We start from the raw sequence: 723920 nt of genomic DNA, 5'->3' as shown, positions 1-723920 counted from the left end.
GGAAATACTTGGTATTGCAGCGCGGCAATCATGGGCGTTCTGTCATCCAAAAGATCTATCGAAAGGCGGCTGCGAACTGCATGCGGCACTCATGAGAGATGAATGGGTGGTCATCGCCTCTCCCAAATTGCGGGGGCGCGACGGGATCTATAACTGCTGCGCACCGGACTCTGATCATTTCTTCTACTTCTCGCGTACTGGTGCGTTCCTCAGAGAGGATGCGGGCGCCCCATAACACGCACCGAAACGTCGGCTTTTGGCCGATGCTTGCCCTTGCGAGCCCGACGGCGAGCGCGCGAGCTGCAGCGGGCAGAGACCGACCCTGAGCGGTCACAGTTCATCCCCTGAAAGCAGACTGCCGTTGATCTACTTTGCGGACGTTGGTCCATGAGCTGTAAGCGATGTGGGCTGTTACTCGCGCACGGGGCCTTCAGGCTTTTGCGCCTTTACCTGAGGGGTGCCGCCTGGCTTCCTTTGGGGTGCACTGAGGTTTGCCAAGAAGCTCGACCAGCCGCGATTCGCATGGGGAGAGGTCATAACCCCGTCGTTGCGAGATCACGAACGTGAGCGGACCGAGGTGCCAAGCGCGGCGTTCAAGTTCGACGAGCTCTCCACTCGCCAGATCCTCGCCGATGAGATGTCGCGGCAAGTGCCCCCAGCCGAGACCGGCCTTGAGAAAATCACGCTTGGCGCCGAGATCATTGACCAGCCACAGGCGCTTGCCGGCAACTCCCTGTTGGGTCTTTTCCGCTTCCGGCTGGTTGTCCGTAACGACGATCTGAACATGTCGGCCAAACTCGTCCACCGGTATGGGTTTCGGTGCCGAAGCGAGCGGATGGGATGGCGCACATACCGTCACCATCTTCGCCTCGCACAGCCAGCGGCGTTCCATGGCATCCGGGTTCACCTCCGGCACGTTCTCGATCGTGACGGCCAGCGCACATACCTTTTCGAGCACCAGTCTCTCGCCGCCTTGCATGGTCGTGATTCGCAGGTTGATCGCCGCGGTGGGGAACTCCGCTTGCAGCGTCTGCAAACCGTCGATCAGGTGGGCGCGCGGGAAGTAGACATCGATCGCCACCGAAAGCTGGGGCGCCCCGGCTCTGACGATGGAGCCGGCGCGGGTCTTCATTTCTTCCGTGCGTGAGATGACCGCCCGCGCGTCCGGCAAGAGGCTGCGCCCCGCCGCGGTGAGCTGCGCCTTGCGGGTGTTGCGATCGAACAACTCGACATCGAATGCGCCTTCCAGCGCCTTGATCGCGTGGCTGATGGCCGACTGCGCGCGACTGAGTTTCCGCGCCGCACCAGAGAAGCTTCCCTGATCGCATACCGCAACGAACGAACGCAGCTGGTTGATGGTGACGTTGTCTAGCATGTACATCCATAAAATAGATCGTATTAAGCGATATTTCGTCAATTGTCTTGATGTGTCAACGGGTCCATCCTCGTTTCGACTTTCGACAATCGCGGATGCATGACATGAACAGACTCAACGGAAAGACCGCCGTGATCACCGGTGGTGCTACCGGCATTGGCCTCGCTGCAGCAAAGCGCTTTATCGAGGAGGGCGCCTTCGTCTTCATTTTCGGCCGCCGGCAGGAAGCACTCGACGCTGCTGTGGCCGACCTCGGGCCGAATGCCCGCGCGGTGAAGGGCTCAGTCTCCGATCTGGCCGATCTCGACCGACTCTACGCGGCGGTAAAGGCCGAGCGCGGAACCCTCGACATCGTCTTTGCCAATGCCGGGGCGGGAAGCCAGCTTCCGCTCGGCACGATCACCGCCGAGCACATTGACGAAACCTTCGACACCAACGTGAAGGGTGCGATCTTCACGGTCCAGCAGGCGTTGCCGCTGATGGGCGAGGGCGGTTCGATCATCCTGACCGGATCGAGCGCCGGCACCACGGGCGCCCCGGGAATGAGCGCCTACAGCGCGAGCAAAGCGGCAGTGCGCAACCTTGCGCGAACCTGGGCGCAGGACCTGAAGGGCACCGGCATCCGGGTAAACGTGCTGTCGCCCGGGGCGACGGCGACCGAACTGGCGAAGGAAGCGCTAGGCGAGGAGGGCCAGAAAATCTTCGCCTCGATGACTCCGCTCCAGCGCATGGCCGATCCAGCGGAGATCGGAGCCGTGGCTGCCTTTCTCGCGTCGTCGGACAGCAGCTTCATGACCGCCAGCGAAGTCGCCGTCGACGGTGGTCTGGCGCAAATCTGACGAGCTACGCGCCGCCAGGCGCTCCATTCGATTGTTCGGAGCGCCGTAGGGCGTGCCATACCCAAGGAAAAACTATGAGCTACGCAATTATCGGCTTCGGCAATATCGGCCAGGCCCTGGCCAAGGCGTTTGCCCGTAACGGCATCGAAGTATCCGTTGCAACCACGCGCGACCCGGAAAGCTTTGCATCCGCCGCGGCCGCGATCGGACCCACGATCATTCCCAAAAAGCTGGCGGAAGCGGTCAAGGCGGACATTGTCTTTTTGGCCGTCCGTTTCGAGTCGCACCAGGATGTCGCGAAGGCGCTGCCCACTTGGAAGGGCAAGACGATCATCGACGCGATGAACACGTTTGCCGATCCGGTCGAAGAGCTCTCCGGTCTTCCGTCCTCTGCCTTCGTTGCCAAGGCCTTCCCCGGCGCCAAGCTCGTGAAGGGATTCAATCACCTGCTTGCCGGCACCCTTGCCGAAGATCCGAACGTCAAGGGCGACCGCCGGGTGGTATTCCTCTCGAGCGACGAAGAAGGCGCGGCAGAGACGGTGGCGGCACTCGCCGGACAACTCGGTTTCGCGCCCGTCAATCTCGGAAAACTCAGGGAAGGTGGCGCGCTTGTACAGGCGCGGGGCAGGAGCTGGGGGCCTCTGATCTTCCAGGATCTGTTCAAGAAAGAGCCGTGAGCGACGCACGGCGATCGCAGCCAGATCGTGATCGCCCTGTAGCGCGAATCACGACTCCGGAAACATCAACCCATCTGCGAGGAGACATCTCATGTCCAACAAACTCGATCTCTCGAATGAACTCATCGGCCGCCGTGCCCTGGTCACCGGAGGCTCGCGCGGCATCGGTGCGGCCATCGCACAGCGCCTTCTCGATGCCGGCGCCAAAGTCGTCGTTGCTGCGCGTACGCCCAGCAACGATATTCCCGCGGGAGCAACGTTGGTCGCCGGCGACGTCAGCTCGAACGAAGGCGTGGAGGCGATCGCGACGAAGACGCTCGCAGTGCTCGGCGGCCTCGACATTCTCGTGAACAACGCGGGCGGTGCGAGCGCGTTTCTGGAAGGGTCATGGACGATCCCCGACAAGGAGTGGCACGACAGCATCGCGCTCAACCTCTTCGCCGCGATCCGCCTGACGAACGCCGTCCTCCCGGCGCTCCGGGCATCGACGGCCGCGGCCGTGGTGAACATCTCTTCGGCGGCCGCGACGATGCCGTTCGGTCCCTTTGCGCACTATGGGGCCGCCAAGGCGGCGCTGAACTACTACTCGCGTACGCTTGCCATGGAACTCGCACCGAGCGGCATCCGTGTGAACGTCGTGTCGCCCGGCGTCATCGCGACGCCAGGCTCCGAAGAGTTTGCCAAGACGACTCCGGGATTTTCCACTGACGCTTGGCTACGGAATATTCCGCTGGGCCGCATTGGCGCCACCGAAGACATCGCTGAGGTCGTCGCACTGCTCGTGTCGGAGCGCGGGAAGTTCCTGACCGGCGTGAATTACGGTGTCGATGGCGGAATGACGGCGCGCTGACAAATGCCGGGCAACCGCCCCATGCCAAAATTGCCTGAACCCGCATCGAAATCGACTATCGACGGTTATCGAGGCCAGGTTCATTTGCTGACGTGAGAAAGTGAACCTGACTTCGATCTTCGTGTCGATTTGGCCATCAGTCGTTCGTTGCATGGTTGGAGGAGTACGCAGATGAGACGTACGACGCCGGGAACCGACATGCGAACAGGAGCGGCAACCACCCGTTGGCGACCCTGATCGAGACACTTCAACTCCTACGGAATGACTTGCCATGAATAACACCATCCAAACCGTTTCGCGGCGCCTTGCCGTCACCGCGGTGGTTGCCTTGCTTGGCGTGTATGGCGCCATGTCCCGCGCGGCCGACACGCCTGCGCCGCCTGCCATGCCGCCTGTGAAGGCGCCACCCGCGGGCGTGTACCAGATCGACAAGGCCCACGCGAGCCTGCAACTTCGTGTCAGCCATATGGGATTCTCGACTTACACCACGCGGTTCAGCCGCTTCGATGCGACATTGACGTTCGACCCCAACAACCTGCCTGCCTCCAAGCTGGTGGCGACCGTCGACGCGGCGTCGTTGGAAATGGATGCGGCGCCGAAGATGTGTGTGGATATCGTGCAGGGACCGCAGTTCCTCGATACCAAGAAGTTTTCCAAGATCGTCTTCCGCTCGGAAAGAGTCCGCATGACCGGCGCCAAATCGTTCGAGATCGCGGGTACCTTGGATCTGCACGGCGTCACGCGCCCCCTGGTGCTGACCGGCACCTACAACGGAGGGTATGCCGGCATCGCCGGCATGGATCCTCACGCGCGCATCGGATTCTCGGCGCATGGCACCTTCAAGCGCTCGGATTTCGGCATGGGCTACGGCGTACCCGCGCCGGGCACCACCATGGGTGTGGGCGACCCGATCGACGTGTCCATCGAGGTCGAGTTCAGTGGGCCGTCGTTGGCGACGGCTGACGGCAAGTCGCACTCATAGACAGGAAGTGCCCCGTTGACGGTGGTGGCGCAAGGTCACCGGCAAGGGGCAGGGCGTGGACGAGCTGCGCAAGATGCTCGCCACCTGCTTCGCCCGCGGCCCGCGCGCCTGATCGCCCGTCGCTCCCGGCAGCATGCCGCAGGAAAAGCCCCGCCTCGCGGGGCTTTTCTTTTGCACGCAGCCACTCGGCAAGGCTCGCCCCTTCGGGATGAATTTAAAAAAATCTTCTGCGTCGCGATCCGTTTAGGCCTTTCGTATCGTCCTTGGTGTGTCCCAAACACCAGGAGAGATGCCATGTCCGATGAATCCGTTATCTTGATCAACCTGCTGAAGGTCAAACCGGGAAAGCAGGATGCGCTGATCGCGCTCTTGCAGCACAACACCGACACCGTGATCCGCACGCTTCAGGGCTGGAAGACGACCCGGCTGATCGCGGCCGGGGACGGCGCCGGCGTCGTCATCTACTCCGAGTGGGAGAACGCCGCAGCCGTCGAGGCGATGCGCAGCGATCCGCGCATGCAGGCCTGTTTCCCCAAGGTCATGGAGTTGGCGAGCCTGGACTCGATCATGGGCTCGGCCGTGTTGAGCGAAACCCGGCGCGGGTGAACACAAGCAAGTCGGCGTCACACAACCCACAAAGGAGAGCCGCCATGGCTCGGATGGTAGTGATCTACCGGACACCGAAGAACGTCGAGGCCTTCGACCGACATTACTTCGACATCCACGTGCCTCTCGCCAAGAAGATTCCGGGCCTGAGGAAATACGAGGTCAGCGACGGCCCCATCGCGACGCCGGTGGGACCCTCCGACGTTTATCGGATCGGCACACTGTATTTCGACGACCTTGCGGCGATCGAAAAGGCGTTTGCCAGCGTGGAGGGACAAGCTGCCGGGGCGGATCGCCGACTTTTTGCGCCGGATGACTCGGGTGTTCAGATGTTCCTTTTCGACAACAGGGACGTTTGAACCCCGCCCCCCCGGTTCGTCCCGGTGGGCGAGGAGGCGAAGGGCGGCGACATGGCGGGCGGCCGCTTGTACGGCTCGTGAAGATCGTAAAATCAAACAAAAGGGATTCAGCAATGTCGGCAACCAAAGCAGCTTTTGTCCTGGTCCACGGCGGTTGGCACAACCATTCGGCGTGGGACAGGGTGACGCCACTACTTGAAGCCGACGGCTTCGCGGCGTTGACGCTCGACCTTCCTGGCGCGGGGGTAAATGCGATAGCACCCACGTCGCTCGGTCTTCGCCCGTTCGACCCCGTGGCGTTCGCCACCGAGCGCTCACCCATCGCCGGCGTGACGCAGGAGCAGCGGACGCAGGCGGTGGTCGCGTTGGTAAAAGAAGCGGCGTCGCGCAGCGGTGGCAAGGTCATCCTGGTCGGGCACTCGGCCGGCGGGATGACGATTTCGGCGGTCGCCGAGCAGGTTCCGAACCTGCTTCTCGCGGTCGTCTATCTTGCCGGGTTCCTGATGCCGAACGGCCTGCCGTTGCTCGCGATGCTCCAGCATGAATCCCTGTCTTCGGCGCTGGCGCCCGGGCTGTTCGTGGGCGACCCCATCGCCATCGGCGCGACAAGGATCCATGCCGGATCAACCGACGAAGCCTATAGAGCTCTGCTCAAGGCGTCGTTTTATGCCGACGTGTCGGAGGCCGACTTCGCACATGCGGCCTCGCAACTTCATTGCGACGAATCCAACGCCGGCGCTCTGGCCCCATCGGACATCACGCCGGGAAGATTTGGCACGGTGCCGCGGCACTACATCCGCTGCACGCAGGATCGCGCGATTCCGTTGACCGGCCAGGATCACATGATTGCGACGGTTGACCGTGCCATGGGCGGCAAGACAACGACCCACACCCTGGAAAGCAGCCACTCGCCCTTCCTGTCGCAACCGGCCAAGCTGGCGAGGGTGCTCATCGACATCGGTGTCCAATCCCTGGCGGAGCAGAGTGCGGAGGCGCTCGATACATGAACACGGACGCCTTCGAGGATGGTCTGAAAGCGCTGCGGCCACGCCTTCATCGCTATTGCGCGCGCATGACCGGATCGGCGGTCAGTGGCGAGGATGTATTGCAGGATGCCCTGGTCAAGGCCCTTCACGCGCGAGCCGAGGGCACCGAGGTGGATAACCTCGAGGGCTGGCTGTTTCGCATCGCCCACAACGCGAGCCTCGATTTCCTGCGCGAGAAGTCTCGGAACACGTTCGTAGCGCTCACCGACGACATCGAAGCGGCGCCGATACCTGAGGCGGATATCGTCGCGGTCAGCTTTCAGACGTTTCTGCGGCTGCCCGAACTTCAACGCTGCGCGGTGATCCTCAAGGATGTTCTGGGCCACTCGGTCGACGAGATCGCAAGCATCGCCGGGTGCTCGCCCGCCGCCGCCAAATCGGCGCTTCAACGCGGGCGCGTTGCGCTGCGGCAACTTGCGCAGGCGCCCGAAGACATTCGGCTGCCGCTGATGTCCGATGCGGGCCGGCGGAAGATCGCCGCTTATGTGCATCTGTTTCAGAGCGGCGATTTCGACGCCATCCGCGCCATGCTCGCCGACGACGTGAAGCTCGATCTGGTGAACCGGCTGCAGTGGGAAGGGCGCGGCAAGATCAGTCTCTATTTCACGCGCTATGCGGAAGTGACGAAATGGCGGTTCGCCCTCGGCGCGGTGGAAGGACAGCCAGCCATGCTGGTCTTCGACAGCACCGGCTCGATGGAAAGGCCGGCGCATTTTGTCCTGATCGACTGGTCGGAAAACCAAATCGTCGCGATCCGGGATTTCCTGTACGCGCCTTATGTGCTCGAAGCCATCGAGTGGGCGCGGTTGGGCTGAAAGCTCGTGGTCGAGTTCCAGCCCGACCCACGGAAAGGTCAGCCGTCTGCAGCCGTGATAAGGATGCTCTGATTTTGCCCGTCATCCCGGAATCGCGAAGCGATATCCGGGACCCAGCGCCTTTGTGTATCAACCTGTTACATGAAAGACACTGGGTTCCCGCTTTCGCGGGAATGACGAAAATAGAGGTTAATCAGAGCATTCCTAAACCGCCTGAAAAGCGCCGCCACGATGAGGTAGGTTCGCCGACGACCACGCTGCCAGGGAGAACGGGCGGAACAAGTGACTGAAGTGCGGCCGGCTGACGGAAGTACCGGTACGCTGGATCCGCCTATGCATCCGATGGTTAGTCGGACCCAGCGCGGATAAGCTCTACATGGACCGAGACCTTACGCGCGGACTCTCGCGCGTGATCAGGGATGTATAACTGGACCCACGGGTCCGCATATTAGGTAGTTAGGCCGTATGAAAAAATTTGCCGCGAACTTGATCATTGCTCTTGGCGCTGCGGTCGCATTAGCCGGGCTAGTGAGTACCTCGCTGGTTCGAGATTACCTCCCGGTATCCTTTATGGTGCTCGCTGACGGTCAGGCCATTCACCACTACCGAGCAGTTCTTGGCGATCCGCAAAGCCAGAATTACGTCCCGTACATTGCTCTGCTGGTTGGGGTCATAATTCTCGCCATAGGCGTACTACTCCGCCGCAGGTTCCGCGGCAACGCGGCCTAACAAATCATTCGGGGCGGACGGCTACGCCGCCGCTCAATTCCAGCGTTAGGCTTTCAATGAGTTTTAAACACACCCTTGCTCGCTTTGCTACTTGGTATTCAGGCCTTACGCCGTTGCAGCAAGCTTTTGTGTGGGGTTTGTACGGAGCCATCTTCTGGGGCGGCTTCATGACTGCTTTTGTGTTTTGCTTCGCATGGCTCACCAACGATACGTTGAGAAATCCGTTTTTCATTCTTTTTATATGTCTTTCAGTCGGCTTTGCTTGGGGCGTCGCAATGTGGCGTTCCGCAAAACGCAGGCGTTCTCAGTCTTCCGGTGGGGGCGCCTAACTATGCATTCAACGCGACCGTGACGTGTCACCGCGATAACTCCGCGCCGTACGCGGCGCGTCAACTTAGGCGTTAGCCAGCACACGAATCCAACGTGGATCTCCGATGACACATCGTCTTAAGGGCAAGTGCCTATGCGGCAGCGTAGAGTATTCCGTCGAAGATGCGTTCTCGTACGCAGCTAATTGCCACTGCTCAAACTGCCGGCGCGCAACCGGATCCGCATTCAAACCCTTCGCGGGCATAGAGAGAAGCAAGCTGGCGGTCGTCCGAGGCTCGGATGACGTGCTCGTCTACGGAGGCGAGCCAGCTCACGACATCCATTGCAACCAGTGCGGCTCGCTGCTTTACTCGGTCGTTCGCGAAGGCAAGTTCGTGCATGTCACGCTTGGAACGCTCGTTGACGAGCCATCCATTCGACCGACGGCTCACATCTTTGTCGGCTCGAAGGCAGCATGGTTCACCATCACAGACGACCTGCCGCAATATCATGAGTTTGAGTAGGCGTATCCCCCACAAGGCAAGCACCCGCCGTGCCGGCTGACCCTTCCTTCAAGCGAACGTGCCTACGGTACGCCGCTTGAGTCAAACGTTAGGTTGCAAGTGAGAGAACGAAGATGGCCGAACAGCTAGAAATGCATTTGTCGGCCGGCGCGCAGGCCCGCCGAGAAGGCCGCTTGGATGCAGCCGCGCAGCATTATGCTCTGGCACTCGTAGCAAGCCGCGCACTTGGGGAGAAACTTCGTACCGCCCACATCGCCAGGCATTTGGGTGATATCCATCGTGAGAATGGCTTGAGCGGCGAGGCAGAGCCGCTGCTCAAAGAAGCTGTCAAAATCTACCGCAGCAGCTTGGACACCAAAGTTCTAGATCTCGCCAACGCCCTCAGGCCTCTCGCGCTCCTGCATGATTCGCTTGGCGATCACCGTTCCGCGCAAGAACTTTGGCAGGAAGCCCGAGCACTCTACTCAGCAATTGGCGTCGCCGACGGTGTTTCCGAGTGCAACAGCCATCTCAACGCGAGCAGCCTATCGTGAAGGGCGTGCAGCCTAAAAATTCGTTCAAGGCGGATGGCTACGTTGCCGCTCAACTCCAGCGTTAGGCCGAAATGACGACACCAATACGCTTTGCAGCGTGGATAGATGCGAGTGCAAGCGCGGCGTCGCTTGCCATGGCTATATGGCTGCATCACATCGCAAAGGTCGCGGTAGATGAAGTCGTAGCTAAGTACGGGCGTAACGTTGACTCAGGCGTATATGAGTTAGCGACAGCAAATTGGTACGTTCTTCCGGCTTGCGCGGTACTTGGCGTTGCAGCAGTTGCAATATTTCGTGGCTGGGCTTGGCGCAGGGCAATACACTGGCTGGCGTGGTTACTTGTGCTGCTTCCTATCGGATGGCTCGTGGTGTCCGAGGTTTCTCGCGGCATGGCCTGACATTTCGTTCAAGGCGGACGGCTTCGCCGTCGCTTAACTCAAGCGCTAGGCATTGCACCCCATGAGCGACTCAACCCTCACAATGAAAGCGCAAGCAGACTGGGAAGCTTGGCTTGAGCAACACGGCGCCAAATCGTCGGGCGTATGGCTGCGTCTCGCGAAGAGGGGAGCCGAGCATCCAACGGTCTCTTACGCAGAAGCCCTTGAGTGCGCACTTTGCTTTGGCTGGATCGACGGGCAGAAGCGAGCGGAGGATGATCACTACTGGCTTCAACGATTTACGCCAAGAACTAGCAAGAGCATCTGGTCGAAGATCAACAAGGCGAAGGCGGAGGTCCTCGTTGCGTCCGGTCGGATTCGCGCCGCCGGGCTGCAAGAAATAGAACGAGCCAAGAAGGATGGACGCTGGGATGCGGCCTATTCATCCGCGAGTACCGCAACCATTCCGCACGACTTGCAGGAGGCACTGGATGCCAACAGGAAGGCAAAGGAGTTCTTTGCGACGCTCGACAGTCAGAATCGATACTCTGTCCTGTTCCGAATTCAGGCCGCGAAGAGGCGGGAGACTCGTGCGAGGAAGATCGCCCAGTTTGTCGAAATGCTTAGCAAGGGCGAAAAGATCTACCCATGATCTGTGATTGAGGAAAGGTGTCAGGGACAATGGTTGGGCGTCGCAGCCTCAACTGCCTCTTTTCTACGGGGTCATCATGCACAAGAGTCGTCTGAGTAACATCATCATCGATTGCCAAACCGATGACATTGAGGCCGCTGCAGGATTTTGGGCTGCAGCAATCGGTCGGGTTGCAGGGTCCGACGCCGACTCGACAGAACCATATCGACTGCTCGAAGGTCCACCAGGCGAGATGAAGATCCTTGTTCAAGCGGTACGGCATGAGAGCAGGGTTCATCTCGACATCGAGACCAACGACATCGAAGCCGAGGCAACTCGACTGGAAGGGCTTGGCGCCAAGCGAATAGCGAAGGTGAAGACTTGGTGGGTCATGGAAGCGCCAACGGGGCAGCGTTTCTGTGTCGTACGGCCTCAGCGAGCAGACTTCGAGGAGAACGGGAATGTCTGGCAGAGTCACGGCGACGCCTAACCCTTCCTTCAAGCAGCCCCGTTCCAGCCGGCTTCGCCGTCCTCCACGGTCTGACTATCGGGGTCAGGTTCACTTACCGCCGTGAGAAAGTGAGCCCGAGCCCGTTCTTTGATCTGGCCGCTGACAGGCGCCAGGTGGTTTCCAGTCCGATGCTGTTCCAAATTTCTGCGTCGAGTCGTGGATGACGAGCGTGAGAGCTCTCGCGACGTCTGCGCCAGTGACGTTCAGTTGCATCGATACGTTCGGTGCCGCGCTCATCGTCTCTCCGGCGTGCCCCCGGATAGTGCCAGCCGGCGTTTCCAAGCACTGCGCTCCCGCGAGCACGTACCATGCCTCAGGCCCTGAGTGTGTATGCACCCGAGAGCGATCAGTGGGTGCCATGACCGAGTAGGCGATCTCGGCGTCATAGCTCTTGCCGGCAACGACACTCAGGGGACCGATGACCGCAACACTGCGGCCGCCCTTTGGGGCGAGGTCTCTCGGTCCAAATTCTGAAAGCCATACACGTCCGTCTTCTTCAACAACGATGCCGCTCGAACGTTTGGCTTCATTTGCTGCTGCACGGGTTGGAAACGTCTGCAGATGCCAAAAGACAGTTGGGCTGCTGAATTCGAGATTCTTTGCCATGCCGATTCTGAAGCAGCCGAATTCCGGTCGAGTTTCACCCGGCGCGACCACCACGCAAGTATGGGGTGCGGCCGCATTCGGCATGTGCCCGGCCGACTCGGCAGCTACCAGTGGAGGCTTGCCGAGCAGCAGCAGAAACCCCATGCCAAACCCGAAAGTCGAAATCGCTTTTGACTGAATCATGCTCAGTGCGCTGCCTTTCGATAATGGCGTGCACTGCAATCTACGCTCAATTCGACACAGATGGTTCGATCTCTGCTATCGCGCTTGCCCGCGCGTCATCGGGTCCGCAAGGGCTGTCATCGGTGGTGGATTCAACCAGTCAGCGCAATACATTGCCGGCGCCTGCCGATGGCGCTGAGCCTTGCTTGCGAGATGCCTGACAGATCGAGACCTTTTGACAGGTATTGGCGTACCAATCCATCGGTGTTCTCGTTCGAGCCCCGTTGCCTCAGTCCATATCCATCCGTGGACGCCGCGCAAACATGTCGCCGACGAATGCCAACACGCTGAAGGTCACGCAAAGCGCGCAGATGCCGGCCCATCCCGCGACCGCCCACACCACACCAGCGCTTGCCGCACCGATGCCACCCCCGATGAAGAACACGCCGACGAAGAGGCCGTTCAAACGGCTGCGCGCTTCCGGGTCAAGCATGTTGATGGCACGTCGGCCGAGCGTCTGGTCGCCGATGGCGCCTGCATCGATGATGATCGCGGCGGCTACTAGCAAAGCCAGCGCAAGATCCCGATGTATCGCGATGTTCAGGCCGAACCAGCCTGTGCCGGCGATGCCGGCAAGCATGCTTCCAGCGAGCAAGCAGACATGTGCGATGGGCATACCCACTGCGCTATACCCGCGGTCGCCGGCGTTGCCGGCCAGAGGCGCAATGACGATGCCGGCCACGCCAGCGAACGCGAACATCGCCACACCGTTACTGCCGAGCGAGAAGGGTGCCTGTATCAGGCGCAGGGCTATCCCGGTCCAGAAAGCGCCAAAAGCGGCCATCACGATGGCGGCGGAATACGCGTAACGACGCAGTACTGCATCGCGCCGCCACAGGGTCCACAGCGATGCGACAAGTGCCGGATACGTCTGGCCGCTCACAGGCTGGCGCAACGGTAGCCAGCGCCACAGCGCGACGGCGAGCAATGCGTCGAGTCCCGCGAGAATGCCGTAGAAGACGCGCCAGCCCAATGCGCCGGCCACGACACTGGCCAGCGGCCTTGAGAACAGGATGCCAAGCATGACGCCACTCATCACATTGCCCACCGCACTGCCGCGGCGATCCGGGTGTGCCATGGCCGCCGCCAATGGCACCAGGATCTGGATCGCACACGATGTCGTGCCGGCGAGGCAGATGGCGAAGAGAAACAGGGATGCTGTCGGTGCTACCGCGGCCAGTGCGAGCATCAATGCGCAGCAAGCCAGAGTCATGACGGTGAGTCGGCGATTTTCCAGCAAGTCCGCGAGCGGCACGAGGAAAAGCATGCCCACTGCATAACCGAGTTGCGGAAGCATCGCGATCAATCCTGCGAGTGACGCAGGCAGGTGCAATGCGCGGGCAACGGGCCCCGTCAATGGCTGCGCTGCCGTGAGGTTGATGATGATGACGCTCACGGCGAATGCGAACAGCGCGGTCAAGGGACCAGTCAACGCCGGTATCGGTGCGCGCGCTTCTCCGATAGCGAGATGGTGTGGGGAATCGAATCGCATCGTGAAGGCCTTTCCAAGCAGGAGGCATCCGATGTTAAATACGCGAAGATCATGCTTCAATTGAATAATATTCATAGTTAATATGTGTATTAGCTATATTTTTGGATAGGCCAACCCCATGAACACCCGTGACATAAGCGCGTTCATCGCCGTCGTCGAGACCGGCTCGATCGTGCAGGCGGCAGCAGCAATGCATCTCACGCAGCCAGCCGTAACACGTCGCATGCAGAGCCTGGAGACGCTGCTTGGCGTCGAATTGCTGGACCGGCAGTCCAAACCACTGCGACCAACCGCAGCGGGGCGCGAGGTCTACGAAATGGGGCGCCAGGTGCTCCAGGCCGAGGCGAATCTGATGGCGCTGGTTCGCGAAGATGCCGAGCCATCGGGCGAGCTGCGACTGGGCATGCCGCCCTACCTCGCGGACTTGACGCTTGCCACACCGGTGGATTGCCTGCGCGAGCGTTTCCCCCGACTCACCCTGCGCATCCAGACCAGCTGGTCGCAGAGCCTGGTCGAACACGTGGAGCAGGGCATGCTGGATGCCGCCGTCATCGGGGTCGCGGAAAACACGGCACCCCCAGCCGGCATGACTGCCCATGCATTCGGCCGGCAGCCGGTCAAAATCGTCGCGTCACCGGCCCTGAATCTGCGTACGCGGGTCAGCTTGAAGGATCTTTCCGCCTTTCCCTGGGTTCTCAGCCAGAACGGTTGCGGCATGCGATCCGCATTGCGCCGCTCGATGGAAGCGCAAGGGCTGCCATTCGACGTCGCGGTGGAAGCCATCGGTGCCGATCTGCAACTGTCGTTGGTCTCGCGTGGCGTTGGCGTTGGAATGATTACCGCCGACCTGCTCGCAACAAGCGCGTACCGGGAGAAACTGAAGGTGCTTGCTGTGAGCGACTTCAAGTCCGATATCGTCGCATGGCTTGTCCACCGCCCGTTACCGCCGCGACTCAAGGCACCGGTTGCGCTACTGCTGCAAGAGCTGGAGAAGCTGGCGAGCAAGCAACCCGGCGCACCGCGCGTGAAAAAGCGGACCTGACTCCGATCTTCCGGGCAAGCTGGGCGGCCAGAGGTCGACCCAAAGCGGACAGGCTGGCCGAGATCCGCTACAAACTCTCCCAGCGCATTGTCGATTTCCGAGCATCAGCTTCGTCGTCAGTGCATACCCCCTCAAAGGATCTCCCATGAAATACCTCGGCCTGGCCTACTTCACCCCCGAAAAATTCGCCGCGATGGCGCCCGACGACGTCAAGGCATTGGTGAGCCAATGCCCGGCATTGGACGAGAAGATGCGCGCTACCGGCAAGGTTCTGGTTTCGGCGTCGCTTGGCGATCTGGACAGCTGGAGGACGCTTCGCCCGCGCGGCGGCAAGACGCACGTCAGCGATGGGCCTTACACCGAGTCGAAGGAAGTGGTGGGTGGTCTGTTCATCATCGAGGCGGACAGCCATGACGAGGCGCTACGCATCGCATCCATGCACCCGGCCGCCACGCTGGGCGAAGAAGGCGGATGGGCCGTCGAGCTTATCCCCATGGATTTCTATCTGGCCCGGTGAGGGTTTGGACGCCTGCATCAAGCATGCTTTGGCGCCCCTTTCTCCACAAACACCTTCGCGGCTTCATGAGTCATCGCGGCGATGCCCTTTTCTGGCCGAAGGCGGACATCCAGTTGGGATGAGTGCCGGGGTGCAAGATGACGATGCTCAGCCTTTGATGTAAGCGGCCAGCTCTTCTGGCTGTCCTAGCGGAAAGGCCTCTTTCAAGAATTCCAGGAAGGCCGATACGCGCGAGCTCAGCAAGCGGCGCGAAGGATAGAGCGCCCAGATCTCTATCGGCGGGCCCTTCCCATCGCCCCAGTGCACAAGCGCCCCTGCATGCAGGTCGCTGGCCACCAGCGATAGAGGAAGCATGGCTGCGCCTATCCCAGTGCGCACCGCATCGCGAATCATGATGAGTGAAGCGAGTCGCAAGATCGGGTCAATGGATACACGTACATCGCCCTCATGGGTTCTCAGGTCCCAGCCTGACTGATTGCTAGATGCGCGCACTACTGCCGGCACCGGTGCATCTGCCACCGGCCTTTGCAAATCAGGACTAGCTACCGCCACCAAGCGATCGCGAAGCAGGACGCGCCCGATCAAATGTTCGTTGGGATCAGGATTGACCCGGATCACCAGGTCATACCCTTCTTCCACCATGTCCACCGGCCGATCTTCGGTCGTGATTTCCAGGCGCACTTCTGGATAACGCAGCACGAACTCGGCCGACAGTTTGCCCAAGGCAATCTGGGAGAACAGCAACGGTGCGCTGATGCGCAGCTTGCCGCGGGGCGTTTCGCCTCCCGAAGCGATCGCAGTAGCCGCTTCACCCAACTCAGTGAGCAACCTTTCGGTGCGCTCGAATAGGGCTAGGCCCTCTTGGGTCAGCTTCAAGGCGTGAGAGCCCCGTTCGAACAGGCGTACTCCCAAGCTGGCTTCTAAGTCCGCTACCCGCCGTGACAGCGTGGCCTTAGGCCGATCAGCCGCCCTGGCCGCCCGGCCGAAGCCCCCATGACGCGCCACCAGGTTGAAGTCCGCCAGGGCCAGCAGGTCCATGTGTTCCACCCATGAGACAGAAGGTCCAAGTATATGGGCTATCGGACCACCTGCGAATCACCAACCATAGAGCCTCCAAACCAACCCGGAGCAGTCCCATGACCATTCTCGTAACTGGCGCCACCGGCAATGTCGGCCGGCACGTCATCCAGCAACTCACCCAGCGTGGCGCCAAGGTGCGCGCCTTGGTCCGCAATCCAAGCGCTGCCAACCTGCCCGATGGGGTGGAGGTCGTTCAGGGCGACCTGCTCGATGTTGATGCCTTGCGCAGCGCCTTCCAGGGCATCTCCACTCTTTTTCTGCTCAACGCTGTGGTGGCCGATGAGTTCACCCAAGCGCTCATCACCCTCAACGTGGCGCGCGACGCCGGCGTCAAGCGGGTCGTCTACCTCTCGGTCATCCACAGCGACCGCTATGTGAACGTGCCGCACTTCGCAGGCAAGTTTGGCGTGGAGCGCATGATCGAGCAGATGGGTTTCAACGCCACCATCTTGCGTCCGGCCTACTTCATGAACAACGACCTGACGATCAAGGATGTGGTGCTGGGCTACGGCGTGTATCCCATGCCCATCGGCAGCAAGGGTCTTGCCATGATCGATGCGCGCGACATTGGCGAGATCGCGGCCATCGAACTGCTCTCCCGCGACCGGGCACCTGATGGCAGCGCGCTGACTCGCATGAACTTGGTCGGCCCGGACACTCTGACGGGCACTGAAGTGGCAGGCATCTGGACGGAAGCGCTCAACCGCACGATTGCCTACGGCGGCGATGACACGGCCGGCTTCGAGCAGAACTTGCGTCAGTTCATGCCTGCGTGGATGGCATACGACATGCGCCAGATGGCCGAGCGCTTTCTTACCGACGGCATGGTTCCCGAGACGGGCGACGTCGAGCGACTGAGTCAGCTGCTGGGTCGTCCCTTGCGCTCTTATCGCGACTTCGCCGCAGAAATTGCGGCTGCCGTCTGATTCGACCTCAACTTCACTCTACTCAAGGAATTTCATCATGATTTACTCAACTGCCACGCTGCCGGTAAATGCTCCCGGCCAAGCCCGGCTGACCCGCGCCCAAGTGTGGGAAGGGTTGGTCCAAAAGGCGCGTGACGCAAAACTCTTTTTCCCACCCGATGAGTGCACTCGCTGCGAGATCGTCGAAGAGAGCGACTCGCACTTGGTGCGTGAGGCGACCATCCTGGGTGACGACATTACCGAGATCATCACCTTCGACGCAGAAACGAAGATGACCTTCTTCCAGGCGACGAGCCCGCGAGAGGGCGCGATCATCAACGAGCTCTTCGAGGACGAGAACGGCGATCTGCAACTCCGCTTCTATTGCTATCTGGGCCTGCGCGACAAAGCAGCCAATGGTCCTGAGGAACAGGCCGCCCAAGCGTGGATGGACAGCGACAAAGGGTTCAAGGCTGCCATTCAGTCGACTCTGAAGCGCATCCGCGAGCTCTTGGATGAGGAAAAGGTCTGATGTGCTGAGCGCCAACTACTCCCTGCGCCTTGGCGATCCTCACCACGCCACCTACAACTTCAGCGACTGTTCGCGACACGCGAGGTCATCTGCGGAAAGTCGTTGCGAGCGTGATCGTGGTGCAGTCGCGCGCAGGGCGTTGGATGAAGAAGCCATTCTTCGACCTGACGCTGGAGGAGCGGCTGCAGCAGACGACTATCAGGGTCAGGTTCACTTACTGCCGTGAGAAAGTGAACCTGGCTCCGATCTTTTCATCAGGCTTTCTCATCCCGTTTCGAAGCTGCGGCGCGGCGTGGAGCTCAGCGGCCTCCATGGCCGCGCCTAGCTGACCTCCGCCAAATGGAACAATCACAGGACGGAGTTTTAGTGACCCCAAAGAATGGAATCGAAAGGTGGATTGACTTCAAATTGCACATAGGGTGTGGGGACGCCAAATCCTATCGTCTTCTGTTCGCCAGGATCGATATCCGTCGATCCATCCGAGTACCAAAACGGCGACGCAGTGTAGGCACGCCAGTTAACCCTGACGGGGACGGTCATGACATTGGTCACGTACACGAATCCGAAGCTTGGCCCTTGGTAGATAGGTGTCCATTGCCCCGCGGGGCAGAATGTTCCTCCACTAGACATTAGCGTGCTCCCTTAGGTTGTGATGCGAGCTTGTATTCCCTCAGAAGAGTTTGGGCGTTTGCGGGTGCCGTCGCCGCCCATCGCATCGCTTCGTTACACGCCATCAGCGCCAAGTAGCACCGGGAAATGAGCTCTCGCTCGTTAGCGATCGGGAAATATTCCTTTCGCATGTATGTCTCAACGCCGCCGGGTCGCAAATGGTGCTCCTCAGCGTACACGGGCCTTTTCGGCAACAGCGATAGAAGGTCTTGTACGGACTTCACCGGATACTTGAGCTTTGCTTTCCGGGCGACCCTTGCAATGCCGGCGCACAGGCGCAGTTCCGGGTTGTAATCAAGTGCGGCGTCCATCACCTCATGGTCTTCAGGGGTGAAAACAACCCTTTCATAAGGACACTTGGTCACGGACTTTTGTTTTGCCGTTGCCATAGCTATCTCCTTCGGTTGGTTAAATTCCAAGACACAGCGCGCAAGACGTGGTCACTACCCTTCTGGTGTACGACGCCTCATTACGGGACATTCCCTCCAGTTCCAGATGGATCAGCGCTCGCCAGCCTGGCTCTTAAGGAGCGTGGGCGTTCTGGCCAAAGCGTTGAACAAACGCATTGCTGCATCCCCTGGCTTGCCTTCGGCGCACTCGCTGATTTTTTCGCGGTTGTCGGCACAGACATCATCGTCGACGTCTGTCCTCCACACCGTCCCGCGTCGCGATAGTTGCGTAATCACATCGGCATCGGGCGGGACCGTTCGCGATGAAGCGAACGACAGGGCAAAGGAGCCCGTGCTACCTAGTGACGTGACGCTGCGGACACGTCCCCTCCACGACTTCCGAGACTTGTCCAGAAAGCGAAACGTGAGCCCATGGCGGATCCCCTCTGCGCACATCGAGCCAGTTGATCGGCAAGCGCATGTCGATCGCCAGGCGGCCGAATTTCTGAATGCTCAATTGAATCTAGTGATCTGGCTGCGAAAGCAGGGAAGAACTTCCCTGTACCAGTCTGGAGGGGCGATTTAAGTGGCTCGGTCGTCGGCTCCACCAGACGCCGTAGGGGCGGCTCTCGCCTGACTCCTTGTCGGTTCGGGCCGGACTCGTTGGCGGATCCAACATATCCAACTGGCGCGCATGGCCACCGCCATCCATCGCCCCCTTGGCGTGTAGGACATGCCCGATTCTGCCGTCGGCCCAGCGCACGCTGCCGGTGGGTCCATTGACTGCCGCCAGTGGCCCTTTTTCTTGCCGCTCGCACACCAGCGCTAAGATGACCTCGTATGGGGCGAGCGGAGACGGGGATGTGGAAGCGGGTGGTCGGCTACGGGGCGCTGCTGGGGGCGGGAACGCTCGCCTTGCAGTGGCTCGACTACCAGCGCCTGGCGCGGATGCATTCGGGCGACGTCTACCTGTTTCTCGTCGCGGCGGCTTTCCTGGTACTCGGCATCGTGCTGGGCGTGCGGGTCTTCGCCGCACCGGCGCCGGCCGCCTTCGACGGCAACCCGAAGGCGCAGGCGGCGCTGGGCCTGAGCGATCGGGAGCTGCAGGTGCTGCACGAATTGGCCGCCGGCCACACCAACAAGGAGATCGCGGCGCACCTCCACGTGTCGCCGAACACGGTCAAGACGCACGTGGCGCGAGTGTTCGAGAAGCTGGGCGCGAAGCGGCGCACCGAGGCGATCCGCCGGGCGCGCGAGTTGGGGATCGTGCCCTGACGCCCGGTATCCGGGTGATTATTCGGGATGAATAGGCCGAAATCACCCGTTCGGGCGATTGCCGGGCGACCCCGGATCGCGGTCAATGGCGGCCCTTCCCACCACTGAGGAGTTACACCATGTTGCGCACCATCCTGAAGTACGGCCTGATCGCGGGCCTGGTCGTTGGCGGCTTCGAGCTCGTCACCTTTGTCTTGTTCTCCGGGATGCCGCCGCTGAAATACGGCATGGTGATCGGCTATACGACGATGCTGATCGCATTGAGCGCGGTGTTCGTGGGGATCAAGCGGCACCGGGACGTGGACCGGGGCGGGGTGATCGGGTTCTGGCCGGCGCTCGGGGTCGGGCTGGGCGTCAGCTTTATCGCCGGGATCTTCTACGTGGCCGCGTGGGAAGCGGTGCAGGCGATGACGCACATGGATTTCGCTACTTCCTATGCGAATGCGATCATCGCGAGCGAGAAGGCGAAGGGCGCGAGCGCCGAGGCATTGGCAAAGCTGAGCACCGACATGGAGGCGTTCAAGATCCAGTACGCGAACCCGATGTTCCGCCTGCCGATGACGTTCGGAGAGATATTCCCGGTCGGCGTGCTGGTGTCGCTGGTCTCGGCGGGACTGCTGCGCAACAGCCGCTTCTTGCCCGCGCGGCGGGGTTGAAGCGTTTCGAAGGCTACCGGGGCTCCATCGACCCGGTGATTTCCTTCTCGGCGACGAGCGCGTCAATAGCTCTTTCCGCGCGCCGAAACCGGCCAGACTACCCCCACCTTGCCGTTGCGCACGCCGACGTACCAGTCGTGGAGGTTGCAAGTCGGGTCGCAATGTCCGGGGACGAGCTTCAGTTTTTCATTGATGCGCAGAACGCCGTGCGGGTCCTCGATCACGCCGTGTTCGTCCGAGGCGCTGATGTATGCCACATCGTCGCGGCCGTGGATGAAGGGAAGGCCGCTATCGAGCGACTGCACCTTGAGTCCCGCATCGCACACCGCCTGACCGGGTTTCGCGTGGCTCATCACCGAGGTCAGGATGAATAGCGCATGCTCCCATTCGCCCTGGTCGATGCGATGGCCGTCCTTGTCCTTGATGCGCCCGTAGTCCGCATCCATGAAGGCATAGCTGCCGCATTGCAGTTCGTTGTAGATGCCTGAATTCGACTCGAAGTAATACGAGCCTGTGCCGCCACCCGAGACGAGCTCAGGTGTCAGCCCGGCCGCTTGCAGACTCTCGATCATGGGTTTCACCCGTGCGATGGCGTCGTCGAGCTTGGCCTTGCGGTCCTGGTAGCTTTCCAGATGCTGCATGGCGCCCTGGTACGCCTGGATGCCGGTGAATGTCAGCGCCGGCGCGGCGTCGATGGCTTTGGCGATATCGACCGCTTCGCTGGCCGTGGCGACGCCGCAGCGGCCCGCGCCGCAGTCGATCTCGACGAGGCACTCGATAGTGGTGCCGTGCTTTTGCGCTGCGGCCGAAAGTTCGGCCACGTTCGCCACGTCGTCGACGCAGACGATGATCCGCGCGCCATATGCCGGCAGGCGCGCGAGCCTGTCGATCTTGTCCGGATCGCGCACCTGGTTCGATACGAGGATGTCCTTGATGCCGCCACGCGCAAAGACCTCCGCTTCGGAAACCTTCTGGCAGCAGACGCCGACCGCATCGCCCAGGCTTTCCTGCAACTTCTGCACATCGACCGACTTGTGCATCTTGCCGTGGCTGCGATGGCGCACGCCGTGATCTTTCGCGTATTTGCCCATCTTGACGATGTTGCGCTCCAGCGCATCGAGGTCGAGGATCAGGCAAGGCGTCTGGATATCCGCCTCGTCCATGCCCGGCAGGGCGGGAATGTCGTAGCCGACTTCGTAGTCGGCGAAATCCATCGTTGCGTTCACGTAAATCTCCGCAGTTCTCATGTGGCTTGTCGGGATCGTCATGTAGGAGCGCACCCTGTGCGCGAAAGCACGGTGCGATGCGGTGGCGAGGAGTTTCGCGCACGGGGTGCGCTCGTACAATTCGTGGTTATTCGACGTGCCCTATGGCGATGATGACATCGACGGGCTTGCCGGGGGACCCGTCGTCGGCCCATGCAGCGGGCCTGCCCGAAGAAATCCACGGAAGCGGCTGCGGCAGGCCAGATGCGGCATGCAGCATCGGATCCGATTTCTGCCTTGATCGCACAACTTTGGCGAGTGCCAACATGGAGAGCGTCATGAAATTTTGGACGATTGCCCTATGATTGCCCTATGCCTGCTGGTCGCATGCGGAAGCGCACACGCGGCGACAACCGTTTCGCAACTCGCAGCGGGAAGCACGCAAATACCGATCTGGCCGGGAGCGGTGCCTGATGCACAGCAAGTCCCCGGTCCGGAAACGGCGAAGGTGAGCGACAAGTTGTTGGCTGGCAAGCCGGTGACTGCGGTGACCAATGTGACCCGGCCGACGATGACGGTGTATGCGCCCACGGGAAAAAATACGGGGGCGGCGATTGTTGTGTTTCCGGGCGGCGGTTTCCAGATCCTGGCCATGGACCTCGAAGGCACCGATGTCTGCGACTGGCTGACGTCCAGGGGCATCACCTGCATCTTGTTGAAGTATCGCGTTCCGAGTGCGCCTTATGTCTGGCAATGCGATTGTCGTCCGCACAATCGGGCCTTGTCGGTGCCGTCGTTGGAGGACGCCCAGCGAACGATGAGGCTTGTCCGTTCCCACGCTGCGCAATGGCACATCGATCCCCACAAGGTGGGCGTGCTCGGGTTTTCAGCGGGTGGGTACATGGTGGCGGAGATCAGCACGAACTTCGCGCGGCGACTGTATTCACCGGTAGACGCTGCCGACAAGGAAAGTGCCCGCCCGGATTTCGCCATGCCCATCTATCCGGGACATCTGGCGACCGACGACGGCAAGTTGAACCCCAATGTTCCGGTCTCCCGCGAAACGCCGCCCACGTTTCTGGTACAGGCAGAAGACGACAACGTGGACGGCGTCGAGCAATCCCTGGTCTATTTCACTGCGCTGAAGAATGCCGGCGTGCCGACGGAAATGCATCTGTATGCACACGGCGGGCACGCGTTCGGACTGAGACCAACGTCGAATCCGATCACACACTGGCCAGCCCTGGCCGAAACATGGATGAGCACCATCGGGATGATTCCTGCGGCGGGCCGGTAGAGATCGATCCATCGGATGACATGACCAGGCTCAAATCAGCGCCGTGACGGCTTTCGACGTCGTCACTTATGCGGGTCGGGTATCAGTGCTATCCGGTCAGCGATCTTTATCGATCAATGCCTGGACGGTAGGTTGTTCTCTGTGATTTAGACGGAGAGCAATCCATGAAGAAGGGCATCGTCCGCAGCTGCTTTTCCATGTTTGGTGCGGGCCTGCTTTATCTCGCCTTGTGCGCTGGCGCGGCTGCGGCGAACCGCAGTCCGCTGTCCATCGAGGAGCAGGGAAGTTTGATCGCCGGCGGCACGGTGGCCACGCAGCCTGGCACTTTTGATCCATACCACCCGACGAAGCCCGATGGTCAGACTTATCGCGGCGACCACGTTTATGCGTTCTACCAGATTCCGGTAAACGCACGTCGGCTTCCGATCGTGATGTGGCATGGCGCGGGGCAGTCCTCGAAAAGCTGGGAGACGACGGCTGACGGTCGCGAGGGATTCCAGACCATCTTTCTGCGTCGCCACTTTTCCACCTACCTGATCGATCAGCCACGCCGCGGCGACGCCGGCCGCAGCATGGTCGAGACGACCATCAAGCCGACGCCCGACGAGCAGCTCTGGTTCAATCAGTTCCGCATCGGTCTCTGGCCGAATTATTTCGACGGCGTGAAGTTCGACCATAGCCATGAGACGCTCGATCAGTTCTTCCGCGCGATGACCCCGAACACGGGGCCGTTCGACATGGGCGTGCTCTCCGATGCGGTCGCGGCACTGTTCGACAAGATCGGCCCCGGCATCCTCTTCACTCACTCGCAGGGTGGCGGCCCGGGTTGGCTGACGGCCATCAAGAGCCGTAACGTCAAGGCAATCGTCGCGTTCGAGCCGGGAAGCAGCTTCCTCTTCCCCGAGGGCGAAATGCCGGCGTCGATCCCGAGCGCCTTCGATACCGTGCAAGGCGCTGCTGTTTCCAGGTCGCAATTCATGGCGCTGACGAAGATCCCTATCCTCGTCTTGTACGGCGACAACATTCCCGATCACCCGGTGGACTTGCCTGCGCAGGACAGCTGGCGCGCGAGGCTCCAGATGGCGCGTCAGTGGCGGGACACCGTCAACAGGCATGGCGGTGACGTGACCCTTGTGCATCTTCCGGACATCGGCATCCGCGGCAACACCCATTTCATCTTCTCTGATCTCAACAACGTCCAGATCGCGGACCTGGTGTCGACATTCCTCGCCGAGAAACATCTGGATCGATGAGGAGTGCGCCCGCTGCGGCGCGGACGTTCTATCCATGGAGCACACAAATGAAGCGCAAAACTTTGATGGCCCCACTCATGGCCGCCATGATCGGAATCTCGGCGGGCAATGCCGGCGCGGCGGATTACAAGAAGAATCCGTTCACCCTGGTCTACGACGGGGCGATCACGAAGAACGAGCCGGGCAAGGTCCATATCCACCCGGTCACGTACAAGCTGCACGACCTCGATATTTCCGCCAACGTGTATACCCCTGCGAATTATGACCCGCAGAAGAAATATCCCGCCGTTGTCGTGGCGCACCCGAATGGTGGCGTGAAGGAACAAGTGGCCGGCTTGTATGCCCAGCGATTGGCGGAGCAGGGCTATATCACGATCACTGCGGATGCCGCATATCAAGGAGCGAGCGGTGGCCAGCCGCGCAGCGTGGACAAACCCGCCAACCGCATCGAGGACATCCATGGCATGGCGGATTACATCGACCGCTATCCGGGCGTCGACAGCACGCGCCTGGGCCTGCTCGGCATCTGCGGTGGCGGCGGCTATGCGTTGCAGGCCGCGGAAACCGACAAGCGATTCAAGGCGATCGCGACCTTGAGCATGTTCAACTCCGGCCGCGTCCGTCGCAATGGCTACATGGATTCGCAGCTGTCCACTATCCAGGAGCGCCTGCGGCAGGCTTCGGCTGCCCGCGCCCAGGAAGCGGCCGGCGGGGAAGTTCTCTATGCAGGCGATGCCAATCTGACCGATGAGCAGATCGCGAAATTGCCGTTCGATCTGTATCGGCAAGGTTACGAGTACTACTGGAAGACGTACGCGCACCCCGGCTCGACCTTCAAGTACACCATGAGCAGCTTGCTTGACCTGATGAGCTTCGATGCCACCAACCAGATCGAACTGATCGACAAGCCGTTGCTGATGATGGCGGGTAGCAAGGCCGACAGCTTGTACATGACTGAGGACGCGTTCAAGAAGGCTACCGGCGCAAAGGACAAGGAGTTGTACAAGATAGATGGCGCGACGCACATCGAAACCTACTGGGTACCGAAGTATGTGGATGCCGCCATGGGCAAGCTGACGCCGTTCTATGGTCGGACGCTCTGACTCGATCCCACTCCAAACCAAGAGAACTCGTTTCCATGAACAAAACCTTGTTGGGCATCGCGGCATGCATGGCGATCCCCGTTGGCGGCGCAGCCGAGTCGCACTCGGCCGCACAACAGATCATCCGCGCGGGCATCCAGCCCATCACCGCCGGGCCGGCGGATTACTTCACCGGAAAGGTCCAGGTCGAGCCTTTGTTTCCGGCCAGCAGCGAGATCCATGCCTCCGGTGCCTACGTGACGTTCCAGCCTGGCGCGCGTTCGGCGTGGCACACGCATCCTGCCGGGCAGCGATTGGTGGTGACCTCTGGCGTGGGTCTGGTCCAGGAATGGGGCAGGCCCGTGCGGGAAATCCATCCCGGCGACGTCGTCGTGTGCCCACCGGGCGTGAAGCACTGGCACGGCGCTGCGCCGAAAAGTGCGATGACCCATCTGGCGATCACCGGTGCTGTGGATGGCAAGAGCGTGGACTGGATGGAGAAAGTGTCTGATGAGCAATACAACGCCCGCGAGACTCCATAAATCTCGCTTGCTGGCAGCAGCCCTGGCCCTGGGTGCGGAGTTGGCGATGGCGCCGGGGTACGCCTTTCAGAACATCGCGGAGCCCCATGCCATGACCCACGAGCAGCCCACGTCCGAGACGCTGTCCGCCAGGCAGCAATCCATTCCACTGATTGCCGCCTTCATGGCCACGAGCGACATGCCGAGGCTCCGCGCTGCATTGAGCCAGGGACTGGATGCGGGCCTGACCATCAGTGAGGCAAAGGAAATCCTGGTGCAGCTCTACGCCTATGTCGGTTTTCCGCGCAGCCTCAACGCGTTGGGCGAACTGAAGAAGGTGATGGAAGAGCGCCGGCAGCGCGGCATCCATGACGCGCCGGGGCGCGAGCCCAGTCGTCCCGTGCCCACGGGTGATGCCTTGCTGGCGGCGGGCACCGCGAACCAGACCCGCATTTCCGGCGCGCCCGTCAAAGGCCCGCTATTCGACTTCGCGCCCGTCATCAATCAGTTCCTGCAAACTCATTTGTTCGGCGACATCTTCGAACGCGACAACCTCGACTGGCCGAGCCGCGAGCTGGCCACGGTCGGTGCGCTGGCCGCAACGCCAGGCGTGGAACCGCAGTTGCGTTCGCACGTGGCCGCCAGCATGAGAGTCGGCCTGACCGCTTCGCAGCTGCGGCAATTGACGCAGGTATTGGCCGAACACGGTGATGCCGATGCGGCCAGACGCGTCCGCGAGGCATTGGACAAGTATCTGGTCGAAACCGCCGGGCGGAAGTGAGCGAGCAATTAGCCCGGATAGCGCAAAGCGTCGCGGAACAACGTGAAGGCGAGTGAGCTTTGGCGCCTGCTCGGATAGTAGAGGTGATATCCAGGAAACGATGGGCACCAGTCCGATAGCACGCGTATCAGTCGCCCCTTCGCGACATGCGTCTGCACCAGATCCTCGGGCATGTAGGCCAGTCCCAGTCCCTTGAGGGCGGCGTCCAGGCGCATCGCGATATTGTTGAACACCAGCTGGCCCTCGACGCGCACTTTCAACTCTTCGCCTTTCTTCTCGAACTCCCAGGGGAAGATGCCGCCATAAGTCGGCAGGCGGATGGCGATGCAGTTATGCCGCGTGAGATCGCGTGGGGTCTTGGGGCGCGGATGCCGGGCGAAGTAATCAGGAGAACCGACCACGGCCATCCGCACGTCGGGCCCGATGCGCACCGCGATCATGTCCTTGGCGACTTGCTCACCCAGCCGGACGCCGGCGTCGTAGCCTTCGGCCACGATATCGGTGAGGCCGTAGTCCACGGTGATCTCGACGTGGATGTCCGGATGCTGCGGCAGGATCTTCGCCAGTACGGGCTGCAGGACGGAGATCGCCGCATGTTCGCCGGCCGTGATGCGCAACCTGCCGGCGGGCTTGTCCCTGAACTCGCTGAGCAGCGCCAGTTCCGTGTCGATTTCTTCGAATCGTGGAGCGATCACCCGCAGCAGGTGCTCGCCGGCCTCCGTGGGGGAAACGCTACGCGTCGTGCGCGCAAGGAGCCGGACGCCCAATCGTTCTTCCAGCTGACGCATGGCCCGGCTCAACGCGGGTTGCGACATGCCGAGCTTGGCCGCCGCACGGGTGAAGCTGCGCTCCCGTGCTACCACCGAAAAAATCGCGAGCTGGTCGTAGCTCTCGGTCGGCATTTATCCGCTCCGGTTATTAACCATTTCCGATTATGCCATCTAGTGCCTGTCGTTCTTCGGCACTAGATTGTCCTCGTGCGGGGATTGCACTGACCCGCGGGAGGCAACATGTCGTCACCTCATGACCCGGTGCGCAGAGCAGTGAGCTTTTCGCTGGCTACCTTTCTTGCTCTTGGCGGCACAGTCGCAACAATTGCCGATGGCCGACAAGCGCGGCGAGCGGGTTCGCGGACATTGGTGGCTTACTTCTCGCGCTCGGGCAACACGCGCGTCGTCGCCGGACTGATTCACCGAGCGCTAGGCACCGAACTGTTCGAGATCCTGCCTGCCAGACCTTATCCGGAGGATTACCTGGAAACGGTCGAACGGGCACGACAAGAGCGCGATGGTGGCTACGAGCCCACATTGGAGACCAAGGTTTCCACTATGGCCGACTACGACACCGTGTTCCTTGGATTCCCCATCTGGGGAGAGACCGCCCCACCGATCATTCGCGCCTTCCTGTCCGCGCACGATCTGTCCGGGAGGACCTTGGTTCCCTTCGTCACCCATGGTGGTTACGGGGTGGGAAACAGCTTATCCATCCTCGCCGGCCATGCACCGAAGGCGCGACTCCACCCTGGCTTCTCGATGCAGGCGGATCAGGAAAGGCAAACGATGGAACGGGTGACAGGCTGGCTGAAACAACGAACGGAGTAGATCCATGAAGAACCGCAAATTAGGCAACGACCATCTGGAAGTCTCGGCGCTGGGCCTTGGCTGCATGAGCATGACCGCTGCGTACGGCCCGCCCGCCGACAGGCTGGAGATGATCAAGCTGATCCGCGGCGCCCACGACCGCGGCGTCACCTTGTTCGATACGGCCGAAGCGTACGGGCCGTTCGCCAACGAAGAGCTTGTCGGCGAGGCGCTTGCTCCCATTCGCGACAAGGTGGTCATCGCAACCAAGTTCGGCTTCGATATCAATCCACAAACCGGCGAACGCGGTAGTGGCACCAACAGCCGCCCCGAGCACATCAAGGCTGCGGTGGAAGGTTGCCTCAACCGCCTGCGCACCGATCGCATCGACCTGTTGTACCAGCACCGCGTCGATCCGCAGGTGCCGATCGAAGACGTGGCCGGTGTGGTCAAGGAGCTGATCGCCGAGGGCAAGGTGAAGCACTTCGGCCTGTCGGAGGCGGGTATCCAGACGATTCGCCGCGCACATGCCGTGCAACCAGTGACGGCCGTCCAGAGCGAATACTCGCTGTTCTGGCGCGGGCCCGAAGCGGAGCTTCTGCCGCTTCTCGAAGAACTCGGCATCGGCTTCGTGCCATTCAGTCCACTGGGCGCCGGGTTCCTGACCGGCAAGATCGACGAGAACACAAAGTTCGATGCGACTGATTTCCGCAATAACGTGCCTCGCTTCTCCCCCGAAGCGCGCAAGGCGAATTTCGCTCTGGTGGACTTGATCAAGACGGTCGCCGAGCGCAAGCACGCGACGCCGGCGCAGGTGGCCTTGGCATGGCTGCTCGCGCAGAAGCCATGGATCGTGCCGATTCCGGGGACGACCAAATTGCATCGCCTTGAAGAGAATCTGGGTGCGGTCGATCTGGAGTTGACCAGTGGCGATCTCGACGAGATCAACGCGGTGGCGTCGAAGATCGAGATTAAAGGCGAACGTTTGCCCGAGGCCGCGTTGAAGATGACGGGGCGCTGAGTGGGCAGGGTGTACTAAAAGGCGCCGGGTTTTAGCTGGATGCTGCAATCGCGCCAACTTCAAATTCGCCCCATCTCGGTTATCCAAACGAAGAAGCCCGGCGCACCAACGCGCCGGGCTTCCGTGACCCTCGCAGACGCAATAATCAATCGCGCGACTTGGCCACCACACTGCCATCGTCCGGATCGACCAGCAGGTCGACATCGTCGCCATGCGCCGTCTTGGCTTCAGCGGCCCACAAGCCGTCATCGAACTTCACGTCCTTGACGTTCTGATAGCCGGCTGTAACCAGCTTGGCGCTGATCTCGTCCTTGTTGAGTTTGGACGGTGCGTCGGCCGCATACACTTTGCCGTTGACCGGCCCGACCGCGAGTTCGACCCACTTCTTGTTGCCGCCGCGGGCCTTGCTGCGCCATACGCCGTCTTTGAATTTCAGGCCCTTCACTTCCTTGTAGCCGGCGTTGGCGATCGAGGTTTTGACGGCCTCTTCGCTAGTCCCGCCAGTGGGCGGCTGGGCCGACCAGGTGGTCACCGTCGTGGTGGTGTGATGCATGGTAACGGTACCGCCCGACGACTGAGCGGTGGCAGGCGTGTTCTGCGCGAGAGCGGCGCCGCAAACCGAAAGTCCAATCAACAGGGGAAGCAAGCGCTTGATCATGGGGAACTCCTTGGGTGGTGAAACGAATCGGGGACGCCGGCTTGCGCAGGCGTTGTTCCGAAGTGCGAGTCCGCGGATGACGCTCGGCGCTGACTCATACAGTCAGCATGGGACCACCACGTTGTGGACGGCGGCGTGAAAGCGCGCGTGACTTTCAGGTGAAAGAAAGGGGGTGGATCAGGGTGCACGTCAGCGAGCCAGATACTCGCCGGAGAGGAATCGGGCTATGCCACCAGCGATCAATGGCATCGCGGGCCAGTAACATGTCGATTCCGCAACTACCCGACACGCACCGCCATGGGTCCAAAAATCCGCACCTGCCTGTTGGTCGCCGCACTCTGCCTGACCGTCTCGCTGCCAGCGGTTGGCGAGCAGCCCGCCCCAACTATCGGTCAGCAACGCGAAGCGGTGCTGTTCTGGCCACAGGCGCAGCGCGAGGCGCAGTTCCGGCAGATGGGCAAGCTGTTTCCCAGCGACCGCGCCGAGCACGGTACGCGTGTCCACGAGCTGCCACCGGGCAAGCCGCTGGCGATGCCGGGGCAGGACGCATCGGCGTGGTTGACCGGCTACATGGACCAGCACCACCTCGCCGGCGTGATGGTGCTGCAGCGCGGCCGCATCCGCCTGCAGCGTTATGCGTTGGGCTTCGGGCCGGAGCAGCGCTGGGAGTCTTTCTCGGTGGCGAAGTCGGTTACCTCCACCTTGCTGGGGATCGCGCTGCAGCGGGGCGACATCCACAGCATGGACGACACGTTGGGCACCTACATTCCGGAATTGCGTGACAGCGCTTACGCCAAAGTCACTGTGCAGCAGTTGCTGACGATGACCTCCGGCGTGCACTGGAACGAGGACTACGCCGACGCCAAGTCGGACGTGGCACAGATGTATCTCGGTGCCTGCGTCGACGGCCAGGCGCATGTGCTGTCGTACCTGCGCAAACAGCCGCGGCAATGGCCCGCCGGCGCGCACTGGAACTACAACACCGCGGAAACCGATCTGCTCGGCATCCTGGTGCAGCGGGCTACGCACCGTTCACTGGCTACGTATCTTTCGCAGACCATCTGGAAGCCGTACGGCATGGCCGCCGATGCGTACTGGATCAAGGACGAATGCGATGGCAAAGACACCGGCGGCAGCGGCCTGTCGGCTACGTTGGGTGACTACGCGCGGCTGGGGCAATTCATGCTCGACGGCGGCCGCATTGCCGGCAAGCCGGTGATTGCCGAGGCCTGGCTGCAGGGCGCGCTGCGCCGTCAGACCAGCGTCGACGAGCCCGACCGCGGCTACGGTTATCTGTGGTGGACGGATAGCGACGGCAGTTATGCCGCCATCGGCATCTTCGGTCAGATGGTCTACGTCGATCCCGCACGCCAGCTGGTGATCGCCCAGGTGGGTGCATGGCCGCACGCGACGTCCGACGCACTGGTCGCCGCGCGGCGCGAGTTCGTTGCCGCGGTGAAGCGGGCGATGGATGCGGAGCGGGAGGAGTCCGCGCACTGAGTCGCGTTAAATGACTTTCGACCGATGGTGCGCGCTGGCGGGTCCGCTATCTTGCGCGGAGTCCAGCCCAGGAGCAGCAACGTGCCCAAACGCAGATGGTCCATCGCCTTCGTGATCGCTCTCGGTGCCATCGGAGTGTCCCACGCTGCGGAGCCCGCGCCGGCATGGGTGATTCCGCTGACGTCCTATCTGGGCGCCGTGCCCTCCATGCAGGTGCAGGTGGGCGGCAGCCCCGCCACCGTGTTGCTCGACACAGCAGGCGGGCTGACGGTGCTCACGCCCGGTGGTGCGGACAAGGCCGGGTGCGAACCATGGGGGCGGCTATCGGGGATGCGAATGCGGGGGGATCGCCTCGACTTGCCGCGCTGCGATGGCGTGAAGCTGAAGGTGGCCGGCCACTCGATCACGATCCCCGAGGCGGGTGTGTGGGATTTCTCCAAATTGCTGCCGAAGGATGCACCCCCGCTGGACGGATCGGTGGCGCTGGATGCCTTTGCGGGGCAGGTGGTTACGCTCGACCTGTCGGGCGGCCACTTGATCATCGAGACGCCAGCCAGTGCGAAAGTGCGCACCGCGCACGCGACCGAGCTGCCGATGCGTCTGGCGCGGGAGGTGGGTGGCGCATCGCTCACTCCGCTGGTGGGAGTACCCACCGCGAAGGGAAAGCTCTGGTTCGAGCTTGATTGCGGCAGCGACGGCGCCTTGATCGTCAATCGTGCCGTCGCCGTCGCCCTAGGGTTGGATCCTGCAGCGACTCGCGGTCAACCCGCGAATCTCGCCCTGGCCCCGCACGTTCAGTTGCAGGCGAAGGCACAGGTGCAAGACCTCGTCGTCGATGGAAACATTGGCGCACCGATCCTGCGCGAATGGATCATCACCATGGACCTTGCACACCAGCGTCTCTGGTTTTCCCCCGTCAAGCCCAACGCGAAGCGCTAGTTCGATAGTCGACGCACTCGATCGGATCCATCGATTTCGCGGAATCCAAAACTCGGCAGCACTTCCGAACGTCAAGCCACAAACTGCAACCGCGCCAGCTCTGCATACAGGCCGCCCTCGGCCAGCAGGCTCTCGTGCGTGCCCTGCGCCACGATGCGCCCGCCGTCCATCACGACGATGCGGTCGGCGCGTTGCACGGTGGCGAGGCGATGGGCGATGACCAGAGTGGTACGGCCTTTTTCGAGACGTTCCAGCGCCTGCTGGATCGCCGCCTCCGATTGCGCATCGAGTGACGAAGTGGCTTCGTCGAGCAACAGCAGCGGAGCGTCGCGCAGGATTGCGCGGGCGATCGCGATGCGCTGGCGCTGGCCGCCGGACAGGCGCACGCCGCGTTCGCCCATTTCGGCCTGATAGCCGTCGTTGAGTGCGCTGATGAAGTCGTGTGCTTCGGCGGCGCGGGCGGCTTCGTGTACTTCCTCGTCGCTGGCGCCTTCGCGGCCGAAGCGGATGTTGTCGGCGGCGCTGCCGCTGAAGATCACGGTTTCCTGCGGCACCAGCGCAATCGCGCCGCGCAGCTCGGTTAGGGTCAGCGCGCGCAGGTCGATGCCGTCGACGCTGATGTGGCCGCTTTGTGGGTCGTAGAAGCGCAGCAGCAGCGCGAATACGGTGCTCTTGCCAGCGCCGGAGGGACCGACCAGGGCGACGGTTTCGCCCGGGCGGATATCCAGCGTGAAGTCGTGCAGCGCAGGGGCATGGGGTCGGGTCGGGTAATGGAAGGTCACGCTGTCGAAACGCAGCGCGCCTTGCATAGGACGGGGCAGGGCGAGCGGTTGTGCCGGATCGATGATCTCGGCGCGCTCGGCCAGCAGTTCGCCGATACGCTCCATCGCGCCGGCGGCGCGCAGTACGTCGCCCCACACTTCGGACAGGCCGGCTACTGAGCCGGCGGCGAATACGGCGTACAGCACGAACTGACCCAGCACGCCGGCGCCCAGCGTGCCGGCCAGCACGTGGCGTGCACCGGCCCACAGCACCAGGGTGATCGCGCCGAACACCAGCACGATCACTGCCATGGTCAGCAGCGAGCGCATGCCGATACGCCGGCGCGCGGTGGCCAGTGCACGCATGATCGCGCTGCCGTAGCGGGTGCTCTCGATATCCTCGCGCGCATACGCTTTGACCGCGGTGGATGCGTTGAGCGTCTCGTTGGCGATTGCGGCGGCATCGGCGAGACGATCCTGACTGGCGCGCGAAAGTTTCTGCACGCGGCGGCCGAACACCAGGATCGGCAGCATCACGGCCGGAATCACCAGCGCAGTGAGGCCGGCCAGCGAGGGCGCGGTCCACACCATCGCCACCGCCGCGCCGATCAGCATCACGGCACTGCGCAATGCCACGGAGACGCCAGAGCCGATCAGCGCCTGCACCACTTCGGTATCGGCACTCAGGCGTGACAGCAGCTCGCCGACGCGGCTGCGCTCGAAGAAGCTGACGTCGAGCCGGATCACCTGTGCGTACAGTTTTTGCCGCAGCGAGGCCAACGCACGCTCGCTGAGCAAGGTGATGCAGAAGTAGCGCGCGGCGGTGGCGATGGCGAGTACCAATGCCACGCCGAACAGGGCGATGAAGGTCTCGTTGATCACCGCCTGGCTGGAATGCCCGAAGCCTTGGTCGATGATGTGGCGAAACGCCATCGGCAGCACCAGCGAGGCGCCGGACGACAGGCCCAGGAACACCAGCCAGCCAATCGCCAGCGCGCGATGCGGTTTCACGAAGGGCCAGAGTTCGCGCAACGCGCCGATACGGCGGATGGGGCGGGGCGTGTCGGTAGTGGCGTCGCTCATGGGCTCTCGCAGGACGGATCGGAGATGACGCGGGCCCGTACGCGGGCAATGCCATTCAAGGTGGGGCGTGTCGCGACCGATTCAATCCTTGCGACTAATCAGTGGACTCGATCCAGTTGCTGGCCGCGGCCGTCTCGCTGTTCGACCGAGCGCTCATGGGTATGCAGAGCGGGCATCACACTTGCCGTCTCTGAAGCTCAGGGTTCGGCGATCCGCACAGGGGGGCGCGCACCTCGATAGGCGGCGGGGGTCAGGCCTACATAGCGGCCGAACACGGACGAAAAATGCGCGTGACTGGGGAAGCCGCATGCCGCGCCGACCGATGCGATGGGAAGCCTGGTCGCCGAGAGCAGTTCGCGAGCGCGTTGAATGCGTATGCGTGCCAGATACTGGTACGGCGTGCAGTTGAACGTCGCCTTGAAGACGCGTGCGAAGTGAGTCGGGCTGTAGTGGGTGATCGCGGCCAATTCCTGTATGCCGATGTCCCGTGCGATGTTCTCGCGCATGTACGAGGTGAGGTCGTTGATCTTCCATGTGTTGAAGCGGCCGATGGAGGTTCGCGGCAAGGCGAGGTCCAGGCGGGTCGAGAAGCTCCTCAGCAGGTGTGCGACAAGTGCCCTGGCGACATAGTCGCTGTAGAGCTGCCCGACATGTCCGTCCGGCATCGCCATCGAATGCCGAACGCTTGCCAGCAGCATCGAGGTGATCGGGTCATCGACCCCGAAGATGGGGATCAGCTCGATCTTCCGGGCGTCTCCCTTGAACAGGGTCGACGCCACTTCCTCCACGACGTGGGCACGGACATAGGTGTGGTGCACCTCGACATGGCTGTCGAGCGCGACCGTCGCTTCTCCATGCTTGTAATTGAGGCAGACCGATCCTGGCGCCAGGGGGCCGTGCTTCCGGCTGCCGGCCAGGGTGCTGACTATGTCGGTCGGTCGCTCCGGAACCGTGGAGAGCCACAGGTTCGAGCCGCCATCGTAGACATGGTGATGCGGAATTTCCTGGAGGATCACCGACTGCATCGATGCCCATTCCAGTCGATCCGTGCTCGCGATGATGCGCGGCGGCGGCTCGGTTCGCCTCAGCAACGCGCTCTCGGTGATCAAGGTTCGCATGCACCGCACCTACCCAATCAGTCCCGGTCCCGACGTAGAGGGCCGCGATCTTGCCGTCAGCTGGCAAGAATTCGACGCTCAAAACGACGGTATCAGCATATTTTTGCGAATTACAACAAGATCTTGCTGGTGCGGACGGGCCTTTCCGTTCCCGCTTCCCCGGACCTCTGGGCTCAGGAATGCCGTCGATAGGCCAGCGTGGCCGCCATGCGCAACCCGCCTCGCAAGACGTTTCCGCTGCCGCCTTGCAAGTATTCGCTGCCGATGTTGCCGAATAAATCACGTATTTGAAGTAATGGTCGTTTCTAGATAGAAAATGGTCGTATTTTGATAATAGAAAACGTAATGACATGGGTATGATTAGATCGTGTTAAATGACGGACGTTAGGTCTTGAAACTGGTCCGCGTTTAGGCCTTTTTCAAGTGAATGACTTTGCGATACGCCGGGGGGTAGCCGTGCCTCGCATCTCATTCTTCGTAATGGAGGCTAGCCACGGCAAGGGCATGTGGGTGCAGGCCAGGATTGAAGTGCTTGCTGAGGCTTTAGACGAGCGTTCGAGTCGGCGTTTCCAGTGCGTCATGCCTCGCGTGTCCGCATCGCTTTCAACGCTTGGTCTTTCGATGCCTTGCTCAGTCATGGCTTTGAGTTAAATGGATTAACTTTTATTGCGCCATGGCGTCTTTTCATCTCTCACGAAAAAATAAAGATCGCAAACAACACATGGATACTCGTGGCGTTGAATTTTTATCCGGCTTCGACCTGTGCGGCATCGGTCTTGTTTATGGCTGGTCTGGTCAAAGGTCACGCCAAATTCGATCAAGCCATTCCCGTTGGCGGAATGGATTTTCACCGGCAGCAGAACAGTCAGTTCGGCATCCATCGACGGTCTCCCGCCCACCTCGTGGGCGCCGATCCGCTGCTGTCCTTGCGCCACCTCCAGCGACTGCCCTGAACCCCTCAAATCGTAATTTATTACGCAGGTGATCCGAATGAAAATCCAGGTGGATACCGCACACAGCGCCGATCGGCATGCGCGGGTCGACTCTCCTTCCGTGTCTTCCGGCCTAGCGAAGGCGCTGCGCGCCGCTCCGGGGCCACGGATGCACCCGCTGGCCATCATCGGCCGGGTCGTCGGGGGCATGGAGTGATGAACAGGATCTACAGCAAGGTGTGGAACCGCTCCCTGGGCCAGTTGGTGGTGGCCTCGGAGCTAGCGAGCAGCGATAGCGCCTGCGCGTCCAGCGATGCGGGGCGAGTCGTCGTCAGCGCCAACCGCACGAGGCTGGGGCTGAGCGCCCTTGGCGCAGGCTTCGCGGCAGCGGCCCTGCTCGGTCTTGGCGTAACGCCGGCTGCGTTCGCCGATACAATCCCCTCGGTGCCGGGCTGCCCCCTTACTAGCACCGCAGTCGTCGGGCGCATCAACCCCGGTCCCATCACAACCGGTCCGGCAGACGGGAGCGGCTCGTACTCAATAGTTGCAGGCTGTAACGCCAGTGGCAATAACCAGCTTGCAGTCACAGTCTATGGCGCTTTCGCCCAGGGTGTTGGAAAAGGGGGCTCGGCCTTCGGCTTCCTGAGCCGCGCGGGGCAGTGGGGTTCGGCCTTCGGGCTTGAGGCCCAGGCGGTCGGTGTTGCGGCGACGGCGCTCGGCTTCGGCAGCAACGCCACGGGTCTCAATTCAGTCGCTATCGGCGGTGCAGGCGGCGATGGCACAACGCCGCTTTCGGTCGCCAACTCCACCACCGCCTCCGGCGCAGGCTCGATCGCCATGGGCAGCAACGCCACTCGCGGCGCCCAGGCAGCGGCAGCGGACAGCATCGCCCTTGGCGGCCAGTCCAGCGTGGCGGCTGCCGCCACATCCGGCATCGCTGTTGGCCGAGGCGCCACCGTTAGCGGTGCCTATGGCATCGCCGCGGGCGACAGTGCCGCCGCCAATGGCCAAGCCATCGCGCTCGGCAATGGAGCGAAAGCCAACGGTTCCCAGTCCATCAGCATCGGCACGGGCAACGTCGTGTCCGGCAACAACTCCGGCGCCATCGGCGACCCGACCACCATCACCGGCAGCGGCACCTACACGCTGGGCAACAACAACGGCACGGTGGGCGCCAACGAGTCGGGCATCTTCGGCAACAACAACACGCTGCCAGCCGGATCGGACAACGGCCGCATCGTCGGCAACGGCAATACCGTCAATTCGTCCAACGTCATGGTCATGGGCAACGGCGTGACGGTGGCCACGGGGCTGTCCGGCGCGGTCGTGCTGGGCAACAGCTCGACCGTCTCGGCGGCCGTGGGCACGCCCAACACCACCATCAATGGCACCACCTACACCTTTGCCGGCGGCGCGCCGGCCGGTGGCGACGTCCTGAGTGTGGGTTCGGCAGCGGCGCCACGTCAGATCCAGAACCTCGCTGCCGGTCGCCTCGGCAGCGCCAGCACCGACGCCATCAACGGCAGCCAGCTATACGCGACCAATCAGGCCGTCGGCACACTGGGCGGCACCGTAACCAACCTGGGCAATTCCGCTGCAAGCACGCTGGGCGGAAGCGCGGCCTACAACACCAGCACCGGCACGATCAGCGGCTTCAGCCAACCTATCAATGGTGTCGGCACCACCGGCGCGGTGGGTAGCCCGGCCATGCAGACCACGGTGGCGGGTGCGCTGGGCGCACTCAATAACAACACCGTCAACCTCGCCAATATCGCGGTGAAATACGACGCCCCGAACGGCAACACCGTTACCTTGGGTGCAACGGGCGGTACCGGTGCTACCGGTACCGTGAAGATCACCAATCTCACCCCGGCCACGCTCAGCGCGACCAGCACCGACGCGGTGAATGGCTCGCAGCTGTACGCGACCAATCAGCAGGTGAGCAGCAACACCACCAACATCGCCAACAACACCACGGCGATCACCAATCTGGGCAATCAGACCACCACCAATACCAACAACATCACCGCGCTGAAACAAGATGCCTTGCAGTGGAATTCGTCGCTGGGCGCCTACGACGCCAGCCACGGCAGCGGTTCGGCGCAGAAGATCACCAACGTGGCCGCGGGCACGCTGTCATCGACCAGTACGGATGCGGTAAATGGTTCGCAGCTATATGCGACCAACCAGCAGGTCAGTACCAACACCACAAACATCGCCAACAACACCACGTCGATCAACAACATCAACAGCGGCACAGCCGGCCTGGTGCAGCAGGCGGGCGGCATCAGCCCGAGCAACACCAATTCCATCACGGTCGGTGCGGCCACGGGCGGCACCACGGTGAACTTCGCCAACACCAGCGGTGGCTCGCGCACGCTGATCAGCGTGTCCGCCGGCGCGCTCAATGCAACCAGTACCGATGCAGTGAACGGTTCGCAGCTTTATGCCACCAATCAAGCGGTGGGCACGCTGGGCACGCAGGTGAACAACCTGGGCAGCAGCGTCGCCTCGGCACTGGGCGGCGGTTCGACCTACAACAACAGCACGGGTGCGATCGGTGCGCCGAGCTACATGGTGAATGGCGTCATCTACACCAACGTCGGCACAGCGCTGACGGCGGCGACCACGCATTACTACAGCGTCAACGACGGCGGCACGACCAGCGGCAACTTCAACAACAACGGCGCAACTGGCACCAATGCGCTGGCGGCAGGCACGAATGCGTCAGCCTCTGGTGCGAGCGCGATGGCGCTGGGCGATGGTGCGACCGCTGTCGGCGACAGCACGGTCGCGATCGGTAAATGGGCCGGCACTGGCGGCGCTTCGGCCAATATCGACAATCTGGCGATAGGTGTTTCGGCCGGTCAGAACGTCACAGGCGACGAGAACTACGCTTTCGGCTCGGTTGCGGGCTCGAAAGTAAACGGTAGCGCGAATGTATCGGCTGGTCTTGCTGCCGGCTACAACGTCTCGGGTAATAACAATAGCGCTTTCGGTGCGAATGCCGGGGTGAATGTTACCGGTTCGGCCAACAGCGCCTTCGGTCAACAAGCTGCCAATAACGTCAAGGGTGACGGCAATGCCGGTTTCGGCGGAGACGCTGGTCAAGGCGTCATGGGTGACGAAAACACTGCTATCGGCAACAACTCCGGGCAGACTGTCAGCGGCAACCGTAATGTCGGCTTGGGCTATCTGGCTGGGTCGAATATTACCGGCAGTTCCAATTTCGCTGCGGGTGCAAATGCCGGGTTGAATCTCGTTGGCAACAACAACGTTGCCCTCGGCGAGTCGGCTGGCATGAACATCACGGCCGACAACACGATCGCCATCGGTCAGTCCGCGAACGCGGCCACCACGAGCGCGATTGCGCTGGGAACGGGCGCGTCGGCGGGCGGTGGCAAGGCTGTCTCGATCGGCGCAGGCAACACGGCCTATGGTGACGGCGCGGTCGCGATCGGCGATCCGAGCTATGCCTCGGGCACCGGTGCTTTCACGGGCGGCGCGAACAACATCGCCAACAGTGATGGCACGGCGACGGCGACGGCGACCAACATGGCTAATGGCGCGGTCGCGATCGGCAACAACAACCGGGCGATCGGGCAGGGGTCGGTGGCGCTTGGCAACAACACGACGGCGGGCGCGGCTGGCATGGCCGGCAACGTGGCGCTGGGCGATGGTGCCAGCGCGACGGCCAGCGCCGGCGACGTGTCACTGGGCTCGGGCTCGACGACGGCGGCGCCGCACACCGGCATCTATGTTCTCGCCGGCAGCGCCACCCCGGCGGCCGGTACGGCCGGCACGAGCGTCGTCTCGGTCGGCGCGGTGGGTGCCGAGCGTCAGATCCAGAATGTCGGCGCGGGCGTGCTTTCGGCGACGTCGACGGACGCGGTGAACGGTTCGCAGCTGTACGCCACCAACCAGCAGGTGACCACCAACACGACCGACATCGCCAACAACACTACGTCGATCAACAACATCAACAACGGCACGGCCGGTCTGGTGCAACAGGCTGGCGGGATCAGCCCGAGCAACATCAACCCGATCACGGTGGGTGCGGTAACCGGTGGCACGGCGGTGAACTTCGCCAATGCCAGTGGTGGTACACGTGCGCTGACCAATGTAACGGCGGGTGTGGCGCCGACCGACGCCGTCAACGTCAGTCAGCTCACGGCGGTGAGCACGGTGGCCAACAAGGGCTGGAGCCTATCGGCGAACGGCGGCGCGGCGACGAACGTGGCACCGGGCAGCACGGTGAACGTGGCGCAGGGTAGCAGCGGCAATATCGCGGTGACGCAAAGCGGGATGAGCCTGACGATCGATACCAACCCGAACCTGACGGCGACGAGCGTCATGACGGGGAGCACCGTGTTGAACAACGCTGGTGTGACGATCACCGGCGGCACGAACGGCACAGTGAGTCTGGCGAACACAGGCCTGAATAATGGTGGCAACAAGATCACCAACGTGGCGGTCGGTACGGTCGCCACGGATGCAGTGAACTTGTCGCAATTGCAAGCGGCGCAGGCGGCTGCAGCGACACACTATTACAGCGTCAACGATGGCGGCACGCAGGGCGGCAACTACGCCAACAACGGCGCGACCGGTACGAATGCGCTGGCGGCCGGCGTGGGCGCTTCCGCTACTGGGAGCAGCGCTGTCGCCATCGGCACGGGCAGCATCGCCTCTGGTACCACCAACGCCGTCGCCGTCGGCACTGGTGCCGTGGCTTCGGGCAACCGTGTGATCGCCATCGGCAACCAAGCTGGCACGGGTTCCACCGGCTTCGACAACCTCGCCGTCGGCGTGCAGGCAGGGCGAAGCAATAGCTCCAGCGGCAACGTTGCTGTCGGTCTTCAGGTCGGCAACAGCGTTTCCAGCACGGCGAACGTTGCTGTCGGTGCGCTCGGCACTGGCAGCAGCGTGTCCGATACCAGCACACAGTCGATCGTGTTTTCCGGTGTCACCGGCAACAACGTCGCTGTCGGTGGCGTCGCCGGCAACAGCGTGAAGGGCGCGCTGAACGTCGGCGTGGGTTGGAAGGCTGGCCTCAACGTCGACGGCTACAATAACGTTGGAACGGGCGCGCTGGCCGGCTACAACATCACTGGCAACAACAACGTCGGTATGGGTTCCTTCGCCAGTTCGACGGTGGTCGGCCATCGCAACGTCGGCATCGGCAATAACGCGGGAGCTGGCGTGACCGGCTCGTCCAACAGCGCCGTCGGCGACAACGCCGGCGATAACGTGAATGGCTCCGGCAATTTTGCAGGTGGCCCCCTCGCCGGAGGCTCAGTCACCGGCAGCAACAACATCGCGCTCGGAAATTCCGCCGGGAGAATCATTACCGCGGACAATACGGTCGCGATGGGCACCCAGGCGCTGGCCAGCGCCGCCAGCGCGATTGCCATCGGCCAGGGCGCCACGGCTTCCGGCACGCAGGCGATCAGCATCGGCACCGGCAACGTGGTGAGCGGCGACCACTCGGGCGCCATCGGCGACCCGACCACCATCACCGGCAGCGGCTCGTACTCGCTGGGCAACAACAACGCCATCAGCGCCAACAACGCGTTCGTGGTGGGCAACAACGTCACCATCCCGACCGGTCTCGACGGCGCGGTGGTGCTCGGCAACAACTCGACGGTGACGGCTTCTACGCCGATACCGACGGGCACCATCGACGGCACCACCTACACCTATGCCGGCGGCGCGCCGGCAGCGGGCGGCGTGGTGAGCGTCGGTGCGGCGGGTGCTGAACGCCAGATCCAGAACGTGGCGGCTGGCCAGGTAAGCGCCACTAGCACTAACGCGATCAACGGCTCGCAGCTGTACGCCACCAACCAGGCCATCGAAAGCGTCGCGACCGTCGCCAACAGCGGCTGGAACATCAGCGCGCAGGGCGCCAACAGCACCAACGTGGCGCCGGGCGCCGCGGTGGATATGGGCAATACCGACGGCAACCTGGTGGTGGGCAAGACCACGACCGACAACAACGTCACGTTCGATCTGGCGAAGAACATCGCCGTGGACAGCGTGACGACGGGCAACAGCGTGCTGGACAGCGGCGGCCTGACGGTGAACGACGGCACCCACAGCACCACGTACGGATCCACCGGCATGAGCATCGCCGGAGGTCCGAGCGTGACCGCCAGCGGCATCAACGCGGGCGGCAGCAGCATCACCGACGTGGCCGCGGGAACGAACGCGACTGACGCGGTGAACCTGAGCCAGTTGCAGGCGGCCCAGGCAGCGGCGACCACCCACTACTACAGCGTCAACGACAACGGCACCATCGGCGGCAACTACAACAACGACGGTGCCACGGGCATCAATGCTCTGGCGGCGGGTGTAAACGCGAGTGCCGCAGGAGTGTCGAGCGTGGCGGTCGGCGACGGAGCCGTTGCGGCGACGGACGGGTCCATCAGCATCGGTTCGGCCGCTGGCCAGGGAAGCGGCGGCTCCTACAATGTCGCCGTTGGTGCGCAAGCGGGCCAGAACACCGCCGGCGTAGGAAACACGGCCATGGGCAACACGGCAGGAATCTCAGTCGTGGGCGACTACAACACCGGGATGGGTGTGGGGTCCGGCACCTATACCATTGGCTCGGGCAACACCGCGGCCGGCTATTACGCAGGAACCTCGACACAAGGCAGTCTGAATTCCGCATTCGGCCTGTTTGCGGGTGCGGGGGTCGCCGGCGACAACAACGTGGCGTTCGGCAACTTCGCCGGCGCCGGAGTTTCGGCCAACGATACTGTCAGCATCGGCAGCAACGCCCTGGCCGGCGCGCAGAGCGGCGACGTGGCGCTGGGTTCGGGCTCGACCACGGCGACCGTGGTAGCTACGCCCAGCACAATTATCAACGGCACGATCTACTCATTCGCAGGCACCGCGCCAACGAGTACGGTCAGCATGGGCGGCGTCGGCGCCGAACGCACCATCACCAACGTCGCCGCTGGCCGCATTAGCGCCGCCAGCACGGATGCGATCAACGGCTCACAGCTGTTTGCCACCAACCAGGCCATCGAAAGCGTTGCGACCGTCGCCAACAGCGGCTGGAACATCAGCGCGCAGGGCGCCAACAGCACCAACGTGGCGCCGAGCGCCGCAGTGGATCTGAGCAACACCGACGGCAACCTGGTGGTGAACAAGACCACGACCGATAACAACGTGACGTTCGACCTGGCGAAGAACATCGCCGTGGACAGCGTGGCGACGGGCAACAGCGTACTGGGTACCAGCGGCCTGACCGTGAACGACGGCACCGACAGCACGACGTATGGCTCTACCGGCATGAACATCGCCGGTGGCCCCAGCGTAACGACCAGTGGCATCAACGCCGGCGGCAGCAGCATCACCAACCTAGCCGCGGGCACGAGCGCGACCGACGCGGTGAACCTCAGCCAGTTGCAGGCGGCCCAGGCGGCGGCGACCACGCACTATTACAGCGTCAACGACGGCGGCGTGCGGAGCGGCAACTACAACAACGACGGCGCCACCGGCGTGAATGCGCTGGCCGCCGGCGTGGACGCCAGCGCTTCGGTAGTCGGCGGCACGGCGCTTGGCGCAGGTGCCGTGGCTGGAGCACAGAGCGGTGACGTGGCGCTGGGCAGTGGCTCGACCACGGACTCGGTGGTCGGCACGTCCGGCACCACCATCAACGGCACCAGCTACGGCTTCGCCGGCACCAGCCCGACCAGCACGGTGAGCGTGGGCACGGCGGACAGCGAGCGCACCGTCACCAACCTTGCTGCCGGCCGCATCAGCGACTCCAGCACCGATGCGGTCAACGGCTCGCAGCTGTTCGCCGCCAACCAGGCCATCGGCACGGTCGGCACCCAGCTCAGCAACCTCGGCTACAGCGTGGCCACCGGCCTGGGCAGCAACAGCAGTTACGACCCGGTCACGGGCACGCTGAGCACCAGCTTCACCTTCGGTGGCGGCACCTACAGCTCTGTACAGAGTGTCTTCGACCAGATCGGCGGTGTCTTCGGCGGTGGCGGCATCAAGTACTTCCATGCCAGCTCGAACCTGGCGGATAGCCTGGCCGCAGGCACCGACAGCATTGCGGTTGGCCCGCGAGCCGTCGCCAACGATGCGAACTCGGTGGCGATAGGCAACGGTGCCCAGGCCAGCGGCGGTTCGGTGGCTCTGGGTGCGGGTTCGGTGACAGGTTCCGCTGTTCCGACAGCTGGCGCGACGATCGCAGGGACTGCTTATAGTTTTGCCGGCGCGACGCCGGTCAGTGTGGTCAGCGTGGGCGCGCCGGGTGCGGAGCGGCAGATCAGCAACGTGGCGGCTGGCCAGCTCAGCGCCACCAGCACGGATGCGGTGAACGGTTCGCAGCTGTATGCCACCAATCAGGCGGTGGGCAGTCTCGACGCCAAGGTGACCCGCATCGGCGACCAGGTCGGCGCGGCAAACACGACGATCAACAACCTGCAGAACGGCCAGGACGGCATGTTCCAGGTGAGCGCGGACAACACCGCGAAGCCGGCGGCGATCGGCGTCAATTCGGCGGCAGGCGGTGCGGGTGCGGTGGCTTCGGGCAGCAAGAGCACCGCCGTCGGCAATGGATCGCAAGCTGTGGCAGCGAACAGTGTGGCGGTGGGGCAGGGCTCGGTGGCGAAGCGCGCCAATAGTGTGTCGGTGGGTGCGGCGGGCAGCGAACGCCAGGTCACCAACGTGGCGGCAGGTACGGCGGCGACCGACGCGGTGAACGTGAGCCAGCTGCAGGCATCGCAGGCCGGCAATGTCCAGTACGACAAGAACGCCGATGGCACCGTGAACAACCACAGTGTGACCATGAATCCGGGCGGCGACCCCACCATCATTCACAACATCGGCAGGGGCGTGGCGAACACCGATGCGGTGAATGTCGGCCAGCTCACCGACGGCATCAACAGGGCAGTCGACTGGTCCAAGAGCTACACCGACCAGCGATTCAACACCCTCAACGGCCAGCTCAACACGATCGGCAATCGCGCCAACGGCGGCATTGCATCCGCCATGGCGATGGCCAGCTTGCCGCAAGCCTATCAACCGAATCAGAACTCGGCCGCGGTGGCGTTGGGCAACTTCCACGGTGAGACCGGCATCGCCATCGGTTTATCGACCATCACCGAAAGCGGACGTTACGTGTTCAAGGTCAACGCCACCACCAATACCCGCGGCGACGCCGGCGTAGGCGTGGGTGCGGCCATGGTGTGGTGAACGATGAGGTGGTTGCGCACCGCGCGTCTCGGTGCGTAGTGCCCCTCGCTGGATAGTGCGCGCGGTCCATGTATGTGGCCATAACTTGATAAGCAGGAATCGCATGTTCCATTCGATCGTGAAATTTGCAGGCACGGGCCTGTTGTGCCTGACGCTGGGCAGCCTGGCAGCATGCGGGAACGTGAGCCGCGATGTGGCCAGGGATGGGCACAGTGCCGGGCAGCTGGTGTGGCCGGCGCCCGAGAGTGCGACGCCGATGCATCGCAGCGGCACTTTCCCGAACCCGGATGACTTGCGCCAGATTCGTGCGGGGCTCAACAAACAGCAGATCGCCCACCTGATCGGCTATCCGCATTTCAGCGAAGGCATGATGGCGGTGCGCGAGTGGAACTACCTGTTCAACTTCCGTCAGTCCGGCAGCGATCAAGTGACGGTATGCCAGTACAAGATCCTGTTCGACGACAACCGGTTGGCGCAGAGCTTTTACTGGAAGCCGACGTCGTGCGGCCAGCTTTCGATGCCGCCGGGCGCTACCGCCTCGTCGTCAACGGAGTCGCCCAAAGAGCAGGTATTCACCTTGTCGACGGATGCCTTGTTCGCCTTCGACAAGTCGTCTGTCGACGACATCACGAACAACGGCAAAGCACAGCTCGATGACTTGGCGCACAGGATGATCGCGGCTGGTAGCGGCGTTCGGATTGTGCACATTGCCGGCTACACCGATCGGCTTGGCGGCGAGGCCTATAACAGTGAGCTCTCCGAACGTCGCGCCTATGCCGTGATGCATTACCTGGTGAATCGCGGTGTGCCGGAAGAATCCATCGTCGCCGAGGGTAGGGGCGTGGAGGACCCGGTCAAGAACTGCCCCGAGAGTCCACGGGCCGAGCTGATCGCCTGCCTGGCGCCGAACCGCCGCGTGGAGGTGAAGGTCGACGTGGTCGGTGACGGCCATGTCGAGCAGGAGCATGGGACATAGTCAAAAAGGTTTCAGCTGTGGTTAGCCCTCTGGCCGCAGCTGACTCGGGGTCCGCGACTGTACGCGATGCGGTTGCGGGCTCATCCAGGTGGCATTGTGCAGTGCTTTGCCACCTGTCCCGCCGTGAGGCGCCGCGCATGGGAGGGGCAGTACGCCCCTCCCATGATTTCGTGGCCTTGGCGCCGGGCAGAAAGTTCAGCGAGTCGTTATCGGTGCCAAGCGAGCGGCCCAGCAAAAGCTGGAGGATCAGGCACGGCAGCTGGATTCATTGCAGGCGAGCATCGCGGCGTTGAGCAAGGACTTCGATTTGCCGGCCGATGATCCCGATGCTGGCAGTTTGTCCGTATCGGCACGTTCTGCGAGCTAAACGTCAGGCGGTCTGGATGCAAACACGCTTTATTCGGCCGGAGGCGCCGCTCTTGATGGATACGGCGGATTTGGGACAGCCGAAGCATTTGGCTACCAACGCAATCAACTCTTCGTTGGCCTTGCCGTCAATGGGCTGCGACTTCAGTTGGGCAAGCCATACGCCATCGGTGGTTTCCTCGATGAGACTGGCTCGGGCATTGGGCTTGACCTTTACTTGAATCACCATGGCAGCGCTCGACCCTTTGGCCATCGCATGCTCCACTTTGCTGCGGTTGCCGTTGATTGTAATGGTCCGGTGATTTTGTGCTCATATGTAGCCTCTTCCGGAAGACAGACCAAGGGCTTAACCGTTCGGCGCAGGCCACCGCCGGTACGGGTGATCACGCAAAAGGAACGGATACGGCATGGCGCGATGCTCCGGTCCGTGAGCGATAAAACGCAGACATGATGCAAACGGGGTTAATCGTCGTGGGCGTGGCGCGGTAGCATGGCGTCCTCAGCGAGACTTACCGGAACGACATGATCAACAACGACGTACTGCGCGCCATCCGCTACATGCTCGACCTCAGCGATGGCAAGGTGGTGGAGATCACTCATCTTGCCGACGCGAATTTCCCTATCGCCAAGGAGGACGTGCACGCGTTCCTCAAGAAAGACGAGGAGCCGGGCTACGTCGAATGCAGCAACGCCGTGTTGGCGCATTTCCTCGATGGCCTGGTGTTCTACCGCCGTGGCCGTGACGAAAGCCTGCCGCCGCGCCCGGTGGAGAAACGTGTCACCAACAACGTGGTGTTGAAGAAGTTGCGCGTGGCGTTCGAACTGAAAGATGTCGACATGCACCAGATCCTCGCCGACGCCGGCTTCCCGGTCTCCAAGCCGGAACTCAGCGCGCTGTTCCGTCAGCCCGGCCACAAGAATTTCAAGCTGTGCGGCGACCAGCTGCTGCGGAATTTTCTGAAAGGATTGACGATGCGGTTGCGTCGCGACAGCTGATCGATATTTTTGCCGGACGCTCTTCACTTGGCGCGAAGCATGCAGTGGCCAAACGGTCGATTGACGCTTGTGAGCACTGAGCGTAGCGTCGATCGGCACTGCATATCCATGCAGTATTTGTCAAGGAGATAGATTGTGAAACGTATCACGATGCTTCTCGTGTCAATGCTGATGTTCGCAGTCATGGGGTCGGTTTTTGCGCAGGAGGCGAAGCCCTACAAGGAAGGTAAGGTCTTGCAAGTCAGCTTCATCAAGATCAAGCCAGGGCAGTTCAACAACTACATGAAATACCTGGACGGGCCTTACAAGGCCAACATGGACGCGATGAAAAAGGCGGGGCTGATCACCGGCTACGCCGTCTACCGTTCGCAGGCGCGTACGCCGCAGGATGCCGACCTGATCCTGACGATTGCCTTCCCGAACATGGCCGCGCTCGATCGAACCGACGAAGCCGATGCCATTTCGACCAAGGTGCTGGGTCCCATGGACAGCCGGGACAAGGCCAGCATGGATCGGGAATCGATGCGCGAGCTGCTGGGCAGCCAACTGACGCGGGAATTGATCCTGAAGTAGTGTTTGCGACAGGATGGGTGGGCGTTTGTTCGGCCACATCCTGCAGTGATTTTTGGCGCCGCCGACAACACATTCAAGGCGATGCCTTATTCCGGTTCTTGAGTGGAGCGGGTTGCCGGGTTCTACACGAGTCAACCATGTCGAGCCGCGTTGAAAAGGCCCTTGCCTGGCAAGGGCCTTTTTTTGTGCGGGTATGCGTGCTGATCGATGGGTTTTTCATCCCGAACCCCGCGCACTGTTTCGTCAGCTTGGCTGCAAGAATTTCCTGCCATGCGGCGATCAGTTGCCGCGAAATTCTCTGAAAGGGCTGACGATGCGGTGCGCGGCAACGCCTGTGCGGCTTTCGGCACTAGCGTTCGAGTGGAAACGGAGAGGGCGGGAGTTCATCATGGAACTCCCGCCTGTTGCTTGCTGTTACTGCGCTTTCACGCTGACGTCGTCGATCACGAACGAGGTCTGGTTGGAGCTGTCTTCGACGCCGTAGAAGTTGATCTGGATGGTCTGGCCGATATAAGCCGACAGGTCCGCGGTGTGTTCGACATAGCCACTTGCCGCGTTGAGGTTCGACCAGGTCGCCAGCGTCACGTACTTGCCGGCGGGGGTAATTACCTGCGCACTGAGCGTGTCATAGGCCGTGCTGGTCGTGGTTTCGGCGGTGTCGACATGCATGAAGAAATCCAGCGTGGCCTTGGTCGCGGTGGCCGGGATGGTGATCTGCTGGCGGACGTAGTCCGTGTGTGCGCTGCCGTAGCCATCCAGCCAGGCTTTGTAGCTGCCGGTATGCGCCGCTTCGCTGCTGGTGTTGTTGATCACTCCGCTGGTCTGCGTCCACGGCGTGGTGCCGCTTTCGAAGCTGTTGTTCTGCACCAGCTCGGTGGCGGTGCCGCCGCTGTTGGAGATGCTGAAGCTCACCGCGCTGCTGGTGCCCACGTTGCCGGCCGCGTCATAAGCCTTGGCCACCAGGCTGTGCGTGCTGTTGCTCAGCGTGGTGGAATCCAGCGTGGACTGGTACGGCGTGGCGGTCGATGTCGACTTGAGCACGTTGTCGACATAGAACTCCACCTTGGTGACGCCCACGTTGTCGGTGGCATTGGCGGATAACGTGATGGTGCCGGCACTCCCGCTTTCGGACGCGCTCACTGTCGGTGGCGTGGTGTCGCCGCCGGTGCTGTTCGAGACGCTGAAGCTCACCGCGCTGCTGGTGCCCACGTTGCCGGCGGCGTCATAGGCCTTGGCTACCAGGCTGTGCGCGCTGTTGCTCAAGGTGGTGGAGTCGATGGATGCCTGATAGGGCGAGCTGGTCGAGGTGGCCTTCAGCACGTTGTCGACATAGAACTCCACCTTGGTGACGCCCACGTTGTCGCTGGCATTGGCCGATAGCGTGATGGTGCCGCTGCTGCCGCTCTCCGCGGCACTCACCGTCGGTGGCGTGGTGTCGCCACCGCCAGCACCCTGGGTGACCCACACCGGCGCGGACCACAATTGTTTGCCGTCATCCTGGGTGATCTTGGCGTAATAGAAGTGGTCGCCGTTGGCTGGCGTGATGGTGGTGGTAGCGGTGCTCGAGGTAGTGGCGATGGTGCCATTGCTGCCTGGCACACCTTCGAACACCTGCACTCGCTGCACGGTGTGGCCGGCGCTGCTGGCGTAGTTGACGGTGAGCGTCAACGGGCCGCTGTTGCTGAAGCGCTCGCCCATCACATGGCTGTTCGCCGTCAGCACGATCTGGCCGGTCTTGTCTTCGGTGGCGAACACATGGCGGGCGCGCACGGCATCCAGGAATGCCGACAGGCTGAGCGTGGTGCCGTTGGGAATCAGCACACCGGTGCGGTTGGTATAGCTGGCACCCCAGTTGGCGCAGTGATTGTCCTGATCGGAACTCGGCGCCACGTGGTAGCCGCGTTCGAGCAGGATGTTGTAGGCCGGCTCATAGCTGGTACGGCTGGTCTCCGTCTCGGTGGTGTTGCTGGAGAACGCCGAGCTGTTGAGCACCTCGGCCAGCGCCATCACCGTGTCGCCGTCGGCGGTGTAGGCGAGATCCGTTCCGCCGACGTTGAACTGGCCACTGCTGGCGGGATGGTTGAACTGGCCTACCCAGCCGTTCGCCTTCATCAGCGTGTACAGAGAGCCGTAGTCGCTCTTGGCGGTGAACACGTCACCGATCAGCTGGTTGGAGCTGTTGTATTCCCATTCCAGCAAGCTGGGCGAATTGAAGATGTTGAGGTGGCCGCCGTTGCTGATGACACCCCATTCCAGGCCGTAGACCGCCAGGAAATTTGTGTGCGCCGCGTTGAACGTGCTGGCCGCCTGCAGGCCGGACTGGTAAAGGTTGTGCGCCGTGGTCGGACTGGCTGACGTATTGGTGCCGGTGGAGCCGTCGTACATGTGGTTGTGCTCGGACGTCATCAGGATGTCCAGGCCTTCGTTCAAGGCGTACTGATAGGCATCGGCCGGACCGTACGGTGCGCTCTGCGGATTCTGTGCGCCCGTGCAGGTGGACAGTACGCCGCCGCCATCGCTGTGATTGGTCTGGCTGTGCAGGTTGCCGAAGTAGATGGTGTACGGCAGGCTGCCGGCGCTCACCGCCGACATCGGCGATAGCGCCGAGGTGCTGGTGGAAGTGCTGGTGTGTGTGTGCAGAGCCTGGAAGTGCGGCATCACCGGTGCGGCGACGGCACCCACCAACACGTCGTAGCGCTGTTCTTCGATCAGCTCCGGTGCCCGCTGTTGCGCCAGCGTCAGTGCCTGGTCGGGCTGGCCGGTGCCGATGCGTGCGGCGGTGGCGCTATCCAGCGCAACGGCGCGCAGCCGTACCGTCACGTAGCCGACAGGCACTGCGTTGCTGTGGCGATCCAGGCCGTCCCACAGGACCTGTGCCTGTGTGTTGCCGGTGCCGATCGTGCTGTGGCCTTGCCATGTGCGCAACGCACCGCCATCACGGCCGAGCAAGGTGACTTCCCACGCCACCGGTGTTCCCGGTGTCGCTCCCGGATAGGAAAAATGCATCGTGACCGGACGCGCTCCGGTGCTGCGGAACGGTACCTGCAGCGCGGCGTCGAATTCCTCGTGATCAGGCAAGACGCCGGCGAGTGCCGGAATAGCAACGACTGCGCAGGCAAGCAACAAGCCGCCCGCGAACTTGGTTTTCAAATTCATCGATATGATCCCCACCAGATGTAACGTTGAGAAAGCCCCCCGGCCCTTTATCTCAACGAAAGATGACAAGGATAGAATCGTCGCCGTGTCAGCATTTGATCCACTGCTCAAAACCGGCATGTCGTGAACGAAAGTTCATGCGACATGACGCCGGATTATCGAATCGATCTCGCGCATGTGGGCGCTACGGGCTGGCGGCTGAGCGCAGCGAGGTGCGATGGCGGGTGCATCACTGCGCGATCTGCATGCCTCAATGTTGCGCGGTGCTTCAGTGTTCCGCTTCATCTGCGGCATTCACCGTCGCCTTGCGGTCCTGCCGGCCCCAGCCTACCGACGGTCCGCGGATGGCGGTCCACACCGAACGCACCACCACGTAATACATCAGCTGGCGATAGCCGAAACGCTGCAGCACGAGCCACCACAGCAGGCTCCACTGCTCCTTCTTCTCCATCGCGAAGGCGAGTGCCGCCGCGGCGAGATCGACGGCCATGAAGGCGGCGTAGAAGATCAGCATCCTGATCAGGTTTTCGTCGTTGAACTGGCCGCGGTGCTGGAAGTAGTCCAGGGAAGTGCTGACGATCTGCCAGACCAGCACCAGATCGACCAGCGGCGATACCACCGAGAACGCGATCTGGAACAGCCATACCTGCGGCAGTGCGATCGTGCCGAGCGCGCCGTAGCGTGGGCGGAACGTGGCGTCGCGGTGTTTCCACAGGCATTGCAAGGTGCCGTAGGCCCAGCGGAAGCGCTGGCGGGCGAGGCCACGCGCGCTGTCGGGCGCCTCGGTCCAGGCGATCGCTTCGCTGTCGAACAGCGTGTGGTAGCCGGCTTTCTGCACGGCGATGGTGAGGTCCTGATCCTCGGCCAGCGTGTCGGCGGGGAAGCCGCCCAGCTGCTCCAGCGCTTCGCGCCGCCAGGCGCCGACGGCGCCGGGGACGACGGTGATCGCACCGAGTGCGGCCAGCGCGCGGCGCTCCAGGTTCTGCGCGGTGATGTATTCCAGCGCCTGCCACAAGGTGATCAGGTTGATCCGATTGCCGACCTTGGCGTTGCCAGCGACCGCACCGACCTTAGGATCCGCAAACCAGCGCACCAGCCGCGGAATCGTGTCGGGCTCGAACTGGGTGTCGGCATCGAGCGCGACCACCACCGCACCTTTCGACGCGTGCAGTGCGGTGTTGACCGCGTGCGCCTTGCCGCCGTTCGGAATGGTGATGAGCCGTACGCGGGGCTCGTGCGCGTAATGCTGGTTGACCACCGCCGAGGTGGCGTCGACGGAACCATCATCGACCACGATGACCTCGAGGTTCGCGTAGCGGCTCTTGAGGATCTGCCGGATCGAGCTGGCAATCACCTTCTCCTCGTTGTAAGCCGGGATCAGCACAGAGACCAGCGGCGGATTGTCGCCGAGCACAGGCAGCGTGCGTCGCCGCTCGCGCGCCCGGTTCCACAGGGCAAGTCCGCCGAGCAGCAGCAGGCGTGCCACGCCCAGCGTGATGGCCGCGGTCAGCAGCCAGCGGATGAGATGACCGAACAAGCCCAGGGCGAGGAAGACCAAACGGTCCGCCCATTGCGACAGCGAGCCGGGCGCCAGCGGCGGCATGGTCTGCTCACGGGTGAGGCCAGCCAGCGTCGACACGGTGACGAAGTCGTAACCTTGCGCACGCAGGCCGTCGATGATGCGCGGCAGCGCCGCCACCGTCTGCGAGCGTTCGCCGCCACTGTCATGCAACAGCACCACCTGACCCTTGCGATCCGCATTGGTGGTGGCGATCTGGGTCAGTACGTTGTTGACGATCTGGTCCGTTCCCGGTCGTTGCCAGTCGTCCGGATCGATGTGCAGGCCGACCGTGAGGTAGCCCATCTTCTGCGCGATCTGGATCGGCACCAGTTCGTCGGCGGTGGTCGGTTCGGCGTCGCCGAAGTAGGGCGCGCGGAACAGCCGCATCGAATGTCCGGTGAGCGCCTCGAACAGCCGCTGGGTGGCGTTGAGTTCCAGTGCCACGATGCCTGGCGGGCTGTCGCCCAGGTTGGGGTGGGTGAAGGTGTGGTTGCCGACGTCATGGCCTTCGTTGACCTCACGCTGCACCAGTCGTGGCGACATCTCGGCGTTCGCGCCGATGATGAAAAACGTCGCCGGCACATGCTTGGCCTTGAGGATGTCGAGGATCTGCGGCGTCCACTCCGGATCGGGGCCGTCGTCGAAGGTCAGCGCGATCTTGTGCGGCAGCGTGCCGGCGCGCTGGATCACGTAGGAGCTGGGCAGCGCCGTGTAGTTTTCGTCATCGATGCTGCCGTCGTCCTTGTTCATTTCGACGGTGCGTGCGCCGGGCGAGGGTTCGGCGGCGACCTCGAGCACCTCGCCCTGACCCTCGATGTCGATGTCCTCGCCCTGGCCGATCGTATGCAACGACTCCGGTGCCGCTGCGCCATAGTTGCGGCCCAGCACCGGCCAGATCGACGGATCCTCCGCGCCCAATCGCCACAGCGCGTAGCCGTAGGGTTTGTAATCGTCGGCGGCATGGATCTGGTTGTACGCGGTGACGCCGTCGAGAAACCAGACCTGATGCTTGCTGCCGTCATTCTCGCTGTAGGAGAAGTGCGGGTTCTGCGTATCCGGATCGAACGCGATGTCGGCCTGCGCATCCGCAGCGCGATCCATCGCGTCCTGGAAGGTCAGCGTCTCGGCGTTCTGTCCGTGCGACCAGTCATAGCCGTAGCTGCCGATCGCGATGATGGTCTGGTCCGGATCGAGCACCTTCATGCGCTTGTCGAGCGTGCGCTCGAACCAGTCCTGGCCGGCGATGCTGCCGGGATCCTTGCCGGCCCAGTGTTCGTCGTAAGCCATCAGCAGTTCGAAATCGACGATGTCGGCGTAGCCTTTGTAATCCCACGACGCGTCGTCGAACGGCACCGACAGCACGATGCCCCAGCCGTGCGGGTCGAACGCTTCGTTGAGTTCGGACAGGAACGCCTTGAAGTTCTTGTGCGAGCTCTCGGGGACTTCCTCGAAGTCGACTGTCACGCCCTGGAAATGGTTGGCAGCGAGGAAGTCGACGATCTGTGCGATACGTGCCTGCCGTACGGCGGGATCGGCCAGCATGCGCGCCAGGCCCGCACCGTCCCAGTTGCCGCCTACCGCGTTCTGCAGCAACGGCAGGATCGGCGTGGACGGCTTCTGCTTGCGGATCAGGTTGAGTGCCTTGGCGTCGATGCTGGTATGCAGCGCCATGTCGGGACCGCTCACGCTCATCCAGGTCGGGATCACCCAGTCCAGCGTGGGCAGTGCGCGCTTCAGCGAGGGGTAGCTGGTGTCATCCCAGTTGACGTAGAAGCCGATCGCCAGTGGCCGGCCGGCCGGCTTGTCCAGCGACAGTGGCGGCGTGTGCGCCGTATTGGTTTTGCCGGTGTGCGCGCGCGATGGATGCAGCAGTTTCTGGCGGGCGCGCACTTCGGCAGCCAGCTTGGCCGCGGGTTTCAGCAGCTCGGGCGCGGCGGCCTTCACGCCGGTCAGTCCATGTCGCGCCTTGCCTTGTCCACCAAGAAGCAGGCCACCCATGCTCGGTCCTACGAACAGGCTGATGGCGCATGCCACCACGAACAGTGTGCTGACCACGCCGGCGATCAACACCAGCCGCGAGACATGGATGGCTCGTCGGCCGGTGGGATCGAAGAAGATCGGTTTCTTTTGCATGCCTGGAGGGGTTGGCGGACGCGAGGAAATAACTAGTGTGCACGGCGCGGCTTAACCATGCCGGTGCAGAACGTGATGATACGGGATCGCTCAGTCGATCACGTTGCCGGGCACGGGCTCGCTGAAATCCTCCGGCGCCAGTTGCCGGGTCAGCCGGAACACGCCTTCGTGGATCTTGCGTGGCAGCACCACGTCGAGCACGGTGGTCTGGTGCGGGGCGAGCACGCCGAACAGGTCATCGCCGGCGGCGCTGTTCGCCAGCGCGTGATGCACCAGACCGCCAAGGTCGGTGGGCTGCACGCCGGCGCCGTAGGGGCGGTGACTGTCGACCGCCGCGCGCAGCGTCTTGCGGCTGTTGCGCGGATCGGCCACACGGGCGTCGCCGGCCAGCAGGCTGTGATCGAGGAACAACGAGATCGTGGTGCGGTTCTTCGAATTGGCCTGGCGGTCGAGCATGAAACCGTCCGGCAACAGGTCGGGGCTGGCCGGCACGCCGGCGGTGAGCAGGAAGCCGGCGCCGGTCAGCGGTTCGCCGGCCTCGTCGGTGAGCCGCACGATCAGCAGGCTGCGCGGGTCGTGGATATGCACGCGCGGAGAAAACAGCCCGGCCGGTTCCAGCTCCACCTTGTCCGCATCGCGCGCGGCGTTTTCCTGGTCGAAGGCGTCGCAGAGTGCGCCGTAATCCGTGGCGCTGCGAATCTGCAGGCAGCGCACGATCGCCTGTACCGTAACCGGCGCCGCGCTGGCCATGATGCCGTAGGCATCGCCCGAATGGGCCGCGCCGGCGATCAGCTTGAACGCGCAGCGCGGACTGCGGGTGAGGTTGAGAGCCAATGTATCGACACCGGCTTGCGCGCCGCCATTCTGCGGCGACAGCACGGCGTGGTGGGCATTGAGGTTGGCGGCGGCGATGCGTACCACCCCGTCGGAACCATCCTCGCCGGTGTAGCTGTTGAGGTGGTCATACAGCGAGCGGTCCGGACGGTCGCCGGTCAGCACGAACTGGAATTGCCCACTCAGGACAGGATCGTCGCTGTGGATGTGATCGAGGTTGAGCGACAGCGATTCGGTGCTGCCCAGCTCCAGCCAGTCGAGGATGCGCTGGCCTGGATCCACGCCGGCAAACATGGATTTGAGCCGCCCGAGCACGCTCTTGCCTAGCTGCGCCAGTGCGGAGCCGAAGTTGGCCGGCGCCAGCATCACCAGATGGCTGAGCCGGATGGTGCTGTGTGTGGCCGGCTTGTCGCGCTGCGCACGTAGCCATTCGCGCACCACCGGCCCGCCGGTGGAATGGGTGAGGCAAGCGAAGCTGGCGTCGAGCAGATGCAGGTCGCGCAACGCGTGATCGAACGCCCGCACCAGGTCGGGCATGGTCACGGCATCGTCGAAACTCACGTATTCGGACAGCCAGATATCGGCCAGCGTCAGCGACAGGCCGGCGGCGGCAGCCTGCTGCTGCAGTTGCGACGGCAACTGGCCGTAGGTCGAGGTATTGGTGACGCTCCAGCCGTGGACGAAGACGAGGGTGGTCATGGCGTACTCCCTGCACGATGAGCCAGCCTAACCAAACTCGCGCGGCAGCACATCTGTCATGGGGCTCCTGGGCGTCCCTGGCGCATGGGTGCACCGCACACCGGCATAATCACGGCCTTCCTGCCGACCTTTGCCGAGCCCTGATGATCCTGAACACACTGTTGATCCTGATTCTGTTGGCGATCGTGCTGGCTTTGCTGAAGTGGCGGCGCTGCAGCCGCGCATTGCTGGCGCTGGCCGCGATCCTGCTGCTGGCGGCGGGCTGCGGGCCGTTGCCGACATGGTTGCTGACCCGGTTGCAGTCCGATTACGTCGCGCAGGCGCCGGTCGCTTGGGGCCAGCGCAATGCGATCGTGCTGCTGGGTGCGAGCACGGTGCAGGTAGCGAACAGCGGACAGGTGGAAGCGAGCCTGTTCGCGTACGGGCGCATCAGCGAAGCCGCAGCGCTGTATCGCACCTGCCGGCAGAGCGGCAATGCGTGCAAGGTCGAAGTAAGCGGCGGCGATGCGCGCGGGTTCGGCGAGTCGGAGGCGGCAGCCTATGCCGGCAATCTGCAACGGCTCGGCGTCGATGCCGCCGACCTGCTGCTGGAGTCGCGCAGCATGAACACCTGGCAGAACGCGCAGTTCAGCGGCCCGCTGCTGAAGTCCTGGGGCGCCGACCGGGTATTGCTGGTGTCGTCCGGATTCCATCTGCGTCGCAGCATGCTGTACTTCACGCACTTCGGCATCGAAGCCACTCCGGTGCGAGCCGATTACGTCAGCGGCGTGCTGTCCTGGTGGCCGTTGTCTTACAACTTCGCCATGGCCGACCTGGCCTTGCACGAGTATGCGGGCATCGCGCGTTACCGCTGGTACAACGCGATGGGCTGGAACGTGCAGGCGACGAGGCCCGGTTCACTATGAGGAGCCGGCCGCCTATCGTCAGCGGCATTCAAGACTCGCGCATGACCATCAAGCGCAACTCGGTCATGTCCTCGATCGCGTAGCGAACCCCTTCGCGGCCCAGGCCGGACAGCTTGACACCGCCGTACGGCATGTTGTCCACGCGAAAGCTGGGAATGTCGTTGACGATGACGCCGCCTTGTTCCAGTTCGTTCCATGCGCGCATCGCATGATCGAGGCTGTCAGTGAAGATGCCGGCCTGCAGGCCGTAGTCGGAGTCGTTGACCATGGCGACCGCGTCGTCGAATTTCTTGAACGGGGCTAGCAGGGCGAACGGGCCGAAGGCCTCCTGGCGGTTGGCCTTGGAGTCGACGGGCACGTTTTCCATCAGCGTGGCCTCCAGCATGTTGCCGTTGCGCCCGCCGCCGCACAGGATCCTGCCGCCGGCCTTTTTCGCCTCCACGATCCAGTCGTGCAGGCGCGTGGCCGCGGCTTCGTCGATCATGGGCCCGAGGAACACGTCCTTCTTTTTCGGATCGCCGGCCTTGAGCTTCTTGGTGGCCGCGACCAGCTTCTTCTTCAACGCCTCGTAGATGTCGGCATGCGCATAGATGCGCTGCACGCCGATGCAGCTCTGGCCTGACTGGTAGAACGCACCGAACACCAGCCGCTCGACCACGCGGTCGAGATGCTGGCCCTGGTCCGCATCGACGATGCAGGCCGCGTTGCCGCCCAGTTCCAGCACCACCTTCTTGCGGCCGGCACGCGCTTTCAGCTCCCAGCCAATCTGGCTTCCGGTGAAGGAGAGCAGCTTGAAACGCTCGTCCTCGACCAGAGCCGCCGCATCTTTGCCGTCCAGGGTGAGGATCGAGAACGCGCCTTTCGGCAAATCGGTTTCGGCCAGCACCTCGCCGATGATCAGCGCACCGATCGGAGTCTTCTCCGCCGGCTTCAGCACGAACGGACAGCCGGCGGCAATCGCGGGAGCGACCTTGTGCGCGACCAGGTTCAGCGGGAAATTGAACGGGGTGATGAACGACACCGGCCCCAGCGGCACGCGCTTCGTGTAGCCGTGATAGCCGTCCAGACGGCCGGCCAGTTCCAGATTCAGCGTTTCGCCGTTGATGCGCACGGCTTCTTCCGCGGCGATGCGGAACGTCTCGATCAGCCGGGTCACCTCGCCGGCGGAATCCTTGATCGGTTTGCCGGCCTCGATGCACAACGCCTCGGCCAGCTCGTCGCGGCGTTCGGTGAAACGCTGCGCGCAGTGCTGCAGCACGGCCTGGCGCGCCCACGGCTTGAAGTTGCGCATCGGTGCCGTGGCTTTCACCGCGGCGGCAATCGCTTTTTCGGTGGCTTGCGCATCCGGCACGGCCACCCGCGTGGCGACCTTGCCGCTGTATTTGTCCCGTACGACCAAGTCGGTATTCGGCTGCTGCGGCTGGTTGGCGAGGTAGTAGGGATAGGACTTCTTGAGCATGACGCTTCCCGCTGTTTCGCTGCGGCAAGCATAAGAGCTGCGTGTGTTCAGGCGATGTGAGATGCACGCAGCTCGGTGTGGGTTGGTACCACTCGGGTCGAACGCATTAGCTTGCCATCGCTATCGAAACGGCATTCGGCTGATCGGGGCATGGTCCGACTTTGCTCGTCATCCCGGAATCGCGAAGCGATATCCGGGACCCAGTGCCTTTGCGCCTTACCGCTTTACGCGAAAGACAGTGGGTTCCCGCCCCTCGACGAAAGCACTCGGGGCAGGCTTAGCGGGAATGACGGAACGGCGGTTGATCGGGGCGTCACTGGACCTTTCAGTCCGCAATATCCGGCTCGAAGAAACTCCAGCGCACGTCGCCGAACTCCGCCTTCATCGCAGCCTCCACCGTGTTGATCGCCGCGATGAGCTGTTGGTCGCCATCGACGGAAACCATGCGCGCCTTCACCGCCACCATCACGTCAGGTCCCATCTGCAAGGTGATCAGGTTCAGCACGTCGGCGACTTCCGGGCGATTTTTCAGGAAGGCCATCAGCTCGTCGCGGCGGCGCGGCTCCACGCCCTGGCCGATCAGCAGAGCCTTGACCTCGATCGCTACCAGTACCGCCACCACGATCAGCAGGGCGCCGATGGCGATGGTGCCGGCGGCATCGAACATCAGGTTGCCGGTGAGCATGGTGGCGCCCACGGCGAGGGTGGCCAGGCACAGGCCGATCAGCGCCGCCAGGTCTTCACCGAAGATCACCAGCAGTTCGCTGGAGCGGGTTTCGCGAAACCATGTCCACAGGTTTTGCGTGCCGCGGGCCTTGTTTACTTCCTGCAGGCAGCCGCGCATCGAAATGCTTTCGACGACGATGCCGAACACCAGCACGCCCAGCGCCAGCCACGGCCATTTCAAGGGCTCGGGATTTGTGAGCTTGTGGATGCCTTCGTAGATCGAGAACATGCCGCCCACGCTGAACAGCAAGATCGCGACGAGGAACGACCAGAAGTACAGCGCGCGGCCCCAGCCCAGCGGGAATTCGTCGGACGGCGGGCGTTTGGCCTGACGTATGCCGAGCAGCAGCAGGCCCTGGTTGCCGCAGTCGGCAAGCGAGTGCACGGCTTCGGCCATCATCGCGCCAGAGCCGGTGACCAGCGCGGCAAAAAGTTTGGTCACGAAGATGGCGAAGTTCGCACCCAGCGCGAGCAGGATCGCCTTGATGGGGTTGGCGTGACCGGACGACATGCGGCTTCAATCCTTGGAAATGAGTCGCACAGTCTAGCGGCGACGCAGGATTTTGCGCGGGGGTGTCAGTGGATGCCGACGCCCACACCCACGCCGAAGTGGATGTTGTTGCGGCCCTTGTTCATTTCGTCGGCCGTCCACACGTGCGACTGCGCCACGGTGATCAGCGGAAATACGTAATCGGCTGCACCTACCTTGCCGGCGCGGCTGCCGTTGAGCTTGCCACTGATCGTCATCAGCGCGCCCGCGGGGTAGTCGAGCGGTTCCGCGTAGCCGGGCAGCACGGCGATGAAGCGGCCGTTGCCGCTGTCGTTCGCCTTCGGTCGCTGCGAGCCATCCAGCGGATAGGCCAGCAGTTCGACTTCGCTGTGGTCGTTGAAGTTGCTGACCTGCACGATGCGGCCACCCCAGATGATGTCGCCGCCGGCATAGCGTTCGGGCGCTTGCGCGACCTGGAACGGCGTGGCGGCCGTTGCCTGTGCGGTCGCCTTGTAGAGAGGTGCCGGCGCACAGCCGAGCACGGACAGCAGAACCAGCAAGGCGGGCAGGCAGAGCAGGGAGCGGGCGGTGGTACGCATGGCGGACTCCTGTGGCGGTGCGTGAAAGTGATCGATGATCGCTACGCTACAACAAGCGGGGCCAGCGCAGTGCGTGTCGCCGATGGCGTCAGCGCCGGCGTGGCGGCGGCGTAGCTGGGCGCAGCAGGCGCGACGGCGGCAGCGGACTCGGTGCGGCGGGTTCGGCGCCCTCTTGTAGCAGCCAGTCCAGCTTCGTTTCGGCAGGACGCTCCTGCGACAACAGGCTGGCCAGAGCACGCAGCGGTTCGCGCAGCACGTCGTCGAGATTCCACGGCGCGTTGAGGATCACCATGCCCGAGCCGTTGAGGCGCAGCGGCGAGTCGTCCGGATGCACCAGCAGTTCGACGCGCAGCACGCGTTTCGCACCGCTGCGCTGCAGGCCGCGCAGAAACGGCTGCACCTGGCTGCGCAGCTTGATCGGATACCACACGGCGTAGACGCCGGTGGGCCAGCGCAGCAGCGCCTCCTTCAAAGCCTTCTCGATCAGCTTGTACTCGGCCTCTTGCGCCTCGTACGGCGGATCGATCAGTACCAGGCCGCGTTTTTCCTTCGGCGGCAGCAGCGCCTTCAGCGCCTCGTAGCCGTCGCGCTGATGCACGTGCACCCGCGGGTTGCCGCGGAACAGGTCGCGCAACTTGGAGGCTTCTTCCGTATGCAGCTCGCACAACTGCGCGCTGTCGTTCGGACGCAATAACCGGGCGACCTGCAGCGGCGAGCCGGGATAATGCTTCAACCCCTGCTCGTTGCCTTCGCCGCCGAGGATGCCGGCGCGCCATCGCTGCAGCAGCGGCGGCACCTTTTCGGCCGGATGCAGCCGGGTAATGCCGTCCTTGTATTCGCCGGTCTTCTTTGCCTCGAATCCGTCCAGCGGGTAGTTTCCACTGCCGGCGTGAGTGTCGATGTAACAGAACGGCGTCGGCTTGGCCTGCATTGCCTCGATCAGCGCGAGCAGTACGGTGTGTTTCAGGACATCGGCGAAATTGCCGGCGTGATAGGCGTGGCGGTAATTCATGGCGGTCACGGCGGGCAGGGGAGCCAAGTATAGATGCGCGGATGCTGTCCTTCCCCGTAACGTAAACCATTCCTGCACATTCGCCGGTGCAGGCTTTGCCTGTTGCGTGATCGCAACCGGTCAGGCATCCCGGCCTGACTGCCTTCCGCCCGGAGAATCAACATGATGTTTTCGCCGAAAACCATCCTGGCAACAGTCGTGTTCGGTCTTGGTCTGGCCGTCACCACGGTTAGCGCCCAGGAAGCCGGCAGCATGGCGCCGGCTTCTTCCGCCAGCAGCATGGGCCAGATGCACAGCGACTCGATGATGCACAAGATGAAAGGCAGCATGCACAAGATGAACAGCAGCATGCATCAGATGCCCGCTACCGTGACCTCCGTCGACACCACCACCGGCATGGTCGAAGTGACCAGCGCTGGCATGTCGCTGCGCGTACATTTCCCACCGGCATCGGTGGCGGATCTCAAGGCCGGTGACAAGATCACGCTGCACATGGGTTACACCAAGTAGTCCGGTAGAAGTAGCCCGGTTGGTGTGGAGTGGAAGCATGCCTGGTCTTCCGGCCGGGCCGATCGCGTGTGGATGCAGCTCCAGAGTTGAGCCCTGGCGAGGCAGCACGTAAGCTGCGCCGATGAGCCGCACGCTTCGCCACTTCGCATACTCGTCACGCTTTCGCGCGCTGGCGTGGTTGGCGTGGCTGATTCTTGCCGTGACACCGGCGTATGGCACACCCGGCGGAATGGCCATGAGCGACGCGCATCAGGCGGGCCCGGTGCCGTCCGTGGCCTATTTGGCCGGCCACGGCCAGCACACCATGCAGGTCGATGCCGATTGCTGTGGCGGTCGGGGCCATGGCCAGCAGGCATCGACGGATGCCTGTCACTGCGCGATGGTGTGCGGCAGTGTATTGCCGGCCGTTGCCATGGCTGAACTCGCTCCGGCGCCGCTGGTTGCCGTGCAGCGCTCTGCATCAGTCGCGGCCCCGCCCAGCATCCCCCACGCACCGCCGTTGCGACCTCCAACAGGCTGACCTTCGCTCATCGCGATGGGCCTCGGCCGCGCTCGCCCGCGTCATAGCGAGCGCGCCAGGTGCGTATGGCCGGCACGGGTTGCCGGCGCTTTCCCCGCTGGAGAGATTCCATGAAATCACTTTTTCCGTCGCCGGCGACTGATCTGTCGCGACGGCGTTTTGTCCAGGGCGTGGCCTTGGGCGGCGCGGCGGCCGGTCTTGGCCTGCTGTGGCCTTCGAACGTCTGGGCACTGACCAGCCCCGGACATCCCACCGTGTTGAGCGGTACCGATTTTGCATTGGACATCGTCGAGGCACCGGTCAACTACACCGGCAAGACGCGACCGGCGGTCACCATCAATGGCGGCATTCCCGGCCCGATCCTGCGCTGGAAGGAAGGCAGCACGGTCACCTTGCGCGTAACCAATCGATTGCAGCACATGCCGACCTCGATTCACTGGCACGGCATCATCCTGCCGGCCGGCATGGATGGTGTGCCGGGCCTCAGCTTCGATGGCATCGCACCCGGCGAAACCTTCACGTACCGGTTCCAGGTGCGCCAGTCAGGCACGTACTGGTATCACTCGCATTCGGGTTACCAGGAGCAGACCGGCTTGTACGGTCCGCTGGTGATCGAACCGGCCGGCCCCGATCGTTATCCGACCGATCGCGACTATGTGGTGATGCTGAGCGATTGGACCGATGAGAATCCCGAGCGCATCTACGCCAAACTGAAGAAGCAGAGCGACTACTACAACTTCGCGCAGCCGACCGCGCCGGACTTCTTTCGCGACGTGCGCGAGAAAGGGCTGGGTCAGGCGCTGGCGATGCGCAAGATGTGGAACGAGATGCGCATGAACCCGACCGATCTCGGCGACGTCTCCGCTTACACCTATACCTACCTGATGAACGGCGCCGCGCCGGCCGGCAACTGGACCGGCATTTTCAAACCCGGCGAAAAGATACGGCTGCGCTTCATCAACGGTTCGTCGTCCACCATTTTCGACGTGCGCATTCCCGGCTTGAAGATGACGGTGATCGCGGCCGATGGCCAGGACGTGCAGCCGGTGCCGGTCGACGAGTTCCGCATCTCGGTGGCGGAGACCTACGACGTCATCGTCGAGCCGCATGACGAGCGTGCGTATACCTTGTTCGCCCAGTCGATCGATCGCAGCGGCCATGCTCGCGGCACGCTGGCACCGCGGCTGGGGATGTCCGCCGAGATACCGGCAATGGACCGGCGTGTATGGCTGGGTATGCAGGACATGATGGGCGCCATGCCGCACGCGGATCACGGTAGTGGTCATGCCGCGATGCCCGGTATGGATCATGCCGCCATGGGTCACGCTGCCATGGATCAGGGCAACATGGCCGGCATGGCGGCCGCGCCCACACCTGTCGTTCGCCACGCCCGTACCGAATACGGCCCCGGTGTCGACATGCATGTCGACATGCCGCGCACCAATCTCGACGATCCGGGCATCGGACTGCGCGGCAACGGCCGACGCGTGCTGACCTACGCCGACCTGCATACCATTGGCGGTCCGATCGATACGCGCGAACCCAGCCGCGAGATCGAACTGCACCTGACCGGCAACATGGAACGCTTCATCTGGTCGTTCGACGGCGTGAAGTTCTCCGATGCCAAGCCGGTCCACTTCAACACCGGCGAGCGGCTGCGTATCGTCCTGGTGAACGACACCATGATGAACCATCCGATCCATCTGCATGGCATGTGGAGCGAGCTGGAAACTCCGGACGGCCAGTTTCAGGTGCGCAAGCACACCATCAACGTGCAGCCGGCGCAGCGCATTACCTATGCGGTGTCCGCCGACAATCCAGGGCGTTGGGCCTACCACTGCCACATGCTTTATCACATGGAGGCGGGCATGTTCCGCGAGGTGGTGGTGTCATGAGGATGCATCGCCGCAACACCTCGATTGTTCCGCGTTGTTCGGCGTTGCTGGCAGCGCTGCTGCTGGTGTTGCCGCTGGCGGCAACGGCGCAGAGCGCTCCGGCGTCGTCGAGCAGTACGGCGCCGATGGACATGGATGCCATGTCTGGCATGGATCAGGCCGGCATGCATGACATGGCGATGCCGGCCAGCACAAGCAGCACCGCGAAACCACCGACGAAAGCGCCGATCAAGAAGGCGAAGAAGCCGCATGCTCCCGCCACGTCGACACCTTCGTCCACGGGAATGCAGGATATGGGCGGCATGGGTCACGGTTCCGCGTCAGAGATGGATCACGGGCCGACACCTGCCGCGCCTGCGACATCCGGCCACGACATGTCGGTCATGGATCACTCGGTCATGGATCACCAGGCGACGCCGGACTCCAGCCATGGTGCGGCGCATGACATGGATTCGACGTCGGGCATGATCATGGGGCCGATGCAAGGCGGCCGCGCGCCAGCGGACGCACGCGGCGGCGATTATTCCGACGGCATCGCCGCCAGTCCAGCGCATGGGCTGCACATGCACGGCAGCGCGCCGACCGGCATGCTGCTGGTGGATCAGCTGGAAGCGTTCCATGGCCGCGACGGGAACGGCCAGTCGTGGGAGGCCGAAGGCTGGTACGGCAATGACGCGGACAAATTATGGCTACGCAGCGAGGGCGAACACAGCGGCGGCAGGCTCGAAGATGGCGAGCTCGAGGCGCTGTGGAATCATGCCGTCGCCACATTCTGGAGTACGCAGCTGGGTGTGCGCCATGATTTCGGGGCCGGCCCGAAGCGGGAGTGGGCAGCCTTCGGCGTGCAAGGCCTGGCGCCGTACTGGTTCGAGATCGAGGCAACCGCTTATGCCGGGTCTTCCGGGCGTACCGCAGCGCGTTTGCGTGCCGACTACGAGTTGTTGTTCACTCAGCGATGGATTCTGCAGCCGGAGCTGGAGGTCAACTTCCATGGCAAGTCCGATCCGGCGCGCGGCATCGGCAACGGGCTCACGGATGCGAAGCTGGGACTGCGCCTGCGCTACGAGATCCGGCGCGAATTTGCGCCGTATATCGGCGTAGTCTGGGTACGCCGCTTCGGAGCCACCGCCGACTTGGCTCGCGACGAGCATCAGGCTGTTTTCGACCAGCAATGGGTTGCTGGTGTCCGCATCTGGTTCTGACCCGGTTCTGAGGAAAGCCCATGAAACGACTCATCGTCACCCTCGCGATTCTCTGCGTCATCGCTGTCGCCGCCGTTGCAGCTTTCGTCTGTTCCGGCGTCTACAACATCGGCGCGGACGCCCCCCACACGAAACCCGTCTACGTGATGATGCAGGCGCTGCGCGAGCGCTCGATCGAGCACCATGCGAAGGACATCGTGGTGCCCAACCTCGATGATCCGCAGCTGATCCTCAAAGGTGCCGGCCAGTACGCGGCGATGTGCACCGGTTGCCACCTGGCACCGGGCATGGCCGAGAACGAAATGCGTCCGGGCATGTACCCGAAGCCGCCGCAATTGTCGAAGTTCCGGCCCGATCCGCGCGAGGCGTTCTGGGTGATCAAGCACGGCGTCAAGATGAGCGCGATGCCGGCGTGGGGTTCCAGCCACGACGACGCCACCATCTGGAGCATGGTGGCGTTCCTGCAGAAACTGCCCGACATGACGCCGGCGCAGTACAAGGACATCGTGGCCAAGGCGCCGCCGGATGAGGACATGGACATGGATATGGGCGGCGATCACGAGCATGCGCACGATCATCCGGATGCCGGTCAGCCGCCCGGCATGGCCATGCCCGCCGGAGCGGCCAGCATGGCCACGCCAAGCAGCGCTCAGTAGGCGACGGTGATGCGCTTGCGCAACGCGTCGTGCTGTTCGATCCGATCGAGCAGGGCGACAGCGTAGTCGGGAACCGTGATACGGCTGACGCCGTTGGCGTCGGCCAGCAGCTGGTCGCCGCCGACACGGTATTTGCCGCTGCGTTCGCCATCCTCGATCAGGGCGGCCGGGCTGATGTAGGTCCAGTCCACGTCGGCCTGGCTGGCGCGGAACACGTCCAGTGCCTTGGCTTGCGCATTCGCTTCCGGTTTCCAGGCCGCAGGGAAATGCGGGTCGTCGATCACCTTGACGCCTGGCGCCACTTCCAGCGAACCGGCTCCGCCGACCCATAGCAGCCGCTTCACGCCGGCCTTGGGCAAGCTGTCCAGCAGCACGCCCGCATTGGCGGGAACGCTGTCGGGGTCGCCATCGCGGCGGGCAGACAGGCTGGCCACCACGGCGTCGGCGCCGCGTACGGCATCGATCCAGCTGGCAGGTTGTGCGACGTCGCCGGTGACGACCTTCAGCTTGTCGTCGCGTTGAGCGAGGCGCGACGGGTCACGCACGATCGCGGTCACGTCGTAGCCGCGTGACAGCGCTTCCTTGAGGATGCCCTGGCCGAGATGGCCGGTGGCGCCGAACAGTGCGATTTTCATGGGTGGCTCCAGTCGAGGTATGCCGCGCGACGGATTGTCGGCGGTTGACGGGAGAAAGCATGCGCCATCTCATTGGTTTGATAAATCGCACAATGCATAATTCACTGTAAATTTTTAATTGACAGTGACAACCATGGCGAACGAAATCAATCTCAACCGGCTGGCGGTATTCGTGGCGCTGGTACGCGCGGGCTCATTCACCGCGGCAGCCGAACAACTGGGACTGACCAAGGCGATGGTCAGCCAGCATCTGGCGAAGCTGGAACGCGAGCTGGGCGTGACGCTGCTGCTGCGCAGTACGCGGCGCATGTCGCTGACCGAGGCCGGCACTCGTTTCCACGCCGATTGCGTACGCTTGCTGGCCGATGCCGAGGCAGCGATCGAGCGCGTAGGCAGCAATCGCGACACGCCCAGCGGCACGCTGCGCCTTACCACTTCGACCGACTACGGCATGGCGGTAGTGGCGCCGGCGCTGGCGAGTTTCTGTCAGTTGCATCCGCAGGTACAGGTCGATCTGGCGATCGGCGATCGCATCAGCGACCTGATCGCCGAACGATTCGATCTGGCGATACGGTTAGGCTGGTTGCGCGACTCCAGCATGCACGCCACGCGGCTTGGCAGCTTCCGCCAGCTGGTCGTGGCTGCGCCGGCGTATCTGTCAGTACACGGTACGCCGCGTCGGCCGGAAGATCTGGCCGCGCATGGCTGGATCGCCATGTCGGTGCTGGCCACGCCGCTGCGCTGGACCTTTGTCAGCGGCAGCGGCCATCGGCGCAGCGTGCGCATGCGGCAGGTGGCGCAGGCCAACAATGCGGCCGCCGTGCGTGCGATGGTGCTGGCCGGTGCCGGCGTGGCGGTGCTGCCGGATTACCTGGCCGAGGAAGACATCCGCAGCGGGCGGCTGGTGGTCTTGCTGGCGCAGTACCGGTTGCCCCAAGGCGGCATCCATGCGGTTTACCCTGGAAAACAGCCGCCAGCGAAAGTACGCAGTTTCATCGACCATCTGCGCGAACGGCTCGCACGCAGCTGACTCAGTCAGTCGACCATGCCGTGGCTTTCGCTGGTGCCGAGCAGTTCGGGCTGGTTTGTGGCGCGCTGTCTGCGATTGAGCAGCGGATGCGCGAACACTGCGGCGAGGATCACCACCACGCCGGCGTAGAACCAGCGATCCAGCTGACGTTGCTCGCCCAGCAGCAGGATCGCCAGCACGATCGCGTAGACCGGTTCCAGATTGGTCACCATCTGCGTGCCGAATGCGCTCAGGTGGCGCAGCGCAACGAGTGCCAGCGTGAACGGCAACAAGGTGCAGCCGAACGACAGCACCAGCAGCATCAGCGCGTCGTGCGGATTCGGCAGCATGAAGGCCGGGCCGGAATGCGGCAGCAGCGGCGCCAGCAGGGTGAGAAAGAGCGTGCCGGTGCCCAGTTCGATACAGGTCACCGTGAGCGGATCGCCGTGCTCGACCATCCGCTTGTTGAGCGAGCCGAACAGCGCCACGAACAGTGCCGACAGCACGCCCACCGCGATGCCCAGACGCATGTCATGTGGCACGCCGCCGACCACCATCATCACGCCTGGCACCACTACCGCGCCGATCACCAGCTCGCGCGGATCGAACCTGCGTTTGGCGATCCACGGCTCGATGAAGGCGAGGAACACCGGCCCCAGTGCAATGCAAGTGGCGCCGACCGAAGCGTTGGACAGTTTGATCGAGGCATAAAAGGTGAGCCAATGCAGTGACACCAGCACGCCGATGCCGGCATACGCCAGCAGCAGTCGCGGCGGCATCGCGCGCAACCCGCGCCAGACCTTGGGCATCAGCAGCAACGCCGCCATCACCAGCAACATGCGCCACCACACCAGCGGCAACGCCGGCAGCGTGATCAGCTTGCCGAGAATGGCGGTGAAGCCCCACAGCACCACGCAGAAATGAATCTGCAGGCGGGCTTTGCTGGCTGCTTGCATCGAGGAGCGTTCACGGAAAGAGGGGAGCCGCATTCTAGGCGCGGCGAGTCCCCTCCGCCCATCACTTTCGCCAAGGCAAGTTCGGTTGATTTATTTCTTGCCCTGCTTGGCGGGGGCAGGGGTCTTTCCCGCGGACGGCATCATCTTGCCCGAGCTGCGCAGCTGCTGGAGCACGACGCCGCATGTGTTGTCGCCGCTGTCGCCATGGCTAGGCGACACCAGCGCCAACAGTGCAGCGGCGGGCGCAGCCACCACGCCGAGCGCGACCACGCCGGCACCGCGGGCCAGCAACGGACCGGCGTGCACGCCGACGTCGGGGTTCTTCAGCGTGCCCTGCACATACAGCGGCGAGCGCAGCGAGAAGATGCGGAAGCCTTTGGTATGCGGTATCACGTCGAGATTGAGTTTCTCGCTGGCGAAGTTGATGGTGCCGTCCACGTTGATCACCGCATCATCCGTGTCGAACACGAACAGCCGCATGTCGAACAGGCCATCTTTGGCGGTCATGTCGCTGGCGGCGCAGTTGATCTTCACTGTCTTGTCGCCGAACAGTTTGCCTATGACGATGTTGCCCACGTTGAGGCCGGCGGTCTCCAGCAAGGTCTTGCTGATCGCGCCGTCATTCATCAGCAGCTTCAGCTCGCCGTTGGCGCTGCCGAGCAGAGCGGCGACCGAATTGCCGCGGGCGTCGAGCGTCACGTCGCCGTTGATCTCGCCAAAGCTGGTCTGCATCGGTGCGAAGGTGGGGAACAGCTGCTTGAGCTTGAGATGCCGCGCATCGAGTTTCATCAAGCCGCGCATCGGCGCCTGGCTGCCGTCGAGCGTGATATTGCTGCGCACCGAGCCGCCGGCCAGTCCGAAGCGGAGCGGGTCGAGATAGAGCGCGCCGTTGTTCATGACCAGGTGGGTGCTCAGCGAATCGATCGGCAGCGCTTCGCCGTGCACGATGCGCGCTCCGGTGAAGTTCACGTCCGCATCCATCGCCTGCCAACGGTCGGTACGGAACGGTTCGATCGGCAATACTTTGTCGGCGGGTTGCGCCGTGGCATCGCCGCGCTGCTGTTTCTGGGCATTGCTGTCGGCACCGATCAGCGGTGCCAGGTCGGCGAACTGCAGCAACTGGGAGTGGAGATCGCCGCTCAGCTTCGGGCGTTCGCCGCCGGTGACGAACAGGAGGTTGCCGGCAAGATCGCTGCCGCCGACCCGGCCGCGGAAATTCTGGTAGCTGAAGCGACTTCCGCCGCGATGCAACTCGGCCTTGAGATGACCCTCGGTCGCGTACGGCGGCGTGTCGGGCAGGGTGACGCCGGTGAGCGGATACAGCTTGGCCATACTGGAACCGGAGAACCACAGGCGCACGTCGAGCGCGCCCAGATGTATCGGGTCGGTCAGTGTGCCGACCAGTGCGATGTGGCTGTCGCCGACCTGCATGTCAGCCTGCAGCGGGAATGGGTCGCTGGCGTTCTGCAGGGCAAGCACGCCGCCGGTTCTTCCATGGCCGGTGATCGGTGTGCCGCGGTAGCTGCCCGTGGCCTTCCAACCGAACAGATAGACGGTGGACGATTTGGCATTGCCGACGGTTGCCGTGGCATCGTTCTTGTTGGCGCTGGTGGCAGCGCGATCGAGCGCCTTCTTTGCGTCGGTGCCGGCCGATCTGCCGGCCTGCGCGCGTGCGTCGGTCGATTGCTGGGCCACGATCTGGTCGTACGGAATGGCGCCCTGCAACGGCTCCAGCATCACCTGCAGCTTCACTCCGCTGGTCGCGTCATCCAGCGTGATCTGGCCGCGATCGAAACCGATCCTACCCAGCGCCAGCGACCAGCCGGAAGGCTGGCTGCTCTGCGGCAGCACAAAGTCCCAGGTGGCGCGAGATTGTTTGTCGCGTTGCAGATCGATGCTCGGGTGCACCAGCTGCAGCGAAGGCACTTCGATGCGATGGGCTAGCAGCGCCAGCGGCGAAAGGCGGAACTGCAAGGCGTCGAGCTGGGCGAACTGGGGCTGCGCGGCCCAGTCCGGGTTGCCGATGGTGATCTGTTTCGCGGTGAACTCCGGCCATGGCAGCAGCGAGCCGAGCCAGCTGCCCGTCCGGTCGCGCTGCCAGTTCACGCTGAGGTCGCCGTTGATCGCGAACGGGCGACCGATGGCCTGGCTCACCTTGTCGCTGATGAACGGCTTCGCGCGGTTCCAGTCGAACATGGTGACCACGGCCAGCACCACCACGATCAGTGCCAGCAGCACGCTTGCGATCCAGCTTGCGATTTTCCCGCTGCGCTTCATCCTTGCTCCTTATTCGTCGACCGGACCCGAACATGCCGCATTTCGCGTCATATTTCGGGAGACGGGTTCGAGAGATAGCCGAGAATATGAAAAAGTTATGTATGCAACACGGTTTGCGCTCAGCCGTGATTCACTCTTTCAGAGGCGCATGCGAATGCTTTCGCCGCGTTACGCTGGCCAACGGTTCGAGTTGCAGTGGGGGCTAGCGCAGAACTCGCGTCAGGCGGCGACCTGGACGTCCGCGCACCGGCTGATCCGGTAAACCGCGGCTGGCGGCAGGTTCAGCAACGCGCTGCCGACCCGCTGCGCCTGCAGGTTCAGGCGTTTGAGCAGGGCGGCCGGCAGGGGACAGCGCGGGCCATAGGTGAACTGGTAGAACATGCCGTCGCTGCGCAGCTGGCGTTCGAATACGCCTTGCACGATCGCGGCGACCTGGCTGGCCGGCATCGACAGCAGCGGCAGGCCGCTGACTACGGCGCAGGCGCGCTCTTCGCCGAACAAAGACTCGGTATTCCCGAGCTGTGCCGCATCCATGCGCAGGATGGTGGCTTTCGGATAGCGCTTGGTCAACGCGTCGGCGAAATGCGGATCGGCTTCGATCAGCGCCAACCGGTGGGGCAGCACGCCGCGCGCCAGCAGCGCCCGGGTCAGCGCACCGGTGCCGGGACCCAGCTCGATCACCGGGCCGTCCAGCTGGCTGACGTGAGCGGTCATCAGTCGGGCCAGCGCTGCCCCGGACGGCGTCACTGCGCCGATCCCGCGGGGGTCGCGCAGCCATGCACGCAGAAAGCTCAAGGTGTCGTTCAACGCCATGCAACGATTTCCGCAGTGGGCCACATAGTCTGCAAGGTAACCGACCCAGCTGAACAAAATGTTTGCCGGGTGTCGGACATCAGTGTGCCGCCTTGATTGCGGGCGTCGGCTCACGTACCGGCACGTCGATGCTGCACAGATCGACCTTGCCTGGCGGCAAGGCATAGAACGCACTGCGACCATTACGCTTGGCGTCGATCAAGGCTGCGAAGGTGGGACTGTCGGTGCGCAGCACTTCAATCGCCGGGCGCTCTTTTGCCGGCATGTCAGCGGCGAGCCGGACCGAGCCGATAGCGATGCGCTGCGCCGGCTTGGTGTAAAAGCCCATCGGCTCGGCACCGCGCGGCAGGCCGGACAATAGCGGCATGCCCTCCAGCACGCGCCCAGCGATGGCGAGGTTGCGATCCAGCCGGCGCGGCGCCTGGCCGATCACCGCGTACAGCGAGCTGCCACTGCCGGTTTGGGGGTCGACGTCGCGCGCCACGCCGACGGCGCCGTAGCAGTGGGTCAGCCACTCCTGTCCGCTGGCCGGATCGCGCGCGGCCGGAAAGCCTTCGGAGAAGCCGACTTCGGGCGCGTACACATCGCCGTCCGGCAACGCTGTCCACGGCAGTTTCGGATCGATAGCGCGGGTGTATTCGGGCGGCAGCGTCTTGCTGGCCTTGCCCAGCGGGCGGATCTTGCTCTTGTCACCGTTGTCGTCGTCGTTGGGATCGCCCCACTGGGTGACGAAATTGTCCTGCACCCGGATGATCGCCAGCCCGTCGAAGTAGTGCTCGCGCACCAGGGTGCGGATATTCGCCGCGTGCAGCGGGGTAAAGTCCGGCGCCAGCTCGATCACAACGCGGCCCTGCGGCAACTGCATGAAGATCAGGTTCTGCGGATCGGGCGTGCGCCACTCGGCCGGCGTGGACTTGGCCAGCAGCTCCTTCGCGGTAGGCGTGGGCTTGCTCTGCTCGGCGGCGATAGCGGGTAGTGCCAGCAAGGCGCTGGTCAGCGTGAATACGGTGATGAGACGGCGGCAAAGCATCGAGTTCCCCTGCGGCAACGGAATGGCAAGAGCGCAACTTAGCAGAGTGGCGTGTGGACGCGACAGCTGCCGGGGTGTCATGTCCACACATGGGTATGGCACCAATGTGCGTGCGAGCCCGATAAAAAGTGTGTGCCGCCGATGGCTATACCGTCTTGCGTTCGGCGAAAGATCGAAATATGATGTATATCATATGAGAAAAACACCCGCCCGATCCAAAGAAGCTACGCACGAACGCATCGTCGAAACCGCTGCGCGCGCCATCCGGCGCAGCGGTTATGACGGCACCAGCGTTGCCGACATCATGAAGGAGGCCGGCCTTACGCATGGCGGTTTCTATGCTCACTTCCTTTCGCGCGAGGCGATGCTCGCCGAGGCCGCAGATCGTGCCGGCGCCGAGGCCGTCGCCACATCGACGCGTGTCGCCGCTACCGCACCGCCAGAGCAGGCGCTGCAGTGGCTATTGCGCGCCTATCTATCCAAGGACCACCTCAAAAGCCCGGAAATGGGCTGCCCGGTAGCTGCCCTCGGTTCGGAGATGCCACGTCAGGCACCCGAGGTGCGAAGAGCCGCCACGCGCCGCATCAAGGAAATGATCGATGTTGTTGCCCGTCAGTCGCCCGACTGGGGACAGCCCGGTGCGCATGAGCACGCGCTGGTCACTGCAGCCACGATGGTTGGCGCATTGGTCATGGCACGCGCTGTCGACGACCCCAAACTTTCCGACGCGCTGTTGAAGGCGGCGTTGAAACACCTCGCCCCTGCTGGTGCCTGAGTGTGGTCGCAGCCTCGTCAGCGTTTTTATTTGGGTACAAATATGATGAATATCATATGTAAGTCACAAGACCACGACACCACTTTGACCCGACGGCCCTGCATCGCTTCTCCACGACCGAATTCATGACTACTCATCAAAAGGCGTTCCCATGAAACTCAAGAAATCTGTTGCGCTCGTCACCGGAGCCTCCTCAGGCATCGGAAAGGCCACGGCAGAGCGGCTCGCCATCGCGGGCTACACGGTCTACGGCACCAGCAGACGCGTGGCGCAGACAAGCCAGCACCCCTTTTCGATGTTGTCGCTTGACGTGACGCGGGATGAGTCGGCCGCTGCTGCGGTCGAAGAAGTGATCCGGCTGGAAGGCCGCATCGACTTGCTCGTGAACAATGCCGGCTTCAGCGTTGCGCCCGCTGGAGCGGAAGAAAGTTCCATCGAGCAGGCGCAGGCGATCTTTGACACCAACTTCTTCGGAATGATCCGGATGACCCGTGCCGTCGTGCCCCACATGCGACGCCAAGGGGTTGGCCGGATCATCAACATCAGCTCTGTCCTCGGCTTTCTGCCGATGCCATACGGGGCGCTCTATGCGGCAACCAAGCACGCGGTCGAAGGCTATTCGGAATCGCTCGATCATGAGTTGCGCACCAGGGGCATCCGGGTCTCGGTTATCGAGCCCGCATACACAAAGACGCAGTTCGACGCGAACTTTCTGGAGCCTGACTCGAAGCTCGATGAATACCGCGAGATTCGTGCGGCCTTGGCGGAAAAGACGAAAGAGCTCGTCGAGGCTGGAGACAAGCCTGGTGTTGTAGCCGATGCCGTACTGCGGGCCGCCCTCGCGCCCCGTCCGAAGCTCCGTTACACAGCTGGCGCGCGCGCGCGCAGCCTGCAGTTCCTTCGCAGATTCGCGCCGGCTCGCCTGGTCGACGCTGGGATTCGAAGAGATCTGGGACTCGATGCGGTGCTGGTAGGGAGGACATCATGAAAGCGTTCATCGTCGATGGGTACAGCAAGAAGAGCCCGATGCGGCTTGGCGAAATGCCGAAGCCTGAGTTTCGGGACAACGATGTGCTGATCGAGGTTCACGCCGCAGGTTTGAACCTGCTGGATTCCAAAATTAAAAGCGGCGAGTTCAAGCTGATCCTGCCTTACCGCATGCCGCTTGTACTGGGCCATGACGTGGCTGGCGTCGTGATTCAAGTTGGATCGCGAGTGCGGCAATTCAAAGTAGGCGACGAAGTCTATTCGCGGGTACCTGATCACCGCATCGGTACGTTTGCGGAGTTCATTGCCGTGAATGAAAACGATGTCGCGCCCAAACCCAGGAACATCACCATGGAAGAAGCGGCATCGATCCCGCTGGTCGGTTTGACGGCCTGGCAGGCTTTGGTTGAAAGAGCCCATTTGAAGAAGGGGCAGAAGGTCTTCATCCAGGCGGGATCCGGCGGCGTCGGCACCTTCGCCATTCAATTGGCCAGGCATATCGGGGCCACGGTAGCCACTACCACGAGCAGCGTAAACACCGACTTGGTGAAGGGCCTTGGGGCAGACATCGTCATCGACTACAAGAAAGACGATTTCGAGAAAGTGCTGCAGAACTGCGATGTGGTCCTGCATAGCCAGGATGCGGTGGCGCTGGAGAAATCCCTGCGCGTGCTGAAGTCCGGCGGAACTCTCATTTCGATTTCCGGCCCTCCCGATCCCGCCTTCGCAAAAGGAATCGGAGCGCCGTGGTTCGTGAGCCTCATCGTCCGTCTGCTGAGTGCCGGCGTCAGGAAAAAGGCGACCCGTCGTGACCTGAAGTATTCGTTCCTCTTCATGCGGGCCGATGGACATCAGCTACGCGAGATCACCCGCCTCATCGAGGCTGGGTCCATCCATCCTGTGATGGACCGAGTTTTTCCATTCGAGTCGACCAACGAAGCTCTGGCCTACGTCGAATCGGGCCGTGCGAAGGGCAAAGTCGTCGTCAAGATCAAGTGAGCCTGTTTATTCCTACCCATGGAGTTTCCTATGAAGATTGAGAACGCTGTTGCCCTTGTCACGTGAGCTAATCGTGGCATCGGCCTGGCATTCACGCGCGAGTTGCCCGCCCGCGGAGCCCGCGAGGTCTACGCCGGCGTGCGCGACCCCGCGGCCGTCATGCCGTCCGGTCGACGTCCCCCCGCTTTGAGTAGCGGGTCGGTTTAGAGTCCAGAGTTACTTTAACTGCTTCGCGTAGGCGGCAGGTGTCAGTCCGCCCAACGCCTTCTTCGGTCGCTCCTCGTTGTACTCCCGGCGCCAGCGTTCGATCTCGGTGCGGGCGTGCAGCAGGCCGGGAAACCAGTGTTCGTTGAGGCACTCATCGCGCAGGCGACCGTTGAACGATTCGATGTAGGCGTTCTGGTTCGGCTTGCCCGGTTCGATCAGGCGTAGCTGCACGCCGCGCTCGTGTGCCCAGGCGACCATCGCCTTGCCGCGAAACTCCTTGCCGTTGTCGGTGCGAATCGTCTTGGGTAGGTCGCGGATGATCGCCAGGCGATCCAGCACGCGCGTCACGCCCGTGCCGGAGATCGCCCGCTCGACTTCGATGCCCACCGATTCATGCGTGGCGTCATCGACGATGGTCAGGCACTTGAGCACGCGAGCGTCGGCGGTGCGATCGAACACGAAGTCCATCGACCACACTTCGTTGGGTGCCGATGGACGACACAGCAGTTGCCGCTCGCTCACCGGCACTTTCTTCCGCTTGCGCCGACGCACCTGCAGCCGCGCCTCCCGATACAGCCGCTCCACGCGCTTGTAGTTCACCGGCTCGCCGCCCTCCTGCCGAAGCTTCAGGTGGATCATTCCCACGCCATAGCGCTTGTGCCGCTGCGCCAGCTCCACGATCCGCCGCCGCAGCGCCACGTTGCGGTCCGGCTGCGTCTGATAGCGATACACGCTGGCGCTCATGCCCACGACGCGCAACGAGCGCCGCTCGCTCAGCCCCTTGTCGATCATCTGGCGCACCAACGCTCGCCGGGTCGGTGCGCCTACGGTTTTTTTCGCAGGACGTCCTTGATCACCTCGTTCTCAAGCATCTGCTCGGCCAGCAGCTTCTTCAGCCGCGTGTTCTCCGTCTCCAGCTCCTTCAGGCGCTTGGCGTCCGGCACGCTCATGCCGCCGAACTTGCTGCGCCACAGGTAGTAGGAGGCCTCGCTGAAGCCGTGCTTGCGGCACAGCTCCTTGATCGGCAGACCGGCGTCCGCCTCGCGCAGGAAGCCGATGATCTGTTCTTCGGTAAACCGCTTCTTCACGTCCAATCTCCTTCGGTTGGGGGATTGGACTCCAAACTGCGGTGTTACTCAAAACCGGGGGGGCGTCGGTGGCGGAAGAATCCGGCGAGGTCATTGTCTTCTTTGTCAGGCCGGCCTGACGGTCACAAGCACGTCGATCGACTGTACGCCTTGGCGAAGCTGCAGGTGCGGCGGCGCAATCGCAAGAAGGTGCTCATGTCCGAGCAGCAGCCGTTGGTTTGGCCACGCACCGCGAACGAGGTGTGGTCGATGGATTTCGCATTCGATCGCACGGCCGAAGGCTGTGTCATCAAGTGTCTGGGGATCGCCGACGACGCGACGCACGAGTCAATGGCGATCGTGCCGGAGCGGGCCATCGGTAGGCACCAGCTCACCCGTATCCTGGATCAGCTCCGTGTGACGCGTGGCCTGCCGCAGGTGATCCGCACCGACAACGGCAAGGAGTTCTGCGGTCGCACGATGCTGACCTGGACACCCGAGAGGGGTGTCATGCCGCGCCTGATCGAGCCGGGTAAGCCCAATCAAAACGCCTACATCGAATCGCACAGTGGCCGCCTTCGCGAAGAATGCTTGAACGTACACTGGTTCCCCAGCCGGGCGCACGCCCGCGTCGTGATCGAGGCTTGGCGCCGGGAATATAACGAGGGTCGATCAAAGAAAATTCTCGGTGGACCGACGCCCGATGCCTATGCACAACAACTGGCTGCGAGAGCGTCTACGATGACACTCGGGCTCTAAAGTCGAATGCTACTGAAAGCGGGAGCGTCGTCCGAGCGAAGCAATTTGTAGATTGGAGCGGTGTTCTCAAAACTGCTGTCAACCAAAAGTCGACCACCCATGTGAGATATTGATTACGTAAATGTAGGCGCATCCCTACAGACATTTAATCGGAGACCTTAATAAGATTTACCCTATGAATGGTGCAGTGGTTCCGCCTCCCCGAAATGATTCAATTTTCCGCAGCGAAGCATGTAGGGATGATCGCAATACGTTTCTCGGTGTGATTGCGGTCTCTCCACCACGCGTAGGGTGGAGTGCGCTAGGAGTCGCCATCGCGTTCATTGCGGGCCTTATCATTGTCGCCAGCGTCATGACTTATACCCACCGGGAAACAGTCGTTGGAACTTTAGTGCCTACACGTGCAGCTATAGAAGTGCTGTCGGACTCCCGGGGGCTTGTGAAACATTTGGTAGTTTCAGAAGGCACATCCGTGGCTGCCGGTGACTTGATTGCTGAGATATCGACCGATGTGCTTACAGAGCACGGCGCTTCCCGAGCTTCAATTCTTTCTGCGATCGCCGCTAAGCGCCGAACTTTGGTCTCCGATGCGGAAACGGAGGCGAAGCTGACCTCGGCAGGACAATCCTCGTTACGAACTCAGATCACAGACATAAAGACGAAGATTGATAATCTCGAGGACCAGATTTCCTTGCAAGAGCAACGCGCGAAAAGTGCGCAAGCACTATATGAGAGGTGGGTTTCAGTTGGTGAGACTGGTGTGATCAGCACCCAACAGCTACTTCAGCAAAAGGATACGGCACTCCAAAGCGCTGGCGACGTTAAACGCCTGCAAGGCCAGCGTATAGATGCAATGGCTGATCTCGAGAAGCTAAAAACGGCTTTAGACAATCTAAAGAATTCCGCATCACTGAAAACATCCGAACGACAAAGGTTGGAAGCACAGTTCGCAACGGAAGAAGCCGAAGCAGATGCAGCAAGAGCCATTATCATCCGTGCGCCAGCAAGCGGCGTGGTCTCCGGGGTAATGAAGCAAGAGGGTGAAGCCGTGGCAATAGGGACGATACTGGCCACTATTCTGCCCGTTGACGCACGCTACCGGGCCCAGCTTTGGCTACCAAATAACAGCGTAGGGTTGGTCCACGCTGGCCAAGACGTCCGTATTCGCTACGATAGTTTTCCTTATCAAAGATTCGGAATTTATACGGGACGAGTCGCCGAGGTAACACAAGCCGCAATTCCACTCGTGGCTCAACCTCAGGTTGGGAGTGAGGAAACCCGGCCAAGCTATCGCGTGTTGGTCGACTTAAACCAACAGCAGATTGCTGGTGTCGACACGACTCGGTCCCTAAGGTCAGGGATGAGTCTGACCGCTGATATCCTTTTAGAACAAAGGCCACTCTACGATTGGCTATTTGGGATAGGCAAGCAGCCGATCCAGCGTGCTCGGGGGATCACGCTTTGACCATTGCGGTTGAATGGCGTCGTTCACTCGCAAGCGATAGAAGCCGCCCCGTTATGCAGGCCGACATGGCTGAGTGCGGTCTAGCATGCTTAGCCATGATTGGCGAGTTTCACCAACTTGGCGGCGGTTTGGCATCATTAAGACGACGTTATTCGGTATCAGCGCGCGGGACTAGTCTCGTTCAGTTAATGGAGATCGCTGCCGACTTGGGGCTTAAGTCGCGCGCGATACAGGTTGAGCCAAATGAACTCGGTGGACTACAGCTTCCATGTGTTCTTCATTGGGAGATGAACCACTACGTTGTGCTGACGAAGGTAGATTCACGCGGCTACACTGTACTCGACCCCGCCAAAGGCCGTGTCCGGGTATCGCCCGACTCGTTCAGCAAAAAGTTCACAGGCGTTGCGTTAGAACTCAGCCCTATTGCTGGCTTCGCGTCGGTAAAATCAGTTAAGGGACCCGGATGGCGTGATGTCACTGGACGTATCGTAGGTCTGCGCTGGTCGCTTGTTCAAGTACTTGGCCTCGCACTGGCTGCCGAATTGATAGGCCTACTTGTTCCATTTCAGATACGGTGGGTTGTGGATGACGTGCTGGTATCAGCTGACACGCACCTTCTCGCTGCAATCGGCATCGGCCTATCTGTCGTAGTACTGGTCCAAGGTGCATTGAACGCATTGAGAGGATGGATCGTCAGCTGGGTCGGCATTTCTTTTAATGCGCAGTGGATTTCGAACATATTTAGGCACCTTCTCCGTCTTCCCATGGAGTATTTCGAGCGGCGCCACATGGGCGATGTTGTCTCTCGCTTCATGTCAGTAAAGGCTGTTCAAACCACACTAACAGGGGCCTTTGTTGAAGCAGTCTTGAACGGACTCGTTGGCGTCTTAGCATTGGGTGTCATGGCATCCTTGTTCAGTAGCCCGATGGCTGCAATTGTGGTTGCTGGTTTCCTACTCTACGCACTGTTTCGAATTGCATCGTTCCACATACTCTGGAGATACACCGAGGAACAGCTTGTCTATGCGGCTCGTCAGCAGACCGAATTGATGGAGTCCGTCCGAGGTGTTCAGACCATCAAATTGATGGCCGGCGAGTCTATTCGATGTTCGCGACTAGATAACGCTACGCTGGCCGCCGCGCGTCAAGATCTCCGTGTTCAGCGCATCTCTACCGTCTTTACCACAGTCAATCAGGCTCTTTTCACTCTGCTTCGTGTGGGATTGATCACATTCGGTGCCCGACTATGCCTGGGTGGCTCCTTTTCGGCAGGCATGCTGGTCGCATTCATTGCCTACGCTGATCAATTCACGTCACGAGCGGCCTCGCTAATGGATCGCTTCGTCGACTTTCGATTGCTTAATTTACACGCCGAAAGAATCGGAGATATCGTTCTCACGCACACCGAGGACGAGGGACGCCCTGTACCTGGTATCACACCAAGAACTTCTCAGATATCCGTTAAAAATATCAGCTTTCGCTACTCCGAGAGTGATTCGTTCGTATTCAAGAACGTTACCTTCACCGTCTTTCCAGGCGAATCAGTTGCGATTATCGGCCAGTCTGGTTGTGGGAAAACGACACTGGCAAAAGTGATATTAGGGTTGCTTCAGAGTACCGAAGGCAGCATTGCCATCGGCGGTGTCGATATCGCAAAAATTAACATGCCGGCATACCGTCGGATGGTCGCCTCCGTTATGCAAGATGACCATCTCTTCGCGGGGTCGATAGCGGATAACGTGGCCTTTTTCGATATTACTGCGAATAGCCATGACATCGAGTCCGCATGTCGGTTGGCTGGAATCCACGACGATATCATTGCGATGCCGATGGGTTACGAAACATTGGTCGGCGACATGGGATCGTCTCTCTCTGGAGGGCAAAAGCAGCGGGTTCTATTAGCGCGCGCTTTATATGCGCAACCACAGATTCTTGTATTAGATGAGGCAACAAGTCATTTGGACCGTGAGCGTGAGGCATCGATCAATAAGGCGATTTCCGGACTTAAAATGACACGATTAATCATCGCGCACCGTGAATCCACCATCTCGTCGGCGGATCGCATTATTGATCTTTCGGCGAAAATTCTCTCGTAATTTTGAAATTCATGGATGAAATTTAAATAACGCCGAATGTGTTCTAGGATGGAATGCTGAGGCCTGAAATGAGGAAAGCACAATGAAAGAGCTTCATGATCTCGCTGAACTGAACCAGGTTCTCGGTGGCCTTCTTCCGAAGTGCGGCCCCGGCACAGACCGCACGATGACTGTGCATCCGAATGGCAGCGCTGAAGACGGCTGCGAGTAAGTCATAAAAATTGCGGTGGGACTGTCCCGCCGCAATTTTAAGGACGATTGTATGCCACGCAAAAAAATTCTTTTCATTGCACCAAGAAGCGAACCGAATCTGGGCCGCTTGTTAACGGCCGCGCAATGGTGCGGTGCAGTTGGTTTATATTTAGATACCAATGCGCTGCCCGCGTTGACACGCTCTTTCGATCCTGAGATACGTAATGATTCTGGATATATTGTACTCAACAACGACCGGCATTACTCAAATGACATCAGCGGTGTATGGACGCGAGGCCTCGGTATTTCGAGACCTCTTGGGCTCGCTTCCCGGGAGAATCTTGTGTACGCGGAGTGGTCGACGTATTTGATCGCGTTGTCTACGTGGACGAAACGAGCTGTTTGGGCGAACGACTTCCTTGCCCTTATGACCAGCGCAAACAAGATTAATCAACTTGAATTGAGCGCTTCTATTGGGTTTCGGATTCCGCGCACATTGATAACCAGTTGCGCGACTGAGGCGCGAAAATTCCTCGATGAAGAGGGCGAAATTATTATTAAGCGCCTTTCGCCTGGGAACCCCTCTGACAACGCGGACAGGCTGCTCTTTGCACATCAGATGAATCGCGCTGATGCATGGAAGTTCGATTCCATCGGTCCGTCCCCTGTTTTTCTCCAAGCAGTGGCAAAGAAGGAGATCGAGCTTCGAACCATTGTGATCGGCGATCGAGTGTTCAGTGCTGGATTTGCGGCGAGCCAACACAAGGCAACATCCGTTGATACCCGGCACTGGTCTTCGACCAATGACAGCTACTTTCGGTTTGAGCTAGATCCGTTATCTGCCAGTCGTGCCATAGCTCTTACTCGAGCACTAGGCCTGACGTATGGTGCACTCGACTTGGTTATTAACGAAGATGGGTTGGTCACATTCCTAGAGCTTAACAACGCCGGCCAATGGGGCTGGATCGAAGCAGCAACTGGTTACCCCATTTCCCAGACAATCATTGAGGAGCTGACGCGTGAACGATGCTGACGCATTTCGCCACGGATACCCGCTGATCAACGAAGTCAACATTCATCCTTTTCGACCATCTTCGCGTGAGGACTACGAGCGTTCCCGCGCGCAGGAGAACACCGTATTTCTCGCATCACTTATGCCTTGCTGTGAAAGTAACGGCTTCATTTTGGAGCGCATCGATGGCGAGCCGCTCGCGCCATTTCAACTAGTCGAGAAACCCTAATGAATCACACCAACCAGCGAGCGACACATTTTAGGTCAATGGTCGCCATGTGTGCGATCGGTACGTTTGCACTGCCAGCCGCTGGGTTATCAAGTGCCGTACAGCCTGCCACCATCCCGTACCTTTCGGCCGATGTGCCACAAGCCACCGAGGTTAACGCGGCCTTCACCGATTTTGCCCAAGACCGTGTGGATCTGGTGGTCGCATTTGAGGAGATGCGTCACGCCACAGAGCACGTGATTAACCGCTGGTCGGTCGCGCAGCTGATGGGGACGTCCGATGCCATGGTTGGCCGGTACGCTGATGCTCGCAAGATCAAGAATGCCCATAGACCCGTGCGTCCCTATTGTGCAACTGGAGCGCGCTGGCCGGATAGTGCGCGAACGATCGGATCCGACATAGAAGTCTTGCTGATCAACGAAGACCATCTTAATCCCATGACGCGCGCGGCCATAATCGAGGCGCTTCCGGTGTTGAAAGACATGGGATTCAAGCGACTCGCGCTTGAGAGTATTCCCAGCGACACCGTGGCGCAGCAACTGGCCAAGGGATTCGTTCCCGACGCCCCATCATCTGGCGTTTACCTCCGTGAGCCCGTTGAGGCGCAATTGGTCCATCGAGCCGTAGAGCTCGGGTTTCAACTGGTCCCATACGACACAGATACAGAGGGGGAAGATCGGGAGGCTTCTCAAGCGGCGGCGCTGAACCGCTTCATTAAACTTGGTGGGGGTCGGTTAGTGGTGGTCGCAGGCCACGCCCATGTTAGCAAAGCCGATGGTTGGCTTGGCGAGAAGCTGGAGCACACTTATCCTGGCCGCATATTCAGTATTGATCAGACGCGGGGAGCGGAAGCGCAGTGTGACAAGAGCGTCATTTCTCGCCGATTGGTCAATGCTGCATTGCCAGATACTACGACTAACACGGCTCGTTTACGTGTCGATGCTGAGATAATCACACCAGCGACTATGGCGTCGGATCGAGAGAGGGCCACCAAAAGTTCCTGGCTCACCTTAGCTGGGCTCAGACACCCTCTCCGAGTTAATTCCAATGAATTGTGCCCAAGCAAAGAAGGTGCTTGCCTCATTCAGGCTTATCGTCGCGAAGCGCCCATAGGAAGCGTGCCTGAGGACCGATTCCTCGCGGTGAACAACGGGTGGTCGGGTTTTTTGTTTGTCACGCCAGGGCGGTATGTCATCAAGGGGCTTAACACTTCAGGGCACGGCAGCTCTATAAACGTGACCGTGCCATGATCGAAGTCGGAGCTGTGTTGGGTGGTGCAGTCGTGGTGGTGGTGCGGCTTGCGTTCCAGTCCACTGCGTTGGCCATGTGCGCCTATGCACTCATGGTGCGGATGAGCATGACTAGTCGATCAGTGGCAACAGAATCATGGTTATGGTCCGTTCTACAGATTCTCGGAACTCTTTTCTTAGGCAGCACTTTTGGTTGCGCTGCTGGCGATTTAATTGCGGCGGCGGTTGTGATCGGCTGCATTCCAGCTTACATACTCCTTCGGAGAACAGGGCAAGCTTGCGCTTGTTTTGGAAACGATGCCCGTTTCATGGTTCGAGTTCTACCCATCGGGATCTCACTTGGCGCGATGGTGGCGGCTGTGTGGATGGCTGACATCGTTCCGGGCGGCCCGTGGATTTGGGATTTCTCCCGGCTCGTGATAGTTGCGCTCGCGACAGCTCTAATGATGGGGGTGGCGGTGTATGCGCAGTATCGTCTCACGCGCCAGTCATCGGTGGCTGAGGGCAAGCGGCGATGGATTCAGATAGATGTCGGAGTGCTGGGAACCAAAGCAGAGCCAGCGGACAACGCTCGCCTTCATCTCGGATTTTTCGGTGAGATCGGATGCGCGGCATGCGCTACTGCAATGGAGGATGTTGTGGCCTTCGTTAAAGCATTTGGCGACCGTTTCGATACGACTATCGCCATTCGAGGATACCCGCCCAGTGCTCCAGCCGCATTCCAAGGGGCTACTATCGTACCGATCGATGAACTTCCGCATGAGTTGTCACTACGCATCGCGCCAACGTTGTTCCTCACCAATGGCCGAGGGCGTTTTGTTTTGTTTGAAGGTTTGGACAACGTTCGCTTGGGCCTCGGCCAAGCCCTGGCTGGTCTAAGGTAAGGACGCAGCGAATATGCAACTTGGACATCAAGTCATCTTGGTCAACGGGGCTCGACGCTCGGCACTCTACGACTTATACCGCCGTCGCCTTGTCCGAATTCCTGAGGCCTTAGCCAGCCGTATCGCATCCAATGGCGGTATTGATCTCTCGGCAGCAGCACTTCAGTCTGCAGTCGTCCAAGACTTACTAACACGCCGGTTCATAGGGAACTTCGGGGCATTGGCTGATAAAGGTAGGTTACAGTTTGAGATGGCTTCACAGGCCCCTCTATTGCCAATACTACACACTCTAACACTTGAATCTCAAGGAACTTGGGCGTCTCAGAAGGAATGGGTGGCTGCGGGTGTCGCGTCGGGGGTTCGTTTTGTCACAGTATTCGCACCATCCAGTGAGCACGCTAGCATCCACGCGTCATTGCAGGAGATCAGTGCGTCCGAAGGGCATATATTTTGTGGCTTTGAGCTCTCGTCGGAAACGGCCACGACATGGACTCAAACAAGCATCTACGATGCCAACGGTGAAGCTTTCGCAACACGTCACCGCTTGACGGGTGACCGAGCCTTCCCAACGAAGTTTCGGGTAGATGAGCAGCACTATTCCTTGCTCCGTCAAGCCTCTGAACTAACCGGCCATCTGTTTGTCGATGCTTCGCTTGAGGCCAGGCCTCATCCGCTGGAGACAACGATTTCATTCGGAAGCATCCTATCGCACGATCCGTTCACAATGGTGCGATCGGAGGGTTATAAAACGGTCGTGGACAATCGCAAGGATCTCCGTGAAAAATGCCGAGTTTGCGAGTTGCGCTTGGCATGCGTCCATCCGTTCGCTGATCGCATCAATCCAGACGATATCGCGAGCGCACCCGCCGGGTGCCGTTACGATCCTGAAGCACTAGCCACTCAGACGCACTTGTTTGAATAGAGCACTAGCAAATTTTTCTCTACGAGTCATTTGCAACACTGGGAAATAAGAAAAGCCGACGTTCTCCCGGAATTGAGTAGCACGAAGCCTTAGAGTCCGACCCTACAGCTTGAGGAGATCGGACGTGAAGAAGTATTCTTCGGAAGGACGTATCGTCTAGAACGGAAGCTCTTCGATTCGCGCATGCCTCGCAAATTGAATTGCGCCGTGTGCCCAAGGGTCCCTGCGGGTCATGGCTCGCTGCAACGCTTCCTTTCCGCTGAAAATCCAAGTCGGTAGCGTCGGGCGTATTCCCTTTTCCCACCGGCTATTGCATTCCTTAAGAAATGCTTGCATGCGGCCAGTGATGATGTCGTCCGATGCTAGTTGTACGTCGGGCTCATAACGAATTTTCGGTCGATATCGAAGGAACAGTAGGGACTGAGCAAGTGGCAGCGCTATCGCTGGTATGGTCGCAGCGGGAAAGCTGGATTTACGAGGCAAATAGTGAGGCCCTAGATCGAGGAGTCGTCCTGAGGACTCGACCCAGAAATGCGACGGTAATGTCGAATCGCTTCCTTGCCCGAAGCCCTGCAAATTTGCTTGCCGGCCGTCCTTCGAGACGGCGAAGGTAAGAAAATCACCTCCAACAATACAGGCGTTGAGGCCCAATTGTCTGAGTAGTGAGGAAAGACCGAAAGCGGCGTACATGCATCGTGCATCGTAGTCATCCGGGAACAGCTCACGCAGCATGCTATCAATGAGACCCATGCAACTCGCTATCTCGGTCGAGGCTTCCTGGTGCATCGTTTCAATTCCTTTAGCTTGCTGGCTGGGCAAACATGGCGGTTTCGCTTGTGCCGCGGCCATACCCCTACACTGTGGCGAGTTCGGTGCGGCTTGTAATTAGTTATCAATCCTAGGTGACAACAAGTCGGACGAGGGTGGCTTCTCCCCATCCTCGGGAATGAGAGATGCGGACCGTACTACCTGCGCCGATACGCGCCGCCAGCTCAGCAAGCATGCTTGGCATGACGGTTCGTCCAACCATATGCCTAGGCATGAGCCTGGATTTCATCGCGTGGAAGGGGGATGCCGCGCGCATGCAGTGCAACAAATAATTCTTTGGCACGGGACTCATCGAGAGGATGAGCGAGCCCAGTCGTGAGGTTACAGACGATGCTCAAAGCATCTTGTGCTTTACCGATAAGTGGGTCCATAGGGCCTACGCGGGAGTAATGGGGGGTATACACAGAGGTTTCTTTCAGCCAGATGCCAATACGTTCTGTCGCGTCGGCCACCGCGATCGCCCAAGGTAGATCGGCACTGTCGAAATATGGTCGGTCAAGGAGCCAACTCTTTTTCAGGTCGAAATCGCACAGTCTGCTGCGCCTGCTGACACCAATGTTTGTACAACGTGTACACACATTGGTGTCATGCCCACACTGCTGATTCGCCCGGAGCATGACTTCAGGCCTATGTACTAGTGTCAACTTCGTACTATGGTTCACTCAAGTCTAAGCGGTAGTGAAGGTGAGCCCGATGGAAGACAGCTCCAGTCAGTTGAAGAAGTTCCAGAAGGAGCTTTCCAGCGGCACCGTGTCGCTGGTGCTGCTGGCCGTGCTGGGCCAGTCGCGTCAGCCGATGTATGGCTACCAGATCGCCAAGCGGCTCGAGGAAGTGGGCGAGGGCGTGCTGGCCGGCAAGCAGAGCGCGCTGTATCCGGTGCTGCGCAATCTGGAAGGCGCCGGCTTGCTCGCCAGCGAGGTCGAACCTTCCGTCAGCGGCCCGCCACGCCGCTACTACCGCATCACCAAGCCGGGGCGAGAGGTACTGCGCGAATGGGTCGCCGCCTGGACGGCTACCCGCGATTCCGTCGATAACGTCTTGCAAGGAGGGGTGTAATGAACGCGCCACGCACCATCAACGAATATCTGGAGCAGCTTCGCGCTGCCTTGCGCGGTGCCGATCCTGCCCTGGTGCAGGATGCACTGTACGACGCCGAGGAACATCTGCGTGCGGAGCTGGCCGAGCGGCCCGGCTGTGACGAGGCGGCCATGCTCGAACATGTCGTCGGCAGCTACGGCGCGCCGGACGAGGTGGCGGACATCTACCGCGATCAGGAGATCAAGATCCAGCGTGCGATCCGTCCGCCGCCGCCGCCGCAACGCCATTCGGTGCTGGGACGTTTCTTCGGCGTCGCGGCCGATCCACATACTTACGGCGCGCTGTTCTACCTGCTGCTGGCGCTGGCCACCGGTATTTTCTACTTCACCTGGGCGGTGACCGGCGTATCGCTGTCGGGTGGCCTGTCGGTGCTGATCATCGGCATACCGTTCATCGTGCTGTTCCTGGGCAGCGTACGCGGGCTGTCGTTGCTGGAGGGACGCATCGTGGAAACCATGCTGGGCGTGCGCATGCCACGCCGGCCACCGTATCCCGCACAGCAGGGGCTGCCGCTGCTGAAGCGCATCGGTGCGATGTTCACCGATGGCCGCACCTGGACCACGTTGTTCTACATGTTGCTGATGCTGCCGCTGGGCATCATCTATTTCACGATCACGGTAACGTTGTTGAGCTTGTCGCTGGGTCTCATCGGCTCTCCTTTCGCCAAGGCCTTCGGCTGGAACGTGATCAACATGGATTTCGATGGCTTCAGCTACTACGGCCCGGGCTGGTTCGGCACTATCGGGCTTTGCCTGGCCGGTATCGTGCTTCTGTTTGCCAGCCTGCATCTGGTGCGTGGCATCGGTCGGCTGCATGGGCAGATCGCCAAGCATCTGCTGGTGCCCAGCTCGGCGGCGTGAATCCAGGCCAAGCGGGTCAGCGATAGTTGAGGTCGGGCGAGGACAGCAGGTAGGTGTTCCATTCCTGTTGCGAGGTGGCCTCGGTGAGCGCAGTACGCGCCGCTTTCGAAAGGCGCGGCTCGATGGTGTCGTAATACAGCCGCGTGCTCAGCATCGGAAATCCGGCTTCGCGTGACGTGCTGCCGGCCGGCGTGAACAGCTGATTGTTGCCGGTGCCTATCGCGTTGGCGATGCCGAAGCGCTTTTCCATCTGACCGGAGCTGGTCCAGCTGTCGCCATCCAGCGGCCAACCGTCCGGAGTGATGCGGCCGAACAGGGGTTCATCGAGCTGGTTCAGCCAGTAGACCAGCGGCAGGGCATTGGCGAGAGGTTTGCCGTCGTAAGCCAGCCGTACCGACGACACTACGAACTGGGTCGGGTCTTTGAACTTCCCGCCGGCAGCGGCCACGAGCTCGCGCGACTCGAACAGGGTGCGCATCACCTTGGCCAGATCGCCATCGCTGCGCAGAAAGGCGCGGGCCATCTTGTCCACCAGTGGCTTGGGTGGCTGGTCGGCGACAAAATATTCGGCGAGCCGCTGCGAGACGAAATGCGCACAGGCGGGCTGGTGCACGATGATGTCGACGGCCTGATTCACTTCGTCGAAGCCACTGCCATGGATGGTGTGGCCGAGGAAGGTCTTGTCGCTGAAATCGTGCCGCTGCGGGTTGAACTCGAACAAACCGTTGCGGACCACCAGCGGTGCGAACTTGGGGTTGAAGCGTTGCGGCTTGCCGTCGACCGGTGCGATACCGACGCCGGTGAGGATCAGCGCCAGTTGCTGCACGTCCTGCTGGGTGTAGCCCGAATTGACGCCCAGCGTGTGCAGCTCCATCAGCTCGCGCGCATAGTTCTCGTTGACGTGGCCTTTCGCGTTCTGCGCGATGTCGAGAAATTCCAGCATCGCCGGACTTTCCAGCGTGGCCATCAACAGATCCTTGAACTTGCCCAGAGCGTGCGGACGAATGGTGTTCTGCACGTAGTCGGCCAGTTCCCAGCGGACGCGGCCTTTTGCGGCGTACACGCTGAAATGATTGAGCCAGAACCACACCAGTTGCTCTTTCAGCTGGTTGGGACCGTATACCGCCTGCAGCAGTTCGGCCTGCTGCGTCTCTTGCGCCAGCTGATTGCCGTGATCCTGCAAGGCCTTGTTCGCGGCGGCCTTGTCCGGTCCCTCAGGCAGCGCCTTGATGCGCTGCTGTTCGGTTTGGAGCGTGGCGAGCAGCTGCGTGGTCGGCGTGCCGACTGCTTCGAAGCTGTCGGTCAGCTGCGCGATCGCAGGTGGCAGCTGACCTTGCATGCGGTCGGCGAGTTGCGCATCCAGCAGATGTTTGCGGCCCAGGCTGCGGTATTCGACCACGCTTGCGCTGTCCAGGCCAAAGCCATCGCGGCGCAACCATGCAATATCGTCGGCGCCCAGGCTGGCCGGGCCACTGGCGCTGGCCAGCACCGGCGCGAGCAGTAGCAGCCATGCGGCCGTGCGCCACCGGCGTGCTGTCGTCATGGAAAAAGCGGTAACCGGCGTTCGGCGCATGTGGGGCGTTCCTTCGGGCGAAAGAGGTGATCCGTGCAGCGTCGCTGCAAGGCTTTGCTCATACCAGTTGCAAGTCCCTGGGCCGGGCTTGCGGGAACACGGTCTGCAGCTGGCTGTCGCGCAGCCCCCAGACGCGTCCCATCAGGCCGCCCAGCGTGTCGCGATAATTGTTGAGCACGGGGTAGTCGCGGTTCTGCAGCAGGTTCTGTTGATTGACGGCGACCTGCTCCCCGGCGATGCGGCCGCCGTTGACCTTGCCGCCCAGCACCCAGTGCACGGTGCCATGGCCGTGGTCGGTACCCTTGTCGCCGTTCTCGCGGAAGGTGCGGCCAAATTCGGAAACCACCACCACCACGGTGTTGTTCCATTCGTCGCCGAGCGCGTCCGCGTAGGCGGCCAGCCCTTCGCCGAGGTTGCGCAGATTGTTGGCCAGCCCACCGGTGACGCTGCCCTGGTTCACGTGGGTATCCCAGCCGCCGATGTCGATGAAACCCAGCCGGTAGCGCTCGCGCATCAGCGTGGCGATACGCTGCGTCTCGCTGGCAAAGCCCTTGGCGCTGGGCGCGCCGCGGCTGGCGTGAGCCATCTCGTCGCGCAGATCCTGCGATACGGTGTTCGGCAAGGCCAGGCCGTCCGCGGTGGCTGCAGCCAATGACGTGCCCTGATACATCTGGGTGAGGATCGCCGACTGGCGCGCGTCGAAGTGCGGTTTGGTGTCGCCTTTCAGCGAGATGTTGGGAATGTCCGTGGCGGCGCCCTGGAAACTCAGCGGCAGCGATTTGGTGAACGCGATCGGTGGCGTCCCCGGCAGCGCTCCGGATAGCCGGGCGAGAAAGCCGGAACGGAAGCTGCCGCGATTCGCGGTGGGTTCGCCGGATTCGATGTTGTCCTGAGTCTCGAAATGGCTGCGCGACATATCGTCGGTGCCCGCGAACGGCACGAAGGCGATCTGCTTGCGTTGCCACAGCGGGTAGATCGAATCGCGCAACACCGGGTTGAGGCCCCAGTTCGCATCCAGCGCGATCGCGCTATTGGGGTCGCCCGGATCGGGTCGGGCGATCGCCAATGTCGGTCGCGACGCGTAGTAGAAGTCGCTGCCGTGCGGCACCAACAGATTGTTGCAGTCGTAGCCGCCACGCAGGAACACCAGCAGGAAACGGGGTGCATGGGCCGGCATGGCGAACAGTTTTCCGGAGAACGACAGCGCCGGCAACGCGGCAGCGGCACTGGCAGCGGCGAACAGGAATTCACGGCGGTTCATGGCAAACCTCGATGCGGTGAGTCGTTGAAGTGGGTAGGTGGGTGCGATGGCGTCAGCGGTAACTGAAATCGGGCGAGGACAGCATGAACGTGTTCCATTCCGCGGGCGACTGCGCCTTGCCTAGCGCCGTGCGGGTGGCTTCGGACAAATAAGGCTCGATCGCAGCGCGATACAACGGCGTATTCAGTGTGGGCGTGTTTGGCGCAGGTACGTCGGGGCGCGATCCGGAAGTGTCATCGTCAGTCATGAACAGACGATTCCTGCCGCTGCCGATCGCACGTGCCACATCGAAGCGCTTGGCCATCTGTCCGGAGCCTGACCAACCGGCTGCGTCCAGCGGCCAGCCGTCCGGCGTGATCCGGCCGAATACGGGCTCGCCCATCTGGTTGAGCCAGTTGACCAGCGGCGCGGCGTTGCCGACCGGTTTGCCGTCATAGGTGAGCCGCATCGCCGAAACCAGGAACTGCGTGGGGTCCTTGAATTTTTTGCCGTAGCTAGCGGTCAGCGCGGGCGAGTCGAACATCGTGCGCAGTACCGCGGCGATGTCGCCATCGGTGCGCTGGAATGTCTGCGCCATCGCCGACACCAGTGCCGGCGGTGGCTGGTCGGCGACGAAATATTCGGCGAGCCGGCGCGAGATGAACTGTGCGCAGGCAGGCTGGCGGGTGATCAGCGTCACCGCTTGTTCTATCTCGTCGTAGCCGCTGCCCTTGATCGTGTGGCCAAGAAAGGTCTTGTCGCCGAAGTCGTGCTTGTTCGGGTTGAACACGAACAGGCCGTCGCGCACGAAGCCGGGCCGTCCGCGTTCGCCGAAGCGGCCCGGTCGCCCCTCGCGCAGCGGCGCGACACCGGCGCCGGTGAGGATCAGCGCCAGTTGCTGCACGTCTTGCTGGGTGTAGCCGGAGCCCACGCCCATCGTGTGCAGCTCCATCAGCTCGCGCGCGTAGTTTTCGTTGGTCTTGCCCTTGATGTTCTTCGCGTTGTCGAGGAACTCCAGCATGGCCGGGCTTTTCAGCGTAGCCATCAGCAGATCCCTGAACTTGCCCAATGCGTGCGGGCGGATGGCGTGTTCGGCGTAATCGTTGGCGACCAGCCGCACCCGCCCCTTGGTCGCGTACACGCTGAAATGGTTGAGCCAGAACCACACCATCTGCTCCTTCAGCTGGTCGCCGCCGTAGATGGCATGCAGCAGTTCGACCTGGGCCTCCTGCTGGTACAGCTTCTTCCGATATTCCTGCAGGGTTTTCTTCGTGGCCTCCTTGTCAGCACCTTCCGCGGCGTTCTTGAACTGCTTCTGCTGATCCCGGTAAGCCATCAGCAGTTGTGCCGGCGGCGTGTTGACCACGTCGTAGCTGTTGATCAGTGCGCTGATCGCCGGTGGCAAAGTGTCGTTGCGCCCGGCGAGCTCTTCATCCAGATAACGGACGCGTCCCAGCTGCTGATAGCGCGCCACGCTGGCCGAGTCGATGCCGAAACCGACGCGCTGCAGCCACGCGACATCGTCATGGCTCAACGGTTTTGCGCTCTGCGCCGGTACAGCCAGTGGCGCGAGCCCGGCGAGAGCGACCGGCAGGCAGCGCAGCAGCCGGGCGGCGATACCTGGGCGATGGATCGAATCTGGAGGCATGCGAACGTCCACGTTGGTTTCGGATGACAACAGGCTGATGCGCTGTCCTCCGATTCAACGCGGCAGAGGGCCGTCGGATGACACGGTCCGATTTTCCGCATGTTCTTGTGCGGCCGGTTAGAACTCGTCGACAAATTCGATACCGGCGTCGCGGTCACTGGCGATCATTTCGGCGTTCACGCGCACGGTCTTGGCCAGCTCGTCGCTGGGAGCATCCACTTCGATGAAATAGACCTGACCTTCACTGTCGCTTACCGACTCGCTGGAACTGGAATCCTCGCGCATGCCGGGCATGAGGTCGTCGACCTCCTCCACGTGTTCGATGTCGTCGATGCCATGCAGGGCGGCGATGACGGTATCGGCGTCGGCACGGCTGCCGATCAGCCGAAAGCGGACCATGGGCATGGGGCACTCCTCGCTACGATGACGGGTGACCATGCTTGCAAGTGCGGCGCATACGGGAAGTGATGTCTTCACGAGGGCAAATGACCCGTATCATGCGGCACTGCTCACCTTGACGAACTTCGATACCGATGCCCAAGACCTACGACCGCGAGTATTTCGACAAGTGGTATCGCGATCCGCAGCATTCAGTCGCCTCGCCGGCCGAGCTCAGGCGCAAGGTGGCGATGGTGGTGGCGCAAGCCGAGTACTACCTCGGCCGGACTATCCTCAATGTGCTCGATGTCGGCTGCGGCGAGGCAACCTGGCGTGCGCCGCTGCGCGCATTGCGTCCGCACATCGACTATCGCGGGCTGGACGCCAGCGAGTACGCCGTGGCGCGCTACGGTCGCAGCCGCAACATCGGCCTGGCGCGTTTCGGCCAGCTCGAACAGTTGCGTTTCGACACGCGTTTCGACTTGATCGTCTGCACCGATGTGCTGCATTACCTGAAGCCGGCCGAGATCCGCGCAGGTCTGCAGGGCATCGGCGAGATGCTCGAGGGCGTCGCGTTTCTCGAGGTATTCACCAATCGCGACGATGTGGCCGGCGATCATCACGGTTTCGTGGCGCGTGCGCCGGCCTGGTATCTGCGCGAGTTCGGCGAGGTGGGACTGCTGCCGTGCGGATCGCATTGCTACCTGGGGCCGCGGCTGGGGCGTCACATCGCGGCGCTGGAACGGGCGCAGCTGCCGAGCCGGTGATTCTTCGGGCGATCAGAACTCCAGATGGGCGCGCATGCCGACAAAGCGGGCCGGTCCGCGGGCGCGGTTGTAGCCCGGGTTGTGGATCAGCTGGATGTCGGGAGCGAGCGTCAGGTGATCGACCACCGCAATATTGTAATAAGCCTCGACGATGCGCTCGCGGCCATAGGCGAGCGCGCCATCGCCCAGCGTGAATCCCTGGCCGCCCAGGGCCAGGTAGTCGCGATGCGCTGGCGACAGCGCGTCGATGGCGAACGCGACGCCCAGATGATCTTTCGGCCGATCCCAATGCGCGCCGGAGAGCTGCAGGCCGGCGCTCAGGGTGCGATCCACTTCGGTGAACGCAAACGATTCGTTGCGACCGTCATTCCAGCCTGCGCGGGCGAACAGCCCGGTCTCGCCATCGTCCGCCAGCGGCAGCTCGCCGTTGACCGCGAAGCCGTACTTGCGCCGTCCGGGGCGGTCGTCGGCATGGATGTCCGGTGGGGTGCCATGAGCAAGCGCGTACGCAATGGCGTCGCGGTACACGCCCATGTTCGCGACGTTGCGGAATGCCAGCAGCCGCAGGATCGCGCCGTCCGCGTGCGGCTGCAAGGTCAGTTCGAGCTGCTCGCCGCGGGCGCGCCGCGGTGAACTCTCCAGCTTCGTCCCATTCGCTTCGACGGGCATCAGGTAGACGCCGTAGCGCAGGCTCCAGCTCGGGTTGATCCAGCCCAGCATCAGCCCGTCGGTATAGCCGCGGGTATCGGCGGCGAAATCCCACGCGGTGTTGTTGAGCAACGACCAATTCAGGAATTGCGTGCGTGCCGCATCGGCGTAGCGGTTCTTGTCGAAGTCGTCACTCACCGCCATCTTGCCCAACTTGATTTCGATGCGGTGGGTGGCTTCTTGGCCCGGCAACTGGTCCTGGCCGCGCTGAGCCGATTCGTGTTCGTCGCCCAGCGGCAGCGTCCAGCGCAGGTACCGGCGCGCGACGTAGGCGGTCTTGCTCAAGGTGCCGCCGCCGGAATGCACCACGTCGCCATTGGCAACGCCACCCAGGCCAGTGGCTCCGCTGACTGCCTCGCCCTTGAACATTTCCACGTCGAAGTAGAACTGGAAATGCGCCGGCAGGGCGACGCCGAAGTAGGCGCCGAAGGTGTGCGATCGCTCGGTATCGCCACGCGCGCGCAGGCTCATCGGGCCGCTGTACGGCGAATGCATGGACGATTGGTGCTGGTCGATGAAGGTGTACTGCGCACCCAGCCATTGCGGCACATACATCGGCGCGTCGTCGGCCAGCGTGGGGGTAGACGCCAGCGCAAGCCAGATGGCCGCGGCGAACAGGTGGATCTTTTTCATGCTCGTCTCCGTATCCGCTGCACGGAGCGAGCGGATCAGCCGGGCAGCGATCCACTCGCGGCCGGGCCGCGAGAGTAGATGTCTGTGTGCATCGAAAGCGCCGCAGGGGCGGTCCGGCTGCAACTGGCTGGGTCGCTGTCCATGGTGGATCAGGTCTCGTGGGGTTCTGGTGCAGGTGAAGGCGCGCGCATGCTGACCGCAGGAGAAGTCTATGTCAATGCAAAAATGGTGACACGAACAAAAACCGCATATGGTTTCGTCAAGGCACCGCGACGGTCTTGTGCTTGTAGCCGCACAGGTCGCGGATCGCGCAATGCGGGCAGTCCGGTTTGCGTGCCTTGCATACGTAACGGCCGTGCAGGATCAGCCAATGATGCGCGTCCTGTTTGAACTCGGCTGGGATCACCTTCTCGAGCTTGGCTTCGACCGCGCGCACATCCTTGCCCGGTGCCAGGCCGGTACGGTTGGCCACGCGAAAGATATGCGTATCCACCGCGATGGTCGGTTCGCCGAACGCCGTGTTGAGCACCACGTTGGCGGTCTTGCGGCCGACCCCGGGGAGGGCTTCCAGCGCTTCGCGATTGTGCGGCACTTCGCCACCGTGCCGCTCGATCAGCAGCTGGCACAGCGCGATCACGTTCTTGGCCTTCGCGTTGAACAATCCGATCGTGCTGATGTAACGCTTCAGGCCTTCCTCGCCAAGCTCGAGGATGGCCTGCGGCGTGTTGGCGACCGGATACAGTTTCCTGGTGGCCTTGTTGACACCGACATCGGTAGCCTGCGCCGACAATACCACCGCGACCAGCAATTCGAACGGCGTGCTGTAGGCGAGCTCGGTGGTCGGGTGCGGGTTGAGTTCGCGCAGCCGCGAGAAAAGCTCGATCGCGTCGGCGCGTTTCATGGTTTCGGTTCCTGCTGCTTTGCCTTGGCGCGGGCCAGGGCCTCCAGCACAGGATTGCGCTGGGCGTTGGTGTCGACGGCCGCCTTGCGCGCCGCCAGTTCCGTCTCGTGTTCGACCCGCAGGCGCTCCAGCCGCACCTCGTGCCGCTGGAAATGCGCGCGTGCCGCGTCGGCGTGAGCGGTGTCGAGCTGTGCTTCGGGCATGGGCAGCAGCACGATGCAGTCGACCGGGCAGGCCGGCACGCACAGCTCGCAGCCGGTGCAGTCGTCGGCGATCACCGTGTGCATCAATTTCGCCGCGCCGACGATCGCATCGACCGGACAGGCCTGGATGCATTTGGTGCAACCGATGCAGTCGGCCTCGACGATGCGCGCCAGCGCGCGCGGCTTCTCGACGCCGTTTGCGGGGTTCAGCGGCAGCACCGGCCGATCGAGCAGCGCCGCCAGTTTCACGATGCCGTCCGCGCCACCAGGCGGACATTGGTTGATTTCCGCCTCACCACGCGCGATCGCTTCTGCATACGGCCGGCAGCCGTGATAGCCGCACTGCTCGCATTGCGTCTGCGGCAACAGCGCATCGATGCGGTCGGCCCATGTCATGGCGGGATCAGCGGACGGTGGCACCCGGCTTCGCACCCTGGTCGGCATCGAGCAGGAACAGGTCGCTGCCGCCGTCGCCGGCCGACAGGATCATGCCTTCGGACAGGCCGAAACGCATCTTGCGCGGAGCGAGGTTGGCGATGAACACCACGTTGCGGCCGATCAGCTTGTCCGGTTCGCCGTAAGCGGCGCGGATGCCGGAGAAGATCTGTCGCGTGCCCAGCGGACCGGCGTCCAGTTCGAAGCGCAACAGCTTGTCCGAACCATCGACGAATTCGCAGGCGCTGACCTTGCCGATGCGCAGGTCGAGCCGTGCGAAGTCGTCCATGGCGATGGTGGTCGGTGCTGCAGCGGTTTCGTTGCCGGCAACCTTTTCGCTCATGGATTTCCCCGATTCCTTTGGCTTCTTGTTTGCTGCAGGCGCGGCTACCGGCTCGGGAGAGCTGCCCAGCGAATCCTTCGAGGCCTCGACCATCGCCTCGATGCGCTTGGGATCGATACGGCCGAGCAGCGGCTCGAAGGCATGGATGGCATGGTTGTGCAGCGCGGCGCGAGCGTCGTCGAAATCGGTGATCGGTGCGGCCAGGAATTGTTCGGCGGCGGTCACGGTGGCCGGCAGTATCGGCTTGAGCATGCCGGCCAGCAGGCGGAATGCGGTCAGCGCGAACGAACACACCTGGTGCAGTTCCTCGCGCAGCGCTTCGTCCTTGGCCATCGCCCACGGCGCCTTGGCGGCGATATGGCCGTTGACCAGGTCGGCCATCAGCACGAAGCGGCGGGTGACCTCGGCGAAGTCGCCGCTGTCGTACAGCTCGGCGATGCCGTCGTAGTGTTCCAGCAAGCTGTTCCACAGCACGGTTTCCTGCGCGCCGAACTGCGGCGCCAGGCGGCCGTCGAAGAATTTTTGCACGAAGCCCGCGGTGCGGCTGGCGATATTCACCCATTTGCCTACCAGGTGCGAGTTGACGCGCTCCTCGAACGCCTTGAGATCGAGATCCACATCGACCGGCGCATCGCTGAGCATGGTGGCGAAGTAATAGCGCAGGAATTCCGGATGGATGCCGGCGTCGAGGTAGGTACGCGCCTGGATGAAGGTGCCGCGCGACTTGGACATCTTGGCGCCGTTCACGGTCAGGTAGCCGTTGACGTGCAGCGCGGTCGGCGTGCGGAAGCCGGCACCGTGCAGCATCGCCGGCCAGAACAGGCCGTGGAAGTTGATGATGTCCTTGCCGATGAAATGGTGCATCTCGGCGGTGCTGTCGGTGCCCAGGAAGTCGTCGAACTTCAGGCCGGTGCGGTCGCACAGCGCCTTGAAGCTGGCCAGGTAGCCGACCGGCGCATCCAGCCACACATAGAAAAACTTGCCCGGCGCGTCGGGAATCGGAAAACCGAAGTACGGCGCATCGCGCGAGATGTCCCAATCCTTCAGGCCACCGTCCAGCCATTCCCGCAGCTTCGCGGCGACGCCGCTGTTCGCCACCGGCCTGCCGTGGGTGAACTTGCCGGCGAACCAGTCGCGCAGCAGTCCCTGGAATTTGCTCAGCTCGAAGAAGTAATGCTCCGAATCGCGCAGCACCGGCGTGGCACCGGACATCACCGAATAAGGATTGATCAGGTCGGTCGGCGCGTAGGTGGCGCCGCAGTGCTCGCAGTTGTCGCCATATTGGTCCGGCGTGCCGCAGTTCGGGCAGACGCCTTTGATGTAGCGATCCGGCAGGAACATCTGCTTTTCCGGATCGAACAGCTGCTTGATGTTCCGCTTGGCGATATAGCCGGCATCGCGCAGGCGCGTGTAGATCAGCGAGGCCAGCTCGCGGTTCTCGTCCGAATGCGTGGTGTGGTATTGGTCGAAGCTGAAGTTGAATTCGGCAAAGTCGGCTTCATGGCCGGCGCGGATGCCGGCGATGAATGCTTCGGGCGACATGCCGGCTTTCTCCGCGGCCAGCATGATCGGCGTGCCGTGGGCATCGTCCGCGGCAACGAAATGTACCTCGTTGCCCATCATCCGCTGCGCACGTACCCAGATATCCGTCTGGATGTAGCCCAGCATGTGGCCAAGATGCAGCGGGCCGTTGGCATAGGGCAGGGCGTGGGTGACGAGCAGGCGACGACTCATGGCAGACAGACACTCCGGAATGACTTTGCATTATTGCATGTGGGGCCTGCGGTTGGCCGTATATCGGGGTTCGCGGAGGGCGTCGATTCCGACGGAGTGATGTGAGGGCGCTCATTCGCGGTGGCCTGCCGGCCTCACGAAGTGCGTCTTTTCGGTTTGCACGATTTGTTCTATTTGTGTACATTTGTACGCGTTTTAAAGATCCGGGCCAAAGTGATGAACGTGTTGAGTGGATCCATCCCCGCGGGACGAGCGCAGCTCGGAGCAGCTACCCGCGCCACTCGGCTGATCTTCCTGACGTCCGGCATCGGCATGGCCAGCTGGGCGCCGATGGTGCCGTATGCCAAGGCCCGGCTGGGGTTGGACGATGCGGATCTCGGCCTGGTGCTGCTGGCCTTCGGTGGCGGTTCGATGGTGTCGATGCCGCTGGTCGGCTGGCTGACCCATCGCTACGGCAACCGCAAGGTGATCAGCGTGGCCGGGCTGATGCTGTGCGTGGCGATCCCGCTGCTGGCGATCGTGCCGAACGCGCCAGCGCTTGCCGCGGTACTGCTGTATTTCGGCGCGATGCTTGGCGCCGTGGATGTGGCGATGAACGCGCACGCGGTCGAGGTGGAGCGGCGCGACGGTCGCGCGCTGATGTCGGGCTTCCACGGCCTCTTCAGCATCGGCGGCCTCGCCGGTGCCGCCATCATGAGTACGCTGCTCGCGCTGGGTCTGACGCTGTGGGCAAGCGCGCTGGCCATCGCGCTGCTGCTGGCGCTGATCGTGCTCAGCCAGCGCAGCAGCCTGCTTCCCGGTGTGGACGATGCGGCCGAATGGTCGACGGTGTTCCGTCTGCCGCGCGGGCTGGTGTTGCTGCTCGGTGTGCTGTGCTTTGTCAGTTTCCTGGCCGAGGGTTCGATGCTCGACTGGAGCGCCGTGTTGCTGCGTGACTTTCGCGGCTTCTCCGCGGCATCCGCCGGCATCGGCTACGCGTGTTTCTCGGTGGCGATGGCAGCCGGCCGGCTCGCCGGCGACCGCGTGGTCGAGCGGCTGGGTCCGGTAAGCGCGGTACGCATTGGCGCCAGTACGGCGGCGATCGGGTTTCTGCTGGCGGCGATGGCGCCATGGCCGGCTGCTTCGCTGTCCGGTTTCGTATTGATCGGCCTGGGCGCATCGAACATCGTGCCGGTGATGTTCAGTGCGGCGGGCCGCCTGCCGGGCAATCCACCGGCGATTTCGATCGCCGCAGTGACCATGCTGGGCTACGCCGGCCTACTCAGTGGTCCGGCACTGATCGGTTTCATGGCCCATGCCAGCAACTTGCCGGTGGCGTTGGCCGTGGTCGCCGGCCTGTTGCTGCTGGTGGCCGGCTCTGCCCGGATCGTGCGGCGTTGAATGACCTACCCCATGAGGATGACGACGTGAGTGAACGTAGAACTATGCATGCGGTACCGGATACGGTGATCTTCGATCTCGGCGGCGTCCTGATCGACTGGAATCCGCGCTATCTGTATCGCCAGCTGTTCGATGACGAGCAGGCGATGGAGCGATTCCTGGCCGAGGTGTGCCATTCGCGGTGGAACGAGCAGCAGGACGCCGGACGTCCGTGGGACGAGGCGATCCGGCAGCTCAGCGCGGAGTTTCCCGAACACGCGGCGCGGATCGCCGCGTACCGCACGCGCTGGGACGAGATGCTGAGCGGCCCGATACACGACAGCGTGGCGATCCTCCACGAGCTGCGCGAGCGCGGCGTGCGCCTTTACGCATTGACCAACTGGTCGAATGAGACTTTTCCGCTCGCCTTCGAGCGCTACACGTTCCTGCATGTGTTCGAGGGCATCGTGGTGTCCGGAGCGGAGCGCATGATCAAGCCCGATCCGGCCATATTCCACGTGTTGCTGAATCGCTACGGGGTCGATCCGGAACGGGCCGTCTTTATCGACGATGCTCCGCGCAATGTGGATGCGGCGGCGAAGCTGGGCATGCATGCGCTGCACTTCCGCGATGCGGCGGCACTGCGCACGGAACTGGCCGCGCTGGGATTGCTGGACGCCGCATCGCCGGAGGAGCGCCAGCGTGGCTAAGGTGAATCCCGCCGAGATGCTGCCGCAGGAGCGGCAGCAATGGATACTCGACCGACTGCGCCAGAGCGGTCGTGTGGTGGCGGTGGAGTTGGCGACGGAATTTGCGGTGTCCGAGGATTCGGTCAGGCGCGACCTGCGCGAACTGGCCGCGCAAGGCTTGTGCAAGCGCGTTTACGGCGGCGCGTTGCCGTTGTCCGCCGTGGTTGCGCCGCTCAAGCAGCGGCGACAGGAGCATGCCGGTCGCAAGCTGGCGCTGGGACGCAAGGCGGCGACCCTGGTGCGGCAGGGTCAGGTCGTCTTGATCGATGCCGGCTCCACCAATGCAGCGATCGCCGCCGCCTTGCCGCGGGATTTCGGCCTGACCGTGATAACCAATGCGCCGGATATCGCACAGATACTGCTGGAACGCGAAGGCTTCGAGATACTGCTGATCGGCGGTCGGATCGACGCGCGAATCGGTGCAGCCGTCGGCGCGCAGGCCGTGCAGGAGATGCAGCGGGTACGTGCGGATATCTGTTTTCCCGGCGCTTGCGCGGTCGATGCGATCGGCGGGCTATGGGGTTTCGACAGCGAGGAAGTCTTGCTGAAGCGGGCGATGGTCGAGGCCAGCGGCGAGACCGTCGTCGTCGCCACCAGCGACAAGCTCGGTACGGTGGCGACGCACCGGGTGGCGGGTATCGACGAAGTGCAGCACCTGGTGGTCGAGCACGATGCCGGCCGTGCGCTGCGTGCGGCATTCGCGGCACGTGGCGTGAGCGTGCACCGGGCCGACACGGCAGCGGCGTGAGCCCAGCGGGCTTGTCCGCAGCCAATGAAAAACCCCATGCCGGTGCGTCGGCATGAGGTTTGGTGTGACACGAAAAAGCGGTTGAAGTGGCGTTACTCCTGCCGCTCCCACACCTGGCTGCGGCCTAGCAGGGCGAAACCGATGTAGCCGTGCACGTCGAGTTTCTGGCCACCGTCCGTGACAGTGAGCTTCACCTTGTAGGTCTTGCCATTGTGCGGGTCGAGAATCTTGCCGCCATCCCAGACGTCGTCATCCTTGGTGACTCCCCACATGATCGTCATGCCCTCGACGGGCTGGTTCTTGCGTGAGCCGTCGCACTTGCTGCAGAGCGGATGCGGGCCATCGTCGGACTGCAGCACCTGCAGCACCTTGGCCTGCAGCTCGCCGTTGGTCTCAGTGATCTGCACGATCGATTTCGGCTTGTGGGTGGTGTCGTCGATGGTTTTCCAGGTGCCGACCGGCGTGTCGTTGGCGGCGAGTGCCGCGCCGGCCGCCAGCACCAGGGCGGCAGCGATGGTGAGGCGAAAAACATGCTTCATGGTGTTCCTCCCGTACGAAAGCGTATGGATGCGAGACTGGCGAGGATGTACAAGGGCGTCAAGCTGCAATGCGCCATGCCGGGAATGGTTCGATACGTCCTGGCTGCGCGCCCAGCCAGTCACTGATCTGCGTCAGCTGGGTGGAGTCGGCGGGCTGGCATAATAAGCGACTCCGAAAACTATCCGAGCCGATATGACACAGGCGAACGAAGCCCTGGTCCGCCGCATTCTTGGCGACCTGATCGATACCCATACCGGCGCGCCGCTGGCTGAGACGGTGCGCGCGGTCGGCGTGGACGGGGCGAAGGTATCGGTGGACCTGCAACTGGGCTATCCGGCCGCCGGTGCGATCGGCAGCATGACTGTCCGTGTGCGCCAGGCGCTGGAAGCCGATCCGTCGATCGAATCGGCGGCCGTCTCGATCACCAGCCGCGTCCACGTGCACAAGGTGCAAGGCACCCTGGGGCCGTTGCCGAACGTGAAGAACATCATCGTGGTGGCGTCGGGCAAGGGGGGCGTGGGCAAGTCCACGGTGTCGGCGAATCTCGCGCTGGCGCTGCAGGCCGAAGGCGCCAAAGTCGGCGTGCTGGATGCCGACATCTATGGTCCCAGCCAACCGACCATGCTGGGTGTGCATGGCAAGCCGGCTTCGCCGGATGGCAAGAGCATCATCCCGATGCAGGCGCATGGCATGCCGGTGATGTCGATCGGCTTTCTGGTGGAAGCGGACACGCCGATGATCTGGCGTGGTCCGATGGTGACGCAGGCGATGATGCAACTGCTGACCGACACGCGCTGGGAACAACTGGACTATCTGATCGTCGACCTGCCGCCGGGCACCGGCGACATCCAGCTCACGCTGTCGCAGAAAGTGCCGGTAGCCGGCGCGGTGATCGTCACCACGCCGCAGGACATCGCGCTGCTGGATGCCCGCAAGGCGCTGAAGATGTTCGAGAAGGTCGAGGTGCCGGTACTCGGCGTGGTGGAGAACATGGCCACGCATATCTGCTCCCACTGCGGCCATGAGGAACATGTCTTCGGTGAAGGCGGTGGCCAGCGCATGTCGACGCAATACGGCGTGCCGTATCTGGGTTCGCTGCCGCTGGATATCCGCATCCGCGAGCAAGCCGACAGCGGCAACCCCACGGTGGTGGCGATGCCGGATTCCGAACTCGCCGCACGTTACCGCGAGATTGCCCGCAACACCGCCGGCCGGTTGTCGCGGCAGCCGCGCAACAAGTCGCTGGGGCTGGGCAAGATCGTGGTGCAGGGCGCGCCCGCGGCATGACGGCGACGACGCGCCGGGTGCTGTGCGTGTCCGGCAGTTTGCGCCGCGTGTCGTCGAACACCGCTGCGCTGGAAGCCGCGCAGCGGCTTGCGCCGGCAGTGCTGGAACTGGTGGGTTACGGCGAGCTTGGCGCACTGCCGCTGTTCAACCCGGACCATGACGTCGAACCGTTGCCGGCATCGGTGCTGGCCTTGCGCGAAGCCGTCGGCCGCGCCGATGCGTTGCTGATCGCCTGTCCCGAATATGCGCACGGCGTACCTGGCGCGTTCAAGAATCTGCTCGATTGGCTGGTCGGCAGCCTGGAGTTTCCGGGCAAGCCGGTGTTGCTGCTGAATACTGCTGCGCGCGGCTCATACCACGCGCAGGAAGCGCTGGATGAAATCCTGCGCACCATGTCCGCACAATTGCTGACGACGCACCCATGCATGGTGTCGCTGCCGGGCGCGGGCTGCACGATGGAGCAGGTGCTGGCCAGCGCGGACCGTTGCGCGGAATTGCGTGCGGCGCTGGATATCCTGGTCGAGGCCTTGCCCGTCGCATGAACCTGCCGGCTGGCGTGGTGACGGCCTGACCATGTACTTTTGCGGTTTTGCGCCCGGGTCGACCGGGCGTCGCTACCGGACGGAGTCAGTGTGAGCATCAAATCCGACAAGTGGATACGTCGCATGGCCGAGAGCCACGGCATGATCGAGCCGTTCGAGGCTGGGCAGGTCAAATTGCGCGACGGCCAGAAACTGGTGTCTTACGGCACCTCCAGCTACGGCTACGACGTGCGTTGCGCACGCGAGTTCAAGATCTTCACCAACATCAATTCCACCATCGTCGACCCGAAGGCATTCGATCCGACCAGCTTCGTCGACGTGGAGGCGGACGTCTGCATCATTCCTCCCAATTCGTTCGCGCTGGCCCGCACGGTCGAGTACTTCCGGATTCCGCGCCAGGTGCTCACGATCTGCCTGGGCAAAAGTACTTACGCGCGCTGCGGCATCATCGTCAACGTGACGCCGCTGGAGCCGGAGTGGGAGGGCCACGTGACGCTGGAGTTCTCCAACACCACGCCGCTGCCCGCAAAAATCTACGCCAACGAAGGGGTGGCGCAGATGTTGTTCCTCGAATCTGACGAGGAATGCGAGACCAGCTACAAGGATCGGGGCGGCAAATACCAGGGCCAGCAGGGCGTGACCCTGCCGCGTACCTGAGCGCGCGCCTGAACGGCGCATTTCCGCGGCGCGGCGATTGCCGCGGCCCGGCGTTACACTTCAACTGATTCAACCGAATGATTGCCAGGAGATCCGCATGATCCGTTTTTCCACACTGCTGACGCGCGCCACGGCCGCGCTCATCCTGGGCAGCCTGCTCGTACTCGCCGGCTGCCATCGCGGCAGCACCAAGGGCGAAGTCAGTACGGCCGCGGCGCAGGGCCGGTTCGATACCACCATCAAGGCTTACAAGAGCGGCCAGTTCCTGGTCGACGGCGCCGTGCTTTCGGCGCTGGATACCGGCAGCCATTTCGCCTACCTGAAGGATCAGGGACAACTGCCGAAGACCGTACTGCTCGAGCGCAGCGACGACTCGAAGATCCGCAAGGATCACCTGCAGTACATGGCGCGAATGGAGCTCGATTATGGTTTCGCGGTGTACTACGACGACGATGGCACCTTGAAGCGGATCAACCCGATGGAAACCAAGGCGCGCCGTCTCGAGGATTACCATGCGCCAGCCGCGTTGCCCGATGAAATGAAGGGCAAATCAGCCAGCAGCAGCCCGATGGACCAGCAGGAACAGCAGCACTGATACCGTCTCGCGGAGCATGAACGACGACGCCCACGTAGCCCTACGTGGGCGTCGTCGTTTATGCCGTTCGTTTCACGCTGCGGACAGTGCGTTGCGCAGGTGTTCTAGCAGCGCCTCACGTGCGATCGGCTCGTACGGGACAGCCTTGCCGTGGCCCCATACCGGACCCGGCCATGCGGCGTCTCCGTGATTTCGCGCTACCACGTGGACATGCAGTTGCCGCACGATGATGCCGAGCGCGCCGATATTGAGTTTCTCGCATGGCGAGGTCGAACGAAGCGCCGAGGAGGAATGGTTTACCTCCTGCCATAGCAACGTCTGGTCCACGTCTGACAGGTCTGCGATCTCGACCATGCCGGCACGGCGCGGCACCAGGATCAGCCATGGATAGCGTGCATCGTTCATCAGCCGTACGTCGCACAACGGCAGCGAGGCGACCGGGCAGGTATCGGCCGCCAGCCGGGGATCCAGCGCGAAACCGGCGCCACTCATGCGCTGGCCAGGTGCTTTTCGAAGAACGCCAGCGTGCGCTGCATGGCCAAACGGGCACTGGCTTCATCGTATTGCGCGCCGACATCGCGGTTGAAGGCGTGATCGGCCGGGTAGGTGAAAGTCTCCATCTGCGGCAGCGCCTCGCGATGCGCAGCCACCATTTCCGGTGTGATGCTCTTGTCCTTCTCGCCGAAATGGAACATCACCGGCGCCTTCGGCATCTCATGCAGGAAGGGCAGGTTGCGCGCACCGTAATAGCTCACTGACGGCAGGCCCAGCCGCAACGCGGACAGCAGCGCCACCGTGCCGCCCCAGCAGTAGCCGACCGTACCGATCTTTCCCGCAGACGCGATGGCCTCGGCCGCGCTGGCGACATCTTCCAGGGCACGATCCAGCCCCAGTTCGGTGGCCAGCTGCTTGCCCCTGGCGTAACCGCCGCTGTCGTAATCCAGCTCTACGCCGGTTTCCAGGTGGTCGAAGAACGCCGGTGCGATCGCGGTGTAGCCATGCTCGGCAAAGCGATCGGCGACGCAGCGCATGTGTGCGTTGACGCCGAAGATCTCCTGGATCACCACGATGCCGCCTTTCGGCTTGCCCTCGGGTTGAGCCAGATACGCGCCGATGCACTGGGTGCGGGTGGTGGGTAGGTTGATCTGCTCGCCCATATGGGTTTCCGCCTGGTTGAGGGGGTCAAGCTTAACGGGCCGGTGAGTTGGCCGGCGCTGACGTATAATCGCCTGTTTCCCCGCACGTTTTACGGTAACCCAAGCCCATGTCACAGGCCGCACACAAGATCGGTTTCGTCAGCCTCGGCTGCCCCAAGGCGCTGGTCGATTCCGAACGCATCCTGACCCAGCTGAAGGTCGAGGGTTACCAGATCGTGCCCAGCTACGGCGAGGCGGATGCGGTGGTGGTGAACACCTGCGGCTTCATCGACGCGGCCGTGCAGGAATCGCTGGATTCGATCGGCACGGCCCTGCACGAGAACGGCAAGGTCATTGTCACCGGCTGCCTCGGCAAGCGCGAGGGGCTGATCCGCGAAGCGTATCCGGATGTGCTGTCGATCAGCGGGCCGCAGGACTACGTCAGCGTGATGAATGCGGTGCATACCGCATTGCCGCCGCAGCGCAATCGCTTTCTCGACATCGTGCCGGACACCGGAGTGAAGCTCACTCCGAAGCATTACGCGTATCTGAAGATTTCCGAAGGCTGCAACCATCGCTGCAGCTTCTGCATCATCCCGTCGATGCGCGGCAACCTGGTCTCGCGGCCAGTCGACGAGGTATTGCTGGAAGCCGAGCGCCTGGTCAAAGGCGGCGTCAAGGAACTGCTGGTGATTTCGCAGGACACCAGCGCGTATGGCGTCGACCTGAAATACGCCGAGCGCGAGTGGCACAGCAAGTCGTACCGCACGCGCATGACCGAACTCTGCGAAGGCCTCTCCGAGTTGGGCGTGTGGACGCGGCTGCACTACGTCTATCCGTACCCGCACGTGGACGAGGTGATGCCGCTGATGGCCGCGGGCAAACTGTTGCCGTACCTGGACATCCCGTTCCAGCACGCCAGCCCGCGCATTCTCAAGCTGATGAAGCGGCCCGGCAATATCGACAAGACGCTGGAGCGCATCCAGAACTGGCGCAAGCTCGTGCCGGATCTGACCATCCGCAGCACCTTCATCGTGGGTTTTCCCGGCGAGACCGACGCCGAGTTCGAGGAACTGCTGGATTTCCTGCGCGAGGCCAAGCTCGATCGCGTCGGCGCGTTTGCGTATTCGGCGGTCGACGGCGCCAAGGCGAACGAGCTGCCCGATCCGGTTCCGGAGGAATTGAAAGAGGACCGGCTCGAACAGTTCATGGCGGTGCAGGCGGAAATTTCCGCCGCCAAGTTGCAGCACAAGATCGGCCGCACCATCAAGGTGCTGGTCGATGAGGCCGGTGCCGATGGTGCGGTCGCGCGATCGGCAGCCGACGCGCCGGAGATCGACGGCACGGTGTTGATCGCCGATGGCCAGAAGCTCAAACCCGGTCAATTCGTCGACGTTGTGGTCGAGGGTGCCAGCGAACACGACCTGCACGCGCGCCTCGCCGGCTGAGCGCATGCGCTACCACGCGCCGTCGCGCGAGGCCGTCGATCCTGCGGTATTCGATCGGATGCCGTTGACGGCGTGGCGCGAATATGCCGCGCTGCTCGGAGGCGCCGCATGGCCGTCCATCGAGGAACTCAACCATCACCTGCCTGCGGGCATGATGCAGCGCTTCGTAGCGCAGACACCGGCCCTGCTGGCCGATGGCCTGCATTACGAACAGCGCATCGCCGAGCGTGGTGAGATCGCCACCCGCGAAGGCAACTGGCACGACTTGCTCAATGCGCTGGTATGGCTGCGCTACCCCGCGCTGAAACAGCTATTGAACCAGCGGCAGATGGCCGAGATCGCCCGCATGGGGCCGAAACTTCGTTCACGGGCCCAATATGCGATGACCCACTTCGACGAGGGCGGTGTCATCGTCGAAGTGCGCGATCCTGAGCTGCTGGCGTTGTGGGACGCCCACGACTGGCATGGCCTGCTCTGGTGCCACCGGCAGGCTTGGCTGGACGGTTCGATTCGGCTGGAACTGTTCGGGCATGCGCTGCTGGAGCATGCGTTGAGTCCGGACAAGTTGCTGGTGGGCAAGGCGCTGGTCTTCGCGTCGGCCGGCCATGTCAGGCCAGTGTCCGCCCGTTGTGTCGAGGCGATGCTGTCGGGCCGCTTGCTGCAGGATCCGCAGGAATTGCGGCCATTGCCGCTGTCGGGGATTCCGGGCTGGCACGCCGACAATGCGGAAGAGGCGTTTCATCGCAGCACCGTCTGCTACCAGCCGCGCCGCGCCGGTCGCGAATATCCGCCCGTTTTCCCGCAACCCGGCTGAACGCCGGGGTCGCGGCTTGCCCCGATCCGTGTTCACGGCTATATACAGGGGATGGGGGCAGGTCAGGGGCAGAGGCATTGAACATCGCAATATCTTGGCGGCGCTCCGGGTTGGGCAACGGTTTTCCGATGCGCATCGTTGTGTGGTTGCTGATGCTGGGTTTGCTGCTGGGCGCAGGCCATGCGTCGGCAACCGATGTGAGCGCGGCGCCGATCCGTTTCGGCATCCTCCCCATCGGCAGTGCCGCCGAGTCGCTGGAACAGTGGCGACCGCTGCTCGATGATCTGCACAAACGGCTGGACCGTCCGGTGACCACGGTGTCGGTGGGCAGTTACGCAGGGCTCTCCGACGCGATCGGTGCGCAGCAGGTAGATATCGCGTTTCTTTCCGGCAAACTGGCCGTCGAGGCAGTGACACATCAGCATATGCAGGTATTCGCCCAGTTCGTGCGCAGCGATGGCGCCAAGGGCAATGTCGCGATGCTGGTAGTGCGCGCAGACAGCGGTATCCGCAGTCTCGAGGATATGCTGGCCAAGCCCGGCAACTGGCGTTATGCCCGCAGCGAGCATCTGTCGGTGACCGGCTACACCTCGCCGGAGGCTTACGTGTTTGCGCCGCACGGCCTCAACTCCGACACATTCTTTGCCAGCGTGCGGGTCGGTGATCACCAGAGCAACCTGCTGGCCGTGGTCAATCGCGAAGTGGATGTGGCCAGCAGCAATAATCCGGACATGGACTTGTTCCGGCACAACTTTCCGCAGGAGGCCGCCCAGCTCAAGGTGATCTGGCGCTCGTCGCTGATTCCGTCCGGCGTGCTGGTGCTGCGCGAGGGGTTGCCCGAATCGCTGCGCCGGCAGTTGACCGACTTTCTTCTCGGCTACGGCAAGGGCAGTGGCGAAACCGGCGCGCACGAGCGCGCCAATCTGGCGCGCATTCCCGATCTCGGCGGGTTCGCGTCCGAGAACAACCACGTGCTGCAACCGTTCGTCGACATGCAGTACACGCTGTTGCGGCAACAGGCCGAGCACGGCCAGTGGGTCAGCCAGCAGGCGCAGCAAGCGAAGCTGACGCAGATCGAAAAAGATTATCAGCGCGCGTCGCAGCCGCTGGCGTCGCACTAGGGATGGTCTGATCGACCTCGGTTTTCGTCATTCCCGCAAGAGCGGGGGCTCTCAACAGCCGAAGGGCTGGTCATCCTGTGTCTTTCGCGTCACTCGGTGATGCACTAAGGCGCTAGCTCTCGGATATCGCTTCGCGATTCCGGGATGACGGGAAAATCAGGCTTCCCCTAGTCGTAATCCACTGCCAGCAACGCAAACTCCGCGGGGCCGCCCGGCAGTTCGGCGAGAAACTCGTCATCGACGCGCTTCTTCAAGACGGCGCGGGCCAGTGGTGAATCGATGCTGATCCAGCCCAGCCTGGCGTCAGTTTCGTCGGGACCGACGATGCGGTAACGGAGGATCTCCCCAGTGTCGGCGTTCTCCAGCTCGATGCGGGCACCGAAGAACACCATGCCGCGATCGCTCGGAGCACCTTCAGCCACCTTGAGCGAGGGAATCCGCTTGCTCAGATAGCGGGCGCGGCGATCGATCTCACCCAACTGTTTCTTGCGATAGATGTATTCGGCGTTTTCCGAGCGATCGCCTTCAGCCGCGGCGGCCGCGAGCGCCTTCACCACTTCCGGGCGCAAGACATGCCACAGGTGGTCGAGTTCGGCCTTGAGCCGCTCGAAACCCTCGCGGGTGATGATCGCGGTCGAGCCGGGTGAAGGTGGGCGCCAGCGGCTCATGCTGTACCGGCCAGCTGTCGTCGTTGTGCATCGATCTCGGCGCGCAGTGGATGTTCGGGCCACGCTGCCGCGAGCCGATCCAGCAGCGCCGTCGCTTCGGCGTGCTGGTCGGCGTGTTCGGCGAGCTGGCGAACGGCCAGCAAGCCGTAATGCGGCGCCTGCGGATCGCGCGGCCAGTACGCGAGAAATCCGTTGCACAGGTGCAGCGCGATCCGCTTCATGCCCAGCCGCGCGGCCAGATCGGCCAGCTCGCCGCAGGTTCGCGGATCGTCGGGGACGAAACCGGCATCGATACCGCAACATTCCTGCAGCAGGCCCAGCGCCCGACGCGATTCGCCTTGCGCCATCAGCGCGGCGATCCAGATTTGACCGTGTACCAGCAGCCCATCGCGCAGGTTCTGCTGCTGCAGCAACCGACGATAAGCCAGGTGCAGCGATGCCGGCGCAACTCGATCCTGCATCCGGGCGACTAGCAGCGTAGTGGCGGCGGCTGGATCGGTAGGGGCGAGTGCATCGACCTCCGCCAGCAATATTTCGTCGGCGTCCTGTCCGCCGGCCCTGGCCAGCTTTGGCGCTTCAGGCTCCAGTCCGAAGCGTTCGTGGCGCTGGTGGATCAACACGCCCATCAGGTGAAACGCGAGCACGATGAGGTAGGTATAAGCGAAGGCAAACAGCGGCAATGCCAGCAGCCGTGGCAGCAGTGCCGTGCCGATCGAAGCGAGAACGATCAGCACACCGAGCAGCAGGTTGATCGCCACGGGTATCAGATAGGCTGCACCGAAGCTGCCGATGACGCGGCCCCAGTTCAACGGGTTGAGCGCCAGCGCCAGATTGCCGTCGAACGCCAGCGACATATCGATCGCCGGCAGCGCCAGCGCGGACAGGATCAACACCGGCAACAGCAGATGCGGGAAGAACACGATGGCGATCACGCAGACAGCGACAACCAGCAGATGAATCGCGGTCAGTCCCCAGCCGCTGGAATCGTTGCCATCGCTGCCGACATCGGGCGGATCGGCATAGCCGTTCGCGGTATGCAGCAGGCAGTCGGCGGCATAACGCCAGGTTGCGGCCCACACCAGCGCGCTACCTATCGCACCGATGTACGACGGCAACAAACCGACATAGTGCAGCAGCGCCATGACCACACAAGTGGGCAGCGCCGCGCCACGCAGCGGGTAGACGAAGCCCGCCTGCAGGCGTTCCCCGAACGGGGTGTCGGGGGCAACGGTTTCGACGCGCGGCATGCTATCGCGCGCTCAACGCTTGCCGCCGAAGATGCCACCGAGCACGCCGCGCAGGATCTGCCGGCCGAGCTGACTGCCGGCGGTGCGCACCATCTGCTTGCCCATGGTTTCGATCATGCCCTGACGGCGTTTGGTGCCGAGCAGCGCATCGCGCACGGCGCCGCCCCACGACGAACCAGCCGCGGGATAGTCGGCGGCAGGTTTACCAGGTGTGCCGGCGGCTACCGTGTCGGGATCGGCAGCCTTGTCGCTGGCGCGCCTGGCCAGCATCTCGGCAGCGGATTCGCGATTGATGGTGGTGTCGTACTTCGTGCCGATCGGCGAGCGCTGGCGAACGATGGCGCGCTCGGCGTCGGTGATCGCGCCGATGCGGCAGCACGGCGTGGTCACCAGCACTTGTTCGACCGGCGTGGGCACGCCGCCGTTGGCCAGCGTCGAGGCCAGTGCCTCGCCGACGGCAAGCTTGGTGATCGCTTCGGCGACATCGAGCTTCGGGTTGGCGACAAAGGTTTCCGCGGCGGCCCTGACCGCTTTCTGGTCCCGTGGAGTGAACGCGCGCAAGGCATGCTGGATGCGGTTGCCGAGCTGGCCCAGGATCACGCCAGGCACGTCGTCCGGATTCTGCGAGCAGAAATACACGCCGACGCCCTTGGAGCGGATCAGCCGCACCACCTGTTCGACCCGTTGCTGCAGCGCCGGCGAAGCATCGTCGAACAGCAGGTGCGCCTCGTCGAAGAAGAACACCATTTTCGGCTGCTCCAGATCGCCCACTTCCGGCAATTGCTCGAACAGCTCGGACAGCAGCCACAGCAGGAACGTGGAATACAGCCGCGGCTTCAGGATCAGCTGGTCGGCAGCCAGCACGTTGATGATGCCGCGCCCGCTCATGTCCTGGCGCATCAGGTCGGACAGCTCCAGTGCCGGCTCGCCGAAGAACTGGTCGGCGCCGTCGTTTTCGAGTTTCAGGATCGCGCGCTGGATCGCTGCGATGCTCTGCGTGCTGATTAGGCCATAGCGGGTCGAGATGGCCTTGGCATTGTCGGCGGCATAGGTGAGCAGGGCGCGCAGATCAGCCAAGTCCAGCAGCAGCCAGCCCTGGTCGTCGGCGGCCTTGAAGATCACCTCGAGCACACCTGCCTGGGTATCGTTCAATTCCAGCACGCGGCCGAGCAGGGTCGGCCCCATCTCGCTGATGGTGGCGCGCACCGGATGGCCGAGCTTGCCGTAGATGTCCCAGAACACCACCGGGTTGGCCAGCGGCTTCCAGTCGGTCAGCTTGAGCTTGTCCAGCCGCGCCTTGAGTTTGTCGCCGGCGTCGGCGGCAGCCATCGACAGGCCGGCCAGATCGCCTTTCGCATCGGCCAGGAAGCACGGCACGCCAAGCCGGGAGAAACCTTCCGCCAGCACCATCAGCGAGACGGATTTGCCGGTACCGGTGGCGCCGGCGATCATGCCATGGCGATTGCCGTAACGAGGGTCGAGGCTGACGCTGGCGCTGTCGTTGCGGCCGATCAAGATGTCCGTCATGAGGTTGCGTCCATGGGTGATCGCACGATTGTAGCCAACACGGTGATGCTGTCGCGTGGCCGTGTGGCTGCGTTGAGTCGGAACGCAACGCCAGCTATGGTGGGCGCTTTCCACGGGTGAAGTTTCTGATGTCGTCGTGTTCCGTCTCCAGTTCCATGCGTCTGGCCGCCCTTGCCGTGGTGTTCGGCCTGCTCGGGGGCTGCGCCAGTACCGGCGGCAGCAAGCCGTCGGTCCAGGTCAATGAGCTCTACGGTCAGCTCGATCAGGCCAGCAAGGGTTACGAGACCGCGTTGCAGCAGTCGCGCGAAGGCAATCAAGAGGCTTCGCAGCTGACGTTGACACAGTCGCTTGACCGCTTGAAGGAGGCGTCGGCGCGTTGCGGCATTACGGCCGGCTGCGATCCGCAGCGGTTCTTCTCGGTGTTCGACCGCCTGTTGCGGCTGAAGGACGGCGATTTCAGCGGCGATCAGGATCTGGACAGCGACGTCGCGCCGTCGCAGGCGGCGTTGGCGGCCGGCAAGGCCGGCGTGGCCAGCTTGCCGCAGGCGCAGCGCAGCGTGACCTTGCTGCATGGACAGAAGCTGTCCGAACTGATCGCGATGAACGGACCGGTGAAGGCGGCGCTGGAGATGTGGTTGACCCAGTGGCGCCCGCAGTTGATGGACGCATGGATCAACTACCAATACCTGCGCTACCAGATGTGGCCGCAATACGAAAAGGCGGATCTGCCCGAAGCCTTGCTGTTCGGCATCATGGCGAAGGAGTCCGGCGGCAAGGTACATGCCGTCTCGCGTTCGGGCGCGGCCGGGCCGCTGCAGTTCATGTACGCCACCGGCATGCGCTTTGGCCTGGGTACCGACAGCGGTTTCGACATGCGCTTCGATCCGGCGGCGTCGGCGCGGGCGAATGCCGAATACATCAACGAGCAGCTGCGGATCTTCAACAACAATCTCGAGCTCACCATCGGCGCCTACAACGGCGGTGAGGGGCGCATGCGGCGCGCCGTGGGCGACGACACCTCGGTGAGCTTCTACGACCCGCGCCTCTACAACCAGCTATCGCAGGAAACCCGCGACTACGTGCCGTCCGTGCTCGCCGCGGCGTGGCTGTTCCTGCATCCGGACAGCTACAACCTGCGCTTCCCGAAGATCGATGGCGCTCCCGGCACGGTCATCCTGAAGCGGCCCGCCTCGCTGTCCGAATTGACGGTATGCCTGGGCTCGGCCGGTGGCATGAACGAGGGCTGGTTCCGCACCTTGCGCAACCTCAATCCCAGGCTGGACCCGCAGGTGACTCAGCCGGCAGGTACCTCATTGCAGTTGCCCAAGCCCTTGGAGCAGGCATACGCGGCGCGCTGTGTCGATGGCCCATGGCCGATTCTTGCCGGCGATCTGCATCATGCCGTGGTACCGGTCGTGCCGCCCGTGGTGGAGGCTCCGGCAGCGAGTGCGCCCGTGGTGCGGGGAACCAGCCATTACAGGGTTCGCCGGGGCGACACGCTGATCAGCATCGTGCGCGACCTGCATTGCTCGAGTGTGCAGGAAGTGAGCGAGATGAACGGGCTCAAGCACCATCATCTCGCTATCGGAAAGACGCTGAAGTTGCCCGTCTGTCGCTGAATCGAGCGCGCGATTGCCTCGCGTCAGGCGACCGCGCTTTCCTGCATCCAGTTGTTGTCGACGGGCTTGCTGCTGCCGTGGACTTCCTTCAATTCACGCAGCAGCTGCATCAGCTGCCGATGCTGCGGCTGCAGGCTGCTATGCGGCGAGTTCTTGGTTTCGTGGTAGGCCACGGCGAGCCATAGCGCGATGCCGCGCAACGCCACTTCGACGTTGGTCGAGCTGGCGCGCTCGTAACCGGCATCGGTTCCCTGACCCCAGGGCAGGTAGCGCGCTTCCGGCGCCGTGCCGTAAAGGTGCGGAAAGTCGCTGCGCGAAGCCTGGCCGATTTCGCGCAGGGTAAGCGCGCTCAACCGTTCGCGGTTGCGCTTGGGCAAGGCCCGGACGCTGCGCTCGATATCGCGGAATTGGCGGCCAAGCTGGCGCGCGCGCATCATCACGAAGAACGGAGTGAGTATCTGCATGGGGTCCCCTTGACGCTGGAATGCGGCCGCCCTGCTGAAGCGCGGCGAAGAGGCGAGCGTAGCGAAGAGGCGCCGGCAATTGCGCCTAAAGCGTCACAAAATGACGCATGACGTCAGTTATCCGGCGGACTGGAGTGCGTGGCGTGGTTTCAGCAGTGCCCGAGGCGCTGCCCCACCAGCACGGCCTGCTGCGGCTGCAAGGCGTCCAGCGTCGCGCTGTCCTCGGGCAGCAGCACGATCACGGTGGAGCCCATGTTGAAGCGCGCCATCTCGGCGAAGCGCTCCAGCGTGATGTGCTGGCCGGCAAACGATTTGCGCCGGATCGACGAGGCATACGGCGGTATCACCAACCCATCCCACACCGTGGCCACCGAGGAGACCAGGATCGCACCAACCATCACCACCACGAACGGACCGTGCTCGCCCTCGAAGTGGCAGACCAGCCTTTCGTTGCGCGCGAACAGACGCGGAATCGCCGCTACCGCGAACGGCGCGACGCTGAAGATGCGGCCGGGCACATGCACGGTTTCCTTCAGCGTGCCTTTCAGCGGCATGTGCACACGGTGGTAGTCGCGCGGCGACAGGTAGACAGTGACAAAGCGGCCGTTGCGGTACGGTACGGCAGCCGCCTCATCGCCACCGAGCAGTTCGGCGGCGGTGTACTCCTGGCCCTTGGCCTGGAAGATGCGGCCGTCGACGATCGCGCCGGACTGGCTGATGCGGCCATCGGCGGGCGAGAGCAGGGCGGCCGGATCGGCATCGGCACGGCGTGCGTCGGGGCGCAGCTTGCGCGTGAAGAACGCATTGAAGTGCTGGTAGGCCAGCGCATCGGGCTGCGCGGCCTCGGCCATGTTCACCTGGTAATTGCGCACGATGGTGCCGATCAGCCAGTTCTTCCACGGCGCGAAGGTCCAGCGCGTGGCCCAGTAGACCACGCGCGACAATGCGCGGTGCGGCAGGATGTACTGCAGGAATACGTTGAAAGTCATCCGCCCAGTATACGGGGCAGGAGTGAGTGGAGAGGAGTGAGTGGAGAGAGATAGAGCACATGCACAGCCGCTTTCTCTCGTTCCTCACTCCTCTTCACTCACTTCTCTCACCGCCCGATCCTCAGCCATTCGACGCCAGCTATACTTATCGGCCTTTTCCGCTCCGGGCGCTGCCGTGACCGCCGAACTCGCCTCCATCATCGACTTCATCCGCTACGGCGCCAGTCGCTTCTCGGCCGCCGGGCTCACGTTCGGTCACAGTCACGACAATCCGATCGACGAAGCGACCCACCTGGTGCTGGCCAGCCTGCATCTGCCGCCGGACATTCCACCGGCGTACGGCGCGGGCCGGCTCACTGCGGCCGAGCGCGAGAACGTGCTTTCGCTGATCGAGCGCCGGGTCAGCGAACGCCTGCCGGTGGCCTATCTGGTCGGCGAAACCTGGTTCGCCGGACTGAAGTTCAAGAGTGATCGCCGCGCGCTGGTGCCGCGTTCGCCGATCGCCGAGCTGATCGAGTCGGGCTTCGCGCCGTGGCTGGACGAGCGCCATATCGAGCGCGCGCTGGACCTGTGCACCGGTTCGGGCTGCATCGGCATCGCGATGGCCGAATACAACCCGGAATGGCAGGTCGATATTGTCGACATCAGCGAAGAGGCATTGTCGCTGGCGCGCGAGAACATCGCGTTCCAGCACGTCGAAGGCCGGGTCGAGGCGATCCAGTCCGACTTGTTCGCCGGAGTGAGGAATCGTCGCTACGACCTGATCGTTTCCAACCCGCCGTATGTCACCGAGGACGAGTACACCGCGTTGCCCGGCGAGTACACGCACGAACCCAAGCTGGGCCTCACCTCCGGTGTTGATGGTCTGGACCTGTGCCTGCGCATGCTGGACGAGGCCGCCGACCATCTCACCGAAGACGGTCTGCTGATCGTCGAGGTGGGTGAAAGCGAGCATGCTCTGGCCGCATTGCTGCCGCAGGTGCCGTTCATATGGATCGAGTTCAAGGTCGGCCAGATGGGCATATTCGCGCTGGAGCGGCGCGATCTGGTCGAGCATGCCGCGGTGATCCATGCGGCTGCCGCGGCACGCCGCGCCGCCTGACGGAGTCTTTCCGATGTATTGGGATACACCGCGACTGCGGCTCGATGCACTGCGCCCAGCCGATGCCGCGGTGCTGTTCGGCTATCGCGCCGACCCGGAGGTATCCCGTTTTCAGAGCTGGCGCCCGGCCAGCGTGGCCGAGGCTGCGGATTTCATCGAGCGCCAGGCCGATGCGTCGCTAGAAGCATCGGACAGTTGGTTTCAGCGTGCGATCCGTTTGCGCGAGGACGGCACGTTGATCGGTGATCTCGGCGTGCATCTTCCACCGGACGCCGAGGGTTCGGTCGAATTCGGAGTCAGCATCGCGCCGGCCCATCAGGGCAACGGCTATGCGTGCGAGGCCGTACGCGCGGTATTTGGATGGGTGTTCGGTCAGCTGGGCCGGCACCGCATCCACGCCTCGGTCGATCCGCGCAACCTCGCCAGCATGGCGATGCTGCGCGCGCTGGGCATGCGGCAAGAGGCGCATCATCGTGAAAGCCTGTGGTTGCACGGCGAATGGGTCGACGACGTGGTGTTCGCGCTGCTGGCCAGCGAATGGCGTGCCGCGCAGCCGGCCCGCTGACTGACAAGGCGTCGTCGCGCTAAGCTGTAGCGGTTTCCTTCGGACGTCCAAACCTCGTGTCCAGCAATTCCTTCGGCAAACTTTTCACTGTCACCACCTTCGGCGAAAGCCATGGGCCGGCGATCGGCTGCGTGATCGACGGGTGCCCGCCGGGGTTGCCGATCAGCCCGGAAGAGTTCAAGGGCGACCTCGAACGCCGTGCCACGGGCCGCAGTCGCTACACCTCGCAGCGGCACGAAGCCGACGATGTCGAGATTCTCTCCGGCGTCTACGAAGGCAGGACCACCGGCACGCCGATCGCGTTGCTGATCCGCAATACCGATCAGCGCAGCAAGGATTACGGCGACATCGTGCAGACGTTCCGGCCTGGTCATGCCGACTACACCTATTGGCAGAAATACGGCATCCGCGATCCGCGCGGCGGCGGACGTTCGTCGGCGCGCGAGACCACCATGCGCGTGGCGGCTGCGGTGATCGCCAAGAAGTGGCTGGCCGAACGCTACGGTGTATGGGTACGCGGCTATCTCGCGCAGATCGGCGAGATCACGCCGGATGCGTTCGACTGGGAAGCGGTGGAGCAGAACCCGTTCTTCTGGCCGGATACCGCACAGGTGCCCGCGCTGGAAAGCTATATCAACGCGCTGCGCAAGTCCGGCGATTCGGTGGGCGCGCGCGTCAACGTGGTCGCCGACGGCGTGCCGCCGGGCTGGGGCGAGCCGATCTACGGCAAGCTGGACGGCGATCTGGCCAGCGCGCTGATGTCGATCAACGCCGTCAAGGGTGTGGAAATCGGCGATGGTTTCGCCGCGGTCACCCAGCATGGCAGCGAGCACCGCGACGAGATGAGCATGGAAGGCTTTGCCTCCAATCATGCAGGCGGCATTCTCGGCGGCATCAGCAGTGGTCAGCCGGTGACGGCGTCGATCGTGCTCAAGCCCACTTCGAGCATTCTGATTCCCGGCCACAGCGTGAACCTGGCCGGCGAGCCGGCCGAAGTGGTGACCAAGGGACGTCACGATCCCTGTGTCGGCATCCGCGCCACCCCGATCGCCGAGGCGATGATGGCGCTGGTGCTGATCGATCATGCGCTGCGTCACCGTGCGCAGTGCGGCGACGTGGGCGCGGTGGCGCCGCGCATCCCGTGATCGGTGGAACATGGCAATCGGAGGCCCGCCGATGATCGGCAAGCCGCGCGTCTGGATTTCCCGCCCCACTTTTCCGGACATCGTTGCCCGGCTGGAACCGCACTTCGAGGTGACCGCCGAACCGGAAGAACGGAAATTCAGCCCGACCGAGCTGGCAGCCAGGCTGAGCGGACAGGACGCGGTGATCGTGGGCCTGAAGGACCACCTCGGCGCGGCGGAAGTAGCCCATGCAACGCGGCTGCGCATCGTCGCCAACCTCGCCGTGGGCTACGACAATCTCGATCTGGACGCGCTGAGCGCGGCCGGCATCGCTGTCTCGAACACCGCCGACGTGCTCAACGAGAGCGTGGCCGACTATGCCTGGGCGATGATGCTCGGCGTCGCGCGGCGGATGAATGCCGCCGAGCGCTGGTTGCGCGCCGGACACTGGCACGCCACCGAATTCAAGGGCTGGCTGGGTATGGACGTGCGCGGCCGCACCTTGGGCATCCTCGGCATGGGCCGCATCGGCCAGGCGATCGCGCGCCGCGCCGGTGGCTTCGGCATGCCGGTGCTGTATCACAACCGTTCGCCGCTGCCGGAGGCAGAAGAGCGTGCCTGCAAGGCACGCTACGTCGACAAGGCGCGACTGCTGCACGAGTCCGATTTCCTGATGCTGGTGCTGCCGTTGACGGCGCAGACCCGCCACGCGATCGGCGCTGCCGAGCTGGCGCAGATGAAACCGACCGCGGTGCTGGTGAACGTGGCCCGCGGCGGCATCGTGGATGACGCGGCGCTGGTCGCGGCATTGCGCGAGCAGCGGTTGGCGGCCGCTGCGCTGGACGTGTTCGAGGGCGAGCCGGCGGTGCATCCGGGCCTGCTCGAACTGGACAACGTGCTGCTCAGCCCGCATATCGCCAGTGCCAGCCACGAAACGCGCCGCGCGATGACCGCGCTGGCAGTCGATAATGTGCTGGCATTGTTCGGCCACGGCCCGCATGCCGGGCGACCACCGACCATCCTCAACCCCCACGTGCTGGCCTCGGCCGGCCCGGCTACCCACCACTGAACCAAAGAGTCCCATTGCATGAGTCAGAAGAGCAGTTACAAAGTCGCCATGGTCGGCGCCACCGGTGCGGTCGGCGAGACCTTGCTGGCGATCCTTGCCGAGCGTGATTTCCCGGTCAGCGAGCTGGTGCCGCTGGCCAGCGAGCGTTCGGCCGGCGGCAAGGTCTCGTTCGGCGGGCAGGAGATCACCGTGCAGCTGCTCGACACCTACGATTTCGCGGGGGTCGACATCGCGTTCTTCTCGGCCGGCGGTTCGGTCAGCCGCGAGCATGCGCCGCGGGCGGCAGCAGCTGGGGCGGTGGTGATCGACAACACCTCGGAATTCCGTTACCAGGACGATATCCCGCTGGTGATCAGCGAGGTCAATCCGCATGCGATCGCGCAGTACACCAACCGCGGCATCATCGCCAACCCGAACTGCTCGACCATGCAGATGCTGGTGGCGCTGGCGCCGATCCATCGCGCGGTGCAGATCGAGCGGATCAACGTGGCTACCTACCAGTCGGTATCCGGCGCCGGCCGCACCGGCATGGAGGAGCTCGGCAAGCAGACCGCAGCGCTGCTGAACTTCCAAAGCGTGGAGCCGGGCAAGAAATTCCCGGCGCAGATCGCGTTCAATGTGATTCCGCAGATCGACGACTTCCAGCCGAACGGCTATACCAAGGAAGAGATGAAGCTGGTGTGGGAGACCCGCAAGATCCTGGAGGACGAGTCGATCCAGGTGAACCCGACCGCGGTACGCGTGCCGGTGTTCTATGGTCATTCCGAGGCCGTGCATATCGAGACCAGCGACAAGATCACCGCCGAACAGGCCCGCGAACTGCTGCAGCAGGCGCCGGGTGTGGTGCTGGTGGACGAGCGCAAGCCGGGTGGCTACCCGACCCCGGTGGGCGAGGCGGCCGGCAACGATGCGGTGTTCGTCGGCCGTATCCGCGAGGACATCTCGCACGAGCGCGGGCTGGACCTGTGGATCGTCTCGGACAATATCCGCAAGGGCGCGGCGCTGAACGCCGTGCAGATCGCCGAACTGCTGATCGAGGACTATCTCTAAGATGCGTTGTATGCAATTTGTGGGGGCCGTTGGCCTGGCGCTGGTGTCGACAGCCTGGGCCGGCAGCGGCCAGCCAGGGCCAGCGCCGGCCGAACAAACGGCGACGTCGCTGCCTCAGGTCAGGCAGCGGCTGGCCCGGAACCAGGCCGAAGTGAAGCGGCTGGAGCAGGACGTCGCCAAGCGGGAATCGGACAGCAAGCGTGCCAGTGAGCGCCTGCAACAGCAGGATCAGGCGATTGCCGAGCTACAGAAACAATTGCAGGAACTGCGGGCCAGGCCGGCGGCTGCACAGCATTAGAACGCGCCACTGCGGTGAGAACACACCGCAGCAATGCTCTGCAAGTATTCGCCGCAGCTATTGTTGATTGCGTCGCATGTAACTAAAGTGGCACCTCGTTTGCCGCAGTAGCCGCCACCGCGGCGACACCACATAAGAGTTGCGCCAGAGATCGTTCGGGGGAACACGCATGAATCGTTCGTTGAAATTGTCGATGCTGGTGGCACTGGCCTTGGGTACCAGCCAGGTCATGGCGCTGGACCTCGGCCAGATCCAGGTCAAGTCGGCGTTGGGGCAGCCCCTGCTAGCGGAAATTCCGCTGCATCCCGGCAACCCGGCGGAACTGCAGAATCTCAGCGTCCAGTTGGCTTCGAGTGAGGAATTTGCTCGGGCCGGCATTGTCGGCGGCCGGACCACGATCCCGCTGCATTTCAGCGTGGCCAACGGCGCTGGCGGCAAAGTCATCCGGATCACCAGCAGCCAGGCAGTCGACGATCCCTACCTTGACCTGTTGCTGGAGGTGAACAGCAACGCCGGCAAGAGCGTGCGCGAATTCGCCATCTTGCTTGATCCGGCCAGCGCACCGGCAGCGGCCCCCGCGGCTGTCGCGGCTGCACCTGCGCGCGCGACCGAGCCGAGCCGCCCAGTGCATGCCAGTAGTTCTGCGCAGGCACCCGCCACCGCGGCTCCCAAGGCCGCACGGGCGCCTGTCGCCGCTGCCCCCAAGACTGCACCGGCTGCCGCCGCCAACGGCCAGTACGGTCCGGTCGAGCGCGGTCAGACCTTGTCGTCGATCGCCCGCAGCACCGCGCCGGCGGGGGTCGACGCGCAACAGATGATGCTGGCGTTGAAGCAGGCCAATCCCGACGCGTTCTACCGCGACAACATCAATGCACTGAAGAGTGGCGCGGTATTGCGTGTGCCGACGTCCTCCGAGGCGCAGGCGATGACGATCGCGGCAGCCATGGCTGAAGTGCGTCGCCAGAACAGCGACTGGCGTGCCGGCACGCCGGGTAAGCCTGCGGTCGTGGCCGATACGGCAACCCGCGCATCCGCCTCCAGTGCGCCGACCAACGCGTCCAGCGGCGCGGGTGACCGTCTTGCGCTCACGCCGGCGAAGGAAGGCACTGGTAGCGGAGCCCCGGGCAGCAATGCCGGTGGCAAGGACGACAAGTCAGCCGCCAGCATTCGCCAGGATCTCCTGCGTAGCCAGGAAAGCGTGGCCAGCTTGCAGCAGCAGAGCACCGATCTGAAGAGCCGCCTGAAGGAACTGGCGGATATCAATAACAAGAACGAACATCTGCTGTCGCTGAAGGACAACGAGATCGCCGAGCTGCAGGCCAAACTGGCGGCAGCGCGCAAGTCCGCTGGCATGCCGGCGGCAACGGCGGCCAAGCCCGAGCCCGCGGCCAGCGCGGCGAAGGCCGCTGCAGCAACAGCGTCGCCGGGACGCCTGGAAACCGCCACGGCCAGCACGGCGGCCAGTGCCAGTTCGGCGCCTGTTTCGGCGAGTTCGACCGCGGCGACAACCACTCCGATCGCGGCTGCCAGTTCGCCCGTGAGCGCACCGGCGGCGAACGGCTCTGCGGCTGCGGCCGCACCGGCACCGGTAAAGCCGGTGCACAAGCCCATGGTCAAGCCGAGCCCCGCCGCGCCGGTGGTCGAAGAACCGTGGTACATGCAGACCTGGGCATGGGCTGCCGGCGGCGGCGCGATCGTGCTGTTGATCCTGCTGGCCATGCTTGGTCGTCGCAAGCCGGCGGCTTCCGCGTCGACGTCTTCCTCCTCGCTGGCCGATCGTTTCAGTTCGGCACCACCGGCCGGCAAGGATCTCGTCGGCAGCGACGACGTCGATCAGGAGGAACTGCTCGATCAACTGGCCGAGCATCCGGATGACATCTATCTGCATCTGGAGCTGGTGACCTTGTACTACTCGCGGCGTGACGTCGAGCATTTCGAGGCGGCGGCCGAAGCCATGTACGCCCATATCACCGATCCGCAACAGGACGAGTGGCAGGACGTGGTGCACATGGGCGAGGACCTGGTACCGGGTCACCCGCTGTTCGACCATCACCCCGAATTGCCGGTGCATGAGAATGCGGAGGCCCTCCGCGAATTCGACATTGACGACTATGCGGACAAGAACGCGGCGTCAGCAGCCGTGCCGTCGATGCCGCCGTTGCCGCCGGGTGCACCGAAGAAAGTCAGCGAGTACAACTTCAATTTCGATCTGACCAAGCATGCCCCGGCCGAATCGCCCACGGATCACCGGCCGACCCCGGACGACGCCACCGCACCGGCGCCAGTGGCGGTCGGCAAGCATGCGGCAGACACCACTGCCGAAGCGGCTTCGGATTGGCATTTCAACGAGGCGGACAGCGCACGTCAGGCCGGTGACGCAGGCCATGATCTGAGCGAGTTCAACGACGATCCGATCGATACCAAGCTCGATCTGGCGCGCGCTTATCTGGACATGGGCGATGCCGATGGCGCACGCGCCATGCTGGGCGAAGTGATGAAGGAAGGCAGCCAGATGCAGCGGGACGTGGCCAAGCGTTTGCTCGACGATCTGCACTGACCCCATCGGCGCGATTCGCGCGATGCAATCGGGCCGGCCTTGCCGGCCCGATTGCATGGTGGCCTGCTAATCTTCCGTCTCTTCCAGCAAGTCCTTGCACAACTCCATGCGTATCGCCCTTGGCATCGAATACGACGGCACCGATTTCTCCGGCTGGCAGCGGCTGAAGACGGATGCCAGCGTGCAGGGCGCGCTCGAACATGCACTGTCGAAGGTCGCCGCGCATCCGGTCGAGGTCAGTTGCGCAGGGCGTACCGACGCCGGCGTGCATGGCCGTTGCCAGGTGGTGCATTTCGACACGGAGGCGCAGCGCGACATGCGCGGCTGGATGCTCGGTGCCTGTTCCAATCTGCCCGCCAGCGTAGCGGTTCTGTGGGCACAGCCGGTGCTGGAAAGTTTCCATGCACGCTACGCCGCGCGCAGCCGCCGCTATCGTTATCACATCCTCAATCGGCCGGTGCGCGCGGCGCTGGATGCCCGCTACGTCACCTGGGAACGCCTGCCGCTGGATGCCGGGCGGATGCATGTCGCCGCGCAGGCGCTGCTGGGCGAGCACGACTTCAGCGCGTTCCGCGCACTGTCCTGCCAGGCGACGCATCCGCGGCGCGCAGTGCTGGCGGTGAGCGTGCGGCGCGAAGACGAGCAGGTTTTCGTCGACATCGAGGCGAATGCGTTTCTGCATCACATGGTGCGCAATATCGTCGGCTCCCTGCTGATGATCGGCCGGGGCGAACAGCCCGTCGAATGGATGGCCGAACTGCTGGCCGGTTGCGATCGCCAGGTGGCTGGTCCGACGGCGGCGGCCTCCGGCCTGACCTTCATCGGTCCGCGTTACGAGCGCCATTGGGGACTTCCGGCAGAAGTCTGCCTGATGGGAGCCGGCCAATGACCCGCATCAAGTGCTGCGGCATGACCCGGATCGAAGATGCGCTGCTGGCTGCTCAGCTCGGTGCCGATGCGATCGGGCTGGTGTTCGCCGCGCGCAGCAAACGGCAGACAACGCCGGCACGGGCGCGCGAGATCGTCGCGGCGCTGCCGCCGTTCGTCGCTACCGTCGCCTTGTTCATGGATGACGATGCCGATCGGGTACGGCAGGTGATCGACGAGGTGCAACCCTCGCTGCTGCAATTCCACGGCGGCGAGACCGACGGCTGGTGCATGCAATTCGGCCGCCCATTCCTGAAAGCGATCGCGATGGGCGAGGGCGCCGCCGCGTTGCCGCGGTTGCGCGAATACCCGCAAGCCGCCGCCCTGTTGCTGGACGGCCATGGCTTCGGCGAAGCCGGCGGTAGTGGCAAGGCATTCGACTGGTCGATGCTGCCGCACGAACTGGCCCAGCCGGTGATCCTGGCCGGTGGCCTGCACTCCGGCAACGTGGCCGATGCCGTGCGCCTGCTACGCCCGTGGGCGGTAGATGTGGCCAGCGGCGTCGAGTCGTCGCCGGGTATCAAGGACCCGGACAAGCTGGCGGCATTCATCCGCGCAGTACGCGCAGCAGATGTGGAATGAACACTGTGCCTGCCGCCATCGACGAGGTCATCATCGACGAACATTGCGATACCGGCCAGCCGATCGGACTGCACGATATCGTCGGCCGCGATCGGCCACTGGTCATTCGCGGTTTGTGTCGGGACTGGCCGCTGGTGAAGCTGGCGGATCAGTCGGACACGGCGTTTGCCCGTGGACTGGCCGCGCTGGACAACGGCAGCGAGGTCGATGCCTTGCTGCTGCCGCCCGGCGAAGACGGGATCATCGGCTACAACGCCGATTTCGATGGCTTCAACTACGAACATCATCGCGTCTCGATCACCCGGGGCCTGCAGCGACTGGCGCACTACAGCCGCCAGGAAGCCGCGCCGGGGCTGGCGATGCAGAGCGCGCTGATATCGGCGTGCATTCCTGGCTTTCTCGACGATCACGCAGTGCCTTTTCTCGATCGCCACCTGCAGCCGCGCATCTGGATCGGCAACAAGGTCACCACGCCCGCCCACTTCGACGAATACCACAATATTGCCTGCGTGGTCGCCGGTGGCCGGCGCTTCACGTTGTTCGCGCCGGAGCAGGCACGCAACCTGTATGTCGGACCGCTGGACTTCGCGCCGACCGGCGCGGCGATCAGCATCGCCCGGCTCGACCGTCCCGATGATCCGCGCTATCCGCGGCTGAAACTGGCGCTGGCCGAAGCGCAGGTCGCGGAGCTGCGACCCGGCGATGCGATCTACATCCCGCCGATGTGGTGGCATCACGTCGAGTCGCTCGAACGGATCAACGCGCTGGTGAACTACTGGTGGAAGCACACGCCGGCCAATGGCTATGTGCCGGAAACGGCCTTGGGTTGTCTGATGCACTGCATCCTCACCTTCAAGTCGCTCCCGCCTGCGGAACGGGCTGCGTGGAGAGGGTTGCTGGACCACTATGTGTTCGACGACTCGGATGCCGCCAGCCATATTCCTGCCGCGCGTCGCGGCATACTCGGTTCGCTCACACCCGAACAGCTGGTCGAGCTGCGGGCAACCATCCGGCGTTATCTGTAATCGGCGCAACTCGCGGGATCAGGCGCCGGCAAGCTCCGCCTGCAGCCACGGCACCAGCGCCTGGATGCGCGGGTCGCTGGCGCGGCGCGGTGTGCACAGTGCCCACACGGCGGGGGTCTTGCGAAAACCCCAAGGTGCAACGAGCCTGCCGGCCGCCAGATCCGCGGCCACCAGCTGCTGCGGCGCGATCGCCACGCCCAGGCCGGCCACCGCCGCTTCCAGCAGGTAGTACAGATGCTCGAAGCCCTGGCCGTAGTGCAGGCCGGGCAGGTCTATCCGCTCGGCACGCGCCCACGCCGGCCACGCCTGAGGGCGCGAGGTGGTATGCAACAAGGCTTCCTTGCGCAATGCGCTGGTCGATGCCTTGCACAGCGACGCGAAGCGCGGATGGCGCGGGCTGAGCACCGGGCCGATCCGTTCCGGCGCCAGCACGTGCACCTGCCATGCCGCCGGCCACGGCGGCTCGGCCAGCAGCAGGGCGGCGTCCACGCCGGGCAGGTCGGCTGCGGGTGTGTCGGCGCTGACCGACAGATGCAGTTCCAGCCCCGGCAGCTCTTGCGCCAGCCGATCCAGCCGAGGGATCACCCAGCGCGCCAGCAAGCTGCCTGGACAACCGAGCACCAGCGGTGCCTGCGCCGCGCCGTGGCGCAGTTCGCCGCATACGTCGCGCAACTGCCCGAATGCCGCTGCGGTGGCATCACGCAGCCGCAAGCCGGCGGGTGTGAGGGTCAGGCCGCGTCCCTGCCGACCGAAAAGGCTGACCCCAAGCTCGGCCTCCAGCGCACGGATCTGCCGGCTCACCGCGCCATGGGTAACATGCAGCTCGACAGCCGCACGGCTCATATTTTCCAGGCGTGCGGTGGCTTCGAAGGCATGCAGGGCATTCAGCGAGGGCAGTTCGCGGGGCATCGTGTCTGTGAGTTTTCCTGACAGGTGCCGGCGATCTTATCGCTTTTGCCGGGAGCCCTGCTGCATTAGGGTGAGCGTCCCTGGCTCCACCCATGCGAGTGATAGCGATGCCGACGATCGATGATTTCCATGTCTGGCCCGACGCACACGGCCGTTTCGGCCGCTACGGCGGTCAGTACGTGGCCGAGACGCTGATGGCGCCGCTGGCCGAGCTGACCGCGGCCTACCTGCGCCTACGTGATGATCCGGACTTCATCGCAGAACTAGACCGCGACCTGAAGCACTACGTGGGTCGGCCCAGCCCGGTCTATCACGCCGAACGCCTGTCGCGGCATGTCGGCGGCGCCCGCATCCTGCTCAAGCGCGAGGATCTGAACCACACCGGCGCGCACAAGATCAACAACACCGTGGGGCAGGCGCTGGTGGCGCGGCACATGGGGAAGAGCCGCATCATCGCCGAGACCGGTGCAGGCCAGCACGGCGTGGCCAGCGCCACGGTTGCCGCGCGGCTCGGTTTGAAATGCGTGGTCTACATGGGCGCGGTGGACATCGAGCGGCAGAAGATCAACGTCTACCGCATGAAGCTGCTCGGCGCCGAGGTGGTGCCGGTGACGTCCGGCTCGAAGACGCTGAAGGACGCGCTGAACGAGGCGATGCGCGACTGGGTCACCAACGTGGCCGACACCTTCTACATCATCGGCACGGTGGCGGGTCCGCATCCGTATCCGCTGATGGTGCGCGACTTCAATGCGATCGTCGGGCGCGAGGCGCGGGCGCAGATGCTGGAGCAGTACGGCCGCCTGCCGGATGTGCTCACCGCCTGCGTGGGCGGCGGCTCCAATGCGATCGGATTGTTCCACGCCTTTTTGAATGATGCCGGTGTGCGCATGGTCGGCGCCGAGGCAGCAGGCCTCGGCCTGGCCACGGGTCATCACGCGGCCTCGCTGGCGGCGGGCCGGCCCGGCGTGCTGCACGGCAACCGTACCTATGTGCTGTGCGATGACAACGGCCAGATCACCGAGACGCATTCGGTGTCGGCCGGTCTCGATTACCCGGGCGTCGGCCCCGAGCATGCATTCCTCAAGGACGCTGGGCGTGCCGAGTACGTCGGTGTCACCGACGACGAGGCGCTGGAGGCGTTTCATCTGCTGGCGCGCACCGAGGGCATCCTGGCGGCGCTGGAATCCAGCCATGCGGTGGCGCAGGCGATCAAGCTGGCGCGCGAATATCCGAAGGACGGCCTGGTGCTGTGCAATCTGTCCGGCCGCGGCGACAAGGACGTGCATACGATCGCCGCACGCGAAGGAATCGAACTTTAGGAGTGAGTTGAGAGGAATGAGAAGTGAGAGAAAGGCAAAAGCATCTTCGTCGCCAGTCTTCGGTTCGAATCACGCAGGGCATCCACATGAACACTCGTTTCTCACTTCTCTCCACTCGTTTCTCGCAGCCATGAATCGCATCGATCGCCGTTTCGCCCAGCTCAAGGTCGCCGGCCGCACCGGCCTGATTCCCTTCGTCACCGCCGGCGATCCGTCGCCCCAACATGTCGTCGCACTGATGCACGCGCTGGTCGATGCGGGCGCCGACCTGATCGAGCTGGGTGTGCCGTTTTCCGATCCGATGGCCGATGGCCCGGTGATCCAGCACGCCAGCGAGCGGGCGATCGCGAAAGGCGTCGGTCTGAACGAGGTGCTTGCCTGGGTTGCAGCGTTCCGCCAGCGTGATGCGGATACACCGGTCGTGCTGATGGGTTACCTGAATCCGGTAGAGATCCACGGTTATGCGCGCTTCGCACAGGAAGCCGTACAGGCAGGCGTCGATGGCGTGCTGCTGGTCGATTGTCCGCTGGAAGAATCGGCCGTCCTGCAGTCGCTGCGCGACGCCGGCCTGCAGCAGATCCTGCTCGCCGCGCCCACCACCGCACCCGCGCGTATGGCACAGCTGTGCGGTTCCGCAGAGGGTTTCCTGTACTATGTCTCGTTCGCTGGCATCACGGGTGCGGCACACTTGAGTACCGGCGATATCGCCGCCCGCGTGGCGGATATCCGCGCCCGCGCCAAGGCGCCGGTAGCGGTGGGCTTCGGCATTCGCGATGCGGCGAGCGCCAAGGCAATTGCCGGTTTTGCAGATGCGGTGGTGATCGGCAGTGCGCTGGTCGAGCAGTTGGCCGGGGCCACGGAGGCCGAAGAAATAACCGTGCGGGTCCACGCGTTTCTCGCGCCGATCCGCACTGCGCTCGATGCGCTTTGAGACTACGTGCCGCCCGTGGGTGGCGCGCTGACGAATGGTAGGGTGATGCGATGAATTGGCTGCAGAAAATCATGAACCCGCGCACCCGCCCGCAGAGTCCGAACGGCGGCAAGGGTTCGGTACCCGAGGGCGTGTGGGAAAAGTGCGGCGGCTGCGGCACCGTGCTGTACCGGCCGGAGCTCGAGCGCAACCTGATGGTCTGTCCGAAATGCGGCCATCATCACTACATCAGCGCGCGCATGCGGCTGGACGCCTTGCTCGATGAAGGGTCCGGCCAGGAACTGTGGGCCAGCATGGAGCCCACCGATCCCTTGAAATTCCGCGATTCCAAGAAGTATCGCGACCGCATCGTCGCGACCCAGAAAAAGATCGGCGAGAAGGACGCGATGGTGGCCATGAGCGGCCGGCTCAAGGGCCGTCCGCTGATGGCGGTGGCCTTCGAGTTCGCCTACATGGGCGGTTCGATGGGTTCGGTGGTGGGCGAGAAATTCGCGCGCGCCGCCGAGCGTGCGCTGGCCGACAGGAGCGCCCTGGTTTGCTTCTCCGCCACCGGCGGCGCGCGCATGCAAGAGGCGCTCTTCTCGCTGATGCAGATGGCCAAGACGTCGGCGGCGCTGGCACGTCTGCGCGATGCCGGCGTGCCGTATATCAGCGTGCTGACCAACCCGACCACCGGTGGCGTATCTGCCAGCCTGGCGATGCTTGGGGACATCAACATCGGCGAGCCGAAGGCATTGATCGGATTCGCCGGCCCGCGCGTGATCGAGCAGACCGTGCGCGAGACCTTGCCGGAAGGCTTCCAGCGCTCGGAATTCCTGGTCGAACACGGCGCGATCGACCTGATCGTCGACCGTCGCGAGATGCGCGACAAACTGGCCGACCTGCTCGGCATTCTGGTGAAGGCGCCGCGCGCAGCCTGATACCGGTGCGTTTTGCGTAGCGATGCCGCCGTCGGGCGGCATCGTCGTTTGCGCCCACTCACTTTCCCCAAGTAGCGAACATCACGACCGCTGCCACCGCCATCGCTACCGTCGCCATCCATCCGAAAACCTTCAACGGCCACGGCATGGTGAACTTGCCCATCACTTTTCTGCTGGACCCCATCAGCATCATCACGATCATCAGGGGTACGGCGGTAACGCCGTTGACCACCGCGCTCCAGTACAGCGCCTTGATCGGGTCGAGCGGCGTCAGGTTCAGCGCAATGCCGGCGAGGCTGGCGAAGATCAGCACGCCATAGAAAAACTTGGCCTTGCGCGGCTTGTTTTCCAGCCCGCTGCGTTGGCCGAATGCACCGGATGCGGCATAGGCGGTGGCGCCGGCCAGCACCGGCACGGCCAGCAAGCCGGTGCCGATGATGCCGGCCGCGAACAGCGCGAACGCCAGCTGGCCAGCCAGCGGGCGCAGGGCTTCAGCGGCTTCGGCGGACGACTGGATGTCGATCTTGCCGTGGGCGTGCAGCACCACGGCGGCGGTGAGGATGATGAAGAACGAGATCAGGTTGGAGAAAATCATGCCCACCGTGGTGTCGATGCCGATGCGGCGCAATGCGCTTGGCGCCTGCAACGGGGCCCGCCGCAACGCTTTGCGCCGCTTGTTCGAGCCGATCTCTTCCACTTCCTGCGCAGCCTGCCAGAAGAACAAATAAGGGCTGATCGTAGTGCCGAGCAGGGCGACCAGCCCGACGGCGTACTTGGCGTTCCAGCTGACCGGTGGCATCACGATGCTCCTGAGCACGTCCGGCCACGGCACGTCGATGACCAGCACGGTACCCACATAGGCGAACAGGCTCAGCGTAAGCAGCTTGAGGATGGGCGAGTAGCGCGTGAACGGAATAAAGATCTGCAGCACCAGCGACAGCACGGCGAAGCTTGCGGCATACAGCAGCGCCGGTCCGCCGATCAGCAGCTTCAATGCGGCGCCCATGGCGCCGATGTCCGCTGCGAGGTTGATCACGTTCGCGATGAGGGTCAAGCCCATCAGGACGTATACCAGCGTGTGCGAATAGTGCTTGCGCATGCCGTCCATCAGGCCGTGGCCGGTGACCCGCCCGATGCCGGCGCTGATGGCCTGGATCGCGATCATCAGCGGCATGGTCACCAGGACGCACCACAACATGCCGTAGCCGAACGCAGCGCCCACTTGCGAGTAGGTGGCAATGCCGCTGGGGTCGTCGTCGGCTGCGCCGGTGATCAAGCCTGCGCCGAGATTTCTCCATGGCGGCTTTTCGATGCCGCCATCTTCGGTATTTTCGTGATCGACCATAGAAATGTTTCCGATGCGGGATGCAGCGAGCCGTTCACCCGCGATCAAACGCCTGCAGTGCCGCCGGCCCGCGCCACCGCTACCCCAATGGCCTCCAGCAACTGCTCCCCACCGAACGGCTTGCGCAGGAACACCCCGCGCTCGGGAATCTCGGCGCAGTGAACCTCGGGATCGGCGGTGATCACGACGACGGCAATGGCGGGATACCGTTCGATCGCCTTCCGACAGATATCGATGCCGCTCATGCTGCCGGCCAGGATGACGTCGGCAACGATGACGTCGATGATCGGCGCATTCTGCATGTGGCTGAGCGCGCCCGCCGAGCCGGGTACCCGAATAGTCTGAAAGTCCGCGGTGGCGGCCAAGTGCAAGTCGATGGATTCCAGCACCAGGTCATCGTCGTCGACGATGAGTACGGTTTTCTTCGTTTCCACAGATTTCCCCCGAAACTACTCAGCGCTGTCATTCAGCATATTCGCAGTCCGAAACCAACGGCGGCCGACCCGCCCGCTCATCCTTTCACATCAGGCACGTCGACCGTGTTGCCACTGCTGCCGCCGTGCTTCAGCAACCATGCCAGCACCGGGGGCGTGACCATTGCGGTGAGCAGCGACATCGCCACGATGATGGCGTAGATACGATTATCGAAGACGCCGGCGGCGAGGCCGAGAGTGGCCACCACGATGCCGACTTCACCGCGCGGCACCATGCCGAAACCGATGATGGTGGCGCTGCGCTGACCCAGCGACAGCGCGCCGAGCCAGCCGCCGACGAACTTGGAAATGATCGCGATCACGGTGACCACGGCGAGCATCAGCAAGGCGTCGGCGCTGGCCAGTTCGTGCAGGTCGATCTTGCTGCCGGTCACCACGAAGAAGAAGGGGGTGAGCAGAGCGAGCAGCGGCTTTGTCTGCTGTTCCAGCGTGTGCTGCTGGCGGGTTTCCGAGGCGATCATGCCGGCCAGGAACGCACCGATGATTGCGGCCAGCCCGAACAAGGTGGACAGGTAAGCCAGGCCGAGGCACAGCGCCAGTACGATCATCAACGGCGAATGCGGGCCCAGCGGCCGCTCCAGCCAATTGGAGTTCCAGCGCATCACCCGCGCGCCGCCCCAGCCGATCACCGCGATGAAGCCGACTGCGCTGGCCAGCACAAGCAGCAGATGCGAGGCGTTGAAGCTCCCGCCGGCCTGCAGTGACACCACGACGCCGAGCAACAGCATGGCCAGAATGTCGTCGATCACCGCGGCGCCGAGGATCACCTTGCTCTCGATCCGCTGCAGCGCGCCCAGCTCCTGCAGCACGCGTGCGGTGATGCCGGCCGAAGTAGCCACGAACGCCGCGGCCACGAACAGCGAGCGATCCCAGTTGAAGCCGTTGCTATGGGCCCACACGCTGCCCATGCCGAACGGCACCAGGACCCCGATCACGCCGACCACGAAGGCCACCTTGCCGACTTTCTTCAGATCTTCCAGGCGCGTTTCCAGACCCACCGCGAACAGCAGCAGGACCACGCCGATCTCTGCCAGCACATCGAGTGGGGTGCCAGTGGCGATCTGATCCAGGCTGATCCATCCGAGCAGGGAAGGGCCGATCACGCAGCCGGCCGCAATCTCGCCGACCACACCGGGCAGTTTCAGCCGCTGCGCGATCTCGCCACCGATCTGGGCGGCGACGAACACGATGAACAAGGTGAACAAGATGTCGCTGGCGTGGTGCATGCGGCGTGCGTCCGGGCAGTCGGCGGAACTTGCATGCTACATGGACGTCGCAGCGCGTGGTGGCAGCCGAGCGAGTGTCGTGTCACTCGGTCACGGCGCCGACCGGCAGCGGACGATCATGCCGAAGCCGGCTGAATACGCGGCTGGCCATGGCAGTGATCGCCGCCAGCAGCAACACGGTCCATCGGAAAGCCACGACATAATCGTCGTGTGCATGCCCTTGCAGCATCGCCTCCATCAGCAAGGTGGACAGCGCGATACCGAAGCTCATCGCGAGGTACTGCGCGGTCGAGGCCATCGACGAGGCCATCGAGGCGTGCTGGATGTCCAGGTCGCTGTAGATCAGCGTGTTCATCGCGGTGTACTGCAGCCCGGCGAAACTGCCATAGAGGAACGTCAGCACGGCGATCAGCCACACAGGCGAGCCCGGCCCGAGCAAGGCAAACGTGGCCAGCAGCACAGCCACCATCAATGTATTCCCGAGCAGCAGCCGCCGGTAGCCGAAATGGATCAGCGCGCGGTGGATCACCCACTTGGCGCTGATCGAACCGAGCGCCTGCGGCACCATCATCAAGCCGGCCATCAGCGGCGACCAGCCACAGCCCACTTGCAGGAACAGCACCAGCAACAGGAACATGCCGGAGATGCCGAGCCGGGTGAACAGGCCGCCGGCCAGCGAGACCCACACGCTGCGCACGTGCAGCAGCCGCAGATCCGCCACCGGATGCATGGTGCGCCGGCTGTGCCACACGTAGACCGCGCCCAGCAGCACGGCGCTCGCGCTGCTCAGCCCGATCAGCTTCCACGGCACCGGCTTGCTGCCGGCCAGCTCCGATGCGGTGAGCAGCAGCGCCGAAGCGGCGGCAAACAGCAGGAAGCCGAACAAGTCGAAGCGGTTGGCGTGATCGAGACGGTAATCAGGCATGTCGCGCTGGTTCATCCATACGCCGGCGATCGCCACCGGCACATTGATCAGGAAGATCAGCCGCCACGAGGTGAGCTGCACCAGCGCGCCGCCGAGCAGTGGACCGAGTACCGAGCCGAGCAGGCCGAACGTGGCGACCGTACTCATCGCGCGTACGAACTCGTGCTTGTGGATGCTGCGCACCAGCACATAGCGGCCCACCGGCATCAGCGAGGCGCCGCCGACCCCTTGCAGCACGCGGGCGGCGACCAGCTGCGGCAACGTCTGCGCGACGCCGCACAGCAGCGAGCCCACGCCAAATATGACGATCGCGATGCCGAACACCCGCCGCGTGCCTAGCCGATCGCACAGCCATGGGCTGGCCGGGATCAGGATCGCCAGGGTCAGCACGTAGCTGGTCAGCGCGGTGCGCATGCCCAGCGGCGTCACCAGCAGCGCTTCGGCCATCGCCGGCACAGCGGTGTTGACCACGGTGGAATCCAGCGCCTGCATGAAGAACGCGGCGGAGACCAGCCACAGCAGGCCGCGGAAACGTTCGCGCGTGGAAACGTCAGGCAAACCGGCGGACACCGGCGCTGGCGAGGGGACAGCGGAAGCGGCAGTGTGGAGGTCCGCGGCGGCTTGGTGAGGCATTGGCCGCCATGATACCTGCTGCGACAGCTTGCTTTTCGCAAACGGCATCCGCAAAGTCAGCCTTGTTTCATCTGACGGTCATGTGCGTGATGGGCATGACAGCCAATAACGACCACGTGCGCCGGGGCGGTTTCGTCCCGGCGCATGCTTTTGTGCGGCTGGAGCCGCAAGCATCAGCAAGCATCAGGAAGAGCCATGAGCAGCAAGCCACCAATCATCGTTTCCCGTATCGACCTGGATCGTATTGAAGCGTTGCTGGACCGATTGCCTGCCGCCGAAGCCGACAATTTCGGCGCGCTGCGGGCCGAGCTCGACCGCGCCGAGGTGGTCGAGCCGGCGGCGATGCCGGCAAACACAGTGACGATGAACTCCACCGTCACGTTCGAGGACGAGAGCAGCGGCGAAAAACTCACCCTGACCCTGGTCTATCCGGCTGCGGCCGGCGCTCCGGGGACGGTGTCGATCCTGGCGCCGGTAGGCAGTGCGTTGCTGGGGCTGGCCTGTGGCCAGCAGATCGACTGGCCGACGCCGGACGGCCGCAAGCGCCGTCTGAAAGTGCTGGAAGTCTCCTATCAGCCGGAAGCGGCAGGACATCTCCACCGCTAGGGTGTCCCTGAGCGTCGAGACAGGCAGTCGGAATTCGCCGGTATCGTTAAACTGCGGGAGATCCTGAGGAGACCCGCATGACCGAACGTCCTGCCCCAGCCGATGTCCTTGCCCACGCCGCCGAGCTGCGGGCGCAGATCGAGCAGGCCAATTACCGTTATCACGTGCTCGACGACGCGGATATCACCGACGCCGACTACGACCGCCTGATGCGCGAACTGGAAGCGCTGGAAACCGACTATCCCGCGCTGGCTTCGACCGACTCGCCCACGCGCAAGGTCGGCGCGCGGGCGTCCGGCGGCTTTGCCGAGGTGAGGCACCAGCTGCCGATGCTGTCGCTGGGCAACGCGTTCGAGCAGGACGGCGAAAGCGAGCGCGAACGGTTCCGCGAGGTGGCCGAGTTCGAGCGCCGCATCGAGCAGACACTGGACCGGCGCGAGCCCATATTCTCGGTCGAACCGAAGCTGGACGGACTGGCGATCAGCCTGCGCTACGAACGGGGCATCTTCATGCAGGGCGCTACCCGCGGCGATGGCGAAACCGGCGAGGACGTGACCGCGAACCTGCGTACGGTGCGGGCGATCCCTTTGAAACTCCGTGGCAAGGGCCACCCTGACGTGCTGGAAGTGCGCGGCGAAGTCATCATGCTGCGCAAGGATTTCGAGACGTTCAACGAGTACGCCCGTGCGCACGGCGAGAAGCCGCTGGCGAATCCGCGTAATGGCGCGGCCGGCTCACTGCGCCAGCTCGATCCCGCGATCACCGCGAAGCGGCGGCTGAGCTTCTTCGCCTACGCGATCGGCGTGGTTGAAGGCGGCGAGCTGCCTCCGACGCATTCCGCCACGCTGCGGCAATTGCGCGAGTGGGGATTTCCGGTGTCGCCGGAAGTCGATATCGCCCGCGGCTTCGACGGCCTGATTGCGTACTTCCGGCGCATCGGCGCGAAGCGCGATAGCTTGCCCTATGACATCGACGGCGTCGTCTACAAGCTGGACGACTACGCCGGCCAGCGCGAGATGGGTTTCGTCTCGCGCGCACCGCGCTGGGCGATCGCACACAAATTCCCGGCGCAGGAGCAGGCCACGCGTCTGCTCGACATCGAGGTCCAGATCGGCCGCACCGGTGCGGCCACACCGCGTGCGCGGATGGAGCCGGTGCAGGTGGCCGGTGTGACGGTGACCTATGCCACGCTGCACAACGCGGATCAGGTCGCGCGGCTGGACGTTCGCGTGGGCGACACGGTGATCGTACGCCGCGCCGGCGACGTGATTCCCGAAGTGGTGCGGGTGATCGAGGATCAGCGCCCGCCAGGTACGGTGCCATGGGTGATGCCGACGCACTGCCCGGTCTGTGGATCCGCACTGATTCGTGAAGAGGGGGCGGCGGCCTGGCGCTGTTCCGGCGGCCTGATCTGCGCGGCACAGCGCAAGGAGGCGTTGATCCATTTTGCCGCGCGCCGGGCGATGGATATCGAAGGTCTCGGCGAGCGTTTCGCCGAGGCGTTGGTGGAGCTGGACATCGTGCACACGCCGGCCGATCTGTATGGGCTTACCGTTGAACGCTTCGTGGCGATGAAGCAGGCGCTCGACGGGCGCGATGGAACCACGCCGGAGACGGTGAAGGCCGGCAAGGTGGCCACCAAGTGGGCGGAAAACCTGGTCGATGGAATCGCGGCCAGCAAGCACACGACGCTGGCGCGCTTCCTGTTCGCGCTCGGCATCATGCATATCGGCGAGAGCACGGCGAAGACGCTGGCGGCGTGGCTGGGCAAGCTCGATTTCGTGCGCAGCACACCGGCACCGGTACTGCGGGTATTGCCGGATATCGGCGACGAAGTGGCCGCGTCGATCGCGAGCTTCTTTGCCCAGGAGGGCAATCAGCAGGTGGTCGACGCGTTGCTCGCCGCCGGCATCGTCTTCGGTGACGAGACGGCACCATCGCCGCTGCTGCGCGAGCGCCTGAACCTGGGCGTGTTGCTGGACACGGCGAAGATCAACAAGCTCGGTCCGAAGAGCTGCAAACTGCTGGCACAGCATTTCCCCACGCTGGACAAGCTGCTGGCGGGCGGCTCGGCGCACTGGATCACCGCCGGTGTGCCGCAGGCAGCGGCGTCCGGCCTGGAAACCTTTCTCGCCGATCCGGAGGCGTTGGCCGGATTGCGTGAAGCGGAGGCGTCGATGCGACGTTTGCTCAAGGCGATTCCGGCAACGGCCGCGGTGGTGCAATCACCGTTGGCCGGGCAGACCATCGTGCTCACCGGCACGCTCACCTCGCTCAGCCGCGATGAAGCGAAGGAGCGGTTGGAGACACTGGGCGCCAAGGTCTCCGGTTCGGTATCCAAGAAGACCAGCTTCGTGGTCGCCGGCGAAGCCGCCGGCTCCAAACTCGACAAGGCGCAGGAGCTGGGCGTGCCCGTATGGGACGAGGCACAATTGCAAGCGCTATTGAAAGAACACGAGGCGGGTTGATGGAGACGGCCCGGATCGCCTCGCTGCAACTGCGCGCGCGGCTCTACGCACTGATCCGCACGTTCTTCGCCGAACGCCATGTGCTGGAAGTGGAAACGCCGATCCTGTCCGCCGCCGGCAATACCGATCCGAACATCGAGAGCTTCAGCACGGCATTCAGCGGCCACGTCGATGCCGGCGCGCGCGAACGCTGGTTGCGTACTTCACCGGAGTTTCCGCTGAAGCGCCTGCTCGCTGCCGGGATCGGCGACTGCTACGAGCTGGGGCGCGTGTTCCGCAATGGCGAAGCCGGCGGTCGGCACAATCCCGAGTTCAGCATGTTGGAGTGGTATCGGGTCGGCTGGGATCATCGCCGTCTGATGGGGGAGACCATCGAGCTGGTGGAGGCGGCGCTGGCGATGGTCGGGCGGCGTGCCGAGGTGCTGATCGAGAGTTACCGGCAGCTGTTTCTCGACGAGCTGGGCATCGATCCGTTGCATGCACCGATCGACGAACTGCGCGCACCGCTGGCGGAGTACAACATCGGCCCGGAGGGTCTGGGGCGTGACGACTGGCTCGATCTGCTGATCACGCACAAGCTGCAGCCGTCGTTCCCGCGCGACCGCATCACGCTGATCCACGATTACCCGGCCACGCAGTGCGCATTGGCGAGGATCCGTCCGGGTGAAACGCCGCTGGCCGAACGCTTCGAGCTGTATCTGGGGCGCTACGAGCTGGCCAACGGCTATCACGAGTTGAACGACGCGGCGGAGCAGCACAGACGTTTCGAGCGTGACAACGCCCTGCGTCGCCATCGTGGCTTGGGTGAGGTCCCGGTCGACGAGCGTCTGCTTGGCGTACTCGGCGCGCTGCCCGATTGCGCCGGCGTGGCACTCGGCGTGGAACGCCTGCTCATGTGCCTGGCCGGCACCGACGCGATCGCCGACGTGCTCGCGTTCCCCTTCAACGAGGCCTGAGTCGACCATGAGCAAGCCATTGCTGGGCGCCATCCATCATGTTGCGCTGATCTGTTCGGACTATCCCCGTTCGCGCGCGTTCTACAGCGAAACGCTGGGACTGCCGATCGTGCACGAGGTCTATCGCGCCGCACGCGATTCCTGGAAATGCGATCTGCTGGTCAGCCCCGGCGTGCAGCTGGAGCTGTTTTCGTTTCCCGATCCGCCATCGCGGCCGTCACGACCGGAGGCGCAGGGGCTGCGACACCTGGCTTTTGCGGTCACCGATGTGGGTGCGGCGGCTGCCGTGCTGGGCGAGCGTGGGGTGAGTTGCGAGCCGGTACGTGTAGATGAATACACCGGCAAGCGCTTCACCTTTTTCGCCGATCCGGACGGTTTGCCGATCGAACTTTACGAGGCGGACTGAGCCTTCCCGAAACCCCGCCCGTTACCGGGCGGGGCAGGTGATATCAGGCGTCGCGACTTTCCAGCAGATAACGATAGATCAGGCCGCCGATGATGCCGCCGATCAGGGGCACCAGCCAGAACAGCCATAGCTGCTCGATCGCCCAGCCGCCATGGAACAATGCCACGCCGGTCGAGCGTGCCGGATTGACCGAGGTGTTGGTGACTGGAATGCCGACCAGATGGATCAGCGTCAACGCCAGGCCGATCGCGACGCCGGCAAAGCCCGCCGGTGCGCGCTTGTCGGTGGCACCGTGGATCACGATCAGGAAGAACGCTGTGAGCACCAGCTCAGCCACGATCGCCGCATGCATTGAGTAGTGGTCGGGTGAATGTTCGCCATAACCGTTGGAAGCGAAACTGCCGGCACTGACATCGAAGCCGGCCTTGCCGCTGGCGATCAGGTAAAGCACCGCCGCCGCCGCGATGGAGCCGAGCACCTGAATCACCACGTACGGCAATACATCTTTCGCCGGGAAGCGGCCGCCGGCGTACAGGCCTACCGTGACTGCCGGGTTGAAATGGCCGCCAGAGATATGCCCGACCGCGTAAACCATGGTCAGCACGGTAAGACCGAAGGCCAGCGCGACGCCGGCGAAACCGATACCTAGATCCGGAAAACCGGCAGCCAGAACGGCACTGCCGCAACCACCGAACACCAGCCAGAACGTGCCGAAGAATTCGGCGCCAAGACGCTTGCTCATGCTCATCAGGAAACTCCTTGTCGGTTGAATGCAGGCGCGCGTGGTATCAGCACGAGCGCTATTCGTCACAACACGCGAAGACATTTTTCCCAGAACCCCAAGCCCAGACCCCATGCCCGGAACCTCTCAGGTGACAGCACGCATGCCGATGGGTACGCGATGCCTCCCCGATTTCACCCGGCATCCCTGTCGGTCGCGCGCAGCATAAGCGATGCCGGCATCGGGTACGAGCGCCGCCCTTGCCCCCTCCCTGCAGCATGGCAATGCGTTATGTTGCGCGGATCATTACCTGAGTGCGTGGAACTGCCGATGACTGATGCCGCCGTGCCGTACCCGTCGAATGCCTCCGTATCCGCGCGCGCACTCGATCGACGCGATCTGCGCACATTGGGCCTGTCCGCGCTCGGCGGGGCGCTGGAGTTCTACGATTTCGTGGTGTTCGTGTTTTTCGCGATTCCGCTGAGTCATCTCTTCTTTCCACCTGACACTGCCGCATGGCTGGCCCAGCTGCAGGTGTTCGGCATCTTCGCGGCAGGCTATCTGGCGCGTCCATTGGGCGGCATCGTGATGGCGCATTACGGCGACATGCTGGGGCGCAAGAAGATGTTTACGCTCAGCGTGTTCCTGATGGCGGTGCCGACCCTGGGTATCGGCCTGCTGCCGGTGTATGCGCAGATCGGCATGCTGGCGCCGCTGCTGTTGCTGTTGCTGCGGGTAGTGCAGGGCATCGCGGTCGGCGGCGAGGTGCCCGGCGCGTGGGTGTTCGTGGCCGAACATGTGCCGGCACAGCGGATCGGTTTTGCCTGTGCCAGCCTCACCTCGGGACTCACCGTCGGCATCCTGATCGGCTCATTGGTGGCGGCAGCGATCCAGCGCGAACTGGCTCCTGCTGCGGTGCTCGATTACGGCTGGCGGCTGCCGTTCCTGATCGGCGGCGTGTTCGGTTTCTTCGCGGTGTGGCTGCGCCGCTGGCTGAGCGAGACACCGGTATTCGAGGAGATGCATGCGCGCCGAGAGCTGGCCAGCGGGTTGCCATTGCAGCAGGTGTTCGAACGTCACCTTCCAAGCGTGCTTCTGTCGATGCTGGTGACGTGGATGCTCACTGCAGCGATCGTGGTGATGATCCTGATGACACCGTCGCTGGTGCAGTCGGTGTTCCACATCGAGCCGGCACGCGCCTTCCTCGGCAACAACGTGGCCTCCTTTGCGCTGGCGCTGGGCTGCCTGTTTTACGGCTGGCTGGCCGATCGCATCGGCTACGCGCGTGCGCTGTTGTTCGGTGCGCTGGGATTGCTGGCATGCAGCTACGCGCTGTATCTCGACCTGCAGGCCGGCGCGGCACATTTCATTGGGCTGTATGGGTTGGCGGGTTTTGCGGTCGGCGTGGTCGGCGTGGTGCCGGCGCTGATGGTGGTCGCGTTTCCGCCGGCGGTGCGTTTCTCCGGCCTGTCGTTCTCGTACAACATCGCCTACGCCTTGTTCGGCGGTCTCACGCCGCCGTTGATCGGCATGCTGGTGAAACGGTACGGCGCGCTGGCGCCGGCCCACTACGTGGCGTTTACCGCGCTTATCGGAATGGCGGTCGCTTTCGCGCTGCTTCGTCGTCCGCGCCCGTAGGAGCCCGCTGGCGGGCGATGCTCTTGTTCTGATGGTTTGGAGAGACTCAGAGCAACAGCATCGCCCGCGAGCGGGCTCCTACAAGATCCATCGGTCTTCGGCTAGAACTCCAGCTCCTGCGCCGCGCACAGATAATCGATCAGCGGCGCGACGCGCTTGAATGTCGCCACCGTCCACGGCAGCAGTTCGTCGGAGCAAGCCAGCGCTTCGTCGAAGTTTTCGCCTACGGCGAAATCCTTGCGCTTGAGATCCTCGATCAGCTCGTGCGCGGGGTCGAAGCCGCGCGGCGGCCGGCTCAGAGATTCACCCCAGAACGTCAGGTGCTCGCGGAAGGCCTTGCTTTGCGTGGCGCGTTTCCAGGCGGCCGGATTATCGGCGAGGAAATTGCGGATGCGCTTAAGCGCGTCCGGTTCGGGATGCCACATGCCGCCGCCGGCAAAGCAGTCGCCGGGCTGTATGTGCATGTAGAACGACGGTGCAGGGATCTCGTGACGGCGTTCGTGGAAGAAGCGCGAGCCCTGCCACGGCTTGTACGGCAGCTTGTTGTTGGAAAAGCGCGTGTCGCGAAAGATGCGGAACAGCGAGCCGCCGTTCTTGCGCGGGTCGGCGCGGTAATGCGGGCTGATCTTCGCCAGCGGTGCCTGCAAGTCGGTGATCAGCTGCAGGAACGGCTCGCGCACATGGCGCTCGTAATCGTCCTTGTGCGCATGGAACCAGTCGCGGCTGTTGTTGCGATCGAGCGCGCGGAGGAAGCGGAAGGTGGCTGGAGTGAAATAGCTCTGGGGCATGGCGGGTCGATGGATTGGAAGTGAGGGTGGTTCAGTCGATGCTGGCGGCGAGCCGCTCGCCCCAGGCCTGCAACTGATCGAGCAGGGTCAGTCTGTCCTGTGCTGCCGGATCGTTGCGCAGTTCGCGTAGACGGGTGAAGTAGTCGTCGAGGGTGAGGCCGGTCAAGGCTGTATGCCGGCTCAGTCGCGCCCGGCGGAAGTTGTCCCAGCGCACGCGTTCTTCGGCGTCCAGCGTCTGCGGCCAGTTGCGCGCGCGGTAGCGGAACAGCAGCTCCGGGTAGCGTGCATCGCGGAACGGAAACGCGCGTTCGCCCAGTTGCGCCGGTGGCGTGGCGCGAACCTGGGCGAGCAGCCGTTTGTCGGCATCGGGCAGGAAACCGCCGCCGTAGAGTGCCAGTTCGGGATCTTCCGGCGGCGGCAGTTCGGCGGCGCGCTGGAACACCCGCCGCAGTTTTTCGGCCAGCCCGTCGACGGCCCGCAGCACGTCGCGGTGCGCCACACAACGATCGAGGTCGAGTTGCAGGCGCTGCCGATCCACACCTTGCAGTACCGACAACGGCGCCAGCGCCGGTGCATGGTTCGCACGCACGGTGCGCAACGGGATGCGTTCGATGCCTTCGGGTAGATCGGCGCGGGCGGTGAAGATGCGGTCGGCGATCTCGTCCTCGTCCAGCGCCAGCCACTCGGTCGGATCGGTGGCCAGGTCGTACACGATCACTTCGCCGGCACGACTCGGGTGCGGCGCCAGCGGCGCGATGACGGCGAGGCAATGGCGGTTGGCCGGATAGCGCGAGGACACGTGTACCACCGGCGTCATGTTCACCACGTCGAGCAGCTCGAAGACCTTCTGCTTGCGTCGCAGCCCGTAATACCAGTCCCACAGCCGCGGCTGGCGCACGCGGATCAGCCGGGCAAGGTCGATCAGCGCGTAGACGTCGGAAAGGGCGTCGTGAGCCCGCTCCTGCTTGAGCTGGTTGGCGCTGGCCAGATGTTCCAGCTTGAAGCTGGGCGAGCCGTCTTCGCGGGTGGGCCAGACGATGCCCTCCGGCCGCAACGCCTGGCACAGGCGCACCAGATCGATCAGGTCCCAGCGCGAATTGCCGTTCTCCCACTCGCGGCCATATGGTTCATAGAAGTTGCGGTACAGCATCTGCCGGGTGAATTCGTCGTCGAAACGCAGCGAGTTGTAGCCGACCCCGCAGGTGCCCGGCGCGGCCAATTGCTCGTGCACGCGGGCAGCGAATTCGGCTTCGTTGACACCCTCGCGTTCGGCCTGTTGCGGGGTGATACCGGTGATCATGCAGGCATCGGGATGCGGCGGCATCTCCAGCGACGGCTTGCCGTAGAACATCATCGGTTCGCCGACGATCTCCAGCTCCAGGGTGGTGCGGATGCCGGCGAACTGCAGCGGCCGGTCACGCCGCGAGTCGGAACCGGAGGTCTCGTAGTCGTGCCAGAAGAAGGTCTGCATGTGGAGCCTGTCCTCGTGGCTCGGGTGGCCCGCGCAGGGAGCTGTTTGCTCGCAAGGCAAGGAAGAGTGAGGAAGTGTATGTCGATACACGACCGAATGATGACGCCGCCTTGCGGGCAAACAGACCCTGCCCATTGGGTTGCCCTCCCTTGGCTGCCAAGCGGCGCCGCGCAGCTTGACCTGACAGCCAGTCAGGCGCTTCGCTACGCAACACCACCTGGCAGCCAAGGGAAGGCAACGCGGGCCATCCGAGTCACGAGGACAGGCTCTTGAATCATCGCAGGCCCAAAAGTACGGCCGGCAAGACTGATAAACTCCCGCCACAAGGAGAGCTCATGAGCCAAGCCCACGAAGACAACCTGATCTGGATCGATCTGGAGATGACCGGCCTCGACACCGACAACGACTCGATCCTGGAGATCGCCACGGTGGTCACCGACAAGGAACTGAACGTGCTGGCCGATGGCCCGGTATTCGCGATACGTCACGAGATCGACCGGTTGGAGTCGATGGACAGCTGGAATACCAACCAGCATCACAAGTCGGGCTTGTGGCGGCAGGTGTTGATTTCGGAAACCGACCATGCGATGGCCGAACAGGCCACGGTCGATTTTCTGCGCGAGTGGGTGCCGCCCGGCAAGTCGCCGATGTGCGGCAATTCGATCTGCCAGGACCGGCGTTTCATGCACCGGCAGATGCCGCGGCTGGAACGCTACTTCCACTACCGCAACCTGGACGTATCCACCATAAAGGAGCTGGCTCGTCGCTGGGCGCCGGAAATCGCCAGGAGTGTCGGCAAGGAGTCGGCACATACGGCGCTGTCGGACATCCGCGATTCCATCGCCGAGCTGCGTCATTACCGCCGCTTCATGGGCGAGCTGGGCGGCCAGATCGGGGCTTGAGTCCACCACCGGTTGCCAGATCCTAGTGAAGCAATCACCGGCGAGGTAATCACCAGCGAGGAAATCAGCATGTCGAACGATCTGTTTGCCACGGTACTGGATTGTGCCGGGCGTCCGCTGCGGCTGGATCGTGCGCGGGTGGTCGGGATTCTCAACGTCACGCCCGACTCGTTCTCCGATGGCGGTGCGCATGCCGGCGTGGAAGCGGCCGTGGCGCATGGCCTGCGCATGGCGGAGGAGGGCGCCGACATGCTCGATATCGGCGGTGAATCGACCCGCCCTGGCGCGGCCGAGGTGCCGGTGAAGGAAGAGCTGCGCCGGGTGCTGCCGGTGATCGAGCAGCTGATCGCGCGCACCACGCTGCCGATCGCGATCGATACTTCCAAGCCGGAAGTGATGCGCGCCGCGGTGGCAGCCGGCGCCGGCATGGTCAACGACGTGTACGCCTTGCGCCGCGAGGGCGCGATGGAGACGGTTGCCGAACTGGGTGTGCCGATATGCCTGATGCACATGCAGGGCGAGCCGCGCAGCATGCAGGCCGATCCGCATTACGACGATGTGGTCGGCGAAGTGCACCGTTTTCTCACCGATCGGCTGTTCGCCTGCGAACTGGCCGGAATCGACCGGCGCAAGGTGCTGGTCGACGTCGGTTTCGGTTTCGGCAAGACGCTGGAACACAACCTGGCCCTGCTGTGCGCCCTGGAACGCTTCAGCAATCTGGGCAGTGGCGTGTATACGGGGTTGTCGCGCAAGTCGATGATCGGCACGCTGACCGGCAAGGCCGCGCCGCTCGATCGCGCGGCCGGCTCCGTCGCCGCGGCGATGATCGCCGTTCAGCGCGGCGCACGTATGGTGCGCGTGCACGACGTGGCTGCCACCGTGGATGCGCTGGCGGTGTGGCAAGCGGTGCATGCGGCTGACTTGGTGCCACGGCGCGATGAGAAGCAGAAGCCGGCCGCTCCGCGCTGGCCTGACGACGATTGAGCGGTTTGCCGCGGACGGCGTAGCATCCGGCTTCAATGCTGGCATACCGGAATTTTCCAGAGCGACAAAACACGATGAATCAGCGCAAATATTTCGGTACGGACGGCATCCGCGGACTGGTCGGGCAGTGGCCGATCAGCGCGGATTTCATGTTGCGGCTGGGCCGCGCCGCCGGCAGCGTGCTGGCGCGCGAAGGCGACGGCCGGCCCACCGTGCTGATCGGCAAGGACACCCGCATTTCCGGCTACATGTTCGAGGCGGCGCTGGAAGCCGGCCTGGTGGCGGCCGGTGCCGACGTGGGGCTGCTCGGCCCGATGCCGACGCCCGCGGTGGCGTTCTTGACCCATTCGATGCGCGCGCAGGCCGGCATCGTGATCAGCGCCTCGCACAATCCGCATCACGACAATGGCATCAAGTTCTTCTCCGCCAACGGCGAGAAGCTGTCCGACGCAGTCGAGCTGGCGATCGAGCAGGAACTCGAAGCCGACTTCGTCACGGTGGCGTCCGAACGGCTAGGCAAGGCGGTGCGCGTGGATGATGCGGTGGCGCGTTATGCCGAATTCTGCAAGGCCACAGTCGCAGAGGATTTCAGCCTGCGTGGCCTCAAGGTCGTAGTGGACTGCGCGCATGGCGCGACCTATCAGGTCGCTCCCAAGGTATTCGCCGAGCTGGGTGCCGAGGTGGTGGCGATCGGCAACAAGCCGGATGGTTTCAATATCAACCGCGGAGTCGGCTCGACCCATCCGCAGGCGCTGCAACAGGCGGTGCTGGAGCATGGCGCCGATATGGGTATTGCATTCGACGGCGATGGCGACCGGGTGATGTTGGTCGACCGCTACGGCGTGCTGGCCGACGGCGACGACATCCTCTACATGCTGGCGCGCCACCTGCATGCACGAGGTGCGCTGAAGGGGCCGGTGGTGGGCACGCTGATGAGCAACTACGGACTGCAGCAGGCATTGGCGCAATTCGATGTGCCGCTGATCCGCGCCAACGTAGGCGATCGTTACGTGATGCAGCAGCTGAAAGAGCACGGCGGCATGCTCGGTGGCGAGACCTCAGGCCACATCCTGTGCCTGGATCGGGCGACCACTGGCGATGGCATCGTCGCCGCACTGGCGGTGCTGGAGGTATTGGTACTGTCCGGTCAGGATCTGGCCACGGCCCGCCAGGGGCTGCAGAAGTTGCCGCAGGTGATGTTGAACGTGCGCGCCATCGGTGCACGCGAGGCGCTGGCCAGCGATGAGGTGCTGACGGCGCTGGCCGAGGTGGAGCAAACCCTGCACGGCCGCGGCCGGGTGGTGTTGCGTGCGTCGGGCACCGAGCCGCTGGTGCGCGTGACTATCGAGGGCGCCGATGCGGCGGAAGTGCAACAGTTGGCGGAAAAGCTTGCGGGGATTGTAAAATCCGCAGCCGAACGCTCGTGAACCTGTAGTGACATTGGGTCGCCATGGATAGGCCCGACGTGCCCCGCCCTTGCGGTGGCGGATGACCGACCGCACGCCAAACAGTGGACTACGGCCATGAAGAACGTTCCCACCCTCGACATCCGTCGTTACGACACCGACCGCGACGCGTTCGTCGCCGAGCTTGGCGCGGCCTACCGTGAATTCGGTTTCTGCTGCATCAGCGGCCATGGCATCGCGCGCGAACTGATCGACGGCTCCTACGATGTGTTCCAGCGCTTCTTCGCGCTGCCGACCGAGACCAAGATGAAGTACCACATCGCCGGCAGCGGTGGTGCACGTGGGTACACGCCGTTCAAAGTGGAGACCGCCAAGGACAGCCAGTACGCCGACCTGAAGGAGTTCTGGCATATCGGCCGGGAAATCCCGCGTGACTCGAAGTTCGCCGACGTGATGCCGCCGAATCTATGGCCGAGCGAAGTGCCGGGCTTCAAGCCATACGGCTACGGCCTGTACGAAGCGCTGGATCAGCTCGGCACGCGCGTGTTGCGTGCACTGGCCTTGCATATCGATCAACCGGAAAATTTCTTCGAGGACAAGACCGACGTCGGTAATTCGATCCTGCGTCCGATTCACTACCCGCCGATTACGCAGGATGACGTTCCGAACGTACGCGCGGGCGCGCACGAGGACATCAATTTCATCACCTTGCTGGTCGGCGCCAGCGCCGAGGGGCTGGAAGTGCTGAGCGACGGTGAGTGGTTGCCCATCACCACCGAGGGCGATGCAATCGTGGTGAACATCGGCGACATGCTGCAGCGGCTGAGCAACCATGTGTATCCGTCAACCACGCACCGGGTGGTCAATCCGCAGAACGAGAACGCGCGCAAGCCGCGCTACTCGGTACCCTTCTTCCTGCACCCGAATCCGAATGTGATGCTCGATCCGCTGGACTCGTGCATCACGCCGGACAACCCACGCCGTTACGACACCTCGATCAGCTCGCACGAATACCTGCTGCAGCGACTGCGCGAGATCAAGCTGATCTGAGCCCGGGCGCTATCGGATCGAAGACCTATTCATCCGCATTCCGATAGCGCTTCGATTCCCGTGCCGATAACCACATCGCCAGTCGGTCCGGCATCAGCTGGACGATGATCTTGATGGCCCGATTGACGCGGCCGGGAATATATACGGCCTGGCCGCGTTCAACCGCATCGATGCCCAGACGCACCACTTCTTCCGCACTGAGCCACATGAAGCCCGGCATCTTATTCATCTTGTCGCGAGTACCGGTGACGTCGTGAAACTCCGACCAGGTGAAACCGGGACAGAGTGCGCAGACGTTCACTCCAGCTTCGTGATTCTCCAGCGACAACGACTGCGAAAACTTGATCAGATACGCCTTGGACGCTGCGTACAAGGTATGTCCCGCGGGGCCGGGAACATGTCCAGCCAGCGAGGCCACATTGATGACGCGGCCGTAGCCGCGTTTGCGCATGCCAGGCAGCAGCCGCCAAGCCAGTTCGGTGGGGGCAGTCAGCAGCACCTGCAGGAAGTCCGCATGGGTTTCCCAGTCGTTCGCCAGGAACGAACCGGGCACTCCGTAACCGGCGTTGTTGATCAGCCAGTCCACGTGTAGGTCGTGTTGCTGCAGTGCATCGCAAAGAGCTCGCGGTGCGCCTGGGTTGGCGAGGTCGTTAGGCAGTACGGTGACGGAGATGCCATGTTTCTCGCGCAGTTCAGCGGCGAGGGCTTCCAGTCGGTCGACCCTTCTCGCTGTGAGTACCAGATCGTGACCGAGCATGGCCAGTTGTCGGGCGAACGCGGTACCGATGCCGGCAGAGGCGCCTGTGATCAGGCTGAGGGGACGGCTGGGCGACATGGGCTATTCCTTTGATGAAGGGCCATTCTTGACCGGCGACCAGGCAGGCGCCAGTCGTTCGACGGGTTTGCTGATATTCCGACCCCTCGGTAAGCTTGCGGTTTGATTGCAACGGAAGCAGACCATGCGCAAGAAATTTGTCGCCGGCAACTGGAAAATGCATGGGAGCCGTTCGATGGCCACGGCGCTGGTGAACGACGTCGTCGCTGGCAAGCCAGATTCCATTGATGTGGCGGTGTTTCCGCCGTTCCCGTATCTGGCTGAGCTGGCCTGGCAGCACGCCAGCTCCGGACTTGGCGTGGGTGCGCAGGACGTCAGCGAACATGAAGGGCAGGGCGCCTATACCGGCGAAGTGTCCGCTGCCATGTTGTCGGATGTCGGCGCGCAATGGGTACTGGTGGGTCATTCCGAGCGCCGCCAGTATCACGCCGAGGACGACGCACTGGTTGCGCGCAAGTTTGCCGCGGCACGTGCGGGTGGGCTCACGCCGATCCTGTGTGTAGGGGAGACGCTGGAACAGCGCGAAGCCGGCGAGACCGAGGCGGTCATCGCGCGCCAGCTGCGGGCTGTGTTGGCGCATAACGGCATCGCCAGCTTCGATACGGCCGTGATCGCCTATGAACCGGTCTGGGCGATCGGCACCGGCCACACCGCCAGCCCGGAGCAGGTGCAGCAAGCACACGCCTTCATTCGTAGCCAACTGGAAAAGGAAGATGTTATGATTGCCCGTCTGACCCGACTGCTTTACGGCGGCAGCGTCAAGGCGGCCAATGCCGCGGAATTATTCGCGCAGGCGGACGTGGATGGTGGACTGATCGGCGGTGCTTCTTTAACCGCATCCGATTTCCTTGGAATCTGCGCCGCGGCGCATCAGGCGCTACAGGCTCAATAGAAATCTTATGTTCGTCATTTTCAGCGTGTTTTACATTCTGATCGCTGCGGCGATGATCGTGCTGATCCTGCTGCAGAACGGCGCAGGCGCCGAGGCCGGCTCCGGTTTCGGTGGCGGCGCGTCGGCCACGGTCTTCGGTGCGCGTGGCTCGTCCACGTTCCTGACCCGTGCCACCGGCATTCTCGCCGGGCTGTTCTTCCTGCTCAGCCTCGGCATGGGCGTGTACCTGCACAGCAACGGCGCACCGCGCAGCAATGCCACCGATCTGGGCGTCATGGGTGCACTTGCCAACAAGCCGGCCGCCGTGAAGACAGCACCTGCTGCACCGGCCGGCTCGGAAGTGCCCTCGGCCGTCCCTGCTGCAACCAACAACGCCGTACCGGCTGCTGCACCGCCGGCGGCAACCCCCGCCCCGACCAAGAGTCAGGGCGAGGTGCCGGCAGCCACGGAGCCGCCGGCCAAGCACTGAGCAACACACCTGCCCAGGTGGCGGAACTGGTAGACGCACTACCTTGAGGTGGTAGCGACGTAAGTCGTAGGGGTTCGAGTCCCCTCTTGGGCACCATTACAGGGTTCCAGTGAATATCACTGGGCTCGATGAAACAAAGAAACCGCCTTCCGGCGGTTTTTTTGTGGGTACGGCGACTCTGTCCGGGCAAGCGTCCGTCAACGCATGGGGCAATAGGGTCGACCCGAACCCGGTAACGGCGAGGCGGGGCGTTCGCCGTGATTCCCGCACATGGGTTGTAGGCGCTGGCCGACATAACAGCGGTCTTCCGCATGGCACATTGCGCCTCATTCGCGGAGCTTACGGCGGTTATTTGTCCGTCGGACCGTTGCGATTTTTGCCGCTGAATGGGGAGTTGGCGTGGTGACGATTTCGCTCAAGCAATCGGCTGCAGGCAGCTGGCACGTGTATCGCTGCCAGACCGTGTTGTTCCGCGATTTGCAATTGGGACCAGCGATCAGCCTGGCCAAGGAAATGGCGCGCGATGAATATCACCGGTTGGGGCACCGCGTGTGTGTGAAAATGCCGGGCCCAAGTTCCACGATCATGCTGGCGCGTTACGCGGATGATGATGCACGCGTGGCCAGCACGATGGCAGCTTGAGTTTTTCCGGGAACTGTTTCCGCCCGCGGCAGATGGCAGGTGCCGTCAGCGGACAAGGTCGTACGGCGACGCACCATGTTGCCGGGTGCACGCGGGCCGCGAACTGCTTGCAATAGGCTGCTGCGCAGCCTAATTTCAGGAAGCCCAACCAAGGAGGGCGTGAAGTGATCAATGTTGTCCTGGTGGATGATCACGAGCTGGTTCGCACCGGCTTTCGGATGATTTTGCAGCAGCAGCCGGATATCCATATCAGTGGTGAAGCAGGCACTGCCGAGGAAGGCTTGCGCCTGATTCGCGCGCTGGCACCTCACGTTGCACTGGTCGATGTGCACATGCCCGGCATGAGCGGTATCGAACTCACTGAGCGCGTATGCCGCTCGAAGCTATCCACGCATATCGTCGTCGTGACAGTGGTCGACGATGCACGCTTTCCCAAGCGCCTGCTTGATGCCGGTGCGCTGGGCTACCTGACCAAGGGCTGCAGCGCCGACGAATTGATATCAGCTGTGCGGCAGGTGGCGGGTGGTCGACGTTACCTTGCTCCGGCGGTTGCGCAGCAGCTGGCATTGGCCACGCTCGACGGGAGTACCTCGCCGTTCGACGTATTGTCCAGCCGTGAGCTGGAGGTGGCGATGATGCTGGTGCGCGGCAAGCCACTGACGATCATCGGCGAACAACTCAACCTGAGCCCGAAAACCGTATCCACCTACAAACAGCGACTGATGGAAAAGCTGCATGTGGACCATGTGCTCAGCCTGGCTCACTTGATGACGGTGCATGGGCTGATCGATACGCCGAACCACCACGTGGGCAACTGACGGTATCCCCGGTTGCTTGATGAGTAGCGGCTAAAAAAAAACCGGACTTGCGTCCGGTTTTTTTAGCTTGAGAAGCGAAGCGATGACTCAATCGCGGGAACCATTCTTGTGTTCGCCATTCTCGTCATCGGGCGAAGCCGTCATCGGCTTGCTTTCTTCATGGCTCGGCACAGCCGGGCTCGGCGCAGCCGGTTCTACCGGGTGGACTGGCTGGGCCAGGAGGTCGCCTTGTTTCGGCAGCGGCAGCGAGGCGATTGGGCTGGTGCTGGTCGGCTTTTCAGGCATGCCGACCAGCGTGGCCGGCGGCGCGATGTCGGCCGATTTGCTGGGCTGCTCGATGACTGGAGCCGGAGCCGCTGGGGCTGCAGTTGCCGGAGTCGGCCGCGCTTCTGGTCGGGCATCGGATGCCTGGCCGATGTCGCGAGCGGGGGCGGCCAGATTGATCGGCACGACTTCCGGCGTTGTGACAGGCATGCCGACCACAGGTGCAGGGGCGATAGCGTCTGCTTTTGCTTCGGCATCGTCATGACTGACGACAGCCGCGGATACGATCTGCGGCATGCTGCTGATCGGAGTGGGGGCTGTTGCCCCCACAGCAGTGATCTTGACGATGTCGTGCCCTTCATCGGCGGTCGCCACTGCTGATTTCGCCTGATCGGGAATCGGCGGAAGCGTGGGCAGATTGAAGGTCGTCACAGTGGGCGCTGCAGCACTGACGGTAGCGGCGATCGGAACGGCAGTGGGTGTCGGCTGGTTGTCCGCGAAAGTCGCCGCTGCGGCCTTTTCGGCAGGCTGAGGGGTAACCGGATGGCGAAGCTCGGCTGCCGGTGCCTGAGTAACGTTATCCGTCGCGCCGACTACGGTCGCAGCTGCCGTGCCGATGGCAAATGACTCACGCAACGGTTCGCTGCCGGTAGCCAGCTTGGCTGCCGTAACGGCGCCGGCGGCTTCGTCACGGTCTTCATCATCGAGTGCACGTGCCTGAGCGGTATCGACCACGGTTCCACTCGGGGTGGCTTCGTCATGGCGGCGGCGGCGACGGCCGCCGCGACGACCGCGGCGACGGCGCGACTGACTGCCATCCGCATCGAGCGCCTCGTCCGCGGATTCCGGTGCCGTCGATTCGGCCAGCGGTGTGAGCAGCTCGGCTTCCTTGGCCGCTTCGTCCAGCGGTGCGGCGAGCGGACGTTCGCTGGCGACGGGGCGCGGCTGCCGTTCTGCCTTCGGCTGTGGCGGGTTGGGTTTGCGCTCGGTCCGTGCCTGGTTGTTTTCCGTCGCGACGGGCTTCGGCTGACGTTCCGCTCTTGCAGTCTGTGCCTGGGCCTGCTGCTGGCGCGGCTGCGCCTCGCTATTGCCGCGCTGGCGATTGTTCCTGGCTTGCTGCTGCGCCCCGGCTTTCGATGGATTCTGCTGCACTGGCTCGCGTCGTGGCGGGCGCGACGAAGATGCGTTAGAGGTACTGCCGCTGCCGGTACGGGTGCCGCGTTCGTCACGACCGTCACGACGATTGCGGTTGCTGTTGTCGCGGTTGCTGTCATCGGTACGTTTCTGCGCCGGTGCCGGAGTTGCGGCTTCGGCACTGCGGAACCAGCCAAGCAGGCGCGAGATGACGCCCCCGGTCGGTGCGGTGCGAGTGGTGGTCGCCGCTGCGGGCTGCTGGCGACGTGCAGCCGGTGCAGCAACCGCAACCGCTGCGGCAACTTCTTCGCGCAGTGGAGCAGGGCTGGACGGCACGATGCCGCTCACCGCGGGCTGTTCGCTGCTGCCAAGCGCCTGACCCATCTTCGGCAGCTCGGCGGTTTCCACCGTGGTCAGCCGCTCGTAGCTGGGCTTGCTGTGCTCGCCCATGTCGGCTTCACGGATGCGCTGGATCTCGATATGCGGGGTTTCCAGCTTCTCGTCGGCGACGATCATCACGTGCACTTTGTGGCGCAGCTCGATCTCGACCACGCTGGCGCGCTTCTCGTTGAGCAGGAAATTGACTACGCTGGACGGCGCCTGCACCAGCACTTGGCCGGTGTTGTCCTTCATCGCGTGCTCTTCGATCAGACGCAGGGTCGACAGCGACAACGATTCCACACCGCGAATGTGGCCGTGGCCTTCGCAACGCGGGCAGACGATCTGGGTCGCTTCGCCGAGACTGGGGCGCAGGCGCTGGCGCGACATCTCGAGCAGGCCGAAGCGCGAGATGCGTCCGATCTGCACGCGGGCGCGGTCCTGCTTCAATGCTTCCTTCAGGCGATCTTCCACTTCGCGCTGGTGCTTGGGGCTGTCCATGTCGATGAAGTCGATCACGATCAGGCCGCCGGCGTCGCGGATGCGTGCCTGACGGGCGATTTCCACCGCGGCTTCGCAATTGGTGTTGAACGCGGTCTCCTCGATGTCGCTGCCCTTGGTGGCCTTGGAGGAGTTGATGTCGATCGCGGTCAGCGCTTCGGTCTGGTCGATCACGATCGAGCCGCCCGAGGGCAGGCGCACCTGGCGATCGAACGCGCTCTCGATCTGCGTCTCGATCTGGTAGCGGGTGAACAGCGGAGTGTCGTCCCTGTACAACTTGAGCTTGCGCAGTGCGTTCGGCATCACCTGCTGCATGAAGTCGCGTGCATCGTTGTACAGCGATTCCTCGTCGATCAGGATCTCGCCGATGTCGCTGCGCAGGTAGTCGCGCAGTGCACGGATGAACAGTTTCGATTCCTGATAGATCAGGAACGGCGCTCGCTGCTTGTTGGCGGCTTCGGAAATCGACTTCCACAGCTGCAGCAGATAATCGAGATCCCACTGCAGCTCTTCGGCGTCGCGGCCGAGACCGGCGGTGCGCACGATCAGGCCGACGTCGTCGGGCACGGTGACGTGTTCCAGCGCTTCCTTCAGTGCCTGCCGGTCCTCGCCCTCGATCCGGCGCGAGACACCGCCGGCCTTTGGGTTGTTCGGCATCAGCACCATGTAGCGGCCGGCCAGACTGATGAACGTGGTCAGGGCAGCGCCCTTATTGCCGCGCTCCTCCTTTTCCACCTGAACGACCACTTCCTGACCTTCCTTGATCAGTTCGCGGATGTTGGACTTGTGGGGGTCCAAGCCCTGCGTGAAGTACTCGCGGGAAATTTCCTTCAGAGGCAGGAAGCCATGGCGTTCGGCTCCGTACTCGACGAAGCAGGCTTCAAGTGAAGCCTCAACTCGGGTGATTCGACCCTTGTAAATATTGGACTTTTTCTGTTCCCGCGAAGGGATTTCGATGTCCAGGTCGTAAAGGTTCTGGCCGTCGACAATGGCCACGCGCAACTCTTCACGCTGAGTCGCGTTGATCAACATACGTTTCATGGTGGTAATCCTCGGCTTGGCCGCGCGTCGCGTGCCGCGGTGGCGCCTCAATGGCGGCCTGCCGGGGATCGCGCCGCTGCGGTTAAGCGGCAAAAAAACGGCACCGTTTCCGGTGTCGGGATGATTCGGTCAACTACGCTTGCCGCCTCCGATACCTCATGGCATCGGACAAACGGCAGCCCAAACCGTTACGATGAAAGGGAGCCGCGACCGGCCGCCAAGGCAACCGGCGCAATCCTCGCCGACGTTACGGGCAGGCACTCGACCCGATCCAGACATCGATGGGCAGAATGTAGCGCCCGCCGAGTATCCTATTTCAGCAGGTTTTTTTCAATGCAGACGGCAACTTCCCATGACGCACCTCACGGTGTACGTCAAGTCGCGATCGGCCCCGAGCGAGATGGTCAGCGCATCGACAATGCGCTGGTGACCCTGCTCAAAGGTGTGCCCAAGAGCATGATTTACCGGCTTTTGCGCACCGGTCAGGTACGTGTCAACGGCAAGCGGGCTAAGCCGGATACCCGTCTCGCAGACGGTGATACGCTGCGCATACCTCCTGTGCGGGTAGCTGAACGGCCCGAGGGCAACGCCCCGGCCGGTGGTCTGGTGGCTTCGGTGGCCGATGCCATCATTTTTGAAGACAAGCACTTTCTGGTCATCGACAAGCCTTCCGGCGTGGCCAGCCACGGCGGCAGCGGGGTCAGTCACGGCGCGATCGAGCTGCTGCGCGCGGCTCGGCCACAGGAACACCTGGAACTGGTGCACCGGCTCGATCGCGATACCAGTGGCGTGCTGGTGTTTGCCCGGACGCGGGCCGGACTGACCGGCCTGCAGGCGGCTATTCGTGCCGGAGAAGTGACCAAACAGTATCTATGCCTGATGCTCGGTCACCCGTCCAAGGCCAAGTTCGATGTCAATGCGCCATTGCTGAAATCCGTGTTGCAGGGCGGCGAACGGATGGTGCGGGTAGCCGACAACGGCAAGCCGTCACTCACTTTTTTCCGTGAAATGGAGCAGTACCCCAGCGCCCGCCTGATGCTGGCCACGCTGGGCACCGGTCGTACCCATCAGATCCGCGTTCATGCCGCGCACATTGGCCATCCATTGGCCGGCGATCCGAAATATGGCGATCGCGAGATGAACAAGCGCTTCCGAGACATGGGCTTGAACCGGCTGTTCCTGCATGCCTCGCACATGAGCTTCGATCTGGATGGGCGTTCTTACAGTTTTTCCGCGCCGTTGCCGGATGACTTGAAAGGTTTCCTCGACGTGCTGGCGGTGAAAGGAAAACGGTTGTTGTGGATGAAGGAAAAGTCGCGCACGGACTTCTGATCAGCGCGCCAGCAAGGCCTCGGTCCGTGCAGCACAAATGAAGTCGTTCAGTGACAGGCCACCCACGTCATGGGTCGACCACAGCACCTGGCAATGGCCGTAGCCGGCTTCGAGATCCGGATGATGATCCTCGCGGTTGGCCATGAAGCCCACCGCGTTGATGAAGCCCAGGGTGTGGTGGAAGTCGGCGAACTTGAAGTCCTTGACGATGGCCATGCCATCGTCGCGCAGCCGCCAGCCCGGCAGTTGCCGCAGCAGTTCGGCTACCTGTGTGGCGTCTAGCGCCTGCTCCTTGCCTTTACGCGGTTGGCAGTGTTCGGCGGCCAGATCGTTGGCGTTCATGTGGATTTCCGTGTGAGCTGAAAGTCTGGGATGTGAAGGGTCGGAGTTGTCTGCGCGAATGTCAAAGCGCACAACCGACGCCAAAACAGTACTAAAATGGTGCTGATTCACCGGCGAAGTTCGCCGGCACCACAGTAGGCGGTACCGGAGCGGTCATGATCGATATTTCCGAACGCGCGCAGCAGCACTTTCTGCGGCTTCTCTCACAACAAGGCATCGATGGATTGAGCATTCGCTTGCGGGTGACGGCGCCCGGTACGCCGGCAGCCAACTGCGAGCTGGAGTTCTGCGAACCAGTCGATCTTGCCGGCGGGGAATGGACGATCGAATGTGCCGGCTTCAACTTTCACATCGACGGTGACAGCGCCAGCTGGCTGGATGATGCAACCATCGATTTCGAACCCAATGCCACCGGCGGCCAGCTCAATATCCGCGCGCCGAAGATCAAGGGCGATGTGCCGGGCAACGAGGCGGGATTGGTCGAGCGGGTGCGCTATGTGCTCGAGGCGGAGGTGAATCCGAAACTGGCTTCGCATGGCGGCCGGGTCACCTTGCTGGAGGTCAATGCCGACGGCGCTGTGCTGCTGCAGTTTGGTGGAGGATGCCATGGTTGCGGCATGGTCGATGTGACACTCAAGCAGGGCGTGGAAAAGACGTTGCGCGAACGTGTGCCGGAAATCACGGCGGTGCGGGATGCTACGGATCACGCCGGTGGCGAAAAGCCGTATTACAGCAAGCACGAAGGGAAGTCCGCGATCGCCTGAGTCAAGCCAACCGAGGCAGCGGCAATACGCCAGATGCACAAAGGCCCGCCGGAGCGGGCCTTTGCATGTCATGCGACGGGACGAACAGATTTACTTGCTAGCGCCCTCGACATGACCTTGCAAGGTGTCGAGTTTGGTCGGCAGGCTGGAGAAATAGGTGGCAACGTCTTCGATATCCTGGTCGGACAGGGTAGCCACCATGCCCTTCATGATCGGGTTCGCGCGCTGACCGTCCTTGTACTCGTGCAGCACTTGCTGCAGATACAGGTTGTATTGGCCGGCGAGGCGCGGATACTGCGGATCGACCGCGTTGCCGTCGACACCGTGGCAGGCAAAGCAGGTGGCCGCTTTTTGCTTGCCGTTCTCGGCGTTGCCGCTGGCCAGCAACTGGGTGGAGGCGAACGCCAGCATGGCGCCGAACGAAAGCAGGGTAAGCGCACGTTTCATGCGGAAAGTCCTTGGCAACTACTTGGCGAGGCTGGAAAGAAAGGCGGCGACGTTCTGAATGTCCGTATCGGACAAGCTCTGCGCCTGTGCACCCATGGTCGGATGCTTGCGCTCGCCACTCTGGTAGCCATGCAGCGCATTGACGATGTACTGCTCGTTCTGTCCGGCGATCTTCGGCACCGGATATTGCGGGTAGGCATTGGTGTAACCGGGTACGCCATGGCAACCGGCGCAGGTGTAGATCAGTTCGCGTCCGGCAGCCTTGTCGCCTTCAGCGTGCGCAACGGTGGCGAAAAGGGCTGTGGCCGCGGCCAGGCCAAGCAATTGCAGTCGAGTCATCGAGATCATTCCCACGAGTACGGCGGGTACAGGGTGATATAAGTCGGCAAGTATAGACGTTGCGTCAGTGCGTGAACAACACTCCGAGCTGATGTGAGCAATGTTTGCGCAAGGCCCGCTCGACACTGCCGTGTGCCGATTCTCCCGGCGCTTCGAAGCCTCTTCGCGAAACAAGCGGGGAGCCCGCAGGAAATTTCATGCGCTGATTTGCGGATGCTGTCGTCGACCGCTTTGCCCGGAATGCAGCAAGCGCCATTGATGCTTTGGCCGGCGGCCCCATATACTGCGCTGGTCGTACCGTTTTCCCCGGGGGTGTTCTGGCTTCGACGGGGGTAGTGAGATGACTTGGTGCATGTCGAGGGGGCAGCTTTCCTCGTTAATCCAGCAGCAAACTTCTAGTTGCCAACGACGACAACTACGCTCTCGCCGCTTAAGGCGTAAGCCCCGAACCCACTTGTGCTCATGCTCGTCGGTGTAGGGTCATTATCATGAGATCGCCGAACGCTGCCGCCTGGCGGTTCTAGGTTAAATCAATCAGGCTGGTTCCGCGGTGCGCCTTGCTCATCGTGCTTGTCGCGGAACGAGATCGAACGGTGAGCTAAGCATGTAGATCCGGGCATTTAACACCTTCGGACGCGGGTTCGACTCCCGCCACCTCCACCAATACAAGCTCCAACGCAGTCCAACGAAGGCCGGCAACCCTAGCAACAGCAAAGGTTCCGGCCTTTTTTGTGCCCGATACTGTCCGATCTAGTCCATTGCAATCCGGGGGCAACTGGGGGCAACATCGGGGGCAACAGTACCTATCCCTGTAAGGGTTGCCCCCATGACACTTTCCGACGTCACCATCCGCAAGGCCAAGCCAGCCGACAAGACCCAGCGTCTATTTGATGGTGGCGGGCTGTACTTGGAAGTCTCGCCAGCTGGGGGCAAGTGGTGGCGTTTGAAGTATCGGTTTGGGGGTAAGGAGAAACGTCTATCTCTCGGCACCTATCCCGACACTGGCCTAGCCGATGCCCGCGACAAGCGCGATGCTGCCCGCAAGTTGTTGGCCGCTGACGTCGATCCGGGCGAGCAACGCAAGGCCGTGAAAGCTGCCGGCGAAGATCGTGCGGCGAACAGCTTTGAAGTGGTGGCGCGCGAGTGGCACGCCAAGCAATCGGCAACATGGGTAGAACTCCACGCCAGCCGAATCATGTTGCGACTGGAGAATGATGTATTCCCGTGGCTGGGTAGCCGACCGCTTGCCGACATTACCGCCAAAGAGTTGCTGGCTACCGTCAATCGCATTGTTGACCGGGGCGCAGTTGAGTCCGCGCATCGCGTGCTGCAAAACTGTGGGCAGGTCTTGCGCTACGCCATCGCCACCGGCCGCGCCGAACGCAATCCGGTTGCCGACCTGCGCGGAGCGTTGCCGCCAGTCAAGCAAACGCACCTTGCCGCCATCGTTGATCCGGTTGCTATCGGTGGCCTGCTTCGCGCGATGGATGCCTATAACGGCTCGTTGGTGACGAAGTGTGCGCTGCGACTGGCACCGCTGGTATTCGTGCGACCGGGTGAGCTACGGCAAGCAGAATGGGCAGAGTTCGATCTGGACGGTGCGCAATGGAATATCCCTGCCGAGAAAATGAAGATGCGCGAGCCGCATCTGGTTCCGTTGGCACCGCAAGCTGTGGTGATCCTGCGCGAGCTGCATGCACTGACCGGAAAGGGGCGGTATGTATTCCCCAGCGCACGCAGTCCGCAACGCCCCATGAGCAACAACGCTGTGTTGTCAGCATTGCGTCGCATGGGTTACGCCACCGACGAAATGAGCGGTCACGGTTTTCGGGCGATGGCGCGCACGGTTCTGGATGAGGTGCTGCACTTCCGGCCCGACTACATCGAACACCAGCTAGCCCATGCCGTGAAAGACCCGAACGGCCGCGCGTACAACCGCACCGCGCACCTTGCCGAGCGTTGCAAGATGATGGCCGCGTGGGCGGATTATCTGGACACGTTGAAGGAAGGCGGCAACGTCGTACCGATGCAGCGCAAAGCAGGCTGATACTTCCAACGTCGCGCCTAGGCTGATCCCTAAAACCGGGCACCTTCCCCGGCTGGTGCGGCACTTTTGAAGGTTAGAGGTATGCACGTGTCCGTCAAAAAACTATCACCCGACGAAGATGTCTCTTTCGCCGCCCGAGTTGATGAAAGCGCGATGCGAATCGTCAATGCATTGAAGAAGCAAGAGCAATTTCAAGACCGAACATCGGCATTTGCCGGGATTGCTCAAATGCAATCTGCTGGAACAGCTCAGATAGACGCAATGTCACATGTAGAACTCATCGCTTACGCGAAAAGCATGCAGGGTCTAGTAGCTCATCTTTCGACAATGCTCATGCATGCAGACGCAAACATGGCTGCCTTAGGCATTCGAGACAACGAAACCAAGAGCAAGTTGGCTGGAAGCGTTAGGAAGCTCGGCGAGGCGGCAAGCCATGCAACAGCTAGAAAGAGTTTTGGCGCGGATCAAGCCAATGCTGCCAAACGGCTAGCCAAGGACGAGGTTCGCGTTCTCTGGAATGGCCTTCCCCTACTGCAACGAGTGAGTCGAGGCGCAGTTCTGAACTTCGCGACGAAGACAGCTCTTAATGTCGAAAACACAACGGTTGATGGCATCAGGCGATGGGTTGCTCAGTTCCGTAAGGAATCGTCCAACCGCTAGCGGTTACACGTAGGCACTAGTGGATGCGACTCGCGCCGCTCCACATGTGAATAATTTGGAATCGCTTCGTCCGAAGCCATGCGCTGCCGCTCGGTAGCGATGCACTTGGAGCGATACCGTGCGTTTGCAACCCGCAATATCTGCTTTTGTACATACAGCCACATTGTTGCCCGCGACCGGCTATCTCCGCCTGTCGCAGATTGTCGGCAAACCCGCCACGGACAACTCGCCGGCTATTCCCGCCATCTATCCGGTCTGTAAATCGACATGGTGGGCAGGCGTCAAAGCTGGGCGCTATCCGCAGCCCGTCAAGCTGGGCACCCGCATTACTGCATGGCGGGTGGAGCAAATACGTGAACTGATAGAGCGGGGCGCGGCATGATCCCGCGCACTGTTTTGCGTCGATTGCATCGCCTCGCGGAACATCTGGACGCATGCGGGGAATGTGCCCTCACGGTTCTCTTTGGGGTGTTGTTCCTGCTGATCGTGCTGGGGGCATTCAAATGAACATGCCCGTTACCACCATCACCGCATCACCTTCCGTGCTGCTGTTACCGCGTCTGGAAGGCGTCATCAAAACTGGCAGGGGCTGGCGATCACGCTGTCCGGCCCACGATGGCAAGTCGGCCTCGCTGGCGATCACCGAGGGCGACAACGGCACCCTGCTGCTGCATTGCTTCGCAGGTTGCCAAGTTCATGATGTGCTGGCGGCGGTAGGCTTGCAGGTTGGTGACTTATTCCCCGAACGCATCCGCGACACAACTCCCGAAGGTCGACGCGCGGCACAACAGGCGTTCAAGCAAACGGCATGGGGTGCGGCGCTTGGCGTTGTAAGTCGGGAGGCCAAAGTTATCAGCATCGCCGCGCATGACCTTGCCGCTGGCCTCGTGTTGAACGATACCGATGCTGATCGGCTGGCACTCGCTATTGATCGTATCGACACTGCGCGGGAGGTGCTGGTATGACGACCGCCGCCGAACGACTGCCCGCCGGCGTCCGCAGTCTGGACGAACGTGCCGACCGTGACCTAGACATGGTCGAGAGTGTGGCGAACTCGGCTTGGTGCATTCATGCAAATTCTAAGAATGCACCAACGCACCAAGAGGAAAAGCCGCCACGTAAGGTGGTGGCGGTTGACGCTGCCGGGCTACTGTCCGCAAGTTTTCCGCCGCGCGACAAGCTGCTCAAACCTTGGCTCTCCAGCCAATCACTCGCGATGATTTACGCACCGCGGGGCATCGGTAAAACGCACATGGCGCTAGGTGTGGCGTACGCACTCGCATCGGGTGGCGAGTTCCTGGGCTGGCAGGCGACGGCGCAAACGCCTGTGTTGTATCTGGATGGCGAGATGCCGGGCGCGGATCTGAAAGCCCGAGTTGCCACGGTTATCGCCAGCAATGAACGCGAGGCGGCGGACGGATACCTGCGGTTTGTCACGCCCGACCTACAAGCTGACGGCGTGATGCCGAACCTGTATCAGCCGGAAGGCCGGGAAGCCGTCAACGCTGCGCTAGGTAATGCCCGCGTGATTATCGTAGACAACTTGAGCTGTCTTGTACGCGGCGGCAAAGAGAACGAGGGGGAGAGCTGGCAGCCGGTGCAGGAGTGGGCGTTACAAATGCGCTCGCAAGGTCTTAGCGTGGTTTTCGTTCACCACGCCGGCAAGGGAGGCCAGCAACGTGGCACGTCTAAGCGCGAAGACGTTCTGGACACTGTCATTGCACTACGCAAGCCGGCTGATTACGAACCCGGTCAAGGTGCACGGTTCGAGGTTCACTTCGAGAAAGCCCGCGCACTGTATGGGCAAGATGTGTCTCCCTTCGAGGCCGCGCTAACCACGCTGCCGGACGGGAACCAGACATGGGCGACGCGCGCGGTATCCGATGCCAGCGAGGAACAGATGATCGAGCTGGCCGGGCTGGGTCTGAGCACGCGTGAGATAGGCGGCGAGTTGGGTGTGAATCATTCGACCGTAGTGCGCGCACTGAACAAGGCAAAAGACGCGGGCCGCTACACCCCGAAGCCAAAGCGGAAAACAAAGCCCACGCCGAAGAAGGGGGATAGTCATGACGACTGACCCGGAAGGTGCTTGGTGCGCTGGTGCATCGCTAGGGAATGCACCAATGCACCAAAGCCCTAAAACATCGCTCAAAGTCTTGGCAGACAACGCTTTGCAGGGAAATGGCCGCGCACCAAAAGAAGCTGCGCTTGGTGTAGGTTCAAGTGCCGTTTCTGGTGCGCTTGGTGCAGGCGGTGCGCGTGGTGCAACTGGTGCACTGAAACCGTTAGACGCATGCCAGCTTGCCGCACTTGAGTTGATGCAGCGTGACACCGACGACCGCCACGCCGGACGTGTGCCGGCTGGTGACACGGCGCGAATGTGGTGCAAAGGTTGCGGCCCGGTCTGGATTCATCCCGACATTGCGGCAGTGTTGCCCGTGGTCGACGGCTGGCCGCGTGCGCTGGGTTGCCCGTGGTGTTTCGTGCGCAAGGCAGGCGCCTACATCCCGCGTCCGCCCGTGACGTTCGAGGGCTGCCGGCACTTCACCCCGGACACGATCAATCCACCAACCGGCATGGGTGACTGCGGCAAAGGCCACGGGATGCCCTATCCAATGCAGCGGCGCGGTTGTGCAGACTTTCAGCGAATGAGCGACATAGACGCATGAACACGCCACAGGACAACAACGAGAGGGGGCAGCGGCTCAATGCCCGCAAGCGCCTGCGCCAGCGCCAGCGACGGCAAGGTGTTAAGCGGATCGACTATCAACCCAGTGAGCAAGTGCTGGCGCTTATTGTTGTCGATTTAAAGCCTTGCGTCGGCGGCGACTTCAGTAGCGTGATCGACCGACTGATATTGAAAGCTGCCGGGGTGGTGCCGGAATTTCGGCACACTTCGCGCAGGCGCGTGCACGCGAACAACTTAGCAGGATCAATGGAAGACGCTGGCATTGGGCGACCAGTCCGCACACGCGCGAAAGACTTTGCAGTAGCGAATAAGAATCCCGGAATTATTGCTGCCATACACGCGGGCGCGAGTGACTTTGGAGAATTGCCGACGTGGGCAGCCGGTTATCTGTCTCGGTGCGCCGTCCGTGACGCCTCGAAACGCGTTGTGTGCGGAGGCCGTCGCCGGCGTGACGGCAAGCCCTGCGAAGCCCTGAGCGTACCGGGCAAGCGTCGTTGCAAGTGGCACGGAGGATGTTCTACTGGGCCGCGCACGGTCGAGGGAAAGGCGAGGGTGACGGCAAACTTGCGGTCGCGGAGCAGGAGCGTTGAGGCGTGACGTGGCAGCCAGGTTTGCCTGTACTTACCGCCAGCGACCATGCCGACTGGCAAGTGTGGCGCAAGACCCGGAAGCTGGAGCAGCAGCGCGAGCGTCGGAACATGTATCCACGGATCGACTATTACCCCAGTGACAAAGCCCTCCGCATCATCGGGGCGCAGCGGGGCGACTATTCCAGTGCGATTGACCGGCTGGTGCTGATCGCTGCTGGTGAACTTCCGGAATAAATTACAGTGATTTACAGGCGAAATGACGAGGAGGTCAGCTCAAAAAAGCTTTTCTGGGTCATGGTGCTACGCGCGATGGAGGGGAGGGTGAGGGTAGCGGTGAACTTGCACAAGCGGCGATGAGCCCGTCGAGGATGGTGATTGGTATTCCTTCGCTATACGGCGACTGGCTATCGCGCCATTCAATCCGAGCTAAAAAGCGATGCCTTGCTGAATGCGCTGGGAGGATGAGCTTCATGGCTTGGCTTGTTTCTTCGCATTGCTGCTGCGGAAGCCGCGAGCCACCCATCCGGTAAGCAATCCAAGAATTAGTAGGATGAGAGGCAAAGATGTTGCGCCAACAACAGTTCCGATAGCCGCGTCTGCTCGGCTCTTAGAGACTTCTCCCGCATAGTCTCGATGCTTCGCTTTATTGCAGCGATCAAGGTCATTTAGCGCGGACAGCCTCACCGGCGCTGGATGATCGTCGAACCGGTCATAGGGATTCGTCGCCGTCGAGGCCCTAGCTTGGGCCGCATAGTCATCCCATGGATTCGCGGCGGTAGAAGCCGACTCTGGCGCAATTGTGCGTGAATGCGCCTGCGCGTAGGCCAGCACCTGCTCTTGCGTGGCGCCTTCGGGCGCAGTGACATCGTAGATGCTGCCATCGGGCGCGGTGACCTTGTAGGTCGCAGTTTCCTGCATTCGAATGGGGGCAGGCGAGGGCTGCAGGACGTAGCCCGGGGGCGGAGGCGGAATCGTAGGCGCCTGCGGTCCATACTGCGCATCGAACTGCGCCTTCGCTTCGGCAATGTCCTTGGAGTTGCTTGATTGCGCGGCGACGACTTCATGAAAATACTGCTGCCGAGCCTCTTCCTGCTGAGCTGGTGCGAGCTGTCGGAAGGCTGGCGAAGTGATGACATCCTTCCAAGCCTTAGGTGCGGGACACGCAAGCTCCACGGAAAATTTCATCCGATCGGCGGCCGACTCGGCGCTGACGACGATGGTTATGCCAATGCCTACTGCTAGGACAACCCACAAGCCAGAAATGGCGATCCAAAGCCGCCACCATCCGCCGATCCTTCGCATGTCCTTCCCCGTGGTCTAGTGCTGGCAGTCTGCCATAAAAGTTTTGCGATGCGGGGTGCCGCACGCTGTAGCGCTACGCCATGCGCGCGCAGTAGAGCGCTGCTATCTCAGTTTCGGCGTCATACGTCGCGGCTGGAAAGGTGTTGCCCGGCTCTAGGCCATGCGTCGTGCGCCGTAACACCAGCCAGTACAGCAAGGACACGGCACATTCTGCCCAATTTTTGTCGCGCGGAGCAGATGCAGCACGCTTATTGCGCGGGTTGGCTGACCTGAGAGCATGGCTCGGTGTATGCATGCATCTATCTTGCTGGCCCTATCAGGGGCAACAAAGCCATCCTGCTAATCCATACGGAGATTTTGATATGAACAAGAAAGTTGTTATCGGCGCAATGTTTGCCTTGTTGGCGACGCTCTCATTCTCGGCAGCGGCGCAACATTACGTGAGTGGCTACACCCGCGCCAACGGCACGTATGTGCAACCCCATTACCAGACCGACCCGAACAATACGAAAACTGACAACTATTCGACGCAAGGCAACGTAAACCCGTACACCGGTCAGGAGGGCACTCGTAACCCTTACGCAACCCCCAGCTATGGGCAGCAGACCCAATCCAGCTATGGGCAGCAGACCCAATCCAGCTATGGGCAGAACCCGTACGCGACCCAGCCCACGACATCGTCTTATGGATATGGGCATTGATCAACGGTGTGGCGAAGGGTCAAGCGAATATGATGAGGGGGCAACTTTGGGGGCAACTCAGAATAGTTGAATCTTAAAACCGTTGTGCCACAAGGGCTGACGGCTACCAATTCAATAGACGCCACCCCCCAATAAGCAAAAAAGCCCTTGAAGTCTTCAAGGGCTTTTTTGTTGCGCGATGCCAATGTGCAGATTCAGGCGCCGCGGTTGTGCGACCGCATGGTGCGCTGTTTTTCGATCTGCCAGTCGCGCTGCTTCTCGGTGTCGCGCTTGTCATGTTCCTGCTTGCCGCGGGCAAGTCCGATCTCGACCTTGACCTTGTTGCCCTTCCAGTACATCGCCGTAGGCACCAAGGTGTAGCCCTTACGCTCGACGGCGCCGACCAGCTGATCGATTTCCTTGCGATGCAGCAGCAGTTTGCGGGTGCGTCGATCCTCGGCGATCACGTGGGTGGAGGCGCTGATCAGTGGCGGGATGGAGGTACCAATCAGGAATATCTCGTTCTTCAGGACGACCGCGTAGCTGTCGCCGAAGTTGATCCTGCCGGCGCGCAGCGCTTTCAGCTCCCAGCCTTGCAAGGCCACGCCGGCCTCGAAACGCTGGTCGATGTGGTACTCGAAACGGGAGCGCTTGTTGAGCGCGATGGTGCCGCCGCCCTTGTTGTCTTTGTCCTTCGCCTTGGCCATGTCCGTTAAACTCGGGCCTTGTTGCCCTGATGCCGATTCCGCCGCATGCCGGGCCAAATCAAGCGTGATGTGAAGAGGTTGCCGTGATCGAAATCCGTCGCAGTGCATTGGTGAAATATTCGCCAATGCAGATGTTCGACCTAGTCAATGAAGTCGAAGCATACCCAAAGCGTTTCTCCTGGTGTGCCGGCGCCGAGGTGCTTGAACGCCAAGGTGATGTGCTGGTGGCGCGGCTGGATCTCAAGTTTGCGGGATTCCACCAGAGTTTCACTACACGCAATTCGGTGGACCCGCCCAGGCGCTTGCGGATGAGTCTGGTCAATGGTCCATTCCGCAGCCTCGAAGGCGTGTGGGATTTCATCGCTCTCGGTGACGCCGGCTGCAAGGTCGCGTTCGAGCTGGATTTCGACTACGCGGGGCGGCTCGGCGGTAGTGCGCTGAAGCTTGGCTTCCAGGGATTGGCGGGACGCATGGTCGACGATTTCTGTCGGGAGGCCGAGCGTGTCTACGGCTGAGCGGAAGATCACGGTCGAGGTGGTTTATGCGGCTGCCGGAAAACAGATTCTGCGCCAGGTCGAGTTGGCCGAAGGCAGTACGGTAAAGCAGGCGATCGATGCTTCGGAAATAACCGGAATGCTCCCGGCTGGTGCGATCGACGTGCACCACCTCGGCGTATTCGCGCGGAAGGTGGCGCCCGACCACATCCTGCAGAACGGTGATCGAATCGAGATCTATCGGCCGCTCATGCTGGATCCGATGGAGGCGCGCCGGCGGCGCGCCCGTTGAGTCGAGATCGGAACGGCTAACCCGGCCGACCCGTACCGGTGATCAATGGCCGTTGTCGTTACCCTGGCCGAAGCCGCCGTCGTCCTTGCTGTCCTTCGGAGATTTGCTCTTGTCACCCTCGGTCTCGTTGACGGGGTAGCCGGCGTTGTATTTCTTGCTCTCCTTGACCAGCTGCTGGGCATCTTGCGCGAAGAAATCGCCTTCGGTACGCACTAGCGTGTCGTTGTTGAAGGTCAGCGTGAATGTACGCACCTTGATCGGGCTGCCACGATGCGAAAAGGTGGACACGTAATCCCAGCGGCTCTGGTCGAACGGTGTGCTGACCGAAGGCGTGCCCATCAGCACCAATACCTGGTGCTTGGTCATGCCGGGCTTGAGCTGATCCACCACTTTCTTATCGAGCAGATTGCCTTGCTGTACGTCGGGGGTGTAGACGATGTGGCAGCCGGCCAGGGAGAGCGCCAGCATGGCGAAAACCAGCAGGGTGATCAGCTTTTGCATGCGTGTTGCGTCCGGATCGTAAAGGTGTCGGATGATACACTACCGGCTTGAAAACGCCGCGTGCGGAGGGTGTGCTATGGAACAGGAAACCAAAGAGCTGCGCAGGGTTGGCCTCAAGGTGACCCATCCGCGCATGCGCATCCTGCAAATCTTCGACGAGGAAGGGGTGCAACACCTCACCGCCGAAGACGTCTACAAGAAACTGCTTGCCCACCAGGAAGACATTGGCCTGGCGACGGTGTATCGCGTACTGACCCAGTTCGAGGCGGCAGGCATCATCGTCAAGCACAATTTCGAAGGTGGCCAGGCTGTCTACGAACTCGATCGCGGCAAACATCACGATCACATGATTGATGTGGACAGCGGGAAAGTGATTGAGTTCGTCAGCGAGGAGATCGAGCGCCTGCAGCACGAGATCGCGGCGCGGCACGGCTATGTGATCGAGGATCACAGCCTGGTGCTGTATGTGCGGCCGAAGCACCATTCGCGCAAAAGCTGAGAAGAAAACGCTGCGCTGAGTGCCGATGTGTTGCCGGGGACTCGCGTCGCACCGAATGGTGGGCATAAAAAAGCCGCGAGGAGGACTCCTGTCCGCCCGCGGCTGCTCCCCTACCTGTTTCAGCCGGCGTCGCGATTGACTCGCGATAGCCTGCACTGGTCGCCAGGTAGCGGCGAAACGGCATCCTGCCGTTGTTTCAGAGCCTCCGTCCCCACGGCGACTCTGATCCACCATCTTGCGATGGCGGCTCCCCCACATCGATGGATCGATCGTAACGAGCCCTTCACTTTTTCGGTATCGGAAAAATTCCTAGTTCTGTCGGCGGTTATCCGCGGAACTGCTGTTGCTTCGCAGCAAAATCCGCAGATGCACGCCGGCGTGCTCGGGACGGAGGCGGAACTGGCCGCCAAGCGAGGTCACCCGGTCGCGCATGCCTTGCAGGCCGCGGCCGCCGCGGGGCAGTCGGCTGGGCAGGCCGGTTCCGTTGTCACGCAGATCGAGCAGGGCAAGCGCGATACCTTGACGCTCGCCGATACGCAGCCGCAGCCTGAATTCACTGGCTTGCGCATGCTTGACGGCATTGGTCGCGCTTTCCTGCGCGAGTCGGTAAATCGCGGTGCGTGTGTCGTCGTCCAGCAGCCGTGGGTCACCATGCAGTTCGGTGTGGTAAGCCATGCCGGCAGTGTTCAACAGATCACGGATCGGGCCTTCGTCGAGGGCGCGCAGCAGTCCGAACTCGTCCAGCACGGCCGGACGCAAGTCGTCCAGCAAGCGGTGCAGGGCACGTCGCATGTGCGCCAGGATGGTATTGATCGAGGTGCTGATGTCCTCCATGCCGGCCTGGCGCAGGCGGGCCTGGGCCAGCTTTACATGGGTCTGGATCGCAGTGATGTTCTGGCCCAGTTCGTCGTGCAGTTCCGCAGCCAAGTGCCGGCGCTGGTTTTCATCCGCCTGCAGGTTGCCGCGGGCGGCATCGCGCAATTGGTGCGCAAGCTGGTCCAGTCGACGATTGACCGCGCCGAGATAGACGTTCTGCTCGGCGACCCGTTCGCTGCTCCGGCGCAAGGCATCGGTAGCCGAACCCAACATCAAGGCGCCGGTGCCGGCAACAGCTAGAAACAGATAGGCCGCAGCGGTCGATGGGGCGTGGCCAAGATGCTGGTCGACCAGGGTCATACCGAGACTGGTGATGAGCATCGCCAGGCTGGCGCCTCGCCAACCGTGGCGAAACGCGAAGAAAAGCACGGGCGCCAGTGACAGCACACGGGCGAATTGCGGTTGCGGGGCGGCTTGTTCGGACAGCACCAGCAGAATCGTCATCGAGGGCAGCATCACCAGCAGACCATCCATGATCAGGCTGGTCAGCGCGCGCTGGTCGAGTCGGGTGCGCAGCAACATGATCATCAGCGGCACGATCAGCAGGATGCCCAGATAGTGGCTGAGCAATTCCTCACCGAGTACACGTAGCATCAGCTCAGGCGAATTGGGATGGATAAGTGCCAGCAGGGCAGCGTCCACCGCCGTAGTGGCTGTCACCACGAGCACCACGGAAAGCAGCAGTCGGGTTACGTCTTGCGGCGTGTGCAGGCTGACATGCAAGTTGAATCGCCGCAGCAGCCACAGGCTGCCCGCCATCACCAGCAGCTCGGGCAATTCATCGATGGCGAAATCGACCCAGCCCAGGGGCATACCCTGGGCCAGGCTTATGCTGGCGGTAGCGGCCAGTTCAGCGCCGAGCAGCCAACCCCAGTGGCGCATCGGCGTGAGCAGCAAGGCACCGAAGCGCAAGCCGTACGGCAACATCCAGAACGGTTGCACCGTCGGCCACAACAGCAGCCACAGCAACAGATAGCCGGCGCCCAACAGGGGGCCGGAGTTGGGCAGACGGAATGATTTCAGGCGCATGGGCGGATGTTACATGTGCGATCCGTATCGATGCGCGGGCACGAATGTTGGTGCCAGGCACGCATATGGCCGGGTTCAATGTGTAAAGTAGTGGGATGTACAGCATTGTTCTGGTCGATGACCACGCCATCGTTCGTGAGGGCTTCAAGCGGCTGATCGAGATGGAGCCGGATCTTGATGTCGTGGCCGAATGCCGCAGCGCGGATGATGCGGTGGAGGCAGTTGGCCACTGGCGTCCGGATCTGGTGGCGCTGGACCTGTCCTTGCCTGACGGCAGCGGTCTGCCGCTGATCGAGCATCTGCTCAGCGTGGCCCCTCAGACACGTATCGTGGTGCTGAGCATGCATGACGGCGAACCGTATGTGTCCGAGGCCCTGCGTCGCGGCGCCAGCGGCTATGTCACCAAGGGCGTGGCACCGGAGGAACTCGTTGCGGGCCTGCGTGCGGTGATGCTCGGCGAGTGTTTCCTGAGTTCGGATCTGCGTCAGCGTCGGGCTGACAGACCCGACGCGGCGATTGATCCGATCAATCGGCTCACTGCGCGCGAGCGCGAGGTGTTTCTGTTGCTGGCAGGTGGCCGCGCACCCAAGCAGGTGGCGGCCGAACTGGGTATCGGTCAGAAAACGGTCTATATCCACCGCGCCAGCCTGATGGGAAAACTAGGCGCGGGTTCGGAACTGGATCTGTACCGGATGGCGACCGAACGGGGGCTGTTGCCGCCGAACGGCTGATCCGGCCCCGCACCGTGTTCAAGCAGTCTGTGCCCGCTCCAGCATCTGCTTGGCGTGCGCACGTGTTTCACGGGTGATTTCGACGCCGCCGAGCATGCGCGCCAGCTCATCCCTGCGGCCGCCGGCGTCGAGCTTCTCGATTTGCGTGCGGGTGGAGTCACCGTCGCTGTGCTTGCTGACCCGCAGGTGCGCGTGGCCCTGGGCGGCTACCTGCGGCAGGTGGGTGACGCAGAGCACCTGCCGCTGGGCACCAAGCGCACGGAGTTTCTGCCCGACCACTTCAGCCACGGCACCGCCGATGCCGCTGTCGACCTCGTCGAAAATCATGCTGCCGACCGTGTCCTTGCCCAAGGTAGCGACCTCGATCGCCAGGCTGATGCGTGCCAGTTCACCGCCGGAGGCCACTTTGCGCAACGGTCGAGGCGGTTGGCCGGGGTTGGCGCTGACCAGCAGCTCGCAGCGTTCCTGGCCTTGCGGGTCCGGCTCTTCGCCTACGGCGGCTTCCAGCTCGATGCGCAGCAGGCCACCTGCCATACCCAGTTCGGTCATCAGCACGCTGACTTCCTCACTGAGCCGGGTTGCCGCCATCGCGCGCGCCTGGCTCAGCTGAGCGGCCGCAAGCGTGTAATCGTGTTGCAGCCGCTCGCGTTGGGCAGCCAGTTGTTCCAATGCATCGCCGGCACCTTCGAGCTCATTCAGTTCGGTGCGCAAGGCAGCGAGCTTGTCATGCAGCTCGGCCACCGGCAGGCGATGTCGACGCGACAGCTCGTGCAGACGAGCCAGGTGGCTGTCGACTTCCGTGTAACGTTCGGGGTCGAGGTCGACGTCCTGCGCGTAGCGGCCGAGGCCGTCGGCGGCTTCGCCGAGTTCGATGCTGGCGTTGTCGAGCAGTTCCAGCAAGGGGGCCAGTCTATCGTCGAGCGCGGCGAGCTTGCCAAGTTCGGCATGGGCACGGCCGAGCGCGCGGCGCAGCGCGAATTCGCTCTCGCCATCGAGCAGCTCGACGACACCGGCGCTGCCCTCAGCCAGCCGGCCAGCGTTGGCGAGGCGGCGGTGGCTTGCCTCGAGTTCGTCCAGTTCGGCTGCCGGCAACGCCCATTTCTCCAATTCGCCCAGTTCGTGGCGCAGCAGTTCGATGCGTTGATCGCGATCCTCGCCACCGCTGAGCTTGCGCATGCGCGCACCCAACTCGCGCCACTGCAACGCCCCATCGCGTACCTGCGCAAGCAGGCCATCGTGGCCGGCGTAGGCATCCAGCAACGCCAGCTGGTGTGAGCGCGACAGTAGCGCCTGATGCTCGTGCTGACCGTGAATCTCCACCAGCAATGAAGCGAGTTCGCCGAGCTGGCGCGCATTGGCGGGACGACCGTTGATCCATGCCTTGGAGCTGCCCTCGGCGCGGATCACCCGTCGCAGCTGGCAGCCACCGTCTTCGTCCAGTTCCTCTTGCTGTAGCCAGTCGCGGGCCTCCGGCAGGTCGGCCAGCTCGAACTCCGCGGCCAGTTCGGCGCGATCGCTGCCGGCGCGTACCATGCCGCTGTCGGCACGGGCGCCGGCTAGCAGCATCAGTGCGTCGACCAACAGCGATTTGCCGGCACCGGTTTCACCGCTTACCACGGTCAGGCCGGGGCCGAACGCAATCTCGGCGGCCTCGACAACGGCAAAATGACGGACGTAGAGCGAAGTGAGCATGGGCAGGCAGATGATGGAATGGATGGATTGTAGCGGCAGCCCGGCGGCGCAAAACACCGCCTGCGCTTGTAAGCTTCGCGCGCAGACCTTATTTCTATCGTGTCTCACAGATTGCTACACCACGGATCACATCAGCGCATGATCAACCCGCATGGCCACGATCTCGATGCCCGCGCGCGACGGCTGTTGCGCACGTTGATCGCCCAGTATCTGGTCGATGGGGAGCCGGTGGGCTCACGTACGCTGTCGCGTTCGTCCGGGCTGGACGTGAGTCCGGCGACGATTCGCAACATCATGGCTGACCTGGAAGACGCCGGTCTGGTCGCCTCGCCGCACACTTCGGCGGGACGCGTGCCGACACCGCGCGGGTTGCGCCTGTTCGTCGACAGCCTGATCGAACTGCAACCCTTGCCGCACGCGGAGATGGCGCGCCTGCAGAGAGAGCTGCCGCCGGGACCGACCACCACACGGGATCTGCTCGGCAACGTCTCAACCTTGCTCTCGGCGATGACCCACTTTGCCGGCGTGGTCACGGTGCCCCGCCAGGTCGATTTCCCGCTGCGGCATATCGATTTCGTGCCGCTGCCGGATGCCCGGGTGCTGGTGATCCTGGTGTTTACCGACAATCAGGTGCAGAACCGCATTGTGCAGTTGGCCAGGCCACTGCACAGTGGCGAGCTGGAGCAGGCCGCGAATTACCTCAACAGCCAGTTTGCCGGTTTGCGGGTCGACGACATCCGCACGCATCTGCTGGCCGAACTGCGCGAAACCGGCAGCGAGCTCAACCGGCTGCTGGCCAGCACGGTGGAGCTGGCCACCGCCTCGTTCGCGCCGCAGGCTGGCGGCAGTGACGTGCTGGTCAGCGGCCAGACCAATCTGATGGCGTATTCGGAACTATCCGACTTGCAGCGCCTGCGCGAATTGTTCGAGGCGTTCCAGCAGAAGAGTGAATTGCTGCAGCTGATGGAAGTCTGCGCCAAGGCACCGGGCGTGCGCCTGTTCATCGGCGAGGAATCCGGCTTCACGGCACTGGACGGCTGCAGCGTGGTCACCGCCAGTTACGGGGCGCAGGGGCGCGTGCTGGGTGCGGTCGGGGTGATCGGGCCGACCCGGATGGCGTATGAACGGGTGATTCCGGTGGTGCAGGCCACTGCCGGATTGCTCAGCGACGCCTTGAATCGCGCCGCCACGGCCTTATAACCGCTGCGGGAGGCGGGGTTTCTCGCAAATCTGGACGGTCGGCATCCGCGCCGGCCATGAACTTTCGTTTGGAGTGATGCATGCAGAACAACGATCCGCAGTCGACGGGCGACGCGCCGCCACGGGGCCAGCCAGATGAGTCGTCGACCACCGAGCTGGACAGCTTGCAGGCGCGGGTAGCCGAATTGGAAGCCAGCAATGCCGAGTTGCTGGAAACCGTGCTGCGCGAGAAGGCTGAGCTGGAGAATCAGCGTCGTCGCCTGCACCGTGACCTGGAACAGGCCCGCCGCTTCGCCAACGAGAAGCTTCTGAACGAGTTGCTGCCGGTCTACGACGGTCTGGAAAGCGGTTTGGCGGTCGAGGGTGGCGATATCGCCTCGATGCGCGAAGGCATCAGTCTGACCCTGAAGGCACTGCTGAAGGTGGCCGAGAACCACGGCATGGCGCAGGTCGATCCGCTGGGCCAGCCGCTCGACCCGGAGCGTCATCATGCGGTAAGCATGGTCGAAGCGCCGGGGCAGGCACCGGGTACCGTGGTCAGCGTGCTGCAGAAAGGCTATGTGTTGAACGATCGCCTGTTGCGGCCAGCGCTGGTCGCGGTGGCGAAGGATTGAGTGATCCACTGGCTGGCGCTTGCCTGAATGGCGCGCCGGCGAAAGCAGCGAAATAGCATCCGGGGCCTTGCCGGCATTGAATCGCCAGAGCAGGCCCCCATCTGAAAACCATCGCGGCCGCGGGGGCCGCAAGAAAATTTGGAGCATACACATGGGCAAGATCATCGGTATCGACCTGGGCACCACCAACTCCTGCGTGTCCATCATGGACGGCAGCACGACCAAGGTCATCGAAAACTCGGAGGGTGACCGCACCACGCCGTCCATCGTCGCCTTCAACAAGGATGGCGAAGTGCTCGTGGGCGCTTCGGCCAAGCGCCAGAGCGTGACCAACCCGAAGAACACCTTCTACGCGGTGAAGCGCCTCATCGGCCGCAAGTTCACCGACGCGGAAGTGCAGAAAGATCTGCACATCGTGCCCTACAGCATCATTGCCCACGACAACGGCGACGCCTGGGTGCAGACCTCCGACGGCCGGAAGATGGCGCCGCAGGAGATCGCTGCGAAGGTGCTGATGAAGATGAAGAAGACCGCCGAGGATTATCTGGGCGAGACGATCACCGAGGCGGTGATCACCGTGCCGGCCTACTTCAACGACAGTCAGCGCCAGGCCACCAAGGACGCGGGCAAGATTGCCGGCCTCGACGTCAAGCGCATCATCAACGAGCCGACCGCGGCCGCGCTGGCGTACGGCATGGACAAGAAGGGCGGTGACCGCAAGATCGCGGTGTATGACCTCGGCGGCGGCACTTTCGACGTGTCCATCATCGAGATCGCCGAAGTCGATGGCGAGAAGCAGTTCGAAGTGCTGGCCACCAATGGCGACACGTTCCTTGGCGGCGAAGACTTCGACATGCGCGTGATCGACTACCTCGTCGACGAATTCAACAAGGAGCAGGGCATCGACCTGCGCAAGGACCCGCTTGCCTTGCAGCGTCTGAAGGATGCGGCCGAGCGCGCCAAGATCGAGCTGTCCTCGAATCATCAGACCGACGTGAACCTGCCGTACGTGACGGCCGATGCGTCCGGCCCGAAGCATCTCAACATCAAGCTGACCCGCGCCAAGCTCGAGGCGCTGGTGGAAGACCTGATCAAGCGCACCATCGATCCGTGCCGCACGGCGTTGAATGACGCTGGGCTGCGCGTGTCGGACATCAACGACGTGATCCTTGTCGGTGGTCAGACCCGCATGCCGAAGGTACAGGAGTCGGTGAAGGACTTCTTCGGCAAAGAGCCGCGCAAGGACGTCAACCCGGATGAAGCCGTTGCCGTGGGCGCGGCGATCCAGGGTGGCGTGCTGGGTGGTTCGGTCAAAGATGTGTTGCTGCTCGACGTCACCCCACTGTCGCTGGGCATCGAGACGATGGGCGGCGTGATGACCAAGCTGATCGAGAAGAACACCACGGTACCGACCAAGGCGGCGCAGACGTTCTCCACCGCTGACGACAATCAGACGGCGGTGACTGTGCACGTGCTGCAGGGCGAGCGCGAGCGCGCCAGCGCGAACAAGTCGCTGGGCAAGTTCGATCTGTCCGGTATCGACGCCGCGCCGCGGGGTCAGCCGCAGATCGAAGTGACCTTCGACATCGACGCCAACGGCATCCTGCATGTGTCGGCCAAGGACAAGAAGACCGGCAAGGAACAGAAGATCGAGATCAAGGCTGGCTCGGGCCTGTCCGAGGACGAGATCGCTCGGATGGTGGCCGACGCCGAGGCGAACAAGGAAGACGACAAGAAGTTCCACGAGCTCGTCGCCACCCGCAACAAGGCCGATCAGCTGGTGCATGCCACCCGCAGCGCGCTGAAGGAACACGGCGGCAAGGTGCCGGCCGATCAGCTCTCGACGATCGAAGGCGCGTTGTCCGATCTGGAAAAGGTCAAGGACAGCGAGGACAAGGCCGCGATCGAGTCCAAGGTCGAGAAGCTGGAGCAAGTGGCGCAAGCGCTGTATGCAGCGGCGCAGGGCGGCCCGGCCGATGCTGGCGCGCATGCGCAGTCCGCGCCGGGCGGCGGTTCGGCCCAGCCGGATGACGTGGTCGATGCCGAGTTCACCGAAGTGAAAGACGGCAAGCAATAATAGGCATCGTTATCGGCACGGCCGATTGACCAGCCCGCGCCAGGAATCCTCCCGGCGTGGGCTGTTTGCTGAAGGCAGGACAGGGGCGCGACGAGCAGTGTGGATGCATGAATGAGCAAGCGTGATTACTACGAAGTGCTGGGTGTCGAACGCAGCGTCAGCGACATCGAGCTAAAGAAGTCGTTCCGACGGCTGGCGATGAAATACCATCCGGACCGCTGCCCGGACGATCCGGCTGCGCAGGACAAGTTCAAGGAAGCCAAGGAGGCCTACGAAGTGCTGGCCGACGCGCAGAAACGCGCGATGTACGACCAGCATGGCCATGCGGCGTTCGAGCATGGCATGGGTGGCCGCGGCGGCGCCGGTTTCGGCGATGTCGGCGATATTTTTGGCGATATTTTTGGCGACATTTTCGGTCGCAGTGGTGGCGGTCGCGGACGCGCACGGCGCGGCTCCGATCTGCGCTACATCATGGAGCTGGATCTGGAAGAGGCCGTGTTCGGCGTCAGCCGGCAGATCGAGGTGCCGACCCAGGTCAACTGCCACCATTGCAACGGCAGCGGCTCGGAAGACGGCAAGGTCAGCAAGTGCAAGACCTGCCACGGCCACGGCCAGGTACGCATGCAGAATGGCATATTCTCGATCCAGCAGGCCTGCCCGCATTGCGGCGGTACCGGCCAGGCGATCGAGAAGCCATGCAAGAAATGCCATGGCGAAGGCCGGATCGAGGAGACCCGCACGCTGTCGGTGCAGATTCCCGAAGGCGTCGACAACGGCGATCGCATCCGCCTGACCGGACAGGGCGAAGCCGGTCCGTCCGGTGCGCCGGCTGGCGACCTGTACGTGGAAGTGCATGTGCGCGAGCACGCGATCTTCCAGCGCGAAGGCAACGATCTTTATTGCGAACTGCCGATCCGTTTCTCGCAGGCCGCGCTGGGCGCCGAGCTGCCGGTGCCGACGCTGGAAGGCGAGGTGCCGATCAGCATTCCGCCGGAAACACAGACCGGCACCCAGTTCCGCCTGCGTGGCCGTGGCGTCAAGTCCGTGCGCAGCAGTCGCCATGGCGACCTGATCTGTCGCGTGGTGGTGGAAACACCGGTGCGACTGACCAGAGAGCAGCGCGAGTTGCTGGAATCATTGGAAGCCACCTTCGACAGCAACGATGCAGGCAAGCACACGCCGCGTGCGAAAGGCTGGGTCGACGGCGTGAAGCAGTTCTGGTCGAAAGTCACCGCGTGATGCGACCGCGCACGCGGTAGCATGTGCCGATCGACGATTTGACTGGAATGTGCCGATGACCCGACTTGTTCGCCTCGCCATCAGTGGCGCCTCCGGCCGCATGGGCCGCGCGTTGCTGAGCCTGCTCGGCGAGGACATGCGTTTCGAGCTGGTGCATGCGGTAGTGGCACCAGGTTCGACTCACGATGGCCAACCGGTATTTGCCAGTGACGCGGGCTCGTTGCGTTACGCGCACGACTGGACGCACGCGCCGCCAATCGATGTCGTCATCGACTTCAGCGGATCGGCTGCCTTGGCGGTGGCGCTAGAGCACTGCCTGGCGCATGGCACGGCGCTGGTCAGCGGCACCACTGGCATCGACGCCGCGCTGGAAGCGCGACTTGCCGAGGCCGGCAAGAGTATCGCGATCTTGCGCGCGGCCAATTTCAGCCTCGGTGTCGCGGTGCTCACCCGGCTGTTGCGTGAGGCTTCTGCGGCTTTGCCGGGTTGGGATCTGGAAATCGTCGAGGCGCATCACGGCCGCAAACAGGATGCACCGTCCGGTACGGCGCTGGCGCTCGGTCACGCCGCTGCAGCCGCACGCCGCACCACACTGGAGGGCGCGGCGGTATACAGCCGCGAAGGCCTGACCGGCGAACGCACCGAGGGTTGCATCGGCTTCGCCGTGGTACGCGGCGGCGATATCGTCGGCGAGCACACGGCCATGCTGATCGGGCAGGGCGAACGGCTGGAGCTGGCTCATCGCGCCACCGATCGCTCGATTTTTGCGCGCGGCGCCTTGCAGGCGGCGCATTGGCTGGCTGGTCGCGAGCCTGGGCTCTGGCAGCTTGACGACGTGATCGCCACCTCCAGGTAGATAGCATCACGCTCCGCGGTCGTTGCGTGCCTGACAGATGCTCATGCCACTGGCGTGCCGGCCGCTGGCTTGTGCCTTGTGATCCATCCCGTTAGCATTCCCGCACGTTGTCATTGGGGAGTAGCCAGCCTCGTCCCCTGAGGCGTTCGCATCAACACACTTGGTCGCTGCTGTTTCGGGCGCCATGGTGCGAACAGCAGGCAGTCACCGTCAGGTGGCGGCCATGCCCGGCGAGACCTTTGGCCTTCGACATGCTCACCCGGCCGGGCGAGCGGTGTCGTTGCGCCATCGGTCATCCGCTCGCCCGGCCCAGTGCAGTCCCATGTTGCTTACCCTTTGTCTGTTTCTCGGTTCGGCCGGCGCGATCTATCTCGCCTGCGAATACTTCGTCAACGGCGTCGAATGGTTCGGGCAGAAGCTCAAGCTGGGTGCGACGGCGATCGGTACGGTGCTGGCGGCGTTTGGTACGGCGTTGCCGGAAAGCGCGGTGACTTTCGTCGCGGTGATATTCGGCAAGACACCCGAGGCGCGCGATATCGGCGTGGGCGCGGCGATGGGTGGCCCGCTAGTACTGGCCACGATCGCCTATGCCGTAGTCGGTGTGGCGATGTGGTGCAATCGCGCGCGGCTGCAGCGAGCTGACCGGATCATCCGGGTCGATCATCGACGACTGGCGCGCGATCAATCGTGGTTCCTGGCGATCTTTGCCGTCAAGGTGGGTCTGGGATTGGTCGTCTTCGCGTTCAAACCGCTGCTTGGCGTGCTGTTTCTTGCCGCCTACGGCATGTACGTATGGCGCGAAGTGCGCAGCGACGACAGTGCTCCGGAAGACGAGACGCTGGAGCCGTTGAAGTTTCGCCCCGGCGATGCCGAACCGGCCTTGCGCTGGGTTGCCGCGCAGACGGTTGCGGCGTTGGTGGTGATCGCGGCGGCATCGCGGGTGTTCGTCAGCCAGCTTGAAGCGATCGGCGTGGCGTTTTCGCTGCCGCCGCACTTGGTTGCCCTGTTGCTCAGCCCGGTGGCGACGGAATTGCCGGAAACCATCAACGCGCTGATCTGGGTGCGTCAGGGCAAGGAGCGGTTGGCGCTGGCGAACATCTCCGGGTCGATGATGATCCAGGCCACGATTCCGAGCTCGCTGGCTTTGTTTGCCACACCATGGCTGTTCGATACGCCGTTGATCGTGGCCGGCGTACTGACCGCTCTCGCCATCGTCTATCTCTGGTGGTTGTTCCGTCGCGGCACTGTGGATGCACGGGGGCTGCTGCCAGTCGGCCTGTTGTACGGCGTGTTCGCGGCATTCGTGACGTGGCACTTTGCTCGCTGATGGCAGGCGCCGGCAGCCGCCGACTCAATCAGGATGCGAGGCGTTGCGGTCGCGCCCTGAGCCCAGCTTGGTGTCGAGGCTGCCGAACAGTTTCTTGAACGCGCGTGAGAACTTGCCGCGCTTGGTCTTGCGCAACTTTTCTTTTTCGCTGGTGAGCCACGCCACCTGGATCACCCGTCGTTCGCCCTCGTAGGGCAAATGACCGTGGAAAGAGTTTTCGCAGCGCTTGAATACCGCAAACTCGCCATAGAGCGGAGCCAGTTCCGGAACCACGACACTGTCGATGTCGTCGATCTTGTGCAGGAAACGCAGGCAGCCATCGCTGGTGTCCGGCCATTGCGTGTTGAGATAGAGCAGCGCCGTGGCCACCTTGGACTTGCTGTCGGTGTGGATGGTGCCGTGGCGCTTGTTGAGTAGCCGGCACAACGTCACCAGCGTCGGGTACTGGCCAAGATTGTCGATGCCAAGCCGCCGACCCACGGCACTGGCGAAGGCCGGCGTGGTCATGTTTTCGATCAGCGCGTTGACGGACGGGCCGCAGTCGCTCGGGTCGTACGGAAAGAAGCCGGCACTAGCGTAGCGCGGAAAGTCACGGTCCAGGTCGGTGCGAACCTCGTCCGGCAGCTGGCCGTGCGCCACCATGAATGGAAAGGGTTGTTGCTGCACCGTGGTATCCGGGCGATCGAGCCGGGCGGGATCGAGCAATACGGCGGCGCTCATAGACATTCAACTCCATTGAAATTTGGCTTAGTGTAGCGCCGACCGATCGGCGGTGATGGGCACGAAAACGCATAATTCAGGCTGTGTAAGGTGGACAGAAACGTCGCCTCCGCTTATCATTTCAACCCGCCCTGATCCTTTCCCTTCCAAGCTCCACAAGCCAGCACTCCTGCGGCTTGCGGACTTTGCTGCATCTAAAAGGCGGTTACCGTATGCCTATTCCTGCTCTGCTGGCCCTCGAAGACGGCAGCGTGTTCCATGGTCATGCCGTTGGCGCGATCGGCGAGACCGTCGGCGAGGTGGTCTTCAACACCGCGATGACGGGTTACCAAGAGATCCTGACCGATCCTTCCTATTCGCGCCAGATCGTCACGCTGACCTATCCGCATATCGGCAACACCGGCGTCAATGCCGAGGATGTCGAATCCACGGCCGTGCATGCTGCCGGACTGATTGTGCGCGACGTGCCGCGTCGGGCCAGCAACTGGCGCAGCAACGAAAGCCTGCCCGATTACCTGAGGCGCCATGGCACCGTCGCCATCGCCGGCATCGATACCCGCCGACTGACCCGCATTCTGCGCCACAAGGGCGCGCTGGCCGGTTGCATCATGGCCGGCGAGCAGGTCGACGCCGAGACGGCGTTGGCGAAAGCGCGTGCCTTCCCCGGCTTGAACGGGATGGACCTAGCCAAGGTGGTCAGCACCGCCAGGCCGTATGTGTGGAAGCAGGGCATATACGACCTGGACCGCACCGAGTTCAATCAGCCAGCGACCCGCTTCAAGGTAGTCGCCTACGACTTCGGCACCAAGCTCAACATCCTGCGCCTGCTGGCCGAGCAGGGCTGCGAAGTCACCGTGGTGCCGGCGCAGACGCCTGCTGCCGAGGTGCTGGCGATGCAGCCCGATGGCGTGTTCCTGTCCAACGGACCGGGCGATCCGGCTGCCTGTGATTACGCGATCGTCGCGACCCGCGAACTGCTCGATGCGAAGATCCCATTGTTCGGCATCTGCCTCGGTCACCAGCTGATGGGCCTGGCGCTGGGTGCGAAGACGCTGAAGATGAAGTTCGGCCATCACGGCGCGAATCATCCGGTGAAGGACCACGATGATGGCCGCGTGCTGATCACCTCGCAGAACCATGGCTTCGCGGTCGACCCGGCTACGTTGCCGGCGAATGTGCGGGTAACCCACACCTCGCTGTTCGACGGTTCGCTGCAGGGCTTCGCGCTGACCGACCGACCGGCGTTCTGCTTCCAGGGTCATCCGGAAGCGAGCCCCGGCCCGCTCGACATCGGCTATCTGTTCAAACGTTTCGCGGCACTGATGCAGGAGGCCCGCTGATGGCCAAGCGTACCGATATCAAGAGCATCCTCATTATCGGCGCCGGCCCGATCGTGATCGGCCAGGCCTGCGAGTTCGATTACTCGGGTGCGCAGGCATGCAAGGCGCTGAAGGAAGAGGGCTATCGGGTGATCCTGGTGAACTCCAACCCCGCCACGATCATGACCGACCCGGAGACCGCCGACGCGGTCTATATCGAACCGATCAACTGGCAGACGGTGGAACGCATCATCGCCAAGGAGCGCCCGGATGCGGTGTTGCCCACGATGGGCGGCCAGACCGGCCTCAACTGTGCGCTGGATCTGGCCGACAACGGCGTGCTGGAGAAGTACAACGTCGAGTTGATCGGCGCCTCGCGCGAAGCGATCCGCATGGCTGAGGATCGCGAACTGTTCCGCGTGGCGATGGCGGAAATCGGGCTTGACTGCCCGAAGGCCGAAGTGGTGCGCTCGTTCGAGCAGGCGCTGCTGACCCAGGCCAAGGTCGGTTATCCCACCGTCATCCGCCCCAGCTTCACGTTGGGTGGTTCCGGTGGCGGCATCGCCTACAACCGCGAGGAATTCGAAGAGATCGTCAAGCGCGGTCTCGAGCTGTCGCCGGTGGGCGAGGTGCTGGTCGAGGAATCCGTGCTCGGCTGGAAAGAGTTCGAGATGGAAGTGGTTCGCGACACCGCGGACAACTGCATCATCGTCTGCTCGATCGAGAATCTCGATCCGATGGGCGTGCATACCGGCGACTCGATCACCGTGGCGCCGGCGCAGACGCTCACCGACAAGGAATACCAGCGACTGCGCGATGCCTCGATCGCGGTACTGCGCAAGATCGGCGTGGATACCGGCGGCTCCAACGTGCAGTTCGGCATCAATGCCGAGAACGGCCGTGTCGTCGTCATCGAGATGAATCCGCGCGTATCGCGCTCGTCCGCGCTGGCGTCGAAGGCGACTGGTTTTCCGATCGCCAAGATTGCCGCGAAACTGGCGGTTGGCTACACGCTGGATGAGCTGAAGAACGACATCACGGGCGGTCTGACCCCGGCCTCGTTCGAGCCGTCGATCGACTATGTGGTGACCAAGATTCCGCGGTTTGCATTCGAGAAATTCCCGGCTGCCGACGCCCGCCTGACCACCCAGATGAAATCGGTGGGCGAGGTGATGGCGATCGGCCGCAGCTTCCATGAGTCGTTGCAGAAAGCGCTGCGTGGCCTGGAGATCGGCAAGACCGGCCTCAACCCGACCGGCCTGGACATCAGCACCGAAGATGGCCTGGCTGTACTCAAGCGCGAGCTGCGCGAACCGCGGCCGGATCGTGTATTCCATCTGGCCGATGCGTTCCGCGCCGGCCTGTCTCTGGAGGAAGTGCACAGTCTGAGCCGGGTCGATCCATGGTTCCTCGCCGCGTTCGAGGACATCGTGCTGACCGAGGCTGAGGTCATCAAGCAAGGACTGACTGCGCTGGACGAGGCGCGCATGCGCGAACTCAAGCGGCTCGGTTTTGCCGATGCGCGCGTGGCCGAGCTGCTCAACACCGACGAAGCCGCCGTGCGCCATCTGCGCCATACGCTTGGCGTGCGGCCGGTGTACAAGCGGGTGGATTCCTGCGCCGCCGAGTTCGCCACCAGCACGGCCTACATGTATTCGACCTACGAGGAAGAGTGCGAGGCGAACCCGACCAACCGCGACAAGATCATCGTGCTCGGCGGCGGCCCGAACCGGATCGGGCAGGGCATCGAGTTCGATTACTGCTGCGTGCATGCTTCGCTGGCGCTGCGCGAGGATGGCTACGAGACCATCATGGTCAACTGCAATCCTGAAACCGTCTCGACCGATTACGACACATCCGATCGTCTGTACTTCGAGCCGCTGACGCTTGAGGACGTGCTGGAAATCGTCCATCTGGAAAAGCCGAAAGGCGTGATCGTGCAGTACGGCGGACAGACCCCGTTGAAGCTGGCGCGCGCACTGGAAGCGGCGGGCGTACCGATCATCGGCACCAGTCCGGATTCGATCGACCTGGCCGAAGACCGCGAGCGTTTCCAGCAGATGATCGAGAAGATCGGCCTGAAGCAGCCGCCGAACCGTACCGCGCGCAATGCCGACGAGGCATTGGCGCTGGCCCGCGAGATCGGTTATCCGCTGGTGGTGCGGCCAAGCTACGTGCTTGGCGGCCGCGCGATGGAAGTGGTGCATGACGACGCCGACCTGGCGCGCTATATACGCGACGCGGTGAAAGTCTCCAACGACTCGCCGGTGTTGCTGGACCGTTTCCTCGATCACGCGGTCGAGGTCGATGTGGACGTGATTGCCGATGCCGGTGGCAATGTGCTGATCGGCGGCATCATGGAGCACATCGAGGAGGCCGGCGTGCACTCGGGCGACTCGTCCTGCTCGCTGCCGCCGTATTCGTTGACACCGCAGATCCAGGATGAGATGCGTCGCCAGGTCACTGCCATGGCGAAAGAGCTGAAAGTCATCGGTCTGATGAATACGCAGTTCGCGATCCAGGGCGATACCGTGTTCATCCTGGAAGTGAATCCGCGCGCCTCGCGCACGGTGCCGTTCGTGTCGAAGGCCACGGGTGTGCCGCTGGCCAAGATCGCCGCCCGCGTGATGGCGGGTCGTTCGCTAGCAAGCCTGGGTGCGACGCGCGAAGTGATTCCCGCGTACTACTCGGTGAAGGAGGCGATCTTCCCGTTCCTGAAGTTCCAGAATGTCGACCCGATCCTCGGCCCGGAGATGCGCTCGACGGGTGAAGTGATGGGCGTCGGCCGCAGTTTCGGTGCCGCATTCGCACGAGGTCACGAGGCTGCGGGAATCCGGCCGCCGACCGTGGGCAAGGTATTCCTGTCGGTGCGCGACGGCGACAAGGAGCGACTGCTGCCGGTGGCGCGGGAAGTCATCGCGCGCGGGTTCAATCTGGTGGCGACCTCGGGTACGGCCAGCTATCTGGCCGAACACGGCGTGGTCTGCGAACGCGTCAACAAGGTGCTTGAGGGCCGTCCGCATATTGTCGATCTGATCAAGAACGGCGAAATCGTCTATATCGTCAACACCACCGAGGGCAAGCAGGCGATCGCCGACTCGTTCTCGATCCGACGCGAGGCGTTGCAGCATCGCGTCACCTATTCCACTACCGTGGCAGGCGCACGTGCGCTCGTGCATTCGCTGGATTTCCGAGGCGATGGCGAGGTGCACAGCCTGCAGGAACTGCACAAGGAGTTGAGCGCATGAGTCGTGCTCCCATTACCAAGGCCGGCTCGGAGCGTCTTCGCGCCGAACTGGAGAGACTGAAGTCGGTCGATCGTCCGCGTATCATCGCGGCGATCGCCGAGGCGCGGGCGCATGGCGACCTCAAGGAAAACGCCGAATATCACGCTGCGCGCGAATTGCAGAGCTTCACCGAAGGTCGCATCGGTCAGCTCGAGGCGTTGCTGTCGACGGCCGAAGTGATCGATGTCACCCGGCTCAATCCCGGCAACAAGGTGGTGTTCGGGGCCATCGTCGATCTGGAAGATGAGGACAGCGGCGCAGCCGTGACCTATCAGATCGTTGGCGATCTGGAAGCCGACATCAAGCACCACCTGATCGCGGTGTCCTCGCCGATTGCGCGGGCGTTGATCGGAAAGAGCTCCGGCGACAGCTTTGAATTCACCGCGCCGAATGGCGTCAAGCACTATGAGATTGTCGGCGTCCGTTACGAATAAGCGGGACGGTAGCGGCGTCCGCTTGCAGCAGTGCAACGGACGCCCATGAAAAAGGCCGCTCGCGCGGCCTTTTTCATGACTTCGTCAGCGATTGGCCGGTAGGGCTTAGCGCTGGCGAGCCTTGAAACGGGGGTTGCTCTTGCAGATCACGAACACCTTGCCGCGACGACGCACAATCTTGCAATCGCGGTGCCGCGCCTTGGCGGACTTCAAAGAGTTAAGCACCTTCACGGCCGGCTCCTGACACTAAAGACGAAAATGTAAGCTCGCAAGTGTAACGACTCCAAGGGCTTATCACAAGCCCGGCGTGGCGACAGTATCGGCCACGGTGGCGAGAAACTGCTGCAACGCCGGAGAACGATCGCCGGCACGGCTGGCCACCGCCAGTAGCAGGTGGGCATCGGAATCCTCCAGCGATACGTAACTGATTCCGGCCAGTTGTACGGTGCGCATGCTGGCCGGGACCAGAGCCAGCCCCAGACCGGCAGCGACGAGCGCCAGCAAGCCGTTGATCTGCTGCGCATGCTGGGCAATTGTCGGTTGGAAGCCCGCCGTCGCCGCCAGTTTCACCAACCGGTCGTAAAGCGTGGAAGCGAGTTCGCGCGGCTGCGAAACAAACGCATCACCCGCCACTTCGGCCAGACGCAGACTGTCGCGTTTGGCCAGATGGTGGCCAGCGGGCAGGGCGAGCAGCAGGGGTTCGCGATCAATCACATCAAACCGCAGGTCACGGGCATCCAGCGCATGGACCGGCTCATCGCGAACAAAACCAACGTCGATTTCGCCGGCCAGCAGCGCGGCGAACTGAGGCTCGGTATACATCTCGCTCAGTTTCAGGCGGACGTTGGGTGCGATCTGGCCATAGCGCAGCAAGGCCTGCGGCAGAGCAGGGTGGAACGACACCGAAACGGTATATGCCAATCGCAACTGGCCGCTGTAGCCGGCAGCGGCGGCGGTCACCTCGCTGCGTGCCTCGTCAGCCTTGGCCAGGATCTGCCGGGCCTGTTCCAGGAAGACCCGGCCTGGCTCCGTCAGGGCCACGTGACGCTTGGTACGCTCGAGCAAACGCACGCCCAGATCCTGTTCCAGCGACTGAATCTGCTGGGACAGGGGCGGTTGGGAGAGATGCAGGCGCAGGGCTGCGCGAGTGAAGCTCAGCTCCTCGGCGACGGCGACGAAGTAACGCAATTGGCGAAAATCAAACATATATCGATTGCGAATTAATACGACGCTAAATATATATTAGATACTTTATTGCGTCGATCATAAACTCTCTCCCGTCCCGCCACTTCCCTCCCCCCCTAGTGGCGGCGGCCCTGCTCCGCAGCGACGCTAAATACGATGTCTGGTTCAACTCCCCCCTGAACCCATATCGATGCGTCTTCCTGCGGAGCGCTTTCTTCGATACAACGACGCCGCTGCCTTTCGGACAGCGGCGTCGTTGTATCTGGCCGGTCAAGTCGTGCCGATCAGATCTGGCTGGCCAATCGGGTGCCTTGGGCGATCGCGCGTTTGGCATCGAGCTCAGCGGCGACATCAGCGCCGCCGATGACGTGCACCGTCAGTCCCGCCGCGATCAATTCATCGGCGAGCCGCCGATTAGGCTCCTGGCCAGCGCAGATCACCACGTTGTCGACCGGCAGGGTCTGCGCAACACCGTCGACGGTGATGTGCAGGCCTTGATCATCGAAACTCCGATAGCTGACGTTGCCCAGCATGGTGACTTGCTTGGCTTTCAGTGTGGCCCGGTGTACCCAGCCGGTGGTCTTGTTGAGCCGCGCGCCGGGACGGCCTTCACTGCGCTGCAATAGCCACATCTGTCGGGCTGGCGCTTCCGGCTGCGGTTTCTGCAAGCCGCCCCGTTGCGCCAGTTGCATGTCCACCCCCCATTCACGGGTCCAGCGCTCTACGTCGGTGGTGGGTGAGGGGGCGTGCTCGACCAGGAACTCCGCTACGTCGAAGCCAATGCCGCCTGCGCCGATAATGGCCACCCGAGGTCCCACCGGTTTGTGGTGGGCCAGTACATCCAGGTAGCTCAGCACGCGTGGATCGTCGCTGCCGGGAAAACTCACCGTACGTGGTGTGATGCCGGTGGCGATCACGACTTCGTCGTAATCCCCGGCGTGCAATGACGTTGCGTCTACGGTCTGGCCCAGCCGCACATCAACACTGCTGTCGCTCAATCGGTGGTGGAAATAACGCAGCGTCTCGTGGAATTCTTCCTTGCCGGGGATCTGCTTGGCATAGTTGAACTGGCCGCCGATCTCGCTGGCCTTGTCGATCAGCGTCACCGTGTGGCCGCGTTCGCCCAGCGTGCTGGCGCAAGCCATGCCGGCCGGGCCTGCACCAACGACCGCGATGCGTTTGGGCATGCTGGCAGGTTCGATTTTCAGCTCGGTTTCGTGGCAGGCGCGCGGGTTGACCAGACAACTGGCGCGCTTATTCTGAAATACATGATCGAGGCAGGCCTGGTTGCAAGCGATGCAGGTGTTGATGCGATCACTGCGACTTGCTTTGGCCTTGTTGGCCCAGTGCGGGTCGGCCAGCAACGGGCGCGCCATCGAGACCATGTCAGCCTCGCCGTCAGCGAGAATGCGTTCGGCGACGTCGGGCATGTTGATGCGGTTGGTAGTGATCAGCGGAATCGCCACCTCGCCCTTGAGCTTTTTGGTAACCCAGGCAAACCCCGCGCGCGGCACGCTAGTGACGATGGTGGGTATGCGCGCCTCGTGCCAGCCGATGCCGGTATTGATGATGCTGGCTCCGGCCGCTTCGATGGCGTTGGCCAGCGTCACGATCTCGCTCCAGTCCTGGCCGCCTTCGACCAGGTCGAGCATGGACAAGCGATAGATGATGATGAAGTTGCGGCCCACGGCCTGGCGTGTGCGCCGCACGATCTCGATGGCGAAACGCATGCGGCGGGTTGCGTCGCCACCCCAGGCATCGTTGCGCTGGTTGGTGCGCGCCGCGATGAACTGGTTGATCAAGTAGCCTTCCGAACCCATGATTTCGACACCGTCGTAGCCGGCGTCCTGCGCCAGTTTCGCGCAGTGCACGAAGTCGCGGATGGTGCGCTCTACGCCACGCGATGACAGCGCTCGCGGTGTGAACGGGGTGATCGGCGACTTGATCTTCGACGGCGCCACCGACAAGGGGTGATAGCCATAACGTCCGGCGTGCAGTATCTGCAGGCAGATACGACCGCCTTCGGCATGCACCGCGTGGGTGAGCTTGCGATGCCGCGGCTTGTGCCAGGGCATCGTGAGCCGGCCACCGAACGGTTTCAGCCAGCCCTCGATACTCGGTGCGATGCCGCCAGTGACCATCAGTCCGACACCACCGCGAGCCCGTTCGGCGAAATACGCCGCCAATTTGTCGTAATCGCCGGCCTTGTCCTCCAGCCCGGTATGCATCGACCCCATCAGGATGCGGTTGGGCAGGGTGATATGGCCCAGATCGAGCGGGGCGAACAGCTTCGGATAATTCATGCGACCTGCACAGGCTCAAACGATCGTATGAATGTGCCGGTGTTGGGTATCGAAAAGCAAGCGTCGGGTGGACCGGAGGTACAGCTCAGGCCTGAAACTCACGCCAGCAACTGGTGCACCAGCTCGATATAGCGGCGCATGGCTTCCTCTTCGGATACGCCGTTCAGTTTTGCCCAGGCCGCATGCTTGGCCGTGCCGACAAAGTCGAAAAACCCCGGCTGAGCCCGACGCAGATCGCCCTCGGAGCCTTGTTTGTACAGCGCATACAGCTTCAGCAAGGTGTCGTTGTCGGGGCGCGTACCCAATCGCTGGATATCCTCGGCGGCTTGTTCGAACTCGCGGCGAAGATCGGTCATAAGGCTGATTGGACTGGCAGGAAGAGCGGCTAGATAGCACGCGTTCCGGCTGGGGTCAACGCGTTAAACTTCCGCTTTCTTCCGTTCAGCCAGGAAATGCCATGAGCCATGCCGCACCCGTTCCCGTACTCACCATCGACGGGCCATCCGGGTCGGGCAAGGGCACCATCAGCGCACTGGTGGCGGAGCATCTGGGCTGGCGGCTGCTGGATTCGGGCGCCTTGTACCGTGCTGTGGGCTATGCCGCCGGCATGGCCGGCCTGGACTTGTCGGACGTAGATGCCGTGACCCGCTGCGCCCAATCCACCAAGATCCATTTCCGCGCCGCCGGCGATGGCGGCCAGACCCGGGTGATCGTCAACGGCCACGATGCCACCGACGAATTGCGCACCGAAACCGCCGGTGCGGCAGCTTCGGCGATCGCCTCGATGCCATCGGTGCGCGAGGCCCTGGTGGCGCTGCAACTGGGCTTTCGCAAGGCACCGGGGCTGGTTGCCGACGGGCGCGACATGGGCACGGTGATCTTTCCGGATGCCGCGTTCAAGGTTTTCCTTACCGCGAGCGCCGCCGAACGCGCGAAAAGACGCTATAAGCAGTTGAAGGAAAAGGGACTCAGCGTTACACTTGGCGGCCTTCAGCGCGAAATTGAGGCCCGTGACAGCCGCGATGCATCGCGCGCGGTCGCGCCGCTCAAGCCTGCCGAAGATGCCGTGCTGGTGGATACCACCGGAATGGGCATCGACGAGGTCGTCGCGAAAGTACTTTCCGTCGTACAGCCTTGATCGGGTTGTACGACGGTTTCTGCGCCCCTGCTGCGGCAGGGGATTTTGGCCAACGGTGACCACGGTCGGTTCTCGATGAACCACCCGAAGACACCCCAACCGGTGGACCGGAACGTTCGTGCGCAACACATCGACAAGCGCAACGGACCACGGTCTTTTCCCACTATGGAATCAACATGACTGAAAGTTTTGCCGAACTGTTTGAACAGAGCCAACAGGCTATCTCCAAGCTGAAGCCCGGCGCCATCGTCACCGGCATCGTTGTGGAAATCCGCAATGACGTCGTCGTGATCAATGCTGGCCTGAAGAGCGAAGGCATCGTCCCGATCGAGCAGTTCAAGAGCGAGGACGGTGTGCTGGAGGTGCAGGTAGGCGACGAGGTGAAGGTTGCCCTCGAAGCTTTGGAAGACGGTTTCGGCGAGACCAAGCTGTCGCGCGAGAAGGCCAAGCGCTCGATGGTGTGGGACGACCTCGAGCAGGCGTTCGACAAGGAAGAGACCATCGTTGGTCTGATTTCCGGCAAGGTCAAAGGTGGTTTCACGGTCGACATCAAGGACGTCCGCGCATTCCTGCCGGGCTCGCTGGTCGATGTGCGCCCCGTGCGCGACCCGGTGTTCCTCGAGGGCAAGGAACTCGAATTCAAGATCATCAAGCTCGATCGCAAGCGCAACAACGTGGTGGTCAGCCGCCGCGCCGTGGTCGAGACCGAGTTCTCCGCCGAGCGCGAGCAGCTGCTTGAGCGCCTGACCGAAGGCGCCGTGGTCAAGGGCACCGTCAAGAACCTCACCGACTACGGCGCGTTCGTGGACCTGGGTGGCATCGACGGCCTGCTGCACATCACCGACATGGCGTGGAAGCGTGTGCGCCATCCGTCCGAAGTGGTCAACGTTGGCGACGAGCTGGACGTGCGCGTGCTGAAGTACGACAAGGAGCGCAACCGCGTTTCGCTGGGCCTGAAGCAGCTGGGCGACGACCCGTGGGTCGCGATTGCCCGCCGTTATCCGGTCGGCAGCCGCCTGTTCGGCAAGGTCTCCAACGTCACCGATTACGGCTGCTTCGTCGAGATCGAGCCGGGCGTGGAAGGCCTGGTGCACGTGTCCGAGATGGACTGGACCAACAAGAACGTCAACCCGGCCAAGGTGGTTCAGGTCGGTGACGAGACCGAAGTCACCGTGCTGGACGTGGATGAGGAGCGTCGCCGCATCTCGCTGGGCATCAAGCAGACCCGGTCGAACCCGTGGGAAGCCTTCGCAGCGATGCACAAGAAGGGCGACAAGGTCTCCGGTCAGATCAAGTCGATCACCGACTTCGGCGTGTTCATCGGCCTGGACGGCGGCATCGATGGTCTGGTGCACCTGTCCGATATCTCCTGGCAGATGTCCGGCGAAGATCTGGTCCGCAACTTCAAGAAGGGCGACGAGATCGAGGCTGTGGTGCTGGCTGTCGATCCGGAGCGTGAGCGCATCTCGCTCGGCATCAAGCAGATGGAACAGGATCCGTTCGGTCAGTTCATGGCGGCGAATCCGCGCGGCACCATCGTCAACGGCACCGTCAAGGAAGTCGATGCGAAGGGTGCGGTGATCGATCTGGGTGAGGGCGTCGAGGGTTACCTGCGCGCCAACGACATCGCCAAGGAGCGCATCGAGGATGCCACGCTGCATCTGAAGGTGGGCGACAAGGTCGAAGCCAAGTTCACCGGCATGGATCGCAAGGGTCGCCAGTTGGCGCTCTCGATCCGCGCGAAGGACGAGGAAGATGTACCGGAGGCAGCGGGGGCCGACTACGCGTCCGCAGCCAGCGGTACGACCAAGCTTGGTGCGTTGCTCAAAGAGCAGTTCAACAAGGCTGATTGATCGCCATTACGAGCCCGACACGGGGCGGCACATCGCCGCCCCGTTGTTTCATGTCACGGACATTGGGGTCCCATGACCAAATCCGAATTGATCGAAGCGCTGGCCATGCGCCAGACCCATCTTGCGTTTGCCGACGTCGAGATGGCCGTCAAGAGCGTGATCGAACAGATGAGTCATGCGTTGGCTCACGGCGAACGCATCGAGGTGCGTGGGTTCGGCAGCTTTGCGCTGCATTACCGACCGCCACGCATGGGTCGCAACCCGAAGACAGGCGAAGCCGTGGCGTTGCCCGGCAAGCATGTCCCGCATTTCAAACCGGGCAAGGAATTGCGCGAACGCGTCAACCTGGATCTGGAAGAGCAAGCGGGCTGATACGGCAAGAAAGAAGTTCATCGAAGGCAGGCGACGCAAGTCGATCCTGCCTTCTTTTTTGCCTGAAATCCGGGGCAGGGTGCACGTCGTTCCGGATCGATGCCACGTCGATGGCCCAGGCTGTCTGTGGCTGTGCCTGTCACGGTCAATCGGGTAAAGTCGTGGCATGCGATTGCTTGCCATCATTGTCCTGCTCATCTTCATTGCCGCCGGCGTTGTGCTGGGTGCGCTCAACGCCGATCTGGTCGGCTACGATCTCGCGTTCGCCCGGGTCCAACTGCCCAAAGGCGCCGCCTTGCTGGGCGGCGTGGTGATCGGCTGGTTGCTGGGCGGACTTACCGCGTGGCTCGGAGTCAGCTCGCGCCAGCGTAGGCAGCGCCGCCAGCAATCGCGTGCGGACAAGAGGGTTCCGGCCAAACCATGAATCTCCTGTATGTGCTTGTTCCGCTGGTGCCAGTGGCGTTCGTACTGGGCTGGTGGGCCTCCCGCCAGGTGGGTGCGCGCCGATCCGGCGCCGAAGTCAGCGAGCTGTCCTCGGACTACTTCCGCGGCCTGAACTACCTGCTCAACGAGGAGCAGGACAAGGCGATCGAGGTCTTCCTCAAGCTGGCCGAGTACAACCGCGACACGGTCGAGACGCATCTGGCGCTGGGCAATTTGTTTCGTCGTCGCGGCGAGGTGGATAGGGCGATCCGCTTGCATCAGCACCTGGTCTCGCGACCGGGCCTGTCCGATGCTATGAAGACAGTCGCACTGCTGGAACTCGGCGAAGATTACATGCGCGCCGGTCTGCTCGACCGCGCCGAAGCCCTGTTCGCCGACCTGGTCGCGATGGATGCGCATGCGCCTTCGGCGTTGCGCCATCTGATCGCGATCTATCAACACGAACGCGACTGGCACAAGGCGATCGAACACGCCCGCCGGCTGGAAGTGATGACCGGCGAGGACGAGGCGCCGATGATCGCCCAGTTCTACTGCGAGCTGGCCGATCGTTCGCGTCAGCATGGCGCCCGTGCAGAAGCCCGCGATTATCTGCAGCAGGCATTCAAGTGCCAGCCCGATTGCGTACGCGCCTTCATGCTGACCGGCCGTCTGCAATCAGAGGATGGCCACCACGCCGAGGCAGTGACGGCGTATGAGGCGGCAGTGGACGCCGATATCGCGTTCACTCCGGAAATCCTGCCGCCGCTGCTCAACAGCTACGCCCATTCGCAGCAGATGGAAAGAGCGGAAATATTCCTGCGCAACATGCTCGAGCGTTATCACGGCGTCTCGCCGGTATTGGCGCTGACCCACCTTTACCGACAGCGCGATGGCGAGCGTGCGGCGATCGACTTCCTGACGACCCAATTGCGCCTGCGGCCATCGGTGAGAGGGCTGATGGCGTTGATCGATGCCACCATGGACAAGATCGAAGGCGAGGCGCGTGAAAACTTCCTGATCTTGCGCGACCTGACCAAGAAGCTGCTGGAAGGCCAGGCGATGTATCGCTGCAGCCGCTGCGGTTTCGGTGCCAAAGCACATCACTGGCAGTGCCCCAGCTGCAAGAGCTGGAGTACGATCCGGCCGATTCACGGCGTCGCCAGCGAGTGAGACGAAATTAGTATGTACACGGCCACGGGATGGTTGCTGACCAGCTTCCTGATCACGTTGCTGCTGGCGCGCGGCGCGATCGGTTACGCATATCGTCGCGGCATGCTCGATCATCCCGGGCAGCGCCGCTCGCATCGTCTGCCGACCCCGCGCGGCGGCGGTATCGGCATCGTCGTGGCGATGTTGATCTGCCTGCCCGGCACATTGCGGAGCCTGCCGGCCGCATGGCCGTCCAGTGTGATCGGCGGTCTGCTCGTCGCACTTCTGGTGGTGGCACTGGCCGGCTGGTGGGACGATCATCGCGCGCTGCCGGTATGGCCGCGGCTGGGTGCGCAGGTGCTGGCTGCCGGGGTGTTTTCGATCACCTTGCTGATGACCGGCTTGTCGTGGTGGTGGCTGCCGCTGCTGTTGATCGGCGGTATATGGAGCGTCAACCTACACAATTTCATGGACGGTATCGATGGGTTGCTGGCGCAGCAGGCGATCTTCGTCGGCGGCGGCCTGGCGTTGCTGGCGTGGGCTGCGGCACAGCCCGCGCTGGCGCTCGCTGCGGCCAGCCTGGCGACAGCCGCGTTGGGTTTCTGGTACTACAACCGGCCGCCGGCGCGGATTTTCATGGGCGATGTCGGTAGCGGCAGCGTGGGTTTGCTGATCTTCGCGTTCAGCGCGATGCTGTGGCGGCAAAACCAGGCCTTGTTGTGGCCGGCCATGATCCTGTCGTCGGCGTTCGTGGCGGACGCCAGCCTCACGTTGCTGACCCGAATATGGCGCGGACGGCGCTGGTACACTGCACATCGCGAACACCTTTACCAGTGGCTGGTACGTCTTGGTGGAACACATGCACGGGCGGATGCCATTTATCTGGGCTGGAACTTGCTGATCGCGGCACCCTCGGCCTGGTTGGCCTGGAGTCATCTGCAAATGGCGCTGCCGATTACCATCGTCGTCTATCTGGGAGCCGCAGCCGCCTGGCTGATGCTGAAACGTCGCTGTTTGCGACGCCACTTGCCCAAGGCCCATCATGCTGCTGCGTAAACTGGTCGGTTTCATTCATCCGCGCATTGCGGTCGTGCTGCACGATCTGACGATGGCGGCACTGGCGTGGTGGATCGCCAAACTGCTGCGGTATGCCTTGAAGCCGGACGAGATCGTCAGCTTCCACATGCTCGAAATTCCGATCGTGCTGCTGGTGCAGGGGCTGATTTTCCGCTGGACAGGGTTGTACCGCAGCGTCTGGCGCTTCGCCAGCCTGCCGGATCTGTGGAACATCCTGCGCGCCGCGGTGGCTGGCGCAGTGGCGATCTATGTCGCGCTGTTCCTGTACAACCGGCTCGACAGCGTACCGCGCTCGGTGCTGCTGCTTTATCCGATCCTGCTTGCGGTGATGCTCGGCGCTCCAAGACTGCTCTACCGGTACTGGAAGGACAGCCGCAACGATCTGCTGCAGAACCAGATACTCAAGCGGGTGCTGATCGTGGGCGCGGATCGGGCCGGCGAAGTTCTCTCGCGCGATCTGCATCACGACAGTCGTTATTCGGTGGTCGGTTTCGTCGACGACAAGGCCAGTCTGCGCGGCGCCAGCATCAATGGCCATCCGGTGCTGGGTCGCTTCGACCAGTTGCCCGAAGTGGCACGCGAGGCGGCGGTCGACATGTTGCTGATCGCGCTGCCGGGAGCGTCGACCGTCGAGATGCGGCGGGTGGTATCGCTGTGCGACGAAACCGATCTGCCGTACCGGACAGTGCCGCGGCTGGAAGACGTGGTTGCCGGCAGGGCGCAGTTCAACCAGATCAAGGAAGTGGCGATCGAGGATCTGCTGGGCCGCGACGCGGTGGAGCTGGACTGGACCGCGATCCGTGAAACGCTGAGTGCGCGCCGCGTGCTGGTGACCGGCGGCGGCGGTTCGATCGGCTCGGAGTTGTGCCGGCAGGTTGCGCGGCTCGGCGCGCAATCGCTTACCGTGGTCGAGCAGAGCGAATACAACCTGTACCGCATCACCCAGGAACTGCGTGCGGATTTCCCCGAGCTGATCCTCGACGGCATCCTGGCCAATTGCGGCGATCAACCGGCGATGCAGCAGGCGTTTGCGAATGCCCAGCCCCAAGTGGTGTTCCATGCGGCAGCCTATAAGCATGTGCCCATGCTGCAGGGACAACTGCGTGCAGCCTTCAGCAACAACGTGCTGGGTACGCGCACGGTAGCCGACGCGGCACGTGCGTTCGGGGTCGAGTGCTTCGTATTGATCTCCACCGACAAGGCAGTCAACCCAACCAGCGTGATGGGCGCCTGCAAGCGTGTCGCGGAGATCTACTGTCAGAACCTCAACGCGCATGCCGATACCCATTACATGACGGTGCGTTTCGGCAACGTGCTGGATTCGGCCGGATCGGTGGTGCCGCTGTTCCGTGAGCAGATCCACAACGGCGGTCCGGTCACCGTGACTCATCCGGAGATTTCGCGCTACTTCATGACGATTCCCGAGGCCTGCCAGCTGATCCTGCAGACCGCGAGCATCGGCAAGGGCGGCGAGATTTTCGCGCTCGACATGGGCGAGCCGGTGAAGATCCGCGACCTGGCCGAACAGATGATCCGCCTGGCCGGCAAGAAGCCGGGCAGCGAAATCCCGATCGTCTACACCGGCTTGCGCGCCGGCGAGAAACTGTTCGAGGAACTGTTCCACCCGCTGGAAAATTACAGTGCCACCGAGCACGCCAAGATTTTCCTGGCGCAGCACCGCGAGGTATCGTGGGAATTGCTGCAGGCGCTGTTGAACAAGGCTGCCGAGGCCGTCACCGTTTTCGATGAAGAAGAACTTCGCCGCTGCGTGTCCAGCCTGCTGCCCTCGTTCCGCTGGAGCGAATCGGCACAACCGGACAACGTGGTGTCGATCCGCCGCGCCAATCCGGAGATCAATGAGTGAGCAAACCCCTGCGTAAAGTGGTTTTTCCCGTCGCCGGGCTCGGCACACGCTTTCTGCCCGCGACCAAGGTGGTCGCCAAGGAAATGCTGCCGGTCCTCGACAAGCCGCTGATTCAATATGCTGTCGACGAGGCGGTGGATGCCGGCGCCGACACCTTGATCTTCGTTACCAATCGCTACAAGCACGCGATTGCCGATTACTTCGACAAGGCTTACGAGCTGGAAGCGAAGCTGCAGGAAAAAGGCAAAGACGAATTGCTGGCGCTGGTGCAGGGCACCTTGCCGCGACATGTACGGGCCATCTTCGTAACCCAGCCGGAGGCGCTCGGCCTTGGCCATGCCGTGTTGTGCGCCAGGCCGGTGGTCGGCGATGAACCGTTTGGCGTGGTGTTGCCCGACGATCTGATCTGGAACGGCCCGACAGGCAGCGGCAAGGGCGCGCTGCGGCAGATGGCCGAGCTGGCCGAGGCGCAGCAGGCGGGTGTGATCGCTGTCGAAGAAGTGCCGCATAGCGAGACCGACAAGTACGGCATCGTCGACGCCACGCGAATCGACGAGCGCAGTGCGTTGATCCGCTACATGGTCGAAAAGCCCAAGCCGGCCGACGCGCCCTCGAATCTGGCCGTGGTCGGCCGTTACGTGCTGCCCGGCCGCATCTTCCAGCTGCTGGAACAGACCACGCCCGGTGCCGGCGGCGAAATCCAGCTCACCGACGCGATCGAAGCCTTGCTGATGGAACAGGGCAAGGTGCTGGCCTATCGCTTCGAAGGCACTCGCTTCGATTGCGGCAACAAGGCCGGGCTGGTGCGCGCCACCATGCATATGGCGATGCAGGATCCGACGCTGGTGCCGACCGTGCGCGCTTTTCTCCAGCAACTCTGAAACCCCTACGCTGCATGCGGCCGAGTGCTGCATGCAGCTTCCATCAAGATCCATGTTTGAGGAATATGCTTGCTCGATCCCGGGCCCCGGTGTGAGCTTGCTCCGCAGCATGAACTCGTCCTCGTCTTCGTCCTATTACCGCGCAACGGCTACGCCGTACACGCCCTATGTGCCGCATCTAGGCAATACCCATGCGCGGGTCGTCATCATCGGCGGTGGCTTTGCAGGACTGAATACGGCGCTGGGCCTGGCGGAACGCGGCGTGCGCGATGTGGTGTTGCTGGAGCGCGAGCAGATCGGCTTTGGCGCCTCCGGCCGCAATGGCGGTTTCGTGTTTGCCGGCTACTCGCTGGGCGAGCAATCGCTGCTTGATCAGCTGGGCGAGGTGCGTGCGCAGGCTTTGTTCAAGCTCACCACCGAAGCGGTGCAGCGCATCCGCCAGCGCATCGCCGATTACGCCATTCCCTGCAGCGCCGTCGATCAAGGTGTGATCTGGGCCAACTGGTTCCGCGATCCCGGTGTGCTGCGCCAGCGTCAGCAGCTCCTGGCCGAGCATTACGGCGTGCAGTGGCAATGGCTGCCCGAAGCGGAATTGCGCGAACGCGTCCGCAGCGAGCGCTACCACGACGGTCTGTACGAGCGCGATGCGTTGCATCTGCACCCGCTGAACTACGCGATCGGTCTGGCTGCGGCGGCAGCCGGGCAAGGTGTGCGCATCCATGAGAACAGCGGTGTCCGCAGCCTTACCCGCGAGGGTCTGCAGTGGCGCGTGCGCACCGCGCAGGGCGAACTGCTCGCCGATCAGGTGGTGCTGGCGTGCGGCGGTTATCTGGCTGGTCTGCAGAAGCCGATCGATCGGGCGATCCTGCCGATCGCCACCTACGTCATGGTGACCGAGCCGCTGGGGCATCGGATGGACGATTGCCTGCACACCCGTGCGGCGATCTACGACAGTCGTTTCGCGTTCGATTACTACCGCGCACTACCGGACACCCGGCTGCTGTGGGGCGGTCGCATCTCGATCCGCAACCGTTCGCCGCAGGCGGTGCGCCGGCTGCTGATGAAAGACCTGCTGCGGGTATTCCCGCAATTGCAAGGCGTCAAGATCGACTACGCCTGGTCGGGCCTGATGAGTTACGCACGCCATCAGATGCCCCAGATCGGAGGAGGACTCGGCGGCAGCGACAACGGACTCTGGTGGGCGCAGGCATTCGGCGGGCATGGCCTGGCGCCGACCTGCGTGGCCGGCGAACTGCTGGCGGCAGCGATAGCCAGTGGCGACGATCGCTGGAAGCAGTTTGCCGACTATGGTCTGAGCCGTACACATCGGCCGTTCGGCTATCTTGGTGCGCAGACTGCCTACTGGTGGCAGCAAGGCCGCGATTGGTTGAAGACGAGGTTGGAAGGATGAGCGAAGCGGATCAGGGCGAAATCAGCTGGGCCGATTTCGAGAAGGTGCGGATCGTTGCCGGCACGGTGATACGGGTGGAACCGTTTCCCGAAGCGCGCAAGCCGGCGTGGAAAGTGTGGGTGGATTTCGGCCCGTATGGCGAGAAGAAGACCAGCGCGCAGATCGCCGCGCTGTATGGCGCCGAGCAACTCGTCGGCCGCCAGATCGTAGGCGTCATCAACTTCCCCGAAAAGCAGATCGGTCCATTTCGTTCGCAGTTCCTGCTTACCGGATTCCACACCGACGACGGTGTGGTGCTGACCGCGGTCGAACGTCCTGTGCCCAACGGCACGCGACTGGCCTAGGCAGGCCACTCTCCTTGCGTAGGTGATCGAGCGGGTCAGCCCGCTGCCGCGACCGGCACTGTCCGGGGCTGTCGCCGAATGGCCAGCGCGATGCCTGCCGCGACCAGTCCGGTAACACCGGCGACGACGAACGGTTCCAGATAACTGCCGCCCTGGGTACGCATGAAACCCGCATAGAACGCTGCACTGGCGGCACCGATCTGATGGCCTGCCGCCACCCAGCCGAACACCACGGGCGCATCGCGGTCACCGAAGGCTTCGCTGGCCAGGCGCAGGGTGGGCGGAACGGTAGCGATCCAGTCCAGGCCATAGAACACGCCGAACAGCGACAAGCTGGAGAACGAGAAATCGGAGTAGGGCAGCCAGATCAGCGACAGTCCCCGCAAGCCGTAATACATGAACAGCAATTTGCGTGGGTCATAGCGGTCACTGAGCCAGCCCGACAGTGTGGTGCCGATCAGGTCGAATGCGCCCATCATCGCCAGCAGGCCTGCGGCGCGGACCTCGGGGATGCCATGGTCGCCGCACATCGCGATGAAGTGCGTGCCGATCAGTCCGTTGGTGGTGAAGCCGCAGATGAAGAACGTGGCGAACAGAAGCCAGAAGGTCCGCTGCCGCGACGCCATGACCAGGGTGCCCAGCGCGATCGCGAGCAGGTTGCGGCGCGGCGGCTCGACGGTCTCCTCGCCGGTCGCACCGTAGGGGCGCAGACCGATGTCGGCCGGGCGTTCGGGCAGCAGCCACCAGGCCAGCGGTATCAACAGCGCGCAACCGGCCGCCACTGTCCACACCACCGGCCGCCAGCCACCGTGTCCAGCCAGCGCCGCCAGGATCGGCAGGAAGGCCAGCGTGCCGGTGGCGGTGCTCGCGGTAAGCAGACCCATCATGAGGCCGCGATGAGTGACGAACCAGCGGTTGACCACGGTGGCGCCCAGCACGATGGCCACGCAGCCGGAGCCGATGCCGGAGAAGATTCCCCACGTCACCAGCAGGTGCCACGGTTCGCTCATCCACGCGCTGGCGGAGATCGACACCGCCATCAGGGCCAGCGCGCCGATCAGCGTGCGGCGGATGCCCACCGCCTGCATCAGCGCGGCGGCGAACGGTCCCACCATGCCGTACAGGAAGATGCCCACCGCCGCCGAAAGCGAGATGGTGTCGCGACTCCAGCCAAAGGCCTGGCCCAGCGGCAGGATCAGCACGCCCGGTGCGGCGCGGACACCGGCGGCGGCGAGGAGGGCGAGAAAGATCACGCCGGCGACGACGAAGGCGTAGTTCTGGCCGAAGGGACGGCTGCGCTGTATAGTCATGTTACCGCTCGGTACGGAATTGGGCGAATCATACGTACCGATCGGTAACATCGTCAACCGCGCCCAGGTCATGTCCACGAAACGTCCCGTCAAGCCCGCCGATGCCGCAGCCGCCAGCGCCAAGCCACGCGCCGCCGAGCGCATTCGCAGCATGGCGCGCGAACTGTTCTATCGCGAAGGCATCCGCGCCATCGGCGTGGAGGAAATCGTGAGCCGCGCCGGCGTGACCAAGCCCAGCCTCTATCGCAGCTATGCATCGAAGGACGAACTCGCCGCCGAGTACCTGCGCGACTACGAGGCCGAATTCTGGAAGCGCTTCGAGGCGGGTGCCGAAACGCATCCGGGCGATCCGCGCGCCCAACTGCTGGCGTACTTCCGCGGGCTCGCCGAGCGCGCCGTGCGGCCGGGCTATCGCGGCTGCGGACTGACCAATGCGGTGGTGGAATACCCGGGCAATGAGCATCCGGCCCGCAAGGTGTCGCAAACCCACAAACGCAAGCTGCGCGCGCGCTTGGTCGAGATGTCCGAAGCCATGGGCGCGAAGTCGCCCGCGACGTTGGCCGATGGGCTGCTGTTGTTGCTCGAAGGCACCTACGTCTCCGGCCAGCTGTTCGACAGAGACGGGCCGGCCCGTTCGCTGGTCGCTGTCGCCGAGCAGTTGATCAACTCTTCCACGCGTTGAACCACGCTCATTGCGTGCGGCGTTGCGCGCTGTCCAGCCACACGGCGAGACCTTGCGCGTTGAGTTCGATGTCCATGGCTAGCAGGCGGCAAAGTGCTTCGCGGCCTTGGCTCCAGCCGTGTGCCTCGGCGCGTTCCGCATAGAGGTCGGTCAGCGACGCGATGAGCGCGGCGTGTCGATCCGGCCGGCCGTGCGCAGCGCGAGCCAGCGCCACCATCGCGTCGATCTGCTGGTGCAGGTCGGTCGCCAGCTTCGCCACGTTCTCCACCCGGTCGAAGTGAGTGAGGTACATCGCCTCGGGCTGCAACGCGATCAGGCGGTCGATCGATGCGTGCAAAGCGTCCGGATCGAATTGCACCGGCGAGGTGGTGGGCAGGATGAACGGGCCGTTTCCGGTATCGAATTCGCGATAGGAAAGACCAAACACGTCGCCGGTGAAGCAGACGTTGGCGCGTGCGTCGTGGATCGCGATGTGATGCTTGGCGTGGCCGGGCGTATCGATGCAGCGCAGGGAGCGTCCAGCCAGATCGACCACATGGCCGTCAGCCGCCTCGACCACGCGTTCGGCGGGTATCGGGCGCAGACGCCCGTACTCGCGTTCCATCACTTCCTCGCCATACACGGCGCTGGCACCGGCCCACAGCGCCGACGGGTCGATCATGTGCCGGGCGCCGCGCGGGTGCACCACCAGCTTCGCGTTCGGCAGCTGCGCGATCAGCTCGCCGGCACCACCGGCATGATCCAGATGGACGTGGGTGAGAATCAGCCAGTCCACCTCGGCGGCCGTGATCCCGGCCCCGCCCAGCGCAGCCAGCATGCGCGGTACGGAGAAGTTGGTACCGCAGTCGATGAACGCGCCGCGTCCGTTCTCGATGATCAGATACGCCGCATCGAACTGCGGCCGTACGAAGCCGGTGTCGATGGTATGGATGCCGTGGATGGTCATGCCCGTCTCGCGATCAGTCGATCCGGCGAGGGTAGCAAGCTGTCGCCGAATCGGCACTTGCACCTTGGTTGAGCCAGTCTGGAGCCGGTGCACCACGTCAGCCCGGCAGGCAGGCAAACTGCGGTAGGCTAGCCGCGCACGGGGAATCAGGGGAGTCGTCAATGCGTTGCCTGCTCATGATCGCCGCACTGTTCCTGGGAAATGCATGGTCCGCGCCCGCGGCGGAAGTCGTTGTGCATCTCAGCGACGGTCGGGGCCACCCTGTGAACGACGCGGTAATCATGTTGACGCCGGCTACGGCCGCCGTCGCAAAATCCCCCGCGGGGCCGCCAGCCACCTACATCATTGACCAGCACGACGAGTCCTTCATTCCGTACGTGCAGGTGCTCCGTCCCGGCGACAAGGTGGTGTTCCGCAACAGTGACAGCACGCGTCATCACGTTTATTCGTTCGCCGCAATCAAGACGTTCGAATTCGTGCTGCGCCCGGGCGAAAGTTCGCCCGCGCTCAGCATGGATCAGGCTGGTATCGCTGCCGTCGGCTGCAACATCCACGATCACATGGCCACCTACCTGTTCGTATCGGCGGTGCCGGCCATCGCGATGTCCAGCCACGACGGCAGTGCGACGCTAGGTCATCTCGCTCCTGGCCGCTACACCGCACAGGTGTGGCATCCGCAATTGCATCCGGGCCATCCGGAGCCGATCCAGAATGTGACGATCGTGGGCGACACCGACACAGTGCAGCTGAGTATTACGCTGTCGCTGCTGCCGGACCCGCGCATGTCCATGGATCGCGAACATCTGGATTACTGAGCCTGCCATGCCATCCATGGGCTTCCGCCTCCGCCTTGCACTGTTCTTCGTCGCGACCCTGGTGACGGTGCAGTTGCTGACTGCTGGCCTGGTCTATGAGGTGACCCGGCGCGCGCTGGTGGCAGAGGGCGAGCGCCAGCTGACTGCCAACGCGCAGGCATTCGTGGCACAGATGGATGACATTTCGGCGCGCATCGCCGGCAATGTCGAGGTGCTCTCGCTCGACTACGCCTTGCGCGCGGCCATCGCCGAGCGCGATCGCGGCACCGTGCTGTCGGTGTTGCGCAATCACGGTCGCCGGGTAGGCGCCTCACGCATGCTTCTGGTCGGTCTGGATGGGACAGTCGAGGCCGATACCGGTGATACGGCAACCGCGCTCACGCATTTCCCCTTTCCCGATCTGATCGACAGCGCGTATGAACGACGCACGGCCGCAGTGGTGGCGCTGGATGGCAAGGCCTCGTGGATGGTGGCGGTGCCGATCTACGCGCCGCAGCCGGTGGGCCTGGTGGTGGTGAGCGTACCGCTGGATGACGCGCTGCTGGCGCATATGCAGCAGCTGTCCGCATTGCCGCGTGATGTCGAGCTGGCGGCACAGTCGGCTCCCGGCCATTGGGCGGTGGTGGCACGTGGCGACAGTCGCACCGGATTGGTCGACAGTCTCGTGGCCGCACACCAGGGATTGCCGTGGAAGCCTTTGTTGACCGAGGTCGACGGCAAGGAATACATGGTGCTCGCACAGCGGCTCAAACAGCCGAAGCAGGGCACCTCGGTAGTGGCGGTGCTTGGCTACTCGCTGGACGACGCGCTGAGCCCGTTCCGGTCGGTGGCGATCGCCTGGGCAACACTGCTGGCGTTGGGATTAGGCGTAGGCCTGCTCGGCGCATGGTTCACCGCACGCAGCGTATCGCGCCCGGTCGAGGCGCTTGCCGCGGCGGCACGGCGTATCGAAGCGGGCGATTACCGTACCCCGGCCAGCATGCAGCGGCACGACGAGATCGGCCAGTTGGCCGGCGCCTTCGGCACCATGACCAAGGCCGTGCATCAGCGTGAATGGCACATTCGCCATCAGGCCATGCACGACAGCGTGACGGATCTGCCCAATCGCGTGGCTGCCGAGGCGAGCATCGATCAGGACCTCGGCGACGGCGATCGTACGGGTGAGGGCGCCTTGCTGATGGTCGGGCTGACCCGCTTGCCGGAAATCATCAAGACCATGGGGCACGCGCTGTGTGACCGCCTGATGCGCGACGCCAGCGAACGCATGCGGCGCGTTGCGGTCGACGCGTACCTGGCGCGTACCAGCGATACGCAGTTCGTGCTGTGGCTGTCACAGGCCGACCAGGCGGCGGCAGTCGCGGCAGCATTGCGCATCCTCGACGTGCTCAACGAGCCTTATCAGGAAACCGACGTCAGTATCGACCGGTTGCCCTCCGTAGGTATCGCGATGGCGCCGGCCGACGGTTCGCAGGCAAGCACCTTGCTGCGCCACGCCGAGGTGGCACAGTTCGCCGCCAGCGGTTCGGCCAGCGGGCTTAGCTTCTACGACGCGACCACCGATCCGCATAGACCCGATCGACTGTCGCTGATGGGCGACCTGCGCGATGCGCTCGATCGCGAAAGTCTGTTGCTGCACTACCAGCCCAAACTCAACCTGGCCAGCCAGCGCGTCGACGGTGCCGAGGCGTTGCTGCGCTGGAACCATTCCCGGCGTGGCTGGATAGCGCCCGACGCGTTCATCGGCATGGCCGAAGACACCGGCAACATCCAGCGGGTCACCCGCTGGGTGCTGGCCAGTGCCTTGGCGCAGGCGCAGAAGTGGATCGAACGCGGCCTGCCGTTGCATATCGCGGTGAACCTGTCGACGCGCGATCTGGAGGATGCCGAGTTGCCGGCGCGGATCGATGGGCTGCTTTCGATTCATCGCGTGCCGGCTGCCTGTCTGACGGTGGAGGTGACCGAGCGCGCGGTGATCGGCGAGCCGGATACCGCGATCCGCATCCTGCGCCGGCTGGCCGAGCAAGGCGTAGGCATCGCGATCGATGATTTCGGGGTGGGGCAGTCCACCTTTGCGTATCTGCGCCATCTGCCGGTCAGCGAGCTGAAGATCGACCAGATGTTCGTCAAGCACCTGGCCTCCGACACGAACGACCGTACCATCGTGCGTTCCATCGTCGATCTGAGCCATCGGCTGGGTTATCGCGTCACCGCCGAAGGCGTGGAGGACCAGGGCGCGCTGGATTATCTGGCCTCGATCGGCTGCGATCATGCGCAGGGCTATTTCATCTCCCGGGCGCTTCCCGCCGATGCCTTCGCTGCATTCGCCACGGGGCGAGACGGGCACGCCTTCGCCGGAGGAGTGCAGCAATGATGCGTTGCCCATGGCTGCTCTGCCTGCTGGGTTCCACCGTGTGCCCGGCGCTCGCCTTTGCGCAGGACGTGGACTTGCATGCCTACATCGACGGGCGATTGGTCGCCGCACCGGGCGAAACCAGCTGGACCCATGGAGGCCTCGGCAAGACACGCTTCGGTGATGGCGGTACTGATGCGCAGTTCGGTGGCGCCGGCATAGTCGGCACAGCCCAGCTCACGCCTGCGTTGCTGGCCCTGGCCGAGATCCAGTTCCAGACCACCGACCGCCCCACCGTGAGCGTGCTCGAAGCCTACCTGCGCTACCGTCCGGTCGCGCTTTCGCGCTGGCGCTGGTCGGTGCAGGCCGGCGCCTTCTTTCCCCCGATCTCGCTGGAAAACGATGCGATCGGCTGGACCAGTCCGTGGACGCTCACGCCTTCGGCGATCAATAGCTGGGTCGGCGAGGAGCTGCGCGTGATCGGCGCCGAGGGGCACGTCGAGTGGCGGGGCGACGTCAATACCGTGGAACTGCGCAGCGCATTGTTTCGGCGCAACGATCCGGCGGGCAACCTGCTGGTCGATCGCGGCTGGTCGCTCAGCGACCTCACCTCCGGTCTGGGCAGTCGGCTGCGTGAACCGAATGCGACTGGCGGGGATGGTGAGCCGTCGCCAGCCAGCCGTTACGACCCGTTTCAGAACATTGGCAGCCGCATAGGCTGGTACGCGGATATGGAATGGCATGCGCCAGGCCTGGGCCGGGTGAATCTGATGCGTTACGACAATCGCGCAGACCCGGCGGCGCATACCGCCAGCGGCGTATTCGCCTGGCATACCTGGTTCACGGCTATGGGCGCCAGCACCGACACCGGCCCGATCCGCTGGATCGCCCAGGCGATGGACGGAGCCACCGTGATCGAGCCGACGGATGGCGTTCAGTTCAAGACCGGTTTCCGTTCGGCCTTCCTGCTGGCTGGCTGGAACCGAGGCCAGTGGCGTCCCGCGGTGCGGATCGAACACTTCAGCACACAGGGGTGGTCCGATGCCGGCACTCCCCAGGGCGAGCACGGCAACGCGATTACCGCTGTGCTCAACTGGCGTCCGCGTGACTGGCTGCGGTTGACGGCCGAAGTGCTGCGGATCGACAGCACGCGCACACAACGCGTCGATGCCGGACTGTCGCCGGCATCGACGGTTACCCAGGTGCAGTTGGGTGTTCGGCTGATCTATTGAGCGGCAAACCCAGCGTGGGAACCTCCCGTCCGCTGTTGCATCCGATCATTGGCGATTCGATTTCATCAACGTGATGCAACCAGAGGGGAATGACATGTTGCTCTATGCAGTTCTGATTTTTGCGATTGCCGCCGTCGGCGGTTTGGTGCTGGCTTCCAGCGTATTGCGCGGCAAGCTGGCGCCGTGGGCGATCTCGGTGTTGCACGCCTTGCTGGGGGCCAGCGGCCTGGTGTTGCTTATCCTGGAAGTGCTCAAGGGCGCTGCGCCCGGTCGCCTCGCCGCGGCGCTGGGCCTGCTGGTGGTCGCCGCGCTGGGTGGTTTCTTTCTCGCCTCGTTCCACCTGCGCAAGCAGGTCGCGCCGAAGGCCGTGGTGTTCGTGCACGCGGGCGTCGCCGTGGCCGGTTTCCTGACCTTGCTCAGCCTGCTGCTGGGCTGAGGAATCGCCATGCGCCATCCACTCCATCCCGCGCTGGTCCATTTCCCTATCGCCTGCTGGTCGCTGGCCACGGCAGGGGACCTGGCCAGTCTGGTCTGGGGTGAGCCGGCGTGGCGTCTTGCCGGCGTGTTGCTGGTGGCGGGGATCGGTTTCTCGATCCCCGCCATGCTGGCCGGTTTTTTCGAACTGGCCAAGGTCGCCGAAGAGAATCCGGCAATCAAGGACGTCAACCGGCACATGATCGTGGTGATGTGCGCGCTGGCCTTCTATACGGCCAGTCTGTTCCTGCGTCTGCAGGGCGCTCATCTCGTTGAGCCGGGCCCGCTTGCGATCGCGCTGAGCGCGCTGGGCTTCGGGTTGTTGTGTGTTGCCGGTTGGCTCGGAGGCAAGCTGGTGTATGGGCATCGGCTCGGTGTCGCCCCGCTGCCGCCTCCGTAGCAGGTTCAGCCTTTCGCTTTCGCCGGTCGCGGCAAGCGCCATAGATACCACGCGGCAGCGGTGCGGTGCGGGCTCCAGACCTGGCCGATCAGCGCCATCGCTCGGGGCGTGGGCGCCACGGCTAGTGATTTCAGCAGCCGATAGCCTTCGCGCACACCGAAATCGTCTACCGGCAAAATATCCGGCCGAGCCAGGCTATAGATCAGGAACATCTCTACCGTCCAGCGGCCGATGCCCTTCAGCGCGCTCAATCGTGCGATCAGTTCGTCGTCCGACAGCCGTTGTGCCGCGGCCAGATCCGGCACCACGCCGCTCAGCGTGGCGGCGGCGATGCCGCGGATCGTCTCGATCTTGCGCGCCGAGAAACCGCAGGCACGCATGTCATCGAAGTCGGTGTCGAGCAATTGCGGCGGCGACGGAAACGGCTGCCGCGGATGCAGCGCCAGCAGGCGCGCGAGGATCGCGTCGCCCGCCTTGACGTGCAATTGCTGATAGGCCACGGCACGCACCAGTGCCTCGAATGGTTCACGCGCCGGTTTCGGCTCGTGCCCGCAGGGACCGAGCTGCGCTACCAGGCGTGACCAGTCGGCGTCGATCGACGCCAGGTACGTCGATGCATCGACGGGTGCCGGCTTGCGGCTCTTCATGGCCACGGGATTCTCCTTGCTAACCGGCACGGCGAAACGTTAGGTTGATGCGGCATGCGCCGAGTGCTTCGTGATGGTTCGGCTTGAGCGGCAGCACACCGTGGTAGCGCAGCCGCGCCGGGCCGCCCCAAACGACCACGTCACCATGGGCCAGCGGAACGCGCATCGCGCGGTCCGTGCGCTGCATGCCGCCGAACAGGAACACGGCCGGGATGCCCAGCGAGACGGACACGATGGGCTGGCTGAAGTCGCGTTCGTTGCGATCCTGATGCAAGGTCAGCCGGGTGCCCGGTTCGTAACGGTTGACCAGGCAGGCATCCGGTACGAAGCCGGGAAAGCCGGCTCGCGCGGCGGCGGCTCCGGCCAGTTCCAGGAAGACCTCCGGCATGGCGGGCCACGGTTTGCCGCTATCCGGATCGACAGCATCATAGCGATAGCCGCGCCGGTCGCTGACCCAGCCCAGCGGTCCGGCGTTGGTCATCCCCACGGACATGCGGAAACCACCCGGTGTGATCAGGTGGCGAAATGGCGCCTGTGCCGTGATCGTCTCGATCGCCCCCAGCAGCGGTCGCTCGTTTTCCAGCGCAAATCCGCGCAGCACTACGGCGCCGGCGCAGAGTGTTTCGTACTGGCGCGAAGGATTGAGTGTGGCGGGGAACAGATCGGTCGTGATCATGCGGCGTCGTGAAAGATGATGCCCAGCGTATGCCGGTGACCGCTGCGCACGCAGCTCACGCCATGCCGCAGGTTGACCCGGTAGCTGCCTCGCGTGCCTTGCACCGGACGCTGGTGCACCGCGAACACCACGGCGTCGCCCTGGCGCAGCGGCACTACCTGCGGCCGCGACTGCATGCGCGGGCGCTGTTCGGTCAGCACGAATTCGCCGCCGCTGAAATCGCGTTCCGGTTCGGACAGCAGGATCGCGACCTGCAGCGGAAACATCTGTTCGCCATAGAGATCCTGATGCAGGCAGTTGTAGTCGCCAGCCCCGTACTGCAACAGCAGTGGCGTGGGGCGTTGCTGCCCGGCGGCGTGGCAGCGTGCGATAAATTCGGCATGCGTGTCGGGGTAGCGCACGTCGATCCCCATCGCCGCGTTCCAGCGATTCGCGATCGGCGCCAGCCGGGGATAGATTGCGCTACGCAAGCCGGCCACCGCGTCCGGCAACGGGTAGCCGAAGTACTTGTATTCGCCGCGTCCGAAGCCGTGCCGGCCCATCACGACGCGGCTGCGGAACAGCTTGTCGTCCGCATAGAGACCGGCCAGTGCGCGGCATTCGTGCGGTGACAGCAACGCTTCGAGCATCGCACAGCCTTGGGCGTCCAGATCGTCCGCAACGCCGGCCCAGTCGAAAACCCGCAATCGCGTATCGGCGTTATCCGTCGTCGTGGCGATGGTCGCCGCGTGCAGCTGCACACTCATGCCTGCGCCTCGCGCGCGAGCAGGGCGCGCTTGCGTTCCACACCCCAGCGATAACCGGACAGGCTGCCGTCATTGCGCACCACGCGATGGCATGGAATCGCTACCGCCAGCATGTTCGCGGCGCAGGCGCCGGCTACCGCGCGCACGGCATTGGGCGAACCGATGCGCTGAGCGATCTCGCTGTAGCTGGCGGTGACGCCCGCCGGTATGTCGCGCAGCGCCTGCCAAACGCGCTGCTGAAATGCGGTACCGCGCACGTCCAGCGGCAGGTCGAGGCCGATCGCCGGTGCTTCGACGAAACCGACTACCGTGGCCACCAGCTGCTCGAACGCGCGATCGCCGCCGATCAGGTTCGCCCTGGGGAAGCGATCCTGCAGGTCGCGGGCCAGCGCATCCGGATCGTCGCCGAACAGGATCGCGCAGACGCCGCGCTCGCTCTGGGCGACCAGGATCGCGCCCAGTGAGCATTCGCCGATCGCAAAGCGGATGTCGTGGTCGGCGCCGCCGGCGCGATAGCTGGACGGCGTCATGCCGAGCACTTGGTTCGACGTCTCGTAGAAACGGCTGCTGGCGTTGTAGCCGGCGTCGAAGATCGCTTCGGTCACGCTGCCGCCGCGATCCAGTTTGCTGCGTACCCGGCTGGCACGATGCGCCGCAGCGTACTGCTTCGGCGTCAATCCGGTGACGGACTTGAACACGCGGTGGAAGTGGAACAGGCTCAGGCCGGTCGGTTTCGTCAGCTGTTCGAGGGTGGGCGGGGTCTCCGCGTTCTCGATCAGACGGCAGGCTTCGGTGATCATCGCGGCATGCTGTGCCTGCAACGACAGCTGATTGGGCTTGCAGCGCTTGCACGGACGGAAACCGGCGCGCTCAGCTGCCGCAGCGGTATCGTGGAACGTCACGTTTTCGGGCCGGGCCGGCCGGGCTCCGCAGGAGGGACGGCAGTACACGCCGGTGGTCTTGACCGAATAGAAGAAGCTGCCGTCGGCGTGCGCATCGCGCGCCTGCACCGCGGCCCAGCGCGGATCGGCCTGCGTCGTGGCGGCAAGTGCAGCATGTTTGTCGGACGTTTTCATGGGGCTCTCTCCGATAGATTATCGCGTACTGTCCAATCTACGGATCGGGTGCGGCCGCGGCACTCCGGGTCTTGCGCTCGAATTCGCCGGTTCACCACTGCAGGACGAGCTTGCCGATATGCGCACTGCTTTCCATCAATGCATGCGCACGGGCCGCTTCGGCAGCGGGAAATACCTGATGGATGATCGGCCGAATCGTGCCGGCTTCGAGCAGCGGCCAGACCTTTTCATGCAGCTGAACGGCAATCGCGCCCTTGAAAGCGACCTCGCGGCCGCGCAACGTGGAGCCGGTGAGGGTGAGCCGCCGGCGCATGATCGTGGCTGCATCGATCTCGGCCCTGCTGCCGCCCAGCGTGGCGATGAAGACCAGCCGGCCGCCTTCGGCCAGCGCGTCGATTTCGCGCGGGATGTAGTCGCCGGCAACCATGTCGAGAATCACATCCACCCCACGTCCATCCGTGTGGCGATGCGCTTCGTGCACGAAGTCCTGCGTGCGGTAATTGATCGCCGTCGCGCCCAGCCCTTCGCAGGCCACGCACTTCTCCGCGCTGCCGGCTGTAGCGAACACGCGATGGCCGATGGCATGCGCCAGCTGGATCGTAGTAACGCCGATGCCGCTGGAGCCGCCCTGCACCAGCAGGGTCTCATGGCTGCCGCCCTCGCCGCGGCCGAGCCGGCCCCGATCGAACACGTTGCTCCACACGGTGAAGTAATTTTCCGGCAGCGCCGCCGCCTCGACCAGCGAAAGCCCGCTCGGCACCGGCAGGCACTGCGGCAGCGGCGCCACTGCGTATTCCGCGTAGCCGCCGCCGGCGAGCAGGGCGCACACGGCATCGCCGCGCTTGAGCCCGAATGGGTTGTCGCCGCCGAAGTCGCCATCCACCAACTCGCCGGCGACTTCCAGGCCGGGCAGGTCGGATGCGCCCGGCGGCGGCGCGTAATGGCCCTGGCGCTGGAACACGTCCGGCCGGTTCACGCCGGATGCCGTCACCTTGATCAGCACCTCGCCGGGTCCGGCCTGCGGGATCGGGCGCCGCACCAGCTGCAGGACGTCCGGAGTGCCGAAGCGGGTGATCTCGATGGCTTGCATGGCGGTCATGGTGGCTTGGCGTGATGGATATTCAATAGACACTGGCGCCGCCGCGCAGGATATCAAGAGCGCATTGCATGGCATGGAAGACTCGACACGTGAGGAAAGTCGGATTTACCGGGCACCTGATCGCGTATATCTTCGAAGATTCGCTTCAAAGAGTCGCTGTCCAGGAAAACCTGCAGCGATGCCACGTCTTCATGGCTAAAGGTTCGCCCATCCCCAACACGTACGTACCGGAGAACGCAACATGGTGACACGCAGACGTTTCCTGCAAGGCGCTGCCGCATTGAGCCTGCTCGGCAGCCGGCTCGAGCCACTCGCGGCGTTCGCGACGCCCCGCGGCGACAACGCGATGTCACCGGCGCCTGCGCCCGAAGGCGTCGCGCGGTACGTCGATGTATTCATCGGCACCGGCGGCCATGGCCACGTCTATCCCGGCGCCTCGCTGCCGTTCGGCATGGTGCAGTTGAGCCCGGATACCAACGACGCCGGCTGGGATGCCTGCTCGGGGTATCACCAGGGCGACGGCTCGATCATGGGCTTCTCGCATACACACCTGAGCGGCACTGGCGCCAGCGACATGCTCGACGTGCTGGTGATGCCGGCGCAGGGGCCGGTGCTGCTGCAGCCCGGCGCTCGCGGCCTGCCGAATCAGAACTACCACTCGCGCCATGATGGCGCCGCCGCCGGTGCCGGGCTCTCCGCCGACAGCGTGGCGCAGCCCGGGGCGGGCTATCGCTCGCGTTACGATCATGAACAGGCGCAGCCGGGTTACTACCAGGTGCACCTGAAGGATCACGACATCCTCGCGGAGCTGACCGCGACGCTGCGTGCGGGACTGCATCGCTACACGTTCCATGGCGAGGGCAGCGGCCATCTGCTGATCGATCTCGCACACGGTTTCCACGACGATGCCGCCGTCCCGTGCAAGGTCAGCGATGCACGACTGAAGCTGGTCGGCAACGACACCCTCGTCGGCGAACGCCGCGTGCATCAGTGGGCCGGCGGACGACACATCTATTTCGCGATGAAGCTGTCGCGCCCCATCACCCAGGCCACGCTGTATGTCGAGGACGCGCCGCTGCCCAAGGGTACCGGCGAGGCGCACGGCACACACCTGAAAGCCGCGCTGCATGTCGACAGCATCGCCAGCGTGCCGCTGCTGGTCAAGGTCGGCATTTCCGGAGTCGATGTCGAAGGCGCGCTGCGCAATCTCGACGCGGAAATTGCCGGCTGGGATTTCGATCACGTGCGCAGCGCGGCTGCCGCATCATGGGAGCGCGAGCTCGGCCGCATCCGCATCGACACGGCGTCCGAAGACGTCCGCCGCATCTTCTACACCTCGCTGTACCACACCATGCTGGCGCCGACCTTGTTCAGCGACGTCGACGGCCGCTATCGCGGCATGGACCTGGCCGTTCACCAGCTGCCGCAGGGCGCACACAACTACAGCACCTACTCGCTGTGGGATACCTACCGGGCACAGCATCCGCTGCTCACCTTGTACCAGCCCGACCGCGTGCCGGACCTGGTCAACGGGCTGGTGCGGATGGCCGGCGAGAGCCCGGACGGTCCGCCGGTATGGCCGCTGCAAGGCGTGGAGACGGGCTGCATGATCGGCTATCACTCCGCCGTGGTGGTGGCCGAGGCACATGCGAAAGGCTTCACCGGCATCGACTACGCGCGTGCCTGGCCGCTGTTCCGCAAGCGCGCAATGGACGATGACTACCGCGGGCTGCCGTTCTACCGCAAGCTCGGCTACATCCCCAGCGACAAGGAAGGCGAGGCGGTCAGCAAGACGCTCGAATACGCGTACGACGACTGGGCCGTGGCGCATCTGGCTGACGCCGCCGGCGCACATGCCGATGCCACACGGCTGCGCCACCGCTCACGCAATTATCAGCATGTGTTCGACCGCAAGCTCAGCTTCGTGCGGCCGCGCGCCAGCGACGGCACGTGGCTGGAACCGTTCGATCCGCGCGGCATGGGCTACGCCTCGACATGGCGCGACTTCACCGAGTCGAATGCGTGGCAGGCCACTTTCCTCAACCAGCACGACCTGTACGAATACATGAAACTGTTCGGCGGCGAGCGGGCGTTCGAACGCAAGCTGGATGCACTGTTCAGCACCAGCTCGGCGCTGCCGGCGGATGCGCCGCCGGACATCGCCGGCATGGTCGGCCAGTACGCACACGGCAACGAACCCAGCCATCACGTAGCCTACCTGTACGCGTACACCGGTTCGCACCACAAGACGCAGGCACGCGTACGCATGCTGCTGGAAAGCATGTACGAAGCGCAGCCGGACGGACTTGCCGGCAACGAGGATTGCGGTCAGATGAGCGCCTGGTACGTGATCAGCGCGCTGGGCCTGTATGCGGTCGATCCGGTCAGCACGAATTATGTGTTCGGCAGCCCGCTGATCGATCGCGCGGAGATCGAGTTGGCCGCTGGACGCAAGCTGACCGTGCTGGCGCCGGGCAACGGTCCGGACAGCCCGTACATCCAGTCGGTCAGCTGGAACGGCAAGCCGTGGAGCCGCAGCTGGATCAGCCACGCCGAACTGGCCGCAGGTGGCACCTTGGTGTTCCAGATGGGCAGTTCGCCGAACACCAAGTTCGGCGCCGCTCCGGCCGATCGGCCGCCGTCGTTCGGTACTGCGGCGGTTTAGGCCGCCGTATCGACCAGCACCAGCTCCGCATCCTCGATCGCGGTGATGCGGAGTTTGGCCTCGTTGCGGATTGCCGCGCCGTCGCGGGCATCCAGCTTCACGCCGTTGAGCTCCACCTTGCCGGTAGCCGGCACCAGGTAGGCGTAACGTCCGGGGGCCAACGCGTACTCGGCGCTTTCGCCGGCCTTGAGCGTGGCGCCCAGGACGCGCGCGTCGGTGCGCAGCGGCAAAGCGTCGGTGTCTTCCTTGAAGCCGCTGGCCAGCGTCACGAAGCGACCCGAACGCTCGCCCTTCGGAAACGGCCGGGCGCCCCAAGAAGGCGGCTTGCCGTTTTCGTCGGGGATGATCCAGATCTGGAAGATGCGCGTGGTGACGTTCTCCAGGTTGTACTCGGCGTGGGTGATGCCGCTGCCCGCGCTCATCACCTGCACGTCGCCGGCCTCGGTACGGCCTTCATTGCCGAGGCTGTCTTTGTGGCTGATCGCACCTTCGCGCACGTACGTGATGATCTCCATGTCCGCGTGCGGATGCGGCGGAAAGCCCGTCTGCGGCGCAATGGTGTCGTCGTTCCACACGCGCAGCGCGCCCCAGCCCATGCGGCCGGGCTCGTTGTAGCTGGCGAACGAGAAATGATGTTTGGCTTTCAGCCAGCCATGATCGGCTCCACCCAGGCTGTCGAAGGGTCTGCGTTCAATCATGATGATTCTCCTGGTGCGATGGGCGCCGTCCGGCGCATGCCGGGCAAGATAGGGCTGTGCGCGCCCACTTAAAATACTCTTTTGAGAAACGGACTGTCGCTGCTAGCGAATGGACGCACCCGTTTCCGTAGAGGTGTTTTTCGCGTGGCGAGGCGCTGCGCATGGAAGAGGTCCCGGCCATCGGCTGTGTTTGCCAGGCGTACTGTGTCTCCATGACCTTTGACCCTTCGACAAAGACCTGGGTAGGCATAGGCTGCGCGCGGCCAGCCGGTATTTGGCGCGCCGTTATTTGGCGTGGTCATCCACCAGATGGCCGATGGATGGAGAGCGAAGTGAAGCCTCCCAGACCGTGTTCGTTTGCACGCATGGCAGGTGGATAGATCCGTCCGGTACTTCCCATGAGCCGATTGCCGAAATGAGTTCAGCAGGCTCGTTCCCCATGGTCGCAGCAATGAAATCAGGAATTCACATGAACAACAGCATGCACATCGAACATAACCCCATGCGCCGTCGCGCCTTCTCCGTGTGGAGTCTGGCGATGGCCACCATCATCGGTATCGGTGCAGTAGCCGGGTCCGCTGCGGTGAACGCACAGGCTACCGCGAGCAACGTCTTCGGCATCGCGCCGGCAGGCGATACCGTTACGGCAAAGAGCAATATCAGCAGGCTCAGCCGCCAGGTCAAAGTAGACGCCGAAGGTCGCTACAGCATCCGTTCGCTGCCGGTGGGTGTGTATACGGTAACGCTGGAGAAGGACGGCATCGCCGTCGAGCAGCATGACAACGTCCCGCTCACGGTCGGTCGCAGCAGCAAGGTCGACTTCCCCTGTCCGCAGAATCAGTGCGCGGAATCGGCAAGCCATCAGTAAGGCGTCGGACGGGTCGCGATACGGCTACTTTTTTCGGCGCTCAACAAAGACCGGTTAAGACGGAGTCCGGTCGCAACCCATCAATCTGAAGTCACATCGACAGCAAGATGCCCGGTGCCGAAAGGTGCCGGGCATTTTGCTATGCGATCAAGCCATGACGGTCTCGGATGGCCTCGTGTGGTTCCGACCCATGACCTTTGGCCCTTCGACAGAGAGCCTCGGCCAGCATAGGCTGACCGCGGTGAGCTGGTATGTTCTGCCCGGGGGTGGGTACGGCGGAACAACAAAGTAGGTCAGCTGACGCTGCAACCATGTTCATTTCGGGATGCCATGGTCCCGGCACGTGACGAGTGCGAAGAGGGGTGGCCGGGTCATGGTGGCAAAAATCCAAGCGGCCGCAAAAATCACCTTGCAAACGAGCTTATCGACGAACGATTGGCGGACTCATATCGCTTGAGTCCCAATGGATAAAATCAGGGAGTTCCATGAAAAACAGCAGCGACCTCAAGATCGACCACTCCACACGCCGCACGAAGGTCTCCGTGTGGAGTCTGGCCATTGCCATTGCCTTGGGTACCTATGGGGCGGGCGGAATCACCACGCTGCACGCGCAATCCACCACCGGCCGGATTTTCGGGTCGGCTCCGGCAGGCCAGACCATCATGGTACAAGGCTCGTCAGGTGCCCATCGCCACTCCAAGGCGAATGCCCAGGGCCGCTACACCATTGCCTCGTTGCCGATGGGGACTTACACGGTGACCCTGGCGAAGGATGAGAAAACCGTCGACACGCGCTCGAACATCGGCCTTACCGTTGGCGGCGGCGCTGAAGTTGATTTCGCCTGTCCTCACGACCAATGCGCAGAATCCGCGAACAACTAAGGCGTTCTTGGCCTGCAGCAATACTTGCCAACACATGCCCAGCGCCGAAAACGCTGGGCATGTCGTTTTCCGTTTTGAGACTCACCAATCCGTCGGGCGGTAGTCCTTCAGGAATTGTCCCCATATGTGCTCGCCGGTGTTGATGCCGCTGATGATCGGGTCGACGATGCGCGCGGCGCCATCGACGATGTCCAGCGGCGGGTGGAAGCGTTCCTCCAGTACCTTCTTCGCGGCCAGCTCGGCGGGATCCTCGTCGGTCACCCAGCCGGTGTCGACGCTGTTCATGTGGATGCCGTCGTTGTGGTAATCGGTGGCCGAGGTGCGCGTCATCATGTTGAGCGCAGCCTTGGCCATGTTGGTGTGAGGGTGGCGAGTGGTCTTGAAGCTGCGATAGAACTGACCCTCCATCGCCGACACGTTGACGATGTGCTTGTCGCGTTCGGGCGTGCGCAGCATCAGCGGCTTCAGCCGCGCGTTGATGATGAACGGCGCTATCGCGTTGACCAGTTGCACCTCCAGCAATTCCACCGACGGCACCTCGGCCATCAGCAGCCGCCAGGAGTTGCGCTGGCGCAAATCGATCTGCTGCAGGTCCTGATCGAGCCGACCCTCGGGGAACAGGTGGCTCTGCGCCAGCAACTCCTCCGGCAGCAGCGGCAGCTGCGACAGTTCGGCGGCGCGGGTCAGCCCGGGGAGATTCGAGCCACGATGCGCTAGCGTCGTCGCGGAAGTATCGGCTTCGGGCAGGATGTGCGAACTGCGCAATCCCTCGTAATGGCCGACCAGCTTGCGCACGTGTTCCGGCATATCGTGCAGCGCAGCCGTCTCACTTTCCATCATGTGCGCGTAGAAGTCCGGCGGCCGCCGCACGGTCTGGCAGGCGTTGTTGATAATGAAGTCCAGCCGCGGCCGGGTGGCGACCAGCTCCTGGCAGAACGCCTCAACGCTGGGCGTGTGGCGCAGGTCGAGTCCATACACCTGCAGCCGGTGCCCCCATTCGGCGAAGTCCGGCTCCTCGGCGTAACGTGCCGCCGAATCGCGCGGGAAGCGCGTGGTCACGATCAGTTCGGCGCCGGCACGCAGCAGCTTCAGGCCGGCCTGGTAGCCGATTTTCACGCGGCCGCCGGTCAGCAGCGCCACACGGCCGTGCAGATCGACCAGTTCGGTGCGCTTGGTGTAGTTGAACGCGGCGCAGCTAGGGCACAGCTGGTCATAGAAGAAGTGGATGGCCGAGTACTTCTGCTTGCACACATAGCAATGCTTCGGCTCGACCGATTCGCGTGGCTGTGCGGCGTCGGCATCCGGGGCGATGTCGTGCGCCTCGAAGCCCTGCGGTGCAAACACGTTCGGCGTGGTGAACACCGGCTTGCGGCGCAGTGCGCGGATCCCGGTCTGGTTGAGCACCGTGTCCTCGGCCTGGATCTTCGACGCGTGCCGCGCCTTCTCGGCTGCCTTCAGCTGGATCCGGCGGGCGACCGGATCGGGGTGATAGGCCTTCGCCACCGCCTGGTGCAGACGTTGGCGGTCATCCGCCGGCAGCCGGTCCAGCAGCTGCCGATCGGCCGCCACCGATTCCAGCAGTTCCGCTGCAGCGCGCAGGCGCTCGAGCAGTGCGCTATCGGTGTCGTCCGGCGGGGGCGGGGTAGCCGTTGTGGTCGTCAAGAGTGTCTTCCGTCATCGAGTGGGGCGAGACGCAGCGACGCCGCTGCTGCAGGCAGCAAGACGGAATCGCGCATCGCCAACCGGGTATTTTGCCTGTTCCGGCCGCACTTCGGGGAAAACCGGTCGCACGGCTGCAGCCATATCGCCGCATTCGCCGCAACCTCGGAGCGCAGATACTGCAGGCCACCGCACACTTCAGTGGCATGGCTCGTGCAAAAGTAGGGTCGTGGCTATCGAGGAGAGATGGCATGAATATTCGGGACATATGGCGTCTGCGGAGCTCCGCGCCATGCTCATCCCATCGCGCCGAAGGTCGTTTCGTGAGTGTGCAAGCAAGCGTTGCTGTGAATGTGCGAGCAGCCGTAACGGCGCCACCCATCTCTGTTTCAAATCCGGTTTCAAATCCGGCAGTTGACCTCATGTTGGTGGATCTGCCCACCGCGCACCGGGCTTTACCGATCGGGCGCCGGATCGCCGGGCAAGGCTGCCACGGCGCCAAAAAATTCGCCGGCATGGGGTGCTCCAGTGCACTCCCGCATGTTCCCCGCATCCGCTTTGTCTATTTCCCGACGACCGAAAGCAGCGATCGCTGGACGGCCTGCCATCAGCATCTGGTGACTGCCGAGGTGCTGCTTGACCGCGTGCTGGCCGCTCATGCGGCCGGGCTCCGTTCGATGGTTCCTGCGCTCGACCATGCTGCCGAGGCGCGCGCCATGGTGCGACCGCCCCGCGGGCTGTTTCATGTCGCTACGCTGGAGCACCGCCGCTGGTATCACGCGGATGGCACGGCGCGTGCGCAGCCGCTGACCCAGGAAGCTCTCGCCGCGCAGTTGGAGGTCGCTGAAGGCCTGTCGACGGAGGAGGCACGGCATCGCGCCGCCCATCGCTCGCATGCGTTGCCCGCCGCGGATCAAGCGTGGCTGATCGATCGCCGGCATACGCCGCTGCAGCAACGTCCGCTCAATCAGGCAGAGTTCCACACGCTGGTCGACGCTATCGAAGGCGCTTGGCTAAGCTGCGCCGGTGCATCGCATGGGGAGCGCGCGAATCGCCAGATCGCTTTGCGCGTGGCGGCGATGCTGGGCAGCCTGCTGGACGAATACGTGGCCTCGCCATTCAAGGTCGAAGCCCTGGCACAGGCGTTCAACGAGCGCCATCTCGGTCGCCTGCGCGAGACCATAGAGAATTCACGCCATGCCGAGTCCGCGTCGGGCGTCCTGCTCGTCGGTCCCAAGGCATGGTTCGCCGCCAAGGCCGCGCGGATGCGGGCTGAACACCAGATCGGCCTGGCCATGTCGCCGACTGCATTCCCGGCGTTGCAACTGACCGTGCGTCCCGTGATCGCCGTCGTGGGCGGCCGGCTGTGCACGTTCGTGCACGGCTGGCGTCGCAGCGGCTCAAGCGTTGCGGAGACTGCACCGGCGTTCACTGCGTTCGGCTGAGCGAGGGTTGGGCGGCTCAATACAAACGCCACCCATGGCCGGTAGGGCCAAGTCGTTCCCGCCCTTCATGGCATGCCTGTGCGCCCCCTAATGATGGAGGCCCGGACGCCGCCGACACGCTAGCTGCGGCATCCGAGTCGCTTCAATCCATCAGATCGCGCCATCCGGCATGGAATCTGTCCTCACAGAGCCAGGGCCAACTTGACCATGACCTGGCCCGATCGGTAGCTGTGGTTGAGCTGGTAATCATAAGTGCCTTCCAGTGACCACCTTGTGCTGCTGGCGAGTAGTAAACCAGCGCCCAGGTCAAGGAGATCCCGTCCCGGCTTGACGCCTGTGGCCGTGAATGACGGACCGCCGCTTTCGAAGGCTGCCGTACCGCTCATGGCTTCGCCGCGGAACGAATGCAGCCAGTTGGCATGAACCTCCGGGCGTATGGTCAGCGGGCCGGAGCCGGCGAGATCGCGGGCGAATTTCACGCCGAGGCCGGACTGGAGGAAATCGTCACTCCGCGCATCGACCTTGAGATTGACGGCATTGCCACCGGCTTCGCTGTAGCCGGGAATTTTCAGGCGGGTGTATTGCAGTGTGGCGGTTGGCGTAATGACGGTGCGCCCGTCGCCCACGAAAAAGTGGTAGCCGGTCGCAGCGAACGCAGTGTACTGATGGCCACTGTAGTCGGCTCGCGCCGTCTCGCTGGTGCCCGGAAACACGACCCGGCGCGAACTGGAGTAGTCATCCCGGCCATACACAAGGGCTGCATTGACGAACCACGGGCCCGGCGCGTAACCAAGATAGGCGGTTGCCTGGTAGGAGCGGATGTTGCCCCGACTCTGCGAGTCGAGTCCGTCGAGCGTGGAGCGGGCGTATCTGACACCGACACCGGCGGTGGTTGCCCGACTGAGCGGAATGTCCAGACCGAGCATCGCGCCATGAGCATTGTCGGTATATCCCTCGTATCCGTTGTTGTCGCGCTGCGTACCGGCAAAGCCGAATGCGGCCGCCCACAGTTGCGGATCCCGCTTGTCGGGTTGGCATGCTGCAGCATTGTCCTGACGCTGCTTGTTTCGGTCATCGGGCTGATCATTCTGCTCACACGGCAGCTGGATGCTTTCCATGTGCGCGGCCCACAGCCCCTGAAACTGCTGGGTGATGCGGTAACTCGCCTGCGGCGCGGCGAGACTGGCCGCACCGGGCTGGAGTTGCGCCAGTGCACCGGCGACAGCGGCAGCGTTCGGCAGCAACGTGATCGCCGTCAATAGCGGTGCGGTTGTCGGCGTCAACGGCAGGGCGTCGATGACCGGGGCGATGATCGGGGCCGTCGGATTGGCTACCGGGGCCACGACGGTCGCCAGTGGAATCTGGGTCGCGATGATCTGCACCTTGCCGTTCGTGGTGGGCGCCGCCGAAAACAGGTAGCGCGTGGTGTTGCTGGTCGCCGTCACGGTGCTGCCGTTGGTGCCGCTGGTGGCATCGACGATGTTGAAAATGCTGCCTACCGGAATCGGTCCGGTGACGGTCACGTTGACCTGCAACGCGTTGCCGATGGTGGCCGCGCCAACCGGCACTATCTTGCCGTAGAGCGACGGACTGAAGATCGTGGTGTTGATGGTGCCCGCCACTGGAATCTTGAAGGCGCCTGCCACATTGAGGGTATTCGTATCGAGCGAGTAGGCTGCGGCATTCGCCTGGCCGGTGATCAGCGCATTGCCGCCGACCACGTTGATCTGCTTGAGTCCGCTCGCGGCGCCGACGGCACCGTCCAGGATGCTGTTGGCATGCAGCGTCAACGTGCCGGTACCGGCTCCCGCCGAATTGGTGATGGCTGCCTTGACGGTCTGACCCGCGCCGACATTGATGAAGCCGTCGCCGGCAAAATCCATCGTCGATCCGGTGTTGCTGGTAAAGCCACCGTAGAAATTGACCGTGCCGGTGCCCGCTACCGAGAACGTTGTCGAGTAGACCGGGCCGTTGAAGGTAACCGTGCTGGCATTGGCGCCGGCGGAAATATTGAGGAAGGTGGTGCCGACCGCGCCGACGAATCCGGTCACCGTCGAGCTGTTGTTGAACAGGATGCTCGCCGTATTCGCGGCGTTCGTGGTGATCGCGCCGCCGGGATCGTTGCCCGTATTGATGTCCTGGGCGCCGACGGTGAGCAGGCCGGGGCCTTGCGTATCGACGCCGCTGGCGACGCCGACCGGATTGACCACGCCGGGCAGTACGACAACTTCGCGGGCCACGGTCAATGGCAGCCAGGCCAACATGGTCGTGCCGAGGAGGGGGATCAAGAATGTTTTTTTCACGGGGAATGTCCTGCAGGGTTTGCGAACGGAGCTCGCGGCTTTGCATGGCCCACTGGGTCAGCAGGTGCGGAACGCTCGTCAGTCCCCGTTTGGCGTATCACCCCGGAGGTAAACGTGTGTGACCTGGAAACGCGAACAACTCTCCTCGCCGCGACAGACGAAGTGCCCGCGCAGCCGATGCTGTTGCTCTGAGTGACGACCGGCGCCTGTGCACCGTGTCCGGCCGACTATGCGGCCGCGAATGTCTTGCGTCAGGCGGATGGATGCGAAAAGCAGCCGGACTTGTCCTGCTGCCGGCGCCACTAGGCACTCACCCACGTGATGCGGGCGTGCAGGGCGCTCTGCATCGGCGGCGTATCGACGTTCACTCGCAGGACATCTGCGACGAAAGACACTCCATGGTTTGAACCAAGGGACCGGCAGTGCATCACGATCATGCGGTTGAACGTTCCTCCGGCCGGCGCGGGTCGCACCGGCATCTGGCGCGATGTGGCCTCTGGCTGGCTGCCTGCCTCATGGCGGCGGGCTCCCATGCACATGGCAGCGAGGCGCCGGCCTCAAAAAATTCGAAAGGGCAGGCGGCCGCACAGCTGTCCATCCAGCTCAACAACGACCGCATGACCCTGGCGATCACCAAGGTTCCGCAGGTGTATCTCTATGGCGTCATCGACGCCGGCGCACCGCAACGGTTCGAGGCGATGGTGCAGCAAGGCAAGATCCCGGTCGGCTCCGACATCTACCTGGATGCTTCCGACGGCGATCTGCATGCCGGTATGGCGCTGGGGCGGCTGTTCCGCAAGAGCGCGATGGTCACCCACCTGGGCACGCCACGGCGCAGCCGTCTCGCGACGAAGGTCAGCAAGGCGGCCACCTGCGTCGGCGCGTGCAGCTACGCGTACTTCGGCGGGCTCTACCGTTGGGCGCCCACGGGCAGCGATCGCATCGGCCTTCCTTCGTATCACGCGATGGCCGCGCAGACGTCGGAGGAGGTTGCCGCGTACCTGAAGGAAATGGACATCGACCTCGGCCCATTCAACACGCAGCTGGCAACGTCCCGCGATCCGGTGCTGTGGCTGACCACCGACCTGCTGATCTCGACCGGGCTGGCCAACAACGCCCGGCTCCCGCTCACCGTGCAGTCGTCGCTGTCGCCGCCGGCGCCGTCGGTGACGCTCGACCAGGTGGACCGCAACGGTCGGCACCGGCTGGTCATCCAGTGCCGGCCGGGCCAGCTCACGATCACCTCGTTCGACATGGTCGGTGCCGCAGCCGCCAGGGATATCCTGCGGCGCGGCACGCGTGCCTACATCGAGATCAATCGGCAGGAGACTCTTCTGCAGCCGTCCGGCGGCGCCCGCGCCGTCGACGATTCGCTGACGATGACGCATGACTATCCACCGACACAGATCGGCCACCTGCTGCTCGCGCGCACCATCGGCGCATGGGTCGACGGCAAGAACAAATCGTTCCGCAACGGCTTCCTCTTCGAACTCGATCCGGTCAGGGACGACTTGAAGAAGTATTACAGCGCCTGCTGGAAGGCCGCGCCATGGCCGACGGACTGAAGCGAGGGCTTCCGGACCGACGTCCGCAAGTCGGATAGACGCTGCGTCGAAGTTCCGCAGGTTGCGCAAATGGAAAAGGACATGTTCATCCGCGTCAAATCTCGAACGCGACCGGAACGCCTCGTTCAAGGCTCGTCAGCCGGCTTGCCAGACCCACCGTCGCGAAAGATCGGGCAAGTTGGCCCTGACTCTCCATGAAATGTTCCCAGCCTTCGTTGTGGATGGCGACGATCTTGGCTTGCGGGAACGCGTGCGCGAACTCGATGGCATCGTTGCTGCCCATGGTCATATGGAACGTGCCGCGCGGTTGCGCCGCGCCCGTGAAGAGAATCGCCAGCCGGATGTCGAACTTGTCCTTGATCGCTGCGATGCCTTCGTACCAAACGGTGTCGCCCGCCACATAGATGCTGCCGCTGGAGTTCTCGGGAGTTACCACAAAGCCCACGACATCGCCGCTGATGGGTTCGATACCCACGGGGCCATGCCGTGCGGGAGTCGCCGTCACTCGTACGCCGTTGTTATCCGACCCCTGAACCGCGACGGTTTCCCAGATATCCATCCCCTCGGCACTGCCGCCAAGCCGGGATGCGCCAGCGGGAGTGGTGAGTACGCGCGGTGCGTGCGCGAGAAAGGCTCGCCCCGAATGGTCGAGATTGTCCCAATGCTGGTCATGGCTGAGCAGCACGGCGTCGATGGGCAGCAGCGATGCCGGATCTGTCGCCGGCCCGGTCTTCTTGACCAAGGTGATGGTGCCCGCATCATAGGCTTGCGGTTCGTCGAAGGTCGGATCGGTAAGGAGCCTTGTGCCTGCAACTTCGATCAGCGCGGTCGGGCCGCCAATGAGGGTGAGAACAACTTTCATGGAGGTGAAATCCTTTATGGGGAATGTTGCGAGCTACAAATGTTTGCAAGAGAGGACCGTACCCTGGCCTCGATAACGGGCTAGGGCCTACCGCCGAGGCGCTCGACGAAGTCCGCGATCAACGGGGCGACGACAGGCAGGCATTCCTCGAGCGCGAAGTGCCCGGTATCCAGCAGATGCAATTCGGCCGCCGTTACGTCGTCCAGATAAGCGTGTGCGCCAGCTTCCACGAAGAACGGATCGTGACGACCCCAGAAGATCAGCGTCGGCGGCTGATGTTCGCGCAGCCATGCCTGCCATTGCGGATACAAGGCGACGTTGGAGTGATAGTTCAACGCGAGATCAATCTGGATCTGCGATCGGCCCGGCAAGTCGAGAAAGTGCTGATCCATGGTCCAGCCATCGGGTGCAATCAACTCAGGGCGCGCCGCTCCCGTGAGGTACTGGCTGCGGGTCATCTCCAGCGTCAGCAGGCCAAGCACACCTTCCTCGGCGCCTTTCACGCCCGGCTTCATCGCCGTGAACTCCTGCGCGACCGGGCTGAGACCCACGGTGTAAGCGTTACCGTTCTGGATCACCAAACCCTCGATCCACTCCGGATGGCGCGTGGCCAGGCGAAAACCCACCGGCGCACCGAAGTCGAACATGTAGGGCACGAAGCGATCCAACCCGAGTGCGCGGCAGAAACCCTCCATCACATCCGCCAAGCCGTCGAAGCTATAGGCGAACGGCCCGCCCAGCGTTGCCGGCACGGGGGCATCGCTATAGCCGAAGCCCGGGTAGTCCGGCGCAATCAAGTGATAGCGGTCGCCTAGCGCATCCATCAGCCGGCGGTACTGATGCGATGCGGACGGAAAGCCGTGCAGCAACAGCAAGGTGGGCGCGTCCTTGGGGCCGGCTTCCCGATAGAAGACGTTGAGGCCATCGACCTCAACGTAGTGATGAGTGATCTGAGGGATGTTCATGGTTACGGGTTCTTTCGCATCAAGGTATGCATATGGTGGAGCGAAGGCCCGGCACCCATAAGTACCCATCGTTGCATACAGAATTCGCTGCGAGCGAACGATGATAAATGGATGAAGGGACTTCGCTCCCGACGCGGCACAAATCACGGCGGCGCGTCACACATTTCACTATCTCCGTCTCGTGCGCTCTCTGTCATCGTTCCCCACGTCTCGTCCCCAACGATGCGATGAGCAAGATGCTTTTCTTGAGGAGCATCCATTCGCATCCAAGTACGAACATGCGGATATGCATGTCTATTGCCCGTAAGATGCCCACCCCCTGGACCCCCAATTCACCCCGAGCGAACGACCTCATGAGCGAAGTCAGCGGCATCAACCTCAACCGGCTGGCAGTGTTTGTCGCGGTGGTCGAAGCGGGGACCCTGGCTGGCGCCGCGCGGCGGCTCGACGTCGCCAGGGCGCTGGTCACCACGCACATCCAGAAGCTCGAAGCCGAGCTGCGCGCCACCTTGTTGGTACGCACCACCCGCAGCCTGAGCCTGACCGAAGCCGGCCGAGCCTTCTATGAGGCAAGCCGCGCGATTGTCGAGCAAGCCGAAGCGGCGATCGAATCCGCGCGCTGCCATGGCGGCGAAGTCACCGGCACTCTGCGCGTCACCGCCCCGATGGACTATGCCGCTACGGTGGTCGCACCGGTTGCCGCTGCGCTGACTCAGAAGTATCCCTCGCTACGCATCGAACTCATCACCGCAGACCGCGTGCTGGATCTGGTCGCCGAGCGCGTCGACGTAGGCATACGGCTTGGCTGGCTGGCCGACTCCAGCCATCAGGCGGTGAAACTGGGCAGCTTTTCCCTGCGGCTTGTTGCCAGCCCCGGTCTGTTGCGTGCAGGCGGCCTTCCGAAATCCCCGCAAGACCTGTCGGGGCGACCGATGGCCGCGTTCTCGGTACTCAACAAGCCAGTCCAGTGGACGTTCGCCGGACCACAGGGCGAAACCGAGGAAGCCTTCTTCATCCCGGTGTTCACTGCCGATTCGGTGGTCGCCCTGAAGCAAGTCGTGCTGGCCGGCGCCGGCTTTGGTGTGATGACCGATTTCACCGTGAGCGAGGACATCGAAGCCGGTCGGCTGATTCGCGTGTTGCCGCAGTGGAGACTGCCGGAGGGCGGCATCTACGCCGTCTTCCCCGCTTCGACGCAGCGGGCGCTCAAGGTCAAGGTTTTTGTGGATGCGTTGCGGACGCACGTGGAGCAGGCGAAGCATTGAGGTGCGGGATGGCCTGGTCGAAAGACGGCGTCATATCCTATAGCACCGTTTCTGTTTCCGGTCGTCGGGCGACCCGCTTCGCCGTCAAAAGCACTTCCCGCCATCGCCCTTTTGGGGCTTTGCCGAAATGGCGAGCAAATCGATCAAAGCGCCTCGAAAATCCCCGCCGCGCCATGCCCGTACCGATTACCGATGCACATCGTCACCATGCCGTACTTCTGCTTCTTGCGGCGTATGCCATGCACGAGTGTGGCGAAGCGCATCACGCCGCAGAAGTCGACGAAGCGGTCGGGCAGGGTGAACAGCGAAATACGGTTGCTTTGGCCGCAAGAATCCATTTTGCGCCTCCGCATATCGGATGCCATTTGTCGTGAGGGATAGGCGGTCTGTCCGACTTGATCCGGAGCCACAGCGTGATTAGGCTCGGATGACTGGCAGCACGGCTTGTCTGCGTGCGTGACGTGTCGTGCTTCGGGTTTGAAACCGCCATCGGGAGGTGACCGACCATGCGAGCGTTACTCACCCTTTGCTACGGCGCGATCTGCTACGTCGTGTTCTTCCTGACGTTTCTCTATGCCATCGGTTTCGTTGGCGACGTGCTGCTCCCGAAAACTGTGAGCCAACCGCTGTCGGCTGGGCCGGCGACGGCCGCCATGTGGGTCGTCGATCTTGTGCTGCTGGGCATCTTTGCCGTACAGCACAGCGGCATGGCTCGGCGCGGCTTCAAGACGTGGTTGACGCGTCTGCTGCCGCCAGCGATCGAGCGCAGTACATTTGTGTTGTTGTCCAGTCTCGCGTTGATCTTGTTGTTCTGGCAGTGGCGGCCGCTGCCGGGCACGGTGTGGAACGTGACGGGAGGTTGGGGCGAATGGTTGCTCTACGCACTGTCCGCCTTCGGCTGGTTGCTGGTGCTCAGCGGCACCTTCGTTATCAACCATTTCGACCTGTTCGGTCTGCGTCAGGTCTGGCTGAGCGCGCGCGGACAGCCCTGCGCGCCGCTGCAGTTCAAGCAGCATTTCTACTACCGCATCGTGCGGCATCCGTTGATGCTCGGTTTCATCATCGCGTTCTGGGCCACGCCTCACATGAGCACGGGGCACCTGCTGTTCGCTGCCGCCAGCACCGGCTACATCCTGATCGCGGTGAAGTACCTCGAAGAACGCGACCTGATCGTCGCACACGGCGAGGACTATCGCCGCTATCAAGGCGAAGTGCCTATGCTGTGCCCGTGGCCGCGCCCGCACCACGAGGTGGCAAAGCCATCGCCTCGACGGATGGCGCATTGAGCGCAGTCCGTCGGCGCAGAAAGAAGCGGGTGGACTCTGCCATCCGCTTCTTCGGGTTGCCTCCGACGTCTACTTCGGCTTCCTGTCCCGGCAACACGAGCCTCGCTTCGCCGGAATGACGGGAATGACGGTCAGAGCGCCTCGAAAATCCCCGCCGCGCCCATGCCCGTACCGATGCACATCGTCACCATGCCGTACTTCTGCTTCCTGCGGCGCATGCCGTGCACGAGGGTGGCGATGCGCACCGCGCCGGTGGCGCCGAGCGGGTGGCCCAGCGCGATGGCGCCGCCGAGCGGGTTGACCTTGCTGGGGTCGAGCTTGAGGTCGCCCATCACGGCCAGGGCCTGAGCGGCGAAGGCCTCGTTGAGTTCGATCCAGTCCAGCTGATCCTGGGTGATGCCGGTTTGCTTGAGTGCCTTGGGGATCGCTTCTTTCGGACCAATGCCCATCACTTCGGGACGTACGCCGGCGACGGAGAAGCCGACGAAGCGGGCCAGCGGCTGCAGGTTGTATTCCTTGATCGCCTTTTCGCTGGCGAGAAGAACTGCACCGGCACCGTCGGACATCTGCGAGGAGTTGCCGGCGGTGACGCTGCCGCCGAACTGGCCGTTGCGGAACACGGTCTTGAGCTTGCTCAATACTTCCAGCGTGGTGCCGGCGCGCGGGCCTTCGTCGGAGTCGATGCGGCGGCTGTCGGTGACGATGCCGCGGGTGGCGAGGTTGGGGTAGTGATCGTCCAGCGCGAACGGGCTGATCTCGTCGTTGAACTCGCCGGCAGCCTGGGCGGCCAGTGCGCGGCTGTGGCTTTCCACCGAGAATGCGTCCTGCTGCTCGCGGCTGACCTTCCACTGCTTGGCCACGTTCTCGGCGGTGATGCCCATGCCGTAGGCAATGCCGATGTGTTCGTTGCTGAAGATCGCCGGGTTCATCGCGATCTTGTGGCCCATCATCGGCACCATGCTCATGCTCTCGGTGCCGCCGGCGAGCATCAAGTCATCCTCGCCGAGGCGGATGCGGTCGGCGGCCATCGCCACGGCCTGCAGGCCGGACGAGCAGAAGCGGTTGATGGTGACGCCGGGCACGGTGTCGGGCAGGCCGGCCAGCAGCACGCCGATGCGCGCCACGTTCATGCCTTGCTCGGCCTCAGGCATGGCGCAGCCGATGATGGCGTCGCCGATGCGGTGCGGGTCGATGCCCGGCGCCTGCGCCATCACGGCGCGGATCACATGGGCGAGCATGTCGTCGGGACGGGTGTTGCGGAACACGCCGCGCGGCGCCTTGCCGACCGGGGTGCGGGTGGCGGCGACGATGTAGGCGTCTTGCACTTGCTTGGTCATGGGGAAACTCCAGAATGGGATGAGTAAAGAGTGGAGAGGCGTGAGAAATGAGTGGGAGCGTTTGCGCTACCGCTCTCGTTTCTCACTCCTGCGCGCGAGGCGCGCTCACTAGTTCCTCAAAGGTTTGCCGGTGGTCATGGTGTGGGCGATGCGGGCCTGGGTTTTCTCGGTCTGCGCCAGCTCCACGAAATGCTTGCGCTCCAGCGCCAGCAGCCATTCCTCGTCGACGGTCGAGCCGCGCTCGATCACGCCGCCACACAAGGTGTCGGCGATGCGCGTGGCGATGTCGACGTCGTGCTCGGAGGCGAAGTAGCCGGCCTGCAGGTTCGCCAGCGAGGCCTTGAACGTGGCGGTGCCGACGTCGCCGGCGACGGGAATCGCACGGGCCGGCAGTGGCGGACGGTAGCCGCTTTCAGCCAGCGAACTGGCCACCTTCTTGGCCACGTAGAGCAGTTCGTAGGCGTTGAACACCACCACGTCGCTGTCGCGCAGCAGGCCCAGGTTCTTCGCTTCGAACGCGCTGGCGGAGACCTTGGCCATCGCCACGGTCTCGAACACCTTCTTCAGTTCCTCGAACGGGTCGCCCGGATTCGCCTTGGCGGCACGCACGGCCAGTTCATGCAGGCCGCCGCCGGCCGGCAGCAGGCCGACGCCGGCCTCGACCAGGCCGATGTAGCTTTCCAGCGCCGCCACGGTGCGCGCCGAATGCATCTGGAACTCGCAGCCGCCACCGAACGCCATGCCGCGCACGGCGGACACCACTGGCACCAGCGAGTACTTGATCGCCATGCTGGTGCGCTGGAAGTTCTCCACCATCTTCTCGAAATCGGCGATCTTGCCCTCCTTGAGCAGGCCCAGCGCGCCCTTGAGGTCCGCGCCGGCGGAGAACGGTTCTCCGGTCTGCCAGATCACCACGGCCTTGAGCTTTTCCTCGGCCAGCTTGATCGCGTGCTGCACGCCATCGAGTACGAAGTCGTTGACCGTGTTCATCTTGGTCTTGAACGAGAGGATACCGACGCCGTCGTCGCCCAGCGTCCACAGGCGCACGCCGTCGTTTTCCCACACGGTGGTGCCCTGGTCGAACTTCTCGCCGATCAGCGGATCGGGAAACAGCTGGCGCTGGTAGACCGGATGCTGCGACCGCGGCTTGTCGACGTTGGCGCCGGCCGAGTACGAGCCATCCTTGCCATGCACGCCTTTACGGCCATCCGTGACCCACGCCGGCATCGGCGCGTTGCTCATCGCCTTGCCGGCGGCGATGTCTTCGTTGATCCAGCCGGCGATCTGCTGCCAGCCGGCAGCCTGCCAGGTTTCGAACGGACCGAGCTTCCAGCCGTAGCCCCAGCGGATCGCGAAATCCACATCGCGTGCGGTATCGGCGATATCGGCCAGGTGATAGGCGGTGTAGTGGAACAGGTCGCGGAAGCTGGCCCACAGGAACTGCGCCTGCGGGTCGCTCGACGCGCGCAGCTTGCCGAATTTCTCGGCGGGGTCCCTGATCGCCAGGATCGCGGCGACTTCATCGGACGGCTTCTGTTCGGACGCGCGGTAATCCTTTGCTGCCGGATCGAGCACTACGATGTCCTTGCCGGCCTTCTTGTAGAAGCCGGCGCCTGTCTTCTGGCCCAGCGCGCCCTGGTCGATCAGGCCTTGCAACCAGACCGGCGCCTTGAAGTACTGGTGCCACGGATCGTCGGGCAGGGTATCGGCCATGGTCTTGATCACGTGCGCCATGGTGTCCAGGCCGACCACGTCCGCAGTGCGATAGGTAGCGCTCTTCGGGCGGCCGAGCGCGGGACCGGTCAGCGCATCGACGGTGTCGAAGCCGAGCTTGAACTGGTCGGTGTGATACATCGCCGACAGCATCGAGAACACGCCAATGCGGTTGCCGATGAAGTTCGGAGTGTCCTTGGCGATCACCACGCCCTTGCCGACGGTGGTGACGAGGAAGGCTTCGAGGCCTTCGATGACGGCCGGGTCGGTCAGCTTGGTCGGGATCAGCTCGACCAGATGCATGTAGCGCGGCGGATTGAAGAAGTGCACGCCGGTGAAGCGATGGCGCAGCTCTTCGGGCAGCGCCTCGGCGAGGCCGTTGATCGACAGGCCGGAGGTGTTGCTGGCGAGCACGGCAGTGGCGGAGATGTACGGCGCGATCTTCCTGTACAGGTCCAGCTTCCAGTCCATCCGCTCGGCGATCGCCTCGATCACCAGGTCGACGTCCTTCAGATGCGCCATGTCCTCGTCATAGTTCGCGGGGATGATCGCGGCAGCGAAGTTCTTGTCGGCCAGCGGGGCAGGCGAGAGCTTGGCGAGATTGGCGATGGCCTTCAGCGCGATGCCGCTCTTCGGGCCCTCCTTGGCGGGCAGGTCGAACAGCACGGTTTCGACACCGGCGTTGGTCAGGTGCGCGGCGATCTGCGCGCCCATGACACCGGCGCCCAGTACGGCGGCCTTGCGGATGCGCAGCGCCGAGGTGGGTGAGGATGCAGCGGTCATTGGCTTCTCCGAGGGTGCAAACGAGAGTGAAACGGGTGACTGAAAGATCAGGGATGGCTGAGTCCGGCGACGGCGAAGCGGATCAGGTGCTGCGCGGTCTGTTCGCGATGGGCGTGCTCGCTGACATCACTCTTGCGCTGGATCATGCCGAAGCCGGACATCGCGTGAGTCAGTGCGCCGGTGACCAGATCGATGCGCCAGTAAAGCTCCGGTTTGCTCAGTTGCGGCAGCAAGCGGGCGAATTCGGCGGTGAACTGGCGCATCACGTGGCCGTAGTTGGCGGACAGGAACTGGCGCAAGGTGTCGTCGTGTTCGGCGAACGCACGCGCCAATACGCGCATGAAGAGGGATCCGTTACCGTCGTGCGACAGATCCAGCGCCGGACGGATGTAGGCTGCGAGCACATCTTCGAGGGTGGTGTCGGCTCGGCCGGCGACCTTGGCCAGGGCGGTCAGTCGGCTCGCGTTCAACGCATCGAGCCGGCGCCGGAACACTTCCTCGACCAGTTTGTCCTTGGAGCCGAAGTGGTAATTGACCGCGGCCAGGTTGACCCCGGCGGCAGTGGTGAGCTGGCGCAGCGAGGCGCCGTCGAAGCCACGCTGGGCGAACAGGACCTCGGCGGCGCCGAGAATCCGTTCCTTGGTTGAGCCGGAGCTGTTCACGAGCGGAACCATCCATCGGCCATGGGCCAGTTCAAACGATCGTTTGAGCATACGCGGACAGCTCGGCGGCCGTCAAACCACATGGGTTGCAAACAGCGGGTTACTTGCGTATGAGCTAGAATCTGTCAAACTTTCGTGAGCTAAATCCGTAATCCCTGTCAGATTTAGTTCATCGCCGGCTTGGGAGCCGGCACGCCCCCTTTCCCTAAATCCGTTTTCCCGGAGCAGACCCGTATGGCGCTGGAGCGCACCCTTTCCATCATCAAGCCCGACGCCGTTGCCAAAAACGTCATCGGTGAAATTTACGCGCGCTTCGAAAAGGCCGGCCTCAAGATCGTGGCCGCGAAGATGAAGCAGTTGTCGCGCCAGGAGGCCGAAGGCTTCTATGCCGTGCACCGCGAGCGTCCGTTCTTCAAAGCGCTGGTCGAGTTCATGATCTCCGGCCCGGTGATGATCACCGCGCTCGAGGGCGAGAACGCCGTACTGGCTCATCGCGATCTGATGGGCGCCACCAACCCGAAGGAAGCCGCGCCGGGCACGATCCGCGCCGACTTCGCCGATTCCATCGACGCCAATGCCGTGCATGGTTCCGATGCGGCCGATACCGCCAAGGTGGAGATCGCTTATTTCTTCGCTGCGACGGACGTGTTGTCTCGTTAACCAGTGCGTTCGTCCTTGAACGCTAGGATCAAAAAGCGGCCGTCCATGGCCGCACTCTTCAGAAAATCATGAACCAGGTAATCGCCACTCCAACTGCCCCGACCGGTTCCACCGGCAAGGTCAATCTGCTCGATTTCGATCGCCAGGGTCTGCGTGATTTCTTCACGCAGATCGGCGAGAAGCCGTATCGTGCCGAACAGGTGATGAAGTGGATCTACCACGACCTGGAAGACGACTTCGAAAACATGACCGACGTGGGCAAGGCGCTGCGCGCCAAGCTCACCGAGGTCTGCTACATCGGCGCGCCGAAGACATTGTTGGACAAGGCCGCCACCGACGGTACGCACAAGTGGCTGCTGGGCATGGACAGCGGCAACGCGATCGAGACGGTGTACATCCCCGAACCGACTCGCGGCACCTTGTGCGTGTCCTCGCAGATCGGTTGCGCCCTGAACTGCAGTTTCTGCTCGACCGGGGCGCAGGGTTTCAACCGCAACCTGTCCACCGCCGAAATCATCGGCCAGGTGTGGGTGGCGGCGAAGTACCTGGGCAACATTACCCACCAGAACCGTCGCATCACCAACGTGGTGATGATGGGCATGGGCGAACCGCTGGCGAATTTCGAGAATGTGGTGCGGGCGATGCGCCTGATGCGCGACGACCTGGGTTTCGGCCTAGCCGCCAAGCGCGTCACGCTGTCCACCGCGGGCATGGTGCCGCTGATCGACCAGTTGTCCGACGCTATCGACGTGTCGCTGGCGGTATCGTTGCACGCAGCGAACGACGACCTGCGCACCGAACTGGTGCCGATCAACAAACGTTACCCGATCGCCGAGCTGCTGGCCGCCTGCCAGCGCTGGGTAGCACGCAAGCCGCGCACCTCGATCACGTTCGAATACACCTTGATGAAGGGCATCAACGACCAGCCCGAGCACGCCCGCCAGCTGATCAAGCTGATGCGCAAGCTGCCTACCTGCAAGGTCAACTTGATTCCGTTCAACCCATTCCCCGGCACCCGCTATGAGCGTTCGGACGCGAATGACATTCGCGACTTCCAGACGCAGCTGTTGAATGCCGGTGTGCTGACCATGTTGCGGCGTACCCGCGGCGACGATATCGATGCCGCCTGCGGTCAATTGGCCGGGCAGGTGACCGATCGTACCCGGCGTAGTGCCGATCTTCGCAAGCGGCAGGACGATGGGGCATTGCATGCGATATGACCGGGTACTGATCTTCAGTCTGCTGCTGCCGCTGGCCGGGTGCATGACCACTCGCACCGACAGCAACTCGCTGGGCAAAAACATGCCGGAATCCAGCAAGGCTGACCAGGCCGTGGATGCCGCCCGCATCCATACGGAGCTGGCCCAGCGCTACATGGACTCCGGCGATCTGCAGACGGCGCTGGAGAAGGTGACCAAGGCCTTGCAGTTCAACCCCAATTACGCGCCGGCGCACACGGTGATCGCGGTGATCTACGAGCGCATCAACAAGCTGCCCGAAGCCGAAGAGCATTACCGCAAGGCGGAGGCGCTGGAGCCGGCCAAGGGCGCACCGAACAACAATCTCGGTGTATTCCTGTGTCATACCGGGAAAATGGCCGAAGCGGCCGGGTATTTCCAGAAAGCGGTCGCCGCCCCGTTCTACCAGACGCCCGACGTGGCCCTGACGAACGAGGGCGTATGCCAGATGCGTGCCAATGACGCGAAGGGCGCCGAAACGAGTTTTCGTGACGCCATCGCGCGAAATCCGAACAACGCGGAGGCACTCTTCCAGCTTGCGAATGTGCTTTATCTGAATAACGATGCGTTCCGCGCCAGGGCTTTCATCCAGCGATTCGATGCGCTGGGCCAGCCGACTGCCGCGTCACTCAAGCTTGGTCACGACATTGAATCCCGTCTGGGCAACTCGGAAGGTGCCCTCACTTACAGTAAACGGTTGCTTGGCCAGTTCCCGGATTCGGAGCAGGCGCACGCTCTCGACACCACTGCCCGCCCATGACCTCCATGCAGCCACCATCGACCAAGCCCGGTGCGAACGAGCCGGATATATTCGGCATCAATTTGCCCGAACTGGACGTGCCGTCGACAGAGTCCCGCACGATCAGTTTCGGCAATCGTCTGCATGCGGCGCGTGAAGCACGCGGGCTGGATCTGGAAGCCTGCGCACACATCCTGAAATTGCCCGCACGCGTACTGCGCCAGCTCGAGCGCGATCAGTACGACGGCATCGATTCGAAGGTTTATCTCGCCAGTTACATCGGCAAGTACGCGCGCCACCTCGGCATCAACGAGGCGTCGATCCAGGTTGAACTTGACCGCATCAAGCACGTCGAGCCGACGCTGGTGGCGACGGGCGGCATCTCGCATTCGCGCTTCCTGCTGGATCGCTACGCCACCGCCGCTACCTACGTCGTGCTGACGGCGGTGATTGTGGTGCCGATGATCTGGCTGGGCGTGCGCGGCACCCTCGATCGTGACCTCAGCCATCTGGCCCCGCTGGATTCAGCACCGGTGGCGCAAGTGGATGCGCCGGCCGCAACACCGACCGCGGCCGCCCACAGCGTGGCCAGCCGGGCGATCCCATCGTCGCCGCCGCCGGTCGCGCAGACACAAGGGCAGGATCAGGAGCCCTTGATGGCCTCGATGGCGCCGTTCCCGAGTCTGGACAACGGCAGCGTGGCGCCCGCCAAACCCACCGTGCCGGCAGCAGCCGAGGCCGGTAATGGTGGTCACAGCCTTAGCTTGAATCTGAGCTCGGCCAGCTGGGTCGAGGTGGTGGACAGTGCGGGCACGCGACTGGAGTATGGCCTGCTGCCTGCCGGCAGCAACAAGACCTACCACAGCAATCAGCCGCTGGATGTGCGCATTGGCAACGCCAGTGGCGCGCAGATCAGCATCGATGGCCGGGCCGTGGGACTGGACGATTTCCGGCATGCCAATGTGGCGCGCTTCCGCGTGCAGATGCAGGATGGCAAGGCCTCCGCAGCCAGCCTCTGATCACCTCCCGGACCGTTCCGGACAACCCATTTCGGTTATGCTTGCCCATTGCCCGCTCGGCAACGAGCGGGTGTGATCGGCTTTTCCCTATTATTTGTCCGCAGGCCCGTGCACGCGCCTGCGGGTATGCAGCCTTTTGAAGGGTGATTGCATGGCATTTGAAGAATACGACAAGTACGAACAAAGCGAATTGGTTCAGAAGTGGCTGCGCGAGAATGGTGTGTCGATCATCGTCGGTATCGCGATCGGCCTGGTCGGAATCTTCGGCTGGCAGCAGTGGCGCAACCACCAGGCCCGCAATGAGGGCATCGCATCGCAGCTCTATCAGCAGGTGCAGGTCGCGCAGGCATCCGGCAAGCCGGAGATCGCAGCACAACTGACCGATCAGCTGATGAAGGATTACGCCGAGTCGCCGTATGCCGTATTTGCCGTCAGCGACCGCGCCAAGAAGCAAGTGGAAGCCAAACAGCTGGACAAGGCCGAGGCGTCGCTGACGTGGGCTGAAAGCCATGCCGCCGATCCGGCGTTGAAGTCGTTGGCGCTGCTGCGCATGGCGCAGGTGGAGATGGCGCGAGGCAACGGCAACGCCGTGCTGGCCACGCTCGATCGCATACCGGCCGACAGCTACAAGGGACTGGCTCAGGAACTCCGCGGTGATGCGCTGGTCAAGCTTGGACGTTCCGACGATGCACGCAAGGCTTATCAGACAGCCTTGTCGACGTTGGCCCAGGAAGCGCCGCAACGCGGCGCCTTGCAGATGAAACTCGATGATTTGGCCGTGGCCGGGAAGCAGGGTGCATGAAAAGATTTTTGCTGATCACGCTGGCTTCATTGGTGACCCTTGCCGGTTGCCATTCGTTCAAGAAGGAAAACGTCCAGCCGCCGACTCCGCTGGCCAAGGACTTCAAGCCTACCGTTCAAGCCACGCGTTTATGGCGTAGCCGAGTGGGCGACGGTGCCGGCGACAGTGGCGCCCGCCTGCGTCCGGCCGTGGTTGATGGCGTGCTCTACGCCGACAGCACGGACGGCAAACTGGTCGCGATCGACGCCACCAGCGGCAAGACGCTGTGGTCGAAGAGCTCGAGCACCCATGGCTGGTTCGGCTGGGGTGACAAGAAGCGCAAAGATGCACTGTATGCCGGTGGCCCAGCCGTCAGTGGCGATCTGCTCGCCGTCGGTACGCTGGATGGTCACGTCTACGGCGTGAACGCGAAAGATGGCAGCCCGCGCTGGGAAGCCGAATTGAAATCCGAGGTGTTGACCTCGCCCGTGGTCGTCGGCGATCTGGTGGTGGTGCGGACCAGCGATGGTCGCGTCTACGCGCTGGACAGCAAGACCGGCGAGCGTCGCTGGGTCTATGACCAGGGTACCGTTCCGCTGTTGAGCCTGCGTGGCAATGGTCGGCTGCTGGTGGCCAATGGCGTACTGTTCTTTGGCAGCGATGACGGCAAGCTGGTCGCGTTGCGACTGGACAATGGCTCGAAGCTGTGGGAGCAGAAGCTCTCCAGCGGCGAAGGCCGTACCGAGATCGATCGACTGAGTGACGTCGATGGCGGGATTCTGCTCGATGGCAGCACGCTCTACGGTGCCGCCTATCACGGCAATCTGGTGGCCGTGGACGGCCCCACGGGTCGCCCGCTGTGGACGCGTCCGTTTTCCAGCTTCGGCTCGCTGGCCTCCAGCGGCAATGCGATTGTCGGTGCCAATGACGAGTCGCAGGTGTGGGCATTCGACAAGACCGGCGGCGCCGACATGTGGAAGAACGACGCTCTGAAATACCGCTGGGTCACCGGCCCGGCCGTGCAGGGCGATTACGTTGTGGTGGGCGACATGGAAGGCTACGTGCATTGGCTGAAGGTGGGTGACGGCGCGCTGGCCGGTCGCGAGCGGCTGTCCAAGAAGGCGATCCGCGCCCAACCGCTGGTGGTGGGTGACACCGTCTATGTCGAGGACGTCGAAGGCCACATCGGTGCCTATCGTCTGTCCGCGCACTGATCGCTGAAACGAAGTCCTCATCATGCTGCCCGTCGTCGCGCTGGTTGGTCGTCCGAATGTCGGTAAATCGACCCTTTTCAATGTACTGACGCGCAGCCGCGACGCCCTCGTGGCCGACATGCCGGGCGTCACTCGCGATCGTCACTACGGCGTATGCCGCAGCGGCGCGCGGCCCTTCGTGGTGGTCGACACCGGTGGTCTGTCCGGGGTCGAGGAAGCCATGGACGTGCTCACCGCAAAGCAGGTGCGCCTGGCGATCGAAGAGGCGAACGTGCTGGTGTTCGTGGTCGATGCCCGCGAAGGCCTGCTGCCGCAGGACTACGTCATCCTCGGCGAGCTGCGCCGCAGCGGTAAAACCATCATCGCGGCAGTCAACAAGACCGATGGGTTGGAAGAGGAGGCCGTGCTGGCCGAGTTCTCTGCCTTCGGTGTCGGCAATATCCTGCCGTTGTCTGCTGCACACAATCGCGGCACCGGCGAGCTGATCGAGCTGATCCTGCCGTTGCTGCCGGCCGACAAGGAAAGCACGGTCGAGGAAGAAGGAGAGGGCGGCAGCATCCGTGTCGCCATCGTCGGACGTCCGAATGCCGGCAAATCGACGCTGATCAATCGCCTGCTGGGCGAAGACCGGTTGATCGTCTCCGACGTGGCCGGCACTACCCGCGATCCGATCCGCGTTCCGCTGGAACGCGACGGCACGCGCTATACGCTGATCGATACCGCCGGCATCCGCCGCAAGGCACGCGTCGAGGAAGCCGTCGAGAAATTCAGTGTCATCAAGACGCTGCAGTCGATTGCCGCGGCCCAGGTTGTGGTGGTGATGATCGATGCGCGCGAAAACCTGGCCGATCAGGATCTCACCCTGATCGGATATGCCATGGACGAGGGCAGGGCGCTGGTGATCGCCATCAACAAATGGGATGGCCTGGATCAATACCAACGCGACGAATGCATGCGTGCGCTGGACCGCCGACTGGTATTCGTCGACTGGGCCAAGCAGGTGCATATCTCGGCACTGCACGGTTCGGGTCTGCGCGAGCTGATGCGCGCCGTCGTGCGTGCGCATGCGTCGGCGACCAAGGTGCTGGTGTCTTCCGATCTGACCAAGACGCTGGAGAAGGCTTACGAGGGCTACCAGCCACCGCTGGTCCACGGCCATTCGCCGAAGCTGCGTTTTGCCCATCCGGGTGGCAACAACCCGCCGACCATCGTGATCCACGGCACCCGCACCAAGCACATCGCACCGGCGTATCAACGCTATCTGGAAAACTTCTTCCGCAAGCGCTACAAACTGGAAGGTACGCCGATCCGGATCGCCTTCCGCGAAAGCGAGAACCCGTATGCCGGGCGCAAGAAGGTGTTGACCAAAGAGCAGGCGCAGAAGGCCCGGCGCCGGGTCAGCGACCTGATCAAGCGCACGCGCTGATTCTTCGGCACACTCCGGCCAGATTACTGCACGGGCTGTGGCAGATCCGCCGGGGTCAAACCGTACACCGCAGCATCATGGGCTTGTCCGTTCGCCCATAGACGATGCCGCGCTACCGCCTCGAAGTGCGCGCCGGTTTTTTGGGCCGTGCGTTGGCTGGCGTGGTTGTCGGGCATGACAACGATCTCGATGCGTATCAGTCCCAGCTGTTCAAAGCCGAAACGTGCGACCAGCGCGGCGGCACGTGCGGCGATGCCCTCGCCTTGGCGCGACTGACGCACCCAATAACCGAGGTTGGCGCTGCGATGCGGGTGGTTGAGCTGGTTGAGTCCGCACCCACCGAGCAGTTCGCCGGTCTGCAGATCGAAAATCGGGAACGCAAAGTGCTCGCCGCGCGACCAGCCGTCCTGGCAATGGCTGATCCATGTGCGCGCCTCATCCAGGTCGTAACCCGCATGGCACCAGGGCAGCCAGCGACCCACACTGGCTACTGACGAACGCGCCGCATCCAGCAGGTCTTCGGCATCGCGCGGTTGCCATGGGCGCAGCCGCAGCGGTTCGTCGACAAGTACCCATGCGGGCGAGATCGGTTCGATGGACATCGGGCACTCTTGCGCCATGGTTTGTATGCACGTGGGCCAGCCGCGATAATGGGCAACTTCCAGCCAGGCATCAACATGAGCGCACGCATTCTCGACGGCAAACGCATCGCCCAGGAACTGCTTGATCGAGTGGGCCTGCGCGTTGCCGAACGGGTGGGGCGCGGGCTGCCCGCGCCGGGGCTGGCGGTGGTGCTGGTAGGCAGCGATGCCGCTTCGTCGGTGTATGTGCGAAACAAGCGCAAGGCCTGCCATCAGGTGGGCTTCCGTTCGTTCGACTACGACCTGCCTTCAAGCACGACCCAGGACGAGCTGTTCGCACTGATCGACCGGCTGAATGCCGATCCCGACGTGCACGGCATCCTGGTGCAATCGCCGCTGCCGGAACATATCGACGAGGACGCCCTGGTCGACCGCATCGATCCGGACAAGGACGTCGACGGTTTCCAGGCAGTGAATGTAGGCCGCCTCGCGCTGCGCCGTTTCGGCCTGCGCCCATGCACACCGAAAGGCGTCATGACCTTGCTCGGCCACACCGATCGCCCGGTGCGTGGCCAGCACGCGGTAGTGGTCGGCGTCTCCAATCACGTCGGACGGCCACTGGCGCTGGAACTGATGATTGCCGGCTGTACGACCACGTCGTGCCACCGCTTCACGCGCGACCTGGAAGGCTTCGTGCGTCAGGCCGATATCGTGGCCGTCGCGGTCGGCAAGCCGGGGCTGGTCAAGGGCGAATGGATCAAGCCGGGCGCCGTGGTGATCGATGTCGGCATCAACCGGCTCGACGATGGCCGGCTGGTCGGCGATGTGGAATTCGATGCCGCCGCTGAACGTGCCAGCTGGATCACACCGGTGCCAGGCGGGGTCGGTCCGATGACGGTGGCCACGCTGATGGAGAACACGCTGGAAGCGGCCGAAGCGCACGCGCTGCGGCACAAGATCGCCTGATCAGGCGTTCCGTTCAGCCGCATGGCTGGCGAGCTTCACGGCAGGGCGCGTATAATTCCCTCTTTGCAGCGGGACTTTTCGCATGCGTATCCTCGCCGAGGCCTTGACCTACGACGACGTCTACCTTGTTCCGGGCCATTCCATCGTGCTGCCGCGTGATGTGAATACGTCAACGCGGTTCACCCGCGGCCTGCGCCTGAACATTCCTATTGTGTCCGCCGCGATGGACACCGTCACCGAAGCCCGCCTTGCCATCACCATGGCGCAGAACGGCGGCATCGGCATCATCCACAAGAACATGACGGCCGAGCAGCAAGCGGCGGAAGTGCGGCTGGTGAAGAAATTCGAGGCCGGCGTGATCCGCAGTCCGATCACCGTGAGCCCGAACACCTCGATCCGCGAAGTGCTGCGGCTGACCCATGCACACAACATCTCCGGCGTGCCGGTGGTGGATGGCGAGCAGCTGGTCGGCATCGTCACCAGTCGCGACCTGCGCTTCGAGCGCAAGCACGATGACCCGGTGCGCAACATCATGACCCGCCAGGACAAGCTGGTGACGGTGCAGGAAGGCGCCAGCCAGGACGAAGTGTTGCAACTGTTGCACAAGCACCGCATCGAGAAGGTGCTGGTGGTCAACGACGCTTTCCAGCTGCGCGGCCTGATCACCGTCAAGGACATCCAGAAGGCGCGCGACAATCCGCATGCCGCCAAGGACCTGCACGAGGCATTGCTGGTCGGCGCCGCCGTCGGTGTGGCTGGCGATACCGAGCAGCGTGTTGCCGCGCTGGTCGATGCAGGCGTCGACGTGCTGGTGGTGGATACCGCGCACGGCCATTCGCAGGGCGTGATCGAACGCGCCGCCTGGGTCAAGAAGCACTACCCGCAGGTGCAGGTGATCGCCGGCAATATCGTCACCGGGGAAGCGGCGCGTGCGTTGCTCGATGCCGGTGTCGATGCGGTCAAGGTCGGCGTGGGCCCCGGCTCGATCTGCACCACCCGCGTGGTGGCCGGTGTCGGCGTGCCACAGATCACGGCGATCGATATGGTCGCCACCGCGCTGAAGGACGAAATTCCGCTGATCGCCGATGGCGGCATCCGCTATTCCGGCGACATCCCCAAGGCGCTTGCCGCCGGTGCGTCCACCGTGATGCTCGGCTCGATGTTCGCCGGCACCGAGGAATCGCCCGGTGAGGTGGAATTGTTCCAGGGCCGTTCGTACAAGAGCTACCGCGGCATGGGTTCGATCGGTGCGATGCAGCTGGGTTCGAAGGATCGCTATTTCCAGGAAGAAGCCGACGCCGACAAGCTGGTACCCGAAGGCATCGAGGGCAGGGTGCCGTACCGCGGTCCGCTGCGCAACATCATCCATCAGCTGATCGGTGGCCTGCGCGCGTCGATGGGCTATCTGGGCGCAGCCACCATCGACGACGTGCGGCACAACGCGCAGTTCGTCAAGGTGACTTCCGCCGGCGTCACCGAAGCGCATCCGCACGATATCCAGATCACCAAGGAAGCGCCGAACTACCGGCTCAACTCGTGACTGACGCGCCGGCCCAAGGGCCGGCGCCTTGTTTTACAGGTGGCGACCGGCACATCCGGCGTTGCATTGCTTTTCGAGATCAAAGGCGTCGACGTGGCCTGATTGCCATGTGGCGAAAACCGGACCGATGACCAATATCCATAGCGACAAGATCCTGATACTCGACTTCGGCGCTCAGTACACGCAGCTGATCGCGCGGCGCATTCGCGAGATGGGTGTTTACTGCGAGATCTGGGCCTGGGATCACGCGCCGTCCGAGATCGCCGCGTTTGGCGCCAAGGGCATCATCCTGTCCGGCGGTCCCGAATCCACCACGCTGGCAGACGCACCGAAAGCGCCGCAGCAGGTATTCGACTCCGGCGTGCCGATCCTGGGTATCTGCTACGGCATGCAGACGCTGGCGGCTCAACTGGGTGGTGCCACCGAGGCTGCCGACGCACGCGAGTTCGGTCACGCTGAAGTGGACATCGTTGCGCAGAGCCGGCTATTCGAAGGCCTCAGCGATCATGCCGATGCGCACAAGCTCAGCGTATGGATGAGCCACGGCGACCACGTCGCCAAGGCACCACCGGGCTTCGCGATCACCGGCACCACCGACCGCATCCCGGTCGCGGTGATGGAGAACGAGGACAAGCGCTGGTACGGCGTGCAGTTCCATCCGGAAGTGACGCACACGAAGCAGGGCGGGGCGTTGCTGAAGCGCTTCATCGTCGATATCTGCGGCTGCGCCACGCTATGGACCGCCGCCAACATCATCGATGACCAGATCGCCCGCGTGCGCGAGCAGGTTGGCGATGATCACGTACTGCTGGGGCTGTCCGGCGGCGTCGACTCTTCGGTGGTCGCGGCACTGCTGCACAAGGCGATCGGCGACCGGTTGACCTGTGTGTTCGTCGACACCGGCCTGCTGCGCTGGCAGGAAGGCGATCAGGTGATGGCCACGATGGCCGAGCACATGGGCGTCAAGGTGATCCGTGTCGACGCGGCGGAACGCTATTTCAAGGCACTCGAAGGCGTGGCCGATCCGGAGGCCAAGCGCAAGATCATCGGCGGCTTGTTCGTGGAGATCTTCGACGAGGAGTCGGGCAAGATCACTGCCGACGGCAGCAACGTGAAGTGGCTGGCGCAGGGAACCATCTATCCCGACGTGATCGAATCGGCCGGCAGCAAGACCGGCAAGGCTCACGTCATCAAGAGCCATCACAACGTGGGCGGCCTGCCGGCGCACATGAAACTGAAACTGGTTGAGCCGCTGCGCGAACTGTTCAAGGACGAGGTGCGCCGCATCGGCGTGGAGCTCGGCCTGCCACGCGCGATGGTGTACCGCCATCCATTCCCGGGCCCGGGCCTGGGCGTGCGCATCCTGGGCGAGGTGAAGCCCGAGTATGCCGTCTTGCTGGCTCAGGCCGATGCGATCTTCATCGACGAGTTGCGCAAGGCCGACCTGTACGACAAGACCAGCCAGGCGTTTGCGGTGTTCCTGCCGGTGAAATCGGTAGGCGTGGTCGGTGACGCGCGCGCCTACGAATGGGTGATCGCGCTGCGGGCGGTGGAGACCATCGACTTCATGACGGCGCATTGGGCGCACTTGCCGTATGAGTTTCTTGGTAGAGTTTCTAACAGAATAATCAATGAATTACGTGGTATATCTCGAGTCGTTTATGACATCAGTGGCAAACCTCCCGCCACGATCGAGTGGGAATAGGCAGATCAACCACTTACGCGCACCGAGAAAGGCCGGCAGCTTGCCGGCTTTCTCATGTTCCAAGCACAATTCATTGAAATGACGGACGAAATTTCCGAATCCTCAGGAACATTCTCGGCGGCAGACGCGCAGTACATGCAGCGCGCGCTGCAACTTGCCGTGCATGCGCGTGACGCCGAGAACGAAGTACCGGTGGGCGCCGTGCTGGTGCAGGACGGCGAGATCGTCGGCCTGGGCTGGAACCGCAACATCACCTTGCACGACCCGACGGCGCATGCCGAGATCATGGCGATGCGTGCGGCGGGCGAGAAACTGGCGAATCATCGGCTATCCGGCGCCACGCTGTACGTCACGCTGGAGCCGTGCTCTATGTGCGCAATGGCGATGATCCATGCTCGACTCGGCCGCGTGGTCTATGCGGCGTCCGACCCCAAGACCGGCGCGGCCGGCAGCGTTTTCGACACCTTGATCGACGCGCGCCACAACCACCGCATCGAGGTGGCGGGGGGCCTTCTCGCCGAGGAATCCGCCAGCCTGCTGCGCGACTTCTTCCGCGCCCGCCGCTGAGCCAGCAGGCCGCGCAAGTCAGGCTGCTGCTACAGGAACGCCAGCGCCTGCGCGCAGGACTGCTCGATCTTCAGGCTCAGCAGCGGATCGGCCCGGGTATGGCCCATGTTCACCGCGGCGATCGGCTTGCCGGCACGCGCTGCCGCATAGGCAAAGCGGTAGCCGGAATACACCATCAGCGACGAACCGATCACTAGCATCGCATCGGCATCGTGCAAGGCCTGCATGCCGGCATCCACACGCTCGCGCGGCACGTTCTCGCCGAAGAACACCACGTCCGGCTTCAGCAAGCCGATGCAATGCGGGCACGAAGGCACCTGGAAACTGGAGAAATCCCGTCCCTCCAGATCAGCGTCGCCATCGGGCGCATCCGCCGCATCGAGATTCGCCCAGGCCGGATTCAGCCGCACCAGCTCGGCCTGGAAATCCGCGCGCGGCACGCGATGTTCACAGGCCAGGCAGCGGACCTGATCCAGCCGTCCATGCAGGTCGACCACGTTTTCGCTGCCGGCGGCCTGGTGCAGCCGGTCGACATTCTGGGTCAGCAGCAAGGTCAGCTTGCCCTGCTGCTCCAGCCGGGCGAGCGCGTGATGGCTCGCATTCGGTTGCGCCTGCCCGAAGCGCCGCCAACCGACCAGGCTGCGTGCCCAGTAGCGTTGGCGTGTCGTCGGTTCGCCCACGAATGCCTGATAGGTCACCGGCTGCGGGCGTTTCCAGCCACCGTTGGCATCGCGGTAATCGGGAATGCCCGAATCCGTACTGCAGCCGGCTCCAGTCAGCACGAACAGGCGCGCATGCGCCGCCACGAATTCGGGCAGCGTCGCGGTGCTCGTGCAGACCCCGATCGATTGAGAAGACATGCCGTTCTTATGGCATCCCGTCGCACGGATTGCCAGCGGCGATCATGGCACCGTGGCGACCTGGCTCGGGCTCCTGCCGACCAGTTGCAGCCGCAGACCCCACGGCGCCACGAAGTTCACCACCGTCTGACCGGCATGCGGGCCGGCGACGACAGCGACCGGTGCTCCAGTCACCTTGACGCCTTCGCGTCGCAGCCAGCGGTCGGCATGCGCCACATTGTCGGCAGAGAACGCGATCGGCTCGTTACCGTGATCCGTTGCATGGTGCGCCGTGGTGGAAGACGAGCGCGCTGCGTCAGCATCGAACAATTCGACGACCGTGCCGGAATCGCAGAGCAGCAGGCGGGACACGGGGGCTGCATCGTGAGCGGCACGGCTGCTTTCGAGCGATTCACCGCCACCGGCAGGGTTGACCTCTTCACAGTCCAGTACGTTGTGGAAGAACGCCGTGGCCTGCTGCAGGTCAGGGACACTGATGGCCACGTAATCGCTGTCGTGGACGCTCGCCGCGTGACCCATGCTGGCCATGGTAAACAGCAGCACGCCGGCCAGCATCGAAAGGAGGGACTTGTGCATGACTCGACACCCAGTAACCGTACTGATGGTCTATATGGACATGATGAGTTCCTCTTGTAGTGCCGCCAGACGACCACCGTGTTTCCCTGCGTGAACGATCGCCGCGAGGTCAACCGAAAAGGCAAGCGCCCCGTTGGTCGTTCATCAGCGGAAACAGAATGGTCGGGTGAAGCGGCTTTAACCAGGGCATCGCCGTCACCATACTTTCCGCCACGCATCTAGACCGGTGTGCGTTGCCTGAGCTGATTCAGGCGGTTGGTCCGGTCATTCCATACCGCCACAGGGTCACCAGGATGAAGCGTCATCTCAAATCACTTCTGCAACGCAAGCGCACCGAATTCGAAGGTTCCAGAGGCACCCGTCGTTCGCCACGATCCGGCGACCCCGACGAGGCAACCATCCTCCATTTGAAGGACGGCTATGACTGGCTGGCCATGATCAAAGGTGCGCGGGCTTCAGTTCGAGCTCGTTGGAAAAACGCAGGTCGGCCGTCGCGGTGCCAGCCAGAGCCTAAGCCGTTGTGATGCGCTGATCACACCGCAGTTGAGCCCCACGGCCGGCGCGCTCATTTCCCCGGGCGCCTCTCGATCGAGCCTTGCCAGGTCCACTCGCGCACCTCGGGCATATCCTGGCCGTGCTGGCAGATGTACTGCTTGTGTTCGATCAGCTTGTCACGCAGCTTCTGCTTGAGGTACACGCCGCGATCGCCCGTCTGCGGCAGCCGGTCGATCGCATCCATCACGAGGTGGAAGCGATCGAGTTCGTTCAGTACGGTCATGTCGAAGGGCGTGGTGACGGTACCTTCCTCCTTGTAACCGCGCACGTGGATGTTGTCGTGGTTGCGGCGCCGGTAGGTCAGCCGGTGGATCAGCCAGGGATAGGCGTGGAAAGCGAAGATGACCGGTTTGTCGGTGGTGAACAGGGCATCGAAATCGACGTCGTTCAAGCCGTGGGGATGTTCCGACGGCGGCTGCAGACGCATCAGGTCGACCACGTTGACCACGCGGATGGCGAGCTCGGGCAAGTGCTCGCGCAGGATCGAGACCGCGGCCAGGGTCTCCAGCGTGGGCACGTCGCCACAGCAGGCCATCACCACGTCAGGCGAGGCCACATGCTGGTCGTTGCTGGCCCACGACCAGATGCCGATGCCTTCGCTGCAGTGCTTGACGGCCGCCTCCATCGATAGCCACTGCGGGGCAGGGTGCTTGCCCGCAACCACCACGTTGACGTAATGGCGGCTGCGCAGACAGTGGTCCATCACCGACAGCAGGCAGTTGGCATCCGGTGGCAGATAGACCCGCACCACGCCGGCTTTCTTGTTGACCACGTGATCGATGAAACCGGGATCCTGGTGGGTGAAGCCGTTGTGGTCCTGCCGCCAGACATGCGAGGCCAGGAGGTAGTTCAGCGAAGCGATCTTGCGTCGCCACGGCAAGCCGGCAGTGACCTTCAGCCACTTGGCGTGCTGATTGAACATCGAGTCGACGATGTGGATGAATGCTTCGTAGCAGTTGAACAAGCCATGTCGCCCGGTCAGCAGATAGCCTTCCAGCCAGCCCTCGCACTGGTGCTCGCTGAGCATCTCCATGACGCGGCCGCTCGGGGCGAGGTACTGGTCATTGGCCTCGGTGCCGGCATCCCACTGCCGGTTGGTGACATCGAACATGGCCTCCAGGCCATTGGACAAGGTTTCATCGGGCCCGAACACGCGGAAGTTGCGCTGGGTTTCGTTGAGCACGGCGACGTCGCGCAGGAACGGACCCAGCACGTGGGTGTCGCCTCTGCCGAGCACACCCGGTTGCGGCACCTCGCAGGCGTAGTTGCGAAAGTCCGGCAAGCGCAGCTCGCGCAGCAAGCTGCCACCGTTGGCGTGCGGGTTCGCGCCCATGCGGCGATTGCCCACCGGCGCCAGCTCGGCCAGCTCCGGGCGCAGCCGGCCATGGGTGTCGAACAGTTCTTCGGGCCGGTAGCTTCTCAGCCAATCTTCCAATTGCCGCAGATGCTCCGGTGGCGTGGTGGCGGAGACTGCGATCGGCACCTGATGGGCGCGGAAGGTGCCTTCCACCGGCAGGCCATCGACGACCTTCGGGCCGGTCCAGCCTTTCGGCGAGCGCAGCACGATCATCGGCCAACGGGGACGCTCGCGTTGACCATGCTGGCGGGCTTCGCGCTGGATCGTCTTGATCTTCTGCACGGCCAAGTCCAGCGCGCTTGCCATGGCCTCGTGCATCGGCGCCGCCTCGGAGCCCTCGACGAAGATCGGCGACCAGCCGTAACCGCGCAGCAGCTGATCGAGCTCTTCGTGGCTGATGCGCGCCAGTACAGTCGGGTTGGCAATCTTGTATCCATTCAGATGCAGTATCGGCAACACCGCGCCGTCGGTGGCCGGATCGAGAAACTTGTTCGAGTGCCAGGCGGTGGCCAGCGGCCCGGTCTCGGCCTCGCCATCGCCGACCACGCAGGCGACGATCAACTCGGGGTTGTCGAGCACGGCACCGAACGAATGGCTCAGCGAATAGCCCAGTTCGCCACCTTCATGGATCGAGCCTGGGCATTCCGGCGACGCATGACTGGGAATGCCGCCGGGGAAGGAGAACTGCTTGAACAGCTTCTGCAGTCCCGCCTCGTCCCTGCTGATATCCGGGTAGATCTCGCTGTAAGTGCCCTCCAGATAAGTATTGCCGACCACGGCCGGGCCGCCATGGCCGGGACCGGAGACGTAGACCATGTCGAGGTCGTACTTCTTGATGACCCGGTTCAGATGCACGTAGATGAAGTTCTGCCCCGGTGTGGTGCCCCAGTGGCCCAGCAGCATGTGCTTCACGTCCGCCAGCGTCAGCGGATGCTTCAGCAGCGGATTGCCGCACAGGTAGAGCTGGCCGACGGCGAGGTAGTTGGCGGCGCGCCAGTAGGCATCCATGCGCTGCAACAGATCGGGGGTGAGGGCAGGGGATTTCATCGAAGGGGACTCCATTTTTTTCGATTCACTTGTGCTTCTTCGTCGTGCGAGCTTTCGTCGGGCTACTTCTCGGATCAGCTGTCTCCCTGACGGCAGCGCCGCCAAGGAAGAGAGCTTGCTGGACCGCGAGCCACCGCTGGAAAAGCACGAGTTCCTGTTGTGCGGCGACGTTCAGCACCGTGGACATCACAGCGGACATACGTGCCAGCATCGGCAGCAAATCCGGCGGGAATGCCACTTCATCGGCGTTTTGGGAAGTGGCTGCGATAGGGTCGGGCGAGGTGTCGAACGGGCGGCGATAAGACGTGTGCGGCGAGCTCATCGGGTTCGCCAGCATGGATGTCAACGTTTGCGCGCTGTAGAGCGTATCGAGCCAGCGTTGCACGGGCGGGGGCGTAAGCAGCGCATAAGGCGCATAAGGTGCAAAGGATGAAAGTGGCAGCAGGCCCATGTCCAGGTCAAAAGGCGCTGATGTAAAAGGCGATGCAGTCATCGTATGTCTCCTTCGATACAGCCATCTGCCGGACAGCAGGGACTCCCGTCATTCCCCGGTGGATCATGCGGGCACGGAGTACAACAGGTTCATGGTGTGGGTCGCGATCATCGCTTCCTCGTCGGTCGGGATCACGCGCACTTGCACCCGACTCGACGGCGTACTGATAACTGCCGCGTTGCGGGCATTGGCGTCTCCATCGCATTCGATGCCGAGCCAGATAAGCCTTGCGCACACGGCAGCCCGGATCGGCGCCGAGTGTTCGCCGATTCCCGCGGAAAACACCAAGCCGTCGAGACCGCCCAGGCTGGAGGCCAGTGCGCCGATTTCGCGCGCAATGCGAAAGACAAACAAGTCGATCGCTTCGTAGGCGTGCGGGTCGCTGCTGTTCAGCAGGGTGCGCATGTCGTTGCTGATGCCGGAGACCCCGAGCAGGCCGCTTTCGTTGTAGAGCACGTGCTCGACCTCCGATGCGTTCAGACCATGCTGCTGCAGCAGATACAGCACGGCACCCGGGTCGAGGTTGCCGCAGCGGGTTCCCATCATCAGCCCATCCAGCGCGGTGAAGCCCATCGTGGTGTCGACGCTGCAGCCATCGTGCATCGCGCACAAGCTGGCGCCATTGCCCAGGTGTGCCGCGATCACGCGACCGGCGGCCAGTGCCGGTGCCTGCTCGCGCAGCTGGCCGGCAATGTATTCATAAGACAGCCCATGGAAACCGTACCGGCGCATGCCTTCGTCCGCGAATTTTCGTGGCAGTGCCAGGCGGCTGACCGTCGGTGCCATGTCGTGATGGAATGCCGTGTCGAAGCAGGCCACCTGCGGCAACCTCGGACGCAATCGCGCTACCGCCTGCACGGCGGCGAGATTGTGCGGTTGGTGCAACGGCGCCAGCGGGGTCAGCCTGGTCAGGTCGGCGATCACCGCGGGGGTCAGGCGAACGGGTCGATCCCAGCGCTCGCCACCGTGTACCACCCGATGACCGACCGCGGCCAGGGATTCCTCACCAAGGTGTGCGGTGATCCATGCCAGCAACGGCGTCAGCAATGCCTCGTGATCGAGTTTTGCGCCCGCCGGCCAGTGATGCTCGGTCAAGGTGGCGCCCGCCGCGTCCTTGGCGATGAAGTGCGGCTCGCTGCCGATACCTTCGACCTCGCCGTGCGACAACTGTCGCCGCGACCCCTCCGTCGCCATGTCGTATAGCGCGAACTTGATGCTGGATGAGCCGGCGTTGAGGGTGAGAATGGTGCGGGACATGTCTCAGGCTTCCACCGGCATGGGCAGCGGACGGGCCACCCGCGAGCGCGCCACCAGCACCGCCACCGCGCAGGAAGCCACGTGAGTGCGCGGCGAATCGGCGCGGCTGGTCAGGATGATCGGAACCCGCGCACCCATCACGATGCCGGCAGCGTCGGCGCCAGCGAGGAAGGTCAGCTGCTTGGCCAGCATGTTGCCCGACTCCAGATCCGGCACCACCAGGATGTCCGCCATGCCGGCGACCGGCGAGACAATGCCTTTCTCGCGCGCCGCCTCGGCGCTGATTGCATTGTCGAACGCCAACGGACCGTCGACGAGGCCACCAGTGATCTGGCCGCGCTCAGCCATCTTGCACAGCGCGGCCGCATCCACCGTCGAGGGAATCGCCGGGTTCACCGTTTCCACCGCCGACAGAACAGCGACGCGCGGCATCGTCAGCCCCATGATGTGGGCGAGGTCGATGGCGTTCTGGATGATGTCGCGCTTGTCGGCCAGTGTCGGCGCGATGTTGATCGCGGCGTCGGTCACCATCAGCGGACGGGCGCAGTCGGGCACGTCCATCAGGTAGACGTGACTGAGTCGGCGGTCGGTGCGCAGCCCGCTGTCGGAGGCAACCACGGCGTGCATCAGCTCATCGGTGTGCAGCGAACCCTTCATCAGCAAACGCGCCTCGCCGTTGCGCACGAGTGCCACGGCCGCCGCCGCGGCAGCATGGCTGTGCGGGGCATCGACGATCCGCATTGCACTGATATCCAGCCCGGCCTGTTTCGCGGCGATCTGAATTTTGGCGTTGGGGCCCACCAGAATCGGCACGATCAGGCCGGCTTTTGCGGCGTCCACTGCCGCCCTGAGCGATACCTCGTCGCAAGGGTGAACCACTGCTGTCGCCATGGACGCGCCAAAGGAAGCCCGCGCCATCAATTCGCGAAAACGGTCGTGGTTGCCGAGCCGGATTTCAGGCAACTCGATGCGCGGGCGGCGGATCTTTTCCAGCGGAGCCTTCACCTCGGCGGTGCCGAGGATCACTTCCTCGCCTTTCTGATTGCTGCAGCGGCAATCGAAGATGATGCTCTGCCTGTCCGCGAACTTCTCTTTGGCGGTGACAGTGACCGTGACGGTATCGCCAAGACCGACCGGGGCGTGGAAGTGCAGGTCCTGCGAAAGATAGATCGTGCCCGGCCCAGGCAACTCAGTGCCCAGCACGGCGGAAATCAGCGCGCCGCTCCACATGCCGTGGGCGATCACCCGGTGGAACATGTCCGTACGCGCATAGACGGGGTCCATGTGCGCCGGGTTGACGTCGCCGGACATCGCTGCGAACAACTCGATATCCCGCCGGCTCAGTGTGCGCACAAGGCTGGCATGGTCGCCCACTTCGATTTCGTCGAAGGTGCGGTTCTCGATGAATCCGGAGATATCGACGGGCAGGGCATTCATATCGGCTGCTCTAGGGGATCGGACCTGCACCGCACTGATCCAGCCATGCTGGTTGGGGCAGGTGACCCGGATGGTGGGATGGCCTTCTCGTTCATTGCTTAGAGCAGGCGCGCCGCCAGACAGAGGCGTTGTTTAAGTGACAGCACGGATGCACGCAGCCATTCTAGGAATGCGTCCGACCCGCGAATTTGATCGGGATCAACAAAGCACGAGCTTTCCGCGGCTCACTCGAGGCATGGTTGCTTGCAAGGCATCGGGAATCGAGGCCATTCCCAAAAACTCAGAAGCTACGACGGCATGGCCAGACATGGTGCTAGCCCTCAACCAATGCCGAAGCGCCGGTGAAACCACTGCTTCATGAAGTAAGTGAGCGTCATGTAACACAGCAGGAGAGCGATCATCATCGGCCAGTAAGCCGGTGGCAGGGGCGCAAACCCAAGCAGCGCACCCAGTGAGGAATAGGGAAGCCAGATGCCCGCCATGCAGATGGCGACGGTGGTGGCGATCAGTGGCAGGCTGGGCCGGCTTTCCACGAAGGGTTTACGTGCCGTTCGGATGATGTGGATGACTAGCGTCTGCGAGAGCAGCGACTCGACGAACCAGCCGGTCTGGAACAGTGACGCCTGCGCCGGGGTGCTGGCGCCGAATACGAAAAACATGATGGCGTAAGTGATGTAGTCGAAGATCGAGCTGATCGGACCGACGAACAGGATGAACCGGGCGATGTTGTCGATGCCCCAGCGCCGTGGCGCTTCCAGGAAATCCGGGTCCACGTTATCCGTGGGGATGGTGGTTTGCGAGAAGTCGTACAGCAGGTTGTTGGTGAGCACCTGCAACGGCGCCATCGGCAGGAAAGGAAGCCATGCGCTGGCGCCGAGCACGCTGAACATGTTTCCGAAATTGGAGCTGGCGCCCATGCGGATGTACTTGAGAATGTTGGCGAAGACCTTGCGGCCTTCGATCACGCCGTCGTCCAGGATGAGCAGGCTCTTCTCGAGCAAGATGATGTCGGCCGTCTCGCGGGCGATGTCCACCGCCGTGTCCACGGAAACGCCCACGTCAGCGGCCTTGAGGGCAGGGCCATCGTTGATGCCATCGCCGAGATAGCCCACCACGTGGCCGCTTCGCCGCAATGCGTCGATGACCATCGCTTTCTGCAGCGGCGCAAGCCTGGCGAACAACTGGCAAGTCTCCACCCGTGCTTCCAGCTGCGCCGGCGATAGTTTCGCCAGGTCGCTGCCCAACAGCACGTCGCTGACCGTCAAGCCCACTTCCTTGCAAATCTTCCTCGCGACGACATCGTTATCGCCGGTAAGGATTTTCACGGCCACGCCATGCCGGGCCAGCCTGGCCAGCGCCTCGCGCGCGCTGTCTTTGGGAGGATCGAGAAAGGCGATGTAGCCAAGCAGAATCAGCCCACGTTCGTCTTCGGGACCGAAAGCCGACTTTCCGGCGTCCACATGAGCGTAGGCGATGGCGATCAGGCGCAGCCCATCCTCGTTCAAGTCGCTGCTTCGCTTTCTCAGTTCGTGCCAATGGCTATCGTCCAGGTCGAACAGACCACCCTCGGCTTCGCCATGAGTGCAGACGCTGAACACCTCCTCGACGGCACCTTTGCAGATAAGCGTCCGGCCATCCGGACCATCGACGACGACAGACATGCGGCGCCGCTCGAAATCGAACGGAATTTCGTCCACCTTGTGATAGCCGCCGCTTGCATGCAGCTTGCTGTGTACTTCGGTGTACTTGAGCACGGCGACATCGAGAAGATTCTTCAAGCCGGACTGGTAGTAGCTGTTGAGATAGGCATAGTCGAGCACCCTCTCGCTTTCGTTGCCTTGCAGGTCCACATGCCGTTCGAGAATCACGAGGTCCTGCGTCAAGGTGCCGGTCTTGTCCGTACACAGAACATCCATGGCACCGAAGTTCTGGATGGCATCGAGCCGCTTGACGATCACCCGCTTGCGCGACATCGCCAGCGCCCCCTTGCCAAGGTTGATGGTGACCTCGGTGGGCAGCATCTCCGGCGTCAGGCCTACGGCTACGGCCGTGGCGAACAGCAGGGCTTCCATCCAGTTGCCTTTGGTCAATCCGTTGATCAGGAAGACCAGCGGTGCCATCACCGAGATAAGGGAGATCATCAGCCAGGTAAAACGCGAGATCCCGCGATCGAAACTGGTAAGTGCGCGTTCGCCGGCAATGGCCTGGGCAATACCGCCGAACACTGCGCGCGGACCGGTATAGACCACGATGGCGACGGCGGTGCCGCTGACGACATTCGTGCCCATGAAACAGACGTTGTCGATGCGCACGGCCTCGGTCACAGGCTGTACGAGCGGCCGGGGATTCTTCTCCACCGGCATGGCTTCGCCGGTCAGCGGTGCCTCGTTGACGAACAGCCCTCTGGCCGATAGCAGCCGTATATCCGCCGGCACCATGTCGCCCGCCGCCAGATGCACGATGTCGCCCGGAACCAGCTGTTCCAAGGGAATTTCATGCGTGGCCGCGAGCACATCTCCATCGGCTGCCTGTGCCGGGCTGGCAGTCTCCGGCGAGACGCGCCTCGACACCGTGGCAGTCGTGTGCACCATGCGGCGCAACGCTTCCACCGCACGGCTGGAACGGTGTTCCTGCAGGAAGGACAGCGAGGTGCTGAGCACCACCATCACCGCGATGATGATGGCTGACGCCACGTTGCCTCCCAGCACCGACAATGTAGCCATGAGCAGCAGCAGAATATTCAGTGGATTGCGCAGCTTCTGCAGCAGCTGTACCGGCACGCTGTGGGTCTCTTCGCGACTTGCCGTGTTGAGGCCCAGCTCTCGCAAACGTGCGGCCGCATCGGTTTCGGTCAACCCGGCCGGTGCGCTGCCCAGTGCCTGGTAAATGGCCGTGGCGTCTGCCATGGCCAGCGTCCTCAGGCGAGCCTCCCTCAGTTGCCGATCGACCTCGCCGGCATCCATATGTCCTACTGGCTTCGCAAACACCTTGGCGAATACCGACCAGCGCCATGGGGAGCCATGCCTCATGCATTCATCCCATTTAGACATGGCGTCTCCCGCATAGCGATTGGGTTGCGTGCCCGCTGACATCCGGAGACGGCAGCATCACAGTCAAGGCTAGGCCCGGTGCCGAGAGCGCAAGTTGACATAGGTCAGCAGCGCGAAGAATTTCCCGCTGTTTCAGGCCATCAGTTTCAGGCCATCAGCAAGATGTCGCTGATGAGCGGCGACGCCATCCCGTCATGACGGGTATCTCCGTCGCCGGGTTATATGTCGCGCGAGGAGATGCTCAGCACTTCAGCCGGCGCCCTGCTGGCGATCATGGTCGCCGAGACGGCTTCCACTTGCCGGCCGTTGCTTCTCAGCGAAAGAACGTCGCGGTGAAAATGGCGCTCAGCACCGCCTGTGCTTTGTCATCGGGCAGGTCGTTGGGCATGCAGGCGTTGAAGAAGCGAATGCCGTCTATCAAGGCCATGGTGCTGAAGGCCAGATCGGCGGCCGGGGCAGGCGGGGCGATACCCATCATCTTGCAGAACTGCGTGATGAAGTAGGCGATCACGTCGCGCTTCTCCAGGCACAAGGCATTGAATCGGGCACGAAATTTGGCATCGCGCAGCGCGTGCAGGCGAGCCTCGGCCCATAGCGCGAAATTGCTGTCGTCGCGATAGCACTGACCATAGAAGAGCGTCAGTTGCCGCTGGGTGTCTTCGATCGACAAGCCTGCATCCAGGATCTGTTGCAGCTGATGGCTGATGTCGTCGTGATCGCGCTTCAGCAGCTCGATGAACAGATCGGTCTTGCTATCGAAATTCGAGTAGAACGCGCCGCGGGTATAGCCGGCGCGCTCCACGATGTCTTCCACGCTGGCGGCAGCCAACCCTTTCTTCGCAATGATGACGGCCGCCGCGTCAAGCAGACGCTGGCGGGTCAGGTCGCGGCTTTCGTCACGGGTCAGTCTCTTACGGGGCATATGTCCATCGTATCACGGATAGTCACATCTTCATTTGGATACAGTATTGTATTTGTATACAAACATGTATTACTGTCCGAACCTGAATTCTATCCGGCGGCTGCTGGTTCCCCGACCGGCTGTCGATCGTGCTTTCCGTTGCCGTACCCCCGTCAGGAGTGGCTCGTGACTTACCGTGTTCCCCCCGCATCAGGCAGTTCTATCCCCCGGCACATCTGGCTGGCAGGTGCAGCGGCAGGGCTGATCCTGCTGTCGGGATGCAGCAGCAAGGCTCCCGAGGCCGAGGTCGCGCGCCCCGTGATTGCGATGCCGGTCAAAGCGGTGGACGGAGCGCAGTCGGCCCAGTTCCCAGGCGAGGTTCACGCCCGCTACGAGATGCCGTTGTCATTCCGGGTGGCCGGGCAGCTGACGGCGCGCCTTGCCCATCTGGGCGATATCGTGAAGAAGGGGCAGGCGCTGGCCAAGCTCGACGACGCCGACGCCTCCAAGACCCAGGCTTCCGCCCAGGCTGCACTGGATGCTGCGGAGCATCGGCTGATCTTTGCCACGCAGCAGCGCGACCGCGACGAGGCGCAGGCCAAGCAGAATCTCATCAGCCAGCTCCAGCTCGAACAGACCCACGACGCCTATGCATCGGCGCTCGCTGCACGGGACCAGGCCCGGCAGCAACTCGCCCTGGCGCAGAATCAATCGCGCTACACCACGCTGGTGGCCGACCGTGATGGCAGCATCACCAGCGAACAGGCCGAGGTAGGGCAGGTTGTCTCGGCGGGCCAGCCGGTGTTCGGTTTTGCCTGGTCAGGCGATCGCGATGTCTTTATCGACGTGCCGGAAGATCGTCTGGCCGGCATTTCGGTAGGGCAGGCGGCGACGGTCACTTTGCTGGCCTTGCCCGGCAAATCGTTTGCCGGCCGCGTACGCGACATCTCACCGGCCGCGGATCCACAAGCGCGTACCTATCGCGTCAAGCTTGCGCTCGATGAGCCAGGACAACAGTTGCGTCTGGGCATGACGGCGGAAGTATCGCTATCCGCCAAGTCGAATGCCGGTGAAAGCGTGCGCATTGCCGCCACCGCGCTGTTTCATCAAGGGGAGAAGCCTGCCGTGTGGGTGGTGCGCTCCAACGATTCCACGCTGGAACTTCGCCCCGTCACCGTCGTCCGTTACGGCGAGCGCGATGTGCTGGTCGGTGCGGGCCTCCATGCGGGAGAGCGCGTGGTGATGCAGGGCGTGCATGCGGTTTCCGCGGGTGAAAAGGTCCAGCCGATGGCGCCGCTGCATCCCGAGGATGCGCCGCTATGAACGATGAGGGACGTTTCAACCTTTCCGCCTGGACGCTGCGTCACCAGTCACTGGTCTTTTTCATCATGGTGATGGTGACGCTGTTCGGCATGTTGTCGTACAGCCGACTGTCGCAGTCGGAAGACCCGCCGTTCACCTTCAAGGTGATGGTGATCCAGACCTTCTGGCCCGGTGCCGACGCGAAGCAAGTGCAGGAGCAGGTGACCGACCGCATCTCGCGCAAGCTGCAGGAAACGCCATCCATCGATTTCCTGCGCAGCTATTCGCGCCCTGGCGAGTCGCTGGTCTTCTTCAATGTGAAGGATTCGGCGCCAGCTTCCAGCGTGCCCGATACGTGGTACCAGGTGCGAAAAAAAGTCGGCGATATAGCGGCTCAGCTGCCACCAGGTGTGCAGGGACCGTTCTTCAATGACGAATTCGGCGACGTCTACACCAACATCTATGCGCTGGAAGGAGACGGTTTCAACCAGGCGCAATTGCACGACTATGCGGATCAGTTGCGTGCCGAGCTGCTGCGTGTGCCAGGCGTAGCGAAGGTCGATTTCCTTGGCGACCAGAATCAGCGCGTCTTTATCGAGATACCCAACGCGAAGCTGTCCAAGCTGGGCATCAGTCCGCAACAGATCGCGCAAGCCATCAATCAGCAGAATGCGGTGGCCGCAGCCGGCGTGCTGACCACGACCGACGATCGCGTGTTCGTGCGTCCTACCGGGCAGTTCGAAAATCTCGATGCGCTGAAGAACACGCTGTTGCGCATCAACAATCAGACCTTTCGGCTGGGCGATATCGCGACCATCCGGCGCGGCTATGACGATCCGCCCAGCCAGCAGATGCGCTTCATGGCGCAGCCGGTGTTGGGCATCGGCATCACCATGCAACCGGGCGAAGACGTTGTTCACCTTGGCAAGGCACTGGATACGGCTACCGTCGCATTGCAGAAACGCTTGCCGGCAGGGTTGAAGCTGGCCGAAGTCACCAGCATGCCGCATGCGGTATCGCATTCGGTCGACGACTTCCTGGAGTCTGTCGCCGAGGCGGTGGGCATCGTGCTGCTGGTCAGTCTGCTGAGCCTGGGTTTCCGCACCGGCATGGTGGTGGTGATCTCGATTCCCTTCGTGCTGGCGGCGACCGCGCTTTGCATGGAACTGTTTGGCATCGGCCTGCACAAGGTATCGCTGGGCACGCTGGTGCTGGCGTTGGGCTTGCTGGTGGACGACGCGATCATCGCGGTCGAGATGATGTCGGTGAAGCTGGAGCAGGGATGGAGCAGGGTGCGCGCGGCTGCGTTTGCCTATACCAGTACGGCGTTTCCGATGCTCACCGGCACGCTGGTAACGGTCTCCGGTTTCCTGCCGATTGCGCTGGCGAAGTCCGGTACCGGCGAATACACGCGTTCGATTTTTGAAGTCTCCGCGATTGCGCTGCTGGTGTCGTGGCTGGCCGCGGTCGTCGTGATTCCCTTGCTGGGCTATCACATGCTGCCGGAGCATCACGCACGCGCCAAACCCGGTCAGGAGTGGTGGGCGCGCTTCTTTCCCCGTCGCTGGAATGAGGCACGCAGCGCCAAAGCCGCCGCCATCGTGCACCACGAAGGCGATATCGAGATTTACGACACCACGTTCTATCGGCGGTTTCGCGGCTGGGTGAGCTTCTGTCTGCAGCATCGTTTTCTGGTGCTGGCGATGACCATGGTGCTGTTCGTGATCTCGTTGGCCGGATTTGGCCTGGTGCCCAAGCAGTTCTTCCCGAGTTCCGATCGCCCCGAATTGCTGGTCGATCTGCGCTTGCCGGAAGGCGCGTCGTTCGATGCCACATTGAGTCAGGTGAAGCGTTTCGAGGCGGCTATCAAGGACCGCAAAGAGATCGCCAACTACGTCAGCTTTGTCGGCAGCGGCGCGCCGCGCTTCTACTTGCCGCTGGATCAGCAGCTCGCACAACCGAACTTCGCGCAGTTCGTGATTACCGCCAAGGACATCAAGCAGCGCGAATCGTTAGCACGTGATCTGGATAGCTTGCTGCAACGCGACTTCACCGCGGTACGCAGCCGCGTCAGCCGGCTGGAGAACGGACCGCCTGTCGGGTTCCCGGTGCAGTTCCGCATCAATGGCGACGATATCGCCAAAGTGCGCGGCATCGCCGAGCAGGTAGCGTCGGTGGTGCGTGCCGATCCGCGCACCCGGAACGTTCAGTTCGATTGGGACGAGCCGGGCGAGCGTTCGGTGCGCTTCGAGATCGATCAGGTCAAGGCACGCCAGCTCGGCATCACCTCGCAGGATGTGGCCAACTTCCTTGCTATGTCGCTGTCCGGAACGACCGTGAGCCAGTATCGCGAGCGCGACAAGTTGATTGCCGTGGATCTGCGCGCGCCGAAGAACGATCGCGTCCATCCCGATCAGATCGAGCGGCTCGCCATTCCGACACCGAGCGGTGCGGCCATCCCGCTGGGACAACTCGGGCGAGTGAGCTACGGCCTCGAGTACGGCGTGATCTGGGAGCGCGACCGCCAGCCATCCATCAACGTGCAGGCCGATACGCGCAACGGTGCGCAAGGACTCGATGTGACCAACACGCTGGACAAGAAACTCGATGAGGTGCGCAGCCATCTTCCGGTCGGCTATCGCGTCGAGGTCGGTGGCGCGGTCGAGCAGAACCAGAAGGCGCAGGATTCGATCAATGCCCAGATGCCGTTGATGGTGATTGCCGTGCTGACCCTGCTGATGATCCAGCTGCAAAGCATCGGCCGTACCTTCATGGTGGTGCTGACCGCGCCGCTGGGCATGATCGGCGTGATCGGCTCGCTGCTGTTGTTCGGGCAGCCGTTCGGTTTCGTGGCCATGCTGGGCACCATCGCCATGCTGGGCATCATCATGCGCAACTCGGTGATTCTGATGGATCAGATCGAGCAGGATATCCAGGCGGGTCATCCGCGTTGGGAAGCCATCGTCGGCGCGACCGTGCGGCGTTTCCGGCCGATCACGCTCACGGCCGCGGCGGCGGTACTGGCCTTGATTCCCTTGCTGCGCAGTAATTTCTTCGGGCCGATGGCGACCGCTCTGATGGGCGGCATCACCGTCGCTACCGTGTTGACGCTGTTCTATCTGCCGGCGCTGTACGCCGCCTGGTTCCGTGTACGGGCCGACGAACCGGCGCGAGAGGTCGCACCATGAAACATGTCACCACGATGCGCCTCGTGTTTATCGCTGCAACCGTCACTACGCTCGCAGGCTGCTCTTTCGCGCCACCCGCCAAACCGCCGGCTTCGCCCTCGCCGAACAGCTACACGGTCGAGCCCGTGCCTGCGGCGAGTGCCGAGGCGGGCGGTGTTGCGCAGCATTTCAGTCTCGGTGCGCGCGTTGTGCCGGATTGGTGGCGACAGTATGAGTCGAACACGCTCGATGCCTGGGTAGAAGAGGGACTGCGAAACAATCCATCGCTGGACGCCGCGCGGCACACGCTGGAGGCCGTGCATCAACAGTTCCGGGCGGAAGTGGGCGAAGCCCTGCTGCCGTCGCTCGATGCGGGCCTGCAAGCCAACAGACAGCGCGCACTGGGTCTGCCTAAGCTGGGGCCGACCACCAACCTCTATAACGTCTACGCCGGCCAGTTGAATTTGAGCTACACCTTCGACTTGTTCGGTGCGGCGCGCTATGGCGTCCGAGGGGCCGCGGCGCAGGTGGATATTCAGTCGTACGAACTCGATGCAGCCCGGCGCACGCTGGCGGCCAACATCGTGGTCGCCGCCATCAATGCTTCGACGCTTGCCGAGCAGGTCGCTGCCAGCGAGCGGTTGACCACGCTGGCGCGCGAGCAGGCCAGCTTGACCGAGAAGGCCTATCACCTGGGCTCGGCATCGCATGACGACGTGCTGACGGCACAACAAAATGCCGCATCACTGGATGCGACGTTGCCTCCGCTGCGCACCCAGGCGCAACGTGCCCGGCATACGCTGGCCACCTTGATGGGACGCACACCGGATCAGGCGCCCCAGGTGTTGCCATTGGCGCAGCTGCAATTGCCTGCAGACGTTCCCGTCAGTGTTCCGTCCGATCTGCTTCGACAGCGGCCTGACGTTCTGGCCGCCGAAGCCGCCGTGCATGCAGCCTCGGCACAAGTCGGGGTAGCGACTGCCAACCTGTTTCCGCGCATCTCGCTGTCGGCCTCGATCGGATCCGCTGCCTTCAAGGAGTCCGCGCTGTTTACAGGGGCAGGGGCGATCTGGAGCGCAGGTGCATCGTTGGCCCAGCCGATCTTTCATGGCGGCGCTCTGCGAGCGCAACGCAAGGCGGCGATCGCCAATTACGACGCCTCTGTGGCGCAGTACAAACAGACCGTGCTCAACGCCTTCCAGAATGTCGCCGATTCCCTGACGGCTTTGAATCAGGACGCCTTGGCCTTGCAAGCCTCGCAGACCGCATCCGCAGCGGCCGGGCAATCCTTCACCGATACAGGCTCCCGTTACCAGCTCGGTGCGGTCTCATATCCGACGACCATCGTGAGCGAGCAACGCTGGCAGAACGCGAAGCTGTCCGAAATCCAGGCCAGGGCGGCCCGATTGGTGGATACCGCGGCGTTGTTCCAGGCGATGGGCGATGCGCAAAAAGAAACCGAACAGAGATCGTTGTGAGTTTGAGATCGAGGCGAAGCCAGCCACGCGAGACTGCACAGGTTTGGACCGACTTGTTAACTTTGCTATGTGCATCTTGGCAACCTTTTGCTGCTCCTTCCATCGCAATGCACGGGATTCCATGCTTTCTTTGGAATGGACACTCAGCGGCAAAGTTCGGGGGTGCGTCGCTTGCCGGACGGCGTTTTCGAGCAGCTCTTGGAAATTGTAGTGACCGACAAGCTTGCGCAGCTACTGGCTACTGTACGGGCCATGCCGCGAAGTCTCCTACGCATTGTGTAGGTATTCACCTACAGCGCCAGCTATGAGGATTTGTCACGCTGGGACTGGTCTGCGAGTCAGGCTATACGTCGGTGACAGTCGGTGTAGTTGCAGGTGAACGACGTGCAATCGCACAAGCCAATAGGTGAAAAGCCGATGGGTTGAGGCGTTATCGAAAACAGGCGGCATGGGACGTCGAGGGGCGGTCGCCATCCATTCGAACCAGCCACTTTCGTTGCAAGATTTCGGTAGTTGCGTGCCAGATCCGTCGTTCCCCGAACGTGGATCGCGGCGGGACTCTGAAGCCAAGTCGATGAGGTCGGGGAAGCGCCTGAAATTCATTGAATTTCGTCCCTGTCGGGACGGCCAAGTCAACCGATGTCAAGTTGGTCGACTTGCGCACACTTACAACTTTCTGTCGATGGTAGTTTTCTACCGATGAGGTAGCGTGGAGCGCCGCGCATAAGTCCTGCGAGTCGCCGCCCGGCACCGTCGATATCCGGGGGTATGCATTGCCTGTTGGTATGGAGCGTCGGGGGCTCGATGGCGCTTCTGGGGAGATGGACGATGCCGGTCATGCTGGGTCAATCCAATATTTTCGGGCAGATGCGCGCGCAGCTGCACTGTTATGCCCGGTGCGACGTGCAAGTGCTGATCGAAGGCGAGACGGGAACCGGGAAGGAACTCGCCGCCAGGGAAATCCACTACGCCAGCGAACGCAGCGAGCAGCCGTTCGTGCCGGTGAATTGTGGCGCGCTGCCTGACACCCTGATCGAGAACGAGCTGTTCGGGCATGAGCGCGGTGCCTACACCGATGCCAGAAGCGCACAGCCGGGACTGATCGACCACGCGCGTGGCGGTACTTTGTTTCTTGACGAGGTGGATTCGCTATCCATCAAGGCGCAAGTGACCTTGCTACGCTTTCTTGAGAACAACGAATATCGGCCCGTCGGCTGCGGCGTGGCGCGCGTTTCGAGCGCGCGCATCGTCGCAGCCACCAACGCCAATCTAGAGACGCAGGTAGCGGCCGGTCTGTTTCGGCGCGACCTGCAATACCGACTCAACGCTTTGCATGTGCGTCTGCCTCCACTGCGTGAGCGCGGGGGTGATGTACCGATGCTCGCGGAGCATTTCCTTCGGCAAGTTGCCCAGAGGCTGGGCAGGCCTGCCAAGCGATGGACCGATGGGGCTTTGCGGGTACTCGATGCGCACGACTGGCCCGGCAATGTGCGCGAGCTGGAGAACGTCGTATTGCGTGCGTACCTCGGTACGGACGGGGCGGTGATAGACGCCTTTATTCTCGACGGCCTCATCGCATCCGCGCCGAATATTTCATCGAACTCGCCGGCAAAGATGCTCCAGGACGAAACCGAGCTGCGTTACGTTTCCGCGAAGCATAACGCGATGTGTGCGTTTGAGCGCTCCTATCTTTTTGGTCTGATGACGAAGACTGCCGGAAACATCACCGCTGCGGCGCGCCTTTCCGGTACGGATCGGCGGCAGCTCGGTAAGCTGCTGAAGAAGCACCACATCGAGACAGGGGTATTTCGGTAGCGGGTAGTCGCCTTCTCCTCTCCTGCTCGTAAGAGGGTGCCCGGAAAGCGCAAGCCCTTGGCTCCGCCTCTCCGGAAGGCAATCTCGGGTTTCCGCATTTTCTCCGCGGGCAACGGGGGCTTTTGGCATTGCGCAACACCCACGGGTGCGAGTTGACCCACCCGCATACGTAAACCGGGTCAAACCTCACCCGGTTCTCCGCAGCACCATCGTGCGACATCCCCATCTGACGCCATTTCGCTCATCGCGGTGGTTGGCACGGCGATTGCCTGGATCACCTGCGACATGGAGGTGACGCATGAGCCATCGGCAAAACCCAAAGCAAACTGACTGGCGTGAAGTGGAGTGCGCGGTACTGGCCTATTTGGCGCAGCACCCCGATGCCGCCGACACACTCGACGGCATCGTGAGCTGGTGGCTGCCGAAGCAGCGCTACGAAACCGAACGCCAACGCATCGAGAAAGCACTGGACCTCATGGTCGAGCGTGGCCAGTTGCGCTGCGACCGACTTCCCGGCGGCAACGTGCTTTACGCGCTGAACCACGCCGATCACCCGTCGCTGCAGTGACGGACGCACTTCGTCATCCCCGAGGAAGCCGCCATGTCAGCCACCCCAAGTCATCCGGGTATCTATATCGAGGGGATACCCAGCAGTACCCGCGCCATGACGGGGGCGGCCACATCGATGTCGGGCAGCGCGCCACTGGATGACACCACCTGTAACGACGATCCGGATACCGAGGCCGGCGTGTACACGCTGAAGAAGGCGGAGCTGTTTGACCTGCGGTGTTTCCCCGCGGATGCGCCTGGCGGCGACAACAGGGAGATCACCACGCTGCTCGACCGGTTCTCCGATCACTGCGGTATCCGTTGTGGAGCCAGGGGGCAAGCATGCTTTCACATGCTTTGACCATCGTAGCGAACGAACTGGAGCGGCACTTGGCCGACGCTTACGGGCCGCCAGCAGTGTCGCCCCAGGTGCGCCTGGGCAACATCGCCGAGGGCGTGGGTGGCAGCAGTCCCGGAGCGATTCCGCGCGACGTGCTGGCATTCTCGATGATCAACATCCGCGAGGAGAAGACGCTCAAGAACCTGGTCCAGCCCGTGCGCAACGACGCCACCTTGCGCGTGCAGTACCAGAACCCTGCGCTGTACCTCAACTTTCACATCATGGTTGTGGCCACACACACCAGCTATACCAATGCGTTGCTGCTGCTCTCGCGCACCATCAAGTTCTTCCAGTTCAGCAATATGTTTAACCAGGACTCGGTGGCGCCGGATTCGCTAGGAACCAACGCGCCGACCAATCCGCTGGACCAGCTCGAAACCTTCAAGCTGATCTTCGACATCTATTCGCCGACCTTGGAAGAGGTGAACCATCTCTGGGGTACGCTGGGTGGCAAGCAGTATCCGTTCGCGCTGTACACGCTGCGCCTGCTGGAGATGAAGTTCCGTGCTACCCAGGCCGAGGCCGGCCTGATCACCGAGGTGGCGGGCGATACCTCCGCGCCGTCCTTCCGGCAGATGGGCTTGGGGGGCTGAAATGAGCGAGCGCTCGACCACCTCTTACCGCCGCCTGTTCGAGGTGAGGCTGCTGCATCACTACTGGCTGGACGACGGTGGGCAGCGCTTCGACACCCTTGCGGCGGACATGCAGGCCGAGCGCCTGTTGAGCTACGACGTGCGGCCGCTGCTGCGCGTGACTCCGACGCCGTCCACGCTCAAGCAGCTCAGCGGTCTGCGCTGCCTGTTCATGCCAACGGGGCAGGGCTTCACGGTGGCGGCGCCGAGTGAAGCGACGTTCGATGCGGCTGCCACGTTCTCGTTCGCGGTGTCGATCGCCAATGGCGACTGCCTGGACTACACGGCGCTGACCTTCCGCCCACAGACCGTGCAGGAAGCCGCCGATCCCACCGACCTGTCGCCGACCCGGGTGATCTATCGCTACAAGGCGGACGTGCCCGTGTTGTCCAATCTCACCGGGGCCAAGCGCACGCTCGGCGCGGGCCAGGTGCTGTTCCTGTCGCGCGATTATCCGGCGCCCGCCGCCAGCGACGCGGTGGAGGCGATGGTGCTTTCCGCCGGCGCACTGCTGCAACTGACCAGCGACAACCCCGGCGCTACCACCCAGCAGTTGGCGGCCTCCGCCACCGACCTGCCGGTGTTCCTGCATCAGGGCGACGTGCCGGCCATCGTGCCCCCGGCCGGGGTGGTCGGCGCGCCGGCGCGCGGCGTGCAACTGAGTGATGACGTGCCGGACAACGTATTCGCCCTGATCACGCTCACCGCCGTGCGCGCGAGCGATGACGACTTCAGCTTCGTCGATGGCACGGGCGCACCGAAAACGCCTGCCACCGTCTACGAAGTGCGACTGAAGAACCGGTCCACCTGGTGGACCTATCTCGACAAGCAGACCGGCGCGCCTGGCGCCCCCGAAACGCAACCGCTGCCGCTCACGTTCTTCGGCAATGCGGGCACCCGGCAGAAGCCTTCGCAGGGCATCGTGAAGGCGCAGATGAGCGGCGCGCGCATCACGCAGCTCGTTTCGGAGATCTACATCTAGGTCTTCTCACATACGTCCACTGAACCAGCACGCGGAATAGAGGGAGTTCACGGTCATGGCCTACAACACACCTGGCGTCTACGTTGAAGAAATCTCGGCGCTGCCGCCTTCGGTGGCCGGCGTCGCCACGGCGATCCCCGCCTTTATCGGCTACACCCAGCAGGCGACGCTGTATACGGCTGGCGATCTCACGCTGAAGCCGACGCGCATCACCTCGATGGTCGAGTACGAGAAGTATTTCGGCGGCGCCGATCCGGAGGTGAAGATCAAGGTCGCCGTCACCACCGCCACGAATGGCAGCGTCAATGCGGTGGCGACCCTGGCCGAGGCCGATCGCTCCGTGCATCTGATGTGGTACGCGGTGCGGCTGTACTTCGATAACGGCGGCGGGCCTTGCTACATCTGCTCGGTGGCCGATTACAAGGCGCTGGTGCTCACTGAGCTGGAAAGCGGCCTGACCGCGATCGGCAAGGAAGACGAGCCGACCCTGCTGGTGTTCCCCGAAGCGCAGTACCTGGGCATCGCCGACTGCAAGTCGCTGTATGACCAGGCGCTGCAGCAATGCGCGGCGCTGCAGAACCGCTTCCTGATCATGGATACGCATGGCGACACGTTGTCGCTCAACGATCCCGGCACCGACATCGGCGCCGCGGTCAAGAAATTCCGCGACAACGGCACCCCGGCCAACAACCTCAAGTACGGCGCCGCCTACGCGCCGAACCTGGAAACCACGGTGCGCTTCGCCTATGACGACACCCAGACCGATGTGACGGTTGGCGCCTCCCCGGCGGCCAAGCTCAGCACGCTGGAGACCAGCGACAACCAGTCGTACAACCTGGCCATCGGCGCGATCAACAAGCTCGCCTGCAAGCTGCCGCCGTCCGGCGCGATGGCCGGCATCTACGCCGCGGTCGACAACGCGCGCGGCGTGTGGAAGGCGCCGGCCAACCTGAGCGTGGCCGATGCGATCCAGCCGACCATCACCATCGACGGCACCGCGCAGGACACCATGAACGTGGACAGCACGAGCGGCAAGTCGGTCAACGCGATCCGCGCGTTCACCGGCCTGGGCACCCTGGTCTGGGGCGCGCGCACGCTGGCCGGCAACGACAACGAGTGGCGCTACGTCAACGTGCGCCGCTTCTGCATCTTCGCCGAGGAATCTATCCGCCGCGCCACCCGCCAGTTCGTGTTCGAGCCCAATGACGCCAATACCTGGGTCAAGGTCAAGGGCATGATCGAGAACTTCCTCAATTCGCTATGGCGCCAGGGCGCGCTGATGGGTGCGAAGGCCGCGGACGCGTACTCGGTGCAGGTCGGCCTGGGCAGCACCATGACCGCGCTGGACGTGCTGGAAGGCCGCATGGTGGTGGTGGTGGGGCTGTGCCCGGTGCGGCCGGCCGAATTCATCGTGCTGCGCTTCGTGCAGACGATGCCCGTGTCCTGAAGCCGCTCGTCCCGAGTCGATCTTTTCAACAGGAGTTGAGCCATGAGTCAGCAAGCGTATCCCCTGCCGCGATTCCACTTCCAGGTGGACTGGGGCGGCACGATGATCAGCTTCACCGAAGTCACCGGCCTGGTGATGGAGCGGGAGAAGATCGAGTACCGCCACAGCGACAGCCAGGACTTCCACAAGATCGCTCAGCCCGGCCTGCAGAAAACCGCGGCCCTGGTGCTCAAGCGCGGCAAGTTCGAGAAGGACGTCGACTTCAACACCTGGTTCGAGGACGTCGCCGACGATCGCGCCAACAAGCGCCGCGACGTGATCATCCGCCTGCTCAACGAGAAGCATCAGCCGGTGGCGGCATGGAAAGCCTCGCGCTGCTTCCCGCTGAAGGTCACCGCGCCGGACCTGAAGTCCGACGCCAACGAGATCGCCATCGAGAGCGTCGAAATCGCTCATGAAGGCCTGAGCCATATCGACGTCTGACCGCCATGAGCGATTACTACCCGCCCTGGAGCTTCTACTACAAGGTCGAGTTCATGCTCGACAGCAAGCCCGGCCCGGCCGACGCGCGCTTCCAGACCGTTTCGGGCCTGTCCGTCGAGTACGACTTCGAGAGCTTCAAGGAAGGCGGCGAGAACCGCTTCGAGCACAAGCTGCCGGTCCGCACCAAGTACGCGGACCTGGTGCTCAAGCGCGGGATGCTGATGGGCTCGGCGGTGCTGGACTGGTTCACGGCGGCGTTCCGCGATCGCGAGTTCTCGCCTGCGGATATCAACGTGATCCTGATGAACGAGCAGGGGCAATCGCTGCGCACCTGGAACGTGGCGCACGCGATTCCGAAGAAGTGGCTGATCAGCGATCTCAACGCGAACGAAAACAGCGTGGTGATCGAAACCATGGAGCTGTCGTACCGCTACTTCAGCCTGCAGGACGGGCAGTAGTCATCCACCACCAGGGCCATCGGACATGCCGGTCGAGATCAAGGAACTGCACATCCGCGTCGCCGTCTCGGGCAAGCCGCCCGAGGCGCACGGCGGCTCTCCCGGCGCGGCGAAACAGGCTGCGGCGGCCGGTGCGGCGGCGGGCAAGGACGAGCTGGTGGCCGAATGCGTGGAGCAGGTGTTCGAACTGCTCCAGGCGAGAAAGGAACGCTGATGGCCGACTCCGGCAAGCACGGCAAGATGCTGATCCTCGCCTTCGCGGACTCCAAGGCCGCGGAGAACGGCGGGGTGGCCGAGGCCGACGATTCCTTCGAGGCCCTGATCAATCCGGAGACCTACACGCTTTCCTACAAGCTGAAGTTCTCCGAAGGCGGGCAGGGGCACGGCAGCAGCGGCAAGCAGCTGAAGTACGAGTACACCGAGCCCTCGGAGATGGCCTTCGAGTTCCTGTTCGACAACACCGGCATCATCGACGGCGAGCCGCGCGATTCGATCGCCGACGACCTGGTGAAGTTCAAGAAGGTGATCATCGACTACCAGGGCGACGCGCACGAGCCGCGGCATTTCAAGCTGGTGTGGGGCGAGAACTCGATCTTCAAAGGCCGCGTCACCGCGGTGGACATCGTCTACAAGCTGTTCAAATCCGACGGCACGCCGATCCGCGCCACCGCCAAGGTGACCTTCAAGAGCAGCATCGAAGAGGAAAAGCGCGCCGCCAAGGAAAACAAACAGTCGCCGGACCTGACCCACGTGCGGCAGGCGAAGCTGGGCGATACCTTGCCGCTGCTGTGCCAGCAGATCTATGGCGATCCGCGCTATTACCTGCAGGTGGCCGATCGCAACGGCCTGGGCAATTTCCGTGAGCTGACACCCGGGATGACCTTGCGCTTCCCGCCGATCGCCAAGACCCAGACCAGCGGCACGGGAGGTGGGACGTGAGCGATCCGTCCGCCGTCCCCACGCCGGCCACTCCGGATATCTGCACCGTCGAGATCCTGATCGGCGGCCAGGCGATTCCCGGCACCCTGCATGTGCAGTCGGTGACGGTGACGCGCGAGCTCAACCGGATTCCCATGGCGGTGCTGCTGATCGACGACGGCGAAGCATCGAAGGCCACCTTTCCGGCCAGCGACGGCGATCTGTTCGCGCCGGGCAAGAGTATCGAGATCCAGTTCGGCTACCGCTCGCAGAACACCAAGGTGTTCAAGGGCACGGTGGTCAAGCAGCGCCTGAAGGTGCGCAAGAACGGCAGCACGCTCAGCGTGGACTGCTATGCCGACGCGGTGAAGATGACCACCTCGCGCAAGAGCAAGTACTTCGTCAACCAGAAGGACAGCGATATCGCCGGTGCCCTGCTGGACGCGCACGGTCTAGCCAACGATGTCGAGGCGACCAAGCCCGACCTGAAAGAAGTCGTGCAGTACGACGCCAGCGACTGGGATTTCCTGCTTTGCCGCGCCGAGGCGAACGGGCAGGTGGTGCTGGTCGGCGACGACAAGGTCGCCGTGGCCAAGCCCAAGTTCGACGGCGCGCCGGTGCTGAAGCTCGGCTACGGCGCCACCGTACTGGAGTTGGACGTGGAGATGGATGCGCGCTGGCAGAGCAAGGGCATCAAGGCGCTGAGCTGGAAGGCGGCCGACCAGGAGGCCATCCATGCCGATGCCGCCGAGCCTTCGCCGCCGGCCGCCGGCAATATCGCCGCGGCCGATCTGGCCAAGGTGGCCGGCGATGACGTGGACGATATCTTCCACGGCGGCGCGCTCGACGAGGCGCAGCTGCAGGCCTGGGCCGATGCGCGGCTGCAGCGCATGCGCCTGGCGCGCCTGCGCGGCCGTGCGCGCTGCCAGGGTTTCGCCGGCGTGCAGCCGGGGCAGGTGGTGCAGATCGACGGTATCGGCCAGCGCTTCCAGGGCCAGTTGTACGTGTCCGCCGTGCGCCAGACCGTGGCCGGCGGCAACTGGGAAACCGATATTCAGTTTGGCCTGGGTCCGGAGACTTTCGCCGAGACCTACGAGCTGCGTCCGCTGCCCGCCGGTGGCTTGTTGCCGGCAGTGGCCGGCCTGCAGATCGGCGTGGTCACCCAGCTGGAAAACGATCCGGCCGGCGAGGACCGCATCAAGTGCCGTCTGCCGCTGGTCTCCACCAGCGAGGACGGCATCTGGGCGCGCCTGGCCACGCTCGATGCCGGCAAGGGACGCGGCACGTATTTCCGGCCGGAGATCGGCGACGAAGTGATCGTCGGTTTTCTCGGCGACGATCCGCGCTACGCGGTGGTGCTCGGTCAATGCCACAGCAGTGCGCATCCGGCGCCGGAGCCAGCCAAGGACGATAACCAGCACAAGGGTTACGTCAGCCGCGAAAAACTCAAGCTGACTTTCGACGACGAGAAGAAAGTGATCGGCCTGGAAACCCCGGCCGGCAACAAGATCAGCTTGTCCGAAGACGCCAAGGGCATCGTGCTGAAGGACCAGAACGGCAACAGCATCACCCTCGATGGCGACGGCATCACCATCGAGAGCGCCAAGGACCTGGTGTTCAAGGCGAAGAAGGACGTGAAGCTCTCCGGCACCAATACCGAGTTCAGCGCCAAGAGCGGCTTCAAGGCCACCGGCACCGGCACGGTCGAGCTGTCGGGAGCGCAGACCAAGATCAGCGGGGATGCGACCACGGTGATCAAGGGCGGAATAGTGCAGATCAATTGAGCATGACGAACAGAACTCGCCACCTTTCCCGTTCGTCACCCCAGCGAAAGCTGGGGTCCAGCGCCTCTAAGGCCCTGGATGCCAGCTTTCGCTGGAATGACGGTGAGGTGGGTTGAGGGCATCAAGGTGTTGCACCCGTTGCGATGGGTGCGGCTTAGCAAGGGATGCAACGGACGGAATCAGGCCATGGGACTCGCCGCAAGAGTGACCGACATGATCGTCAGCTCCGCCACCTTCGGCGCGCCCGTGCCGATCATCCCGCCGGCTGCGCCGACGGTGCTGATCGGCGGCCTGCCGGCGGCGCGGATGAGCGATGGCTGCGGCCTGGACGTGATTCTGCTGGGCTCGATGACGGTGCTGATCGGCGGCCTGCCGGCCGCGCGCATCGGCGATCCCACCGGCGCGGGCGGCATGGTCAGCGCGCCCGGCTGTCCCACCGTGCTGATCGGAGGCTGAGGCCATGGATCTGGATTTTCTCGGCAGGGGCTGGTCATTTCCGCCGGACTTCAGCGGAGCGGTGCCGGGCGTGGCGATGCTGGAGGATGAAGCCGATGTCGCTTCGAGCCTGCATGTGCTGCTGAGCACGCGGCCGGGCGAGCGGGTGATGCAGCCGGCCTACGGCTGCAACTTGAGCGAGCTGCTGTTCGAGAGCCTGGACACGCGGATGAAGACCCTGATCGCCGACAAGATCGAGTCGGCGGTGCTGTATTTCGAGCCGCGCGTGACGCTGGACCAGGTCACCCTGGACGACAGCGACATCGCCGAGGGCGTGGTGCTGATCCAGGTCGCCTACACGGTGCGCTCGACCAACTCGCGCTTCAACTTCGTCTATCCGTACTACATCCGCGAAGGCACCGACATCAATCTCACCACGACCAACCTGCTGCCGGACAACAGCTGACGTCATGGCCAACGACTGCTCCCATAACGACGATCCTCTGAAGCTGGTGCGCGAAGGCACCAGCCAGGACGAGCGCGCCCCGGCTGCGCTGTCGCCGGATGCGGCGCCGGTGGATGCGCGCACGGTCGCGCACGACATCGTGTTCGCCCATGCCTATGCCGGCCTGCTCAGCCGCTACAGCGCCGCCAACGCGCTGGTCGGCGACTGGCGCGACTACTTCGGCGGCGACATGGCGGTGCCGCTGGCGGTCGCCGCGATCGAGGATGTCGATGCGTACAAGATCCAGGTGCGCGAATGGTTCGACTTCCTCAACGACATGGACAACGACGGCGACGCCAGCGGACTGCGCGATCGCCTGGGCTATCTGTACGCGGCCATCGGCACCCTGGCCGAGGCGCTGGACCAGCTGCAGCAGAAGCTATCGGACGAGACGCCGCTGAAGGGCACGCTGGACAATCTGCTGCGCACCCAGCTGGCGCCGGCGTTCGCGCGGCTGGTCGCCTACTACAAGGGCGGCATGGCGCTGGGCGTGATCAACGTGGTGGCGCCGCCGCTGCGCGTACTGCAGTACGACGCCAAGGCCTTCGCCGATGTGCTGTCCGGCGGCCTGTCCGGCGCGTGGAGCGGCAATGCGGCGTGGCCCGGCTATGTCAGCGGCATCGCGGCGGATGATTCGGTGTATGGCGCGGGCGGTCCGCCCGATCCGTTCACGCGCATCAATCACTGCGCCACGCATAACCTGTTCCGCTCGGTGTTCGATCTGTTCCTGAAGGTGCTGATGCGCACCGTCAGCGAGGCGCAGGCGGGCTTGGCAGACGCGCTGGCGAACGCGTCCGATCACGCGCCGCACTACGCGCTGTATCTGGCCTTCCTGCAGCTGCTGACGCATGCCAGGGACTCGGCCAACGGGCTGACCCGGCGGCATCTGGATTTCTATTACTCGACCATCCTCGGCCTGCAGCCGCGGCCGGCGCAGCCGGGGCATGTGCATCTGCTGGCGGAGCTGGGCAAGCAGGCGACGCAGTTCGATTTCGCACCGGGTACGCCGTTCAAGGCGGGCAAGGATGCCGGCGGCAAGCCGGCGTTCTTCGCCAGCGTCGACGACATGGTGGCGAACAAGGCCAGCGTCGCCCCGCTGAAGACCGTATACCGCCATGGCAGCGAACCGCTGAGCAGCGGCGAGGACGACCAGGGCCGGCTGTTCGCCTCACCGGTGGCCAACTCCGATGACGGACTGGGCGCGGCGCTGACCTCGCCGGACCTGTCCTGGCAACCGTTCTTCAACAAGGACTACGTAGACGGCGAGCTGGCCGCGATCGACATGCCGCCCGCGCAGGTGGGCTTCGCCATCGCCTCGCACCATCTGCTGCTGGCCGAGGGCACGCGCTACGTATTCGCCCGGCTGCAGCTGCGCGATGCGCTGCCGGCGGGCTTCGACCTGACCGACGACGTGCAGTGCCAGCTCAGCACCGCCAAGGGCTGGCTGCAGCGCGATCCCTCGTACTTCGCGCCCAGCGGCAGCAATACGCTGGATCTGGTGATCGCGCTGACCGGCGCCGACGAGGCCATCGTGCCGTACACGGCGGCGACGCAGGGCTACAACTTCGACACCGAACTGCCGCTGCTGCTGGTCACGCTCAAGCAGGATCCGCAGCGCCATTACGCCTACGCCGCCATGCAAGGCCTGGTGCTGGCCTCGATCGAGCTGTTCACCTGGGTCGACGGCATCAAGACAGTGGCGGCGACCAACGATTTCGGGCCGCTGGATCTGTCCAAGCCGTTCCAGCCATTCGGCGCCTCGCCGGTGGCCAACAGCGGCCTGGTGGTCGGCTCGAAGGAAGCGTTCCAGAAGCACTTGGAATGGCTGTCGATCACGCTGACCTGGCAGACCCCGCCGGTGGTGTACGCCTCCAGCGCGACAGCGACGGGCGTGACGGTCGATCTGCTGACCTCCGGCAGCTGGTCCAATGCCGCCACCTCCTGGTCGTCGCTTGGCATCGGCTCGACCACCGCCTACGTCACGCTGGACGACAGTGTCAACGCTGCCGTCTCCGACGCGCCGGATGTCACGCCCGATGAGCCCTACACCACGCCGGCGCGGCAGGGCTATCTGCGCGTGCGGCTCAACGGCAATGTCGGCCAGGATCAGTACCAGAGCGACTTGATCGAATATCTGCGCAAGACCATCACCACCAGTCCGGGCGCGCGTCCGCCGCAGGGGCCGGTCGCCGCGGCGCTGACGCTGTCCTATGTGTCGTCCACCAGTCTGGCGCTGCAGAGCGGTACCGCGACCTCGTTCCAGACGCGCGTCGGCCGCTTCTTCCATCTGGCGCCGTTCGGCACCGCCGAGCGGCATCCCTATCTGTGCAACGGTGCGCCGATTCCGCTGCTGCCGCCGTTCTCCTTCGTGCGCGGCGGTGCGGTGCTGAGCAGCGAGGCGGAGCTGTATATCGGCCTGGCCGGCCTGGTGCCGCCGCAGAATCTGGCGCTGCTGTTCCAAGTGGCGGACGGCACCGCCAATCCGCTGGCGAACAAGCCGGTGCCGCATATCGACTGGTCCTATCTGGTCGACGACCTGTGGGTGCCATTCCCGCAGAACGCCGTGGTCGATGCGACCGGCGGCCTGCTCGACTCCGGCATCGTCACCTTTGCCGTGCCGCGCGACGCCAGCAGCGACAACCATCTGCTGCCCGCCGGCCAGTACTGGATCCGCGCCGCCGTGCACGAGGCCAGCGATGCGGTGTGCCGGCTGAAGCTGGTGGCGGCGCAGGCGTTGGAGGCGGTGTTCGCCGATCAGGGCAATGCGCCGGACTTCTCGGCCGCGCCATTGCCGCCGGGCACGGTGACTCAGCTCGCCGCGCCGGATGCGTCGGTCAAGGGCATCACCCAGCCGTATCCATCGTTCGGCGGACGCGGCGCCGAAAGCGGCGCGGATTTCTATCGACGCATCAGCGAGCGCCTGCGGCACAAGGATCGCGCGATCGATCTGTGGGACTACGAGCGGCTGGTGCTGGAAGCGTTCCCGTCGATCTACAAGGTGAAGTGCCTCAACCATACCCAGTACGAGCCCGCCGACAATCTGGGCGGTGGGCTGTGCAGCGGCGGCATCTATCGCGAGCTGGCGCCGGGCCATGTCACCTTGATCGCGCTGCCGAATCTGCGCGGACAGGTGCAGCGCGATCCGCTCAAGCCTTACACCAGCCTGGGCCTGCTCGGCGAGATCCAGACCTATCTGGCCCAGCGCTGCAGCGGCTTCGTGCAGCTGCACGTGAAGAACCCACAGTTCGAGGAAGTGCGGGTGTCCTTCACCCTGAAGCTGCGCGACGGCTACGACGAGGCGTACTACACGACCCAGTTGCAGCAGGCGATCACCCGCTTCCTGTCGCCGTGGGCGTTCGACGGTACCGGCACGCCTTCGTTCGGCGGCAAGATCTACAAGTCCGCGCTGATCCATTTCGTGGAAACCCAGGCCTGCGTCGACTACGTCACCGACTTCCGCCTGTTCCAGGACCTGCCGTGCCAGGCGCCGGGCAGCGTCGACCTGGACGAGGCCACCGGCTCGCGCGCCGTGTCCATCCTGGTCTCGGCGCCGGCCAGCAAACACCAGATCACCGTCATCAAGCCCGCACCGGACCCAGCGCTGGCGGAAAGCTGCGGGTGCGACGCATGAACAGCCTCCAGCCACTCAACATGCCGGCGCTCGTGGCGAAGCCGGTGCTCGATCCTTCAGTGGATTACTACCAGCTGCGGCGCGAAGGCATCGGCCACGTGCAGCAGGCGGGCCACCAGCAGTGGACCGACTACAACATCCACGATCCGGGCATCACCATCCTCGAAGCGCTGTGCTACGCCATCACCGACGTGGGTTACCGCATCGAGTGGGATATCGAGGACATCCTCGCGCCCGCGGTGCCGTCCGCCGATCCGTTGCGGCCGTATCCGGACCAGGCCTTCTTCACCGCGCGCGAAGTACTGACGGTCAATCCGACCACGATCGCCGATTTCCGCCGCATGCTGATCGATCTGCCCGCGGTCAGCGATGCCTGGGTGCTGTGCAAGACCTGCGCCTGCGAGGTCAGCTACTGGGCGTACTGCGATCTGGCTGGCAATCTGGTGCTGCAGTATGGCCAGCCGGCCAATCCGCCCAACCCGGCCAGCGAGACCTGGGTGCTGGGTCTGTACGAAACCCTGCTGGAGCTGGACGACGATCCGGAGCTGGGCGATCTCAACGACCGCCTGGTCGAGCAGAACAGCGTCTATCACGACAGCGACGGCGCACATCCGATCCTGATGGAACTGCGCTTCCCGGATATCGCGCTGCTGGAGCGCGATGCGTGGCAGCGCTTCCTTACCGACGATGGGAGCTTCGCCAACCCGGCCGCCTTCAGCATCACCTTGACCCGGCTGGGCGCGACCAAGACCTATAACGTATTCGATCTGCCGAACCCGGCCGATCGCGATGCCTATCTGCGCCAGCAGTGGGGCGATGTGTTCTATGTGAGCCTGAGCATCAGCTTCACCGGCTCGCCGGATGTCGTGGATATCGAGAATGCGGCGTTGCGCGTGTTCGCCGATAACGCGGTGCAGAACGCGGTCAGCGCCGACGCCTGGCGCACGCTGTTCACCGACGCCACACCCGCCGGCTTCGTGCTGCGCTATCGCAAGAAGGCCAAGGCCACCGCCGCGGCGGTCGCCGGCGCCAAGGCCGCGCTGCAGCAGTGCCGCAACCTGGGCGAGGACTATTGCCTGATCGATCGGGCCGGCGTGGAAGACGTGGCGGTCTGCGCCGATGTCGAAGTGCGGCCCGATGCCGATATCGAGCGCGTGCAGGCCTGCATCTGGTTCTCGCTGGAGCAGTACATGACGCCGCCGGTGCCGTTCCGCACGCTGCAGGAGCTGCAGGGCCGGGGTGTGGCGGTGGAGGACATCTTCGACGGTCCGGCCCTGGCCAATGGTTTTATCGAAGACGCCGACCTGGCCGCGGCCGAGCTCAAGGCGATGCTGCGCGCGTCCGACATGATCCATCTGCTGATGGATATCGACGGCGTGGTGGCGGTGAACCAGCTACGCATGACCAAGTACGACGACGAGGGCCAGATCGTGGCCGGCGCCGCCGATCCGGCCTGGATCAACGACCAACCGGTCTACGACCCGAGCCGTACCAGCGCGGCCTGGCTGCTGGCGATCAGTCCGCGGCACCAGCCGCGGCTGTATCTGAACCAGTCGCGCTTCCTGTTCTACAAGGACGGGCTGCCGTTCCTGCCGCGCGTCGACGAGGCGACGGACACGCTCAACCAGCTTCGCGGCGATGCGGAGCGGCCGAAGAACCCCGGCGCGCCGAACGATCTGCCGGTGCCGGCGGGGGTGTACCGGCAACCGGAGGACTACTTCCCGGTGCAGTACAGCTTCCCGCTGACTTATGGCATCGGTCCGGACGGCCTGCCGCCGCGCGCGCTGCCGGCGCGCAAGGCGCAGGCGCGCAATCTCAAGGCGTATCTGCTGGTGTTCGAACAACTGCTCGGCGATGCTCTGGCGCAGCTGGCGCATACCTCGGATCTGTTTTCGCTCGATGCTTCGGTGTCGCGCACCTACTTCGTCAAAGCCTTCGACGCCGACACGATCAAGGATCTGGCCGATATCGCGGATCCGATGAAGCTGACCCGTGCCGCGGTGGAGGCGCTGGTGGAAACACCCGCCGCGTTCCAGAGCCGGCGCAATGCCTTCCTCGATCATCTGCTGGCGCGCTTCGGCGAGCAGTTCAGCGAATATGCGCTACTGCTGACCCAGGCCGCCGGCGACGCGGTAGCGAAAGAGCAGCTGATCGCCAGCAAGATCGCCTTCCTGCGCCGCTATCCGGCGGTCAGCCACGATCGCGCCAAGGCTTTCGACTACCAGGTCGAGCCGAATGCGCCGGGCAACGAGCCGGGCATCAAGCAACGCATCAATCTGCTGCTGGGTTATCCGGATCTGAGCTATCAGTGGACCGCCGGTGCGCCGGTAGCGGGTGTGTATCCGGTCGACTACAAGCTGGTCGACGGCATCGGCACGGCGCAGCTGGCGGGCACGCTGAGCGTGGCGGCGGCCAGCGCGGGCAAGGCGGGCGAGGGGGCTTATCGCCAGCTGCTGGATCGCATGATTCTCGATGAGGCGTACACGGTCGCGCCGGTCGCGGGCGGCCAGTTCGCGCTGGTGCTGGAGGATGCCTCCTCGACTGAGATCGGCCGCAGCCCGGCGCCGTTCGCCAGCGCCGCCGAAGCACTGGCGTTGAAGGAGACGCTGCTTTCCTGGAGCGCCGGTGCGCGCACCCTGGTGATCGAGCACATCCTGCTGCGCCCGAAGTTCATCGGCGACGCACTGTATCCGGCCTGCTGCGAAGACGGCTGCTCCACCTGCGGCAGCGCCGATCCGTACTCGTTCCGGCTCACCTATGTGATGCCCGGCTGGACGGTGCAATACACCGACAATCTCGATCTGCGCCGCTACGCCGACCGCACCATCGAGCGCGAAACGCCTTCGCACCTGCTGGCCAAGACCTGCTGGGTGGGCAACGACGGCTATGTCGAAAACCCCTGCGATCAGGTGGTGGAAGATCTGGCCGACCTGCTGCAGGCCGACGGGCTGACCGCGGCCAGCACGCCGCCGTCCAGCGACGATGCCTGTGGCGATGCGCACGCCATCCTGCATGTCTTCAGCGAGGCGTTCTCCGCCTGGTTCGAGGACAAGAAGCTGAGCTTCATGCATGACGCCGCCTGGGCGGCCGCGGTCACGACCTTGTTCGCCGGTGTTCCGGTGCCGGCCGATGGCACCTACAAGACGCTGTTTCCGGCGCCGCTGTGGGACCAGGTGCGTGCGCTGATGAGCGCGCGCTTTGCCGACATTGCCAGCCAGGGCTGGCAGTTCGAGCGTTTCGAAGCCGCCTGGCGCAGCTGGCTGGACGCCAATGCGGCGATCGACTGGACCGACGAGCGGCTGATCGAACGGGTCGAAGCGCTGCTCAACGCCGGCGTGCTGACCAGCTCCGCCACCGCGGCGGCGCTGTGCAACTGCGCCGGACGCATCGTCACCGACTATGGCAGCGCCTACTACGCATGGATGCGCGACAACATCACCGCGGGCAATGCGTTCGGCGCGCTGACCCCGTTCACCGAACCCACGGTGACGCTGTGCGCGGACCTGAGCTTTACGTCCGACACGCAGACCAGGATCGCCGCGCTGCTGCACGAGCGCTATGCCGCCTACAGCTTGCCGTCCTACTGGCTGTGGGTGGTGACGACGCTGCTGGCCGGACTGCGCAATACCTACCCGGGCGCGACGCTGCACGACTGCGATGAAGGCAGCGATTTCAATCCGGTGCGCCTGGACAACACCGCGCTGGGCAACTACCCGCGCAAAACCACTCTTTAACTTTGACGACGGAGATCGCTCATGGAGAGCTTGCTTGACCATTACCCGGTCTTCGAAGCGAATCAGGTACTGATGAGCCGGCATCTGAACGATGCCTTCGACTACCTCGAACAGCAGGAACGCCAGACCCGCTCGCATCTGATCGGCATCGGCATCGCCTGCGGCCTGAAGATCCAGCTCAACGGCACGGCCATCGCGCTGTCCAAGGGCTGCGGCGTCACTTCCGAGGGCTATCTGATCGTGGAGCCGGAGGACGTGACGCTGACGGCATATCGGCCTTACACGCTGCCGACGGATATCGACTACCCCGAGTTCAAGAACGACGGCACGCCGTTCGCCATGTGGGAGCTGTTCGGCGATGGCGTGCCGAACACCACGCCGCTGGGTACGCCGGCGGGCTTCCTCGACGACAAGGCGGTGCTGCTGTTCCTGGAGCTGAAGAAGGAAGGCCTGCGCACCTGCAGTCCCAACAACTGCGACGACAAGGGCTCGCAGGTCACCGCCACGGTGCGTCGTCTGCTGATCGCGCGCAGCGATCTGGACAGCATCATCGCCGCGGCCAATGGCCTGGGCAGCGGACTGAGCGAGGGCGATCTGGTGGCGGCGCTGTCGGCGCGGCTGAACCTGCCGGACCTGCGCCTGCACCGTTTCGACGTGCTCAACTCCAACCCGGTCAGCTCGGACGATGTGTATACCGCCTTCCTCGACATGGTCCGCCAGGGCGGCCTGGCCAGCGCGACCGGGCAGGCATTGAGCGCGGCGTATGCGGCCTTCCGGCCGCTGCTGTTCGCCGATTATCCGTCCGACCCGTTCGTCGCCTTCGGCACCAACTACAGCTTCCTCGACAGCGCGCCGACGGACACCACCCAGGTCAAGTTCCTGCAGTACTACGCCGATCTGTTCGACGACCTCCTGCGCGCCTATGACGAGTTCCGCTGGAAGGGCCTGGAGCTGATGTGCGCGTGCTGCCCCGATGACGGGCTGTTCCCGCGGCATCTGATGCTGGGCTTGCTACATCCGGAAAGCGTGGCCAGTCCCGACAGCTACCGCCAGGGTTTCCTGCCCTCGCCGGCGGTCGGCAACTGCGAAGAGGAGAGCGCGCAGCTGCGCCAGCTGTTCGCGCGCCTGGTGGCGATGTGCGCCGGCTTCACCGATCAGCCCAGGCTGCCGGCGGCCAATCCGTCGCTGCCGTTCGATCCGCAGATCCGCGTTACGCCCAGCCGGCGCTGCTGCGGCGAGGCCGAGCTTGCAGGCACGGCGATTCCCTACTACTACGCCATGCCGGAGACCCAGCCGCTGTATCCGCTGTGGAGCCCGCTGCTGACCCAGCGCAAGCGCGCCAATCAGAACCTGGGCTACAACTCTGACCTGTACACGCCGGCCGCGCCGGACTTCGTCACCGATCCCTTGCGCTATGACCTCGGCTCGCGCGACTTCCTGCGCATCGAAGGCCATCTGGGCAAGGACTACCAGTCCGTGCTGCGCTCGCTGCTGACCATGAAGGCGCAGTACCGCCTGCCGATCGACGTGATCGCGCTGCGCACCGGCGCCTACGACGACAGCCAGCCGGTGGACCTGAGCCAGGAGCAGGCGCGCTTCCAGGATCTGGATGCGCTGTATGGCAGCCTGCGCGGCGAGCTGCGCCAGCAGCTGGTCGAAGGGATCATGCAGCTCTACAACTATCCGATCCCCGCGATCAACGGCCTGCCGCTGAACGCCGGCACGCCGCAGCTGTCGCTGCTCAAGCAGTACGCGCCGCAGTTCAACTACAACGCCAGCACCATCGGTGCCTGGTACGAGTATTACCTGGCGCGCTTCGAAAACCAGGGCTATATCGACGTCAATCAAAACGCGATCAACTCTTACGCGATGCTGTATCTGTACTGCGCGCTGTTCAACGGCACGCTGGCGCCGGATGGTTCGGCGTATCCGCACGTGGTGGCGATCTATTACTTCAGCAAGCTGGCCGAAGCGCTGGATCCGTTGCTGTCCGGGCTGAACTACCCCGACTTCGAGAACAAGTACCAGGACCTGATGGCGCTGATCCGCTATCTGCGCTCGGACGTGGTGTACAAGGCGCCGCCTGATCTGCAGTCCTTCCTGCCGCAGGACGAGTTCATCGATCTGTGCGAAGGCGTGCTGATGGGTTGCAAGCTCGATGCGATCAAGTCGGTGCGCGACCAGTTCCAGGCGCGCGTCGGCGAGCTGCGGCGGCTGCAGTTCCTGTCCAGCTTCCTGCAGCGCGAGCCGGGCATCCAGCACAAGGCCGGCGTGCCGCTGGGCGGCACCTTTATCCTGGTCTATCACGGCGACACCGTGATCAATAACTTCAACGGCGGCTTGTTCGGGCAGGGGCTGGTGCAGTTCCCGCTGCAACTGCAGGCGCAGAATGTCGATCGCGTGGCGATGTCGATGGAGCGCGCTCCGGGCGCCGGCGCGGTGGATGTCGCCAGCGACAGCGTGGCCAGCGCGCCGAACCTCGCCAACAGCGGCATCGCCGCCGCGCTGAATATCGCACCGGCGGCCGATGCCACCAACGACACCTCGCGCTTGATGCGGGCGATCGGCAATCTCAGCGCCAACCGCAACCTGATCCAGAGCGATGACCTGCATCTGGTGGTGGACTGGCTGACCGGCCGCACGCCGGTGGTCACACCGGGAGGGCCGCCGGGCCAGGGCTCCGGTTCCGAGGGTGGTCCGGCCGCCGCCATCATCAGCCGCGCGGTCGGCGAGCTGGATGCCGGCACGGTGATCGCCGACTTCTTCCTGCCGTATCGCTTGAGCAGCGCCGGTCCCGGTATCCAGTTCGTGCTGCCGAAAATACCGCCGACTTTCACCGTGGCGGTGGGCTGCACGGCGCCGAACGGCACCGCGTCGGTGTCGATCGATGCCAAGGGCGGCGTGCCGCCGTACGACGTGGCGGCCGACGGCGGTGCGTATCAACCGCTGGGCGCGCCGCTGTCGCTGACCGTCGGCAACCACAGCGTGACCTTGCGCGATGCCGAGGGCGCCGAAACGCCGATGCAGAGCTTTACCGTGGTGCCGCCGCTGACCATCGGCGAGCCAAGCTTCACCTGTGCCGGCGGCAGCTATACCGCCAGCGCCACGATTACCGGCGGCACGCCGCCGTACGAGGTCAACGGCCAGCCGGCGACGATGATCGTCACCGCGCCCACCGCCAGCGGCGCGACGGTGTCGGTGACGGTGCAGGACAGCCAGGGCTGCGCGGTGGGCGGCCAGTTCACCCACGAGTGCTGCACGCTGCCCTGCGGCGGTGCTTCGCTCAACCGCAACTTCCGTTTCTTCATGCCCGACCCGGATTCCAATCCGGACAATGCCTACCAGGTCTTCAACGCGGGCGGCGTGGTGTTCACCGTCGAGGCGGACGCTGGCAAGCCGATCGATCTCAGCGCGCAGGTCGCCAAGATCCTGGTGGCGACCAAGGACCAGCTCAGCGGCGCGCAGTTCCAGAACACCGTCAACGGCTGGATGGCGGCGATCAACAAGCTGATCGCCAGCACGCCGGGCCTGGCCCAGCCGGGCAAGGCGCAGTGGCTGACCCTGGGCTACAAGCCGATGTCGCCGGGACGCTTCGGCGTGCTGACGCTCGAATACTTCCAGTGCCTGAAGTTCGATATCGAGCTCAACTCGACCTGGGCCCTGCTCAATGCCAAGCAGAGCATGACCTTCGCCTACTCGCCGAACGGGACCTCGATCAAGTCGGGCAACAGCGCGCTGAGCGTGCCAGCCTTCGATGGCGTGTCGATCGACAAGTGCAGCGATTCGCCCACGCCGGTGAATCTGTGTCCGATCCCGCCGACCTTCGGCATCCAGCTGCAGGGGCCGGGTTCGCTGACCGTCGGCGGCAAGGCCAACTTCGCGGTGAATGTCTCGCCGCCGCAGAACGCGATGAACTTCGTCTGGGAGGCGCAGGGCGGCGCGCCGGCAATGGGCAGCGGGCCCAAGTTCGTCACCTCGTTCAACACCGCTGGCACCAGGCTGGTGACCGTCACGGCGTTCAATGCCAACGGTTGCTCGGTGACCCAGACCATACCGGTGCAAGTCTCCGGTTCGACGACCAGCGGGTCGCCGATCATCGTGCCGCCACCGGTGCTCACCCGCGGCAATCCGCCGGTCGCGGCGCAGAGGCCGAGCGTGCGGAAGGCGGCCGCGGTAAAGCCGGCGGTGGCGAAGACGGTGGTGGCGAAGACGGCGATCAAGCGAGCCGCCGCCAAGAAGGCTACGCCGAAGCGGGCCGCCACCCCGAAGCGCGGCGGTACGCCGCGGCGAGGCGGTAAATGAGCCAGACCCGGCGCCATGTGATCCGCCGCGAATGCATCGATCTCGCCGTCGAGGGCGGCGAGTCGGACGGCCTCGCGCTGCAGGGGCAGATGGCTGCGCTGTGCCAGGGCGAACTGGCGGCGGCATTGGACGAGGCATTCTCGCGTGCCGCGCCGGGCGAGGAGCACTGGCAGTTCGAGCGGATCGAAGTCGATGCCGGGCAGTTCACGCCGGAAAGCTTTGCGCGCAGCTTCGTCGCGGCAGTGGCGGCGGCGGTGGAGGAACAGGTGCGCTCGCGCAAGGCGCAGGCCATCGCGCAACCGCAGATCGCCGCCGAAGAAGGCGATCTGCAATGGAGCGGTGCGCAGTCGATCGATCAGGCCTTCCTCTACTTTCTCGCCAGCGGTGCCTTGCCCTGGTGGTGCCAGCTGCCGGAAGCGCGGACGCTGGAGTCGCTGCTGGACGAAGCCTGGAACGAGGCTCAGGGGCAGGGCGGAAGGATCGATGTGCCGGCGCGTGCTGTGCTGGCTCGGGTGTTGTCATCGCCGGTGGCTCGCTTGCGCCTGGTGCGGCAGTTCTCGGCTCAGTTTGTGGGGCGCGTGCTGGAACACCTGGCGCCGGCAGGGCTGGACGTCCTGCGCGAGGTGGTGGCGGCGGTCTATCGCGAGCTGGCGCTTGCCGTACCGCGAGCCATCCCCGCGCAGGCCTGGGCCGCGGCCCTCGCCTGCGCGGTGACGCAGCGGCCGATCGCGCGGGGGGCGCTGCTCGAGGCATGGGCGATGCTGGCACCCGAGTCCATCACGCCGGCCGTCATCGCAAGCGTGCTCCGTGCGGCGGCGGCGCATGACGTGGACCCGGCGCTCAAGCACCATGGCGCGGACACCACCGCCAGCGAGCGCCAAGCCATGACCTCGAATGCCACACCGAGCAACCAGGACACCGAACACACCGCCAGCGCGCCGTCGCGCGATGGCGCTTCTTCCGAGCACAGGACGGCCGCCGCGGCGAAACCGCTGGATCTGCACGAAGGCGTCTTTATCGACTGTGCCGGCGTGGTGCTGCTGCATCCATTCCTGCCGCGGCTGTTCGAGCGCTTGGAGCTGATCGAGGACGGCGTGCTGACGCAGACCGACCGCGCGCTGGCGCTGTTGCATTTCCTAGCGACGGGACAGTCGAGCGCGCCCGAACACGCGCTGGTGCTGCCGAAGCTGCTGTGCGGCATGGAGCTCTCGGAGCTGGCCGGCACGCCGGTGGAACTGAGCGAGAGCGATCAGGCCGAAGCGGAAAACCTGCTGCAGGCAGCGATCGCTTACTGGTCGGCGATCGGCCATACCTCACTTGACGGCTTCCGCGGCAATTTCCTGGTGCGCAAGGGAAAGCTGTCCAAGCGCGGCGACGACGATCTGCTGCAGGTCGAGAAACAAGCCTGGGACATCCTGCTCGGGCAACTGCCGTGGAGCATCGGCGTGGTGCGCTTGCCGTGGATGCGGCGAATGCTGTGGGTGGAGTGGCCGTACTGACGGTGCATAAGCCCCTCTCCCACCGGGAGAGGGGTTGGGGTGAGGGTACGGGCGGAGCGCAAGAGTGATGTGCATCGCTCCGGCCGAACCCTCATCCGCCTGCCGGCACCTTCTCCCGGCGGGAGAAGGATTCGAACTCGGGGACTGAGGAAACAGGAAGGCTTTCGGGAGAGTGGCGAGTGGGGTCGAGCAAGGCGACAGCCGAAAAGAGTTCGAGCACCGCATCGGCGACGCCGGCGCAGGCGCCCAAACGCCCGTTCTTCGCGCATGCGGGCGGCGGAGGATTCTTTCCGCCCGTGCAGGCCAAGATGACGGTCGGCGCGCCCGGCGACAAGTTCGAACAGGAAGCCGACCGCACCGCCGATAAGGTGCTGCGCATGCCCGACCCGGCTGCTGCCGGCAAGCTGCAGCGCACACCGGGTGACAAGGCCCAGCGCCAGGGCGCGGACAAGCTGCAACGCCAGAGCGCCGACAAGGTGCAGCGGCGCGAGGAGGAAAAGATCTTCCGCGCGCCGGCCGGCGAGGCCATCCAGAAAGCACCGGAACAGAAAGTGCAGCGCCGCGAGGAAGAGAAGATCCTGCGCGCGCCGGCCGAGCAGAAGGTGCAGCGGGTAGAGCAGAAAGGCATCCAGCGCGCCGAAGAGAAGCCAGTGCAGCGGACCGAGGATCCCAAGGTCCAGCGCGCCGAGCAGAAACAGGTCCAGCGTGCTGAACAGAGGCAGGTCCAGCGCACCGAAGACCCGAAGGTCCAGCGCACCGAGCAGAAGCAGGTGCAGCGCGCCGAGGATCCGAAAGTGCAGCGCACCGAGGAAAAGGCGCTCCAGCGCTCGGCCGAGCGAGTCGCGCACCCGCACCGCGCCGAAGAAAAGATCTTCCTCGCCCCCGACGACAAGCTGCAGAAGAAGGACGACGACAAGGTCCAGAAAGCCGAGGCCGCACCCGGTGGCGAACATGTGCAGCGCGCCGCCTCCGGCGGCGTGCCGGCGGTCGAGGACAACGTGCAGTCGACCATCCATCGCAAGATGACCGGTGGCCAGCCGCTGGGCAACGATGTGCGCGGCTTCATGGAGCCGCGCTTCGGCGCCGACTTCGGCAACGTGCGAGTGCATCACGACGGCGAATCGGCCGGCCTCAACAACCGGCTGGGGGCGAAAGCCTTTACCTACCAGAACCACATCTTCTTCTCGCGCGGCCAGTACCAGCCCGGCACCAGCGACGGCAAGCAGCTGCTCGCGCACGAGCTGACCCACACCGTCCAGCAGGGCCATGCGGTACAACGTTCGCCGGAGGTCGCGCCGGTCTCGGCAGCGCCGGCCACGCCGACGGTACAGCGCCTGGGTGTTCAGGACGCGCTGGACAAGTTCGCCGACTGGGCCTACGCGATTCCCGGCTACCGGCTGCTGACCCTGGTGATCGGCTTCAATCCGATCAACATGCGTTCGGCCGACCGCTCGGCGGCCAACATCTTGCGCGGCCTGATCGAGCTGATGCCGGGTGGCTCGCTGATCACTCGGGCGCTGGACAACCACGGCGTGATCAACAAGGCCGCCACCTGGGTAGAGGCCAAGCTCAAGCAGCTCGGCGACATCGGCGCGGGCCTGAAGCAGGCGCTGGACGATTTCCTCGATTCGCTCAGTTGGACCGACATCTTCGACCTTAGCGGCGTATGGGAGCGCGCCAAACGCATCTTCACCGAGCCGATCAGCCGCCTGATCGATTTCGCCGTGTCCACCGCGGTGGAACTGCTGAAGATGATCAAGGACGCGATCCTCAAGCCGCTGGCCGCGATGGCCCAGGGCACGCGCGGCTACGACCTGCTGTGCGTGCTGCTCGGCGCCGACCCGATCACCGGCGAAGCCAAGCCGCCCACCGCGGACAACCTGCTCGGCGGCTTCATGAAGCTGATCGGGCAAGAGGAGATCTGGGAGAACATCAAGAAGGGCAACGCCATCGCGCGCGCCTTCGCCTGGTTCAACACCGCGCTGAGCGGCTTGATGGGGATCGTGCGCTCGATTCCGACGCGCATTATCGAGACGCTGACCTCGCTGACCATCACCGACGTGCTCACCGTGGTCGGCGCGTTCGGCAAGATCGCCAGTTGCTTCATCAGTATCGCCACGGACTTCATCAGCTGGGGCCTGGGCACGATCTGGGATCTGCTGAAGATCATCTTCGACGTGGTCAAGCCCGGCCTGATGGGCTACATCATGAAGACCGGCGCAGCGCTCAAGAGCATCCTGAAGAACCCGATGCCGTTCCTGGGCAACCTGGTCAGCGCGGCCAAGCTCGGCTTCAGCAACTTCGCCGCCAACTTCGGCACGCATCTGAAGGCGGGACTGATCGACTGGCTGACCGGTTCGCTGCAGGGCGTGTATATCCCCAAGGCGGCCACCTTGCCGGAGCTGGGCAAGTTCGCCATGAGTGTGCTCGGCATTACCTGGGCGCAGATCCGCGGCAAGATCGTCGAGGCGCTGGGGCCCAAGGGCGAGCGCATCATGCAGGGGCTGGAACTGGCCTTCGACGTGGTGAAGGCGCTGGTCACCGGCGGTGTGGCGGCGGTGTGGGAGCTGATCAAGGAGAAGCTCAGCGATCTGAAGGACCAGGTGATCAGCGGCATCGTCTCCTTCGTCACCGACACCATCATCAAGAAGGCGATCCCGAAGCTGATCGGCATGTTCATCCCGGGCGCGGGCTTTATTCCGGCGATTATCTCCATCTACGACACGATCATGGTCTTCGTGCAGAAGATCTCCAAGATCATCCAGGTGGTGACCGGCTTTATCGATTCCATCGTGACGATTGCCGGCGGCAATATCAGTGGCGCGGCCAAGCGGGTGGAGAGCATCCTGGCCGGACTGCTGTCGCTGGCGATCAGCTTCCTGGCCGGCTTCCTGGGGTTGAGCAAGGTCACCGACAAGATCATGGAGGTGATGCAGAAGGTGCGCGCCAAGGTCGATGCGGCGATCGGCGCGGCGGTGAACTGGGTGGTGACCAAGGCGAAGTCGCTGTTCGCCAGGCTGTTCGGCGGCAAGGACAAGCCGGACGACCGCAGCGACGAGCAGAAGGACAAGGATAAGCAGGCGGCTATCGCGGAAGCGGAGGCCCTGGTCAAGCCGGACGACTTCGACGAGGACGACACCAGGCACAAGCTCGGCGCGATCAAGTCACGCTACCGGTTGTCGAAACTGGAGCTGGTGATCGGCTCCGAAGCGGGCGACGAAGAGACGATCTACTTCGTGGCGGCGGCCAGCCCCGACACCAAGGGCAACGACAAGAAGGTCAAGAAACCCGACAAGGATGGCCTGACCGAACTGAGCCTGACGCGCCCGACCTGGACAAAGAACGAGGAGTACGACGCGCGCATCGCCATCATGAAGCGTCACCAGGCGATGCCGAAGGAGTCACGCAAGGCGGCCACCAATATCTTCAATACGGACGGAACGTTCAAGGTCGGTGCTACCTGGGCGCGCCGGCATGTGCTGTCCTCGTACGATATGAAGGATCACTACGAGCGCGCGCTCATCCTGCCGGCCAAGACCACCAAGACCGCAGGCACGGCACTCGGCGGCCGCGGCTTTGCTCCGGCGACCAAGGACAAGAGTGCGATCAAGCCGGCGGCGCAGGCTTTGTTGACCGCGTTCCACAACGATGCGCAAAACATCTGGGTGGGCGAGACGCGGCAGAACTCCGTGCTGCAGGAGAACGTGGATCCGGATCCCTCGATGTACGACGCCGAAGGCGACGTCATCACCCGGCGGGTCAGCACCCACATCCAGGCCATGGCCAACCGCTATGCCATTCCCGGTTCGGTGGCGCTGTCCGTGAGCAACAAGTATGACGTGCCGGTCAAGACTACCTATCGGGTGACTGCATGAACGAGAACGCTGCGGAACACGATCTTTCGCTGCTGCTCGACGTATTGCGCCCGTTGTCGGCGCAATACGGCCTGCACGGCGAAGTGGTCGATATCGATGGTGCGCTGATCTATCAGGCGCCATGGCTCGGCGATGGCGATGTCACCGGCGTGTTCATCGTGACCGATCCCGCCTATTCGCAGGTACAGGCCTACCTGACCCTGCCGTGCAGGGTCGGCGCCAACGGTGGGCGCAAGGCGATGGACTTCGTTGTGCGCAGCGGTTTCGGGCTGCGTTTTGGCGCACTGGAATTCGATGAGGACGAGGGCAGCCTGAGGGTCAGGACGGATGCCGAGACCACGCCTGAAGAACTCGCGCAAAGCATTCCCCGCCTGTTCGAACGCGCCCTGGAACTGGCGCGCAAGGTGTCGCCGCCATGGCAGGCGATCTGCGGACGCACGGAGAAAGCCAGCGAGGAAGGACATGCGCTGCGCCGTTATGGTTTCTAGGAGGTTTGCGTGAATCAGCATACGGTCAATCTGGAACTCGCCGTGCAATGGCTGGCCAACGTGGTCCGTGCGCGGCTCGGCGAGCATTTCGGCCAGACCTCCGCGCCGGTGCCGGATTCCTTCGAGTACCTGGAGGACGACTCCTGGCTCGCGCGGATTCTGGAAAGCCATCGGCCGTCGGCGGAGGAGCTAGGCATCCTGATGCTCGGCTTGCTGCCCCATGTGCAACCGAACCTGCTCGATACCATCGTCGGCGATTGCGTTCCCGCCGGCGGCGACTTTCCCGAAATGGGCGGCGTCAGGCTGGCCAGCCATCGCGGCATGCTGCCGACCGGCGAGACGGCGCAGTTCCTGTTCTCGGGGAGTGAGCTGGAACAGCGATTCCAGCTTCAGTGCATGTTCGGCAACGGCCATTGGTTCATGCGCCACCGCATCCTCTGGCTCGAACCCGTGCGCGAAGGCGAGCCGTTGATGAGCGGCCGCCTGATCGTCAACCCCGAGATCATCGAGGAAATCGTCACCGGCAAGATCGGCCGCCCCGCCTTCAGCATCGACTTTCCCGCCGAGCACATCGAGACATCGATGGACTGGGACGACCTAGTGCTCAACCCGATGACCCGCGCGCAGATCCGCGAGCTCGAGCACTGGGTCAAGCACAACGACACCTTGATGAGCGACTGGGGCATGCGCAAGCGCGTCAAGCCCGGCTACCGCGCGCTCTTCTACGGCCCGCCGGGTACCGGCAAGACGCTGACAGCGACGCTGCTGGGCAAGCACACCGGCAAAGATGTGTTCCGCGTGGACCTGTCGCGGGTGGTGTCCAAGTACATCGGCGAGACCGAGAAGAACCTGTCGCGCCTGTTCGACAAGGCCGAGAACAAGAACTGGATCCTGTTCTTCGACGAGGCCGATGCGCTGTTCTCCAAGCGCACCGACGTGCGCGACGCGCACGACAAGTACGCCAACCAGGAAGTGGCTTATCTGCTGCAGCGGATCGAGGGTTACAACGGCCTGGTGATCCTGGCTTCGAATCAACGTGCCAATATCGACGATGCCTTCGTGCGCCGCCTGCAGGCGATCATCCCGTTCCCGATACCGCAGCAGGAAGAGCGCTACGAGATCTGGCGCCGCATTTTCCCAACGCAGATCGCCCTGGCGAGCGACGTGGACTGGCGGCGCATCGCCGCGCGGCACGAGCTGACCGGTGCGAATATCCTCAACGTCACGCACTTCTGCGCGATCGAGGCACTGGCAAACCAGAGCATGCAAGTCGATCTGAAAAGTCTGGAAACAGCGATCAAGCGCGAGTACGTAAAAGAAGGAAAAGTCATGTAGGCAGTGGCCTTATAGGTGACCAGCCACGCCTACTTCCTTACCCATACGCCAGGCCGCGCGGTTGCCTTGGTTAACATGAGCGACACGCGGCTCCATCGGAGGTGTGCCCTACGCAGCGATTAGTGAGTGTTATCGAGGGTAGGGCGAACGTTCGCTTTCGACCCGAAGCGGCAAAAGAAATGCGTGAATCCGAAAGTTATGTGTTGGAAGAAAACAATCGCCAATGCCCTTCGGAAACGACGCGGATTTCACCATCCGTCACGGCGATGGCGGTTTGATCATCGATGGCATAGACCGGTGCCGGTATTTTGGCAGCCCATTTTTCAGCGTTAGCCAACGAAGCATCCGGGTGATTCTCGTTATCAAGATGCGGAATCAACGCAAAGTCGACCAGTCCCACGCCGTGAGCGGTGACCAGACGGCTAGCGACTTCACCTTCTGCGGTGGCGAACGAGAAAGCCTCCGAGGTCAGTGTGTCGTGATAGCCACTTGGAGCTCCGGTGTAGTTTTCCCCCAATGTTGAAGACGCCGCCATGCTCCCTGCGCTCACCCCCACGTAAACGAGCTGGCTACGGAGTGATGGTAGAAGGTCGGCTAAACCCGACTGACGCATCCAGTAGGCGAGATAGACCGGATCGCCACCCCACACCAACAGGGCATCCGTCCCCTCCACCATGGGGATCCAGTCTTTTTCGTCGATAGTGGGAAGTGCCGTGAGCTCAAGAACTTCCAGAGACTTCCAGCCCAGTTCGCACAAAGGGCTGCGCGCTTTTCCACCGAATGCCCGCCACGCCATGGCGGCATGGCGTGGGTAGGAATACATGGCGGTAGGAATGAAGATGGCGTTGGATTCGGCAATCGGCTTGCCGAGTAGTTCGATTAGCGCGTCGTGGATGCTTGGGTTGGTGATGCCACCCGAGGTTAGAAGGAGTTTCATGTCAGTTCGCCTTTTGCATGGCTTTTTTTCCTGGGGTGGTCTTCATAGCGTCGACGAATGACCCAACCAGAATTCGACAGGCAGCTGGAAGAAATGAAGCGAAAGGTTGCTGGCTCGCTTGGCCGCAATCGACAGCCAAACAAGTGCGCCATGTACGATGATGGCCTTATGCTGGTGGCTAGCAGCTCAAGCTGGCAACACAGACAGCCGTCAATCGCATAGAAGGTCGCAAACCATGACGCTCCAATGCATCAATCCCGGAGATCTGCCCACTCCGCAAACGTACACACAAGTCGTCGTCGCGACGGGTACCAGGTTGGTGTTCGTCGCCGGCCAGGAACCCGAAGACATCAACGGCAAACTCGTTGGCCGAGGTGATTTGGCGGCGCAGGCGCGCCAAGTGTTCGCCAACCTCGGCCGAGCCCTGGCGGCCGCCGGAGCTGCACCCAAACACGTAGCCAAAATTACGATCTACGTCGTCGACTACAGGCGTGACGAACACTTGCCGATCATTGAAGCGGCCCGGGTGACGCTGTTCGGGGATCACAAGCCGGTCGATACGCTGGTGGGGGTCGCGACTCTATCCCCGGACTATCTGATTGAGGTCGATGCGGTTGCGGTCATCGATGGTTGAGAACAACCGGGCCACCGTCGCCTCAGGGCAGGTGTGTGCGGGACAACGACGGGCTTGAAGACGTCGGTGGCGTCGACCTGGTGTTCGACGTCATCGGCGGACACATCGGGAAACGGTCCGCGCGCTTAGTCCGAGCCGGCGGAATACTGGTGTCCGTCGTTGGGCCGTCCGAAGCGCGCCCAACCAACGGCTCGGTAGTCGACTTTGTCGTCGAGTCCGATCGCGGCCAATTGAGCGAGATCGTCCAACGGGTGCGCGACGGACGGCTGCGGACCAACATCGGCCATATCGCGACCGTGGAGTGATGTCGTGAGCTCTGTCGGCCTGAAGGCCTGGGGCGGATCATCACTTCACCCGCATCACCAGAAGCGCTCTCGCCTGCAGTCCATCATCGCGTACTGAGGAACGAGTCGGCGCACCTTACTTCGGGAGCGACTGAGAAATACTCATTAAGTAGGCGATCAGATCGCTCCGATCTTGCGCATCCGGTACGGAGTAGCCCATTTTTTGCCCCGGGACCACTGACTCCGGGTCGGTTAGCCAGCGGTCGAGATTGCGCTGCGTCCACACCAGGTCGCTTGCTTTGAGCGCGGGGCTGTACTCGTAGCCCGGAGCAGTCCCGGCGCGACGTCCGAAAACCCCGCGGTGAGCTGGGCCTGTGCGATTGGTATCTACAGAGTGGCAGGCTGCACAGCGCGAATCATAAAGTTGTTTGCCGCGCACGGCATCACCATTCCACTCGGACGCGTTAACAGAGAAGCTTGCCATTAGGGCAAGGCCGATACTCATCCAAGCGGTAGTCATTAAATTTTCCACTCTCATCTCCACATCGAGGAAGAAATGGGCCGGTGAGACCAGCCCATTTTTTCATCTACGCCCCGAATCCGAGGGCAGGCATGAAGGGCTTTCCCAGCGCCGCATTCAACGTGGCCCAGTGGGTGGCTTCGTCAGCTGCGATGCGCGCCGCAATCCGCGCCAGCTGAGGATCTTTGAACGCCGGAATCACTCCCAAATAGGCGTTCGCCGCGCCCAGCTCAAGAGTCAACGCCAACATCAGGACGTCCGATTGATTCTTTAGCTTGTCTACGCTGAGAGCCTTGGCGTACTCAGACTCTGTCTTCTCCATGACCGGCTCGCCACCCAGCTTGCGAATGGTGGAGATCAACAGATTGTTATGTTGCTTGTGGTCGCCCTGGAACTTGGTGGCTACCTTGATCGTGTCGCCCTTGAGCAACCCGCTTTTCAGTGCAATGCCGTAGGCAGCGATTCCTTCGTACTCAAGCGCTACCTCGACATTGAGGATGCCGATGTCGTGGGCCGCAACTGCGGGAAGCGCCGCCGCTAGGGCACTATGGCCGCCAAGCAATGCCAGAGCTCCGGCGGAAAGGGCGACACCGCTACTCATCCTCAGGAACCCGCGGCGATCGATAGTTTTTTCGATAAGTGAAGTCATGATTCGTTCCTCTCAGCTACAAGATTTAGGTCACATCGCGTCTTACTCTTCAGTCGGGCCCCTAGTCTTCGCGACCATGTTCGACCCGTCTTGGCAAAGCACTAACGAACCAAGAATGCAAATTTTTGGTATGCCCGGAGACGATCGGGAAGTCGATGTCAGGCCATGCGAGATTGGTAGGGAATTCGCAGGCCGTCATGGACGTGATATCCGCGATGATTGGACCTCCGGAGACGCGGCATCGAGCGGTGCAATTCAGTTCATGGATACGTCTCCCGTTGACACGTTGAGTGGATTGCCACGGGCGATGTTAGGCTCTAGTCTTGGACTGCAGTTATTCATTAGTCCAAATTAACTTGCGTATCGTCCAGAATGTCAGCCGACCTCCTTTCTCCGATCTTGAGTTACTTCAATGTCCGAGCCCGGGTCTTTTACACGGGACGACTCTGCGGCCATGCCACCTTTGATCAATCGGAAGATGCCGGCTTTTTGCACTTATTGCGGTCAGGCACCGCGAATTTGCGCGACAGCACAGGCTTTATCACGACGCTGACGAAACCGACGCTCGTGTTCTATCCGCGCCCGCTGACACAATGGATCGACGTCGATCAATCCGGTGCGGACTTGGCGTGTGCTTCGGTGGACTTCGAGCACAAATCATTTAATCCGATTGCGTTGGCTCTTCCGTCTCGCTTCATGTGTGAACTCGAAGAACTGCAATCCCTACAGCCGCTTCTTGAGATTCTGTTCGCGGAGGCTTTTTTCGAAGCCCCTGGGCGCCAGGAAGTGCTCAATCGATTGTTCGAGCTGGTACTTATCCAGTTGCTGCGTGCCACGATCACGCGTGGCTCGGGGGATGTTGGTCTGCTTCGAGGTTTAGCTCACCCGCAACTCAGTCGGGCTATCAGCGCCATGCACGCCGAGCCTGCAAACAGCTGGCCACTGGAGGAATTGGCTGGCTTGGCGGCAATGTCCCGCAGCAGCTTCGCAGCGACTTTTAAGCGGGAAATGGGGCAGACGCCTGGGGACTACCTGACGACCTGGCGGATATCCACGGCCCAGGCATTACTTCTTCGAGGCACCCCACTTAAACATGTCGCCGAGAGCGTAGGCTACGCTAGCCAAGCCGGTTTTCTGCGCGCGTTCAAGACCTCGGTAGGAAAGTCTCCAACGGTGTGGCTGCGCCATGCTGAGCAGGTCGTGCATCGGCAACCTTAGAGTTGAACCGCCAAAGCGCGGCATCTGCTCAAGGGTTCCAAATACAGATCTCCTATCGGCCGAAGGCGGGCCCTAGAGTAGGGTGGTTAGGTCAAGTTATTGAGGGTAGGTGCGTGCACCGGTGTGATTGCGTGGCGCGACAGACCGAATCTGACCAGACCGCCGACCGGTATCAACAGCCGAAGGCCGGCGTCGACCCATAGAAACCGACCCAGAGCGGACTTTGCGGGTCAGGCCCGCAATGGCGGCGCTGCGCGTTCGCATGCGCGCCCCAAGAATAAAAAGAATGGACCGGGGTGTGAGGCACCCCGACCCGGCTACAAAGAACCGACCTACTCGGTCCGGAGGTAGGTAGGTGCCCGACCTCGATCCTCCGGCATCTCTCATGCGCTGCTTGACCGCGCATGTGAGGCGGGCACGCCGTTACGATTCGATCTGCAGCGGCGCCCTCCTGCTTGCAGCGCCCTGCTGGACGAGTGAAGGCCTCGGCGTCGCGCGCCTCATGGGCGAACGCGAATGACCGTCTTTCCCGTGCGTCGCTCGGTCGAACGGAAGGTTGCGATGGCGTCGTCGAGCGATGACACCTTGCCGATGTTCGTCCGCAGCCTTCCGTCCCGCACCCGCTGAACGATCTCGGACAGTTGGACCCGATCGGCCTCGACGACGAAATCGATGGTGCGGCCGTCGGCGGGGCGAACATCCGTCGGTCCGACGACGGTCACGAGCGTTCCCCCGGCCCGGACGAGCCTGGCGGACCGCTTCTGTATATCGCCGCCGATGACGTCGAACACCAGGTCGACGCCGCCGACGTCTTCCAGCCGGTCGCTGCCGAGTTCGATGAATTCATGGGCGCCGAAGTCGAGGGCCCTCTGACGGTCGGCGGCGCGCCCGGTGCCAATGACATAAGCGCCAGCTTCCCGCGCGAGCTGCGTCACGATCGAACCGACGGCGCCGGCCGCGCCGTGCGCGAGGACGCTCTGGCCCGCCTGAAGACGGCCATGCTGGAACAAACCCTGCCACGCGGTCAGGCCCGAGATCGGCAGGCTCGCGCCCACCGTGAAGTCGACGTCACCGGGTAGCGGCGCGAGGTTGCGCGCCTCCATGGCGACGTACTCGGCGAGCGTGCCGTCGCGATGCCAGTCCGACAGGCCAACGACCCGCTGGCCGATAGAGAGCCCGGTGGTCCCGTAGCCGAGCGCGGTGACCACGCCGGCCAGCTCGTGGCCGAGGATCGACGGCGTCCGTTCACGAAAAGCCCGGTCGGCCCAGGTCGACGGCCACTCCAGTTCGGTGTTGACGAATCCCGCCGCGTAGACCTCGACGACGACGTCGTTGATCGCCGCCTTCGACTCAGGCCGATCCACCAGTTTCATTCCAGCCGTACCTGCCGCCGGGTCCGTAACTACGATCGCTTTCATGGGAATTACCTCTTCGATATGGGTGGGTTCTGGATGGTTCGCGGGAGTGAAGGTCGTTTCGATTTCCCGCGCGACGGGTCATCGGCCCGATGTTTTTCGCGGCGTCCTTGGTATCGGATGGGCGGGCGAAGGTGGCGGCCGCTTCATGGCCAGAAGATCCATCACCTCATCCAGGTCTTCGGTCGATGCGATGGTCACCGTCAACCATTTCCCGTCGATGTACGCTTTGGCTTCGTCGTAGAGCTTCACCAATGGCGGGCGCCAGGCATAACGCCGCTCCTCGAACTTCTCCCGTTCTGCCCGACCCAGGACCACGACCGTCGAAAACCGTCCGTATTCCGGCACCAGGGTGCAGAACGCCTTGGCCTTCTTGTAGCGCAAGGACCAGCCGCGGTTCTTGCCGCCGTAGAGCCAGTCCGGCTCGAAAACCGCCGGGTAGGACTCGTCGATCCAATGCCGCAATGCGGTCCAGTGGACGAACGCCGCCGATCCGATCCATTGGCGGACCGCGCGGTCATCGGGTGGTGCCGATTTGTCGGCGATCCTGCTGCCGATCCGGGGCGGCGTGCCGCCATCGGCGGCGGTTGCTTTCGTATCTGTGCGTGACATCGTCAAAACCTCGCGGTCATGCTCCGGCCAAGGCCGGAAGAGGGTGATGCGGGCCTGCAGAAGGCCTGCGGTGCGCCTTCCGGGATCCGCCGTTGCGACGCTCCTCCATGACCGTCAGGTCGATCGCCGCGAGCGCTTTCCCCCTCGCCGATGCCGCCTGGTCGTGGTCGAGGAAGGCCGTGGCTTGGAGGGGCAGGAATTGCAGCGTCTTCAGTCCAATGGAGTTGAGCGCCAACGACAGGTACGGCGTCAGGAAATCGGGTTGGTTGGCCCGCTCTCCGGAAAACACCCCACCGGAAGCGACGCCGATGAACACGGGACGATCCCGCAGCATTCCTACCTTCCCGGCTGACGTCGACTTCATCGTGCGCCCGACGCGCAGGACCTGGTCGACCCACGCCTTGAGGGACGAGGGAATCGTGTAGTTGTGCATGGGCGTTCCGATGACGATCGCATCGGCCGCTTCGAGCTCCTGGATAAGCATTTCGGAGACATCCAGGGAACCCTTCGGTGGGGCCGCCAGCGTGGCCGGCGTCGATAGCGCGATCGCATAGTCGGCCACGGCGTGCGGCAGCGGTTGGGTGCCAAGGTCACGCCGGCGGATGCTGGCTCCGGGGGCAACCTCCAGAAGCCGTTCGACGATCGCGGCCGAAAGCGCGCGGCTATGCGATTCCCGGCGCGGACTGCAGTCGATGTGGAGAATGTGCATGTGGGTGCTCCTCATGGCTTCGGGAGGTTGCGCTGGGGCCGGCTCAGATCGAGCCGGCCGGCTCGACGGCGGGAAAGTCCTGCTCGGGATCGAACACGTTGTTGAAGAAGTTCGTCAGCGAGTACATGGCCACAAGCGCGATGATCTCGATGAGGTTCGCCTCCGTGTAGCCGGCATCGCGGACGGCTTTCACGTCGGCGTCGTCGACCTTGCCGCGGGTCTCGATGACCTTGCGTGCGAACCGGACGGCCGCGTCGCGTTTCGGATCGTTGGCGTGGCCCTGGCGGGCGAGGATGATCTCGTCCTCCGGCAGCTTGGCCATGTGTTCGGCCGTGAAGCTGTGCACCGTGAGGCAGTAATTGCAGCCATTCACTTCGGAAACGGCGAGGCCGATGCTGTCACGCGTCTTCACGTCCAGTGTCTTGCTCAGCGAGCCCAGCAGGGTGGCCCACGCGTTGAACGCGATCGGGCTCGCTGCGAAGGTCGCCATCATGTTCGGGGTGAAGCCGATGTTCCTGGTGAATGCATCGAGGGTCGGTTGCGAAGCGGCAGGGACTTGTTCCGGCTTCAGGGCAATAGCTCGTGACATGGGGTACTCCTGGGGTTGATGAGTGATGGGTTGATGCGCTGATCGGTACTCAGGCGAAATCCAGTACGTCGGCCACCGGCATGCGTGGCTTCTGCGGCCAGTTGCCGGCGCGTTCGGGCCCGACGGTCAGCAGCATCACGGGGATCTCGTCGTCGGCCAGGCCAAACTCGCGGTGCACGGCTTCGGCGTCGAAGCCGATCATTGGCGTCGAACCCATGCCGAGTGAGTGGGCCGTATAGATGATTGCCGCGGCACCGAAGGTCGCCGTGCGCACCGCCTCGTCGCGCTGCCGCTGGGGTTGGTTGTCGTACAGGCCGCGGGCGGGCGCTTCCCATTCCGGTACCAGGTGCGCCGGCATGATCCCGGCATCCACCACCGGCGCCAGTCGCGCGGGGACGGTGCTGGCGTCAGCCAGCTGGCCGATGACGATGAAGGTCACGGCACCGTCGGTGATCGCGGGCTGGTTCCAGGCGATGGGGCGCAAGCGGGCCTTGGCTTCCGGGGTGCGGACGGCGATGAATCGCCAGTTCTGCAGGTGGAACGAGGTCGGCGCGGAAGTACCGATTCGCACGAGGTGGCGGATCTGGTCGTCGCTCAAGGTGGCGGCGGGGTCGTAGTACTTGGCGGCACTCCGGCTCAGGATGGTTTCGATGACGGCGTTCGTCGGCGCAGGACGCGCGACAGGGTGGGATGGTTGCGGTGCGAGCTTGTTTCCGTCGTGTTCGGCCGATGCGCAAACATCTGCGATGGCACGGCTTGCGGAATCGGTGGCGGTGGTGGTGGTGATGCAGTTCATCGGGTGGCGCTCCCTCTCAGTGATTACGGGAGCCCACTTTATCGTCTGGCGTGCAAACTTCGAGACCTAATAATCTCAATATGATCCTCAAAAGGATCACAATGAGATCCACCTGGCGTGATCGCGATCTAGGCGCGCTGACGGTGACGAGCGCCGTCCGGCGTGGCCCGGGATCTACGCGCGATGCTGCGCCTGACGGCGCCATTCTCCCGGCGTCATTCCCATCCGTTCGGTAAACACACGGCGGAACGCCGAAACGGATTGGTAGCCGACGGTCTCGGCTACGGCCTCGGTACTGATCCCCGTTTTTTTCAACTCGTTGGCGGCCAGGCTCATGCGCAGATCGGTCAACAGATCGAGGGCAGAGCAACCGAGTCTGTCCTGGAACTGCCGCATGAATGTAGCGCGCGACATGCCGCACAAGCCGGCCAGGTCGGGCAGTTTCCAGGATCGCGCCGGATCGGCAAACAGCGCCGCGATCGCCGGCGCCAGCCGCGGATGGCCCGCCAAGGCCAACAAGCCTTCGGGAGCCTGCTCGCCTTCGCTCGACGCGCGCAGTACCAGGGTGAACAGGGCCGAGGAAAGTGCGTCGAGAATGGCGCGTCCGCCGGCCCGGTCACCGGAGGACTCCATGCGCATCAACTTCACCAGGCTGGCCAGTTGGTCGGAGGCGGAACCGCCGCCGTCTTCTCCATGCCCGTTCCTGGCCCGCGTCACCAGATTCGCGGGCATGTGATTGCGGATTAGCCGGTCATGCGGCGGCGTGATGAAAAACCGCCCGCACATCAGATCCAACTTTTCGCCCGGGCTGTCGTTCTCGCTCAACACCCATCCGGCGGAACCCCGGTGTTCCTGGGTACGGACAGGTGCCTGCCCGCTACCGTCGTGCAGCACGTGCGCCGCACCGTGAGGCAGCAGAACGATGTCCCCAGCCATCAGTTCCCACGTCGTTCGCGTCTGCGGATCCTCGAGGATGGCGCGGCCGCTGACGATGACGTGGTACGGGATCTCGTTTGCCGCTGCCTGGTTCCAGCTCACGCGCCACGGCGCGCCATAGGCGCAACGGACCTCGAGCTGCCCCGTGACGGTGACGATTCGCAGGAAATGGCTTAGCCAGTCGACTTCGGGCATGAGGCGTGGAAACGGAGGGAAGGGGGACGTCCGAACACCTTATCGCAACCGTCGTCGCCGGCCCACCGTTCGCTCCGCCTCACGCGCCTACTAAACCGTGCTCCTCTGGCCGTAGCCGCGTTGGCAGTCGATCATGAGCCGGATCCCTCAGTCACGCTCAGTCACGCAGGTGTGCCTGACCTGTTGATCGCGAGGGAATAGCCATCAGCGGCTGGACGGTGCGGTAGCGTTTCGACGGGAAGCGCATTGCGGCAGTTCGGAAGCATGGCCTGCCGCGCGGCCCCGAGCACCTCCCATTGCACCGCATCGTCGGGATGGTCACCGGCCCGCGGCGGTCGAAGCCGGCCAACGCTACCCCAAACCCGGTCGCTCGCCTCGATGACGCCCGTCAGCGCATCGAAGTTGTGCAGCACGAGTCCTGCAGCGGGTACGGCGAGGACTGGCAAGTCGCGTTTATGCTTATTTAGTTGCTGATAGGGGGGCACTTTTAGTTTCTGGACCTGAGGAACGCAAGAGCTAGGCCAGCGGCGAGGGTCAATGTTAAAGTTGACATAATATACATTATGCGAAATAAAACATTGCTCTTTATCCTTACCCTCGCGGCGCATGCCGCGATCAGGAACCGGGAGAACCTGAGCAATGCGTGGATTTTGGAGTGAGTCGAACTGGCGTCTGGATAGTGACGCCCTGCTGATGCCCAACGGCCAGCGGATAACACTGAAGCAAATCCTGCAGTGGCGTGCCGACCAAGTCGAAGGCCGGCACGACCTGTCCGGCCAATGGTCTGGCTGGCGCATTCGCCAGCAATGGCTGATCGCACCCGGCGGCACAATACGGCAAGGCCGCATCCCGGAACACGTCATGCGACAGATCGTGCGAACGTGGGACTGGGAACGCAAGGAACGTAGCCGGCGACAACTGCCACTGTTCTAGCGAATCGGCCGATCCGCATAATCACCGGAACAATGCACTGGATTCGCGATAGAACCCAGCTGCGTGTACGTCGTACCATCGACCTGCACCGCCACGCCACCAACACAACGTTGGTTCGCTGAGAGGCGTCGAGACGAAAGACTGTTCTCGGCATCACGCAAATCCCGCCGATGCTGATCCCATACGCGTTGACGCTCCTGGAGCTGACGTTGTGCCTCGGCTTGCTGACCTTCCTTAACCGCAGCACCAGCATAGTCAGAAATACTCTGCATCACGGCCACGGCATCCTCGCGATCACGTTCCCGCTCCAAGGCTCGCCAACCGATCACCAGCACCCCGAACACTGCCAGCGCCGCCAGCACTGACCAGAAAACCCGCATATCCATATCGAACTCCCCTGTATCGGCCCGAGCATAGAGCACGATTTCCCCACGGGAAACCGCTCGATCACGAGCGAGCCGAGGAACGGAGGGAGTGACTCCAAAGGTTTTGCCCAAGGTGCAAGCACCTTGAGCCCGGATGACTCGCACTGAATTAGTGAAGGATCGGCCCGAGGAATGAACACGCGAGCATATGCGGCCGGGATGACCATACGCGGAAAAAGGAAATATCTATCCGGCTTCGACAAGATAAGCGCGAAGCCCTGCGGCTATCTCGAATTAATAAAAGCGGTCGAATAATTATTGCATTGATACTAAGCCGACTTTCTTCAGCATTTTTATTCCACAAAATAGACTAATGTAAGCCATTACCTACATAATTCCCATTTTATTCGTGAAATAATCCGATTGCCCTGCCATCCGACCAAATTCGGCAATCAGGGCAACCGCGCAAAAAAGCGCGGGCCGCATGGGCTGGAACCCACACGACCCGCTGACCACAACCAACTAACCGGAGTTGATCATGGCTACGACAAAGCATACGGCATGCACCCATCCCCGTGCTGCCACCCCCACTCCCCTCCCGCTCCTCCTGATCGGCCGCGCAACGGCCAAGCCCGCCTCCAGCCCAACGGCAAACGGACACGCGCCCAAACCGCCCGCCACCGCGTAGGCCACCTCGCACCCGATCACGCACTGCCGCGCACACCCGCGCAAGGCGCGCGCGGCCACGCCAGGAGCACCACTATGGAAAGCGAACACCACGTTCTGCCCGGCAGCGACAGCATTCACCTGCCCGCCGACAGCTACTACGAACTGCTGCAGATCCGCGACCAACTGCTGCTGCACGCCCGCTGCATCGCGCCCATCTCCCACGAGGAGGACGATGCCACTCTCGATCTCACCCGCAACATGCTCGCCGACTGCTTCCAGCAACTCGCCCAGCGGCTCGCCAAGGCGCTGGAAACCGACGGCGACGAACCCGGCGATTGATGCAGCCACGGCCGGCAACGCGATGAAAGCGAGACGCCCGGCGAGACTTTCGCCGGGCGTCTCGCTATTTCCAGCGGCGGCGGCAGCGAAGGAGCTCTAGCCAACCACGGCGACCTGATAACCCTGGGGAGCGATTAACTCCCTCCCAATATCGGGACCGTGGCATTGACCAGACCGTGGATAATTCAGCGCGGCATAAAACGAACCCTCGATCAGCACCCTTCCCTCTGTTTTTCGACTCACGATAAGTGGTGACTAATCATTCTCCTATCGACCACTTCAGGCCAAAAGCTGACGATCGACATCTATCCCGGATATCGACGTGGTTCCCGCTCTGATTGAACACGCTAGCCACGCTCCTTCATCGCACGGAATAGCACGTACGCCGCCATGATGAATGCCACGGCGTACCCCAGTGCGAACAGGTGGGTGTCGATGGTCGGGATGAATGCCTTGCCTGGATCGTGCTTGAGATAGTCCAGCATGCTGTAGGTGTAAGGGATCAGATACCCGAACTTCCAGGGCAGTGCCGCGAGCGCACCAATCCACATCAGAAAACCGACGCCCAGCGGCACCAGGAAATTCCGGAAGCGCAGGCCGAGTAGGTATTGCACGGCGATAATCGGCAGGCAGTCGACGAAGTACCTCGCGTTGTCCCGCAGAAAGTCCCCGAACGGAATGGCGCCTTGTGGATATGGCACGGCAGCGGTCAGTTGATAGGGGATGATGGCGGAAAGCCAGATGCCCAAATTGAACAGCACGAAGAACTGCACGATCAGCAGCATGATCACACCCAGCTTGGACACGAAGATCGCGCCCAGCCCGAGTGGTAGCGTGTGCACCTGTTTCCATGCGTTGTTGCGATGTTCGATCTGCGTGATCAGGCTGGTGACCATAATCGCGAACAGCGGCAGGAAGAAGATCGCCATCGACTGCCATGCGTCTTGCCACAAGTGGGGCCAGAAGTCCTCCGCGGAGTAGATGGGTTCCAGCCGCCGATGATGCACGAGCCTGGCCACGATGATGGCCAGTGGGGTGAACAGGCTGCCGCACAGCACCAGCCACCCGGCCAAGCTATGGCGGGTCTTCAGCCATTCGCCTTTGAAGGCACGTACGAAAGTGATCATGCGGCGCTCCCGACCATATCGAGGTAGATGGATTCCAGGTCATAGCCGCGGGTACCGATGGCGTAGACATCGATGCCGGCCTGGAGCAAGTGCCGGTTGAGATTCGCCACATGTCCGTCGGGCATCATTGGCAGCGCCAGGCCATCGGCGACGGTCGTGGCGAGCACGCCCAGACCGGACAGAACTTCCAGCGCTCGTCGGTCATTGCTAGTGCGCACGGACAACGACATGCTCGGCTGTTGCTGCTGCCTCAGATCAGCCAGCGTGCCCTCGTAGACCATGCGGCCTCGGCCGATGACGCCGACGTGGGTGACCAATTTCTCGATTTCCGCGAGCAGGTGACTGGACAGCAGGATGGTGATGCCATCCTCGCGACTGAGCCTTACCAGCAACTGACGGATCTCCACCATGCCGTTGGCGTCCAGCCCGTTGGTCGGCTCATCCAGGATGAGCAGCTTTGGCCGATGCAGCAACGCCATCGCGATGCCCAGGCGCTGCTTCATACCCAGCGAAAACTGGCGAACTTTCTTGCGCTGGGTCGCCGCTAATCCGACCTGCGCCAGCACCTCGGCGATGCGCTGTTTTGGACAGCGGTAAACGCGTTGGAGTATTGCTAGGTTCTCGGTGGCATCGAGATGGTCGTAGGAGGAAGGGCTTTCAATCATCGAGCCCACGTGCTCGAGTATCTCGATACGGTGCCGCTCGAACCCTCGCCCGAAGATCGAGATGCTGCCTTGCTGACATCGGAGCAATCCGAGCAGGAGGCGCAGCGTAGTGGTCTTTCCGGCGCCATTGGGCCCGAGGAAACCGTAGATGCTGCCTTCAGGTACGCGCATGTTGATGCCATCGAGCACAACGTCGTGGTTTGAATAGCGATGGAACAGTTCGAATGCTTCGAGGCAATACATGGCAGCGTGTTCCTTTCTTGGCCGGTTGGAGGGCTCTGGGACATAGATCTGGTCAGGTTCGATCAGCTTGCGAAAATTGATATTAGAGTTAAACTAATGGCAGAAATATTTAAGTCAAGCTTAAATTTTGGAGGCAACATGACCACCCAATCCCCGACGGCAGAGATCCAGCGTCGCAGCGCGCGACTGCGCACCTTCGTGACCTTGCTATGCAGCGGGCTGATCGTGCTGCTGGTTCTCGAACGATTTGGATTTGCTCTGGAAGAGCTCATTCGACGCGGCATAGATACGAAAAAACTCGGGCGTCTAGCCGTCCAGACGGTGGAGGCGCTACCGGAGGCGTTGTATCTGCTGGCGCTTTGGTGGATTCGGCAGGCGTTGGCGGCGATCGGACGCGGCGAACTTTACGGACCCGCCATCCGTCGCATGCTCGACCGGGTGGGATTGATGTTGACGCTGGGTGCGTTTGCCAGCGTCTTCTTGGTGCCGGGGCTGTGCCGATTGTTCGGATACGATCCTGGATTCTGGATCGCCTATGACATCTCGGCGCTGGTGTTAGGGGCGGTCGGTCTTTCACTGAAAGTCATCGCTGATGTACTGCGGCATGCCGCCGACGTACAGGCTGAACTCGACGGGATATTCTGATGCCCATACGAGTCACACTGGATGACGTGCTCGCGGCACGGCAGATGAAAGCCAAGCAACTGGCCGCGCTGGTTGGCGTCAGCGAAACCCACCTGTCTCTGTTTCGTTCCGGGAAGGTGCGCGGCGTGCGCTTTTCCACGCTGATGCGACTGTGCGCCGCGCTGAATTGCCAGCCCGGCGAACTGCTCAGCTACGAGCACGACGACTCGGATCTGTCGGCCGTGGACGAGGAGAGCTGAGCGACCCATGCGCGAAACTGTTCTACATCGCTGGAACCGGCGATATCGTGCTGTCGTGCCCTCGTTTGTGGGCTTGGCGAACATGTGTGAGAAAGCTCGGAAGCGGCTCCTGCCCTACCCGCGATAACCCCGACCAATCGCCCTGCCCCGGCGTCCGATGCAAGAGGGACCGCGCGAACGCGGTCGCCGTTTTTCTACCCAATCATCAAGTCGCTTTGTGTCGCGCGCTGTGGCGACGAGTCGATCGCCGGATTCGAGTAAGGCCTCCACAATGTTTCGGCCCAAGCCGCCTGCGCTGCCGATGACTAACCAAAGGTTGTGTATATATCCCTGCTTTTTGCTTTGCACTTATTGCCTGGTTTCAGATCGTCGGAGCGCGGCCCTCAACTGGGATGGCGTCGTTCCCTTCCACGTTCGGAAAGCTCGATAGAAAGAATTCGAATCCTCGTAGCCGAGCAGAAATGCCACTTCCGTGACATCCATCTCCGGGCGGTTGAGGTACTCGTGCGCCAGTTCCTGCCGCACCTCAAGAAGCAACTGCCGGAAGGTTGCACCGTCATCGATGATGCGACGCTGCAAGGTCCGATCGCTCAACCCGAGCTCGCGTGCCACGGTCGCTATCTCCGGCCGGCTTCCCGCGAGCAGGCGTTTGAGAATCCATTTCACCTGCTCACTGATCGAACTTTGCGCACGGCGCTCTTCAAGCGCGCGCTCGAGCTGCGGATTCAACATGTCAAGCAACTCGGCGTTGTAGGTAAGGAACGGCCGATCGAGATCGGTCGCGTGCAGGACGAGCGCATTTCGTCGCGCTCCGAACGTGATCGGACCCATGAAATAGGCTTCGTGGAAGCCGGTCGCCTCCGCGCTGCGCTTCAGCTCGACCCTTTTCGCCGTCACCCAATGCCCTGTGCCACGGCGACCGAGTTCAACGAAGGATGCGAAGGCGGCGTCTGTCAGCAAAGGCGGCGTCTCTTCCTGCGCGTGGAGCCACACAGGCTCGATCACACACTCGTCCTTGCTCAGCTTGATTTGCAGTTCCTCGGGCGAACACAGTTGCTTGAAGCGAGCAAGGCGAGTGAGGGCATCCCGGTAGTCACGAGCGTAATAGGCCGCCATCGTTGACGGTGGCCGATTACCGACGTCGATCTGGGTGGCGATTTTCAGGCCCGCGGCCGGATCAGCGGATAGCTCGCCCACGGCACGCCAGAGTGCGAAGAACTGCGCCGTCGTGACGAGGTTCTTCTTGCCGTCGTAAACAGTCAGCGGCAAGCGAGCTTGGTTCAGCACCGCTGCTGGCGTAAGTCCGATCTTGCCGAGCCCTATCCAGAAGGCGTTCGCGGCTTTGAAACGGTCTGGCACGTGGACGGTCATTTTTTTCTCTCGCTGGCATGTCGTCTGGAAGCCATCGCGCTGTCAGGACATACCTCGGGTTAGCCGATGATCGCCTTGGGTTCCAGGTACTCCTGCAGCCCGAAGACCCCGCCTTCCCGACCCATCCCGGATTGTTTGAACCCACCGAAGGGAGCAAACGGATCGTGACTCAATGTGTTGATCAGGACGCGGCCGGCGGCGAGTTTGCGCGCCACACGGGTGGCCCTTTCCGGGTCCGCCGAGCTTATGTAGGCGATGAGGCCGAATTCGGTGTCATTGGCGATTTCAATGGCCTCGGCTTCCGTCTTGTACGTCAGTATCGAAAGAACCGGCCCAAAGATTTCTTCCTTCGCGATACGCATCTCGCGGGTGACGTTGGCAAACACGGTGGGCTTGATGAAGTTCCCACCTTCAAGTCCCTGGGGATGACCTTCCCCGCCGATGACGAGCTCCGCACCTTCCTCGATCCCCGACGTGATGTACTCCTGCACGCGGTTGTACTGCTTTGTGCTGGCCAATGGGCCGAGCGTGACGTCCTTGTCTCTCGGATCGCCCACTTTGATTTTTTCGACGGCCGCCTTGGCCAATCGCTTCACTTCGTCGAGTCGGTCTTCCGGCACGATCAGACGTGAAGCCGCAATGCAGGCCTGCCCGTTATTCAAGTAGCAGGCGTTGATGGCCAGCGGGATCGCCGTGGAGAGATCGGCGTCGTCCAGGATGATGTTGGGTGACTTGCCCCCGAGCTCCAGCGTCAAGCGCTTCATCGTGTCCAGGGAGTTCTTGGCGACCAGTTTTCCGATCTGCGTCGAACCGGTGAAAGCGATTTTCTGAATGTCGGGACTTTGCGTTAACTCCGTCCCGACGACCTCGCCCAGGCCCGTCACGACATTGATGACACCGGGAGGCAACCCGGCTTCATGAAAGGCGTCCAGCAACACTTCCGTTTGCATGGCGCTCATCTCGCTGGGCTTGATGACGACCGTACATCCGGCAGCGATCGCCGGCGCCACCTTGATCGCGATCGAGCCGGCGCTCGAATTCCATGGCGTAAATATGCCCACTACGCCGACCGGTTCCATCACGACCTTGGATGTGCCGACGGTTTTGACCAGGTCGAAATCTTCGAGGACTTTCTTGAAGTGCAGGAAAATGTTCGCCGCGAGGTTGTTGGAGCCCCTCGCACGGTCCTGCGGTGCGCCGTATTCTACGACCGTCGCTTCGACAAGTTGATCCATTCGCTTGGCCACGGCATCGTGCAGCCGCTGCAGAAGCTCCATCCGGTATTCCTTGCTACTTTGCGAAAAAGTATTGAAGGCCTCTTTCGCAGCACCGATGGCTTTTTGGGTGTCGATTTCATCTGCCATGGTGACCTTGCCGATAACCTTGTTGTCTGCCGGGTTCACTAGATCGACGATCTGCGTTCCATGAGGCGTGACGAATTGGCCGTTGATATAGGCGCGATCAAAGGCTCTTGCTGGAGTCGTGGCTTCACGTGCTTTCATTTGTGTGACCCCTCTTGAGGTTTCGGCTTTACCAAGGTCGCTGTGTCTTTCAGGACCCCAGCTCACAATTTCAGTGTCGCTCAAGAGTGGGTCGGCGTAACTAGCGAAAGACGCCAATGCTCTTGCAAAACGTGCCAAACGGTCTATTGCTGAGGGGCCGCTCCTGGTTTCAACGTCCGGGCCACGCTCTCTCTGCCGCAAGACGGCCTGCCGGTACCGTGGGAAGACGCCGCGCGCAATCCGGCCCAACCTTGTGGTTTGGTGGAGTTCCGCTTCTTGCAACTTGACTGTCGGGTCTTGGGAATGCCGACAGGCTGATCCCTGCCCGTCGCGGGCTTGTGCGGCCGTCGTCGAGCCTGCAAGGACTGTCATCGGCCAGGCATGGCCGCAAGTTTCCTCCCTGCGACCAAGTCACACAGAGAATCCAGGATACCGCTCGCCTAGAAGGCCTCTTGGACATCCCCATGTGCATCGCGCCTAACGGCTTGGGGCGGAATGCCAAACCCCCGCGTGAAGGCGTCGCGCAAGTGGCGGCGATCGCGAAAGCCGGTCTCTTTGGCGATCACGTCAAACGGATGCCGGCTCTGCTCGATCATGAGCCGCGCCGCCTCCAGTCGTAGCCTTTCCACGGCTTTTGCAGGGGACTGTCCCGTTTCGAGTGTGAAGACACGACTGAACTGCCGCGGACTCAAGTGGGCTGCTTCGGCCAACTCCTCGACGCTCAGCGGGCGGCCCAGGTTCTGGCGTGCATAGTTCAACGCGTTCTGGATGCGATCGGACTTCGGTGCCAGGTCGAGCATTTCGGAATGCTGCGACTGGCCGCCGGCCCGGCGCTGATGCATGACCAGACCATGCGCCACTGAACGGGCCGTGTCCTCACCCAGATCCTTTTCCACCATCGCAAGCGCGAGATCCAGACCGGCTGTCATGCCGGCGGAAGTCCAGATCGAACCGTCGACGATGTAGATGCGGTCTTCTTCCACACGGATGTCCGGAAAGCGTTTCTGCATTTCGCGCGCGTACGCCCAGTGCGTTGTGGCGCGCCGGTCCGCCAGCAAACCTGCTTCCGCGAGCACGAATCCGCCGGTACAGATGCCGGCAATGCGTCGCGCACGATGCCCGGCCTTGCGCAGGAATGCGAGAACGCCGTCGGGCGCCGGCGAACCGAGCGGATCGTTGACCCCGGCAACGAACCACGTGTCCACCTCGAGCCGCCCGCGCAATGACCGCGTCCCCACGGGCATGCCGAGCGACGAACGCACCTCGCCGCCATCCACCGAGAAATTGCCGAGCGTGTAGAACGCCTCGCCCACCGTGAAGTTCGCGTACTCGAAAACCGACTGCGGCGCGAGCGCCATGATCTGGAAGCCGTCGCTGAGCAGAAAGCCGATCCGGTGCATGTCCGTCCTCCGTCACGTCATGGCATAAATCATAACCATATACGTCATTTAAGTCACGCCAGGGCGAGGCCAGAATGCATCCACGCATTGACCAGCCCCCTCACAACGGAGTGACACCATGACTCAGACACATCTAGGTACAGCCCTCGTTACCGGCGCATCGTCGGGCATCGGAGCGATCTACGCCGACCGCCTCGCCCATCGGGGTTACGACCTCATCCTGGTTGCCCGCAACCGAGACCGGTTGACCGCCCTCGCGAACCGCATCACGAACGAGACGCGCCGGAGCGTCGAAATTATCGACGCCGACCTCAACGCCCCCTCGGCACTCGTCGCCGTCGAAGCGAAGCTGAAACAGGACGCCAGCATCACGCTGCTGGTGAACAACGCGGGAGTCGGTACGCACACTCCCCTGCTCGGCAGCGAGGTCGACGCGATGACGCGGATGATCGACTTGAACGTGACTGCGCTGACCCGCCTTACCTACGCCGCCATCCCCGGTTTTGTCGCGCGTGGCAAGGGCGCGATCATCAACATTTCCTCGATCGTCGCGATCGCCCCGGAGACGCTCAACGGTGTCTACGGCGGCACCAAGGCCTTCGTGCTCGCTTTCAGCCAGTCGCTGCACCACGAACTTGCGGACAAGGGCATACAGGTGCAGGCCGTGCTGCCCGGTGCGACAGCCACCGATTTCTGGCAGACCGGCGGGCTGCCGCTGGAGCATCTGCCCAAGAGCATCGTGATGTCGGCCGACGACATGGTCGACGCGGCGCTGACGGGCTTTGACCGTCGCGAGCTCGTGACGATCCCGTCGCTGCACGCCGGCGAAGAGTGGGAGGCCTATGAGGCCGCGCGGCAAACGATGTCCCCGCACCTGTCCAGCAATGTCCCCGCGCCGCGCTATGCCGCTGCACGCTGAATCCCCCAACTCGACCTCGCACCCGATCCCACCGGCTGTCGGCCCATCCGCCGCGCAGACCGTATCGACACCCACCCATCGGCTGCGCGGCCCCCATTTCTTATCGAGGACCATGTTATGGCGACGACCACCCCTGAGAAGAACAAAGCGATCGTGCTCGAAGCGTTCGATACCCTTTTCAACAAGCATGACTACGAAGCCGCTGCGCACTTCTGGTCGGATAACTACCTCCAGCACAGCGCCCACATCCCACCGGGACGCGGAGGTCTGTTTGACCTAGTACGGAGTCTTTCGGCGGACTCGCGCTGGGAACACGGCCCCATCGTCGCTGAAGGCGACTACGTGACGGTTCACAGCCGTTACTCGGGCGGTGGAGCCCCCAGCGCCCTGATCGCGATCGACATCGTGCGAATGGAAGACGGCCGGTTTGCAGAGCACTGGGACGTCTGGGAAAGCGAAGTCACTGCCAGCGAATCCAAAAGCGGTCTGCCCATGTTCGGCACCAGCTTTCCGGCGTAACGAAAATGCGGCATCGACGCCGAATCCTCAACTCGCAAAAAAGGAGAAGCCCATGAATACGAAGTCATCTCAAGAAGTCACTTCGATCTCGATCGAAGCCGCACGGAAGATCGTGGCCCCTCTTTACGAAGCTCTCAACGAGCCAAGCAAAAAGGATGTAGACGACTTGTTGGCCAAAGCCACCAATCCAGACTATCGATCCTACTCGACCAATAGCGAGTGGATTTCGCGCGAGCAGCTCGCTGGCGTTTTCAAGATGATGGGATCGGTCGTCCCGGATCTTCGCTGGACCGTGGAGGACATCCAGACCATCGGTGACCAGATCATCGTGCGAGGCAGAGCCACCGGAACACCCACGGACGAATTTTGGGGGGCGAAACCGACGGGCAAGAGCTTCGACACGATGGCCATCGACATCTTCACTGTGAGGAATGGAAAGCTGGCCACTGCCTATCATGTCGAGAACTGGGCCGGAGCGTTGCAGCAGATTGCCGGATAAACAGGCTGAATCTCGGATGGAGAGTTACAAGAGCCCCGAAGGAGACTCCTTCGGGGCTTTTTGTCCGCACGCCTAAAACAAATCAGGTGCGGCCATTTGCACCGCCATGACTGGCCGATTGGCAGGTACTTCTCGTCCCAGCGCTTCTCGTACTCGGTCAACCGCAGCTCGGCCTCCCCAGCGGTTTGTTCAAAGCATTGAAGGACACACGCAACTCTTCCGCGCTCCGATAGCTCCATGAGCGCTTCGCGGCCCCCTAGCCTGCTGCCTTCACCTTCAATACAGCTCCGAGGAAGCGTCCGACGATCTCCGGCAGCATCGGCTCGACGGGGAGCGTGTAGTGGGTGGTGTTCGGCACGATGGCGAGCTGGTTTGCGGGCCGCAGGGAGCCATCGATTCCGGCATCGCGCTGGCCGCCTCCCAGCGCCTTCCAGAACTCGACCATGTGTTCGGGCCGGATGGCGTCAGCATCGGCAAAGACCAGCAGTGTGCGTGTGTGAAGCTTGGCGACGTCGGCGCTCCAGTCGAAGGAGCGTTTGGTCAGATCACCGACCTTCCTGAAGAGGTTGGTCCAATCGACATCGGGATAGGCCTTCCCTAACGGCGATGCCTTGACGCCAGGGCCGAACGTGGCCGCGTTGGCCTCCAACTGTTTGAAGGCCGCCACCCCCTCCGGATAAAAGCCGTCCTGCCTCATCGTTGCGGACACGAGCACGAGCCGGTCGACCACGTCCGGATGGCGGATAGCGGTCTGCAGCGCCACGCCGGCGCCCAGCGAGTAGCCCATGACATCGGCCTTGCCGAGCTTCAGGTGGCCGATCAGGGCCGCGATGTCGTCAGCCATCGTTTCACTGCGCAGTGGCCTGTCAGTGTCTGGCGTGCGCCCATGGGCCTGGAGATGGGGGGCGATGACCTTACGGCCCTTGGCCAGTTCGGCAAGGTTGCTGCCGAAGCTGTCTGGATCGATGCCACCGTGGAGAAGGATGAGCGGCTTGCCGGCGCCATGCACGGTGTAAAAGAGATGCTGGCCATTGACGTCGGCAAAATTCTCGTTCGACATGGCGAGAGTCTTCTTGGCTTGAACAGGAAGGACCGCAGTCAGCACTGCGGTCGCCATGGCAGTCTTCAGGAAATCGCGTCTGAGCATATCGTCCTCCCGTGGCGCCTGACTGGCCGGCGCAGCGTGATCGTGTGTTACACCGATACGCCGGCCGCTGTGGTGTGGTTACGATCTGCCTGCGAGCAACTCATCCAGCTGCGCGAACTGCTCGGGCAGGCCTTCCGCCGAACCGGCGAGCGCTTCCTCGAGGGCTGCTGTTGTGGGATAGAGTTCGTGGAAGGTAACCAGCGTCTTGCCGTCATTTTCTTCGAACGTCACCGTGGTCACGGCGCCCTGATCGCTATCTTCGTTCGTCCATACGAGACGCTTGTGCGGCGTTACTTCCTTGTACGTGCCGAAGAACGCCATCGGTTGATCGAAGGCCGGATGGCTGAACACGAGGCGATACGTGCCCCCGGTGCGAATATCCATGTCGCACGAAAGCAGCGACATGCCCACCGACTTCGGAACCCACCACTGCTTGAACAATTCGGGCTTGCTCCACGCCTCGAAGACGAGGTGCACTGGGGCATCGAACGTTCGCGTCACGACGAGTTCGCGGTCGGACTTGCGTTTCACGGCAGTGTGGTTCACTGCGGCGGAACTACCTTCTTTTACGTTGGGCATCTGCCTTCTCCTCGCGTTTCAAGTGTTCGACAAGCTCGTCCAGCGCGTCGAAACGTGCGCTCCAGAGCTGGCGGTGCTGCTCGATCCAGGCGACCTCTTCTTCCAGCCGGCGCAGCCCGAGCTTGCAGGTTCGTACGCGCCCCACCTTCTCCGTGGTCACCAGCCCCGCCTGCTCCAGGAGGTTGACGTGCTTTTTCATGCCCGTAAGGGTCATGTGAAACCGTTGGGCAAGGTCGGTGACTGAGGCGTCTGAATTCCCCAGTTGCTCCAGCACGCCGCGTCGGGTGACATCGGAGAGCGCGGCGAACGTTCTATCGAGGCGGGCTTGATAGTGAACCATATGGTTCACTGTAGAACGTGCGTGCGTGATTCGCAAGGGGAATGACCCACGGGTACACATCGTACGTAGCTCCTCTGCCGCTCTGAACCCAAACGGCGCATGCCGAGCGAGGGCAAAGCTCCGACCGGCGGCTTTGTGGCAGCCAGATCAAGACGTCGGATGACTCCTTGGAATCGAAAACAGACGCTGGCCCTACCCGCGATAACCTGCCCTAATCGACAGCGGACACACACGCAGCTGACCTGCAAGCGTTGCCTCGGGTTGGGCAGGGCCGCCCACGCGAAAACACGGAATCCCTGGTCTTGCCAACGGCAAAGAGACTGCTCCGCACTCTCAAGTCCCGTAGAACTCAATCCCATGGTGGCACCGCGCTGGCAGCGGGGCATCGGGTGCCGTAATGCGTAACCTGCCTGCCGGCTTGTCGCGGAATTCGCTGAGCAACGCTAGCTCGGTGTTGATCTCTTCGAACCGTAGCGCGATGACGCGCAGCACGTGCGCGCCCGACATGCCGAGCTTGACCGCGGCACGGGTAAAACGGCGCTCCCTCGACACCGCGGCAAAAATCGCGAGCTGGTCGTAGCTCTCGGTCGAGATTTATCCGATCCAGTTATCAACCCGAGCCTCATGGACAAACCAAAACTGCCGCCGGCGCAGTGGATGCATTGAGCGCCATCAACGCATCCATGCGCAGCTCGTGATCGCCGATGCGTCGTCGAGCAAAGAGAAGCCCAGGCGAAAACGCATGCCCGCCGGCAAGCTGGGAGCGAGCGGCTCGGCCGTCTCCGCCTCGATCGTGCCTGCGCTCGCTTGGGCGCGGATGATTTTCAGCGCACCGAAATCGAAGATCCGGCCAACAGTCGCCGCCGCGGCCTTGTAGAAGCTTTCCTTGGCGGAGAACGCGATCGTCAGCGCCATCGGCAAGCCGACGCCGCGCGCGAGTTCGTCCAGCGCGTGCCGTTCTGAGGCATCGACTACCGACTGGACGATCGCGTCGAGGGCGCTTGCCGAGACCACTCGTTCGATATCGATGCCGACGCCACGCACCGCGCCGTCGCGCAAAGCCACGGCTGCCGCGATGCGGGCGGCATGGGTGATGCTGCCGGTGTAGCCTGCCGGCCATGCCGGTGCACGGGACGGTCCGATGGCGAGATCGACCGCGCGCACGCCGGCTTCGGTGAGCGCGGCGACGGCAGCGCGCCGGCCGGCGAGGTATTCGGCCCTGCGCTTGGGCACGCCGCGGGCCACGGATGATGGGCAGGCGATGCCGAAACGGGAAAAGTGCGTGTCGTCGCCTTCGTCGGCATCGAATGCCAACAGGAACGCATCGGGCAGGCCTCCCGGATGCCGCGCCAGCGACAGGCGTCGCAAATCAGGCCTCCACTTGTGTCAGCACGATCTCGTTCTGCCGGCGCCTCACCGCCACCCATATCCGCCAGAAATACAGAATCCCGATCCCCGCCTCGAACGAGGAGCCGACAACCCAGGCCACAGGCAGATATTCGGCATCGCCGATACGACCGAGCGTCATCAGGTAGATCGTGGGAATGCTCAGCACCCACATCATCACGAAGCGCACCGCGAACAGAAACCGCGTAAGACCGAACGCCTCCAACACCGCCTGCCCGGTCATCGAGAACGCGAAGGCCAGCGAATACGTCCACAGCACCTTCGAGGTCGCGACCGCCGCGTGGCGGATCTCCTGAGGCTTGTCGACAAGCCCGAACGGATCGAGCAGCACGCTTGGCGTAACAATCTGCAGGTAAGCGGTGAACGCCACGTAGACCAGTTCGAGAGCGAGCGTGACGAGCAGAATCCTCGGCACCTGCTCGAACTCGCCCTGCCCCAACGCATTCCCGCACAGCACGCTACAGCCGATACCCAGGCCCAGCAGCGGGATCACGCCGATATAGCTGACGGTGAGGTTGACGTTGTTGGCGGCCAACGCGATCGCGCCGAGCCCGGCGATGATCCAGATAAACGCCGCATTGCCGAAATTGCCGATCCCCGCCGTCACGCCCAGCGCGATGCCCTTCCTGATCCGCGGCACCAGGTCGCCACGATGAATCCCGCGCGTCGCCACCAGCCGCCGCACATCGCTCCACACTTCCTTGGGCAGGTAGGCCACATAGATCAGCGTGATCGCCAAGGTGCCGGCCAGCGTACCGAGCGCCGAGCCGCGCACGCCCAGTTCCGGCAGGCCGAAGCGGCCGAAGACCAGGCCGATGGTCGCCACGATGCCCACGGCCTGCCCCACCAGCCCGGCCACCAGCGTGATGCGGGTCTTGCCGATGCCGTTGAAGTACGACGACAAGGCCATGTTGAAGGTCATCGCCGCGCCGAAGTACGCCGACCAGTAGAGGAACTGGGACTCCAGCCGGGTCAGTGCAAGCGGCCGGTCGCTCAGCGCGGGAATCCACGCCATCAGCGGCGCCAATAACCACAGCAGCACCGCGAAGACGACGCCGACGACGATGCCGATGGCGGCCTGCCAGGCGGCATCCGCATGGCCCGAGCGGCCGTAGGCCTGCGCGACGCAGGAGCGCGAGAAGCCGACCACCGCCACGAAGAAGCCGACGATCGCCATCGCCGTGTAGACCGCGGGGCCGGAGGCGGCCAGCGTATCGCTGGAATACCTCGCCAGGCAGATCCGATCGACCAGCATCATGATCAGGTTGCCGATCATGGAACCCATCAAGGGCAGCGAGACGTGCAGGATCCGCCTGGCGATCTGCACGTTGGATGTGGGCACGGCGGCGTTCAACGGACCTCCCCTGCCGGCGGCACGCGCAACTTCAAACGCACGGGCACCGAGCTGGGCGCCATGAAAAAGTTCAGCAGCTCCTTCGCCGGCGGCGCCTTGGGATCGGGCTCCAGTTCGAAGTTGCGCATGATCATCGCGACCACGACCCTGATCTCGGTCAGCGCCAGGAAGCGTCCCGGACACAACCGCGCGCCGCCGCCGAACGGAAACAGCTTGCGGCTGGGATCCTCCTCGTCCGGGTTGCGCAACTCTGCAATCCAGCGTTCGGGCCGGAACCGCTCGTGTCCGGGGAACTGCGCTTCGTCACGCCCCTCGCCTGCCGTCGCAACAATGATGGCCGTGTTCTTCGGAATGAAGGTATCGGCGACGACGCAATCGGCATTGGCGGTGAGCCCGAGATACGGAGCCACCGCTTTCAGTCGCTGCGTCTCGCTGTGCGCTGCCTCCAGATAAGAGAACGCCTTCAGCTGCTCCCACTCGCGCGGCAGCGGCGCGGCGCCGAGCACCTGATCCACCTCGGCGGCCAGCGCGGCAGCGGCGGCCGGGTTCTGCGCCAGCAGGCAGAGCATCCAGGCGATCGAGTTGGCGGTCGTGTCCTCGCCGCCGATCACGCTCAGGATCGCGTTGGCGACCAGCTCCTCATCCGTGAACTCGGATTCGGGATCCTCGCTGGCCGCGATCATGGCCTCCAGCATATTGGCGGGCTTGCGCTGCTGTTCCCGCTGCTGCTCCATGCGCTCGCGTGTGTGGCGGATGAACTCCACCACCCTCTTCTCGATGTCCGCAAATGAGCGCTCGGCCGCGCGATCCACCGGCAGTTTGAAGTAGCGCCAGTACGGGAACGCCGCGGTGGTGCGGTTGCCCAGGCGCTGGAATATGTTGTCGATATCCCGCTGCAGTGGGTCGCCGTCCTGGTTCACCGCATCGATGTCGTGGCCCATGGCGATGCCGACGATGGTGTCTAGCGCCATCGCCTTGAGGTCGCGGCGCAGGTCCACGGTGCGGCCTTCGGCCAGTGCCACTTTCCAGCGCTCCAGCATCCGCTCGGTCAATGTGACCATCTTCGGGAAGAAGTTGCGGATCACCTCCGCGTTGAGCCCGCTCATCACCAACTTGCGCTGCTTTCGCCAAGCGGCACCCTCGGCGGTGAACACGCCGCCGATGTGCAGCTCGTTCATGACCTGCTTCAGGCCGCCGTTGCGCCGGAACCCATCGGGGCGTTCGCGCATCACGCCATGCGCAGTGGCCGCGTCGGAGACGATCACGATAGTGTGGCCGAACACTTGCAGCCGGAACATCGGCCCGAACTCGCCCACCCAGGCGGTGAACTTCTGATGCATCTGCCGGCCGCTGAGTTGCAGCGCATTGCCGGCGAAGGGCTGGCCTTTCGGACTGGGCAGGTCTTCGATGCGGCGCGTGTAACGCAGCTCGGCGGGCGCTTCCGCGGTCAGGCCGAGTTCGTCCGAGGCGATCGTTTCGTTCATGGCATTTCCCTCTTGGCGATTACGCTTGGGCGATCACGGGTTGGCGGCGGTGAAGGAGAGGTTCGGTGCGTAGCGTGCGATCCGAACCGAGATATCCCGCGCGAGCTTTTCGACCAGCGGTGCCTTGACGATCGACAGGTGTGAACCGCCGATCCTCGACACCTCCAGATGCCGGCCCAGCAACTCGCGCCAACCCAGCGCGACGTCCTCGCCTTCGCGCCGATCCGCCGCGAAGTACGTCACCGGCAACTGCGCCACGGGCGGCCGATAATCGTCGGCCGCGCGGCCGCACGCTTCGTACAGCGCCGCCGTGCTCCGCACCTGCTCAGCGTCCACGCCGGGCGGCACCAGTGCAGCGCTCAGGCAAAGCGCAACCACGCCGTCGAGGTCACCGCGCTGGGCTCTCGCCATCAATTCGGCGTACGCGGGATGGCGGCGCCAATCACCGGCCAGGTTCAGATCGAGCAGCCAGTTCAGCAGCGCGCGGCAGCCATCGTGCTTGACCGGATGTTCGTCGCGCTGCTTCGCGCGCACCGACGGGCCGCTGGTGTCGATCATGCCCACGAATTGCACATCCTCGCCCGACGCCAGCAGCCGGTGGGCGATCTCGTAGGCAACCATGCCGCCCAGCGACCAGCCGGCCAGCAAGTAGGGACCGGACGGCCGTACTTCGCGGATGGCGCCCAGATAGGTCGACGCCATGTCGTCGATGCTCGCTTGCGGCGTTTCGCCCACCGCCAGCCCATACACGGGCTGATTGGCGTCCAAGTGCTGCGCGAGGTCGAAGGCATACTGCACGCCGCCGCCGATGGGATGGATCAGGAACAGCGGCGCCGCCGAGCCCTTCGCGCGGATCGGCACCAGATTCGGATGCATGCCACCCTGCTTGCGCGCGTCGACAAACGCCGCCAGCGCGCCCAGCGTGGCATGCGAGAACAGGTCGCGCAGCTCGATCTCGGCGACGTGGCGCTTGCGCAACTGCGAGACCAGCTGCGTTGCCAGCAGCGAATGGCCGCCCAGTTCGAAGAAATCGTCGGTGAGGCCGACCTTCTCCACCTTCAGCAGCTCCGACCACACCGCCGCGATGGCCTTCTCCGTGGTAGTGCGCGGCGCGATGTGCTCGGCCTCGTCATGCGCCATTTCAGGCGCAGGCAGCGCCTTGCGATCGACCTTGCCGTTGGAAGTGAGCGGCATTACCGGGAGCGGCACGAAGTACTCCGGCACCATGTAGTCGGGCAGCGTTTGCGCCAGGGTCCGGCGCAGCATGGCCGGGTCCGGCAAGACCTGGCCGTCGTGAGCCACCAGGTAGGCCACCAGGCGCGGGATGCCGCGCTCGTCCGGCCGAGCCAGCACCACCACGTCGCGCACAACGTCCAGCGCCGCCAGCGTCGACTCGATCTCGCCGAGCTCGATGCGCAGGCCGCGGATCTTCACCTGGTGGTCGCTGCGGCCGAGATACTCGATGGTGCCGTCCGGCAAGTAGCGCGCGAGATCGCCCGACAGATACATGCGCGCGCCCGGCGTCGCACTGAACGGATTGGGGATGAAGGTCTGCGCGGTCAGGTCCGGGCGATTGACGTAGCCGCGCGCGAGGCCGACGCCCGCGATGAACAGGTGCCCCACTACACCCACCGGCACCGGATTGAGGAAGTCGTCGAGGATGTGGATCTGGATGTTGGCGATCGGCTTGCCGATCGGCACGCAGTTCAGCGCGCTGTCCTTGCGGCACTGCCAGTAGGTGACGTCGACCGAGGCTTCCGTCGGGCCATACAGGTTGTGCAGCTCCACGTGATCCCAGGTGGTGAAGAAGCGCTGCTGCAGATCCAACGGCAGCGCCTGCCCGCTGCACATCACCTGGCGCAACGAACGCCCGCTGCCGGGTTCCACCTCGTTGAGGAAGACCTCGAGCATCGGTGGCACGAAGTGCGTGGTAGTGATGCCTTCGGCGTCGATCAGGCCAGCCAGGTAGGCCACGTCCTGGTGGCCGCCGGGCTTGGCAACGACCAGCGTGGCACCTTCCAGCAGCGGCCAGAAGAACTCCCACACCGAGACGTCGAAGCTGAAAGGCGTCTTCTGCAGCACGCGGTCGGCGCCGGTCAGCGGATAGGCCTCCTGCATCCATTGCAGGCGGTTGACGATGCCGCGGTGGTCGATGCCGACCCCCTTGGGCTTGCCGGTGGAACCCGAGGTGTAGATCACGTAGGCCAGGTGACCCGGCTGCGTAGCGTTGACGGGATTGCCGGCATCTTCGCCGGCCCACATCCCGGTGTCGCCGTCGAGGCAGAGCACCGGCACACCGGGCACTGACGGCGCCGCATGGCGCAGGTGCTGCTGGGTGAGGATCGCGGCGGGAGCTGCATCCTCCACGATGGTCGCCAGGCGGTCGGCCGGATAAGTGGGGTCCAGCGGCACGTAGGCGCCGCCAGCCTTCACGATTGCGTACAGGCCCACGATCATTTCGATCGAGCGCTCGGTGCACAGGCCGACCAGCACGTCGGGTCCCACGCCGAGACGGCGCAGGTGACGCGCCAGGCGATTGGCTCGCGCATTGAGCTCGGCATAGCTCAGCGACGCGCCTTCATACACCACCGCCGCATGGTCGGGGCTGCGCGCCACCTGCGCCTCGAACAGCTGGTGCAGCGTGTGCGTGTCCGGCCCCACGCGCGGATAGACCTTCGCGGTGTCGTTGAAGCCGTAGACGAGATGCCGGCGCTCGGCCTCGCCCATCATGCTCAGCTCGCCTACGGGGCGCTCCGGCTCGGCCACGATCGCCTGCAGCAAATGCGTGAAATGACCAGCCATCCGCTCGATCGTGGCGCGGTCGAACAGGTCGGTGTTGTACTCGAAGCTGCCGTACAGGCCTTGCGGGCCTTCGCTCAGTGTCAGCGTGATGTCGAACTTGGCGGTCACCGTCTCGTGCGGCACCAGCTCCAGCTCCAGCCCCGGCAACGCCAGGTTGAGCGGCGAGTTCTGCAACACGAGCATCACCTGGAACAGCGGCGAGTAGCTGGTATGGCGCTCGGGCTGCACCGCGCCCACCAGTTGTTCGAACTGCACGTCCTGGTGCGCGTAGGCGTCGAGCGTGGCGGCGCGTACCTGTTTGAGCAGATCGGTAAATCCGGCGCGCATATCCACCTGGGTGCGCAGCACCAGGGTGTTGACGAAGAAGCCGATCAGGTCTTCGATCTCGCTGCGGTTGCGGTTGGCGATCGGCGTACCGATGCAAATGTCGGTCTGGCCGGAATAGCGGGCCAGCAGCACGTTGAAGGCGGCGCACAGGGTCATGAACAAGGTGCCCTGCGACTTGCGGCTCAGCGCATGCAGCTTCGCGCCAAGCTCGGCCGGGAGAGCGTAGGCCAGTGCGGCACCATCCTGGCCCTGCGTGAGCGGGCGTGGACGATCGGTCGGTAGGGTCAGCAGTGTCGGACTGCCGGCCAGTTGTTTCTTCCAATAACCCAGCTGGCGTTCCAGCACCTCGCCGCTCAGCCACTCGCGCTGCCAGCGGGCGAAATCGACGTAACGCATCGGCAGCTCGTGCAGCGCCACCTCGGCGCCAAAACTGCGATGGGCGTAGAAGGCGCCGAGCTCGCGCACGAGGATGCCCATGGACCAGCCGTCGGAGACGATGTGATGCATGCTCAACAGCAGCAGATATTCCTCGTCAGCCAGCCGCAGCAGGCTGCCGCGCACGAGCGGGCCGCGTTGCAGGTCGAACGGCGTGCGCGCTTCGTCGAGCATCAGCCAGTGCGTCTTCGCCTCGCGCTCCTTCGGCGCGACGCCACCCAGGTCGTGCAGCACCAGCGGCAGTTCCAGATGCGCGGCGATGTACTGCAGCGGCGTACCGTCCACGCTGCCGAAGTGCGCGCGCAGAGCGTCGTGGCGGGCGACAACGTCGTTGAGGGCTCCCTCCAGCGCGGCAGCATCCAGCCTGCCCTTCAGGCGCACCGCGGCGGGGATGTTGTAGGTGGGGTTATGCCCTTCCAGCTGATCGAGGAACCACAACCGTTGCTGCGCGAACGACAGCGGGAACGCCATGTCCGCTGAGGTGTCCGGCGCTGCCTGCGGAAACTCTGCTGCAGCGGGTGCCGGCGCGAGCTTGCCAAGGTGCTGCACGAGCGCGTCCACGGTAGGCGCTTCGAGAATCGTGCCTACCGGCAGATCCACCCCGAACTCGTCGCGAATCCGCACGGCCAGCTGCGTCGCCAGCAAGGAATGGCCGCCGAGCTCGAAGAAATCGTCATCGAGAGCAACCGACGGGCGGCCCAGCAGCTCGCACCAGATGCGCATCATGGTCTGCGCGGGATCGGCCATCCGGACCTCGCACGCCACGGTAACCGGAACGTTCGTCCGCACGGCCCCCGTCGCCGGAAGCGCTTCCGGTGCGTCGGGATAGCGCACGTTCGTCCAGCACCGCTCGCGCGCGAACGGATAGGTCGGCAGGCTGATCCGCTGCGGCCGCACCGCACCCTCGTAGAGCCCGTTCCAGTCAAACGCGAAGCCCTTCACCCACAGATCCAGCAGCCTGCCGTACTTGCCCTTGGCGACCCAGGCCTGCACGGTCACCTGCATATCCTCGTCGTCAGCGAGCGCGGAGAAAGCGCTGCGTTTCGCCTGGCCCTGATAAAGGTCGTCGACGTCCTTGCTGCCGGCGACGAACGCCGTCAGCTTTGCGTGCAGATCGTCGAGCGATTCCACCAGCAAGGCCAGCCGCTCCTCCATCGCCTCGCGCCCTACCTGCAAGGTGTAGGCGAGGTCCGCCAACACCATGTCGGTAGCGCGCCGCTCGGGAGCCAGCGCCGCCGCCAGTCGCTCGGCACGCGCCTTGAGGCGTTCGGGATCGTGCGCCGAAAGCACGATCATGGCGGGACCGGCTGGCTGGCCTACGCGGCCCGGCGATGCCGGCTCGACGTACTCCTCGATCACCAGGTGAGCATTCGCCCCGCCCGCGCCGAACGAGGAAATGCCTGCACGCCGCGGAAACTCATGGCGGCGGCCGTCGATGTCGAGCTGCGGACGCGGCCACGGAGCGAGCGCCTGCTGCACGAAGAATGGCGTGTCGGCGAAGCGGATTTCCGGGTTGGGCGTCGACGCATGCAGGCTCGGCGCCAGCATCCGATGCTGCATCTGCATCAGCACCTTGCTGAGCGCAACGAAGCCGCTCGCGCTCTCGCTATGACCCACGTTCGACTTGGCCGAGCCAATCGCGCAGAACTGGCGGTCCTGCGTCCACTGGCGGAACGCCTTGGCCAGGCCGGCCACTTCGATGGAGTCGCCCAGGTGGCTGCCGGTGCCCTGCGCTTCCACATAGCTCACGGTGCGCGCATCGACGCCGGCGCGGCGCAGCGCGTCGGTCACTAATTGCGCCTGCAAGTTCGGGTTCGGCACGAGGTAGGCATGGGTCTTGCCGCCCGAGTTGATTGCGCTGCCCTTGATCACGCCGTAGATGTGATCGCCATCGGCCATCGCGCGATGCAGCGGCTTGAGCACGAAGGCGCCCACCGCTTCGGCGTCGACAAATCCATCGGCTCCGGCCGCGAAGGATTTGCACTTGTCGTCGGCGGAAAGCATCGCCATCGAGGCCAGATCGATCAGTTGGGTAGGCGCGACGATCAGGTTCACACCACCCGCGATCGCCACCTCGCTGTCGCCGCTGCGCAGGCTTTCGATCGCCAGGTGGATGGCGGTCAGCGACGACGAGCAGGCGGTATCGACTGCCAGGCTCGGCCCCTGGAAATTGCACAGGTGCGCAATACGGTTGGCGATCGACCAGAAGCGCGTACCGGTGGCGTAGTGCTCATTGGTGACGCCGACGAAGACACCGATCTTGCGCGTCGCACCGAGGTTGGCGGCGGTGTAGCCCGCGTCCTCGATGCTCGCGTGCACCTCCTGCATGAACAACCGCTCCTGCGGGCTCATCAGGCGCGCCTCGGCCGGCGCAATGTTGAAGAACAGGCGATCGAAGCCCTGTACGTCGTCCAGCAGTCCGGCGTAGCGCGTGTACGTCTTGCCTGGCTGGCCCTTGCGCTCGTCGAAGAAGCGGCCATGCTCCCAACGCTCCGTGGGCACTTCCGTCACGCTGTGGCGTCCGGCGGCGAGGTTGTCCCAGAACTGGTGAACATCGTTCGCGCCGGGATAGCGGCCCGACATGCCGACGATCGCCACGTCGAACGGCGCGGCTACGGCAGGAACACTGGAGATGGTGGTTGCTACCGGCAGCACCTCCGCCGCCGCCGGCACGCTCGCATGGACTGCCGCCGCAGACAGCGCCTCGTGCACGGCGGGCGGCGTCGCGGCGAGGCCCGTCCAACGGGCCAGCGCGTCCGCATCGGTCCGCATGAAGTGATCGACCAGTCCATCGATATCGTGATGCTCGAAGAACAGCGTCGCGCCGATGGCCTCCATGCCGAACACTTCACGCAACGAGTCGGTCAGCTCCATCACCAGAATCGAATCGAGACCGTATTCGTCGAAACCGACGCTCGCCCCGATCGCCTCCAGCGGCAGCGACAGGCGCCGGCTGATCAGTTTCCTCAACTGCAGAATGCTCTTCTCACGCAGGACAGCGGTGGCCGGCAGCGCGCCGTTGGCGTGGCTGTGGTGAGAGGTAATGCCCGTGGAATCGTTCATATCGGCTGTGTTCCGGTCGGTGTTCGTTTCACGTGACGACGGTTGTGATGACTTCGGATGGAAGAAACGCAGGCTGAGCTTTTCCAGACGGACGCAAACGGCGCCGTCCGCATCGCAGAGATCGATATCGAGTTGATGGATGTCGCCGCCGGCAGGTGTGCCTTCGGCATGGCGGACAAAGACCCACATCTCGGCCACGCATGGCGCAAACACCTTTACGGCATCGAGCGCGAACGGCAGGGCCAGCGCGATGCCGTCCTCGCCACGCGCCACGAGATGCAAGCCCAACGAGGCCTGCAAGGCGGCATCCAGCAGGCTGGGATGCAACACGTAGTCGTGCAGCGACGAAGCGACGGCGGCCGGCAGCGAGATCCTCGCCAGCACCTCACCCTCGCCCACCAACAGCTCATCCACGCCGCGGAAGGCCGGCCCGTATTGCAGACCCTTGCTGTCGAAGACCGCATAGCAACGCTCGTGGCCGACGTGGGCCACCACGCAGCGGGCGCGCAGTGCGGCGAGGTCATGACGGCCAGCCGCTTCCACCGGAGTCGCGTCCGGCGACGCGATGCCCTGGCTGTAGACGGCCCCGTCGTCGCCGCGCAGGGCGAAACCGAACGCGCCGTCCCGCTCCGGTGTCAGGGTGAGGCTGAGCGACAGTCCGCTTTCATCCGCGACTGCCGGCCGTACCCACGCGATCTGCCCCAGTCGAATGCGCGCCGACGTTGGCATCGCACCCTGCGCCGCTGCGCGCGCCATTTCCAGTTGCGCCACGCCCGGCAGCACGCGGCGTCCGTGCACGCGATGGTCGGCGAGGAAAAATTCCGCGCCGTCAAAATGGCTGCTGTGGCGTCGCGCCGTTGCGTCGGAGCTATCCCGATGCAGCATCGGGTGCCGGCGGACCGGCGGTGTGACGTGCGTATCCGTCCAGCGCGCCATCGCCTCCGGCTCGATCGCGACGAAGTGATCGGCCAGCGCGTCGATCGTCGGATGCTCGAAGAACAGAGTCGAGGAGACTCGCTCTTCGATGCCGATCTCTTCGAACGCAGCGCGCAAGGCGTTGGTCAGTTCCAACACCAGGATCGAGTCCATGCCGTAACGGTCCAACCCCTGCGCGGTGTCGATCTCGCCCACCGGCATCTTCAGGGCCTTGCCGACAAGCTTCGCCAGCCGCGCACGGCAGCGCTCGCGCAACGACGCCGCATCGGCGCTGGAGCGCAACGGTGCCGCGGCCGCTTCGACGGGACGCGATACCGCGGGAGTGTCCACGCGCGCATGCACACTCGCCGGCACGCTCGCCAACAGGGGCCGCTTCTGCAAACTCACGCCATCGCTCTCGGCCACGATCACCTGCTGGCCCAGGCCATGCGCCGGTTCGGCCCGGAAATGCACGTGGCGATAGCCTTCCTCGCGCAACACCGCATTCCATCGAGTCGGCGACAGGCTCGGGCAGCCCGGGATACGCAATGCTTCGTCCTGGTACAGCCACCATCCGTCGAGCAGGCCGAAGGTCAGGTGCGACCACAGTTCGCAGCTCGCCAGTTCGTTGAGCACCAGCAGGCCATTCGCGCCAAGCAGGGCCTTGGCATTGCGCAGGCTCTCGCGAATGTCCTTGGTGGCGTGCAGCACATTAGTGGCGATGGCGAGATCGTAAGTCCCCGCCTCGACGTCCTGCCCTTCCAGCGGGCTGCCGATATCGAGCAATCGATACGAGAGATACGGATAGTGCGGACCGTACTTGCCTTCGGCATGCAGCAGGAACGCGCGTGACAGATCGGTGTAGCAGTATTCCCCGATGTGCTCCGTATAGGGCGCGAGCCGCGCCATCACCCTTGCGCTGGTGCCGCCGGTGCCGGCACCGATCTCGGCGATGCGGATCCGCGCCGCCGGATCGCGCGCGATGCGCGCCGCGACGAAAGCGCATACAGCGTCGCACAGCACGTCGTTGAAGTGATCGGCAACCGCATTGCCTTGATACACGCCTTCGACCAGCCGCATGGAGGAGTCCGGGAACATCACCGCCGTGGCCTCGACGCGGCCCTGCAGAATCGCAGGCAGCGCGCGAAGCATCGTGTCCACCAGCGTTACCTGGGCCTGGCGTACGTGGCCCGTGCCTTGCCACGCTGTCTTGCGCTCGTTCCACGTCGCCCAGGCGTGATCGAGCGACGGCGCGGTGGCCCCAGGCGTTTCCGCGATCCAGCGCAGGCTGTGCTGCAGCCAGCGCGCATGCCGAGAAGCGACAAGCGCGGAATCCGTCAAGCCGAGCGCCTGCAATTCACCGCGCAGGATCGCCAGCGCAAGGCGGTCGATCTCCCTGCCCTCCGCCGCAAGCTGTGCGGCGTCGCCCGGGAACACTGGCGCGGCGCCCTGGGCCAGCGTCTGAGCCAGTGAGTCGAAACGGGCGGGAAGCAGGCGCACACGCGCGTCGCCGACCAGGTCGAACACGCCGCCGCGTACATCCTCACGCGTCGCCTTCAGGAAACCGAGTTGTGGCACCGGCGAACGCAGCAAGCGGTCGAGCGCCTGCATGCCTTCCGCAGGCTCGATCGAGCCGATGCCTTGCCGTGCCATGCGTTCGCGGTAGTCGTTCGAAGCGACCACGCCGACACTGCCCCAGTAGCCCCAGTTGATGACCTTCACCGGATACGGCAGGCACTTGGCCAGATGCAGGGCGTAAGCATCCTTGAAGGTGCAACCGGCCGCGTAGTTGCCCTGCCCCGCTGCGCGGACGAAGCCGGCCAGCGACGAGAAGAACAGCATGAAGTCCAGCGGCAAAGCGCCGAACACCTGACCGATCCGCACGCTGGCAACGACCTTGGCCGACAATCCCGCGCGCAGGCGTTCCTCATCCATCTGCGCGACGCTCTTGTCGAGCAGATCGATCGCCGCGTGCACCACGCCATGAATCGTTCCGTAGCGCGCGAGCACCTCTTCGCGGGCACGCTCCAGCGCCACACGGTCAGAGGCATCGGCGGCGATGTAGAGCGGCGCCGGACCGAGCGCGCCCAGCCGGTTCCGCGCCTGCGTGATGGCATCGTCTTCGGCCCGGCGCCCGAGCCACACGATCCGCGCGCGGTGCGAGCGAATCATGTGTTCGCTCCAGGCCTGGCCGATCCCGCCCGCACCGCCGACGACGATATAGACGCCGCCCTCGCGATACGGCAACGCGCCCTCGACCGAGGCCGCAGCCATGCGCGACAGCACCTGCCTGAACCACTGACCACCGCGCCATGCCAGCGTGGCGCCGCGATGCTCATCGAGCACGCGACACATCGTGTCGACTGGCCATGCGCCTTCGCGCGGCAGATCGAGCAGGCGCACGCGCCAATGGGCGAACTCCTTCGCCACTGCCCCGGCAAAACCATGCACGGCGGCATGCCGCGGCGCGACGGTGTCGGACCCGTGCACGGCCTGCGTCTGCACGGTGACGATAGTCCAGTCGAGCGCGCGCTGGTCGAAGCCAAGCGCAAGCAGCGCTTTGACAAGGCGGAACCCTGCAACAACGCCCCGCTCCTGCGCCACGATCAGCGACTCGTCGTCATCGGCCTTATCAGCATTAGCCTCATCGACATCGGCCTCATCGACATCAGCCAGCCAGACCAGCCGGCCGAAGGAGCCGGAGGCGCGCAAGCGGTACTCGATCGCCGCGATATTGGCCAGCGCGGGCCACTCGAGTGCCGTCGCATCCGGCAAGGCGGCGAGCAACGCGGCGCGTTGTTTCGGCGAACCGCCGACAATCAGGCTGCGTCCGCTCTGCGCGATAGGCGCGAGCTTCGGTTCGACCACCTGCCAGGTCGGCAGCAGCAGCCATTCGTGACCACTCGCGACGGGCTCCGCCACCTCAGCATGGCTCGGCACCGTGGCATCGGGCACCCAGTAGCGGCCCCGTGCGAACGGGTACGTGGGCAGGCTGATGCGGCGCGGCGTATGCGCCCCGTAGAGCCGGCGCCAGTCGAATGCCAGGCCCTGCACCCACGCCTCGAGCAGCGGCTCGACATCGCGGGCCTCGATCCAGGCATCGACGGTCCGCGCGTCGTGCACGGCATCCCGGCGTCCACGCGATGCCACGCCGCGGTGGATACGCCCTTCCTTCCCGTCGCCGGAGACCATCGAGCGCAAGCGGTCGCGCAACTCATCCATCGATCGCACTACCACTGCGAGCCGGGCCTCCATCGTTTCGCGCCCCAGCTGCAAGGTGTAGGCGAGATCGGCCAGGTCGACGTCGGTGCTCGTGACAAAATCCAGCAGCAGGCGAACCTGCTCGCGCAGCCGTTCCTCGTCGCGCGCCGAGAGAAGCACGGCCACCGGCCCTTCGCTCGATGCCCTGGCCGTCGCCGGCGCCAGGTATTCCTCCAGCACGACGTGAGCATTCACGCCGCCGAAGCCGAACGAACTGACGCCCGCGCGACGCGGCAGCACATGGCCGCGCGCATCACGCAACGGTGCCCACTCTCCTGCCTCGCGCACCACGTAGAACGGGCTGCCGTCGAGTTCGAGATAGGGATTGAGCCGGTCGCTGTGCAGGCTCTTCACCAGCGTGCGGTGCTTCATCTGCAACAGCACCTTGACCACGCCGGCAACGCCTGCGGCGAGTTCGAGGTGGCCGATATTGGTCTTCACGGAACCCAGCCCGCAGTACGGCGCGGCGAACGTCTCACCGCCGAACGCCGCCTTCAGGCCCTGCACTTCGATCGGATCGCCCAGCCGCGTGCCGGTGCCATGCGCTTCGATATAAGTCACTGTGCGCGGATCGATGCCTGCCTGCCGGTGCGCCTTGCGGATCACCTCGGCCTGCGCTGTGGGATTCGGCGCGGTCAGCGAATTGGCGTGGCCGCCGTGGTTTTCCGCAACGCCGCGCACCAGGCCGTAGATATGGTCGCCGTCGCGCTCGGCATCGGCGCGCTTCTTCAGCACCAGCATCGCCACACCTTCGCCGCGCACGTAGCCATTGGCGTCGGCCGAGAAAGTCTTGCAGCGGCCGTCCGCACTCAGCATGCCCGCCTTGCTGAAGCTGATGTGCGCCTCCGGCGTCACGATGGTATTCACGCCACCGACCACAGCCACCGACGCATCGCCCCGGCGGATGGCGGCGACGCCGCGCGCCAGCGCGATCAGCGAACTGGAACAGGCCGTTTCCACCGGCTCGCTCGGACCATGCCAATCGAACAGAAAGCTGATCCGGTTGGGTCCGACCGACGGCACGCCACCGGTCGAGGCATAGGCTTCGCCCCCCAGTCCCGCGCGGTCGACCAGCCGGCCGTAACCGGTGGCGCCAGTGCCGACGTAGATAGCCGTATCGCTGCCCGCCAGCGCGCTGCCGGCATAACCGGCATCTTCCAGCGCCTTCCACACATGGATCATCATCAGCCGCTGCTGCGGATCCATCAGCTCGGCTTCTTTCGGCGAGATGCCGAAGAACATCGGATCGAATTCATCGACACCGTCGATAAAGCCGCCCCAGATGATATGGGTCCGATGCGCTTCCCGGCCCGCATCGCCATGCAGGCTGCGCCAGTCCCAGCGCGCGGGCGGAATCTCGTCGATGCAGTCGCGGCCGTCGCGCAGGTTCTGCCAGAACGCATCGATGTCTGCCGCATGCGGGAAGCGGCCGCTGATGCCGACAATCGCAACGGGCTCGTCGGTGCTGCTCTCATCGGCGCTGCTCTCATCGGCGATGGGCTCATCGGCGGCCGGCGCGGGCGCCGGCGTATCTGCAGGCGAGGGCTCGCGCACCGGCACGATGGAAGGGCTAGCCACGACACCGGTCCGCACCGGCGGCGGCGCGAGCACCACGCCCTGCTCATCCACCAGGTGATCGACCAGACCGTCCAGCGTGGAATGTTCGAAGAACACCGTCGGCGTCAGCCGGAGCTGGTAACGCTGATTCAAGGCGTTGCCGAATTCGGTCAGCGACACCGAATCGAAGCCGTATTCGCTGAACGTCGTTTCGCCGTCGAGGTCTTCCGGCTTCACTTTGATCAGCGACGACACGAGGGTCGCCAGCGATTGCCACACCGCCTCGCGCGACGACGTCCCCCTGTCCGCGTCGTCCGTCGACACCCCAGGCCGTTCGACCGCCGCCTGTGAGGTCGCGCCCAGCACGGCCTCGCGGATGCGCTGTGCGTCGCCGGAGACCACCAGCCATTGGCTGGCGTCGCTAGCCCACGCATCACGCAAGGCCTGCAAGCCGTCTTCGGTGGACAGCGGATGCATGCCAAGCTGCTGGCTCATCATCGTCCGCGTGGCCGCGTCCACCTGCATGCCGCCCTCGGCCCATAGCGGCCAGTCGATCGACAGCGTGCGTCCACGGCGTTCGCCCCGAAGCACCCGCTCTGCGCGCTCGTGGACAAAGGCGTCCATGAACGCGTTCGCCGCCGCGTAGTCCGCCTGCCCCACGCTGCCGGTGACGGCGGCGATGGACGAGAAGCAGATAAAGGTGTCCAGGGCCATGTCGTGGCTGGCGCGGTCGAGGTTCAGCGTACCCGCCACCTTGGCGCGCAGCACCGCGTGCAATTCGTCGCGGGTCTTGGCAACCAGAAAGCTGTCACGCACCACACCGGCGCTGTGCACGATGCCGTCGAGGCTTTCGAATTCCTCCGGGATGCTGCGCACCAGCGCAGCAACCGCATCGGCGTCGGCAACGTCTACCGCGTGATAGCGCACCACGGCGCCCAGCGCTTCGAGCTGGCGCAGCTGTCCCTTGATGGTCTCGTCCATCGCCGAACGACCGGTCAGCACCAGTACCGGGTTGCGCACCTCGCGCGCGATCGCGCGGGCAAAGATCAGGCCCAGCCCGCCGGCACCGCCGGTGATCAGGTAGACACCATGCTGTTTCCATGGCGAGGCGGCCTGCGTTGCGGGCCGCGCCTCGACCCAATGACTCGCCTGCCGCTCGCCGCGCACATAGCGCACACGCTGCGCTTCGCCGTCGTCCTGCAACACCCGGACCAGATCCTGCCCCGCCTCCACCGCGATCAGCTGGCCGACCAGGCGCGGATGCTCCAGGCGCGCGGTGCGCAGCATGCCATCCAGTCCCGCCAGTGCCTGCCACTCGCCTTCACGCGGAACCACGACCTGGATCAAGTGCCGACCCGTCTGCGCGCTCAGCGCCTGCAGCTTCTCCAGCAAGGTCGCCGCGGCCGACTCGAACGACGCGGCAAGATCCGCTTCCGCCGGCGCGACAAGGCAGGTCGCCTGCGGGAAGCGCTCACGGATACGCGCCACATGCCCGTCTTCCAGGCCGCACAACAGAATGAAGTGCGAGGCGAAACCATCGCCCGATCGCTCGCTGGCGATGGCCGACCATGCGGACCGGAACAACAGCGTCTCGCTGGCGGCGGCGGGTGTCTCCGGCACGCTCGCGGACTCGACGCGCGACGGCAGCGGCGTCGTGCCCATCGGGAACCAGTGACGCTCGCCGGCAAAGGGATAGGTGGGCAGGCTGATGCGGCGCGGGTGTTCGCTGTCGCCGTGGAGGCGTTGCCAGTCGACGTGCAGTCCCTTCGTCCACAGGTCGAGCAGGCGGTCGTACTTGCCACGGGCGAACCAGGTCGCCAGCGTGCCTGCCATATCGTCGTCGCCCGCCAACGCGGCGAGCGCGCCGGCACCGCGCCGCACCTGGCCGAGGTACAGACCTTCAGCGGCCGTTTCGCCGGCGAGGTACGCCGCCAGTCGGACGCGCAGTTCGTCCAGCGAATGCACCAGCAGCGCGAGCCGTTCGTCCATGGCTTCGCGGCCGACCTGCAACGTGTAGGCGAGGTCCGCCAGTTCGATGTCTGGCGTCGCGAGGCAGGCAAGCAGTTCGCGCGCCCTTGCACGCAAGCGTTCCTCGTCGCGCGCAGAGAGCAGCACCATCGCCGGAGCGGCCGACGCGCGCGCCATGGCCGGCGACATGTATTCCTCGACTACCACATGGGCGTTCGCCCCGCCCGCGCCGAAGGACGAAATGCCAGCGATACGCGGCCGCTCGCGGCCATGGATCACCGGCCGCGGCCACGCCGCGAGTTCCTGCTGCACCACGAACGGCGTAGCCGCGAAATCGATATTCGGATTCAGCACTGCCGAATGCAGGCTGGGTGCGAGCTGCCGATGCTTGAGTTGCAGCAGCACCTTGGTCAGTCCGGCGATGCCTGCCGCGCTTTCGCAGTGGCCGATGTTCGATTTCGCAGAGCCGATCGCGCAGTAGCCCCGGTCCTGCGTCCAATGGCCAAAGGCTTTCGCCAGGCCGGCGATCTCGATCGGATCGCCCAGGCTGGTGCCCGTGCCATGCGCCTCGATATAGCTGACGTGCCGCGCATCGATGCCACCGGCGCGCAAGGCGCGCTCGACCACCTTCGCCTGCGCATTCGGATTCGGCACCGTATAGCCGTTGGTCTTGCCGCCGTGGTTGACCGCACTGGCCTTGATCACACCGTAGATGTGGTCGCCATCGGCCTTGGCTCGCGCCAACGGTTTCAACAACACCGCGCCCACGCCCTCGCCTGGCACATAGCCTTCGCCGCCTTCGCCGAAGCTTTCGCAGCGGCCCTTGGCCGAAATGAACTTGCCCTGGGCGAGCACAAGGTATTTGTTCGGATGCACCGACAGGTTGACGCCGCCGGCGATGGCCACGGCGCAGCCGCCGCGCGACAGGCTCTCGCAGGCCAGGTGGATCGCCGTCAACGACGACGAGCACATGGTGTCCAGCGCCAGGCTCGGGCCGTGGAAGTCGCAGAAATAGGAGATCCGATTGGCGATCGAGGCCGGGCTGCCCGGCGCGGCAACGAAACGGCCGTGCGCCTGCGCCTGCGCGCCGTAGAGCTGGTATTCCTCGTACATCACGCCGGCGAACACACCCACGTCGCCGTCCTCGGCCACGTTGTCGCGCGTATAGCCCGCGTCTTCCAGCGCGGCGTGCACGCATTCGAGGAACAGCCGCTCCTGCGGATCCATCAGCTCCGCTTCGCGCGGCGAGATATTGAAGAAGCGCGCATCGAAGCGGTCGATGCCGTCGATAAAGCCGCCCCATTTGCCGTAGGTCTTGCCCGGCGCGTTGCGATCCGCATCGAAGTACAGCGAGTGATCCCAGCGATCGCGCGGGATTTCGGTGATGCTGTCCTTGCCCTGGCTCAGGTTCGCCCAGAACTCTTCGAGGTTGCGGGCCTGCGGGTAACGGCCGGCGACACCGATGATGGCGATGCCGTCCTCGGGCGTGTCGGCCCGGGCGGCAAAGCGCGCGCGCAGACGGCTGGTGGCGACCGGTGCCGTCGGTGCAGACACCGCAACGGTGGACGCAGGCGCGGCGACACTTTCGCCGAGCAGCCCGGCGAGCGCCGCGCGATGGTGTTGCAGGAAATAATCCGCCAGCGCGGCGATCGTCTGGTATTCGAAGAACAGCGTCTTCGGCAGCGGGCCGAAGGCTTGCTCCAGCCGCGCGGTCAGGTCCAGCGTCATCACCGAATCGATGCCATAGGTCTCCAGCCGCGCCTCGGCGTCGATCCGCTGCGGCGGCAGCTTCAGCGTGGTTGACAGCAGGCGTACCAGGTGGCGCACGCTGCGTTCGCGCAGATCGTCCGCCGTCGCGTCGAGGCTTTCCGCTTGTCGTTCCGGCGCAGGCGCTCTGCGCTGTTCGATGCGATCCGGCGCGCGAGCCGCCACCATCGGCGCCACGCCCAGGACTTCCGCCCGCAGCCGTTCCGGGTCACCTGCCACGACGAGCACCTGCGGCGAATCCAGCGACCAGGCGCAGGCCAGGGCGTCGCAGCCGTCGGCTGTCGCCAGCGGCGTCATGCCCTTTTCCTGCCATAGGTGGCGCCGCGTGGCGGCATCGACCCGCATGCCGCCCTGCTCCCACAACGGCCAGTTCACCGACAGCGTGCGACCACGGCGTTGACCCTGCGCGACCAGCGTGTTGCGCTGGTGAGCGAAGGCATCCATGAACGCGTTCGCCGCCGCGTAGTCGGCCTGCCCCACGTTACCGATCGCGCCGGCGAGAGACGAGAACACGATAAAAGCGTCGAGGGCGAGCTCGCGGCTCGCCTCGTCCAGGTACAAAGTGCCGGCGACCTTCGCACGCAGCACGTCGCGCAGATCGTCACGCGTCTTGCGCAGAATGAAACCGTCGCGCAGCACACCTGCGCTGTGCACGATGCCATCCAGCCCATCGGCGTCGGCGATCTCGCGCACGCATGCCAGCACGGCTTCGCGATCGCCCACGTCGAGCGGGCGATAACGTGCCTGCGCACCAAGCGCAGCGAGTTCGTCGAGAGCGGCCTGCGTCGCGCCGTTCAATGGCGAACGGCCGGTCAACACCAGGATCGCACCCGGCGCTCGCCGCGCGATGTCGCGGGCGAAGATCAGGCCGAGGCCGCCGGCCCCACCGGTAATGAGGTAGGTGCCACCCGCCTTCCACGGCGACACCGCATCCAGCGCCGGCGCCGCTTCCACCCACGCCGCCACCTGGCGCACGCCATCCGCGTAGCGGATCGATACGGCGTCGTCGCCGCTGTTTTCCGCGAGCGTGCGCGCCACGTCCTGCCCCGCCTCGACGCAGATCACCTGCCCGCGGATACCCGGGTTCTCCAGCCGCGCCGTGCGCAGCATGCCTTCCAGTCCCGCCATAAGCTGGCCGGCGCCCCGCATGGGCACGACCACCTGCACCAGGCAAGGGCCGGGCTCGGTGGCCCATGCGCGGAGTATTTCGAGCAGCGCGGTGGCCGCCGCTTCGTAGGCCTGCACGAGATCGTCACCAATAGCGATGCTCGTCGCGTCGGCGAACGTCGTCGCCGTGCGCACCTGCTCCAGCTCCGACGGCGCGAGGCCGCAGAGCAGTACGGCATGTTTCGCTGCAATGCCTGCCGTGACACCGGAGACCTTCCGGACCTGCCATGCAGGCGTTGCCAGGAGAACCTGCGCTGTTTCGCTCACGGCGGACGCTGCCTGTCGCAGAACCAATCCGCCGAAGCGAACGCAGATCCTGCCTGCTTCGTCGCACAGGTCGATATCGAAGGTCCGTCGTGCCGCGTCGTGCTCAACACGCTGCTTCACCACGGCCCACATGCGCGCGGTACATGCGGCATGGATGTCCAGCGAGGCGAGCGTCGCGGGCAACCAGAGCGTGTCGCCCGCGGGCGACGCCAATCCGAGGGTGGCCTGGAGCGCCGCGTCCAGCAGGCTCGGATGCAAGGCATAACCTTCCAGACTTATGCCGGCCGGCAGTGCGATGCGGGCCAGGGCCTGCCCTGCTCCCACGAAAATCTCCGCCAATGCTCGCAGGGAAGGTCCATAGGCCAATCCCATGCGCTCGAAGGCCGAGTGGCATTGCGCCGCATCCAGCCGCAGCGCATCGCATGCCTGCCGCAAGCTATCGATGTCGTATGCCGCCAGCGTTTCGCCTGCCGCGACGAGCTCAACCGAACCTTCGGCGCACACCATGGCTTCGTCATGGAATATCTCGAAGCGGATCGCGCCATCGTCCTGCGGCAGCAAGCCGACGTGCACGTCCAACCCATCCGCATCGACCACCACCGGTCGCTGCCACGCCACGTCCACCAGCCTCAGTGGCTCGTCGCCATCCAGCGCCTCACGGACGGCCCGAACCACCATCTCCAGTTGCGCGACGCCGGGCAGCACGCAGCTGCCACGCACCACGTGATCGGCAAGAAAGGACTCGCGGCCCGTGAAGTGCGAGCTGAAGCGCTGCAGGGCGAACGTCGAGGTATTCCGGTGCAGCAGCGGATGTAGCGCCGCGGCGGGTAATGCGACCGACGGCGCCGTACCCAAAGGAAGCCAGTAGCGCTCACGGGCGAACGGATAGCTCGGCAGGCTGACGCGGCGCGCATGGCGGTCGCCATGCAGGCTGCGCCAGTCGAATGCCAGGCCCTTCGTCCACAGCGCGAGCAACTTGCCATGCTTGCCCTTGACCAGCCAGGCCCGCACCGTGCCGTCCATATCGGCATCGTCGGTCAGCTCAGCCAGGGCATCGCGATTGCGCTTGGCCTGGCCCTGGTACAACTCGTCGATAGCGGTCTCGCCGGTGAGCCAGGCCGCCAGCTTGTCGCGCAGTTCGTCCAGCGAATGCACCAGCAGCGCAAGACGTTCGTCCATCGCTTCGCGACCGACCTGCAGCGTGTACGCAAGATGGTGCAACGGAAGCGTCGGATTCGCCTCGATCGCTGCGAGCAACCGCTGCACCTGTTCGCGCAGCCGGTCCTCGTCGCGCGCCGACAGCGGCACGATCGCGGGGCCGCTTTCCTGCGCATTCGCAACCGTTTCGACGTATTCCTCGATCAGCACGTGGGCATTCGCACCGCCCGCACCGAAGGACGAGATACCAGCGATGCGGCTGCGTTCGCGGCCATCGATCACCGGCCGCGGCCATGCGGCCAGTTCCTGTTGCACTACGAACGGCGTGGTGTCGAAATCGATATTCGGATTCAACACGGCCGAATGAAGGCTCGGCGCCAATTGCCGATGCTTCAGTTGCAGCAGCACCTTGGTGACGCCGGCGATACCCGCCGCGCTCTCGCAATGACCGATGTTCGATTTTGCCGAACCGATCGCGCAGTAGCCCTTGTCCTGCGTCCAATGACCGAAGGCCTTCGACAAACCGGCGATCTCGATCGGATCGCCCAGGCTGGTGCCCGTGCCATGCGCTTCGATATAGCTGATATGACGGGCATCCACGCCGCCCTTGCGCAGGGCGCGCTCGATCACTTCCGCCTGCGCGTTGGGGTTCGGCACCGTGTAGCCGTTGGTCTTGCCGCCGTGGTTGACCGCGGTGGCGCGAATCACACCGTAGATGTGGTCGCCATCGGCCTGGGCCTGGGCCAGCGATTTCAACAGCACCGCCCCCACACCCTCGCCCGGCACGTAGCCTTCGCCGCCCTCGCCGAAGCTCTCGCAGCGGCCCTTGCCCGAGATAAAGCGACCCTGGGCCAGCATCAGGTATTTGTTCGGGTGGATCGACACGTTGACGCCGCCCGCCAACGCCACCGCGCAGTCGCCGCGCTGGATGCTCTGGCAAGCCAGATGGATTGCCGTCAATGACGACGAGCACATGGTGTCCAACGCCAGGCTCGGGCCGCGGAAGTTGCAGAAGTAAGAGACGCGATTGGCGATGGACGCCGGATGGCCCGACACCGCCAGGGGCTTGCCGCGCACCTGCTCCTGCGCACCGTAGAGCTGGTATTCCTCGTACATCACACCGGCGAACACGCCGACGTTGCCGCCCTCGGCCACGTTGTCGCGCGTGTAGCCCGCATCTTCCAGCGTCGCGTGCACGCATTCGAGGAACAGCCGCTCCTGCGGATCCATCAACTCCGCTTCGCGCGGCGAGATATTGAAGAACAAGGGATCGAAGCGGTCCACGCCGTCAAGGAAACCGCCCCACTTGCCGTAGGTCTTGCCCGGCGCGTTGCGATCCTCGTCGAAGTAAAGCGCGTGATCCCAGCGGTCGACGGGTATCTCGGTGATGCTGTCGACGCCCTGGCTCAGGTTCGCCCAGAAGGCTTCGAGATCGGCGGCCTGCGGATAGCGTCCGGCCACGCCGATGATGGCGATGGCACCGGCATCTTCGCCGCCTGCCCTGTCGGCGCGGCTGCGCATGTCGTAACGCGCCCGACTTGCCGGGTGCAAGGAGCTCGCCTTCTCGACCTTCGTTGCGACCGGCGACAACGCGACGGCGGCCACGCTTCGCCGTTCGCCGAGCAATGCCGCCAGCGCCTCGCGATGCTGCCGTGCGAAGTAGGCCGCCAGGTCCGCCAGGGTCTGGTATTCGAAGAACAGCGTCTTCGGCAGCGGGCCGAAGGTTTTCTCCAGCGAGCGCGTCAGGTCGAGCACCATCAGCGAGTCGATGCCGTAGGTCTCCATGCGCGCGCGGCGATCGATCCGCTGCAGGGGCAGCTTCAGTGCGGTCGACAGAAATCGTTCGAAGTGGCGCGTGGCGCGCTCCAGGAAACCGTCGTCATCCTCGGCCCTGCTCGCCATCGCGACGGCAGGCCCTGCTTCGGGAAGGATGTCGCTGGCGGGGGGCTCCAGCGCATGATCGATCGCTGCTGGAACAGGCGCGGAAACGCCCGGCTCCGCGCTGCGGAAGGTGAGCTTGCGGAAGCGCAAGCACGGCACGCCATCGTCGCCGCACAGATCGATGTCCACCTCACCGGTGACGTCGCCCTGCCGCACCACTGCCCACATCGCGTTCGCGCACGGCCCCAGCACGTCGAGCGCCGCCAGCGATACCGGCAGCATCAGCGGCGGCGTGTCGCCGCCTGCGCCGAGGTACAGGCCGATGGATGCCTGCAGGGCCGCATCGAGCATACCCGGTGGCCATGCATAGGCGCTCCCTTCGGTCCGCCAGGCTTCCGGCAATGCAAGCCTGGCGAGCGCTACGCCGTCACCGGCAAACAGTTCGACCAGGCCACGGAAGCCTTCGCCATAGCCCAGACCCATCGCGTCGAACACGGCATAGCACGTCGCGGCGTCGAAATGCCGCGACGCGCAGCGTGCGCGCAAGGCCACCATGTCATGGGCAACCGGAGCCGGCCCGCTGGCCATCGTGCTGACCGTACCGTGGCCGTAGACCAGACCCGTGTCATCGTCGGCATGAAGTTCATAAGCGACTTTGCCGCCGTCTTCCGGATACAGCGACAGGTGCAGTGCCACGCCCTCGTCGCCGGCGATCACGGGCCGCATCCATGCGACATCTTTCAGATGCAGCGTGGCGCCGGACTCCATCGCCGTGCCCACTGCGAAGCGGGCCATTTCCAACTGGGCAACTCCAGGCAACACCGCGCGGCCGCCGACGCGATGGTCGGCAAGCACGATCTCGTTCCCGCCGAAGCGGCTGCTGAAGCGCGGTCCTGCCAGCGTCGACGTATTGTTCTGTACGAGCGGATGCAGCACCGCCGCGCTTGCGCGTGACGCGCCCGCGTCCGGCGACACCCAGTACCGCTCCGTGGCGAACGGATACGTCGGCAGGCTGATGCGGCGCGGCGTGCGACCCGCGTGCAGGCGGCGCCAATCGATGGCATGGCCCTGCACCCACAGTCCCACCAGCGCATCCAGCCGGCCTTGCGCGATCCACTCCTGGATCGTGCCGTCCATGCCTTCGCCGGCGGCATCCCGTGGTTTGTCGGCCCTGCCGCGATGCGCTTCGCCGGTGCCATCCAGAAAGCGCGCCAGCTTGCCATGCAGGTCGTCCAGCGAGGTGGCGACGAAGCCGAGGCGCTCCGCCATCGGCTCGCGACCGGTCTGCAAGGTGTAGCCAAGATCGGCCAGCGCGACGGGCGTCGCGGGCGCTGCGACGAAGTCGGCGAGGCGTTGTACTTGTTCGTGCAAGCGCTCGCTATCGCGAGCGGACAGCAGCACGGCTACCGGACCGGTGGTGGTGACAACGTCCATCACGGGTGCGATGTACTCCTCCAGCACCACGTGCGCATTGACACCGCCGAAGCCGAACGAACTCACGCCCGCACGCCGCGGCACCGGACGGCCCTGCGCATCGCGCAGCGCCGTCCACTCGCGGGCGTCGGTCACCACATGGAACGGGCTGCCCGCCAGATCGATATAGGGATTGAGCACCTCGGCATGCAGGCTCTTCACCAGCGTGCGGTGCTTCATCTGCAACAGCACCTTCACCACGCCAGCAACACCCGCAGCGAGTTCGAGATGGCCGATATTGGTCTTCACCGAACCCAGCCCGCAGTGCGCGGCGGCGACACTGCTCTCGCCGGTCGCCACGTAAAGCTCGCGGAAGGCGGCCTTCAAGCCGTTCACTTCCACCGGATCGCCTAGCGGCGTGCCGGTGCCATGCGCCTCGATATAGGTCACCGTGCGCGGATCGATCCCGGCCACCTCGTGCGCGCGACGGATCACCGCCGCCTGCGCCGCGGGATTCGGCGCCGTGAGGGAGTTGGCGCGGCCGCCGTGGTTCTCCGCGGTGCCGCGCACCAGGCCGTAGATATGGTCACCGTCGCGCTCGGCGTCGGAGAGCTTTTTCAACACCAGCATCGCCACGCCTTCACTGCGCACGTAGCCATTGGCGTCGGCCGAGAAGGTCTTGCAGCGGGCATCCTCGCTGAGCATGCCGGCCCGCTCGAAGCTGATATGCAATTCGGGATTGACGATGGTGTTGACGCCGCCCGCAACGGCCATCGCGCAATCCCCGCGCTCGAGCGCGAGCACCGCGCGGCGCAGCGCGACCAGCGAGCTCGAACACGCGGTTTCCACCGGCTCGCTCGGCCCATGTACGCCGAGGAAGTAGCTCATCCGGTTGGGACCGACCGAGGCCACCGTGCCGGTTGACGAATACCCTTCAATCGCCGCACCGGCGCGGCTGGCAAGCGTGGCATAGCCACTGGGCATGGTGCCCACGTAGAGGCCAAGGTCGCTGCCCGCCAGCGCAGAGGCGGCATAGCCCGCGTCCTCCAGCGCCTTCCACACGTGGATCATCATCAGCCGCTGCTGCGGATCCATCAGCTCGGCTTCCTTCGGCGAGATGCCGAAGAACGCCGGATCGAACTCGTCCACGCCGTCGATAAAGCCGCCGCGCACGGCACGCGCCGCGTGCCCTGCCGGCGAGCGTTCGCCATGCCACGCCAGCCAGTCCGCCCGCGCGGGGGGCAACTCGCCGATGCAGTCGCGGCCCTCGGCCAGATTGCGCCAGAACGCGTCGATGTCCTCGGCCTGTGGAAAGCGGCCGCTGATGCCGACGATCGCCACCGGTTCCTTCGCCGTGGGCGACGGCGCGACTACTGCGGCGGCGAAACCGCGGCGAGTGCGTGCGCGGGTGGATGCAGGAATGGATTCGTCATTGGCCGCGTGTACCACCGAAGCCGGAACGGGCGCCGCTACGGCCGGCGCCGCGAAACGCGCAGCCAGCACATCGCGATGCTCGCGCTCCAGGTACCCGGCAAGGCCATCCAGCGTGGGGTACTCGAAGAAGAGCGTCGGCATCAGCTCAAGGCCGTACTGCCGGTTCAGCGCGTTGGCAAAGCCGGTCAGCGAGATCGAATCGAAACCGTATTCGCTGAGCGAGGTATCGCCGTCGAGGTCTTCCGGCTTCACCTTGATCAGCGACGAGACCATCGCCGTGAGCGCGCGCTTGAGCGGATCGCGTAGCGTTTGCGTGGAGGGAGCAGACGGATCGGCCGATGCCACCACCGAGCGCGATGCCGGTGTCGCTGCTATACGCGGCGCGCCGAGGAATACTTCGCGGATGCGCGCGGGCTCACCCTCGATCACCAGCACCTGGCTCAGGCCCGTCGCCAGCGCGCGGCGCAGCGCTTCCACGCCATTCGTTGTGCCCATCGCATGCATGCCCCACTGCCTCGCCAGCATGGCGCGGGTCGCCTCATCGGCGCGCATGCCACCCTCTGCCCACAGCGGCCAGTTCACCGACAACGTGCGGCCGTGGCGCTCGCCGCGCACCACGCGGTCGGCACGCTCCTGTGCGAACGCATCCATGAACGCGTTGGCCGCGGCGTAGTCCGCCTGCCCCACGTTGCCGGCCGCACCTGCGATCGACGAGAAGCAGACGAAACAGTCGAGGGGGATGTCGCGGGTAGCGTCATCGAGATTCAAGGTACCCGCCACCTTGGCGGCGAACACGTCACGCAGATGTTGCCGGGTCTTGCCCGCGAGGTAGCCGTCGCGCAGCACGCCCGCAGCATGGACGACGCCGTCGAGGCTTTCGAATTCCTCGGGAATGCCGCGCACCACGCCGGTCAACGCATCAACATCGGCGACGTCGATGACGTGATAGCGCACCACCGCACCGAGCGCCTCCAGGCGGCGGATCGTAGCCAGGATGCGCTCGTCAGGCGTCGATCGGCCAGTCAACACCAGCACCGGGTTGCGCACTTCGCGGGCGATCGCCTCGGCGAAGATCGAGCCGAGCCCGCCGGCGCCGCCGGTAACGAGATAGACGCCATGATCCTTCCATGGCGATACGGCTGCCGCAGGCGGGCATTCCGCCCAGCTCGCGACCTGGCGTTCGCCGCCGACGTAGCGCACGTGACGTGCGTCATCGTCGCGGTTTTCCAGCAGCGCCGCCGCCACGTCCTGTCCGGATTCCACCGCGACCAGCTGGCCGAGGATGCGCGGGTTTTCCAATGCAGCTGTGCGCAGCATGCCGAGCAGGCCGGCCATCGGTCGGTTGTCGCCCTCGGATGGCACCACCAGCTGCACGCGGTGCATGCCGGCTTGCGTCGTCAGCGACTGCAGTCGTTCGAGCAGCATGGCTGCCGCCGCTTCAAAACGCGCCGCCAAGCCGCCGTCCACGGAAGCAACGACCAGCGTTGCACCGGGCAGTCCGTGCATGGCGTTACCCATGTCGACGCCACAGGCCATCACGAGGTGACTCGCCAACGGTTCGCCGATAACGGCCTGCGCCGCCTTCACCGTCCATGCTTGTTCCAGCAGCAAGGTGCGGGGTGTGGCGGGCTCGCTGGCCTCGGCCGCCATCGCGCGCAGAGCGACTTCGGTAAGGCGCACGCAGACGGCGCCCAGCTCGTTGCAGAGGTCGATGTCGAGTCTCGGTACGGTCTGGCGTGCGCTGCTGCCGTTGCTGTAACGAACCACGGCCCATGCAACGTCCGCGCACGAACGCAACACGCGCAGGCCGCCGAGGGCGAACGGCACCTGCGGCACCGCCGCCGCGGACACGGGAAATTGCAAGCCCAACGTGGCCTGGAACGCGGCGTCGAGCAGACTGGGATGCAACTCGTAACCGTCGGCGGGCGCCGCTGTGGGCACGGCGATGCGTGCGAGCACGCGTCCTGCACCGGTGTGGAGTTCGCGTACGCCCTGGAAGGCAGGGCCGTAGTTCAGGCCCATGCGCGAGAACGCCGCGTAGCATTCCTCCGTCGTATGCGTCGAGGTGCACGACTGACGCAATGCGGCCAGGTCGTGACCCGCCACCGCTTCCGCGGCGTGTCCATCGAAAGCCGTGCCTTGCGCGTAGATGAGGCCTTCGTCGTCATCGCCGTGGATCTCGAAGCCGATGGCACCGTCCGCCTCCGGATACAGCGAGACATGCAGCGCGATGCCTTCGGAACCGGCGACGATCGGCCGCATCCATGACACGTTCTTCAGGCACGGCTCGAAGCCCGCACCGGCGACCTCGATGATTGCCCGTCGAGCCATCTCCAGCTGAGCGACCCCCGGCAGCATCCGCGTGCCACGCACTACGTGGTCGGCGAAGAAGAATTCATGGCCGCTGAAGCGGGCACTGAAGCGCGGCCCTTCGATATCCGAGGTGTTCCGCTGCAGCAGAGGATGCAGGTTGGTGCCGGCCGCGGCGGCCATGGCCGGCCGCACATCACCGGTCTGGATCCAGTAGCGCTCGCGGGCGAACGGATAGGTCGGCAGGCTGATGCGCCGCACTGGCGTGTCGCCGCGCAGGCGTCGCCAGTCGATCGCGAGGCCCTTCACCCACAGGTCCAGCAACTTGCCGAATTTGCCGCGGGCGATCCACGCATCGACGATGGCGTCCACGTCGTCATCGCCGGCGAAGGCCGACAAGGCTTCCTTGTTGCGGCGTACCTGTCCGCGGTAAACGCCGTCGATCGCCGTGTCCCCTGCGAGGTGGGCGGTGAGCTTCGCGCGCAGTTCGTCCAGCGAATGGACCAGCAGCGCGAGGCGTTCGTCCATCGCTTCGCGGCCGACCTGCAGCGTGTACGCCAGGTCGTGCAGCGGCAGCTCCGGATTCACTTCGATGGCGGCGAGCAGGCGTTCGGCCTGCTCGCGCAGGCGATCCTCGTGCCGGGCCGAGAACACCACCAGGGCCGGCCCCGTCGCTGTCGCCAGAACCGGCGCCGTGTATTCCTCGATCACCACGTGGGCGTTCGCACCGCCTGCGCCGAACGAGGAGATGCCTGCAATGCGCGGCCGTTCGTGGCCATCGATCACCGGCCGCGGCCATGCGGCCAGTTCCTGCTGCACCACGAACGGCGTGGTGTCGAAATCGATATTCGGATTCAACACGGCCGAATGCAGGCTCGGCGCCAACTGCCGATGCTTCAGTTGCAGCAGCACCTTGGTGATGCCGGCGATACCCGCCGCGCTCTCGCAATGACCGATGTTCGACTTCGCCGAACCGATCGCGCAGTAGCCCGTGTCCCGCGTCCAGTGGCGGAAGGCCTTGGCTAGCCCTGCGATCTCGATCGGATCGCCAAGACTGGTGCCCGTGCCGTGTGCCTCGATGTAACTGATCGCACGCGCATCGACACCACCCCGGCGCAACGCGCGCTCGACCACCCGCGCCTGCGCGTTGGGGTTCGGCACCGTGTAGCCGTTGGTCTTGCCGCCGTGGTTGACCGCAGTGGCGCGGATCACGCCGTAGATGTGGTCGCCATCGGCCTTCGCTTGTGCCAGTGACTTCAACAACACGGCACCGACGCCCTCACCCGGCACGTAGCCTTCGCCGCCCTCGCCGAAACTCTCGCAGCGGCCCTTGCCCGAGATAAAGCGACCCTGGGCCAGCATCAGGTATTTGTTCGGGTGGATCGAGACGTTGACGCCGCCCGCCAACGCCACCGCGCAGTCGCCACGCTGGATGCTCTGGCAAGCCAGATGGATCGCCGTCAATGACGACGAGCACATGGTGTCCAGCGCCAGGCTCGGGCCGTTGAAGTTGCAGAAGTAAGAGACGCGATTGGCCACCGACGCGGGGCTGTTGAACACCGCGAGGTTGTTGCCGCGGGCCTGCTCTTGCGCGCCGTAGAGCTGGTACTCCTCGTACATCACACCGGCGAACACGCCGACGTTGCCGTCTTCGGCCACGTTGTCGCGCGTGTAGCCCGCATCCTCCAGCGTCGCGTGCACGCATTCGAGGAATAGCCGCTCCTGCGGATCCATCAATTCCGCTTCGCGCGGGGAGATATTGAAGAACAAGGGATCGAAGCGGTCCACGCCGTCGATAAAGCCGCCCCACTTGCCGTAGGTCTTGCCCGGCGCGTCGCGGTCCGCGTCGTAGTAATCGCGGTAGTCCCAGCGTTCGGGCGGAATCTCGGTGATGCTGTCCTTGCCCTGGCTCAGGTTCGCCCAGAAGGCTTCGAGATCGGCGGCCTGCGGATAGCGCCCGGCCACGCCGATGATGGCGATCTCGCCGACGGTGTTCGCGGAAGCATCCGGCACCACCCTCGCCACGTCACCGCGCGTGCCCTGCTCCGTGCCGAAGCGAGGGCGGAGCGACGCCGGTGCCTGCACAGGTTCGGCGGCATGCCGCGGCGCGACTGTTACCGCAGCGTCCTGCGCGTTCTCGCCCAGCACTTCGCTCAGGCGGTCACGATGCTCGTCGAGGAAATGTCCGGCGACGTCGGCGATGGTCTGGTATTCGAACAGCAAGGTCTTGGACAGCGGCCCGAACACCTGTTCCAGCGAACGGGTCAGTTCCATCACCAGGATCGAATCGATGCCGTAGGCTTCCAGCCGCGCCTTCGCGTCGATGCTCTCGGCCGGCCGCTTGAGCGTGCCGGCCAGCAGGCGGACGAAATAGCGCACGGCCTTGTCGCGCAGCTCGTCGGAAAGCGTGCCTGCCGAGCCCGCGGTTGCCGACGGTGCGGCCGGCACATGCGTGAGCCCGGCCATGAAGCGCGCGATCGCTCCCTCGGCAACCAGCACCTGCGGCACGTCCAGCGCAAGCGCCTGCTCCAGTGCGGCGAGACCGCTGACGGTGCGCAGCGGTACCAGGCCGGTCTGCGCGATCATCTCCGCGCGGGTCGCTTCATCAACCCGCATGCCACCCTCTGCCCACAGCGGCCAGTCCACCGACAGCGTGCGGCCCCGGCGCAGGCCCTGGGCGACACGTTCCACCCGCTGGCGGGCGAAGACATCCATAAAGGCGTTGGCCGCTGCGTAGTCGGCCTGTCCCACATTGCCGAGCGCGCCGGAAGTCGAGGCGAAGCAGATAAAAACGTCGAGATCCAGGTCGCGGCTGGCCGCGTCGAGGTGCAGCGTGCCCGCGACTTTCGCACGCAGCACCTCGCGCAGTTCGTCGCGCGTCTTGCGCACGAGCAGGCTGTCGCGCAGGACGCCCGCCGCATGGACGATGCCGTGCAAGCCGCCGGCCGTCGCGGCGAGTTGGCGAACAAGGCGGTTCACCGCCGCGCCGTCACCCATATCGAGCTGGCGATAGCGCACCGTGGCGCCTGCCGCCACGATGTCGGCGAAGCTGGCTTCCAACGCATCCGTCGATGGCGAACGCCCGGTGAGCACCAGCGTGGCGCCCTTTGCTTCAGCGGCGATCCGGCGCGCGAGGATGCGCCCCAGGCCGCCAGCGCCACCGGTGATGAGATAAGTGCCACCGGCCTTCCAAGGCGAGCTTGTGGTGGATGGCGGCGTGGCTTCCGTCCAATGCCCCTCCTGTCGCACGCCGCCCACGTAGCGAATGCGCGAAGCGAGGCTGTCACGGTTCTCGATGATGGCCTGAGCGATGTCCTGCCCCGCCTCGAGCTCGATCACCTGGCCAACGACGCGCGGGTTCTCGCGCTGTGCGGTAAGCAGCAGGCCACCGAGGCCACCCATGAGCCGCCCATCGCTCGTTTGCGGCACGACGATCTGAATCAGGTGCCGCCCGGGCTGCCGGACCATGGCCTGGATATTTTCCAGCAGCAGCGCGGCTGCCGATTCGTAGCGCCGCGCCGTATCGTCGTCATCGTCGATGTCGATGCAGGTCACGCCATGCAGGCGCAGCTGTAGGTCGGCCGACGGCGCACCGGCGCAAAGCATGACCATGTGTTGCGCATGGCCACCTGCCCCGATCATCGCGGACCGCGCATGCCACGCGGGCACGAGCAACGCCGTTCGCGTTGTCTCCTCGTGCGCCGGATTCACCGTGCGCAGGCAGAAGCCGCCAAGACGTGCGCATACGGCGCCGGCGTCGCTGCACAGGTCGATCTCGAACCGGTTCAGCGCATCGCCCGGGCTATGACCGGGTTCGCGGCGAATCACCGCCCACAGGTCGGCGTTGCATGGCGCCATGATTTCCAGCGATGCGAGCGCGAACGGAAGCGCGAGCCCGGCATCGGGGTCTTGCTCCACGAGACAGGCGATGGCCGCTTGCAGCGCCGCGTCGAGTACGCTGGGGTGCAAACTGTAATCGCCTTGCGACGACTTCGACGTCTCGGGAAGGACGATGCGCGCCAGCGCTTCCGCTTCACCGACGAAAAATTCGCCCAGCGAGCGATGCGCGGGTCCGTAGGCGAGACCCATGCGCTCGAACAACGCGTAGTACGCGTTCGCATCGCGACGAGGACGGCCGCAGTGCGCGCGTATCGACGTGAGGTCATGGGTGACGGCGTCCGGGTCGGATGCCCGCTTCACCACCACGCCTTGGCTATAGACGGTACCGTCGTCGATATCGTCGTAGATCTCGAAAGCGAAGCGTCCCTCTCCTTCGGGAAACAGCGCAACGTGGCATTCCCTGGGCTCGTCTCCCGTCACGAAGGGACGCAGCCACACGACGTTCTCCACGCGACAACTGCCTGCGGTGGCGAATGCGAGCTCCGCCGCGCAGCGGACCATCTCCAACTGGGCCGCGGCCGGCAGGGTACGCCGCGCGAGCACGACGTGGTCGGCGAGAAAGCTCTCGCGCCCCGTGAAGCGGCTGGTGAAGCGAAGCCCCGCGACGTTTGAGGTGTTGCTGTGCAGGAGCGGATGGATTGCCGCCTGCGCGCCGGGCGCGGCCTTCATCTCGATCCAGTGCTTTTCCCTGACGAACGGATAGGTCGGCAAGGCCAGGCGCCGGCGTGAGCCGGACACGTGCAGAGCGGCCCAGTCGAAGGCCTGGCCGTGCACCCAGCGCTGCGCCGTCGCCATGAGATCAACATCGGGCGACACCGGCGGCACGTCGGCGGCCGATGCCATCATCTCGGCCGTGAGCTCGCCGATGAAGACGCTTCCGTCGTTCGTATCATCGGCAAGCCACCGCTCCAGCCGCTCGCACAGCGTCGCCACCGTATCGACCACCGTGGCCAGGCGCGCCGCCATCGCCTGCCGCCCTACCTGGAGCGTGTACGCCAGGTCGGCCAAGTCCTTCTCGCCGATGTCGCCGGAAGCGAGCGCATCGAACAGCTGTCGCACGCGCTCGCGCAACACCGACGCGGTTTTCGCGGAAAGCACGATGCACGCGGGCGTGCGCGACAATGGCGCCGCGTCGGCCGGCGCATTGCCGCCGAGGTACTCCTCGACCACGACGTGCGAATTCACACCGCCAAAGCCGAAGGAACTGATGCCTGCCCGGCGCGGGATCGGCTGGCCATCTTCCGTGATGCGGGTCGCCCAGGGCTGGGCTTCGTCGACGATGAAGAACGGACTCCCGTCCAGCGCGATGCGCGGATTGAGCTTGCGATAGTGCACCAGGGGCGGCAACACCCCGTGCCGCATGCACAGGATGGTCTTGATCAGGCCGGCCATCCCCGCTACTGCTTCGAGGTGGCCGACGTTGGTCTTGACACTGCCGATGCCGCAGGTGCGCTCGTCCAGCACCTCGCCGCGCTCGGCAGCGACGCGGGCGAAAGCCATCTTCAGCCCTTCGATCTCGATCGGATCGCCCTTGGGCGTGCCGGTACCGTGCGCCTCCACGTAGCTCACCGTGCCCACCGGCACGGCGGCTTCGCGCAGGGCTTGCGCGATAACGTTCGACTGCGCGAGCGAACTCGGATAGGTGACCGTGCGTGCGTGGCCGCCGTGGTTCATGGCCGAGCCGCGCAGTACAGCCAGGATCCGGTCGTTGTCGGCGATGGCCTTCGCCAGTGGCTTGAGCAGCACCATGGCCGCGCCTTCGCCGCGCACATAACCGTTCGCACGCTCGTCGAAGGTCTTGCAGCTGCCGTCCGGCGAGAGCATGCCGGTCTTGGAGAACGAGATGAAATGCGTGGGGCTGCATAGAACGCTCACCCCGCCCACCAGCGCCTGCTCGCATTCGCCGCGGCGGATGGCGTGGGCAGCCTTGTGCAGCGCCACCAGCGAACTCGAACACGCAGTGTCAACCGGCAGGCTGGGGCCGTGCAGATTGAGGAAATAGGAGATGCGATTGGGGATCAGCGCGGTGTGCGTGCCGGTCGCGACGTGAGCCTCGATGGCGTCGAGCGCGTCGCCCAGGTGATCGCGATAGTCGAAGGTGAAGACACCGATATAGACGCCGGTACGGGTACCGCTGAATCCGCACGGGTCGTAGCCGGCATCCTCCAGGCAATGCCATGCCTGCTCGAGCATGATGCGCTGCTGCGGGTCCATCACCGCCGCTTCGCGCGCTGACACGCCGAAGAAGTCGGCGTCGAAGTACTCCACGCCGTCGATAAAGCCGCCCCATTTGCTGGTCGACTTGTTCGGCTCGCTCACGTCGGCTGCATAGAACGCGGCCCCGTCCCAGCGGCTCGCCGGCACCTCGCTCACACTGGAGCGTCCCTCACTAAGGTTGCGCCAGTACTGCTGGTAGTTTTCGGCGCCCGGAAGGCGGCACGACATGCCGACGATGGCGATGTCCTCGCGTGCGGGAGACGGCTGGCTTTGCGGGATCTGACCGACGTTCATACTCGTGCCTTCCTGTGCCCGGTTCAATTTCAGCCGCGGCGTAGCCGCGCGTAGGAACGATTGAGATGGTCCGCCGCCGCTTCCATCACGCGGACGGCGATGTCGTCCACGTGGCGCGCGGTCCACGGCTCCAGCGCCGTTCCCTTCACCCACTGGTTGAACGAACCCAGCGCGGGGCCCGTCTGGATCTGGTAGTTGACGCGATCGTCGCCCTTACCTTCCATGGCGATGCGCGTGCTGTAGGCGAAGTACCAGCGGAACACCAGAGCCATCTTGTGCTTGGCGTTCGCCTCGGCCTTGGCAACCTCATGCTGCAAGCCCGCGGCGGTAAAGTAGGCGCGGGTTTCGTCCCAGATCTCGCCGAAGGTCTTCCTGAAGAACGTCGTCTCCAGCTGCCGCCGCGTGCGCTCGGGAATGTCGTCCAGGCTCTCGTGGTGGCGATAGAGCGACAGCAGCTTGTTCGCTCGCGCCGGGAAGAACACCGACTTCTTCAGCACCTGCACCTGCGCGCCGATCTCGAACATGTCACCCGCGGGCGCGTACTCGGTGTCCTGGATGTCCATGGCCTGCAGCAGCGACTTGCCGTCGGCGCTCATGCCCGATTCCACCGTGCACTGGTTGATCGAACCGGTCGCGATGAAATCGGCGCCAAGCAGGAAAGCCGCGGCCACAGCCTCGGGGCCACCGATGCCGCCGGCTAGGCCCATGCAGATCGGTTCGGCATAGGCATGGGCCGCCTGCAGTTCGTCGCGCAGCCGCAGCAGCGGCGGCAGCATCACCGCCGCGATGCCGCCGTCCGTATGGCCGCCGGAATCGGCTTCGACGCAGACGTCGTGGCTCATCGGTATCGACTGCGACCAGGCCGCCTGTTCCGCCGTGACCAGACCGCGCTCGAGCAGGCGGTCGACGATCGCTTTCGGCGGCGAACTCATGAAGGCGCGCGCAACTTCCGGGCGCGATACCTTGGCGATGACCCGGTGCGTACAAGCGAGTTCGCCTTGCGGGTTGCGCTGCAATCCCTGCAGGCGGAAGCGCACCAAGGCGGGCGTCATCTGCATGAACGCAGCTGCTTCCACGTTGCGGATGCCGTAGCGCAGATAGAGTTCGACCACCGCCTCTTCCTGTGCGGGGTACTCGTAGTTTGCCAGCAGGTTCATGCCATAGGGCTGTCCCGCGTCCAGCTCCGCCTGGATGCGCACGATGGCCTGCTCGATCTTCGCCGGCGAAAGACCGCCAGCGCCAAAGAAACTCAGGAAACCGGCCTTGCCCATTCGCACGACCAGCTCGGCCGACGCGACGCCCCGGTACATGGCGCCAGTCATGTAGGCGTAGCGCGCGCCGTGGCGGCGGCGGAACACGGCGCTGCCGAGAGATGCTGCCTCGATCGCGGAGGTTGCGCCGCGCTCCGTAGTGACAGTCTCCACCTGGATGCCGCCGCTATCCGTGCGGAGCACGACGGACGGCACGGCCACGGCGGCCAAGTCGCCTTCCTCGTCATCGAACTCCGCGTCGTCAAACTCCGCCTCGTCAAAGATGGGCGTCTGCGTGCTGCGTATCTCGTTCACCATCCTTGACAGGATCGTGGCGCCCAGCTCCTGGAACTCGACCTCGCCCTTGCCCATCACGTAACGGATGGAGTCCACCCAATGCACCGGCGTCGCAATCTGCCGGGCCAGCGTGTCGGCGATGCGGCTGCCGTCGTACGGCCGTGCTGTCGCATTGGCGATCACGGTCGCCTTGGGCGCCTCGAAGGAAAACCCGCGCAGGAACTCCGCGAACGCCGCCTGCACGGGTTGCATATGCCGCGAATGGAACGGTGCGCTGACATTCAGCGGTACGTAGCGCAGGTTCTTCCGCGCGAACAGTTCGGCTGCAGCGGCGAGCGCCTCGTGATCGCCGGCGATTACCGTCTGCGTGGGGGTGTTGAGGTTGGCGATATCGATGCCGTCGAGGCGATGCTGGTCGAGCATGCCGCGGATATCCTGCGCCGAGGTGCCCAGCACCGCGGCCATGCCGCCACCACCCGCGCTGCCCATCAGTTCGCCACGCTTCTTGACCAGGCGCAAACCCGTCTCGAAAGAGAACACGCCCGCCGCATGCAGGGCGTTGTATTCGCCTAGGCTGTGGCCGGCGAAGAATGCCGGAGCCTTCGCGCTGCCGCTTTGCTTGTCGTTCGCCTGCGCCCGGTAGTAATGCAGCGCGTTGACCACGTACAAGGCGGGCTGCGTGTACTGCGTCTTGGAAAGGAGGCCCTCGCGGTCGTTGAGGCAGAGGTCTTCCACCGAATAGCCGAGGATCTCCGATGCATTCCTCACCTGCTCGGGATAGAGCGGAAACAGCTCCTTGCCCATGCCCCTGAACTGCGAACCCTGGCCTGGAAAGATGACTGCCTTCATGCTGCGTGACTCCGGTAGCTGTCCATTACGTACCTGTCCGCTCCGCGTCGGCCGCGTGGCCGTTCGCGGTGCCGTCAATGCATCGAGTCGTGCGAGATCGCCGCCGGATGGCGACATGATCGAGTGGATGTCCGTTCCCTCCGGCAACGCGTACTTCAAGAGTGTCGCCATCGTCCCGGCGGGACTGACGTCGACGTAGCGATGACCTTCCGGCGCACCGATCGCCGCCAGCGTTTCCGTCAGGCGGATGGGATCGCGCACGACGGACCAGAAATGGCCGGACGGAAACTCGTGCAGTACATCGCCCGCCGCGCAGCAAGCGACCGGCACGCGGCCGGCCTTGGTGGTCAAGCTGCGCAGAAATGCCTCGTACGGCGCCCGCGCCGCGTCGACCCAGCGCGAATGGAAGGGAAACGCAACGGGCAGCCGTTGATATGCCATACCGCGGCGGCGCAGCAGATATTCCACTTTCTCGCCGTTGGCTTCGGGCAGCGAAAGCACGGTATGCGTGGCGAAATGGCGCGCGCCGACTTCGCACAAGGCAAGCAGCTCGTCATCGAGGTAACGCAGTGTTTCGCCCACCACCGCGATCATGCGGCCCGTCTCGGCATGCGCCTCGACGGCGAGTGCCTGCTCGATCACCGCGAGCAGCGCGGCGTCCGCATCGATGCATCCCGCCACGGCAGAGGCGGCGTAGGTACCGAGGCTCGCGCCCAGCACTAGATCGAAGCGCAAGCCGCGCTCGAGCAATGACATCGCGAGCGCGTACTCCACCATGAAGATGGCGATATGGCTATGCAGCAGGCGCGTCAGCGGAACGCTCGCGCCGCCACCTTCCGCATACAGCACCGCCAGCACGGATTCGCCGCAGCGCTCACGCACGAGGCGATCGGCGTGCAGCATGTTCGCGCGGAAACATGCGTCGCCTTCGAATAATTCACGCCCCATCCCAACGTGATGAGACCCCTGCCCTGCGAACGAAAGTACGGTTTTCATGAGCGACGCATCCATACTGACTCATGGCTCCGCCCCCGGTCGTGGACACGACCAGGTAGAACCGGAATCCATGGCTGACCGTGCAGCCAACTCCCCTCCCCTCAGGGGCACAAGGACGACCCGCGACGGGTCACCCGCAATGCAAAGCGAAACGTTCGGCGACGCTAACGGCGCACGCTAGCGCCGAGTGATGTCGGCCGCATGTCAGTCCACGTCACGCCGATAAATTCGAGGCAAGCCGCCTTAGCCCCCTGCTTGCCCGCCTTCGCCCACCCTTGCGGCCATGCCTTGAACACCGGCCAAGTCGAATATTGGCCATCCTGGTTGACCACCACTTCGTACAACGTTTCCGACGGGCGCGAACCGGTAGACATGCTTACTCCTGTAAAAGCAGAGGGACGCCGTTTCGCGAAAGCGCGAGCGGCGTGTCAAATCCTTGGGAAAACGATGGCTCGTACGACGGGGACGGCGCCAAGTACTCGCGCCGTCAGTGCGGCGAACAGAGCACGTGAGTATCCCCTCTCTATAAAATCTTTAAACAATGCATTCGACTTTGCAAGTCGCAAGTTCTTATGGTTTCGGGCATTTAACCGAAAAACGACCCGATGCGTCGCCCGGGTGAAACTGGCAAGTGCCGGTCCGCAACGCCTGAGCTGAAATGCGAACTCGGTGCCAACTTGATTTTTCCACCATGAGTTGCGCTCGCTAATGCTAACTAATTCATTGAATTTGCTTGTGAATTTTAAATCAATGGCGCATAGAGTCATTTATAAATAATGACTTGCTACTACCTCGTGGCACAGATAGTTCCGACTATGTCGCTCGGCGGCATCACCAGATGCAGAAACTGAGACTTGTTGCTCAACTCCACTTGTTGGGAGTCAGCAAAAGGCCAGGCGATTAATGATGTACGCGAGTAAAGCGACCTGAAAGATTCGGCCATGCGTCATGGTCCCGGAAGTTTCATCAGCTTCGAAATAGAGGATCTTGAGGTCAGGTCTGAGCAGGGACTCGAGTCCCTCAAGGTGGGGCTCGAGCGCTTGCGGCTCGATCCACTTGCCGTTCGCCTGAAGGCAACGAACAGCAACGACTGATCCTTCGCAGCCGGCACACGGTTGGCAGAGAAGACGAGAAACGATTCGTCGGGTGCCACGGCCACATCGTAGCCTGGATGGGCTCCGTCGCTGATCGATAGCGGGACGGGTGCCTCGAGACCACCGCTCTCGACCTGCGCGCGATAGACGTGACTCTTCCTGCTCACCAGGTCCTGCTGGTTGAAGTAGATGCTGCCATTGCCTTGGATCAGCGTTCAGAAAGAAGATCGGCAACAAGGCCGCATTGCTGTTTCACCTTCGCAAGGGACGCTGGGGGAGTAAGAACGAAGTGACGAAGAACCCCTGGCATGGGATGAGCGACATCCTGCGCATGGCAAGTGGTACCTCCGATAGCCCCCTCTAATCACCCTGCTCTGACATCCATATTGGGCATGACATCCGCCATAACGTCGAGTAGATATCTCGTGTCCTGGCCAAGTTACGGGGCGATGGAATCGAGATCAGCACTGAGGTACTTGCCGGGCACCGAAGGAATGTTATTTGCACTTTCCCGGCGCCGACAAGACCGCAAGCAAACCTACTCATCGCGCCGCGATAGCGTAGAGCTTCGAACGGCAGTGACACGGCGAGTTCTCCGGCAATATCGATGGCATAGATCATTTGCGCCCGAGTGGGCGGATGTGCTTTTGTTCCAGCGACTGGCTATGGGACGCCTGTTCTGCCAGACCTGCCTCTAGCCCAGCCACCCGACTCGGTCAGGCGACGATTCTTGCGCTGTCGGCAGTACGAAACGGCGTTTTCGAGCAACGACGGTTTGGCGCCCGCGTCGAGGCTGCAACCGCGTTGCGACCAAAACTTTGCCTCGCGTCGCTCGGCTCGGGCACTTAATTGCCAGCTATTGCACTTAGTGTAATAAGGTCATTCTCGATCTACCTGCATGCGAAAGACGACGCGCGCCACACCAGTACGACGAGAACGCGATACGGCGCCTCGCCGCAAAAATTAGTGATATGTCATCACTGTTGGCAAGCGCTCAAACTAGACGTAATGCGATAGGCATTGGGGCGACGGCGAATCAGGCCTTCCATCGGCAACGGTCAAACGTATTCGGGGGCGATTCTGACCGAGGCTTAGGGATCACCGCCTGCTTGATTTTGCAGCGGCGATCGCGAGTTGTTGTGCGGCTGACCAAGCCAAAGCGGAGCCCGAGTTAAGCGACTGCTGCAGATGGCGCTTTATAGCAAAAGCTCATGCATAGCCTTTCTGCCGGAAGCCGCTGATGCGGACCATAGGCACGCTGATTCGCACATCCCCTTCGGTGAATCCAGCGAGCCACGGAGCATCAACGTAAGGCGAGTTATTCGGCTCAAGGGGTGGCTTTCCGCGTACTGCGGAGTGCCGACACTGCCGACGCTGCGTTCACTTGAAGCATCCCGTTGGAGAGTTTGCTGCTGCGTAGCAGAAGATCGTGGACCTCGCGCGCATCGAGGTTTGGTGCGAGAGATAGCAATAAAGCGACAATCCCGCTCACATGCGCAGCCGCCATCGAGGATCCGGAAGTGAAGTCATACCCACCGCCCGGCTGGGTCGTCAAAATGTCGTTTCCTGGCGCGCTCAAAATGCCAGGCGGGGCTGATGATGCATCACTTACGCGAACGACAATGACCCCTGGCGTATTTGCGGGAAATCCGTCGACGGTCCCGTCCGGCGGCATCGCGGTGATCACGATGCGGCCTTGGCCGAGCAACTTGGCGAGCAGCAAATTGAGAAGCGGATCTGGAGGTCCCCCCAGGCTCAGATTGATGATACGGGTATCCGTATCAAGGACTGCAGCCAGCGCTTTGGCGAGCGTGAGGGAATTGCAGCGTGCGCCTTCGTTTGGGGCTGGCGAATACCAGCATGCCCTGTAGACGCTGAGCAACGCTTTGGGCGCCATCCCTACAATCCCCTGGCGATTGTCGGCGTTTGCGGCGATGACACCCGCGACTTCGGTGCCGTGGCTGTCGTGATCGAACGCCGCCGCATCGTCATCGACCAGGTTGTGCACATCGCGAATGCGTCCCTGAAGATCGAGATGCGTTACGTCGACACCCGTATCGACGATCGCGATATGGACCTCGTTGCCCTGAGTGAGGTTGTGCGCGAGGGCGGCATCGGTTTCCACGAAACCGCGTTGAAGATTGACGTAAGGATCGTTGTACTGGCGTGCGTCCCCGGATTTCTCCGCATAGACGGCAAAGTCGTGCAACGGTTGCGCGAGTTGCACTCTATCGTCCTTGGCGAGCGCTTTGAGCAAGGCCTCCTGGGTCATGCCGGGAGGCGGCTCGAACACGACGCAGTACACGTCGAGGGCCTTGATCGGCCAGCCGGTGACCTCGCGCAATCCATAGTTCTTCTTCAACGCCACCAGCGTGGAGGCCGCGCGCTGACCGGCGCCGATATACCTTGAGGCGGTACAGCCCAGCAAACTGGAGCTGGCGTTCCTAGAGGGCGATTGAAGCGGGTTGGCAACAGCCAGCTCGATGTCTCGCTGGCTGTCCTTGGCGGACACGCTGGTGACGAATGCACGGCTGGGATTGGCGTGATTGTCCGCAAGCGCCATAGGACGCGAGGACGCGCATGCGCTCAACGCCGCGGATGCGACAAGCATGAGGAACCCGTATTTCATGAGCTGACAGCGACGGGCTCTGCCAGGCGGATGCCTCGAGTGGCGCGCAGCCGCTGCAATCCGGCATTCGCGTCGATCGAAATATCCGTAGGCAGCGACATGGCATGCCGCAAGCGACTTTGTTGCGCGAGATCCATGCGGCACGGCTCGCAGTGCGCCAGGTGATCTTCCAGCCATTCGCCTTGTTCTTGGGTGGAGTACCCCGGCGAGGTATCGATGCGGCCTGACTTTGATCCGGAGGGGGTGATGCTCCGTCATGGCAGCTAATTGTTCATGACGTACGAAACCCCACCGTGGAAACGGGCAGAGCCACACCGAAGTGAACTTTCCCTGATTCATATCGCCGACCGTGGTATGGGGTGGCTGGCCGCGCTTCATGGATCTGGCAGCGCGTTTCGAACGGATACGGGCCCGACGCAGTTCAACGTGGAGTGTAACTGGGACTGATTGCGCCGGGGCGGCCAGACGAACCTTCCATCCTTGGCTCGCTGCTGGGTCAGCAAGAAGCATGGTTCGTACAACAGCTCCATTTTTCAGCGCGCCGAACGGGGAGCGCAATCATCGCATCTTGTTTCCCGGGTTTGACCTCCAGCAAATTGATCAAAATATCCATCACCAGCAGAGACAGTGGCAGTGCCGTAGCCAAGGCCTGGGTGTGCTGGCCGGACCAAAACGTCTGAAGCTCGTCCGTCAGAAGCTCGAGAGCGAGGATTGCCCAGGCATTATCAAACCCGCAAGGGTCGTCATCGGCCAGAAGCTGTCATTCGTCAGAATGATGCGAGTCGCATACCTATTCCACCTACAAGCTATGCTGCTGATCGATGCAACGGGGCTTAAGTTCGGAGCATTGGGACACACGTAGTCTTCGCAAAGGCGGTTCAAGCAATTCACGGGAGGCGAACCATGGCACTCGATGACGTCACACGCGACGAATTGCAAGGAATTATCGCGCAGCTGAAAGAGTCCCTGTACAACCACCAGCAGTGGCATAGCGCATTGATCCGCGCGCTCATTTGCAAGCTGCCGGGCGACAAGCACGACATCGGCATCAATGCTCACACCGAATGCCGCTTCGGTCAGTGGTACTACAGTAAGGCACCCGAAAAAATAAGCACACATCCGGGATATATCGCCCTAGGTGATGAGCATCAACGACTGCATCATATGGCCAGGTTGTTGCTTATCGCTGCCAATGCCAACAGCGTCATCAGTACCCTCGACTACGACAATTTTGCCAACGCACTGGAGCGGATGCGGCTTGAAATATTTGCGCTGGAGCGCGAGCTGGAAAATACCCTTTTCAATCACGACTCGCTGACCGGCGCGATCACCCGTTTCGGCATATTGCCTACCCTGCGTGAACAACAGGAGCTGGTGAAGCGTCACGCCCAGCTTTGCTACATTGCCATGATGGATCTGGACAACTTCAAGGCTATCAACGATCTCCATGGGCACGCCGCGGGCGACATAGTTCTGACCCAGTCGGTACGCTACCTGATCAAGCATCTGCGTCCCTACGACAAAGTGTTTCGTTATGGCGGGGAGGAGTTTCTGCTGTGCTTGCCCTACACCGAACTGATGTCCGGCCATGACAGGGTAATGAAACTCAATGAGGGGCTTGCGTCATTGGAAATAGACGTCGGTGAAAAAGAGCCCATCCACATCACTGCCTCTTTTGGCCTGACGCTGCTCGACCCCGAACTTCCGGTTGAAACATCCATAGATCGTGCGGACAAGGCCCTGTATGCGGCCAAGGCAGCAGGGCGGAATTGCCTGAAGATTTGGGATTCATCGATGTAAACAAAGGCGAGTCGTGGCTCTGACGATGGAGGTGTGGTCCATCATGGATGGATGCTCTCTGAGTCGCCGGCCGACATGGCGGTATGGCTCCCTAGATGCAGCAAGGCACTCAGTTGGTAGCGAGGCGAACGTATGCAGGCTCTTTGGACCTGGCCGCAGTGACCTTACGGGGACTCAGTGCCTAGTTTTCCACACACTAAAACGGATGGCGACGGTGCTTCTGGTCATAGCGTTGCATTTGAAAACGGTGCCGGCCGCTTCCGCGAATAAGTTTGAAAGTTTCCGCTTCAGGCCGAAAGCGAACCTGCTCAATACATCACCGACATCCAGTCGTGAGCTTCCAAAAAGGCGATGAAATCGTCAATTCCTTCCGGCGACAGGTCAAACCGAACGCGATAGCCGCCCTTTGGATGTTTATCGATGATCTCGACATCATTGGTGCCGGGGGCCGTGGTCAGCGTATAGAAAAGCTCCGCGCGCTCCGCATCCGCATGAACGGTTTCGTTGCGGCGCCTCATCATGAGCCAATGGTATTGCCGCATACCTCCCCCTGTGTGCAGCATTGATGCCCGCTATGGTGATGATGCCCGCTATGGTGATCTTCGACGTTCGCAGCTTGCGCGGTCTTCATCGACCCCGCAAGGGCCCTCATCGATCGCGAGCTGCCAGTCGCAGCTTCAACAAAGTTGCCGAATAGCAGTCGTTGGAAGCTTGCCTCGTTGGTGCTTGCAGCAGCGCGCGGAAGCCCCATTCCAGCGTCCGCTGTGTCCGGCCATACCGCTTATGGTTAGCCGGACGCAGCTCCGCGAAATTCTTTCTACATCATGGTGTTGTGCTACCGTTAGCGGTGTCCATCGCGAGATGTATAACCGGACCAACGGGTCCGTATATTCAATAGTTATGCAACACAAACCACATGTCTTCGATCCTTGCGAAATTACACAGATCACTGAGACTGATGTCGGTCTGCGGAGCGATAGGAGCGTTGGTTAATTTCCTGATCTTCGTCGCACCGTTCCTGCTAATTGACGGTCAACGCAGCCAAGCGTGGTTACGTGCGTACGGATCGGAACAAGGGGTGTACTTTGTTTGTGTAACTATTCTGCTAGGCGCACTTGCCTTTCCATTCGCAAGAAAGTTACCGGCGTCCTGATCCTAGTAAGGTGGTGGGTGCCTAACCAATCGTTCAAGGCGGACGCCACCGCCGCCGCTTAACTCCAGCGTTAGGCGTCTGCGGCGCCGCCTTCAAATGCCGCGTAACGGACAGAGGTCATCACATGAAGATGCTACTTACAGTCGCAATCCCACATGAGCCTTTCAACTCCCTTGTCAGAAGCGGAAAGGCGGGCGAGATCATTGGACGTATCCTCGAAGCAATCAAGCCTGAGGCTGCTTACTTCACGGAGGAAGACGGAACACGCGGCGGAGTCTTCGTAGTTGATGTGCTGAATCCGTCAGATGTGCCCGCGCTTGCAGAACCCTTCTTTCTCAACTTCCAAGCGAACTGCAAGTTTCGCATTCTGATGAGCCCGGAGGATTTGCAAAAAGCTGGCCTGGAGGCTATCGGCAAGAAGTGGGCGTGAGGTCCGCCTGGCCCTTCCATCGAGCGGACTGGCCTATGGCCAGCCGCTCATGTCAAACGTTGAAGACGCACCCTCCCGAAAGCAGCCACTCGCGAGCGGCTGCGATGGGTCGAATGCTGCCATCCCCTACCCCCGATAACACCGACTAATCGCCCCATGACCATCAGCCAGCTTAGCCGCCCGAATCCGGGCCGGCAGTCTTCTGGGTAATGCGGATCACGACGAACTCGGCCGGATACACCGGCGCCAGTCCGATGTCGATATACAGCAGTCCCGTCATGCGCGTCTCAGGCGGATTGTTGGAAGCGTCGCAAGTGACGAAGAAGGCCTCACTCGCTGTGGCGCCGAGCAGTCCGCCCTGCTGCCACAGCGTGGTGAGGAAGGCGGCGATGTCGCGCGTCACCGCCGACCACAAAGCCTGGTCGTTCGACTCGAACACCACCCATTGCAGGCTGTTCTTCAGGCTCTGCTCGACGTAGATGAAGAGGCGACGCACGCTCAGGTAGGCCCATTGCGGGTCCTGCGAGACGGTGCGCGCGCCGTAGATGACGTTGCCGTAATTGATCAGGTTGCGCAACGCGTTGATGCCTTGGGGGTTGAGCTGATCCTGATCGCTATCGGTGAGCTGGCGCTCCAGCGCCGCCACGGTGCGCATGGCGCCGTCGCTCACGCCTGCCGGCGATTGCCATACGCCGATCGCGCTGTCGGTGTAGGCGTAGCGGCCGAGCACCGGGCCCGAGGGCGGGATCGGCACGTTGCTATTGGAAAGCGGATTGAAGATCCAGGCCCATGGGTAGTAGAGCGAGCCGTAGCTGGAGTCGATCGGCGGTTGCGGCGCCTGCCCGCTGGGCTGGCCCGTGCCCAACTTGAACGCGACGATCTGCTGCACGTTCTGTCCAAACGGCGGGTCGGCCACATAGAACAGGTTCGTCAATTCCTGACACAGGGCCAGGCCTTGGTTGATCACCGTGGATTGCTTGGTCAAATCCACCTTGCCGTTGGCGTCGGTGATCGCCGCGGTTTCCGGCTGGGCCAGCAGGCTCAAGCCCTGGATCGTCTTGAGAGAGTCCTGCGCGGTCTCGAAATCCAGCTCACCGCTGCTTCCTCCCGTGAACGCCATCGGCGTACCCGTGTTGCTCGGACGCGTGGTGGGACTGCCCGGCTGGGTGACGCGCACGAACATCGATTGCGCATTGATGCGCGCCGCGAAATCCGGCCCCGCGTTGGTGAAGCCGGTGAAGGTTTCCAGCACGTAATAAGTGGTAGCGCCGGTGCCGAGAACCGTCGGCGCGAGGCCGTTCTGGCTGACATAGTCGACCAGCAGCTGCAGGGCGAAGTTGTCTGTGCCGGCCTTGACGACGTTGTCGATCAAGGCCGCCGGTACCACCACCTGGAAATTGAACACGGGTGTCTGCGGCGGAGGGGTGTTGTCCTCGGTCCTCTGCGTGGCGTTGTTGCTGATGCAGTACATAAGGGACGCCCCCCAGATGCCTTTGGTGGCAGCGACCAGTTTGGCGGTGTCGACGCTAGCTGCCGCAGCACTGCTCTTGCTGTCATCCAGGCGCACCACGTAGCAGGCCGACCCACCCTCCTGGAAGAACTCGTACACCGCCCACGCATTGAAGCCCATCCAAACCAGTCCACCGAACTGGCGCGTGTAGGCATTCCAGCTGGTGATCAAGGTCGGCGTGTTGACCGGACCCGCGTCGGTGATGCCGAGAAAAACCGCCACGGATGTTGAAGCGCCCTGGATGGAGCGCGCGCCCGGAATCTCCTGGATGTAGATGCCTGGGTGTTGATAAGTGGCCACGGTCCTGGTTCCTCTTCCGACGAATGAATTAGTGCGGCGCAGCGGCGCGTTGGCGGCAGCAATGCGATGTCTTGCACACAGCCTCCTGCAGCCATGTCCGCGACAGTCCCTGTGGACCACGCCTTCTATACACGCATTAGTTTTCCCCTTGGCAACTTTCTGCACTTTGCCTGTACAAAAGGTTTGCGCCGCGCGATAGCAGCCAAGCTGCTGTCTGAATAGCACATCCGTCGCCCCTTCATGCGTGCCCCCGGCGCCACGGGATGCCGCGAGCCTCGCTCAGCAACGGTGGCAAAGACGGTTCTGGCTAGGCATCCCCGAAAACAGGTCGGATCCCCATTCGGCATGACCTTGGAACAGGTCGACACGCTCAACCGGCTGATCTGTGGCCCATCGCGATGTGATGATCGCCAGTCATGAGGCCGAGTTCGCCGATCACACGCTGTCGGTGCTGGGCGATGCCATCCAGTGCGTTTGCCTGTTGCAGAACGCCAGCTTGTTGACGAATCATTGCCCGCACGGCTGACCAGGTTCGCCGCATAACTTGACCGGCATCGCCAACGACTGTCAGGGTCAGGTTCATTTACTGCCGTGAGAAAGTGAACCTGGAGCTACCCGCTTTTCTTGGACAAGAGCTAGCATCTGAACTGGCCGCTTGAGGTAATCGCCATGTCTGTGGACAAGGCTCCAAGCAAAACAAGGCAAGAAAAGCATACAAGTTCATTGAAGCGCATCGGGACGAGTCCAGCCTGTTTCGATCATGGCCATTCAGGCCTTGAGCGGTGCTTCGGGGTGGCGATGCGTTGCGTCGTAACGAGCGCAACCCTCTTCTGCAACCAAGCATGGTCCAATGATTTCAATGAGCAGAAGGCCAATCTCATTCGAGAAGGTGTAACTCCGACCTTGCTCTACGATGGAAGCGTTGCTTCAGATACCGCAGGAGGCACACGGACGGGCACGGCATACGTCGGCAATCTTCGGTTGCAGCTTACTTTGGATGGCAAGCAACTGTTCCGAGCGCCAGGTTGGACAGGTTTTTTCCAGGTACTGTCAATACACGGGGGGCAGCCGAGTAACTTCATTGGGGACGCCCAAGGCGTTAATAGCTACTCAGCGAAGTCAGCCTTACGACTGTATGAAGCGTGGGGCCAATACAGTTCACCAAACGGACGATGGTCGTTTCTGGCTGGTCGATATGATCTCAGTTCGGAGTTCTATCGCCTCGCGTCCAGCGGCCTCTTTTTGAACAGTTCTTTCGGCACCGGTCCCGAGTTATCGCAGAGCGGCATCGGAGGCCCATCCATCTTTCCCGATACCTCGATCGGGACCAGGATCACCTACAAGCCGACGCCGGGCATTCTGATCCGCACGGCGATCATGGACGGCGCGCCGGCCAATCGAGTCAACGGCGAGACACGATTTCCTGGGCAAGATAAGGGCCTGCTGCTTGTATCGGAGATCGCTTTCCTGACTCGCCCAGAGTCGGGGGATGCGCATGGCATTGCCAAGTATCGAGTGGGTCGAGGTGCGAACTTTCCCGCCTACGAGGACAAGGTTGCACTGGGAGCATGGCACTACACCGGCACCTTTCGCGATCTCAGTCTCGTTAGCACCCAAGGGACTCCCTTGCAGCACGAAGGCAGCAGTGGCGCTTATGTACTGGTGGACCGAACCCTATTTAGGGCGGTCGCGAATCCCAAGTCACGGGTATCTGGTTTCCTGCAATACGGCGTTGGCGATGGGCGGGTCAATCGGATCGGTTCGTATATGGCCGTCGGCCTCGCCGCCTCTGGATTATTGGCGAGCAGACCGGACGATGAGTTTGGTATCGCCATCAACTCTGCACGAAACGGATCGCACTACATCAACTCTCAGGACGCCATGACAGTCCCAGTAACACGTACTGAAACCGCTATTGAGGCCACCTACCTTGCGCAAGTGAACTCGTGGTTCGCGGTGCAGCCCGATATCCAGTATGTGGTTCATCCAGGCACGACCCCGGCAAGGGCAAATGCAACCGTTCTCCAAATCCATTTTCAACTGATGTTGTAGCGCGACGCGATACGTGGCTTAGCCCCTCGGGTGCTAGCGCCTTTTTGATCCTTTCGATCCAGCGGTTAAAATCGGCCAGCGCAGCTCAACCATCTCACCTATGCCGCGGCACTAAAGCGCGTCATGGCACCGGCGAGTTCCGACACGACACACAACGCGTCGAGCACCACCCCTTCATCAAAAGGGTTCCTGGTGCACCGACAGGTTGCGGATATTGCTGCGTTTCTGTTGACGTCTACGCGAAGGCGGCGATGCAACCTGCAGTTGCACCGATAGAGCATAGGCAACTGCGCAGAATTGCCTAGCCACGCAAGCAAACCTTCAGGTCAGAAATGAACCGGAGATGCCGTGTCACGCCATTTTCTCGACCGGGCAGCCGCATCTCACCTTTTTGGGTACTGCCAAGTCTGCAACAGGATGGTAAATCTTGGGCCTGCTGCCGTGGAACGGCTGAAGTTCCATGCGGCCCGGTTATGTGAGTGCACCCTGCCCTCCCCTATTTCACCAACCACTCCGCACAGGACGTTCCACCATGACTGGTTACAGCGGGTCATCGCCTCAACTCTCCAAGCGCACACTCTTTGCCATGGCTCTGGCCGCTGGCCTGGCCGTTGCCAACATTTACTACAACCAGCCGATGCTGGATCTTATGAGTCACAGCTTGGGCGATGCTCGCGTCAGCGCTTGGATCCCGACGCTTACCCAATTGGGATACGCAGCGGGTCTCTTGTTTCTCTTGCCGTTGGGCGACATGTTTGAACGTCGCCGGCTCATTGTCGTGCAGTTTCTGGTTCTGGCGGTTGCGTTGATCCTCGCCGCTGCCGCGCCCGGGCTTGCGGCACTCGCTGTAGCGTCGGTACTAGTGGGAGCGGCCGCTACCGTCGCGCAGCAGATCGTGCCGTTCGCCACCATTCTTGCTGCGCCGGAAAAGCGCGGCGCGGCCATCGGCACCGTCATGAGCGGCTTGCTGACGGGCATTTTGCTCAGTCGAACGCTCGCGGGCCTGATCTCCAGCATGTCGGGGTGGCGATCGATGTTCTGGCTCGCGGTACCCGTTGCCATGATAGGAGCCATCCTCATGCAGCGCTCGTTGCCCGCGCACCGTCCTCGACACCCGCTGCGTTATGGTGAGCTCATGGCCTCGCTTGGCAAGCTCTGGACCGGCGAGTCCGCGCTCAGGCGAGCCGCAATGACGCAGGCATTACTGTTTGCATCGTTCTCGGCATTCTGGACCATCCTTGCGCTTCGCCTGGCGCAGCCACCACTGAACCTGGGTGCTGCCGTGGCTGGCCTGTTCGGCATCGTGGGGGCCGTTGGTGTGGCGATGGCTCCCGTTGCCGGGCGCGTCGCTGACCGCAAAGGGCCTGCGCCGGTCATCGCTCTTGGCGCTGCCACGACCATCTTCGCTTGGATCATTTTCGCTTTCATACCAAGTCTGTGGGGCTTGATCGTCGGCGTCATCGTGCTGGATTTCGGCGTGCAGATCGCCCTGGTTTCCAACCAGCACCTGATCTATGGCATCCACCCCGAGTTCAAGAGCCGTCTCAATACACTTTTCATGACGACCATGTTTGTCGGTGGCGCCTTAGGCTCATTCGCCGCATCGTGGGCGTGGAGGCAATATGGCTGGACAGGCGTATCCGTGCTTGGTGGCGTCTTGCCCATCGGCGCGCTGGCCATGAGCCTGCTGCACTGGCGCCCGTCGCGTATCGCGGGTGTGGCGGAGTGAGCGCAATGCCCACGAATCTGCGCGTCGGGATCGTAGGAGGTTCGGTCGGCGGACTCTTCACAGGTGTCCTCCTCCATCGGCAAGGGTACCAAGTCACGGTCATAGAGCGCGCTCGTCACGGCTTGGCCCGGCGAGGCGCCGGGTTGGTGGTACAGGAACAGGTCAGGCGCATTCTTGGACAAGTGGACCGACCTGATCTGGCCGAGGTGGGTGTCTGGACAAACGAGCGCATCGTCCTTGACCGCCGCGGCGAGGTGATCAGTCGCGAACATCGACCGCAGATGCAGATGTCTTGGGACCTTCTCTATGACGGCTTCCGAAAGTTGCTTCCAGAACAGTTGTATCTGACAGGGGCAGCGGTTGAATACGTAGAACGTTCTGAACAGAGAGCCCAGGTCTCGTTAATCGACGGCAGCACCCAGGCGTTCGACGTACTCATCGGGGCGGACGGGCAAGGTTCGACCGTGCGCAACTATGTCAATGGTGACGGCTCGCAAGGCATTCTCCCGAACTACGCCGGCTACGTTGCCTGGCGCGGCCTGGTGCCGGAAGAAGCGATGCCGGAGCAGGCGAAGGCCCAACTGTTCGAACGCATGGCCTTTCATTTTGGCGAAGGGATACATGCGCTCGGCTACCTCATCCCAGGCTCGGATGGTCAAACAAGGCCCGGAGAGCGGCGCTACAACTGGGTCTGGTATCGAACGATGCCTTTCGAGAAGCTGCGCGATTTACTGGAACGCGCTGGGCGCGCCAGCGCCTTGTCACTTGGGCCTGGCGAGTTGCCTGAGGATATCCGCGATCAGTTGCGCGCCGACGCAAGCGCCCTACTCCCCCCCTCGTTTGCGGCAGCTGTTACCACGGAGGCGCAACCTTTCGTGCAACCCATCTATGATTACGAAACGCCTCGCATGATCAACCAGCGCTTGGCATTACTCGGAGATGCAGCATTCATTGCCCGGCCTCACACCGCCATGGGTGTTGCGAAAGCTGCAGGGGACGCCATGACCCTCGCTGCCGCTATGGCTGGCCGCTCCATCGACGAAGCGTTGGCTGCTTATGAGAAAGCTCGTACGGCGCAGGGACAAGCTGTCGTCGACTACGGCCGCAGCCTTGGTCGAAGCCTATCGCTAGTTCCTTGAGTGGTGAATGCATCGACCCGCGCAATTCCCTCAATGAAAAGCGCAGCAGAAAGGATCGTATACCGCTCATTCGCGGATTTACGCACGGGTATGGAGGAGTAGACGAGCGGATCGATCCGAAGCACCACATCGACGCCTACCGAAGAATGTCCACAGGGCGGCCATTCAGCACGATGTCGAGTCTCATATTCAGCCCCGGCATTGGTTCAGTGCGCCCTTATTCGTCGCAATGCCCTTCGAGGATGGCGCGAAGAAAATCGTCCAGCAGAGATTTCTTGCCAGCTTGCACCAGTTCATAGCCGGTCAAGCCATCAAGCTCCGCGATGTCTTCGCCAACAAACCACGCCATGGCTACGGTGGGATCGGGCTCGATGGCGAGGATGAGTTCCACCGTTTGCGCCCACTGCGCGAACGAAGGGGGTGTTCTCATGTCGTACAACCGCAAAGGTACAACATTAGCTTTTCGAGAAGGCCCCATGCTCAACTGATTGAATGCACTCTCTTGGTGCTTGATTGCCATAGCAGACCTTTAGCTGAATCCGGAGGACCGATGTCGCCCTATGAGAGCGACATCGTCTCCCACTAAAGCGAGAGTGCCTTGGCCACGCCCGCACCGTAGGCAGGGTCGGCCTTGCTGAAATGGCCCAGCTGACGACGGATGATTTCCTCCGGCACACCCTGCATGGCTGCGGCGATGTTGTTGAACAATTGCTGTTGCTGGTCCGCATTCATCAGACGGAACAGGTCGCCTGGTTGCGTGTAATCGTCGTTCCCCTGGCGATGGTCGTAGCGGTCTGCGTCGCCGGAAATCTTCAGCGGTGGCTCCTTGGTCGATTTGTCTTCGACCGGGCCGTTGAAGGAGTTGGGCTCGTAGTTCACGCTGCCGCCGCCATTAACGTCGAAGCGCATCTCCCCATCGCGGTAATAGTTATGCACTGGGCAGCGCGGACGGTTCACTTCCAGCGCCTCATGGTTGGTGCCCAGACGATAACGCGCTGCGTCGGCGTAGGAGAAGATGCGGAACTGCAGCATCTTGTCCGGGCTGTGGCTGATGCCAGGTACCACGTTGGCCGGTGAGAAGCTCGATTGCTCCACTTCGGCGTGGTAGTTTTCCGGGTTCTTGTTGAGCTCCATCACGCCCACTTCGATCAGCGGGTAATCCTTGTGCGGCCAAACCTTGGTGAGGTCGAACGGGTTGTACGGGGTTTTCTCGGCGTCCTTCTCCGGCATGATCTGTATGTACATGGTCCACTTCGGGAAGTCCTTGCGTTCGATGGCCTCGTAGAGATCGCGCTGGTGCGATTCGCGGTCATCGCCGATCACCTTGGCGGCATGCTCATTGGTCCAGTTCTCGATGCCCTGCTGGGTCTTGAAGTGGAACTTCACCCAGTAGCGCTCGTCCTGGTCATTCCAGAAGCTATAGGTATGACTACCGAAACCGTGCATATGGCGCAGGCTGGCGGGCAGGCCGCGATCACTCATCAGAGTGGTCACTTGGTGCAGCGATTCGGGTGAGAGCGACCAGAAATCCCACATGGCGGTGGCGCTGCGCATATTGGTGCGCGGGTCGCGCTTCTGGGTGTGGATGAAGTCGGGGAACTTGTACGGATCGCGCACGAAGAACACCGGCGTGTTGTTGCCCACCAAATCCCAGTTGCCTTCCTCGGTGTAGAACTTGATGGCGAAGCCGCGCACGTCTCGCTCAGCATCAGCGGCGCCGCGCTCGCCTGCCACGGTGGAGAAGCGCAGGAATAGCGGCGTCTCGCTACCCGGTTTGAATACTTTGGCTCGGCTGTACTTGGTGATGTCGTGGGTGATGGTGAGCGTACCGTGCGCTGCAGAGCCCTTGGCATGCACCACGCGCTCGGGGATGCGCTCGCGGTTGAAGTGGGCATGCTTCTCGAACAGTTGATGGTCCTGCACCAGCAAAGGGCCGCGCGGACCGGCGGTGAGGCTGTTCTGGTTGTCGGGAACCGGCGCGCCGGATGAGGTGGTGAGAGTGGCCAGCTTGGTGTTCATAGTGATTGTCCAAGTCGTCGATGATAGGCAAACGGGGGGAGTACTCCGCTCAGGTGGCATCAATATCACGGGATGAGCGCATAACACGCTTAAGACACGGCGTAGACTTCAATGCGCAATGAACGCCGTGTCTATCGGACATCGGCGAAGCTCAGGAAGGATGGATCATGTCCCGCGCGTAGGTGAGGCCGATGCCGTAACCACCACCATGCGCCTCTACGATGGCGCGCGCGCCATCGTATGTTTCGTGGAGCGTCCAGTCCCGTTGAAGCTCCAGCAAGACCTGTATCCATGAAGTAAGCGTCACGCCGGCGGTCTCCATCCGACGCAGCGCCAGTTGATGACTGGTGTCCGTCAGGCCACCGCAAGCATCCGCGATGACGAATACGTCGATTCCTTCGGCTTTCGCGGACAACGCGCAAAATGATACGCAAGCCTCTGTTAGCAACCCCGCGATAAGAAGACGTTTACGGCCGGTGGCGATAATGGCCGACCGGGCTGCCTCATCTTCCCACGCGTTCATGTTGCGTCGTTCGATAGGCCGCACGTCAGGTATGGCCGCCTGGATTTGCGGCATCAAGGGGCCACTGTAGACCTTGCTGGCCGACGTGCTGGCCACCACCGGCAGCTTGAATACGTTCGCCGTTTTCGCGACTGCGATGACATTGTCACGCAGAACCTGCCGATCGATGGAGCCCACACCGAATGCCAAGCCAGCTTGCAGGTCGACCAGCAGCAGAGCGCAGTCGGTGGGTGTAATGAGTGGCAAGGGACCGGTCATCTAGACTTCCTCGATACGTGGCCGAAATCATCGTCGAACATCTTGTGGCATGGCCTCACGGCTTACCCGCCGGCTCCCATACAAAGGCATCCCCGTTTTTCTTTACGTGCCCCATGCCAGGAAATGCCAAATGTGAACCCGCAATCCAGGTTCCACTACTAGCTGCCCGTGCAAGGGCCTTGTTGCGTTCTTGAGCCGCCGCCGGCTGATCGAAATCGAAGCGGATGGTGATCGCTGGCGCGGGGAACTGCACGTCTCCCACGTGGATCAAGTCACCCCAGAACACCAATTGCTGCCCCTGGCTCTTCAGCACGAACGAAGTGTGCCCTGGCGTATGCCCCACGGTGTCCGTCGCGACAATATCGGGCGCCACTTTTGCTCCCCCTGTGAAGGTCTTGAGTCGCCCCTTGTCGCGGTACGGCGACAGCGTCTTGGCGACGACGTCGAACGTGCCCCTCATCACCGGATCCACCTTGGGCGCATTGGACGGATCAGACCAGAAAGCAAGTTCCCTACGATCTACCCAGACTGTCGCGTTGGGAAAAGTGGGCGTTCCGCCATGCATCAATCCCGAGACGTGATCGATATGCAGGTGAGTCAACAACACCGCGTCGATCTTGGACGGATCGATGCCAGCTTTGGCCAAGCTCTTCCCGAGCTTGCCCAGACTGTCTCCGAGTTGATCGGCGGCGCCGGTGTCGATAAGCACCAACTTGCCCCCGGTCTTCACGAGATAAGCGTTGACTGAGGTGGTCACCACCTGGCCGTCGTGCGCGGACTGCAACAGCATCGGCAGACGTACCCCAGCGGGCGCGATCAGCAGCTGCGACGTATCCAATCCGAAGTCGCCGTCGGACAGCGCGATGACTTCATCCTGGCCCACCTTCAGGCGATAGGTGGCGCCGCCCACGGTCGATGCGGGCAACACGTCGGCGTGCGCGGAGGACGCGACCAACGCCAGGGCGAATCCGTACCGAGCCCATGGCGCCAGTCGTGAACACACACGGTCACCTCTGGAGAATCGTCGCGTCACTTTCATTTGGAAGTCCTAGGCGAAGCATCAACGGACTTCACTGCGTCCTCGATCACTGCCGCCACTTCCTTGGGATGTGACAACAAGGAGACGTGACTGGAGGCCAGGACCGTGGTCTTGGCATTCATCAGCTTTGCGGAGTCACGCTCAAGCTGGGGGCTAATGACGCGATCATTGGCGGAAACGATGTACCAGGACGGCCGGGTTTTCCACGCCGCGTCAGTAACCTTGTCGTTGAACGTGCTCGCCGCGAGCGGCCCTTGCGTCACGGCCATGACGGCGGACTCGGATGCCGGCAAATCCGGAGCAAAATCCTTCTGCACACCCTCGGCCGACAGGTAGAGGAAGCCGTGGCCATCGTCATGCACGGCTCCCAAGGCAGGCGGCTTGGGATAAGCGTTGACGAGCTCGCCACCCGCCTGGCCGTCCTTGTTGGCGAACGCGGCGACGTAGACCAGTGCGACCACCTTCGGATCTGTACCCGCCTCGGTGATGACCGTGCCGGCCCAGCTATGCCCCACCAACACCACCTTGCCTGGCGCGGAAGCCATGGTGCGCTTGGTCGCTGCCACATCGTCGGCAAGCGACGTCAGGGGATTCTGGACCACGAGTACATGCAACCCCTTTGCCTGCAGCAACGGAATCACCTTGCTCCAGCTCGAGCCGTCAGCCCACGCGCCGTGAACCAGTACAACGGTGGTATCCGAGATCGGTTTTTCCGCCACCTTTCCGGTAGCGAACGAAGTCAGTGAGACAATTGCCAGCATAAGTCCGGCAAACGAACGGCAATGGAAACGATGCATAGCAACTCCTCAATGGAATGGACAACAGGTGTCGCAGAAGACGTTGGTGGCTCGCCATTCACGCCTGGGTTCCTGCGGACATCAATATCGCCCCTGCATACCCGTGAAGCACATCCCGGATGAGGCAAATCATTTTCACCTTATCGAGTAGGTCCGCCTGCTGATGGATTCTGTTGATGGAACGAAGTGCGAGCGCGAACGCGCTCGTACCGTCGAGTTCATCCCGGTAGTCCACTGCGTCGAGCAGCGTCGATAGTCCGGGATCGCCGCGTCATTGAATCTCGAGTAGTCAAGGGCTACTTCCGCAGGCATATTTTCGCGAGCGACACCGATGACAGTGCGTCGTGCGTACCGCTCAGGGGGTACGCGTGTAGTTGGCCGGTATCCAGGTAAATCCTTGCCCTGCCCTTTGAATATGGCCGAGGCCGGGAAACGAAATGTGCGCCGCCGCTATCCAGTATCCCTTGCTTGCCGCCTCGGCGAAGGCGCGCTGGCGCGCCGACACGGCGGCGGCGCTATCGAAGTCGTACTTGATAGCGGCCTGCGGCTCGGCCAGCTGCACCGCGGCGACATGCACGGTATCGCCCCAGGCCAGAAGATGATCCTTTCCGCTCGAGACCAGGAACCATGTGTGACCCGGGGTATGCCCAGGAGCCGCGATCGCCCGAATACCTTCGACCACTTCCTGGTCTGGCTCAAATGGCTTGACCTGGCCGCTGGCGACATAGGGACCCAGTGAACTCTTGGCTCCCGCAAACATCGGCTGCAGAAGCTTCGGCACCCGGAATGCATTAGCTGGATTCAGCCAGAAATCCAGATCCGCTTTCGCAATATGAATCGTGGCATTCGGAAATGCCATGATGCCGTTCCGCATGAGACCACCCTCGTGATCAAGGTGCAGATGCGTAATCAGGATGTCGTCGACATCTTCGGGACGGTAACCCGCAGCGATCAGATTATCCGCAAGGTAACCGCCATCCTTGCCATAAAGAGGGCCCGCCCCGGTATCGATAAGAATCAGGTGCGAACCCGTATCGATGAGGAACGCATTGATCGAACCTTCTACGGGCGAACTGAGAAAATTGTCGGCCAGAATGGCGTCGACTTTGTCACGTTCGATGCCGGTAAACAGTTCATCCGCCTTGAACGGATGAGTCCCGTCGAGCAGAGCCGTGACCATGTCGTCGCCAAGGCGCAGACGATAGAAGCCACTCCCCTGCGTATCGCGCAAAGGCGATGCGGCATGGGCAGCCCCGGCAACCATACCCAGGCTCATGACAACAGCACGTAGTGATAACCGCAAACGCATTACACGCCCTCCCATCCTGCAAGAAAATCCACGAGCAGTCGATTAACGATCTCGGGCTGCTCTTCCTGGGGAAGATGCCCGCACTGGGCGATAGGTTCGGCACGCAAGTTCTCAGCCATGCCTCGCCACACTGCTGCCATATCAAAACTCCCGCCCACCGCCTCGAAGTCCTCGCCCCAGATCGACATGGTGGGACACCTGATCTTGATGTCGGCGTCCACCTCGTCCTGCCGGACATCTTCAGGCGCAGCGCGATAGTCGGCCATGGCTCCGCGAACCGCGCCTGGCGCCTTGTAAGCCTCCACGTAGGCATCGAAGTCGTTGTTGCGGATGGTCTGCGGGTCGTAACACCAGTCCGTAAAGAAATGCCTGAGCCATATGTCTTCCCGCCCGGCGATGAGTGCTTCTGGCAAATCCAGCACTTGGTGAAACAGGAAAAACCAGTAGGACTTGGCGATGTGGGCATTCATCGACTGAGCCACGATTCGCGTCGGAACGTTGTCCATGACGACAAGGCGCTTAACGCGATCGGGGTTGTCCTTAGTAAAGCGCGTAGCCACACGGGCTCCACGGTCGTGCCCCACCAGGGCGATGGGGCCGATATCCAGAGAATCCAATAGCGCTGACAGATCCGCCGCCATGGTGCGCTTGTCGTAGCCTGTCGCAGGTTTGTCGCTCTTTCCGTAGCCGCGAAGATCGGGCGCGATCACACGATAACGCTCCGCGAGCACTGGAATCTGGTGTCGCCATGCGTAATTGGTTTCGGGGAATCCATGCAGAAGCACGACAACCGGTCCCGCGCCCGCGTCGATGTAGTGCTGCCGGATGCCATTGGCTTTAAGGGTGTGGTGTCGAACAGCCATGATCGTTCCTGCCTGATGGGTAATGAATGAATCAGCGGTGTCGACCCGATGCCGCAATGGCGCGAAGAAGAGTCGCCCCGTCATGGCTATTAGCCATCAGGCGGGTTGAGTTGCGGGCTCCTCGGGAGCCGGGACGTCATAAGCGTTAAGTGTTATCGCCAGCATCGAGTAATAGCCGACGAGGTAAATCAACTCGTTGAGACCCGGCTGACCGAAATGCCGTTGCCCGGTTCGATACGCGAGATGTGAAAGTGCCTTCCCTTGACACAACGCACTAGCCAGGTCGTAGGCCAGTCTTTCGTCCTCATTGAGCGAGGTGGGCATCCGGCCGGCCGTTATGCTGACGAGCACCTCGTCGCTTACCCCGTGCTTGGTTCGAGCTACCGCCTCATGTGCGTACAACTCGTAATCAGCTGCGTAGGCCGCTCCGACTACGAGGATGAGAATTTGCCGAACGTTGTCGGGTAAGCGTGATGCGGCAGTCAGGGCCTTTGAAAGGCCCCACATGGCAGCGCCAATGGCGGGGTCGTGCAACCAGGCGTTCCATGGTCCAAGCAGCGCGCCATGGTCATCCACCGTCCGGAAGCTACTGTATTTCGCGCTGCTTCCCCGCCGCATATCCTCATAAAGCTGGCGCTGCTCGCCGGTGAGCTCGGCAGGCAAGATCGGAGGAAGTCTCACGGCAGGCTCTCCACTTCAGAGTAGGCAGGCACGTGGTGGCGCTTCGCGCGCTGCACTCATGCTGCGATCGGATACGTATTGAAGGTAGGCCCACGTGCGCATCACTGTCGACACACGATCGAGTAAGTCGTGTCGGCATATCTCAGGACAGGATGCTGCGGACTGGCGAGGTCATCCATTGGCGGCGCTGCGCGATATGAGGCGCGCCGATCCGCCTCCCCCGCCATCTTTAGCATCGATCCCGCTCAGGCTCTTCGGGCACTGGCTGACAGTGCCTGCTGAAATGACTCTGTCGTTTGATCAAAGTGTGAGACACCAACATCAAAGATCCAACGGCGAAGGCGATGAGCCGAGGCGAGACCCGACTCGGTCACTTTTTCCTGCGCGCCAATCACCGTGAGGACAGCCTTCATCATGGTCTGCGCCACACCGGAAATGGCTCGCCCATCAAATCCGGCATCAAGGAGGCTTGGAGCAAAAGCGCAGCTTGTGAAACGGTGCTGCATCGCCATTCGAACAGCGGTGGCCGCCGCCATGGCTGACACGCTTGGCGTCCAGGCATCAGGATCGCCGAGACCGATCACCAGGACGACCTGAGCCGGAATCGCAGGAGGGAGACGGTCGAGCAGCAAGGTTTCGAGGTAACTGCCGCGAAAGGCTCCGGACCGCCGGAGCGCAGACAACGCGCCACCCAGCGCCGCATCCAGATGCCGCATGCCTCCCGCCCATCCCGCATTGCCGATCTCGCGCTCGAACATGCAGGCGCACGAGAGATTCACCGGTGCTTCCGCGCCATCCCAGGCGGCCATCTCGATGGAAATGTCCTTCCATACGCCTATCTTTCGCTGCAGATTCATCGCACTCTTCTCTGACATCACTCATACCGCGCGTACTAGATAGATCTGTTTGCCAGCGACCGAATGGCGGCAGGAATGTCCACCCGAGTGGCCGTTTTCAGCAGGTAGGCGCCAGCCCCCATGACCAATGCGCGTTCTATGCGCGGATCGCTCATCGAGGAGGCAATGACAAGAATGCGCGCCGATGGATCTTCATCCATGATCGTGGCAATGGCTTTGAAGCCATCGGTGCCGCGCATCTCCAGGTCGATAAGCGTGACGTCGGGACGTAATTCGCGATAGCGACGTATGGATTCCGCCGCATCGCCCGCCTGGCCCGCGACGATCATCCGGTCATCGCCTTCGACCGCCGCAACGAGACCATCACGCATAATAGGATGGTCATCGACAATCAGAACACGAAGGCTTCCTTTATCGCGCACCACAGTTGCTCCTTCAGGCCCGCGGAGGCAAGGCACCGTCTTCGATGGCGGTCATTGGCGCTCCTTCGCAGAGGCGGCCTGTCGAAAACTATCTGCCTGGCAAAGCCTCCATTCAATGCCCAATCGGGTGGAAACGCGCCTGCCAGGAACGTATGAGAAAGAACGGGAGCGCCGCTTTCCACGGGCTTATCGGGTTTCCCGAATTGCCCTTTCGGGTGTTTTTTTGCCGCGCGCCAATGGGTCTACTCATATGTCTTTTGAGATTCCCTGTGGCGGAGCCATCACAACCGCAATCTCTGTCTCGGGTGGCGAGCATGAAAAAAAAGCGGAAGTTAGTAGTGGCTGTCGTTGCCGCGCTGGTGATTGGGGCGGGAGTGTTGTTCGCCCTGGCGATCAAGCCGTCCATCGATCCCGTGGCCAAGCCCAATGTGGCTTTAACGCCAACGCTCATTGCTCAAGGGGCGCGTGTCGTCGCGCTGGGCGACTGCGTCGTGTGCCATACCGCTCCAGACGGCGCCGACTACGCTGGCGGCCTGCCACTCAAGACGCCCTTCGGCATCATCTACACCACCAACATCACACCCGACCGCGCGACAGGTATTGGCACCTGGTCGCTCGAGGCCTTCCGCCGGGCCATGCGCCAGGGTGTATCGCGCGACGGGCATCTGCTTTATCCCGCATTCCCCTACATCCACTACACCAAGGTCACGGACCACGACATCGAGGCGGCGTACGCGTTTCTCATGACCCGGCCGGCTGCCTACGCTCCAGCCAGGACCAACGAACTGCCCCTGCCCTTGCGCTTCCGGCCATCGCTGGCTTTCTGGAACCTGCTTTATCTGCGGGAAGGCGCGCAACCGGCGGCAAGCGACTCACCCGTTGATCGCGGCAAATACCTGGTGGAAGGTCTCGGCCATTGTTCTTCCTGCCACACCATGATGGGCGTCATCGGCGGAGAGAAACGCCGCGAATACATGCAGGGTGGCGTTGTCGATCAATGGTCAGCGCCTGCGCTCGATCAATTGGCCGCGTCACCCCATCCCTGGGTAGCTCAACAGATTGCCGACTATCTGAGCACGGGACTGGCTGGCGAGCATGGCGCCGCTGCCGGACCCATGCGTCCTGTCACCGAAAATCTGCGACGCGTGCCACGCGAGGATGTCGAAGCCATCGCCGCATATCTGCTGTCCCTTCAACAGCCATGGCGCGCGCCTCAATCTTCCGCGGCGCTCAGTGATCTGGCCCAACGCATCGATCGCGGCAAGCAGGTATTTGCGGGCGCCTGTGCCGAGTGCCATGACGACGGCTCACCGATGCGAGACGCCATGGGACGTCCAGCACTGACGATGAGTTCGGCAGTCATGAGTCCCTCGCCGAGGAATTTCGTGATGACGGTTCACAAGGGACTGGCCTGGCCGGCGCAGCCGGATCACACCGTGTACATGCCTCCGTTCGCTGACGTGCTGACGGATCAACAGATTGCGGATCTGGCCACCTATGTGCGCTCGACCTCAGCCCAACCCACACCGTGGCCAGACCTGGACAAGCATGTCGCGGAGCTGCGGGAGAAAAGCCCATGATCAACCTCAACGTCAACGGCCAGACACAACCGCTGGAGGTAACGCCTGAAACGCCGCTTCTCTACGCACTCCGTGATCACCTCAAGCTCAACGGAGCCAAATATGGTTGCGGCATGGGGCAATGCGGCGCGTGTACGGTGCTGGTGGACGGACGCCCCGTCTTCTCCTGCCTCTTCCCTGTGTCGTCTGTAGGGACGAGAGAAGTCCGCACCCTTGAAAGCCTCGGCACGACGGAACGACCCGGGCCACTCCAGCAGGCTTTCATCGATCACCAGGCCGTACAGTGCGGCTACTGTATCGCGGGCATGATCATGCGTGCCCAGGCGCTGCTCGAGCAGGTTGCCCGGCCCACCGAACAGCAGATCCGCGAGCACATGGCTCCCAACCTCTGCCGATGCGGCACTCATAAGCGCATCCTCGCCGCCATCCGCCAGGTGGCCGACAAAGGGCAGCGCCTGAATGCTGGCGCGCTCAAGGAGCGCGCATGAAACCCGCGGATGCTCCGGTCGACAAGAGCCGCCGCGCGTTCCTTGCCGGCAGCGGCTTTATGGTCAGCTTTGCCCTGTTCGGCTCATGGCGAGCCTTGGCGGGCGAGACAAATACGCTCGGCGCAACCATTCTTGCTCCCGACCTTCCTGGCGATCTCAAGATCGACCCCATCCTCGACTCGTGGATCAAGATCGACGCGCAGGGAGTCACGGTTTGCAGCGGCAAGGTGGAGCTTGGTACCGGCGTACGTACAGCGCTCTGGCAGATCGCTGCCGATCAATTGGCCATGCCGCTCGACAAGTTCAAGTTCGTCACCGCCGACACCGCGTTGACGCCCGATGAAGGCTATACCGCCGGCAGCCATTCCATGGCCGATGGCGGCACGGCGATCTATCACGCAGCCATCCAGGTTCGGCAGATGCTGCTCGAGGCGGCAGCGGCCAAACTTGGCGTACCCACCAAGAGCCTCATGCTCCGCGACGGGATCATTCTGTCGGGCGATGGCCGGCAGATGACATATGAAGAAGCTGCGCAGGGCGTCAACCTCCATCAACAGGCCAAATCCGTTTCGCCCCAAGGCGATCCTTCCGCGTATCGCTACATCGGGCATTCAATTCCGCGGGTAGACATCCCCGCCAAAGTCACTGGCGGAACCGCCTATGTGCAGGACTTGCGGCTTGACGGCATGCTGCATGCGCGTGTCGTTCGGCCACCCAATGCAAGCGCGCAGCTGAAAGAGATCGATACCCGCGCGATCGAGACCATGCGGGGCGTCGTGAAAGTCGTTCGCGACGGCAATTTCCTCGCCGTGCTCGCCGAGCATGAATGGGAGGCGATTCAAGCCATGCGGGCGCTGCGCGAACGTGCCCAATGGCAACTAACGCAGACGTATCCGACGAACGACACCATCCACGCCGTACTGAAGACGCTGCCCGAACGTCTCTACGTAACGACCCGGGAAAACAACGGTCCTGTAAAACAGGTTCTTTCCAACGCCTCCGCCGCATCGATCAGCGCGCCGGCATCGCCCACGCGCAGCCTGGCGATGACCAAGCAGTATGTGCTTCACGGATCTATCGGACCGTCCTGCGCGGTGGCCGTCTTTCGCAACGACATGCTGACCGTGTGGACTCATTCCCAAGGGGTTTTTCCTTTGCGGGCTGGCATCGCCGAGTTGCTGGGCTTGCCCAAGGAGAACGTGCGATGCATTCATGCGGAAGGAGCCGGCTGCTATGGCCACAACGGCGCCGATGACGCGGCGTGCGACGCGGCTGTCCTGGCCTATCGCACGCCCAATCGTCCGGTCCGGGTTCAGTGGATGCGCGACCAGGAGGCCGGATGGGAACCGCTTGGCCCCGCCATGCTCACGGAGATCAACGCCGTGACAGACGCTCATGGGAAGCTGCAATCCTGGCATCACGCGCTCTGGAGCACGCCCCACAATTCACGCATCGTCAATGCGGGTCGCTTGATACCGGCCACGCTGCTGGCCCATCCGGCCGCGCCTGCCTCGCCCGCGCCTATTCCGCAACCGGAAGGCGATGCTGATCGAAATGCCGTTCCGCTTTATCGCATTCCGTCCGTACGCGTCGACATGCACTTCGTTACCGATATGCCATTTCGCACCTCGGCGATGCGGTCGCTTGGCGCATACATCAATGTCACCACCATCGAAGGCATGATGGATGACCTAGCCGAGCAATTCGGCGAGGATCCGGTGGCCTATCGACTTCAGCATCTGGATGATCCGCGTGCGCGCGACGTCATCCAGCGAGCCGCCAACCGTTTCGGCTGGAATCTGGCCACGCCGCTGCCCGAGGGGCACGGTATCGGGTTTGCCTTTTCCCAATACAAAAACCTCATGGGCTACTGCGCCATAGCCCTGGAGGTCAAGCTGGACAAAGCCGCCCGTTCGGTCCGCATTGTCCGTGTGGTCGCAGCGGTCGATTGCGGCCAGATCGTCAGCCCCGATGGACTCACGAACCAGATCGAAGGCGGCATCGTGCAGTCTTCGAGCTGGACGCTCTACGAGCAGGCGCTGGTCGGCGAGAACGGCGTGCAGAGTGTCGATTGGTCCAGCTACCCGATCGCGCGCTTTCCCCACATCCCTGCCGCCATCGAAGTCGAATTGATTGACCGTCCGGGCGCCCCTTTCCTGGGGGCGGCGGAAATCGCTCAGGCGCCCACTGCAGCTGCACTGATCAACGCGATCAAGCGCGTTGTTGGATGGCGGCCATTGCACCTTCCCGTTGCCCGCCAAGACTCGCCGATCTTTGCCTGACCCATATCATCGGGCAGTTCGGCACGATGCGTCGCGCCCTGGCCAAGCAGGCCAGGTCAACAACAACCGCATGGCATCGAAGCCTAATGACGTGTTGAAGCCCTGGCTTCAACGTCAGTCGCGTCGTTCTTCTTCATCCAGGGTCAGGGTTGCCTCCGGCACGGCGATCAGCCTGGCCTTCGGGATGGGCGAGCCACTCTTTTCAGAGAGGCCGTATACGCCCTTATCCATGCGTTCAAGCGCACGGATCACTTGGGCGAGCCGGCCCACATTGCGGTGGAAAACCGCCTCGTCGTTCTCCTGGATAGCCATGCCCTCGGCGCTATCGGCGTCATCGCGCGCCTCGCCACCAGCCTCGAACTGCACGGCCTCTTCCTCTTCGCCGGCGACGTCCGCCACCTTGGTCAGGTCATCGCGCAGCTTGATCAGACGCGCTCTTTGCGCGTCCAGGAAATCCTGATCCAGCGCCTCGTGCGTTGGTGCCTGTTCGCGCTTGTTCATTAGCTGCCTCTCTTGCCCAAGGGTGATCCGTTTACGCGACATCGCGTGGTGTCCAGGGAATAGCATTGCTGGTCCATCCGCTCCCTTATGGAAGCGAAAAGCTTTTTAATCATAGGAGCGCACCCAGAGGCGCCATAGACCCTAATGGGTGATCAGGCACGCAGTCAGACTCCCTTACAGCAGGGTGTGACCGCAGAAATCAAACCGCATGTAAAGCCATGAATGCCACCATGGATGACGACAATCAGTTTCTGGCGTACATCCGGCGTGCCGGGATTCTGATCACCACCCGGGTGCCATGCGGGGTCAATCGCTCAAAACGTACGCTGCCGCCAATGCGCGCCACGCGCTCCTTCACACCCTGAATGCCCCAATGGCCCTGCGGTGATCCGCCCCTGATCACCTGCTCGCCCAAGCCGATCCCATCGTCGCGCACAATGAGCGCGAAACTCAGCATGCCGAAGAGCATGGCGATGTCGATGCGGGATGCCTGAGCATGGCGGCAAGCGTTCCAGACCAACTCATGGATCACCGGAATGAGCTCATCCGCGGCCGCCGCCGCCACGGATCGCCTTTGCCCCGTCAGGGAAGCCACAAGCTCGATGCCATGTTCGGTCGCGTGCGCCTGGGCCGCGTTTAGCGCGTTAGTCAACGGATCTTCGGCGACAAGCGCATGATCTCTGAGCAGCCGAATCCTGTCCCTACTTTCCGCAAGAGAATCTCGCGCCACCGCCGATAAGCGGGATATCCGGCTCTTGAGATCGGTGTCGCTGACTGTCGTGCCCAAGACATCAAGCTGGAGCGCGATGGACTGGGCGCTTTGCAAGAACGTGTCATGGATGTCCCGCGCTACCGCTTCACGCTCATCCGCACGTATTTCCAGCTGGGCCTTGAGACGCTCCGTGGCTTTGTGGATCCGGAGATGCACAAGAAGCCACAGCAAGCCCATGGCCAGCCCCAGGCAGGCCGTCCGAAACTTCCAGTCTTCATAGAACGCGTGCGCGATATCCAGCCTGATGTCAGCGGCAGCCTCACCCCAGACGCCAGATTCATTAGCGACCCGCACGCGGAAATCGTGCGCCCCTGGTGACAAATTGGTATAGAACGCCGCTCGTCTCGTACCCGCATCCTGCCAGTCCACGTCCACTCCATCCATGCGATATTGAAATTGCGCGCGCTCGGGCGCCCGCAACAGGGGAGCGTTGAAATCGATCTCGATGTTCCGGACCCGCGGCAGCTTCAGGTGCCTTTGCGGCTCATACGCCGCCCCTTCCGCGATCACTTTGGTGACGGATACATTCGGGCGCACCGTGTTTTGTACCATCTCTTGCGGATCGAGCCAGGCGACTCTTGCTTGAGAACTGAACCAGAGCTTGCCCTCGCCATCGCGGATAAGTGACGGCAACGCGTTGTGCTGTGCCGGGACACCACGAAGTCCGTCCGTGGAATCAAACAGCTTGTATGGGGCGCGGTAATCGGGATCCGCAAGGATGTGTGCGACATCTTCTCGGTCGATTCTTGCCGCTCCCGCTGACATATGTATCCACAAGTTTCCCTGCAGATCGTGCGCGAGACCTGTGATATTCGATAGGGGAGGATCATCCGATGATTGAAGTGCATGGACACGGCCATCCTTGAGAAGTGCGAGTCCGGCCAGCCCGCCCACGAACGCATTCTTTCCGAACGTCGCGAACGACGTAACATCGCCAACGTGCAGGCCGTCTGCCGATTGATAGCGTTGAACAACGGAGCCATCGACGATCGCGAACCTATTTTCCGGATATCCCAAGAAAAACCTTTCGCCGCCTGCCGATTCGATGACAAGCGGATGCTCTAGATCGGGGCGCTCCCGCCACTGTCCGTTGAGCCGCTCATAGACCCCAATTAAGGTCTGAAACACGACCAGCATGTGGCCGTGCTCGCCGCAGGCAAGGGATAATGCAATCACGCGTTTTTTTGCAGGATTCGATTCGACGCGCCGTGGCTGTTTGGGATCCAATAGCCACAATCCGTCGTTCGCGGCCCATGCGTTGCCAGTGCTTTCATCAAAACATTTGGCGAAGGTGTATGCCGGTACAGCCGTTGAGCGGAGCTGGCCGTTAGCCAGATGCATAACCGGCATCTCGCTACTGCCAATCCATACGGCACCCGGTTCGCCGGGGCTAACCGCGGGTGACTGGATGCCATCGGGTAGACGTACATTAACGAACGACGTTTCTCTGAACCGGTCGACCCCAAACTGGGTGCCTATCCAAACGTCCCCCTCCTTGTCGAGCAAAGAGGGCCATGCGTAGTCGCCCGTCAGCCCGTCTCCTTTGCTGAAGGTATCGCTTGCCGCCGATGGATCGGCCGGTTCATTCAAGCTTGAAATAGCAGATATTCTGCGCACCCCCGCTCCTAATGTTGGGGCCCAGAGCCCTCCATGTCGGTCGAGCAGCGGCGCCACAGTTCGCACCGGCAAGCTCGGTAGCTCATGAAGCTTGGTGCCGTCGATTTGCAGCCTTCTTGTTGGCCCGCTTAATTCGGTGACGTAGAGGACACTGTCTACGACGGCAAGACTTATGATTCTGCTCTTGGCCGAAAATCCCGCATCGACCATTTGGTCCGATCCTTCACGAGACCAAAGACCTTCTCTATTCCGCCGAGCCAAAGTGTGCTGCTTCTGTCGATAGTTGCTGCGGTGATGGCGAGATTGCTCGTGGGAAATACTTCTCGCCAATGGCCATTCTGAAATTCGCTGAACGGACCTCGCCCTATCGCAAAAACGGTTCCGCGACTGCTTTCAAAAATCTGCGTTGTTACCGTGAGCTGGTAATTTTCGGCAGATCCATAGTGTTTAAGACGACCATCCTTCAGATGGCTGATACCTTTGCCGTCGTAACCAATCCAGAGTCCGCCTCCATGGTCGGCGAATAGTGTGTAGATCTGGGTCGAAAGGAGCTGCCCACGCTCACGCGGCTCGAACGGGACGAATTTCAGGCCATCGAAACTAGCAAGACCTTCGCTTCCCCCGACCCAAAGGTACCCATCTGTCGTCTGGACCAACGACGTAACACCTTCAGGCGCTCCCTCGGTTGCGGTATAGGGGGTGTGTTGAAAATGATCCAAGCCCCAAGCGGCGTCTTTCGACCCCACGCCTGCAAAGCAGCTGGATGCAATAAACACCAAGGACAACAGTGCTACACCCACGAGACCGGTACGTCGCGCGAGACAAACAGCCACCGATGCTATCAACGACTCCACGACCTTCGACTCCTTCATTTACATCGCCTAGAAATGAGGTGACTGATTGCAGCCACTGGACCGCTGCCGGATTCACAGGCACCATCCTAAGCGAATCATCTCTGCTGCTCGAACTGTATCGGGCTGAAGTAGCCGAGTGTCGAGTGGCGTCGTTTGTTGTTGTAGAAACGCTCGATGTAATCGAACACCTTGGCCCTGGCATCGGCCCACGTGCGGTAGACCTTGCCGTCAGTGCGCTCGGTCTTGAGCGACTTGAAGAAAGTCTCCATCGCCGAGTTGTCCCAGCAGTTGCCCGACTGGATCCTGCTAGGCAGCAGGCCATAGGCGGCCATCAGGCGACGCGCTGCCGATGCTTGATCGCCATGCGCAGGGCATCGGAGATGAGCGGCTCGTCGTTACGATCAGACATCGCCCAGCCAATGACCTTGCGCGAGCACAGGTCGATCAGCACGGCGAGGTGGAACCAGCCCTCACGCGTATTGATGAAGGTCACGTCGCCCAGCCAGTACTGGTTCGGACGTTCGGCATGGGACTGCCGGCGAAGCCGATCCGGCGCCCGTGTTCTTGTGGCGGCAGGCATAGCGGGTGACCTTGAAGCGTCGGTGGCGACGGGCCTCGATGCCGTTCTCACGCTTCACGCGCGCGACGCGATGAAAGGTCGCGCCCGCGCGCGCTTCAAAAAGGATCGAGGTCGCCGCATCCAGGATGCGGATGAACTGACTTACCGTTCCATCCACTGGGCCGCCTTGCCGTCGAGCGCGTTCTGGATGGCAATATGCGTCATAGCGGTAGCGAGCGTGGCACGCCCCGGCCCATCCCGTTTCTTCGGCGGAGTGGAGTGACTGCGCGGGAGATGCCCCAGCACGAAATTTGCGTACCGGTCATCAGTCTGCGTCTGAACGTCGGCTCGCACCCGACTCCCTGTCCCCGCGAGACTCGCGGGGCTACGGTGGTTTGGGACTGCAAAGATGTGCACCAATCAGTGTTGGCCCCGACGGCAGTAGGCGCCTGCCTACGCCAAAGATCGGCAGCCTGCGATGTACCTCAACGAACGGTGCGCACATGCGCGTGAACGAGGGCCAAGGTTGTGGACGAGATCAAACCCCAGCCGCCCTCACGCTGTCCTGCCCTCGATAACAGCGGCAAAGCCTTCACCACGATAAAGCCTCGAACGAGCGCGCAGACGCACTCGATAAGCCAGCGCTTCTAGCACTGTGTAATGTACCCGTACTGACGACACTTATGGGATAGTCCGGATGGTTCAAGAAAAAACTGCGTCGCTCATCTGGCCGGGAAGGCCCTTGTCGCGTGCGTTCTACAATCGGGCTGCGACCACGGTGGCACCACGACTGCTCAACAAGATCCTGGCAGCAGCAGATGGCCGCGCAGGTCGCATCGTGGAAGTAGAGGCCTATGTCGGCGCGATCGATCCAGCGGCGCATACGTACTGGGGAAAGACGCCACGAAATGCAACCATGTTTGGACCACCGGGGCACATGTATGTCTATTTCACTTACGGCATGCACTGGTGCTGTAACTGCGTGTCTGGTCCCAAGGGAGGTGGTTGCGGCGTACTCATCCGCGCGCTGGAACCGCTTCACGGGATTGCACAACTGCGCGCAGCGCGTCCACGGATAGCGAGTGATCGTGATCTATGCCGTGGACCAGCCCGCCTGACTCAGGCGATGGGCATCAGCGGAGCTCAAGATGGGCTTGATCTGGTGGCTACCCATGAGGGCTTCGCCATCGTCGACGATGGCATAGCCCCACCCAAGGATGTAGCGGTTAGCACTCGTATTGGCATCAGCCGAGGCAAGGACTTCCCATGGCGGTGGAGCGTGTCTGGCAATCGTTATGTATCAGGTACGGCTTCGCAACGAGGCTGATTTTGAAGGATTGACCTCGCTGCACCATCAAACGGCTTGGAGAACGTCGAGAAGTTTGGAACCGGCAATCTCCACAGCGCTCCGCAATTTCGATGAGCTTGCGTGGACGTCGCATCAGCGCAACCTGCGATCCATTTGCCTCGCCGGACGGACAGCGGCATGGCTGATGATCGCCGCTGTCCTTACCTTCCCCGTCTTCCTTGTGTGACGTAAGGAAGCCCCAGGGATGCTCTGGTTGACCTCTGTTTTCGTCATTCCCGCGAAAGCGGGAACCCAGTGTCTTTCGTTGATACGCAAAGGCACCGGGTCCCGGATATCGTTTCGCGATGCCGGGATGACGAGCAAAATCAGGGCATCTCCAGGAAGCTACGTAAAACAGCGGCGCAACAGGCGATTCAGGGATCGCCGAAACGCTTCCATGCTCAGTACCTCCATTCCACCGGTACTGGCTTCACGTAAAGCTGGTCGATACGGCATGCGCCAAGATTTCCGTCAGGACAGGTGGTGGTGGCCCCGGTTGTATTGGCGTCCATCTTGGTCTTCTCGTAAACGAATTCTTCGCTCGTGCCTTTGACGACGTTGATGACTTTGATCTTGCCGCCGGCGGAGGAAAGTTGCGCATTGCTGAGAATCGCGTCCGCGAGCGATGCCTGCGAAAAATCGGCGCCGGCAAGGCAGGCCGAGGAGAAATCCGTGCGGACGCCCCGTGATCTGGACGTGCTGACGTTGGCGAAAACCGCCCCGACCAGGAAGGCCGTGGAGAATGTCACGCCGGCCAGATTGCGGCCCTGGATCGTCTTGAAATCGACGGCGGCGAGCATCGCGCCCGAGAAATTCACATCGGTCAGGACAGCCCCGTTGAATTTCGCCTCCGCCAGCCAGGCTTTGGTAAAGAGCGCGCCCATCAGTCCCGCTTTCTCGAACGTTGCTGTTTCCAGCTTCGCCTCGGTGAAGTCGGCGCCCTCCAGGATGGCTTCCCCGAAGTTGGCCTCGTTGAGAATGCAGCTGCTGAACATCGAGCGCTTCAGCTGGGCGTGGCTGAAATTCGCCCCAGGGAGATTGAGGTTGGCGAAGCTGACCTGCGGGAGAATGGCGTACGAGGCATTGAATCCCCTGACCTCCCCCACGAGTTCGACGGTAATGGTCGCTTCCGTCGCGTCGACGTAAGACCAGTCGGCACCGAGGAAGCCCGTCTTGAACTTCGCCTTGACCAGGCGCGTGCGCTTCTCGAGGGTCCGGCCCAGCCGCGGCTTGCGTGTGTGCGATACGGTGCCGGCCAGATTGACCCCGGAAAAATCGGCGCCTTGCAGGCCGGAGTTATCGAAGTCGACTTTATCCAGCACCGCCGCCGCGGACACCAGGCTAAAGGAAACGCCCTCCATCTCCGCATCCTGGAATGAGACCTCTTTGAGTGCCGCCCCGCCAAACGCGGTTTGTTGCAGCCGAGCACCCTTGAACGAGGCCTTCGTCAGGCTGGTACCCACGAATACCGCGCCCGACGCGGCCACTCCTTCGAAATTCACATCGGTGATGTTGGCAGGCCCCAACTTCCCGAGCGGCCCGAAACTCGCATGGGTAAGCTCGGCGCCTTTGAACGATATGTCCTTCAGCGTGCAGCCATTGAACGCGGCACCTGCCAGCTTCGCGGCATTGAAGGTCGCCCTGGCAAAGCTTGCGCCGACGAAGACCGCTCCCGGCGCGGTGATGCCGTCGAAATTCACCCCGTCCATGCTCGCCGCGGGATAGGGGTCGACCGCGCCGAAGCGCGCTCCGCTGAGGTCGGCCTGCCTGAATGACGCGCCGTCGAGTTTCGAAGTGATATAGCCCGCTCCCGGAAGCTTCGCACCCACAAAGCTCGCGCGGGAAAGGTCGCATCCGCCAAATAGGGCGGACCCGGCAGCCCCGTCGAAAACCGTGCTCTCCATCGGCAACTGAGCGAACCAGGCCCCGTTGATCTTCGCATTCTTGAACGATGCCCTGGGGAACTTGCAGTCGTGGAACTGCGTGCCGTCCAGTACGGCATCGTCGAATACCGTTGCCGTGAGATCGAGTCCCCTCCATTCCTGCCCGGCGATTCGCGCACCGTTGAGCCGGACGCCTTTCAACTGATCGCCGACGAAACGGCAACCCTCGAACGTCGCGCCCTGGAAGTTCGTGTTCGTTACGATGGCGCGGGAAAAATCGGCTTCCCTGAAACGGACGCCGGAGAAGTCGACGCCGGTGAAATCGATCGTCACGCCGCCGAAGGGCGAGAAATCCGATTTGCCGCATTCGTGGGATGCCTTGATCGAGCTGATACCCGTCGCCACCGACTCGAATGCAGGCATGGCACCGAGCTTCAGCGAGTCACCGACCATGCCCTGGAACAACGACGTGCCTTCGGCCAATCGCCCCCCTTGCGCATCGTTCATGGCCGCCAGCAATCCACCCGTGGCGCGCAAGTTCGGCCTCGGCATGAGATTCATGAATTCCTGAAAAGTGAGCTCCTTCGCCAAGCCGAATTTCGTGTAGATGCGCATGCGCTCCGCCTGCGCGTCGACCAAGAACATGAAGCGGACACTGTTCTGGGGCTGGTCCCACGGATAGATGCCGAAGATGCCTTCAAAAATAAACATCACTTTTTCCCCTTGCCGGCACGCATCTTTGGCGGCGGCGGTAGCCACATGCTGACCGAAGGCTCCGTACGGCCCTCGGCACCGATCCAGGTTTCCCAGTTGAGCGTGTACAGGCTGCGGGCCAGGTCGACCGCGATCCGGGCCGCCGTCACGCGTGGCGTGCTGACCAGGAAGCTGCCGTCGGGCTCGTAGATATCGACCCGGTAATGCTCGGGAATCGAGCCGTTCTCGTCACAGGCCAGCACGAAGACATAGCCTTTCGCCTCGACCGAAAGATCCAGGTACCGGGTCGATTGGGCCGACGTTGCGCGCAGCGACAGGATCGCGGATTTTTCGCTGCTGCCGGCCTGCTTGAAGTACGGCACGGGATTGCCCGAAATGTCGAAGCACTGGATGCGGCGGTTGCCCTCCTCGAGCACCAGCAGACGTCCATCCAGCGCCACGGCGACCGCGCGGGGCAGCTTCATCAGGCCGACGCGCTCCCCTTCCCCGCTATACATGCTCGCCATCGTGGCGCGTGTGTTTTCGCCGGCCTGTTTGGGCAATTGCAGGATGTACAACTTGGACGTGTCGGCGCTGACCGCGACGGCATAACCCTGGGGATGGACGAGGAAACCGTCGACCGCACGCGGAAAACGTCCCCAGCTTTGCGCCGAGCCTGGCTCGAACCGCGGCTTGGCGCCGAGCGACAACGCGATGCGCCGGATGTGATAGCCGCCGGCAAGGTTCTCGTCGGGATCGAACTCGCCGAGCGACGGATCCAGGTAGTAGTTCGCGCCGCTGCCGTCCTCGGACGAGCCGATGTCATAAGCGATGCCGCAGGGAAGCGTGAAACCCACCGGGGTCACCGCGCAGCCGGCTTCGGGGTCCTCCAGCAGCGAAACGTTCTGCATCGCGAACATGGCCTCGTCGCTGCGCGCGCCCGGCCGGTCGCGCGCCAGGTTCAAGCCGGTCGCCTGCCAGGAGTAGGCGAGCATGGCCGGACGTTGCGCCACGGTGATGCCGCCCAGGGACAGCAGGCGATGCCCGGCGTCCGGAGACACCGTGATAATGGTCGTGGTGGGCGCCGGCCCCTGTCTCCAACGGTGCTTGCCGCCTTCATAGGCGAGCGCCTGCCGGTGCTGATACACCGAATCTTTCGACAGCGGGATCAGTGCATTCTTGACCGTCACATCGAGGTCCAGCGTCGCGCTGCCGTTCGCTCCCTTCGCGTCGATCCACGAGGTCGCGCCGAACGCCGATTGCCAGCCGTTGGCGGCATAGAAGATCACGATGACCTTGACGCGACCGCCGGCAGCGATGTCGAGAAACTCGAACGGCAGCGGACGGGACAGGGTTTCTGCCGGCAGGCGCTGCTCCTGTACGGGCAAGGCATTGCCCGCGTCGTAAAGCACGTGCACCACCATCCTGTCGTGGTGGTCGGGGAACTTGTTGAATGCCGGATCGGGCAGCACGCGGCCGCGCAAGTCAAAGGTGCGGGTCAGTTTCGTCGTGTAATAGAACGGCGACTGCACCACCGCGGCGATGGTCTGGCCGAGCTGCAGCAGGGTCACGGCGGTATCGAACGCGAGGAAGGCCAACCCGATCAGCGGGATGGATCGCTTGGCCACGCCCTCGGCTGCTTTTTCAGCGAGGTAGATCGAGAGCTTCTTGAGACCAAACTTGGCCAGCGCGGGCAACAGCTTCACGGCGACCGTGCCGGCTGCCTTGCCGGGATTCTGGGACAGTCCGATATAGCTTCCGGACCCCGCGCCGATAAGGGCCGCGCCCAGGGCGTAAATTCCGTAACGGACTTTCGGGTCCTTCATCAGGTTGCTGATGAATCCCGAGTTGCTCTGCGATGCGCCGTTGATCAGCATGACCACGGGAAGGGCCAGTTCCAGCACGGCCGTGCAGGTGATTCCGCAGGCACAGGCCGTGTCGTCGTACTCGCCCGTACCCAGGCCGCCCCAGTAAAGCTTGACCGACGCGGCCGCGGCCGGTACCGGGATGTCGAGCGTGGTGGTCATCGGCCCCAGGGGGATACCGAAGACGTTGTCGACTGGCGCGAGGACGTCGATGTATTTCTTCGTCGCGTGCTTGTCGAAGTCCGGGGCGATGTCCAGGGGCATCCTCGAGGTCCAGCCTGCCGGCGTGATGATCTTCTCGGCGGCGTCGTAGAACTCGGCGTACGCACCCAGGTGGCGCAACCATTCATTGATGACGTCGACACGCAGGTTGCCGTACTGCCCCTTGGTCGTCGGCCGCGCACTCCATACTTTGCGTTCGAGTCCGCTGGGCTCGCGGACGAACAAGTTGACGCTGGCCAGCGCATCGGCCGTCGATTTCGAGGTCACCTTCAGGTCGACCTCGAGATCCAGGCGCAAGGCATCCAGCGAGAGGGCCACCGTCGCGAAATCGGCACCGGAACGGTTGCTCTGGTGTTTCGCCGTGAATGTCGCCGTCTCGTCGTCCTTCAGTACCTGCGCGGCGAACGTACCGATCCACGCACCTTCATGCGTGGCCGTATCCACGCGGGCGAACATGCGCCCCTCGACCAGGGCCGCGACCGTTTCCTCATCCATCGACACCGCATCGTCGGACGACCAGGTTTCCTTGATGGTCCAGCCACCTTCGCGAGGCGGCTGGAATGTCACCGAACCGGTGCTCACGCCATTCATCCGGCTTAGCGCCTTCAGCGTCCAGCGCGTCTGGTCGGCGCGAAGCAGGGGCCGCGTGGCGACGGCGGAAGCTTTAAGCGGTTTGTGCTCATCGATGGTCTTGCCGTACTGCACGCGCCAGGTCTGCCCTTCGAGCTCCTGGAGCTGCTGGGAATACTTGAGCGCGAGCCCCATCGGTTCGGACATGAACCGACGGACGCGTTCGTGCACCTCGATGGTGAATACCGTGCCTTCCTCATCGGTGACGACCTGACCATCATCGAGCAGCGGAACGCGCCGGGACCAGTCGGCGCCGAGGTCACGAATCGCGTTCAGCAGGCTGCGTCCACGAAGCCGCAGGGCACGGCCGACGCACTGCTGCAGGATGATGGCCGGGATCTCGCCACCGTTGTCGCTGTTGAGGTTGATCAGTCCGGGATGCTGGAAAAGCAGCGTCGATGCGGTTTCAAAAGGATCGATCAGGTCATGCAGGGCGTCCGGTTCGATGCGCCCTGCGCGCAGCAGTGAATGCACGCTGGCGCCATCGGCGGCATCGTCGCCCAGCAGCCACGCCAGCTTCGGGTGGATATCGTCCACGCCTGCAGCCAGCAGGCCTCGCCTGGCCACGCATTCGCGCCGGCCGGCGCGCGGCACGTGGATGGCCAGCGAGAGGAAATCCTCCGTGGGCGAGCCGTCGACCTCGGTGGCGCGCGCCAGGTAAGTCATCATCACCGAGTCCGAAGGCAGATCGACTTCGAGGTAATGACTGAACTGCGCGTCGGGCAATTTTTGCAGCAGCGGATTGCCGACACGTGCATCGGCCAGCGTCGAGCGCGTATGCGCATGCACCCGATGCGGCGTCATGCCGGAGTAATAAGTGAGAACCCGATCGCCCGGCTTGTCCTTGGACGCGTCGAAGTGCAGCAGATGGCGTTCTACAGCGTTGCGCGTCCGGTCCATGCCAGTCCCTTGTTTGCGCGCAAGCCGACCGGGTGCTGTACGCGCGCGTAAAGCAATCCATGCCTACCAGCCTGCGCGCGCCCCCATCGGGCTACATTCGATTGATGCGACCGTCGCCCCTGTGCGAGTGGCCTGCCTGGCGTATGTACAGCCTTTACCTGAGCTTGTAAAGAATCGATGCCGTGCGCTCTCTTGCGAAGCTGTCTCGATGTCAGGGTTGCTGCGGCGTGATGTCGAGTTGCTGCATCAATCCCGGAATCCCGGAATCTGAAAACGTCGGGAATCAGAGTCGAGTGGCCAAGCCATCGCCATCAAGACTTCCATTCCTCGGTGTAGGCAAAGCGCGTCGGTCGTAGCGACATGTATTGCACGACGCGTGGTCGCTGTGCACGGTTCGGACTGCTGCCATGCGGCAGCAGGTGATGCCAGATGATCATGTCGCCGCGCTTTGCGGCGATCGGCTTCATCGTCAAGGTGCGCCGCGCGTGATCACTCGCATTCACGCCGGCGGGAACGCTTTTCAGCCACTGCTTCAGCGTGCGATGAAAGCCCGGCACGCAGCTGAATGCCCCCTGGTCCTCATCGACGTCGGCGAGATACACGATGCCCTGCAATTCAAGGCGGTGCGGTTCGGCGAGCGTGGCATCCCAGTGCAAATGCGGTCCGGGAAACGGCCAGTTTTTGCGCTCCGGCGGATTGAATCCGCCCTGGTCGATGGTTACCCAAAGATCCTCGCGCCCCCACAGTTGAGCATGGGCCTTATGAATACGTGGCGCGCGACGATTGGCCACCAGTGCCGGATGCCGCAGTAGCGGCACCCAGATGGAATGGCCCAGCGATTCGCGATACCAGGACTCCGGGTCGTCGCGGTCCATCCCTAGAAAATCGTAGATGGCCCTCTCTGCGGTTTCCGCCGCTTCCGAACTGATCGCGTTGCGCAGGACGACATAGCCATGCTCGTGCCAGTGTGCAAGGTCGTCGGCGGTCAGGCCTTCGACACGCTCGAGATTGCCGACTTCGGCGCCGACGGCCTCGCCTGCCAGTGCACGCCGCAAGCGAGTCAGCGAGACTTCTTTCAGCTCGCCGCCATTGCGCTCCCCTACCCAGGCTTCGAATTGCGCATAACTCGGCTGCTTCTGATGCAGATAGCGCAGGGTTTCCAGCACGTTGAGACGCAAGCCAGCCAGCAACGTCTTCACGACATCCTGCGGTAGCGGCGCAGCGGATCCCGGCGCGCATACGCATGCCCAATAAGTATGCAACTCATCGATACCTAGACTTGTCGCCGCCTCGACCATCGTGCTCCTCGCTGCTTCAAAATGTTTTCCAGGTCCGACGTCGTAGCAGGCATCGGCGCTCCTCTGCCGAATGCTTCCCCCGTTGCATCGATCCGCATCACGGGCGCTCTGCCCCACCACGGCTTTTGCCGAATTTCCGTCACATACATCATTCAGCCTGGAAGCCGATCTTTCCAGAGGTTTCTCCAACAAGCCACACGCGGGCCTCAGGGCTGCGCGCCGGCGCGTATCGTCTCCTCATTGATCGCGCGCACCTTGACCTCATCCACCTTCTCGACTTTGCGGTCGTAGGTGTACAAGCCGTTGTGCTCGCCCTCGACATCGGTGATCTGGGTGTAGACGCTGCCGGACATGCCTTTGGCCACACCCTTGTCGCGCAGCACGGCGGTATTGGCGACGTAGCCGGCGTTCAATGCGTCGTGATCCTTCACTGCGCCGTAAGGGTTGATCGGCGTGTTGGGCCAGACATGGCCGGGAATGCCCAGGGTCAGGCCGCCGTGCTCGCCGTCGATGGCGGCGCGCTCTGCGTCCGGGCTGGGCAGGCCGGGGCCCTGGTAGTCATGTACGTCGTAGACGTCGCCGGCGTGCGGGTCGCCCTTGGTGTCGCAACAGTTGGCGCCGCTGCGCGCATCGACCAGGCGCGACGGGTCGAGTTGCTTGATCTGCGCGGCCAGTTCGGCGGCGGCCGGAATGCTCCACTGGCCCCAGCCCTCGTTGAACGGAATCCAGCCGATGATCGAGGTTTCGCCCTCGAGCTGCTCGACGATGGACGAGACATCGGCGCGGAAGGCGGTCTTGTCGGCGGCGCTGAGCTTGTCGTTGCGATCGGTCGGCAGCGCCGGCATGTCCTGCCATACCATCAGGCCGATGCGGTCGGCCCAGTAATACCAGCGTGCCGGTTCCACCTTGATGTGTTTGCGGATGGTGTTGAAGCCCAGGTCTCTGGTCTTCTGTATGTCGAACTTCAGCGCCGCGTCGGTGGGCGCGGTGTAGATGCCGTCCGGCCAGTAGCCCTGGTCCAGCGTGGCCAGCAGGAAGGTCGGCTTGCCGTTCAACACGATGCGGTTGCGCCCGCCTACCTTCTCGACACCGATGGAGCGCAGGCCGGCATAGCTGGTCACTTCGTCGCGTTGATCGCCCTGCGTAAGCGTGGCCTTGAAGGTGTACAGGAAGGGATCCTGCGGGCTCCACAGGCGCGGATGCGCGATGGCCAGATGCAGCGGTTGGCCGGCTGCACCACTCGCCTCACCTACCGCCTTGCCATCCGCATACGCGGTGACATGCAGCGTGGCGCGCTCGCTACGGCCATCCAGCTTCGAAGTGACTGCGAAGGCATCCAGAGTACGGGCCGGTGTGAAATTCAGCTGCGCCAGGCTGATGGCCGGCACCGGCTCCAGCCATACCGACTGCCAGATTCCCGAGGCCGCCGTGTAGAAGATGCCTTCGGGTTTCAGCCGCTGCTTGCCGACCATCACGTTGGCGGCGTCCACCGGCGCATGCACGGCGACGATGATCTCCTGCGCTCCCTGGGGGCGAATCGCCGACGTGATGTCCGCACTGAAAGATGTATAGCCACCCGCATGGCGCGCTATCTGCGTACCGTTGACGTAGACCGTGGCGTCGTGGTCCACCGCACCGAAATTCAGCCGCACGTGCTGGCCATGCGCGGTGAAGGCAGCCGGGATGTCCACCAGCCGGCGATAGAACATGAAGTCCGAATGCTTTTGCACGCCCGAGAGCACGGACTCGATCGGATACGGCACCAGAACATGCCCCTTCAGCGTCTGGCCGAACGGCGGCTTGCCCTGCCCGTCATCCGGCGCGTATTGCCAAAGCCCGTTGAGACTCATCCATTGCGGATGCTCCAGCGACGGGCGCGCCAGCTGCGGGCGCGGGTACTCGGGCAACGCGTTGCGGGGCGACACCTCGGTCGTCCACGGTGTCGCCAAGGGCGCCACCTTGCCGTTCCAGATGGTTGTCTGCTCCGGTGCCGCCATCGCCATCGAGGCGAAGCTCATCGCCATGGCCATGTTCATCAAGGCACTCATGCCTCGGATCCCGATGTTGCTCGTCATTCGCACTTCCTCATGAGACGTTGCAATACCCCGGCGATCATGGCCGCTCCACCGACATCGACGGCGGCGCATCGTGCGGGTCCCCACCCCAGGCCTTGTTCGGCTCGGGCCCCATCGTGAGCACCAACGTGGCGCCGTTCGCGATGTCGGCATAGCTGAACCAGGGTTTGGTCCACGGCTTGCCGTTGAGCGTAGCGGACTTGATGTATATGTTCCGGGCCGAGTTGTTGCGCGCGACGATCTCGAAGATCTTGCCGTTGCCCATGCGCAACCGGATCCGGTCGAAGATCGGACTGCCGATGACGTAGTCGGGACTCGAAGGGTCGACCGGATAGAAGCCCATCGCGCTGAGCACATACCACGATGAAGTCGAGCCCTGGTCGTCCATGCCGGGAAAGCCGTAGCCGCTGGCGTCGCTGCCGTACAGCTCGGCGAGGATGCGACGTGTCAGCGCCTGCGTCTTCCAGGGCTGGCCGCTCCATGCATAGAGGTAGGCCGCCTGCTGGTCCGGCTGGTTGCCCTGCACGTACTGCCCGATCATGCCTGTGCAGTCGCGGCAGATGCCTTGGGGCTGGTAAGGCGTGGAGAAAAAGGCATCGAGCTTGGCGTTGAATGCATCGCGGCCGCCGAGCAGATTCATCAAGCCTTGCACGTCGTGCGGCACCAGCCACAGCGTGGACCAGCCCGAGGCTTCCTTCATCATGAAGTTGTAGTACGGCTCGCCCGGATCGAACGGCGAGATCCACTTGCCATCCGCGGTGCGGCCGCGCATGAAGCCCACCGACGGATCGAATACGTTGCGGTAGTTCGTGGCGCGGCGCATGAACATCTGGGCGTCGTCCGTCTTGCCCAGACGACGGGCGACATCGGCCAGCGCATGATCGTCCCAGGCGTATTCGAGCGTGGTGGCGACGCCTGCCTTGCCACCGGCATACGGCGGGCTGGGATTGCCCGGCGGCACGATGTCGGCGATCCAGCCGTTCTTCATGTATTCGGTGAGGTAACCGCGCGGCCCCTTCGGGTCGGTCGCATTCTTGCGCAGATACGTGTACGCGGCGGCGTAATCGAACGGGATGCCGCGCTGCCATGCTCCGTCGTAGAGGAATACGGCATGGTCGCCGTGGAACGACGTGTCCATGTAGCCGCGTTCGCGCGCACGGTCCAGCTCGGAGTGCATGATGTCCTGCACGACGTCCGGCTCGAGCAGCATCAGCAGCGCGATCTGGTTGCGGCCGGTATCCCAGAAAGGCACCGGCCCGTAGCGATCGTAGGTGGCGACCTGGGCGTGGCCGTCCGCGTCGGTGAAGCGGGCGCCCTTGCGCGCGATCAGCCGTGGGCTGGCGAACGAGTGATACAGCGTCGAGTAGAACAGCATGCGCTGCTTCGGCGTGCCGCCGGCGACTTCGACACGATCGAACAGTTGCGCCCAGGCCGCGCGCGCCTGGGCGTGCACGCGTTCGAAATCCCAGCCGCCAGCCTCGGCGTGCAGACGCTGCTCGGCTTCCTCGGCACTGTGGCCGTGGGCGATTCTCACGAGCACCTGCTCGCCAGAACGCGTGTCGAAGGTGACGTAGGCGCCTGCATAGCTGCCGGAGACCTTGCGGCGGGCAGCCTGCACGTCCTCGCCACCGAGCCCTTCGCCTTTGTCGCTCAGGTTCGCGCGGAAGGTGCCGAAGCCCGCGAACGGACGCGAGAATTCCGCGACGAACCAGGCGCCGTCCGAGTCGCGCTCCGCGCGCCCCTCCTCGGCGACGCCGCGAATGGTGTGGTCATCGACCACCTCCACGTTGCCCCCGGCGCGGCGCAGATTGACCACGACGTTCGAGCGATGGCTCGCCGGAAAGGTGAAGCGGATCAGGCTGGTCCATTGCGTCGCCGTCAGCTCGACACGGGTGTGGAATGTGGCGAGGTCGACCGCATAGTAGCCGGGCGATGCCTTTTCACGCGCCTTGTCGTAGTACGACGGCGCATAGTCCGGCGGTACGGTCCAGTCACCGACCACCGGCATGATCATCGGCGCGGCGCGGGCGCCGTAGGTCGAGCCGCCGCCGGTGAAGCCGATCATCGTCGGACGGCCGTAGGCATAGGACGCGGCGACGCCCGTGGGATAGCTGAGATCGGCGTTGATGTTGACCGGCGCCGCCTCGGTGGAACTTTGCGGCAAGCTCGCACCCGGCGACGTCATGCCCGAATACAGCGGCTCGCCCGGCGGTGGTGCGTTGCCGATCAAGGCCTGCCTATCCAGTGGCTCGGTACCGACCAAGGGGTTGGCCTCATCGACGGCTGACATTGCGGATGGAGGCGTGCTGCCATTCCTGGCATGGCCCGCGCCGATGCTTCCGGCCGCGAAGATCGCCAGCACGATGGCCATGCCGGCGCGCCGGTCGAAAAAGGCCGAAGCGCGACGACGAAGGCGTGCGAGAGAGGAGTTCATGATCTCTTCCTGTTGCGGAGTGAAGGCGCATCCGCCTCCGTGCGCGTGGCAACTCTCTCCTTCTCCCCGGCTGAGAGAAGGAGAAAGGCGGAAGGCCGGCCGGCTGCAGGGTCAGGCAAGAAGCCCGACCCTGCCCGCCCTCTTTCAACCACCATCGCCGAACTTGTATGTCAGGCCCACGTAGTACTGGCGCCCGGCATACTCCAGCTCGTACAGGCGTGCCGTCGTGTCGCCGCCCAGGTATTGGCGAGGCATGGAACGCGTCAGGTTGATGATCGACGCAGTCACCATCAGGTGCTTGTTGAACTCGTAGTCGCCATTCAAGTCGAGCTGGTGGTACGGCCGCGTATAGATCGGCAGGCCCGACGACAAGCCCTGCATGGTCCGGCCCGTCCAGTTATTGGTGGCGCGAAGCAGGAGTCCATTCTTTTCATAGAACAACGACACGTTCGCCGCGTACTTGGCGCTGCCGATCAGCTCCGACTTGCCCACCTGGGTGTCGCCGAGCGAAACGGGAGTTTCGTTGGTCTTGTTGAGCGTGTAATTGGCGATGTAGCCAAAGCCCGATTTGAAGGTGTGCTGCGTGTAGAGCTCCACGCCCTTGGAGGTGCCCGAGCGGCCGTTGGCATTGGTGCTGTACTGCATGAAGTTCTGTTCGGTGCCACCGACATTCACCGTGATGTTGTTGACGGTGACCGGTACGACGAAGTTCTTCACCTTCTTCTCGAACAGATCTAGGCCGACGACCGATTCGGGCGCGTAGTACCACTCGCCCGCCAGGTCGAACTGGGTGGCCGTGAACGGCTTCAGATCCGCGTTGGCGCCGCTGCCGTACCACCCGGGCAGAGGTGCGCCGAACTGCTTGCGATCGTTGTAGTAGGCCTGGGTGTTGTCGGTGAGGCTGCCCAGCTGGGCCAGGTCGGTGTAATTGGCACGTGCCATCGCCTGCGACCCGGCCGCGCGCAGCACGAAGTCGTTCGCGAAGGTCCACGCGACGTTGAAGCTGGGCAGGAGCTTGTTGTACCGCTTGGAGGTAGAAGCGTTGGAGAACGTCTGCACCACCGACTGCTCGCGCGGCAGGTACTGGAAATCGCCCGGTGCGCACGGACCGCCACCGGCGTTCACGCCATTGGCCGGACAGATCAGGATGTTGCCGTTCGCGTCGTGGTAATACACCGCATTGTTGGTGGTGATCTCGTCGGCGACGGTGAGGTCTTGCTTCGTGCTGACAAAGCGAAGGCCCACGTTGCCTCGTAGCGAGCCCGTATCGAAGTTCGCCTGAACGTAGGCGGCCGAGATCTTTTCCCGGATCGTCGACTTGTCTTCGGGATGGTTGTACGCCACCCGGTCGTAGGTGGAGTTGAGGTGGTTGTAGTAGGCCGGGAAATTGATCGCCGGGAAGGTGTTGTCGTTGTAGGCCTCGGTGTTGCCGTCGAGCGAGTTCGGCAGGAGGAAGCCCGCCGGCAACTGGCCGGCATTCGGATCGCAGGACTGGAACTGCAACGTAGTGCCCTTGCAGTACCAGCGCAGTTCGTTGCCCTGCTGCTCGGCATGGTTGTCGCGGTACTTGACGCCGAACTGCAGCGATTGCATCCAGCTGTCCTCGAAGGCCCACGTGAAGTCCGCCTGGGCGAAATTCTGCGAGGTGCTGGTATTGACCATGTTGGAACCGGTCGAGCCAAGGTCCACCTGTCCCGCACCGGCGAGCATGTTCTGCAGCACGTTCGGCGAGGCCGTGAGGGTCGGCTTGCCGTTCAGCGTCCATGCGGCTCCGTTGCTGCCGTCCACCCACTGGCCATTGACGAAGTTGCGCGGCTTGGCGGCCATGCCCAGTTCCACCGAGGGGCCGCCCGTCGCCCATGTGCGGCCTACGTTGAACGATCCGCTGAGGCTGCCGCCGTTGTCCCACTCGCCTTCGAGGTTGAGGGTTTGCGAGGTGGCCTTTTCGATGGAGTAGTTGCCGTTGAGCCACGGTATCTCCGTGGAACAGACGTCCACCGGCTGTCGTTGCGCGCCGGTGACGGGGTTGGTCAGCGAGTTGCAGCCCGTACCTGCGGGCGGAAGCACGTAGTTCGCACCGGTGACGACAGTGTGCGACGGGTCGAACGTCAATCCATTGGGAGCGAGCAGCCTGCCCTGCTGGTCCGCGTAGCTGCCGGTGGGCAGGCCCCACTCGGGTACCTCCAGGGTGTTGGTGATCTGGGTCTGCTGCCGCTGGAAGCGGAAGTAATTGCCCGTCAGCAGAAAATGATCGCTGGGCTTGAGTTGCATGGTGGCCTGGAGACCCTTGGTCTTCAGGTCCAGCTGGTTGCGGCTGGTGGCGAACTGCTGCGGCATCCAGTAGCCCGAATAGCTGTTGCCGGCCTGGTCGGTCACGCCGCCACCCGGCCACAGGGCGAGGTTGGATGCCACCGCACTGTCGTACTGCTGCCCATGCACGTTTACCGGCGGTTCGGTGCACGTCGCCTGGTCGGTGCAGTTGTTGGCCCACCAGTGCCAACTCGACGCATTGGCCGTGTAATCGATATCCCGGCGCTTCTGGTACGACCCCGCGACCAGGACGCCGAAGGTCTGGTCCTTGTTTTTCCACGACCACAGCGCCGAGACTTGCGGAGTGATCTTGCTGCTGTTGTCGGAGCCCGCGCCATTGACGGACACGAAGCCGTCGTTCGCCTTCATCTCCAGCGGGCGGCGCGTGCGCAGGTCCACGTTGCCGCCGATGCCACCTTCATCCAGACGCGCTTCCAGGCTCTTGTAGAGCTTGATGTCCGAAAACATGTTGGCGGGCATCATCGAGTAGTTGAACGACCGCGTCAGGCCGGCCGAGGTATCGGCCGAGGCCACGTAGTTGCCGTTCAATTCAGTCAGCGTCAGCTCGGGCGCAAGGCCTCGAATGCTGACCGTCTTGCCTTCGCCCGACTCGCGGGTGATGACCACGCCGGGCACATGCGCCAGGGCATCGGCGATGTTCTTGGCGGGGAACTGCGCGATGTTCTGCGCGTTGATGACCTCGACGATGGAATTGGAATCGCGCTTGTCCTGCATGTTCTGGTCGACCGACTGGCGAAAACTCGTGACGACGACCGTTTGGAGCGTAGTGGGATTGGTTGCGTTCCCGGTTTTCTCTTTTTTGGCTTTCTTGTCTTTATCGGACGCCGGCGCTGGCGTCGGTGTTGTCGTTGAGGTTGAAGCAGGCGCAGATGTCTGTGCAAAGGCGACCGCGGGTATTCCCAGGCAGCCGCCAAATGACAAGGTCGCCAAGGCGAGTGCGGCGTACAACGGCTTGCGCGTAAACGCGTGAGGCAGATAAGTCATCTTTCTTGATTCCCATACTTGGTGCGCCGTTCAGAGCCGGCGCGGTGACCCCCCGTTTGATCACTGCTGCGATGCACGATCTGTTACTGCAGGTGTCCTCCTCCCTCTCGAATTGGATCGATCTAAAATTTCGGCAGCCAACAAGCGCCAGGCTCGTCAGCGATGGAAGTTTCAAGGCACCGGATGCGCTTGCGATCGCCGCTCGACGGAGTGAACACATCGACGGAAACGGGTGATCGCCACCCCGGAACTCATGCGGAGAACACGGTGGCAACCATGCCCGCTCCTGGCAACAGCCCTCACGAACGCGGGCACGCATGCTGTGCAGGGGCTTGTCATCACGGGAATACGGACGGTTTCTGGTTTCATGCGGCGCTTCCCATTCCTTCCAACCGGTCTGGCGGGAAACAGCGACATCTCGGGCGGCGCGTGATGCGCGGTCCTTAGCCCTCCCCGCCTCACTCCAAGTCGATCAGATCCTTCGCAAAGCGATATGACCCGAATTGCTCTTGACTTGGATCGATCTAAATCCCCTGAGAGCGATTAAGACGCCGAAGACGCGGGGTGTCACGCTGCAACGCAAAAAAAATCCAGCTTGCGATCGTAGGCTGTGCGAGGCTGTCGCCAGTTGCTACCGGCGATCTCGTTTCGGCATGCATGAGCCGGCCCGCCGACTACTCGGTCGCTGGTCTTCCTCTGACGTTCGTTCAATCGCCTGGCGATGGCGTTGACCTTTGCTTGCGAGATGCCCGACACACGATCGAGTAAGTGGCGCCGGCAGAAATCTCGGCGCTCAGGGTCTCTCGGAGGCTCGCTCCGGTCGTTGCTCTGCCCCGCAAGGTAAATCCAGGCTGCGACCTGATAACGCCTCTCGAGGGTTAGCCACCCTCTCCCATGCCTAGTAGTCGACTGGCGATATTTTTCATGGCCGTTTTGCTTTCGGTCGTAGCCGTTGCATTGGCAAACAGCGCGACGCCTGTTCGCGTCTGGGGTGCGATATAGACCGCCGTGAAGACGCCCGGGTCACCACCCCAGTGATTCGGCGTCACGGTACCGTTAAACCGCGAAGCCATCCAGCCGAGCCCTTGGCCAGTCAGCCAATCGGGCAGCCCCGCGGGTTTCTGCATGTCGAGCATCTGCGCCATGGTTTGCGTCCTGAGGATCCGGGCGCCAAGGGCGCTGCCGCCGTTGGCGGATGCAGCCACGAAACGAATGAAATCCGCGATGGAGGAACGAAGCATGCCGGCGGGCCAGTCGGGGAAACCCACGGGCTTCACCGCGGTGAGGACACCGTCGACCATGTCGTAAGGCGTTGCCACCTGGGCCGCAGGGGTGTCACTCAGGGTCCAATGGGTATGGTGCATCGCCAGCGGCGCATATATCCGTCTGTGGGTCTGTTCGCGCATGTCTTCATTGCCTATACGGCCGGCGAGATAACCCAACAGGCCATAGCCGACATTGCTGTAATCCCACGTCGAGCCAGGCGCCACATTTGCGAAGCACTTCTCGCTGGAGTAGGCCCGACCGCCCGGCACAAGATACTCCTTCAGGAAATCGGCCAGCGGCAGCGTCGCATCGCGGCCCTGCTCTCGAAAGTCGACCTCATAGTATTTCGCGTCCGAAATACTGGAGGTATGCATCAACAGATGACGAAAGGTGATCGGCGCATCCGGGTGGCGCGGATTGGCCACAGGGAAATCAAGATGACGAGCGACGGGTTCGTCCATGCTCAATCGCCCCGCTTCGGCGAGCTGCATGATAGCCGTAGCGGTCACCGTCTTGGTGACGGAGGCGAGGTGGAACAGCGTCTCCGCCGTTACCGGCCGCCGCCGATCGATATCGGCATAGCCATAGCCCCGCGCCAGGCGCACGACGCCCGCTCGCGCCAAGCCCACGGCCAATCCCGGAATCTTGGCCAAGCGCATTTGTTTCGCGACGAAAGCGTCGAAGGTGGGAGAACTCTCGATGAGCCTGTCCAGTTGCCTGCCGAAGGAAGGCAGTACAAAGGCGGCAAGCCCGGCTGCCAGCAGCCTGCGCCTACTTATCAGGAGAAAGTCGGGATCACGACAGGTCACGTTTCTGCCTCTCTCGGGCGATCAGCGGTAGGCTTGCATGATATTCGTAGGCGCCTACATAATGTCAAGGAACTCAAGACGGGTATGTTGAATGGACTATGTAAGAGGCTTGGCGGGTGCCGGCATTGGCGCGCGGCTTAGACGGCTTTCGGAGAGCATCGATGGTGATGCGGCCCGCGTGTATGCCGCGCTGGGAATCGAATTCGAGCAACGTTGGCTTGGGGTGCTCAATCAGCTGGCGCTCAATGGCCCTGCTACCGTCGGTGAACTGGCATCGACGCTGAGAATCACCCATGTCTCGGTCAGCCAGACGCGACATTCGCTGGAAAGAGCGGGCCTTGTCGATTCCCAGGCCGACGCGACGGATGCGCGGCGGCGCAGGCTGGCACTCACCGCCGCCGGGCGGCGCCTGGTCCGCCGGCTACAGCCACTGTGGCAATCCTTCGAAGAAGCGGCGCTGGACCTCACGGCAGAAACAGGCCAGCTGATGGCATGCCTTGACCGGCTGGATGACGCGCTGGAACGACAGTCGATGTTCGAGCGGATCATGACTCGTATGAAGGACTGAGTATCCGGATGCAGCCGCGCGAATGGATGGTTTGTCCATCGTGCGCGATGGAGTGACTCTGGGCGCCAACGGCTCGAGCACGAGGAGGCCCAGGATATCTTCGGCAGGTTCGGGCCTTCACGACTGGCGTGCACAAGCCGTCGGCCCTCGGGACTATTGAAGCAACTAATGCTGCTTAGTGACATGCGGAGTTTCGGTGCCGCGAAATCCAAGAAGCGGCACATCTTGAGTGGCATCTGGCCTCGCGAGGCGTGGTGCTACACCAACCGTTATCTGGAGCTGAGAAATGACGATTCGTAGGTACGCAGTAATTCTCGTCTACGCACTGGTTACTGGCTGTACGTCCAGTGCTGTTCAACAAGAGCGTATCCAAGGTATACGGCCATTAGGCAAGAACGTCTTTGAATCCGTTTCGGCAAATGAGTTTCAGGGCGAGAAATTCCAAGCACCTGACGGAACGACTGTTTCCTACCGACTACTTGCTCCTTCGCACCTTAAGGCCGGAACTATCTATCCACTCATTCTGCAACTCCATGGGTCGGGTGGTATAGGCGAGGACAATGTGAGCCAACTTGATCGCCTAGCAAAAAGCTGGGCCATGCCGGAAGTGCGTGAGCGCTACCAAGCCTTTGTTCTTATTCCACAGTTTCATATCAGGAGTGCCAACTACGGCCCTGTTACGCCAGACCAAAAATCCGAGCCGTCCGAAGCGCTGAAATCTGCAATGGAGTTGGTGAAAGATTTTTCTTCTCGCCACCCAGTGGATCAGTCGAGAACATATGCCGTTGGATTTTCCATGGGGGGATCGGCCGCGTGGCTTTCACCCATGCTGGAGCCATCTCTCTTCGCCGCAATTGTTCCGATTTCCGGCATTGCGCCAGATGATTCACTAGCAAGCATCTATAGAAACCTTCCCATCCTCGTCATCCACGGAGGCTCGGATAGCGAGAATCCCATAACGTCTGACCGTAGATTCTATAAATCCATCAAAGATGCAGGAGGACAGAAGATAGTGTTAAGGGAGTACGAAGGTCTCGACCATGACCTTCCGAGTGATATTTATCCCGGTTTTTGGTGGCGCGATTGGCTATTTGGGAAAACGCGCAGATAAATAAGCATGCACACATGCTACGTGCCGCGTAACGCAGCGACTGCGGTGCGGCTGGACATCAGCCAGCGTAGTCTGGCGCATCTGGAACGTTGTACTGCATCAGCAAGATGGCAATGCGTTGCCGCACCCAGTCCACATCCGTGGAACAGGCAGCCTCCTCGATAGGATCGGATTTTTCGTCGAACGCTTCCCAAAAATCCGAAGGTTCGGGGAATGCCTCGATCATGTCAGGAATACCCTTCCCGAGCTCGACGATCATCACTTCAAGTTCTTTGCGTGTCCGGCACATATCTCGCACTGGTTAATGGAGGTCAGGGCGCGTCCGAATCCCGTTGAGGGCACGCAGACCTTCAGTCATGCAATAGATCCATCCAGTTCGAAGGAACAGCGCCTGCAGGGCCTGGGACAGGCTGATGGCGCGGATGCGACAACGGAGGCGCTAGTTCGGGGCCATCGAAAAAGACATTCTGGCGATAGTCATAGAACCACGCTTCATCTGGTTCGTAGCTCGCTATGAACGGGTGACCCGTCGCGTGAAAATGTTTCGTTGCATGCTGGTTTGGCGATGCATCACAACATCCAACATGACCGCACTGAGCGCATCGCCTCAGGTGTAGCCACCAGTTGCCTTCTTTCAGACATTCAACACATCCGCTGCCGCTCGGCGGCACAGATGTGTCAATTTCACGAGAGCTTCGCGTCATACCCTGCTCCTCCGATGGCTGTAGAACCCATACCCTACGATTGCGAGAAGTCCGGGAGCAGCTTAAGCAGTCATCCCCTCCCCTCCTATACCTGAAACGGTAGCTTTCTCCTCACTTCTCATGTCGGTCTCCGACCACCTGCCGATCCGGGTGGAATCCACCGCGAAAAATCAGCGCTCACTTCCGGCGTAAGAGGCTATGCGAGCCCCAGCATTTTTCGACCCTCTGGCGCCAACAGATCGTGGGTTTCCGGATGACTCTTCATATAGGCCGCAAACATGGGGCATTGGGGAACGACACTCCAATGATGTTCTCGCGAATCCGCGAGCGCCGTGCGTATCAACTGCGTGGCGATACCCCGGCCACGGAGAGCGACTGGCACGACGGTGTGTATGAAAGTAATGGTCTGGCCGTCGATGCTGTAGGTCGCAACGGCGACTTCGCCGTCAACCTCTGCCTCGAATCGATGCGCAGACGAGTTATTTTTGATCGAGATAGTCTTGTCCATCGTTCATGGTCTCCTTCACCAAGCTGATACGGTTGATTCACCGGTCGTTATCGATCACTTCCGGCAGAGCGACACGATGCTGCACATCGTCCGCTCAGGTTTAACCCTGCCCGCCAATGTAATGGCGTACGACAGGCGCATGACCCTCGTTCAAGAGGGCCTCGATGGCGGATTGCAGCCGCTGATCGTCACGCGAAACACGCTCATGTTGACGCAGATGTTCAAGCCAGGAGGCGATCATGAAGGTTTCGATGTAATCATCCGGATGCTCCGCGTTCTGAAAGATGCACCAGAAGATGGCACCGTTGCGGCGTCGGCCACGTCCCAATTCATGCATGGCTTTGAGAAATTCGGCACGGCATTCCGGGCGAACCGAATAGGAAACGTTGACCAGAGCTGGGCCGCGATCGCGAACGATCTCTTCGGAGACAATCGGCAAGGGCCAGTGCGCCGACGGCACGAGGTCATCCGGGTCCTTGCCTTTCAGGCCGATCTTCATGGTGGCTGCGGCTGACAGAGCCAGACCGAGCGACGCCGCAGACAGTGCCGACTGGATGCCCCAATGAGAGGCCGCCCAGCCCCACACCGCGCTGCCAACAACCAGCCCCGTGGAAAACGCGGTGATATAAATCGAAAGCGCGCGGGCACGCACCCATGAAGGAACCGTGGTTTGCGCCGAAACCTGCAAGGCCGACAGCACGGCGATCCAGCAGGCGCCGATGATCATCATCGCCGCACACGCGAAGACAGGGTCACGCAAGTAAGCCATCGATACCATCGTCAGCGCATAGAGCACGCTTGCGGCCAACACTTGCTGTTCCCGGCTGAGCCATGGCCGAAGCATCGGCAACAAGAGCCCGCCCACGATAGCGCCCAGCCCTGCACTGCCCAGCATCACGCCATAGATCGCGGGTCCCGCCTTGAGCTCGCCGCGCACATAGAGCGGGAGCAAAGACCAGGTGGCTGTGGCAAACAGAAAGAACAGCACGGCGCGCAGCAACACGCCACGGAAATCCGAAGAGTTGGCCACGTAGCGGACACCGGCGCGCAAGGCACCGAAGAACTGCTCCGCGGGCAGATCCGATCGGGTCGGCTCGCGCTTCCACCACAGCAATACGCCAATCACCGCCAGGAAGGACAAGGCGTTCAACGCATACGCGGTAGCTGGACCGAGGCTGAGCAGGATGAGTCCGCCGATCGCCGGGCCAATCGCGCGGGAGGCATTGAACCCGATGGAAGTCATCGCCACGGCGGCAGGCAACTGTGCGGCTGGCACTACTTCGGGAGTGGTCGACGACATCGCCGGCATGCTCATGGCGGAACCGATGCCGAGCCCGAGCGTGAGCAGCAAGAGCAGCTCCGGCGTAAGCATATGTATCCACGTCGTTACCGAGAGCGCGGTCGCCACGATCAGCGTCCAGGATTGCGTGATGATCAGAAAGCGTCGTCGATCCACGATATCGGCGAGAGCGCCTGCGACCATGGCAAGCGCAAGAACCGGCAGCGACCCTGCGGTTTGTACCAATGAGACGAACAAGGGCGATGCCGATAGGGACGTCATCATCCAGCCGGACGTCGTGTCGTTGATCCAGGTACCGATATTGGAGGCAAGCGTAGCCACCCACAGCCAACGAAAGACAGTTGACTTGAAAGGCGCCCATACAGAGCCCACTGCTCGATCGTCGCTCATCGCACCCCAACATTCATGAGTGAGTACCTTTTCTTTTCCCACACTTGGACTTTTCCCATTTAGACCGCTCGAAGATCTTGCAGCACCGTCGGCAGCAACTCCGACACCGTCGGGTGGATATGCACGGCATGGGAGACGACGGTGTACGGCGATTTGGCGTACATCGCATCAAGCAGGCAATGAATGGCTTCATCGCCGTTCACGCCAAGAATGGCGGCGCCTAGCAATGCTTGAGTGGATCCGTCGACGACAACCTTCATGAAACCGACCGTCTCACCGCGCTCGATCGCCCGCCCTACCCGCGACATGGGCCTTGTACCGACCAGAACCCTGCGCCCGGATCGCCGTGCCTCCTGTTCGGTCATACCGACCCGGGCCAGCGGAGGATCGGTAAACAAGCTGTAGGCAAGGATGCGGTCCGAAATGCGCCGCTGGCCTCGATCGAGCACATCCGAGGCGACGATTTCGAAATCGTTATAGGCGGTATGGGTAAAAGCACCCCGCCCATTGCAATCGCCCATGGCCCATATGCCGGGCACATTGGTCCGGCAGTGCTCGTCGACCTCGATGTAACCATGCGTGTCGACAGCGACGCCCGCCTTGTCCAGGCCAAGGTCGTCCGTGTTGGGCCGGCGACCCACGGCGAGCAGCAAATGCGTACCCACGGCGTTCTCGCAAACTCTATTGCCCTGCGCCTTCACTCTCACCGCACCGGCGCCCCCTTCCAGCGCAATGCATTCAGCGCCCAGATGCACCGTGATGCCTTCGTCCTGAAGCAGCGCCAGAATGGATGTTGAAATGTCCTCGTCTTCGTGCGGCAACAAGCGCGCGGACCGCTCGACGATGGTCACCTTCGATCCGAAGCGGCGAAACATCTGCCCGAACTCCAGGCCGATATAGCTACCGCCGATAATTATCAGGTGCTCCGGCAAATCGCGAAGCTCCATCATGCCCGTATTGGTCAGAAACGGGACGGCATCGATGCCGGAGAGATCGGGCACTGCCGCACGTCCGCCGACATTGATGAAGAATGACTCTGCTTCGATGAGGTTATCGCCTAGCCGCAAAGCGGTCGCCGACTCGAAGCGGGCGTGCCCTTCCAGCAAGGTCACATGAGACATGTTGTGCAGCCAATGGTCGACACCATTGCGGGCTGCTCCTGAAATGCCCTGGGTCCGCTGCCAGACTTGTCGCATGTCGACGAGGGCGTCCCCAGCTTGCCGCACGCCGTACTCATGCGCGCGCCGCGACATGTGCGCTACGTAGGCGCTGGCCACCATGGCTTTGGTCGGTATGCACCCGGTATTCACGCAGGTACCACCCACCAGCTTTCGCTCGATCACGGCGACGCGCTTGCCTGCGCCGCTCAACTTTTCGGCGAGCGGTGGCCCTGCCTGTCCCGCGCCGATCACGACGGCATCAAAATGTTGGTTCATGAGACCTCCATGCATTTTGACGAAGAGTCATGTCATGCACTCTGGCGACCACGACGTAGCAGGGACGTGATTCATGCTGCGCCGAAACGGCTGGGTATCAACCCGCATCCGGATTCAGGAATGAGTGCACAGCCTGGATCACCACCGACCCTTCGCCGACACCGGACGCCACCCGCTTGACCGAGCCGCTACGCACATCCCCGACCGCAAAGATGCCAGGCTTGCTGGTCGCAAACGGCACGGAAGTAGGCATGCCTTCGCCATCGATGCCGGTGATGACGAAGCCTTTCGCATCGAGTGCGAGACAGCCATGGAGCCAGTCCGTGTTCGGTTCGGCCCCTACCATCACGAATACGTTGGCGACCGCCCGGGTTTCGCACGAGCCGTCGCGCCGTCCGGACCAGGTCACGTGTTGCAACCGGTCGCCTCCCTCGAGGCCCACGATCTGTGTTTCGGTATGTAGGGTAATCCGGGGCGATTGTTGGATGCGTCGAATGAGGTAGTCGGACATGGTGGCTGCCAACCCGGTACCGCGCACCAGCATATGCACATGCGCGGCGATGCGCGAAAGAAACACCGCCGCCTGTCCAGCGGAATTTCCCCCGCCCACCACAACGACTTCCTCGCCAGCGCAAAGCTTCCCTTCCATGGGCGTGGCCGCGTAGTGGATACCCTGTCCTTCATAGCGTTCGTAGTTGGGCACATCCAGCTTGCGATAGCGCGCACCCGTCGCGATCACGACAGCGCGCGCCGTCACTCGTTGTCCATCGTCCAGCTCCAGCTGGTAAGGCTGCGATGCACAGTGAAGGCTCATCACGTTGCGTGAGATGGCCAGGCGAGCGCCAAATTTCTGCGCCTGAATTTGCGCACGTCCCGCCAACGCCTGCCCGGAAATGCCGGTAGGAAATCCCAAATAGTTCTCGATCTTCGACGAGGTGCCCGCCTGACCGCCAGGCGCCAAGCCTTCGATCACGATGGTGTCCAGACCCTCCGAGGCGGCATATACCGCTGCAGCCAGGCCGGCCGGCCCGGCCCCCACCACGGCGACATCGTGGACGTGGCCGGGCTCGAGCGACTCAGTCAATCCCAGGCTATCGGCAAGCTCCGCCGTCGACGGATTCATCAACATCTGATGATCGGGTGAAACCACGACGGGAAACAAATGCGGCTGGACTTCGAACGTGTCGAGCAATCCTGCCGCCTTCGGGTCGAGGTCGGTATCGATCAGGCGATGCGGGTAACCGTTTCGAACCAGGAACCGCTGCAGCCGCAGCGTGTCCGCGCCGTGGCCGGGCCCTATCAGCACGACACCACCGATACCCTGCTGGATAATGTTCACGCGGCGAAGAATGAACGCCCGCATGATGATCTCACCAATATCGGGTTCTCCGCTGACCAGCCTGCGGAAGTTTTCGCGGGTGATACGGATCAGGCGGCTTTCAACCATCGTCAAGCCCGATACCAGGATCATGCGTTGATTGAAATGGTCGAGCTCGCCGGTGAATTGATGGCGCGTATGCGTGGTGATCTTCCGCGGATGGCCGTCATCGTCGAGATCGATGATTTCGATGCCGCCGTCCAGTACGAGAAAGAAATCCGCACCGCGTTGACCGCGCTCGAACAGAATCGTGCCGGCAGGCACCTGCTCGGCCTCGCCATAGGCCGCGACGCGTTCGGCCATCTCGTCGGTCAGGCGGGGAAATCGCTGCGCACCGCGCGTATCGGAGCCAGATTCAGGATTTGCCCCGATGTAGCTCGTGTCACGCATCTCGTCTTGCATAGTGCATCTCACTGTCCAGGATGAGCCGAGATGTCCATTATTAGGTATCGATCCATCATATTCCCTTGCGCCGCCGAACCAACGGCACGCCGCTGTCGGGCTTGAGCAACCGGTCGCGGAAACCGCGACCGGTACTTGGCTGGCCTAGGAACGGATGAACTCGAGCAAGTCGTTGTTGACCTGCTCCTGATGGGTCGCGGTCAGGCCATGAGGCGCCCCCGGATAGACCTTCAGCGTGGCGTGCTTGACGATCTTGGCGGAGAGGCGACCGGCATGGTCGATCGGCACGATCTGGTCATCGTCGCCGTGAATGACCAGCGTCGGCACTTCGACTTTCTTCAGGTCCGGCGTGTAGTCGACTTCAGAGAACTCCTTGATGCAGTCGTATTGGCCCTTGAGGCTGCCCATCATGCCCTGCATCCAGAAGGAATCGCGCATGCCCTGCGTCGCCTTGGATCCCGCCCGGTTCGCACCGAAGAAGGGGCCGGAAAGGTCCTTGAAGAACTGCGAACGATCAGCCAGGGTCTTCTGGCGGATGTCGTTGAACACTTCGATCGGCAGTCCACCGGGATTGGCGGCGGTCTTGACCATGATCGGCGGCACGGCACCGATCAGCACCAGCTTGGCCACGCGCGCATTGCCATGGCGTCCGATGTAGTGCGCCACTTCGCCGCCACCGGTGGAGTGGCCGACCAGGACCACGTTCTTCAGGTCCAGCTTTTCGATCAGCGCGGCGAGATCGTCGGCATAGGTGTCCATGTCATTGCCGTCCCATGGCTGGCCCGAACGGCCGTGACCGCGACGGTCGTGAGCGATAGTGCGGTAGCCATGCGAGCTGAGGAAGAGCATCTGTGCCTCCCACGCGTCGGCCGTCAGCGGCCAACCGTGGGAGAACACGACGGGCTGTCCCTTCCCCCAATCCTTGTAATAGATCTGCGTTCCGTCTTTGGCGGTAATCGTGGTCATGTCAGAGTGTCCATGTCGAGGTGAGGTAGGTGCGGCCTTGCCCTGGCCGGAAGCGCTTGCTGCGAATCCGGCTATGGGCAATGCCAGTGCTGCGGAAACCATTGCAGTGGTACCGAGAAAAGCACGACGTGCTGGATCGATGTCATGGCTGGAATCCTTCGACGACATACGGGATCTCCTGGTTCGATTCGTCGCTGCCTTGGGGGGCGTTTGCGTGACACTTCGTGCACGCGCCGGCAAGGCGACCGGCGCATGGTGGAACGCGAGGAATGATCCAGCGGGGCGACAAGATGCTGGCGTAGCGTTCATTGTCTTCAGTCAAGAACAGATGCGAAGACCTATCGAGGTAAACCTGATCTACTCGTCCGGGTAGTTGTACTTCTTGGACGCGAACGGATCTGCTGGCCGTAGTTGGTTCGGCGGCTGGATCACGACCGTCGCGCATTCGCATGGGCGGCCACCGCGCCATGAGAGGTGGCCGCCCATGGACTCAGGCATTCCGCCCGGACTCGAACAAAAACCACAGCCGACGCTCCGCCTCGTCCATCCAGTTCTCCAGCAAGCTGGCCGTAGCCACATCGCCGTATTCGTCGCAGAGACCATGCACCTCGCGCATCGTCGAAACGACGCGCGCATTGTCCTCGCGCAGCTCCGCCAGCATGTCGCCTGGCGAGACGAAGTCCGCGTCGTTATCGCTGAGACGCTGAAGCCTGGCGATATGCCCAATGGAACGCAGCGTGGTGCCGCCGATCTTGCGCACCCGCTCGGCGATCGGATCCAGCGTGGCGTAGATATCGTCCGCCTGCTCGTCCAGCAGCAGGTGATAGTCGCGGAAATGGGGTCCGGACATGTGCCAATGGAAGTTCTTTGTTTTCAGATAAAGCGCGAAGAAATCGGCAAGCAGCGCATTGAGTTCGCCGCCTATGTCGCGCCTTGCATCTTCACCCAACGTCGTGGGCGTGGTCAGCGGAGCTTTTCGCCGCTGTTTGGCCTTGCTCGTGTCTTTCATCATCGTCTCCTTCTGGTAAATGGAATATTGACGGCGTCAACTCAGCCACCTGCGCTGGCGTCGCGATGAAGATAGGCGGCTAGCGCCAGCAGCGGCGGCAGCGCGAAACACCAGGTGCTCACCCCGGCATAGAGCAAGGCGGCCATGGCGCAACCCAATGCGAAGGCAAGCAACGCCTGGCCCATGCGTCCCAGGCGCACATGGATCGCGTCTTTCTGATCGGCCGGTACGCCTTGCAGGAGATCGCCGACGTCGAGCATGATCTGGGTGGTAGTACCGGTCATCAGCGTGGTGGGCGGCGCGGCGCCCAGATGCACGCGCTGCAATGCATTCTGCACCGCCATACCTGCCACCAGTGTGAGCCCGGTGAGCATCGCGAACCCGTCATCACCGCGGGGAAATGGACCGTAATGGATGGCTAGAACGCCGCCTATGGTCAGCAGCAGCAACTTCACCCCCAGCATGGTCTTGAGAACTGGCCAGCCGCGATCGATCAGGCGATAGCGCAGCAGGCGCGCGAGCACCACCACCACACAGAAGGTCGGCAGCGCCAGCAGCTTGGTGACGATGCCGGACGTGCCCAGTACCAATGCCGCGCCGATGGTGACGAAGTTGCCGGTGACGTGGGCGGTGAACAGCCCGTGCAAAGCCAGGAAGCCTGCCGTATCGACATAGCCGGCATTGAAGCTGAGTAGGGTCGGCACGGTCAGTTTCATGGTCTTCGTTTTCCCTGAGTTCGATGGTGCGCACCGGTGGACTCACCACATGTATTTGAGCTCGACGCCCAGATAGTTGCTGTTGTGCCCACCCGCGCGGCGGATGGCATCGCCGATCTCGAAATGCACCATCTCCACCGCTGCGGCGAGATTGGCATTGAAGACGTAGTCGGCGCGTAGTTGCCCATAGACACCGGTCCAGCGGCCGCCGTTGCCCGCCGTGCCGGGCACCGCGACGTTGGGCTGCGTGTACACCGCATCGGCCGTCGTCTCGCGCCATTGCAAACCAAGCGCGCCAATGAGGGTCAGGCGTGAAGACGGCTTCAACGTGACGGACGGCTTCACATGGACGAAATTTGTGTAGCCGGTAAAACCGGCCAAGGTGAGGTAGTAGCCGTTCGGAAACAGCGGATTGAAGGTGCCGATGATGTTGTCGCCGCGATGCCGATCGCCCGAGGCCGCATCCACTTGCAAACCGATGCGTGGCTGCCAGTCGATCGATGCGAAGGTGTAGCCCGCGCGCGTGCCGATCGCCCAGGCGCGAATGTCCTTGACACCCACCGAACCGCGCTGCGCCATCGCTTCGAGATCCCAGTCGAAACCGCGGGCCGCGCCGGCATAGCGAGTATCGAAGACATGGCGCAGCTCGCGACCGCTGCCGTCGATGTATCTGGCGTTGTCGCGCGCGAACAGCGAGTAATAAGCGGACAGCTCCTGATTGCCGAACACCTGGCGCTCCACGCGCAGCATACTGAAACGCACATGGCCGCTTGAGCTGTCATCGAACGGATGCGCGTCCGCATACTGCACCGGCTGGCTGATGAAGCCGATGAAACGCCAACGCCCGGTTTCCCAATCCGCCCACACTGCATCGAAGGCTTGGCGTACGTTCGGCCCATCCCGCAGCGACACGAAGCGCTGCAGATCGAAAGCGAATTCCTGGCGGCCGATACGCGCCTTGAAGGTGCCCGCATCGAAGCTGTGGCTATATGCAAGAAAGGCCAGCCGCAGATCGAGCGGGTTCTTGTCGACCGGAGTGGTGGTGCGCTTGTTGGCATCGCGAGCGTCTTCCAGCTGAGTGAACAGCTGCCAGTGCTCGTTGAAGTGGATATCCACGTGGGCTTGCAAGCGCTGGATCAGGTAACTGTCGCTGCGGCCACCGCCCACGCCAAAACCCGCAGCGTCGTTGAATTCCACGCGCTCTCGCAGGTTCACACCCAATGAGAGATAGCTGGCCGGGTTGTTGGCGGAAAGCGCGATGTATTTGAGCGAATCGCCCGGTTCAGTGCGCAGCGCCGGGTCGGCCAGCGGCGACCAGTTCTCCTGCCACCGATTGAACAACGGCACTGGCCTCGCAGGTGCGACGCCCGTCTCCTGCGCATGTACCGCATGCGCAAGCAGGAAGGCGCCAGCACTGGCGAGGGCGACCCATCGCATCGCGCTTACTTGCCCACCGCCGCATGGATCTCCGCGACGTAGTTGCCCGGAAAAGCCAGCATGGCAATCTGTCGTCCATCGGCCACGTAAGGCTCCACCAGCACTTTTGCGCCGCTGGCTTTGGCCTTCACCAGCGTATCGCTGACATTGACGACTTCGTAACCGGTCAGCTCATGCCCGTAGGGATACGGCAGATGGCCGTCGGTGACCTGCACCGACATCTTGCCGAAGGTCGATTCGATGCGAACACGGCGATAGGTGTCGCCTGGACGTCCGATCTCGGCGCCTGGCGCATGCGCATCATCGGAGACCACCTTGCCATGGGCGAAGGCGAGGAAACTATGGATGAACGCGTTCGCTCTATCCCTGGACACGTAGACGCGATTCTCCGGCACGGTCTGGAACGCCGCATAGTTCGGCGCGGTGGTGTGCCAATAGAGCTGCATGTTCACGCCGCCCGGCCACTGGATCACGGCGTCGCGGCCGATCGGATCGGGGAAGGCTTCGACGATGACGTCGGCACCGGCCGCGCGTGCCGCGCGGATCGCCGCATCCATGTCTTTCACCAGATAACCGGTGCGCTCCGTGCCGAACGGATGGGGGATCGGCGTCTTGAAACCGAACAGCGACACCGTGCCCACCGGCGTCTGCAACAGCTGCGAGGTGGTGCTGCTGGGCGTAGGCGTGACGGTAGCCACGACTTGCTTGGTGCTTTGTCCGCCGAAGGTGGCGAGGAAACTCTGCACGAAGTGGTCGACTTCCGCGGGATCGACATACACATGCGTGGTGTCGTACTGCGAGCCCACTGCGACTTCGGGAATGGCTTGCGCTGTACGCGCTTCCAGTGGCGCAATGGTAGCGAGCGAAGCCGCGCCGAGTCCGAGGACGGCCGCCAGTACGAGAGACTTGATGCGCATGGGAAGCTCCAGATCAGGGGAACAACAGAAGATCGGTGAATGAAGGTGCCGTCATGTCATCGCGGCGCGCCGTTCGCGCAGGTCGTGCCATGCCACCAGCAGGAATCCGCCGACCAGGCCAAGATGCTCGAAGAACGTATTGGCCGCCGGCAGCCGCTGAGGCGGCGGTAGCTCCCAGAAGCGGGCGGCCATGAACGTCGCCATCAGCGTGAAGACGGCGAGCGCCAGCGCGCCCAGCCAGCGATAGAAGCCGGTAAGGATCAACAGTGACGCGCCGAGCTCCAGCACGATGGTCATCGCGGCAAACAGCGCCGGCGGCGCGAGGCCGAAGTGCTGCATTTCACCGACGGCGCCGCCGAAATCCGCGGCCTTGTCGATGCCGCCTTGCAGATAGGCGGCACAGAGCAGCAGCAAGGCCACCCAGCGTATGACCTGTGATTCGAACAGATCGCGCATGGTCATATCGCCCAGCAGGCGCAGCCCAGCGCGCCCCAGAAGGATTTGAGATCGGCTATCGGCAGCTTGCTCGACCAGGCCGTAGCGTGATCGTGACCATGGATGCCGCAGGCATGCGCGCAACCGCAAGATTGCATCGCCATTTGGCGTACTGCCGTTGCGCCAGCCTTGTTCTCACCCCATGCGGCATAACCGCCGAAGCGGCGCACTGGCGACCAATCCGGCATCGCTGGCGGAATCGGCGATTCATCCAGGTCGGTGAACATACCGGCGGCGTACACGATCTTGCCGCCGACCATGGTCAGCTCCGAGGCGGTGTCGGCGATCTCACTTTCAGCGCAGGCGAAGAAATCGCGATCCGGCACCACCAGATCCGCGAACTGGCCGACCTTGATCTGGCCCTTCTTGCCCACTTCGTTGGAGAACCAGGTGACGTTCTGGGTCCACATGCGCAATGCGGTTTCGCGATCCAGACAATTGCGCTGGGGATAGAGACGCAAGCCGCCCACGGTGCGCCCGGTGATGAGCCAAGCCAGCGATACCCACGGGTTATACGACGCCACGCGGGTCGCATCGGTACCGGCCGACACCCGCACACCCTTCTCCAGGATTTTTGCGACCGGCGGCGTGGCTTCCGCCGCGCCCATGCCATAGCGCTCGACGAAGTACTCGCCCTGGTAGGCCATGCGATGCTGCACGGCGATACCGCCGCCGAGCGCCGCGATGCGGTCGATCGACTGTTCGGAGATCGTCTCGGCGTGATCGAAGAACCAGTTCAATCCCTCCAGCGGGATATCCTGGTTCACCCGCTCGAACACATCCAGCGCGCGGCTGATGGTTTCGTCGTAGGTGGCATGCATGCGCCACGGCCAGCGATTCTCGGCCAGTACACGCACCACACCTTCGAGATCGCCCTCCATCTCGGCCGGCATGTCCGGCCGGGGCTGACGGAAATCCTCGAAGTCCGCCGCGGAAAACACCAGCATCTCGCCCGCACCGTTGTGGCGGAAGTAATCGTCGCCCTGCTTGTACTTGGACGTCCGCGTCCAGTGGAGAAAGTCGTCCTTCTCCGCCTTGGGTTTCTGCGTGAACAGGTTGTAGGCGAGGCGGATGGTCAGCTGGCCTTCGTCGGCCAGTTGCTGGATCACCGCATAGTCTTCCGGGTAGTTCTGCGAGCCGCCGCCGGCATCGATCGCACCGGTGACGCCGAGCCGATTGAGCTCGCGCATGAAGTGGCGCGTGGAATTGAGCTGGTAATCGAACGGCAGCTTCGGACCGCGCCCGAGCGTTGCATAAAGAATCGAGGCATTCGGCTTGGCAAGCAGCAAGCCGGTGGGGTTGCCATCGCTATCGCGCACGATCTGCCCGCCCGGCGGCTCCGGCGTGTCGCGGGTATAGCCGACGGCGCGTAGCGCGGCCGCGTTGAGCAGCGCACGATCGTAAAGATGCAGCAGGAATACCGGCGTGTCCGGCGCCACGGCGTTGAGCTCGTCGATCGTCGGCAAGCGCTTTTCGGCGAACTGGTGCTCGGTGAACCCTCCGACTACACGCACCCATTGCGGCGCCGGGGTGATGGCCACCTGCTGTCTGAGCATGCTCATCGCGTCGGACAGCGAACGCACACCATCCCAGCGCAGTTCAAGGTTGTAGTTCAGGCCGCCACGGATGATGTGCAGATGGTTGTCGATCAAACCGGGCAACACGCGACGGCCCTTGAGGTCGACCACACGCGTGTTGGTGCCGGCCAGCGCCATGATGTCGGCATCGCTGCCCACCGCAATGAAGCGGCCGCCGGCAATCGCCACTGCCGAGGCATGGGGCTGGCCGCGATCGAGCGTGGCGAACTGGCCGCGATGCAGGATCAGCTCGGGGATGGTCTGCGCGGGGCTCATGACTTGGCCTCCGTCTCAGGTGTCGGCTTGGTCGCGCGCTGGCCTTCGGGAAGATTGCCGAACACGTGTGGCTTGACCTGTCCGTGGAGCCAGGAGGTCTCCACGGCATCCCGGTTCAGAAGGTGCTTGATCAGGGGTGGGATCTGTTCGCCGGCAAGAATTCCCAGCAGGCCGACCAGGGCGATCACCGGTGGCGCAGGCGAGCGAACCTTCAACAGGCTGTAGACGATGCCCACCAGCAATCCCGCGGCGATAGAAAGAATATAGGGCTTCATCGACCTCTCCACTCGACAACGTGAATGCGGCGGCCGGCGAGGCCGCCGCTCATGACCACACTCAGCCTTCGTGCGCGCCGAACATCGACCTGGCGTAGATGATCCCCAGGCCATAAGAACCACCGAACTGCTTGGCGATGCCGGTGGTGCTGTCGTACGACTCCGTGCGCGCCCAGTCGCGCTGAAGCTCCAGCAGATATTGCAGTGCCGTCATCGGGCGGGCGCCCGCCTGCACCATGCGCTCGATGGCCCGATTGTGCGCTTCGGCCGAGACATCGCCGCAGGCGTCGGTAATCACATAGATTTCGAAGCCCTGATCGATCGCCGACAGCGCCGGACCGACGATGCAGACAGACGTCCAAAGACCCGCCAGCACCAGGCGCGTCTTGCCGATCTCATTCACCTTCTTGATGACGGCGGCGTCTTCCCAGGTATTCATCGACGTGCGATCCAGCAGCGCCTGGCCCGGGAACGGGTCGGTGACCTCGCTGAACATCGGGCCGGAAAAACTCTTCTCGGCGACGGTGGTGAGGATGGTCGGCACCTTGAAGCTGGCCGCCGCACGCGCCACCAGGCCGGCGTTGTTGCGCAGCGTGATGGCGTCGATGGAATGCGTCGCGAACGACATCTGCGACTGGAAGTCGATCATGATCAAGGCATGATCCTCCGGGGTCAGCAACAGCTTGCCGGGTGTAGGCGTTGCAGTGATGGACATGGCGGTCTCCTGGGTGAAAACGGGGAAGAGCAGCTCGCGCCAGGGGCTCCCGGCGAGATCGCTCACGAAGGGCTCGGCATCTCGCGTCGATGCCTCGGAGAGAAGTTCCGCGAAGCGAGCGGAGGCGTTCACTTTCCCCGAGGCTCGCGCTCATGCACAGCCCGGAATGGGCAAGCCGCAACTACCCGAATTGGGGTATCTCGATGGAGGCCTGGGTGCAAAACCGGCTCGACGAATACGCCCCTTCAGCCCAACGCCTTACCAGCGCGCCCCAGAATCAAATCCGGGGTGCGCCGCTATGGGCATCTTTGGTTTACGAGTCGAGAAAGCCCCGCCGGATCGCGATGGTCACCGCATGCGTGCGGTCCGACGCGCCCAGCTTCGCCATGATGCTCTTGAGACGCGCCTTCACTGTGTCTTCGGAAATGCACAGCATCTCGGCGATGCGTTTGTTGCCATGCCCCGTGGCTACCAGACGCAGCGCACTTAGTTCCTTGGCGGTAAGCATGTCCGCCACGGCATGCGAGGCGACCTCGCTCGCCAGTTCGCCGACGATCGTGCGACGTCCAATCGCTGCGCTGCGAATCGCCTGCAGAATGTCGTCGCGGGTGGAGGTCTTGAGCAGGTAGGCCGTGGCTCCCAGGGCCAGCGCCTGCCTCACCCGGGCATCGCCAGGGTAGGTCGTCAGGATGACCAGCCGGGCATCGGGGTATTCGGCGCGGATCGCGGCGATCGCCTGCAACCCGTCCATCTCCGGCATCTGCAGGTCCAACAAGGCCACGTCGGGCTGCAGCTGGCGAAAACGCGCCACGCTTTGCGCGCCATCGGCCGCTTCGCCGACCACGGTCATGTCGGCGGCGCTGTCGATCGCGGCGCGCAGGCCGTCCCGCATGACCGGATGGTCGTCGGCGATGAGTACCCTGAGCTTGCCATTCTGGTTTTCCACGCCAGGCACTATCCGGCGCCGCGGCGAAAGGTTCAATGCCCATTCGGGTGAACACACCGTCCGGGCCGCCGGACGCGGTGGAGCGTTGCCGATACACTGCCCGTCAGTAACCCGCTCCAAAGCAGCCTCCGACCGGAATACGGATCGCAACAAGGAGCATGCTTATCAGAGCGATGTGGATGAAGCACAGTACATACAACGCGCTGCGAAACCTGTTGGGCGCGTGCCTGCTGGGTCTGTGTTGGTGCATAAGCGCGCAACCCGTCAGCACGGCCGAGCAGTTTCGGCTGACCTCCTGGACCGTCGAGCGCGCTGCGCCGGCGGACATCTGGGCGCTGGCCCAGGGTGGCGACGGGTTCCTGTGGCTGGGCACAGGAACCGGCCTTTACCGCTTCGACGGCGCTAGATTCGAACGCTACGAACCTTCGCCGGGCGAAGGCTTCCGTTCCATGGACATCACCGCCCTGTCCATGCTTCCAGACGGTTCCCTGTGGATCGGCTTTTTCTACGGCGGCGCCAGCGTGCTCAAGGCCGGCCACGTTACGCACTACACCGATCGCGACGGCTTTCCAACCGGCATGGTGATCGCCTTCGCCCAAGCCGGTGACGGCAGCCTATGGGCCGCCAGCCGCGGAGGGCTGGCGCGCTTCGATGGCCGGCATTGGCAGACCATAGGTAGCGACTGGGGCTATCCGGCGAAACGGGCCGACTGGGTGATGGCCGACAGCGAGGGCACGTTGTGGGTGACCACCGGCGACCAGTTGATGTTCCTGCGCAAGGGTTCGCACCGTTTCGAGAGCACCAGCGAGCGCGTGGATCCGGATGCCGTTCTGGCGCAGGCATCTGACGGCACGCTGTGGCTGTCGGACGGGTTGCACGGCACTCGCGCCCTGCCCGGCTTGTCCGCGGCGCACCCTTCGCCCGATCTGAAGCAACCGCTGGCCAGAACGTCCTTCGCACGATCCAAGCGCTTGCTGTTCGACCATGACGGTCATCTGTGGGGGTCCGATGCCGAGCGGGGCGGCGTCTATCGGGTGTCGTCGCCGTCTCGCCTGGCCGGCGGCCGCTCGCTGCAACCCGCCGACATCGATGGCGTGTTCAATCACGATAGCGGCTTGCCATCGGACGTTGCGGTACCGCTGCTCGAGGACCGCGAAGGCACGCTGTGGGCCGGTACCAATCTGGGTTTGAGCAGTTTTCATCTCAACAAAGTGCGGGTGCCGGCGAACACCAAGGCGGTGCCAGCAGCCAGTTCCGAGCTCGTCGCCAGCGATGTAGGCCAGATCTGGATGGCGAGCGGCGGTTCGCTCCTGCGTGCTACCGCGCAAGACGCGGAAGTGATCTCGCAAGGCCTACCCCATATCGACGCGGCACTCTACGCGGCCGACAACACCTTGTGGTTGGTCGGGTACGACTGCCTCGGCCGGATGGTGAATGGCCGTTTCGTCCCGCTCGAGCTGCCGGTGGCCGGCAAGCTTGTGACCGTCCGGGCGATAGCCTCGGACCGACAAGGCGGACTGTGGGCCAGCTTTGCCGACAACGGCCTTTATCACTGGGACCAGAACCACTGGACCCGTGTTGATCAGGGCCCCGGACTGGATGCGATGACACCCAGCGCGCTCGCTCTCGATGCCTCCGGCCGGCTCTGGGCCGGCTACCCCGAAAACCGGATACTGTCGATCGACGGCCAGGTGCGGCAGGTATTCGGACCGGCCCAGGGCTTGCACGTCGGCAATATCGCCACCATCGACACCAGCGCTGGCGACCTGCTCGTCGGTGGCGATGGCGGACTCGCCCGCCTGCGCCAGGGACGATTCGAGTCGCTCGCCATCACCGAGCCGCAGGTGCTGGCCGGCGTGTCGGGCATCGTACGCACCGACCGCGGCGACGTCTGGATCAATGGCAGCCGGGGCGTCATGCATATTGATGCCGATGCCTTCCATAAAGGCTTCGGCGGCGGCTACCGCGCAGCTTATGAGTTGTACGACTACCACGACGGCTTGCCCGGCATTGCGTTGCAGGCCTCGCCTGTATCGACTGCCGCCGCGGATTCCCTGGGCCGCATCTGGTTCAACACCAACCAGGGCGTTGCATGGATCGATCCTGCGCGCCTGCACCGCAATCCCATCGCGCCGCCGGTATTCATCCAGGGCCTGACTGCCGGCGACCGCAGCTATACCAACCCGCAATCGCTGCGCCTGCCGCAGCACACCAGCAATGTGCGCCTTGACTACACCGCCACCAGCCTGGCCATTCCCGACCGTGTGCGATTCCGCTACAAGCTCGACGGCGTGGATAACCAATGGCAGGACAGCGGCACCCGCCGCGAGGCGTTCTATTCCAATCTCGGGCCGGGCAAGTACCGCTTCCATGTCACTGCTGCGAATGACGACGGTATCTGGAACGACCAAGACGCCAGCATCGACTTCAGTATTGCGCCGCAGTTCTTTCAAACCTCGTGGTTCCGCCTGCTATGCATCGCCGCCGGACTTCTGCTGATCGCAGCGCTCTATCTGTGGTGGCTGCGTCTGATGAGCGGGCGGATCCGCCTGCGTCTTGAAGAGCGCACCCGCGAACGCGAACGCATTGCGCGGGAATTGCACGACACCTTGCTGCAAGGCGTACAAGGCCTGTTGCTTCGCCTGCAAGCGCTGGTCGCTGGGCTGCCTGCCGACGATCGCCAGCGCGGCGCCCTGGATGCAGCGATCGTCCAGGCGCGTGACATGCTGGTCGAAGGGCGCGACAAGATCGTGGCGCTGCGCGGCGCCGATCAGGGACGGGGGCAACTTACCCAATCCATTCACGCGATCGGCGAAGAGCTGGCATCCACCTATGGCACACCCTTCCGGGTAAGCATGAGCGGCGTCGAGAAACCCTTATGCCCTCCCGCCTGCGACGAAGTCGTCGAAATCGTCCGCGAAGCCATGCGCAACGCCTTCATCCATGCCAACGCCAAGTTGATCAAGGTCGATATCAGCTACCAACCGCAAAGCTTGCGCATCGCCGTTCGCGACGACGGCCGCGGCATCCAGGCGAGCACTATCCGGCAGGGCCGGCGTGACGGTCACTGGGGTTTGGTCGGCATGCACGAGCGGGCGGAAAAACTCGGCGCCACTCTGACCATTCGCCGTGGCGAGCTCGGCGGCACCGACGTGGTGCTGGCCATTCCCGGACATGTGGTGTTTGACCCGCGTCTGTTTGGAAGACGACCTATGGGCTGATGGACTGGCAGACCCAGATGGTCGAACCGTCACTGTCCCGCGGCTATCGGTTGCGCATCGCTGCGCCCATGTGCGTTGGTCAGCAACGGATCTGCCCCCTTGAGAACCGCATCGCCAGGAGGTTGGCGCAGCATCCATTTGCGCTCTCCCCTTACCGGCGAGTAACTTCACGCGGCATGGCAACGAAAGTAAGACAAAATGCTGTCGATGCGGCTGGTGAGAGATCGATCTCCGTCGCATCCGCATAATTGAACACTGCTCTGTTGGTCATGTTTTGCCGGGGGTGCACATCGTGAATACGGAAAGTGTTGCTGTTGTCGAGTTGGAGACGCCGGCACCCGTGTCGCCGCAGCCATCGCGCCGGCTGGTCTATCGGCATACGCTGCCGATCCGGATCATGCACTGGATCAACGTCATCGCACTGTCGCTGATGCTGTTCAGCGGCTTGCAGATCTTCAACGCGCATCCGAGCCTTTACTGGGGCAACCGGTCCGACAAGGGCAAGGAACTGCTGACCCTGGACGCCCATCAGGATTCGGCAGGAAACCTGGTCGGCACCACCCGGATCGGCAGCCTCGAATTCACCACCACCGGCGTGCTGGGCGTATCCAAAGGCAGCGACGGCACGCCTGAAGTACGCGGCTTTCCATCCTGGCTCACCGTACCGGGCGCCGGCTGGCTGGCGATGGGAAGGCGCTGGCACTTCTTCTTCGCCTGGGTGTTCGTGCTCAACGGGCTTTGCTACGTCGGCTATTCCCTCGCCAGAAGGCACCTGCAACGCGATCTGTGGCCCACCCGCAGTGACTGGCGCGGCATCGGTCATTCGATCCTCGACCACATCCGCTTCAAGCATCCGCACGGCGAAGAGGCGCTGCGCTACAACATCCTGCAACGGCTCGCCTACCTCATCGTGATCTTCGTGTTCGGTGTCGGCATCGTGCTGATGGGACTGGCGATGTCGCCGCGCATGGATGCCGTGCTCTCGCCCCTGGTCGAGGCTGTTGGTGGCCGCCAGTCGGCACGGACCATTCATTTCATCATCGCCTGGGCATTCGTCGCCTTCGTGCTGATCCATCTGTTCGAAGTGCTCATAAGCGGTGTGTTCAATCAGCTGCGCGGCATGATCACCGGTTATTACAAAGTCGATGCAGGTAAAGGCCATACCTCCGATCCAGACGAGACGATCTCTGCCGAGGAGCGTTCCCATGACTGACCGCCGATCATTCCTGCGCATCGCCATCATGGGTACGGCCAGCCTGATCGTCGCCGGCTGCGACCGCATTTCGCAAAGCAGCTGGGGTCCGAAGGTGCTGGGCAAGGCCGAGGGGCTGAACCGCCGCGTGCAGGCTTTGCTGGCACCGTCCAGCGCCATGGCGAAGGAATATACCGAGGCCGACATCTCCTCGGTATTTCATCCCAACGGCACCACGATGCCCAACACGCCGGCGTATCAGACGCTGATGGCGAATCAGTTCCGTGACTACAAATTGCAGGTGGACGGCATGGTCAGCCACCCCGCCATGCTGTCGATCGACGACCTGAAGAAACTCGACACGCGCACGCAGATCACCCGGCACGATTGCGTGGAAGGCTGGAGCGCCATCGGCAAATGGCAAGGCACCTTGCTCTCCGCCGTGCTCGACCACGTCGGGGCCGATCCGCAGGCACGCTTCGTCGTTTTTCACTGCTTCGACGAGATGGACGTGGACACGCCTTATTACGAGAGCGTGGACATCGACGAGGCGAGGCATCCGCAGACACTGCTGGCTTTCGGCTTGAACGACAAACCGCTACCGGTGCCGAACGGTGCGCCCCTGCGCCTGCGCGTGGGTCGGCAACTTGGCTACAAGCAGGCGAAATACCTGAGCCGCATCGAGGTGGTCAAATCCTTCGATGCGATTGGCGACGGCAAGGGCGGCTATTGGGAAGACCAGGGCTACGAGTGGTACGCCGGCATCTGATCGGGATGCGTAGCGGCTTCGAACCCCGGGATCGGTCATATATCGCTCATGACGATCCCGAGGGGCCGACACAAAAGACATTCGAGCGCTCCGTCCCTGCCCACAGCATGCAGGCAAGGACGGACGACGTGGAATACTTCAAATGCCGCTGCCCATCACATGGGAGGCACGGTGCCATCGAGGCCGACGGTCACGATCTTGGCGTTCACCGGATTGCCAGGCAAGCCCACCACGAAAACATGCGTGCCCTTGACGATCGCGTTCCTGTCAGCAGGTTTGAAGGTCACCACCGGCACGTTGGCTGGCACGGCGATCGTCTTTTCGCCCTTTCCATAATCAACCACCAGCATGCGATCGCTGCTGCCGGAAGCGCTCTTCACGGTACCGTTCGTCATCGCCGATGCCATCGGCATCGCGTGATTCATCTTTTTGACGGTGCCGTTCGTCATCGCCGAAGGCATCACGCTGCCGTTGGTCATCGCCGATGTGCTGCCGCCTTTGGCGGGGAGATCCCATGCGTAGTCACCCAGGCCGGATCCTTTCATCGCCGATGGGAATACCACCACTTCGAGCGCACGCGAGGTCTTGCCATCGGGCACGTTGGCCGAACCGATGAACGAGCCTGGCGCGATCTGGTCGAGGCTGCTCGGCACCACGCCGGTAATTCGTGTATCGGCTGCGATGGTGATGGTTCTGGAGCCGGCATCGGTCTGCACGGTAAAGCCGGTAGCCGTCACGTCGGCGACGGTTCCGCGCACGTGTATGGGCTGATCGGCAGCCATTGCGGAAATGCTGGTTGCCGAGATCGCAACAGCCATGGCGGCGAGCAGCTCTTTTCGGTGGAGGTAGCGGGTTTTCATGAACATGACCTTCGTGGGTTGGGGAGCGAATAAGCCGGTGATCCTGAGCTTTCGCTGCGAGATGCCCCATCGTTACCTGCCCCACGTTCGGCCTGCACGGATCGGGCCGCGTGTGAACGGCAGCGTTACAATCGCCTTCTGCAATCCTGGTCAATGAACCGCTACACGCGCAGCAGGCTGCACGGGTATGGGATCGACGCGAACCCGCATCCACGATCTAGCGTTGGCGACCTTGCGCAACCGCGTAAGGGGTGACCGCCCCCTTTTTGTTCCCGAAGTGCGCGATGACATAGTTCGCCAAAGCCGCTACCTCCGTGTCCGAGTAAGCACGGCCAAACTCCGGCATGGAGACATCGTGTCCATCGAGGCGCATTCTGGAACCATGCAAGATGACCTGGGTGGCATTGCCACCGTTGATGTCATTGACGCCGCGCGTACCCAGCAACGAGGCGTACGGTGTCTGCTGGCCCTGGCCATTCCATTGGTGGCAGCTTGCGCAGGCGCTTTCGAAGAGTTTCAGCCCCGCGCTTTTTACATCGGCACTGTCTCCGCCGGGAGCTGTGTCGCTGGAAGCCAGTGCGGGAGCCGCTTTCGCATCGATGGCGATAGGGTCCTTCCCTTCCCGCGCGGGAATGCTGCGTAGATAGGTCACCAGGGCTGCCGTGTCTTCGGGTTTCAGGAATTGAAGGCTGTTTTCCACGGCCTCGCCCATCGGACCGGAGGCGGAGCCACGGCCATCTGCGTGTCCGGTGGACAGATAGCTGGCGATCTCGCCATCACTCCATGCACCAATGCCGTGCACCGGGTCAGCGGTGATGTTGTAAGCGCGCCAGCCCTGCAATACCTCACCGGCCAGTTCGTTACCGTGCTCCAGGCCGAAGCCGGCATTTCGTGGCGTGTGGCATTCCGCGCAGTGTCCCAGTGCACCCGCGAGATACGCCCCGCTGTTCCACTGCGGCGATTTCGATGCATCGGCGACAAAACGCCGGCTCTTGAAGAACGCCGCATTCCAGAAGCCCATCGCCCAGCGCTGGTTGAAAGGAAAGCCGAAATCATTGGGTTTGTCAGGCTGCGAAATCTTCGGCAGGTTGAACAGATAGGCCTTGATCGCGAGGACATCGCTGCGGCTCAGCTGCGTGTACGAGGTATAGGGGAACGCCGGGTAAAGCCGCTTGCCATCCTTGCGCACGCCTTCACGTACCGCGCGAACGAAATCATCATCGCTCCAGCTGCCGATGCCGCTTTCCGCATCCGCCGTGATGTTCGACGAATAAATCGTGCCGAATGGCAGCCGGAACGCGACGCCGCCGGCGAACGGCTTGCCCGAACCAGGAACCGTATGGCAAGCGATGCAGTCGGCGGCTTTGGTGAGGTATTCGCCGCGCGCAAGCACGTCAGAGGTGACAGGGGCCCCGGCAATCGCCGGCGCCGTGCCGTCTGAGCTGTCGGTGCGATTCAGGGCGAAATACGCCACGCCGCCGAGAACCAGCACGAGAACCACGATGATGAGGAAGCGTTTCACGCGTCGTTCCTCCCCTGAGCGGCGACGGTGGCGGACACCACGCTCTTGAGTGCACTGGCATCCTGCACAAGCAGATTTCGATCCACCGGGAGCTTGTAGAGGCGCACGCCTGTTGCGGCAAAGATGGCGTTGGCCAGGGCTGGCGCCGCGATCGCGGTACCGACTTCGCCCAGACCACCGGGCGCTTCGCTGTTTTCGATGCGATGGACTTCGATCAACGGAGTTTCGTTGATGCGCAGGTTTCGGTAGTCGTTGAAATTGCTCTGCTCGATGGCACCATCCTTGATCGTGATCTCGCTGTAGAGCGCGGCACTGAGGCCAAACAGAAGTCCGCCCTGGATCTGTGCTTCGATGGAGCTGGGATTGACCCCGATGCCGCAGTCCAGCGCGACTACGGCACGGCGCAGACGCACTTCGCCCTGCGCAGTGACTTCCGCCTCCACGATGGCACACACCCGGCTACCGAACGGCTCGCCTAACGCTATGCCGCGCGCAATCCGCGGGGGTAGTGGCGGACCACCCCACCCTATTTTTTCGGCGGCCAGGTTGAGTACGGCCAAAGTCCGTGGATTCTTCTGCAGCAAGGCACGCCGGTATTCCAGTGGATCCTTGCCGGCGTGATGCGCGAGCTCGTCCATGAAGCTCTCGACGACGAACAGGTTATGCGTCGATCCCACGCCCCGCCACCAGCCGACGACCAGCCCCGGGGGCATGTCATGGCGAATCCATTCGACCTTGAGGTTCGGGATCTCGTAAGGCAATTCCACGACGCATTCGACGGCATCGCTGTCGAGGCCGTCCTTGCCCATGGCCATCGGCGCCCAACGTCCCAGTACGGTGCCACCGCTGGTGCGGTAGCCATACCAGGTCGGTCGGCCATTCGCGTCGAGTACGGCCGAAATGCGATCGTGATACATCGGTCGCACGCGGTCGTGGCGGATATCTTCCTCGCGCGTCCAGATGACCTTGAGCGGATACGACACCTGCTTGGCCAGGGCTATCGCCTGCTCCGCCGAGTCCGTTTCCAGGCGTCGCCCGAAACCACCGCCGAGATACTGGTTGTGCACGATGATCTTGTCTTCGGGCAGGCCGGTGATCTTTGCCGCCGCGCTGAGAACCCGCGCGGGCACCTGGGTACCCAGCCAGATTTCGCACTTGTCGGAAGTCACGAAGACGGTGGCGTTGAGTGGCTCCATCGTCGCGTGCGCGAGCATCGGCGACTGATAGACCGACTCGACGGCTTTCCCATCAGCCGGCCGGCTGCCGACCTCGCGCGCAACGATCGACTTGCCGTTGAGTGCACTCTCAGCGAGCGCGTCGCGGAGTTGCTGGGTCGTGAGATTGGCGTTTTCACCTCGTTTCCATGTGATATCCAGCGCTTCCAGGCCTTGCTTGGCAGCCCAGAAATGCTCGCCCACCACGGCAACCGCATCATCGATACGGATCACATCCACCACGCCGGGTACTGCCCTGGCCGCTTTGTCATCGACCGTGGCGAGTTTTCCATTGAAGGTAGGGCACGCCCGAACAGCGGCGATCTTCATGCCGGCCACGCGTACATCGATACCGAATTGGGTGGCGCCTCTGACCTTGTCGGCGGAATCCACGCGCCGCAATGGCTTGCCGATCAGTTGGAAGTCCTTGGGATCTTTTAACTGCACCTTGCCTGGCATGGGCAGTTTGCCCGCCGCCGAGGCCAGCGCACCGAAACCCAGGCTGCGTCCCGAGGAGGCGTGATGAACCACGCCGCGATCCACGGTGCATGTCGACGGATCAACATGCCACTGCGCTGCCGCGGCGGTAACAAGCAACGCGCGTGCGACAGCGCCAGCTTCGCGCAGCACCTGCCAGGTACCGCGTGTACTGGTGGATCCGCCGGTAACCTGCCCACCCAGCAGCGGCATGCCGTATAGCTCGTCGCTGGCCGGCGAATGCTCGACGGTGATCTGATCCAGGCCGACGCCCAGTTCCTCGGCGAGCAACATGCTCGAACCGGTATAGATCGCCTGCCCCATCTCCGCTGAGGACATGACCAGTCGCACTGCACCGTTAGTGTCTATGCGTATGAACGCGTTCGGCGCGAAGGGCGGATTGCCATCGGCCAGTGCCGCAGCGGCGTCACCAGGTTGCCGCCGTGCATTGATCGCCGCCGACGCGATGCCTCCGCCGCCCAGCCAGAGGAAGGCAATCGCCAGACCACCCGCCTGGATGGCGTGGCGTCGACTCAGGTCTACGTTGTCGGAGATCCCGGAGCTGCCTGCTTTCTGCTTCATGATGCAGCTCCCTCGGGCGAGGTGACGATGGTCTGCAGGATCTCGAGCTTGCCCGTCGCCGCCTGCTTGATGGCCGCGCGGATACGGATGTAAGTGCCGCAGCGGCAGATGTTGCCGGACATGGCCGCGTCGATCTCTGCATCGCTGGGGTTCGGCGAGCGTTTGAGCAGGGCTGCGGCCGACATGATCTGGCCGGACTGGCAGTAGCCGCACTGCACGACATCCACATCCAGCCAGGCCTGCTGGATCTTCTGCCCGCTGGGCGTATTGCCGATGGCTTCGATCGTCGTGATGGCCTTGCTGCCAATCGATCCAACCGGGAGTACGCACGAACGAACCGGCTGGCCATCCAAATGCACCGTGCATGCCCCGCATTGCGCGATGCCGCAACCGAACTTGGTGCCGGTCAGGCCGATAACGTCTCGCAAAACCCAGAGCAGTGGCATATCAGGGGGGACATCGACCGAATGCGACTCGCCATTAACGGACAAGGACAACATAGGCACCCTCACTCTGCGTAGAGAATCCGGGAAAGCGACACCTGGCGGCTTCGCAACAAAGGTCGCAAGTTATCAAGCCACTGACGTGTATCCCAGAGTCCGTCCCCATACATGCACCATGGAGTCTGCATTGCAGCAGCACTTCCGTAAAAATACCGTGTACCAGAAGGCACCGGCGCGCGATACCCCTGATTGAGGGCACCCACGGACAAATGTCGCGCTAGACTGAAACCTTGATTCGGAAGGTCTTGTGTTTCGCGCAAATTCCACTGTCCCGATCCCTAGCTGGTGACATCACTGATGAATTCGGCGCACGAGCTGAGCACCCTGATTGATGCATTGCTTACGTTGCGCCGCGATAGGCCATCCAAGGCAGCACTGGCAACGCTGACCCGCACCAGCGGCTCCACCTTCCGGCGCCCCGGCACGCATATGCTCGTGTTGGGCGATGGGCGCGTGGTCTGCGAGCTATCCGGCGGCTGCCCACAACGCGACATCGTGGCGCAGGCGCTGGAAGTCACCACCAGTACCCTCCCCCGCCTGGTCCGTTACAACGCGGACTCGGGCCTGGATGTATTGATGGAGATGGGCTGCGGTGGCGAACTCGAAGTACTGATCGAGCCGCTGGCAACGACGCATGCCACGGACTTTGTCGATGCCCTGGCGCAATGCCTCAGTGAACGGCGTTGCGCCTACATGGCTACCTTGTTCGCCGTCGATGGAACGGTGGTGATGCCACAACGAGTATTGTGGAGCGAGCACGTCGTGTTGCACGACGATATCGTCGATCCTGCGTTGACTCAGTCCATCGTCGGCGCCATCGCGTCGGCGACGAACAAACACACCATCGCTCTGAACCTGCCATCCGCACGAGGCGCGGCCGATGTGCTGGTGGAGCCCATCGATCCGCCACATGCGCTGGTCGTGATCGGCAGCAGTGCCGCTGCGCGTGCGCTGTTGCCGTTGGCCAGGGCATTGGGTTGGCAGACCACCCTGGTCGATCATGACCCGGCACGCCTGCAAGCGATGCATCTGCCGGCCGGCTTGGATGCGGTTTGTGCAACGCCAGGCAACTTGCGCAGCGCGTTGCCGCTCGATGCGCAAAGCTCGGTGGTCGTGATGACGCACAACCTCGAACAGGACATCGCCTACCTGGGGGCATTACGCGGCGCGCCGGTGGCTTATATTGGCGCGCTCGGATCGCGTGAGCGCGTTGCACGCATGCGTAGCACCTCCGTACTTGCCGGCCTGCACGTGCATGCGCCCGCGGGTCTGGATATCGGTTCGGAAACACCGGAAGAAATCGCTCTGGCCATTGCCGCCGAAATCATGGCGGTGATCAACCACCGCAGCGGTGGTCCGCTGCGTGACAACGAAGGCGCCATCCATTGATGACCGCTTCACTGCGCAGCCCGACATCACCGGTCATCGTGCTGCTGGCGGCGGGTGAAGGCCGGCGCTATGGCGGCATCAAGCAATTGGCCGAGATCGAGGGTCAGCCGATGGTGCGCCGCGTCGCGCGTGCCGCGCTGGAGCACGGCGTGCCGGTCATCGTGGTTACCGGAGCCCATCCCGAACAGGTCGAGGCCGTGCTTGACGACTTGCCGCTCCAGATCATCCGCCACGCTGGTTGGCAGGACGGCATGGGTAGCTCGCTCGCTGCCGGCATTCGTTGCGTGGACGTGTCCTTTCCACAAGCTTCTGCAGCACTCCTGTGCCTGGCCGATCAGCCGCTCTTGGGAACCGCGCCGATCCAACAAATGCTCCGGCGGCACGCGGAGGCACCTCAGCGTCTACTCGTTACCGAGCAGGACGGTATATCCGGGCCGCCGGTACTGTTTCCGCGCGACTGCTTTGCGGCATTGACGGCGTGGTCGGGTTCGCGCGGCGCACATGCCTTGATCGAGCGGGAAGCCGCGCGCGTCGAGCGATTCGCTTCGACCGACGGCATCGACGTCGATACGCCGCAAGACCTTCAGCACGTACGTGACTGGCTGGCAATCGATAGTCATCGTTAGCAGTGCTCACGTCATCTGAATCGTCGGCGTAATATCCTCAATCCAGTCGGTCGGTGTGGTTACGCTCATGAGCGATAAAAAGGTTCCCGGTGTCAGCGACTATCAGGCGCCCGCCGGTGGTTGGGATGCGTTGGGTGCGGTAGCACGCGCCGTACGACAGCAGATGGCGCCGGTACGCGAGACTCGGGCGCTGCATCGCGTAAACCAGCCTACCGGCTTTGATTGTCCTGGCTGTGCGTGGCCCGATCCGAAGCACACCTCCTCGTTCGAGTTCTGCGAGAACGGCGCCAAGGCCGTGACCTGGGAGGCCACTTCCAAGCGCACCACGCCCGAGTTCTTTGCCCAGCACACCGTCAGCGAACTCTGGACCTGGCACGACCATGCGCTGGAGAACGAAGGGCGGCTCACGCATCCCATGGCCTACGACCAGGCCACCGACACCTTTGTCGAGGTGAGCTGGGACGAAGCCATGCAACGCATCGGCGCCGCCCTGCGCGCGCAACCCGACCCGAACATGGTCGAGTTCTACACCTCGGGCCGCGCCTCGAACGAGGCTGCTTTCCTGTACCAGTTGTTTGCCCGGGAATACGGCACCAACAACTTCCCCGACTGCTCGAACATGTGTCACGAAGCGACCAGCGTAGGCCTTCCCGAATCCATCGGTGTCGGCAAAGGCACGGTAACGCTGGAGGACTTCGCCCACTGCGACGCGCTGTTCTCGTTCGGCCACAATCCCGGCACCAATCACCCGCGCATGCTCTCCACCTTGCGCGAGGTGTCGCTGCGCGGCAAGCCGATCGTCGTGTTCAACCCCATGCCCGAGCGGGGCCTGGAACGCTTCGTCTCGCCGCAGAGCCCGGTGGAGATGATCACCGGCAAAGCCACACAGATCGCCTCGACCTATTACAAGGTGAAGGTCGGCGGCGACGTGGCCGTGCTCAAGGGCATGATGAAATACCTGCTCGATACGGACGCCGCTGAACGTGCCGCTGGCCGTGCCGGCACGATCGACCACGATTTCATCGCTGCCAATACCACCGGCTTCGACGCGTTGGTTGCGGATCTGCAGCGCACCAGGTGGGATGCCATCGAACGCAAGGCTGGCCTTACGCGCGCCGATATCGAGGCCGCCGCGTCGGTGTATGCGAAAGCCGAGCGTGTGATCGTCGCCTATGGCATGGGCATCACCCAGCACAGCCACGGTACGGAGAACGTGCAGCAGATCGCCAACCTGTTGCTGATGCGCGGAAACATCGGCCGGGAAGGCGCCGGCATCTGCCCGGTGCGCGGCCATTCCAACGTGCAGGGCGACCGCACCGTGGGCATCACCGAAAAACCGAACAAGGCGCTGAACGACGGTATCCGCAAGCGCTTCGGCTTCGAACCACCGGCCGCGCATGGGCACGATGCCGTGGAAGCAGTGAAGGCGATCCGCGACGGACGCTCGCGCGCCCTGATCTGTCTCGGCGGCAACCTGGCGGTGGCGATGTCCGATCCCGCCGCGACGTTTGCCGCCATGGCCAAGCTCGACCTGGCCGTGCATATCGCGACCAAGCTCAATCGATCGCACCTGATCCTGGCGCGCGAATCGATTCTGCTGCCCTGCCTCGGCCGCACCGAGCTGGACGTGCAGGCCGGCGGCCCGCAGTCGGTCACGGTGGAGGATTCCATGTCGATGGTGCACGCCTCCGCCGGCCGCCTGAAACCGGCGGGCCCGCTGCTGAAATCCGAGCCGGCCATCGTGGCCGCCATGGCCAGGTCCACGATGCCCGATTCCAAGGTGGAATGGGAAACCTTCATCGGCGATTACGACCGCATACGCGATGCAATCGAAGCGGTGTTCCCGATCTTCGAGCGCTTCAACGAGCGCGTGCGTGAGCCAGGCGGTTTCCGGTTGCGCGTCGCTGCGTCCGACGGTGTGTGGGATACGCCTGACAAGCGCGCGCATTTCCTCCTCGCACGAGGGTTGGACGAAGACAGAAGCGGGCCCGAAGATACGCTGACATTGACCACCTTGCGCTCGCACGACCAATACAACACCACCATTTATGGCATGGACGATCGTTACCGTGGCATCACCGGCCGGCGCGACGTGATCTTCATCCATGCCAGCGATCTGGCCGCGCGTGGGCTGCAGAACGGCGACCTGATCGACGTCGAAGCCATCGGCAAACCGGGGACTGCGCCACTTGCCGTTCGCGGCTATACCGCGGTGGCCTACCCCATCGCCGAAGGGTCCGTGGCGATGTATTACCCGGAGGGCAATGCGCTCGTTGCGCTGGACAATCACGACGCCCGTTCGGGTACGCCGTCCTACAAATCGGTGCCGGTGCGGATTCTGGCGGCGCAGCCGGTCGCGCCTTGATGCGCCTGGCGGAGTTTAAGCTGTCCGTCAGGGTTTCGAACCGTGTCGCCGGCGCACGCTGTCGCGGACATCCACATCGAACAGCAACTCCAGTGCATCGATGTCGCGCTCGCCCGGCAGCAGATAGCGCAACCCTTCGCGGGTAGGCAGGCGCGCCGCATGGTCGCGAACCGCCGCTTCGGGTAAGCCGATCTGCCAGGCATCGGCGTGACCGGTGAGCACAGGTTCAACATCAGGTTGCAATCGCAGCGTGATGTGGATCATGAAGGCCTTGGCGAATTGCGTATGCCCTGCAACGCAGTGGCCAGCCAGCAACTGCGCCAGTTCGTTCTCGTCGATGCGGATCCGCAAGTGCTGAGCTTCGATCTGCAGTTTCATACGTAAACGCTCCGTAGTCCGGTCAGGATGGCGCGCGGTCAATGCGTGGCGGCCGGCCATGCGCCAAGCTTACGATTTCCACGATTGAGCCTTCATCGCAAGCCCCGGCATTTTCAGGCAGCACCACCCAGGCTCCGCTTTCCGTGTAGGGATAAATGCGAAACGGTTGCTGCTGAGGCAGCACGCGTGCGTGAAGCCGGCCATCGTCATCCAGGTGCAAGTTGGCGCGCAGGAAATGGCGCAGACCCGGCTTGGGGTTCTGTGGTGTATCCAGCACGGCATGCAGCAATGGCTCCGAATCCTGCCCCATCATCGCGCGCAACACCGGCGCAACCAAGAAGCGCATCGCCGCCGCGACCGCCATCGGCGTACCGGGCAATGCAAGCAGCAGAGGACCTTTCGCCAGTCGCGCGCCCAACACCGGCTTGCCGGGGCGAATCGCCACGCCGTGGAACAGCAGCCCAGCGTCCCGGTCGCGGAGCAACTCGGGCACGAAGTCATAACGTCCCATCGAAACCGCGCCGGTGCTCAGCACCAGATCCACATCGTCATCGAGCGCCTGCGCGAGAGCATCGGCATACGTCACCGAGGTATCGTCAACCGTCACGCACGAATGCACTTCAGCCCCGGCTTCGCCCAGTGCCGCGGCAAGGTAAGGGCCGTTGGAATTGTGGATGCACCCGGCCATTAGAGGCTGCGAACGGTCGACCTGCAGTTCCTTGCCGGTACAGATGATCGCGACACGCGGGCGGCGTGCGACATCGAGCGCCCCGATACCCAGCGCCGCCAACAGCATCACGTGCGCAGCATCGATGCGTATGCCGGAGCCGAGAATCCGACTTCCCATTGCCACATCCGAGCCGGCATAGCGGACGTTTTGTCCGGCATCGAGTGTTTGCAGCAGGCGGATGCGCGCGGGCGTACCGTCGGCATGCGCGGACAGGAGCTGCGTGTTTTCTACGGCGACTACGCTGTTCAGGCCGTCAGGCAGCCGCGCACCCGTCATGATTTCGCAGGCATCGCCCGTGGTTGTGCCGGCACCATCGCCCGCAGCCTGCGAGCCCCGCACGGCGTGTTCCGAACCGGGTGTCAGCGTCTCCCTGACCTGCAAGGCATAGCCGTCCATGGCGGCATGGTCGAACGTCGGCAATGCCAGCGGACTGTGGACCGCGGCTGCGGTGACGCGCCCCATTACCCGGTCCAGTGGGCAGCTTTCGGGGGACAGCTGCACAGCTTGTGCGAGCAAGCGTTGCAAGGCGTCTGCGTACTCCATCATGGGCAATTAGCCGGCAACCCGACCGCGCTGCGGCGCCAAGGCAGCGACACCCCCAGCCAGCGAATGGATGTTGAGCATGCCCTGCCCGCGCAACATGCGTGCGGCCACACCACTGCGCCGGCCGGACGCGCAGATCAGCAACACCGGTCCCGTAGCCAGCTCGGTAGCACGTTCGCCAATCAACGCGGAAGGTATCCACTGCGATGGCGCGTGCAAGGGTTGCGCAACGATCTCCGCCGCTTCGCGCACATCGACCAGGGTGTAACCGGCTGCCAAGGCGGTGTCCAGATGGACAAAGGTGAGCTCCACCTCGCGCGCACTTTGCACTTGGCCCAGCCCAGCGCGTGCTGCCTCGACACAGCCGCCATGCATGGCGCAGCCCTGGGCGGCATCGATCGGCAAACGCTGGCTGGTCCCATCGAGCAGATTGATGAGCAGCAACGCATGGTCGGCCGGGCGTGGCAGGTCGAGCAACAGTTTCAGTGCCTCGATAGCCTGCATGCTGCCAAGCACGCCGGGCACCGGACCGAGCACGCCGGACTCGACGCAACTGCCGGCCACACCGCTTGCCGGTTCCTGTGGCCAGAGGCAGCGCAGGCATGGATCGCCCGGCTTTGCCGTGATCACCTGCAACTGGCCTTCATATTGATAGACGCTGGCGAGGATCAGCGGAATGCCGGCAAGGATCGCCGCATCATTGCTGAGATAGCGGCTGCCCAGATCGTCCGTGCATTCCACCACCAGGTCGTACTGCCCGAATACTTCGACGATGTTTCCGGTGTGCAACGGTTCCACATAGGTTTGCACGGCGACGGCAGGATTCAGCGCAGCGATACGCCGCGCTGCCAGATCCACCTTGCGTTCGCCAATATCCCGCGCGTCGTAAAGCGTCTGGCGATGCAGGTTGCTCGCATCGAGGCGATCGCCGTCGACGATGCCCAGCATGCCAACACCGGCTCCGGCGAGGTAGGCAAGCACGGGGCAGCCGAGGCCGCCGGCACCGATCACCAGTACGCGCGCCGCCGCCAGCTTGGCCTGCCCCGCATCGCCGACGTCGCGCAGGCGCGTCTGGCGCGAATAGTCCGGCACGAATGGCGCGGCCGGCTCGTGCGCGTGATCATGCCCATGATGGGGTTCGTGCTCATGTTCGCGATACGTGTGTGCGCAGGCGACCCAGGCAGTATCGCCATCGATGTAGTGCTCCTTCTTCCAGATCGGGAGACGGTGCTTGATTTCGTCGATGATGTAACGACAGGCCCGGAACGCCTCGTCGCGATGTGCGGACGACACGCCGATCCATACGGCAAGATCGCCAATCGCCAGGTTCCCGGTGCGGTGCATGCAATGCGCGGCATTCACGCCATAACGTGCGATGGCTTCCTCGACGATGCGTTCGCCTTCAGCCACGGCCAGCTCGGCATATGCCTCGTACTCGAGACCGTCGACCGCACGCCCTTCGTTGCTGTTGCGCACCCAGCCCTCGAACGCGCAGAAGCCACCGCTGCCCGGATGTTGCAGCGACGCGTGCAACCCGGCGAGATCCACCGCATCGCTGGCAAGGCTGAAGTGCCTCATCCGCCGGCTACCGGCGGAATGAAGACCACCGTATCACCGTCTCGCAGCGTCCTGTTCCAGTCGCTGAACTGGGCATTCACTGCGACTTTGAGTGCATCGGCGGATAAGGTGAAACCGTGGCGTGCCCGCAGCTCCTCGTACAGATCGTGCAGCGACGTGGCGGAGGTGATGACCTGCTCGCCGCTGGTGCGCGCCTGCTCGCGCAGCTGTGCGTAGTACTGCAAGGTGACGGTCGTCATGACGCCGTCTCGATCTGGCGTTGCATCTGTTCGAATTCTTCCGGGGTATTGATGTTGTCCAGCGCATCGCCAGGTGCCGGCAGCAGCTTCGTGCGCGACAGGATCAACGCCTTGCGTGGGCAGTAGCTGCCACCGTCGACACGATGCTTCAGCAGCTCATGGCTGGAGGGCTCCCACAGTGCGCAAAGCGGTTCGGGCAGTCCATCGAAACGGCTGGTGAAAGCCGTGGCATTGCTGCTTGAATCACGCGCATCGAGCAGGGTCTGCAGCGTGGCCCGGTTCAGCAGTGGCAAGTCGCAGGCGATGACCAGCCATGCGACATCCGGGTAGGTCTGCTGTGCAGAGAGAATGCCTGCGGCAGGGCCGATGGCCTCGTAGCCATCGACGATCTGTGGCAAACCAGCTCTCAACGGGTCGTCACGCTGCTCGGCACGTACCGAGACGAAGGCACGTTCCGTCACGGTTTCCAGCAGATGCCATGCGCGCATCAATTGCGGCTGACCTGCGTAGGCAAGCTGTGCCTTGTCGCGCTGCATGCGCCGGCTGGCGCCGCCGGAAAGCAGCAGCCCGTAGATCGGAGGTGCAACGACGGCACTCATGTGGCACCTGCCCCGGCCGAATGGTCGACGTCGCGCTTGCCGCCGGTTTTCCTGATCAGGCGGATGTCGCCGATGACTATGTCATGCGACATCGCCTTGCACATGTCGTAGATCGTCAACGCGGCGATGCTCGCGCCGGTCAGCGCTTCCATCTCCACGCCGGTACGGCCCAGACAGGATACGGTGCAGTCGATCAAGGCGTCGTTGCCCTCCATGCGGATCACGACATCGCATTTGTCCAGGCTCAGCGGATGGCAGAGCGGAATCAGTTGCGGCGTGGCCTTGGCACCCATCACCCCGGCGATATGCGCCACGGTCAGCACGGCGCCTTTCGGGGTGACGTAGCCGGCAGCATGCAGTGCCGCGGCCACGTCGTCCGGAAACGTCACGCGCGCACGCGCCTGCGCCACGCGCTGCGTGGCCTGCTTGGCGCCGACATCTACCATGCGCGGCTGCTGCGCGTCGTCAACGTGCGAGAGCATGTCCTAACCTCCGATGTAATGCATTTCGATTTTACGGCGAGAATGCTGGCGTTGCTCGGCGCGCTCCTCGCTGTAGCGATCCGTTCGGCGCGACCAGGTCTCTCGCAATTTCTCGCGCAGCATGTCGTCACTGGCGCCTTCGCGCAGCAGTCCGCGCAAGTCCGTGCCCTGGGTGGCGAACAGGCACGTATAGAGCGTTCCTTCCGAGGACAGGCGCGCCCGTGTGCAGCCACCACAGAACGGCGCGCTGACCGAGGAGATCACCCCGATCTCGCCGGCGCCATCGCGGAATCGGAAACGCGTGGCCACCTCGCCCGCGTATTGTGCAGGCAGGGCTTCCAGTGGCCAGCGTGCGTCGATGCGCTCGATCAGCTCGCGTGAGGGCACCACCGCCTCGGCGCTCCAGTCATTGCGGTTGCCGACGTCCATGTATTCGATGAAACGCAGCACGATGCCGCTGCCGCGGAATCGCTCGACCAGGTCAGCCACGGTATGTTCGTTGACTCCACGCTGGATCACGGTGTTGAGCTTGATGCCCTGCGGGAAATTCGCCTGCTGCGCCGCCTCGATGCCATCGAGCACATCGTGCAATGCACCGCGATTGCCGCTCATGCGATGGAACAGCGCCGGATCGAGTGTATCCAGGCTGATCGTGATGCGGTCGAGGCCAGCGTCGCGCAGCTCGGCAGCGTGGCGACCCAGCAGTACGCCGTTGGTCGTCATCGCCAGGTCGTCGATGCCGTCGATACGACGTAGCCGCGCGACCAGCTCGACGAGGTTCGGGCGCAACAAGGGCTCACCACCGGTCAGGCGCAGTTTGCTGACGCCCAGCTCCGCCGCCACGCGACACAGCCGTTCGATTTCGCCGAAGCCCAGCCGCTCGTCATTGCGCAGGAAGGTGAAGTGCTCACCGTAGGTCGCTTCCGGCATGCAGTACGGGCAGCGGAAGTTGCAGCGGTCCATCACCGAAATGCGCAGGTCGTGCAGGGCACGGCCCCGCTGATCCCGCGGAAGCGCCTGCGGGACTGGCAGATCGGCAATGGCTTGGAAAACGGTCATGTCACCAACGATAAAAGGTAGCCATCGTACCGGCTGGTGCGAAGGCGAGTCCGGGCGGTAATTCCACGAAACCGTGCGTGCGCGGCAGCGAGGAGAAATCGCCCGAGGTGCCCGGCGGCAAGGGAGTGGCCATGGCCCGTCCGGTAGAGTCATGGTGGACACGGACTGGTACAAAAAACGTCAAGGCAGGGCTGGTATCCACCGCGCTTTCCATACAAACCTGCATGGGCAGTTCGGCGGCCAGCCCGGTTGCCGATTGCAACGCCGGCAACAGGTAGCGTACGGCACAAACCAGCGCCGACACCGGATTGCCCGGCAATGCAAACACCACCTGCCCTTGCGGCCCGATGCCGAACCACATGGGCTTGCCGGGGCGCTGCGCGATCCGATGCAGCACCTGGCGTACACCCAGCATACGCAGCGCCTCGGGCACGTAATCGCGCTGCCCAACGGAAACGCCACCGGAAAGCACCAGCACCTGGCGCGTCCGCAGCAGCTCGGCCAGGGTAGCCGTGGTGGCAACCAGGTCATCCGCGACCCGCGCCAGTTGTATGTCATCGAACCCGCGTACGCGCAGTGCAGCAGCCAGCGCGCGATCGTTGGAGCCACGAATCTGCCCTTCCAGCAGAGGCTGATCGACGCCAGCCAGTTCGTCGCCGGTGGCGACAACCGTCACCGACGGCATCGCGGCCACCTCGACCTCGGTCACGCCATTGGCGGCAAGCACGGCGATCTCGGGGCCACGCAGGCGCATGCCCGGGTCGAGCAGCACGTCACCCGAGCGGCAATCAGAACCACGCGGATGCACGAACTGCCCAACCGCCGGCGCATAGCCTTCGGCAAGCAGGTAATGTTCGCCGTCGCGTCGCGTTTGTTCGACCGGAACGACGGTATCGCAACCACGCGGCAGCATCGCGCCGGTAGTGACCTCGATGCACGTATCCGTATCGTCGAGAGTCTGTTGCGTCATCCCGGCAAGTTGCAACCCGCTCTGCCGGAAACGACGCCGCCCGCCAACACTCGTCGCGATGGCGATGCCATCCATCATCACCCGGTCGAACGGCGGCTGATCCCGCTCGGCACGCACGACTTGCCGAAGCACGCGTCCCGCTGCCGCATCCAGTGCCACGCGTTCCGTGCCGAACACGGGCATCGCCTGCCGAATCAGCTGTTCGGCATCGGCGACAGTGAGAAGCTCGCTCATGGGGATGGACGCCTGTTATCCGCAACGGCAGCACATGCAGTGCCAAGGGAGAAATCATGGCGGCGCCCCACCACTTTGACAACCGCCTGCCAACTCATGTGCCTAGCGCCGTGGCCTTGACCTGGGCCCACACGCGCGAGCCGGGGGCCAAAGCCAATGTCCGCAAGGAGCGCCGCGTAATGCTGGCCAGCAATACCGTGCCGTGAACATCCAGCCGCACGATGCACTGCGAAGGGTGCGCGGCATCCATCATCCCCACGACCACCGCTTCCAAGACATTGAGTGCGCTGGAACCCGCCGCTGGGGCACCGGTACTGAGTGCGACGTCGCGGGCACTGATCCGGCAGCGCAGGCGATCGCCCACACGCTCCGCACGTTGCGGCAACCACAGGCGGCCACCTTCGAACGCCAGTTCGATGAGGTGATCGACCGGATCCTGGGCAACGACCTGCCCTTCGATCGCAACGCCGAGCTGATCGCTCATTGCCAGGGGCAGCTCGCCGCGTGCCAGTGTTGCCTGCAGGGAGCCTTGCGACAGGACGCTGCCGGCATCCATCACCACCAGATGGTCGGCGAGTCGGGCCACTTCATCGATGGCGTGGCTGACATAGATCGTCGGCACGGCGAGTTCCGCATGCAGTTGTTCGAGATAGCCAAGCAGTTCGCTGCGTGCAGACGCGTCGAGTGCCGACAGCGGTTCGTCGAGCAGCAGCAGGACCGGATCGCTGAGAAGTGCTCGCACGATCGCCACACGCTGTCGCTCCCCGCCAGACAATCTGTCCACCTTGCGTGCGAGCAAGTGGTTGACGCCAAACCGTTCCAGCCATGCCTCACGATCGACAGGCAGATTGCGCCCGGCGCGTCGCCGGCCGTAATCGAGGTTGCCGGACACCGAAAGATGCGGAAACAGGCTCGCTTCCTGGAAGACGTAACCGATACGACGCCGATGCGCCGGCACGAGGCGCCTGGTCGAACTGTCCTGCCAGACGTCGCCGGCGAAAACGATGCGGCCTTCGATATCCGGGTCGAGTCCGGCGATGGCGCGCAGGCATGTGGTCTTGCCGGCTCCGGATGGGCCAAACAGCGCCGTAATGCCTCGTGGCGGCACGCTGATATCCACATTCAGTGCGAAATCGCCGCGCTGGTAATGCAACTGCACCTGCAAGCCGGAGGCGACTTCAGTCATGGGCCATCAGCCGACGCGGACGCAACAGATGCATGGCGAGCAAGGCAGCGAAGGAAAAAGCCAGCAGGTACAGCGAGAGGGCATGCGCCTGCAGGTATTCGCTGGCCTCGACATGATCGTAGATGCGCATCGACAACACGCGGGTCTGGCCGGGGATATTGCCGCCTATCATCAACACCACGCCGAATTCGCCGACGGTATGGGCGAAACCGAGTACGGCCGCCGTCAGAAAACCTGGCCAGGCCAGCGGCAACGCCACCGAAAAGAACCGGTCCAGCGGCCCCGCCCCAAGGTTTGCCGCCACGTCGAATGGGCGCTGGCCGATGGCCTCGAATGCATTCTGCAGCGGCTGCACCACGAACGGCAGCGAGTACAGCATCGAGGCCACCACCAGACCGGCAAACGTGAAAGGCAGCGTACCCAGACCCAGTGCTGTCGTGAGCCGGCCACCGGCACCTTGCGGGCCAAGCAGTAACAACAAGTAGAAGCCCAGCACCGTGGGCGGCAATACCAGCGGCAACGTGACCAGGGCCGAAACCGGGCGCCGCCACGCGGTACGGCCACGTGCCAGCCACCAGGCGAGCGGCGTACCGAGCAGCAGCAGCAGAACGGTAACCGTCACCGCCAGACGCATGGTCAAGGCAAATGCGGCCCAGTCTTCGGCAGATAGTCCGGCCATGGAGGTTCAGTGCTCCACGGCGGCGCTGGGCAGGCTGAAGCCGTAACGGCTGAGGACGCCGCGCGCCTCTGCACCTTGCACGTACTGCGCAAAGTCGTGGGCAAGCGTGTTGCCGGCGCCACGCCGAGTCACCACGAAGCTCTGCAGCAACGGTTGATAAAGCGATGCCGGGATGACCGCATAGCTGCCTTTCTTCGCCATCTGGGGATTCAATGCGAGCGATTGGGCGATGATGCCGACCTTGGCATTGCCGCTGGCGACGAACTGCGCGGTCTGCGCAATATTGTCGCCGTAGATCAACCGCGGCTGCACTGCATCCCATACGCCGGCCGCGCGCAGTGCCTGCTCGGCACGCTTGCCGTACGGCGCATGCTCGGGGTTGGCGATGGCAATGCGGTCGAATGATGACCGGGCCAGATCCGCCACGGTCAACTTGCCGGCATCGACGCCAGCGCTCCAGATCACGATGTGGCCCAGGGCATATGGCACCGGATCGCCGCTGGCGGCACCGGCTGCCACTAGCTGTTTCGGATATTCGCTGTCGGCCGAAAAGAACAGTTCGAACGGCGCGCCCTGCTCGATCTGCGCGAGCAATTTGCCGGAGGAGCCGTAAGTGACTTCGATGACGTCCTGCGGGTGCATCCGCTGGTAAGTGGTGATGACGGCATCCAGCGCATAACGCAGGTCGGCGGCCGCTGCGATCGTCATATGCCTGGGTTGGCCGGCATACGTTGCGTGCGTGGATAACATCAGCGCCAAGGCAAACAGCCCCCCGAGTAGAGCACGCATCTTGATCATGTTCTGGGATTCCAACAAGGATCGCGCAAGCAGGAGCCTGCCACAGGTCGCTGCAGAAGGATGCCGTGTCGCTATGATGCCCGTATGACCCCAGCGACTCCACCCGACCCGGACAAGCCCTCGCCAGGCTATGTCCTGCGCGGCATCGAACGTTGGCGCGATGGCCGTATCGAGCGGCTTGACGACCGTGTCGCCGAAGAGATGCCCGTGGCGATGCTCTATAACGGTGTGTCCTTCGCGGTGATGATGGCTACGCCGCATGACCTGGAGGACTTCGCGCTGGGCTTTTCGCTCAGCGAGGGTTTGATTCGGAGCGCCAGCGATCTGCGCGCCATCGAGCAACGTCGTTTGCTGGAAGGCATCGAGCTGGCGATGACGGTGGCCGAAGGCGCACCAGCCGCCCAGCTCGACCGCCAGCGGGAACGATGGCTACCGGGCCGCGGCGGTTGCGGCATCTGCGGTACGCGTCAACTGGAAGACGCCGTGCACCAGCCTCGCCATGTCATAGGCTGCGCATACATCCGTCGTGCTGCGTTGGAGCGCGCATTGGCCGGGCTGTCCTTGTATCAACCGATGAACGCCGCCACGGGTGCGATACACGCGGCGGCCTGGGCAGATCTGGACGGCAACATCGTGTTGGCACGCGAGGACGTGGGTCGGCACAATGCATTGGACAAGTTGATCGGCGCCATGTACCGCGCCGGCGTCGCGCCCGACGCCGGGTTGGTTCTGCTGACCAGCCGCGCCAGCTACGAGATGGTGACCAAAGCGGCGAGCGTCGGTGTCGGCCTATTGGCGGCTATCTCCGCGCCCACGGCGCTGGCGATCGAGCTGGCCCGTAGTGCCGGCATGACACTGGTGGGCTTTGCGCGACCGGGCAGCCACAACGTCTATACCCATCCCGAGCGACTGCGGTCCGACGACGGATAAAAGGAGCGTGCCAGGACGCCAGCGTTAGTCAGCCGCCAGAGATTGGCTGATGACCCATTGATGTCCGCGCTTTGTTCCAGGGTGATACAGATCCAAAATGCAAGACTGGACGGCGTAAATCGTCCAATGAGAGAAGATCAACCTCTCCGCGGCAGACCATGTCGGCGTTTGACGGGTTGGTGGTGCCAGATGATCGACTTGGCCCTCTCTGCACTGAAATAGGTTGCTGGAGCGCTGTCATGAAAGACTTCATCAAGCGAATTCCCGTCATCGGCCCCGTCGCGCGCAGCGTATACCGGCAATGGTTCAACCCTCCCAAGCCCTTCCACGGTTCGGAGGACTATTGGATCGAGCGATACCGCGAAGGCGGCAATTCCGGCGCGGGTTCGTACAACCGACTCGCTGAATTCAAGGCCGAAATACTGAACGACTTCGTCGCCAGTCACGACATTCGCGACGTGATCGAGTTCGGCTGCGGCGATGGCAATCAATTGACGCTCGCCAGATATCCGTCCTATCTCGGCTTCGACATAAGCCCGGATGCGATCGAAAGTTGCGCCCGCCGCTTCGCCGGCGACGCCAGCAAGGCATTCATGCTGGTACGCGACTACGCGGGGCAGACGGCCCAGCTCGCGCTATCGCTGGATGTGATCTATCACCTGACCGAGGACGAGGTGTACGAAACGTACATGCGGACCTTGTTTGGCGCAGCGCGGGATTACGTCGTGATCTATTCGTCCGATAAAGACGAGGCGCAGGCCCAGACCGCGCATGTACGGCACCGCCAGTTCAGTCGATGGGTGGGCGCGAATGCACCGGGCTGGCGGCAGCTCCACCATATACCCAATCGCTACCCCTACACCGGGGACAACGATACGGGTTCACTCGCCGATTTCTATGTCTATGGCAGAGGGAGCCTGGCCTGAGTGTCTTTCACATGCCGGTTCTGCAATAAGAGGCCAAGGTACTGGATGTTGCGTCGGGCCCCGTGTATGCATGTCACCCCAATGGCATGGACAAAGGCAGGTCCACCCCATCAACGACTCCAGGCGCAACCTCCTGCGGCGCCGGGCCTTGCAGACGGACCTGCAAGGCGAGGTCCGTGCGGGAATCGGCATGTTCGATGGCCTCGGCATAACCGATGGTGCCGGCCGAATAGAGCGCGTACAACGCCTGGTCGAAGGTCTGCATACCGGCAGCGCTGTTCTGTTTCATGGCTTCGCGGATGGTCGCGATTTCGCCCTTCTCGATCAAATCGGAAATGTATGCGGTGACGAGCAATAACTCGACAGCCGGTACACGCGTACCGTCAACGGCAAGCAGTAGTCGCTGTGAAATGACAGCCTTGAGGTTGAGCGAGAGGTCGATCAGCAATTGATGCCGCGCCGTATCCGGGAAAAAATTCAGAATGCGGTCAAGTGTCTGGTTGGCATTGTTGGCATGCAGCGTCGACAGACATAGATGGCCGGTTTCAGCATAGGCGATCGCCTGCTGCATGGTTTCCCTGTCGCGAATTTCCCCGATCATGATCACGTTCGGCGCTTCGCGCATGGCATTGCGCAACGCGTTCGCGTAACTCAGCGTGTCGATACCCACCTCGCGTTGGTCGATGATCGATTTGCGGTGCTGATGCAGGTATTCGACGGGATCTTCGACGGTGAGGATGTGTCCTCCGCGGTTGCGATTGCGATAGTCGAGCATCGCTGCCAGCGTAGTCGATTTGCCCGAGCCAGCTGCACCCACCACCAGAATCAAGCCGCGCGGCAACATCACCAAATCGCGCAGCGTCGACGGCAAGCGCAGGCTGTCGATGTCGGGAATCTCGGTCGTGATGTAGCGAATGGCGATCGCCACCTCCCCGCGCTGCCGATACACGTTGACCCGAAAGCGACCAATCCCCGCCGGCGCGATGCCGAGATTCATCTCCAGCGTCGCCTCGAATTCCTTCTGCTGCCGGTCGTTCATCACTGAATAGGCGACCGCATGTGTGTCGGCCGGTGTGAGCGCCCTGTCGCCGATATAGCGCGACACGCCGGCGACGACCATCAGAGGCGGAGCTCCGTGACTCAGGTAGAGGTCGGACGCATGGTCCGTCGCCATAGCGGCAAGCAGTTCGGAGATATCCATGGCCACCCCTCTTTGCGAAAGCAAATCGTCGACATGCCTGTTTCACAATGTAGGCCCGTCTTGGGCCGCCAGCAACCAGATCAGCCACGATATCCTCTGCCGAGCGAACTCTTCCCGGCCTGACCAGCGGGACGACAAGATGTCTCGCATGCTTAGTCGTGCGTCGCGGGACAATACAATGAGCTAATCCAGGAGCACGGTTTCATGAACGATTGGTGGACCCGTTCGCTACACCTCGCCTACTTCATGCTCCCTGCGTACTGCGCCAACATGGCGCCGCCCTTCCTCCGTTACTGGCATGGCTGGAATCGTCCTATCCACGACCGACTTCTCGGCAGCCACAAAACCGTGCTTGGCTTTCTGGCGGGGGTCGCCACGGGAGTGCTGGTGACTGGATTGCAATACCGGGTCCATGCATCGTGGTCGTTGGTCAACTATCAACATTGGCTGCTGCTTGGTCTCGGCCTGGGCGGTGGCGCAATGCTCGGCGATGCCCTCAAGAGCCTCATCAAACGCATGTTGCACATCAATCCGGGCGCATCATGGATTCCCTTCGACCAACTCGATTTTGTGGCTGGCGCACTGGCACTGACTGGAGCATATGCCGGTCTTGGCCCAACGGATATGGCGACCATCGCCGCCATGACCTTCGTGGGGGATATTGCCGTCAATCAGCTTTCGTATCGTTTGAACATCAAAGACAACCCCTGGTAAGGTCGAGTCGCCACAACTCGGCAAATGGCACGAACCAGTGACCGTCCTGGCGATCCATGGCAGTGGCGGACAAACTTCTTATTTATGCCGGCGCCACTGCTTCCGCCGGGTGAGCCGCGCACAGGCTGACCATCGCTTCGGCGACCGGTTTGCTGATATCGATCTGCGATGCCGCGGTGACGACGGTGTTGCTGGTGACAATCAGCCCCGCTCCTTCGGCTCGCATATTGTCGAGCACTCCCTCGGTGAATACCCCATGCAGTGCCACGCAGACGGGTGGCAGGGATGCTCGCCCATGCAGACAGCGTAGCGTCTGAATCATGGTCCCGCCGCTGGCGATGATGTCATCGACCAAGACGGGCGTGTGGTCCCGCCATTTGTCTATCTCAGGCAGGAAGACTTCCACGTCGCGATCACCATGTCGCTCCTTGCGCGCAACCACGCTCGGCGCGCACAGCAGGTTTGACACGGCGGTGACCCATTGCGCACTTTCGCTGTCGGGTCCGATGATCAGCGGCATAGTCACATGGGCGTCGATCCAGACGGCCAGCTGCGATGCCGCATGCACGACATGCGCAGCATGCGGATACACCTCGGCAAGCGTCGCGTGGCGATGCAGATGCGGGTCCACTGTAACCAGCCAATCGAAGGTGTGCCCCAGCCATTCGCCGAAGATCTTGGCGGACAGGGCTTCGCCCGGATTGAATCGCATGTCCTGGCGCATATAGGCCAGATAAGGTGCGACCAGACCGACGCGCGCGGCACCCAGTTCGCGTGCTGTCGCCGCAGCCATCATCAGCGGTAGCACCTTCGCATCGGGATGATCCAGCGTGCATACGATCACGGCGTCACCACCCTGCGGCGGGGCCATTTGAATCAACGTTTCACCATCAGGGAAGTGGTGAAGCAACAGCTTCTGGCGTTGATAGCCTGTATGAAGCGACAGCAATTCGGCAAAAGCCTCGTTGCCTGGCATGGCATAGAGCGTGTTCATGCGGATACCTCGACAGAAACGATGCCGGAATGGCGGGATACGTATTCCATGGCGTAAGCCAGCTCCCCGGGACTTTGCGCATGGAGCGTAAAAAGAGGTTGCCCGGCCGCCACCGTCTCGCCGAGATGGGCGTCGAGCGTGAGCCCGGCCAGCGGCGCGGCAGGCGCGCCGGCCAACTTGGCGACGCGGGACAGGCTGCGGTTGTCGATCGCGATCACGCGCCCTGGCTGCGAAGCCAGAACAGCTTGCTGATAAGCGGCTTTTCCCGGCGTGCGCATTCCTCCCTGTGCGATGCAAATGGATTGGAAGCGCTGCCATGCCTTGCCCGTCTCCAGACAAGTTGTCGCCATCGCAAGCGATGAATCGGCGCTAGCAACGCCGCCCAGCTCCAACACTGCGGCGGCGACAGTCAAGGCATGTGCACGCAGGTCGGCTGGAGCGTGCGGGTCGTTGCGCAGTACGGCCAATACGTCGTGCGCTTCCAGAGCAGGTCCGATGCCTCGCCCCACCGGTTGGGTACCGTCGCTGATCAGCACGCGCAGTTGCAAGCCGAAAGCACCCGCAACCTGTTGCATCAACCTGGCCAGCGATTCGGCTTCCGCTTGATCGCGCACTTTGGCGGTTGGTCCGACCGGCACGTCAATCACCACGTGAGTGGAGCCCGCAGCTATTTTCTTCGACAGCACGGACGCCACCATCTGCCCGGCACTGTCGATATCCAGTGCACGCTCGACCCGAATCAGCTTGTCGTCTGCAGGAGCCAGGTTCATCGCGCCACCCCACGCAATACAGCCTCCGCACGCTTCCACGACGCGGCGTATCTGCGTTTCGTTCAGATCGACAGGTGCAAGCATCGCCATGGCGTCGGCGGTACCTGCCGCTGAAGTAATCGCCCGTGAAGACGTCTTGGGCATCGTCAGCCCCAGTTCCGCAGCGATCGCCACGACGATAGGCGTCGTGCGGTTGCCGGCGAGTCCACCAATACAGTGCTTATCGACAACCAGCGGTTGCGCCCAATGCAGTTGCGTGCCGGTCTGCACCATGGCCTTCGTCAGCGCGATGACTTCTTCGATACTCAGACGGTCGCCACCGGCGGCGGTGATGAACGCTGCCAATTCAATGCTGGAGTAACGATTTCCAACGATATCCCGGACAATGCCGTGCAGTGCGGACTCGTCCAGCGCGTTGCCATAAATCTTCGCCCGCACCGAAGCCAACGAGTCCAGGCTGGGTGGATGCGCGATGATCACGCGCTCGTCGGCGCGGGGCAGCAAGGAGAACCAGGCCGACTCGGACAGCCCGGCCTCATCCACGCCCAGCAACCCATCCTCAACGATGTTCAGTGTCGCCAGTACCCGCTGCGCCCCCACGCGCAACTCAAGGCGTGAATGCGCGCCGAATCCCTCGCTGCGGCAAATCGGCGAATCCCTGTTGAGATACACGACATACTCATGCCCGGTGTCGATGCCAAGCCGGCGCAAGTGGCCGGCTTCAAGGCGCGGCATGGAAAACGTCTCGATCTCTGGTGCATGAGCGGACATGGTTGGTCAGGCCGGCATGGGTGGCATTCACCAGGATGTTTACGCCCCCTCCCGACCGGTCAATTTGACCTCCATCAATTCAGTGTGAAAACGACCCGACCAAGGCTCACGCTTCGCCGAGGGTGGCACCCTGTCATTTGCGCATGCATGGCATTCCGACGCGCCTCGTTTCGGCAAGGAAATACCAGAAACTGCCTATGGGATGCGGCCGCAAAAGCGCTTGGAGCCGACAGTGGCGCTACCTCCGGGTTATTGACCCAGGTCAACGAGCGCAGCCGCGCAGCATAGTAAACATCTTTCCACGGTTGTCGCATGGGAGCCGTCGGATACGCGGCACGGTAAAGAACCGGGGGAGCGTTTATGGCACTCAAGCAAGACATGGATAAAAGCGCAGCAATCATCTGCGCAGAAGCTGCCGTCCCGGATCCGAGAACGCCAGCAGCCCAGGCCTATGTATTGCCCCCGGTCCGCACGCACGGCGGGCTGCTATTGATCGATGCCCTGCGGCTGCGGCATTCCACACGTGAATACGATAGCCGTTCGCTACCCGTCAGATTACTGTCGGAACTGCTTTGGGCTGCGTTCGGAATCAATCGGCCGGCGACAGGCGAGCGCACAGCGCCTTTCTGGCGGCATGTCATGGTCATCGATATCTATGTGGCAATGGCCGATGGCGTATGGATATATGCACCTGAGCGGCACGAGTTGCTGTCTTACCTGGATACGGATATCCGGGCCACAACCGGACTGCAGGAATTTGTCGGCGAAGCTCCCGTGGAGCTCATCTACGTTGCGCATGGCGACCGCATGCCCGATGTTCTCGCCGAAGACCGGCGATTGTTCGCCTCGGTTGATAGCGCGTTTATCGGACAGAATGTCTATCTGTTCTGCGCATCCGAAGGTCTTGGCACGGTGTTTCGTGGCGCGTTCGACCAGAAGAAGCTGGCGGAAGCCCTGAAACTGGATGACAAGCAGTTTGTCACCTTCGTCCAAACGGTCGGTCGCCCGAAAGCCTGGATAAATCCAGAGCTGTATCGGTAGAGCCACCTTGACCGGAGCCGCTGCCGAGCCAACCACGAACAAGCCCGAACAGGTATTGTCGATACCCGTCGATACCGTCTATTTCATCATCGGCAAACTTCGCGATTGCGACAGCAAGGACGTGCTCGCCGAACCGGCGGAAAATCATTGTCCATCGGATTCCGAAAGCGTCGAAGCGCCCCGTGCGCAAGGAAATGGATGTCAACATGCGACCGTGTTGCAGGAGCTGCATTCGCTAATCGACGATTTGCGGGAGGACCAACAAGTCGATCTCGTGGCGTTGACATGGCTTGGCCGTGACCATTGCTCGGCGACGGACTGGTCAGCGATCCGCGGGGACACTGCCGAGGTGCATTACGCGCAGACGGCTCGCTACCTGCTTGGCATGTCGATGGTGGGAAATTTCCTTCAGGAAGGTTTGTCCACACTCGGCTTCTCTGGCGAGCCGGTGCGCGAACCGACCTTTCGCACATAGGCAACTCATGGGCTGGAGAAGGTGATTTCTGCAGTTGTTGACCAGCGTCAAGACGCGCGTCCATCAGGGTCATAGGCTTCGATTGCGTCGTCGCCCCGGAAAATGGGCCGGACGAAGGGCAAAGCTTTCGAGCACCGATGCCGCCAGCGCTTAAAGCACCCGCGGTTGTTATGGTCACGTGGAGAACGCCAACATGTCGAAGACCTGGTTACTGGTCGCCGATGCCGCCAAGGCACGCTTGTTCGAAATATCCAAGAAAGGCGCGGACCTGATCGAGATCGCATGCTTCACCGATCCCGACAGTCGTTCGCCAGGGCAGCACCCCGAGCATGGGCGATTGGGGCGTACCAACGAAAGCGCGAACTCGGCGCACCATGCCATCGAACCGCGTACTTCGCTGCGGAAAAAGCATGCGATGCAATTTGCCGACCTGCTGTGCGACGCCATTCGGCAAGGACGTCTGGGGAACCAATACGACCATCTCGTGTTGATGGCGCCGCCGCGATTTCTCAGCGTGCTACGCGATCGTCTCGACGAGCAAGCGTTGAAGTGCGTCGTGGGCGAGGTCCCCAGCGATCTGCTTGCTCTCTCTCCCACCGAGCTTCGCGCGTACCTGCCGGCCTGAGCCGGCGGACGCCACCGCGCCCATACATCGCCTTATGGTTTTAGCACCGCAGCGCCGCTCAGTCGTCCCGCGCGCAGATCGCCCAGAGCCTGATTGGCTTGTTCGAGCGGGTAGATGCGTGTGGCGGTCCTTATGTCTTTGCATTCCTTTGCCGCGAAGAAATCATGCGCATCGGCGCGCGTCAGATTGGCAACAGAAACCACCTCTCGCTCCTCCCATAGCCAGCGATAAGGGAATGAGGGGATATCGGACATATGGATGCCGCCGCACACGACCCTGCCGCCCTTCTTCACGGCGCGCAGTGCCAGCGGAACCAGATCGCCTATGGGTGCGAACAGGATCGCTGCATCCAGTGGCACAGGCGGCATTTCATCGGATGACCCAGCCCATACGGCGCCGAGCGAGCGCGCAAAAGTCTGCGCAGTGATATCTCCGGCTCGCGTGAAGGCGTAGACATCGCGCTGCTGCCGACAGGCGATCTGGGTGACGATGTGCGCTGCCGCCCCAAAACCGTAGAGACCGATACGCTTCGCCTGCCCTGTCTTCGCCAGACAACGCCAGCCGATCAGACCTGCGCACAGCAGCGGCGCGATGGCGACGGGGTCGGCATCATGGTGCAACGGCACGCAGTAATCCGCGCGTGCGACGATGTGGCTCGCATAACCGCCAGGCCGTGTATAGCCGGTAAATTCCGGCGTATCGCACAGGTTTTCACGGCCCCCGCGGCAGTACTCGCAATGATGGCAAGTGCCACCCAGCCAAGGCACACCTACCCGCTGCCCCGGCTTCAGCCCAGAAACACCAGGGCCAAGCACCTCGACTATGCCGACGCACTCGTGCCCTGGAATCAGCGGCGTCACGATATTCGGCAGTTCGCCATCGACGACGTGCAGATCTGTGCGGCATACGCCACAAGCTTCCACCCGCAGCAGCACCTCATCGTTACCTGGTAGTGGATCGGGCAACGACTGGAGCGTCAGCGGCTCGCCGACCTTGCTCAGCACCATGGCGCGCATGATCTTGTCCTCGTTCGGGAGGAACGCATCATCGCGCATACCAGCACTTGGGCAGGTTGATATGGCTCAACACGCCAACTCGATGGACGTCACCGCCCGCCGGGCATATTTAAGCGAAATCCTTGGATCAGCTCAGCTGCTGCAAGGCGGCCGGCGTCGGGGTATGCTCCAGCTTGTGTGCTTGACCGGGCACTCCCGCGTATCAAGGGTTTAGATGGCCGTCTCGTCCAGTCCTGCATCATCTACGATTGTGCCGGCACATCTGCTGGTGGTCGATGACGACGCCGAGATTGCCCTTATCCTCAGCCGCTACTTCGGCAGCCACGGCTTTCGTGTCAGCACTGCCGGCGACGGCATCCAGATGCGCCACGTTCTCGACAGCGAGCCGGTCGATATCGTGATGCTCGATATCGGCCTGCCCGGCGAAGACGGCTTCAGCCTGACCCGAAATCTGCGTGGGTACTGGCATGGTCCGGTGATCATCGTGACCGGGCGTGGCGACTCGGTGGACCGCATCGTGGGCCTGGAGCTCGGTGCGGACGACTACGTCACCAAGCCGTTCGACCTGCGCGAGTTGCTGGCTCGCGTGCGCAGCGTCTTGCGCCGCGCGTCCTCGCCGGCGAAGACAGATACCGGGCGTTTGTCGTTTGATGGCTACGTGCTCGATCCGCAATCGCATAGTCTGTCCGGCCCCCAGGGCGACCCCATACCGCTGACCAGCGGCGAGTTCGCTTTGCTGCGGGTTTTCGTCGAGCACTTCAATCAAGTGCTTACCCGTGACCAGCTGATGACGCACATCCATGGTCGCGATGCGGGGCCATTCGATCGCTCGATCGACGTGCAAATCGGACGCCTGCGCCGCAAGATCGAGCCCGATCCAGCTCATCCGCAGCGGATCAGATCGATTCGTGGCTCGGGTTATCTGTTTTCACCGACGGTCAGGCGGATATAGACACCGACATGTACAGCAAGCAAGCCCCCGATACCGATCTATTCCGCGCGTTATTCGAGGCGGCACCGGATGCGATGATCGTGGTCGACCGGCGGGGTGTCATCGTGCTGAACAATGCGCATGCAGAGCGTCTGTTCGGCTACGAAGCCGGCGCGCTTGCCGGCGCGCAGGTAGAAACGCTGCTGCCAGCGGCTTTGCGGCAGGCCCATATCGCCCATCGTGCCCATTACGCCTCCCACCCACGCGAGCGCTCGATGGGTGCCGGCTACGAATTGACCGGCGTACGCGCCGACGGTCAATCGTTTCCGGTCGAGATCGGGCTGAGTCCGGTCGTCGCTTCGGAAGGAACGCTATATGCGGCATCGATCCGCGATATCTCCGAAACACAGCGTGCGCGCCAGGCCCAGGAACGCGCCCGCTTCGACGCCGTCATGGCCCAGATGAGCCGGCGCCTGCTCGAGGCCACACATCACGAACAAGCCATCGACGAGATTCCCGGGTTGGTAGCAACTACCCTCGCTATTCCCGCGACGGCGATCCTCCTGAGCGACCCACACCATGTCCGCTTGCAAGTCTCCGCACCGATGGGTTTGCCTCCAGCGGTGCTGGAGAGCTTGTCGGGCGACCCTACGCTGCAGGCCATGGCGCGCAGCGCGACGGCGGATGTCGATAAGCTGCCACCCGTGCAAGGGGCCATCATCGAGAGCCTTCGCCGCATATGCCCGTCGTTGAGCGCCGATTTCCAGGACGCCGCCCTCGTGTCATTACCCGACCGGTATGGACCGATGGGGCTGTTGCTGGCATTGGCGCATCAGAAGGGTTATTTCGACCGGGACCGGTTGAACTTTCTGCAATCGGTCGCCAACGTTCTGGCTGCCTCCATTCAACGAGGACGCAGCGAAGAGCAATTGGCTCATTCGCGCCGCTTGGACGCACTCGGTCAACTCACCGGTGGCATTGCGCACGACTTCAACAACCTGCTGACGGTCATTTCCGGCAACCTGCAGTTGCTGGAATCCGATATACCCGATGATCCGGCGACACGGAATACCTTGGCAAGCGCATCGCGTGCGGTCGAGCGCGGCGCGGCACTTACCCGCAAGCTGCTTACCTTCTCGCGTCGCCAGCATCTGTTGCCGCGCGCCGTGCGCACAGTGCAACTGCTGGCCGATTTGAGCGAAATGTTGGGACGCACACTGGGCGAACGTATCGCCGTGATTGCCGAGTGCTCCAATGAAGTGCCTGCGGTGTACGCCGACGAGGGGGAACTGGAAGCGGCCCTGATCAATCTGGCGCTCAATGCACGCGATGCGATGCCGCGCGGCGGCCGCCTTGCGATCACGGCACGATCCTACAACGTCGCCCATATCGACGAGGATGCCAGGATCGCACCTGGCCCGTATGTGGTCTTTACGATCTCGGATAACGGTGAAGGTATTCCGCCGGAGATACTGGAGCACGTGCTGGAGCCTTTTTTCACTACCAAGGAAGCCGGCAAAGGTAGCGGGCTCGGTCTGAGCATGGTCTATGGCTTCGTGAAACAGTCCGGCGGCCATTTCAATATCGAGAGCCAGGTAGGCTACGGCACGCGCGTCGAGCTTTTTTTGCCGGCTGCGGCGTCTACGGCTACGGAAGAAACGGCACCCTCCCCTTCGCGCCGCGATCGCGGGACCGTTCTGGTCGTGGAAGACGAACCGGAGGTAAGGCGCGTCGCCGTCGCCTTCCTGCGCACGCTGGGCTATATCCCCAGTGAAGCCGCCGATGCCGTTACAGCACTGGAGCACCTGGCCGAACACCCGGATATCGATCTGCTCTTTACGGACATCGTGCTGGGCGGCGATATGACGGGTTTCGAACTGGCAGCGAAAGCACACGAGCGACGTCCACATCTCCCCGTGCTTTTTACTTCCGGTTACGAATACGCATCGATGGATATCGACACCCGTGCTTTCGGTGCCTTCGAATTGCTGCGCAAACCTTATCGCCGGGAACAACTCGGCGCAGCCATGCGCCGCGTGCTCGACGGCGACAGCGGCGCGTGACGCCGCTCAATTCAACGCCGTGCTCATCCCTGCCATCGAGCGCAGTCCATCGACATCCAGTACGCGCACTTCGCGACGCTGCACGTCGATGTAGCTCAAGTCATGAAGGTGCGACAGCGCGCGGCTGACGGTTTCATGTTTGAGCGCCAGGAAGCTGGCCATATCGATGCGGCTCATGCGCAAGATGAAGTGTTTCGCGCTGTAGCCCAGGCGCGCGTAGCGCGCGGCGACGTCGAGCAGGAAAGCGGCCACGCGACGTTCCGCGGCCAGGGTGCCCAACATCAGCATCCATGAACGGTCGCAACGGATTTCCGCGGCCAACGCCGAGGTCAGGTGCGATTGCAGTTCCGGAACATGCAGGCAGGCGCGCAATACAGCCGGGTATGGCAGTTCCCATGCCTCGCTGCTTTCCAGGGCGACCACATCGCTCGCATAGGCTTTCAGGCCGATGGATTCCACACCGACAAGCTCGCCGCGCATGCGGAAACCGGAGATCCGCTCACGGCCATCGTCGGCCAGTTCGCAGATCTTGTACGAGCCTGCATGCACCAGATAGACCGCATGGAACGGCTGGCCGGCGTGATAGATGCTCTGTCCGGCAACATGTTTGCAGCGCTGCACCTGAACGTGTTTGCGAATGGCTTCGATGTCGATGCCCAGGTCGTTGCCCGAGGCTGCCTGGGCCATGGAAGCGTAGGGGTTACCTACCCGTGTAGTGCGAATGTCTGTTGCCAGCACTGTCATGACACATGCCCTCCATATGCAGTCCCCGTTGACTACGGAGGCAACTCTAGGTCCGGCACGTAACAGCCATAGTTCGGCTCGGCAACGGTTTGTAACAGTTTGTAACGGCGTTCTATCCCGCCGCTCACTCAATGCGCCATCAGCACCGGCAGTTGGGCATGCTGGAGCACATGGCGTGTCGTTCCGCCCAGCATCAGTTCGCTCATCCGCGAATGCCCCCAGGCACCCATCACTAGCAGATCCGCACGCATGGCGTGCGCTTGATTGAGCAACGCTTCACCGGCGCTGGTTGTGGCCGGAAACTGCTGCACCGAATGCAGGATGATGCCTTGCCGCGCGAGCCAGTCACGCACCGGCAGCGGCGGCGGCGTGATGCCGGGCAATACGTCGCTGGCGCCATCGATGAGGCACACCATGTCGGCCTCGCGCAGAAACGGGAGGGCGGCACGTAACGCGCGCATGGATTCTTGGCTGCTGTTCCACGCCACCAGAACTCTCTCCTGGCGGAAGGCCCCATCCCACTTCGGCGGAACCAGCAACATCGGAGAAGCTGCCGTGAGCAAGACCCGCGTCACATAGTCCATGCCAGTGGGATAGCCGGTGTCCCGACTCGGCAGGCGGCTAACCGTGATATCCGCCATGCAGGAACGCCGCGCCAGTACGGGCACGTATACACCGCGTATCACCTCCCAGCTGCCGTCGACGCCATGCTTGCGGCATTGGTTCATCCACCAGGTATCGCATTGCCTGGCTTCCTTTTCCTCCGCATCCAGCACGACCATGATCTCGGACATGGCCAAGGTCGAGGGAAATACCTCGACGATATTCAGCCCCGTCGCATAGGCATCCAGGCGGCTCGCCAGCGCCAGGCCAGCTTGCACCACGGGATTGTCGTCGCGCATTTCTTCCGTGTTGACGAGGACCTCGAACATGACAGCACACCTTGGCTGGATTCCATGTGCCAACACTCATCCAGGCGCTGATCGTTCGTCTTGATCTGGGTCAACCGCTATCGACACGGTCCGGGCGCGCCATCTCGGTTTCGTCAGATCGTCGTCGAGCGTTCGCGGAAACCGGCCAGCTGAAAAGCATGGCCGGTCCAATGGGCTATCACTCGACAAGTTGACCGCGATCAATATCCCGGCAATCGCTCAAGCCACCATGACGCTGACGCTGCTGAGTGCAGGCGCGACACCTCATTACGCTGGAGCTTTGTCCATGCCCACCGAAACCGCCATGAGTCCAGAACCTACCCTTCTGCAACGAAAGGCGCTGTTCCAACACCTGCTCCTCCCGATCGACGGATCGGATCTGTCGTTGCGCGCTTTCAGCACGGGCTTGGAGCTGGCCAGAGCATTCGGCGCCAAGGTGCTGGCGTTGCATGTGGTGCCACCATTCAACTCCATTGCCTACATGGCTGAACTTCTTGCTGCCGCGGAGCTGAAGTACAGCCAGCAGGCGGTGCAAAGTGCCACGCGCTACCTGGACGAGGCCAAAAAGCTGGCCAAGGCCGCACAGGTACCTTGCGAATGCCATTACGCCTTCGGTGAACGCCCCTATCAGGCCATTCTGGAAGCCGTCAACGAACATCGTTGCGACCTCATCGTGATGGCCACCCATGGCTGGCATGGATTGAACCGGGTGATGCTGGGCAGCGAAACACAGAAGGTCTTGCTGCAAAGCAAGGTTCCGGTGCTGGTCTGCCGATAAGCCCGTGAACCGCACCGACGGCTAGCTGCTCTTTCCAATCCGGTAGAACAACTCTGCGCTGAACAGCGGTCTCGCGCTGCTCTCCAGCCCCGAATAAAGAATCACACTGAACAGCCAGCCTCCACCCGCTGATGCGGGATGGTTGTTGTCCGTCCACGTTTGTACGGCACCCGCCAGCGCCTGGGCAGCGCCGGCCAATGGCTGGTTTGGATAGAGCGCGACGGGCAGCTTGCTCAGCAAGCTGTTGTTCTGCGAGTCGAGGTCCCGCACGAGTTCGTATGCATAGAACACCCCCCACGACGCCGTGGTGTCCGCCAATACGCCGGCGGCAGGAAATAGCGTTTGCACGGCATCGGCAAGCGCCGTGTTGAGGTCGACGCCGGTGATTTCCTGCGGAAGGCTTCGTTCGATCAACGGAGTCACGATGCTGGTGGCGCTGACTTCAGCGGTCTTGAGCAGGAAACCGGGACTGGTCTGCAGCACCGGGTTGTCCGGGTGCGCGGGGTCGTACAGCAGATCTTCGTTACGCACTGCCAGCATGCGGGCACGCGCGTTCTGATAGGCGGACACGCTGATGTCGTTCCAGGCAATGCGGAAGGTTTGCTGGTTTTGCGCAGGAATCTCGGTGCCCGGCATCGGCTGGTACACCATCGTGGCGCTTGGCGTGAGCGGAACCTGCGCCTGCAGCGGCACCCCAACCCCTTCGGGCAAGATCACCTCCACCTGCGGCCACGAGCTGGCCGGGCCCGGTTGGTCTTGCTGGCGGGTCAGGGAGAAGCTCTTGATGAGAAGGCCGTTCTCCGAATAGGTGACGCGTGCGTCGAACGCAAAGCTCGCCCCGACGATGTAGCTGTCCTCCGGCGCGGTGCTGTTCGCCTGCTGTGGAAGGCGGATATGCCACAAGCTGGCGATGGTCGCGACCAGATCGCCGAAAGTCTTGGCGGCATTCACGCTTGGGGACGTGGCGCCGATGTCGCTACCGGGGACGGCGAGCGGGCTCATCAAGGTCCACAGCTTGTCGGCCACGGCCATGTATTGCGCCAATGCGCTGAACAGGTCGGCGGTCTGCTGTACTGCCCGCGTCTGCAATGGCATGGCGAGGTTGAAGTCCGCCGTGATGTTGACGCTGTCTTGTGCGGCGAACTCGTGGGTGCAAGTGAGTTTGTAGGTCCACAGCGGCAGTTTGGCCAAGCTGTCCGGTAGCTCATAGGTCGGCGAAGCAAGCTGTTCGTGGATTGCGGGCAGCGACGGATAAGTGCGCAGCGGTACCGGCGCCAATAGTGAGCCGGGGTTGGTGTTCTGCAAGGCCGCGGGTTTGGCGACCTTGTCCTGCAGTGGAATGAAGGACAGCCAATTGGACGCCTCGTAGCCCGTCGGCACACCCGCCTGCGAGATATCGAATTCGGTATGTGAATAAGCGTATTCCAGACTGCCTCGCACCGAGCTGTGCCGTTCGGGATCCGCCACGGTGGCGAAGAAGCTGACGAAGGCGCGCGTCGGATCGAAACCCGTCTTGGCTGCAGCGAAAGTCACCGCCGTGCCGGTGTCGGCCAGGCGGGCCTGGCCATACAGGGACACCGTCGGCACCCCTACCCCGCCCGTCCACGGCGTGGTGGATTCCGTGTCGTACTGTGCGATCACCGACGTGTCGTACGCCTTGAGCAAGTTGACGTAGAGCTGTTGGCGCAATGCGTCGCGCGCGACTGCCAAGCCTTTCTGATAGTTCGGGTCGGGAGCCGGCGTGTAGACCGAATAATCGAACACGCCCTGCAGTTGATCCGCGATGGCGCCCGCAATGGTGTATTTGTCGCCGATAGCGCCGGTCAAGGTGTCGCGAAGCCCTGTCTGTAGATACAAGGTCGTCGCCATGGCGCCGCCAAGGAATCGGTCGAGATCACCCAGAAAACGCTGCGCCCAGGGCTCGGCGTCGATGGCCATGAAATGGGTAGGCACGGCGACGTCATCGAGCGTGCCGTCATCGTTCAATCCCTGGATGTCGAGTTTGCGGGTAACCAGGTGATCGTAAAGCGGCGGCAAGGCGAGGAAGCGCGGCATCGGCGTTTCGCTGGGGAATTGCACGCCGGGGATCAGGCTTACCGATGCAATGCCGGTGGATGAGAAATCCACGCACCATAGATCGCTGCTCTCTCCGGCCACCTTGGCCGTGCCCACGCGAAGATCGGGTATGGCCTTAGTCAGCGCCACGATGAAGGGGCCGAAATTGAGGCTGCCTGCGCCGACGGCATCGCCTTGTGCATGAGGCGCCAGCGGCGAGCTCACTCGCGCTACCGGTCCGTCGACATCGAAATCCGGATGGACCAGCGCTACGGGACGCGAGAGCGTAAGCGACGCGTTCAATCCAAAGACGGTCTGCGGGTACGGCCCGCCGGACCCGAGTGACACCTGCTCACGCACCGAGGCCGGGGGCAACAAAGCCAGTGCGTGCTCGACGAACAATGCGGCGTCGGGATTGCCTGACGCGATGGCGCCCGCATCGGTGGCCACGCCTTGCACCGAGAAGCGAACGATCACGGTGTTGAACGTATCGTTCGGCTGCGTGGTCACCGAAACAGTGCTCTTGGGGTCGCCGGGATCAGGCAGCTTCAACGTGATGTCGTTTGCCAGGAGGCCGAGCGTGGCGGTGTTGGCCAGGGAGAAGCTCGCGCCATCGACGCCATAGAGTCCGGCGAGATCCTTCGGCGCGCAGGTCGTCGGCAAGCGTACCCGCGGGAACAGCAGCAGCGCACCCACCTGCAAGGCACCGGGCAGGCTGGCGATGGCTGCGGCCAGTTGATTCATCGTCGTCTGCGAGTTGATCACCTGCGCCTGGACCAACGTGGAGGAGAACGAAGCGTTGGCCAGCGTGGTGATGGTCACATCACCGCCGGGCACCTGGATGTGGATGGTGACCCCTTGCGCCAGCGTGCCGGGCATATCTGCGTTGGCGTTGACGCAATCATCCACGCCGGCACTGCCCGTGCCGCCGCCATAAGCCGCGAAGCGGGTGCAAACGGTGGCGAGCAGATCCTGTGCCTGCACCGTGTAAGGCATGCGCAGATCACTCAACGTCTTCGCATCCTGCGGCCAGGCGAAACAGCCGGGCACGGCCAGTTTGCTGCCGCAGTCGAGCACGGCATTGCTGGACAGCAAGCGCTCCGCCGGGCACGCATAACGCTGCGCGACCATGTTCAAGGTGTCGGCCGACAGCGCGAGCTGTTCGCTGCCGAACTGCACCAGCGCGCCGTCATCGAATATGCCGGGCGTGAGCGCGTTGGCATTGCCCAGCGCCTGGGTCGCGACACCACTGCTGTTGTGGCTTGGCGTGTCGTGCGCCTGGGTGACATAGACGTTGTTGCTCAAGGTCTGGTTCGGTTTGAGCAAGCCGGTGATGCCGGCATTCTCGGCAGCAATTTCCGTGATGCTGAGGTTGGCGCCCTGCGCGGCGAATGCGGATCGGGCGCCGTCGAACGAATCGGTCTGGCCGGCGACCACCGGCACCTGCAACCTTACCGTGGTGCCATCGGCCTGCACGAAATCCGCGGTCAGCACATTCGGCAAATCGGGCTGCACGCCGTTGCTCGCCGCCAGGATGGCCGCTTGCGCGTTCTGCTCGCCGAGCAAACCGGCGTCGGTGTAGTGCGCCACGGCGAGTTGCGCCAACGATGGGGTGGCGGCGTCGGTGCCGCTGGAGAACGTCACCGCAACGGGCAGCAGCATCGGCACGCCGATCGCCAAGGGCAGGTCGGCGTTTTCCGCCAGCGAAAATAGCGCGGCGGGTGAACCGGGATCGGGCCAGCCCTGCGGCCTTTGCGCATACAGATCAGTCAACGAGCGCTGGGCGATGTAAGGCAGGAACGCGGGGACGGCGACCTGACTGCCGACAGCAAACAGATCGGTCAGCGGAACGTCCTGGTTGGCCACTGCCATTTCCGCGTAACGCACCGGATAGGTAACCAGCAGGTCGCTCAGCTTCGTGCCCGGCACGGTCACGGCGGCCAGCGTCGCAGCAGCGCTCGCATAGGCATGGGATCCGGCCGCGTAGCGCCACAGCGGGCCGATGTCGATGGCCTGTCCCTGGGGCATATGGCGCAGGCTGGTGGCGAGGCTGGCAGCTACGCCGTTTTGTATCAGCTGGTAGTAAAGCTGTGCGTACTTGTCGCTCTGTTGCTTGGCTGCATCGACCGCTGCATCGCCGCGCTGCGACGAACTGGGCACGGATGCCGCAGCCTTCAGCCCGAGCTGCATGGCCAATGAAGCCTCACCCGGCGTGCCAAGTATCTCGAAGTACGCGGCCAACTCGGGCCATTGCGACAGACCGATCAGTGCGTCGGTGTAACCGACCTTCAAGTCCACCACACCCTGCCCCGCCGTTGCGGGCGGCTGGCTGTGGTTGCCGAGCAGATCGGACATGCAGAAGGTGATCGTGGGAAGTGGGCAGCTCGCGGCGTTGCCGAAACCCCAATAAGGGTCGTTCGCCTGATCGGGCAGGCCTTGCGTGGCTGCCGGCGGCAGGACCGTGGTGAAGCGATAGAACGGGATGACTTGTTCGAAGTGCCAGTACGGCGAGGGCGTATCGTCGAGGGCTTTTGCGCGCCGCCGGCGCGCAATGCGCTGCCGTTCCCAGGCCTGCAGCTGCTGGCCATCGCTGGGCTTGGGCAGCGCGGGCGTCCAGGCCGCCGGGATCGTGTACGGCGAAGCGGTGTCGGCGCACCAGAACACCAGCGTGTTGTAGCGATCCTGCAGCGCACTCTGGCTGTCCTGTCCGATCGGCGTGTCGATGGTGAGCGAAAAGCCTGCGTTGCCGGGTGGCGTCAGGGCGACTTCGCTCAGGTCGGAGTGGTCGGTGCCTTCGGCGTACAAGTTGTGGATGGAGGCATCCAGGCCCGGGGCCACGAGCAGACAGTTGTTGTATACCTCCAGCGTGCGGCCCATCGGCGCCGCCGCCTGCTGTCCGCCGGCGATGGCCAGCAAGGTGAAGCCGGCCACGCCCTGCCCGTCGAACGCACTGCCCGGCAGCTCCTTGCCGAGTCCCAGGTAATAGCCCGTGCCGCCGACCACGCTGCCCTCCCACAGCAGCAGCAGGAAGTCGGCGAGCTGGGTCAGGAAATCCGCATAGTAGACCGGCGTCGGATCCGTCTCGGCCTTGGCGCGCAGTGCGTCGGGTTGCGGCTGCGAGTCAGTGGAGAGATTGGTCTTGATGATGAAGCACGGGATGTTCGGATCGAGCAGCGCGAGGCCTTGTGCATTGGATGCATTAGGCGCCGGAGTCACGGCCAGATAGGCCTTGGTTGCATCACCCTGTGGCGAATGAAGGATTTCGTCACGCAGGGCCAGCAGCAGTTCGCGCTGGTCGGTATCCACGCCAAGTAGCTGGAAGCGGCTGGAGCCGTCGTCCATGCGCCGAATGCGGAAGCTGAGCTGGCTGCCGTAGGTGGTAGACGACAACGCGCGCGCCTGGTCTGCGGTGGCGCCGGGTTGGCTGCCGGCAAAAATATCGTACGGTGTGGCGACGCCTTCCGCGGCGCGCTGCAACAACCCCTGAGGGAAAGGCCACAGGCTGGCATAGCCCGCCATGGACGTCCCGGCCGTCGGGATGGGCAACGCCTGGGTGGTCTGCAAGGTCACCGGGTATTCGAAGCCATAGGTGTTCGGAGCGGTTCCTTTCAGCGGCAAGGGCGATGGGGCCGGCGGCGTGGCTGGCGAGGTGGTCATCTTCAGTCCGGTGGCGGGCGCGTCGTCGAGAATCTGCTGATTGGTGAAACTGAAATCCAGGCCACTCTGATCGATGCTGGAGAACAGCACCATGCCCGGCTGCAAGCCGTCCGCTGCAGTCAGGCGCGAGTTGAGGGCGATCAGGTCGGGATGCCGTGCACCGAGCAGGTTGATATCGTGATCCGATTCAACGGTGAACGAGCTGCCAAATTGTACCCAGTCGACAGTGGACGTCACGGTCATCGCCAACGCGACATCGCCACCATGCACGGGGTCGGTGCTTACCGCGAGACTGAACTGCTGGCCGCTCAAATCGTATAGCGGCAGCGGATTATCCGGGTCGGGCAGCACATGGCCATCGTCGATCTTGAGGCCAGGCAGGCGCAGGCCCGACATCAACATCTGCGAAGCCTGGTTCACCACGCCTGCGAACGAGGCGCTGCCGAGCACGCCTTGTTCGATCTGCGCGACGGTCATCACCGGCACCTGTTTGACGACGAGTGTCGTGGGATCGGGCAGCAGACCCAGGTGATCCTGCAGACACTGGGCCACTTGCGACAGCCCCAGGCCGTAGGTGTCGGCCAGACTCTGGAAGGTGAAGGCCTGTTTGTCCGAAATACTGGCACCCGGCATCATCACCACCGCCAGCGGCGAGAGCACTTTTGCCGGACCCAGCCACACGGAGACAGCGTTCCAGTCATAGCTCCACCCGGCAGCGCTGGCGTAACTCGCATTCACGATCAGTCGGCGCGTGAGCGACTCGGCCGTCTCGCCGGCCAGGATCACGATGCCTCCGGTCTGACTCGGCAAGGGCCACGCTGGAATACTGAAGTTCGTACCGCTTGGGGTTACGGCTTGCTTGAAGGCAACCCATAGCGACGGCAACGCGCTCAGCAAACCCGGGTCTTGGCACAGCACCAGCATGCTGCCGATACGATGCAAGGTATCGCCCGCCACGGTGGTGTAAGCACGCGTCGCGCTGCGATCGCCATAGTGGAGAGGAACAGTCAGCGGCGTGCCGGGATCGATCTCCACCGATTCGCCCGCGTCGCGCATCGCTGCGGACAGGCTGGGGTTGAGGATGGCGATGGCCTGCGCATACCAGCTGGGCATGTCGGGCGAGCCCGGCAAGCTCGACTGCGACAGGTCCGGATCGGCATAGCGCACGAAGAACACCGCCGCGGTCTGATTCAGATCGAAGCCGCCGCTGGCAGGCGGTGCAAAGATCTGTGCCGGCAGCGTGAAGCTGCGCCCTTCCTGCAGCAGATTGGGATTCTGGCCCAGCGTGTAGCCGCCCGATCCGGGCGGCGGCGCGTAAGCGAACAAGCTGGCTACGCCAGCGACGTTGAATAGCTTGGCGAGATCGCTCAAGGCAGTCTCGGGCGAGCCCACGGCGCGGGACACATTACCCAGCGACCACGCAGCCTGCTTCAAAGTAATCCCGGGGTTGTCCTGTACCAGCATTTCGGGACTCACGCCGATAAGCGGCGCCGGATTCAACGGGCTCCCCACCGCCGTGGCGGCAATGTTCTGCTCGATGTGGAGATTGAGGAAAAGCAACTCGGCAGCGGTCGCGCCCACGCGGGCAGCTACGCTCTGCACGGTGTCACCGGCCTCCTTGATGCACGGCACGGCGGCGGTCGTAAAAGTTTTCGCCGCATCCGACAGCGACATACTGCTGGTCAACGTCACGGGTGCGTTGGTGAGTTGCTTCTGCGCTTCGTTGATGGCGGCCTTGACCAGCATCTGGCAGAAGTCGCGGAACAGATAGGTGGCGAAGGATTCGTACTGGGCGGGGTCGTCCGGCGTGGTCGGCGTGACGCCGCCGTTCACCGGAAAGTACGGAGCCAGGATGGCGCTTACCCCAACCTCGTAAGCTGTCCCGATGGCGTTGTAGGTCGAAAAGTCGCGGTTGCCCGCCTGCGGCGAAGTCCATGCGAGACCTGGCGGCATGGGAAACAGCATGGCGCCTTTGTCGGGCGGCCTCGGCCCCGCCGGCACCCCGCCGACCAGGAATTTCAGATTAGTGTGGAAGAACGTATTGAGCTGGCTCATCGCGAAACCGGCCGTCGCCGTCTCGGGCAGGCCGAGCTGTTCGGCAAGCAGCACCAGCTGTGCCGCGTTCACGCTGTCTTGCGGCGAACTGGGGCCATCGGGCAGCGCATAGAGCGCGTAGCGCATCAGCGCGGTGACGAGCAAGTCGGCCGGCAGCGGATCGCTGTTGCTGAGCCGCGCACTGCGCATGACCGTGTCTTGCACGGTCCTGGCGTCCGGTGCCATGCCGGTGTCCGCGTAGAGCAGAAACGCAAGGCGATAATCCGGATTGGCATTGGTGGGCACGCCGCCGGCCCAGTCGACCGGTACCTGCCCTACCGTGATGTAAGGCAGCATGGTCAGCGCGGCACTCTGCTGAGTGTCGAACACCAGTGTCGCCGGCTGCCAGTCGAGCAGGTAGTCGCTTTCGTTCGCGCTGAGGCCGAGGGCGATGCGCTTGCCGCGCAGCCGCGTCATATAGCCCTGACGCATCAAGGCACGGCGTTGCATGTGCTGTGGCACGGACAACCAGACACCTGCACGCGTCGCGCCGTTGTCGCCGCTGCCATTGGCCAGGATCCACGGCGTCTGGCTGGCGGAGCCGATGGTGAAGCTCATTTCCAGCGTGACCGAGAAATGGAAATTGATACGGATAAAGAGAATTTTCACCGATGCTTCGGCGCGCACGCCGACCGAGAAATCCAGCAGGATGGGGCGGTAACTCTCGAACACCACCATCGCCTGCGCGAAAGCCTCCAGCGTCACGCTTGCACTGATGATGACGAAATCCACTCGCCCATAGACCTTGCCGTGGATCGCGACGATGCCTTGTGCGCGATAGTAGGTCGCTGGCGCGCCGCCGCTGCTGGTCGGATTGAACCAGGCCAGCACGCCTTGAAAGATGACTTCGATCTGCACATAGGCACCTCCCGAGAGGATACCCACATTGATCTCGCGTCCTATACCCGCGGCCAGGCCCACGCCAAGCTCGATCACCGGCGAGAAATTGCCATTGGTGATCTTCGGTACGCTGGTCGATGTATCGCCGTTGAGCACGCCGAAATAGAAACCGCCGCGGCCAATGAAAATGCCTGCCTGCAGCGAGAACGAACGGCTGTAATCGCGGTTGTACGGAAAACCAAGGTCGATCTTGAAGTTGCCGTTGGTGTAGATCTCGATCACCGCGATGCCCAGCGTCAGCGACACCGCGCCGAGCTGGATGGTGCGGAAGGCATCCGGTATGCGCAGTTCAATGCGATACATCCCGATGTCGTTGGTGATCTTCTTGTAGAGGATTTCGAAGCGCAGTCCGGCAAGCGAGCCCGCTCGTTCCCCGCCCAGCGCGATGGATAAACCGTAGAGCTTCGGATCATTGAAAATGATGCCCAGATCCAGTGTATTGAGCAGGCCGATATCCAGCCCCATCAGCCACTGGCTGTCGTCGGCATAGACCAGGCCGGTGCCGGCAAGCGGATCTTTTCCCGGCTCCGGCTTTTTCATGGCGGCACGCAGCGCCGCCACGCTCGCGGCGACGGTATCGGGCGTGGGGCCGCCGAAGGTCACCCGCTGACCTATGCCAATGAAACGCAGATCGACCGTCGAAGATCCCTGCCCCGGCACGCTGGGCGGGGTGCCGTTGACCACGTCCCAGTTCAGCGGATCGGCGGCGCTGTATGACTGGCCGAAGAAGTTGCCGGTAAGAATCAGCTCGACCTTGCCCTGCCCCGTGCCGCGGCGATAGCGCGCTCCGATGGTGTCCACGCGCATCACGCCCAGGTCCACCTCGGCGTTGAACACGAACTCGACGACGTTCTCCTGCGGATCCAGCGTCAGCACGAAGCGCGACAGATCCACGCGCTTGAGCAGATCCCACGGCGGATCGAGCGAAAACCCCAGCGTCGGCGCAGCGAGATTGACCAGGTATTCGAGAATGTCGCCGAGCGTAATGCCGCCGAGCTGCACCGATACCACCTGGTGCCGCTGGTTCTCTTCGCCCCGCCACGCGGTGACGGCTTGCGCCCACAGCTCGCCGAACATCACTTTGAACAAGTAGGTGGGCTCCGCCACCCCGATATCCATCGCCACCATGATCGCGATCTTGTTCACCGCGAAGCTGCCTGCCAGCGTGCCGGAGGCCGGCACGGTGCTGCTGAGGCGTGCGACATCGGCGCTGGCCGAAGCGCTGATCGACAGCGTGGTGCCGAACAGCTGCGGATTCCACCGCATCGAAGCGGTGCCTCCGAAGGTATAAGCCCCGGTGCCGGTGGCGAAGGTCGCGTCCATGCGATCGATCAGCAAGTGCGGGACGTAGCCGGGCACCTGGTACGAGGGATCGCCCTTGATGAACCTCGCAACCATCTGGGTCAGATCGATCGATGTGCCGGGATAAAGCTGCGCGGCAAACAGCCAGCCTTTTGGATCATCGCTCCCCTGCAGCGGGTACTCAGCGCTCAGCCGAAGCTGCGGATCGTCATACGCGTCGGCCCCGGCACCTTTGAGGAAGAACACGCCTGCGATACCGCCGCCGACGCGCCCGCCCCGCGCCTCTATCCACATCTCCAGGCGCTCCACCGAGATGCCCACCGTGCCCACCTGCATGATGGTCCAGGCCTGGTCGGGCTGCGGGCTTTCGGGCGTGCCGAACAGGATCTGCGCCTCGCCTCCGTACACCTGCCCGATGGGATCGGCGGTGAACGACAGCGCGGTGACATTCATGTTGGCCGGCACGAGGGGAATGCCGCCATCGAAGTACTCGGCGAATGCCCTTCCGATGGGAATGTAGTCGCCCGGGCGCATGTTGCCCGAGATATAAAAGCTCGGGATCGAAAGGCTGATGTCGATCGTGACGCTGCCATCCTCCGCCCGGATGCGCGGAAGCAGTTCCGCCATGACGGGCGATGGTTGAGGCGGCGGCAACTCAGGCATCGAACCGTCGCCGCCGAATTGGATGGAGCCGAATACCGACCCCGTCAGCAAGTAGGTGTTCTCCAGCACGTTCGTCACCGGGTTGATCGCCTGCGTCGAACCCCACACCCAGCGGACGCCGACGTCCTTGAACGTGACAAACGGCACCGGCGGTATCCACGGACGGTTCGAGGTGATGGTGAGCCCGAACGTCACCAGCGAGAACGAAGGCGTCTGCCCCGGAGCTGCGTTGTTGCGGAATTCCGCGTCGACTTCGGCGAAATGGAATTCGCTCAGCAGCGGGAAATCCATGGGCACGGGAAGGTCCATGCCGAACATGTCGGCGAGCGACTTCAAGCCCTGCGTCAGCGACGATGTTTCTGGGTCGAACTGCGCGTTGAACACCCAGTTCGTCGACGCCGTGAGTATCTGCGTCTGGATCTCGCCGGACAGCCCCACGCCAATGACGAACTGTCCTCCCAGGACCAGCGACGACGTGCCCGTATTCCCGAAGATTGGCCGGATCAGCCGGCTCACGCCAATCTCCAGGAACAGCGCATTCACGCTCAGCGGCTTGGGGCCGCTGACATCGGGCGAGGTGCTCCCGCTGAAGGTGTTCGTGGAGCTGCCTTGCGCGACCAGTTGCAACAGCGGGAAATCGGTCCCGCTGGCGGGCATGACGATGCTTCCCTCCAGGCGCAACGGCCACGGCGAGAGGAGACCAAGCTTGCCGGCGATGTCCGGATCGGAGAATTCGGGGAGGAAGCCTTCCATGCGCAGCTTCCGCCCGATGCCGTTGCGCGCGGAGAACGACACCGAATTGACTATCACAGCGTAGGCCGGGCTGGAGCCGGTGAGGTACGAGGTCGTCCAGCGGATGCCCTTGGTGCCGGCCTCGTCGAGGTTGGAGCGCGTGCTGGCTGGCAGCGTCGGAAAAAACTTGGCGAAGGTCCACAAGCGGCTGTCCACTACGCGCAACGTCAGCGCGAACAGTGCGCTGTCGGTATACGTGAGCGTCGCTGCCACCGCATAGCTGCCGTCAGGCGTCGCGCCGGCGGCGGCGAACTGTCCGGAAGCCGTCAGGGTCACGCTGGTGTTGTCGCCCGCAAGCAACGCACGCGTCAGCACGTACGACTGTGTGATGCCGAATAGCCCGAGCACTTGCTGAAGGTCCGCCAGCGCGGCGGAGTCATGCGCCGCCTGCCAGAGGTCGATGGTCCGATCGGCGCCGGTGATGGCACCGTTGAGGGCGGTATAGACGTCGCTGGCGGCCATGAGGGATTCGCGTTCGAAGGGAAGATGGAAAGGAAATCAGCGAAACGTACGGATGCGCTGGAGCGGTCTTCCAATGGACACCTGGGTGGAAAGCGTAGGCCCCTCGCCGGGTGTCAGCAGCGGCTGTCTCTGTCCGAAGATCACCTCGGCACTTTCCTGCGTTCTCGTCGCCGTATCGAATATCGGCCCCTCCCCGGTTACGCCCTCGGCCAGCGTCTGCGGGACCGTGCCCGTGTCCGTGAAGGCGTTGGCCGTGCTGCGTGGCATCCGCTGATAGCCGGTCATCGAATTGCTGGCGCCCGCGGAGGTCAGGAATGACCAGCATGCGTGCTGGTTGATTGCGGGTGTGCCGCTGCCGATGAAAGCGTCCGCTGCGCCGGTCTTCTTGCCGGTGAACTGGTAGGAGAAAGTCGGCTTCGCGTCGTAGTAATTCGTGGCGTAGACGTTGGCATCCGTCGTGAACGTGTGATACCCCTGCGGTATCGACGCGGACGAGGTGCCCTTCTTGAGCGAGATGTCTACGTTGAACAAGGTGAAATGGCTTTTCTTGAGGCGGTCGTCATCGACCACCTGGGCCGTCGCCAGGTTCGGCGTGAAGTAATTCACCATCTCCAGTGAGGGATGGTCGTGCTTCTGGAACGCACTGATCGTCACCGTCTTCGCGTTCGCCGTTTTCACGAAGGTCTTGACGACGTCGATGGCCTTTTGATTGGCCACCTGCGTCGACGATACGTCCAGACCCGTGCCGCGGCTCCCATGGTGAGGCACCGTGACCATCAGGGTCTTCGACAGTGATTTGCCACCGAACGCGTGGTTGACCCATGCCATGGTCCGGTTGGTGGCGTCGCCGCAGATGAGGAAGGAGCGATCGTCATGCATCAGCGCGCATACGATCGATACGCGGTTCTTCTTTTCGCCCGCGGTGCCGAAACTGTCCTTGACCAGGACTCCCGGTTTGTCGTCGATGACGTTGCCGATGAGCATGCCCACCTTCACCGTGGGCGTGGTGGCTGGATCCTGCCAGATGAGTTCGGCCCATTCGCCAGTGGCTTTCTTGAACTGGGACTCGCTGAAATCCGGCGTCGTGAACGCCTTGCAGTACTTCGCCAAGTAATCGAGGATGTTGAAGCCGTCTTTCGTGTAGAAGTCCTCGTCGCCGGCGTACCAAGTGCTCTTGATCTTCAACGGCGTCTTGGTCTTCTTGCCGTAAGCCTCGATCACGTAATACATGAGGCTGATGTGGTCGCTATCGCTATGCGAGAACACCAGCAGGTCGAGTGTCGGCGTATCCATGCTCGCCAGCCTTCCGGCAATGTAATCGATGTTGTTGTCCGTCTCGGGGCTCTTCTTGTCGCTGCCGCAGTCGAACAGCAGCGTATGGATGATCTTGCCCGGACTCGCACTGTCGTCATAGATGCAGGCGAAGGTGGATTGGCCCTGCCCGACGTCGAGGACGGTGGTGGCGATGTACTTGATGGCCATGCTGGATTCCTTGTTCGCTCAGGCGACCGGCGGCAGTCGACGGCTGTTGGCGAACCGCCGATCCGTCAGGGTGGTGGTCGCAGGCGGCTGCATGTCGTGCTCCAGCGCTTTCGCATCCGGCTTGGCGTCGTAGGCGGCATACCAGCCCAGCGAAGCACTGGGGTCGCCCGGCGCGCCGAACAACACCAGATCCGCATTGCCCGGTGGAAAGCTCCAGCAAAGCACGGACAGCGCGAAGCGCCGCATCCAGAGCTGGTACCCCATCTGGCTGGCGCTTGCCTGATAAGCGATGAATTCGAAACCGCGGAAACCGAGTTTGAGCACACCTTGTAGCGGCAGACTGCCGCCACCGGGCACGAACGAGGCGAGCTTCAGACCCAGGTAGACCGGCGGATCGCTATCGGAGCCGGTGGACCAGGCGGCAAGTACGGTCATGCCCAGACCGATGCTGCCCGATAGCGCACCGAGCGAGCCCAGGTCCATCGTGTACAGCAGCCCATACCAAGGTGCCGACATCGGCGTCTGCTCGAGCGGACATGCAATGGAGACAAAGCCCATTTGCTCGGGCGTCAGTCCCTTGCCGTCCGCGCCCGCCGGCACGATCTCGATGCCGGAGACTTTGAGCGGAAAATTGGCGGCCAGGGAATTTTTCCGCAGCGAACTGTTCACCGGATCCAGCGCGGTCGCACTTTCAAAGGCAGTGAAAGTCTGCAGGGTCGGCGCGGACAACGTGAATTGCATGCGAATCGACAAGCCGGTAAAGCGCAGATAACCATCCTGGCCTTGACTGTCTGCACCGTAGCCGAACATGTCGAACGCGGCCAGTTCGCGAAAGCGAAGATTGCCTTGCAAGGTGAAACTGCAGGTGACCGAATCGCCGACCTCGGCGGTGGCGGTATCGATGCGCACGGCCAGCACTTGCGCACTGACGATCGCCGAGCCCTGCGCATTGAAGAGGTTCTCGCCATCGAGGGCGAAGCTGTATGAAGGCACCCCGGCGACACGCTGGCAGCTGCCATCCATGATGAGGTTGTTGCCGCGGGACGGATCCTGTTTGCTCAACGGTGCGCCGAACAACGTGTTCACCATCAGTTCGCACTGCGCTGCGAAATCGGCGATGCGTGCATTGGCGAAGCGTATTTTCAACTGCAAGGTCTTGAAGCCGAACGGCGTGGTACTCGACGGTGCCAGATCCTGCGTATCTTCGTAGTCGATCAAACCGAACGCCGCCGTCTGCCCCGGCACGATCGTGCCTCCGGTGGCATCGACCGGTGTGACCGAAAAACCCACATGGTGCGCGTAGAACCTAGTGGGGTCGATACCCGCCGCCAGGAACTTCAGGTCCGGCGGCATCAGCCCCAGATCGACCGGCGCGTTGAAGAACAGCACGCCGTTCCACATCGGGTTGTTGGCCACCTCGTTATAGAAAATGACATAAGGGTCGCCAGGTATCGGCGGCACAGCCTGAGCACGCTCGCGGGCGGTAAGAAGCAACCCCTGCAGTTGCTTTTGCGTCTGGCGGAGGTCGCCGGCAGCTTCTTGCCAGCCCCACGCGCTGGCGTCGTCCGCCAGGTCGGTCAAGCTGCGGTTGCAGTATTTGAACAGCATCAAGGTCGGGTTCGACTGAGCCGGGCCGCGCCAGTCGCTGGGGTTGAGCTTGAACGTCCAACCGTCCAGCGTGCAGTTCAGACCACTGGAACCTACGCCGCTTTGTTTCAGGAACTCCTCTACGTCGGCGACCACGAAAAAAAGCTGGTTCGACTGCAACGCCAGCGTGAAACGTTCCTTGACCGGCGTGAAGAGCAGTGTTTGCGCGCTGCTGGGCAGGTTGCCGAAAAGCACGCCGCTCCACGCGGAACCGTCGGCGGAAAGTTGTGCCAGCAAGCCTTGAGGCGTGACAGCCAGCGGCGGTATATCGACAATGCTCGTCTCCTTTAACGCAGGGAGGCCTCCAATGACGGCACGGCGTGTCGGCGCCAGCACGGCCGCTTCGATGGCGCGTGCCAGTTCGATATCCGCAGAAGGCAGCCAACGATAAGCGCCTGCCGGGAATAGCTGCGCGGAAAGATCGGTGGCTTGCGACTGCGGCGGCAAGTTACCCGCCAGCATGGTGTGAAAGTCCAGAAATCCGGCCCCCAGATCGCTGGCCGCCATAAAGAGCGGCGCTTGCAGGGGCTGGGCGTAGTAAGACAGGCCGCTAGATGAAGCCGCCACCGGCAACAGGGTCAAGTAGGCGGTGGTAGCCGCAGGACGCAACGGCGACGTGCCATCGGGCGGATCAGCCGGTATGTAGGCCGGGCCACCGGCGCTGAACGCCAATACGTCGCTGGTCGCCGAATCCAGAGTGGCGTACTCGGCACCGGAATTGCCGAACATCCACTGGTCCTGCTCCACGTTGCCGTTGCTGGCAGCAAGTCTTGCGCGCCGCTGCTGCACGCTCACCGGCACCAACACACCGATCGAGTAGCAGCCATCGGGCGCAAGGTGGAAGACCTCGCTGCCCTGGTTGTCTCCCTCCACGGCGTAGATGGGGCTTTTGCAAAACGCCAGACGGCCAGAGCGTGCCGCTGCCAGACCGGCTCGCGGCGTGAGCGTGGTGTTGTAGCCAAGTGTCGTCACGAACGCGCTGGCCATGGCATAGGGCGCTGCACCCGTCGGTGCCAGATCGACGAAACTGCGTCGAGGATCGAGCGGAGCGCTGGCGTCGAAGTACAGATTGGCCGCCAGGCTGCCCGTGCGCAGCCGCAGCAAAGGCATCGACAAGTAGCGCGCCAGGTTCTGTGCGACCGCCTCGGCATCGTCCGCGGCCGGCGTGGTCGCGTAGCGCAGCATCACGCCCAGTTGGTCGCAAGGATCAGGTTGCTGCGGCCGGAGTGAAAGCGGTACGGCCAAGGCACCGACAGCCGGGCCCGCCAATGCCAGTGTCACCGTGGCGCTCGCGCCCAAGGCGAAGTCGCCATGCGAAAAAACCGCTGCGCCCGCAGGCAGCAACAATCCGTAGTTGCTCGTACCGTTCTGCAAGGACAGGCGGCTGCCCGCCGCAAGCTCCACGCGGTAGTCACCCAGCACCAGACGCGTTGGCGTGACGAGCGTCCAAGGGCCGCCAGGCGCATCCTGCGGCAACGCCGTAAGCATGCTCGTGGACCAGTAGTTCCACGCGCTGTCGGCTGTATTCGCCAGCCAAAGTACTTTGACCAGGCCGGTCGGCGAAATGCGCGGCGCAAGCTGCGCAAGCTGCCCTGCGAACACCGCCAGGTCGCTGGGCAAGGCTTGCGTAAACACATAGAAACCGCCCACGTCGGCCCAGGTCTGCGCCAAGGTTGCCGAAGCGCCGAAGCCTGCAGCGGCGCTGCACCAATAGCCGGCAAAGCCGCCCACGGGAGCGGCGCTGCTGGCATACAGGCGCGAACCACTCGCCACCGAAGTAAAAACGGGCGCGTCCATGGTCTTCAGCCCAAGGTGATGCGATCGCCGGGGAGCAGCGGCAGCGAAGCCACCCCCCACCCTGGACCATAGGCCGCACTATTGGCGGCTTGCCAATCCAGATGCAGCGCCACGCCGGCGGGCTGCGACGGCGCGTTGGGATCGAGCACGGCGCCGCCCAATCCGCGTTCGATATGCACGCCCACCAGCGGCGGCGGCACGGCCGGCATCAGGCGACCGCTCTGCTCGAGCAGATTCGCCAGCGTGGTGCCCACCGGCACCACCTGCCCGACGCCGTCGAGCGTCACGCGCATGCAGGCCTTGAGAACGGCGCGGCCCCGGAAATAAGCCACGGTCGTGTTGGCCGAGGGTGCGCTGGTGGCATTGCACAGGCCGAGAAAAGTGGAGGCTGCGGCGAGCACGAAATTGTCGCTGGCCCGCTGGCTGCCGACGCTGCTCGGCGACAACAGATTGTTGGGCACGAAAAGTCGGTAGAACGACTGGGTGAAAGCCGGAAAATACAGGTCTGCCGCTTCGGCCACGCCCTGCTCTTGTCCCGTGCTCGGATTGGCTACCGGAGCGGTCACGCTCAGGGCGCCGTTGCCGACGAGCTGGCCGATGAAGGTGTCGAAACCCGCGCTCCATGCGCCGTTCGCACTGACCAGGCTGCCGATGTCGTAATCGATGCAGGCGGCACCCACATAACCGGTCAGCCATGAGCCCTGGGTCTGTCCCGGTACGGTTTGATAGGGATTGGGCACCACTCGCAGCACCATGCCGGGGCGCAGATCCACACACCCTTGCGATGCGCCCGCACCGGGAAAGGTCAGGCCGAAGCTGTAATACAGCTGTTCGGCAAATGTCTGCGGCAACGCGCGCGCCAACACTTGCTGGACCAGCACGATGCCCCACGGCACGGCGCCTGCCGCTTCCACATTCTTGAGGAACGTTTGTACATCGCTGGCCAATCCGGTGCGAATCGTCTGTGCGGGGGCAAAGGTCCAGGGGTTGTTGGTCGAGACCGTGTTGGAAATGGTCAGCACATACGGATATACGGCGCTGTTCTTCGACGCGTCGGTGTTGGCTGCCAGCGCGAAAGCACCTTGCGTCGGCAGCGGCGTGGTCAATGGATGTCCTGCACCGATGTCCGGCAGATACAGCGTCAGCGGCTCGCCTGTCATCGCGCTGTTCGTCGACGTCGTCGTGGTGATCAGGGTTGCGGGATACACAAACGGCGGCGCCGCGCTGGCCGCGCTGGTCGAGGTATAGAAACCCGGGTCGAAGATGGATGGCTGATTGGCTTGCCGACCGCGATCACCCGCCCATTCGCCCTGGACCAGCAGCAGATATTGGGCGGTCGAACTCAGGCTATAGGCATTCGGAAAGGCGACCGTAGATTGCGTGGCTCCTGCGGCAGCAGTCGCATTCGCCAATTCCGTCAGCGTTCCGCCGGTGCTGGCCATCAGTGCGACGCGGTATCCCGTAGCACCGGGCAGCGGTTCCCAGGTAGCGGTAGCCGCCATGGCTGCCGCGTTGAAGCTAGCCTGGATCACGCGCGCGCGCTGCGTGGGAAGACGATGCGGCGCCATGGCCGGGCCAGCTATGTTCAGACCGGCTGAACCAGCCAGGGGCGTGACGCACGCTGCAAGGTCCGCTTCCGCGGGCAGCGGATTGGTAAACGTGTACGTTGTGCCACTTTGCGTTACCGGTGTGCCGTTGCCGAAGTCGAGGCGATAGCTGCCCGCATTGGCCACCGCCGTCCACGACAACGTGCAGAGGCCGCTGATGGCGTCGGTGACAGCCGTCAAGCCGGTGACCGTCGCCACCAGCGGATTGGCCGATGCGCTGAAAGGCCCCTGCGCACCATCGGGTCCGATAGCTGCCACGGTCACGCTGTAGCTTTGACTCGCATCGACAATCATCAAGCGGGCCTGTGTAGCCTGCCCGCCTTCCACTCGCAGGCGGGCCGCCACGGAAGCGCCGGCGATCAGGCTCACCATATAAGCGGCGGGTTGGACCGCCGCTGCAGGCAGACTCCATGTCACGCTCAATTCGGATCCCTGACACAACAACGCAGAGATCGTCGGTGCAGCCGCTGGCAGCAGCCAGGTTTCACCGACGGCCGGCACGCTGCCGGCGGCACCGGTAGCCCATAGGCGGATACCCCAAGTTTGAGTGGCATCCAGGCCGCCGGCGGGCAAGCTGGTGAAGCTCGCGCTGCGACTGCTGCCTCCGGACACTGCCTGCGTATAAGTCTGTGTAGGGTTGGCGAGGTTGTAGACCTCGATCATGAAACCCGTGACGGCCGCATCCGACCCCATCTGCCAAGCCACGCTGACAGCATTGTTGCCCGAGGCGTAGGCCGCGCCGGAGAGAATGGGCTGCGCGGTCAGCACCGGACTGGCCGTAGTAGCGACACCGATACCGGCAGCATTGAGTGCGAGCAAGCGCAGGGTGGAACCCGGCTCGAAACGGCTAGGAAGAAATAGCGTGCCTGCTGCACTGGTGGCGCCGGGCACGTCGAGAAAGCTGCCGGGTGTGCCATCGGGCGCATAGCTCTGCAGGCGGTAGCGCGTCACACCTGTCGATGCGTTCAGCGCCGTCCACGTTGCATTGATGAAACTGCCCTGGACATCGCGCTGATAGCGTGCGCTCAGTCCGGCGAGGCTAGGTTGCGGCGAGGCCAGCAGCGGCGAAGCCGCTTGCGCGGCATACACTTTGTCGCCGTCGTCGCTGGCTACCGTGCCCGCAGCGGCAACTTGCACATTCCATGTTTGCCCGGCAGGCAACGCGGGGCTGGGGATCATGCCCCACCAGTTGTTCGCAGTGGGCGCCGTGCCGGTGGAAGGGCTGCCGCTGCTGCCGTAGATCTGCAGAAAATAACCCTGACTTGCTTGTTCGCTCGGCTCCCACTCGAGATAGAAATTGGTGCCGTCGTAATAGCCTGTTCTAAGCACCGGCAGTCGGGTGATCAGCGGCACCAGCTGGCTGGTTTCGTTCTGTCCCGGGCTACTGCCCCACATGGTGCTGACTTGCACGAAATAGCTGGTATTCGTATCCGGCAAGCCACCGGGCAGACTCAGGCTACCTATCTGGAAAGGCGGATTGCCCGGCGCGAAGGTGGCCGTAGTGAACACGCTGTCTACGCCAAAGAACACCGTCACTACGTACTGCGTGATGGCAGGGTCGGCCACGGTGGCCCAACTCACCTTCAGATTGGCGCCGTTGAGATAGACACTTTGGATAGTGGGCACGGCCATGCTTGCAGGTCCTTTGAATGTCAGATGGCTTGCGGGTGCTGTGCGCGAGACGCGGCCGGCGCCGGAAAGCATGCAACGTGACAGGGAGTACCCGCAGAAGGTCGAGAGCGCCTTCTGCGGAGACGTATTGCCGCGTTGATGTTTCCAGCGCCGCCGGCCGCTTCAGCGATGCTGATTGATGAAGTTCTGGTACTCCTGCCGCCACTTGTCGTCGGGCAGGCGCCGCAGTACTTCTTTCCTGTCGTTTTTCAGGCGCGCCACCTCGTCCTGCTCCATCTGGATCTGCGACACGGAATCGCCGATGAAGATGCCGTTGGCGCTATGCGTGCGGCGATCGGACCGGGCTTCGTCGAACCAGCCCAGCCGCAGGCTGTACACCTGACCGGTGTATTTCTCCTGTGCGGTGGACACGATCTTGGCCACACCTTTTTCCGTCTTGACGCTATCGCCGACCTTGAGGTCGCGCGCCATCACCAGGCCGTTCGCGCTCAGCACGGGATGGGTCCGGGTAATCAGCAGATCCTGCCCCAGGCTGGTCTTGAGGCGAATCATCGGATGGAGCTCCACACCCTTGGCGGTGCCGAGCACCGTGCGCTTGTCGCCAGCCGCCGTCATCACCTGCGGCTGGTTGTCGGCAGTGATCTTCTCGATCACCGTGGTGCTGCCATCGGCCAGACGCACCAGCGTGCCGGCAGCCACGCAGCTGTCTTCCAGGAAAATGGCCGGGATGCCGAGATAGCCCGGCGGCATCGGAGGGTTGTAAGCACTGGTGAACGTGATGTAGCCGGTGTTCTTGCCGGCCCCCGTGTTCAGCGGTACCTCGACATAGAAATTGAAGTTGACCAGCCTCCCTCCGCTTACTCCGAGACAGTTGGTCGGATTGGTCATCGAAAGCTGGGGCAGAGTCCATTGCAAAGTCGATGCGTTGGCCAGACTCCAGCCTGTACCCAACGCCTGGTGGTCGGAGAACACACAACCGCCGCCTATGACCGGATCGACGATGGACGCGGTGTAGCTGCCCGCCGTCGCGTACGAGGGATCGATGGTATTGGTGCCGAAACTTGCCGTACCGGCCTCGGGATAGAACACGCTGGTGGCCGGACGGCCCGAGCTGTTGTAGTAGTCGCAGGATTGCTGGCTGCCTCGGCTGAAGCACACCTTGATGGGGGGTGGGCTCGGCACCAGCGTGGTGCTGGTGGTCTGGTACTGCGTCTGGCCACCATTGATCACGCAGTTGGAATTGGGGTCGCTGGGGTTCGTGCGCACGCAGTAGTTGGGCGCCGTCATCGTGCCGGTGGAAGCGGGAACCATCGCGGCGGTGCTCACCACCGTGGTGTTGCCGCTATTGCCAACGACGGTGACGATGGTGGCCACCGCCGCGAGATTGGCGGAGCTCGGCACCTTGCCGGTGACCGGCACCTGAAAGTTCGTGCCCTGGGCGTACTGAGTGCTGGATGCGCTGGCGTAGACCGTCTTGGTTTGAGTGTCGATCAATTGGGTGGTGATCGTTGTCTGCGTGGTGCCGCCAAGCACCGACGAATAGCCTGTTGCCGTGTAGACGTTGTTGCCCTCGTCGCCGAAATTCGAAATGGTTTCGATGTCTTGAGGGCCGCCGGCGGTGCTTGCCAGCAACGGTCTGGCCGCGAGTGCCGTAGCACTGTGATTTGCCGTCGCCGCCAATTTCTGATCGCGCTGCATCGTGTCGCGCACAGCCGCATACGTCTGGGGCGCGTTCGTCGACATGCGATCGGCAGCCGCCAAGGCGCGCTGTGTGAAGCGCATTTGTTGTGGGTCGGCCAAGTTGAGTATGTAAGGACGGCCGGGCTTCACCATGTTCAGCACATGGGCGTAGTCCTGCGCCTCTTGGGCGGTCATGGGACGTGGATAGGTCGAGGCGGGCGCCGTCTGTCCGTAACTCGATCCGCCGATGCATAAAATGCCAAGTACCCAGAGCACCTTAATGCCGAATCCGTGCATTGTGATGACACGCATAAATGCTTTCCCCTGTTTATTTCGACAAAACAACGCCTTTTTCGCCGCAAAGCGGCGAAACCCGGTCGATCAAGGAAATCGGTCAATCTACGGCACTGCAGGCAAGCCAATGCGCTGCCCGCCCTGTCCGCGGAGCTATCTAAAAATCACGAGATGGAAAACCCCCTGTTTCGGCACCGACAATCCTGTGGTTCCAAGCGGGGGCCAGGAACGGCCCTGCCCGCTCCCGGACTTATAGGCCCTACGCTGTTTAATTGGCGTGAAGATAAAACTCAAATACGCCGCATAGTCTTCCTATGAACCCCCTGAGAAATCATGATTTGAGAAATCGCGATTCATGTCAGGAAGTTTGCAGAAGTCTTCCATACTCATGGCAAAACATCGCTGACCTTCAGTGACGCCGAGCCTATTTCCCTCGGCAGAAAACACACGTGGCGATTACTATTAATGCCTTGCCAAGACATTGGTCGATGCAGGTCTTCCCATGCGACCTGCAAGAATTACTAAACGCGATCGTGATCGGCCAGATCCGGTTTAGTCGTCGTCTGACCGACATCCTCGTCAGCCTGATGCATGGCTAATCGATGCATGAGCACCCGGTCATGCTGAAGTTCGAGGCGCTCGATATAACGGCAACGTCGATCGACGGTCCATTGCGCGTCTGTCGCATCGAGCCCGGCCGCACGCACCCGCTGCAGGTGCTCCACCTCCAGCGCCAGGAGCGATCGCGACCGCTCTATGAGAACTTCAAGCTCTCGGACGATGTGCATGGCTGCAGCTTATCGGCCGATAACGTCGAGGAAAAGTGAGTTATCGGAACAAGAATTCGCCGTGGGGCTAGGGATGAGCGTTGTAGCGCGCCCGCGGCAGCGAAATCCGAACGCTAAGCCCAAGCCTGCCTCCTCATGGCCGGTCACAGATCAGAACTGAATCTGTGCCCTGATCTCCACCACATTCGGATCGACGCTGAGGCCACGCCGATCGCTCTGTGCATGCACATAGTTGGCCTGCAGTTTGAGATAGCGGTTGATGTACCAGTTGGCGCCGACAGTCCAGTCACGCTCATGCCCGCCGAGCACAGCACCGTCGTTGAGATCGAGCTCGCTGTATCGGACCGCCAGCTCCAATGCACCGTAAGGGCTCTTGGGTTTGACGTCGCCTACGTTCCCGCTGGAATAGGAGCGCGACTCGCCAGTCACCACCCAACTGGCGAAGGCGTAATAGCCGCTGGCGTCGTAGTCGGGCCGGCCGTTGGCGAGCTTGACGCTGGCGCTGAGGTACTCGCCCTGCAGCGACCACGGCCCATGGATCCATAGCCCTTCCAGGCCCAGCCGATCGATGTGATCGGTCGGCACGAGATTGCCGGAGTCGATCAACCTGGCGGCGAGGCCGGCTTCCGGGCGCGCGCGCAGTCGAGCGCCCGGCGGCGTGTAGATGCTGCGACCATCGGTGGTGCCGTCCGGCGTTTCGCGCGAGGCGGAGACACCTAGATGGATCACCTCACCGGCGTGGTTGACTGGCATCCACGCGACGCGACCGGCAACCATGTGGCCATCGCTGTCGCCGTTCAGATCGCCTCCGCTGTAGTAGCCCGCGTCGATCAGGTAATGCGGCCGCTCCAGCGCCCAGTCGACACCGATGCGACGGCTGGCGTAGATGGCCTGGGTCGGCAACGCGCTCTCGAGAAAGGTGGTGGCGCCGGTGCTGGTGTTGCCCTCGAAGCCGACCAGCGTCTTGCTGAAACCGAACCGGAAGGCGCCGACATCGCTGCCGAGAAAGGCCTTGCTCTGCACCCGCAGGTAGGTGTCCAGCCAGGCCTTGGCCTGGAGGTCATAGGCCACGATGGCATCGTAGACGCCCTTTTCCTTCAGGTAGAAACCGAGCTCCTTGCGCCGGTTGGTCTGTGCATTATCCAGTCGGCCATCATCGTTGGAGAAGCGATCCACGTCGTACTGATATTTGAGCGACAGCCCCAGATCGGTGCCGTCGTCGAACACGTAATGCGTGGGCCAGTTGTTGGCGAAGCTGTATGCACTGTTGTTGCTCTCAGCGGCGATACCCGTTGCCGGCAGCGCCATCACCATGGCGGTGATCAGAATCGCCTTCTTCATGGAACCCGATGTCATGAGCCTGCTCCCCTCACATAGTTCGCCTGCGGGTCGTCGTCACCGGGGCAGCGCAGGCGCAAACTGTCCCGGCGCGGCCTGAGCATCAGCTGCAGACTGCGTGGATGGGTGGCCCTGGGGCCAGCGTGAAACCTAGGTGTTATCGGCTAGCTGTTATCAGGCGGACGCCACGTCGAACGATCGCGCGCGATGGGTTGGCCGGTGTCATCGGCCAGCGGAAAAAGCACGGCACTGCGCGGCGCCACCCGCAGTTCGGCACCGGGTTGCAACCCGAGCCGGGCCAGGTCTTCACTGGCCACATCTGCTTCCAAGGCCTGGTCGAGAGATGCCACATGAAGGTCGAGGTGGGCGACGCTGCCCGCCAGGTAGACGTGGCGCAGCCGTGCAGTCCACGCCGGTTGTGGCGGCGGCACGGCCACGCGCAGCTGGTCCGGACGAACGTAGGCGATGCCCTGCCGGTAGCGGCCGTCCCAGGGATCGTCGGGAAGTATCCATTCACCGGCGGCGAGGGATCCGCTGTTTTCGCTCAAGGTCAGCCGGTTGACCTTGCCGATGAACTCGCACACAAACGGCGTCGCCGGCTGCTGATAAATCTCTTCCGGCGAACCTACTTGTTCGATGCGACCCTGGTTCATTACCGCGATGCGGTCGGCCAGCTCCAGCGCCTCTTCCTGGTCGTGCGTGACGAATACCGTGGTCAGCCGCAACTCATCGTGCAGCTCGCGCAGCCAGCGGCGCAGCGTCACGCGCACCTGCGCATCGAGCGCACCGAATGGTTCGTCCAGCAGCAATAGGTCCGGCTCCACTGCCAGCGCGCGGGCCAATGCCACACGCTGGCGCTGACCGCCGGAGAGCTGACTCGGATAGCGGTCGCCATGATCGTCCAGCTGCACACGTTTCAACAGACGTGTCACGCGATCGCCTATCTCCGCGCGCGAGGGACGCGTGCGCCGTGGCCGAATGCGCAGACCGAATGCGATGTTCTCCCGCACGGTCAGGTGGCGGAACAGAGCGTAGTGCTGGAACACCAGCCCTACATGGCGCTCGCGCGCCTGGGCCGCGAGAAAGTCGCGGCCGTCCTTCTGTACCCCACCGCTATCGGGATAATCCAGCCCAGCCAGAATGCGCAGCAAAGTGGTCTTGCCCGAGCCGGATGGCCCCAGCAAGGCCAGGAATTCGCCCGGCGCAATGCTCAGGCTGACATCGTCCAGCGCGGCGAAGTCGGTGAAGCGGCGGCTCAGCCGCGAGAGTTCCATCGTCATGCCATATCCTCAGTGGCCACCCGGCGCGTGGGCGGCGATCTCGTCGCTGTAGCGCCATTCGAGGAAGGTCTTCACGGCCAAGGTGACCAGGGCGAGCATCGCCAGCAGCGAGGCGATCGCAAACGCACCGACATAGTCGTATTCGTTGTAACGCATCTCCACTTCCAGCGGCATCGTGGTGGTGAGCCCGCGGATATGTCCCGACACCACCGACACCGCGCCGAACTCACCCATCGCCCGCGCGTTGCACAACAGCACGCCGTACAGCAGCGCCCAGCGGATGTTCGGCAAGGTCACCCGGAAAAACATCTGCCAACCGTTCGCACCCAGCACACGGGCAGCCTCTTCTTCCTCGCTGCCCTGCGCCTGCATCAGCGGAATCAGCTCGCGCGCCACAAACGGCAGCGTGATGAAGATCGTCGCCAGCACCAGACCTGGCACCGCAAAGATGATCTTCACTCCGTGCCCGCTCAGCCATGGGCCAAACCATCCCTGCGCACCGAACAACAGCACGTAAACCAGGCCGGAAATCACCGGCGACACCGAGAACGGTAGATCGATGAAGGCGCCCAGCAGCGCCTTGCCGCGAAATGCGAACCGGGTCATCGCCCAGGCCGCCGCCACGCCGAAGACAAGATTCAGCGGTACGGCGATGACAGCCACCAGCAAAGTCAGCCGAATCGCCGTGAGGGCTTCCGGCTGTCCGATGCTGGCGACATAGGCTTGCACGCCCTGACGGAACGCCTCGACGAAAACCGCCGCCAGCGGCAGCAACAGGAACAGGCCGAGAAAAGCACTGGCCAACACGACGATCACGCCGTGCCCCATGCGGCGTGTCCAGCCGGCCTGACGTTGTGCAGTCATCGTGTTCATGCGGCACGCTCCTCCCAACGGTTGCTCCATCGCTGCAGCAGGGAAATCAGGATCAGCAGCAGAAACGAGAAACTCAGCATGACCACGCCGAGCGCCGCCGCGCCGGCGTAGTCGAACGCTTCAAGCTTTTGTACGATCAGCAACGGCGCGATTTCCGAACGCATCGGAATGTTGCCGGCAATGAAGATCACCGAGCCGTATTCGCCCACTGCCCGCGCCAGCGCCAGCGCAAAGCCAGTGAGCAGCGTGGGTACCAGTACCGGCAGGATGACCCGCGCGAACGTCTGCCAGCGGCTCGCGCCCAGGCTTTCCGCGGCCTCTTCCACATCACGATCCAGCGACTGCAGCACCGGTTGCAGCGTGCGCACCACAAACGGAAAGCCCACGAACACCATGGCCAGCAACACGCCCAATGGCGCATAGGCCACCTGGATACCCAACGGTACGAGCCAGCGACCCAGCCAGCCGTTGGGTGCGTATAGCGCGGTCAACGCAATGCCGGCTACGGCGGTGGGCAACGCAAACGGCAGGTCGATCAATGCATCGAACAGCCGCCTGCCGGGGAACCGGTAGCGCACCAGTGCCCAGGCGACCAGCAGCCCGATGAAAGCATTGATCAGCGCTGCCAGCAGGGCACCGCCGAAGCTCAACTTGAGCGCGGCGAGCGTTCGCGGCGACGAGAGCAGCCGCAGCAGACCCTCGCCGCCGATGCCGGATGCTTTCCACGCCAGCGCAGCCAGCGGCAGCAGCACGATCAACCCTAGATACGAGACAGCGTAGCCGAGACTGATGCCGAACCCGGGCAGTACCCGCCGATGCATGCTCAGTTACCCGGACCGATCTGGTCGAAGATCGCGCCATCGGCGAAGAACTTCGCCTGGGCCTGGCGCCAGCCGCCCAACTCGTCGATGGTGAACGTGTTGACCTTGGGAAATTGGGCGGCGTACTTCCGCGCCACCTCGGCGGAGCGCGGGCGATAAAAATGCTTCGCTTCCAGTTCCTGTCCCTGCGGGGAATACAGGAACTTCAGATAAGCGTCGGCGACTTCGCGTGTGCCGTGCTGATCCACGTTCTTGTCCACGATAGCCACCGGCGGTTCGGCGAGAATGCTGATCGAGGGCAGCACGATCTGGAAGCCGTCCTTGCCCAGTTCCCGCTGCGACAGCAAGGCCTCGTTCTCCCAGGCGAGCAGCACATCGCCGATGCCACGCTGCGCGAAAGTGTTTGTCGCGCCACGGGCACCGGTGTCCAGCACCGGCACCTGCCGATAAAGATCGCGCACGAATGCCCGCGCCTTGACCTCGTTGCCGCCCGGCTGCTTCAGCGCATAGCCCCATGCAGCGAGGAAATTCCAGCGTGCGCCGCCGGAAGTCTTCGGGTTCGGGGTGATGACTTTCACCCCAGGCTTGAGCAGATCCGGCCAGTCCTTGATGCCCTTCGGATTGCCCTTGCGCACCAGGAAGACGATTGTTGAAGTGTATGGTGACGCGTTGTCGGGCAGCCGCTTCTGCCAATCCTTCGCGAGCAGTCCGTGATCGGCCACCGCATCGACGTCATACGCCAGCGCCAGCGTCACCACATCCGCCGGCAAGCCGTCGACGACAGACCGCGCCTGCTTGCCCGATCCGCCGTGCGACATCTGGATGGTCACCGTATCCCCGTGCTGTGCCTTCCATTGTGCTGCGAAGGCTTGATTCACGTCCTTGTAGAGCTCGCGTGTGGGATCGTATGACGCATTGAGCAAGGTGACATCCTTAGCCATCGCCGAAGCTGCCATCAACGTGCCGACGATCGCCAGTAACACGGTGCGTTTCTTCATTGTCTGGTCTCCCTATTCCCTTTGAACGATCAGGCTATCGTTGCCCTGCGGATCAGGTGAAATCGTCAAAAGACATGTCGATATGCCAAAAATGCTCTTTTCGTTTGGATGGCTATTTCGTTTTATCGCGTCTTCTCGATCGAGCCTTGTCGCCTGAGTGTCATGCTTCGGCCGAGTTCTCTCCTGGGATATCTATCGTCATGCGCCGCCCCAACGTTTGCGCAAGCTGGTGGGCGGCGGAACGAATTTCCGGCATGGCCGTGCACTCCCATAGGTTGCCGCGCAGCAATGAGCCGATGGCATAGAGCCCCGCGCGGGGCTGTCCTTGTGCATCGAGCAACTGCCCGTCCGGCCTCGCAGCAACCCCCAACTGCAAGGGATCCGGCACCGCCAGGCCATCCTGCAGCAGTTGGGACAGCAGCGGGTCCGCCGCATAGGCCACGGCCGTATCCAGACCGGTGGCCTGGATGACGAGATCAGCCTGCAACGTGCTCAGCAGTTGCGTTTCACGACTGCGCACGGTTACATCCAGCGGGCCACGACCTTCGACGGCGAGCACGCGTGCCGCATGCACTTGCAGCCGCCCCGACTCGCGCAGCGCCTCCACTGCCTCGAATGACGCCGGTGCAGTGCGGTGGCGGGAAGCCTCCCAGATCCAGCGCACGTGGCGCATGAACTGACGCCGCTGCGGCAGCGTCAGGCCTTGCCACAGCGCAGCGTTGATCGGGCGCATGCCGTCGATGATCGCGCGCCAGTCGCTGACCTGCGAGTCGCGGAAAGCTTCGCGAATCAGACGCAGCATCAGGGCAACCCCATTGCAATCAAGCAGCGAAGCATTGAGCTCGGACTGCAACGGATACGGAGCCAGTGGCTGCGACGAGTGACAAAACGGCAGCTTGCCGTGGCGCGACACCGCTACCAGCTCGGCATGCGGCCAGCGGGTCGACGCGGAGATGAGCGTATCTACGGCGGTCAGGCCGGTACCGATGATCAGTACGCGACGCGGCGAGCGCGCGTGCTGCGCAAGGCGCCAAGGGCTCAGCTCATAGGCGCCGCTCGTCAGCGCTTTTTCGGCGACGGTCTTCAGCGGGCGTGGCGATAGCGCGCCCGTAGCGAGCACTACGGCATCGACGTCCACCGTGGTTGCGGCAGCCAGCTCGACGCGATATTGCCCTTCGGAAAGTGCACGCACGCCCACGGCCTGATCCGAATGGATGGCAAAGCGTCGCCCGCGCGCCTGCGCCGCGCGGATTCTTGATTGCACCTGGGCTTCGACGAACTCGCCAAACAGGCGCCGTGGAAGGAAATCCGCGCCCTGGACCGATTCGCGCTCGCGGGCGGCGTACTGCACGAATTCCTCCGCGTGATTGGCGAACACGCCCATGCCGGTTGCGCGCACGTTGAGCAGATGGCGCTCGTCGTCCGTCGCATAGGCCACGCCCCGACCGGGTACCGAACGGCCGACGATCCAATGGACGACGCCAGCATCGTCACGCTGCAGCAGCTCGCCAAACACAGCCGCTCCTGCGGCGCCACCACCGATGATTGCGATGTCAGGCATAACGTTTTTCCTTGTTGCGAAGACGGGTAGAGGGCGGCTCGCCCGTTGGCGAGTCGCCTTGTTCACAGGTCACGAATCAGGTGAGTGAAGGCTCCCGCGTCACTCGATGTTTCACGCAATCCCCCGCCGCAGGAATACCTGTACCCATGTGGCGCGAAACAGTTGCAAGTACCCGAGGGATCCAGACAGCGGTGCCGCGTGTGTTGGCATCGTGCATAAATATCTCCTGAATGCGAGGGGCTGTGTGGACTGAATCATGGGCGTCATTAAAATTTTGCTAGAGGGCTGTTGAAAGGTCTAGAGCTGTAGAGAGATCTAGAGGCTGCTGGAAGATCCCGCCGGCATTCCATCGACTTCGGCTGCATCGACTCTTCTTCGACTCTTTAGTCTCGTTTCGTCTCACACTCTAATGGCCGAATCGGGATGCAGTTGTCCTCCACCGAGGTGTATTACCGCGGCATCGGCAACAAGAACTTGCTGCGCCAACCGGGCCTGAAGACCATGCGCATCGACAAGACACCTGCGGATCTGGCCGACTCCGATCGCGCCAGCAGCAAGCCGACGACGAAAATGGCGGCTGCAGGACGCAGGTCGTCTGCTTCGAAGTCGGCCGGGATAGCGATCACGCATCCCGATCGCGTGGTGTTTCCCGACGACGGCTACACCAAGCAGGACGTGGCCGATTACTACGCCAGCGTCATGAAGTGGTTTCTGCCCGGCGTGATGAATCGCCCGACGTCGGTGATCCGCTGTCCCGAAGGTACGGCAAAGGCCTGCTTCTTCCAGAAGCACATGATCCAGGGCCTGAAACACGTGGGCAGCGCGAAGCTGAAAGAGGAGTCCGGCGCGCAAGCCACCTATATCTATCCACTGGATGCCGATTCGGTGATCGAGCTCGTGCAGTTCGGCGTGCTGGAATTCCATCCCTGGGGTTCGACCATCGAGCAACCCGACCTGGCCGATCGCGTGGTGTTCGACCTGGATCCCGGCGACGACGTGGCCTGGCCGCGAGTCGTGGCAGCCGCACGATTGATGCGCAAGCTGCTCACGCAGCTCGGCCTGGAATCATTTCTGCGTACTACCGGCGGCAAGGGCCTGCACGTCGTCGTTCCGCTGAACCCGCGCTGCGCGTGGCCGCGGGTGAAGGACTTCGCGCAAGCATTTGCAGCCACCGTGGCGCAGGCACATCCGCTGGATTTCATCGCGACCGCGGCCAAGGCGCGACGCGGCGGCAAGATCTACGTGGACTACTTGCGCAACAGCCGAGGCGCCACCAGCGTGGCATCGTATTCGCTGCGCGCACGCAGCGGAGCGCCGGTGGCCATGCCGCTGCGCTGGAGCGAGCTGGGCAAGCTCAAGAGCGGACACGACTTCGATATCCGTTCCGCACCCAAACGGATGGCGCGGCTGCGCTCGGATCCGTGGGCCGGCATCGACGACGTGCGGCAGGACCTCAACAAGATTGCGCAGAGGTTGCGCTGATCTGGCTCGTGATCTGGCTCGTTAGCGCGGTGTGAGCCGATGGCGGCCGAGCTGTTGACGGTACGTGAACCATGAGGCTGCAATGGTATCCGCGTCGCGCAGGCGGCCGTCCGGTTCGGCGCGAAGCGCGCCCATCGCGAGGCCGGCCTGTACCAAGTCCAGCCGAACCCAGGTCGAGGTTCCTGCAAAGACGAGGAAACCACCATGAAGCTTCAGCGCCGCTGGGCGTTCTGGTTCCTTCTGCTCGCGCTGCTTGTGATACTTGGCATCGGCTTCTACCTCGGCGTCACACATCAGGAAGCGCGTCCGGTCGATAACAACTCGCCGGCCGCCACCGGTCCCCAAGGTTGACCGTGCTCATGGTGAATGAGCTCTCCACACTGTGGCTGCAGAACGCGTGGATGCGGTTTGGCCTGGCCGTGGTGGCCGGGCTGCTGCTGGCCGTCGCGCTTCGCGCTGTGGCCTATGCGTTGTTGCGGCGTCTGGCGAAAAGCCATCCGGTGACGTCGGACGTCATGGGGCGCGCCAGCGCGCCGATGGAATGGCTGATGCCGCTGCTGACGCTGACCATCGCCATGCATGTCTGGCCAGCGACCCCATCCGCCTCGTTTGCCCTGTTGCAGCATATGCTGCTGATTGCCGTGCTGGCGGCAAGCACGTGGCTGGCGGTGCGCTGCCTCGGTGCGCTCGAAGGCGCAGCGATCAGGCGCTACCCGATGGACGTGGCCGACAACCTGCGGGCGCGCCGCGTAGTCACTCAGGTGCGCGTGCTTGGTCGCACGGTCGATGTGATCGTGATCGTCATCGGTGCGTCGATCATTCTGCTGACGATCCCCGGCGTGCGCCAACTCGGCGCCAGCCTGCTCGCCTCCGCCGGCGTGGCCGGACTGGCCATCGGGCTGGCCGCCAAGCCGGTGCTGAGCAACCTGATCGCCGGCTTGCAGATCGCGCTGACCCAGCCGATCCGGTTGGACGACGTAGTGATCATCGAAGGCGAGTGGGGTCGCATCGAGGAGATCACCGGCAGTTATGTGGTGGTGCGCATCTGGGACGAACGGCGGCTGGTGGTGCCGCTCAACTGGTTCATCGAGAACCCGTTCCAGAACTGGACGCGCACCGGCTCGCAGCTGATCGGCACGGTGTTCCTGATGCTGGACTACCGCATGCCGCTGGCGCCGTTGCGCGAGGAACTGAAACGGCTGTGCAGCGAGGCACCGGAATGGGACGGCCGTGTCTGCGTATTGCAGGTGACCGATGCCAACGAACGCGCCATGCAATTGCGCGCGCTGGTCAGCGCATCCGACTCCGGCCGCGGCTGGGACCTGCGCTGTCACGTGCGCGAAGGACTCATCGCCTATGTCCAGGCCAACTACCCGGAGGCATTGCCGCGCTGGCGCGGTGAACTGGAGCGTAGCGGCCATCCGACCGAGCAGCCTCCGATGCCGCACAACCCCGAACCCCAGCACAGTCCCTCGCCGGAGGACGGTGGGCCCCTGCGCGAGGAGACCTGAGAACGCCCTGATTTTGTCAGTGGAAATCCCGCGACCGCGCATCCAGCGCACCCAGCAACGGGGTCAGATCCTGAAGACGATGTGCGATCAAGTGACTGACACCGTCCACGTGCTCCCATTGGCCTTCCACCGCGAGCAGGCGTGCCTCGATCAGCGCGCGGCGCTGCGTTTCGGCCACATGCCGCCAGACCACCACGTTGACCAGGCCGTGCTCGTCCTCGAGGGTCACGAAGATGATGCCGCTGGCCGTCTGCGGTTGCTGGCGCGACGTCACCAGCCCGGCTACCCGCACGCGGCTGTTGTGCGGCCGGGTGCGCAATGTCTTTCCATCGATGCAGTGCGCCGCGCGCAGCCTGGCCCGGATCTGCCGCAGCGGATGCGGCCCGAGACTCAGCCCCAGCCGCGCGTAGTCCGCCAGCGTGTCTTCGGCTTGCGTGGGCAGCGGCAATGCGACTACCTGCTCGGCCGGGCTGTCCATGCCGAACAGCGGCAGCTGTGCTTCGACGCCGGCGACAGCCCAGCGGGCGCGATGGCGATGGCCGGCCAGACCGCGCAGCGCGTCCGCATCCGCCAACAGATCCTGATGCCTGCGATCGAGCCCGGTACGCGCGCACAAGTCGGTGATGTCGGCGGAGGCGTGCTGCTGGCGCACCGCCATCAGGCGCAGCGCGGCGGCTTCGGAAAAGCCGCGCACCATGCGCAGACCCAACCGGATCGCATGCGAACCGGCCGCGTCGCGCCTGCCTTTTTCCAGCCGGCCTTTTTCCAGCGTGCCTTTTTCCAGCACGCAGTTTTCCAACGTGCAGTCCCAGGCGCTGAAACGCACATCGACCGGGCGCACGGCCACGCGATGACGCTGCACGTCCTGCAGGATCTGGCTCGGTGCGTAGAAACCCATCGGCTGCGAATTGAGCAGCGCGCAGGCGAATGCGGCCGGGTGATGGCATTTCAGCCAGCTCGATGCATAGACGATGTTCGCAAAGCTGGCCGCGTGCGACTCGGGAAAGCCATACGAGCCGAAACCCTTGATCTGTTCGAAGATGCGATCGGCAAAAGCCGCCGTGTATCCGTTGCGTAGCATGCCTTGCATCAGCTTCTCGCGATGCGGCTCCAGTCCGCCGTGCCGCTTCCATGCGGCCATCGAACGACGCAATTTGTCGGCGTCGTCGGCGCTGAAGTCCGCGGCCACCATCGCCAGTTTCATCACCTGCTCCTGGAACAGCGGCACGCCGAGCGTGCGTTCCAGTACCTCCTTGAAAGCCTGGGACGGATACTCGACTGGCTCTTCACCGTTACGGCGTCGCAGGTAGGGATGCACCATGTCGCCCTGGATCGGGCCAGGCCGCACGATCGCCACCTGAATCACCAGATCGTAGAAATTCGCCGGCCGGTGCCGCGGCAGCATCGCCATCTGCGCGCGGCTTTCGATCTGGAACACACCCACCGTGTCGGCACGCTGGATCAGCTCGTAGGTAGCGCCATCGTCCGGCGGGATCGTCGCCAGCGTGTGATCCACGCCATCGTGCGCGCGCAGCAGATCGAGGCATTTGCGTACGCAGGTCAACATGCCCAGTGCCAGGCAATCGACCTTCAGCATGCGCATGGTGTCCAGATCGTCCTTGTCCCACTGGATGATGGTGCGATCCGGCATCGCCGCGTTTTCCACCGGCACCATCTCGTACAACGGCACATTGGAAATCACGAAACCGCCCACGTGCTGCGACAGGTGCCGCGGCATGCCGAGCAGTTCATGGGTCAGCTTCAGCACGCGGCGAATGACCGGACTGTGCGGATCGAAACCCTGTTCGCGCAGGCGTTCCTCGGCAGTGCTGTCACCCCAGCCACGCGCAAAGACATCGCTGAGCTGATCCACCTGGTCCAGCGGAAGGCCGAGCGCCTTGGCCACGTCGCGCACCGCGCTGCGGCCGCGATAGCAGATCACCGTGGCGGCCAGCGCGGCGCGCTCGCGCCCGTACTTCGTGTAGATGTGCTGGATCACCTCCTCGCGCCGCTCGTGCTCGAAATCGACATCGATGTCGGGCGGCTCGTCGCGGTCCTCACTGATGAAGCGCGCGACCAGCAGGTCATTGATTTCCGGATCCACCTCGGTCACGCCCAGCGCAAAGCACACGGCGGAGTTGGCGGCCGAGCCGCGGCCCTGGCAGAGAATGCCTTCGCCGCGCGCGAAGCGCACGATGTCATGCACGGTGAGGAAGAACGATTCGTACCTTTTCAGTTCGATCAGCGCCAGTTCCGCATCGATCAATTTGCGCACTTTGTCGCTGGCGCCATCCGGCCAGCGCCAGCGCATGCCTGCCTCGACCAGATGGCGCAACCAGCTGGTCGCGCTGTGGCCCTTGGGCACCAGCTCCTTCGGGTAGTCGTAACGAAGTTCCGCCATGTCGAACGTGCAGCGTTCCGCGATGCACACGCTTTCGTGCATAAGTATCGCCGGATAGATCGCCGCCAGCGCGTCGCGCCGGCGCAGGTGGCGTTCGCCGTTGCGGAAGATCAGCGCACCTGCCTCGGCGATCGGCACGCGATGCCGGATCGCGGTGAGCGTGTGCTGCAGCGCCAGCCGGCGACGCACGTGCATGTGCACGCCGCCGCTGGCCACCAGCGGGAGATCGAGCGCGCGGCCCAGCGCCTGCAGGTCGCGCAGGCGCGCTGCATCGTCGGGCCCGCGATGCAGCTCCACCGCCAGCCAAGCGCGCTCGCCGAAGGTCGCGCGCAACCAGCGGCCTTGTGCGATGTCCGGTTGCAGTCCGGGCAGCCACAAGGCCAGCGTGCCCGGCAAGCCATCGCCCATGTCGGCGCGGGTCAGTCGATATGTGCCTTTCTTCGATGCCCGCCGCCCGCGCGTGATCAGGCTGCAGAGCGCCGTATAGCCTTGCTTGTTCTCGCACAGCAGCACCAGCTTCGGTCCATCGTCGAGCTGGAATTCGGCGCCCACGATCAACTTCACGCCGGTTTCGCGCGATGCCTCGAGCGCACGCACGATGCCGGCCAGCGAGCATTCGTCGGTGATCCCCAGCGCGGCGTAGCCGCATGCTTTCGCGCGTTCGAACAACTCGCCCGCGCTGGATGCGCCGCGACCGAAGGAGAAGTCGGACAGGCAATGCAGCTCGGCATACGAACTCATACAAGCAGGCTCATGCGAACCAGCCCTGCAGCATCCAGCCGCTCTGTTCGCCGGGCTGACAGAACGCCCACGCGTGCTGACCCAGCGAGGTCTCGATCACGTAGTAGTCGCGGCACGCTTCGGCGCCGTCCCACCAGCCGGTTTCCAATCGTTCGGGACCGGCCAGGATGCGCGGCGCCGGACCGCGCAGCGGAATCGGGCGATCGAGCAGCCAGGTCGGGCGCGGACGCGGCTCTTCGTAGTTGGCGCCGCCGTGTTCGGCCACTGCCTGCGCGCGTTCGGGACGCGGGTCGGTAGTGCTGCCCAGCCGGTAGACGGTGCGATCGCCCAGCCGCGCACGCAGCCGCTCACGCAGTTGCTCGATCGGCAGCGCGTTGGCGGGGCGTTCGTCGAACAGGTCGCGGCCGGCCGGCACGAAGTTCGGCAGATCGCGTGCGACCAGCCGCAAGCCCAATACGGGTTCGGGCAGCTGCACCTGTTCCAGCCGGCCGCGTGCCAGTTCGAACAGCATGCCGGCGTCGCGCTCCGGCGACAGCAGGCCGACCTTCACCGCAGTCGCCCTGCCTTCGCGATGCTCCAGCCGCAGCACGAACCGCTGCACGCCGCCGTCCCTGCCCGCCAGGTAGGCAGCAAGGTCGCCGGTCATGCGACGCAGCGGAAATACCAGCGCGGCGATGTTCTCCACCTCATGCGTCAGTTCGATACGAAGATCGAACACATCCGGTGGACGATAACTGTCGAGCCCGGCCGGCAGCTCGCCGAGCAGGCGATCGATGGCTTGCAGCAGTCCGGCCCCGAAGCGGCGCCGCAGGCCATCGCGCGGCAATCCCAGCAACGGTCCCAGCGTGCGAATGCCCATCCCCGACAAGGCATCGACGGCAACGGCCGGCAGGCGGCTCTTGCGCATCGGCACGTCGCGCAGCGCATCGCGCAACCCGTCCTGCGCCAGCACCGCCCGGCCATCCTCGATGCCGGCCAGCACATAAGCCGCATGCGGCGTGGGTGCGACTGCGATGCGATGACGAAAACCCAGCGCGGTGAAGTCGGCACGCAGCATGGACTCGAATCGCAGCCATGGGCCGAACAGGCCGAGGCTGCGGCTTACCTCCAGCACGATCGCATGCGGCAGCAGGCTCACTTCGGAGCTGTAGCGATACGCAACCGCCGCCAGGAATCGCTGCCAGCGATCGGCCGCCTGTGGGTCGTAAGGCAACGTATCGAATCGCGCGAGCAATGCATGGGCGGCGGTCAGGCGCTGGCCGACCCGCAGGCCCGCATCACGCGCCGAGGCATTGACCGCCACGATGCTGCGCGCGTTGACGGCACCGCCCACCAGCACCAGCGGCTCATCGCTAACCCGACGGCGGAGGATGCCATCCAGTGCCAGATGCGGCAGCAATACACAGGCCCACAACATGATCGCCAGCCATCAATGCCATGCGCGCGGAAGCGCGAAAGGCTGCGCCGGCACGGCGCCGCCACGACACTTGCGCACCCATACCTGGGCACGCGGCGCGGTTTCGATCTCCAGCCGCAATGCCGCCGGCGAAGCGCTCGAGAGATGCCTGCGGTCGCGGAACGCGAACGCCAACGCCTTGCCCGTGTCGGCCGCCACCTGCAAGCGGCGCAGCGCACGGTCGTCGGCCTGGCGCGGCCACGCCAGCACGGCGGCGCAACTGCCCGAGCGCAGGCATTGCTCGGTAGCCCACAACACCTCGGCTTCCGGCGCTGCCACGATATCCACCCGCCGCATGTCGACGCCGTGCTGTTGCCAGCCGGCCACGCAGGGCGCATACGGCGGCGCCACGACGACCACCGAACGTTTGCCGCGGCTGAGCCGCGCCATCGTGGGCAGCAGCAGGCGAAGCTCGCCCACGCCATCCATCGGCAGCAGGATTTCGGAAAGCGCGGCAGCCGGCCAGCCGCCCGCGGGAAGCGATGCATCCAGTGCTGCCCACCCGGTCGGCTGCTCGCCTGCCGGTACGGGCACGGCCCGGCCGCGCCAGACCTGTCGCGCATCGAGCATGCCCGACAAGGCGACGATCGAGCCCATCAGCAGCCCCTCAGCAAGCCTGCGAACAAGCCTTCGATGGCGAAGTCGTCGCTGGGATCCGGGTCGATGGGTTGATAACCCGGACTGTTCGGCAACAGCCGTATCACATCGCCCTTCCAGTACAGCCGCTTGATGGTGAAGCGGTCGCCACCCACCCGCGCCGCGACCACCTGGCCATGACGGGCCACCGGTGTGGCATGCACGCCCACCAGGTCCTGGTCCAGGATGCCCTCGTCGCGCATCGAGTCGCCGATCACCCGTACCAGGTAATCCGGTTTCAGCCGGAACAGCCAGCGCGACACGCGCAACGTGCGTTCGATACGCGATTCGGAAAACAACGGCTCGCCCGCAGCGATGCGGCCGACCAGCGGCAGATCCATGGTGTCCGCATCGATGGGGTCCGGCGCGCTCACCAGCCGGATGCCGCGCGAGCGGTTCGGCTCGATGACCAACCGGCCCTTGGCCTCCAGCGAGCGCACATGTTTCAGCACCGCGCTGACGTTGGGCAGGCCCATCGCCTGGCCGATCTCTTCCAGCGTCGGCGCGTGGCCACCTTGCTCCACGCGGGCACGGATGAAGTCCAGGATGTTGGATTGGCGGGAGGTCAGCTGCAGGCTCATGGCCGCTATATTTTCACCATTTCAGGTGAAAATATAGGTATCGATGAGTTTATTTTCAGAATCCATGGCGGGAATCCCGCACCTTTCACGTAACGCGTTGATGCACAAGGGCACTGGGTCCCGGATATCGCTTTGCGATTCCGGGACGATGGACAAAATCAGTGCAGCATGATTTCGTCGGAGAACAACCACGCCCTGTGACCGGCACCAGGGCTGTCGGCCGGCAGCGGGCCATAGTTCTCCGCCTTGACGCGGACATAGCGCGCGCTTATCGGCGCGGCGCTGGCGAACTCGATGCGCTGCACCAGCGGGCGCGCATCGCCGGCGTCGATCTTGGGAGTCTTGGTGTCGAGTTGCGACCAGTGCTCGCCATCGGCCGACACATAGAACGTCACGCTCCTGGGCGGCAGCACCCAGGAGCCGCTCTGCTGGATGAAGTTCACCGCGATGCTGCGCAGGCTGGTCGTTTGCTGCAAGTCGATGCTTGCATCCAGATCGCCACCTTCCCAGCCGACCCATTGGCCGTCGTGGAGGTTGTTGCTGCCGAGCAACCCGTCGTCCAGCGCGCCGGGTGAGCCGCTGTAGCGCGGGCTTGGCGGCTGTGCGTAGGTGATCGGCTTGCCCGACGCCAGGTTGTCGAGCAGGGTAAAGCGGGTCGGCAGATCTAACGCGCGACCGTGGCGGAAAGGTGTCACTTGCAATGTGCCCGCGTGGCGGATCGACAGCGTGTCGGTGAATTCGGGAGAACCCTCGCCCGGTTCGCTGCCATCGGTGCTGTAGCCAAAGACCATGTCGGCCAGACTGCTTCTGGCCTGCAACTGCCAGCCGCCCTGCGGATCGGGTACGACATGGAAATCGGCCAGATTCTGGTCTTCGGCACCGTAATTCACTTGCCGGGCGTCGAGCCACGGGTATTGCGCCTGCAGGCGGCGCTGAAAATCGGCGTAGTCGCGCGGGCCGTCGTTCCAGGTGATTTCGGCGAATGCCAGCACGCGCGGATACAGCTTGTTTTCCGCGTTCAGCGGCGTGGCGTACTCGCTCCACAAGGGCGCCTCGGCACCGAGGACCTGCCCTGCCGGGGCGTCGGCATAACCTTGGCGGGGATCGCTGGCGTAGATCTTTTTCACGCCGAGTTCGGCGGTGGGCGTGTCCAGATAGTACGGCCCGGCGTTGATGATGCGATTGCCGCTGGCGAGTGCCTTGCGGCCCTCGGCTTCGCCGCGCCATATCTCGATGATGGCGTTTTTGTCCGCACCGCCTTCGAGAATCTCGTCCCAGCCGATCAAGGTCCGCTGCTTGCCGGCCAGATAGGTCTGGATGCGCCGGATGAAATAGCTCTGCAAGCCCTCCTCGTCGGCCAGCCCCTGCGCGTGCATGAGCTGCTGGCAGGAGTCGCAGTCTTTCCAGCGATCCTTCGGCACCTCGTCACCACCGATGTGCACATACGGCGCGGGGAACAGATCGATCACCTCGTCGAGCACATGCTGCAGGAAGGTGAAGGTGGCTTCGTCGCCCACGCAGTAGACATCTTTGAATACGCCCCACGTGATGGGTACCTGCAAAGGCTGCCGGGTGCACGAGAGTTGCGGGTAGGCGGCCAGCGCCGCCGTGCTGTGGCCCGGCATCTCGATCTCCGGAATCACGGTGATGTTGCGCTTGCGTGCATATTCGACGATGTCGCGAACCTGCTGCTGGGTATAGAAGCCGCCATAACGGCTGCCATCGGCTTCGATGCGCCAGGCCCCCACCTCGGTGAGCGCGGGATAGCGCTCGATGGCAATGCGCCAGCCCTGATCCTCGGTGAGATGCCAGTGAAAGATATTGATCTTGTTGTAGCTGAGCACGTCCAGCTGTTTCTCGATGAAAGACACCGGATAGAAGTGCCTGCCCGCGTCCAGCATCACCCCGCGCCATGGAAAGCTCGGCGCATCCTCGATATGCAGCGCCGGAATATTCGTTCTGGCCGCATGCCGAAGCGGCAACAACTGGCGCAGTGTCTGCACGCCCCAGAACAGGCCTTTATCGGTCGCGGCACTGATCGTGACATGCCGCGTCGTCACCGAGAGCCGATACGCTTCGTCGCCCTGCACGGATGGATCCATCTTCAGCACGATCGCGTGCGCGGACTTGCCATGGGATAGCCGGATGCCGGTCTGCTCCTGAATCGCCTCGCGCAGAAAAGAGGCGATTTCGCGTGCACGCACACCGCCGGGGGCGACGATCGTTGTGCGCGCGTCAAGCACATAGCTTCCCTTGTCGACCTGCAATTGCTGCGGCTTCGGAATGATCGAGATGTCGGCCGCCTTGCAGACGACCGACAAGGTGCCCAGCAGGGCAAGGCAGCACAGGGCAAGCGATTTCCACATCGAACCATCTCCCAGCAAGTTGCGGAGCCGATCTATCGGCTCACTGATCCTTCCGTGCGCGCACAGGCATGTCGACGCTTTCCAGCTCGATGCGGTACGCGTAGGCATGCACGCCCGCCGGCTGCGCCGGCAGATCCATATGCAAACCATCGGCCTGCTGGCTGAAAGCGACCGACTTGCCGGTCGCCAGCAAGGTCACCGACTTCACCCGCATGGCGGGTCCAATCGAATGAACGACCGCATGGCGCGTCGCCGGCCAGCCCAGTTCGATAACGTATAGCCGGTTGCCCTTCGTCGTGAAGCGAAAGTCTTCGGCGGTATACGGCCGGGTCTTGGTGTCCTGCATGGTGCCGGCCACCACCTGGGTGGGACCCTCGCCGAAACGCTGCCACGGCCGTGTGCCATAGATCGCCTCGCCATTGGCGCCCAGCCACTGGCCGACGGCCTGCAGGATATGCCGGGCCTGCTCCGGAATAGTGCCGTCGGCCTTGGGTCCGATGTTCAACAGCAAGTTGCCGTTCTTGCTGACCACATCGGCGAGCAGGTGCACGACCTCGTCCGGCGACTTGTAGGTGTCGCCTTCCGCATAGCCCCAGGAATCGTCGCTCACCGAGGTTTCGGTCTGCCAGGGTTGTTCGCGGATATCCGCCGCCTGCCCCCGCTCGATATTCATGGTGCCAGTGCCGGGACGCATGTTGTCGAGCTTGTAGAAAAGCACAGCTCCCTGCTGCCGCGCCGCTGCCTGGTTGTAGTAGAACGCGGCGAACTCGGCCAACGCGCCACGGAAGCGCGGCTGCCCGACCCACCAATCGAAGTACATCAGGTCCGGGTGATAGTCCTGCACGATTTCGGCCGAACGCGCCAGCCAGTCGTCGAGATACGCATCGGATACGAAGGTCCAGTCGACTTCCTTGCCGTCTTCGCCCTTGCCCGACGTCACAGCATGCGCCGGGCCGTACAGCGCCGCGTAACGCGGATCGTTGACGTCGGAATCGAAGGTGCGGCCGTTGTCGAAGAACCAGTCATGCTCGGCGCGATGGGAGGACAAGCCCAGCCGCATGCCTTTCGCGCGAATGGCGCGAGCCAGCTCGCCGATCACGTCGCGATGCGGCCCCATCTTCACCGCCGTCCAGTCCGACAACTTCGAGTCGTACATCGCGAAGCCGTCGTGGTGTTCCGCCACGGGCACCACGTAGCGCGCGCCCGCTTCGCGGAACAGCGTGGCCCATGCCTGCGGATCGAAGTGTTCCGCCTTGAAAAGCGGAATCAGATTCTTGTAACCGACCTGCGGCATCGGGCCGTAGGTCGCCACCTGGTGCTGGTAATAATTGGAATATTCGCCACTGCGCTCATAGATGTGGCGCGGATACCACTCGCCCTTGTAAGCCGCCACCGAATACACGCCCCAGTGGATGAAAATGCCGAACTTGGCATCGCGATACCAATCAGGAGTGCGATAACCGCCAAGGCTCTGCCAGTCCGGCTGCATGGGCCCTTGCCAGGCAATCGTGCGGGTCTGCTCGAGAATGGTCCGGCGCACCTTGTCGTACGGCCGGTTGGCCGCCACCCATTGCTTCTCGATCGTTGCTGCATCCGGTGGGCGCGTATCTGCTGCAACCGCCGAACCGCACAGAGTGGCCAGCCCCAGCCATAAACCGGCAGCCATCACCATCTTGCTTGTGCATGCGCGCCTCATGACCTTTGCCCCAGCGCTCACCGACCGTCGTCGAGAGCAAAACCATGTGTCGAAATGGCGGCCGGCTAAGGGTTGATCGGATTGCCGATTCCCATCGAGATACAGTCGAAAGCGATAACCCGGCATGGCTGCAACCTCCCATTCTTGCGGCACCGATGACACCGGGTGATCGTTGATCCACCACGCGCACGGAAAAAGTATTTGCTGGATCGGATACATGACGCCCTGGGCCGTCGTTCCACCAACGATGGTTCACATACGAACCTATAGTTCATATTTACTTACATTGTGACAAGTTGCATCGCAACAACGCGCGAGCAGCGGCGGGGCGCGAATGAAGGAACAGCAAGGGAGAGACGGCTTGAAGAAGATGTATACCGACCTCAGCACCGGAAGCCGGAGAAGCGCTGGCAAAAGTGCGGCCGAGCTCGGCGCTGCGAGATTGCTCGAACCCGTGACGAGTGGGCGCATGACGATCCGGCGCAATTGTCCGGCGTTCGATCTGAGCGAGACCGACTATCGGTACGCCGGCCAGAACCCGGCCCATGGCAACGGCGTCAAGCACAGCTCATCGTGGCAGCAATGTTCCTTCTTTTAAAAATTCCTCAACCTTCTCGGCGACAATCGCTTGACTGAACAGGAAGCCCTGAATTTCATCGCATTTGAGCAACCGAAGGAATTTCTCCTGCTCACTTGTCTCGACACCTTCGGCCACTACACGCATCCCCAGGGAGTGCGCCAGCGAGATGATCGTTGACACTATGCTCAAATCATCGGAATTACTTACCATGTTGGCAATGAATGACTGATCAACTTTGAGTGTTGTCACCGGCAGCTTGGCGATGTAGCTGAGTGAAGAGTAGCCGGTACCGAAATCATCGATGGTCAACGCCACCCCCATTTCACGAATCAATCGAAGTTTGTGAATATTTGAAGCGATGTCGTGCATGATCAGACTTTCGGTTATTTCGAGCTCGAGCCTGCTCGCCATATCCCGATCCCCTTTTACGACACGCTCGATCACGTCAACAAAATCGTCCTGCTGCAGCTGAATCGCGGATACATTCACCGCCACCCTCGGAGACCCGAGGCCTTTCGAATGCCACGTCAAGGCATCCGACACCGCTTTTTCCAAAGCCCACAGGCCAGCCTCCAGAATCATTCCAGTCTCTTCGAGAAGGGGAATGAACTTCATCGGCAATATCAACCCCATTTCCGGATCGTTCCAGCGCAACAGTGCTTCAAATCCACTGATTTGCCGGCTGCAAAGATCGATTTTTGGCTGGTAATGCAACTCCAGATGCCCCTCTTCAAGTGCCCGGCGAAGCTTGTTCTCAAGCGATAATTTTTCAGTGACCATCACATTGAAGGCCGGCTTGTAGAACAAATACCTATCGGCCGTTACCTTCGATTTTTTCAACGCCGATTCGGCATTGTGCAGAATGGTATCGATGCCCTGGCCGTCACCCGGATAGGACGATATTCCAGCCCGGGCGGATACACGCAGCTCCTGCTCACCTATCACAAATGGCTTATCCCTGATTATTGACAAGATGCTCTCCATGACATGGACAATGTTTGCGTTTTTCACGCTGTTGTCGATCGAAATGCCGAAGCAATCTGCAGAAAAATGGGCGACGATATCCGTTTCACCGAGCGTTTCTTGCAGCCGTTGGGCAATCTGGCGCAAGAGATCGTCGCCAGCCTGGCGACCCAGAGCCTCGTTGATACTGCTGAATCGATTCAAGTCGAGCACGATCACGAAGAGCAGCTTGTTATGGTGGCGCGCCACGTTGATTTTCTGGGCGACGCGATCCACAAAAAGCGTGCGGTTCGGTAATCCGGTAATGGCGTTGTAATAGGCGAGATAATTGAGACGATCGTCTTTTTCGAGATGATCCAGCGCGAAGGAAATATCCCCGGCCGTTTCGATCAGTAGCCGCATCTCCTCTTCATCGAAAACGCCAGGTTCGGGTGCATAGAGCGCAAGCACGCCAACCACCCGGCCATCCAGCATCAGGGGAAACATTGCCGCAGAGCGATAGCCGCGACTCAATGCTTCGGTCCGCGATGACAGCATGACTTCATCCGTGGCAACGTCATTGCAGATTACCGGCTGCTGCGCGGCCAGGGTGCGCGCTGTCAGCGTGCAACTGACCGTACGCGCATCTTCCACGGCACCCATGCTTAACCGGGACAGGTACCCTTCGTCATGGCCTGCTCTCGCTACAGGCGTGACCATCCCCGAATCCACATCGAGCATGCCGATCCAGACAAAAACGAACTGGCCGAGGTCTACCGCGATGCGGCAGACCTCGGCGAAAAGCTGGTGACGTTCCCGGGCGCGCACGATCGTGGCATTGATGCTGCTCAGTACGCTGTATATCCGGTTGAGGCGGGCAATCCTCGCTTCGTGCGCCTTGCGCTGGGTCACGTCCCGCACCGTTGCAGCCACCACGATGCCGCCTTCCAGCTCCATGGGACTCAGGCTGATGTCTACCGGAAAGGTGGTTCCATCCTTGCGCAAACCGCTCAGGTTGAGCATGTCCCCACCCATCGTCCGGGGAACGGCATGCCGCAGGAAGTCTTCGCGTGATTCGACATGCGCACGACGAAAAGCTCCCAGCATGAGCTTTTCGACCGGCTGGCCGAGCAGTTCGTCCCGCGCGTAACCGAATGTGGTCTCCGCCTGGCGGTTGACGAGCATGATCGTACCTTGCTGGTCGATCATCACGACCGCATCCGGTGCGTATTCGAAGAGCGCGTGGAAGCGTTTCTCGGCGCTCTTGCGTTCGATGACCTCCGCCGTGAGCGCCGCCGTCCGCTGTTCCACCAGCAGCTCCAGGTGTTCGTGCAATCTGGCGCGTTCCAGCGCGATTCCCACCTGATGCCCGACTCCGTAAAGCGTTTCCAGCTCATCATCCCTGAACAGGCTTTGCTCCACCCTGACCAGATTCATTACGCCGAGGCGCCGGTCGCCGCTCCACAGCGGAATGCTGACATGGCAGCACGAGCGGTCCGTACCGCCGTTGGCGCGGTCCAGCCGCTGACACTGCAGGGTATGGGTGACGCTGTTCATCTCGCCAGCAAGAAAACGGCGCTGGCATTCGCACGGGGTTTCCGCGATGTTCGGGTCAAACAATCCCGACGGCGGGTTATGCACTGCCTCGATGCGGAAGACATCGTCGGTCAGGAGAAAAATCCAGCCTGCCTGCACCCCCGGCAATTCCACTGCATGCTCAAGTGCCTGCTTGCATACTTCGTGCTCGCTAATCGCGCGATTCAGCCCCTCGGCGACATGGTAGAGCCCGGTCAGCGTGCAGTTGGAGTCCGCCAGTTCGCGCTGGCGCGCTTTGAGCTCTTCACCGATATGTACCGCCTCTTCGTAGACCGAGATCAACAAGTCCACGATCTGCTGGCGCTCGGCGGTAATGAAATGCCTTTGCCCACCGAGATAAATTTCCACACCCATCTGCATTTTCTGGCTCTTGCGCAACTCCTGATGCATCAGCAGGTAGTCGACTCTGGCAAGCAGATAGTGCTCTTCATAAGGCTTTCGAATGAAGTTGTCGGCGCCGCATTCCAAACCCTTCATGATGTCCCGCACGTCGGAAAGCGTAGTGAGCAGGATCACCGGCACATCGCGGAGCTGGTCGTCGCGCTTGATTTCTCCGCACAGCGTGAAGCCGTCCATTTCCGGCATCATGACGTCGCTGACGATCAGCGCCGGTTTGCCTTGCCGGGCCGCGGCCAGCGCCTGTTTGCCGTCCGAGGCAACGGTGACCGAGTAGCCCTGTTCCTCAAGCAGATACCGCAGCCTTTCCGCCTGGGTCGGACTGTCCTCGGCGACAAGAACTTCAAGGCTTCTGTTCTTATTCTTCCCGGATCTCATGGAGCGACTCCATCTACGTATTCCCGCGTCGGTGGTTCAGCAGGCTCACCAATGCTCCGGCAATCTTCTCCGGGGAAAGGACGAGCATCGCTGCATCGAGCCTGATCGCCTCCCCTGGCATGCCGTGCACGACCGAGCTTTCCTTGTCTTGGGCGAAAGTGACCGCGCCCCTCTCCCTCAATCGCCGCAGCTCCTCGGCGCCATCGCGCCCCATGCCGGAGAGCAGGCCTGCGACGGCTTCGCGTCCGTAGACATCTCCGATCGAGCGGAACAGGTAGGACACCGACGGGCGCAATCCGTTTTCGGGATCGTCCCTGGTCAGAACGATCCTGCCGGTTTGCCCCACTTTCATCTGGTGATCGTCGGGCGCGATGTACACGTGTCCCGGAAGAACAAGGCTGTCATGGACTGCCACATGGACCGGCAGAGCGGACGATTGCGCCAGCCATGCGACGAAGCCATCGATGAATCCGGTCGCCATGTGCTGAACAATCAGCAGCGGCGCCGCGTACGTCTTCGGCAAGCTTCTGAGTATGGTGTGAAGAGCCGGCGGCCCACCGGTTGAAGCTCCAATAGCGACCACCCTCACTGCCGTCGGCGCATTCGCAAGCGTTATCTCCACCGGACTCGGAGCCGGCGGACTGTGCTGCACCTTGGGCCAGCGCCGCACTACCTTGACCTCCGACATCAGTTTCACCTTCTGCACCAGCTCCCTCACCGTGGCCTCATGATCCGGATGACCGATGCCCGCCGGCGGCGACAGTACAGCCAGCGCACCAGCCTCCATCGCCTCGAACACCGTCATCACCTCCCCGCTGTCGCGACTTCCGCTGACGATGACGATCGGTCTGGGGTCGGTTTCCATGATCCGGCGCGTGGCCTCCAAGCCACCCATCTTCGGCATGTGGATGTCCATCGTGATCACGTCGGGCCGATAGTGGCGCACGGCGTCGAGCGCCTCTTCGCCGTTGCATGCAGTGCCGATCACGCGGATACAGGGATCCGAATGGAGCGCGTAAATCAGAAACTCGCGCACCACCGGCGAATCTTCCACCACCAGGACGTTGATCAGTGGCTTCGCTTCATGGCGTTTTCCCATGGGGCGATGCTTGCTCCCTGCCGCTGGGTCGGCCTTGCCTGAGTAAGGATATTCGGCACCTTGGACCTGCAGCGTCACAGCAACCTCCGTATTACTTCCAGCAGATTGCTTTGATCGAAACTGCTTTTCACGATATAGGCGTTGGCGCCAGCGTCGATGCCACGTTCGCGGTGCTCGCGCGATTCCAGTGCCGTGACAAGCACCACCGGCAGCTGCGCAAGCTTCTTGTCGGCACGCACCTTGGCCGTGAAATCGAAGCCGTCCATGCGCGGCATCTCGACGTCGGAGACGACCAGGTCGAATGCGCCGGTCTTGAGCGTCGTATATCCGTCGATGCCATCCACTGCTGCAGTGACGCGATAACCTGCCGACTCCAGGATGCCCGTGAGCAGTGAGCGTGAAGTGATCGAGTCCTCCACGACCAGGATGGATGGCTTGTCCACCCTTCCGGGTTTCACCACCGTCAGGTGATCATCGAGAAGCGCGGGAAGTACCACATGCCTCACCGCCGATTTCAGCAGGTCGGAGACATTCAGCACCGGCACCACCTGGCCCGTACCCAGCACGCTTGCACCTGCGATATTGCGCACGCGCACCAATTGCGGTCCAAGCGATTTGACCAGCACCTCCTGCTCGCCAAGGATTTTCTCGATGCCAAACGCGATGCGCACGCCGCCCTGACCGAGAACCGCTACCTCCATCGCCTCCGCTTGCGGACCGACCTCACGCGATCGCGGCAGCGCCAATACGTCGCCGAGCCGCACCATGGCAACCGCTTGGCCGTCCAGCGAGATCGTCTCCCGGTTTTCCACGGTCCGCACGTCCTTCCGTGCCACGCTCATCACGCGCTCGACATTGGCTGCAGGTATGACGAAAAGCTGTCCACCGGCATGAACGATGACTCCCCTGAAATTGGCCAGCATCAACGGCAGGATGATCCGGAAGGCTGTGCCGACGCCGCGCTGCGATTCGACCTTGATGCTTCCACCCAGACCGTCGACTTTTTCCCGTACGATGGCGAGCCCGAGTCCGCGTCCGGAGACATCCGTGATGATGGGACTCGTGCTGACGCCCGAGGCAAAGATGAGCGCCAACGCATCGTGCTCACCGGTACGTCGCCCATTCACCGCGGAACTGCTGCCGAGCCTGTCGGCGGCAGCATTCACCAACGCCGCATCGATGCCTGCGCCGTCATCGGCCACGAGAACCTCGGCGTTGCCGCTGTCTTTCTGCGAAATGGCCAGCGTTATCGTTCCACGCGGTGGCTTGTGCCTGGTTTCACGCACCGCGGGTTTCTCGATACCGTGATCGATGCTGTTGCGCAATAGATGGATGAGCGGATCCTTCATCGCCTCCAGGATGCGTCGGTCGATTTCGATTTCACCCCCTTGAATCACCAGTTCCACGTCCTTGCCCTGCTCGCGGGCCAGCTCGCGTGCGTAGCGCGGCAGGATCTCGAGCAACGATGCAAAGGGCAGCAGCTGCATCTCCTTGACGTCGTGCAGCAGGCCCTCGGTCATCCCGGCCAGCACGCGTCGATCGTGCTCGGCGGAGTGGCTCATGCTGACCAACCGTTCCTCCAGCACTTTCATGTGCAGCTGTTCGGCATCCAGATATTCGAACAGCGTGGCCAACTCACGCCTCCCGGCAGTCGAGCCGTTGACCGTACCGTCGTGCCCATCGATTCGTCGTGTCTCTTGTTTCGCCGGCGAAAGCGCACGCTCGACGGTCCGCAATGCCGGTTGAATGTCGAGGCGTCGTTTTTTCCAGACAGCGAGAGCTGCCGTTGTCGCGCGCAATTCGCTGGCGCGCTGGGTTGCCGCCAGACGTGGCACCAACAACTCCTCAGCCTGGCGCATCACCGCATCGAGTTTCGTGGTGGAAACCCTGACCGTCTCCGGCACCAGACCAGGCGTCACGGGCGGCATGTGCGCCACGCCGCTCGCGGCCGGCTCAGCAAGGGCCGCAAGGGCGACTGCCACCCCTTTTGATGCCTCGTCCAGCCGTCGTGTCAATGCACTGACCGAGGACTGCTGATGCCCTCCAGGCGCCTCTGCTGCAAGCAGCCTGCCGAGGACGGCGATAGCCTCATGAAGAAGATCGAACAGGAATGGCGAAAGATCGAGTCGCTCTCTTTTCAATGCGGCGAACACGCTTTCCAGTGACTGGCATACCGATTCGATCAGCGTCAGGTTCACCGCCCGGGCGGCGCCCTTCAGGCTATGCGCATCGCGGAATATGGCCTCCACGATGTCCACACGCTGATCCGGCGCCTGTGCCTTTTCCAGCGCAAGCAGGCCCGACGACATCGCCCGAAGGTGCTCATCGGCTTCGCTCCGGAAGACCACCATGAGTTTTTTCAGCAGTTCGTCGCTTATATTGACCATGATCTTGGCCTCCTGATCCGGTTCAGGCGGACCTGCTCCCGATCAAAGCGCCCAGCCTCTGCCCGAGCTCATGCAGGCCCTGCGCGGCAACTTCAGCCTGGCGCGTTCCGGCGACATTCTGGGTACTGGCCTGCTTGATGCTCTCCATCGCCATGGCCACCTGGTCCATGCCCACCATCTGCTGCTGGCTGGAGGCTGCAATCTGGGTAGCGGCCTGCGCCGCTTGATTGACGCTGTCAGCGAGCAAGCGGATGGACTCACCGGTCTCGCGGGTTTGCTTGACCCCGGCCTCCACTGCCTTATTGCCCTGCTCTGTGGCGAGCACGGCGGCGCTGGTAGCCTTCTGAATGTCGCCGAGAATGGTCCGCACCTGGGCCGTGGCCTGCTTGGACTGCTCGGCAAGACTCCTGATCTCCTGTGCCACCACGCCAAAACCCTTGCCCAGTTCACCGACCTTGGTGGCCTCGATGGCAGCATTCACAGCGAGCAGGTTTGACTGCTCGGCCAGACCATTGACTGTGGCGATGATTTCGCCGATGACCTGGCTCTGCTCGCTCAGGCGAACGATGCTCTCGGCAATGGACTCCATCTGTTCCTGGATATGGTGCATCCCCTGCACCGCGTCATCGACCGCCCTGCGGCCTGTCTGCGAAACATCCGAGGCCTTCTGTGCGCTGTCGGAAACGTAGCGTGCTTTCTGGCTCGCGAGTTGCGCGGTCTGCTTGACTTCCTCCACGGTGGCGGTTGTCTCGCTCACCGCGGCAGCGGTTTCGGTTGCGCCGGCGGCAACCTGGCTGGTGGTGGCCAGGATCTCTGCGGCGGAGGAGGACAGCAAGGTAATGCTTTCCCGCAACTGGCGGGTAATGGTGCGCGTCAGCAGAAAGCCGAAGACGACCAGCACGACAAGGGCCAGTGGAATGCCGTACACGATGGTGAAAATCGTCTGTCTTGCACTCGCATTGACCTCGGTGTCCCATTGCGCCAATAAGGCTTCTTCCTCGTTCTTCCCGTCCGCGATCTTCTGTCGTATTTCATCCATGATTTCCTTTCCCTTATTGGTTTGCACCACTTTCGTCGCAGCATCAAAGCCCTTGTCCCTGCGCAAATCGATGGTTTCCTTGAGCTCGGCAAATTTGGCCGCGATGAGCGGATCCAGCGCATCAAGCAAGCGTTGCTGGCTTCGCTCGTCCTGTACTTGCTGCCGGAGATTTTTCAGTGCCGTGATCACGGCCGCCTTGCCCGTCTCATACGGCGCCAGATAACTGTCTTCACCGACGATCAAATAGCCGCGCTGTCCCGTTTCGGTATCTTTCAAGGCCGATAGCACTTTCTCGAAATTCTCGATCGCCTGATAGGTGCTGGATCTCCGCTGCGTCGCAACGATATAGCCGCTTGTATTTCGGTACGAAACAAAGCCGATAACCACAAGAATGAACAAGGCAAGCGCGTAGCCGGCTCCTACTTTTGTTCCGATGGTCCATTTCATCTTGCGGTCTCCTCAGGTGACTCTGTTCAGGTCGGGTTGCCCGTCTATTCGTTCACCAGCTGGCGCACGATGATGTTCGTGTCGAATAGGAGCTTGTCGGCATCGAGAATGACGGTGCGATCGGATGTCACCCCGCGCAGGTAGGCCGTACGTATATCCCTGAGCGTGGGCAGGGACGCCTGGATATCAGCCGTTGGAATACGGCGAACACCGGTGATCGCATCGGCGAGAATGCCAAAAGACATGTTCCCGGACTGGAGCACGATGACCTTGTCTAGGTCGGTAAGTCCCCGCACCGGAAGGTCGAAAAATGTCTTGATATCGATGACCGAGAGAATCTCGCCCCTCAGATTGATTACGCCGCGCACGAATGCCGGTGCGCATGGCACTGGCGTAAGGCTTTCAAGGGGATAGACCTCGCGAACGTAGCGAGACTCGATGGCGTAGTGCTCATAAGCCAGGAGAAAATCCACCACTTCGATGCGCACATCGGCGGCTTCCGCCGGCGCGAGCTCCAGAGCCAGGGCCCATGCCCTCGCTTTCAGAATACGTTCGACTTCTTCTGCTGAAGGTGCCCAACCTCGTTCGATCGCAGCGCAGACGGCCAACATGCGCTCCTCCATGCCGCGCCAGTCGACAGTCTCTCTCTCCTGCCTTTGTGGCCTAGATCCATGCGAGCTCATATGCGCATCCTCTTCATGCTTCAACCGACTAGGTACTCGACAGGCCGGACAACACCGATGTGACAATTTCCGCAAGCTGACCGGCACTCAGCCCTTCCGACTCAGGCACGGTTTCATCCGGCGAGTGCCTATGCAGGAGATCGAGGGTGTTCCTGAAATGCCGCTCCGCTTCGCCGCGCGAGCTTTGCGCCAGGCAAATGTTGCCCAGCGCGAAATGCGCGAGCACGAAACGCGGATCGAGGTACAGCGCACGCGTCAGCGACTGTGCGGCAAGCTCATCCTGGCCCTGCTCCCGGCGGATCGCGGCCAGAAGATACAAGCGTGCAGGATTCAGCTTGTCGGCGGCTACCGCTCTTTCGCAATACTCGGCGGCTTCGACAAGGCTTCCCTTGTTGGCGTGGATGTGCGCGGCGCGATCGTCCGCCTCCCATTGGAATGGCGTCGACCAGCGCTCCTGGTGCAATGGCATTTCGCGCGTAACCGTTGCGGGAGATGCGTCGTTAACCAAGCATTCCAGCGGACAGGCGTCAGGCTCTTGGCAAGACAATGCGGCGGGGAAAATGGTCGCCATATCCTGCAATTTCGTGTTCGGGGACTTGCAGTAAAAAGTTGCTCCGGAAAAGCTGACGGCCGAAAAGCGTGAGAACAGACTGTTGGATGTCTCTGCCGGGCTTACGACAAGCCAGCCACCGCTGACCAGAGAGCGACGGAAATTTTCAACGATTTTTTCCGCCTGCAGCGGCGTGAAATACATAAGCACATTGCGACAAAAAATCACGTCTACATCGCTCGTGCCATTCGTGGGCGACGGGTAAACATCGTCGGCAAGATTGAGGTAGGCAAATTCCACCCGATCGCGAATAGCGCGCCGGATTTCAAAGCGGGAATGCCTGCCCTCAACGAAATAGCGTTCCCGGACCCAGGCCGGCGTCGCACGAAACGACCATTCCGCGTAAATGCCCTCAGCCGCCTTGCGCAGGAAAGCCGGATTGATGTCGGTAGCCAGGATGCGCGCGTTCCAGGCTTTGGATGGCGCCGTCAGGCGGTCCAGAAGCATGGCAATCGAGTATGGCTCTTCGCCGGTACAGCAGCCGGCACTCCAGATATGAAGCGGCCTGCCCGCCTGCTCGCACTGGCGAATGAGCGGCGGGAGTACGTGGTGTTCGAGCACGTCGAAACTGCATTCGTCGCGAAAGAAATAGGTCTCGCCGACGGTCAGATGGTTGGCCAGGGTCTCTATCTGCCCTCTTGTCAGGGAGGTGGACAGAAGCCAACGGGCGCATGACTCCGCATCCGACATGCCGAAGCTCGGTGCGGCAGCCGCAACACCTCGCGCAAGATCGCCCCAGCATCTTGTGGGAAAGTGCAACCCCATTCTTGCGGCGAGCAGTTCGCTGAGCTGCATCAACAGCGGCCGAGAAAGGGAGGCGCGAGGTATCATGCGCCTCGACCGGCGTCCATCGCGCGATTCAGGGAATCTTCTTCTTCCATTGAAAGGAATGCCTCGAGATCATGGATGAGGACCAGTCCGCTTTTGAGCTTCATGACGCCTTCCAGATATTCGGCCGTGGGGAGGATGCTCTTCGTCATCGCCAGGCTTTGTTCCTGGCACTCGACGACATCCACCACCGCATCCACCACCAATGCGAACGAACGCCGAGCTGTATGCGTGACGACAAGATGGTCGTTCAGCGATATCTGACGCTGCGGGAGAGCAAATCGACGGCGAACATCGATGACCGGTATGACGTTCCCCTGCACATTGACTACACCAAGAACAATGGCCGGCGCCTTGGGTAACAAGGTGATCTTCACCATGTGTACTACGCGGTCCACCGAATACAGGTTCAGGGCGCAGCGCTGGTCGCCCAACATGAAGACGACATACTGGCTGGTCATTTTTATCGTATTCCAGGAGTCAATGTTCGCCGGTGCACTGCAAACCTTGCCCCATGACGACGTGGCTCGCGCGAACGTTGAGTCCCGGCAGCACCGCCACGTCGTGAAGTTTGCGCCGCGACCGTCATTCGTAAGTCCGCGTCAGCAGCAGCGGATCCTCCATGTCGGGCTGATTCGCTTTCACATATTCATCGAAATACTTCAGTACCGGATCCGATACCGCGCCCGAAAGGCGCACCGTAACCAATCTATACGTGACCGGTGCAACGTTCTTCGCGCTACCAGGCTTGCCGCAGGACAGTCGTTTTGCCTCGACGTCGGTTCGCGTTGGATCGACCGAAGCCCTCATATCGGCCACAGCCGCGGTACCGCAGGTGGGCTCGGCAATGGCGCCCGAGAACGTCAACCGCCCACTCGCTGCAACGACGGGTGATGAGGCAAACACCGTCATATACAGACATCCGGCAAGCCGTGTCAGCAAAGAGATATTCATCTCAGTCCACGATCACACCCCGCGCGTATGAGAAGGGATCACATCCCGATCACTCGTAAACCGCTCCTTGCCCGGCCTGCACTCGTCCCGCCGCCATCGTCGACGAAGCTCGTTTCTAACAGGTTGTTGTTCAACAACCTGCTAATGCCGTACTTCGCTCAATTCGGCCGCCGGGAGACCCAGCGCTCGCCGCGTCTGATCGTCCAATTCGATCCACAAGGCCAGGACAGGCTCGCCATCGATCAGTTGGGGCGGTCCGACGCGATGCGCGTGCATACCGATCATCCGGAGAATTCTTTCAACCCCCACGGCGGTGAAAGTGATCAGCCGGGCAGCACCTTGCTCGATCGCCATCTCGGCGACAGCGGAAAAAAGATCACAGAAGCGCTTCCTCGCCTCCTCGCGGGAAGGCGGCGTCTTCTCTCCGATGACTTTTGTCGAGAACCGCGACAGTTCCCAAACTTCCGGTGCATGTGGCGAGGGTGCGCCATTCATGAGACCGGGGAAGACTTCGTCGAGCAGGTAGGCCCGGGTTGTGGGCAGCAGACGGGCGCAGCCACACACCGCCCCGTGTGCGTCCTGAACAATGACGTACAACGTTTCCGGGCGATCGAACTGGTCAAGCTCCAAGCCATTCTTGACCGGCAACTGCCAGCGTAAGGTCTCTACGAATATTTCGTACCGGTAAATGGCGAGCGCCGCTTCGAGGCCGGGTACGAGCTGGTTTCCAGCTCCCTTCACTACCGTGAACATATGCCGCGCCTCCCCCTCTAAGAGACACGGCATTGAAGAATGATTTTCGCCCGACTATAACTGTATGTTCCTACAGTAGCCGCAGGGGGCAGCTGCGAGTACGGGGCATTGGACACATCTGGCCTTGCCCCAAGAGCGACGGGAGGGTTGCCCGGAGCATGGCTAGGGGAAACGGCGGTACAGCGTTACAGCGCGTAGGCGATCTCGATGGGCTGCCAGCATTCGCAGGCCAGCCATGCACATAACAACTCGTTGGTCTTGGGCATACCCAAGTCGTAATTGGTCTGCGTCACGAACATGATGTTGCTGCTCACCCCGCCTGGAGCAAGGAATTTTTGCCCATCAGCCAACCCAAACCAGGCCCAACCTATGCTGACCAGGGGCATATCATCGGTTGCCCATTCACAATATCCTGCACGGAAAGCGGGAACACAGCTTCCGATAAGATCCTCCTGAAGACATTTATCCTCCCAGGCCAGCTTTTGCGGGAAGCTCAGGCTTAAAAACGCATCGAGAGTTAGACGTATATAGCCATCCGAAGATAGTTTCGGGGCAACTGCAGATGAAGACGACGGTGAGCTCACAGCGCTTTCCTACATGACCCGATACGCCAGAACGTTACCGTACACCGCCTACACATAAGGCGACCAACTGTCAGTTTTTGCAGATCCACATGGGGCCACAAAGTGAATGCTTGGCGCGAAGATTGCTTGAGCAGGCTTACGTCGCCGGCGGATTCATCTGCCGAGCTGCTGAAAGAACTCGCCGTCATAGTGCGAGACCTGGGCTTCGAATACTGCTCTTACGTCCTGCGTATGCCCTTCCCGATGTCGCAGCCCAGCGTGACATGGGCGAGCACCTATCCCGCGCATTGGCTGGAGCATTATTTCGCGAACAATTATCTCGAGATCGATCCGCTCATTCAGCGCACATCGCGAGAGATGTCTCCGGTTGTATGGAGTGATGATCTTTTCGAAACCCAGCCGGCTTTCTGGGAGGAAGCCCGAGCGCATGGAATACGTCACGGATGGGCATTGGCCACCCACGGCAAGTACATGACGACGGGCATGCTTTCTCTGGCGCGATCGCATCAAACCGTGACCGAGGCCGAATTGGCCGAGACCGAGATGCAGATGGTCTGGCTGTCACATACCATCCATGGACTGATCGGCGCGATAGAAATGCGAAGGCTCCTGCCGGTCTTCGAGATCGAATTGACAGCGCGCGAAAGAGAAGTCTTGCGATGGAGCGCCGCTGGCAAAACGGCCGAAGCGATCGGGAGGATTCTCGGCATCTCCGAGCGCACCGTGACATTCCATATCACCAGCAGCCTGACCAAGCTCGACGTCACCAACAAGACCCAGGCCGTGGCGAAGGCGTTGCTGCTGGGAATGCTCTGATCTTGGCGATGTTCGCTCGACGATAGGTGCGAACAATCGACAAGGCGTGCGCGCAAGTTTGACTACCGGCGGCGCCGGCCTGCATGCATCAACACACCTGCTCGAACAGACATCGCTCAGCGGCCGAAGATGATCGCCTTGCCTTCGTGGTCGCGGTCCCAGCCGCGCAGTTGATCGCGGATGTGGGCGATGCGCTGGCGACCAAGGGCATTGCGCTCTTCATCGAGTACCTGGCCATCCAGCAGTTCGGCAAGACGCTGGGCGGTGGGCAGCATCGCATCCCAGGCATCCAATGCGGGCAACGGCGCCGGCAAGGTCATGAAGAAGCTCACGCCGGGCGTATGCAAGGCATCCAGGCGGGCAAGGTCGAAGTTGCCGGGTTTGAGCATGTTGGCGACGCTGAAGATCGGCCCGAGCTCGCGCTTGCCGTCGACCAGGCGGTGATAGATGCCCATGTCGCCGAATTCGAGGCCGGCCTTCTCGGCGGCCACGACCAGGTCCGGGCCATTGAAGTGGCCGCCTTCGCGCGCCACCACGAATAGCGTGACGATGCGTTCGACCGGCAGTTGTGCCGGGCGTCGACCGAGATCCGAACGCGGCGGTGTGCCGCTGGTGGTGGTCGTTGCGGGTGCGGGTGCCGACGCTGGAGGAGCCGGCGCCTGAGGTGCAGGCTCGCTGGAGCTGGGCGCACGCAAGGCGTCGATGATCGAGGAAACATGATCGGCCAGCTTGGGCTGGGGCTTGCTGGTCTTTGTCGCGACCGGATCTGGTGTCGGCGCGCCGGGTGCCTGCGCGCGTTGACCCGAGAGGGTGGCGCCAAGGCGCTCAAGCTCTTCGCGCAAGCCCACTTCGAGTTCGCCTTGCTGGGGCTTGACGTCGCCGGCCAGGGGATCGTCGATGGCCGGCCCGAATGCGCTGAACGATGGCTCTTCGCCATCCGCCTGCTCGCCCAGAGTCGGTTCGCGACGTTCGCCGCCGTGCTGGCTGGGCACGATTCGACGTTTGCCCTGCTCTTTCTTCGGCTGACCGAACAGCCAGATCAGCGCCAGCGCGATCAGGCCCACGATCAACAACGGAATGCCGACGGCAGGGTTCCAGGCAAAGGCAAGCACAGGTTGCAGCGTCATTAGGGACTCCTCAGGCAGCTCCGGCCAGTTTAGCCGCTTCGGCGAGATCCACCTGCACCAGTCGCGATACGCCCGGCTCGCGCATGGTGACGCCGCACAGTTGGGTAGCCGCTTCCATGGTGGCCTTGTTGTGGCTGATGAAGATGAATTGCACCTTTTCGCTCATCTCCCGGACCAGGCTGGAGAAACGGCCGACGTTGGCCTCATCCAGCGGTGCGTCCACCTCGTCGAGCAGACAGAAGGGCGCGGGGTTGAGACCGAAGATCGCGAACACCAAGGCTACGGCAGTCAGTGCTTTCTCGCCACCGGAGAGCAAGGTGATATTGGAGACGCGCTTGCCCGGCGGGCGCGCCATGATCGACACGCCGGTATTGAGCAGGTCGTCGCCGGTCAGTTCGAGATAGGCATGGCCGCCGCCGAACAGCCGCGGGAACAGCTCCTGCACGCCGGCGTTGACCTTGTCGAAGGTCTCCTTGAAGCGCTGGCGGGTCTCGCGATCGATCTTCTTGATCGCGCCTTCCAGTGTTTCCATCGCGCTGACCAGATCGGCGAGCTGATTGTCCAGATAGGTCTTGCGCTCGCTCTGCTCGGCGTGTTCCTGGATCGCGGCGAGGTTGACCGGTTCGATGCGGGCGATTTTCTGCCCGATGTCGGCCAGCTGCTGGCGCCACTGGTTCGCATCGATGTCTTCGGCCAGCTCGGCCAGCAAGGTTTCCAGTTCCAGGCCTGACGCGGTGATCGCTTCGGCCAGCTGCTCGGCACGCATATGCAGCGCCTGCGCGGCGAGGCGTTTCGCGGAGAGGCTCTCGCGCAGCGCGGACAAGCCCTGCTCCGCCAGATGCCGTTGCTGCTCCAGCTTGCGGAATTCGAGGTCGCAGTCTTCCAGCGCACGGCGCGCTTCGACCAGCTGTTTGTCGACCAGCAGGCGCTGATCGAGATAGGTCTGCCGCTCGGCTTCGAGTTCGGCGATCGGGTCGGAGCCGGCCGCGAGCTGCTCGGTGATTTCGGCACGGCGCGACTCGATCTGCCGCAACTGGCTGTCCATGCGACCCAGCGCCTGCTCCAGCGAAGCCAGCGAGGAGCGTTTGGACTCGAGCGCCAGGGCCAGCGAGTGCGACTGGTCGGCGGCTTCGCGCGCGTTCATGCGCGCTTCCTCGCGGGCCTCGAGCAGGGCACGACGCTCGTTTTCCAGTTCGCGGCGCTGGTCTTCCAGGTCGCCCATCAAGCCGACCGATTCGTCCAGCCGCGCCCGCGCTTCGCGGGTCTGGCTCTGCAATTCGTCGATCTGGGTGGCCAGGTCCGACAGCTCGCCATTGACCTTTTCGGCACGGGCGCGCGCGGTTTCCAGCTTGCCGCGATGGCTTTGCAGCTGGCCGGCCAGTTCCGACTGGCGACGGTGTGCGTTGTACAGCTCGCGCTGCGCATCGTCGCGCGCTCGTTCGGCTTCGAACTTGCTGGTACGCAAGCTATCGAGTTGTTCGCTGGCTTCCTCCAGCTGCGCTTCCAGCGTGGCGATCTGGTCGGCCAGCAGGCGGATCTCGCGCTCGCGCGCCAGCACGCCGACCTGGCTGCCCTGCGCACGGCGCACGCGCGCCCAGCCCGGACCCAGCCACTCGCCGCTGCGTGTGATCACGGATTGGTACGGCGCCAGCGCGGACAGCGAGACCACTCGCTGGTGAGCGTCGGCGAGCGACTCGGCGGTCAGCACGTGGCCGAGGATCGCCATCGCCGCAGCGGGTCCGCGCACATGTGCGGCCAGCGTGCCGGCGGTGTTGATCCCACCGTCGGCGGCATCGAGCAGTGCGATATCGGCGTTCTCGAGCGCGCCGAACTCGGCGGCCAGCGCATGCGCGCCGTCCACCAGCACGCTGTCCAGGAAGCCGCTCAGCGCAGTTTCCACCGCGGTTTCCCAACCGGCCTCGACCTGCAGCGATTCGCCGAGGCGACGCGATTTGGTCAGTCCGAGGCGGGCCAGCCAGCCGCTCGCGGCGCTTTCTTCCTGGCCGAGGGCTGCATGCTGCAGCGCTTCGAGCGAGGCATGCCGGCCGCGCGCGGTCTGTAATTGCTGGCGTGCCTCGTTCAGCGCCGACTGCACCTGGCGCTCGTCTTCCTGCACCTTCTCGTGGCTGGATTTGTGCTGATCGAGCAGGCTGCCGAGAGTTTCGACGCGCTCGCGCTGGGTGTCGTGTTCGCTGTGCAACTGCTCGCCGGCGGCATCCAAGGCGGCGACGTCGGTGGCTTTCTGCTCGGCTTCCAGCGCTTCGCGCCGCCGTGACAGGTCGATCGCCTGGCGATCCAGATAGTTGAGTTTGGTGCGCTCCACTTCGGCGGCACGGTTGGATTCGCCGGCGTTGCGGGTGTGGCTGTCCCAGCGCTGCTGCCAGTCGGCCAGCTTCGCCTCGGTGTCGCGCTGGGCTTCAGCGGTATCGTCCTGCATCTGCTGCAAGGCTTCGAGTTTCGGTTCGCCTTCGGCCAAAGCCATGCGCAACGTCTCGACCTGCCCGCTGTCGTTGGCGATATGCGCGGCCAGCTCGGCATGTTCGCGTTCGGCCTCGCCATGGGCGCGCTGCAGGCGATCGGCGGTTTCGCGATTGTGGCGTACCTGCTGCTCGACCCGTGCGATCTCGGCGCCGACCTTGTAGACATCGCCCTGCACCGCGTTCAGATGCTCGCTGGCGTCGGTGTGGCGCTCGCGCACGCTTTCCAGTTGCGCTTCGATCTGGCGCTGGCCGGCCAGCTGTTTCTCGATCTCGATCTCGGCGGCGGTCAAATCCGCGCCTTCGCCTTCGTGCTGGCTTTTCAGGCCGCGGTATTCCAGCGCGCGCAGCTCGGCTTCCTTGCGCGTCTGCTCTTCCTTCAGCGCCTTCCAGCGCTCGGCCGCGCGGGCCTGGCGATTCAAGTGTTCCAGCTGCTTGTCGACCTCGTCGCGCACGTCGCGCACGCGGTCGAGGTTCTCGCGGGTGGCCTTGATGCGGCTTTCGGTTTCCTTGCGGCGCTCCTTGTACTTGGAGATGCCGGCGGCCTCCTCCAGATGCATGCGCAGCTCTTCGGGGTGCGCATCGATGATCTGGCTGATCATGCCCTGTTCGATGATCGAGTAGCTGCGCGGCCCGAGACCGGTGCCGAGGAACAAGTCGGTGATGTCGCGGCGGCGGCAGCGCGCGCCATTGAGGTAATACGCGGACTGGCCGTCGCGGGTGACCTGGCGCTTCACCGAGATCTCGGCGTACTGGCCGTACTCGCCCTGGATGGAACCGTCCGCGTTGTCGAAGATCAGCTCGACCGTGGCCTGCCCCACCGGCTTGCGCGAGTTGGAACCGGAAAAGATCACGTCGGTCAGCGAATCGCCGCGCAGGCGGCTGGCCGCGCTCTCGCCCATCACCCAGCGGATCGCGTCGATGATGTTGGATTTGCCGCAGCCGTTCGGGCCGACCACGCCGATCATGTTGCTCGGCAGATGCAAGGTGGTCGGGTCCACGAAGGACTTGAAACCGGCGAGTTTGATCGTGCTCAGGCGCATGCGGTCATCAGTAGGGGGTCGGTCAGGTAACGCCCGCTGGTCGGGCGACAGGGCACTGTGCCAAACGCGGGGCGGCGCTGCAATGCGGTTTCATGTGAAGTTTTACTTCAATAGTCAGCCATAAACATATGTTATTTATCTTGAACAGCATCGATCGACAGCGCATGGATGCCTTTATCCATCAACCCGTCGAGCGCCGCATAGATCATCCGGTGGCGCTTGATCGGCAGCTGGCCGGCAAACGCGGCGCTGACGATCCGCACATGGAAGTGGCCCTTGCCCTCCCCCGCATGGCCGGCATGCTTGTGCCCCTCGTCGACCACTTCCAGATCGCTGGGCGCGAACGCGGCTTGCAGGCGTTCGCGGATCTGTTCAATGACGGGCTTCCCGGTCATCGCCGCGCCCATCTCACGGCAGTACTTTGCGGAACGGTTTGACCGAGGTCTCGCGATACACGCCGGCAGCAAGGTAGGGGTCGGCGCTGGCCCAGCTTTCCGCATCGGCCAGCGAGGCGAACTCGGCCACGATCAGGCTGCCGCTGAAACCGGCCGGACCCGGATCTTCCGCGTCGATCGCCGGAAACGGACCGGCCAGCAACATGCGGCCTTCGTCCTGCAACTGCTGCAGGCGGGCCAGATGCGCCGGACGCGCGGACTTGCGCGCTTCCAGCGAGTTTGCATTGTCAGTGCCGATGATGGCGTACCACATGGTTCAAGCCTCCGGGCGCATATAGGGAAACAGCAACACATCGCGGATCGAGGCGGAGTCGGTCAGCAGCATCACCAGCCGGTCGATGCCGATGCCGAGGCCGCCGGTGGGCGGCAGGCCCACTTCCAGCGCGCGGATGTAATCGGCATCGAAGTGCATCGCCTCGTCGTCGCCGGCATCTTTCGCGTCGACCTGGGCCTGGAAACGTGCGGCCTGATCTTCCGGGTCGTTCAACTCGGAGAAGCCATTGGCGATCTCCTTGCCGTTGACGAACAGCTCGAAACGGTCGGTGATGCCCTTGTCGGTGTCGCTCTCGCGCGCCAGCGGCGACACCTCGACCGGATGCTGAGTGATGAAGGTCGGCTGGACCAGCGTGTGCTCGACCGTCTTCTCGAAGATTTCCAGCAGCAGCTTGCCCCAACCGTAGCCCGGCTTGACCTGCGCCCCGAGCCGCTTGGCGTGCGCAGCCAATGCCTCACGATCGCGCAATTCTTCGCGGCGAATCTCCGGATTCAGCTCCAGCACCGCGTCTTCCATGCTCCAGCGACGGAAAGCTGGGCCGACATCGATATCGGCGCCGTCCCAATGCAGTTGGGTACTGCCGATCACCGCCTTCGCCGTATCGCGGATCACGCCCTCGGTGAGATCCATGATCTCTGTGTAGGTGGCGTAAGCCTGGTACAGCTCCAGCATGGTGAATTCGGGGTTGTGCCGGGTCGACACGCCTTCGTTGCGGAAGTTGCGGTTGATCTCGTAGACGCGGTCGAAGCCGCCGACGACCAGGCGCTTGAGGTAAAGCTCGGGTGCCACGCGCAAATACAGGTCGAGATCCAGCGCGTTGTGATGGGTGATGAACGGCTTGGCCGCGGCGCCGCCGGGGATGATGTGCATCATCGGCGTCTCCACCTCCATGAAGCGGCGCGTCGGCGCCTCCAGCCATTGGCGCATGAAGCCGATGACTTTCGAACGCTGCACAAACGTGCGGCGCGCTTCTTCGGTAACGATCAGGTCGACGTAGCGCTGGCGGTAGCGCTGCTCCACATCGGCCAGCCCATGGAATTTGTCGGGCAGCGGACGCAGGCTCTTGGTCAGCAGGCGCAGGCTGTCGACGCGCACCGACAGCTCGCCGGTCTTGGTGCGCATCAGCACGCCTTCGGCGCCCACGATGTCGCCGACGTCCCAGCCCTTGAACGCCTCATAGGTTTCGCCGACCGTACCCTGATGGATGAACAGCTGGATGCGCCCGCTGAAATCCTGCAGCTGCACGAAACTGACCTTGCCCTGCACGCGCTTGAGCACGATGCGGCCGGCCATCTTCACGCGGCGCGCGGCGGCTTCGATGGTTTCGGCCGTATGCGTATCCTTGTCGGCGAACTCGTCCTGCAAGTCGCCGGCGAAGCTGTCGACCTTGAAGTCGTTCGGAAACGCGATGCCCTGCCCGCGCAGCGCTTTCAGCTTCTCGCGGCGTTCGGCGATCAGCTTGTTCTCGTCGATGGGCAAGGTGTCGATCGTTTCACTCATGGGGATTCCGTTGCTGTCGGCGCTCGTGCCGGGCGGCGCACGCTTCTCCGCGCGCTTTTCTGTTTAGGGTCATCGTCGGGTTGAGAACAACGCGACGAGGTTTGTCTTCGGAACGGCGCGCCCGTCAATCGTCTTTGTGAAACACGTGCTTGACCGCATGCTTGGTCGCATCCCAGCCTTCGCGCGCACCATGGCCGACGGCGATACCGGCCTTCTTCGCACCGTGCCCGATGCCGACACCGGCATCCTTCGCGCCATGCCCGACCGAGACGGCGACGCGCTTGGTCGCGTGGCCGACGTCGCGGGCGCCGTTGCCGATGCCATGGCCGACGGCCTTGGCATCTTGCTTGATACCCTGGCCGGACGAGTTGTCCTGCGCGCCAGCCGCGCCGTTGAACGCCGCAAAGGCGGCGAATGCGATGAGGATTCCGCAGATCTTCTTGCTGTTCATGCTGTGGCTCCTTAGCAGGTGATTGAACCGACTCAACAGATCAGTGCTCACGCATCGGCGCGTTTGGCGCCGGCCTCGAGACCGGATTTCAGGCTGGCCTCGATGAATTCGTCCAGATCGCCGTCCAGCACCTTCTGCGTATCGGTGCGTTCGATGCCGGTGCGTAGATCCTTGATGCGGCTCTGGTCGAGCACATAGTTGCGGATCTGGCTGCCCCAGCCAATATCGGACTTGGTCGCTTCCAGTGCATCGCGTTCGACGTTGCGCTTCTGCACCTCCAGCTCGTACAGCTTGGCGGCCAGCATCTTCATCGCGGTGTCGCGGTTCGCGTGCTGGCTGCGGCCGGTCTGGCAGGCCACGACGGTATTGGTCGGGATGTGCGTGATACGCACCGCCGACTCGGTCTTGTTGACGTGCTGGCCACCGGCGCCCGAGGAGCGGTAAACGTCGGTGCGCAGGTCGGCGGGGTTGATCTCGATATCGATGTCGTCATCGACTTCCGGCGATACGAACACCGAGGTGAAACTGGTGTGCCGGCGGTTGTCCGAATCGAACGGGCTCTTGCGCACCAGACGGTGCACGCCGATCTCGGTCTTCAGCCAGCCATAGGCATAATCGCCTTCGACCCGGAACGTGGCGGACTTGATGCCGGCCACTTCGCCGCCGCTGACTTCCATCAGCTCGGTCTTCCAGCCACGCGATTCGCACCAGCGCAGATACATGCGCAGCAGCATCTCGGCCCAGTCCTGCGCTTCGGTGCCGCCGGCGCCGGCCTGGATGTCGACGAACGCGTTGGTCGCATCCATCTTGCCCGAGAACATGCGCTGGAACTCCAGCTTGCCCACTTGCGCGTCCAGCTTGGCCAGGTCGCTGACGACCGAGTTGGCGGTGTCCTCGTCGTTATCGGCGACGGCCATTTCCAGCAGGTCGCCGGCGTCGGTCAGGCCCGCGGTCAGCGTGTCGATGCCATCGACGATGGTATGCAGGCGGGCGCGTTCGCGACCCAGCTCCTGAGCGCGCGCCGGATCGTCCCAGACGTTCGGGTTTTCCAGCTCGCGGCTTACTTCTTCCAGACGTTCGCTTTTTGTAGCGTAGTCAAAGATACCCCCTAAGCGACTCGACACGGCCCCGGAGGTCCGTGATCTGCGCGAGGATCGGATTGATTTCGATCATGTGGTTATTTGGAGTCAGGTTTTCAGCCTGCAAGAATAGCAGAGGAAGGCGATATGCCGTTTCCAGCCCGGCGGATTCACGAGTTCAGGCCAGCGCCTGCGCATGCACTCCGCGCACCGCCCGGCCGGACGGATCGGCCGCATTCGCGAACGCCGGGTCCCAGGCCAGCGCCGCCGGTGACGAGCAGGCGATCGACTTGCCGCCTGGCACGGTGGCTGCGCAGGCTTCCCCGGGAAAGTGCTGTTCGAAGATGCGTCGGTAGAAATACGCTTCTTTCGTGGCCGGTGTGTTGAACGGGTAGCGTGCTGCCGCCGCGGCGAACTCACGGTCGCTGATGGCTTGCTCCGCATGCGCCTTCAAGCCATCGATCCAGCCGTAGCCGACGCCATCGCTGAACTGCTCCTTCTGCCGCCACAGGATCGAATCCGGCAACGCGCCATCGAACGCCTCGCGCAGCACCGCCTTTTCGATCCGCCCCTGCCCCGCCATCTTGTACTTCGCATCCAGGCCCATCGCCACGTCGATGAACTCCAGGTCGAGGAACGGCACGCGCGCCTCCACACCCCAGGCCATCATCGCCTTGTTCGCGCGCAGGCAGTCGTAGCTGTGCAGCGCATCGAGCTTGCGCACGGTCTCCTCGTGGAACGCCTCGGCCGACGGCGCCTTGTGGAAGTACAGGTAGCCGCCGAAGATCTCGTCCGAGCCCTCTCCCGACAGCACCATCTTCACGCCCATCGCCTTGATCCGCCGCGCCAGCAAGTACATTGGCGTGGCGGCGCGGATGGTGGTGACGTCGTAGGTTTCGATATGCCGGATCACCTCGGGCAGTGCGTCCAGCCCTTCCCAGAACGTGTAGACGAAACCGTGATGCACGGTGCCCAGCGCATCGGCGGCGATCTGCGCGGCGGCCAGATCCGGCGAACCGTCCAGGCCGATCGCGAACGAATGCAGTCGAGGCCACCATGCTTCGGTGCGATCGCCCTCTTCGATGCGGTGACGGGCGAACTGCGCAGCACACGCGGCAACCAGCGATGAATCCAGTCCGCCGGAAAGCAGCACGCCGTAAGGGACATCGGTCATCAGCTGACGGTGCACGGCCTGCTCGAAGGCCTGGCGCAAGACCGGCCCAGCGACATCGCGGCCTTGCGTATACGCGTAGTCGCGCCAGGGCTTGTGGTAGTAGCGGCGCAACTCGCCGCTGGCGCTGTCGTACACATGGCCGGGCGGAAACGGCGCCACATCGGCACATACGCCAACCAGCGCCTTCATCTCCGAGGCTACGCACAAGCGGCCATGGATGTCGTGGCCCCAGTACAGCGGACACACGCCGATCGGATCGCGGGCGATCAGATAGCGCTGCGCTTCGCCGTCCCACAACGCGAACGCGAAAATGCCATTGAGCCGCGGCAGGCCATGCTCGATGAATTCAGCGGCGCCATGCTCGCGATACAGTGCATTGATCACCTCGCAGTCCGAGCCGGTGGTGAAGTCGTACGTGCTGGCGCTGCGCAATTCACGATGGTTGTAGATCTCGCCGTTCACCGCCAGCGCCAGCGCACCGTCGCGCGAACGCAACGGCTGCGCACCGCTGGCCGGATCGACAATGGCCAGGCGCTCGTGCACCAGGATCACCCCGGCATCGACGAACACGCCACTCCAGTCCGGCCCGCGATGGCGCTGGCGCTGTGACAGTTCCAGCGCCTGTCGCCGCAACGTGGCCAGGTCGTCGCCCGGCTGCAGGTCGAACATTCCGAAGATCGAACACATCGCACTTCCCCTCGTCGTTGATAAAAAATCGTGGTGCAGAAACGAAAAAGGCCCGCTCTAGGCGGGCCTTTTTCACGTATGTTTCGGAAACTTGAAGCTACGCGTCGGCCCGCCAGAAGTTGGCGTTATTGTTCGCGCGATTATTGTTGTTGCCGGCCAGCACGAAGCCCCGCGCGGAAGGCGCGATGAGGTTCTGGAAGCTGGCGGCGACGGAATGCATGGGCCAACTTGAACAGATCAGCCCGAACTTGGCAAGTGTTTGGAGCCTGCCGAGGTTTTCTAGGCTGGCTCGCTCTCGGTCACCCAGCGCGTCGCTTCGGCCAGGTCGCTGCCATGGAACAGGCGGAACTGCGCCGGTATCGCGAAACCGAAGGCCGTCGCGGTAACCCGCAGCCAACCCACGTCGGTGACCAGGGCGATACGTTCCCAGCTGCTGAAATGGCGCATGCCCAGTTTGGCGTCGTCCCACATCGCGCCGGGGTCGAAGCCGGTGAAATCCTCGGCCGTGACATACAGCAAGCGCAGCTTGCGGTTGAGCGCGAACGCCGCCTCGACATCCGGCACGATGATGTTTTCGTAGTCGGCAGCGGTGACCTGGCCGTGGGCGCGGAAACCCAGCGTGCCGGCAGGCAATCCTTCGATATGGGCGATCACGGGCGTTCTCCATGGGCGGGGTGTCGCCAGCTTGGATCAGGCCACGTGAAAACCACGCAAGTGGAAACATCTGAAATTCCTTCTCCGCAGGGCAGGAAGGTGCCGCAGGCGAAAGAGGCGCTTCAGGCCGGTTCGATATGCCGCAACAGCAGCCGCGGCGTTTCGCGGCCCTGCCAGTCGTTGATGGTCAACTCGTAGGCCGCGCGCAGCTGCGGCGGCGGTGGCTGGCCGTGATACGCGTTGAACATCACCGCATCGTGCAGCATGCCGTCGCGCGGGTCGCGCAATTGCAGGCGCAGGTGCCGTTCGCCCATCACTTTCCAGCTGGCGCATTCGAACACGTTGTCGAACAACGGCTCGGGGAACGCCTGTCCCCAGGGGCCGGCATGACGCAGTTGCCGGGCCAGCGTCAATGAAGCGGCGCCGGGCGGCAGCTCTCCGTCGGTATACAGCACCGCCTGCAGCCGCTCGGCGTCGATCAGCTCGCGCGCGATCGCATCGAACGCCATCGCGAAACGCGGGTAGTCGCAGGTCTTCATGCTCAGTCCGGCGGCCATCGCGTGGCCGCCGAAGCGTTCGATCAAACCGGGCTGGCGCGCGTCGATCGCCGCCAGTGCATCGCGGATGTGAAAGCCGGCAATCGAACGCGCCGAACCGCGCAGGTTGTCGGTGTCGTCCTCGCTGGCGGGTGCGAACGCGATCACCGGACGATGCAGCCGGTCCTTCAGTTTCGAGGCGACCAGGCCGACCACGCCTGCATGCCAGCTCGGTTCATACAGCGCCACGCCGATCGCGTCGATATCGGTCATGCCGACCACCATCTGTTCGGCCTCGGCCACCATCGACGCCTGCAGGTCGCGGCGCTCCAGGTTGATCGCGCTGAGCTGTTCGGCGTAGCGGCGAGCCTGTGCCACGTCGTCGGTGAGCAGACATTCGACGCCCAGGCTCATGTTTTCGAGTCGACCCGCCGCATTCAAGCGCGGCCCGACGGCGAAGCCGAGATCGCTGGAACACAGCGTCGCCACGCTGCGTTTGCCGGATTCGACCAGCGCGGTGATGCCGGCGCAGGCGCGGCCGCTGCGGATGCGCTGCAAGCCGGCCTCGACTAGCACGCGGTTGTTGAAATCCAGCGGCACCAGATCGGCCACCGTGCCCAGTGCGACCAGATCGAGCAAGCCGGAAAGATCCGGTTTTGCGCCGACGAAGGCGCCCTGCTCGTGCAACCTTGCGCGCAAGGCCAGCAGCAAATAGAACATCACGCCCACGCCGGCCAGCATCTTGCTCGGAAACGCATCGCCGACCAGGTTCGGGTTGACCATCGCATCGCATGCCGGCAACTGCTCGCCGGGCAGGTGATGGTCGGTGACGATCACCCGGATGCCGCGCGCCTTCGCCGCCGCCACGCCAGCCACGCTGGCCACGCCGTTGTCGACGGTGACGATCAGTTGCGGCGTCGGCTGCAGCGATGCGACCAGTGCGGGGCTCAGCCCATAGCCGTGGACGAAACGATTGGGTATGGCATAGCTCACCCACTTCGCACCCAGCAGCCGCAAACCGCGCACGGCCACCGCCGTGCCGGTGGCTCCGTCGCAGTCGTAGTCGCCCGCAATCACGATGGTCCAGTCGTCGCGAATCGCCTCGACCAGCAGATCGACGGCCTGCGTCATGCCGCCGAGCAGCTGCGGCGACAGCATCCGGGCCAGCCGGTGTTCGGCCTGGCCGGGCTCCAGCACGCCACGTGCGGCGTAGATCTGCTGCAGCACCGGATGCACGCTGGACGGCCAGCCGCTGGGCAGGCCTTTGCTCTCGCGCCGACGCAACTGCAACGTGCTCAACGCCCTGCCCCGCGCCAGATGCGCCAGCGGTGCCACGGCTTGCGCCGCCAGCGCTCGGCGCTGGCGAAATGCAGCACGACCGAGTGGCGATCGAGCAGCGGCTGCAACGTCGGCCACCAGCGCGATGCGATCTCGCCAGGCGGCAGGTCCTGCAGATCGATCAGCCAGCCCGACGTGGCGGCGGCGACGGATTCGGGAGTGCGCGGGTGTTGCGCCATATCGGCGCGGCTGGCCAGGGCGCGCAGCAGCAGGTCGTCACTGACCACGCCATGCAGCGGGCTTTTCAGCGAGCCCGGCAGGCTGCCGCCGCCCCACAGCCACAAGCTGTTGACCGGCGCCAGTCCACGGGCACGCCGTTGCGCGTTCAGTGGATGCTGGTGCAGCAGCACCTGGATCTCGTTGAGCAGCACGCGCCAGCGCCGCCCTTCCGCGCCCGGCGGCAAATGCTGCGAAAGGTCTTCGCCCAGCGCTTGTTCGGGCGCTGCGAAGCTGGGTAGCGTGGTGCCGGCTGGCAGCTTCAGATGCCACCGATCCGGCGTCGAAATCTCCAGGTGCAGGCCGGCTTCGTCGAATACCGGTTTCAGCGGTTCGGCCAATGCCTGCGCTTCATCCATGCTCAACTGCAACTGGCCGCAAGCCAGCAGCCGCACGCCGTTCATGTCGGGCTGCACCCAGGCCGGGTCGGCCGACAACCAGATGGCGTCGGCCGCATCGCCCACGAGAAATTCGCGGGTGATCGCCGCCGCCGGCAGGTCGGCATCGATGCCGTGAAAATAATCGCCCAGGCCAGCCAGATAGCCGGCATGGCCATCGGTCAATCGGTCGGCGCGAGCCAGCCACTCACGCAGCGGATGATCCGGCTCGACATGCGCCAGCGCCGGCAGCCACATTTGCAATGATTGCTCCGGCGTTGCGCTCACGGGTGCACCTTACGCTTCCAGTTGTTCGTACAGTTCCAGCCACTCCGCTTCCAGCGCTTCCTTCTCGCGGCGCAGTTCGGTCTGGCGCTGTCCCAGCCGCATCATCTCGCTGGTCGAACCGTTGTACGTGGCCGGATCGGAAAGCTGGATCTCCAGCGCGGCCAGTTCGGTATCGATGGTGGCGTTGCGGGTTTCGATCCGCTTCACGCGCTGGCGTGAGGTCTTCTCATTTTCGCGTTGGGCAGCGGCGTTGCGGCGGCGTTCCTCGGGTGTTTCCTCCGGCACGATCTTGACCACCGGCTTGGCCGCAGCCGCGCCGGCCTTGGCTGCCTTCTTGCTGGTCGCGCCGCGCGTGCGCAGCCACTTGGCGTAGTCGTCCAGGTCGCCGTCGAAGCTTTCCACCACGCCGTCGGCCACCCGCCAGAAACTGTCGCAGACCATGCCGAGCAGATGGCGGTCGTGCGAAACCAGCACCAGCGCGCCGTCGAAGTCTGCCAGCGCATCGGCCAGCGCCTCGCGCATGTCCAGGTCGAGATGGTTGGTCGGCTCATCGAGCAGCAGCAGGTTCGGTTTGTCCCACGCGATCAGCGCCAGCGCCAGGCGCGCCCGCTCGCCGCCGGAGAAGCCGTCGACCGATTCGAACGCGCGGTCGCCCGCGAAATTCCAGGTGCCGAGGAAATCGCGCATGACCTGGATCGTCGCGCTCGGCGCCTTGTCCTGCAGGTGGTCCAGCGCGCTCGCGCCCTCGCGCAGGCTTTCCACCGTGTGCTGGGCGAAGTAGCCGATTTTCAGGTCCTTGTGAGCCTTGCGCTCGCCGCTGAACGGATCGAGATCGCCGACCAGGGTCTTCACCAGGGTCGATTTGCCGGCGCCGTTGGGGCCGAGCAAGCCGATCCGTTCGCCGGCTTCCAGGCTGAAACGGACATCGCGCAGGATGATGTTGAGATCATCGCCGTCATCCGTCGCGTAGCCCGCCGTGATGTCCTCCAGTTGCAGCATCGAATCGGGCAATCGCCCGGGTACCGGAAACTGGAAGCTGAAGGGACGCTCGGCGCGCACGGCCTCGGTACCGGCCAGCTTTTCCAGCCGCTTCATGCGCGACTGCGCCTGCTTGGCCTTGCTGGCCTTGGCCTTGAAGCGGTCGACGAAGGACTGCAGATGCGCCCGCTCGGCCTGCTCGCGCTCATGCGAAATCTGCTGCTGGCGCAATTGCTCGGCGCGCAGGCGTTCGAACGCGCTGTAGTTGCCGGTGTACAGCTTCGCCTTGCCGTCGTTGAGGTGCAGCGTGTGGGTGATCACGCCATCGAGGAATTCGCGGTCGTGCGAGATAATCAGCAAGGTGCCCTGGTAGCGGCGCAGCCATTCCTCCAGCCACAGCACCGCGTCGAGATCGAGATGGTTGGTCGGCTCGTCCAGCAGCAACAGGTCGGACGGGCACATCAGCGCGCGGGCCAGGTTCAGGCGCCCGCGCCAGCCGCCGGAAAACTCCTTGACCGCGCGCTCGTGCGTTTCCGGCGGAAAGCCCAGGCCGTGCAGCAGGCGACCGGCACGGGCGCGGCCGTCGTAACCGTTCAACTCCTCGATGCGGTGATGCGCCTTCGCCATCGCCTCCATGTCGCCGCGTTCGCCGGCATCGGCCTCATCGCGCATCGCGGCGGCCAGTTCCTCGTCGCCGCCCAGCACGTAGTCGATCGCCGCGTCCGGCAGCGCCGGGGTTTCCTGCGCCACCGAGGCCAGCCGCAGCTTGGCCGGCATGTCCAGCTCGCCGGCATCGCTCTCCAGCTTGCCCTGCAAGGCCGCGAACAGACTGGACTTGCCGCAGCCGTTGCGGCCGATCACGCCCAGCCGCCAGCCGCTCTGGATCACCAGATCGATATCGGAAAGCAGCAGGCGAGTGCCGCGGCGCAAGGCAAAATGTCGAAAGGAAATCATGAAAAACAGTATCCGAACCGGGCGGAGCAATCGTCCGCAGCCGACCATGATAGCGGTGATGGCGCTATTCTCGACGAACCACCGGGTTATGCCGTGCGATGGCCGAATGCCCAATCCATCGCAATCGGCACCCATCGGCATGGCGTAGCATAGGTGGTTCTGCTACAACGACGCCGCATACAGCCTTGTATGGAGAGGGGGAGCCATGGTCAAGTTCACAAGCAGTTTGCCGATCATCGTCATGCTGGCCGCTACTGCCGGTTTTGCTGCTGCGCCACAGGTGGCCCAGGCCAGCCAGCAAGGGGACAACCTGCTGGTCCATCGCGTGCAGCAGGAAAACGGCATGAACCTGCCCAGCCGCGGCATGAGCATGGCCCAGGTCGAGAAAGCCTACGGTGCGCCACAGCGCAAGCTGTCGCCACGCGGCGGCGATTCGAAGAAGCATCCGCAGATCAACCGCTGGGAATATCCGGGCTTCATCGTGTATTTCGAGCATGAGCACGTGATCCATGCCGTGCTCAACACGCCGGCCGGCAACAACACCGATCCAGCCGCGGTCAACTGATACGGTTTTCCGATGACGCGGCCCGTGGCGACACGGGCCGCATTTTTATGTGTACGGCGATGACCTCATCGTAGAATGGGCAGTCCGGCCGCCGCCTTGGCGCCTCTCCGACTGCACGAGATATCTCCGCATGACCGACCACTCCTTGCGCCTGCCGGCGGAATGGGAACCGCAGGCCGCGGTACTGATTGCCTGGCCGCATGCCGGTACCGACTGGGCCGAACGCCTCGCGGCGGTGGAAACCACCTACGTCGCCCTCGCCGCCGCGGTGACCCGCTTCCAGTCGCTGATCATCGTGGTGGCCGACGCGGCGCTGCAGGCTCGCGTCGAAGGGCAGTTGCTCGGTGCCAACGTCGACCTCGCCCGAGTCCGCTTCGTCGAACTGCCGTACGACGACACCTGGCTGCGCGACTCCGGTCCGATCACTCTGAAAGATGGCAACACAAGTTTCCAGCTCACCGACTTCCGCTTCACCGGCTGGGGCGGCAAGTTCGGCGCCGAACAGGACGACGCGCTGATCGCCGGGCTGGTCGACGCCGGCGTATTCGGCCACGCCGCGCACAAGCGCATCGACTGGGCGCTGGAAGGCGGCGGCATCGAAAGCGATGGCGCCGGCAGCGTGCTCACCACCTGGCGCTGCCTGGTGCAGCGGCATCCGGAACAGTCGCGCGAGGAAATGAGCGCGATCCTGCGCGACAGCCTGCACGCCGCGCGCGTGCTGTGGCTGGATTACGGCTACCTCGAAGGCGACGACACCGATGCGCATATCGACACGCTGGCGCGTTTCGCGCCGGGCGAGCGCATCGTGTTCCAGGCCTGCGACGACGCCAGCGATCCGCATCACGACGAACTGCAACGGATGGGCGCCGAGCTGGCCGCGTTGCGCACCGTCGATGGCCGCCCATACGAGCTATACCCGTTGCCATGGGCGAAACCCATTCTCGACGAAGGCCGCAGGCTCGCTGCCTCCTACGCGAACTACCTGATCGTCAACGGCGCCGTGCTGGTGCCCGCGTATGGCGACCCGGCCGATGACGAAGCCGCACGCATCATCGGCACCGCCCATCCGGGCCGCGAGATCGTGCAGGTGCCCTGCCGCCCGCTGATCTGGCAGAACGGCAGCCTGCACTGCATCACCATGCAGTTGCCTGCCGGTTTGACGTGAGCGATTACCGCATCCGCTAAACTTGCCGGGTTGCCAGTACAGGCAGTCAAGTCAGGATCGAAGCCGATGACCCGCAAGACCCTCAAGGTCGCCCTGCTGCAGGAAACCGACCGCGGCAGCCGCGATGCCAATCTCGACGCGATCGAAGCCGGCCTGCGCGAAGCCGCCGCGGCGGGCGTCGAACTGGTGTTGCTGCAAGAGCTGCACAACGGCCCGTATTTCTGCCAGCACGAGTCCGTCGAGATCTTCGACCAGGCCGAGACGATTCCCGGTCCCGGCACCGCGCGCATCGGCAAGCTGGCCGAGGAATTGAAGCTGGTGGTGGTCGCCTCGCTGTTCGAGAAACGCGCCACCGGGCTGTATCACAACACCGCGGTCGTGTTCGATCGCTCGGCCGCGATCGCCGGCAAGTACCGCAAGATGCACATCCCGGACGATCCGGCGTTCTATGAGAAGTTCTACTTCACGCCGGGCGATCTCGGCTTCGAGCCGATCGACACCTCGGTCGGCCGGCTCGGCGTGCTGGTGTGCTGGGACCAGTGGTATCCGGAAGCCGCGCGCCTGATGGCGCTGGCCGGTGCCGAACTGCTGCTCTACCCCACCGCGATCGGCTGGGATCCGAACGATGAGCAAGCCGAGAAAGATCGCCAGCGCGACGCATGGATCACCGTGCAGCGTGGCCACGCGGTAGCCAATGGCCTGCCGTTGCTGTCGTGCAACCGCACCGGCTACGAGGCGGATCCCTCCGGCGTCGGCGCCGGCATCCAGTTCTGGGGTTCGAGCTTCGTCGCCGGTCCGCAAGGCGAGTTCCTCGCCCAGGCCGGTACCGACGGGCGCGAACTGCTGCTGGCCGAGGTCGATCTGGCGCGCAGCGAGCACGTGCGGCGGATCTGGCCGTTCCTGCGCGATCGCCGCATCGACGCCTATGCCGATCTGCTCAAGCGCTTTCGTGACTGAAACCGCGCTGATGCCCGTACCCGCAACTTGTTCCGCATGGCCGTCGTCCCCATGCTTGGATTTCCCCTTAGTGAACGGCCAGCTGATCGCATGAGTGCTCCCGAAACCGACCTTGCCCTGTTGCCTGCCTTGCAGGGCCAGCCGATCGAGCGTGTGCAGCGTGACGGCGTCGAATACGTGATGCTCGGCACCGCCCACGTCTCGCGTAACAGCGTGGACGCGGTCGATGCGCTGTTGGCGCACGAGCACTTCGATGCGGTGGCGGTAGAACTGTGCGACAGCCGCGCGCAAAGCATGCGCGATCCGGAAGCGTTCAAGCAGATGGATCTGTTCAAGGTGATCCGCCAGGGCAAGGCCGGCATGGTCGCCGCCAGCCTGGTGCTGTCGACGTTCCAGAAGCGCCTGGCCGACCAGTCCGGCATCCAGCCCGGCGCCGAGATGAAGGCGGCGATGGATGGCGCCGACCAACGCAGCCTGCCGCTGTGGCTGATCGACCGCGAGGTCGGCACCACGCTCAAGCGCGCCTGGCACAGCGTCGGCTTCTGGCAGCGTTTCGGCCTGCTCGGCGGCCTGCTGGCCAGCGTGTTCGAGCGCGAGGAAATCGAACAAGGCGAGATCGAGAAACTGAAACAAGGCGATCTGCTAGAAAGCGCGTTCAGCGAATTCGCCAGCGAATCGCAGCCTTTGTACAACAGCCTGATCGGCGAGCGCGATGCGTTCATGGCCGCGCGCCTGCGCCAGGAAACGGCACGTTCGGCGACGGACGAGCCCCGCCGTGTGCTGGTGGTGATCGGCGCCGGCCATCTCAAAGGTCTGAGCGGTCTGCTGCGAGAACAGAAGAACGATCCCGCCACCACCATCGCCGAACTGGCCGCCACGCCACCCAAAGCGCGCTGGCCGAAATGGCTGGCAGTGGCGCTGGTGTTGCTGGTGTTTGCGGCGATTGCCTATGCCTTCCATCGCAATGCCGCGCTGGGTACGCAAGCGCTGACGGCCTGGGTGCTGTTCACCGGAGGCTTCGCCGCGTTGGGTGCGCTGGCTGCAGGTGGCCATCCGCTCAGCATTCTCGCCGCCTTCATCGCCGCACCGATCAAACCGTTCCGCCCAGGCATCCCCGCCGGCGGCATCAGCGCGATGGCCGAAGCCTGGGTGCGTCGCCCCCGCGTGGTCGACTTCGACACCTTGCGCGACGACATCGTGCACTGGAGCGGCTGGTGGAAGAACCGCGTCGCACGCACCCTGCTCAACTTCTTCCTGGTCAGCCTGGGCACGATCATCGGCGAGTACAGCGCCGGCATCCACATCTTCAAGAGCCTGCTCTGATCCGCACGGCACTACGCTGAGCCGAGACAGGCGCGCATGCTACGATTCGCGCCGCCTGCAGCCCGTCTGCAACGCGCTTTCAACATCCGGCCCGGATGGCGAAACTGGTATACGCAAGGGACTTAAAATCCCTCGGCCGCAAGGCTATGCGGGTTCGACCCCCGCTCCGGGCACCAAATACCAGGCATCACGCTAGTCGCGTTTCGCCAAGCAGGATTTTTCGTGGCACAAATAAAAAGTGCGACGGGCAAAGCCGTCGCACTCGGATGACTGACACTCGTTGGGTGCGTCAGAACTATCAGGCCGCGGCGTCCTTCAGCTTCTTCAGCGGACGGATCTTGACCTTGACCGACGCCGGCTTGGCAGCGAACCACTGCTCTTCCTTCGTGAACGGGTTGATGCCCTTGCGCTTCGGCTTGGCCGGCACGCTGACTGCGGAAATCTTCAGCAGTCCGGGCAGCATGAAGGAACCGGCGCCCTTCTTGTGCACGGATCCGGCTACGGCACCTTCCAGCGCGGCGAGCACGGCGCGCACGTCCTTAGCCAGCACGCCACTCGCTTCGACGATATGCGCCACCAGGCCGGACTTGCTCAAGGCTTCCTTGATCGGCTTGGGAGCGGCAGGTGCGGCTTTCGCCTTGGCTACCGGTTTCTTCTTTGTATTCTGCGTCTTTGCCATGGATTTCCCCGTCGTCAATGATGATGGAATGTTTGGAATGCCTCTCGGCAGGGTGAATGTAGGGGAATTTCGCGCTGTAGCCAACGGTTTTGAGCGGCAATAAGTGCTTCCTGATCGTCAAATCAGGCGCGCAGGACCAAACGAAGCTGTCTGCGGTGCAACGACGGCTCCGCTTCGACGGATATTTGTTGCGCCGTTGCAGCCGGTTCCAGCGGATTTCTACCGCACGTGTGGCAGGCCGACGCTCGTGCCAACTAAGCAAGTGAGGTCCGTATCCGGCCCTGTAACACGCAACAAAAAACCCGCCGGCGGCGGGTTTTGAGGGCTGGGTCGCAGCCTGTTGCGCAATGGAGGCCAAGGTCGGAATCGAACCGGCGTACGCGGCTTTGCAGGCCGCTGCATGACCACTCTGCCACCTGGCCATTGCTTGGTGCATCGCGACCGTGAGATCGCAGCTTGCTTCAAAAAAACAAAACCCCGGTGTACCGAGGCTTTGCGAATAACTGGAGCGGGAAACGAGACTCGAACTCGCGACCCCGACCTTGGCAAGGTCGTGCTCTACCAACTGAGCTATTCCCGCATCGGAGCCGCGAATCATAGCAGAACGGAGTCGCTTGTGAATAGCTGTGACGCCACGATCCGATCGAACTTTCTGCCAGCTACCGGCCGGACCTGAAAACGACAAAGCCCCGCGCGAGTCGGGGCTTTGCAGAAAAACTGGAGCGGGAAACGAGACTCGAACTCGCGACCCCGACCTTGGCAAGGTCGTGCTCTACCAACTGAGCTATTCCCGCATTGGAGCCGCGCATTCTAATACGTGAATGCGGATCGTCAAGCCCGTATCGATCAGACGGACATCATGGCCGATCACGCATCGCCCTTTCCGCTCGATGGTTGTTCCGGTGCATCGCCGCGCAGAATCGGCCATGCCGCACGCAGGTAATACATGCCGGACCAGATCGTGAGCACGCCGGCAATCACCAGCAAGGCCTCGCCGATGTGGTACAGCCGCAGCGCGGTAGCCTCCTTCTCGTGCTGCACGATCAGCACCACCAGCGCGACCATCTGCATCACGGTCTTGAGCTTGCCGATGAAGGCGACCTTGACCGCCGCGCGCATGCCGATTTCGGCCATCCATTCGCGCAACGCCGACACGCTGATCTCGCGTCCCACGATCACCGCAGCGGTCACCGCCATCACCACACCGGACCAGCCGTTGCTGTGATGGGACTCGACCAGCAGGAACAGCGTCACCGCCACCATCAACTTGTCGGCGACCGGATCGAGAAACGCGCCGAACGCCGAGGTGAGATTCATCCGCCGCGCCAGATAACCGTCCAGCCAGTCGGTGAACGCCGCCAGCACGAACACGATCGCGGCGGTGATGTTGTGGCCCGGAAACGGCAGGTAGAACACCGCCACCATGACCGGCAGCAGCGCGACACGAAACAAGGTCAGCCAGGTCGGCAGGTTGATGCGCATGGTTTGTTCCAGTGATTTGCCGCAGTTTCGCACGTCATCGCGTTACTGCCGAGTCACGGCATTCGCAAAAATGTTCAGCCGTGCAGACTGGCGTAGATGCGTTCGGCCAGTTCGCGATCGATGCCCTTGACCTGCATCAGCTCCTCGATGCCGGCACTCTCCACGCCCTGCATGCCGCCAAATGCCTTGAGCAAGGCCGAACGCCTGCGCGCACCGATACCGGCCACATCTTCCAGCGCGCTGCGCTCGCGTGCCTTCTCGCGCCGTTTGCGATGGCCGCTGATCGCGAAGCGATGCGCTTCGTCGCGCACCGCGGCAACCAGATGCAGGGCTGGCGACGATGAGCCGGGATGCAGCTCGCGGCCGGGATTGCCTGATTCCAGCCGGGCGAGCACCAGCGTTTCCTCGCCCGCCCGCCGCCCCGGCCCCTTCGCCACACCGACCACCTCGATGCCATCGACGCCGAGCTCCTTCAACACGTCCAGCGCCTGCGCCACCTGCCCGCTGCCGCCGTCGATCAGCAGGATGTCCGGGCGCGCACCCTCGCCTTCGGCGACCTTGCGGAAGCGCCGGGTCAGCGCCTGATGCATCGCGGCGTAGTCGTCGCCGGGCGTGATGCCCGTGATGTTGAAGCGCCGGTAGTGCGATTTCTCCGGCCCTTCCGGCCCGAACACTACGCATGAGGCGACCGTCAGCTCGCCCATGGTGTGGCTGATGTCGAAACATTCGATGCGGCGTGGCACGGTGGCCAGCCCCAGCACTTTCTGCAGATCGTCGAAGCGCGTGCCCAGCGTCTGCCGACTGGCCAGGCGGGCGGTCAGCGAAGCCTGCGCATTGCGCTCGGCCATCTGCAGGAATTGAGCGCGATCGCCGCGCACGCTGGATTTCAGTTCCACCGCGCGACCGGCGTGCTCGGTCAGCAACTCGGTCAGGATCTGCTGGTCGGCCAGGGCTTCACCGAGAATCAGTTCGCGCGGCACCGGCCGATCCAGGTAGTACTGCGCGATGAACTGGGTCAGCACGTCGGCGGGCTCGGCATCCAGCGGCAGCCGCGGGAAGAAGTCGCGGGTACCGAGGCTGATGCCGTTGCGGAAGAACAATACGCTGATGCACGCCATGCCCGCCTCGATGCGGCAGGCAATCACGTCCATGTCGGCGCTGGCGCCGTGCACGTGATGCTGCGCCTGCAACTGGCGCAAGGCAGCGACCTGATCGCGCAGCTTGGCCGCGCGTTCGAATTGCAGCGCCTTGCTGGCCTGCTCCATGGCCTCGGCCAGTTCGTCGATTACGGCGTTGCTGCGCCCTTCGAGAAACATCTCGGCATGGCGCACGTCGCTGCGGTAGTCCTCTACATTGATCAACTGCACGCACGGCGCGGTGCAGCGGCCGATCTGATGCTGCAGGCAGGGCCGCGAGCGGTTGCGGAAATAGCTGTCCTCGCACTGGCGCACCTTGAACAGCTTCTGCATCAGGCTGAGGCTTTCGCGCACGGCGTAGGTGCTCGGATACGGTCCGAAGTAGCGTCCCGGCAGGTTGCGCGCGCCGCGATGGAAGGCCAGCCGCGGATAGTCCTCACCACCGGACAGGTAGATGTACGGGTAGCTTTTGTCGTCGCGCAGCAAGATGTTGTAGCGCGGCTTCAGCGACTTGATCAGCTGCGATTCCAGCAGCAGCGCCTCGCCCTCTGTGCGCGTCACGGTGATTTCGACGCGGGCGATCTGCGCCACCATCGCAGCGATGCGCGGCTCCATCCGCGGCTTCAGGAAATAACTGCCGACGCGTTTTTTGAGGTTGCCGGCCTTGCCTACGTACAGCAGCTCGCCGGCCGCATCGAAATGGCGATACACCCCGGGCGAGGACGTGAGCGTGCGGACGAAGGCCTTGCCGTCGAAGGGTGGTGATTGCGCGGGCTGCATGGAGGGATTCTAGCGGTGCGGATGGCAATCCGACCGATGTGGAGGCTCAATGCTGCGTGCGCAACCACTGTTCAGCACGTTCGAGATCGGCCAGTGTGTCGATGCCGGGCGGGAACGGCTCAGGCGTCAGGCGCACCGCAATCGCGTGGCCGTGTTCCAGCACACGCAGTTGCTCCAGCGATTCGGTCTGCTCCAGCGGCGTGCGCGGCAGCCGCGCGTAGCGATCCAGAAATCCGGCCCGATAAGCGTAAATGCCGATATGCCGCAAAAACGGCGAACCGGACGGCAACGCCTGCCGATCGACGGCAAACGCATCGCGCGCCCATGGCAGCGGCGCCCGGCTGAAATACAGCGCCCGCCCATTGACGGTACGCACCAGTTTCACCACGTTCGGATCGAACAATTCCTCGGCATCGATGATCGGCGTGGCCAGGGTCGCCATCGGCGCGTCGTCGCCGTCCAGCGCCTGCGCCACGGCGCGGATGCCGGCTGCCGGCGCAAACGGCTCGTCGCCTTGCAGGTTCACCACGATGCTGTCGTCGCTCCAGCCGTAGTGCGCCGCGCATTCGGCCAGGCGGTCGCTGCCCGAAGCGTGGTCGCTGCGAGTCATGCAGATATCCACACCTTGCCCGGCCAGTGCATCGGCGACGCGCTGGTCGTCCACCGCCACCACCACCTGACGGGCGCCGGCCTGCAGCGCGCGCTGCGCCACCCGCACCACCATCGGCACACCGTCGATCTCGCGCAACGGCTTTGCCGACAGGCGAGTCGAACCGTACCGCGCGGGAATGGCGACGATGAAAGGGGGCACAACGTTGGACATGGATAATCCTTCAACCAGGTGACAAGCGTGACTACAACGATACATGCACCCGTGCGGCGCAGGTCAGCTCACGCTTTGCAGCGCGAAGCCACAGCCGTTGGCCAGTTCGAGAAAACCGGGGAACGAGGTGGCGACGTGGCTGCAGTCGTTGATACGCACTGGGCCGCTCGCGACCAGGCCGGCCAACGCGAAGCTCATCGCGATGCGATGGTCGAGGTGGCTTTCCACGCTGCCTGCGCCAAGCTGGCCGCCCTGGATGATCGCACCATCGGGAGTCTCTTCGATGGCTGCACCGAGCGTGCGCAAACCGGTGGCCATGGTCGCGATGCGATCGGATTCCTTCACGCGCAATTCGGCGGCGCCGCGGATGACGGTACGGCCGCTGGCCACGGACGCAGCGATGAACAGCGCGGGGAATTCGTCGATCATGTCCGGCACCAGCGACTCGGGCAGCTCGACGCCGTGCAGCGGTGCATGGCGTACCAGCAGATCGCCGACAGGCTCGCCGCCGCTTTCGCGTTCGTGCTCTATCGTGATGTCCGCCCCCATCAGCCGCAGCGCGTGCAGCAGTCCCGTGCGGCGCGGATTCAAGCCGACCGCCGGCAAATGCAGCGCGGAGCCCGGCACGATGCTGGCGGCGACCAGGAAGAAGGCGGCCGAGGAGAAATCGGCAGGCACGTTCACATCGGTGGCGTGCAGCACATGGCCGCCGTCAAGTTCTGCGCGGCCCGGCTCGAACGCGATCGGCCAGCCGAACGCGGCCAGCATGCGCTCGGTGTAGTCGCGAGTCGGATGCGGTTCGATGATCTCGGTTTCGCCGATACCATACAGGCCAGCCAGCAAGAGCGCGGACTTCACCTGCGCGCTGGCGACCGGCAATTCGTAGCGGATGCCGTGCAGCGGCTGTCCACCATGCACCCGCAGCGGCGGCAGGCCATCACGCGTGTCGATGCGCGCACCCATCAAGGCCAGCGGATCGGTGACGCGCCGCATCGGCCGCTTCGACAGCGAGGCGTCGCCGATCAGATTGCTGTCGAACGCCTGCCCGGCCAGCAAGCCGGTCAACAAGCGCATGCCGGTGCCGGCGTTGCCGCAGTCTAGCGACTGCGACGAGCCACGCAGGCCATGCAGGCCGACGCCATGCACCACGCGCTCGCCCGCCGACGGTGTCTCGATGCGTACGCCGAGCTGTGCCAGCACGGCGGCGGTGGCGCGGGTGTCCTCGCCTTCGAGAAAGCCGCTGATGCGCGACTCGCCGTCCGCGATCGCGGCCAGCATCAGTGCGCGATGCGAAACCGACTTGTCGCCGGGCACGCGCACGCTGCCGTGCAGCGGCTGGCCTGGCCGGCTGCTGCTCCAGTCGAGACGATTCACTCCGATATCTCCATGCGGCTCAAGGCAACGCGACCGGGTAGGAACCCAGCACGCGTATCGTCGCCGCCGACTCGCCGATGTCGTGCACGGCGGCTTGCAACGCGTCGTCGTCGATATGGCCGGAGACGTCGATGAAGAAGGCGTACTGCCACTTGCCGGTATGCGCCGGCCGCGACTCGATCCGGTTCAGGCTGATGCCGTGCTTGGCGAACGGGCTGAGCACGTCGTACAGCGCGCCGGGCTTGTCGTTGACGGTGATCAGCAGCGACGTACGGTCGTTGCCGGAAGGCGGAAACAGCGAACGGCCGATGACCAGGAAGCGTGTGGTGTTGTCGGCACGGTCCTCGATGCCTTGCGCCACGGTCTTGAGACCGTAGACCTTGCCCGCCGTCTCGCCGGCGATCGCCGCGGCGTCATCGGCATGTCGGGCCAGGCGCGCAGCTTCGGCATTGCTGCCGACCGCGATGCATTCGACGCCCGGCAGGTTGATGCGCAGCCATGTCTTGCACTGCTGCAGCGACTGCGCATGCGCGTAGACGCGCTTGACGTCCTCCAGCCTGCCGGCCTGCGAATGCAGGCACTGATGCACGCGCAATTCCACTTCGCCGCAAATGGTGGCTTCGGAGGTGAGGAACATGTCCAAGGTGACCTGGATCATGCCCTGCCCGGAATTCTCCACCGGCACCACGCCGAAATCCGCGTGGCCGGCGGCAACCTCCTGGAACACCTCCTCGATGCTGCCCAGCGGCAGGCCGTAGGCGGCGTGGCCGAAATGCTTGCGCACAGCTTGCTCGCTGAACGTGCCTTCAGGGCCGAGGAAGCCGATCTTGAGCGGGTCTTCCTGCGCCAGGCACGACGACATGATCTCGCGGAACAGGCGCACCATCTCGGCATCGGACAGCGGGCCCTTGTTGCGATCCACCACCATGCGCAGCACGTGGGCTTCGCGTTCCGGGCGGTAATAATCGATCGCCGAAAGCCCGGAGCCTTTCACCTTCGCCACCGTCTGCGCATGGTTGGCGCGCTCGGAAATCAGCTGCTGGATCTGGCGATCGATGCTGTCGATGCGCTCGCGCATCTCGCTCAGCGGTGTCTTTGGATCGGTCATGCTTTAGCCGCCTGGAAGTAAAGAAGTCCAAATGATGGAACGACATCATGCCCGAAATGCGCTCTCCATGCCTAATCAGCCATGGGTCGATCAGCGTGGGCCAATCAGCCGTGCCGCTGGGCAAAGTCCCGCATGAATGTTGTCAGCACCTGCACGGCCTCCAGCGACACCGCGTTGTACAGCGACGCGCGCATGCCGCCGACCGCCTTGTGCCCTTTCAGCGCGAGCAGGCCGGCAGCTTCGGACTCCTTCAGAAACACCGCATCCAGTGCAGCGTCGTGCAAGGTAAAAGGCACGTTCATGCGCGAGCGCGCGGAAGGCTCGACCGGGTTTCGGTAGTAACCGCCCGAACCGTCAATGGACTGATACAGCAATTCGGCCTTGGCGCGATTGCGGTCACCGATGGCGGCGACGCCACCTTGCTCTTGCAGCCACTGGAAAGTCAGCCCGGCCAGATACCAGCCCCAGGTGTTGGGTGTGTTGAGCATCGAGTCGTGTGCCGCATGCTCGGCATAGCGGAAGATCCGTGCCATCGGCCGGCCGGCCCGTTGCAGCAGATCGCGACGGATGATCATCACCACCAGGCCGGATGGGCCGATGTTTTTCTGCGCACCGGCATAGATCAGCCCGAAGCGCGAGACGTCTAGCGGTTCGGACAAGATGTTCGACGACATGTCCGCCACCAGCGGCACCGCGCCAACATCGGGAATGTCGTGGAATTCCACGCCGTGTATCGTCTCGTTCGGCGTGTAGTGCACATATGCGGCTTGCGGGTCGAGCTGCCAGCTTTCGCGTGACGGCAGCGTCAGGTAATGGCCGGCCTCACCGCTGGCAGCCACGTTCACCCGCAGATACGGTGCCGCCTCGCTGACCGCCTTTTCGCTCCAGTGACCGCTGACGATGTAGTCGGCGCTGTCGCCGGCGCCCGCCAGGTTCATCGGGATCTGCGCGAAGTGCTGGGTGGCACCGCCTTGCAGGAACAGCACGGCATAGTCGGCGGAAATCGCCAGCAGCGAGCGCAGATCGGCTTCGGCCCGTGCGGCCATCTCGATGAAGCGCTTGCCGCGATGGGACTGCTCCATCACCGAGGCGCCGCTGCCGTTCCAGTCCAGCATCTCGCGCTGGGCCCGTTCAAGTACTGCCTGCGGCAATGCTGCCGGACCGGCGCTGAAATTCCAGACTCTGCTCACGTGCTGTTGCATCCCGTCATAGTGGTCCATGCATTATGGCGCGGCGCAGCATGGGGTGGTCAACATCGGATGCTGATTCCGGATGACTTGCGAAGGCTCGATGCGGTAGCCAGGAGAACTTCAGTCGGTGGCGAAACCTGCCGTTACAATGGCGAGACGGTCTGACAGCAGGCCATGGATAGCCATCAGGGGGCGTATGACTTTGGCAAGACAGACTCGTTGCGACGGATGGTGGCTCAAGCAGGCCATGCTCGTGGCCATCCCATTGACCATGCTGGGTTTGGCGGGCTGCGCTCAGGTCAATGCACTCAAGTCGAAGGTCAATGGAAATTCGACCACGACGACTACGGCGCCACCGGCCCCCTCTGAGGCCAGCCCGCGCCCGACGTTATCGTTCACCGCGATCGTCAACGAGCTCCAGCTCGGCCACTACAGCGAGGGCGAGCAGGACCTGCGGCAATATCTGCTGCTGCACCCCGGCGACCGTTCGGCTCAAGCCATGCTGCGCCAGCTTACGGTCGATCCCAAACAGGCGCTCGGTTCCCGTTCGCGCGCCTACGCTGTGCAAGCCGGCGATTCTTACAGCACCCTGGCTGCCCGCTACCTGGGCGATGCCGGATCGTTTCTGATCCTGGCGCGCTATAACGGATCGACCAACCCATCCATGTTGCGTGTCGGCGAAACGGTGCATCTGCCCTTGTCCCGCGCCGGCACATCGTCGGCAGCGGGCGCTGCATTATCCGGAAGCAGCACCACCGATCCGGCCGGGTCCGGGAGCGACACGCTGGCTGTATCGGAAAGCAGCGCCCCTGCCGTGGAGTCGCCGACGGCAAAGGCGCAGCGGCTACAAAGAGAGAGCTTGTCGCTGCTCGATCAGGGGCAGAGTGACCAGGCTCTCGCGCGCCTGGGCGAAGCTCTGTCCATCGAGCCCAGACTGAAACCCGTGGGGCCGCAAGCGGCTGCCCTGCGCGAACAGCTGCTGGCCTCTTATCACGAGCATGCGATCGTGTTGTACCGCGACCAGCAGCTGGATCAGGCCATCACGCTATGGAACCGCATCCTGGCCATCAACCCGAATTACGAGCCAGCCGTTATCTATCGGGCGCGCGCGCTCGACCTCAAGCATCGGCTGAAACAGATCTGAACTGTGCCGTGCCCCTGGCCTGATCTGCCACCAGACAGACGGGATAAGAAGCGGAAGAACTCAGGTTGCTTCTTCACCGGCAACCGGAGGCCTGATGATTTGGGTCGGTTGCGTCACATCGTCCGCCACGGCATGCGGGGATCGCTGGGCCGCTACATGCCCCCGCGTCTCCAATGCGCTGTTCATGAGGTTGAAGGCGGTGAACAGCCGGCCCAATTCATCCCTGCGCTCGAGGCGGATGCGGTAGTGGAAATCTCCGCGAGCCACCCCGAGCAACGCATCGCCGAGCATGTCCAGCAAAGCCAGCGGCCGCCTGAATAGCCAATAGGCGACACCGACCAGGGCGGCAAGCGTCGTCAAGAGAACGGCAACGATGACCCACAAGGTGGTCTTCTGTGCCGTACGCAGTGGTTCGTTGCTGACGCCCAGGCGTAGTTCACCGACGATCTTGGCCTGGTAGCTGATGGGTACGTCGAACAGCAGCATCTCGTCATGGCGCGTGCCGTTCACGACTTCGCTGCGATAGCTCTCGACGCCATCCGATGACGATGGATATTTCTGCTCGCTGGCGGCAGGCAGCTTCTGTCCGATCTCCGCCTGGTGCGTGCTGGCGATGATGTCGCCATATCGATCGGCGATGGCGAGATAGTGGATCTGCTGATTGCGCGCGACGTCCTCCACCAGCGCACGGGTGGCGGCGCGATCGCCCAGCAGCAGGTTCTCTGCCGATTCGCTGGCGACCATGCGCCCCAGGGAACTGCCGAAATCCAGTGCCAGCCCGGTGACGGCTGCGTTCTGCTTGGCATAGATCGCCGCCAGGCCAAGCAGCAGGACAAGGCACAAGGTGGCTCCCAGCGCACCGGCCCAACGCAGCCGCAGCGACACGATGCGGTTGGCCAAAGGCTTTTCGTGCAGCCGTTCGTACTCGCGACGGGACAGGCGAAGATCGTCGATGACTTCGGCGCCGCGCTGATAGCGCCTCTGCGCGGCGGGAGCCAGCAAGGTATGCACGATGTCGATCAGCATCATCGGCGTTGCCGGATCAACGGGTTCAAGCGGCGGGCGTGGCGAGCGTAGCCGTTGCCTGATCAGGCCCCGTACGTCTGCGGTTTCGGACCAGGGCAATTTGCCGGTGATCAGCCAGTAGAGCACCACACCCAGCGAGAACAGATCACTTCGCGCATCGGCTGGCTCACCGCGCAAACGCTCCATGGCCATGTAGGCCAGTGTTCCGCCAATCTCCTGGCGCTCGCTGCCTCCGGGATTGGACATCCCACGACGATCGGCAATGCCGAAGTCGCTGATCTTGGCGTAGTGCCAACCATCGGCCAGCATGATGTTTTCCGGCTTGATGTCATGGTGGATGACACCTTGGGCGTGGGCATAGTCGAGCGCCGCGGCGATCTGGGTGGCCAGTTCGATGATCACCGGCAGAGGCGGCAGCCCCTCGCTCGCCACTCGGCTGGCCAGCGTTTCGCCTGAGAGGCGCTCCATCGCGATGTACGAGCGGCCGTCGTCGGTCTCGCCCGCATCGAAAATCGTGACAATGTGGGGATGGACCAGATTGCCCGCTGCACGGGCTTCGGTCAGGAACCGTTGCCGGTAGGCGGAATCGGAGGCCACTTCCCGGTGCAGGCACTTGATCGCCACCTGCCGCTCGATGCCGGGATCGAAACCGGCATAGACGACGGCCATCGCTCCTTCACCAAGAACCCCTTCGATGCGATAACGGCCAAGAGTTTGGGGCCATGCGCGCTCGCTCATCGAGGCGACTTCATAGAAGCCACCATGCCAATGCAGCCAGACCGCTCAGCACGATCAACGCGACAGCCAGGCGAACGAAGTGCCTCGGATCGGGCGAGCCGCGATCGCGGGTCAGAAACACCAGCTCGACCTCCCCCAGACGGACGCGATCGCCGTGCCTGAGAGTTGCCTGGTGAATCCGTTTGCCATTCACGAACGTGCCGTTGGTCGACAACGTGTTCGTGATGACGCAGCGCCCCTGCTGATTCGTGATCCAGGCGTGCGAAGAAGAGACGCTAGGGCCGCTGACAACAATATCGTTGCTGGCGAGCCTGCCTATCGTCTGACGGCCCGAGTGAATGGAAAACCGTCGTCCTCCGAGCTCCGGACTGATGCTCTCCAGAACCGGTTTGTGTACGCTGGCCCGCCCTTCGGATACCCCATCTGTCCCGGACGCAAGTGCACGCAGATCCTCCTGGGCGAAGAGTCGCGTTCCCTGCGGACCGGAGGAACGTTTGCCTGGGTTGGCAGGCAAGCTGGGACGAGGCGTATTCATGGGCGCTTCAAACATCGGATCTGTCGGACATTGTAGCCGACCGCATGCCGGTTTCCGGCAGTGCATCACGGATCAGGGGCGTGCTGCCGGCGTACTCAAAAACGGATCAGCAGCACCAGCGCGATGCCCAACGCCAGCACAGCGGCGGTGACGATCAGCCACCACACCTCGCCGATCGGACCGGCGGCCTCTTCCGGCAAGTGTTCCGACGGCGGATCGGGCATCACGATTTCGGGCTCGGGCTCCATGCCGGGCGCCTCGACCACGAAGCGATGCATGGCCAAGCCGATCTGGTCCCCGGGTTGCAGCGCCAACCTGCGCACACCGACACCGTTGACCCGCAGCGGATGACGTTCGGATGGCTGCGTGGTTTCCAGCAGCAACTGACCGTCGTCCCAGAAAATGCGCAGCGAGGCAACGTCGCCCTGTGGCAGCTCCAATGCGCAACGACCTTGCGGCCCTAGCTCCAGACTGTCCTGCAACGGCAACACGCGCCCGGACAACGGACCCGCCACGGCGCGCAACGCCACGGTGCAGCGCCCCTGCTCCGGCACGCCCAGCGGCGGACGAAGCGCCGGATCCTGATCGGCGCGCAGCAGCATGCGGCAATCGCCGACGCTGACCACGTCGCCGGCACGCAGCAGTGCGCGTTCGCGTACCGGCCGGGCGTTGACATAAATGCGGTCGGCCGACGGCAACACCTGCAGCACCCAGCCGCGACGATCCTGCTGGATACGCAGGTGCTGGGCCGCCGCCTGGCTGGCCGCCAGCACGAGGTCGTTGTCGGGCGCGCTGCCGATACGCAACTGCGCCTCCGTCCAGTGGAAGTCCTCACGGGCCGCATTGAGAAATTCGATACGCATGAATCGACCGCCGGAAAGATCGCGAAACTCTAGCATTAAGATGGGCTATTCCCACGGAGCCCGTCATGCCCAAGATCGATATCCGCCGTCCGCATCAACTGTCGATCGCCGAAGCCCGCGCGGTGGTCGATCAGGTGGCCGCGCGGATGCACGAAAAGCTCGGCGTGGATGGACAGTGGCACGGCGACACGCTGCGCTTTTCACGGCCCGGGGTGAACGGCACGATCGCCGTCAGCAGCGACGCCATCGAGGTCCATGCCGAGCTCGGCCTGATGCTGTCCCCGTTGAAGGGCATGGTCGAACAGGAGATTCGGCGCAAGCTGGATGAGCATTTCGCCTGATCCGGATGGATCGGGGTATTCGCTGTTGTTTCTTTAACCAAACCCCTATTCGTGGCATAATCGTCGGCTTACGCAGCCATGACGGCTGCGCGTGAACCCCGGAACACATGGCCAAAGACGACGTCATCGAAATGGAAGGCACGGTCCAGGAGACCTTGCCCAACACCATGTTTCGTGTGCAATTGGAAAATGGGCACGTAATCATCGCCCATATCTCCGGCCGCATGCGCAAGCACTACATCCGCATCCTCACCGGCGACAAGGTCAAGATCGAAATGACCCCATACGACCTGAGCAAGGGACGCATCACGTACCGCATGAAGTAATACCGCGCGAAGTAACTGTGCGGTTCGGTAACGGGGATGGTGGTGCCTGAAGATGCAAAAGGCGGCGCAATGCGCCGCCTTTGCTTTGTCCCGCGTTTGACCGCCGAGGCAGTGTTTAGCCAACCACCGCCGGCAGCTTTTCGGCTGCCTCGCAATCGACCTTCAGTTCGCCGTCGCGCACGCTCAGGCGAACCACACCACCCTCGGCCAGCTTGCCGAACAGCAGTTCGTCGGCCAGCGCGCGCTTCACCTTCTCCTGGATCACCCGCGCCATCGGCCGTGCGCCCATCTGCGGATCGAAGCCGTGCTCGGCCAACCAGCGGCGGGCATCGGCGTCCACGTCCAGGCTTACGTGCTTCTCGGTCAACTGGCTTTCCAGTTCGATCAGGAACTTGTCGACCACGCGCAGGATATGCTCGAAATCGAGCGCGCTGAACTGGATGACCGCGTCCAGCCGGTTGCGGAACTCCGGCGTGAAGATGCGGCGTATCACTTCCATCGCGTCCGACTCGTGCTTCTGCTCGACGAAGCCCATGCTGCGCCGTGCCGCGATCGCCGCGCCCGCATTGGTAGTCATCACCACCACCACGTTCTTGAAGTTCGCCTCGCGGCCGTTGGTGTCGGTCAGCACGCCACGGTCCATCACCTGCAGCAGGATGTTGAACACATCCGGATGCGCCTTCTCGATCTCGTCCAGCAGCAGCACCGCGTGCGGATGCTTGGTCACCGCCTCGGTCAGCAGGCCACCCTGGTCGAAGCCGACGTAGCCCGGGGGGGCACCGACCAGCCGCGACACCGAATGCGCTTCCATGTACTCGGACATGTCGAAGCGGATCATCTCGATACCCAGCTGCATCGCCAGCTGCTTGGTGACCTCGGTCTTGCCGACACCGGTGGGACCGGCCAGCAGGAAGCAACCGATCGGCTTGGACGGATCGGCCAGCCCCGAGCGGGCCATCTTGATCGACGCGGCCAGCGCCTCGATCGCCGGATCCTGGCCGAACACCACCATTTTCAGGTTGCGATCGAGATTGCGCAGCACGTCGCGATCCGATGCCGACACCTGCTTGGCCGGGATCCGCGCCATCTTCGCGATGATGTACTCGACTTCGCTGACGTCGACCGTGCCGGTACGCTGATCTTCCGGCAAAAGCCGTTGACGGGCGCCCGCCTCGTCGATCACGTCGATCGCCTTGTCCGGCAGCAGCCGGTCCGGGATGTGCTTGACCGACAGGTCCACCGCCGCCTTCAACGCCTCGTTGGTATAGGCGACGTGGTGGTGTTCCTCGAAACGCGAGCGCAAGCCCTTGAGGATCTCGATGCTGTCGGCCACGGTCGGCTCGACCACGTCGATCTTCTGGAAACGACGGGCCAGCGCGCGATCCTTCTCGAACACGCCGCGATATTCCTGGAACGTGGTCGAACCGATGCAACGCAGCTCGCCCGAAGCCAGCATCGGCTTGATCAGGTTCGAGGCGTCCATGGTGCCGCCCGACGCCGAACCGGCACCGATGATGGTATGGATCTCGTCGATGAACAGGATCGCGCCCGGCTGCTTCTTGAGCTGGGCGATCACGCCCTTCAGCCGCTTCTCGAAATCGCCGCGATACTTGGTGCCGGCCACCAGGGCGCCCAGATCCAGCGACCAGATCGTGGCATCTTCCAGCACCTCGGGCACTTCGCCGTCGACGATGCGCTTGGCCAGACCCTCGGCCAGCGCCGTCTTGCCCACGCCAGCCTCGCCGACGTACAGCGGGTTGTTCTTGCGTCGGCGGCACAGCACCTGGATGGTGCGCTCGATCTCGTCGGCGCGGCCGATCAGCGGATCGATCTTGCCTTCCAGCGCCAACTCGTTGAGATTGTTGGCGAACTCGTGCAACGGATTGCCCTTCGGCTCGCCGCCCTCTTCGCCTTCGCGCTCGCCGCCGGACACGCCGGCCGCCGGTTCGTCGCCGATCTTGGCGATGCCGTGCGAAATGTAGTTGACCACGTCGAGCCGGGTGATTTCCTGCTGATGCATGAAATACACGGCATGCGAATCCTTCTCGCCGAAGATCGCCACCAGCACGTTCGCGCCGGTGACCTCTTTGCGCCCCGAGGACTGCACGTGATACACGGCGCGCTGCAGCACCCGCTGGAAACCCAGCGTCGGCTGCGTGTCGCGCTCATCGCCGTGCGGCAATACCGGCACGGTTTCGTTGATGATGCGCGTCAGTTCGGTCGACAGCCGTGGCAGGTCCACGCCGCAGGCGCGCAAGGCGCCCAGTGCCGACTGGTTCTCGGTCAGTGCCAGCAGCAGGTGCTCCACCGTCATGAATTCATGGCGCTGTTCACGGGCCTGCTTGTAGCAGTGACCGATGGTGACTTCCAGATCCTTGCTGAACATTCGGATCGTCTCCGCTTGAAAAGTTGAGCGGCCTTCAATGCCGCGATGAGCACGAAATGGGGGTCGCTCAGAGCTTTTCCATAGTGCACAACAATGGGTGCTGATGGGAACGTGAATATTCGTTGACGTGGGTTACCTTGGTTTCAGCCACCTCGCGGGTAAATACACCACATACGCCCTTGCCACGGGTATGTACATGCAGCATCACCTGCACCGCCTGTTCCTGGTCGAGGTTGAAAAACCCGCGCAACACCTCGACCACGAAGTCCATCGGGGTGAAGTCGTCATTCAGCAGCAGCACCTGAAACAGTGGGGGTCGCGCCACCTCCGGTTTGGCGGTTTCCAGCGCCAGACCGCGGCCGCTGTCGTGCTCGTGTTCGGTTTCGTGGGCCATGGTTTCTTGGGGTGTGATCTCTGATTCGAAGTATACGCCGCGCAGGATTTTCAGCTGTCCGCAACGACCGTCTGCATAGGTAATGGCACAATGGCCGCTTTTCCAGCCCCTTGCCGCTCCCCATGGCCGATTCTGTTCCCGCTACCGAGACCTGGCGCCCGCGCGTCACCGTTGCCTGCGTCGTGGCCGTCGGCGACCGTTTCCTGATGGTCGAGGAAGCGGTGAACGGCCGAATCGCCTACAACCAGCCTGCCGGCCACCTCGACGACGGCGAAAGCCTGACGGCGGCCGCCGTGCGCGAGACGCTGGAGGAGACCGGCTGGACGGTGGAACTGCAGCACCTGATCGGTGTGCACCAGTGGCGCAGCACCGAGCATGGCGAGGCCGTGGTGCGTTTCAGCTTCGCCGCCCGGGCTGTCAGCCATGCCCCGGACCGCCCGCTGGATACCGATATCCGCCGCGCGCTGTGGCTGACCCGTGCGGAAATCGCGGCACTCGGCGACCGCCTGCGCAGCCCGATGGTATTGCTGAGCATCGACGCGTGGCTGGCTGGACGGCGCCTGCCGCTGGACACCTTGAGTTATCTAGCTGAAGGTAGCTTGACGTGAAAGTGATGCTGGGCATTTCCGGTGGCGTCGATTCCTCGGTCGCGGCGTTGCTGTTGCAACAGGCCGGCCACCAGGTCGAAGGCTTGTTCATGCAGAACTGGGAAGAGGACGACCGCTCCGGCCCCTGCACCACCGACGCCGACCGCAAGGACGCCGTCGCCGTGTGCGGGCGGCTCGGCATCCCGTTCCATGCACGCAATTTTGCCGCGGAATACTGGGACGGCGTGTTCGAGCATTTCCTCGCCGAATACCGCGCCGGCCGCACGCCGAACCCCGATGTGCTGTGCAACCGCGAGATCAAGTTCAAGACCTTCCTGGACGAAGCCCATGCGCTGGGCGCCGAGAAGATCGCCACCGGCCACTATGCACGCGTCGATTTTCACGAAGGCCGCCATCGCCTGCTGCGCGCAGTGGATGCGGCGAAGGACCAGAGCTATTTCCTGCACGCGCTGGGCCAGCGGCAACTCGCCGCCACGCTGTTTCCGCTGGGCGAAATCGAGAAACCCCGCGTACGCGAACTGGCCCGCGAAGCAGCGCTGCCGACCCATGCGAAGAAGGATTCCACCGGCATCTGCTTCATCGGCGAGCGCGATTTCCGCAGCTTTCTGGCCCAGTACATCCCGGCCCGGCCTGGCGAGATGCGCACGCCTGAGGGCGAGCTGATCGGCGAGCATCAAGGCGTGATGTATTACACGCTGGGCCAGCGCAACGGGCTGGGCATCGGCGGGCGCCACGGCGCCGGCAGCGAGGCCTGGTATGTGGTCGGCAAGGATGTGCCCGCGAACGTGCTGTACATCGCCCAGGGCGGCGAGAACCGCTGGCTGTATTCGCAGCGACTGCAGACGGAGATGCCGAACTGGATCGCCGGCGTGGCGCCCGCCGCCCATTTTCGCTGTACCGCCCGCACCCGCTATCGCCAGCTCGATCAGGCCTGTGTCGTCGACGTCCGCGGCGACGGTCTTGAGGTACGCTTCGACGAGCCTCAGCGCGCGGTCACCCCGGGCCAGTCGGTGGTCTTCTACGATCATGAAGTCTGTCTCGGCGGCGCGGTGATCGCTGCCACCGACGCGCCGTACGGCGGCCTGCTGCCGGCATTCACTCCCTCCCCCACGATCCCCGCAAGAGAACCGCCATCCCGTGTTTGAAACATTTTCAATGAATGAAGAGCGCGTGCTTGCTCTAGCCGGACTGTTCCAGGCCTGTGCGCTGGCGCAGCAGCTGGCCAACGAAGGCCGCTGCGATGAGGGCGCGATGGAGGCCAGCGTGGCCAGCGTGTTCCGCATCGACGCGCCCTCGGTAGTCGGCGTGTACGGCAACATCTCCAGCGTACGGATCGGATTGCGCAACCTGATCGCACAACTCGACGAGAGCGATCGCGACATGGCGGTGACCCGCATGGTGGTGACCGTGATGCGGCTGGAACGCAGCCTGACCGGCCGCCCGGAGCTGCTCGGCAAATTGCAGCAAGGCATCGTCGCCGCCCAGCGGCAGGTCGAGCATTTCGGCCAGGACTCGGCGCAGGTCATCAGCCGGCTGGCCGAGCTGTACGCCTCTACCCTGTCCACGCTGAAGCCGCGGGTGATGGTCAGCGGCAACCCGCAGCAGCTGCAACTGCCGGTGGTGGTCGAAAAGGTGCGCGCCAACTTGCTCGCGGCCGTGCGCTCGGCGGTGTTGTGGCGGCAGGTCGGCGGCCGCCAGTGGCAGCTGCTGCTGTATCGGCGCCAGTGCAGCATGCTGGCGCGCGGGTTGCTGACCGGCGCGACGCTGGACAACCGCTGACGGCAGCAACCCACGGTACCTGAAAAGCAAACGGCGGGCATAAGCCCGCCGTTTTCCGTCCATGGGATGAAACTCCCTTGCGATAACCTGTGACCACTGCTGCAGCTGCAGTATGCAGCGATCGTGTGACAGTTTCAGAACGACGATTTGACGCCTGGGTGAATCCAGCCGCATGTGATGCACGCAGCTGACTCAATGGAATGCAACAAAGCAAACGGCGGGCAAGAGCCCGCCGTTTTTCCATCCCTGGATCGAACTCCCTTCGATAACTGTCAGGCTCAGTAGCTCAAGATGCCCCAGAAGCCGATTTCGTTGGTCTTGTAGGTGAACGGGCTGGCCGCCGGGCCTTCGAGCTTGTCATATTTCCAAGCCAGCGCCAGACGCAGGTTCTTCATCACATCGTAGGAGACGCCCGCGTTGTAGTAGGTGTCCTTGAGCTGCTTGTAGACGCCGTTCACGCCGGAATACTTGTAGGTGACACTGTCGTAGCGAGCGAACAACGCCCACTGCGGCATGAAGGTCCAGTCACCAAAGACCGAGTAGCCGTCAGCCTTGTCCTTGATCGCCGCCGGTGCCGGCACGACGCCCTGATACTTCAGGACGTCATCCCAGTTCTTCGCCATGAAATACTCGCCACCGATACCGAAGGTATCGTTGCGGAAAGCGACCAACGCATCACCACGCGTGGCATTCCGGGTCGGCTGACCGTTCTGCACGTCCTTGGCGCGCTTGCCGTCGTAACCACCGAGCGCGATGACCATCTCCTTGATCGGCTGATAGCCGATACGGGCTTCGACGTCCATGCCACTCGAACGCGTCGGATTCTTGTAGCCGCCGCCGTTGACCACGGAAACCTGGTAGTTGAACGCGTTGTCGCCGGTGGTGGCGCCCATCGCATGGACACCCCAGTCCGACGAGTTGCCGAACGCACCGATGCCGGTGGCAGCGGCGCCGGCCGTGCCGCGGCCGCCATCAATGGAGCGGTCGGTGATCGTGTTCTCGAGGAAACGATAGCCGTACCACTTCTCGGCATACGGGATCCACGGCATGTCGGCCGCACCGAAGCGGACCGCGAAGAGCGGATCGAACGTGCCCTGCAGGTAAGCTTTCTTGACGAACAACTGGGTCTCGGAATCGGCAGACACATAGTTGAAATCGGTGGTCAGGTTGGCCGACCAGATATCGTTGAACTTGTGCTCGACGGTGAGGTAGAAGCGCTTCACGTCGTAACCAACGCCATTGACCGAACCATGGCCGTCTTTCTTGATGGAGCTGCCGGTACCGGTCTGCTCTTTGTGGCTGACGTCGGTCATGTCGAAGAACATGGTGCCGCTGACCTTGGTATTGTTGACCAGCTTGTCGATCGTGCTGACCTTGGTGTCCGCGACGACCTGCGCCTTCTGCACCGATTCCACGGCCTGACCGGTGGAAACGTTGATGTCGGACTGCGCGTCGGTGCGCTGCTCCAGCGAATCCACCTTGGCCTGCAACGCGGCCAGCTGCGCTTTCAGCAACTCGATTTCCGTGTTGCTGGCCGCCGGGGTCGCCGCGGTCGATGTCTGCGCTTTCTTGTGCGTCTTGTGCTGCGTCTGTGCCGGTGCCGCAACCACCGTGAAGCTGCTTATGCCCAGGCCAGCGGCAATCGCCACCGCAATCAATTTGGAACGCATGTCATTCTCCGCAAGTTGGTGGGAAACATCTCAACCGCCCCCTCGATCCGATGGCCGGCTAGCGATTAGTTAACAAGTGTGGCGAGTCATTTTTACGATTGGATGCATCTTTAATGACACATTCGTGACATTGAATCGGGTCACAAGGAAATGCGCCACCGAGCAGGCAATTCGCTCACGTTGCGTGAGGCGGCTGATATGCTTCGGCGATGGGAATACTGAGCAACAACACCGCATCGCGCATGGCGGAGCGGTTTCGCGGCTTTCTGCCGGTGGTGGTCGACGTGGAAACGGGCGGCTTCGATGCCGAGCATGACGCCCTGCTGGAAATAGCCGCAGTGCCGCTGACAATCGGTGCGGACGGCTTTCTGTGCCTGCGGCCAACCGTGTCGACTCATGTGGAGCCCTTCCCCGGCGCGAACCTCGATCCACGCTCGCTGGAGATCACCGGCATCGACCCGACCAACCCGCTGCGCGGCGCGCTGGCCGAACGGCTGGCGCTGGACCATATCTTTCATGTGGTGCGCGAAGCGGTGCGCGAAGCCGGCTGCCAGCGGGCCATTCTGGTCGGCCACAACGCGGCGTTCGATCTCGGCTTCCTGAATCAGGCGGTGCGCCGCTGCGGACACAAGCGCAATCCATTCCACCCCTTCAGCTGCTTCGACACGGTCAGCCTGGGCGGCCTCGCCTATGGCCAGACGGTACTGAGCAAGGCCGTGCTGGCGGCCGGCCTGCCCTTCGACAGTCGCGAAGCCCATTCAGCCGTGTACGACGCCGAACGTACCGCCGAACTGTTCTGCAACGTGGTCAATCGCTGGCGCCGGCTGGAACTCCTCGAACAGGCACAGCTCGGACTGGATGCCGCCTGAGACCACCACCGCACGTCGTTTTCAGGCCATCCGGTCATGGCCTTCTGCGGGAACCATGACAGTCTGTCATCGACTGTCATCTCTTTGAAACATTCATTACATCCAATGGCAACACGAAGGGCCTGAAATGGCGGGGTCTCATCCGACCATCCCCTCCAAGGAGCTACCGTGCTGACCTCACGCAAATACCTCACTCGATCCGCCCGATTCGCTGCTGTCGCTGCGATCGCCGTGGCCTCGACCTTCGGCGTGGCCGCACAGGCTACCGATATCACGGGCGCCGGTTCCAGCTTCGTTTACCCAGTCATGTCCAAATGGTCGGCCGCGTATGCCGAGAAGACCGGCAACCATCTCAACTATCAGTCGGTAGGTTCCGGCGCCGGCATCGCGCAGATCAAGGAAGGCACCATCGACTTCGGCGCCTCCGACGCGCCGATGAAGGCGGAAGATCTGCAGAAGTACGGCCTCGGCCAGTTTCCGATCGTGGTCGGCGGCATCGTGCCGGTGGTCAACATCACCGGTGTGCAGGCCGATCAGATCAAACTGGACGGCGTCACGCTCGCCGACATCTTCCTGGGCAAGATCACCAACTGGAACGACCCGAAGATCGCCGCGCTGAACGCCGGTCTCACCCTGCCGGCCGGCAAGATCACCGTGGTGCATCGCTCGGACGGCTCGGGTACCTCGTTCAACTTCACCAACTATCTGTCCAAGGTCAATCCGGAGTGGGCCAGCAAGGTCAAGTTTGGTACCGCCGTGGAATGGCCGACCGGCGTGGGTGGCAAGGGCAATGAAGGTGTCTCGCAGTACGTTCGCCAGATCAAGGGTTCGATCGGTTACGTCGAATACGCCTATGCGGTGAAGAACAAGCTGGCCTGGGTCGACCTGAAGAATGCCAGCGGCAACTTCATGAAGCCGAGCGCCGATGCCTTCGCCGCTGCCGCCGCCACCGCCGACTGGGCGAGCGCCAAGGACTTCAACCTGATCATGACCAATGCACCGGGTGCCCAGGCGTGGCCGATCACTGCCACCACCTGGATGATCATGTACAAGACGCCGAAGAATGCCGGCAACAGCAAGGTCGCGTTCGATTTCTTCAAGTACGCGCTGGAGAACGGCCAGCAGGCGGCCAGCGAGCTGGACTATGTCCCGCTGCCGGCTCCTCTGGTCAGCAAGATCGAGGCGTACTGGGCTTCCGAATACAAGCATTGATGTCCTGACTCCCTCTCCCTTGCCGGCAAAGCCCGGCAAGGGAGAGGGAGTTTTTATTTCGTAACCATGGATTGCCATGCCAGCCAATCAAGCCGCCTTGCCCATCGATATCCTGGAGCAACGCAGCCACCGGGATGCCCGCCACGAACGGCTGTTCCGCTGGTTGCTGAAAGGCTGTGCACTGATCGTACTGGCGTCCCTGCTCGGCGCCGCCGGCGCCACCTTGTGGGGTGGCCGCGAGGCGTTTAGCGCCTTCGGCTGGCACTTCCTGGTCAGCTCGGCGTGGGATCCGGGCAATGATGTCTACGGCGCGGTAGTGCCGGTGTACGGCACGATTGCCACCTCGCTCATCGCGTTGCTGATAGCGGTACCGATCAGTTTCGGCATTGCCGTCTATCTCTCCGAAGTGGCACCTGCCTGGCTGCGCACACCGGTCGCGTCGGCGATCGAACTGCTGGCGGGGATTCCTTCGATCATCTACGGCATGTGGGGCCTGTTCGTCTTCGCCCCGTTCTTCGCCAACCATATCAAGCCGTGGCTGACCAACAACCTCGGCAACAAACCCGATGATGGCAAGCTGTCATGGGCCGCCGAACACGTGCCGTTCGTCGGCAAGCTGTTCGGCAGCGACTATCCGTTCGGCGCCAGCATTCTGGTCGCCGGCATCGTGCTGGCGGTCATGATCATCCCGTTCATCTCCTCGGTGATGCGCGAGGTGTTCCAGACCGTGCCGACGCGGCTGAAGGAGTCGGCCTATGCGCTCGGCTCCAGCACCTGGGAGGTGTCGTGGGACATCGTGCTGCCCTATACCCGCTCGGCGGTGATTGGCGGCATCTTTCTCGGCCTCGGTCGCGCCCTGGGCGAAACCATGGCGGTGACCTTCGTGCTCGGCAACGCGATGCACCTGTCGGCTTCGCTGCTCGACCCCGGCGCCTCGATCGCCTCGACCATCGCCAACCAGTTCAGCGAGGCGACCGGTCTGCAGAAGTCCTCGCTGATGGCGTTGGCGTTCCTGCTGTTCGTGGTCACCTTCGTCGTGCTGCTGATCGCGCGGCTGATGCTGCGCCAGCTCGCCCGCAAGGAGGGTCGCTGATGAGCTCTCCCTATCTGCGTCGCCGCATCACCAACGCGCTGGCGATGGTGATGAGTACGCTGGCCACCCTGGTCGGCCTGGCGTTCCTGGCCTGGATCCTGTGGGAAACCCTGCGCCAGGGCATCAGCGCGCTCGACCTGAAACTGTTCACCAAGATCACCGCGTATGGCGAGAGCGGCGGCCTTGCCAACGCGATGGTCGGCAGCCTGATCATCAACTTCATCGGCATCGCGATCGCCACGCCGATCGGCGTGCTTGCCGGCACCTGGCTGGCCGAGTACGCGGACCGGACCAGGCTGGGCGAGTCGATCCGCTTCCTCAACGACATCCTGCTGTCTGCGCCGTCGATCGTGATGGGCTTGTTCGTCTATACCATCATCGTGCTGCCGACTACGGTGCTCACCCACGGATCGACCACGTTCTCCGGCTTCGCCGGCGGCGTGGCGCTGGCGCTGATCGCGCTGCCGGTCATCGTGCGCACCACCGACGAAATGCTGCGGCTGGTGCCGTCGACCTTGCGCGAAGCGGCGCTGTCGCTCGGTGTGCCGCAGTGGAAGCTGACCTTGCAGATCCTGATCCGCGCCGCGCGTTCGGGCATCATCACCGGCGTGCTGCTGGCGCTGGCGCGCATCAGCGGCGAGACCGCCCCGCTGCTGTTCACCGCGTTCGGCAACAACTATATGGCGATCAATCCGATCGAGAAGATGTCCAGCCTGCCGCAGATCATCTACCAGTACGCCAACGATCCGGGCGATGCGATGCACGCGCTGGCCTGGGCCGGTGCGTTCGTGATCACCATGTTCGTGCTGCTGCTCAGCCTCGCTTCCCGCCTGATCCTTTCCCGCACCAAGGTGTCCCATGACTGACTCCGCCATCGCCACAAACCCGGCGCAGGCGGCCGCCGCATCGGCTGTCGCGCCCAAGCTCACGGTGCGCGACCTGCACTTCTACTACAGCGGTTTCCATGCGCTGAAAGGCATCAGCATGGATATCCCGGAGAAGAAGGTCACCGCGATCATCGGCCCGTCCGGCTGCGGCAAGTCGACCCTGCTGCGCATTTTCAACCGCATCTACGCGATCTACCCCAAGCTGGAAGCGAAAGGCGAGATCGTGCTGGACGGCGAGAACATCCTCGACCCGGGCTATTCGATGAATCGCCTGCGCGGCAAGGTGGGCATGGTGTTCCAGAAGCCGGTGCCGTTCCCGATGACGATTTTCGAGAACGTCGCCTACGGCATCCGTCACCACGAGAAGCTGTCCAAAACCGACATGACAGCCCGCGTCGAACAGGCGTTGCGCAGCGCCGCGTTGTGGGACGAAGTGAAGGACAAGCTCAAGCAGAACGCGCTTGGCCTATCCGGCGGCCAGCAGCAGCGCCTGTGCATCGCCCGCGCCATCGCGCTGAAGCCCGAAGTGCTGCTGCTGGACGAACCCACTTCCGCACTCGATCCGATCGCCACCAGCCGCATCGAGCAATTGATAGAAGAGCTGAAAAGCCAGTTCACCATCGTCATCGTCACCCACAATATGCAGCAGGCGGCGCGCGTCTCCGACCTCACCGCCTTCATGTACATGGGCGAACTGATCGAGTTCGACCAGACCGAGAAGATCTTCACCAAGCCGGGCAGGAAGCAGACTGAGGATTACATTACAGGCCGCTTCGGCTGATCACAAAGGACAACATCATGAACACCGGCACAGACCACATCATCAAGAGTTACGACAGCGAACTGACCCGGCTCACCGGCGAAATCGTGCGCATGGGCGAGCTGTCGGTAATCCAGCTGGAGGCTGCCATCGACGTGCTCGAACGCCGCGACGAACGCGCCGCCCAGCGCGTGGTCGGCAACGACGATGCGATCGATCAGCTGGAGCAGGAAATCGGCCACGATGTGGTGCGCCTGCTGGCGCTGCGTGCGCCCATGGCCGGCGACCTGCGCAATGTGTATGCCGCGCTGCGCATCGCCTCGGACATCGAACGTATCGGCGACTACGCCGCCAACGTGGCCAAGCGCTCGATCCCGTTGTCGATGGTGGCTCCGGTCGCCCCTGTCGGCGGACTGCGCCATTTGGCCGAACTGGCTGCAGACGAAGTGCGCGACGTGCTGTTGGCCTATAACGAACGCGATGCCGACGCCGCTTACCAGGTATGGAAGAACGACGTGGTGCTGGACGAGGCCTATACCGGCTACTTCCGCCAGTTGCTCACGTACATGATGGAAGACCCGCGCAACATCACGCCGTGCACCCACTTGCTGTTCATGGCCAAGAACATCGAGCGGATCGGCGACCACGCCACCAACATCGCCGAGAACGTGTGGTTTCAGGTCGTCGGCGAACCGCTGAACAAACAGCGCAGCAAGGGCGACTTCACCTCCAGCCCGGAAATGACCAAACTGGGCGACAAGCCCGAGTAAAGCCCGCCCAATTCTGCAGGAGTCCGCAAACGGGCTCCTGCAACATGCGCGGAACGGAATCGCCGTTACGGCAGCTCGCGCATTCCGCGGCGCCGCTTGATGCCGCGATACACGCCGTAGCTGCCGATCAGCAACCATGCGACCTGCATGATGAAGGCAGCGAGGTTGAAATTGCCGAAGCCCAGCGACAGCATCACTCCGATCGCACCCAGGATGTTCATCAGCTGATAGGTCAGCCCACTGCCTTGCAGCTTGCGTTCCTGCAGCAGGAAAAATGCCAGCAGCACCAGCGCCACGCCGATATAGCCGGCCCAGTCGTACCAGAACAGGTTCATCGCTTCGCACTCCGCTGCCGCAAGGCTTCGAACAGCACCACGCCGGTGGCGACCGAGACGTTGAGGCTTTCCATCGTGCCCGGCATCGGAATCTTCGCCACGAAATCGCACAGCTCACGGGTCAGCCGACGGATGCCCTCGCCTTCGCCGCCCAGCACCAGCGCCACAGGCCCCTTGAAGTCGACGCCATAAATCGAGGTGTCGGTGTCGCCGGCCAGGCCGGTGATCCACACGCCAGCGTCCTTCAGCTCGCGCAGCGTGCGCGCCAGGTTGGTCACCGCGATCAGCGGCACCCGATCGGCGCCGCCAGCCGAGGCGCGGCGCACCACCGGGGTCAGGCCCACGGCGCGATCCTTCGGCACGATCACCGCGGTGACTTTCGCCGCCGCCGCACTGCGCAGGCAGGCACCGAGATTGTGCGGATCGGTGACGCCGTCGAGCACCAGCACCAGCGTGTCGCTGCCGTCGCGCTCCATCAACGCAGCCAGGTCGTTTTCATGCGCCATCGGAGGCGCCTCGTACAACGCCGCCACGCCCTGGTGACGCGCTTCGCCGGCGAGCTTGTCGAGCTGCTCGCGCGGCCGGTGGTTCACGGTGATCTTCAGCGCCTTCGCGCGCTCGACCAGTTCGTGCACACGCGGATTGCGCTGGCCGTTCTCGACCACGAGCTCACGCACGCGTTCGACGTCATTGCTCAACGCACCTTCGACGGGATTGATGCCGACGATCCAACTCTCACTCATGGCTTGCCTTTCGGTTTCGGTTTGCGCCCACTGCGCTTCTTGCCGCCGCTCGCAGGCGTCGATGCCGGTGCCGATCGGGCTGACTGGCCCTGCCGCTTGCCGTGACTCGGCTGACCATGCGCCGACTTGGCCGGTGCCGGCGCGCGACGCGGACGGCTGCTGCTTTCCGCAGACGGTGTGGCAGCGCGCGAACGCGGCGGCGCATTATCGCTCGGCACGTGAATCTCCGGCACTACGGCATCGCGTCGGCCGAACGCGCGGCCGATCGCCTTGGCTGCCCGGCCGAACATGCCTGGCGCCTTGGCGGGACCGGCCGCCTTCTTCGGCAACGAGTAACGTTCGCCGCTGGCCGCATAGTCGTAAGCCTTGCCGGTTGCTGTCGGCGGCGTGGCCGGCACACGTGGCGACACCAGCCGGAAGTCGATCTTGCGGTCCTCAAGGCTGGCACGCAGCACCTGGACACGCACATGGTCGCCGAGACGGAACTGTGCGCCGGTGCGCTCGCCCTTCAGCAGTTTGCGGGTCGCATCGAAGTGGTAGTAATCGTTGGCGAGCTGGCTGATGTGCACCAGGCCGGAGACCTTCGATTCGTCCAGCTCCACGAACAGGCCGAACGAAGTGACGCCGGTAACCACGCCTTCGAATTCGCTGCCGATGTGCTTTTCCATCCACGCGCACTTGAAGCGCTCATCCACATCGCGCTCGGCCTCTTCGGCACGGCGTTCGCGTTGTGAACAGTGGATCGCCATGGCCGACATCTCGGCCGGGCTGTACGTGTAGTCGGCCGGCTTGCGGCCGCTGAACGCGTAACGGATCGCGCGATGCACCAGCAGATCCGGATAACGGCGGATCGGCGAGGTGAAGTGCGCATACGCCTGCAGCGCCAGGCCGAAGTGGCCGCGGTTGTCCGGCTGGTACGCAGCCATGCTCTGCGAGCGCAACAGCACGTTCTGGATCAGCTCGCGCTCGGGACGGTCATGCACCATCCGCAGAATTTCGGAGAAGTCGGCCGGGGTGACATCTTCCACCGGCGGCATGCGCAGCTTGAACTCGCGCAGGAACTGCTGCAGGTCTTCGTACTTCTCGGCCGGCGGCGGCTCGTGCGCGCGGAACAGTGCGGGGATCTTCTTCTTTTCCAGGAACAGCGCCGCCTGCACGTTGGCAGCGATCATGCATTCCTCGATCAGCTTGTGTGCGTCGTTTCGCTCTGTCGCACCCATCGACTCCACGCTGCCGGTCTGGTCGAGGCGGAACTTCACTTCCGGCGTTTCGAAGTCGATGGCGCCGCGGCGCTTGCGCTGTTGCGCCATCGCCTTGTACAGCGCGTGCAGGTTTTCGAGTTGCGGCAGCACATCAGCGACTTCATGGCGGGCATCAGCCTCCTTAAGACCTACTGCCTGCCAGACCTTGTCGTAGGTGAGCCGCGCATGCGACAGCATCACCGCGTCGTAGAACTTCGACTTGATCACGTTGCCTTCGGCGTCGATCTGCATGTCGCAGACCATGCACATCCGCTCGACCTTCGGCATCAGCGAGCAGATGCCGTTGGACAGCGTCTCCGGCAGCATCGGCACCACGAAGCCGGGGAAATAGGTCGAGGTGCTGCGCTCATAAGCTTCGCGATCCAGCGCATTGCCGACCTGCACGTAATGCGAGACGTCGGCGATCGCCACGATCAGGCGCCAGCCGCCGCCACGCTTCGGCTCGGCATATACCGCATCATCGAAATCGCGCGCGTCGGCGCCGTCGATCGTCACCAGCGGCAGCTGGCGGATATCGGTGCGGCCTTCGCGCTCGGCGGCGGTCACCGCGGATTCCACCTGCGCCGCATCGCGCAGCACTTCCGCTGGCCACTCGTGCGGCAGGTCGTGGCTGGCGATCGCCATTTCCACCACCAGCGACGGCTGCAGCCGCTCGCCCAGCACCGCACGGATCTCGCCCATCGGCCCGCGATGCGGCGTCGGCGGATCGGTGATCTCGACCACCACGATCTGACCGGAGCTGGCACCTTGCTCCTGTCCCGGCTTGATCATCACGTCCTGGTTCAGGCGCCGATCGTCCGGCGCCACCAAGGTCACGCCGTTCTCGATCACCACCCGTCCGACCAATCGCGGCGAGCGCCGTTCCAGCACTTCGGCAATCGCACCTTGCCGGCGACCGCGACGATCGATGCCGACTACGCTGGCCAGCACGCGATCGCCGTGCATGACGGTGCGCATCTGCTGCGGCGACAGGTACAGATCCTCCCCACCTTCGTCCGGGCGCAGGAAACCATAGCCTTCGGCATTGGCCAGCACCCGGCCGGCAATCAGGTCGAGTTTCTGGGTCGGCGCATAACCGCCGCGCCGGCCCAGCAACAGCTGGCCGTCGCGCACCATCGCAGCCAGCCGCTTGCGCAGCGCGTCGAGATCGTCTTCGTCGTGAATTTCCAGCGCTTCGGCAATGCGTGCCTCAGTCAGCAGTTCGGCGCGCTCCTCGAGCAGCGCCAGGATCGCCTCGCGGCTGGGGATCGGACGTGCATAACGCTGCGCCTCGCGATCGGCATGGGGGTCACGCACGGCGCCTGCGGCGGCCTTGTTGCGTCGTGGTCCGGTGGATGTACCGGTTTGCTGTTTCTGGTCGGCCGATCTGGCCCGACCCTTTTTGGGGGACTTGGAGTCCTGATCCTTGCCGGAGTGCGGGGGAGTTTTTCTGGTCACTAAATATCCTTGTGGTATCTGCGGCGCGGAGAATGACACGACGCGATGAATGATTGTGAAAAGTGTTGACAAGCTACCGACAGATGCCTACATTACGCGGCTCACGCAGCTCGCAGAGCGGTGTGACACCTGCCCAGGTGGCGGAATTGGTAGACGCACTAGCTTCAGGTGCTAGCGGGGGCAACTCCGTGGAGGTTCGAGTCCTCTCCTGGGCACCAATTGTAAACGAAGGCCGCCTCTCGAGGCGGCTTTCGTCTTTTCAGGGTTCAGCTTTTCCCCTCTCCCTCCGGGAGAAGGTGGCGCGTAGCGACGGATGAGGGTTCGGTTCCTGCGTCGAAATTAACGCTTCGCCCGAACCCTCACCCCAACCCCTCTTGCACAGGGAGAGGGGCTCAACCAGGCATCAAACCGCCGCTGGCCCCTTTAGCTCGATCATGTTGCCCTGCGGGTCGTACAGGTAGATCGACGGGCCCTCGCCTCGCGCGCCATAGCGCGAACCCAGCTCGCCGATGCGCACGCCGTGTGTTTTAAGGTGCGCGAGGATCGCCGCTTCATCGTAATCCTCGACGCGCAGGCACAGGTGATCCATGTTGTGGCCTTCGCCACCTGGTGCGACGCCACCGTGACGACCGAGCTTGCCATCGATGCTGACCAGGTCGATCAATGAGGCGCCTGCTCGCAGCTGCACCAGGCCGATCTCGTCCTGCCGGCGCTCCTCGCGGCAGCCGAGTACGTCGCAGTAGAAACGTTGCATCGCCACGATGTCGATGGCGCGCAATACCACGTGGTCGATTTCAGCGATGCGGATCATGGAGCAGGCCTTGAGGTGCGGGGCGGGTTACCAAGCATAAACCGTATGGATTCCGGTGATCGTCACCGGTCCGCGCCGCCTGTATAATCCCCGAGGTAAACGTTTGGTGGGAGAAGCGGACCGCTCCGTTAAAGAGCATGTCCGCTGCCGAAGACGCAACGCCCGTAATCGCTCAGGCCCCGTACCATCACGCGTAAACACTCTGGAGAGAGCGGCTGCCTTCATCGGCGCAAGCCGCCGCCGAAGGGGCACGAGGCTTCCGCCTCCAAACTCTCAGGCAAAAGGACAGAGGGGCGCCCCACGTGCGGCACGCACGTCCGGCCTTTATCGGCCATTTCCGGACGCCCGTCATGAGCCAAGCTTCTTCATCTTCCCAGGCCACGCCCTCCCTGCGTGAACTCGAACACCATCACGCCTTCATCGAGCGCCACATCGGACCCAACGATGCCGAGATCGCGCAGATGCTACGCGTCATCGGTCACGATTCGCTGGAAGCGATGACCGACGCGATCGTGCCGGGCAAGATCAAGTCGCCCGCCCCGCTCGCCCTGCCGCAGGCGATCACCGAGGTCGAGGCATTGGCCAAGATCCGCGCCATCGCCGATAAAAACAAGGTGTTTCGCAGCTTCATCGGCCAGGGCTATTACGGCACGCTGACGCCGAACGTCATCCTGCGCAACATTCTGGAGAACCCGGCCTGGTACACCGCGTACACGCCGTATCAGGCGGAGATCTCGCAAGGCCGCATGGAAGCGCTGATCAATTTCCAGACGCTGTGCGCCGACCTCACCGGCATGGAGATCGCCAACGCGTCGCTGCTGGACGAAGCCACCGCCGCGGCGGAGGCGATGACGCTGGCCAAGCGTTCGTGCAAGTCCAAGTCCAACGTGTTCTTCGTGTCGAACGGCGTGCATCCGCAGACGCTGGAAGTGGTCAAGACCCGCGCCGAGGCGCTCGGCATCGAACTGCATATCGGCGATGACGCCGAGGGCGGCACGGTCGACAGCTTCGGCGTGCTGCTGCAATACCCGAATACTTTCGGCACCATCAACGACTACCGGGCCATCGCCGACGCCGCGCATGCGCGGGGGGCGCTGGTCGCGGTCGCCACCGACCTGCTCGCGTTGACCTTGATCGCTGCTCCTGGCGAATGGGGCGCGGACATTGTGGTGGGCAACAGCCAGCGTTTCGGCGTGCCGTTCGGCAATGGCGGCCCACATGCCGCGTTCATGGCCTGCCGTGACGCGTACAAGCGCTCCATGCCGGGCCGCCTGATCGGCGTGTCGATCGACGCCGAAGGCAAGCCGGCTTATCGCCTCACCTTGCAGACGCGCGAGCAGCACATCCGTCGCGAGAAGGCGACCTCCAACATCTGCACGGCGCAGGTGCTGCTGGCGGTGATGGCCTCGATGTACGCCGTCTACCATGGCCCCGAAGGGCTGACCCGCATCGCCCGCCGCACGCATCGCCTCAGCGCGATCCTCGCCGCATCGCTGCGCCAGGCCGGCGTCAACGTGGGTGCGAACTTCTTCGATACCTTGCACATCACCGACGTCGACGCCGACGCCGTCCATGCCCGGGCCGAAGCGCTGCGCATCAACCTGCGCCAGATCCACGGCACCTGCATCGGCATCAGCCTCGACGAAACCACCACCCGCGCCGAAGTGATCGCGCTGGCTGGCCTGTTCGGTGCCCAGATCGACAATATCGACGAGCTGGACGCCGTCACCGCCGACGCATTGCCGACGGCTCTGCGGCGCAAGAGCGAGTTCCTCACCCATCCGGTGTTCAACTCGCACCACAGCGAGCACGAACTGCTGCGCTACATGCGCATGCTGGCTGACAAGGATCTGGCGATGGATCGCACCATGATCCCGCTGGGCTCCTGCACCATGAAGCTCAACGCCACTGCCGAGATGATTCCGGTCACCTGGCCCGAGTTCGGCGACATCCATCCGCTGGCGCCCAGCACGCAGACGGCCGGCTACAAGGAACTGATCGACGGCCTCGAGGCGATGCTGGTGGAATGCACTGGCTACGACGCAGTGAGTCTGCAGCCGAACTCCGGCGCGCAGGGCGAATATGCCGGCCTGCTGGCGATCCGCGCTTACCATCGCTCGCGCGGCCATCAGCACCGTGATATTTGCCTGATCCCCGAATCCGCTCACGGCACCAACCCGGCCTCCGCGCACCTGTGCGGCATGACCGTGGTGGTGACCAAGTGCGATGCCAACGGCAACGTCGACGTGGAAGACATCCGGCGTGCCGCCGAGAAGTATTCGGACCGCCTCGCCGCACTGATGATCACCTACCCGTCCACGCATGGCGTGTTCGAGGAAGACATCGTCGCGATCTGCGACATCGTGCATGCGCACGGCGGGCAGGTGTATACCGACGGCGCCAACATGAACGCGCTGGTCGGCGTGGCCAAGCCCGGCAAGTGGGGCTCGGACGTATCGCACCTGAACCTGCACAAGACCTTCTGCATCCCGCATGGCGGCGGTGGTCCGGGCGTCGGTCCGTGCGCGGTGAAATCGCATCTCGCGCCGTTCCTGCCGGGCAAGCTCGGCGAGCACAGTGCGGTCGGCATGGTCAGCGCGGCCAGCTACGGTTCGGCCTCGATCCTGCCGATCTCGTGGATGTACATCACGATGATGGGCCAGCAAGGCCTGCGCAAGGCCACCCAGGTCGCCCTGCTCAACGCCAACTACATTGCCAAGCGGCTGGAAGCGCACTACCCGACCCTGTACACCGGCCGCAACGGCCTGGTCGCGCACGAGTGCATCCTCGACCTGCGCCCGCTCAAGGACGCCACCGGCATCGGCGCCGAGGACGTGGCCAAGCGGCTGATCGATTTCGGCTTCCACGCACCGACACTGAGCTTCCCGGTCTCCGGTACATTGATGGTGGAACCGACCGAGAGCGAATCGCAGATCGAACTGGACCGCTTCATCGACGCGATGATCCAGATCCGCGACGAGATCCGCGCGATCGAAGACGGCAAGCTCGACCGCGAGGACAACCCGCTGAAGAACGCGCCGCACACCGCCACCATGGTCTCGGCCAGCGAGTGGATCCACGCCTACCCGCGCGAGCTGGCCGCATTCCCGCTGGCCAGCCTCAAGCTGCAGAAATACTGGTCGCCGGTCGCCCGCGTGGACAACATCTACGGCGACAAGAACATCATGTGTGCCTGCATTCCGGTCGATGCCTATAAGGAAGAAGTCGAGGCGTAAGCCCGCGATTCACTCGAAGTACGAGAGGCCCCGCATGCGGGGCCTTTTCTTTCATCCCGCGACGATGCAGTTCCGGCCCTGCTGCTTGGCCTCGTACAGCCGCTTGTCGACCTTGCCGATGAACGGCAGCAGCTCGTCGTCGTGGCCGGGTATCACGGTACCCACGCCTAGGCTGACCGTCAGCACCGAGCTGATCGGGGATTGTTCGTGCGGAATCTGCTGGCCCAGGATCAGGTCGCGGCAGCGTTCGGCCAGCTTGCGGGCGGCGGCCTCGTCGGTTTCCGGCAACACCAGCACGAATTCCTCGCCGCCGAAGCGGGCCAGCAGATCGCGTGCCCGCGTCGCGGCTGAACTCAGTATTTGCGCCACGCGCTTCAGGCAGATGTCGCCTTCGAGATGACCGTAGCAGTCGTTGTACTGCTTGAAATAATCGATATCCAGCATGATCAGCGACAGCGGCTGCCGGTTGCGCCGCGCGTTGCTCCATTCGAGCTCCATCAGCGCGTCGAAACGGCGGCGGTTGGCGACGCCGGTCAGGCCGTCGCGGAAGGAAAGCTCTTCCAGTTCCTTCTGCAAGGTGATCAGCTGCTGCTCGGTCTGCTTGCGCTCGCTGATGTCGAACATGAAGCCGATCAGCGAATCCACCGTGCCGTCCTCGTTGCGCACCACATGCACCACGTCGCGGATCCACACGTAGTGGCCGTCGCGGGTCAGCGCTCGGTAGTCGGCCTCATGGTCCACGCCGGCTTGCGATTGCGCCACGCAGAAATTCACCACCCGCTCGCGATCCTCGGGATGCATGCGACCAGCCCAGTCCTCCACCGTCACCCAGCTCGACGGCGTCCACCCCAGCAGCGCCTCGATCTGCGGCCCGATGTAGGCGAACTGCATGGTGCCCCAATCGATCTTCCACGGAATCGCCTTGGTCGATTCCAGCAAGGTCTTGTAGACCGCGCTGTCGGGTTCCATCTTGTTCTCGGTATCGACCATCGCTTTCGGGCTCGATTGGTGGAAATGCGGCAGCGCACGTCCGCGATCATATCGCCGCGCCCGGATCCGGAAGCAAGCCAACGGCAAACCGCCGATGCGCGAGGCCAGCACAAAAAAAGGAAGCCCCGCAGTGCGGGGCTTCCTTGCAGTCAAACCGCAGCCGGGGATCAGCCGCCGTTCTTCGCCAGCCACGCGTCGATCGCCGGCAGGCGCTCGCTGCGCACCATCATGCGGTATTGGATGTTGGCGATCACCGTATCGGCGGCGCGGCGCGAGCCGGCTGCAATGTGAGCGTCGGCGTAGGCCTTGATCTTGCCGATCATCGCCGGATCGTTCGAACTGCCGCCGAGTCCCGGGTAGTAGCGGCTGCTCGAGGTCGAGTCGACCAGCTTGTCTACCTGGGCACGATGCGCCAATGCGAAGTCGAACGCCATGTCCGGATGCTGGTACCCAACGACGCCGATCATGCGGGCGCTGTTGGTGGCGCCCGGTTCGTCGGTGAGTGCCATGTCCAGCGCGCGCTGGGCCAGCGCATCGTCCTCGGCGACGGACAGCAGCGAGTACAGCTGATCCTTGATCAGCGGCGTCGTTTCGGCCTTCGCCATCGCATGCAGCTTGTCCCAGGTGGCCGCATCGGCGTGCCGCGCCACGACCGCAAGAATGGTCTTGCGCAAGGCAGCCGGTATCGCCTTCGGGTCGCTGGCCTGTGCCGCGTAGCGGCGCTGCGCCTCCTTGATCACGGCGGTGTCGCCCAGGTCAGCCAACACGCCGATCAGTTGCGTGCGCAGAATCGTGGTCGGGTCGCCTTCGTCCGCCTTGGCCTCCCAACCGATACGTGCGAATACCGGCTGCAACTGCTTCAGCGCGAACGCATCGAAGCGTGCCTGCCGGGCCTTGTCGCCGCGGTAGTACTGATGCAGGCCGGAGAAGCTGCCGGCGATATCGCCCCAGATCTGGGGATCGGCGTTCGCCGGTGTGGCCTGGGCCAGATCCAGATAGCTCGACGCCGGCTCCAGCCCGGCCATGCCCAGCGCCCAGGTGTCGCCCATCAAGCCCATCTGGTCGATCGGAGCCAGCTTGGCGAAATCGCCCTTGATCGCCGCGAACTGCGCCGGCGAGTACAACGTGCGGTAGTAGCCGCTCTGCCCGGCATTGACCAGCACCGGGCCGCAGCCGGGCACCGACAGCGTAGCCGTGCCATCTACCACCGTGCGTGCCGGCTCGCCGCCCACGCTCTGTGCGATCACCGGCACATGCCACTTCAGCGGAGTCTTGTTCGGGCGGTCCTTGGTGAATTCGCCCTGAGTCAGCTTCAGCGTGGTCTTGCCGCCGCTGCACGCGGACGCCTCCACGCGGATCAGCGGAACGCCCGGCTGCAAGGTGAAATCATGCGCGATCTGAGTGATCGGCTTGCCCGCGGCGGCCTGCACTTCGCGCCACAGATCGTCGGACACCGTGTTGTTGTACGCATGCGCCTTGATATAGCGGCGCACGCCGTCGCGCCAGGTGTCCGCGCCGACGTAGGCTTCCAGCATGCGGATCACCGCTTCGCCCTTGGAATAGGTGATGGCGTCGAACGCCTGACTGGCCTGCTCCACCGTCTCCACGTGCTGCACCACCGGGTGCGTGGTGGCCACCGCGTCGCGCGACATCGCACCTTCGCGCGTGCCCACCGCGTCGAGATCGGTATGCCATTCCGGATGCAGCTTCTCGGTGGTGCGCGCAGCCATCCACGAGGCAAAGCCCTCGTTGAGCCACAAGTCGTCCCACCAGCGCATCGTGACCAGATCGCCGAACCACTGGTGCGCCATTTCGTGCGCGGCGGTGTTGAACACCTGCTGCTTGTCCGACTGCGTCGAGATCGAGGGATCGAGCAGCAGCGCGTATTCGAACGTGTAGATCGCGCCCCAGTTCTCCATCGCCGAGAAGAACTGACTGCTGCCCGGCGAGGCGATGTTGTCCAGCTTCGGCAGCGGGAACGGCACGCCGAAGTAGTCGTTATATTCGTGCAGCACGTCACTGCCCGATTTCAGCGTGAAGCCGGCCTGTGAGGTCAGCCCCTTCTGCGTGATCACGCCGATCTCGGTGCCATCGGAAGTGGCGGTGGCGCGATCGAACTCGCCCAGCCCGAAGAACAGCAGATAAGTCGACATCTTCGGCGACGGCTGGAACTGCACGCGCGTCATGCCGTTGCCGAGGTCGGTCTTCGACGCGGCCGGCATGTTGCTCACCGCCATCTCGCCACTCGGCACGGTCACTTCCAGATTGAAGGTGGCCTTGTACGCCGGCTCGTCCCATGACGGGATGAAGCGGCGTGCGTCGGAATTTTCGAACTGCGTATACAGCGCGCGCTTCTTGCCCGCCTTGGTGTCGTAGTCGATCGCGAACAAGCCGTTGGCCTGGGTGCCGATCTTGCCGGTATAGCTCATCGTCAGCGTGTAGTTGCCGACCGGGATCGGCCCCGCGAAGGTGAACGTCGCCGTCTGTGCAGCGGCATCCACCGACACCTTCGGCGGCGCGAGAGCGGTGACCCGAAGCCGGGTCGGCTTCAGGCTCACCGACGAGAACGTCATGTCGATCGCATTGAGCGTGATGCTGGCAGTCGGCTGCAGCACATCGACCGTCACCGTTACCGTGCCGTCGAAACTCAGCTTGTCCGCATGCGGCGTCACCGCCACGTCGTAATGGCTGGGCCGCACACTGCGCGGCAACTGGGTGGTGGCAAGCTCGGCATGGGACGCGACGAGCGGCGTCGCCGCCATGCCCGTCATTGAAACGCCGGCAAGCGCCAGGGCAATCGCCGAAACCAGAATGCTACGCATGACATCCCCTCAAAGGTGAACTCGACATGCCAGCCGCCAACTAGGTTGATGACGGCTCAAAGGTGTCGAGTAAAAAGAACTGCAACGAAGCGAGCCCTGCAAGAGCAAGCTCCTCGTTTTCCCGATAGTGAGGCCTGACACCGCTCTCGAAATACCGCCGGAAGTCATGCATGACCTTCCGGATCTTTCGAAGTGACAGCAGCCCGGGTCGCCGCATCAAAAAGAGAGCCCGTCCGTGTGCGGCAGCGGCGCCCTTGGCAACGATGACCTGGTCGAAGTCGTGGCACTCACTACTCAGGACCCGCTGGATCCTGCCGTGCCAATCACCAAAGGTACGCCCATCGACATATCGGGCTGACGTGTCGATTCCATCGACATATCTCGAATTCATGTCGAAATATTTATTGAATATCGACATGTTTTACCCTACTGTCGACACCATCGACATGTTCCGCCAACACGTCGATATGGACAGGAGCCCAACTATGCCTTTCGATCCCAAGCAGCCGTACAACACCCTGCCCGAGCTGCCACCGGCTGCCGATATCGAAAGCAAGCCGCTGCTCAAGGCATGCATTGAGGCACGGGCGGCGCTGGCGGCATTGAAAAGTGCCGGCGACCTGATTCCGAATCAGGCGGTACTGATCAACACCATTCCATTATTGGAAGCCCAGGCCAGCAGCGAGATCGAAAACATAGTCACCACCAGCGACGCGTTGTTCCGCTACGCGCAGATGGAAGACCAAGCGGACGACCCAGCCACCAAGGAAGCCCTGCGCTATCGCAGTGCGCTCTACGAAGGGTTTGTCTCGCTCAAGCATCGACCACTCAGCACCAACACCGCGATCCAGGTGTGCAGTCAACTCAAGAACATCGTCATGGATATCCGGCGAATACCGGGCACTGCACTGGCCAATGCCGCCACCGGCGAGCTGATCTATACCCCGCCGGTCGGCGAGGCACTGTTGCGCGAAAAGCTGGCCAACTGGGAGCGCTTCATCCACGAGCACACCGAGATCGATCCGCTGATCCGCATGGCCGTGGCGCATTACCAGTTCGAGGCGATCCATCCATTTCTCGATGGCAACGGCCGCACCGGACGTGTGCTCAATCTATTGCTGCTGGTGGAGCAAGGCCTGCTCACCCAGCCGGTGCTGTATCTGTCGCGTTACATCCTGCGGCACCGTGCCGACTACTACCGCAACCTGCTGGCGGTCACGCGCGACGGTGCCTGGGAGGCGTGGGTCGGTTTCATGCTGGCCGCGGTAACCGACACCGCCCAGTGGACCACCGCCAAGATACAAGCCATCCAGCTACTGCAAGCTCAGGCTACCGCCTTCGTCAAGACTCGTGCATCGAAGATCTACACGCGCGAGTTGGTCGACATGCTGTTCGTACAACCGTACTGCCGCATCCAGAACCTGGTGGAAGCCGACATCGCCAAGCGCCAGACCGCCTCGGTATATCTGAAACAGCTGGCCGACCTGGGCATGTTGCGCGAGATCAAGGTCGGTCGCGAAAAGCTGTTCATCCATCCCAACTTCGTCCGCCTACTTACCAGCGACGATCATCCCGTGCAGCCCTACGGCAACGATCCCGTCCACGTTTGAAGGCTGTCGAAAATCCGCACGCTTACTCTTCCGGCGCAGGCTTCATCTTCTCCAGCACTTCTTCCAGGTCGGTGATCACCGTTTCCAGTGCCTCGTGCAGCTGTCCTTGTCGATCCATCAGGTCGGCAATCTTCTCCGCCTGCTTCAGTTTGGACAGCTCGCCGTCGAACAACAGCCACGCCGCCGTCAGTGTTTCCACGTTGTTCTTGGAGTAGTGCCGCATCTCCTTGAGCTGCGCCACCGTATCGCCGATATGGTCGGCGGGCGTCTTGGCATTTTCGTCGGACATGGATGGTTCCTCCTCGCGAAATGTGGTTATTCGCTCGAACCGTAACGTCTAAGACGCGAAGCAGAGGTCAATATCGAAATCGACCTGCACGAATTGAAGCCCGCGCGATGGTGGATGGGCTGATGTGGCAGCCCGACAACGCTCGGCCTATAACATCGATCCCACGAAACGGCGCTGAAGAACAGCCGAGTCAATGCAAATTCTCGACGATTGAATATCCACTTCTAGTCGTAATCGGTGTACTTGCGTGCATCGCCACGCACTTTCTCGGCCGGGTACTTCGCCCGATTCATCGCAATTTTTTCGCGAACCGCCGAGGACAAATCAATATCAAGCCGGTCCGCAAGGCCGATCAGATAGATAAACACATCAGCTGCCTCGTGGCGGACATGATCGAGTTTCGCAGCACTTAGCTCACCGTTCTCGCCAGTAGCAAGCCACTGGAATGGCTCAAGCAACTCAGCCGCTTCGACGCTTAACGACACAGCAAGATTCTTCGGAGTATGAAATTTTTCCCAGTCGCGTTCGCGAACGAATTCACGCACCAGATCCCGCAGTTCGGTAAGAATATCTACAGCATGTTCGTTCATGCTTGAATGACTCCACTGCTATGTCAGCTATAGAATTTTCGTGATTAAAAGCGAACGGTATCAGCGGCTCAGATTAAAGTAAGTACCAAGACCGCAATGATCCGTGGCCGGTCGTCGTCATCGAGATCAATGATGATCGGTTGATAACGCGCATCCGTGCTGTCCGGTCTTAGCACGACCGATTCATAGACAATACCGCTGTCATCATCACGCTTGCGGGCGTCGTATATTTTCAGCGTATAGCGGCCGCTCTCATCCGGGTCGCCAAGTTCGCGTCGTTCTGCAAGCACCACCTTGCCTTGCCTGCTACCCCTCACATCCGTGGTGAACAGCGCCCATGTACCGTTGGGCACTTTCCGGTTCATCGACTCTCCTACAACCTGCGCGATAAATTGTCCTGGCTGTGGACGGATATGGTCTTGCAAGGTTACCCATTCCACCGCATCCTCTTCCAATGACTGCGCATCGCTGAAATCGCCTGCAGCAATCCTGAGATCGAGCAACGGCACCGCATTTTCCCAGGGGCGAACATCACGCCCTCGCAGAATCTGAAACGGCCGGATGTCCAGCACAGGGGCCGCGCGAGTTTGCTCCGGCATGGGTTCGTTAACCGATGGTTTCAGTGCAAGCCCAAGACTCTCGATGCGGCTACGAACAAACTTTCCCGTCTCCTGATCCTCAAAGTAGACGTAACAACCTTTCATGCCACGAGACAACAAGACACGATAAGTGTTCTTGACGAGGGCCAAAAAACCTTCGGCACGGCGCTTTACTTCTCCATCCTGTGACACAGCGCGATCACCTACCCAGTCGCTGATTGCCGGATCGTATCGAAGATCCCGGCCCCAGATAACACCGACGTAATCGAACTCGAACCCTTGCGCCGTGTAGATGCAACCAATCTGCTCGATGCCTGCCGGATCGTGGGCCCAGAAATCAGATTTGGGTATGCCGGCAGGCAATCCCTTCATATCAGCCCTTGCATTCCAGGGACGCTCGAAGCCACCAATCTTGACGTCCCTCTCCAGTTGGCCATCAGTTGCGAGAACTGACGACCAAGGCCAGCAATAGCCGGCGACCAAGCGAGCCGAATGACCCTCAGCAGCTTTGCCGCGGATCAATGTATCCAAGATCTCAGGACTGTCGACAATCAGTACCTCGAAAGTTTCCTGGGCCTGGTCGAAGATCGGATGAGCTGTTTTGCGCACCCCCAGGGTGTTGTCAACCCACCCCACGAATGCCTCGGATCCCGAGCAGCGAAACTGTGCCTCAAGCCGACTCTCGTGCAGTACACATCGTTGGCTGTCCGCAAACTCCCGGATCAGTGTCGAGGTACCGATCTCGTTGGGTCGAACCACTTGTTGGTCGTCCACCAGGAACACCGTGACCTTGGCCGATTCAATCAGCTCCTGCATCTGCGGTCGCTCGGACTTGTCCGCCTTCTTGGTGAATCGATGATTGCTGGTGGAGCGTATGCGATGTGCTTCATCGCAGATCAGTACATCAATGTCGTTATGCGATGCATGTACAAAATTGTTGAAGAATCTGAATTGCTGCCCTGCTCGAGTTCCGACAATTTTCTGCAGAGTCTTGGTAAACGCTTTCGAACCAGTGGCATGCTGGGCATTGAGTCCCTGGCCCGACAACTCTGCAAGCAGGTTCAGCGCCAGTACCGATTTACCCGTGCCTGGGCCTCCGTGTACAAGAAAGACGTGCTTGCGATAATCCAGCACCGCAGATTCGACCGCCGAGCGGACTTGACTGAAAATGACCTGCTGTTCGTCCAGCAACACGAAGGCAGGTTCCTGCTTGATCACCTGCCCCACATGCGCCAGCAACTTCTTGGCCGGACGATAACGGCTGTTGACGATGCGGCTGAGCGTTTCCTCACCCCCATCCACACCCAGATGTTCCGCCAAATGCTTCGCCAAGCGCGTCGTGTCGCCACCAGTGAACACAGGAACGAGTCGGCGAACTGCATCCGAGCGCTCATCAAAGAGTGGATCGGCACCCTCGGGATGATAGTTATGAAGATAGGCGCAAGCGTCAAGCGAGACCCTGTCCTCACCCTGAAAAGCCTCGTGCATATCCGCCAAGTAACGTCGGTACTGATTCGCCTGCACTGAGGGATGCAACACGTCACGGTGACTGCCGCCCACCCAGGTACGCAGTAAATCATCTGCACTACCCAGCTCCGACTGACTCCATTGCTTCAGTTCGACGATCACGCCACGCTGACGCTTTCCGTGGCTGCCAGTGATTAAGGCATCGAGTCGACGGGAAGTCAGCGGCAATTGAAACTCGAGCAACACACCGCTACGCCCCAGTTGTCCGATTTCGATGACACTTGCCAGTGACTTTAGAGAGTTTTGCCAAGACTGGAATTCGCCCGGTGAAGGCCTATACCTGAAATGTTCTAAGAACGCCTCCGATAGGCGCAAGGCTATCGCATTGTGTGTTGCGGCTTGTACGAAATCCCCCGCAATTCCTGCGTACAGCTGCATACTTGCTCCTACATAAACGGCGCCGACCTTGCTTGCAGCACTCGCGGACTATCCAGTGCCAGGAAGCATACGACAGTACCGGAATTCGCCGCTCCTTTTTTGATGCCTACCCGTACCTCTGCACAGAAACCAAAAAGCCCCGCGTCGCGGGGCTTTTTGGTTCAACCATTACCTCAAGCTTGTGCTCAAGCAAACGGATCATCCAGCACGATCGTGTCGTCACGATCCGCACCGGTGGCCACCAGCGCCAGGCGGCAGCCGGAGAGTTCTTCCACAGCACGCAGATAGGCGCGGGCGGCGGGGGGCAGTTGGTTCCAGTCGCGGATGCCGGCGGTGGATTCCTGCCAGCCGGGGAATTCCAGGTAGACCGGCTTGCATTCGTCCCAGCCGTCAGCGTCCAGCGGGGCCAGTTCGCGGCGCTTGCCGCGGTATTCGTAGGCGATGCAGACCTTGACGGTTTCCAGGCCGTCGAGCACGTCGAGCTTGGTGATGGCCAGGCCGTTGATGCCGTTGATCTGGGTGGCGCGCTTGAGCGCGACCAGGTCGATCCAGCCGCAGCGGCGCGGGCGGCCGGTGCTGGCGCCGAACTCGTTGCCGACCTTGCGCAGGCGCTCGCCCATCTCGTCGTTCAACTCGGTCGGGAACGGACCGCTGCCGACGCGCGTCGCATAGGCCTTGCAGATGCCCAGCACGTAGTCGATGTCACGCGCGCCCACGCCGGTGCCGGCCAGCGCGCCGCCGATGGTGGTGTTGCTGGAGGTGACGTAGGGATAGGTGCCGTGGTCGATGTCCAGCAGCGCGCCCTGCGCGCCTTCGAACAAGATGTTGCCGCCGTCCTTGCGCACGTCGTGCAGGATGGTGGCGACGTCGTCGACCATCGGGCGGATGTACTCGCCCCAAGCCAGCGCGTCGTCCAGCACCTTCTGGTAATCGACCGGCTCGACCTTCAGCCACTGGGTGAGGATGAAGTTGTGGTAGTCGACGGCGGTCTTGATCAGCGCCGGCAGCTCGTGCGGGTACATCAGGTCGGCCACGCGCACGCTGCGGCGGGCGACCTTGTCCTCGTACGCGGGGCCAATGCCGCGGCCGGTGGTGCCGATGGCCTTGCCGCCGGCGGCGATCTCGCGCGCCTTATCGACGGCGATGTGGTACGGCATGATCAGCGGCGTGGCCGGGCTGATCTTGAGGCGCGAGCGCACTTCGACGCCGTTGGCCTCGAGCTCGGCGATTTCCTGGATCAGCGCCTCGGGCGACAGCACCACGCCGTTGCCGATCAGGCACAGCGCGTCGTCGCGCAGGATGCCCGAGGGGATCAGGTGCAGCACGGTCTTCTTGCCCTTGATCACCAGCGTGTGGCCGGCGTTGTGGCCGCCCTGGAAACGGGCCACGGCACTGACCCGCTCGGTCAGCAGGTCGACGATCTTGCCCTTGCCTTCGTCGCCCCACTGGGCACCAAGAATGACTACTGACTTACCCATGCTGTTCTCGCTTCGTTGGTCATGCCCACGGATGGGCATCGTCAAATGTTTGCTCGTCATTCCGGCCTGCGGCGGAATGACGGATAGTTCGAAATACCGTGCCGAATTCCGTCGGCTCAGCGCTTGGCCGCGGGCTGGCCGAAGTAGCGCAGGAACTCGTCGTCCGGCTTCATGATCAGCACACCCTTGCCGTCCTCGAACGACTTCTTGTACGCCTGCAGACTGCGATAGAACGCGAAGAACTCGGGATCCTGGTTATACGCCTGGGCGTAGACGGCCGCCGCCTGGGCGTCGCCTTCGCCGCGGATCTTGGCCGCGTCGCGCTGGGCGTCGGCACGCAGCACCTGGCCCTGGCGGTCGGCATCGGCCTGGATCGTCTCGGCCGATTCCTGGCCGGTGAAGCGCAGTTCGTTGGCCAGTTGCAGGCGCTCGGCGCGCATGCGCTTGTAGACCGATTCGCTGACTTCGTTGGGCAGATCGATGCGCTTGATGCGCACGTCGACCACAGCGATGCCGAGGTTCTTGCGCGCCGAGTTGTCGGTCTGCGCACGCACGCGCTCGGTGATGTCCTTGCGCCCGCCGGAGATCAGGTCGGGCAAGGTGCGCGCGTTGAATTCGAAGCGCAGCGCGTCCTTGACGATCGGGGTCAGCCGCTGCGCCGCGATCAGCTCATCGCCGCCGGTGGCGCGGTAGTACGCGGCGTTGTCGGCCACGCGCCACTTCACGTAGAAGTCGACGTTGACACTCTTTTTCTCGGAGGTGAAATAGCGCTCCGGCGGCGCGTCCAGCGACAGGATGCGCTTGTCGAAATGCATCACCTGCTGCAGCACCGGAATCTTGAAGTGCAGGCCCGGCTGGTAGTCGGTGTGCACGATGCGGCCGAACTGCAGCAGCAGGGCGCTATGCCCTTCGCCGACCACGAACATGCTGTTGAGGCCGAGCAGGATCAGCAGCAGCGCGATGACGGCGGAAGTGATCTTCATCATGGCTGCGTCCCCTTGTCGGCCGCGTTGCCGGCGGCCGGTGCCGGCGTCGGCACGATCGCGCCGACCGAAGCCGAACCGGCTTCAGGCGTCGCCGCCGCGCCCTGCGGTATCGGCAGGTTGATGATGTTGCGACCGCCGGAGCCGTCGATCACCTTGGGGTTGTCGGCCATCACCTGCTCCATGGTTTCCAGCCACAGGCGCTTGCGGGTCACTTCCGGCGCGGCTTTGTACTGGGCCAGGATCAGGTTGAAGCCCGCGGTGTCGCCTTGCGCACGGGCAATCCGCGCCGCCTTGTAACCGGAGGCCTCGGCCGCGATGCGCGCGGCGTCGCCACGCGCGACCGGCACGACTTTGCTGGCGTACGCCAGGGCGCCGTTCTCGATGCTCTGCTTGTCCTCGCGGGCGTTGTTGACGTCGTCGAAGGCGTCCTTCACTTCGTTCGGCGGGGACACGTTCTGGAAGCTGACCTCGGTGACGCGCAGGCCGGAGTCGTAGCCGTCCAGCGTCTTCTGCAACGCCTGTTGGGCCTCGCTGACCAGGCTGGCGCCGGCGGCGGACAGAATCTGGTCCATGTCGCTGCTGCCGATCACCGAGCGCACGGCGGCCTCGGCCGCGGCGCCGATGGTGCCGTCCGGGTCGTTCAGCGAGAACAGGTATTTGCGCGAATCGTCCACCTGGTACTGCACAGTGAAGTCGATGGTGATGATGTTTTCGTCCTTGGTCAGCATGGCCACCTTGTCGGTGACCGAACGGATCCGCGTGGCCTCGACCTTGGTGATCGACTCGATCGGCTGCGGCAGCTTCAGGTGGAAGCCCGGCGCCAGCGTGCGCGAGTACTGACCGAAGCGCAGCACCACGCCGGCTTCGCGCGCACCGACGACGGTGTAGCTGCTCAGCAGCAGGAACACCACCACCAATACCAGCACGGCCAGGAGGATGCTGCCGGGACCCTGCCCCAGCCTGCCCAGATGGCTCTTAGCGTTGTTGAGCAGGTCGTCCAGCGGCGATTTGCCGGAGGGACGCTTCCTGTTCCACGGATCGTTCTGCCCGTTCTTGCCGGGTTCATTCCATGCCACTGTCAGTCTCCTTGAGGCCGTCGGAGGCCGGCAACCCCGGCCGGAACATGTCTTGGCGCCGGACCGGGTTACACATGAGATTCAGCCTGAGCTGTCGATGGTGCACGACCCGATGGGGAGTTGGCCGCACAAACGCTGGATATTCTAGCAGAGCCGGCGCCTCATTCCGCCACGGCGAGCAGCTCGCGCAGCAGCAGGGTTTCGGCGGGATCGCCGCCGCTGAGCGGTGCGATCACGCTGCGCGGTGCGTCGATGCGCAGCTGCCAGCCGTGCTCGTCCACCGTCTCGCCGCTGATCGCACCGGCTGCCTTCAGCCGCGCATGCAACCGCCCGGCCGTCAGCGGCAGCTGCAGCGCCGACTGCACCCGTTCGCCGCCGAGCAGTTCGCCCAGCGCCTGACGCAGCAGATCGAGGCCGACGCCGGTGGCGGCGGACAGCCAGACCCGCACGGGTTTGCCGGCGGCATCGCGGTCGATGCGCGGCTCGGCACCGGCCAGGTCGATCTTGTTCATGATGTGCAGCTGCGGCACGTCGCCGGCGTCGATCTCTTCCAGCACGTTGTCGACCACGCGGTGCAGGCGCTCGCGCTCCTCGTCGGCGGCATCGCTGACATGCAGCAGCAGATCCGCATCGCGAGCCTCGGCCAGGGTGGCGCGGAACGCGGCGACCAGATCATGCGGCAGCTCGCGGATGAAACCGACCGTATCGGCCAGCACGGCCGGCCCGCAGCTGAGGTCTTGCAGCTTGCGCACGGTCGGATCGAGCGTGGCGAACAGCAGGTTGGCAGCGTAGACGTCGCCGGTGGTCAGCGCATTGAACAGGGTCGACTTGCCGGCGTTGGTATAGCCGACCAAGGCCACCTGCGGCACCGTGTTGCGCAAGCGCGAGCGGCGCTGCTGACCGCGCTGGGTCTGCACTTTCTCCAGCCGCTTGGTCAGCATCTTCACGCGCACGCCGATCAACCGGCGGTCGGTTTCCAGCTGGGTTTCGCCGGGGCCGCGGTTGCCGATGGCGCCGCCGCGCTGGGCATCCAGATGGGTCCAGCCGCGCACCAGGCGGGTGGCCAGGTGCTTGAGCTGGGCCAGCTCCACTTCCAGCTTGCCTTCGTGCGAGCGCGCACGCTGGGCGAAGATGTCCAGGATCAGGCCAGCCCGGTCGACCACGCGGATGCCCAGATGCTTCTCGAGGTTGCGTTCCTGCACCGGGGTGAGCACGTGGTCGACCAGCACCACGTCGGCCTCCAGCGCACGCGCCGCCTCGGCGACTTCGTCCGCCTTGCCGCTGCCGATGTAGTAACGCGGGTTGGGATCCTCGACGCGGGCCGCGACCACACCCAGCACGTCGGCGCCGGCGGACTTCACCAGTTCGGCGAATTCCTCGGCACGGCGCGCCGTATCGCCTTCGCCGCGCGAGTGCGGCAGGACCAGGACGGCGCGGTCGCCTTTCTCTTTTCTATCGAACACTAGTGGGTGCGATCCTTCAGGAGCAGACCCACTTCATGCGGGCGGATGCCCCGTCTATCAAGCGTCCGCGTCGGCGGATGCCGGCGCGTCGTGACCTTCATGGCCTTCATGACCGTCGTGGCCATTGCCAATACGCACATTGCGGCTCGGTACCACGGTGGAAATGGCGTGCTTGTAGACCATCTGACTCACCTGGTTGCGCAGCAGCACGACAAACTGGTCGAACGACTCGACCGTCCCCTGCAGCTTGATGCCGTTGACCAGATAGATGGCGACCGGCACGCGTTCGCGCCGCAATGCATTCAAAAATGGATCCTGCAACGATTGTCCCTTGGACATTTCTTGTTCTCCCCTTGCCACGGCACACAGACCGAAGAAAAAACGCCAGAGGCGCCCCGGCCCAACATGCGGGGATGTTAGCTGCTTTCAAATACTTGATGAAAGGGGATTTTTGCGTGGCGCAAGTGCACTGGGTCACGCCGGCGACGCGATCCGGCCGTTATGGCTCGGTCGGTTGATCCCGGCCACCCAGAAACAGTTGCACGGCGTCGGCAGCGCGCACAGCCAGACCGGGCCGATCCGGATCGAACAGGCGGGCGCCGTAGTCGCTGCGCAGCCAGGTGATCTGGCGCTTGGCCAGCTGACGGGTGGCGAAAATGGCCTTGTCGCGAAATTCGGCCGGGTCGGTCAGGCCGTCCAGATGCTCCCATGCCTGCCGGTAGCCGACGGCGCGGATCGCCGGCAGCTCGGCATGCAGGTCGCCGCGTGCGCGCAATGCGCGAACCTCGTCGAGGAAACCCGCCGCCAACATGATGTCGAAACGCTGGGCGATGCGTTCGTGCAGGACCCGCCGGTCTTCGGGCAGCAGCGCCAGCTTGAGCACGCGCCACGGGAAGTACCCCGCCGCGCCGCCCCGTTGCAGTTCGGACAACGGCCGGCCGGTCAGCTCGATCACCTCCAGCGCGCGCTGCAGGCGTTGCGCGTCGTTACAGCCGATCCGTGCCGCTGCTGCGGGATCCTGTTGCGCCAGTCGCACATGCATGGCGGGCCAGCCTATCTGTTCGGCTTCCGCGGACAGCCGCGCCCGGATCTCCGGATCGGCCTCCGGCAAATCGGACAGTCCGTGCTGTAGCGCCCGGAAATACAGTCCGGTGCCACCGACCAGCAGCGGCACCCTGCCCCGCGCACTGATCTGTTGCATCACCGGCAACGCATCGGCACGGAAGTCCGCCGCCGAATACGGTTGGCCGGGATCGCGGATGTCGATCAATGCGTGCGGGTAGCGCGCCAAGATCGTCGCATCGGGCTTCGCCGTGCCGATGTCCATGCCGCGGTAAACCAGCGCCGAATCCACACTGACCAGATCCAGCGCAAAGCGCTCGCTCAGCTCGCACGCTAGCGCCGTCTTGCCGGAGGCGGTGGGACCCATCAGGAAGATGGCGAGGGGGCGGACGTCGATCGGCATCGCAAGAGTTTAGAGGCTGCTGCAGGTAAAAGTTCTTCGATGACACAGTGGCCTCGTGGGAACAACTTCAGTCGTGATTGTCAGATGTCGCGCTAGCCCTGTCGCGACTGAAGTCGTTCCCACAAAGTTGCTTCTGCAAATAGGAAGCATGCAATGACTTACTTCGCCGGCACTCCCATTTCCTTCAGCAGATTGTCGGCGTGATCGAGGTGGTGCATCACCCACAGCATGTAGCGCACATCGACCTGGATGGAACGGTTGAGCTGCGGGTTGAACAGCCAGTCGCCGCTGACCGACTCCCAGTTGCCGTCGAACGCCAGGCCGACCAGCTGCCCGTTCGCGTCCATGGCCGGCGAACCGGAGTTTCCGCCGGTGATATCGAGGTCGGCGAGGAAGTCAACCGGTAAGGTGCCCAGCTTCGGCGACGCATAACCGTCGAATGCCTTCGCCTTGATCGCGGCGAGTTCGGCCTTTGGCGAGTTGAACGGCTCGGCGCCGGTGTCTTTTTCCAGAATGCCCTGCACCGTGGTGAACGGCGCGTAGCTCACGCCGTCGCGCGGCGCGACGCCCTGCACATTGCCGAAGGTGACGCGCAGCGAGCTGTTCGCGTCCGGATAGACCGGCAGGTGCTGCGAGTCCTTCCACGCGATCATTGCCTGCATGTAGCGCGGACGCAGCTTGCTCATCTCGCCGGCGCGCGCGTCCATGTCGTCTTCCAGCTTCTTGAGTTGAGGTTGAACCGCGCGGGCCAGCTCGAGCATGCTGTCGTTGCTGGCCTCGATCGCGCCGCTGTCCGCCTTGAACCACTTCAGGCGCTCATCGGTATTTGCAAGCTGGCTGCCGGCATATAGCGCGGCGACCTTCTGGGTTAGCTGCGCCGCAGTCTTCGCATCGCCGAGCCACGCGTCCAGCGCGGGCAGACGCTGCGCCTTCGGCAGCGTCACATAGCGCTGCAGGCCGTAAACCATGAGCTGCTGGTCGACCTTCGGATCGAAGCGGCGCTCCATCTGCTTCAAGCCGCCTTCGATGCGTACCCAGTCGCGCTGCTGGTAGCCGGTGTCGCGCTCGAGATCCGCCTTCGGCCGCTGCTTCGCCAGACGCACCAACCGCACCGCAGTGCTGAACATCGACGCACGGTTGATCAGGCTGATATCCAGATTGCGCTCGCGATCCGCCTGGTCGGTAGCTATCTGCTGCCGCAGCTTGCCGATATCCGCCGCCAGTGCGGTGTTCTCCGCTCCTCCCTGCCGCTTCAGCCAGGTTTCGAGCTGGGCTTCCTGGGTGCGCTTGACGTCGACCGCGTCGGCACGGCGCAGGCCTTCGAGCTGGCCACCGAAATTCTTCAGATAGTTGTTGAGGCTGGCGACCATGCTGGCGTATTTCACGGCGACCTTGGGATCGGCCTTGCCGGCGGTGTTGATGATGTCGAGCGTGTCCTGGTAGACCTTGATCTGGGTCGGGTAGACCCAGTCGATCGAGTTCTGCACTTCATCGGCGAGGCGGTAGCGGTTGGTGCGGCCCGGGTAGCCGACCACCATCACGTAGTCGCCGTTCTCGACACCGAGCGGGTTCACTTTCAGCACGTGCTTGGGGTGATACGGCACGTTGTCCTTCGCGTAGGTGGCCGACTTGCCGTCCTTCGAGACATACGCACGCAGGTAGCTGAAGTCGCCGGTGTGGCGCGGCCACATCCAGTTGTCGATATCACCGCCGAACTTGCCGATCGACTCCGGCGGCGCGTAGACCAGGCGCACGTCCTTGATCTCCAGCTGCTTGATCAGCTGATAGCTGTAGCCGCCATGGAAGGTGTAGACGTCGCAGCGGTAACCGTCGCTTTCGCAGCCTTTCACCAGCTCCTTGATCGCCAGCTCGATCGCCTTATAGCGCTCGGCGCCGCTCATGCCGTCGTTGAGTTTGGCGTTGACCTCCTTGGTAACGTCTCGGATTTCCTCGGTGACGAACACGCGCATGTCCGGCGAACCCTGCAGCTCCTCCGCCGGCGTCTTCGCCAGGAAGCCGTCGACGATCAGGTTCTTCTGCGGCGTGGAGTTGTATTGCAGCGCGCCGTAGCCGCAGTGGTGATTGGTGACGATCAGCGCATCGGACGACACGAACGAGGCGGTGCAGCCACCGAGGCTGACGATCGCACCCATCGGATAGGCGGTCAGATCGGTCAGTTTGGCCGGGTCGAGCTTCAGGCCGTGCTGCTTCAACGTGTCGGCAATCTTCGGCAACTGGGCGGGCTGCCACATGCCTTCGACGGCATGGGCGGTACCGGCGAGACAGGCGGTCAGCGCGGCGGCGAGCAGAACACGACGCATGGGTAACTCCTTCCAATGTGGACTGGTATCAAGTCATATCGTATTTTCTTGCGATATGAGTTCGCCTTTATGCCGCAAACCCGCGCCACGGCGATAGTGACTTTCGGCAGGGTCCACAGCCCGTGGTTATGCCAGCCGTGCCTCTTCGGTGCCCGGGACGATCCCTCTATAATTGCCGTCTTCCTGCCCGCCACGCGGGCCAAACAATGGATTTCCCATGTCGCAGACGATGAAAGCCCTGGTCAAGCGCAAGCCCGAACAGGGCATCTGGATGGAAGAGGTGCCGCTGCCGGTGGTGGGCCCGAACGAAGTGCTGATCAAGATGGAGAAGACAGCCATCTGCGGCACCGACTTGCACATCTACAAGTGGGACGAGTGGAGCCAGCGCACGATCAAGCCCGGCCTCACCATCGGCCACGAGTTCGTCGGCCGCATCGTCGAAATCGGACCGGGCGTGACCGGCTACAAGATCGGCGACCGCGTTTCCGCTGAAGGCCACATCGTCTGCGGCCATTGCCGCAACTGCCGCGCCGGCCGCCAGCATCTGTGCCCCAACACGATCGGCATCGGCGTGAACCGCAACGGCGCGTTCGCCGAGTACATGACCATGCCGGCCTCGAACCTGTGGCCGATTCCGGACCAGATTCCGTCCGAGCTGGCCGCCTTCTTCGATCCCTATGGCAACGCCGCGCACTGCGCGCTGGAGTTCGACCTGATCGGCGAAGACGTGCTGATCACCGGCGCCGGCCCGATCGGCATCATCGCGGCGGGCATCGCCAAGCATGTCGGTGCGCGCAACGTGGTGGTGACCGACGTCAACGACTATCGCCTCAAACTCGCTGCCGACATGGGCGCCACGCGCGTGGTCAACGTTTCCAAGCAGTCGCTGAAAGACACAGTCAAGGACCTGCACATCGAAGGCTTCGACGTGGGCCTGGAGATGAGCGGCAACCCGCGCGCGTTCGGCGACATGCTCGACTGCATGTACCACGGCGGCAAGATCGCGATGCTCGGCATCATGCCGCGCGGTGCCGGCATCGACTGGGACAAGGTGATCTTCAAAGGCCTCACCTTGCAGGGCATCTACGGCCGGCGCATGTACGAGACCTGGTACAAGATGACCCAGATGGTGCTGACCGGCTTTCCGCTGCAGAAGGTGCTCACCCACCAGATCCATATCGATGACTTCCAGAAGGGTTTCGACCTGATGGACGCCGGCACCTGCGGCAAGGTCGTCTGCTCCTGGAACTGATTCATCGGGCGAGTAGCCGACATGCCCGGGAGTGACCTCCGGGCCCGGTAACGGGGATCGCGCGGTAGCACTTGCATTAAGCCGCGCGGCAGTAGATTTTGCAGCTTCGGTCGTCGCCACCCGAGGCGGGCGGTGCCGGATCGAACCAGCCCAACAAGCATTTCCATGGAGTCGGTATGTCCGGGTCGAGCTCGTCGCGTCTTCGCGCCTTCTGGGATTCCACACGTGCGCGGGCGCAAGTCGCCAGTCGTTCGCACCGCGCCCGCCGCACCGTGCTCGTCCTGGCCATACTGGTGCTGGTGTACGGCTTGCTCGGCTTCTTTGCAGTGCCGCCGCTGCTGCGCAACTATCTGCAGAATCACGCCGTGGCGATGCTGGGGCGACCGCTCACGCTGGGACAGGTACGGTTCAACCCGTTCACGCTGAACCTGCAGGTGGAGAAACTACATCTGCCCGACCCGGACGGCCAAGCCCCGTTCGTCGACATCGACCAGTTGGGGATCAATGCCTCGTGGAGCTCGCTGTTCCGCCTGGCGCCGGTGCTGGACGAGCTGAAACTTGACGGCCCACGCATCGCCATCACACGCGAGGCCAACCAGCGTTTCAACTTCTCCGACCTGATCGATCGCTTCACCGCGCAGCCATCGTCGCCGAACAGCAAGCCGGCGCGATTCGCCCTGTCCAACATCCGCATCCAGAATGGCGACGTCCGCTTTGACGATCGCGTGCTGGGCAGCCAGCACCATATCGAGCATCTCGATCTGGGCATTCCGTTTCTGGCCAATCTGCCCAGCGACACCGACATCTTCGTGCAACCGCTGCTGGCCATGACAGTGGACGGCAGCCCGCTGCGCATCGAGGGCCGGACCAAGCCATTTGCCAGTAGTCGCGAGTCCACCGTCGACTTTCAGCTCGACCGTCTCGACCTGCCGCGCTATCTGGGCTATGCGCCGAAGCCGCTGCCCGTGGCGATTCCCAAGGGCACGCTGAGCGGCAAGCTGGCGCTGCATTTCGTGCAGGTCCAGCCGACACCGCAGGTACAGCTCACCGGGCACCTGCAGTTGGACGACTTTACGCTCAACAGCAGCAATGGCGACGCCATCGCGCGGCTCGGCCACGGCACGATCGAGCTGGCCGATGTACAGCCGCTGGTCTCGCGCTATCACTTCGGCGCCATGCAGCTGCAGCACGCCTCGGTGTTCTACACCCAGCATCCTGGTGGCCACAGCAACTTCGACACGCTCATGGCTTCACCGGCCCCGGCCAGCAAGGACGAAAAGGCGGTGCCGACCGACGCGCGTATCGCCTCGTTGTCGCTGGACGACGGCGAGCTCAACTACACCGACGCCAACAACGCGGTGCTGCACCTTGCCCAATTGCACGGCAACCTGCGCGGCATAGCCACGCTCGCCGCACCGGCAGCAAAGCTCGATCTCGGCGGCAGGCTCAACGGCGGCGACATCACCGCGCGTGGCGATCTGGATATCCACACCGGCCGCTACACCGGCACGCTGGGCCTCAAGCAGGTGGACGTGGTGCCATTGCAGGCGCTGGCCGCTTCCAGCGTGGCCGCCCGCATCGCCAAGGGCAAGCTCGATGTCACCAGCCAGCTGCGGCTTGACTGGGGCAACGCGATCAACCTGCACATCGAGCCTGCCCAACTCGGCATCACCGACTTCGCGCTGGAACCCCAGGCCAAAGGCCACGCCCCTCCGGTGGCCTGGCAGCAGCTCGATGCAAACATCGTCCATCTCGATCTGGCCAGCCATGAGGCGCAGCTGGGCGCAGTGACCGCCGGTGGCTTGCAGATCGATGCACAACGCGAGCGTGACGGCCGCATCAGCCTGACGCGGCTGCTCGCCGCCAAGGGCGCCGCGCCCACGAAACATGACGACAGCCCTGCATGGCACTGGAGCATCGCGCACCTCGGCATCGACAAGGGGTCATTGCGCCTCGCGGACCAGACGCTCGACGGCAGCAAGCCGGCCGTACTGTTCATCGACGCCATCAAAGGCGGTATCGAAGGGCTCAGTGACAAGCTCAACCAGCCTAGGCAGATCAAGCTTGAAGGCAGCCTGGGCAAAGGTACGTTCGCGGCGAACGGCGCACTGCAGCCGCTGCCCACCGTCGCCGATCTGCAGCTGACCACCAGGCGACTGGACATCGCCGGTTTCGTGCCCTACGCCAGTGTCCCCCTGAACGTGAATGTCACCAGCGCGCGATTGAGCAGCAAAGGCAAGCTGCATTACGACGGCCGCACCTCCCAGCCCAAACTGAATTACAAAGGTGACGCCGCGTTCGAACAGGTGCGCGTGCAGGACAAACTCACCGGCGACGATCTCATGCGCTGGAGCTCGCTGGCCGGCTCGAATATCGACCTGCGCTACGGCAGTGGCATACCACGCATGCACCTGGGTGGCCTGGTGCTCAATGCCTTCTACGCCCGCGTCATCGTCAACAGCAATGGCCGGCTGAACCTGTCCGATGTGATCGCCAAGGAAGCACAGGCACCGGTATCGGTGACCCGCGCCGAGAACAATGCCCCTACTGCGGCGCCGACACCGCAACAAGCGCCTGCAGCGGCGACGCCTGCCGCAGACATCCATATCGGCCAGATCACGCTGGTCAACGGCCAGCTCAACTACACCGACAATTTCATCAAACCCAATTACACCGCCAACCTCACCAAGCTCACCGGCAAGGTCGGCGCCTTCGGTACCACGGCCGGCGACCCGCCAGCCGATCTGGCCGTGCAGGCACAGCTGGACGACAACTCGCCGGTGGACATCGACGGCACCATCAACCCGCTCGCGCCGGTGGCCTTTCTCGACATCAAGGGCAAGGCAAACGACGTCGAACTGACCCGGCTCAGCGCCTATTCCGGCAGATACACCGGCTACCCCATCACGGCAGGCAAGCTCACGGTCGATGTGCATTACATGCTGGACCAGCGCAAGCTCAGCGCCGACAACCATATCTTCATCACGCAGCTGACCTTCGGCGATCGCATGACGAGCCCGGGCATCTCGCACCTGCCGGTGAAGCTGGCGGTGGCGTTGCTCAAGGACACCGAGGGCAATATCGACGTGAACGTGCCGGTGTCCGGCTCGCTGGACGATCCGCAGTTCAGCCTGGGCGGGATGATTTGGCGCGCGTTCGGCAACCTCATCGCGCGGGCTGCCACGGCACCGTTCCGTCTGCTCGCCTCGGCCTTTGGCGGTGGCAGCCACGAAGACCTGGGCTATGTCGAGTTCGCGCCAGGATCGGCCGTGCTGGATGGGCACGCCCAGGATCGCTTGGGGCAGATTGTGAGCATGCTCAGCAAGAAGCCTTCGCTCAACCTGGATATCACCGGTCGCGTCGACCCGTCCAAGGATGAAGATGGCCTACGCAAGGTGACTGTCGACAATCTGGTCCGTCGCGAGAAACTGGCCGACCAGTCCGGGGGCAAGCCCGATGCCAACGCACCCGAAGCCACACTGGCCGCGCTGTCGATCACGCCCGACGAATACGAGCACTTTCTCAAGCGCGCGTACAAGCACGCGGATTTCGAGAAGCCGCACAACCTCATCGGCCTCAACAGGTCGCTGGAGCCGGACGAAATGCGCAGCCTGCTGGAGACCCATGTCAGCGTGGACGCTGCCGCCATGCGTTCCCTGGCCGAGCGCCGTGCCAGCGCCGTGCAGACTTGGCTGCATGGCAAGCTCGATGACAAGCGGGTCTCCGTCAAGCAATCCAAGCTCACCGCGGAGGGCATCGACGACAAGGGAAAAACCACCCGCGCGGACTTCGGCCTGCACTGAGTCCGCTCGCTGCGCATGCGCAGAAGGAGGCCGGCGCCCTACAATGGCGCTTTGCTCCCGGCCGGAATCCCCCCATGACCTATACAGCCAAGGCGCGTTACGCCAGCGAACTCGAATCCATCCGCGAGCAGGGCCTGTTCAAGGCCGAGCGCATCATCACCTCGCCGCAGTCCGCCGAGATCACGCTGGAAGGCGGCCGCAAGGTACTGAATTTCTGCGCCAACAACTACCTTGGCCTGGCCGATCATCCCGCGGTGATCCAGGCGGCGAAGGATGCGCTCGACACGCATGGCTTCGGCATGGCCAGCGTGCGCTTCATCTGCGGCACACAGGATCTGCACAAGCAACTGGAAGCGAAGATCGCCGCGTTCTTCGGCACCGAGGACACCATTCTTTACGCGGCCTGCTTCGATGCCAATGGCGGACTGTTCGAGCCGCTGCTGGGTGAAGAGGATGCAGTCATCTCCGATGCACTGAACCACGCCTCGATCATCGACGGTATTCGCCTGTGCAAAGCCAAGCGCTTCCGCTACGCGAACAGCGACATGGCTGATCTGGAGAAGCAGCTGCAGGCCGCCGATGCAGCCGGCGCACGCACCAAGCTGATCACCTCCGACGGCACGTTCTCGATGGACGGCTTCATCGCGCCACTGGACCAGATCACGGTGCTGGCCGCGAAATACAATGCGCTGGTGCATATCGACGAATGCCATTGTACGGGCTTTCTCGGCGACACCGGCCGCGGTGCGGCCGAAGTGCACGGTGTGATGGACAAGATCGACATCTTCACCGGCACGCTGGGCAAGGCGCTCGGGGGCGCGTTGGGCGGTTTCACCACCGGCCGCAAGGAAGTGATCGAATTGCTGCGCCAGCGCTCGCGCCCGTATCTGTTTTCCAACTCGCTGCCGCCGCATGTGGTTGCCGCCGCCATCAAGGTGTTCGATATGCTGAGCAGCGCCGGCGACATGCGCAACATGCTCAAGGAGAACACCCGCTATTTCCGCGAGCAGATGAGCGCGGCCGGCTTCGACATCAAGCCGGGCGTGCACCCGATCGTGCCGGTGATGATCTACGACGCGAAACAGGCACAGGCGATGGCTGCCGGCTTGCTGGAGGAAGGCATCTATGTCACCGGTTTCTTCTATCCGGTGGTGCCGCAAGGCCAGGCGCGGATACGCACGCAGATGAGCGCGGCGCATACCCGCGAGCATCTCGATCACGCGATTGCCGCGTTCACCAAAGTGGGTCGGAAGCTGGGTGTGATCGGCGGCTGATCTGGCCGAATTCCGTGCAGGAGCGGCTTCAGCCGCGATGCCTTTTGGTTGAACAGGAGCGTCGCGGCTAAAGCCACCCTACCCTGTGTCATCTGCGGGTATCGAGAGCTCTGACTTCGTCAGCACTCAGTCGCCGCCATTGGCCTTTTGCCAACTCACCCAGCGTCAATGGTCCGATCGCCACCCGGATCAGCCGCAGCACATCGAAACCCAACGCCGCCAGCAGGCGACGGATGTGCCGGTTGCGGCCTTCATCCAGCACCACTTCCAGCCACGCGTTCTTCTCGCCGACACGCAGCAGCGTCGCCCGCCGCGCCTTCAGCAGATCGCCAGCATCGTTGATGCCCGCCTGCATCGCCGCCAGCACAGTCGCATCCGGCTGGCCGGCCACCTGTACGTGGTAGGTCTTGTCCAGATGCGTGGCCGGATCGGTGATTCCCGCAGCCCAGGTGGTGTCGTTGCTCAACAACAGCAAGCCCTCGCTGGCCTTGTCCAGCCGGCCGACCGGTCCCAGCCACGGCAAGCCGGCAGCGGCCAGCGCCGTATAAACCGTGGCGCGCCCCTGCTCGTCGGCTGCGCTGACCACCAGCCCACGCGGCTTGTTGAACGCTACATGGATGCATTCGGCGGATTTCACCAGCTGGCCGTCAACTGCAACCTGCTGGCGGTCGATCAGCGTCGGGTGATAAGGGTCGCGCACGACACGCCCATCCAGACTGACGCGGCCAGCGCGTATCCATTGCTCAGCCTGACTGCGCGAACAGGCACCCAGCTTGGACAGGACGCGCGCCAATCCATGCCGCGGAGGATGTGGCACGGGCGCAGCGGACCGCGCGGAATGAAAAGGGGGGCGAGGCATTGCGCTAGCGTATAAGCCGGAGCTACAACGCCACAAGGATCAAACCGATATGGCGGTCCAATCCTGAGCGGGGGCATCACAGCTTGGCGTAGGTCATTCGACAAATCAAAAAAAAACCCGGCCGAAGCCGGGTTTTTTTATATTGCTTTACCGCGGTTCGATTACTGCTTGACCTGCAGTTCCGTACGACGGTTCTGCGCACGACCGGAGTCGGTAGCATTGTCACCGATCGGATCGTTCTTGCCGTGACCGATCGGGCCTTCCAGACGGCTGGCGTCGATGCCGTGGCTGGTCAGGTAGTTGTAAACGATCGAGGCGCGACGCTCCGACAAGCCCTGGTTGTACGCATCGGTGCCCACCGAGTCGGTGTAACCGGCAACCGTCACGTGCACCTGCGGGTAGCGCTGCAAGGTATCGACAGCCTGGTTCAGGACCGCAATCGAGTCGGCGCTCGGCTCAGCCAGCGACTTCGAAATATCGGTCTCATTCTTCTTCGGGCGATCGAACTTGAAGTTCACGCCGCGCAGGTCGATCACGACCTTCTGCGGGCAACCGTCGGGGCCGACGATCGTGCCGGCGGGCGTACCCGGGCACTTGTCGTCGCAATCGTTCACACCGTCGCCGTCGCTGTCCTTGGTCGAGCAATCCGCCGGCGGCGGGGTTGCTGCCGCAGGAGCCGGAGCAGCTGCCGGGGCGCCGAAGCGCGACACGATGCTGAAGCCGAGGAACCAGTCGCCGTAGCCATTCTTCGCCGGCTGGGTCTTGTCGTCCCAGTCATAGCGGTAGCCACCTTCGACGCGGATGTCCGAGCTGTCAGTGATCGTCTTGGACACGCCACCACCCAGCTCAGCCGCCGGCGACCAGCCCTTGTCAAACATGGAATGATGATTGCTGCCCATCACGCCAGCGAGCAGGTACGGACGCCATGCATTCCAGTCACCGGCATAGAAGCGGACCACTGCGCCGACATTGTTGTTGGACCAGCGATTATGGGAGTGGCCAGTGCCGCCATTCACAACACTGTTATCAAGCTTGCGGCTGGTGCGGTCGAAGAAAGCGTCGATCGACACGTTCGGCGCGATGAAACGACCTACGCCCAAACCGTAATAGATCTGCCGGCTGTTGGTGTTGCGGTCGGTGTCGTTGTAATAACCGCCGATGGTCGGCGCGATATACCAACGATCATCGTAACTGGAAGTGGCCGTATCCGAGGATGCCGGAGCAGCTGCCGGTGCTGCGGCCGGTGCAGTGGTGTCCTGCGCATGAACGGCACCTACGCCGCCCAGGGCCAGCGCAATAAGAAAATACAAGCCCTTACGTTTCATCAGGTGTCTCCTCAATTTATTAGGTTTCGCGTCCGTTCAACCCCAACCGGAAGTCGCGCGTCAGAACTGAACTACGTCACTCAGAGCATTTACAGCCCCTGCTTGGCGTTTCTGCGGCAAGCGGTGGCGAGTGTAGCAAACTTGTTAAGTTATTGGTGCGTTAGCGCTATGGAACTAAATCCCGGTGAGATTCCATTCAGAAAAGTTTGTTGGCTTGTGCGCCGTCAAATTCTTCGGTAACTACCACTCACACATACCGCTCGGTCGAAACTGAAACCGATCGACAGGGTCAACAGCCGCTTCCACTCCTGATCCCGCCTTAATATTCCACTCACGCCGTCTTTACAACGTGAAGAGCGCCAGGAACCGCTGCAGCGGCATGGCATCGAGCGTCGCCGGATCCTTGGTTGCCGCCATGATCGCCTTGACCCGATGTGCCGGCAAATGGTCGCGCATGGCCGCTTCGAATTTCTGCAGCAGCACGGGGATACCCTCGGCACGGCGTTTGCGATGGCCGATCGGGTAATCGATCGAAACCTTTCCGGTGCTGCTTCCGTCCTTGAAGAACACCTGCACCGAATTGCCGATGTAACGCTTGTCCGGATCGAAATAATCCTTTGTAAACTGCGGGTTTTCGACCACCGTCATCTTGTCGCGCAGCGCGTCGACGCGTGGATCGGCAGCGACGTCGTCATTGTAGTCACTGGCCACCAGACGCCCGAAAATCAACGGCACCGCCACCATGTACTGGATGCAATGGTCGCGATCGGCGTAATTCGCCAGCGGGCCGGTCTTGTCGATAATGCGGCAGCCGGCCTCCTGCGTCTCGATGACGATCTTCTCGATCTGATCGATCCTGTCGACAACTTCACCATGCAACTGCATCGCACATTCCACCGCGGTCTGGGCGTGGAACTCGGCAGGGAAGCTGATCTTGAACAGGACATTTTCCATCACATAGCTGCCAAACGGCCGCTCGAACTCGAACGCCTTGCCCTTGAACGCCACGTCGTAGAAGCCCCAGGTCTTTGCCGATAGGGCCGAGGGATAGCCGACCACTCCGCGATAGACCGCATTGATCGCGTGGGTCACCGCACGCCGGCAGGCATCGCCAGCAGCCCAGCTCTTGCGCGGACCGGTGTTCGGCGCGTGGCGATAGGTGCGCAGCGCGCCGTTGTCGATCCAGCTATGCGACACGGCGGTGGTGATCTGCTCCTTGTCGCCGCCGAGCATCGCGGTGGCCACGGCGGTAGAGGCCAGCCGCACCAGGATCACGTGATCCTGGCCCACCCGGTTGAAGCTGTTCAGCAGCGCGTAGCAGCCCTGGATCTCATGCGCCTTGATCGCATAACCGAGCACATCGCGCACGGTCAGCGGCTGGCCGCCTTCACGCTCGGCCTTGCGGCTCAGGTAATCGGCCACGGCGAGGATCGCGCCCAGATTGTCCGACGGATGACCCCACTCGGCTGCCAGCCAAGTGTCGTTGAAGTCCAGCCAGCGGATCTGCGTACCGATCGCGAACGCGGCCTGCACCGGATCCAGCTCATGGCTGGTGCCTGGTACGCGCGCGCCACCAGGAAGCGTCGCACCCGGCACCAGCGGGCCGAGATGCTTCACGCATTCCGGAAACTTCATTGCCAGCATCGCGGTGCCGAGCGAGTCCAGCAACATATAGCGCGCGGTGTCGTAAGCCTCCTTCGAGTCGATCTGGTAGTCGACAACGTAATCGGCGATATCGACCAGTGGCTGGTCGGGATCGGGACGGACGGCGGAACGGATGTCATGCGCACTCATGATGGATCTCGCGACAGAGGAAACGCCCATTTTAGCCGACTGGCGCTTCCCGCGTTGCTTGACCGCGGCCACCCAGCCCCCGACAATCAGGAAACACATCCCAAAGGGGAGTAGTTCCCGGCGCAAGTTCATCTGCCCGGTGCGGTGATCGTCAACACGAGCGACGCTTCGCTCCGGTCACCTCGGCAGTCATGCTGCGAACGAGACTTTTGCGGTGGATTACGGGCCGCGCGCGTCCGTGTCCACTGCATTGTCCGACGCGCATGGAACTCCGCATGGCATTCACTGGTACCGACTTTTTTTCCGGCTTGCTGGCGATCATCCTGCTCGATCTGGTGCTGGCGGGCGACAACGCCATCGTCATTGCCATGGCAGCCAGCCGCTTGCCGAAGGCGATGCAGAAAAGGGCCGTGTTCTGGGGTACGTTTGGCGCTGTCGCGGTTCGTTTCGCACTCACCGCCGTCGTCGTCTATCTGCTCAAGTTGCCGGGACTGATGCTGATCGGTGGCGTATTGCTGTTGCCGATCGCCTGGAAGTTGCTGCGCCACGATACCGACGGCGATCCGCATGTCTGTGCCAGCGATACATTCTGGAGCGCCTTGCGCACGATCATCGTGGCCGATGCACTGATGGGCATGGACAATGTGCTGGCGATTGCCGGTGCATCGAAAGGGCATCTCAGCCTGGTCATCATCGGCCTGCTGGTCAGCGTACCGCTGGTGGTCTGGGGTTCGACCCTGATCCTGAAACTGATCGAGCGCTTCCCCATCATCATGTACATCGGCGCCGGTGCCATCGCGTTCACCGCCGGCCGAATGATTTCGCATGATCATTGGTTGAGTGGCTGGTTCGACGCGCGCAGCTGGGTAAAGTACGCAATGGATGCGCTGCTGGTGATCGGCATTTGCGGCGGCGGCTGGCTGATGCAGCGACGGCGACAGCGGTTGAAGGCCAGCAGTTGAAGACTCACCCGCTGAGGCCATCCCATACGTAGTGACATGAAGAAGGGAGCCTTGCGGCTCCCTTCTTGTCTGAGCGCGTCGGTTCAGCGCTTGTCGATCGGCACGTAGGCCTGGTCTTCCGGGCCGGTGTAGTTCGCGCTGGGGCGGATGATCTTGCCGTCCTCGCGCTGCTCGATCACGTGCGCGCTCCAGCCGGAAGTGCGCGCGATCACGAATAGCGGCGTGAACATCGCGGTCGGCACGCCCATCATGTGATACGCGCTGGCGGAGAACCAGTCGAGGTTGGGGAACATCTTCTTGACCTCGGCCATCACCTTCTCGATCCGCTCGGAAACCTCGAACAGGGTCGGATTGCCGCCGTCGGTGCACAGCTTGCGCGAGATCTCCTTGATGATCTCGTTGCGCGGATCGGACACGGTGTACACCGGATGACCGAAACCGATGATGATTTCCTTGCGCTCGACGCGGGCGCGGATGTCGGCCTCGGCGGCATTGGCGCTGCGGTAGCGCGCGATGATCTCCATCGCCACTTCGTTCGCGCCGCCGTGCTTCGGACCGCGCAACGCACCGATCGCACCGGTGAGTGCCGAGTACATGTCCGAGCCGGTGCCGGCGATCACGCGGGCGGCAAATGTCGAGGCGTTGAACTCATGCTCGGCGTACAGCACCAGCGACTTGTCCAGCGCCTGTGCATGCAACTCGCTCGGCTTCTTGCCGTGCAGCAGGTGCAGGAAGTGCGCGGCGATCGATTCGTCGTCGGTCTGGGTCTCGATCCGTTTGCCGTTGTGGCTGAAGTGGTACCAGTACAGCAGCATCGAACCGAAGCTGGCCATCAGGCGATCGGCGATCTCGCGTGCGCCGGTGACGTTGTGGTCGTCCTTCTCCGGCAGAACGGTGCCCAGCATCGAGCAGCCGGTACGCATCACGTCCATCGGGTGGGTGGCGGCCGGCAGCAACTCCAGCGCGGCCTTGACCGGCGCCGGCAGACCGCGCAGGCGTTTCAGCCGCGCGCGATAGTTGTTCAGCTCGGTCCAGGTCGGCAATACGCCGTGCACCAGCAGATACGCTACTTCCTCGAAGCAGCCCTTGGCAGCCAGATCGTGGATGTCGTAGCCGCGGTAATGCAGATCGTTGCCGCTGCGACCGACCGTGCACAGTGCGGTGTTGCCCGCGGCCACGCCAGACAGAGCAACGGATTTCTTGGCCTTGGGCAGCGTTTGCGTGGTTTCGCTCATGGATGGAACCTCGATCAATGAAGATGCGCCGGCACGCCGGCACAGCCAGGGAATGTACGCGTCAGTCAATCAGTCGGATTTGCCACCGGCAAACAGTTCGTCGAGCTTGCGCTCGTAGGCGTGGTAGTCGAGATAGTCGTACAGCTCCTCGCGCGTCTGCATGGTGGGCACGGCCGCCTTCTGCGTGCCGTCGCGGCGCACTGTCTCGTAGAAATTCAGCGCCGCCTTGTTCATCGCCCGGTACGCGCCACAGCAGTACAGGATGATGTCGACGTTCGCGCCACCCAGTTCCTCGCGGGTGAACAGTGGGGTCTGGCCGAATTCGGTGATGTTGGCGAGGATCGGCACCTTCACCGCCGCCTTGAACTGCCGGTACTGCTCCAGCGTGTAGATCGCCTCCGGAAAGATCATGTCGGCACCGGCTTCGACGCAGGCCTGCGCACGTTCGATAGCCGGCTCCAGACCTTCCACCGCGATGGAGTCGGTCCGCGCCATGATCACGAACTGCTCGTCGCTGCGCGCGTCCACCGCGGCCTTCACGCGATCGACCATCTCGTCCTTCGACACGATCGCCTTGCCTGGGCGATGGCCGCAACGCTTGGCAGCAACCTGGTCCTCGATATGCAAGGCGGCAGCGCCAGCCTTGATCATCGAGCGCACGGTGCGGGCAATGTTGAACGCCCCGCCCCAACCGGTATCCACGTCGACCAGCAGCGGCAGATCGCACACATCGGTGATGCGGCGGACGTCGATCAGTACATCCTCCATCGAGCTGATGCCCAGATCCGGCATGCCCAGCGAGTTGGCGGCGACACCGCCGCCGGACAGGTAGATCGCCTTGAAGCCGCTGCGCTTGGCCATCCGTGCGGCATAAGCGGTGATCGCGCCGACGACCTGCAGCGGCTGTTCCTCGGCAACGGCGGCGCGGAAGCGCGCGCCGGGGGATGCTGGCTGTGTCATGTCACCTCCGCAAAACGGTCATTTTAGCGCACTGCGGCGTGTGCTCCTCACGCGCCGTATTCGAGAGGGACCGGTCATCCAAACAAGCCGCCCACGTGTACGAGCGCCAGCGCACCCGCGCACCGGAAAAGAAGCGTTCTCTGGAACAGATCGACACACCTGGCGTTGGACAGACGGCGGACTTGGCCCGGATCCATCTTGATAGTCACAGACGATCGATGCGATGCCGACAATCAATTAGATTAATCGCCTAAAACCCCATATCCTCTCACTTCGCTTTCAACCACCACGGGAAAACCCACGATGTCGCTGATCAACACCGAAATCAAACCGTTCAAGGCCCAGGCGCTCAAAAGCGGTCAGTTCATTGAAGTTTCCGATGCCGACCTGAAGGGCAAGTGGTCCGTCGTGTTTTTCTACCCGGCCGACTTCACCTTCGTCTGCCCGACGGAGCTCGAGGATCTGGCTGACAACTACGCCGCATTCCAGAAACTGGGCGTCGAGATCTACTCCGTCTCCACCGATACCCATTTCGCCCACAAGGCTTGGCACGACACCTCCGATGCGGTGAAGAAGATCAACTACACGATGGTGGGCGATCCGACCGGCGCGATCAGCCGCAACTTCGGCGTGATGATCGAGGAAGCGGGCCTGGCCGATCGCGGCACCTTCGTGATCGATCCGTCAGGCAAGATCCAGATCGTCGAGATCAACGCCGGCGGCATCGGCCGTGATGCGTCCGAGTTGCTGCGCAAGGTCAAGGCGGCCCAGTACGTTGCCTCCCATCCGGGCGAGGTCTGCCCGGCCAAGTGGAAGGAAGGCGAGAAGACCTTGGCGCCGTCGCTGGACCTGGTCGGCAAGATCTAAACCAGCATTTAAGCCGCATCGCGCCATGCGCAACGGACCCGGAGTTCCTCCGGGTCCGAACTACCGAAACACAGTGCAAAGCGACGCCCGGGTCCGCCCGGGTGGTCGCCACGCTCACCCTGAAGAAACCCATCGACGGAGCTACGCCCATGTTGGATGCCCATCTCACAGCCCAGTTGAAGGCCTATCTCGAAAAGGTCACGCAGCCGATCGAGATCGTTGCGTCGCTGGACGACAGTGCCAAGTCCGCCGAACTGGACGAGTTGCTCAAGGAAATCGCTGCGCTGTCCGATCAGATCAGCCTGGTCCGAGGCGACGACAACGAGCGCAAGCCCTCGTTCGCGATCAACCGCGTCGGCAGCGACATCGGCGTGCGCTTCGCCGGCATTCCGATGGGCCATGAATTCACCTCACTCGTGCTCGCCCTGCTGCAGGTCGGCGGACATCCGTCCAAGACCGCGGCCGACGTGATCGAGCAGGTGAAGAACCTCGAAGGTGACTATCACTTCGAGACCTATTTTTCGCTGTCCTGCCAGAACTGCCCCGACGTGGTGCAGGCGTTGAACCTGATGAGTGTGCTGAATCCGAAGATCCAGCATGTAGCCATCGACGGCGCGCTGTACCAGGACGAAGTCGACGCGCGCCAGGTGATGTCGGTGCCGACCGTTTATCTCAACGGCGAAGTGTTCGACCAGGGCCGCATGAGCCTGGAGCAGATCCTCGCGAAAATCGATACCGGTGCCGGCGCCCGCGAAGCGGAGAAGCTCAAGAGCAAGGGCGCGTTCGACGTACTCGTGATCGGCGGCGGCCCGGCGGGCTCGGCCGCGGCGATCTACGCCGCCCGCAAGGGCATCCGCACCGGCGTGGTGGCGGAGCGCTTCGGCGGACAGGTGCTGGACACCATGGCGATCGAGAACTTCGTCTCGGTCGGCTATACCGAGGGTCCGAAGCTGGCCACGGCGCTGGAGCAGCACGTCAAGGATTACGACGTCGACGTCATGAACCTGCAGCGCGCCGAAAGGCTGCTGCCGGCAAGCCAGGCCGGCGGTCTGATCGAAGTGCAGATGGCCAACGGCGCTACGCTGAAATCGAAGACCGTGATCCTGTCCACCGGCGCACGCTGGCGGCAGATGGGCGTGCCCGGCGAAGATCAGTACCGCAACAAGGGTGTGGCCTACTGCCCGCATTGCGACGGCCCGCTGTTCAAGGGCAAACGCGTGGCAGTGATCGGCGGCGGCAACTCCGGTGTCGAGGCGGCAATCGATCTGGCCGGCATCACCAGCCATGTCACCTTGGTCGAGTTCGACAGCAAGCTGCGCGCGGACGAAGTCCTGCAGCGCAAGTTGCGCAGCCTGCCCAACGTCGACATCGTCGTCAGCGCGCAGAGCACCGAGGTGCTGGGCGACGGCCAGAAGGTCAATGGCCTGGTCTACAAGGATCGCGTGAGCGGCGAGGTGCGCACGGTCGCGCTGGAAGGCATCTTTGTGCAGATCGGCCTGCTGCCGAATACAGAGTGGCTGAAGGGCACGCTGGAATTGTCGCCGCGCGGCGAGATCGTCATCGACGAGCGCGGCCAGACCTCGCTGCCCGGCGTGTTCGCCGCCGGCGACGCCACCACGGTGCCGTACAAGCAGATCGTGATTGCGATGGGTGCCGGTTCGGCCGCCGCGCTGAGCGCGTTCGACCATCTGATCCGCAGCCCGCTTCCGGCCGCAAAAGTGGAAAAGGAGGCGGTTGCTGCTTGATCAAAATGAACGGAGCGGCCCACCCGCATGTTCATCGTTTGGCAGAACGGGCGTCTCGCTCCACTACGCTTGACCCTCACGTAACGTAAGCCCTCAGTGTTGCGGGCGCGCACCGATGGAGAAGGCGGACATGTTGTTGACCGTGGGCGAACTTGCGAAACGATGCGGACTGACCGTACGCGCTTTGCATCACTACGACACCATCGCTCTGCTGGTTCCTTCGGTGCGCTCCGCTGCCGGTTACCGGCTCTACGACAGGGCGAATATCGAACGCCTGCATCGTATCCAGGCCCTGCGCCAGATGGGTCTGTCGCTGACCGACATCGGTACCGCCCTGTCCGGGCCGCAGGCACCGCTGGCCGAGGTGGTCGATCGCCAGATCGCCCGGCTCGACCGCGAGCTGGCGCAGGCGGCAAAACTGCGCCAGCAGTTGGTCGCCATGCGCACGCAGCTTGTGGCCGGACAGTCTCCCGACCTGGCCGACTGGCTGGAAACGCTGGAACTGATGAACATGTACGAAAAATATTTCTCACCCGAAGAACTGAAGAACCTGCCGCTGCATACCGACCCCGATGTACTGGCGGAATGGAACGCCTTGATCACTGCCGTGCAGTCGGCGATGGACCACGGCTCCACCCCGGACGATGCCGATGCACAGATCCTCGCACTGCGATGGATGGCCATGGTGGAACGCGGCACGGGCAACAACCCTGCCTTCCTCATGCGCCTGCACGCGATGAACGAAAACGAGCCCGCGCTGCGTGAACGCAGCGGCATCACGCCCGAACTCGAACGATTCGTGGAACAGGCGATGGTCAGCGGACGACTGGCGATCTTCGAGCGCTATCTGGACGCGCAAGAGATGGAACGCATGCGCGCGAACTACGGCAAGCAGATGTACGCCTGGCCAGCGCTGATCGCCGAGCTGCGCAAAGCCATCGACGAAAACGCGGCCGTCGACGACCCTCACGTGCAGCAGATGGCTAGGCGCTGGATGGAGCTGTTCCGCGCCTACGCCGGCGACGACCCCGCCACTCATGCCCGCATCCGCGAGGCCTACACAAAAGAGCCCGACCTGCGCAGCGGCAGCTCGGTGGACGATGTATTGCAGGGCTTTGTAAGAGAGGCACTGGCGAGTCTGGCGCGCAAGGCATACTGACGCGATCTGGCTTTCCAACGTTCGCGATAAAAAGGAAGGGCGGCCAAGGCCGCCCTTCCCTCCCAACCGATATAGGAACCGGCTTACTTCTTGGCGAACAGATGCTCGACGCCGGCACGCTCTTCGCGCAGTTCCTTGTCGGTGGCATCCATGCGGCCGCGCGAGAAGTCGTTGATCGCCAGGCCTTGCACGATCGTGTACTTGCCGTCCTTCACGGTGACCGGATAACCGTAGATCACGCCCGGCGCGATGTTGTAGGAGCCATCGGACGGAATACCCATCGACACCCAGTCGCCCTCGGCCGTGCCCTGCGCCCAGTAGCGCATGTGGTCGATCGCCGCCGAGGCCGCCGAGGCCGCGGACGAAGCGCCGCGCGCCTTGATGATCGCCGCGCCGCGCTGCTGCACGGTCGGGATGAAATCGTTCTCGTACCAGGCCTGGTCGATCAGCGACATCGCCGCCTTGCCGTTGACGGTGGCGTGGTGGATGTCCGGGTACTGGGTCGAGCTGTGGTTGCCCCAGATCGTCATCTTCTTGATGTCGGTGGTGTGGGCGCCGGTCTTTTCGGCCAGCTGCGACAACGCGCGGTTGTGGTCGAGACGGACCATCGCGGTGAAGCAATTCGGGTTCAGGTCCGGCGCGTTCTGCTGCGCGATCAACGCATTGGTGTTGGCCGGATTGCCGACCACCAAGACCTTGACGTCGCGCTTGGCATGATCGTTCAGTGCCTTGCCCTGCGGGCCGAAGATCGCGCCGTTCGCTTCCAGCAAATCCTTGCGCTCCATGCCCGGGCCACGCGGACGCGCACCGACCAGCAACGCGTAGTCGACGTCCTTGAACGCGACATTGACGTCGTCGGTGGCGACCACGCCAGCCAGCGTCGGGAATGCGCAATCGTTGAGTTCCATCACCACGCCCTGCAGCGACGGCAGCGCCGGGGTGATTTCCAGCAGGTGCAGGATCACCGGCTGATCCGGCCCCAGCATGTCGCCGGCGGCGATACGGAACAGCAAGGCATAACCGATCTGGCCGGCGGCGCCGGTAACGGCAACTCGAACGGGGGCTTTCATGGGGTTGACTCCTTGGATGATGTGTTCAAATGCTTTGCAAGTAACCGTCAGACCAGTTCGGCGAAGAACTGCTGGATGCGTTGCAGGCCCGGCTCCAATTGTGCGGTCGGGCAGGTATAGGAAATGCGCATGGCGCGCGGCTCGCCGAACGCCGAACCCGGCACGCAGGCGACGCCCTTGGCTTCCAGCAGTGCGGCGCAGAATTCGACGTCGTTGCTTATCTTCGTGCCGTTATGACTCTGGCCGAACGCCACGGAGACATCGGGGAACGCGTAAAACGCGCCCTGTGGCCGCGGACAGACCACCCCGGGAATCGCGCTGAGCGCGGCGAACACGATGTCACGCTTGCCGGCAAACTCCGCACACTTGGCCTTGGGGACATCCTGCGGACCGTTGAACGCCGCCACCGCCGCTGCCGTGATCACCTCGGGCAGGCTGGTGATGTGATTGGAGTTGAGTGTGGTGATCGCCTTGGCCACCGCTTCCGGTCCAGCGAGCAGACCGACACGCCAGCCCGGCATGCCGTAGGTCTTCGATACCGAATCGACGAAGATCACCCGCTCGCGCAACTCGGGTTTCGCGAACACGAAGTTGTGATAGCCGAGGCCGTCGAACACCATCGAGTTGTAGATGTCGTCGGTGATCACCCAGGTATCCGGATGCTTCGCCAGCACCTCGGCCAGCGCGGCGATCTCCTCGCCAGTGTAGACCATGCCCGTCGGATTGGACGGGTTGTTGAACAGGAACACCTTCGGCTTGCGCGCCAGCGCGGCGTCTAGCTGCGTCGGAGTGAGCTTGTAGTTCTGCTCCGGCCCACAATGCATGACGTTGGTCTTCGCTCCGACGATATCGGCGATGTCGCGGTAGGTGGTCCAGTACGGCGCCGCGAAACAGATCTCGTCGCCTTCGTCGAGCAATGCCTCGGCCAGGTTGTACAGAACCTGCTTCGCACCGATGCCGATCGACAGATTCATCCGCGTGTAGCCACTGAAACCCAGCGCCTCGATGTGCTTCAGGAAAGCATCCAGCAGCGCCTCGGCACCGCGGTTGCTGCCGTACTGACCGGAGTCGTGCGAGAGCGATTCGCGCGCGGCGGCATAGACATGCTCGCCCGGCAGGAAATTCGGTACGCCGATGGAGAAGCTGATGATGTCGCGGCCGGCGGCCTTGAGCTGCTTGGCTTTTTCGGCGATCACCATGATCGCGCTGGGTTTGGCGCGGCCGACACGCTGGGCGAGCTGGGGCATGGGTATCTCACGCAGAGGGAGGAAGCAAAGGCGGCGATTTTATCACGCCGCAGGGCCCCTCGTGGGCGATACCCTGGCTGCTGCAATGACACGGCGAAAGCGGCATGATGCGCGTGTCCGCACGACGGACATGGCAACCTCACGAAGGAGATCCGCATGCATTGGCTATGGGTATTCGTGATTGGATTGATTGTTGGCCTGGTGGCCAAGCTGCTGACGCCGGGCAAGGACCCTGGCGGCTTCATCATCACCGCTCTCATCGGCATCGCCGGCTCGTTGCTGGCGACCTGGGTTGGCCAAAACCTGTTCGGCTGGTATCAGGAAGGACAATCCGCCGGCTTCATCGCGTCGGTGGTGGGCGCAATCGTGTTGCTGTTGATCTATCACCTGCTCAAGCGCAAGTCGGCATGAGTGCGATCCCGGCGGAGCAAGACTCCGCCGGGATTTTTCCCCCACACGATCAGGCCGGCGTTGCGCCGCCACCGAGCAGCTTGCCTGCCAAGCCTTCGAGCATGCCCAGATTGAAGCCGCTGCCCTGCCCGGCTGCCGGCACCTGGCCGTCCGGAGTCAGATGATCGACCGCCTGCGGCAATACCTGCGAAAGCTGATTGAGCAAGGCATTGGGGTCGACGCCCAGCTTGCTGGCTGCCTCCTGCACCACCGACGCCATGCCGCCGCTCTGCAGCGCCTGGCCGAGCTGGTCGCCTGACACCGACTGGTTCGCGCCGGTACCGACCCACGATTGCACCGCACCACCCAGCCCATGCTGTTGCAGCATGCTGACCAGGCCCTGCACACCGCCGGCCTTCTCGATCAGCTGACCGGCCACGCCAATCAGCGAGCCGGTGCCACCTTGTTGTCCCTGACCGCCGAGCAAATCATCGAGGAATGACATGGTCGTTCTCCTTGGAAGATGTGGATATAAAGTAGAGCCTGTCGATCATAGGCCTGCGCCAGCGACACTGTCATGACTTTAAGGATGCCCTGATGTATTCAACACAGGCGGCATGATGTCCAGAAGGTTCGCAGGTGGTGGTGCGTGGCGCAGCCAAGGCTGGCTGCCTTGGCAAGCCGCGCGCTGCCGCCTGCGGGCCTCCTGGACATCACCCCGTCATTTATTTTCAATCAGTTGGGGCCAGTTCTGTCTGCCCCCATCTCTGCGGCGCACCTCCTCGACAGGCGGCCAGCCTGCCTTCGTCGACGCACCTTGATCTGCGGGCAGACAGAACCGGTGACGCCTGCGTTGAATACATCAGGGCATCCTTATGCACAAAAAAAGCCGCCGGTCGCAACCGGCAGCTTTTTTGCGAATCCAGGGCTGAAAACTCAGCCGCGCTGATCGAGCACCGCATTCCACTCTTTCACGCGATCGGACTGCGCAGCCAGCAGCGCATCGGCGTCGCCTTCGACGGTGACCTTTTCGATCGTGTCGCCTTGCTGGATCGTGTTGACCACGGCCATATCAGCCGCGTCGACCACTTCGCCGAACACGCTGTGCTTGCCGTCCAGCCACGGCGTGGCGCCATGGGTGATGAAGAACTGGCTGCCGTTCGTGCGCGGACCGGCATTCGCCATCGACAGCACGCCGGGCTTGTCATGGCGCAACGACGGGTTGAATTCGTCCTCGAACTTGTAGCCCGGACCGCCGCGGCCACTGCCCTCGGGGCAACCGCCCTGGATCATGAAGTCGGCGATCACGCGATGAAACGACAATCCGTCGTAATAACCGCGCCTGGCCAGGTTGACGAAGTTGGCCACCGTCACCGGCGCCTTGTCTTCATGCAGACGCAGATGGATCGGGCCGCGGTTGGTGGTGAAAGTGACATGGATGGTCATCGCAAATCCTTGGGGTCAAAAGCTGCACCGTGCCACGACACGGGCACGCGGGCTGCCAAGAATACCCCAGCGGCGGCGCCCAGGCATGCGCTTGCAACACCGCGCTACGGCAAACCGAGCATGCGGCGCTCCAGCATACCCGCGCCGCGCGGCTGGGCCGCCGGCGTCGGCACATCGGTCGGCCAGGTCGCTCCCTCGTACAGGTACGCCCACAACCGATCCAGCGCCACATAGCCAAAAGGCAGCAGCGGTACGTGGTGTTCGCCGAAACCGGGCAGCGCCAGGAACGCATCGAAGTGCTGCGCGTACGGTACCTTCCAATAGATCGGCGCGCGTCCTTCCTCGCGCAGCCACGCCACATACGGCTCGGAGCTGAACGCGGTCGGCAACAGTCCGTCCCCAGCACCGTGCACCACCCACAGCGGCAGGTCGCCACGCGGCAGCTTGGCCGCCGTGGCCGCAATGGAAGCATGCAGTGCCTGCGACTGGTGATCGTCGCCGGTCCACAGAGCGCGCAGGCATTCGCTGCCGATCAGCGTGGGATCGGACGAGACACTCATGCCCCCCAACAGGCCGATGCCATTGCCGGGTGGAATGCCCGCACCATCTGCCCACCACGCTGCCCGGGTGACGGGATCGGCTACACCGGGCAGGCCGCCCACACCGATCGCCGCGTAATGGAAACCGCACGGCATGTCGTTGGCGCCACGACGCAGGTAGGACGAGGCATAGCCCGCGGCGATCACTCGCCACAGATCGAATGTGGTGGTGCTGGCAGCCGTGTTCAGCGCTTCGTCGGTCCAGCCACGGGTGTGCAGGTACTGGTAAGCCTGCTCCGCCTGCTCGGCCACGGTGTTGCCGCGCAATTTGCCTTGCGCGCGCAAGCTGGCACAGCGCAGCGGCCATGCGGATGGCAACACGCCGCCGGGGCCACGCGCGAACGGAGTCGCCGCGAAGCGCTCGCTACCCAGCGCGCACGGCAACCAGATCGCCGCCTCAGTGGCGTAGTCGTACATCGCACGGCCGCGTTCGAACACGTGCACGTTCGGTTCCAGTGCCACTACGCCGGCGAAGAAGTGATCCTGGTCAAGGCCAGCCGCCTGCAGCACCGCGGCGCCACCGTTGGACACGCCGGTGGCGATGATCTTCGTGTTCTGCGCCGTGAACGGCGCCTCGTCCGGAAACGCACGATCGAGCATGGCCAGCCCGAACTGCGCCGCCTGAATCACATGGCGGCCCCAGTCGGCCTCCGGGTTGTCGCCGGAATGCATGTGCTTGATCGCGATACCGGTGCCCGCTGGTGCCGGTGTTGGCTGGAACTCCAATTCTGCTTCGCCGCGATTCGCGCGGCGGCCGTCCAGCGCCACTCCGCTATTGTCGGCGTAGTCGAAATAACCGGCACCGGCGCCCTTGTCGGTATACGCCACGGCGCAACCGTGCGGCAGACCCCAGGCACCGGCCAGCGCAATCGCGCCGTAGATGCCACGCGAACCCGACGAGGCAGTGACTACCAGGCAGCGCTTCTGCTTGTCGAAATGATCGGGCAACTGCAGTAGCACGCGATGGGGCGTTTGCGCGCTGGGAATGCGCGCAAACGCCTGATACTCGCGGCCGGGCACATCCGGCACGCCGCCGTACACCGTGCCGTAACCGCCTAGCGGGCCGAGATCGGCGATGCCCTTCCAGCTGGTCTGGATGGCCCGCCGACGCAGCTCTTCAGCGGTAGGGTCCAGCGGATTGGCAAACGGCAGCGGTGCACCTGCCAAACCCGCCTGTCCCAGACCGGCGCTCAACAGATCATCGCGACCACGGTGTTCGGTCACACGCACTTCGCCGTAATCGACCTCACGCATGGCAGGTTCCTTGGTCATCGGGACGCGGGCACAAGCCGACAGCATGACTGATACCAGCACGGGCAGACACAGCAGCGTCGAAAAGCGGGCGGACTTCTTCATTCCGCCACCATAACAAGCACACCGCTGCCTGCCATCGTACGAAAGTCCAGTCCCGGCCACGTCAAGTCGCTCATTGAACTCGACGCCATCGCCGCGGCCCGCTAACTTCACCGACATGACGAGCCTGCTGATCGCCGACGACCATCCACTGTTCCGCGCTGCATTGCGCCTCGCCGCCAGTGAAAGCCTGCCCGATTGCGCGGTGCGCGAGGCCGCGGACCTGCCAGGCGTATTCGCCACGCTGGCCGCCGAGCCGGACATCGACATGGTCCTGCTCGACCTGCACATGCCCGGCAGCCACGGTTTGTCTGGACTCGCTGCGCTACGCGGCCAGCATCCTGGCATCGCCGTGCTGGTGGTGTCCGCTCATGACGAACCACGCATCGTGCGCCGCGTACTCGATCACGGCGCCGCCGGCTTCATTCCCAAGAGTTCCAGCCCCGCCGAGATCGGCGAAGCGATCCGCTGCGTGCTCGACTGCGGCACCTGGCTGCCGCCCCACCTCGCCGACGCCGTCGCCGCGCTACCCGTCAACCCCAACGACACGGACCTCGCCAGCCGGCTCGCCCGCCTCACCGAGCAGCAATCCCGCGTGCTCGCCCTGCTCGCCGAAGGCCTGCTCAACAAGCAGATCGCCGATCGCCTGGCGATCCAGGAGCGCACGGTGAAAGCGCATGTCACCGCGATCTTCGAGAAGCTCAAGGTCAGGAATCGGACGCAGGCGGGGATGTTGTTGCGGTCGCTGGATCTGGGCGAGCCGGCGCGGGTGGGTTGATCCTGACGTGTCGTGGCATCGCGCGTCTGGCTTAAAGTAGGCGCTGTCGATCTCTACTACGCACTGCCACTCAGCACTACCACTCAGGGGGAACCACCATGTTTCAGGGAATCAGCACGCGTGCTGTCAGCATTGCCGCGATCGTCGTTCTGGTCGTGATCGTATTGTCCAGTTCGTTCTTCGTGGTACCGCCGAGCGAGATGGCTGCCGTGCGCTGGCTTGGGGGCACCGTCACTACCAAGCAGCCGCTAGGTACGGGCCTGCACTTCAAACTGCCTTTTCTGGAAACGGCGGACTACCTCCAAACCTCGCAATCGACCTACACCTTGCCTGACCTCAGCGTATACACGAACGACAATCAGTCGGTCGATATCAGCATTTCGGTCATCTACCAGATTCCCTCCACGGCGGTGATGCACCTGCTGTACGACGTGGGCAAGACCGGCAATACCGACATCGAATCGACCATCGTGCCGGTCATCCGCGATCGCGCCCTGGCGGTATTCGCCAAGTACAACACATTGAATGTCTCGGATTCGCGCGCGCAGATCACCGAGCAGATGCGCAAGGAAGTCGGCCTGGCGCTGCAGCGGCTGTTCGGCATCAACGTGGTCGACTTGCAGCTCACCGGCATCAAATACTCGCCAGTGTTCTCCGCCTCCGTGGAGCAGGCGGTCAAGGCCAAAGCCGAAGCGGTCCAGGCGCAGAATACGGTGCTGCAGAAGAAGTACGAAGGCGAGCAGAAAACCGTCACCGCGGCGGCCGAGGCGCAAGCCAAGATCGAATCGGCCAAGGGCATCGCCGAATCCACCATATTGGAAGCCGACGCTCAGGCCAAAGCCATTCAAGTGGTCGGCCAGGCGATGCAGGCGAACCCGCTGTACACCAAGTTCTACGCCATTCAGCACTGGAACGGCGTGCTGCCGCAATACGTCGGCGGCAATGGCGCGGTACCGTTCGTGGATATCAGCGACAAGAACAGGTAACCGATCGCAGGCCCGATGCGGAAATGCATCGGGCAATTACCCGAAAAGCGTTTCCCGCCAGGCCACTGCCCAAACCATCTAGCAGTGGCCTGCGTTCTTGCACTACGCAAGCCAGCGCTGGTTCAAGCCTGCGCCACGCCGGCTGCCACCCGCTGCAGTACCTGCCGCAGCGCCAGCGGCTTGAGCGGCTTGTAGAGCACGCCGATGCCCGCATCCAGCAAGCGCTGGCGCAGCTCGCCGTCGCGGTCGGCGGTCAGCATCACAGTCGGCACATCGGCGTGGCGCGCACGCAGCCGCTCCCACACATCGAGCCCGGTACACCCGCCATCGAGATGGAAATCGAGGATATGCAGGTCCGGTTGCCACGGTGCCGCCAGCGCCTGCTCGGTATTGCGGCAGGCATGCACATGCCAACCCCAGCTGACGAGCAGGCTGCTTAGCGCGGCGAGTGCGGCGGGCTCGTTGTCCAGCACCAACGCGCGGCCCGCCGGCAATGGCTGCTGCGCATCGGCGACAGGCGGCAGTCGTGTGGCCGCTCGCACCATCGGCATACTGAGGTCGAACACGCTACCGCGGCCAGGCCATGAGCGCAGTCCGAGCGGATGGCCAAGCAGTCCGGCCATGCGCTGCGCGATCGACAAACCGAGTCCGAGCCCCTGCCCGCCCGCGGCGCTGCCGCGGCGGAATTCCTGGAAGATCAGCTGCTGCTCGTTCGGCGCGATGCCTGGGCCGGTATCCCAGACCTCCACACGCAGTTGCTGTCCGGACCGGCGCACGCCCAGCAGTACGCGTCCGTGCTCCGCATAACGCATCGCATTCGACAGAAAGTTCTGCAGCACACGGCGCAGCAGTTGCGGATCGGAACGCACCCACGCGCGAGTGCCGACCACGTCCAGCCGCACGCCGCGGTCGAGCGCGATGGCGCGGAATTCGGCGGCCAACGGATCGAGCACTTCGGCCAGCGGGAACGCGCGCGCTTGCGGATGCAGGCGGCCGCCTTCGAGGCGCGCCACATCGAGCAGGCCAGTGAGCAGGCCTTCGGTAGCGGCGAGTGCGCCGTTGAGATGTTGCATGGTGGTGGCATCGTTGCCGCGCTCGGTCACTGAATGGGCGAACAGCTGCGCCGCGTGCAACGGTTGCATCAGGTCGTGGGTCACCGCAGCAAGGAAGCGGCTCTTCGCGTCGTTCGCAGCCTGCGCTTCGGCGGACGCCGCAGCCAGCGCTCGGGTGCGTTCTTCCACGCGCAGTTCCAGCGTTTCGTTGACGCGCTTGAGCGAGCCTTCAGCCTGGCGGAACGCGGTAACGTCGGTGAAGGTGGCGACGAAGCCACCGCCGGGCATCGGGTTGCCGCGAATCTCGACGATGGTGCCGTCGGGGAAACGTCGCTCCGACAGGTGCCGGGTGCCTGCGCGCATATGCGTGAGCCGGCGCTGCACACGTTGCTCCGCCTCCCCAGGACCGAGCATGCCGGCGTCGATGTTGTAGCGGGTCAGCTCGGCCACCGGGCGTCCGACTTGCAGCAGCTCGGGCGGATAGTTGAACAGGCGCGCATACGGACTGTTCCAGGCGACCAAGCGCAGCTCGGCATCGACCACGCAGATGCCCTGGCTCATGTTCTCCAGCGCCGCCTCCAGCACGCGCTGGTTGAAGCGCAGATCCTGTGCCGCCTCGCCCACGATGGCGACGACCGTGTCCAGATCGTCGCGGCCTTGCCGGTGCACCACTTCCAACAGCAACCGTGCCGATGCGGCGCCGATCACCGCAGCCAGTTCGTGTTCGACCTGCCCGACCCGCACGCTGCCGGCGAGGCCGGCTGCCGGCGCACTGGCGAACAGATGCTCGACCCGTTCGGATGGCAGGAAGCGCGCCGCCAGTGCACGCAGTTCGACCACGCCGACATCGCCCACGCTGACCGCGCGCGCGATGCGGCCGTAGCGCGAACTGGCCACCGCCAGCATCACGGCAATATTCACCAGCAAGCTCACTACGACGGCGCGACCCAGCTGATTCCAGTTGGACAGTCCGAGCAAATCGTCAGGTGCCAGCCAGTGCCACCCAAACGGACCGCGGTGCAACCACGCCGGTGCGGACGGCAGCAAAGCAGGCACTACCGCGTACATCCACACCAGCGTGCCGGCGGCCAGCCCGGCCATCACCGCGCGAGAACCCAGCTGCGGGCGATACACCGCGGCGAGCAGTGCCGGAGCGAGTCCGGCCAGCGCGGAAAACGAGATCGCGCCGATATCCGCCAGCGCCTCATTGCGTGCCAGCACACGGCTGTAAGTCCAGGCCAACAGAATCACCAGCAAGATCGCCACACGCCGGTGATTCAGCAGTTCGCCACGCAGGTCGCCGTGCTCGTCGCGACCCCAGCCCGCCTTCACCCGCAACGGTGCGATGAAGTGATTGACCACCATCAGGCTCAACGCCAGCGTCGCAATCACCACCATGCTGGTGGCGGCGCTGAGGCCGCCGAGAAAAGCGATCAGCGCCAGGCCGTGTTCGCCACGCGCCAGCGGCAGCGCCAGCACGTACATGTCCGACGACACGCCACTCGGCCCCAGCAACGCATCGCCCAGCCGCGCCAGCGGCAGGATAGGCAGCGAGATCAGCAGCAGATAAAGCGGAAAGAGCCAGCGTGCGGTACGCAGGTTGCCGTCACTGCGGCACTCCACGATGCCCGCATAGAACTGATGCGGCATGGTGAACATCGCCAGCGCGCCAAGCAGGATCAGCGCCGGGAAACCGTCGCTGTCCGGCGGTGGCGGCACGTTGACCGGCAAACCGGCCGGCAACGCAGTGAACAGCAAGGTGCCCAAGGCCAGCATCGCGCCGAGCTTGAACAGCGACTCGAACGCCATCGCCAATACCAGCCCGCGGTTGTGCGCCATGGTCGACGCGCGCCGCGTGCCGAACAGCATCGCGAACAGCGCCATCAGCAACGCCACATACAGCGCACTGTCCTGCCACGGATCGGACTCGGACAGCTGGCCGTGGCTGAGAATGCCGTAGCTCATCGCCACCGCCTTCAGCTGCAGCGCGATATACGGCACGATGCCGATCACCACCACCGCGGTAACCAGCGCCGCCAGTCCCGAATGACGCCCCAGCCGCACGGCGATCAGATCGGCCAGCGAACCAGCGTTGTACTCGCGCACCAGCTGCACCAGCCGGCCGAGGAATTTCAGCGCGAACAGATAGACCAGGATGGCGCCGACAAACGTAGGCGGCAGCCACCAGCCGGAACGGCTGGCCTGCGTCACCGTGCCGTAGAACGTCCACGACGTGCAGTGGATCGCCAGCGACAACGCGTACACGATCGCCCAGCGTTTTTCGAAGATGTGAGGGCGGCGCTCACCCAGCAGCGCCACGCCGAACAGCAGGCCCAGCCAGCACAGCGCGGCGATGGCGATGATGCTGGCGCTCAACATGGTGTTTGCACTGGTGCAGGCGATTTCAGTCGCGATGGCTTTGCGCTTGGTGGGCTGGTTTGAAGCGAAGAGCTTTCGTGCGCCTTCGGCGCCCGAGTTACTTTCTCTTTGTGGGGCCAAAGAGAAAGGTAACCAAAGAGAAAGGCCACCCCGCTTGGCGCTTGCCGCCCATCCGTGGGCGGCAAGTCCGTGAGCCGGGGCCGGGCTTTTCGACAGGGCTCCTGCCCTGGCGAAAAGGAGTCGACCTCCCTGTCGACTCCCGCTGCGCGGCCTGTCGTCCCCGTCTCACCGCCGCACAGGGGCCCCGGGTAGAGCAGCGGGCCTTCGTGGCCCGCACTCGGTGAAAAGCCGAAGCGAAGCGTCGCTCTGGTTCTTCTGAACAGTACGCGCAGGAGGCGCGTTGCTTTACCGGGGCCCCTCTGCAGCGGCGGGTGGGTGGAGGAACAGCCCGCAGGGTGGTTCGCAGGGATGCGAACCAGTTTGGCGTCAGGGCAGGATGCCCTGTCGACAAACCCCGCAACCCACCCGCGGACTTTGCGGGCACGATGCCCGCAAAGCGCGTAAGCGGGGGGTCGTTTTCTCTTGGTTACTTCTCTTTTGGACAAGCAAAAGAGAAGTAACTCGCCCTCCGCAGGAGGGTGAAAGCTCTTCGCTCTGGACAAGTGACAAAGCAATAAGAGCATCGCGACTGAAGTCGCTCCCACATGGAAGCCCGCCGGCATCAATGCCCCGCCGGCAACCCCAGCGCCCGCACCGCGTTCACCAGCCAGCGCAACTGCACGCCGTGGCGGCTGTCGTAGTCGACTCCGGAATATCCCCACCAGTCCCAGCATGCTTGCGGATTCAAGGGCGCAAAACTTGCGCGGGTCTGAGGATATAACACCGCCACGTCGTACACGTCGGCCCAGCGGTTGAAGCCGGCGTCCTTGACGAACGACTCGCCCACAGCCTCCGCGTTCTGCTTGCAACCGTGGAACGCGACCACCACGCCGCACGGTTTGCCGGCGAGGCACGCCGGCGGCAGATAGACGTAGCCGGTGTTGGCCATGAAGGCATCGGCACCGCTGGGACGCAGTGCATCCTGGTCGAACGTGCGCAGCTCGCCGCGCGCCGCGGTCGCTGCATGAGCCGGTTTGCCGAACATCTGGGTGAAGATTTCGCCGGCGGCGTCGAAGCCACAGTGACCGAGATACGGCGCGACCGATTTATCGCAATCGTCGCCACGGGCAGCCACCGGCAAGTTATGCGCGAACGCGCGCTGGCCATCGTCATGCACCTGCATGCCCTTGAGGCCTGGCGTGCCGTCGCGCAACTGTTCGTAGAAATGCGCGCCGGCTTCCGCCACCGCCGGCGCCACCAACGTGTCGGCACTGCCATGCAACAGGTAGATATGCGCGTGCGCTAGATCCTTCAGCGCGCCGATCTCGCCGGCGGCGGAACGTTTCCCGGCGCTTGCCACCAACACTGCGACATCGGGTGCCGGCACGCCCTTCATGCAACTGCCGAGCGCGATGTCCAGCTTGCCACCGGCGCAGCCAAACGGCCCGCCGGCCACGAGTGCCGCATTCGGAAACAGTTCCGGATACGCCAGCTGCGCCTGGGTCGCCATGTATGCGCCGGAGGACAGGCCGACCACGGCGGTACGCGCCGGGTCGATCTTGAGTTTGGGCAGGCTACCGGCGTCTTTCGCGCAGACGGTGCCGGCGCTGGTCAACAGAGCCAGCCACAGCAGGCGCGTTACCTCTCGGATGTTCATCGGTCTGCTCCGTTTCGTCGGGTTATGGCGTGATGTTTCACTTCAGTCGGAGCAGATCCGCGTCAAACGACCGCGATCAGAACGTATAGCGTGCGCTCAACGTGACCATCCGCGGAGCACCGTAGAACCCCGTGACAATACCCAGCGAACTGATGTTGTAGCCGGTGGTGCGGTACGACTTGTTGGCCAGGTTGGTGCCTTGCAGGCTCAGCGTCCATGGCTGGCTGACCTGCCAGATCACGCCGGCGTTCCAGAGACCGTAGGCCGGCTGCGCGATCAGCGGCGACAGCGTGGTTTCCGGGTACACCAGACTCTGGTAGGTGTAGTTGATGCGGGTAGTGAGGTTGCCGCCGTTGGCCAGCTCGTGGGTGTTTTCCAGCGAAAGGCCACCTGACCACTTCGGTGCGTTGGTGAACTTCTGCTGGTCGGCGACATTGACGCCTCTGGTCAGGTACTGGGTGTACTTGGTGTGCAAGTAGGCAAAGTTGCCGCTGAAAGTCCATGCCTCGGTCGGCTTCCAGGCGAACTCCTCTTCCACACCATCGATGTGGCCTTTGCCCGCGTTGGTGAAATCACCGAAGAAACCCTGGCTGCCGTTCGGCAAGGTGTACGAGCTGAACACCGACAGCTGGATGTTCGAGTACACGTTGTGGAATGCCGCCGTGTTGAGCATCAGGCGGTCGTCGAGGAACGTCATCTTGCTGCCCAGTTCGTACGACTGCACTTTCTCGTCGTCGATCGGGCGGCACGACGCCGGCACGGCCACGCAGTTGGCGCGAATATTGAAGCCGCCCGAATGGAAGCCCTCGCTGTAGCTGGCGTAGAGCTTGATCTGGTTGCTGACACTCCAGTCGAGCGAGACCTTCGGCGAGACATTGTTGCTGGCGTGAGAGCCTCTGAAGTTCGCCACCGTCGAGATCGGCGTGCTGAAGCTTGCGTTGGCGAAGCCGAAGTTCTGGATCAGCGCGGTCTTGGTTTCATGGGTGTAGCGCAGCCCGACATCGAGGCTCCAGGCCGGGCTGAAATCCCAGCTGAAATCGCCGTAACCGGCGTAGCTCCTGGTGCCCATGCGCCCGCCCGTGCTGCCGTACTGCGACAAGCCCAACGTGCTGTACGGCGGTGAGCCGAGGAAGATGTTGTGTATCTGTCCGGTGGCCGAACCGTCGAAGTAATACAAGCCGGCGACGCCGTGCACGCTGCCGCCGGCATCGTAGTTGGCCTGCAATTCCTGGCTGAACTGGTGGTCCTTGTAGATCGCGCTGACGTCGGCGATCTTTTCCGGCAGCGTGTCGAAATCGATGTTGGTCAGGGTCGATGAACCGCGCACCGCGGTGACCGATTTGAGCGACCACTCCTGGCTGGCGATCCAGTTCATCGTCAGCGCGGTGCCGTACAGTTTCGTGTGGTTGACCTGCGCCATGCCGCTGCGCGTGTCGAAATCGCTGGACAGCGGCGCATACGCCCGATCGAGCTTGTTGGCGATCAGCATCTTGGCGCCGCGCGGATTGGAGTTGTCGCGCACGCCATCGACCGATAGCTGCGCATTGAAACTGCTGGATGGGAAGAAGCCGAGCGTGGCACGCGCGGCGTTGGTGTTCTTGTTGCCATTGCGGCTGCCGGTGAGCACGTCGCGGCCAAAACCATCGTTGTGTTCGCTGGCAACGGCCGCCCGTGCGCGCCAGACCTGATCGGCACTGGCGCCGCCCACGCTGGCCTTGATGTCTTTCTCGCCATGGGTGCCCACGGTGGCGTCGACCGAGCCTTCGGTCTTCACAGGCAACGGGTTGGAGACGTACTTGATCGCGCCGCCGATCGTGTTCTTGCCGTACAAGGTGCCCTGCGGCCCGCGCAGCACCTCGATCCGATTGACGTCGAACACGTCCACCACGGCGCCCTGCGGGCGGGCCAGATAAACGTCGTCGAGATAGATGCCCACGCCCGGATCGAAGCCCCAGGTCGGGTCGGCCTGGCCCACGCCGCGGATGTAAGCCGTCAGCGTGGTGTTGGAACCGCGCGCGGCATACACCTGCAGCGAGGGCACCTTGCCCTGCAGATCAGCCAGGTTCTGCACGTTCTGCTTGAACAGCGACGCGGCGGTGAATGCGCTGACCGCGATAGGCACGTCCTGCAGGGTTTCCTCGCGTTTGCGGGCGGTCACCGTCACCTGCCCGAGCTGTTTGGCGTTAACCGGCTTGGCATCGCCCGGCTTGGCGGCGTTGGCATTCGCTTCCCCGGAAGCCTGTTGCGCGCTCAGTGGCGCGACACAGAACAGACCGAATGTCAGACCCATCGCCAGACTCAGACGCGTGCGCTTCATAACCCTTCCCCCGCAGGTGACGCAGCCATCGGTGATGGATGCTGATACGGGTGAGCATAGGCAGGGTGACCGGTCTGGGCACTTGTACCTTCGTACAGTGCCCGCGCCAATGGGCGCCGTGGATACTCGCAGTCCATCGTATGGACGCAGACGTCCGAGGAGTTTCGCGGGATGGCATTTCTGATCGTGCTGGCCGCGCTGTGTTTTCTGATGATCGCGGCATATCGCGGCTACAGCGTGATCCTGTTCGCGCCGATCGCCGCACTGGGCGCCGTGCTGCTGACCGAGCCGGCACTGGTCGCGCCGATGTTCACCGGCCTGTTCATGGACAAGATGGTCGGCTTCCTCAAGCTGTACTTCCCGGTCTTCATGCTAGGCGCAGTGTTCGGCAAGCTGATCGAGCTGTCGGGCTTTTCCAAGGCCATCGTTGCCGCGACGATCGGCCTGGTCGGGCGCAGCCGGGCGATCCTGTCGATCGTGCTGGTGTGCGCGCTGCTGACCTATGGCGGCGTATCGCTGTTCGTGGTGGTGTTCGCGGTGTATCCGTTTGCTGCCGAACTGTTCCGTGCCAGCAACATCCCCAAGCGGTTGATCCCAGGCACCATCGCGCTGGGCGCGTTCACTTTCACCATGGATTCGCTGCCGGGTACGCCGCAGATCCAGAACATCATCCCTACCGCATTCTTCGGCACCAACACCTGGGCGGCGCCGTGGCTGGGCACGATAGGCGCGGTATTCATCCTGATCGTGGGACTCGCTTATCTCGATCTGCGCCGACGGAAAGCGGCAGCGGCTGGCGAAGGCTATGGCGACAATCTCGTCAACGAGCCGGCTCCGTTCGAGGGCGGCAAGCTGGCGCATCCGCTGATCGCGCTACTGCCGCTGGTGCTGGTCGGTGTGTGCAACAAGCTGTTCACCGACGCCATTCCACGCATCTACGGCGAGACGCAATCGTTTCTACCCAGCGTGGTCGGCAGTGCCAAGCCGGTGGTGCAGGAAGTGGCCAAGATCGCCGCGATCTGGGCGGTCGAGGGCGCGCTGCTGGTCGGCATCCTGTGTGTGCTGGTGTTCGCCTGGCGGCCGGTGGTCAGGCAGTTTGCCGACGGCAGCAAGGCGGCCGTCGGCGGCGCGTTGCTGGCTTCGATGAATACAGCGTCGGAATACGGCTTTGGCGCGGTGATCGCAGCCCTGCCCGGCTTCAAACTGGTCGCCGATGCGCTGCACACGATCCCGAACCCGCTGATCAACGAGGCGGTCACTGTCACCGCGCTGGCCGGCATCACCGGCTCGGCCTCCGGCGGCATGAGCATCGCGCTGGGTGCGATGGCCGATACCTTCATCGCCAACGCGAACGCGGCCGGCATTCCGCTGGAGGTGATGCACCGGGTTGCCGCGATGGCGTCCGGCGGCATGGACACGCTGCCCCACAACGGCGCGGTGATCACCTTGCTCGCGGTGACCGGACTGACCCATCGGCAGGCGTACAAGGACATCTTCGCGATCACCGTGGTCAAGACGCTGGCAGTGCTGGTGGTGATCGCCGCGTTCTACCTCACCGGCGTGGTCTAGACCGCCACCATAACGACGTCGCTCCCCCGATCGGCCACATACCGATCGCCGACGCCAGACCGATCCGGAACCGCACGGTTGCGCGGCTCCTCCTGTTCCGCGCAAGCGGAACTGTCGTGAAGCGAAGGGAGATATGAGCGATGTCGATCAAGACGTACGTATTGGGGCTGCTGGCCCTGCTGCTGTTCATGCCGGTGTTGTCCGCACGAGCCACCTGCCGTGACACCGTGGTGCTGGTGCATGGCAATACCGGCAGCCCCGCCGACTTTCAGAACACCTACAACCTGCTGCGCCAGCAGGGCTGGAGCGATGCCCAGATCGTCGCGCCGGCCTGGGGCAATGCGTTATGCGCCGCCTGCAACGACCACAACGGCAGCGAAGAAACACCGGTCATGAATGCGATCAGCAGTGCTATCGCCAGCTCATGCAGCGGGCACATCGATGTGATCGGCCATTCGATGGGCGTGACCCTGGCGATGCGCGAGATCGACAAGCTTGGCGTGGCCAGCAAGGTCGATGTGTTCATTGGCATCGCCGGTGCGGTGCACGGGCTGTGGTCGTGCGGCATGTATCCGTTCAACGTCGCCACCGCCACCTGCGGCTATTACGGCCTGTCGGTGAGCAGCCCGTTCCTGCAGAGCATCGCCGGCCATCGTTTCGGCGTGCATATGTACTCGATGAAATCGTGGAGCGACGAAATCAATTGCTATACCAGCTGCCTCGTCTACGGCGTCCATACCTCGACGATTCCCGGCGAGGATTACAGCTTCGACTATCCGTATGGCCACTATCAGCTGCTGTGGCTCACCGCCGCCGATCAGGTGAGTCTCTTGCAGTAAGAAGGCTGCTACCGGCCGGCGTGCGGTGATATACGTGCGTCGGACCGTCGCCAGATGGTCCTCTGATAAGCTGGGGCTTCGTTGCATCAGGGAGGATGTCGACACGATCCATTTCCCGATGCCTTAACCAGGGGAATCAGGAAAATGATCGTATCGCGTCGCCTCATCATGACTGCCGTGCTGACAGCCGGTGTCTGCATTGCTGGTTGCCATCGCGGGCAGTCGCCTGCCAAGGTCGACGCCGCTTCGATTCAGCGCGCGCAAGACCAACTCTCACAGCCTGCATGGCTGCGCGGTCACCTGCCTGCCAGTACGGTGGGCTACATCCGTATCGCCTCGCCATGGGGCATGCTCGGCGCCGCCCCCAGCGGTCGCCCGCTGGATGCCGTGATGGCCAGCGAACAGAATCTCAAAGCCATCGCTGCGTTGCGCGATGCCTTGGCCAAGGACAAGACGCTAGCCGATGCTGGCGCCACCCCGTATCTGCTGCCGCTGCTCGCCGACCTGCGCTCGCCGGTGGAAGTGGCGATGATCGATCCGATCGGCACGATGTCACCGAATACACAGATGCTGGTCACGATGCGGATGGCACAGAAGAGCGTCGTCGACCTCAACGCACGCTTCGCACAGTTCAATGCGCCTGCGCTGAAATTGACCGCGCCATTGGACAGCAACGGTGACGGTCGTCTGGCGATCGGCACACCGTTGCATTTCGACGTAACCAGCGGACGTCTGTTCGCACTGGCCAGCCGGCAACCTGTAGAACCGGTCACGCTCACCACTCTGATTGTTGAACTCGCGCAAACAAAACCAGACAGCGATGCCGGCAAGGCGATTGCTGCGCAAGAACAGCAAATCGACCAGTCAGGTCAGGGCACGTTTGCCTGGATCAGCCTGCATGGCCTGGGTGGCGTCGCTGCCGGTGCGATTCCGGCGCAGTCGGTTGGCACCTTGCCTGGCGATCTCACATCCAAGGCCGAGAGTGTGACGTTTGGCGCCGGCACAGTCGATGGTCATGGGCGCCTGCGCATTGTGGTGCATGCACCACAGGCACGGCTGCTCGGTTACCTTGCGCCGACACGGTTCGCACCTGATTTCAAGGTCGCTGGCAAGCCACATTGGCTAGTGAATTTTGCACTACCCGGTGGCGATCAATACAAAGCCTTTGAGGACAATCTCTCACTCGACTTTGGAGTGGATCGTGCCGGAACCGTCCGCAACGCAGAGGTAACGCTGCAGCAGAAACTTGGTTTCAGCCTCAGCGACCTGAGTCGCTGGATCGGCCCGGAGATCATCGGCTTCGAGGACGATGCAGGTGTCTATACGGCTGTTCGCGTCAATGACCGCAACGCGCTGTACGAGCATCTGCAGGCGCTTGCCAGGCGCCAGAACGGCAGCTATCGCACCCAGTCGATGGACGGCGTCGAAATTCATGTCCTCGATTTCGGCCACACGGCACCTGACGCTGCCCATGCCGACCCGCGCCAGCAGGCATGGGCCACGCTGACAGCACGTTTCGGCACCCATCTGTACTGGATCGAGGATGGCGATTTCCTCATTTTCGCCAAGGTTCCGCAGGCGTTGGCCGACCGTGGTGCTGCCAGACTCGATACTTCGCTCGACGCGTGGCTGAAGTCGCAAGCCTGGCAGGGCAAGCAGAACCTGCTTGGTTTTACTACCGTGTCGCACGATGCCCAACGCAACGCCTATTACGGTTACCTGCAAATGCTGCAGATACTCGGCGACCTCAGCGGTCAATCGACGGATCTGTTGGCACTGCCGGCCGCGCATACATTGAAGCTTCCGCAAGAAGGCGTGATTGGCATGAATCTCGGTGTCACTGCCGATGACCTGTCGTTCAATATCACCTACGAGCAGCAGCCCCTGGAGATGTTGACCGGCAGCAGTGGCAGCGGCTCGATGACAGCCGTAGCGGCGGTTGCGATCGTTGCCGCCATCGCCATCCCCGCTTATCAGGACTACATAGTGCGGGCGCAGGTCACCGAAGGCATCGTGCTCATGGATGGCGCCAAGACCGCGTTGACGGAATACCACCAACAACATGGTCGTTGGCCAACGAACAACCAACAGGCAGGCTTGCCTGAGCCGGATGCAATCAAGGGACGTTATGTCGACAGCATTACCGTAGCCGCCGACGGTGAAATCCAGGCCCATTTCAGCGGCAGGCCACCACAGCAGGCCAATGTCCAGCTGAATGGCAAGACGCTTTCGCTGACGCCGCTGGGCAGCACCTGGCACTGCCATTCCGACGACATCACGGCCAAATATCTGCCGGCCAGTTGCCGCCAGCCGTGAGGGTGAGTTGCCCCGCGCCCAAGCGCGGGGCAACCGGGTTCGACGAGCGGTTCATCGAAATTGCGGGCAAGTTGTCATATAAGTCCGTATAATTGGTCGATTCACACTTCAAGAATCCTGCGTGACGGCCACCGAGCCGCCCGAGTCGATCCCATGTCTATCGAAAAACTGCGCAATATCGCCATCGTCGCCCACGTCGATCACGGCAAAACCACTCTCGTCGATTGTCTGCTCAAGCAGTCCGGCACGCTCAACGAGCGCACCGTGCTGGCCGAGCGCGTGATGGACTCGAACGACCAGGAAAAGGAACGCGGCATCACCATCCTGGCCAAGAACACCGCCATCACCTGGCAGGGCAATCGCATCAACATCGTCGACACGCCGGGACATGCCGACTTCGGCGGCGAAGTGGAGCGCGTGCTGTCGATGGTCGATTCGGTGCTGATCCTGGTCGACGCGATGGACGGCCCGATGCCGCAGACCCGTTTCGTGACGCAGAAGGCGTTCGCGATGGGCTTCAAGCCGATCGTGGTGATCAACAAGGTCGACCGTCCGGGTGCCCGCCCGGAGTGGGTGGTCGAGCAGGTGTGGGATCTGTTCGATCGTCTGGGCGCCACGCCGGAGCAGATGGACTTCCCGATCGTCTATGCCTCGGCGCTGAACGGCTATGCCGGCCTCAACGACGACGTGCGCGAAGGCGACATGACCCCGCTGTACGAAGCGATCATGCAGCACGTGAGCAAGCCGGACGTCGATCCGGATGGTCCGTTCCAGATGCGCATCAGCCAGCTCGACTACAACAACTTCGTTGGCGTGATCGGCATCGGCCGTATCCAGCGCGGCGTCTTGAAGAAGGGCATGCCGGTCGCCGTGATCGATCGCCATGGCAAGAAGCGCCAAGGCAAGGTGATGCAGGTGCTGGGCTTCCTCGGCCTGGAGCGGATCGAGCAGGAAAGCGCCGAGGCCGGCGACATCGTCGCGATCTCGGGTATCGCCGATCTGACCATCTCCGACACCGTCTGCGCGCTGGATGCGCCTGAGGCGTTGCCCGCGCTGACCGTGGACGAACCGACCATCTCGATGACCTTCCAGGTCAACAACTCGCCGTTCGCCGGCAACAAGGACCTTTCCGGCGGCAAGTTCCTGACCAGTCGCCAGCTGCGCGAGCGTCTGGATCGTGAGCAGGTGCACAACGTGGCGCTGAAGGTCGAGGAAGGTTCCGACGCCGACAAGTTCCTGGTCTCCGGCCGCGGCGAGCTGCATCTGTCGGTGTTGATCGAGAACATGCGTCGTGAAGGCTACGAGCTGGCTGTGTCGCGTGCGGAGGTGATCATCAAGGAGATCGATGGCCAGAAGATGGAGCCGATCGAGCAACTGGTGGTCGACGTGGAGGAAGTCCACCAGGGCGCCGTGATGGAAAGGCTCGGCGTGCGCAAGGGTCAGCTGAAGAACATGGAGTCCGACGGCAAGGGACGCGTGCGTCTGGATTACGAGATCCCGGCGCGGGGCCTGATCGGCTTCCAGAACCAGTTCAAGACCTTGACCCAGGGTTCGGGCCTGCTGTTCCACGTGTTCGACCATTACGGCCCGAAGGAAGACGGCCAGATCGCCAAGCGCCTCAACGGCGTGATGATTGCCAACGCCGGCGGCACCACCCCGGCCTACTCGCTCGGGCCGCTGCAGGATCGCGGCAAGCTGTTCGCGGCCGAAGGCGACTCGGTCTATGAAGGCCAGCTGGTCGGCATCCACGCCAAGGACAACGACCTCACCGTCAACGTGATCAAGCCGAAGCCGCTGACCAACATGCGCGCCTCGGGCAAGGACGATGCGATCCAGCTGACTCCGGCGATCAAGTTCACGCTGGAACAGGCACTGGACTTCATCGACGACGACGAGCTGGTCGAGATCACCCCGAAAGAAATCCGCCTGCGCAAGAAGCACCTCACCGAGAACGACCGCAAGCGCGCTTCGCGCGGTTGAGTTTCCATCTCGCGCGATCGAACAGAAGGCCGCCGCAAGGCGGCCTTCTGCTATGTGGCTATTGTGTGCGGTTACCGTGTGCGGCTATGGCGCAGCGGGTTTTGCCTTCGCGCCCATCACGCGAAGACCCGGCCGCTGCCGCGCGAGCTTGCGCAGCAGCTCGGCAAACGCCTGCAGGTCGTCGTGCCACGGCGAGGCGTCGCGCCAGTACAGCGCGATCTCGCGGCCCGGCGCCTGCCCTTTGAGTTTCGCCAGCACGATGTTCGGCATCGAGGCCAGCCGTTCGTGTGCCAGCGCCGGTACCAGCGCGTAGCCGCCGCGCAGGCTGACCAGCGCAGCGAGACTTTCCAGGCTGACGTCCTGCACATGGCCACGCTCGCTGCCATCGATGTCGAGACCCTCCGCATGGCTCTCGGCCATCAAGGTCGCCTCGGCGGGATCGAGCTGGTCCAGCGCGATGCTGCTCTGACCCGCCAGCGGATGATCGGCACGCAGCATCAGCTCCCATGGCTCGGCGAACAGCGGCCGCATTGCGATGCCGCTGACCGCCGGCGCCGGTGGCGCCAGCACGGCATCGAGTTCGCCCTCGTGCAGGCGGCGCAGCAAGCCGCGCGGCTTGCCTTCGGAAATGCCCAGCGTGGCACCGGGAAAATGCTGCGGAAACGGCGCGATCAGGTGCGGCAGCAGATACGGCCCCAATGACGCCGGCACGCCGAGCCGCAATTCGCCGCCGAAGGCGACCGCACCGGCACGGGCCACCTGCTGCAGGTGTTCACCCGCGGCGAGTACGGCGTCGATCTGCTGCAACAGCCGCTGGCCGCCGGCGGTCGGCACGATGCTGCGGCCGCCGCGTTCGAACAGCGGCGCGCCCAGCGCCTGCTCCACCTTCTGGACCTGATGCGACAGCCCGGACGGACTGATGTGCATGGCCCGCGCTGCGCTGTTGAAACTGCCGTGGCGATGCACCGCCTGAACCAGCGCGAGATCACGCAGCGAGACGGCCGAGAGGGTGGTCGAAATCATCGAACGCTGCATGTTATCAAAGGCGTTTGTGTGCGGCGGGCATCGGGCTCATCCTGTGCGGCGAAGTTCAGCTACAAGCGTTGGCGCAGTTTACTCGCGGCACGGCCGAATCACGATCGCACGCATCACGCGCAACCTCGCCGCAGCACGACGTTTGGGCGATAATTGCGTTTTTGCCGGGCCGGCGCGAGCACCCATCGCCTACGTTCAGCCATCCCAGCCGCAGGATTCAGCCAGGAGCACGTCCCCATGAAAGACACCTTTTCCGTACACGACACCCTCGAGGTCCATGGCAAGCGCTACGCCTTCGCCAGCCTGGCCAAGCTGGGCCAGCGCTTCGATCTGAAGCGGCTGCCGTATTCGATGAAAATCCTGCTGGAGAATCTGCTTCGCCACGAGGACGGCATCGACGTGACGGCGAAGGAGATCGAGGCGGTCGCCATGTGGGACTCCAAGAAAGAGCCCGACACCGAAATCGCCTTCATGCCGGCACGCGTGCTGCTGCAGGATTTCACCGGGGTGCCGTGCGTCGTCGACCTGGCTGCGATGCGTGACGCGATGAAGGCCCTGGGCGGCGACCCCACCCTGATCAACCCGCTGTCACCCGCCGAGCTGGTGATCGACCACTCGGTGCAGGTCGACGTGTTCGGCAGCGCCGACGCGCTGGAACGCAACGTGGACATCGAGTTTCAGCGCAACCAGGCACGCTACAGCTTTCTGCGCTGGGGCCAGAAAGCACTGGCCGATTTCAAGGTGGTGCCGCCGCGCACCGGCATCGTGCATCAGGTGAACCTGGAACATCTGGCCCGCGTGGTGATGGGCAGCGAAGTCGACGGGCAGCTGTGGGCTTACCCGGATACCGTGTTCGGCACCGACTCGCACACCACCATGGTCAATGGCCTGGGCGTGCTGGGCTGGGGCGTCGGCGGCATCGAGGCCGAGGCGGCCATGCTGGGTCAGCCTTCGTCCATGCTGATTCCGCAGGTCGTGGGCTTCAAGCTGTCCGGCCGCCTGCCGGAGGGAGCTACCGCCACCGACCTGGTGCTCACCGTGACCCAGATGCTGCGCAAGCAGGGCGTGGTCGGCAAGTTCGTGGAGTTCTTCGGTCCGGGCCTGCAGCATCTGGCGCTGGCCGATCGCGCCACCATCGGCAACATGGCACCGGAATACGGCGCGACCTGCGGCATCTTCCCGATCGACGCCGAGTCGCTGAAGTACCTGCGCCTGTCGGGCCGCAGCGATGAGCAGGTTGCGCTGGTCGAGGCGTACGCCAAGGCCCAAGGCCTGTGGCACGACGAAAACAGTGCGCACGCCGAATTTACCGCGACGCTGGCGCTGGACCTGGCCGACGTCAAGCCGTCGATGGCCGGCCCCAAGCGCCCGCAGGATCGCGTGCTGCTGACCGACGTCAAGCAGAACTACCGCGACAACCTCGACAGCACCACCGTCAAGCGCAACGGCGCCGAAGCGCGCTTTGCCAATGAGGGGGGCGGCACCGCCGTGGGTCACGACAAGAGCGAGGCCGCACCTGGCCAGCATGTGTCGATGAACGGTCAGCAGTTCCACGTCAATGACGGCTCGGTGGTGATCGCCGCGATCACTTCGTGCACCAATACGTCCAATCCGGCGGTGATGCTGGCCGCCGGCCTGGTGGCCAAGAAGGCTGCCGCCAAGGGCTTGAAGTCCAAGCCGTGGGTGAAGACCTCGCTGGCTCCGGGCTCCAAGGTGGTCACCGACTATCTGGAAAAGACTGGCCTGCTGACCGAACTGGACAAGCTCGGCTTCTACCTGGTCGGCTACGGCTGCACCACCTGCATCGGCAACTCCGGTCCGCTGCCGCAGGAAATCAGCAAGGCGATCAGCACGGGCGACCTCACCGTGGGTGCGGTGATCTCGGGCAACCGCAACTTCGAAGGCCGCGTGCACGCCGAAGTGAAAATGAACTACCTGGCCTCGCCGCCGCTGGTAGTGGCCTATGCCCTGGCCGGCTCGCTCGACGTGAACCTGAGCACCGATCCGCTGGGCCAGGACCAGGATGGCAAGGACGTATTCCTCAAGGACATCTGGCCGACCAACCAGGAAATCAGCGACTTGATGGCCAGCGCGGTCACCTCGGAAATGTTCGAGAAGAACTACGCCGACGTGTTCAAGGGCGACGAACGCTGGAGCGGAATCGCCTCGCCGGACGGCGCCCTGTACGCCTGGGACGAAGCCTCCACCTATATCAAGAACCCGCCCTACTTCGACGGCATGACGATGGCGCTGTCCCCGGTCGAGGACATCCACGCCGCGCGCTGCCTGGGCATGTTCGGCGACTCGATCACCACCGACCACATCTCGCCGGCCGGTTCGATCAAGAAGGATTCGCCCGCGGGTCGCTACCTGATCGAGCGCGGCGTGCAGCCGATCGACTTCAACTCCTACGGCTCGCGTCGCGGCAACGACGATGTGATGGTACGCGGCACCTTCGCCAACATCCGCATCAAGAACCAGATGCTGGACGGCGTCGAGGGCGGCTTCACCCGCCACATTCCCAGCGGCGAGCAGCTGGCGATCTACGATGCGGCGATGAAGTACAAGGCAACGAAGACTCCGTTGGTGGTGTTCGCGGGCAAGGAATACGGCACCGGTTCCTCACGTGACTGGGCGGCCAAGGGCACCTTGCTGCTGGGCGTGAAGGCGGTGATCGCCGAGAGCTTCGAGCGTATCCATCGTTCCAACCTGGTCGGCATGGGCGTGTTGCCTTGCACGTTCAAGGATGGCCAGAACGCGCAATCGCTGGGCCTGACCGGCAACGAGAGCTTCGACATCACCGGCCTGGACAACGGCAACGCGAAGGAAGCCACAGTCACCGCCACCGCCGCCGACGGCGGCAAGAAGCAATTCACCGTGAACGTGATGCTGCTGACCCCGAAGGAACGCGACTTCTTCCGTCACGGCGGCATCCTGCAGTACGTGTTGCGCCAGCTGGCCGGCAGGAAAGCCGCCTGAGTTTCAGTGCGATCCTGCGACAAACGGAAACCGCCCCGAATTCGGGGCGGTTTTTCTTTGCGAAAAAAAACCTACATCGCGTGCTTCCAGCTAGCCGTATAACAGCGCCACTTGCCGTCGTCCTTGCGCCACGCCGATTCGACTTCGTAGAGGCCCAACTGGTCAGGCAGCAGCTTGCCGCCGCTGGTCAGCGTGACCGTGAACGTGGCCACCATCCGCTCGCCGCGATGCTCGATCGATACCGGCCCCATCGTCACGCCGATGTGTTCACCACGCAGCGCAAGCAGCCTGACCATGTTCGTCAACTCACGCCGGTCCAGCTCACCGGCATTGCCGTCGAAGTCGTTGCTGAGCGGCGTACTCACGTCGCTTGCCGCGCCGGCTTCAGCGGCCTGCGCGACTGCGGCGATCGACTCGCGCACCTGTTGTTCGTCCGGCATGTGCCGGCAGCCCGACAAGGCCAGCGCCCACAGTGCGAAAACGGTCAGCAGGCAGGCGTTTTTTCTCGATCGGATCATGGCTGGAGGTCGCTGCAATGCGGCTTGCCGCTGTACGCGGGCGTATGCTCAAATGAACCACATACCTGATTCAGGATGGCCCTATCCATGATGGACGTCGTCGCCATCCAAAGTCCATCCATCCTCGATCAGCGATCATCCACACAGGGAACCCAAGCATGAGCATTGAACGTCCGTGGCTGGATCACTATCCAACAGGCGTGCCCAGCCAGATCGACGTCAATACCTATGCCTCGGTACCCACGGTGTTCGAGGAAGCGTTCAAGCGTTTTCGCGAACGACCCGCCTTCGCGAATTTCGGCCACCGGCTGACCTATGGCCAGATCGACGAGATGAGCCGGCAGTTCGCCGGCTACCTCACCGGCGAACTCAAGCTCGGCAAAGGTGATCGCATCGCGATCATGATGCCGAACGTGCTGCAGTATCCGATCGCCCTCTTTGGTGCCTTGCGCGCCGGCCTGGTCGTGGTCAATACGAACCCGCTGTATACCGCACGCGAACTCAAGCATCAGCTGGAGGACGCCGGCGCCAAAGCCATTGTGGTGCTGGACAACTTCGCCGCGACGCTGCAGCAAGTCGTCGCGGAAACCCATGTGCAGCACATCGTCACCACCGGCTTAGGCGACCTGCTGGGTGCGAAAGGCGTGCTGATCAACTTCGTGCTCAAGCATGTCAAGAAGATGGTGCCGGCGTTCGACCTGCCGCAGGCCGTGCGTTTCCGCGATGCGTTGAAGCATGGCGCGCCGCATCCGCTGCAACCGGTAGCGCTGGGCCACGATGACATCGCCTTCCTGCAGTACACCGGCGGCACCACGGGTGTCGCCAAGGGAGCGATGCTGACCCACGGCAACATGATCGCGAACATGCTGCAGGCCGGCGCCTGGATCGGCGCCAATGCCAAGCCCGGTGAGGAAGTGATCATCACCGCGCTGCCGCTGTATCACATCTTTTCGCTATGCGCGAACGGACTGGTGTTCACCCGCCTGGGCGGCCTCAACTGGCTGGTCACCAATCCGCGCGACATGCCCGGCTTCGTCAAGGAGCTGAAACAATCCGGTTTCACCGCTCTGACCGGCGTCAACACGCTGTTCAACGGCCTGCTCAACACACCGGGCTTCGCCGAGCTGGATTTCTCGAAGCTGCACCTGACCCTGGGCGGCGGCATGGCGGTGCAGCGCGCCGTCGCCGAGCGCTGGAAAAAGACCACGGGCTGCACTTTGGCCGAGGCGTACGGGCTGACCGAAACCTCGCCGGCGGTCTGCATCAATCCACTGGACCTGAAGGAATACAACGCCTCGATCGGCCTGCCGGTGCCGTCCACCGATGTGGCGATCTGGTCGGAAGAAGGCCAACCGCTGCCGACCGGCGAAGTGGGCGAACTGATGGTGCGCGGCCCGCAAGTGATGAAGGGATACTGGCAGCGGCCGGACGAGACCATCAAGGTGCTCGGCGACGATGGCTGGCTGCATACCGGCGACATCGCGAAGATGGATGCCAACGGTTATTTCTACATCGTCGACCGCAAGAAGGACATGATCCTGGTGTCCGGTTTCAACGTGTATCCGAACGAGGTCGAGGATACGGTGATGGCGCACCCCGGCGTGCTCGAAGTCGCTGCGGTCGGCGTGCCGGACGAACATTCCGGCGAAGTGGTGAAGTTGTTCGTGGTGCGCAAGGATCCGACTCTGACGGAAGATGCGCTCAAGCAGTTCTGCCGCGAGAATCTCACCGGGTACAAGCGACCCAAGTTCATCGAATTTCGCGATTCACTGCCCAAGAGCAACGTGGGCAAGATCCTCCGCCGCGAATTGCGCGACGAGAAAAAAGTCTCCGCCTGAAATCTCGCCCGATACCCTAAAGCAAAAACGCCCGCGTTCATGCGGGCGTTTTATTACGGGGGACACCACACGCTCAGCCGTTTTTCCAATACTCGAGAATATCGGCGTAACCACCCAGCAGATTCCACAGCGGAACCTGTTTGTCCTCGGGAATGCGGCTGTACGAAAAACCGATGTGATGATCGGAAATGCGCGCGACGACGGCCTCCAGATGTATGTGAAGGTCGTGCCCGAAGATCATGTCGAGCACCCAGCTCTGCCCCGTTTCACCGGACCAACCGAGGGGACGCCGCAACAACGCACCCGTGGCCGAGATATCGACCAGTTCGGTCGGATGCGACTCGCCGTGCCGGCTCATCAGCACCGTCGTCTCGATCTGCATGCGCGCCGGACGCAACTGTTCCGGTGCGCCGTCACCTTGTCCATTTTTGCCGATCGTCATCAGTTCTACCGTCCATTTGCGTTTACACCTGTCGCTGGCAACGACGCGATGTCCAGCAACAACCTTGAAACCTTTCTGCCGCATCATCAAGCGATTGCAGCACATCTCGCGCGCATGGCCCGTGTACGTCATCCGCTGCGCACATGCTGGCTGCGATGGCCAGCCTTACCAAGCAACCGTCATGCCAGTCGGGTTGCCATGCATGCACAGCACCGCAGATTCATCCCGCCCCTATCCGCGTTTCCGCTTCTAAGAGCTATGGCCATCCGGAGCAGGCCTGATCAACGAGCCTAATCAACCGGATATCTCACGAATCGACAGAAGCGTCTGAGCTGCCGGATTCCACGATGTCCGCGTTTCCACGCACGGCCCTGCCGCATATCGTCACATTAGGTCACATGCCGCCCCAGCAGCGCCGCGTATCCCATTTGACTGGCCCAGTTCGGCTGGCGCGCCGACCGACGCGATCCGCCTATTGTGCCTGTCGCGAACACCGTCATGAAACCAGCCGCCGCGCGGCATCGCATCCCCCAAATGACACCCCGACGCAAGCCGATGTCCGAAGCAGCCCCGCTGGACTTGCCCGCGGCTAGCCGCTACTCTTCACCTGCGCATGGCTGCATGAACAGCGTCTGCCGAGCACTTTCGGCGACCCATGGCTTCCATTCGATGGCTCTCGAACCGAACAGTGAATAGTCAGTGGCGTTGCTCTTCGCCACTTTTGACTTGCGCCCTTGCCGTGGCTGACAACCCGGAATGGCGTGCGATGGCCGCTTGCGACCTGCCTGATCGAACCACCACCGAGTGGCTTCATCTCGCCCGTGACGATGGCACCCGCCGCACCTCGGCTGAAGATGTGAAGAACTGCAGTACCCCGGGAACACTGCCTCACCGTCGTGTTCCGAGCGCGGACGTTCCACATGTTGTTGTGATGTGTGAATGATTCCGATCGTGTTGAACGCACTGCCAGCCGCTGAAGGCGGCCTCATGACATGCATTGATGAGCACTGAGCCAGTCGAGCCACAGAGCCTGGTCACCGCACCGCAGGATGCATTCGCGTCGGTACCGCAACAGCAGGAAATGCCACTGGCGATCGTGCGCGGTCAGCCGATGCTGCAGATGCCGCAGGATCTGTACATACCGCCGGATGCGCTCGAGGTGATCCTGGAGGCTTTCGAAGGTCCATTGGACTTGCTGCTGTACCTGATCCGCCGGCAGAACCTGGACATCCTGGATATTCCGGTCGCCGAGATCACCCGGCAATACATGACCTACATCGAGCTGATGCGCGATGTGATGCGGCTGGAGCTGGCCGCGGAATACCTGCTGATGGCCGCGATCCTGGCCGAGATCAAGTCGCGGCTGCTGCTGCCGCGACCGCCGGCCGAGGAAGGGCTGGAAGAGGACCCCCGTGCCGAACTGGTGCGGCGCTTGCAGGAATACGAGCGGTTCAAGCGTGCCGCGGAAGACATCGAAGCCCTGCCGCGGCAGGAGCGCGACAGTGTGGTGGTGCATGCCGAGGTGGGCGAGCGCAACGTGATCAAGTTGCCGCCCCCGCTGGAGCTGACCGAGCTGCTGCTGGCGCTCAAGGACGTGATGCACCGGGCCGAACTGTTCGGGCATCACGCGATCAAGCGCGAAGCGCTCAGCGTGCGCCAGCGCATGGGCGAATTGCTGAGCCGGCTCGACGACGACAGTTTTCATCGCTTCGAGAGCCTGTTCGACATCAGCGAGGGGCGCCTCGGCATCGTGGTGACCTTCCTGGCGATGCTGGAGCTGGCCAAGGAGATGCTGGTCGAGATTGTCCAGGAGGAGCCGCTGGCGCCGATCTATGTAAAGGCGAAGGCGAGCCACTCCGAAGAATCCGCCGAGTTACCGGCGGACGATGCACAAGCAGGCGAATCGGCACTGATCGAATCGTCCGGCGAATGAACGACACCCACTGAGCGGTACCGATCCAACCGGCATCCGAACCCAAGGTTATGCAGATCGAGCAACTCAAACCCATCATCGAGGCCGCCTTGCTGGCCTCCACCCAGCCGATGACCGTCCATCAGCTGGGCGACCTGTTCAATGAAACCGACGAAGTCGATCATGGCCAGATCGCCAGAGCGCTGGAAGCGCTTGGCGAAGATTGTGCCGGTCGCGGCATCGAGCTGAAGGAAGTCGCCTCCGGTTTCCGTTACCAGGTGCGCCAGGACGTGCATCCGTGGATTTCGCGGATGTGGACCGAAAAGCCCAGCCGCTATTCGCGCGCCTTGCTGGAAACGCTGGCGCTGATCGCCTACCGCCAGCCGATCACTCGCCCCGAGATCGAACAGATCCGTGGCGTGGTGGTGTCCTCCAACATCATCAAGACGATGGAGGAGCGCGAGTGGATCCGCGTGGTGGGTTATCGCGACGTGCCCGGCAAGCCGGCGCTGTTCGGCACCACCCGTGCGTTTCTCGACTACTTCAACCTGAAATCGCTGGACCAGCTGCCGCCGCTGTCGGAAATCCGCGACATGGAAGATCCGCAGTTGCGCTTCGAACCGGAACCCCTGCCCGCCCGCATCATGCGCGACCTGCCGATCGATCCGGACGATGAGGAGGCACCGACCGATTCCACTTTGGAATTCGACGACGACGGTGCGCCCGACACCGAACACCCGGCATCTGCGGACGCCGCCGATGCTGAAAACACCAAAACCGCGACCGACGCCGACGCGCCAGCCGCTTCCCCCGAGTCCGACGAGCCTGGCTCCGACACGAGCCCACTCACCGATAACCCGATTGCCACTGCCGATGAGGCAGCGAACCCCGCCGCGGATGTCGAACCCGACACCGCCGAGCAAGACACCGAGGAGTACCGCGCATGACTGCGCCACAGAAATCCGTTTTATCCCTGAAACGCGAACCACGCATCGACAACGACGCGCCCGCGCTGGAAGAGCGCCTGCACAAGGTGCTGGCCAATGCCGGTCTCGGCTCGCGCCGCATGCTTGAAGTGCGCATCCAGTCAGGCGAAGTCGAACTGAATGGCAGCCCCGCCGAAATCGGCATGAGCGTGCACGCTGGCGATCGCGTGGTGATCGACAGCAAGCAATTCGTCGTCGCCACCGACAGCCGCGACGACACCGAGGTGCTGATCTACCACAAGCCCGAAGGTGTGCTGACCACCCGCGACGATCCCGAAGGCCGCCCTACCGTGTTCGAGCAGCTGCCGCGCCTGAAGGGCGCGCGCTGGGTCGCCGTCGGCCGTCTCGACATCAACACCACCGGCCTGCTGCTGCTCACCACCGACGGTGAGCTGGCCAATGGGCTGATGCATCCCAAGAGCGGCCTCGAGCGCGAATACCTGTGCCGCGTGCATGGCGAGGTGCCGGACGAGATCATCGAGCGGCTGAAGGCCGGGGTGGAACTGGACGACGGCCCCGCCCGCTTCGACGAGATCGCCGTGATCAGTCGCGGCGGCAGCCACAGCTGGTTCCGCGTGGTCATCCGAGAAGGCCGCAACCGCGAAGTGCGCCGTCTGTGGGACTCGCAGGGTTTCCTGGTCAGCCGCCTCAAGCGCATCCGCTACGGCAAGATCGAGCTGCCGCGCAACCTGCGCCGCGGCGAATGCGAAGTGCTCGATGCGGAAAGCGTCAAGGAGCTGCGCCAGACCACTGGCCTCGGCGCGCCGCAGCCGGTGCTGACGCTGAGCCCGGTACTGCATCAGCGCCGTGCCAACCGCAGCGTCACCGAATATCGCCCCGAACGCGGCACCAGCAATGCCTGGACCGGCGGCCAGGACGAGGCACGCGAATTGCGCGCGTACGACCGCATACGTGAGGAACCGACCCGTGGCCGCAAGCCGCCGCGTCGCGATGGCAAGGAAGTCAACGGCAACGTCGCTCGTCCCGAACGCAATGCGGGCGGCAGCAGGGGGCGGCGCGTGGCGCCGGGCCAGGAACTGCCGTCGGTGCGTACCTGGTTTGCCGGTGAAAGCCGCGATGGCAGCGGTCGTCCTGGCACACCGCGCGGCAACGCCGGCGGCGGCGCAGCGGGCAATCGTCGTCCGGCCGGCGGCAAGCCGTTCGGCGCCCGTACGGGTGGCGAAGGCCGTACTGCCGGCGGCAGCCCGTATAGCGGCTTTGGCGGCGAATCACGCGGCGCTGCCGGTAGTACGGGCAACCGTGCGCATGGTGCACGGCCTGCGCATAGCGGTCGTCCGCAAGGCCAGGGTCAAAACCAGGGCAATCGGGCACAGGGCAATCCCGCACACGGCAACGCCAGGCCGCAGGGCATGGGCGGTGCGCGTCCGCAAGGCCAGGGTGGCAACCGTCCGCAAGGCGCGGGCCGGCCGCAAGGTCAAGGCGGCAACCGCTCGCACAGCGGCGCACGTCCCCAGGGCCACGGCGGCCCTGCCGGCGGACGCCCGCCGGGCCGCGGCGGCAATCGTTCGGGCAATCGCTGAGCCAAAATTCAGCATGACGGATCACTGACCGATGGTGCGCATCTACCACAACAACCGCTGCTCCAAGTCACGCGCCACGCTGGCGGTGCTGGAGCAGCGCGGCGGCGAGGTCGAGGTGATCAACTATCTCGACCACCCGCCGAGCGCCGCCGAACTAAGCGTGCTGCTGAAGCAGCTGGGCATGACGGCGCGTCAGTTGCTGCGTACGGGCGAAGCGGAGTATCAGTCGCTGGGGCTGGATGATCCTGCGCTCGACGATGCATCGCTGATAGCTGCGATGGTGGCGCATCCGAAACTGATCGAACGCCCGATCGTGGTCGCCAACGGCAAGGCTGCACTCGGACGGCCGCCGGAAGCGGTGCTGGCGATACTCTAGGAGCCCGCTCGCGGGCGATGCTCTTGCTCTGAATTTCCCTACCCAACATCAAAGCGAAAGCATCGCCCGCGAGCGGGCTCCTACGCGTTCGTCGTCGGATCAGGCATCGTCAATCCACATCGAGCGAAAACGCGTCGGCATCCATCCATGCGGGAAAGCGTTCGCGATGTGCCAGCAGCGGAGCGGGATCAAGCATGATCGTCACCACCTGTTCCTGTGGCCCCAGCTCGACCAGCGGCTCGCCGACTGGATCGATCACCGCGCTGTCGCCGGCATAGGGAATATCGTTGCCATCCACGCCGACCCGGTTTACCCCGATCACATAGCTGAGGTTCTCGATCGCGCGGGCACGCAGCAGCGTACGCCACGGCTGCCGACGCGGCGCCGGCCAGTTCGCCACGAACAGGGCCAGGTCGTAATCCATGCCTCCGTTGGCGGAGGCCAGCCGGCGATTGCGCAGCCACACCGGAAAGCGCAGGTCGTAACAGACCTGCGGCAGGATCCGCCACCCCTTCAGTTCCACGATCAGCCGCTCATTGCCGCTGCCGTAACGGGTATGTTCGCCGGCCATGCGGAACAGGTGACGCTTGTCGTACTGGGCAAAGCTGCCGTCAGGCTGCACCCACAACAAACGGTTGTAGACGACGTCGTTCTCGCGGATCGCCAGGCTGCCGCAGATCACCGTGCGCATCTCGATCGCCAGCGCGCGCAGCCACGCCACACCTTCGCCGTCCATCGTTCCGGCGCTGGCGCGGGTGTCGTTGCTGAAGCCGGACAGGAAGGTTTCCGGCAGCACGATCAAATCGCTGCCGGTTGCCTGGCGCACCAGCGTGCCGTAGTAGTCGCGATTGGCCGGCGCGTCATGCCAGCGGGTGGCACCCTGCACCAATGAAACGCTTAAAGCTTGCATAGCCGCTCCGCCGCCGCATCCATCGTGGCATCGCTCTTGGCAAAGCACAGCCGCAGCAGGCGGGTGCCCGGTGCGCTTTCATAGAACGGCGTCAACGGAATCGCCGCCACGCCGCCATGCTGCACCAGCCACTTGCTGAAAGTGAGATCGTCTTCGTCACGGATCGCCGAATAATCGACCAGTTGGAAATAGCCGCCCGGTACGTCGAGCAGCTTGAAGCGCGACGGTTGCAGCAAGCCGCGGAAGCGATCGCGCTTGGCCTGGTAGAACGCCGGCAAGTCCAGATAGTGCTCGGGGTTGCTGGCCATGAATTCGCCGAACGCGACCTGCGCCGGATGGAATGTGCAGAACGTGAGGTATTGATGCACCTTGCGGAACTCGGCCGACAGCGCTGCCGGCGCCACCGCGTAGCCGACCTTCCAGCCGGTGCAGTGATAGGTCTTGCCGAACGAGGAGACCACGATGCTGCGCTCGGCCAGTTCAGGGTGGCGCAACACACTCTCGTGTTGCGCGCCGTCGTACACGATGTGTTCGTACACCTCATCGGACAGCACCACGATGCCGGTATCGCGCACGATCGCCGCCAGCTCTTCCAGGTCGGCCGCCGACAGCACCGCGCCGGACGGATTGTGCGGGCTGTTGATCAGGATCATCCGCGTCTTCGGCGTCACCGCATCGCGCACGCGCTGCCAGTCGACCGCGAACGCCGGCACGGTCAGCGGAATATGCACGGCGCGCGCGCCCTGCAGCTCGATCGCCGGTTCGTAGCAGTCATAAGCCGGATCGAACACGATCACTTCCTCGCCTGCGCGCACCACCGCGGCAATCGCTGCGAAGATCGCTTCGGTGGCGCCGGACGTGACGGTAATGTCGGTGTCGACGTTGAGCTTGCGGCCGTACAGCTGTCCGACTTTCAACACGATCTGTTCGCGCAGAGCCGCCGTACCGTGCATCGGCGCGTACTGGTTGCGGCCTTCGTTCATGGCGCGGGTCAGCGCGTCGCGCAGCCCTTGCGGTGGTTCGAAATCGGGAAAGCCCTGCCCCAGGTTGACCGCCTTGTGCTCCAGCGCCAGATGGCTCATCACGCTGAAGATGGTGGTACCGACTTTCGGCAGCTTGGTTTCGATCATCATCATTCGGCCGTTTGGATGTCCATAAAGACTCAAGCGTAGCGTATCGGCGATGCGGCGCGCATCACGACCGCGCGTCACGGCCGCACATCACGATTTGGGCAGGTCTTCCAGCGGACGCTGCTTGCATTGCTCGTGCTTCAGCAACGTGGTGGCCGGCAGCCGCTCGGCCAGGAAATCGACCAGAGCACGCACGCCCGGCAGCATGCCGCGCCGGCTGGGATAGACGAAGTGCATGGTGCCCTCGGGCATGCTCCATTCCGGCAGCACCACTTCGAGTTCGCCACGGGTGATCGCCGGCGCGCAGACGAACTCCGGAAGTAGCGCCACACCCATGCCGCGACGGGCGGACTCCAGCAGCACGGCAAAATCGCCGGTGATCAGGCGCGCGTGCACCTCCACGTTGACCTGCGTACCGCTCGCATCGATCAGCTCCCACACCTGCGCGCCCTCATGTTCGCGCATCGACAGCGCCGGCAGCTTCGCCAGCTCATCCGGCTGGGTCGGACGCCCTTGCGCATTCAACAGCGCCGGACTGGCCACCAGTTTGGTACGCGACTGACCGAACGTGCGGACCACCAGGTTCGCATCGGTGTCCAGCTTGTTGCGCACGCGAATCGCCAGATCGTAGCCTTCACCGATCACGTCGACCCGGCGGTCGCCTGATAGCAACCGCACCTGCATCTTCGGATACATCGCCAGAAAATCCGGCAGCAAATAGGCCAGTACCGTCTGCGCCAGCGACACCGGACAGCTGAGACGCACCATGCCGCGCGGTTCGGCACGCAACTCGTCCACCGCATCCTGCGCCGCCTGCGCCTCTTCCAGCACCGCACGGCAATGCGCGTAGAAACGCTCGCCGACTTCGGTCACCACAAAACGCCGCGTGGTCCGCTGCAGCAGGCGCACGCCGAGCCGCTCTTCGAGCTGGGCCACCCGTTTGCTCAATCGCGATTTAGGTACGCCCAAGGCTCGGCCCGCAGCGGAGAACCCGCCGTGTTCGACCACCGCTGCAAAGAAGTACAAGTCATTGAGGTCCTGCAAGGCCCCGCCCAATACGGTCATTATTGTTTCCTATGAAGAACGATAAGTCTCGATACGCCAGACTTATCGCCACATTGTTCCAAATATATCCTGTTTGCATCGCCGGTTAACCGGCCCAACCAGGAGCCTCATCATGAAACTGTTGCATATCGATTCCAGCGCACTGGGTGGTTACTCGGTTTCGCGCCAGCTGACCGCCGACATCGTAGCCGAGCTGCAGCGCAATACACCGGCCACCACGATCCAGTACCACGACCTGGCGGTTCAGCCGCTGCCGCACTGGACGCCAGTGGCCGACGCCAGTGATCCGGCCGCTGTACTGGGCAGCCAGATGCTGGAGGAATTCCTCGCTGCCGATGTAGTGGTGATTGGAGCGCCGATGTACAACTTCGCCATCTCCAGCCAGCTCAAGGCATGGATCGATCGCATCCTGGTCGCCGGCAAGACTTTCCGCTACACGGCAAACGGCCCCGAGGGATTGGCCGGCGGCAAGCGGGTCATCGTTGCTTCCAGCCGCGGCGGCTTCTACGGCAAGGACACCGCTGCTGCAGCCATGGACTTCCAGGAGCCCTACCTTCGTGCCGCACTCGCTTTCATCGGCATCAACGACATCGAATTCGTGCGGGCCGAAGGCATCGCCGTCGGCGATGAGCAGAAGGCGCAGGCATTGAAATCGGCGCGCAGCACCATCGACACGCTGGTGGCCAAGGCCGCCTGATCCACGTCGCCCGCAGACGCCTTCCTCATCCGTAGAAGACGCCCCTGCAGTTGATCACCGCGAACCGAGCTACGACAAGGGCCAGCCTGAGTGCTGGCCTTTTCGTTGGCGAGTGCGGCCATTTGAGCCGCTGCCACCAGCTCGTGCAGCGGGGCCGCCCGCCTGAAAAACGACTCATCGACGACTCCAGCGACAAGCGTCGGAGCGGCGCATAGGCCATCAGTCATGTTGCGAATTGGCGCTTTGCCTATTGACGGCTTAAAACTCGGTGTTATAGTTCACTACAACACCACCTAACGAGTTCACCAAGGAGGCATGTCATGAAAGCGCTCAACCTGCTCCCCAGCGTCGCCGCCGTCCTCTTCACCTTTGTCAGCCTGAGTGTCGTCAACTACAACGTCGACGTTCAGCCCGCCACAGGCAGCAAGACCAGCGCGACCAAAGTCATCGAACTGGCGCCGGTCAACGTCCATCCCAGCGCCGCCGAGTTGCGCGCCGCTGCCTTGCTGGCTGATGTCGACATCAGCGCCATCGCCACGATCCCGTCGATGACCCACAACGACGGAACCGGCGCGTCCGGGCCGCTCAGTCTGCTCGGGTCGCCATTGGCCATGCCCTACTATTCGTTTGGCAAAAAGTTCGGCCGTATCACCAAGGAATAAAACATGACCATTACCTGGAACGACAGCGTCCCGATCTATCGCCAGCTGCAGCAACGCGTGGTGGCGATGATCCTGGACGGCGCCTTGAATGAGGGCGACCCGCTGCCGTCGGTACGCCAGGTGTCGGCGGATTATCAAATCAATCCACTGACAGTATCGAAGGCGTACCAGGAACTGGTCGACGAACAACTGGTTGAAAAAAGGAGGGGTCTGGGCATGTTCGTCATCGAAGGCGCTCGTGAGGCGCTGCTGAAATCCGAACGCGAGCGGTTTCTGCGCGAAGAGTGGCCCGTGCTGTTCGCACGGCTGCAACGGTTGGGGCTGGACCTCAAGACGCTGTTGCGCGAGGCACACGCCGACAAGGATCCAACCAACAAGGAGGAGCAATCATGAGCGCGGTGATCACGGCCAGTGGCCTGACCAAGCGGTACAAGTCGGCGCTGGCGCTGGACAACGTCAGCTTCCAGATCGCGCCCGGCCGCATCGTCGGCCTGATCGGTCCCAACGGTGCCGGCAAGACCACCGCACTGAAGGCGATCCTGGGTCTCACCGATTTCACCGGCGATCTCAATGTGCTGGGTTTCGATCCGCGCAAGCAGCGTGGCAAGCTGATGGGCGATGTGTGCTTCATCGCCGATGTGGCGGTATTGCCGCGCTGGATCCGCGTGCACGAGGTAGTCGATTTTGTCGCCAACGTGCATCCGCGCTTCGATCGCGCCAAGTGCGAAGCATTCCTGGCCCGCACCAAGCTCACGCCCAACCAGCGCGTGCGGCAGATGTCCAAGGGCATGATCGTGCAGCTGCATCTGGCTCTGGTGATGGCGATCGACGCCAAGCTGCTGATCCTGGACGAACCTACCCTGGGTCTGGACATCCTCTACCGCAAGCAGTTCTACCAGCACCTGCTGGAAGATTACTTCGACGAGAACAAGACGATCATCGTTACGACGCATCAGGTAGAGGAAGTCGAGCACATCCTTACCGACCTGATGTTCATCCGCGACGGCAAGATCGTGCTGGATGCCGACATGGACGCAGTCGGCGACCGCTTCATCGAAGTGATGGTGGGTGCCGACAAGGCCGACACGGCCCGTGCGCTGAAGCCGCTGGATGAGCGGCAAGTCTTCGGCAAGAGCATTTTTCTGTTTGACGGCGCGAACCGCGCGGCGCTGGAGCAGCTGGGCGAAACCCGCCGCCCCTCCATAAGCGATCTGTTCGTTGCCACCATGAAGGGAACCTACGCATGAAAACCTCAGCCTGGAAAACCATGTACTGGCTGGTGAAGCGCGAATTCTGGGAGCATCGGGGCGGCTTCTTCTGGGCCCCCATCATCACCGGCGGCGTATTTCTGCTGCTTAACATCATGGGCATCATCGCCGCCGAGGTCATCGGCGCCCAGCACGGCATCAACTTCGGCGCCAGCGGCGGCCTGCGACACGTCATCGCCGAGATGGACACCGGCGACCTGAGCAAGGTCGGATTTGCCCTGGACATGGCGATGTACTCGGCGATGGGCCTGCTGATTGTCGTACTGGGCTTCGTGGTGTTCTTCTACTGCCTCAGTGCGCTATATGACGATCGCCGCGACCGCAGCATCCTGTTCTGGAAGTCGCTGCCGATCTCCGACACCAGCACCGTACTGTCCAAGATCATCAGCGCCACCATGCTCGCGCCTATCGTCGCCGTAGTCACCGGCATCATCGTGGGCATGCTGCAGTTGCTGATTCTCGCGGTCACACTGTCTTTCCACGGCGTGAACGTATGGCAGCTGCTGGTGCTGGCCCACCCGTTCCGCGTCATGGCCAACCTGATCGGCTACATCCCGCTGTATGTGCTGTGGGCGCTGCCTTCGGTGGGCTGGCTACTGCTCTGCTCGGCCTGGGCACGCAACAAGCCTTTCCTGTGGGCCGTGGCATTGCCGGTGGCAACCGGCCTGCTGGTCAGCTGGTTCGGCATCATGGGACTGTTCGATCTGCCGACTATCTGGTTCTGGAAGAACATCGTGCAGCGTGGCCTGTTCAGCGTCTTCCCCGGCACCGGCAGCGTGTTCGGTCACCAAGGCGACATCGCAGTCACCGGCAACCAGGGCATGGACTTCATGGATCTGGGCAACACCTACCAGCTATTGGCATCCGCCAACCTGTGGATCGGTGTGGCGGTCGGCCTGGGCCTGCTGGCCGGTGCGATCTGGTTCCGCCGCTGGCGCGACGACAGCTGATTTCCGACCGAATTCAAGATTAAGGAGAACACTCATGAAGCCCACTACTCTCAATGCGCTCGCCCTGGTCTTGCTGCTGCCGCTGGCCGCTTGCGGCCAGTCCAGGCAGGCCGACACCCAGCCAGGCGTCGCCGATAACGTGACCCAGGCGATAAAGGACGCCGACGAGAAAACCTCCCCGTCGATGATTTCCGGAGAAATCCAGAAAGCGATGCAGGAGGCCAAGCAGGAGTTGGCCACCAAGAACATCGACGTGGACAGCGTCCACTTCGGCGATGGCCAATCCAGGGACAAGGACTCGCATTCCAAGGCCCAGATCACACCGCAGGGCGAGTTGCTGGTCGAGGGCAAGAAGGTGACGGCCACGCCGGCACAGCACGCACTGCTGCTCGACTATCGCCAGCAGATCGTCGGTATTGCCGAAGCCGGCATGGACATCGGCGCAGAAGGCGCCGACCTGGGCGTCAAAGCGGCCAAGGAGGGGGTATGGGGCGCACTCACCGGCAAAAGCGACAAGGACTTCGAAGCGGCCATCAAGCCGCAAACCGACAGGATCCAGGCCGCTGCCGCCAAGTTGTGCCTGCGAATGCCCGACCTGCTCTCCACGCAGCAGAAACTGGCCGCAGCGATGCCGGAGTTCAGGCCTTACGCAACCATGCAGCAGAAGGACGTGGATGATTGCGGCAAGGACATGAAGGACAAGAACGGCAAGAAAGGCTTCGCCACGTTCTCCGATTGATCCGGGAAACCACTGCCCGCGTGCGCGGTGCAGCGAGGGGTTGGGGCCGCAATGGCACCCCACCCCTCGCTGCACGGCCTCACGAGGAAGGGAGCCGATTCAACCGCCACCGCCCTCGCCGTGGATACCGCCCCTGGTGAGCGCCATCGGATCGAGCAGCTTCTTCAGCTCCTCTTTCGACAGTCCAGTGGTCTCCAGCGCCACTTCCATGATCGGCCGGTGCTGCTTGTACGCCAGCTTGGCGGTGGCCGCACCCTTCTCGTAGCCGATCACCGGGTTCAGTGCGGTAACCAGGATCGGGTTCATCGCCAGCGCCTGATCGACCCGCGCCGTGTTGACCTTGAAGCCGGCAATTGCCTTATCTGCCAGCAGCACGCTGACATTGGCCAGTATCCCGATCGACTGCAGCAGGTTGTGCGCGATCAACGGCAGCATCACGTTGAGCTGGAAGTTGCCGGACTGGCCGGCGATGGTGATGGAGGCGTCGTTGCCGATCACCTGCGCGGCAACCATAGCGGCCGCCTCCGGAATCACCGGATTGACCTTGCCCGGCATGATCGATGAACCCGGCTGCAGCGCTGGCAGCTCGATCTCGCCCAGCCCCGCCAGCGGACCGGAATTCATCCAGCGCAGATCGTTGGCGATCTTCATCAGTGCCACCGCCAGCGTCTTCAACTGCCCGGACAGCTCCACTGCCGCATCCTGCGAAGCCATCCCCTCGAAATAGTTTTCCGCCGACTCGAACTTCACGCCGGTCAGCTTTTTCAGTTGCTGCGCCACCGCCGGACCGAACTTTGGATCGGCGTTGATACCGGTGCCGACGGCCGTACCGCCCTGCGGCAACCGACGCATGCGTTTCAGCGCATCCTCGATGCGTTCGATCGCCGAGCCGATCTGTGCCGCCCAGCCGGACAACTCCTGCCCGAAGGTGATCGGCATCGCATCCATCAGATGCGTGCGACCGGTCTTGGGGGTATTCCTCAGCTCGCGGGCGCGCTTGTCTATCGTCTTCTTCAGATGCTTCAGAGCCGGCAGCAACTGCTCGCTGGTGGTGAGCGTGGCACTGACGTGGATCGCGGTAGGGATCACGTCGTTCGAGCTCTGGCCGTAATTGACGTGATCGTTGGGATGCACCTTGGTGCCACCCTTTACCGCCAGATGCGCGATCACCTCGTTCGCATTCATGTTGGTGCTGGTCCCCGAACCGGTCTGGAAGATGTCGATCGGGAACTGCGCGTCGTACTGTCCATCCGCTACCGCCAGCGCCGCTTTGCGGATCGCGGCGGCCTGATTTTTCTTCAGATGGCCCATCGACAAGTTGACCTCGGCCGCGGCCGCCTTGATCAATCCCAGCGCGCGGATGAACTGGCGCGGCAGGTGCAGCCCGGAAATCGGAAAATTGTCGATAGCGCGCTGAGTCTGCGCGCCGTACAGCGCGTCGGCAGGTACCTGCAATTCTCCCATGCTGTCGCGCTCGGTGCGAAAACCACTCATGACCGGATTCCTGAAGTTGACCAATGCCCAACTATAGGCCGCTGCACGTCAGTGGCGCGACAAGCCGGCCAAAAACAGGGAAAGGCCTTGCGCATGTAAAATAGCCGTTTCACCTTGCCGGAATGCCTCGATGTCCACTCACGCCCTGACCGCCCTGTCACCACTGGACGGCCGCTACGCCAGCAAGGTCGAGGCGCTGCGCCCGATCTTCAGCGAGTACGGCTTGATGCACCGCCGTGTGCATGTCGAGATCGAATGGCTGCTGGCGCTGGCCGCCGATCCGAAGATCGCCGAGCTGCCGGCATTCGGCGCGGACCAGATCAAGACGCTGAAAGCCATCGCGGAGAATTTCAGCGTGGCCGATGGCGAGCGGATCAAGGCGATCGAGGCGACCACCAACCATGACGTGAAGGCGGTCGAGTATTTCATCAAGGAAAAGATCGGCGCCGACCCCAGCCTGACGCAGGCCAAGGAATTCGTGCACTTCGCCTGCACCAGCGAGGACATCAACAACCTGTCCTACGCACTGATGCTGCGCGACGCGCGCGAACAGGTGCTGCTGCCGCAGTTCGACGCCGTGATTGCCCAGCTGCGCGAGCTGGCACATGCCAACGCCGCGCTGCCGCTGCTGTCGCGCACGCATGGCCAGACCGCGTCGCCCAGCACCCTGGGCAAGGAAATCGCCAACGTGGTGGCGCGCCTGCAACGTCAGCGCAAACAGCTCGCCGGGGTGGAGATTTCCGGCAAGATCAACGGCGCGGTCGGCAATTACAACGCCCACCTCATCACCTATCCGGAGGTGGATTGGCGCGCGTTCTCGCAACGCTTCGTGGAAAGCCTCGGGCTCGGCTACAACGCCTATACCACCCAGATCGAACCCCACGACGGCGTCGCCGAATACTGCGACGCGGTGCGCCGAGCCAACATCATCCTGATCGATCTGGCCCGCGACATCTGGGGCTACATCTCGCTGGGCTACTTCAAGCAGACGTTGAAGGCCGGCGAAGTCGGTTCATCGACCATGCCACACAAGGTCAATCCGATCGACTTCGAAAATGCCGAAGGCAACTTCGGCCTGGCTAACGCCTTGCTCGGCCACTTCGCCGAAAAGCTGCCGATCAGCCGCTGGCAGCGCGACCTCACCGATTCCACCGTGCTGCGCGCTCTGGGCACCGCGTTCGGCCACAGCCTGGTCGCGCTGGAATCGCTGAAGAAGGGCCTGGGCAAACTCAACGTCAACGCCGAGCGCATCGCCGCCGATCTCGACAACAGTTGGGAAGTGTTGGCCGAAGCTGTGCAGACGGTCATGCGCCGCTACGGCCTGCCCGAGCCGTACGAGCAACTGAAGGCGTTGACCCGCGGCCACGGCATCACGAAGGATTCGATGCGCGAATTCATCGATGGCCTCGACCTGCCGGCCGACGCGAAGCAGCGCTTGCTAGACCTGACACCCGGCAGCTACATCGGCCTGGCCGAGGAGCTGGCGAAGGACATCTGAGCGCAGTTGTCCCGAACCACACCCCACACCACAACTTTCAACTGCCGGACCACCGCGGCGACACGCCAACGGCCGGCATCTCGCGAGGCCGGCCGCTGCTGGGTTGCTCCGCTTTACGCCGCTTTCTTGGTCAATCCCTCGGCCTCCAGGGCCGCCCGCACCGCTGGCCGCTCCGCCACGCGTTTCTGGAACGCCAGCAGCGCCGGGAAACCGGACAAATCCAGCTCGACGGCCTTCGCCCAGTTGGTCACGGTGAACAGGTAGGCATCCGCCACGGTGAAATGCTCGCCCAGCAGCCACGGCTGCTTCGCCAGCACGCCTTCCAGCAGCGTGTAGCGCTTGCGCAGGTACTCCTTGCGCTCCTGCCTGACTTCAGCCGGCGTTTCCGGCTTGAACAGCGGGCTGTAGGTTTTGTGCAGTTCGGAGTTGATGTAGCCGAGCATCTCCTGCAGGCGGTAGCGCGCCAGTGTGCCGTTGGCCGGCGCGAGGCCGCTTTCGGGCTTGAGGTCGGCCAGGTATTGCACGATCGCCGGACCCTCGGTCAGCAGCTCGCCGTTGTCCAGCGCCAAGGCCGGCACGTAGCCTTTCGGGTTGATCTGCCAGAAATCCGCACCGGTCTCGGTGCGCTTGGCCTTGCCGTCGACCTTTTCCAGCGGTAGGTCGATGCCAGCTTCCAGCGCAACGATGTGTGGCGAGAGTGAACAGGCGCCAGAGGAGTAATAGAGCTTCATGCATTTCTCCGTGAGAGGGGATGTCGGGAAGAACCATCGCCGCAGACGGTGGGAGCCACTGGCTACCACGCTGCGGTGAGGGCCGCATGATAGCCATACATGGTTACTGATCGATACCATGTAACTTCAAGTTAGTGCAAAATGCGGTATCCCGGTGGTTACCGGAATCTGCAAGGACGGATGTCGATGGGCTTGCCTGTACGCAAAAGCAAAGTTGCCGCTCCGCCGGCCTGCCCGCTCACCGAGTGTCTTGCGCTGCTGCGCGGCGCCTGGGCGGCCAACGTCATCTGGTATCTGAGCGCCGAGCCACGCCGTTTCGGCGAACTGCGTCACGACATCCCCCGCATTTCCGCACGCGTGTTGAGCGCGCGGCTGCGCGAGCTGGAATCGCGTGGGCTGGTGACCCGGCGGGTGTTGGACACCTCGCCGCCGTCGGCCGAATACGCCCTCACCCGCCTCGGCCGCGAACTGCTACCTGCCATCCAGGCCCTCACCAACGTGGGCCAGAAGTTGATCGCGGAGTGGGAAACGCGCGCACCAGCCGTGCCGATCCGAGCAGCGCGCGCGCACCAGTGAAGTGAGCGGTTCGTAAGGTCGCCGTAAGCACGGCGACCCGTCCGTCGTAGCTTGCTCAGACTTCGTCCGAGCCCTCGTTGACACCCTCGAACAGGAACGTCGACAGATAGCGCTCGCCGGTGTCCGGCAGCATCGCCAATAGCACCGAGCCTTGCGGCGCATCGGCGGCCACCAGCAAGGCGGCGGCCAAGGTGGCACCGGACGAGATGCCGGTGAAGATGCCTTCCTGCTGCGCCAGCTGGCGCGACGTATCGCGAGCCAGTACGTCGTCGATCAGTACGATCTGATCGGCCACCTTGCGGTTGAGCACGGCCGGCACGAAGTCCGGCGTCCAGCCCTGGATCTTGTGCGGCTGCCATTCCTTGCCGGACAACAGGCCTGCGCCGGCTGGCTCGCTGGCGATGATCCGCACGTCCGGACGCGCCACTTTCAGCACTTCGCCTACGCCGGTCAGAGTGCCGCCGGTACCCCAGCCGGTGACGAAGTAATCCAGCCGGCGGCCGGCGAAATCGCGCAGGATCTCCGGCGCGGTAGTCTGCCGGTGGTACGCCGGGTTGGCTGGATTCTCGAACTGGTTGGTGAAGAACCAGCCGTGCTTCTGCGCGAGTTCCACCGCCTTCGCCACCATGCCGCTACCGCGCGCCGCACCCGGCGTGAGCACCACTTTGCCGCCGTAGGCGCGGATCAGCTTGCGCCGCTCGATCGAGAACGTATCCGACATCACCGCCACGAACGGGTAGCCGCGCGCCGCGCAGATCGCGGCCAGCGCCACACCGGTGTTGCCCGAAGTGGCCTCGATCACGGTCTGCCCGGGTTTCAGCGTGCCGCGCTGCTCGGCGTCGAGGATGATCGCCAGGGCTAGCCGGTCCTTCACCGAGCCGGCCGGGTTGAATGCCTCCACCTTCACGTAGAGCTCGACGTGTTTCGGCGCGAGACGATGGAGCTTGACGATCGGGGTATTACCGATGGTGTCGAGGATGCTGTCGTGAATCATGGGAACGCTCCGGCAGACTTGAGGGAAAAACCGTCGCGCGATCATGCTACGGCTCAGGTAAAGATTTTCGTCAGGCGCGGTGAACCGCCGCCAGTATATCGGCGCGAACTGGCCTCGCCACGCTGGGAACAGGGATCTCATGCACCGTCGCTCCCAGCGGCGGCGACCCGAACCAGGCCAGTGACGCAGCCAGCGCCGCCACTTCGCCCAGGATCAGCAAGGCCGGCGAGCGCACCGCGTGGAACGCCGCGCGCTCGGCCAGGTTGGCCAAAGTACCCGTGATCACTCGCTGCTCCGGGCGCGAACCGTTCTCGATCAGCGCAAAGGGGGTCGATGGCTCCCGACCGCGTTCGATCAGACGCGCCCGCAGCTCGCCAAGCTCGGCGACGCCCATGTATACCGCCAGCGTTTGCCGTTCTTGCGCCAGCGCGGCCCAGTCCAGGGTGTCGCGGGAGGACTGGCAGTGCGCGGTGACAAAACGTACGGATTGCGCATGGTCGCGATGGGTGAGCGGCACGCCGGCATAGGCCGCGCAGGCCACGGCGGCGGTGATACCCGGTACCACTTCGTACGGAATCCCGTGATCGCGCAGGAATTCGAGCTCCTCGCCGCCGCGACCGAACACGAACGGATCGCCGCCCTTCAGCCGCACGATCCGCCGCCCGGCTCGAGCATGCTGCAGCAGCAATGCATGGATGCCGTCCTGGGTGGTGTGGTGATGACCGGCCTGCTTGCCTACCTCAATGCGTTCGGCATCGCGGCGCGCCAGGTCGAGCACCTCGGCGCTGACCAGCCGGTCATGCAGGATCACATCGGCCTCGTTCAACGCGCGCAGCGCGCGCAAGGTCAGCAGGCCAGGATCACCCGGGCCGGCGCCCACCAGCACCACCGATCCTGTCGATGCGGCCGATACGGTGGCCAGCGCCTGTTCCGCCGCTTGCCGCGCCTCCTCCGGGCGACCTTGACGGAGCAAGGTCGCCACCGGTCCGGTGAACAGGCTTTCGTAGAAACGCCTGCGCGCCGCGAGGTCCGGATGGCGCAGGCGAATGCGCCGGCGCAGGCGCGCCGCCAGCGTGGCCAGCGCACCCAGCGAATGATCGAGCAGAGTCTCCAGTCGCTCGCGCAACAACCGCGCCAGCATCGGCGCCTCGCCGCCGCTGGAGATCGCGATGGTCAGCGGCGCCCGGTCCACCACCGCCGGCACATGGAAACTCGACAGTGCCGCATCGTCGACCACGTTGACGAAGATCCGGCGTAGTCCGGCGAAGGTGGCAATCACCTGGTTCAATTCGACGTCGGAGGTGGCTGCAACCACCAGCCAGACCCGATCGAGCCAGCTTTCCTGGAACGCATCGCGGCGATGGGCGATACGCCCTTCCGCTGCCCAGCGCTGCAACTGCGGCGTGAGCGTAGGCGCATTCACGGTGACCTGTGCCTGCGCGCCGAGCAGGCCGGCGATCTTGCGTTCGGCCACCGCCCCGCCGCCCACGACCAGCACGGCGCGATGGGACAGATCGGCGAACAAGGGATAGAGCTTCATTCGGGCGGGAACCGCTTCGCATGCATGGGGACGAAGCCACGCTACGCAGAGCGCTCCACCCCCGCAAATGATTTGCATCGACGCGTATATGCCATCGCGTTATGACCTGTCTCAAACGACACAAGCCTTGACCTTATGTCCAAATAGACGTATAGACGTCTGATCATGAGAGCCAACATCCACATCGAAGAACTCCCGCACGGCCACTATTTAGCCGTCCACACGCATGCGCAAGACATGATTCCGGCTCGTTCCATGCGATGTATCCGTGCTCCGCTCGCGCCTCAATCCAACGATTCCGACCGCTCACGGGCCCATCGCCATGACGCTGATCCAGTTACGTTATCTCGTTGCCATCGCCGACTCCGGCCTCAACATCACGCTGGCCGCCGAACGCGTCCATGCCACCCAGCCCGGCCTGAGCAAGCAGCTTCGGCAACTTGAGGACGAGCTGGGTTTCCAGCTGTTCGTCCGCAAGGGCAAGAGTCTCGATTCGGTAACCCATGCCGGTCAGCACGTGCTAGAGCGCGCCCGTACGATCCTCGCCGAGGCCGCCAACATCCGTTCGATCGCCGCCAACCTGCGCAACGATGCGCGCGGCGAACTGCGCATCGCCACCACGCATACCCAGGCTCGCTTCGCCTTGCCCGCCGCGATTGGCGCGCTGAGCGTGCTTTATCCGCAGGTCAGCGTGCACTTGCAGCCGAGCCGCGACGCGGAAGTGCTGGCCCAGCTGGAAGCCGGCCGGGTCGACCTCGCAGTGATCAGCACCGCTGGCGCGCCACCAGGTATCGGCATCGCGCTGCCGGCCTACCGCTGGCACCGGGTAATCGTCGCACCGCAAGGGCATCCGCTGACGAGCAGCGGCCAGCCGCCTTCCCTCGATCAACTGGCAGCGCTGCCGCTGGTCAGCTACGAATCCTCGCTGAAGGCCGAATCTTCGCTGCGCCGGGCGTTCGAGGCTGCCGATTTGCGGCCGCATATCGTGATGACCGCCGGTGATGCCGATCTGATCAAGACCTATGTGCGCGCCGGCCTGGGTATTGGCGTGCTGGCCGAAATGGCCATGCTGGACAGCGATACCGATCTGGACACGCTGCCGGCCGACCATCTGTTTCCGCAGTGCACGACCTGGATCGTGCTGCGCCGGGAAAGCGTGTTGCGCGAATACGTGTTGGAGTTCATCGCTCAGTTCGCACCGCATCTGGACCGCCGCGACGTGGTACGCGCCATGGCCGCCGACACGGTGCCGCCCGAATGGCCGGCCGTGCCGCATTGGCGGGAACGGCCGGTAGCTCCGCTACCTGACGCGGCCTGAGTTTCGTAGGAGCGCACCTTGTGCGCGAATGCTTTCCGTTGCGTGGCGAAGAGCATCGCGTACAAGGTGCGCTACTACAGGACATCGCGCTGGTCAGCCTTCGATAAGGCCCTTGTTGCGCAACAGCGCCAGCACCTGGCGGGCCAGCGCGGCCGGCTCGGCGGCATTGCCATCGATGCGCAGCTCCGGCTGTTCGGGCTCTTCGTAGGGATCGCTGATACCGGTGAACTGGGCGATCTTGCCCGCACGCGCCTGCGCGTAGAGGCCTTTGCGGTCGCGTGCTTCGCATACCTCCAGCGTGGTGGCGACATGGATCTCGATGAAATCGCCTTGCGCCTCGACCAGCGCGCGCGATTCCGCACGGGCATCGGCATACGGTGCGATCGGCGCGCATACCGCAATGCCGCCGTGACGCACAATCTCGCTGGCGACATAGCCGATGCGGGTGACGTTGGCGGCGCGGTCCTCGCGCGAGAAACCCAGGCCGCGCGACAGGTGTTTGCGCACCTCGTCGCCGTCCAGCACCGTCACCGGCCGGCTGGTGTGCTCCAGCAGTTGCGCGATCACCGCTTGTGCGATGGTCGACTTGCCGGCGCCGGACAGGCCGGTGAAGAACAGCGCGAACCCGCGTGGCGCATGCACCGGATGGCGCTCGCGCAGGATCTTCACCACGTCGGGGAAACTGAACCACGCCGGGATTTCACTGCCCTCGTGCAGATGCTTGCGCAATTGAGTGCCGGAGATATCGCGCACTTCGTCGTCGGCGGTGACCTCGGTCGATGGCAGATAGCTGTCCCGATTGGCCGCGTAGACCATCGCCGGGAACGGCACGATCTGGATGCCCAGTTCGGCTTGATGCTGCTCCAACAATGTCTGCGCGTCGAACGGCCCATAAAACGGCTGCCCGCTGGAATCCTTGCCGGGGCCGGCATGATCGCGCCCCACGATGAAATGGCTGGCGCCGTAGTTCTTGCGGATAATCGCGTGCCACAACGCCTCGCGCGGACCACCCATGCGCATCGCCAGCGGCAGCAGCGACAGCTTCACGCTGTCGGCCGGGTACTGCGGCAGCAGCGCACGGATGCAGCGCACACGGGTGTAGTGGTCGACGTCGCCCGGCTTGGTGCGGCCTACCGAAGGCTGGATCAGCAAATTCGCGCCGGCCTGCTGCGCCGCGCGCAAAGTCAGTTCGCGGTGCGCACGATGCATCGGGTTGCGCGTCTGGAAAGCCACGATGCGGCTCCAGCCGTTCGCCGCGAACCATTCGCGCAAGCTGCGCGGCGTATCGCGCAGCTCGCCGAAGTCGTAGTGCGCGGGAGGCTGGATGCCGCGCACGCGGCCACCCAACGCCACCGGCTTGGTGCGATCGAGCAACTCGGCCACGCCCGGATGCAGGCGGTCGGTGCTGCCGAATACCTGCTTCGCTTCATGCAGGCGATCGGGCCAGTAGATGTCCTGCACTTCAAGCACCGCCAGCGGTACGCCCTGGCTGTCGCGCAGCGCGACTTCGCTGCCGCTGCTCAGCTTGGCGGCGAAATCCTCGCTCACGTCCAGCGTGATCGGGATCGGCCACAGCGTGCCGTCGGCGAGGCGCAGTTCTTCCACCACGCGATCGTAGTCGCGGCGTCCCAGGAAGCCTTCCAGCGGCGAGAACGCGCCGCTCAGCAGCAGTTCCAGATCGCATAGCTGGCGCGTGTCGAGATCCACGCCGGGCAGCTGCGCGCTGCGCTGCTTCAATGCTTCCGCCTCGGCGGGCGGCAGGTACAGCTCCTTCAGCGCACCGCCGTGCGGGGCGATCAAGGCGTCGTCGAGAACAATATCGGGGCTGGTGGCAAGCGCGGTGTGACTCATGATGTGCGGTCCGATCAGGATAAGAGTGATGGAAGGAGAGCGCCCCAACGCGAGGCGACGGTTGGCGGGCTACGCAATGCTGTGCAGTCCGCATTCGCGTTTGAGTCCGAAAAAGCGGGTGTCCTCGGCGTCCATGCCAGGCTCCCAGCGATGGCTGGTATGGATGTCGCCGATCGATACGTAGCCCTGGCTCCACAACGGGTGGTACGGCAAGCCATGGCGCGAGAGGTAATGACCGACGTCGCGATCGGTCCAGTCGGCCAGCGGGTGGAACTTCCAGCGGCCGTTGCGATGCTCGGCAAAGTCGATCGTCGCGCGGCTGCGCGACTGGCCCCGGCGCAAGCCGGCAAACCAGCTGGCGGCACCGAGCTCAGTCAGTGCGCGTTGCATCGGCTCGACCTTGCGCAGCTGGTTGTAGCGATCCAGACCGGCCACGCCCTGCTCCCAGAGTCGCCCATGGCGCGCCTCCATCCAGGCGCGGCTGAGCGGCGAGCGGTAGACCTTGAGGTTCAGCGCGAGCCGTTCGGTCAGCTCGTCGACGAATTGGTAAGTCTCGGGAAACAGATAGCCGGTATCGATCAGCACCACCGGCATCCGTGGCTGCTGCCGCGTCACCAGGTGCAGCGACACCGCCGCCTGCGCGCCGAAACTGGACGACAAGACATGCTCGCCGGGGACATGCTCCAGCGCCCATGCCACACGCTGCTCGGCGGTGAGCCGGGCCAGCGCGACATTCAGCTCGGCCAGGGCCAGCGGTTCGTGAGGCGCCTGCTCGACCAGCACGGCGTTCATGCCACCACCTCGACCGGAATGCGCCGCGAGGGGACCGGTGTGAGGATACCGGTACGCAACAGAAAATCGCCGAAGCCTTCGCCCTCGCCGCGCTCGCCCGCATAGCGCGCGAACAGCGGAGCTAGCGTGTCGAGGATCGCCGTCTCGTCCACGTTCTCGCGATGCACCTGATTCAGCCGCTGGCCGATGAAATCGGCGCCGAGGCGCAAGTCGTAACGTCCCGGCCCACGTCCGACCAGCGCGATCTCGCCCAGGTAAGGCCGCGAGCAGCCGTTGGGGCAACCGGACAGGCGCAACAGGATCGGTGCGTCGGCCAGGCCGTGGCGCGCTAGCAGCGCCTCCAGTTTCGGCAGCAGCGTCGGCAGATAGCGTTCGCTCTCGGCCATCGCCAGGCCGCAGGTGGGCAACGCGACGCAGGCGATCGCGTGGCGGCGAATGCCGCTCTGCTTCGCATAAACGTCCAGACCATATTCGCGGACGATGGCGTCGATGCGGCCGCGCTCGTTCGCGGCGACGTTCGCCACGATCACGTTCTGGTTGCAGGTCAACCGGAAGTCGCCGGCATGCACTTGCGCCAGCTCACGCAGGCCGCTGAGCCAGCGTCGCTCGCCCACGTCGGCCAGCCGCCCGGACTCGATATGCAAGGTAAGATGCCAGTGGCCGTCGTGGCCCTCGACCCAGCCATAGCGGTCGCCGTTGTGTTCGAAGCGGTAGTCGCGCGCCGGCGCCAGCGCATAGCCGAGGCGCGACTCCAGCTCCGCCTTGAACGCGTCCAGGCCGCGGTGGTCCAGCGTGTATTTCAATCGCGCATGCTTGCGCTCGACGCGGTCGCCCCAGTCGCGCTGTACGCCGATCACCGCCTCGGCCACGCCGAAAAGCTGCTCCGGCGTCACGAAGCCGACCACACTGGCCAGCCGCGGGTAGGTGGTGGCGTCGCCGTGACTGGCACCCATACCGCCGCCGATGGCGATGTTGAAGCCCTGCAGCACGCCTTGCTCGACGATGGTGATCAGGCCCAGGTCCTGCGTGAACACATCGATGTCGTTGAGCGGTGGGATCGCCAGGCCGATCTTGAACTTGCGCGGCAGGTAGGTGGCGCCGTACAGCGGCTCCTGCTCTTCGACAACAGCTTCCTCGCCGACCAGTTGCTCGCCGTCCAGCCATATCTCATGGTACGCCCGCGTCTTCGGCTCCAGTTCGGCGGACAGCCGTGTGGCCCAAGCGTAGGCCTCGGCATGTGCGGACGATTCGATCGGATTGGCCGTGCTCACCACGTTGCGCACCACATCGCCGCAGGAGGCGATGGTGGTCGCCAGCGCATCGTGGATCGCCGCGATGGTCGGCTTGAGCTTGCGCTTGATGATGCCGTGCCACTGGAACGTCTGCCGCGTGGTGATGCGCAGCGAGCCGCTGGCATAGTCGCGAGCGATACGGTCGAACACCAGCCATTGCGCCGGCGTCACCACGCCGCTGGGCAGACGCGCGCGCAGCATGAAGGCGTAGGCCGGCTCGAGTTTCTGCCGGCGGCGCTCCTCGCGCAGGTCGCGATCGTCCTGCTGGTAGCTGCCGTGGAACTTCAGCAGCTTGGTGTCGTCGTCGGCGATCGCGCCGGTGACCGAATCGGCCAGCCCTTCGGCGATGCCGCCACGCAGGAAACGGCTGGCGGCCTTGATCTGTTCGAGATGCGAGAGTTCCGTGGTCATGTCAGTACACGTCGCGGGCGTAGCGGCCCTGCTGCAGGAGTTCGGCGAGCCAGGCTTTCGCTTCGTCGGGCGATCGGCTGCCGTGGGTGGCGATCACCTCGATCAGCGCCGCGTGGACATCGCGGGCCATGTGCGTGGAATCGCCGCAGACGTAGATATGCGCGCCGCCTTTCAGCCAGGCATGCAGTTCCGCGCCCTGTTCGCGCAAACGTCGCTGGATGTAGGTTTTATGGGCAGCATCGCGCGAGAACGCCAGATCGAGCCGGTGCAGCGAACCGTCCTTCAGCGCCTGCTGCCACTCCACCTGATAGAGGAAGTCGCTGGAAAAGTGGCGGTTGCCGAAGAACAGCCAGTTGCGCCCCGTGGCGCCACTCTCCCGCCGCTCCTGCACGAATGCCCGGAACGGTGCCACGCCGGTGCCCGGGCCGATCATGATGACGTCGCGCTCACCATCGGCTGGCAGGCGGAAGCGTTCGTTCGGTTCGATGAAGACCGGTAATTTGCCATCCTCGTCGGTCGCGGCAAGCAAGCCGGAGGCGGCTCCCCAATGCGCGCTGCCGTGGGCTTCGTATTCGACCACCGCGACGGTGAGGTGTACTTCCTCGCCCACGACCTTCGGGCTGGACGCGATCGAGTACAGCCGTGGCGCCAACGGCCGCAGCGCAGCCACCAGCGCCTCCGGCTGCCAGATCGCCGGGTGGCGGCGCAGCAGGTCGATCGGCTGGTCGGCGGCCAGCAGCGCCGTGAACTCCGCGGATTGTTCTTTCTGCAGCACGCGCATCAGCTCGCCGTCGCCGCTGGTGGCGGCCAGTGCCGCCAGGAAGGGTCGATTGAGCCGGGTGATCTCGCGTTCGCGCTCCAGCCATTGCCGCAGCGTCAGTGTGCGGCCCTGGTGCGTGACTTCCTGCGCACCATCGAATCGCAGCGCATCCAGCCATTGATCGACCAGCGCCGGCGGATTGCGTGGCCACACGCCCAATGCGTCACCGGGCTCGTAGCGCAGCCCGGAACCTTCCAGTGACAATTCGATATGGCGCACATCGCGTTCACTGTCGCGCGCCACGATGCGTTGATTGGCCAGTACGGTGGCGGCGAACGGCTGCTCGCGCGAATGGGTGCTGCGACTCGGCACGACATGCAACGGTGTGACCCGCGCAGGCACTCCGGCCTGTTTCAGGAGCTCGCGCGCCTGCTCCAGCGCCTGCTCCGTCCAGGGTGCAGCCACCGCCTCGATCTCCACGTCCGCTTCGCCCAGCGCCGCGAAACGGGTGCCGCCCAGCTCGGCCAGCCGCGCATCGAGCTGGCGGCCGATCACGCAAAATTGCGGGTAGCTCGAATCGCCCAGCCCCAGCACGGCGAACTGCAATGCGGGCAGCTTCGGTGCGCGCTTGCCGGCGATGAACTCGAACAGGCCGCGGGCATCGTCCGGCGGTTCGCCGTCGCCCTGGGTGCTGATCACCGCGACCAGATGACGTTCCTGCGCCAGCTCGCGCTGCGGATAGGCATCGGCGCGCAGCAGCCGCACCGGCAACCCAGCGGCCTCGCTGCGCCTGGCCAGCTCCTCGGCGATGCGTTTCGCGTTGCCGGTCTGGCTGCCGTAGACGATGGTCAGCCGCTCGGACGTCCTGGTTGCCACGGCTACGGCGGTCGGACCACTGCGTTGCGCCTGTGCCGCCTGTGCGGCAGCCCACGCAGCGACCCAGTACAGCTGCGCCGCGGTCAATCCTTCCAGGCCCCGGGCCAGCAGGGCGAGTTTTTCCGCATCCAGGCTTACCGCGGGAAGGTTCGGCACGACAACAGAATTCACGATGACTCCATTTGGACGTCTATACTTCTCGACGTCCAAATTATTTTTTAACCGCATCTATTACAAAGGATGTGTCGGCATGTGCTTATGCCGAGGCCTTATTTCCGTGCAAAGAGCCTGATTCCGATACTCGGCACCATTCCGCACCGCGCACGGATGCCCCATGCCGCCGCTCTCCGAATTCCTCACCTTCGCCGCCGTGGGCGCGCTCGCCCAGCTGGTCGACGGCGCGCTGGGCATGGCCTATGGCGTCGTCTCTGCCGCGATGCTGCTGGGGCTGGGCCTGCCGCCGGCGGTGGCCAGCGCCAGCGTGCACTACGCCGAGACATTCACCTGCGGCGCTTCCGGCCTCAGCCACCTGGCTGCCGGCAATGTGCGCCGGCGGCTGTTCTGGGCGCTCGTTGTTCCGGGCGTGGTCGGTGCGGTGATCGGCGCCTACGTGGTCAGCCATGTCCCGGCCATGTGGATGCGGCTGGCACTGACGCCTTACCTGCTGGGCATGGGCCTGTTCCTGCTGCTGCGCGGAACCCGGCGCAAAAACGGCCACGACGACATCGTGCCGCGCGCCACTCGCCCCCTGGGGTTGATCGCCGGCTTTGCCGACGCGGTGGCCGGCGGCGGCTGGAGCGCCGTGACCGTGACTACCCTGGTCGCTCGCGGCGCCACGCCACGCACCGTGATCGGGACGGTGCACCTGGCCAAATGCGCGGTCAGCGCCGCCGCCAGCGTCAGTTTCCTGCTGCATGTCGGCGCCACCCATGGCACGGCAGTACTGGGCCTGATCGCTGGCGGCGTGGCTGCCGCCCCACTGGGCGCCTTGTTTGCCCGGCACATGCCGGCTCGGGCAGCGACGCTGCTGGCCGCCACCGCGGTGCTCGGGCTAGGGCTCAACAATGTCATGAAGGCACTGCACTGACATTGACCCTGCCTGCCGCCGCTACAATGCGCGGATGACCAAACCCACCCCCTTTCCGATCGAAGTCAACGGCTCCTTGAAGCAACCGCTGGGCATGTCGCCCGCCCGGTTCCTGCGCGACTACTGGCAGAAACGACCGTTGCTGATCCGCCATGCCTTCCCCGATTTCCAGCCACCACTGCAGCCGGACGACCTGGCGGGCCTGGCCTGCGAGGAAGGCGCCCTGGCCCGGCTGATCGTGCATGACGAGAAACGCGATCGCTGGCACGTCAATTCCGGCCCGCTGAACGAAGCGGATTTCGCGAAAACACCCAGCACCAACTGGACCTTGCTGGTGCAGGACGTCGACAAATGGGATGCGGATGTCGCCGCACTGCTGCAGCACTTCGACTTTCTGCCCAGCTGGCGCGTGGATGACGTGATGGTCTCCTACGCCGAACCGGGCGGCGGCGTCGGTGCGCATGTCGATCAGTACGACGTCTTTCTGCTGCAAGGCCTGGGCCAGCGCCATTGGGCGATCAGCGATGACTTGATGGCGCCCAAGGAGTTTCGTCACGACGTCGAGCTGAAGCAGCTCGCCCAGTTCGAGCCGACCCACGAGTGGCTGCTGGAGCCCGGCGACATGCTGTACCTCCCGCCTGGCGTGCCGCACGATGGCGTCGCCTTCGGCGGCCCATGCATGACGTTCTCGATCGGCATGCGCGCGCCCTCGCAGGCCGAGCTGACCGGCGACCTGGCCGACCATATCGCGGAGCATCTGCCGGAAGAATTGCGCTATACCGACCCCGATCTGAAGCCGGCCAAGGCCGCCGGCGAGATCGACCGCGCTGCGATCGACCGCCTCAAGACCACGCTGCCGTTTGCCGCCGCGCTGAACGACGACATGCTGCGCGACTGGTTCGGCTGCTTCATTACCCGCTACCGCAACGCCCAGTTGCCGGCGCCGCCGGAAAAGCCGCTGAGCGATGCCGCACTGGCCAAGCAACTCGATGCCGGCGCGCAGCTGCTGCGCCACCCCTGGTCGCGACTGGCCTGGAGCCGCGGCAAATCCAGTTGCACACTGTATGCCAGCGGTCACGCTTATCCGGCCACGCCTGCTCTGGCGCAGCAGCTATGCGAACAGCGCGTGCTCAGCCTCGCGGGCAAACCATCCGCCGCCGAGCGTGCGTTGCTGCTGGCGCTGATCAATGATGGCCACCTTCTGCCGAGAAAATCCCGCCGCCGATGAAGCTGCAGAACTTCCACCTCGAGATCGCCGATTGGTCACGCGAAGACCAGCGTGCAGCCCTGCTCGATCTGCGCGGCATCGTGTTCATCCAGGAACAGGACGTGCCCGAGCAACGCGAACAGGACGGTCTCGATGTCGACTGCTGGCACGTGTTGGCGCGTGACGATGCCGGCCGGCCGATCGGCTGCGGCCGGCTCACTCCGGCGCACAAGATCGGCCGCATGGCGGTGCTGCAGGAGTGGCGTGGTCAAGGTGTCGGCGTAGCGCTGCTGCGCGAACTGATCGCGCGTGCCCGCGCGCAAGGCTGGCCTGACGTTGCGCTGGATGCCCAGGTCGATGCGATCGGTTTCTACGAACGCGAAGGTTTCATCGCGTATGGCGAGGAATTCGAGGATGCCGGGCTGGCGCATCGGTCCATGCGCCTGAGCTTGACTACGGCTGCCGATGAAGAACCCTCGCTGCGCGACATCGGTGCGCTGCCGGCCGGCTCGCGTAGCGAAACCGCCACGGCGCGACTGCAGCTGCTGGGCGAGACACGCCATCGGCTGTCCATCTACATGCCGCTGCTCGGCAACGACAGTTACGCCAGCGCGGAAGAACTGGCCGAGTTGCGGCGTATCGCGATCTCCGGCCGCGGCGCGCAGATCCGCATCCTGCTGCACGACCCCGCCGCGGCCTTGCGCAATGATCATCGCCTGGTCGCGCTGGCGCAGCGCCTGTCCAGCGCTATCCAGATCCGCATGCCGCTGGAAGAAGCCGACCTGGCCTACGTCTCGGCCTACCTGTTCAACGACACCGGCGGTTATCTGTTCCTGCCCGAGGCGGATCGCCCCCAAGGCCGCGCCGCTCTTCGCGATCGGGCGAGCCACGCCCCGCTGCAGCAGCATTTCGATGAAGTGTGGGAACGCGCCGAACGCGCCAGCATCCTGCAGACGCTGGGTATCTAGCCGACATATCGGTGTCGGATTCGGCTGAACACAAGCTGGCCCGGAGTTTTTCCCCGCCGATCGCCAGTAACCTCGACAACCACATGAAACTGCCGTCTGCGGCGAAAAATCGCCGGGCCATCGTCACGAATCCATGCCGGCAGCCCGTTTCCGGCGCCTTACGGGTTGTCGCGTCGCAGCAAGCAAAGGCTATAATTGTCCGGATTCTCTCCAGTCATCCGCTTGAAGGGTCTGTCGGGCTTGAATACCGACGGAAAACCGCGACTTCAAGGTCACACGGATGGCTGCAAGCATCCCTTCCCTGCCGGTGGTGACGTGAGTACAAACCTGATCCGCGAGTTCTTCGAATCTTCCCAACTCGCTGGCGGCAACGCCGATTACGTTGAATCGCTTTATGACGCCTGGCTGGCCGACGCCTCGTCGGTACCCGCCGAGTGGAACAAGTATTTTGAAACCTTCAAGGGCCGCGAGTCGGGAGACGTCTCCCATACCGCAGCCATTGCGCGTATCGAGGCCGCGCAGAAGCAGCGTCATGCGGGCAATGGCGCCGCCGCCGCGCCGGTCAGCGACGAGCACGCGCGCAAGCAGGCCGGCGTGCTGCGCCTGCTGACCGCTTATCGCTCGCGCGGCCATCTCGCCGCCGACCTCGATCCGCTCGGCCTCACCGAGAAAATGCCGGCGCCGGATCTGGGCCTTGCCTTCCACGGCCTCTCCGACGCCGACCTGGATACCGAATTCGACTGCGGCAACTACGCCGGCGGCGGTCAGCGCCTGAAACTGCGCGACTTTCTGAGCCGCCTGCAGAAGACCTATGCCAGCACGATCGGCACGGAATTCATGCACATCAGCAATCACGAGCAGCGCAACTGGATCTACAGCCGCCTCGAACAGGCCGCCGGCAAGAGCACACTGGACAAGGCCGGCAAGCAGCGCGTGCTGGATGGCCTCACCGCCGCTGAAGGTCTCGAGCGCTATCTGCACACGAAGTACGTGGGTCAGAAGCGCTTCTCGCTGGAAGGCGGCGACAGCATGATCCCGATGATCGATGACGTCGTGCGCGCCGCCGGCGACAACGGCATCAAAGAGCTGGTGATCGGCATGGCCCATCGCGGCCGCCTCAACGTGCTGGTCAACATCCTGGGCAAGCCGCCGAAGACCTTGTTCGACGAGTTCGAAGGCAAGTTCGAGCATCCGGACGACCCGGCCCATTCCGGTGACGTGAAGTACCACATGGGCTTCTCCGCCGACGTCAAGACGCCCAAGGGCGGCGTGCACGTGGCATTGGCGTTCAACCCGTCGCATCTGGAGATCGTCAATCCGGTGGTGACCGGCTCGGTGCACGCACGCCAGACCCGCCGCCGCGACACCTTGCACACGCAGTCGATGGCCGTGCTGATCCATGGCGACGCCGCATTCGCCGGCCAGGGCGTGAACATGGAACTGCTGAACATGTCGCAGGCCCGCGGCTTCAAGATCGGCGGCAGCCTGCACATCGTGATCAACAACCAGGTCGGCTTCACCACCTCCAATCCGCAAGACGCACGTTCCACCATGTATTGCACTGACCTCGCCAAGATGGTCAATGCGCCGGTACTGCACGTGAATGGCGACGACCCGGAAGCGGTGATCGCGGTGACCCGTCTCGCCTACGATTTCCGCAAGCAGTTCCGCCGCGACGTGGTGATCGACCTGGTCTGCTACCGCCGCCACGGCCACAACGAGGCCGACGAGCCGTCCGCCACCCAGCCGGTGATGTACCAGGTCATCCGCAAGCGCCCGACCGCGCGCGACCTGTACCAGCAGCAATTGGTGAAGGAAGGCGTGCTGGCCGAGGGCGACGCGCAGAAGCAGTTCGAGGCCTACCGCGACCGGCTTGAGGCCGGGGCACCGATGACCGAGCTCGACAACTCGCCGGTCCGCGACGGTCATGTCGACTGGGCGAAGTTCATCGGCGGCAAATTGTCGACGCCCACCGACACCAGCGTACCGAAGCAGAAGCTGCAGGAGCTTTCCAGCAAGATCCTCACCCTGCCCGCCGACATCGCGTTGCAGGCGCGCGTGGCGAAGATCTACGACGACCGCCGCAAGATGGCGACGGGTGAACTGCCGGCCGACTGGGGCTTCGCCGAGAACCTCGCCTACGCCACCTTGATCGATGCCGGCCACGACATGCGCCTGGTCGGCCAGGATTCCGGCCGCGGTACGTTCTTCCATCGCCATGCCGTGCTGCACGACCAGAAGGACGGTCATACCTACATGCCGCTGGCCACGATCCGTGGCGGCGCCGACGTGGAAGTGATCGACTCGCTGCTCAGCGAAGAAGCGGTGATGGCCTTCGAGTACGGCCACTCCACCACCGATCCGGACACGCTCAATATCTGGGAAGGCCAGTTCGGCGATTTCGCGAACGGCGCCCAGGTGGTCATCGACCAGTTCATCAGCTCCGGCGAAGCGAAGTGGAACCGCTTGTGCGGTCTCGTGCTGCTGCTGCCGCACGGGTACGAAGGCCAGGGTCCGGAGCACTCCTCCGCGCGCCTTGAGCGCTTCCTGCAGCTGTGCGCGTTCGACAACATGCAGGTCTGTGTGCCGACCACGCCGGCGCAGGATTTCCACATGATACGCCGACAGATGCTGCGCCCGGTGCGCAAGCCGCTGATCGTGATGACACCGAAGTCGCTGCTGCGCCACAAGCTGGCGGTGTCATCGCTGGACGAGCTGGCCAATGGCAGCTTCCAGCTGGTGATCGGCGAGCATCGCGAACTGCCGCCGAAAAAGGTCAAGCGCGTCGTGCTGTGCTCGGGCAAGGTCTACTACGACTTGCTGGAAGACGCCGAGAAGCGCGGGCTGAACGACGTGGCCGTCGTACGCGTCGAGCAGTTGTATCCGTTCCCACGCACCGAGGTCAGCGCCGAGCTGGACAAGTATCCTTCCGCGAAGGAAGTGATCTGGTGCCAGGAAGAGCCGATGAACCAGGGCGCCTGGTTCCAGATCCGCCACCACTTGCAGGCTTGCATCGGCAGCAAGCACAGCCTCTCCTACGCCGGACGCGCGCGCTCACCGGCACCGGCCGCAGGCCATCTCAACACCCATATCGCCGAACAGGCTGCACTCGTCGAGCAGGCGCTGGTTGCGCCAGTCGGCACTGACCACTCCGCGGAATAAAGGCCCAAGGATCAACGTATGTCCATCGAAGTCAAAGTCCCCGTTCTGCCCGAGTCCGTCTCCGACGCCACCATCGCCAGCTGGCACAAGAAGGCGGGCGACGCGGTCAAGCGCGACGAGAACCTGGTCGATCTCGAAACCGACAAGGTGGTGCTGGAAGTCCCCTCGCCGGTCGATGGCGTGCTGAAGGAAATCAAGCACCAGGTCGGCGACACGGTGAACAGCCAGCAAATCATCGCGATCATCGAGGAAGGCGCCGCTGCCGCCGCGCCGACGCCGACGGCGGAAGCCCCGAAAGCGGCTGCTGCCGCACCGGCCGCGGCGCCGAAAGCGTCAGCCAAGGGCGCCGACGACCTGTCCCCGGCCGGCTTGCGCGTGGCCACCGAAGAAAACATCGACCCGTCCAAGGTCGCCGGCACTGGCCGCGATGGCCGCGTGACCAAGGAAGATCTGGTCAACTACGGCAAGGGTGGCAGCGCCGCGCCGGCCCCGGCTGCAGCACCGTCACCGGCCGCGAAGCCGACCCCAGGCTCGCGTCCGGAAGAGCGCGTGCCGATGACACGCATGCGCTTGCGCATCGCCGAGCGCCTGATGCAGTCGAAGAACTCGATCGCCATGCTCACCTCGTTCAACGAAGTGAACCTGAGCGAAGTGACGAAGATGCGCAAGACGCTGGGCGAGGCGTTCCAGAAGGAACACGGCATCAAGCTCGGCTTCATGAGCTTCTTCGTCAAGGCAGCCGCCGAAGCGCTGAAGCGCTATCCGTTCGTCAACGCGTCGGTCGACGGCAACGACGTGATCTATCACGGCTACCAGGACATCTCGATCGCGGTGTCTACCGACAAGGGTCTGGTCACTCCCGTGCTGCGCGACGTGCAGGACATGGGCTTCGCCGACATCGAGAAAGGCATTGCCGACTACGCCAAGAAAGCACGCGACAACAAGCTGTCGCTGGACGACCTGCAAGGCGGCACGTTCACCATCACCAATGGCGGCACCTTCGGATCGTTGCTGTCCACCCCGATCGTCAATCCGCCGCAGAGCGCGATCCTCGGCATGCACACGATCAAGGAGCGCGCGATCGTCGAGAACGGCCAGATCATCGCCGCGCCGATGATGTACATCGCGCTGTCGTATGACCATCGCATCATCGACGGCAAGGACGCGGTGCTGTTCCTGGTCGACATCAAGAACCAGCTGGAGAATCCGCAGCGCATGCTGTTGGGCCTCTAAACGCCTGAAGCCCCTCTCCCACTGGGAGAGGGGTTGGGGTGAGGGTTCTGTAACACTACAACGCCTCGCTCCGCCCATACCCTCACCCGGCCTTTGGCCACCCTCTCCCGATGGGAAAGGGACAAAGCGAGAAATGCCATGAGCGACAAATTCGATGTCATCGTCATCGGCGGCGGCCCGGCCGGTTATCACGCCGCCATTCGCGCCGCGCAGCTGGGACTGAAGAGTGCCGTGGTCGACGCCTTCGTCGGCAAGGATGGCAAGGCTGCGCTGGGCGGCACCTGTCTCAACGTCGGCTGCATCCCGTCCAAGGCGCTGCTCGATTCATCCAAGCAGTTTTTCAACCTGTCGCACAATCTGCCTGCGCACGGTATCAGCGTGGAGAACGCCAAGGTCGACATGGCGACCTTCATCGGACGCAAGGACAAGATCGTCAAGCAGTTCACCGGTGGCGTCGATCAGCTGTTCAAGGCCAACAAGATCGTCAGCTTCTTCGGCAAGGGCAAACTCCTCAAGGGAAATGAGGTCGAGATCACCGGCAACGACGGAAAGAAGCAGACCATTTCCGCCACCAACGTGATCCTGGCTTCCGGTTCGGTGCCGATCGAACTGCCGTTCGCCAAGTTCGACGGCAAGAACATCATCGACAACGCCGGCGCGCTGGATATCAACGCGGTACCCAAGCGCCTTGGCGTGATCGGCGCCGGCGTGATCGGCCTCGAACTGGGCAGCGTCTGGAACCGGCTCGGCGCCCAGGTGACGATCCTCGAAGCGCTGCCCGATTTCCTCGGCACCGCCGACGCGGACATCGCCAAGGTCGCCCAGCGCGAATTCAAGAAACAAGGCCTGGAGATCAAGCTCGGCGCCAAGCTCAGCAAGGCCGAGGTGAAGAAAGACGGTGTCCATCTCACCTATTCCGACAAGGAAGGCGAGCAGACGCTGGTGGTCGACAAACTGCTGGTGGCCGTGGGCCGCCGCGCCTATACCGACGGCCTGCTGGCCGACGACACCGGCGTGAAGCTGGACGAACGCGGCCGCATCATCGTCGACGAGCATTGCCACACCGGCGTGGACGGTGTCTGGGCCGTCGGCGACGCCGTGCGCGGCCCGATGCTCGCCCATAAAGGTTTCGAGGAAGGCATGGCGGTGGCCGAGTGGATCGCGGGCAAGGCCGGCCACGTCAATTACGACACGATTCCGTGGGTGATCTACACCGAACCGGAAATCGCCTGGGCCGGCAAGACCGAGAAGGAATTGAAAGACGCCGGCATCCCGTACAAGGTCGGCAGCTTTCCGTTCGCCGCGATCGGCCGCGCCGTCGCGATGAACGAAGCCATCGGCCAGGTGAAGATGCTCGCTCACGCCGAAACCGATCGCATCCTCGGCGTGCACATGGTCGGCCCGGGCGTTTCCGAGCTGATCGCCGAATGCGTCGTCGCCATGGAGTTCAAGGGCTCGTCCGAAGATCTGGCGCGCATCGTCCATGCGCACCCGACCCTGTCCGAGGCCGTGCACGAAGCGGCACTGGCGGTCGACAAGCGCGCGATCCACAAGGGCAACTGAGCGCAGGATCCGCTCATCCCGGTCAGCCCATGGATGGGCGTCGATCCGGGATCCAGCGCCTCCGCTCGACGACGGCCCGCTCGTGGCGACATGGGCGGGCCGTCGTTTTTGAGGAGTGAGTGTTGCTTTTGAGGAGTGAGTGAAGAGGAGTGAGAAAAGAGAGAAAGCAAAACCCCGCTTCGCCTGTCTCTTTTCGCACCTTATCGCCCACACAGCGCCTCGATCACTCCAGCTGCCTCGTACCGCCCTCTCTCTTTTCTCACTCCTCTTCACTCACTCCTCGCCCTATGACCCAACCCACCTCGCTCTGCGTCTACTGCGGCTCCAGCCCCGGCACCCATCCCGACTACGCCGCACAAGCCCGTGCATTCGGCGCTGAAATGGCGCGTCGCGGCATCGCCCTGGTCTACGGCGGCGGCAAGGTCGGCCTGATGGGCACGGTGGCCGATGCCGTGCTGGCCGGCGGTGGCAAGGTGATCGGCGTGATTCCGCGCCAGCTGGTGGATCTCGAAGTGGCGCACCCGGGGCTCAGCGAGTTGCAGGTGGTCGATACCATGCACCAGCGCAAGACGCGCATGTATGAACTGTCCGATGCGTTCGTCGCCCTGCCTGGTGGCTTCGGCACGATGGACGAAATGTTCGAGATGCTGACCTGGGCGCAACTCGGCCTGCATCGCTATCCGTGTGCATTCCTCGATGTACGCGGCTATTACGGCGGCCTGCGCACGATGATGGATCACATGGTGGGCGAAGGCTTCGTGCGGCCCGGCCAGCGCGACAGCGTCTGGTTTGGCGATTCGATGGACACGCTGTTCGACTGGATGGCCAGCTATGACGGCGGCCACGCATCCCGCGTGATCGGCCCGTCCAGCATCAAGGCCTGAAAACCGGAGATCCGAGATGACCATGTTCCGCGCGTTCCGCATCCACAACGATGAAGCCGGCTACCGCGCCGGCATCGAAGCCATGAGCACCGATGCGCTGTCGCCCGGCGAGGTACTGGTCAAGACGGCGTATTCGTCGGTCAACTACAAGGACGCCCTGGCCGGCACCGGCAAAGGCCGGATCCTGCGCACGTATCCGCTCAACGGCGGCATCGACGTGGCAGGCCACGTGATCGCTTCGACCGATCCCGCGTTCAAGGAAGGAGACGCCGTGCTGTGCACCGGCAGCGGCCTGTCCGAAACACGCGATGGCGGCTACAGCGAATACGCGCGCCTCGACGCGCGCTGGACGATCCCGCTGCCGGCGGGGCTCAGCCTGCGCGAAAGCATGATTCTCGGTACCGCCGGCTTCACTGCTGCATTGGCGCTGCTGCGCATGCAGGACAACCGGCAGACGCCGTCACTCGGTCCCATCGCAGTGACCGGCGCCAGCGGCGGGGTTGGCCAATTGGCTATCGACATCTTCAGCCGCGCTGGCTACGAAGTGCACGCGATCAGCGGCAAGACGGATCATTTCGACGTGCTGCGCGAACTCGGTGCCAGCGAATGCATCGATCGTCACCAGCTTGTCTTCAGCGGCAAGCCGATGGATTCGGCGCGCTTCGGCGGCGCATTGGACAACGTCGGCGGCAGCATGCTGAGCGGCCTGCTGCCGCTGATCAGCCCGTACGGCAACGTGGCGATCTGCGGCAACGCCGGCGGCGTCGCATTCGACAGCACGGTGATGCCGTTCATCATTCGCGGCGCCAGCTTGCTCGGCATCGCCTCGGCCGGCACCGCCCGCGACATCCGCGACAGCGTATGGCAGCACCTGGCCAGCGACTGGAAACCGCGGCATCTCGAACGCATCGCCACGCGTGAAGTCACGCTCGACGGACTGCCCGGGATATTTGCGTCTATGCTTGCGGGCGACTCATCGGGTCGCACGCTCGTGCGTATCGACAACACGGTTTGACGAAAGCATGGTTTGACGAAACCGCGCTTGGAGGTACCATCACCACAGCATTAGAATCAACGAAACCCGCTGGGGAATATCACCATATGGCACGTATCCTGATCGTCGACGATTCCCCGTCCCAGTTGCTGGGTATCAAACGGATCGTCGAAAAACTCGGGCATGAGACCCTTTCCGCCGAAGATGGTGCCGCCGGCGTCGAAGTGGCCAAGCTGGAAAAGCCCGATTTGATCCTGATGGACGTGGTGATGCCCAACCTCAACGGCTTCCAGGCGACGCGCACGATCAGCAAGAATGCCGACACCGCGCATATCCCGATCATCCTGGTGACCACCAAGGATCAGGAAACCGACAAGGTCTGGGGCATGCGCCAGGGTGCCAAAGCCTATGTGACCAAGCCGATCAAGGAAGAGGAACTGATCAAGGCGCTGAACGAGTTCCTGCCGCACTGATCATCCAGCGACTCATCCGATTCATGAAAAAACGGCGCCTACAGGCGCCGTTTTTTCATTGGCAGCCCATCCGCTTACTGGCGCGGGTTGTAGTCTTTGAAATGCTCGTGCAGCGCCGCGTAAGCCGCGCGTTGTTCGTCATTGTCGGCCACCGGCGTGCGGATCGACAGTTCCACCAGCTGATCGCCCGGATGCGTACCCGGCATGCCCCGTCCTTTCAGGCGCAGCTTGCGCCCCGACTGCGAACCGGCCGGTATGCGCAGGTCGACCGTACCGGCCAGGGTCGGCACCGGTACGCTGGCGCCCAGCGCCGCTTCCCACGGCGCGATCGGCAGGACATGCACCACGTTGCGGCCATCCAGGCGGAAGCGTGCATCGTCGTGGATGCCTACTTCCAGCAGCAGGTCGCCATTCGGGCCGCCGGCCATGCCGCTCTGGCCCTGTCCGGACAAGCGGATCACCTGCCCCGGCTGGATGCCGGCAGGAATCTTCACTTCCAGCACACGCTCGCCACCGGCCGGATCATGCATGGCCAGACGCGTGCGGCCGCCGTCGAACGCGGTCTGCAGGTCGATCCGCACCGACGCCTGCACGTCCTGGCCACGCCGCGGCCGCGGCTGGCCACGATGACCGCCGGCCGCGCCACGGCCGAACAGGCTTTCGAAGAAATCGCTGAAGTCGCCGTCGCCGCCGTCGCCAAAGCCCTGGCTCTGCCCCTGCCAGCCCGGCGGTGGACGGAACTGCTCACCCTGCCGATAGCCACCGGCACGCAGCTGGTCGTAGGAGCGCCGCTTCTCAGCGTCCTTGAGCACCTCGTTCGCTTCGTTGACCGCCTTGAATTTCTCCTCGGCGCCGGTTTCCTTGTTCTTGTCCGGGTGGTATTTGCGCGCCAGCTTGCGATACGCCGCCTTGATCTCGGCTTCGCTGGCATCCGGCTTCACACCCAGGATCTCGTAATAGTCTTTGAATTCCACGCAAGCTCCTGATCACCGGTATCGCACAGCACAAAGCCGCGATCCGCCGTGAATCATTATCCACGGCGGATGGGGCTTTGATACAGCGTTGCGGTTACCCGGCAGTATTGATGGTGATGCGCCGCGGGGTAGTTTCCGGCTTTTTCGGGATCGAGATCTCGAGCACGCCGTACTTGCCGTGCGCGCTGATGCCGTCGGCATCGGCACTTTCCGGTAACGCGAAGCGGCGATGGAAGGTCCCGTAAACCCTCTCCTGCCGAGTCAACTTGCCCGCGTTTTCCTCGCTGTCGACCTTGCGCTCGCCTTTGATGGTGAGGATGCTCTTGTCCATGCTCACCTCGATCGTGGCCGGGTCGACGCCCGGCACATCGACGAGAATCATGAAACGCTTGGCTTCCTCTCGGATATCCACCCGCGGCGCCCACTGACTGGTTTCGACGGTGGATTGGTCGTTGTCATCGGCGCTGAAAAAGCGTCCCACAGCCCGGCGGAAATCCTCGGACGGCCCCAGATCATGGCCCCAGATGGAATGACGACTCGGATTCATGTCGCTGCCTCCTCAATAGTCTCGCGGCACCATTGCCGGCTGCACCGAAAAATAGGTGCTGCCGGAAAGGTTTCAAGGCAGCAGCGCCACAGACGGTTTAGCATGGCGTGCTGCCATTCCTTCTCCTCCCGCAAGCGAGTTCTGCATGAGCCTCCAGCCCGGCGACACCCTTCCTGACATTTCCATCAAGATCATCGACGGCGAGATCCAGCCCGCACAGACCGGCGCGCTGTTTGCCGGTCGCAAGGCAGTGCTGTTCGGCGTGCCCGGCGCATTCACGCCGACCTGTTCGAACCGGCATCTCCCCGGCTACGTCAAATATTTTTCCGAGTTCCAGGCGCGCGGCATCAGCGTGATGTGCCTGTCGGTCAACGACGCCTACGTGATGCAGGCCTGGGCCGCCTCGCAACACGTTCCCCCGGGCCTGTTGCTGCTGGCCGACGGCAACGCCAGCTTCACCCTCGCGCTGGGACTGGAGCTGGACGGCACCGCATTCGGCATGGGCCTGCGTACGCGCCGTTTTGCGCTATACGCGGAAGACGGCGTGGTGCGCCTGCTGCAGGTCGAAGCGCCGGGTGAGCTGCGTGTTTCCAGCGCGGAGGCGATGCTGGCGGCGATCGGGCAATGACATGCAAGCTTGGCTGGTGCTCGCCCTGTTCCTTGTTGCCGACCAACATGATCCGGCGACAGTGGTCGCGACGACAGCACCCACCGAAATTGACACCAACGCCACCTCGCATTGAATGCGAATACAGATGTTGGATGCAAGCAACGTCCCAACAAAAAACCCCGGCAGCGCCGGGGTTTTTTGTTCAAAACAACATCAATCTCATTCTTCCGTGGCTGTAGGCTCGATCGCGGCTGAGCCTCCATCATCGGTCGGTGCCTGGACATCAACGACCACGCCTTCCTCGCCATTGTCCTCTTCTGCATCCAGCCGCATCACGCTGACCAGTGTCTCGTCGGCCGGCAGACGGATCAAGGTGACTCCCTGGGTATTGCGGCCCAGCTGCGAGACTTCCGCCACACGGGTACGCACCAGCGTGCCCTGGTTGGAGATCAGCATCAGCTCGTGCGCCTCGGTAACCTGCACGGCGGCGACCAGCGCGCCGTTGCGTTCGGAGCACTGGATGCCGATCACGCCCTGGGTGCCGCGGCCCTTCTTGGTGAACTCGGCCAGCTGGGTGCGCTTGCCGTAGCCGCGTTCCGTCGCGGTGAGGATGTCGCCTTCAGCCGCCACGATCAGCGAGACCACCTGGGCATCCTTGGCCAGCCGCATGCCGCGAACGCCGGTAGCGGTGCGGCCCATCGAGCGCACGGTGTTCTCGTCGAAACGATTCACCTTGCCGTTGGAAGCGAACAGCAGCACGTCGCTGTTGCCGTCGGTGAGCTCGACATTGACCAGCGCATCGCCCTCGTTGAGCTTGATCGCGAGCTTGCCCTTCTGCAGCTGGAACGCGAATTCCGTCAGCGGGGTTTTCTTCACCGTGCCCTGCTTCGTGGCGAAAAACACGAAGCGGTCATCGGTGTACTCGCGTACCGGCAACACCGCCTGCACCTTCTCGCCCTCGCCCAGCGGCAGCAGGTTGATGATCGGCTTGCCGCGGGCACCCGGACCCGCCTCGGGCATCTGATAGACCTTGAGCCAGTAGACGCGGCCGGTGCTGGTGAAGGTCAGCAAGGTGTCGTGCGTGTTGACCACCCACAACTGCTCGACAACGTCCTCTTCCTTCAATGCCGACGCCGAACGGCCCTTGCCGCCACGCTTCTGCGCGCGATAGAGGCTGGCCGGCTGGCGCTTGATGTAACCGGTATGCGACAGCGTAACCACCACGTCTTCCGGCGCGATCAGGTCGAGGACGTTGAGGTCTTCCTGCGAATGCTGGATCTCGGTGCGGCGGGCATCGCCGAATTCGGCCTTGACCGCTTCCAGTTCGCCGCGAATCACCTCGAGCAGGCGCTCGGGGTTTTCCAGGATCTCGATCAGGCCGCGGATGGTTTCCAGGATCTGCTTGTATTCGTCGGAAAGCTTTTCCTGCTCCAGCCCGGTCAGGCGGTGCAGACGCATCGCCAGGATTTCCAGCGCCTGTGCCTCGGACAACTGGTAGCCATCCTCCTTCAGGCCATCGCGCGGATCCATCTCTTCCGGACGCGACGCATGCGCGCCGGTGGCCGAGAGCAGCGCGCGCACCATGCCGGCTTCCCAGCGCCGGGCGACGATGCGCTCGCGCGCTTCGGCCGGCGACGACGAAGTCTTGATCAGTTCGATCATCTCGTCGATGTTGGCCAGTGCGACGGTCAGGCCTTCGAGGATGTGCGCACGTGCGCGCGCCTTGCGCAGTTCGAAGATCGTGCGGCGGGTGACCACTTCGCGGCGATGGCGGATGAACGCTTCGAGGATGTCCTTGAGGTTCAGCAGTTTCGGCTGGCCATCGAGCAGCGCCACCATGTTGATGCCGAACGTCACCTGCAGCTGGGTCTGCTGGAACAGGTTGTTCAGCACCACGTCGCCCATCGCATCCTTGCGGATCTCGATGACGACGCGCATGCCGTCCTTGTCGGACTCGTCGCGCAGCTCGCTGATGCCTTCGAGCTTCTTTTCCTTGACCAGCTCGGCGACCTTCTCGATCAGCCGCGCCTTGTTCACCTGGTACGGCAGCTCGTGGATGATGATCGTCTCGCGGCCATTCGCCTCGGTCTCGATCTCCGCCCTTGCGCGGACCAGGATGCGGCCGCGACCCGTGCGGTATGCCTCGATGATGCCGGAGGATCCATTGATGATGCCGTAGGTCGGGAAATCCGGCCCAGGGATGTGCTGCATCAGATCGTCGATGCCTAGCGACGGATCGTCGATCAAGGCCATCGTCGCCGCAATCACCTCATTGAGATTGTGCGGCGGAATGTTGGTGGCCATGCCGACGGCGATACCGGCCGAGCCGTTGACCAGCAGGTTCGGCACGCGTGCCGGCAACACCAGCGGCTCGTGTTCGCTCTCGTCGTAGTTCGGGCCGAAGTCGACGGTTTCCTTGTCGATGTCGGCCAGCAGCTCATGCGTGAGCCGCGACATGCGCACTTCGGTGTAACGCATCGCGGCGGCGTTGTCGCCATCGACCGAGCCGAAGTTGCCCTGGCCATCGACCAGCAGATAGCGCAGCGAAAACGGCTGCGCCATGCGAACGATCGCGTCGTATACCGACTGATCGCCATGCGGATGGTACTTACCGATCACGTCACCGACCACGCGGGCCGACTTCTTGTACGGTTTGTTCCAGACATTGCCCAGTTCATTCATCGCAAACAGCACACGACGATGCACCGGTTTCAGACCGTCGCGGACATCCGGGAGGGCGCGTCCCACGATCACGCTCATGGCGTAATCGAGGTAGCTCTGGCGCATCTCGTCTTCGATGTTGACGCGAATGATTTCTTTGGCGAGTTCTGCCATGAATCGGCTTCCTTGATAACGAAAAAAGGACGCTGGCGCCGCGCCTCCAGCGCATGCGCAAGCGACCCGAAATCAACCTGTGGAGTGTAGCACGAACGCCATCAAAACGACAGGATTTAGTTGTTATTAATCAATCGTTTATGACGTTGTTTTGGGGCGCCTGAAAAGCATTCCGCGGACTGTCTAAAAATTGACCAGCGCGGCGACCGCCGAACCTGCGGCGGTGGCCTGAAAAATGCGAAGGTGAACCCGTGTGCAGACGCCGTCATCGGTCTCGATGCGACACCTTCACCACCCGAACATCGCCTGCATCGCGAGGCTGTTCGGCCGCTCGATCACGCCGCGCTCGGTCACGATGGCGTCGATCAGTTCGGCCGGCGCCACGTCGAATACCGGATTCCACGCCTGCGCGCCCTCGACCACGGTGCGTTTCCCGGCCGTGCTGAGCAGCTCGGCCGGATCGCGCAGTTCGATCTCGATTTCCTCACCGGTACCGGTGGCCATGTCCACCGTCGAGGAGGGCGCCACCACCATGAATTTCACGCCGTGGTATTTCGCAGCGATCGCCAACTGATAGGTACCGATCTTGTTCGCGGTATCGCCATTCGCGGCGATCCGGTCGGCACCCACGATCACCCATTGCACGGCGCCCGATTTCATCAGGTGCGCAGCGGCGGAGTCGGCAATCAGCTGCGCTGGAATGCCATCGCGCACCAGCTCCCACATGGTCAGTCGCGCACCTTGCTGCCATGGCCGGGTTTCGCCGGCGTAGACCCGATCGATCCGTCCCGCGGCCACACCCGCACGGATCACACCCAGCGCCGTACCGTAACCGGCGGTGGCCAGCGAACCGGTGTTGCAATGGGTCAGCACACCCGAGCCGGGAGTAATCAGCGAAGCGCCGAGCTCGCCCATGTGCCGGTTCGCAGCCAGATCCTCGTCCTGGATCGCCTGCGCCTCGCGCACCAGGGCTTCGGCATCGGCACCCGCAGCGATGCGTTTTTTCATCCGGTCCAGCGCCCACATCAAGTTGACTGCGGTGGGCCGTGCAGCACGCAATGTGGCCAGCACTTCGTCGAGTGGCTCGCCTTGTTTCGCGGCCAGTGCCACGCCCCACGCGGCGGCGATGCCAATCGCCGGCGCACCGCGTACGGCCAGATCCTTGATCGCCTGCGTGACGTGGCTGGCGTCGGCACAGTTGATCCAGCGTTCCTCGCCCGGAAGCAGGCGCTGATCGAGCAGCCGCAGATGTTCGTCCTGCCATTGCACGGCACGGATGCGGTCGTAACGGTCGTAATTCATGGGCTTGTTTGCTACTCGGTCGAACGGATGTCACTTGCTGGATGCCGCCTGATCAAGGCTGAAACCGCCATGGGCTGCTTACGGCGACTCGGGCATCACCAGCCACAGGATCAGGTAGATGAGAATGCCCGATCCACCCAGCAGGGTCAGCACGATCCAGGCAACCCGCACCAGGGTCGGGTCCCAGCCATAATATTCGGCAATCCCTCCGCAGATACCGGCGAGTTTTCTGTCATTGCGCGAGCGGTATAAACGCTTCTCCATATCGACGACCTCTGCCTCTGCGGGGAAGGCGTCAGTTTCGCGCACTCAGCCATTGATGGATAGCCGGGGGCACCTCGCGCTGCGCGCGGCCGGACACGTAGATGCCGATATGGCCACCCTTGAACGCCAGCTGGGTGTAATCGGTGGTGCCGACGTGCTTGCCCAGCGCGCGCGATGCATCCGGCGGCACCAGATGATCCTGCTCGGCGAAGATGTTCAGCACGGGCTGCGTCACCATGCCGAGATCCACCGGCTTGCCGCCGATCTCGAGCGTGCCCTTGACCAGCTTGTTGCCCTGGTAGAAATCCTTGATGAACTGGCGAAACGCCTCGCCGGCCTGATCCGGCGAATCGAAGATCCAGCGCTCCATGCGCAGGAAGTTCTCCAGCTCGGTCGGGTTGTCGAGAATGTCGACCATGCCGATGTACTTCTGCTGATTCAGCCGCACCGGCTTCAGCGTGAGGTAGACGTAGTTCATCAGCCCAGCGGGGATATTGCCCATGGTGTCGACGAACAAATCCACGTCCATGCTGCGGCACCAGTGCGACAGCATGTTGTCCGGCGTGTGGAAATCTACCGGGGTGACCATGGTGATCAGATTCTTCACCTTGTCCGGGTGCAGCGCGGTGTAGCACAGCGAGAACGCGCCACCCTGGCAGATGCCTAGCAGGTTGATCGCATCGAGATCGTGGCGTTGACGCACCGCGTCGACGCAACGATCGAGATAACCGTTGATGTAATCGTCCAGGGTCAACCAGCGATCGGCGCCGTCGGGATAACCCCAGTCGATCAGGTAGACGTCCTCACCCTGCTCCAGCAGATTGCGCACCATCGAGCGGTCGGCTTGCAGGTCCGTCATCCACACCGTGTTGACCAGCGCGTACACGATCAGCAGCGGTGTTTTCGCCGTCGTCTTGCCGTGGCCGGTGAAATGCCACACCTTCAGCTTGTCTTCGCTGTAGACCAGCTCGCGCGGCGTGTTCGCGTATTCGGGCTCGCGCATGCCGCGCAGATGGCCCATGCCCGCGGCGAGCTTGCGCTGGAACGTGGCGATATCGCCCAGGGCCTTGGTCGGGTCGATGCGCAATGGCGTGTACATGGCGACGTCTCCTTACTTGCGCTTGCGCGAACTGATGCGGGATTTTGATGCGGCGTCTGGCTTGGCCTTGCTGGCTGCCGCCGTACGCGCCGCCTTTGCAGGGGCCTTCGAAATGGACTTCTTTACCGCCGAAGTCGACGGTCTGGCCGGCGTGGCCTTCTTCGCAACGGGCGCCGCTCCTGCGCGATCGGCAACCTGACGTTTCAGCGCGGCCAGTTCGCGGCGCAGCGCCGTGATCTCATCGGCGTGATCCGCGGATGCCGGCGTCTGGCTGGCGCGAAACTCGCGGCGCAGGGCCTGCAGCCGTTCGCCGAGACTGGACACCTCGGTGCGCGTCGGCACGCCGAGCTGCTGGCACATTTGCTCGGTCTGCTGTTGCTGCATCTGCCGCACGCGCATCTGCGTGTTGACCATCTCGCCATAGGCTTCGCGGAACTCGTCCGACATCGCGACCTCGGCATAAGCCTCTTCGGCCGAATCCACCCATAAGTCGTACAACGCCTTCAGCGAATCGATCTGGCGGCCCGGTTCGGCATGCTCGGCCAGCTTGTCCTGCAAGCGTTGCATGCCCTGCTGACTGGCGCGCTGAATCAGCGCCTGATAGCGCGCGGACGCCTGCAACGAGGCCAGCACTGCGGCGCTCATGGCCTGCTGCTGCATCTGCTGCTCGCGGTTCAATCCGAACGCCGGGATCGGTCCCTGTGCGCCCGGCAGATCACCGAAACCACTGTGCTGCGCGGCCTGCAGCCACGACTGCCATTGCCTGGAAAAACCTTCGGCACCGGCACTGTCGATGCCACCGAACGCCTGCGCAAACGGCTGGCCGGCACCGCCGAACAGCTGCTGCAATTGCTGACGCCAATCGACCGGCTGAGCTGCGGCACCGCTGGCGGCAGCGCCCTGCATCCAGTCGAAATAGCCCTTCAGGCCGGCCAGCGTACGTTCCAGCGTGTCGTTACCGGAAGCCGGTGCTGGCAGCGGCGTGAAAAACGGATTGACCGTGGGCTGGGGCTGCTGCTGTTGCAGCTGGCGTGTCCAGGCGTCCCAGGACTGCTGCGCCAGGGTTTGATAGTCCCTGATGAAATCGTTCGCCGGGTCGGCCATCGGTGCGTCCTCATGCATGGTTCCTAGCATCCTAGCAAAAACGTGTTGCACAAAATCATCGGCGCCAGAACGCACAAGGCCCGGCGTGAGCCGGGCCTTGTGCGATCGCTTTACCGATCGCTTACCTATCGCTTTGTTGTTACCGGAGACTCAGGCGGTGGCGCCGCTGGCGCGCTCGTCTTCCGTCACGGCTTTCATCGACAGGCGGATGCGGCCCTGCTTGTCGACTTCCAGCACCTTGACCTTGACGATGTCGCCTTCCTTGAGCTTGTCGGAAACTTTCTCGACACGCTCGTCGGAGATCTGCGACACGTGCACCAGACCATCCTTGCCCGGCATGATCGTGACGAATGCACCGAAGTCCATCAGCTTGGCGACCTTGCCCTCGTAGATGCGGCCCGGCTCGACGTCGGAAACGATCTGTTCGATGCGCTTCCTGGCCGCTTCGCCCGCTTCGCGATTAACCGAGCCGACGATGATGGTGCCGTCGTCGCTGATGTCGATCGTGGTGCCGGTCTCTTCGGTGATCGAACGGATGGTCGCGCCACCCTTGCCGATCACTTCGCGGATCTTGTCCGGGTGGATCTTGATGGTGATCAGGCGCGGGGCGTACTCGCTCATTTCCGAGCGGGCCGTGGTGAGCGCCTTGGCCATTTCGCCGAGGATGTGCAGACGACCGCGCTTGGCCTGCTCCAGCGCAACCTTCATGATCTCTTCGGTGATGCCGTCGATCTTGATGTCCATCTGCAATGCGGAGATGCCCTCAGCGCTGCCGGCCACCTTGAAGTCCATGTCGCCGAGGTGATCTTCGTCGCCCAGGATGTCGGAGAGCACGACAAAGTCGCCGCCTTCCTTGACCAGGCCCATCGCGATACCGGCCACCGGCGCCTTCAGCGGCACGCCGGCATCCATCATCGCCAGCGAGGAACCGCAGACCGAAGCCATCGACGAGGAACCGTTGGACTCGGTGATTTCCGAGACCACGCGTACCACGTACGGGAACTCCTCGATCGTGGGCTTGACCGCCTGCACGCCGCGCTTGGCGAGACGGCCGTGGCCGATTTCGCGACGCTTCGGCGCACCGAAGCGACCGGCCTCGCCCACCGAGAACGGCGGGAAGTTGTAATGGAACAGGAACGGATCCTTCGACTCGCCGCTCGGCGCATCGATGATCTGCGCATCACGCGTGGTGCCCAGCGTGACGACGACCAGTGCCTGCGTCTCGCCGCGGGTGAACAGCGCCGAACCGTGGGTGCGCGGCAGTACGCCGACACGGGCGGTGATCGCGCGCACGTCGTCGAGCTGACGCCCGTCGATACGCACCTTGGTCTTCAGCACGCTGTCGCGCATGGTGTGGTATTCGAGCTCGCCGAATTCCTTGGCCAGCTCGGCCGACGCCCAGCCGTTCGCTTCGGCCTGCGCTTTCAGCTCACCCAGCACGTCAGCCTTGATCGCGGAAATCGCGTCGCGGCGCTGCAGCTTGTCGCGCACCTGGAACGCTTCTTCCAGCTTGCTGCCGACCGCACCCTTGATGGCGGCGACCAACGATTCGTTGCGGGCCGGCGCCTGCCAGTCCCACGACGGCTTGGCGGCTTCGGCAGCCAGCTCGGCGATCGCACGGATCGCAGTCTGCATCTGCTGATGACCGAACATCACCGCGCCGAGCATCACATCCTCGGACAGCAGCTGGGCTTCGGATTCCACCATCAGCACCGCACCCGCAGTGCCGGCAACGACCAGGTCCAGCGCCGAGGTTTTCAGCTCGGTAGTCGTCGGGTTCAGCAGGTACTGACCGTTGGCGTAGCCGACGCGGGCAGCACCGATCGGACCCTTGAACGGGATACCGGCCAGCGACAGCGCGGCGGACGCACCGAGCAGCGCGACGATGTCGCCGTCAACTTCGGGGTTGAGCGAGACGACCTGCGCGATGACCTGCACTTCGTTCTTGAAGTCTTCCGGGAACAGCGGACGCACCGGACGATCGATCAGACGCGAGGTCAGCGTCTCCTTTTCGGTCGGACGGCCTTCGCGCTTGAAGAAGCCGCCCGGGATGCGGCCGGCGGAGTAGAACTTTTCGACGTAGTCGACGGTGAGCGGGAAGAAATCCTGCCCTTCCTTCTGCTTGGTCGCAGCTACCGCGGTGACCAGCACCACCGTGCCGCCCATGCTGGCCATGACCGCGCCCGACGCCTGGCGGGCAATTTCGCCCGTCTCCAGCGTGACTTCGTGACTACCGTACTGGAATGACTTGGTTACTTTTGCCACTTTGTTCTACTCCTCGTCCGGTGAATTAACGGCGCAGGCCGAGGCGTTCGATCAGGGTCTGGTAGCGCGCAAGATCGCGATCCTTCAGATAGCTGAGCAGGCGCTTGCGCTGGTTGACCAGCTTCAGCAGGCCACGGCGGGAATGGTGATCCTGCTTGTGTTCCTTGAAGTGGCCGGTGAGGTGGTCGATGCGGGCGGACAGGAGTGCCACCTGGACTTCGGTCGATCCGGTGTCGTTCGGCACGCGGCCGAAATCAGCAATGATCTTGCCGGTCTGTTCTGCGGTAAGAGACATGGGTATACGTTTCCTTGAAAGGCGATGCGAAGCTTGCGCTTGCGTCATCGCGATGACGCAAGCGCAAGCTTCGCCTAGATGAATGAAAGCGTTGAAATAACTTGTCTATTCTACTGATGGGAGTGGTGTTACAACAAGTGCGAAGCGGTTATCGAGCACATTTTCTTCAGTCCGGCGGCAGGTTGAAGCCCCGCAGGATGCGCGCACGGCCGCTGTCGTCCAGCTCCAGCAGCGCCAGTAGCGCGCCATCTTTGGCAAAAGCGGCGCAGCGGCCGGTGGACGGGGCCTGCGGGAGTTCGATCTGCTGGCCGCGCGCAATCGCCATGCTTTGCAGCTCATCGAGTTGCAGCACCGGCAAATCGGACAATCCGGCCGATACCGGCAACAACCAGGCCAACAAGGCTTCGTCGCCCTGCTCCGCCGCCGCCTGCAGCTGCTCCAGCGTCACCATGCGCGGCTCGCGGAACGGTTCCACCCACAGCCGGCGCAGCGCAGTCAGGTGCGCGCCGCAGCCCAAATCCTCGCCCAGATCGACCGCCAGCGAGCGCACATACGTGCCTGAGCCGCATTCCACCAGCAAGGTCAGCGTGTCGTCCGTGCGCCTCAGCAGCTCCAGCCGGTGGATCTCGACCTCGCGCGGCGGCACCTCGACACTCTCGCCACGACGCGCCTTGGCATACAGCCGCTCGCCATCCTGTTTCAGCGCCGAATACATGGGCGGCACCTGCAGGATGTGTCCGCGCAATTTGGCCAACGCCGCCTCGATGGTGGCTTCGTCGAGTACCGGTAGCGGACGCTGCCGCACGATCTCGCCTTCACGGTCGGCCGTATCGGTGGTAATGCCGAGCCGGCATTCAGCTACATACGCCTTGCGCGCACCGAGCAAACTGCCGGCCAGCTTGGTCGCTTCGCCGAAACACAATGGCAACAACCCGGTGGCCAGCGGATCGAGCGCACCGGTATGACCGCCCTTGGCCGCACGCAGCAATCGACGCACGGATTGCAGTGCCTGATTGGAGCTCAGGCCCAGCGGTTTGTCGAGCAGGACGATGCCATGCAGGTCACGGTGCTTGATACGCGGCGGACGATTCATCGGCTCACAGCCCAACGATCCGGTTCAATCCTGCTTGTCGCCGGTTGATTCGTCGTCCTTGAGCGGCGCCAGATCGCGCGCCTGTTGGCGCAGCAGCGTTTCGATACGCTCGCCCTTGTCGACCGAGTCGTCATATTTGAACTTCAGCTCCGGCACCCGACGCATGCGCATGCCGCTGTGTGCCAGCGAATGGCGGATCTCGTGGCCCATCGCGTTGAGCGCCTTCACCGCCGGCAGTCCTTGCTCGGGCAGCATGGCGGTCACCCATACGGTGGCCCAGTCCAGATCACGGGTGATTTCCACGTCCGACACGCTGACCGACGGCAGCCCGTGATCACGCACGGCCGCATGCACCAGCAAGCCAAGCTCGCGGCGCAACTCGGCACCGATGCGGTCGGTACGTTTGAAATCACGAGATGGCATGGGGACAACCTGAGTAGTGGGTGGAGAGGAGTGAGAAACAAGAAAGAGCGGTGGCGCCACACTCATTCCTCACTCCCGCCCTCGTTTCTGCTTTTCGAGCGGGAGACCAAGCTGAGTACTGAGAGGAGAGAAGTGGGAAACAAGAGAGGGCGACCGCACCACACTCATTTCTCACTCCTCCACACTCATTTCTGCCTTAGAGCGTACGCGCCACTTCCGTGCGTTCGAAGCACTCGATCTGGTCGCCCGGCTTCACGTCGTTGTACTGCTTGACCGCGATACCGCACTCCATGCCGTTGCGCACTTCGTCGACCAGCTCCTTGAAGCGACGCAGCGACTCCAGCTCGCCTTCGAAGATCACTACGTTGTCGCGCAGCACGCGGATCGGCTTGCTGCGCTTGACCGAACCTTCGGTGACCATGCAACCGGCCACGGCGCCGAACTTGGAGCTGCGGAATACGTCGCGGACCTCGGCGGTGCCGATGATGTCCTCGCGCACTTCCATGCCGAGCAGACCGGTGGCTGCCTGGGTCACCTGATCGATCACGTCATAGATGATCGAGAAATAGCGCACATCCAAACCAGCGGTCTCGATCACCTTGCGCGCCGACGCATCGGCGCGCACGTTGAAGCCGATGATCAGCGCCTTCGAAGCCGCCGCCAAGGTGGCATCGGATTCGTTGATGCCGCCGACGCCGGACGAGACCACATTGACCCTGACCCGCTCGTTGCCGATCTGGGTCAGCGATTCGCGCAGCGCCTCGACCGAACCCTGCACGTCGCCCTTGACCAGGATGTTGAGGGTCTGCTGCTCCACGCCCTGACCCATCTTGGCGATGATGTCCTCGAGCCGGTTGCTCTTGCTGACCATGCGCGTTTCGCGACGCTTGAGCTCTCGCTCCTGCGCAACCTCGCGGGCCAGCCGTTCGTCCTCGACGCAGACGAAATCGTCACCGGTTTCCGGCACGCCGGACAGACCGAGCACCTGTACCGGAATCGACGGACCGGCTTCCAGAACCTGCTTGCCGGTTTCGTCGATCAGCGCGCGCATCCGGCCGTATTCGATGCCGCAGACGATGAAATCGCCCTTGCGCAACGTACCTTGCTGCACCAGCACCGTCGCCACCGGGCCACGGCCACGATCCAGACTGGATTCGATCACCACGCCGGAGGCGCGGCCATCGGCCACGGCTTTCAGCTCCATCACTTCGGCCTGCACCGAGATCGCATCGAGCAGATCCTCGACGCCCGCGCCGGTCTTGGCCGACACCGGAATGAACTGGACGTCGCCGCCCCAGTCTTCCGGCACGACTTCGTACTGCACCAGGCCCTGCTTGACGTTGTCCGGATTGGCGCCGTCCTTGTCCATCTTGTTGACCGCGACGATCAGCGGCACCTTGGCGGCACGCGCATGCTTCACCGCTTCCACCGTCTGCGGCATCACGCCGTCGTCGGCCGCTACCACCAGGATCACGATGTCGGTCGACTGCGCGCCACGGGCACGCATCGAGGTGAACGCAGCATGCCCGGGAGTATCCAGGAACGTGATCACGCCCTTGGATGTTTCCACGTGATACGCGCCGATGTGCTGGGTGATGCCGCCGGCTTCGCCGGAAGCCACCTTGGTGCGGCGGATGTAGTCGAGCAGCGAGGTCTTGCCGTGATCGACATGGCCCATGATCGTCACCACCGGCGGGCGGGTAATCTTCTCGCCTTCCAGTTCGACGTTCTGGGTATGTGCCGCCAGCGTCTCCTCGGCATTGTTCTGGTTGTCGGCAACCGGCGTATGACCGAGCTCCTCGACCACCAGTACCGCGGTATCGTGATCGACGGTCTGGTTGATGGTCGCCATCACGCCCATCTTGAACAGCGCCTTCACCACCTCGGAGCCCTTGACCGCCATCTTCTGCGCCAGCTCGGCGACGATATTGGTTTCGCCGACGACCACCTCGCGCACCACCGGCGCGGTGGGACGCGAGAAGCCATGCGGACCGCTCGGCGGATTGTTGCCGCGCGACAGCATCTCGCGGCCGCTGCTGCGACCCGGCTTGCCACGCTTGTTGCTGGAGGAGGAGCGGCGAGCCCGGTCGGCCTCGCTCAGATGCATCTGGCCGCCGGCAAAACGCTTGCCGGCGCTTTCACGGCCTTCCTTGCCAGCCGCACCATTGCCATTACCCGCACTGTCATTGCGCTCGCGCGCATGTTTTGGCTTGTTCCGGCTGGCGTCGCCGGCTGCAGCCGGTGCGGCCGCTCCGCCGGCACCGGCCACGGCTACGCGAGCCGCCGGTGGCACAGGGGCAGCGGGCGCCGGCGCCGGTGGCGGCACGACGGGCTTGACCAGTTTTTCGCGCTTGCGCGGCTCATGGATGCGCGGCAGGATCATGCCCAGATCGCGCTGGTCCATGCGCTGGACGGATCCCGCAGCGTCATCGCCAGCATCCGACGAAGAGGCCTCGGCTGCTGCCGCCTCCGGCGCCGTCTCGACCTCGACACGGTCGACCACGGCCGGCTCGGGTGCGCTGGCTGCCTCAACCGGGCGCTGCGCCTTTTCAGCTTGCCGCGACTGCTCGTCAAGGGCGCGTTGCCGCGCTTCCTCCTGACGGCGATGCTCAGCGCTGAGGCGATCCTGTTCCTCCTGCTCGCGCTGCTGCTGCGATTCCTGCAGCTTGCGCACGGCATCCTCGCGCTCGGGCTCGACGCTGGCTTCCTCGGCAATCACGCTGCGCTTGACGTAGGTGCGCTTGGCACGAACCTCGACGTTGACCGTCTTGGCTGCACCCGTGGCACCGCGGCCGCCCGGCGTGGCGACTTTCAGCTCGCCGACCGTGCGCCGCTTGAGGGTGATCTGGCGCGGTGCGCTGTCATCGACCTCTGCGGCAGCTTCGCTCTTGCCGTGCGTGCGACGTAGAAAGCCAAGCAGCTTCACCTTTTCGGTGCTGCTGATGACTTGCTCCTGATCGGAGAATTTCATGCCCGCCTCGCCCAGTTGCGTAAGCAACCGGTCGACCGGCATGCCCAGCACCTGGGCGAGTTGTTTGATCGTGACATCCGACATCGTGTTCTTTGCTCCGCCGTTCCCGCGCTTATCGTCAGTGCGACATTATCCATGCCGCCACCTCCATCCTTGGTGAAAGGCTTCGCAAAGCCTTTCTCGGCACACCCATCCAGGGTGCCGCCGTCCGCGGTTAGCCGCCTTTCTCCAGCCGCGCGATCATCGGCGCACGTGCCGCCATGATCAGTGCTGCAGCGCGTTCTTCGTTCATGCCATCGATATCGATCAGGTCATCCACCGCCAGATCCGCCAGATCGTCGACCGTGCTCACTTCGCGAGCGGCCAGTGCATAGGCCGTCGTTTCATCCATGCCCTCCAGCGCCAGCAGTTCGCTGGACGGCTGATGTTCGTCGACGCCCTCTTCCACCGCCAGTGCCTCGGTCAGCAGCGCATCACGGGCACGGGCGCGCAGTTCCTCGACGATGTCCTCGTCGAAGCCCTCCACCGCCAGCAGCTCGGCGCTGGGCACATAAGCGATTTCCTCGACGCTGGAGAAGCCTTCCTGCACGAGGATGACGGCAATCTCTTGGTCCACTTCGAGCTTGTCCATGAACAGCTGGCGCGCGGCTTCCTGCTCGGACTCGCTCTTGGCGGTGACCTGATCCTGCGTCATCACGTTGAGCTGCCAGCCGGTCAGCTTGCTGGCCAGACGGACATTCTGGCCGCCGCGACCAATGGCCTGGGACAGCTTGTCCTCGGCCACCGCGATATCCATCGAGTGTTTTTCCTCATCCATGATGATCGACTGCACTTCGGCCGGCGCCATCGCGTTGATGACGAACTGCGCCTGATTCTCGTGCCACAGGATGATGTCGACGCGCTCGCCGTTGAGGTCGTTGGAGACCGCTTGCACGCGCGAACCGCGCATGCCGATGCAGGCGCCGATCGGATCGGTGCGGCTGTCGTGGGCCAGCACGGCGATCTTGGCGCGATCGCCCGGATCGCGGGCGCAGCCCTTGATTTCGACCAGGCCCTGGCCGACTTCCGGCACTTCGAGCTTGAACAGTTCGATCATGAATTCCGGGGCCGCGCGCGACACGAACAGCTGCGGACCACGCGCTTCCGAACGCACTTCATACAGGTAGCCGCGCACGCGGTCACCGACGCGGGCCGATTCGCGCGGAATCGTCTTGTCGCGCGGAATGAACGCCTCGGCATTGCTGCCCAGGTCGAGATAGATGTTGCCGCGCTCGACGCGCTTGACGATGCCGGTGACCAGCTCGCCCACGCGGTCGGCAAACGCATCCACCACCTGCTGGCGCTCGGCTTCGCGTACGCGCTGCACGATCACCTGCTTGGCGGCCTGCGCGGCGATGCGGCCGAATTCGGCGTTCTCGACCTGCTGCTCGATGTACTCGCCCACTTTGGCGTCGGCGCGTTCGTCCAGCGCATCCATCAGGCGCAGCTGGTAGGACGGCGATTCCATCTCGCCATCGTCGGCAATGACTTCCCAGCGCCGGAACGTCTGGTACTCGCCGGTGCTCTGGTTGATCGACACGCGAATGTCGGGCTCCTCGTCCGGATAGCGCTTCTTGGCGGCAGAGGCCAAGGCGGCCTCCATCGCTTCGAAAATCACTTCCAGCGGCACGCCCTTTTCATTGGCGACCGCGTCGACGACCAGCAAAAGTTCTTTGCTCATTGCAGCAACTCCGTAGGCATCCTGTCCGGATACCGATGGTTAAATTGTTACGTTCATTCCAGAACACAAAACTTGGAACGCGGCCATGGATGGCCGCACTGTTATTTCTTGCCAGTCGTCTTGCCACCACGCTTGGGTTGCGGTGCATAACCCAGCGCCTGCCAATCTGGCACCACACGCGCACTTTCCACCAACGCGTGCTCGAATTCGAATGTCTTGCCTTCGCCTTCCAACACAATATGTTCGCCTTCCACCGAAACCAGCTTGCCGCGCAGGCGGCGACGTCCATCCAACGGCGCCTTCAGCAGCAGTTTCACTTCCTGCCCGCTGACTTTCGCAAACTGTGCGGCAGTGAACAGCGGTCGATCGATGCCCGGCGAAGAAACCTCCAGCACATAATTGCCGGGAATGGGATCCTCGACATCCAGCAGCGCCGACAACTCGCGACTGGCGGTTTCGCAATCCTCGATGCCGACCTCGCGGCGTTCGCCGTCAGGTCCGCTCTTGTCCAGCAGATCCAGATAAATACGCAGGGTACTCTGCCCTTGCGAAGGGTTGAACTCCACGCCAAGGCATTCCAGGCCCAGATCGGCCAATACCTCGGTGAAGCGTTGCGTCAGTGCCTGTATATCCATGGGTTCGCCTTCCCGGATCGCTTTCTCAGAACAGCAGAAACAAAAAATGGGCTCCAACGGCCCATTTCCTTATCTCGCCGATGTCCCTCTCCTACAGCTCCTTCCGTTGCCGGAGCCACTCGCGGCGGCTCGGCACGGCGCATCCTAGCGCCCAACAAAAAAGCCTCACGAGGAGGCTTTCTTGCATCAAGAAAGATCTGGTAGCGGGGGCAGGATTCGAACCTGCGACCTTCGGGTTATGAGCCCGACGAGCTGCCAGACTGCTCCACCCCGCATCAGAGTCCGAAGAGTTTAGCGGGGTGGCCGGTTTCTTGCAAGCCTCAACGTCAACCATCCGATATGAAGCTCTGCGACGACATTACGGCAATCGCCGCATGCAGACATCAGAGCCCGAACGCGCGCCGGCACCAGCCCAGCAACGGCCCCCAATACAGGCCGAGCACCAGCAGCGACAGCGCATTCAGCGACAGCACAAGGCGCAGCGGTTTGTCCTGTTGTGCCTGCAACACGCTGCCTTCGGCCGGCTTGTCGAAGTACATCACCTTGACCACATACAAGTAGTAGTACAAGCCGATGATGGCGAAGACGATACCGACAATCGCCAGCCACAGCATATTCGCGTGAATCGCCGCCTCCAGCACCAGCACCTTGGCCCAGAAGCCAAACAGAGGCGGTACGCCCGCCAGCGAGAACATCGCCAGCAGCATCAGGAACGCCATCCACGGCGATTTCTGGTTGAGCCCCTTCAGATCGGTGATTTCCTCGCACTCGAAACCGGCGCGGCTCAGCGCCAGCATCACGCCGAAGGCAGCCACGCCCATCAGTGCGTAGCAGATCGCGTAGAACATCGCGGCGGCATAGCCTTCCGGTCCGGCCGCGGCCAGGCCCAGCAGCAGATAACCCATATGCGAGATGGTCGAATACGCCAGCATGCGCTTGAGGTTGGTCTGCACGATAGCAACCAGGTTGCCGATCGCCAGCGACAACACCGCCAGCACCGCCAGCATCAGCTGCCAATGCTGTGACAGGTCGCCCATGCCGGCGTCGAGCAGACGGTAAGCCATGCCGAACGCAGCCAGTTTGGAACCCGATGCGATGAATGCGGTGACCGGCGTCGGCGCGCCCTGATACACATCCGGTATCCACATGTGGAACGGTGCGGCACCGAGTTTGAAGCCGATGCCGACGATCATGAAGATCAGCCCGAACAGCAGCAACTTCGGCGCGGTGGTATATGCCATCACGTTGTGCAGCTGCTCAAGAGCCAGGCTCGGCGTGCCGCCCATGCCTGAGGCGCCGTAGACCATCGACATGCCGTACAGCAGCATGCCCGAGGCCAGTGCGCCCAGCACGAAATACTTGATCGCGGCCTCGGACGGCAACTTCGCGTCGCGATTCAGCGCCACCAGTGCGTACGACGACAGCGACAGCAGCTCCAGCCCCAGGTACACGGTGACAAAGTTGCCGGCCGAGACCAGCAGCATGATGCCGATCACGGCGAAGATCATCAGCGTATAGAACTCGCCGATCAGCAGCTTGCGCTCGATCAGGTACGGCCGCGCATAAATCATCACCAGAACCGTGGTGAGCAGGGCGAAGACTTTGAGGATTTCCGATACCCGATCGCGCACGAACATGCCGCCGAACGCCGTTATCGTCTGCGGCGGCTGCCCCATGATCAGCAGATAGACGCCTACCAGCAGCACGGCGATCGACAGCCAATGCAACACGGGGCGCTGCTCGGGTTTCATGAAGGCGTCCAGCAGCAACAGCAAGCACACCGCCGCCACCAGATAGAACTCCGGCAACATGATCAGGATGTCATTGAGATTCGGCATGTTCGGTCCTGATCAAATCTTGTGGATAGCGAGCTGCTGCACCAGCTGCGACACCGAGCTGTCCATCAGATGGACCAGCGGCTGCGGCCAGATGCCCAGCGCCAGCACGGCGGCGGCAAAGGAGACCAGCACGAATGTCTCGCGGCCGTTGATTTCCTTCATCTCGGCCACGTGCGGATTGGTGATATCACCCCACAGCACGCGCTTGACCAGCCACAGCGTGTAGGCCGCGCCGATGATCAGGGTGAATGCGGCAAACAGCGCGATCCACGGATTCGCCGCGAAGCTGGCCAGGATCACCATGAACTCGCCGACGAAGCCGCTGGTGCCCGGCAGACCGCAGTTCGCCATCGCGAACAGCACGTAGAAAAAGCCGAACCACGGCATCACGTTGATGACCCCGCCGTAATCCTTGATCTGGCGCGTGTGCATGCGGTCATACAACACGCCGATGCAGGTAAACATCGCGCCGGACACGAAGCCGTGCGAGATCATCTGCACCATGGCTCCCTGCATGCCGAGCAGCGCCATGTCGGCGTTGCTCGACTCGCGCACCAGCAGGAACGCGATGAAGATGCCCAGCGTGACGAAGCCCATGTGGGCCACCGAGGAATACGCCACCAGCTTCTTCATATCCTCCTGCACCAGCGCGACATAGCCGATGTAGACGATCGCGATCAGGCTCAGCACGATGATCAGCCAGGCGAAATGCGCCCCTGCATCCGGCACGATCGGCAGGATGAAGCGCAGCATTCCGTAGGTACCGACCTTCAGCATCACCGCCGCCAGCACCACCGAACCGCCGGTCGGCGCCTCCACGTGGGCATCCGGCAACCAGGTGTGCACCGGCACCATCGGCACCTTGATCGCGAACGCGATCAGGAACGCAAAGAAGATCCAGGTCTGTTCCTGCATCGTCAGCGGCAGCGCGGCCAGTGTGGCGATGTCGAACGTGTGCGCCTTCTGGTACAGGTACAGCAGCGCGATCAGCATGAAGACCGAGCCGAAGAACGTGTAGATGAAGAACTTCAGCGTCGCATACACCCGCCGCGGGCCACCCCAGATACCGATCAAAATGAACATCGGAATCAGGATCGCCTCGAACAACGCGTAGAACAGCAGCGCATCGGTGGCGCAGAACACACCGATCAGCAGGCCTTCCAGCATCAGCATGGCGGCCATGTACTGGTGCGGCTTGTCCTGGATGACCTCCCATGCGCCGGCGATCACCAGGATGCCGACGAAGGTGGTCATCAGGATCAGCGCCACCGAGATGCCGTCGGCTGCCAGGCTGTAATGAACGCCCCACGAGGCGATCCACAAATAGCTCTCGGTCAATTGCATGCCGCCCGCATCGGGGTGGTATTGCACCAGCAGGAACAAACTGACCGCGAAGGTCAGCACCGCCACCAGCAGCGACAGCCATCGCGCCAGATCAGGACGTGTGGAGCCGGCCAGCAGCACCGGAATCGCGCCGGCGACAGGGAGCCAGATCAGCAGGCTGAGCAAGTGATTGAACATGTGTGCTTGCTTCCCTTATTGCCCGGCCAGCCCGGAATTCGTCAACCAATACCCGCCCAGCAGCAGGATTAGGCCGAGAATCATCGCGAAGGCGTAGTGATAGAGATAACCCGACTGCAAACGGCGCATCGTGGCAGCGATACGATGAATCAGGTTCACCGAGCCGTTGACCATGGTGTCGTCGATCACCGCCGTGTCGCCCGCCTTCCAGAACAGGTGGCCGAGCATGACGCCGCCGCGGGCGAACACCACGTAATAGACCGCATCGATCCAGTACTTGTGATAGAGCGCGCTGTAGAACGGCTTCAGCGCATTCTTGATCCTGTCGGCCACCGCCGGATTGAACAGATAGACGTAGCTGGTGATGACGAAGGCCAGCACCACCAGCCCGAACGGCAGGCTCCACAAGCCGTCCAGCGCCATCGCCACGGCGCCATGAAAATGCTGCCCCAGCTCGCCGAGCACGTCGTTCGCCGCGTCCACGTGGATCGCGCTGCCGAACCAGCCGCCGAACAGCACCGGCTTGACCGTGAAGAAGCCGACCAGTAGCGACGGAATGGCCAGCAGCACCAGCGGCAGCGTCACCACCCACGGCGATTCCTTCGGCAGCTCGTGCATGATGCCCTGCTCGTGATGGCCGTGGTCGTCAAGATGCGCGACATGATGGCCATGGCCGTGATCGGCCACCACGGTGAAGCGCTCCTTGCCGTGGAACGTGAGGTACATCTGGCGGAACGTGTACACCGCGGTGACGAACGCGCCGGCCATCACGCAGAAGTAGGCATAGTGCGCGCCCCAGCGGTGCGATTCGCCGACCGCCTCGATGATCGCGTCCTTCGAATAGAAGCCGGAGAAGAACGGCACCGCCACCAGCGCCAGCGAGCCGATCCACATGGTGATCCAGGTGATCGGCATGTACTTGCGCAGACCACCCATGTAGCGCATGTCCTGCTCGTGATGCATCGCGATGATCACCGAGCCGGCGCCCAGGAATAGCAGCGCCTTGAAGAACGCGTGCGTCATCAGGTGGAACACCGCACCGCTGTACATCGACACGCCCAGCGCCACCGTCATGTAGCCGAGCTGCGACAGCGTGGAGTACGCGATCACGCGTTTGATGTCGTTCTGGACTATGCCGATCAAGCCGGTGAACAACGCGGTGGTCGCACCGATCACCAGCACGAAGCTCAGCGCAGTCGACGACAGCTCGAACAGCGGCGACATGCGCGCCACCATGAAGATGCCGGCGGTGACCATCGTGGCCGCATGGATCAGCGCCGAGATCGGGGTCGGACCTTCCATCGAGTCGGGCAACCATACATGCAGCGGCACCTGCGCCGACTTGCCCATCGCGCCGATGAACAGGCAGATGCAGATCACCGTCGCGGCATCCCACTGCGTGCCGGCGGTGATCTGCAGAGTCTTGCCGATCAGCGAAGGCGCCGAGCCGAACGCGGTGGCGTAATCCAGCGTGCCGAGGAAATACAGCACCGCCGCGATGCCGAGCAGGAAGCCGAAGTCGCCCACGCGATTGACCAGGAACGCCTTCAGATTCGCGAAGATCGCGGTCGGCCGCTTGTACCAGAAGCCGATCAGCAGATACGACACCAGGCCCACCGCTTCCCAGCCGAAGAACAGCTGCATGAAGTTGTTGCTCATCACCAGCATGAACATCGAGAAGGTGAACAGCGAGATGTAGCTGAAGAAGCGCTTGTAACCGTCGTCGTCGGCCATGTAACCGATGGTGTAGACGTGCACCAGCAGCGACACGAAGCTCACCACCACCAGCATCATCGCGGTCAGCCGGTCGACCAGGAAGCCGACGCTGGCGTTGAAGTGGCCGATCTGGAACCAGGTGTAGATGTTCTGGTTGTACGTGGCGGCTCCGCCCACGGTGAGCTGGTACAGCACGTAGAACGACAGCGCGCAGGACACCGCCACGCCGAGGATGGTGACGCTGTGCGAGCCGGCGCGGCCGAGAAACCTGCCGAGGAAACCCGCCAGCAGGCAACCGACCAGCGGAGCCAGTGCGATCGTCAGCAAGATGGATGTGGAAAGACCCATGTGATCAACCCTTCATGCTGTCGATGTCGGCGATATTGATCGTGCTGCGATTGCGGAACAGCAGCACCAGGATCGCCAGGCCGATGGCGGCTTCCGCCGCGGCCACGGTAAGGATGAAGAACACGAACACCTGCCCCGACACATCCCCGAGGAAGCGAGAGAACGCCACGAAGTTCATGTTCACCGCGAGCAGCATCAGCTCGATCGACATCAGCAGCACGATCACGTTCTTGCGGTTGATGAACAGGCCGGCGACGGCGATGCAGAACAGCACCGCGCCGAGCACGATGTAGTGCGAGAGCGTGATCATGGTTTGGGTTCCTGCGGCGGAGCCGGTGATTCGTCGACGGGACGCTCGGCCGCCATCTTCACGATACGGACGCGGTCACGCGGATTGACCTTGACCTGCTGGCTGGCCGACTCGTAGCGCGCGTCGCCGCGCTGGCGCAGGGTCAGCGCCACCGCCGCCACCACGCCCACAGTGAGGATCAACGCGGCGATCTCGAACGGCAGCAGGAATTTCGTATACAGCGCCTGCCCCAGCCACGCCGTATTGGACAGGCCGGCGACAGCGGCGGGATTGGCCCCCATGACCTGGGCATGCATGGCGCGCACACCGATCAGGCCGAGCATCTCCGCCAGCATGGCCGCCGCCACGATCAGGCCGACCGGCAGGAATTTCACGAAACCCTCGCGCATCTTCTCCTGATCGATGTCGAGCATCATCACCACGAACAGGAACAGCACCATCACCGCGCCGACATAGACCACGATCAGCGCCAGCGCGAGGAACTCGGCTTCGATGAGCATCCACAGGCAGGCGGCGCTGAAGAACGTCAACACCAGCGCCAACACGGCATGCACGGTGTTCTTCAGCGTGATCACCGACAGCGCGGCAGCCACGGTGACGAAGCCGAAGGCGTAGAAGCAGATGAGTTGGAACAGTTGGGGATTCATCGTTGGCCTCAGCGGTACGCCGCGTCTTGCGCACGGTCGGCGGCAATCTGCTGCTCGAAACGATCGCCGATGGCGAGCAGTTGCTGCTTGGTCACCACGTTCTCGCCACGATGCTCGAAGTGGTATTCGTGGATGCTGGTCTCGACGATCGAGTCGACCGGGCAGCTCTCCTCGCAGAAACCGCAGTAGATGCACTTGAACAGGTCGATGTCGTAGCGCGTGGTACGGCGCTGGCCGTCGCTCTCGCGGGGCGCCGAATCGATCGTGATCGCCAGCGCCGGGCATACCGCCTCGCACAGCTTGCAGGCGATGCAGCGCTCTTCACCATTCGCGTAGCGACGCAGCGCATGCAGGCCGCGGAAGCGGTTCGACTTGGGGATGTGCTCCATCGGGTAGCGCACGGTGTACTTGGGCTTGAACATGTAACCCATGGTCAGCCCCATGCCCTGGAACAGCTCGATCAGCAGCAGACTCTTGAAGTATCCGGTAATGCGTTTCATTGGTTATGCCCCCACGCCGATGCTGACCCAGCCGAAATATTTCATGCAGCCGGCGACCATCACCCAGACGATGGCTATCGGTATGAGCACTTTCCAACCCAGCCGCATGATCTGGTCATAGCGATAGCGCGGAAAGGTGGCGCGGAACCACAGGAACAGGAAGCTCATCACGAACGCCTTGATGAACAGCCAGATGAAACCGCCGGTCCAGATCCAGTTGATCCAGCCCGGTGCATCGGCGTGGATCCAGCCCTGAAACGGGCTGAGCCAGCCGCCCAGGAACAGGATCGAGGCCAGGAAGCTGACCAGGATCATGTTGGCGTATTCGGCCAGGAAGAAGATCGCGAATGCCGAGCCGGAATATTCCACGTGGAAGCCGGCGACGATTTCCGACTCGCCCTCGGCCACGTCGAAGGGTGCGCGGTTGGTCTCGGCCACGCCGGAGATGAAATAGATCACGAACACCGGCAACAGCGGCAGCCAGAACCAGTCGAACAAGCCCTTGCCGCCGGCCTGCGCATTGACGATGTCGGTGAGATTCAGGCTGCCCGCCAGTACCAGCACGCAGACCAGGCACAAGCCCATCGCCAGCTCATACGAAATCACCTGCGCGGCCGAGCGCATCGCGCCGAGCAGCGCATAGCGAGAGTTGGATGCCCAGCCGGCGAGGATGATGCCGTACACCCCGAGCGAGGTCATCGCCAGCAGGTACAGCACGCCCGCATTCGCATTCGACAGCACCATCTTGCTGCTGAACGGAATCACCGACCACGCCGCCAGTGCCGGGATCAGCGCCAGCAACGGCGCCATGAAATACAGGAAACGGTTTGCCTTGGTCGGCAGGATCACTTCCTTGATCAGCAGCTTGACCACGTCGGCGAATGCCTGCAGCAAGCCGAACGGGCCGATCTTGCTTGGCCCCAGTCGCACGTGCATCCAGCCGATGACCTTGCGCTCCCAGTACACGAACATCGCCACGGCGATGATCAGCGGCACCGTGATGCACAGGATGTAGATGATCGGCCACAAGAGCTGGTTGATAAGTTGATCAGCCATGATGCTTATGCCTTGCTCAAGGTGATGGCCGCGCCATAGGGCGGCAGCGTGGCAGTGAGGTCCTGGGCAGCCTCGACCCATGCCGCACCGTCCGGCACGGCCGCATCGAACGCCAGCGGCAGCAGCACGTCGCCGATGCGCACCTGCGCACCATCGGCCAGGCCGAGGCGTTGTGCCTCTGCCGCATTCAGTCGCACTGCCGGGGCACGATTGAGCGGGTGCGCGTTCAATGCGGTAGAACGGCGCAGCACCGCATCGCCGCGGTAGATCGGCCAAGTGGCGAGACGGGTCAGGCCAGCGGCAGCCGAGCGCGCAGCCAGGCCACCGCGCGACGTTGCCGCACGCTCGCCGATACCGGAGCGCAGACCGCCCAGGTCATCGAATTCGAAACCAGCCAGCTGCAACGCGCCACCCAGCGCACGCAACACCTTCCAGCCGGGACGGGCCTGACCGGGCGCCTTGGCGCCGGCGCTGACGCCCTGCGCAAGACCATCGACGTTGACCAGGGTCGCGTCGATTTCCGGCAGCAGCGCGATCGGCAGGATCACATTGGCCACCTCGCGCAATGCGGTGCTGGCGTAGGCGCTGAACGCCACCACCTGTTCCGCACTGCGCAACGCCTTCAGTGCTGTCGCGCCATCGGCGAAATCGTGCGGCGGCTCGACGCCGTACAACACGTAGCTCTTGCGCGGTTGCGCCAGCATCGCCTGCGCGTCGAGTCCGCCGTTACCCGGCAGCACGCCGAGCTTGGCCAGACCCACGGCATTCGCGCCAACCGGCAACTCGTTGTAACCGGCGCCGGTAGCGTCGGCGATGAAACGGGCCAGCGCACGCAGCCAGGAGGCCTGCGGGTGAGTGACCGCGGCTTCGCCGAGAATCACCACCGCGCTGCCCGACTTCATGGCGGCGATCGCATCGTTGTCGCCCTGATCGCTGGGCGCGGCGCTGATCGCATCGGCCAGCGCCGCCGGCGCACTTGCCCCGGCGGCTACCGCCGCCTTGGCCAGCGCCAGCAGCGCATCGACCAGCGCCTGCGGCGCGACGATCGATTCACCCGCAAGCTTGTAATTGAAATCGAAGCTGGCCGGATTGACCGCGTAGACCTTCGCGCCCTTCTTCACCGCCTGATGCAGGCGATGGTTGAGCAGCGGCATCTCATGGCGCAGATCGGAGCCGACCAGCAACGCGGCCTTGACCTGCGCCACCTGGGTAACCGGCAACGTGAAACTGCCGGCCACGGCGTTGTCGGCAAAGTCGAGCTGGCGCAGACGATGATCGATATGCGCGCTGCCCAGACCACGGGCCAGGCGCATCAGCAGATCGCCCTCCTCGTTCGAGCTGGCCGGATGCACCAGGATGCCCAGCTCGCTGCCCGGCGCCTTCTTCAACGCATCGCCGGCAAACTGCAGTGCATCTTCCCAGGTCGTCGCCTGCCATTGGCCGTTGCGCTTCACTTCCGGCGCATGGATACGGTCGGCCGCATACAGGCCCTGATGGCTGTAGCGGTCACGATCGGACAGCCAGCATTCGTTGATTGTTTCGTTATCGCGCGGCACCGTGCGCAACACCTCACCGCGGCGCGTATGCAGCCACAGGTTGGAGCCGAGCGCATCGTGATAGCCGATCGACGGCTTGGCGATCAGCTCCCAGGCGCGCGCCTGGAACTGGAACGGCTTGTTGGTGAGCGCGCCGACCGGGCAGACATCAATGATGTTGCCGGACAGCTCCGTCTCGATCGTCTTGCCGATATAGGTGCCGATCTGCAGATTCTCGCCACGGCTCATGCCGCCGAGCTCGTAGGTACCCGCGATTTCACTGGTGAAGCGCACGCAGCGCGTGCACTGGATGCAGCGGGTCATCTCGGTGGCCACCAGCGGCCCGATGTTCTCGTCGGCGATGGTGCGTTTGCGTTCGGTATAGCGCGAGACGCTGCGGCCATAACCCAGCGCCACGTCCTGCAGTTCGCACTCGCCGCCCTGATCGCAGATCGGGCAGTCGAGCGGATGGTTGATCAGCAGGAACTCCATCACGTCTTTCTGGAATTTCAGCGCCTTGTCCGAGCGCGTCATCACCTTCATGCCTTCCGCCACCGGCGTAGCGCAGGCAGGCTGCGGCTTGGGCATCAGCTTGCCGCCCATCTCCACGTCGACCAGGCACATGCGGCAATTGGCGGCGATCGGCAGCTTGCGGTGATAGCAGAATCGCGGGATCGCGACGCCGATCGCGTCGGCCGCCTCGATGATCATCGCGCCCTTGCGGATCTGCGTGGGTTTGCCGTCGACCTCGACGTTGACCAGGTCGAGCGCTGCGTTGTTGCTGGGCTGCGCACTCATGCAGCAACTCCCTGATTGGATTCGGCCAGCTGGTCATCGACCATCGAACGGCCATGCTGCACGAAATACTCGAATTCATTCCAGAAGCGCGCCAGGAAACCCTGCACCGGCCAGGCAGCCGCCTCACCGAAGGCGCAGATGGTGTGCCCCTCGATCTGACCGGCGATCGCCTTCAGGCGATGCAGGTCGTCCTGGGTACCGTTGCCCTCGACGATGCGCGTGAGCACGCGGTACATCCAGCCCGTGCCTTCGCGGCAAGGCGTGCACTGGCCGCAGGACTCGGCCATGTAGAACCGCGAGATGCGATGGCAGACCCTGACCATGCAGGTGGTCTCGTCCATCACGATCACCGCGCCGGAACCGAGACCCGAACCGGCCTTTTGCAGGCAGTCGTAATCCATCGTGCTTTCCAGCATCACATCGGCCGGCAGCACCTTCATCGAGGAGCCGCCGGGGATCACTGCCTTGAGCTGATTGCCGTTGCGCACGCCGCCCGCCATCGCCAGCAGATCCTTGAACGACGTACCCAGGCGAACCTCGAAGTTGCCCGGGTTGTTGACGTGGCCGGACACCGAGAAGATCTTCGGGCCGCCGTTGTTCGGCTTGCCCAGATTCAGGAACCAGTCGGCGCCGTTGCGCAGGATCGCCGGCACCGAAGCATAAGTCTCGGTGTTGTTGATCGTGGTCGGCTTGCCGTACAGGCCGAAGTTGGCCGGGAACGGCGGCTTGAAGCGCGGCTGGCCCTTCTTGCCTTCCAGCGACTCCATCAACGCGGTTTCCTCACCGCAGATGTAGGCGCCGGCGCCGAGCGCGCCATAGATGTCCACGTCCAACCCGGTGCCTTGCACGTTCTTGCCGAGCAGACCGGCTGCGTACGCTTCCTTCAGCGCCGCTTCGAAATGCTCGTACGGCTCGTGATGGAATTCGCCGCGCAGGTAGTTGTAGGCCACGGTCGAGCCGGTGCAATAGCACGCGATCGCCAGGCCTTCGATTACCGCGTGCGGGTTGTAGCGCAGGATGTCGCGGTCCTTCGCCGTGCCCGGCTCGGATTCGTCCGAGTTGCACAGGATGTATTTCTGCATCGTGCCTTTCGGCATGAACGACCACTTCAGGCCGGTCGGGAAACCCGCGCCGCCACGGCCGCGCAGGCTGCTCTTCTTGATCTCGTCGACCAGCGAGGCCGGATCGGGCTTCTCGGCGAGGATCTTCTTCCACGCCTTGTAGCCATCGACCTTCTCATAGCTGTCCATCGACCACGGCGTGTCGAAATGCAGCGTCGTGTAGACGACTTGATGTTCCTGCGGTGCGGGTCCGACTGCCATGGCTTATTCCAACCCGTCCAGAATTTCGTCGAGCTTCTCGGGGGTGAGACGCTCGTGGTAATGCCCATTCACCGTCATCGCCGGCGCGTATACGCAAGCCGCGATGCATTCCTCTTCCTGCTTCAGATAGACGCGGCCGTCCGGCGTGCTTTCACCGGTCTTGATGCCGAGCTTCTTCTCGCAGTGGCGCACCAGGCCTTCCGCGCCATTGAGCCAGCAGGAGATGTTGGTGCAGATCGCCACGTTGTTGCGGCCGACCGGCTTGGTCTCCAGCATGGAGTAGAAGCTGGAAACTTCGTACGCCCATACGGCAGGCAAGTCGAGATACTTCGCGACGGCGGTGATCAGCTCGTCGGTGAGGAAGCCACGGTTCTGCTCCTGCGCGGCGAACAGCGCCTGGATCAGCGCCGAGCGCTTGCGATCCGGCGGGAACTTGGCCACCCACTCATCGATGTGATGGCGGGTATGGTCGGTGAGTACGGCGAGCGGATCGACGTTCCTGACCTGCTCGAAATGTCCGGTGGCTTTCATGCGTTTCTCCGTCGTGCCGGCTCAGCGATCCACTTCGCCGAACACGAGGTCATAGGTACCGATCATGGCCACCACGTCGGCGAGCATGTGTCCGCGCACGATGGTGTCCATGGATGACAGGTGGGCAAAACCCGGTGCGCGCAGATGCACGCGGAACGGCTTGTTGGCGCCATCGGAAACCAGATAGCAGCCGAACTCGCCTTTCGGCGCCTCGACTGCGGCATAGGTCTCGCCGGCCGGCACGCAGTAGCCTTCGGTGAACAGTTTGAAGTGATGGATCATGGCTTCCATGTCCTCCTTCATCTCGACCCGCGACGGCGGCGCGACCTTGAAGTTCTGCACCATCACCGGGCCGGGATTGGCCTTCAGCCACTTCACGCACTGCTGGATGATCCGGTTCGACTGGCGCATCTCTTCCACGCGGCACAGGTAACGGTCGTAGCAGTCGCCGCCGACGCCGACCGGAATGTCGAAATCCATCTCGGCGTACTTCGCGTACGGCTGCTTCTTGCGCAGATCCCAGGCCACGCCCGAACCGCGCAGCATCACGCCGGTCATGCCCCACTGCTGGGCCAGCTCCGGACTGATCACGCCGATGCCGACGGTGCGCTGCTTCCAGATGCGGTTGGTGGTGAGCAGATCTTCGTACTCGTCCACCTTCGAGGGGAAGTCGGCGGTGAACGCCTCGAGGTAATCCAGCATCGAACCTTCGCGCCAGCTGTTGATGCGCTTCAGGTCCTTGCCCTTGTGCCATGGCGACTCGCGGTACTGCGACATCTGCGCCGGCAGGTCACGATAGACGCCGCCCGGACGGTAGTAGGTCGCGTGCATGCGCGCGCCCGACACCGCCTCGTACACGTCCATCAGTTCCTCGCGTTCGCGGAACGCGTACAGGAACACCGCCATGGCGCCCAGATCGAGCGCGTTCGAACCGATCCACATCAGGTGGTTCAGGATGCGGGTGATCTCGTCGAACATGGTGCGGATGTACTGCGCGCGTTCCGGCGCCTCGATCCCCAGCAGGTTCTCGATCGCCTTCACATAGGCGTGCTCGTTGCACATCATCGAAACGTAGTCGAGCCGGTCCATGTAGCCGATCGACTGGTTGAACGGCTTGGACTCGGCCAGCTTCTCGGTACCACGATGCAGCAGGCCCACGTGCGGATCGGCGCGGACGATGGTCTCGCCGTCCATCTCCATCACCAGGCGCAGCACGCCGTGTGCGGCCGGATGCTGCGGGCCGAAGTTCATCGTGTAGTTGCGGATTTCCTGCATGCTCAATTCTCCCGCCAGTGATCGGCGGCTTCGGCCTTGGCCTGCATCAGGTCGGCGTCGTTGCGGATGGTGCGCGGCACCAGCACGCGCGGTTCGATCGACACCGGTTCGTAGATCACCCGCTTCTGCTCGGGGTCGTAACGCACCTCGACATTGCCGATCAACGGGAAGTCCTTGCGGAACGGATGGCCGACGAAACCGTAGTCGGTGAGGATGCGGCGCAGATCCGGATGGCCATCGAAGATGATGCCGTAGAGGTCGAACGCCTCACGCTCGAACCAGTTCACGCCCGGCCAGACCAGGGTCAGCGACGGCACCACCGGCAGGCTGTCGTCCGCGCAGAACACGCGCAGGCGCAGGCGGCGATTGTGTTCGATCGACAGCAGATGAATCACCGCGGCGAAGCGGCGCGGCTGATTGTCGCCGCTGCCGCGCGGGCGCCCGGCCCAGTCGAAACGGCCCATTGCCTGGCCTTCCACGCCACGCGAGAAACCGTCACCGGCAGCCGTGTCGGTCTCCCACTCGGTCTGGCCATAGCCGAGGTAATCGATGCCGCACAGATCGATCAGCTCGCTGAAGCGGAAACCAGGCTCGTCGCGCAGCGCAGTGGCCACGGCGATCAGGTCGGCAGCGGCCAGCTCGGCGGTGATTTCGTTGCGTTGCGTGCTGATGCTCAACGTGTCGCCGAATCGCGCAGCAAGACGTTCGGCCAGCGAGGTCGCAGGTGTGTCGGACATATCAGGGCCTCACGAACGCGCGATGGTGCTGGTGCGACGGATCTTCTTCTGCAATTGCAGGATGCCGTGGATCAGCGCTTCGGCCGTAGGCGGACAGCCCGGCACGTAGATGTCCACCGGCACGATGCGATCGCAACCGCGCACCACCGAATAGGAGTAATGGTAATAACCACCGCCGTTCGCGCAGCTGCCCATCGAGATCACCCATTTCGGCTCGGGCATCTGGTCATAGACCTTGCGCAGCGCCGGGGCCATCTTGTTGACCAGGGTGCCGGCCACGATCATCACGTCGGACTGGCGCGGACTCGGGCGGAAGATCACGCCGTAGCGGTCCAGATCCAGTCGCGCCGCGCCGGCGTGCATCATCTCGACCGCACAACAGGCCAGGCCGAAGGTCATCGGCCACATCGAGCCGGTGCGCGCCCAGTTCATCAGCGCGTCGACACTGGTCGTGGCAAAGCCGCGCTGAACCACCGGGTTGTCGCCGGCCGGCCGCAGAATGTCGTCGACAAAATTCAGTGGCTGCGGGTTATGCATCACTTTGTCGATGGAGGAGATCACTCCCATTCCAGTGCTCCCTTTTTCCACACGTAGGCAAAGCCGACAATCAGCAGCAGCAGGAACGCCGCCATCTCGACCAGCGCGGTCACGCCAATCTGCTGGAACACCACCGCCCACGGAAACAGGAAGGCGATTTCCAGATCGAAGATGATGAACAGGATGGCGAGCAGGTAGTAGCGCACGTCGAAGCGCATGCGGGCGTCTTCAAACGCCTCGAAGCCGCACTCGTACGGCGCAAGTTTTTCCGCCTCGGGACGACGCGGGCCGGCCAGCAGGCCGACCGCCAGCAGCACCAGGCCGAGACCGGTGGCAACGCCGATGAACAACAGAACGGGCCAGTATTCGGCAAGCACGATGCAACTTACCTCCGCGCCATCAGGCGCATCAGTGACCGCGGGGACTAATCCAAGTAACTCACGGTCCGGCGACTTCGATTCGGCAGGCCGGCACAGCCATGGGCCGCGCCGCCACGCCTGCAGGTCTGAAACCACAAGCGTCCGATGTTCCGCGAGATGAGCTCGCGAATCTCGCCATTGTATCAGTGCGTATGGGTACAACAAGCCTTGACGGGCAACAGCGTGCGGATTATCGCCATGTATTTCACATGGTGTGGGTGGCCCGCTCCGAGGTCAGCGTGCCGGCGAGAATGTTCTCGATCCGGCTGCGGGCGGCTTCGGCATCGCCCGATTCGTTGAAGTGGACGCCGATGCCTGCCGTGCGGTTGCCCTGCGCACCCACCGGGCTGATCCAGACCACCTTGCCGACCACCGACAACCGTTCGGTCTCCTCGGCCAGGGTTACCAGCAGCACCACCTCGTCACCGAGCGAATACGACTGCGCCGTCGCCGCAAACAATCCGCCATGCTTCAGGAACGGCATGTACGCGTTGTACAGCGAGGCCGCGTCCTTGATTTTCAGTGAAATGATGCCCTGACGGGCAGCCATGGGTTTCATGCTGGGCTCCTGCCGGACGCGCTAGCCGTCCGATCGATGGTACCGATCTTAGACGCTGTGCCACACGCGCACCACAGTTGCGGCATTCCTCATGCCGTATCTGTGCTTCGCGGCAGTATTTTCATCCGCCGTACGGCTGGCCGGCCAGCAGCGACTGGCGCTCATTGACCAGGTTTCCCCACGACACGGGCGGCACCCAGCCGGCGACCCATCCCGGCACGGCCGCGGCCGGCATTGGCCGCGAAATCGAAAACCCCTGCAGCTGATGGCAACCCAGCGAAGCCAGCAGGTCACCCTGCTCCGCTGTCTCCACGCCTTCGGCAATCACCGTCTTGGCCAGCATGCGGGCGGTGGTGATGACGCCCGCCGCGATCGCCATGTTGCGTTCGTCGCTGGGGATGTCGCGCACAAAGCTCTGGTCGAGCTTGATGTGTTCGATGTCGAGTTTCTGGATATGGCTCAACGAGGCACTGCCGGTACCGAAATCATCCAGGCCCACGCGGATGCCGCGCCGGCGGCATTCCTCGATGACGGTCTTGGCGCGGAAATGATCCATCGACGGACCGGTTTCGGTCACCTCGATCGCGAAACCCACATCCATCACGTCCGGGTAGGTCTCGAGTACGGCATCGATATCGGTGAAGAACGCCGGATGCAGCAGATGGCGGGTACTGATGTTGATCGAGACCGGGATCGAGACGCCCGCCCGCATCCAGGACTGGCAGCATTTCAAAGCCTCATCCAGCACATAGCGACCGATCGGCCGGGCCAGTTGGGGGTCATCCAGCACATGCATGAACTCGATCGGCTCGATCAATTCCTGTCCGGTGTCATCCAGGCGCAGCAGCGCCTCCATGCCGGCCACCCCGTTCAGGCCGGGCAAGCCATCGATATATACGATCGGCTGGAACAGCAGTTGCAGATGCGACTGTTGCAGCGCCTGCGCGACCCGTTCGTGCATTGCCTGCAGCCGCAATTGCTCCAGCTCCATCGCCGGCTCGTACAGCGAGCCCCGATCCTTGCCGTCTTCCTTTGCCGCATACATCGCCAGGTCGGCATGGCGAACCAGGCCTTCGGCGTCGGATGCGTCCAGCGGAAACAGGGTCCAGCCAATGCTGGCCGACAGATACAACTGCTCGCCCATCAGGTTGAACGGTGCCCGCAAGGCCTGCAGGATGCAGCGGCTGATGACGTCAAGCTGCTCCCGACTGTCGAGCCCCGGAATCACCAGCGCAAATTCATCGCCACCGAAGCGGGCCAGCACGTCCGCTTCGCGCAGCATGTCGAGGATGCGTGCCGAAGCTTCCGTCAGCACATGGTCGCCACCGCTGTGCCCGACCGTGTCATTGACGCTCTTGAAGCGATCGAGATCGAGCACGCCGACGGCCAGCAGCGAATGCTGCCTGGTGGCTTGCACCCGCGCGTGTTCCAGCAAGTCGAACAACAGGCGCCGATTCGGCAGACCCGTAACGACGTCGTAGAAGGCCAGTCGTTCGACCCGGACCTCATGCAATTTCTGTTCGGTGACATCGCGCTGATGCCACAACCGCCCCTGCGGCACGCCATCGATGGTGATCGGAATGAAGTCGCGCAGGAAAGTGCGGCCGCCCTTGATGGCGACCTCGTCGCCCCTCACCGCCTCGTTCCTGGCCAGAATGTCCTGGATCCGCTGCCACTCGCGGTCGGGATCTTCGAGGGTGGGCTTCAAGCGCTCGTAGATCGTGGCCGAAGCGAGATTTTCCAGTTCGGAAGGGGCCTCGGGCAACCCGAAAAGTTCGCAGAACGCCTCGTTGACGAACTTAACGCGGTTGTCCTCGGACATCACCAGCACACCGGAGTACTGGTTCGACAGCACCGTCTGGAAATGCTGCAGGTTGAAGCGCAGATCCTGCTCGGCAGCAAAGCGTGCGGCACGCGCGCGCTGCATCTGGATGCCCAACCCCAACTCGGTCGCCATTTCCGAAAAAATCTGCAGCTCGACCGGAGCAAACACATCGGCTTCAGCCGCGGCGATGACGAACACACCGACCACGAGTCCTTCCACCAGCAGTGGAAGTGCCAGCAGCGCGCGCGGGCCCGACGGGTCGCCAGCAAACGGCCAGTCCGGGCGGCCTGACGATCGCGCATGTCTCAGATGGGGCTGGCACGCCAGTATCGCGATGACGGCTGCGTCATCGGCATGCATGGCGTCTTTCAGGTCCAGCGGAGACTCCCACTCGCGCTGCTCCGCCAGACCATCCCGTGCGTGCAAGCGCAGCGTTTGACCGCCATCGCCCTCCAGCAAGGCAATCCGGGTTGCCTGATAACCGCCCATCTGCCTCACAACCCGACAAGCATCTGTCAACAAAGTCTGCTCGTCATGGCTGTGCGTCACCACCTTCACCATCTCGCTGAGCAGGCGCAACGCGCGTCGCTGGCAAGCCTCCTCCTGCACCGATTGCAGCAGCAAGGTGCGCTGCTCGTGTACCTCCAGCCCCAGTCCGATGCTGGCAGCGGCTTGCTGCAGCAACTCGATCATGCGCGGCGAAAAGTAGCCGGGATGCGAGGACCGTATCACCAGCCCCGCGCACACTTCGCCAAATTTCATGATCGGCACGGCAACGACAGAAGCGATGCCATGCCGTACATACGCCGGACGGAACATTTCCAGGCCCGGCGTATGGCGGATATCGTTTTCCAGCTGCGGCACTCCTTGCCAGAACGACGGTTGCGCCACCGAGAACGGCATGTGCTCGGGATAGATATCCGCCATGCCTGGCGCAACTCGGGCAGGAGCAATCCGGTGAAACCATCCGGTGCCGTGATCGACCTCGCCCACCATCACCCGCAGGGCGCCGATCCGGCGCTCGAGCACCTCAATGACGGCCTCGTAGAGTGCGGGTGGGTCGAGCGAGCGAACCAGCAACTGACTGATGTCGAAAAGCGCCGCGTAGAAATGCTCGCTGGACGCGGCTTCCTGCGCTGGACTGGCATCTAACGAATTCAGATCCGGGTTGTTCATTCAGTTGATCAGCCGGGTAAACGGAGCCAGCGGCTTGCTTCGACGTCGCAGCTGGGTCGACAACCGGTTTCGATGATGTCGCGGTGACAGCTCAACCCCTGGCTGCACCCGCATCATCATTTCCCCCACGACAGAAACTAGCCCTGTCAATTGCGCTATGCAATACCGGCGCCCACGATGAAACGCAGTTCAGAGCGCGCACCAGCCCCAGTGGTCGAATATCCACACAGAGGGCAGATCCAATGCCAGCCTGGCGAAACGCGGAGCGGCAGCCGTACCAGCCAAAACCATCAGCTGATAAGCATCCTGATCGTGACTGTCGCGTTGGAGCGGAGCGTGCCGCCAGCGCCAGCTCTGTGCTCCCGCCGCACTGACCACGCTCAGCCGTAACCATGGCCGCAACCATCTCGATGGCCGCCATGGGAGGGTCGAAGAAGAAGCCGTCGGCATCGCCGATAGGTCGAGATAGCGTTCCGGCATGTCGGTCAGGCGACACAGGCGTTTGCTGCTCAAGGCCATCTGGCTGCGATGCGCTGCCAGCGCGTTGCGCTTGTTCGCTGTTTGCGCGGCCGAGCCATGGATTTCGATGAAACCGTTGTAATGCGCGTGGCCATGCACCAGATAGGCCAACAGTCGAGGCGGATCCGACTGCCCGGCCAACGCCAGCCGCACCAGGACATGCGCCGAGCCGTGGTCGGGATGACGGTCGTCCAGCGCCGGCAGCGCGACCAGGTCGGGACGAAACCGCTGGATTGCCGAAGCCAGCGCCGGTACCGCCTCAGCTGTCGCGTGCAGCAGCATGTCGGTGACCCCCATATCCGGCCAGCCCAGCGTCTGCAGCGCCGGTGTCGGCGCGCCAAGGCAGTGCAGTGCCTGCAGCAATTCCGAGTGCCGGCGCCGTCCCCAGCGCTGCCGATCGGCGGCGCCGATCCATACGCGCCGCTCCAGCCAGCGCTGCGGCCATGGATTGTTGTCGCCCGCCGTCAGCAGCAGGATGCGCACCTCGCCGCCCGCCGCCAGCACCTGCTGGATCAGCAGACCGGTGGCGATGGTTTCGTCGTCCGGATGCGGCGCCACCACCAGCAAGCGGGTCTGCGCGGAAAACGCCGGCAATCCGTTCGTCGGCATCGTCGGAGGCGGATTCGCGGCGAACTCGTTCAACGCCACTGCGCCAGCAGTTCCAGCAGCAGCAAGTCGCCACGCAATGGACCGCGCAAGCCCTCGCGGGTGCGGTTGACCGCGCCGTACCAGTGGCCCAGCGCTTCGACGTCCATGGCGCTGGCCAGGGGTCCGCCGCGCTCGGCCGAGCGCGCCTTGATCTCGTCGGCGGCAGCCTGGGCGGCGAACCACAACCGCTGCGCCGGCTCGTTGTCCAGCCAGCGTTTGACGACATCCAGCGGCTGGCCACGGCCCGCGGCGAGTGCGGCCAGGTCCTTGCGAACTTCCAGCCGGCGATCGAGCGCGCCCTCCTGCGCCCAGGCACGGGCCAGACCGGGATTGCCGCCGGCGGCATCGAGTGCGGTGGCCGCATCGCGCACACCTTCACTCTGCAGCCACGCCAATGCCTCGGCAGCAGCCGGCAGATGGAATTCGATACGCTGACAGCGACTGCGTATGGTTTGCGGCAAGCGCCATGGCGCATCGCCCAGCAAGATCAGCATGGTCTGCGTGGCAGGCTCCTCCAGCGTCTTCAGCAAGGCGTTGGCGGCGGCCGGATTCATCGCATCGGCCGGGTCGATGGTGGCGACCTGCCAGCCGCCGAACTGGCTGCGCATGGCCAGTCGCGCCGACAGTTCGCGGATCTGGTCGACCACGATCTCGCTGCGCATCACGCCATCCTTACGCAGGCCGAAGCTCAGCGGAATCACGTCCGGATGCGTGCCGGCGGCAACCAGCAGGCAACTACGGCAACGGCCGCACGGATCGCCGTCGGTGGATTCCGAGCACAACAAGCCCTGCACGAAACGCTGGGCGAACGCGCGCTTGCCCAAGCCCGCCGCGCCGCATAGCAACAAGGCATGCGGCAACGCATCGCGCTGGCGGCGTGCCTGCAGCCGCGCCCAGTGTTCGGCGTGCCAGGGCAAGAGGTTCATGCCGGCGAACCTCCCACCAGCACGGCCAGCGCACGTGTGGCCTCTTGCAGCACCGCCGCGGGCGACTGGCTGGCATCGATCACCCGGAAACGATCCGGCTCGGCCGCAGCGCGTTCGCGATAGCTCATGCGCACGCGTTCGAAAAAAGCATCGGCCTCGACCTCGATGCGGTCGGCGTCGCCGCGGCCGGCAGCGCGGGCACGTCCGGTCGCCACCGGCAGATCGAGCAGCAAGGTCAGGTCGGGTTTCACGCCAGCACAGGCCCAGCGTTCCAGCTCGGCAATGCGCGCGACAGGCTGGCCGCGGCCGCCGCCTTGATAAGCGTAGCTGGCATCGGCAAAGCGGTCGCACAGTACCCATTGCCCGGCGCTCAGGGCCGGCTCGATCAGCTCGCGCACGAGCTGCGCCCGCGAGGCGAACATCAGCAGCAACTCGGTTTCGGCAGCCAGCGCGCGCTGGGCCGGATCGAGCACGATCGCACGCACGGCCTCGCCGACGGCGGTGCCGCCAGGCTCGCGCGTCTGCACCAGCGCAATGCCGCTCTGTTCGATGTAGGCGCGCAGGCCGGCCAGCAAGGTGCTCTTGCCGGCGCCTTCGCCGCCTTCGAGGCTGATGAACTTTCCGCGCACCGCGCTCATTGGCAATGTTTCCGTTGATAGCAGTCGACGTGGCGATTGTGTTCCTCCAGCGTGCTGGAAAAAACGTGACCGCCATCGCCGCGGGCGACGAAATAAAGCGCGTCACCGGCGGCCGGATGCAGTGCCGCCTGCAGCGCCGCCTTGCCCGGCAGTGCAATCGGTGTCGGCGGCAGTCCGGGCCGGGTATAGGTGTTGTAAGGGGTATCGGTGGTGAGGTCGCTCTTGTGGATATTGCCGGCGTAGCTCGAGCCCATGCCGTAGATCACGCTGGGGTCGGTCTGCAGCAACATGTGATTCTGCAGGCGCCGCACGAACACGCCGGCGATCTGCGCGCGCTCGTCGGGGCGGCCGGTTTCCTTCTCCACGATCGAAGCGAGGATCAGCGCGTCGTACGGCGTTGCCAGCGGCAGATCCTTGGCACGCGACGGCCACAGCGTATCGAGCGTCTTTACCATGGCGCCATGCGCACGCCGGAGAATGTCCAGGTCGCTGTCACCTTTCACGTAGGCGTAGGTCTCCGGCAAGAAGCGTCCCTCGGGTGCCTCGCCGGGGGCGCCGATCTTCTGCATGATCGTTGCGTCGTCCAGGTTGACGCTGTCGTGGCCGAGCTTGTCGGCCTTGGTGAGCGCCTGGCGCAACTCGCCGAAAGTCCAGCCGTCGACGATGGTGAAATTGCGCTGCAACACCTTGCCGGCCGCCATGTTGGCGAGCAACTGGCGCGGGGTGATGCCTAGGTCCAGGGCGTACTCGCCGGCGTGCAGCTTGCCTGCCACGCGCATCTGCTCGGCCAGCAACCGCCAGTACCAGGTATTGGCCGTGCTCAGGTTGCGCTGGTGCAATTCGCCGACGATGTTCCTGAAGCTGGTGCCGCGGCCGACGTCGATGCTGTCGCCCTGCGCCGTCACGTTCAGCGGCGCGCGGCTGAAACGACTGAAGTCGTACCAGCCATAGGCCAGCGCAGCGGCCAGCACCAGCAGCATGATCAGCAACACACGTGGCCGCACGCGCCCACGCATCGATTTGTCACTCATCCGCCCTGCTCCATCGTAATCCCAGATCGCGCCAATGCTGTTGCAACTGGCGGGTTGTCCCGCCCACCGGATAATCCTGCTTGTCCAGTGAACGTACCGGCAGGATGCCGCGCACGCTCGAACTGAGAAAAACCTCGCTGGCCCCCAACAAGGCGTCCAGCGTCAGCGCACCGACCTGCGTTTGCGGGCAGGCCGCCAGCACTTCGGCACGGGCAACACCGGCCACGCCGCAGCGATCCAGCGCCGGGGTCAGCAGCATGCCGTCGACGACCGCAAACAGGTTGGCCATGGTCGCCGAAATCACCCTTCCATGACTATCGCACAGCACACCCTCGGCGATCGCCGGGTCGCTCCACTCGGCCCGCGCCAGCACTTGTTCCAGTCGATTGAGATGTTTCATGCCCGCCAGCAGCGGCTGTTCCGCCAGGCGGATATCGCATACGCGCATGCGAACGCCTTGCGCATATGCCGAATCTGCGACCTGCGGCGGGGCGAAAGCCGCCACCACGCGCATCGGCTGCGGCGCTGCCGGCAACGCGTAACCGCGCTCGCCGATACCCCGCGTCACGGTGATGCGTACCACCGAGTGCGGCATGTCGCGGGTGACTTCCAGGACCTCGGACCACAGCTGCATCGTATCGGGCGGCGGTATGCGCAGGCGCCCGCAGCTTTCGACCAGTCGCCGCATGTGGCGCGACCACAACGGCGCCACGGCATCGACGAGCCGGATGCTCTCGAACAAGCCATCGCCGTAAGCCAGGCCGCGATCCAATGCGGGCACCTGGTCAGCGGCCACGCCGTTGATCAGCATGCGCACGGCCATCAATCCGGCACTCCCAGCGCGCGCAATAGACCGCGGGCCTTGGCGCGGGTTTCATCCAGTTCACTCGCTGCCACTGAATCGGCAACGATGCCGGCACCGGCGCGCAGGCTGACTTCATGGCCGGTCAGGGTCAGGGTGCGGATCAGGATGTTCAAATCGAGGTCACCGTTGCGATCGAGATAACCCAGCGCGCCGGTGTACGCACCACGCGGCGCGTCTTCCAGTGCGGCAATGATTTCCATGCAACGCACCTTGGGACACCCGGTGATGGTGCCACCGGGGAAAGTGGCCGCGATCACTTCGCCAGGTGTCACCTCGGCACGCAGGTGGCCACGTACATTGGAGACAATGTGGTGAACGTGGGCGTAACTTTCCACCGCCATCAACTCATCGACCTCGACCGTGCCCGGCACGCAGACGCGGCCAAGATCGTTGCGCTCCAGGTCGATCAGCATCACATGCTCGGCGCGCTCCTTCGGATGCGCGCTCAATTCGCGGATGCGCGCCAGCTCGTCATCACCGGGCAACCGCGGCCGCGTACCGGCAATCGGCCGGGTCTGCGCCACGCCGCGGCGTACTTCGACCAGCCGCTCGGGCGATGAACTGACCACGGCCCATTCCGGTTGCTGCAGCAGGCCGGCAAACGGTGCCGGATTGGCCTGGCGCAGCACCGCGTACAGCGCCGCCGGCAGCGGTGGCTGCGCATAACGCGCCCGCCAGGCCCGCGACAGATTCACCTGAAAAATGTCGCCGGCGTACAGATGTTCGTGAATGCGCGTCACACCGTCCAGAAAACGCTGCGGCGCATCTTCTTCCCACGCTATCGGTGCAACCAGCGACGGAATCGATGGAGTTGTCGCGAGATCTCGCTCCAGCGCATCGAGTACGTGCTCATGGCCCGCCTCGGCAATCAGGATCGTGCAGTCGCGTGCGTGGTCGACGATCACCGCCGCCGGGCAGCGCACGGCGAGTGCCACCGGCAATGCCGCAGGCGCCCGCAGATTCAATTTCGGCTCGATCTCGCCGGCCAGTTCGTACGCCAGGAACAGTACCCAGCCGCCATGAAACGGCAGCTCATCGTCGTCCGGTTGCAATCGTTCGGCTTGCCAGGCCGCGTCCAGCGCATCGAGGAAACGTCCCGCGCGCAGGTTGCCCGCACCATCGCGGAGCCGGCCGTCCACGTGCAGCACGAGCCGGTCACCGGGAAACGCGAACAGAATGTCGTAACGCGACTGCGCGGTGCCGCGCACCACGCTTTCCAGCAGGCACGGATAGCGCTCCGGAAATGAAGCGGCCGGCGCGAGCAAGTCGCGCCGGCCTTTCAGGGTACGCTGCTGGCAGGTCACGCTCAGGCGCGACGGAATGCCAGCGTGCCGTTGGTGCCGCCGAAGCCGAACGAATTGGAGATCGCCACATCGAGCTTCGCCTCGCGCGCGGTATGCGGCACGAAGTCCAGATCGCAGCCTTCGCTTGGCTCGTCCAGGTTGATCGTCGGCGGCAACACCTGATCGCGCAGCGCCAGAATGGTGAAGATGGCTTCGACGCCGCCGGCCGCACCCAGCAGATGCCCGGTCGTCGACTTGGTCGAGCTCATCGCCAGCTTGTAGGCGTGATCGCCGAAGATCTTCTTCGCCGCCATCACCTCGCCCAGATCGCCGAGTGGCGTGGAGGTGCCATGCGCATTGACGTATTGCACATCGGTCGGCGCGACGTGGGCATCGTTCAACGCGCTCTGCATGCAGCGCGCCGCGCCCTCGCCACCCTCGCTCGGTGCGGTCATGTGGAACGCGTCACCGCTCATGCCGAAGCCGACCAGCTCGGCGTAGATCCGGGCGCCGCGCGCCTTGGCGTGTTCGTACTCTTCCAGCATCAGCACGCCGGCACCGTCGGACAGCACGAAGCCGTCGCGGTCCTTGTCCCACGGACGGCTGGCCTTGGTCGGGTCGTCGTTGCGGGTAGACATCGCCTTGGCCGAGCAGAAGCCGGCCATCGCGGTACCGGTGGTGGCGAACTCGGTGCCGCCGGCGATCATCGCATCGGCATCGCCGTACTGGATCATCCGCGCAGCCAGGCCGATGTTGTGGGTCGCCGTGGTGCATGCGGTGACACAGGCGATGTTCGGCCCTTTCAGCCCGAACATGATCGACAACTGGCCCGACACCATGTTGATGATCGAACTGGGCACGTAGAACGGCGAGACCCGGCGTGGCCCCTTGGCAGCCAGTTCCAGCGTGGTCGCCTCGATCGTGTACAGGCCGCCGATGCCGGCGCCGACCGCCACGCCGATGCGCGGCGCGTTTTCTTCGGTCACTTCCAATCCGGAATCGCGCAACGCCTGGGTGCCCGCCGCCACGCCGTAGTGGATGAACGGGTCCATCTTCTTGACGTCCTTGACCGGCATCCACTGCGCCGGATCGAAGCCGCTGACCTGACCGGCGATGCGCGTGGAATAAGCGGAGGTATCGAAATGGGTGACCGGGCCGATCCCGCTGACACCTTTGAGAACACGCTCCCAGGCGGTGGCGATATCGTTGCCGACCGGCGAGATGATGCCCATGCCGGTCACTACTACTCGACGCTTGCTCATGCTGTATTCCTTCGTGATTCCGCAAAACCACCGTCAGCGGGTACTTCGCGATACCGATCGCAGATACGTCATCCGCCGTGGCAGCGACGCATCCCGCACACCATACGGGGTCGGACGTTACAAAATGCAGAAACGAAAACTGCGCCAAGAAGGCGCAGCGTTCGATATTCCCACTTGGACAGACTGGCCAATGAAATGCCTGCCAGTCCGGCAGGGGGCATGCAATCCCGAATCGATCGGTGCCTGATCAATCCATTCCGTGCCAATCAATCCTTGGAGTGGGCCTTGATGTAATCCACGGCCTGCTGCACGGTGGTGATCTTCTCGGCGTCTTCGTCGGGAATCTCGGTCTCGAACTCTTCCTCGAGCGCCATCACCAGTTCCACCGTGTCCAGCGAGTCTGCGCCCAGATCGTCCACGAACGAAGCGTTCGCCGTGACTTCATCTTCCTTCACGCCCAACTGCTCGATGACGATTTTCTTGACGCGCTCTTCGATGGTGCTCATGTTGCCCATACCTCTCAAGGAGTAAATGTTTGTCTGTGCCGGCGTAATGCCCGCAAAAGGCCGGCGGCATTGTAGTGGCTAAACCGCCAAGCCGCCACGATTCGCCGGTGATACCAGGAAGCAGTCCATGGGGACCGACGCGAAAGCGCAATTGTCGCCTAAAACGAGCCCGCTGGCGACAACTGCTTCCACAAGCCTTACGCCATATACATGCCGCCGTTGACGTGCAGGGTTTCGCCGGTGATGTAGGCCGCCGCCGGCGAGGCCAGGAAACCCACCGCCTTGGCGATGTCGGCGACCTCACCGAGCCGGCCCAGCGCGATCTGGCCGAGCAGTGCCTGCTTCGACTCTTCCGGCAGCGAGCGGGTCATGTCGGTGTCGATGAAGCCCGGCGCCACCACGTTGACGGTGATGCCACGGCTACCGATCTCGCGCGCCAGCGACTTGGAGAACGCGATGATGCCGGCCTTGGCCGCAGCGTAGTTCGCCTGACCCGGGTTGCCGGTGAGGCCGATCACCGAGGCGATCGAGATGATGCGGCCCTTGCGCGCCTTCATCATGCCCCGCATCACTGCCTTGGAAGTTCGATAGACCGAGCTGAGGTTGGTATCGAGGATGATGTTCCAGTCTTCCTCGCGCATCCGCATCAGCAGCTGGTCGCGAGTGATGCCGGCGTTGTTGACCAGGATCGACACCGCACCGAATTCCTTGGCAATGCTGTCGACCAGTGCGTCGACGGCGGCACTGTCAGTGACATTCAGCATGCGGCCATGGCCACCGTGCGCAGCCAGCCGATCGCCGATCGCGCTGGCGCCGCTCTCGCTGGTCGCCGTGCCGATCACGGTGGCGCCCATTCCCGCCAATTCATCGGCGATGGCCGCACCGATGCCGCGGCTGGCGCCGGTGACCAGCGCGATTTCACCTTGCAGTGGGTTGCTCATCTGTAGAGGTTCCTGACATTCGAAAAAGGGAATCGTGCGTGCCGCGAAAGATCACACCCATTCGGCGCGTGCGGCATCCAGTTCTGCCGGCGCACCGATGGCGCGCGCCTCGAGAGCCTTGTCGATGCGCTTGACCAGGCCCGTCAGCACCTTGCCCGGACCGCATTCGGCGACCCGCGTGGCGCCACCGGCGGCCAGTGTCTGCACGCATTCGGTCCAACGTACGGGCAGATACAGCTGGCGCTGCAGCGCGCCGCGAATCTCTTCCACCGTGCCGTAACTGCGCGCCTCGGCGTTCTGCACTACCGGGATCGACGGCAACTGCCAGGCGATCGAGGCCATCCGTTCACCCAGCCGATCGGCGGCTTCGCGCATCAGCGCACAGTGCGACGGCACCGACACCGCCAGCCTGATGGCTTTCTTCACACCCAGCTCGGCAAGTCTCGCCAGCGCACGCTCGACCGCCTCGGCATTGCCGGCGATCACCAATTGGCCTGGCGAATTGAAGTTGGCCGGCGATACCACCTGTCCTTGCGCCACTTCCTCGCATACCGCAGCGATCTGCGCATCGTCGCCACCGAGGATCGCCGCCATCGCGCCGACGCCAGCTGGCACGGCCGCCTGCATCAGTCGGCCACGTTCGGCTACCAAGGCTGCCGCGTCATGCAGCGACAGCGCACCGGCGCAGACCAGCGCGCTGTATTCACCCAGGCTGTGACCGGACAACTGGGTCGGTTGCGCGCCACCGAGTTTCTGCCATACCCGCCACACCGCCACGCTGGCGGCGAGCAATGCCGGCTGGGTGTTTTCGGTGCGGTTGAGCTGCTCTTCCGGTCCCTGCGCGCTCAAGTTCCACAGATCGAGCCCGGCGCCTTGCGAGGCCTCTTCGAACGTCGCCTCCACTTCAGCATGCGCGGCGGCCAGTTCGGCCAGCATGCCGACCGACTGCGACCCCTGCCCGGGAAAAACGAAAGCGAGCGTAGCGGAAGTTGAACTCATGGATGCGCGAACCCCATAGGCGAAAGCCGCCATGGTGCCATGCATCGCCGCCCATACGCAGCTGTATTCGTTATTTTGCAGGCGGAAAAAACAAGACGCCGCCCGGAGGCGGCGTCCTCGAGAAACTTCGACCACCGCGACTCAGTAGCGCAGCAACGTCGAGGCCCAGGTGAAGCCGCCGCCGAACGCCTCCAGCAGCAGGTTCTGGCCGCGCTGCACCTTGCCCGAACGCACGGCGTAGTCGAGCGCCAGCGGCACCGAGCCGGACGAGGTGTTGGCATGCTTGTCGACCGTCACGATGACCCGCTCCATCGACATCTTCAGGCGCTTGGCGGTCGCTTCGATGATGCGCAAATTGGCCTGGTGCGGAATCAGCCAATCGATATCCGACTCGATCATGCCGGCCGCCTGCAGCGTTTCATCGACCAGCGAATCCAGCGTCTTCACCGCGACCTTGAACACCTCGCGACCGGACATCTTGATGCGCACGCCGTGATTGGGTTCGTCCTTGAAGCCGACCGACACGCCGACCGGGTTGTACAGCAGATGCTTGAAACCGCCGTCGGCATGCAGGCAGGTGGCATAGATGCCCGGTGCGCTTGAAGCCTCCAGCACTACCGCACCGGCGCCATCGCCGAACAGCACGCAGCTTTCGCGTTCGGTCCAGTCGACCATGCGGGTCAGCGTCTCGGCGCCGATCACCAGCACCTTCTTCGACTGGCCGCTCTTGATGAACTTGTCGGCGATGCCCAGTGCGTAGACGAAGCCCGAGCACGCCGCATTGACGTCGAACGCGGCACAACCATTCGCACCGAGCCGGTGCTGCACCAGGCAGGCCGTCGAGGGAAAGATGATGTCCGGCGTGGTGGTGCCGAGAACGATCAGATCGAGTTCGGAAGCCTTGACGCCGGCCGCTTCCAGCGCACGCTGCGCGGCAAGGAAAGCCAGATCGCCGGTGGTCTCGCCGTCGGCCGCGATGTGGCGCTGGCGGATACCGGTGCGGCTGTGGATCCATTCGTCACTGGTGTCGACGATCTTTTCCAGATCGGCGTTGGTGACCACACGCTCAGGCAAGGCGCTGCCGGTGGCGATGATGCGGGTGTAGATCTGAGACATTCAGCTATCCATCGACGAATACAGAGGATCGAGCGCCATGGGCGTCTGCGCAACAGCGCAACGTTACGTTCTGGCGCCACTAAACGCAAAACGGCGCGTCACCGCGCCGTCTCGCATGACCACATTCCGGGATCCCTCAGGATTCCGCGGAATCGATCAATCCTCGACCGCCACCGCACCCTTGGTGTCGATCACTTTCTTGCCGCGATAGTAGCCGTCCTTGGTGACGTGATGGCGCAGATGCACTTCGCCACTGGTCGGATCGGTGGACAGCTGCACGGTCTTCAGCGCGTCGTGCGAACGACGCATGCCGCGGGTGGACGGGGTACGGCGGCTCTTGGCAACTGCCATGGTAATTCTCCAACGGAAACTTGATGATCTGTTGCGGCATGACCCGGATCGGATGACCGGGTCGGTGGTTACTTCTTCAGTTCGCGCAGTACCGCGAACGGATTTTCGGAGCGCTCGTCACCGGTCGTATGGTCGGCCGGGTCGTAGCCTGTCACTTCGTCGGGCAGGCTGCTGTCCGGATTGATCGGAACCAGCGGCAGCACCAACAACAATTCGTCTTCAATCACATCCGCCGGATTCAATCGGCCATCCTCGGCCACCAGCAGCGGTTCGCAATCAGGCGGCAAGCCAGCCTCGTCGCGCTCCTGTTTGATCAGGCCAAGCCGGGTATTCACCTCGACCGGCAGTACAAACGGCTCCAGCGTGCGCTGACAGACCAGTGCCAGCGAAGCCTGAGCACGAACATCGACATAGCTGATGCCGAGGCTGTCGCGCCCGAAATCCAGCTCGAACTGCACCACCCCGTCCGCACTCGCCAACACCTCGCAAAGGCGTGACATGGCCGCGATGGGTAGCGTTCCCTCGAACGAACGCCGCGCCGAGACCATGCGCCAAGCGTCCACGGACTCTGGCAGTGTCACGGACATAATCGCGAAATGTTAGGTTCGAAGCCGCCCGAAGTCAACTGGCACGACGCCGGAACGGCATCAAAGTGCCTCGGAAGCCACCTATTTTGCCTGATCCGGCCCCAATGCGGCAGACTGAATCTCCCTGTCGCCCGAGCCGCTGCCCTTGAACCCCTATTTGACGCTCGGCACCACCGCGCTGCTGGTGCTGTTGATTGCCCTGCTGGGCGCGGTCTGGCTGCTGCGCCGACGCCAGGCACAACGCGGCGCCAGCCTGCGCGGCCTGCTTGACCTGGCCGACCGGCTCGAAGCGGACCTCAAGACCTGCCGATCCGGCCTGCAGCAGGCGCACGCGGTGATGTCGCTCAATCCCGACCTGCCCGCCGCCAGCGAACAGGACGCACAACATGCGATCGACGCCGGCCTGCGCGGCCTGTTGCAGCAACGCCTGTGGATCCGCGATCGCTCGCCGCAGGCCAGTCAGCGGGAGC

At 63.2% G+C, this 723920-nt stretch carries 595 protein-coding genes, 7 tRNA genes, 1 other RNA gene, 3 pseudogenes and 2 riboswitches (1 of these 608 only partly in view); of the genes and pseudogenes, 281 read left to right on the top strand and 325 right to left on the bottom strand.

The features are described from left to right. Positions 1-235, top strand: a 235-nt coding sequence (locus BUA26_RS20620; RefSeq protein ID WP_218587833.1) for a hypothetical protein, incomplete at its 5' end; no start/stop codon positions are given. A 195-nt stretch (positions 236-430) separates the two neighbouring features. On the opposite strand, the gene BUA26_RS14670 is transcribed toward BUA26_RS20620, so the two are convergent. After that, positions 431-1381 (bottom strand): LysR family transcriptional regulator, encoded by a 951-nt coding sequence (locus BUA26_RS14670; protein ID WP_255368370.1) that lies wholly within the window; start codon positions 1379-1381, stop codon positions 431-433. 98 nt (positions 1382-1479) lie between these two features. Between BUA26_RS14670 and BUA26_RS14665 the strand changes: the two genes are divergently transcribed. From BUA26_RS14665 to BUA26_RS14605, 12 genes are all read left to right on the top strand, one after another. Continuing rightward, the gene (locus BUA26_RS14665; RefSeq protein WP_072761636.1) at positions 1480-2214 is read left to right on the top strand and encodes an SDR family NAD(P)-dependent oxidoreductase; all 735 of its coding nucleotides are present in this window, start codon (positions 1480-1482) and stop codon (positions 2212-2214) included. A gap of 74 nt (positions 2215-2288) precedes the next feature. Continuing rightward, complete coding sequence (locus BUA26_RS14660; protein WP_072761514.1) at positions 2289-2891, top strand: NADPH-dependent F420 reductase; 603 nt, start codon at positions 2289-2291, stop codon at positions 2889-2891. Between the two features lie 91 nt (positions 2892-2982). After that, on the top strand, positions 2983-3741 hold the full coding sequence (locus BUA26_RS14655; RefSeq protein ID WP_072761513.1) for an oxidoreductase: 759 nt from the start codon (positions 2983-2985) through the stop codon (positions 3739-3741). 271 nt (positions 3742-4012) lie between these two features. After that, positions 4013-4723 carry a YceI family protein gene (locus BUA26_RS14650; RefSeq protein WP_072761512.1) on the top strand — a complete coding sequence of 237 codons (711 nt, stop codon included), beginning with the start codon at positions 4013-4015 and terminating at the stop codon, positions 4721-4723. A gap of 294 nt (positions 4724-5017) precedes the next feature. Further along, on the top strand, positions 5018-5329 hold the full coding sequence (locus BUA26_RS14645; protein ID WP_072761511.1) for a putative quinol monooxygenase: 312 nt from the start codon (positions 5018-5020) through the stop codon (positions 5327-5329). A gap of 53 nt (positions 5330-5382) precedes the next feature. Further along, positions 5383-5688, top strand: a complete 306-nt coding sequence (locus BUA26_RS14640; protein WP_218587832.1) for an EthD family reductase — start codon at positions 5383-5385, stop codon at positions 5686-5688. Positions 5689-5801: 113 nt separating this feature from the next. Continuing rightward, entirely contained in the window at positions 5802-6695 is an 894-nt protein-coding gene (locus tag BUA26_RS14635; protein ID WP_072761510.1) for an alpha/beta fold hydrolase, read from the top strand. Next, the gene (locus BUA26_RS14630) at positions 6692-7549 is read left to right on the top strand and encodes a sigma-70 family RNA polymerase sigma factor (RefSeq protein ID WP_072761509.1); all 858 of its coding nucleotides are present in this window, start codon (positions 6692-6694) and stop codon (positions 7547-7549) included. The genes BUA26_RS14635 and BUA26_RS14630 overlap by 4 nt, the downstream gene beginning before the upstream one ends. Before the next feature lie 1163 nt (positions 7550-8712). Beyond that, positions 8713-9111, top strand: a complete 399-nt coding sequence (locus tag BUA26_RS14620; RefSeq protein WP_072761507.1) for a GFA family protein — start codon at positions 8713-8715, stop codon at positions 9109-9111. 113 nt (positions 9112-9224) lie between these two features. After that, the gene (locus tag BUA26_RS14615) at positions 9225-9644 is read left to right on the top strand and encodes a tetratricopeptide repeat protein (RefSeq protein ID WP_072761506.1); all 420 of its coding nucleotides are present in this window, start codon (positions 9225-9227) and stop codon (positions 9642-9644) included. A 459-nt stretch (positions 9645-10103) separates the two neighbouring features. After that, a complete protein-coding gene (locus BUA26_RS14610) occupies positions 10104-10673 on the top strand; it encodes a YdeI/OmpD-associated family protein (protein WP_072761505.1) in 570 nt (189 codons plus the stop codon). Positions 10674-10749: 76 nt separating this feature from the next. Then, positions 10750-11142, top strand: a complete 393-nt coding sequence (locus BUA26_RS14605) for a VOC family protein (protein ID WP_072761634.1) — start codon at positions 10750-10752, stop codon at positions 11140-11142. A gap of 69 nt (positions 11143-11211) precedes the next feature. Here the strand turns inward: BUA26_RS14605 and BUA26_RS20245 are convergent, their stop codons facing one another. The 3 genes and pseudogenes from BUA26_RS20245 to BUA26_RS14595 all read right to left on the bottom strand — a co-directional run bounded on the left by BUA26_RS20245 (position 11212) and on the right by BUA26_RS14595 (position 13423). Then, positions 11212-11952 (bottom strand): cupin domain-containing protein, encoded by a 741-nt coding sequence (locus tag BUA26_RS20245; RefSeq protein WP_143154288.1) that lies wholly within the window; start codon positions 11950-11952, stop codon positions 11212-11214. Positions 11953-12119: 167 nt separating this feature from the next. After that, a pseudogene (locus BUA26_RS20240) lies at positions 12120-12218 on the bottom strand (IS30 family transposase); the annotation flags it as partial. A 2-nt stretch (positions 12219-12220) separates the two neighbouring features. Then, on the bottom strand, positions 12221-13423 hold the full coding sequence (locus tag BUA26_RS14595; protein ID WP_218587831.1) for an MFS transporter: 1203 nt from the start codon (positions 13421-13423) through the stop codon (positions 12221-12223). Between the two features lie 178 nt (positions 13424-13601). Here BUA26_RS14595 and BUA26_RS14590 point away from each other — a divergent pair, with 178 nt between their 5' ends. Together BUA26_RS14590 and BUA26_RS14585 are read left to right on the top strand one after the other, a co-directional pair. Then, on the top strand, positions 13602-14525 hold the full coding sequence (locus BUA26_RS14590) for a LysR family transcriptional regulator (protein ID WP_072761503.1): 924 nt from the start codon (positions 13602-13604) through the stop codon (positions 14523-14525). A 145-nt stretch (positions 14526-14670) separates the two neighbouring features. Continuing rightward, positions 14671-15042: a YciI family protein gene (locus BUA26_RS14585; protein ID WP_072761502.1), complete on the top strand. Its 372-nt coding sequence runs from the start codon at positions 14671-14673 to the stop codon at positions 15040-15042. Between the two features lie 147 nt (positions 15043-15189). Here BUA26_RS14585 and BUA26_RS14580 read toward each other — a convergent pair whose 3' ends face one another. Next, complete coding sequence (locus tag BUA26_RS14580; RefSeq protein ID WP_072761501.1) at positions 15190-16080, bottom strand: LysR family transcriptional regulator; 891 nt, start codon at positions 16078-16080, stop codon at positions 15190-15192. A 98-nt stretch (positions 16081-16178) separates the two neighbouring features. Here BUA26_RS14580 and BUA26_RS14575 point away from each other — a divergent pair, with 98 nt between their 5' ends. From BUA26_RS14575 to BUA26_RS14565, 3 genes are all read left to right on the top strand, one after another. Then, complete coding sequence (locus tag BUA26_RS14575) at positions 16179-17048, top strand: SDR family oxidoreductase (protein WP_072761500.1); 870 nt, start codon at positions 16179-16181, stop codon at positions 17046-17048. A gap of 37 nt (positions 17049-17085) precedes the next feature. Beyond that, complete coding sequence (locus BUA26_RS14570; RefSeq protein WP_072761499.1) at positions 17086-17559, top strand: AtaL-like protein; 474 nt, start codon at positions 17086-17088, stop codon at positions 17557-17559. A gap of 143 nt (positions 17560-17702) precedes the next feature. Continuing rightward, a complete protein-coding gene (locus BUA26_RS14565) occupies positions 17703-17888 on the top strand; it encodes a hypothetical protein (protein WP_072761498.1) in 186 nt (61 codons plus the stop codon). Positions 17889-18188: 300 nt separating this feature from the next. Here the strand turns inward: BUA26_RS14565 and BUA26_RS14560 are convergent, their stop codons facing one another. After that, positions 18189-18617 carry a hypothetical protein gene (locus BUA26_RS14560; RefSeq protein WP_072761497.1) on the bottom strand — a complete coding sequence of 143 codons (429 nt, stop codon included), beginning with the start codon at positions 18615-18617 and terminating at the stop codon, positions 18189-18191. Between the two features lie 861 nt (positions 18618-19478). Between BUA26_RS14560 and BUA26_RS14550 the strand changes: the two genes are divergently transcribed. Next, a complete protein-coding gene (locus BUA26_RS14550; RefSeq protein ID WP_072761495.1) occupies positions 19479-19892 on the top strand; it encodes a helix-turn-helix transcriptional regulator in 414 nt (137 codons plus the stop codon). A 119-nt stretch (positions 19893-20011) separates the two neighbouring features. After that, positions 20012-20548: a DUF4199 domain-containing protein gene (locus tag BUA26_RS14545; RefSeq protein ID WP_072761494.1), complete on the top strand. Its 537-nt coding sequence runs from the start codon at positions 20012-20014 to the stop codon at positions 20546-20548. 62 nt (positions 20549-20610) lie between these two features. Here BUA26_RS14545 and bhcC read toward each other — a convergent pair whose 3' ends face one another. Then, positions 20611-21774, bottom strand: a complete 1164-nt coding sequence (bhcC, locus tag BUA26_RS14540; RefSeq protein ID WP_072761633.1) for a 3-hydroxy-D-aspartate aldolase BhcC — start codon at positions 21772-21774, stop codon at positions 20611-20613. A gap of 340 nt (positions 21775-22114) precedes the next feature. Here bhcC and BUA26_RS14535 point away from each other — a divergent pair, with 340 nt between their 5' ends. The 5 genes from BUA26_RS14535 (at position 22115) to BUA26_RS14515 (ending at position 26687) form a co-directional block, all read left to right on the top strand. Beyond that, entirely contained in the window at positions 22115-23050 is a 936-nt protein-coding gene (locus tag BUA26_RS14535; protein ID WP_072761493.1) for an alpha/beta hydrolase, read from the top strand. Between the two features lie 164 nt (positions 23051-23214). Then, positions 23215-24303, top strand: a complete 1089-nt coding sequence (locus BUA26_RS14530) for an alpha/beta hydrolase (RefSeq protein ID WP_083573015.1) — start codon at positions 23215-23217, stop codon at positions 24301-24303. 47 nt (positions 24304-24350) lie between these two features. Continuing rightward, entirely contained in the window at positions 24351-25406 is a 1056-nt protein-coding gene (locus tag BUA26_RS14525) for an alpha/beta hydrolase (RefSeq protein WP_072761492.1), read from the top strand. Positions 25407-25441: 35 nt separating this feature from the next. Then, positions 25442-25927: a (R)-mandelonitrile lyase gene (locus tag BUA26_RS14520; RefSeq protein WP_072761491.1), complete on the top strand. Its 486-nt coding sequence runs from the start codon at positions 25442-25444 to the stop codon at positions 25925-25927. Between the two features lie 91 nt (positions 25928-26018). After that, positions 26019-26687: a carboxymuconolactone decarboxylase family protein gene (locus BUA26_RS14515; RefSeq protein WP_072761631.1), complete on the top strand. Its 669-nt coding sequence runs from the start codon at positions 26019-26021 to the stop codon at positions 26685-26687. A gap of 8 nt (positions 26688-26695) precedes the next feature. Here the strand turns inward: BUA26_RS14515 and BUA26_RS14510 are convergent, their stop codons facing one another. Then, positions 26696-27589 (bottom strand): LysR family transcriptional regulator, encoded by an 894-nt coding sequence (locus BUA26_RS14510; RefSeq protein WP_072761490.1) that lies wholly within the window; start codon positions 27587-27589, stop codon positions 26696-26698. 108 nt (positions 27590-27697) lie between these two features. Between BUA26_RS14510 and BUA26_RS14505 the strand changes: the two genes are divergently transcribed. Next, a complete protein-coding gene (locus BUA26_RS14505) occupies positions 27698-28288 on the top strand; it encodes a flavodoxin (RefSeq protein ID WP_072761489.1) in 591 nt (196 codons plus the stop codon). A 4-nt stretch (positions 28289-28292) separates the two neighbouring features. Then, on the top strand, positions 28293-29288 hold the full coding sequence (locus BUA26_RS14500; protein ID WP_072761488.1) for an aldo/keto reductase: 996 nt from the start codon (positions 28293-28295) through the stop codon (positions 29286-29288). A gap of 145 nt (positions 29289-29433) precedes the next feature. Here the strand turns inward: BUA26_RS14500 and BUA26_RS14495 are convergent, their stop codons facing one another. Then, positions 29434-29946 carry a PepSY domain-containing protein gene (locus tag BUA26_RS14495; RefSeq protein ID WP_083573013.1) on the bottom strand — a complete coding sequence of 171 codons (513 nt, stop codon included), beginning with the start codon at positions 29944-29946 and terminating at the stop codon, positions 29434-29436. Between the two features lie 297 nt (positions 29947-30243). Between BUA26_RS14495 and BUA26_RS14490 the strand changes: the two genes are divergently transcribed. Beyond that, on the top strand, positions 30244-31446 hold the full coding sequence (locus tag BUA26_RS14490; RefSeq protein WP_072761487.1) for a serine hydrolase domain-containing protein: 1203 nt from the start codon (positions 30244-30246) through the stop codon (positions 31444-31446). A gap of 81 nt (positions 31447-31527) precedes the next feature. Further along, positions 31528-32385: a hypothetical protein gene (locus BUA26_RS14485; RefSeq protein ID WP_072761486.1), complete on the top strand. Its 858-nt coding sequence runs from the start codon at positions 31528-31530 to the stop codon at positions 32383-32385. 71 nt (positions 32386-32456) lie between these two features. On the opposite strand, the gene BUA26_RS14480 is transcribed toward BUA26_RS14485, so the two are convergent. Then, positions 32457-34229 carry an ABC transporter transmembrane domain-containing protein gene (locus BUA26_RS14480; RefSeq protein ID WP_072761485.1) on the bottom strand — a complete coding sequence of 591 codons (1773 nt, stop codon included), beginning with the start codon at positions 34227-34229 and terminating at the stop codon, positions 32457-32459. A 197-nt stretch (positions 34230-34426) separates the two neighbouring features. After that, positions 34427-35254 carry a helix-turn-helix domain-containing protein gene (locus BUA26_RS14475; RefSeq protein ID WP_178368597.1) on the bottom strand — a complete coding sequence of 276 codons (828 nt, stop codon included), beginning with the start codon at positions 35252-35254 and terminating at the stop codon, positions 34427-34429. A gap of 665 nt (positions 35255-35919) precedes the next feature. Between BUA26_RS14475 and BUA26_RS20235 the strand changes: the two genes are divergently transcribed. From BUA26_RS20235 to BUA26_RS14390, 4 genes are all read left to right on the top strand, one after another. Continuing rightward, positions 35920-36300, top strand: coding sequence for a hypothetical protein (locus BUA26_RS20235; RefSeq protein WP_143154287.1), 381 nt, complete (start codon positions 35920-35922; stop codon positions 36298-36300). 37 nt (positions 36301-36337) lie between these two features. Beyond that, the gene (locus BUA26_RS20470) at positions 36338-36496 is read left to right on the top strand and encodes a hypothetical protein (RefSeq protein WP_178368596.1); all 159 of its coding nucleotides are present in this window, start codon (positions 36338-36340) and stop codon (positions 36494-36496) included. After that, positions 36496-45492: an ESPR-type extended signal peptide-containing protein gene (locus tag BUA26_RS20465; protein WP_178368595.1), complete on the top strand. Its 8997-nt coding sequence runs from the start codon at positions 36496-36498 to the stop codon at positions 45490-45492. The genes BUA26_RS20470 and BUA26_RS20465 overlap by 1 nt, the downstream gene beginning before the upstream one ends. 103 nt (positions 45493-45595) lie before the next feature. Beyond that, a complete protein-coding gene (locus BUA26_RS14390) occupies positions 45596-46468 on the top strand; it encodes an OmpA family protein (protein WP_072761483.1) in 873 nt (290 codons plus the stop codon). Between the two features lie 370 nt (positions 46469-46838). Here the strand turns inward: BUA26_RS14390 and BUA26_RS14385 are convergent, their stop codons facing one another. Continuing rightward, a complete protein-coding gene (locus tag BUA26_RS14385; RefSeq protein ID WP_218587830.1) occupies positions 46839-47087 on the bottom strand; it encodes a DUF167 domain-containing protein in 249 nt (82 codons plus the stop codon). Between the two features lie 269 nt (positions 47088-47356). Between BUA26_RS14385 and BUA26_RS14380 the strand changes: the two genes are divergently transcribed. From BUA26_RS14380 to BUA26_RS20615, 3 genes and pseudogenes are all read left to right on the top strand, one after another. Beyond that, positions 47357-47830: a YehS family protein gene (locus BUA26_RS14380; protein ID WP_072761481.1), complete on the top strand. Its 474-nt coding sequence runs from the start codon at positions 47357-47359 to the stop codon at positions 47828-47830. A gap of 135 nt (positions 47831-47965) precedes the next feature. After that, entirely contained in the window at positions 47966-48403 is a 438-nt protein-coding gene (locus BUA26_RS14375; protein WP_143154286.1) for a hypothetical protein, read from the top strand. Between the two features lie 220 nt (positions 48404-48623). Further along, positions 48624-48722: pseudogene (locus BUA26_RS20615) on the top strand (DUF1456 domain-containing protein); the annotation flags it as partial. Positions 48723-48817: 95 nt separating this feature from the next. On the opposite strand, the gene BUA26_RS14370 reads toward BUA26_RS20615, so the two are convergent. The 3 genes from BUA26_RS14370 to BUA26_RS14360 all read right to left on the bottom strand — a co-directional run bounded on the left by BUA26_RS14370 (position 48818) and on the right by BUA26_RS14360 (position 56786). After that, positions 48818-51559 carry an Ig-like domain-containing protein gene (locus BUA26_RS14370; RefSeq protein ID WP_072761479.1) on the bottom strand — a complete coding sequence of 914 codons (2742 nt, stop codon included), beginning with the start codon at positions 51557-51559 and terminating at the stop codon, positions 48818-48820. A 268-nt stretch (positions 51560-51827) separates the two neighbouring features. Continuing rightward, on the bottom strand, positions 51828-55253 hold the full coding sequence (locus BUA26_RS14365; protein WP_072761478.1) for a glycosyltransferase: 3426 nt from the start codon (positions 55251-55253) through the stop codon (positions 51828-51830). A 90-nt stretch (positions 55254-55343) separates the two neighbouring features. Beyond that, entirely contained in the window at positions 55344-56786 is a 1443-nt protein-coding gene (locus BUA26_RS14360) for a phospholipase (RefSeq protein ID WP_072761477.1), read from the bottom strand. A 143-nt stretch (positions 56787-56929) separates the two neighbouring features. On the opposite strand from BUA26_RS14360, the gene BUA26_RS14355 reads away from it, so the two are divergent. Then, a complete protein-coding gene (locus BUA26_RS14355) occupies positions 56930-57691 on the top strand; it encodes a YdcF family protein (RefSeq protein WP_072761476.1) in 762 nt (253 codons plus the stop codon). Positions 57692-57719: 28 nt separating this feature from the next. Here BUA26_RS14355 and BUA26_RS14350 read toward each other — a convergent pair whose 3' ends face one another. From BUA26_RS14350 to rlmJ, 4 genes are all read right to left on the bottom strand, one after another. Further along, positions 57720-59150, bottom strand: coding sequence for an aldehyde dehydrogenase family protein (locus BUA26_RS14350; RefSeq protein WP_072761475.1), 1431 nt, complete (start codon positions 59148-59150; stop codon positions 57720-57722). Between the two features lie 325 nt (positions 59151-59475). Further along, the gene (locus tag BUA26_RS14345; protein ID WP_072761474.1) at positions 59476-60387 is read right to left on the bottom strand and encodes a cation diffusion facilitator family transporter; all 912 of its coding nucleotides are present in this window, start codon (positions 60385-60387) and stop codon (positions 59476-59478) included. A gap of 65 nt (positions 60388-60452) precedes the next feature. After that, on the bottom strand, positions 60453-60965 hold the full coding sequence (locus BUA26_RS14340) for a Slp family lipoprotein (RefSeq protein ID WP_072761473.1): 513 nt from the start codon (positions 60963-60965) through the stop codon (positions 60453-60455). 88 nt (positions 60966-61053) lie between these two features. Continuing rightward, positions 61054-61977 carry a 23S rRNA (adenine(2030)-N(6))-methyltransferase RlmJ gene (gene rlmJ / locus BUA26_RS14335; protein ID WP_072761472.1) on the bottom strand — a complete coding sequence of 308 codons (924 nt, stop codon included), beginning with the start codon at positions 61975-61977 and terminating at the stop codon, positions 61054-61056. Between the two features lie 162 nt (positions 61978-62139). Here rlmJ and BUA26_RS14330 point away from each other — a divergent pair, with 162 nt between their 5' ends. From BUA26_RS14330 to BUA26_RS14310, 5 genes are all read left to right on the top strand, one after another. Next, positions 62140-62487: a hypothetical protein gene (locus BUA26_RS14330; protein WP_072761471.1), complete on the top strand. Its 348-nt coding sequence runs from the start codon at positions 62140-62142 to the stop codon at positions 62485-62487. 235 nt (positions 62488-62722) lie between these two features. Further along, positions 62723-63007 carry a hypothetical protein gene (locus BUA26_RS14325; protein WP_255368366.1) on the top strand — a complete coding sequence of 95 codons (285 nt, stop codon included), beginning with the start codon at positions 62723-62725 and terminating at the stop codon, positions 63005-63007. Positions 63008-63117: 110 nt separating this feature from the next. Next, positions 63118-64902: a copper resistance system multicopper oxidase gene (locus BUA26_RS14320; protein ID WP_072761470.1), complete on the top strand. Its 1785-nt coding sequence runs from the start codon at positions 63118-63120 to the stop codon at positions 64900-64902. Beyond that, the gene (locus BUA26_RS14315; protein ID WP_072761469.1) at positions 64899-66104 is read left to right on the top strand and encodes a copper resistance protein B; all 1206 of its coding nucleotides are present in this window, start codon (positions 64899-64901) and stop codon (positions 66102-66104) included. The genes BUA26_RS14320 and BUA26_RS14315 overlap by 4 nt, the downstream gene beginning before the upstream one ends. A gap of 20 nt (positions 66105-66124) precedes the next feature. Then, positions 66125-66760, top strand: coding sequence for a c-type cytochrome (locus BUA26_RS14310; protein WP_072761468.1), 636 nt, complete (start codon positions 66125-66127; stop codon positions 66758-66760). Here the strand turns inward: BUA26_RS14310 and BUA26_RS14305 are convergent. Continuing rightward, on the bottom strand, positions 66754-67395 hold the full coding sequence (locus BUA26_RS14305) for an NAD(P)-dependent oxidoreductase (RefSeq protein WP_072761467.1): 642 nt from the start codon (positions 67393-67395) through the stop codon (positions 66754-66756). The genes BUA26_RS14310 and BUA26_RS14305 overlap by 7 nt on opposite strands. A 133-nt stretch (positions 67396-67528) precedes the next feature. Here BUA26_RS14305 and BUA26_RS14300 point away from each other — a divergent pair, with 133 nt between their 5' ends. Further along, complete coding sequence (locus BUA26_RS14300; RefSeq protein ID WP_072761466.1) at positions 67529-68425, top strand: LysR family transcriptional regulator; 897 nt, start codon at positions 67529-67531, stop codon at positions 68423-68425. Positions 68426-68430: 5 nt separating this feature from the next. Here BUA26_RS14300 and BUA26_RS14295 read toward each other — a convergent pair whose 3' ends face one another. The 4 genes from BUA26_RS14295 to BUA26_RS14280 all read right to left on the bottom strand — a co-directional run bounded on the left by BUA26_RS14295 (position 68431) and on the right by BUA26_RS14280 (position 73480). Next, the gene (locus BUA26_RS14295; RefSeq protein WP_072761465.1) at positions 68431-69360 is read right to left on the bottom strand and encodes a DMT family transporter; all 930 of its coding nucleotides are present in this window, start codon (positions 69358-69360) and stop codon (positions 68431-68433) included. Between the two features lie 90 nt (positions 69361-69450). Beyond that, the gene (locus tag BUA26_RS14290; RefSeq protein WP_072761464.1) at positions 69451-71637 is read right to left on the bottom strand and encodes an AsmA family protein; all 2187 of its coding nucleotides are present in this window, start codon (positions 71635-71637) and stop codon (positions 69451-69453) included. A gap of 219 nt (positions 71638-71856) precedes the next feature. After that, a complete protein-coding gene (locus BUA26_RS14285; RefSeq protein ID WP_072761463.1) occupies positions 71857-72450 on the bottom strand; it encodes a class I SAM-dependent methyltransferase in 594 nt (197 codons plus the stop codon). Positions 72451-72529: 79 nt separating this feature from the next. Further along, the gene (locus BUA26_RS14280) at positions 72530-73480 is read right to left on the bottom strand and encodes a peptidylprolyl isomerase (protein ID WP_072761462.1); all 951 of its coding nucleotides are present in this window, start codon (positions 73478-73480) and stop codon (positions 72530-72532) included. Positions 73481-73559: 79 nt separating this feature from the next. On the opposite strand from BUA26_RS14280, the gene BUA26_RS14275 reads away from it, so the two are divergent. From BUA26_RS14275 to BUA26_RS14265, 3 genes are all read left to right on the top strand, one after another. After that, the gene (locus tag BUA26_RS14275; RefSeq protein ID WP_255368365.1) at positions 73560-74255 is read left to right on the top strand and encodes a TetR/AcrR family transcriptional regulator; all 696 of its coding nucleotides are present in this window, start codon (positions 73560-73562) and stop codon (positions 74253-74255) included. A gap of 151 nt (positions 74256-74406) precedes the next feature. Further along, positions 74407-75243 carry an oxidoreductase gene (locus BUA26_RS14270; protein ID WP_072761460.1) on the top strand — a complete coding sequence of 279 codons (837 nt, stop codon included), beginning with the start codon at positions 74407-74409 and terminating at the stop codon, positions 75241-75243. After that, on the top strand, positions 75240-76241 hold the full coding sequence (locus tag BUA26_RS14265; RefSeq protein ID WP_072761459.1) for an NADP-dependent oxidoreductase: 1002 nt from the start codon (positions 75240-75242) through the stop codon (positions 76239-76241). Before BUA26_RS14270 ends, BUA26_RS14265 begins: the two co-directional genes overlap by 4 nt. Before the next feature lie 216 nt (positions 76242-76457). Here the strand turns inward: BUA26_RS14265 and BUA26_RS14255 are convergent. Next, positions 76458-77536, bottom strand: a protein-coding gene (locus BUA26_RS14255; RefSeq protein ID WP_143154285.1) for an IS3 family transposase whose coding sequence is annotated in 2 segments (ribosomal slippage) — positions 76458-77281 and positions 77281-77536 — 1080 coding nt in all. Because the reading frame shifts where the segments join, the coding sequence is not laid out codon by codon here. 123 nt (positions 77537-77659) lie between these two features. On the opposite strand from BUA26_RS14255, the pseudogene BUA26_RS14245 reads away from it, so the two are divergent. The 7 genes and pseudogenes from BUA26_RS14245 to BUA26_RS20195 all read left to right on the top strand — a co-directional run. Further along, positions 77660-78274, top strand: a pseudogene (locus BUA26_RS14245) (integrase core domain-containing protein); the annotation flags it as partial. Positions 78275-78449: 175 nt separating this feature from the next. After that, positions 78450-79739: an HlyD family secretion protein gene (locus BUA26_RS14240; protein WP_083573012.1), complete on the top strand. Its 1290-nt coding sequence runs from the start codon at positions 78450-78452 to the stop codon at positions 79737-79739. A gap of 53 nt (positions 79740-79792) precedes the next feature. Further along, positions 79793-81835, top strand: a complete 2043-nt coding sequence (locus BUA26_RS14235) for a peptidase domain-containing ABC transporter (RefSeq protein ID WP_083573011.1) — start codon at positions 79793-79795, stop codon at positions 81833-81835. 262 nt (positions 81836-82097) lie between these two features. Next, complete coding sequence (locus BUA26_RS14230) at positions 82098-83060, top strand: MvdC/MvdD family ATP grasp protein (RefSeq protein WP_143154283.1); 963 nt, start codon at positions 82098-82100, stop codon at positions 83058-83060. Then, positions 83047-83268, top strand: a complete 222-nt coding sequence (locus BUA26_RS20200; protein WP_143154282.1) for a hypothetical protein — start codon at positions 83047-83049, stop codon at positions 83266-83268. The genes BUA26_RS14230 and BUA26_RS20200 overlap by 14 nt, the downstream gene beginning before the upstream one ends. Continuing rightward, positions 83268-84518 carry a hypothetical protein gene (locus BUA26_RS14225; RefSeq protein ID WP_143154281.1) on the top strand — a complete coding sequence of 417 codons (1251 nt, stop codon included), beginning with the start codon at positions 83268-83270 and terminating at the stop codon, positions 84516-84518. The genes BUA26_RS20200 and BUA26_RS14225 overlap by 1 nt, the downstream gene beginning before the upstream one ends. After that, complete coding sequence (locus BUA26_RS20195) at positions 84515-85402, top strand: hypothetical protein (protein WP_143154280.1); 888 nt, start codon at positions 84515-84517, stop codon at positions 85400-85402. The genes BUA26_RS14225 and BUA26_RS20195 overlap by 4 nt, the downstream gene beginning before the upstream one ends. Positions 85403-86480: 1078 nt before the next feature. Here the strand turns inward: BUA26_RS20195 and BUA26_RS20190 are convergent. Next, positions 86481-87110, bottom strand: a complete 630-nt coding sequence (locus tag BUA26_RS20190) for a hypothetical protein (RefSeq protein WP_143154279.1) — start codon at positions 87108-87110, stop codon at positions 86481-86483. Between the two features lie 735 nt (positions 87111-87845). Between BUA26_RS20190 and BUA26_RS14210 the strand changes: the two genes are divergently transcribed. Both BUA26_RS14210 and BUA26_RS14205 read left to right on the top strand, forming a co-directional pair. Then, positions 87846-88208: a PadR family transcriptional regulator gene (locus BUA26_RS14210; RefSeq protein ID WP_072761450.1), complete on the top strand. Its 363-nt coding sequence runs from the start codon at positions 87846-87848 to the stop codon at positions 88206-88208. Further along, entirely contained in the window at positions 88208-89110 is a 903-nt protein-coding gene (locus BUA26_RS14205; protein ID WP_072761449.1) for a sensor domain-containing protein, read from the top strand. Before BUA26_RS14210 ends, BUA26_RS14205 begins: the two co-directional genes overlap by 1 nt. A gap of 16 nt (positions 89111-89126) precedes the next feature. On the opposite strand, the gene BUA26_RS14200 is transcribed toward BUA26_RS14205, so the two are convergent. The 4 genes from BUA26_RS14200 to BUA26_RS14185 form a co-directional block, all read right to left on the bottom strand. Further along, entirely contained in the window at positions 89127-90683 is a 1557-nt protein-coding gene (locus tag BUA26_RS14200; protein WP_083573010.1) for a DUF1800 domain-containing protein, read from the bottom strand. A gap of 58 nt (positions 90684-90741) precedes the next feature. Then, a complete protein-coding gene (locus BUA26_RS14195) occupies positions 90742-91944 on the bottom strand; it encodes a DUF1501 domain-containing protein (protein ID WP_072761447.1) in 1203 nt (400 codons plus the stop codon). A 52-nt stretch (positions 91945-91996) separates the two neighbouring features. Beyond that, complete coding sequence (locus BUA26_RS14190; protein WP_072761446.1) at positions 91997-93571, bottom strand: DUF1800 domain-containing protein; 1575 nt, start codon at positions 93569-93571, stop codon at positions 91997-91999. Between the two features lie 117 nt (positions 93572-93688). Continuing rightward, positions 93689-93976 (bottom strand): hypothetical protein, encoded by a 288-nt coding sequence (locus tag BUA26_RS14185; protein WP_072761445.1) that lies wholly within the window; start codon positions 93974-93976, stop codon positions 93689-93691. 128 nt (positions 93977-94104) lie between these two features. Here BUA26_RS14185 and BUA26_RS14180 point away from each other — a divergent pair, with 128 nt between their 5' ends. Beyond that, positions 94105-94716 (top strand): class I SAM-dependent DNA methyltransferase, encoded by a 612-nt coding sequence (locus BUA26_RS14180; protein WP_072761444.1) that lies wholly within the window; start codon positions 94105-94107, stop codon positions 94714-94716. Between the two features lie 12 nt (positions 94717-94728). Here BUA26_RS14180 and BUA26_RS14175 read toward each other — a convergent pair whose 3' ends face one another. The 4 genes from BUA26_RS14175 to metG all read right to left on the bottom strand — a co-directional run bounded on the left by BUA26_RS14175 (position 94729) and on the right by metG (position 99673). Further along, the gene (locus BUA26_RS14175; protein WP_072761443.1) at positions 94729-96057 is read right to left on the bottom strand and encodes a carbohydrate porin; all 1329 of its coding nucleotides are present in this window, start codon (positions 96055-96057) and stop codon (positions 94729-94731) included. Between the two features lie 259 nt (positions 96058-96316). Further along, a complete protein-coding gene (gene nth, locus BUA26_RS14170; protein ID WP_072761442.1) occupies positions 96317-96958 on the bottom strand; it encodes an endonuclease III in 642 nt (213 codons plus the stop codon). After that, entirely contained in the window at positions 96955-97557 is a 603-nt protein-coding gene (locus BUA26_RS14165; protein ID WP_072761441.1) for an RnfABCDGE type electron transport complex subunit B, read from the bottom strand. The genes nth and BUA26_RS14165 overlap by 4 nt, the downstream gene beginning before the upstream one ends. A gap of 7 nt (positions 97558-97564) precedes the next feature. Next, positions 97565-99673, bottom strand: coding sequence for a methionine--tRNA ligase (metG, locus tag BUA26_RS14160; RefSeq protein WP_072761440.1), 2109 nt, complete (start codon positions 99671-99673; stop codon positions 97565-97567). Positions 99674-99898: 225 nt separating this feature from the next. Here metG and BUA26_RS14155 point away from each other — a divergent pair, with 225 nt between their 5' ends. From BUA26_RS14155 to BUA26_RS14145, 3 genes are read left to right on the top strand one after another with little or no spacing between them, the layout of a single operon-like run. Continuing rightward, complete coding sequence (locus tag BUA26_RS14155; RefSeq protein WP_072761625.1) at positions 99899-101053, top strand: MFS transporter; 1155 nt, start codon at positions 99899-99901, stop codon at positions 101051-101053. Positions 101054-101097: 44 nt separating this feature from the next. Further along, complete coding sequence (locus BUA26_RS14150; protein WP_072761439.1) at positions 101098-101742, top strand: HAD family hydrolase; 645 nt, start codon at positions 101098-101100, stop codon at positions 101740-101742. A gap of 16 nt (positions 101743-101758) precedes the next feature. Then, positions 101759-102529 carry a DeoR/GlpR family DNA-binding transcription regulator gene (locus BUA26_RS14145; protein ID WP_072761624.1) on the top strand — a complete coding sequence of 257 codons (771 nt, stop codon included), beginning with the start codon at positions 101759-101761 and terminating at the stop codon, positions 102527-102529. Positions 102530-102621: 92 nt separating this feature from the next. Here BUA26_RS14145 and BUA26_RS14140 read toward each other — a convergent pair whose 3' ends face one another. Next, a complete protein-coding gene (locus BUA26_RS14140; protein ID WP_072761438.1) occupies positions 102622-103068 on the bottom strand; it encodes a DUF2147 domain-containing protein in 447 nt (148 codons plus the stop codon). Positions 103069-103261: 193 nt separating this feature from the next. Between BUA26_RS14140 and apbC the strand changes: the two genes are divergently transcribed. From apbC to BUA26_RS14120, 4 genes are all read left to right on the top strand, one after another. Continuing rightward, positions 103262-104356 carry an iron-sulfur cluster carrier protein ApbC gene (gene apbC, locus BUA26_RS14135; RefSeq protein WP_072761437.1) on the top strand — a complete coding sequence of 365 codons (1095 nt, stop codon included), beginning with the start codon at positions 103262-103264 and terminating at the stop codon, positions 104354-104356. Then, the gene (locus BUA26_RS14130; RefSeq protein ID WP_072761436.1) at positions 104353-104898 is read left to right on the top strand and encodes an NADPH-dependent FMN reductase; all 546 of its coding nucleotides are present in this window, start codon (positions 104353-104355) and stop codon (positions 104896-104898) included. The genes apbC and BUA26_RS14130 overlap by 4 nt, the downstream gene beginning before the upstream one ends. Before the next feature lie 90 nt (positions 104899-104988). Further along, a complete protein-coding gene (dcd, locus tag BUA26_RS14125; protein ID WP_072761435.1) occupies positions 104989-105555 on the top strand; it encodes a dCTP deaminase in 567 nt (188 codons plus the stop codon). Between the two features lie 97 nt (positions 105556-105652). Next, on the top strand, positions 105653-106150 hold the full coding sequence (locus BUA26_RS14120) for a hypothetical protein (protein ID WP_072761434.1): 498 nt from the start codon (positions 105653-105655) through the stop codon (positions 106148-106150). A gap of 72 nt (positions 106151-106222) precedes the next feature. Here BUA26_RS14120 and BUA26_RS14115 read toward each other — a convergent pair whose 3' ends face one another. After that, positions 106223-106642 carry an HIT domain-containing protein gene (locus BUA26_RS14115; protein WP_072761433.1) on the bottom strand — a complete coding sequence of 140 codons (420 nt, stop codon included), beginning with the start codon at positions 106640-106642 and terminating at the stop codon, positions 106223-106225. Beyond that, entirely contained in the window at positions 106639-107307 is a 669-nt protein-coding gene (locus BUA26_RS14110; protein ID WP_072761432.1) for a dienelactone hydrolase family protein, read from the bottom strand. The genes BUA26_RS14115 and BUA26_RS14110 overlap by 4 nt, the downstream gene beginning before the upstream one ends. Before the next feature lie 107 nt (positions 107308-107414). Here BUA26_RS14110 and rimO point away from each other — a divergent pair, with 107 nt between their 5' ends. From rimO to phnD, 3 genes are all read left to right on the top strand, one after another. Further along, positions 107415-108734 carry a 30S ribosomal protein S12 methylthiotransferase RimO gene (gene rimO, locus BUA26_RS14105; protein WP_072761431.1) on the top strand — a complete coding sequence of 440 codons (1320 nt, stop codon included), beginning with the start codon at positions 107415-107417 and terminating at the stop codon, positions 108732-108734. Between the two features lie 4 nt (positions 108735-108738). Then, on the top strand, positions 108739-109548 hold the full coding sequence (locus BUA26_RS14100; RefSeq protein WP_072761623.1) for a DUF3025 domain-containing protein: 810 nt from the start codon (positions 108739-108741) through the stop codon (positions 109546-109548). A gap of 128 nt (positions 109549-109676) precedes the next feature. Next, positions 109677-110669 (top strand): phosphate/phosphite/phosphonate ABC transporter substrate-binding protein, encoded by a 993-nt coding sequence (gene phnD, locus BUA26_RS14095; protein ID WP_072761622.1) that lies wholly within the window; start codon positions 109677-109679, stop codon positions 110667-110669. Positions 110670-110836: 167 nt separating this feature from the next. Here phnD and greB read toward each other — a convergent pair whose 3' ends face one another. The 3 genes from greB to BUA26_RS14080 are packed head-to-tail and all read right to left on the bottom strand — an operon-like array spanning position 110837 to position 114111. Continuing rightward, the gene (gene greB / locus BUA26_RS14090; protein WP_072761430.1) at positions 110837-111337 is read right to left on the bottom strand and encodes a transcription elongation factor GreB; all 501 of its coding nucleotides are present in this window, start codon (positions 111335-111337) and stop codon (positions 110837-110839) included. Further along, positions 111334-112584, bottom strand: coding sequence for a tetratricopeptide repeat protein (locus BUA26_RS14085; RefSeq protein WP_072761429.1), 1251 nt, complete (start codon positions 112582-112584; stop codon positions 111334-111336). The genes greB and BUA26_RS14085 overlap by 4 nt, the downstream gene beginning before the upstream one ends. 12 nt (positions 112585-112596) lie before the next feature. Further along, positions 112597-114111, bottom strand: a complete 1515-nt coding sequence (locus BUA26_RS14080; RefSeq protein ID WP_072761428.1) for a helicase HerA-like domain-containing protein — start codon at positions 114109-114111, stop codon at positions 112597-112599. A 128-nt stretch (positions 114112-114239) separates the two neighbouring features. Between BUA26_RS14080 and BUA26_RS14075 the strand changes: the two genes are divergently transcribed. Next, positions 114240-115730: a lytic transglycosylase domain-containing protein gene (locus tag BUA26_RS14075; RefSeq protein ID WP_072761621.1), complete on the top strand. Its 1491-nt coding sequence runs from the start codon at positions 114240-114242 to the stop codon at positions 115728-115730. A gap of 23 nt (positions 115731-115753) precedes the next feature. Here the strand turns inward: BUA26_RS14075 and BUA26_RS14070 are convergent, their stop codons facing one another. Together BUA26_RS14070 and asd are read right to left on the bottom strand one after the other, a co-directional pair. Continuing rightward, entirely contained in the window at positions 115754-116194 is a 441-nt protein-coding gene (locus tag BUA26_RS14070) for a hypothetical protein (protein WP_072761427.1), read from the bottom strand. A 149-nt stretch (positions 116195-116343) separates the two neighbouring features. After that, positions 116344-117183: an archaetidylserine decarboxylase gene (gene asd, locus BUA26_RS14065; protein ID WP_072761426.1), complete on the bottom strand. Its 840-nt coding sequence runs from the start codon at positions 117181-117183 to the stop codon at positions 116344-116346. A gap of 175 nt (positions 117184-117358) precedes the next feature. Between asd and prmB the strand changes: the two genes are divergently transcribed. The 10 genes from prmB to BUA26_RS14015 all read left to right on the top strand — a co-directional run bounded on the left by prmB (position 117359) and on the right by BUA26_RS14015 (position 127482). Continuing rightward, the gene (gene prmB, locus BUA26_RS14060; protein ID WP_072761425.1) at positions 117359-118285 is read left to right on the top strand and encodes a 50S ribosomal protein L3 N(5)-glutamine methyltransferase; all 927 of its coding nucleotides are present in this window, start codon (positions 117359-117361) and stop codon (positions 118283-118285) included. 13 nt (positions 118286-118298) lie between these two features. Beyond that, positions 118299-118850 (top strand): GNAT family N-acetyltransferase, encoded by a 552-nt coding sequence (locus BUA26_RS14055; RefSeq protein ID WP_072761620.1) that lies wholly within the window; start codon positions 118299-118301, stop codon positions 118848-118850. A gap of 56 nt (positions 118851-118906) precedes the next feature. Then, on the top strand, positions 118907-119995 hold the full coding sequence (gene aroC, locus BUA26_RS14050) for a chorismate synthase (protein ID WP_072761424.1): 1089 nt from the start codon (positions 118907-118909) through the stop codon (positions 119993-119995). Between the two features lie 31 nt (positions 119996-120026). After that, a complete protein-coding gene (locus BUA26_RS14045) occupies positions 120027-121043 on the top strand; it encodes a 2-hydroxyacid dehydrogenase (protein ID WP_072761619.1) in 1017 nt (338 codons plus the stop codon). An 18-nt stretch (positions 121044-121061) separates the two neighbouring features. Beyond that, positions 121062-122093, top strand: a complete 1032-nt coding sequence (locus tag BUA26_RS14040) for an aspartate-semialdehyde dehydrogenase (protein ID WP_072761423.1) — start codon at positions 121062-121064, stop codon at positions 122091-122093. Between the two features lie 10 nt (positions 122094-122103). After that, on the top strand, positions 122104-122391 hold the full coding sequence (locus tag BUA26_RS14035) for a BREX-1 system adenine-specific DNA-methyltransferase PglX (RefSeq protein ID WP_255368362.1): 288 nt from the start codon (positions 122104-122106) through the stop codon (positions 122389-122391). A 169-nt stretch (positions 122392-122560) separates the two neighbouring features. Then, positions 122561-124948, top strand: coding sequence for a motility hub landmark protein FimV (locus BUA26_RS14030; protein ID WP_072761421.1), 2388 nt, complete (start codon positions 122561-122563; stop codon positions 124946-124948). Between the two features lie 106 nt (positions 124949-125054). Further along, positions 125055-125837, top strand: coding sequence for a tRNA pseudouridine(38-40) synthase TruA (gene truA / locus BUA26_RS14025; protein WP_072761420.1), 783 nt, complete (start codon positions 125055-125057; stop codon positions 125835-125837). Then, positions 125834-126457, top strand: coding sequence for a phosphoribosylanthranilate isomerase (locus BUA26_RS14020; RefSeq protein ID WP_072761419.1), 624 nt, complete (start codon positions 125834-125836; stop codon positions 126455-126457). Before truA ends, BUA26_RS14020 begins: the two co-directional genes overlap by 4 nt. After that, positions 126454-127482: a cupin-like domain-containing protein gene (locus tag BUA26_RS14015; protein ID WP_072761418.1), complete on the top strand. Its 1029-nt coding sequence runs from the start codon at positions 126454-126456 to the stop codon at positions 127480-127482. The genes BUA26_RS14020 and BUA26_RS14015 overlap by 4 nt, the downstream gene beginning before the upstream one ends. An 18-nt stretch (positions 127483-127500) precedes the next feature. On the opposite strand, the gene BUA26_RS14010 is transcribed toward BUA26_RS14015, so the two are convergent. After that, positions 127501-128391: a LysR family transcriptional regulator gene (locus tag BUA26_RS14010; RefSeq protein WP_072761417.1), complete on the bottom strand. Its 891-nt coding sequence runs from the start codon at positions 128389-128391 to the stop codon at positions 127501-127503. A 107-nt stretch (positions 128392-128498) separates the two neighbouring features. Between BUA26_RS14010 and trpB the strand changes: the two genes are divergently transcribed. The 3 genes from trpB to accD all read left to right on the top strand — a co-directional run bounded on the left by trpB (position 128499) and on the right by accD (position 131561). Next, complete coding sequence (trpB, locus tag BUA26_RS14005) at positions 128499-129710, top strand: tryptophan synthase subunit beta (RefSeq protein WP_072761416.1); 1212 nt, start codon at positions 128499-128501, stop codon at positions 129708-129710. 130 nt (positions 129711-129840) lie between these two features. Beyond that, positions 129841-130641, top strand: coding sequence for a tryptophan synthase subunit alpha (gene trpA / locus BUA26_RS14000; RefSeq protein ID WP_072761415.1), 801 nt, complete (start codon positions 129841-129843; stop codon positions 130639-130641). Between the two features lie 50 nt (positions 130642-130691). Next, positions 130692-131561, top strand: coding sequence for an acetyl-CoA carboxylase, carboxyltransferase subunit beta (gene accD / locus BUA26_RS13995; RefSeq protein ID WP_072761414.1), 870 nt, complete (start codon positions 130692-130694; stop codon positions 131559-131561). A gap of 58 nt (positions 131562-131619) precedes the next feature. On the opposite strand, the gene BUA26_RS13990 is transcribed toward accD, so the two are convergent. The 4 genes from BUA26_RS13990 to BUA26_RS13975 form a co-directional block, all read right to left on the bottom strand. Beyond that, the gene (locus BUA26_RS13990; RefSeq protein ID WP_072761413.1) at positions 131620-132906 is read right to left on the bottom strand and encodes an NRAMP family divalent metal transporter; all 1287 of its coding nucleotides are present in this window, start codon (positions 132904-132906) and stop codon (positions 131620-131622) included. Positions 132907-132950: 44 nt separating this feature from the next. After that, on the bottom strand, positions 132951-133340 hold the full coding sequence (locus BUA26_RS13985; RefSeq protein WP_072761412.1) for a response regulator: 390 nt from the start codon (positions 133338-133340) through the stop codon (positions 132951-132953). 77 nt (positions 133341-133417) lie between these two features. Then, entirely contained in the window at positions 133418-134626 is a 1209-nt protein-coding gene (locus BUA26_RS13980; protein WP_072761411.1) for a cation:proton antiporter, read from the bottom strand. Between the two features lie 82 nt (positions 134627-134708). Then, positions 134709-136109, bottom strand: a complete 1401-nt coding sequence (locus BUA26_RS13975) for an MFS transporter (protein ID WP_072761618.1) — start codon at positions 136107-136109, stop codon at positions 134709-134711. 270 nt (positions 136110-136379) lie between these two features. Between BUA26_RS13975 and rnk the strand changes: the two genes are divergently transcribed. From rnk to BUA26_RS13955, 4 genes are all read left to right on the top strand, one after another. Continuing rightward, a complete protein-coding gene (rnk, locus tag BUA26_RS13970) occupies positions 136380-136790 on the top strand; it encodes a nucleoside diphosphate kinase regulator (protein WP_072761410.1) in 411 nt (136 codons plus the stop codon). Positions 136791-136867: 77 nt separating this feature from the next. Further along, positions 136868-139258, top strand: a complete 2391-nt coding sequence (ligA, locus tag BUA26_RS13965; protein ID WP_072761409.1) for an NAD-dependent DNA ligase LigA — start codon at positions 136868-136870, stop codon at positions 139256-139258. Further along, positions 139258-140214 (top strand): EF-P lysine aminoacylase EpmA, encoded by a 957-nt coding sequence (epmA, locus tag BUA26_RS13960; protein WP_072761408.1) that lies wholly within the window; start codon positions 139258-139260, stop codon positions 140212-140214. Before ligA ends, epmA begins: the two co-directional genes overlap by 1 nt. Positions 140215-140221: 7 nt before the next feature. Next, entirely contained in the window at positions 140222-140620 is a 399-nt protein-coding gene (locus BUA26_RS13955) for an SMU1112c/YaeR family gloxylase I-like metalloprotein (RefSeq protein WP_178368592.1), read from the top strand. A gap of 43 nt (positions 140621-140663) precedes the next feature. On the opposite strand, the gene aqpZ is transcribed toward BUA26_RS13955, so the two are convergent. Next, on the bottom strand, positions 140664-141368 hold the full coding sequence (gene aqpZ, locus BUA26_RS13950) for an aquaporin Z (RefSeq protein ID WP_218587829.1): 705 nt from the start codon (positions 141366-141368) through the stop codon (positions 140664-140666). A 303-nt stretch (positions 141369-141671) separates the two neighbouring features. On the opposite strand from aqpZ, the gene BUA26_RS13945 reads away from it, so the two are divergent. Next, a complete protein-coding gene (locus BUA26_RS13945; RefSeq protein ID WP_072761615.1) occupies positions 141672-142979 on the top strand; it encodes an MFS transporter in 1308 nt (435 codons plus the stop codon). 101 nt (positions 142980-143080) lie between these two features. On the opposite strand, the gene BUA26_RS13940 is transcribed toward BUA26_RS13945, so the two are convergent. Both BUA26_RS13940 and sbcB read right to left on the bottom strand, forming a co-directional pair. Beyond that, positions 143081-143767, bottom strand: a complete 687-nt coding sequence (locus BUA26_RS13940; RefSeq protein WP_072761407.1) for a DUF2461 domain-containing protein — start codon at positions 143765-143767, stop codon at positions 143081-143083. A 31-nt stretch (positions 143768-143798) separates the two neighbouring features. Beyond that, positions 143799-145238 carry an exodeoxyribonuclease I gene (gene sbcB, locus BUA26_RS13935; protein WP_072761406.1) on the bottom strand — a complete coding sequence of 480 codons (1440 nt, stop codon included), beginning with the start codon at positions 145236-145238 and terminating at the stop codon, positions 143799-143801. 335 nt (positions 145239-145573) lie between these two features. On the opposite strand from sbcB, the gene orn reads away from it, so the two are divergent. From orn to BUA26_RS13915, 4 genes are all read left to right on the top strand, one after another. After that, on the top strand, positions 145574-146140 hold the full coding sequence (gene orn, locus BUA26_RS13930) for an oligoribonuclease (RefSeq protein ID WP_072761405.1): 567 nt from the start codon (positions 145574-145576) through the stop codon (positions 146138-146140). A 69-nt stretch (positions 146141-146209) separates the two neighbouring features. Further along, entirely contained in the window at positions 146210-147124 is a 915-nt protein-coding gene (gene folP, locus BUA26_RS13925) for a dihydropteroate synthase (protein WP_178368591.1), read from the top strand. Between the two features lie 74 nt (positions 147125-147198). Then, positions 147199-148551 carry a phosphoglucosamine mutase gene (gene glmM, locus BUA26_RS13920; protein ID WP_072761404.1) on the top strand — a complete coding sequence of 451 codons (1353 nt, stop codon included), beginning with the start codon at positions 147199-147201 and terminating at the stop codon, positions 148549-148551. A gap of 96 nt (positions 148552-148647) precedes the next feature. After that, positions 148648-149580 carry an isopenicillin N synthase family dioxygenase gene (locus BUA26_RS13915; RefSeq protein WP_072761403.1) on the top strand — a complete coding sequence of 311 codons (933 nt, stop codon included), beginning with the start codon at positions 148648-148650 and terminating at the stop codon, positions 149578-149580. A gap of 25 nt (positions 149581-149605) precedes the next feature. Here BUA26_RS13915 and BUA26_RS13910 read toward each other — a convergent pair whose 3' ends face one another. Continuing rightward, positions 149606-150415: an SDR family NAD(P)-dependent oxidoreductase gene (locus tag BUA26_RS13910; protein WP_072761402.1), complete on the bottom strand. Its 810-nt coding sequence runs from the start codon at positions 150413-150415 to the stop codon at positions 149606-149608. A gap of 124 nt (positions 150416-150539) precedes the next feature. Here BUA26_RS13910 and tpiA point away from each other — a divergent pair, with 124 nt between their 5' ends. From tpiA to BUA26_RS13885, 5 genes are all read left to right on the top strand, one after another. Beyond that, on the top strand, positions 150540-151307 hold the full coding sequence (gene tpiA, locus BUA26_RS13905) for a triose-phosphate isomerase (protein ID WP_072761401.1): 768 nt from the start codon (positions 150540-150542) through the stop codon (positions 151305-151307). Between the two features lie 7 nt (positions 151308-151314). Beyond that, positions 151315-151776, top strand: coding sequence for a preprotein translocase subunit SecG (gene secG / locus BUA26_RS13900; protein ID WP_072761400.1), 462 nt, complete (start codon positions 151315-151317; stop codon positions 151774-151776). 11 nt (positions 151777-151787) lie between these two features. Beyond that, a tRNA-Leu gene (locus BUA26_RS13895) sits at positions 151788-151872 on the top strand. Positions 151873-152175: 303 nt separating this feature from the next. After that, positions 152176-152418, top strand: coding sequence for a hypothetical protein (locus BUA26_RS13890; RefSeq protein WP_072761399.1), 243 nt, complete (start codon positions 152176-152178; stop codon positions 152416-152418). A 164-nt stretch (positions 152419-152582) separates the two neighbouring features. Beyond that, positions 152583-153236 carry a response regulator gene (locus BUA26_RS13885; RefSeq protein ID WP_072761398.1) on the top strand — a complete coding sequence of 218 codons (654 nt, stop codon included), beginning with the start codon at positions 152583-152585 and terminating at the stop codon, positions 153234-153236. Positions 153237-153323: 87 nt separating this feature from the next. Here BUA26_RS13885 and BUA26_RS13880 read toward each other — a convergent pair whose 3' ends face one another. Next, positions 153324-156554 carry an Rne/Rng family ribonuclease gene (locus BUA26_RS13880; RefSeq protein ID WP_072761397.1) on the bottom strand — a complete coding sequence of 1077 codons (3231 nt, stop codon included), beginning with the start codon at positions 156552-156554 and terminating at the stop codon, positions 153324-153326. Between the two features lie 333 nt (positions 156555-156887). On the opposite strand from BUA26_RS13880, the gene BUA26_RS13875 reads away from it, so the two are divergent. Next, positions 156888-157886: an RluA family pseudouridine synthase gene (locus BUA26_RS13875; RefSeq protein ID WP_178368607.1), complete on the top strand. Its 999-nt coding sequence runs from the start codon at positions 156888-156890 to the stop codon at positions 157884-157886. Here BUA26_RS13875 and BUA26_RS13870 read toward each other — a convergent pair whose 3' ends face one another. Next, a complete protein-coding gene (locus BUA26_RS13870; protein WP_072761396.1) occupies positions 157887-158228 on the bottom strand; it encodes a 4a-hydroxytetrahydrobiopterin dehydratase in 342 nt (113 codons plus the stop codon). Positions 158229-158383: 155 nt separating this feature from the next. Here BUA26_RS13870 and BUA26_RS13865 point away from each other — a divergent pair, with 155 nt between their 5' ends. After that, positions 158384-158992, top strand: coding sequence for an NfuA family Fe-S biogenesis protein (locus BUA26_RS13865; protein ID WP_072761395.1), 609 nt, complete (start codon positions 158384-158386; stop codon positions 158990-158992). A 90-nt stretch (positions 158993-159082) separates the two neighbouring features. Here BUA26_RS13865 and BUA26_RS13860 read toward each other — a convergent pair whose 3' ends face one another. Both BUA26_RS13860 and BUA26_RS13855 read right to left on the bottom strand, forming a co-directional pair. Beyond that, positions 159083-159439 (bottom strand): c-type cytochrome, encoded by a 357-nt coding sequence (locus BUA26_RS13860; RefSeq protein ID WP_072761394.1) that lies wholly within the window; start codon positions 159437-159439, stop codon positions 159083-159085. Positions 159440-159457: 18 nt separating this feature from the next. After that, a complete protein-coding gene (locus tag BUA26_RS13855) occupies positions 159458-159778 on the bottom strand; it encodes a c-type cytochrome (protein WP_072761612.1) in 321 nt (106 codons plus the stop codon). A gap of 308 nt (positions 159779-160086) precedes the next feature. Here BUA26_RS13855 and ssrA point away from each other — a divergent pair. The 8 genes from ssrA (at position 160087) to BUA26_RS13810 (ending at position 165998) form a co-directional block, all read left to right on the top strand. Further along, positions 160087-160441, top strand: a transfer-messenger RNA (tmRNA) gene (ssrA, locus tag BUA26_RS13850). Positions 160442-160604: 163 nt separating this feature from the next. Next, on the top strand, positions 160605-161825 hold the full coding sequence (locus tag BUA26_RS13845) for a tyrosine-type recombinase/integrase (protein ID WP_072761393.1): 1221 nt from the start codon (positions 160605-160607) through the stop codon (positions 161823-161825). Positions 161826-161912: 87 nt separating this feature from the next. After that, a complete protein-coding gene (locus tag BUA26_RS13840; RefSeq protein ID WP_143154277.1) occupies positions 161913-162485 on the top strand; it encodes a hypothetical protein in 573 nt (190 codons plus the stop codon). Positions 162486-162603: 118 nt separating this feature from the next. Continuing rightward, positions 162604-162867, top strand: a complete 264-nt coding sequence (locus tag BUA26_RS13835) for a helix-turn-helix transcriptional regulator (RefSeq protein ID WP_255368358.1) — start codon at positions 162604-162606, stop codon at positions 162865-162867. A 121-nt stretch (positions 162868-162988) separates the two neighbouring features. Then, the gene (locus BUA26_RS13830; RefSeq protein ID WP_218587828.1) at positions 162989-163450 is read left to right on the top strand and encodes a hypothetical protein; all 462 of its coding nucleotides are present in this window, start codon (positions 162989-162991) and stop codon (positions 163448-163450) included. Further along, positions 163447-164562 (top strand): AAA family ATPase, encoded by a 1116-nt coding sequence (locus BUA26_RS13825; protein ID WP_072761391.1) that lies wholly within the window; start codon positions 163447-163449, stop codon positions 164560-164562. The genes BUA26_RS13830 and BUA26_RS13825 overlap by 4 nt, the downstream gene beginning before the upstream one ends. A gap of 46 nt (positions 164563-164608) precedes the next feature. Next, positions 164609-165154, top strand: a complete 546-nt coding sequence (locus tag BUA26_RS20185) for a hypothetical protein (RefSeq protein ID WP_143154276.1) — start codon at positions 164609-164611, stop codon at positions 165152-165154. Positions 165155-165767: 613 nt separating this feature from the next. Further along, positions 165768-165998, top strand: a complete 231-nt coding sequence (locus BUA26_RS13810) for a hypothetical protein (protein ID WP_072761389.1) — start codon at positions 165768-165770, stop codon at positions 165996-165998. A gap of 234 nt (positions 165999-166232) precedes the next feature. Here the strand turns inward: BUA26_RS13810 and BUA26_RS13805 are convergent, their stop codons facing one another. Beyond that, the gene (locus BUA26_RS13805) at positions 166233-167066 is read right to left on the bottom strand and encodes a hypothetical protein (RefSeq protein ID WP_072761388.1); all 834 of its coding nucleotides are present in this window, start codon (positions 167064-167066) and stop codon (positions 166233-166235) included. A 362-nt stretch (positions 167067-167428) separates the two neighbouring features. Here BUA26_RS13805 and BUA26_RS13800 point away from each other — a divergent pair, with 362 nt between their 5' ends. Further along, a complete protein-coding gene (locus tag BUA26_RS13800; protein WP_072761387.1) occupies positions 167429-167767 on the top strand; it encodes a hypothetical protein in 339 nt (112 codons plus the stop codon). Positions 167768-167961: 194 nt separating this feature from the next. Here BUA26_RS13800 and smpB read toward each other — a convergent pair whose 3' ends face one another. Beyond that, the gene (gene smpB / locus BUA26_RS13795) at positions 167962-168453 is read right to left on the bottom strand and encodes an SsrA-binding protein SmpB (RefSeq protein ID WP_072761386.1); all 492 of its coding nucleotides are present in this window, start codon (positions 168451-168453) and stop codon (positions 167962-167964) included. 83 nt (positions 168454-168536) lie between these two features. Between smpB and BUA26_RS13790 the strand changes: the two genes are divergently transcribed. Both BUA26_RS13790 and BUA26_RS13785 read left to right on the top strand, forming a co-directional pair. Beyond that, complete coding sequence (locus tag BUA26_RS13790) at positions 168537-168968, top strand: type II toxin-antitoxin system RatA family toxin (RefSeq protein WP_072761385.1); 432 nt, start codon at positions 168537-168539, stop codon at positions 168966-168968. Then, positions 168955-169239 carry an RnfH family protein gene (locus tag BUA26_RS13785; protein ID WP_083573009.1) on the top strand — a complete coding sequence of 95 codons (285 nt, stop codon included), beginning with the start codon at positions 168955-168957 and terminating at the stop codon, positions 169237-169239. Before BUA26_RS13790 ends, BUA26_RS13785 begins: the two co-directional genes overlap by 14 nt. 42 nt (positions 169240-169281) lie before the next feature. Here the strand turns inward: BUA26_RS13785 and bamE are convergent, their stop codons facing one another. Further along, complete coding sequence (gene bamE, locus BUA26_RS13780; protein WP_072761384.1) at positions 169282-169740, bottom strand: outer membrane protein assembly factor BamE; 459 nt, start codon at positions 169738-169740, stop codon at positions 169282-169284. Positions 169741-169816: 76 nt separating this feature from the next. On the opposite strand from bamE, the gene fur reads away from it, so the two are divergent. Next, complete coding sequence (gene fur / locus BUA26_RS13775; RefSeq protein ID WP_072761383.1) at positions 169817-170239, top strand: ferric iron uptake transcriptional regulator; 423 nt, start codon at positions 169817-169819, stop codon at positions 170237-170239. A 309-nt stretch (positions 170240-170548) separates the two neighbouring features. Here fur and BUA26_RS13770 read toward each other — a convergent pair whose 3' ends face one another. Then, a complete protein-coding gene (locus BUA26_RS13770; RefSeq protein ID WP_072761382.1) occupies positions 170549-172144 on the bottom strand; it encodes an MASE1 domain-containing sensor histidine kinase in 1596 nt (531 codons plus the stop codon). Between the two features lie 95 nt (positions 172145-172239). Here BUA26_RS13770 and BUA26_RS13765 point away from each other — a divergent pair, with 95 nt between their 5' ends. Beyond that, the gene (locus BUA26_RS13765; protein WP_072761381.1) at positions 172240-172875 is read left to right on the top strand and encodes a response regulator transcription factor; all 636 of its coding nucleotides are present in this window, start codon (positions 172240-172242) and stop codon (positions 172873-172875) included. Positions 172876-172893: 18 nt separating this feature from the next. Here BUA26_RS13765 and recN read toward each other — a convergent pair whose 3' ends face one another. Continuing rightward, positions 172894-174567, bottom strand: coding sequence for a DNA repair protein RecN (gene recN / locus BUA26_RS13760; protein WP_072761380.1), 1674 nt, complete (start codon positions 174565-174567; stop codon positions 172894-172896). Between the two features lie 138 nt (positions 174568-174705). Here recN and hrcA point away from each other — a divergent pair, with 138 nt between their 5' ends. From hrcA to BUA26_RS13730, 6 genes are all read left to right on the top strand, one after another. Further along, complete coding sequence (gene hrcA / locus BUA26_RS13755) at positions 174706-175767, top strand: heat-inducible transcriptional repressor HrcA (RefSeq protein WP_072761379.1); 1062 nt, start codon at positions 174706-174708, stop codon at positions 175765-175767. Positions 175768-175847: 80 nt separating this feature from the next. After that, positions 175848-176381 carry a nucleotide exchange factor GrpE gene (gene grpE / locus BUA26_RS13750; RefSeq protein WP_072761378.1) on the top strand — a complete coding sequence of 178 codons (534 nt, stop codon included), beginning with the start codon at positions 175848-175850 and terminating at the stop codon, positions 176379-176381. A 151-nt stretch (positions 176382-176532) separates the two neighbouring features. Beyond that, positions 176533-178458: a molecular chaperone DnaK gene (gene dnaK / locus BUA26_RS13745; RefSeq protein ID WP_072761377.1), complete on the top strand. Its 1926-nt coding sequence runs from the start codon at positions 176533-176535 to the stop codon at positions 178456-178458. Positions 178459-178569: 111 nt separating this feature from the next. After that, a complete protein-coding gene (dnaJ, locus tag BUA26_RS13740; RefSeq protein WP_072761376.1) occupies positions 178570-179697 on the top strand; it encodes a molecular chaperone DnaJ in 1128 nt (375 codons plus the stop codon). A 55-nt stretch (positions 179698-179752) separates the two neighbouring features. Further along, positions 179753-180553, top strand: coding sequence for a 4-hydroxy-tetrahydrodipicolinate reductase (dapB, locus tag BUA26_RS13735; RefSeq protein ID WP_072761375.1), 801 nt, complete (start codon positions 179753-179755; stop codon positions 180551-180553). A 103-nt stretch (positions 180554-180656) separates the two neighbouring features. Continuing rightward, a riboswitch (yybP-ykoY riboswitch) is annotated at positions 180657-180792 on the top strand. A gap of 83 nt (positions 180793-180875) precedes the next feature. Next, complete coding sequence (locus tag BUA26_RS13730) at positions 180876-181880, top strand: sodium:calcium antiporter (RefSeq protein WP_072761374.1); 1005 nt, start codon at positions 180876-180878, stop codon at positions 181878-181880. Between the two features lie 24 nt (positions 181881-181904). Here BUA26_RS13730 and BUA26_RS13725 read toward each other — a convergent pair whose 3' ends face one another. After that, positions 181905-182600 carry a 2OG-Fe(II) oxygenase gene (locus tag BUA26_RS13725; RefSeq protein ID WP_072761373.1) on the bottom strand — a complete coding sequence of 232 codons (696 nt, stop codon included), beginning with the start codon at positions 182598-182600 and terminating at the stop codon, positions 181905-181907. 212 nt (positions 182601-182812) lie between these two features. Between BUA26_RS13725 and carA the strand changes: the two genes are divergently transcribed. The 3 genes from carA to greA are packed head-to-tail and all read left to right on the top strand — an operon-like array spanning position 182813 to position 187640. Then, positions 182813-183940, top strand: a complete 1128-nt coding sequence (carA, locus tag BUA26_RS13720) for a glutamine-hydrolyzing carbamoyl-phosphate synthase small subunit (protein WP_072761372.1) — start codon at positions 182813-182815, stop codon at positions 183938-183940. Beyond that, positions 183940-187167, top strand: a complete 3228-nt coding sequence (gene carB / locus BUA26_RS13715; protein ID WP_072761371.1) for a carbamoyl-phosphate synthase large subunit — start codon at positions 183940-183942, stop codon at positions 187165-187167. The genes carA and carB overlap by 1 nt, the downstream gene beginning before the upstream one ends. Further along, entirely contained in the window at positions 187164-187640 is a 477-nt protein-coding gene (greA, locus tag BUA26_RS13710) for a transcription elongation factor GreA (protein ID WP_072761370.1), read from the top strand. The genes carB and greA overlap by 4 nt, the downstream gene beginning before the upstream one ends. Before the next feature lie 105 nt (positions 187641-187745). Here greA and ykgO read toward each other — a convergent pair whose 3' ends face one another. The 4 genes from ykgO to BUA26_RS13690 all read right to left on the bottom strand — a co-directional run bounded on the left by ykgO (position 187746) and on the right by BUA26_RS13690 (position 191484). Further along, complete coding sequence (gene ykgO, locus BUA26_RS13705; RefSeq protein WP_007080705.1) at positions 187746-187871, bottom strand: type B 50S ribosomal protein L36; 126 nt, start codon at positions 187869-187871, stop codon at positions 187746-187748. Between the two features lie 63 nt (positions 187872-187934). Next, a complete protein-coding gene (locus tag BUA26_RS13700; protein WP_072761369.1) occupies positions 187935-188846 on the bottom strand; it encodes a LysR substrate-binding domain-containing protein in 912 nt (303 codons plus the stop codon). 263 nt (positions 188847-189109) lie between these two features. Continuing rightward, the gene (locus tag BUA26_RS13695; RefSeq protein ID WP_072761368.1) at positions 189110-191128 is read right to left on the bottom strand and encodes an NADPH-dependent 2,4-dienoyl-CoA reductase; all 2019 of its coding nucleotides are present in this window, start codon (positions 191126-191128) and stop codon (positions 189110-189112) included. 98 nt (positions 191129-191226) lie between these two features. After that, positions 191227-191484, bottom strand: coding sequence for an acyl-CoA-binding protein (locus tag BUA26_RS13690; protein ID WP_072761367.1), 258 nt, complete (start codon positions 191482-191484; stop codon positions 191227-191229). Positions 191485-191585: 101 nt separating this feature from the next. On the opposite strand from BUA26_RS13690, the gene cmk reads away from it, so the two are divergent. The 10 genes from cmk to BUA26_RS13640 all read left to right on the top strand — a co-directional run bounded on the left by cmk (position 191586) and on the right by BUA26_RS13640 (position 201640). Further along, the gene (gene cmk, locus BUA26_RS13685; protein ID WP_072761366.1) at positions 191586-192266 is read left to right on the top strand and encodes a (d)CMP kinase; all 681 of its coding nucleotides are present in this window, start codon (positions 191586-191588) and stop codon (positions 192264-192266) included. 176 nt (positions 192267-192442) lie between these two features. Then, a complete protein-coding gene (gene rpsA / locus BUA26_RS13680; protein WP_072761365.1) occupies positions 192443-194119 on the top strand; it encodes a 30S ribosomal protein S1 in 1677 nt (558 codons plus the stop codon). Positions 194120-194191: 72 nt separating this feature from the next. After that, positions 194192-194491, top strand: coding sequence for an integration host factor subunit beta (locus BUA26_RS13675; protein ID WP_072761364.1), 300 nt, complete (start codon positions 194192-194194; stop codon positions 194489-194491). A 166-nt stretch (positions 194492-194657) separates the two neighbouring features. After that, entirely contained in the window at positions 194658-194915 is a 258-nt protein-coding gene (locus BUA26_RS13670; RefSeq protein ID WP_072761363.1) for a LapA family protein, read from the top strand. Next, positions 194912-196084, top strand: coding sequence for a lipopolysaccharide assembly protein LapB (gene lapB / locus BUA26_RS13665; RefSeq protein ID WP_072761362.1), 1173 nt, complete (start codon positions 194912-194914; stop codon positions 196082-196084). Before BUA26_RS13670 ends, lapB begins: the two co-directional genes overlap by 4 nt. A 12-nt stretch (positions 196085-196096) precedes the next feature. Next, positions 196097-197119 (top strand): MraY family glycosyltransferase, encoded by a 1023-nt coding sequence (locus BUA26_RS13660; protein ID WP_072761361.1) that lies wholly within the window; start codon positions 196097-196099, stop codon positions 197117-197119. Then, positions 197106-199004: a polysaccharide biosynthesis protein gene (locus tag BUA26_RS13655; protein ID WP_072761360.1), complete on the top strand. Its 1899-nt coding sequence runs from the start codon at positions 197106-197108 to the stop codon at positions 199002-199004. The genes BUA26_RS13660 and BUA26_RS13655 overlap by 14 nt, the downstream gene beginning before the upstream one ends. Then, complete coding sequence (gene galU / locus BUA26_RS13650; RefSeq protein ID WP_072761359.1) at positions 199001-199885, top strand: UTP--glucose-1-phosphate uridylyltransferase GalU; 885 nt, start codon at positions 199001-199003, stop codon at positions 199883-199885. The genes BUA26_RS13655 and galU overlap by 4 nt, the downstream gene beginning before the upstream one ends. Before the next feature lie 109 nt (positions 199886-199994). After that, complete coding sequence (locus tag BUA26_RS13645; RefSeq protein WP_072761358.1) at positions 199995-201296, top strand: NAD(P)/FAD-dependent oxidoreductase; 1302 nt, start codon at positions 199995-199997, stop codon at positions 201294-201296. Then, on the top strand, positions 201293-201640 hold the full coding sequence (locus tag BUA26_RS13640; protein ID WP_072761357.1) for a tRNA-binding protein: 348 nt from the start codon (positions 201293-201295) through the stop codon (positions 201638-201640). Before BUA26_RS13645 ends, BUA26_RS13640 begins: the two co-directional genes overlap by 4 nt. Before the next feature lie 35 nt (positions 201641-201675). Here BUA26_RS13640 and BUA26_RS13635 read toward each other — a convergent pair whose 3' ends face one another. Next, positions 201676-202950, bottom strand: coding sequence for an MFS transporter (locus BUA26_RS13635; protein WP_072761356.1), 1275 nt, complete (start codon positions 202948-202950; stop codon positions 201676-201678). Between the two features lie 70 nt (positions 202951-203020). Here BUA26_RS13635 and BUA26_RS13630 point away from each other — a divergent pair, with 70 nt between their 5' ends. Beyond that, positions 203021-203632 (top strand): TetR/AcrR family transcriptional regulator, encoded by a 612-nt coding sequence (locus BUA26_RS13630; protein ID WP_072761607.1) that lies wholly within the window; start codon positions 203021-203023, stop codon positions 203630-203632. A gap of 7 nt (positions 203633-203639) precedes the next feature. Here BUA26_RS13630 and BUA26_RS13625 read toward each other — a convergent pair whose 3' ends face one another. Beyond that, positions 203640-204578: an MBL fold metallo-hydrolase gene (locus tag BUA26_RS13625; protein ID WP_072761355.1), complete on the bottom strand. Its 939-nt coding sequence runs from the start codon at positions 204576-204578 to the stop codon at positions 203640-203642. Between the two features lie 161 nt (positions 204579-204739). Here BUA26_RS13625 and BUA26_RS13620 point away from each other — a divergent pair, with 161 nt between their 5' ends. From BUA26_RS13620 to BUA26_RS13600, 5 genes are all read left to right on the top strand, one after another. Continuing rightward, complete coding sequence (locus tag BUA26_RS13620) at positions 204740-205393, top strand: cupredoxin domain-containing protein (RefSeq protein WP_072761354.1); 654 nt, start codon at positions 204740-204742, stop codon at positions 205391-205393. A 7-nt stretch (positions 205394-205400) separates the two neighbouring features. Continuing rightward, the gene (locus tag BUA26_RS13615) at positions 205401-207764 is read left to right on the top strand and encodes a putative bifunctional diguanylate cyclase/phosphodiesterase (RefSeq protein ID WP_083573008.1); all 2364 of its coding nucleotides are present in this window, start codon (positions 205401-205403) and stop codon (positions 207762-207764) included. Continuing rightward, the gene (locus BUA26_RS13610; RefSeq protein ID WP_072761352.1) at positions 207761-208975 is read left to right on the top strand and encodes a hypothetical protein; all 1215 of its coding nucleotides are present in this window, start codon (positions 207761-207763) and stop codon (positions 208973-208975) included. Before BUA26_RS13615 ends, BUA26_RS13610 begins: the two co-directional genes overlap by 4 nt. Positions 208976-209069: 94 nt before the next feature. Then, on the top strand, positions 209070-209411 hold the full coding sequence (locus tag BUA26_RS13605) for a hypothetical protein (RefSeq protein WP_072761351.1): 342 nt from the start codon (positions 209070-209072) through the stop codon (positions 209409-209411). 9 nt (positions 209412-209420) lie between these two features. After that, positions 209421-209849, top strand: coding sequence for a DUF2231 domain-containing protein (locus BUA26_RS13600; protein ID WP_072761350.1), 429 nt, complete (start codon positions 209421-209423; stop codon positions 209847-209849). A 5-nt stretch (positions 209850-209854) separates the two neighbouring features. Here BUA26_RS13600 and BUA26_RS13595 read toward each other — a convergent pair whose 3' ends face one another. The 5 genes from BUA26_RS13595 to BUA26_RS13575 all read right to left on the bottom strand — a co-directional run bounded on the left by BUA26_RS13595 (position 209855) and on the right by BUA26_RS13575 (position 214084). Further along, positions 209855-210496 carry a DNA-3-methyladenine glycosylase family protein gene (locus BUA26_RS13595; protein ID WP_072761349.1) on the bottom strand — a complete coding sequence of 214 codons (642 nt, stop codon included), beginning with the start codon at positions 210494-210496 and terminating at the stop codon, positions 209855-209857. A gap of 19 nt (positions 210497-210515) precedes the next feature. Next, positions 210516-211172, bottom strand: coding sequence for a DNA oxidative demethylase AlkB (alkB, locus tag BUA26_RS13590; protein WP_072761348.1), 657 nt, complete (start codon positions 211170-211172; stop codon positions 210516-210518). Then, entirely contained in the window at positions 211169-211918 is a 750-nt protein-coding gene (locus BUA26_RS13585; protein ID WP_072761347.1) for a 2OG-Fe(II) oxygenase, read from the bottom strand. Before BUA26_RS13585 ends, alkB begins: the two co-directional genes overlap by 4 nt. Further along, the gene (ada, locus tag BUA26_RS13580; protein ID WP_072761346.1) at positions 211915-212994 is read right to left on the bottom strand and encodes a bifunctional DNA-binding transcriptional regulator/O6-methylguanine-DNA methyltransferase Ada; all 1080 of its coding nucleotides are present in this window, start codon (positions 212992-212994) and stop codon (positions 211915-211917) included. The genes BUA26_RS13585 and ada overlap by 4 nt, the downstream gene beginning before the upstream one ends. Positions 212995-213085: 91 nt before the next feature. Continuing rightward, entirely contained in the window at positions 213086-214084 is a 999-nt protein-coding gene (locus BUA26_RS13575) for an NAD(P)H-quinone oxidoreductase (RefSeq protein ID WP_072761606.1), read from the bottom strand. A gap of 250 nt (positions 214085-214334) precedes the next feature. Between BUA26_RS13575 and BUA26_RS13570 the strand changes: the two genes are divergently transcribed. Next, complete coding sequence (locus BUA26_RS13570; RefSeq protein ID WP_072761345.1) at positions 214335-216758, top strand: GH92 family glycosyl hydrolase; 2424 nt, start codon at positions 214335-214337, stop codon at positions 216756-216758. On the opposite strand, the gene BUA26_RS13565 is transcribed toward BUA26_RS13570, so the two are convergent. Then, positions 216755-217456 (bottom strand): pirin family protein, encoded by a 702-nt coding sequence (locus BUA26_RS13565; protein ID WP_072761344.1) that lies wholly within the window; start codon positions 217454-217456, stop codon positions 216755-216757. The genes BUA26_RS13570 and BUA26_RS13565 overlap by 4 nt on opposite strands. A gap of 469 nt (positions 217457-217925) precedes the next feature. Between BUA26_RS13565 and BUA26_RS13560 the strand changes: the two genes are divergently transcribed. Together BUA26_RS13560 and BUA26_RS13555 are read left to right on the top strand one after the other, a co-directional pair. Next, positions 217926-218324, top strand: a complete 399-nt coding sequence (locus BUA26_RS13560; protein ID WP_255368352.1) for a carboxypeptidase-like regulatory domain-containing protein — start codon at positions 217926-217928, stop codon at positions 218322-218324. 485 nt (positions 218325-218809) lie between these two features. Beyond that, a complete protein-coding gene (locus BUA26_RS13555) occupies positions 218810-219205 on the top strand; it encodes a carboxypeptidase-like regulatory domain-containing protein (protein ID WP_083573007.1) in 396 nt (131 codons plus the stop codon). Between the two features lie 81 nt (positions 219206-219286). Here the strand turns inward: BUA26_RS13555 and BUA26_RS13550 are convergent, their stop codons facing one another. Continuing rightward, positions 219287-220867 (bottom strand): SDR family NAD(P)-dependent oxidoreductase, encoded by a 1581-nt coding sequence (locus BUA26_RS13550; protein WP_072761343.1) that lies wholly within the window; start codon positions 220865-220867, stop codon positions 219287-219289. Positions 220868-221286: 419 nt separating this feature from the next. Here BUA26_RS13550 and BUA26_RS13545 point away from each other — a divergent pair, with 419 nt between their 5' ends. Continuing rightward, the gene (locus BUA26_RS13545) at positions 221287-222309 is read left to right on the top strand and encodes a hypothetical protein (RefSeq protein WP_255368350.1); all 1023 of its coding nucleotides are present in this window, start codon (positions 221287-221289) and stop codon (positions 222307-222309) included. A 182-nt stretch (positions 222310-222491) separates the two neighbouring features. Here the strand turns inward: BUA26_RS13545 and BUA26_RS13540 are convergent, their stop codons facing one another. Continuing rightward, positions 222492-224612, bottom strand: coding sequence for an autotransporter family protein (locus BUA26_RS13540; RefSeq protein ID WP_143154275.1), 2121 nt, complete (start codon positions 224610-224612; stop codon positions 222492-222494). A gap of 515 nt (positions 224613-225127) precedes the next feature. Here BUA26_RS13540 and BUA26_RS13535 point away from each other — a divergent pair. After that, positions 225128-226177, top strand: a complete 1050-nt coding sequence (locus BUA26_RS13535) for a hypothetical protein (protein ID WP_072761341.1) — start codon at positions 225128-225130, stop codon at positions 226175-226177. 94 nt (positions 226178-226271) lie between these two features. Here the strand turns inward: BUA26_RS13535 and BUA26_RS13530 are convergent, their stop codons facing one another. Further along, positions 226272-227039: an MBL fold metallo-hydrolase gene (locus tag BUA26_RS13530; RefSeq protein ID WP_072761340.1), complete on the bottom strand. Its 768-nt coding sequence runs from the start codon at positions 227037-227039 to the stop codon at positions 226272-226274. 80 nt (positions 227040-227119) lie between these two features. Beyond that, a complete protein-coding gene (locus BUA26_RS13525; RefSeq protein ID WP_072761339.1) occupies positions 227120-228004 on the bottom strand; it encodes an alpha/beta fold hydrolase in 885 nt (294 codons plus the stop codon). A 353-nt stretch (positions 228005-228357) separates the two neighbouring features. Between BUA26_RS13525 and BUA26_RS13520 the strand changes: the two genes are divergently transcribed. Next, on the top strand, positions 228358-229269 hold the full coding sequence (locus BUA26_RS13520; protein WP_072761338.1) for a LysR family transcriptional regulator: 912 nt from the start codon (positions 228358-228360) through the stop codon (positions 229267-229269). A 143-nt stretch (positions 229270-229412) separates the two neighbouring features. On the opposite strand, the gene BUA26_RS20610 is transcribed toward BUA26_RS13520, so the two are convergent. Then, positions 229413-229607: a hypothetical protein gene (locus BUA26_RS20610; protein WP_072761337.1), complete on the bottom strand. Its 195-nt coding sequence runs from the start codon at positions 229605-229607 to the stop codon at positions 229413-229415. Positions 229608-229775: 168 nt separating this feature from the next. On the opposite strand from BUA26_RS20610, the gene mddA reads away from it, so the two are divergent. Further along, on the top strand, positions 229776-230555 hold the full coding sequence (mddA, locus tag BUA26_RS13510; RefSeq protein ID WP_072761336.1) for a methanethiol S-methyltransferase: 780 nt from the start codon (positions 229776-229778) through the stop codon (positions 230553-230555). 131 nt (positions 230556-230686) lie between these two features. On the opposite strand, the gene BUA26_RS13505 is transcribed toward mddA, so the two are convergent. The 3 genes from BUA26_RS13505 to BUA26_RS13495 form a co-directional block, all read right to left on the bottom strand. Continuing rightward, positions 230687-231892 (bottom strand): acetyl-CoA C-acyltransferase, encoded by a 1206-nt coding sequence (locus BUA26_RS13505; protein ID WP_072761335.1) that lies wholly within the window; start codon positions 231890-231892, stop codon positions 230687-230689. A 108-nt stretch (positions 231893-232000) separates the two neighbouring features. After that, positions 232001-234388, bottom strand: a complete 2388-nt coding sequence (locus BUA26_RS13500; protein WP_072761334.1) for a 3-hydroxyacyl-CoA dehydrogenase/enoyl-CoA hydratase family protein — start codon at positions 234386-234388, stop codon at positions 232001-232003. Positions 234389-234435: 47 nt separating this feature from the next. Further along, the gene (locus BUA26_RS13495; protein WP_072761602.1) at positions 234436-235062 is read right to left on the bottom strand and encodes a TetR/AcrR family transcriptional regulator; all 627 of its coding nucleotides are present in this window, start codon (positions 235060-235062) and stop codon (positions 234436-234438) included. 222 nt (positions 235063-235284) lie between these two features. On the opposite strand from BUA26_RS13495, the gene ndk reads away from it, so the two are divergent. From ndk to der, 7 genes are all read left to right on the top strand, one after another. After that, positions 235285-235710: a nucleoside-diphosphate kinase gene (ndk, locus tag BUA26_RS13490; RefSeq protein ID WP_072761333.1), complete on the top strand. Its 426-nt coding sequence runs from the start codon at positions 235285-235287 to the stop codon at positions 235708-235710. A 68-nt stretch (positions 235711-235778) separates the two neighbouring features. Continuing rightward, positions 235779-236930: a dual-specificity RNA methyltransferase RlmN gene (gene rlmN / locus BUA26_RS13485; RefSeq protein WP_072761332.1), complete on the top strand. Its 1152-nt coding sequence runs from the start codon at positions 235779-235781 to the stop codon at positions 236928-236930. Next, the gene (gene pilW / locus BUA26_RS13480) at positions 236920-237708 is read left to right on the top strand and encodes a type IV pilus biogenesis/stability protein PilW (RefSeq protein ID WP_072761331.1); all 789 of its coding nucleotides are present in this window, start codon (positions 236920-236922) and stop codon (positions 237706-237708) included. The genes rlmN and pilW overlap by 11 nt, the downstream gene beginning before the upstream one ends. A gap of 5 nt (positions 237709-237713) precedes the next feature. After that, positions 237714-238706: a RodZ domain-containing protein gene (locus BUA26_RS13475; protein WP_343124224.1), complete on the top strand. Its 993-nt coding sequence runs from the start codon at positions 237714-237716 to the stop codon at positions 238704-238706. Between the two features lie 151 nt (positions 238707-238857). Then, positions 238858-239508, top strand: coding sequence for a YfgM family protein (locus BUA26_RS13470; RefSeq protein ID WP_072761329.1), 651 nt, complete (start codon positions 238858-238860; stop codon positions 239506-239508). After that, positions 239505-240701, top strand: a complete 1197-nt coding sequence (bamB, locus tag BUA26_RS13465) for an outer membrane protein assembly factor BamB (RefSeq protein ID WP_072761328.1) — start codon at positions 239505-239507, stop codon at positions 240699-240701. Before BUA26_RS13470 ends, bamB begins: the two co-directional genes overlap by 4 nt. Before the next feature lie 22 nt (positions 240702-240723). Continuing rightward, complete coding sequence (gene der / locus BUA26_RS13460; RefSeq protein WP_072761327.1) at positions 240724-242127, top strand: ribosome biogenesis GTPase Der; 1404 nt, start codon at positions 240724-240726, stop codon at positions 242125-242127. A 23-nt stretch (positions 242128-242150) separates the two neighbouring features. On the opposite strand, the gene BUA26_RS13455 is transcribed toward der, so the two are convergent. Next, the gene (locus BUA26_RS13455; RefSeq protein ID WP_072761326.1) at positions 242151-242729 is read right to left on the bottom strand and encodes a GNAT family N-acetyltransferase; all 579 of its coding nucleotides are present in this window, start codon (positions 242727-242729) and stop codon (positions 242151-242153) included. Between the two features lie 75 nt (positions 242730-242804). Here BUA26_RS13455 and folD point away from each other — a divergent pair, with 75 nt between their 5' ends. From folD to tadA, 4 genes are all read left to right on the top strand, one after another. Continuing rightward, entirely contained in the window at positions 242805-243674 is an 870-nt protein-coding gene (folD, locus tag BUA26_RS13450; protein WP_072761601.1) for a bifunctional methylenetetrahydrofolate dehydrogenase/methenyltetrahydrofolate cyclohydrolase FolD, read from the top strand. Between the two features lie 82 nt (positions 243675-243756). Next, the gene (guaB, locus tag BUA26_RS13445) at positions 243757-245214 is read left to right on the top strand and encodes an IMP dehydrogenase (RefSeq protein WP_072761325.1); all 1458 of its coding nucleotides are present in this window, start codon (positions 243757-243759) and stop codon (positions 245212-245214) included. Positions 245215-245341: 127 nt separating this feature from the next. Beyond that, on the top strand, positions 245342-246919 hold the full coding sequence (guaA, locus tag BUA26_RS13440) for a glutamine-hydrolyzing GMP synthase (protein WP_072761324.1): 1578 nt from the start codon (positions 245342-245344) through the stop codon (positions 246917-246919). 78 nt (positions 246920-246997) lie between these two features. Continuing rightward, positions 246998-247486: a tRNA adenosine(34) deaminase TadA gene (tadA, locus tag BUA26_RS13435; RefSeq protein ID WP_072761600.1), complete on the top strand. Its 489-nt coding sequence runs from the start codon at positions 246998-247000 to the stop codon at positions 247484-247486. Positions 247487-247515: 29 nt separating this feature from the next. On the opposite strand, the gene BUA26_RS13430 is transcribed toward tadA, so the two are convergent. The 8 genes from BUA26_RS13430 to BUA26_RS13395 form a co-directional block, all read right to left on the bottom strand. After that, on the bottom strand, positions 247516-248346 hold the full coding sequence (locus BUA26_RS13430) for an NAD-dependent protein deacetylase (RefSeq protein ID WP_072761323.1): 831 nt from the start codon (positions 248344-248346) through the stop codon (positions 247516-247518). A 42-nt stretch (positions 248347-248388) separates the two neighbouring features. Further along, positions 248389-248922: a VOC family protein gene (locus BUA26_RS13425; protein ID WP_072761322.1), complete on the bottom strand. Its 534-nt coding sequence runs from the start codon at positions 248920-248922 to the stop codon at positions 248389-248391. Between the two features lie 565 nt (positions 248923-249487). Beyond that, complete coding sequence (locus BUA26_RS13420) at positions 249488-251881, bottom strand: phosphoketolase family protein (RefSeq protein WP_143154274.1); 2394 nt, start codon at positions 251879-251881, stop codon at positions 249488-249490. Between the two features lie 25 nt (positions 251882-251906). After that, positions 251907-252374, bottom strand: a complete 468-nt coding sequence (locus BUA26_RS13415) for a hypothetical protein (RefSeq protein ID WP_143154273.1) — start codon at positions 252372-252374, stop codon at positions 251907-251909. A 63-nt stretch (positions 252375-252437) separates the two neighbouring features. Further along, positions 252438-253631 (bottom strand): acetate/propionate family kinase, encoded by a 1194-nt coding sequence (locus tag BUA26_RS13410; protein WP_072761319.1) that lies wholly within the window; start codon positions 253629-253631, stop codon positions 252438-252440. 3 nt (positions 253632-253634) lie between these two features. Continuing rightward, the gene (locus BUA26_RS13405) at positions 253635-255068 is read right to left on the bottom strand and encodes a bifunctional enoyl-CoA hydratase/phosphate acetyltransferase (protein ID WP_072761318.1); all 1434 of its coding nucleotides are present in this window, start codon (positions 255066-255068) and stop codon (positions 253635-253637) included. A gap of 320 nt (positions 255069-255388) precedes the next feature. Further along, positions 255389-258097 (bottom strand): magnesium-translocating P-type ATPase, encoded by a 2709-nt coding sequence (gene mgtA / locus BUA26_RS13400; RefSeq protein ID WP_218587827.1) that lies wholly within the window; start codon positions 258095-258097, stop codon positions 255389-255391. A gap of 334 nt (positions 258098-258431) precedes the next feature. Then, positions 258432-259040, bottom strand: coding sequence for a TetR/AcrR family transcriptional regulator (locus BUA26_RS13395; protein ID WP_072761316.1), 609 nt, complete (start codon positions 259038-259040; stop codon positions 258432-258434). Between the two features lie 165 nt (positions 259041-259205). On the opposite strand from BUA26_RS13395, the gene BUA26_RS13390 reads away from it, so the two are divergent. The 23 genes from BUA26_RS13390 (at position 259206) to BUA26_RS13280 (ending at position 294238) form a co-directional block, all read left to right on the top strand. Beyond that, a complete protein-coding gene (locus BUA26_RS13390) occupies positions 259206-260342 on the top strand; it encodes an efflux RND transporter periplasmic adaptor subunit (protein ID WP_255368344.1) in 1137 nt (378 codons plus the stop codon). Continuing rightward, positions 260339-263509 carry an efflux RND transporter permease subunit gene (locus BUA26_RS13385; protein WP_072761315.1) on the top strand — a complete coding sequence of 1057 codons (3171 nt, stop codon included), beginning with the start codon at positions 260339-260341 and terminating at the stop codon, positions 263507-263509. Before BUA26_RS13390 ends, BUA26_RS13385 begins: the two co-directional genes overlap by 4 nt. Further along, complete coding sequence (locus BUA26_RS13380) at positions 263506-264966, top strand: efflux transporter outer membrane subunit (protein WP_255368343.1); 1461 nt, start codon at positions 263506-263508, stop codon at positions 264964-264966. Before BUA26_RS13385 ends, BUA26_RS13380 begins: the two co-directional genes overlap by 4 nt. A gap of 828 nt (positions 264967-265794) precedes the next feature. Further along, positions 265795-266781 (top strand): sigma 54-interacting transcriptional regulator, encoded by a 987-nt coding sequence (locus BUA26_RS13375; protein ID WP_072761313.1) that lies wholly within the window; start codon positions 265795-265797, stop codon positions 266779-266781. A 298-nt stretch (positions 266782-267079) separates the two neighbouring features. Continuing rightward, positions 267080-267349 (top strand): hypothetical protein, encoded by a 270-nt coding sequence (locus BUA26_RS13370; RefSeq protein ID WP_072761312.1) that lies wholly within the window; start codon positions 267080-267082, stop codon positions 267347-267349. A gap of 33 nt (positions 267350-267382) precedes the next feature. Beyond that, positions 267383-267691, top strand: a complete 309-nt coding sequence (locus tag BUA26_RS13365; protein WP_072761311.1) for a hypothetical protein — start codon at positions 267383-267385, stop codon at positions 267689-267691. Then, positions 267673-268323, top strand: coding sequence for a Pvc16 family protein (locus BUA26_RS13360; RefSeq protein ID WP_072761310.1), 651 nt, complete (start codon positions 267673-267675; stop codon positions 268321-268323). The genes BUA26_RS13365 and BUA26_RS13360 overlap by 19 nt, the downstream gene beginning before the upstream one ends. A gap of 1 nt (position 268324) precedes the next feature. After that, positions 268325-269344 (top strand): hypothetical protein, encoded by a 1020-nt coding sequence (locus BUA26_RS13355; protein WP_072761309.1) that lies wholly within the window; start codon positions 268325-268327, stop codon positions 269342-269344. Positions 269345-269399: 55 nt separating this feature from the next. Continuing rightward, positions 269400-270791, top strand: a complete 1392-nt coding sequence (locus BUA26_RS13350) for a phage tail sheath family protein (protein ID WP_072761308.1) — start codon at positions 269400-269402, stop codon at positions 270789-270791. A gap of 42 nt (positions 270792-270833) precedes the next feature. Next, positions 270834-271274: a phage tail protein gene (locus tag BUA26_RS13345; RefSeq protein ID WP_026636669.1), complete on the top strand. Its 441-nt coding sequence runs from the start codon at positions 270834-270836 to the stop codon at positions 271272-271274. Positions 271275-271279: 5 nt separating this feature from the next. Beyond that, on the top strand, positions 271280-271732 hold the full coding sequence (locus BUA26_RS13340) for a phage tail protein (protein ID WP_072761307.1): 453 nt from the start codon (positions 271280-271282) through the stop codon (positions 271730-271732). A 25-nt stretch (positions 271733-271757) separates the two neighbouring features. Then, positions 271758-271946 (top strand): DUF5908 family protein, encoded by a 189-nt coding sequence (locus BUA26_RS13335; protein ID WP_072761306.1) that lies wholly within the window; start codon positions 271758-271760, stop codon positions 271944-271946. Continuing rightward, positions 271946-272671: a CIS tube protein gene (locus BUA26_RS13330; protein ID WP_072761305.1), complete on the top strand. Its 726-nt coding sequence runs from the start codon at positions 271946-271948 to the stop codon at positions 272669-272671. The genes BUA26_RS13335 and BUA26_RS13330 overlap by 1 nt, the downstream gene beginning before the upstream one ends. Next, the gene (gene vgrG / locus BUA26_RS13325; protein WP_072761304.1) at positions 272668-274434 is read left to right on the top strand and encodes a type VI secretion system tip protein VgrG; all 1767 of its coding nucleotides are present in this window, start codon (positions 272668-272670) and stop codon (positions 274432-274434) included. The genes BUA26_RS13330 and vgrG overlap by 4 nt, the downstream gene beginning before the upstream one ends. Before the next feature lie 186 nt (positions 274435-274620). Continuing rightward, the gene (locus tag BUA26_RS13320) at positions 274621-274890 is read left to right on the top strand and encodes a PAAR domain-containing protein (RefSeq protein ID WP_072761303.1); all 270 of its coding nucleotides are present in this window, start codon (positions 274621-274623) and stop codon (positions 274888-274890) included. Positions 274891-274894: 4 nt separating this feature from the next. Next, positions 274895-275335: a GPW/gp25 family protein gene (locus BUA26_RS13315; protein ID WP_072761302.1), complete on the top strand. Its 441-nt coding sequence runs from the start codon at positions 274895-274897 to the stop codon at positions 275333-275335. A gap of 4 nt (positions 275336-275339) precedes the next feature. Continuing rightward, positions 275340-279005, top strand: coding sequence for a baseplate J/gp47 family protein (locus tag BUA26_RS13310; RefSeq protein WP_072761301.1), 3666 nt, complete (start codon positions 275340-275342; stop codon positions 279003-279005). Further along, on the top strand, positions 279002-282739 hold the full coding sequence (locus BUA26_RS13305) for a hypothetical protein (protein WP_072761300.1): 3738 nt from the start codon (positions 279002-279004) through the stop codon (positions 282737-282739). Before BUA26_RS13310 ends, BUA26_RS13305 begins: the two co-directional genes overlap by 4 nt. Positions 282740-282760: 21 nt before the next feature. Then, on the top strand, positions 282761-287041 hold the full coding sequence (locus BUA26_RS13300; protein ID WP_072761299.1) for a PKD domain-containing protein: 4281 nt from the start codon (positions 282761-282763) through the stop codon (positions 287039-287041). Beyond that, positions 287038-288540: a contractile injection system tape measure protein gene (locus BUA26_RS13295; protein WP_072761298.1), complete on the top strand. Its 1503-nt coding sequence runs from the start codon at positions 287038-287040 to the stop codon at positions 288538-288540. Before BUA26_RS13300 ends, BUA26_RS13295 begins: the two co-directional genes overlap by 4 nt. Positions 288541-288719: 179 nt before the next feature. Further along, positions 288720-292415, top strand: a complete 3696-nt coding sequence (locus BUA26_RS13290; RefSeq protein ID WP_072761297.1) for an eCIS core domain-containing protein — start codon at positions 288720-288722, stop codon at positions 292413-292415. Then, positions 292412-292903 carry a hypothetical protein gene (locus BUA26_RS20170; RefSeq protein WP_072761296.1) on the top strand — a complete coding sequence of 164 codons (492 nt, stop codon included), beginning with the start codon at positions 292412-292414 and terminating at the stop codon, positions 292901-292903. The genes BUA26_RS13290 and BUA26_RS20170 overlap by 4 nt, the downstream gene beginning before the upstream one ends. 9 nt (positions 292904-292912) lie before the next feature. Then, complete coding sequence (locus BUA26_RS13280) at positions 292913-294238, top strand: ATP-binding protein (RefSeq protein WP_072761295.1); 1326 nt, start codon at positions 292913-292915, stop codon at positions 294236-294238. Between the two features lie 196 nt (positions 294239-294434). Here BUA26_RS13280 and BUA26_RS13275 read toward each other — a convergent pair whose 3' ends face one another. Then, positions 294435-295175, bottom strand: coding sequence for a Type 1 glutamine amidotransferase-like domain-containing protein (locus tag BUA26_RS13275; protein WP_072761294.1), 741 nt, complete (start codon positions 295173-295175; stop codon positions 294435-294437). Positions 295176-295410: 235 nt separating this feature from the next. On the opposite strand from BUA26_RS13275, the gene BUA26_RS13270 reads away from it, so the two are divergent. Together BUA26_RS13270 and BUA26_RS13265 are read left to right on the top strand one after the other, a co-directional pair. After that, positions 295411-295809 carry a RidA family protein gene (locus tag BUA26_RS13270; RefSeq protein ID WP_072761293.1) on the top strand — a complete coding sequence of 133 codons (399 nt, stop codon included), beginning with the start codon at positions 295411-295413 and terminating at the stop codon, positions 295807-295809. A 35-nt stretch (positions 295810-295844) separates the two neighbouring features. Next, positions 295845-296114, top strand: coding sequence for a zinc-binding dehydrogenase (locus BUA26_RS13265; RefSeq protein ID WP_218587826.1), 270 nt, complete (start codon positions 295845-295847; stop codon positions 296112-296114). Between the two features lie 115 nt (positions 296115-296229). Here BUA26_RS13265 and BUA26_RS13260 read toward each other — a convergent pair whose 3' ends face one another. Together BUA26_RS13260 and BUA26_RS13255 are read right to left on the bottom strand one after the other, a co-directional pair. Continuing rightward, positions 296230-296613 (bottom strand): c-type cytochrome, encoded by a 384-nt coding sequence (locus BUA26_RS13260; RefSeq protein WP_218587825.1) that lies wholly within the window; start codon positions 296611-296613, stop codon positions 296230-296232. 67 nt (positions 296614-296680) lie between these two features. After that, positions 296681-297262: a ferritin-like domain-containing protein gene (locus BUA26_RS13255; protein WP_072761292.1), complete on the bottom strand. Its 582-nt coding sequence runs from the start codon at positions 297260-297262 to the stop codon at positions 296681-296683. Positions 297263-297634: 372 nt separating this feature from the next. On the opposite strand from BUA26_RS13255, the gene BUA26_RS13250 reads away from it, so the two are divergent. Next, positions 297635-298480, top strand: coding sequence for a helix-turn-helix transcriptional regulator (locus BUA26_RS13250; RefSeq protein ID WP_072761291.1), 846 nt, complete (start codon positions 297635-297637; stop codon positions 298478-298480). 500 nt (positions 298481-298980) lie between these two features. Here the strand turns inward: BUA26_RS13250 and BUA26_RS13245 are convergent, their stop codons facing one another. The 7 genes from BUA26_RS13245 to BUA26_RS20165 all read right to left on the bottom strand — a co-directional run bounded on the left by BUA26_RS13245 (position 298981) and on the right by BUA26_RS20165 (position 304340). After that, positions 298981-299898 (bottom strand): NADP-dependent oxidoreductase, encoded by a 918-nt coding sequence (locus tag BUA26_RS13245; RefSeq protein WP_072761290.1) that lies wholly within the window; start codon positions 299896-299898, stop codon positions 298981-298983. A 78-nt stretch (positions 299899-299976) separates the two neighbouring features. Further along, the gene (locus BUA26_RS13240; RefSeq protein ID WP_072761289.1) at positions 299977-300507 is read right to left on the bottom strand and encodes a DUF3788 domain-containing protein; all 531 of its coding nucleotides are present in this window, start codon (positions 300505-300507) and stop codon (positions 299977-299979) included. 16 nt (positions 300508-300523) lie between these two features. Continuing rightward, positions 300524-301216: an FMN-dependent NADH-azoreductase gene (locus BUA26_RS13235; RefSeq protein WP_072761597.1), complete on the bottom strand. Its 693-nt coding sequence runs from the start codon at positions 301214-301216 to the stop codon at positions 300524-300526. Positions 301217-301259: 43 nt separating this feature from the next. Then, positions 301260-301805, bottom strand: a complete 546-nt coding sequence (locus BUA26_RS13230) for a carboxymuconolactone decarboxylase family protein (protein WP_072761288.1) — start codon at positions 301803-301805, stop codon at positions 301260-301262. A 49-nt stretch (positions 301806-301854) separates the two neighbouring features. Further along, positions 301855-302601, bottom strand: coding sequence for a nitroreductase family protein (locus BUA26_RS13225; RefSeq protein WP_218587824.1), 747 nt, complete (start codon positions 302599-302601; stop codon positions 301855-301857). A gap of 174 nt (positions 302602-302775) precedes the next feature. Continuing rightward, the gene (locus BUA26_RS13220) at positions 302776-303732 is read right to left on the bottom strand and encodes an AraC family transcriptional regulator (protein WP_072761287.1); all 957 of its coding nucleotides are present in this window, start codon (positions 303730-303732) and stop codon (positions 302776-302778) included. 161 nt (positions 303733-303893) lie between these two features. Next, entirely contained in the window at positions 303894-304340 is a 447-nt protein-coding gene (locus tag BUA26_RS20165) for a hypothetical protein (RefSeq protein ID WP_143154272.1), read from the bottom strand. Between the two features lie 31 nt (positions 304341-304371). On the opposite strand from BUA26_RS20165, the gene BUA26_RS13215 reads away from it, so the two are divergent. Next, positions 304372-304665 carry a hypothetical protein gene (locus BUA26_RS13215; protein WP_072761286.1) on the top strand — a complete coding sequence of 98 codons (294 nt, stop codon included), beginning with the start codon at positions 304372-304374 and terminating at the stop codon, positions 304663-304665. On the opposite strand, the gene BUA26_RS20160 is transcribed toward BUA26_RS13215, so the two are convergent. Then, entirely contained in the window at positions 304662-305051 is a 390-nt protein-coding gene (locus tag BUA26_RS20160) for a hypothetical protein (protein ID WP_143154271.1), read from the bottom strand. The genes BUA26_RS13215 and BUA26_RS20160 overlap by 4 nt on opposite strands. Positions 305052-305792: 741 nt before the next feature. On the opposite strand from BUA26_RS20160, the gene BUA26_RS13205 reads away from it, so the two are divergent. Continuing rightward, entirely contained in the window at positions 305793-306038 is a 246-nt protein-coding gene (locus tag BUA26_RS13205) for an XAC0095 family protein (RefSeq protein ID WP_072761284.1), read from the top strand. Positions 306039-306385: 347 nt separating this feature from the next. Here the strand turns inward: BUA26_RS13205 and BUA26_RS13200 are convergent, their stop codons facing one another. Together BUA26_RS13200 and BUA26_RS13195 are read right to left on the bottom strand one after the other, a co-directional pair. Further along, complete coding sequence (locus BUA26_RS13200; protein ID WP_072761283.1) at positions 306386-307165, bottom strand: ABC transporter permease; 780 nt, start codon at positions 307163-307165, stop codon at positions 306386-306388. Beyond that, the gene (locus BUA26_RS13195) at positions 307162-308073 is read right to left on the bottom strand and encodes an ATP-binding cassette domain-containing protein (protein WP_072761282.1); all 912 of its coding nucleotides are present in this window, start codon (positions 308071-308073) and stop codon (positions 307162-307164) included. The genes BUA26_RS13200 and BUA26_RS13195 overlap by 4 nt, the downstream gene beginning before the upstream one ends. A 138-nt stretch (positions 308074-308211) precedes the next feature. Between BUA26_RS13195 and BUA26_RS13190 the strand changes: the two genes are divergently transcribed. Beyond that, positions 308212-308718, top strand: coding sequence for a DUF2975 domain-containing protein (locus tag BUA26_RS13190; protein ID WP_178368590.1), 507 nt, complete (start codon positions 308212-308214; stop codon positions 308716-308718). After that, the gene (locus tag BUA26_RS13185; RefSeq protein WP_072761280.1) at positions 308718-308957 is read left to right on the top strand and encodes a helix-turn-helix domain-containing protein; all 240 of its coding nucleotides are present in this window, start codon (positions 308718-308720) and stop codon (positions 308955-308957) included. The genes BUA26_RS13190 and BUA26_RS13185 overlap by 1 nt, the downstream gene beginning before the upstream one ends. Positions 308958-309305: 348 nt before the next feature. Here BUA26_RS13185 and BUA26_RS13175 read toward each other — a convergent pair whose 3' ends face one another. The 3 genes from BUA26_RS13175 to BUA26_RS13165 all read right to left on the bottom strand — a co-directional run bounded on the left by BUA26_RS13175 (position 309306) and on the right by BUA26_RS13165 (position 313230). Then, positions 309306-310328: an AraC family transcriptional regulator gene (locus BUA26_RS13175; protein WP_072761278.1), complete on the bottom strand. Its 1023-nt coding sequence runs from the start codon at positions 310326-310328 to the stop codon at positions 309306-309308. A gap of 59 nt (positions 310329-310387) precedes the next feature. After that, positions 310388-311830: an aldehyde dehydrogenase family protein gene (locus BUA26_RS13170; protein ID WP_072761277.1), complete on the bottom strand. Its 1443-nt coding sequence runs from the start codon at positions 311828-311830 to the stop codon at positions 310388-310390. Between the two features lie 440 nt (positions 311831-312270). After that, positions 312271-313230: a GlxA family transcriptional regulator gene (locus BUA26_RS13165; RefSeq protein ID WP_072761276.1), complete on the bottom strand. Its 960-nt coding sequence runs from the start codon at positions 313228-313230 to the stop codon at positions 312271-312273. Between the two features lie 118 nt (positions 313231-313348). Here BUA26_RS13165 and BUA26_RS13160 point away from each other — a divergent pair, with 118 nt between their 5' ends. The 3 genes from BUA26_RS13160 (at position 313349) to BUA26_RS13150 (ending at position 315167) form a co-directional block, all read left to right on the top strand. Next, the gene (locus BUA26_RS13160) at positions 313349-314149 is read left to right on the top strand and encodes an SDR family NAD(P)-dependent oxidoreductase (protein WP_072761275.1); all 801 of its coding nucleotides are present in this window, start codon (positions 313349-313351) and stop codon (positions 314147-314149) included. A 117-nt stretch (positions 314150-314266) separates the two neighbouring features. After that, positions 314267-314668, top strand: coding sequence for a nuclear transport factor 2 family protein (locus BUA26_RS13155; protein ID WP_072761274.1), 402 nt, complete (start codon positions 314267-314269; stop codon positions 314666-314668). Positions 314669-314720: 52 nt separating this feature from the next. Next, positions 314721-315167: an ester cyclase gene (locus BUA26_RS13150; protein ID WP_072761273.1), complete on the top strand. Its 447-nt coding sequence runs from the start codon at positions 314721-314723 to the stop codon at positions 315165-315167. A gap of 256 nt (positions 315168-315423) precedes the next feature. Here BUA26_RS13150 and BUA26_RS13140 read toward each other — a convergent pair whose 3' ends face one another. The 12 genes from BUA26_RS13140 to BUA26_RS20605 form a co-directional block, all read right to left on the bottom strand. Further along, positions 315424-316314: an alpha/beta fold hydrolase gene (locus BUA26_RS13140; RefSeq protein ID WP_255368332.1), complete on the bottom strand. Its 891-nt coding sequence runs from the start codon at positions 316312-316314 to the stop codon at positions 315424-315426. Positions 316315-316392: 78 nt separating this feature from the next. Then, positions 316393-316893, bottom strand: coding sequence for an SRPBCC family protein (locus BUA26_RS13135; protein WP_072761271.1), 501 nt, complete (start codon positions 316891-316893; stop codon positions 316393-316395). After that, a complete protein-coding gene (locus BUA26_RS13130; RefSeq protein WP_072761270.1) occupies positions 316871-317233 on the bottom strand; it encodes an ArsR/SmtB family transcription factor in 363 nt (120 codons plus the stop codon). Before BUA26_RS13130 ends, BUA26_RS13135 begins: the two co-directional genes overlap by 23 nt. Positions 317234-317566: 333 nt before the next feature. Then, a complete protein-coding gene (locus BUA26_RS20830) occupies positions 317567-317797 on the bottom strand; it encodes a hypothetical protein (RefSeq protein ID WP_343124226.1) in 231 nt (76 codons plus the stop codon). A 108-nt stretch (positions 317798-317905) separates the two neighbouring features. Beyond that, positions 317906-318601, bottom strand: coding sequence for a 4'-phosphopantetheinyl transferase family protein (locus BUA26_RS13120; RefSeq protein WP_072761268.1), 696 nt, complete (start codon positions 318599-318601; stop codon positions 317906-317908). A 1-nt stretch (position 318602) separates the two neighbouring features. Continuing rightward, positions 318603-319982 carry an MATE family efflux transporter gene (locus tag BUA26_RS13115; RefSeq protein ID WP_218587822.1) on the bottom strand — a complete coding sequence of 460 codons (1380 nt, stop codon included), beginning with the start codon at positions 319980-319982 and terminating at the stop codon, positions 318603-318605. Positions 319983-319990: 8 nt separating this feature from the next. After that, the gene (locus tag BUA26_RS13110; protein ID WP_072761267.1) at positions 319991-321478 is read right to left on the bottom strand and encodes a cytochrome P450; all 1488 of its coding nucleotides are present in this window, start codon (positions 321476-321478) and stop codon (positions 319991-319993) included. Positions 321479-321511: 33 nt separating this feature from the next. After that, the gene (locus tag BUA26_RS20155; RefSeq protein WP_072761266.1) at positions 321512-353614 is read right to left on the bottom strand and encodes a non-ribosomal peptide synthetase; all 32103 of its coding nucleotides are present in this window, start codon (positions 353612-353614) and stop codon (positions 321512-321514) included. A gap of 29 nt (positions 353615-353643) precedes the next feature. Then, positions 353644-357006 carry an ACP S-malonyltransferase gene (gene fabD, locus BUA26_RS13100; protein WP_178368589.1) on the bottom strand — a complete coding sequence of 1121 codons (3363 nt, stop codon included), beginning with the start codon at positions 357004-357006 and terminating at the stop codon, positions 353644-353646. Between the two features lie 164 nt (positions 357007-357170). Beyond that, the gene (locus tag BUA26_RS13095) at positions 357171-357380 is read right to left on the bottom strand and encodes an MbtH family protein (protein ID WP_072761264.1); all 210 of its coding nucleotides are present in this window, start codon (positions 357378-357380) and stop codon (positions 357171-357173) included. Between the two features lie 2047 nt (positions 357381-359427). After that, positions 359428-360663, bottom strand: a complete 1236-nt coding sequence (locus BUA26_RS13090; RefSeq protein ID WP_255368375.1) for a S8 family serine peptidase — start codon at positions 360661-360663, stop codon at positions 359428-359430. A gap of 62 nt (positions 360664-360725) precedes the next feature. Beyond that, entirely contained in the window at positions 360726-360866 is a 141-nt protein-coding gene (locus tag BUA26_RS20605; RefSeq protein WP_218587821.1) for a hypothetical protein, read from the bottom strand. A gap of 371 nt (positions 360867-361237) precedes the next feature. On the opposite strand from BUA26_RS20605, the gene BUA26_RS20455 reads away from it, so the two are divergent. Both BUA26_RS20455 and BUA26_RS13080 read left to right on the top strand, forming a co-directional pair. Then, positions 361238-361591 carry a hypothetical protein gene (locus tag BUA26_RS20455; RefSeq protein ID WP_072761262.1) on the top strand — a complete coding sequence of 118 codons (354 nt, stop codon included), beginning with the start codon at positions 361238-361240 and terminating at the stop codon, positions 361589-361591. Positions 361592-361632: 41 nt separating this feature from the next. Beyond that, positions 361633-362529 carry a diguanylate cyclase gene (locus tag BUA26_RS13080; RefSeq protein ID WP_072761261.1) on the top strand — a complete coding sequence of 299 codons (897 nt, stop codon included), beginning with the start codon at positions 361633-361635 and terminating at the stop codon, positions 362527-362529. A gap of 308 nt (positions 362530-362837) precedes the next feature. On the opposite strand, the gene BUA26_RS13075 is transcribed toward BUA26_RS13080, so the two are convergent. After that, a complete protein-coding gene (locus tag BUA26_RS13075; protein WP_143154270.1) occupies positions 362838-363050 on the bottom strand; it encodes a hypothetical protein in 213 nt (70 codons plus the stop codon). Between the two features lie 756 nt (positions 363051-363806). Between BUA26_RS13075 and BUA26_RS13070 the strand changes: the two genes are divergently transcribed. Continuing rightward, entirely contained in the window at positions 363807-364112 is a 306-nt protein-coding gene (locus BUA26_RS13070; RefSeq protein WP_072761259.1) for a panthothenate synthetase, read from the top strand. A gap of 172 nt (positions 364113-364284) precedes the next feature. Here BUA26_RS13070 and BUA26_RS13065 read toward each other — a convergent pair whose 3' ends face one another. Together BUA26_RS13065 and BUA26_RS20145 are read right to left on the bottom strand one after the other, a co-directional pair. Then, the gene (locus tag BUA26_RS13065) at positions 364285-365922 is read right to left on the bottom strand and encodes a phage tail sheath family protein (RefSeq protein WP_072761258.1); all 1638 of its coding nucleotides are present in this window, start codon (positions 365920-365922) and stop codon (positions 364285-364287) included. 370 nt (positions 365923-366292) lie between these two features. Continuing rightward, entirely contained in the window at positions 366293-366505 is a 213-nt protein-coding gene (locus tag BUA26_RS20145) for a hypothetical protein (RefSeq protein ID WP_143154269.1), read from the bottom strand. Between the two features lie 86 nt (positions 366506-366591). Between BUA26_RS20145 and BUA26_RS13060 the strand changes: the two genes are divergently transcribed. From BUA26_RS13060 to BUA26_RS13050, 3 genes are all read left to right on the top strand, one after another. Then, positions 366592-367974 (top strand): carbohydrate porin, encoded by a 1383-nt coding sequence (locus BUA26_RS13060; protein WP_083573002.1) that lies wholly within the window; start codon positions 366592-366594, stop codon positions 367972-367974. 532 nt (positions 367975-368506) lie between these two features. Beyond that, on the top strand, positions 368507-369703 hold the full coding sequence (locus tag BUA26_RS13055) for an MFS transporter (RefSeq protein ID WP_072761256.1): 1197 nt from the start codon (positions 368507-368509) through the stop codon (positions 369701-369703). 5 nt (positions 369704-369708) lie between these two features. Further along, a complete protein-coding gene (locus BUA26_RS13050; RefSeq protein WP_072761255.1) occupies positions 369709-370842 on the top strand; it encodes an FAD binding domain-containing protein in 1134 nt (377 codons plus the stop codon). A 217-nt stretch (positions 370843-371059) separates the two neighbouring features. Here BUA26_RS13050 and BUA26_RS13045 read toward each other — a convergent pair whose 3' ends face one another. The 10 genes from BUA26_RS13045 to BUA26_RS13000 form a co-directional block, all read right to left on the bottom strand. Next, positions 371060-371362 (bottom strand): hypothetical protein, encoded by a 303-nt coding sequence (locus tag BUA26_RS13045; protein WP_072761254.1) that lies wholly within the window; start codon positions 371360-371362, stop codon positions 371060-371062. Positions 371363-371424: 62 nt separating this feature from the next. Further along, entirely contained in the window at positions 371425-372861 is a 1437-nt protein-coding gene (locus BUA26_RS13040) for a catalase (protein WP_072761253.1), read from the bottom strand. A gap of 151 nt (positions 372862-373012) precedes the next feature. Further along, on the bottom strand, positions 373013-373642 hold the full coding sequence (locus BUA26_RS13035; protein WP_072761252.1) for a hydrolase: 630 nt from the start codon (positions 373640-373642) through the stop codon (positions 373013-373015). Between the two features lie 55 nt (positions 373643-373697). Further along, entirely contained in the window at positions 373698-374597 is a 900-nt protein-coding gene (locus BUA26_RS13030; protein ID WP_072761251.1) for an MBL fold metallo-hydrolase, read from the bottom strand. A gap of 80 nt (positions 374598-374677) precedes the next feature. Further along, positions 374678-375478 carry an alpha/beta hydrolase gene (locus BUA26_RS13025; protein ID WP_072761250.1) on the bottom strand — a complete coding sequence of 267 codons (801 nt, stop codon included), beginning with the start codon at positions 375476-375478 and terminating at the stop codon, positions 374678-374680. Positions 375479-375833: 355 nt separating this feature from the next. Beyond that, entirely contained in the window at positions 375834-376754 is a 921-nt protein-coding gene (locus BUA26_RS13020) for an MBL fold metallo-hydrolase (RefSeq protein WP_218587820.1), read from the bottom strand. A gap of 32 nt (positions 376755-376786) precedes the next feature. Continuing rightward, positions 376787-377734 carry an alpha/beta fold hydrolase gene (locus BUA26_RS13015; RefSeq protein WP_218587819.1) on the bottom strand — a complete coding sequence of 316 codons (948 nt, stop codon included), beginning with the start codon at positions 377732-377734 and terminating at the stop codon, positions 376787-376789. A 12-nt stretch (positions 377735-377746) separates the two neighbouring features. Beyond that, positions 377747-378331: a carboxymuconolactone decarboxylase family protein gene (locus BUA26_RS13010; protein ID WP_072761248.1), complete on the bottom strand. Its 585-nt coding sequence runs from the start codon at positions 378329-378331 to the stop codon at positions 377747-377749. A 245-nt stretch (positions 378332-378576) separates the two neighbouring features. Further along, positions 378577-379188 carry a M17 family peptidase N-terminal domain-containing protein gene (locus tag BUA26_RS13005; RefSeq protein WP_072761593.1) on the bottom strand — a complete coding sequence of 204 codons (612 nt, stop codon included), beginning with the start codon at positions 379186-379188 and terminating at the stop codon, positions 378577-378579. Positions 379189-379223: 35 nt separating this feature from the next. Further along, complete coding sequence (locus BUA26_RS13000; RefSeq protein ID WP_255368327.1) at positions 379224-379610, bottom strand: response regulator; 387 nt, start codon at positions 379608-379610, stop codon at positions 379224-379226. A gap of 314 nt (positions 379611-379924) precedes the next feature. Here BUA26_RS13000 and BUA26_RS12995 point away from each other — a divergent pair, with 314 nt between their 5' ends. From BUA26_RS12995 to BUA26_RS12985, 3 genes are read left to right on the top strand one after another with little or no spacing between them, the layout of a single operon-like run. Beyond that, complete coding sequence (locus tag BUA26_RS12995; protein ID WP_072761246.1) at positions 379925-381190, top strand: c-type cytochrome; 1266 nt, start codon at positions 379925-379927, stop codon at positions 381188-381190. Then, the gene (locus BUA26_RS12990) at positions 381187-381678 is read left to right on the top strand and encodes a (2Fe-2S)-binding protein (RefSeq protein ID WP_072761245.1); all 492 of its coding nucleotides are present in this window, start codon (positions 381187-381189) and stop codon (positions 381676-381678) included. Before BUA26_RS12995 ends, BUA26_RS12990 begins: the two co-directional genes overlap by 4 nt. Next, the gene (locus BUA26_RS12985; RefSeq protein ID WP_072761244.1) at positions 381675-383960 is read left to right on the top strand and encodes a xanthine dehydrogenase family protein molybdopterin-binding subunit; all 2286 of its coding nucleotides are present in this window, start codon (positions 381675-381677) and stop codon (positions 383958-383960) included. The genes BUA26_RS12990 and BUA26_RS12985 overlap by 4 nt, the downstream gene beginning before the upstream one ends. Before the next feature lie 114 nt (positions 383961-384074). Here BUA26_RS12985 and BUA26_RS12980 read toward each other — a convergent pair whose 3' ends face one another. The 5 genes from BUA26_RS12980 to BUA26_RS19710 all read right to left on the bottom strand — a co-directional run bounded on the left by BUA26_RS12980 (position 384075) and on the right by BUA26_RS19710 (position 388197). Then, entirely contained in the window at positions 384075-384461 is a 387-nt protein-coding gene (locus BUA26_RS12980; RefSeq protein ID WP_072761243.1) for a TraR/DksA family transcriptional regulator, read from the bottom strand. A gap of 244 nt (positions 384462-384705) precedes the next feature. After that, positions 384706-387060, bottom strand: a complete 2355-nt coding sequence (locus tag BUA26_RS12975) for a sensor histidine kinase (protein ID WP_083573000.1) — start codon at positions 387058-387060, stop codon at positions 384706-384708. Next, a complete protein-coding gene (locus BUA26_RS20140) occupies positions 387021-387722 on the bottom strand; it encodes a hypothetical protein (protein ID WP_072761241.1) in 702 nt (233 codons plus the stop codon). Before BUA26_RS20140 ends, BUA26_RS12975 begins: the two co-directional genes overlap by 40 nt. A gap of 77 nt (positions 387723-387799) precedes the next feature. Beyond that, positions 387800-388036 (bottom strand): IS3 family transposase, encoded by a 237-nt coding sequence (locus BUA26_RS19715; protein ID WP_083572998.1) that lies wholly within the window; start codon positions 388034-388036, stop codon positions 387800-387802. After that, entirely contained in the window at positions 388036-388197 is a 162-nt protein-coding gene (locus BUA26_RS19710) for a DDE-type integrase/transposase/recombinase (RefSeq protein WP_178368588.1), read from the bottom strand. Before BUA26_RS19710 ends, BUA26_RS19715 begins: the two co-directional genes overlap by 1 nt. On the opposite strand from BUA26_RS19710, the gene BUA26_RS20450 reads away from it, so the two are divergent. Further along, a complete protein-coding gene (locus BUA26_RS20450) occupies positions 388187-388546 on the top strand; it encodes a hypothetical protein (protein WP_178368587.1) in 360 nt (119 codons plus the stop codon). The two genes, BUA26_RS19710 and BUA26_RS20450, sit on opposite strands and share 11 nt — an antisense overlap. 414 nt (positions 388547-388960) lie before the next feature. Beyond that, positions 388961-389590 carry a DNA-3-methyladenine glycosylase gene (locus BUA26_RS12960; protein ID WP_072761240.1) on the top strand — a complete coding sequence of 210 codons (630 nt, stop codon included), beginning with the start codon at positions 388961-388963 and terminating at the stop codon, positions 389588-389590. Between the two features lie 422 nt (positions 389591-390012). On the opposite strand, the gene BUA26_RS12955 is transcribed toward BUA26_RS12960, so the two are convergent. From BUA26_RS12955 to BUA26_RS12930, 6 genes are all read right to left on the bottom strand, one after another. Next, complete coding sequence (locus BUA26_RS12955) at positions 390013-392205, bottom strand: pentapeptide repeat-containing protein (RefSeq protein ID WP_072761239.1); 2193 nt, start codon at positions 392203-392205, stop codon at positions 390013-390015. Next, entirely contained in the window at positions 392205-395804 is a 3600-nt protein-coding gene (locus BUA26_RS12950) for an NHL repeat-containing protein (protein ID WP_072761238.1), read from the bottom strand. The genes BUA26_RS12955 and BUA26_RS12950 overlap by 1 nt, the downstream gene beginning before the upstream one ends. 311 nt (positions 395805-396115) lie before the next feature. Further along, positions 396116-397222 carry a phytanoyl-CoA dioxygenase family protein gene (locus BUA26_RS12945; RefSeq protein ID WP_218587818.1) on the bottom strand — a complete coding sequence of 369 codons (1107 nt, stop codon included), beginning with the start codon at positions 397220-397222 and terminating at the stop codon, positions 396116-396118. A gap of 86 nt (positions 397223-397308) precedes the next feature. Continuing rightward, complete coding sequence (locus BUA26_RS12940) at positions 397309-399150, bottom strand: glycoside hydrolase family 2 protein (protein WP_218587817.1); 1842 nt, start codon at positions 399148-399150, stop codon at positions 397309-397311. 64 nt (positions 399151-399214) lie between these two features. After that, complete coding sequence (locus BUA26_RS12935; protein WP_072761235.1) at positions 399215-401611, bottom strand: GH92 family glycosyl hydrolase; 2397 nt, start codon at positions 401609-401611, stop codon at positions 399215-399217. Positions 401612-401755: 144 nt separating this feature from the next. Continuing rightward, positions 401756-404656 (bottom strand): TonB-dependent receptor, encoded by a 2901-nt coding sequence (locus BUA26_RS12930; protein WP_255368324.1) that lies wholly within the window; start codon positions 404654-404656, stop codon positions 401756-401758. Here BUA26_RS12930 and BUA26_RS20750 point away from each other — a divergent pair. Then, positions 404646-404912, top strand: coding sequence for a hypothetical protein (locus BUA26_RS20750; protein WP_255368323.1), 267 nt, complete (start codon positions 404646-404648; stop codon positions 404910-404912). The two genes, BUA26_RS12930 and BUA26_RS20750, sit on opposite strands and share 11 nt — an antisense overlap. A gap of 892 nt (positions 404913-405804) precedes the next feature. Here the strand turns inward: BUA26_RS20750 and BUA26_RS12925 are convergent. Then, positions 405805-407001 carry a serine hydrolase domain-containing protein gene (locus BUA26_RS12925; protein WP_072761233.1) on the bottom strand — a complete coding sequence of 399 codons (1197 nt, stop codon included), beginning with the start codon at positions 406999-407001 and terminating at the stop codon, positions 405805-405807. A 109-nt stretch (positions 407002-407110) separates the two neighbouring features. On the opposite strand from BUA26_RS12925, the gene BUA26_RS12920 reads away from it, so the two are divergent. Together BUA26_RS12920 and BUA26_RS12915 are read left to right on the top strand one after the other, a co-directional pair. After that, positions 407111-407569, top strand: a complete 459-nt coding sequence (locus BUA26_RS12920) for a MarR family winged helix-turn-helix transcriptional regulator (RefSeq protein ID WP_255368322.1) — start codon at positions 407111-407113, stop codon at positions 407567-407569. 286 nt (positions 407570-407855) lie between these two features. Further along, positions 407856-408680: a carboxylesterase family protein gene (locus BUA26_RS12915; protein ID WP_072761231.1), complete on the top strand. Its 825-nt coding sequence runs from the start codon at positions 407856-407858 to the stop codon at positions 408678-408680. Positions 408681-408738: 58 nt separating this feature from the next. Here the strand turns inward: BUA26_RS12915 and BUA26_RS12910 are convergent, their stop codons facing one another. From BUA26_RS12910 to BUA26_RS12835, 16 genes are all read right to left on the bottom strand, one after another. After that, positions 408739-408939 carry a hypothetical protein gene (locus BUA26_RS12910; RefSeq protein ID WP_143154268.1) on the bottom strand — a complete coding sequence of 67 codons (201 nt, stop codon included), beginning with the start codon at positions 408937-408939 and terminating at the stop codon, positions 408739-408741. Positions 408940-409030: 91 nt separating this feature from the next. Continuing rightward, positions 409031-409384 carry a UBP-type zinc finger domain-containing protein gene (locus BUA26_RS12905; protein WP_072761229.1) on the bottom strand — a complete coding sequence of 118 codons (354 nt, stop codon included), beginning with the start codon at positions 409382-409384 and terminating at the stop codon, positions 409031-409033. 196 nt (positions 409385-409580) lie between these two features. Beyond that, positions 409581-409892, bottom strand: a complete 312-nt coding sequence (locus BUA26_RS12900; RefSeq protein WP_072761228.1) for a GNAT family N-acetyltransferase — start codon at positions 409890-409892, stop codon at positions 409581-409583. A gap of 100 nt (positions 409893-409992) precedes the next feature. Beyond that, a complete protein-coding gene (locus BUA26_RS12895) occupies positions 409993-411582 on the bottom strand; it encodes an MFS transporter (protein WP_072761227.1) in 1590 nt (529 codons plus the stop codon). 59 nt (positions 411583-411641) lie between these two features. After that, positions 411642-413018, bottom strand: coding sequence for an FAD-containing oxidoreductase (locus BUA26_RS12890; protein ID WP_072761226.1), 1377 nt, complete (start codon positions 413016-413018; stop codon positions 411642-411644). Between the two features lie 97 nt (positions 413019-413115). Continuing rightward, a complete protein-coding gene (locus tag BUA26_RS12885; protein WP_255368319.1) occupies positions 413116-414798 on the bottom strand; it encodes an FAD-dependent oxidoreductase in 1683 nt (560 codons plus the stop codon). Between the two features lie 144 nt (positions 414799-414942). Further along, on the bottom strand, positions 414943-415764 hold the full coding sequence (locus BUA26_RS12880; RefSeq protein WP_083572996.1) for an alpha/beta fold hydrolase: 822 nt from the start codon (positions 415762-415764) through the stop codon (positions 414943-414945). A gap of 490 nt (positions 415765-416254) precedes the next feature. Beyond that, entirely contained in the window at positions 416255-416773 is a 519-nt protein-coding gene (locus tag BUA26_RS12875) for a Dps family protein (protein WP_072761591.1), read from the bottom strand. Between the two features lie 41 nt (positions 416774-416814). Next, the gene (locus BUA26_RS12870) at positions 416815-417489 is read right to left on the bottom strand and encodes a YoaK family protein (RefSeq protein WP_072761224.1); all 675 of its coding nucleotides are present in this window, start codon (positions 417487-417489) and stop codon (positions 416815-416817) included. Positions 417490-417531: 42 nt separating this feature from the next. After that, positions 417532-418926 (bottom strand): alginate export family protein, encoded by a 1395-nt coding sequence (locus BUA26_RS12865; RefSeq protein WP_072761223.1) that lies wholly within the window; start codon positions 418924-418926, stop codon positions 417532-417534. Between the two features lie 5 nt (positions 418927-418931). Next, positions 418932-419843: a glyoxalase gene (locus tag BUA26_RS12860; protein ID WP_143154267.1), complete on the bottom strand. Its 912-nt coding sequence runs from the start codon at positions 419841-419843 to the stop codon at positions 418932-418934. A 51-nt stretch (positions 419844-419894) separates the two neighbouring features. Continuing rightward, positions 419895-420299, bottom strand: coding sequence for a DoxX family protein (locus BUA26_RS12855; RefSeq protein ID WP_072761589.1), 405 nt, complete (start codon positions 420297-420299; stop codon positions 419895-419897). 2 nt (positions 420300-420301) lie between these two features. Then, positions 420302-422173, bottom strand: a complete 1872-nt coding sequence (locus BUA26_RS12850) for an amidohydrolase (RefSeq protein WP_218587840.1) — start codon at positions 422171-422173, stop codon at positions 420302-420304. A gap of 14 nt (positions 422174-422187) precedes the next feature. Further along, a complete protein-coding gene (locus BUA26_RS12845) occupies positions 422188-422466 on the bottom strand; it encodes a XapX domain-containing protein (RefSeq protein WP_072761221.1) in 279 nt (92 codons plus the stop codon). 61 nt (positions 422467-422527) lie between these two features. Then, entirely contained in the window at positions 422528-423181 is a 654-nt protein-coding gene (locus BUA26_RS12840) for a hydrolase (protein ID WP_072761588.1), read from the bottom strand. Positions 423182-423494: 313 nt separating this feature from the next. Beyond that, positions 423495-424127 carry a response regulator transcription factor gene (locus tag BUA26_RS12835; RefSeq protein WP_072761220.1) on the bottom strand — a complete coding sequence of 211 codons (633 nt, stop codon included), beginning with the start codon at positions 424125-424127 and terminating at the stop codon, positions 423495-423497. 179 nt (positions 424128-424306) lie between these two features. Between BUA26_RS12835 and BUA26_RS12830 the strand changes: the two genes are divergently transcribed. The 3 genes from BUA26_RS12830 to BUA26_RS12820 all read left to right on the top strand — a co-directional run bounded on the left by BUA26_RS12830 (position 424307) and on the right by BUA26_RS12820 (position 429309). After that, positions 424307-427348, top strand: coding sequence for a sensor histidine kinase (locus tag BUA26_RS12830; protein WP_178368585.1), 3042 nt, complete (start codon positions 424307-424309; stop codon positions 427346-427348). A 292-nt stretch (positions 427349-427640) separates the two neighbouring features. After that, entirely contained in the window at positions 427641-428561 is a 921-nt protein-coding gene (locus tag BUA26_RS12825; protein ID WP_255368318.1) for a cytochrome b/b6 domain-containing protein, read from the top strand. Continuing rightward, a complete protein-coding gene (locus BUA26_RS12820; protein WP_072761218.1) occupies positions 428554-429309 on the top strand; it encodes a molybdopterin-dependent oxidoreductase in 756 nt (251 codons plus the stop codon). Before BUA26_RS12825 ends, BUA26_RS12820 begins: the two co-directional genes overlap by 8 nt. Before the next feature lie 155 nt (positions 429310-429464). Here BUA26_RS12820 and BUA26_RS12815 read toward each other — a convergent pair whose 3' ends face one another. The 4 genes from BUA26_RS12815 to BUA26_RS12800 all read right to left on the bottom strand — a co-directional run bounded on the left by BUA26_RS12815 (position 429465) and on the right by BUA26_RS12800 (position 434464). Next, positions 429465-430169, bottom strand: a complete 705-nt coding sequence (locus BUA26_RS12815) for a hypothetical protein (protein ID WP_072761586.1) — start codon at positions 430167-430169, stop codon at positions 429465-429467. Positions 430170-430386: 217 nt separating this feature from the next. After that, positions 430387-431691 carry a c-type cytochrome gene (locus BUA26_RS12810; RefSeq protein WP_072761217.1) on the bottom strand — a complete coding sequence of 435 codons (1305 nt, stop codon included), beginning with the start codon at positions 431689-431691 and terminating at the stop codon, positions 430387-430389. Then, on the bottom strand, positions 431688-433964 hold the full coding sequence (locus BUA26_RS12805; RefSeq protein WP_072761216.1) for a xanthine dehydrogenase family protein molybdopterin-binding subunit: 2277 nt from the start codon (positions 433962-433964) through the stop codon (positions 431688-431690). The genes BUA26_RS12810 and BUA26_RS12805 overlap by 4 nt, the downstream gene beginning before the upstream one ends. After that, a complete protein-coding gene (locus BUA26_RS12800) occupies positions 433961-434464 on the bottom strand; it encodes a (2Fe-2S)-binding protein (RefSeq protein ID WP_072761215.1) in 504 nt (167 codons plus the stop codon). The genes BUA26_RS12805 and BUA26_RS12800 overlap by 4 nt, the downstream gene beginning before the upstream one ends. Positions 434465-434764: 300 nt before the next feature. Between BUA26_RS12800 and BUA26_RS12795 the strand changes: the two genes are divergently transcribed. From BUA26_RS12795 to BUA26_RS12785, 3 genes are all read left to right on the top strand, one after another. After that, positions 434765-435856, top strand: coding sequence for an XdhC family protein (locus tag BUA26_RS12795; RefSeq protein ID WP_072761214.1), 1092 nt, complete (start codon positions 434765-434767; stop codon positions 435854-435856). After that, positions 435856-436482, top strand: a complete 627-nt coding sequence (locus BUA26_RS12790) for a nucleotidyltransferase family protein (protein WP_072761213.1) — start codon at positions 435856-435858, stop codon at positions 436480-436482. The genes BUA26_RS12795 and BUA26_RS12790 overlap by 1 nt, the downstream gene beginning before the upstream one ends. 67 nt (positions 436483-436549) lie before the next feature. Next, positions 436550-438847, top strand: a complete 2298-nt coding sequence (locus BUA26_RS12785) for an FdhF/YdeP family oxidoreductase (protein WP_072761212.1) — start codon at positions 436550-436552, stop codon at positions 438845-438847. Positions 438848-438874: 27 nt separating this feature from the next. Here BUA26_RS12785 and BUA26_RS12780 read toward each other — a convergent pair whose 3' ends face one another. From BUA26_RS12780 to modA, 11 genes are all read right to left on the bottom strand, one after another. Next, positions 438875-439225, bottom strand: a complete 351-nt coding sequence (locus BUA26_RS12780; RefSeq protein ID WP_072761211.1) for a hypothetical protein — start codon at positions 439223-439225, stop codon at positions 438875-438877. A gap of 22 nt (positions 439226-439247) precedes the next feature. Further along, positions 439248-440501 carry a molybdopterin molybdotransferase MoeA gene (locus tag BUA26_RS12775; RefSeq protein ID WP_072761210.1) on the bottom strand — a complete coding sequence of 418 codons (1254 nt, stop codon included), beginning with the start codon at positions 440499-440501 and terminating at the stop codon, positions 439248-439250. A 6-nt stretch (positions 440502-440507) separates the two neighbouring features. Continuing rightward, positions 440508-442076: a ThiF family adenylyltransferase gene (locus BUA26_RS12770; protein WP_072761209.1), complete on the bottom strand. Its 1569-nt coding sequence runs from the start codon at positions 442074-442076 to the stop codon at positions 440508-440510. Continuing rightward, positions 442073-442315 carry a MoaD/ThiS family protein gene (locus BUA26_RS12765; protein WP_072761208.1) on the bottom strand — a complete coding sequence of 81 codons (243 nt, stop codon included), beginning with the start codon at positions 442313-442315 and terminating at the stop codon, positions 442073-442075. Before BUA26_RS12765 ends, BUA26_RS12770 begins: the two co-directional genes overlap by 4 nt. Further along, positions 442312-442914, bottom strand: coding sequence for an NTP transferase domain-containing protein (locus BUA26_RS12760; RefSeq protein ID WP_072761207.1), 603 nt, complete (start codon positions 442912-442914; stop codon positions 442312-442314). Before BUA26_RS12760 ends, BUA26_RS12765 begins: the two co-directional genes overlap by 4 nt. After that, positions 442911-443396: a cyclic pyranopterin monophosphate synthase MoaC gene (moaC, locus tag BUA26_RS12755; RefSeq protein WP_072761206.1), complete on the bottom strand. Its 486-nt coding sequence runs from the start codon at positions 443394-443396 to the stop codon at positions 442911-442913. Before moaC ends, BUA26_RS12760 begins: the two co-directional genes overlap by 4 nt. Positions 443397-443399: 3 nt before the next feature. Continuing rightward, entirely contained in the window at positions 443400-444455 is a 1056-nt protein-coding gene (gene moaA, locus BUA26_RS12750; protein ID WP_072761205.1) for a GTP 3',8-cyclase MoaA, read from the bottom strand. A 1-nt stretch (position 444456) separates the two neighbouring features. After that, positions 444457-445659, bottom strand: coding sequence for a molybdopterin molybdotransferase MoeA (locus BUA26_RS12745; RefSeq protein ID WP_072761204.1), 1203 nt, complete (start codon positions 445657-445659; stop codon positions 444457-444459). A gap of 94 nt (positions 445660-445753) precedes the next feature. Then, the gene (modC, locus tag BUA26_RS12740; protein ID WP_072761203.1) at positions 445754-446845 is read right to left on the bottom strand and encodes a molybdenum ABC transporter ATP-binding protein; all 1092 of its coding nucleotides are present in this window, start codon (positions 446843-446845) and stop codon (positions 445754-445756) included. Then, positions 446838-447524 (bottom strand): molybdate ABC transporter permease subunit, encoded by a 687-nt coding sequence (gene modB, locus BUA26_RS12735; RefSeq protein WP_072761202.1) that lies wholly within the window; start codon positions 447522-447524, stop codon positions 446838-446840. Before modB ends, modC begins: the two co-directional genes overlap by 8 nt. A gap of 6 nt (positions 447525-447530) precedes the next feature. Then, the gene (gene modA, locus BUA26_RS12730; protein WP_072761201.1) at positions 447531-448322 is read right to left on the bottom strand and encodes a molybdate ABC transporter substrate-binding protein; all 792 of its coding nucleotides are present in this window, start codon (positions 448320-448322) and stop codon (positions 447531-447533) included. An 84-nt stretch (positions 448323-448406) separates the two neighbouring features. Between modA and fdhD the strand changes: the two genes are divergently transcribed. Continuing rightward, on the top strand, positions 448407-449252 hold the full coding sequence (gene fdhD / locus BUA26_RS12725; protein ID WP_072761200.1) for a formate dehydrogenase accessory sulfurtransferase FdhD: 846 nt from the start codon (positions 448407-448409) through the stop codon (positions 449250-449252). A 239-nt stretch (positions 449253-449491) separates the two neighbouring features. Then, the gene (locus BUA26_RS12720; protein WP_178368584.1) at positions 449492-450178 is read left to right on the top strand and encodes a class I SAM-dependent methyltransferase; all 687 of its coding nucleotides are present in this window, start codon (positions 449492-449494) and stop codon (positions 450176-450178) included. A gap of 73 nt (positions 450179-450251) precedes the next feature. Here BUA26_RS12720 and BUA26_RS12715 read toward each other — a convergent pair whose 3' ends face one another. Beyond that, complete coding sequence (locus BUA26_RS12715; protein ID WP_072761199.1) at positions 450252-451385, bottom strand: PilT/PilU family type 4a pilus ATPase; 1134 nt, start codon at positions 451383-451385, stop codon at positions 450252-450254. A gap of 198 nt (positions 451386-451583) precedes the next feature. Between BUA26_RS12715 and BUA26_RS12710 the strand changes: the two genes are divergently transcribed. Further along, the gene (locus BUA26_RS12710; protein ID WP_072761198.1) at positions 451584-452093 is read left to right on the top strand and encodes a CDP-archaeol synthase; all 510 of its coding nucleotides are present in this window, start codon (positions 451584-451586) and stop codon (positions 452091-452093) included. A gap of 82 nt (positions 452094-452175) precedes the next feature. Here BUA26_RS12710 and BUA26_RS12705 read toward each other — a convergent pair whose 3' ends face one another. Then, entirely contained in the window at positions 452176-453087 is a 912-nt protein-coding gene (locus tag BUA26_RS12705; RefSeq protein ID WP_072761197.1) for a ribose-phosphate diphosphokinase, read from the bottom strand. Continuing rightward, positions 453084-454592, bottom strand: coding sequence for a thymidine phosphorylase family protein (locus tag BUA26_RS12700; protein WP_143154295.1), 1509 nt, complete (start codon positions 454590-454592; stop codon positions 453084-453086). Before BUA26_RS12700 ends, BUA26_RS12705 begins: the two co-directional genes overlap by 4 nt. A 396-nt stretch (positions 454593-454988) precedes the next feature. On the opposite strand from BUA26_RS12700, the gene BUA26_RS12695 reads away from it, so the two are divergent. The 3 genes from BUA26_RS12695 to BUA26_RS12685 all read left to right on the top strand — a co-directional run bounded on the left by BUA26_RS12695 (position 454989) and on the right by BUA26_RS12685 (position 456769). Continuing rightward, positions 454989-455669 (top strand): SagB/ThcOx family dehydrogenase, encoded by a 681-nt coding sequence (locus BUA26_RS12695; RefSeq protein WP_218587815.1) that lies wholly within the window; start codon positions 454989-454991, stop codon positions 455667-455669. 7 nt (positions 455670-455676) lie between these two features. Then, positions 455677-456144, top strand: coding sequence for a DUF3775 domain-containing protein (locus tag BUA26_RS12690; RefSeq protein ID WP_178368583.1), 468 nt, complete (start codon positions 455677-455679; stop codon positions 456142-456144). A 178-nt stretch (positions 456145-456322) separates the two neighbouring features. Beyond that, positions 456323-456769: a host attachment protein gene (locus BUA26_RS12685; protein ID WP_083572990.1), complete on the top strand. Its 447-nt coding sequence runs from the start codon at positions 456323-456325 to the stop codon at positions 456767-456769. Between the two features lie 32 nt (positions 456770-456801). Here BUA26_RS12685 and BUA26_RS12680 read toward each other — a convergent pair whose 3' ends face one another. Continuing rightward, positions 456802-457824 (bottom strand): zinc-dependent alcohol dehydrogenase family protein, encoded by a 1023-nt coding sequence (locus tag BUA26_RS12680; protein WP_255368314.1) that lies wholly within the window; start codon positions 457822-457824, stop codon positions 456802-456804. Between the two features lie 211 nt (positions 457825-458035). Between BUA26_RS12680 and BUA26_RS12675 the strand changes: the two genes are divergently transcribed. Together BUA26_RS12675 and BUA26_RS12670 are read left to right on the top strand one after the other, a co-directional pair. Further along, positions 458036-458737, top strand: a complete 702-nt coding sequence (locus tag BUA26_RS12675) for a response regulator (RefSeq protein WP_255368313.1) — start codon at positions 458036-458038, stop codon at positions 458735-458737. 8 nt (positions 458738-458745) lie between these two features. Continuing rightward, on the top strand, positions 458746-460779 hold the full coding sequence (locus tag BUA26_RS12670) for a PAS domain S-box protein (protein ID WP_072761194.1): 2034 nt from the start codon (positions 458746-458748) through the stop codon (positions 460777-460779). Positions 460780-460785: 6 nt separating this feature from the next. On the opposite strand, the gene BUA26_RS12665 is transcribed toward BUA26_RS12670, so the two are convergent. Together BUA26_RS12665 and BUA26_RS12660 are read right to left on the bottom strand one after the other, a co-directional pair. Beyond that, complete coding sequence (locus BUA26_RS12665; protein ID WP_083572989.1) at positions 460786-461523, bottom strand: Crp/Fnr family transcriptional regulator; 738 nt, start codon at positions 461521-461523, stop codon at positions 460786-460788. Positions 461524-461651: 128 nt separating this feature from the next. Beyond that, positions 461652-462455 carry a universal stress protein gene (locus BUA26_RS12660; protein ID WP_072761193.1) on the bottom strand — a complete coding sequence of 268 codons (804 nt, stop codon included), beginning with the start codon at positions 462453-462455 and terminating at the stop codon, positions 461652-461654. A gap of 286 nt (positions 462456-462741) precedes the next feature. Between BUA26_RS12660 and BUA26_RS12655 the strand changes: the two genes are divergently transcribed. Beyond that, complete coding sequence (locus tag BUA26_RS12655; RefSeq protein WP_343124223.1) at positions 462742-463233, top strand: universal stress protein; 492 nt, start codon at positions 462742-462744, stop codon at positions 463231-463233. Between the two features lie 21 nt (positions 463234-463254). Here BUA26_RS12655 and BUA26_RS12650 read toward each other — a convergent pair whose 3' ends face one another. The 5 genes from BUA26_RS12650 to BUA26_RS12630 form a co-directional block, all read right to left on the bottom strand. Next, positions 463255-475158, bottom strand: coding sequence for a hypothetical protein (locus BUA26_RS12650; RefSeq protein ID WP_072761192.1), 11904 nt, complete (start codon positions 475156-475158; stop codon positions 463255-463257). A gap of 36 nt (positions 475159-475194) precedes the next feature. Then, entirely contained in the window at positions 475195-476640 is a 1446-nt protein-coding gene (locus BUA26_RS12645) for a ComEC/Rec2 family competence protein (protein WP_072761191.1), read from the bottom strand. Positions 476641-476658: 18 nt separating this feature from the next. Then, on the bottom strand, positions 476659-480084 hold the full coding sequence (locus tag BUA26_RS12640; RefSeq protein WP_072761190.1) for a hypothetical protein: 3426 nt from the start codon (positions 480082-480084) through the stop codon (positions 476659-476661). Positions 480085-480089: 5 nt separating this feature from the next. Next, complete coding sequence (locus tag BUA26_RS12635) at positions 480090-483323, bottom strand: hypothetical protein (RefSeq protein WP_072761189.1); 3234 nt, start codon at positions 483321-483323, stop codon at positions 480090-480092. 162 nt (positions 483324-483485) lie between these two features. Then, on the bottom strand, positions 483486-485198 hold the full coding sequence (locus BUA26_RS12630) for a Hint domain-containing protein (RefSeq protein ID WP_072761188.1): 1713 nt from the start codon (positions 485196-485198) through the stop codon (positions 483486-483488). Between the two features lie 548 nt (positions 485199-485746). On the opposite strand from BUA26_RS12630, the gene BUA26_RS20445 reads away from it, so the two are divergent. After that, complete coding sequence (locus BUA26_RS20445) at positions 485747-485896, top strand: hypothetical protein (protein ID WP_178368582.1); 150 nt, start codon at positions 485747-485749, stop codon at positions 485894-485896. A 21-nt stretch (positions 485897-485917) separates the two neighbouring features. Next, a complete protein-coding gene (locus BUA26_RS12625) occupies positions 485918-486124 on the top strand; it encodes a hypothetical protein (protein WP_143154265.1) in 207 nt (68 codons plus the stop codon). Positions 486125-486235: 111 nt separating this feature from the next. Here the strand turns inward: BUA26_RS12625 and BUA26_RS12620 are convergent, their stop codons facing one another. The 6 genes from BUA26_RS12620 to BUA26_RS12595 form a co-directional block, all read right to left on the bottom strand. Further along, positions 486236-487441 carry an OprO/OprP family phosphate-selective porin gene (locus BUA26_RS12620; protein ID WP_255368312.1) on the bottom strand — a complete coding sequence of 402 codons (1206 nt, stop codon included), beginning with the start codon at positions 487439-487441 and terminating at the stop codon, positions 486236-486238. Positions 487442-487587: 146 nt separating this feature from the next. Then, entirely contained in the window at positions 487588-488703 is a 1116-nt protein-coding gene (locus tag BUA26_RS12615) for a sulfate/molybdate ABC transporter ATP-binding protein (protein WP_072761185.1), read from the bottom strand. A 9-nt stretch (positions 488704-488712) separates the two neighbouring features. Then, positions 488713-489567: a sulfate ABC transporter permease subunit CysW gene (gene cysW / locus BUA26_RS12610; protein WP_343124225.1), complete on the bottom strand. Its 855-nt coding sequence runs from the start codon at positions 489565-489567 to the stop codon at positions 488713-488715. Positions 489568-489572: 5 nt separating this feature from the next. After that, positions 489573-490397, bottom strand: a complete 825-nt coding sequence (gene cysT / locus BUA26_RS12605; RefSeq protein ID WP_218587814.1) for a sulfate ABC transporter permease subunit CysT — start codon at positions 490395-490397, stop codon at positions 489573-489575. Positions 490398-490399: 2 nt separating this feature from the next. Next, complete coding sequence (locus BUA26_RS12600) at positions 490400-491395, bottom strand: sulfate ABC transporter substrate-binding protein (protein ID WP_072761182.1); 996 nt, start codon at positions 491393-491395, stop codon at positions 490400-490402. A 160-nt stretch (positions 491396-491555) separates the two neighbouring features. Further along, positions 491556-492956: an FAD/NAD(P)-binding protein gene (locus tag BUA26_RS12595; RefSeq protein ID WP_072761181.1), complete on the bottom strand. Its 1401-nt coding sequence runs from the start codon at positions 492954-492956 to the stop codon at positions 491556-491558. A gap of 423 nt (positions 492957-493379) precedes the next feature. Here BUA26_RS12595 and ligD point away from each other — a divergent pair, with 423 nt between their 5' ends. Further along, entirely contained in the window at positions 493380-494438 is a 1059-nt protein-coding gene (gene ligD, locus BUA26_RS12590; protein WP_255368311.1) for a non-homologous end-joining DNA ligase, read from the top strand. Between the two features lie 21 nt (positions 494439-494459). Here the strand turns inward: ligD and BUA26_RS12585 are convergent, their stop codons facing one another. After that, positions 494460-494732, bottom strand: coding sequence for a hypothetical protein (locus BUA26_RS12585; RefSeq protein ID WP_072761180.1), 273 nt, complete (start codon positions 494730-494732; stop codon positions 494460-494462). Between the two features lie 65 nt (positions 494733-494797). Between BUA26_RS12585 and BUA26_RS12580 the strand changes: the two genes are divergently transcribed. Next, the gene (locus BUA26_RS12580; RefSeq protein WP_072761179.1) at positions 494798-495949 is read left to right on the top strand and encodes a mechanosensitive ion channel family protein; all 1152 of its coding nucleotides are present in this window, start codon (positions 494798-494800) and stop codon (positions 495947-495949) included. Between the two features lie 16 nt (positions 495950-495965). On the opposite strand, the gene BUA26_RS12575 is transcribed toward BUA26_RS12580, so the two are convergent. From BUA26_RS12575 to BUA26_RS12550, 6 genes are all read right to left on the bottom strand, one after another. After that, positions 495966-499091, bottom strand: coding sequence for an error-prone DNA polymerase (locus BUA26_RS12575; protein WP_072761178.1), 3126 nt, complete (start codon positions 499089-499091; stop codon positions 495966-495968). Between the two features lie 10 nt (positions 499092-499101). Beyond that, the gene (locus BUA26_RS12570; protein ID WP_072761177.1) at positions 499102-500508 is read right to left on the bottom strand and encodes a Y-family DNA polymerase; all 1407 of its coding nucleotides are present in this window, start codon (positions 500506-500508) and stop codon (positions 499102-499104) included. Between the two features lie 12 nt (positions 500509-500520). Further along, on the bottom strand, positions 500521-501144 hold the full coding sequence (gene imuA, locus BUA26_RS12565) for a translesion DNA synthesis-associated protein ImuA (protein WP_072761176.1): 624 nt from the start codon (positions 501142-501144) through the stop codon (positions 500521-500523). Next, positions 501144-501764: a transcriptional repressor LexA gene (gene lexA / locus BUA26_RS12560; RefSeq protein ID WP_072761175.1), complete on the bottom strand. Its 621-nt coding sequence runs from the start codon at positions 501762-501764 to the stop codon at positions 501144-501146. The genes imuA and lexA overlap by 1 nt, the downstream gene beginning before the upstream one ends. A 158-nt stretch (positions 501765-501922) precedes the next feature. Then, complete coding sequence (locus BUA26_RS12555) at positions 501923-504130, bottom strand: glycoside hydrolase family 20 protein (RefSeq protein WP_072761174.1); 2208 nt, start codon at positions 504128-504130, stop codon at positions 501923-501925. A gap of 40 nt (positions 504131-504170) precedes the next feature. Then, the gene (locus tag BUA26_RS12550; RefSeq protein WP_143154264.1) at positions 504171-505796 is read right to left on the bottom strand and encodes an alpha-L-fucosidase; all 1626 of its coding nucleotides are present in this window, start codon (positions 505794-505796) and stop codon (positions 504171-504173) included. Between the two features lie 391 nt (positions 505797-506187). Here BUA26_RS12550 and BUA26_RS20125 point away from each other — a divergent pair, with 391 nt between their 5' ends. Beyond that, positions 506188-506424: a hypothetical protein gene (locus tag BUA26_RS20125; RefSeq protein WP_143154263.1), complete on the top strand. Its 237-nt coding sequence runs from the start codon at positions 506188-506190 to the stop codon at positions 506422-506424. Here the strand turns inward: BUA26_RS20125 and BUA26_RS12545 are convergent. The 10 genes from BUA26_RS12545 to BUA26_RS12500 form a co-directional block, all read right to left on the bottom strand. Further along, positions 506395-509718, bottom strand: coding sequence for an EAL domain-containing protein (locus tag BUA26_RS12545; protein WP_072761170.1), 3324 nt, complete (start codon positions 509716-509718; stop codon positions 506395-506397). The genes BUA26_RS20125 and BUA26_RS12545 overlap by 30 nt on opposite strands. A 13-nt stretch (positions 509719-509731) precedes the next feature. Further along, a complete protein-coding gene (gene cheB, locus BUA26_RS12540) occupies positions 509732-510895 on the bottom strand; it encodes a chemotaxis-specific protein-glutamate methyltransferase CheB (protein WP_218587813.1) in 1164 nt (387 codons plus the stop codon). After that, positions 510892-513204 (bottom strand): hybrid sensor histidine kinase/response regulator, encoded by a 2313-nt coding sequence (locus BUA26_RS12535; protein WP_072761159.1) that lies wholly within the window; start codon positions 513202-513204, stop codon positions 510892-510894. The genes cheB and BUA26_RS12535 overlap by 4 nt, the downstream gene beginning before the upstream one ends. 22 nt (positions 513205-513226) lie before the next feature. Further along, positions 513227-514690 (bottom strand): CHASE3 domain-containing protein, encoded by a 1464-nt coding sequence (locus BUA26_RS12530; RefSeq protein WP_072761158.1) that lies wholly within the window; start codon positions 514688-514690, stop codon positions 513227-513229. Positions 514691-514734: 44 nt separating this feature from the next. Further along, entirely contained in the window at positions 514735-515301 is a 567-nt protein-coding gene (locus tag BUA26_RS12525) for a chemotaxis protein CheW (RefSeq protein ID WP_178368581.1), read from the bottom strand. A 100-nt stretch (positions 515302-515401) separates the two neighbouring features. Further along, positions 515402-516778: a CheR family methyltransferase gene (locus BUA26_RS12520; protein WP_218587812.1), complete on the bottom strand. Its 1377-nt coding sequence runs from the start codon at positions 516776-516778 to the stop codon at positions 515402-515404. A gap of 32 nt (positions 516779-516810) precedes the next feature. Next, a complete protein-coding gene (locus BUA26_RS12515) occupies positions 516811-517272 on the bottom strand; it encodes a chemotaxis protein CheW (RefSeq protein WP_072761155.1) in 462 nt (153 codons plus the stop codon). Between the two features lie 124 nt (positions 517273-517396). After that, the gene (locus BUA26_RS12510) at positions 517397-517765 is read right to left on the bottom strand and encodes a hypothetical protein (RefSeq protein ID WP_143154262.1); all 369 of its coding nucleotides are present in this window, start codon (positions 517763-517765) and stop codon (positions 517397-517399) included. Between the two features lie 141 nt (positions 517766-517906). Further along, positions 517907-518518 carry an acyl-homoserine-lactone synthase gene (locus tag BUA26_RS12505; protein ID WP_072761577.1) on the bottom strand — a complete coding sequence of 204 codons (612 nt, stop codon included), beginning with the start codon at positions 518516-518518 and terminating at the stop codon, positions 517907-517909. A 185-nt stretch (positions 518519-518703) separates the two neighbouring features. Continuing rightward, on the bottom strand, positions 518704-519102 hold the full coding sequence (locus BUA26_RS12500; protein ID WP_072761152.1) for a DUF4902 domain-containing protein: 399 nt from the start codon (positions 519100-519102) through the stop codon (positions 518704-518706). 126 nt (positions 519103-519228) lie between these two features. Between BUA26_RS12500 and BUA26_RS12495 the strand changes: the two genes are divergently transcribed. Beyond that, complete coding sequence (locus BUA26_RS12495; RefSeq protein WP_143154261.1) at positions 519229-519918, top strand: LuxR family transcriptional regulator; 690 nt, start codon at positions 519229-519231, stop codon at positions 519916-519918. Positions 519919-520034: 116 nt separating this feature from the next. On the opposite strand, the gene zipA is transcribed toward BUA26_RS12495, so the two are convergent. The 13 genes from zipA to BUA26_RS12435 all read right to left on the bottom strand — a co-directional run bounded on the left by zipA (position 520035) and on the right by BUA26_RS12435 (position 535526). Further along, positions 520035-521045 carry a cell division protein ZipA gene (zipA, locus tag BUA26_RS12490; protein ID WP_072761148.1) on the bottom strand — a complete coding sequence of 337 codons (1011 nt, stop codon included), beginning with the start codon at positions 521043-521045 and terminating at the stop codon, positions 520035-520037. Between the two features lie 10 nt (positions 521046-521055). Further along, the gene (smc, locus tag BUA26_RS12485) at positions 521056-524565 is read right to left on the bottom strand and encodes a chromosome segregation protein SMC (protein ID WP_072761147.1); all 3510 of its coding nucleotides are present in this window, start codon (positions 524563-524565) and stop codon (positions 521056-521058) included. Positions 524566-524696: 131 nt separating this feature from the next. Beyond that, positions 524697-524972 (bottom strand): BolA family protein, encoded by a 276-nt coding sequence (locus BUA26_RS12480; RefSeq protein ID WP_255368308.1) that lies wholly within the window; start codon positions 524970-524972, stop codon positions 524697-524699. A gap of 1 nt (position 524973) precedes the next feature. Beyond that, on the bottom strand, positions 524974-525273 hold the full coding sequence (locus BUA26_RS12475; protein ID WP_072761145.1) for a YciI family protein: 300 nt from the start codon (positions 525271-525273) through the stop codon (positions 524974-524976). A gap of 3 nt (positions 525274-525276) precedes the next feature. Further along, positions 525277-526794, bottom strand: coding sequence for a lysine--tRNA ligase (lysS, locus tag BUA26_RS12470; RefSeq protein WP_072761143.1), 1518 nt, complete (start codon positions 526792-526794; stop codon positions 525277-525279). A gap of 124 nt (positions 526795-526918) precedes the next feature. After that, positions 526919-527245 (bottom strand): hypothetical protein, encoded by a 327-nt coding sequence (locus BUA26_RS12465; protein ID WP_072761141.1) that lies wholly within the window; start codon positions 527243-527245, stop codon positions 526919-526921. Between the two features lie 47 nt (positions 527246-527292). Continuing rightward, a protein-coding gene (gene prfB / locus BUA26_RS12460) for a peptide chain release factor 2 (RefSeq protein WP_143154260.1) occupies positions 527293-528418 on the bottom strand; the annotation gives its coding sequence in 2 pieces (ribosomal slippage) (positions 527293-528342 and positions 528344-528418; 1125 coding nt in all). A gap of 84 nt (positions 528419-528502) precedes the next feature. Beyond that, a complete protein-coding gene (gene asnB, locus BUA26_RS12455; RefSeq protein ID WP_072761136.1) occupies positions 528503-530185 on the bottom strand; it encodes an asparagine synthase B in 1683 nt (560 codons plus the stop codon). Between the two features lie 97 nt (positions 530186-530282). Beyond that, positions 530283-530405: a hypothetical protein gene (locus tag BUA26_RS20745; protein WP_255368307.1), complete on the bottom strand. Its 123-nt coding sequence runs from the start codon at positions 530403-530405 to the stop codon at positions 530283-530285. Between the two features lie 59 nt (positions 530406-530464). After that, positions 530465-530839 (bottom strand): SpoIIAA family protein, encoded by a 375-nt coding sequence (locus BUA26_RS12450; protein WP_072761134.1) that lies wholly within the window; start codon positions 530837-530839, stop codon positions 530465-530467. 122 nt (positions 530840-530961) lie between these two features. Then, positions 530962-532710, bottom strand: a complete 1749-nt coding sequence (gene recJ, locus BUA26_RS12445) for a single-stranded-DNA-specific exonuclease RecJ (RefSeq protein WP_255368306.1) — start codon at positions 532708-532710, stop codon at positions 530962-530964. Continuing rightward, a complete protein-coding gene (locus BUA26_RS12440; protein WP_072761132.1) occupies positions 532671-533564 on the bottom strand; it encodes a phosphoglycerate mutase in 894 nt (297 codons plus the stop codon). Before BUA26_RS12440 ends, recJ begins: the two co-directional genes overlap by 40 nt. 39 nt (positions 533565-533603) lie before the next feature. Further along, on the bottom strand, positions 533604-535526 hold the full coding sequence (locus BUA26_RS12435) for an ABC-F family ATP-binding cassette domain-containing protein (protein WP_072761574.1): 1923 nt from the start codon (positions 535524-535526) through the stop codon (positions 533604-533606). Positions 535527-535731: 205 nt separating this feature from the next. On the opposite strand from BUA26_RS12435, the gene BUA26_RS12430 reads away from it, so the two are divergent. The 5 genes from BUA26_RS12430 to BUA26_RS12410 all read left to right on the top strand — a co-directional run bounded on the left by BUA26_RS12430 (position 535732) and on the right by BUA26_RS12410 (position 539712). Beyond that, complete coding sequence (locus tag BUA26_RS12430) at positions 535732-536091, top strand: hypothetical protein (RefSeq protein ID WP_072761130.1); 360 nt, start codon at positions 535732-535734, stop codon at positions 536089-536091. A 130-nt stretch (positions 536092-536221) separates the two neighbouring features. Further along, positions 536222-537256 carry an agmatine deiminase family protein gene (locus tag BUA26_RS12425; RefSeq protein WP_072761128.1) on the top strand — a complete coding sequence of 345 codons (1035 nt, stop codon included), beginning with the start codon at positions 536222-536224 and terminating at the stop codon, positions 537254-537256. Between the two features lie 66 nt (positions 537257-537322). Beyond that, positions 537323-538213: a carbon-nitrogen hydrolase gene (locus BUA26_RS12420; protein ID WP_072761126.1), complete on the top strand. Its 891-nt coding sequence runs from the start codon at positions 537323-537325 to the stop codon at positions 538211-538213. A gap of 90 nt (positions 538214-538303) precedes the next feature. Further along, positions 538304-539536: a TraB/GumN family protein gene (locus BUA26_RS12415; protein WP_072761124.1), complete on the top strand. Its 1233-nt coding sequence runs from the start codon at positions 538304-538306 to the stop codon at positions 539534-539536. 89 nt (positions 539537-539625) lie between these two features. Continuing rightward, a tRNA-Leu gene (locus tag BUA26_RS12410) sits at positions 539626-539712 on the top strand. 122 nt (positions 539713-539834) lie between these two features. On the opposite strand, the gene BUA26_RS12405 is transcribed toward BUA26_RS12410, so the two are convergent. The 10 genes from BUA26_RS12405 to serC all read right to left on the bottom strand — a co-directional run bounded on the left by BUA26_RS12405 (position 539835) and on the right by serC (position 548108). Then, the gene (locus BUA26_RS12405) at positions 539835-540215 is read right to left on the bottom strand and encodes an HU family DNA-binding protein (RefSeq protein ID WP_072761122.1); all 381 of its coding nucleotides are present in this window, start codon (positions 540213-540215) and stop codon (positions 539835-539837) included. A gap of 348 nt (positions 540216-540563) precedes the next feature. Then, positions 540564-540637, bottom strand: a tRNA-Cys gene (locus BUA26_RS12400). 82 nt (positions 540638-540719) lie between these two features. Continuing rightward, positions 540720-540795 (bottom strand) — tRNA-Gly (locus BUA26_RS12395). Between the two features lie 138 nt (positions 540796-540933). Next, positions 540934-541009: transfer RNA gene (locus BUA26_RS12390), tRNA-Gly, on the bottom strand. A 73-nt stretch (positions 541010-541082) separates the two neighbouring features. Further along, the gene (gene pgsA / locus BUA26_RS12385; RefSeq protein ID WP_072761120.1) at positions 541083-541697 is read right to left on the bottom strand and encodes a CDP-diacylglycerol--glycerol-3-phosphate 3-phosphatidyltransferase; all 615 of its coding nucleotides are present in this window, start codon (positions 541695-541697) and stop codon (positions 541083-541085) included. A gap of 74 nt (positions 541698-541771) precedes the next feature. Next, positions 541772-543613 (bottom strand): excinuclease ABC subunit UvrC, encoded by a 1842-nt coding sequence (gene uvrC / locus BUA26_RS12380; RefSeq protein ID WP_072761118.1) that lies wholly within the window; start codon positions 543611-543613, stop codon positions 541772-541774. A 46-nt stretch (positions 543614-543659) separates the two neighbouring features. Next, complete coding sequence (gene kdsB, locus BUA26_RS12375) at positions 543660-544436, bottom strand: 3-deoxy-manno-octulosonate cytidylyltransferase (protein WP_072761117.1); 777 nt, start codon at positions 544434-544436, stop codon at positions 543660-543662. A gap of 63 nt (positions 544437-544499) precedes the next feature. Continuing rightward, entirely contained in the window at positions 544500-545810 is a 1311-nt protein-coding gene (aroA, locus tag BUA26_RS12370) for a 3-phosphoshikimate 1-carboxyvinyltransferase (protein WP_072761115.1), read from the bottom strand. Positions 545811-545829: 19 nt separating this feature from the next. Next, a complete protein-coding gene (gene pheA / locus BUA26_RS12365; protein WP_072761113.1) occupies positions 545830-546918 on the bottom strand; it encodes a prephenate dehydratase in 1089 nt (362 codons plus the stop codon). 104 nt (positions 546919-547022) lie between these two features. Then, positions 547023-548108 carry a 3-phosphoserine/phosphohydroxythreonine transaminase gene (serC, locus tag BUA26_RS12360; RefSeq protein ID WP_072761573.1) on the bottom strand — a complete coding sequence of 362 codons (1086 nt, stop codon included), beginning with the start codon at positions 548106-548108 and terminating at the stop codon, positions 547023-547025. A gap of 127 nt (positions 548109-548235) precedes the next feature. Between serC and BUA26_RS12355 the strand changes: the two genes are divergently transcribed. Further along, on the top strand, positions 548236-549252 hold the full coding sequence (locus tag BUA26_RS12355; protein ID WP_255368305.1) for a LysM peptidoglycan-binding domain-containing protein: 1017 nt from the start codon (positions 548236-548238) through the stop codon (positions 549250-549252). A gap of 60 nt (positions 549253-549312) precedes the next feature. Here the strand turns inward: BUA26_RS12355 and BUA26_RS12350 are convergent, their stop codons facing one another. The 3 genes from BUA26_RS12350 to BUA26_RS12340 form a co-directional block, all read right to left on the bottom strand. Beyond that, positions 549313-551016, bottom strand: coding sequence for a serine/threonine-protein kinase (locus BUA26_RS12350; protein WP_072761111.1), 1704 nt, complete (start codon positions 551014-551016; stop codon positions 549313-549315). A gap of 10 nt (positions 551017-551026) precedes the next feature. Next, on the bottom strand, positions 551027-551551 hold the full coding sequence (locus BUA26_RS12345) for an FHA domain-containing protein (protein ID WP_072761571.1): 525 nt from the start codon (positions 551549-551551) through the stop codon (positions 551027-551029). Between the two features lie 95 nt (positions 551552-551646). Then, positions 551647-552414: an FHA domain-containing protein gene (locus tag BUA26_RS12340; RefSeq protein ID WP_072761109.1), complete on the bottom strand. Its 768-nt coding sequence runs from the start codon at positions 552412-552414 to the stop codon at positions 551647-551649. 65 nt (positions 552415-552479) lie between these two features. On the opposite strand from BUA26_RS12340, the gene BUA26_RS12335 reads away from it, so the two are divergent. Next, complete coding sequence (locus BUA26_RS12335) at positions 552480-552755, top strand: polyhydroxyalkanoic acid system family protein (protein WP_072761108.1); 276 nt, start codon at positions 552480-552482, stop codon at positions 552753-552755. 107 nt (positions 552756-552862) lie between these two features. Further along, positions 552863-553081 (top strand): translation initiation factor IF-1, encoded by a 219-nt coding sequence (gene infA / locus BUA26_RS12330; RefSeq protein WP_007508585.1) that lies wholly within the window; start codon positions 552863-552865, stop codon positions 553079-553081. A 115-nt stretch (positions 553082-553196) separates the two neighbouring features. Here the strand turns inward: infA and clpA are convergent, their stop codons facing one another. Together clpA and clpS are read right to left on the bottom strand one after the other, a co-directional pair. Beyond that, positions 553197-555467, bottom strand: a complete 2271-nt coding sequence (gene clpA, locus BUA26_RS12325; RefSeq protein ID WP_072761106.1) for an ATP-dependent Clp protease ATP-binding subunit ClpA — start codon at positions 555465-555467, stop codon at positions 553197-553199. 67 nt (positions 555468-555534) lie between these two features. After that, positions 555535-555861, bottom strand: coding sequence for an ATP-dependent Clp protease adapter ClpS (gene clpS, locus BUA26_RS12320; RefSeq protein ID WP_072761104.1), 327 nt, complete (start codon positions 555859-555861; stop codon positions 555535-555537). 122 nt (positions 555862-555983) lie between these two features. Between clpS and BUA26_RS12315 the strand changes: the two genes are divergently transcribed. Genes BUA26_RS12315 through hflD form a run of 3 tightly spaced genes read left to right on the top strand, consistent with a single transcriptional unit; the run spans position 555984 to position 558248 of the window. Further along, the gene (locus BUA26_RS12315; protein WP_072761102.1) at positions 555984-556469 is read left to right on the top strand and encodes an NUDIX hydrolase; all 486 of its coding nucleotides are present in this window, start codon (positions 555984-555986) and stop codon (positions 556467-556469) included. After that, the gene (mnmA, locus tag BUA26_RS12310) at positions 556466-557614 is read left to right on the top strand and encodes a tRNA 2-thiouridine(34) synthase MnmA (protein ID WP_072761100.1); all 1149 of its coding nucleotides are present in this window, start codon (positions 556466-556468) and stop codon (positions 557612-557614) included. The genes BUA26_RS12315 and mnmA overlap by 4 nt, the downstream gene beginning before the upstream one ends. Before the next feature lie 10 nt (positions 557615-557624). After that, positions 557625-558248: a high frequency lysogenization protein HflD gene (hflD, locus tag BUA26_RS12305; RefSeq protein ID WP_072761098.1), complete on the top strand. Its 624-nt coding sequence runs from the start codon at positions 557625-557627 to the stop codon at positions 558246-558248. 278 nt (positions 558249-558526) lie between these two features. Here the strand turns inward: hflD and BUA26_RS12300 are convergent, their stop codons facing one another. Then, the gene (locus BUA26_RS12300) at positions 558527-559918 is read right to left on the bottom strand and encodes a porin family protein (protein WP_072761096.1); all 1392 of its coding nucleotides are present in this window, start codon (positions 559916-559918) and stop codon (positions 558527-558529) included. 209 nt (positions 559919-560127) lie between these two features. Here BUA26_RS12300 and rnt point away from each other — a divergent pair, with 209 nt between their 5' ends. The 6 genes from rnt (at position 560128) to phoU (ending at position 565509) form a co-directional block, all read left to right on the top strand. Then, positions 560128-560787 (top strand): ribonuclease T, encoded by a 660-nt coding sequence (rnt, locus tag BUA26_RS12295; RefSeq protein ID WP_072761094.1) that lies wholly within the window; start codon positions 560128-560130, stop codon positions 560785-560787. Between the two features lie 171 nt (positions 560788-560958). Next, positions 560959-561999 (top strand): phosphate ABC transporter substrate-binding protein PstS, encoded by a 1041-nt coding sequence (gene pstS, locus BUA26_RS12290; RefSeq protein WP_083573022.1) that lies wholly within the window; start codon positions 560959-560961, stop codon positions 561997-561999. Between the two features lie 76 nt (positions 562000-562075). Beyond that, positions 562076-563092 carry a phosphate ABC transporter permease subunit PstC gene (gene pstC / locus BUA26_RS12285; RefSeq protein WP_072761092.1) on the top strand — a complete coding sequence of 339 codons (1017 nt, stop codon included), beginning with the start codon at positions 562076-562078 and terminating at the stop codon, positions 563090-563092. Next, complete coding sequence (pstA, locus tag BUA26_RS12280; RefSeq protein ID WP_072761090.1) at positions 563092-563958, top strand: phosphate ABC transporter permease PstA; 867 nt, start codon at positions 563092-563094, stop codon at positions 563956-563958. Before pstC ends, pstA begins: the two co-directional genes overlap by 1 nt. Then, the gene (gene pstB / locus BUA26_RS12275; protein ID WP_072761088.1) at positions 563951-564760 is read left to right on the top strand and encodes a phosphate ABC transporter ATP-binding protein PstB; all 810 of its coding nucleotides are present in this window, start codon (positions 563951-563953) and stop codon (positions 564758-564760) included. Before pstA ends, pstB begins: the two co-directional genes overlap by 8 nt. Positions 564761-564777: 17 nt before the next feature. After that, positions 564778-565509 (top strand): phosphate signaling complex protein PhoU, encoded by a 732-nt coding sequence (gene phoU / locus BUA26_RS12270; RefSeq protein ID WP_072761085.1) that lies wholly within the window; start codon positions 564778-564780, stop codon positions 565507-565509. Between the two features lie 65 nt (positions 565510-565574). Here the strand turns inward: phoU and BUA26_RS12265 are convergent, their stop codons facing one another. Genes BUA26_RS12265 through rnr form a run of 3 tightly spaced genes read right to left on the bottom strand, consistent with a single transcriptional unit; the run spans position 565575 to position 569145 of the window. After that, complete coding sequence (locus tag BUA26_RS12265) at positions 565575-565844, bottom strand: CBU_0592 family membrane protein (protein ID WP_072761084.1); 270 nt, start codon at positions 565842-565844, stop codon at positions 565575-565577. Beyond that, the gene (gene rlmB, locus BUA26_RS12260; protein WP_072761082.1) at positions 565841-566587 is read right to left on the bottom strand and encodes a 23S rRNA (guanosine(2251)-2'-O)-methyltransferase RlmB; all 747 of its coding nucleotides are present in this window, start codon (positions 566585-566587) and stop codon (positions 565841-565843) included. Before rlmB ends, BUA26_RS12265 begins: the two co-directional genes overlap by 4 nt. Beyond that, complete coding sequence (rnr, locus tag BUA26_RS12255) at positions 566584-569145, bottom strand: ribonuclease R (protein WP_072761569.1); 2562 nt, start codon at positions 569143-569145, stop codon at positions 566584-566586. The genes rlmB and rnr overlap by 4 nt, the downstream gene beginning before the upstream one ends. Before the next feature lie 272 nt (positions 569146-569417). Between rnr and BUA26_RS12250 the strand changes: the two genes are divergently transcribed. Further along, positions 569418-569504 (top strand) — tRNA-Leu (locus tag BUA26_RS12250). Positions 569505-569689: 185 nt separating this feature from the next. On the opposite strand, the gene BUA26_RS12245 is transcribed toward BUA26_RS12250, so the two are convergent. Continuing rightward, positions 569690-570097, bottom strand: a complete 408-nt coding sequence (locus tag BUA26_RS12245) for a VOC family protein (RefSeq protein ID WP_072761080.1) — start codon at positions 570095-570097, stop codon at positions 569690-569692. A gap of 192 nt (positions 570098-570289) precedes the next feature. Continuing rightward, positions 570290-570396, top strand: a riboswitch (glycine riboswitch). Positions 570397-570447: 51 nt separating this feature from the next. Here BUA26_RS12245 and gcvP point away from each other — a divergent pair. Continuing rightward, entirely contained in the window at positions 570448-573333 is a 2886-nt protein-coding gene (gene gcvP / locus BUA26_RS12240) for an aminomethyl-transferring glycine dehydrogenase (protein WP_072761078.1), read from the top strand. Between the two features lie 51 nt (positions 573334-573384). Here gcvP and BUA26_RS12235 read toward each other — a convergent pair whose 3' ends face one another. The 3 genes from BUA26_RS12235 to BUA26_RS12225 form a co-directional block, all read right to left on the bottom strand. After that, positions 573385-574323 (bottom strand): GGDEF domain-containing protein, encoded by a 939-nt coding sequence (locus BUA26_RS12235; RefSeq protein WP_072761568.1) that lies wholly within the window; start codon positions 574321-574323, stop codon positions 573385-573387. 167 nt (positions 574324-574490) lie between these two features. Further along, positions 574491-577145, bottom strand: a complete 2655-nt coding sequence (locus BUA26_RS12230) for a M1 family metallopeptidase (RefSeq protein WP_072761076.1) — start codon at positions 577143-577145, stop codon at positions 574491-574493. 40 nt (positions 577146-577185) lie between these two features. Beyond that, positions 577186-577563 carry a hypothetical protein gene (locus BUA26_RS12225; RefSeq protein WP_072761074.1) on the bottom strand — a complete coding sequence of 126 codons (378 nt, stop codon included), beginning with the start codon at positions 577561-577563 and terminating at the stop codon, positions 577186-577188. Between the two features lie 67 nt (positions 577564-577630). Here BUA26_RS12225 and BUA26_RS12220 point away from each other — a divergent pair, with 67 nt between their 5' ends. After that, a complete protein-coding gene (locus BUA26_RS12220) occupies positions 577631-578755 on the top strand; it encodes a protein adenylyltransferase Fic (protein WP_072761072.1) in 1125 nt (374 codons plus the stop codon). Positions 578756-578777: 22 nt separating this feature from the next. Here the strand turns inward: BUA26_RS12220 and BUA26_RS12215 are convergent, their stop codons facing one another. From BUA26_RS12215 to BUA26_RS12170, 10 genes are all read right to left on the bottom strand, one after another. Further along, complete coding sequence (locus BUA26_RS12215; protein ID WP_072761070.1) at positions 578778-579044, bottom strand: hypothetical protein; 267 nt, start codon at positions 579042-579044, stop codon at positions 578778-578780. A 224-nt stretch (positions 579045-579268) separates the two neighbouring features. Then, positions 579269-579634, bottom strand: a complete 366-nt coding sequence (locus tag BUA26_RS12210) for a nucleotide pyrophosphohydrolase (protein WP_072761068.1) — start codon at positions 579632-579634, stop codon at positions 579269-579271. A 68-nt stretch (positions 579635-579702) separates the two neighbouring features. Continuing rightward, positions 579703-582138 carry a DNA/RNA helicase domain-containing protein gene (locus tag BUA26_RS12205; protein WP_072761066.1) on the bottom strand — a complete coding sequence of 812 codons (2436 nt, stop codon included), beginning with the start codon at positions 582136-582138 and terminating at the stop codon, positions 579703-579705. Between the two features lie 185 nt (positions 582139-582323). Continuing rightward, a complete protein-coding gene (locus tag BUA26_RS12200) occupies positions 582324-583616 on the bottom strand; it encodes an adenylosuccinate synthase (protein WP_072761567.1) in 1293 nt (430 codons plus the stop codon). A 116-nt stretch (positions 583617-583732) separates the two neighbouring features. After that, positions 583733-584599 (bottom strand): protease modulator HflC, encoded by an 867-nt coding sequence (gene hflC / locus BUA26_RS12195; protein WP_072761064.1) that lies wholly within the window; start codon positions 584597-584599, stop codon positions 583733-583735. Beyond that, positions 584599-585678 carry an FtsH protease activity modulator HflK gene (gene hflK / locus BUA26_RS12190; protein WP_072761062.1) on the bottom strand — a complete coding sequence of 360 codons (1080 nt, stop codon included), beginning with the start codon at positions 585676-585678 and terminating at the stop codon, positions 584599-584601. The genes hflC and hflK overlap by 1 nt, the downstream gene beginning before the upstream one ends. A gap of 161 nt (positions 585679-585839) precedes the next feature. After that, positions 585840-587141, bottom strand: coding sequence for a ribosome rescue GTPase HflX (gene hflX / locus BUA26_RS12185; protein WP_072761060.1), 1302 nt, complete (start codon positions 587139-587141; stop codon positions 585840-585842). Between the two features lie 57 nt (positions 587142-587198). Continuing rightward, positions 587199-587480 (bottom strand): RNA chaperone Hfq, encoded by a 282-nt coding sequence (gene hfq / locus BUA26_RS12180; RefSeq protein WP_072761058.1) that lies wholly within the window; start codon positions 587478-587480, stop codon positions 587199-587201. A gap of 160 nt (positions 587481-587640) precedes the next feature. After that, on the bottom strand, positions 587641-588606 hold the full coding sequence (gene miaA / locus BUA26_RS12175; protein ID WP_072761056.1) for a tRNA (adenosine(37)-N6)-dimethylallyltransferase MiaA: 966 nt from the start codon (positions 588604-588606) through the stop codon (positions 587641-587643). 158 nt (positions 588607-588764) lie between these two features. Beyond that, the gene (locus BUA26_RS12170) at positions 588765-590927 is read right to left on the bottom strand and encodes a S46 family peptidase (protein WP_072761054.1); all 2163 of its coding nucleotides are present in this window, start codon (positions 590925-590927) and stop codon (positions 588765-588767) included. 229 nt (positions 590928-591156) lie between these two features. Here BUA26_RS12170 and tdh point away from each other — a divergent pair, with 229 nt between their 5' ends. From tdh to kbl, 3 genes are all read left to right on the top strand, one after another. Beyond that, entirely contained in the window at positions 591157-592179 is a 1023-nt protein-coding gene (gene tdh / locus BUA26_RS12165; RefSeq protein WP_072761566.1) for an L-threonine 3-dehydrogenase, read from the top strand. Between the two features lie 176 nt (positions 592180-592355). Beyond that, positions 592356-595982 (top strand): DUF748 domain-containing protein, encoded by a 3627-nt coding sequence (locus tag BUA26_RS12160; protein WP_072761052.1) that lies wholly within the window; start codon positions 592356-592358, stop codon positions 595980-595982. 74 nt (positions 595983-596056) lie between these two features. After that, positions 596057-597256 (top strand): glycine C-acetyltransferase, encoded by a 1200-nt coding sequence (kbl, locus tag BUA26_RS12155; protein ID WP_072761050.1) that lies wholly within the window; start codon positions 596057-596059, stop codon positions 597254-597256. 88 nt (positions 597257-597344) lie between these two features. Here kbl and BUA26_RS12150 read toward each other — a convergent pair whose 3' ends face one another. From BUA26_RS12150 to BUA26_RS12140, 3 genes are all read right to left on the bottom strand, one after another. Then, positions 597345-598115: a pseudouridine synthase gene (locus BUA26_RS12150; protein ID WP_255368304.1), complete on the bottom strand. Its 771-nt coding sequence runs from the start codon at positions 598113-598115 to the stop codon at positions 597345-597347. A gap of 161 nt (positions 598116-598276) precedes the next feature. Then, positions 598277-599440 (bottom strand): OmpA family protein, encoded by a 1164-nt coding sequence (locus BUA26_RS12145; RefSeq protein WP_072761046.1) that lies wholly within the window; start codon positions 599438-599440, stop codon positions 598277-598279. A gap of 342 nt (positions 599441-599782) precedes the next feature. Further along, positions 599783-601234, bottom strand: coding sequence for a bifunctional 2-methylcitrate dehydratase/aconitate hydratase (locus BUA26_RS12140; RefSeq protein ID WP_072761044.1), 1452 nt, complete (start codon positions 601232-601234; stop codon positions 599783-599785). 275 nt (positions 601235-601509) lie between these two features. Here BUA26_RS12140 and BUA26_RS12135 point away from each other — a divergent pair, with 275 nt between their 5' ends. Next, a complete protein-coding gene (locus BUA26_RS12135; protein WP_072761565.1) occupies positions 601510-602196 on the top strand; it encodes a TerC family protein in 687 nt (228 codons plus the stop codon). Between the two features lie 83 nt (positions 602197-602279). On the opposite strand, the gene prpC is transcribed toward BUA26_RS12135, so the two are convergent. Together prpC and prpB are read right to left on the bottom strand one after the other, a co-directional pair. After that, positions 602280-603431 carry a bifunctional 2-methylcitrate synthase/citrate synthase gene (gene prpC, locus BUA26_RS12130; protein ID WP_072761043.1) on the bottom strand — a complete coding sequence of 384 codons (1152 nt, stop codon included), beginning with the start codon at positions 603429-603431 and terminating at the stop codon, positions 602280-602282. 69 nt (positions 603432-603500) lie between these two features. Then, positions 603501-604391 carry a methylisocitrate lyase gene (prpB, locus tag BUA26_RS12125; protein WP_072761041.1) on the bottom strand — a complete coding sequence of 297 codons (891 nt, stop codon included), beginning with the start codon at positions 604389-604391 and terminating at the stop codon, positions 603501-603503. 303 nt (positions 604392-604694) lie between these two features. On the opposite strand from prpB, the gene ahpC reads away from it, so the two are divergent. From ahpC to BUA26_RS12110, 3 genes are all read left to right on the top strand, one after another. Beyond that, entirely contained in the window at positions 604695-605258 is a 564-nt protein-coding gene (ahpC, locus tag BUA26_RS12120; RefSeq protein WP_072761039.1) for an alkyl hydroperoxide reductase subunit C, read from the top strand. A 149-nt stretch (positions 605259-605407) separates the two neighbouring features. Continuing rightward, a complete protein-coding gene (gene ahpF, locus BUA26_RS12115; protein ID WP_072761038.1) occupies positions 605408-607003 on the top strand; it encodes an alkyl hydroperoxide reductase subunit F in 1596 nt (531 codons plus the stop codon). Positions 607004-607133: 130 nt separating this feature from the next. After that, positions 607134-608162, top strand: coding sequence for a MerR family transcriptional regulator (locus tag BUA26_RS12110; RefSeq protein WP_072761564.1), 1029 nt, complete (start codon positions 607134-607136; stop codon positions 608160-608162). Positions 608163-608245: 83 nt separating this feature from the next. On the opposite strand, the gene BUA26_RS12105 is transcribed toward BUA26_RS12110, so the two are convergent. Together BUA26_RS12105 and BUA26_RS12100 are read right to left on the bottom strand one after the other, a co-directional pair. After that, a complete protein-coding gene (locus tag BUA26_RS12105) occupies positions 608246-609232 on the bottom strand; it encodes a malate dehydrogenase (protein ID WP_072761036.1) in 987 nt (328 codons plus the stop codon). Between the two features lie 47 nt (positions 609233-609279). Further along, positions 609280-610479, bottom strand: a complete 1200-nt coding sequence (locus BUA26_RS12100; protein ID WP_072761034.1) for a pyridoxal phosphate-dependent aminotransferase — start codon at positions 610477-610479, stop codon at positions 609280-609282. A gap of 156 nt (positions 610480-610635) precedes the next feature. On the opposite strand from BUA26_RS12100, the gene BUA26_RS12095 reads away from it, so the two are divergent. Continuing rightward, on the top strand, positions 610636-610890 hold the full coding sequence (locus BUA26_RS12095) for a GlsB/YeaQ/YmgE family stress response membrane protein (RefSeq protein ID WP_072761033.1): 255 nt from the start codon (positions 610636-610638) through the stop codon (positions 610888-610890). A gap of 49 nt (positions 610891-610939) precedes the next feature. Here BUA26_RS12095 and BUA26_RS12090 read toward each other — a convergent pair whose 3' ends face one another. The 3 genes from BUA26_RS12090 to BUA26_RS12080 form a co-directional block, all read right to left on the bottom strand. Then, positions 610940-611374, bottom strand: coding sequence for a YidB family protein (locus BUA26_RS12090; RefSeq protein ID WP_072761031.1), 435 nt, complete (start codon positions 611372-611374; stop codon positions 610940-610942). Between the two features lie 431 nt (positions 611375-611805). Further along, entirely contained in the window at positions 611806-612315 is a 510-nt protein-coding gene (locus BUA26_RS12085) for a peptidylprolyl isomerase (protein WP_072761029.1), read from the bottom strand. Between the two features lie 104 nt (positions 612316-612419). After that, on the bottom strand, positions 612420-614168 hold the full coding sequence (locus BUA26_RS12080) for a 3-hydroxybutyrate oligomer hydrolase family protein (protein ID WP_072761563.1): 1749 nt from the start codon (positions 614166-614168) through the stop codon (positions 612420-612422). Positions 614169-614385: 217 nt separating this feature from the next. On the opposite strand from BUA26_RS12080, the gene BUA26_RS12075 reads away from it, so the two are divergent. Continuing rightward, positions 614386-615045 carry a response regulator transcription factor gene (locus BUA26_RS12075; RefSeq protein ID WP_072761028.1) on the top strand — a complete coding sequence of 220 codons (660 nt, stop codon included), beginning with the start codon at positions 614386-614388 and terminating at the stop codon, positions 615043-615045. Positions 615046-615143: 98 nt separating this feature from the next. Then, positions 615144-616031: an SPFH domain-containing protein gene (locus BUA26_RS12070; RefSeq protein ID WP_072761026.1), complete on the top strand. Its 888-nt coding sequence runs from the start codon at positions 615144-615146 to the stop codon at positions 616029-616031. Positions 616032-616153: 122 nt separating this feature from the next. On the opposite strand, the gene BUA26_RS12065 is transcribed toward BUA26_RS12070, so the two are convergent. Then, the gene (locus BUA26_RS12065) at positions 616154-619462 is read right to left on the bottom strand and encodes a PAS-domain containing protein (protein ID WP_072761024.1); all 3309 of its coding nucleotides are present in this window, start codon (positions 619460-619462) and stop codon (positions 616154-616156) included. Between BUA26_RS12065 and BUA26_RS20120 the strand changes: the two genes are divergently transcribed. Beyond that, positions 619437-619655 (top strand): hypothetical protein, encoded by a 219-nt coding sequence (locus BUA26_RS20120; protein ID WP_143154259.1) that lies wholly within the window; start codon positions 619437-619439, stop codon positions 619653-619655. The genes BUA26_RS12065 and BUA26_RS20120 overlap by 26 nt on opposite strands. 528 nt (positions 619656-620183) lie before the next feature. Here the strand turns inward: BUA26_RS20120 and BUA26_RS12060 are convergent. Next, positions 620184-621218, bottom strand: coding sequence for an extracellular catalytic domain type 2 short-chain-length polyhydroxyalkanoate depolymerase (locus tag BUA26_RS12060; RefSeq protein WP_143154258.1), 1035 nt, complete (start codon positions 621216-621218; stop codon positions 620184-620186). Between the two features lie 76 nt (positions 621219-621294). Continuing rightward, positions 621295-623535, bottom strand: coding sequence for a TonB-dependent receptor (locus BUA26_RS12055; RefSeq protein WP_072761022.1), 2241 nt, complete (start codon positions 623533-623535; stop codon positions 621295-621297). 171 nt (positions 623536-623706) lie between these two features. On the opposite strand from BUA26_RS12055, the gene BUA26_RS12050 reads away from it, so the two are divergent. From BUA26_RS12050 to typA, 4 genes are all read left to right on the top strand, one after another. Further along, entirely contained in the window at positions 623707-625104 is a 1398-nt protein-coding gene (locus BUA26_RS12050; protein ID WP_072761020.1) for a GntP family permease, read from the top strand. Between the two features lie 140 nt (positions 625105-625244). Next, positions 625245-625943, top strand: a complete 699-nt coding sequence (locus BUA26_RS12045; protein WP_083572986.1) for an alpha/beta hydrolase family protein — start codon at positions 625245-625247, stop codon at positions 625941-625943. A 144-nt stretch (positions 625944-626087) separates the two neighbouring features. Then, positions 626088-628259 (top strand): pilin, encoded by a 2172-nt coding sequence (locus BUA26_RS20740; RefSeq protein ID WP_255368303.1) that lies wholly within the window; start codon positions 626088-626090, stop codon positions 628257-628259. 153 nt (positions 628260-628412) lie between these two features. Next, positions 628413-630239, top strand: a complete 1827-nt coding sequence (gene typA, locus BUA26_RS12035; protein WP_072761018.1) for a translational GTPase TypA — start codon at positions 628413-628415, stop codon at positions 630237-630239. A gap of 84 nt (positions 630240-630323) precedes the next feature. Here the strand turns inward: typA and BUA26_RS12030 are convergent, their stop codons facing one another. Beyond that, a complete protein-coding gene (locus tag BUA26_RS12030; RefSeq protein ID WP_072761016.1) occupies positions 630324-631274 on the bottom strand; it encodes a LysR family transcriptional regulator in 951 nt (316 codons plus the stop codon). 237 nt (positions 631275-631511) lie between these two features. Here BUA26_RS12030 and acnA point away from each other — a divergent pair, with 237 nt between their 5' ends. Next, positions 631512-634253: an aconitate hydratase AcnA gene (acnA, locus tag BUA26_RS12025; protein WP_072761014.1), complete on the top strand. Its 2742-nt coding sequence runs from the start codon at positions 631512-631514 to the stop codon at positions 634251-634253. A 71-nt stretch (positions 634254-634324) separates the two neighbouring features. Here acnA and BUA26_RS12020 read toward each other — a convergent pair whose 3' ends face one another. Further along, on the bottom strand, positions 634325-634771 hold the full coding sequence (locus tag BUA26_RS12020; RefSeq protein WP_072761012.1) for a hypothetical protein: 447 nt from the start codon (positions 634769-634771) through the stop codon (positions 634325-634327). Between the two features lie 158 nt (positions 634772-634929). Here BUA26_RS12020 and BUA26_RS12015 point away from each other — a divergent pair, with 158 nt between their 5' ends. Next, entirely contained in the window at positions 634930-636609 is a 1680-nt protein-coding gene (locus BUA26_RS12015) for an AMP-binding protein (RefSeq protein ID WP_072761009.1), read from the top strand. 73 nt (positions 636610-636682) lie between these two features. Here BUA26_RS12015 and BUA26_RS12010 read toward each other — a convergent pair whose 3' ends face one another. Beyond that, positions 636683-637051 carry a PilZ domain-containing protein gene (locus tag BUA26_RS12010; RefSeq protein ID WP_072761559.1) on the bottom strand — a complete coding sequence of 123 codons (369 nt, stop codon included), beginning with the start codon at positions 637049-637051 and terminating at the stop codon, positions 636683-636685. Positions 637052-638051: 1000 nt separating this feature from the next. Between BUA26_RS12010 and BUA26_RS12005 the strand changes: the two genes are divergently transcribed. Genes BUA26_RS12005 through arsC form a run of 4 tightly spaced genes read left to right on the top strand, consistent with a single transcriptional unit; the run spans position 638052 to position 641866 of the window. After that, positions 638052-638984: a segregation and condensation protein A gene (locus BUA26_RS12005; RefSeq protein WP_072761007.1), complete on the top strand. Its 933-nt coding sequence runs from the start codon at positions 638052-638054 to the stop codon at positions 638982-638984. A gap of 50 nt (positions 638985-639034) precedes the next feature. After that, entirely contained in the window at positions 639035-639910 is an 876-nt protein-coding gene (gene scpB / locus BUA26_RS12000; protein ID WP_072761005.1) for an SMC-Scp complex subunit ScpB, read from the top strand. After that, positions 639907-641490, top strand: coding sequence for a pseudouridine synthase (locus tag BUA26_RS11995; RefSeq protein ID WP_072761004.1), 1584 nt, complete (start codon positions 639907-639909; stop codon positions 641488-641490). Before scpB ends, BUA26_RS11995 begins: the two co-directional genes overlap by 4 nt. Positions 641491-641521: 31 nt before the next feature. Continuing rightward, the gene (gene arsC / locus BUA26_RS11990; protein WP_072761002.1) at positions 641522-641866 is read left to right on the top strand and encodes an arsenate reductase (glutaredoxin); all 345 of its coding nucleotides are present in this window, start codon (positions 641522-641524) and stop codon (positions 641864-641866) included. 109 nt (positions 641867-641975) lie between these two features. On the opposite strand, the gene BUA26_RS11985 is transcribed toward arsC, so the two are convergent. From BUA26_RS11985 to BUA26_RS11975, 3 genes are all read right to left on the bottom strand, one after another. Then, positions 641976-642776, bottom strand: a complete 801-nt coding sequence (locus tag BUA26_RS11985) for an amidohydrolase (protein WP_072761000.1) — start codon at positions 642774-642776, stop codon at positions 641976-641978. Beyond that, complete coding sequence (locus tag BUA26_RS11980; protein ID WP_072761558.1) at positions 642764-643906, bottom strand: pyridoxal phosphate-dependent aminotransferase; 1143 nt, start codon at positions 643904-643906, stop codon at positions 642764-642766. Before BUA26_RS11980 ends, BUA26_RS11985 begins: the two co-directional genes overlap by 13 nt. 90 nt (positions 643907-643996) lie before the next feature. Then, positions 643997-644971: a LysR substrate-binding domain-containing protein gene (locus BUA26_RS11975; RefSeq protein ID WP_072760998.1), complete on the bottom strand. Its 975-nt coding sequence runs from the start codon at positions 644969-644971 to the stop codon at positions 643997-643999. 112 nt (positions 644972-645083) lie between these two features. On the opposite strand from BUA26_RS11975, the gene BUA26_RS11970 reads away from it, so the two are divergent. The 6 genes from BUA26_RS11970 (at position 645084) to BUA26_RS11945 (ending at position 649287) form a co-directional block, all read left to right on the top strand. Beyond that, positions 645084-645668 (top strand): FMN-dependent NADH-azoreductase, encoded by a 585-nt coding sequence (locus BUA26_RS11970; RefSeq protein WP_072760996.1) that lies wholly within the window; start codon positions 645084-645086, stop codon positions 645666-645668. 320 nt (positions 645669-645988) lie between these two features. Further along, positions 645989-646330: a hypothetical protein gene (locus BUA26_RS11965; RefSeq protein WP_072760995.1), complete on the top strand. Its 342-nt coding sequence runs from the start codon at positions 645989-645991 to the stop codon at positions 646328-646330. A 3-nt stretch (positions 646331-646333) separates the two neighbouring features. After that, a complete protein-coding gene (locus BUA26_RS11960) occupies positions 646334-646723 on the top strand; it encodes a GntR family transcriptional regulator (RefSeq protein WP_072760993.1) in 390 nt (129 codons plus the stop codon). Further along, positions 646720-647577, top strand: a complete 858-nt coding sequence (locus tag BUA26_RS11955) for an ABC transporter ATP-binding protein (protein WP_072760991.1) — start codon at positions 646720-646722, stop codon at positions 647575-647577. The genes BUA26_RS11960 and BUA26_RS11955 overlap by 4 nt, the downstream gene beginning before the upstream one ends. Beyond that, the gene (locus BUA26_RS11950) at positions 647574-648548 is read left to right on the top strand and encodes an ABC-2 transporter permease (RefSeq protein WP_072760989.1); all 975 of its coding nucleotides are present in this window, start codon (positions 647574-647576) and stop codon (positions 648546-648548) included. Before BUA26_RS11955 ends, BUA26_RS11950 begins: the two co-directional genes overlap by 4 nt. Before the next feature lie 34 nt (positions 648549-648582). Beyond that, positions 648583-649287 carry a YggN family protein gene (locus BUA26_RS11945; RefSeq protein ID WP_072760988.1) on the top strand — a complete coding sequence of 235 codons (705 nt, stop codon included), beginning with the start codon at positions 648583-648585 and terminating at the stop codon, positions 649285-649287. 99 nt (positions 649288-649386) lie between these two features. On the opposite strand, the gene BUA26_RS11940 is transcribed toward BUA26_RS11945, so the two are convergent. Next, positions 649387-650781, bottom strand: a complete 1395-nt coding sequence (locus tag BUA26_RS11940) for a class II fumarate hydratase (RefSeq protein WP_072760986.1) — start codon at positions 650779-650781, stop codon at positions 649387-649389. A 130-nt stretch (positions 650782-650911) separates the two neighbouring features. Here BUA26_RS11940 and purB point away from each other — a divergent pair, with 130 nt between their 5' ends. Beyond that, positions 650912-652279, top strand: coding sequence for an adenylosuccinate lyase (purB, locus tag BUA26_RS11935; protein WP_072760984.1), 1368 nt, complete (start codon positions 650912-650914; stop codon positions 652277-652279). A gap of 113 nt (positions 652280-652392) precedes the next feature. On the opposite strand, the gene gstA is transcribed toward purB, so the two are convergent. Next, positions 652393-653010: a glutathione transferase GstA gene (gene gstA / locus BUA26_RS11930; RefSeq protein ID WP_072760982.1), complete on the bottom strand. Its 618-nt coding sequence runs from the start codon at positions 653008-653010 to the stop codon at positions 652393-652395. 186 nt (positions 653011-653196) lie between these two features. Between gstA and BUA26_RS11925 the strand changes: the two genes are divergently transcribed. Continuing rightward, positions 653197-653586, top strand: coding sequence for a winged helix-turn-helix transcriptional regulator (locus tag BUA26_RS11925; protein WP_072761557.1), 390 nt, complete (start codon positions 653197-653199; stop codon positions 653584-653586). Positions 653587-653641: 55 nt separating this feature from the next. Here the strand turns inward: BUA26_RS11925 and cysK are convergent, their stop codons facing one another. Both cysK and cysG read right to left on the bottom strand, forming a co-directional pair. Next, entirely contained in the window at positions 653642-654580 is a 939-nt protein-coding gene (gene cysK / locus BUA26_RS11920) for a cysteine synthase A (protein WP_072760980.1), read from the bottom strand. Between the two features lie 70 nt (positions 654581-654650). Beyond that, the gene (cysG, locus tag BUA26_RS11915; protein ID WP_072760978.1) at positions 654651-656120 is read right to left on the bottom strand and encodes a siroheme synthase CysG; all 1470 of its coding nucleotides are present in this window, start codon (positions 656118-656120) and stop codon (positions 654651-654653) included. 322 nt (positions 656121-656442) lie between these two features. On the opposite strand from cysG, the gene BUA26_RS11910 reads away from it, so the two are divergent. Continuing rightward, positions 656443-657438: a LysR substrate-binding domain-containing protein gene (locus BUA26_RS11910; protein WP_072760976.1), complete on the top strand. Its 996-nt coding sequence runs from the start codon at positions 656443-656445 to the stop codon at positions 657436-657438. Positions 657439-657531: 93 nt separating this feature from the next. Here the strand turns inward: BUA26_RS11910 and BUA26_RS11905 are convergent, their stop codons facing one another. The 4 genes from BUA26_RS11905 to BUA26_RS11890 form a co-directional block, all read right to left on the bottom strand. Beyond that, positions 657532-659289: a bifunctional sulfate adenylyltransferase/adenylylsulfate kinase gene (locus tag BUA26_RS11905; protein ID WP_072760974.1), complete on the bottom strand. Its 1758-nt coding sequence runs from the start codon at positions 659287-659289 to the stop codon at positions 657532-657534. Positions 659290-659358: 69 nt separating this feature from the next. Next, a complete protein-coding gene (locus tag BUA26_RS11900) occupies positions 659359-660081 on the bottom strand; it encodes a phosphoadenylyl-sulfate reductase (protein WP_072760972.1) in 723 nt (240 codons plus the stop codon). Then, positions 660078-661784, bottom strand: coding sequence for an assimilatory sulfite reductase (NADPH) hemoprotein subunit (cysI, locus tag BUA26_RS11895; RefSeq protein ID WP_072760970.1), 1707 nt, complete (start codon positions 661782-661784; stop codon positions 660078-660080). The genes BUA26_RS11900 and cysI overlap by 4 nt, the downstream gene beginning before the upstream one ends. A gap of 1 nt (position 661785) precedes the next feature. Next, entirely contained in the window at positions 661786-663591 is a 1806-nt protein-coding gene (locus BUA26_RS11890) for an assimilatory sulfite reductase (NADPH) flavoprotein subunit (protein WP_072760968.1), read from the bottom strand. Positions 663592-663754: 163 nt separating this feature from the next. Here BUA26_RS11890 and BUA26_RS11885 point away from each other — a divergent pair, with 163 nt between their 5' ends. The 9 genes from BUA26_RS11885 to BUA26_RS11845 all read left to right on the top strand — a co-directional run bounded on the left by BUA26_RS11885 (position 663755) and on the right by BUA26_RS11845 (position 674991). Then, positions 663755-664507 carry a sulfite exporter TauE/SafE family protein gene (locus BUA26_RS11885; RefSeq protein WP_072760967.1) on the top strand — a complete coding sequence of 251 codons (753 nt, stop codon included), beginning with the start codon at positions 663755-663757 and terminating at the stop codon, positions 664505-664507. 34 nt (positions 664508-664541) lie between these two features. Continuing rightward, positions 664542-665735 (top strand): cupin domain-containing protein, encoded by a 1194-nt coding sequence (locus BUA26_RS11880; protein WP_072760966.1) that lies wholly within the window; start codon positions 664542-664544, stop codon positions 665733-665735. Further along, a complete protein-coding gene (locus BUA26_RS11875) occupies positions 665732-666682 on the top strand; it encodes a GNAT family N-acetyltransferase (protein ID WP_072760965.1) in 951 nt (316 codons plus the stop codon). Before BUA26_RS11880 ends, BUA26_RS11875 begins: the two co-directional genes overlap by 4 nt. 315 nt (positions 666683-666997) lie before the next feature. Beyond that, positions 666998-669844: a 2-oxoglutarate dehydrogenase E1 component gene (locus tag BUA26_RS11870; RefSeq protein ID WP_072760964.1), complete on the top strand. Its 2847-nt coding sequence runs from the start codon at positions 666998-667000 to the stop codon at positions 669842-669844. Positions 669845-669862: 18 nt separating this feature from the next. Next, a complete protein-coding gene (gene odhB, locus BUA26_RS11865) occupies positions 669863-671077 on the top strand; it encodes a 2-oxoglutarate dehydrogenase complex dihydrolipoyllysine-residue succinyltransferase (protein ID WP_072760963.1) in 1215 nt (404 codons plus the stop codon). Between the two features lie 138 nt (positions 671078-671215). Further along, positions 671216-672640 (top strand): dihydrolipoyl dehydrogenase, encoded by a 1425-nt coding sequence (gene lpdA, locus BUA26_RS11860; RefSeq protein WP_072760962.1) that lies wholly within the window; start codon positions 671216-671218, stop codon positions 672638-672640. Positions 672641-672927: 287 nt separating this feature from the next. Next, positions 672928-673524 (top strand): LOG family protein, encoded by a 597-nt coding sequence (locus tag BUA26_RS11855; protein WP_072760961.1) that lies wholly within the window; start codon positions 672928-672930, stop codon positions 673522-673524. 16 nt (positions 673525-673540) lie between these two features. Beyond that, complete coding sequence (locus BUA26_RS11850) at positions 673541-674539, top strand: YhdH/YhfP family quinone oxidoreductase (RefSeq protein ID WP_072760960.1); 999 nt, start codon at positions 673541-673543, stop codon at positions 674537-674539. 86 nt (positions 674540-674625) lie between these two features. Further along, the gene (locus BUA26_RS11845) at positions 674626-674991 is read left to right on the top strand and encodes a response regulator (protein ID WP_072760959.1); all 366 of its coding nucleotides are present in this window, start codon (positions 674626-674628) and stop codon (positions 674989-674991) included. Positions 674992-675065: 74 nt separating this feature from the next. Here the strand turns inward: BUA26_RS11845 and BUA26_RS11840 are convergent, their stop codons facing one another. Next, positions 675066-675965: a DnaJ C-terminal domain-containing protein gene (locus BUA26_RS11840; RefSeq protein ID WP_072760958.1), complete on the bottom strand. Its 900-nt coding sequence runs from the start codon at positions 675963-675965 to the stop codon at positions 675066-675068. Positions 675966-676059: 94 nt separating this feature from the next. After that, positions 676060-676512, bottom strand: coding sequence for an Hsp20/alpha crystallin family protein (locus tag BUA26_RS11835; protein ID WP_072760957.1), 453 nt, complete (start codon positions 676510-676512; stop codon positions 676060-676062). 145 nt (positions 676513-676657) lie between these two features. Here BUA26_RS11835 and BUA26_RS11830 point away from each other — a divergent pair, with 145 nt between their 5' ends. After that, a complete protein-coding gene (locus BUA26_RS11830) occupies positions 676658-677140 on the top strand; it encodes a peroxiredoxin (RefSeq protein ID WP_072760954.1) in 483 nt (160 codons plus the stop codon). 201 nt (positions 677141-677341) lie between these two features. On the opposite strand, the gene gyrA is transcribed toward BUA26_RS11830, so the two are convergent. From gyrA to BUA26_RS11620, 42 genes are all read right to left on the bottom strand, one after another. Beyond that, positions 677342-679957, bottom strand: a complete 2616-nt coding sequence (gyrA, locus tag BUA26_RS11825; RefSeq protein ID WP_072760952.1) for a DNA gyrase subunit A — start codon at positions 679955-679957, stop codon at positions 677342-677344. Between the two features lie 288 nt (positions 679958-680245). After that, a complete protein-coding gene (gene mtnA / locus BUA26_RS11820; protein ID WP_072760950.1) occupies positions 680246-681259 on the bottom strand; it encodes an S-methyl-5-thioribose-1-phosphate isomerase in 1014 nt (337 codons plus the stop codon). Between the two features lie 78 nt (positions 681260-681337). Continuing rightward, complete coding sequence (locus BUA26_RS11815) at positions 681338-681523, bottom strand: PspC domain-containing protein (RefSeq protein ID WP_072760948.1); 186 nt, start codon at positions 681521-681523, stop codon at positions 681338-681340. A gap of 31 nt (positions 681524-681554) precedes the next feature. Continuing rightward, complete coding sequence (locus BUA26_RS11810; protein WP_072760946.1) at positions 681555-682622, bottom strand: class III poly(R)-hydroxyalkanoic acid synthase subunit PhaC; 1068 nt, start codon at positions 682620-682622, stop codon at positions 681555-681557. A gap of 12 nt (positions 682623-682634) precedes the next feature. Beyond that, positions 682635-683744, bottom strand: coding sequence for a poly(R)-hydroxyalkanoic acid synthase subunit PhaE (locus BUA26_RS11805; RefSeq protein ID WP_255368295.1), 1110 nt, complete (start codon positions 683742-683744; stop codon positions 682635-682637). A gap of 132 nt (positions 683745-683876) precedes the next feature. Beyond that, positions 683877-685991, bottom strand: coding sequence for a polyribonucleotide nucleotidyltransferase (pnp, locus tag BUA26_RS11800; RefSeq protein WP_072760942.1), 2115 nt, complete (start codon positions 685989-685991; stop codon positions 683877-683879). A gap of 25 nt (positions 685992-686016) precedes the next feature. After that, a complete protein-coding gene (rpsO, locus tag BUA26_RS11795) occupies positions 686017-686286 on the bottom strand; it encodes a 30S ribosomal protein S15 (protein WP_007513234.1) in 270 nt (89 codons plus the stop codon). Between the two features lie 166 nt (positions 686287-686452). After that, complete coding sequence (gene truB / locus BUA26_RS11790; protein ID WP_072760940.1) at positions 686453-687379, bottom strand: tRNA pseudouridine(55) synthase TruB; 927 nt, start codon at positions 687377-687379, stop codon at positions 686453-686455. A gap of 24 nt (positions 687380-687403) precedes the next feature. Next, the gene (rbfA, locus tag BUA26_RS11785; protein ID WP_072760938.1) at positions 687404-687802 is read right to left on the bottom strand and encodes a 30S ribosome-binding factor RbfA; all 399 of its coding nucleotides are present in this window, start codon (positions 687800-687802) and stop codon (positions 687404-687406) included. A 196-nt stretch (positions 687803-687998) separates the two neighbouring features. After that, positions 687999-690857 carry a translation initiation factor IF-2 gene (gene infB, locus BUA26_RS11780; protein WP_072760936.1) on the bottom strand — a complete coding sequence of 953 codons (2859 nt, stop codon included), beginning with the start codon at positions 690855-690857 and terminating at the stop codon, positions 687999-688001. Positions 690858-690987: 130 nt separating this feature from the next. Then, positions 690988-692493 carry a transcription termination factor NusA gene (nusA, locus tag BUA26_RS11775; RefSeq protein WP_072760934.1) on the bottom strand — a complete coding sequence of 502 codons (1506 nt, stop codon included), beginning with the start codon at positions 692491-692493 and terminating at the stop codon, positions 690988-690990. A gap of 101 nt (positions 692494-692594) precedes the next feature. Further along, positions 692595-693128: a ribosome maturation factor RimP gene (gene rimP, locus BUA26_RS11770; protein ID WP_072760932.1), complete on the bottom strand. Its 534-nt coding sequence runs from the start codon at positions 693126-693128 to the stop codon at positions 692595-692597. A gap of 198 nt (positions 693129-693326) precedes the next feature. Then, positions 693327-693403: transfer RNA gene (locus BUA26_RS11765), tRNA-Met, on the bottom strand. 108 nt (positions 693404-693511) lie between these two features. Next, positions 693512-694966, bottom strand: coding sequence for an NADH-quinone oxidoreductase subunit NuoN (gene nuoN / locus BUA26_RS11760; RefSeq protein ID WP_072760930.1), 1455 nt, complete (start codon positions 694964-694966; stop codon positions 693512-693514). Between the two features lie 12 nt (positions 694967-694978). Continuing rightward, entirely contained in the window at positions 694979-696487 is a 1509-nt protein-coding gene (locus BUA26_RS11755) for an NADH-quinone oxidoreductase subunit M (RefSeq protein WP_072760928.1), read from the bottom strand. 15 nt (positions 696488-696502) lie between these two features. Then, positions 696503-698551, bottom strand: coding sequence for an NADH-quinone oxidoreductase subunit L (gene nuoL, locus BUA26_RS11750; RefSeq protein ID WP_072760926.1), 2049 nt, complete (start codon positions 698549-698551; stop codon positions 696503-696505). 4 nt (positions 698552-698555) lie between these two features. Continuing rightward, positions 698556-698861, bottom strand: coding sequence for an NADH-quinone oxidoreductase subunit NuoK (gene nuoK / locus BUA26_RS11745; RefSeq protein ID WP_072760924.1), 306 nt, complete (start codon positions 698859-698861; stop codon positions 698556-698558). Beyond that, positions 698858-699508: an NADH-quinone oxidoreductase subunit J gene (locus BUA26_RS11740; protein ID WP_072760922.1), complete on the bottom strand. Its 651-nt coding sequence runs from the start codon at positions 699506-699508 to the stop codon at positions 698858-698860. Before BUA26_RS11740 ends, nuoK begins: the two co-directional genes overlap by 4 nt. Before the next feature lie 8 nt (positions 699509-699516). Continuing rightward, positions 699517-700008: an NADH-quinone oxidoreductase subunit NuoI gene (nuoI, locus tag BUA26_RS11735; protein ID WP_072760920.1), complete on the bottom strand. Its 492-nt coding sequence runs from the start codon at positions 700006-700008 to the stop codon at positions 699517-699519. A gap of 3 nt (positions 700009-700011) precedes the next feature. After that, positions 700012-701064 (bottom strand): NADH-quinone oxidoreductase subunit NuoH, encoded by a 1053-nt coding sequence (gene nuoH, locus BUA26_RS11730; protein ID WP_072760918.1) that lies wholly within the window; start codon positions 701062-701064, stop codon positions 700012-700014. A 5-nt stretch (positions 701065-701069) separates the two neighbouring features. Next, a complete protein-coding gene (gene nuoG, locus BUA26_RS11725; RefSeq protein WP_072760916.1) occupies positions 701070-703397 on the bottom strand; it encodes an NADH-quinone oxidoreductase subunit NuoG in 2328 nt (775 codons plus the stop codon). Next, the gene (gene nuoF / locus BUA26_RS11720; RefSeq protein ID WP_072760915.1) at positions 703394-704719 is read right to left on the bottom strand and encodes an NADH-quinone oxidoreductase subunit NuoF; all 1326 of its coding nucleotides are present in this window, start codon (positions 704717-704719) and stop codon (positions 703394-703396) included. Before nuoF ends, nuoG begins: the two co-directional genes overlap by 4 nt. Before the next feature lie 3 nt (positions 704720-704722). Further along, complete coding sequence (nuoE, locus tag BUA26_RS11715; RefSeq protein WP_072760914.1) at positions 704723-705250, bottom strand: NADH-quinone oxidoreductase subunit NuoE; 528 nt, start codon at positions 705248-705250, stop codon at positions 704723-704725. Positions 705251-705271: 21 nt separating this feature from the next. Next, a complete protein-coding gene (locus BUA26_RS11710) occupies positions 705272-706525 on the bottom strand; it encodes an NADH-quinone oxidoreductase subunit D (protein ID WP_072760913.1) in 1254 nt (417 codons plus the stop codon). 2 nt (positions 706526-706527) lie between these two features. After that, a complete protein-coding gene (locus BUA26_RS11705; protein WP_072760912.1) occupies positions 706528-707262 on the bottom strand; it encodes an NADH-quinone oxidoreductase subunit C in 735 nt (244 codons plus the stop codon). A gap of 9 nt (positions 707263-707271) precedes the next feature. After that, positions 707272-707829, bottom strand: coding sequence for a NuoB/complex I 20 kDa subunit family protein (locus BUA26_RS11700; protein ID WP_072760911.1), 558 nt, complete (start codon positions 707827-707829; stop codon positions 707272-707274). Then, positions 707820-708176, bottom strand: coding sequence for an NADH-quinone oxidoreductase subunit A (ndhC, locus tag BUA26_RS11695; RefSeq protein ID WP_072760910.1), 357 nt, complete (start codon positions 708174-708176; stop codon positions 707820-707822). The genes BUA26_RS11700 and ndhC overlap by 10 nt, the downstream gene beginning before the upstream one ends. Before the next feature lie 247 nt (positions 708177-708423). Next, positions 708424-708777, bottom strand: coding sequence for a PilZ domain-containing protein (locus tag BUA26_RS11690; protein WP_072760909.1), 354 nt, complete (start codon positions 708775-708777; stop codon positions 708424-708426). A 121-nt stretch (positions 708778-708898) separates the two neighbouring features. Then, positions 708899-711778 carry a bifunctional diguanylate cyclase/phosphodiesterase gene (locus BUA26_RS11685; RefSeq protein WP_072760908.1) on the bottom strand — a complete coding sequence of 960 codons (2880 nt, stop codon included), beginning with the start codon at positions 711776-711778 and terminating at the stop codon, positions 708899-708901. Positions 711779-711967: 189 nt separating this feature from the next. Further along, on the bottom strand, positions 711968-712939 hold the full coding sequence (locus BUA26_RS11680) for a PIG-L deacetylase family protein (RefSeq protein ID WP_343124222.1): 972 nt from the start codon (positions 712937-712939) through the stop codon (positions 711968-711970). Beyond that, positions 712936-713871, bottom strand: a complete 936-nt coding sequence (gene holB / locus BUA26_RS11675; RefSeq protein ID WP_072760907.1) for a DNA polymerase III subunit delta' — start codon at positions 713869-713871, stop codon at positions 712936-712938. Before holB ends, BUA26_RS11680 begins: the two co-directional genes overlap by 4 nt. Next, positions 713868-714509: a dTMP kinase gene (tmk, locus tag BUA26_RS11670; RefSeq protein WP_072760906.1), complete on the bottom strand. Its 642-nt coding sequence runs from the start codon at positions 714507-714509 to the stop codon at positions 713868-713870. The genes holB and tmk overlap by 4 nt, the downstream gene beginning before the upstream one ends. Continuing rightward, positions 714506-715540: an endolytic transglycosylase MltG gene (gene mltG / locus BUA26_RS11665; protein WP_072760905.1), complete on the bottom strand. Its 1035-nt coding sequence runs from the start codon at positions 715538-715540 to the stop codon at positions 714506-714508. Before mltG ends, tmk begins: the two co-directional genes overlap by 4 nt. Continuing rightward, on the bottom strand, positions 715533-716363 hold the full coding sequence (gene pabC, locus BUA26_RS11660) for an aminodeoxychorismate lyase (protein ID WP_072760904.1): 831 nt from the start codon (positions 716361-716363) through the stop codon (positions 715533-715535). Before pabC ends, mltG begins: the two co-directional genes overlap by 8 nt. Beyond that, positions 716363-717688, bottom strand: coding sequence for an aminodeoxychorismate synthase component I (locus BUA26_RS11655; RefSeq protein WP_255368374.1), 1326 nt, complete (start codon positions 717686-717688; stop codon positions 716363-716365). Before BUA26_RS11655 ends, pabC begins: the two co-directional genes overlap by 1 nt. Positions 717689-717711: 23 nt before the next feature. After that, positions 717712-718950 carry a beta-ketoacyl-ACP synthase II gene (fabF, locus tag BUA26_RS11650; RefSeq protein ID WP_072760900.1) on the bottom strand — a complete coding sequence of 413 codons (1239 nt, stop codon included), beginning with the start codon at positions 718948-718950 and terminating at the stop codon, positions 717712-717714. A gap of 266 nt (positions 718951-719216) precedes the next feature. Next, positions 719217-719456 carry an acyl carrier protein gene (gene acpP, locus BUA26_RS11645; protein ID WP_007805185.1) on the bottom strand — a complete coding sequence of 80 codons (240 nt, stop codon included), beginning with the start codon at positions 719454-719456 and terminating at the stop codon, positions 719217-719219. 197 nt (positions 719457-719653) lie between these two features. Next, positions 719654-720397, bottom strand: coding sequence for a 3-oxoacyl-ACP reductase FabG (gene fabG, locus BUA26_RS11640; RefSeq protein WP_072760898.1), 744 nt, complete (start codon positions 720395-720397; stop codon positions 719654-719656). A gap of 51 nt (positions 720398-720448) precedes the next feature. Beyond that, a complete protein-coding gene (fabD, locus tag BUA26_RS11635) occupies positions 720449-721396 on the bottom strand; it encodes an ACP S-malonyltransferase (protein ID WP_072760896.1) in 948 nt (315 codons plus the stop codon). A gap of 141 nt (positions 721397-721537) precedes the next feature. Next, positions 721538-722512, bottom strand: a complete 975-nt coding sequence (locus tag BUA26_RS11630) for a beta-ketoacyl-ACP synthase III (RefSeq protein ID WP_072760894.1) — start codon at positions 722510-722512, stop codon at positions 721538-721540. Between the two features lie 156 nt (positions 722513-722668). Then, positions 722669-722863 (bottom strand): 50S ribosomal protein L32, encoded by a 195-nt coding sequence (gene rpmF, locus BUA26_RS11625; RefSeq protein WP_072760892.1) that lies wholly within the window; start codon positions 722861-722863, stop codon positions 722669-722671. 68 nt (positions 722864-722931) lie between these two features. After that, on the bottom strand, positions 722932-723411 hold the full coding sequence (locus BUA26_RS11620; protein ID WP_072760890.1) for a YceD family protein: 480 nt from the start codon (positions 723409-723411) through the stop codon (positions 722932-722934). Between the two features lie 184 nt (positions 723412-723595). Here BUA26_RS11620 and BUA26_RS11615 point away from each other — a divergent pair, with 184 nt between their 5' ends. Continuing rightward, positions 723596-723920, top strand: partial view of a hypothetical protein gene (locus BUA26_RS11615; protein WP_072760888.1) — the 5' portion only. The gene runs 131 nt beyond the window's last position; the window shows 325 of its 456 coding nt (coding positions 1-325); its start codon is at positions 723596-723598; its stop codon lies off the right edge, out of view.

The sequence above is a fragment of the Rhodanobacter sp. OK091 genome (assembly GCF_900142825.1).
Classification (GTDB): Bacteria; Pseudomonadota; Gammaproteobacteria; order Xanthomonadales; family Rhodanobacteraceae; genus Rhodanobacter.
This window is presented reverse-complemented; position numbering and strand designations above follow the sequence as displayed.

Coding starts and splice junctions, on each gene's coding strand:
- BUA26_RS13150 (WP_072761273.1), top strand. CDS start 314,721: ATGAATACGAAGTCATCTCAAGAAGTCACTTCGATCTCGATCGAAGCC.
- BUA26_RS14235 (WP_083573011.1), top strand. CDS start 79,793: ATGCAGGCCGACATGGCTGAGTGCGGTCTAGCATGCTTAGCCATGATT.
- BUA26_RS12220 (WP_072761072.1), top strand. CDS start 577,631: ATGCCTTTCGATCCCAAGCAGCCGTACAACACCCTGCCCGAGCTGCCA.
- sbcB (WP_072761406.1), bottom strand. CDS start 145,238: ATGCAGACCTTCTTCTGGCACGACTACGAGACCTCCGGTTCCGACTCG.
- BUA26_RS12800 (WP_072761215.1), bottom strand. CDS start 434,464: ATGTTGTCCTTGTCCGTTAATGGCGAGTCGCATTCGGTCGATGTCCCC.
- BUA26_RS12940 (WP_218587817.1), bottom strand. CDS start 399,150: ATGAGTGCCTTGATGAACATGGCCATGGCGATGAGCTTCGCCTCGATG.
- BUA26_RS13330 (WP_072761305.1), top strand. CDS start 271,946: ATGGCCGACTCCGGCAAGCACGGCAAGATGCTGATCCTCGCCTTCGCG.
- BUA26_RS13340 (WP_072761307.1), top strand. CDS start 271,280: ATGAGCGATTACTACCCGCCCTGGAGCTTCTACTACAAGGTCGAGTTC.
- BUA26_RS13990 (WP_072761413.1), bottom strand. CDS start 132,906: ATGGTCGATCACGAAAATACCGAAGATGGCGGCATCGAAAAGCCGCCA.
- BUA26_RS14650 (WP_072761512.1), top strand. CDS start 4,013: ATGAATAACACCATCCAAACCGTTTCGCGGCGCCTTGCCGTCACCGCG.
- BUA26_RS11955 (WP_072760991.1), top strand. CDS start 646,720: ATGAGCGCGGTGATCACGGCCAGTGGCCTGACCAAGCGGTACAAGTCG.
- BUA26_RS14390 (WP_072761483.1), top strand. CDS start 45,596: ATGTTCCATTCGATCGTGAAATTTGCAGGCACGGGCCTGTTGTGCCTG.
- BUA26_RS13520 (WP_072761338.1), top strand. CDS start 228,358: ATGAGCGAAGTCAGCGGCATCAACCTCAACCGGCTGGCAGTGTTTGTC.
- pstC (WP_072761092.1), top strand. CDS start 562,076: ATGCCAGCCAATCAAGCCGCCTTGCCCATCGATATCCTGGAGCAACGC.
- BUA26_RS13295 (WP_072761298.1), top strand. CDS start 287,038: ATGAGCCAGACCCGGCGCCATGTGATCCGCCGCGAATGCATCGATCTC.
- BUA26_RS14370 (WP_072761479.1), bottom strand. CDS start 51,559: ATGAATTTGAAAACCAAGTTCGCGGGCGGCTTGTTGCTTGCCTGCGCA.
- cysG (WP_072760978.1), bottom strand. CDS start 656,120: ATGAAGCTCTATCCCTTGTTCGCCGATCTGTCCCATCGCGCCGTGCTG.
- BUA26_RS14305 (WP_072761467.1), bottom strand. CDS start 67,395: ATGAAAATCGCACTGTTCGGCGCCACCGGCCATCTCGGCCAGGGCATC.
- BUA26_RS11810 (WP_072760946.1), bottom strand. CDS start 682,622: ATGTACACGCCATTGCGCATCGACCCGACCAAGGCCCTGGGCGATATC.
- recN (WP_072761380.1), bottom strand. CDS start 174,567: ATGCTCACTTCGCTCTACGTCCGTCATTTTGCCGTTGTCGAGGCCGCC.
- BUA26_RS13610 (WP_072761352.1), top strand. CDS start 207,761: ATGATGCGTTGCCCATGGCTGCTCTGCCTGCTGGGTTCCACCGTGTGC.
- BUA26_RS14075 (WP_072761621.1), top strand. CDS start 114,240: ATGTCGTCGTGTTCCGTCTCCAGTTCCATGCGTCTGGCCGCCCTTGCC.
- BUA26_RS12890 (WP_072761226.1), bottom strand. CDS start 413,018: ATGAACCAACATTTTGATGCCGTCGTGATCGGCGCGGGACAGGCAGGG.
- BUA26_RS12785 (WP_072761212.1), top strand. CDS start 436,550: ATGAGCGATAAAAAGGTTCCCGGTGTCAGCGACTATCAGGCGCCCGCC.
- BUA26_RS13135 (WP_072761271.1), bottom strand. CDS start 316,893: ATGCCCAACGTAAAAGAAGGTAGTTCCGCCGCAGTGAACCACACTGCC.
- BUA26_RS13070 (WP_072761259.1), top strand. CDS start 363,807: ATGAAGATGCTACTTACAGTCGCAATCCCACATGAGCCTTTCAACTCC.
- BUA26_RS13875 (WP_178368607.1), top strand. CDS start 156,888: ATGCAGACGGCAACTTCCCATGACGCACCTCACGGTGTACGTCAAGTC.
- BUA26_RS12230 (WP_072761076.1), bottom strand. CDS start 577,145: ATGCGTAGCATTCTGGTTTCGGCGATTGCCCTGGCGCTTGCCGGCGTT.
- BUA26_RS14085 (WP_072761429.1), bottom strand. CDS start 112,584: ATGCCGCGCGTCGAAACCGTTGCCCCCGACACCCCGTTCGGGGAACGC.
- BUA26_RS11700 (WP_072760911.1), bottom strand. CDS start 707,829: ATGGGAGTGATCTCCTCCATCGACAAAGTGATGCATAACCCGCAGCCA.
- BUA26_RS13165 (WP_072761276.1), bottom strand. CDS start 313,230: ATGCACCGGATCGGCTTTCTGCTCAGCGACGGCTTCCAGATCATGGCG.
- BUA26_RS13240 (WP_072761289.1), bottom strand. CDS start 300,507: ATGTCACGCACAGATACGAAAGCAACCGCCGCCGATGGCGGCACGCCG.
- rbfA (WP_072760938.1), bottom strand. CDS start 687,802: ATGCCATCTCGTGATTTCAAACGTACCGACCGCATCGGTGCCGAGTTG.
- BUA26_RS12935 (WP_072761235.1), bottom strand. CDS start 401,611: ATGAACTCCTCTCTCGCACGCCTTCGTCGTCGCGCTTCGGCCTTTTTC.
- BUA26_RS14605 (WP_072761634.1), top strand. CDS start 10,750: ATGCACAAGAGTCGTCTGAGTAACATCATCATCGATTGCCAAACCGAT.
- BUA26_RS12145 (WP_072761046.1), bottom strand. CDS start 599,440: ATGAAACGTAAGGGCTTGTATTTTCTTATTGCGCTGGCCCTGGGCGGC.
- BUA26_RS13645 (WP_072761358.1), top strand. CDS start 199,995: ATGAACTCGTCCTCGTCTTCGTCCTATTACCGCGCAACGGCTACGCCG.
- nuoE (WP_072760914.1), bottom strand. CDS start 705,250: ATGAAAGCCACCGGACATTTCGAGCAGGTCAGGAACGTCGATCCGCTC.
- BUA26_RS13215 (WP_072761286.1), top strand. CDS start 304,372: ATGCGTGGATTTTGGAGTGAGTCGAACTGGCGTCTGGATAGTGACGCC.
- BUA26_RS14270 (WP_072761460.1), top strand. CDS start 74,407: ATGAAACTCAAGAAATCTGTTGCGCTCGTCACCGGAGCCTCCTCAGGC.
- BUA26_RS13205 (WP_072761284.1), top strand. CDS start 305,793: ATGGAAAGCGAACACCACGTTCTGCCCGGCAGCGACAGCATTCACCTG.
- hrcA (WP_072761379.1), top strand. CDS start 174,706: ATGATCAACCCGCATGGCCACGATCTCGATGCCCGCGCGCGACGGCTG.
- BUA26_RS14630 (WP_072761509.1), top strand. CDS start 6,692: ATGAACACGGACGCCTTCGAGGATGGTCTGAAAGCGCTGCGGCCACGC.
- BUA26_RS13425 (WP_072761322.1), bottom strand. CDS start 248,922: ATGCACAAGTCCCTCCTTTCGATGCTGGCCGGCGTGCTGCTGTTTACC.
- mgtA (WP_218587827.1), bottom strand. CDS start 258,097: ATGAGGCATGGCTCCCCATGGCGCTGGTCGGTATTCGCCAAGGTGTTT.
- BUA26_RS13620 (WP_072761354.1), top strand. CDS start 204,740: ATGCGTTGCCTGCTCATGATCGCCGCACTGTTCCTGGGAAATGCATGG.
- BUA26_RS12095 (WP_072761033.1), top strand. CDS start 610,636: ATGCATTGGCTATGGGTATTCGTGATTGGATTGATTGTTGGCCTGGTG.
- BUA26_RS11965 (WP_072760995.1), top strand. CDS start 645,989: ATGAAAGCGCTCAACCTGCTCCCCAGCGTCGCCGCCGTCCTCTTCACC.
- BUA26_RS12070 (WP_072761026.1), top strand. CDS start 615,144: ATGTTTCAGGGAATCAGCACGCGTGCTGTCAGCATTGCCGCGATCGTC.
- BUA26_RS13060 (WP_083573002.1), top strand. CDS start 366,592: ATGTCTGTGGACAAGGCTCCAAGCAAAACAAGGCAAGAAAAGCATACA.
- BUA26_RS12645 (WP_072761191.1), bottom strand. CDS start 476,640: ATGGCCATCAAGTACATCGCCACCACCGTCCTCGACGTCGGGCAGGGC.
- BUA26_RS12780 (WP_072761211.1), bottom strand. CDS start 439,225: ATGAAACTGCAGATCGAAGCTCAGCACTTGCGGATCCGCATCGACGAG.
- moaC (WP_072761206.1), bottom strand. CDS start 443,396: ATGCTCTCGCACGTTGACGACGCGCAGCAGCCGCGCATGGTAGATGTC.
- rimO (WP_072761431.1), top strand. CDS start 107,415: ATGTCACAGGCCGCACACAAGATCGGTTTCGTCAGCCTCGGCTGCCCC.
- BUA26_RS12830 (WP_178368585.1), top strand. CDS start 424,307: ATGAAGCACAGTACATACAACGCGCTGCGAAACCTGTTGGGCGCGTGC.
- BUA26_RS13365 (WP_072761311.1), top strand. CDS start 267,383: ATGTCAGCCACCCCAAGTCATCCGGGTATCTATATCGAGGGGATACCC.
- BUA26_RS14355 (WP_072761476.1), top strand. CDS start 56,930: ATGATCCTGAACACACTGTTGATCCTGATTCTGTTGGCGATCGTGCTG.
- BUA26_RS14230 (WP_143154283.1), top strand. CDS start 82,098: ATGCCACGCAAAAAAATTCTTTTCATTGCACCAAGAAGCGAACCGAAT.
- BUA26_RS12895 (WP_072761227.1), bottom strand. CDS start 411,582: ATGAGCGACGATCGAGCAGTGGGCTCTGTATGGGCGCCTTTCAAGTCA.
- BUA26_RS13200 (WP_072761283.1), bottom strand. CDS start 307,165: ATGATCACTTTCGTACGTGCCTTCAAAGGCGAATGGCTGAAGACCCGC.
- BUA26_RS12720 (WP_178368584.1), top strand. CDS start 449,492: ATGAAAGACTTCATCAAGCGAATTCCCGTCATCGGCCCCGTCGCGCGC.
- arsC (WP_072761002.1), top strand. CDS start 641,522: ATGGTGCGCATCTACCACAACAACCGCTGCTCCAAGTCACGCGCCACG.
- gstA (WP_072760982.1), bottom strand. CDS start 653,010: ATGAAGCTCTATTACTCCTCTGGCGCCTGTTCACTCTCGCCACACATC.
- lexA (WP_072761175.1), bottom strand. CDS start 501,764: ATGAGCCTGCAGCTGACCTCCCGCCAATCCAACATCCTGGACTTCATC.
- BUA26_RS13525 (WP_072761339.1), bottom strand. CDS start 228,004: ATGAACATCCCTCAGATCACTCATCACTACGTTGAGGTCGATGGCCTC.
- BUA26_RS12215 (WP_072761070.1), bottom strand. CDS start 579,044: ATGTCCGACGAAAATGCCAAGACGCCCGCCGACCATATCGGCGATACG.
- BUA26_RS14550 (WP_072761495.1), top strand. CDS start 19,479: ATGTGGAAGCGGGTGGTCGGCTACGGGGCGCTGCTGGGGGCGGGAACG.
- lysS (WP_072761143.1), bottom strand. CDS start 526,794: ATGAGTGAAACGATCGACACCTTGCCCATCGACGAGAACAAGCTGATC.
- BUA26_RS13870 (WP_072761396.1), bottom strand. CDS start 158,228: ATGAACGCCAACGATCTGGCCGCCGAACACTGCCAACCGCGTAAAGGC.
- BUA26_RS12570 (WP_072761177.1), bottom strand. CDS start 500,508: ATGTTGTGGGCCTGTGTATTGCTGCCGCATCTGGCACTGGATGGCATC.
- BUA26_RS12625 (WP_143154265.1), top strand. CDS start 485,918: ATGCTGAAGTTCGAGGCGCTCGATATAACGGCAACGTCGATCGACGGT.
- BUA26_RS14310 (WP_072761468.1), top strand. CDS start 66,125: ATGAAACGACTCATCGTCACCCTCGCGATTCTCTGCGTCATCGCTGTC.
- BUA26_RS13275 (WP_072761294.1), bottom strand. CDS start 295,175: ATGAAACTCCTTCTAACCTCGGGTGGCATCACCAACCCAAGCATCCAC.
- BUA26_RS13375 (WP_072761313.1), top strand. CDS start 265,795: ATGCCGGTCATGCTGGGTCAATCCAATATTTTCGGGCAGATGCGCGCG.
- rlmJ (WP_072761472.1), bottom strand. CDS start 61,977: ATGAATTACCGCCACGCCTATCACGCCGGCAATTTCGCCGATGTCCTG.
- BUA26_RS14560 (WP_072761497.1), bottom strand. CDS start 18,617: ATGGCAACGGCAAAACAAAAGTCCGTGACCAAGTGTCCTTATGAAAGG.
- trpA (WP_072761415.1), top strand. CDS start 129,841: ATGAATCGCATCGATCGCCGTTTCGCCCAGCTCAAGGTCGCCGGCCGC.
- BUA26_RS12635 (WP_072761189.1), bottom strand. CDS start 483,323: ATGGCCGTGCCCACTATCCAAAGTGTCTATCTCAACGGCGCCAATCTG.
- pstB (WP_072761088.1), top strand. CDS start 563,951: ATGACTGACTCCGCCATCGCCACAAACCCGGCGCAGGCGGCCGCCGCA.
- BUA26_RS14175 (WP_072761443.1), bottom strand. CDS start 96,057: ATGAAAAAGATCCACCTGTTCGCCGCGGCCATCTGGCTTGCGCTGGCG.
- typA (WP_072761018.1), top strand. CDS start 628,413: ATGTCTATCGAAAAACTGCGCAATATCGCCATCGTCGCCCACGTCGAT.
- BUA26_RS11805 (WP_255368295.1), bottom strand. CDS start 683,744: ATGCATGAGGACGCACCGATGGCCGACCCGGCGAACGATTTCATCAGG.
- BUA26_RS13130 (WP_072761270.1), bottom strand. CDS start 317,233: ATGGTTCACTATCAAGCCCGCCTCGATAGAACGTTCGCCGCGCTCTCC.
- rpmF (WP_072760892.1), bottom strand. CDS start 722,863: ATGGCAGTTGCCAAGAGCCGCCGTACCCCGTCCACCCGCGGCATGCGT.
- phoU (WP_072761085.1), top strand. CDS start 564,778: ATGAACACCGGCACAGACCACATCATCAAGAGTTACGACAGCGAACTG.
- BUA26_RS12045 (WP_083572986.1), top strand. CDS start 625,245: ATGTCGATCAAGACGTACGTATTGGGGCTGCTGGCCCTGCTGCTGTTC.
- BUA26_RS13910 (WP_072761402.1), bottom strand. CDS start 150,415: ATGTCGCCCAGCCGTCCCCTCAGCCTGATCACAGGCGCCTCTGCCGGC.
- BUA26_RS11740 (WP_072760922.1), bottom strand. CDS start 699,508: ATGAATCCCCAACTGTTCCAACTCATCTGCTTCTACGCCTTCGGCTTC.
- BUA26_RS12060 (WP_143154258.1), bottom strand. CDS start 621,218: ATGAACATCCGAGAGGTAACGCGCCTGCTGTGGCTGGCTCTGTTGACC.
- BUA26_RS14110 (WP_072761432.1), bottom strand. CDS start 107,307: ATGGGCGAGCAGATCAACCTACCCACCACCCGCACCCAGTGCATCGGC.
- BUA26_RS13420 (WP_143154274.1), bottom strand. CDS start 251,881: ATGAAATCCCCTGCCCTCACCCCCGATCTGTTGCAGCGCATGGATGCC.
- aqpZ (WP_218587829.1), bottom strand. CDS start 141,368: ATGAGCATGAGCAAGCGTCTTGGCGCCGAATTCTTCGGCACGTTCTGG.
- nuoK (WP_072760924.1), bottom strand. CDS start 698,861: ATGATCACGCTCTCGCACTACATCGTGCTCGGCGCGGTGCTGTTCTGC.
- BUA26_RS12065 (WP_072761024.1), bottom strand. CDS start 619,462: ATGTTGAGCGCCAGCATCATCGCCATCGCCGCGCTGTGCTGGCTGGGC.
- BUA26_RS14340 (WP_072761473.1), bottom strand. CDS start 60,965: ATGCGTACCACCGCCCGCTCCCTGCTCTGCCTGCCCGCCTTGCTGGTT.
- BUA26_RS12405 (WP_072761122.1), bottom strand. CDS start 540,215: ATGGCAAAGACGCAGAATACAAAGAAGAAACCGGTAGCCAAGGCGAAA.
- BUA26_RS13405 (WP_072761318.1), bottom strand. CDS start 255,068: ATGAATGCCCTGCCCGTCGATATCTCCGGATTCATCGAGAACCGCACC.
- BUA26_RS13470 (WP_072761329.1), top strand. CDS start 238,858: ATGGCATTTGAAGAATACGACAAGTACGAACAAAGCGAATTGGTTCAG.
- BUA26_RS13630 (WP_072761607.1), top strand. CDS start 203,021: ATGTCCACGAAACGTCCCGTCAAGCCCGCCGATGCCGCAGCCGCCAGC.
- BUA26_RS11620 (WP_072760890.1), bottom strand. CDS start 723,411: ATGGTCTCGGCGCGGCGTTCGTTCGAGGGAACGCTACCCATCGCGGCC.
- epmA (WP_072761408.1), top strand. CDS start 139,258: ATGGAGACGGCCCGGATCGCCTCGCTGCAACTGCGCGCGCGGCTCTAC.
- greB (WP_072761430.1), bottom strand. CDS start 111,337: ATGAGCCGCTGGCGCCCACCTTCACCCGGCTCGACCGCGATCATCACC.
- BUA26_RS13980 (WP_072761411.1), bottom strand. CDS start 134,626: ATGCACCACGCCAGCGACATCTTGTTCACCTTGTTCATCGTGTTCGTC.
- BUA26_RS12110 (WP_072761564.1), top strand. CDS start 607,134: ATGTTGTTGACCGTGGGCGAACTTGCGAAACGATGCGGACTGACCGTA.
- BUA26_RS13770 (WP_072761382.1), bottom strand. CDS start 172,144: ATGCGCCTGAAATCATTCCGTCTGCCCAACTCCGGCCCCCTGTTGGGC.
- metG (WP_072761440.1), bottom strand. CDS start 99,673: ATGAGTCGTCGCCTGCTCGTCACCCACGCCCTGCCCTATGCCAACGGC.
- BUA26_RS13765 (WP_072761381.1), top strand. CDS start 172,240: ATGTACAGCATTGTTCTGGTCGATGACCACGCCATCGTTCGTGAGGGC.
- secG (WP_072761400.1), top strand. CDS start 151,315: ATGTTCGTCATTTTCAGCGTGTTTTACATTCTGATCGCTGCGGCGATG.
- BUA26_RS13300 (WP_072761299.1), top strand. CDS start 282,761: ATGGAGAGCTTGCTTGACCATTACCCGGTCTTCGAAGCGAATCAGGTA.
- dapB (WP_072761375.1), top strand. CDS start 179,753: ATGACCCGACTTGTTCGCCTCGCCATCAGTGGCGCCTCCGGCCGCATG.
- BUA26_RS12200 (WP_072761567.1), bottom strand. CDS start 583,616: ATGGGTAAGTCAGTAGTCATTCTTGGTGCCCAGTGGGGCGACGAAGGC.
- BUA26_RS11845 (WP_072760959.1), top strand. CDS start 674,626: ATGGCACGTATCCTGATCGTCGACGATTCCCCGTCCCAGTTGCTGGGT.
- BUA26_RS12535 (WP_072761159.1), bottom strand. CDS start 513,204: ATGGTCAATATAAGCGACGAACTGCTGAAAAAACTCATGGTGGTCTTC.
- BUA26_RS12315 (WP_072761102.1), top strand. CDS start 555,984: ATGGCCGATTCTGTTCCCGCTACCGAGACCTGGCGCCCGCGCGTCACC.
- BUA26_RS20455 (WP_072761262.1), top strand. CDS start 361,238: ATGGTTCGTACAACAGCTCCATTTTTCAGCGCGCCGAACGGGGAGCGC.
- BUA26_RS13690 (WP_072761367.1), bottom strand. CDS start 191,484: ATGACCGATCTTCGCCGCGAGTTCGAACAAGCCGCCGAGGATATCCAG.
- BUA26_RS12815 (WP_072761586.1), bottom strand. CDS start 430,169: ATGAAAACCCGCTACCTCCACCGAAAAGAGCTGCTCGCCGCCATGGCT.
- BUA26_RS20745 (WP_255368307.1), bottom strand. CDS start 530,405: ATGCATTCCGTCGCCGCCAGCTTCCAGAACCTCATCGCGCCTTCCGCG.
- fabD (WP_178368589.1), bottom strand. CDS start 357,006: ATGAAAACCGTACTTTCGTTCGCAGGGCAGGGGTCTCATCACGTTGGG.
- acpP (WP_007805185.1), bottom strand. CDS start 719,456: ATGAGCACCATCGAAGAGCGCGTCAAGAAAATCGTCATCGAGCAGTTG.
- BUA26_RS12980 (WP_072761243.1), bottom strand. CDS start 384,461: ATGAACAAGCGCGAACAGGCACCAACGCACGAGGCGCTGGATCAGGAT.
- BUA26_RS11925 (WP_072761557.1), top strand. CDS start 653,197: ATGGGCTTGCCTGTACGCAAAAGCAAAGTTGCCGCTCCGCCGGCCTGC.
- BUA26_RS20190 (WP_143154279.1), bottom strand. CDS start 87,110: ATGCACCAGGAAGCCTCGACCGAGATAGCGAGTTGCATGGGTCTCATT.
- BUA26_RS14205 (WP_072761449.1), top strand. CDS start 88,208: ATGAACGCGCCACGCACCATCAACGAATATCTGGAGCAGCTTCGCGCT.
- BUA26_RS11995 (WP_072761004.1), top strand. CDS start 639,907: ATGACTGCGCCACAGAAATCCGTTTTATCCCTGAAACGCGAACCACGC.
- BUA26_RS14585 (WP_072761502.1), top strand. CDS start 14,671: ATGAAATACCTCGGCCTGGCCTACTTCACCCCCGAAAAATTCGCCGCG.
- BUA26_RS13945 (WP_072761615.1), top strand. CDS start 141,672: ATGACTGATGCCGCCGTGCCGTACCCGTCGAATGCCTCCGTATCCGCG.
- BUA26_RS11830 (WP_072760954.1), top strand. CDS start 676,658: ATGAGCCTCCAGCCCGGCGACACCCTTCCTGACATTTCCATCAAGATC.
- BUA26_RS14290 (WP_072761464.1), bottom strand. CDS start 71,637: ATGAAGCGCAGCGGGAAAATCGCAAGCTGGATCGCAAGCGTGCTGCTG.
- BUA26_RS12885 (WP_255368319.1), bottom strand. CDS start 414,798: ATGCAAGACGAGATGCGTGACACGAGCTACATCGGGGCAAATCCTGAA.
- BUA26_RS14130 (WP_072761436.1), top strand. CDS start 104,353: ATGACGGCGACGACGCGCCGGGTGCTGTGCGTGTCCGGCAGTTTGCGC.
- BUA26_RS12335 (WP_072761108.1), top strand. CDS start 552,480: ATGCCCAAGATCGATATCCGCCGTCCGCATCAACTGTCGATCGCCGAA.
- BUA26_RS12510 (WP_143154262.1), bottom strand. CDS start 517,765: ATGAATATCTCTTTGCTGACACGGCTTGCCGGATGTCTGTATATGACG.
- BUA26_RS20465 (WP_178368595.1), top strand. CDS start 36,496: ATGAACAGGATCTACAGCAAGGTGTGGAACCGCTCCCTGGGCCAGTTG.
- BUA26_RS14190 (WP_072761446.1), bottom strand. CDS start 93,571: ATGCCTCCAGATTCGATCCATCGCCCAGGTATCGCCGCCCGGCTGCTG.
- BUA26_RS13355 (WP_072761309.1), top strand. CDS start 268,325: ATGAGCGAGCGCTCGACCACCTCTTACCGCCGCCTGTTCGAGGTGAGG.
- trpB (WP_072761416.1), top strand. CDS start 128,499: ATGCCGACGATCGATGATTTCCATGTCTGGCCCGACGCACACGGCCGT.
- BUA26_RS13535 (WP_072761341.1), top strand. CDS start 225,128: ATGGCGGCGGGCTCCCATGCACATGGCAGCGAGGCGCCGGCCTCAAAA.
- BUA26_RS13245 (WP_072761290.1), bottom strand. CDS start 299,898: ATGAAAGCGATCGTAGTTACGGACCCGGCGGCAGGTACGGCTGGAATG.
- BUA26_RS13455 (WP_072761326.1), bottom strand. CDS start 242,729: ATGTCCATCGAACCGATCTCGCCCGCATGGGTACTTGTCGACGAACCG.
- BUA26_RS20185 (WP_143154276.1), top strand. CDS start 164,609: ATGCACCAAAGCCCTAAAACATCGCTCAAAGTCTTGGCAGACAACGCT.
- truB (WP_072760940.1), bottom strand. CDS start 687,379: ATGAATCGTCCGCCGCGTATCAAGCACCGTGACCTGCATGGCATCGTC.
- BUA26_RS13545 (WP_255368350.1), top strand. CDS start 221,287: ATGTTGGTGGATCTGCCCACCGCGCACCGGGCTTTACCGATCGGGCGC.
- BUA26_RS12655 (WP_343124223.1), top strand. CDS start 462,742: ATGCCCACCGAAACCGCCATGAGTCCAGAACCTACCCTTCTGCAACGA.
- BUA26_RS12995 (WP_072761246.1), top strand. CDS start 379,925: ATGAAAAAAAAGCGGAAGTTAGTAGTGGCTGTCGTTGCCGCGCTGGTG.
- BUA26_RS14360 (WP_072761477.1), bottom strand. CDS start 56,786: ATGACCACCCTCGTCTTCGTCCACGGCTGGAGCGTCACCAATACCTCG.
- BUA26_RS13495 (WP_072761602.1), bottom strand. CDS start 235,062: ATGGTTCCGCTCGTGAACAGCTCCGGCTCAACCAAGGAACGGATTCTC.
- BUA26_RS14180 (WP_072761444.1), top strand. CDS start 94,105: ATGCCCAAGACCTACGACCGCGAGTATTTCGACAAGTGGTATCGCGAT.
- BUA26_RS13045 (WP_072761254.1), bottom strand. CDS start 371,362: ATGGCAATCAAGCACCAAGAGAGTGCATTCAATCAGTTGAGCATGGGG.
- tmk (WP_072760906.1), bottom strand. CDS start 714,509: ATGAGCGCGGTGCGCGGAAAGTTCATCAGCCTCGAAGGCGGCGAAGGC.
- BUA26_RS12600 (WP_072761182.1), bottom strand. CDS start 491,395: ATGAAGAAACGCACCGTGTTACTGGCGATCGTCGGCACGTTGATGGCA.
- BUA26_RS14200 (WP_083573010.1), bottom strand. CDS start 90,683: ATGCGCCGAACGCCGGTTACCGCTTTTTCCATGACGACAGCACGCCGG.
- BUA26_RS12585 (WP_072761180.1), bottom strand. CDS start 494,732: ATGTGTGACGCCGAGGTAGAAGCCGATGCCAAGTATCACAAGCAGCGC.
- BUA26_RS20160 (WP_143154271.1), bottom strand. CDS start 305,051: ATGGATATGCGGGTTTTCTGGTCAGTGCTGGCGGCGCTGGCAGTGTTC.
- BUA26_RS12075 (WP_072761028.1), top strand. CDS start 614,386: ATGACGAGCCTGCTGATCGCCGACGACCATCCACTGTTCCGCGCTGCA.
- BUA26_RS13865 (WP_072761395.1), top strand. CDS start 158,384: ATGATCGATATTTCCGAACGCGCGCAGCAGCACTTTCTGCGGCTTCTC.
- smpB (WP_072761386.1), bottom strand. CDS start 168,453: ATGGCCAAGGCGAAGGACAAAGACAACAAGGGCGGCGGCACCATCGCG.
- BUA26_RS13595 (WP_072761349.1), bottom strand. CDS start 210,496: ATGAAGAGCCGCAAGCCGGCACCCGTCGATGCATCGACGTACCTGGCG.
- grpE (WP_072761378.1), top strand. CDS start 175,848: ATGCAGAACAACGATCCGCAGTCGACGGGCGACGCGCCGCCACGGGGC.
- BUA26_RS13860 (WP_072761394.1), bottom strand. CDS start 159,439: ATGAAACGTGCGCTTACCCTGCTTTCGTTCGGCGCCATGCTGGCGTTC.
- BUA26_RS20195 (WP_143154280.1), top strand. CDS start 84,515: ATGATCGAAGTCGGAGCTGTGTTGGGTGGTGCAGTCGTGGTGGTGGTG.
- BUA26_RS14315 (WP_072761469.1), top strand. CDS start 64,899: ATGAGGATGCATCGCCGCAACACCTCGATTGTTCCGCGTTGTTCGGCG.
- BUA26_RS14590 (WP_072761503.1), top strand. CDS start 13,602: ATGAACACCCGTGACATAAGCGCGTTCATCGCCGTCGTCGAGACCGGC.
- rimP (WP_072760932.1), bottom strand. CDS start 693,128: ATGGATATACAGGCACTGACGCAACGCTTCACCGAGGTATTGGCCGAT.
- BUA26_RS12515 (WP_072761155.1), bottom strand. CDS start 517,272: ATGACCAGCCAGTATGTCGTCTTCATGTTGGGCGACCAGCGCTGCGCC.
- BUA26_RS14365 (WP_072761478.1), bottom strand. CDS start 55,253: ATGCAAAAGAAACCGATCTTCTTCGATCCCACCGGCCGACGAGCCATC.
- BUA26_RS13670 (WP_072761363.1), top strand. CDS start 194,658: ATGCGATTGCTTGCCATCATTGTCCTGCTCATCTTCATTGCCGCCGGC.
- BUA26_RS20470 (WP_178368596.1), top strand. CDS start 36,338: ATGAAAATCCAGGTGGATACCGCACACAGCGCCGATCGGCATGCGCGG.
- fdhD (WP_072761200.1), top strand. CDS start 448,407: ATGACCCCAGCGACTCCACCCGACCCGGACAAGCCCTCGCCAGGCTAT.
- BUA26_RS14545 (WP_072761494.1), top strand. CDS start 20,012: ATGTTGCGCACCATCCTGAAGTACGGCCTGATCGCGGGCCTGGTCGTT.
- BUA26_RS12245 (WP_072761080.1), bottom strand. CDS start 570,097: ATGATCCGCATCGCTGAAATCGACCACGTGGTATTGCGCGCCATCGAC.
- BUA26_RS13305 (WP_072761300.1), top strand. CDS start 279,002: ATGAACAGCCTCCAGCCACTCAACATGCCGGCGCTCGTGGCGAAGCCG.
- BUA26_RS13955 (WP_178368592.1), top strand. CDS start 140,222: ATGAGCAAGCCATTGCTGGGCGCCATCCATCATGTTGCGCTGATCTGT.
- ahpC (WP_072761039.1), top strand. CDS start 604,695: ATGTCGCTGATCAACACCGAAATCAAACCGTTCAAGGCCCAGGCGCTC.
- der (WP_072761327.1), top strand. CDS start 240,724: ATGCTGCCCGTCGTCGCGCTGGTTGGTCGTCCGAATGTCGGTAAATCG.
- BUA26_RS12985 (WP_072761244.1), top strand. CDS start 381,675: ATGAAACCCGCGGATGCTCCGGTCGACAAGAGCCGCCGCGCGTTCCTT.
- BUA26_RS13730 (WP_072761374.1), top strand. CDS start 180,876: ATGTTGCTTACCCTTTGTCTGTTTCTCGGTTCGGCCGGCGCGATCTAT.
- BUA26_RS12865 (WP_072761223.1), bottom strand. CDS start 418,926: ATGCGATGGGTCGCCCTCGCCAGTGCTGGCGCCTTCCTGCTTGCGCAT.
- BUA26_RS11755 (WP_072760928.1), bottom strand. CDS start 696,487: ATGTTCAATCACTTGCTCAGCCTGCTGATCTGGCTCCCTGTCGCCGGC.
- BUA26_RS14495 (WP_083573013.1), bottom strand. CDS start 29,946: ATGATCAAGCGCTTGCTTCCCCTGTTGATTGGACTTTCGGTTTGCGGC.
- BUA26_RS14505 (WP_072761489.1), top strand. CDS start 27,698: ATGTCGTCACCTCATGACCCGGTGCGCAGAGCAGTGAGCTTTTCGCTG.
- BUA26_RS13250 (WP_072761291.1), top strand. CDS start 297,635: ATGTCAGCCGACCTCCTTTCTCCGATCTTGAGTTACTTCAATGTCCGA.
- BUA26_RS13075 (WP_143154270.1), bottom strand. CDS start 363,050: ATGATGAGGCGCCGCAACGAAACCGTTCATGCGGATGCGGAGCGCGCG.
- guaA (WP_072761324.1), top strand. CDS start 245,342: ATGACCAATATCCATAGCGACAAGATCCTGATACTCGACTTCGGCGCT.
- BUA26_RS13700 (WP_072761369.1), bottom strand. CDS start 188,846: ATGTTTGATTTTCGCCAATTGCGTTACTTCGTCGCCGTCGCCGAGGAG.
- BUA26_RS20450 (WP_178368587.1), top strand. CDS start 388,187: ATGAAGGTCACGTCGCCCAGCCAGTACTGGTTCGGACGTTCGGCATGG.
- BUA26_RS20165 (WP_143154272.1), bottom strand. CDS start 304,340: ATGCGCCGCGAGGGTAAGGATAAAGAGCAATGTTTTATTTCGCATAAT.
- BUA26_RS12545 (WP_072761170.1), bottom strand. CDS start 509,718: ATGAGATCCGGGAAGAATAAGAACAGAAGCCTTGAAGTTCTTGTCGCC.
- BUA26_RS14660 (WP_072761514.1), top strand. CDS start 2,289: ATGAGCTACGCAATTATCGGCTTCGGCAATATCGGCCAGGCCCTGGCC.
- ndk (WP_072761333.1), top strand. CDS start 235,285: ATGGCGCTGGAGCGCACCCTTTCCATCATCAAGCCCGACGCCGTTGCC.
- BUA26_RS13660 (WP_072761361.1), top strand. CDS start 196,097: ATGTACACGGCCACGGGATGGTTGCTGACCAGCTTCCTGATCACGTTG.
- BUA26_RS13530 (WP_072761340.1), bottom strand. CDS start 227,039: ATGAAAGTTGTTCTCACCCTCATTGGCGGCCCGACCGCGCTGATCGAA.
- zipA (WP_072761148.1), bottom strand. CDS start 521,045: ATGACGCTGCAACCTGTGCTTGCCTTTGCCTGGAACCCTGCCGTCGGC.
- BUA26_RS13675 (WP_072761364.1), top strand. CDS start 194,192: ATGACCAAATCCGAATTGATCGAAGCGCTGGCCATGCGCCAGACCCAT.
- BUA26_RS14530 (WP_083573015.1), top strand. CDS start 23,215: ATGAAGAAGGGCATCGTCCGCAGCTGCTTTTCCATGTTTGGTGCGGGC.
- folD (WP_072761601.1), top strand. CDS start 242,805: ATGAGCGCACGCATTCTCGACGGCAAACGCATCGCCCAGGAACTGCTT.
- modB (WP_072761202.1), bottom strand. CDS start 447,524: ATGGCCGGACTATCTGCCGAAGACTGGGCCGCATTTGCCTTGACCATG.
- BUA26_RS11850 (WP_072760960.1), top strand. CDS start 673,541: ATGACCATGTTCCGCGCGTTCCGCATCCACAACGATGAAGCCGGCTAC.
- BUA26_RS14480 (WP_072761485.1), bottom strand. CDS start 34,229: ATGAGCGACGCCACTACCGACACGCCCCGCCCCATCCGCCGTATCGGC.
- BUA26_RS12805 (WP_072761216.1), bottom strand. CDS start 433,964: ATGAAGCAGAAAGCAGGCAGCTCCGGGATCTCCGACAACGTAGACCTG.
- BUA26_RS12435 (WP_072761574.1), bottom strand. CDS start 535,526: ATGATTTCCTTTCGACATTTTGCCTTGCGCCGCGGCACTCGCCTGCTG.
- cysT (WP_218587814.1), bottom strand. CDS start 490,397: ATGCATCGGCGGGTACTGCCCGGGTTCGGCATCAGTCTCGGCTACGCT.
- BUA26_RS13035 (WP_072761252.1), bottom strand. CDS start 373,642: ATGACCGGTCCCTTGCCACTCATTACACCCACCGACTGCGCTCTGCTG.
- BUA26_RS13320 (WP_072761303.1), top strand. CDS start 274,621: ATGGGACTCGCCGCAAGAGTGACCGACATGATCGTCAGCTCCGCCACC.
- BUA26_RS20605 (WP_218587821.1), bottom strand. CDS start 360,866: ATGGATCTCGCGCAACAAAGTCGCTTGCGGCATGCCATGTCGCTGCCT.
- asd (WP_072761426.1), bottom strand. CDS start 117,183: ATGACTTTCAACGTATTCCTGCAGTACATCCTGCCGCACCGCGCATTG.
- BUA26_RS12340 (WP_072761109.1), bottom strand. CDS start 552,414: ATGCGTATCGAATTTCTCAATGCGGCCCGTGAGGACTTCCACTGGACG.
- BUA26_RS13575 (WP_072761606.1), bottom strand. CDS start 214,084: ATGCAAGCCATCGAGATCACCCGCTTCGGCACTCCGGACGTCCTGCAG.
- BUA26_RS20170 (WP_072761296.1), top strand. CDS start 292,412: ATGAACGAGAACGCTGCGGAACACGATCTTTCGCTGCTGCTCGACGTA.
- BUA26_RS20155 (WP_072761266.1), bottom strand. CDS start 353,614: ATGAACGTCGGTCAGATCCCGCAAAGCCAGCCGTCTCCCGCACGCGAG.
- BUA26_RS14165 (WP_072761441.1), bottom strand. CDS start 97,557: ATGACATGGGCCGACCGCATCGATGCGCTGTTGCCGCAGACGCAATGC.
- BUA26_RS13170 (WP_072761277.1), bottom strand. CDS start 311,830: ATGAAAGCACGTGAAGCCACGACTCCAGCAAGAGCCTTTGATCGCGCC.
- BUA26_RS12975 (WP_083573000.1), bottom strand. CDS start 387,060: ATGGTCGATGCGGGATTTTCGGCCAAGAGCAGAATCATAAGTCTTGCC.
- BUA26_RS12710 (WP_072761198.1), top strand. CDS start 451,584: ATGAACGATTGGTGGACCCGTTCGCTACACCTCGCCTACTTCATGCTC.
- BUA26_RS13430 (WP_072761323.1), bottom strand. CDS start 248,346: ATGTCTTCTCAATCGATCGGGGTCTGCACGAGCACCGCGACGCTGCCC.
- BUA26_RS12300 (WP_072761096.1), bottom strand. CDS start 559,918: ATGCGTTCCAAATTGATTGCGGTGGCGATTGCCGCTGGCCTGGGCATA.
- BUA26_RS12955 (WP_072761239.1), bottom strand. CDS start 392,205: ATGTTTATTTTTGAAGGCATCTTCGGCATCTATCCGTGGGACCAGCCC.
- BUA26_RS14010 (WP_072761417.1), bottom strand. CDS start 128,391: ATGCCCCGCGAACTGCCCTCGCTGAATGCCCTGCATGCCTTCGAAGCC.
- BUA26_RS12100 (WP_072761034.1), bottom strand. CDS start 610,479: ATGCCCCAGCTCGCCCAGCGTGTCGGCCGCGCCAAACCCAGCGCGATC.
- BUA26_RS13040 (WP_072761253.1), bottom strand. CDS start 372,861: ATGAACACCAAGCTGGCCACTCTCACCACCTCATCCGGCGCGCCGGTT.
- BUA26_RS13255 (WP_072761292.1), bottom strand. CDS start 297,262: ATGACTTCACTTATCGAAAAAACTATCGATCGCCGCGGGTTCCTGAGG.
- BUA26_RS12760 (WP_072761207.1), bottom strand. CDS start 442,914: ATGAGTGCCGTCGTTGCACCTCCGATCTACGGGCTGCTGCTTTCCGGC.
- BUA26_RS12530 (WP_072761158.1), bottom strand. CDS start 514,690: ATGAAATGGACCATCGGAACAAAAGTAGGAGCCGGCTACGCGCTTGCC.
- BUA26_RS12425 (WP_072761128.1), top strand. CDS start 536,222: ATGACCGACCACTCCTTGCGCCTGCCGGCGGAATGGGAACCGCAGGCC.
- BUA26_RS14040 (WP_072761423.1), top strand. CDS start 121,062: ATGAGTCAGAAGAGCAGTTACAAAGTCGCCATGGTCGGCGCCACCGGT.
- BUA26_RS13190 (WP_178368590.1), top strand. CDS start 308,212: ATGACCACCCAATCCCCGACGGCAGAGATCCAGCGTCGCAGCGCGCGA.
- BUA26_RS11685 (WP_072760908.1), bottom strand. CDS start 711,778: ATGAACAACCCGGATCTGAATTCGTTAGATGCCAGTCCAGCGCAGGAA.
- BUA26_RS14145 (WP_072761624.1), top strand. CDS start 101,759: ATGCTGCCGCAGGAGCGGCAGCAATGGATACTCGACCGACTGCGCCAG.
- BUA26_RS13140 (WP_255368332.1), bottom strand. CDS start 316,314: ATGCTCAGACGCGATTTCCTGAAGACTGCCATGGCGACCGCAGTGCTG.
- BUA26_RS13800 (WP_072761387.1), top strand. CDS start 167,429: ATGAACAAGAAAGTTGTTATCGGCGCAATGTTTGCCTTGTTGGCGACG.
- BUA26_RS12650 (WP_072761192.1), bottom strand. CDS start 475,158: ATGGCCGCCAGCGACGTCTATACCGCCCTCAACGGTGCCATCACCGGC.
- BUA26_RS14015 (WP_072761418.1), top strand. CDS start 126,454: ATGAACACTGTGCCTGCCGCCATCGACGAGGTCATCATCGACGAACAT.
- BUA26_RS14385 (WP_218587830.1), bottom strand. CDS start 47,087: ATGGCCAAAGGGTCGAGCGCTGCCATGGTGATTCAAGTAAAGGTCAAG.
- lapB (WP_072761362.1), top strand. CDS start 194,912: ATGAATCTCCTGTATGTGCTTGTTCCGCTGGTGCCAGTGGCGTTCGTA.
- BUA26_RS20245 (WP_143154288.1), bottom strand. CDS start 11,952: ATGATTCAGTCAAAAGCGATTTCGACTTTCGGGTTTGGCATGGGGTTT.
- prpB (WP_072761041.1), bottom strand. CDS start 604,391: ATGACACAGCCAGCATCCCCCGGCGCGCGCTTCCGCGCCGCCGTTGCC.
- mddA (WP_072761336.1), top strand. CDS start 229,776: ATGCGAGCGTTACTCACCCTTTGCTACGGCGCGATCTGCTACGTCGTG.
- BUA26_RS12575 (WP_072761178.1), bottom strand. CDS start 499,091: ATGAGTTCGTATGCCGAGCTGCATTGCCTGTCCGACTTCTCCTTCGGT.
- BUA26_RS14475 (WP_178368597.1), bottom strand. CDS start 35,254: ATGCAGTCGGTGATCCTCCAGGAAATTCCGCATCACCATGTCTACGAT.
- guaB (WP_072761325.1), top strand. CDS start 243,757: ATGCGTATCCTCGCCGAGGCCTTGACCTACGACGACGTCTACCTTGTT.
- BUA26_RS20145 (WP_143154269.1), bottom strand. CDS start 366,505: ATGAACCTGACCCTGACAGTCGTTGGCGATGCCGGTCAAGTTATGCGG.
- miaA (WP_072761056.1), bottom strand. CDS start 588,606: ATGCCGATCGACGTCCGCCCCCTCGCCATCTTCCTGATGGGTCCCACC.
- BUA26_RS12475 (WP_072761145.1), bottom strand. CDS start 525,273: ATGTGGTACGCCATCATCGGCACTGACAATGCAAACTCGCTGGAAGCG.
- BUA26_RS12005 (WP_072761007.1), top strand. CDS start 638,052: ATGAGCACTGAGCCAGTCGAGCCACAGAGCCTGGTCACCGCACCGCAG.
- BUA26_RS14535 (WP_072761493.1), top strand. CDS start 22,115: ATGATTGCCCTATGCCTGCTGGTCGCATGCGGAAGCGCACACGCGGCG.
- BUA26_RS20120 (WP_143154259.1), top strand. CDS start 619,437: ATGGCGATGATGCTGGCGCTCAACATGGTGTTTGCACTGGTGCAGGCG.
- BUA26_RS20610 (WP_072761337.1), bottom strand. CDS start 229,607: ATGGATTCTTGCGGCCAAAGCAACCGTATTTCGCTGTTCACCCTGCCC.
- BUA26_RS14280 (WP_072761462.1), bottom strand. CDS start 73,480: ATGCTTTGCCGCCGTCTCATCACCGTATTCACGCTGACCAGCGCCTTG.
- BUA26_RS13350 (WP_072761308.1), top strand. CDS start 269,400: ATGGCCTACAACACACCTGGCGTCTACGTTGAAGAAATCTCGGCGCTG.
- cysW (WP_343124225.1), bottom strand. CDS start 489,567: ATGACTGCACAACGTCAGGCCGGCTGGACACGCCGCATGGGGCACGGC.
- greA (WP_072761370.1), top strand. CDS start 187,164: ATGAGTCGTGCTCCCATTACCAAGGCCGGCTCGGAGCGTCTTCGCGCC.
- BUA26_RS13175 (WP_072761278.1), bottom strand. CDS start 310,328: ATGACCGTCCACGTGCCAGACCGTTTCAAAGCCGCGAACGCCTTCTGG.
- BUA26_RS14070 (WP_072761427.1), bottom strand. CDS start 116,194: ATGCAGATACTCACTCCGTTCTTCGTGATGATGCGCGCGCGCCAGCTT.
- carA (WP_072761372.1), top strand. CDS start 182,813: ATGCCTATTCCTGCTCTGCTGGCCCTCGAAGACGGCAGCGTGTTCCAT.
- carB (WP_072761371.1), top strand. CDS start 183,940: ATGGCCAAGCGTACCGATATCAAGAGCATCCTCATTATCGGCGCCGGC.
- purB (WP_072760984.1), top strand. CDS start 650,912: ATGTCCACTCACGCCCTGACCGCCCTGTCACCACTGGACGGCCGCTAC.
- BUA26_RS14665 (WP_072761636.1), top strand. CDS start 1,480: ATGAACAGACTCAACGGAAAGACCGCCGTGATCACCGGTGGTGCTACC.
- BUA26_RS12745 (WP_072761204.1), bottom strand. CDS start 445,659: ATGAGCGAGCTTCTCACTGTCGCCGATGCCGAACAGCTGATTCGGCAG.
- BUA26_RS13155 (WP_072761274.1), top strand. CDS start 314,267: ATGGCGACGACCACCCCTGAGAAGAACAAAGCGATCGTGCTCGAAGCG.
- BUA26_RS14575 (WP_072761500.1), top strand. CDS start 16,179: ATGACCATTCTCGTAACTGGCGCCACCGGCAATGTCGGCCGGCACGTC.
- BUA26_RS12160 (WP_072761052.1), top strand. CDS start 592,356: ATGTCCGGGTCGAGCTCGTCGCGTCTTCGCGCCTTCTGGGATTCCACA.
- alkB (WP_072761348.1), bottom strand. CDS start 211,172: ATGATCACGACCGATCTGTTCCCCGCCACACTCAATCCTTCGCGCCAG.
- hflC (WP_072761064.1), bottom strand. CDS start 584,599: ATGAAGATCACTTCCGCCGTCATCGCGCTGCTGCTGATCCTGCTCGGC.
- BUA26_RS14185 (WP_072761445.1), bottom strand. CDS start 93,976: ATGCCCATGGTCCGCTTTCGGCTGATCGGCAGCCGTGCCGACGCCGAT.
- BUA26_RS12630 (WP_072761188.1), bottom strand. CDS start 485,198: ATGACCGCCCAAGAGGCGCAGGACTACGCCCATGTGCTGAACATGGTG.
- BUA26_RS11985 (WP_072761000.1), bottom strand. CDS start 642,776: ATGCAAGCTTTAAGCGTTTCATTGGTGCAGGGTGCCACCCGCTGGCAT.
- BUA26_RS11875 (WP_072760965.1), top strand. CDS start 665,732: ATGAAGCTGCAGAACTTCCACCTCGAGATCGCCGATTGGTCACGCGAA.
- bamB (WP_072761328.1), top strand. CDS start 239,505: ATGAAAAGATTTTTGCTGATCACGCTGGCTTCATTGGTGACCCTTGCC.
- BUA26_RS13095 (WP_072761264.1), bottom strand. CDS start 357,380: ATGTCTACCGGTTCGCGCCCGTCGGAAACGTTGTACGAAGTGGTGGTC.
- mltG (WP_072760905.1), bottom strand. CDS start 715,540: ATGAGTGACAAATCGATGCGTGGGCGCGTGCGGCCACGTGTGTTGCTG.
- BUA26_RS12905 (WP_072761229.1), bottom strand. CDS start 409,384: ATGACGCGAAGCTCTCGTGAAATTGACACATCTGTGCCGCCGAGCGGC.
- fur (WP_072761383.1), top strand. CDS start 169,817: ATGGAACAGGAAACCAAAGAGCTGCGCAGGGTTGGCCTCAAGGTGACC.
- BUA26_RS12595 (WP_072761181.1), bottom strand. CDS start 492,956: ATGCCTGACATCGCAATCATCGGTGGTGGCGCCGCAGGAGCGGCTGTG.
- imuA (WP_072761176.1), bottom strand. CDS start 501,144: ATGGGCTCGATCGTCGCCTTGTCGGGCATGCTCGATGCGCGACAGGTC.
- BUA26_RS14515 (WP_072761631.1), top strand. CDS start 26,019: ATGACCCACGAGCAGCCCACGTCCGAGACGCTGTCCGCCAGGCAGCAA.
- cmk (WP_072761366.1), top strand. CDS start 191,586: ATGAGCCATGCCGCACCCGTTCCCGTACTCACCATCGACGGGCCATCC.
- BUA26_RS14045 (WP_072761619.1), top strand. CDS start 120,027: ATGATCGGCAAGCCGCGCGTCTGGATTTCCCGCCCCACTTTTCCGGAC.
- rnk (WP_072761410.1), top strand. CDS start 136,380: ATGAGCAGCAAGCCACCAATCATCGTTTCCCGTATCGACCTGGATCGT.
- BUA26_RS13020 (WP_218587820.1), bottom strand. CDS start 376,754: ATGAGCCTGGGTATGGTTGCCGGGGCTGCCCATGCCGCATCGCCTTTG.
- BUA26_RS13050 (WP_072761255.1), top strand. CDS start 369,709: ATGCCCACGAATCTGCGCGTCGGGATCGTAGGAGGTTCGGTCGGCGGA.
- BUA26_RS13560 (WP_255368352.1), top strand. CDS start 217,926: ATGAACAACAGCATGCACATCGAACATAACCCCATGCGCCGTCGCGCC.
- BUA26_RS12430 (WP_072761130.1), top strand. CDS start 535,732: ATGGTCAAGTTCACAAGCAGTTTGCCGATCATCGTCATGCTGGCCGCT.
- lpdA (WP_072760962.1), top strand. CDS start 671,216: ATGAGCGACAAATTCGATGTCATCGTCATCGGCGGCGGCCCGGCCGGT.
- BUA26_RS14300 (WP_072761466.1), top strand. CDS start 67,529: ATGGCGAACGAAATCAATCTCAACCGGCTGGCGGTATTCGTGGCGCTG.
- nusA (WP_072760934.1), bottom strand. CDS start 692,493: ATGAGCAAAGAACTTTTGCTGGTCGTCGACGCGGTCGCCAATGAAAAG.
- phnD (WP_072761622.1), top strand. CDS start 109,677: ATGCGCATCGTTGTGTGGTTGCTGATGCTGGGTTTGCTGCTGGGCGCA.
- BUA26_RS13615 (WP_083573008.1), top strand. CDS start 205,401: ATGCCATCCATGGGCTTCCGCCTCCGCCTTGCACTGTTCTTCGTCGCG.
- BUA26_RS13655 (WP_072761360.1), top strand. CDS start 197,106: ATGCTGCTGCGTAAACTGGTCGGTTTCATTCATCCGCGCATTGCGGTC.
- BUA26_RS12680 (WP_255368314.1), bottom strand. CDS start 457,824: ATGCGCGATGATGCGTTCCTCCCGAACGAGGACAAGATCATGCGCGCC.
- BUA26_RS14055 (WP_072761620.1), top strand. CDS start 118,299: ATGTATTGGGATACACCGCGACTGCGGCTCGATGCACTGCGCCCAGCC.
- BUA26_RS13825 (WP_072761391.1), top strand. CDS start 163,447: ATGACGACCGCCGCCGAACGACTGCCCGCCGGCGTCCGCAGTCTGGAC.
- BUA26_RS14640 (WP_218587832.1), top strand. CDS start 5,383: ATGGTAGTGATCTACCGGACACCGAAGAACGTCGAGGCCTTCGACCGA.
- fabD (WP_072760896.1), bottom strand. CDS start 721,396: ATGAGTTCAACTTCCGCTACGCTCGCTTTCGTTTTTCCCGGGCAGGGG.
- BUA26_RS14195 (WP_072761447.1), bottom strand. CDS start 91,944: ATGAACCGCCGTGAATTCCTGTTCGCCGCTGCCAGTGCCGCTGCCGCG.
- BUA26_RS12795 (WP_072761214.1), top strand. CDS start 434,765: ATGAATTCGGCGCACGAGCTGAGCACCCTGATTGATGCATTGCTTACG.
- BUA26_RS12550 (WP_143154264.1), bottom strand. CDS start 505,796: ATGGCTGCCGGTTTATGGCTGGGGCTGGCCACTCTGTGCGGTTCGGCG.
- BUA26_RS14580 (WP_072761501.1), bottom strand. CDS start 16,080: ATGGACCTGCTGGCCCTGGCGGACTTCAACCTGGTGGCGCGTCATGGG.
- BUA26_RS12015 (WP_072761009.1), top strand. CDS start 634,930: ATGAGCATTGAACGTCCGTGGCTGGATCACTATCCAACAGGCGTGCCC.
- BUA26_RS14325 (WP_255368366.1), top strand. CDS start 62,723: ATGAGCGACGCGCATCAGGCGGGCCCGGTGCCGTCCGTGGCCTATTTG.
- gyrA (WP_072760952.1), bottom strand. CDS start 679,957: ATGGCAGAACTCGCCAAAGAAATCATTCGCGTCAACATCGAAGACGAG.
- BUA26_RS13335 (WP_072761306.1), top strand. CDS start 271,758: ATGCCGGTCGAGATCAAGGAACTGCACATCCGCGTCGCCGTCTCGGGC.
- BUA26_RS11835 (WP_072760957.1), bottom strand. CDS start 676,512: ATGAATCCGAGTCGTCATTCCATCTGGGGCCATGATCTGGGGCCGTCC.
- BUA26_RS12640 (WP_072761190.1), bottom strand. CDS start 480,084: ATGGACGCGCCCGTTTTTACTTCGGTGGCGAGTGGTTCGCGCCTGTAT.
- apbC (WP_072761437.1), top strand. CDS start 103,262: ATGACACAGGCGAACGAAGCCCTGGTCCGCCGCATTCTTGGCGACCTG.
- BUA26_RS11910 (WP_072760976.1), top strand. CDS start 656,443: ATGACGCTGATCCAGTTACGTTATCTCGTTGCCATCGCCGACTCCGGC.
- BUA26_RS12950 (WP_072761238.1), bottom strand. CDS start 395,804: ATGGACCGGACGCGCAACGCTGTAGAACGCCATCTGCTGCACTTCGAC.
- BUA26_RS12505 (WP_072761577.1), bottom strand. CDS start 518,518: ATGTTCACGGTAGTGAAGGGAGCTGGAAACCAGCTCGTACCCGGCCTC.
- nuoI (WP_072760920.1), bottom strand. CDS start 700,008: ATGAAACGCATTACCGGATACTTCAAGAGTCTGCTGCTGATCGAGCTG.
- dnaK (WP_072761377.1), top strand. CDS start 176,533: ATGGGCAAGATCATCGGTATCGACCTGGGCACCACCAACTCCTGCGTG.
- pilW (WP_072761331.1), top strand. CDS start 236,920: ATGCGATATGACCGGGTACTGATCTTCAGTCTGCTGCTGCCGCTGGCC.
- scpB (WP_072761005.1), top strand. CDS start 639,035: ATGCAGATCGAGCAACTCAAACCCATCATCGAGGCCGCCTTGCTGGCC.
- BUA26_RS14500 (WP_072761488.1), top strand. CDS start 28,293: ATGAAGAACCGCAAATTAGGCAACGACCATCTGGAAGTCTCGGCGCTG.
- BUA26_RS13005 (WP_072761593.1), bottom strand. CDS start 379,188: ATGAATCTGCAGCGAAAGATAGGCGTATGGAAGGACATTTCCATCGAG.
- BUA26_RS12845 (WP_072761221.1), bottom strand. CDS start 422,466: ATGAAGCCCTATATTCTTTCTATCGCCGCGGGATTGCTGGTGGGCATC.
- BUA26_RS14380 (WP_072761481.1), top strand. CDS start 47,357: ATGATCAACAACGACGTACTGCGCGCCATCCGCTACATGCTCGACCTC.
- BUA26_RS14330 (WP_072761471.1), top strand. CDS start 62,140: ATGATGTTTTCGCCGAAAACCATCCTGGCAACAGTCGTGTTCGGTCTT.
- BUA26_RS12350 (WP_072761111.1), bottom strand. CDS start 551,016: ATGAGCGAGCGCGCATGGCCCCAAACTCTTGGCCGTTATCGCATCGAA.
- BUA26_RS11710 (WP_072760913.1), bottom strand. CDS start 706,525: ATGCAGGAAATCCGCAACTACACGATGAACTTCGGCCCGCAGCATCCG.
- BUA26_RS13385 (WP_072761315.1), top strand. CDS start 260,339: ATGAACGATGAGGGACGTTTCAACCTTTCCGCCTGGACGCTGCGTCAC.
- BUA26_RS12010 (WP_072761559.1), bottom strand. CDS start 637,051: ATGACGATCGGCAAAAATGGACAAGGTGACGGCGCACCGGAACAGTTG.
- BUA26_RS13090 (WP_255368375.1), bottom strand. CDS start 360,663: ATGGCGCTTGCGGACAATCACGCCAATCCCAGCCGTGCATTCGTCACC.
- BUA26_RS13555 (WP_083573007.1), top strand. CDS start 218,810: ATGAAAAACAGCAGCGACCTCAAGATCGACCACTCCACACGCCGCACG.
- BUA26_RS13220 (WP_072761287.1), bottom strand. CDS start 303,732: ATGCCCGAAGTCGACTGGCTAAGCCATTTCCTGCGAATCGTCACCGTC.
- BUA26_RS13055 (WP_072761256.1), top strand. CDS start 368,507: ATGACTGGTTACAGCGGGTCATCGCCTCAACTCTCCAAGCGCACACTC.
- BUA26_RS14020 (WP_072761419.1), top strand. CDS start 125,834: ATGACCCGCATCAAGTGCTGCGGCATGACCCGGATCGAAGATGCGCTG.
- BUA26_RS13110 (WP_072761267.1), bottom strand. CDS start 321,478: ATGAACGAAACGATCGCCTCGGACGAACTCGGCCTGACCGCGGAAGCG.
- nuoF (WP_072760915.1), bottom strand. CDS start 704,719: ATGGCAGTCGGACCCGCACCGCAGGAACATCAAGTCGTCTACACGACG.
- pheA (WP_072761113.1), bottom strand. CDS start 546,918: ATGACCGATCCAAAGACACCGCTGAGCGAGATGCGCGAGCGCATCGAC.
- BUA26_RS13270 (WP_072761293.1), top strand. CDS start 295,411: ATGACGCTCCAATGCATCAATCCCGGAGATCTGCCCACTCCGCAAACG.
- BUA26_RS12775 (WP_072761210.1), bottom strand. CDS start 440,501: ATGATGGAGTACGCAGACGCCTTGCAACGCTTGCTCGCACAAGCTGTG.
- pstA (WP_072761090.1), top strand. CDS start 563,092: ATGAGCTCTCCCTATCTGCGTCGCCGCATCACCAACGCGCTGGCGATG.
- ligD (WP_255368311.1), top strand. CDS start 493,380: ATGCAGTTGTCCTCCACCGAGGTGTATTACCGCGGCATCGGCAACAAG.
- BUA26_RS14490 (WP_072761487.1), top strand. CDS start 30,244: ATGGGTCCAAAAATCCGCACCTGCCTGTTGGTCGCCGCACTCTGCCTG.
- BUA26_RS12265 (WP_072761084.1), bottom strand. CDS start 565,844: ATGAACCTGTTCTGGTACGACTGGGCCGGCTATATCGGCGTGGCGCTG.
- BUA26_RS12620 (WP_255368312.1), bottom strand. CDS start 487,441: ATGACATCGGGTTCCATGAAGAAGGCGATTCTGATCACCGCCATGGTG.
- BUA26_RS11945 (WP_072760988.1), top strand. CDS start 648,583: ATGAAGCCCACTACTCTCAATGCGCTCGCCCTGGTCTTGCTGCTGCCG.
- BUA26_RS13225 (WP_218587824.1), bottom strand. CDS start 302,601: ATGAACTGCATCACCACCACCACCGCCACCGATTCCGCAAGCCGTGCC.
- BUA26_RS12080 (WP_072761563.1), bottom strand. CDS start 614,168: ATGCGTGAGGTCGATTACGGCGAAGTGCGTGTGACCGAACACCGTGGT.
- BUA26_RS14295 (WP_072761465.1), bottom strand. CDS start 69,360: ATGCAAGCAGCCAGCAAAGCCCGCCTGCAGATTCATTTCTGCGTGGTG.
- BUA26_RS12910 (WP_143154268.1), bottom strand. CDS start 408,939: ATGATCGTCGAGCTCGGGAAGGGTATTCCTGACATGATCGAGGCATTC.
- BUA26_RS12555 (WP_072761174.1), bottom strand. CDS start 504,130: ATGTGGAAATCGCTTGCCCTGTGCTGCCTTGCCCTGCTGGGCACCTTG.
- BUA26_RS13940 (WP_072761407.1), bottom strand. CDS start 143,767: ATGCCCCAGAGCTATTTCACTCCAGCCACCTTCCGCTTCCTCCGCGCG.
- BUA26_RS13080 (WP_072761261.1), top strand. CDS start 361,633: ATGGCACTCGATGACGTCACACGCGACGAATTGCAAGGAATTATCGCG.
- BUA26_RS13695 (WP_072761368.1), bottom strand. CDS start 191,128: ATGAATTATCCGAAGCTGTTCGCCCCGCTCGATCTGGGCCATATCACC.
- rpsA (WP_072761365.1), top strand. CDS start 192,443: ATGACTGAAAGTTTTGCCGAACTGTTTGAACAGAGCCAACAGGCTATC.
- BUA26_RS11705 (WP_072760912.1), bottom strand. CDS start 707,262: ATGTCCGACACACCTGCGACCTCGCTGGCCGAACGTCTTGCTGCGCGA.
- ligA (WP_072761409.1), top strand. CDS start 136,868: ATGACCGAACGTCCTGCCCCAGCCGATGTCCTTGCCCACGCCGCCGAG.
- ahpF (WP_072761038.1), top strand. CDS start 605,408: ATGTTGGATGCCCATCTCACAGCCCAGTTGAAGGCCTATCTCGAAAAG.
- BUA26_RS14570 (WP_072761499.1), top strand. CDS start 17,086: ATGATTTACTCAACTGCCACGCTGCCGGTAAATGCTCCCGGCCAAGCC.
- BUA26_RS12235 (WP_072761568.1), bottom strand. CDS start 574,323: ATGGTCGATACCGAGAACAAGATGGAACCCGACAGCGCGGTCTACAAG.
- BUA26_RS12700 (WP_143154295.1), bottom strand. CDS start 454,592: ATGCCGCGCCTTGAAGCCGGCCACTTGCGCCGGCTTGGCATCGACACC.
- BUA26_RS12670 (WP_072761194.1), top strand. CDS start 458,746: ATGTACAGCAAGCAAGCCCCCGATACCGATCTATTCCGCGCGTTATTC.
- BUA26_RS11690 (WP_072760909.1), bottom strand. CDS start 708,777: ATGAAACCCATGGCTGCCCGTCAGGGCATCATTTCACTGAAAATCAAG.
- BUA26_RS12525 (WP_178368581.1), bottom strand. CDS start 515,301: ATGTTGGCCGTCTGCGCTGCGATCGAACGAGGTTGGGCACCTTCAGCA.
- BUA26_RS14620 (WP_072761507.1), top strand. CDS start 8,713: ATGACACATCGTCTTAAGGGCAAGTGCCTATGCGGCAGCGTAGAGTAT.
- BUA26_RS20140 (WP_072761241.1), bottom strand. CDS start 387,722: ATGAAGGAGTCGAAGGTCGTGGAGTCGTTGATAGCATCGGTGGCTGTT.
- nuoH (WP_072760918.1), bottom strand. CDS start 701,064: ATGGCTGATCAACTTATCAACCAGCTCTTGTGGCCGATCATCTACATC.
- BUA26_RS13585 (WP_072761347.1), bottom strand. CDS start 211,918: ATGAGTGTGCAGCTGCACGCGGCGACCATCGCCACGACGACGGATAAC.
- BUA26_RS11885 (WP_072760967.1), top strand. CDS start 663,755: ATGCCGCCGCTCTCCGAATTCCTCACCTTCGCCGCCGTGGGCGCGCTC.
- BUA26_RS14275 (WP_255368365.1), top strand. CDS start 73,560: ATGTCCACACATGGGTATGGCACCAATGTGCGTGCGAGCCCGATAAAA.
- BUA26_RS12820 (WP_072761218.1), top strand. CDS start 428,554: ATGACTGACCGCCGATCATTCCTGCGCATCGCCATCATGGGTACGGCC.
- uvrC (WP_072761118.1), bottom strand. CDS start 543,613: ATGCAGCCCGCGCAATCACCACCCTTCGACGGCAAGGCCTTCGTCCGC.
- smc (WP_072761147.1), bottom strand. CDS start 524,565: ATGCGCCTGAGCACGATCAAACTCGCCGGTTTCAAGTCCTTCGTGGAC.
- BUA26_RS12090 (WP_072761031.1), bottom strand. CDS start 611,374: ATGTCATTCCTCGATGATTTGCTCGGCGGTCAGGGACAACAAGGTGGC.
- BUA26_RS12150 (WP_255368304.1), bottom strand. CDS start 598,115: ATGCCTCGCCCCCCTTTTCATTCCGCGCGGTCCGCTGCGCCCGTGCCA.
- kdsB (WP_072761117.1), bottom strand. CDS start 544,436: ATGTCCAACGTTGTGCCCCCTTTCATCGTCGCCATTCCCGCGCGGTAC.
- acnA (WP_072761014.1), top strand. CDS start 631,512: ATGAAAGACACCTTTTCCGTACACGACACCCTCGAGGTCCATGGCAAG.
- BUA26_RS12695 (WP_218587815.1), top strand. CDS start 454,989: ATGGCACTCAAGCAAGACATGGATAAAAGCGCAGCAATCATCTGCGCA.
- orn (WP_072761405.1), top strand. CDS start 145,574: ATGAGCCAAGCCCACGAAGACAACCTGATCTGGATCGATCTGGAGATG.
- BUA26_RS14525 (WP_072761492.1), top strand. CDS start 24,351: ATGAAGCGCAAAACTTTGATGGCCCCACTCATGGCCGCCATGATCGGA.
- BUA26_RS12790 (WP_072761213.1), top strand. CDS start 435,856: ATGACCGCTTCACTGCGCAGCCCGACATCACCGGTCATCGTGCTGCTG.
- modA (WP_072761201.1), bottom strand. CDS start 448,322: ATGATCAAGATGCGTGCTCTACTCGGGGGGCTGTTTGCCTTGGCGCTG.
- BUA26_RS12875 (WP_072761591.1), bottom strand. CDS start 416,773: ATGAAAGACACGAGCAAGGCCAAACAGCGGCGAAAAGCTCCGCTGACC.
- BUA26_RS13025 (WP_072761250.1), bottom strand. CDS start 375,478: ATGCATCGTTTCCATTGCCGTTCGTTTGCCGGACTTATGCTGGCAATT.
- BUA26_RS12915 (WP_072761231.1), top strand. CDS start 407,856: ATGACGATTCGTAGGTACGCAGTAATTCTCGTCTACGCACTGGTTACT.
- cysI (WP_072760970.1), bottom strand. CDS start 661,784: ATGACCACGGAACTCTCGCATCTCGAACAGATCAAGGCCGCCAGCCGT.
- BUA26_RS13160 (WP_072761275.1), top strand. CDS start 313,349: ATGACTCAGACACATCTAGGTACAGCCCTCGTTACCGGCGCATCGTCG.
- BUA26_RS13845 (WP_072761393.1), top strand. CDS start 160,605: ATGACACTTTCCGACGTCACCATCCGCAAGGCCAAGCCAGCCGACAAG.
- BUA26_RS13880 (WP_072761397.1), bottom strand. CDS start 156,554: ATGAAACGTATGTTGATCAACGCGACTCAGCGTGAAGAGTTGCGCGTG.
- fabG (WP_072760898.1), bottom strand. CDS start 720,397: ATGAGCAACCCACTGCAAGGTGAAATCGCGCTGGTCACCGGCGCCAGC.
- truA (WP_072761420.1), top strand. CDS start 125,055: ATGCGTATCGCCCTTGGCATCGAATACGACGGCACCGATTTCTCCGGC.
- tadA (WP_072761600.1), top strand. CDS start 246,998: ATGACGGACGAAATTTCCGAATCCTCAGGAACATTCTCGGCGGCAGAC.
- BUA26_RS13805 (WP_072761388.1), bottom strand. CDS start 167,066: ATGCGAAGGATCGGCGGATGGTGGCGGCTTTGGATCGCCATTTCTGGC.
- ada (WP_072761346.1), bottom strand. CDS start 212,994: ATGAAAACGTCCGACAAACATGCTGCACTTGCCGCCACGACGCAGGCC.
- BUA26_RS13565 (WP_072761344.1), bottom strand. CDS start 217,456: ATGATTGAACGCAGACCCTTCGACAGCCTGGGTGGAGCCGATCATGGC.
- BUA26_RS14140 (WP_072761438.1), bottom strand. CDS start 103,068: ATGAAGCATGTTTTTCGCCTCACCATCGCTGCCGCCCTGGTGCTGGCG.
- BUA26_RS12520 (WP_218587812.1), bottom strand. CDS start 516,778: ATGCAGCTCAGCGAACTGCTCGCCGCAAGAATGGGGTTGCACTTTCCC.
- nth (WP_072761442.1), bottom strand. CDS start 96,958: ATGAAACGCGCCGACGCGATCGAGCTTTTCTCGCGGCTGCGCGAACTC.
- prpC (WP_072761043.1), bottom strand. CDS start 603,431: ATGAGCGAAACCACGCAAACGCTGCCCAAGGCCAAGAAATCCGTTGCT.
- BUA26_RS11815 (WP_072760948.1), bottom strand. CDS start 681,523: ATGGAGAAGCGTTTATACCGCTCGCGCAATGACAGAAAACTCGCCGGT.
- BUA26_RS12660 (WP_072761193.1), bottom strand. CDS start 462,455: ATGTTCGAGGTCCTCGTCAACACGGAAGAAATGCGCGACGACAATCCC.
- BUA26_RS13395 (WP_072761316.1), bottom strand. CDS start 259,040: ATGCCCCGTAAGAGACTGACCCGTGACGAAAGCCGCGACCTGACCCGC.
- BUA26_RS12420 (WP_072761126.1), top strand. CDS start 537,323: ATGACCCGCAAGACCCTCAAGGTCGCCCTGCTGCAGGAAACCGACCGC.
- clpA (WP_072761106.1), bottom strand. CDS start 555,467: ATGTTCAGCAAGGATCTGGAAGTCACCATCGGTCACTGCTACAAGCAG.
- BUA26_RS12860 (WP_143154267.1), bottom strand. CDS start 419,843: ATGCGCATCAAGTCTCTCGTACTGGCGGCCGTCCTCGGACTCGGCGCG.
- BUA26_RS11855 (WP_072760961.1), top strand. CDS start 672,928: ATGACCCAACCCACCTCGCTCTGCGTCTACTGCGGCTCCAGCCCCGGC.
- BUA26_RS14610 (WP_072761505.1), top strand. CDS start 10,104: ATGAGCGACTCAACCCTCACAATGAAAGCGCAAGCAGACTGGGAAGCT.
- BUA26_RS11960 (WP_072760993.1), top strand. CDS start 646,334: ATGACCATTACCTGGAACGACAGCGTCCCGATCTATCGCCAGCTGCAG.
- rlmN (WP_072761332.1), top strand. CDS start 235,779: ATGAACCAGGTAATCGCCACTCCAACTGCCCCGACCGGTTCCACCGGC.
- BUA26_RS12205 (WP_072761066.1), bottom strand. CDS start 582,138: ATGCAGCTGTACGCAGGAATTGCGGGGGATTTCGTACAAGCCGCAACA.
- BUA26_RS14345 (WP_072761474.1), bottom strand. CDS start 60,387: ATGTCGTCCGGTCACGCCAACCCCATCAAGGCGATCCTGCTCGCGCTG.
- BUA26_RS14635 (WP_072761510.1), top strand. CDS start 5,802: ATGTCGGCAACCAAAGCAGCTTTTGTCCTGGTCCACGGCGGTTGGCAC.
- BUA26_RS13370 (WP_072761312.1), top strand. CDS start 267,080: ATGAGCCATCGGCAAAACCCAAAGCAAACTGACTGGCGTGAAGTGGAG.
- modC (WP_072761203.1), bottom strand. CDS start 446,845: ATGACTGAAGTCGCCTCCGGCTTGCAGGTGCAGTTGCATTACCAGCGC.
- BUA26_RS11980 (WP_072761558.1), bottom strand. CDS start 643,906: ATGATCGAAACCAAGCTGCCGAAAGTCGGTACCACCATCTTCAGCGTG.
- BUA26_RS11940 (WP_072760986.1), bottom strand. CDS start 650,781: ATGAGTGGTTTTCGCACCGAGCGCGACAGCATGGGAGAATTGCAGGTA.
- BUA26_RS14520 (WP_072761491.1), top strand. CDS start 25,442: ATGAACAAAACCTTGTTGGGCATCGCGGCATGCATGGCGATCCCCGTT.
- BUA26_RS13830 (WP_218587828.1), top strand. CDS start 162,989: ATGAACATGCCCGTTACCACCATCACCGCATCACCTTCCGTGCTGCTG.
- BUA26_RS12930 (WP_255368324.1), bottom strand. CDS start 404,656: ATGCAGGACAAGCGCGATTCCAATTCCATCGTCGAGGTCATCAACGCG.
- BUA26_RS12880 (WP_083572996.1), bottom strand. CDS start 415,764: ATGACCACGATTACCGCCAAAGACGGAACGCAGATCTATTACAAGGAT.
- BUA26_RS12580 (WP_072761179.1), top strand. CDS start 494,798: ATGGTGAATGAGCTCTCCACACTGTGGCTGCAGAACGCGTGGATGCGG.
- BUA26_RS14510 (WP_072761490.1), bottom strand. CDS start 27,589: ATGCCGACCGAGAGCTACGACCAGCTCGCGATTTTTTCGGTGGTAGCA.
- BUA26_RS11630 (WP_072760894.1), bottom strand. CDS start 722,512: ATGTCTCAGATCTACACCCGCATCATCGCCACCGGCAGCGCCTTGCCT.
- BUA26_RS11880 (WP_072760966.1), top strand. CDS start 664,542: ATGACCAAACCCACCCCCTTTCCGATCGAAGTCAACGGCTCCTTGAAG.
- BUA26_RS14350 (WP_072761475.1), bottom strand. CDS start 59,150: ATGCTCAAGAAGTCCTATCCCTACTACCTCGCCAACCAGCCGCAGCAG.
- BUA26_RS12210 (WP_072761068.1), bottom strand. CDS start 579,634: ATGAACGAACATGCTGTAGATATTCTTACCGAACTGCGGGATCTGGTG.
- BUA26_RS12225 (WP_072761074.1), bottom strand. CDS start 577,563: ATGTCGATATTCAATAAATATTTCGACATGAATTCGAGATATGTCGAT.
- BUA26_RS12870 (WP_072761224.1), bottom strand. CDS start 417,489: ATGAAACTGACCGTGCCGACCCTACTCAGCTTCAATGCCGGCTATGTC.
- BUA26_RS13195 (WP_072761282.1), bottom strand. CDS start 308,073: ATGTATTGCCTCGAAGCATTCGAACTGTTCCATCGCTATTCAAACCAC.
- BUA26_RS12900 (WP_072761228.1), bottom strand. CDS start 409,892: ATGGACAAGACTATCTCGATCAAAAATAACTCGTCTGCGCATCGATTC.
- BUA26_RS20740 (WP_255368303.1), top strand. CDS start 626,088: ATGATCGTATCGCGTCGCCTCATCATGACTGCCGTGCTGACAGCCGGT.
- BUA26_RS13505 (WP_072761335.1), bottom strand. CDS start 231,892: ATGACCAAGCAAGTGCAAGACGCCTACATCGTCGCCGCCACCCGCACC.
- BUA26_RS12085 (WP_072761029.1), bottom strand. CDS start 612,315: ATGACCATCCATGTCACTTTCACCACCAACCGCGGCCCGATCCATCTG.
- BUA26_RS12105 (WP_072761036.1), bottom strand. CDS start 609,232: ATGAAAGCCCCCGTTCGAGTTGCCGTTACCGGCGCCGCCGGCCAGATC.
- BUA26_RS14265 (WP_072761459.1), top strand. CDS start 75,240: ATGAAAGCGTTCATCGTCGATGGGTACAGCAAGAAGAGCCCGATGCGG.
- BUA26_RS19715 (WP_083572998.1), bottom strand. CDS start 388,036: ATGGCCGCCTATGGCCTGCTGCCTAGCAGGATCCAGTCGGGCAACTGC.
- BUA26_RS14100 (WP_072761623.1), top strand. CDS start 108,739: ATGCGCTACCACGCGCCGTCGCGCGAGGCCGTCGATCCTGCGGTATTC.
- BUA26_RS12840 (WP_072761588.1), bottom strand. CDS start 423,181: ATGTCCATCACTGCAACGCCTACACCCGGCAAGCTGTTGCTGACCCCG.
- rnt (WP_072761094.1), top strand. CDS start 560,128: ATGGGAATACTGAGCAACAACACCGCATCGCGCATGGCGGAGCGGTTT.
- BUA26_RS13260 (WP_218587825.1), bottom strand. CDS start 296,613: ATGACTACCGCTTGGATGAGTATCGGCCTTGCCCTAATGGCAAGCTTC.
- BUA26_RS13605 (WP_072761351.1), top strand. CDS start 209,070: ATGTTGCTCTATGCAGTTCTGATTTTTGCGATTGCCGCCGTCGGCGGT.
- BUA26_RS13415 (WP_143154273.1), bottom strand. CDS start 252,374: ATGACTGCATCGCCTTTTACATCAGCGCCTTTTGACCTGGACATGGGC.
- BUA26_RS13310 (WP_072761301.1), top strand. CDS start 275,340: ATGGCCAACGACTGCTCCCATAACGACGATCCTCTGAAGCTGGTGCGC.
- BUA26_RS12770 (WP_072761209.1), bottom strand. CDS start 442,076: ATGAGGCACTTCAGCCTTGCCAGCGATGCGGTGGATCTCGCCGGGTTG.
- BUA26_RS13500 (WP_072761334.1), bottom strand. CDS start 234,388: ATGACCGCTGCATCCTCACCCACCTCGGCGCTGCGCATCCGCAAGGCC.
- BUA26_RS12055 (WP_072761022.1), bottom strand. CDS start 623,535: ATGAAGCGCACGCGTCTGAGTCTGGCGATGGGTCTGACATTCGGTCTG.
- BUA26_RS12345 (WP_072761571.1), bottom strand. CDS start 551,551: ATGAATACGCCTCGTCCCAGCTTGCCTGCCAACCCAGGCAAACGTTCC.
- BUA26_RS14115 (WP_072761433.1), bottom strand. CDS start 106,642: ATGAGTGGCGCCGGTTTCGCGCTGGATCCCCGGCTGGCGGCCGATACC.
- nuoN (WP_072760930.1), bottom strand. CDS start 694,966: ATGCCGAATCTCAATGACATCCTGATCATGTTGCCGGAGTTCTATCTG.
- holB (WP_072760907.1), bottom strand. CDS start 713,871: ATGAACCTCTTGCCCTGGCACGCCGAACACTGGGCGCGGCTGCAGGCA.
- kbl (WP_072761050.1), top strand. CDS start 596,057: ATGACCTATACAGCCAAGGCGCGTTACGCCAGCGAACTCGAATCCATC.
- BUA26_RS14080 (WP_072761428.1), bottom strand. CDS start 114,111: ATGACGGACATCTTGATCGGCCGCAACGACAGCGCCAGCGTCAGCCTC.
- tpiA (WP_072761401.1), top strand. CDS start 150,540: ATGCGCAAGAAATTTGTCGCCGGCAACTGGAAAATGCATGGGAGCCGT.
- BUA26_RS13600 (WP_072761350.1), top strand. CDS start 209,421: ATGCGCCATCCACTCCATCCCGCGCTGGTCCATTTCCCTATCGCCTGC.
- accD (WP_072761414.1), top strand. CDS start 130,692: ATGAATTGGCTGCAGAAAATCATGAACCCGCGCACCCGCCCGCAGAGT.
- BUA26_RS13360 (WP_072761310.1), top strand. CDS start 267,673: ATGCTTTCACATGCTTTGACCATCGTAGCGAACGAACTGGAGCGGCAC.
- BUA26_RS13230 (WP_072761288.1), bottom strand. CDS start 301,805: ATGTCACGAGCTATTGCCCTGAAGCCGGAACAAGTCCCTGCCGCTTCG.
- BUA26_RS12990 (WP_072761245.1), top strand. CDS start 381,187: ATGATCAACCTCAACGTCAACGGCCAGACACAACCGCTGGAGGTAACG.
- BUA26_RS13635 (WP_072761356.1), bottom strand. CDS start 202,950: ATGACTATACAGCGCAGCCGTCCCTTCGGCCAGAACTACGCCTTCGTC.
- BUA26_RS12705 (WP_072761197.1), bottom strand. CDS start 453,087: ATGAACACGCTCTATGCCATGCCAGGCAACGAGGCTTTTGCCGAATTG.
- mtnA (WP_072760950.1), bottom strand. CDS start 681,259: ATGAATTACGACCGTTACGACCGCATCCGTGCCGTGCAATGGCAGGAC.
- hfq (WP_072761058.1), bottom strand. CDS start 587,480: ATGTCCAAGGGACAATCGTTGCAGGATCCATTTTTGAATGCATTGCGG.
- BUA26_RS12135 (WP_072761565.1), top strand. CDS start 601,510: ATGGCATTCACTGGTACCGACTTTTTTTCCGGCTTGCTGGCGATCATC.
- infA (WP_007508585.1), top strand. CDS start 552,863: ATGGCCAAAGACGACGTCATCGAAATGGAAGGCACGGTCCAGGAGACC.
- BUA26_RS13235 (WP_072761597.1), bottom strand. CDS start 301,216: ATGCACATTCTCCACATCGACTGCAGTCCGCGCCGGGAATCGCATAGC.
- BUA26_RS12415 (WP_072761124.1), top strand. CDS start 538,304: ATGAGTGCTCCCGAAACCGACCTTGCCCTGTTGCCTGCCTTGCAGGGC.
- BUA26_RS12615 (WP_072761185.1), bottom strand. CDS start 488,703: ATGACGATGGAACTCTCGCGGCTGAGCCGCCGCTTCACCGACTTCGCC.
- BUA26_RS13725 (WP_072761373.1), bottom strand. CDS start 182,600: ATGAGCGCCGCCGTATTGCTCGATCCCGCCCGGCTCGATCGCCCGGAT.
- pabC (WP_072760904.1), bottom strand. CDS start 716,363: ATGGCCGTGCGCATGCTGATCAACGGCGTGGCCGCTGACCAGGTGCCC.
- BUA26_RS13640 (WP_072761357.1), top strand. CDS start 201,293: ATGAGCGAAGCGGATCAGGGCGAAATCAGCTGGGCCGATTTCGAGAAG.
- BUA26_RS12140 (WP_072761044.1), bottom strand. CDS start 601,234: ATGAGTGCGCATGACATCCGTTCCGCCGTCCGTCCCGATCCCGACCAG.
- glmM (WP_072761404.1), top strand. CDS start 147,199: ATGAATCAGCGCAAATATTTCGGTACGGACGGCATCCGCGGACTGGTC.
- fabF (WP_072760900.1), bottom strand. CDS start 718,950: ATGAGCAAGCGTCGAGTAGTAGTGACCGGCATGGGCATCATCTCGCCG.
- rlmB (WP_072761082.1), bottom strand. CDS start 566,587: ATGAGTGAGAGTTGGATCGTCGGCATCAATCCCGTCGAAGGTGCGTTG.
- BUA26_RS14225 (WP_143154281.1), top strand. CDS start 83,268: ATGAATCACACCAACCAGCGAGCGACACATTTTAGGTCAATGGTCGCC.
- BUA26_RS13185 (WP_072761280.1), top strand. CDS start 308,718: ATGCCCATACGAGTCACACTGGATGACGTGCTCGCGGCACGGCAGATG.
- BUA26_RS13380 (WP_255368343.1), top strand. CDS start 263,506: ATGAAACATGTCACCACGATGCGCCTCGTGTTTATCGCTGCAACCGTC.
- moaA (WP_072761205.1), bottom strand. CDS start 444,455: ATGACCGTTTTCCAAGCCATTGCCGATCTGCCAGTCCCGCAGGCGCTT.
- BUA26_RS13855 (WP_072761612.1), bottom strand. CDS start 159,778: ATGACTCGACTGCAATTGCTTGGCCTGGCCGCGGCCACAGCCCTTTTC.
- odhB (WP_072760963.1), top strand. CDS start 669,863: ATGTCCATCGAAGTCAAAGTCCCCGTTCTGCCCGAGTCCGTCTCCGAC.
- hflD (WP_072761098.1), top strand. CDS start 557,625: ATGAATGAAGAGCGCGTGCTTGCTCTAGCCGGACTGTTCCAGGCCTGT.
- BUA26_RS14320 (WP_072761470.1), top strand. CDS start 63,118: ATGAAATCACTTTTTCCGTCGCCGGCGACTGATCTGTCGCGACGGCGT.
- BUA26_RS12465 (WP_072761141.1), bottom strand. CDS start 527,245: ATGAACAGCAAGAAGATCTGCGGAATCCTCATCGCATTCGCCGCCTTT.
- BUA26_RS12030 (WP_072761016.1), bottom strand. CDS start 631,274: ATGCAGCGTTCGATGATTTCGACCACCCTCTCGGCCGTCTCGCTGCGT.
- BUA26_RS12170 (WP_072761054.1), bottom strand. CDS start 590,927: ATGCGTCGTGTTCTGCTCGCCGCCGCGCTGACCGCCTGTCTCGCCGGT.
- dnaJ (WP_072761376.1), top strand. CDS start 178,570: ATGAGCAAGCGTGATTACTACGAAGTGCTGGGTGTCGAACGCAGCGTC.
- BUA26_RS12665 (WP_083572989.1), bottom strand. CDS start 461,523: ATGACAGTGCTGGCAACAGACATTCGCACTACACGGGTAGGTAACCCC.
- BUA26_RS13410 (WP_072761319.1), bottom strand. CDS start 253,631: ATGTCCCGCACCATTCTCACCCTCAACGCCGGCTCATCCAGCATCAAG.
- asnB (WP_072761136.1), bottom strand. CDS start 530,185: ATGTGTTCGATCTTCGGAATGTTCGACCTGCAGCCGGGCGACGACCTG.
- BUA26_RS12765 (WP_072761208.1), bottom strand. CDS start 442,315: ATGACGACCGTCACCTTGCAGTACTACGCACAGCTGCGCGAGCAGGCG.
- clpS (WP_072761104.1), bottom strand. CDS start 555,861: ATGGCCCACGAAACCGAACACGAGCACGACAGCGGCCGCGGTCTGGCG.
- BUA26_RS13915 (WP_072761403.1), top strand. CDS start 148,648: ATGAAGAACGTTCCCACCCTCGACATCCGTCGTTACGACACCGACCGC.
- BUA26_RS12960 (WP_072761240.1), top strand. CDS start 388,961: ATGGTTCAAGAAAAAACTGCGTCGCTCATCTGGCCGGGAAGGCCCTTG.
- folP (WP_178368591.1), top strand. CDS start 146,210: ATGTCGAACGATCTGTTTGCCACGGTACTGGATTGTGCCGGGCGTCCG.
- pgsA (WP_072761120.1), bottom strand. CDS start 541,697: ATGCGCATCAACCTGCCGACCTGGCTGACCTTGTTTCGTGTCGCGCTG.
- BUA26_RS14030 (WP_072761421.1), top strand. CDS start 122,561: ATGAATCGTTCGTTGAAATTGTCGATGCTGGTGGCACTGGCCTTGGGT.
- BUA26_RS14670 (WP_255368370.1), bottom strand. CDS start 1,381: ATGTACATGCTAGACAACGTCACCATCAACCAGCTGCGTTCGTTCGTT.
- BUA26_RS11900 (WP_072760972.1), bottom strand. CDS start 660,081: ATGAACGCCGTGCTGGTCGAGCAGGCGCCTCACGAACCGCTGGCCCTG.
- BUA26_RS14655 (WP_072761513.1), top strand. CDS start 2,983: ATGTCCAACAAACTCGATCTCTCGAATGAACTCATCGGCCGCCGTGCC.
- BUA26_RS13015 (WP_218587819.1), bottom strand. CDS start 377,734: ATGACGGGGCGACTCTTCTTCGCGCCATTGCGGCATCGGGTCGACACC.
- BUA26_RS13570 (WP_072761345.1), top strand. CDS start 214,335: ATGGTGACACGCAGACGTTTCCTGCAAGGCGCTGCCGCATTGAGCCTG.
- BUA26_RS14565 (WP_072761498.1), top strand. CDS start 17,703: ATGAAGAAGCCATTCTTCGACCTGACGCTGGAGGAGCGGCTGCAGCAG.
- BUA26_RS12480 (WP_255368308.1), bottom strand. CDS start 524,972: ATGGGCGCGGCGATGACCGGGAAGCCCGTCATTGAACAGATCCGCGAA.
- infB (WP_072760936.1), bottom strand. CDS start 690,857: ATGTCGGATGTCACGATCAAACAACTCGCCCAGGTGCTGGGCATGCCG.
- nuoG (WP_072760916.1), bottom strand. CDS start 703,397: ATGAGTGCGCAGCCCAGCAACAACGCAGCGCTCGACCTGGTCAACGTC.
- BUA26_RS14210 (WP_072761450.1), top strand. CDS start 87,846: ATGGAAGACAGCTCCAGTCAGTTGAAGAAGTTCCAGAAGGAGCTTTCC.
- BUA26_RS12020 (WP_072761012.1), bottom strand. CDS start 634,771: ATGATCCGATCGAGAAAAAACGCCTGCCTGCTGACCGTTTTCGCACTG.
- BUA26_RS14645 (WP_072761511.1), top strand. CDS start 5,018: ATGTCCGATGAATCCGTTATCTTGATCAACCTGCTGAAGGTCAAACCG.
- BUA26_RS11970 (WP_072760996.1), top strand. CDS start 645,084: ATGAAACTGTTGCATATCGATTCCAGCGCACTGGGTGGTTACTCGGTT.
- BUA26_RS14240 (WP_083573012.1), top strand. CDS start 78,450: ATGAATGGTGCAGTGGTTCCGCCTCCCCGAAATGATTCAATTTTCCGC.
- BUA26_RS13315 (WP_072761302.1), top strand. CDS start 274,895: ATGGATCTGGATTTTCTCGGCAGGGGCTGGTCATTTCCGCCGGACTTC.
- BUA26_RS13345 (WP_026636669.1), top strand. CDS start 270,834: ATGAGTCAGCAAGCGTATCCCCTGCCGCGATTCCACTTCCAGGTGGAC.
- BUA26_RS14615 (WP_072761506.1), top strand. CDS start 9,225: ATGGCCGAACAGCTAGAAATGCATTTGTCGGCCGGCGCGCAGGCCCGC.
- BUA26_RS14120 (WP_072761434.1), top strand. CDS start 105,653: ATGATCCGTTTTTCCACACTGCTGACGCGCGCCACGGCCGCGCTCATC.
- BUA26_RS12050 (WP_072761020.1), top strand. CDS start 623,707: ATGGCATTTCTGATCGTGCTGGCCGCGCTGTGTTTTCTGATGATCGCG.
- BUA26_RS14035 (WP_255368362.1), top strand. CDS start 122,104: ATGCAATTTGTGGGGGCCGTTGGCCTGGCGCTGGTGTCGACAGCCTGG.
- BUA26_RS14285 (WP_072761463.1), bottom strand. CDS start 72,450: ATGGCGTTGAACGACACCTTGAGCTTTCTGCGTGCATGGCTGCGCGAC.
- rpsO (WP_007513234.1), bottom strand. CDS start 686,286: ATGTCTCTTACCGCAGAACAGACCGGCAAGATCATTGCTGATTTCGGC.
- BUA26_RS12855 (WP_072761589.1), bottom strand. CDS start 420,299: ATGCGCGATCTGTTCGAATCACAGGTCATACGCTGGGTGGCCTTGCTG.
- BUA26_RS11905 (WP_072760974.1), bottom strand. CDS start 659,289: ATGAGTCACACCGCGCTTGCCACCAGCCCCGATATTGTTCTCGACGAC.
- BUA26_RS11975 (WP_072760998.1), bottom strand. CDS start 644,971: ATGACCGTATTGGGCGGGGCCTTGCAGGACCTCAATGACTTGTACTTC.
- bamE (WP_072761384.1), bottom strand. CDS start 169,740: ATGCAAAAGCTGATCACCCTGCTGGTTTTCGCCATGCTGGCGCTCTCC.
- nuoL (WP_072760926.1), bottom strand. CDS start 698,551: ATGGGTCTTTCCACATCCATCTTGCTGACGATCGCACTGGCTCCGCTG.
- BUA26_RS13625 (WP_072761355.1), bottom strand. CDS start 204,578: ATGACCATCCACGGCATCCATACCATCGACACCGGCTTCGTACGGCCG.
- BUA26_RS12440 (WP_072761132.1), bottom strand. CDS start 533,564: ATGTGGCTGCCGGCGCTGGCGCATGTCGAGCCGGATCATCCGCTGCGT.
- BUA26_RS13475 (WP_343124224.1), top strand. CDS start 237,714: ATGCAGCCACCATCGACCAAGCCCGGTGCGAACGAGCCGGATATATTC.
- BUA26_RS11950 (WP_072760989.1), top strand. CDS start 647,574: ATGAAAACCTCAGCCTGGAAAACCATGTACTGGCTGGTGAAGCGCGAA.
- cysK (WP_072760980.1), bottom strand. CDS start 654,580: ATGATTCACGACAGCATCCTCGACACCATCGGTAATACCCCGATCGTC.
- tdh (WP_072761566.1), top strand. CDS start 591,157: ATGAAAGCCCTGGTCAAGCGCAAGCCCGAACAGGGCATCTGGATGGAA.
- gcvP (WP_072761078.1), top strand. CDS start 570,448: ATGAGCCAAGCTTCTTCATCTTCCCAGGCCACGCCCTCCCTGCGTGAA.
- BUA26_RS14150 (WP_072761439.1), top strand. CDS start 101,098: ATGCATGCGGTACCGGATACGGTGATCTTCGATCTCGGCGGCGTCCTG.